At 71.7% G+C, this 922746-nt stretch carries 826 protein-coding genes, 2 tRNA genes, 17 pseudogenes and 2 riboswitches (2 of these 847 cut by a window edge); of the genes and pseudogenes, 475 read left to right on the top strand and 370 right to left on the bottom strand.

All coding sequences use genetic code 11. The features are described 5' to 3' along the window. Positions 1–160, top strand: the 3' portion of a protein-coding gene (locus tag O7603_RS09165) for a non-ribosomal peptide synthetase/MFS transporter (RefSeq protein WP_281575263.1). 5441 nt of this gene lie to the left of the window's left edge; only the last 160 of its 5601 coding nucleotides appear in the window; the start codon falls outside the window, past its left edge; it ends in the stop codon at positions 158–160. Positions 161–199: 39 nt separating this feature from the next. On the opposite strand, the gene O7603_RS09160 is transcribed toward O7603_RS09165, so the two are convergent. From O7603_RS09160 to O7603_RS09150, 3 genes are all read right to left on the bottom strand, one after another. Continuing rightward, positions 200–1447, bottom strand: a complete 1248-nt coding sequence (locus O7603_RS09160; protein WP_281576647.1) for a hypothetical protein — start codon at positions 1445–1447, stop codon at positions 200–202. A 156-nt stretch (positions 1448–1603) separates the two neighbouring features. Continuing rightward, entirely contained in the window at positions 1604–2128 is a 525-nt protein-coding gene (locus O7603_RS09155) for an NUDIX domain-containing protein (protein ID WP_281575262.1), read from the bottom strand. A gap of 78 nt (positions 2129–2206) precedes the next feature. After that, positions 2207–2644 (bottom strand): OsmC family protein, encoded by a 438-nt coding sequence (locus O7603_RS09150; protein WP_281575261.1) that lies wholly within the window; start codon positions 2642–2644, stop codon positions 2207–2209. Between the two features lie 133 nt (positions 2645–2777). Here O7603_RS09150 and O7603_RS09145 point away from each other — a divergent pair, with 133 nt between their 5' ends. Beyond that, positions 2778–3269: a type II toxin-antitoxin system PemK/MazF family toxin gene (locus O7603_RS09145; RefSeq protein ID WP_281575260.1), complete on the top strand. Its 492-nt coding sequence runs from the start codon at positions 2778–2780 to the stop codon at positions 3267–3269. A gap of 7 nt (positions 3270–3276) precedes the next feature. On the opposite strand, the gene O7603_RS09140 is transcribed toward O7603_RS09145, so the two are convergent. Further along, positions 3277–3927: an NAD(P)H-dependent oxidoreductase gene (locus O7603_RS09140; protein WP_281575259.1), complete on the bottom strand. Its 651-nt coding sequence runs from the start codon at positions 3925–3927 to the stop codon at positions 3277–3279. Between the two features lie 190 nt (positions 3928–4117). Between O7603_RS09140 and O7603_RS09135 the strand changes: the two genes are divergently transcribed. After that, a complete protein-coding gene (locus O7603_RS09135; protein ID WP_281575258.1) occupies positions 4118–4462 on the top strand; it encodes a metalloregulator ArsR/SmtB family transcription factor in 345 nt (114 codons plus the stop codon). Continuing rightward, complete coding sequence (locus O7603_RS09130; protein WP_281575257.1) at positions 4446–4919, top strand: SRPBCC family protein; 474 nt, start codon at positions 4446–4448, stop codon at positions 4917–4919. Before O7603_RS09135 ends, O7603_RS09130 begins: the two co-directional genes overlap by 17 nt. Before the next feature lie 1145 nt (positions 4920–6064). Here the strand turns inward: O7603_RS09130 and O7603_RS09125 are convergent. Continuing rightward, a complete protein-coding gene (locus O7603_RS09125) occupies positions 6065–6712 on the bottom strand; it encodes a GGDEF domain-containing protein (RefSeq protein WP_281575256.1) in 648 nt (215 codons plus the stop codon). Positions 6713–6972: 260 nt separating this feature from the next. Between O7603_RS09125 and O7603_RS09120 the strand changes: the two genes are divergently transcribed. The 11 genes from O7603_RS09120 to O7603_RS09070 all read left to right on the top strand — a co-directional run bounded on the left by O7603_RS09120 (position 6973) and on the right by O7603_RS09070 (position 16984). Further along, entirely contained in the window at positions 6973–7212 is a 240-nt protein-coding gene (locus O7603_RS09120) for a DUF397 domain-containing protein (RefSeq protein WP_281575255.1), read from the top strand. A 128-nt stretch (positions 7213–7340) separates the two neighbouring features. After that, on the top strand, positions 7341–8228 hold the full coding sequence (locus tag O7603_RS09115) for a helix-turn-helix transcriptional regulator (protein ID WP_281575254.1): 888 nt from the start codon (positions 7341–7343) through the stop codon (positions 8226–8228). 118 nt (positions 8229–8346) lie between these two features. Further along, positions 8347–9411 carry a LacI family DNA-binding transcriptional regulator gene (locus O7603_RS09110; protein ID WP_281575253.1) on the top strand — a complete coding sequence of 355 codons (1065 nt, stop codon included), beginning with the start codon at positions 8347–8349 and terminating at the stop codon, positions 9409–9411. 2 nt (positions 9412–9413) lie between these two features. After that, entirely contained in the window at positions 9414–9617 is a 204-nt protein-coding gene (locus O7603_RS09105) for a hypothetical protein (protein WP_281575252.1), read from the top strand. Between the two features lie 169 nt (positions 9618–9786). Beyond that, positions 9787–11262 carry a protein kinase gene (locus tag O7603_RS09100; protein ID WP_281575251.1) on the top strand — a complete coding sequence of 492 codons (1476 nt, stop codon included), beginning with the start codon at positions 9787–9789 and terminating at the stop codon, positions 11260–11262. A gap of 354 nt (positions 11263–11616) precedes the next feature. After that, the gene (locus O7603_RS09095) at positions 11617–12423 is read left to right on the top strand and encodes a DedA family protein (RefSeq protein ID WP_281575250.1); all 807 of its coding nucleotides are present in this window, start codon (positions 11617–11619) and stop codon (positions 12421–12423) included. Between the two features lie 32 nt (positions 12424–12455). After that, positions 12456–13595 carry a histidine kinase gene (locus tag O7603_RS09090; protein ID WP_281575249.1) on the top strand — a complete coding sequence of 380 codons (1140 nt, stop codon included), beginning with the start codon at positions 12456–12458 and terminating at the stop codon, positions 13593–13595. Then, entirely contained in the window at positions 13586–14230 is a 645-nt protein-coding gene (locus O7603_RS09085) for a response regulator transcription factor (protein ID WP_281575248.1), read from the top strand. Before O7603_RS09090 ends, O7603_RS09085 begins: the two co-directional genes overlap by 10 nt. An 898-nt stretch (positions 14231–15128) precedes the next feature. Next, the gene (locus O7603_RS09080; protein ID WP_281575247.1) at positions 15129–15713 is read left to right on the top strand and encodes a hypothetical protein; all 585 of its coding nucleotides are present in this window, start codon (positions 15129–15131) and stop codon (positions 15711–15713) included. Positions 15714–16198: 485 nt separating this feature from the next. Further along, on the top strand, positions 16199–16618 hold the full coding sequence (locus O7603_RS09075; RefSeq protein ID WP_281575246.1) for a protein-tyrosine phosphatase family protein: 420 nt from the start codon (positions 16199–16201) through the stop codon (positions 16616–16618). A 150-nt stretch (positions 16619–16768) separates the two neighbouring features. After that, positions 16769–16984 carry a hypothetical protein gene (locus O7603_RS09070; RefSeq protein ID WP_281575245.1) on the top strand — a complete coding sequence of 72 codons (216 nt, stop codon included), beginning with the start codon at positions 16769–16771 and terminating at the stop codon, positions 16982–16984. A 79-nt stretch (positions 16985–17063) separates the two neighbouring features. Here the strand turns inward: O7603_RS09070 and O7603_RS09065 are convergent, their stop codons facing one another. Then, positions 17064–19337 (bottom strand): excinuclease ABC subunit UvrA, encoded by a 2274-nt coding sequence (locus O7603_RS09065; RefSeq protein WP_281575244.1) that lies wholly within the window; start codon positions 19335–19337, stop codon positions 17064–17066. A gap of 177 nt (positions 19338–19514) precedes the next feature. Between O7603_RS09065 and O7603_RS09060 the strand changes: the two genes are divergently transcribed. After that, positions 19515–20243: a MerR family transcriptional regulator gene (locus O7603_RS09060; protein ID WP_281575243.1), complete on the top strand. Its 729-nt coding sequence runs from the start codon at positions 19515–19517 to the stop codon at positions 20241–20243. Positions 20244–20325: 82 nt separating this feature from the next. Here O7603_RS09060 and O7603_RS09055 read toward each other — a convergent pair whose 3' ends face one another. Then, complete coding sequence (locus O7603_RS09055; protein WP_281576646.1) at positions 20326–21054, bottom strand: methyltransferase domain-containing protein; 729 nt, start codon at positions 21052–21054, stop codon at positions 20326–20328. 192 nt (positions 21055–21246) lie between these two features. Here O7603_RS09055 and O7603_RS09050 point away from each other — a divergent pair, with 192 nt between their 5' ends. The 3 genes from O7603_RS09050 (at position 21247) to O7603_RS09040 (ending at position 24565) form a co-directional block, all read left to right on the top strand. Continuing rightward, positions 21247–22554 carry a serine hydrolase gene (locus O7603_RS09050; protein ID WP_281575242.1) on the top strand — a complete coding sequence of 436 codons (1308 nt, stop codon included), beginning with the start codon at positions 21247–21249 and terminating at the stop codon, positions 22552–22554. A 116-nt stretch (positions 22555–22670) separates the two neighbouring features. Further along, positions 22671–23495, top strand: a complete 825-nt coding sequence (locus O7603_RS09045) for a peptidylprolyl isomerase (RefSeq protein ID WP_281575241.1) — start codon at positions 22671–22673, stop codon at positions 23493–23495. A gap of 119 nt (positions 23496–23614) precedes the next feature. Then, positions 23615–24565, top strand: a complete 951-nt coding sequence (locus O7603_RS09040; RefSeq protein WP_281575240.1) for an alpha/beta hydrolase — start codon at positions 23615–23617, stop codon at positions 24563–24565. Here O7603_RS09040 and O7603_RS09035 read toward each other — a convergent pair. Next, the gene (locus tag O7603_RS09035) at positions 24505–25560 is read right to left on the bottom strand and encodes a LacI family DNA-binding transcriptional regulator (protein ID WP_281575239.1); all 1056 of its coding nucleotides are present in this window, start codon (positions 25558–25560) and stop codon (positions 24505–24507) included. The two genes, O7603_RS09040 and O7603_RS09035, sit on opposite strands and share 61 nt — an antisense overlap. A gap of 138 nt (positions 25561–25698) precedes the next feature. Here O7603_RS09035 and O7603_RS09030 point away from each other — a divergent pair, with 138 nt between their 5' ends. From O7603_RS09030 to O7603_RS09005, 6 genes are all read left to right on the top strand, one after another. Further along, a complete protein-coding gene (locus O7603_RS09030; RefSeq protein ID WP_281575238.1) occupies positions 25699–27006 on the top strand; it encodes an extracellular solute-binding protein in 1308 nt (435 codons plus the stop codon). Beyond that, complete coding sequence (locus O7603_RS09025) at positions 27003–28001, top strand: sugar ABC transporter permease (protein ID WP_281575237.1); 999 nt, start codon at positions 27003–27005, stop codon at positions 27999–28001. Before O7603_RS09030 ends, O7603_RS09025 begins: the two co-directional genes overlap by 4 nt. Further along, complete coding sequence (locus O7603_RS09020; protein ID WP_281576645.1) at positions 27998–28867, top strand: carbohydrate ABC transporter permease; 870 nt, start codon at positions 27998–28000, stop codon at positions 28865–28867. Before O7603_RS09025 ends, O7603_RS09020 begins: the two co-directional genes overlap by 4 nt. A gap of 97 nt (positions 28868–28964) precedes the next feature. Then, on the top strand, positions 28965–31343 hold the full coding sequence (locus O7603_RS09015) for a glycoside hydrolase family 3 N-terminal domain-containing protein (RefSeq protein WP_281575236.1): 2379 nt from the start codon (positions 28965–28967) through the stop codon (positions 31341–31343). Positions 31344–31445: 102 nt separating this feature from the next. Further along, positions 31446–32246 carry a M15 family metallopeptidase gene (locus O7603_RS09010; RefSeq protein WP_281576644.1) on the top strand — a complete coding sequence of 267 codons (801 nt, stop codon included), beginning with the start codon at positions 31446–31448 and terminating at the stop codon, positions 32244–32246. A gap of 97 nt (positions 32247–32343) precedes the next feature. Next, positions 32344–32850, top strand: coding sequence for a DinB family protein (locus tag O7603_RS09005; protein ID WP_281575235.1), 507 nt, complete (start codon positions 32344–32346; stop codon positions 32848–32850). A 6-nt stretch (positions 32851–32856) separates the two neighbouring features. Here O7603_RS09005 and O7603_RS09000 read toward each other — a convergent pair whose 3' ends face one another. Then, on the bottom strand, positions 32857–33849 hold the full coding sequence (locus O7603_RS09000; protein ID WP_281575234.1) for a YafY family protein: 993 nt from the start codon (positions 33847–33849) through the stop codon (positions 32857–32859). A gap of 92 nt (positions 33850–33941) precedes the next feature. Here O7603_RS09000 and O7603_RS08995 point away from each other — a divergent pair, with 92 nt between their 5' ends. Continuing rightward, entirely contained in the window at positions 33942–34364 is a 423-nt protein-coding gene (locus O7603_RS08995; protein ID WP_281575233.1) for a VOC family protein, read from the top strand. 48 nt (positions 34365–34412) lie between these two features. Here the strand turns inward: O7603_RS08995 and O7603_RS08990 are convergent, their stop codons facing one another. Then, entirely contained in the window at positions 34413–35006 is a 594-nt protein-coding gene (locus O7603_RS08990; RefSeq protein ID WP_281575232.1) for a DUF6058 family natural product biosynthesis protein, read from the bottom strand. A 393-nt stretch (positions 35007–35399) separates the two neighbouring features. Between O7603_RS08990 and O7603_RS08985 the strand changes: the two genes are divergently transcribed. The 3 genes from O7603_RS08985 to O7603_RS08975 all read left to right on the top strand — a co-directional run bounded on the left by O7603_RS08985 (position 35400) and on the right by O7603_RS08975 (position 36816). Next, positions 35400–35471, top strand: a tRNA-Glu gene (locus O7603_RS08985). A gap of 36 nt (positions 35472–35507) precedes the next feature. Next, a tRNA-Gly gene (locus tag O7603_RS08980) sits at positions 35508–35581 on the top strand. 35 nt (positions 35582–35616) lie between these two features. Then, entirely contained in the window at positions 35617–36816 is a 1200-nt protein-coding gene (locus O7603_RS08975) for an RtcB family protein (RefSeq protein WP_281575231.1), read from the top strand. A 63-nt stretch (positions 36817–36879) separates the two neighbouring features. Here O7603_RS08975 and O7603_RS08970 read toward each other — a convergent pair whose 3' ends face one another. The 7 genes from O7603_RS08970 to O7603_RS08940 form a co-directional block, all read right to left on the bottom strand. After that, entirely contained in the window at positions 36880–37392 is a 513-nt protein-coding gene (locus O7603_RS08970; protein WP_281575230.1) for a pyridoxamine 5'-phosphate oxidase family protein, read from the bottom strand. 240 nt (positions 37393–37632) lie between these two features. Continuing rightward, positions 37633–39132: an MFS transporter gene (locus O7603_RS08965; protein WP_281575229.1), complete on the bottom strand. Its 1500-nt coding sequence runs from the start codon at positions 39130–39132 to the stop codon at positions 37633–37635. A gap of 247 nt (positions 39133–39379) precedes the next feature. After that, a complete protein-coding gene (locus O7603_RS08960; RefSeq protein WP_281575228.1) occupies positions 39380–40285 on the bottom strand; it encodes a Gmad2 immunoglobulin-like domain-containing protein in 906 nt (301 codons plus the stop codon). Next, positions 40282–41808: a HAMP domain-containing sensor histidine kinase gene (locus tag O7603_RS08955; protein WP_281575227.1), complete on the bottom strand. Its 1527-nt coding sequence runs from the start codon at positions 41806–41808 to the stop codon at positions 40282–40284. Before O7603_RS08955 ends, O7603_RS08960 begins: the two co-directional genes overlap by 4 nt. A 10-nt stretch (positions 41809–41818) precedes the next feature. Further along, a complete protein-coding gene (locus O7603_RS08950) occupies positions 41819–42499 on the bottom strand; it encodes a response regulator transcription factor (RefSeq protein WP_281575226.1) in 681 nt (226 codons plus the stop codon). 98 nt (positions 42500–42597) lie between these two features. After that, complete coding sequence (locus O7603_RS08945) at positions 42598–43179, bottom strand: hypothetical protein (RefSeq protein ID WP_281575225.1); 582 nt, start codon at positions 43177–43179, stop codon at positions 42598–42600. A gap of 127 nt (positions 43180–43306) precedes the next feature. Beyond that, entirely contained in the window at positions 43307–44575 is a 1269-nt protein-coding gene (locus tag O7603_RS08940; RefSeq protein ID WP_281575224.1) for an MFS transporter, read from the bottom strand. A gap of 73 nt (positions 44576–44648) precedes the next feature. Between O7603_RS08940 and O7603_RS08935 the strand changes: the two genes are divergently transcribed. The 13 genes from O7603_RS08935 (at position 44649) to O7603_RS08875 (ending at position 59918) form a co-directional block, all read left to right on the top strand. Then, a complete protein-coding gene (locus O7603_RS08935) occupies positions 44649–45632 on the top strand; it encodes a DUF5937 family protein (RefSeq protein WP_281575223.1) in 984 nt (327 codons plus the stop codon). Positions 45633–45766: 134 nt separating this feature from the next. After that, positions 45767–46957: a snapalysin family zinc-dependent metalloprotease gene (locus tag O7603_RS08930; RefSeq protein WP_281575222.1), complete on the top strand. Its 1191-nt coding sequence runs from the start codon at positions 45767–45769 to the stop codon at positions 46955–46957. Between the two features lie 150 nt (positions 46958–47107). Further along, the gene (locus tag O7603_RS08925; protein ID WP_281575221.1) at positions 47108–47770 is read left to right on the top strand and encodes a hypothetical protein; all 663 of its coding nucleotides are present in this window, start codon (positions 47108–47110) and stop codon (positions 47768–47770) included. A 384-nt stretch (positions 47771–48154) separates the two neighbouring features. After that, positions 48155–49258, top strand: coding sequence for a LacI family DNA-binding transcriptional regulator (locus O7603_RS08920; protein WP_281575220.1), 1104 nt, complete (start codon positions 48155–48157; stop codon positions 49256–49258). Next, positions 49255–50190, top strand: a complete 936-nt coding sequence (locus tag O7603_RS08915) for a sugar ABC transporter permease (RefSeq protein WP_281575219.1) — start codon at positions 49255–49257, stop codon at positions 50188–50190. Before O7603_RS08920 ends, O7603_RS08915 begins: the two co-directional genes overlap by 4 nt. A gap of 55 nt (positions 50191–50245) precedes the next feature. Continuing rightward, positions 50246–51085 (top strand): carbohydrate ABC transporter permease, encoded by an 840-nt coding sequence (locus O7603_RS08910; protein ID WP_281575218.1) that lies wholly within the window; start codon positions 50246–50248, stop codon positions 51083–51085. A 35-nt stretch (positions 51086–51120) separates the two neighbouring features. After that, entirely contained in the window at positions 51121–52413 is a 1293-nt protein-coding gene (locus tag O7603_RS08905) for a sugar ABC transporter substrate-binding protein (protein ID WP_281575217.1), read from the top strand. Positions 52414–52417: 4 nt separating this feature from the next. Beyond that, entirely contained in the window at positions 52418–53620 is a 1203-nt protein-coding gene (locus tag O7603_RS08900) for an ADP-ribosylglycohydrolase family protein (RefSeq protein ID WP_281575216.1), read from the top strand. After that, positions 53617–54963, top strand: coding sequence for an ADP-ribosylglycohydrolase family protein (locus O7603_RS08895; protein ID WP_281575215.1), 1347 nt, complete (start codon positions 53617–53619; stop codon positions 54961–54963). Before O7603_RS08900 ends, O7603_RS08895 begins: the two co-directional genes overlap by 4 nt. Before the next feature lie 47 nt (positions 54964–55010). Beyond that, positions 55011–55949, top strand: coding sequence for a ribokinase (locus O7603_RS08890; protein WP_281575214.1), 939 nt, complete (start codon positions 55011–55013; stop codon positions 55947–55949). Further along, positions 55946–57913, top strand: coding sequence for an SUMF1/EgtB/PvdO family nonheme iron enzyme (locus O7603_RS08885; protein ID WP_281575213.1), 1968 nt, complete (start codon positions 55946–55948; stop codon positions 57911–57913). The genes O7603_RS08890 and O7603_RS08885 overlap by 4 nt, the downstream gene beginning before the upstream one ends. Beyond that, positions 57910–59097: a CoA transferase gene (locus tag O7603_RS08880; protein ID WP_281575212.1), complete on the top strand. Its 1188-nt coding sequence runs from the start codon at positions 57910–57912 to the stop codon at positions 59095–59097. Before O7603_RS08885 ends, O7603_RS08880 begins: the two co-directional genes overlap by 4 nt. Next, a complete protein-coding gene (locus tag O7603_RS08875) occupies positions 59097–59918 on the top strand; it encodes a CoA ester lyase (protein WP_281575211.1) in 822 nt (273 codons plus the stop codon). Before O7603_RS08880 ends, O7603_RS08875 begins: the two co-directional genes overlap by 1 nt. A gap of 80 nt (positions 59919–59998) precedes the next feature. Here O7603_RS08875 and O7603_RS08870 read toward each other — a convergent pair whose 3' ends face one another. The 3 genes from O7603_RS08870 to O7603_RS08860 all read right to left on the bottom strand — a co-directional run bounded on the left by O7603_RS08870 (position 59999) and on the right by O7603_RS08860 (position 62610). After that, positions 59999–60676, bottom strand: a complete 678-nt coding sequence (locus O7603_RS08870) for a DUF305 domain-containing protein (protein WP_281575210.1) — start codon at positions 60674–60676, stop codon at positions 59999–60001. 76 nt (positions 60677–60752) lie between these two features. Beyond that, complete coding sequence (locus tag O7603_RS08865) at positions 60753–61646, bottom strand: DUF1996 domain-containing protein (protein WP_281575209.1); 894 nt, start codon at positions 61644–61646, stop codon at positions 60753–60755. Positions 61647–61950: 304 nt separating this feature from the next. Then, positions 61951–62610, bottom strand: coding sequence for a C39 family peptidase (locus tag O7603_RS08860; protein ID WP_281575208.1), 660 nt, complete (start codon positions 62608–62610; stop codon positions 61951–61953). 1119 nt (positions 62611–63729) lie between these two features. Here O7603_RS08860 and O7603_RS08855 point away from each other — a divergent pair. Beyond that, positions 63730–65568, top strand: a complete 1839-nt coding sequence (locus O7603_RS08855) for a M28 family peptidase (protein WP_281575207.1) — start codon at positions 63730–63732, stop codon at positions 65566–65568. Positions 65569–65731: 163 nt separating this feature from the next. Further along, positions 65732–66235: a hypothetical protein gene (locus O7603_RS08850; RefSeq protein WP_281575206.1), complete on the top strand. Its 504-nt coding sequence runs from the start codon at positions 65732–65734 to the stop codon at positions 66233–66235. 106 nt (positions 66236–66341) lie between these two features. Here O7603_RS08850 and O7603_RS08845 read toward each other — a convergent pair whose 3' ends face one another. From O7603_RS08845 to O7603_RS08835, 3 genes are all read right to left on the bottom strand, one after another. Then, entirely contained in the window at positions 66342–67967 is a 1626-nt protein-coding gene (locus tag O7603_RS08845) for an alkaline phosphatase D family protein (protein WP_281575205.1), read from the bottom strand. A 158-nt stretch (positions 67968–68125) separates the two neighbouring features. Then, a complete protein-coding gene (locus O7603_RS08840) occupies positions 68126–68824 on the bottom strand; it encodes an SDR family oxidoreductase (RefSeq protein WP_281575204.1) in 699 nt (232 codons plus the stop codon). Between the two features lie 64 nt (positions 68825–68888). Then, complete coding sequence (locus tag O7603_RS08835; protein WP_281575203.1) at positions 68889–69374, bottom strand: helix-turn-helix domain-containing protein; 486 nt, start codon at positions 69372–69374, stop codon at positions 68889–68891. A gap of 162 nt (positions 69375–69536) precedes the next feature. On the opposite strand from O7603_RS08835, the gene htpG reads away from it, so the two are divergent. Next, on the top strand, positions 69537–71450 hold the full coding sequence (htpG, locus tag O7603_RS08830; protein WP_281576643.1) for a molecular chaperone HtpG: 1914 nt from the start codon (positions 69537–69539) through the stop codon (positions 71448–71450). A 43-nt stretch (positions 71451–71493) separates the two neighbouring features. Here htpG and O7603_RS08825 read toward each other — a convergent pair whose 3' ends face one another. After that, positions 71494–72348 (bottom strand): CPBP family intramembrane glutamic endopeptidase, encoded by an 855-nt coding sequence (locus O7603_RS08825; RefSeq protein ID WP_281575202.1) that lies wholly within the window; start codon positions 72346–72348, stop codon positions 71494–71496. Positions 72349–72475: 127 nt separating this feature from the next. On the opposite strand from O7603_RS08825, the gene O7603_RS08820 reads away from it, so the two are divergent. Next, positions 72476–73408, top strand: a complete 933-nt coding sequence (locus tag O7603_RS08820) for a diacylglycerol kinase family protein (protein WP_281575201.1) — start codon at positions 72476–72478, stop codon at positions 73406–73408. Between the two features lie 106 nt (positions 73409–73514). On the opposite strand, the gene O7603_RS08815 is transcribed toward O7603_RS08820, so the two are convergent. Further along, positions 73515–73949: a hypothetical protein gene (locus O7603_RS08815; RefSeq protein WP_281575200.1), complete on the bottom strand. Its 435-nt coding sequence runs from the start codon at positions 73947–73949 to the stop codon at positions 73515–73517. A 193-nt stretch (positions 73950–74142) separates the two neighbouring features. Between O7603_RS08815 and O7603_RS08810 the strand changes: the two genes are divergently transcribed. Continuing rightward, entirely contained in the window at positions 74143–74505 is a 363-nt protein-coding gene (locus O7603_RS08810) for a metalloregulator ArsR/SmtB family transcription factor (RefSeq protein WP_281575199.1), read from the top strand. Beyond that, positions 74502–74957 (top strand): SRPBCC family protein, encoded by a 456-nt coding sequence (locus tag O7603_RS08805; RefSeq protein WP_281575198.1) that lies wholly within the window; start codon positions 74502–74504, stop codon positions 74955–74957. Before O7603_RS08810 ends, O7603_RS08805 begins: the two co-directional genes overlap by 4 nt. A gap of 56 nt (positions 74958–75013) precedes the next feature. Here O7603_RS08805 and O7603_RS08800 read toward each other — a convergent pair whose 3' ends face one another. The 8 genes from O7603_RS08800 to O7603_RS08765 all read right to left on the bottom strand — a co-directional run bounded on the left by O7603_RS08800 (position 75014) and on the right by O7603_RS08765 (position 83497). Next, positions 75014–76000 carry a hypothetical protein gene (locus O7603_RS08800; protein WP_281575197.1) on the bottom strand — a complete coding sequence of 329 codons (987 nt, stop codon included), beginning with the start codon at positions 75998–76000 and terminating at the stop codon, positions 75014–75016. Positions 76001–76114: 114 nt separating this feature from the next. Next, the gene (locus O7603_RS08795; protein ID WP_281575196.1) at positions 76115–76822 is read right to left on the bottom strand and encodes a putative N-acetylmannosamine-6-phosphate 2-epimerase; all 708 of its coding nucleotides are present in this window, start codon (positions 76820–76822) and stop codon (positions 76115–76117) included. After that, positions 76819–77718 carry an ROK family protein gene (locus O7603_RS08790; protein WP_281575195.1) on the bottom strand — a complete coding sequence of 300 codons (900 nt, stop codon included), beginning with the start codon at positions 77716–77718 and terminating at the stop codon, positions 76819–76821. Before O7603_RS08790 ends, O7603_RS08795 begins: the two co-directional genes overlap by 4 nt. Next, positions 77715–78557, bottom strand: a complete 843-nt coding sequence (locus O7603_RS08785; protein ID WP_281575194.1) for a carbohydrate ABC transporter permease — start codon at positions 78555–78557, stop codon at positions 77715–77717. Before O7603_RS08785 ends, O7603_RS08790 begins: the two co-directional genes overlap by 4 nt. After that, the gene (locus O7603_RS08780) at positions 78547–79494 is read right to left on the bottom strand and encodes a sugar ABC transporter permease (protein ID WP_281575193.1); all 948 of its coding nucleotides are present in this window, start codon (positions 79492–79494) and stop codon (positions 78547–78549) included. The genes O7603_RS08785 and O7603_RS08780 overlap by 11 nt, the downstream gene beginning before the upstream one ends. A 12-nt stretch (positions 79495–79506) precedes the next feature. After that, positions 79507–80796, bottom strand: a complete 1290-nt coding sequence (locus tag O7603_RS08775; RefSeq protein WP_281575192.1) for an extracellular solute-binding protein — start codon at positions 80794–80796, stop codon at positions 79507–79509. Between the two features lie 19 nt (positions 80797–80815). Then, positions 80816–82411: an FAD-dependent oxidoreductase gene (locus tag O7603_RS08770; protein WP_281576642.1), complete on the bottom strand. Its 1596-nt coding sequence runs from the start codon at positions 82409–82411 to the stop codon at positions 80816–80818. A gap of 39 nt (positions 82412–82450) precedes the next feature. Then, positions 82451–83497, bottom strand: a complete 1047-nt coding sequence (locus O7603_RS08765) for a LacI family DNA-binding transcriptional regulator (protein WP_281575191.1) — start codon at positions 83495–83497, stop codon at positions 82451–82453. Positions 83498–83964: 467 nt separating this feature from the next. On the opposite strand from O7603_RS08765, the gene O7603_RS08760 reads away from it, so the two are divergent. The 3 genes from O7603_RS08760 to O7603_RS08750 all read left to right on the top strand — a co-directional run bounded on the left by O7603_RS08760 (position 83965) and on the right by O7603_RS08750 (position 89894). Further along, on the top strand, positions 83965–85320 hold the full coding sequence (locus tag O7603_RS08760) for a hypothetical protein (RefSeq protein WP_281575190.1): 1356 nt from the start codon (positions 83965–83967) through the stop codon (positions 85318–85320). Positions 85321–85579: 259 nt separating this feature from the next. Further along, positions 85580–87745 (top strand): RNA polymerase recycling motor ATPase HelR, encoded by a 2166-nt coding sequence (helR, locus tag O7603_RS08755; protein WP_281575189.1) that lies wholly within the window; start codon positions 85580–85582, stop codon positions 87743–87745. 145 nt (positions 87746–87890) lie between these two features. Further along, positions 87891–89894, top strand: a complete 2004-nt coding sequence (locus tag O7603_RS08750; RefSeq protein ID WP_281575188.1) for a TetM/TetW/TetO/TetS family tetracycline resistance ribosomal protection protein — start codon at positions 87891–87893, stop codon at positions 89892–89894. A gap of 166 nt (positions 89895–90060) precedes the next feature. Here the strand turns inward: O7603_RS08750 and O7603_RS08745 are convergent, their stop codons facing one another. From O7603_RS08745 to O7603_RS08705, 9 genes are all read right to left on the bottom strand, one after another. Then, positions 90061–92805, bottom strand: a complete 2745-nt coding sequence (locus O7603_RS08745; protein ID WP_281575187.1) for a glycoside hydrolase family 38 C-terminal domain-containing protein — start codon at positions 92803–92805, stop codon at positions 90061–90063. Then, entirely contained in the window at positions 92802–93950 is a 1149-nt protein-coding gene (locus O7603_RS08740; RefSeq protein WP_281575186.1) for a Gfo/Idh/MocA family oxidoreductase, read from the bottom strand. Before O7603_RS08740 ends, O7603_RS08745 begins: the two co-directional genes overlap by 4 nt. Next, the gene (locus O7603_RS08735) at positions 93947–94858 is read right to left on the bottom strand and encodes a sugar phosphate isomerase/epimerase (RefSeq protein WP_281575185.1); all 912 of its coding nucleotides are present in this window, start codon (positions 94856–94858) and stop codon (positions 93947–93949) included. Before O7603_RS08735 ends, O7603_RS08740 begins: the two co-directional genes overlap by 4 nt. Further along, the gene (locus O7603_RS08730) at positions 94849–96057 is read right to left on the bottom strand and encodes a CehA/McbA family metallohydrolase (RefSeq protein WP_281575184.1); all 1209 of its coding nucleotides are present in this window, start codon (positions 96055–96057) and stop codon (positions 94849–94851) included. Before O7603_RS08730 ends, O7603_RS08735 begins: the two co-directional genes overlap by 10 nt. Positions 96058–96059: 2 nt before the next feature. Beyond that, positions 96060–97238: an ABC transporter ATP-binding protein gene (locus O7603_RS08725; RefSeq protein ID WP_281575183.1), complete on the bottom strand. Its 1179-nt coding sequence runs from the start codon at positions 97236–97238 to the stop codon at positions 96060–96062. Beyond that, the gene (locus O7603_RS08720) at positions 97238–98119 is read right to left on the bottom strand and encodes a carbohydrate ABC transporter permease (protein WP_281575182.1); all 882 of its coding nucleotides are present in this window, start codon (positions 98117–98119) and stop codon (positions 97238–97240) included. The genes O7603_RS08725 and O7603_RS08720 overlap by 1 nt, the downstream gene beginning before the upstream one ends. After that, positions 98116–99033 (bottom strand): sugar ABC transporter permease, encoded by a 918-nt coding sequence (locus O7603_RS08715; RefSeq protein ID WP_281575181.1) that lies wholly within the window; start codon positions 99031–99033, stop codon positions 98116–98118. Before O7603_RS08715 ends, O7603_RS08720 begins: the two co-directional genes overlap by 4 nt. 4 nt (positions 99034–99037) lie before the next feature. Then, positions 99038–100435 carry an extracellular solute-binding protein gene (locus tag O7603_RS08710; RefSeq protein WP_281575180.1) on the bottom strand — a complete coding sequence of 466 codons (1398 nt, stop codon included), beginning with the start codon at positions 100433–100435 and terminating at the stop codon, positions 99038–99040. Between the two features lie 153 nt (positions 100436–100588). Next, positions 100589–101326, bottom strand: a complete 738-nt coding sequence (locus O7603_RS08705; RefSeq protein WP_281575179.1) for a GntR family transcriptional regulator — start codon at positions 101324–101326, stop codon at positions 100589–100591. Positions 101327–101513: 187 nt separating this feature from the next. On the opposite strand from O7603_RS08705, the gene iolC reads away from it, so the two are divergent. From iolC to iolD, 4 genes are read left to right on the top strand one after another with little or no spacing between them, the layout of a single operon-like run. After that, entirely contained in the window at positions 101514–102494 is a 981-nt protein-coding gene (gene iolC, locus O7603_RS08700) for a 5-dehydro-2-deoxygluconokinase (protein WP_281575178.1), read from the top strand. Beyond that, positions 102491–103378: an aldolase gene (locus tag O7603_RS08695; protein ID WP_281575177.1), complete on the top strand. Its 888-nt coding sequence runs from the start codon at positions 102491–102493 to the stop codon at positions 103376–103378. Before iolC ends, O7603_RS08695 begins: the two co-directional genes overlap by 4 nt. Beyond that, complete coding sequence (gene iolB / locus O7603_RS08690; RefSeq protein ID WP_281575176.1) at positions 103375–104277, top strand: 5-deoxy-glucuronate isomerase; 903 nt, start codon at positions 103375–103377, stop codon at positions 104275–104277. The genes O7603_RS08695 and iolB overlap by 4 nt, the downstream gene beginning before the upstream one ends. Beyond that, complete coding sequence (iolD, locus tag O7603_RS08685; protein WP_281575175.1) at positions 104277–106121, top strand: 3D-(3,5/4)-trihydroxycyclohexane-1,2-dione acylhydrolase (decyclizing); 1845 nt, start codon at positions 104277–104279, stop codon at positions 106119–106121. The genes iolB and iolD overlap by 1 nt, the downstream gene beginning before the upstream one ends. Before the next feature lie 87 nt (positions 106122–106208). Here iolD and O7603_RS08680 read toward each other — a convergent pair whose 3' ends face one another. Further along, positions 106209–107048 (bottom strand): alpha/beta hydrolase, encoded by an 840-nt coding sequence (locus O7603_RS08680; protein ID WP_281575174.1) that lies wholly within the window; start codon positions 107046–107048, stop codon positions 106209–106211. 240 nt (positions 107049–107288) lie between these two features. Here O7603_RS08680 and O7603_RS08675 point away from each other — a divergent pair, with 240 nt between their 5' ends. After that, positions 107289–109202, top strand: a complete 1914-nt coding sequence (locus O7603_RS08675) for a Xaa-Pro dipeptidyl-peptidase (protein WP_281575173.1) — start codon at positions 107289–107291, stop codon at positions 109200–109202. An 81-nt stretch (positions 109203–109283) separates the two neighbouring features. Here the strand turns inward: O7603_RS08675 and O7603_RS08670 are convergent, their stop codons facing one another. After that, positions 109284–110510 (bottom strand): helix-turn-helix domain-containing protein, encoded by a 1227-nt coding sequence (locus tag O7603_RS08670; RefSeq protein WP_281575172.1) that lies wholly within the window; start codon positions 110508–110510, stop codon positions 109284–109286. 305 nt (positions 110511–110815) lie between these two features. Between O7603_RS08670 and O7603_RS08665 the strand changes: the two genes are divergently transcribed. Continuing rightward, positions 110816–112156, top strand: coding sequence for a nicotinate phosphoribosyltransferase (locus tag O7603_RS08665; RefSeq protein WP_281575171.1), 1341 nt, complete (start codon positions 110816–110818; stop codon positions 112154–112156). Between the two features lie 213 nt (positions 112157–112369). Continuing rightward, positions 112370–115252, top strand: coding sequence for a hypothetical protein (locus tag O7603_RS08660; RefSeq protein ID WP_281575170.1), 2883 nt, complete (start codon positions 112370–112372; stop codon positions 115250–115252). A 109-nt stretch (positions 115253–115361) separates the two neighbouring features. Here O7603_RS08660 and O7603_RS08655 read toward each other — a convergent pair whose 3' ends face one another. After that, the gene (locus tag O7603_RS08655) at positions 115362–116357 is read right to left on the bottom strand and encodes a sugar kinase (protein ID WP_281575169.1); all 996 of its coding nucleotides are present in this window, start codon (positions 116355–116357) and stop codon (positions 115362–115364) included. An 85-nt stretch (positions 116358–116442) separates the two neighbouring features. On the opposite strand from O7603_RS08655, the gene O7603_RS08650 reads away from it, so the two are divergent. From O7603_RS08650 to O7603_RS08625, 6 genes are all read left to right on the top strand, one after another. Next, positions 116443–117264, top strand: a complete 822-nt coding sequence (locus tag O7603_RS08650) for an IclR family transcriptional regulator (RefSeq protein WP_281575168.1) — start codon at positions 116443–116445, stop codon at positions 117262–117264. Further along, positions 117261–117896: a bifunctional 4-hydroxy-2-oxoglutarate aldolase/2-dehydro-3-deoxy-phosphogluconate aldolase gene (locus O7603_RS08645; protein WP_281575167.1), complete on the top strand. Its 636-nt coding sequence runs from the start codon at positions 117261–117263 to the stop codon at positions 117894–117896. Before O7603_RS08650 ends, O7603_RS08645 begins: the two co-directional genes overlap by 4 nt. 283 nt (positions 117897–118179) lie before the next feature. Then, positions 118180–119817: a DUF4331 domain-containing protein gene (locus O7603_RS08640; RefSeq protein WP_281575166.1), complete on the top strand. Its 1638-nt coding sequence runs from the start codon at positions 118180–118182 to the stop codon at positions 119815–119817. Positions 119818–119881: 64 nt separating this feature from the next. Further along, the gene (locus tag O7603_RS08635) at positions 119882–120553 is read left to right on the top strand and encodes a sortase (RefSeq protein ID WP_281575165.1); all 672 of its coding nucleotides are present in this window, start codon (positions 119882–119884) and stop codon (positions 120551–120553) included. Positions 120554–120609: 56 nt separating this feature from the next. Continuing rightward, the gene (locus O7603_RS08630; protein ID WP_281575164.1) at positions 120610–121923 is read left to right on the top strand and encodes a tetratricopeptide repeat protein; all 1314 of its coding nucleotides are present in this window, start codon (positions 120610–120612) and stop codon (positions 121921–121923) included. Continuing rightward, positions 121920–123524, top strand: coding sequence for a sulfite exporter TauE/SafE family protein (locus O7603_RS08625; protein ID WP_281575163.1), 1605 nt, complete (start codon positions 121920–121922; stop codon positions 123522–123524). Before O7603_RS08630 ends, O7603_RS08625 begins: the two co-directional genes overlap by 4 nt. A gap of 41 nt (positions 123525–123565) precedes the next feature. Here O7603_RS08625 and O7603_RS08620 read toward each other — a convergent pair whose 3' ends face one another. Genes O7603_RS08620 through O7603_RS08610 form a run of 3 tightly spaced genes read right to left on the bottom strand, consistent with a single transcriptional unit; the run spans position 123566 to position 124130 of the window. Continuing rightward, positions 123566–123739 (bottom strand): hypothetical protein, encoded by a 174-nt coding sequence (locus O7603_RS08620; protein ID WP_281575162.1) that lies wholly within the window; start codon positions 123737–123739, stop codon positions 123566–123568. Continuing rightward, positions 123736–123954 (bottom strand): hypothetical protein, encoded by a 219-nt coding sequence (locus tag O7603_RS08615; RefSeq protein WP_281575161.1) that lies wholly within the window; start codon positions 123952–123954, stop codon positions 123736–123738. Before O7603_RS08615 ends, O7603_RS08620 begins: the two co-directional genes overlap by 4 nt. After that, positions 123951–124130: a hypothetical protein gene (locus O7603_RS08610; protein WP_281575160.1), complete on the bottom strand. Its 180-nt coding sequence runs from the start codon at positions 124128–124130 to the stop codon at positions 123951–123953. Before O7603_RS08610 ends, O7603_RS08615 begins: the two co-directional genes overlap by 4 nt. A gap of 351 nt (positions 124131–124481) precedes the next feature. Here O7603_RS08610 and O7603_RS08605 point away from each other — a divergent pair, with 351 nt between their 5' ends. From O7603_RS08605 to O7603_RS08595, 3 genes are all read left to right on the top strand, one after another. Continuing rightward, entirely contained in the window at positions 124482–124676 is a 195-nt protein-coding gene (locus O7603_RS08605; protein WP_281575159.1) for an AlpA family phage regulatory protein, read from the top strand. Positions 124677–124810: 134 nt separating this feature from the next. Next, positions 124811–125266, top strand: coding sequence for a hypothetical protein (locus O7603_RS08600; protein WP_281575158.1), 456 nt, complete (start codon positions 124811–124813; stop codon positions 125264–125266). Positions 125267–125440: 174 nt separating this feature from the next. Next, a complete protein-coding gene (locus O7603_RS08595) occupies positions 125441–126073 on the top strand; it encodes an MBL fold metallo-hydrolase (RefSeq protein WP_281575157.1) in 633 nt (210 codons plus the stop codon). Between the two features lie 305 nt (positions 126074–126378). Here O7603_RS08595 and O7603_RS08590 read toward each other — a convergent pair whose 3' ends face one another. The 6 genes from O7603_RS08590 to O7603_RS08565 all read right to left on the bottom strand — a co-directional run bounded on the left by O7603_RS08590 (position 126379) and on the right by O7603_RS08565 (position 132513). Continuing rightward, complete coding sequence (locus O7603_RS08590; protein ID WP_281575156.1) at positions 126379–127566, bottom strand: mandelate racemase/muconate lactonizing enzyme family protein; 1188 nt, start codon at positions 127564–127566, stop codon at positions 126379–126381. After that, a complete protein-coding gene (locus O7603_RS08585) occupies positions 127563–128528 on the bottom strand; it encodes a glycoside hydrolase family 88 protein (protein ID WP_281575155.1) in 966 nt (321 codons plus the stop codon). The genes O7603_RS08590 and O7603_RS08585 overlap by 4 nt, the downstream gene beginning before the upstream one ends. After that, entirely contained in the window at positions 128525–129808 is a 1284-nt protein-coding gene (locus tag O7603_RS08580) for an extracellular solute-binding protein (RefSeq protein WP_281575154.1), read from the bottom strand. Before O7603_RS08580 ends, O7603_RS08585 begins: the two co-directional genes overlap by 4 nt. A gap of 26 nt (positions 129809–129834) precedes the next feature. Then, positions 129835–130680, bottom strand: a complete 846-nt coding sequence (locus O7603_RS08575; RefSeq protein WP_281575153.1) for a carbohydrate ABC transporter permease — start codon at positions 130678–130680, stop codon at positions 129835–129837. After that, on the bottom strand, positions 130677–131624 hold the full coding sequence (locus O7603_RS08570; RefSeq protein ID WP_281575152.1) for a sugar ABC transporter permease: 948 nt from the start codon (positions 131622–131624) through the stop codon (positions 130677–130679). The genes O7603_RS08575 and O7603_RS08570 overlap by 4 nt, the downstream gene beginning before the upstream one ends. An 82-nt stretch (positions 131625–131706) precedes the next feature. Next, positions 131707–132513 (bottom strand): IclR family transcriptional regulator, encoded by an 807-nt coding sequence (locus O7603_RS08565; protein WP_281575151.1) that lies wholly within the window; start codon positions 132511–132513, stop codon positions 131707–131709. A 115-nt stretch (positions 132514–132628) separates the two neighbouring features. On the opposite strand from O7603_RS08565, the gene O7603_RS08560 reads away from it, so the two are divergent. From O7603_RS08560 to O7603_RS08540, 5 genes are read left to right on the top strand one after another with little or no spacing between them, the layout of a single operon-like run. Beyond that, complete coding sequence (locus tag O7603_RS08560; protein ID WP_281575150.1) at positions 132629–135883, top strand: hypothetical protein; 3255 nt, start codon at positions 132629–132631, stop codon at positions 135881–135883. Beyond that, positions 135883–137043: a mandelate racemase/muconate lactonizing enzyme family protein gene (locus O7603_RS08555; protein ID WP_281575149.1), complete on the top strand. Its 1161-nt coding sequence runs from the start codon at positions 135883–135885 to the stop codon at positions 137041–137043. The genes O7603_RS08560 and O7603_RS08555 overlap by 1 nt, the downstream gene beginning before the upstream one ends. After that, positions 137044–137940: a dihydrodipicolinate synthase family protein gene (locus O7603_RS08550; RefSeq protein WP_281575148.1), complete on the top strand. Its 897-nt coding sequence runs from the start codon at positions 137044–137046 to the stop codon at positions 137938–137940. Further along, a complete protein-coding gene (locus O7603_RS08545; protein ID WP_281575147.1) occupies positions 137937–138659 on the top strand; it encodes an SDR family oxidoreductase in 723 nt (240 codons plus the stop codon). Before O7603_RS08550 ends, O7603_RS08545 begins: the two co-directional genes overlap by 4 nt. After that, positions 138650–139531 (top strand): SMP-30/gluconolactonase/LRE family protein, encoded by an 882-nt coding sequence (locus O7603_RS08540; protein WP_281575146.1) that lies wholly within the window; start codon positions 138650–138652, stop codon positions 139529–139531. The genes O7603_RS08545 and O7603_RS08540 overlap by 10 nt, the downstream gene beginning before the upstream one ends. Before the next feature lie 100 nt (positions 139532–139631). Here the strand turns inward: O7603_RS08540 and O7603_RS08535 are convergent, their stop codons facing one another. Then, complete coding sequence (locus O7603_RS08535) at positions 139632–140585, bottom strand: NAD(P)-dependent alcohol dehydrogenase (protein WP_281575145.1); 954 nt, start codon at positions 140583–140585, stop codon at positions 139632–139634. Between the two features lie 97 nt (positions 140586–140682). Further along, entirely contained in the window at positions 140683–141450 is a 768-nt protein-coding gene (locus O7603_RS08530; RefSeq protein WP_281575144.1) for a class I SAM-dependent methyltransferase, read from the bottom strand. Positions 141451–141590: 140 nt separating this feature from the next. Here O7603_RS08530 and O7603_RS08525 point away from each other — a divergent pair, with 140 nt between their 5' ends. The 5 genes from O7603_RS08525 (at position 141591) to O7603_RS08505 (ending at position 146745) form a co-directional block, all read left to right on the top strand. Continuing rightward, a complete protein-coding gene (locus O7603_RS08525) occupies positions 141591–142295 on the top strand; it encodes a VOC family protein (protein WP_281575143.1) in 705 nt (234 codons plus the stop codon). Between the two features lie 109 nt (positions 142296–142404). Next, positions 142405–143961: a bifunctional 3-(3-hydroxy-phenyl)propionate/3-hydroxycinnamic acid hydroxylase gene (locus O7603_RS08520; RefSeq protein ID WP_281575142.1), complete on the top strand. Its 1557-nt coding sequence runs from the start codon at positions 142405–142407 to the stop codon at positions 143959–143961. Positions 143962–144027: 66 nt separating this feature from the next. Continuing rightward, positions 144028–144528, top strand: coding sequence for a hypothetical protein (locus tag O7603_RS08515; RefSeq protein WP_281575141.1), 501 nt, complete (start codon positions 144028–144030; stop codon positions 144526–144528). A gap of 120 nt (positions 144529–144648) precedes the next feature. After that, on the top strand, positions 144649–145839 hold the full coding sequence (locus O7603_RS08510; protein ID WP_281575140.1) for a low temperature requirement protein A: 1191 nt from the start codon (positions 144649–144651) through the stop codon (positions 145837–145839). Between the two features lie 147 nt (positions 145840–145986). After that, complete coding sequence (locus O7603_RS08505) at positions 145987–146745, top strand: SDR family oxidoreductase (RefSeq protein WP_281575139.1); 759 nt, start codon at positions 145987–145989, stop codon at positions 146743–146745. 69 nt (positions 146746–146814) lie between these two features. On the opposite strand, the gene O7603_RS08500 is transcribed toward O7603_RS08505, so the two are convergent. Together O7603_RS08500 and O7603_RS08495 are read right to left on the bottom strand one after the other, a co-directional pair. Continuing rightward, entirely contained in the window at positions 146815–147291 is a 477-nt protein-coding gene (locus O7603_RS08500; RefSeq protein WP_281575138.1) for an SRPBCC family protein, read from the bottom strand. Positions 147292–147399: 108 nt separating this feature from the next. After that, positions 147400–147655 (bottom strand): annotated as a pseudogene (locus O7603_RS08495) (hypothetical protein); the annotation flags it as partial. Between the two features lie 207 nt (positions 147656–147862). On the opposite strand from O7603_RS08495, the gene O7603_RS08490 reads away from it, so the two are divergent. The 4 genes from O7603_RS08490 to O7603_RS08475 all read left to right on the top strand — a co-directional run bounded on the left by O7603_RS08490 (position 147863) and on the right by O7603_RS08475 (position 153537). Beyond that, on the top strand, positions 147863–150976 hold the full coding sequence (locus O7603_RS08490; protein ID WP_281575137.1) for an amidohydrolase family protein: 3114 nt from the start codon (positions 147863–147865) through the stop codon (positions 150974–150976). 27 nt (positions 150977–151003) lie between these two features. Continuing rightward, positions 151004–151387, top strand: coding sequence for a VOC family protein (locus O7603_RS08485; RefSeq protein WP_281575136.1), 384 nt, complete (start codon positions 151004–151006; stop codon positions 151385–151387). Between the two features lie 215 nt (positions 151388–151602). Next, on the top strand, positions 151603–152799 hold the full coding sequence (locus O7603_RS08480) for a hypothetical protein (protein ID WP_281575135.1): 1197 nt from the start codon (positions 151603–151605) through the stop codon (positions 152797–152799). Positions 152800–152916: 117 nt separating this feature from the next. After that, entirely contained in the window at positions 152917–153537 is a 621-nt protein-coding gene (locus O7603_RS08475) for an L-threonylcarbamoyladenylate synthase (RefSeq protein ID WP_281575134.1), read from the top strand. Between the two features lie 9 nt (positions 153538–153546). On the opposite strand, the gene O7603_RS08470 is transcribed toward O7603_RS08475, so the two are convergent. From O7603_RS08470 to O7603_RS08455, 4 genes are all read right to left on the bottom strand, one after another. Further along, positions 153547–155721 (bottom strand): FUSC family protein, encoded by a 2175-nt coding sequence (locus O7603_RS08470; RefSeq protein WP_281575133.1) that lies wholly within the window; start codon positions 155719–155721, stop codon positions 153547–153549. A gap of 156 nt (positions 155722–155877) precedes the next feature. Next, positions 155878–156210, bottom strand: coding sequence for a putative quinol monooxygenase (locus O7603_RS08465; RefSeq protein ID WP_281575132.1), 333 nt, complete (start codon positions 156208–156210; stop codon positions 155878–155880). Between the two features lie 117 nt (positions 156211–156327). Continuing rightward, entirely contained in the window at positions 156328–157071 is a 744-nt protein-coding gene (locus tag O7603_RS08460) for an N-acetyltransferase (RefSeq protein ID WP_281575131.1), read from the bottom strand. Positions 157072–157130: 59 nt separating this feature from the next. Beyond that, a complete protein-coding gene (locus tag O7603_RS08455; protein WP_281575130.1) occupies positions 157131–157460 on the bottom strand; it encodes a hypothetical protein in 330 nt (109 codons plus the stop codon). A gap of 179 nt (positions 157461–157639) precedes the next feature. Here O7603_RS08455 and O7603_RS08450 point away from each other — a divergent pair, with 179 nt between their 5' ends. Further along, on the top strand, positions 157640–158308 hold the full coding sequence (locus O7603_RS08450; RefSeq protein WP_281575129.1) for a DUF998 domain-containing protein: 669 nt from the start codon (positions 157640–157642) through the stop codon (positions 158306–158308). A 200-nt stretch (positions 158309–158508) separates the two neighbouring features. After that, positions 158509–158692: riboswitch (cyclic di-AMP (ydaO/yuaA leader) on the top strand. A 2-nt stretch (positions 158693–158694) separates the two neighbouring features. Next, entirely contained in the window at positions 158695–159333 is a 639-nt protein-coding gene (locus O7603_RS08445; RefSeq protein ID WP_281575128.1) for a transglycosylase family protein, read from the top strand. 182 nt (positions 159334–159515) lie between these two features. On the opposite strand, the gene O7603_RS08440 is transcribed toward O7603_RS08445, so the two are convergent. From O7603_RS08440 to O7603_RS08420, 5 genes are all read right to left on the bottom strand, one after another. After that, a complete protein-coding gene (locus O7603_RS08440; protein ID WP_281575127.1) occupies positions 159516–160043 on the bottom strand; it encodes a DUF1062 domain-containing protein in 528 nt (175 codons plus the stop codon). 203 nt (positions 160044–160246) lie between these two features. Then, positions 160247–161662, bottom strand: a complete 1416-nt coding sequence (locus O7603_RS08435; protein ID WP_281575126.1) for a carboxylesterase family protein — start codon at positions 161660–161662, stop codon at positions 160247–160249. Between the two features lie 156 nt (positions 161663–161818). After that, positions 161819–162646 (bottom strand): DUF72 domain-containing protein, encoded by an 828-nt coding sequence (locus O7603_RS08430; RefSeq protein WP_281576641.1) that lies wholly within the window; start codon positions 162644–162646, stop codon positions 161819–161821. Between the two features lie 119 nt (positions 162647–162765). Then, entirely contained in the window at positions 162766–163614 is an 849-nt protein-coding gene (gene nadE, locus O7603_RS08425) for an ammonia-dependent NAD(+) synthetase (protein WP_281575125.1), read from the bottom strand. Beyond that, positions 163611–164543, bottom strand: a complete 933-nt coding sequence (locus O7603_RS08420) for an SMP-30/gluconolactonase/LRE family protein (RefSeq protein ID WP_281575124.1) — start codon at positions 164541–164543, stop codon at positions 163611–163613. Before O7603_RS08420 ends, nadE begins: the two co-directional genes overlap by 4 nt. 110 nt (positions 164544–164653) lie before the next feature. Here O7603_RS08420 and O7603_RS08415 point away from each other — a divergent pair, with 110 nt between their 5' ends. The 4 genes from O7603_RS08415 to O7603_RS08400 all read left to right on the top strand — a co-directional run bounded on the left by O7603_RS08415 (position 164654) and on the right by O7603_RS08400 (position 171291). Beyond that, complete coding sequence (locus O7603_RS08415; protein WP_281575123.1) at positions 164654–165115, top strand: Lrp/AsnC family transcriptional regulator; 462 nt, start codon at positions 164654–164656, stop codon at positions 165113–165115. A gap of 335 nt (positions 165116–165450) precedes the next feature. Then, the gene (locus O7603_RS08410) at positions 165451–166641 is read left to right on the top strand and encodes a ThiF family adenylyltransferase (protein ID WP_281575122.1); all 1191 of its coding nucleotides are present in this window, start codon (positions 165451–165453) and stop codon (positions 166639–166641) included. Positions 166642–166653: 12 nt separating this feature from the next. Next, positions 166654–167955: a hypothetical protein gene (locus O7603_RS08405; protein WP_281575121.1), complete on the top strand. Its 1302-nt coding sequence runs from the start codon at positions 166654–166656 to the stop codon at positions 167953–167955. Between the two features lie 132 nt (positions 167956–168087). Beyond that, entirely contained in the window at positions 168088–171291 is a 3204-nt protein-coding gene (locus O7603_RS08400; RefSeq protein WP_281575120.1) for a BTAD domain-containing putative transcriptional regulator, read from the top strand. Positions 171292–171318: 27 nt separating this feature from the next. Here O7603_RS08400 and O7603_RS08395 read toward each other — a convergent pair whose 3' ends face one another. The 3 genes from O7603_RS08395 to O7603_RS08385 all read right to left on the bottom strand — a co-directional run bounded on the left by O7603_RS08395 (position 171319) and on the right by O7603_RS08385 (position 174237). After that, a complete protein-coding gene (locus tag O7603_RS08395) occupies positions 171319–172368 on the bottom strand; it encodes an SEC-C domain-containing protein (RefSeq protein WP_281575119.1) in 1050 nt (349 codons plus the stop codon). 119 nt (positions 172369–172487) lie between these two features. Then, positions 172488–173891, bottom strand: a complete 1404-nt coding sequence (gene sthA / locus O7603_RS08390) for a Si-specific NAD(P)(+) transhydrogenase (protein ID WP_281575118.1) — start codon at positions 173889–173891, stop codon at positions 172488–172490. Between the two features lie 88 nt (positions 173892–173979). Further along, positions 173980–174237 carry a transcriptional regulator gene (locus O7603_RS08385; RefSeq protein WP_281575117.1) on the bottom strand — a complete coding sequence of 86 codons (258 nt, stop codon included), beginning with the start codon at positions 174235–174237 and terminating at the stop codon, positions 173980–173982. Between the two features lie 66 nt (positions 174238–174303). On the opposite strand from O7603_RS08385, the gene O7603_RS08380 reads away from it, so the two are divergent. Beyond that, positions 174304–174936, top strand: coding sequence for a hypothetical protein (locus O7603_RS08380; RefSeq protein WP_281575116.1), 633 nt, complete (start codon positions 174304–174306; stop codon positions 174934–174936). 16 nt (positions 174937–174952) lie between these two features. Here the strand turns inward: O7603_RS08380 and O7603_RS08375 are convergent, their stop codons facing one another. The 4 genes from O7603_RS08375 to O7603_RS08360 form a co-directional block, all read right to left on the bottom strand. Next, on the bottom strand, positions 174953–175702 hold the full coding sequence (locus O7603_RS08375) for a hypothetical protein (RefSeq protein ID WP_281575115.1): 750 nt from the start codon (positions 175700–175702) through the stop codon (positions 174953–174955). A gap of 17 nt (positions 175703–175719) precedes the next feature. Continuing rightward, positions 175720–176037, bottom strand: a complete 318-nt coding sequence (locus O7603_RS08370; protein WP_281575114.1) for a hypothetical protein — start codon at positions 176035–176037, stop codon at positions 175720–175722. Further along, positions 176034–176696 (bottom strand): hypothetical protein, encoded by a 663-nt coding sequence (locus O7603_RS08365; RefSeq protein WP_281575113.1) that lies wholly within the window; start codon positions 176694–176696, stop codon positions 176034–176036. Before O7603_RS08365 ends, O7603_RS08370 begins: the two co-directional genes overlap by 4 nt. Before the next feature lie 184 nt (positions 176697–176880). Then, a complete protein-coding gene (locus tag O7603_RS08360) occupies positions 176881–177591 on the bottom strand; it encodes a TetR/AcrR family transcriptional regulator (protein WP_281575112.1) in 711 nt (236 codons plus the stop codon). A gap of 171 nt (positions 177592–177762) precedes the next feature. Here O7603_RS08360 and O7603_RS08355 point away from each other — a divergent pair, with 171 nt between their 5' ends. The 3 genes from O7603_RS08355 to O7603_RS08345 all read left to right on the top strand — a co-directional run bounded on the left by O7603_RS08355 (position 177763) and on the right by O7603_RS08345 (position 180763). Then, a complete protein-coding gene (locus O7603_RS08355; protein WP_281575111.1) occupies positions 177763–178110 on the top strand; it encodes a DoxX family protein in 348 nt (115 codons plus the stop codon). A gap of 101 nt (positions 178111–178211) precedes the next feature. Beyond that, positions 178212–179024: an alpha/beta hydrolase gene (locus O7603_RS08350; RefSeq protein WP_281575110.1), complete on the top strand. Its 813-nt coding sequence runs from the start codon at positions 178212–178214 to the stop codon at positions 179022–179024. A gap of 95 nt (positions 179025–179119) precedes the next feature. Then, entirely contained in the window at positions 179120–180763 is a 1644-nt protein-coding gene (locus tag O7603_RS08345) for an FAD-binding oxidoreductase (RefSeq protein WP_281575109.1), read from the top strand. 49 nt (positions 180764–180812) lie between these two features. Here the strand turns inward: O7603_RS08345 and O7603_RS08340 are convergent, their stop codons facing one another. The 4 genes from O7603_RS08340 to O7603_RS08325 all read right to left on the bottom strand — a co-directional run bounded on the left by O7603_RS08340 (position 180813) and on the right by O7603_RS08325 (position 184764). Beyond that, positions 180813–181094, bottom strand: coding sequence for a hypothetical protein (locus O7603_RS08340; RefSeq protein WP_281575108.1), 282 nt, complete (start codon positions 181092–181094; stop codon positions 180813–180815). A 140-nt stretch (positions 181095–181234) separates the two neighbouring features. Beyond that, positions 181235–182032, bottom strand: a complete 798-nt coding sequence (locus O7603_RS08335; RefSeq protein WP_281575107.1) for an SAM-dependent methyltransferase — start codon at positions 182030–182032, stop codon at positions 181235–181237. A gap of 129 nt (positions 182033–182161) precedes the next feature. Continuing rightward, complete coding sequence (locus O7603_RS08330) at positions 182162–184051, bottom strand: sigma-70 family RNA polymerase sigma factor (RefSeq protein WP_281575106.1); 1890 nt, start codon at positions 184049–184051, stop codon at positions 182162–182164. Between the two features lie 320 nt (positions 184052–184371). Continuing rightward, positions 184372–184764: a hypothetical protein gene (locus O7603_RS08325; RefSeq protein ID WP_281575105.1), complete on the bottom strand. Its 393-nt coding sequence runs from the start codon at positions 184762–184764 to the stop codon at positions 184372–184374. A gap of 839 nt (positions 184765–185603) precedes the next feature. On the opposite strand from O7603_RS08325, the gene O7603_RS08320 reads away from it, so the two are divergent. Next, positions 185604–185759, top strand: coding sequence for a hypothetical protein (locus O7603_RS08320; protein ID WP_281575104.1), 156 nt, complete (start codon positions 185604–185606; stop codon positions 185757–185759). Between the two features lie 415 nt (positions 185760–186174). On the opposite strand, the gene O7603_RS08315 is transcribed toward O7603_RS08320, so the two are convergent. Further along, positions 186175–186657 carry a peroxiredoxin family protein gene (locus O7603_RS08315; protein ID WP_281575103.1) on the bottom strand — a complete coding sequence of 161 codons (483 nt, stop codon included), beginning with the start codon at positions 186655–186657 and terminating at the stop codon, positions 186175–186177. 591 nt (positions 186658–187248) lie between these two features. Here O7603_RS08315 and O7603_RS08310 point away from each other — a divergent pair. Both O7603_RS08310 and O7603_RS08305 read left to right on the top strand, forming a co-directional pair. Continuing rightward, positions 187249–187917 carry a sigma-70 family RNA polymerase sigma factor gene (locus O7603_RS08310; RefSeq protein ID WP_281575102.1) on the top strand — a complete coding sequence of 223 codons (669 nt, stop codon included), beginning with the start codon at positions 187249–187251 and terminating at the stop codon, positions 187915–187917. Beyond that, a complete protein-coding gene (locus tag O7603_RS08305) occupies positions 187917–188141 on the top strand; it encodes a hypothetical protein (protein WP_281575101.1) in 225 nt (74 codons plus the stop codon). Before O7603_RS08310 ends, O7603_RS08305 begins: the two co-directional genes overlap by 1 nt. A gap of 444 nt (positions 188142–188585) precedes the next feature. Here O7603_RS08305 and O7603_RS08300 read toward each other — a convergent pair whose 3' ends face one another. Further along, complete coding sequence (locus O7603_RS08300) at positions 188586–189767, bottom strand: beta-propeller fold lactonase family protein (RefSeq protein WP_281575100.1); 1182 nt, start codon at positions 189765–189767, stop codon at positions 188586–188588. Between the two features lie 401 nt (positions 189768–190168). Then, positions 190169–190492 carry a hypothetical protein gene (locus O7603_RS08295; RefSeq protein WP_281575099.1) on the bottom strand — a complete coding sequence of 108 codons (324 nt, stop codon included), beginning with the start codon at positions 190490–190492 and terminating at the stop codon, positions 190169–190171. 162 nt (positions 190493–190654) lie between these two features. Here O7603_RS08295 and O7603_RS08290 point away from each other — a divergent pair, with 162 nt between their 5' ends. Further along, positions 190655–190912, top strand: a complete 258-nt coding sequence (locus O7603_RS08290) for a hypothetical protein (protein WP_281575098.1) — start codon at positions 190655–190657, stop codon at positions 190910–190912. Positions 190913–191026: 114 nt separating this feature from the next. Here O7603_RS08290 and O7603_RS08285 read toward each other — a convergent pair whose 3' ends face one another. After that, positions 191027–191878 (bottom strand): alpha/beta hydrolase, encoded by an 852-nt coding sequence (locus O7603_RS08285; RefSeq protein ID WP_281575097.1) that lies wholly within the window; start codon positions 191876–191878, stop codon positions 191027–191029. A 1089-nt stretch (positions 191879–192967) separates the two neighbouring features. Here O7603_RS08285 and O7603_RS08280 point away from each other — a divergent pair. Beyond that, a complete protein-coding gene (locus O7603_RS08280; protein ID WP_281575096.1) occupies positions 192968–193171 on the top strand; it encodes a hypothetical protein in 204 nt (67 codons plus the stop codon). A gap of 311 nt (positions 193172–193482) precedes the next feature. Here O7603_RS08280 and O7603_RS08275 read toward each other — a convergent pair whose 3' ends face one another. The 6 genes and pseudogenes from O7603_RS08275 to O7603_RS08250 form a co-directional block, all read right to left on the bottom strand. Further along, a complete protein-coding gene (locus O7603_RS08275; protein WP_281575095.1) occupies positions 193483–193902 on the bottom strand; it encodes a VOC family protein in 420 nt (139 codons plus the stop codon). 114 nt (positions 193903–194016) lie between these two features. Next, positions 194017–194763: an alpha/beta hydrolase gene (locus tag O7603_RS08270; protein ID WP_281575094.1), complete on the bottom strand. Its 747-nt coding sequence runs from the start codon at positions 194761–194763 to the stop codon at positions 194017–194019. A gap of 322 nt (positions 194764–195085) precedes the next feature. Then, positions 195086–195412, bottom strand: coding sequence for an IS3 family transposase (locus O7603_RS08265; protein ID WP_281575093.1), 327 nt, complete (start codon positions 195410–195412; stop codon positions 195086–195088). Positions 195413–195429: 17 nt separating this feature from the next. Beyond that, positions 195430–195720: pseudogene (locus tag O7603_RS08260) on the bottom strand (transposase); the annotation flags it as partial. 186 nt (positions 195721–195906) lie between these two features. Next, positions 195907–196929, bottom strand: coding sequence for a S66 peptidase family protein (locus O7603_RS08255; protein ID WP_281575092.1), 1023 nt, complete (start codon positions 196927–196929; stop codon positions 195907–195909). A gap of 109 nt (positions 196930–197038) precedes the next feature. Beyond that, positions 197039–197167, bottom strand: a pseudogene (locus O7603_RS08250) (IS630 family transposase); the annotation flags it as partial. 263 nt (positions 197168–197430) lie between these two features. Here O7603_RS08250 and O7603_RS08245 point away from each other — a divergent pair. Together O7603_RS08245 and O7603_RS08240 are read left to right on the top strand one after the other, a co-directional pair. After that, a complete protein-coding gene (locus O7603_RS08245) occupies positions 197431–198012 on the top strand; it encodes an RNA polymerase sigma factor (RefSeq protein WP_281575091.1) in 582 nt (193 codons plus the stop codon). Further along, positions 198009–198812: a hypothetical protein gene (locus tag O7603_RS08240; protein ID WP_281575090.1), complete on the top strand. Its 804-nt coding sequence runs from the start codon at positions 198009–198011 to the stop codon at positions 198810–198812. Before O7603_RS08245 ends, O7603_RS08240 begins: the two co-directional genes overlap by 4 nt. Positions 198813–199149: 337 nt before the next feature. On the opposite strand, the pseudogene O7603_RS08235 reads toward O7603_RS08240, so the two are convergent. The 4 genes and pseudogenes from O7603_RS08235 to O7603_RS33025 form a co-directional block, all read right to left on the bottom strand. Beyond that, positions 199150–199586: pseudogene (locus O7603_RS08235) on the bottom strand (tyrosine-type recombinase/integrase). A gap of 3 nt (positions 199587–199589) precedes the next feature. Next, complete coding sequence (locus O7603_RS33035; RefSeq protein WP_348651072.1) at positions 199590–199808, bottom strand: excisionase family DNA-binding protein; 219 nt, start codon at positions 199806–199808, stop codon at positions 199590–199592. Between the two features lie 111 nt (positions 199809–199919). Then, positions 199920–200300, bottom strand: a pseudogene (locus tag O7603_RS33030) (replication initiator); the annotation flags it as partial. After that, positions 200300–200464, bottom strand: a pseudogene (locus O7603_RS33025) (replication initiator); the annotation flags it as partial. The pseudogenes O7603_RS33025 and O7603_RS33030, both read right to left, overlap by 1 nt. A 68-nt stretch (positions 200465–200532) precedes the next feature. Between O7603_RS33025 and O7603_RS08220 the strand changes: the two are divergent. Beyond that, positions 200533–200679, top strand: a complete 147-nt coding sequence (locus O7603_RS08220) for a hypothetical protein (RefSeq protein WP_281575088.1) — start codon at positions 200533–200535, stop codon at positions 200677–200679. 658 nt (positions 200680–201337) lie between these two features. Here O7603_RS08220 and O7603_RS08215 read toward each other — a convergent pair. Beyond that, positions 201338–202249 carry an MBL fold metallo-hydrolase gene (locus tag O7603_RS08215; protein WP_281575087.1) on the bottom strand — a complete coding sequence of 304 codons (912 nt, stop codon included), beginning with the start codon at positions 202247–202249 and terminating at the stop codon, positions 201338–201340. Positions 202250–202343: 94 nt separating this feature from the next. Here O7603_RS08215 and O7603_RS08210 point away from each other — a divergent pair, with 94 nt between their 5' ends. Further along, positions 202344–202940 carry a TetR/AcrR family transcriptional regulator gene (locus tag O7603_RS08210; RefSeq protein WP_281575086.1) on the top strand — a complete coding sequence of 199 codons (597 nt, stop codon included), beginning with the start codon at positions 202344–202346 and terminating at the stop codon, positions 202938–202940. 411 nt (positions 202941–203351) lie between these two features. Here O7603_RS08210 and O7603_RS08205 read toward each other — a convergent pair whose 3' ends face one another. Beyond that, positions 203352–204053 (bottom strand): TMEM175 family protein, encoded by a 702-nt coding sequence (locus tag O7603_RS08205; protein ID WP_281575085.1) that lies wholly within the window; start codon positions 204051–204053, stop codon positions 203352–203354. A gap of 27 nt (positions 204054–204080) precedes the next feature. Further along, the gene (locus O7603_RS08200; RefSeq protein ID WP_281575084.1) at positions 204081–204956 is read right to left on the bottom strand and encodes an alpha/beta hydrolase; all 876 of its coding nucleotides are present in this window, start codon (positions 204954–204956) and stop codon (positions 204081–204083) included. Between the two features lie 296 nt (positions 204957–205252). On the opposite strand from O7603_RS08200, the gene O7603_RS08195 reads away from it, so the two are divergent. Both O7603_RS08195 and O7603_RS08190 read left to right on the top strand, forming a co-directional pair. After that, positions 205253–207622, top strand: coding sequence for an ATP-binding protein (locus O7603_RS08195; protein ID WP_281575083.1), 2370 nt, complete (start codon positions 205253–205255; stop codon positions 207620–207622). 70 nt (positions 207623–207692) lie between these two features. Then, positions 207693–208502: an alpha/beta hydrolase gene (locus tag O7603_RS08190; RefSeq protein WP_281575082.1), complete on the top strand. Its 810-nt coding sequence runs from the start codon at positions 207693–207695 to the stop codon at positions 208500–208502. Positions 208503–208580: 78 nt separating this feature from the next. Here O7603_RS08190 and O7603_RS08185 read toward each other — a convergent pair whose 3' ends face one another. Then, positions 208581–209417: an aldo/keto reductase gene (locus tag O7603_RS08185; RefSeq protein ID WP_281575081.1), complete on the bottom strand. Its 837-nt coding sequence runs from the start codon at positions 209415–209417 to the stop codon at positions 208581–208583. Between the two features lie 182 nt (positions 209418–209599). Then, the gene (locus tag O7603_RS08180; RefSeq protein ID WP_281575080.1) at positions 209600–210190 is read right to left on the bottom strand and encodes a dienelactone hydrolase family protein; all 591 of its coding nucleotides are present in this window, start codon (positions 210188–210190) and stop codon (positions 209600–209602) included. A gap of 64 nt (positions 210191–210254) precedes the next feature. Between O7603_RS08180 and O7603_RS08175 the strand changes: the two genes are divergently transcribed. Then, on the top strand, positions 210255–210842 hold the full coding sequence (locus O7603_RS08175; protein ID WP_281575079.1) for a helix-turn-helix domain-containing protein: 588 nt from the start codon (positions 210255–210257) through the stop codon (positions 210840–210842). A 150-nt stretch (positions 210843–210992) separates the two neighbouring features. Then, entirely contained in the window at positions 210993–211793 is an 801-nt protein-coding gene (locus O7603_RS08170) for a maleylpyruvate isomerase N-terminal domain-containing protein (protein ID WP_281575078.1), read from the top strand. Positions 211794–211804: 11 nt separating this feature from the next. Here the strand turns inward: O7603_RS08170 and O7603_RS08165 are convergent. Next, positions 211805–211988, bottom strand: a pseudogene (locus O7603_RS08165) (IS5/IS1182 family transposase); the annotation flags it as partial. 68 nt (positions 211989–212056) lie between these two features. Between O7603_RS08165 and O7603_RS08160 the strand changes: the two are divergent. Next, positions 212057–212941, top strand: coding sequence for an aminoglycoside phosphotransferase family protein (locus O7603_RS08160; protein WP_281575077.1), 885 nt, complete (start codon positions 212057–212059; stop codon positions 212939–212941). 143 nt (positions 212942–213084) lie between these two features. On the opposite strand, the gene O7603_RS08155 is transcribed toward O7603_RS08160, so the two are convergent. Next, positions 213085–213654 carry a DUF488 domain-containing protein gene (locus tag O7603_RS08155; RefSeq protein ID WP_281575076.1) on the bottom strand — a complete coding sequence of 190 codons (570 nt, stop codon included), beginning with the start codon at positions 213652–213654 and terminating at the stop codon, positions 213085–213087. Between the two features lie 374 nt (positions 213655–214028). Between O7603_RS08155 and O7603_RS08150 the strand changes: the two genes are divergently transcribed. Next, positions 214029–216335 carry a penicillin acylase family protein gene (locus O7603_RS08150; protein WP_281575075.1) on the top strand — a complete coding sequence of 769 codons (2307 nt, stop codon included), beginning with the start codon at positions 214029–214031 and terminating at the stop codon, positions 216333–216335. Between the two features lie 197 nt (positions 216336–216532). Here O7603_RS08150 and O7603_RS08145 read toward each other — a convergent pair whose 3' ends face one another. Next, positions 216533–217135, bottom strand: coding sequence for a TetR/AcrR family transcriptional regulator (locus tag O7603_RS08145; protein WP_281575074.1), 603 nt, complete (start codon positions 217133–217135; stop codon positions 216533–216535). 68 nt (positions 217136–217203) lie between these two features. Between O7603_RS08145 and O7603_RS08140 the strand changes: the two genes are divergently transcribed. Beyond that, a complete protein-coding gene (locus tag O7603_RS08140; protein ID WP_281575073.1) occupies positions 217204–217713 on the top strand; it encodes a GNAT family N-acetyltransferase in 510 nt (169 codons plus the stop codon). A 906-nt stretch (positions 217714–218619) separates the two neighbouring features. Further along, entirely contained in the window at positions 218620–219417 is a 798-nt protein-coding gene (locus O7603_RS08135) for a DeoR family transcriptional regulator (protein WP_281575072.1), read from the top strand. A 48-nt stretch (positions 219418–219465) separates the two neighbouring features. Here O7603_RS08135 and O7603_RS08130 read toward each other — a convergent pair whose 3' ends face one another. The 3 genes from O7603_RS08130 to O7603_RS08120 form a co-directional block, all read right to left on the bottom strand. Then, complete coding sequence (locus O7603_RS08130) at positions 219466–219735, bottom strand: hypothetical protein (RefSeq protein WP_281575071.1); 270 nt, start codon at positions 219733–219735, stop codon at positions 219466–219468. A gap of 103 nt (positions 219736–219838) precedes the next feature. Beyond that, positions 219839–220549 carry a 5-formyltetrahydrofolate cyclo-ligase gene (locus tag O7603_RS08125; RefSeq protein WP_281575070.1) on the bottom strand — a complete coding sequence of 237 codons (711 nt, stop codon included), beginning with the start codon at positions 220547–220549 and terminating at the stop codon, positions 219839–219841. Between the two features lie 10 nt (positions 220550–220559). Continuing rightward, the gene (locus O7603_RS08120) at positions 220560–221768 is read right to left on the bottom strand and encodes a helix-turn-helix transcriptional regulator (protein ID WP_281575069.1); all 1209 of its coding nucleotides are present in this window, start codon (positions 221766–221768) and stop codon (positions 220560–220562) included. Positions 221769–222228: 460 nt separating this feature from the next. On the opposite strand from O7603_RS08120, the gene amcA reads away from it, so the two are divergent. The 5 genes from amcA (at position 222229) to O7603_RS08095 (ending at position 224192) form a co-directional block, all read left to right on the top strand. After that, positions 222229–222393 (top strand): multiple cyclophane-containing RiPP AmcA, encoded by a 165-nt coding sequence (gene amcA / locus O7603_RS08115; RefSeq protein ID WP_281575068.1) that lies wholly within the window; start codon positions 222229–222231, stop codon positions 222391–222393. Continuing rightward, positions 222393–222743, top strand: a complete 351-nt coding sequence (locus tag O7603_RS08110) for a hypothetical protein (protein WP_281575067.1) — start codon at positions 222393–222395, stop codon at positions 222741–222743. The genes amcA and O7603_RS08110 overlap by 1 nt, the downstream gene beginning before the upstream one ends. Then, positions 222740–222874, top strand: a complete 135-nt coding sequence (locus tag O7603_RS08105) for a hypothetical protein (protein ID WP_281575066.1) — start codon at positions 222740–222742, stop codon at positions 222872–222874. The genes O7603_RS08110 and O7603_RS08105 overlap by 4 nt, the downstream gene beginning before the upstream one ends. A 70-nt stretch (positions 222875–222944) precedes the next feature. Next, entirely contained in the window at positions 222945–223607 is a 663-nt protein-coding gene (locus O7603_RS08100; protein WP_281575065.1) for a pentapeptide repeat-containing protein, read from the top strand. A 15-nt stretch (positions 223608–223622) separates the two neighbouring features. Further along, the gene (locus O7603_RS08095; protein WP_281575064.1) at positions 223623–224192 is read left to right on the top strand and encodes a kinase; all 570 of its coding nucleotides are present in this window, start codon (positions 223623–223625) and stop codon (positions 224190–224192) included. A 96-nt stretch (positions 224193–224288) separates the two neighbouring features. Here the strand turns inward: O7603_RS08095 and O7603_RS08090 are convergent, their stop codons facing one another. After that, a complete protein-coding gene (locus O7603_RS08090; RefSeq protein ID WP_281575063.1) occupies positions 224289–224798 on the bottom strand; it encodes an HAD domain-containing protein in 510 nt (169 codons plus the stop codon). A gap of 499 nt (positions 224799–225297) precedes the next feature. Between O7603_RS08090 and O7603_RS08085 the strand changes: the two genes are divergently transcribed. The 8 genes from O7603_RS08085 (at position 225298) to O7603_RS08050 (ending at position 235873) form a co-directional block, all read left to right on the top strand. After that, positions 225298–226173: a replication-relaxation family protein gene (locus O7603_RS08085; RefSeq protein WP_281575062.1), complete on the top strand. Its 876-nt coding sequence runs from the start codon at positions 225298–225300 to the stop codon at positions 226171–226173. 371 nt (positions 226174–226544) lie between these two features. Further along, positions 226545–227312, top strand: coding sequence for a DUF2637 domain-containing protein (locus tag O7603_RS08080; protein WP_281575061.1), 768 nt, complete (start codon positions 226545–226547; stop codon positions 227310–227312). A gap of 136 nt (positions 227313–227448) precedes the next feature. Beyond that, entirely contained in the window at positions 227449–227856 is a 408-nt protein-coding gene (locus O7603_RS08075; protein WP_281575060.1) for a hypothetical protein, read from the top strand. Then, positions 227853–229325: a tyrosine-type recombinase/integrase gene (locus O7603_RS08070; protein ID WP_281575059.1), complete on the top strand. Its 1473-nt coding sequence runs from the start codon at positions 227853–227855 to the stop codon at positions 229323–229325. The genes O7603_RS08075 and O7603_RS08070 overlap by 4 nt, the downstream gene beginning before the upstream one ends. A 444-nt stretch (positions 229326–229769) precedes the next feature. Beyond that, positions 229770–231380, top strand: coding sequence for a type I restriction-modification system subunit M (locus tag O7603_RS08065; RefSeq protein WP_281575058.1), 1611 nt, complete (start codon positions 229770–229772; stop codon positions 231378–231380). After that, a complete protein-coding gene (locus tag O7603_RS08060; protein WP_281575057.1) occupies positions 231367–232176 on the top strand; it encodes a hypothetical protein in 810 nt (269 codons plus the stop codon). Before O7603_RS08065 ends, O7603_RS08060 begins: the two co-directional genes overlap by 14 nt. Then, positions 232173–232817 carry a restriction endonuclease subunit S gene (locus O7603_RS08055; RefSeq protein WP_281575056.1) on the top strand — a complete coding sequence of 215 codons (645 nt, stop codon included), beginning with the start codon at positions 232173–232175 and terminating at the stop codon, positions 232815–232817. Before O7603_RS08060 ends, O7603_RS08055 begins: the two co-directional genes overlap by 4 nt. Continuing rightward, positions 232814–235873 (top strand): type I restriction endonuclease subunit R, encoded by a 3060-nt coding sequence (locus tag O7603_RS08050; protein WP_281575055.1) that lies wholly within the window; start codon positions 232814–232816, stop codon positions 235871–235873. The genes O7603_RS08055 and O7603_RS08050 overlap by 4 nt, the downstream gene beginning before the upstream one ends. 10 nt (positions 235874–235883) lie before the next feature. Here O7603_RS08050 and O7603_RS08045 read toward each other — a convergent pair whose 3' ends face one another. The 7 genes from O7603_RS08045 to O7603_RS08015 form a co-directional block, all read right to left on the bottom strand. Further along, a complete protein-coding gene (locus tag O7603_RS08045; RefSeq protein WP_281575054.1) occupies positions 235884–236384 on the bottom strand; it encodes a hypothetical protein in 501 nt (166 codons plus the stop codon). A 173-nt stretch (positions 236385–236557) separates the two neighbouring features. Beyond that, positions 236558–236809, bottom strand: coding sequence for a hypothetical protein (locus O7603_RS08040; protein ID WP_281575053.1), 252 nt, complete (start codon positions 236807–236809; stop codon positions 236558–236560). Between the two features lie 176 nt (positions 236810–236985). Beyond that, a complete protein-coding gene (locus tag O7603_RS08035) occupies positions 236986–238008 on the bottom strand; it encodes a hypothetical protein (RefSeq protein WP_281575052.1) in 1023 nt (340 codons plus the stop codon). Positions 238009–238151: 143 nt separating this feature from the next. Continuing rightward, positions 238152–239144, bottom strand: a complete 993-nt coding sequence (locus O7603_RS08030; protein ID WP_281575051.1) for an ImmA/IrrE family metallo-endopeptidase — start codon at positions 239142–239144, stop codon at positions 238152–238154. 37 nt (positions 239145–239181) lie between these two features. After that, the gene (locus O7603_RS08025) at positions 239182–240144 is read right to left on the bottom strand and encodes a hypothetical protein (RefSeq protein WP_281575050.1); all 963 of its coding nucleotides are present in this window, start codon (positions 240142–240144) and stop codon (positions 239182–239184) included. Positions 240145–240253: 109 nt separating this feature from the next. Beyond that, the gene (locus O7603_RS08020) at positions 240254–241132 is read right to left on the bottom strand and encodes a hypothetical protein (protein WP_281575049.1); all 879 of its coding nucleotides are present in this window, start codon (positions 241130–241132) and stop codon (positions 240254–240256) included. Between the two features lie 277 nt (positions 241133–241409). After that, a complete protein-coding gene (locus O7603_RS08015; protein WP_281575048.1) occupies positions 241410–242018 on the bottom strand; it encodes a hypothetical protein in 609 nt (202 codons plus the stop codon). Positions 242019–242152: 134 nt separating this feature from the next. On the opposite strand from O7603_RS08015, the gene O7603_RS08010 reads away from it, so the two are divergent. Next, entirely contained in the window at positions 242153–243070 is a 918-nt protein-coding gene (locus tag O7603_RS08010; protein WP_281575047.1) for a PIN domain-containing protein, read from the top strand. 658 nt (positions 243071–243728) lie between these two features. On the opposite strand, the gene O7603_RS08005 is transcribed toward O7603_RS08010, so the two are convergent. Beyond that, positions 243729–248063: an NB-ARC domain-containing protein gene (locus tag O7603_RS08005; RefSeq protein ID WP_281575046.1), complete on the bottom strand. Its 4335-nt coding sequence runs from the start codon at positions 248061–248063 to the stop codon at positions 243729–243731. 654 nt (positions 248064–248717) lie between these two features. After that, positions 248718–250256, bottom strand: coding sequence for a DHA2 family efflux MFS transporter permease subunit (locus O7603_RS08000; protein WP_281575045.1), 1539 nt, complete (start codon positions 250254–250256; stop codon positions 248718–248720). Between the two features lie 80 nt (positions 250257–250336). Here O7603_RS08000 and O7603_RS07995 point away from each other — a divergent pair, with 80 nt between their 5' ends. Then, complete coding sequence (locus O7603_RS07995) at positions 250337–251623, top strand: macrolide family glycosyltransferase (protein ID WP_281575044.1); 1287 nt, start codon at positions 250337–250339, stop codon at positions 251621–251623. Between the two features lie 65 nt (positions 251624–251688). Here O7603_RS07995 and O7603_RS07990 read toward each other — a convergent pair whose 3' ends face one another. From O7603_RS07990 to O7603_RS07975, 4 genes are read right to left on the bottom strand one after another with little or no spacing between them, the layout of a single operon-like run. Then, on the bottom strand, positions 251689–252378 hold the full coding sequence (locus tag O7603_RS07990) for a DUF6875 domain-containing protein (protein WP_281575043.1): 690 nt from the start codon (positions 252376–252378) through the stop codon (positions 251689–251691). A gap of 2 nt (positions 252379–252380) precedes the next feature. Beyond that, complete coding sequence (locus tag O7603_RS07985; protein WP_281575042.1) at positions 252381–253409, bottom strand: methyltransferase; 1029 nt, start codon at positions 253407–253409, stop codon at positions 252381–252383. Between the two features lie 6 nt (positions 253410–253415). After that, positions 253416–254639, bottom strand: a complete 1224-nt coding sequence (locus tag O7603_RS07980) for a cytochrome P450 (RefSeq protein WP_281575041.1) — start codon at positions 254637–254639, stop codon at positions 253416–253418. A gap of 7 nt (positions 254640–254646) precedes the next feature. Continuing rightward, positions 254647–255903, bottom strand: coding sequence for a cytochrome P450 (locus O7603_RS07975; protein ID WP_281575040.1), 1257 nt, complete (start codon positions 255901–255903; stop codon positions 254647–254649). 309 nt (positions 255904–256212) lie between these two features. Here O7603_RS07975 and O7603_RS07970 point away from each other — a divergent pair, with 309 nt between their 5' ends. The 6 genes from O7603_RS07970 to O7603_RS07945 are packed head-to-tail and all read left to right on the top strand — an operon-like array spanning position 256213 to position 278875. Next, positions 256213–257448: a lysine 2,3-aminomutase gene (locus O7603_RS07970; protein WP_281575039.1), complete on the top strand. Its 1236-nt coding sequence runs from the start codon at positions 256213–256215 to the stop codon at positions 257446–257448. Then, a complete protein-coding gene (locus O7603_RS07965; protein WP_281575038.1) occupies positions 257445–258701 on the top strand; it encodes a pyridoxal phosphate-dependent aminotransferase in 1257 nt (418 codons plus the stop codon). Before O7603_RS07970 ends, O7603_RS07965 begins: the two co-directional genes overlap by 4 nt. A 20-nt stretch (positions 258702–258721) precedes the next feature. Continuing rightward, the gene (locus O7603_RS07960) at positions 258722–273547 is read left to right on the top strand and encodes a non-ribosomal peptide synthetase (RefSeq protein ID WP_281575037.1); all 14826 of its coding nucleotides are present in this window, start codon (positions 258722–258724) and stop codon (positions 273545–273547) included. Continuing rightward, positions 273529–277383 carry an amino acid adenylation domain-containing protein gene (locus O7603_RS07955; protein WP_281575036.1) on the top strand — a complete coding sequence of 1285 codons (3855 nt, stop codon included), beginning with the start codon at positions 273529–273531 and terminating at the stop codon, positions 277381–277383. Before O7603_RS07960 ends, O7603_RS07955 begins: the two co-directional genes overlap by 19 nt. Positions 277384–277403: 20 nt before the next feature. After that, positions 277404–277625, top strand: coding sequence for an MbtH family protein (locus tag O7603_RS07950; protein ID WP_281575035.1), 222 nt, complete (start codon positions 277404–277406; stop codon positions 277623–277625). Continuing rightward, positions 277622–278875, top strand: coding sequence for a cytochrome P450 (locus O7603_RS07945; RefSeq protein ID WP_281575034.1), 1254 nt, complete (start codon positions 277622–277624; stop codon positions 278873–278875). The genes O7603_RS07950 and O7603_RS07945 overlap by 4 nt, the downstream gene beginning before the upstream one ends. On the opposite strand, the gene O7603_RS07940 is transcribed toward O7603_RS07945, so the two are convergent. Next, positions 278841–279602, bottom strand: coding sequence for a helix-turn-helix domain-containing protein (locus O7603_RS07940; RefSeq protein ID WP_281575033.1), 762 nt, complete (start codon positions 279600–279602; stop codon positions 278841–278843). The genes O7603_RS07945 and O7603_RS07940 overlap by 35 nt on opposite strands. Positions 279603–279858: 256 nt before the next feature. Here O7603_RS07940 and O7603_RS07935 point away from each other — a divergent pair, with 256 nt between their 5' ends. Both O7603_RS07935 and O7603_RS07930 read left to right on the top strand, forming a co-directional pair. Further along, positions 279859–280413, top strand: coding sequence for a hypothetical protein (locus O7603_RS07935; protein WP_281575032.1), 555 nt, complete (start codon positions 279859–279861; stop codon positions 280411–280413). A 10-nt stretch (positions 280414–280423) separates the two neighbouring features. Next, positions 280424–281533 (top strand): pyridoxal-phosphate dependent enzyme, encoded by a 1110-nt coding sequence (locus O7603_RS07930; protein WP_281575031.1) that lies wholly within the window; start codon positions 280424–280426, stop codon positions 281531–281533. A 310-nt stretch (positions 281534–281843) separates the two neighbouring features. Here the strand turns inward: O7603_RS07930 and O7603_RS07925 are convergent, their stop codons facing one another. From O7603_RS07925 to O7603_RS07890, 8 genes are all read right to left on the bottom strand, one after another. Next, entirely contained in the window at positions 281844–282827 is a 984-nt protein-coding gene (locus O7603_RS07925; protein WP_281575030.1) for a glycine betaine ABC transporter substrate-binding protein, read from the bottom strand. Positions 282828–282893: 66 nt separating this feature from the next. Next, a complete protein-coding gene (locus O7603_RS07920; protein ID WP_281575029.1) occupies positions 282894–283676 on the bottom strand; it encodes an ABC transporter permease in 783 nt (260 codons plus the stop codon). Further along, complete coding sequence (locus O7603_RS07915; RefSeq protein ID WP_348651059.1) at positions 283673–284914, bottom strand: betaine/proline/choline family ABC transporter ATP-binding protein; 1242 nt, start codon at positions 284912–284914, stop codon at positions 283673–283675. Before O7603_RS07915 ends, O7603_RS07920 begins: the two co-directional genes overlap by 4 nt. Continuing rightward, positions 284911–285672, bottom strand: a complete 762-nt coding sequence (locus O7603_RS07910) for an ABC transporter permease (RefSeq protein WP_348651058.1) — start codon at positions 285670–285672, stop codon at positions 284911–284913. Before O7603_RS07910 ends, O7603_RS07915 begins: the two co-directional genes overlap by 4 nt. Before the next feature lie 531 nt (positions 285673–286203). Then, entirely contained in the window at positions 286204–286659 is a 456-nt protein-coding gene (locus O7603_RS07905; RefSeq protein ID WP_281575028.1) for an AAA family ATPase, read from the bottom strand. Between the two features lie 49 nt (positions 286660–286708). After that, positions 286709–287581, bottom strand: coding sequence for a class I SAM-dependent methyltransferase (locus O7603_RS07900; protein ID WP_281575027.1), 873 nt, complete (start codon positions 287579–287581; stop codon positions 286709–286711). Positions 287582–287772: 191 nt separating this feature from the next. Then, positions 287773–288510 carry a D-Ala-D-Ala carboxypeptidase family metallohydrolase gene (locus O7603_RS07895; protein WP_281575026.1) on the bottom strand — a complete coding sequence of 246 codons (738 nt, stop codon included), beginning with the start codon at positions 288508–288510 and terminating at the stop codon, positions 287773–287775. Between the two features lie 346 nt (positions 288511–288856). Continuing rightward, positions 288857–290422, bottom strand: a complete 1566-nt coding sequence (locus tag O7603_RS07890; protein WP_281575025.1) for a hypothetical protein — start codon at positions 290420–290422, stop codon at positions 288857–288859. A gap of 300 nt (positions 290423–290722) precedes the next feature. Between O7603_RS07890 and O7603_RS07885 the strand changes: the two genes are divergently transcribed. Continuing rightward, positions 290723–292789, top strand: a complete 2067-nt coding sequence (locus tag O7603_RS07885; protein ID WP_281575024.1) for a hypothetical protein — start codon at positions 290723–290725, stop codon at positions 292787–292789. Beyond that, positions 292782–294437, top strand: a complete 1656-nt coding sequence (locus O7603_RS07880; protein ID WP_281575023.1) for a hypothetical protein — start codon at positions 292782–292784, stop codon at positions 294435–294437. The genes O7603_RS07885 and O7603_RS07880 overlap by 8 nt, the downstream gene beginning before the upstream one ends. 2 nt (positions 294438–294439) lie before the next feature. Here the strand turns inward: O7603_RS07880 and O7603_RS07875 are convergent, their stop codons facing one another. Further along, complete coding sequence (locus tag O7603_RS07875) at positions 294440–294898, bottom strand: hypothetical protein (protein WP_281575022.1); 459 nt, start codon at positions 294896–294898, stop codon at positions 294440–294442. A gap of 59 nt (positions 294899–294957) precedes the next feature. Between O7603_RS07875 and O7603_RS07870 the strand changes: the two genes are divergently transcribed. Then, a complete protein-coding gene (locus O7603_RS07870; protein ID WP_281575021.1) occupies positions 294958–295530 on the top strand; it encodes a hypothetical protein in 573 nt (190 codons plus the stop codon). Between the two features lie 32 nt (positions 295531–295562). Here O7603_RS07870 and O7603_RS07865 read toward each other — a convergent pair whose 3' ends face one another. From O7603_RS07865 to O7603_RS07855, 3 genes are all read right to left on the bottom strand, one after another. Continuing rightward, positions 295563–295865: a DUF4190 domain-containing protein gene (locus tag O7603_RS07865; RefSeq protein WP_281575020.1), complete on the bottom strand. Its 303-nt coding sequence runs from the start codon at positions 295863–295865 to the stop codon at positions 295563–295565. A gap of 126 nt (positions 295866–295991) precedes the next feature. After that, a complete protein-coding gene (locus tag O7603_RS07860; RefSeq protein WP_281575019.1) occupies positions 295992–296405 on the bottom strand; it encodes a hypothetical protein in 414 nt (137 codons plus the stop codon). Next, a complete protein-coding gene (locus O7603_RS07855) occupies positions 296402–297184 on the bottom strand; it encodes a hypothetical protein (RefSeq protein WP_281575018.1) in 783 nt (260 codons plus the stop codon). The genes O7603_RS07860 and O7603_RS07855 overlap by 4 nt, the downstream gene beginning before the upstream one ends. Positions 297185–297387: 203 nt before the next feature. Here O7603_RS07855 and O7603_RS07850 point away from each other — a divergent pair, with 203 nt between their 5' ends. Then, positions 297388–298614 (top strand): ScyD/ScyE family protein, encoded by a 1227-nt coding sequence (locus O7603_RS07850; RefSeq protein ID WP_281575017.1) that lies wholly within the window; start codon positions 297388–297390, stop codon positions 298612–298614. An 89-nt stretch (positions 298615–298703) separates the two neighbouring features. Here the strand turns inward: O7603_RS07850 and O7603_RS07845 are convergent, their stop codons facing one another. Next, a complete protein-coding gene (locus O7603_RS07845) occupies positions 298704–299519 on the bottom strand; it encodes a phytanoyl-CoA dioxygenase family protein (RefSeq protein ID WP_281575016.1) in 816 nt (271 codons plus the stop codon). 140 nt (positions 299520–299659) lie between these two features. Between O7603_RS07845 and O7603_RS07840 the strand changes: the two genes are divergently transcribed. Continuing rightward, complete coding sequence (locus tag O7603_RS07840; protein WP_281575015.1) at positions 299660–300520, top strand: AraC family transcriptional regulator; 861 nt, start codon at positions 299660–299662, stop codon at positions 300518–300520. A 167-nt stretch (positions 300521–300687) separates the two neighbouring features. On the opposite strand, the gene O7603_RS07835 is transcribed toward O7603_RS07840, so the two are convergent. The 7 genes from O7603_RS07835 to O7603_RS07805 all read right to left on the bottom strand — a co-directional run bounded on the left by O7603_RS07835 (position 300688) and on the right by O7603_RS07805 (position 310109). Further along, positions 300688–301314, bottom strand: a complete 627-nt coding sequence (locus O7603_RS07835) for a response regulator transcription factor (RefSeq protein ID WP_281575014.1) — start codon at positions 301312–301314, stop codon at positions 300688–300690. Then, positions 301311–302582 carry a histidine kinase gene (locus O7603_RS07830; RefSeq protein ID WP_281575013.1) on the bottom strand — a complete coding sequence of 424 codons (1272 nt, stop codon included), beginning with the start codon at positions 302580–302582 and terminating at the stop codon, positions 301311–301313. The genes O7603_RS07835 and O7603_RS07830 overlap by 4 nt, the downstream gene beginning before the upstream one ends. A gap of 4 nt (positions 302583–302586) precedes the next feature. Beyond that, a complete protein-coding gene (locus O7603_RS07825; RefSeq protein ID WP_281575012.1) occupies positions 302587–303042 on the bottom strand; it encodes an ABA4-like family protein in 456 nt (151 codons plus the stop codon). Further along, entirely contained in the window at positions 303039–303968 is a 930-nt protein-coding gene (locus O7603_RS07820) for a hypothetical protein (protein ID WP_281575011.1), read from the bottom strand. The genes O7603_RS07825 and O7603_RS07820 overlap by 4 nt, the downstream gene beginning before the upstream one ends. Positions 303969–304377: 409 nt before the next feature. Next, a complete protein-coding gene (locus tag O7603_RS07815) occupies positions 304378–306312 on the bottom strand; it encodes a hypothetical protein (protein WP_281575010.1) in 1935 nt (644 codons plus the stop codon). Positions 306313–306350: 38 nt separating this feature from the next. Continuing rightward, the gene (locus O7603_RS07810) at positions 306351–308282 is read right to left on the bottom strand and encodes a hypothetical protein (protein ID WP_281575009.1); all 1932 of its coding nucleotides are present in this window, start codon (positions 308280–308282) and stop codon (positions 306351–306353) included. 558 nt (positions 308283–308840) lie between these two features. Next, positions 308841–310109 (bottom strand): Gfo/Idh/MocA family oxidoreductase, encoded by a 1269-nt coding sequence (locus O7603_RS07805; protein WP_281575008.1) that lies wholly within the window; start codon positions 310107–310109, stop codon positions 308841–308843. 149 nt (positions 310110–310258) lie between these two features. Between O7603_RS07805 and O7603_RS07800 the strand changes: the two genes are divergently transcribed. From O7603_RS07800 to O7603_RS07770, 7 genes are all read left to right on the top strand, one after another. After that, a complete protein-coding gene (locus O7603_RS07800; RefSeq protein WP_281575007.1) occupies positions 310259–311500 on the top strand; it encodes a sugar ABC transporter substrate-binding protein in 1242 nt (413 codons plus the stop codon). Positions 311501–311562: 62 nt separating this feature from the next. Beyond that, positions 311563–312492: a sugar ABC transporter permease gene (locus O7603_RS07795; RefSeq protein WP_281575006.1), complete on the top strand. Its 930-nt coding sequence runs from the start codon at positions 311563–311565 to the stop codon at positions 312490–312492. Continuing rightward, the gene (locus O7603_RS07790; RefSeq protein ID WP_281575005.1) at positions 312489–313388 is read left to right on the top strand and encodes a carbohydrate ABC transporter permease; all 900 of its coding nucleotides are present in this window, start codon (positions 312489–312491) and stop codon (positions 313386–313388) included. Before O7603_RS07795 ends, O7603_RS07790 begins: the two co-directional genes overlap by 4 nt. Further along, a complete protein-coding gene (locus tag O7603_RS07785; protein ID WP_281575004.1) occupies positions 313385–314389 on the top strand; it encodes a hydroxyacid dehydrogenase in 1005 nt (334 codons plus the stop codon). The genes O7603_RS07790 and O7603_RS07785 overlap by 4 nt, the downstream gene beginning before the upstream one ends. A gap of 55 nt (positions 314390–314444) precedes the next feature. Continuing rightward, entirely contained in the window at positions 314445–315326 is an 882-nt protein-coding gene (locus O7603_RS07780; RefSeq protein WP_281575003.1) for a Gfo/Idh/MocA family oxidoreductase, read from the top strand. A 228-nt stretch (positions 315327–315554) separates the two neighbouring features. Then, positions 315555–316571, top strand: a complete 1017-nt coding sequence (locus O7603_RS07775) for an NAD-dependent epimerase/dehydratase family protein (RefSeq protein ID WP_281575002.1) — start codon at positions 315555–315557, stop codon at positions 316569–316571. Positions 316572–316579: 8 nt separating this feature from the next. Next, positions 316580–317635 (top strand): dihydrodipicolinate synthase family protein, encoded by a 1056-nt coding sequence (locus tag O7603_RS07770; RefSeq protein WP_281575001.1) that lies wholly within the window; start codon positions 316580–316582, stop codon positions 317633–317635. A 66-nt stretch (positions 317636–317701) separates the two neighbouring features. Here O7603_RS07770 and O7603_RS07765 read toward each other — a convergent pair whose 3' ends face one another. Beyond that, complete coding sequence (locus O7603_RS07765) at positions 317702–318922, bottom strand: hypothetical protein (protein WP_281575000.1); 1221 nt, start codon at positions 318920–318922, stop codon at positions 317702–317704. Between the two features lie 81 nt (positions 318923–319003). Here O7603_RS07765 and O7603_RS07760 point away from each other — a divergent pair, with 81 nt between their 5' ends. From O7603_RS07760 to O7603_RS07745, 4 genes are read left to right on the top strand one after another with little or no spacing between them, the layout of a single operon-like run. Next, the gene (locus O7603_RS07760) at positions 319004–320179 is read left to right on the top strand and encodes a DegT/DnrJ/EryC1/StrS family aminotransferase (protein ID WP_281574999.1); all 1176 of its coding nucleotides are present in this window, start codon (positions 319004–319006) and stop codon (positions 320177–320179) included. Further along, entirely contained in the window at positions 320176–321072 is an 897-nt protein-coding gene (locus O7603_RS07755; protein WP_281574998.1) for a dihydrodipicolinate synthase family protein, read from the top strand. The genes O7603_RS07760 and O7603_RS07755 overlap by 4 nt, the downstream gene beginning before the upstream one ends. Continuing rightward, positions 321069–321809, top strand: coding sequence for an amidohydrolase family protein (locus tag O7603_RS07750; protein ID WP_281574997.1), 741 nt, complete (start codon positions 321069–321071; stop codon positions 321807–321809). The genes O7603_RS07755 and O7603_RS07750 overlap by 4 nt, the downstream gene beginning before the upstream one ends. After that, positions 321806–322549 (top strand): amidohydrolase family protein, encoded by a 744-nt coding sequence (locus O7603_RS07745; RefSeq protein ID WP_281574996.1) that lies wholly within the window; start codon positions 321806–321808, stop codon positions 322547–322549. Before O7603_RS07750 ends, O7603_RS07745 begins: the two co-directional genes overlap by 4 nt. A gap of 91 nt (positions 322550–322640) precedes the next feature. Here O7603_RS07745 and O7603_RS07740 read toward each other — a convergent pair whose 3' ends face one another. Continuing rightward, entirely contained in the window at positions 322641–323777 is a 1137-nt protein-coding gene (locus O7603_RS07740) for a citrate synthase (RefSeq protein WP_281574995.1), read from the bottom strand. A 68-nt stretch (positions 323778–323845) separates the two neighbouring features. Here O7603_RS07740 and O7603_RS07735 point away from each other — a divergent pair, with 68 nt between their 5' ends. Then, on the top strand, positions 323846–325045 hold the full coding sequence (locus O7603_RS07735; protein ID WP_281574994.1) for a citrate synthase: 1200 nt from the start codon (positions 323846–323848) through the stop codon (positions 325043–325045). Between the two features lie 9 nt (positions 325046–325054). On the opposite strand, the gene O7603_RS07730 is transcribed toward O7603_RS07735, so the two are convergent. Then, positions 325055–326953 carry a hypothetical protein gene (locus O7603_RS07730; RefSeq protein ID WP_281574993.1) on the bottom strand — a complete coding sequence of 633 codons (1899 nt, stop codon included), beginning with the start codon at positions 326951–326953 and terminating at the stop codon, positions 325055–325057. Between the two features lie 457 nt (positions 326954–327410). Between O7603_RS07730 and O7603_RS07725 the strand changes: the two genes are divergently transcribed. The 17 genes from O7603_RS07725 to O7603_RS07645 all read left to right on the top strand — a co-directional run bounded on the left by O7603_RS07725 (position 327411) and on the right by O7603_RS07645 (position 350110). Beyond that, positions 327411–328343: a 1-phosphofructokinase family hexose kinase gene (locus O7603_RS07725; protein ID WP_281574992.1), complete on the top strand. Its 933-nt coding sequence runs from the start codon at positions 327411–327413 to the stop codon at positions 328341–328343. Positions 328344–328359: 16 nt separating this feature from the next. Next, positions 328360–329220, top strand: coding sequence for a class II fructose-bisphosphate aldolase (locus O7603_RS07720; protein ID WP_281574991.1), 861 nt, complete (start codon positions 328360–328362; stop codon positions 329218–329220). A 438-nt stretch (positions 329221–329658) separates the two neighbouring features. Beyond that, positions 329659–330105: a hypothetical protein gene (locus O7603_RS07715; protein WP_281574990.1), complete on the top strand. Its 447-nt coding sequence runs from the start codon at positions 329659–329661 to the stop codon at positions 330103–330105. A gap of 4 nt (positions 330106–330109) precedes the next feature. Continuing rightward, a complete protein-coding gene (locus O7603_RS07710) occupies positions 330110–330952 on the top strand; it encodes an alpha/beta hydrolase (RefSeq protein ID WP_281574989.1) in 843 nt (280 codons plus the stop codon). A 343-nt stretch (positions 330953–331295) separates the two neighbouring features. Further along, complete coding sequence (locus O7603_RS07705) at positions 331296–331565, top strand: aldehyde dehydrogenase family protein (protein WP_348651057.1); 270 nt, start codon at positions 331296–331298, stop codon at positions 331563–331565. Positions 331566–331883: 318 nt separating this feature from the next. After that, the gene (locus O7603_RS07700; protein ID WP_281574987.1) at positions 331884–333698 is read left to right on the top strand and encodes an MBL fold metallo-hydrolase; all 1815 of its coding nucleotides are present in this window, start codon (positions 331884–331886) and stop codon (positions 333696–333698) included. Next, a complete protein-coding gene (locus O7603_RS07695; RefSeq protein WP_281574986.1) occupies positions 333695–335515 on the top strand; it encodes a hypothetical protein in 1821 nt (606 codons plus the stop codon). Before O7603_RS07700 ends, O7603_RS07695 begins: the two co-directional genes overlap by 4 nt. Beyond that, positions 335499–336632, top strand: coding sequence for a LacI family DNA-binding transcriptional regulator (locus O7603_RS07690; protein ID WP_281574985.1), 1134 nt, complete (start codon positions 335499–335501; stop codon positions 336630–336632). The genes O7603_RS07695 and O7603_RS07690 overlap by 17 nt, the downstream gene beginning before the upstream one ends. Positions 336633–336840: 208 nt before the next feature. After that, entirely contained in the window at positions 336841–338196 is a 1356-nt protein-coding gene (locus O7603_RS07685; RefSeq protein ID WP_281574984.1) for a sugar ABC transporter substrate-binding protein, read from the top strand. Positions 338197–338201: 5 nt separating this feature from the next. Beyond that, entirely contained in the window at positions 338202–339155 is a 954-nt protein-coding gene (locus O7603_RS07680) for a sugar ABC transporter permease (RefSeq protein ID WP_281574983.1), read from the top strand. Position 339156: 1 nt separating this feature from the next. Next, on the top strand, positions 339157–340083 hold the full coding sequence (locus tag O7603_RS07675; RefSeq protein WP_281574982.1) for a carbohydrate ABC transporter permease: 927 nt from the start codon (positions 339157–339159) through the stop codon (positions 340081–340083). Between the two features lie 7 nt (positions 340084–340090). Continuing rightward, a complete protein-coding gene (locus O7603_RS07670; protein ID WP_281574981.1) occupies positions 340091–341062 on the top strand; it encodes an ROK family protein in 972 nt (323 codons plus the stop codon). Continuing rightward, positions 341059–341652: an SIS domain-containing protein gene (locus O7603_RS07665; protein ID WP_281574980.1), complete on the top strand. Its 594-nt coding sequence runs from the start codon at positions 341059–341061 to the stop codon at positions 341650–341652. Before O7603_RS07670 ends, O7603_RS07665 begins: the two co-directional genes overlap by 4 nt. 40 nt (positions 341653–341692) lie before the next feature. After that, entirely contained in the window at positions 341693–344296 is a 2604-nt protein-coding gene (locus O7603_RS07660; RefSeq protein WP_281574979.1) for an alpha-mannosidase, read from the top strand. Beyond that, positions 344293–346830, top strand: coding sequence for a glycoside hydrolase family 2 TIM barrel-domain containing protein (locus O7603_RS07655; protein WP_281574978.1), 2538 nt, complete (start codon positions 344293–344295; stop codon positions 346828–346830). Before O7603_RS07660 ends, O7603_RS07655 begins: the two co-directional genes overlap by 4 nt. Then, a complete protein-coding gene (locus O7603_RS07650) occupies positions 346830–348707 on the top strand; it encodes a hypothetical protein (protein ID WP_281574977.1) in 1878 nt (625 codons plus the stop codon). The genes O7603_RS07655 and O7603_RS07650 overlap by 1 nt, the downstream gene beginning before the upstream one ends. After that, positions 348704–350110, top strand: coding sequence for a GH1 family beta-glucosidase (locus tag O7603_RS07645; RefSeq protein ID WP_281574976.1), 1407 nt, complete (start codon positions 348704–348706; stop codon positions 350108–350110). The genes O7603_RS07650 and O7603_RS07645 overlap by 4 nt, the downstream gene beginning before the upstream one ends. Positions 350111–350164: 54 nt before the next feature. Here the strand turns inward: O7603_RS07645 and O7603_RS07640 are convergent, their stop codons facing one another. From O7603_RS07640 to O7603_RS07620, 5 genes are read right to left on the bottom strand one after another with little or no spacing between them, the layout of a single operon-like run. Then, entirely contained in the window at positions 350165–350821 is a 657-nt protein-coding gene (locus O7603_RS07640; RefSeq protein WP_281574975.1) for an aspartate/glutamate racemase family protein, read from the bottom strand. Next, the gene (locus O7603_RS07635) at positions 350818–351621 is read right to left on the bottom strand and encodes a TIM barrel protein (RefSeq protein WP_281574974.1); all 804 of its coding nucleotides are present in this window, start codon (positions 351619–351621) and stop codon (positions 350818–350820) included. The genes O7603_RS07640 and O7603_RS07635 overlap by 4 nt, the downstream gene beginning before the upstream one ends. After that, positions 351621–352511: a hypothetical protein gene (locus O7603_RS07630; RefSeq protein ID WP_281574973.1), complete on the bottom strand. Its 891-nt coding sequence runs from the start codon at positions 352509–352511 to the stop codon at positions 351621–351623. The genes O7603_RS07635 and O7603_RS07630 overlap by 1 nt, the downstream gene beginning before the upstream one ends. Next, positions 352508–353974: an FGGY family carbohydrate kinase gene (locus O7603_RS07625; protein ID WP_281574972.1), complete on the bottom strand. Its 1467-nt coding sequence runs from the start codon at positions 353972–353974 to the stop codon at positions 352508–352510. Before O7603_RS07625 ends, O7603_RS07630 begins: the two co-directional genes overlap by 4 nt. Beyond that, the gene (locus O7603_RS07620) at positions 353971–355293 is read right to left on the bottom strand and encodes a four-carbon acid sugar kinase family protein (RefSeq protein ID WP_281574971.1); all 1323 of its coding nucleotides are present in this window, start codon (positions 355291–355293) and stop codon (positions 353971–353973) included. The genes O7603_RS07625 and O7603_RS07620 overlap by 4 nt, the downstream gene beginning before the upstream one ends. Before the next feature lie 141 nt (positions 355294–355434). On the opposite strand from O7603_RS07620, the gene O7603_RS07615 reads away from it, so the two are divergent. After that, entirely contained in the window at positions 355435–356238 is an 804-nt protein-coding gene (locus O7603_RS07615; RefSeq protein ID WP_281574970.1) for a DeoR/GlpR family DNA-binding transcription regulator, read from the top strand. Between the two features lie 409 nt (positions 356239–356647). Here O7603_RS07615 and O7603_RS07610 read toward each other — a convergent pair whose 3' ends face one another. From O7603_RS07610 to O7603_RS07600, 3 genes are all read right to left on the bottom strand, one after another. Next, complete coding sequence (locus O7603_RS07610; protein ID WP_281574969.1) at positions 356648–357922, bottom strand: hypothetical protein; 1275 nt, start codon at positions 357920–357922, stop codon at positions 356648–356650. A gap of 74 nt (positions 357923–357996) precedes the next feature. Then, a complete protein-coding gene (locus O7603_RS07605; RefSeq protein WP_281574968.1) occupies positions 357997–358158 on the bottom strand; it encodes a hypothetical protein in 162 nt (53 codons plus the stop codon). A gap of 908 nt (positions 358159–359066) precedes the next feature. Then, entirely contained in the window at positions 359067–361232 is a 2166-nt protein-coding gene (locus tag O7603_RS07600; protein ID WP_281574967.1) for an Hsp70 family protein, read from the bottom strand. Positions 361233–361328: 96 nt separating this feature from the next. On the opposite strand from O7603_RS07600, the gene O7603_RS07595 reads away from it, so the two are divergent. Both O7603_RS07595 and O7603_RS07590 read left to right on the top strand, forming a co-directional pair. Beyond that, positions 361329–363926: a transcriptional regulator gene (locus tag O7603_RS07595; RefSeq protein ID WP_281574966.1), complete on the top strand. Its 2598-nt coding sequence runs from the start codon at positions 361329–361331 to the stop codon at positions 363924–363926. A 1857-nt stretch (positions 363927–365783) separates the two neighbouring features. Then, positions 365784–367082, top strand: coding sequence for an MFS transporter (locus tag O7603_RS07590; protein WP_281574965.1), 1299 nt, complete (start codon positions 365784–365786; stop codon positions 367080–367082). A gap of 1348 nt (positions 367083–368430) precedes the next feature. Here the strand turns inward: O7603_RS07590 and O7603_RS07585 are convergent. Then, positions 368431–369054, bottom strand: coding sequence for an alpha/beta hydrolase (locus O7603_RS07585; RefSeq protein WP_281574964.1), 624 nt, complete (start codon positions 369052–369054; stop codon positions 368431–368433). A gap of 275 nt (positions 369055–369329) precedes the next feature. Between O7603_RS07585 and O7603_RS07580 the strand changes: the two genes are divergently transcribed. From O7603_RS07580 to O7603_RS07565, 4 genes are all read left to right on the top strand, one after another. Beyond that, positions 369330–369680, top strand: coding sequence for a helix-turn-helix transcriptional regulator (locus tag O7603_RS07580; RefSeq protein ID WP_281574963.1), 351 nt, complete (start codon positions 369330–369332; stop codon positions 369678–369680). A 56-nt stretch (positions 369681–369736) separates the two neighbouring features. After that, a complete protein-coding gene (locus tag O7603_RS07575) occupies positions 369737–370774 on the top strand; it encodes a hypothetical protein (protein WP_281574962.1) in 1038 nt (345 codons plus the stop codon). A gap of 195 nt (positions 370775–370969) precedes the next feature. Further along, positions 370970–371422 (top strand): hypothetical protein, encoded by a 453-nt coding sequence (locus O7603_RS07570; protein ID WP_281574961.1) that lies wholly within the window; start codon positions 370970–370972, stop codon positions 371420–371422. Between the two features lie 131 nt (positions 371423–371553). Beyond that, positions 371554–372126: a histidine phosphatase family protein gene (locus O7603_RS07565; protein ID WP_281574960.1), complete on the top strand. Its 573-nt coding sequence runs from the start codon at positions 371554–371556 to the stop codon at positions 372124–372126. 413 nt (positions 372127–372539) lie between these two features. Here the strand turns inward: O7603_RS07565 and O7603_RS07560 are convergent, their stop codons facing one another. Continuing rightward, entirely contained in the window at positions 372540–373130 is a 591-nt protein-coding gene (locus tag O7603_RS07560) for a TetR family transcriptional regulator (RefSeq protein ID WP_281574959.1), read from the bottom strand. A 118-nt stretch (positions 373131–373248) separates the two neighbouring features. On the opposite strand from O7603_RS07560, the gene O7603_RS07555 reads away from it, so the two are divergent. The 3 genes from O7603_RS07555 to O7603_RS07545 all read left to right on the top strand — a co-directional run bounded on the left by O7603_RS07555 (position 373249) and on the right by O7603_RS07545 (position 376642). After that, positions 373249–374157, top strand: coding sequence for an SDR family oxidoreductase (locus O7603_RS07555; protein ID WP_281574958.1), 909 nt, complete (start codon positions 373249–373251; stop codon positions 374155–374157). Between the two features lie 365 nt (positions 374158–374522). After that, the gene (locus tag O7603_RS07550; protein ID WP_281574957.1) at positions 374523–375632 is read left to right on the top strand and encodes an amidase; all 1110 of its coding nucleotides are present in this window, start codon (positions 374523–374525) and stop codon (positions 375630–375632) included. Positions 375633–376066: 434 nt separating this feature from the next. After that, positions 376067–376642 carry a hypothetical protein gene (locus O7603_RS07545; protein ID WP_281574956.1) on the top strand — a complete coding sequence of 192 codons (576 nt, stop codon included), beginning with the start codon at positions 376067–376069 and terminating at the stop codon, positions 376640–376642. Between the two features lie 341 nt (positions 376643–376983). Here O7603_RS07545 and O7603_RS07540 read toward each other — a convergent pair whose 3' ends face one another. The 7 genes from O7603_RS07540 to O7603_RS07510 all read right to left on the bottom strand — a co-directional run bounded on the left by O7603_RS07540 (position 376984) and on the right by O7603_RS07510 (position 386128). Continuing rightward, positions 376984–378003: a C40 family peptidase gene (locus tag O7603_RS07540; RefSeq protein ID WP_281574955.1), complete on the bottom strand. Its 1020-nt coding sequence runs from the start codon at positions 378001–378003 to the stop codon at positions 376984–376986. A gap of 191 nt (positions 378004–378194) precedes the next feature. Continuing rightward, positions 378195–379184 carry a DUF932 domain-containing protein gene (locus O7603_RS07535; RefSeq protein WP_281574954.1) on the bottom strand — a complete coding sequence of 330 codons (990 nt, stop codon included), beginning with the start codon at positions 379182–379184 and terminating at the stop codon, positions 378195–378197. 76 nt (positions 379185–379260) lie between these two features. Beyond that, the gene (locus O7603_RS07530) at positions 379261–380484 is read right to left on the bottom strand and encodes a MarR family winged helix-turn-helix transcriptional regulator (protein WP_281574953.1); all 1224 of its coding nucleotides are present in this window, start codon (positions 380482–380484) and stop codon (positions 379261–379263) included. Positions 380485–380799: 315 nt separating this feature from the next. Next, entirely contained in the window at positions 380800–381534 is a 735-nt protein-coding gene (locus O7603_RS07525) for a hypothetical protein (RefSeq protein ID WP_281574952.1), read from the bottom strand. 86 nt (positions 381535–381620) lie between these two features. Continuing rightward, positions 381621–382310, bottom strand: coding sequence for a hypothetical protein (locus O7603_RS07520; protein WP_281574951.1), 690 nt, complete (start codon positions 382308–382310; stop codon positions 381621–381623). A 299-nt stretch (positions 382311–382609) separates the two neighbouring features. Beyond that, positions 382610–383458, bottom strand: a complete 849-nt coding sequence (locus O7603_RS07515) for a replication-relaxation family protein (protein WP_281574950.1) — start codon at positions 383456–383458, stop codon at positions 382610–382612. A 207-nt stretch (positions 383459–383665) separates the two neighbouring features. Next, complete coding sequence (locus O7603_RS07510; RefSeq protein ID WP_281574949.1) at positions 383666–386128, bottom strand: DUF87 domain-containing protein; 2463 nt, start codon at positions 386126–386128, stop codon at positions 383666–383668. A 405-nt stretch (positions 386129–386533) separates the two neighbouring features. On the opposite strand from O7603_RS07510, the gene O7603_RS07505 reads away from it, so the two are divergent. The 4 genes from O7603_RS07505 (at position 386534) to O7603_RS07490 (ending at position 390159) form a co-directional block, all read left to right on the top strand. After that, on the top strand, positions 386534–387037 hold the full coding sequence (locus O7603_RS07505; protein ID WP_281574948.1) for a VOC family protein: 504 nt from the start codon (positions 386534–386536) through the stop codon (positions 387035–387037). Beyond that, positions 387034–387375: a YciI family protein gene (locus O7603_RS07500; RefSeq protein ID WP_281574947.1), complete on the top strand. Its 342-nt coding sequence runs from the start codon at positions 387034–387036 to the stop codon at positions 387373–387375. Before O7603_RS07505 ends, O7603_RS07500 begins: the two co-directional genes overlap by 4 nt. Then, the gene (locus tag O7603_RS07495; RefSeq protein ID WP_281574946.1) at positions 387372–388568 is read left to right on the top strand and encodes a sigma-70 family RNA polymerase sigma factor; all 1197 of its coding nucleotides are present in this window, start codon (positions 387372–387374) and stop codon (positions 388566–388568) included. The genes O7603_RS07500 and O7603_RS07495 overlap by 4 nt, the downstream gene beginning before the upstream one ends. 271 nt (positions 388569–388839) lie before the next feature. After that, on the top strand, positions 388840–390159 hold the full coding sequence (locus O7603_RS07490; protein ID WP_281574945.1) for a hypothetical protein: 1320 nt from the start codon (positions 388840–388842) through the stop codon (positions 390157–390159). 381 nt (positions 390160–390540) lie between these two features. On the opposite strand, the gene O7603_RS07485 is transcribed toward O7603_RS07490, so the two are convergent. From O7603_RS07485 to O7603_RS07475, 3 genes are all read right to left on the bottom strand, one after another. Next, positions 390541–390816 (bottom strand): MMPL family transporter, encoded by a 276-nt coding sequence (locus tag O7603_RS07485; RefSeq protein ID WP_281576639.1) that lies wholly within the window; start codon positions 390814–390816, stop codon positions 390541–390543. Next, on the bottom strand, positions 390723–391067 hold the full coding sequence (locus tag O7603_RS07480; RefSeq protein ID WP_281576925.1) for a hypothetical protein: 345 nt from the start codon (positions 391065–391067) through the stop codon (positions 390723–390725). Before O7603_RS07480 ends, O7603_RS07485 begins: the two co-directional genes overlap by 94 nt. Before the next feature lie 272 nt (positions 391068–391339). Continuing rightward, positions 391340–391816 (bottom strand): DUF6326 family protein, encoded by a 477-nt coding sequence (locus O7603_RS07475; RefSeq protein WP_281574944.1) that lies wholly within the window; start codon positions 391814–391816, stop codon positions 391340–391342. A gap of 186 nt (positions 391817–392002) precedes the next feature. Here O7603_RS07475 and O7603_RS07470 point away from each other — a divergent pair, with 186 nt between their 5' ends. The 3 genes from O7603_RS07470 (at position 392003) to O7603_RS07460 (ending at position 395087) form a co-directional block, all read left to right on the top strand. Then, the gene (locus tag O7603_RS07470) at positions 392003–393136 is read left to right on the top strand and encodes a sensor histidine kinase (RefSeq protein ID WP_281574943.1); all 1134 of its coding nucleotides are present in this window, start codon (positions 392003–392005) and stop codon (positions 393134–393136) included. Beyond that, complete coding sequence (locus O7603_RS07465) at positions 393133–393789, top strand: response regulator transcription factor (protein WP_189050226.1); 657 nt, start codon at positions 393133–393135, stop codon at positions 393787–393789. The genes O7603_RS07470 and O7603_RS07465 overlap by 4 nt, the downstream gene beginning before the upstream one ends. A gap of 461 nt (positions 393790–394250) precedes the next feature. Then, on the top strand, positions 394251–395087 hold the full coding sequence (locus O7603_RS07460; RefSeq protein ID WP_281574942.1) for a MerR family transcriptional regulator: 837 nt from the start codon (positions 394251–394253) through the stop codon (positions 395085–395087). A 190-nt stretch (positions 395088–395277) separates the two neighbouring features. Here O7603_RS07460 and O7603_RS07455 read toward each other — a convergent pair whose 3' ends face one another. Both O7603_RS07455 and O7603_RS07450 read right to left on the bottom strand, forming a co-directional pair. Continuing rightward, positions 395278–397041, bottom strand: coding sequence for a DUF87 domain-containing protein (locus O7603_RS07455; RefSeq protein ID WP_281574941.1), 1764 nt, complete (start codon positions 397039–397041; stop codon positions 395278–395280). Next, a complete protein-coding gene (locus O7603_RS07450; protein ID WP_281574940.1) occupies positions 397038–397940 on the bottom strand; it encodes a PrgI family protein in 903 nt (300 codons plus the stop codon). The genes O7603_RS07455 and O7603_RS07450 overlap by 4 nt, the downstream gene beginning before the upstream one ends. Before the next feature lie 45 nt (positions 397941–397985). Here O7603_RS07450 and O7603_RS07445 point away from each other — a divergent pair, with 45 nt between their 5' ends. The 4 genes from O7603_RS07445 (at position 397986) to O7603_RS07430 (ending at position 402662) form a co-directional block, all read left to right on the top strand. Then, positions 397986–398648 carry a hypothetical protein gene (locus O7603_RS07445; RefSeq protein ID WP_281574939.1) on the top strand — a complete coding sequence of 221 codons (663 nt, stop codon included), beginning with the start codon at positions 397986–397988 and terminating at the stop codon, positions 398646–398648. Between the two features lie 90 nt (positions 398649–398738). Continuing rightward, entirely contained in the window at positions 398739–401006 is a 2268-nt protein-coding gene (locus O7603_RS07440; RefSeq protein ID WP_281574938.1) for an XRE family transcriptional regulator, read from the top strand. Between the two features lie 66 nt (positions 401007–401072). Then, a complete protein-coding gene (locus O7603_RS07435) occupies positions 401073–401807 on the top strand; it encodes an alpha/beta hydrolase (RefSeq protein WP_281574937.1) in 735 nt (244 codons plus the stop codon). A 9-nt stretch (positions 401808–401816) separates the two neighbouring features. Continuing rightward, positions 401817–402662 (top strand): alpha/beta hydrolase, encoded by an 846-nt coding sequence (locus O7603_RS07430; protein ID WP_281574936.1) that lies wholly within the window; start codon positions 401817–401819, stop codon positions 402660–402662. Between the two features lie 435 nt (positions 402663–403097). Here O7603_RS07430 and O7603_RS07425 read toward each other — a convergent pair whose 3' ends face one another. Then, positions 403098–403994, bottom strand: coding sequence for a hypothetical protein (locus O7603_RS07425; protein ID WP_281574935.1), 897 nt, complete (start codon positions 403992–403994; stop codon positions 403098–403100). An 18-nt stretch (positions 403995–404012) separates the two neighbouring features. Next, complete coding sequence (locus O7603_RS07420; RefSeq protein ID WP_281574934.1) at positions 404013–404309, bottom strand: pilin; 297 nt, start codon at positions 404307–404309, stop codon at positions 404013–404015. A gap of 485 nt (positions 404310–404794) precedes the next feature. Here O7603_RS07420 and O7603_RS07415 point away from each other — a divergent pair, with 485 nt between their 5' ends. From O7603_RS07415 to O7603_RS07395, 5 genes are all read left to right on the top strand, one after another. Beyond that, positions 404795–405586, top strand: a complete 792-nt coding sequence (locus O7603_RS07415; RefSeq protein WP_281574933.1) for a carboxymuconolactone decarboxylase family protein — start codon at positions 404795–404797, stop codon at positions 405584–405586. Further along, positions 405583–405753 carry a hypothetical protein gene (locus tag O7603_RS07410; RefSeq protein WP_281574932.1) on the top strand — a complete coding sequence of 57 codons (171 nt, stop codon included), beginning with the start codon at positions 405583–405585 and terminating at the stop codon, positions 405751–405753. Before O7603_RS07415 ends, O7603_RS07410 begins: the two co-directional genes overlap by 4 nt. Next, entirely contained in the window at positions 405750–405875 is a 126-nt protein-coding gene (locus O7603_RS07405; protein WP_281574931.1) for a hypothetical protein, read from the top strand. Before O7603_RS07410 ends, O7603_RS07405 begins: the two co-directional genes overlap by 4 nt. Positions 405876–406150: 275 nt before the next feature. Further along, complete coding sequence (locus O7603_RS07400) at positions 406151–406648, top strand: SigE family RNA polymerase sigma factor (RefSeq protein ID WP_281574930.1); 498 nt, start codon at positions 406151–406153, stop codon at positions 406646–406648. Further along, a complete protein-coding gene (locus O7603_RS07395; protein ID WP_281574929.1) occupies positions 406645–407511 on the top strand; it encodes a hypothetical protein in 867 nt (288 codons plus the stop codon). The genes O7603_RS07400 and O7603_RS07395 overlap by 4 nt, the downstream gene beginning before the upstream one ends. A gap of 296 nt (positions 407512–407807) precedes the next feature. Here O7603_RS07395 and O7603_RS07390 read toward each other — a convergent pair whose 3' ends face one another. After that, entirely contained in the window at positions 407808–408458 is a 651-nt protein-coding gene (locus O7603_RS07390; RefSeq protein ID WP_281574928.1) for an HAD family hydrolase, read from the bottom strand. 274 nt (positions 408459–408732) lie between these two features. Next, entirely contained in the window at positions 408733–409104 is a 372-nt protein-coding gene (locus tag O7603_RS07385; RefSeq protein WP_281574927.1) for a helix-turn-helix domain-containing protein, read from the bottom strand. Between the two features lie 176 nt (positions 409105–409280). On the opposite strand from O7603_RS07385, the gene O7603_RS07380 reads away from it, so the two are divergent. Further along, a complete protein-coding gene (locus O7603_RS07380) occupies positions 409281–410117 on the top strand; it encodes an NAD(P)H-binding protein (protein ID WP_281574926.1) in 837 nt (278 codons plus the stop codon). 355 nt (positions 410118–410472) lie between these two features. Then, complete coding sequence (locus tag O7603_RS07375; protein ID WP_281574925.1) at positions 410473–410721, top strand: hypothetical protein; 249 nt, start codon at positions 410473–410475, stop codon at positions 410719–410721. A 355-nt stretch (positions 410722–411076) separates the two neighbouring features. Here O7603_RS07375 and O7603_RS07370 read toward each other — a convergent pair whose 3' ends face one another. Beyond that, positions 411077–412225: a hypothetical protein gene (locus O7603_RS07370; RefSeq protein ID WP_281574924.1), complete on the bottom strand. Its 1149-nt coding sequence runs from the start codon at positions 412223–412225 to the stop codon at positions 411077–411079. A gap of 284 nt (positions 412226–412509) precedes the next feature. Further along, a complete protein-coding gene (locus tag O7603_RS07365; protein WP_281574923.1) occupies positions 412510–413337 on the bottom strand; it encodes a hypothetical protein in 828 nt (275 codons plus the stop codon). Between the two features lie 265 nt (positions 413338–413602). Here O7603_RS07365 and O7603_RS07360 point away from each other — a divergent pair, with 265 nt between their 5' ends. Together O7603_RS07360 and O7603_RS07355 are read left to right on the top strand one after the other, a co-directional pair. Next, positions 413603–414091: a hypothetical protein gene (locus O7603_RS07360; RefSeq protein WP_281574922.1), complete on the top strand. Its 489-nt coding sequence runs from the start codon at positions 413603–413605 to the stop codon at positions 414089–414091. Positions 414092–414107: 16 nt separating this feature from the next. Next, the gene (locus O7603_RS07355; RefSeq protein ID WP_281574921.1) at positions 414108–414518 is read left to right on the top strand and encodes a hypothetical protein; all 411 of its coding nucleotides are present in this window, start codon (positions 414108–414110) and stop codon (positions 414516–414518) included. Positions 414519–414553: 35 nt separating this feature from the next. On the opposite strand, the pseudogene O7603_RS07350 reads toward O7603_RS07355, so the two are convergent. Further along, a pseudogene (locus O7603_RS07350) lies at positions 414554–414923 on the bottom strand (transposase family protein); the annotation flags it as partial. A 530-nt stretch (positions 414924–415453) separates the two neighbouring features. On the opposite strand from O7603_RS07350, the gene O7603_RS07345 reads away from it, so the two are divergent. The 5 genes from O7603_RS07345 (at position 415454) to O7603_RS07325 (ending at position 418388) form a co-directional block, all read left to right on the top strand. After that, positions 415454–415939: a DUF417 family protein gene (locus O7603_RS07345; protein WP_281574920.1), complete on the top strand. Its 486-nt coding sequence runs from the start codon at positions 415454–415456 to the stop codon at positions 415937–415939. Between the two features lie 310 nt (positions 415940–416249). Beyond that, on the top strand, positions 416250–416954 hold the full coding sequence (locus tag O7603_RS07340) for a DUF4396 domain-containing protein (protein WP_281574919.1): 705 nt from the start codon (positions 416250–416252) through the stop codon (positions 416952–416954). A gap of 188 nt (positions 416955–417142) precedes the next feature. After that, positions 417143–417445, top strand: coding sequence for a VOC family protein (locus O7603_RS07335; protein ID WP_281574918.1), 303 nt, complete (start codon positions 417143–417145; stop codon positions 417443–417445). Positions 417446–417672: 227 nt separating this feature from the next. Further along, positions 417673–418197, top strand: coding sequence for a GntR family transcriptional regulator (locus tag O7603_RS07330; protein ID WP_281574917.1), 525 nt, complete (start codon positions 417673–417675; stop codon positions 418195–418197). Positions 418198–418214: 17 nt separating this feature from the next. Then, entirely contained in the window at positions 418215–418388 is a 174-nt protein-coding gene (locus O7603_RS07325; RefSeq protein ID WP_281574916.1) for a hypothetical protein, read from the top strand. 339 nt (positions 418389–418727) lie between these two features. Here the strand turns inward: O7603_RS07325 and O7603_RS07320 are convergent, their stop codons facing one another. Both O7603_RS07320 and O7603_RS07315 read right to left on the bottom strand, forming a co-directional pair. Then, the gene (locus O7603_RS07320; protein ID WP_281574915.1) at positions 418728–419501 is read right to left on the bottom strand and encodes a C39 family peptidase; all 774 of its coding nucleotides are present in this window, start codon (positions 419499–419501) and stop codon (positions 418728–418730) included. 136 nt (positions 419502–419637) lie between these two features. Beyond that, a riboswitch (cyclic di-AMP (ydaO/yuaA leader) is annotated at positions 419638–419784 on the bottom strand. Between the two features lie 763 nt (positions 419785–420547). Next, a complete protein-coding gene (locus O7603_RS07315) occupies positions 420548–421480 on the bottom strand; it encodes a LysR family transcriptional regulator (RefSeq protein ID WP_281574914.1) in 933 nt (310 codons plus the stop codon). Between the two features lie 1088 nt (positions 421481–422568). Between O7603_RS07315 and O7603_RS07310 the strand changes: the two genes are divergently transcribed. Next, positions 422569–423645, top strand: coding sequence for a DUF4394 domain-containing protein (locus tag O7603_RS07310; RefSeq protein WP_281574913.1), 1077 nt, complete (start codon positions 422569–422571; stop codon positions 423643–423645). A 372-nt stretch (positions 423646–424017) separates the two neighbouring features. On the opposite strand, the gene O7603_RS07305 is transcribed toward O7603_RS07310, so the two are convergent. Then, positions 424018–424899, bottom strand: a complete 882-nt coding sequence (locus O7603_RS07305; protein WP_281574912.1) for a LysR family transcriptional regulator — start codon at positions 424897–424899, stop codon at positions 424018–424020. A gap of 73 nt (positions 424900–424972) precedes the next feature. Between O7603_RS07305 and O7603_RS07300 the strand changes: the two genes are divergently transcribed. The 4 genes from O7603_RS07300 to O7603_RS07285 all read left to right on the top strand — a co-directional run bounded on the left by O7603_RS07300 (position 424973) and on the right by O7603_RS07285 (position 428423). Further along, positions 424973–426487 (top strand): MFS transporter, encoded by a 1515-nt coding sequence (locus O7603_RS07300; RefSeq protein ID WP_281574911.1) that lies wholly within the window; start codon positions 424973–424975, stop codon positions 426485–426487. Next, the gene (locus tag O7603_RS07295) at positions 426421–426828 is read left to right on the top strand and encodes a hypothetical protein (RefSeq protein WP_281574910.1); all 408 of its coding nucleotides are present in this window, start codon (positions 426421–426423) and stop codon (positions 426826–426828) included. Before O7603_RS07300 ends, O7603_RS07295 begins: the two co-directional genes overlap by 67 nt. A gap of 250 nt (positions 426829–427078) precedes the next feature. Continuing rightward, positions 427079–427753 (top strand): cytidylate kinase family protein, encoded by a 675-nt coding sequence (locus O7603_RS07290; protein WP_281576638.1) that lies wholly within the window; start codon positions 427079–427081, stop codon positions 427751–427753. Between the two features lie 79 nt (positions 427754–427832). Further along, positions 427833–428423 (top strand): isopentenyl transferase family protein, encoded by a 591-nt coding sequence (locus O7603_RS07285; RefSeq protein ID WP_281574909.1) that lies wholly within the window; start codon positions 427833–427835, stop codon positions 428421–428423. A gap of 216 nt (positions 428424–428639) precedes the next feature. Here the strand turns inward: O7603_RS07285 and O7603_RS07280 are convergent, their stop codons facing one another. The 4 genes from O7603_RS07280 to O7603_RS07265 all read right to left on the bottom strand — a co-directional run bounded on the left by O7603_RS07280 (position 428640) and on the right by O7603_RS07265 (position 430930). Next, the gene (locus O7603_RS07280) at positions 428640–429110 is read right to left on the bottom strand and encodes a UPF0158 family protein (protein ID WP_281574908.1); all 471 of its coding nucleotides are present in this window, start codon (positions 429108–429110) and stop codon (positions 428640–428642) included. 184 nt (positions 429111–429294) lie between these two features. Continuing rightward, complete coding sequence (locus O7603_RS07275; RefSeq protein ID WP_281574907.1) at positions 429295–429657, bottom strand: hypothetical protein; 363 nt, start codon at positions 429655–429657, stop codon at positions 429295–429297. Between the two features lie 83 nt (positions 429658–429740). Beyond that, on the bottom strand, positions 429741–430250 hold the full coding sequence (locus O7603_RS07270) for a hypothetical protein (RefSeq protein WP_281574906.1): 510 nt from the start codon (positions 430248–430250) through the stop codon (positions 429741–429743). Positions 430251–430372: 122 nt separating this feature from the next. Further along, positions 430373–430930 (bottom strand): GNAT family N-acetyltransferase, encoded by a 558-nt coding sequence (locus O7603_RS07265; RefSeq protein ID WP_281574905.1) that lies wholly within the window; start codon positions 430928–430930, stop codon positions 430373–430375. 190 nt (positions 430931–431120) lie between these two features. On the opposite strand from O7603_RS07265, the gene O7603_RS07260 reads away from it, so the two are divergent. After that, entirely contained in the window at positions 431121–431495 is a 375-nt protein-coding gene (locus tag O7603_RS07260) for an Imm7 family immunity protein (protein ID WP_281574904.1), read from the top strand. Here the strand turns inward: O7603_RS07260 and O7603_RS07255 are convergent. Then, positions 431464–431709 carry a hypothetical protein gene (locus tag O7603_RS07255; RefSeq protein WP_281574903.1) on the bottom strand — a complete coding sequence of 82 codons (246 nt, stop codon included), beginning with the start codon at positions 431707–431709 and terminating at the stop codon, positions 431464–431466. The genes O7603_RS07260 and O7603_RS07255 overlap by 32 nt on opposite strands. 125 nt (positions 431710–431834) lie before the next feature. Here O7603_RS07255 and O7603_RS07250 point away from each other — a divergent pair, with 125 nt between their 5' ends. After that, positions 431835–432461: a DNA-binding response regulator gene (locus O7603_RS07250; protein WP_281574902.1), complete on the top strand. Its 627-nt coding sequence runs from the start codon at positions 431835–431837 to the stop codon at positions 432459–432461. A gap of 29 nt (positions 432462–432490) precedes the next feature. On the opposite strand, the gene O7603_RS07245 is transcribed toward O7603_RS07250, so the two are convergent. After that, complete coding sequence (locus tag O7603_RS07245) at positions 432491–435127, bottom strand: tetratricopeptide repeat protein (RefSeq protein WP_281574901.1); 2637 nt, start codon at positions 435125–435127, stop codon at positions 432491–432493. 355 nt (positions 435128–435482) lie between these two features. On the opposite strand from O7603_RS07245, the gene O7603_RS07240 reads away from it, so the two are divergent. The 4 genes from O7603_RS07240 to O7603_RS07225 all read left to right on the top strand — a co-directional run bounded on the left by O7603_RS07240 (position 435483) and on the right by O7603_RS07225 (position 437758). Then, the gene (locus tag O7603_RS07240) at positions 435483–436064 is read left to right on the top strand and encodes a hypothetical protein (protein ID WP_281574900.1); all 582 of its coding nucleotides are present in this window, start codon (positions 435483–435485) and stop codon (positions 436062–436064) included. A gap of 219 nt (positions 436065–436283) precedes the next feature. Further along, positions 436284–436703, top strand: coding sequence for a hypothetical protein (locus tag O7603_RS07235; protein WP_281574899.1), 420 nt, complete (start codon positions 436284–436286; stop codon positions 436701–436703). 2 nt (positions 436704–436705) lie between these two features. After that, positions 436706–436930, top strand: a complete 225-nt coding sequence (locus O7603_RS07230; protein WP_281574898.1) for a helix-turn-helix transcriptional regulator — start codon at positions 436706–436708, stop codon at positions 436928–436930. 120 nt (positions 436931–437050) lie between these two features. Continuing rightward, a complete protein-coding gene (locus O7603_RS07225) occupies positions 437051–437758 on the top strand; it encodes a DUF4386 domain-containing protein (protein WP_281574897.1) in 708 nt (235 codons plus the stop codon). Here the strand turns inward: O7603_RS07225 and O7603_RS07220 are convergent. Then, positions 437731–437925 (bottom strand): hypothetical protein, encoded by a 195-nt coding sequence (locus tag O7603_RS07220; protein ID WP_281574896.1) that lies wholly within the window; start codon positions 437923–437925, stop codon positions 437731–437733. The genes O7603_RS07225 and O7603_RS07220 overlap by 28 nt on opposite strands. A gap of 327 nt (positions 437926–438252) precedes the next feature. Then, on the bottom strand, positions 438253–439197 hold the full coding sequence (locus tag O7603_RS07215; RefSeq protein WP_281574895.1) for an acyltransferase domain-containing protein: 945 nt from the start codon (positions 439195–439197) through the stop codon (positions 438253–438255). Between the two features lie 249 nt (positions 439198–439446). Here O7603_RS07215 and O7603_RS07210 point away from each other — a divergent pair, with 249 nt between their 5' ends. Then, positions 439447–439779, top strand: a complete 333-nt coding sequence (locus O7603_RS07210) for a TfoX/Sxy family protein (RefSeq protein WP_281574894.1) — start codon at positions 439447–439449, stop codon at positions 439777–439779. 286 nt (positions 439780–440065) lie between these two features. Here O7603_RS07210 and O7603_RS07205 read toward each other — a convergent pair whose 3' ends face one another. After that, positions 440066–440842, bottom strand: a complete 777-nt coding sequence (locus O7603_RS07205; protein ID WP_281574893.1) for a hypothetical protein — start codon at positions 440840–440842, stop codon at positions 440066–440068. A 265-nt stretch (positions 440843–441107) separates the two neighbouring features. Between O7603_RS07205 and O7603_RS07200 the strand changes: the two genes are divergently transcribed. Then, on the top strand, positions 441108–441752 hold the full coding sequence (locus tag O7603_RS07200) for a hypothetical protein (RefSeq protein ID WP_281574892.1): 645 nt from the start codon (positions 441108–441110) through the stop codon (positions 441750–441752). On the opposite strand, the gene O7603_RS07195 is transcribed toward O7603_RS07200, so the two are convergent. Beyond that, positions 441725–442615, bottom strand: coding sequence for an alpha/beta hydrolase (locus O7603_RS07195; RefSeq protein WP_281574891.1), 891 nt, complete (start codon positions 442613–442615; stop codon positions 441725–441727). The two genes, O7603_RS07200 and O7603_RS07195, sit on opposite strands and share 28 nt — an antisense overlap. A 214-nt stretch (positions 442616–442829) precedes the next feature. Here O7603_RS07195 and O7603_RS07190 point away from each other — a divergent pair, with 214 nt between their 5' ends. Beyond that, complete coding sequence (locus tag O7603_RS07190) at positions 442830–443681, top strand: DNA methyltransferase (RefSeq protein ID WP_281574890.1); 852 nt, start codon at positions 442830–442832, stop codon at positions 443679–443681. Between the two features lie 303 nt (positions 443682–443984). Here the strand turns inward: O7603_RS07190 and O7603_RS07185 are convergent, their stop codons facing one another. Continuing rightward, positions 443985–444518 carry a TetR/AcrR family transcriptional regulator gene (locus tag O7603_RS07185; RefSeq protein ID WP_281574889.1) on the bottom strand — a complete coding sequence of 178 codons (534 nt, stop codon included), beginning with the start codon at positions 444516–444518 and terminating at the stop codon, positions 443985–443987. A 95-nt stretch (positions 444519–444613) separates the two neighbouring features. Here O7603_RS07185 and O7603_RS07180 point away from each other — a divergent pair, with 95 nt between their 5' ends. Further along, positions 444614–445000, top strand: coding sequence for a nuclear transport factor 2 family protein (locus O7603_RS07180; protein WP_281574888.1), 387 nt, complete (start codon positions 444614–444616; stop codon positions 444998–445000). 412 nt (positions 445001–445412) lie between these two features. On the opposite strand, the gene O7603_RS07175 is transcribed toward O7603_RS07180, so the two are convergent. From O7603_RS07175 to O7603_RS07165, 3 genes are read right to left on the bottom strand one after another with little or no spacing between them, the layout of a single operon-like run. Continuing rightward, positions 445413–446009, bottom strand: a complete 597-nt coding sequence (locus O7603_RS07175) for a maleylpyruvate isomerase family mycothiol-dependent enzyme (RefSeq protein ID WP_281574887.1) — start codon at positions 446007–446009, stop codon at positions 445413–445415. Continuing rightward, on the bottom strand, positions 446006–446446 hold the full coding sequence (locus O7603_RS07170) for an SRPBCC domain-containing protein (protein ID WP_281574886.1): 441 nt from the start codon (positions 446444–446446) through the stop codon (positions 446006–446008). The genes O7603_RS07175 and O7603_RS07170 overlap by 4 nt, the downstream gene beginning before the upstream one ends. Beyond that, on the bottom strand, positions 446443–446790 hold the full coding sequence (locus O7603_RS07165; RefSeq protein ID WP_281574885.1) for a metalloregulator ArsR/SmtB family transcription factor: 348 nt from the start codon (positions 446788–446790) through the stop codon (positions 446443–446445). Before O7603_RS07165 ends, O7603_RS07170 begins: the two co-directional genes overlap by 4 nt. Before the next feature lie 655 nt (positions 446791–447445). Between O7603_RS07165 and O7603_RS07160 the strand changes: the two genes are divergently transcribed. From O7603_RS07160 to O7603_RS07140, 5 genes are all read left to right on the top strand, one after another. After that, entirely contained in the window at positions 447446–448447 is a 1002-nt protein-coding gene (locus tag O7603_RS07160) for a DUF4192 domain-containing protein (RefSeq protein ID WP_281574884.1), read from the top strand. A 21-nt stretch (positions 448448–448468) separates the two neighbouring features. Next, the gene (locus tag O7603_RS07155; RefSeq protein WP_281574883.1) at positions 448469–448921 is read left to right on the top strand and encodes a hypothetical protein; all 453 of its coding nucleotides are present in this window, start codon (positions 448469–448471) and stop codon (positions 448919–448921) included. A gap of 111 nt (positions 448922–449032) precedes the next feature. Further along, positions 449033–449350, top strand: coding sequence for a hypothetical protein (locus O7603_RS07150; protein WP_281574882.1), 318 nt, complete (start codon positions 449033–449035; stop codon positions 449348–449350). Positions 449351–449497: 147 nt separating this feature from the next. After that, positions 449498–450190 carry a GGDEF domain-containing protein gene (locus O7603_RS07145; RefSeq protein WP_281574881.1) on the top strand — a complete coding sequence of 231 codons (693 nt, stop codon included), beginning with the start codon at positions 449498–449500 and terminating at the stop codon, positions 450188–450190. Continuing rightward, entirely contained in the window at positions 450187–451482 is a 1296-nt protein-coding gene (locus O7603_RS07140; RefSeq protein WP_281574880.1) for a hypothetical protein, read from the top strand. The genes O7603_RS07145 and O7603_RS07140 overlap by 4 nt, the downstream gene beginning before the upstream one ends. Positions 451483–451612: 130 nt before the next feature. On the opposite strand, the gene O7603_RS07135 is transcribed toward O7603_RS07140, so the two are convergent. From O7603_RS07135 to O7603_RS07115, 5 genes and pseudogenes are all read right to left on the bottom strand, one after another. Then, complete coding sequence (locus O7603_RS07135; RefSeq protein ID WP_281574879.1) at positions 451613–452110, bottom strand: hypothetical protein; 498 nt, start codon at positions 452108–452110, stop codon at positions 451613–451615. A gap of 16 nt (positions 452111–452126) precedes the next feature. After that, complete coding sequence (locus O7603_RS07130; protein WP_281576637.1) at positions 452127–452396, bottom strand: hypothetical protein; 270 nt, start codon at positions 452394–452396, stop codon at positions 452127–452129. A 115-nt stretch (positions 452397–452511) separates the two neighbouring features. Further along, positions 452512–452805: pseudogene (locus O7603_RS07125) on the bottom strand (hypothetical protein); the annotation flags it as partial. 1471 nt (positions 452806–454276) lie between these two features. Beyond that, positions 454277–454705 carry a hypothetical protein gene (locus O7603_RS07120; protein WP_281574878.1) on the bottom strand — a complete coding sequence of 143 codons (429 nt, stop codon included), beginning with the start codon at positions 454703–454705 and terminating at the stop codon, positions 454277–454279. Positions 454706–454881: 176 nt separating this feature from the next. Continuing rightward, the gene (locus tag O7603_RS07115) at positions 454882–457320 is read right to left on the bottom strand and encodes a low temperature requirement protein A (RefSeq protein ID WP_281574877.1); all 2439 of its coding nucleotides are present in this window, start codon (positions 457318–457320) and stop codon (positions 454882–454884) included. A gap of 367 nt (positions 457321–457687) precedes the next feature. Here O7603_RS07115 and O7603_RS07110 point away from each other — a divergent pair, with 367 nt between their 5' ends. After that, positions 457688–457810, top strand: a complete 123-nt coding sequence (locus tag O7603_RS07110; RefSeq protein WP_281574876.1) for a hypothetical protein — start codon at positions 457688–457690, stop codon at positions 457808–457810. A gap of 106 nt (positions 457811–457916) precedes the next feature. Here O7603_RS07110 and O7603_RS07105 read toward each other — a convergent pair whose 3' ends face one another. Beyond that, positions 457917–458780 (bottom strand): AraC family transcriptional regulator, encoded by an 864-nt coding sequence (locus tag O7603_RS07105; RefSeq protein WP_281574875.1) that lies wholly within the window; start codon positions 458778–458780, stop codon positions 457917–457919. A 683-nt stretch (positions 458781–459463) separates the two neighbouring features. Here O7603_RS07105 and O7603_RS07100 point away from each other — a divergent pair. Genes O7603_RS07100 through O7603_RS07085 form a run of 4 tightly spaced genes read left to right on the top strand, consistent with a single transcriptional unit; the run spans position 459464 to position 465026 of the window. Further along, positions 459464–461953: a glycoside hydrolase family 97 catalytic domain-containing protein gene (locus tag O7603_RS07100; RefSeq protein WP_281574874.1), complete on the top strand. Its 2490-nt coding sequence runs from the start codon at positions 459464–459466 to the stop codon at positions 461951–461953. A gap of 28 nt (positions 461954–461981) precedes the next feature. Next, positions 461982–463229 carry a sugar ABC transporter substrate-binding protein gene (locus O7603_RS07095; RefSeq protein ID WP_281574873.1) on the top strand — a complete coding sequence of 416 codons (1248 nt, stop codon included), beginning with the start codon at positions 461982–461984 and terminating at the stop codon, positions 463227–463229. Continuing rightward, a complete protein-coding gene (locus tag O7603_RS07090) occupies positions 463226–464158 on the top strand; it encodes a sugar ABC transporter permease (protein WP_281574872.1) in 933 nt (310 codons plus the stop codon). Before O7603_RS07095 ends, O7603_RS07090 begins: the two co-directional genes overlap by 4 nt. A gap of 22 nt (positions 464159–464180) precedes the next feature. Next, a complete protein-coding gene (locus tag O7603_RS07085; RefSeq protein WP_281574871.1) occupies positions 464181–465026 on the top strand; it encodes a carbohydrate ABC transporter permease in 846 nt (281 codons plus the stop codon). A gap of 164 nt (positions 465027–465190) precedes the next feature. On the opposite strand, the gene O7603_RS07080 is transcribed toward O7603_RS07085, so the two are convergent. Continuing rightward, complete coding sequence (locus O7603_RS07080) at positions 465191–465928, bottom strand: methyltransferase domain-containing protein (protein ID WP_281574870.1); 738 nt, start codon at positions 465926–465928, stop codon at positions 465191–465193. A gap of 47 nt (positions 465929–465975) precedes the next feature. Between O7603_RS07080 and O7603_RS07075 the strand changes: the two genes are divergently transcribed. Continuing rightward, the gene (locus tag O7603_RS07075; protein WP_281574869.1) at positions 465976–466392 is read left to right on the top strand and encodes a GNAT family acetyltransferase; all 417 of its coding nucleotides are present in this window, start codon (positions 465976–465978) and stop codon (positions 466390–466392) included. Positions 466393–466810: 418 nt separating this feature from the next. Here O7603_RS07075 and O7603_RS07070 read toward each other — a convergent pair whose 3' ends face one another. The 4 genes from O7603_RS07070 to O7603_RS07055 form a co-directional block, all read right to left on the bottom strand. Next, complete coding sequence (locus O7603_RS07070) at positions 466811–467731, bottom strand: transposase (protein ID WP_281576636.1); 921 nt, start codon at positions 467729–467731, stop codon at positions 466811–466813. Between the two features lie 415 nt (positions 467732–468146). After that, positions 468147–468647 (bottom strand): hypothetical protein, encoded by a 501-nt coding sequence (locus O7603_RS07065; RefSeq protein WP_281574868.1) that lies wholly within the window; start codon positions 468645–468647, stop codon positions 468147–468149. Next, positions 468634–473886 (bottom strand): trypsin-like peptidase domain-containing protein, encoded by a 5253-nt coding sequence (locus tag O7603_RS07060; RefSeq protein ID WP_281574867.1) that lies wholly within the window; start codon positions 473884–473886, stop codon positions 468634–468636. The genes O7603_RS07065 and O7603_RS07060 overlap by 14 nt, the downstream gene beginning before the upstream one ends. Before the next feature lie 345 nt (positions 473887–474231). Continuing rightward, entirely contained in the window at positions 474232–474429 is a 198-nt protein-coding gene (locus tag O7603_RS07055) for a hypothetical protein (protein WP_281574866.1), read from the bottom strand. A 100-nt stretch (positions 474430–474529) separates the two neighbouring features. Here O7603_RS07055 and O7603_RS07050 point away from each other — a divergent pair, with 100 nt between their 5' ends. After that, a complete protein-coding gene (locus tag O7603_RS07050; protein ID WP_281574865.1) occupies positions 474530–474670 on the top strand; it encodes a hypothetical protein in 141 nt (46 codons plus the stop codon). Between the two features lie 388 nt (positions 474671–475058). After that, the gene (locus tag O7603_RS07045) at positions 475059–476009 is read left to right on the top strand and encodes a Tn3 family transposase (RefSeq protein ID WP_281574864.1); all 951 of its coding nucleotides are present in this window, start codon (positions 475059–475061) and stop codon (positions 476007–476009) included. An 83-nt stretch (positions 476010–476092) separates the two neighbouring features. Here O7603_RS07045 and O7603_RS07040 read toward each other — a convergent pair whose 3' ends face one another. Beyond that, on the bottom strand, positions 476093–476806 hold the full coding sequence (locus tag O7603_RS07040; RefSeq protein WP_281574863.1) for a VOC family protein: 714 nt from the start codon (positions 476804–476806) through the stop codon (positions 476093–476095). A 417-nt stretch (positions 476807–477223) separates the two neighbouring features. On the opposite strand from O7603_RS07040, the gene O7603_RS07035 reads away from it, so the two are divergent. After that, complete coding sequence (locus O7603_RS07035; RefSeq protein WP_281574862.1) at positions 477224–477598, top strand: carboxymuconolactone decarboxylase family protein; 375 nt, start codon at positions 477224–477226, stop codon at positions 477596–477598. A gap of 264 nt (positions 477599–477862) precedes the next feature. On the opposite strand, the gene O7603_RS07030 is transcribed toward O7603_RS07035, so the two are convergent. After that, a complete protein-coding gene (locus O7603_RS07030) occupies positions 477863–478231 on the bottom strand; it encodes a GNAT family N-acetyltransferase (protein ID WP_281574861.1) in 369 nt (122 codons plus the stop codon). A gap of 89 nt (positions 478232–478320) precedes the next feature. Further along, positions 478321–478701, bottom strand: coding sequence for a nuclear transport factor 2 family protein (locus O7603_RS07025; protein ID WP_281574860.1), 381 nt, complete (start codon positions 478699–478701; stop codon positions 478321–478323). Between the two features lie 598 nt (positions 478702–479299). Here O7603_RS07025 and O7603_RS07020 point away from each other — a divergent pair. Then, on the top strand, positions 479300–479470 hold the full coding sequence (locus O7603_RS07020; RefSeq protein ID WP_281574859.1) for a hypothetical protein: 171 nt from the start codon (positions 479300–479302) through the stop codon (positions 479468–479470). Positions 479471–479632: 162 nt separating this feature from the next. After that, entirely contained in the window at positions 479633–480358 is a 726-nt protein-coding gene (locus O7603_RS07015) for a hypothetical protein (protein ID WP_281574858.1), read from the top strand. A gap of 115 nt (positions 480359–480473) precedes the next feature. Here O7603_RS07015 and O7603_RS07010 read toward each other — a convergent pair whose 3' ends face one another. Next, the gene (locus O7603_RS07010) at positions 480474–480608 is read right to left on the bottom strand and encodes a hypothetical protein (protein WP_281574857.1); all 135 of its coding nucleotides are present in this window, start codon (positions 480606–480608) and stop codon (positions 480474–480476) included. A 217-nt stretch (positions 480609–480825) separates the two neighbouring features. Here O7603_RS07010 and O7603_RS07005 point away from each other — a divergent pair, with 217 nt between their 5' ends. Further along, complete coding sequence (locus O7603_RS07005; protein WP_281574856.1) at positions 480826–481659, top strand: SAM-dependent methyltransferase; 834 nt, start codon at positions 480826–480828, stop codon at positions 481657–481659. A gap of 144 nt (positions 481660–481803) precedes the next feature. Here O7603_RS07005 and O7603_RS07000 read toward each other — a convergent pair whose 3' ends face one another. Further along, entirely contained in the window at positions 481804–482145 is a 342-nt protein-coding gene (locus tag O7603_RS07000) for a hypothetical protein (protein WP_281574855.1), read from the bottom strand. A gap of 50 nt (positions 482146–482195) precedes the next feature. Between O7603_RS07000 and O7603_RS06995 the strand changes: the two are divergent. The 4 genes and pseudogenes from O7603_RS06995 to O7603_RS06980 form a co-directional block, all read left to right on the top strand. Beyond that, positions 482196–482512: pseudogene (locus tag O7603_RS06995) on the top strand (transposase); the annotation flags it as partial. Positions 482513–484029: 1517 nt separating this feature from the next. Beyond that, positions 484030–484422: a hypothetical protein gene (locus O7603_RS06990; RefSeq protein WP_281574854.1), complete on the top strand. Its 393-nt coding sequence runs from the start codon at positions 484030–484032 to the stop codon at positions 484420–484422. 190 nt (positions 484423–484612) lie between these two features. Further along, positions 484613–485011, top strand: coding sequence for a hypothetical protein (locus tag O7603_RS06985; protein ID WP_281574853.1), 399 nt, complete (start codon positions 484613–484615; stop codon positions 485009–485011). 210 nt (positions 485012–485221) lie between these two features. Continuing rightward, on the top strand, positions 485222–485422 hold the full coding sequence (locus tag O7603_RS06980) for a hypothetical protein (protein ID WP_281574852.1): 201 nt from the start codon (positions 485222–485224) through the stop codon (positions 485420–485422). Positions 485423–485643: 221 nt separating this feature from the next. Here O7603_RS06980 and O7603_RS06975 read toward each other — a convergent pair whose 3' ends face one another. Beyond that, positions 485644–486123 (bottom strand): hypothetical protein, encoded by a 480-nt coding sequence (locus O7603_RS06975; RefSeq protein WP_281574851.1) that lies wholly within the window; start codon positions 486121–486123, stop codon positions 485644–485646. A gap of 86 nt (positions 486124–486209) precedes the next feature. Here O7603_RS06975 and O7603_RS06970 point away from each other — a divergent pair, with 86 nt between their 5' ends. Both O7603_RS06970 and O7603_RS06965 read left to right on the top strand, forming a co-directional pair. Next, entirely contained in the window at positions 486210–487310 is a 1101-nt protein-coding gene (locus O7603_RS06970) for a CapA family protein (protein WP_281574850.1), read from the top strand. Positions 487311–487545: 235 nt separating this feature from the next. Further along, positions 487546–487839, top strand: a pseudogene (locus O7603_RS06965) (integrase core domain-containing protein); the annotation flags it as partial. Here the strand turns inward: O7603_RS06965 and O7603_RS06960 are convergent. Further along, positions 487826–488176: a transposase gene (locus O7603_RS06960; RefSeq protein ID WP_281574849.1), complete on the bottom strand. Its 351-nt coding sequence runs from the start codon at positions 488174–488176 to the stop codon at positions 487826–487828. The pseudogene O7603_RS06965 and the gene O7603_RS06960 sit on opposite strands and share 14 nt — an antisense overlap. Before the next feature lie 340 nt (positions 488177–488516). Between O7603_RS06960 and O7603_RS06955 the strand changes: the two genes are divergently transcribed. After that, on the top strand, positions 488517–492512 hold the full coding sequence (locus tag O7603_RS06955) for an N-acetylmuramoyl-L-alanine amidase (RefSeq protein ID WP_281574848.1): 3996 nt from the start codon (positions 488517–488519) through the stop codon (positions 492510–492512). Between the two features lie 212 nt (positions 492513–492724). Here the strand turns inward: O7603_RS06955 and O7603_RS06950 are convergent, their stop codons facing one another. After that, positions 492725–493651, bottom strand: coding sequence for an IS3 family transposase (locus O7603_RS06950; RefSeq protein WP_281574847.1), 927 nt, complete (start codon positions 493649–493651; stop codon positions 492725–492727). Next, on the bottom strand, positions 493648–493959 hold the full coding sequence (locus O7603_RS06945; protein ID WP_157746519.1) for a transposase: 312 nt from the start codon (positions 493957–493959) through the stop codon (positions 493648–493650). The genes O7603_RS06950 and O7603_RS06945 overlap by 4 nt, the downstream gene beginning before the upstream one ends. 2125 nt (positions 493960–496084) lie before the next feature. Here O7603_RS06945 and O7603_RS06940 point away from each other — a divergent pair. From O7603_RS06940 to O7603_RS06930, 3 genes and pseudogenes are all read left to right on the top strand, one after another. Then, a complete protein-coding gene (locus tag O7603_RS06940; RefSeq protein ID WP_281574846.1) occupies positions 496085–496441 on the top strand; it encodes a hypothetical protein in 357 nt (118 codons plus the stop codon). Positions 496442–496698: 257 nt separating this feature from the next. Beyond that, positions 496699–501495, top strand: a complete 4797-nt coding sequence (locus O7603_RS06935) for a hypothetical protein (protein ID WP_281574845.1) — start codon at positions 496699–496701, stop codon at positions 501493–501495. An 896-nt stretch (positions 501496–502391) separates the two neighbouring features. Continuing rightward, positions 502392–502615: pseudogene (locus tag O7603_RS06930) on the top strand (transposase family protein); the annotation flags it as partial. A gap of 335 nt (positions 502616–502950) precedes the next feature. Here O7603_RS06930 and O7603_RS06925 read toward each other — a convergent pair. Then, positions 502951–503382 (bottom strand): MarR family transcriptional regulator, encoded by a 432-nt coding sequence (locus O7603_RS06925; RefSeq protein WP_281574844.1) that lies wholly within the window; start codon positions 503380–503382, stop codon positions 502951–502953. 49 nt (positions 503383–503431) lie between these two features. Between O7603_RS06925 and O7603_RS06920 the strand changes: the two genes are divergently transcribed. After that, the gene (locus tag O7603_RS06920; protein WP_281574843.1) at positions 503432–503965 is read left to right on the top strand and encodes a hypothetical protein; all 534 of its coding nucleotides are present in this window, start codon (positions 503432–503434) and stop codon (positions 503963–503965) included. Positions 503966–504067: 102 nt separating this feature from the next. Here O7603_RS06920 and O7603_RS06915 read toward each other — a convergent pair whose 3' ends face one another. The 3 genes from O7603_RS06915 to O7603_RS06905 form a co-directional block, all read right to left on the bottom strand. Then, positions 504068–504292 carry a hypothetical protein gene (locus O7603_RS06915; protein ID WP_281574842.1) on the bottom strand — a complete coding sequence of 75 codons (225 nt, stop codon included), beginning with the start codon at positions 504290–504292 and terminating at the stop codon, positions 504068–504070. Then, positions 504289–504879, bottom strand: coding sequence for a GNAT family N-acetyltransferase (locus tag O7603_RS06910; protein WP_281574841.1), 591 nt, complete (start codon positions 504877–504879; stop codon positions 504289–504291). The genes O7603_RS06915 and O7603_RS06910 overlap by 4 nt, the downstream gene beginning before the upstream one ends. Before the next feature lie 73 nt (positions 504880–504952). Next, entirely contained in the window at positions 504953–505099 is a 147-nt protein-coding gene (locus O7603_RS06905) for a hypothetical protein (RefSeq protein ID WP_281574840.1), read from the bottom strand. 1296 nt (positions 505100–506395) lie between these two features. Between O7603_RS06905 and O7603_RS06900 the strand changes: the two genes are divergently transcribed. After that, on the top strand, positions 506396–506812 hold the full coding sequence (locus tag O7603_RS06900; protein WP_281574839.1) for a hypothetical protein: 417 nt from the start codon (positions 506396–506398) through the stop codon (positions 506810–506812). Here O7603_RS06900 and O7603_RS06895 read toward each other — a convergent pair. Next, a complete protein-coding gene (locus tag O7603_RS06895) occupies positions 506778–507134 on the bottom strand; it encodes a DNA polymerase ligase N-terminal domain-containing protein (protein ID WP_281574838.1) in 357 nt (118 codons plus the stop codon). The two genes, O7603_RS06900 and O7603_RS06895, sit on opposite strands and share 35 nt — an antisense overlap. Positions 507135–508018: 884 nt before the next feature. On the opposite strand from O7603_RS06895, the gene O7603_RS06890 reads away from it, so the two are divergent. The 3 genes from O7603_RS06890 (at position 508019) to O7603_RS06880 (ending at position 510750) form a co-directional block, all read left to right on the top strand. After that, positions 508019–508387, top strand: coding sequence for a DoxX family protein (locus tag O7603_RS06890; RefSeq protein WP_281574837.1), 369 nt, complete (start codon positions 508019–508021; stop codon positions 508385–508387). A 184-nt stretch (positions 508388–508571) separates the two neighbouring features. Next, positions 508572–508916, top strand: a complete 345-nt coding sequence (locus O7603_RS06885) for a VOC family protein (protein ID WP_281574836.1) — start codon at positions 508572–508574, stop codon at positions 508914–508916. Between the two features lie 1003 nt (positions 508917–509919). Next, a complete protein-coding gene (locus tag O7603_RS06880; RefSeq protein ID WP_281574835.1) occupies positions 509920–510750 on the top strand; it encodes a tautomerase family protein in 831 nt (276 codons plus the stop codon). 537 nt (positions 510751–511287) lie between these two features. On the opposite strand, the gene O7603_RS06875 is transcribed toward O7603_RS06880, so the two are convergent. Together O7603_RS06875 and O7603_RS06870 are read right to left on the bottom strand one after the other, a co-directional pair. Then, complete coding sequence (locus O7603_RS06875; RefSeq protein ID WP_281574834.1) at positions 511288–511794, bottom strand: hypothetical protein; 507 nt, start codon at positions 511792–511794, stop codon at positions 511288–511290. A gap of 139 nt (positions 511795–511933) precedes the next feature. Continuing rightward, the gene (locus O7603_RS06870) at positions 511934–512581 is read right to left on the bottom strand and encodes an NAD(P)-binding oxidoreductase (RefSeq protein ID WP_281574833.1); all 648 of its coding nucleotides are present in this window, start codon (positions 512579–512581) and stop codon (positions 511934–511936) included. 292 nt (positions 512582–512873) lie between these two features. Here O7603_RS06870 and O7603_RS06865 point away from each other — a divergent pair, with 292 nt between their 5' ends. Next, the gene (locus O7603_RS06865; protein ID WP_281574832.1) at positions 512874–513509 is read left to right on the top strand and encodes a TetR family transcriptional regulator; all 636 of its coding nucleotides are present in this window, start codon (positions 512874–512876) and stop codon (positions 513507–513509) included. A gap of 121 nt (positions 513510–513630) precedes the next feature. Here O7603_RS06865 and O7603_RS06860 read toward each other — a convergent pair whose 3' ends face one another. Beyond that, positions 513631–514596: a patatin-like phospholipase family protein gene (locus tag O7603_RS06860; RefSeq protein ID WP_281574831.1), complete on the bottom strand. Its 966-nt coding sequence runs from the start codon at positions 514594–514596 to the stop codon at positions 513631–513633. Between the two features lie 208 nt (positions 514597–514804). Between O7603_RS06860 and O7603_RS06855 the strand changes: the two genes are divergently transcribed. Beyond that, complete coding sequence (locus O7603_RS06855) at positions 514805–515437, top strand: TetR family transcriptional regulator (protein ID WP_281574830.1); 633 nt, start codon at positions 514805–514807, stop codon at positions 515435–515437. 17 nt (positions 515438–515454) lie between these two features. On the opposite strand, the gene O7603_RS06850 is transcribed toward O7603_RS06855, so the two are convergent. Both O7603_RS06850 and O7603_RS06845 read right to left on the bottom strand, forming a co-directional pair. Then, complete coding sequence (locus O7603_RS06850; protein ID WP_281574829.1) at positions 515455–516021, bottom strand: TetR family transcriptional regulator; 567 nt, start codon at positions 516019–516021, stop codon at positions 515455–515457. 29 nt (positions 516022–516050) lie between these two features. Further along, entirely contained in the window at positions 516051–516929 is an 879-nt protein-coding gene (locus tag O7603_RS06845) for an alpha/beta hydrolase fold domain-containing protein (RefSeq protein ID WP_281574828.1), read from the bottom strand. A gap of 204 nt (positions 516930–517133) precedes the next feature. On the opposite strand from O7603_RS06845, the gene O7603_RS06840 reads away from it, so the two are divergent. After that, positions 517134–517607, top strand: a complete 474-nt coding sequence (locus O7603_RS06840; RefSeq protein ID WP_281574827.1) for a nuclear transport factor 2 family protein — start codon at positions 517134–517136, stop codon at positions 517605–517607. A 528-nt stretch (positions 517608–518135) separates the two neighbouring features. Here the strand turns inward: O7603_RS06840 and O7603_RS06835 are convergent. The 6 genes from O7603_RS06835 to O7603_RS06810 form a co-directional block, all read right to left on the bottom strand. Further along, the gene (locus tag O7603_RS06835; RefSeq protein WP_281574826.1) at positions 518136–518903 is read right to left on the bottom strand and encodes an alpha/beta hydrolase; all 768 of its coding nucleotides are present in this window, start codon (positions 518901–518903) and stop codon (positions 518136–518138) included. A gap of 66 nt (positions 518904–518969) precedes the next feature. After that, positions 518970–520373, bottom strand: coding sequence for an SDR family NAD(P)-dependent oxidoreductase (locus O7603_RS06830; protein WP_281574825.1), 1404 nt, complete (start codon positions 520371–520373; stop codon positions 518970–518972). After that, positions 520346–521887, bottom strand: a complete 1542-nt coding sequence (locus O7603_RS06825) for an MDR family MFS transporter (RefSeq protein WP_281574824.1) — start codon at positions 521885–521887, stop codon at positions 520346–520348. The genes O7603_RS06830 and O7603_RS06825 overlap by 28 nt, the downstream gene beginning before the upstream one ends. A gap of 98 nt (positions 521888–521985) precedes the next feature. After that, on the bottom strand, positions 521986–522954 hold the full coding sequence (locus O7603_RS06820) for an alpha/beta hydrolase (protein WP_281574823.1): 969 nt from the start codon (positions 522952–522954) through the stop codon (positions 521986–521988). A 32-nt stretch (positions 522955–522986) separates the two neighbouring features. Then, positions 522987–523742, bottom strand: a complete 756-nt coding sequence (locus O7603_RS06815) for an SDR family NAD(P)-dependent oxidoreductase (RefSeq protein ID WP_281574822.1) — start codon at positions 523740–523742, stop codon at positions 522987–522989. Positions 523743–523796: 54 nt separating this feature from the next. Continuing rightward, positions 523797–524732: an oxidoreductase gene (locus O7603_RS06810; protein WP_281574821.1), complete on the bottom strand. Its 936-nt coding sequence runs from the start codon at positions 524730–524732 to the stop codon at positions 523797–523799. Positions 524733–526154: 1422 nt separating this feature from the next. Between O7603_RS06810 and O7603_RS06805 the strand changes: the two genes are divergently transcribed. The 9 genes from O7603_RS06805 (at position 526155) to O7603_RS06765 (ending at position 535753) form a co-directional block, all read left to right on the top strand. Further along, complete coding sequence (locus tag O7603_RS06805) at positions 526155–526778, top strand: hypothetical protein (RefSeq protein ID WP_281574820.1); 624 nt, start codon at positions 526155–526157, stop codon at positions 526776–526778. A gap of 25 nt (positions 526779–526803) precedes the next feature. Beyond that, positions 526804–527394, top strand: a complete 591-nt coding sequence (locus O7603_RS06800) for a carboxymuconolactone decarboxylase family protein (protein WP_281574819.1) — start codon at positions 526804–526806, stop codon at positions 527392–527394. After that, the gene (locus O7603_RS06795) at positions 527391–528269 is read left to right on the top strand and encodes an RNA polymerase sigma-70 factor (protein WP_281574818.1); all 879 of its coding nucleotides are present in this window, start codon (positions 527391–527393) and stop codon (positions 528267–528269) included. Before O7603_RS06800 ends, O7603_RS06795 begins: the two co-directional genes overlap by 4 nt. 364 nt (positions 528270–528633) lie before the next feature. Beyond that, a complete protein-coding gene (locus O7603_RS06790) occupies positions 528634–529059 on the top strand; it encodes a hypothetical protein (RefSeq protein WP_281574817.1) in 426 nt (141 codons plus the stop codon). A 433-nt stretch (positions 529060–529492) separates the two neighbouring features. After that, on the top strand, positions 529493–529963 hold the full coding sequence (locus O7603_RS06785) for a MarR family winged helix-turn-helix transcriptional regulator (protein ID WP_281574816.1): 471 nt from the start codon (positions 529493–529495) through the stop codon (positions 529961–529963). Positions 529964–530285: 322 nt separating this feature from the next. Beyond that, positions 530286–530909, top strand: a complete 624-nt coding sequence (wrbA, locus tag O7603_RS06780; RefSeq protein ID WP_281574815.1) for an NAD(P)H:quinone oxidoreductase — start codon at positions 530286–530288, stop codon at positions 530907–530909. A 75-nt stretch (positions 530910–530984) separates the two neighbouring features. After that, positions 530985–531707, top strand: a complete 723-nt coding sequence (locus tag O7603_RS06775; RefSeq protein ID WP_281574814.1) for an SDR family oxidoreductase — start codon at positions 530985–530987, stop codon at positions 531705–531707. Positions 531708–531985: 278 nt separating this feature from the next. Then, entirely contained in the window at positions 531986–534286 is a 2301-nt protein-coding gene (locus tag O7603_RS06770; RefSeq protein ID WP_281574813.1) for a hypothetical protein, read from the top strand. A 288-nt stretch (positions 534287–534574) separates the two neighbouring features. Further along, complete coding sequence (locus O7603_RS06765; protein WP_281574812.1) at positions 534575–535753, top strand: low temperature requirement protein A; 1179 nt, start codon at positions 534575–534577, stop codon at positions 535751–535753. 996 nt (positions 535754–536749) lie between these two features. On the opposite strand, the gene O7603_RS06760 is transcribed toward O7603_RS06765, so the two are convergent. Beyond that, entirely contained in the window at positions 536750–537178 is a 429-nt protein-coding gene (locus O7603_RS06760) for a hypothetical protein (RefSeq protein ID WP_281574811.1), read from the bottom strand. Positions 537179–537320: 142 nt separating this feature from the next. Between O7603_RS06760 and O7603_RS06755 the strand changes: the two genes are divergently transcribed. Genes O7603_RS06755 through O7603_RS06745 form a run of 3 tightly spaced genes read left to right on the top strand, consistent with a single transcriptional unit; the run spans position 537321 to position 538229 of the window. Further along, the gene (locus tag O7603_RS06755; protein ID WP_281574810.1) at positions 537321–537755 is read left to right on the top strand and encodes a MerR family transcriptional regulator; all 435 of its coding nucleotides are present in this window, start codon (positions 537321–537323) and stop codon (positions 537753–537755) included. Then, positions 537752–538048 carry a hypothetical protein gene (locus O7603_RS06750; RefSeq protein WP_281574809.1) on the top strand — a complete coding sequence of 99 codons (297 nt, stop codon included), beginning with the start codon at positions 537752–537754 and terminating at the stop codon, positions 538046–538048. The genes O7603_RS06755 and O7603_RS06750 overlap by 4 nt, the downstream gene beginning before the upstream one ends. Positions 538049–538064: 16 nt before the next feature. Next, positions 538065–538229, top strand: coding sequence for a TOBE domain-containing protein (locus O7603_RS06745; RefSeq protein ID WP_348651071.1), 165 nt, complete (start codon positions 538065–538067; stop codon positions 538227–538229). On the opposite strand, the gene O7603_RS06740 is transcribed toward O7603_RS06745, so the two are convergent. Further along, on the bottom strand, positions 538218–538886 hold the full coding sequence (locus O7603_RS06740) for a TetR/AcrR family transcriptional regulator (protein WP_281574808.1): 669 nt from the start codon (positions 538884–538886) through the stop codon (positions 538218–538220). The two genes, O7603_RS06745 and O7603_RS06740, sit on opposite strands and share 12 nt — an antisense overlap. 113 nt (positions 538887–538999) lie before the next feature. Between O7603_RS06740 and O7603_RS06735 the strand changes: the two genes are divergently transcribed. Then, positions 539000–540460, top strand: a complete 1461-nt coding sequence (locus O7603_RS06735; protein ID WP_281574807.1) for a GMC family oxidoreductase N-terminal domain-containing protein — start codon at positions 539000–539002, stop codon at positions 540458–540460. Positions 540461–540529: 69 nt separating this feature from the next. On the opposite strand, the pseudogene O7603_RS06730 reads toward O7603_RS06735, so the two are convergent. Both O7603_RS06730 and O7603_RS06725 read right to left on the bottom strand, forming a co-directional pair. Next, a pseudogene (locus O7603_RS06730) lies at positions 540530–540631 on the bottom strand (IS982 family transposase); the annotation flags it as partial. Between the two features lie 86 nt (positions 540632–540717). Next, positions 540718–542643 (bottom strand): S9 family peptidase, encoded by a 1926-nt coding sequence (locus O7603_RS06725; RefSeq protein ID WP_281574806.1) that lies wholly within the window; start codon positions 542641–542643, stop codon positions 540718–540720. A gap of 139 nt (positions 542644–542782) precedes the next feature. Here O7603_RS06725 and O7603_RS06720 point away from each other — a divergent pair, with 139 nt between their 5' ends. Together O7603_RS06720 and O7603_RS06715 are read left to right on the top strand one after the other, a co-directional pair. Continuing rightward, complete coding sequence (locus O7603_RS06720) at positions 542783–543634, top strand: Imm1 family immunity protein (protein ID WP_281574805.1); 852 nt, start codon at positions 542783–542785, stop codon at positions 543632–543634. Positions 543635–543989: 355 nt separating this feature from the next. Beyond that, positions 543990–544400 carry a hypothetical protein gene (locus O7603_RS06715; RefSeq protein ID WP_281574804.1) on the top strand — a complete coding sequence of 137 codons (411 nt, stop codon included), beginning with the start codon at positions 543990–543992 and terminating at the stop codon, positions 544398–544400. A gap of 273 nt (positions 544401–544673) precedes the next feature. Here the strand turns inward: O7603_RS06715 and O7603_RS06710 are convergent, their stop codons facing one another. Further along, positions 544674–545642, bottom strand: coding sequence for a DUF5937 family protein (locus tag O7603_RS06710; RefSeq protein ID WP_281574803.1), 969 nt, complete (start codon positions 545640–545642; stop codon positions 544674–544676). 110 nt (positions 545643–545752) lie between these two features. Here O7603_RS06710 and O7603_RS06705 point away from each other — a divergent pair, with 110 nt between their 5' ends. Continuing rightward, complete coding sequence (locus tag O7603_RS06705; RefSeq protein WP_281574802.1) at positions 545753–546271, top strand: tetratricopeptide repeat protein; 519 nt, start codon at positions 545753–545755, stop codon at positions 546269–546271. 1400 nt (positions 546272–547671) lie between these two features. Here O7603_RS06705 and argS read toward each other — a convergent pair. The 4 genes from argS to O7603_RS06685 all read right to left on the bottom strand — a co-directional run bounded on the left by argS (position 547672) and on the right by O7603_RS06685 (position 551874). Beyond that, complete coding sequence (gene argS, locus O7603_RS06700; protein ID WP_281576634.1) at positions 547672–549390, bottom strand: arginine--tRNA ligase; 1719 nt, start codon at positions 549388–549390, stop codon at positions 547672–547674. 272 nt (positions 549391–549662) lie between these two features. After that, positions 549663–550406, bottom strand: a complete 744-nt coding sequence (locus O7603_RS06695; protein ID WP_281574801.1) for a serine/threonine protein kinase — start codon at positions 550404–550406, stop codon at positions 549663–549665. A gap of 218 nt (positions 550407–550624) precedes the next feature. After that, positions 550625–550912, bottom strand: coding sequence for a hypothetical protein (locus O7603_RS06690; RefSeq protein WP_281574800.1), 288 nt, complete (start codon positions 550910–550912; stop codon positions 550625–550627). A gap of 227 nt (positions 550913–551139) precedes the next feature. Beyond that, entirely contained in the window at positions 551140–551874 is a 735-nt protein-coding gene (locus O7603_RS06685) for a hypothetical protein (protein WP_281574799.1), read from the bottom strand. A gap of 464 nt (positions 551875–552338) precedes the next feature. Here O7603_RS06685 and O7603_RS06680 point away from each other — a divergent pair, with 464 nt between their 5' ends. Continuing rightward, positions 552339–552833: a GNAT family N-acetyltransferase gene (locus tag O7603_RS06680; RefSeq protein WP_281574798.1), complete on the top strand. Its 495-nt coding sequence runs from the start codon at positions 552339–552341 to the stop codon at positions 552831–552833. Between the two features lie 174 nt (positions 552834–553007). Here the strand turns inward: O7603_RS06680 and O7603_RS06675 are convergent, their stop codons facing one another. Both O7603_RS06675 and O7603_RS06670 read right to left on the bottom strand, forming a co-directional pair. Beyond that, positions 553008–553544: an HAD domain-containing protein gene (locus O7603_RS06675; protein ID WP_348651070.1), complete on the bottom strand. Its 537-nt coding sequence runs from the start codon at positions 553542–553544 to the stop codon at positions 553008–553010. Positions 553545–554244: 700 nt separating this feature from the next. Then, a complete protein-coding gene (locus O7603_RS06670) occupies positions 554245–555579 on the bottom strand; it encodes an MFS transporter (protein ID WP_281574796.1) in 1335 nt (444 codons plus the stop codon). A 117-nt stretch (positions 555580–555696) separates the two neighbouring features. Between O7603_RS06670 and O7603_RS06665 the strand changes: the two genes are divergently transcribed. Next, the gene (locus O7603_RS06665; protein ID WP_281574795.1) at positions 555697–556788 is read left to right on the top strand and encodes a DUF5937 family protein; all 1092 of its coding nucleotides are present in this window, start codon (positions 555697–555699) and stop codon (positions 556786–556788) included. A gap of 283 nt (positions 556789–557071) precedes the next feature. Here the strand turns inward: O7603_RS06665 and O7603_RS06660 are convergent, their stop codons facing one another. The 3 genes from O7603_RS06660 to O7603_RS06650 all read right to left on the bottom strand — a co-directional run bounded on the left by O7603_RS06660 (position 557072) and on the right by O7603_RS06650 (position 559294). Further along, positions 557072–557572 (bottom strand): hemerythrin domain-containing protein, encoded by a 501-nt coding sequence (locus O7603_RS06660; protein WP_281574794.1) that lies wholly within the window; start codon positions 557570–557572, stop codon positions 557072–557074. 137 nt (positions 557573–557709) lie between these two features. Further along, positions 557710–558579, bottom strand: coding sequence for an NAD(P)H-hydrate dehydratase (locus tag O7603_RS06655; protein ID WP_281574793.1), 870 nt, complete (start codon positions 558577–558579; stop codon positions 557710–557712). Continuing rightward, on the bottom strand, positions 558563–559294 hold the full coding sequence (locus O7603_RS06650; protein ID WP_281574792.1) for a histidine phosphatase family protein: 732 nt from the start codon (positions 559292–559294) through the stop codon (positions 558563–558565). Before O7603_RS06650 ends, O7603_RS06655 begins: the two co-directional genes overlap by 17 nt. A 174-nt stretch (positions 559295–559468) precedes the next feature. On the opposite strand from O7603_RS06650, the gene O7603_RS06645 reads away from it, so the two are divergent. Beyond that, a complete protein-coding gene (locus O7603_RS06645) occupies positions 559469–559705 on the top strand; it encodes a hypothetical protein (RefSeq protein ID WP_281574791.1) in 237 nt (78 codons plus the stop codon). A 63-nt stretch (positions 559706–559768) separates the two neighbouring features. Here the strand turns inward: O7603_RS06645 and O7603_RS06640 are convergent, their stop codons facing one another. Next, positions 559769–561334: a glycosyltransferase family 39 protein gene (locus tag O7603_RS06640; RefSeq protein ID WP_281574790.1), complete on the bottom strand. Its 1566-nt coding sequence runs from the start codon at positions 561332–561334 to the stop codon at positions 559769–559771. Positions 561335–561527: 193 nt separating this feature from the next. Between O7603_RS06640 and O7603_RS06635 the strand changes: the two genes are divergently transcribed. Genes O7603_RS06635 through O7603_RS06620 form a run of 4 tightly spaced genes read left to right on the top strand, consistent with a single transcriptional unit; the run spans position 561528 to position 565768 of the window. Continuing rightward, positions 561528–562427 carry a glycosyltransferase gene (locus O7603_RS06635; RefSeq protein ID WP_281574789.1) on the top strand — a complete coding sequence of 300 codons (900 nt, stop codon included), beginning with the start codon at positions 561528–561530 and terminating at the stop codon, positions 562425–562427. Beyond that, on the top strand, positions 562424–563419 hold the full coding sequence (locus O7603_RS06630; RefSeq protein WP_281574788.1) for an NAD(P)-dependent oxidoreductase: 996 nt from the start codon (positions 562424–562426) through the stop codon (positions 563417–563419). Before O7603_RS06635 ends, O7603_RS06630 begins: the two co-directional genes overlap by 4 nt. A 23-nt stretch (positions 563420–563442) precedes the next feature. Further along, the gene (locus O7603_RS06625) at positions 563443–564759 is read left to right on the top strand and encodes an acyltransferase (RefSeq protein WP_281574787.1); all 1317 of its coding nucleotides are present in this window, start codon (positions 563443–563445) and stop codon (positions 564757–564759) included. Between the two features lie 37 nt (positions 564760–564796). Continuing rightward, entirely contained in the window at positions 564797–565768 is a 972-nt protein-coding gene (locus O7603_RS06620; protein ID WP_281574786.1) for a DNA primase small subunit domain-containing protein, read from the top strand. Positions 565769–565773: 5 nt separating this feature from the next. On the opposite strand, the gene O7603_RS06615 is transcribed toward O7603_RS06620, so the two are convergent. Continuing rightward, positions 565774–566253 (bottom strand): Lrp/AsnC family transcriptional regulator, encoded by a 480-nt coding sequence (locus tag O7603_RS06615; RefSeq protein WP_281576633.1) that lies wholly within the window; start codon positions 566251–566253, stop codon positions 565774–565776. Positions 566254–566353: 100 nt separating this feature from the next. On the opposite strand from O7603_RS06615, the gene pdhA reads away from it, so the two are divergent. From pdhA to O7603_RS06600, 3 genes are read left to right on the top strand one after another with little or no spacing between them, the layout of a single operon-like run. Next, positions 566354–567550 (top strand): pyruvate dehydrogenase (acetyl-transferring) E1 component subunit alpha, encoded by a 1197-nt coding sequence (gene pdhA / locus O7603_RS06610; RefSeq protein WP_281576632.1) that lies wholly within the window; start codon positions 566354–566356, stop codon positions 567548–567550. Continuing rightward, positions 567547–568569 (top strand): alpha-ketoacid dehydrogenase subunit beta, encoded by a 1023-nt coding sequence (locus O7603_RS06605; RefSeq protein WP_281576631.1) that lies wholly within the window; start codon positions 567547–567549, stop codon positions 568567–568569. The genes pdhA and O7603_RS06605 overlap by 4 nt, the downstream gene beginning before the upstream one ends. Continuing rightward, positions 568566–569921, top strand: coding sequence for a dihydrolipoamide acetyltransferase family protein (locus O7603_RS06600; RefSeq protein WP_281574785.1), 1356 nt, complete (start codon positions 568566–568568; stop codon positions 569919–569921). Before O7603_RS06605 ends, O7603_RS06600 begins: the two co-directional genes overlap by 4 nt. A 172-nt stretch (positions 569922–570093) precedes the next feature. Here the strand turns inward: O7603_RS06600 and O7603_RS06595 are convergent, their stop codons facing one another. Next, complete coding sequence (locus tag O7603_RS06595; RefSeq protein WP_281574784.1) at positions 570094–572199, bottom strand: PQQ-dependent sugar dehydrogenase; 2106 nt, start codon at positions 572197–572199, stop codon at positions 570094–570096. Positions 572200–572222: 23 nt separating this feature from the next. Beyond that, positions 572223–573176, bottom strand: a complete 954-nt coding sequence (locus O7603_RS06590) for a sugar phosphate isomerase/epimerase (protein WP_281574783.1) — start codon at positions 573174–573176, stop codon at positions 572223–572225. 626 nt (positions 573177–573802) lie between these two features. Between O7603_RS06590 and O7603_RS06585 the strand changes: the two genes are divergently transcribed. Continuing rightward, positions 573803–575062 carry an Ig-like domain-containing protein gene (locus tag O7603_RS06585; protein ID WP_281576630.1) on the top strand — a complete coding sequence of 420 codons (1260 nt, stop codon included), beginning with the start codon at positions 573803–573805 and terminating at the stop codon, positions 575060–575062. Positions 575063–575220: 158 nt separating this feature from the next. Here O7603_RS06585 and O7603_RS06580 read toward each other — a convergent pair whose 3' ends face one another. After that, positions 575221–576237: an SMP-30/gluconolactonase/LRE family protein gene (locus tag O7603_RS06580; RefSeq protein WP_281574782.1), complete on the bottom strand. Its 1017-nt coding sequence runs from the start codon at positions 576235–576237 to the stop codon at positions 575221–575223. A 305-nt stretch (positions 576238–576542) separates the two neighbouring features. Between O7603_RS06580 and O7603_RS06575 the strand changes: the two genes are divergently transcribed. Beyond that, on the top strand, positions 576543–576908 hold the full coding sequence (locus O7603_RS06575) for an STAS domain-containing protein (protein WP_281574781.1): 366 nt from the start codon (positions 576543–576545) through the stop codon (positions 576906–576908). Between the two features lie 66 nt (positions 576909–576974). On the opposite strand, the gene O7603_RS06570 is transcribed toward O7603_RS06575, so the two are convergent. Together O7603_RS06570 and O7603_RS06565 are read right to left on the bottom strand one after the other, a co-directional pair. Further along, positions 576975–577367: an FKBP-type peptidyl-prolyl cis-trans isomerase gene (locus O7603_RS06570; RefSeq protein WP_281574780.1), complete on the bottom strand. Its 393-nt coding sequence runs from the start codon at positions 577365–577367 to the stop codon at positions 576975–576977. A gap of 187 nt (positions 577368–577554) precedes the next feature. Continuing rightward, positions 577555–578103: a DoxX family membrane protein gene (locus O7603_RS06565; protein WP_281574779.1), complete on the bottom strand. Its 549-nt coding sequence runs from the start codon at positions 578101–578103 to the stop codon at positions 577555–577557. Positions 578104–578332: 229 nt separating this feature from the next. Between O7603_RS06565 and O7603_RS06560 the strand changes: the two genes are divergently transcribed. Together O7603_RS06560 and O7603_RS06555 are read left to right on the top strand one after the other, a co-directional pair. Next, positions 578333–579025, top strand: a complete 693-nt coding sequence (locus tag O7603_RS06560) for a CBS domain-containing protein (RefSeq protein WP_281574778.1) — start codon at positions 578333–578335, stop codon at positions 579023–579025. 187 nt (positions 579026–579212) lie between these two features. After that, positions 579213–580178, top strand: coding sequence for a TerC family protein (locus tag O7603_RS06555; protein WP_281576629.1), 966 nt, complete (start codon positions 579213–579215; stop codon positions 580176–580178). Between the two features lie 82 nt (positions 580179–580260). On the opposite strand, the gene O7603_RS06550 is transcribed toward O7603_RS06555, so the two are convergent. The 5 genes from O7603_RS06550 to O7603_RS06530 all read right to left on the bottom strand — a co-directional run bounded on the left by O7603_RS06550 (position 580261) and on the right by O7603_RS06530 (position 582696). After that, complete coding sequence (locus O7603_RS06550) at positions 580261–580995, bottom strand: helical backbone metal receptor (RefSeq protein ID WP_281574777.1); 735 nt, start codon at positions 580993–580995, stop codon at positions 580261–580263. A gap of 65 nt (positions 580996–581060) precedes the next feature. Further along, positions 581061–581621: a hypothetical protein gene (locus O7603_RS06545; protein ID WP_281574776.1), complete on the bottom strand. Its 561-nt coding sequence runs from the start codon at positions 581619–581621 to the stop codon at positions 581061–581063. Continuing rightward, on the bottom strand, positions 581618–582136 hold the full coding sequence (locus O7603_RS06540; protein WP_281574775.1) for a DUF6286 domain-containing protein: 519 nt from the start codon (positions 582134–582136) through the stop codon (positions 581618–581620). Before O7603_RS06540 ends, O7603_RS06545 begins: the two co-directional genes overlap by 4 nt. A 15-nt stretch (positions 582137–582151) precedes the next feature. After that, positions 582152–582487, bottom strand: coding sequence for an Asp23/Gls24 family envelope stress response protein (locus O7603_RS06535; RefSeq protein WP_281574774.1), 336 nt, complete (start codon positions 582485–582487; stop codon positions 582152–582154). Positions 582488–582507: 20 nt separating this feature from the next. Beyond that, on the bottom strand, positions 582508–582696 hold the full coding sequence (locus O7603_RS06530) for a hypothetical protein (RefSeq protein WP_281574773.1): 189 nt from the start codon (positions 582694–582696) through the stop codon (positions 582508–582510). Between the two features lie 203 nt (positions 582697–582899). Here O7603_RS06530 and O7603_RS06525 point away from each other — a divergent pair, with 203 nt between their 5' ends. After that, positions 582900–583790 (top strand): DUF2726 domain-containing protein, encoded by an 891-nt coding sequence (locus O7603_RS06525; RefSeq protein WP_281574772.1) that lies wholly within the window; start codon positions 582900–582902, stop codon positions 583788–583790. Between the two features lie 280 nt (positions 583791–584070). Further along, positions 584071–585333 (top strand): hypothetical protein, encoded by a 1263-nt coding sequence (locus O7603_RS06520; protein WP_281574771.1) that lies wholly within the window; start codon positions 584071–584073, stop codon positions 585331–585333. Between the two features lie 206 nt (positions 585334–585539). Here the strand turns inward: O7603_RS06520 and O7603_RS06515 are convergent, their stop codons facing one another. After that, entirely contained in the window at positions 585540–585887 is a 348-nt protein-coding gene (locus O7603_RS06515) for an Lsr2 family protein (RefSeq protein ID WP_281574770.1), read from the bottom strand. Positions 585888–586395: 508 nt separating this feature from the next. Between O7603_RS06515 and lon the strand changes: the two genes are divergently transcribed. Then, positions 586396–588732: an endopeptidase La gene (gene lon / locus O7603_RS06510; RefSeq protein WP_281574769.1), complete on the top strand. Its 2337-nt coding sequence runs from the start codon at positions 586396–586398 to the stop codon at positions 588730–588732. Between the two features lie 179 nt (positions 588733–588911). Here lon and O7603_RS06505 read toward each other — a convergent pair. Beyond that, positions 588912–590624: pseudogene (locus tag O7603_RS06505) on the bottom strand (DEAD/DEAH box helicase); the annotation flags it as partial. Positions 590625–590760: 136 nt separating this feature from the next. Beyond that, complete coding sequence (locus O7603_RS06500) at positions 590761–591621, bottom strand: hypothetical protein (protein ID WP_281574768.1); 861 nt, start codon at positions 591619–591621, stop codon at positions 590761–590763. A gap of 132 nt (positions 591622–591753) precedes the next feature. Here O7603_RS06500 and O7603_RS06495 point away from each other — a divergent pair, with 132 nt between their 5' ends. Genes O7603_RS06495 through O7603_RS06485 form a run of 3 tightly spaced genes read left to right on the top strand, consistent with a single transcriptional unit; the run spans position 591754 to position 594073 of the window. Next, positions 591754–592908 carry a histidine kinase gene (locus O7603_RS06495; protein WP_281574767.1) on the top strand — a complete coding sequence of 385 codons (1155 nt, stop codon included), beginning with the start codon at positions 591754–591756 and terminating at the stop codon, positions 592906–592908. After that, complete coding sequence (locus O7603_RS06490; protein WP_281574766.1) at positions 592905–593510, top strand: response regulator transcription factor; 606 nt, start codon at positions 592905–592907, stop codon at positions 593508–593510. Before O7603_RS06495 ends, O7603_RS06490 begins: the two co-directional genes overlap by 4 nt. 41 nt (positions 593511–593551) lie before the next feature. Next, on the top strand, positions 593552–594073 hold the full coding sequence (locus tag O7603_RS06485) for a 2'-5' RNA ligase family protein (protein WP_281574765.1): 522 nt from the start codon (positions 593552–593554) through the stop codon (positions 594071–594073). A gap of 51 nt (positions 594074–594124) precedes the next feature. On the opposite strand, the gene O7603_RS06480 is transcribed toward O7603_RS06485, so the two are convergent. After that, a complete protein-coding gene (locus O7603_RS06480) occupies positions 594125–596347 on the bottom strand; it encodes a family 43 glycosylhydrolase (RefSeq protein ID WP_281574764.1) in 2223 nt (740 codons plus the stop codon). A 160-nt stretch (positions 596348–596507) separates the two neighbouring features. On the opposite strand from O7603_RS06480, the gene O7603_RS06475 reads away from it, so the two are divergent. The 8 genes from O7603_RS06475 (at position 596508) to O7603_RS06440 (ending at position 604739) form a co-directional block, all read left to right on the top strand. After that, complete coding sequence (locus O7603_RS06475; RefSeq protein WP_281574763.1) at positions 596508–597254, top strand: helix-turn-helix domain-containing protein; 747 nt, start codon at positions 596508–596510, stop codon at positions 597252–597254. Between the two features lie 144 nt (positions 597255–597398). Next, complete coding sequence (locus tag O7603_RS06470) at positions 597399–598577, top strand: cytochrome P450 (protein WP_281574762.1); 1179 nt, start codon at positions 597399–597401, stop codon at positions 598575–598577. After that, the gene (locus O7603_RS06465; protein WP_281574761.1) at positions 598574–599407 is read left to right on the top strand and encodes an isocitrate lyase/phosphoenolpyruvate mutase family protein; all 834 of its coding nucleotides are present in this window, start codon (positions 598574–598576) and stop codon (positions 599405–599407) included. Before O7603_RS06470 ends, O7603_RS06465 begins: the two co-directional genes overlap by 4 nt. A gap of 155 nt (positions 599408–599562) precedes the next feature. Beyond that, positions 599563–600528 carry a DUF5715 family protein gene (locus tag O7603_RS06460; protein ID WP_281574760.1) on the top strand — a complete coding sequence of 322 codons (966 nt, stop codon included), beginning with the start codon at positions 599563–599565 and terminating at the stop codon, positions 600526–600528. A gap of 3 nt (positions 600529–600531) precedes the next feature. Continuing rightward, positions 600532–602142, top strand: a complete 1611-nt coding sequence (locus O7603_RS06455) for an asparagine synthase-related protein (RefSeq protein ID WP_281574759.1) — start codon at positions 600532–600534, stop codon at positions 602140–602142. Between the two features lie 229 nt (positions 602143–602371). Next, positions 602372–602803 carry a YciI family protein gene (locus tag O7603_RS06450; RefSeq protein ID WP_281576628.1) on the top strand — a complete coding sequence of 144 codons (432 nt, stop codon included), beginning with the start codon at positions 602372–602374 and terminating at the stop codon, positions 602801–602803. A 27-nt stretch (positions 602804–602830) separates the two neighbouring features. Then, positions 602831–604075 (top strand): RNA polymerase sigma factor, encoded by a 1245-nt coding sequence (locus tag O7603_RS06445; protein WP_281574758.1) that lies wholly within the window; start codon positions 602831–602833, stop codon positions 604073–604075. Positions 604076–604262: 187 nt separating this feature from the next. Next, a complete protein-coding gene (locus O7603_RS06440) occupies positions 604263–604739 on the top strand; it encodes a DUF1203 domain-containing protein (protein ID WP_281574757.1) in 477 nt (158 codons plus the stop codon). An 11-nt stretch (positions 604740–604750) separates the two neighbouring features. Here O7603_RS06440 and O7603_RS06435 read toward each other — a convergent pair whose 3' ends face one another. Next, positions 604751–605980, bottom strand: coding sequence for an SLC13 family permease (locus O7603_RS06435; RefSeq protein ID WP_281574756.1), 1230 nt, complete (start codon positions 605978–605980; stop codon positions 604751–604753). A gap of 149 nt (positions 605981–606129) precedes the next feature. Between O7603_RS06435 and O7603_RS06430 the strand changes: the two genes are divergently transcribed. Then, on the top strand, positions 606130–607131 hold the full coding sequence (locus tag O7603_RS06430) for a linear amide C-N hydrolase (protein WP_281574755.1): 1002 nt from the start codon (positions 606130–606132) through the stop codon (positions 607129–607131). Between the two features lie 66 nt (positions 607132–607197). Here the strand turns inward: O7603_RS06430 and O7603_RS06425 are convergent, their stop codons facing one another. Next, positions 607198–608649 (bottom strand): hypothetical protein, encoded by a 1452-nt coding sequence (locus tag O7603_RS06425; RefSeq protein WP_281574754.1) that lies wholly within the window; start codon positions 608647–608649, stop codon positions 607198–607200. 138 nt (positions 608650–608787) lie between these two features. Here O7603_RS06425 and O7603_RS06420 point away from each other — a divergent pair, with 138 nt between their 5' ends. The 5 genes from O7603_RS06420 (at position 608788) to O7603_RS06400 (ending at position 614897) form a co-directional block, all read left to right on the top strand. Next, positions 608788–609480: a DUF305 domain-containing protein gene (locus O7603_RS06420; RefSeq protein WP_281574753.1), complete on the top strand. Its 693-nt coding sequence runs from the start codon at positions 608788–608790 to the stop codon at positions 609478–609480. A gap of 73 nt (positions 609481–609553) precedes the next feature. Next, positions 609554–610795, top strand: coding sequence for a histidine kinase (locus O7603_RS06415; protein WP_281574752.1), 1242 nt, complete (start codon positions 609554–609556; stop codon positions 610793–610795). After that, positions 610792–611457, top strand: a complete 666-nt coding sequence (locus O7603_RS06410; protein WP_281574751.1) for a response regulator transcription factor — start codon at positions 610792–610794, stop codon at positions 611455–611457. Before O7603_RS06415 ends, O7603_RS06410 begins: the two co-directional genes overlap by 4 nt. Positions 611458–611604: 147 nt before the next feature. Further along, positions 611605–612411: an ABC transporter ATP-binding protein gene (locus tag O7603_RS06405; RefSeq protein ID WP_281574750.1), complete on the top strand. Its 807-nt coding sequence runs from the start codon at positions 611605–611607 to the stop codon at positions 612409–612411. Positions 612412–612416: 5 nt separating this feature from the next. Continuing rightward, positions 612417–614897, top strand: coding sequence for an ABC transporter permease (locus tag O7603_RS06400; RefSeq protein ID WP_281576627.1), 2481 nt, complete (start codon positions 612417–612419; stop codon positions 614895–614897). A gap of 60 nt (positions 614898–614957) precedes the next feature. Here the strand turns inward: O7603_RS06400 and O7603_RS06395 are convergent, their stop codons facing one another. Both O7603_RS06395 and O7603_RS06390 read right to left on the bottom strand, forming a co-directional pair. Next, positions 614958–616220: a nucleotide sugar dehydrogenase gene (locus O7603_RS06395; RefSeq protein WP_281574749.1), complete on the bottom strand. Its 1263-nt coding sequence runs from the start codon at positions 616218–616220 to the stop codon at positions 614958–614960. A 214-nt stretch (positions 616221–616434) separates the two neighbouring features. Then, complete coding sequence (locus tag O7603_RS06390) at positions 616435–617793, bottom strand: serine/threonine-protein kinase (RefSeq protein WP_281574748.1); 1359 nt, start codon at positions 617791–617793, stop codon at positions 616435–616437. 532 nt (positions 617794–618325) lie between these two features. Here O7603_RS06390 and O7603_RS06385 point away from each other — a divergent pair. The 10 genes from O7603_RS06385 to O7603_RS06340 all read left to right on the top strand — a co-directional run bounded on the left by O7603_RS06385 (position 618326) and on the right by O7603_RS06340 (position 626919). After that, positions 618326–618958 carry an RNA polymerase sigma factor gene (locus O7603_RS06385; RefSeq protein ID WP_281574747.1) on the top strand — a complete coding sequence of 211 codons (633 nt, stop codon included), beginning with the start codon at positions 618326–618328 and terminating at the stop codon, positions 618956–618958. A gap of 16 nt (positions 618959–618974) precedes the next feature. Beyond that, positions 618975–619883 carry a hypothetical protein gene (locus O7603_RS06380; protein ID WP_281574746.1) on the top strand — a complete coding sequence of 303 codons (909 nt, stop codon included), beginning with the start codon at positions 618975–618977 and terminating at the stop codon, positions 619881–619883. A gap of 860 nt (positions 619884–620743) precedes the next feature. Beyond that, positions 620744–621979 (top strand): ergothioneine biosynthesis glutamate--cysteine ligase EgtA, encoded by a 1236-nt coding sequence (gene egtA, locus O7603_RS06375; protein WP_281574745.1) that lies wholly within the window; start codon positions 620744–620746, stop codon positions 621977–621979. Then, positions 621976–623310: an ergothioneine biosynthesis protein EgtB gene (gene egtB / locus O7603_RS06370; protein ID WP_281574744.1), complete on the top strand. Its 1335-nt coding sequence runs from the start codon at positions 621976–621978 to the stop codon at positions 623308–623310. Before egtA ends, egtB begins: the two co-directional genes overlap by 4 nt. Positions 623311–623356: 46 nt before the next feature. Next, positions 623357–624103: an ergothioneine biosynthesis protein EgtC gene (egtC, locus tag O7603_RS06365; protein WP_281574743.1), complete on the top strand. Its 747-nt coding sequence runs from the start codon at positions 623357–623359 to the stop codon at positions 624101–624103. A 53-nt stretch (positions 624104–624156) separates the two neighbouring features. Beyond that, positions 624157–625128 carry an L-histidine N(alpha)-methyltransferase gene (egtD, locus tag O7603_RS06360; RefSeq protein WP_281574742.1) on the top strand — a complete coding sequence of 324 codons (972 nt, stop codon included), beginning with the start codon at positions 624157–624159 and terminating at the stop codon, positions 625126–625128. A 284-nt stretch (positions 625129–625412) separates the two neighbouring features. Beyond that, positions 625413–626000: a TMEM165/GDT1 family protein gene (locus O7603_RS06355; protein WP_281574741.1), complete on the top strand. Its 588-nt coding sequence runs from the start codon at positions 625413–625415 to the stop codon at positions 625998–626000. A 39-nt stretch (positions 626001–626039) separates the two neighbouring features. Next, on the top strand, positions 626040–626402 hold the full coding sequence (locus O7603_RS06350; RefSeq protein WP_281574740.1) for a DUF1622 domain-containing protein: 363 nt from the start codon (positions 626040–626042) through the stop codon (positions 626400–626402). Beyond that, entirely contained in the window at positions 626399–626725 is a 327-nt protein-coding gene (locus O7603_RS06345; protein WP_281574739.1) for a hypothetical protein, read from the top strand. The genes O7603_RS06350 and O7603_RS06345 overlap by 4 nt, the downstream gene beginning before the upstream one ends. After that, positions 626722–626919: a hypothetical protein gene (locus O7603_RS06340; RefSeq protein ID WP_281574738.1), complete on the top strand. Its 198-nt coding sequence runs from the start codon at positions 626722–626724 to the stop codon at positions 626917–626919. The genes O7603_RS06345 and O7603_RS06340 overlap by 4 nt, the downstream gene beginning before the upstream one ends. A gap of 237 nt (positions 626920–627156) precedes the next feature. Here O7603_RS06340 and O7603_RS06335 read toward each other — a convergent pair. Continuing rightward, positions 627157–627465 (bottom strand): annotated as a pseudogene (locus O7603_RS06335) (Na+/H+ antiporter NhaA); the annotation flags it as partial. Positions 627466–627728: 263 nt separating this feature from the next. Between O7603_RS06335 and O7603_RS06330 the strand changes: the two are divergent. Beyond that, a complete protein-coding gene (locus tag O7603_RS06330) occupies positions 627729–629189 on the top strand; it encodes a polysaccharide biosynthesis tyrosine autokinase (protein ID WP_281574737.1) in 1461 nt (486 codons plus the stop codon). Here the strand turns inward: O7603_RS06330 and O7603_RS06325 are convergent. Then, on the bottom strand, positions 629170–629886 hold the full coding sequence (locus O7603_RS06325) for a low molecular weight phosphatase family protein (protein ID WP_281574736.1): 717 nt from the start codon (positions 629884–629886) through the stop codon (positions 629170–629172). The genes O7603_RS06330 and O7603_RS06325 overlap by 20 nt on opposite strands. A gap of 3 nt (positions 629887–629889) precedes the next feature. On the opposite strand from O7603_RS06325, the gene O7603_RS06320 reads away from it, so the two are divergent. The 4 genes from O7603_RS06320 (at position 629890) to O7603_RS06305 (ending at position 635836) form a co-directional block, all read left to right on the top strand. After that, on the top strand, positions 629890–631107 hold the full coding sequence (locus O7603_RS06320; protein ID WP_281574735.1) for a glycosyltransferase family 4 protein: 1218 nt from the start codon (positions 629890–629892) through the stop codon (positions 631105–631107). Positions 631108–631333: 226 nt separating this feature from the next. Beyond that, complete coding sequence (locus O7603_RS06315) at positions 631334–633121, top strand: DUF4012 domain-containing protein (RefSeq protein ID WP_281574734.1); 1788 nt, start codon at positions 631334–631336, stop codon at positions 633119–633121. A gap of 13 nt (positions 633122–633134) precedes the next feature. After that, entirely contained in the window at positions 633135–633764 is a 630-nt protein-coding gene (locus O7603_RS06310; RefSeq protein ID WP_281574733.1) for a hypothetical protein, read from the top strand. A gap of 1478 nt (positions 633765–635242) precedes the next feature. Next, on the top strand, positions 635243–635836 hold the full coding sequence (locus O7603_RS06305; protein ID WP_281574728.1) for a hypothetical protein: 594 nt from the start codon (positions 635243–635245) through the stop codon (positions 635834–635836). A 91-nt stretch (positions 635837–635927) separates the two neighbouring features. On the opposite strand, the gene O7603_RS06300 is transcribed toward O7603_RS06305, so the two are convergent. The 3 genes from O7603_RS06300 to gdhA all read right to left on the bottom strand — a co-directional run bounded on the left by O7603_RS06300 (position 635928) and on the right by gdhA (position 640492). Further along, entirely contained in the window at positions 635928–637556 is a 1629-nt protein-coding gene (locus tag O7603_RS06300) for an alkaline phosphatase D family protein (RefSeq protein ID WP_281574732.1), read from the bottom strand. A gap of 87 nt (positions 637557–637643) precedes the next feature. After that, positions 637644–639008, bottom strand: a complete 1365-nt coding sequence (locus O7603_RS06295) for a hypothetical protein (RefSeq protein ID WP_281574731.1) — start codon at positions 639006–639008, stop codon at positions 637644–637646. A gap of 146 nt (positions 639009–639154) precedes the next feature. After that, positions 639155–640492 (bottom strand): NADP-specific glutamate dehydrogenase, encoded by a 1338-nt coding sequence (gene gdhA, locus O7603_RS06290; RefSeq protein WP_281574730.1) that lies wholly within the window; start codon positions 640490–640492, stop codon positions 639155–639157. A gap of 97 nt (positions 640493–640589) precedes the next feature. On the opposite strand from gdhA, the gene O7603_RS06285 reads away from it, so the two are divergent. The 4 genes from O7603_RS06285 (at position 640590) to O7603_RS06270 (ending at position 644422) form a co-directional block, all read left to right on the top strand. Continuing rightward, positions 640590–641021 carry a MazG-like family protein gene (locus O7603_RS06285; protein ID WP_281574729.1) on the top strand — a complete coding sequence of 144 codons (432 nt, stop codon included), beginning with the start codon at positions 640590–640592 and terminating at the stop codon, positions 641019–641021. Positions 641022–641977: 956 nt separating this feature from the next. Continuing rightward, entirely contained in the window at positions 641978–642571 is a 594-nt protein-coding gene (locus O7603_RS06280; RefSeq protein WP_281574728.1) for a hypothetical protein, read from the top strand. Between the two features lie 173 nt (positions 642572–642744). Then, entirely contained in the window at positions 642745–643716 is a 972-nt protein-coding gene (locus tag O7603_RS06275) for a pirin family protein (protein WP_281574727.1), read from the top strand. 40 nt (positions 643717–643756) lie between these two features. Continuing rightward, the gene (locus O7603_RS06270; protein ID WP_281574726.1) at positions 643757–644422 is read left to right on the top strand and encodes a hypothetical protein; all 666 of its coding nucleotides are present in this window, start codon (positions 643757–643759) and stop codon (positions 644420–644422) included. A gap of 255 nt (positions 644423–644677) precedes the next feature. On the opposite strand, the gene O7603_RS06265 is transcribed toward O7603_RS06270, so the two are convergent. Further along, the gene (locus O7603_RS06265; protein ID WP_281574725.1) at positions 644678–645418 is read right to left on the bottom strand and encodes a DUF1345 domain-containing protein; all 741 of its coding nucleotides are present in this window, start codon (positions 645416–645418) and stop codon (positions 644678–644680) included. A gap of 7 nt (positions 645419–645425) precedes the next feature. After that, complete coding sequence (locus O7603_RS06260) at positions 645426–645695, bottom strand: DUF2795 domain-containing protein (RefSeq protein ID WP_281574724.1); 270 nt, start codon at positions 645693–645695, stop codon at positions 645426–645428. A gap of 175 nt (positions 645696–645870) precedes the next feature. On the opposite strand from O7603_RS06260, the gene O7603_RS06255 reads away from it, so the two are divergent. The 7 genes from O7603_RS06255 to O7603_RS06225 all read left to right on the top strand — a co-directional run bounded on the left by O7603_RS06255 (position 645871) and on the right by O7603_RS06225 (position 650379). After that, positions 645871–646281 carry a DUF2267 domain-containing protein gene (locus O7603_RS06255; RefSeq protein ID WP_281574723.1) on the top strand — a complete coding sequence of 137 codons (411 nt, stop codon included), beginning with the start codon at positions 645871–645873 and terminating at the stop codon, positions 646279–646281. A 206-nt stretch (positions 646282–646487) separates the two neighbouring features. Continuing rightward, positions 646488–647507: a TerC family protein gene (locus tag O7603_RS06250; protein WP_281574722.1), complete on the top strand. Its 1020-nt coding sequence runs from the start codon at positions 646488–646490 to the stop codon at positions 647505–647507. Positions 647508–647674: 167 nt separating this feature from the next. Beyond that, entirely contained in the window at positions 647675–648265 is a 591-nt protein-coding gene (locus tag O7603_RS06245; RefSeq protein ID WP_281574721.1) for a sulfite oxidase-like oxidoreductase, read from the top strand. Next, positions 648258–649034, top strand: a complete 777-nt coding sequence (locus O7603_RS06240) for a ferredoxin reductase (RefSeq protein WP_281574720.1) — start codon at positions 648258–648260, stop codon at positions 649032–649034. Before O7603_RS06245 ends, O7603_RS06240 begins: the two co-directional genes overlap by 8 nt. Positions 649035–649050: 16 nt before the next feature. After that, the gene (locus O7603_RS06235; protein WP_281574719.1) at positions 649051–649344 is read left to right on the top strand and encodes a DUF6510 family protein; all 294 of its coding nucleotides are present in this window, start codon (positions 649051–649053) and stop codon (positions 649342–649344) included. A gap of 103 nt (positions 649345–649447) precedes the next feature. After that, positions 649448–649795 carry a PRC-barrel domain-containing protein gene (locus tag O7603_RS06230; protein WP_281574718.1) on the top strand — a complete coding sequence of 116 codons (348 nt, stop codon included), beginning with the start codon at positions 649448–649450 and terminating at the stop codon, positions 649793–649795. Positions 649796–649857: 62 nt separating this feature from the next. After that, complete coding sequence (locus tag O7603_RS06225) at positions 649858–650379, top strand: GNAT family protein (RefSeq protein ID WP_281574717.1); 522 nt, start codon at positions 649858–649860, stop codon at positions 650377–650379. Positions 650380–650435: 56 nt separating this feature from the next. On the opposite strand, the gene O7603_RS06220 is transcribed toward O7603_RS06225, so the two are convergent. Next, positions 650436–651881 carry a M20/M25/M40 family metallo-hydrolase gene (locus O7603_RS06220; RefSeq protein ID WP_281574716.1) on the bottom strand — a complete coding sequence of 482 codons (1446 nt, stop codon included), beginning with the start codon at positions 651879–651881 and terminating at the stop codon, positions 650436–650438. 51 nt (positions 651882–651932) lie between these two features. Here O7603_RS06220 and O7603_RS06215 point away from each other — a divergent pair. From O7603_RS06215 to O7603_RS06205, 3 genes and pseudogenes are all read left to right on the top strand, one after another. Continuing rightward, a pseudogene (locus tag O7603_RS06215) lies at positions 651933–652604 on the top strand (glycogen debranching N-terminal domain-containing protein); the annotation flags it as partial. Between the two features lie 277 nt (positions 652605–652881). Further along, positions 652882–654150 carry a hypothetical protein gene (locus O7603_RS06210; RefSeq protein ID WP_281576924.1) on the top strand — a complete coding sequence of 423 codons (1269 nt, stop codon included), beginning with the start codon at positions 652882–652884 and terminating at the stop codon, positions 654148–654150. Positions 654151–654191: 41 nt separating this feature from the next. Beyond that, positions 654192–655493, top strand: coding sequence for an NAD(P)/FAD-dependent oxidoreductase (locus tag O7603_RS06205; protein ID WP_281574715.1), 1302 nt, complete (start codon positions 654192–654194; stop codon positions 655491–655493). Positions 655494–655606: 113 nt separating this feature from the next. Here the strand turns inward: O7603_RS06205 and O7603_RS06200 are convergent, their stop codons facing one another. The 3 genes from O7603_RS06200 to O7603_RS06190 form a co-directional block, all read right to left on the bottom strand. Beyond that, positions 655607–656695, bottom strand: coding sequence for an AI-2E family transporter (locus tag O7603_RS06200; RefSeq protein ID WP_281574714.1), 1089 nt, complete (start codon positions 656693–656695; stop codon positions 655607–655609). Positions 656696–656761: 66 nt separating this feature from the next. Continuing rightward, positions 656762–657556 (bottom strand): fused MFS/spermidine synthase, encoded by a 795-nt coding sequence (locus O7603_RS06195; protein WP_281574713.1) that lies wholly within the window; start codon positions 657554–657556, stop codon positions 656762–656764. 82 nt (positions 657557–657638) lie between these two features. Then, positions 657639–658619 carry a DUF2267 domain-containing protein gene (locus tag O7603_RS06190; RefSeq protein WP_281574712.1) on the bottom strand — a complete coding sequence of 327 codons (981 nt, stop codon included), beginning with the start codon at positions 658617–658619 and terminating at the stop codon, positions 657639–657641. Between the two features lie 202 nt (positions 658620–658821). Between O7603_RS06190 and O7603_RS06185 the strand changes: the two genes are divergently transcribed. After that, on the top strand, positions 658822–659139 hold the full coding sequence (locus O7603_RS06185) for a hypothetical protein (RefSeq protein ID WP_281576626.1): 318 nt from the start codon (positions 658822–658824) through the stop codon (positions 659137–659139). Positions 659140–659371: 232 nt separating this feature from the next. On the opposite strand, the gene O7603_RS06180 is transcribed toward O7603_RS06185, so the two are convergent. Both O7603_RS06180 and O7603_RS06175 read right to left on the bottom strand, forming a co-directional pair. After that, positions 659372–659716 (bottom strand): STAS domain-containing protein, encoded by a 345-nt coding sequence (locus O7603_RS06180; RefSeq protein ID WP_281574711.1) that lies wholly within the window; start codon positions 659714–659716, stop codon positions 659372–659374. A 61-nt stretch (positions 659717–659777) separates the two neighbouring features. After that, positions 659778–660170 carry an STAS domain-containing protein gene (locus O7603_RS06175; RefSeq protein ID WP_281574710.1) on the bottom strand — a complete coding sequence of 131 codons (393 nt, stop codon included), beginning with the start codon at positions 660168–660170 and terminating at the stop codon, positions 659778–659780. Between the two features lie 195 nt (positions 660171–660365). Here O7603_RS06175 and O7603_RS06170 point away from each other — a divergent pair, with 195 nt between their 5' ends. The 5 genes from O7603_RS06170 to O7603_RS06150 all read left to right on the top strand — a co-directional run bounded on the left by O7603_RS06170 (position 660366) and on the right by O7603_RS06150 (position 664818). Further along, on the top strand, positions 660366–662132 hold the full coding sequence (locus O7603_RS06170) for a PP2C family protein-serine/threonine phosphatase (RefSeq protein WP_281574709.1): 1767 nt from the start codon (positions 660366–660368) through the stop codon (positions 662130–662132). Further along, complete coding sequence (locus O7603_RS06165) at positions 662129–663178, top strand: cobalamin-dependent protein (RefSeq protein ID WP_281574708.1); 1050 nt, start codon at positions 662129–662131, stop codon at positions 663176–663178. The genes O7603_RS06170 and O7603_RS06165 overlap by 4 nt, the downstream gene beginning before the upstream one ends. 85 nt (positions 663179–663263) lie before the next feature. Next, entirely contained in the window at positions 663264–663611 is a 348-nt protein-coding gene (locus O7603_RS06160; RefSeq protein WP_281574707.1) for an STAS domain-containing protein, read from the top strand. Positions 663612–663679: 68 nt separating this feature from the next. Next, complete coding sequence (locus O7603_RS06155; RefSeq protein WP_281574706.1) at positions 663680–664126, top strand: response regulator; 447 nt, start codon at positions 663680–663682, stop codon at positions 664124–664126. A gap of 155 nt (positions 664127–664281) precedes the next feature. Next, positions 664282–664818 (top strand): ATPase, encoded by a 537-nt coding sequence (locus O7603_RS06150; protein WP_281574705.1) that lies wholly within the window; start codon positions 664282–664284, stop codon positions 664816–664818. 19 nt (positions 664819–664837) lie between these two features. Here the strand turns inward: O7603_RS06150 and O7603_RS06145 are convergent, their stop codons facing one another. Next, positions 664838–665686: a hypothetical protein gene (locus tag O7603_RS06145; RefSeq protein WP_281574704.1), complete on the bottom strand. Its 849-nt coding sequence runs from the start codon at positions 665684–665686 to the stop codon at positions 664838–664840. Positions 665687–665998: 312 nt separating this feature from the next. On the opposite strand from O7603_RS06145, the gene O7603_RS06140 reads away from it, so the two are divergent. Then, positions 665999–666859 (top strand): endonuclease/exonuclease/phosphatase family protein, encoded by an 861-nt coding sequence (locus tag O7603_RS06140; RefSeq protein WP_281574703.1) that lies wholly within the window; start codon positions 665999–666001, stop codon positions 666857–666859. 9 nt (positions 666860–666868) lie between these two features. Here the strand turns inward: O7603_RS06140 and O7603_RS06135 are convergent, their stop codons facing one another. Together O7603_RS06135 and O7603_RS06130 are read right to left on the bottom strand one after the other, a co-directional pair. Next, positions 666869–667294 carry an OsmC family protein gene (locus tag O7603_RS06135; protein ID WP_281574702.1) on the bottom strand — a complete coding sequence of 142 codons (426 nt, stop codon included), beginning with the start codon at positions 667292–667294 and terminating at the stop codon, positions 666869–666871. Positions 667295–667383: 89 nt separating this feature from the next. Beyond that, positions 667384–668421: a serine/threonine-protein kinase gene (locus tag O7603_RS06130; RefSeq protein WP_281574701.1), complete on the bottom strand. Its 1038-nt coding sequence runs from the start codon at positions 668419–668421 to the stop codon at positions 667384–667386. Positions 668422–668635: 214 nt separating this feature from the next. Here O7603_RS06130 and O7603_RS06125 point away from each other — a divergent pair, with 214 nt between their 5' ends. The 5 genes from O7603_RS06125 to O7603_RS06105 all read left to right on the top strand — a co-directional run bounded on the left by O7603_RS06125 (position 668636) and on the right by O7603_RS06105 (position 674763). Next, positions 668636–668866, top strand: a complete 231-nt coding sequence (locus O7603_RS06125; protein ID WP_281574700.1) for a hypothetical protein — start codon at positions 668636–668638, stop codon at positions 668864–668866. 74 nt (positions 668867–668940) lie between these two features. Next, the gene (locus O7603_RS06120) at positions 668941–669681 is read left to right on the top strand and encodes a response regulator transcription factor (RefSeq protein ID WP_281576625.1); all 741 of its coding nucleotides are present in this window, start codon (positions 668941–668943) and stop codon (positions 669679–669681) included. A gap of 43 nt (positions 669682–669724) precedes the next feature. After that, positions 669725–671143: a HAMP domain-containing sensor histidine kinase gene (locus O7603_RS06115; RefSeq protein WP_281576624.1), complete on the top strand. Its 1419-nt coding sequence runs from the start codon at positions 669725–669727 to the stop codon at positions 671141–671143. Positions 671144–671188: 45 nt separating this feature from the next. Further along, on the top strand, positions 671189–673501 hold the full coding sequence (locus O7603_RS06110) for a glycosyltransferase family 39 protein (RefSeq protein WP_281574699.1): 2313 nt from the start codon (positions 671189–671191) through the stop codon (positions 673499–673501). A 2-nt stretch (positions 673502–673503) separates the two neighbouring features. Beyond that, positions 673504–674763: a glycosyltransferase gene (locus O7603_RS06105; protein ID WP_281574698.1), complete on the top strand. Its 1260-nt coding sequence runs from the start codon at positions 673504–673506 to the stop codon at positions 674761–674763. A gap of 28 nt (positions 674764–674791) precedes the next feature. On the opposite strand, the gene O7603_RS06100 is transcribed toward O7603_RS06105, so the two are convergent. Next, entirely contained in the window at positions 674792–675646 is an 855-nt protein-coding gene (locus tag O7603_RS06100) for an arginase family protein (protein ID WP_281574697.1), read from the bottom strand. 109 nt (positions 675647–675755) lie between these two features. Here O7603_RS06100 and O7603_RS06095 point away from each other — a divergent pair, with 109 nt between their 5' ends. Continuing rightward, positions 675756–676442, top strand: coding sequence for a helix-turn-helix domain-containing protein (locus O7603_RS06095; protein WP_281574696.1), 687 nt, complete (start codon positions 675756–675758; stop codon positions 676440–676442). Between the two features lie 33 nt (positions 676443–676475). Here O7603_RS06095 and O7603_RS06090 read toward each other — a convergent pair whose 3' ends face one another. Continuing rightward, complete coding sequence (locus O7603_RS06090; RefSeq protein ID WP_281574695.1) at positions 676476–676874, bottom strand: VOC family protein; 399 nt, start codon at positions 676872–676874, stop codon at positions 676476–676478. Between the two features lie 190 nt (positions 676875–677064). On the opposite strand from O7603_RS06090, the gene O7603_RS06085 reads away from it, so the two are divergent. The 4 genes from O7603_RS06085 (at position 677065) to O7603_RS06070 (ending at position 682169) form a co-directional block, all read left to right on the top strand. Next, positions 677065–677214: a hypothetical protein gene (locus O7603_RS06085; protein WP_281574694.1), complete on the top strand. Its 150-nt coding sequence runs from the start codon at positions 677065–677067 to the stop codon at positions 677212–677214. 11 nt (positions 677215–677225) lie between these two features. Beyond that, on the top strand, positions 677226–678650 hold the full coding sequence (locus O7603_RS06080; RefSeq protein WP_281574693.1) for a class I SAM-dependent methyltransferase: 1425 nt from the start codon (positions 677226–677228) through the stop codon (positions 678648–678650). Positions 678651–678744: 94 nt separating this feature from the next. Continuing rightward, positions 678745–680727, top strand: coding sequence for a sulfatase-like hydrolase/transferase (locus tag O7603_RS06075; RefSeq protein WP_281576623.1), 1983 nt, complete (start codon positions 678745–678747; stop codon positions 680725–680727). A gap of 158 nt (positions 680728–680885) precedes the next feature. Then, positions 680886–682169, top strand: a complete 1284-nt coding sequence (locus O7603_RS06070) for a citrate synthase (protein WP_281574692.1) — start codon at positions 680886–680888, stop codon at positions 682167–682169. Positions 682170–682506: 337 nt separating this feature from the next. On the opposite strand, the gene O7603_RS06065 is transcribed toward O7603_RS06070, so the two are convergent. Then, positions 682507–683907, bottom strand: a complete 1401-nt coding sequence (locus O7603_RS06065; protein WP_281574691.1) for a glycosyltransferase family 4 protein — start codon at positions 683905–683907, stop codon at positions 682507–682509. A 334-nt stretch (positions 683908–684241) separates the two neighbouring features. Here O7603_RS06065 and glgX point away from each other — a divergent pair, with 334 nt between their 5' ends. The 5 genes from glgX to O7603_RS06040 are packed head-to-tail and all read left to right on the top strand — an operon-like array spanning position 684242 to position 692478. Next, a complete protein-coding gene (glgX, locus tag O7603_RS06060; protein ID WP_281574690.1) occupies positions 684242–686359 on the top strand; it encodes a glycogen debranching protein GlgX in 2118 nt (705 codons plus the stop codon). A gap of 1 nt (position 686360) precedes the next feature. Continuing rightward, a complete protein-coding gene (gene treY, locus O7603_RS06055) occupies positions 686361–688697 on the top strand; it encodes a malto-oligosyltrehalose synthase (RefSeq protein ID WP_281574689.1) in 2337 nt (778 codons plus the stop codon). Beyond that, on the top strand, positions 688694–690427 hold the full coding sequence (treZ, locus tag O7603_RS06050; RefSeq protein ID WP_281574688.1) for a malto-oligosyltrehalose trehalohydrolase: 1734 nt from the start codon (positions 688694–688696) through the stop codon (positions 690425–690427). The genes treY and treZ overlap by 4 nt, the downstream gene beginning before the upstream one ends. A 26-nt stretch (positions 690428–690453) precedes the next feature. Continuing rightward, positions 690454–691113 (top strand): GyrI-like domain-containing protein, encoded by a 660-nt coding sequence (locus O7603_RS06045; protein WP_281574687.1) that lies wholly within the window; start codon positions 690454–690456, stop codon positions 691111–691113. A 54-nt stretch (positions 691114–691167) separates the two neighbouring features. Beyond that, positions 691168–692478 carry an alpha/beta fold hydrolase gene (locus O7603_RS06040; RefSeq protein ID WP_281574686.1) on the top strand — a complete coding sequence of 437 codons (1311 nt, stop codon included), beginning with the start codon at positions 691168–691170 and terminating at the stop codon, positions 692476–692478. A 15-nt stretch (positions 692479–692493) separates the two neighbouring features. Here O7603_RS06040 and O7603_RS06035 read toward each other — a convergent pair whose 3' ends face one another. Further along, positions 692494–693216, bottom strand: a complete 723-nt coding sequence (locus O7603_RS06035; protein ID WP_281574685.1) for a hypothetical protein — start codon at positions 693214–693216, stop codon at positions 692494–692496. 285 nt (positions 693217–693501) lie between these two features. Here O7603_RS06035 and O7603_RS06030 point away from each other — a divergent pair, with 285 nt between their 5' ends. From O7603_RS06030 to O7603_RS06015, 4 genes are all read left to right on the top strand, one after another. Continuing rightward, positions 693502–694458, top strand: coding sequence for an SRPBCC family protein (locus O7603_RS06030; RefSeq protein ID WP_281574684.1), 957 nt, complete (start codon positions 693502–693504; stop codon positions 694456–694458). A 25-nt stretch (positions 694459–694483) separates the two neighbouring features. Beyond that, complete coding sequence (locus tag O7603_RS06025; protein ID WP_281574683.1) at positions 694484–695656, top strand: zinc-dependent alcohol dehydrogenase; 1173 nt, start codon at positions 694484–694486, stop codon at positions 695654–695656. Between the two features lie 112 nt (positions 695657–695768). Then, positions 695769–696716: an ion transporter gene (locus O7603_RS06020; RefSeq protein WP_281574682.1), complete on the top strand. Its 948-nt coding sequence runs from the start codon at positions 695769–695771 to the stop codon at positions 696714–696716. A gap of 10 nt (positions 696717–696726) precedes the next feature. Further along, positions 696727–697317, top strand: coding sequence for a GNAT family protein (locus tag O7603_RS06015; protein WP_281574681.1), 591 nt, complete (start codon positions 696727–696729; stop codon positions 697315–697317). Between the two features lie 9 nt (positions 697318–697326). Here the strand turns inward: O7603_RS06015 and O7603_RS06010 are convergent, their stop codons facing one another. Beyond that, entirely contained in the window at positions 697327–698805 is a 1479-nt protein-coding gene (locus O7603_RS06010; protein WP_281574680.1) for a glutamate--cysteine ligase, read from the bottom strand. Between the two features lie 184 nt (positions 698806–698989). On the opposite strand from O7603_RS06010, the gene O7603_RS06005 reads away from it, so the two are divergent. Continuing rightward, positions 698990–699331 (top strand): DUF3817 domain-containing protein, encoded by a 342-nt coding sequence (locus O7603_RS06005; RefSeq protein ID WP_281576622.1) that lies wholly within the window; start codon positions 698990–698992, stop codon positions 699329–699331. Positions 699332–699410: 79 nt separating this feature from the next. Here O7603_RS06005 and O7603_RS06000 read toward each other — a convergent pair whose 3' ends face one another. Both O7603_RS06000 and O7603_RS05995 read right to left on the bottom strand, forming a co-directional pair. Next, on the bottom strand, positions 699411–700271 hold the full coding sequence (locus tag O7603_RS06000) for an alpha/beta hydrolase (RefSeq protein ID WP_281574679.1): 861 nt from the start codon (positions 700269–700271) through the stop codon (positions 699411–699413). Positions 700272–700325: 54 nt separating this feature from the next. Beyond that, positions 700326–700874, bottom strand: coding sequence for a hypothetical protein (locus O7603_RS05995; RefSeq protein WP_281576621.1), 549 nt, complete (start codon positions 700872–700874; stop codon positions 700326–700328). Between the two features lie 143 nt (positions 700875–701017). Here O7603_RS05995 and O7603_RS05990 point away from each other — a divergent pair, with 143 nt between their 5' ends. From O7603_RS05990 to O7603_RS05975, 4 genes are all read left to right on the top strand, one after another. Beyond that, the gene (locus O7603_RS05990; protein ID WP_281574678.1) at positions 701018–702142 is read left to right on the top strand and encodes a Vms1/Ankzf1 family peptidyl-tRNA hydrolase; all 1125 of its coding nucleotides are present in this window, start codon (positions 701018–701020) and stop codon (positions 702140–702142) included. Then, positions 702135–703895, top strand: coding sequence for a thiamine pyrophosphate-binding protein (locus O7603_RS05985; RefSeq protein WP_281574677.1), 1761 nt, complete (start codon positions 702135–702137; stop codon positions 703893–703895). The genes O7603_RS05990 and O7603_RS05985 overlap by 8 nt, the downstream gene beginning before the upstream one ends. A gap of 443 nt (positions 703896–704338) precedes the next feature. Next, a complete protein-coding gene (locus O7603_RS05980) occupies positions 704339–705742 on the top strand; it encodes a hypothetical protein (RefSeq protein ID WP_281576620.1) in 1404 nt (467 codons plus the stop codon). A 223-nt stretch (positions 705743–705965) separates the two neighbouring features. Beyond that, entirely contained in the window at positions 705966–707102 is a 1137-nt protein-coding gene (locus O7603_RS05975) for a SigB/SigF/SigG family RNA polymerase sigma factor (RefSeq protein ID WP_281574676.1), read from the top strand. A 139-nt stretch (positions 707103–707241) separates the two neighbouring features. Here O7603_RS05975 and ctaD read toward each other — a convergent pair whose 3' ends face one another. From ctaD to O7603_RS05950, 5 genes are all read right to left on the bottom strand, one after another. Then, positions 707242–709239 carry a cytochrome c oxidase subunit I gene (gene ctaD / locus O7603_RS05970; RefSeq protein WP_281574675.1) on the bottom strand — a complete coding sequence of 666 codons (1998 nt, stop codon included), beginning with the start codon at positions 709237–709239 and terminating at the stop codon, positions 707242–707244. Between the two features lie 106 nt (positions 709240–709345). After that, positions 709346–710074 (bottom strand): ATP-binding protein, encoded by a 729-nt coding sequence (locus O7603_RS05965; protein WP_281574674.1) that lies wholly within the window; start codon positions 710072–710074, stop codon positions 709346–709348. An 89-nt stretch (positions 710075–710163) separates the two neighbouring features. Further along, a complete protein-coding gene (locus O7603_RS05960) occupies positions 710164–710610 on the bottom strand; it encodes a DUF4383 domain-containing protein (RefSeq protein WP_281576619.1) in 447 nt (148 codons plus the stop codon). Positions 710611–710735: 125 nt separating this feature from the next. Continuing rightward, a complete protein-coding gene (locus tag O7603_RS05955) occupies positions 710736–711893 on the bottom strand; it encodes a glycosyltransferase (protein ID WP_281574673.1) in 1158 nt (385 codons plus the stop codon). Between the two features lie 58 nt (positions 711894–711951). Then, complete coding sequence (locus O7603_RS05950; protein ID WP_281576618.1) at positions 711952–712935, bottom strand: glucosyl-3-phosphoglycerate synthase; 984 nt, start codon at positions 712933–712935, stop codon at positions 711952–711954. A gap of 229 nt (positions 712936–713164) precedes the next feature. Between O7603_RS05950 and O7603_RS05945 the strand changes: the two genes are divergently transcribed. The 6 genes from O7603_RS05945 (at position 713165) to O7603_RS05920 (ending at position 719983) form a co-directional block, all read left to right on the top strand. Beyond that, the gene (locus tag O7603_RS05945) at positions 713165–714175 is read left to right on the top strand and encodes a Gfo/Idh/MocA family oxidoreductase (protein WP_281574672.1); all 1011 of its coding nucleotides are present in this window, start codon (positions 713165–713167) and stop codon (positions 714173–714175) included. Beyond that, complete coding sequence (locus tag O7603_RS05940) at positions 714168–715256, top strand: zinc-binding alcohol dehydrogenase (protein ID WP_281574671.1); 1089 nt, start codon at positions 714168–714170, stop codon at positions 715254–715256. The genes O7603_RS05945 and O7603_RS05940 overlap by 8 nt, the downstream gene beginning before the upstream one ends. 90 nt (positions 715257–715346) lie before the next feature. Continuing rightward, on the top strand, positions 715347–717638 hold the full coding sequence (gene secA2 / locus O7603_RS05935) for an accessory Sec system translocase SecA2 (protein WP_281574670.1): 2292 nt from the start codon (positions 715347–715349) through the stop codon (positions 717636–717638). A gap of 181 nt (positions 717639–717819) precedes the next feature. Next, entirely contained in the window at positions 717820–718560 is a 741-nt protein-coding gene (locus tag O7603_RS05930; protein ID WP_281574669.1) for a GAF and ANTAR domain-containing protein, read from the top strand. Between the two features lie 99 nt (positions 718561–718659). Further along, positions 718660–719160 (top strand): DUF2231 domain-containing protein, encoded by a 501-nt coding sequence (locus tag O7603_RS05925; protein ID WP_281574668.1) that lies wholly within the window; start codon positions 718660–718662, stop codon positions 719158–719160. 55 nt (positions 719161–719215) lie between these two features. After that, positions 719216–719983: a methyltransferase domain-containing protein gene (locus O7603_RS05920; RefSeq protein ID WP_281574667.1), complete on the top strand. Its 768-nt coding sequence runs from the start codon at positions 719216–719218 to the stop codon at positions 719981–719983. 134 nt (positions 719984–720117) lie between these two features. Here the strand turns inward: O7603_RS05920 and O7603_RS05915 are convergent, their stop codons facing one another. Then, positions 720118–721077 (bottom strand): DUF3500 domain-containing protein, encoded by a 960-nt coding sequence (locus O7603_RS05915; RefSeq protein WP_281574666.1) that lies wholly within the window; start codon positions 721075–721077, stop codon positions 720118–720120. 39 nt (positions 721078–721116) lie between these two features. Then, positions 721117–721509, bottom strand: a complete 393-nt coding sequence (locus tag O7603_RS05910) for an ankyrin repeat domain-containing protein (RefSeq protein WP_281574665.1) — start codon at positions 721507–721509, stop codon at positions 721117–721119. 52 nt (positions 721510–721561) lie between these two features. Between O7603_RS05910 and O7603_RS05905 the strand changes: the two genes are divergently transcribed. From O7603_RS05905 to O7603_RS05870, 8 genes are all read left to right on the top strand, one after another. Beyond that, positions 721562–721939, top strand: a complete 378-nt coding sequence (locus O7603_RS05905; RefSeq protein ID WP_281574664.1) for a signal peptidase I — start codon at positions 721562–721564, stop codon at positions 721937–721939. Between the two features lie 108 nt (positions 721940–722047). Continuing rightward, positions 722048–722506, top strand: a complete 459-nt coding sequence (locus tag O7603_RS05900) for a cysteine dioxygenase family protein (RefSeq protein WP_281574663.1) — start codon at positions 722048–722050, stop codon at positions 722504–722506. A gap of 81 nt (positions 722507–722587) precedes the next feature. Further along, entirely contained in the window at positions 722588–723076 is a 489-nt protein-coding gene (locus O7603_RS05895) for a rhodanese-like domain-containing protein (protein WP_281574662.1), read from the top strand. A gap of 580 nt (positions 723077–723656) precedes the next feature. After that, entirely contained in the window at positions 723657–724262 is a 606-nt protein-coding gene (locus tag O7603_RS05890) for a winged helix-turn-helix domain-containing protein (protein WP_281574661.1), read from the top strand. Between the two features lie 79 nt (positions 724263–724341). Beyond that, positions 724342–724998 carry a uridine kinase gene (locus O7603_RS05885; RefSeq protein ID WP_281574660.1) on the top strand — a complete coding sequence of 219 codons (657 nt, stop codon included), beginning with the start codon at positions 724342–724344 and terminating at the stop codon, positions 724996–724998. 154 nt (positions 724999–725152) lie between these two features. After that, on the top strand, positions 725153–725551 hold the full coding sequence (locus O7603_RS05880; RefSeq protein ID WP_281574659.1) for a TraR/DksA C4-type zinc finger protein: 399 nt from the start codon (positions 725153–725155) through the stop codon (positions 725549–725551). Positions 725552–725599: 48 nt separating this feature from the next. Then, positions 725600–726472 carry a DUF72 domain-containing protein gene (locus O7603_RS05875; RefSeq protein WP_281574658.1) on the top strand — a complete coding sequence of 291 codons (873 nt, stop codon included), beginning with the start codon at positions 725600–725602 and terminating at the stop codon, positions 726470–726472. Between the two features lie 300 nt (positions 726473–726772). Next, entirely contained in the window at positions 726773–727201 is a 429-nt protein-coding gene (locus O7603_RS05870) for a DUF2267 domain-containing protein (RefSeq protein WP_281574657.1), read from the top strand. Between the two features lie 37 nt (positions 727202–727238). Here the strand turns inward: O7603_RS05870 and O7603_RS05865 are convergent, their stop codons facing one another. After that, positions 727239–728000, bottom strand: coding sequence for a DUF72 domain-containing protein (locus tag O7603_RS05865; RefSeq protein ID WP_281574656.1), 762 nt, complete (start codon positions 727998–728000; stop codon positions 727239–727241). Between the two features lie 197 nt (positions 728001–728197). On the opposite strand from O7603_RS05865, the gene O7603_RS05860 reads away from it, so the two are divergent. Then, positions 728198–728488: a hypothetical protein gene (locus tag O7603_RS05860; RefSeq protein ID WP_281574655.1), complete on the top strand. Its 291-nt coding sequence runs from the start codon at positions 728198–728200 to the stop codon at positions 728486–728488. Between the two features lie 9 nt (positions 728489–728497). Continuing rightward, positions 728498–729772 (top strand): cupin domain-containing protein, encoded by a 1275-nt coding sequence (locus O7603_RS05855; protein ID WP_281574654.1) that lies wholly within the window; start codon positions 728498–728500, stop codon positions 729770–729772. Between the two features lie 254 nt (positions 729773–730026). On the opposite strand, the gene O7603_RS05850 is transcribed toward O7603_RS05855, so the two are convergent. The 5 genes from O7603_RS05850 to O7603_RS05830 form a co-directional block, all read right to left on the bottom strand. Next, on the bottom strand, positions 730027–730692 hold the full coding sequence (locus O7603_RS05850; protein ID WP_281574653.1) for a hypothetical protein: 666 nt from the start codon (positions 730690–730692) through the stop codon (positions 730027–730029). Next, positions 730689–733358, bottom strand: coding sequence for an FtsK/SpoIIIE domain-containing protein (locus O7603_RS05845; RefSeq protein WP_281574652.1), 2670 nt, complete (start codon positions 733356–733358; stop codon positions 730689–730691). The genes O7603_RS05850 and O7603_RS05845 overlap by 4 nt, the downstream gene beginning before the upstream one ends. Further along, entirely contained in the window at positions 733351–734529 is a 1179-nt protein-coding gene (locus O7603_RS05840) for a hypothetical protein (protein WP_281574651.1), read from the bottom strand. The genes O7603_RS05845 and O7603_RS05840 overlap by 8 nt, the downstream gene beginning before the upstream one ends. An 8-nt stretch (positions 734530–734537) precedes the next feature. After that, positions 734538–734798, bottom strand: coding sequence for a hypothetical protein (locus O7603_RS05835; RefSeq protein ID WP_091589290.1), 261 nt, complete (start codon positions 734796–734798; stop codon positions 734538–734540). Between the two features lie 151 nt (positions 734799–734949). Further along, positions 734950–735357, bottom strand: a complete 408-nt coding sequence (locus O7603_RS05830) for a hypothetical protein (protein ID WP_281574650.1) — start codon at positions 735355–735357, stop codon at positions 734950–734952. Between the two features lie 176 nt (positions 735358–735533). Here O7603_RS05830 and O7603_RS05825 point away from each other — a divergent pair, with 176 nt between their 5' ends. The 3 genes from O7603_RS05825 to O7603_RS05815 are packed head-to-tail and all read left to right on the top strand — an operon-like array spanning position 735534 to position 738633. After that, entirely contained in the window at positions 735534–738089 is a 2556-nt protein-coding gene (locus O7603_RS05825; protein ID WP_281574649.1) for an ATP-dependent Clp protease ATP-binding subunit, read from the top strand. Beyond that, positions 738086–738283 (top strand): hypothetical protein, encoded by a 198-nt coding sequence (locus O7603_RS05820; protein WP_281574648.1) that lies wholly within the window; start codon positions 738086–738088, stop codon positions 738281–738283. Before O7603_RS05825 ends, O7603_RS05820 begins: the two co-directional genes overlap by 4 nt. Next, complete coding sequence (locus tag O7603_RS05815) at positions 738283–738633, top strand: DUF3140 domain-containing protein (RefSeq protein ID WP_281574647.1); 351 nt, start codon at positions 738283–738285, stop codon at positions 738631–738633. The genes O7603_RS05820 and O7603_RS05815 overlap by 1 nt, the downstream gene beginning before the upstream one ends. A 112-nt stretch (positions 738634–738745) precedes the next feature. Here the strand turns inward: O7603_RS05815 and O7603_RS05810 are convergent, their stop codons facing one another. From O7603_RS05810 to O7603_RS05800, 3 genes are all read right to left on the bottom strand, one after another. Continuing rightward, on the bottom strand, positions 738746–738991 hold the full coding sequence (locus O7603_RS05810; protein ID WP_281574646.1) for a hypothetical protein: 246 nt from the start codon (positions 738989–738991) through the stop codon (positions 738746–738748). Between the two features lie 19 nt (positions 738992–739010). Continuing rightward, on the bottom strand, positions 739011–740018 hold the full coding sequence (locus O7603_RS05805) for a LysR family transcriptional regulator (protein ID WP_281574645.1): 1008 nt from the start codon (positions 740016–740018) through the stop codon (positions 739011–739013). 110 nt (positions 740019–740128) lie between these two features. Further along, positions 740129–740728, bottom strand: a complete 600-nt coding sequence (locus tag O7603_RS05800; protein ID WP_281574644.1) for a hemerythrin domain-containing protein — start codon at positions 740726–740728, stop codon at positions 740129–740131. 134 nt (positions 740729–740862) lie between these two features. On the opposite strand from O7603_RS05800, the gene O7603_RS05795 reads away from it, so the two are divergent. Together O7603_RS05795 and O7603_RS05790 are read left to right on the top strand one after the other, a co-directional pair. Continuing rightward, entirely contained in the window at positions 740863–742191 is a 1329-nt protein-coding gene (locus tag O7603_RS05795) for a M20/M25/M40 family metallo-hydrolase (protein WP_281574643.1), read from the top strand. A gap of 32 nt (positions 742192–742223) precedes the next feature. Then, positions 742224–742877, top strand: coding sequence for a hypothetical protein (locus O7603_RS05790; protein ID WP_281574642.1), 654 nt, complete (start codon positions 742224–742226; stop codon positions 742875–742877). Positions 742878–742957: 80 nt separating this feature from the next. Here the strand turns inward: O7603_RS05790 and O7603_RS05785 are convergent, their stop codons facing one another. From O7603_RS05785 to O7603_RS05775, 3 genes are all read right to left on the bottom strand, one after another. Next, on the bottom strand, positions 742958–743149 hold the full coding sequence (locus tag O7603_RS05785; protein ID WP_039906151.1) for a DUF5703 family protein: 192 nt from the start codon (positions 743147–743149) through the stop codon (positions 742958–742960). Positions 743150–743419: 270 nt separating this feature from the next. Continuing rightward, a complete protein-coding gene (locus O7603_RS05780) occupies positions 743420–744163 on the bottom strand; it encodes an SseB family protein (RefSeq protein WP_281574641.1) in 744 nt (247 codons plus the stop codon). Continuing rightward, positions 744160–744579 (bottom strand): YbaB/EbfC family nucleoid-associated protein, encoded by a 420-nt coding sequence (locus O7603_RS05775; protein ID WP_281574640.1) that lies wholly within the window; start codon positions 744577–744579, stop codon positions 744160–744162. Before O7603_RS05775 ends, O7603_RS05780 begins: the two co-directional genes overlap by 4 nt. 94 nt (positions 744580–744673) lie before the next feature. Here O7603_RS05775 and O7603_RS05770 point away from each other — a divergent pair, with 94 nt between their 5' ends. The 3 genes from O7603_RS05770 to O7603_RS05760 are packed head-to-tail and all read left to right on the top strand — an operon-like array spanning position 744674 to position 746993. Then, on the top strand, positions 744674–745006 hold the full coding sequence (locus tag O7603_RS05770; RefSeq protein ID WP_281574639.1) for a hypothetical protein: 333 nt from the start codon (positions 744674–744676) through the stop codon (positions 745004–745006). Beyond that, the gene (locus O7603_RS05765; RefSeq protein WP_281574638.1) at positions 745003–746064 is read left to right on the top strand and encodes a WXG100 family type VII secretion target; all 1062 of its coding nucleotides are present in this window, start codon (positions 745003–745005) and stop codon (positions 746062–746064) included. Before O7603_RS05770 ends, O7603_RS05765 begins: the two co-directional genes overlap by 4 nt. A gap of 20 nt (positions 746065–746084) precedes the next feature. Then, on the top strand, positions 746085–746993 hold the full coding sequence (locus tag O7603_RS05760) for a hypothetical protein (protein ID WP_281574637.1): 909 nt from the start codon (positions 746085–746087) through the stop codon (positions 746991–746993). Between the two features lie 74 nt (positions 746994–747067). Here the strand turns inward: O7603_RS05760 and O7603_RS05755 are convergent, their stop codons facing one another. Then, positions 747068–748039: an aldo/keto reductase gene (locus O7603_RS05755; protein WP_281574636.1), complete on the bottom strand. Its 972-nt coding sequence runs from the start codon at positions 748037–748039 to the stop codon at positions 747068–747070. 190 nt (positions 748040–748229) lie between these two features. Here O7603_RS05755 and O7603_RS05750 point away from each other — a divergent pair, with 190 nt between their 5' ends. Further along, positions 748230–749282 (top strand): LLM class F420-dependent oxidoreductase, encoded by a 1053-nt coding sequence (locus tag O7603_RS05750; protein ID WP_281574635.1) that lies wholly within the window; start codon positions 748230–748232, stop codon positions 749280–749282. After that, positions 749279–750115: an undecaprenyl-diphosphate phosphatase gene (locus O7603_RS05745; RefSeq protein WP_281574634.1), complete on the top strand. Its 837-nt coding sequence runs from the start codon at positions 749279–749281 to the stop codon at positions 750113–750115. Before O7603_RS05750 ends, O7603_RS05745 begins: the two co-directional genes overlap by 4 nt. Positions 750116–750193: 78 nt before the next feature. Here O7603_RS05745 and O7603_RS05740 read toward each other — a convergent pair whose 3' ends face one another. Next, the gene (locus O7603_RS05740) at positions 750194–750787 is read right to left on the bottom strand and encodes a hypothetical protein (protein WP_281574633.1); all 594 of its coding nucleotides are present in this window, start codon (positions 750785–750787) and stop codon (positions 750194–750196) included. A gap of 1165 nt (positions 750788–751952) precedes the next feature. Between O7603_RS05740 and O7603_RS05735 the strand changes: the two genes are divergently transcribed. From O7603_RS05735 to mshC, 4 genes are all read left to right on the top strand, one after another. Then, positions 751953–752666: an MSMEG_4193 family putative phosphomutase gene (locus O7603_RS05735; RefSeq protein ID WP_281574632.1), complete on the top strand. Its 714-nt coding sequence runs from the start codon at positions 751953–751955 to the stop codon at positions 752664–752666. Positions 752667–752785: 119 nt separating this feature from the next. Beyond that, complete coding sequence (locus O7603_RS05730; RefSeq protein WP_281574631.1) at positions 752786–753361, top strand: DUF3090 domain-containing protein; 576 nt, start codon at positions 752786–752788, stop codon at positions 753359–753361. Continuing rightward, positions 753358–754176: an SCO1664 family protein gene (locus tag O7603_RS05725; RefSeq protein WP_281574630.1), complete on the top strand. Its 819-nt coding sequence runs from the start codon at positions 753358–753360 to the stop codon at positions 754174–754176. Before O7603_RS05730 ends, O7603_RS05725 begins: the two co-directional genes overlap by 4 nt. A gap of 84 nt (positions 754177–754260) precedes the next feature. Continuing rightward, positions 754261–755499, top strand: a complete 1239-nt coding sequence (mshC, locus tag O7603_RS05720; protein ID WP_281574629.1) for a cysteine--1-D-myo-inosityl 2-amino-2-deoxy-alpha-D-glucopyranoside ligase — start codon at positions 754261–754263, stop codon at positions 755497–755499. Positions 755500–755635: 136 nt separating this feature from the next. Here mshC and O7603_RS05715 read toward each other — a convergent pair whose 3' ends face one another. Continuing rightward, positions 755636–756541 (bottom strand): AraC family transcriptional regulator, encoded by a 906-nt coding sequence (locus tag O7603_RS05715; protein WP_281574628.1) that lies wholly within the window; start codon positions 756539–756541, stop codon positions 755636–755638. Positions 756542–756698: 157 nt separating this feature from the next. On the opposite strand from O7603_RS05715, the gene O7603_RS05710 reads away from it, so the two are divergent. Together O7603_RS05710 and O7603_RS05705 are read left to right on the top strand one after the other, a co-directional pair. Further along, complete coding sequence (locus O7603_RS05710; protein ID WP_281574627.1) at positions 756699–757004, top strand: antibiotic biosynthesis monooxygenase; 306 nt, start codon at positions 756699–756701, stop codon at positions 757002–757004. 41 nt (positions 757005–757045) lie between these two features. After that, positions 757046–758032, top strand: a complete 987-nt coding sequence (locus O7603_RS05705; protein WP_281574626.1) for an alpha/beta hydrolase — start codon at positions 757046–757048, stop codon at positions 758030–758032. A gap of 79 nt (positions 758033–758111) precedes the next feature. Here O7603_RS05705 and O7603_RS05700 read toward each other — a convergent pair whose 3' ends face one another. Together O7603_RS05700 and O7603_RS05695 are read right to left on the bottom strand one after the other, a co-directional pair. Beyond that, positions 758112–758903, bottom strand: coding sequence for a GntR family transcriptional regulator (locus O7603_RS05700; protein WP_281574625.1), 792 nt, complete (start codon positions 758901–758903; stop codon positions 758112–758114). 137 nt (positions 758904–759040) lie between these two features. Next, on the bottom strand, positions 759041–759910 hold the full coding sequence (locus O7603_RS05695) for a PAC2 family protein (protein WP_281574624.1): 870 nt from the start codon (positions 759908–759910) through the stop codon (positions 759041–759043). Positions 759911–760171: 261 nt separating this feature from the next. On the opposite strand from O7603_RS05695, the gene metH reads away from it, so the two are divergent. Continuing rightward, positions 760172–763687, top strand: coding sequence for a methionine synthase (gene metH / locus O7603_RS05690; protein ID WP_281574623.1), 3516 nt, complete (start codon positions 760172–760174; stop codon positions 763685–763687). 57 nt (positions 763688–763744) lie between these two features. On the opposite strand, the gene O7603_RS05685 is transcribed toward metH, so the two are convergent. Continuing rightward, positions 763745–764473, bottom strand: coding sequence for a site-specific integrase (locus tag O7603_RS05685; RefSeq protein WP_281574622.1), 729 nt, complete (start codon positions 764471–764473; stop codon positions 763745–763747). Between the two features lie 179 nt (positions 764474–764652). Here O7603_RS05685 and O7603_RS05680 point away from each other — a divergent pair, with 179 nt between their 5' ends. Further along, positions 764653–766116 (top strand): NF041680 family putative transposase, encoded by a 1464-nt coding sequence (locus O7603_RS05680; protein ID WP_281574621.1) that lies wholly within the window; start codon positions 764653–764655, stop codon positions 766114–766116. Positions 766117–766286: 170 nt separating this feature from the next. Next, entirely contained in the window at positions 766287–766508 is a 222-nt protein-coding gene (locus tag O7603_RS05675; protein ID WP_281574620.1) for a hypothetical protein, read from the top strand. Between the two features lie 20 nt (positions 766509–766528). Here O7603_RS05675 and O7603_RS05670 read toward each other — a convergent pair whose 3' ends face one another. Continuing rightward, a complete protein-coding gene (locus O7603_RS05670; RefSeq protein WP_281576617.1) occupies positions 766529–768310 on the bottom strand; it encodes an IS481 family transposase in 1782 nt (593 codons plus the stop codon). 1029 nt (positions 768311–769339) lie between these two features. Here O7603_RS05670 and O7603_RS05665 point away from each other — a divergent pair. Then, positions 769340–770671 carry an MFS transporter gene (locus O7603_RS05665; RefSeq protein ID WP_348651056.1) on the top strand — a complete coding sequence of 444 codons (1332 nt, stop codon included), beginning with the start codon at positions 769340–769342 and terminating at the stop codon, positions 770669–770671. Between the two features lie 308 nt (positions 770672–770979). Here the strand turns inward: O7603_RS05665 and O7603_RS05660 are convergent, their stop codons facing one another. From O7603_RS05660 to O7603_RS05640, 5 genes are all read right to left on the bottom strand, one after another. Further along, a complete protein-coding gene (locus tag O7603_RS05660) occupies positions 770980–771735 on the bottom strand; it encodes a DinB family protein (RefSeq protein WP_281574619.1) in 756 nt (251 codons plus the stop codon). Positions 771736–771906: 171 nt separating this feature from the next. Then, positions 771907–772899, bottom strand: a complete 993-nt coding sequence (locus O7603_RS05655; RefSeq protein WP_281574618.1) for a DUF1152 domain-containing protein — start codon at positions 772897–772899, stop codon at positions 771907–771909. A 28-nt stretch (positions 772900–772927) separates the two neighbouring features. Then, positions 772928–773368, bottom strand: coding sequence for a VOC family protein (locus O7603_RS05650; RefSeq protein WP_281574617.1), 441 nt, complete (start codon positions 773366–773368; stop codon positions 772928–772930). A 78-nt stretch (positions 773369–773446) separates the two neighbouring features. Then, positions 773447–774466, bottom strand: a complete 1020-nt coding sequence (locus O7603_RS05645) for a hypothetical protein (protein ID WP_281574616.1) — start codon at positions 774464–774466, stop codon at positions 773447–773449. Positions 774467–774658: 192 nt separating this feature from the next. Further along, a complete protein-coding gene (locus O7603_RS05640) occupies positions 774659–776581 on the bottom strand; it encodes a sialidase family protein (protein WP_281574615.1) in 1923 nt (640 codons plus the stop codon). 470 nt (positions 776582–777051) lie between these two features. Between O7603_RS05640 and O7603_RS05635 the strand changes: the two genes are divergently transcribed. The 3 genes from O7603_RS05635 to O7603_RS05625 all read left to right on the top strand — a co-directional run bounded on the left by O7603_RS05635 (position 777052) and on the right by O7603_RS05625 (position 781786). Further along, positions 777052–779436, top strand: a complete 2385-nt coding sequence (locus tag O7603_RS05635) for an SGNH/GDSL hydrolase family protein (protein ID WP_281574614.1) — start codon at positions 777052–777054, stop codon at positions 779434–779436. A 260-nt stretch (positions 779437–779696) separates the two neighbouring features. Then, a complete protein-coding gene (locus O7603_RS05630; protein WP_281574613.1) occupies positions 779697–780989 on the top strand; it encodes an MFS transporter in 1293 nt (430 codons plus the stop codon). 272 nt (positions 780990–781261) lie between these two features. After that, complete coding sequence (locus O7603_RS05625) at positions 781262–781786, top strand: GNAT family N-acetyltransferase (RefSeq protein WP_281576615.1); 525 nt, start codon at positions 781262–781264, stop codon at positions 781784–781786. Between the two features lie 153 nt (positions 781787–781939). On the opposite strand, the gene O7603_RS05620 is transcribed toward O7603_RS05625, so the two are convergent. From O7603_RS05620 to O7603_RS05605, 4 genes and pseudogenes are all read right to left on the bottom strand, one after another. Next, positions 781940–782707, bottom strand: a complete 768-nt coding sequence (locus O7603_RS05620) for a VOC family protein (RefSeq protein WP_281574612.1) — start codon at positions 782705–782707, stop codon at positions 781940–781942. A gap of 77 nt (positions 782708–782784) precedes the next feature. After that, positions 782785–782945, bottom strand: a pseudogene (locus O7603_RS05615) (VOC family protein); the annotation flags it as partial. A 205-nt stretch (positions 782946–783150) separates the two neighbouring features. Next, positions 783151–783465, bottom strand: coding sequence for a hypothetical protein (locus O7603_RS05610; protein WP_281574611.1), 315 nt, complete (start codon positions 783463–783465; stop codon positions 783151–783153). Between the two features lie 11 nt (positions 783466–783476). Further along, positions 783477–784130 (bottom strand): DJ-1/PfpI family protein, encoded by a 654-nt coding sequence (locus O7603_RS05605; protein ID WP_281574610.1) that lies wholly within the window; start codon positions 784128–784130, stop codon positions 783477–783479. 98 nt (positions 784131–784228) lie between these two features. On the opposite strand from O7603_RS05605, the gene O7603_RS05600 reads away from it, so the two are divergent. Next, entirely contained in the window at positions 784229–785167 is a 939-nt protein-coding gene (locus O7603_RS05600) for a helix-turn-helix domain-containing protein (RefSeq protein WP_281574609.1), read from the top strand. Between the two features lie 188 nt (positions 785168–785355). Here O7603_RS05600 and O7603_RS05595 read toward each other — a convergent pair whose 3' ends face one another. Then, on the bottom strand, positions 785356–785946 hold the full coding sequence (locus tag O7603_RS05595; RefSeq protein ID WP_281574608.1) for a DinB family protein: 591 nt from the start codon (positions 785944–785946) through the stop codon (positions 785356–785358). A gap of 1544 nt (positions 785947–787490) precedes the next feature. On the opposite strand from O7603_RS05595, the gene O7603_RS05590 reads away from it, so the two are divergent. The 6 genes from O7603_RS05590 to eccCb all read left to right on the top strand — a co-directional run bounded on the left by O7603_RS05590 (position 787491) and on the right by eccCb (position 795163). Continuing rightward, a complete protein-coding gene (locus O7603_RS05590) occupies positions 787491–788072 on the top strand; it encodes a hypothetical protein (RefSeq protein ID WP_281574607.1) in 582 nt (193 codons plus the stop codon). A 69-nt stretch (positions 788073–788141) separates the two neighbouring features. After that, on the top strand, positions 788142–788603 hold the full coding sequence (locus O7603_RS05585) for a tetratricopeptide repeat protein (protein ID WP_281574606.1): 462 nt from the start codon (positions 788142–788144) through the stop codon (positions 788601–788603). Between the two features lie 395 nt (positions 788604–788998). Further along, positions 788999–789301 (top strand): hypothetical protein, encoded by a 303-nt coding sequence (locus O7603_RS05580; RefSeq protein WP_281574605.1) that lies wholly within the window; start codon positions 788999–789001, stop codon positions 789299–789301. Next, positions 789258–790214 (top strand): DUF1062 domain-containing protein, encoded by a 957-nt coding sequence (locus tag O7603_RS05575; RefSeq protein WP_348651069.1) that lies wholly within the window; start codon positions 789258–789260, stop codon positions 790212–790214. Before O7603_RS05580 ends, O7603_RS05575 begins: the two co-directional genes overlap by 44 nt. Continuing rightward, positions 790211–790807: a hypothetical protein gene (locus O7603_RS05570; RefSeq protein ID WP_281574603.1), complete on the top strand. Its 597-nt coding sequence runs from the start codon at positions 790211–790213 to the stop codon at positions 790805–790807. The genes O7603_RS05575 and O7603_RS05570 overlap by 4 nt, the downstream gene beginning before the upstream one ends. Positions 790808–790810: 3 nt before the next feature. Then, complete coding sequence (gene eccCb, locus O7603_RS05565; protein WP_281574602.1) at positions 790811–795163, top strand: type VII secretion protein EccCb; 4353 nt, start codon at positions 790811–790813, stop codon at positions 795161–795163. Between the two features lie 16 nt (positions 795164–795179). Here the strand turns inward: eccCb and O7603_RS05560 are convergent, their stop codons facing one another. Beyond that, complete coding sequence (locus O7603_RS05560; RefSeq protein ID WP_281574601.1) at positions 795180–795692, bottom strand: hypothetical protein; 513 nt, start codon at positions 795690–795692, stop codon at positions 795180–795182. Next, on the bottom strand, positions 795689–795943 hold the full coding sequence (locus tag O7603_RS05555; protein WP_281574600.1) for a hypothetical protein: 255 nt from the start codon (positions 795941–795943) through the stop codon (positions 795689–795691). Before O7603_RS05555 ends, O7603_RS05560 begins: the two co-directional genes overlap by 4 nt. A gap of 347 nt (positions 795944–796290) precedes the next feature. Between O7603_RS05555 and O7603_RS05550 the strand changes: the two genes are divergently transcribed. Beyond that, positions 796291–796995, top strand: a complete 705-nt coding sequence (locus tag O7603_RS05550; protein WP_281574599.1) for an HAD-IA family hydrolase — start codon at positions 796291–796293, stop codon at positions 796993–796995. A gap of 63 nt (positions 796996–797058) precedes the next feature. On the opposite strand, the gene O7603_RS05545 is transcribed toward O7603_RS05550, so the two are convergent. Genes O7603_RS05545 through O7603_RS05535 form a run of 3 tightly spaced genes read right to left on the bottom strand, consistent with a single transcriptional unit; the run spans position 797059 to position 798665 of the window. Continuing rightward, the gene (locus tag O7603_RS05545; protein WP_281574598.1) at positions 797059–797646 is read right to left on the bottom strand and encodes a hypothetical protein; all 588 of its coding nucleotides are present in this window, start codon (positions 797644–797646) and stop codon (positions 797059–797061) included. Positions 797647–797691: 45 nt separating this feature from the next. Further along, positions 797692–798114 (bottom strand): hypothetical protein, encoded by a 423-nt coding sequence (locus O7603_RS05540; protein WP_281574597.1) that lies wholly within the window; start codon positions 798112–798114, stop codon positions 797692–797694. Between the two features lie 11 nt (positions 798115–798125). Beyond that, positions 798126–798665, bottom strand: a complete 540-nt coding sequence (locus tag O7603_RS05535; protein WP_281574596.1) for a hypothetical protein — start codon at positions 798663–798665, stop codon at positions 798126–798128. Positions 798666–798858: 193 nt separating this feature from the next. Here O7603_RS05535 and O7603_RS05530 point away from each other — a divergent pair, with 193 nt between their 5' ends. Beyond that, positions 798859–799959: an ionic transporter y4hA gene (locus O7603_RS05530; protein WP_281574595.1), complete on the top strand. Its 1101-nt coding sequence runs from the start codon at positions 798859–798861 to the stop codon at positions 799957–799959. Between the two features lie 114 nt (positions 799960–800073). On the opposite strand, the gene O7603_RS05525 is transcribed toward O7603_RS05530, so the two are convergent. Together O7603_RS05525 and O7603_RS05520 are read right to left on the bottom strand one after the other, a co-directional pair. Next, positions 800074–801318, bottom strand: a complete 1245-nt coding sequence (locus O7603_RS05525) for a sigma-70 family RNA polymerase sigma factor (protein ID WP_281574594.1) — start codon at positions 801316–801318, stop codon at positions 800074–800076. Positions 801319–801321: 3 nt separating this feature from the next. Further along, a complete protein-coding gene (locus O7603_RS05520) occupies positions 801322–801714 on the bottom strand; it encodes a YciI family protein (protein WP_281576614.1) in 393 nt (130 codons plus the stop codon). 185 nt (positions 801715–801899) lie between these two features. Here O7603_RS05520 and O7603_RS05515 point away from each other — a divergent pair, with 185 nt between their 5' ends. From O7603_RS05515 to O7603_RS05505, 3 genes are all read left to right on the top strand, one after another. After that, positions 801900–802607: a DUF4760 domain-containing protein gene (locus O7603_RS05515; RefSeq protein ID WP_281574593.1), complete on the top strand. Its 708-nt coding sequence runs from the start codon at positions 801900–801902 to the stop codon at positions 802605–802607. Continuing rightward, the gene (locus tag O7603_RS05510; RefSeq protein WP_348651055.1) at positions 802604–803470 is read left to right on the top strand and encodes a neutral zinc metallopeptidase; all 867 of its coding nucleotides are present in this window, start codon (positions 802604–802606) and stop codon (positions 803468–803470) included. Before O7603_RS05515 ends, O7603_RS05510 begins: the two co-directional genes overlap by 4 nt. Positions 803471–803591: 121 nt before the next feature. Then, positions 803592–804239: an HAD family phosphatase gene (locus tag O7603_RS05505; RefSeq protein ID WP_281576613.1), complete on the top strand. Its 648-nt coding sequence runs from the start codon at positions 803592–803594 to the stop codon at positions 804237–804239. Between the two features lie 54 nt (positions 804240–804293). Here O7603_RS05505 and O7603_RS05500 read toward each other — a convergent pair whose 3' ends face one another. The 5 genes from O7603_RS05500 to O7603_RS05480 form a co-directional block, all read right to left on the bottom strand. Then, positions 804294–806843 (bottom strand): FtsX-like permease family protein, encoded by a 2550-nt coding sequence (locus O7603_RS05500; protein WP_281574591.1) that lies wholly within the window; start codon positions 806841–806843, stop codon positions 804294–804296. Beyond that, positions 806843–807610 (bottom strand): ABC transporter ATP-binding protein, encoded by a 768-nt coding sequence (locus tag O7603_RS05495; RefSeq protein WP_281574590.1) that lies wholly within the window; start codon positions 807608–807610, stop codon positions 806843–806845. Before O7603_RS05495 ends, O7603_RS05500 begins: the two co-directional genes overlap by 1 nt. Positions 807611–807965: 355 nt before the next feature. Next, a complete protein-coding gene (locus O7603_RS05490; RefSeq protein WP_281574589.1) occupies positions 807966–808646 on the bottom strand; it encodes a response regulator transcription factor in 681 nt (226 codons plus the stop codon). A gap of 18 nt (positions 808647–808664) precedes the next feature. Further along, entirely contained in the window at positions 808665–809858 is a 1194-nt protein-coding gene (locus O7603_RS05485) for a sensor histidine kinase (protein WP_281574588.1), read from the bottom strand. 139 nt (positions 809859–809997) lie between these two features. After that, a complete protein-coding gene (locus O7603_RS05480) occupies positions 809998–810912 on the bottom strand; it encodes a PD-(D/E)XK nuclease family protein (RefSeq protein ID WP_281574587.1) in 915 nt (304 codons plus the stop codon). 182 nt (positions 810913–811094) lie between these two features. Here O7603_RS05480 and O7603_RS05475 point away from each other — a divergent pair, with 182 nt between their 5' ends. From O7603_RS05475 to O7603_RS05465, 3 genes are all read left to right on the top strand, one after another. Then, on the top strand, positions 811095–812153 hold the full coding sequence (locus O7603_RS05475) for a site-2 protease family protein (protein ID WP_281576612.1): 1059 nt from the start codon (positions 811095–811097) through the stop codon (positions 812151–812153). After that, positions 812150–813163 carry a tRNA (adenine-N1)-methyltransferase gene (locus tag O7603_RS05470; protein ID WP_281574586.1) on the top strand — a complete coding sequence of 338 codons (1014 nt, stop codon included), beginning with the start codon at positions 812150–812152 and terminating at the stop codon, positions 813161–813163. Before O7603_RS05475 ends, O7603_RS05470 begins: the two co-directional genes overlap by 4 nt. Before the next feature lie 84 nt (positions 813164–813247). Then, positions 813248–813820, top strand: coding sequence for a hypothetical protein (locus O7603_RS05465; RefSeq protein ID WP_281574585.1), 573 nt, complete (start codon positions 813248–813250; stop codon positions 813818–813820). Positions 813821–813853: 33 nt separating this feature from the next. Here O7603_RS05465 and O7603_RS05460 read toward each other — a convergent pair whose 3' ends face one another. Continuing rightward, positions 813854–814150 (bottom strand): ferredoxin, encoded by a 297-nt coding sequence (locus O7603_RS05460; protein WP_281576611.1) that lies wholly within the window; start codon positions 814148–814150, stop codon positions 813854–813856. A 179-nt stretch (positions 814151–814329) separates the two neighbouring features. Between O7603_RS05460 and arc the strand changes: the two genes are divergently transcribed. The 7 genes from arc (at position 814330) to prcA (ending at position 822410) form a co-directional block, all read left to right on the top strand. Continuing rightward, the gene (gene arc / locus O7603_RS05455; RefSeq protein WP_281574584.1) at positions 814330–816111 is read left to right on the top strand and encodes a proteasome ATPase; all 1782 of its coding nucleotides are present in this window, start codon (positions 814330–814332) and stop codon (positions 816109–816111) included. A gap of 131 nt (positions 816112–816242) precedes the next feature. Beyond that, the gene (locus O7603_RS05450; protein ID WP_281574583.1) at positions 816243–818204 is read left to right on the top strand and encodes a hypothetical protein; all 1962 of its coding nucleotides are present in this window, start codon (positions 816243–816245) and stop codon (positions 818202–818204) included. A gap of 135 nt (positions 818205–818339) precedes the next feature. After that, positions 818340–819857, top strand: a complete 1518-nt coding sequence (dop, locus tag O7603_RS05445) for a depupylase/deamidase Dop (RefSeq protein ID WP_348651054.1) — start codon at positions 818340–818342, stop codon at positions 819855–819857. Between the two features lie 105 nt (positions 819858–819962). Then, entirely contained in the window at positions 819963–820178 is a 216-nt protein-coding gene (locus O7603_RS05440; RefSeq protein ID WP_067366797.1) for a ubiquitin-like protein Pup, read from the top strand. Positions 820179–820240: 62 nt separating this feature from the next. Further along, positions 820241–820759, top strand: a complete 519-nt coding sequence (locus O7603_RS33020) for an endonuclease VII domain-containing protein (RefSeq protein ID WP_348651053.1) — start codon at positions 820241–820243, stop codon at positions 820757–820759. Then, positions 820678–821517, top strand: a complete 840-nt coding sequence (prcB, locus tag O7603_RS05430) for a proteasome subunit beta (RefSeq protein WP_281574582.1) — start codon at positions 820678–820680, stop codon at positions 821515–821517. The genes O7603_RS33020 and prcB overlap by 82 nt, the downstream gene beginning before the upstream one ends. Positions 821518–821576: 59 nt before the next feature. Beyond that, complete coding sequence (prcA, locus tag O7603_RS05425; RefSeq protein WP_281574581.1) at positions 821577–822410, top strand: proteasome subunit alpha; 834 nt, start codon at positions 821577–821579, stop codon at positions 822408–822410. A gap of 199 nt (positions 822411–822609) precedes the next feature. Here prcA and O7603_RS05420 read toward each other — a convergent pair whose 3' ends face one another. Genes O7603_RS05420 through rfbB form a run of 6 tightly spaced genes read right to left on the bottom strand, consistent with a single transcriptional unit; the run spans position 822610 to position 827883 of the window. Beyond that, positions 822610–823638, bottom strand: coding sequence for a glycosyltransferase family 2 protein (locus O7603_RS05420; RefSeq protein WP_281574580.1), 1029 nt, complete (start codon positions 823636–823638; stop codon positions 822610–822612). Further along, positions 823638–824945: a polysaccharide biosynthesis protein gene (locus O7603_RS05415; RefSeq protein ID WP_281574579.1), complete on the bottom strand. Its 1308-nt coding sequence runs from the start codon at positions 824943–824945 to the stop codon at positions 823638–823640. The genes O7603_RS05420 and O7603_RS05415 overlap by 1 nt, the downstream gene beginning before the upstream one ends. Further along, positions 824942–825643 (bottom strand): glycosyltransferase family 2 protein, encoded by a 702-nt coding sequence (locus O7603_RS05410; protein WP_281574578.1) that lies wholly within the window; start codon positions 825641–825643, stop codon positions 824942–824944. Before O7603_RS05410 ends, O7603_RS05415 begins: the two co-directional genes overlap by 4 nt. Then, positions 825636–826007 (bottom strand): DUF2304 domain-containing protein, encoded by a 372-nt coding sequence (locus tag O7603_RS05405; RefSeq protein WP_281574577.1) that lies wholly within the window; start codon positions 826005–826007, stop codon positions 825636–825638. Before O7603_RS05405 ends, O7603_RS05410 begins: the two co-directional genes overlap by 8 nt. Further along, positions 826004–826885 (bottom strand): dTDP-4-dehydrorhamnose reductase, encoded by an 882-nt coding sequence (gene rfbD, locus O7603_RS05400; protein ID WP_281574576.1) that lies wholly within the window; start codon positions 826883–826885, stop codon positions 826004–826006. Before rfbD ends, O7603_RS05405 begins: the two co-directional genes overlap by 4 nt. Further along, the gene (gene rfbB, locus O7603_RS05395; protein ID WP_281574575.1) at positions 826882–827883 is read right to left on the bottom strand and encodes a dTDP-glucose 4,6-dehydratase; all 1002 of its coding nucleotides are present in this window, start codon (positions 827881–827883) and stop codon (positions 826882–826884) included. The genes rfbD and rfbB overlap by 4 nt, the downstream gene beginning before the upstream one ends. An 88-nt stretch (positions 827884–827971) precedes the next feature. Here rfbB and rfbA point away from each other — a divergent pair, with 88 nt between their 5' ends. The 4 genes from rfbA to O7603_RS05375 all read left to right on the top strand — a co-directional run bounded on the left by rfbA (position 827972) and on the right by O7603_RS05375 (position 831243). After that, on the top strand, positions 827972–828862 hold the full coding sequence (gene rfbA, locus O7603_RS05390) for a glucose-1-phosphate thymidylyltransferase RfbA (RefSeq protein ID WP_281574574.1): 891 nt from the start codon (positions 827972–827974) through the stop codon (positions 828860–828862). Between the two features lie 55 nt (positions 828863–828917). After that, complete coding sequence (gene rfbC / locus O7603_RS05385) at positions 828918–829529, top strand: dTDP-4-dehydrorhamnose 3,5-epimerase (RefSeq protein ID WP_281574573.1); 612 nt, start codon at positions 828918–828920, stop codon at positions 829527–829529. 80 nt (positions 829530–829609) lie between these two features. Beyond that, entirely contained in the window at positions 829610–830968 is a 1359-nt protein-coding gene (pafA, locus tag O7603_RS05380; protein WP_281574572.1) for a Pup--protein ligase, read from the top strand. Positions 830969–831036: 68 nt separating this feature from the next. Further along, on the top strand, positions 831037–831243 hold the full coding sequence (locus O7603_RS05375; protein WP_281574571.1) for a hypothetical protein: 207 nt from the start codon (positions 831037–831039) through the stop codon (positions 831241–831243). 47 nt (positions 831244–831290) lie between these two features. Here the strand turns inward: O7603_RS05375 and O7603_RS05370 are convergent, their stop codons facing one another. Then, the gene (locus O7603_RS05370; RefSeq protein ID WP_281574570.1) at positions 831291–832376 is read right to left on the bottom strand and encodes a DUF3866 family protein; all 1086 of its coding nucleotides are present in this window, start codon (positions 832374–832376) and stop codon (positions 831291–831293) included. A gap of 76 nt (positions 832377–832452) precedes the next feature. Beyond that, complete coding sequence (locus O7603_RS05365; RefSeq protein WP_281574569.1) at positions 832453–833454, bottom strand: cation diffusion facilitator family transporter; 1002 nt, start codon at positions 833452–833454, stop codon at positions 832453–832455. 139 nt (positions 833455–833593) lie between these two features. On the opposite strand from O7603_RS05365, the gene O7603_RS05360 reads away from it, so the two are divergent. The 6 genes from O7603_RS05360 to O7603_RS05335 all read left to right on the top strand — a co-directional run bounded on the left by O7603_RS05360 (position 833594) and on the right by O7603_RS05335 (position 838502). After that, entirely contained in the window at positions 833594–834592 is a 999-nt protein-coding gene (locus tag O7603_RS05360) for a WYL domain-containing protein (protein ID WP_281574568.1), read from the top strand. Continuing rightward, positions 834589–835653 (top strand): YafY family protein, encoded by a 1065-nt coding sequence (locus tag O7603_RS05355; RefSeq protein WP_281574567.1) that lies wholly within the window; start codon positions 834589–834591, stop codon positions 835651–835653. Before O7603_RS05360 ends, O7603_RS05355 begins: the two co-directional genes overlap by 4 nt. 10 nt (positions 835654–835663) lie before the next feature. Further along, positions 835664–835912 carry a hypothetical protein gene (locus O7603_RS05350; RefSeq protein WP_281574566.1) on the top strand — a complete coding sequence of 83 codons (249 nt, stop codon included), beginning with the start codon at positions 835664–835666 and terminating at the stop codon, positions 835910–835912. Positions 835913–836186: 274 nt separating this feature from the next. Beyond that, positions 836187–836498, top strand: a complete 312-nt coding sequence (gene tatA / locus O7603_RS05345; RefSeq protein ID WP_091589220.1) for a Sec-independent protein translocase subunit TatA — start codon at positions 836187–836189, stop codon at positions 836496–836498. Positions 836499–836516: 18 nt separating this feature from the next. Then, positions 836517–837470, top strand: coding sequence for a twin-arginine translocase subunit TatC (gene tatC, locus O7603_RS05340; protein WP_281574565.1), 954 nt, complete (start codon positions 836517–836519; stop codon positions 837468–837470). A 105-nt stretch (positions 837471–837575) separates the two neighbouring features. After that, entirely contained in the window at positions 837576–838502 is a 927-nt protein-coding gene (locus O7603_RS05335) for a diacylglycerol kinase family protein (protein ID WP_281574564.1), read from the top strand. On the opposite strand, the gene O7603_RS05330 is transcribed toward O7603_RS05335, so the two are convergent. Beyond that, positions 838465–839298 (bottom strand): EamA family transporter, encoded by an 834-nt coding sequence (locus tag O7603_RS05330; protein ID WP_281576608.1) that lies wholly within the window; start codon positions 839296–839298, stop codon positions 838465–838467. The two genes, O7603_RS05335 and O7603_RS05330, sit on opposite strands and share 38 nt — an antisense overlap. Positions 839299–839445: 147 nt before the next feature. On the opposite strand from O7603_RS05330, the gene O7603_RS05325 reads away from it, so the two are divergent. Beyond that, on the top strand, positions 839446–840300 hold the full coding sequence (locus O7603_RS05325; protein WP_281574563.1) for a LysR family transcriptional regulator: 855 nt from the start codon (positions 839446–839448) through the stop codon (positions 840298–840300). Positions 840301–840306: 6 nt separating this feature from the next. Here the strand turns inward: O7603_RS05325 and O7603_RS05320 are convergent, their stop codons facing one another. Continuing rightward, positions 840307–841077, bottom strand: a complete 771-nt coding sequence (locus tag O7603_RS05320; RefSeq protein ID WP_281574562.1) for an HAD-IA family hydrolase — start codon at positions 841075–841077, stop codon at positions 840307–840309. 86 nt (positions 841078–841163) lie between these two features. Between O7603_RS05320 and O7603_RS05315 the strand changes: the two genes are divergently transcribed. Then, a complete protein-coding gene (locus O7603_RS05315; RefSeq protein ID WP_281574561.1) occupies positions 841164–843959 on the top strand; it encodes a DEAD/DEAH box helicase in 2796 nt (931 codons plus the stop codon). 179 nt (positions 843960–844138) lie between these two features. On the opposite strand, the gene O7603_RS05310 is transcribed toward O7603_RS05315, so the two are convergent. Both O7603_RS05310 and O7603_RS05305 read right to left on the bottom strand, forming a co-directional pair. After that, positions 844139–845059, bottom strand: coding sequence for a 5'-3' exonuclease (locus tag O7603_RS05310; RefSeq protein ID WP_281574560.1), 921 nt, complete (start codon positions 845057–845059; stop codon positions 844139–844141). 68 nt (positions 845060–845127) lie between these two features. Next, entirely contained in the window at positions 845128–845355 is a 228-nt protein-coding gene (locus tag O7603_RS05305) for a hypothetical protein (protein ID WP_281574559.1), read from the bottom strand. A gap of 118 nt (positions 845356–845473) precedes the next feature. Between O7603_RS05305 and O7603_RS05300 the strand changes: the two genes are divergently transcribed. After that, positions 845474–846565 carry a DUF4037 domain-containing protein gene (locus tag O7603_RS05300; protein ID WP_281574558.1) on the top strand — a complete coding sequence of 364 codons (1092 nt, stop codon included), beginning with the start codon at positions 845474–845476 and terminating at the stop codon, positions 846563–846565. Between the two features lie 15 nt (positions 846566–846580). Here O7603_RS05300 and O7603_RS05295 read toward each other — a convergent pair whose 3' ends face one another. Beyond that, positions 846581–847837, bottom strand: a complete 1257-nt coding sequence (locus O7603_RS05295; RefSeq protein ID WP_281574557.1) for an MFS transporter — start codon at positions 847835–847837, stop codon at positions 846581–846583. Between the two features lie 86 nt (positions 847838–847923). Here O7603_RS05295 and O7603_RS05290 point away from each other — a divergent pair, with 86 nt between their 5' ends. After that, entirely contained in the window at positions 847924–848805 is an 882-nt protein-coding gene (locus O7603_RS05290) for a winged helix-turn-helix transcriptional regulator (protein ID WP_281574556.1), read from the top strand. Between the two features lie 162 nt (positions 848806–848967). Here the strand turns inward: O7603_RS05290 and O7603_RS05285 are convergent, their stop codons facing one another. Further along, complete coding sequence (locus O7603_RS05285; RefSeq protein WP_281574555.1) at positions 848968–850344, bottom strand: glycosyl hydrolase family 18 protein; 1377 nt, start codon at positions 850342–850344, stop codon at positions 848968–848970. 225 nt (positions 850345–850569) lie between these two features. Between O7603_RS05285 and O7603_RS05280 the strand changes: the two genes are divergently transcribed. From O7603_RS05280 to O7603_RS05270, 3 genes are all read left to right on the top strand, one after another. Further along, on the top strand, positions 850570–851685 hold the full coding sequence (locus O7603_RS05280) for a Xaa-Pro peptidase family protein (protein WP_281574554.1): 1116 nt from the start codon (positions 850570–850572) through the stop codon (positions 851683–851685). Then, positions 851682–852824 carry an acyl-CoA dehydrogenase family protein gene (locus tag O7603_RS05275; RefSeq protein WP_281574553.1) on the top strand — a complete coding sequence of 381 codons (1143 nt, stop codon included), beginning with the start codon at positions 851682–851684 and terminating at the stop codon, positions 852822–852824. The genes O7603_RS05280 and O7603_RS05275 overlap by 4 nt, the downstream gene beginning before the upstream one ends. A gap of 118 nt (positions 852825–852942) precedes the next feature. Continuing rightward, positions 852943–853449, top strand: a complete 507-nt coding sequence (locus O7603_RS05270) for an Lrp/AsnC family transcriptional regulator (protein WP_281574552.1) — start codon at positions 852943–852945, stop codon at positions 853447–853449. Here O7603_RS05270 and O7603_RS05265 read toward each other — a convergent pair. Beyond that, positions 853379–853990: a histidine phosphatase family protein gene (locus tag O7603_RS05265; protein WP_281574551.1), complete on the bottom strand. Its 612-nt coding sequence runs from the start codon at positions 853988–853990 to the stop codon at positions 853379–853381. The two genes, O7603_RS05270 and O7603_RS05265, sit on opposite strands and share 71 nt — an antisense overlap. Before the next feature lie 171 nt (positions 853991–854161). Between O7603_RS05265 and O7603_RS05260 the strand changes: the two genes are divergently transcribed. Together O7603_RS05260 and O7603_RS05255 are read left to right on the top strand one after the other, a co-directional pair. Continuing rightward, positions 854162–854356 (top strand): CsbD family protein, encoded by a 195-nt coding sequence (locus tag O7603_RS05260; protein ID WP_281574550.1) that lies wholly within the window; start codon positions 854162–854164, stop codon positions 854354–854356. An 81-nt stretch (positions 854357–854437) separates the two neighbouring features. Further along, complete coding sequence (locus O7603_RS05255) at positions 854438–854767, top strand: YnfA family protein (protein ID WP_281574549.1); 330 nt, start codon at positions 854438–854440, stop codon at positions 854765–854767. Here the strand turns inward: O7603_RS05255 and O7603_RS05250 are convergent. Then, complete coding sequence (locus O7603_RS05250) at positions 854748–855902, bottom strand: low temperature requirement protein A (RefSeq protein WP_281574548.1); 1155 nt, start codon at positions 855900–855902, stop codon at positions 854748–854750. The genes O7603_RS05255 and O7603_RS05250 overlap by 20 nt on opposite strands. Before the next feature lie 95 nt (positions 855903–855997). Beyond that, positions 855998–857404: a lysine 2,3-aminomutase gene (locus O7603_RS05245; protein ID WP_281574547.1), complete on the bottom strand. Its 1407-nt coding sequence runs from the start codon at positions 857402–857404 to the stop codon at positions 855998–856000. Positions 857405–857549: 145 nt separating this feature from the next. Here O7603_RS05245 and O7603_RS05240 point away from each other — a divergent pair, with 145 nt between their 5' ends. The 6 genes from O7603_RS05240 (at position 857550) to O7603_RS05215 (ending at position 864333) form a co-directional block, all read left to right on the top strand. Then, entirely contained in the window at positions 857550–858599 is a 1050-nt protein-coding gene (locus O7603_RS05240; RefSeq protein WP_281576607.1) for a zinc-binding alcohol dehydrogenase, read from the top strand. A 4-nt stretch (positions 858600–858603) separates the two neighbouring features. Next, positions 858604–860169, top strand: coding sequence for an amidohydrolase family protein (locus O7603_RS05235; protein ID WP_281574546.1), 1566 nt, complete (start codon positions 858604–858606; stop codon positions 860167–860169). A 66-nt stretch (positions 860170–860235) separates the two neighbouring features. Then, positions 860236–861855, top strand: coding sequence for a lysine 5,6-aminomutase subunit alpha (locus tag O7603_RS05230; protein ID WP_281574545.1), 1620 nt, complete (start codon positions 860236–860238; stop codon positions 861853–861855). Beyond that, positions 861852–862613, top strand: coding sequence for an OAM dimerization domain-containing protein (locus O7603_RS05225; protein ID WP_281574544.1), 762 nt, complete (start codon positions 861852–861854; stop codon positions 862611–862613). Before O7603_RS05230 ends, O7603_RS05225 begins: the two co-directional genes overlap by 4 nt. Then, a complete protein-coding gene (locus O7603_RS05220) occupies positions 862610–863002 on the top strand; it encodes a hotdog domain-containing protein (RefSeq protein WP_281574543.1) in 393 nt (130 codons plus the stop codon). Before O7603_RS05225 ends, O7603_RS05220 begins: the two co-directional genes overlap by 4 nt. Beyond that, positions 862999–864333, top strand: a complete 1335-nt coding sequence (locus O7603_RS05215; RefSeq protein ID WP_281574542.1) for a glutamate mutase L — start codon at positions 862999–863001, stop codon at positions 864331–864333. Before O7603_RS05220 ends, O7603_RS05215 begins: the two co-directional genes overlap by 4 nt. A gap of 620 nt (positions 864334–864953) precedes the next feature. Here the strand turns inward: O7603_RS05215 and O7603_RS05210 are convergent. Next, a complete protein-coding gene (locus O7603_RS05210; RefSeq protein ID WP_281574541.1) occupies positions 864954–865538 on the bottom strand; it encodes an XRE family transcriptional regulator in 585 nt (194 codons plus the stop codon). A gap of 76 nt (positions 865539–865614) precedes the next feature. Between O7603_RS05210 and O7603_RS05205 the strand changes: the two genes are divergently transcribed. The 4 genes from O7603_RS05205 to O7603_RS05190 all read left to right on the top strand — a co-directional run bounded on the left by O7603_RS05205 (position 865615) and on the right by O7603_RS05190 (position 870343). Beyond that, complete coding sequence (locus O7603_RS05205; protein ID WP_281574540.1) at positions 865615–867201, top strand: bifunctional NAD(P)/FAD-dependent oxidoreductase/class I SAM-dependent methyltransferase; 1587 nt, start codon at positions 865615–865617, stop codon at positions 867199–867201. Between the two features lie 132 nt (positions 867202–867333). After that, positions 867334–868929, top strand: a complete 1596-nt coding sequence (lnt, locus tag O7603_RS05200) for an apolipoprotein N-acyltransferase (RefSeq protein ID WP_281576606.1) — start codon at positions 867334–867336, stop codon at positions 868927–868929. A 34-nt stretch (positions 868930–868963) separates the two neighbouring features. Then, positions 868964–869773 (top strand): polyprenol monophosphomannose synthase, encoded by an 810-nt coding sequence (locus O7603_RS05195; protein ID WP_281574539.1) that lies wholly within the window; start codon positions 868964–868966, stop codon positions 869771–869773. 51 nt (positions 869774–869824) lie between these two features. After that, entirely contained in the window at positions 869825–870343 is a 519-nt protein-coding gene (locus O7603_RS05190; RefSeq protein WP_281574538.1) for an FxsA family protein, read from the top strand. Between the two features lie 72 nt (positions 870344–870415). Here the strand turns inward: O7603_RS05190 and O7603_RS05185 are convergent, their stop codons facing one another. After that, the gene (locus O7603_RS05185; protein WP_007460094.1) at positions 870416–870757 is read right to left on the bottom strand and encodes an RNA polymerase-binding protein RbpA; all 342 of its coding nucleotides are present in this window, start codon (positions 870755–870757) and stop codon (positions 870416–870418) included. 220 nt (positions 870758–870977) lie between these two features. Between O7603_RS05185 and O7603_RS05180 the strand changes: the two genes are divergently transcribed. After that, a complete protein-coding gene (locus tag O7603_RS05180; protein ID WP_281574537.1) occupies positions 870978–872453 on the top strand; it encodes a peptide MFS transporter in 1476 nt (491 codons plus the stop codon). Between the two features lie 22 nt (positions 872454–872475). Here O7603_RS05180 and O7603_RS05175 read toward each other — a convergent pair whose 3' ends face one another. The 3 genes from O7603_RS05175 to O7603_RS05165 all read right to left on the bottom strand — a co-directional run bounded on the left by O7603_RS05175 (position 872476) and on the right by O7603_RS05165 (position 875773). After that, positions 872476–873066: a pyridoxamine 5'-phosphate oxidase family protein gene (locus O7603_RS05175; protein WP_281574536.1), complete on the bottom strand. Its 591-nt coding sequence runs from the start codon at positions 873064–873066 to the stop codon at positions 872476–872478. A gap of 163 nt (positions 873067–873229) precedes the next feature. Continuing rightward, positions 873230–874402 carry a hypothetical protein gene (locus tag O7603_RS05170; protein ID WP_281574535.1) on the bottom strand — a complete coding sequence of 391 codons (1173 nt, stop codon included), beginning with the start codon at positions 874400–874402 and terminating at the stop codon, positions 873230–873232. A gap of 21 nt (positions 874403–874423) precedes the next feature. Beyond that, positions 874424–875773 (bottom strand): MFS transporter, encoded by a 1350-nt coding sequence (locus O7603_RS05165; RefSeq protein WP_281574534.1) that lies wholly within the window; start codon positions 875771–875773, stop codon positions 874424–874426. Between the two features lie 71 nt (positions 875774–875844). Here O7603_RS05165 and O7603_RS05160 point away from each other — a divergent pair, with 71 nt between their 5' ends. From O7603_RS05160 to O7603_RS05150, 3 genes are read left to right on the top strand one after another with little or no spacing between them, the layout of a single operon-like run. Then, on the top strand, positions 875845–876495 hold the full coding sequence (locus O7603_RS05160) for a TetR/AcrR family transcriptional regulator (RefSeq protein ID WP_281574533.1): 651 nt from the start codon (positions 875845–875847) through the stop codon (positions 876493–876495). 57 nt (positions 876496–876552) lie between these two features. Next, positions 876553–877875 (top strand): NAD(P)-binding domain-containing protein, encoded by a 1323-nt coding sequence (locus tag O7603_RS05155; RefSeq protein ID WP_281574532.1) that lies wholly within the window; start codon positions 876553–876555, stop codon positions 877873–877875. Beyond that, on the top strand, positions 877872–878696 hold the full coding sequence (locus O7603_RS05150) for an SDR family NAD(P)-dependent oxidoreductase (protein ID WP_281574531.1): 825 nt from the start codon (positions 877872–877874) through the stop codon (positions 878694–878696). The genes O7603_RS05155 and O7603_RS05150 overlap by 4 nt, the downstream gene beginning before the upstream one ends. 112 nt (positions 878697–878808) lie before the next feature. Here the strand turns inward: O7603_RS05150 and O7603_RS05145 are convergent, their stop codons facing one another. After that, entirely contained in the window at positions 878809–879459 is a 651-nt protein-coding gene (locus O7603_RS05145) for a LysE family translocator (protein ID WP_281574530.1), read from the bottom strand. A 286-nt stretch (positions 879460–879745) separates the two neighbouring features. On the opposite strand from O7603_RS05145, the gene O7603_RS05140 reads away from it, so the two are divergent. The 3 genes from O7603_RS05140 to abc-f all read left to right on the top strand — a co-directional run bounded on the left by O7603_RS05140 (position 879746) and on the right by abc-f (position 882830). Then, positions 879746–880213, top strand: coding sequence for a DUF1992 domain-containing protein (locus tag O7603_RS05140; RefSeq protein ID WP_281576605.1), 468 nt, complete (start codon positions 879746–879748; stop codon positions 880211–880213). Positions 880214–880327: 114 nt separating this feature from the next. Continuing rightward, positions 880328–880918, top strand: coding sequence for a GNAT family N-acetyltransferase (locus tag O7603_RS05135; RefSeq protein WP_281574529.1), 591 nt, complete (start codon positions 880328–880330; stop codon positions 880916–880918). A 277-nt stretch (positions 880919–881195) separates the two neighbouring features. Next, positions 881196–882830 (top strand): ribosomal protection-like ABC-F family protein, encoded by a 1635-nt coding sequence (abc-f, locus tag O7603_RS05130; RefSeq protein ID WP_281574528.1) that lies wholly within the window; start codon positions 881196–881198, stop codon positions 882828–882830. A gap of 127 nt (positions 882831–882957) precedes the next feature. On the opposite strand, the gene O7603_RS05125 is transcribed toward abc-f, so the two are convergent. Beyond that, positions 882958–883665, bottom strand: a complete 708-nt coding sequence (locus O7603_RS05125; protein WP_281574527.1) for an SDR family NAD(P)-dependent oxidoreductase — start codon at positions 883663–883665, stop codon at positions 882958–882960. A 104-nt stretch (positions 883666–883769) separates the two neighbouring features. On the opposite strand from O7603_RS05125, the gene O7603_RS05120 reads away from it, so the two are divergent. Then, positions 883770–884609, top strand: a complete 840-nt coding sequence (locus O7603_RS05120; protein ID WP_281574526.1) for a helix-turn-helix transcriptional regulator — start codon at positions 883770–883772, stop codon at positions 884607–884609. An 8-nt stretch (positions 884610–884617) separates the two neighbouring features. On the opposite strand, the gene O7603_RS05115 is transcribed toward O7603_RS05120, so the two are convergent. Continuing rightward, the gene (locus O7603_RS05115; RefSeq protein ID WP_281576604.1) at positions 884618–885184 is read right to left on the bottom strand and encodes a maleylpyruvate isomerase N-terminal domain-containing protein; all 567 of its coding nucleotides are present in this window, start codon (positions 885182–885184) and stop codon (positions 884618–884620) included. A gap of 368 nt (positions 885185–885552) precedes the next feature. Here O7603_RS05115 and O7603_RS05110 point away from each other — a divergent pair, with 368 nt between their 5' ends. Next, positions 885553–886386, top strand: coding sequence for a nitroreductase/quinone reductase family protein (locus O7603_RS05110; RefSeq protein ID WP_281574525.1), 834 nt, complete (start codon positions 885553–885555; stop codon positions 886384–886386). Between the two features lie 144 nt (positions 886387–886530). Here O7603_RS05110 and rox read toward each other — a convergent pair whose 3' ends face one another. The 3 genes from rox to O7603_RS05095 all read right to left on the bottom strand — a co-directional run bounded on the left by rox (position 886531) and on the right by O7603_RS05095 (position 891226). Beyond that, positions 886531–887952: a rifampin monooxygenase gene (gene rox / locus O7603_RS05105; RefSeq protein ID WP_281576603.1), complete on the bottom strand. Its 1422-nt coding sequence runs from the start codon at positions 887950–887952 to the stop codon at positions 886531–886533. 493 nt (positions 887953–888445) lie between these two features. Further along, positions 888446–889120, bottom strand: coding sequence for a DUF1963 domain-containing protein (locus O7603_RS05100; protein WP_281574524.1), 675 nt, complete (start codon positions 889118–889120; stop codon positions 888446–888448). Positions 889121–889378: 258 nt separating this feature from the next. Beyond that, a complete protein-coding gene (locus O7603_RS05095; RefSeq protein ID WP_281574523.1) occupies positions 889379–891226 on the bottom strand; it encodes a glycoside hydrolase family 15 protein in 1848 nt (615 codons plus the stop codon). Positions 891227–891850: 624 nt separating this feature from the next. Between O7603_RS05095 and O7603_RS05090 the strand changes: the two genes are divergently transcribed. From O7603_RS05090 to O7603_RS05080, 3 genes are all read left to right on the top strand, one after another. Then, positions 891851–892291, top strand: coding sequence for an OsmC family protein (locus O7603_RS05090; protein ID WP_281574522.1), 441 nt, complete (start codon positions 891851–891853; stop codon positions 892289–892291). Between the two features lie 85 nt (positions 892292–892376). After that, a complete protein-coding gene (locus O7603_RS05085; RefSeq protein ID WP_281574521.1) occupies positions 892377–893033 on the top strand; it encodes an ATP-binding cassette domain-containing protein in 657 nt (218 codons plus the stop codon). A 66-nt stretch (positions 893034–893099) separates the two neighbouring features. After that, positions 893100–896126, top strand: coding sequence for an FtsX-like permease family protein (locus tag O7603_RS05080; RefSeq protein ID WP_281574520.1), 3027 nt, complete (start codon positions 893100–893102; stop codon positions 896124–896126). Positions 896127–896193: 67 nt separating this feature from the next. Here the strand turns inward: O7603_RS05080 and O7603_RS05075 are convergent, their stop codons facing one another. Next, complete coding sequence (locus O7603_RS05075; protein WP_281574519.1) at positions 896194–897660, bottom strand: hypothetical protein; 1467 nt, start codon at positions 897658–897660, stop codon at positions 896194–896196. A 291-nt stretch (positions 897661–897951) separates the two neighbouring features. Here O7603_RS05075 and O7603_RS05070 point away from each other — a divergent pair, with 291 nt between their 5' ends. From O7603_RS05070 to O7603_RS05060, 3 genes are all read left to right on the top strand, one after another. Next, positions 897952–899421: a von Willebrand factor type A domain-containing protein gene (locus tag O7603_RS05070; RefSeq protein WP_281574518.1), complete on the top strand. Its 1470-nt coding sequence runs from the start codon at positions 897952–897954 to the stop codon at positions 899419–899421. A 69-nt stretch (positions 899422–899490) separates the two neighbouring features. After that, a complete protein-coding gene (locus O7603_RS05065) occupies positions 899491–900519 on the top strand; it encodes an aldo/keto reductase (protein WP_281574517.1) in 1029 nt (342 codons plus the stop codon). A 131-nt stretch (positions 900520–900650) separates the two neighbouring features. Next, the gene (locus O7603_RS05060) at positions 900651–901160 is read left to right on the top strand and encodes a DUF664 domain-containing protein (protein ID WP_281574516.1); all 510 of its coding nucleotides are present in this window, start codon (positions 900651–900653) and stop codon (positions 901158–901160) included. Positions 901161–901190: 30 nt separating this feature from the next. On the opposite strand, the gene O7603_RS05055 is transcribed toward O7603_RS05060, so the two are convergent. Beyond that, complete coding sequence (locus O7603_RS05055) at positions 901191–902375, bottom strand: low temperature requirement protein A (protein WP_281574515.1); 1185 nt, start codon at positions 902373–902375, stop codon at positions 901191–901193. Positions 902376–902657: 282 nt separating this feature from the next. Here O7603_RS05055 and O7603_RS05050 point away from each other — a divergent pair, with 282 nt between their 5' ends. After that, entirely contained in the window at positions 902658–903035 is a 378-nt protein-coding gene (locus O7603_RS05050; protein WP_281574514.1) for a nuclear transport factor 2 family protein, read from the top strand. Positions 903036–903053: 18 nt separating this feature from the next. On the opposite strand, the gene O7603_RS05045 is transcribed toward O7603_RS05050, so the two are convergent. Then, positions 903054–904610, bottom strand: coding sequence for a glycosyltransferase family 39 protein (locus O7603_RS05045; RefSeq protein WP_281574513.1), 1557 nt, complete (start codon positions 904608–904610; stop codon positions 903054–903056). Between the two features lie 75 nt (positions 904611–904685). Beyond that, on the bottom strand, positions 904686–905924 hold the full coding sequence (locus tag O7603_RS05040; protein WP_281574512.1) for an MFS transporter: 1239 nt from the start codon (positions 905922–905924) through the stop codon (positions 904686–904688). A 68-nt stretch (positions 905925–905992) separates the two neighbouring features. Here O7603_RS05040 and O7603_RS05035 point away from each other — a divergent pair, with 68 nt between their 5' ends. The 4 genes from O7603_RS05035 (at position 905993) to O7603_RS05020 (ending at position 908366) form a co-directional block, all read left to right on the top strand. Next, on the top strand, positions 905993–906490 hold the full coding sequence (locus tag O7603_RS05035) for a MarR family transcriptional regulator (RefSeq protein WP_281574511.1): 498 nt from the start codon (positions 905993–905995) through the stop codon (positions 906488–906490). Between the two features lie 188 nt (positions 906491–906678). Next, positions 906679–907194, top strand: a complete 516-nt coding sequence (locus O7603_RS05030) for a DUF2087 domain-containing protein (RefSeq protein WP_281574510.1) — start codon at positions 906679–906681, stop codon at positions 907192–907194. Positions 907195–907342: 148 nt separating this feature from the next. Next, positions 907343–907837, top strand: coding sequence for a GNAT family N-acetyltransferase (locus tag O7603_RS05025; protein WP_281574509.1), 495 nt, complete (start codon positions 907343–907345; stop codon positions 907835–907837). A 103-nt stretch (positions 907838–907940) separates the two neighbouring features. Then, entirely contained in the window at positions 907941–908366 is a 426-nt protein-coding gene (locus O7603_RS05020) for an Hsp20/alpha crystallin family protein (protein ID WP_281574508.1), read from the top strand. A 205-nt stretch (positions 908367–908571) separates the two neighbouring features. Here the strand turns inward: O7603_RS05020 and O7603_RS05015 are convergent, their stop codons facing one another. Beyond that, a complete protein-coding gene (locus tag O7603_RS05015) occupies positions 908572–909510 on the bottom strand; it encodes a LysR family transcriptional regulator (RefSeq protein ID WP_281574507.1) in 939 nt (312 codons plus the stop codon). 70 nt (positions 909511–909580) lie between these two features. On the opposite strand from O7603_RS05015, the gene O7603_RS05010 reads away from it, so the two are divergent. Next, entirely contained in the window at positions 909581–910471 is an 891-nt protein-coding gene (locus tag O7603_RS05010) for a dihydrodipicolinate synthase family protein (protein WP_281574506.1), read from the top strand. A 5-nt stretch (positions 910472–910476) separates the two neighbouring features. Here the strand turns inward: O7603_RS05010 and O7603_RS05005 are convergent, their stop codons facing one another. Continuing rightward, positions 910477–911571: a YafY family protein gene (locus tag O7603_RS05005; RefSeq protein WP_281574505.1), complete on the bottom strand. Its 1095-nt coding sequence runs from the start codon at positions 911569–911571 to the stop codon at positions 910477–910479. Between the two features lie 87 nt (positions 911572–911658). On the opposite strand from O7603_RS05005, the gene O7603_RS05000 reads away from it, so the two are divergent. Beyond that, positions 911659–912657, top strand: a complete 999-nt coding sequence (locus tag O7603_RS05000) for a tyrosine-type recombinase/integrase (protein ID WP_281574504.1) — start codon at positions 911659–911661, stop codon at positions 912655–912657. Positions 912658–912690: 33 nt separating this feature from the next. Continuing rightward, on the top strand, positions 912691–913536 hold the full coding sequence (locus tag O7603_RS04995; RefSeq protein ID WP_281574503.1) for an LLM class flavin-dependent oxidoreductase: 846 nt from the start codon (positions 912691–912693) through the stop codon (positions 913534–913536). A 7-nt stretch (positions 913537–913543) separates the two neighbouring features. Here O7603_RS04995 and O7603_RS04990 read toward each other — a convergent pair whose 3' ends face one another. From O7603_RS04990 to O7603_RS04980, 3 genes are read right to left on the bottom strand one after another with little or no spacing between them, the layout of a single operon-like run. Continuing rightward, positions 913544–913915, bottom strand: a complete 372-nt coding sequence (locus O7603_RS04990; RefSeq protein WP_281574502.1) for a VOC family protein — start codon at positions 913913–913915, stop codon at positions 913544–913546. Positions 913916–913950: 35 nt separating this feature from the next. Continuing rightward, positions 913951–915123 carry a PQQ-binding-like beta-propeller repeat protein gene (locus O7603_RS04985; protein ID WP_281574501.1) on the bottom strand — a complete coding sequence of 391 codons (1173 nt, stop codon included), beginning with the start codon at positions 915121–915123 and terminating at the stop codon, positions 913951–913953. A gap of 49 nt (positions 915124–915172) precedes the next feature. Then, positions 915173–916876 carry an acyl-CoA dehydrogenase family protein gene (locus O7603_RS04980; protein ID WP_281574500.1) on the bottom strand — a complete coding sequence of 568 codons (1704 nt, stop codon included), beginning with the start codon at positions 916874–916876 and terminating at the stop codon, positions 915173–915175. Positions 916877–917041: 165 nt separating this feature from the next. Here O7603_RS04980 and O7603_RS04975 point away from each other — a divergent pair, with 165 nt between their 5' ends. Beyond that, the gene (locus tag O7603_RS04975) at positions 917042–917452 is read left to right on the top strand and encodes a hypothetical protein (RefSeq protein WP_281576602.1); all 411 of its coding nucleotides are present in this window, start codon (positions 917042–917044) and stop codon (positions 917450–917452) included. A gap of 136 nt (positions 917453–917588) precedes the next feature. Here the strand turns inward: O7603_RS04975 and O7603_RS04970 are convergent, their stop codons facing one another. The 4 genes from O7603_RS04970 to O7603_RS04955 form a co-directional block, all read right to left on the bottom strand. Next, positions 917589–918212, bottom strand: coding sequence for a thymidine kinase (locus O7603_RS04970; RefSeq protein WP_281576601.1), 624 nt, complete (start codon positions 918210–918212; stop codon positions 917589–917591). Positions 918213–918378: 166 nt separating this feature from the next. Then, positions 918379–919773 carry an MFS transporter gene (locus O7603_RS04965; protein WP_281574499.1) on the bottom strand — a complete coding sequence of 465 codons (1395 nt, stop codon included), beginning with the start codon at positions 919771–919773 and terminating at the stop codon, positions 918379–918381. A gap of 19 nt (positions 919774–919792) precedes the next feature. After that, positions 919793–920560 (bottom strand): glycerophosphodiester phosphodiesterase, encoded by a 768-nt coding sequence (locus O7603_RS04960; RefSeq protein ID WP_281574498.1) that lies wholly within the window; start codon positions 920558–920560, stop codon positions 919793–919795. 148 nt (positions 920561–920708) lie between these two features. Further along, positions 920709–921482: a lysophospholipid acyltransferase family protein gene (locus O7603_RS04955; RefSeq protein WP_281574497.1), complete on the bottom strand. Its 774-nt coding sequence runs from the start codon at positions 921480–921482 to the stop codon at positions 920709–920711. A gap of 223 nt (positions 921483–921705) precedes the next feature. On the opposite strand from O7603_RS04955, the gene O7603_RS04950 reads away from it, so the two are divergent. Beyond that, positions 921706–922746, top strand: the 5' portion of a protein-coding gene (locus tag O7603_RS04950; protein ID WP_281574496.1) for a cytochrome ubiquinol oxidase subunit I. Its footprint extends 375 nt past the window's final position; 1041 of the gene's 1416 nt are visible here — the first part of the coding sequence; its start codon is at positions 921706–921708; the stop codon falls past the right edge of the window.

Below are 922746 nucleotides of genomic sequence, written 5' to 3'. Positions count from 1 at the left end.
GATCACCCTCGGCGGCTTCGCGATCCGGCTGCTGCGCCGCTTCGACATCGAGGTCGAGGACTCGCTGCCGGACGACCTGATCGGCGCGCAGGAGCGGGAACGGCGGCTCGCCGCCCGCGCCGCCGAGCGGGAGGCGGAGAAGGTCCCCGTCGCCGCGTGACAACGGGGGGCCTCCGGTAACGCCGGGGGCCCCCAACCGTCAGAACGTGCGCGGCGGATCGGCGAGGTCCGCCTCCGGCAACTCCGCCGGGTCCGCCACCCACGCCGAGTAGACCGGCAGGCCGTGCCACGGCCCGTCCGGCAACCCGTCGCGGGTGTCGGTGGCCACCGCGACGACCGCGTACGGGTGCCCGTAGCGCAGCTCGGCGACGCGGGCCACGTTCTCCGGCGGCAGCCCGGTGACCATGCCGAACGCGCTCACCGCGGCGGCCTCGAAGCCGTACCGGCCGTAGCGGGCCGTGGCGGCCTGCGCCGCCTCGTACGGCAGCCGCGGGACGCCCACCAGCTCGCCGAGCGCTCGTGCGGCGGCGCCGAAGCCGAACCCGGCGGCCGTCAGGTCGTGCTGGCTCTCCGCCGACCAGCAGGGCAGCACGGCGGTGAGCCGTTCCTCCCGGGCGCCGTACCCCCGGGTCGTCTCCTCCCGCAGGCTCCACAGTGGGGTTTCACCGAGCGGCAGGTCGTAGAGGGAGCGTCGCGCGACGCCCTCACCGCGAGGGACGGTGGCCGCGTCGACCGCCACCTCGTGCGCGGCGGCGAGCACGTCCGCCGCGGGCACGTCCGGCGCGGCGGCGACGGAGACGACCAGCAGGCCGGCCTCCCGACCACCGGTGGCTTCGGGCCGGGCGGCGGCCGCGTGCACAGCCACGTCGCCGGCCCGCGCGGTGCCGGCGATCCAGCAGTCGTGCCCGTGCCACGGGGTACGCAGCACCCGGCGCAGCCGGCTCGCCCAGGCGCTGTCCGGGCCGAGCGCGTCACCGCTCTCGACCTCGAACGGTGTCTCCCACGAGACGCGGGTGGCCAGCGCGGTGGCCAGGATCAGGATCGTGTCCGGCGCGACGGTGAGCGGGAACCGGTCGACCAGGCCGAAGGTGCGCTCCCGCGCCCACGCGTCCAGGGTCGCCTGGTCGGGCAGCGGCCCGGTCTCGGTGTTCCGCGGCAGCGTGGCCCGCCATCCGGCGAGGTCGGCGGTGGCCGCCCGCTCCCACAGGGCACTGGCCGAGGCCACGAGGGGATGCGGCGCCGTGAGCAGCGCCTCGGCGGTCGCCGCGGCGGTGCGGACGTCGGTCCCGAGCGCCTCCTCCAGGTCCGCGCGGGCGGCGCCGGTGGCGGCGGGCGCCACGAGGGCGAGGAGCAGCCAGGCGCCGAGTGGGGAAGCGATGTGGTGCCCGTCGCCGACGAAGCCGTGCATCCGTTCCGCGTATCGGGCCACCGGCCCGGTGAGATCCATCACCGCTCCACTGTGCCCGCTCCCTCGGCCCCCGTCAGCCCCGCCCCGCCCGCGGTCCCGGCCCAGGTTCCGGCCGATCATGCAGTTGTGGTGCCCGGTGCCTGACGGTGTGCACCTTTCGTTCACCACGACAAGTGCATGATCGACGGATCGGGGTTACGACCAGAGTTCGAACGGTTCGTCGATCGGCTCGCCGGCGAGGAAACCGGTCAGCAGCGTTGGCAGCCGTCCCGGGTAGAACCGGGCCGTGCTGGCCACCACCTCGGCCACCGGCCACCACCGGAAGCCGAAGTAGTCCTCGCGCTCGTAGTCGAGCCGGTGCGCCTCGTCCACTGCCGGCCCGGACCCGGGCAGCCGCAGCGGCACGATCACCTCCTCCTGGACGTGCCGCAACTGCCGGTGGATGAAGCTGGCCCGGCGCCGCCAGGAGGGCGGGCCGACCTCGGCCGGTGCGGCCACGATGCCGGTCTCCTCGCGCAGCTCCCGCACCGCCGCGTCGAGGTACGTCTCGCCCGGGTCGATCCCGCCGCCGGGCAGCTCCCACCAGACACCGAGGCGCGGGTGGTCCGGGTCGCGGGTGTGGAACAGCAGCACCCGCTCGTCGGCGTCGAGCACCACCAGCCGCACCGCGCTGCGCTCGATGACCGGCAGATCTCCCGGCAGGTCGGGCGGGATCACCATTCGTCCACCTCCAGAAGGCCGTCACCGGGGTGTCGGCCGCATCCGCCGGTCCACGGGTCCGCGCCGTCGTGCGGCGTCTCAGAGGCCGGGACCCGCCCGGTCGATGCCGGACACCTCGGCCCGCCGCAGCCGGACCGCCGTGCCGCCGCGCAGCGAGTTGGGGATCTCGGCGATGGCGTCGACCCGGTCGACCAGTTCGCGCAGCTCGTCCGTCGGCGCGTCGCCCTCGACGCGCACGTCGTAGGTGACCTCTGTGGACACCGCCGGATCGCCGGTGAAGTCGCCGCGCACGGTCACCTCGACGCGTTGCAGGTCGATGCCGAGCGCGGCGGCCTCCCGGAACAGGTCGTTGGAGACGCAGCCGGCGACCGCCAGGTAGAGCAGCTGGCCGCCGTTGAAGCCGAGCCCGTCGCCGCCGGCGTCCGCCGGACGGTCGACCACGAGCGTGTACGGTCCGGCCGAACCGATCGCCGCGGGCTGCCCGGGCAGGCTCCGGGTGCGTACCTCGATGGTCATCCGTGATCACCTTCCGGTGGTGCCGGCGCCGACGGCGTCCAGTCAAGCACGCCCGGGCGGGTTCCGGAGTCACCGTTGGTCGACACCCCGGGCCGCGCGGCGCACTCCGGCGGGGACGGATAGGCTGCCCGCCGTGGCAGGTCTGCTGAGGAACGTCGCGGCGCGCATCGGCCGGGTCGGCGCCATCGTCCCGTCTCCCCGCCGGTCCGGGCCCGCCCCGGCCCAGGTCGCCCGTCGGCGCCAGGTCAGCGCGCTGCAGCGCCGGGAGTTGACGTACGCCCCGGAGCTGGACGGGCAGGCCGATCCGGGCGAGGTCGTGTGGACCTGGGTCCCGTACGAGGACGATCCCCGGCAGGGCAAGGACCGCCCGGTGCTGGTGGTCGGCCGGCACAGCCGCACCCTGTTCGGTCTGATGCTCTCCAGCCAGAGCGAGCGGGACGGCCAGCGGCACTGGCTGGCGCTCGGGCCGGGCGCCTGGGACCGGGACAACCGGCCTAGCTGGATCCGGCTGGACCGAGTGCTCACGATGCGCGAGGACAGCATCCGCCGCGAGGGTGCGGTGCTGGACCGCGCCCGCTTCGATCGGATCGGTCGGGCGCTGCGCGCCGGCTACGGCTGGCGCTGACGGCCGGTCATGCCGATTCCCGGCTGGGCCCGACCGCGGCCGACCGCGCGTCCGGCGGCGGGTACGGCTGCTCGGCCAGCAGCCGGGCCAGGTGCGCCGAGTTGAGCGCCAGCGCCTTGGTGGTCCGCCCGGTGGTGTCGGGCTTCGGCCGCACGTCGATGTAGTCGACCGTGTGCAGCGCCTCGCCGACCCAGTACGTGGCCCCGGCGGCGGCGCAGGTGAAGCCGACCTCGTTGAGCGCCTGCTGGACCTGCCCGATGGTGTGGTGGGCGCCGTCCTCGTTGCCGACCACCGCGACCCCGGCCACCTTCCCGTAGGTGAGCAGGCGCCCCTCGGCGTCGGTCTCGGAGAGTTCAGCGTCGAGGCGCTCCAGCACCATCTTGCAGACCGCCGACGGCTGGCCGAGCCAGATCGGTGTGGCGATGATGAGGATCTGCGCGGCCAGCAGCTTGGCCCGGATCGCCGGCCACCCGTCGCCGTCGCCCTCGTCGGTGGAGACGCCGAACCGCACGTCGTGGTCGACGATCCGGATCAGCTCGGCGTCGACCCCCTGCTCGGCCAGGGCGTCGCGCACCTCGCCGCCGAGCACCTCGGAACTGGACGGCGCCGGTGAGCGCTTGAGGGTGCAGTTCAGGATCAACGCCCGGATGCTCGCCACGTTCGATTCCTCTCGGCCGGTGGTGGTGCCCTGCGGGCTCGGCCCGCACCCTGCCGGCGCGGTTACCCGTGCTGTTACCCCACCCCGCAGCGGGAGACACCTCACGAACATCGCCGAACCGGTTGACAGGACGCCTGTGACGGGTAGATTCAACTTATCGGTTTATAAACCAGATGGTTGAGAGCGAGTGATGACAGCAGATCCGGTCAGCGCCGTGTTCGCCGCCCTCGCGGATCCGACCCGCCGGGCGATCCTGGCCCGGCTGGCCGCCGGCGAGGCGACGGTCAACGAGTTGGCGGCGCCGTTCCCGGTGAGCGTCCAGGCCATCTCCAAGCACCTCAACGTGCTGGAGCGGGCGGGGCTGATCGTGCGCACCCGGGAGGCGCAGTGGCGGCGGTGCCGGCTGGAGCCGGCCCCGCTGCGCGGCCTCGCCGAGTGGGTCGACCAGTACCGCCGGCTCTGGGACGACCGTTACGACACGTTGGACGACTATCTGCGCGACCTGAGAGGAGACAGCGATGAGTCAGATCGGTGACATGGTGGTGGACCTGCCGTCCGACCACGAGATCACCCTCACCCGCACCTTCGACGCCCCGCGCGACCTGGTCTTCGCCGCGCACACGCAGGCCGAGCACCTCAAGCGGTGGTGGGGGCGGGGCAACCCGCTCGACGTCGAGATCGACTTCCGGGAGGGCGGCCACTACCGGTTCGTGGAGCATGCCCAGGACGGCGAGGCCTACGCCTTCCGCGGCGAGTTTCGGGAGGTCGTGGTGCCGGAGCGCATCGTGCAGACCTTCGAGTTCGAGGGCATGCCCGGCCACGTGGCGGTGGAGACGCTGGTCTTCACCGAGGAGGACGGCCGGACCACGGTCTCCGGCACCACCCGCTTCGACACCCGACAGGAGCGCGACGGCATGCTCGACTCTGGCATGACCCAGGGCGCCGCCGAGTCGTACGACGCTCTCCAACGACACCTCGCGACGCTGGTCTGAGCGCCCGGCGGGGCGTGCGGCACGGCGACGCACCGCTGCCGTACGCCTCGCCGATCGTTGTCTTCGGCGGGTGATGTAACACCTGGGACGTCACGGGCGCTTCAGGCAATGCCACTGGGGAGTAGCACCGGTTTCCGTCCGCAGACGGGCGGCGGCGTCGACGTCGTCGCCCTGGAACCGGGAAGGAATGCGCGATGCTCGGTGGCGTGCCACGGGACCCGAACGGGCCCGATGACCATCTCCCGTCGACCCCGGGCTGGGACTGTGCCACCTGTGGTGTGGAGTGGCCCTGCCCTACCAAGCGCGGCCGGCTGCTCGAGGAGTACCGCGGCAAGCCGGCCTCCCTCTGTGTCTACCTGGCTTCCTGCCTCGCCGCCGCGTCTCAGGAGTTGCGGGGCACGCCGGTGCGGACGCTGCAGCACCGGTTCACGGGGTGGTTGCCCCGGCAGCCGCGACGATTCTGACGGTGGGACGGGCTGCACCGACCGAACGAAGCCCGTCCCACCTACGGCACCCTCCTTTCTCACAGGCTGTCTGGTCAGGTCCGGGCTCTCACCCGGACCCCGGGCGGTGGCCGGGGAGGCGGGCGGCCGCCCGGTGCGGCTCGCCGTCGCGCGGGTTCGGGCCGGCGACGGCACCGGTCGAGGCTTTCGCCGTGCGCTGACGTCCTCCACCCAACCGACGGCCGGCGCCGTCGGTCCGACCAGGAGGGTGACCGCGGCGAGCGGGACGTGCGCGAGGGCGCCGGTCGTCGCGAGTACGCCGCACCGGCGTACCGGGCGATGACGTCGCCCGGTACGCGTCGACGAAGGCGGGGGCGGGCACGGCGGAGGCGGTGGTAGGGGACTCGTGAGGAGCGGCGGGCGAACCGCGACCATGAATGCGAGCGACCACCCGGACGACGCTAGGAGGGTCATGAGACCCTTATGTCCACTTCCTCCACGCCGGATGAGCCAGGATTTCGTCATCCGTACAACCGGATGAACGACGGATCCGAGCCGGAACAGGGACGGACGACGCGTTGGGGTCGAGTCAGGCCGTAGCCGGCACGGTCCTCCTCGACCTCGTCCTCTTCGCCGCGCGCCCGGGCGTCGGGCGACGGAGAAGATTCGTGTTCTGGGCTGGCGGTCGTCGGTGGCGATGAGTCATTCGGCCGGGTGGGCGGTGTCGACGAGTTGGCGGGCGGGCCGGCTGGCGCTCAGACTCTTCGCCCGGTACATGGCGGCGTCCGCGTGGCGCAGCGCCTCGGTGAGCTGGGTCGGGCCGGTGACCGGCGCGAGCCCGACCGAGGCCGTCACCCGTACGCTGAGCCCGCCCAGCGGGATCGGCGCGGCGAGCATCTCGCAGAGTCGCCCGCTCGCGTGCTCGATCCACCGGCGGTCGACGGTCGGGGTGGTGAGCAGGCCGGCGAACTCGTCGCCGCCTAGCCGGGCTACCAGGTTGTCGCCGGCGAAGGCGGCGAGGCGCTCGGCCACGCTGATCAGCACCTGGTCGCCCGCGGCGTGCCCGTACCTGTCGTTGACCTGCTTGAAGTCGTCCAGGTCGAGCACCACGGCGATCAGTGGTCGCCCGGCCGCGTCGGTGAGCAGTGTCGCCGCGAGCCGGTAGAAGGCGCGTCGGTTGGGCAGCCCGGTCAGCGGATCGTGGCTGGCGGCGTGCCGTTCGGCGGTGAGCTCGGCCTGCAGGTGGTCGATCTCCGCCTCGGCCCGCAGCGCGCGTCGGCGCAGGTGCCAGGTGGAGAGCAGGGCTCCGGCGGCGCAGATGCCGGACGCGATACTCACCGGATCCGGCACGAGCCCTCCCATCGCGCGTCCCGCCCGCGGCCCGCCGCTGCCGGCGTGCCGGGCGGGCCCTCGTTCTCCCTGGTGAAGGCCCAGGTCAGGTAACTCTCCGTGAACGGTTCGGCACCGTACACGTGCGTTATCATGCTCGCCGTCCGATGCATATGCAATAGCAGATGCACGTGCACTACCGTCCGATGTCGACACTCCCTCCGCGCCGCCACCGCTCCTCCCACGGCATCGGCCGGCTCCTGAACAGAAGGACGCTCCGCATGCAGCAGCCGTCGAACGGTGTTCCCGCCGCCCAGTTACCCCCGCTGAACTGGCAGAAGAGCCATCGGAGCAACCCGAGTGGCAACTGTGTCGAACTGGCCGAGCTGCCCGGCGGGGCCGGCATCGCGCTGCGTAACTCCCGGCACCCCGACGGGCCGGCGCTGATCTACACGGTCGACGAGATCGCCGCCTTCGTGCTCGGCGCCCGGGACGGCGACTTCGACCATCTGATCGCCTGAGTGGTCACCGCGCGGCCCGGCGGCGAACCGCCGGTCCGGAGGAGTTCGCCTCACTGTCGGTCCATGGCATGCTTACACGTCGGCCGGGCCGGGGCGCCCGACCGCACGCGGTACGCGGAGGTCGGCACGTGACGATGGTTCCCGCCGAGGGCGGCCCGGCGACCGGGCCGACCGTGCTGCGCATGCTGCTCGGTGCCCAGCTCCGCCGGCTGCGCGAGTCCAGCGGGGTGACCCGGGAGGGCGCCGGCTGGGAGATCCGGTCCTCCGAGTCGAAGATCAGTCGGATGGAGCTGGGCCGGGTCGGGTTCAAGGAACGCGACGTCGCCGACCTGCTCACCCTCTACGGTGTGGCCGACGCCGACGAGCGGGAGGTGCTGCTCAAGCTCGCCCGGGACGCGAACAGCCCCGGCTGGTGGCACCGGTACGGCGACGTGCTGCCCAGCTGGTTCCAGTCCTACCTGGGGCTGGAGGCCGCGGCCGCGCTGATCCGCACCTACGAGGTGCAGTTCGTTCCCGGGCTGCTGCAGACCCCCGAGTACGCCCGGGCGGTGGTCCTGCTCGGCCACGGCCACGCCAGTCCCGCCGAGATCTCCCGGCGCGTCGACCTGCGGATGCGCCGCCAGGAACTGCTGCGGCGGGCGGATCCACCGCAGCTGTGGGCCGTGGTGGACGAGGCGGCGCTGCGCCGTCCGATCGGCGGTGTGGAGGTGATGCGGGGGCAGCTCACCGCCCTGATCGACGCGACCCGGTCGCCGAACATCCGGCTCCAGATCATCCCGTTCGCGGCCGGCGGGCACGCCGCCGCCGGCGGCGCCTTCACCATCCTCCGCTTCGGTGACCAGGACCTGCCCGACATCGTCTACATCGAACAGTTGACCAGCGCGCTCTACCTCGACAAGCGGGACGACCTGGACTTCTACGCGCTGGCCATGGAGCGGCTCTGCGTCGAGGCCGAGCCGCCGGAGCGAACCCGGGAGCTTCTCGAGCGCCTGCGGGACGAGCTCAAGCCCGCCTGACGCGTCCCGGGCGAGACGTCGTTCGGGCGGCTCGCCGCCTTCGGTGTTGACCGACATCGACATGTTCGGCTAACCTCTGGATCGATACAGATTCTGAATCGATCCAGAGGGGGAACGGGTGAAGCCAACCCTCCAGGCCGTGGCCGACGCGGTCGGCGTGTCCCGCAGCACGGTGTCGAACGCCTACGCCCGCCCCGACCAGCTCTCGGCGGCGCTGCGGCAGCGGATCCTGGACACCGCGAAGGCGATCGGCTACCCCGGTCCCAACCCGACCGCCCGGTCTCTGCGCCGCGGCTTCGTCGGCTCGATCGGGGTGCTGTTCACCTCGCAGCTGTCGTACGCCTTCACCGACCCCTTCGCGGTCCGCTTCCTCGCCGGTGTCAGCGCGGCGGCCGAGCGGCACGGCACGAGCCTGCTGCTCGTACCGCTGCCGCAGGCTCCCGGGGACGCCCGGCGCGCGGTCGAGAACGCCGCCGTGGACGGCTTCTGCGTCTACTGCGTCGGCGACGAGACCTGGGCCCTGGACGCCATCCGCGACCGAGGGCTGCCTTACGTCACCACCGCGCACCGGCCCGACGCCGAACCCACCCACCGCTACGTCGGCATCGACGAGCGGGACGCCGCCCGGGGCATCGCCGCGCACGTGGCGAGCCTCGGTCACCGGCGGGTCGCCCTGCTCGGCGACACCGTGCTGCCCGACGTGCCCTCCGGCCCGCTGCGCCTGTCCAAGGTGGGCGACGTGCCCCACCCCACCACCCACGGCCGGCTCGCCGGGTTCGCCGACGCGTTCGCCGAGGTGGGCGTGTCCTGGTCCGACCTCACCGTCCTCACCGCCGCCGGCAACGACCGGGGGGCGGCCGCCGCGGCGGTCGCCGGCCTGCTCGACCGGCCCGACCCGCCGACCGCCGTGCTGGCGTGCTCCGACGTCCTCGCACTCGGCGTCCTCGACACCCTCGCCGCGCGGGGCCCCGGCGCCGGGCCGCCGGTCTCGGTGACCGGTTTCGACGACATCGCCGAGGCCGCCGCCGTCGGACTCACGACCGTGCGCCAGCCGGCCGAGGAGAAGGGCCGGCTCGCCGCCGAACTGCTGCTCGACCCGCCCGCGGACCCCGCGGCCGGTCACGTGCTCCTGCCCACCGAACTCGTCGTCCGGACCTCCACCGGACCCGCACCGAGGAGTTGACCATGGAACACTCCACAGGCTTCGTCTCCGCCATCGACGCGGTGAACCGACACGTCAACTCGGCCCGGCCGGACGCGCCGGTCCGGGTCGACCGTCCCCGTCCGGCCCGGCTCGCGCCCACCCGGCTGGCTACCGCCGGCGCCCTGCGCCGCCTCGCCGACCGGATCCAGCCCCGGCCGCTGCCCGCCACGACCCGCTGCTCCTGACCGCGCCACCCGGTGCGCGGCGCGCGCACCGGGCGGCCGCCCGGCCGGTCGCCCCGGTGGCCCGACCCACGTCCGAAACCGACCATCCAGCCCCAGAGCGCACCAGGCGGTGGGCAATCCGGCACGCCGGGTGGTGGCCCACGCCGCCGGCCAGGCACACTGGACGCCCATGTCGCCGTTCACACCCACCCTCCGCCTGCACGACCGGTACGTCCTGCGCGAGCGCATCGGCCGCGGCGGGATGTCCGAGGTGTGGCGTGCCGACGACGAGGTGCTCGGCCGACCCGTCGCCGTGAAGGCCCTGGCGGGGGAGTTCGCCCTCGACCCGCAGCTGCGAGCCACCATCCAGCGCGAGGCCCGCGCCGCCGCCCGGCTCACCCACCCGCACGTCACCCAGGTGTACGACTACGGCGAGGCGACCCTGCCCGGCGGTGACGTCGTGCCCTACCTGGTGATGGAACTCGTCGACGGGCACACCCTCGCCGACCGGCTCACCGGCGGGCCGCTCGCCTGGCCCGAGGCCATGCGGATGGCCGGTCAGGTCGCCGCGGCGCTCGCCGCCGCCCACCGGATCGGCGTGGTGCACCGGGACATCAAGCCGGGCAACGTCATGCTCACCGAGACCGGCGCGAAGGTCCTCGACTTCGGCATCGCCGCGCTCGCCGGCCCGCACCACCAGCTCACCGGGCAGACCAGCGAACTACTGATGGGCACCCCGGCCTACTTCGCCCCGGAACGGCTCACCGCCGGCCCGCCCAACCCGGCCAGCGACGTCTACGCCCTCGGTGCGCTGCTCTACCGCACGCTCACCGGGCGGGCGCCGCTGCCCGTCCAGACCTGGGAGGACGCGCTCGAGGTGCACGAGCGGCACACCGCGGTGCCGCCGTTGCGGATCCCCGGCCTGCCCGCCCACCTCGCCGAGCTGACCCTCGCCAGCCTCGCCGGCGATCCAGCCCGCCGACCCACCGCCGCCCAGCTCGCCACCCGGTTCGGGGCCGGCCAGCCGGCCGACCCGCCCACCGCGATCCTGCCCACCCTGCCGTCCGGACGCGCCGCCGTCGCCCCCGCCCATCCGCCCACCCTCATCGACCGCGCCGCGGCCCTGCCACGCCCGGCCGGTGTCACGCCGGAGCGACCGTCCCGGCAGCCGGGCCGGTCCCGCGGCCCGATCGCCGTGCTCGTCGCGGCCGGGCTCGCGCTCCTGGTCGCCCTGGGGGCGGTGCTCCTGATCGGCGACGGCGAGAACCCGGGCCGGGCGCCGGTGGCCGGCCCGAGCCAGACGACGGAGGCGCCGACGACCTCCGACGCCCCGGAACCCGCGCCGCCCACGAGCACGGCGCCCACGCCGAGCACCTTCCCACCGGCGCCGGTCAGCCTCCGCCAGCTGGCCGTCGAGTTCGCGGCGATCCTCACCCAGGCGCAGCTGCGGGATGAGATCGACCGCAGGACCGCCGAGGAGCTGCGCGACGACCTCGCCGACCTCGCCCGGGACAAGCCGAGGGACCGGGCCCGACGCATCGAGGACCTGCGCGACCGGATCGCCGAGTCGGTCGAGCGGCAACGCCTCTCGTCCCGCACGGCAGACCAGCTCACCACCCTGCTCGACCACTACGACATACCCACCGACAACAGCGACGACGACTGAGCCGCGCCCCGCACACATCCCCGGGCCGATCATGCAGTTGTGGCGCCGCGCAAAGGGCGTGAAACGCGCGGGAACCGGCACCACACCTGCATGATCGACGGGTGAGGCGCGGCGCGGGCCGGTGGAATGGCGGGCGGGTCGGCGTCGTTGGACATGGTCGACGCCCGCGGCACCAATCCCCCCGGATGCCGCGGGCGTTCTTTCGTCCGGATCCGCGCGGCCGCCTGAGCGGTGGATCGCCGCGTGGCGTCAACGGGGTGCGGTTTTCCGCACCTGTCCGGGTGCGGTCCCGCGGTCCGGCCGGAGGGTGTACCTCATGGCCGGCTCCCAGGATCGGTTCGTAGCGTGGGGGGCATGATGGGAACCTCGCTCGTCCTGCTCGCCACCGGAAACCTCGCAGCGGACGCTGAACCACCCCAGGACGGGATCGTCGGCTACGTGACCGGCCTGGTCGAGCGGCTGGGTGGGCCGGGCGCGGGCCTGGCGGTGGCGCTGGAGAATCTCTTCCCGCCGATCCCGAGCGAGGTGATCCTGCCGCTCGCCGGCTTCGTGGCCGGGCAGGGCCGGATGAGCGTGGTCGGGGCGATCTTCTGGACCACCCTCGGTTCGCTGCTCGGCGCCCTCGCCCTCTACTGGATCGGCGCCGCGCTCGGCCGGGACCGGATCCGGGCGGTCGCGGCGCGGCTGCCGCTGGTGAAGCTCAGCGACGTGGACCGGACCGAGGCGTGGTTCCTGAAGCACGGCGTCAAGGCGGTCTTCTTCGGGCGGATGATCCCGATCTTCCGGAGCCTCATCTCCATCCCGGCCGGCGTCGAACGGATGCCGATCGCCACGTTCGCGCTCTACACGACGCTGGGCAGCCTGATCTGGAACACCACCTTCGTGCTCGCCGGCTACCTGTTGGGCGACAACTGGCACATGGTCGAGGGGTACGTCGGCGCGCTGCAGAACGTCGTCATCGTGGCCTGCGTCGCGGCCGTCGGCTGGTTCGTGGTCTCCCGGGTGCGGCGCGCCCGGCGTGCCGCCCGGGACCCGGAGGAACCGGCCCTGTCGGCCGCGACGAGTCCGGCGCAGGGCGTTCCCGATCCGAGCGGTCGCGGCACCATCTACCGCAGCGGCACGTGGACGGACGACGAGCGGCCCCGCGGCGGGGCGCGTTGACGCACACCCCCGCGCTGCCCGGCGGACGCGTGATGTCCCTCCTGCCGGGCGGGCGGGTGACCGTCGGCGTCGCGGTCGGCGTCCTGACCGCCGCCGTCGAACTGGTCCTCCTGCTCGTCGCCGCCGTCGCCGTCGCCGGGTCCGCGCTGGCGCCGCCGGCCCGCCGCCGGATCGGCCCGCTGATCACGCGGTACCTCGCCGCGCTGGTGCGGTGGGAGCGCCGTCGGCTTGCCGCGCTGCTGGGCGCGGCCGACCCGTTGCCGCCCGTGCGCACCGCCGGGTGGCGGGAGGTCGGCTACCTCGCGGCCCGGTCGCTGCCCGGCGTGCTGGGCGCGCTCGCGATCGCGCTGCTCGCGATCGGGCTCGTACTCGCCTGGATCCTGCTGCGCGCCGCGGTGCGCGGCGACCTGACCGTGGCCGGGTTCCTGCTGCAGGTCGTCATCGGCGCGGTGCTGCTGCTGGTGAACCTCCAGGCCATCGCGAGCGTCGGCGCGCTGGACGTCTGGCTGGCCCGACGGCTGCTCGACTCCGGCTCCCGGGCCGCGCTGGAGGAGCGGGTCCGCGAGTTGGCCGCCACCCGTGCCGGTGTGATCACGGCCGTGGACGCCGAGCGCCAGCGGATCGAACGGGATCTGCACGACGGCTTGCAGCAGCGGCTCGTCGCGCTCGGCATGCTGCTCGGGCGGGCCCGGCGCAGCCGGGACACCGAGCGGACGTACGCGCTGATCACGCAGGCGCACGAGGACGTCCAGCGCGCGGTCCAGGAGCTGCGGGAGGTCGCCTGGCGGGTCTATCCCTCGGCGCTCGACGACAGCGACCTGGGGGAGGTGCTCGGCATGGTGGCCCAGCGCTCCGCCGTGCCGGTGCGGATCCGCTGCGACCTCCCGGTACGCCCCGCCCGGTCCATCGAGACCGTGCTCTACTTCGTGGCCTGCGAGGCGCTCACCAACGCCGCGAAACACGCCGCCGCTACCCTAGTCACGATCGAGATCGGCGTACGGGAGGGGCAGGTCCGGATGCGCGTGCGCGACGACGGCACGGGCGGGGCCGACCCCTCCGGGCGGGGCCTGTCCGGCCTGGCCCGCCGGGTCGCCGCTCTGGACGGGCGGCTGCGGGTGGACAGCCCCGCCGGCGGGCCGACCACCGTCCTGGCGGAGCTGCCGTGCGGATAACGCTCGCCGAGGACTCCACGCTGCTGCGCGAGGGACTGGTGCGGCTGCTCGCCGAGGAGGGCCACCAGGTCGTCGCGGCGGTCGGTACCGCCGACGACCTGGTCGCGGCCGTGGACCGGGAGCCACCCGAGGTGGTCGTCACCGACGTACGGATGCCGCCCACCCACACCGACGACGGCCTGCGTGCCGCGCTGGAGATCCGCCGTCGCTGGCCCGGCACCGCGGTCCTCGTGCTGTCCCAGTACGTCGAGAAGCGGTACGCCAGCCGGCTGCTCGCCGACCGTCCGGAGGGGGTCGGGTACCTGCTCAAGGACCGCGTGGCCCAGGTCGACGACTTCCTCGACGCGCTGGACCGGGTCGCCGCCGGCGCGACCGCCCTCGACCCCGAGGTGGTCCGCCAGGTGGTGGCCGGCTCGGACCGCGCCGACCCGCTCACCCGCCTCACCCCGCGTGAACGCGACGTCCTGCACCACATGGCCCAGGGCCACACCAACGCGGCGATCGCCGAACGGCTGCACGTGTCGCTGAGCGCCGTGGAGAAGCACGTCAACGCCATCTTCGACAAGCTCGACCTGTCCGACGCGGTCGGCTACAGCCGGCGGGTGCTGGCGATCCTCCGCTACCTCGGTACCTGAGCACGGCCCATCCTGGCGGGGAGGCGGTCCTGGTCGACCTCCCGGCGGGGGCGGGCGGTGCCGGGTGATCCGCTCCGTTGGGCCGATGTGGCGGTGTACCGGTCTGTCGGTTGCCGCCATTCGGGCGGTCTGGTGTTGATCGGGTGACTTGCCGCGGGGGAGGCGATCCTGGTCGTCCTCCCGGCTGGGGCGGGCCGTGCCGGGTGATCCACTCCGTTGGGCCGATGGGGCGGTGACCTGGTCTGTCGGTCACCGCCATATGGGCGATCCGGTGTTGATCAGGCGGTTGATCGGCTCGGGTTCCGGGATGTCGGGGTGTCGGGTGCGGTGACAGCGCGACGTCATGGAACCCGAGCCGATCACGTGGGCGGTCCGGGTGTGGCGGGGTCGGCGGCTGAGTGATCTGGGGTTGATGTCCGGTTCGTGCGACTGGGGTTTCCGCCGAGCCGGGGTGTCTGGGTGGTTTGGGGTGTGACCGGGGGCATCCTCGGGCCGGAATGGTGGGCGGCCGGGGGTCGTTGAACATGGGCGACGGCCGGGGTACCAGCCCCGCAGCCGGTTGATCCGGCCGGGCCGCGCGGATCGGTGAGAGCCCCGGAATGATGGTGGGCCGCCGGTCGTTGTGCATGGACCCGGCGCGGTGGCCGGCCCCGGAATGATGGCGGGCCGCCGGTCGTTGGATATGGACCCGGCGCGGTACGGCACCCCCGCCGAACCGAGCGCCGACCCCCTGGTCGCGGTGAGCGTGCTGCTCCCGGCCGACCCCCGAGGTGCGGACCCACCCCCGAGTTCGTGACCCCGGGACACAGACTTTCCTCCCTTTGTGCGGACGCCCGTTGGTGTTCCGCGTGCCGCGCCGGCCCCCATCGGCGTGACTCACCCCCGAAGGAGCTTCGTCATGAACACGATCATGCGGAAGAGCGTGCTGGGTATTGCTGGTCTGGCCTTCGCCGGTGGTGTCATCGGTGGTCCGATCGCGGCGCACAACGCGCAGTCGGTGGATGTGTCGCCGGTTGCCGCGGTGCAGTCGGACAAGGTGGACGCCGGCAAGCTGATCCCGCACGGTGTGCAGGGCGCGCAGTCGCGCATCGACCTGAACGACGAGCAGACCGCCAACGTCAAGGCGATCATCGCCGCGACGAAGAAGTCCGGTATGGACGAGCGGGCCGCGGTGATCTCGATCGCCACCAGCCTGCAGGAGTCGAAGCTGGAGAACCTGGGCCACCTCGGCGACCGCAACGACCATGACTCGCTGGGCCTGTTCCAGCAGCGCCCGAGCTCGGGTTGGGGTAGCCCGGAGCAGATCACCGACCCGATCTACTCCACCCAGGCGTTCCTCAAGGGCCTCAAGCAGGTCGACGGGTGGCAGGACATGCCGCTGACCGACGCCGCCCAGACCGTGCAGGTGTCGGCCTACCCGGATGCGTACGCGCAGTGGGAGCAGCAGGCCGCCGACCTCGTCGCCCAGCACTGGAACAGCTGACCCCAGCGAACAAGAGCAACAACCGAACACGAACAACACCACTGGCCGGCACCCCCAACCAAGGGGGTGCCGGCCAGCGGCAGCTCGGGCTCCAGGGCATGCCGGATCGGTGCGGCTTGGCAGGTGGGAACAAGCGGGGGCGCGGGTAGGTTGTGTGGAGTGTCGGTGTGCCCAGTGTCCCCGGGCCTCACCTAATAAATGCCGTCGCGGACTACCGTTCGGCTGGAGCCGCGTTCGTGCCACTCGCCGCGAGGCGACCTGCACACCGACACCTCAGCGCCGCCCCCGGCCACCCAGCCGGGGGCGGCGCTGTCTACCTGCGCCTGCCCGCGCATCCGCACCGCCCGAGGCCGGGCCGCCCGCCCGTCCGTCCGAGCCGTCCGGGGCCGCCCATGCGCGCCGCCCGCCCGTCCGTCCGAGCCGTCCGGGGCCGCCCATGCGCGCCGCCCGCCCCGGTAACCGGGCCGGACGGGGAGAATGCCGGCATGAGTGTGGAGGCTTTTTGGGCGGAGCAGCCCGGTGTGGTCGTACTGCCGAGCGGGGCCGCGGTGCGCGGGCGTCGGATCGCCGATCCAGCCTCGCCGGCCGACTTCGCCCTGTTGCTGGCGCCCGGTCCGGTGCCGACCTGGCCGCATCGGCGGATCCGGTGGCCGGATTTCTGGGTACCGCTGGACCGCCGGGATGCGCTCGACGCCCTGCGGGAGGCGCTGCGCCGGGCGCGGACCGGCGAGCGGGTGGAGGTCGCCTGTCGGGGCGGCCAGGGGCGCACCGGGACCGCGCTGGCCGCGCTCGCCGTGCTGGACGGGTTGCCGCCCGAGCGGGCCGTGGACTGGGTACGGTCGACCTACCGGCCCCGGGCGGTGGAGACGCCCTGGCAACGGCGGTGGGTGCGTCGACTCACGTGACCGGCCGTCGTACGACGGTGCGATTCGCCACGGCAGGGTTCGCCCTGGCGGACACGGGTAAGAGTGCGGCTTCGTCCGAGATCCTAGGCAGGTACCACCATGGCTTCACCTCCTTCCCGCCACCTGCGAACACCCGGGTACCTCCGGCCGGTGCCGCACCTGGCACTGCTGGTCGTGTCGCTGGCCGTCCTCGTCGTGCTGGCCACCCTGTTCCTGCACACGATGTTGATCCTCCTCGGGCTGCTGACCTCGATCACGGTGACGGTGCGACCCCTTCGTGACTGGCTGCGCCGGATGGTCGACCCCACGCCTGCGGACGGCTCGACGCCGGTCGCCGTGCCGGCGACGGAACGCTGGGCGGCCTGAGGCCGGCCCGGCAGAGGCCGGCCGACACCAGGCCCGTGGTGCCGGCCGGCCGTGCCGACGGCGCGAGGAGCTGAGAGAGTCAGGCGGCGACGTACTCCCGGAGGTGCCGGGCGGTCAGGGTGTCGCCGTGCGCGACCAGGTCGGCCGGCGTGCCGGTGAAGACGATCCGGCCGCCGTCGTGACCGGCGCCCGGGCCGAGGTCGATCAACCAGTCCGCGTGCGCCATCACCGCCTGGTGGTGCTCAATGACGATCACCGTGTTGCCGGCGTCGACGAGCCGGTCGAGCAGCGCGAGCAGTTGGTCGACGTCGGCCAGGTGCAGGCCGGTGGTGGGCTCGTCCAGGACGTACGTGCTGGTCTTCTCGGCCATGTGGATGGCCAGCTTGAGCCGCTGCCGCTCCCCGCCGGAGAGGGTGGTGAGCGGCTGGCCCAGGCTGAGGTAGCCGAGCCCGACGTCCGCCAGCCGACCGAGGACGACGTGGGCCGGCCCGCTGGGGAAGAAGTCGTACGCCTCGGTGACCGACATGCCCAGGACCTCGCTGATGTTCTTCCCGCGCAGCGTGTAGGTGAGCACCTCGGGGGTGAATCGCCGGCCCTCGCACCGCTCGCAGACGGTGGCCACGCCGGCCATCATCGCCAGGTCGGTGTAGATCAGACCGATTCCCTTGCAGGCCGGGCAGGCGCCCGCGGAGTTCGCGCTGAACAGGGCGGCCTTGACCCCGTTCGCCTTGGCGAACGCGGCCCGTACCGGGTCGAGCAGGCCGCTGTAGGTGGCCGGGTTGCTGCGCCGGGAGCCGCGGATGGCGGACTGGTCCACGACGACCACGCCGTCGCGCCGTCGCAGGGAGCCGTGGATCAGTGAGCTCTTGCCCGAGCCGGCGACCCCGGTGACCACGGTCAGCACCCCGAGCGGGACGTCGACGCTGACGTCGCGCAGGTTGTGCAGGTCGGCGTTGCGGATCGGCAAGTGCCCGGTGGGCTGGCGCACCGCGGCCCGGAGGCCCACCCGGTGGTCGAGGTGGCGGCCGGTCAGCGTGCCCGAGGCCCGCAGGCCGGCGAGGTCGCCCGTGTAGCAGACCTGGCCACCGGCGGCGCCCGCGCCGGGCCCGAGGTCGACCACGTGGTCGGCGATCGCGATGGTCTCCGGCTTGTGCTCGACCACCAGGACGGTGTTGCCCTTGTCGCGTAGGCGCAGCAGCAGGTCGTTCATCCGGGCGATGTCGTGCGGGTGCAGGCCGACGGTGGGCTCGTCGAAGACGTACGTGACGTCGGACAGGCTCGAGCCGAGGTGCCGGACCATCTTCACCCGCTGCGCCTCGCCGCCGGAGAGGGTGGCCGACTCGCGGTCCAGGCTGAGGTAGCCGAGACCGATCTCGACCAGCGAGTCCAGCACGTCGCGCAGGGTGCCGGTCAGCGGCGCCACCGCCGGGTCGTCGATGCCGCGGACGAACTCGGCGAGGTCGCTGATCTGCATGGCCGAGCACTCGGCGATGTTGCGGCCGGCGATCCGGGAGGAGAGCGCCGCCTCGTTGAGCCGGGTGCCGGCACAGGCGGCGCAGGTCGTGAACGTGACCGCGCGGTCGACGAACGTCCGGATGTGGGGTTGCATCGACTCCCGGTCCTTGGCCAGGAGGAGCCGACGGACCTTCGTGACCAGGCCCTCGTACGTCCAGTTGTTGCTGCCCATCTTGATCTTCGTGGCCGGTTTGTGCAGGAAGTCCTCCCACTGCTCGGGGGTGTAGTCCTGCAGTTTCTGATCGGGGTCGAACAGGCCGGAGCCGACGATGGTCTGCCAGTACCAGGAGTCGACGGCGAAGTTCGGCACCTTGATGGCGCCGTCGTTGAGTGAACGCTCGACGTCCACGAGCTCGTGGATGTCGAGGTCGGAGACGCGGCCGAGCCCCTCACAGGTCGGGCACATGCCCTCGGCGAGGTTGAAGCTGAACGCGCCGGCCCCGCCCACCTGAGGGGTGCCGAGCCGGCTGAACACGATCCGGAGCATCGCGTACGCGTCGGTGGCGGTGCCCACGGTCGAGCGGGAGTTGACGCCCATCCGTTCCTGATCGACGACGATGGCGGCGCTCAGGTTGCGCAACGAGTCGACGTCGGGCCGGCTCTGGCTGGGCATGAAGGACTGGAGGAAGGCGCTGTAGGTCTCGTTGATCATGCGCTGCGACTCGGCGGCGATGGTGCCGAAGACGAGTGACGACTTTCCCGACCCGGAGACACCGGTGAAGACGGTGAGCCGGCGCTTGGGGATGTCGACCGAGACGGCGGCGAGGTTGTTCTCCCGCGCTCCGCGTACCTCGATCATGTCGTGGCTGTCGGCGGCGGACCGTGCTGGCTGCGGCATGCGAACCCTTCGAGAGATCTCGGGCGCGGGCGGACGCCCACTCCCTGGCTTCGGGGTCTGATGGATTCAATTCTCTCATTGACCTACGTGTGGAGGGTTTCGCGAACGTGCGGGCACGCGTGCTCCCGAGATAGGCGGGAAAGTCTCAAACGACGTGTCAACCGGTACGGTGACCGCGTGAGCATCGGTGAGCGGCTGCGGGCGGTGGACCTGGCGGCGACCGCCGGGATCTCGGTGCAGCAGGTCCGCAACTACGTGGACCAGGGCGTGCTCCCTCCGGTGCGGCGCACCGGGAGCGGCTACCGCATCTTCACCGGCGAGCACGCGCACGCGCTCACGGTGGCGCGGCGGATGGCGGAGGGGCACGGCTGGTCGCGTACCCGGGAGGTCATGGCGGCGGTGCACCGGGGCGACCTGCCGGCGGCGCTGGCGGCGCTCGACGGCGGCCACGCGGAACTGGACCGCGAGCGGGCCGAGATCCGGCGGGTGCTGGGCGCGTTCGAGACCGTCGTGGCCGGCGCGACGGCGCCGCCGCCGGCGCCGCGGCGTCCGGCCCGCATCGGCGAGGTCGCCGCGCTGGTCGGCGCCCGCACGGCCCAGCTACGGCTCTGGGAGGGGCGCGGCCTGCTGCGCCCGGCGCGCGTCCCGGGCACCGGCTACCGGGTGTACGACGAGACCGAGCAGCGTGCGGCCCAGGTGGTCGCGCTGCTGCGCCGGGGCGCCTATCCGTTCGACATCATCACGGCGGTGCTGGCGGAGATGCGCACGACCGGCAGTCCGCAGAAGGTCCGCGCCGAGCTGGCCCGCCGGGAACAGGAGCTGTATCGGCGCAGCCTGCGCCGGCTGCTGGCCTCCGCGGCGCTGCACGACTACCTGCGCCAGCGTGCGGCACGCGAGCGGACCTGACCGAGCCGCGCGGGCGAGCGCCGCTCGGTCTCCACCGTGCTCGCGGCCCGCGCCGACCCGCTGGCGCGCGCCGTGGATCCGCTCAGCGCAGCACGAGCAGGTCGAGATGGTCGACGACCGGGCCGGAGTCGTCGCGCGCGGCCGCCCGCAGCCGAGCGATGCCCGCCGCGTACTCCGCATCGGTGATCAGCTGAAGCGGCGTGTGCGCCCGCCGGTCGAGGCGTTCGGCGTACTCGGCCAGCGACCGGGCGGTGGTCTGGGCGACCGGCTCGATCGTGCTGACGGTGAACCCGGCGGCGGCGAACGCCGAGCGTACCCGGGCCACGTCGGGGTAGCGCTCCAGCACCCGCACCGCCTCGGGGAACCAGTGGAACAGGGCGATCCGCCGGTGCCGGCCGGGGAACGGCGAGCGGACCAGCACCGGCGCTCCGGGCCGGAGCACCCGGCGCAGCTCGCGGGCCGCTGCGTCCAGGTCGGGAATGTGATGGATCATCGTCGAGAGCCAGGCGGCATCCATCGTGGACTGCCGGAGCGGGAGCGCGGCGGCGTCCCCGGCGAGCAGCGGGCGGTGGGCGGCACGCGCGCGCATCGCCTCGGCCGGCTCGATCCCCACCACCCGGACGCCGTACCAGTCGGTGAACGCGGCCGCCCACGCCCCCGTGCCGGCTCCGAGGTCGAGGACGGCCGTCCCGGCCCGCGGGCGTAGGTGCTGCTGCACGGCGTGCCGCCACCGGTGCAGGCCGCTGTGCGGCAGCTCCCGGGTGGCGGCGAACGCCGCCGCGTCGGTGTCGTCGAAGGAGATCAGGGCCACGGTCATCACCTCGCCACCGTCGCCGGGACGCCCGGGCGATCGTGCTCTGGTTCTAGTCGCACAGTGACGCGCCGGGCAACAGGTTGTGACCTATCGATCTCGGGTTGGTAGCTGGTCGACCCCGGGACCATGAACGTTGTCCGCCCCGTGGTCCCGCCCCGGCCAACCCAGGCCGCGGATTAGGGTGCTGGCATGAGAGTCCGGCTGCTGGCGACCGTGGCGACCGCCGTCCTTCTCTCCGCCGGCCCGGTCCCACCGGCCTCGGCCGCGCCGGCGCCCACCCCCGCGAGCGCGGCGACACCCGCCGCCGGCACGGCACCCGCCGGCACCGCACCGGCCGGCGCTGCTCCGGAGGCTTCCCCGGCGCCCGTGCCCTGCCCGCGGGTGCCGGCGCCGAAGGTCTCCCGGCCGCCGCGCCCCACCCCGCCGCCCGCGGTGCCCGAGGACCGGGTCGTCGGCGGGCCCGCGCTCGCCACCGCCGGGCTCGTGGTGCCCACCGGCGTGCTCGCCCCGCCGGCGATCACCGCCACGTCCTGGGTCGTCGCAGACCTCGACACGGGTCAGGTGCTCGGCGGCTGCGGCCCGCACGAGTACGGCACCCCGGCCAGCGTGCAGAAGCTGCTGCTGGCCGCCACCATGCAGCCTCGGCTGGACCCGAAGCAGGTCGTCACGGTCACCGCCGCGGACATGGACATCGAGCCGGGGTCCTCGGCGGTCGGCCTGGTCGAGGGCGGCCGGTACACCGTGGAGACCGCCTGGCTGGGCCTCCTGCTCAACTCCGGCAACGAGGCCGCCAACCTGCTCGCCCGCCTCGGCGGGGGCGTCGACGGCGCCGCCGGTGGCGTCCGCGCGATGAACGAGAACGCGCACCGGCTCGGCGCGCGCCAGACGCACGCGGTCACCCCCTCGGGCCTCGACGGGCACGGGCAGTTCACCAGCGCGTACGACCTGGCGCTCATCGCCCGGGTCTGCTTCGCCGACCCCACGTTCCGCCGGTACGCGCTGACCGAGCGGGCCCAGATCCCGGCCCAACCGGCGAAGCGGACCAAGGGCTTCCAGATCCAGAACGAGAACCAGCTCATCTACCGCTACCCGGGGGCGTTGGGCGGCAAGACCGGCTTCACCGACCTGGCCCGGCACACGTACGTCGGCGCGGCCGAGCGCGGCGGCCGGCGCCTGGTCGTCACGCTGCTGGGCGCCGAACCGCAGCCGAAACGCGGGTGGGAGCAGGGCGCGGCGCTGCTCGACTGGGGCTTCGCGCTGCCGGCGTCGGCCCAGGTCGGCCGGCTGGTGGAGCCGGGGGAGACGCTGGCGACGCCGGCGGTCGAGCCGTCCGCGTCCGCCACCACCGCCGCACCTCGGCCGGCCGCCGCGACCCGGTCGGGCGGCGGCGGGATCGCCGGGTACTGGTGGATCGGGCCGGTCGCCGGGGCCGCGATCGTGCTGCTGTTGGCCGGGCTGCTCTGGCGCCGGCGGGCCGCCCGCCGTGGCTCCCGCTGACGCGTCCCGGCGCTGTCCCCGACCGGTTCCGACACGCCGTGGACCCCGCGTACGGATCGACAACGGCCGACGGTATCCATAGACTCCGGTCGCTCCGGTACCACGAGTCCAGGAGGATGCCCGTGTCGCGTGAACCACGACCGCAGCCCGTGTCCGCACCGCGTCGCCCGACCCGTACGCGCACCCGCCTCGCGGCGGTGGCACTGATCGCCGGGACGCTGGTCACCGCCGGCGGTACCGCCGCCGTGGCGGCCCCCGTCGCCGCGTCCGGCACCGCACTGGCGGCCGCCGGAACGGACGCGCCCCGCACGACCCATGGCCCGTGCGGCTACACGGCGACACCCGAGGAGCCGGCGGCCCGGCCGGTCCCGCTGCCGCCCGACCCCCGCCGTACGCCGGATCGGGGCACCGTGCGGGTGACGCTGTGGACCAACCACGGCCCGATCGGGCTGACCCTGGACCGGGCGGCCGCGCCGTGCACCGTGCAGAGCTTCCTGCACCTGACCCGGCACCGCTTCTACGACCGGACCTCCTGCCACCGCCTCACCGCGTACCCCACGCTCAGCGTGTTGCAGTGCGGTGACCCGTCCGGCACCGGCTCCGGCGGGCCCGGCTACCGCTACCGGGACGAGTTGCCGACCGACCTGCCCCCGGCGCCGACCGACCCGACGGGCGTCCGCCGGCTCTACGCCCGGGGCACCCTCGCGATGGCCAACGCCGGCCCGGACACCAACGGCAGCCAGTTCTTCCTCGTCTACGCCGACTCGGCGCTGCGGCCGAACTACACGGTCTTCGGCTCGGTGGACCGGGCCGGGCTGACCACGCTCGACCGGATCGCCGCCGGGGGAGTGGCCCCGACCGAGGAGGACCCGGCCCCGGTCGACGGCGCGCCCGCGCTGCCGGTCGACATCCGCAAGGCCTTCCGGCACTACCACCACTGACCACGCGTCCGTCGCCGCGCCGGACCGGGTCCGGCGCGGCCGGGCGGGCGGTCCGGCCGGCCGGGTCCGGCATAGCCGTGGCCAGAGTGGGCATCACGACGGCCAGGGCGAGGAGAGGGGTGGCCGTGGTCGGGGCGGCACCGGTGCGACACCAGCGGGTGGAGGTCGACGGTGTCGACGTCTTCTACCGCGAGGCCGGGCCGGCGGAGGCGCCGGTCGTGCTGCTGCCGCACGGCTATCCCTGCTCGTCTTTCCAGTACCGCAACCTGATGGCCGCGCTGGGAGACCGGTGGCGGCTGGTCGCGCCGGATCTGCCCGGCTTCGGCTACAGCGCCACCCCCGACCCGGCCGGCTTCGACTACACGTTCGCCGGCTACGGCCGTTTCCTCCGGCGGTTCGTGGACACCCTCGGCCTCGTCCGCTACGCGATCTACCTGCACGACTACGGCTCACAGCACGGCTTCCGGCTGGCCATGTCGGCACCCGACCGGGTCGCCGCCCTGATCGTGCAGAACGGCGACATCTACCGCGACGAGTTCGGCCCGAAGTACGCCCCGCTGCTGCGGTACTGGGAGCGGCCCACGCCGCAGGGGCGGGCGGAGTTGGCCGGCAACGTGACCGAGGCGGGGTTCCGCGACGAGTTCCTCGGTGAGCTGCCCGCCCGGCTGGCCGGCCGGGTCAGCCCGGACCTGTGGACGCTCGCCTGGGCGCAACTGCGGACGCCGCCGCGGCCGGAGATCCTCGTCGGGATCTTCGGTGACCAGGCGAACACCCTGGCCGACTTTGCCGGAATGCAGGCTTACCTGCGGGAGTTCCGGCCGCCGACCCTGATCGTGTGGGGGCCGCACGACGGCTACATGCCCGCCGGGGCGGCCCGGGCATACCTGCGTGATCTGCCCGACGCCGAGCTTCATCTGCTCGACGGCGGGCACTGGGCGTTGGAGACCAATCTCGACGAGATCGCCGCGCTGTCGCGCGACTTCCTCGACAGGGTCCACCCGCCAGCAACTCAGCCGTTCCGTTCGGCAGGGGCAGACGAGGGGCGACCGGATCCGGGCGGCGGGGGGTAGGGCGCGCAGGAGGCGCGGACGACCAGCTCGGTGGGCAGCCGGACGTGCGTGTCGCGTTCGACGCCGGCGATCAGGTCGATGAGCAGGCGCAACGCCTCGGCGCCCATGCGCTGCAGCGGTTGGGCGATCGTGGTGAGCGGCGGGGTGACCAGCGCCGACTCGGGAACGTTGTCGAAGCCGATCACGGACAGGTCGTCGGGCACCGTGAGACCCATGGTCCGGGCGACGTCCATGGTCGAGATCGCGGAGAGGTCGTTTCCCGCGAAGACGGCGGTCGGCCGGTCGGGCAGCGCGAGCAGCTCCTCGGCCGTGGCGGCGGCGCTCTCGATCCGGAACCCGCCGACGCGCACGAGCCGTTCGTCCACCGCCACGCCGGCGTCGGCCATGGCCTGCCGGAAGCCCGCCTCGCGCAGGCGTGCCGACTCGAGGTCGGGGCGTCCGCTGATGTGCCCGATGCGGCGGTGACCGAGCGACAGCAGGTAGTTGGTCGCGAGCACGGCGCCGGCGAAGTTGTCGGAGTCGACGGTGGGCAGGCCCGACGGGCCGGTGTGGGGGTCGACGGCCACGACGTGGAAACCCTGCTTGGTCTCGACCACGGTCGGCGTGACGATCACGGCCCCGTCGATGAGCGTTCCGGACAGGCGTGCCAGTGAGCGCCGCTCCCAGCCGACGGCCGTGCCGTCGCCGTCGCCGCCGGAGTAGGCCAGCAGCTGGTAGCCGGTGCCGGCGACCTCCTTCGACGCCCCCTTGAGCAGCTCGGTCGAGAACGGCTCGAACTCGGCGACCAGGATGCCCAGGACGTTGGTGCGGTGACTGCGCAGGCTCTGCGCCCCCAGGCTGGCCTCGTACCCGAGCTGGTGGATGACCTGCCGTACGCGCTCCACGGTCGCCTGGGCCACGCCGTACCGACCGTTGACGACCTTCGACACGGTGGCCACCGAGACGCCGGCCGTACGGGCCACGTCCGACATCTTGACACGCTCCGGGAAGGTCACGCCGACGATGATAAAGGGCTGCCAGGAGGCCGTCGCAGGGGAGTCGAAAACGTTATCGACAACGGTTGACACCCCGTTACACGGCTGTAAAACTCGCCGCACCTGAGTACCGCCACTGCTAGTCGAGGAGACGTGTCGATGGCGATGAAGCACCGCGCGGGCGCCGTTCTGGCGCTGTTCGTGACCACCGCACTGCTCGTCGCCGGGTGTAACGGCGGCGACGGCGAGGCGCCCGCCGAGAACGAGCTCTACAAGAACCCGGTGACCCTGACCTGGTGGCACAACGCCTCCCAGGACGGGCCTGGCAAGACGTACTGGGAGAAGGTCGCCAAGGACTTCTCCGCGCTCCACCCGACCGTCACGATCCAGATCGAGGCGATCGAGACCAACCAGCTCCAGCGCACCCGGCTCCCCGCCGCGCTCCTGACCAGCGACCCGCCGGACATCTTCGCGGCGTGGGGCGGCGGCGAGATGCGCGAGCAGGTGGGGGCCGACTACCTCAAGGACATCACCGAGCAGGCCAAGGCCGAGGTCGCCAACATCGGCAGCGCGGCCGAGATCTGGCAGGTGGACGGCAAGCAGTACGGCCTGCCGTTCCGGATGGGCATCGAGGGCGTCTGGTACAACAAGGACATGTTCGCGCGAGCGGGCATCACCGCTCCGCCGACCACGTTCGAGGAGCTCAACCAGGCGGTCACGAAGCTCAAGGCCATCAACGTCGTCCCGATCGCCCTGGGGGCCGGTGACAAGTGGCCCGCCGCGCACTGGTGGTACAACTTCGCGCTGCGCGCCTGCTCGGTCGACACGCTCAAGAAGGCGTCCGTCGACCTCGTCTTCGACGACCCGTGCTTCGTGAAGGCCGGCCAGGACCTGAAGACCTTCATCGCCACCAACCCGTTCCAGCCCAACTTCATCGCCACGCCCGGCCAGAACGACCCGACCAGCGCCAACGGCCTGCTCGCCAACGGCAAGGCCGCGATGGAGCTCATGGGCGACTGGAACCGAGGCACCCTGCAGACCGCCGCCGAGGACCCCGAGGCGCTCGCGAAGTTCCTCGGCTGGTTCCCCGTGCCGGCGATCGCCGGCTCCGCCGGTGACCCGAAGGCGGCCCTCGGCGGCGGCGACGGGTTCGCCTGTGCCAAGAACGCCCCGGCCGAGTGCGTCGAGTTCCTCAAGTACATCGTGAGCCCCGAGGTGCAGAAGGGCTACGCCGAGACCGGCACCGGCCTCCCCGTCGCCAAGGGCGCGGAGGGCGGCATCACCGACCCCGCTCTGAAGTCCATCCTGGAGGCCACGTCCGGCGCGACCTACGTGCAGCTCTGGCTGGACACGGCCTTCGGCAGCACCGTCGGCAACGCGATGAACGACGCGGTCGTCGCCATCTTCGCCGGTAACGGCACGCCCGAGCAGGTCGTCTCGGCGATGAAGGCGGCCGCGAAGAAGTGACCTCCACCGACCAGACCGTGAACCCCGTCGGCGGCGCGGACGCGCCGCCGGCGGGCCCCCCGGCCGGACGGCGCTCGTCCGCCCGCGCGGCCGAGACCCGACGCAAGTGGTACGAGATCATCGGGCTCACCACGCCGGCGGTCGTCGTCTACGTGATGTTCGTGCTGGTGCCGATGGGCTTCGCGGTCTACTACAGCCTCTTCCGGTGGCGCGGGGTCGGGCCGCCCACCGACTACGTCGGATTCGACAACTACATCCTCGCCTTCGAGGATCCGATCTTCCTGGACGCGCTGCGCAACAACGGCATCATCGTGGTCGGGTCACTGCTCGTCCAGGGCCCCATCGCCCTGGGCGTGGCCCTGCTGCTCAACCGTCGTTTCCGCGGGCGCACCGCGTTCCGCCTGCTGGTGTTCGTGCCCTACGTCCTCGCCGAGGTCACCGTCGGCATCATGTGGAAGCTGCTCCTGACCGACGGCGGCACCGTCGACGCCCTGCTGCGGCAGCTCGGCCTGGGCGGCCTGGTGCAGGCGTGGCTCGCCGACCTCGACATCGTGATCTGGACGATGCTGTTCGTCCTCACCTGGAAGTACGTCGGCTTCGCCATCATCCTCCTGCTCGCCGGCCTGTCGAACGTGCCGCCCGAGCTGACCGAGGCCGCCGCGATCGACGGCGCGAGCTGGTGGCAGACCCAGCGCCATGTCACGCTCCCGCTGCTGGGCCCGACGATCCGGATCTGGATGTTCCTGTCGATGATCGGATCGTTCCAGGCCTTCGAGGTGATCTGGGTGACCTCGGTGCCCGCGGTCCGGTCACTCGGCGCCTCGGCCACCATGGCCACCTACATGGTGGACAACGGCTTCTTCGCCCGCCTCTGGGGCTACGGCAACGCGGTCGCCGTGATCCTGTTCGTCATCTCGTTCATCGCGGCGCTGCTGTTCCAGCGCTTCCTCCTCCGTCGCGACATCGAGGGCGCCGTCACCGGAAGGAGGAACTGATCGTGGCCGGGAACGCCGTGCTGTCCCCCTCGGCACCGCAACGCCGTCCGTTCTCGTGGGGCAGTCCACTCACCTACGGGCTGGCGCTCGCGGTCGCCGCCGTGTCCATCGCCCCGGTGGTCTACGTGATCGTCGGCGGCTTCCGCACCACCCCGCAGATCATCGCGGACCCGGCCGGGCTGCCCGACCCGTGGGTCTGGGACAACTACGCCCGGGTGCTGACGCAGAGCGACTTCTGGCAGCAGGCGTTCAACAGCGCGGTGATCGCCCTGGGCACGACGGTCGGCGTCGTGCTGCTCGGCGTCTGCGCGGCGTTCGTGCTCGCCCGGTACACGTTCCGCGGGCGCGAAGCCCTCTACACCTTCTTCACGCTCGGCCTGCTCTTCCCCTCCGGGGCGGCGATCCTGCCGCTCTACCTCATGCTGCGCGACCTGGATCTGATCAACTCCTACTACGCGGTGATCCTCCCGCAGATCGCCTTCTCGTTGCCGCTCACGATCGTGATCCTGCGTCCCTTCCTGGCTGCCGTCCCCCGCGAGTTGGAGGACGCCGCCGCGATCGACGGGGCGGGCCGGCTCGGCTTCCTCTGGCGCATCATGCTGCCGCTGTCCCGGCCCGCGCTCGTCACCGTCGGGGTCCTCGCGTTCGTGGCGAGCTGGAACGCGTTCCTCCTGCCGCTGCTCGTCCTCGGCGACGTCGACCTGCACACCCTGCCGCTGGGCGTGCAGAGCTTCTCGAGCCAGTACACCTCCGACACGGCGGGGATCCTCGCGTTCACCTCGCTGGCGATGTTGCCGGCACTCCTCTTCTTCACGTTCGCCGAGAAGCAGATCGTCGGTGGCCTGCAGGGTGCGGTGAAGGGCTGAGCAGCAGCGGTACGCGCAGAGAGGCGAAACACCGTATGACCGTCAATGTGATCGCCCGCCGGGCCCCGCTGCGGGGGCTGACGGGCGTCGGAGGAAAGTGACCGACAACGTGACCCTGGACATCGAACGAGGCGCCGCGACCTGGAACGACCCGTCGTACGACCTCACCACGCGGGTCGACGCCCTGGTCGCCGCGATGACCCTGGCGGAGAAGGTGGCCCAGCTCTACGGCGTGTGGGTCGGCGCGTCCGCCGACGGGAGCGAGGTCGCGCCGCACCAGCACGAGATGGCGGAGCCGGTCGACCTGGAGGCCCTGCTGGACAACGGGCTCGGCCAGCTCACCCGGCCGTTCGGCACCGCGCCGGTCGACCCGGCGCTCGGCGCGCTCTCGCTGCTGCGGACCCAGCAGCGCATCACCGCCGGGAACCGGTTCGGCATCCCCGCCCTGGCCCACGAGGAGTGCCTGGCGGGCTTCGCGACCTGGGGTGCCACCGCGTACCCGGTGCCGCTGTCCTGGGGTGCCACCTTCGACCCCGCGCTGGTCCGGCGGATGGCCGACGCGATCGGCGCCGACCTGCGCCGCCTCGGTGTGCACCAGGGACTCGCGCCGGTGCTCGACGTCGTCCGCGACGCGCGGTGGGGGCGGGTCGAGGAGACCATCGGCGAGGACCCCTACCTGGTCGGCACGGTCGCCACCGCGTACATCCAGGGGCTGGAGTCCGCGGGTGTGGTGGCCACCCTCAAGCACTTCGCCGGCTACTCCGCCTCGCGGGCCGGCCGCAACCTCGCGCCGGTCTCGATGGGGCCGCGCGAGCGGGCCGACGTGATCCTGCCGCCGTTCGAGATGGCGGTCCGGGAGAGCGGCGCCCGGTCGGTGATGCACGCCTACACCGACACCGACGGGATGCCGTCGGCGGCCGACGAGCAGCTGCTCACCGGCCTGCTCCGGGACACCTGGGGGTTCACCGGCACGGTGGTCGCCGACTACTTCGGCATCGCGTTCCTGCACACCCTGCACGGCGTGGCGGGCGACTGGAGCGAGGCGGCCGGCGCCGCGCTGGCCGCCGGCGTGGACGTCGAGCTGCCCACGGTGAAGACCTTCGGCGCGCCGCTGCACGCGGCGCTCGCCGCCGGGCAGGTGTCCGAGGCGCTGGTGGACCGCGCGGTGCGTCGGGTGCTGCTCCAGAAGGCGCAGCTCGGGCTCCTCGACGCGGACTGGAATCCGGTGCCGCCGGCCCTCGCCGGCGCCGACCTCACCGACCCGGACGCGCTGCGCGGCACGGTCGACCTGGACTCGCCGGCCAACCGGGCGCTCGCCCGGGAGGTGGCCGAACAGGCCGTGGTCCTGCTGCGTAACGACGGCGTGCTGCCGCTGGCCGGGCCGGCGCGGATCGCGGTGGTCGGACCGCAGGCCGAGAACCCGACCGCACCGCTGGGCTGCTACTCGTTCCCGCTGCACGTCGGGCCCCGCCACCCCGAGGTGCCGCTCGGGATCGACCTGCCCACCCTGGCGCAGGCGCTACGCGCCGAGCTCCCCAGCAGCGAGGTGGTCGTCGAGGCCGGCGTCACCGTCGACGGCCCGGACCCGAGCGGGATCGCGGCCGCCGTCGAGGCGGCGCGGGGCGCGGACGTGGTGATCGCCGCGCTGGGTGACCGGGCCGGGCTGTTCGGCCGGGGCACCAGCGGTGAGGGCTGCGACGCGGAGTCGCTGGCGCTGCCCGGCGTCCAGCAGCAGCTGCTCGACGCGCTGCTCGACGCCGGCACGCCGGTGGTCGTGACGCTGATCGCCGGCCGACCGTACGCGCTGGGCCGGGCCGTCGGCGAGGCGGCCGCCATCGTCGCGTCCTTCTTCCCCGGGGAGGAGGGGGCGCCGGCGATCGCCGGAGTGCTCAGCGGGCGGGTGGAGCCGCAGGGGCGGCTGCCGGTGAGCGTGCCGCGCGGCCCCGGCGGCCAGCCGACCACCTACCTCGCCGCGCGGCTCGGCCAGGCCAGCGACGTCTCCAACCTCGACCCCACACCGGCGTACGGGTTCGGGCACGGGCTCAGCTACACCCGGTTCGACTGGTCCGACCTGGCGGTCGAGCAGGCGGTGGCGGACACCGACGGCGAGCTGCGGCTGGCGTTCACGCTGCGCAACGCGGGCGACCGCTGGGGCAGCGAGGTGGTGCAGCTCTACGCGCACGACCCGGTGGCCTCGGTGGTGCAGCCGGTGCAGCGGCTGGTCGGCTACCTGCGGGTGCCGCTGGACGCGGGCGCGGCCTGCCGGATCGAGGTGACCGTGCCGGCCGACCTGTTCTCGTTCACCGGGCGGGACGGGCGGCGGCTGGTCGAGCCGGGCGAGCTGGAGCTGCGGCTGGCCGCGTCCAGCGCCGACCCCCGGCTGGTCGCGGGGGTCGCGCTGCGCGGCCCGGTCCGCCCGGTCGACCACACCCGGCGGATGCATCCGCGATTCAGCGTCACACCGAGCGCCGGCTGATAGACAGGAGGGGTGCGCAGGTCAGGTGCCTCGGTCGGCCGACGGCGGCCCGGCGCGGCACTGCGCCGCCGGCGGCCGTCGCCGCGCCGGGCCGCCGTCGCGCTGTTCGCGCTCGTCGCGGCGCTCGCGGGCTGCTCGCGGCCGGAACCCCGGCCGGCCCCCACACCGGCCAGCCCCAGCCCGTCGGCGTCGGCCACCGGCCGGCCGGCGCTGCCCGGCTTCGTGGTGCTCGGCGACGTGGATCCGCGCATCCGCACCGACATCCGCTACGCCACCCCGCACAACTTCGTCGGCCGGCCGATCGCCGGCTACCCGGAGCCGCTCTGCCTGCTCACCCGGCCGGCCGCCGAGGCGCTGCGCCGGGTCCAGGACGCCGCGCTGGCCGGCGGGCACAGCCTGAAGGTGTACGACTGCTACCGCCCGCAGCCCGCCGTCGACGACTTCGTCGCGTGGGCCAGGCACCCCGGGGAGCAGCAGATGAAGGCCGAGTTCTACCCCAGGGTGGCCAAGTCCCGGCTCTTCGACGACGGGTACATTGGCGCGCCCACCGCACACAGCCGGGGCAGTACGCTGGACCTGACGCTGGTCGACGTGCCCACCGCCACCCAGCCGCCCTACGTGCCCGGTCAGCCGCTCGTCTCCTGCACCGCCCCACGCGCCCAGCGGTTGCCGGACAACAGCGTCGACATGGGCACCGGCTTCGACTGCTTCGACACCCGGGCGCACACCGCCGACCCGGCCGTCACCGGCGTCGCCCGGGCCAACCGGATGCTGCTCAAGCGCCTCATGACCGACGGCGGGTTCGTCAACTACGACCGGGAGTGGTGGCACTACCGGTTCCGGGACGAGCCGTACCCGGACCGCTACTTCGGCGCCCCGGTGGCCCGTTCGTCGGTGGGCTGAACCGCGCTCCCGGTTCGCGTCCGGCATGATCATCTGTGCCGTCGAGAGCGGCACCGATGACGCGGGAGTGGACGGCCCGCGCAGAAGGGAGACGGCAGTGACGACGGAGCGCATCAGCCCACCGGTGACCGGCGGGGAGCGGGAGATGCTGCGGGCCTTCCTCGACTACCACCGGGCGACACTCGCCCTGAAGTGCGACGGGCTCTCCGACGAGGAGCTGCGCCGCCAGTCGTCGCCCCCGTCGACGCTTTCCCTGCTCGGCCTGGTCCGGCACATGGCCGAGGTGGAGCGGGCCTGGTTCCGCCGCACCATCAACGGCGAGGACGTCCCGCTGGTGTGGTCGTCCCGCGGCGACTACCAGGAGGCGTACGACGCCCGCTCGTCGACCCGCACGGAGGCGTTCGCGGCCTGGCGTCGGGAGGTGGAGCACTCCCGGCGCATCGAACGGGAGGCGGAGTCGCTGGACGTGACCGGCCACCAGGCCCGGTGGGGTGAGGACGTGTCGCTGCGGCTGGTGATGCTGCACCTGATCCACGAGTACGCGCGCCACAACGGGCACGCCGACTTCCTCCGGGAGGCGATCGACGGCGCCGTCGGCGCCTGACGCCGGTCACTTCGCGGCGCCGCTCTCCGCGCTGACCACCGGGTCGGCGGCGGCCGCGGCGGCGTACCGGTCGGCCAGCCGGCGCAGCAGGTCGCGCAGCTCCGGCGGGTCGAGCACCTCAAACGGCACGTCGAGGGTGCCCAGGAACGCGGCGAGGTTGGTCAGCGACTCGCCGCCGGTGTGCAGCAGGCAGCGGTGCTCGTCGACCGCTTCCAGCAGCCCGGCCGTGGCCGGCAGCCGCTCCGCCATCGCGGCGGCGGAGGCGTGCAGGCGTACGCGTGCGGGGTGCGGCCACGCCGACGAGCCGACGCCGCGCAGCACGTGCGCGACGGCGTCGCCGCCGGGCGGCTCCCGGGGCGGGAAACGCGGCCCGGTCGGCACCCGGGGCCGGATCCGGTCGGCCCGGAAGGTCCGCCAGTCGGCCCGCTCGGTGTCCCAGCCGAGCAGGTACCACCGCCGTCCGGTGTAGACCAGCCGATGCGGCTCCACGCTGCGGACGCTGTCCGCGCCGTCGTGCCCGACGTAGTCGAAGCGCAGCCGCTCGCGGCGGTGGATGGCGGACGCGACGGCGGTCAGCGTGGCCGCGTCCACGGTCGGCCCACCGGCCGCGGCGGACACGGTGGCCGCCCGCAGCGCGTCCACCCGGTGCCGCAGCCGCGACGGCAGCGACCGTTCCAGCTTGGCCAGCGCCCGCAGCGACGTCTCCTCGATGCCGGCGACCGTGCCGGCCGCCGCGGCGCGCAGGCCGACCGCGACGGCGACCGCCTCGTCGTCGTCGAGCAGCAGCGGCGGCAGTTCCGAGCCGGCCCCGAGCCGGTAGCCGCCGCCGGCGCCCGGCCGGGAGTCGACGTGGTAGCCCAGCACGCGCAGCCGTTCCACGTCGTTGCGGACGGTCCGGGTGGTCACCCCGAGCCGGGCGGCGAGGTCCGCCCCGGACCGGTCCCGCCCGTCCTGCAGCAGGGCGAGCAGCCGCAGCAGCCGGGCCGAGGTCTCCAACATGTCGGCAAGTCTGCCAGCCATTGCGGAATCTACCGTTCCGCAATGGCTCGTAACGTCGACATCAGCGTTACCGACCGACGAGAGGAAGCACCATGCAGCTGCGAGGACTGGCCACCGTGAGCTTCTGGGCCGCCGACCTGACCGCCGCGAAGACCTGGTACGCGGACCTGCTCGGCGTCGAGCCCTACTACGAGGTGCGCGACGCCGAGGGCCGGCCGGCGTACTACGAGTTCCGGCTCGGCGACCACCAGCACGAACTGGGCCTGATCGACAGCCGCTACGCCCCACCGGGGACGCCGGCCGCGCCGGGCGGGGCGGTCGTCTACTGGCACGTCGACGACCTCGACGCGACCGTGGCGGCCCTGCTCGCGGCCGGTGCCCGGGAGCACCAGCCGCCCACCCCGCGCGGTGACGGCGACTTCGTCACCGCCTCGGTGGTGGACCCGTTCGGCAACATCCTCGGCGTCATGCGCAACCCGCACTACCTGCAGATGCTCGACGCGGTACGGGCCTGAACGGCGTCGGGGCCGGCGGGGAACTCGCCGGTCCCGACGCCGCCGCGGTCACCGTGGGTACCGGGCCCGGACCGCGTCGATGCAGGTGTCGCGGGAGGTCGGGCCATCGAACCGGAGCCGGTCGTACGCCGTGAACGCCGGTTCGAGCGCGTCCAGCTCGTCGACCAGTCCGTGCAGCCGGGCCCGGCGGCCGGAGTCCACCGGGCCGGCGTCCAATTCGTCGACCGCGGCGCGGATGGCGGCCACCAGCTCGCCCTTGCGCCTGATCGTCTCCGGGGTGACCGAGCGCAGGCAGACGTACTGGCCGCTCAGGTAGGCGTCCCACTCCGCGGCGCCCTCCGCGCGGTCGGCCCAGTGCGCGACGAACCAGTCCGCCAACCGCTCCGTGCCGCCGGACCGCTCGGCGAGGTCGAACAGGTCGGCGGGCACCATCTGCGCGCCGTCGGAGCGCAGGTACGACGGCAGCGGCAGCCGCCGGTCCAGCATCAACCGGCGTACCGCGTCGGGATCCCGTCCCCGCGCCGCGCAGAGCCTCTCCAGCACCACGAACTCCCGACTGACGTACGCGTCGTCCGCCAGCGTCATCGGATGGTCTCCGTTGACCTCCCGGAACCGCTCGGCCACCTGCCGTTCAAGATCCACGTGTCCTCCCTCGGTGCGTCTCAGGCCGGCACGCTAGCCGCGCGACGGTGCGGCGCCGGCCGAAACGTGGCCGCGCTGAATATCCATTGCGGGCGTCGAGCGGTGCGCCTACCGTCATCCGCGCAAGGTCAACAGACCGAACCCAGGGAGTACGCCGTGTCGCAGTGCACCAATACCCGGACCACGCGGTTCACGCCGCGTGGGGGTGCCCTGTTGTGCACCGGTGAACCAGCCCTGGGTGAGCGTCGGTCCATGTGGGACCGGCGCCGGGGGAGGCGGCGCGACTGACGCGCCCGCGCACACGCGCAGCCGCCCACCCCCGCCGGGGTCCGGGCGGCTTCTTCGTCCGTGGCCCCGGCACCGGGCGGGGCGGGGGGTCCCCCGCCCGGGCACGGGCCGTTGGAGCAGCGGAAGCTCACCCGGTTCTCACCCGGGAGGTCACGGGTTCGAATCCCGTACGGCCTACGTGACGACGCCGCCGGGCGTCGTCCGGAAAATCTCGCGGTTGTAGCGCAGCCCGGCAGCGCGTCACCTCGCCATGGTGAAGGTCGCCGGTTCGAATCCGGCCAGCCGCTCCGAGACAGCTCAGGCACGACACGAGGAGACGACGATGGGTTACACCACGCTGGCCGGTACCCGGGCGCCGGTCCGGGTCTGGACCGATCCGTACGCCATCGAGGAGCAGGCGGCCCGGCAGCTGCGCAACATCGGCACGCTGCCCTGGGTGGAGGGCGTCGCGGTGATGCCGGACGTGCACTTCGGCAAGGGCGCGACCGTCGGGTCGGTCATCGCGATGCGGCAGGCGGTGTCGCCGGCGGCGGTCGGGGTCGACATCGGCTGCGGCATGTCGGCGGTGCGGACCTCGCTCACCGCCGCCGACCTGCCCGACGACCTCGCCGGGCTGCGTTCCGCGATCGAGGCGGCGATCCCGGTCGGGTTCGCGCAGCGCGAGCGGGCCGTCGACCCGCGCCGGGTGCGTGGCCTGGAGCAGCGCGGCTGGGACGACTTCTGGCGCCGGTTCGCCGACCTCGACCGCAAGGTGGCGCAGCTGGAGGTCCGGGCGCAGCGGCAGCTGGGCACGCTCGGCGGCGGCAACCACTTCATCGAGGTCTGCCTGGAGCAGGGCGGCGCCGACGCGGGCCGGGTCTGGCTGATGCTGCACTCGGGGTCGCGGAACATCGGCAAGGAACTGGCCGAACGGCACATGGCGGTGGCCCGCCGGCTGCCGCACAACGCCGACCTGCCCGACCGGGACCTGGCGGTGTTCCTCGCCGGCACGCCGGAGATGGACGCGTACCGCCGGGACCTGTGGTGGGCGCAGGAGTACGCGCGGCGCAACAGGGCGGTCATGCTCGCCGTGCTGTGCGGCGTGGTCCGCGAGCGGTTCCCGCAGGTGAGCTACGACGAGCCGATCTCGTGCCACCACAACTACGTGGCGGAGGAGAACTACGGCGGCGTGGACGTGCTCGTGACCCGCAAGGGCGCGATCCGGGCCGGCCGGGGAGACCTGGGCATCATCCCGGGCTCGATGGGCACCGGGTCGTACATCGTGCGCGGCAAGGGCAACGCGGACGCGTACTGCTCGGCCTCGCACGGGGCGGGGCGGCGGATGTCGCGGGCGCAGGCGAAGCGGACCTACAGCACCGAGGACCTGGCGGCGCAGACGGCGGGGGTGGAGTGCCGCAAGGACGCCGGGGTGGTCGACGAGATCCCCGGCGCGTACAAGGACATCACCGAGGTGATGGCGCAGCAGGAGGACCTGGTCGAGGTGGTCGCACACCTCAAGCAGGTGATCTGCGTGAAGGGCTGAGCACGGACCGGCGCCCGGGGGGTGGGCGCCGGTCCGCCACCCGTGTCCGGCCGGGCCGCCTGATCAACCACGATGCCAAGACTGGCGGGGCGCGTAGCCCTCACGCCGCAACCAGTGCTCCGTGTAGACGATGCGGTCCGCCTCGACCACCACCAGCGGGTCGGCTGGTGGCTCGTCGAGCGAGCGGGACCGCTCCACGTGGTCGGACTGCCAGCGGACGGCGGGCCAGTAGTGGTCGCGTCCAGGATCGCCGGGCAGCAGCACCCGGGCGCGGCCGAAGACCTGCGCCCCGCGGCTGCTGGCCTGGCCGACCAGCGGGGCGAAGACGCCGAGCGAGACGCGCGGGTCGGCGGCGATGTTCCGCATCTTCGGCGACGTCGCCGCCGCGGTGAACATCAGCGCGAAGTCCAGATGGAAATAGCGCACCGGCGTGGCCAGCGGGCCGTCCGGCCCCGCCGTGGCCAGGACGCACATGTTCTGCGACGACAGCAGGTTGAGGATGCGCTCGTCCAGACGCTGCCGATCGAGTCGTTTCGTAGGCGTCGGACCGGCAAGCCACGGGTTGGTCACAGGCATGATCGATCTTCTCACCCGCCGGCTCCCGCGCGCGGCCGGCAATGCCTGTCGGTGGCGCCCGGCGAGTGGTGCCCTCGATCGGGGTTATGACTGAGAGGCATAACTATGCCTCTCAGTCATAACGCTCGTCGTGGTATCTGTCGTCCGCCGGTCGCGAGCCGTCCGTCGTCCGAGCGTCGCACCCGCACGCGATGCTTCCGAGCCACGGCGGTCCGGGCGGGTGGTCGCGCGGGGTCGTGCTCAGCCCAGGTGCGCCGCGCCGCCGGCGGGGACGTCCTCCCGACGCACCCGGATCAGCACGAGGGTCGCGAGGCCGGCGAGCAGGATCAGGCCAGCGGCCCAGACGAAGGCCATCGAGTAGCCGTGGATCAGCGCCTTGACCTGGGTGGCCGGGGACGGCGCCCGGGACGCCAGGTACGTGGTCACCGCGCTCGTGTAGATCGTGTTCAGCAGCGCGGTGCCGAGCGAGCCGCCGACCTGCTGGGTGGCGTTGAGCGTGGCGCTGGCCGCGCCCGCGTCGTGTTCGGGCACCCCGTACAGGGCGAGGCTGGACAGCGGCACGAAGGTGAAGCCGAGCCCCAGGCCGAGGACGACCTGGGCGGGCAGCAGATGGGTGACGAACGACGTGTCCACGTCGATCTGGGTGAGCACCGCCATGCCCACCACGGCGAGGATCGCACCGGCCAGCATCAGCGGCTTCGCCCCGACCCGGGGCAGCAGTTGGCTGGCACTGCCCGCGGCGATCAGCACGCCGGCGGTCACCGGCAGCGAGGCGAGCCCGGCCTCCAGCGGCGTGTAGCGCAGCACCACCTGGAAGTAGATGGTCAGGAAGAGGAACGCCCCGAAGAGCCCGGCGCCGATCAGCGTGGACGTGAGGTACGCGCCGCCGCGGTTGCGGTCCAGCAGGATCCGCATCGGCAGCAGGGGGTGGCTGGAGCGGTGTTCGATCACCACGAACGCGACGAGCAGCGCCACCCCGACCGCGATGAACGTGAGCGTCGCGGTGGCTCCCCAGCCGTCCTCGGCGGCGCGCGTGAAGCCGTACACGAGGGAGACCAGGCCGGCGGTGACGACCACCGCGCCGGGCACGTCGTAGCGGGTGTCGCCGTGGGCCCGGCTCTCCGGCACCAGCGGGAGCGCGGCGGCCAGCGCCACCGCGGCGATCGGGATGTTCACCAGCAGGCACCAGCGCCAGTCGGCGTACTCGGTGAGGACGCCCCCGAGCAGCAGGCCGACGGCCGAGCCGCCACCGGCGATCGCGCCGTACACGCCGAACGCCTTGGCTCGTTCCCGGGTGTCGGTGAAGAGCACGGTGAGCAGCGCCAGCGAGGCCGGGGCGAGCAGCGCGCCGAACGCCCCCTGCAACGCGCGGGCGGCGAAGAGCATCTCGCCGTTGTTGGCGAGACCGCCGACGGCGGAGGCGAGGGCGAACCCGACCATGCCGACCAGGAAGGCCCGCTTGCGCCCCCAGTAGTCGGCGATCCGCCCGCCGAGCAGCAGCAGGCCGCCGAAGGTGAGCGTGTACGCGGTGACCACCCACTGCCGGTTGGCGTCGCTGATGCCCAGGTCGGCCTGGGCGTGCGGCAGGGCGATGTTCACGATGGTGGCGTCCAGCACGACCATCAGTTGGGCGATCGCGATGACCGCGAGGGCGGCCCAGCGCCGCGGATGTGCCGCGGCCACCGCCTCGCCGCCGGGGGCGCCGGACGCGCCGGGGCTGGTCGAGGTTGTTCCGGGCATGGCGCGGCCTCCGTGAGGACTCGTTGCCGGCGGCGTACGTCGGGACGGTCAGGCGGGGCGGGAACGGGCGGCCCGGGCCGGCAGGGAGTCGTCGGCGGGCGGAAGCGCGGCGGAAGGCAGACGGCGACCCGGGACATGACCGGCGTGAAACCATGTCACGTCCGACGCTAGTGGGGCAGGTTCCGTCGGCGCAGCGGCTTCGGGTTTCCTCCCGCGACCGGGGTCGGAACGGCCCCGGATGGGTGGCTCACCGGGCGGGCACGAGGGTGACCGGCACGGTGACGACGTTGATCCGGGAGCCGTTGCGCGCGGACACCTCGTACACCTCGAGGCGGCCGCGCTGCTCGCCGGCGACGCGCCAGGTCAGCGGGGTCCGGTAGTCGCCGCGGCAGCCGCTCCCGCAGCTCGCGGTGGTGAAGGTGGTGGCGATCTCCCGGCCGCCGGCGTCGAGGAGCCGGATACTCACCGTGGCCTCGAACACGTCGGCGGTGCCGGTCACGGTCAGCGGGCTGCTGATCCGCTGCCCGATGGCCGGGCTGGTCACGACGATCGGCGGTAGCAGATCGGCGTAGTCGGCGCGGCCGACCGGGCCGTCGGCGCCCTCGGCCGGCGGGTCGAACCGCACCCGCCGCACGGTGGGGAACTGGGTGAGCGTCCACACCACCTGGGCCTGGCGCAGCCGCCGCGCCGCCGGGTCGCCGGCCACCGTGGCGAGCCGGACGGTGACGACGCCGTCGGCCACGCCGACCGGCTCGGCGCCCGTCGGGACCAGGGTGGTCAGCCCGGCGGCGGCCTCGGCGCGGGTCGGCCCGGCGATCAGCTCGGTGAGCGCCAGCCGGGAGGTGGCAACGGTGCTCGGTCGGGTGCGCCGGGTCGGCGTCAGCCGACCGTCGCGGACGAACCAGAGTTCGAGGTTGATCGTCCCGACCGTCGCCGAGGAGGTGGTCGGCGGCGGTGTGTCCGCCGGGGTGGGGCGCGGTCCCGACGGGGTCGGCGTGATGCCTGCGCTGCCGGTGGGGGAGGGCGACGGGGCGGGGGAGGCCGGCGGCGGCGCGGCGGTGGGGGCAGGGCCGAGCGACCCGGAACGGGGGTGGGCGCAGCCGGCCGGCAGCAGCGCGGCGGCCAGCAGGATGCCGGCCAGCAGTCGTCTCATCGTGCCTCCTCGCGGGCCGTCGTACTCGCGGGCCGGTCTGCCACGGCCGGGTGGCCGTCGTCGCGCGGCGGCCCGGCGGCGGCCTCATCCGGCGGCCCGTCGTCGTCGCCGGGCGGCCGGGCGGCCGGTTCGTCGAAGCCCGGCGGCCCGGCGGCGGGCAGGGCGAGCCGGAAACGGGTGCCGAGGCCGGGTTCGCTGCGGACGCTCAGCCGCCCGCCGAGCAGCCGGGCGTTCTCGTGGGCGATGGCGAGGCCGAGCCCGCTGCCGCGGCCGGAGCGGGCCGGGTCGACCTTGTAGAAGCGGTCGAAGAGTCGGGGCAGGTGGGTGGCGGGGATGCCGGGCCCGTGGTCGGTGACGTCGAAGAGCACGTCCGGCCCGTCCGTGTCGACGGTGGCCCGGATCTCGCCGCCGCCGTGCTGGACCGCGTTGCCGACCAGGTTCGCCAGCACCCGCTCCAGCCGCCGAGGGTCGGTGCGCAGCGGGGTCGGATCGCCCGCGACGGCCACCCGGTCGCGCCAGCCGCGCGCCGCCACCAGGGCGTGCAGCAGGGCGAGCGGGTCGACCGGCCGCACCTGCAGGGGTTCCTGCCCGGCGTCCAGGCGGGAGATCTCCATCAGGTCCTCGACCAGGCGGCGCAGCCGGACCACGTCGGCGACCAGCAGCTCGGCCGCCCGGCGGGCGTCGCCGGGAAGCTGGTCGGTGTGGTCGCGCAGCAGCGAGGCCGCCGCCACCAGGGCGGTCACCGGCGTACGCAGCTCGTGGGCGACGTCGGCGGTGAACCGCCGCTCCCGGGCCTGGGCTCGGGACAGCGCCTCGATCTTCGCCTCCAGCGCCTCGGCCATCTCGTTGAACGAGGCGGCCCAGGCGCTGAACTCGTCGCGTCCCCGCACCGGCAGGCGGGTGGCGAGCAGCCCCTCGGCGACGGCCCGGGCGGCCCGGCTCGCCCGGCCGACCGGTTCGAGGGTGCGCCGGGCCAGGGTGTGCCCCACCCCGGCGGCGGTGAGCACCACGAGCGCCCAGCCGCCGAGCAGCGCGGTGCGGAGCTGGTCGAGGTCGGCGAGCAGCTCCTCCTCGACGGTGACCGCGTACAGCTCGCTGTCCGACCCGGGTATCCGGCCGCCGACCACGAGCAGCCGCGGCCGGGCAGACGGCGCGGAGCGTTCGTAACCCAGCTCGCCGGCGGCGACGGTGGTCCGCAGCTCCGGGCCGAGCGGCGGCGCGAAGGCGGGGTTGGAGGACCGCACGTCGTCCCGGTCGACCAGCAGGACGTGCCGGCCGCTCGCCTCGAAGCTGCGCAGCAGTTCGGCACGGCGCTGGTCGGTCAGCGGCCGGAACTGCCCGGCCAGCACGAGCTGGTAGCGGGCGTCGGCGGCGGCCTGCTGCACCGAGGCGTCCAGCCGGGCCTGACGCAGCAGCAGGTACGACCCGCCGGCGAGCACCCCGGCGGAGACCCCGGCGACGAGCACGAACGCGATGGTCAGCCGGCGTCGGAGCCGACCCGGGGGGACGCGGTCCGCGGCCATCGCGTCACGCTCACCCGGTCGACAGCTTGTAGCCCGCCCCACGGACGGTGCGGACCAGCCGCGGGTGGGCCGGGTCGTCCTCGATCTTCGCCCGCAGCCGCTGCACGGCCACGTCGACCAGGCGGGAGTCGCCGAGGTAGCTGTGGCTCCACACCCGGTCGAGCAGGAGTTCGCGGGTGAAGACCTGGCCGGGCCGGCGGGCCAGCTCGAGCAGCAGGCGGAACTCGGTGGCGGTCAGCGGCAGCTCCCGGCCGGCCCGGCGGGCCACGAAGCTGCCCGGGTCGATCTCCAGGTCGCCGACGCTGAGGACGGTCCGCTCGGCCGGCGCGGTGGCCCGCCGCAGCACCGCCCGGACGCGGGCCACCAGCTCGGGCAGGTCGAACGGCTTGCGCAGGTAGTCGTCGGCGCCGCACTCCAGACCGACGACCACGTCGATGGTGTCGGTGCGGGCGGTGAGCATGAGGATCGGCACCTGGCTGCTGCGGCGCACCTCCCGGCAGACCTCGAGACCGTCCAGCCCGGGCAGCATGACGTCCAGCACGATGAGGTCCACCGGCTGGGCCCGCCAGACCGTGAGCGCCTCCCGGCCGTCGACGGCGGTGCTGACCCGGAACCCGGCCCGGCGCAGTCCGAGGGCGGTGACCTCCCTGATGGAGGCATCGTCCTCGACCACCAGCACGCGGCCGTCCATGACGCCATCAGCGTAGCCCCGGGCGACGCCGGGCAGTCCTGGCGCAACGGACGGTGACGAGGACCCGGCCGGTGCCGGGCCCTCGTCCGCGCGGAGGTTCACTGCTGCCACTGGTGCGCCACGTCCAGCACGATCCGGCTGTGCGTGCCGGGGCCGGCGAGGACGAACACCCGGAACGGCAGCCGCGCCCGCACCCCGACGGCGAAGGTGCTGTAGCCCTCGAAGCTGCCGCCGAACACCACGTCCCGCAGGGTCTGGTAGCGCAGCACGGTGGCCGCGTGCTCGCCGACCCGCCACGGCACGGTGGCCGCGTGCGCCGCGTCGTACGCCGGGGCCTGCAGGGAGACCCGCAGCAGCGCGCCTCCCGCGGTGTACGGCGACAGCGCCAGCCCCTCACCCTCGGTCCACGTCTCGCCGTAGGCGACCGTGTAGCCGCTCACCGGCCCGGCGAACTCGAACACCACCCGGTCGTAGCACTCGTGCCGGCCGGTGCGTACCTCGGTCAGCGGGTGACTGCTCAGCGTGCCGGCCGCCTTCTCCCCGCTGCCCCAGGTGATCCCGCAGTACGACGCCCCGGTGGCCGCCGCCCGGCTGGTGGTGGCCGCCGTGCCGGTGCCCGTGCCGGCCACCAGACCGGCGAGCAGGACGGCCAGCACCGTCAGCGTGCTCCTGATCCTCATCGTCGTCTCCCCTGCATCCGTTTCCGCTGTGGCCCGGCCTCCTTGCCGGTGACGTCGGCTCCACGGTGGAGACTCCGCACGGCAGCGGCTTCGCCGTGCCGTAACGCCCGCGTAACAGCGCGCGCGGTCAGGTAGCGTCAGCCGTCGGCGGTCGGTGTAGGGCCCGCAGCGGCGAACAGAGGACCGGCAGCCAGGTCAGTCCGTTGGCGACCGCGCCGACCAGCAGCGAGGTGCGCACGTCGACGTACTGCGCCAGCAGCCCGGCGATCGCGGCGCCCACGGTGAGCGCCCCGGTGAGCAGGAAGCGGAAGGTCGCGTTCATCCGCCCGAGCAGCGCGTCGGGGGTGACGCTCTGCCGCAGGCTCACCCCGATGACGTTGCCGATGCCGGTCCGCCAGGCCAGCGCGAGCCATCCGACGCCGGCCAACCACACCATCGGGCCGGTCCCGATGAGTGCGACGAGCAGGCCGAGCGGTGCGACGAGCAGACCGGGCAGCCAGAGCGCGCGGCCGTGGCCGATCCGCCGCGCGATCGGCCGGGCGGTCACCGCTCCGAGCAGCGCGCCGATCCCGCCGACGGCGAGGAACAGCCCGAGGACGGCCGGGCCGAGGCCCAGCTCACGCAGGAAGACGACGGGCAGCATCGTGGTGGTCAGCTGCATGGTCAGGTTGATGCTCGCGGTCGAAACGGCGAGCGGACGCAGCAGCGGGTTGCCGAGCACGTGCCGCACGCCGGCGCCGAGCTGCCGCCCGAACCCGCCGTGCCGCCGCGTCGCCACCGTTCGGGGCGGCGCGGGGATCCGGCGGAGGACGGCCGCGGCGACCGCGAAGCCGACCGCGTCCACCACGACCGCAACCGGCGCGGTGAGCGCCTGCACCGCCAGACCGCCGAGCCCGCGCCCGGCGATCTGCAGCGTTCCGCTCGTGGTCATCAGCAGCGAGTTCGCCGCCACCAGCCGGTCCCGGCCGACCAGCTCCGGCAGGACGCTCTGCGCCGCCACGTCGGCGAAGACGGTGCCGACACCGGTCAGCAGCACCACGACGTAGAGCTGGTGGATGGTCAGCCAGCCCGCCCACCAGGCCACCGGCACCGAGGCGACCAGCGCCGCGCGCAGCAGGTCCGCAGTGACCAGCACGGCGCGGCGGGGCCAGCGGTCGACCCACACCCCGGCCGGCAGGCCGATCACCAGGAACGCGGCGGTGCTCAGCGCGCCGAGCAGCCCGACCTGACCGGGGCTGGCGGAGAGCAGGGACACGGCGAGCACCGGCACGGCCAGGTGGCTGACGTGGAAGCCGACGTCGTGGACGACCGTCGCGGTGTAGAGCAGCCGGAAGGGACGCGGCCAGCGGCCGACCGGACGGCGGCCGACGGCCGCCGTCGTGAAAGCGGTGGTCATGCGGCCCACCGTGCTGCCACCGTGGGCCGGCGGGCGATAGATTTGGCACTCGTCAAATCCAACGGAGGCGCCGATGATGCTGGTCGGGCTGGACGCGCGGGACCTGGCGACCACGCGATTTGCGGTGTCGCCGCTGTGGGAGGCGGTCGGCAGCGCTCGGATCCTGACGCGGCCCCAGTGGTTCCCGGAGCACCTGCCCTGGGTCGAGCGGGCCCGGCCGCGCCTGGCGACGGTCGACTGGCGACTCCTGGTCGACCTGGTGTCGACGTCCACCGGCGTCATCCCGGGCTTCGTGTGCCCGCCACCGTCCACCTCGCAGCCGACGCTCGACGTCGAGCTGGCCACCCTCGCCGCCACGCCGGCCGAGGCCGTCCGGGCCGAGCTGGACGGCGTGCCCGGGCCGCGGCCGCCCCGGCTGGCCGAGCTGTACGCCGACCCGACGGCCGGCCTGCGGCGACTGGCGGACGTCGTCCGGGCGTACGCCGACGCCGCCATCGGGCCGTACTGGCCGAGGATGCGCACCCTGCTGGAGCGGGAGGTGCTGCTCGGGGCACGGCGGATGGCCTCCGACGGGGTGGACGGCCTGCTCAACCACCTCGACCCGTACGTCCGGCTCGACGGCGACACCCTGCACGTGGAGCACCTGGTGTGCTCCGGCGCGGTCCGGCTGGACGGACGAGGGCTGCTGCTCGTCCCGTCGGTCTTCTGCGGCCCGCGCGTCTGGTCGAACTTCGGCTCGCCGGGCCAGCCGGTGCTGCGCTACCCGGCCCGCGCGGTGGCCACGCTCTGGGAGCGGGACCCGTCGCCGCCGGGCCGTGGGCTGGCCCGGGTCTTGGGGCGGACCCGGGCGGCGCTGCTGCACGAGCTGGCCGTGCCCACCTCGACCACGGAGCTGGCCGAGCGCTGCCGGCTGACCGCGGGGACGGTGTCCGCGCATCTCGGGGCGCTGCGGGACGCCGGTCTGGTCGGCACCCACCGGACCGGTCGCTTCGTGCTCTACGCCCGGACGACGGCGGCGGAGGCGTTGCTCGCCGCGACCGGCGCCGGCGCCCGCTGACGACACGGCGCTGACGCCTACTGACGACACACGATATGACGTATCCGCTATGTCGCATATCGACGGACGACGATTAACATTCACGCATGTCAATGGGTGGCGGCACGGCCGCCCGGGAACCAGAGGAGTGCGTGATGTTCCGACGACACCTACTGCGTACGGCGCTGGCCGTGCTGGTGGCGATCCTGGCCGCGGCCGGGACGCAGGTCGCCACCGGCACGGCCGCCTCCGCGGTCCGGACCCTCTACTACGACGCGAGCCGGACCGGTGAGTTCCGCACCAACTTCGACCAGGCCGCGCAGATCTGGAACAGCCGGGTCAGCACCGTCCGGCTCCTGCCGGGCACCCCGGCCAGCGTCACCATCTACGTCGACGACGGCTGGCCGCGGGCGCAGCCGACCGGGCTCGGCTCCGGCCGGATCTGGATGGGGCGCACCGCCGTCAACCAGGGGTATCACCGGACGCGGATCGCCGCCCACGAGTTCGGCCACATCCTGGGCCTGCCGGACCGCCGCACCGGGCTCTGCTCGGACCTCATGTCCGGCAGCAGCGCCCCGGTGTCCTGCACCAACGCGTACCCCAGCTCGGCCGAGGCGACCCGAGTGAACTCCCTGTTCGCCGGTACCCTGGCCGCGCCCGCCGCCGGGCGGACGTACACGTGGACCGGCGCCGACGCCGACGACGTGACGCCGCTGGTGGTCGGCGGCCGCCCGGCCACCGAGAACTACCCGTTCCTGGTCTACCTCTCCGGCTGCACCGGATCGCTGATCAAGGCCAACTGGGCGGTCACCGCGCGGCACTGCCCGACCCCCTCGTCGGTGCGGGTGGGCAGCATCTACCGCAACAGCGGCGGCACGGTGGTCGGGGTGGTCCGCGGGGTCAACCACCCGAGCACCGACGTGAAGCTGCTGCAACTGTCGAGCTCGGTGAGCCAGGCGCCAGCGCCGATCCCGAGCACCTCCGGGGCGGTGGGCACGGCGACCCGGATCATCGGCTGGGGCCAGACCTGCGCTCCCCGGGGCTGCGGGCCCGCCCCGACCGTCGCCTACGAACTGGACACCTCGATCGTGTCGGACAGCCGCTGCGCGGGCATCAACGGGCCGTACGAGATCTGCACCAACAACACGAACGGCAACTCCGGCGCCTGCTACGGCGACTCCGGCGGCCCGCAGGTGCGGCGGGTCAACGGGGTGTGGAACCTCATCGGCGCGACCAGTCGGGCCGGCAACAACAACCCGACCTGCGCCACCGCGCCGTCCATCTACGGCGACCTGCCGTCGATCCGGTCGTGGATCAACAGCCAGGTCGGCGGCCTGCCGTCCTGATCGGACGAACGGGCCGGCGCCGGAGCGGGAGATGCGCCGGCATCCCGCTCCGGCGTCGGCCGGTGTCGTGTCTCCTCGCGGGGGGTCATCCGCAGGACACCGTCGGTACGGTACGGTGCCTCACATATCGACCCCTGCAGAGGTGACCCCATGCCTGCCGTGGCCGCGCTCGCCCTGACCCTCGCGTTGGCTCCCGCGCCGTCGCCGTCCACCGCGCCGTCGCCGTCCCAGGGCGTCGTCGGCGGGCTGCTCGGCGGCGTCGGTGACCTGGTCGACGGCCTGCTCGGCGGTGGGGGTGACGGTACGCCGAGCGCCACCCCGAGCGCGTCACCGACGCAGTCCGGCGGGCCGACGGGCGCGCCGGCGCCCGCCCCGGTCCCCGGCAAGCCGTCCGTCGCGCCGTCGAGCGCCGCGCCGCCCCGCTCGCCGGCCCGGCTCGGCTCCGGCGGCGGCGCCGACGACCCGGTGGTGGGGGTGCCCCTGGCGCCGCAGCCGGCCGACCGGAACGACGCTCCGGTCGCTCCGGAGGGGATGGCCGCGCCGGTGCCCGACGACGATGACGAGCTGTTCCGCTGGGCCGTCCTGTTGCTCGCCGTCGGCGTCCTGGCCGTCCCGCTGGTGCTGCTCGTTCGTCAGCGCCGGGAGCCCCGCCCCGCGGCGCCCGTGGCGTCGTCCGCGGGCGGCCCGCTGCCGCCGACGGGGCTAGACGTGACCGGCGACAACGTGACCCGGCTGCCCACCAACCTCAACGCGATCTACGAGCTGGGCCGCCTGGACGAGCGGCTCGCCCAGGAGCGCGAGCGCCACTCCTGAGGCCGAGGTCGCGCACGGGCTCGATCTCGCACGGGCTCGATCTCGCACGGCCGCCGACCTGGGCGAGCCGCCGTCCAGCCCGCGTATGGATGCGCCTCCGGTCGCCTGGCCGCCCGCCGCGTGGCGAGCGCGGCGCCGCCCACCACTCACGGTGACGGCGCCGACGGTTCAGCCCGTGGAGAGCGATATGACGCAGAGGCATATTTATGCCTCAGAGTCATAACGCTCATCCGGTAGTCGCCTCTCCGGCGTGCGGCAGCACCGTCGCAGCCCGGCCCGGCGCGCCGGCGTTGGAAACGTTTTCGTAACGAGCCCTTGACCTCTCCGTCGATCGCGGCGCAGACTCCCGGAAACGTTTACAACGATCGGGTGGAGGTGCCGGGCGTGGGCCGTAAACGTTTACAGGAGTCAGCCGACGGGCGACCGACGGTGCACACCGTCGCCGCGCGCGCCGGCGTCTCCATCGCGTCCGCCTCGCGGGTGCTCAACGGCGTCGGCGGCAGCCCGGAGACCATCCGCAAGGTGCGCGCCGCGGCGGCCGAGGTGGGCTACGTGCCGAACGCGATCGCCCGATCCCTCCAGTCGCAGCGCACCGGCCTGGTCGCGCTCGCCGTGGAGGACATCGGCAACCCGGTCTACGTGCAGATGATGCGGGCCATCGAGGCGGTGGTGGCGTCCTCCGGGCGGCAGCTGCTGGTGCACGCCACCGGCGGGCGGATCGACAACGAGACGGCCCTGCTGCGCCGGCTCGCCAACCGGTACGTGGACGGGATGATCGTCTCGCCGATCCGGGTCACCGGCGACCACCTGGCCGCGCTGGTGGACAGCCCGGTGCCGGTGGTGGTGGTCGGCCAGCTCGGCGCGGACGCCCCGGTGGACAACGTCCGGACCGACTCCCGGCACGGCGTCTCGCTGGCCGTCGACCACCTGGTGGCCGCCGGCCGCCGCCGGATCGGCTTCGTCAACGGCCCGCTCGACACCGTCCCGGGCGCCGCCCGTGACGCCGGGTTCCGGGCCGCCGTCGCCGGCCACGGCATCGACCTCGACGAGAACCTGGTCGAGGTCGGCGACTTCCAGTACGCGGCCGGCCGGGCCGCCACCGAGCGGCTGCTCGCCCGCACCGACCCGGACGCCCTGGTCTGCGCCAACGACCTGATCGCGGTCGGCGCGCTGCACGCCCTGCTGGCCGCCGGGCGTCGGGTGCCCGAGGACGTCGCCCTGGTCGGCATGGACGACACCGACCTCGCCCGGATGATGTTCCCCCAGCTCTCCAGTGTCTCGCTCGGCTCGGCCGAACGCGGTCGCCGGGCCGCCGAACTGCTCCTGCAGCGCATCGCCGACCCGAGCCTGCCGCCGCGCCGCGAGCAGGTAGCACCGCACCTCGTCGTCCGCGCCTCCAGCGGAGCGACAGTGCCGGCCCCCCGGCCGGCCACCGACCCGGGTGCCCAGGCGCCCTCCCACCCGTCCAGCGAAGGGGCGACGCCATGACCACGCTGGCCGAGCGGCCGGACGTCGAGCGGGCCGGGAAGTCCCGCCGGCCGACCCGGTTCCGGTCCGACCGGACCACCATCTACCTGCTGCTGCTGCCCTCGCTGCTGCCGATCCTCGTGCTGTCGGTCTTTCCGCTGCTGCGCGGCATCTACCTCGGTTTCACCGACGCCCGCGCCGGTCGTAACGTCGAGATCAGCTTCACCGGCCTGCAGAACTACAAGGAACTCCTCGGCGACGAGCTGTTCTGGAACTCGTTCAAGATCGGTCTGGTCTGGGCGCTCGGGGTGACCGTGCTCCAGTTCGTGCTCGCCCTGGGGCTGGCCCTGCTGCTCAACCAGCAGCTGCGGTTCCGGGGCGTCGCCCGGGTGCTGGCCGTCGTGCCGTGGGCGATGCCGCCGGTCGTGGTCGGCATCCTGTGGAAGCTCGTCTACCACCCGGACGCCGGCCTGCTCAACGAGTTCTTCCACCGGATCGGCGCCGACGGGCTGCGTACGAACTGGCTGGGCGACTTCAGCACCGCGCTGCCCGCCGTGATCATCGTCGGCGTCTGGGCCGGCATGCCCCAGACCACGGTGGTGCTGCTGGCCGGCCTGCAGGGCGTGGCCCGGGAACTGCACGAGGCGGCGGCGGTGGACGGAGCCAGCACCTGGCACCGGTTCCGGCACGTCACGCTGCCGGCGCTGGCCCCGGTGATCGTGGCCATCACGTCGCTCGACTTCATCTGGAACTTCAACTCGTTCGGACTGGTCTACGTGCTGACCGCCGGCGGACCGGGCGGCAAGACCATGCTGCCGATGCTCTTCGCGTACGAGGAGGCGTTCCGCTACGGCAACTACGGCTACGCCGCCGCGCTCGGCAACGTGATGGTCGTGATCATCGTCGCGCTGCTCGCCGTCTATCTCCGCCGTCGGCTGAGGGAGGCCAACTGATGTTCGGTGCGAGGACTGAGCTTGCGAGCCCCGCAGTCCGGAACGGAGGGCAGTGATGTTCGGAAAGCCGAGCCGCGCGGGCCGGACGCTGCAGTACGTCGCCCTCGCCGGCTACCTGATCTTCCTCGGGTTCCCGCTGGTCTGGCTGGTCTCGACGGCGTTCAAGCCGCCCCGCGAGCTGGTCCAGCTGCACCCGACGCTGATTCCCAGCAACCCGACCGTGCAGAACTTCGTGCAGGCGTTCACCGAGCAGGAGCTGGGCCGGGCCGCGTGGAACAGCCTCCAGGTCTCGCTCGCCTCGGCGGTGCTGACCGTCCTGGTGGCGATGCCCGCGTCGTACGCGCTGGCCCGGTTCCGCTCGAAGCTCGGCACCGCGGCGCTGGGTTGGGTGCTGCTCTCCCAACTCTTCCCGTTCGTGCTGCTGATCATCCCGATCTTCCTGGTGCTGCGGCAGGTCGGCCTGGCCAACACCCACGCCGGACTGGTGCTGATCTACGTGGTCTGGGCGCTGCCGTTCGCGCTCTGGATGCTCCAGGGCTTCGTCCGCAACATCCCGCGGGAGTTGGAGGAGGCCGCCTCGGTGGACGGCGCGACCCGGGTGCAGATCCTGCGCCGGGTGGTCTTCCCGCTGCTCGCCCCCGGCCTGGTGGCGACCGCGCTGTTCTCGTTCATCTCGGCCTGGAACGAGTTCTTCTTCGCCCTGGTGCTGATCAAGACGCCCGAGCTGGCGACCCTCCCGGTCGCGCTGGCCCGGTTCGTCGGCATCGAGGGCACCGCCCGCCTGGGCCCGCTCGCGGCCGGCTCGCTGCTGGCCACGCTGCCCAGCCTGATCTTCTTCGCGTTCATGCAACGCCGGCTCTCGTCCGGGTCGCTCGCCGGCGCGGTCAAGGGCTGAACCGTCCCCCCACCACCACCAAGGAGGAATCCCCCATGCTCCGTACCCGATTCCGTCGACTCGCCGCGGCCGCCGCGGTAGCGGTCGTCGGCCTCGGCGCGCTCGCCGCCTGCGGTGACGGCGGCGGCGACGAGGCCACGTCCGGCCCGGTCAAGCTGCGCTTCCTCAGCCTCGCCTGGCAGAAGGAGTCGCTGCAGGCCAACAAGGACCTGGTCGCCAAATGGAACGCCGAGCACCCGGACATCCAGGTCGAGTACGTCCAGGGTGACTGGAACTCGGTGCACGACCAGCTGCTGACCTCGTTCGAGGGCGGCGACGCGCCGGACATCGTGCACTACGAGGCCTCGGCCATCGGCGAGTTCAGCAAGCAGGGCTACCTGGCCGACCTCTCCGGGCTGATCTCCGGCGACCTGAAGGGCCAGATCGACCAGGGCGTCTGGGACACCGCCACGTACGACGGCAAGGTCACCGGCGTGCCGTTCCTGCTGGAGTCGCAGGTCGTCATCGCCAACAAGAAGCTGCTCGACGCCGCCGGCGTCGCGGTGCCGCCGGCCGACGGCGGCTGGACCTGGGACGAGTTCCAGGCCAACGCGCAGAAGCTCACCAAGCCGGGCCAGTACGGCGTGGCCTGGGCGCTGAAGTCCCCGACCAACCGGGTGCTGAACCTGGCGCTCAACTACGACGGCAAGTTCTTCTACACCGACGGCGGCCGCACCGAGGTCAAGGTCGGTGACGCGGAGAAGGAGATCCCGAAGCGGATCCACGACATGATCTACACGTCGAAGTCCGCCACCCCGGAGGCGCTCGGCATGAGCGGCGCGGACACCCTGCCCGGCTTCTTCGGCGGCAAGTACGCGATGCTGCCCGGCTCGGTGTCGCTGCGTCAGCAGATGGTCGAGCAGGCGCCGGCCGGCTTCGAGTGGGTCACCCTGCCGCCGGTCAAGGGTCTCTCCGCCAAGCAGGCGGCGAACCCGCAGACGCTGTCCATCTCCGAGGAGTCCAAGCACAAGAAGCAGGCCGCGCAGTTCCTCGAGTACTTCCTCAACCCCACGAACATGGCCGCGCTGGCCAAGGGTGACTGGCTCGTGCCGACCGGCAAGCAGGCCAACGAGGAGCTGGTCAAGCTCACCGGCGGCAAGCAGGGCTGGGACGTCGCCGCGGACAGCGCCGCCGACCTGACCGTCGCCCCGTTCCAGATGGCCGACGGCTACCCGGAGTGGAAGACCAAGTACGCCACCCCGGCCCTCCAGCAGTACTTCGCCAACAAGATCACCCTGGACCAGCTCGGCACGCAGCTGGTCGACGGTGGCAAGCAGGTTCTGAGGTAGAACAATGTCACTCTTGCTCGACACTTCGGTCGGCTGCCTGGTCGGCGCCGCGGTGGGGGACGCCCTCGGGGGCGCCACCGAGACGGCGCTGCCGGAGCAGATCCGCGCCCGGTTCGGCGGCTGGGTCGAGGGCATCGTGCCCCCGTACCACGCCGACTGGGCCACCGCTCGGCCACTCGCGCCGTACCACAAGGGCGACGGGCACATCACCGACGACACGCTGATGACCCACGCCCTGGTCCGCGCCTACGCGGCCAAGCGGGACCACCTCGACGCGTACGACGTGGTGGAGCTGCTGGTCCCCGATCTGATCGAGCGGGTGGTCTACATCCCCGACCTGGAGCGGGAGGGGGTGACCTTCCACCGGCTCGCGGCCGCCGAGCGGTGGCTGGTCACCCGCCTGCACCACGCCCACGCGGACCCGCGTGAGGCCGGGGTGGGCAACATCGTCAATTGTGGTGCGGCCATGTACATGGCCCCGGTCGGCATCGTCAACGCGGGCGACCCGGCCGGGGCGTACGCCGAGGCGGTGGAGATCGCCGGGGCGCACCAGCACAGCTACGGGCGCGAGGCCGCGGCGGTGTTCGCCGCCGCGGTCGCCGCGGCCGCCACCCCCGGGGCGGGCGTCGAGGACGTCGTCACCGCGGCCCTGGACCTGGCCCGCGACGGCACCCGGGCGGCCATCGACGCGGTCGTCAAGGAGGCCCGGGGGCACCACGACTGGAAGGCCGCGATCCCCGCGCTGCGGGCCGCGGTCGCCCCCTACGACACGGTGGGGGAGGAGTACCGCAGCCCCGGCCTCGGCGCCCGACGGCCGAGCCGGCTGCACGCCATCGAGGAGCTGCCGGTGGCGATCGGCATGCTCGTGGTCGCCGGCGGCGAGTTCCGCCCGGCGGTGCTCGGCTCGGTGAACTACGGCCGGGACGCCGACTCCACCGCCACCATGGCCGGCGCGATCGCCGGAGCGCTCGGCGGCGCCGCGGCGGTGCCGGCCGAGTGGTCCGACGTGGTCGCGTCCGCGTCCCGCACCGACCTGGTGGAGCCCGCCCGTGTCCTCGCGACGGTGGCCACCGAGGTCTTCGAGCGGGACCGGGCCCGGTTCACCCGACGCTCGGAGCGCTTCGCCGGTCTGGCCGACGGCCCGGTGCCCGACCCGCGCCGACCCGCCACGGACGGCGCGGCGCGGGACGAGGAGCCGACCCGGTGAGGATCACCTGGGTCCAGCCGGAGGACCTGCTGCCGCACGAACTGGCGGCGAGCCGGGACGAGGGCCGCGACGTGGCCGCACTCGCGCAGCGGTGGACGGCGGCTGGCGGGGACCTCACCCCGCCGGTCAGCGGGGCGTCGCCGACTCCGGCGGCGCCGGAGCTGCGGGCGCTCGCCGCCGAGCTGCTCGACGCGGCGGACGCCCTGCCCGCCGTGCGGGCCGACGACGAGCCGGACGACCTGGCCGCGCTGCGGGCCACCTGGCCGGCGGCCTGGTCGCTGCCGACCGAGGTGTCGTACGACCGGCTGCACGGCGCGTGGCTCGGCCGGGCGGCCGGCTGCCTGCTCGGCAAGCCGGTGGAGAAGATCCCCCGGGAGGGGATCCGCGAGATCCTCGACGCGACCGGCCGCTGGCCGCTGCGCGACTGGTTCACCGCCAAGGGGCTGCCGGCCGAGGTCGCCGCCCGCTGGCCGTGGAACCGGCGCAGCGCGCCGACCAGCCTCGCCGAGAACATCGACGGCATGCCCGAGGACGACGACCTGAACTACGCGCTGCTCGCGCTGCGCGTCCTCGAGACGCGCGGGCGGGACTTCACCAGCGCCGACGTCGCGCAGGCCTGGCTGGACTGGCTGCCCGGCGGACGCGTCTTCACCGCGGAGCGGGTGGCGTACCGGAACCTGCTGCTCGGGCTCGCGCCGCCGGAGAGCGCCCGGCGGCACAACCCGTTCCGCGAGTGGATCGGCGCGCAGATCCGCACCGACGTGTACGGCTGGGTCAACCCCGGCCGGCCGGACCGGGCCGCCGAGCTGGCCTGGCGGGACGCCACGGTCAGCCACGTCCGGGGCGGGGTGCACGGTGCGCTCTGGGCCGCCGCCCTCGCCGCCGCCGCGCCGGTCGCCGGCGACGTGGACGAGGTGCTGGACGCGGCCGAGGCGGTGCTGCCGCCGCGCAGCCGGTTCGAGGCGACGGTCCGCGAGGCCCGTGCCCTCGGCGCCGGCGCCGACGACTGGGAGCGGGTGGTCGACGAGCTGTACGCCCGGCACGGGCACCTGCACTGGGTGCACGTCCGCAACAACGCCGCGCTGGTGGCCGCCGCGCTGGCGTACGGGCGGGGCGACCTGGAGCGGTCCATCACCGCGGTCGTCAGCGGGGGATGGGACACCGACTCGACCGGGGCCACCGTGGGCGCGGTCGCCGGCGCGCTCGCCGGCGCGGAGGCGCTGCCCGCCCGCTGGGTCGCCCCGCTACGCAACCGGCTGGCCAGCAGCATCGCCGGCTTCGACGGGATCGGCTTCGACGAGCTGGCCGAGCGCACCCGGGTGTTGGCCGGAGCCGCGTCGTGAGCGGGATGTCGGTCGACGCGTTGGCGCGGCTCGGAAGGGGATACGGCTTGAGCGCACACGTGGTGGTGGTGGGCAGCACCAACCTGGACCTGGTGGTCACGGCCCCGCAGCTGCCCCGCCCCGGCGAGACGGTGCTCGGCGAGAACTTCCGCACCGTGCCCGGCGGCAAGGGCGCCAACCAGGCGGTCGCCGCCGCGCGGGCCGGCGCGGCCTGCGACTTCGTGGGCGCGGTCGGCGACGACGAGTTCGGCGCCCAGCTGCGGACGAGCCTGGTGGCGGCCGGGGTGGACGTCCGGGGACTGCGTACCGTCGCGGGCCCGTCCGGCGTCGCGCTGATCGCGGTCGACCGGGCCGCGGAGAACTTCATCGTGGTCGCGCCCGGCGCCAACGGGGAACTCACCGACCTCGACGCCGACGACCGCGCGACGATCGCCGGGGCCGACGTGCTGCTGCTCCAGCTCGAGGTGCCGCTGCCGACCGTGCTCCGGGCGGCCGACTGGGCCCGGGCCGCGGGCACCACCGTGGTGCTCAACGCGGCGCCCGCCGCGCCGCTGCCGGCGGAGCTGCTCGACCTGGTCGACGTGCTGGTGGTCAACGAACACGAGGCGGCGATCGTCGCCGGTGTCTTCTCCGACGAGCCGCCCGTGCTGCTCGACGCCCTGCTGGAGCTGGTGCCCCGGGTGGTGCTGACCCTGGGCGCCCGCGGCGCCGCGTACGCCGACCGCCGGGGCCTGCGGCTGGAGATCCCGGCCCCGCGCATCGACGCGGTGGACACCACCGCGGCGGGCGACGCGTTCACCGGCGCGTTCGCCGTCTCCTGGGCCGAGCGGGGCGGCGCCGTCAGCGAGGACAGTGTCGCGGCGAGCCTGCGCTGGGCCTGCGCCGCCGGCGCCGCCTGCGCCCTGCGCCCCGGCGCGTCCACCGCCCTGCCCGAGCGGGCCGCCATCGACGCCCTGCACGACGCGACCTACCGAGGTACCCCGTGAGCTTCAACCCGTACGTCCCCCGACCGATCGACCGGCCCACCGAGGTGCCGCTGGGCGGGCACGCCGACCTGTCCACGCTGGACGAGGCGAAGATCTTCGCCGCGCCGGCCGACCCCGCCGACTGGCCCGCCTGGCGGGAGCAGCTCACCCGCTGGCGCGCCGACGCACGGACCCGGATCGGCTACACCGGCCGGCACTACGACGAGATCACCGGCGACTGCTTCACCGTCTGCCTGGCCTGGCTGTGGGACGAGGCGCTCTACGACCACGAGCGCGGCGTGTTCACCGTCGACGAGTTCCTCGACGCCGCCGGGCGGGACTTCGGCGGCTTCGACGGGGTCGTGCTCTGGCACGCGTACCCGGTGATCGGGCTGGACGACCGCAACCAGTTCGACTGGTACCGGGACGTGCCCGAGCTGCCCGAGGTGGTGCGGGCGTTCCAGGAGCGCGGTGTGCGGGTGTTCGTCGACTACAACCCGTGGGACACCGGCACCCGGCGCGAGCCGGGCAGCGACGCCGAGGAGGTCGCCGCGCTGGCCGGCAAACTCGGCGTCGACGGGGTCTTCCTGGACACCCTCAAGGAGGGCGCCGGCGAGCTGCGGGCCGCGCTGGACGCCGTCCGGCCCGGGATGGTCCTCGAGGGCGAGAGCCGGGTGCCGCTGGCCCGGATCGCCGACCACGCGATGTCCTGGGCGCAGTGGTTCGCCGACTCCGAGGTGCCCGGCGTGCTGCGGGCCAAGTGGTTCGAGCGCCGGCACGTGCTGCACCACACCCGCCGCTGGCACCGCGACCACCTCGACGAGCTGCACTCCGCCTGGCTCAACGGCGTCGGCGTGCTGGTCTGGGAGAGCGTCTTCGGCGTCTGGGTCGGCTGGAACGAGCGGGACCGCGCGGTGCTGCGGGCGATGCGCCGGGTGCAGACCAGCCACGCCGCGTGGTTGCGCGCCGAGGACTGGGTCCCGCTCGCCGACCACCCCGGCGAGGGCCAGGTGTACGCGTCCCGCTGGACGCACGACGGCGAGCCGCTGTGGACGGTGGTGAACCGGGGCGACGACCACGACGGGGCCTGGCTGGTCACCGACGCGCGGGACGGCCGACGCTTCGTCGACCTGGTCACCGGCGCCGAGCTGACCGTCACCGACGCCGGCGACGGTCGGGTGACGGTGGGCGGGCCGCTGCCGGCCGGCGCCATCGCCGCCGTCGTCGTCACCGACACCGCGGTCGACCGGCACGAGCCGCCGACCGGCGACCCGTCGTTCCCGGCCCGCGCCGCGGCCCGCGTCCGCACCCCGTGGGCGCCCCGCACGGAGCTGCCCGCGGGCCTGGTGGCCGTCGACGCCGGCCGGCGCGACCTCGTCGTCCGGCACCGGGTGCGGGAGACCGGGCTGTACGGCGAGACGCCGTACGTCGACGAGTGGAAGCCGTTGCCGCCGCGGCTGCACCACACCGCCACGCTGCGGCGCAGCGTCCGGCTCGGCCGGTTCGCCATCGCCACCCACGAGGTCACCCACGGCGAGTACGCCGAGTTCCTGCGCGCCACCGGCTACCGTCCGGTGCGCCCCGAGCGGTTCACCGCCGGGCAGGGGCCCGCCGACGCCCCGGTCACCGGCGTGGAGCTGGCCGACGCGCGGGCGTACGCCGCGTGGGCCGGGCTGCGGCTGCCCACCGAGGACGAGTGGCAGGTGGCCGCCGAGGCGGGGCTGCTCGCCCGGCGGGAACCGCTGGTGTGGAACCTGACCGAGAGCGAGCACTCCGACGGGCGTACCCGCTTCGCCATCCTCAAGGGCGGCGCCGCGTACCGGGCCGAGGGCTCCGACTGGTACCTCGACGGCGGCCCCCAGCCGGCGGACGTGTCGGTGAAGCTGCTGCTGACCGGCGCCGGTCTCACCCGCTCCGACCAGGTCGGCTTCCGCTGTGCCGCCGATCTGCTGCCGGCGGCCGACCCGGCGGAGGGGCTCCGATGACCGCGCCCCTGGCCGGCGTCAAGGTGGTCGACCTGGCCACCCTCTTCGCCGGACCGCTCGCGGCGGCGTTCCTCGGGGACTTCGGCGCCGATGTGATCAAGGTGGAGCACCCGGTGAAGCCCGACCCGTCCCGCGGGCACGGTCCGGCGAAGGACGGGGTCGGGCTCTGGTGGAAGGTGCTCGGCCGCAACAAGCGGACCGTCACGCTGAACCTCTCCGACCCGGACGGCGCGGCGCTGCTGCGCCGGCTGCTCGCCGACGCCGACGTGCTGGTGGAGAACTTCCGCCCGGGCACGCTGGAGCGGTGGGGGCTCGGCCCGGCCGAGCTGCACGAGGTCAACCCGCGGCTGGTGATCGCCCGGATCAGCGGCTTCGGGCAGGTCGGCCCGTACGCCCGCCGGCCCGGCTTCGGCACGCTCGCCGAGGCCATGAGCGGCTTCGCCGCGGCGACCGGCGAACCGGACGGCCCGCCGACCCTGCCGCCGTTCGGGCTGGCCGACTCGGTCACCGCCCTCGCCGCCGCGTACGCGGTGATGCTGGCCCTGCGATCCCGCGACGCCACCGGCACGGGGCAGGTGGTCGACCTCGCCATCATCGAGCCGATCATGGCGATGCTCGGCCCGCAGATCACCTGGTACGACCAGCTCGGCTACATCCAGCCGCGGCTGGGCAACCGGTCCAACAACAACGCCCCGCGCAACACCTACCGGTGCGCTGACGGGCGCTGGGTGGCGGTGTCCACCAGCGCCCAGAGCATCGCCGAGCGGGTGCTGCGGCTGGTCGGCCGTCCGGAGCTCATCGAGGAGCCGTGGTTCGCCACCGGCAGCGGCCGGGCCGCGCACGCGGACGAGCTGGACGCGGCGGTGAGCGCCTGGGTGGCGCAGCGGGACCGGGACGAGGTGGTGGCCGCGTTCGAGGAGGCGCAGGCCGCCGTCGCACCGGTCTACGACGTGCGGGACATCCTCGCCGACCCGCAGTACGCGGCGCTCGGCACCGTACGCACCGTGCCCGACGAGGACCTGGGCGAGGTACGGATGCAGAACGTGCCGTTCCGGCTCTCCGGCACGCCCGGGGAGATCCGGCACGCCGGGCGGGGGCACGGCCAGGACACCGACGCCGTGTTCGGGGCGCTGGGGCTGACCGCCGAGGAGCTGACCACGCTGCGCGAGCGGGGCCTGGTCTGATGCTGCTCACCTGGCTCTACGTGCCCGGGGACCGGCCGGACCGGTTCGCCAAGGCGGTCGCGTCCGGCGCCGACGCGGTCATCCTCGACCTGGAGGACGCGGTGGTCGCGGGGCGCAAGGCGTACGCCCGCGAGGCGGTGGCCGAGTTCCTCGGCGAGGCGCACCCGGTGCCGGTGCAGGTGCGGGTCAACGAGCTGACCGGGCCGGACGTCGAGGCGGACCAGACCGCCGTGGCCGGTCGGCCCGGGCTGGCCGGGCTGCGGCTGCCGAAGGTGGAGTCGGCCGCGACGGTGGCCGCGCTCGCCGCCCGGGTCGACACGCCACTGCACCCGCTGGTCGAGTCGGCGCTCGGGCTGGAGTCCGCGTACGCCATCGCGTCCGCCCACCCGTCAGTGGCCTCGATCGGGCTCGGTGAGGCCGACCTCCGCTCGGATCTCGGCGTGAGCGACGACGACGGTCTGCTCTGGGCGCGCGGGCGCGTGGTGGTCGCGGCCCGCGCGGCGGGCCTCGCCCCGCCGGCGATGTCGGTGTACGCCGACGTCGCCGACGCCGACGGTCTGGCCGCCTCCTGCGCCGTGGGCCGGCGGCTCGGTTTCCTCGGCCGGACGGCGATCCACCCGCGTCAACTGCCGGTGATCGTCGAGGCCTTCCGCCCGGCCGCGCGCGAGGTGGATCGGGCCGCGGAGCTGCTGGCCGCGGTCGCCGAGGCGGAGCGGCGGGACTCGGGGACGGTGGTCCTGCCGGACGGGCGCTTCGCCGACCGGGCGATGGTCGCCGCTGCCCGGCGCGTCGTCGACCTGGCCGCCCGCTACGGCGCCTGACGAGCGCCGCGATGCTGCTCGCCTGCCCGGGGCGGACGATCCGGCGCCGCTCGGTGCTGGTCGCCGCGGTGCCGGCCGTGCTACCGCGCCGAGGTGGTGCCCGGTGGCCGGTCGAGCTGGTCCAGGCGAGCGAGTTCGGCGGTGCCGTCGCGGACCACGGTGGCGGCGAGCGCCTTGGTCGCCGGATTGGCGCCGGCCTGCTGCTCGGCGCGGGCGATGCGGACGGCCTGGGTCAGGTGCGCGCGCAGGTGCGCCGCGACCAGCCGGTGGAACCGCGGGCCGGTCGTGTCCCGCAGCGTGGTCAACTCCTCGGCGGTGACCATGCCCGGCATGTCGTGGCCCTCGTGCGGGTTGGTCTCCGGCGCGCCGGACTCGGCCAGCAGCCGGCGGGAACGGACCAGGTCCGCGCCGCAGGCGTCATCGACGCGAGCGGCCAGCCGTCGCCAGGCCGGGTCGGTCGTCCGGTCCGGCACCAGGTCCAGCACCGGCTGAAGCCGCTCGCTCATCGCCACGGTCAGCTGGAGCCAGGCGACGTCGGTGGCGCTGAACGTTCCGCCGGTCGTACCGCCGTCGGGTGCGCCGGCCGGCGCGGCGCTGGTGCCCGCGGACGCGCTGGGGCCCGTGGCGCCGGGGTTCGCCGCGCTGCTGGGGCTCGCCGCGCTGCTGGCGGTGGAGGTCGGCCCCGCGTCGGCCGCGCAGCCCGCGACGAGCAGCGTCGCGGCGAGCACGATCGACGGTACGACGATCACGGCACGCACCCTGGCCTCCTCTCCGCCCCGGAGGGAGCGGGCCCCGTGCCATCGGGCCCGCTCCCCGGGGGACGGGACGGTCGGATCAGATCGGTCGGCCGTCGTGTCCGCACTTGATGACCGGGCGGATGCAGTCGTTGACCCGGCGGGCCATCTCCGCCGTCGGCCACGCGTTGAAGAAGTCGCCGTGCATCGTGTAGCCCGGGCCGGAGGCCAGCCGGAACTGTGCCGGGTTGCCGCTGACCGGGTAGCGCAGCACCTGGCGCAGCTTCGGCACGTGCACCGGGTGGGTCGACGGGCAGGCCTGGTTCACCGGGTACGCCATGTGGCTCTTGTGATCCGGCGAGTCCAGGTCGCGGCCGTTCCAGCACTGCGGGAAGTCCAGGTACGACTCCAGCATCGTGCCGGCGGGGCAGTTGACGAAGTCCTTCGACGGCGGCACGTGCCCGGCGTGCAGGCAAGACCAGCGGGCGATGCTGTCGTTCGGCCCTGTTGCCCGGGCGTTGCCGGCGACGATCCGTAGGCCCTGCGGGATCGGTTGGGTGTTCGCGACGACGTCGGCGCGTACGCCCTCGCCCAGGTAGTAGAACGTGGCGATCGCCGGCTCCACCGGCACGTTGTTGTTGTAGAGCGTCGGCACCCAGTACGACGAGACGTCCACCCGCGGGTTGCAGGTGGTCGGCGAGCGCACCAGGTCGGGGAGGGTGGTGTGGGCGTTCGTGACCGTGGCCCCGAAGAAGCTGTGCATGTGCGAGGCGCCGGGCAGGCCGGGGTAGATGATCGGGTCGTCCGGCAGGCGGTGGCTGTACGTGCAGTCCGCGGGGAACTCGGCGACCCGGATGACGTTGACGCTCAGGTCGGCCTCGGCGCGCGCCGTGGTGGACACGAGGTAGGTGCCGAGGAGCGCCAGCATGGCGCCGATCGCCGTGGCGAGGCGGAACCGGTGGCGGATGCCGGATAGGGGTGCGGCCCTGTCCATCTCATGACTCCTGTCGAGGGTGGGTCAGGGACGGTCCGGCGCCGCCGCCGAAGGCATCGGAGTTCCCTGGCCAGTCCGGTGTGGTGGTGGTGTGCTGTGCCGGGGTGTGCGAGAGAGCGCTCTCACGTCCAGCCTCAGCCTGACGTCGACGATTGTCAATACGTGTCCGGTTGGTGAAATTCTCGCTGAGCGAAAGGCCAAGGGCCGGCCCTGGGTGGGGTCGGCCCTTGGGTGGTGTGTGGATGGACGCTGAAGGGCCGGCCCCTTGTGGGGGCCGGCCCTTCGGTCCGTGTGGCTGCTCCGGTCAGTTGGTGGAGTAGCCGCGGGTGGCGATCCAGTCGGCGAGGTGGTCGACGCTGATGCGGTAGGAGGCCATGTTCGGGTCGGCGCTGTCGGCGATGGTGACGGTGTTGCCGCCGTCGCGGTAGCCGATGACGCTGATGTAGTGGCCGCCCTCGAAGGAGTGGGTGTTGCCGTCGGTGTCGGTGGTGGTGCCGGCGATGTTGGCGACCACGGCGCGGCCGTCGTCGACGGTGCGGACGATGTCGTCGCGCAGCTTGTCGGTCTGCTTGTCGTCGGCCTTGGTGCTGCTGATCTCGACGCTGTGGTAGGCGTTGTTACCGGTTTCCTTGTTCAGGACCGGGGTGATGTCGTTGATGCTGTTGGTGCCGGCTTCGGTGGTGCCCATTTCCTTGGCCATGGCGTCGACGTCGATGTTCTTGCCCTGGACGGACAGGGCGTTGCGGGTGGCGGCGGGGCCGCAGTAGTAGAAGTTCGGCTGGGCCTCGTAGCGGACGTTGAGTTCACGCTCGCCGTTGTGGTTCTTGCGGTCGGTCTGGACCTGGGCCGCGGCGGGCTTGGCGTCGGCGGCGTGGGCGGCGATGGCGGGGCCGGCGATGCCGCCGGTGGCGGCGGCGAACCCGACGGCGGTCAGGGCGGTCTTGCGGATCAGATCGGTACGCATGATGTGTGCCTCTCTGTTCGGGGGTGCCCGGCACATACCGCCGGGGGGCGGGTGTGTGCCGAAGATTGGGGGGTGGAGGTGCGCCTGGCGGCGGGGCCTGCTCGGGCGTCTCCGGGGGATGTCAACGACCCGGGGCGGCCGATCATTCCGGCCGGGGTGCTTCTCCCGGGGGCCGGCGGCCGGGGGGCCGCGCGGCATGTCATGTTCAACGTCCCGGGCCCGGGCATGATTCCGCCACCGGGGTGGCCCCGGCCACGCCACACCCGACCCCAAACCCGGACACCGCACCCACCCGGCCACCCCGAGAACCGGACAGCCCGCCCATCCGCGCCCACCCGCCCCGGCCGGTGATCAAGAGCTTTGCGTCGCCCGAGCCGGGCTTGCTGACGCGAACCTCTTGATCAACAGACCAGCCAACCCCCGCCCCGCGTGGCTGCGACACCGCAGTGCTCGCTGGGTGCCGGGTGTCCTGCGTGCGTCCGGTGCCCGTGCCCGCGGGGAGGAGCCTGGGTCCTTTAGAGCTGCGTCGTTTACGACATCGGGGCCTGATCCTCCACGGCCTGAGTCGTTTACGACATCAGCTCTAAAGGCTCGGGAGCACGACGGTCCTGCCCTGCGCACGACCCGGAACCGGCCCACCGCCCTGGCGGTCTCGTTCCGGATGGATGGCTGCGACAGCCGTGGTTGTCGCGGCACGACTGAGTCATTCTCGACATCAGCTCCAAAGCGTGGCGGCACCGCACTCCCGCTGGACCCGGCCCCGGCGACCGCCGGTCCCGGGCTGCGCGCGAGCCCCTTGCGAGGTATGGGCGACGTCCTCGTGCATCACCGCCGCCCCCAAACCCCGCTGGCGCTCGGCCCCGCTCGCCTACCCTTCGCCCGGTCCGGTCGACCAGCCCGCCGGCCCCAGCCCGCCGGCCCCAGCCCGCCGGCCCCAGCCCGCCGGCCCCGCCCCGCCGTTGGCTCCTGATCTGCCTGGGCGCGCCCGGTTGGCGCACCAGGCACATTCGGCGTCACCGGTCGTCGGCGCCGAACCGGCGGCGGTTCCGGACGAACGGCCGCTGTCGCATGGCATCGACATGTGTCATTGTCTAGCTCCCTCCGACCCGAGGAGTCTCCATGAGACGCGGAACGTTGCGCGTGCGGATCGCGCTCGTCGTGTCCACCGGGCTGGCGGTGACGCTGGCCGCCCACCCGGCAACGGCGTCCCTGTCCGCGGGCCCCGCCGGTGGGCGGCCGATCGCCGCCGCCCCGGCCCAGCCGCTCGCCCCGGCCCAACCGCTCGCCGCGGCGGGACAGGCCCCGGCGGCACTGCTCGCCCCGGCCGGGCCGGTCGTGGCACTGGCGGCGCCGGACATCGCTGTGGCCAACGTGCAGGCGCACCTGACCCAGTTCGGCAGCATCGCGAGCAGCAACGGCGGCCATCGCCGGGCGGGCTCCGCCGGCTACACCGCCTCGGTGAACTACGTGAAGACTCGGCTGCAGGCCGCCGGCTACACCGTCTCCGAGCAGTACTGTTCGTCGTGTACGTACCCGTCGAACAACCTGATCGCCGAGTGGCCGGGCGGCCCGGCCGACCAGGTGGTCATGTTCGGGGCGCACCTGGACGGCGTCTCGGCCGGCCCGGGCATCAACGACAACGCCACCGGCTCGGCCACGCTGCTGGAGAACGCGCTGGTGCTCGCCCAGCAGAACCCGACGATGACCAAGCGGGTCCGGTTCGCCTGGTGGACGGACGAGGAGCAGGGTCTCAACGGTTCGAGGTTCTACGTCAACTCGCTGAGCGCCACGCAGCGGGGCTACATCAAGGGCTACTACAACTTCGACATGGTCGGGTCGACCAACGGCGGCTACTTCATCAACCGGATCACGTCGACCACGGCTGGGCCGCTGAAGGCGTACTGGGACTCGCTGGGCCTTCAGCCGGAGGAGAACGTCGAGGGGCAGGGTCGCTCCGACGACTACTCGTTCCAGCAGGCCGGCATTCCCACGTCCGGGTACGCCGCCGGCGCCGGCGCCCGCAAGACGAGCGCCCAGGCGGCCAAGTGGGGCGGCACCGCCAACTCGGCCTACGACCCGTGCTACCACCGCTCCTGCGACACCACCGGCAACGTCAGCGCGACCGTGCTGAACCGGGCCGCGGACGGCGTCGCGTACGCCATCTGGCAGCTCGCGGTCAGCACCGGCGTTCCGGGCGACGACTTCTCCGTCGCGGTGAGCCCCACGTCGGGCAGTGTCGCGCGGGGCGCCTCCCGTACGGCGACCGTCAGCACCGCCACCACCGCGGGGTCGGCGCAGACGGTGCTGTTGTCCGCGTCGGGGATGCCCAGCGGGGTGACCGTCGCGTTCAGCCCGTCGTCGGTGACGTCGGGCGGGTCGGCGACGATGACCGTGACGGCGTCGGCGACGGCCGCGACCGGGACGTTCACCATCACGGTGACCGGCACCGGCTCGGTGACCCGGGCCGCCACCTACACGCTCACCGTGACCGGCGCCGGGAGCTGCGCCGGTGGCCAACTGATCGGCAACGGCGGCTTCGAGAACGGCGCCAGCCCGTGGACCGCCACCTCCGGCGTGATCACCAACTCGGCCAGCCAGCCGGCCCGGACCGGCTCGTACAAGGCCTGGCTGGACGGGTACGGGCGCTCCCGTACCGACACCCTGAGCCAGTCGGTGACGCTGCCGGCGGGCTGCACCGCCTCGACGCTGTCGTTCTGGCTGCACATCGACACCGCCGAGACCACCACGTCGACCGCGTACGACCGGCTGACCGTGCGGCTCGGCACCGCCACGCTGGCGACCTGGTCCAACCTGAACGCCGCCGCCGGCTACGTCCAACGGACGCTGAACGTCGGGGCGTACGCGGGCCAGACGTTGACTCTGACGTTCACCGGCACTGAGGACGCGTCACTCCAGACCAGCTTCGTGGTCGACGACGTGACGCTCCAGGCGAGCTGACCGGGTGGCGGCCGGCCCGGGTCGGAGTGGGGGAGTCAGACACTCCCGCACGGCGAACCGTGGCCGGCCGCCATCTAGTCACATGCATCTATCTCTGGTAGAAATCCTGCAAGGCCGGCCCCCTCTTTCGCAAAATTCCGACCCCTGAGCGAACGGGAGAGCCATGTCGTCCACCCGAACCACCCTGCGCCGCCGCGTGCTCACGCTGGTGGTGGCCACGCTCGCCGCGCTCGGCGCGGCGCTGGGGCTCGCCAGCCCGGCCTTCGCCATCACCCACTCCAGCGCCACCTCGCAACTGCGCGCGGCCAACATCTCATGGACATCGAGCGGCAACTGCAGCGACCGGAACAACCCGACCTGCACGTCGTTCGCCGGCATCCGGCAGGCGACCATCGACGGCATCATCACGTTCAAGCGGGCCAGCGGCTGTGCCGTCACCATCACCGCGGGCACCGAGACCGGCCACGCCGGCGGCACCTACAGCCACTGGAACGGCTACAAGGTCGACATCGCCCTGAGCACGTGCATCCAGAACTACATCTCGTCGCACTACACCTACCTGGGCTACATCTCCGGCTGGGGCTACCAGTACCGGGCGGCCTCCGGAAACCTCTACACCAAGGAGGGCAGCCACTGGGACATCCTCTACTACACCTGCGGCTGCTGATGCCGGTCGCGAGCGCCCGCGGGAGCTGACCGGGTGACGCGAAGGGCCGCCGCCGGACGTCTCCGGCGGCGGCCCTGCCCGGTCCCGTACCCGTTCGCGTTCGGTCTCAGGCGACGTGGACGCGGGAGGAGCCGTCCTCCACCACGAATCGCCGTAGTGAGTAGACCGGGTCGTCCGGCCGGCTGACCCGATCCACCGCCCGGTAGTCCAGCAGCAGCCGCTGCGAGGTCAGCTCCGCGGTGACGTAGCCGCAGTGGAGGTCGGCCCACTTCATCTGGGGGTTGACGGCCGTCCGGATCTGTCGGGCCTCGTTCGCCTGGGGGTTGAAGTCCTGGGCGCTGGTGATGGAGAGACTGGTGAACTCGGTCCCCAACGGCTCCGAGGTGGGATCGTCGAGGTTGGAGGGCAACTCCGACACGTAGCCGCAGTGCACATCCCCGGTGAGCACCACGAAATTCCGGAGCGCCCCGGACCGCCGGGCCCCGGCCACGGCGTCGAACACCCGCTTCTGTGACGCCTGGTAGCCGTCCCAGTTGCCTGCTGAATAGGTGGCCGGCCGCGGCTCCGTCGTGTTGACGGTGTTGACCAGGGCCATCAGCACGCCCTGCGGAACCAGGTTCCAGCGTGCACGGGAGGTCGCCAGGCCGCGCGCGAACCACCGCTCCTGCTCCCCGCCGAGCATGCTGCGCGCCGGATCCCGTCGGGCGGGAGAGTCGGGAATCGTGGCGGGCGTCAGTTCCGGCGACCGGTACTGCCGTGCGTCCAGCATGTCGAATTGGGCGAGGCCGCCGTACCCCAGACGCCGGTAGAGCCGCGCCTCGGGGCCCCGCGGCAGCTGCGGCCGGCGCAGCGGCATGTGTTCCCAGTACGCGCGGTAGGCCGCCGCTTGCCGCAGGAGTTGCTCCTCGGTGGTCGCCTCGTAGTCGTTGTAGACCTCGTGGTCATCCCACATCGCTGCCCACGGCGCGACCTGATGCGCCTGGATCAGCTCGGGCTGGCTCTTGTAGAGCGCGTACCGCAACCGGTACTGCTCCAGCGTCGTGGTCTCCGGAACAACCTCACCGGGCAGGTCTGTGGGCAGCTGCCTGCCCTGGGCGAGCTGGAGCACGGGGTACTCGTAGATGTAGTCGCCGAGGAAGAAGACGACGTCGAGGTCCTGGGCGGCCATGTCGGTCATGGTCTGGAAGTAGCCCGCCCGGTAGTTCATGCAGGACGCGAAGGCGAACCGCAGCGGCGTCATCGCACCCGGAGCCGGGGCCGTTCTGGTCCGGGCCGGCTCGCTGACGTGCCCTCCACAGGAGAAGCGGTACCAGTAGTCGGTGCCGGCGCGCAGGCCACGGACGTCGACGTGCACGGAAAAGGCGTACTCCGGCGTGGCCTGCGCGACGCCGGAGCGCACCACCCGGGAGAACCTCTGGTCCGTGGCCACCTGCCACGCCACCGGGACCGGACGGAGTGCGGTCATACCGCCTGCGGGCGCGAGCGGCTGCGGTGCCAACCGGGTCCAGAGGACGACCGAGTCCGGCAACGGGTCTCCGGACGCCACCCCGAGGGTGAACGGGTAGTCCAGCTTCTTCGGGCCGGGGGACGGCGGGCCGGCGTGGGCCGGTTGCTGCACGGCGAATGCCACCGCCGCGGCTCCGCCTCCGACCGCCAGCAGGAAGCGCCGACGGTCGAATGGGTCCAGTCGGCTCAGGGAGGGTACGTCCTTCGATCCGGTTCTGTTGACCATCCGGTCACGATAGGGGCGGTGGCACGGGTGCGCCGCGACAGCCATCGGAACGGATCATGAAAGTTGCCGGTCGTCCTGACCTACGAAACAGACTGCTCGCAAGTCAGGACGACCGGGTCGCGTCACCCGCCGGAGTGATCGATTCGCGATGCCGTCGGTCAGGGCAGGTTCGGGTAGAGGGCAGCCACCCCGCCGGCGAGCCCGGCCTGGACCTTCCGGCTGAGGTCGTCGGCGAGGATCTCGTACGCGTCGGCCTCGATGCCGTCGATCGCGATCCGGGCGATGTCGGCCGGGTCGGACTTCGGCGCGGTGAACTGCGCGGCCAGGTCGGTGTCCATGAACCCGACGTGCAGGCCCGCCAGGCGGATGTTCCGCTCGGCGAGCGGGCCGCGCAGCGCGTTGGTCAGGCCCCACTGCGCCGACTTCGCGGCGCTGTACCCGCCGAGCTGCGGCAGGGTCACCCAGGACACCACGGAGAGGACGTTGAGGATTGAGCCGCCGCCGTTTCCGGCGATGACCGGCGCGAACGCCCGGACCATCGACAGGGTGCCGAAGTAGTGGCTCTCGATGTCCTGCCGGACCTCGTCGAGATCGCCGTCGAGCAGGTCGGCGCCGCCGGCGGAGCCGGCGTTGTTGACCAGGATGGTGACGTCGCCGGCCAGTTCGGCGGCCGCGGCGATCGAGGCGGGGTCGGTGATGTCCAGCCGGACCGGCCGCACGCCGGGCAGGTCGACGGTGTCCGGGTTACGGGCGGCGGCGTAGACGGTGGCGCCACGGGTGGCCAGTTCGGCGGCGAGACGCCGGCCGAAGCCGCGGTTGGCTCCGGTGACGAGGGCGGTGCGTCCGGCGATCTTCATCGGTGTGCTCCTGGTGCTCGAAGGGTGAAAGGTGGCGAAAGGGTCAGACGGAGGGGTGGGACGTTCAGTCGCGGTCCCGGCGGAGCGCGCCGGGTCCCGGGTGTATGTCGGTGTCGCCGGGTTCGACGTCGTGCCCGGCGGCGCAGCGCAGCACGGCGTGCACCTCCGCGCCGCAGTCGTGGTGCTCGACCCGCACGGACGGGCCGGCGGCGTCGGCCGCCCAGGCGTCGCCCCACTGCCGCAGCGCGGTCAGTACGGGCATCAGCTGGGCGCCCTTGTCGGTCAGCACGTACTCGTCCCGGGTGCGCTGGCCGGGCGCCCGGTAGGGCCGCCGCTCCAGCAGCCCGTCGGCGACGAGCTGCTTGAGTCGGGCCGCGGCGACCGGCTCGCTGATGCCCACCCGGGCGGCGAAGTCGTCGAACCGCCGGGTGCCCATCGACGCCTCGCGCAGCAGCAGGAGCGTCGAGCGGTTGCCGACCACGTCGATTGCCCGGGCGATCGAGCAGTTGGTCGTCAGCCAGGCGTCTCGCTCGGCGAGGAAGTCCGTCATGGTTACGACGCTACCCAGCTGGCTTAGGGAAAGCAAAGTCAGCTAGGTCACGGACCCGGCCACCGCCAGCGGGAATATCCGAGCCGGACGCCGCCACCGGCCGCCGGAGTGACGACTCGTATCCTGTGCGCGAACCCCCACGTGACGGAGAAGGGAGACGGTGTGGGCAACCGGGTCGAGACGTTGGAGTTCCAGGCCGAGGCGCGTCAGCTGCTCCAGCTGATGGTCCACTCGATCTACTCGAACAAGGACGTCTTCCTCCGCGAGCTGATCTCGAACGCGTCGGACGCGCTGGACAAGCTGCGGCTGGCGTCCCTGGTCGACAAGGACCTCGACGTCGACGCGTCCGACCTGCACATCGAGATCGAGGTGGATCGGGACGCGCGCACCCTGACCGTTCGCGACAACGGCATCGGGATGACCCGCGACGAGGTGGTCTCGGTCATCGGCACCATCGCCAAGTCGGGGACGGCCGAGCTGCTGCGGACACTGCGCGAGTCCTCCGACGCCGCCGCGTCGCAGGAGCTGATCGGACAGTTCGGCGTCGGCTTCTACGCGGCGTTCATGGTCGCCGACCGGGTGGAGCTGCTGACCCGCAAGGCGGGCGAGGAGGACGGCACCCGCTGGGCCTCCACCGGCGAGGGCACCTACTCGGTCGAGACGGTCGAGGACGCCCCCCAGGGCACCGCGGTCACCCTGCACCTCAAGCCGGCCGACGCCGAGGACAACCTGCACGACTACACCGCCGAATGGACGATCCGGGAGATCGTCAAGCGCTACTCCGACTTCATCGCCTGGCCGATCCGGATGACCGTCGAGCGCACCGGCGAGGACGGCGCCACCACCCGCGAGGCACAGACGCTCAACTCGATGAAGGCGCTCTGGGCGCGTTCGCGCGACGAGGTCGACGAGGCCGAGTACCACGAGTTCTACAAGCACGTCAGCCACGACTGGGCCGATCCGCTGGAGATCGTGCACATGCGGGGCGAGGGCACCTTCGAGTACGAGGCGCTGCTCTTCATCCCGTCGCACGCGCCGTTGGACCTCTTCGCGCCGCAGGGCCGCCGCGGCGTCCAGCTGTACGTCAAGCGGGTGTTCATCATGGACGACTGCGAGGCGTTGATGCCCGGCTACCTGCGCTTCGTCAAGGGCGTGGTGGACGCGCACGACCTGTCGCTGAACATCTCCCGGGAGATCCTCCAGCAGGACCGGCAGATCCAGGTCGTCCGGCGGCGCCTGGTGAAGAAGATCCTCGCCACCGTCAAGGACCTGAAGGCCAACCACGCCGAGCGGTACCGGACCTTCTGGACCGAGTTCGGCGCGGTGGTCAAGGAGGGCCTGATCGACGACACCGAGAACCGGGACACCCTCCTGGAGCTGGTGAGCGTCGCCTCCACGCACGACCCGGCCGAGCAGACCGACCTGCGCGGCTACGTCGAGCGGATGAAGGACGGCCAGAGCGACATCTGGTACGTCACCGGCGAGTCCCGGGCCATGCTGGAGAACTCGCCGCACATGGAGGCGTTCCGCGCCAAGGGCCACGAGGTGCTGCTGCTCACCGACCCGGTCGACGAGGTATGGGTCGAGCGGGTCGGCGAGTACGACGGCAAGCCGCTGCGCTCGATCGCCAAGGGCCAGGTCGACCTGGACACCGACGACGAGCGCAAGGAGGCCGAGGCCGAGCGTGAGCAGCAACGCCAGGACTTCGCCGAGCTGCTGACGTGGATGGGCGGCGCGCTGACCGACAGCGTGAAGGAGGTCCGGCTGTCGTCGCGGCTGACCACGTCTCCGGCCTGCGTCGTCGGTGACGCCCACGACCTCACCCCGACGCTGGAGAAGATGTACCGAGCGATGGGGCACGAGGTGCCCTCGGTGAAGCGGATCCTGGAGCTGAACCCCGGCCACCCGCTGGTGGCCGGGCTGCGCAAGGCGCACGAGCAGGGCGGCGACCAGGCCGAGCTGCGGGACACCGCCGAGCTGCTGTACGGGATGGCGTTGCTCGCCGAGGGCGGCGAGCTGGCCGACCCGTCCCGGTTCACCCGCATCCTGGCCGACCGGCTCGCCCGAAGCCTGTAAGGAACGACCGGTGGGGGACGCGCCGCGCCGCGTCCCCCACCGCTCACGGTGACGGCACCGCTCCGGACGTGGGCAGCCACGCCGGCCGGCTGCGCAGCAGGCGTGCCACGAGCGGTAGGCCGAGGCCGAACGGCACGAGACCGTACGCGACGACCTCGAGTACGCCGAGCCCGGTCACCGAGAAGGCCGGCACCTGCGTGCCACCGAGAAGCTGTGCCACGGTCTGGAAGGCCACGTGCAGGCCCACCCCGGCCCAGATGGTGCCGGTGAGCAACCGCAGGTATCCGAGGCCGATCCCGAAGCCGAGGAAGATGAGCAGCCGCGTCGGGTCCTGGACCGCCCCGATCAGCACCCCGCAGGTGGCGAACAGTGCGGCCTGCGTCAGGACGGTCGCCCACGGCCCCAGCCGCTCGGAGAGGTTGGCGAACAGGTAGCCGCGGAAGGCGAACTCCTCTGGTAGCGCCTCGAGCAGGAGCACGAGGAGCGCCTGCGTGGCCACCAGCGGCAGGAGTTCGGCAGGGGAGAAGACCAGATCGACCCGTACCCAGCCGATCGCGACGCAGCCGGCGATCGCCAGCACCGCCGGCAGCAACCACGCGGCGGCCCCGACGACCGCCATACGCCCCGCCCCCCGTCCGGTGACCCCCCGCGCCGCGAGCGGGCGGCGGTCCAGCCACCGGCAGGCCAGCACGACGATGGCGCCGACCACGAGGGTGGTCAGCAGGGCCTGGACCGCGTGCGCCCCGCGGTGGTACTCGTCCGGCGCGACTCCGAAGGGGGAGCGGGCCAACGATGGGATGGCGATCAGCGCGGCGGTGACGGCCACGAACACCAGACCGGCGCGCCACGGCATGGCGACACGGGGCGGACGGCGCCGGGCCGGTGCGGGCAGCGTCATGGTGATCTCCGTTTCCGGGCGGCAGCCCTCCTGGCGGCGTGGAAGCGGTCTCCCTCAGTGTGGGAGGCGCTGTCACCCGCCGCCGCGCCGCGCTTGGCGGCGACGTGGACTGGGTAACGCCGTGGCCATGACCACGAGCAACGCTTGGCCCGTCACGTCCCCGACCGCCGTCGGGCTCGGCACGGTCGCGGTTGTCGCGCACCGCCGCAAGAGCCTCGGCGGTGGCCTCGACGAGCTGCGGACCACCCTCGCCGCCGCCGGCGTCGACGACCCGCTCTGGTACGAGGTGCCGAAGAGCCGCAAGGCGCCGAAGAAGGTCCGCGCGGCGCTGAAGAAGGGCGCGGAGCTGGTCTTCGTCTGGGGCGGGGACGGCATGGTGCAGCGCTGCGCCGACACGCTCGCCGGGTCGGGGACGCCCATGGCGATCCTGCCGGCCGGCACCGCGAACCTCTTCGCCGCCAACCTCGACATTCCGGAGGACCTGGCGGAGGCGGTGCGGATCGGCCTGCACGGCCGGCGACGGCGGCTCGACCTGGGCCGGATCAACGGCGAGCACTTCGCGGTGATGGCCGGCGCCGGGTTCGACGGCGACCTGATCCGCGAGGCGGACCGGGATCTCAAGGGGCGGCTCGGCCGGCTGGCGTACGTCTGGACCGGGCTGCGGCACGTCCGTGGCGAGCTGGTGCACACGCGGATCCGGGTGGACGGGACGACCTGGTTCGACGGCGACGCGAGCTGCGTGCTGTTCGGCAACGTCGGCACGATCACCGGCGGCATCCCCGCGTTCGACGACGCACGTCCGGACGACGGCTGCCTGGAGGTGGGGGTGTCGACCGCGAGCGGGGCGATCGACTGGGCCCGCACGCTGGGCCGGATGGCTGCCGGGCGGTCCGAGGACTCGCCGTTCGTCCAGATCGTCCGGGCCCGCAGGGTGAAGGTCCGCTTCGCCGCCCCGCGGACGTACGAACTGGACGGTGGCGCGCGCGGCGCGATCCGCAAGCTCAAGGTCCGCTCGGTGCCGGGGGCGCTCACGGTGTGCTGCCCCGAGCCGCGCGCCTGACGTCGTCGATCCTCGCCGTCGCGCACACCGTCCGTACCCGGCACCGCCGGTCCGCGCGCGTTACCCGCGGCGAACCTGCCCCGGTCTGGGCGAGGTGTGCGGTCCGTCAGGCCTTGCGGGGCGTACGTCGGTTGCCGAACGACTCCATGGTGGTGGCCTTCTTCGCCGGCGCCCGGGTGGCGGACGTGGTGCGGGCCCGGGTGGGCGCGGCCTTCTTGGCGGCCGCCTTCTTCGTCGCGGCCCTCGTCGCTGTGGCCTTCTTCGGCGGGGCGTTCTTCGCCGTGGCCGCCTTCGCCGTCGGCTTGCGGGTGGGCGTGGCGGTGGTCGCGGCGGTGTCCTTCTTCCGGGCGACGCGGGCCGTGGTCGCCGTGGGTTTCCCGCCGGGGGTCTTGGCCGCGCTCGCGCCGGTGGCCCGCTTGGTGGCCGCGGCGACCTTCTTCGCGGCGGCCTTCCGGCTCATCGGGGCCTTCTTGGCCCCGGTGGCCTTCCGGGCCCCGGTCGGTCGGCTGCCCGCCGGTACGGAACTCCTGCCTGCGGTCATCCTGGCTCCTCCTCGGGTCTGCCTCGGCATCGCCGGTGCTGCCGGACGCCGGGCGCGGCGGGTCCCGTCGGTGCGGCCGGCCCGGTCGGCCGGGTCTTCCCCCGCCTCGCGCCGGCAAACGCGGCGGACAATCCTCCCCCGAATGGTTAAGCAAACACTTGACTATTGTCGCCGACGGGGGAAAGCTAAGCATGTGCCTAACCATCAGGGGTCGCTGGACCGGGTGTTCCACGCGCTCGCCGACCCGTCCCGGCGGGGAATCGTCGAGCGGCTGGTGCGCGGGCCGGCCTCGGTCAGCGAGCTGGCCCGCCCGCTGGAGATGTCGCTGCCCGCGGTGCTCCAGCACCTCCAAGTGCTCGAGAGCAGCGGTCTCGTCGTCTCGGAGAAGGCCGGGCGGGTCCGCACCTGCCGGGTGGAGCCGGCCGTGCTCCGCGCGGCCGAGGCCTGGCTCGCCGCCCAACGCACCACGTGGGAGCGGCGCCTGGACCGTCTCGACGACGTGCTGACCGGGCGCGGGCCCGCAGACCCCGCAGCGGAAGGAGAGGACCGATCATGACCGACGCACCGATCAACCACTCGACGTTCACGCTCGAACGCCACTACCCCGTCCCGCCCGCCACCGTGTTCTCCGCCTGGGCGGATCCGGGCGTCAAGGCCCGGTGGTTCGCGGGGCAGGGCGCCGAGCACGAGCTCGACTTCCGGCTCGGCGGCCGGGAGCGGGTGACCGGCCGACACGACGGCAAGCTGCTCACCTTCGAGGCCCACTACCAGGACATCCGACCCGGCGAGCGGATCGTGTGCAGCGCCACCCTGTCGGCCGACGACACGCTGGCGACCGTCTCGATCACCAGCGTGGAGTTCGTGCCCGACGGTGCCGGCACCCGCCTGGTGCTGACCGAGCAGGGCACCTACCTGGACGGCCACGAGCAGCCGGCCTGGCGCCAGCAGGGCATCACGTCCCAGCTCGACGCCCTGGCCGTCGAGCTGAGCGACGGCGCGGCCGTCTGACGCGGGCGCCGGGGGCCGCGGCGGTTACCAGCGCGGGCGGCGCCGGGCCGCGGCGGTCACCGGCGCGGGCGGTGCCCGGCCGCGGCCTCGGCGAGCCGGAGAAGCAGGTCGCCGGTGAGCGGAATCCCGGACACGGCGGTCAGCCCGCCGGCCCAGCCGGCGACGAAGTAGTCCCAGCCGTCCACGGCGTGCGCCCCCGCGTCGGTGGCCTGCCGCAGGAAGGTGAGGTCGCCACGGTAGTTGAGGTCCCAGGCCACCATGTCCGGGGTCAGTGGGGCCTTGTCGCTGAGCGGGCTGCCCGGCGCGTCCTTGCCGAGCCCGGTGGCGTTGACCACCAGCGCCGGGGTCGGCAGGTCCGCGAGCAGGGCGTCGTTGTCCCCCGGGTCGAGGACCGGCACGTACGAGAGCCGGGTGCCGTCGATGCCCGCGCGGTCGGCGACGCGCCGCAGGTCGTCGAGCGCCTCGGGGCGGGTGTCGGTGAACGTGACGCGTGCCGGCGGGTCGACGGGGCCCAGGGCGCCGGCGGTGGCGTCGATGTCGAGGTGCAGGGTGAGCAGCAGCGCGGTGGCGGCGCCGCCGGCACCGAGGCAGAGCACGTTCAGGTCGGTGCGATCGTGCGCGGAGCTGTGCCGGAGCAGGGTCGGCAGGACGTGGGCCAGGGACACGGCGTCCCGGGCGTACGCGGTGACGGTGCCGTCGGCGGTCGCCAGACTGTTGACCTCGTGGGTGAGGCCGACGAGCCGGTCGCTGCGGGTCAGGTCGGCGGCGCAGGCGCGGTACAGGCGGAGCTTGTGCGCGGTGACGACCGCGCCGTGCACCGCCGGGTTGTCCCGCATCGCCCCGACGAGCCGGCGGTAGGTCGCGGCCGACGTGTCCGAAGGCAGGTCGACGCCGCGCAGGGTCCACGGCTGCCCCAACACCGCAGCCCACCGGTCGAACACCCGGTGGACGAGGGAGCCGCCGGTGTCGATCCCGACGAAGAGGATCAGCGGCGGCCCCGACCAGGCGGCCACCTCGTCGAGCGCCAGTACGCGCCGGTCCACGAGCACCTCCAGCAGTGATGAAGCTCCGCCGTCCACCTTAGGTGGGCCGGTTTCCGGCACTCCCGAGCCCCGTTTCCCGGCCGGCCGGCGAAGGGACCACCACCCGCAGGGCGGTCACCCGGCGGGCCGGATGGCCGCCACCAGCCGGCGGGTGATCCACAGCGGCGAGGTGACGGCGTTGCCCATCACCACGGCGTGGGCGCCCGCCGCGAAGGCCCGGCCGGCCTGTTCCGCGTCCCGGTACCGGCCCTCGGCGATCACCGGCACCGGCACCGCGGCGGCGAGCCGGGCGACCAGGGCCAGGTCCGGCCCATCGGTGTGCGGGCTCGCCGCCGTGTACCCGGAGAGGGTGGTGGCCAGCGCGTCCGCGCCGGCCTCGACGGCGGCCACGCCCTCCGCGAGGGTGGAGACGTCGGCGAGGACCAGGGCGCTGGTCCGGTCGCGGAGCGCACGGACGGTGTCGGCGAAGGTCCGCCGGTCGGGGCGGGGCCGGTCGGTGGCGTCCACCGCGACGAGGTGGGCCCCGGCCAGCGCCACCTCGACCGCGTGCCCTGCGGTCGGGGTGATGAAGACGTCGGCGGTGCCGTGCTTGTACAGGCCGATGACCGGCACGTCGACCGTGGCGCGGATTGCCCGGACGTCGGCCGGCCCGTTGGCGCGGACCGCCACCGCGCCGCCCCGGACCACGGCGGCGGCCACCCGCGCCTGGACGTAGGGGTCGCGCATCGGGTCGTCGGGGTCGTCGGGCAGTGGTTGGCAGGACACGATCAGCCCGCCGGCCAGGTCGTCGAGCACGCTCACCGGTGTGGTTCCCTCCGTCACGGTCGTCCGTCCATCGCCAACCGAGCGGCCCCCACGGCGACCGCGTGGGGGCCGAGCGCGGCGGGTCGCAGGGGCACGTGGGCCCAGGCGGGCGGCAGGTCCGCCGCGTAGGCGGCTGCCGCGGCGGGCAGCAGGGTCTCGGCCGCCCCGCCGGCCAGCAGGACCGCGCCGGGGTCGAGCAGCGCCACCAGCCCGGCGAGGGCCCGGCCGAGCGCGGCGCCGGCCCGGTCGACCACCTGCCGTGCCGTCGGGTCGCCGGCCGCCGCGCGGTCGGCGACCGCCCGCCCGCTGACCCGTTCGCCGGTCTCCTCGGCGTACGCGGCGGCGAGCCCGGTGCCGGACGCGATGGCCTCCAGGTGTCCGTAGCGGCCGCAGCCGCAGCGCAGCCGTTCGGCGCCCGGCGTCGGCAGGTGACCCACCCCACCGGAGGCGCTTCGGGCGCCCGTCTCGACGTGACCGTCGCGGACCAGGGCCCCGCCCAGCCCGGTGCCCACCGCGACCAGCAGCAGGTGCCGGCTGTCCCGGCCGGCGCCGACCCAGCATTCGGCGAGCGCGGCGGCGTGCACGTCGTTCGCGACCCGGACCGGGCGGCCGAGGCGGGCGGCCAGCGCCTCGGCGACCGGTGTGCCGGTCCAGCCCGGCAGGCTGCCGGTCGCGTACCGGATGGTGCCGGTCGCCGGGTCGACGGTGCCCGCGGTGCCCACCCCGAGCGGTCCGCTGCCGGCGGCCGGGAGCAGGTCCGCCGCGAGCCGCGCGGCGGTGTCGAGCACGGCGGCCGGCCCGGACCGGGCGGGAGTGGGCGCGTGACGCTGGTCGCGCGGCTTTCCGTCCGGGCCGACCAGCGCGGCCAGCGTCTTCGTGCCGCCGATGTCCAGGCCGACGACCGGGTGACTCATCCCTTCAGGCCGGTGTGCGCCAGGCCCTCGACGAACTGCTTCTGGGCGAGGACGAACACCACCAGGACCGGCAGCGCGGTCATCGACGCCGCGGCCAGCTGGACGTTCCACATCGGTCCGCCGTACGCGTCGACGAACTGGGTGAGCGCCTGGGGCAGGGTGAACTTCTCCGGCGAGGAGAGGAACACGATCGGCTCCAGGTAGAGGTTCCAGCTGTGCAGGAAGGTGAAGATGGCGACCGCGCCCAGGGCGGGCCGGGACAGCGGCAGGGCGATCTTCCAGAAGGTGGCGAAGCGGCCCAGCCCGTCCACGCGGGCGGCCTCCTCCAACTCGCCGGGGAGGCTGATGAAGAACTGCCGCATGATGAACGTCGCCAGCACGCTCGGAGCGCCGAGGATCGGCACCAGGATGAGCGGCCAGTGGGTGTCGATCAGGCCGAGCTTGAAGAACATCTGGAACAGCGGCACGATCGTCACCTCGCTCGGGATGAGCAGGCCGGCGAGGACCACCAGGAACAACACGTTCTGGCCGCGGAACCGGATCCGGGCGAAGGCGTACCCGGACAGCGCCGACACGGCGAGCGTGCCGACGGTGACGACCAGCGCGATGTAGAGGCTGTTCACATACTGCCGGCCGAACGGCTGCAACTCGAACACCCGCTGGTACGCGTCCAGCCGCGGGTGCACCGGCAGCAGCTGCGGTGGGAACGCGAAGATGTCCGACACCGGCTTCAGCGACGAGGTGACCATCCACCAGGTCGGGAAGACGAACGGGATCGCCAGCACCAGCAGCACTCCGTAGAGCACCAGCTTGGTCCGGGGCGACAGGTCACGACTCATGGAAGACCCATCTCTTGCGCATCTGCCACTGCAGCACGGTCAGCGCGAGGACGATGCCGAAGAGCACGATCGACAGGGTCGCGCCGTAGCCGAAGTGATGGAACTGGAACGCCTGCTGGTACAGGTAGTAGACGAGCACCGTGGTGGAGGTGCCCGGCCCGCCCTGGGTGAGCACCGCGATCTGCGCGAACACCTGCAGCGACCCGACCACGGTGATGATCGAGGTGAGCAGGATGGTCGGGCTGATCAGCGGCACGGTGATCCGCCAGAACTGGCGCATCCGGCTCGCCCCGTCGACCTCGGCGGCCTCGTACAGCTCGGCCGGCACGCCCTGCAGGGCGGCCAGGAACAGCACCATGTTCAGGCCGACGTTCTTGAAGACCTGCACCACGATCACCGAGAGCATGGCGGTGCCCTCGCCGCGCAGCCAGTTCGGCCCGTCCACGCCGATCGTGTCGAGCAGGCCGTTGATGCCGCCGTTGTCCTGCAACAGGAAGCCCCACACGATCGTCCACGCCACCAGGGAGACGACGACGGGCGAGAAGAACAGGGTGCGGAAGACGATGGTGCCGCGCAGCCGCTGGTTGAGCAGCACGGCGAGCAGCAGCGCCAGGCCGAGGTTGAACACCACGAGGCCCACCGAGAAGAGCCCGGTGGCCCGCAGCACCGACCCGAGGTTGGAATCGTCGGCGAGGGCGCTGTAGTTGTCGGCGCCCACGAAGTCGAACGTGCCGGCGAGCACGTTCCACTCGTGCAGGCTGTACCAGACGACCAGCACCAGCGGCAGGATCACGAAGACCAGGCTGCCGAGCAGTTGTGGGGCGATGAACAGGTAACCGGCGAGGTGGTCGCGGCGGCGGCTGGTCCAGTAGGGCCGGGAGCGGCCCAGGGCGGGCGGGGCCTGCGCCTCGCCCACCCTGGTGTCCGTCTGGGACATGATCCGGCTGCCCTACTTCGCCAGCATCGGCTGGATCTTGGCGCAGACGCCGTCGAGGACGGCCTTCACGTCCGCGTCGGGCTTCCACAGCGGGTCGAGGCCCGCGCGGACCTGCTGGCTCAGCTCGGCCTGCCCGGCGTGGCTGGGCTTCACCACGCCGCTGGTGATGCCGTCGATGACCACCTTCTGCAACTGCTCGGGCTTGAGCTTCGGGTTGGTCTTGGCGAGGGTCTCCGCGGTCAGCTGGGACTGCCGCGGCGGCGGGAAGAACTGGGCGAGCTTCGCCGAGTTGGTGGGGTTGGTGAGGAAGGCGAGGAAGTCCGCCGCCGCGTCCGCGTGCTTGCTCTTCTTGAACACCCCGACGCCGGCCTGGCCGACCACCGCGTAGTTGCCCTTCGGCCCGGCGGGCAGCGGGACGAGGTCCCAGGCGAAGCCGTCGTCCTTGAGCAGCGAGGCGCGGGAGATCTGGGTGACCGTCATGGCCGCGTCCCCGGCGAAGAAGTCCGCCGTGGTGCCCGGGCCGGGCAGGGCCTTGTCCGTGAAGATCGCCTTGTGCAGGGTGGTCATGGCGTCGACCATCTCCGGGGCGGCGAAGCCGCAGGACTTCCCGTCCTGACTCCACGCCTGGGCGCCCCAGCCGGTCCAGAAGGTGGACAGGTTGTCCCAGCCCTTGTAGTCGAAGTCCCGGATCACCATGCCGGCCTTGCCGCTCGCCTTGGCGGCGGCCGCGGCCGTGGCGAGCGCGGTGTCCCAGGTCCACTGGCCGGCGGCGATCAGCTCGGCCGGGGTCTTCTGCCCGGCCTTCTTGAGCAGGTCGGTGTTGACGAAGACGCCGAACGGCGAGGTGGAGAAGGGGTACGCGTAGAGCTTGCCGCCGTCCTGCCAGAGCTTGAGGGTGGCGGGGGAGAGGTCGTCGTACTGGTAGCCCTCGGCCTTCTTGAGCGTGTCGTCGAGCGGCAGCAGCGCGCCGGAGGCGACGAAGTCGGGGGCCGAGTTCTCGAACACCCACGCCAGGTCGGGGGCGTTGCCGCCGGCGATCTGGGTGGTCAGGGTGGTGGTGTAGTTCTCGAACGGCAGCGGGTCGAAGGTGATGGCGCTGACGTCCGGGTGGCTCTTGCGATACTCGTCGGCGATCTCGTTGAACAGCTTCAGGTGCGCCTCGTTGGCGGACCAGACCGTCATCCGCAGACTGGCCGGGCCGTCCGACGCCCCGTCGTCGCCACCGCCACAGGCGGACAGCGCGAGGACACCGGCCAGCGCCGCGGCGGCGACCCGAAAACCCTTTCCTGTCTTCACAATCATCTCCTCACCGGGGGTTGTCTCAGTAGCCCGCGATCGTCGGCCAGCGCAGCTCCACGCCGGCCGACGAGATACGGTCCTGGAACTCGGTCAGCAGGCTGGGGGTGCCGCGGACCGCGCGCGGGGACTCGCCCCGCGCCAGACAGAAGTCGGCGAGTAGGCCGGCGACCTCGCCGACGTTCCACTCGACCGGGTGCAGCCGGTAGCTGCCGTTGGTGACGTGCGTGGTGCCGATGTTCTTGCCGGCGGGCAGCAGGTTCTCCACCCGCTGCGGGATCAGCGCGCCGAGCGGGATCTCGAACGGGCAGGAGCCGACGTCGATGTAGTTGTCGCCGCCGGTGGAGGGGTGCAGGTCGATCCGGTACATCCCCACCCCGACGGAGTCCGGGTACCGCACCGCGCCGTGCGCGCCGCGCACGGCCAGCGACAGGTCCTGCTCCACCACGGTGTACTCGGCGCGGATGCGGCGCGACTCCCGGATGTACGGCGCCTGGGCCAGCCCGTCCCGGCTGCCGGTCACGTCGCCGCGCAGCCGCAGCCCGGGGAACCCGGTGCCACCGTCCGGCCGGGGCGCCTCGGTCTGCAGCCAGTACAGGACGGAGTAGGACAGCTCGCGCGCCTTGGTCAGGTGCCACGACGCGTTCGGCACGTCGATGACCGGGCCCTCGAAGTAGTCGATCATCGGCCAGTTGACCAGGGTGATGTCGCTGCCGTACGCGCCGTCGGTGAAGTTGCGCCGGGCGGCGATGCGCCGGAACGTCCACAGGTTGCCGTCGCCGGGGTTGAGCCGCTGGTCGGCGTTGACCGTGAGCGGGTCGTCGTCCGGGTTGGGGGTGAAGCTGCGCTCGACGATCTCCAGGGTGCGCGGGTGCGGGGACCGCCAGGAGAGCAGCCGGTCGCCCCAGAAGTCCGGCTTGTAGTCGCGCCAGAAGTCGTACCCGGCCGGCCGGTCGATGGTGTGGTCGCCGTCGACGTGGTCGATGGCGAAGCAGACCGAGACGGCCTGCATGTTCATCGGCTGCGCCTCGGCGGGCGCGCTGGGCTCACCGGTCTGGGCCTGCGACTCGAACCCGGTGACGTACTCGGTGCCGGACAGCGGCAGCAGGTCGCCGGCCTCGGTCGCGTCCAGCACGTACGGGGCGGTGAGGTCGATCCGCTCGTCCCGGTCGCGGTGCGCCACGATCACCCCGACCACCCGGTCCCCGTCCATGTCCACGGCCACCGGCCGGTACGGCTGGAGCACGGTGAGCCGGCCGGAGCCCCGGTACGGCGCGAGCAGGCCCTCGAGGACGGCGACGGCGACCCGCGGCTCGTGGCAGAGTCGGCTGACCCAGCCGGCGCCGGGGTTGAGGTCGCTCCAGGCGCGGGACCGTTCGGTGAGCGGGTAGTTCCGGCGGTAGTAGTCGCGGATCCCGTCGCGCAGCTCCCGGTAGCTCGCGGTGGCCCCGAACTGCTCGATCCAGGAGTGCTCGTCCGGCGGGACCGCCTGGCTGGTGAGCTGCCCGCCGAGCCAGTCGAACTCCTCGGTCAGGATGACGGACCGGCCGGCGCGGGCGGCGGCGAGGGCCGCCGCGACGCCGCCCAGCCCGCCACCCACGACGAGGACGTCCGCACGCATCTGTGCCACTTGCTTCCTTCCGTGTTGCGCGGTCGCCGCTCAGCGGCGGCCGACCGCCGGTTCGGGGGCGCCGAGGGTGTCGCCCTCGACGAGTTCGCAGGGCAGCAACCGCTGCTGGACGCCGCTGGCGCTGCCGTCGATGACGTGGGTGAGCACCTCGACCGCCTGCCGGCCCATCTCCTCGCGGGGGATGTGGAAGCCGGTGAAGGCGAGGTCGGTCGGGACGGGGACCGTCGGGTCGCCCAGGGTCAGCAGCGACAGGTCGCCGGGCACGGTCAGTCCCCGCCGGCGGGCGGCCCGCTCCACCGCTACCGCCGTGGCGAAGTCCTCCACGAAGGCGACGGTGCTGCGGTCGGCCAGCAGGTCGTCGAGGACCGCGTCGGCGTCGTCGGCGGCGGCCGGTCGGTGGCGGGCGCTCTCCGCGGTGGTCGCGGCCGCGACGTATCCGCGCCGCCGGTCCTCCGAGGACTCCGCGGTGGTGCCCATGCTCAGGTACGTCAGCCGGCGGTGGCCGTGGGCGAGCGCCCGCTCGACGAGCTGGCCCACCGCGGTGGCGTAGTCGGCCCCGACGTACGGCACCGGCCCGCCGGCGTCGTCCCGCCGGCCCACCGCGACGTACGGGTAGCCGTCGCGGTTGAGCCGGTGCAGCTCCGCGCCGTCGATCTCCCGTCCGAGCAGGAGGCAGCCGTCGGCCAGGCGCAGCCGGTTGTCCTGGTGGAAGATCCGGCGCCGGCCGTCGACGACCGGCGCGCTGGTGAACAGCAACAGGTCGCAGCCGACCCGCTCGGCGTACTCCTCGATGCCGAGCAGGAAGGGGTGGAAGAAGTCCCGACTGCCGCTGGGAAAGGCGGGCTCGTAGGTGAAGACGCCGATGATCCGGTTGAAGCGGGCGGCGAGCCGGCGGGCGACGGGGTCGGCGGCGTAGCCGGTCTCGGCGATCACCCGCAGCACCCGGTCCCGGGTCTCCGGCGCGATCCGCACGTCGGCGTCGGCCCGGTTGTTGAGCACCAGGGACACGGTCGCCTGGCTCACGCCGGCCAGCCGGGCGATGTCACGCTGAGTGACACGTCGGGGGATTGCGGTCACGGGGGGTCCTTCCGGCGGCGCTAATACGCATTAGCGCTCGGTGTAGGGAGGAGCCTGGCCGCCCGACCCGGTCGGTGTCAAGGGGGTGAACACAGATTTCCTGGCGATGAACTCGCTGGAGTAATGCGTATTAGCCGGAAGGGCTACCGCTGTGCGGCCGCTCAGCGCCTGCATCGCCATCGGATTCGGCCGGAGCTCTTGACAGGCGTGCCCGGCAGCGAGCAGCATTCGAGAAAGATGGATGGTAATACGTATTAGCAGCGCCGGTGCGGCCACGCTCCGGCCCGCCGCCGTCGTACCCACCTCACCGAGCGTCACCGCCGCCTGCCCCGGGTTCGTGACCGGGTCCGCCCGGACCGTCCACTGTCGCCGGTCCGGCCCGCGTCCACGATCCACGCCGGCGCGTGCCCGGCCGGCCGTACCGCACCGCCCGGGCGTCCGATCCCGTCCCGAGAACAGGAAGACGCATGACGAGAGCACGTGTGTCACCGCCGCGCCGCGCCGCCGCCGCGGTCGGAGTCGGTCTGCTGGTCACCGCCGCCGCCGGCGCCCCCGCGGCCGCCGACGACCCGGGGACCGGCTTCCCCCGGTTCAGCTACGTGGGCACCGCGTTCGACAAGGCCGACCTCGACTACAACCCGACCAACGAGTTCATCTTCCCGAGCGTCATCCGGGCCGCCGACTACTTCCCGAACCCGCTCGGCGCCTACTACCTGTACTACGCGCCGCACGAGCGGCCCGGCGGGATCGCCCTGGCGTACGCCGACTCGATCGACGGCCCGTGGACCGAGTACGCGGCCAACCCGCTGATCAGCAACACCTGGCTGCCGCACTACTCGACGGTCAGCCACGTCTCCTCGCCGCACGCGGTCTGGATCGAGGGCGAGCGCAAGCTCTTCCTCTACTTCCACGGCGAGAACTCGATCACCCGGTACGCCACCTCCGAGGACGGCATCCACTTCGACTACGGCGGCACGGCGGTGAGCCGGGACGCCAGCACCGGCGGGGAGACCTCGTACGCCCGGGTCTTCGAGCAGGCGGTGCCCCGGCTGGGCAGCCGCTACCTCATGGTGTTCATGGACAATCCGACGGCGGCGCCGCCCGGGCCGACCGGGCCGGTGTCGCGGCGGATCCGCTGGGCGGTCTCCCCGGACGCACGGACCTGGACCATCCAGCCGCAGCCGCTGGTCACCCCGCAGGGCAGCGAGGCCCCGAACGCCTCCGGCCCGTTCTTCCTGCGCTGGCAGGAGCGCAACCTGGTGATCTTCCACGCCGCCGACGGCAACATGCACGCGGTGGACGTCGGCGAGAACTTCGACCAGGAGATCCACCTCGGCGTCGTCCACGACTCGATGGACGTCGCACCGGACCTCGGCCGCTCGGCAGCGCCGACGTTCTACTTCGACGGCCGCACCGCGCACATGTACTACGAGGCCGGCGGCCGGCTCACCGCGACGATCGGGCACGCGGTGGCCACGCTGCCCGAGCCGGTGCCGACCCGCCAGCTGGACTGCACGGTGGACCGGCCGGTGCTGTGGCCGCCGAACCACAAGATGGTCGACGTCACCGTGACGGCCGACCTGCCCGACGGGGTGCTCGGCCCCCACGCGTTCGCCCTGACCGGGGTGACCGGCGGCGACGCCGCGGACGTCTCCGGCTTCACCACCGGCACGCCGGACACCACCGGGCGACTGCGGGCGGAGCGAGCCGGCAACGGCGGCGACCGGGTCTACACGCTGACGTACGCCGGGCACGACGAGATCGGCCGGCCGGTCGGCTGCACGGTGACCGTGACCGTGCCGCACGACCGGGGCGGCCGCTGACCGTCCGACGGCGGCCGGCCCGGGGTGCCCATCGGACCGCGGGCCGGCCAGAGCGGCGTGCCGCCAGCTTCGCGAGGAGGTTGTCCGTCGAGCGGACGATCAAGGGGAGGGGGAGAATCCGCTCCCTCCATTTTCAAGCTATACCGCACTGGGGGGCTTGCCGCAAGACCCGGGTCGTGCCGCAGAATCGCTGACCGAGGTCAGGAACCTGTGGAATCGGGGGAATTGCGAAGTGCGTGTGGGCTTGACGATGAATGGGTTGGGCGGAGATGCCGAACCGACCGCCGACGTGTTCGACCTTCCCGAACACCTCTCTGCCAAGGCCGACCCGGCGCTGATCGCCGGCGACCAGCGGCACTTCGCGGCCATGGCGGCGAGTCTCGACCAGGCGTCCGCCGACCTGTCCGCCCGCCTCGACGCCGAGCGCAGGGCGCCCGGCGGCGCCGGCCGCCGGGCGGTGGACCGGGACCAGGAGGTCCGCCGGCTCACCGCTCGCCTGCGCCTCCTGGGTCGTTTCGGGTTGGACCTGTGCCTCGGGCACATGGTCAGCGCGGACAACCCCGAGCCCGTGTACATCGGTCGACGTGGCCTCACCGACAGCGCGGGTCGTCGGCTGCTGCTCGACTGGCGCTCTCCCGCGGCCGAGCCGTTCTTCGGCGCGACCCACGCCAACCCGATGGGTCTGGCGAGCCGCCGCAGGTATCGCTGGACCCAGGGCCGGATCACCGACTACTGGGACGAGGTGTTCACCCCCGACGGGTTCGAGGGGCACGCCGCAGCGCTCGACGACCAGTCCGCCTTCATCGCCAGTCTGGGCGGCAGCCGGTCGAACCGGATGCGGGACGTGCTCGGCACGATCCAGGCCGACCAGGACGCGATCATCCGTGCCGGATCGAGCGGCGCGCTCGTCGTCGACGGCGGTCCGGGCACGGGGAAGACCGTCGTCGCCCTGCACCGCACCGCCTACCTCCTCTACGCCGACCCTCGCCTCGGTCACCGCAGGGGCGGCGTGCTGTTCGTCGGTCCGCACCAGCCCTACCTGGCGTACGTCGCCGACGTCCTCCCCAGCCTCGGCGAGGAGGACGTGCAGACCTGCACCCTGCGGGATCTCGTCCCCGAGGGAGCGGCGGCGACCGTGGAGACCGACCCGGAGGTGGCCCGCCTGAAGTCGTCCGCGGACCTGGTCAAGGCCATCGAGGCGGCCGTCCGGTTCTATGAGGAGCCGCCGGCCAAGGGGATGACGGTCACCACCGACGACTCCGACCTCTGGCTGAGCGCCGACGACTGGGCCGAGGCATTCGAGGCGCCGGGCCCCGGCACCCCGCACAACGAGGCGCGCGACGAGGTCTGGGAGGAGTTGCTCACGATCCTGGTGGACAAGTACGACGGCGACGAGCCGGAGGACCTGGTCCGCGGTTCGCTGCAGCGGAACCGGGAGCTGCGCGCGACCCTCCACCGTGCCTGGCCGATGCTCGACGCGGCCGACCTCGTCGGAGACCTGTGGTCGGTACCCGCCTACCTGCGGAAGTGCGCCCCCTGGCTCAGCACGGACGAGGTCCGGAAGCTGCAGCGCGGCGACGCCCGGGCCTGGACGGTGTCCGATCTGCCGCTCCTGGACGCGGCACGGCAGCGACTCGGCGACGCGGAGGCGTCCGAGCGGAAGCGTCGGCACGAGGCCACGCTCGCCGCCGAACGCGCGCGCAGGGCCACGGTCGTCGACGAACTGATCGAGGCCCACACCTATGACGACGGCGAAGGTGTGCTGTCGAGCCTGCGCCAACTGGATCTTCAGGATGCCCTGGTCGACGAGTCGGCGCTGCCCCTCGCCGACCCGGACCTGCTCGCCGGCCCGTTCGCGCACATCGTCGTGGACGAGGCCCAGGAGCTGACCGACGCGGAGTGGCAGATGCTGTTGCTCCGCTGCCCGTCCCGGAGCTTCACCATCGTCGGAGACCGCGCCCAGGCCAGGCACGGGTTCACCGAGTCGTGGCAGGCTCGGCTCGAGCGGATCGGGCTCGACCGGATCAGCCTGGCCGCCCTGAGCATCAACTACCGGACGCCGGAAGAGGTCATGGCGGAGGCCGAGCCGGTGATCCGGGCCGCGCTCCCGGACGCCAACGTGCCGACCTCCATCCGCAGCGGCGGCGTCCCCGTCGCCCACGGAGCCGCGTCCGAGCTGGGTGCGATCCTCGACGCCTGGCTCGCCGCGCACGCCGAGGGGACCGCCTGCGTCATCGGCGACCCCACCTTCGAGGAGCGGCCCCGCGTCCGGTCGCTGACCCCGGAGCTGGCGAAGGGGCTCGAGTTCGACCTGGTCGTCCTCGTCGACCCGGAGGCGTTCGGCAGCGGCATCGAAGGTGCGGTCGACCGCTACGTCGCGATGACCCGCGCGACCCGGCAACTGGTCATCCTCACGACCGCCTGAGGGCTGTTAATCGGTTGCCCACATCAGGACGCGCTGGTCGACTGGGTGGGACACCGCACTCCCGAACAGAGAGGAACCGAGATGCGCGCTGCGTTCATGTCCAACCACCTGGGAACGCTCATCGACCCGAAGGACATGACGCTTCGTGACAACTCTCAACGTCGGGATCCTGGCGCATGTTGACGCCGGCAAGACCAGCCTGACCGAACGCCTGCTGCACACCGTCGGCGTGACCGACGAGGTCGGCAGCGTGGACGACGGGACGACCCGCACCGACACGCTGGCCCTGGAGCGGCAGCGCGGGATCACCATCCGCTCCGCCGTCGTGTCCTTCGTCGTCGACGGCGTCACGGTCAACCTCATCGACACACCCGGCCACCCGGACTTCATCGCCGAGGTGGAACGGGTCCTCGACCTGCTCGACGGCGTGGTGCTCGTGGTCTCCGCCGTCGAGGGCGTGCAGGCGCAGACCCGGGTGCTGATGCGGACGCTCCAGCGCCTGCGCCTGCCGACCCTGATCTTCATCAACAAGATCGACCGGGCCGGCGCGGACCCGGAGCGGGTGCTGCGCGACATCGCCGACCGGCTCGCCCCGTCGGTGGTGGCGACCGGTGCCGTGCGCGCCGCCGGCACCGCCGACGCGTGCTTCGTCCCGCACGCCGACGGCGACCCGGGGTTCACCCGGCAGTTGCTCGACCGGCTCACCGCGGGCGACGACCGGCTGCTGGCGGAGTACGTCGCGGACGAGCGGCGGCTGACCGGCCGTCGGCTGCGCGCCGCGCTTGCGGCGCAGAGCCGGCGGGCGCTGGTGCACCCGGTCTACGCCGGCTCGGCCATCACCGGCGCCGGGGTGGCGGCGCTCGTCGATGGCCTCACCACGCTGCTGCCGACGGGTGGGTCGGGCGCGGACGGCCCGGCCTCCGGCACCGTGTTCAAGGTCGAGCGCGGCCCGTCCGGCGAGAAGCTCGCGTACGTCCGGATGTTCGGCGGCACGGTGCGGCTGCGGGACCGGCTCGCCGTCGGTGGGCGGGTCACCACGGTGACCGGGATCGAGGTGTTCGACCTCGGATCGAGGGTGCGCGCCGACGCCGTCGCCGCCGGCCGGATCGCGCTGCTGCGCGGTCTCGGCGACGTCCGGATCGGTGATCCGGTCGGGGCGGTGCGGCACGGGACGGCCGGGAACCGGCACTTCGCGTCGCCCAGCCTGGAGACCGTCGTCGTCCCGGAGCGGCGGACCGATCAGGGGGCCCTCTACACCGCGCTCAGCGAGCTGGCCGAGCAGGACCCGTTGATCAACGTGCGGCGGGACGCGGTCCGGGGCGACATCAGCGTCTCCCTGTACGGGGAGGTGCAGAAGGAGGTCATCCAGGCGACGCTCGCCGAGGAGTACGGACTGGCTGTCGGCTTCCGCGAGACGACGGCCGTCTACGTCGAGCGGCTGGTCGGCGCCGGCGCGGCGGTCGAGCTGATCGGCGTCGCGCCCAACCCGTTCCTGGCCACCGTCGGGTTGCGGGTGGCGCCCGGCGAACCCGGCGGCGGGATCACGTTTCGGCTGGGTGTCGAGCTCGGCTCGATGCCGCCGGCCTTCTTCACGGCGGTGGAGGAGACCGTACGGTCGACGCTGCGCCAGGGGCTGCACGGCTGGCAGGTGCTCGACTGCGCGGTCACGATGACCCACTCCGGGTACTGGGCGAGGCAGAGCCACTCACACGGCACGTTCGACAAGAGCATGTCCAGCACCGCCGGGGACTTCCGCAACCTCACGCCTCTGGTGCTGATCGACGCCCTGACGCACGCCGGAACGCGGGTGGAGGAGCCGGTGCACCGGTTCCGGCTGGAGGTGCCGACCGACGTCCTGGCCGCGGTACTGCCGGTGCTGGCCGGGCTGGAGGCGGTGCCCCACTCGACCCTGGCCGTGGGGCGGTCGTCGGTGGTGGAGGGGGTGGTCCCGGCACGGCGGGTGCACGCGGTGGAGCGCCGGCTGCCCGCGCTGACCCGCGGTGAGGCGATCTTCGAGGCCACCTTCGACCACCACCGGCCGGTCCGGGGCGAGCCGCCGTCGCGGCCCCGGTGGGACCACAACCCGACCGACCGCAAGGAGTACCTGCTGGCGGTCAACCGCCGGGTGGCGCGCCGCGGCGAACGGTGACGCCGCTGCCAATGGCCGGTGGCCGGTGGCCGATGGCCGGTGGACCCGACCAGTCGGGCAGCGGGGCGGGCCGGACCGCCTGGCCGGCCACGGCCGGCCGGCTTCGTGCACGCGCGCGCCCGTACGCCCGCGCCGGTGCGCTCGGCACCGGCGCGGGCATTCCGGCTCAGGCCAGGTCGAGCTGCACCGTGGCGATCTCCCAGGAGCGCAGCGGCAGCCGGAGCAGCCCGTCGGCGTCGACGTCCAGCCGCTCGCCCGGCCGGCCCAGCAGGTCCGCCCGGCGCGCCCCGCGTACCGGCCGGCCCGCCCCGAGCACGGCGGTGGTGGTGTCCGGCGTCTCGGCCACCATCCGCACCTCCGTGCGGCCGTCCCGGTCCCGGACGCTGGTCAGCGCCACCCCCGACCCGGCCACCGTCAGCCCGGTGACCGGCGCCGGCAGGGCGACCGACGGGTCCGCCGTGCCGGGGAACGCCAGCAGCTCGTGCCGGTAGCTCTCGGCAGCCTCGGCCACACCCCCGGCGTGCCACTCGCCACGGAACGGCAGCACCGCCAGCTCGACGCTGCGCTCACCGCGGCACTGCGCCAACGGGGTGGGCAGCTGCGGGCCGGCGGGTTCGTCGCGCAGCGCGTGCCGGTTGCGCGACAGCATGCCGATCGACCGCAGCACGGTGACGGCCAGCTCCCGCCCGCCGTCGGTCAGCTCGTACTCGGTGGGCTGGGTGAGCAGCACCGCGAGCGAGCCCGCCGCCGCGCCGGCGGCGACGAACCCGGACGCCGGGAACGTGGGCAGCGGCACCTCGCCGCCCCCGCCCTCGGCGGTCAACCCGCGCTCCACGACCGCGAACTGGCCCTCGGCGTACGACGCGGAGGCCGGCGCGGGCAGCGGCAGATGCAGCCGCACCCGGTGGTCGTCGCAGCGGTTGTCGAACTCCACCCGCAGCCGGACGAACCGCTCGCCGGCGCGCAGCTCGACCCGCGTCGTCACCACGATCGCCTCCCGGTCCACCGCCCGGGATCCCGCGTCGACGTCGGCCGCCACCGGCCAGCGGTACTCGCGGACCACGTCGACCACGGCGACCAGCGGGCCGCGGTGGCGCGGCACGACGCGGACCGCCCGCGGCTTGTCGACCAGCTCGTCCGCGGCCGGCGGGGCGTAGTTGTAGCTGTCGCCCACGTCGCCGCCGTCGACGATCCGCCCGACGCCGTCCACGGCGATCCCGTCCGGGGTGGACAGCCGCAGCGTGCCGTCCTCGGCCACGTCGACCCGGAGCAGGCCGTTGTCCAGGCTCCGGTCGTCCACCACCGCGGCCGCCCCGGTGGGCTGCCCGGCGGTGGCGGACGACGGACGCACCGCGGCGTGGCCGAGCGCGGGGACGTCGACCAACGCGGCGACGGTGGCGCGGGGCGCGGCCAGGATGCGGACCCGCCAGCGGTCCGGCTGGGCGGCGTCGGCGAGCGCCAGGCGGACGTCCTCCACGTCGAAGGCGGGGTCGCCGTGCCGGGCCACCTCGAAGGTGAGGGTGGCGTCGGCCGGCGACACCGACCAGCGGGTGACCTCCTGGCCGTAGAGTTCCCGGCCGTGCACGCGGGTGAGCACCGCCGGCAGGTCGGCGGCCGGCACCACCTCGTCGGCGAGCAGCGTCCGGGCGCGGTCGAGAACCTGCGCCGGCAGGGGCTGGCCGTCCGCCCCGGCCAGCGCCACCGTGTCGCCGGGCGCCGCCACGTCGAGGCGGACCAGGGCGGTGCGGGGGACCGGGCTGGGGTTGAACAGCAGATAGCCGTCGCGGGGCACGGCGGCGGACAGCCGGGCGCCGACCAGGTCGCAGACCGCCCGGCCGAGCTGGTCGGCCTCGGCGAGGCGGGCGGCCACCTGCTCGGCGGTCTCGTCGCAGCCGCAGCCGGTCACAGAGTCGTGGCAGCTGGCGTCGATCAGCCGGGTCCACGCCATGTCCAGGAAACGCTGCACGGACGGGTCGTGGAAGAGCGCGGCGAGCGGCTCGGCGTACCGTTCGACCCGCCGTTCCGCCAGGCCCATCGCCTGCTTGAGGTGGGCGCGGACGGAGATGACGCCGGGCAGGATGTTGGCCCGCACGTGCGAGCGCAGCTCGCCGGCGACGGTGGGCAGCCCGTCGACCGTGGTCGGCTGGGTGGCGAAGTACTCGGCGAGGGTGCCGAGGCGCAGCCGTACGCCGTCGACGTCCGCCGCGGCGAGCAGGTCGGGGGCGTTCGGCGCCGGCGCGGCGTGGTCGGTGCCGTACATGGCGAGGATCGGGGACGTGCTGTCCTCGGGGCGCCACGCGGTGAGCCGGTCGGCGAGGTCGGCGGCGCGGCGGGTGACCAGCGCGGCGTCGTCCATCAGACCGGCCGCGTTGCCGTACCCGCCGGGCAGGTACTCGGTGCGGACGGTGGTGCCGTCGGGGGCCTGCCAGGCGAACGCGTGCGTGCGGACCCGGTCCGGGACGCCGCGGAACACGCAGGCGTGCGCCAGCCCGGCCCCGGTGAGGATCTGCGGCATCTGTGCGATGTGACCGAACATGTCGGGGAGGTAGCCGACCGGCATGGGGCCGCCCAGGTCGGCGCTGCGGGTGAGGCCGCGTTCCAGGTTGCGGACGATGTTCTCGCCCGAGCAGAGGAACTCGTCGAGCAGGATCTGCCACGGGCCGACGGCGAGCCGCCCGGCTCGGACCAGGGCGATCACCTGTTCCCGCCGTTCGGGGCGGACCTCCAGGTAGTCGTCGACCGCGGCGAGCTGCCCGTCCAGGGTGAACCGCTGCCGCTCGTCGCGTGCCATCCGCTCGAACACGTCGTCGAGCAGGGCCACCAGCCGCAACCGGAACCGCTGGAACGGCTCGTACCACTCGCGGTCCCAGTGGGTGTGTGGCACCACGATGATCTCGGTCGGTCGTGTCATCGGCCCGCCGCCTCTCCGCCGATCGCCGCGCCGGTCAGTTCGCCGTGGCGGCGTACCACCTGTTGACTGGTCCGAATGTCGGCCGCGCCCTCGGCGATCCCGGTCAACGGCGCCGTCCCGGCGGTGACCATCGCGTGGAAGGCGACCAGTTCCTGCTCGAACGCCTCGGTGACCGACCGGAACACGGCCCGCCGCTCGCCGCCGCCGTGCGTGTCCACCACGGTCAGGGTGGTGGGCGCGTTGAGCAGGTACGGCGACGGGAAGACCAGGTCCAGCGAGCCGCGGGCGTGGTGCAGGGTCACCGTCTCCCGGTAGGCCGGGTAGTCGGGCAGGTTGAGCCAGCGGATGCCGTACCGGGCGCCGCCCGGCAGCCGGCCGCTGACCTCCACCGACGGCTCGGCCGGCAGCTCCGGTGCCACCGGCCAGGTCGCCACGTGGTCCACGGTCGACGGCGCGCCGGTGAACAGTCGCAGCAGGCTCAGGTCGTGGCAGACGCTGTTGATCAGGATCTGGTAGAGCGTGCGGGCGCCCGGGTCGCCACCCACCGCCGCGTCCAGCAGCGCGTTGTCGGCGGCGCGCAGCCGGGCCGCCTCGGCGGACGGCACGTCGCCGGGGGCCGGCGGCAGGTTGGCGAACGCCAGTTGCCGGTCGCCGCCGGCGTGCAGCACGGTCACCTCCACCGCGTGCACCCGTTCCGGGCCGCCGAGTTCGTCGAGCAGCCGGGCGGCCTCGGCGACCGCCGGGTCGTACTGCTTCATGTAGCCGACCATCAGCGCCGGGCTTCCGCCGGCGAGGTCGGTGAGCCGGTCCGTCTCGGCGAGGGTGTAGGCGAGTGGCTTCTCGGAGAGCACCGGCACGCCGGCGCGCAGGGCCTGCGCGGCGAGGTCGCCGTGGGAGCCGGAGGTGGCGAGCAGGACGGCGTCGTACCCGCCGTCGGCCACCATGGCGGCGGCGTCGGTGTACCGGCGGCCCGGTTCGACGCCGTACCGGCGGCCGAGGTCGGCGACCCGGGTGGGGGAGAGGTCGCCGAGGGCGACGACGTCGAACAGGTCGCCGCGGCGTTGCAGCAGCGGCAGGTGCACCGTACGGGCGATGATGCCGAGCCCGGCCACCGCGATGCGGATCCGCTTGCCCGGCTCGGTCATCGCAGCGCCTCCTGGAGCCAGCGCCGGTTGGCGGTCTGGTCGGCGCGGGTGCGGTCGAGATCCCGCCCCCGCGCCGGCGCGTCCTGTTCGATGATCAGCCAGCCGGTGTAGCCGATCGCGTCGAGGCCGGCGAACACCCCGGCGAAGTCGACGTCGCCGGTGCCGAGCGGGCAGAACCCGCCGGCGGCCACGACTTCGGTGAGGCCGCCGCCGGCCGCCCGGACCCGTTCGTGGACGGCCAGGTCGGCGTCCTTGAGGTGCACCTGGCCGATCCGGCCGGCCCACCGGCGTACCGCCGCGACCGGGTCGCCGCCGGCGAGCAGCAGGTGCCCGGTGTCCAGGCAGACCGCGATGTCGGTGAGTTCCAGCAGCCGGTCGGCCTCGGCCTCGGTCTCCACGTCGGTGCCGAGGTGGTAGTGGAACACCGGCTCCAGGCCGCGGTCCCGGCAGCGGTCGGCGGCCTGCTGCACGCGGGCGGCGAAGTCGGGCCAGTCGGCGGCCGGCAGCGCCGCGCCGAGGTCGGTGGGGATGCCGGGCCGGTCCATCCGGGCCGGGTTCCCGGGGCAGGCGAGGGTGGGGCGGGGCGCGAAGCGCGGGTCGTCCGCCGGGAGGGCGGTGAAGACGTCGAGCGCCGCGTCGAGTTGGGCGAGGTCCGCGGCGAAGCCGTCCGGATCGCCGTAGCGCAGGTCGACCCAGCCGCCGGCGAGACCGATGCCGGCGCCGGTCAGCCGGTGGACCAGGGTGTCTCCGGTGCCGAGGTAGCCGATCGGCCCGGAGTCGATCCCGTCGTAGCCGTCCCGGGCCAGGGCCGTGAGCAGGTCGTCGGGGCCCAGTTCGGTGTCGTCCGGCTGGTAGATGCCGTGGTTCACGGGCGCGCCGGCCACCCGGGTTCGTCCAGTCAGCTGCACAGTGCGATCACCTCCATGCGGTGGGACTCCAGGACGTGCAGGCCGTCGCCGGCGGGGAGCCGGCACCGGTCGCCGTGGACGACGCGGTGGCGGCCGTCGGGGTAGCCCAGCAGCGCGCCGTCCGCGTCGAGCGCCAGCAGTTCGTCGCCGAGGCGGAGCAGCAGCGGCCCGTCGGGGTCGGCCGAGATGGCGGTACGGCCGGCGCGCAGCGCGTCGAGCACCGCGGTCTGCGCCGGCCGGTCGTCGTCGACCAGCAGCCAGGTGGTGGGGGAGCCGGGCAGGGCGTCGGCGCCGGGGCGGTGGTAGTCGCTGCCCCCGACCGGTACGACGTCCGGCCGCCACGCCTGCGCCCAGGCGAGGGGGGCGCCCCAGGTGCGGTCCCACCAGCCGGAGTGCCAGACCTCGGCGAGCCGGGTGCGGGTGGTGAGCGGCTGCCGCCAGGCGCAGTCGCCGCCGAGCGGGTGGTTGACCGACATCAGCCCCCCGTCGCGCTCGGCGGCGGCGAGCCACTCGTCCGGCGGCCGGCGGAAGTCGACCCAGCCGACCGGGCCGAACACGTTGGCGTGGCCCCGGTCGGTGGTCACCTCCTGCCCGGGGATCAGCGTGATGCCGTACCGGGTCGAGGCGGCGGGCAGCCAGGGGTGGTGGCTGACCGTGTTGTGGTCGGTGACGGCGAGGAAGTCCAGGCCGCGACCGGCGGCGAGGGCGGCCAGCTCGTCGATGGTGCCGCTGCCGTCGCTGTGCACCGTGTGCGCGTGCAGGTCACCGGCGATCCAGCGGCGGCCGTCCACCTCGGGCAGTGCCCGGCGGGGCGGACGGTCGGGGCGGGGCGGGGCCGCCGGTTCGGCCGGTGCCGGCGGGACGGTGGTGGCGGTGGTGGCGGTGACCTCGTAGTCGAGCCCGTCGGGTGGGATGCGGTGCAGCCGGAGCAGCACCTGCCACTCGCCGGGTTCCAGCTCGCCGGGCAGGTAGCCGGGGGTGGCCCAGTCGGCGGAGACGGTGTACTCGTCGCGGGCGCCGCCGGACCAGCCGCGGAAGCCGTCCGGCCCGACGCAGCCGAGGTCGAGCACCCCGGCCGTCCGGGGGTACGCCAGCCGTACGGTGAGGGCGGCGGTGCCGGGCGGCACGGTGACCGGCAGGGCGCGCAGGACGCTGTCGGCGCGGTCGGGGAGGGTCCATCGGCCCCGGTGCACCGCCATGGTCAGCGCTCCGCGCCGGTCCGGGCGGCGGGGACGACCGGCGCCGGCGCGGTGGCGAGCAGCTCCCCGTCCCGGTAGAGCAGTGACCGGCCCGGCCGGGGCACCACCCAGCCGGTGTCACCCGGCTCCGGTTCTCGGCCCTCGGGCACGACGACCTGGACGCTGGCGCCGGAGGCGCGGGTGTCGACATGTGGGTCGTCGGCTGATCCGCCCGGCGCGCCGTCGGTCGGCCCGCCGGTGGTCAGGTCGAGCGAGACCAGCGAGAAGCTGCCCAGGTTCTCCACCACGACGACCTGCCCGTGCAGGGCGCCCGGGACCGGTTCGGCCGAGTAGTCGAGGTACTCGGGGCGTACTCCGTAGACCAGCTTCTCGCCGTCGGTGAGCGGGACGCCCTCCGGCGCCGGCAGCCGGGCGCCGGCGACGGCCAGCTCGCCGTCGCGGGCCTCGGCGTCGATGAGGTTCATCGGGGTGGAGCCGATGAACCCGGCGACGAACGTGTTCGCCGGGCGGCGGAACACCTCGGTGGGCGTGCCGACCTGGCGGATCCGGCCGCCCTCCATGACGGCGATCCGGTCGGCCAGGGCGAGGGCCTCGGCCTGGTCGTGGGTGACGAAGACGGTGGTCACGCCGAGTTCGCGCTGCAGCCGCTTGAGGAACGTCCGGGCCTCCAGCCGGAGCCGGGCGTCCAGGTTGGACAGCGGCTCGTCGAGGAGGAAGACCTGCGGGTGACAGGCCATCGCGCGGGCGAGCGCGACGCGCTGCTGCTGGCCGCCGGAGAGCTGGCCGGGGCGGCGGTCCAGCAGCGCGGACAGGCCCAGCTCGTCGGCGGTCTCGGCGGCCTTCTCGCCGCGGCTGCGCCGGTCCACCTTCTTGATCCGCAACGGGTAGGCGATGTTGTCCCGCACGGTCATGTGCGGGTAGAGGGCGTAGTCCTGGAAGACCATCGCCACGTCCCGTTTTCCGGGCGGCAGGTTGGTGACCTCGCGGTCACCGATGTGCACGCTGCCGCCGGAGGCGAGTTCCAGCCCGGCGATGGTGCGCAGCAGGGTGGTCTTGCCGCAGCCGGACGGGCCGAGCAGGGCGAAGAACTCGCCGTCGGCGATCTCCAGGTCGAGGGCGTCCAGGGCGCGTACCCCGTTGGGGTAGACCTTGGTCAGCGCGCGCATGGCGATGGCGGACATCAGCGCTTGATCCCTCCGTGGAAGCGGAATCCGTACCGGCTGCTGACGAAGACGAACATGAGCGCCACCGGCAGCGAGTAGAGCAGTGAGAACGTGGAGAGCAGCCGCAGGTCGGCCTGGCCGCCCTCGGTGTAGAGGGTGTACATGATCACCGCGGCGGGGGCCTTGTCCGGCCCGCGCAGCAGCAGGTACGGCACCAGGAAGTTGCCCCAGACGTTGGCCACCGCCCACACCCCGACGGTCGCCAGCCCGGGACGCACCAGCGGCACCACGATGTGCCGCATGATCTGCAGCGGGCTGGCGCCGAAGACCCGGGCGGACTCCTCGTAGGACGTCGGGGTGGCGTCCATGAAGTCCTTCAGGATGAAGATCGCCGCGGGCAGCAGGCCGCCGCTGAGGATCAGGATGACGCCGAGCCGGGAGTCGATCAGGTGCAGCCGGTCGGCCAGCTCGAACAGCGGCACCATGGTGGCGGTGCCGGTGACGATCGAGGAGAGCAGCAGCAGCCCGTAGAGCAGCGCGTCGCGGCCCGGCACCCGGACCCGGCTGAGCGCGTACGCGGCCAGCGCCGCGAACGTCACCACCAGCGCGGCGGTGCCGACGGCCAGGTAGACCGAGTTGAGCAGTGAGCTGAGCGCGTACGGGTTGTCGAGCAGGGCCCGGAAGTTGTCCAGGGTGAACTGCGGCAGCGACGCGGTGATCGTCGGGGTGTCGTCGAACGGGGCGGTGGCCAGCCAGAGCAGCGGCAGGGCGAAGAACCCGAGGACGGCGCAGAGGAAGACGTACCGCGCGATCCCGGCGAGCACGTGCCGGACCGCGATGCGCGGACCGTCGGCCGCCGGCTCGGTCCGGGCCGGCGGTGCGGTGGCGGTCGCCGTCATGCCGTCTCCTTCCGCCGGCCCAGCATCCGCAGGTAGACCAGGGCGATGACCAGGTTGATCAGCAGCATGACGAACGAGATGGCCGCGCCGAAGCCGAGTTCGCCGCCGGAGAGCGCGACCTTGTAGACGTAGACCGGCAGGATCTCCGAGCGCTGCTCGGGACCGCCCGCGGTGATGAGGAACGGCGCGAAGTCGTTGAACGTCCAGAGGCTGATCAGCAGCAGGTTGGTGAGCACGTGCCCACGGATGCGGGGGAAGACCACGTCGCGGAGCTGCTGCCAGGTGGACGCGCCGGCGAGCCGGGCGGTCTCCAGGTGCGAGCGGGGCACGTTCTCCAGGGCGGCGGCGTAGAGCATCATCGAGAACGCGGTGCCGCGCCAGGTGTTGAAGATGATGATCGACAGCATCGGGTGGTCGAGCAGCCAGGCGGTGCCGGGGATGCCGAGCAGCGTGTTGAGCGTGCCGCCGTCCCGGTCGAGCAGGGCGATCCAGAGGAACGCCACCACCGAGCTGGGCAGGATCCAGGAGAGCAGGACCAGCCCCTCGACCAGCCGGCGCAGCGGACCCCGGCGGTCGCGTAGCGCGTACGCGATGGCGAAGCCCAGCCCGGCCTGGCCGATGACCGCCGAGCCGAGCACGAACTGGAGGGTCAGCAGCAGGGAGTTGCGGAACCGCTCGTCGCCCAGCGCCTGGGTGTAGTTGTCCAGCCCGACGATTTCCGGGTTGGCGGCGGCCAGGCCGGTCAGCCGGTAGTTGGTGACGCCGAGGTAGATCGTCCAGACGGCCGGGACCACGAGGAAGAGCAGGATCAGCACCATGCCGGGCACGACGAACCCGGTGGCCCGGGCCCGGCCGAGCCCGGCGGCGTCGGGGGCGGGGGAGGCGCCCGTCGCCGGGCGCGCTCCCTTCACCACCTGGTCAGGAGGTGACGTTGCCTGCGCCACCGACGATCCCTTCGACCTTCTTCTGGTACGCGCTGGCCGCCTCGTCGACGCTCTTTCCGCCGGCCGCGTCCGCGGTGGCCTCCTGGAGCGCGACGGACACCTGCGGGTAGACCGCGAGCGGCGGCCGGTACGCGGTGACCGGCAGCACCTTCTCGGTGATGAAGCTCAGCATCGGGTCGCCCGCGAGGACCTCCTTGTTGACGTCCGTCCGCGCGGTGATCCGCTTCTCACCGGCGAGTTCGGCCTTGACCGCCTCGGCGGAGTGCATGAACGACAGCAGTTCCCACGCCTGGGCGGGGAACTTGGAGTTGGGGTTGAGCACCCGTACGCCGCCGCCGGACATGCTCACGAAGTCCTGCCCGCGGATGCCGGCGCCCGGCTGCTTGGCGGGGATCATGGCGTAGCCGACGGTGGTGTCCCGGTCGGCCATCTTGGCGATGCCGCTGCCGGGGTTGACGACGCTGCGCCAGAAGTAGTCGCCCTCGCCGAGAATGCCGATCTTGCCGGCGGCGAACTCGGCGAACGACTTGTCCCGGCCCTTCGCCTCCTGCTGGAGCTTCGGGTCGCCCAGGCCGCCGCCGTAGATCTTCGTGTAGAAGTCGAGCACGTCCTTGACCGGCTGGCTGGCCCCGGCCCACTTGCCGTCCTTGTAGATCTCGCCGCCGGCGCCGACCAGCAGCGGCAACGCGCCCTGCATCGAGGTGGCCTCGCCCATCGCCGTGCCGGCGTTGATCTGGATCGGGGTCACCCCGGGCAGCGCCTTGAGCTTGGCGCCGGCGTCGAGGATCTCCTGCCAGCTCTTCGGCTGCCAGTCGGCGGGCAGGCCGGCCTGGGCGAACAGCTTCTTGTTGTAGTAGAGGACCCGGCCGTCGGTGCCGAGCGGGATGCCGTACCGCTTGTTCTCGAACGAGCCGAGGCCCTGCACGGTCTCCGGGATCTGCGACCAGCCCTCCCAGGAGTCCACCTCGGAGCCGGCCACGTCGGACAGCGGCTTGAGGTAGCCGGCCTGGACGAACTCGCCGACCCAGATGCCGTCCAGCGCGATGACGTCGGCGCCGCTCTTGGACCGCAGGTCGAGGGCCTGCTTGGTCTTGTACTGCTCGTCGTCGACGCCGCTGGGCACGAACGTCACCTTGGCGGTGACACCCTTGGCCTTCTGGGCCTCGACGAACCGGGGGATGACCCACTTTTCGATCCACTCCGCGCCGGCGGAGCTCTTGCCGCCGACGATCGAGTTGGCGGCGATGGTGAGGGTGATGTTCTTGGCGTCCTTGCCGGCGGGCTCGGACGAGTCACCGCACGCCGTGGCGGCGAGGGCGACGGCGGTGAACGCGGCGAGCACGCCCGCTGCGTGTCTCGGCTTGGCTGACATGGGCTGTTTCCCTTCGCAAGGAGAGACTTCGAAGAGACTCGCGGGTCGCCCGCCGGCCGCAGGTCACTCGCCCGGCGGTGCTAGCGGCCACAATGTCATGACAGCCTGACGACGTAAATACCTGTCACTGAAATGAGCGCGAAACATCCACCGTCACCGCTCCGCGACCGTGACCTCCAGCGAGTAGCGGCTGCCCCGGTAGATGTGCGCGCCGTGCTCGACGTAGCGCCCCCGGTCGTCGTACGCGGTGCGGGTCAGGGTGAGCAGCGGCGCGCCTCGCCGCTCGCCGAGCATCTGGGCCTCCACCGTGCTCGCGGCCCGCGCCCCGATCCGCTGGTGCGCGCCGCGGATCCGCATGCCGCTGGCGCGCAGGATCGCGTACAGGCCGTTCGCCTGCAGGGCGTCGAGGCTGAGCCGGACCAGGTCGGCCGGGAGCCAGTTCTCCATCACCGCGAGCGGGTCGCCGTCGGAGAAGCGCAACCGGCGCAGGTGCCAGACCTCGCTGCCCACGGGCACGCCGAGCGCGTCGGCGACGCCGGCCGGGCAGGGTGCGGTGGCCAGTTCCAGCACCGAGGTGGACGGTCGCTGGCCGGCGCGCAGCAGGTCGTCGTGGAGGCTGGTCAGCTCCACCGACCGGCGGACCTCGCCGCGCACCACCTGGGTGCCCACCCCGCGGCGGCGGATGATCAACCCCTTGTCGACCAGGTGTTGGATGGCCTGCCGGACGGTCGGGCGGGACAGCCCGAGCCGGTCGGCGAGCTGCAACTCGCTGTCCAGCCGGTCACCCGGCGCCAGCTCGCCGCGCTGGATCGCCGCCGCGAACTGCTCGGCGACCTGGAAGTAGAGCGGGACCGGGCTGCTCCGGTCGACCGCGATCTCGGGGCCGGGCACGGCACCTCCTCGGGGGGACGCGCGGAGTCGCAGGGCGCGCGACGATGGGCGCCACTGTACCGAAGTGGTCACCCAGCGCAGAGGGCAGATGTCATGACAACACATTGACACAACTCACGCGGCACTGTTACCAATCAGGGACAGCGCTGGCAGGTACGTCCACGCCGGCCGGGACGAAGGACGTCGCATGCTGGATGTGCTCACCATCGGCCGGGTCGGGGTGGACATCTATCCGTTGCAGGTCGGCACCGCGCTGGCCGACGTCGAGACGTTCGGCCGCTTCCTCGGCGGGAGCCCGACCAATGTGGCCGTCGCGGCCAGCCGGCAGGGACTGCGTTCCGGCGTGATCACCCGCACCGGGGCCGATGCGTTCGCCGCGTACGTGCACCGGGCGCTGCGCGAGTTCGGCGTCGACGACAGCCAGGTCCGCCCGGTCGAGGGGCTGCCCACCCCGATCACCTTCTGCGAGATCTTCCCGCCGGACCACTTCCCGCTCTGGTTCTACCGCACCCCGACCGCCCCGGACCTGCAGATCCGGCCCGAGGAACTGGACGGCGACGCGATCGCGGCCGCCCGGATCTTCTGGCTCACCGGCACCGGGCTGTGCCAGCAGCCGAGCCGGAACGCGCACACCGCCGCGCTTGAGGTCCGCGCCGGGCGGCCGCACACCGTGCTGGACCTGGACTACCGGCCGATGTTCTGGCCCGACGCGGCCGAGGCGACGGCGGCGATCGCCGAGGTGCTGCCGCAGGTCACCGTGACCGTCGGCAACCTCGACGAGGTGGAGGTCGCCGTCGGCACCCGCGATCCCGAGCGGGCCGCCGGGCTGCTGCTCGACCGTGGGCCCCGGCTGGCGGTGGTGAAGCTCGGGCCGGACGGGGTGCTCGCCCGCACCGCCACCGAGACCGTCCGGGTGCCGCCGGTGCCGGTCGACGTGGTCAACGGGCTCGGCGCCGGCGACGCGTTCGGCGGCGCGCTCTGCCTGGGGCTGCTGCGCGACTGGCCGCTGGAGCGCACGCTGCGCTTCGCCAACGCCGCCGGCGCGATCGTCGCCTCCCGCCTGGCCTGCTCGGCCGCCATGCCGGACCACGCCGAGACCCTGGCGCTGCTCCGCGCCGTCCAACCGGAACCACCGTCGACCGCTGCCGCGGGAGGAGAAAACCGGTGAGCACCGAGTACGACGCGCTGACCCTCACCCGCGCGCACCGGCCACAGGCGATCGCGGAGGCGGCCGCCGGCCGCACCCGCCGGCCCTGGCCGGACCACGGGCGACCCCTGTTCATCATCGCCGCCGACCATCCGGCCCGCGGCGCCCTCGGCGTCCGGGACCGGCCGATGGCCATGGCCGGGCGCGCCGACCTGCTCGACCGGCTGCGCCTGGCGCTGTCCCGGCCCGGCGTCGACGGGGTGCTCGGCACCCCCGACGTCCTGGAGGACCTGCTGCTGCTCGGCGCGCTGGAGGACCGGCTGGCGATCGGGTCGATGAACCGGGGTGGGCTGTCCGGGGCGACCTTCGAACTCGACGACCGGTTCACCGCGTACGACGCCGACAGCATCGCCGCCATGCGCTACGACGGCGGCAAGATGCTCTGCCGCATCGACCCGGACGACCCGGGCACCGCCCCGACGCTGCAGGCCTGCGCCCGGGCGGTCACCTCCCTCGCCGCGCACCGCACGGTCGCCCTGGTGGAGCCGCTGTGGGTGGCGCGCACCGACGGCCGGGTGCACGCCGACCTGCGTCCCGAGGCCGTCATCAAGGGCGTCAGCGTCGGCCAGGCGCTCGGCGCGACCTCCGCGTACACCTGGTTGAAGCTGCCGGCCATCGACGAGATGGAGCGGGTGATGGCGGCCACCACCCTGCCGGTCCTGCTGCTCGGCGGTGACCCGGTCGAGGCCCCCGACGTGGTGTACGCCCGCTGGCAGCGGGCGCTGCGGCTGCCCGGCGTACGCGGACTGGTGGTCGGCCGGGCGCTGCTCTACCCGCCGGACGACGACGTGGCCGCCGCCGTCGACGTGGCCGGCTCGCTGCTCCCCACCGGGCAGGACGCGTGAGGACGCCGGACGCCCACCTGGCGTGGGGCAGCACCGCCCGGGCGCCCTGGGCGTTGGAGGTCACTCCGGAGCGGGCCGGCTGGACGTACGCGGGCCTGCGGGTGCTCACCCTGCCGCCGGGCGGCACCGTCACCGTCCACACCGCAGCGGAGGAGATGCTGGTCCTGCCGCTGGCCGGCGCCGCGACCGTGCACTGCGACGGGTTGTCGCTCGCGTTGACCGGACGGGCGTCGGTGTTCGCCGCGGTCACCGACTTCGCCTACCTGCCCCGCGACGCCACCGCCACGATCGAGGGGGAGGGACGGTTCGCCCTGCCCTCGGCCCGGGCGACCCGCCGACTCTCGCCCCGCTACGGCGCCGCCCGGGACGTGCCGGTCGAGCTGCGCGGCGCCGGACCGGCCAGCCGCCAGGTCAACAACTTCTGCGCCCCGGACGCCTTCGACTGTGACCGCCTCGTCGCCGTCGAGGTGCTGACCCCCGGCGGCAACTGGTCGTCGTACCCGCCGCACAAGCACGAGGAGGACCGGGTCCACGACGACGGGCGGGTCGAGGCGGAGCTGGAGGAGATCTACTACTTCGAGGTGGCCGGCGGCGCGCCCGGCGACGAGACCGGCCCGGTCGGCTACCAGCGGGTCTACGGCATCGACCGGCGGCCCATCGACGTGCTCGCCGAGGTGCGCGGCGGGGACGTGGTGCTGGTCCCGCACGGCTACCACGGGCCGTCGATGGCCGCGCCCGGCTACCACCTCTACTACCTCAACGTGCTGGCCGGGCCCGGGCGGAACCGCACCATGGCCTGTGTGGACGATCCGCGGCACGGCTGGATCCGGGCGAGCTGGGTCGACCAGGTCGTCGACCCGCGGCTGCCCTTGACCGGCCCGACGACCCGGGAGGCGTGATGCCGCGGCTGACGGTGGCGCAGGCGCTGGTGACGTTCCTGGCCCGGCAGTGGTCCGAGCGCGACGGGGTGCGCCACCGGCTGATCCCCGCCTGCTTCGGCATCTTCGGCCACGGCAACGTCGCCGGGATCGGCGAGGCCCTGGCCAGTGCCGAGGTCGACCTGCCGTACCACCTGTGCCGCACCGAGCAGGGCATGGTGCACACCGCCGCCGCGTACGCCCGGATGACCGACCGGATGAGCACGCTGGCCTGCACCACCTCGATCGGCCCCGGCGCGACGAACCTGGTCACCGGCGCGGCCGGGGCGACCATCAACCGGCTGCCGGTGCTGCTGCTGCCCGGTGACATCTTCGCCACCCGGGTGGCCAACCCGGTGCTCCAGGAGCTGGAGGACCCGCGCTCGTACGACGTGAGCGTCACCGACGCGCTCCGGCCGGTGTCCCGGTACTGGGACCGGATCAACCGGCCGGAGCAACTGCCGGCGGCGCTGCTGGCCGCCATGCGGGTCCTGACCGACCCGGTCGAGACCGGCGCGGTCACCCTCGCCCTTCCGCAGGACGTGCAGGCCGAGGCGTACGACTGGCCGGCGGAGCTGTTCGCCGACCGGGTCTGGCACGTGCCGCGCCCGCGTCCGGACTCGGCGGCCGTGGACCGGGCCGCCCGGGTGGTCACCGCGGCGCGGCGGCCGCTGCTGGTCGCCGGGGGCGGGGTGATCTACAGCGGCGCGGGCGACGCGCTGCGCCGGTTCGCCGAGACGCACGGGGTGCCGGTGGCGCAGACCCAGGCCGGCACCGGCGCGCTGCCGCACGACCACCCGCTGGCGCTCGGCGCGGTCGGGGTTACCGGCACGAGCGCGGCGAACGAGGTCGCGGCCGGCGCGGACGTGGTGATCGGGGTGGGCACCCGCTACAGCGACTTCACCACGGCGTCCGGCACCCTCTTCCGAGAGGGTGCCCGCTTCGTCAACCTCACCATCAGCGGCTTCGACGGGGCGAAGCTGTCCGGGACGCCGCTCGTCGCGGACGCGCGGGAAGGCCTCGCCGCGCTCGACGCCGCGTGTGCCGGCTGGTCGACCGTGCCGGCGTACCGTGCGGAGGTTTCCGACCTGATCGGACGCTGGGCGGTGGTGGCCGAGCGGGCCCGGCACGCGGCGCCGGACGCGCGGCCCACCCAGACCGCGGTGATCGGCGCGGTCAACGACGCCGCCGGCCCGCGCGACGTGGTGGTCTGCGCGGCCGGGTCGATGCCCGGTGACCTGCACCGGCTGTGGCGCAGCGCCGACCCGAAGAGCTACCACGTCGAGTACGGCTACTCGTGCATGGGCTACGAGATCCCCGGCGGCCTCGGGGTGAAGCTGGCCGCGCCGGACCGCGAGGTGTTCGTGCTGGTCGGTGACGGGTCGTACCTGATGCTGCCGAGCGAGCTCGCCACCGCGGTGGCCGACGGGGTGAAGCTGGTCGTCGTGCTGGTCGACAACGACGGGTTCGCCTCGATCGGCCGGCTGTCGGAGAGCGTCGGCGCGCAGCGGCTCGGCACCGCGTACGAGGACCGCGCCGGGGCACCGCTGCCGGTCGACCTGGGGGCCAACGCGGCGAGCCTCGGCGCGGACCTGATCCGGGTGTCGACGACGGCGGAGCTGCGCGCGGCGCTGGAGACGGCGAGGGCGGCGTCGCGGACCACCGTTGTGCACGTGCGGACCGACCGGTTCGAGGCCGGCCCCGACGGCGGCGCCTGGTGGGACGTGCCGGTCGCCGAGGTCTCCACGACCGCGGCGGCGCGGGCGGCCCGGGCCGGTTATGAGGAGGGGCGCAAAGCCCGGCACACCCGTCTTCGCCCGGCCTGACTCCCGGCCCGCCGGTGCGGGTGCGGAAACGGCCCGGATCACGGGCGGGCCGAGGTCGGTAACCAGGTGACGGCGTGCCCGGACGGATCAGCGCAGGAACCCGGCCATCGTCGCCACGAACGACTCCGGATCGTCGAGCCAGGGGAAGTGCCCGGCGCCCGGCTGCACGGCCAGTTCGGCGCGGGGGAACAGGCCGGCGTACTCGGCGGCGCGCTTCGGAGGAAGCCCGACGTCTAGCCCGCCGGCGAGGAGCAGGACCGGTGCCGGAAGGTGGGCCACGGCGGACCGGACCGCGTCCGGCTCGAACGCGCCGGGGGAGTAGTAGACCCGTGCCGCGTCCCCGTTCCGATCGCTCGCCATCCGGGCGCAGTACGCCTGGCGGGCCGCGTCCCACCGGCCGTGGCTGAACGGTTCGATCGCGTCCCAGTCGGCCTCCGTCGCGTCGCCGGACCAGATCCGCTCGAACGCCGCGGAGGCGTCCGGGAACCAGGGCTCGTCCCGGCGCAGTTCGGCGAGTTCCCGACGATCCAGGTCGGAGATCTCCAGGCCGACCGGCCGTGGGCTGGGAGTGACCAGGGCGAGCCGACCGACGCGGTCGGGGTGCCGGGCGGCGTACAGGAGGGCGAGCGACGCGCCGGCCGAGTGCGCGACCAGGTCGAGGTGGGTGAGCCCGAGGTGCACGCGCAGGGCTTCGACGTCGGAGACCTGCCGGTCGCACCGGTAGCTCGCCGGGTCCGCCGGGACCGCCGACGCTCCGGCCCCGCGCGGGTCCAGCAGCACCAACGACCGGTGCGCCGACAGCCCTCCCAGGTCGCCGAGGTAGTCCGAGGCGAGCATCGGCCCGCCGGGCAGGCAGACCAGCGGTGCGCCCTCACCGGTCCGGTGATAGCCGAGCCGCGTGCCGTCGTCACTCGTGAAGATCCCCATCCCGAGATCGTATTCGCGAGGACGGACACCCGACCGTCCGCGAGACGGCGGATGCCGTCCGGCGGGACACCCTCGGCCACATGCGACATACGTAGGAGTCGATCGCGATCACCTCCCGCAACTGTCCGATGACCGGCCGCGCACCGGTTCCTAGGGTGCGAGGCAACCGCCGCACCGGCGGCCCGCCGTCCCTGTCGGGACGCGCGACCGCGTCCGGTGCCGGACAAGGGGAGGAGCACGATGCGAACCACGAGGAGCTGGTGGCGAGCGTCGGTGGTGGTCGTGGTGGCCGCCGCCGTCGGCCTGCCGGCGGCGACCGCGACGGCGCAGCCGGTCGCGGAGCGTCTCCGGCCGGTCATCCAGAACGGTGTGACCCAACCGGTGTTCGGATATGCCGACGCGATCCGCGAGCGGGTGTTCGTCACCTCCGACGTCGACACGGACGCCGACGGCGGGCGCGACGTCGTGGCCATGGACATCATCCGGCCCAAGGCCAGCGACCGGGGCCTCCGCGTGCCGGTGATCATGGACGCCAGCCCGTACTACTCGACGGTCTGCCGCGGCAACGAGGGCGAGTGCAAGGGCGACCTCGACGGCGACGGCCTGAACGACCAGTGGCCGCTGTTCTACGACAACTACTTCGTCCCGCGCGGCTACGCGGTGGTCCTGCTGGACATGATCGGCACCAACAACTCGACCGGCTGCCCGGTCACCGGTGGCCGCGCCGACAACATCAGCGCGCCGACCGCCATCGACTGGCTCAACGGCCGCCGGGCCGGCACCAACGCCGCCGGGCAGCGGGTCGTCGCCACCTGGCACAACGGCAAGACCGGCATGATCGGCAAGTCGTACGACGGCACCCTCGCCAACGCGGCCGCCGCGACCGGCGTGAAGGGCCTCAGCACGATCGTGCCGATCTCGGCGATCTCCAGCTGGTACGACTACTCGCGCAGCAACGGTCTGGTCACCCGGGCGAACAACTACTCCGGCAGCCTCTCCAACACCGTCACCAACCCGGAGCGGCGAGAGCACTGCGCGCCGGTGCGCGCGCAGTTGGGGGTGGACGGCGACGACGTCACCGGCGACTACAACGACTTCTGGGCCGAACGGGACTACGTCCCGGACGCGAAGCGGGTGCGGGCCAGCGTCTTCGTGGTCCACGGCATCAACGACAACAACGTCCGGCCGGACCACTTCAGCAAGTGGTGGGACGCGCTCGCGAAGCACCACGTGCCCCGCAAGCTCTGGATGACCGGCACCGGCCACGTCGACCCGTTCGACTTCCGTCGGGGCGAGTGGGTGGACACCCTGCACCGCTGGTTCGACTACTGGCTGCAGGGTGTGAAGAACGGCATCATGGCCGAGCCGATGGCGGACATCGAGCGGGCGCCGGACGTCTGGGAGACCCAGCGCAGCTGGCCGGTTCCGGGCACCCGGACGACCGACGTGTGGCTGCGGCCCGGCGCCGAGGGCGCGGCCGGCGCGCTGTCGGTTCGCCCGAGCCCCGGCAAGGAGTCCCGGACGTTCCAGGACACCCCGACGATGAGCCAGACCACCGCGATCCGGCACCCGTCGGACCCGCAGGCGAACACCGCGAACCGCCTCGTGTTCCTGTCCGAGCCGCTGAAGGCGCCGCTGCACATCTCGGGCACCCCGATCGTGCGGATCAAGGCCTCGGTCAACGGCGAGGACACCAGCTTCGCCGGTCTGCTGGTGGACTACGGCACCCGGCCCCGGTTCAGCACCGCCGGTGACGGCATCCGGACGCTCACCGAGGAGGACTGCTGGGGCGAGCAGGCCACCTGGGGTGGCTTCGCCGAGAACGCCTGTTACCGGCAGACCGAGAAGACCGTGGCCAGCGACCCGCAGGAGCTGGTGACCAAGGGCATCCTCGACGGCCAGAACCTGAAGTCGCTGTCCGTGACGACGCCGCTGGTCCCCGGCAAGAAGAATTCGGTCGAGGTGCCGCTGCTCCCCGAGGACTACGTCTTCGCGGCCGGCAACCAGGTCGGTGTGGTCCTGCTCGGCTCGTACTCGGGCTACAGCAGCCGGGCCAAGCAGAACCAGGCCGAGATCACCGTCCACTTCGACAGCAGCCGCATCGAGCTGCCGATCGTCGGCGGCCGTTCGGCGGCCGTGCGAGCCGGTCTGTGACGGCGGGCGGGCGGGGCGCTTCCGGGCGTCCCGCCCGCCATGGGCACCCGTCCGCCGACCTCGCCAGCGGTGCGGCTCGCGTCACTCCTCCGGCCGGTACGCGCCGGTCAGCCGGCCCAGCTTCAACGCCAGGTGCAGGCAGAGCCGCTCGTTGCCGTCCTTGAGATCTGTCTCGGCCAGCTCTTCGACGCGCTGCAACCGGTAGTAGAGGGTCGTGCGGTGCAGCCGAAGCTGCTCGGCGGTCGCGTGAGCGTTGCCGGCCAGATCCAGGTAACGCTCCAGCGTCTGCAACAGCACCGGATTCGGCTGCTCCCGCAGCAGCCGCTCCAAGCCGGGATGCACGTCGGCCATGTCCAGGTGCCGACCCTCCAACCGCGACAGCACTCGGTAGATGCCCAGCCCCGGCCACGACACGACGGGGCCGAGCGCCGGCAGCCGGACGCCGACCCGGGCGGACTGCACCGCCTCCCCGTACGACCCGAACGCCTCGGCGAGCCCCGGCCGGGTCTGCCCGATCCCGACCACCGTGCGCTCGACCGCGCCGAGCCCGCGCGTCGCCTGCCGCAGGTTGTCGTCGAGGAGCTTCGCGGCGACCTCGGGCGACGGACGCCCGCCGCCCCGCCCGCAGAGCAGCAGGACCCCGTGGTCGTCGCGGACCAGGTGCAACGCCTCCCGCGTGCCGATCCACCGCCGAGTGGTGACCAGCGCCTGTTCGAGTGCGAGGCGCGCGACCTCGTCGGGCGGGTCGCCACCCGAGGTCACGAGGTGCGCGACGAGAGCGGTGGCCGGGCCGTCACCGGCGATCATGCCGGCCTCGCGCAGCGTCCGCATCGACTGCGCACGGGTGGTCTCGTCGGCGGAGAGCAGCGTCCGGGCCGCCTCGGTCTCCCGGTTCCAGGCCAGCTCGCCGAGGAGATTCTCCCGGTAGAGCGCCAGCGACAGCTCGCTCATCAGGCCGGTCGCGGCGATGTCCGCGTCCGCCATGGTGCCGTCCGGGTCGATGAACCAGACGAACCCCAGCAGCAGATCCTGGTGCCGGATCGGCACGCAGACCCGCGGCAACAGATCCAGCTCCTCCGACGCGGGTGTCCGCACCGGCGCGCGAGCCTCCGTGATTCCCGTCTTGCGGAACCACGCGATCACCTCCGGGGTGGTCTGCCGCCGCAGGATCGACGCCCTGCGCACGTCGTCCATCAACCCGGTGTGCTCGCTGTAGACCACCACCCGCTGGCGTCGGTCCTCGATCAGCGCGGGCCGGCCCGCGTAGGCGGCGAGAGCGTCCACAAGGCGTTGCAACTCACCCTGCATGCGAATCTCCCGTCGGCTCCTCGTCGGACCGTCACCCCGTCAGGTACCCCGCTGCGGTCCTCTCACGTGTTCGCCGCTGGCGACGGTGCGGGCCGCAACCCGGGTACCCGGGACACCACGGCACAGAACGATCATGCTGCTAGACGTTGACCGGGACAACCGTCTACCCGGGCGTAGCCACGGCGGTCGCCCGGCGGTCCGTCGCCTCGCGGGCGTGTGCGGCGCGACGGCCGCCCGGGATCTCCCGTTTCCCGCACATTCCCGCGCGGCATCCACCACAGTGGTGCCGTGGCCGAGGAGGTGAGATGACCGGACTGCGGACCGACCTGTACGAGCTGCGGATGGCGGCCAGCTACCTGCGCCGCGGGATGACGGGGCGGGCGACGTTCAGCCTGTTCGCCCGCCGGCTGCCACCGCGGCGCGGCTTCCTGGTCGCCGCCGGGCTGGACGAGGCCCTGACGTTCCTGGAGGACTTCGCGTTCGACCCGGCCGACCTCGCCTACCTGCGCGACGCCGTCGGCTTCGACCAGCCGACCCTGACCGCGCTGGCCACGCTCCGGTTCACCGGCGACGTCTGGGCCGTCCCGGAGGGCCGGGTGGTCTTCGCCGACGAACCGCTGCTGGAGATCACCGCGCCGATCGCCGAGGCGCAGCTGGTGGAGACCGGGGTGCTCAACCTGATCACCTTCCACACCACGGTGGCCACCAAGGCCGCCCGCTGCCGGCTCGCCGCCGGGGACGCGCAGCTGATCGACTTCGCGTTCCGCCGTACGCACGGCATCGAGGCCGGTGCCGGCGTGGCCCGGGCCTCGGCCATCGCCGGCTTCCTGGCGACCAGCGACGTCGAGGCCGCCCGGCGCTACGGCCTGCAGCCCTCCGGCACGATGGCCCACTCGTACGTCGAGGCGTTCCCCGACGAGCGTGCCGCGTTCCGGGCGTTCGCCGCCGACTTCCCGACGAACCCGATCTTCCTCGTGGACACCTACGACACCCCGGCCGGCGTACGGGCCGCCGTCGACGTGATCACCGAGCTGGGCCTGACCGGGCCGCTCGGCGTCCGGCTCGACTCCGGCGACCTCGCCGCCCTGGCCCGCGAGACCCGGGCGATCCTGGACGACGCCGGCCTCACCCAGGCGCAGATCGTGGCGAGCGGCAGCCTGGACGAGGACGTCATCGCCGGCCTCGTCGCGGCGGGCGCGCCGATCGACGGGTACGGGGTGGGCACCAAGATGGGCGTCTCCTACGACGCGCCGTCGCTGGACAGCGCGTACAAGCTGGTGGCCGTCGGCGACCGCCCGGTGCTCAAGCTCTCCCCGGGCAAGGCCACCCTCCCCGGACCCAAACAGGTCTTCCGCGACCCGGACGGAGCGAGCGGCGACGTGGTCGGCCTCCGCGACGAGCCCCCGCCGGACGGCCGCCGGCCGCTGCTCGTACCGGTGATGCGCGACGGTCGCCGCCTGGAACCGGCCGACCCGGCCGAGGCCGTACGCGCCGCGCGCCGCCGGTTCGACGGCGAGCTCGGCTGGCTGCCGGAGGCGGCGCGCCGGCTGATCGATCCGGAACCGCTCGCCACCACCGTCAGCCCGGCGCTCACCGCGCTGCACGACCGGGTCGCGGCCCAGGTGGCCCCCGGCGGCACGTACTGACCAGTCGACCGTCCACGGTGGGCAGCACCGCGTGACGCAACGATTGACTACGTGCAACACGAGCATTACCGTCGCACATGCCGCAAGCAGATCTCCAAGATGGACCAGCTTGCTCGGTGACTCTGCAGCAGCACACCCGCGCACTGGTTCACCCGGCGCATGCCCGACCCTCCAGCGGAGCCGTCGGCGCAGGAGCTGACAAGGAGGTTCGTGGTGACCCCACCTCTCGGCCGCTGGGCCGTCCTGGCCCTGGCGACGGTCCTGACCGCGACCACGGCGTTGTCCCTGACCCCGCCCGCCGCCTCCGCCGCAGCGGACCCGCACCTGTTCGCCGACGACTTCGCCACCGGGCTGAGCCGGTGGCGGGCGCTCACCGGGTCGCTCACCGAGTGGACCGCGAGCAATGCCGAGTTCCCCGCCGTCTCGATCGACACCCGCACCCAGTCCGCCGGCCGCTACATCACCCCGGTGACCCCCGTCGGGCTGCCCGCCGCGTACGAGCTGCGTACCCGGGTCCGGGTCGACGCGACCAGCGACTCGCCGGCCGTGTCGGTGCTGACCGACTTCCGCGAGCCGTACGCCGTCACCCAGAACAACCTGGCCGCGCAGCTCGCCGGCTGGTCGGCGGTGCAGGTCGCCCGCCCGCTCACGAAGAACGTGTGCCGCGGCGCGGCCCCGCTGCGTCAGGCCGAGTGGCACGACCTCGTTATCCGCCGGGCGAACGACATCACCGTGGTGGAGATCGACGCGCAACCGGTGGCCGTCGTCGACGCGCCCCCGGCCGGCGGCACCATCGCGCTCGGCGTCTACCACGCCCAGGCGTCCTTCGCCGCCGTCGCGGTCACCGCGCTCGCCTCGGTCCCCGCCGACCATCCCACCACCGCCACCGGCTGCTCCTGGACCGGGCCGGGCGAGCCCGACGACGACCAGCCGGTCCTGGTGAACCAGAGCGGCTACAACGTCGGTCAGGCCAAGCGGTTCACCGCGCCCCGGGCCGAGGACGGCGACCGGTTCCAGGTGCTCGACGCGGGCGGCGTCGTCCGCCACGAGGGCACCGTCGGTGGCCAGGTCGGCGACTTCACCGGGTTCGACCCGGCGGAGCCGGGACCGTACACCGTGGAGGTGCGGGGGGCGGCCGGGACCGGCCGGTCGGTGCCGTTCGGCCTCGGCGCGGACTGGATCGAGCGCGTCTCGTACCGCAGGGCGGTGCAGTTCATGACCGACGTCCGCTGCTACTACGGCGACTTCAGCCGGATGACCTACGGCGGCACCGACACGCAGAACTGTTACCTCGGCGTGGGCTGGCGCGACTCGCACCAGATGTCCTTCGAACTGCCCTCGCTGATCGACCTGTACCTGGCCAACCCGTCGGCGTTCGACCAGATCACCGACCCCGACGCCCGGTACGTCGGGCTGCCCGTTCAACTGGCGCCGGACACCCCGGAGATCGTCCGGCTGATCCACTGGGCCGTCGAGGTCTACCTGGGCGGGAGGGTCAACCACACGCTGCTCAAGGAACAACTCGCGGCGTTCCTCTACGCCTACCCCTACCTCGCCGACCACATCCCCCGCAGCGTCTACGAGCGGGCCCGCGACTACCTCTTCCCGATCTGGGACGACCCGGCCAAGGACCGCTTCGCCTGGTACGACACCACCCCGCACACCGCCGACCTGCTGCAGGTCTACACCCAGGTCGGCAGCGCCAAGGGCGAACTGCCGCCCGGGCACTCGGTCTGGCCGAACGTGATGATGTACGAGGTCGCCCAGCGGGAGGGCCGCGCCGACGCCGACCGGTACCTGGCCGCCGCGCACGCCCAGGCCGCCTGGCTGGTCGACCACCTCGACGTCGCCGACCCCACCGTCACCAAGGGGCAGCGGCAGGGCGAGTACCACCTGATCACCGGCCTCGCCCGGCTGCTGCGGCAGCACCCCGACCAGGCGCCGCCCGGCACCCGGGACTTCATCCGCGACTGGGCCGAGGTGGTCACCCAGCGCTCCGACAACCTGTGGGACTTCCGCCGCTACTCCGCCGACCGGTGGACCATCCCGCCCTTCACCGGCGGCGGCTCGGCCAGCGACCCGAACGAGACCGGAAACGTCGCCGGCTTCGCCGCCCCGGCCCTCGCCGCGGCCGAGGCGCTCGGCGCCGACCCCCTCGCCGCGCGGCTGCGGCAGATCGCGGTCGCGCACGTCGACAACATCTTCGGCCGCAACCCCACCGGCCGGCACGCGTCCTACCGGGGCCCGACACCGCAGTGGGGCTTCGAGGGCGTGGAACGCGGCTGGTTCTCCGAGTTCCAGGGCGGCGCCGGCCGCCTCCAGGGCAGCCGCGGGGTGCTCGACGGCAGCCCCAAGAACGCCCACTACCCGTTCAACCCGACCGTCGGCAACGTCGGCCACTCGGAGGGGTGGGTCACGTTCAACACCGCCTGGAACGAGGCGCTGGCCTGGCGCGCCGTCGACGCCACCACGGTGCGGGTGGTCGACGCCGCCGGCGCGGCGGTGCAGCGGGTACCCGAGGCCGGCCGGGCCACGATCCGGCTGACCGCGCCACTGAACCTCGACCCGACGGCGCTGGACCGGGCCGACCTCCAGGTCCGCGTCGGCGAGGACGCGCCGCGGCGGCTGGTCGCGGTGCAGGACGGGCCGAACGCCACCACGTACACCGCCGAGCTGGACCTGGCCGCGCTCGGCGCCGCGCTCGGCGACACCGTCACCGTCTCCTACGGCCTGGGCTACTTCGCCCACGAGGCCACCGTGACCGTGACCGCGCCGCTCTGCGCCGGCCGGGCGCCGACGATCGTCGGCACCGACGGGCCGGACCGGCTGGTCGGCACGGCCGGGGCCGACGTCATCGTCGGCCGGGGCGGCCCGGACGTCCTCGTCGGCCTCGGCGGCGACGACGTGATCTGCGGCGGCGCGGGGGACGACCGGCTGGTCGGCGGCCCCGGCAAGGGCACCCTGCTCGGCGGCCCGGGCCGGGACGTCGTGGTCGGCGGGCCGGGCGACGACCGGCTCCACGGCGGCGCCGACCAGGACGTTCTCGCTGGCGGTGGCGGAGTCGACCTGGTCGACCAGGCCGGCCCGGACGCCTGAACCGGGCGCGGTGCCGGGCGGTCACGCCGTCCGGCACCGCCTCGCCGCTGGTAGTGACCCGGACCCGGGCGACGGGCGGGCCCGGGTCGCGCCAGCTTTCCGGTGCGCGTCAGCCGGCCGCACGCCGGCCATCCAGGGCCCGCCCCAGCAGGCTGGCGGCGGTGGCGCTGTCGGGCAGACCGGTGGTGTCGCCGGGCGCGGCGACCACCCCGGCGGCGAGGGCGCTGCCGAGGCCGGCCGCGGCCGCCGCGGGGGCGCCGCGCAGCCGGCCGGCCAGGTAGCCGCCGGCGAAGGCGTCCCCGGCACCGACCGGGTCCACCACCGTGGTCGCCGCGCTCGGCAGGTGCACCGCCGCGCCGTCGGGGCCGGCGTGGTAGCAGCCGTGCGCGCCGGCCTTCAGCACCGTCTCGGCCACTCCGGCGGCGGACGCGGCGGCGAACACCTCGGCCGCGTCGTCCGGGTCGCGCACACCGAGCACCGGCCCGGCCTCGTCGGTGCCGAGCAGCAGCACGTCCACATACGGCAGCAGGGCCCGCACGTCGGCGGCCTGCCGGTCGACGTCGCCGAGGGCGGGCCGCAGGTTGGGATCCAGGGCCACGGTGACACCGGCGGGACGCGCGGCCTTCAGCACCGCCTCCACCGCTGCCCGGGGGCCGGGGCCCAGCGCGAGGGTGATGCCGGAGACGGCGACCAGCCGGGGGCGTGCGGCGAGCAGCCGGGCCGCGTCGGAGGGGTCGAGGTGCGCGGCGGCCGAGCCGGCCCGGTAGTAGTGCACCCGTCGTTGCCCGTCGGGCCGGACGTCCTTGAGGTAGAGGCCGGTCGGGTGGGCGGGGTCGACGGTCACCAGTGAGGTGTCCACACCTGCCGACCGCGCCGCGGCGAGCACTCGGGTGCCGAGTGGGTCCGCGCCGACGCGGCTGCAGAAGCCGGCGCGGACGCCGAGCCGGGCGACCGCCGTGCACAGGTTCAACTCGGCGCCGGCGACGTGTACCTCCACGGTGGCCGTGTCGGCGAGCAGGTGCCCGGGTGGTGGCTGGAACAGCGCCATCGCCTCGCCCAGCCCGACGACGTCCAGCCCCGGCGTGCCGTGCCCGTCCCGCGTCATCCGTCCCACCCCATACCATGGTCAACGTCGTGCATAGTGCAGAATAAGTTGCCACATCCCGCAAGCGTGTTCCAGAGAGGTCGGCATGGCGGCGGAGCCGGGCAGTAACCAGAGCGTGGAGCGGGCGCTGACCGTGTTGCGGGCGCTCGCCGCAGGGCGCACCGAGCTGCGCGTCTCCGACGTGGCCAAGGCCACCGGCCTGGGTCTCTCCACCTCGTCCCGGTTGCTGGCCACCCTCGAAGGCATGGGCTTCGTCGACCGCGACCCGGTCAGCGGCCTCTACCGGCTCGGGCTCGACATGGTCTCGCTCGGCGGTGCCGTGCTCAACAGCCACCCCGTGCACCGCGAGGCCCGGCAGACCGCCCAGGACCTCGCCGCCGAGCTGGGCCTCGGCGTCAACGTGGCGGTACGCCGCGGCGACCGGCTCTTCTACCTGCTCAACTTCGAGGGCCGGCAGGCGCCCCGACCGTTCGTCCTGGCCGGACAGTACAACCCGCTGCACGCCACCGGGCTCGGCAAGGCCCTCCTGACCGGGCTGACCGGCGAGGAACGGCGCGCGCTGCTGCCGGCGGCCGCGCTGCACGCGTACACCCATCGCACCGTCACGACGCACGACCAGCTCGACGACGAGATCACCCGCGCCGCCGGCCGGGGCTACGCCACCGAGGTCGAGGAGCTGGCGCTCGGGCGGGCCTGCGTGGCCGCCCCGATCCGGGACGGCTCGGGCACGGTGGTGGCCGCCCTGTCGGTGTCCGGCCCGCTCTCCGCGATCGACCTGCCCAACCGTGAGGCCGGGCTGGTCCGGGTGGTGATCGAGGCGGCCGACTCGGTCAGCATCAACCTCGGCTACGTCGGGCCGGCCCACGTCGTGCCGCACCAGGCCGGCGCACCGGAGGTGGTGTCGTGACCAGCCCACACCTCGGCCGGGTGGTGGCGATTGTCCGTCTGCCCAGCCCGGACGCCGTGGTCCGCGCCGGCCACGAGCTGGCCGAGGCCGGCCTGGACAGCATCGAGGTCACCCTCACCACACCCGGGGCGCTCGACGCCGTCGCCACGCTGCGCGCCGATCTCGCCGGCACGTGCGCGGTCGGCGCCGGCAGCGTACGCACCCCCGCCGACGTCACCGCCGCCCGGGACGCCGGAGCGCAGTTCCTCGTCACGCCCACCACCCGCGTCGAGGTGCTCGCCGAGGCGGCGGCCGCCGACCTGCCCGTGGTGTGCGGCGCGTACACCCCCACCGAGATCGACGTGGCGTGGTCCGGCGGGGCCACGATGGTCAAGCTCTTCCCGGCCAGCCTTGCCGGGCCCGCGTACCTCCGGGAACTGCTCGCTCCGCTGCCGGACGTGCCGGTGGTCCCGACGGGTGGGGTGAGCCCCGAGTCGGTGGCGCAGTGGGCGGCGGCCGGGGCCGTCGCGGTCGGCGCCGGCAGCGCGCTGGTCAACGCGGCCGAGGTCGCCGCCGGGGACTGGCCGGCGCTGCGCCGCCGCGCCCGAACCTTCCTGGACGCGGCCGCCGCGGCGGCATGGCCGGCCGGGTGACGCCGGCGGGTTGATCGCGGCGAGCGGTCAGCGCGACCGCCTCCCGGCCGCCCGTGTGAGCGGTTACGGGCGGCAGCGGACCGCCGACGTGCCGCCCGACACGCATCTCTCGCCGGCCGCCATCGGGACAAACGATCGTTGGCCAGGCCAAACTCGATGCTAGCTCCCCCTGATCCTTGAATCAGGTTTATCGGACTTTTCCTCAGGTTTCCCTCAGGTTGCCGGTTCAATCGGGAACGGGCACGGGCGCACCGTAGGGCGCTCGCACGGGGAAGGTGGGGCAGTGGACACGAGCAGGTTACTTCGATCACCGGGGCCGGGCGCGCTGGCGAGTTACGCCGGCGCTGCCGTCCTGGCCCTGGTGGCCACGACGGGTGGGGCGGGCCTGGCAACGGAGGTCGCCGACGCGTCGAGTCACCGCGAGGCGCCGTTGATCTCCGGGGATCCGAAGGTCGACAACACCGACGTGTACGCGTTCGTCAGTCCGGACAAACAGGACACCGTGACGCTGGTCGCGAACTGGTTGCCGTTCCAGGAACCCAACGGTGGTCCGAACTTCTACTTCTTCGAGACGAACGCCAACCACGACATCAACATCGACAACGACGGGGACGCCGTCGCGGACGTCACCTACCGATGGGTGTTCGAAACGATCGACAACCGTGACGGCACGACGTTCCTCTACAACAACGGCGTGGTGAACAACCTCGACGATCCCACGCTGCTGTTCCGGCAGACCTACACCCTGACGGAGATCAGGGGCACGGACTCCCGGGTCCTGGTGGAGGACGCACCGGTCGCCCCGTCGAACGTCGGACCGGCGTCGATGCCCAACTACGCGCGCCTGCGTGATCAGGCCGTGGTCCCGGTCCGGGGTGGCGGGCAGTCCTACGCGGGTCAGGCCGAGGACCCGTTCTTCCTGGACCTGCGGGTCTTCGACCTGATCTACGGGGCGAACCTCTCCGAGCGTGGGCAGGACACCCTGGCCGGGTACAACGTGCAGACCGTGGCGCTGCAGGTGCCGAAATCTGACCTCGCGCTCAACGGCGACGACGAGCGCAATCCGGTGGTCGGGATCTGGAGTGCGACGTCCAAGCAGGGCATGCAGATGACCGCGCCCAAGGGCAACGACCGTCAGGCGCAGGTGTCCCGCCTCGGCAACCCGCTGGTGAACGAACTCGTGCCGGCGGCGAACCAGAAGGACGGGTTCAACGCCAGCACTCCGGCAGACGACGCCAAGAACCAGGCGCTGGTGGACCGGATCCTCAAGCCGGAACTGCCGCAGGTGATCCAGCAGATCTACAACATCCCGGCCCCGGCCACCCCGCGCAACGATCTCGTGGAGGTGTTCCTGACCGGGATCGCGAAGAACGCGCCGACGCTGGACGGTTCGACCCCGCCGATCCAGGCCGACCTCAACTCGCAGATCCTCAACGCCGACGTCGACCCGAGGGAGTTCGTCCCGGCCGAGGAGCTGCGGCTGAACATGAGCGTGCCGGTGACGGCGAACCCGAACCGACTCGGCGTCCTCGCCGGCGACCTGCAGGGCTTCCCGAACGGACGGCGGCTCGCCGACGACGTGCTGGACATCGAACTGCAGGTGTTCGAGGGTGCGGCGCAGACCGGCCAACTGGTACCGGCGCTCGCAGCCGGCGACAAGGTCAACACCAACAACGTGCCGTTCGGCCGCACGTTCCCGTACGTCGCACTGCCGAGCAACGTGGCGGTGAACCAGATCGACGTCGACGGAATGCCGTCCGGCGGAGTTCCCGGGGGCGCGGGTGGGACCGCACCCCGACCCGTCGGCTGGATCCGGCTCGCCGGCGGGCTCGGCGCTGCCCTGTTCCTCGGCGCGGGCATCTTCCTGACCCGCCGCCGCTACCGGGCCGACCCGCCCGGTCCGTCCGCCTCGACGAACTGACAGCAGGTGGTGCGGCGCGGCCGGACGGTCGCGCCGCACCACCGTGGACGGGAGGCCGACTTCGATGGTCAAGGCATCAGGATCACCCAGGCGGCTGGTGGTGCGCGCCCTGGCCCGCCCGCAGGCGATGCTGTTCGCACTGGCCGGCGCGCTGCTCGTACTCACCGTCGCCGGGCTACCCGGCTGGCGCACCCGGACAGCGGCCGACGCGCCGCCGGCAGGATCGGCGCGCATGCCGCAGATTCCGGCCGGCCCGCCGCGCGCCCCGACCGGGTCGCACGCGCCACCGGCCGAACTGACCATCGCCTCGATCGGCGTGCGGACGCCGTTGGTCGACCTGAGTCGCCAGCCGGACGGCGCCCTGACGGTCCCGACCGACTACCAGGTGGCGGGCTGGTACGCCAACGGTCCCATGCCCGGTGAGGCCGGCGGACCGCCCGCCGTGATCGCCGGACACGTCGATTCCGACTCCGGCCCCGGGATCTTCTACCGGCTGCCGGAACTGGCGGTCGGGGACGTCATCCAGACCCGGGACATCGACAGTACGGTCCGGCGGTTCACCGTCTACCGGCTCGCCGAGTATCCCAAGTCGCAATTCCCCGCCGACGAGGTCTACGCGTCGAGCAGCCGCGCGGAACTGCGGCTGATCACCTGCACCGGGACGTTCGACCAGCGCGAGGCCAGTTACCGCGACAACCTGGTCGCGTTCGCCGTCCTCGCCGGCGGCCCGTCATGATCCGCTTCGCGGCCCGATCGCTGCGCCCGCCCATGCGCCCACGAGTCGCCAGGCGGATGGCCACGGTCCTGCTGCTGACCGGCGTCGTCCTGCTGGTCGGCACCGCGGTGGTGACCACGCGGGCCCCCGATGCTCCGCCCACCCGACCGGCGGTGTCGGGCAACGGCGCGCCCGTCGAGCCCCAGGTCAGCGGCGCCGCGTTGGACAAGGTGATCGAGACGGCTCAGCAGCGCCTGCGGCAGCTGCCCACCGACTGGTCGACCTGGGCCCGGCTCGGCTCCGCGTACGTCCAGCAGGGGCGGGGCACCGCGGACCCCTCCTACTATCCCAAGGCCGAGGGCGCGCTGAGGCGTTCGCTCGAGCTGGAGGACGGCACCAACTGGCAGGCGATGGCCGGGATGGGTGCGCTGGCGAACGCCCGGCACGACTTCCATGCCGCCCTGGACTGGGGCCGCCGAGCCGAGAAGGCCAATCCGCACGCGGGCGCCGTGCACGGGGTGCTGGTCGACGCGCTCACGCAGCTCGGCGACTACGACGGCGCCCGCACCGCGCTGCAGCGGATGCTCGACGTCGAGCCCGGGCTGTCCGCCTTCACCCGCGCCTCGTACGACTTCGAACAGCGCGGCGAGGTGACCGCGGCGCGCGACGCCCTGGACCGCGCGATGGCGGGTGCGGTCACCCCGGCGGACCTCGTCTTCTGCCGCTACTACCTGGGTGAGTTGGCCTTCAACACCGGCGACCCGGTCGAGGCGCTCCGCCAGTACGACGCGGGGCTCAAGGCCGACCCCGACTACCGACTCCTGTACGCGGGTCGGGCCAAGGCGAAGGCCGCGATGGGGCAGACCTCCGACGCACTCACCGACTACGACCGCGTGGTCCAGGCCCTGCCGCTGCCGGAACTGCTGGCCGAGTACGGCGACGCGCTGACCGCCGCCGGCCGGCCGGACCAGGCCCGAGAGCAGTACCACCTGGTCGATACGGCACGCCAGTTGCAGGGGCAGAACGGCGTCGCCGACCACCTCGGAGCGGCGATCTACCTCGCCGATCACGGCGAGCCGGCCGCGGCGCTCGCCGAGGCGGAGACGGAATGGAAGGCTCGACGCAGCGTGCTCGCCGCCGACGCCCTCGCCTGGGCGCTGCACCGCAACGGCCGCGACTCAGAGGCACTGGACTTCGCCATCGAGGCCACCCGGCTCGGTTGGCGCAACGCGACCTTCTACTACCACCGGGGAGTGATCCGCCACGCCCTCGGCGACCGCGATCGGGCACGGCAGGACCTCCGCACCGCCCTGGAGATCAACCCGCATTTCGACGTCGTGCAGGCGCCGCTGGCCACGCAGCTCCTGGACTCCCTCGGAGCTGGCCGATGACACGTCGCCGGGCCGTCGCGATCCTCAGCGCGGTCGCCGGTGCGCTCGCCGTCGTCGCGGTGCCCACGCCGGCCCACGCGCACCCGCTGGGCAACTTCACCGTCAACCACTACCACGGCCTGCACCTCTACCCAGACCGGTTGGACGACCTGGCGGTGGTGGACGAGGCGGAGATCCCCACCCTGCAACAACGGACCGCCATCGACGGCAACCGTGACGGCACGGTGTCCGACGACGAGCGGGCCGCCCACGCCACCGCCACCTGTCGCCAGTTGGCGGACGCGCTGCACGTCGACGTCGACGGCCGCACCATGGCCTGGCGCGTCGTCGCCAGCACGTTCACCTACCAACCCGGGGTGGCCCGCCTGCAGACCGCCCGCACCGAGTGCCGCCTCACCACGCCAGTGAATCTCCGGCGACCCGGCTCCCTCCGCCTCGTCGACGACTTCCGCACCGACCGGATCGGCTGGCACGAGATCACCGCCACCGGTCACGACGTGGGCATCGCGCAGTCGCCGGTGCCGACGGTGTCCATCAGCGACGAACTCCGGAGCTACCCCAACGACCTGCTCGCCTCACCAGTCAATCAACGACAGGTCAGCCTGCGGGTCGTCAGGCCCGGCGAAGCCGGCGCAGCCGGCGCCGGCATCGACGTCCCGATCGCCGGACCCGTGACCCGCGCCCTGGGCGCGTTCGGCGACCGATTCACGGAACTGGCCGGCGCCGATCGGCTCACCCCGCTGGTGGGACTGCTCGGCATCCTCCTCGCCCTCGTGCTGGGGGCGGCGCACGCCGCGCTGCCCGGGCACGGCAAGACCGTGATGGCCGCCTACATCGCCGGCCGTCGGGGCACCTACCGCGACGCAGTCGTCGTCGGCGCCACCGTCACCGCCACCCACACCGCCGGCGTCCTGGTCGTGGGGCTTCTGCTCACCGCTGTCGCCGGCCTCGCCGGTGAGACGCTGCTCGGCTGGCTCGGCGTGGTCAGTGGCACCGTCGTCGCCGCCATCGGCGTCTGCCTGCTCACGTCCGCCTGGGCGGCACGCCGGACTCGGCCGCAGCCCGCGCCGCACAGCACCCCGCATCAGGTCGTCCCAGCCGGTGCGGTGGCGCGCCACACGCCAGCCGCGCCCGCCCCCGACTCGACCGAGCCACACGAGGCCTCGCACAGCCACAGCCACAGCCACAGCCACAGCCACAGCCACAGCCACGATCATCCGCACCACGACAGCCACCACCACGGCCACGGATCCGGGCCCATCCGGCGGCGGGGACTCGTCGGCATGGGCATCGCCGGTGGACTGGTACCGAGCCCGTCCGCGCTCGTCGTGCTCCTCGGCGCGATCGCCCTGGGCCGGACCTGGTTCGGCGTGTTGCTGGTCATCGCCTACGGAATCGGCATGGCCGCCACCCTGACCGCCGCCGGGCTGCTCGTCGTCCACCTACACCGGCGCCTCGGCGCCGCGCTGGCCCGCCGATCCGGCATCTGGTCCGACCGACTGGCCCGGATCACGCCGATCCTGACCGCCTCGCTGGTGCTCATAGTCGGCGTGGCACTCACAGTGCGGGCACTGGGCCCGATAGTCGACCCCGCGCTCTGAACCTCGGCAGTGCCCCGGAACGACCTCCTGTAATGCTGGCGTCATGCGAGGCGCTGGATGCGGACCTTAGGGCGCTCGTTCCTGAGGTGGGCTTGCTTGTGCTGCCGGACCTGTTCGTCCCAGACCTCCTGGTCGTAGTCCGGGTCCGGCGGAATCCACCGGTGAGAGCCGTCGCGGTAGTGGAACTTCTCGTCGCCGGGCCGCAGGATGCTCACCGCAGCCAGCCGAGGAAGCGTCGATGTAGCACCCCCGCCGGGACCCAGGTCAGGTCTTCGGAGGCGCGCACCAACTGGGCACCCAGGTAGAGAGCCAGGGATATCGGAGCGTTGTCGAACTCCGCGCGCAGCTCACGCTGACGAGTGCGACAGGGCCAGGGGGCGTCGCAGCCGCCGCAGCTCCAGATCGGCAGCACCGGACCGTGCGTGGTCATGCGCGGCCTCCGAGCAATGCCGCCGTCAGGGCCCGCGCCTGCCGGCTGGTCGCCCAGTCCACCTGCCAGCACGGGTACGGCGTCAGCCGCGCCCACCACGCCCGACGACCGTTACCGAGGCCGTCCGTCCCTGGCAGATGTACGACCAGGATCCGCTGCTCCGCCTCGCTGGTCACTGCTCCTCCCTGGCGGGCCAATGCCCCCGGTTGATCGGGATGCGGTGTCGGTTGCGACAGGGCAGGTCCGTTCCACAGCGACAGACCCACGCCCACTTCCGCCATGACCATGCCGGGCGGTGTCGCCGTGCCAGGGTCATCGCGACGGCGATGAGGTACTGGTCGTAGGACACTCGTCGCCACGGCGGCGTCCTGTCCCGCATCACTGCCTCCCTCGGCCTGGCAGCGTTCCGGGGCGTCGGAGCCTCGCAGGACTAGTCATGCGCTAAGGGTATACGACTAGCGCGATGGATAACTAGGCGTCCATCAACTTGATACATGCCTAGTCTACGTGTGCCTAGCGTCGGCGTCATGGGCAAGAAGCTGCGGTTGGTAGGTTCGGGCGAGATCCGGACCATGCTCGGCGGCGTCTCCCGACAGCGCGTCTACCAGATCACCAACCGTCGTGATTTCCCCGAGCCTGTGGCCACGCTCCAGATGGGCAACGTCTGGCTTGCCGAGGACGTTGAGGCGTGGATCGCCGCCAGGCGCGGCGACCTGGACTAATTCTTAGCCGGCGCTCGGCTGCGGCTCGCGGTGTGCGCCCAACTCCGCAATGAGGCAACGAGAAACGCCGCGGTGGGGATCTCCCCGAGTGCTCGTGCGCGGTGGTTGCGTCGACCCGCCTTAGCATCAGCACGGTGAACGAGATCCCGCCGATCCGCTGCTGGCTGGACTGGTGGGCAAACTCTTCCACCCTGTTCGGGAGCGTCGAGGTGGCCATCATGATTACCGCCGGCGATGCCGGCTGGGATGCCCTCGGCAACCTGGTCAGCGACAGGGATGAGGACCGCGACGGGTTTGCATTCCTGTGCGACCTCGTTCCGTGTTCACGCTGCGATTCGAAGACGGAAGCGCTGTCGCCGTCACCGTGCATCCCACCGATGGACATGCCCGTTTCAGCCTCCTTGAGCACATCGGCCCGCTTGGTCCGCTCTATAGGCAGCAAGAAGGCCAGCCCCGATGAATGGGAATGGACTTCCACGTGTGTGGGCGATATTGGGACCCGACCAGCGGCCTCTTCGGCGTGGGCGGGCGCTGCTGCCAGTGAGCTAGTACTCCAGCCGGGAATCCTGATCATGGCTCGCTGGGGTTGACCGGCGTGGTGGCTGGGTCATCGCTCGGGGTTGATGACGGTGGCGGCGGAAGAACCGGAGCAGTGGGCCCGTACGGCGGCGGATGGGTTCGACGATCTGGATGCCACGCCGCGTCGAACCGTGTGGCGGGAGCGCCGGGCTTGGCCGCGTTCCGATGAGCCGTAGGGTAAGGATGTGCGACTGGTCAAGTTCACCCATGCCTGTGTCCGCCTTGAGGACGCCGAGCGGCGACTGCTCATCGATCCTGGCGTCTGGACCGAGCCGGAGGCTTTTGACGGGGTCACCGACATCCTGGTGACTCACGAGCACGACGACCATTTCGACCTTAAGCGGATCGTGGAGGTGTCGGGCTCTCGTCCCGTGCGACTCTTCGCGCCGGAGCCGGTTCGGAAACTGGCTGAAGAGGGCGGATTGGCGGAGACGGTCATTGTGGTCGCGGCGGGTGGCGAGTTTAATGCCGGCGGCTTCCGCGTGGCGGCGGTCGGCGGCGAGCACGCGGAGGTCTACGACGGACTGCCGGGCTGCGTGAATCTCGGCTATGTGATCGAGGGTGTCTACCACCCCGGCGACTCATATTTCGTACCTCACCAGCGGGTGACGACCCTCCTCGTACCGGCCGCAGGGCCCTGGGGCAGGCACCGTGAGGCCATCGACATGACCCGGGCGATCGCCCCGGAGCGGGCGTTCCCCATCCATGACCGGGCACTGTCGGCGGACGTCGGCTACGAGAACTTCGACGGCTGGATGGAGTACAAGGGCGCAACGGAATACAGGCGAATCCTCGTCGGCGATAGCGCCACCCTTTGATACTCCGGCGCGGATGTTGACCTTGGCTGAGTTGCGGTTCGATGTGTTGTGCGTACGAGGGCAGCGACCGTCGATCATGGATGGTTGTGGACTGACCCTGATGCAGCGGTGGCTGCCGGGTCGCGCCACCTCGCGAGCTGGAGGCTGCCGACGAGGGCGGGCGTGATGGCCAGGCACCCTCCACCGCGCAGCGAGACCCGCTGCTGCGGTTCGTGGTTCGGGTGGCGCATCATGTCCGGCTCCCTCTTGATTCGCTGCGAAAGACGTTAGGTGTGCGGTGATCGTGCCGGCAACGCGTTTTCTCGTCAGTCGCCCGTGAGCGCCCGTACGGTGTCCTCGTCGATGGTGATGCCGAGTCCGGTGCCGCGCGGCACCTCGCAGCGTCCGCGGACCGGTGCGACCGCGTCCCGGGCGACCGCGGTCAGCGGGTTGGTGCCGATCCAGTGTTCGAGCACGGCGAAGTTCGGCATCGCCGCGGCGCACTGGACGCTGGCGTACCAGTGGATGGCGGAGCCGATGCTGACGTGCGGGGTGGCTTGCGCGCCGAACGCGTCGGCGAGCGCGGCGATGCGCATGGTCTCGGTGATGCCGCCGGCCCGGCAGACATCGGGTTGCAGCACGCGGAGGGCGCCGGCGCGGAGGAACTCCAACGCCCGGTGCCGGGTGGCCAGGGAGTCCAGGGCGAGGGGGATGTCAAGGCGCGCGGCGAGGGTGGCGTACCCGTCGAGGTCCTCCGGCGGCAGCGGCATCTCGAAGAACCCGACGCCGGCCTCCTGGAGGGCGCGGCCGACCCGCAGGGCCTGCGGCACCTCGTACTGGCCGGCGGCGTCGGCGTAGACGGCGGCCTGGTCGCCGAAGACCTCGCGGACGCTCTGCACGGAGGCGATGTCGTCCTCGGGCCGGGCGCCGATGGCCACCTTGACCGCGTCGTAGCCGAGGTCGCGCAGCCGTTGCGCCTCCTGGCGTACGGCGGCTTGGCCGGCGGCCCCGGAGCCGGCGGGCGCGGCGGGCACCCCGGAGGCGTAGAGCCGCAGGGTGTCTCGGTAGCGGCCGCCGAGCAGGGCGTGCAGTGGCTGGTCGAGGGTGCGGGCGAAGGCGTCCCAGAGGGCGATGTCGAGGCCGGCGAGGGCTTCCAGCCAGAAGCCGCTGTCGTGGCCGCGGACCCGCATGCCGGTGTAGACGCGGTCCCAGGTGCGGCCGATCTCGTCCAGGCGAGAGCCGACCGCGATCGGCGCGATCAGGTCGTCGATGATCGCGGCGGTGGCCCGGGCGCCGACCGGGGCCTTCGCCTCGCCCCAGCCGATCACGCCGTCGGCCGTCTCGACCCGGACCAGCACCGCGTCGATGGTGTCGCTGTAGACGTAGCGGCGGCGCTCCATCGGCGGGTAGTCCACCAGCGCGCTGCCGTGGTCGGCGCTCCACGCCCGGGCGCCCCAGTAGGTCTCCGCCGGCTTGGCGCGCACCGCGTAGGTGCGGACGTCGACGACCTTCATCGGATCTCCTCGCTGGTGCGGTCCAGGACGGCGTGCAGCACCGGGGCCTGGCCCCAGGGGAAGACGCCGAGGGCACGGTGGTGGTAGTCGTTTGCGGCGCCGACCGGGGTCGCCTCGGACACGGTGAGCGCCGCAGCGTCGAGCCGGCGGAGGGTGGCGTGCCAGGCGCGGTCGGCCATCGCCCGGTGGGCGGGGTCGACCAGCCCGGCGTCGATCGCGTGCGGCACCACCCACGCGAGGTACGCGGACGTGCTCGCCTCGACCGGTGCGTCCGGGTCGTCGACCACCGTCGACCATTCGCCGTCACGTTCGTGTGCGGCGAGCGCGTCGACCAGCCGGGTGAGCCGGCGGGCGAGGCCGTCGTCGGGGGCGTGGACCAGCGTCTCGGTGAGGCCGATCAGCGCCCAGGCCTGCCCGCGGCCCCAGGCGACGCCGTTGCCGCGTTCCGCCTCGGCGTCGTAGCCGTGCTGGAAAAGGCCGCTGGGCAGTTGCAACGCGGCGGCGTACTCGGTGGCGTAGGCGACGGCCTCGTCGGGGTGGCCCAGCGCGGCGAGCCCGGGCCCGTCGGTGTGCATGCAGTCGACCCAGACCGTTGACGACCAGGGCGGCAGGTCGGGGCGGTGCAGGCGGGGGCCGCCCGGGTGGGCCGGCCGGGCGTGCCGGACGGCGGCCAGCCACCGCCGGCAGGCGTCGGTGACGTCGAGGTCGGGTCGCCGGGCGGCGAGGGGGAGCAGCGCCTCCACCGCGATGAGGTGGTCGGTGGGGTCCGGGGGTGCGGTCAGCGAGGGCGCGACGAGGTCGATCACCCGCTGGGTGAGGTCGGGGCGGTGCAGCGCGTCGCCGGCCCGGAGCAGGGCGGTGAGCGTGCCGCCGACGCCGAAGCCCCAGATCCGCGGCGCGGTGGCGGCGGTCGCGTCGGCGACCGCCGCCACCAGCCGGGTGTCGTACGCGGTGTCGGTCACTTGATGAGGGCCTGCACCGCCTGGCCCGCCTCGCGCATCGCGTCCGCGGGCTTGCTCTTGCCGACCAGGACGGCCTGGACCTGCTCGGAGATGGCCGTCTCCATCTGGGCGTACTGGGGGTACTTCCAGAAGGGGTTGGGCGTGGCGGTGGCGGTGATCCGCTCGCTGAACTGCGAGGTGAACGCGTCGGTCTTCACCTGCTCCGAGCCGAGCGCCTTCGTGGTGGTGGGCGGCAGGGAGAGGTCCTTGAAGTAGCCGAGGACGGTCTGCTCGTCGGAGGTCAGCCACTTCGCGAAGTCGGTGGCCGTGTTGGCGCCCTCGCCCTCGACCACGACGACCGCGTGGCCCCACTGCACGGCCCGGGGCTTGTCGCCGGCGGTCTTCACCGGCCGGGCGAGCGGGTCGAGCTTGTCGGCGAGGGACTTGTCGGGGGAGCCCTTGACGACGAAGTCGCGGCCGACGATGGCGTCGTCGTAGATGGCGGTCTTGCCCTGGGCGAAGAGGGTGCGGGCGTCGACCCGCTCGACGTCCGGGGCGATGAGCTTCTCGTCGTAGAGCTTCTTGTACCAGGTGACCGCCTCGATGCTGGCGTCGTCGCCGACGGTGACCTTGTCGCCGTCGAGCAGCGGGCTGCCGAACGTTTGCATCCAGATGAGGATGTCCTTGAGCTGGGCGACCTTGGTGGACGCGGCGTACGGAATCACGCCGGTGCCCTTGAGGGCTCGCAGCGCGGCCTCGAAGTCGGCGATCGTGGCGGGCGCCGCGGTGACGCCGGCCTTCTGCATCAGCTCGCGGTTGGCGATGAGGCCGATGGCGGCGGTGGTCCAGGGCAGGCCGACCTGCTTGCCGTCGACCTGCCCGGAGGTGAGGGCGGCCTCGGTGTAGCCGGCGTCCTTGGCCACGTCGCCGAGGTCGCGGAGTTTGCCGAGCGCGGCGAGGCCGGCGAGCCAGGCGATGTCCATCTGGGCGGCGCCGGTGAACTGCCCGCCGCGCACCTGGAGGGTGAGCTGGTTGAGGTAGGTGTTGTACGCCAGCGGCACACCGTTGACGCTGATGCCCGCCTTGCCGCCGTACCCGGTCATCAGCTGCTCGATCTTGGCCTTGGAGGCGTTGTCGGCCAGGCTCCAGGACGCGAAGGAGAAGTTGGTGGCGGACTTGGCGGTGTCCTCCTCGGGACCGCTCGCGCTCGGCGCGCAGGCGGCGACGCCGCCCAGGCCGAGGGCGCCGGCGCCGAGTCCGACGAGGCGGAGCATGTCCCTGCGGGAAAGGTTGCTGTTCATTGCTGGACCTCCGGGACGGGTGGTGGTTATCCCTTGATGGCGCCGGCGGTGATGCCGCCGACCAGGAACCGTTGCAGCGCGATGAACGCGACCACGACGGGCAGGGACGCGAGCAGCGACGCGGCCATGAGTTCGGCCCACTGCGCGGTCGCCTCGCCGAGGAAGGCGTTGACCAGGCCGGGCGGCAGTGTCGTCTTCTCGCGCCCGGCCAGGGTGAGGGCGAAGATGAAGTCGTTCCAGCCGCGGACGAAGGCGAACAACCCGGCGGCGACGAGGCCGGGCGCCGACAGCGGCAGGATGACCGAGTGGATGGTGCGCAGCCGGGACGCGCCGTCGACCCGGGCCGCCTCGACGAGGGTGTCGGGGATGGTGTCGAAGAAGCCCTTGAGCATCCAGACGCACAGCGGCAGCGTGAACGTGGTGAACGACAGCACCAGCGCGGTGTAGGTGTCGAGCAGGTGGTAGGCGCTGAACAGGGCGTAGAGGGTGACCAGCAGCAGCGCCTGGGGGAACATCTGCGAAGACAGCACGAAGTACATGAGGCTGCGCCGGCCGCGGAAGCGGAACTTGGAGAAGGCGTAGCCCATGTAGGCGGACACGACGACGCTGAGGACCGCGGTGACGACGGAGACGATCAGGCTGTTGACCAGGTAGCGGAGCAGGTCGGGTTCGTCGGCGAGCCGGGCGAAGTTGTCCAGGGTGAGCTGGGTCGGGAAGAACGACGGCGGGTAGCGGAAGGTCTGTTGGGCCGGGGTGAACGCGGTGGCGAGCATCCAGTAGACCGGCAGCAGACCGAACCCGCCGAGGATGACGACGGCGGTCCACGCGGCGGCGCGGGAGCCGCGGGTGTCTCGTGCGGAGCGTCTGCTCACAGCTGTCCCTCCCGCTCGGACCGGCGGACGTAGATCGCGACCATGGCGAGCAGCAGCACCATCCAGAGCAGGCCCAGCGCGCCGGCGCGGCCGAGGTCGAAGCCCTGGAAAGCGGTCTCGTAGACGGCGGTGGCGAACGTTTCGGTGGCGCCGGCGGGGCCGCCGCCGGTCATGACGTAAATCAGGTCGAAGTGCTGGAAGTTCCAGATCAGTTCCAGCAGCAGGACGATGCCGATGATGCCGCGCAGGTGGGGCAGGGTGACGGCGAAGAACCGCTGCACGGCGCCGGCGCCGTCGGTCTCGGCGGCCTCGTGCAGTTCGACGGGTACGGTCTGCAGGCCGGCAAGCAGCATCACCATGATCCACGGGAAGCTGGCCCAGGTCTTGGCGACGATGACGGCGGTCATCGCGGTGCCCGGCCCGGCGAGCCACGCCTGTGGGGAGTCGATCAGGCCGAGCGCCTCCAGCGCGCCGTTGGCCAGGCCGTAGTTGGCGTTGAAGATCCACATCCAGAGGAACGACACCACGACGCTGGGCACCAGCCAGGGGATGAGCAGCAGGCCGCGTAGGGTGGCTCGGCCGCGGATCCGGGTGTTCAGGGCCAGGGCGAGGGCCAGCCCGACGAGGAACGGGGCGATGGTGGCGCCGACGGTGAAGACCAGGGTCTGCCGCAGCAACCGCCAGAAGTCACCGCCGAGCAGGTCGGTGATGTTCTGCAGGCCGACGAAGGTGCGGCCGGGTTCGACGAGGCTCTGTTCGAAGAACGCGGTGACCAGGGACGCGACCAGCGGGTAGACGACGATCGCGGCGAGCATCGCCAGCGCGGGCAGCATGAGCAGGACGGCGAAGGCGCCGTCGCCGAGGGTGCGGGGTGGGCGGGCGCCGGGCGGCGGGGATTCGGGGGTGCGGCCGGTGGTGTCCGGGCGGGCGGTGTCGGTGCTCATGCCGGTGCTCCGCTCCGCTCACTGAGCCCGCTCATCGGACGGCGCTCGCTGGGCACGCTCGGGCGGCGCTCGCTGCGGCCGCTCATCGGACGGCCTGCATGCGGGCGGGGACGCGGTCGGCGGGGCCGAGGTAGCCCAGGCCGGTGCTGATCGCGTCGGCGACTTCGATGACCATGCGGGACAGCTCAGCCTCCCGGGTGTCCAGGGCGATCGCGGAGAGTGGTCCGGAGACCGACAGGGCCGCGCAGACGGTGCCGGTGTGGTCGAGGATCGGGGAGGCGACGCAGGCCCGGCCGCGCGCCAGCTCCTCGACCTCGGTGGCGTAGCGGCGCTGGGTGGCCCGCTCGACGGCCGCGTCGAGTGCGGCGTGGTCGGTGATGGTGGACGGGGTGTAGGCGGGCAGGTCGGGCAGGAGGGCCCGGCGCTGCTCGGGGTCGGTGCCGATGAGCAGGCACTTGCCGAGCCCGGTCGCGTGCAGCGGGTTGTGCTGGCCGATGAGGACGAAGGACCGGGGGGCCAGGGTCCCCTCGAAGTTGCACAGGTAGAACAGCGTGGCGCCGCTGCGGATGGCGACGTTGGCGCCGAGGCCGAGCTCGGCGGCGAGGGTCTGCGCGCGTTGGCGGGCCTCGCGGTGCACGGGGTGGTTGTTGAGGGCGACGCCGGCCATCGTGATCAGCGCCGGGCCGAGCTGGTAGAGGCCGCTGACCTGGTCGCGTTGCACGAGGTCGCAGGTTTCCAGCGTGGCCAGCAGGCGGGACGCGGTGGACTGGCCGAGGCCGGCGTGGCGGGCGACGTCGGAGACCCGTAGCGCGGGCTGGCCGGTGAGGAAGGCGTTCAGCACGGCGGCCGCCTTCTCGACGCTCTGGTTGGTGCCCTGATCACTCGCCACCCGGCATCTCCTTCTGGACGTGCCATCCATTGCTGTGTCAGAGTGGCGCTCATGTTGCATCGTGTCAACCGCCGATTGCATACGAGTTGCAGAAACGTCTCTGGTGGATGCCGCAATGACATCTGAGCGTGCACACGAGCGGGCCGGCCAGCCCTTCGACCGCACCGTCGAACTCGACGGTCGTGGTCACCCCGGCGGACGGCACCTGCTGGGCACACCGCTGGCCGCGATGACCGGCAACTACGCGGTCCGCGCCGCGCTCCGGCTGCCGGAGCCACGGCACGGCGCCGACGTCAGCGCCGCCGAGCTACGCCTCAACGCCGACCCCGACCGGTGGTACGCGATCCGGCTGCGGGTGCGCACCGGCGTGCGGTACCTGTCGGTGCTGCGGCACGCCGACGGGCACGACGAACTGCTCGCCGACGACATCTGCGCCTTCGACTTCGACCGGTGGCTACCCGTCGAGGTCACCGTCGCCGACGGCCGGATCACCGTCGCGGTCGACGGGCGCGTCGCGACGACCGTCACCGACCCCGATCCGCTCGACGGCGGCGGCGTCGGCGTCACGGCGGTGGCGACAGCCGCCGGGTTCGCCCCGGTCGAGGTGGTCGACCTCGGCCCCCGCGCCGTCCCCGCCGTCGGCCGCCCCTCCGCCGCCCCCGACCCGGCCGCCGCGCTGGTGCAGCCGTTCACCGCGGTCGAGGGCGCCGCGTACCGTCTGGAGGTCACGGCCGTCCGGGGCGACGACCGGTCCGGGTACGCCACGCACCTGCTGATCCGGGACGGACACGGCTGGGAACGCGTCGGCGAACCGCTCGGCGAACGGTGGGTGGTGCTGCACGGCGAGAACGGCAGCCGCCGCGACCCGCAGCGGACCCTCGACGCGCACCCCGTCTGGTTCGACGCCGTCGAGCCGCTCGGCCCGGACGCGGTGCGGCTGCACGGCGACGGCGAGCTGTTCTCCCTCACGGTCACCTGGCGGCTGGCCGGCCGGCACCCGAGCGCGACGATCGAGCTGGTCCCGCGCGTCGACGGCCGGTTCGTGGTCGCCTACCGGGCGTTCGCCGCCGCGCCGGACGACGAGGTCGACGAGGTGCTGTGCGGGCCGCTGCGGCACGCCCGGATGGTCGGGGGGCCGGCGTCCGTCGGCCGCGACGAGCTGTTCGCGCCGATGTGCCTGGTGCAGCGCGGACCGGTCACCACCGGCCTGTTCGCCCCCGCGTCCGAGCTGCCGTTCGAGTACGAGTCGGCCCGCGGCGACGACGACCAGCCGTTCGGGATGAGCCTGCGCACCCCCGACGGCGCCGTGCAGCCCACCCTCTACGCCCCGCAGTACGGCCGGCGGGCCGACCGGCGCGCCGGCGAGCCGTACCGGTTCACCGTCGGGGTGTACGCCGCCCACGCCGACCTGTACGACGCCTACCGCGACCTGCTGCGCGGCGAGTACGGCTACACGGCGTACCGGCGCAACGTCCACGCCTCGCTCACCGACACCGTGCACCACCTCATCGACCTGATGAAGGCCGGCCCGACCGCCGACGACCGGGTCGACTACCAGGGCTCACCGAGCGGCTGGTGGAGTCGGGCCAAGGGCTTCATCGACATCGAGAACGACCAGGCGGTCCGGGCCACCACCACCTCGGTGCTGCTCGGCGCGTACCTGCTGACCGGCGACGACGAGCTGTACGAGCGCCGCGCGCTGCCCACGGTCGAGTTCCACCTGTCCCGCAACGGCTACGGCTGGACGCCGCGCCAGGACGCCACCGTCTACGGCGACCCGACGAGGAACGCGCTGTGCGGCACGCCGTTCGGCGCGCCCGCCCTCGCCCCGCTGCACACACTGTCCCGGGGCGCGCTCACCGCCGCGCGGGACCTGGCGCTGTCCGCCTTGGACACGCAGGACTACTGGCTCAAGCGCACCCCGATCAGCGCGCCGCTGGCCGCGTACCGGATGACCGGGGACGCGAAGCTGCGGCAACAGGCCGAGGAGGCCGCCGACCGGTACGTCGCCGAGGAACTCGACCAGCCGTACGGCGGCGAGGCCGACCCGCACGACTTCGCCGTCTACTACTGCCGCGCCTGGGTCGAACTGCTGGAGATGTACGAGGAGACCGGCCGGCGCCGCTACCTGGACGCCGCGTACCGGGAGGCGAAACGGTTCGTCACCATGGTGTTCGCCCGACCGGTGCCCGACGGCACGGTGACCGTGCCGCAGCGGCCGCTGTTCGTCGACCGGCAGATCGAACTCACCGGTTGGTGGGACCCCGCCGCCCTGTACCAATACCCCGCCGACGACGTGCCGGACGAGCAGGTGCCCGCCTGGCAGGTGTCACCGACCGGGTTGGGCATCGAGGCGGTCAACACGTACCGGTTCAACGGCTTCACCCTCAACCCGGCCTGGGCGCCGTTCCTGCTCCGGCTCGCCGCGCACAGCGGCGACGACCTGCTGCGCGACGTCGCGCACAACGCGCTGGTCGGCCGGTTCACCAACTACCCCGGCTACTACTACCGGCAGTTCACCGTGCACCACCTCCGCCCCGACTTCCCGTACACCGGGCCGTTCGGGAACACCACGATCTACTACCACCACGCCCCCGCCCAGCTCGGCATGACCGTCGACTACCTGGTCGCCGAGCACGAGACCCGCTCCGGCGGCGCCATCTCCTTCCCCGGCGTGTTCGAGCAGACCTACGTCTGGTTCGCCTACCGCGTCCACGGCCACGCGCCCGGCCGGTTCCACGGCGAGGACGGGGTCTGGCTGTGGCTGCCGAAGGGCCTGGTGCGGCTGGACACCGAGCAGGTCAACTGGATCGCCGCCGACGGCGGGGACCGGCTGTGCCTGAGCCTCACCAACGCCGCGGCCACCCCGACCACCGTGACCGTCACCCTCGACCCGGCCCGCGTGCCCATGGCCCCCGGCCAGCCGTACCGGGCCGCGGTGATCCACGACCGTGGCGCGCCGCAGGAGACCGTGGTGGTCGACCACCGGCTCACCGTCGACGTGTCCGGGCACGGCATCACCGCGGTCATCGTGTACGGCCTCGCACTCGACGTGCCACTGCACCGCGCCGCCGCGCCGGTCGGCGCCCACCAATTCGGCGACGGGCCGGACGGCGCGGTCCGCGGCATCCTCATCCCCAAGCCGGACGGCAGCCGCTACCACGCCCACGTGCAGGCGGCCACCCGGGAACCGGCCACCCTGCACTGGTCGCTCGACGACGGCGCCACCTGGCGGCACCTCGACCGCGACGTGCTGCCCACCGAGTGGACCGTGCCGGTGGACGACGTGTCCGCCGCGTTCACCTACGTCGTGCAGGTCGGCGACCGGCGGTCCCGGCCGGTGCGGCTGGCCTGCGGGACGGAGGCGTGATGCGGGTCCGCGAGGTGCGCACCCACGTGTTGAAGGTCCAGGCCGACGAGGCGTACCTGGGGCCGAAGCGGGACGGCGGCGTCATCGGCGGCGGCTACGAGGTCCGCGAGCCGTGGCGCAGCCTCTACTCCGCCCGGTACGAGACGATGCTGGTCGAGGTGGTCGCCGAGGACGGCACCACCGGGTGGGGGGAGGCGCTGGCCCCGGTGGCGCCCGAGGTGCCGGCCGCCATCGTCGACCTGCTCCTCGCGCCGGTGCTGGTCGGCATGGACGCCACCGCGCCGCGCCCGGCCTGGCACCGGCTACGTGACCTGATGCGTGAACGCGGGCACCTCGTCGGCCACCAGGCCGACGCGCTCGCCGCCGTCGACATCGCGCTGTGGGACCTCGCCGGCCGGCTGAGCGGCCTCGGCGTCGCCCAGTTGCTCGGCGGCGCGTTCCGCACCCGGCTGCCCACGTACGTCTCCGGGCTGCCCCGCCCCACCGACCCGGAACGGGCGGCGCTGGCCCGCGACTGGGCCGACCGCGGCGCCGCGGCCGTCAAGCTGCACCTCGGCAACGGCGTCGCCGCCGACCTCGCCACCGTCGACGCGGTCCGCGACGCCGCGCCCGACCTGCGGATCGCCGTCGACGCGCACTGGGCGTACGCGGTGGACGAGGCGGTGGCCCTGGCCCGCGGCCTCGCCGACCGGGGCGCCTGGTTCCTGGAGGCGCCGCTCGCCCCGGAGGACGTCGCCGGCCACGCCGAACTCGCCGCCCGCGCCACCGTGCCGATCGCGGTGGGGGAGACCCTGCGCAACCGGTACGAGTTCGCGCAGTGGCTCGACGCGCGGGCGCTGCGGATCGCCCAGCCGGACGTGGCCCGTACCGGCATCACCGAGGCGATGGCGATCGCCGAGCTGTGCGCCGCCCGGCACCTGCCCGTCGCACCCCACCACTCCGTCGGCCTGGGCGTCTCCCTCGCCGCCGGCCTGCACGTCGCCGCGGCGGTCGCCGACCTCGCCGCGTTCGAGTACCAGCCGACCTCCACCGAGGTCGGGTCGCGCATCCTCACCGGGCCGGTGCCCCTGCACCCGGCCGCGTTCGACCTGCCCGCGGGACCCGGACTCGGCGTCGACGTCGACGCCGAGACGGTCCACGCCCTGGCCAAGGAGTCCTGAGTGCCCCACACCGTGCACGGCCTCGTGCCGATCCTCGCCACCCCGTTCGGGCCCGACGGCGCCCTCGACCTGTCCAGCCTGCGCCGGCTCACCGAGTTCCAACTCGCCAGCGGTGTCACCGGCGTCGCGGTCTTCGGCATGGCCAGCGAGGGTTTCGCGCTCACCACCGACGAGCGGACGCGGATCCTCGCCACGGTGACCGAGGTGGTCGCCGGCGCCGTCCCGGTGGTGGCCGGTGTCAACGGCACGTCCACCGTCACCGCGATCGAACAGGCCGACGCCGCGGTGGCCGGCGGCGCCACCGCGCTCATGGTGCTGCCCCCGTTCATGGTCAAACCGACCCCCGACCAGCTGCTCACCTTCTACGGCGACGTGGCCTCGGCCGCCGGCGTCGAGGTCATGGTCCAGGACGCGCCCGGCGCCACCGGCGTCACCATGGCGCCCGCGCTCATCGCCGAGCTCGGCAAGCTCGACGGCGTCACCTCCGTGAAGGTTGAGTCCCCGCCGACCGCGCCGAAGGTCGCCGCCGTGGTCGCCGCCCGCGCCGACGACAGCTTCGCCGTCCTCGGTGGGCAGAACGCCCAGTTCAGCCTCGAGGAGTACGCCCGCGGCGCGGTCGGCACCATGCCCGCCTGCGAATTCCCCGACCTGCTGGCACCCGTCCTCGCCGACTGGACCGCCGGCCGGCACGCCGACGCCCGCGCCGCGTTCCGCCGCCTGCTGCCGCTGATCCTCTTCGGCCTGCAACCGGGCATCGCCTGGGCCGTGCACAAGGAGGTCCTCGTACGCCGCGGCCTGATCGCCGACGCCACCGTCCGCTCACCGGCCCGCCCGCTCGACGCCGCCGGCCACGACTCGCTCACCGCCATCCTCGCCGACCTCGGGCTGGGCGGATGAGCGGCCGGGGCGTGCTCGTCGTCGGCGCGTCCTCACCGATCGGCACCGCGATCGGGCGCGCGTTCACCGACGCCGGTGACCGGGTCGTCGGCGTCTCCCTCGACCCGCACTCCGATCCCGCGTTCACCGCCGAACTGGTCGCCGACTGCGCCGACCCGGACGCGGCCACCGCCACCGTCGCCGAGGCGCACCGCATCCTCGGCCGGCTCGACGTCGTGGTGCCCGCCGCCGCGGTCATGCCGGTCGCTCCCGCCACCCGCACCACCGACGCCCAGTGGCGCATCGCCCTCGACGCCACCCTCTCCTCCATGTTCTACGTGCTGCGGGCGGCGCTGCCGCTGCTGCCGCGCGGCGCGGCCGTCGTCGCGGTCAGCTCGGTCAACGCGACCCTCGCCGCGCCCGGCCTGCCCGGCTACGCCGCCGCGAAGGCCGGCGTCGAAGGGCTGGTCCGCCAACTCGCCCTCGAGTACGGGCCGGCCGGCGTCCGGGTCAACGCGGTCGCGCCCGGCATGATCGGCCACGCCGACCTGCCCGGCGTGACCGAGGGCTACCCGCTGCGCCGCGTCGGCCGGCCCGAGGACGTCGCCGCCGCGGTGGCGTTCCTCGCCTCCCCGGCCGCCGACTTCGTCACCGGCGCCGTGCTCCCGGTGGACGGCGGCCTGTCCATCGCGTCCCCCGCCGCGTGGCTGCGCCCCGACCTGCGGGCCCGATGGCTGTGACGACCCCCGACGACGTCGAGTGGGCGGTGCTCGGCGACGTGCGCTGCACGCTCGGTGAGAGCCCCGTCTGGGACGACACGACCGGGCGGCTGCACCTCGTCGACGTTCCCGGCCGCACCTTCTGGACCGTCGACCCGGCCGGCGCCGCCGCCCACGGCACCCGCTGCGACCGGCCGATCAGCGCTGTCGTGCCACGCGCCGACGGCGGCTGGCTCGGCATCTCCGGCCGCGACCTCGGCGACCTCGACCCCGGCGACGGCGCGTTCCGCCCGCTGCTCACCCTGCCCGGCCCCGCCGACCTGGCGCTCAACGACGCGGTCTGCGGGCGCGACGGCCGCCTGTACGTCGGGCCGATCGACCGCACCCGCGCCCACCGCGGCGTCCTCCACTCGGTCGGGCCGGACCTGCGCCACCACGTGGTCGCCGCCGGCATCGGCGCGTCGAACGGCGTCGACACCAGCCCCGACGGGAGCATCCTCTACCACGCCGACACGTTCGCCGGCACGGTCACCGCGTACGCACACGGCCGCCCGGTCGCGTCGGTGCGGGTCGACCACCCCGACGGGCTCACCGTGGACGCGGCCGGCGGGGTGTGGGTGGCGCTCTGGGGATCCGGACTGCTGGTGCGGCACACCGCCGACCTCGCGCCGGACCGGGCGCTGCGACTGCCGGTCCCGCTGGTCAGCAATCTGGCGTTCGGTGGCCCGGGGTTGCGGCGGATGTTCGTGACCACCGCCCGGTCGGACGGCGCAGACCTGTCGGGAGCGGTGTTCACGGCCGACGTCGGGGTGTCCGGCCTGCCGCCGGCCCGGTTCGCCGCCGTCGCGCCGGCGGACACCGGACCGCCACCGGGCGCCGGCGCCCGCCGCTGAGCTGAGAGGGCTTGCTCGCCGGCAGGGCGCAGTGGCCGGGTGGCCGCGACCGCGACCGCGACCGCGTCGGCGTCCATCCGGGCATTGAAACGAAGCGGGGTCAGCTCACGGTCACGACGACCTTGCCGAGGGCGCGTCCCTCGCCGACGTGCGCCAATGCCTCGGGCACCTCGTCGAGGGTGAAGGTGCGGTCGATGTGGATGCCGAGGTCACCCGCCACGCAGAGATCGGCCACCGGCGCGAAGTGCGCCGGCCCCTCCCTGACGGCGAGCACGCCCAGCCGGCGGCGCGTGAGCCGACCGGCGACGAAGCCGACTGTCAGTACGCGCAGCAGCGCCGGAACCGACCCGCCCACGCACCGGTAGCGGCCACCGGTGGCCAGGGCCCGGCGGTAGGCGAACACCGACCGGTGCGCGACCAGATCGAGGATGAGTTCGTACGGGCCGCCGCGGGTGAAGTCCTGGCTGCGGTAGTCGATCACCTCGTCCGCGCCGACCGACCGCATGAAGTCGAGCTTGCCCGCGTTGTCGACGCCGGTCACCCGGGCACCGAGTCGCTTGGCGAGCTGGATCGCGAACGAACCGGAGCCGCCGCCGGCCCCGTTGATCAGGACCCGTTGCCCGGGTCGGGCGCCCTCGGTCCCCTGCCACGCGATCACGCCCGCCTGCGGAATCGTCGACGCCTCGGCGAAGGTCAGCGCCGCGGGCTTGCGGGCCAGCACCGACTCAGGGGCGATCGCGTACTCGGCGAAGCCGCCCTTGAGCATGAGGTTGTCGCCGTACACCTCGTCACCGGGATGGAACCGGGTGACGGCCGGGCCGACCGCCTCGACCCATCCGGCGATGTCCGAGCCGAGGATCCGGCGAGCTGGGGAGCGCAGCCCACCGATGCGCGAGTACAGCGGCGAGCCGCGCAGGGTCTCCCAGTCGCTCAGATTGATCGAGGTCGCCGCGACCTTGACGAGCACCTGCCCGGCGGCGGGGGACGGCGTGGGCACATTGTCGATCCGCAACACGTCCGGAGGCCCGTAACGGTCGTACACGACCGCTCTCATCCGCATACCCCCAGCCCTTCGGTGGAAGGAGGCCAGTCTCGCACCCGGCGCGTCCGGAGCCAACGGCTCGCTGTCTGCCGTAGCCCGCATGGGGGCGCTATGGCTCGCGGGTCCGACGCGCGAGGTGGGCGGTGATGTCGGCGGCGACCTCGACGGTCTCCGGCAGGACCCGCAGGATCCGGCCGTACACCCGCTCCTGCGCGGCGGCCGGCAGTTCGAGGTAGGCCGAGACGGTCGACAGAAGGCCGACGTAGTCGCGGGCGCTCATCGTCAGACGCCGCTCGATCACCGACTGCTGGACGTCGGCGAACCACTCGGACCGTTGAAGCTCCGAGCCCGGCCATTGCATGTCATGCTCCGGCGGCGTCCCATCCGGAGACGGAACGTCGTCGCTGTCCAGGAACGGTGCCCGGGCCGCGCGCACCGCTTCCTCGACAGCCGGGTCGGCCAGCTGCAGTGGTCCGCCGAACGAGGCGAACATCCCACCCGGCTCCAGGAGCGCGGCCATGCGCGACCACCGCCCCTGCGGGTTCGTCCAGTGCAGCGCCGCCGCCGCATAGACCAGCCGGTAGCTCGATACTGGTCGCAGGTCCTCGTACGCGGCCTGGACAAGGTCGACGTTCGCGGGCACGTGCTTACGCAGCTCGGCGAGCATGGCTCCGTCCGGCTCGGTCGCGGTGACCGTGATCCCGCGCCCGGCGAACAGTCGGGTCGCCTTGCCGGTCCCGGCGCCAATTTCGAGGGCAGATCGAACGGGTTGGCCGGCGTACGTCATCACCAGGTCGAAAAGCTCCTCGGGATATCCCGGCCGGAACCGTTCGTAGGCTTCCGCCACCAGTCCGAAGCTCAGCGCGCGAGCAGACATGCCGAGCATCCTGGCACGATGCGCCCCGTCGACGCCCGGTCTTTCGCCTGAGCCGGCCGCCCGCCCCGCGCCACCCGCCGTATCTTCGGCCCGCTCGAAAACGCCTTGTTGTCGTGCTGACCCGTGTCTATCGTGCGGTGATGCTCTCGCCTCTGCTGACGGTGACCTTCGATGCGCACGACCCGGCTCGTCTGGCGCAGTTCTGGGCCGGCCTGCTCGGCCGGGAGATCGTCGAGGACGCCGGTGGGCCGCTCCTGCCGGGCGGGGACACCCAGCCCGGCCTCCGGTTCGTTCCGAACCCCGGGGAGAAGGTGGGGCCGAACCGCTTGCACCTTCACCTGACCAGCACCGCCCCCGACGACCAGGAGAAGACGGTGGCGACGGCGCTGAAGCTCGGCGCCGGCCACCTGGACGTCGGGCAGCTCCCCGAGGAGGAGCACATCGTCCTGGCCGACCCCGAGGGCAACGAGTTCTGCGTGATCGAGGCGGGCAACAATTTCCTCGCCGGCTGCGGTCCTCTCGGGGAACTCGCCTGCGACGGCACCCGGGCGGTCGGCCTCTTCTGGAGCGAGGCGCTGGGCTGGCCGCTGGTGTGGGACCAGGATGAGGAGACCGCGATCCAGTCACCGCGCGGCGGCACGAAGGTCGCGTGGGGAGGCCCGCCCGTAGCCCCGAAGAAGGGGCGGAACCGGCAGCGCTTCGAGCTCGCCCCGGCCGCCGGCGACCAGCAGGCGGAGGTCGACCGGCTGATCTCCCTCGGCGCCACCTCGGTCGAGGTCGGCGCGGACGGCGCCGTCATGCTGGCCGACCCCGACGGCAACGAGTTCAGCGTGCGGGGCGACTGACCGCGCCCACGCCACCGGGCGGCGATCATGCTGGAGCAGTAACCCCGGCGCCGGCAGGTTGGTGAGAGTCGACGCGTCGGGACGGCCGAGCGGATCGGGGGAGCGGGCGATGAACGACGACGGCGACACCGTCGACGTGCTCGTCGTCGGATGCGGACCCGTCGGCGGGGTGCTGGCCGCGCTCCTCGGGCGGCACGGCGCCCGTGTCGTGGTGGTCGAGCGGTACGAGGAGCCGTATCCCCGCCCCCGCGCCGCCACCCTGGACGCCGAGGTCACCCGGATCCTGCGCCAGGTGCCGGGCCTCGCCGACACCGACGGCTGGGCGGTCGGCGTACGCCGCTCCCAGGTGCTCGCGCCCGACCACCGGCCACTCTTCACGGTCGACGTCCCCGATGCCGGCCCCGGCTCGCCGCAGCCCGCCCTGATCGACCAGCCGGGACTGGAGGCGGCGCTGCGGGCGGGGCTGTCCGCGCTGCCGGGTGTGGAGCTGCGTCCCGGTCGGTCCGTGGTGGCGATCGCGCAGGGCGACGGCCACGTCGAGGTCACCTTCGACGACGGCACCCGGATCAGCGCCGGGTGGGTCGTCGGGTGCGACGGGGCGTCGAGCACCGTCCGTCGGCTGCTCGACGTGCCGTACGAGGGGGTGAGCTTCCCCCAGCCCTGGCTCGTCGTCGACGCCACGACCGGTGGGGACGCCGGCGCGCCGCCCACGATGTCGTTCGTGCTGGACCCGCGTCGGCCCCTGGTGACGATGTCGCGGCCGGGAGCCCGACGCTGGGAGTGGATGCTGCTGCCGGGGGAGGACCCGGAGCGGATGGCCGACGAGGCGACCGTCCGGGAGCTGATCGCGGCGTGGCTGGACCCCGACCGCGTCCAGGTCCGCCGCGCCGCCGTGTTCACGTATCACGCCCGGGAGGCCGCGCGGTGGCGCCGGGGCCGGGTGCTGCTGGCCGGGGACGCCGCGCACTCCATGCCGCCGTTCGTCGGGCAGGGCCTCGGCAGCGGCATCCGCGACGCGGCGAGCCTCGCCTGGCGGCTCGCGCAGGTCGCGCAGGGACTCGACGACGAGTCGTTGCTCGACGGGTACGAGCGGGAGCGGCGCCCCGACGTGCGCGCCACCACCCTGATGGCGCTGCGGGCCGGCCGGGTCGTGCAGACCCGCAGCCGCGTCGCGTCGGGGGTGCTGCGCGCGGTGCTGCGTACCGTCGGCGCGGTGCCCGGCGTGGAGGCGTTCGTCAGTCGCCGCGCCGAGCGCGCCCAGCCCGCGCGGCGCCTTCCACGGGGGGCTGCCGGTCGCCATCCCGGGGCCGGCCGGCTGCTGCCCGACGCCCGCGTCCGTACGCCGGACGGCGAGGTCCGCCTCGACGACCTCCTCGGCAACCGCTGGGCGGTCATCGGACACGGCGGCGACCCGCGCCACCACTTGGACGCGGACGCCCGCGCGTGGATCGCGGACCGGCGGGCAGTCGTCCTGGCGGTCGCGGTGCCGGCCGGGGAGACGCCCGTCGGAGCCGGCTGCACGGTCATCGAGGATCCCGACGGCACGCTGCCCGCGCCGCGACGGCCCGCCGTCACGGTGGTGCGGCCGGACCGGTTCCTGCTCGGCGCTCTCCCCGCACCGGTGACCGGCGCCCAGCTGACGGACGCCAGCCGCGGCGGCCGGTGAGGCACGGCCTCGCGCGCCCGCTGGTCGTCGCCGCCGGCCACCCAGTGTGAGTCGTACAGTCGAGGTATGGCGATCCGACGGAGCGTCATGGCGGTCGTCGCGGCCGGCCTGCTGCTGGCGGCGGGGTGTGACGCGCCCGCGGACAACGGCCCGCGCCCGACCGGCACACCGGGCGCCAGGACGCCGGCGACCATCCCGGGCGGCAGCACGCCGGCCCGCGTCGCGGGCGGCGACCCGCCGGCGACCGTGCCGGCCGGCCGAAGCCTCCTACGCATCATCACCCAACTCGGCGAGCAGTGCCCGCCGGCCCCCGTCAGCCCGAACCCGCGGTGCGACCCGAAGCCCCGGCCCGGCACCGGGTTCGAAATCCGCGCCACCGGCAGGGATTTCGTGGCCCGGGGTAGCTCAGGTCCGGACGGCCGGCTGACGGTCCCGGTGGACCCGGGGACGTACCTGGTGCGGGGCGAGCCGGTGCCCGGCTACCGGTTCACGCCCGAGCGGCAGGTGACGGTCGACCGGAACGCCGCCGCCGACGTGCCCCTGACGTACACGAACGGCATCCACTAGGCACGGACGTCGCCAACCTCCCGGGCCGTGACCGGCCAGTGACTCGTTCACCCCTGTGGGATCACCGGGGCGAAGGAGGCGTGTGGCGGTGCGAGGTCCGACCGCGGACGAGGCCGACCGATGACCGAGGTCCAGGCCCTGCGCAGGGCCGCCAACCCGGAACGGCCGACGTTCCTCGAGCTGCTCGTCGATCTCGTGTACGTGTTCGCGCTGACCCGGATCTCCCAACGCCTGATCGACGACATCACCGCAGAGGAGCACCTGCCCTTCACGGACGTCGGCGTGACGGTGCTGATCCTTCTCGCGCTCTGGCACATGTGGTCGACCACGGTCTGGTCGACCAGCCGGATGGACCCGGAGCTGCCGGTCATTCGGGTGGTGCTGCTGATCACGATGGTCAGCAGCATGGTGATGGCCGTCGCCGTGCCGCAGGGTTTCACCGACCGGGCGCTCGTGTTCACCACGGCGTACGTGGGCGGACAGGTCGCTCGGGTGCTGTACTACGGGCTCGCGACCCGCGGGCCACAGGGCCGGTCAGCGGCACGAGCCCTGGTCTGGTCTCTCCTCTCCGGACCACTGTGGATCGTGGGCGCGCTGGCGCCGGACGTGTCACTGCGCGCGGTGCTCTGGGTCTGTGCCGTGTTGCTGGACTACCTCGGTGCCACGTGGGGCTTCCCGCTTCCGCGGTTGGGCCGCGACCGGATCACCTCCCAGCCGGTCGTGGCCGGCCACCTGGCCGAGCGGTACCAGCAGTTCCTGCTGATCGCGCTCGGGGAGATGATCTTCACGATCGGCGTGGCGTTCAGTGGCGGCTCCTTCCTCCTGCCGGAAACGGCCGGTTTCGCGTTGGGGCTCGCCGGAACCGTGCTGTTCTGGCAGGTCTATTTCCAGCGGGCCGGACGGTTGCTGACCGACGCCATCGGTGGCGCGGCGAATCCGTCCTGGCTCGGCTTCGCCGTCGCGTTCAGCCACCTGGCGATGATCATCGGCATCGTCGTGTCCGGAGTGGGCTACGAGTTGAGCGTCTCCGAGCCCCTCGCCGCACCCGAGCCGATGTGGCTGCTCGCCATCCTCGGCGGCCCCGCGCTGTTCCTGGCGGGGCGGGCCGCCCTCGAGTTCCAGGTGTTCAGCCGCGTCTCCCGCTCCCGGGTCGCCGGCTTCGTGGCGCTCGGGGTGCTCGCCCCGGCACTGTGGCACGTGCCGCCGTTGGCCACCGCCGGCGCCGCGACCGCGGTGCTGCTCGGGGTGGCCGTCGCGGACCTGCGCCGCGCGCGCGGTCGCGAGCCGGAACCGGCCACCCCGTCGAGGTGAGGGACGGCGGCTCGCGGCCGGGAGAGGATCAGGCAAGAGGCCAGGAGCATCGTTCTACCGATCCTCCTGCTCACGGTGGTCCCATGGAATGGTCCACATCCCAGGGGAGCGCGGGAAGCTCCACGAACGAACAGGTAGGCGGACCACATGCGGATCGCAGTCGTCACCGGCGGAAGCTCCGGTATCGGGCAGAGCGCGGCCACCCAGATCGCCGACCGTGGCGCAGGAGTCATCCTGACCTACAGCAGCAACGAGTCCGGAGCGCTGGACACCGTGGCGCGCATCGAGAAGGACGGCGGGACGGCCGTCGCGCTGCCGCTGGAGCTGGGCCGGTCCGACACCTTCGCGGCCTTCCGGGAGTCCGTCGTCGCGGCGCTGCGCGACACGTGGCAGCGGGACACGTTCGACGCGCTGGTCAACAACGCCGGGTTCGCACAGATGTCGATGTTCGAGGACACCTCCGAGGATTTGTTTGACAGGTTCGTGCGGGTCCTGCTCAAGGGGCCGTACTTCCTGACCCAGACCCTGCTGCCGCTGATGGTCGACGGTGGGGCCATCGTCAACGTCACCAGCAACTCGGCGCTGCTCTCCGGCCTGGAGCCGGGCTACTCCGCGTACGCGACGATGAAGGGCGGCCTCACGACGCTGACCCGCTCGATGGCGAAGGAGTTCAGCACGCGTGGCATTCGGGTCAACTCCGTCGCGCCCGGTTCCACCCGTACGCGCCTCGCGGACAACGCCTTCGCGCGCTTCCCCGAGGTCATCCCGGCTCTCGCGGCGAAGACGGCCCTGGGCCGGGTGGGCGAACCCGACGACATCGGCCTGCTGATCGCGGCGCTGGTCGGCGACGAGGGGCGCTGGATCACCGCGCAGAACATCGAGGTCTCCGGCGGCTACAACCTCTGACCTGTCGCAGAGGCGGCGCGCCGACCATGCGGAGTGGCACGCCACCCAGAAGGCGACGACCGCCGCCGGTCAGTTTGCCGAGGGCGGCGACAACGCCATCTTCTGCCAGTTGCGGAACACGAAGCGGTGCACCGACTTCAACCCGACGAACAACGCCGGATAGAGCGCGGCGCGACCGAACCCGCGAACCGTCACCGTCGTCGTCCGGGTCACCACCGTGCCGCCACCCGACGGGGTCAGGTCGAACACGTCCCCGAGATGGTCCACGAACCGGTGGAAACCCAGGTCGGTCGACTCCATGTGGAACGCCAGCCGCGCCGGCGGCTCCCACTGGGTGATCCGCTGCCGCACCACACCCTGCTCCGAGACGCACTGCCGGTCCGCGCCCACCGCACCGGGCCCGTCCGGCAGGCGGCACTCGGTGGGTCGGGGCGTGCCCAGGTAGAACGCCGGGCACCGGGGCTGCAGCTCGATGCGGGAATCGCACAGCGCCGGCCACAGCACGTCCGGCGGGTGCGGCATGGTCCAGCGGGTACGCACGATCATCCGGCAAGCGTAGGCGCTGGCGGCGACGGTCGATGGCCCGTCGGCGAGGTGTGCGCGGCGGCGGGCGGCCTCACGACCGGCCGGCGGGATCGGTCCCTGGCTGGCTGGTCAGGCCGTCGAGCATGACCTCGATGGCCTTCGCGCGGGCCTCGTCCCGGTACGCGGTGAGGGGCATGCGGACGAACGCGGCGATGTCCTCGGCGGTGATGTCGGCGCGGAGGCCGCCGGCCTCCCGTAGCCGGTCGGTGGCGGGGCCGACGACGGCGGTGATGAGGCGTTGGGCGTGTTCGTCGGCGCGATCGCCGGCGCCGTGACGAGGTCGTCGAGGACGGCCTCGATCAGGTCTTCCTTCGTGGGGAAGTGCCGGTAGAGCGTGGTGGGGCCGACGCCGGCCCGGGGCGGCCCGGTGGCCGGTGAAGGAAAACTTCATCGACCGCTTTCCGTACGCAACCGGCCGGTCGCCGCTGCCGCACGGCCGCTGACCGCTCGCCGCCGACCAGGAGCTGCGCCGGACCGACCCCACTGACGAGTATCAATGCTGTTCGATCAGTGGCTTCGACGGGGAGGCATCATGACGGGCGTCCGGAGACGGGATCTGCTGGCGGGAGCGGCCGGCGCGGCGGCACTGGCGGGGAGCGGGATCGCGGCGGCGGACCCGGCCCGGGCGTCGGGCGACGACCGCCGACCCGACGAGCGGCGGGTCCCGCTGCGGCAGGGCACCGACGTCGCCGCCCAGCTCTCCCCGGACGGCCGGATGATCGCGATGGACCTGGTCAGCGTGCTGTGGGTGCTGCCGGCCTCCGGCGGCCCGGCCCGCCGGCTCACCAGCGACCTGTACGACATCGCCCAGCCGGAGTGGGCGCCGGACAACTCGACGATCACCTTCCAGTCCTACCGCGACGGTGCCTTCAACCTGTGGCTGATCCGCCCCGACGGGTCCGGGCTGCGGCAACTCACCCGCGGCCCGTACGACCACCGGGAGCCGCGCTTCTCGCCGGACGGGCGGCGCCTCGCCTTCTCGTCGGACCGGACCGGCAGCTACGGCATCCACCTGCTCGACCTGGCCAGCGGCGAGATCACCGCGGTGGCGGACACCGCCGTCGAGGAGTACGAGCCGGCCTGGTCGCCGGACGGCACCCGGATCGCGTTCGTCGTCGCCAACACCCGCATCGACGTGGTCGACCTGGCCAGCGGCGCCCGGACCACCGCGGTGACCGCCCCGGCCGGCGCCGTCCTGCACAGCCCCGCGTGGACGCCCGACGGCGGCGACCTGGTCTACCACCGGCTGCTGGACGGCCGCAGCGAGCTGTGGCGCTCCGACGCGGCCCTGGTCACCGGCGAGGACGCGTACCCGTTCCGGGTCTCCTGGCGCTCCGACCGCGAGTTCGTCTACACCGCGGACGGCCGGATCCGCCGTCGCCGGCTCGACGCCGACCGCCGCCACGACATCGGCTTCGTCGCCCCGGTCACCGTGGCCACCCCCCGCTACCGCAAGCGCCGGCGGGACTTCGACTCGACCGCCCGCCGGCCGGTGGTCGGCATCGGCAGCCCGGTGCTGTCCCCGGACGGCCGGCAGGTGGCGTTCCGGGCGCTCAACGACATCCAGCTCATGACGATCGGGCAGCCGCCCCGCCCGCTCACCCGCGACCAGTGGTGGACGTGCGACCCGGCCTGGTCCCCCGACGGCCGGTACCTGTCTTACTCCACCGACCGGGGCGGCAAGCTGGACATCTGGGTGCGCGACCTGCGGACCGGCGCGGAGCGGCAACTCACCAACCTGCCGGACGCCGCGGCCGTCTCCGGGACCTGGTCGCCCGACGGCGGGCACCTCGCGTTCCTCGACCAGAACGGCGCGCTCTACACCGTCGAGGTCGGGTCGGGCACCGTGCAGCCGGTCTTCGCCGCGACCTTCGAGCCCGGCCGCCCCACCTGGTCGGCCGACGGGAGGTTCATCGCCCTCGCCGCCGTGGTGCCCTACTCCGCGCGCTACCGCGAAGGGCTGAGCAAGATCCTGGTGGTCGAGCGGGCCACCGGCGCCGCCCGCTACCTCGACCCGATGCCGCACCGGTCGATCCAGACCCGGGGCGACGACGGGCCGGTCTGGTCGCCCGACGGCCAGCGGATGGCGTTCGTGGTGGCCAGTGTGCTCTGGGTGGTCGACGTCCACCCCGACGGCACGTTCGCCGGCCCACCCCGCCAGGTGACCCACGAGGTCACCGACGCACCGACCTGGAGCGGCGACTCCACCCGGCTGCTCTACCTCAACAACGGCCGGCTGCGGCTCGTGTCCGCCGACGGCGGAACGCCGCGTACCGTCCCGGTGGGTCTGACCTGGACCAACAGCCGGCCCCGCGGGCGTACGGTGATCCGCGCCGGCCGGCTCTGGGACGGCGCCGGCCCGCGGCTGCGCGCCGACGTCGACGTGGTGGTCGAGGGGCACCGCATCGTCGCGGTGGAACCGACCCGGCCCGGCCGCGACGGCCGCATCGTCGACGCCCGCGACGGCGTGGTCATCCCCGGCCTGATCGACATGCACCACCACCGGGAGATGCAGGGCTACGCCTACGGCGCGCGGCAGAACCGGCTGTGGCTCTCCCTCGGCGTGACCACCACCCGCTCGCCGGGCAGCCCCGCGTACCACATGGTGGAGGAGCGGGAGTCGGTCCAGTCCGGAGCCCGGATCGGGCCCCGGTACTTCGCGACCGGCGAGGCCGTCGACGGGCCCCGGATCTTCTACAACTTCATGCGCCCGACCTTCGACGAGCGGCAGCTGGCGCTGGAGCTGGAGCGGGCCGGTGCGCTGGACTACGACCTCATGAAGGCGTACGTGCGGCTGCCGGTGGGGTGGCAGCGCGCGGTGGTCGAGTGGTCGCACCGGCACGGGATCCACGCCACCTCGCACTACCACTACCCGGCGTTCGCCTTCGGCAGCGACGGCATGGAGCACACCGGCGCCACGAACCGGTTCGGGTACTCCCGCACCGTCACCGCGATCGGCGCCGGCTACCAGGACGTCATCGACATCTTCAACGCCTCCCGGGCCGCCCGAACGCCGACCCTGTTCGGAGCCAACACGCTGCTGCGCGAGGACACCTCGCTGGTCACCGACCGGCGGGTGCGCACCCTCTACCCGTCCTGGCAGTACGCGGCGCTGCAGGCCGCGGTCACCACGGCGCAGACCACCGACCAGACGGCCAACCGGGAGAACCTGGCCCGGCAGGTCGCCCAGGCTGCGGCGATGATCCGCGGCGGCGGGCGGGTGCTGACCGGCACCGACTCGCCGATCGCGTTCAACGCGGTCAGCCTGCACCTCAACCTACGGGCGATGGTCGCGTACGGACTGACCCCGTACGAGGCGCTGACGACCGCCACCCGGGCGCCAGGCGAGTTCCTCGAGGAGCCGATCGGGCAGATCGCTCCCGGCAGGTACGCCGACCTGGTCGTGCTCGGCGGGGACCCGCTCGCCGACATCGACCAGGCCGCCAACGTCCGCCACACGATGGCCAACGGCGTGCTGCACAGCGTCGACGACCTGCTCGCCCCGTTCGCGGCCGCACGGATCATGGCCGCCCCGACCACCGCCGTGCTGCCGCCGCTGCCCGCGCACCCGGACAACGCCGGCTACTGGTGGCACGACCCGCACTACGTCGAGGAGAGCCGGCACGCGTGCTGCGCCGAGGCGTGACATCGTCCCGTGCGGCAGGATGCGAGCATGCGATCTCGAACGGCCGGCATGTGGTGGGGCGCCGCGGTCGAGGCGCCCGACCCCGGCGCCCTGGCGCGGTTCTACTCGGACCTGCTCGGCTGGCCCATCGGCCACGAGGAGCCCGGCACCGCGATCGTCGCCCCTGCCCAGGGCGGCGTCTACCTCGTGTTCCAACAGGCCACCGACTACCAGGCCCCGGTCTGGCCGCCCGTCGACGGCCGGCAGCGCCCGATGATGCATCTTGACTTCCAGGTCGGCGACCTCGACGCCGCGGTCGCCGACGCAGTCGCCCTGGGCGCGTCGCTCGCCGCTGACCAGCCGCAGGAGAACGTCCGGGTACTCCTCGACCCGGCCGGGCACCCCTTCTGCCTCTGCTTCGACGAGGACTAGAAGGTCTGTTCCACGGCCGCCGCCGTGGGGCAAGCCACAGTCCTCGCCGGTTCCGGCGAACGGGTACGCCGGCTCGGCCTAGCATGGTGCGTGATCAAGTTTCGGACGCCGCGGAACCGGGTGACAGGCCCGGTCGTCCTCACCCAGTCCATGATCGTCGCGCCGGTGCTTCCGCGCACGCTCGTCCCGGGCGGCCCGATCTGCGGGGTCCAGGGATGACGGCCGGTTCATCCCGACAGCTGGTCGAGGATCTGCTCAACGACGGCGGCGGAGTGTTCCGCCTCGCGCCGGCGTTCGTCGCGCGGGACCTGGTGCCGCCCGGCCGGCGGTTCGGCCTGCCCGAGGACGCGTACGACGTGGGCGAGCGGGGCTACATCTGCGAGCGGTGGCTGGGCTCGACCACCAAGGCGGACAACCGGGTCGGCCCGCCGGACGAGGGGCTCAGTCACATCGTCGACACCGGCGGGCGGCCCCGGATGACGCTGCGGGACGCGGTCTCCACCGATCCGGCGGCGATCATGGGTGCGGCGTACGCGTCGACCCACCCGCAGGGGCTCGGGCGGTTGGCGAAGCTGCTCGACTACGGCGCGCGCATCCCGTTCCACATCCACCCGCCGCAGCGCTTCGCGGAGCTGGTCGGCCGCCGCTCGAAGGACGAGGCGTACTACTTCCCGGCCGGGGTCGACATGGGCCCGCACCCGGAGACGTTCTTCGGCGTGCATCCGTGGATCGTGCGCGAGGGCGCGTACGACGTGCTGCTGCCGTACCTCGTCGACTGGAACAACGACCTGATCCTGCGCCATTCGCGGGCCGAGTTGCAGGTGCCGGACGAGGGCTTCCAGGTGCCGTCGGGGGTGCTGCACGGGCCGGGCACGGCGCTGACCGTGGAGCTCCAGGAGGACTCGGACGTCTTCGCCATGTTCCAGGCCCTCAACGCCGGCCGGATCATCGACAAGGAGCTGCTCTTCCACGACGTACGCGCCGAGGACCGGCACGCGCACGGCGAGCGTTTCCCGCTCAACTTCGTGGAGTGGGAGCTGAACGGCGACCCGTTCTTCTACGAGAACAACCACCTCGCCCCGCGGCCGGTCGACGGGTCGGACGGCCGCGAGTCGTGGATCTTCTACAACACGCCGAAGTACAGCGGGAAGAAGCTCGTCGTCCCGCCGGGCGCCACGCACACCGTGACCGAGAACGGCGTCTACTCGATCCTGGTGTGGTCGGGCAGCGGGCGGTACTGCGGCCACGACGTGCGTGGCGGCGACGCCGACCGGGACGAGCTGCTCGTGAGCCACGACGTGGCGACCGCGCCGCACACCGTGGAGAACACCGGCGACACCGACCTCGTCGTGTTCAGCTTCTTCGGCCCGGACATCAACGACGCCCCGACCCTCCAGCGGTACCCCGCCTGACCTCGCCGCCGCCGTGCCGGCCCGCCTCCCGGGCCGGCACGCGGCCGGGGTGGCGGCCCGCCCGGCTGATACGCCGATCAGCCGGGCGGGTCTTCCGGGCGGCACTAGTCTCGGTGCATGGCGAGGTACTACGACGTGCACCCGGACAACCCGCAGCCGCGAGCCGTCGGGCAGGTCGTCGACCTGATCCGCGGCGGTGGCCTGATCGCCTACCCCACCGACTCGTGCTACGCGCTCGGCTGCCAGTTGGGCAACCAGGCGGGCCTGGACCGGATCCGGGAGATCCGACGCTTGGACGAGCGGCACCACTTCACGCTGGTGTGCCGGGACTTCGCCCAGCTCGGCCAGTTCGTCAAGGTCAGCAACTCGGTGTTCCGCCTGGTGAAGGCGTCCACGCCGGGCAGCTACACCTTCATCCTCCCGGCCACCCGGGAGGTGCCGCGCCGGATGCTGCATCCCCGCAAGCGCACGGTCGGGGTGCGCGTACCGGACCACGCGGTCGCCCAGGCACTGCTGGCCGAGCTGGGGGAGCCGTTGGTGTCGAGCACCCTGATCCTGCCCGGCGAGGACGAGCCGATGACCCAGGGGTGGGAGATCAAGGAGCGGCTGGACCACCTCGTCGACGCGGTGATCGATGCCGGCGACTGCGGCAAGGAGCCGACCACGGTGATCGACCTGTCGCAGGACGAGCCGGAGGTCCTGCGTCGCGGGGCCGGCGACCCGTCCCGCTTCGAGTAGGCCGCCGGCTCACCCGTTCGCGCCTGCCGGCGGCTGGAGCCGGGCGAGTCTGTCGGCCAGACCATCGAGCCACAGGTCGACCTCCACGAGGTGCCGGACCCGCCGCCCGTCGCCCGGTTCGTCCACCAGCGGCCGGGTCCGGCCGAGCTCGTCCACGCCGCGCTTCCGGGGCAGGTTCGGGTGCGGGGTGCCGCCGCGCGTCACCCGCTCCGCCGCGTCGTCGTACGCCGACCGGACCCGCCCGGCGGAATCCCGCAGCAGCGCACCCGCGTCGGGCCACGTGGCCAGCGCGCCGGGCGGGTTGCGGGCCAGCAGCGCCTCCGCGCCGTACACCGCTTGGTGGCCGGCGGCCAGGGCCGCCTCCCAGTCCACGTGGCGGGCCCACGGGTCGTGCCGCTCCGAGTGGTACTGGTTGTAGGAGGCGTCGGCCAGGCCCATCGCCCGACGTGCGCGGGCCAGGGCCCGGCCGGGCCGGTCGCCACCGAGAACCGCCTCGACCGTCTCGATCACCGCGTCGCCGCTGGCGGCGAGGTAGCTGGCCGTGTTCCGGCTCAGGTCGCGGGTCGCGCCGCGCGGCCACATGACCACCCCGGCGAGGACGCCGATCGCGGCGCCGAGCAGGACGTTCTCCAGGCGGGCCTCGGCCAGTCGCCAACTGGGCGGCGCGAGCTGGGCGAAGACGAACGTGAGCAGCAGGGTGAACATGGCCTGGGCCCAGGCCGCGCCCCACAGGCGTCCGATCGTGAAGGCCAGCACCATGGTGACCGGCAGGGCGACCGCGTAGATGATCGGCGGGTTGGCCACGAGCATCAGCAGGCCGCTGACGACGGCGCCCGCGGTGGTGCCGAGCACCGCCGGTCGCAGGGCCGTGCGGGTGTCCACGGCCGAGGTCCGCAGGATGGTGAGGGTCGCGAGCAGGACCCAGAAGCCGTGCATGAGGTCCAGGCTCCCGGCGACCACCCGCGCGGCGGCCAGCGCCACCGCCAGCCGCAGCGCCGACTGCGCCGGCGCCGACCAGGGCGACAGGTGTGACCGGAACTGCCGCCAGTAGAGCACCCACGGCGGTCGGCGCGCGTCGTCGAACACTTCCCGGTACGCCCCCAGCTCCACCTCGCCGTGCACCGGCGTGCCGCCGGCCAGTCGGGCGCCGACGGCGAAGATGCGGACCTGGTCGGCGACGGCCAGCGCGGTCGCGTCCCGGCGCAACCGCTCCACGTCCAGGCCGGCGCCGGGGCCCGTCGCTGTGTTGGGGTACGCCGCCTCGGCTCGCCGGATGGACGCGTCCAGGGCGGCGACGTCGGCGGGCGGCGCGCCGGGAAGCAGGCCGGCGCCCGCGGCGCGGGTCGTGTCGGCGCAGCACCCCAGCACCGCGACCGTCCTCCCGTCCGGGAGCGGCTGCCGTGTCGTCTCCGCCGCCAGCCGGTCGGCCTCCGCGAGCACCTCGGTCAGGGCGGCACCGCAGACCCGTAGCGTGCGGTCGCGGGCGCCCGCTCCCGTCGGTCTCTGGACCGGGGGTAGCTGGGCGAGCCGCAGTCGGTCCACCGCCTCCGCGGCCCGGCCGCGCATTACGTCGCGGTCCCGGCGGTCACCCGTCGGATCGGTCAACGCCGCCGCGGTCGCCTCCAGGTACGCCGAGAGCCGACCGGCCGCGTCGGCCAGGCGTTGCTGGTAGCTGACCGGCGCCGGGTCGGGCCAGAGCAGCATCTCCGCGGCGGCGATCAGGCCGATGCCGAGCGACACGCCGCCGAGCCGCTCGGGCAGGGTGCTCGGCTGGGACGGAGGGAACGACGCCAGGATGTAGAAGAGCTGCAGCGCGCTGACGAGCCCGACCAGGCGGGGACCACCGACACCGGCGAACGCCACGGCGAACCCGATGACCAGCATCCCGCCGGCCGCGGCCCAGGTGTTCGCGGCGAGCACGGTGCCGGCGGCGACCAGGGCCCAGGCCACCGGCAGCGCGGCGAGCAGCGTCCGGGCCCGTTCCCGCGCTGAGCCCGGCAACTGGGCGAACGCCCCGGCGGCGACCGTGCCGAACAGCCCGTAGGTGGCCAGGTTGACGCTGCCGAGGGCGTACCGGCAGGTGTAGAAGACGGTGGACGCGACGATGGTCAGGCGGGCGGCGCGCCGCAGCGCGACGTACCCCGGGTCGCGGCGGCGTAGCCAAGCCAGGCTGGTTCCGAGCACGCCTGGATCCCCCGCGTTCTCGCGCGCACCTCATCCCCGACCCCCCATTGTTCCCCGGAAGACGCGGTCACGGGCGGGCTTCGGTGGCAATCCGGGGCGGCTCCCGGCGCGGCCCGGACCCCCTGGCCGAGGGACGCGTGCCGACGCCCAGGACGCTCAACCGCGGTCGGGGACGGCCATCTCGCCGAGTTCGGACCAGTCGTCCTGCGGGATCGTCATGTTGACGATCCGGGGAGTCTCGGCGAGGTGCGGCGGCAGGGTCCGCTGGGCGGTCCGGAAATGCTCGGACTGCACGTGCGCCGCGCCGGCGTCCCCGTCCCGGAATGCCTCGACCAACACGTACTCGGTCGGGTCGTCGACGCTGCGGGACCAGTCGAACCACAGGCAGCCCGACTCGGCGCGGGTGGCCCGGGTGAAGTCGCCGGCGATCTCGGGCCAGCGGTCGGCGTAGTCGGGCAGCACCCGGAACTTGGCGGTAATGAAGATCATCTGGCGCCTCCCGATGACTGGCCGCCGATCGGCGTCCCTGCCGTCACAGCGGTCGGACCGTGACGGCTGTCGGACCGTGAGGAACAACGTACCGAACCCGGTGGCGATCGGGCGCGGTCAGAGTCGGTGCCGCACCCAGACGTTCGGCTCGACGTAGACGGCATAGTCGTGCGCCACGTCGCACTGTACCGGCACCAAGGCGCCCGGCACGCGCACCGGCCCGCTGGTGTCGAACGGCAGGCCCGTCCAGCGGCGCCAGTCGGCGAGCGTTCCGGTGATCGTCATTGAGCGGGGAGCGACGCGTTCGATGGTGCCGCCGGCGCGGACGTGGACCCGCAACCACGGGTCGACCGGCAGGCCGTCGGGGCGGAGCTGGGCGGCGTACTCGGTCATCGGCAGGTCCGGTCGGGTGTGCTTGCCGCTCGGACGGACCGGTGCGACCAGCGTGTCGTAGCCGCGCTTCGCCACGCCCTGGCGCATCGCGTCGAGCATCAGCGCGGACAGCCCGCCGCCGCGCCGGTCGGGGCGGATGCAGATCTCCAGCGCCGACACGATGTTGGTGTCGGCGCCGCTGAGCCGGTTGATGGCGGCCCGCTGGATCACCCGGTCCCAGCCGCCGTCGGGCAGTTCGTCCTCCGTCCAGCGGAACGGCACGGCGTACGCCCGCGCCACGGCGCGGCCCGGCTCGTCGGTGTCGATGGCGGCGAACACGAACTCCGGGTACAGGTCGTGGGCCACGGTGTAGTACACGGCGCCCATCGGATCCCAGAGCATGAACGGCGGCCACGCGCCCTCGAAGTCCTCGTCGAGCAGCGGGGCGACGTCCGGGCGGTCCGCCAGGCACACGATGTCGAGGGTCACGGCCGGAACCGTAGAGGGTCGACCCCCGGTGTGCACGGCATATTCGTGGCCGCAGCGCGTCAGGCGGCCGAGGCGGTCGCCTCCGACGCACGCGCCGCCGCGCCCGCTCGACGGGCCGCCGGCCGCACCGGAACGCCCGACCAGCCGGGGTAAGCCACCGTCTCGCCGGTCGCCTCCGCCGACTCCTCGGCCTGCGCGATCTGCAGCGCCCGCTGGGCGTTGTTCCACGGCGTGCACGGCCACGCCTCGCCGTCGCAGAGCAGGTTGCGACAGCCGCCCTCGCCGTCGGGCTCGTGCGCGTCGGCCACCCCGAGGGCGAGCCGCCACAGCAGTGGGTCGGTCACCCCGTCGGGACGGTCGGCGCTGTCGTTGTGGCTTGTCTCGGACATGGCGGTCCCCCTCAGATATCTGTGCCGCCCTACCTTCACCGCTGACTCCCCCCGGCAAACCTGGACAGCGCGGCGGCCTGACCTGCCCGGTTCCCGTCCACGAAATTCTCTCCGACGCTGTCGATCCGCCCGCACTCCGTTCGTCGGCATGTCACAGCCGTCACGAAAGGACGCCGCCCATGAGATCAACCGTCGCCATCCGTCATGGAAACACCCCGGTCCGTCACCGCCGAACCCGGCTCCTGCTGACCTGCGGCACCCTCGCCGGTCTGGTCTTCCCCGTCCTGTCGTTCGCGCAGGCCCTCACCCGGCCCGGCTTCGACCTCCGTCGGCACGCGATCAGCGCCCTCACCCTGGGTGACCTCGGCTGGCTGCAGACAGGGGCCTTCGTCGTCACCGGTCTGCTTTCCGGCGCGTTCGCGGTGGGTCTGTGGCAGGCGCTGCGGCCCGGCCGGGCGGGCACGGCCGGGCCGGTGCTGGTCGCGGTGTACGCCGTGGCGATGGTCGGCGGTGGCATCTTCCGACCCGACCCCGCGTTCGGTTGGCCGCCCGGCGCCCCCGACGGGCTGCCCGACCAGATCAGCACGGGCAGCGTCCTGCACACGGTCTGCGGCGCCGCCGCGTTCCTCTCGCTGATCGCGGCCGGCCTGCTGTTCGCCCGCCGTTTCGTCGGCCAGCAAAGACCTGGGTGGGCGGCCTACAGCGCCGCCAGCGGCGTCGCCGCGTTCGTGCTCACCGTCCCGCCGTGGGGCGAGCAGAGCGCGAGCCTCCGTTTCGCCGCCGGAGCGGTGATCATCTCCGGCTGGCTCGTCGTCCTCGCGCAGCTGGTCCGTGCGGAGGACGAGTGACACCGGCCAAGGTCGCCGGATCCGACGGCGCCATGGCCGCGCGCCGCCATGGCACCACCGGCGGGTCACTTGCACGGCCGGGCGGGGTTCGCAACCCGAGGCGGCACCGTCCCGCGTGGACCGGTAAAGAGATTCACACGAAGTGGGCGATCGCCGCCAACGGTGCCTAACGACGGTCGAGTTCGCGAACGCGGACACCGAGACCGGTAACGCCTAATCCTGCCGCCGGTCGTCGGCACTCGTCACCCGGGCAGGAGCGGGGGACCCAGGTTCCTCGGTGCCCAGCGGACCGCTCGCGGCACCTCGGGGTGAAGCCGCCCACCGGCGGCCGGGCTCCTCGGCCCGAACCCGACAGCTCACCTCGTCGGCGTGGAGGACACATCACCATGTCAGCTACGTACAACGCCCGCCACCGGGCCGTGAACACCCGCCGCGTCGTCGTCGGCACCCTCGCGGCCGGGGCCGTCACCGGCGCCGTCGTTCTCTTCGGTACGGCGGCACCCGCCCAGGCCGCGGTCAACTGGGACGCCATCGCCCAGTGCGAGTCCGGCGGCAACTGGCACATCAACACCGGCAACGGCTACTACGGCGGCCTCCAGTTCTCGCAGAGCACCTGGAAGGGCTACGGCGGCACCAGGTACGCCGCCCGCGCCGACCTCGCCAGCCGCGGCGAGCAGATCGCCGTCGCCGAGAAGGTGCTCGACGGTCAGGGCATCGGTGCCTGGCCGACCTGCGGGAAGAAGGGCGGCTCGACGTCGAAGTCCACCGGCAAGTCCACCACGACGTCGGAGCGGTCGTCCGGCGGCGCGAAGTCGGGCGGGGAGAATTCCGGCACCCGCGGCGACCGGCGCAGCGCGCCGACGACCAGCGGTGACGCGTACGTCGTGCGGCCCGGCGACACGCTGTCGCAGATCGCGGACGCCCACGACGTGTCCGGTGGCTGGGAGTCGCTCTACCAGCGCAACAAGCAGGTCGTCGGGGACGACCCCGGCCTGATCTTGCCGGGCCAGCGGCTCAGCCTCTGACAACCTCGCGCGACGCAGGCTCCGGTCCGCGGGCTCGTCATCCTGGTTCGGGATCCGGGTTCGCGGACCGGTGACGGTGGCTCTGGCCCGGTGGATCCGTCCACCGGGCCAGAGCCTTGTCCGGGCGTCCGGGGCCGGTCCGGCGGATCGTGCCGGACCGGCCCCTGGTCCCGAGAAGGGACTCAGCGCTTGAGCGTGAAGGTGAAGTCGCCGGAGAGCTTGCCGCTCAGCCGGACAGCCGAAACGACCTTCCCCTCCGTGACCAGTCGCTCGACCTCGGCCCGGGAAAGACCGCAACCTTCAGCGATCAGTCGCAGCGGCCGGACCGGGATCCGCGCCGCGAAGCGGACCGAGACGTCGACCACCTCGCGGTCCAGGTGATCCGATCCGCCGGTGTCGAGGCGCCAGGCGTTGTCCCAGTCCAGGGCGATGCGATTACGACGCCGCACGACCGGATCCTGGAGCAGCTCAGCTGTCAGGCCAGGGTCGTTGTCATGCAGCCGGTCCAGCAGCTCAGGTCGTACGGAGCGCACAGTCATCCGCTCCAGGACCGTGAGCTTCGCCGTTTCCCCGCAACCGGTACAGAGCACGAGGAGCCAGGCGTCGATCAGCTTGTGGTTAGCGTTGACGCGAAATTTGCCGCTTGCCTGGAAGCGCCCGGACGCGCACGTGTGGCAACGGCGGAGAACGAGCGGCAGGCAGGTGGGCACGACAACCCAGTTATTGAGCACAGAAGTACACCGGTTCCAGTGAGAAGTCCGCAGCAAAAAGGAGCGCGGCGCAGATGCGCGACGCGCGACAGATCAGCGCTCGGGAGGTCTCACAGGGTGTACAACGGCACGTCCTTGCCTAGACGACCTGGTTCGGCAGCACGGTAATGGCGCACAGCGGCGCTGTTCCACCGGTTTTTGGACTAGGCGAAGTGGTGGATGTGGCCGCCCCGGCCCGCGTACGCCGGCCAGCCGTGTTCGGCCAACGCGTCCGCGCCGCGGGCCACGAACGACAGCCACGCCGCGCGCAGCGGGGCGCTCCGGTCGGTCACCTCGGCCCAGCTCTGACCGGCGAGCATCGGCGCCTGCCCCCACGCGGCCTCGTCGCCGAACAGCAGCGGCAGGTCGCTGCAGTGGCACGCCCGGTACGGCGACGTCGAGCCCGCGCCGTCGATGCGGTACGCGAAGACCCGCGCGCCGGCCGCCGCCAGCTGACGTGCGAACCGCATCGTGGGCCGGGCGAAGACGCGTCGGGTCGCCAACCCGATCAGCCCGTCCTCGGCGGCACGTCCGACCAGCGGCACGCGCCGGGACAGCGGACCGCCGGCGAGGAAGTACGCGATCTCCCGGTGCGTGGTGCCCAGCACCACCTCGAGGTTCTCCGCGCCGGCCCGGCACGCCTCCCGCCAACCCCGGACGTCGGGCAGCGGATCGGTGCCCGCCACCGGCCCGTACGCCGGGGCGAGCCCGAACCTGAGCCGCGCGGCCAGGTCCTTCTCGGCCAACCGTTGCGCGGTCACCACTTCGGCAAGCGAGGCGTCGTGCGGGTCCCGCCCCAGCCGCGCGAGGAAACGTTCGGCGACCCGCCCGGCGGTGGCGGCGCCGCCCAGGCCCAGGCCCAGCGGCGGGCTCTGCAACACGGCCCGGCGGAACAGCGGCCGCGCCTGCGCCACGCCGAGCAGGCAGGCGACCGAGTGCGCACCCGACGACTGGCCGATCACCGTCACGTTCTCCGGGTCGCCGCCCAGGTGCGCGGCGTTGTCGCGGACCCAGCGCAGGGCCTCGATCTGGTCGAGCAGGCCCAGGTTGCCGGGGGAGAGCCCGGGCGCCCGCAGGTAGCCGAGGGCCCCGAGCCGGTAGGTCACGCTGACGACGACCACGTCGCCCTCGCGGGCGAGCCGATCGGTCCGGTAGCGGTCCCAGGAACCGGCCCCGGAACGGTACGAGCCGCCGTGCAGCCAGACGACCACCGGCCGGCGTGCCCCGTCGGCGGCCGGAGTCACGACGGTCAGGTTCAGGCAGTCCTCGGACTGCACGCCCACCTCGGACCAGCCGCCGGTCGCCACGGACCGCGTCGGCGGCTGCGGGCTGACGCCGCCGTGCTCCCGCGCCTCCCGTACGTCGGACCAGGATCGCTCGGGCACCGGTGGAGCGAACCGCTCGGCGGTCGCGTACCGGACGCCGCGCAGGATCGTCAGGCCGTCCGCGCGCTGGCCGCGCAGCGTTCCCCCGCGCGCGGTGACCAGCACGTCCCCGGCGGCCGCGTCGACATCGCCGGAAAAGACGGTGCCGCGCCGGGCGACGATGGGCCCGTCGTCGGTCAGCGGCTCGGACGTCACTGGTGACCCTGCCTTCCGTCGGCCCGCGGTCACCGGCTCCGGCGGTGACCGCCCGCCGCAGAGGCGGCGGCGCCACCGTAGCCCCGGCCGAGGACGCCCGACGGGCGGCGTCGTGCCGATGAGACGTACGCCATCGGCGTGGGCCGGGAGATCCGGTCAGAAGAGGGTCAAGGGTTCGACGGGTATCGGCTCGGGCAGTGCCGCGAGCTCGGGCACCCGCGCCCGTACGTCGTCGTGGAAGCGGCGCGCGAGCACCGGCGCGTCGGCGTTGTCGGGGGTGTGGATGAACACGGTCGGCGAGCGGCCCTCGCGTAGCCATTCGGCCGTGACGTCCACCCAGTGCTGCCAGCCCTCGACGGTCGGCGCGGTGGCGTCGCGGCCGAGGTAGCGGACGATCGGCCGGTCGGTCAGGGCGCGCGACCGCAGTGGCATCCGCGGCTTCTTGGCCCAGGCGTCCCGTTCGGCGTCGCTGGTCGGCGGGCTTCGGAAGAAGGCGGTGGTGTCGAACGGGATCCATTCGGCGGTCGCGGCGGTGAGTGCGCCTTCGAGGAGTCGCGTCGCGCGGGGGTCGTCGAAGAACGCGGGGTGGCGGACCTCCACGGCGTACCGGTGGGACGTGGGGAGCCGGCGCAGGAAGCCGGCGAGCACCGGGACGTCGGTCGGGGCGAAGGATCCCGGCAGCTGGATCCAGAGCGCGTGGGCGCGCGGTCCCAGCGGCGCGATCGCGTCGAGGAACGCGTGGAGCGGCTGGTCGACGTCGGCGAGCCGGCGTTCGTGGGTGATCACCTTGGGTAACTTGATCACGAAGCGGAAGGCCGGATCGGTCTGCTGCGCCCACGACGCCACGGTCTCTCGCGCCGGGGTCGCGTAGAAGGTGGTGTTTCCCTCGACGGCGTTGCACCAGCCGGCGTAGTGCCGCAGGCGCTCGTGTGCCGACAGCGGATGTGCGAGCAGGCGCCCCTGCCACGCCTTGTGGGTCCACATCGCGCATCCGACGTGCAGACGCATGACCCGGGCCCTCCCACCGACGAACGCTGCCTGGCCGGCCCGACCCCCGCGTCACCCTCCGGGACGTCGACCCGCACCGACACGGTAGCCGTCGGTCAGGTCGAACCGTTGCCGGGTGGTAGCGGCAGGTGCCGCTTGTGAACGGTCGCCCGGTAGCGGTCGAGGATCGCCCGCGAGACGACCTCGTCGACGGCTCCGCCTTCGAGAAAGTCGTCGATGTCGTCGTAGGTGAAGCCGAACACCTGCTCGTCGGGTTTGCCGGGGCGGAGGGACTCGAGGTCGGCGGTGGGCGTCTTGCGGACCAACGCGTCCGGTGCGCCGAGCGCGCGGGCGATCGCGCGTACGCGCCGCTTGGTCAGGCCCGCGAGCGGTACGACGTCGGCGGCGCCGTCGCCGTGTTTGGTGAAGAATCCGGTGACCGCCTCGGCGGCGTGGTCGGTGCCGACGACCAGCCCGCCGAGCGCGCCGGCGACGGCGTACTGGGCGATCATCCGCTGCCGGGCTTTGATGTTGCCGAGGACGAAGTCCCGCTGGTGGACGTCGGGCACGGCCAGGCCGCCGGCCAGCAGCGTACGCAGACTCGCGTCGCTGGCCGGCGCGATGTCGACGGTCAGGGTCCGGTCGGGGCGGATGAACGCCAGCGCGGTCTGGGCGTCGTGCTCGTCGTGCTGGACGCCGTAGGGCAGCCGCATGGCGACGAAGACGGCTTCGCGTCCGGTGTCCCGCGCTCTCTGGACCGCGAGGTGGCACAGCCTGCCGGCGGTGGTCGAGTCGACCCCGCCGCTGATGGCCAGCACCAGCGCGGTGGTCCCGGTGCCGGCCAGCGTGTCGGCGAGGAATCCGACCCGCCGCTCGATCTCCCGAGCGGCGTCGAAGGCGGTGTCGACCCCCAGGTCGCGGGCGATGTGCCGGCGGGTTCGCCCGGCGGTCGCGGCGTCGGTCACGGCCGGTCGACTCCACTGCCCTCGGGATAGCGGGCGCCGTTGACGGTGACCCGCAGCGTGTACACGCTGGTCCCCGCGGTGACGAAGAGGTGGTTGCGCTGGGGCCCGCCGAAGGTGAGGTTGGCGACGGACTCGGGCAGCAGGAGCTTGCCGATCAGGGTGCCGTCGGGGTCGAAGCAGTGCACGCCGTCCCAGGCGGCGGCCCAGACCCGCCCGGCGTCGTCCAACCGGAGGCCGTCGAAGCGTCCGTTGTCGCATTCGGCGAAGATCTTCCCACCGGCCAGGTCGCCGTCGGCGGTGACGTCGAAGACGCGGATGTGGCTGGGTTCCTGCCGGGTGTCCGCGATGAAGAGTCGCTGCTCGTCGGGGGAGAAGGCCAGGCCGTTGGGCCGGCAGAAGTCCTCGGCGACCACCCGCAGCTCACCGGTGGCCGGGTCGAGGCGGAACACGTAGCAGGCGCCGTCGAACTCGCTGTCGCCCTTGTTTCCCTCGTAGTCGCTGAAGATGCCGTAGATCGGGTCGGTGAACCAGATCGTGCCGTCCGCCCGCACGACCACGTCGTTGGGGCTGTTGAGCCGCTTGCCCTGGTAGCGGTCGGCCAGCACGGTGACCGTGCCGTCGTGCTCGGTGCGGGTGACCCGTCGGTTGCCCTGCTCGCAGGTGATCAGCCGGCCCTGCCGATCGACGGTGTTGCCGTTGGCGTAGCCGGAGTGGTGCCGGAAGACACCGACGGCGCCGGTGGTCTCGTCCCAGCGCAGCAGCCGGTCGTTGGGAATGTCGCTCCACACCAGGTAGCGCCCGGCCGGGAAGTACGCCGGGCCCTCGGACTTGCGTGCGCCGGTGTGTAGGCGTTCGAGGACGAAGTCGCCGTTGACGTACCGGAAGCGTTCGTCGAGCACCTGGAACTGGGCGGGGACGGTCGCCGTCACCACGGGCCTCCTCAGCATGAGCTGACGTGCATTCGGCAGAACGCTAACACCACCGAACCTGGTATGGTCAACACGTAAGTCAGCTGATTCACATCTAAGGATTGAGCGCTGTGGACGATGTAGACCGGGCGCTGCTGGCGGAGTTGCAGGCCGACGCCACGCAGCCGTACGCGGCCCTCGGCAAGGCGGTGGGGCTGTCGGCGGGGTCAGCCCACGAGCGGGTACGCAAGCTGCGCGAACGCGGGGTCATCCGACGTACGACCATCGACGTGGAACCAACCGCGGTCGGGCGCGGCGTGCTCTCGTTCGTCATGCTGCAGTCCAACGCCTGGATGGGCGACCCACCGACGCGGGACGCGCTCGCAGCCATCCCCGAGATCCAGGAGGCCCACATCATCGCCGGGTCCGCGTCGCTGCTCGTGAAGATCCGCACCTCGACCCCGGAACAGCTGCAGGCCGTGCTGCGCCGCGTGTTCGACGTCAACGGTGTTACCGGCACACAGACCATCGTCGTCCTCGAGACGTTCTTCGAAAGACCACTGAACGTCACCGATGCGGGACCGACCCGGTAGCCATCCAGGGACCGCTCATCCCGAGCAGCCGCTCCAGCGACCGTCCCAGGCCGAGATTGATGATCGATCTGTGATCGGGTGGTGACGGCGCTCGACAGGGTGAGATCACGTTCCGGGTGACGGAAACCATGCGGCTCGAGGAGGAAGAGTGGAGAAGGCCAAGGTCGAGCAGGCCCCGACGAAGAAGCTCGTGCTCAAGGTGCGCAAGCTGGAGCGGCTGGAGACGACGGTCATCCGCGAGGGCAACGGCGCCTGACCACGCCCCGGCACTCCGGTCGCCGGCACCTCAGCGGGGGTGGCGACCGGAGTGCCTTCCCGTCTCCGCGTTCACCGGCATGCCGGTCATCCTGGGCGCCCGCCGCTGCTCCGGCTGCGGCCCCACCCGATCCAGCGAGCATTGTGAGGTCGCGCGGATGCGCATGCTCCGACCACGCGTCAAGCTTGTCCACGAGCCGTACACCTTGCCCGGAAATCGACTGACGATCGGCCTGATGCAGTACGGCGTCGCCGCCGAGATCCAGGACGACGAGGACGGCACCGTAGCCCGGCTCCTGACGTTGCTGGACGGCACCCGGGACCTGGCGGAGGTGTCCAGGGACCTCGCCGTCACCCACCCGGGTCTGTCCGAGGAGAGCGTCCGTGCGGCGGTGGAGCAGCTGATCGGACAGGGGTTCATCGAGGACGCCGCCGCGCCGTTACCGTCCGGCTTCAGTCCCGAGGCCGCCGAACGATACGACCGGGCGCGTCACTTCTTCTCCTGGATCGACACCACCCCGCGTGCGTCGCCGTATGCCGCCCAGGCCCGGATAGGGCAGGCCCGGGTGGGCCTGCTCGGCCTCGGCGGTACGGGTACGGCGGTCGCCGCCGGCCTCGTCGCCAGTGGCGTCGGAGGTCTGCACTGCGTCGACTTCGACGTGGTGGACCAGCCGAACCTGACCCGCCAACTGCTCTACACCGAGAGCGACGTCGGCCAGCCGAAGGTGAATGTCGCGGTCGAGCGGCTACGGGCGATGAACTCACAGGTCGCCGTCACCGGAGAGGAGCGCGAGGTGCGCTCCGCCGCCGACGTCGCCGCGCTGATGGACGGCTGCGACGCCTTCGTACTCTGCGCCGACAAGCCCGTGCAGCTCATCCAGAGCTGGACCAACGAGGCCGCGCTGCGCACCCGGGTTCCGTGGTTCATGGCTCTCTACACCGGTCCGATGACCGTCGTCGGCTCGTTCCTGCCGTACCGGACCGGCTGCTACACCTGCCTGAGCCGCCGACCGGGCAAGCACGAGTTCCACACCGACGGTAGGCCGCTGATCGGCGTGCCGAGACCGAATGCGGTCATCGCGGCGAGCGCCAACATCACCGGCCACCTGTGCGCGCTGGAGGTGCTCTACCACCTTGCCGGGCTACCTCAGCAGGTCGCCGGGCGGGTCTACCACCAGAGCGTGGCACGCTGGGACCACCAGTACTTCGTGGACGTTCCGCACGACTCCGACTGCCCCTCCTGCGGGTCGCGATCCGAGAGCCGGACCTGAGGCGAGGTGGCCGTGACGGAGACAGCGGCGGCGCCGGAAATTCCCGTGGCGGTCGACAGCCTGGTCCGGTTCCACCCGCTGCGGGTCCGATCGTCCGACGACGATCCCGACACGGTCGTCATGGGACGACCGGAGGCTGGGGAGTTCGTGGAGCTGCCGGCGATCGGCGCCGTGGCCATCGCGTTGCTCGACTCGGGGGTGCCGATCGGCGTGGCCGAGCGCCGGCTCGCCGACGAGCACGACGTCGACGTCGACCTCCTCGACCTGGTGGTGGCCCTCCGTGAGGCGGGCCTGGTCGCAGCCGTCGACGGTCGGCCGATCGTCGACCCCTACCGTCAGCTCCGCCCGCACCTGCCTCGTCTGCGGGCCCCGCACGTGAGCTGGCTCTACGGGCGCACGGCGAAGCTGGGCTATCTGATGCTGGTCGCGGCGACCCTGATCACCGTGGTGCGCCGTCCCGAGCTGCTGCCCACGTACCGGGACTTCTTCTGGACCGACTACGTCGGGCTCGCCGTCCTCGTCAACACCGTGCTCTTCTCGGTGGCGGCGACGTTCCACGAGCTGAGCCATTTGGTGGCGGCCCGGTCGCTGGGCGCGCCGGCCCGGATCCGCTTCGCCACCCGGCTGCACCACCTGGTGCTGGAGACGGACGTGACCGCGATCTGGTCCACGCCGCGTCGGTACCGGTACCGGGTCTACCTCAGCGGCCTGCTCTGGGACCTCGCCGTCGTCTGCGCCGCGCTGCTGCTGATCGCGTATGCCGGATCGCCGCCGGTGGTCCACGGCCTACTGGCCGCCCTGGTGGTCGTGATCGTCATGTCGATGGCGCTGCAACTGCACGTCTACATGCGCACCGACCTCTACTTCGTCCTGCTCGACCTGCTGCGGTGCCGCAACCTGTTCCACGACGGCCTCGCTTACGCCCGGTACGTGGTGCGCCGGTCCGCCCGCGCGGTGCTGCCCGGCCGAACCGTGGCGGTCCTGACCGACCCGAGCGCGCAGCTGCTCCCGCAGGAGCGCCGGGCGGTACGGATCTACTCCGTGGCGGTTGTGCTCGGCAGCACGATCGCGCTCGCGAGCTTTGTGGGATTCGGGATTCCGATCCTGCTGCACGTGCTGGTCCAGGCCGGCTCCGTGGTGGCCGCCGGGCTGACCGGTGGCAGCGCGCTGGCCGCCGTGGACGGCGTACTCGTTCTGGCCGTCGAAGGCACGTTGCAGGTGATCTTCCTGGTGACCTTCTGCCGCCGCCATCTTCGGCGGCGGGCGAACGCATCCCCGGATGCCATGGCAGCCTCTTCCACACCCGTGGGCTGAAGTCTCCGGTCTCCCCCTCCCGGACCGACCTTTGGGACGGTTGTCGAATCGACGACCTGGACTACTGTCGGTCCCAATGTGGCGGCCGCAGATCCCAGATCGCGGTCGCCCTGATCGGCGCCCGGGGGACACGTGCCAGAGGTGATGTTCCGGCTGCTCGGTCCGGTGGAGGTTCGGGTGGCCGACCGGGCCGTGCGCGTCGGCGGACCGCGCAGCCAGGCCATGCTGGCCCTGCTGCTGCTGGAGGCCAACCGGCTGGTGCCGGTCTCCCGGCTCGTGGACGCCGCCTGGGGCGACGACCCGCCGTCCAGTGCCGACGTACAGGTGCGCAACCGGGTCGCCGCCGTGCGGCGGGCGATGCGCCAGGCCGGGCTGCCGGACGAGGTGATCGACACCCGGGGCTCCGGGTACCTGCTGAGGGTCGCCGACGGCCAGCTCGATCTGGATGTCTTCGAGGCGTGGGTGCGGCAGGCCGGCGGGCACGTGGACAGCGGGACGACACAGGCGGCGGTGACCATGCTGAGGAAGGCACTGGCACTCTGGCGAGGTCCGGCACTGGACGGCCTGCGTACCCCGGCGTTGGCGGCCGCTGCCCAGCGCCTCGACGAGCGACGGATGGCCGTGATCGAGCGGTGCCTCGACCTCGAACTGAGCCTCGGCCGGTACGACCAGGTGATCGGCGGCCTGCTCGAACTCGTCGAGGCGTACCCGTGGCGTGAGCCGTTGGTCGGTCGGCTCATGCGTGCCCTCTACCTGGCGGACCGGCAGCGCGAGGCCCTGGACCGTTTCGATCAGCTCCGCCGCCAACTGGCGGAGGAGCTCGGGGTCGACCCCACCCCGGAGCTCGTCCGACTTCGCGACCTGATCCTCCGCAACGATCCGAGCCTGCGTGCCGGCCCGGCTGCCCGCGACGGCGTCGGACCGGCGATCGACGCCGGGCCCGGGCCGGCGGACCGGCCGCCTACGCCGAAGGCGGGGCCGCCCCTCCCGAACGGGACGGCGGACGGCGACCCCGTCCCGAGTGTTGCCGCCGGGACGCCCGCACCTCCGCCGCCCGCGGACGAAGCTCGGCGCTCCCCGCCCCAGATGCTGCCGGCCCAGCTCGCCGACTTCGTCGGCCGGCAGTCGGAGGTGGCGGCCGTTCTCCGGTGGTTGCCGGAACGGCCGAAGGTCGCCGTGGTGGCGATCAGCGGCCTGCCCGGAGTGGGGAAGACCTCGCTGGCCATCCGGATCGCGCACCAACTCGGCGGGCAGTACCCGGGCGCTCAGCTCTACGTCGACCTGAGTGGACACGAGCGGCCGCTCGCGCCCGTCGAGGTGCTCGGACGTCTGCTGCGGTCCCTCGGAGTGCCGGGCGTGGAGACACCGACAGACCTGGCGGAACGGGCCGCGCTGTTTCGGGCGACGGTGGCCGACCGGCCCTGCCTGTTGCTGCTGGACGACGCGGCGACCGCGGCTCAGGTGCGTCCCCTGCTGCCCGGGATCGACGCACTCGTCCTCGTCACGAGCCGACGCGCCCTCGTCGACCTCGACGGCGCCCTCCAACTGCGGCTGCGCCCCCTGCCGGAACCCGAAGCGCTGCGGCTGCTCGCCCGCATGATCGGCACCGAGCGGCTGGCCGCCGAAGCGGACTCGGCGTCGGCCATCGTCAACCACTGCGGACTGCTGCCACTGGCCGTGCGGATAGTCGGGGCGCGGCTCGCCGTACCGGACCTGCTGAGCCTGCGACAGATGGCGAACCAGCTCGGCGAGCTGTCGCACCGCCTCGACCATCTCACCCGCGCGGACCGCAGCGTCCGGGCCGCGTTCCATTCCGCGTACGTCGCACTCGACGAACCGGCCCGTCGGGTGTTACGCCGGCTCGCGGCGCTGGACCTCGCCGACGCGCCGCCGTGGCTGGTCAGCGTACTGATCGAGGACGACAGGGCCGCCGACGCCGGTCTGGCCGGCCTGGTCGAGGCCAACCTCGTCGAGGTGACGGGTCCCGACGAGGCCGGCCAACCGCGGTACCGGATCCACGATCTGGTACGGGTCTTCGCCCGAGAGCGGGCGACAGCGGAGGAGCCGGCGGACGAACGTGTACGGCTGCTGCGTCGGGTCTTCGCGGCCTGGCTGACTCTGACCGAGCAGGCCCGGGTGGCGTTCAGCCAGGAGGAGCAGGCCCGGATCGTCGCCGACCTACCCCGGTGGCCGGTCGTCACCGAGGTGCACCGTCGGGATCCCCAGGCCTGGTTCGGCGCCGAGCGACTCTCGCTGTCCGCCCTCGTCGACCAGGCTGCCGAGACGGCCGGGCTGGAGGATTACGCCTGGGCCCTGGCCTGGCACTGCGACTACTACCTCCACGTCGACGGGCACCTGGACGAGCTGACCCGGGTGACCGAGGTGGGACTCGCGGCGGCGGAGCGCCGCGGGCATCGCGAGGGTATCGCCAGGATGCGGACGTGTGTGGCGTTCGCCTACCTGGTCCGCAACGACCTGCACGGCGCGCTTCGGCAGATCACGTCGGCCGGCGAGACCGGTGCGAGCCTGAGGCAGCCCTGGCTCTGCGCGGAGATCGCCGGGGTGGAGCACCAGGTGCACGAGGCGCTGGGGAACAGGGCGGAAGCACGCGCCGCCCTCGTCAGGTCGATAGACCTCTACCTGGAGGCCGGGGACGACGCGTCGACCGGGGCCAAACTGACGCGACTCGGCATGCTCCAGATGCAGGAGGGAGACCCGGCCGCCGGCCCGACGCTGGCGCGCAGCGTCGCACTGCTCCGCACCGCCGCCGAGACCCGGCCACTCGCGTTCGGCCTACGAGGGTTGGCCAGATGGCACGACCAACGCGGCGAGGTGGACGAGGCCTGGGCGGCGTACCTGGAGGGGCTGCGACTGGTCCGCCAGCACCGCGACCGGCTGGGGGAGGTGGTTCTGCTGAGCGAACTGGCCGCGACGCTCGCGGGAGCGGCGCGGCTCGCCGAGGCCACCGCCTACGTCCGCGTCGCGCTGGAGCGGGCGCAAGAGACGAACATTCCGCTCTATCTGGCTTACGCCCGCTGCGCACAGGGCCGGCTGAGCCTCATGGCCGGCGACCCGGAACGTGCGCGAACGGAGATCGCGCAGGTGGTGGATGACCTGGCGGGCAATCCGACGGCGCACGTCGCCGCTCTGATGGACCTGGCACGGGCGGGCGAGCAGGTCGCCGACGTCGAGGCTGCTCGGGTCGCCTGGCAGCGCGCCCTCGAGATCGCCGCCCGGGCCGGAGCGGCCGTCATGGTGCGTGAGATCAACGACCGGCTCGCCGGGCTGGAATCCGATCGGCCGGCCCAGCGCCCCACCTCGGCTACCTGGTCATGACCTCCGGGCCGGGCCGGGCCGGGTCGGTCAGCTGCGGGAGCGCGGCAGGCAGCACTTCTTGTACTTGAGGCCCGAGCCGCACCAGCAGGCGTCGTTGCGCTCCGGCGGCCAGGAGATCTTCGCGCCGGGCCGGGCGGAGAGTTCGCCCGCGTAGCCGGCGCGGGTCTGCGGGTCCGTCGGGTCGCCGTTGCGCCGGCCGGCGTAGCCGGTCAGCCCGTCCACCGATCCGGAGAGCACGCTCAGCCCGGTCCGGCCGGCGTTGGCGAGCTGCACCAGCTGCTTCTCGAGCCGGGCCCGGTGTGCGTCCCAGTCCGGTCCGTACGTGTCGGTCAGCGCGGCCTGCTCGGACAGCAGTCGATCGAACTCGGCCCGGGGCCAGAAGAGCAGGTCGGGCTCGCCGCCCTGCCGCTGCTCGGCCCGGCGGACGAGCTGCGCCTCCAGCCGGTCCGCCAGGTCGTCCTGCCGGTCGTGCGGCAGGTTCAGGTTCCGACGTACCCGGTGCCGCTGCTGGAGCAGGAAGAAGAGAACACCCGGCGCCTCCGGCGGGCCGACCTCCACCGTCGGCTCGGCGGCGGGCACGGTCTGCTCCGGCGTGGCCGCCGAGGTGGCGCGCTGACCGAGCAGGGTGTCGACCGCCTCGGAGAGCCACTCGTCGGCCAGCGCCGAGAGGCCGCCGGCGTCCAGCGCCGCGCTGACGTACGCGGGAGCCTCGGGCTGCTCGGTCAGCAGCGGACGCAGCGCGGTGAGCTCGGCCGTCGCCTCGTCCTCCCGGCCGCCGACGCGGAACATGATCCGGGCCCGCAGCGCCCGGGCGAAGCCGGCGCGGGCGTCGTCGCTGGTGGGGTACGCCGCGACGGCCCGGTCGGCGTAGCGGAGCGCGGCGTCCAGCCTCGCGCGGACCTCGGCGATCTCGGCGGCGAGGGCGAGCGCGTCGCCGGCGTCGTCCGGGTCCGCCAGGCGGCCCTGCTCCACCGCGTCGGCCAGGTCGGCGGCGACGCCGAGGGGGTTGGCCGTCCCGAGCGCCGTGCGGCGGAGTTCGGCGAGGTCTGCGCTGGTGATCACGTCTTTCGTCGGCACGGTCTCACGGTACGTCGGGGTCGGGCCGGTGCACCGGCTGATCACCTGTTACGCCCATCTCACGCGTCCCGAGTGATGGAGCGCCGGATCGCCCAGCCGGCGGCGACGCCGGCCGCTGCTCAGCCGTCGATGCGGGTGATGTTGCGGATCTTGTTGGACGCATCGAGGGCAGCCACCTTGTACGCCTCCGCCAGCGTCGGATAGTTGAACACCGCGTCGACGAGGTAGTCGACGGTGCCGCCGCAGCCCATGACCGCCTGCCCGATGTGAACGATCTCGGTGGCGCCGGTGCCGAAGACGTGCACGCCGAGCAGCCGGCCGTCGTCCGGTGAGACGAGCAGCTTCAGCATCCCGTACGAGTCACCGACGATCTGGCCGCGGGCCAGCTCGCGGTAGCGGGCGATGCCGACCTCGAACGGTGTCGCGCTGTCGGTCAGCTCCTCCTCGGTCTTCCCGACGAAGCTGATCTCCGGGATCGTGTAGATGCCGATCGGCTGCAACCCGTGCATCGCGCGGACCGGCTCGCCGCAGGCGTGCTGCGCGGCCAGCCGGCCCTGCTCCATCGAGGTGGACGCCAACGCCGGGAAGCCGATCACGTCGCCGACCGCGTAGATGTTGTCCACCGCGGTGCGGTAGTTCGCGTCGACCGCGATCCGACCCCGCCGGTCGGCCTCCAGCCCGGCCGCCTCCAGCACCAGGTCGTCGGTCTGGCCCTGACGGCCGGCGGAGTACATGACCGTGTCGGCCACGATCTTCTTGCCACTCTTGAGGACGCACAGCGCCGCGGTCTGGTGCTTCTCCACCGCGGCGACCTCCTCGCCGAAGCGGAACGTCACCGACAGGTCGCGCAGGTGGTACTTGAGCGACTCGACGACCTCCTCGTCGCAGAAGTCGAGCATCCGTTCGCGGCGCTCCACCACGGTCACCTTGGTGCCGAGGGCGGCGAACATCGAGGCGTACTCCATGCCGATCACGCCGGCGCCGACGACGACCATGCTGCGGGGCACCGCCTGGAGGTTGATGACGCCGTCGGAGTCCACGATGGTCCGGTCGTCGAAGTCGACGCTGTTCGGGCGGGCCGGACGGGTGCCCGCGGCGATGATGATCTTGTCGAAGGTGACCTTGGACTCCCGGCCGGAGCCGCCGTCGACCCAGACCGAGTGGGCGTCGGCGAACCGCCCGGTGCCGGTGATCATCGCGACCCGGTTGCGGGCCAGCTGGTTACGGATGACGTCCGTCTGGCGGCTGATGACGTGCTGGGTCCGGGCGGCCAGGTCGCTGACCGTGATCTCCTCCTTGACCCGGTAGCTGCTGCCGTAGAGGTCCCGCTGGGTCAGGCCGGTCAGGTAGAGCACGGCCTCGCGAAGGGTCTTGGAGGGAACGGTGCCGGTGTTGATGCACACCCCACCGATCATGTCGCGTCGGTCCACGATGCCGACCCGCCGGCCGAGCTTCGCGGCGGCGATGGCGGCCTTCTGACCGCTGGGTCCGGAGCCCAGCACCAACAGGTCGTAGTCATACACGACCGTTAGCGTCCCAAGATGTCGCCGCCCGCGCCAGTGCGGCGATCGCCGCCCCCGTCGTCGGGCCCGGCGCCCGGAGTCCGGTCGGTCAGCGGCGTCTCAGGATGGCGTAGACCATCCGGCTGCTGGCGAACTCGGAGACGGTCACCAGCTCCCATCCGTAGGCCTCGAGCACCTCCGCCGCCGCCACCGCCGTGGTGACCTGGTCACCACCCATCCCGCGCTGCGACACGACGGACAACAGCCGGTACGGGTAGCCGCGCAGGTCGGCGCGGTTGCCGAGGACGGCCTCGGCGCTGACCGTGCGGGTGCGGGCGATCTGCTCCGGCGTCTCTGCGGCGGCCATACCCGGAACCCTAGTCGTCGCCCGCACGGACAGTCCGGGCCGGTGACAGCGGGTATGTTCGTGGTCGTGGCTGTGTCGTTCCGTGCTGCCGGTCTCGGTGCCGCGCTCCTGGTCGTCCTCGCGGTGGGTGGCTGCGACAGCGGCGGCGGCGATCCCGTTGTCGCGCCCACCGGTGCGGTGGAGACCTCGGCGGGTGTCCCGGCGACGACCGCACCGGCCGCCGGTCCCGCCTACACCGCTGCCGGTCTCGACCTGTGCGCGCGCACCGACCTGAAGCCCATAGTGGAGCTGGCGCCGACGGTGACCCGCACCGACCCGAAGCCGCCGCCCGGGCGGCCCGGGGCGGCGTGCCTGTTCGAGCTGCGCACCCCGTCGGGCCACCCGGCGAACCTGCGGGTGGAGGTGTCGACGCCCGCGACCGCCGACGAGGCGCGCCTGCTCTACCGGGGGACGCAGCAGGCGACGGGCATGACACCGGCCGGAGCGGTGACCGGCGTGGGGGAGGAGGCGGAGGCGTTCACCAAGCGGTCCGACCCCGGCTACAAGTACGCGGAGTACATGGTGCACTCCCGCGCCGGGAACCTGGTCGTCAAGGTGTGGCTGGCGGTCGGTGGCGACACCTACGCGCCGACGTCGACGCTGGCCGAGGAGTCGCTGGCGATCCTCAAGGCGACCCGGGCGGCCGTGCCGACGGCCTGATCGGGTTCGGTCGGGTTCAGCCGCGCACGGCCTCCGGCCACCGGCCCTCCGGCAGCTTGGAGTAGTCCCCGACCTGGGTGGCGAGATCCCGGACGTTGCCCAGCGCGTCGACGAACCGCTGGCCGATGGTGAGCAGCAGGTTGAGCCCGGCGGTGACGAGGTCGCCGACCGACTTGGCCAGGGTGGAGATGGCCCAGGGCAGGTCGATCACGGTGGTCGCCTCGGTCGCCGCCTGCACCAGCTTGCCGGTCAGGCCGGTGACGATCTTGGCGAGCTCGACGGCGTAGTCGACGTTCGCCTTGGCGATCTTGAAAAGCCACTGGCTGATGAACTCCGCCCGCAGGACGGTCTCGTCGACGGCCGCCTTCTGCTTGACGGCCTTGGCGTTGTAGGAACTCGCCGCGTCGCCGGTCCACTTGGCGAGGTTCTCGTTGACCGGCTCGGTGGTGACGAACGACAGGTCGGAGACCGGGGTCTTCACGTCGTTGACCCACTGGAAGCTGATATTGATCAGCGACAGGACCGGCAGCTGGTGCTCCAGGGCGTAGTCGACCCGGTCGAGAACGGAGTTCAGCCCGTCGCGGACGTCGTCGAGGTTGTTCTTGATCCACCACAGGGCCACCGGCCCGAGGAGCCACTTCCAGTCGTTGACCCGGTCCACGATCTCGTTGAACGCGGCGACGCCCTGGTCGATGCCGGACCGGATCTGGTCGAACGCCTTGTTGAACGGCTCGCCGTACTCGAGGTGGGTGGGTTCCGGCTGCACTGCGATGGCCTCCGTCGTCAGGCGGTGTAGATCTTGTTGAGGTCGAGGGCGATCACCTCGTCGGCGCGGTCGTACGCGTCCGCGATCCGCTTCAACGCCCCACCGACCTGCTCGAACTCCGTCACCGCGCCGCCGAGGAGGTTGACCACGAAGGCGTGGAAGTCCCGGTACGCGACCGAGTGGATGGCCACGTTCGCGTCACCGATGAAGAACGCCGACGGGTCGAGGTGCAGCTGCTCGGCCTGTGTCTTGATCGTCGCGACCCGGTCGGACAGCTTGAGCCACTTGCCGCCCTCGTCGCGGACGGCGTCCGTGATGACCTCGACATCCTTCACGCGGGCTCCTCGGGATCGGTGCCGCGGCGGGCCAGAGCGTAGGAGCGGAAGAGGGAGAGGGCCTCGGACTCCAGCTGACCGGCGTCCAGCCGGGCGATGCGGTCGGTGTCGCCGGTGATCGCGGTGATGCTGTCGCCCCGCAGGCGGAGCGTCAGAAAGCCGTGCGGGCCGGCGATCGCGTGCTCGGCCCGGTCGTCCCGGGCGTGAGCCAACCGGTCGAGATCCGCGTCGATGTCGTGCAGGGTGCGCCAGGTCCGACGGAGCCAGACGTGGTCGTCGAGCTCGTCCTCGACGGCCGCCCTCGGCTCCGGTGTGGACGGAGCGGCGACCTCCTGGTCCCGCGCGACCTCCCGGAGCGCCGTGGCCTCGACGGCGGCCCGCAGCGCCCCGGCGTACGCCTCGAAGATCGCGCCGGCCACCCCGTCGACGTCGACGCGCCGGCGCCAGTCGCGCTCGACGGCCACGTCCTCGACGTCACTGGTGGCGTCGACGCGCACGGCGACGGCCCCGGTCCGGTCCAGGCCGGTGTAAACGGTGGGCGTGGGCCGGGATTCCGCGGCGCGGGCGGCCTGCTCGGCCTGCGCCCGCAGGGCCGCGTCGGAGCCGAGGACGTCGAGGTCTGCCAGGGACAGGCGTAGGTGGCGTCTGTCTTCCTGCATGCGTCCCCCGGCAACCAGATCAGCCAACGCGTACCGTGATCCGCCTGTCACGACGGTCAGGAACACCGTACGGGAAGAACGTGGAGTTGTGGGGCCCCGCAGCTCGCCGCCGACCCGCCGGAGATCGGCCGCGACCCGTGGTGCCGGCCACGCTTCCGCCGTGGCCGAGGGGGTGGTGTGCGGACTACCCGCTCGCGTCCCTGGCAGCCGCGCTCGACCGGGACCGGCCGAGCGCGGGTCGCATCATGCTGCTCGCGACCTGGCTCGGCTTGAGGGGCGGTTGGGTCAACGGATGCGCGCGCTCCGGCCGGATGCTGTCCAGGAACAGCTCCGCGTTGCGCCGCCACGCGCCCGGCGCGACGGTGCGGGTGACCTCGGCCACGCGGCTGTTCGACAGGGTGATGAAGATCAGGTCCTCGACGGTGAAGTCCGGGCGGACGGCGCCCTCCTCGCGAGCCCGGTCGAACAGCTCCTCGATGCGTCGCTGGATCTGCCCGCGAAGCGTCACCAGCCGCGGCGCCCCGTCGAAGCGCGTGGTCATCAGGTTGAGGTAGCCGCCGCGCTCCGCCTCCAGCGCGCAGGTCTCCATGATGAACTCGGTGACCCCCGCCCACCGGTCGGGGTTGGCCACCGCCCGGTCGACCAGCTCCAGCTGCGCGCGTAGGGGCGGTTCGAGCACCGCCTCCCAGAGCTGGAGCCGGGAGGGGAAGTGCCGGTAGAGGGTGCCGGGAGCGACTCCGGCCGTCGTGGCGATCTTGTCCATCGGGGCGTCCAGCCCTTCGCTGGTGAACAGCGCCCGCGCCGTGTCGATGATCCGCTCGCGGTTGCGAATGCTGTCGCGACGCTCCGCGCGCGGCGGCCGCGCCGCACCACGCGCGCTGGTCCCCTTTTCCATGCCGTGATGGTACGGGAATACCGGAGACCTGTCTCCGTTATACCGTGTACCGGAGACTGGTCTCGACTATGGCGCGGCCGGCGACCGGACAGACCATCACAAACCGCGATCCGGACGAATGGCGCAGGCCGCCATCACCCGTCCGCACCGCACCTCTCGGTAGGAGTCACCGTGTTCATCGCCACCCTCGTGGTCAGCGTCGCCTTCGCCGCCCTCCTCGTGGTGTCCGCCATCGGAAAACTGCACCGTTCACCGGCCCAGGTCGCCACGCTGGACCGGGTCGGAGCACTGAAGATCGCCCCGGTCCTCGCGGCCCTCGAACTGGCCGGCGCCCTGGGACTTCTCGCGGGTCTGCTGTGGTGGCCCCTCGGAGTCGCCGCCGGGACCGGCCTCGTCCTCTACTTCCTCGGCGCGATCGGCGCGCACCTTCGCGTACGCGACCGCATGATCCTCCCGCCCACCGTGCTCCTGATCGTCTCGCTCGCCGCCGTCGCCCTGCGCCTGGCCTCCGCCGCATGAACCCCAGCCGCACGGGTAGGCGCCGCCTACCCGTGCGGCCGGTGTGACCCGGCAACGACTCCCGTCCGACGCACGCCACACGAGCACCGAAGGAACCCTTGATGTCCCGTCACGCCGACAGGTCCGCCTCCACCCTGCTGCGACAGATCAACGTCACCGAGCGCCCGTTCGAGGGGTGGCCTGTCTACGAGGTGACACCCCGCACGGAGGACGTCACCGGGCACGTCCTCTACGTGCACGGCGGCGGCTACGTCAGCCGCCTGCAACCCACGCACCAGGACCTCATCGCCCGCCTGGCCGCGCTCACCGGCCGGGCGTTCACCGTGCCCGACTTCCCGGTCGCCCCCGGACACACCCACCGCGACGTGTTCCCGACCCTCCGGCGGCTCTACGACCACGTCGCCGGGCGCAGCGGCACGAAGCGGTTCGCCATGATGGGCGACTCCGCGGGCGGAACCATGGCGATGGCGCTCGTCCAGTCGCTGCCGGAGGGCCACCCACGGCCCGCGGACCTGATCCTGATGTCGCCCTGGCTCGACGCCACGATGACCAACCCCGACATCCCCGCCCTCGAGCCGTACGACCCGATGTCGTCGACCGAGGACCTGACGAGGTTGGCGCGGATGTGGGCCGGCGGCGACGAGCTGTCCGCGCCGTGGCTGAGCCCGGTCAACGGGCCGTTGGCGAACCTCGGCCGCGTGACGGTCTTCGCCGGAGCCAACGACATCCTCACCCCGGACGCCCGGCGGCTCACCCGCCTCGCCGACGGCGCGGCGGGCACCCGGGTCACGCTGCACGAGTACCCGGGCATGACGCACGCCTTCATGCTGCTGAGGCCGAGTGCCGAGACCGACGCGGTGCTCGCGGAGATCGTGAAACAGCTCGGCGACGGCAACGCCGCTGCCGGTCACTGAGTCCATGACGGGTTGAGCGTCCCCGCCGACCGGGTCGGGCTGTGCCAACATGACCGGCAGGTAACTTACCCGCCGTTCAGATGGGTGGTGCGGCCGTGCCGGGCAGGACGCGTTCGTGGTGGGGCTGGGGAACCGTCGAGGACGCGGTGGCCGGCCCGGAGGGTGCGGAACTCAGCCGGCGCGCCGCGGCGATGCTCCCGGGCGTGGACCTGACCATGCACGACGCGCCGCCGATCGAGTCGTTCGGGGTGGGCGCCAGCCGGGTCCGGGCGCCGCAGGCGCTGGCGCCAATCGCCTCGCACGACGTCCGCGACCGGTTGGCGCACAGCCACGGTCAGGCGTTCCGCGACGTGGTGCGGGCGCTGCTGGGGAAGCTGTCCGACGTTCCCGACCTCGTCGTGCGCCCGACCTCGGAGGCCGACGTCGTCCGCGTGCTGGACTGGTGCACCGACGCGAACATCGCGGTCGTCCCCTTCGGGGGCGGCACGTCGGTGGTGGGCGGGGTCGAGCCCCGGGTGGGCGGCGCGTACTCCGCAGTGGTCAGCCTGGACCTCACCTCCATGAACCGGGTCCTCGAGGTCGACGCCACCAGCCGGGCCGCGCTCGTCCAGGCCGGGGTTCTCGGCCCGCATCTGGAGGAGCAGCTCAGGCCGCACGGGTACACCCTGCGGTTCTTCCCCCAGTCCTTCGAGTTCTCCAGCCTCGGCGGCTGGCTGGCCACCCGGGCCGGCGGCCACTTCGCGACGCAGCTAACCCACATCGACGACCTCACCGAGTCGCTGCGGGTGATCACCCCCGCCGGCGTCGTCGAGACCCGCCGGCTTCCGGGCTCGGGCGCCGGCCCCTCTCCCGACCGGCTGTTCCTCGGCTCCGAGGGGTCGCTCGGCGTCATCACCCAGGCCTGGGTCCGGCTCCAGGCCCGGCCCCGCTGGCGCGCCGGCGCCTCGGTGGCCTTCGCGGACTACGACGCCGGCGTACGGGCGGTGCGGGCGCTGTCGCAGTCCGGGCTGCACCCGGCCAACTGCCGCCTCCTGGACCCGATGGAGGCACTGATCAACGCGGGCTCCTCCACCGCCGTCCTGGTGCTCGGCTTCGAATCCGCCGATCACCCCGTCACCGCCTGGATGGAACGGGCGCTGGAGCTGTGCCGCGACCACGGCGGAGACCTGCCCGAGCCGCCGCGCTACACCGACACCGCCGACGAGGCCGCCCGCAGCGGAGCCGCCGACACCTGGCGCTCCTCGTTCCTGCGGATGCCGTACCAGCGGGACGCGCTCGCGGCGCGGGGCATGATCGTGGAGACCGTCGAGACGGCCTGCACATGGGACCGGTTCGACGCGCTGCGCGCGGCCGTCAACGCCGCCGCCGCGGACGCGATGCACCAGGTCGGCGCCGTAGGGGTCGTGACCTGCCGCTTCACCCACGTCTACCCCGACGGCCCCGCGCCGTACTTCGGGATCTACGCCGCCGGCGCGTGGGGCAGGACGGTGGAACAGTGGGACGAGATCAAGACAGCGGTCTCCGAGGCGTTGATCGCCGCCGGAGGCACCATCACCCACCACCACGCGGTGGGCCGCGATCACCGGCCGTGGTACGACCAGCAGAGACCCGACCTGTTCGCCTCCGCGCTCCAGGCCGGCAAGGCGGCACTCGACCCGGCGGGGATCCTCAACCCCGGCGTCGTGATCGATCCGTTGCGCCACGGCCGTCCGGTCGCAAGGTCCGGGACGGCGCGGTAGAAGACGGGAAAGTCGTGCGCGATCGAGCGCCGGCGCTCCGGCGCAGCCGTCACTCCGCCAGGTACCCGGTGGCGGGATCGATCTCGGCGAGGAAGCCGCGGATGGCCTCCTCCATCTCGGACCGGCTCAGCTCGTAGCCGCCGGATCGGGAGAGGGCGAAGCCGTACTCGTGCGGCCCGGTGAGCCAGTCGAAGTCGTACGTGCCGGGCGACTCGGCGCGCACACCCACCCGGAACTCCTCCCCGTCCACCGTCATCCGGATCGGGTCACCTCGGTAGGCGGTGGTCCGCAGATGCTCGGGCACAAGGCCCGGCTCCGGCTCACTCGACATCCCACTCCACCCCCTTGCCCGCCGGCGGATACGCCGTCATCCGCTCCCGCCCCCAGCGGCTCGCCTCGTCACCGAGCATTGTCCCGACATCCGCGCCGCCTGTCCGTCGATTCCCTCAGCCGCCGGGACCGGCGAACCGGTCAGGGCTTGCGGGCCACACCGCCGTACGCGTCGACCGTCTCGGTGTCGCCGTCGTCCGGACGCCACGACGTGATCGGCACCAGACCGGGCTCGACCATCGTCAGCCCGTCGAAGCAACCGGCGAGCTGCGCGGGGCTGCGCAGGATGTACGGCACGCCGCCGCTCTCCACCAGCCGCTTCGCGCCGGAGACCACCGCCGGGCTGGTGTTCGTGCCGTCCCAGAACACCAGGTGGCTACCGGACGCGGTGGCGGCCATCGTCCGCCGCACGATGGAGCGCACCACGTCCAGATCCGGTTCGTAGCCCATCACACCCATGAACATCACCGCGACGGGCTTCGCGAAGTCCAGCGTCTCCGCCGCCTCAACCAGGATTCCCTCCGGGTCGTGGTAGTCGGCGGGCACGTACGTGGTCGCGCCCTCGGACGTCGCGCCGGACAGCAGGGCACGGGCGTGCACGAGCACCATCGGGTCGTTGTCGACGTAGACGATCCGCGACTCGGGCGCGACGCGCTGGGCGACCTCGTGGGTGTTCTGCATCGTGGGCAGGCCCGTCCCGATGTCCAGGAACTGCCGGACGCCCGCCTCGGCGGCGAGGAACCGCACGGCCCGGACGAGGAACCGACGGGACTGCCGCGCCATCACGGCGATCTCCGGGTAGACCTCGACGACGGCGTCACCGGCCATCCGGTCGGACGGGAAGTTGTCGCTGCCGCCCATCCAGTAGTTCCAGATCCGCGCCGCGTGCGGCACCTCGGGCTGAAGCTGCGCGGCGAGTTCAGAATCCGGGCCGGCCATGCCAAGCTCCCATCGGCTCGGTCGGGCGAGGGCACTGCTTCGTGCGACCGGCACAGCGTACCCGCACACGGTCCATTCTCGACAGAGTCACGGGTCGGGGCCGTCGACGCCGCGCCCCCGGCCGTCTGCTCAGCGGGCGACCTGGAACGCGCGGCCGATCGCAGTCGTCTCGGTGCCGTCGCGGAACAGCCCGGAGCGGTCCTTGTCGGTGGCGGGCAGGCCGAACCAGGCGTAGCGGTGCACGTACGGCAGTTCGCCGAGCATGGTCGTCGCCGCGGTGAGGAACGCGGCCTGCTGCTCCTGGCTGGGGAACTGCTGACCCCCGCCGTCGAAGCGCATCAGCGCGAACTCGGTCAGCCAGATCGGTTTCCGGTACCGCTGGTACACCGCCTGCAGATACCGCTTGAGCTGGTCCACCGCCTGCGGGGTGGCGAACTCGGCGCCGAACCAGTGCAGGGTGATGAAGTCGACCCGGTGGCCGCGGGCGGCGGCGCCGGACATGAAACGGTCCAGCCAACCGCCGGAGTCCGCGCCGCCCCACGCGACCGCCGGGCTGCCCAGCGTGCTCCCGGTCGCCATCAGCTTCGGCCACAGGTCCAACGCCTGCTCGACGGTCACGTTCGCCTGCTCGCGGATGTCCGGCTCGTTGAACGTGAGCAGGTACGGCCCGGCCGCCTTCGCCCTGGCCAACTCGGTGACGGTGACGTTGTCCGCGCTGCGGATCATCGGCACGAACGCCGCCCCGCGGGGGGTGGTGATCCCCGGGTGCTGCGTGCCCCAGGTGTAGTACCAGCCGGCCTTCGAGTTCGCCAACGCCTGGCTGGCCCCGGCGAAGTTCCACACCCCGACGCCCTTCCTCGGCGAACTGACCGCCGGCGCGGCCGGCGCCTTGGCCGACGAACGCGGGCTCGGCGGGAGACTCGGCGACGGCGATCCGCTGGGGAAGGCGACGACGGCGGGCGGCGGGGCGGCCACCGACGGCGCCGGCGGCTCGTCCGGCCGGGTCACCACGACCACGGTCACCGCCAGGACGACGGCGGCGACGCCGGCGCCGAGGAAGGCGAGCGGGCCGCGGAGCCCGTGCCCCACCGCGCCGACGAGGCCATGCCCGTCGTCGGGGCTGGTGGGCACACCGCCGCGTGAAGTCGTCCCGGCGGTGTGCCCGGCCGCCGGAACCGGGGGGTCGTACCCGACGGCGTGCGAGGCGGCCGACGGCACGGCCGCGCTCGGAAACTGGCCGCCGACGCTGGCCGGGAGCCGCAGCAGCGGCAGGCCGGCGAGCAGCCGGTCGATGGGCAGCAGGGTGTCACCCAGACGCCCGCAGGTGGCACAGTCCCGGACGTGCCGGGCCAGCCGCTTGCGCCAGAGCGGACTCGGGACGCCGTCCCAGCCGGCGACCGCGGCGCGCAGGTCGGGGCAGCCGGGTTCCCGCAGCGCGCGGACGATCGCCCGGGTGCCCTGGATCTGTTCCTTCATCCGGTGCACCCGCACCGCGACGTGCCCGGGGGAGAGGCCGAGGGCGTCGGCGATCTCGTTCCGTGCCAGGTCGCCGGTCTCCTCCAGCCACCACAACGACAGCAGTTCCTGATCGCCCGGGTCCAGCCAGCGGGTCGCCTCGGCGACCTCGCGTCGCTGGTCGGTGAGACCGAGCCGGAGGATCGTCACCCCCGCGAAGTCGGCGCTCGGGTCGGGCACGTTGTGGATCGCCTCGAGCCCGGCGTCGCGGTGCAGGGCGATGCGCCGGCATTGCTCCCAGTCCCGGACCTGGCGGATCGTGATCGCCACCAGCCAGGACCGGAACGCCCCCGGGTCGTTGAGGGCGGGCAGATGCCGGATCACCCGTACCAGCGTCTCCTGGACCACGTCGTCGACGTCCGCGTGGCCGCGCAGCGCCCGCCCGACGATGTTGTAGACCAGCGGGAGGGACGCGGCGACGACATCGTCGAGCGCGTGCCGGTCGCCTTGCCGGGCCGCGTCGACCAGCCCGGTGTCGGCCAGGCCCCGACCGGTTGACGACATGGCCTCACTCCTCCTGTGCCGGGCCGCTCGGCCCCCGAGCCGGGTGCGCCCGGCCGCCACATGTTCGGAGACCCGCGGCGACAAGCCGGATTACGGAATTCTCGGACTCGCCCGCAACTGGGATGCCCCCCGGGGCCGGTGAATGGGCTCTGCGCAGGATCCAGCCGGGCGTGACCGGTCTGCGTGCCGCGCCGACCGGACTTGGCGCTCACCTGCCTGCCTCGGCGATACCGCACGGTGGGGCGGCGGACAGCACGAGGGCCACGCGGGAGCGGATCGAGGGCAACGCTTGATGTCAATCAAGCATCCAGCGAATGACGTCACCGCTGATCGGATTGGCATACATCGTCAATGGCAGTAGTAATTGCCACCGTAATGATCAGAAGGCGACGCCGGGCGGTAGGTGAAACGTGGTCTCGGCCCCGCACGAGCACCACTACCGAAAACGGCACCATGAGAAGCGCGAGAGCGGGCGCCCAGAAGAACCCCAGAAAAATCGTTCCCCATAGCCAGACGGAGGATTCCAGAATGCCGATTCTCGGATCGTAGGCGCCGCTGCTGAGTGTGGCAGCATCGACGCCTTCGACTGACATCCGAACGAAGAACATCAGCGTTACGGCCAACGGGACGGCCGCGAGCGAGGGAAGAGCACCGGCAAGAAGGCGTGCGCTGCAACGCCAAGCCGCTGGCGGAACCTGGGATAGAACCGTCATGTCCGCTGATCTTACGGCTCGTACGAACCTCTGGACAGATTGCTCACGCACGCGACGCGCCATCGGTGGCCCGCCGAGAGCCGGACACAGTCGAGGGAGAGCCGGGGGACGCCGACGCGTGAACGACACGACCAGTGAGACGCAGCGGCCCCAGGGTGCTCTCGTGCTGCCTTTCGAGACCACTTCGTTCACACTGAAGAGGTCACTGGTTCGATCCCAGTATCGCCCACCATCTGTATCCGCAGGTCAGAAGCTCGTTGCCGGAGTATCCGGTAACGAGCTTTTTTGCTTATGCCCCTTCCTTTGGGAGCGGTTTGGGAGCAGCGGACGGTTATTGACCTACCGGGCTCCGGTGGGCCTTGTGTCGCTCGTCTGGGCGGGCGCCGCCGTAACGGCCCGCATTTGGATCGCTGGCGCCGCTGGCTCATGCGGCATCAATTCCCCACCCGGCCGGGCTGGCGCTGAGGGCAGGGCGTACTCGTGCGGCGACCACTTTGGACTGCGGCGCTATGGCGGTTCGGGGTCGGGGCGCCGGTCGTGCTCAAGACCCGAGTGGCGTTGCATCGCCCCGCTGGTAGTGCGCCCGCCCCGCCGCGCCGCTGATGTTGGTGGCTTTGTCGACGCCGGGATCCGAACACCGTCCTGTCGAACGTATGTACTATGCCGTGGTGGTGGATGTGAGGGGGCGGCGCTGGTGGAACGGGGTGTGGGGGCGACTGGCGCGGCGGGATGTGTGGCTGACCCGGGAGACGCGTTGGCGGGTCGTCGCGCGGGCCGGTGACTCGGAGACGGGTCGTATCCGGCGTTGGGAGTTCGACACTGAGGCGCAGGCTCGGGCGATGGTGGCACGGCTGCTCAAAGGCGGGGGCGGTCAGTGGCGCGAGCAGACCGTGGATACCGCGACCGCGCCTCCGCCGGCAGCGCAGGCTGCCGGGCGGGGTTCCGAGCTCATGAGCAACCGCCAGGCGATCAACGAGGGCGAAGGCAACCCCTGAGCACCCGGACTGCCGGGATTGGACCGTGACCGGCGCCACTGACTGGATGCACCGCCGCCCGGGTGACCGACGAGAGCTCCACTGAGCCAAGGGCGGCGCCGTCATATGACGTGACCGGGCGAGCGGGCTGTGCTCGTGGGAGGCGCGGCTGCCTGGGGCCCCTGGGCAATACAGCTAGTGCGGTGTCCACTAACGTTCACCGGGTTTCCGGTGGGTGTTGTGGATCCTCGCCGTTGTGGGCGAGCGACTCCTCACCGGGTGGTGGGGCGGGCCTCGGCGGGCCAACTGATCCTCGCGCCGCCCGGGGTGGGCGGCGGGGCACTGTCACGTCGGGACTGGCCGGCACCGGGGAGGTGCCGGTGAAGGGCGGGCAGGGTGCTGGTCATCGCCTGGGTCACTTCCTCTGTGGTCGACGCTACGCGGCCTGGTGCTCGCGCAGGTAGCGGACCAGGCCGGCGACGTCCTCGGGGACGAGGCGTCCGATCGCCCCGCTGGAGTAGACGCTGACCACGACCTTGCCCTCCGGGTCGAGCACGAAGCCGGTCGACTGGAGGTACCTCGGATCGTCGTTGACGAAAGCGCCGGTCGCCTGGGCGAAGGCGGCAGGGTCCGCGCTGTGGCCCACCGGGAACTCCAGACCGTGCTCCGCGATCGTCTGCTTCGTGGTGGCCTCGTCGTCGACCGAGACCGCGACCACCTTGACGCCAAGTTCGGCGAGCTTCCCCAGTGACCGCTGGAAGGCCCGCAGCTGGGCCTTGCAGTATGGGCACCACGAGCCGCGGTAGAAGAGTACGACGCCGAAGCCACCGGCGAGGGTCTCGGGCACTCGCAGGTTCTCTCCGTCGGGCAGGTGCAGCGTGAGCGCGGGAAACTGCTCACCGGGCTGTAGCAGGCTCATTTCTGAATCTCCTTGTTTCGGTTTGCAAGTTGTTTCTGGGTTCGATCGGCAAGTTGGTCGGCCCGGATGGGGACCGCCCCGCGGGGGCCACCGTCTCGCCGGATCGGCGGGCCGGTCCCGGCGGCCGGTGGGGGCGCCGTGCGGTGGGGAGCCGGGCGCCCGCCGGCCGGATCAGGGGATCAGGCGGGATCGAAGACGTCCCACACCTGTGCGGTGCGGTTGTCGGCGCTCAGGCGGGCGAGCAGCGCCGAGGTCCGCCGGTACGACGAGCGCCCGGGAACCCGACTCCTGGACGAGAGCCGGCAGTCTCGGTGAGTTCGTGCTCGCAACGTGCTTGGAGAGCGACGGTCGCGCCGGCCCGGCCGAGTCCGACGGCGGGTCGCCCGGCCGATGCCCCGCCCGGCGCCGGTCACCAACGCGGTCCTGGCCGCGAACGAATCTGTCATGCATCTTTGGCGACATGTCCGAGCGAGTTCTTACCGCCGTGAGACCGCCGTCACAGCGTGGGCCGCGGAACGGTCTCCCGGCCCTGCACACCTCCCAGGTTCCGCCGGATGTCTTCGGGCGGCCGTGGCTAGAGTTCGGCATGTGATGCCCACAGACCCGACGACGCTGGACGGCTGCCCGGACACCTCGAGCCGACTCGACCCGGAGTCGGCCGAGTGGGTGCGCACGATCGGCGGCAGCGGTGCGGAGCGGGCGGCGGCGCTCGCGCGGCTGCACGCGCTCCTGCTGCGGGTCGCGCGCGGCGAGGTGCGGCGCCGGAGCGGGCTGCTGCGCATCGACGGCCCGGAGCTCGACGACCTGGCGTACCAGGCGGCGGCCGACGCGCTGCTGGCGATCACCAGCAAGATCGGGCAGTTCCGGGGGGAGAGCCGCTTCAGTACCTGGGCGTACAAGTTCGTGATCTTCGAGGTGTCGAGCAAGGTCGGCCGCCACTTCTGGCGCGGGCCGCAGGTGCCGCTCGAGGCCGAGGAGTGGGAGCGGTTGCCGGACCGGTTCGGCCTCGAACCGGCCCGGGAGTTCGAGTGGCGCGAGCTGGTCACGGCGCTGCGCCGGGCGGTGGAGACGGAGCTGACCGAGCGTCAGCGCCAAGTCTTCGTCGAGATCGTGCTGAACGGCGTACCGTTGGACGCCCTGGTCGCGCGGCTCGGGTCGAGCCGGAATGCGATCTACAAGATCATGTTCGACGCCCGGCGTAAGCTGCGGACCGCTCTCGCCGCTCATGGGTATCCGCATGACAACACCTCGGAGCAGTGATGAACAACTTGTCCGCACTCGATCGTTTCCTGCAGACGGATCCCGAAGACGTGGGCTGCGGCCAGGCGATGGAGATGCTGCACGTGTACGCCGAACTGGCTGCCACGAACGCCGAGGCGGCGGCCGAGCGCTACCGCGGACTCGCCGCCCACCTGCGCGCCTGCGGCCCGTGCAGGGAGGACCTCGAAGGTCTGCTGGCCGCGATAACCGATCCGAGGCTGTGACCCGAGGGCATCTCGTATGGGCCAGTTCTTACGACGCCGTTAACCGCCGCCCCCGCTGGTAAACCCGCCCACGGCTTGCAGCCAACCGGTAGTCAAACGAGCCGCTCCATCGAGGAGAATCACCAACCCCGGCACCGTCGACGCTGCAGTCTCCCCCGACGGACACTTCCTCTACGTCCAGACCGGCGTCAACGGCACTGTCGACGCATTCCAGGTCAACCCAACGGCTCGCTGACCGCCACCGGCTCGATCACCGTCCCTAACGCGGCCGGCGAAGGCATAGTCGTCTCCTAGCCGAACCTGCGCACTCAGCCTGGCCGGACCTCTCGACCAGGCCCGGTGCCTGTTATCGACCGCCCCGGCGGGCCACCGCGGGTCAGCAGGTTGGAGCACAAGCGCTGGTCCCGGTCGCGTCAGCGACCGGGACCAGCGGTTGACGTGAGGTCAGGAGGCGGCGATGCCTTCCATCCCGATGCCATTCTCGAACCTCGGAAGCCCCTTCACCTCGGTGACCAGCTCGAGGGAGCCGTCCTTGCCGACCTCGTAGCCCTGCACGTTGCCAGCGGCGGCGTTTTGGACGTACAGGAACCCGTCGCTGGTGGTCATGTCGATTGAGCCGCCGCCGGTGTCGGCCGCGACGGCCTCGACGAGGACGAGTTTGCCGTCCTCGTCGACCTTGTACGAGCTGATGGTGGAGCTTCCGGCGTTGGCGACGAAGAAGTAGTCACCCACGCGTTGGATCCAGCACGGCGCCTGCTGGCCGTTGGGCACCGACGGCCCGATCTGGTCGAGTTCGCCATCTTTCTCCAGTTCGAAACGGCTGACCTCGTTGCTGCCGGACTCGGTGACCAGCAGCGTGTCCTCGGTGTCGAAGGTGAACCCGAACGGGGTGTTGCCCGCGTCGCTGATCACCGGATGCCGGGACAGTTGGCCGTCGCGGCCGATCTCGTAGCTGAACATCACGTTGGCGGCCTTGGTGCTCACCAGCACGAATTCGCCTTCGGGGTCGATCTCGACCTGGGCGGGGGCGGTCATGAAGTTGGGCGGGTTGCCGTTGTGCAGCCCGAGCGAACGGTTGGCGTCCTTGATCGGCGACAACTGTCCCTTGTGCAGTTCGAAGCCCTGTACGGAGCCCTCACCGCCGGCGTTGAGCACGTAGACGAGGTCGTCGCGTACGTCGACGCTGACCGGCAAGAGGCCCCCGGACCAAACCACCTGCAACCGGTGGAGTTTGGTGCCGTCGACCCGGAACACGGTCACGGTGTTGCTGCCCGCGTTTAGGGCGAACAGCAGCCCGTCGTGGAAGGTCAGCGATCCCTGCGACGCCAACGCGTCGACCGGCGCGCCGATGGTGAACCCGCCCAGGCCGCCCGTCTCATACTCGCCGGCCGGGGCGAGGCGGCCATCCTCGTCCCGGTCGTAGACCTTGATTGTGTTGCCCTCCGCCTTGTTGGTCTGCACGAAGAGCGCATCGTCATCCCCGTCCTCCTGGTGCTTTCCGTGGCTCCCACGGTCGTCGTGCCGGTGCCCCGGGTCCCCGCCGTCCGCGAGGGCGAACGCCGGGATGGACCCGGCACCAGTCAGGCCGGCGAGGATCGCGGCCGTGGCGAACACTCTGCGCCTCATGATCTACCTTTCGGTCGCCGTAAAGATGAATGAGAGAATTCCTCCGTCTTTGAGGCTATGGGACGCTTGTCCAGTAACGAGGCTTTTTATCCGAAAGAGTAGAGATACGACGGCCTCATCCTGGCCCTGCCAACGGGGTGCAGCTCGGGCCATGCGCCCCTTCCGTGGATGTCTGGGTTGTTTACGCCGTTTGTGTGTCGCGTACATGTATGCCTCGCTGGATCCCCCAAACAGTCGGTTGCCGGCGGAGGCCGCCGGCGGGGGCGGCGCGGTCCCCCGCCTGTAACCGCGGGCCCACGATGGTGGGGTGCGGCGGGATGACCTCGCTCTCCGGACCGGTCAGCGGACCGACCAGCTCAAGACGGCCGGCGATCGGAAGGGGATCTCGTCCCTGCCCGCGGTCAGGTGTTGTTGCGTATACGCAGCCGCTGGCCAATCCGCTTCTGCCGTCGTTCAAGACTCGTGGTCACACCGCGCATAGCTTCGGACTCGTGCCTGCCCTTGCAATGGACGTCGGCACCGGTGCCCGCCCACGACACGTATACGCAGCGCTGCATGCCCGCAGCTCGACGCTGCCCGCCAGGTGCGGTCTCACCGTCGGCATCGCCGGCCCCACCCTTGGCGGCGGGATCGACCTGCTCGGTCGCAAGCACGGCCTGACCTGCGATCGCCTCGTCGGCGCACAGGTCGTACTCGCTGACGGAACCGTCGTGGACTTCCACCACGACTGGCAACCGGACTTGTTTAGGCCCTGCGCGGCGCGGGCGGCGGCCAGTTCGGTCTGGTCACGTCACTGGGGTTCGACACGGTCCCGGCGTCGCTGGCCAACCGCATCGAGGCGCGCTGGTCGGGCGTCGCGCTCAAGGACTTGTCGCCGCCTGGCAGGCTTGGGCGCTGGACGCCCCGACGAACTCACCGTCAACCGCACCCTCGAGTCCGAGCCCGGCGCACCGGCATGGACCACCCTGTTCGGCGCCTCCACTCTGAGGGAAGGACGGACCCGGGAACTGCTGCGGGAGTTCACCGATCGGGCGTTCGAGCTGTGTGCCAGCCTGCCCTACCACCGCCTGAAGCAGGCCTTCGCCACCTCGATCCAGGGTGACCGGCGTTTCGCATCAAGGGCCCGCTGGGGCCGGTCGGTGTAGTGCAGCAGGTAGGCACGCACCGCAGCCTGCGCTTCGGCCAGGCTGCTGAACGCCTGGCGGTGTCCGGGAAGTCCCGTGACGAATTCCCAGCTGTTGGCGGGCGAGTGGGTGAGATCAGGCGAAGGCCTTGCGCATTGCCGTACTGGTGCAGGCGGCGATTTGATCGGCCTCCTCCTCGATCGCGTAGTGGCCGGTGTCGAGCAAGATCACCTCGGCGGACGGCACGTCGGTCTGGTATGCCTTGGCGCCTGCGGGGATGAAGAATGGGTCGTTCTTGCCCCAGACGGCCAGCAGTTCGGGCTGGCGTGCGCGCAGCCATGCTTGCCAGTCAGGGTAGTGGGGTGGGTTGTTTTGGTAGTCCCACAGGAGGGCTTGCATGTAGTCGGCGCGGCCGGGCAGGTCGAGCACCATTTGGTCGGCCAAGGCGTGATCGGGGTCGACCTGCTCCGGGTCGCGGGCGCCGGCTTGCCATTGCATCTGGGTGCCCGCCAGGCTGACGAACTGGTCGATCTTCGCTTGGCCGGCCTTTTTGTCGGCCCACCACTGGCTCAGCGGCTTGACCCCGGGGCCGAGGCCGTCGGTGTAGGCGTTGCCGTTCTGGGTGATGACCGCCTTGACCCGCTGGTCGTGCCTCAGCGCGATGCGGAACCCGACCGGAGCGCCGAAGTCAAACATGTAAACGGCGTAGTCGCCGATGCCGAGGGCATCAATGGTCTTGCCGGTCAGTTCGGCCAGCTTGTCAAAGGTTGGGGAGCCCGGCAGCGGGTCGGAGCGGCCGAAGCCGGGGTAGTCGACGGCCACGGCGTGCCAGTCGTTGGCGAGCCGGTCGATCAGCCGGACGTAGGCCCGTGTGCTGGATGGGTAGCCGGGTAGCAGCACGATCGTGGGCTTGCCCGGATCGCCGGCCTCGCGGACGAAAACGTTGAGCCCTTCGACCTCGATCGTGCGGTGGCGGATGGCGGGCACGCGACTCTCCTTCGTCGTGCACTGACCGTGCGATGCCGTTCAGGCGGGCCGAGCGGGCGATGCTGCAAGATTCGCTCGCTAACGTCTCGCCGGCGTCATGCCTCTTCGCCGCAGCCTGCGTGCCACGCTGGCGAAGGAAGCAGACCGGGCTGATGTTGCCGTTGCGGTATCCAAATGAGGAAACACCTGATTACCCTGCTAACGTACACAAGACGCACCCCTGTGCCCTCCTTTTCGGAAACGCCGCCGCTGACTGGCCGCTCGGTCTCCGGACAGGGTCGCCAGGTCGTCGAGCCGCCGGCCGTCCGCCGTCCAGGCCAGCGGCATGCTGGCAGTGCCGGGTCCGGACATGAGTTGCCCCCTACGACCCCGCACGAATGTTCACCGCAAGCGACCAGCGCGGCAGGAGTGCCCGCAGGCGCGTCAGCCCCTTGCAGCGCGACTCCCGAAGCTCGTAAGCGGCCACGCAGCATGTCCGACCTGCGCCCGTGCGGGCAGCGGTGGGCGAACCGCCCGGTCCGCCCCGCTCCGTGTTGATACGGTCGAGTCACGAGGGTGGGAGGCAAAGTTCTCCCGCGGCGACTGGAGCGTATCCGGCTGTTCGACTCTGTGTGCCGTCTCGGGTCGCTGCCAGGAGAATCCGTTGCGGTTGTTGCCTTCCCGGTCGCCATGTGAGACGAGACGGTTCTGAAGCCTCAAAAGGAGTTGCTCGTGTTCGACGGATTCGAGGAATTCGATATTCCAACGTCGGGTGCGACGATACACGGACGTCGCGGGGGGAGCGGACCGCCCTTGCTCCTGCTGCACGGCATCCGGAAACGCACATCATGTGGCACCGGGTGGCACCTCACCTCGCCGAGCAGTACACCGTGATCGCGACTGACCTGCGTGGCTGGGGCGACAGCGGTAAGCGGCCGAGTAGTGCCGACCATGAGCCATATAGCATGTGGGCGATCGCGAGGGATCAGCTGGAGCTGATGCGGAGCCTGGGGTTCGACCGGTTCGGGGCCGTCGGGTCATGACCGCGGGGCGCGTTGTGCCTACCGGCTCGCGCTTGATGGGCCTGACGCTGTCGTCCGGTTGGCCGTCATGGACGTCATTCCCATTGGTGATGCATGGAGCCGCGCTGAGAGGAAGTTCAGCCTCGCTTACTGGGTCTGGTCTTTCCTGGCTTCGCCCCACCCGCTACCGGAGCAGTTCATCGGCGCGGCTCCGGCCGTGCTCGTCAATTTCATGCTCGATACGTGGCCGAAAGTGAAGGACGCGTTTCCGGCCGAGGTTCGCGAGAGGTAGATCGCGCAGTTCAGCAACCCGGATACCGCCCATGCGATCTGTGAAGAGTTCCGGGCAGCCGCGACAGTGGACTACCAGCACGACGAGGCGGATCGCGGGAGCAATAAAAAATCGCCTGCCCAACGCTTTTCCTGTGGAGCCGGGAAGGTTCGGTCGCGCAACTCTACAGTGATCCACTCGCGATATGGCGTGAATGGTGCGACGACGTTCGCGGTGCCCCGGTACCGGTCGGGCATTTCATTCCCGAGGAAGCTCCCGAGGAAACCGCGCGGCAATTGCTGGACTTCCTACGGTGGTTCCTCAGCCGATGGTCAAAGACCTTGTCCAACTTCGATCAGATAGCCGTCGGGGTCGCGCACGTAACAGCGGATCTCCGTTCCGTGGTCCTTCGGCTCGGTCAGGAATTCTGCACCGCGGGCCTTCCACTCCGAGTAGAGCTTCCGTATGTCCCTGACCCGAACATTCATCGCACAGCTCAGGGTATTGGAGTCGGCCGGTGCCTTGGCCTGCACGGTTGGCTTGTCGTCCGTCGGCCCGCCCTCGACGTTGATGATGATGTAGCTGTTGAAGAACTTCATGAGCAACGGGTTGCTCTCGTGGACGCAGGTCGCCCCGAACACCCGCTCGTAGTACTCCCGCGACCGCGCCGTGCCACGGACGATAAGCAACGTTGCGAGGAACATGCCGTCCTCGGGCTTAAAATAGTCAGGTGCCGGGTTGGCCAAGGCCATAACTACCCTCCCGTCATGAAGCTGTTGGGATCGGACGGCGACGGCATCCCCTGCGAAGGTTGTTCGAAACCCGAAAGGCCGTCCAGCGGGCTCCTGCCATGCGGGCGGGAACGATCATCCGGTTGCTTTGCCCGCAGGCATTGCCGTTCTGGTTTCGGCTGCCGTCTGGATGAGTTGTGCCACCTCGTCGGGGTGGGAGAGGATCGCGACGTGGCTCGCGGGAACTTCAGTAGTGGTCGCGCCCATGCGGCCGGCGAACGTGCGCTGCGCGTCCGGCGGGAGCGCCTCATCCCGGGTGGCGATCAGGTACCAGGACGGTAGCGATCTCCAGGCAGGGACGCCCATCGGTTCCGCGAGGGCCGCGCCGGCAATCGGCTGTTGCGCGGCGTACATGCTCTTGGCTCGGACCGAATCGATGGCGGCGGCGAAGTGGTGGACGTAATCGTCCTGTGACTGCCAGACGAAGCCCTGCTCGTCGGTGTATAGGTGCGCCAGCGCCGGCGGTGGCGGTTCCTGCGAGAGCAGGGCGTCGAGTGATTCTCCTTGGTCCAGTGCATGGGCCGCGACGTATACCAGGCCGATCACGTTGGGGGCGTCGTTGCCGAGGGCGCTCATGATGTGTCCGCCGTAGGAGTGTCCGGCCACGATCGTCGGGCCGTCCTGCATGTTCAGCACCTGGCGTAGCCGGGCGACGTTATCGGCCGTCGAGGTCAGGGGAAACTGCGGGGCCGTGACGTGGTAGCCGTCGGCCTGTAGGCGCTCGACAACATCGCGCCAGGAGGAGCCGTCGGCCCACGCGCCGTGGACGAGAACAACGTTCGGTCGGCCATTCATGGCGGTTCCCTTCCCAATGAACTGCATGTGTGCGTTTTCGTCGAGCCGGTGGCGGGCGACGACGGCCGATATCCGAACGCTCGAACGGCCCGCCCTCAGACCAGGTGCAGCACCTGTCGAGTACCAGCTCCGTTCAGGCGTAAACGTGCCCGGTCCGGCCAGTCGGGAACCGGCAAGTAGGGCAGGGAGGGGCGAGGACAACGCCCGTGCGGCAGGGAGTTCGAGATACCCGTCGACGCCATGGGATCGCTAGAGAAGGGAAGCAACCCTGGCACCAGGAACGCCTCGACCGGCCCGAGCCAGCCGTCTGACCTCCAACGCGGCCGAACCGGGCCTCACTGCCGCCAGTTCACACCGAAACGGTCGCCGTGACCTGCCATCGGCGTGGGCTCTTGCCGCGGATCCCGGCGGCCCGCATCCGGCGGGCGATGCGTTTATGGCCATGTCGCAGGCCTGCGTCGACAAGCTCAGCGTGGATCCGCGGTGCTCCATAGGTGCCGTTCGACGCCGCGTGCACTTCGCGGATCTTGACGGTGAGCTGCTCGTCGACCAACTCGCGGGTGCTGCGCTCATTGCGGGCGTAGTAGGCGGACCGGGATACCTTCAACAGCTCACACGCACGTTTGACGCTGCGCCTGCCGGCCTGCTCCGCCTCGATGAACGGATACACGTTCACCGGGTCTCCCTCGCGAAGAAAGCCGTCGCCCGCTTCAGGATGTCGACGTCCTGCTGAAGCCGGCGGTTCTCCTGCCGCAACCGGGCAAGCTCCGCCCGCTCATCCGAGGTCAGCCCGTCATCACGGGTGCCGGCATCCAACTCGGCCTGCTTGACCCATTGCCGAACCGCAGTCTCGGTCAAGTCGAAATCCCTGGCCACCTGCCCGACGGTGCGGTCATCACGTTGACACAACTCGACGATCTCGGCCTTGAACTCCGGCGTGAACGCCCGCCGAGGCCTCGATCGCTTCTTCCCCACGCTCTCCATGATGCTGGACATCCTCCCGGAGCCCACGGGTTCCTGATCTCGGATGTCCGTCAAAGCGGGTCAGGCCCAAGTGCACCTGGCGATGGCTGTGTGCACGCGAGTCCATGCTCGGCTGCGGCGATGTCACCAAAGCCTGAGTCGGCCCCCGGGTGCTGCCGATACCGTGAGCCCACTGATCCGCGTTGCTCAGCCGACCGGTCCTGTTGTCGCGTGAGGCCGTACCGTCGGTTCGAGCAGCGACAACGTCCGTTGCTGCGCATCGAGGTCGACGCGGATGCCGACCGGCATCGGCAGGTTCGGACCGGCGTGTCCGAACTCGACGTTGCCCAGGACCGGGATGTCACGATCGCCGAGGACGTCGAGGACTATCTCGCGCAGGGTCGGGGACGCGTCGGGCGCTTCGAGCCCTTCGATCTCGTATGGGACGCCCACAACCATGCCGGAGATCCGATCGAGGATGCCGCAGTGCCGCAGCACCTGCAGATAGCTCCACACGTACGACGCTTGGCCGCCCATCTCCTCCCAGAACAGCACCGCACCGTCGAACCACTCGAGCGGCAGCGCGTAAGGCGTCGCCTGCGCCAGAACAATGCGATTGATCACTCCGCCGATCAGCCGGCCTTCGGCGCGACCGGCGCGCCAGCACTCCCACGACGGGGTGGCAGGCAGCGCACCGATCGCCTCCGTACCGGTCAGCAACGTCGAGTAGAGCTTTTCAAGTTCCGCTCGGCGCGCTGCGGGCGCAACCTGCCATGCCCCGCCGAGTCCAGGCGTGGCCAAGTCGGCATGGAACCCGACGAGACCCGTCCGTGCATAGATCACCAGATGCAGCAGCGAGATGTCGCTGTAGCCGAGGATCGGCTTGGGGTCGGCAGCGATCGCCTCAACGTCGATCAGGTCGAGGTAGCCGAGCGCCGTCTGGCCGCCGTCATGCGCGATGATGGCGCGCACCTCAGGATCACGCAGAAGAGCATTGAAATCCCGGGCGATCTCCGCCGGCGTAGCCGCGCTCCACCAATGATGGCGCCCTGCTTCGAGTAGCGGTGCCCGACGCACGCGAAATCCCATCCGCTCGAGCACGACTACCGCCTGCTCGAGGTCGGGCTCGTAAGCGGCATGGAGCGGCCCGGACAGCGATGCGACAACGACGAGATCTCCGGGCCTCAGGGCACGAGGCCGAAGCAGTTGAGGCAGTGCAGAACCGGTCACCGGCGCAGTGTCCCAACACGCGCAGCGACACGCTACACAGGGCCCAAGCGACCCAGACCTCGCCCGCGCAGCGCCGACGACGGCTGATGGCGCTGACGATGTGCCTGGTGAGGATCTGATCCGCGGTCTTGGTCCAGGTGAAGGGCTGGCAGCGCTGGTTGTAGGCGTCGATGAAGGTGCGGAAGGCACCAATGAGGCCGGGAACGCTGGTGAAGGTGTCGCGGCGGATGGCCTGGCGGACGTATCGCTGCGATGACTCGTGGTGGGTTGCGGCGGCCAATAGTTCACTTGGGCTCGGACGGTGCGGGGGCCGTCGTCGTAGGCGATGACGAGGGCGGTGTCGGTGACGTCGATAGTGACGGTCTTTTGCCGGTATGGCCGCAGCCGAGGGCGACTTTCTGCCCGACCACCACGACGACGATCGCGTCTGACGTCGTAGCCGCCTCCCCCGGTGATCGAAGGCATCTGCAACATGTTCGCTCCCGCCGGCGATAGTGGGGTGTGACGACAGAGATACAGCCGTCTGACCAAGATCTGTGCTCGGCTGTCGCGGCCGGTGACGAGATCGCCTTCGGCCGGCTCTTCGACCGGTACCACCGGGCGGTGTACAACCACGCGTTCCGGCTCACCGGCTCGTGGGCCGTGGCGGAAGACGTTATGCAATCGACCTTCCTGGTCGCGTGGCGTAGGCGCGGACAGGCGCGCCTGGTTGACAGATCGGCGTTGCCTTGGCTGCTGGTGGTCGCCACCAACGCGGCTCGTACTGAGTGGCGTTCGGCCCGGCGGTGGTTGGCAGCCCTGCGGAGGTTGCCGCCGCAGCGGGAGGCAGACGAAGACCCGGCCGGCGACGTGGCCGCGCGGCTCGATGACGAGCGGCAGGTGACCAAGATCCTTGCGGTGGTCCGTCGACTACCTCGGGCAGAGCGCGAAGCGGTTGCTCTGTGCCTGTGGTCCGGTGTGCCGTACGGCGAGGCGGCGACAGTCCTCGGAATCAGCGAAGGCGCCGTCCGTTCCCGCGTGAGTCGCGCGAGAGCCCGGCTGGCTCGGATGGTCACTGACCACAACAAGGAGGAAGTGCGATGAAAAACGTTCTCGACCCGCCTGTCGAGCGGGATCTGCCGCCTGGCAAGGCGGCGCGCATGCGGGCGGATCTGATGACGTCGATCCACCGGCCGCGACCCCGAACGGCCGTCCGACTCGGGATTGCCACCCTGGCGGCGGCCGCAGCGGTGGTGGCCGGCGTGGCGGTGGCACCGAACGGCGACGATGTGCAACACCTGGCGATGGGTCCGGGCGAGTTGTCGCCGACGCTTCGCCAGGCGATGGAGCAGTGCCTGTCGTGGAACGCACAAACTGACCGGCTTCCGGTGTCGTTGGACCAGCTCGCCGTGGCCGCCGAACAGCACCACCGTGCCGTGGCGCTGTTCATGACGGACACGGGTTACCTCACCTGCGATGTCTCCATGTCGCCGGGTGAGGAGATCAGTGGGAGTGTCAGTGGGGAGCGCGACTGGCCACAACGGGACTGGTTGCCCGGCCCGGTCCAGCGACTCCTCCTGACGTCGACCGAAATCGACGGCGGTGACGTCGCCGTGACCGGCCGGGTCAGCGCTCGGGTGCACCGGCTGCTGCTCGAACACGGCGACGGGCAGACGACTGCGGCGCGGGTGAAAGATGGCGTGTTCGGCCTGCTCACCGGCGGCGCCAGCGTCAACGAGGACGCTGAGCTGGTCAGCTATGACGCCACCGGCACTGAGATCGACCGCCGCCTGCTGTTTCGTCCGTCCGACGAATTCGACACCTGCTACGCCGACTCATCCGGCACCCCCGTCTACGGCAAGAGAGGCACGGACTGCCTACCCGCCGAGCGCTGGAGTCCATAGGCACGCGGTCCGCAATTGCAGGCTGGCGCTCGGGCCGCCGGCCTGCCGGCAACCTCAGCAGCCCGCCGCCAGTTCCGGATCGGGGGAGCAGATTGGGAGCAGCAGCGTGCGCTGAACGGCTCCGAACGGCACCCAACCGCACCGGACGGAACTTAACTGCACCCACCCTGAGCTGCGGCTGCTTCTTTTCGCAGGTCAGAGTCGGTGCAGCGTCCTGTTTTACACCGAAGAGGTCACTGGTTCGATCTCAGTATCGCCCACGCAGGTCAAAGGCCACTTTCCGGGTTCGGGAGGTGGCTTTCTGCTGTCGTTCAGCAATCTAGTACAGCAGCGGTGCTCAATGGCCGAGGGAATCGCCGAGTCGTTTGAGGGCTTCCCGCGTCGCCTTGGATGAGACCTGCGTGTAGATCTCCATCGTTACCGAGAACCTTGCGTGCCGGAGCACCTGCATGGCGACTCTCGGGTGGACGTCCAGGGCGGCAAGCAGCGTGGCGCAGGTACGTCGGGCGTCGTGGACGGTGATCGGCGTGACCTCCGTCTTTTCGCAGCTGGTTGCCAGGAGCGCTGGAAGTTGCGCGGCTCGATGGTCGCCACCGGCCCTTGCTTGGCCTGCTGGTGCAGTTTGATCCACTTGTCGTGGACGGCCTCGCGGGTCTTGCCGTAGACGTACTTCCGGGTGCGCCGCCCGTCGGGCTTGGTGACCCAGACGTAGGCCGCGAAGCCGTTGCGGTAGGGAAAGATGGAGCCTTCGCCGTTGGCACGTAGTGCGTCCAGGCATCAGGCGGCCTCATGGCGTTGGACCTGGTCGCGGACGTAGTCGTCGATCCATTCGGGGCGGATGCGGCGGTACTTGCCGTCCTTGATGGAGCGCAGCTCGCCGGTGGCGATCTTCATCTTGACCTTGGAGATGCCGAAGCCGAGCAGGGCGGCGACCTCGGCGGGGGAGTACCAGCGGGGGCGGGGGTCGTGGGTCGTGCGGCGGCCCCGACGAGCCAAGCTTCGTGGGCGTTCTTCCCGGCCGATGCGTCTGCTCTCGCATCGCTGCCGAGCGGCGGTGTTGGCGAGCAAAGCATCACCTTCGGTGAGCCAGCCGGACCCGATATAGGTGAGGGTGCCGACGGTGATCGTGTCTGTCGGTTCGTCGTCCTCTTCGCGGCGGTAGATGGCGTGGGTGTCGTGGAGCAGGCCGAAGGTGACGGAGTAGCGGCAGGCCTTGGTGAGGAAGTGGCCGCCGAAGCCGAGCATGTGCGCCCACCGGCGCAGTCCAGCGTAGGCGTCGGATGTCGCGTCGAGGCTGTCTTGACGGTCGTCGGGGGTTGTGGCGCCACTGCTGGTGGCGGTGGGGTGGGTCGGCCACGTCGCCAGCAGGCGTCGATGAGGCGGGCGAGGTGGTCGCCTTCGGGGTCGGCGTAGTCGTCGATGGTGGCGGCGGTGAGTCGAGTGGAGCAGTGCCGGTGGCTTCGGTGGCCTTGGTGGCGTACTTGGCAAGGTAGGGCCGCGACCTTGCCGTCGGTCAGCTCACCGCCAGCGGTGTTGATCCGTCGGACGTCGACCTGCTCGCCCCAGGCGACCAGCCAACCTTGCGGTCGGTCGGGATGCGCGGGTGTGGTGACGGTGATCTGCCGAGCGGCGGCGTGAACCGCTTCCTCCAGGTCGTCGACGGTGATCCCGGCGGGCTGCGATCGAGGCCGCTCACGGCATCCCGCACAGCGCCGGCTGGTTGACCTCTACCCGCGCTCGCATCGGCGAACGACGCGGACGCAACATCGCCACCGTCGCGGTGGCCCGCAAGCTGCTCACCCTCGTCTACTACGGCCTGCGCGACGGGCACATCCGTGCACTCGCACCGGCCCGGGCGGCGGCGTGAACAGGTTCGGACGCGTGGTCGTGCCACGTCTGGCCCCCGTCGGCCGACGGCGAGGCCGCCCGCTTGATTGACCCCGTCCGGTCACGGTCGCACATCACCATGCCCCCACCCGCGGGGCGAATGGATGACCGGCAGCCGAACCCGGCCTGCCCCCTCCGACATCTGGTTGGAACCTGGTGACGCGACCACACCACGACGCCGCATTCCGGCATCACGAGCATGGCGCGCACGGCGCCGGCGTCAAGGCCACGCCCCCGCGGGGTGGGCCTACGGCCCAGCCGTTGACCCCGGCACCGCACACACGCCTGCCCGAAACCCATGCCGGAATGACAGGCAAATCAACGTCAGCAGGTTAAAACCCCAGCCTTGACCGGCTCCGCTCCTTCATGGATGACGTGGCGGGCCGGGCGGCGGCCCGCTCCCCAGGAGGGCGGGGCGACAGCATACGGGATGGCGCGGTATCGGTGGCCGGATGGCGTGAGTCAATATCCTCTAGCTGATACAACGGCGCGGGGTTGCCGTGTCATGGTCGATCAGTCTTAGAGGCCAGGGTCGTGGACGTTGGAGCGACGCCGGACGGGCACGACTCACACCACCGGCTCTCCGTTGTCGACAAGCAGAAATCAACCCGGGGTTGGTGCTGTGGTTGATAGGGCGCTCACGGCTGGTAGACCGACACCCAGCCTTCGAGCATGTGTCGGCGGGCGTCTTCGGGGTGTTTGCGGGAGTTGTAGAGCGCTTGGGAGCTGGACCACAGGGTGAGGGCTCCCAGATGGCGGTTCGGGAAGCGTTCGAGCATCGCGTTGAAGAAGCTGAGAGCGGTGTCGTGCTTCTGCAGGAGTTCGTCGGCGGCGTCGAGGTATTCGCGGGTCTCGGTGAGGAGGCGGGCGGCGTCGTCGTCGAGGGTCTTGTCCTTGTGTCCCGTGACGATCCAGCGCGGGTTCAGGGCCTTGACGGTCTCGATGGCCTGGCGCCAGGCGTCGCGGCCGCCGCCCATCGATTGGCCGAGGTACTGGTGGACGCCGTTGTAGATGACGTCACCGGCCACTACCAGGTCGAGGTCGGGCACGTGCAGGACGGTGGTGTCGTCGCCGTCGCTGTGGCCGACCTCGACGATGACGAGGTCGCGCCCCTCGAGGGTGAACCTATTACCGGGCACGGTGACCGCCGTGACCGGGGACGGCGGGATCTGCCCGGGCCAGGCCTTGTCCCACACTGCCCCGCGGCCGGCCGCACTGCCGTGCATCTGAGTGATCGTGTCGGCGGAGGCCACGACCTGGGCGCCGAACCGCTTGGCCAGGAGGTCGGCGGTGAACCAGTGATCGCCGTGGCCGTGGGTGATGAAGATGTGGGTGAGTCGCTTGCCGTGAGCCTCGACCCAGTCGCCGACCGCCTTCGCCTGGTCGGTGAGCAGCGGCGGGTCGACGAGCACGGCGTCGTCGCGGCCGTGGATCAGCGTGGTGGACAGCGGCGCAAACAGGCGCGGCTCGCCGTTGGGTAGCAGCCCGGGGATGGTCTGCGGGAACGGGTCGGACACGAAGACGTCGTACCCGAGGGTGCCGTCGGACATGGGTTTCTCCTGGTAGGTCTTGGTAGAGCGATCGCTGTACTTTGACGCTAGCAACCATCGCCCGGTATGTAAAACGATCGCTATACTTTGAGCTGTGGACGCACAGACAACGTCACGCGGGGGCCGCGGGGCGCGCGAGCGGATCATGCAGGCGGCCGGTCGGCTGTTCTACCGTCAGGGCATTCACGCGACCGGAATCGCGGCGCTCACCGACGCCGCTCACGTCTCGACCCGCACGTTCTACCAGCACTTCCCGACCAAGGACGCCCTCGTCGAGGCCTACCTGGGCCGCTACCAGGACACGCCGATCCCGTCCGAGCGGCAGCTTGACCGCGACGACTTGCCGCCCGTTAGCCGGCTCCTCGCCATCTTCGACCCGCTGGAAACGGACCCGTCTGCTGTCCAGCGCGGTTGCCCGTTCCACAACGCGGTCGTCGAGGCCGCGGGCGAACTCCCCGACGTCGCCCGGCTGGTCGAGCGGCACAAGCGTGCCTTCCGGGATCGCCTTGCCGTCATCGCCGCCGAAGCCGGCGCCGCCGATCCGGACGGTCTGGCCCGGCAGCTCGCCGTGATCTTCGAGGGTGCGGCGGCGTATGCCGCGTCCTGCAACGACCCCCAGGTCGCCGCCGACGCGCGCGCCGCGGCCGCCACGGTCATCCAGGCGGCTCTGCGGCTGTCGACTCCGAACTAGGTTCCGGGGCGGGGAAGGGCTCGGTCATCTGGTCCGCAGTCCGGTCCCTCGCTGCTGGGGTTTTGCCTCCGGCCTATGTAGATCTGGGGTCTGGACCCGAAGGGCGGCAGGGAACTCGGGATGGGCGCCCCGATGTTCACCCGCTTCGCGTGCAACGGACTACGACCAAGAGGCCTGGGACGAGCAGGTCTGCCAGCACAAGCAGGGCCACCTGCGCAAACGACCCCCCGAAGGTCCGCCTCAAGCGGCTGGTCTAATGCCAGCAGTACGCAGCGAAGTACAGCAACCGTGCCTGCCGAACCCAGCCCAGAGGCGCCTCAACAGGCCGTCTGACCTCGCATCGAGCCCGACGCAACCTGCTCGCCGAGAGTTAGGTGTTCTATGCCCATGAAGCGGCTGTGTAGCCGGGGGTCATCGTGACGGTGCGCCATCGTTCCGATCGGATCGGGTGATCTCACCCCGGACCGGCAGCCAGTAGAACGGGATGAACGCCGCGATCACGGCCACCCCCGCGACCGGCGCGACCGCGCCGATGCCGGCTCCGGCGCCGATCCAGAGCAACGCCAGCCGGAAGCGGTGACCGACCGATCGCGCGCCGGCGTCGTCGATGGTGTCGCCGAGCAGGTGCCGCCCTCGGCGGACGTGGTGCCAGATGAGGTTGAACAGCAGGGCGGCCAGCTCCAGGGTCAGGCCGTAGAACACGACCGCGGTGCGTTGTCCGGCCCCGGCGTGGAAGGCGTCGGACAGCACCGACGCGGCGAACGGCAGGAACGCGATGTCCATCAGCAGCAGCGTGTTGAGGAACAGCACCATCCGGTCGGCGACCCGGATGTGGTCGAACATCACGTGGTGGTTGACCCAGACCTGGCCGATCAGCAGGAAGGTGATGACGTACGCGAGGTAGGACGGCCAGAGCGCCCCCAGGGAGCGAAGGAGGGCGTGGAAATCGTCCGGGGGATGGATCTCCAGGACGAGCAGGGTGACCGCGATGGCGAAGACCGCGTCGCTGAACGTGACAAGGCGCGACGGGTCGCGCGAGGTGCCGAACCCGGCGCCGGCCTGGCCGGCGGTGTGCGTGCCGAAGGGCCGGCTCGGACGCCACCATCCGCCCATCACGCGTCCGCCGTCCCGGTCCGGCTGCTACCGCAGGAAGTCCAGTAACTGGCGTGTGGTCTCTTCCGGCGCCTCCTCGGGGATGAAGTGTCCGACCGGCACCGGGCCGCCGCGGACGTCGTCGGCCCATTCCCGCCAGATCGCCAGCGGGTCGTCGTAGAGCTTCGCGACCGAGCCGCGTTGGCTCCACAGGAAGAGCAGGGGACATGCGATCTTCCTCCGGCCGCGGTCTGCCTCGTCGTGTTCGACGTCCACGGTCGCGGCCGCGCGGAACTCCTCGCAGATCGCGTGGGCGGTGGCCGGGTCGCGGAACTTCTCGACGTACTCGGCGCGTACCTCGGCGGGGAACGCGTCCTTCACCTCCGGCCACTGGTCGAGCATGAAGTCGACCAGCACCTCCGGGGCGGCGCGGATGAACTGTTCCGGCACGGGTTCCGGGGCGGCCAGGAACGACCAGACCCAGTAGGCGAGGCTGAACCTGCGGTCGGCGCGGCCCCACGCGTCGGCGACGGGGATGACGTCCATGACGGCGAGCCGGGCAACGGCGTCCGGTTCGTCGAGGGTGAGCCGGTAGGCGCAGCGCGCGCCGCGGTCGTGGCCGACGACGCGGAACCGGTCGTGGCCGAGACTGCGCATCACCTCGAACTGGTCGCGCGCGGTCGCTCGCATGCTGTACGGCTCGTGGCTGGCGTCGCTCGGCGGCTTGCCGCTGTCCCCGTAACCGCGTAGGTCGGTGGCGATCACGGTGTAGCGCTCGGCGAGCTGGGGTGCCACCCGATGCCACATGAGGTGCGTTTCCGGGATGCCGTGCAGGAGGAGCACCGGGGGTCCACTGCCGCCGCGGCGTCCGTGGATCGTCGCACCGGAGGCCGCGATGTCGAACTCCTCGAATCCCTCGAACATCCGCCGGGCCCCCCTTCGAGACTGCCGTCATGAGACGACGACGGCGGGACGAAATCGTGTCGCGGCACGCCGGCTGACTGTCGGCCGGGCTGGTCAGCGGCGGCCGGGGCTGGCCGCGCACACCACAGCCACGGTCTTTCTGCTGGTCGAAATTATCACCGTGAAGCGAAGAAAATCCGTGTTCGACCATTTTCACCGTAGCGCCGGTGGCTGCGGGCGCGGGGTTTGCGGAGCGCCGGACCGGACGGCCCGCCGCGGTCACGGACAGTGACCACCGGCCTGGGTACGCTGAGCCCGTGGCCCTGATCGGACGCCACCGTGAGCTTGCCACGGTGCGGCAGCTGCTCGACCGGGTGGAGGCCGGGACCGGGGGACACCTGCTCGTCACCGGACCGCGGGGAGCCGGCAAGACCGCGCTGGTCGACGCCGCCGCACGGCTGGCCGCCGACCGGGGGATACCGGTGCTCCGGGCGGCCGGCACCGGCCGGGAATCCGGCCTGTCGATCTGGCGCCAACTGCTGCGCGACCTCGACGCCGGCGACCTGCCGCCCGACGCCGGACCCCGGGACCTCGACGGCGCCGCCCGGACGATCGCGCAGGGCGGGCCACGCCTGCTGCTGGTCGACGACCTGGACCGCGCCGGCCCGCCGGCCGTGGCGTTCCTGGGCCTGCTCGCGTCCCGCCTCGGTGCCGGCGCCACCGCTCTTCTCACCACCGTCGCCGAGCCCCTGGGCGCGCCCGCCGACCTGCGGCTGCGCGGGCTGACCGAACCGGACCTCGCGCGGCTGACACCTGACCTGCCCGCCGAGGCGGTGCACGCGGTGTGGCTGGCCTCGGGCGGCCTGCCCGGCGTCGCCCTCGACCTGGCGGCCGGCCTCACCCACGAGGACCAGGGGTTCGCTGTCGACGCCGTCGTCCACCTGGCGCTGACCACACCGTCCGGGGCCGAATTCCTCGACCTCGACGTGGGTCTGATCCGCCTGCTGGAGGACGCCGCCGGCCGCCCGCTGGCACCTGCCATACGGGCCCGGGTGCTGGGCCGGCTCGGCCGCGAACTGCTCGGCGATCCGTCCGCCGCAAGGCGCCGGCGGGAACTGGTCGACGAGGCGGTCCGGCTCGCCCGGGAATCCGGCGACCCCGGCGCCCTCGCCGAGGTGCTCGACTCCCGGTTGCACGCGCTGTGGGATCCCGCCGCGGCCGAGGAACGGCTCAGCACCGCCGCCCAGATCGTGGCGCAGGCTCGCCGCGCCGGTGACACCGCGACCGAGCTGCGCGGACTGTTCTGGACCTTCGTCGCCCAGGCGGAACTCGGCGACCTCTCCCGCGCCGAGGCCGCCCTCACCGCGTACGCCCGTGCCGCCGAGTTTGCCGGAGACGCCGAGGCGGCCGTGGTGGTGCCGGCCCGGCAGGCGATGCTGGCGACCATCCGGGGGCGGTTCGACGAGGCCGAGGCGCTCACGGCCGAGGTGGCCGTACGCGGCCAGCGGGTCGGGCTGCCCGACACGGACCGGCTGGTCGCCTCCCTGCACGGCCGGCTCGCGATGATGCGCGGTGAACTCGGGCCGCAGGTGGACACGCTGCGGGGCCTGGCCCGGCGGTTGCCCGGCCACTTCTTCGAGGCCACCGCCGCCCGGACCATGGTCGAGTCCGGCCGCGAGGTCGAGGCGACACTCGAACTGGACCGCCTGCTGCCGGCCGTGCTCAGTGGATCGGGGCCGCGCTGGGTGGGCGCGTTGGCCGACCTGGCAGTCGTGGCGTCCCGCACCGGGACACCGGCCGTCGCGCAGGCGCTGTACGACGTGCTGCTGCCGTACCGGGGGCGGCTGGTGGTCTGGGGCGGCGCCAACACGATCACCGGCCCGGTCGACGACTACCTGGGCCGACTCGCGGTCCGGCTGGACCGGGGCGAGCAGGCGGTGTCGCACCTGGACGACGCGGTCCGGCTGGAGGAGCGGGCCGGGACGTTGCCGTGGCTGGCGTACACCCTCGCGGCTCGGGCCGACGCCCTGACCGCCCGTGACCACCCGGGCGACCGCGAGCGGGCTCGGGACGACCTCGCACGGGCCCGGGGCGTGGCGGGGCAGCTCGGTCTGCGTCACCTGCTCGGCGTCCTCGCCCCACCGGCCGACGAGTGGCGGCTGAGCCGGGACGGTGACGGTTGGCGGCTGGACGCCGGCTCCGAGACGGCCCGATTACGCGACGCGCGAGGGCTGCGGTACCTGCGTGCCCTGCTGGCCGCGCCCGGGCAGGAGATTCCGGCGGTGGACCTGGTCGCGGGCGGCGCCGGGCTGCGCGTGCCGGACGGCGACCCGGTCCTGGACGCCACCGCCCGCGCCGCGTACCGCAGCCGGTTGGTGGTGCTGGACGAGCAGCTGGACGCGGCCGACCGGGCCGGCGACGTCGACCGGGCGGCCGCCGCGCAGGCGGAACGGACCGCCCTGCTGGCCGAGCTGCGGCGGGCGACGGGGCTGGGTGGGCGGCCGCGTACGCAGGCCGGTGAGGCCGAGCGGGCCCGGGTCAACGCGACCCGGGCGTTGTGGGCCGTGGTCGAGCGGGTGGAGGTGGCCGCGCCGCTGGCCGGCGCCCACCTGCGGGCGTCGCTGCACACCGGCCGGTTGTTCCGCTATCAGCCGGCGGCGGGCGGCCCGGCCCGGTGGCGGGTGTGAGCCACGCCATGTACGGATCGTACGTATCCGAGTTACGCCTACCGGTCGACACCTTGCTGAGGAGACGGACATGAACGACGGGTGCGACACGCCGCAGCAGCATCTCGGCGGGCTGGCCGCCGACAGCTACGGCCGGGACGACGACCGGGCGCCGCTGGTCCTGCTGCACGGGCTCACGTACGACCGGCGGCAGTGGGACCCGGTCCTGCGTGAGCTGGCGGTGCTCGACCCGGACCGGCGGGTGCTCCGGCTGGACCTGCCCGGGCACGGCGGCTCGCCGGGACGCGACTCCTACGACACGGGAGACGTCGCCGACGTGATCCACGAGGCGGTGACCGCCGCCGGCCTCGACGCGCCGGTGGTGGTCGGGCATTCCCTGGGTGGCGTCCTCGCCACCATCTACGCCGCCCGGTATCCGGCCCGCGCGGTGGTCAACGTGGACCAGCCGCTGCTGGTCGGCGCCTTCGGGGACGTGCTGCGCCGCGCCGAGCCGGTGCTGCGCGGCGCCGACTGGCGGCAGGTGTGGGACGGGCAGACCGCCCGGATGGGCATCGACCAGCTGCCGCCGGCCGCGCAGGACATGGTCCGGACCCAGACCACGCCCCGGCAGGACTTGCTCCTCGGCTACTGGAACGAGGTCCTGGAGATTCCGGCTGACGACCTGCGCGAGCACCGGACGCGCGACCTCACGGCCATCCGCGATCGTGGCATCGGATACGACTACGTCACCGGGTCGGAGCCGAATCCGGCGTACCGGCGCTGGCTGGAGTCGGTGCTGCCGGACGTGCGGATCAGCGTGCTGCCCGGCAGCGGGCACTTTCCGCACCTGGCCCGTCCCGCCGACGTCGCCCGCATCCTGGCCGACAGCGGACGAGGCTGACGGACTCTGTGCTGTCCCGACCCCGCGGCGGCGTGCCGGTGGGGTGACGGCGTGGACGCCGCCGCGGGGTCGGGTCGCTCAGAACTCCTCGTACACCGCCGGGTCCTGGTCGGCGAGGCGCCCGTCGGGGCGACCCAGCGCGGTGATGGCCTCGACCTCCCCGTCGGTGAGCGTGATGCCGAAGACGTCGAGGTTCTCCTGTTGCCGCTGCGGTGACGCGGCCTTGGGCAGGGGGATCACCTGGCGGGCCACGTGCCAGGCGAGGAGGGCCTGCGCCGGGGTGACCGCGTGGGCGGTCGCGATCTCCACGACCGTGGGGTGCTGCTGCAGGTCGTTGCCCCGGCCCAGCGGGCTCCACGCCTGCACGAGGATTCCGTGCTCGCGGTGGTAGTCGACGGCCTCCTGCTGCGGGAAGTACGGGTGGATCTCGATCTGGTTGACGGCCGGGGCGACCCCGGTCTCGGCCACCAGCCGGTCGATGTGCTCGGGCAGGAAGTTGGACAGGCCGATGTGCCTGACCAGGCCGCGCTCGCGGGCCTCGATCAGCGCCCGCCACGCCTCCACGTACAGGTCGACCTTGGGGTTGGGCCAGTGGATCAGGTACAGGTCGACCTGGTCGAGACCGGTGCGGAAGACGCTCTCCTCGATCGTGGTCAGCGCCTCGTCGTAGCGGTGGTGCCGCCCCGGCAGCTTCGAGGTGACGACCAGCTCGTCCCGTACGTCCCCGGCGGCGCGGGCGGCCCGGCCCACCGCGCCCTCGTTCTCGTAGTTCACCGCTGAGTCGATCAACCGGTAGCCCGCCCGGATCGCCGCCCCGATCGCCTCGACGCCGGCCGAGCCGGTCAGCCGGTACGTGCCGAGCCCGATCGCCGGCAACGTCGTGCCGTCGGCCGCCGTCAGGTGGGGAATCGCCATCGTCTGGATCTGCCTTTCCGTCGCCCGCGGTCGGCCGGCCCGGCTGACCTCGGGGCCAGCCGAGCCCCGTCTGTGCCCTGCGGCTCGCTGCCTGAGAGATGCCACCTGGACCCTACTCGCACGAGGTGCGCGCCGGGCCGGGCCACACGATGACGGACGACGAGGGCGGGCGGGGCGGGCGCTCAGCCCACCCGGTCGAGGAAGACCCGCGAGCGCCGCACGACCAGCGCGGCCGCGTGCGCGTCGTACGACGGCAGCGCGCTGTCGGTGAACAGGTGCTGGTCGCCCGGGTAGACGAACAGCTCGGCCCGGTCGGACCCGACGATGTCGACCAGCTCGCGGGCGGCCTCAAGGTCTCCCTCCAACGCGAAGAACGGGTCCTTGTCCATGCCGTGGATCTGCACCGGCACCCCGGCGGGCCACGGCCCGACGGCCCACTCGCCGGTGACGGGCAGGCAGGCCTCGTAGAGCAGCGCGCCGCGCGCGTCGGGTCGGGTCTGGGCGAGCCGTTGCGCCGTGCCGACGCCGTAGGAGAAGCCGGCGTACACCAGGGCCTTGGGCAGGTCGGCCAGGGCGCGGTCGGCGCGGTCGTCGAGCACCGCGCCGCCGAGGCGCCGGGTCAGCGCGAGGCCCTCTTCGAGGGTCGCGGGCCGCTCGCCGTCGAAGAGGTCCGGTGTGTGCACGGTGTGCCCACCGGCGCGTAACTGATCGGCGAAGGCACGCACCCCGTCGGTGAGCCCCAGCAGGTGGTGGAAGAGGACGACGTCGGCCATCTCATACACTCCGTTGATCGGACGGCAATGATCGAATGATCCATGATTCTAGAACGGTCGAGAAATGTCGGTCAATCAGCAGCAGATCCCGGACTACGACCTCGACGAGATGCTCGTGGTCACCGCACCCGAGCAGTTGCGCGCCCTCGCGGACCCGCTGCGCGACACCCTCCTCGAACTGCTCCTCGAACGCGCCGCCACCGTCACCGAGCTGGCCCGGGCGGTCGACCGGCCCAAGAGCAGCGTCGCCTACCACGTGAAGCTTCTCGTCGACGCCGGCCTGCTCAAGGTCGTGCGCACCCGGCGCGTGCGGGCGATCGAGGAGCGGTACTACGGCCGCGTCGCCCGCACCTACTACGTCGGCGCGCTCCACCGCCCCGAGGACAAGCAGGTCGTCGCCGCCATCAACGGCCTCGCGCAGGCGGCCGCCGAGTCCGCCGCGGCCCACGCGGCCGACGACCTGCGGTGCACCCTCGTGCACGCCCGCATCCCGAGGGAAGAGGTACGCAACTTCTGGGCCGAGGTCCAGGCCCTCGCCCGCACGTTCGCCCAGATCCCGCGCGCCGGCGACCAGGTGTACGGCTTCGTCGCCGGCCTCTACCCGACCGACGCCCCCACCCTCCCCGACGCCGAGCACACCCCGGGCGACTGACGAGGGGCATTCCAGAAAAGACTGAGCCCCTTTCCGTCGTGACGGTGCAGGTCACGGCAGGTGGAACCCTCGCACGCCGGCGCCGCGGCCCGCCGCGTCGGCGGCGAAAATCGCTGTCCGGATGTCGGAGCACAGTGATAGGAACCCGGGGTGCACAAGATTCTCACGTTCTCTGACCATCTGCGGCTGATCGACGAACGGTCGACCGCCTTCCACGCCGCGGTCGCCGCGGCGCCCAGCCTCGACGTGCCGGTGCCGAGCTGTCCGGGGTGGACGCTGTTCGATCTCGTACAGCACCTGGGCATGGGCCGCCGCAAGTCGGCCGCCATCGTCGCCGCAGGGCCGGCCGACGCTCCCCCGGAGAAGTCCGCTTGGGAGGACGGCACGGGTGCGCCTCGGGAACGCGAGGCTCTCCTGGCCTGGTGGACCGAGTCCGTCGAGCGACTGACGAGCGCGCTGCGCGAGGCCGGCCCGGACCGCGGTTGTTGGACGTGGTGGGGTGACTCGCAGTCACCGGAAACCTCCGGTGCATGGGCTCGGCGCCAGGTTCCCGAGATCGCGGTGCACACCTACGATGTCCAGCTCACCGTGGGGGACCCGGAGCCGCTGCCGGACGAGGTCGCCCTCGACGGTTTCGACGACTGCCAGTTCACCCTCTGCTCGACGGATGTCGCCTGGCCGCACGAACCCGCCGTCGTCGATTACCACGCCACTGAGGGCCGCTCTTGGCGCCTTCGGCTGTCCCGCGACGGCGCATGGGCCGCCCGCCTCGGCGCGCCGGCTGCCAGCGAGGACCCGGACCCGGACACGGCCGACGTCTCCGCCCGGGGCACGGCCAGTGACCTGGTCCTGTTCTTTTACGGCCGCATCCCGCCGGATTCTCAGAAGCTGGAGATGGACGGCGACCGCCGCATCTTCGACCAGCTCATCGCCTGGGACCCGTCCGCGTAACAACGATCCCCTTATCCTGCATAGGCCGAGTTCTCGACGTGGCGCAGAACCAGGATCGCCTGCAGGACCGCGGTGGCGCGGTGTGGGCAACAGCGCAGGTTTCGTCAGAACTGTCCAGGTCTTGACGGCGGCGTTGGCGCGTTCACCGATGGCCCAGATCCGGGCGTGAGCGCGGTCAACCTGCTCCTGCCAGCGCGGCGCGCGGTTCGGCGTGCACCGAACTCGATTGACATCATGATCCAGCCGGTTCTACGGTCGCGCCGATGCGCCCCGGAGAGATCGTCGTCGCTGTCGAGCAGGTACGCGCCCTGATCGACGAGCAGTTCCCCGAATGGTCGGACCTGCCGATCGTCCCGCAGCCGTTGAACGGCACCGACAACGCGCTGTTCCGGTTGGGTGATTCCCTGACAGCACGGCTGCCGCGGGCGCAGTGGGCGGTCGACCAGGTGGCGACCGACGCGACCTGGCTGCCGCGGCTGGCGCCGCATCTTCCGGTGCGGGTGCCGGTGCCGGTCGCGGTCGGCCGGCCGGGCGGGGACTATCCGTGGCCGTGGACGGTCGTCCCCTGGCTGGACGGGCGCAATCCGCAAGCCGGGCAGGACCTCGTCGACCTCGCCGTCGACCTCGCCGGCTTCGTGCGTGCGATGACCGCGATCGACCCGATGGGCGGACCTGTCAAGCAGGGGGTTCAGCGCGGTGTACCTCTGGTGCAGCGGGATGAGCTGACCCGCCGGTCGATTGCGGCGCTGGGCGACCGGATCGACGGGCGGGCGGTGAGCGCGGCGTGGGACGAGGCGATGGCGGCGGACGAGTGGTCCGGACCGCCGGTGTGGCTGCACGGTGATCTCCTGGAAGGCAACCTGCTGGTCGACCGGGGCAGGCTCACCGGGGTGATCGACTTCGGCGGTCTCGGCCGTGGCGATCCGGCGGTCGAGGTGCGGCCGGGCTGGAGCCTGTTCGATGCCCGCGCGCGGGCTGCCTACCGGGAGGCGCTCGGGTTCGACGAGGCGACCTGGGTGCGCGGGTGGGCCTGGATGCTGTCGGGCTCGCTCTACTGGTTGGCGGACCTGTGGGACTCGATCAGCGAGGATGACCGCGAGGACACGCTTCGCTACATCGACTACCTCGTGCGTCACCGCCACGACTGACCTGCGGTGCCCGCCTGTCACCGTCGGGTGACGCCCCGGCCGGCAGCGTCGAGGGCCCGACCGTGAAGCTGGGCCAGTTGACGTTGTCGACGTGCGACTCTGACCGACCGTCCACGGTCTTCGGTGGCGGTTCCGGAAGCGCTTCAGTCGTGATTCCGTGGCCGCGCGGGATGCTGTGGTTCCTCTCGTTCCCGGTCGTAGACGAGCGTCCCTTCGGCGGTCGGCCGGGCTCCGGCGGCGACCGTGTGCGGGGTGAGTTGGCCGCGATGGTCGAGATGGTGCACCTGCGCGCCGCGGGCGCCGACGAGGAAGTCGGCAATCAGCCGCCGGTGGCATCGCCACCACAGGCTCTCGCTGCACATGATCACGAGATGCGACTTCCGGGTCTCGAGGACCAGCTCGTCGACAGCCGCGACGAACTCCGGAGTGCGCATGTGGGCGGCGTAGCCGCGGAACGCCTCGACCTGCCACCACCGGTCGGGTGAATCGGCCGGTACGCGCCGACGTCCGCCGAGCCGCTCCTCCCACCGGTAGTCCACGCCGACCGCCGGCAGCCACCGGGCCAGAGCATCGCGGCCGACGTGCGGATGGGCCCGGCTGCCGGGATAGCGACGGACGTCGACCAGCCGGGTCACCCCCGCGTCGCGCAGCAGGTTGGTGAGCTCCGCCTGGCTCGCGGTGCCATGGCCGACCGTGAGCAGCGCCTCTGCCATGAGGCAAGACAACCGCACCGGGCCACGGGATGCACCCGTTTCACCGACCCGGGTCCGGCGTGGCTAGCCGGGGTCGTCGGCTTCGTGGGACAGCCGCGCGCCACGTCACGGCGAGGTCGTCTGCGCGACGCACCCGCGCCGCCGTCACGTCCATCACGGTGGCGAGACGAACCCGCGCCGCACGACAGGATCGTGTCAGCGGTGGCCCGCTGGAGCAACCGTTGCGGGCACCGTCGACATCGGATGCCCGCAGCCCGAGCAGCGAGGTGACCCGGTCAAGGCATCGACGCAGGTCTTGCGGCAGTCGTCGTATACAACATACGCTCGCCGAATCGCCCATCACCCCTTGACCCCCGAGGAAGGTGGACCACCCCATGGACCACGTGCACGTTGACGGGCTGAGCCGGCGCCGCGTCCTCGGCGGAGCCGCCGGACTGGCCGCCGGAGCCGCGGCCGTCGCGGCGGGACTGCCCACCGCCGCGTCCGCCGCTCCCGCGAAACACTCCCACGATCTCGCCCGCTGGCGCAGGCAAGCCGCGCAGGTGACGATCACCCGGGACGACTGGGGAATCCCGCACGTGGTGGGCAAGACCGACGCCGACGCGGTGTTCGGGATGATGTACGCCCAGGCCGAGGACGACTTCAACCGGATCGAACGCAACTACCTGGTGAGCCTCGGCCGCCTCGCCGAAGCCGAGGGCGAGAGCGCGATCTGGCAGGACCTGCGCCAGCGCCTCTACATCGATCCCGAGGAGCTGAAGCGGGACTACGCGAAGTGCCCCTCCTGGCTACGCAAGCTGATGCAGGCCTGGGCCGACGGGCTCAACTACTTCCTCGCGACCCACCCCGACGTACGGCCACGCGTGATCACCCGGTTCGAGCCGTGGATGCCGCTGAGCTTCTCCGAGGGCAGCATCGGCGGCGATATCGAGCGGGTGCCGCTCACCCAACTCGAAGCCTTCTACGCCAACCGCACGGTGCCGATGACCGACGAGGAGCGCGGGCTGCTGTTCCGCGAGCCCAAGGGCTCGAACGGCATGGCGATCGCGCCGAGCCACACCCGCGACGGGCACGCGCTGCTGCTGATCAACCCGCACACCAGCTTCTTCTTCCGCTCCGAGCAGCACGTGACCAGCCGCGACGGGCTCAACGCCTACGGCGCGGCGACCTGGGGGCAGTTCTTCATCTACCAGGGCTTCAACGCGAACACCGGCTGGATGCACACCTCCAGCGGGGTCGACAACGTCGACGAGTTCGCCGAGACGATCGTGACCCGGTCGGACGGCCGCCACTACTACCGCTACGGCAACGCCCTGCGGCCGGTGACGAAGAAGACGATCACGTTGTCCTACCGCACGGCGGACGGCGGCCAGGCGCGGCGCAGCTTCACGACCTTCGCCACGCACCACGGCCCGATCGTGCGCGAGGCGGACGGCAAGTGGATCGCGTTCGCGCTGATGAACAAGCCCGTCGAGGCGCTGCAGCAGAGCTTCCTGCGCACCAAGACGCGGGACTACGCGGACTTCCTGCAGGTGGCGGGCTTCAAGGCCAACAGCTCCAACAACACGCTCTTCGCGGACTCGAAGGGGGAGATCGCCTTCCTGGTGCCGCAGTTCATGCCGGTGCGGAACGATCGCTTCGACTACCGCAAGCCGGTCGACGGCAGCGACCCGGCGACCGACTGGCGCGGGCTGCACAGCCTCCGGAGCCTGCCGCAGGCGGTGAATCCGCGGAACGGCTGGGCGTTCAACACCAACAACTGGCCCTGGACGGCCGCCGGCGCTGACAGCCCGAAGGCGTCCGACTATCCGCGCTACTTCGACCAGGCCGGTGAGAACCCGCGCGGTCCGCAGGCGATCCGGGTGCTGACCGCGCAGCCCCGCTTCACCCCCCAGACGCTGATCGCCGCCGCCTTCGACACGTACCTCACCGCCTTCGCCCGGCTCGTGCCCGGGCTGGTCGCGGCCTGGGACAAGCTGCCCGATGGCGACCCGCAGAAGGCAGCGCTGGCCGACCCGATCGGCCTGCTGCGCGACTGGAACTACCGCTGGGCCGCGGACTCGACCGCGACGTCGCTGGCCGTGTTCTGGGGCGAGGCGCTCTGGGCGCCCCTGGCCCAGGCGGCGAGGGACGCGGGCATGTCGATGTGGGACTACCTGGCCGAGCGCGCTACCGACGCGCAGCGGCTCACCGCACTCGCGGCGGCCGCCGACCGGCTGACGCAGGACTTCGGCAGCTGGCAGGTGCCCTGGGGCGAGATCAACCGTTTCCAGCGCAACGACGGCGCGATCGTCCAGACGTTCGACGACACCAAGCCGAGCCTCCCGGTGCCGTTCACCTCGGCGCAGTGGGGCTCGCTGGCCTCGTTCGGGGCCCGACGCTACCCGGGAACGAAGCGCTACTACGGCACCAGCGGCAACAGCTTCGTGGCGGTCGTGGAGTTCGGACCGCGGCTGCGCGCCTGGGCGGTGACGGCCGGCGGCGCGAGCGGGCATCCCGACTCGCCGCACTTCAACGACCAGGCGGAGCGCTACGCGAGTGGCGATCTGCGGCCCGTCTACTTCTATCCCGAGGACCTCAAGGGCCACATCGAGCGGAGCTACCGGCCGGGCGCTGGCATTCCGCACCAGGCGTCGCTGGCGAGCATGTCGGACGGCACCGACTCGCCAGCGGAAAGCTGACCGCCCTCGGCGTCGGTGACCTGACACCGACCTGTGGTGTGTAGGACGGTTTCGTCGACGCCGAGGCATGTCAGGCCGGCCAACCGGTCGGTCCGTCTCGGCGTCGGCGCAGACCCTGGCCACGGTCGCCGGGTAGCAGCTGGTTACCGAATGGCGCGCCGGCTGTCACCCTCTCTGCCTTACGTCGATCGCCGCGGTCAGGTTCCTAGTCTCGCTGTGCCTGCCAACAGGGCGAGCTGATGTCGGACGGCGGCGGTGACGCGGGCCTGGTCACCGGTGGCGAGGAGGTCGAGCAGGCCGCCTCGGAGTACCGCCAGTGCCAGGGTGCGGCGGATGGCACCCTGCTCGCTGTCTTTTTCGGCCGGTGGTTGACAGGAGGCGAGGACGGCGAGCCAGTCGTGCACGGTCGCGCGGGCGAACCCGGCCCACGCGCCGTCGGGTTCGACGAGGGAGCGGGCGTACGCCTCGACCCACAGCCGCAGCAGTGGCCGATGCTCGTCGGCGGCGAGCCACGCCCACACCTGCTCGGTCGCCGGGAGTAGGCCCATGGGCGCCTTGTCGCCGGTCTGTGCGAGGCGGCCCAGGATCGCCAGTTCGTCGGTGCGGGCCCGAGCCAACAGGGCCCGCACCAGGCCGTCCTTGTTGTCGAAGAGGAACATAAGCACGCGGGGGCTGGAACCGATCGCCGTAGCCAGCGGACGCAGTGACAGGTCGGCCAGGCCGTGTTCGAGCACGTACTGGTAGGCGGCCTCCAGCAGTTCGATCTGCCGCGCGGACGGCGCTGTCGTCTCCTCGGCCATGGCGGTAGCCTACTCAACACTGAAACAGTTGTGTCAGTAGCGGCGGGCGGGTATCCGGGAGGGCAACCATGGTGCAGCAAAACCATGAACGGCGAGTCTTGGTGCGCGGCGCCGACCGTCCCGGCGACCTGGGTTGGGTGGTGATGGCCCACGGTGAGGTCTACGCCCATCAGTTCGGCTGGGACACCAGCTTTGAGGGGCTGGTGGCTCGGATCGTTGCCGACTACGCCTCTGATCATGACCCGACTCGGGAAGCAGCCTGGATCGCCGAGGTCGACCGTGAACGCGTGGGATGCATCTTCTGCGTGGCCGGTGACGAACCCGGAGTCGCCAAGCTGCGTATTCTGCTGGTCACCCCGGCCGCCCGAGGTCTCGGCGTCGGCACCCGCCTGGTCGAGGAATGCCTCGCCTTCGCGCGCGACACCGGCTACCGGCAGGTCACCTTGTGGACCAACGACGTGCTGGTGTCTGCGCGCAGAATCTACGAGGCGTTCGGGTTCGCCCTCTCCGACGAGAAGCCGCACCGCAGCTTCGGCCACGATCTCGTTGGCCAGAACTGGATCCTCGACCTGCAGTAGAGCCCCGCGGCGACGCCGTGATCGAAGCCGGCGACGCGTTCGCCGCCCAGTACCGGCATACCTTGCCTACTCGTACCTCGCGAGGGAGAAGGGCGATCCCGCCACCGCCGCGGCCTTCGAGCAGAAGGCCGCGGAGCCGAAGCAGTACGTCGAGGACGAATGGGGCGTCACCCGTGACGACTGGGAGTACGCGTGCGGCCCCGCGGCGCGGCGGACGATTCGTACGCCGGCTCCAGACGGAGAACTCTTAATCCGCGGGTTCGGGGTTCGAGTCCCTGGCGGCGCACCAGCAATTAAGGCTCTGGCCTGGTGGTTCTTCACCTGGCCAGAGCCTTTTTCGTGTCCATGGCGACGGCGGGGTGCTCGGTGGGTGCTCGGGAGCAGTGGGACCCTTCCGGCTGTCGGTGGACTTGGTGCCGTGACCATGGACCCGCGCTCGGGTCGGATGGTCGCCGGTGAGGGATCCTCGCCCGGCTCGGTGCTCCGGCCTGTCGACGTTTGGGGGCCGGCGGTGTTGCTGTCAGTGACGGTCGCTCCGACGGGGCGGTGCGTCCTCGCCGAGCCGGCGCTGGACGTCCCAGGTCTGTTGGCGATCGGTACCGCAGTGCCAGTCTGCTGTTGAAGATCAACTGGCGGTCGTCGGGTTTGTGTGGATCGCAACTTCTGTCCTCAGCTCATTGGCTAATTCTCTGAACAGTGATCTTCATAATCGGCCCCGGAACCCCGATTTGAGTACGGGGGTACTCGCACGGTCCGCCGGCGCTTCGCCTAGGAGCCGCCGAGAGCACCGTCTCCGGGCGCGGTAGTCCTGGCATCGCGGCGTTCAGGTCGGTCCACTGGCTACCCTCCGTTACAGCGTCCGGAAACCGGGTGTCGACTTCCGGTGTCCCGAGGGACCATCGGGAGATGGGTGACCCTGTGGCCGTGCGGCGGTTGTCGCCGCGGCGGTGGCGGGTCCTGTCGTTCCTGGCGCAGCACGGTTCGGCGTCGACGCTGGACGTGGCCCTGGTTTGTGCCGTGTCGCGGCTGACGGCTCACCGGGATTTGGTCTGGCTTCACGAGGCGGGGCTGGTGCGCCGCGAGCGCTTTGAGGAGGACCGTACCCATACCTGGTGGTACGAGGTCACGGCCGAAGGGACCGAGGCGCTTCGCCGCGACCTGACGGCGTCGGGGCGGCCGGTTCCGTTGCAGCTGGGACAGCGGCCTCCGGGCGCGGCGGACGCTCTGCTGTTCCTGCCGTTGGTCGAGGTGTCGCGGCGGAACCCGGGGCGGTGCGAGCTGTTCCAGTGGCTGGCGACTATGGAGACCTCGGCGTGGTTGCGCCAGCACGACCTGGCGCAGCTGCGGGCCGACGGCTACGGCGTCTGGCTGGAGGACGGGCGGCGCCTGCGGTTCCTGGTGCATGTCGACCGTGGCGCGGCCGGTGACGCTATCGCTGACCATGAGCGGCGGCCGTCAGGGCTGGGTGGACTGCTGACCGGCTACTGGCGCACCGACCGAGTGGCGCCGGTCGGGGCGGTGCTTGTCGTCGCGCAGGACGGCGAGCGGGAAGATCAGCTGTCGGTCGACCTGGTCCGCAGGCCTCTGCGGGCACCTACCGCCACGACAACGATGAACCTGTTGTACCGCCACTGGCCGAACGAGCAGGTGTGGCGGATACCGGGCGAGGAGGACCGGAGCCGACTGATCGAGATTGGCACCTGACTTGGCGGGGCACTGCGAGGCGACCGGGATGATCCGTCAGAAACCCTTCTAACGAAGTGGATCCCGGGCGAGCATGAGGGAGGCAGACTCGAGGTCCAGGGGCTTGATGCTGGCGTCCAGATGGATGTGGGCCCCCGACGGCACCCGCGCGTCGGACAACGCCAGGCACATGCGAGCAAGATCTCGGAGGCCGGCGGGGTCGCCGAAGATCTCTACCGTGCCATCGACGATGTTGACAGTGATCGTGCCGCCCTCGGCGGGGGCTACAACCCCGATGGCCGGGTCGTACGCCGGCACAGAAAGCGAGGTCTCGGTCATCGCACGAGTGTGCCGCACCGACGGCCGTTCTCAATTTCATGGCACCGACATTGGTGCCCTGGCCGAGGGGCCCTGAGCTACACGAGCCAGGTGTCCTGCCGCCTTAGGCGCGCAGTATGGGAATACTGTCGAGCTGATCTTGACGAAGGTTTGATCCGATGATGCCGGACGGCCGTCCCCGGTCGGGTCTGCAAGCCACTACCTCGTTCGGCGTGATCGCGAAGTCGACGCTGAAGTCATGGTCCGCGTTGGGCAGCTCATCCTCGAGTAGCTGGGTCTGGTGGATCGTGGTGGCGATGGTGGTCTCGGTGGTAACGAGTGCGGCCTCGGTGAGGAGGGCGATCTCCAGGTCGGAGTAGCCGGCACCCTTGCCGACCCGCACGCCGCTTTGGCGGCTGACAGCGACGCTGCCGCAGACGATGAGGTCCACCGGACGCATTTCGGCTGGTCCCACGGTGGGAGCGACCTGTGGCGCACCAGTACTCGTAACTGCAGTCTCGATCGGTGTGGTGAGGCTGGCGGGGTCGAGCAGATAGAAGGGCTTGGGAGTAGCGAGTCTCGGGACTGCCATGTAGAGCAGTTTGCCTTCCTGCAGGGCTCGTACCCGGACGGGAAGTTGGGCCCGGTCCGGGTTGCACTTGATCACTCGGGCCTTCCTCCATACGTCCAGTTTCGCGAGGCGGGCTGCGGCCTCTTCCTTGCCGACGAAGTCGGGGATGTGACCGTGCACGCCGGGTGGGGCGGCGCCGTCACGTTCAAGGAGGTCCCAGACGTGTTGCCGGACAGCTTGCTTGGCGCGGTCGATGTCGGTCACGTTGGTGCTCCTATGGGCTCATGAGAGTGAGGAGTCGGTCGTTCACGTCCTGGACTGAGGGCTCGTTGCGCCAGGGGCGTAGCTGTCGGGCGGCGGCGAAGGCGAGGTTGAGTCCGCCGCCCGCGCGGGTCCGCTCGATGACGTCGATGGCCTGATGCAGGTAGGACGTTGCGGCGTCGACGTCGCGTCGGAGGATGCTGGCGAGGGCGAGGTTGCCGAGGATGACGGCGGTGGATTTGCGGCGGGCGGCGATCAGTTGTCGGGCCTTCTCGAGCGCTGGCACCGCTTCGTTTGGTTTGTTGAGGGAGAGCCAGCAGGAGCCTGCAAGCCTCGTGTAGTGGCTGGGGCAGAAGATGTCGGTGGCTGGATCTCGGGCGTCGAGAGCGGCGAAGTGAGCTTCAGCGGTACCGAGAGCGTCGGAGCAGTCCCGGGCCTGACCCAGCATCGCGTGTGCCTCAGCCCGGTGCAGTTGGGCGAGGCCGGCGATGACGTGACTGTCGCCGTGGCTGACGGCGGCGGCGCGGGTCGTCAGGACAAGGCCGGCGTTGGGTTGCTTGGTGCCGTAGAGGGCGAGGTAGCTCTTGCGGAGCAACGCATTGGCCTCGGTGACCGCGTCTCGCGTTTCCTGGGCCGCGCTGATCGCCTGGTCGAAGTAGGCGGCGCTGGCGACATGGTCGCGCCGCTGCGAGGCGTCCCAGACGAGTTGACCCATCAGCGTCGCGGACTCGGCGACTGCTGCCGCCAGTTCGCGCTGAACCGGCCCGTTGCTGGCGTGCTGGCGAAGGAAGATTGCCTGACCGTGTAGTTGCCCGGCCTCGGCGAGCAGGAGCGTCGAGGGCGTTTGGTCGTAGCGCTCGTCGAGGCGCTGCACGGTCTCCCTCAGGTACGCCACAGCGATCAGGTCGACGCGGCCGGGGTTGCGCAGAACGTAGCCGAGACGCTCGTCGGGCGGTGACGGTGCCTGGCCGACGTCGGCCAGGAGGTCGGCCAGTTCCTCGATCGACAGCTTGAGGGCCGCGGCTAGGCGCGGCCGGTGCCAGGGCTGCGGGTCGGTCTCCGCCCGTTCCCACCGCACGATGGTGGAGCGGTCGACGCCGAGGGCTTCGGCGAGGCGTTCCTGGCTAAGCCCGATCGCCTTGCGCCGCTGAGCCAGCCGGTGCCGACGCCTATCCGCCACGTACCGCCTCCCTTCGCCGCCATCCGTCACGGTTTCATTCATCCAGCTCACACCCTGTGACGCAATGGGGATGCGTCAGTTCTGCGCCCTTGCCGCGCTGGGAGCCAGCGACCGCCGGGGCTTGTGTAGACGCATGGCCGGAACGGGTGAGAACACAAGCCGGTGTGCAAGGCGTGGCGACTACGTGAGCTCCCGCCCGTTCCGTTGCCACTCCAAGCCGACCTACTGAGTGGGGGAAAGAAGTGAGCGCCCAGGAGCGAGACCGGCTCGATTCCACCGGAGCGTTTTCTGCCGCCCGGACCCTGACCCGTCTGAGCCGGCTGGTATCGCCGCAGACCACTCCCTCGAGCGTGTTGATGTCCCCCCGCATGCGTACTGCTACGAGGGCTGCGCGGGCGGGCGTCCGGCGGCTTGCTTCCGCGCGCCGTCGAACGGTGGTGGGCTCGTCGTCCTGCCGACGAGCCCACCACCAGCGGGTCCCAGCTCGGGCAGAGGAACGGGCGTGACCATCTACGTCTCGCGCAACGCCACGACCGGGCAGCCATGGCGGCCCGGCACCTCCTCAGGCGCACAAGAAGCGGCACAGGTGAGGGCGGCGAATCCACCACTGTTCAACCACGTATGGCGCCAGATGTTCGAGCGGCAGGCCCGAGAGAGCAGGCCCTGATGAACGAAGAGTCCGCGCGCCCCGCACAGGCTCAACGCCTCGACTCCGGGCCCAGAGAGCACACCCCGCTGCGTCCGATCTGGCTCTGCCGTGCCTGCGGCCAACCCTGGCCGTGTGGCCGGGCGAAGCTCGCTCTCGTCGCCGAGTACGACGGCAACCCGGTCAGCCTGTTCCTATACCTGGCCAGTCTGCTCCATGACGCCATCGGCGACCTGCACAAGCTCAACCCCACGACCACTGGGTGCGCCAGCGACATGTTCGATCGGTTCCTTGGCTGGCCCGCCCGACACACCGGCCTCTACCGGATGACCGAGATCAACTCGCCGCGGCCCGAGGAGACAGAAGCGTGAAAGACGCCCGTGTCGTCGCCTCGCTCGACATTGCCGGCGAGAGCCGGGACGTTCCACCCCTGGTGCTGCGGCCCACAAACCAGAAACGGAAGTTCGACAGCCCGCCCGGCCGGGGCAACTGGAAGAATTGACCGACCGACCGGGGGCACATCCGACGCGCGAGGTGGCGAGCCCTTTCCTTCGGCAACAGGTTGAGGACACGTGCGCACCACGACAGTCGGCGACATCAAGGTCCTGCTACCGGACCTCGATCCGGAGGACCTCGACCGCGTAACCGACCTGGCCGATGGCCTCACGGAGGCTCTCGTCGAGGGCGCGTCGTGGCGCGGTGTGCAGCTGGAGGATCACCGCATCCGCAGCAGCCGGATCACCGGTGGCGACCTCAGCGAGAGCACCTGGGAAGCCTGCAGCCTCTACGGCTGCGAGATCAGTCGCACCGACTTCTCCGGCACGGCCCTGACCGGCGTCACCATCGAACGGTGCGCCATCACTGGCTCACGGTTCACCGGCACCAGACTCACCGACGTACGCCTCAAGGACGTCCTGTTCGACGGCTGCCGCTTCGACTACGCCACCCTCCAGCGCGTTACCGCCGTCGGCTCGGTCGCCTTCACCGACTGCACCTTCACCCACGGCACCTGGTCCACCTGCCGCCTGCCAGGAATCGCGCTGCGGTCCTGCGACCTCGCCGGTCTGGAGTTGGACTCCTGCCACCTCGACGGCGTCGACCTGCGAGGCAGCCCGCTCCGCGGGCTCAAGACGCCACTCGACAACCTGTCCGGCGTCACCTTCGCGGAGAACCAACTGCCCGACCTCACCCAGCTGGCTGTCGACGCCCTCAAACTGACTGTGCGCAACGACTGACTGCGAGGGAGCACCGTGGTTGTTGACTCGGTCCCGACCGGCAGCGCGGACACAATCCTCGTCTGCGTTCGAGGTAACTCCGGCTCGGGTAAGAGCAGCATCGCCCGGGAGCTGCGGCGTCGGCACGGCCGGGGTTGCGCGCTGGTCGAGCAGGATTACCTGCGCCGCATCGTGTTGCGTGAGCGGGATCAGCCCGGCGGCGCGGCACCGGCGTTGATCGGACAGACCGTCCGGTTCTCGCTCGATCACGGCTACCACGTGGTGTTGGAGGGCATCCTGCACACCGGCCGCAACCGGAGCATGTTGACGGGCCTGCGGGATGGTCATCGGGGGCGATCGCTGTTCTGCTACCTCGACGTGTCCCTGCCCGAGACACTGCGCCGGCACCTCACGCGTCCGCAGGTCAGCGAGTTCAGCGCTGAGCAGATGAGTGGCTGGTACGCCGCGCACGACGTTCTGGGCTGGTCCGACGAGCTGATCCTGCCGGAGAGCACCGGGCTGGAGGAGGCCGTTCAGGCCATCGCCGCAGTCGCCGGACTGCCACAGGCCGGGCGTGACGACGATGTTCTCCCGATCGTCCCGTAGGACCCGCGAGGAGTCCTCCTGCCGTGCGAGCGGGGATTCCGGCACGATCTCCGCTGGGCTCGTGACGAGTAAGGCGTCTCACGGTCCCGATGCTCATCAAGGCAGCGGCGGCGGGTGAGGCGCGTGTGCGTGCCCCAGCCAGTTGCTGATGACGGTGAAGTCGCGTTTGGTCAGTCCGTGACAGGGGTCGACCCGATACAGCAGGGCTGGGCCGTGGTGATGGGCGGACACCCAGACGCGATCGGCTGGGCGTATCTCGTCGTCGACCCATACGAAGGGGCGGCCCTGGGCCCACTCGACCAGGCCGCGGGTCTTCCAGTGCAGGGCGTCGTCCTCGTCTGAGTCGGGCCAGTCCACCACCGGCAGGGCCGGCAGCCCGAGCAGCGGAGCCAGTACGTCGTTCGCGTCGCTCATCCACGTGGTCGCCCACACGAGATCACACGGCAGGGCGGACAGCAGGCGCCCGTGCTCCGGCTCGACCCTGTGCAGCAACGGATGGGCGTCGTCCGGTCGAACCTGTACACGGGTCTGCTGCTCCGCCGGTGGCGTTCCGAACGGGATGAGGGTGCCGTCCACGTCAAGGAACAGCTGCACCGGGGCGGACATGCCCAGAGATTAGCCCTCAACCCGTGACCGAGAACGTCCGCGCACCTCCACGAAGCCAATCGGTAAGCCTGCGTTCGGTGCCGCCCGCCATCCGGACTTAGCTGACAGCAGGGGATCGGGACAAAGCCCCTTCTGCCGCCGGGAGGCACGTCCGCCGGAGCCATCCGTTCCGGCAGCCGCCCGTGTTCCGGCCCACGCCATCACCACCGCAGTCCAATTCTTGAACCAGAGGAGTTCCCCTTGCCTTCGCCGACACCTCCGGCTGCCGCCGTAGCCAACGGCAGTGACCACCTCCGGCTTGACCCTCGCTCGGGGGTCAGAGTTGACGTCCCCGTTGGGGTCAGTCTTCATCCGGGCCCCCGAACCGACCCCCACGCCCCACTCACACCGCAGCTCAGCGGGCCTGTCAGCGGCGGCTGGCCGTGCTGGGACAGACCCTCCCTGTCTCGAGTCTCTCCCCCTGGGCAGCGGCTCGCGCATCGAAGGGAGGTAGTGGCTGGTGGATGATCCGGTTCTGCGGGTTCAGTCGCAGCTGACCGATCGCGACCGGGTGCTGCTGGGCTGGCTCTACGACCACGGGGTGCTGACCTCGTTCCAGATCGCCCGCGCCCTGTTCTCGTCGTTGGACTTTTGCCAGCGCCGGCTTCGCACGCTGTACCGACTGCGGCTGGTGGCCCGGTTCCGGCCGCAGCGCGCCGACGGTGGCTCATATCCGTATCACTACGTCATCGATCAGCTCGGCGCCGAGGTCGTCGCCGCCGGCCGCGACGAGCGACCGCCTCGGCGTGACCACGCCCGCGTGGAGCGGCGACGCTGGACGTCCAGCCGGAGCCTGGCTCACCGCCTCGGGGTGAACGGCTTCTTCACCGACCTGGCCGGCCACGCCCGCACCCACCCGAACGCCGAGTTGGTCGATTGGCTGTCGGAGGCGGAGTGTCAGCGCTCGGCAACGTTCACCCGCCCCGGGGATCCGGGTCTGGTGCGCGCGTACCAGCCGCGGGTCCGCCCGGACGGCTACGGCCTGTGGGCGGAGGGCGGCGTGATGGTGCCGTTCTTCGTCGAGTACGACACCGGCGGCGAGCAGTTGTCGGTCCTGGTCGGCAAGCTCGACGGTTACCGGGAGCTGTTCGCCACGATCGGCCGGGTGTGGCCGGTGCTGTTCTGGCTGCACTCCGCCGCCCGGGAGGCCAACCTGCGCCGCCTGTTCGCCGATACGGCGCCACAGGTGCCCTTAGCTACCGGGGCTCGCGACCGCGCCGCTACGGCGGGGCTGTGTCCCGCTGAGGCGGTCTGGGCCGTACGGGCCGGCGGAGGCCGCCGGTATCGCTTGGTCGACCTGTCCCACTACGTCGCCGACAACCGGGAGGCGGCATGATCGGCGGCCGGCGCGCGGGCGTGAAAGGTAGCTCGACCGCGCGCCTGACAGCAATGCGCGTGGCCTCTCCCCGGTCTGTCACCGGCGAGCCCGCCGTGACTGACAGACCGGTGACAGCAGGGAATCGTTCCGTCGACAGGCTGATGGAAGTACCGTCCCGCGCCCGGTCCACCGGAGGACGGTCCGTCCCCGCTGCGGTCCGCGGCACCGGCTCACGGACCGTCCGCGCCCCTGCCGATCCCACTGCGCAGGCGAGCACTTCTGCGCCCTGCTTTGGTCTGGGGAGGTGATCCGCCACGACCCCAACACAATCTGATGCGGACCGTGGTCCGCGCGGCAGTCGCGCTGAGGGTGCGGTCCAGATCGTCATCATGCTCGCCATCGGCGGAGCCGCTGGAGCGGCCAGCTTCACCCACGTCCACAACGTCGCCGCCGCCCACGGCCAACCCGGATGGCTGGCCTGGGCCGACGCGATCGTCCTCGAACTGATGTCTATCGCCTCTGGCCTGGAGTTACGCCGCCGCAAACGCGCCCACACCTCGACGGTCTTCCCCGCGAGTGTGCTGGCCTGCGCGGTCACGCTGTCTCTCGCCGCGCAGGTTGTCGAGGCCGAACCATCACCTATCGGCTGGATCGCAGCAGCCGTGCCTGCGCTCGGCTTCCTCGTCATGGCCAAGATCGCCCTCGGCTACGCCAACACCCCGACCGCAACCACCACACCCCCGCCGACAGACCAGGACCCGGAACAGACCGCGCAGACAGCACCATTCACCGAGCACGTCAATCGGGACCGGTCCGCCGCAACGGCGGGGGAGCGATCCACGTCCTGGACCGTCCGCCCGCCAGACGCCGCCTCGCGCCCCCGCGGACCGGACCGCCGTCACGGCAGACAGAGCCGCGGACGGTCCGCGCCGCCCTTCCGAGACACGGGCCAGCTACTACCGGCGGCGCGACAGGTCCGGGACCAACTCGCCGCCGACGGACGTCCCCTCACCCGGGCAGCGCTCGCCGACGCCCTCCGACAGGCGGGCCACACCGTGTCCAACACCCGGCTCTCCGAACTCCTCCAGATCCTCCGAGCTGAGACGTCCTCGACTCCCAGAGCGCATCACGATCCGCCTCCTGCCCCGAGCCCGTGACGGCCACGCGCTGCGACGTCGACAGCGAAGGGGAACTGCCTGCCCGCCGGACGACCGTAGCCCGCCTTACCCGGCCGTCACGCGCTCCCGCCCCCAAGAACCCTCAGTTATCAGAGAAGTCAGGAGAACACCGCTGATGAGTACCCACCTGAACCCCACCGAGAAGACCTCCGACGCCGCGATCGAAAGAGCGGCCAGCACCCTTCCCGGCGAGGTGTGGACCGTTGATCGTGTTCGCGCCCTCGGCGTGACGACCACCCTCGCCACCGCCGCATCCGTCCTCGGGGTCAGCCGATCCCAGGCCTACCGGCTCGCCGCCACCGACGCCTTCCCGGCGCCACTGATCCGCGCCGGCAACCGCATCATCGTCCCGGTCGCCGGCCTCCTGCAGCTCCTCCTACTCGACAACCCGGCCCCGACTAATGGTGGTCGGCGACTTGATCCGGATGTGAAGGTGAGCGTGGATGCGACGACCCCGCCACCAGCGGATTCCACCCGACATCGCTGGCGGCACCAAACGAAGCATCCAGGAGACGATGAGTGAAGGGATCCACCTTCAAGCGCTGCGGCTGCCGCGACAGCGTCACGGGCCGGCGACTGGGACGATCCTGTCCCCAGCTTCGCCGGCCCGGCGGCGGCTGGTCCCGCACCCACGGCCACTGGCACTGGCAGATCGAAATCCCCGCCCGCGCCGACGGCAACCGCCGCCCACTCCGCCACGGCCCCTACACCACCCAAGCCGACGCCGACGCCGTACTCGACCGCATCCGGGCCGCGCTCGCCGTCCCCGACCCCACCGACCCGCACACCACCGTCCAAACCGGCGACCTCATCGAAACCGCCGTCAAGACCAGCGCACCCATCCCCACCCCGGACCAGATCCGGCGGGCGCTGCACCTGGACATCACCCCCACCGAACTCCCGACGATGCAGGCGTACCTGACGGACTGGCTCGCCGGACGTAAGAACATCAAAGCAGGCACCCTGCGGTCCTACGAAGGGCACATCCGGCTGTACCTCATCCCGCACCTCGGCCACCTGCGCATCGACCGACTCCGCCCCGGCCACATCGACGCCATGTACGACACCATCGCCGAACGCAACACCACCATCGCCACCCTGCGCGCCAGCCGCGACTCCGCCAAACGCGACCAGGTCAAAAACCAGCGGATCGTCGGCCCCAGAACCCTGCACGTCATCCACGCCACCCTGCGCAAAGCCCTCAACGACGCGATACGCCGCCACCGCTACATCGACACCAACCCCGCCCTCATGGTCGAACTACCCGCAGCCCGACCACCCAAGCCCACCATCTGGACCGACCAACGTGTCCGCACCTGGCGCGACACCGGCAAGATCTCCAGCCCCGTCATGATCTGGACCCCCGAACACACCGGCAGATTCCTCGACCACACCCACGACGCGAACGACCGGCTCTACGCCCTCTACCACCTCATCACCTTCACCGGCCTACGCCGAGGAGAAGCCTGCGGCCTGCACTGGGACGACCTCGACCTCGACGCCGCCACCCTCACCGTCCGCTGGCAACTCGTCCAACACGGCTGGACCACCGCCATCGACACCCCCAAAACCACCGACAGCGAAGCCGCTGTCGCCCTCGACACCGAAACCGTCGCGGTGCTGCGCGCCCACCGCACCCGACAACACCGCGAACGCCTCGCCGCCGGTGCTGCCTGGACCACCACCGGACTCGTGTTCACCACGCCCACTGGCAGGCGGCTACACCCCGCCGACGTCACCGACCACTTCCACCACCTCGCCACCCAAGCCGGGCTACCACCCATCCGGCTCCACGACCTCCGCCACGGCGCCGCCACCATGGGCCTCGCCGCCGGCGTCCAGATGAAGGTCATCTCCAACCGGCTCCGTCACTCCAGCCCACACTTCACCGCCAAGTTCTACGGCGACGTACTCCCCGAGCTGTCCCACGCCGCCGCCGAAGCAACCGCGTTGATCGTCCCGCGCCAGCGCGCCACCAAAAGGTCGGCGTAGCCCGGAGGCCGCCACCCGTCTTCGCGGCTGATCTGTTGTTGGGGGTCAGTGGTCGACAGGGCGAGCGGGCCTCGAAGGCGATCTGGAAGGCGTTCAGCGGTGCCTCGCCGCCGCTGCCGATGCGCACAAACGATCAAGGCCCTGGCTGGTAGATCTCCGCCAGGTCAGGGCCTTTTTCGCGTACGCCGGTGGTGGGTGGTGGCTTGATGGGTGCTCGGGAGCCGTTGGACCGGATCGGCGCGTGGTTTTGCCGTCGAACTGAGTCAGCCAGCTGAAAGCTGGTCCTGATCTACTGGTCTGTCCGCTGGCATCGCATCGCGTCCCACCGACGCTCGCCAAAGGTGACAGATAAGTTACCGTGGGTTGCATCGCAGGCGGCATACTGAATGTTTCGGCGAGGCCACTCCCTTGTCGCGCCGGCGAGCTCTGGTAAGACTTCACCCTGTGACGACAGAGCCGGCCTGGACCACCGCTGCTGAGGACCGCAAGAAGGAGCGGGAGCGAGCTGAACTTCACCGGGTGATCTGGAAGATCGCCAACGACCTGCGTGGAAGCGTGGATGGCTGGGACTTCAAGGCATATGTGCTAGGCATCCTGTTCTACCGATTCATCTCGGAGAACCTGACGGCCTACCTCAACGAGGCCGAGCGCAGTGCAGGCGAAGAGGACTTCGACTACCGCTACCTGTCCAACGCCGATGCCGAGGGCGGGCGCGAGGAGACGGTCAAGGAGAAGGGCTTCTTCATCCTGCCCCGAGACCTCTTCGCGAACGTGCGTGAGCGGGCCAGCACGGACGAGAACCTCAACGAGACTTTGACGCGGGTGTTCACCAACATCGAAGCCAGCTCGGTCGGCACCGCTTCCGAGGACGACATCAAGGGCCTCTTCGCCGACCTCGACGTCAACAGCGGCAAGCTCGGTCCCACCGTCGCGAAGCGTAACGAGAAGCTGGTCAAGCTTCTCGACGCGATCGGGTCGTTGAACTTCGGTAACGACGAGTTCAACGAGAACACCATCGACCTGTTCGGTGACGCGTATGAGTACCTGATGCAGATGTATGCGTCCTCGGCCGGGAAGTCTGGCGGGGAGTACTACACACCGCAGGAGGTTTCCGAGCTGCTCGCTAGGATTACCGTGGTCGGCAAGACCGAGGTGAACAAGGTCTACGACCCCGCCTGCGGCTCGGGTTCGCTGCTGCTGAAGTTTAAGAAGGTGCTGCCCAATGGGGTCCGGCAGGGCTACTTCGGTCAGGAGATCAACCTGACCACGTACAACCTGTGCCGGATCAATATGTTCCTGCACGACATCCCGTACGAGAAGTTCGACATCGCTCACGGCGATACTCTGACCGACCCGTACCACTGGGACGACGAGCCGTTCGAGGCGATCGTCTCCAACCCGCCCTACTCCACGCGCTGGGAAGGTGACTCGAACCCGCTGCTGATCAACGACGAGCGGTACGCCCCCGCGGGTGTGCTGGCGCCGAAATCGAAAGCTGACTTGGCGTTCACGATGCACATGCTGTCGTGGTTGGCGGTCAACGGCACGGCCGCGATCGTCGAGTTTCCCGGTGTGCTCTACCGCGGCGGTGCGGAGCAGAAGATCCGCAAGTACCTCATCGACAACAACTACGTCGACACCGTCATCCAGCTCCCACCGGACCTCTTCTTCGGGGTGGCGATCGCGACCTGCATCATCGTGCTGAAGAAGTCGAAGATCGACAACCGGGTGCTCTTCATCGATGCCTCGGCCGAGTTCACGCGCCAGGGCAATAAGAACAAACTCGGCGCCGGCCATCAAGCCAAGATTCTGGAGGCGTTCACCCGTCGGGCGGCCGTCGACCACTTCGCGGCCCTAGTCGACTACGAGACCATCCGCGAAAACAACTACAACATCGCGGTCAGCTCTTACGTCGCGGCGGAGGACGTCCGCGAAGCGGTCGATATCAAGGCATTGAACGCCGAAATTTCCCGGATAGTCGCCCGCCAAGCTGAGCTGCGTACCCAAATCGACGCCATTGTCGGCGACCTGGAATCCGACGATGCGACTGTCTGAACTGTTGTCCAAAGCCCCTGCCAGCGAGGAGGCGCAGGTCGAGCGCTTCCTCAATGCCCGCCTGGCCTGGGGCAGGCATAAGACGATCGAGGTCGGCAAGGTCGCTATCAACTTCAAGTGCAAGACCTGCGACGACGTTCGGACGTTCATGTCGGGCGACAAGCTGTCCTGCCTCGGCGTTGGTGATCGTGTGGTGAGCATCGACGCTTGCCTCAAATGCCCAGTCTGCGAAGCGGCCATAGAAGCCTGGTTCCTCGTAGTGTCCAGGGATGAACTGGACGGACCGGCACCGACCGTGCGGTTGGAGCGCTATGTAGACAACCGGCGCGGTATGGCGAGTCGGGTCGGAGTCGGCGCCGGTGATTTCGATGATCTGCTGGAGCGTGCGCAGCTTGCCTATGAGGTACAGCTCGGTGCGGGATCCATGGTCTACCTCCGGAAGATTTTCGAAGCGATCACCAAGCAGGTCGCCGATATCGCAGGCATACCCACCATCGGTAACAACGGCGGTCGCAAGCCGTTCCGCAGCCTCCTGCAAGAGGTCGATGAGCAGCACCACATCATTCCGTCGGCATTCTCCAGCGACGGATACAAGTTGTTCAGCGAGCTGAGTGAAATCGTCCACGGAGATTCGAGCGACGAAGTGGCCCTGCAGAAGTACCACCCGTGCCGAAGATTGGTCATCGGAATCATCCACAATGTCGCCAGCGATCAGGAGATGAAGCGAGCGATCGATGCACTCGGATGGAGAATTGACAGGGTGAACGTGCCTTCGAGTGGGGTGATGGCGCGATGAGCGAGATCGGTAGGCTGCTCGCCGAGCACTGCCCGGACGGTGTTGAGATTATGATGCTCGGCGAGATCGGCACCTTTGTCCGCGGACGTCGCTTCACCAAAGCTGACATGGTCGAAGAAGGAATCCCCTGTATCCATTACGGGGAGATCTACACAGAATATGGCGTGTCCGCGCGCACCACCGTCTCGTATGTGAGGGAGGATCTGCGCAATCAGCTGCGCTACGCCCAGCCGGGGGACGTGATCGTCGCTGGCGTTGGGGAGACGGTTGAGGATGTGGGCAAGGCCGTGGCTTGGCTCGGCGAAGGAGAGGTCGCGATCCACGATGACTCGTTTCTGTACCGGAGCGAACTCAATCCGACCTACGTCTCCTACTACTTCCAGACCAGCGCCTTCCACGCCGAGAAGGAGCAGCATGTCGCCCGCGCCAAGGTGAAGAGGCTCTCCAGTAGCGGTCTGAGCAGGGTCACCATTCCGGTTCCTCCACCCGAGGTTCAGGGCGAAATCGTACGGATCCTCGATACGATGACTGATCTGCAAGCTGATCTGCAAGCTGAGCTGCAAGCTGAGCTGAAAGCCCGCACGCGCCAGTACGAGCACTACCGGGACAAGTTGCTGAAGTTCAAGGAGCGGGTGGCGTGAGTCCGGGCAGCGGTGTGGAGGCACCGGACTCGGCGCTGCGGTACGAGCCCATCGCGATGAGCGACGAATCCACCGTCGTTGCGGCGTACGAGCCGGATGATGGTGTCGATCAGGGCTACCAGTCCGAGGCTCAGCTTGAGGCTGAGTTTATTGAGCTGCTCGAACAGCAGGCGTACGAGCGACTTCACATCGCGTCGTCGGCTGACCTGGAGGTAAACCTCCGTCGTCAGCTGGAGCTGTTGAACAATGTGGTGTTCAGTGACGACGAGTGGAAATGGTTTTTCGCCAAGAAGATTGCCTCGAAGAATGAGGGAATCGTCGAGAAGACGGCGCGTATCCAGGAGGACCCGATCCAGGTCCTGTCTCGTGACGACGGTACGAGCAAGAACATCAAACTGATCGACAAGTCGAACATCCATGCCAACCGACTCCAGGTGATCAACCAGTACGAGACGGTTGGTGAGAGTGCCGGGACTATTCGTACGCACCGGTACGACGTGACGATCCTGGTCAACGGACTGCCGCTGGTGCATGTTGAGCTGAAGCGGCGCGGGATGCCCTTGAAGGAGGCGTTCAATCAGATCAACCGCTACCAGCGGGAGTCGTTCTGGGCCGATGCCGGATTGTTCGAGTACATCCAGCTCTTCGTGATCTCCAACGGCACGCACACCAAGTACTACGCGAACACGACTCGTGCCCGGAAGGTGGCTGAGTCCGAGGGCGGCAAGCGCAGGCGGAAGCAGGCATCGAACTCGTTCGAGTTCACCTCGTGGTGGACCGACGCGGAAAACCGGCGCATAGGCGACCTCACCGCGTTCACGCGGACATTCTTCTCCAAGCACACGCTGCTGAATGTGTTGACGAAGTACTGTGTCTTCGACGTCTCTCGTACCCTGCTGGTGATGCGGCCTTACCAGATCGCGGCGGCTGAGCGGATCCTACGGCGAGTGGTGTCCTCGGCGAAGGCGACCGGGCCGAAGGCCGGCGGCTACATCTGGCATACCACCGGGTCGGGAAAGACGCTGACATCGTTCAAGACCGCGCAGCTCGCGTCGAAGATGGAGGGTATCGACAAGGTTCTCTTCGTGGTGGACCGCAAGGACCTCGATTACCAGACGATGCTGGAATACAACCGCTTCGAGAAGGACTCGGTCAACGGATCACGCTCAACCGCCGAGCTCAAGCGGCAACTCCAAGACCAGAACGCCTCGATCATCGTCACTACGATTCAGAAGCTGTCGCGGTTCATCGAGCAGAACAAAGGCCACGAGATCACCAAGGGTCACGTGGTGTTGATCTTCGATGAGTGCCACCGGAGCCAGTTCGGGGACATGGGGGCCGCGGTGCGCAAGGCGTTCCGCCGCTCCCACCTCTTCGGGTTCACCGGCACCCCAATCTTCCCGCAGAACGCCGGCGGGGCGACAAAGGACACTACCGAGAAGATCTTCGGCGACCGACTACACAGCTACACAATCCTGGACGCGATCAACGACGGAAACGTGCTGCCCTTCCGCGTCTCCTACCAAAACACCGTGCGGGCAGTGGACGACGTCGAAGACAAGCAGGTCGCCGGGATCGATACCGAAGAAGTGCTGCGCCATCCCGAGCGAATTCGGAAGATCGTGGGGTATGTCCTCGACCACTTCGATACCAAGACCATGCGCACCCAAGGGTACAGCCTGGATGAGAAGCGGGTACGTGGCTTTAACTCAATGCTGGCGACCGCGTCAATCCCCGCATTGAAGATCTATTATTACGAGTTCGCCCGGCAGCAGACCGAGCGTGCGGCCGCGGACCCGTCCTACCAGCCGCTGAATATCGCCACGATCTTCAGCTACGCGGTCAACGAGGACGAGGAGATCGGCGGCATCCTCGATGACGAGGCGATGGACGCGGACAAGCTCGACGCCTCCTCCCGCGACTTCCTCGAACGCGCGATCAGCGACTACAACGACGCCTTCGGCACGACGTACGACACCTCGGCGGCGAAGTTCGAGAACTACTACAAGGACCTCGCGCGTCGAGTGAAGGATCGCGAGGTCGACCTGGTCATCGTGGTCAATATGTTCCTGACCGGGTTCGACGCAACCACACTGAACACGCTGTGGGTGGACAAGAACCTCAAGTCCCACGGGCTGATCCAAGCGTGCTCTCGCACCAACCGGATCCTCAACTCGGTCAAGGCCTACGGCAACATCGTCTGCTTCCGCAATCTGGAGAAGGCCGTCGACGATGCCCTGGTGCTCTTCGGCAACTCCGAGGCCAACGGAGTGGTGCTGCTCAAGCCGTACACCTACTACCACACCGCGTACGTCAGCTTGGTTGAGCAACTCCTGGAGCAGTGCCCACCCGGAACCGAGCCATTCGGGGAGGCTCAGGAGAAGGCGTTCGTCGTGCTCTTCGGCCGGATCCTCAGACTGCGCAACATCCTGACCTCCTTCGACGAGTTTGCTCACGACGAGTCGCTGCCACCGAGGCAACTGCAGAACTACACGAGCGTCTACAACGCACTCTGGGAGAGGCACCGCAAGCGGGACACCGGCGAGAAGGAGTCAATCCTCGACGATGTCGTCTTCGAGATCGAGCTCATCAAGCAGGTTGAGGTCAACTTCGACTACATCCTGATGCTGGTACAGAGGTGGCGTGACGAGGGCCAGGCCAATATGGGCGACGAAGGCAGGATGCCGCTGCGTGCCATCGAGGATGCCATCGATGCCAGCCCGTCGCTGCGAAACAAGAAGGACCTGATCATGGAATTTGTCGACTCCATGTCGGTCACCGGCGAGGTCAACGACGACTGGCGCGTCTTCGTCACTCGACGACGAGAAGCCGAACTCGCCGAGATCATCGACGCCGAGCGCCTTCGGCCCGAGCAGACGAATTCGTTTATTGAAGCGGCCTTCCGCGACGGCGCGATCGCAACCAACGGAACGGCGATCACCCAGGTCCTGCCGCCGGTCTCGCGCTTCGCGAAGGACAACAACCTCGGCGCCAAGAAGGAGCGCGTCATCGCGAAGCTGACCGAATACTTCGAGCGCTTCTCCAAGCTGGCTTGAAAGGCACCGCCTATCTGGCCCACCAGGGAGCAAGCGCGGCGAGGTGGGCGCGTACGGCACCGGTGAAGGCGCTCTCCAGCGGGAGCAGCGACGATAGGTCGATGACTGTCGGCGGGATGTTCATCGCGAGGTCCTCGGTGATTGGCGTGGCTTGCCATGCCTCGCGCATCGCACCCCCGGCGACCTTGCGCAGTTCGCGCACGAGAGCGGTGTACGCCTCGCCCACGGTGCTGGACTCGGCGGCGGTCCAGGCGGTGAAGTAGCTCAGTTTGCTTTGGATCTCCCGCGTTGCTTCGGACAATCGGATACGTTCGGCGGCACCGTCGTCGTGGCGGCGCCGACGGATCGCGTACGGCATCTCCTTGTATGCCGCGTACGCCTGAAAGGCGCTGGCGAACAGGTCACGTTGCCGGGCGCGTTCCTCCTCACGGCTCTTGCGCCGCGAGGTCCACACCGTGATACAGGCGGTCAGGACGGCAGCGAACACCGCCCCGGACAGTACGCCGGCCACGGCCAAGGTTGAGGCCGCTTGCGGCTGCGGGGCCTGGGGCGGCGGCCCGGTCCCGACCGTCGCCACGACGATCGCGCTACTGCTCGACAGCGGTACCGGGGGAGCGGCGCTGGAGAGGGCCGGCACGAGGCCGGCCGGTGCCGTCGGCGGTGGGGTAGGGGGCACACGTTCTCCTAACGGTCGTGGGGTGCCTCGTCGCCAACCCACTCGCCGGTCCTTCGCCACCATTCTTCCCGAACCAGATGCGCGACGACATGCCCGAGCAGCGCCGCCGCGCCATCGCGACGCAGCCACCGCTGCTCCGCGCCGTCGAACGGCCACCACATGCACAGCTCCCCACCGTCGTAGCGGTGCGGGGACTCAGTGGGTCCGTCTACGAACACCCGTGGCACCTCCGGCGAGCCGGTGGAGAACACGATGGTCACCTGCCTCGGTTCGATACCCGGCGGGAACACGGTGCACCGCACCGCGTACCCGCCCCGGAACCGCCGAGGTTGGCGAACTACCCCGACTGGCACGCCGGTGGCGGCGAGCTGAGCAGCGAACCGTAGCCGTGGAGCCGGCCTGGCGAACCAGGCCGGCTCCCGCCAGGGCGTCCGGATCACTGCGGCGACCGACCGCCGTAGGCGCGGGTCGGGACCACCAGCGCCGCCGGCCCGGCGAGCCCCAGCGCGGTGGTGGGCACCGGCTGGCGCCGACGCAGCAGGTCGGCTGCGGTGGCCAGCCCGGTGTCGTTCGGGTCGTCGATGTACTTCCAGAACACCTTGTGCAGCGCCGCCTGCACCGCCATCTCGTCGGTGTCGCTCGCGAGGGCCTCGGCGCTCCCGTCGGCGGCCCTGCGCAGCCGGGTCGCCACGACCGTGCGGTCGAGCAGCAGTTTCAACGGTGCGGACACCCCGGCGGGGTCGGGCGTGGCGTACCCGTGGCTGATCCGGGTGGCCGCGCGGTCGAGCACCGTGTGCAGGGCGGTCGGTACGCCCATGCCGGTGTCGACGAACTCCCACGCGAGGGTGGACAGGTGGAACGACGACATGCCCGGGGTCGTGTACTGCTTGTTCCAGGCCTTGAGGAGCCGGATCGCGATCCGGCGGGTCTTGCGCAGCGAGGCCGGGCCGGCGTTGAACAGCTGGACATGGCCCTCGGGGTGCGAGGCCTCCCAGCGGTCCTTCTCCAGGTTCGGGATCCACAGGCCGTCGCCGTCGCGGCGGGTCAGTGCCACGACCAGGTCGACCGTCGGGTCCTGGCCATCGACCGGGGCGCTGAACGACAACTTCGGCCCACGCTTCGAGGTGCCGCAGCGTGCCTTCGGGTACGTCTTGCGGACTCCCGGACCGAGTAGCGCACACAGCTGCTCAGCCACCCTGGTCGGCGTCTCGCCCCCGCCCTCCGGGCCGAGGTTGGGGTAACAGCGACGGTCGAGCACGAGCCCGCCGTCGCCGTCGGTCACCGGGTGGTTCATGGTGTGGTGCGCCAGAGAACCGCTGGCGTAGGTCCGGAGCGAGCCGGGCAACCCCGTCGCGAGGTCGCGCACCAGCTGCAGCCGGACGCGAGCCTCCTTCAGCGGGACGTCGCTGGCGTCGATCTGGCGACGGACGGTGGACAGGAGTTCGGCGGTGTGACCCATATGGTGGCCCCCAATCCGCGCTGCATCGCGGCGCAGCGCTTCGTCGGCAGCGCCCTGGTCGGGGTGCTGAAGGGCCGTCGGTGGCCCTCATCCACCTCTGACGACGCATCTCGGGATCCGTCCAACCTGCGATGAGGCGCAGGTCAGAGGCAGTCCCGGCAAACCGTTCCGCCGGCCGGGAACATGGCCAGCCCGTACGTCAACCTGCAATGCTCGCAGCGGCGCTCGCGTTTCAGCGTGCATGTGCAGTGTCCGGAGGGACAGCGGGGCTCGTTGCAGGTGGCGCAAAGGCCGGTCACCTCGAAGAGGTTGCCGCACACCTCGCACTCGGCCTCGGTTGGCTGCCGCTGGGCCGGCACGCCGGGCCGGGGTGGGGAGAACGTCTGCCACGGGGCGTGGTCCGTCACCAGGACGGCGATCAGGTAGCCGTCGCACCACGCGGCCTGCCCGTAGAGCGGGTCGCTGCTGTGTCCGGAGCGGTAGCGGATCGTGGTGCTGTCGGCGGTGAACGCCGCGCCGTCGGCACGCCACGGGTCGCGCAATGCGGCGGCGACCAGCGCTGTCTGGGACTGGTCGCTGCCGCGAGCCGGCGGGTAGATGCCCTTGGCCGTGGCGAACGACACGGCGCCGTCTGCGTCGTAGAGCACGACCGCGCCGAAGCTGGCGAGGTGTTCGGCCGCACGGACGACGCAAGCGGCGCGCGACGCGCTGGACTTGCGGTAGAGCGCGACGATGTCGCCGGCCGTGGGCGTCTGGTCGCCGAAGCAGCCGGACACCACCGCGTCGGGCAGTAGCACTCGGGCAGCAAACAGGTCGCAGGCGTCGTCCTCGAAACGGTCGTCGGCGGCCATTAGGATCCTGGTGCCGAGATCTGTGTCGGTGTTCTGAAGATGGTGGCCGAGCTCGTGCAGCGCGGTGAACTGACGACGACCTGGTGAGGCCGACACGGCCACGCAGAGCGTTGGCGGCTGAGTTTCGTCGTTGTAGCTTCCCGCCACCGAGCACCCCCCGGCGGTCGACGGGGCCTCATCGACCAGCCGCACCTGCACGTCCGGCCAGGTCTGCACCTCGGCGAGCGCATCGACGCGCAGCCGGTCAAGTACGCCGGGCTGGCGCTGTTCCACCCGGTCCAGCATGGCCATAGCCTGCGTCTTTACGGCGGCCGATGTTGCCCTACTCGCCATGCTCGGCTCCGCTTGTCGCGGTTTCGGAGGCTGCGAGCCATTGGCCGATCCGCCTGCGCCAGTCCGGTGCGGTGCCGCCAGTCTGACGAAACGCCATCGCGAACGTTCCAGTCCCGGCTCGAAGCCGTGCGACGTCTTCTGAAACGTCCAAACGGCGGGCGATCGATCGCCATGCTGTCCGCCATCGCGGCTGCTCCAATTCCATCGCAAGGTTCGCAGGCAGCCCGCCCGTCGTCGCCATGATTTCCTCGGCGGCGTAGCCAAGCAGTTGAGCCAGGACCTCGGCCTGCTGCAGGGTCACCGGCTGCTTTCCCTGCAAAATCTTCATCACGGTGGGCTGTGGGAGCCCGAGAGCGGTGATCACGGCAGGTAGTCCCACACGGGCGGCGGCCGACTTGAGGTTCACGGCCTGCGCTGCTTGTACCGGGACCAGCGGCGCGGCTCCCAGGACGTCAAGATCGTCCGACAGGCTGGCGCGGACCGCGATACTGCTATCGAAAGGATTGACAGCCGGCCGTCCTCGACGGGTACCTGGAGGGGGTGTGCGGATGGTGCCGGCTGAGGTGTCGGCGCACCAGGCGGTGATACTGGCGGACCAGTTGTCGATAGCGCGGCTAAGCGTCCCGGTCGGAATCGAGGTGGCCAGCCCTGCCCATGCTGTGACCTCAACTGGAAGCGTTGTGCAGTCCGGGCTAACGAGGAGACTTTGCTCGTCTTCCCCGGTCGGCTCGACCGACACCGGCACGACGTGCCAGTGCCGCCCCTCCGTAGAGAGGAGCAGTACCAGCTGCGAGACGTTGTCCCATTCGGCCTGCCACACCTGTCCGGTTGCTGGTTCGACCTGGCAGGGATCGCCGAGCCGGTCACACAGAGCCGCAGTGGTCAGTGTGCGGGGGACCTGTAGCGACTCCGCGAGGCGGCGCAGACGGTCAGGTAGCTCGGCCATCACCATGAACCTCCTCTGGCACTGCGGCACGCTCTACCAGGAACTGACGGCACACCAGCCAGATTGTCCAATCCCAGCAAGCGGGCGGCGCTGGCGTGCCCCTCTAGGGCACCTATTAGCCGGTACACAGCACCAGTACCTCTCGCCCAACCTGTTCGGGGTCGTCACAGGCGCCGGTAAGCTCCTGAATCAGGACCTTCAACTTCTTGATCTTGGTGTAGGCGGTGCTGCGTCCACAGCCCAGATGCGCCTGAACGGCCGAAACGTCGACAAGCAGGGGGAGTAGCTGCCGCTCCTGGGACGTGAGCTGGGCGAAGATGCTGGCTGCGAGGTCGATCTGCTCGGACGCCTCCAGCTGAACCTCCCATGCAAGGTCCGGAGGCAGCTCGGTGGCCTGGACCGGGTGGCGCTCCTCGTCGATCGCACGGGACTCCGGGTCGAGCGTCGCAGGGAAGCGCTGCACGATCACCACTACGAGCTGATGCAGCTCGACACTCTTACCACCGGCGGCTTCAAGCACCTCCCGCAATACGGCTGTCAAATCAGCAGCGTTGGCGATCGGAGGTCGCCGAGTCGGATCACTCCAGCGAACCGCTCGGGCAGGCACCCGATAGGCAGCGGCAACTAGGTCCTCGATGTGCCCACCCCAGGGCGGCCCGTCGGTGTCTGACAAGCGCCACCGCCCCGCGCCCGGCTCGCCTTCGGCAACCATCTCGAACGTCGAGTCCTCGGCCAAGTGCTCTCGGAGTCGGCGCAGCACCGATCCGACGTCGGTCTTGCGGACCTGGTCAACTAGCCAGTTATATACGATCTTGGACAGCAGCGGCTGCATGGACTCGTCGTCGCTTGCCCCTGTAAGGATCGCCGTGACCGTACGTTCCCAGCGTTGCTCGGCAAAGTCCTGCACAAAGTCAACCACAAGATCATCATCCATGTGTCGACCATTGTGCAGGATCGGAAGACGTTTCAACTGCGTCCGCATGACCTTGGTCAACAGTGCGAGGAAGTCGCTGCCGACCTGGCCTTCTCGCAGGCTCGCCAGGATGGAAACCCCGATCTCCCCTCATCGCTAGCCTTTGCTGACTCGACGTTCTATAGCTCAGGCCGTGCGGTGACCACCATTACCGCATCAGCTGGTATCCAGTTGGGCTCCCGCACCAGACCGGCCGCAACGTAGAGACAAGGTCTTGGCACCACATCCGGCCGAGGTAGGGGCAGCAGAACCATTCCGTGCTGCCTGCTGCCCCTACCTTCCGCGCGAGTCGGAGCCTCTACCTCTTCGCCAGTTCGCGGATCTTCTCCTGCCCCCGCACGGAGACGTTCAGCGCGGCGAGCGCGCTTACGATGACATCGACGTTGAGCAGGCCATCGGTTCTGAGGTCGTCCAACACATTGCGGGCGCGATCCTGATCGAACTTCGGGCCGTAGCCGTTGTTGCCGTAGAACTTCAAGCGGTCTAGGTGCTGGCGCAGCCGTTCGTCGAGTATCTCCGTCTCCCCGGTGATCAAGTTGACGGCACCGGTGACCATCGCCCAGCCGCGCATAGGATTGGAGACGCTCTCCACCACACACAGCGCCGACCCCTGCGCCCTGGCGATCGCCAGGGCGAGCACCTCACTAGTGGGAACGTACGCCAGGACCGGGCCGCGGAGGCCGGGCAACGAGCTGGACCGCGTGGTCAGGTGGTTGCGGCCGCGGGTGAACCGGCTGAGCACCTGGCTGCCCGCACCGTTGTCGAACGAGTGGGTCACCAGAACGACAGTGCCGCCCGAGTGGGATACTTCCGCATCCAGCCACCGCAGGGCCAACGCTGAGGCTGTGTCCCAATCTCGTTCCGGATCGTCGTCCGGCACCCATGCAGCGCGGTAGGGGATCGACACTCCGGGTTCTGTAACCATCTGACCATTGTGCTCGCTCCGGCCCGTGAGGGCTGGCTTCGCCACGTGCGCTGTCCGGATGTTGAATGCTGTCCGAAAGTCAGTTGCGATTGCCGCCGATCGTCACTGCTGCTTGGGTGGACAGCGCTGGCAAGATCGTCGTCATGCTCGTCACCCTGTCGCCCGGCGCCCAGACATCCCACGTGCTCGACCTGCTGTTCCGGGCCAAGGCAACGATCGGGAATAACCACGGTGACCTGACCAAGTACCTGGACTGGGCGAACGAGAACGCCCGGGTCCTGCGCAACCAGATCCGGCCCACCGACATCGACCGGCTCATCTTCACGCCACGGTTCTGGCACCTGGCCGAGTTCGGCGACCGCCGTGACCGGTTCACCCAGGACCTGCTCAGCGCCGAGCTCACCGAGCGGGCCGACGTGTGGGAACAGGCATGGTCAGCGCTCAAGGCCGAGATCGACAGGTGGAGCTCCGACGCCTACGTGATAGTGGTGGACACCAGCGTCTTCATCCACCACCCAGACAAGATCCGCGACATCGCGTACGCGGATCTGCTCAACATCGGGTACGAAGAGGTACGCCTCGTGGTGCCCCGGGTGGTGATCGACGAGTTGGACCGGCTCAAGGAGTCGGGCAACCAGCAGAGCCGATGGCGTGCCGCGCACACCCTAGGCGTTCTGGACGAGCTGCTGGAGCACCCGCGATCACGCGTGACGATCCGCGAGGCCGATAACCACAAAGAGGTCATCGAGACCGGCGGTGTCCCCCACGACAAGGTCACCATCGAGGTGCTGTTCGACGATGCGTACCACGTTCGGCTGACCGACAGCGACGACGAGATCATCGACAGGACACTCGCGCTGCAGCCCTACACCCGAACGCTCCCCGTCCGGCTGCTGACCATGGACACGAGCATGGCCCTGCGCGCCCGGATGCTCGACGTACGAGTCCTCAAGCCAACCAAGGACATCGGCGACGAGCCGGCCAAGCCGGGGCCCAAGCCGACGGTCAAGACCAAAGCCGCGCCAGTCCGGTAGGCGTCGCACGGTGTGGCGATAATTCCCAGCCGGACCGCCCTGATGCGGGAGCGCGGCTGCCGATCCGGCCGGGGCGCTGCAGCACCAGCCGCACCGTTCCTTGGCGCATGACCACCATCAAGACGCTCCATGCGGCAACGCAGGAGAGTTCAGGTCCGGTGATCCTGGCTTGTTATCAGGTTGGGCCTCGTCCCGCTGCATGTGCAATGTCCGCTGGTCGACGAAGCAGGCTGGTTGGCCCGTTACTGACGCCTTGCTTCAGGGGTCGGTCGTAGGACCAGGATTTCGGGCACCTCGACCGCGTCGATGGTATGGCGCCGGAGTCGGTTGAGTAGGTCTTCATGCCATGGTTGGCCGGACGCGATCCGGTCCGTCTGGAGCCGGTCGAGTTTGCCTGGTCGCGGCTGAGTAGGTACGGCAGGACGTGTCCTTCGATCTTCGCCGGTCCTGGGGACACTCCGTACGGGGCGAAGTCGCCCAGCTCTCCGGAGGACCGCTCGTGCGGCGTCCTACAGGGCTTTCCACACATCGGGTTCGGGGAGCTTAGTGCGTCGGCGCGGTGTGCGGTGGCGATGTTGCGGCGACGTACGGCGTGTCCGCCGAAGCATGCCATGCCTGGTGAACCGGCCAGGCTGGGTTTGGGTACCGTTGCATAGATTTACGGTCGCCAATCAAACACATAGAACCCACGGCTGCCGCTGAGACAAAGCCCCGAACGGTCGGGAATCCACCGGCAGTTGGTCAGCGGCCCGTCTACCCGCATCGCCGCCAGTGGCTCGCCGATGCGGCTCCAGATCCGTACGGTGCCCATTCCGCCTGCGCCGTCGGCCACGGCGATCCAGTCGTTGCCGGGTGAGATAGCTATGGCCGTGACCGGAGCGGTGCCGCTGAACTTGCGCAGTAGGACGCCGGTGTCGGGGTCCCAGATCCGCACTGCTCCGGCCTCGTCGCCGGTGACGATCCAGGTGCCGTCATTGGCGATCGCGATGTCGGATACCGCGCCACGATGATTCGGAAGTATCAGGCGGAGTACACCGGTCCGCGCGTCCCAGACCCGTGCGGCACAGCTTTCGTGTTCGTTCATCAGCGCCTCGCCGGTCACCAGCCAGGCGCTGTCGGGGGCGATAGTGATCGCCTCGACCCCCTCGCGGTGTCCGGGAAGCACGTGCCGTACCACCCCGTCGCGCACATCCCAGAGGGTGACCGGAAACTCCTTGTCGCGCGAGCGGCCCGATCTCGTGACGGCGAGGAAAGTGCCGTCCGGAGCTACTGCGGTCGCCCCGGCACCGAAGGGGTAGTCGTCCAGTCGCAGCACTTGCCGCGCTACACCGGTCGCGGCGTCACGGATGAACGCCGCGTACAAATGGGGCAACGACGTGACATGGGCGGCCGACTCCCTGGTCAGGAGCCACGCGCCGTCCGGGCTGACGGCGGCCACCGATTCGAGGACGCCGTCGCACCTGCGCGTCGTCCAGCGGCGGTTCCCGTCCGGGAGAGTCACGGCCTCGATGCGCTGCCCGTCGGAGACGGCGAGCCAGCTTGGACCTGCGACCAGGGTCGTGGCCTTGGCCGGTCCGATGACCGGGCGTGACACGCCGGTATCGAGGCTGGCGAGCCGGGGCCCTTCGGCGGCGACGAAGGCCACCTCAGTGCCGTCGGGTAACAGGTCGAAGGCGGGGTACACCATCGCCGGCACGGTGTGGTCGCGCCATTCGGTGGCCCAGATCCGCACTGTCATGTCGCTGTCCTGGCGTACGTCGCTAGCGCGGTCTCCGGTCACGAGCCAGGTGCCGTCGGGTGCGACCGTCAGGGCTCCGACACTGCTGCTGTGCCCCTGGAGTTGGTCACGGAGCCGGCCGTCGCGTGTGTCATGGATGCGGACCATAGATCCGTCGGGTCCGTCGGCGGTGATCGCGAGCCAGGAACCGTTCGGGGCGACTGCCAGCTGGGCCAGATCGGCCTGACCTGCCAGCTGGAAGCGTTCCGTACCACTGACCACATCCCAAACGAGTACCGAGCCCGTGTAGTCGTGACAGGTGAGCCATGTCCCGTCGGCCGCGACCGTGATGGTCGGCCATATCATGGATGTCGGGAAGGTATGGCGGAGCGTGCCGTCCGTATTCCATAGCCAGACCGTGCGAGCGCGGTCGACAGCGCCGAACCAGCTCCCGTCCGGCGCGACCGTCACCTGGTCTACGCCGCCGATCGGACCAGCGACCCGCCGGATGCAGCGGCCGTCCGCCGTGTTCCAGATCTGGACTTCACAGGGCTCGTCATCCGCCGAGGCGTCGTCGCCGGCGACCAGCCAACCACCGTCCGGTGAGAACGCCACCGTCTGCGGCCAGGCGTCCGCGTCCGCCAAGGTCCGGAGTAGCTCGCCGGTGGCGAGGCACCAGATCCTGACCACGGTGCGTTCCTGGTCCGGGTCGTAGTCGACGAGGGCCAACCAGCGATCATCCAGGCTGACCGCCCCCTGCACCCTCTCGGAGTGGTACAGGACGAATGCCGTGTCGAAGGTGTACTGCAACGTGCCGGTGTGCGCCTCCCAGATTCGGACGCGGCCCCGGTCGGCTCCTGCGGTTTCCGTCGTGATGAGCCGGGCGCCGTCGTGACAGGGCAACACCTCGTCGATCATGCAAAAAGCCTCGTTGTGGAAGGTCGCGACCGTCGCAGTCGTGACGGCGTCCCGAACCGTCACCGTGTCGTAGCCCGCGAGCGAGGCGAACCACTTGCCGTCGGGCGAGATCGCGAGGCGGCGGATGCCGTCCACGTAGCCGCCGATCACCCGTCGCGCCGCAGGGTGCGGTGGGTCGGGTAAGGGCCAGCGGTTCGTCAGCTGCGGGCCCGTCAGGTGCGGCCGAAACTCATCAACTGTTTTGTCCAAACCGGGGGTGCCCGCCAGCCGGGTGACGAGCACGGCGCCGAGGGACGCAGCCGGTTCCACCCGCTCGAACAGGTGGGCGTGCTGCCGGATCGCGGCGGCCAGCCGGGCGGCGACTGGCGAATTGACCCGGGTCAGGTCGGCCTCGATGGCGGCGGTCCCACGGGTCGCGATCTGCGCCCGGGTCCACCGGAGGTCCTCGACAAGGCGGGCGGCGTCGTCGGCGGGCAGATGCTCGATCAGGTGCTCGGACAGGTAGCGGTGCTTTTCCGCCATCTCCCACCAGGGTCCGTCGCGGCCGACGCCGGCGAGGAAGTGCGCATTTGACGTGCGTATGCCTTCGGTGCCGACACGCTGTCGGAGGTAGGCGCGGAGCACATCGTGGAGCCGCAGGGTGCGCTGGTCAAAGCGAAGATCGGTCACCAATGACAGGTCGGCCATGGCGATGCATGCCTGTTCGACGGCCGCCCGGTCGAGGCCGCTGGTCTCTCGCCAGTAGTGCTCGAGTAGGTCCAACGGGATCTCGCTGTCTTCGGCAAATACGGCCAGCTCCAAATAGCGGGCGCGGGTGCCGGGCGGCACTTGATCGAGGCCGACCTCGACGGTTACGGCGACCGCCTCGGCCCGCGACCCGGAGCTGGCGATGTCGAGCGCGGCTGGTCCGTCTCGCCGCAACCGGTCGGTCAGCAGAGCGATGGCGGAGGCCGAGTTCATGCCGGAGCGGATCATCCGGCGCAGGATCCGGTTGGCGATGCTGAGCAGAACCGGCCAGTGGCCGGTCACCGTGCAGAGCGCGTCGACCGCGGCGGTGGGGGCGTCGGTAATCCCGTGGGTCAGCACGTCAGCGGCTTCGGCATCGCTCATCCGATCGACCAGAACAACCGATGACGCGTCGGCGAGCAGCGCGGCGTTACGGGTGGTGACGATCGTGGTGCAGTTCGCGGGGCCGGTTAGGAACGGTGCGAGCTGGGTGGACTGCCACACATCATCGACGACCAGCAGGATCTTGCCGGGGGAGTCCTCGATGGCTCGGCCGAGCAGGAAACCGGCCTGCTGGGGGTCGCTCAGGCCGGGTCGCGTACCGGTGAGCCGTTCGGTCAAGTCATTCAGCTGTGAAGCGAGCGCCGGACCGTGCACGTCCGCGCCCACCGTGGTCCAGAGGTGGCCGCCGTACCGCGCCCTGATCTCCGGCATCCGGCAGACCTGGGCGACCAGCGTGCTCTTGCCGAAACCACCTGCGCCGTGCACGCCGGTCACCATCGTGATGCCGAACGGCTCGGTAGATAGGAGCGCGTCTCTTAACTCCGCCGCCAGACCGTCGCGAGCCACCAGCGCGCCCAGATGAGGGGTGTCCCACGGCAGCGGCTGGCCCCGGGCTGAAGGCTTGATGACGGCCCGCCGCCGGATGGTTGCCCGGTCAATCGACAGGCGCTCCGTGGCCAATTCCAGCCCAAGCGCCACCAGTGTGCTCCAAGCATGACGCCCACCTGGCCCGAGCGCGGCGATCGCGGCAGCCTCCGAGACGCCACCGGCGGTCACGTCCAGCACCGTCACATCCATGAGTCGCCAGAACCGCACGCGTTCGTCGTTCGTCAGCGGGCGTCCGGTCTGCGCCTGGCAGTGACGGTTGAGGAGCATCTCGGTGGTCCGCTGGACCTCGGTCTCGACCTTGGTCAGTGGGTTGGCGGCATACCCGTCGGCGTTCGAGCGTGCCGCCTTGACGAGCTTGCGAAGCGTAGTGCGGATCTTGCTTGACGCATCGTGCGTGGTGGCAATGACGTATCGCTCCCCATCTGAGTTGGCGGAAGCGAGGAACTGGCCGACGAATTGCGCTAACACCGACGAGTAGTCCGATGCCGGGGCATCGGACAGGCTCAACGTTCGCTTCGCCTGAATGTAGGCTGTTGGCCCATCGGTGACGACGACCAAGTCGTCGATCAGGTCGCCGGTCTCGAACCGGAGCGACGTCACCGAACAGCCGTGCCACATCTCGCCGAGCATCGTGAGATCCGGCTGATCAGACACCATGAAGGCCATGATCGACGCAGCGACACGCTGTTGGAAATCGATGCCGGCGTTGGTCGCCGCTCCGCCACTGCCTCCCCGCCGCATCTGCTTAAGGTAGCGGCCAAGGCACCGCCTCCCTCACCTCGTCGGGGCGCCCCATAGATCGGCCAGTTCGAGGCCGCTGTCTACCGAGCCCCGGATCAACAGATCAGGTTGCGGGCACATTGGTGCTCAACGGGTGCTCGGGCGCCGTGGAAGGGTCCGTGGTCGGGTGGACTGACTGGGACGCTGACTCGACCGAATCGGGCCATGACCGCGAGCAGATGGATTCACGCGACCCGGTTGGACCGGTTGACTCGACCAAGGTCAAGCTCTTAATCCGCGGGTTCGGGGTTCGAGTCCCTGGCGGCGCACCAACAAACAAGGCCTGACCTGGTGGTTCACACCGAGTCGGGGCCTCGTTCGCGTACGGCAGCGGTGGACGGTCGCTCGGTGGGGGGTGCTCGGGAGCCGGTGGACCGGGGTGGCGTTGGTGGGACACGGCGCGGTGCTCCGGGACGCCGGTCGGTGGCTGACGGCGCGGGATGGTCGGGCGGCCGGGGGTTGCGGCTGTCGGTGGTTCCAACTGGACGCTGACGTACCTTTGCGATCGCGACCGCGATAGATGGCCAGTGATTCACTACCATCGGCGAGACGGAACAGCGCGAATCTGTTGCGCATAGGGGGAGCGGGACTACATATCTTCCGATAACGCCGGGATCAGTGCTTCGCGGCCGGCGTGCTCAGCTGGTCGGCGGGCGGCATCTGGGGGGTGGCCGCGGAACGGGTCATCCAGAGCAGGGCGGAGGCGGCCAAGCCACCGCCGAGCACGGTCAGTGCGCCGATGATCTGGCTGAACGAGAGCCCGGTCGCGAACGCGTCCCGGACCTGGTCCGCCGCCACGCCGGCCGCCCGGCCGATCGCCTCCGTGAACGAGGACTCGCCCTCGGCGCGTAGTGACCCGGGCAGGCGGGTGACGAAGAAGGCGGTGAGTACGGTGCCCAGGACGGCGACGCCGAGCCCGTTACCCAGCTCCTGGATAGTGCTGCTGACGCCGGAGCCAGCGCCCGCCTTCTCCAGGGGGATGGAGCTCATCAGGACCGTGCCCGCTACCGGACCGGCGGACCCCGTGCCCAGGCCCACCAGGATCAGCCCGGCGAGGCTGCTCAGATAGTTCTCCGCAGGCAGCAGGCCGATGAGCAGCAGGCCGATCGCGGCCACCGACATGCTGGACAGCAGCGCCAGCGGCGCGCCCAGGCGCTTCAGGACGATCACGCTGATCACGGTGCTGCCGATCAGTGTGCAGATCGCGAGCGGCAGCAGCCGGACGCTCGCCTCGATCGGTGTGTAACCGTTCAGCAGCTGGAAGTGCAGCGTGAGCAGGAACAGCGAACCAGCCATGCCGAAGCTGGCGAGTAGCCCGCCCAGCACCGCTGCGCTGAACCGCAGGTTGCGAAAGAGCCCGAGGTCGAGCATGGGCGAATCGATCCGCAGCTCGTACGCGATGAAGGCGGCGAGCGCGAGCACGCCGATCACGGCCGGCAGCTGCACGTCGGCCGAGCCCCAGCCCTGCTCCGGCACGGAGGTGATGGCCCAGACGAGGGAGACGGTGGCGATCACGGACAGCACCGCGCCGATCCAGTCGATGCGGTCTTTGCGGGTGGCGGGCGCGTCCGGCACGAGAATCACCAGCGCGACCAGGCAGAGAATGCTGATCGGGACGTTAATGAGGAAGACCGCGCCCCACCAGAAGTGCGAAATCAGGAAGCCGCCGAGGATTGGCCCGCCCGAGCTGCCGACCGCCGCGACCGCCATCCAGGCGCCGATCGCCTTCGGCCGCTCCGCGTCGGAGAATGTGTGCATCAGGATCGCGAGCGTGCCAGGCATGAGTAGCGCGGCACCGAAGCCCATGACCGCGCGGGCGGCGATGAGTTGCCACGGCTCCGCGGCGAACGCGGCGGCCAGCGAGGCGGTGCCGAACAGCGCGATGCCGACCAGGACGATCCGCCTTGGGCCGTAGCGGTCCGAGGCGACGCCGCCGACCAGCACGAAGCCCGAGAGCACCAGCAGGTATGAGGTGAAGGCCCACTGCGCCTCGGCGGCGGTGGTCGACAGCTCGGTCATGAGCGTCGGGATGGCGATGTTCAGGACCGTGTTGTCGATGACCACCATGACCAATGCGAAGCAGATCGCGGCCAGAATCGACCATCGTTTGCGGTCGATCGGCGCAGCAAGCTGGGGCACGGCGGGCTGGCTCACGATGCACTCCTCCAGATTGGCTGGTCCCGTTCCGGCGCCGATTCTCACACTGCTTGACAACGGCTGTCAAGGAGGGTTGGATGCTTGGTAGGCGATCGACGTCGTGCGGCTGTGAGCTGGGCATCCGCTCTTATTTCCGGTGCGTCGCGCCGAATCCGTCGAAGATCTCCATGGGGGTCACTGTCGTGCCGAGTCATTTCCTATTCATCAGCATTCCCGACCCCGGTCGCCTCTTTCCGCATCTCGCGGTCGGAAAAGAGCTGGTGCGGCGTGGGCATTGCTTGAAATTCGTGACCGTCGAACCGATGGCCGGACTCGTCGGGTCGTACGGTGCCGAGCCACTGGTCTACCGGTCGGCGTACGAGTCGATCCCCGTCCACGAGGAGAAGGAGATGAGCGCGGAGGCCGCGATGCTCGCGCTCAGCGTCGACGACTCCGCCGCCATGATCGACGCGGTGGAGGCGGCCTACGGCGACGAGCGGCCCGACCTGATCGCGTACGACGTGGCCAGCGGCACGGCCGGCCGGGTGCTGGCGCGCAAATGGGGATGCCCAGCCGCCCAGTTGTACGCGGACTTCGCGCAGAACCAGGAGTTCGCGTACACGCAGGCCTTCGACGACGACGGCGTCGCGCTCGGCAAGCCGCTTAGCCCGGCCGAGTGGGCAACCCGCCCGGAGCTGAAGCCCTGGGTGGACCGTACAGAGCGGCTGCTCACCGCGCACGGGCTGACGGATGTCACCTTCGTCGAACTGCTCGAGGTCGTGCAGGACTTCAACCTGGTGTACGTGCCGAAGGCGTTGCAGCCCGTGGCCGACAGTTTCGACGACCGCTTCCGGTTCGTGGGACCGTGCGTGGACGAGCAGGCAGCGCTAGACGATTGGCAGCCGCCCGCCGACGGCCTTCCGGTCGTGCTCCTATCGTCCGCGCCGCAGAGCGCCAACCTGGCACGGGCCTTCGCCGGAGCGCCGGTACACGTCCTCCTGACGGCGGCACCCGGCGCCGATCCTGCGTCCCTGAGCGAGCTGCCGCCAAATGTCGAGGTGCACGCGTCGCTCCCGCAGGGCGTGCTGCGGCACGCGGCCGTCGTGGTGAGCCAGGGTGACGTGGGCAACGTGACCAAGGCGCTCGCCGCGGGCCGCCCGGTGGTGGTCGTTCCGCCCGCTCCACCCGCACGGATCACCGGCTTCCAGCTGGCGAGGCTGGGGCTCGGGCGCCTGGCCGCGCCGGACGAGCTTCGCGACGCCGTGTTCGGTCTGATCGGCGACCCAACCCTCGCGGAGCGGCTGGCCTGGATGCGTGGCGAGATCGAGGCGGCCGGCGGCGTGGCGCGTGCTGCGGACGAGCTGGAGGCGCACACCGCGCGCTGACCGGGCGGACGGGACGTCGCGGGCGGCCGGTGGGCCGCCCGCGACGACGCGTATGGGCAGTGCCGTCAGGCGGCGGCCTGCCCGGTGCTGCCCGTCGGCGGTGCGGGGGTCTCCCTGGTAGCGAGCTCCGCCAGCCGGGATCGGACGGCGGTCGGGATGGCCGGTGCGAAGGCGGCCAGGTAGGACTCGAGGTGCCGCTGCGAGGTCTGCAGGAACGGCAGGTCGAACGCGACCATGTGCCGGATGGCCAGCAGCGGGACCGGCGAGCGGAGCGGGCGGAAGTCGCGGTTCCACAGGCCCGGCTCCGCACACTCTGGGTGGAACTGTCCGATCATCAGTCGGTTCTGCACGAAGTCGGTCTTCAGACGGGCCTGCAGCCGGTTGAGCGGCTCGGGGTCCGACCGGTCGACGCGCGGCAGGACGATCAGGATGGTGAGGAACTGCCGGTCCTCCTCCCGCAGCTCGGCGGCGAGCTCCCGGTGCAGGTCGCGGTAGCCGAGCAGCGTCTCGGGCACGCCCTCGTCGTCGAGGTCGCGGTCCAGGCAGGCCAGGTGGAACAGCCGTCGGTTGAGGGAGGGCCGCGTGTACGGGCAGACCGGCCCCTGCCGGCCCAGGTCCGCGTGTCCATACGTGAGGAACCGTTCCGCCCACGTGGCGGTCTCGCGCAGCGCGGGTAGCTGCTCCGGGCGGATAAGGTTTCCATCGGCGACCTCGGCCGGCGACCACAGCGCCAGGCCGCTGGGCCCTAGCAACATGTCTACTCCTCGTGCACCGATCGGGCGGCGACCGCCTCGATAGCGGCGGTGCGGCCCGCGAGGGGGGTCACGCGTCGGATCGTGAGGCCGGCGCGGGCGAACAAATCATCGAACTGTGCGATCGTGCGTTCCCGGCCGCCGACGACGGTCAGCATGTACAGGTCCATCAGGGCCGCCGACTCGTCCGGTACGGCGGATGGACCGGTGTCCAGCACGAGGTCGGACACGACGATTCGGGCGCCGGGCGGCATTGCCCTGCGGCAGCTGCGCAGCAGCGTCACGCATCGCGCGTCGTCCCAGTCGTGCAGGATCTGACGCAGCAGGTATAGGTCGCCGCCGGCCGGGACCGAGGCGAAAAAGTCACCGGTCACCACGGTGCACCGGCCGTCCAGGCCGGCCGCGCGCATCTGCTCCCGGGCCCGGCGGGCTGGCGCCGCCAGGTCGAGGAGCGTGCCGTGCAGGTGCGGATGGCCGGTCAGCAGCGCGGCAAGCAGCGCGCCGTCGCCGCCGCCGACGTCGACGATCCGCCGGACGCCGGTGAGGTTGACCGCGTCGGCGAGGCCGTCCAGCGCCAGGCCGTCCGCCTGCGAACGGTCGAAGATCTCCCGGAATGCTGGGTTCCGGTCGACGTAGCTGAAGAAGTCCGTGCCGTACAGGTCAGGGAAGGAAGGGGTGCCGGTGCGAACGGCGTTGCCGAGGTGCTGCCACGCCTCCCCGATCTGGCCGTGTGCCAGCAGCGCCGACGGCAGCGCGGACGCGGGAGCGTCCGTGCGTAGGCCGGCACCGAGCGGGGTCAGCCGGAACCCGTCGTCCCGCTCGTCGAGCACCTCGAACGTGACGAGGGCGCGCAGCAGCCGGATCAGCGCGTCCGGATCGGTCCCGGTGAGCCGGGCCAACTCGGGGCCGTCGCGCGCCCCCTCGCCGATCAGGTCCGGTACGCGCAGGTCAGCGAGGACGCAGACGGCCCGGGAGAGCAGGTGTCCCTGGATCATCCGGCGCAGTCGCTGACCGTGCGCGGTCGTCGTCTCCACCGTTCGTCAGGCCGCGTGGAGGGTGACGGGCAGCCGGGTGACGCCGAAGATGTCCGGCCGCTGGTGGAACTCGGGCGCACCGCACTCCAACGCGCGATAGCGGTCCAAGATCGCACCGAACACCACGGAGAACTCCAAGCGCGCCAGCGGTACGCCGAGGCAGTAGTGGATCCCGTGGGAGAACGTCAGATGCGGGTTCGGCGAGCGGCCCGGGTCGAACCGATCCGGTTCGACAAACTTCCGCGGATCGCGGTTGACCGAGTGGATCCAATTGACGATGATCTTGCCTGGCGGCACCGGTGTGCCGGCGATCACGGCCTCCTGCGTGGTGAAGCGGTAGAGGAAAGAGACCGGCGGACGGAAGCGCAGCACCTCCTCGAGCGCGCCGGGCACCAGCGACCGGTCCGCGCGCACCCGCTCCAGCGTGCCAGGGCTGTCATTGAAGGCGAGCACCGCGTTGGTGAGCGTCAGCGTGGTGGTGAGATGCCCGGCCAGCAGCAGGAAGACCGAGAAGTTGACCACCTGCTTGTCGGTGAGGCGCTCGCCGTCCGCGGTGGCCGCGACCAGCCGGGTGAACAGGTCGTCCTTTGGGCTCTTACGCCGGTCGTGCACGTGCGCCAACAGGTAGTCGGCCATCTCGTTCAGCTCGACCGCCCGTGTCTTGGCGTATCCACCCTCCTCGAACTGCCCGGCCGTGACGTCCGCGGCGTCCGGAAGCAGATACTCCGCCCAGCGACGGAACGTGGCCCAGTCGTCGCTGGGGATGCCGAGCATCTCCGCGATGACCACGACGGGCAGCGGCGCGGCTACGTCCTGGACCATCTCTATGGTGTCGCGGCCCTCGACCGCGTCGAGCAGGTCGGTTGCGAGCGCGGTGATCCGCGGCTCCAGCCCGGCGATCATGCGCGGCGTGAAAGCCTGACTGATGATCTTCCGGAGCTGGGTGTGCATAGGCGGATCGGTGACGCTGAGCGATGCCTCGGTGAAGTTCGGCATGCCCGGCTCCGGCGGCGGCGCGAGGGAGCTGAAGTCGGACGAGAACGTCAGGGGCTCGGAGAGCACGCCGACCACCTCGTCATGCCGCAGCACGTGGTACGCGTCGTTGGCGGTGTCGTGCCAGACCGGGCCGGCGTCACGCGCGCGGCGCAGCCAGTCATAGAGCGCGCGGCCGTCGCCGACCACGGGTGGCGGACCGGCCTGGAGTGCCTCGTCGTGCGATGTGGAAGTCATGTCGTCCTCAGGAGCGCTTGACGGTGACGGGAAGGGCCTTGACGCCGAATACGTCCGGGCTGCGGTCGTAGTAGCGGGGCTCGCCGATCTCGATCGACCGGTAGCGGTCGAACAGTTCGTTGAGGACGCTGCGCGCCTCCATCCGGCCCAGCGGCGCGCCGATGCAGAAGTGGATGCCGTGCCCGAACGTCAGGTGCGGGTTCGGGTTGCGCGTGATGTCGAACGCGGACGGCGACGTGTACTGCCGCTCGTCCCGGTTGCCGGACATCGGCCAGCCCATCACCGGCGTACGGGCGGGCAGTTCGACGCCGGCCAGCACGGTGTCCATGGTGGTGAGTCGCGCCTGCATCACCACCGGCGGCTTGAACCGCAGCACCTCCTCGATCGCGCCGGGGATCAGGGTGCGGTTCGCCCGGGCGGCCAACTCGGCCTCGGGCGCCTCGGCGAAGCACAGCAGCGAGTTGCCCATCAGCAGTGAGGTGGTCAAGTGGCCGGCCAGCAGCAGGAAGTTGAGGAAACTGACGATCTCCTGGTCGGTGAGCCGGTCGCCGTCCACCTCGGCGAAGGCCAGCCGGCTGGTGAGGTTGTCCCGCGGATTGCGGCGGTGCTGGTCGACGTGCCGGAGCAGGTAGTCCCGCATCTCGGTGAGCTGCGCGACCACGTCCGGTGGCAGCGCGGAGTTGTCCGGCACCTCCCCGGTCTCCAACTCGTAGTTGGTGGAGAGCAGCGCCTCGCCCCAGGCCCGGAACAGCTCCCGGTCCTCAGCCGGGATGCCCAGCATCTCCGCGATCACGATGACTGGCAGCGGGTGCGCCATGACCGCGACTAGGTCGAACTCGTCCAGGTCGGCCACCGTGTCCAGCAGCTCCTTGGTCAGCTGGATGATGCGCGGCTCCAGTGCGGTGATCACCCGTGGCGTGAACGCCTGCGACACCAGGCGCCGGAGCTTGCCGTGCCGCGGCGGGTCGATCATGGTCAGTACGCCCTCGGCGAAGTTGGGCGCGCTGGGGTCGGACGGCGGCATCACGCCGGTGAAGTCCGAGCCGTAGACCTCCGGGGCGGACAGCACGTGCAGCAGGTCGTGGTACCGGAACACGTGGGCGGAGCCGGTCAACGGATCACGCCACACCGGGTGGGAGGCGCGCATGATGTCGAGCCAGGCCCCCAACGCGCGGCCGTCGCCGACCCCGGTCGGGGGACGGGGTGGATCGTCGGAGTCGATGGGGAGGTCGGGTCCCGCATCAGGTCCCACGGATTGGGTCATCGCAGCGCAGCTCCTCACGGAAGAGGGACGGAGATGACCGGCGGTGCTCCCGGCCGGTGATCTCGAGGCTAGCGGCGCGAAGCGGCGCGACAGCGCGCTGAGCGACGGAGTGACCACAACCTGCCACGTCGACGTCCGTTAATTGCCAAACCGGGCAGGTGCGCTTCCGGCCTCCGTACGATCGGAACCGCTGCATCGGCAGTCGAGTTCTTACGGGGGACGCCACACGTGCACCGGACAATCGAAAGCGGGTCCCGTTTCCGTGCATTCGGGCCACGTCAACTGGACGAAATAGTGCGTCGCTATCCGATGGCGGCCGAGGTGCGCGACACCGTGCGAATATTCTCCCGGGTGCTGCCTTTCCGGATCAACGAGTACGTGCTCGATGAACTCATCGACTGGTCCCGGATCCCGGAGGATCCGATATTCCAGCTCGTCTTTCCGCAGCCAGGAATGCTGAGCGGCGAGCACGCCGCCGCGCTGCGCGCGCTGGACGGCCGCGCCGACGCGGACCCCGGCGTGGCGGCCGTGGTGCGCCGCATCCGTGCGGAGCTGAACCCGCACCCGGGCGGGCAGCTTGACCTGAACGTTCCCCGCCGCGACGGCGCCGCGATCCCCGGCCTCCAGCACAAGTACCGGGAGACCGTGCTCTACTTCCCCAGCCAGGGGCAGACGTGCCACGCGTACTGCACCTACTGCTTCCGGTGGGCGCAGTTCGTGGGCGACGCCGACCTGCGGTTCGCCGCGCCTGGCCCGGACGCTCTAGTGCGATATCTGCGGGAGCACCCCGAGGTCAACGACGTCCTGGTGACCGGCGGCGACCCAGCCGTGATGTCCGCGGACCGTCTGCGTGGTCACCTGCAGCCGCTGCTGGCGGTGCCAACGCTGCGGGTAATCAGAATCGGGACGAAGTCGCCGGCGTACTGGCCGCAGCGCTTCGTCACGGACCCGGACGCGGACGACCTGTTGCGGCTCTTCTCCGAGGTCGTGGGATCGGGCCGGACGTTGGCGGTCATGGCGCATTTCAGCCATGACCACGAACTCGCGTCACCGATGGCAAAAAAGGCGATCTCCCGCATTCGGTCGACCGGCGCCGTCATCTATTGCCAGGCGCCGTTGATCGCCCACGTTAATGACGATCCGGACGTGTGGTCGTCGTTGTGGCGGGCTGAGATAGCCGCGGGCTGCGTCCCCTATTACCTTTTCGTCGCGCGGGACACTGGTCCGCACGACTATTTCCGGGTGCCGCTGGAGCGGGCCTCCGCGATCTTCGCCGAAGCGTACCGCCGGCTGCCGGGCCTGGCCCGCACGGTCCGCGGTCCGGTGATGTCAGCCGAGGCGGGAAAGGTCGTGGTCGACAGCGCCAGCGGAGGGTCCTTTCATCTGAGGTTTCTGCAGGCGCGCGACCCGGACCTGGTTGGCCGCCCGTTCCGCGCCCACGGGTCGGCGGACGCGGCCTGGATCACGGAGCTGACCCCGCACCCGGACAACCCGGCGGACCTGAGGCGCGCGCTGGCGAACACGGAGGCGGAGGCGACCGCATGATCACGCAGGGCATATCGGCCAACCTCGCGCTCGACCAGGAGATCAACCGGCGACGTGCCCGTGGGGAGCGGCTATTGCACCTGGGCTTCGGCGAGACGCGGCTGCCCGTCCACTCCGGCCTGGTCGAAGCACTGCTGGCCGGCGCGCACCGGCGCGCCTACGGGCCGGTCGCCGGCGACGAGGCCGCGCGGGCCGCGGTCGCCGGCTACTTCGGACGGCGTCGGCTGCCCACCGAGGCCGACCAGGTCGTCCTCGCCCCGGGGAGCAAGCCGCTGCTGTTCGCGCTGATCGCTGCTGTCGACGGCGACGTGTTGTTGCCGCGGCCGTGCTGGCTGACGTACGCGCCGCAGGCCCGCCTGCTCGGCCGGCGGGTCTTCTGGGTCGACGTCCCCGCCGAGTGCGGCGGCGTCCCGGACCCGGACCTGCTGGCGAGCGCCGTGCACCGGGCGCGCGCCGAGGGCGGCCACCCGCGGCTGCTGATCATGGCGTTGCCGGACAACCCGACCGGGACCACCGCGCCGCCCGACGTGGTGCGACGGATCTGCGATGTAGCCGGCGCGTACGACCTGGTGATGGTGGCGGACGAGATCTACCGGGACCTGGCACACGACCCGGACCGCGACTACGTGAGTCCGGCTGAGGTGGCCGGTGACCGTACCGTGATCACGACCGGGCTGAGCAAGACGCACGCGCTCGGTGGCTGGCGGGCCGGCGCGGCCCGGTTCCCGGCCGGTGCGCGGGGAGAACTGTTGCGCTCGCGCGTGCTGGCGACCGCGAGCGAGGTGTGGTCGTCGCTGGCCGGGCCGGTGCAGTCGGTGGTCGAGTACGCGTTCGGCGAGCCGCCCGACCTGGCCGACTACGTCCGGGCCGGCGCGCGGATGCACGCGGCCGCCACCCGGGCCGTGCATCAGGTGCTGGTGGTTGCCGGTGCCAACTGCCGGGCGCCGTCCGGGGGCTTCTACCTCTACCCCGACTTCCGTCAGCTCGCCGGCGACCTAGCCCGGCAGGGCGTGCACGACTCCGCCTCGCTGGAGCGGGAGCTGCTGCACAGCTGCGGGATCGCAGTCCTCGGCGGTCACCATTTCGGCGACGACCCGGCCGCGCTGCGCTTCCGTGCGGCCACGAGCCTGCTCTTCGGCGACGAACCGGAGGCGTACCGGGAAGCGATGGAGGCGGACGACCCGATGGGCCTGCCCGCCGCCAAGGACGCCCTGCGACAGCTGGCCGACGGGCTGGCTCGGCTGACGGACTGACCCGAGCGAAGGTGAGATCGATGTTCGACACGGGGCAGCGGTGGCCGTTGACGGCCGCGCAGCTGGGTTCCTACTACGGCCATGAGCTCGATCCGACCGGCTGGGGGTACAACCAGGCCTCGTACCTGGAGATCGACGGGCCGATCCGGGTCACCGAGTTCATCGCGGCGGTGCGCACGGCGGTGCGCGAGACCGAGGCGCTGCACACCCGCTTCCGCGCCGACTCGGACGGGCCCGCGCAATACCTCACGGCGTCGGCCGAGCCACCGGTGCCGGTCGTCGACCTGCGGTCCGCGGCCACGCCGATCGCGGACGCGGAGGCGTGGATGCAGGCCGAGCTGTCCCGGCCGGTCGATCTCGCGACCGGGCCGACACACGCCCAGGCGCTGCTGCGGGTCGGCGACGAGCGGTACCTCTGGTACCAGCGCTACCACCACGTCGTCATGGACGGGTACGGCGTGTGGCTGCTGACCCGGCGCGTGGCGGAGGTCTACGATGCGCTACTGGCAGGCCGCGACGTCGGCGCGCCGCTCGGCTCGCTGCGTGACCTGCTGGCCGAGGACGCGTCCTACCTGAACTCTGCGGCGCCGCAGGACGATCGGGAGCACTGGACCGGGCTGCTCCGGCCGGCGCCCGCGCCGATCCTGCTCGGCGGCCAGTCCGCCCCGGCGCAGCCGGAGTTCGTGCTGCACCGGACGGATCTCGGTGTGCCGGTGCTGGACGGCCTCCGGGCGCGGGCCGACCGGCTGTCGATCCGCTGGTCACGGCTGGCCGTGGCCACGGTCGCCGGCTGGGTCGGGGCGCTGACTGGCCGGACCGACCTGGTGTTGACGCTGCCGGTGACCGGCCGGACCACGCCGGTGGCGCGCGCAGTGCCGGGCATGCTTGCGAACATGCAGCCGATGCGGCTGCGGATCGCGCCGGGGACCGGGTTGGACGAACTCGCCGGGCAGGTCGACCGGTGGATCCGCGGCGCGTCGGCCCATCAGCGCTACCCATACGAGCGGTTGAGCCGTGAGCTGCGCGGCGGTGCCGACCGGCCGAAGCTGTTCGGGCCGATCGTGAACGTTCTCTCCTTCGCAGACGAGCCGGCGTTCGGCGGCCGGGCCGCGGTCCGGCACTGGATCGCCATCGGCCCGGTCGACGACCTCGAGGTGATGCTGCAGGAGTCCGCGACCGGCGGGTTGCAGCTCAACCTGTGGGCGAACGGCGGCGTGTACGACGAGGCGAGCGTGGCCCGGTACGCGGCGGACGTCGCGGAACGGCTGGCCGGCGCGGCGGCGGGCGCGCGGCTGCCAGGCGGCCCGGGCCTGGAGCCGGCGGGCACGACGAGGACCACGTGGGCGCACTTCGTCGCGGCGGCGGACGCCCGGCCGGACGGGCCTGCGCTCGTCGACGACACCGCTGGCGGCGGCGTGGTCACCTACCGGGACCTGCGCGCGGACGCCGAGCGGCTGGGCGCGGTGCTCGCCCGCCGGGGTGCCGGCGCCGAGACGGTGATCGCGCTGATGCTGCCGCGCGGGCGGGCGTTGGTGACGGCGATGCTCGCGACGTGGCACGCGGGGGCGGCCTTCCTGCCGGTGGATCCGTCCTACCCGGCCGACCGGATCGAGTTTATGCTCGCCGATGCACAGCCGCTGCTGATGCTGACCGACCAGCCATACGAGCCGGCCGACCCGCCGGTCATCCGGCTCGACAAGCTGGACACCGGAGCCGAAGCCGTGACGGCGGCCAGGACCTGTGCGCCCGGCAACCCTGCCTACGTCATCTACACCTCCGGCTCGACCGGCCGGCCGAAGGGGGTGGTGGTCACGCACGCCGGCGTCGGCGACCTGGTCGCCACGCAGCGGGACCGGCTCGGCGCCGGCCCCGGCGCCCGGGTGCTGCAGTTCGCCTCGCCCAGCTTCGACGCCTCCTTCTGGGAGACCGCGATGGGGCTACTCTCCGGCGCGACCCTGGTGGTGGCCGCGCAGGACCGGCTGCGCCCCGGCGACGACCTGGCCGCCCTGGTTCGAGCGCACGGCGTGACGCACCTGACGGTGCCGCCCTCCGCGCTGTCCGCGATGGGCGAAGCCACGCTGCCGGGCGTCAGCACGCTCGTGGTCGCCGGCGAGGCGATCGGCGAGGCGATCGCCGGCCGGTGGGCGCCGGGACGCCGGATGGTGAACGCTTACGGCCCGACCGAGACCACGGTGTGCGCCACCATGAGCACGCCGCTGGCCGGCGACAGGCCGCCGCCGCTCGGCACCGCCGTGCGCGGCACGGCTGTGCACGTGCTCGACGACGCGCTACGGCCGGTCCGGCCCGGTGCCGTCGGCGAACTCTATGTCTCCGGCAACAGCCTCGCCCGCGGGTACGCCGGTCGGCCGGGCCTGACCGCATCGCGGTTCGTGGCGTGCCCGTTCGGCGCGCCGGGCGGGCGGATGTACCGCACGGGGGATCTGGTGCGGCTGCGGGCCGGCGGTGAGCTGGAGTTCGTCGGCCGGAACGACGACCAGGTCAAGATCCGCGGCCACCGGGTCGAGCCCGGCGAGGTGCAGGCCGTGCTCGGTCGCCATCCGGACGTGGCGCAGATCGTGGCCGTGGCCCGGGACGACGCGCTGGTCGCCTACGTGGTGCCGGCCTCGGCGGCGGGGCGGGACACCACCAGTCTCACCGCGTTCGCGGCGGCCCGGCTGCCCGGATACCTGGTACCGGACGCGTTCGTGGTGCTCGGCGAGCTACCGCTGCTGCCGAACGGCAAGGTCGACCGGGCCGCGCTGCCCGCCCCGGGAACGGACCGGGTAGAACGATCAGCACCGGAAGATCGGCACCAGACCGAGCTCGAGCGGAACCTCTGCCAGGTCTTCGCTGAGGTCTTGCGGGTCCCGCGGGTCGGGCCGGACGACAGCTTCTTCGACCTCGGCGGCCACTCGCTGCTCGCCACCCGCCTGATCATCCGCCTGCGCGCGGAACTCGGCGTCGAGGTGTCCATCCAGGATCTCTTCGACCTGCAGACGCCGGCTGGGCTGGCCGAGCGGCTGGACACCGCGGACCGGGGCGGCCTGCGGCGGCGCGACCGGAACGGCGCCGTGCCGCTCTCCTTCGCGCAGCGGCGGCTGTGGTTCGTCGACCGGCTGGCCGGGGCGGGGGCCACCTACAACGTCCCATTGGCGCTGCGTTTCTCCGGTGACGTCGACGCCGGGGCGCTGAGCCTGGCGGTCAACGACGTGGTGTGCCGGCACGAGCCGCTGCGCTCGACCGTGGCGGAGCGGGACGGCGAGCCGTACCTGGTGGTGACCCCGCCCCGGCCGGGCCTGGTCGAGATCGTCGCCGGCGAGGGCGCGCCGGAGGACGCGGTCGGGTACGCCTTCGACCTGGCCTCGGAGCTGCCGATCCGGGCGCTGCTCTTCGACGGGCGCTTGCTTCTGCTGTTGATGCATCACATCGCGACGGACGGCTGGTCGGTGGGGCCGCTGATGCGCGACCTGGCGATCGCCTATGAGGCGCGCCGGGCGGGCCGGGCCCCGGTGTGGCAGCCGCTGCCGGTCGAGTACGGAGACTACGCGCTCTGGCAACGGGACCTGGCCGGCGAGAGGGACGGTTCGTGGGCTGCGGACCTGGACTACTGGCGTGCCGCGCTGGACGCTCTGCCGCCCGCGATCGCGCTGCCGGCCGACCGGTCGCGCCCGGCCGTGCGCGACCAGGCCGGCGGCAACCACGGGTTCGTCATCGGAGCTGACCTGCACGCGCGGCTGGTGGAGCTGGCGCGGGAGACCAGGTCGACGCCGTTCATGGTGGTGCAGGCGGCGCTGGCGGTGCTGCTCTGGCGGTCGGGCGCGGGCACGGACGTGCCGATCGGCACCGCGGTGGCAGGCCGGACCGACGGCAAGCTGGACGACCTGGTCGGATTCTTCGTCAACACCGTGGTGCTGCGGACAGACCTGAGCGGCGACCCGACGTTCCGGGAGCTGATCGGCCGGGTGCGCGCGGCGGACCTGGAGGCGTTCGCGCACCAGGACCTGCCGTTCGAGCGCCTGGTGGAGGGCCTCAACCCGGAGCGGTCGCTGTCCCACCAGCCGCTGTTCCAGGTGATGCTGGTGCTGAACAACACGCCCGCCCCGACCGCGCCGGCCGGCCTCGGCGCGCACGCCCAGGTGATCCGCACCGGTACCTCCCGCTTCGACCTCACGGTGAGCCTCGACGAGGAGCGGGACGCTGGGCTCTGCGGCGTCATCGAGTACGCCGCCGACCTGTTCGACCCGGCCTCGGTGGCGCTGCTCGGCGAGCGGCTAGTGCGCGTGCTGGACACGGCCGTGCGCGACCCCGAGGTCCGGGTCGGCGACATCGCGCTGCTCTCCCCGGCGGAACGGGCCCGGATTCTCCACGAGTGGAACGGCGGCCCGCTCAACGCGGCACCCGGCACCACCGTGCAGGAACGGTTCGCGGAGACGGCCGCGCGGACGCCGGACGCGATCGCGATCCGGGCCGCGGACGCCGACACCTGGACGTACCGACGGCTGGACGAGGCCGCGGCCGTGCTCGCTGTGCGACTGCGCGGCGCCGGGGTCGGTCACGGCGACCGGGTCGCGGTGCTGGTCGAGCGCTCGCCGGAGCTGATCGCGGCCACCCTCGCGGTGCTGCGGCTAGGCGCCGCCTACGTGCCGTTAAACCCGGGCGACCCGCCGCGGCGCCGCGAGTTCGTCCTCGACAGGGCCGGCGTGACCGCGCTTCTGGTGGACACCGCGCACCAGGAGGTGGGCGGCATACCCGTGGTCAGGATCGGCGACCCGGCGGCGTCGTCGATACCGCGGCCGGCCGGGCCGCACACCGGCCACCCGGACGATCTGGCGTACGTGATGTTCACGTCCGGCAGCACCGGCGAGCCGAAGGGCATCGGGGTCACCCACGCGAACGTGCTGAGCCTGGCCGGTGACCGGCACTGGGACGACGGCCACGAGCGGGTCCTGGTCCACTCGCCGTACGCGTTCGACGCCTCGACCTACGAGATGTGGGTGCCACTGCTGCGCGGCGGGCAGTGCGTGCTCGCACCGTCCGGCACGGCCGATTCGTCCCGCCTCGCCGACCTGCTCGAGTCTCGGGCGGTGACGGCGGTCTTCCTCACCACCGCGCTCTTCAACCACCTGATCGAGGAGCGGCCCGGCGCGCTGGCCGGCGTGCGCCAGATCTGGTTCGGCGGAGAGCTGGTGTCGCCGAGCGCGGTCCGGCGTGCGGTGCGGAGCTGCCCGCAGACGCGGGTCGTGCACGTCTACGGCCCGACCGAGACGACCACCTTCGCGTACGCCGGTGCCGTGACCGACGTCGCGGACGACGCCGAGACCGTGCCGATCGGGCGGACCCTCGACGGCGACCGCGGCTACGTACTGGACGCACGGCTGCGTCCGGTGCCGCCGAACGTGGCCGGCGAGCTGTACCTCGCGGGTCACGGCGTGGCGCGCGGATACATCGGACGGCCCGGACTGACCGCGTCACGGTTCGTGGCGTGCCCGTTCGGTGCGCCGGGCGGGCGGATGTACCGCACGGGGGATCTCGTGCGGTTGCGGGCGGACGGTGAGCTGGAGTTCGTCGGCCGGGACGACGACCAGGTCAAGATCCGTGGCCATCGGATCGAGCTCGGCGAGATCCAGTCGGTGCTCAGCGAGGACCCCGCGGTCGCGGAGGCGTTCGTGACCGTGGTGCGGGACCCGGCCGTCGGCCGCCGGCTCGTGGCCTATCTCGTGCCCGCGGCCGGCACGCCGATCGACACCGAGCGGGTACGGGCAGGGGCGCGCGCCCGGCTGCCGGAGTTCATGGTCCCTGGGCTGTGGGCGGTGCTGCCCGAGCTGCCGCTGTCGGTGAACGGGAAGGTGGACCGTTCCCGGCTACCCGAGGTGACGGGCGAGGCATCGGTGGGAGGCCGCGGCCCGCGGTCGGTGCGCGAGGAGCTGATCTGCGGCGTCTTCGCGGACGTGCTGGGCGTGCCGCGCGTCGGCATGGACGACGACTTCTTCGAGCTGGGCGGTCACTCGCTGCTGGCGACTCAGGTGGTCAGCCGGATCCGAAGCCTGCTCGGGCTGGAGTTGCGGATCCAGGACCTGTTCGCGGTACGGACGCCCGCCGGCCTGGTGGGCCGGCTGAACACCGCGGATCGTCCGGTGCTTGGACAGCATGCCCGGGAGGGGTCGGTGCCGTTGTCCTTCGCGCAGCGCCGGCTCTGGTTCGTGCACCGGCTGGAGGGCGAGGGCGCGACCTACAACGTGCCACTGGCGCTGCGCCTGTCGGGTGCGGTCGACGTGCCGGCGCTGAGCGCGGCCGTCAACGACCTGGTGTGCCGGCACGAGCCGCTGCGGTCCACCGTGGAAGGTGATGATGCCGGGCCGGTCATGGTGGTGTCCCCGCCCGCCGCCGGCCTGGTGCGCCTGGACGTCCGCCCGGTCGGCGAGGACAACCTGCCCGGCGTGCTGCACGAGGCGGTGCGCTACCCGTTCGACCTGAGCGCGACGTTCCCGGTCCGGGCGTCGCTGTTCTCTGTCTCGGCGACCGAGCACGTGTTCCTGCTGCTGGTGCACCACATCGCGGCGGACGGCTGGTCATTGCGCCCGCTGCTGACCGACCTGGCGACGGCCTACGAGGCTCGCCGCGCGGGCCGGGCACCGGCGTGGGCGCCGCTGCCAGTGGAGTACGCCGACTACACGTCCTGGCAGCGGGACCTGCTCGGCGACCCGGACGACCCGGCGAGCGTGGCCGGTGCGCAGCTGGCCTACTGGCGGGACACGCTGGCCGGCATGCCCGAACAGCTCACGCTGCCCGCCGACCGGCCGCGCCCGGCGATCAACACATTCGTCGGCGACGTGCTCCCCGTGCACCTCGATGCCGGGCTGCACGCGCAGCTACTGGACCTGGCCCGGCGTACGCACACCACGCTGTTCATGGTCGTGCAGGCGGCGTTCGCGGTGCTGCTCACCCACTCAGGCGCGGGCACCGACCTGCCGATAGGGGCGCCGATCGCCGGTCGTACCGACGAGAAGCTGGAGGACCTAGTCGGGTTCTTCGTCAACACGCTGGTGCTACGCACGGACACGAGCGGCGACCCGACCTTCCGCGAGCTGCTGCACCGGGTCCGGGCTACCGCACTCGACGCGTACGCGCACCAGGATCTGCCCTTCGACCTCCTGGTCGAGCACCTCAACCCGGAGCGGTCGCTGTCCCACCAGGCGCTCTTCCAGGTGCTGGTGGTGCTGCAGAACGCTCCGGCCGCGAACTACACGCTGCCCGGCCTGCGGGTCGAGCCGGTCGACACCACGCCCGGCGTCGCCAAGTTCGACCTGTCGCTTAGCCTGAACGAGGCGTACGCCCCGGACGGTCGGCCGCGCGGTCTCGACGGATACCTGGAGTACTCGACCGCGATGTTCGACGCGGACACGGTCGACCGCCTCGCCACCCGGCTCGACCGGCTGCTCCGCGGGTTCGCCGCCGACCCCGACCAACGCATCGACGCGCTCGTCCTGATCGACGGCGCCGAACGCCAGCTTATGCTGGAGACCTGGAACGTCACCGGACGCGCGGTGCCCGAGGCGGCGTCCGTGCCGGAGCTCTTCACCCGGCAGGCCCGGCTCCGGCCGGATGCGCTGGCGATCCTGTCCCATGCCGGCCGGCTCACCTATCGCGAGTTGGACGAGCGATCCGACCGCCTGGCGTACCTGCTGCGTGGCCGGGGCGCCGGGCCGGGGCGAATCGTCGCGCTCGCGCTGCACCGTGGGCCGGAACTGGTGACCGCGATGCTGGCAGCGGGTAAGACCGGCGCCGCGTACCTGCCGGTCGACCCGGCGTACCCGGAGGCCCGGATCGCTTACCTGCTGGACGACGCCCGGCCCGCGCTGCTGGTGACCACCCGCGCCTCGGACCTCGGGCGTCCGGCCGACCTGTTCCTGGACGATCCGGAGACCGTGGCGGACCTGGCCGCCGCGCCCGCCGGGCCGGTCGGCGTCGCGGTTCCCCCGGACGCGCCCGCCTACGTGCTCTACACCTCGGGCTCCACCGGACGGCCGAAGGGCGTGGTGGTCAGCCACCGTGGGGCGGCTCCGCTCGCCGAGGCACAGCGCGCGTGGTTCGGCGCCGGACCGGGCAGCCGTGTCCTGCAGTTCGCGTCGCCGAGCTTCGACGCGGCGTTCTGGGAGCTGGTGATGGCGCTGCTGACGGGCGCGACGCTGGTCACCGCGCCGGCCACCCGGCTGCTGCCCGGCGACCCGCTGTCCGCGACGGCCGCCGAATTCGGCGTCACTCATCTGACGCTGCCGCCATCCGCGCTGGTCGCGCTCGGCGACCGCGACCTGCCCTCGGTGACCACGCTGGTGGTGGCCGGGGAGGCCTGCCCGCCGGACCTGGTACGCCGCTGGTCCCTGGGCCGGACGATGTTCAACGCGTACGGCCCGACGGAGACCACGGTGTGTGCCACGATCAGCTCGCCGCTGACCGGGGACGGCGTGCCGCCGATCGGCCGGCCGGTGCACGGCATGCGGGTGTATGTGCTGGACGCGCGGCTGCGGCCGGTGCCGCCCGGCGTCACCGGGGAGCTGTACGTCGCCGGTCCCGGCCTCGCCGACGCGTACCTGCACCGTCCCGGCCTCACCGCCGAGCGCTTCGTCGCCTGCCCCTTCGGCGCGCCCGGCGACCGGATGTACCGCACCGGCGACCTGGCCCGCTGGTCGGCGGACGGCACGCTGGGCTTCGCCGGGCGGGCGGACGACCAGGTCAAGGTGCGCGGCTACCGGATCGAGCCCGGCGAGGTGGAGGCGATACTGTCCGCGCACCCGCGGGTGCGGGCCGCAGCCGTCACCGTGCGCGATCAGGGCTTGATCGGTTACCTGGTGCCCGCCCCGGACACGCCGTCCGGCGGTGAGGCGGCCCAGGTCGACGCGTGGCGGGACGTGTTCCGCAGCCAGTATGAGGAGGCCGGTGCCGACGCCGGCTTCGGCGAGGACTTCTCCGGCTGGCAGAGCGCGCTGGACGGCGCGCCGATCCCGCTTCCCGACATGGAGGAGTGGCGCGCCGAGACGGTGGCCGCGATCCGGCTGCTGCGCCCGCGGCGTGTGCTGGAGATCGGCGTCGGCAGCGGCCTGCTGCTCGCACCGCTCGCGCCGGACTGCGAGACGTACTGGGGAACGGACCTCTCCTGCGAGGCGATCGAGGGACTGCGCAGGCACGTGGTGGCGCGGCCCGGCCTCCGAGACCGGGTGCGGCTGCACGCGGTCTCGGCGGACGCGATCGACACGCTGCCCGGCGACGGCTTCGACACGATCATCCTGAACTCGGTGGTGCAGTACTTCCCGAGCGCCGAGTACCTCACCGACGTGCTGGAAAAGGCGATCCGACTGCTCGCCCCGGGCGGCGCGATCTACCTGGGCGACCTCCGGGACCCGCGCGCGGCCCGTGCGCTCTACGCGGAGGTCGCGGCCGTCCGGCTCGGCCCGGACGCGGGTCCCGGGGAGGCTGCGGTGCTGGCCGAACGGCTCGCCGCGGAGGAGCGGGAGCTGCTGGTGGCGCCGGAGTTCCTGATCGGGCTCACCGGGACGTCCGGCGTGGACATTCGCATCAAGCGGGCACGGCGGGACAACGAGCTGACCCGCTACCGGTACGAGGCGGTGCTGTACACCGCGCCGACCGTGCCGATCGACCTCGGGGACGTACCGGCGCTGGCCTGGAACCGTGACATGGTGTTCGACGGCCTGGCCGACGCGCCGGACCGCCTCAGAATCACCGGGCTGCCAGGCGACCGGCGCGAGGACGTGGTCGCGGCCGGCCGCCGGCACGGGTACCTGACCGTCGTCACCTGGGCGGAGGACCGGGACGCCTGCGAGGCGGTCCTGGTCGCCGGCGCCGCGGACGGCACGCCGGTGACCGGCGCCTACCGGCCGGGCGACGGCGACGGGCCGTGGACCAACGTGCCGGCGCGCGCGTCCCGGCACGCCACACTTCAGGCGGAGGTACGGGAGTACCTGCGCGCCCGGCTGCCGGAGTTCATGGTGCCGGGCCTGCTCATGGTGCTCGACGAGCTGCCGCTGTCCGTGAATGGGAAGGTGGACCGGTCCCGGCTGCCGGCCGTGCGCGGCGCGGTGCCGGCCGGGAACCGCGGTCCGCGGTCGGTGCGCGAGGAACTGGTCTGCGGCGTCTTCGCGGACGTGCTGGGCGTGCCGCGGGTCGGCATCGACGACGACTTCTTCGAGCTGGGCGGCCACTCGCTGCTGGCGACCCAGGTGGTCAGCCGGATCCGGGGGCTGCTGGGCCTGGAGGTGTCCCTTCAGGACCTGTTCGATGCGCGGACGCCCGCGGGACTGACGGGCCGGCTGGGCACGGCCGACCGGGTGGCGCTGGGACGGCGTACCCGCGACGGGGTGGTGCCGTTGTCCTTCGCGCAGCGGCGGCTGTGGTTCGTGCATCGGCTGGAGGGCGCGAGCGCGACCTACAACGTGCCGCTGGCGCTGCGCTTGTCGGGCGAGGTCAACGCGGAGGCACTGAGCTTGGCGGTCAACGACGTGGTGTGCCGGCACGAGCCGCTGCGATCCACGGTGGTCGAACGGGACGGCGAGCCGTTTATGGTGGTGACGCCGCCGGGTCTCGGCCTGGTTGGGCTGGCCGTCGGCGAGGGGGATCCCGGTCACGCGTTCGACCTGGCCGCGGAGTTCCCGATCCGGGCCTGGCTGTCGCGGCGGTCGGCGACCGAGCACGTGCTCCTACTGCTGATCCACCACATCGCGGCGGACGGCTGGTCGTTGCGCCCGCTGCTGGCCGACCTGGCGCTGGCCTATGAGGCGCGTCGGGCCGGCCGGGCGCCGGCGCAGGAGCCGCTACCGGTCGAGTACACGGACTACGCGGCGTGGCAGCGGGACCTACTCGGCGACGCGGGAGATCCGGACAGTACGGCCGGCGCGCAGCTGTCGTACTGGCGGAAGGCGCTGGCCGGCATGCCGGAGCGGCTCACGCTGCCCACCGACTACCCACGGCCGCTGGAACTCGGCTACGCGGGCGGCACCCACCGGTTCGTCATCGGCCCCGACCTGCACGCGCGCCTGGTGGAGCTGGCCCGGGAGACCCGGTCGACGTTGTTCATGGTGGTGCAGACCGCGTTCGCGGTGCTGCTCTCGCGGCTCGGCGCGGGCACGGACATCCCGATCGGCACGGCGGTCGCGGGGCGGTCCGACGAAAAGCTGGACGATCTGGTCGGTTTCTTCGTGAACACGCTGGTGCTGCGGACGGACGTGAGTGGCGATCCGAGCTTCCGGGAGCTGATCGGCCGGGTGCGCGCGACGGACCTGGCGGCGTTCGCACACCAGGACCTGCCGTTCGAGCGCTTGGTCGACGCGGTCTCCGCCGACCGGGCCGCCGGGAACAATCCGCTGTTCAACGTGATGCTCGCGCTGGACAACAACGCGGGCCTCGACCTGCGACTGCCCGGTCTACAGACCAGTCCGGAGCCGCTGCCGAGCGGCATCGCCCGCTTCGACCTCACGCTCGGCCTGAGCGAGCGGGTGCTCGGCGACTTCGGCACGGACGGCGTCGAGTGCAGCCTCGAGTACCGCACCGAGCTGTTCCGTCCGGCGACCGTGGACGCGCTGGCGGTCCGGCTCCTGATGATTCTGCGCCAGGTCGTCGTGAAGCCCGACCTTGCCGTGAGCGCGCTGGAGATCCTCACGCCGACCGAGCAGGTCTGGACGGCCACCGGCGGGGGTGCCGCGCCGGATCCGGGCTCGTCGCACACGGTCGCGTCGCTGTTCGAGGCGCGGGTGGCGGCCGATCCGGACGCGATCGTGGCCGTGGCCGGGCCGGTCACCCGCACCGCCGCCGAGCTGAACGCGGCCGCGAACCGGCTCGCGCGGCTGCTGGTGGCGCGCGGTGCCGGACCGGAGACCGTGGTGGCCGTGCGGCTGCCGCGCGGGATCGCGCTGGTCGAGGCGCTGCTCGCGATCGCGAAGGCGGGCGCCGCGTATCTGCCGATCGACCCCGGCTACCCGGCCGCGCGGATCGCCTACATGCTCGACGACGCCGCGCCGGTGCTGGTGCTGACGCGCGCGGAGGCGGAGACGCATCCGGTGCTGGACCTGGACGACCCCGGGGTACGCGCCGAACTGCTGACCGCAGACGACACTAACCCGCGCGTCCCCTCGCATCCGGACCACCCCGCCTACGTCATTTACACCTCCGGCTCGACCGGTCGGCCGAAGGGCGTGGAGGTGCCGCACCGAGGCGTCGTAAACCTGGTAGCCGGCTCCCGGGAACGGCTCGGCCGGCTGGGCGAGGACACCCGCATGCTGCAGTCGGCCTCGCCCAGCTTCGACACCGCGTACTGGGAGATGTGCGTGACGCTGCTGGCGGGCGGCCAGGTCGTGCTGCCCCGAACTGACGCCTGGAACGTCGCGGAGGACCTCGCGCCGCTGGTCGCCGCGCACGCGGTCACCCACCTGGCGGTGCCGCCGTCGGTGCTGGCCGCTTTCCCCGACGACGCGCTGCCGGAGGGCACCACGATCGTCATCGGCGGCGAGCCGTGCCCGCCGTACCTGCTGCACCGGTGGGCGGGGCGGTGCCGGGTGCTGAACGCGTACGGGCCGACCGAGGCCACGATCGCGGCCACCGTCGGTGGTCCGCTAACCCCCGACGGTGGCGCACCGATCGGCACGCCGCTGCGCGGGGTCCGGCTGCGGCTGCTCGACGAGCGGCTGTGTCCGGTGCCGGTCGGCGTGACGGCCGAGCTGTACCTGGCCGGGCCCGGCGTGGCGCGCGGGTACCGCCACCAGCCGCGCGCCACCGCGGAGCGCTTCGTCGCCGACCCGTCCGGCCCACCCGGCTCCCGGATGTACCGGACCGGGGACCTGGTCCGGCTGCGGGCCGACGGGCAGCTCGAGTTCGTCGGACGGGCCGACGAGCAGGTCAAGGTGCGCGGTTACCGCATCGAGCCGGCTGAGATCGAGGGCGTACTGCAGGAGCATCCCGGGGTCGGACAGGCCGCCGTGACTGTCCACCGCGGCACCGCCCAGCACATCGTGGGGTACGTCGTGCCCGTGGACGGCCGTCCGGACCCGGCGGAGCTGCGCGCGTTCGCCGCGCGGTCGCTGCCCGGCCACATGGTCCCGGACCTGATCATGTTCCTCGACGAGTTGCCCTCATCTCCGAACGGCAAGCTCGACCGGTCCGCGCTGCCGTCGCCGGAGTTCGCTCCGGCCGGTCCCGGGCGGGCGCCGCGCACGCCCGCCGAGACCGCGCTGCACGAGGCGTTCGCCGAGCTGCTCGGCGTGCCGAGGCTCGGCATCGACGACGACTTCTTCGCGCTCGGCGGCGACAGCGTCGGCGCGATCCGGCTCAGCGGCCGTGCCCGCCGGGCCGGGCTCGTGCTCGCGCCCGGCGACGTGTTCCGGCACCGCACCGTGGCTGGGCTCGCGGCCGTCGCCGCGCCCGCGCCCGCACTCGCGTCCGTGGCCCCGGACGACGGCACTGGGCCGATGCCGCTCACCCCGGTCATGCACTGGCTGCGCGAGCTGGGCGGCCCGACTACGCGCTTCCACCAGTCCGCGCTGATCAGGGTGCCGGCCGGCACCGGGCAGGAACGTCTCGACCGGATGCTGCGCGCTCTCACCGACCGGCACGACGTGCTGCGTCTCCGCCGCCAGGACTGGACGCTGGAGGCACGGCCGGTCGGCGCGGCGCCGATCGCGGTGGAGCGGGTCGACGTGCACGGGCTGCCGGACGCGCGGCGGGCCGAGGTGATCGCCGAGGAGACCGACCGTGTCGTCAGCGGGATGGATCCGGACGAGGGCCGGACCACGGTTGCGGTCTGGTTCGACGCGGGCCCGGACGAGCCCGGCCGGCTCTTCCTGGCCGTCCACCACCTCGCGATTGACGGCGTCTCCTGGCGGATCCTCCTGGAGGATCTCGCCGGTTCCGCGGACGCTGTGCCTCCGGTGGCCACGTCGTTCCGCCGGTGGGCTCACGTGCTGTCCGAGGAGGCACAGCGCCCGGAGCGGGTGGCCGAGCTGCCGTACTGGGCAGGCGTGCTCGGCGGGGCGGCGCTGCCACCGGAGTTGACGCCGGTGCCGGACCGGGACACGACCGGCACGCTGCGGCACCTTACCGTCGAGCTGGGCCCGGACGTCGCAGAACCGCTGCTCGGCGCGGTTCCCGACGCCTTCCGCTGCGGTACGGAGGACCTGGTGCTGACCGCGCTGGCGCTGGCCGTCCGGAGCCGCGGGACGTTCGGCGCCGCGGCGGACGCGGGCCTGGTCGTGGAGCTGGAGAACCACGGGCGCGGCACGATCGCTGGCACCGACGTCAGCCGGACCGTGGGCTGGTTCACCATCACGTACCCGGTGCGGCTGGACGCCGGGGCCGGGCGGGACCCCGCCGACGCTGTCAAGCGGATCAAGGAGCAGGTGCGGGCCACGCCCGGCGATGGTCTCGGCTTCGGGCTGCTCCGCTACCTCAACGCCGGCACGTCCGCCCGGCTCGCCGCGCTGCCCGCACCCCTGATCGCGGTCAACTACCTGGGGGTCTTCCGGATCGGTGAGCCCGTGGACTGGGCGCTCGACGCGCTCGGCGGCGCGGCCGACCCGGAGTTGCCGGTCGTGCACACGCTCGCGCTGAACGTGGTGGCCGAGGACCGGCCGGGCGGCCGAGTCCTGCGGGCGACCTGGACGTGGCCGGCCGCGCTGCTGACCGAGGACGCGGTCCGGTCGTTGGCCGGCGCGTGGCAGGACCGGGTCCGGAGCCTGGCGGAGCTGGGCGCGGACGACGGCGGGTTCACGCCGTCCGATCTGCACCTCGCCGGGCTCGACCAGGCGCAGATCGATCACCTTGAGTCGATATGGAGGTCGCCGCGGTGAGCACGTCCGGGATAATCGACGTCCTTCCGCTCTCTCCGTTGCAGGAGGGACTCTTCTTCCACCACCTCCATCACCGGGACGGCCCGGACGTCTACGTCACGCAGCTCGTCCTCGACCTATCCGGCGACCTGGACCGCGCGGTGCTGCGCCGCGCCTGGGACGCGGTGCTGACCCGGCACCCGCATCTCGGCGCGGCGTTCGTCCACGAGGGACTCGACCGTCCGGTGCAGATCCTTTCGCGCGGCGTGGTCACGCCGTGGCGGGAGACGGACCTGACCGGCACCAGCGAGGACCCGGACGCGGCCATGACACGGGAGCTGGACGCGGACCGGACCCGGCGGTTCGCCCCGGCGGAGCCGCCGCTGATCCGCCTGCTGCTGGCCCGCACCGGCCCTGCCCGGCACCGGTTGGCGATCACCAGTCACCACATCCTGATGGACGGCTGGTCGGTGCCGATTCTGGTACGCGAGTTGCTGACGCTCTACGCCGCGGGCGGTGACCCGGCGGGGCTCCCGCCGCCGGTGCCGTACCGGGCCTACCTCGCCTGGCTCGCCGGCCGGGACACCGAGGCCGCGGCTAAGGCCTGGCGCGCGGCGCTTTCCGGCGTCGACGAGCCGACGCTGGTGGCCCCCGGGGGCACGCCACCGGCGACTCCCCGGCAGACCGGCACGCTGCTCGGCGCGGAACACACGGACGCGCTGGTACGGCTGGCTCGATTGCTCGGCGTAACGCTCAGCGACGTGGTGCAGAGCGCCTGGGCGGTCGTACTCGGCGCGCTCACCGGCCGGGACGACGTGGTCTTCGGCGTGGTCACCGCGGGACGCCCGGCCGAGATCGCCGGCATCGACGAGCTGCCAGGGCTGCTCATCAACACGGTGCCGGTCCGGGTTCGCCTGTCTCCGCGGACCGCGCTGAACGAGGTGCCGGCGCGGCTGCGCGGCCAGCGCCTCGACCTGGAGCCGCACGAGTTCCTGTCGCTGGCCGAGATCCAGGCCGCGGCCAGCGTCGGCGAGCTTTTCGACACGGTCGTCGTCTTCGAGAACTACCCGTCCGGCGACCTCGGCGCCGAGGCGGGCGGCCTGCGGCTGACCGGCGTGCACGGCACGGACGCGACGCACTATCCGCTGATGCTCGCGGTCGTGCCCGGCGACCGGCTGCGGCTGCGGCTCGACCACGCGCCGGGACAGCCCGTCGGGGACGTGCTCGCCGCGGTGGTCTCCGTGCTCACCACGATGACAGTGGAGCCGGACCGGCGCCTGGGCAACGTCGACCCGTTCGGCGGGCAGGGCCGCCGGCTGCTGGAGGAGCGCAACGACACCGCGCACCCGGTGCCGCAGACCAGTCTGGCCGGCTATCTGGAGCAGGCCCTCCGCCGCTTCGGCACGGACGTGGCCGTGATCGACGGCGACCAGCGGCTCACCTACGACGAGCTGGACCGGCGGTCGGCGGCGCTGGCGGCCGAGCTGGCGCGGCGCGGTGCCGGACCGGAGCGTGCGGTCGGCCTGCACGTGTCGCGGTCGGCGGCCCTGGTGGTGGCGCTGCTCGCGATCGTCCGGTCCGGTGCGGCGTACCTGCCGCTGGACCCGCAGTATCCGGCCGAACGGCTCCGCTACATGATCGACGAGGCCCGTCCGGCCCTGGTGCTGACCGACGGCGAGCCGCCCGATGGCACGCCGGCACTGCACCTCGCGGACGTTCCGGTCGCCGGCCGGGCACCCGCGCCCGCCGACAATCCGGCCTCCATCGCGTCGATCATCTTCACCTCCGGGTCGACCGGCGCGCCGAAGGGCGTGGGCGGCACGCGGGCCGGGCTGCTCAACCGGCTCGCCTGGTTCGCCGAGCTGCAGCCGTTCACCGGCAACGAGGCGCTCCTCGCCAAGAGCTCGATCAGCTTCATCGACGGTACGGTCGAAATCCTTCAGACCCTGGTGCACGGCGGCCGGGTGGTGATGGCCGACGCCGCCACCGCCGTCGACATGACCGCGCTGGCCGATCTCGTCGCCCGGCACGAGGTCCGGGTACTCACCGCCGTACCCAGCCTGCTGCTGGCCCTGCTCGACGAAGCATCCGCCGGCCCGCCCGGCCGGCTGTCGTCGCTGCGCCTGGTGCTCAGCAGCGGCGAGCCGATGCCGGCCGAGCTGCCCGCCCGGCTGGCGGTGGAGAGCCCGGACGCCCGCCTGGTCAACTTCTGCGGGTGCACGGAGGTGAGCAGCGAGAGCCTGTTCGCATTCTGCGACGCGCACGACCGATCCATCGGTACGCCGCTGTGGAACAACCGCGCGTACGTGCTGGATGGCGCGCTGCGCCCGGTCCGCGCCGGGGTGACCGGGGACCTCTACTACGGCGGTGCGGGGGTCGGGCGCGGCTACGTGCGGCGGCCGGGCGCGACCGCGGAACGGTTCGTCGCGGACCCGTTCGGCCCGCCGGGAGCCCGGATGTTCAGGACCGGCGACCGGGTCGCCTATCAGCACGACGGGAAGCTCGTCCACCTCGGACGGTCGGACGGCCAGCTCAAAGTACGGGGCGTGCGCATCGAACCGTCCGAGGTCGAGGCCGCGCTGACCCGCCATCCGGCGGTCGCGGCCGCCGCCGTCGCGGTCCGGCGGCCGCCCGGCGGTGATCCGTTGCTGGTCGGCTACGTGACGCCGGCCACCGGCGCGGTGCCGGACCCGACCGATCTTCGCCGGTACGTCGCCACGCTGTTGCCGCCCGCGCTGGTGCCGAGCGTGCTGGCCGTGCTCGACCGGCTGCCCCGCATGCCGAACGGCAAGGTCGACCGTCGCGGGCTGCCGGACCCGGGCCCGGGGACGACCGCGGTGTCCGCGCCGGCCGGACCGCGCGAGCAGGTCCTCTGCGAGCTGTTCGCGGAGGTGCTGGGCCTGCCGGCGGTGGGACCGGCCGACGACTTCTTCGGCCTGGGCGGCCACTCGCTCCTGGCCACCAGACTAATCGCGCGGATCCGGTCTGCGCTGGGCACCGAGCTGACGCTGCGCAGCCTGTTCGAGGCGCCGACCCCGGCCGGGCTCGCCGCCCGCCTGGGCGACGCCGGCCGCGACCCGCTCGACGTGCTCCTGCCGCTGCGGGACGTTTCCGGCCGTCCGCCGTTGTTCTGCTTCCACCCGGCCGGCGGGTTCAGCTGGTGCTACACCGGCCTGCTGCGACAGCTGCCAGCGGACCAGCCGGTCTTCGGGCTGCAGGCGCGCGGGCTGACCGATCCGGCGCGGGTCGCGGACAGCGCCGACGAAATGGTCGCCGAGTACGCCCGCCGAATCCGGGCAATGGGCACGCCGGGACCGTACTCGCTACTCGGATGGTCGCTCGGCGGCCAGCTGGCACACGCGGCCGCGGCCCGCCTCCAGGCCGAGGGCGAGAAACCCGGCCTGCTCGTCATGCTCGACTCCTACCCACCGGAGACGCTGCCGGAAACCCCGCCGCTGGACCGGCCCGAGATCCTGCGCCTGGTGCTACGCGAGTACTTCGGCGTAGAACCGCCGGCGGGCGCACCGCTCGACACTGCGGCAGCCACGGCGCTGCTGCGTGCCGCCGGCGTCGCGGACCTCAGCGAGGCGCACGTCGAAGCGGTCGCCCGCATCCTGCCGGCCGCGTCGGCGGCGGCCCGCGCGTACTGTCCGCCGGTCTTCGACGGGGATCTGCTGTTCTTCCGCGCGACTCAGGGGTGGTCCGGTCCGCCGCCGGATCCGCGCGTCTGGCAGCCGTACGTGAGCGGTGGGATCGAGATCCACGAGGTGGACACGACACACGGGCGGATGACCCGCCCGGCCGAGCTGGCGCGGATCAGCGCCGTGCTGCGGCCCCGCCTACCCGGGACCGCGTGACCGTTATGAGAGGGGCACCGATGACCAATCCATTCGAGGACCCGGACGGCGAGTACCTCGTGCTGGTCAACGAGGAGAACCAGCACTCCCTGTGGCCGTCGTTCGCGGCAGTGCCCGCGGGCTGGACGGTGGCCAGGGCGGTCGGAACCCGCCAGGAGTGCCTGGACTTCGTCGAGGAGTCCTGGACCGACATGCGGCCCCGGAGCCTGGCCGAGTCCATGCAGAGCCCGGAGCTGCGGTGACGTACGGGCCGCGGGACCTGGCCGATCCGAGGCTCTACCGCGACGGCGAGCCCGAGCGCCTCTGGGCCAGGATGCGGGCAGCCGGGCCGGTGCAGTGGATCGACCGGCGGGACCGGGAGCCGTTCTGGGCGGTCCTCGGCCATGCCGCCGCCGTGGCCGTGCTCCGCGATCCCGCCCGGTTCTCCTCCGCCGGTGGCATGCGGCTGGACGACAACCCGGCCGCGGTCCGGTCCTCGGCGAACCGCATGCTGATCGTCACGGACCCGCCGCGGCACGCCCAACTGCGGCGCGTGATGAACGCCGCGTTCACGCCCCGCATGGTCGCCCGGCTGCGCGACACGATGCGCGCGACCGTGCGATTCGTGCTCGACGAGGCGCTGGAGCGGGAGACCTGCGACCTCGTCCGGGTGGCGGCCCGGCTCCCGGTGTCGGTGATCTGCGACCTGCTGGGCGTGCCGCCGAAGGACTGGGACTTCATGCTGGACCGCACCATGACCGCGTTCGGACATGGCAACCGGGGCGCGGACCCGGCTGCGATGGCACAGGCCCACACGGACATCCTGTTCTACTACGCCGAGCTGGTCGAGCGGCGGCGCCGGGAACCGGGCGAGGACGTGGTCACCGCGCTGGTCAACGGCCGCGTCGACGGCGAGCCGCTCACCGACGAGGAGATTTACCTCAACTGCGACGGCCTTGTATCCGGCGGCAACGAGACCAGCCGGCACGCGACGGTCGGCGGCGTCCGGGCACTAATGGCCCACCCGGACGAGTGGGCCCGGATGGCTGGCGGGGCAGTGCCGATGGACACGGCGGTGCCGGAGATCCTGCGCTTCACCAGCCCGGCCATGCACGTCGCCCGGGTCGCCACCACAGACCTGGAGATCGAGGGGATACGGATCCGGGCCGGCCAACGCGTCGCGGTGTGGCTGGCCGCGGCGAACCGGGACCCGCGGACCTTCGACCGGCCGGACGTGCTCGACGCCGGCCGGTCACCGAACCGGCACCTGGCGCTGGCACCCGGCGAGCACTATTGCCTCGGCGCCGCGCTGGCCGAGATGGAGCTGACCGTGATGTTCGAGGAGCTCTGCGACCGAGTGCGCCTGCCGGAGCCGGCCGGCCCGGCCGTGCGGCTGCACTCGAACCTGATCTGGGGCTACGAGTCGATGCCGGTGCGGCTGCGGGCACGCCGTGCCCGGGTGGCCGCACCGGCACCGCTCAGTGGCCCCGCGCGGGCCGGGGAGCCGGGATGAGGTTGAGCGTCGCGGCACGAACGCCTGCCTGGAAGCGGGACGAAACGTCGAGCTGGGCCATGGTCTCCGCGACGTACCGCCGGTAGGTGCGGACGGAGACGCCGAGCTTGCGGGCGGCGGTCTCGTCCGTGTATCCGGCGTCGAGCATGGTCAGCACGCGGACGAACCGATTTTCGGTGTCGCTCGCTTCACCGGACTGGCCGGCGAAGCGAGCGGCGACGGACAGGTCGACCGCGCGCTCGAACATCGCGTCGAAGAGCGTCGCCATGGAGCGCACCACGTGCGACTCGCGGACGATCAGGAAACGAGGCACGCTGGCGTGGTCGGTGCGGAGGAGCAGCATCGCGCCGTCCAGCACCGCGAATCGGGGCAGTCGCCGATCCACTGTGCGGGCCCGCACGTGCTGTCCCAGCATCTGCTCGAGATACTCGTCCGCGCCGGACAGCCGGGCGGTCATGTCGGCGTCGATCAGCGCGTGGATGGACGCGGACTCCTGCAGCAGCGACTGCTCCAGCGGGCCGGCCGACACCTCGTGCCCGGCAGCCGCGAACCCGGCGATGTAGTGGATGTGGGGCGACCGGCCGGCCTGCCGCGCCAGGTAGTGGTGCATGATTGCCGTGGTTTCGGACTCGGAATACAGCGCATCTGCTGTCGATGAGTAAGGCCGGCGTGTTTCTTCGTGAACGGTAAGCGCTTTTTGGATGAGAAGCGTCGCATCGACGAGCATTGTTTCAACGCTGCTTGAGCTGTACGGATTGGCCGCCAAATCTTGGCGAACGCCAACGCCAACACCCATTGCGCTACCCCCGTAGCAAATCGAGACCAATGGATATGGTTGCGTGCTTAACGACGTCTGTCAAGCCCTTGGCGGGACGGGGGCAAAGTAATTCAGTTTTTGACAATCAGCGGCTGAGACTCCCTAACGACTTTACCGCTGGTGTCAAGTGCCTGCTAGACTGGGGCGCGAGGGCGGAGGTGCACTGATGAACGGCGAACCGGCAGGGAACAACGGTCTCGTGGACGGCAGGCCCACGTGGGGCGAGGTGTCGACCGCAGTTCACGTGGCCATCGTCCGGCAGCTCGTGTGCGACGTCGGGGCGCGCCTGCTCGATCCGCTGGACCGGCTGCTGGGGACGGACGGTGACGACCCGCCCGTGTCCGAGGTGCTCCGCAGCCATCTGGAGATCGCCGCCGAGGTGTGGGCGGCGCAGGTGCTCAGCCCGGACGAACGGCTCGCCGCCGAGACCGCCCGGCGCCTGGTCGCCGAGATCTATCAGTCCGGCGACGTCTTCGCGCCGCCGTTCGAGTGGTGGCGCACGCCGTTCGGGGCGCTCGTGGCGCGCCGGTTCGGCCATCCGGCCGCCGAGGCGGTCTCGCTGGCGGTGGCGAGCGCGATGCTCGGCATCACCCGGCAGGGCGTCCATGATCTTGTCAAGCGCGGCAAGCTGCGGCGGGACGAGGCGGGCGGCGGCGTATTGGTGAGTTCGGTCCGGGATCGCCTCACGCAATTGTCGGAAGTCGTATCCTGCGAGCGCTGATGGGATTCGGATGGCATTGACGGGACTTCGTCCGGAGTTCTCGGAAGACGATTGGGGCCGCCAAGCTACGGCTGTTCTTGAAGCCGACCGGATCGCCGAGAAGGCGACGCCCCTGATTCGATTCTCCTTTCCCGGTGAATCGTCTGCGGCGATGTTCGTGAAAGACGAGTCGGTGCGCCCCACGGGCAGTGTCAAATACCGCTTCGCGCGCAGCCTCTTCCTGCACGCCCTCTCCCGCGGCGTCATCCGGCGGGGGACGCGGCTGGTGGAGGCGACCAGCGGGAACATGGCGGTCGCGGAGGCGCACTTCGCCCGGGTGTTGGGGCTGCCGTTCACCGCGGTCGTGCCCGGCAAGTCGTCGCCAGACCGCATCGCCCGGATCGTCGCGCAGGGCGGGGCCGCCTACCGGGTCGATCCGCCGCTGGCCGTGTACGAGAACGCCGAGCGGCTAGCCGGCCAGTCGAACGGGTACTACCTGGACTGCCTGTCCACGCTCGGGCCGGCCATCGACGCGGACCTCGACGATGGCGTGCCCGGCCTGCCCGACGAGATCCTGCGTGACTTCGCGGCCCAGGGCCGGCGGGAGCCCGCGTGGATCGTGACCGGCGCCGGCACCGGGGCCACCTCCCGGGCGGTCGGCCGCCACCTGCGGCGGCACGGGTACGCCACCCGGCTGGCGGTCGTCGACTCAGAGAATTCGGCGTATTTCCCCGGCTGGGCCACCGAGTGCCGGGACTACGCGACCGGAATGCCGTCGCGTATCGAGGGCATCGGGCGTCCGCGGATGGAGCCGGCCTTCGATCCCGACGTCGTCGACCTGGTCATCCCGGTGCCGGACGTGTCGAGCGTGGCCGCCATGCGATTTCTCGCCACGGCAAGCGGCGTGGCGGCCGGACCGTCCACCGGCGCCTGTCTGTGGGGCGCATGTCACCTGGCGAACCGTATGAGTCAGGCGGGCGAGTCTGGTGCGGTGGTCATCGTGGCGGCCGATGGTGCCGAGCCGTACCGTCGCTCCTACTACGACGACGAGTGGGTCGCCGGAAAGCGCTGGGACCTCACCGAGCCCACGCTGCGCTTGGAGCGTTTCATGCGGACCGGCGACTGGGACGATTCCCGATGAGACCGGCGCCCGCGCCAGTCCGCTGAACGTTCGCTGGAAGAGGCTTCCGCACGGGAACCCCTGCGAAGGAGACCTGGCGAGGCGTTGAGGGGGACGGGACGAGCACGCCGACGCCAAGATGATCCGTCTTCCCGGGAGTCGACGAGCGCCGCGGGCGGGGAGCCCACCTCGGTCCTACCCGCCCGCGGCACGGCCGCCGGTCCAGTGGCCTCGCCAGCAGACGCGGGAGATCGCCGAACTCATGCAGCGGCCAGACGACCGCGGTAGGTTCCCCGCGAGCGCGGGGAACCTACCGCGGTCGCGCGGGACGTCAGGCGATGAAGCCCTCTTGCTTCAACCAGTCCGCGGCGACCTGCGCCACCGGCTCGCCCTTGACATCGACGCGCTCGTTGAGCTTGCGGATGGTCTCGTCGTCGAGCTTGGCGGTGATCGGGTCGAGGATGCTGGTCAGGCTCGGGTACTTGGCGGCGGTCGCGCCGTTGACCGTCAGCGCCGGGTTGTAGATGGGGAAGAACTTCTTGTCGTCCTCCAGCACCACCAGGTCGAGGTTGCTGATCCGGCCGTCGGTGGTGAACACCTCACCGAAGTTGCACGACTCGCCCTTCTTCGTCTCGGTGTAGACGACTCCCGTGTCGACGGTCCTGATGTTGGACTTCGGCACGTCCATGGCGTACGTCTTGGTCATGCCGGGCCACCCGTCGTTCCGCCCGGCGAACTCGCTCTCCAGGCAGAAAGTCGCGTCGGCCGGCTTGCTCTTGGCGAACGCCGCGAGGTCGGAGAGCGTACGAAGGTTCCACTCTTTGGCCTTCTCCGCACGCACCGCCATCGCGTAGGTGTTGTTGGCCGGGGCGATGGCACCCCAGACGACCTGGTTCTTCTCCTTGTCCTCCTTGACCACCGCGTCGTACTGCTGCCGCGAGTCGGGGACCGGGTCGGTGTGGTTCAGGTAGGTGATCCAGGCGGTTCCGGTGTACTCCCAGTACACGTCGACCTCTCCGGCGAGCAGACCCTTGCGGACGTTGACCGATCCCTTGATGTTGGTCTTGTCGGTCACGTTCGCGCCGGCCGCCTTCAGCGCCAGCATGGTGATGTGGCCGAAGACGATGTTCTCGGTGAAGTCCTTGGAGCCGACAACGACCGTCTGGCCGACGAGGGCGTCGTCCTTCTTGATCGACCCCGCTCCGACCTCCACCTCGGCACCCGAGTCCTCGGTGGTGACCGAGCAGCCGGTCAGTGCCAGGGCGAGGAGCGCGGTACCGGCGGCCAGCCGGGAAAGGGGTGTGCGAGTACGCATTGATGACCTCCACGACGCACGGGCGTCGGTCGGGGACGGGGACGAGGGATGTAAATGATCTGTGGATCAGTCGAGACCGGGCGGCCGGAGCAGGTCGGCGATCACACCGCCGAGCCAGTCCAGCGTCAGGGCGAGGGCGGCGGTGAGCACCGCACCGGTGACCAGGACGGAATCACGTTGAAGCTTGATCCCGGTCACGATCAGACCGCCGAGACCGCCCGCGTCGATGAAGGTGGCGAGCGTGGCGACACCGACCGCGAGCACCAGCGCGGTGCGCACGCCGGCGAGAATCACCGGTACCGCGAGCGGCAGCTCGACGCGGAGCAGGACCGCGAACGGAGACATCCCGATGCCCCGACCCGCCTCGATCAGATGCCGGTCGACCTGGTTGATCCCGGCGATCGTGTTGCGCAGCACGGGCAACACCGCATAGGCCACCAGCCCGATGAGGGCGGTGCCGGCGCCGATGCCCAACCAGATGCTGAGCAGCACCAGCACCCCGATGGCCGGCATCGCCTGACCGACGTTGGCCAGCGCCGTGACGAGCGGCGCCAGCCAGCGCAGCGCCGGGCGGGTGAGCAGGACGCCGGCGCTGACCGCGATCGTCACCACCAGCAGCGTGGTCATCGCGGAGATCGCGATGTGCTGGCTGGTCACCTGGAACAGGTACCCGGCGTTGAGCGAGCGCCGCTCGATGTCGTCCAGGGCGAGCGAGCGCACCCAGAGGTACGTGGCGAGCAGCGCCGCCGCGAGCACCAGCGGCATGGTCGCGTGCCGGCGCAGCAGGCCCCGCCACCGCGAGGGAGGGGCGTCCGCGACCTGACCGGAGGCGACGGTGCCGACGCTCATGACGTCTCCCGATCCGCCGCCGACCGCGCGCCACGGCGCTGCGCGGGCATCGCGTCGGCTCTCGGCCCGTCCGCCTGCTCCGGCGCCTCCGCCACCGGCCGGTCGCGCAGCCGCTCGCTCTCGCGCATCTCACCGATCGCCCGCATGAGCCGGTCGATGGACAGGGTGCCGCGGTACCGGCCCGCGTCGTCGACCACCACCGCGGCGCCACTGCTGCTGCTCAGCATCGCGTCGAGCGCGTCGTGCAGCGTGGCACGCGGCTCCACCACGGTCGCGCGTCCGCCGACCCCGTGCAGGTTGTCCTGATGGGCATCGAGGTCCCGCGCGGTGATCCAGCGCAGCGGACGCCGCTCGCCGTCGACGCTCAGTACGGCCCACTCGCCGGTCTCGTCCAACCGGCGCAGCGCCGACGTCGGCGAGTCGTCCAACTGGACCAGCTCGGCGTCGTCCCATTCGACCGCGTCGACCCGGCGCAGGTTGAGCTGTTTGAGTGAGGCGCCGGCACCGATGAACTGGGCCACCGACTTGTCCGCGGGACTGCTCAGCAGTCGCTCCGGGGTGTCGAACTGCCGGATGCGCGATCGATCCCCGAGCACCGCGATGCGGCTGCCCATCTTGATCGCCTCGTCGAAGTCGTGAGTGACGAAGACGATGGTCTTCTGCAGCTTCTCCTGCAGCCGGAGGAACTCGTTCTGCAGCCGGTCCCGGGTCAACGGGTCCGTGGCGCCGAACGGCTCGTCCATCAGCATCACCGGCGGATCGGCGGCGAGCGCGCGGGCGACCCCGACGCGCTGTTGCTGGCCGCCGGAGAGCTGCCGCGGCAGGCGGTGCCGGTACTGGCCGGGCTCCAACCCGACCAGGTGCAGCAGTTCGTCGACGCGGGCGTCGATCCGCTTGCGGTCCCAGCCGAGCATCTTCGGCACCAACCCGACGTTGGTCGCCACGCTCATGTGCGGGAAGAGTCCCACCTGCTGGATGACATAGCCGATGCGCCGGCGCAGCTCGGTCGGGTTGAGCGAGGTGACGTCCGACCCGTCCACCATGATCCGCCCCGAGCTGGGCTCGATCAACCGATTGATCATTTTCATGGTGGTGGTCTTGCCGCAGCCGGACGGGCCGACCAGCACGACGATCTCGCCCCGCCGGATGGTCATCGACACGTCCTCGACCGCCGGGGTCTTCTGCCCCCGATAGAGCTTGCTGACCTGTTGCAGGTCGATCATCACGTCAGCGGTCATCGTTGACCTCCCTGGATGGTGGACGGAGCCGCGAGGGGCGGTGCGCCGGCCAGCGCCGCACCGGAGTCCGGCTGCTCGGCGGGGGACGGCGCGGTTGACCGGGAGAAGGCGGACCGGCGGCTCCGGCCGCCCCGGGTCAGCACACCGAGCAGGCCCAGACAGAGGTCCACCACGAGAGCGAGGACGACCACTCCGAGGGTGCCGACCAGGGCCTGGTTCAGCGAGTTGACGCCGCCGAGGTTGGCCAGGCCAGAGAAGATCTGGTTACCCAGGCCCGGCCCGCCGACGTACGCGGCGATCGCCGCGATGCCCATCGTCATCTGGGTGGAGACGCGGATACCCGCCAGGATGACCGGCCAGGCCAGCGGTATCTCGACCGTGCACAGCATCCGCACCCAGTTCATCCCGATGCCGCGAGCCGCCTCGGTGAGCGCCGGGTCGATTTCGGTCAGTCCCACCACCGTGTTACGGATGATCGGTAACAGGGCATACAGGGTCAGGGCGACCAGCGCGGGGAGGTACCCCAGGCCCAGCGGAGTGATCAACAGGCCGAGCAGCGCGAACGACGGAATGGTCAGCACGGCCGCGGCGACCGCGACGGCGATTCCCCGGGCGCGACGGTGGCGGTAGGTGAGAACGGCGACGGACATTCCGATGAGCGTTGCCAGCGCCACCGCCATCAGCACGATCGTCGCGTGCTCGAGGGTCTGGGCGACCAGCAGGTCGCGGCGGCTCTCCAGATATTCGAAGAAGGTCATCTGACACGTCCTCTCGGCGGCTGGCAGGCCGCGGGCCAGCGGTGGCCGCGGCGGTGCGGAACCTGCCATGGCCGGTTGGCCATCACATTTCGGGCGTTGGCATTCGGCAATGGCCCTCCGTGTGCGACGTGGAGTGGTGGGAGAAAGAGGTAGAAGTTCAGACGGGAGCGCCGAGCGACACGGGGTCGGGGCCCACCGCTTCGTCCATCTCCTCCTTCCGGACAGAAACGTCTGCCCAGGTGATCATTGTGGGGTGCCACAGTACGTCATGTGGGCCTCGGCGGTTCGGCCGGCCCAGGACCCGAGCCCGAAATGTCCTCCGCTGCGCCGCGCGGAACCGCCGGTCAGCGTTGCCCGCCGCGCTCTGTAGCGCGGCCCGGGCCGGCCCGGGCCGCTGGCGTCAAACAGGGCCAGCGCGACGCCGGAGGAGCGCTCGGCGACGTACGAGACGAGGGCCGGGTCGTCGGGATGTGGCATCGGACGACGCTGTCACGGGAAGCTCGGCAGCGATGACCGCATTGACCGCCGGTGTCACCGTTCCTGAGCCATCGGCTCGACGTGGAACCCGCCTCTGCCGTCGAACCGGACTTCGTACAGTCGGTCGAAGCCATCGGCCTGCCGGGGGCGTCGCAGCCGCCTGAGCGTGTCGTACAGCCCGACGTCCGGCACCCGATCTCCATCTTCACGCGCGGCGTTGCGGGCGAGCGCCGCGGGCAGATCCGGCGGGAACCAGTACCCGACCGCCGACGCGCCGTGAGCGCGGGCGGCCCCGATCAGCGGTTGCCACTCCTGCGGGGAGGGATTGGTGTTGTCCACCACGACGCACCGCCCCGCCGCCAACGCCTCGGTGACGAGACGCATCTGACGGCGCTGACGGTTACGCGCGTTGCGGAACGCGTCCTTGCTGACCACCACGTGAGTCTCGGCCAACACCCGGCGGCGGAACCTCGTCTTGCCCGACGCCTGCAGACCGATCAGGATCGCCACTTCCAACCCGTCACCCACAGACCGCCTCCCCGCTGCGACGACGTACCCGTCAGACCCGATCGGCGACCATCACCCGGCTGTGGCCGAGCGACCTGGGGTGGCGCATCGGTGTGGCCAGAGCCCGCGCCGTGTCGAACAGGTTCTCGTCCCTGGTGACGGCGTAGCCGTGCTGGTGGAGCAGGGCGGCCATGGCGGTGGGCGTCCAGGTCGAGCGCCACGGCTCCTTCGCCCAGACGCTCGACCGGCCGGTGGAGGCCATCAGCAGCCGGGCCAGAACGCGGCCCAGCGTCGTGGACGTTCCGGGCGCCTGGAAGTTGACGATGAGCCGGCTGTCGGGCGCCGAGCAGGCGGCGAGCGCGGTGGCCGTGGCGGCCACCTCCGCCGTGGTCAGGTACGGCACGACGCCTTCCCAGACCCAGGTCGTGGCACGGTCGGCGCGGTGCCCGGAGGCCGCCAACGCCTCGGCCAGGCGGTCGCGGCCGAAGTCCACCGGCACGAACGTCGGCGGGGTGCCGGGCAGGCCTTCGGCGCGGTCGCGCTTGTCCTGCTGGGTGGCCGGCTGGTCGACCTCGAAGACCGTTACACCGGCGAGTTCCGGCATCCGCCAGGCGCGGCCGTCCAGCCCGGCACCGAGAATCACCAGCTGAGGGCTGGGGTGAGCGCGTATCGCGTCGTCGATGGCGACGGTACGGGGCACGATCAGCTCGGCGTTGGCCCGCACCGTCTCGTAGTCGACCCTCTGCTGCCACTGCCGGGGCACGGCACCGTCGCGGACCCACTGGACGGCCGCACGCTCGGTGGGACGCAGCAGGGGCATGGCTGTCGGATCCGCGAAGCGGCCGGGAGCGATCAGCCCGTCGGCGGCCGCGCGCCCCTGGCAGACCAGTACGGCCGTGCGGCTCGCCCGCAGAGTGTGCGACATCGCGTTCTGCCCTCCGCTGAGACGTCGGCTCTGCGGTTGACGTTAGCGGCGGGCGCGGCTGGGCACGCTGACATTTGTCATGGCTGAGCGGCGCCTGCCGACGTGCCAGATGGATCGCACACTCGCGGGACACCGGGCAGCGCCGCGGGCGGGGAGGCCGCTTCGGTCCTTCCCGCCCGCGGCACGTCCGGTCAGATGCCGCAGTTGGGGGCGGACCAGGTCTGCGAGGACTTGTGGGCGACGTGGGTGTGGTCGTTGTGGCCGGGGTAGCCGGGGCCGAGGATCTCGCGCCAGCCGTGGTAGCGGGCGCGCTGGGCGAGGGTGCACAGTGAGTGGGGCCCGGCGGCGAGGTCGACCGCGTCGCCGTAGAGGTGCCGGCTCGTCGATGAGCCGCCGACCGCGTTGTTGCACGCGTGGCTGCGGAAGGCGCTGGTGACGATGACCTGCCGGTCACCGAGGGCGTGTCGCATGGCCTGCAGCTTCCACATGTTCACCAGCGCGTTGAACTTGGCGGTCGAGGCCGAGACCGCGCCGCCGGACCAGTCGGAGTTGCAGTCGTTCAGTTCGGCGTAGCTGAAGTTGACCGGGGTGCAGTCGTTGTCCTGCAACTGGTAGATCTTGTTGAACACGGCCGGGCCGGCGGTGCCGTTGTTGTCGAGGCCGTAGGCGTTTTTGAACCGGTTGACGGCGGCCTTCGTCGCCGGACCGAAGATCCCGTCGATGCCGAGGACCGCGCCGTAGCCGGGGTAGCCGGCGACGCGGATCTGTAGCTGGCGGACATCCTCACCGGACATCCCTTCGGTCAGTGTCCGTCCCCACGTGTAGCAGCCGTCGGCCTGGGCGGGTGCGGCGGTGGTTACCACGCCGAGGAGACTCGCCATGGCGGCGAGGCTCAGCGCGGCGACAAGGCTGGCGGTACGTCTGAACATCCTGGCCTCCAAGCCAAAGAGCCACATATTGACGGATGTGACTGAGTATCGCCTCGCCGTCAATATCTGTCCATGGCCTGGCCCAACGCGGCAGATTCTTTCGCCGCGAGATCACCCCCACGCCGGGTTGCGGTAGGTCATCGTTCGGGTTCCGTTCTTCCGTCGAGGCGCGAGCAGGGTGCTCACCTCGGTGTACAGGCGGCGCCGCACCGCGGCCGTCGCATCTCGGCCCGGCTCATCACCCCCCCGAGCACGGTGCCGTTGTCGGCGCCGCTAACGGTCGCCGGAATGGAAACCCACCGCTGGCGTCAGGTCGATCAGCCGCGATTGGGGTGAGGCCCGGACTTCACCAGAGGGCGCTGTCGAGGATGCGCCGGGGCAGGTTCAGCCACCATGACGCCGCAGCGCGGGGTTCTGCGGGAACGGTGGCGTCGCCCCGGACGAGCTGGAGCATCCGTTCGTTGCGGGCGATGCCAAGCGCGTAGACCAGTCCGACCAAGGCAGTTGCGTGCGTGGTGGTTCGGCTCTGCCGCCATCGGCGAGCGTGGTGCGCTATCGCCTGTCTCCAGTAGTGGTCGCTGCTGCGGCCGCCGATGTGTCCGATCGCCTGAGTGGCGGCCAGGGCGATGGTCGAGGGTAGCCCGGTTGCCGTGGTCAGCCGCTCGATCATGGGGCGCTGCTCCGACGTGCCGATGATCCGGAGCGCCTCAATGATGGTCAGCGCCTCCTCGACGGGACCGCTGGCGGCGCTGACGGCCAGTTCGGAGGCGAGCGTCGTGGCGAGAGGTTGACGGTAGGGCGTGCCGGAGAGCAGCATCGCGGCGTATAGCCGGACGTCGAAGACCGGGCTGAACAGCATCTCCTCCAGCAATGCCGGGAGCAGTTGGTCGTGGAAGTGGGGCGCCTCGACCGATGTCTGGGCCAACGCGGCGCCGGTGATGCGCGCGACCCGCACCGCCGCTGCCTCTTCTCGCACTGGATGCCTGGCGTCCAGCGCCTGTTGCATGGCCGGATCGGACGTTATCGCCCGGCTGAGCTGCGCCTTGGCGCTCGCGGAGACGTCTGCCGGAAGCCGTCGTAGCAGTTCGGCGGCGAGCGGCTGTGCCCGGGCGTACGTGGCAGGGTCGAGAACCATGTCGTGGACGATCGGTAAGAGCCGCTGCAGCTGCCCTCTGGTGAAGTGTCCGTACCGTAGCTTGCGGATGCAGCCGAGCAGGGCTCCGTACTGAGCCCGGTCGTTCGTGGGGCTGATGAGCTGTGCGAGTAGGTGTCGGCTTGCGTCCGGGTGGGGACTGCCGTCGAGGATGCTGACGGTCTCGACGAAGACCTGACCGGTCCGGTCGGCGGCGAGATCGGCGCAGGTGGCGATGGCGGCCTGTTGGCCGACGGGGTGGGCGAGGAGTCGGTTGAAGGCTTCGTGACGCTGCATCCACGCCACACCGTCGGCGATGATCATTTCTGAGAGCAGTCGCTGGGCCATCTTGTCCCACGCGGAGCGCGGTGTGATGATCTGGCGCGGGGTGGCGGCGAGATGAGCGGTCAGCTCATCCCATTCCGATCCGGTCACGATGCCGTCGGAGAGTACGAGTTCCAGTAGTTGGTCAATTTGTGCGGGCTTTTCGGTACTTCGCGCATCTGCGCCTCTGGCTAGCAGGGGAGAAGCGCTGACATCCGGTGCGAAGTATCGGTAAATGGTGTCAAGAAGCGCAACGAGACTGCCGCCGGGAAGGTCGAGCAACTGCTCGTAGCGTCGCACGGCCAGGTACGGCACTCGGACCGCCGCCGTTTCCCAGCGGGAGATGCGGTAGACACTGGTGCGTTCCCGCCAGCAGCCGCCCTGGAACGCGTCTGCGAACGCGGTCGCTGCCGTCCACTCGCCCTGCTGTCCGTGCAGCCGGTTAACGCGGAGCAACCAGGCGGCCCTGTCCTGATGCGGTGGCCAGCCCGGTCGAGCGGCTGTCTGGCGTGGCGAGCGAGGCGGCCGGCCCCGACGCCCCGTAAGTCCACTCCCGCTCCCCACAGCGCATTTATTGCACGCCGATAAGCGGAGTGCAACAGTGCGGCTACGACCTGACACTGAACGTACCTTTGACTGACCGCCCAACCAGTACGGCCAATATCCGAGTCGCCACTCGAAGATCGAATCGCAGTTTTCGGGGCGGATTCGGTGTGGGTTGGCAAGCGGTGGCCCGGACGTCAGCAGGGAGGACGGATGGACATCATTCGCACCAAGAGGGCAGCCGAAACGATCGCACCGGCTGGGTCGCTCTCTCGTATCCCGCAGCCGCGTGGCGTCGTCACCGGGGCGGCGAGTCCGCAGCCGGTGCAGTCGCCGCGGATGCCGTCGCTGGAGCGGGCGATCCGAACGGTGCCGGTGCCGGGGGCGCCGCCCCCGTTGTCCCGCGAGGGGGCCGCGGTTGGTCTGGCCTTCCTCGACATGGCGTTGCGGCAGAACCACATTCGCCGGCTCACCGAACGGCTGTCCTTCGTCGAGCACGGCGTCGCGAGCCGAACGACCGAAGTCGACGTCCGGTTGAGCCTGCTGGACCCGAGCCAGCGCGAGGCCAGTCACCTGTTCCAGCGCCTCAGCAGCCGCAGCGCCCGGGACCCGGAACAGGAGCAGCCCTCCACACCCACCATCTGGGTGCCGGTGACCCGCATCTCGAGACTGAGTGTCTCGCCAATCGATGTCGTGGACGCCGCCGGGAACAAGCTTCCACGGCTGACCCAGTACGAGACGTCCCGGCTTCTCGCCTCGGGTCTGTACCGCCTGTTGAAGGGCATCCTGTCCAGCCGGCCGGAGTCGCGACAATCGTCCAACGTGAGTCGGCTGCTGCGTGAGGAGCAGGCCCGATGGCTCATCCAGGCTGCTCTGCTCGCGCTCCTGACCGAACGCACCAGACCGTTGGGTGACGTCGAGCAACACGAGTACGGAAACCTGCAGACTTCGGCAGTCGGTGCCCCAGGAGCCGATGACTGCCGGGATCTCGTTCTGTCCGTGCTGCGCCAGTACGCGCCGCAGCTGGATTCCTACGCAAACCTGCTCGACGTGGCACTCAACGACTACCTCCTGGTCACCGCCCTCGACCTGACCAAGGACGACCACCTGCTGAGCTACGACGCGCCGGTGCATCTGCGCGAGCAGGGCCGGGCGGCCGGCCCCGCCCGAGTCTGGTCCCGCTCGACCTCGGCCCGTTACCGCATCCAGTACCTGGCGCGGATACCCGCGAGCCTGCGTTCCTACCACGTGGTCGCCGAGACCGAACCGGGCGTCCACATCGAGGCGATGTCCCTGGTGACCGACGTGGACGAAGCGACGGCGAAGGAGCTGGCCACGGATCTGCGAGCTCTCGCCGACCGGCTACGCAGGCACAAGTCCGCGCGGCAGACCGAGACGCGCCTGCTGGAACTCGAACTGCAGTCAGCGCTCGGTCGCCTCTCCGAACTTCTCCGATCCCGGCAGTGGGACGCCAGCCAGGCCGGGCTGGAGATGTCCGACGACGCCCTTCAGCACAGCAGGTGGCTGGCGAACCTGTATTTGTCCGCTGAGCCGCTGGTCAACGAACCGGACAGGATGGAGGCGCCCCTACTGACGAACCTGACCGCCGACCGTCTCGAACACGCCGCCGACGAGGTCGATAGGCAGCAGCTCGGCTCCGACTTCTCCGTGGAGAACGACCCGGCGAGCAGTCGAGCACACGCCTACTGGAGGCGCACCTCACCCCGATCGTCCGACGGCGAACACACCTCCGTGACATGCACACTGACCCTGCGCGATGCGACCGGGGTGCGCCCGGGCAGCGTCATCGCCTTCGCGGTCGCCGTGGCCACCACGATCTACCTGGTCGGCGCTCTGCTCGCGGGAAGTCCGTGGCCTTACGGTCGTTCCGCGAACGGGTCGTCGAACGCGGACGCCGTGGTCGCGGTGCTGCTGCTGGTGCCCGGATTCCTCTACACGAGGCTCGACCTGCCGATGCGACACACGATCCTCGGGCACCTCCGACGACAGTCCAGGCACCTGGCCCACTTGTCCATCGCGTCAGCCGTGGGCGCCTCCGCCGTCATCGCCACCGACGTCCACGGCCCCGCCCTCGGCGGGATGCTCGGCCTGACGACGGCACTTCCGCTGCTCGCGGCGGCACTGGTACACCGGCGCCTCGCCAAGCACCGCGACCTCGCACCCGCCCGACTGTCCGCTCCGAGATGGCTTCTCCCGCCAGCGGCCACGCCGGTACCGACGGACGCCGTCTTCCAATCGACTGGATGGCATCATGAGTGACGACGAAGAGAACTCCCCTGCCGCGCTAGCCGACCTCGCCCGAGCCGGATTTCTGATGGCGAGGCAGTCTCTGATGCAGGTGAACTTCGAGGTACACCACGTCCTGGACCGCGGCGGCTACCTTCGTGACCTGTTCGGCGACCGGGCCTATGCCGGACGGTTTGCGCCGCCGCAGCCTGACCATCGCGGCGCGAACGGCAGCCATGAAGCACGGCCGGCGCGCCAGACCCCGCGCGAGACCCTTTCCTCCGCCGCGCACGGGGTCGGGCTGGTCATCGGGACATACGTCGGCGCGCTCCCGCAAGGCATGCAGCGCCGGCGTCGGGGCAGTGACCTTCCAGTGGCACTCAGAGTCGATGATCGATCCCCCGACGAGTGGGTCTTCCAGGGCACGGCGTGGCCCAACCCGACCTTCATCTACGAGTCGGGGCAGAGGTTCGAGGGCCTGATCCTGATACAGGAGAACACCACCCGGTGGTCGAGCTTCCACAGCCGAGCGATCGCCGAGTTGATTGCGGAGATTGCGAGAGTCGCCGCTGAGCACAAGGCACCGTTGCTGTCCGTGCAAGGCCCGGTTCAGCTGCCCGCCCGGCCCGACGACGGGCAGTGGCCCGTGCCGTCCGCCGTCGCGGTGCGATTCGCTATGGCGCTGCGACGCGCCGGCGCTGAACGGCGCCTCAAGCTCTCCGAGGCGTTCGCGCACTTCGCCGGCAAACGCGGCTACGGGTTCTGGCGGGCCGACATCCGGCCGGGCCACCGGCAAGGCAACTGGTATCTGGTCCGCCCGTACGACCAGTCGAAAGCCGAGCAGGGCGCGGCCCGGACGCGGTGGGACGGCGCGGAGGCGCGGTGCTGCCTGCCCCTCACCTTCGTCGGCCCCGCCCGCGTCGGATCGACCAGTGCGATCATGTCCTACCTTCGGGAGTTCCCCGAACTGGGCGTGCTGGCCTGCTCGATCATTTCGCTGGACGATCTTGCCTTCATCCACCTGCAACTCGCCGTCAACCGGCTCCCACCCGGAGGAACCGACGAGTTCGAGAAGGACCTGCGCGGGCGCATCCGATCGGCACGCGGGGACGACAGGGAGGGTCGGACGAGTGCTCCGCAGGAGCTGCTCCCCGAGATCCTGCCGCTGGTGACAGGGAACGACAACGGCAAGCCCGACCGAGACAAGCTCACCGGCCTGACCGACCGCGCGGGTGACTACCAAGTCCTCACCGGGCCGACCATGCTCGTTCGACCCGGCGAGGGCAGTGACCGCATCCCGCTCTGGTTCTCCTGGCGGGCGGCCGGCACGGACGACGGTCTCGCCGCACCCCTGATCGCCTTCATGGACGCACTCAAGGTGACGGGTCTCACTCCCGCCGTCGGCGAGATGGAGGAGGTCGGAGCCCTGCCGAATCTCGACTACCTGGTCTGTCGGGATGTCGGCGAGTCGACGCTGCGGGGGAGAGGGAAGATCACGCTCTCCCGCCGCATGCTTCGTCAGTTCGCGGACACCAGACCCGACGTCATCGGCCCCCGGATATCCACCAACCTGGAGGACGCCTGGCGGGTCGAATTGGCTCGACACGCGCTACCCGGCGGCGTGGAAGTCTCGGTGGCGTGGATGGAGTACCGCCTCAACAACTCGACGACCTTGATGTGATTTCAGCCGTTGCGTGGCCGCTGCCGGCTGGCCTCGACGGCGGTGGCGGCCTTCTCGCCGCCGAACAGCGCCTGGACCGCCGCCAGAACCTCCTGCGAATCGTTGGCCATGGCCCTATGCGCCTGGGCGAGTAGCGTGTCCTTGTCGGCCTGCCGCTGCCGGTCGAGGTCGGCCAGCAACTGGTCGAACTGCGGCACCGACGGCTCGCCCATGAGTGCGCGGGCCGGCGGCTGGAGGCTCATGAGGTGGCAGAGCAGCCGCAACGGCCGGTGACCGTACACCCGGGTCCCGCCGGGCAGGGTGGGCAGGCCGTAGGTGCGCAGCGTCGTCACGGCGCCGTCGAGCAGCGGCGTGGCCCAGTGGGCATTGTCGAACAGTCCGGTCGAGGACGCCTCCGGCAGGCCGAGCCCGGCGACGAGCTTCTCGACCTCCTTCTGCGCATCTGCCGCGACGACGAACACCTGTGGCGAGATGCGGCTCCGGTGGAAGACCTCCGACCAGGCGCGGCGGTGCTTCGACGATGTCCCCCGGGCAGTATCCGCACCGGGAGACACGGCGTTCCCGCGCGGTGCCCATCGCGGGCGTGCCGCTGGCCGGCCACGTCCAGCAGGTGCTCGAGGGCCTCCCGCGACCGGCCGGTGGCCGTGGCGAGCGCCCCGAGCGGATCGTTGTGCCCGCGACCGGTCAGGTCCTCGAAGAGGGCGAGCAAAGCCGAGTCGAAGCCGTCGTCGGCCGCACCCCGAGCGCGGGCCAGGTCGGCGAGGCGGCGTTCGATGTACCGCCGCCCCATCACCTGGTAGGCGCCGACACTCGGCAGCTCGTGGTACTCGGCCACCATGTCGTCGACCTGCCGTCCGAGCCGGTGCAGGGTCGCCGAGGTGAGGCCGTGTTCCCGGACGTTGGGCGGAGCGTCGTCGGCGATGCGGACGACGACCTCGTCGGGTCCAGGGGTGCCAGTCGGTGCCGCGTCGGCGCGCCAGCGCACCGCGATGACGCAGCCCGCGTCCGTGCGGGACAGCTCACTGGACGGGCCGGATGCTGCGGGATCGTGATTCGTTCGGGACATGACACCTGTCTCTCCGGCGCCTCGTGAGCATCTCGTTGTCCGGCCCACGCTTCTGGCAGTCAGGGCGTGGGCGTCGAAGTCGGGGTGGCTGCGCCGATCACGCCGCCGAAGAACACCATGATCGTGAAGGCGATCATCGGTCCGACGAAGACGTAGCCGAGGACCAGTCCGGCGACCGCCATGCCGCGGCCGGACTTCGTGCCGTGGCGCGTTTCGTGCAGGCCGACGTGGCCGAGAATGACGGCGAGGATGCAGGGCAGCCCGAACAGGCACCACCCGCCGAGCACGCCGAGGATGCCGAGCACCATCGACGCGGTGGCGGTGCCGGAGGCGGGCGGGGCCTGCACCACCACCTGCGGCACGGGCGGGTGATAGCCGTACGGCGGGTAGGGGCTGGCAGGGACGGCCGAGATCGGCGGCTGCGGACGGGTCGGGTCGTATCCGGGCTGGTAGGACAAGGTGGCATCCCTCAGGTCGATGGTGTCGGGTCAGTTCGGGTGGGGGCGGTCCTGACCGCCCGGCTGAAGCCGAGTGAGCAGGGCGCTCACCTCCGCGTGCAGGCGACGCAGCTCCGCCGCCGTGGGCGCCAGCTCGTAGCAGTGGTGATGGGCGGCGGCGGACAGCGTCGTCCAGGCGAACGCCACCCGGCGGGCGGTCTCCGCGCCCGGGCCGAGCCGGCCGCGCAGCATCAGCTGCTTCGCGCGGCCCTGCCGGCAGCCCGCCACCGTCGGCTTCACCCGCCGCCAGTAGGCGTCGATCCCGCCTTCGAGGGCGAGCCGGATCAGGCAGGCACAGGCCCGCGGCCACCACCCGGCGGTCACCGCCGCGGCGCCGAGGACACCGGACCCCCGCAGCAGCTGGTCGGCCGCCGCCAGGCAACGCTCGGGCGTCGGCGCGGTCACGACAGCGCCGCCGTGAGGAGGCGCGCGTCCGCGACCAGCCCGGGCAGGTCCGCCAGGTACGCGCCGTGCACGCCTTCCCGGCACGCCTGGTACGCGTTGACGGCCCGCGGTCCGTGCCGGCGGCCGAGCCAGCCGAGCACGTCGCCACCCCGGTCGGCGTCATCGAACGCCGCGAGGGCGACGGTAGTGGTCAGCCGGCGGGACGCATCCTCGATCGCCTTCTCGGTGTCCGCGTGCGGCACACCTCGCCCCACCCGGGTCCGCCAGATCACCCGATGGCAGGCCGCTTCGATCGCCGATCGGCACAACTCCGCGACCACCGGCCCGCGTGCCTCGGCGGCGATCTCGTCGTTGCGCGCCAGCGCGTACGCGTCGTCCAGGTGCCGGGACACCGGGTCGGATCCGGCCCGCAGCGTCACCACGGACCGCTCCGCCCGGGTCACCTCGATGATCCGGGCCTTGCCCAGGTCGAGCCGCCGGACCGCGTCCGGCAGCCGGGTGTCATGAGTGAACACCACCACCTGCCGCTGCTCGGCCAGCTCCGCGAGCATCCGGGCCAGTCCGTCCACCTTGGCCGGGTCCATGCTTTGCACCGGGTCGTTAACGACGATGAACCGGAACGGGCTCTCCGTCGCGCAGCCGCGCGGCAGGAACGTGGCCAGACCGAGGGCGTGCATCTCACCCTGGCTCATCACCCCGAGCGCGGTGCCGTTGTCGGCGCCGTCCACGCTGACCGGGAAGGCCACCCGGCGGCGCGTGTTGCTGCCCTTCAGGGTCATCGCGCCGCCCTGGCGATGCGGCGCCTTCTCCTTGCCCTGGTCATGCAGTGATGCCGACAGCGGGAGACAGTGCGGTCGCCGACGTGGGCTGGCTCCTGTCGTCTCAGGGACAGAACACTCTCCCGGTCTGCCTCGGCCGGCAGCATGAGCATCGGAAGTGGGCGGACGTGTCCCGCGTCTGTCCATCCGAGGGGGGAGATTTCATGATTCGATCAAGACAGGCCCGGTCGACGTTGGTAGGCCTGGCGGCGGGAGCGGTGGTCGTCGGTCTGCTGCCGGCGGCACCTGCGCTGGCACATTCCGACGCTCCGACAGTGCGGGTGATCGCGGACGGTCTGCTCAACCCGCGCGGCGTGACGATCGGTCGCGACGGCGCCGTTTACGTCGCCGAGGCCGGCGCCGGTGGACCCATGGCGGCGGAGGTGCCGGGCGGCGGGGGGCCGAGCGGCTCAACTCTGTGCTTCGGCGAGACCGGCGGGGTGACCAAGGTCCAGCACGGAAGCCAGCGTCGCATCGTCAATGGCCTTCCGTCCTACAGCGGCGCGGGCGAGAACGGCACCTGCGACCCCGCGGCGATCGGCTTCGCCGCCACCGGCCCGCATGACGTCGTGGCTGATCATCCGAACACGATGCTCATCGCCATGGGGCTGGGCGCGCCGCCGGAAGTCCGTGACACGATCGCGCAGGACATCTCGTTCGCCAGGGAGTTCGGCACGGTCAAGCGGGTCCGTGGGTACGGGGGCGAGCGGACGATCGCCGACCTTGCGGCGTACGAGGGCGCGAACGACCCGGACGGGGGCGGGCCGGACGCCAACCCGTACTCGGTTGCGGCGCTGCGCGGGGGTGCCACCCTGGCCGTCGACGCCGGAGCCAACGCCCTGCTCAGGGTCGGCGCCAATGGCCGAATCAGCACCGTGGCGACGTTCCCTGCCGCGGTGCGGCCGGTGCCCGCGCTGACCTGCCCGGCGCCGCCGGACTTCCCGCCGGCCGGCACCCCGATACCGTCTCAGGCCGTCCCGACGTCGGTGGTGGTGGGCCCGGACGGCGCCTACTACGTCGGTCAGCTCACCGGCTTCCCGTTCGCCCCGGGAGAGGCGCGCGTGTTCCGGGTGGACCCGCGCACCGGCCACGTCTCGACGTACGCCCGCGGGTTCAGCGCGATCGTGGACATCGCATTCGGGCCGGACCGTTCCCTGTATGTCCTCGAGATCGCGCGCGCCGGTCTGCTGGACGCCGAGGTCTGTGGCAACCTTCCCGGCCGGCTGGTGAAGGTCAGCCACGGGAAGAAGTCCGAGGTGCGGGTGCCGGGTCTCGAGGTCCCCGGCGGTCTGGCCGTGGCGAAGGACGGCACGATCTACGTCAGCAACCGCAGCATCCTCCCGGGCGGGGCGGGTCAGCTTCTCAAGGTCACACCCCGACGCGGTCACTGAGCGACGACGGCCGGCGGGGTCAACGAGGATCTCGCCGGCCGCCTCCGCCTGGCCAGTGCGGTGTCAGCATGCGGGCGATGCCCGGTCGGTCAGGCCGACCAGAGCACCGGGTTGAGGGGGCCGTCGGCGACGCTGCCGACCGGACGGCCACCGAGGAAGGCGGCGAGGTCCGCCTCCTGGTAGCGGTTGGTCGGCCGGGTCACTTCGATGGCGGCGTCCATGTAGATGACGGTCATCACCCGCCGGGGCGTGGCGCTCGTGTTCGGGGGCGCCCGGTGGATGGTCCAGCCGGAGTGGAAGCTGACGTCGCCGATCGCGTACGGCGAGTCGTCAACGCGGTAGCCGGACTCGGTCACAAACGCGTCGAGGCGCGCCTGCGACTCGTCGCCGATCGCGAGTTCGCGACCGTACTCGGAGCGGTGGCTGCCGGCCGCCAAGGTCAGCGGGCCGAGTTCTTGCGGGGTGTCCTGTAACGGGACCCAGACCGTGACGGTGCGGTCGCTTGACAGCGGCCAGTAGTGCTGGTCGACGTGCCACGGCGTGATGCCACCGCCGGCCTCCTTGTAGAGCGCCTGGTCGTGGTAGAGCCGCACCGCCGGCACCCCGAGCAGCTGGGCGGCGATCCCCGCCAACCGGCGGGAGAAGGCAAACTCGCGAACCCTGTCGCTGTGTCGCCACAGGTTGATGACCTGGAGGAACGCCCGGCTGTAGGTGTCCCGCTCGGACAGCGGCAGGTGCTGGGTGTTGAGCCGGATGACCTGCTCGGTGATCTCCGGCTCGTAGCGAGCGACGACGTCGGGGCTGAGCACGCCGCGCAGCTTCACGAAGCCGTCTTCGGCGTACCGCGCGACGTCCTGCGCGCTGACTGCATAGTGCTGGTCGAGTTCGGTGGCGGTGGTTGTCATCGAGCCTCCCTTGGGTCGCCACCTGAGTGTGTGGGGGAGCAGGGCTGGACCACCACGCCGTCGGCGGCCGAAACCGATACTCTGCCGACCGATTCGTCGCGGCCACCGTCCTTGTGCGGCCGGCAGGGTACCGTTCGGGCATGCGTCCGTCGTTGGAGCGCGTGCCGTCCTCGCCCTACCTCTCGTGGCACCACGGGGTGCGCGCCGAACCGCGGTTCGCGTTCGACTGGCACTACCACCCCGAATACGAGCTGACGCTCATCGTCGCCGGCTCGGGCCGGCGTTACGTGGGCGACCGGGTCGACGACTACGAACCCGGCGACCTCGTCCTGGTGGGCGCGCTGACGCCGCACACCTGGGAGTCGGGCCCGGCCGGCTGGCACGAGGCCGTCACGTTGCAGTTCCAGCACGACGCGTTCGGCACCGGTTTCTTCGCCCGGCCCGAGTTCCAGGGCGTCGAACGGCTGCTCGAACGCTCCGCGCACGGGCTGCGCTTCACCGGCGGGGGCGCCGAGGAGGCAGCGGCCGGGATCCTCGGGATCGGCGGCCTCGACCCCGCCCGGCGGTCGATCCGGCTGCTCGACATCCTGGTGTCGCTCGCCGAGCTTCCCACCGAGACGCTCGCCACGCGCTCGCTGGTGACCGACGTCGACGCCTCCTCCCGGCGCCGGGTCGACCTCGTGATCGGGCTGGTCCGCCGCGACTACGCCGAGGAGATAACGGTGGCGCGGGCGGCCGCGCTGGTGGCCATGACCCCTGACGCGTTCGGCCGCTTTTTCCGGCGCCACACCGGGCGCACCTTCACCGACTACGTCAACGACGTGCGGCTGGCCGAGGCGTGCCGGCGGATTGTCGAGGCCGACGCGGCGATCAGCGAGATCGCAGCAGCATGCGGCTATCAGAACCTGTCGCACTTCAACCGCCGGTTCCGGGCGCAGACGGGGATGAGTCCGCGCGAGTTCCGCCGCCACTTCCGGGCGGTGGGCCGGGCGGCGCGTTGACCGCTCCATCCTCGGGTGACATTCGTGCACCGACCACGGTGACGCCCGCAGCGAGTACGTCAGCGTCCGTCGGGATACCGGCCGCTGCCCGACCAGACGGTGGATTGTTCCGGCCGAGGGCAGATTTCCGCCGCACCTGCCCCGATGACCTGCTGCCCGGGCGGCCTTCAGGCGTCGTGGGCGAACAGGGCCAGGCGTACTCGGTTGGGGCTGCCGGTCTTGGTCATCAGGCTGGTGATATGGGTCTTGACCGTGGTGACGCCGATGTGAAGTCGCTCGGCGATCTCCGTGTTGGACAGACCCTCGGCGACCAGGTTCAGCACATCCTGCTCGCGGGCGGTCAGTCCCTCGACCGGCCGGGGTGTCTCGGTGCGGGCGTGCACCGCGCGCTGGACCAGGCGCCGTAGCACCTCCTGGCTGAACGGGCTGTCGCCGGCGGCGGCCCGGCGGACGCCGTCCACCAGGTCGCCGGGGGGTGCGTCCTTGAGCAGGAATCCGCAGGCGCCGGCGGTCAGGGCCGGATACAGATGGTCGTCATCGCCGAACGTGGTCAGCACCAGGACGCGGACGACTGGTCGGTCGGCGAGGATGCGACTGGTCGCGGTGATCCCGTCGACGCCCGGCATGCGTAGGTCCATCACGACGACGTCGGGATGGAGCCGCGCGGCGAGGGATACGGCATCGCGGCCGTTGTCGGCCTCGCCGACGACTTCGATGTCGGGCTGGGCGTCGCACAGCATGCGCAGGCCTGCGCGGATGAGGTGCTGGTCGTCGACCAGCAGGACGCGGATCATGCCGGCTCCGCCGTGCGCGGCCCCACCGGGGTCTCGCGCTCCTGCCGCACGGATGGGGCCGGTGTGACGGCGGGGGAGGGGGGAGACGGCGCCGGCGCGGTGGCCGTGGCGGGAAGAACGGTCCGCACCCGCCAACCGGTGCCTGTCGGACCGGCCTCCAGCTCGCCGCCGAGGACCTCGACGCGCTCGCGCATACCGGTGATGCCGTGGCCGCCGCCGGGCGGCATCGCCGCCGACACCCACCCGCGCCCGTTGTCCGACACCGTCCAATGGACAGCCCCGTCGACCATTGTGACCGACAAGCGGGCCAGCGCGGACGTGCCGGCGTGCTTGGCCACGTTGGTCAATGCCTCCTGGGTGAGACGCAATACCGCCATTCCTCGTACCGCGTCGAGCGAGCCGATCGCCGAGTCGATGTCGGCCTCCACCGTGACACCGGCCTGGCGGGCCCGGTCGATCGCCGCGCCGAGGGCCGCCGGAAGCGCCGACGGCTCGATCGCGGTCAGCGCGGCGTCGCCGCGCACACCGTCGGGGTCGCGCAGGACCGCGACCAGCCGGCGCAGGTCGGCTAGTGCTGCGGTGCCCGTGGTGTGCACGTCGTCGAACACCTCACCCACTCGTGGGTCCAGATCTGTCAGTACGTGCCGGGCCACGCCGACCCGCAGCACCATCGAGGCCACGTGGTGCGCGACCACGTCGTGCAGCTCCCGTGCGATGGCGCTGCGTTCGTCGGCGCGCGCGGCGCGGTTCTCCGACTCGCGCCGGCGCTGCTCCTCCGCTGCCCGATCCTGCGCCTGTCGGGCCAGCTCCCGGGTGGTCCGGAGAACCAGGCCGAGGAGCAGCGGGATGCCGACCTCTACCAGCAGCCCGAAGACGCCGGAGAGGAGCCGTCGGAACGGGTCGCCGATCGAATCGGTCAGTTCGACCATGGTCAGCAGCCCGGCGGCCAGCCAGATCGTCCGCGGTCGCCGCGCCCGCATGGTCAGCTCGAGCAACGCCCAGCTGGCGCCCACCTGGTTGATCGTGATGTCGTCGATCAGCCAGATCGCGATCGCCAGTAGTGCGGCCTGCGCCAGCAGGTTGACCAGTGGCCGAGCGTGGAACAGCAGCGCGAGGCCGAACGCGATCACCGCGAGGATCCACTGTGCGGCGGTGGGCCCGCCGCCCATCGGGGCGCCGAGGACCAGATAGCAGATGCCGCTGAGGTCTAGCAGGATCATCCGTACGAGGGTGTCGCGCACGTCGAACAGTCGTCCCAACCAGCCCACGGGGTCAGCCTAGGTGCTGCGGTTCGGCGCTACGAGCGTCCGCCGGCCGCGCCCACCTGGTCCTGACGGCGAGGTAGGCGGCCAGGCCGAGCGGCCCGAGCAGGATCGTCAGCACCAGCACCGCAGCCATGACCAGCGCCGGCACGCCCCGTTCTCGGCTGTCGAGCCACGCCCACCGGCCGACGAACAGGTCGAACGCGATCATGTGCGCCCAGGCCGCTGCCGCACCGTCGTCGGTGCCCAGCAGGTTGCGTACGCCGTCCAAGGTCGGGGACGTCACGGCCGGCAGCACCTCCCCGATCGCCGGGAGCACCAGGATCGCGTAGATCACCAGGACCGGTGCCACGATCAGCGGCGACCTGATGATCCGGGCGGTCAGGGACCAGTGCGGCAGCAGGATCATCAGCGCCCAGAAGGGCGCGGCCACCGCGAACGTCAGCGTGAACAGAGTCGCGGTCATGCGGCCAGTGCCATCTTCAGGCGGCGCCGACGGGCCACGACCGCGCCGGCGGCGGCTGCGGTCGAGACCACCAGGGCCGTCACGGCGGCCAGGGTGAGCGCGTCCGGTCGCAGCAGCGGCTGCCCCCGCAGAGCCTGCCAGGTGAGCAGCATTGTGAGAGCACCGTATGCGCCGCCCGCCACGATCACCAGTCGCGCCTGAGTACGCTCGTCCAGTCGCCTCCCGAGGAACTGGCCCAGCAGGATCGCCAGGATCGGCAGCGCCTGCAACGCGTGCATCCCCACGAAGTGGCCGATCCGCAGATCTCCGCCGGTGGTGCTCCACCCGACCAGCGGCAGTCCAGGTCCGCCGTCGGCTACGCCAACGCTGTGCGCCCCGGAGATCCCCTCGATGCCCGGCTCCTGGCTGGGCAGCACCATCGGTATCGCCACCAACATGCCGAGCAACGTCAGGCCGAGCCCCAGCCCGACCGCGTACTTGGCGACCCGGTCCGCGAGCGGCTGACGCAGCACCACGATCCCGATGACGAGGTGCGCGGCGAACAGCACCATGATCGCTGCACCCATCAGCTCGAACAGGGCGGCGTTCAGCGAGGTGGTCCCGTTGAAGTGGCTGGTCGTGCCGCGCAGCACCTGCCCGACGATCACCGCCATCTCCACCACCCCCATCGCGACGATGACGGTGCCCGCCCACTCCGCGATCCGGCTTCGTCTCGGCAACAGGGAGAGCATCCAGGCCAGGGTGGTGCCGTACAACACGAACGACACGGAGAACTTGAACGGCTTGAGCCAGATCGGCACGCCGGTGAGAACGCGCGAGTCGGCGATGATGCCGACCGCGGAGACGAGGGCGAGCACCGCCATCGCCGAGACGAAGAGCATCAGTGGGCGGTGCCAGTGTGCTACCCGGTGCATCGTGGTTGTCATACCTGCAGATGCTGCTTCGCCGGCCTTCGGACTTCGCCCGACCTGAGGCCCCGGTTGCGGCCGGCGGTCGGAGTTCATGTCTCCTCCCTTGGGAGGAGACGGGGGCCTGAGCCCCAGTCCGTGCCGTGCCCGTCCTTCGACGTCGGGATCGTCCGACCACTACATGAGGTTTGCTGACGACGGTGCAGCCGCTGACGTGGCCTGCCCACGGTCGCGCCGGCAGGTTCGTGTCGGCGCGACCTGCATTCGGGCGGGTGACCACGGCTTGGGTGACGTGCCCACCCCGCGTGCCGGCCGAACCCGACCAGGGCGGCTTGAAGAACCGGCCGCGTCCACCGTTGCGGGGCCCCACGTGCCGCGGCGGTGGCTGGGTACCTGGACCAGCCCGAGGCCGCCGCGGTACGACCCGTCAGGCGGGTAGTTCGATCAGAGCCAGGTTGCGGTCCACCGCCGTCCACGCCTTCCGGGCTCCCGGGACCGGCTCGATTCGAGGAACGGTGTACCAGTTGGTGCCGATGCCGGTGTGCAGCGGCACCGCCGACTCCAGCCCGGGGCCCAGCTCGTAGATGTTGTCGCCGAAGTTCGCCCCGGCGTAGACGTGGCCGCGGTGGGCGACAACCTCCCCGTAGCCGCTGAGCTTGCCGGACCGCAGGACCGTGCGGGTGGTGAGGTCGTACGCGAGCCATGTGCCGCTCGCCCGCTTGTACAGCGCGTAGAGCACCCCGTTGAGCACCTCGACGTGCTGCATGCTGGGCTGGTTCGGCAGCGGTGCGAACCGGTCGATCACCTCGCGCCGGTTGATGTCGAACACCGCCACCTGGGAGGTGGGCTCGGTGGGCGGGATGCCGTTGCCGCCCCAGGTGTCCCCGGCGATGTAGGCCAGATCCCCGTCCAGCGCGATGGCGTTCAGCGCCTGGTTCGGCAGGATGTCGAGGCGTACCTCCATGGTCCCGGTCGCCGGGTCCAGGAGTGTGAGGGCGCCCTGCAGGCTGCCGTACCGCGGGGCCGACGCGATCAGGACAAGGCCAGACGGCTTGTGGTGCACCACGTCCCAGGGCCGCTGCTGGTTGTTGCCGATCCTGCCGAAGCTGCGCACCCGACCAGTCCGCGGGTCCAGGTCGACGACCTCGCCGCTCGGGTACAGGGCACTGATCATCCGGTTGCGCCACGCGACGATGTCCTTCGCCTCGCCGGCGACGGGGTAGCGGCGGCGGATGCCGCAGGCGGGTTCGTGCACGGTGATCGCGAAGTGCCCGCCGACGTAGACCGAGCCGTTCGGCGCGGCGCACATCGACTGGAGGAGTTCGGGTCCGGCGGCCCGGGCGTCGTCGGTCAGGTCGTCCTGCTCCACCGTGTCCTGGCCGGGCGCGAGGATGGACACCCGGCCGCTGCCGTTGGCGGCGAAGACGGTGCCGTCGGGCAGCAGCGCCACGCCGCGTCCCTCGTCGCCCTCGGGGCCCTGGGCGATCTTGACCAACCGGTCGCCCTCGCGGCGGAGGATCGATCCGGTCAGTCGGCCCAGGGCGAGCAGACCGCCGTCGCCGGTGACGGTCAGCGAGTCGACCAGGTACTCCTCGTCGGCGGGCACCTCGACGTGGCCGGAGCCGTCGCGGGCGATGTCGTGGACCCCGAAGGCGGACGCGGCGTAGACCCGGCCGCCGCCCGTGGCCAGTGCGCCGAGACCCGCGTCGAGTGGGGTGCCGGCGGGCATGATGTCGACCTTCTCCCCGGTGCTGCGGTCGATCCGGACGATGTGGGAGGGGATCGTGCCCGCGTACACGTAGCTCTCGTCCGCGGCGAGCAGCCGGGCGTACTGGGATCCGGGGAAGGCGCGCCCGAGGTTGGTCAGCGCCCCGGTCGCCGGTTGCAGGGACCAGACCTCGCCGCGGGGGTAGGTGCCGAAGTAGACGACACCGTCGGGTGCGGTGGTGGCGGCGAAGACGATCGTGCCGGACGGGCCGATGGTGCCGAGCCGCCGGGCGGTCCGGGGCGCCGGGTCGTACTCGACAATGTCTCCGAACGAGTATGTGCCGATGTAGACCTTGCCGCCGGAGACGGTGCAGGCCCACGCGCCGTCGCCCCGCTCCAGCGACACCACGTCGGTCACGGTGCGGGAGACGATGTCGTAGGTGACGACCTTCGGCGGTGTCTGCCCCCGGGGGACGAAGTACCCGGTGGTGCCGTCCACGGCCATGCCGACGATGGCCGCGCTCAGCGACGCCGGGCCGAACTGCCCCGGCTCGCGCGGGCTGTCGGCCGCGGCGGGCAGTTCGCCGAGTACGTTGCCGCCCAGCGTCGACAGCGCCGCGAGTTGGATCACGTTACGTCGGTTGAGACGCGTCATGGGCATGCTCCTCTTCCTTGAGGGACGTGTCGAAGCGGTCAGCGGCCGGCGATCGCGATGCGGACCAGGTTTCGGTCCTTGAGGCCGAATAGCGCGCGCCGCGACGGGTCCAGGGCGAGCTTGGGTTCGCCGCCGAACCACTGGCCGGCCAGCCCGTCGACGATGGTGCTGACCGCGAACGTCACCAGATCGACCTTGTAGACCGCGTTGCCGTCGGTGGTGTACGCGAGCCTGCGCACGATGTGCAGGTCCGAACCCCGCGCGCCGACCTTCGTGGTCCGGGTGACCTGGCGCCGGAGCAGGTCGTACTCGAAGAGCACCCCGCCGTCGGTGATGCCATAGACGGCGAGAGCGGTGTGCGCGAGGCCCGGGATGACCTTCGCCCCGGGCACCGGTTCCACCTGCCAACGCAACCGGCGGGTGCGCAGGTCGAAGGCGGCGAGCCGGGCGGTGGCGGTGACCGGCGGCAGACCGAGGCCTTCCTGGATGTTCGTGCCGAGGTAGGCGACGCCGGCGCGGCAGGTCACGGCGTAGAGGCTCTGCCGCTCGACGACGGGCCGGTAGGTGTCGAACCGCCCGGAATGCGGCGCGTAGAGAGCCAGCGTCCCGTTGAGGTGACCCGGCTCCGGCTGCGTGGTCATGGCGATCAGCCCGGTGGCGTCGTCGTACGCCAGGTCGCGGGGGCGGTCCTGCTGGTTGCCGGTCCTGGCCAGCAGGGTGGCCTCGGGTTCGCCGGCGCGGTGGCGGTAGAGCAGGGCCTGGGTGTAGACGCCGAGGTACGTGGCGTCGCGGACCGTCAGCGCCGTCTTCGGCTCGCCGGGTATGCCCAGGCGGCTCCGTGTGCCGGTGGTGAGGTCGTGGATGTCCGCGCCGCCCTTGCCGCCGACGTAGACGCGCCTCCCGTCGCTGTGCACTGACATCGGCTCCTCGGGCGCGGCTCGAAAGCCGCGCTGCACGAGGTTGACGTAGCGCAGCGAACGGTCGGCGGGGTCGAAGACGAAGATCGCGCCGTCCTGCACGCCGTAGACGAGGCCGTCGCGGACGAGGAGCCGGTGGGTGGCCGCCTCGGGCTGGGCCACGCCCAGGGTCTCGACGGCTCCGCCGTCGATCGCGCAGCGGTAGAGCGTGCCCGACGGCCGTCCGGCGAAGTAGACGTAGCCGTCGTGGATGAGCACCGAGGTGACGTACTTCTCGCCCGTGGCCAGCACCCGGTAGTCAGCCGGGTCAGCCTTGTTCAGCACGAGCACCTCGCCGTTGGAGGAGATGCCGCCGGCCAGGTGGGTGTCGGACAGCGTCATGCTTGCCACGAAGTCCCGGCCCGCGAGCTCGGCGGGGAGGATGTCGCGCTTGGCGCCGGTCGCCCGGTCGATCGCGATGAGGTGGGCGTGCGCGCCGATGCCGGCGTAGATGGTGGTCTCGTCCGCGGCGATGCTGCGCACGTACGCCTCACCCTCGACGGTCACGCCCAGGTCGCGGCTTTCTCCCGTCGCCGGGTCGTACTCGACGACCCGACCTGGCTCGGAGATCGCGAGGTAGACCTTGCCGTCCGGCGAGGAGGCGAGGTTCCAGATGAAGTGGTACGGGTAGGCGCCCACCCGGTCGAGCGCACCCGTGACGGTGTCGAGCCGGTAGAGGTCGGAGCGGCTGTGGGTGCCGATGTAGACGTCGGTGCCCACACGGCACATCGCCCACACGCCGATGCCGGAGGGGACGTCGGTGTGGGAGGTGACGGCGTCGGCGGCGAGGTCGTACCCGCCCACGAGGTTGGGGGAGAGCCCGCGGGTGCCGGCGTAGAGCACCGAGCCGACGAACTCCCCGTTGCCCAGCGGCGTGGTGACGCTGGCCGGGCCGAGATCGGTGAGGGTGCCCTCGGGTTCGGCCGCGGCATCGGCGCGTGCGGGGGACGAGGGGAGGAGCGCTGCTCCGCCGGTGAGCGCGGCGGCCTGCAGAAGGGAACGACGGGCGACCATGGGCACCGCCTTTCGGCCGGGACCGGAATTGCGCAGAGTCTAGTACGGCAGTCAGCCGTCAGGACATGGCCGAAGGGGAATTTGTTGATGAGTTCGAGGCGGATCCTGACGCGACTGCAGCTGTGAGTGGGTGACGCGGGGCGTTGACGTCGATGGAGAGGCGAGCCTAGGGTCATTGCGGCCCTGCCCGATATGTTCGCGAAGGGTCACACCGGCAACAGCTCACCGACGCCCCGGAGGGGATCGTCCCCCGGGCCTCATCCAGATTCCGGTACTGACCGTCACGGCTCGGCCGCCGGCTCCCCGGCGGTCGCTGGAAGAGAAGCAGGCGCCCCATGACGAACCGCCGCACGTTGCTCCGTTCCGCCGTCGCCCTCACCGCCGCGCCGGCCCTGCCCCTCACCTGGACCGCGAACCCCGCGGCGGCAGACGTCGCCACCGCCGACTCCGCAGCAGGACGCGATCGTGGCGGCGGCCGCACACTCCGGCATCGGCCGGTAGCCGGCGGCCCCGCTCCTCCACGTGACGGGGGAGGAGCGGGGCCGGCCCGGCCCGGGCTCAGCCCACCGCGGCAGGCGTGGTGAGGACGACGGGAGCGCCGCCCGCGAGCCGGCTGCGCTCCGCCGCGAACGCCATCCGGTGACTGTCCAGGGACTCCCGCAGTCCCGACCGCACCGCGGACCGGTCACCGGTCGCCACCGCGTCGACGAAGGCCGCCATCAACCGCATGTCCCCACCGCCGCGGCCGGTGCCGGCGTCCGCCCCGCCGCCCCGCGTGTCCGTGGTGACGGTGGCGCCGGTGACGAAGTCGGTGACGGCGACCTGCTCGCCATCGCCCTCCAGGTAGCCGTGCGTGCCCATGATGCGGGTGCGCCGGTGGCCGCCGGGGGTGAAGGCGCTCATGGTCAGGGTGGCGGTCGCCCCGCCCGCGAAGGAGATGGTCGCGCTCTGGTGGTCGGCGACGTCGTTGCCGCCGGTGAAGACACACCGCCCGTACGGGCCGTCGCGCAGCGCCTCGGTCACCCCGGCAGGGGTCAGGTCACGGGTCACCACCGACAGGGGCCACACCCGACGGCCGGGGTCGGCGAGGCAGCCGCGGTAGAAGCGGGCGGCCGAGTACGGGCAGCGCGACTCGACGGGGCAGTCGAGGCAGCGCTCAGCGGCGCCCGCCGGCCGGTTGCCGGGGTGGAAGTGGTGCAGTCCGCCGACGCTTCTAACCCGCACCGGGGCGTCGTCCACGATGTAGCGAAGCCAGTCGAGATCGTGGCAGCACTTGGCGAGCAGGCTGCTGGACGAGGTGTCGGCGCGGCGCCAGTTGCCGCGCACGTAGGAGTGGGCGAAGTGCCACCAGCCGACCGGCTCCAGATGTTCCACGCCGACGACGCGGCCCAGTGCGCCCGCCTCGACGTACCGCTTCACCGTCTCCGTGTAGCGGGTGCAGCGCAGCACGTGGCAGACGGCGAGCAGCACGCCCGCGCGTTCCGTCGCCGCGGTGACCGCCTCGCACTCGGCCTCGGTCGGCGCGATGGGCTTCTCCAGCAGGACGTGGTAGCCGAGTGCGGCGAAGCGCGCGGCCGGTTCGGCGTGCTCGCGATCGGGGGTGGCCAGCACGACCGCGTCGGCCAGCTTGGGCCGGGCGGCCAGGGCCTGCCACGAGTCGAACCGGGCGGACGGCGGCACCCGGTGTGCGTCGGCGAGCGCGGTGCGGTGCGCGTCCCGGGGTTCCCCGACGGCGACGACCCGCGCCTTGTCGGGGGATCTCAGCGGGTAGCCGGCGTAGGTGGTGCCGCGGTCGCCCGCGCCGACGATGGCCACGGAGACAGTCATCGGGTTCCTCCGCTATTACGGGACTGGATCGATCTGGCGCGATGCTCGTACGAACAGTAACGGTGTGACCTCGATACTCTTCGGCTCTAGTATCGGCCCGGACCGTAAGTTAATGTACGGCGAACCTGACTCCCCCGGAAGGATGCGAGATGCGTGTTCGCAAGAGGCTGTCGGCCGTCGCGGTGGCGCTCGTCGCCGCACTCGCGGCCGCGGGTTGTGGCGGTTCCGGCTCCGGTGGCTCCGGCAAGACCACCGTGACGATGTGGATATATCCGGTGATCGTCGACGAGGCGAAGCACCGCGCGCACTGGGACGAGACCGTCAAGGCGTTCCAGTCCGCCAACCCGAACATCGAGGTCAAGACCGAGATTTTCCCCTGGGCCAACCGGGACCAGGCGCTGGCGACCGCCATCGCCGGCAACAAGGGGCCCGACGTCGTCTACCTGATCCCCGACCAGCTGCCCAAGTACGCCCGCAACATCGAGCCGGTCGACAAGTACCTCGACGACGCGGCGAAGAGCGACTACCACGAGAACGTGACGAAGTCGGTGAGCATCGACGGCAAGATGATGGGCGCGCCGATCCTCACCAGCGCCGCCACCCCGATCTGCAACAAGAAGGTCTTCGCCGCCGTCGGCGAGACGACCTACCCCACCAACTGGAACGACCTGCTCACCCTGGCCCCGAAGTTCAAGGCCAAGGGCTACGACATCGCCGCGTACCCCGGTGACTCCAAGCAAACCCTGAACCAGACCTTCTACCCGCTGCTGTGGTCGGCCGGCGGCGACGTGTTCAGCCCCGACGGCAAGTCGGTCGCCTTCAACAGCGACGCCGGCAAGAAGGCGCTGACCTTCGTGAAGCAGCTCGTCGACGGCGGCTACGTCGACAAGAGCCTCATCACCAACGTCCCGTCGATCGAGCAGACCCGCATCGGCCAGAACAAGGTCGGCTGCGTCTGGCACGTGCCGGTCGCGGAGGTCGAGAAGCTGTGGGGCAAGGAGAACATCCAGGCCGTCCCGCACTTCAGCGATGTCAAGCAGATCGGCTACGGCACAGTCGGCTCGCTGTCGATGCTGAAGGGCGCCAAGGACAAGGAGGCGGCCGGCAAGTGGATCGCCTTCGCGACCAACGCCGATAACTCCAAGAAGTACGACACGTCCTCCAACTTCTTCTCCCCGCGGAAATCCACCGGCACCCTCTACGCCGGTGACCCGGTCCTCAGCGCGCAGGAGCAGCAGGTGGCCACCAGCACCGTCGGCCCGCTGCACGAGAAGGCCCGGGACGTGCAGGGCGTGCTCTTCCCGGAGATCCAGGCCGCGCTGCTCGGAAAGAAGTCGGTGGAGCAGGCGCTCGACGACGCGGCGAAGGCCGCCGCTCCGCTGCTCGGCTGATCCTGGCGCGGCTCGCGGTGGGCGTACCCTGCCCACCGCGAGCCGCCGAGAAAGGTTGTCCGATGGTTGCACTACCGGGAAGCCAGCTCCGGCGGCCACGCCGGCCGGCGGGCGAGGTCCGGCGTCCACGCCGGCCGTCCGCCCGCGAGGCCGGCACGGCCCTGCTGTTCGTCCTGCCGTTCCTGCTGCTCTTCGCCATCTTCCGGTTCGGGCCGGCGATCGCCGGGGTGATCCTCGGATTCACCGACTACACCATCGGCGGTGACACCAGCTGGACCGGCCTGGAGAACTTCCGCCGGCTCGTCGACGACCCGACCTTCTGGTCGGCGCTGCGCGTGACGGTCATCTTCACCGCGCTGTCCGTACCCCTGTCGATGCTGGCCTCCCTCGGCATGGCGCTGCTGACCCGCCGCGCCTTCCGCGGCGCGAAGCTCTTCCGGTCCGTCTTCTTCCTGCCCGTGGTGACCAGCCTGGTCCTCGCCGGGGTGGTTTTCACCTGGGTCTTCGCCGACGGCGGGCCGTGGTCGCGGGCGATGGGGGCGCTGGGACTGCCGGCCGGTTCCTGGCTCGCCGACAGCGCGCTGGTGGTACCGGCCCTGGTCCTGGTGTCGGTCTGGTCCCGCTTCGGCTACGGCATGCTCATCCTGCTCGCCCGGCTGCAGGACATCCCCGCGGAACTCGAGGAGGCGGCCCTGACCGACGGCGCCTCGGCCTGGCAGCGCTTCCGGTACGTCACGCTGCCACAGCTGCGGCCCGCGCTGTTCTTCGTCGCCATCATCGAGACCACCGTGTCGTTCCAGGTCTTCGACATGATCTACGTGATGACCGGTGGCGGCCCGGTACGCGCCAGCTACAGCCTCGTCTACCTGCTCTACGACCAGGGGTTCAAGTACTTCGACCTGGGCTACGCCAGCGCGGTCGGGGTCGCCCTGTTCGTGATGACGATCGTCGTGGCGCTGATCCAGCGGCTGACCCTGGGGAGGGAGAAATGACCGACACCGTCGCGCCCCCGGCCACCACCGCGCCGGCCACCGAAACGCCCCGACGCGACCGGCGCCCCTACCGCGCCGGCCGGGCCGGCCGGGGCTGGGTGATCGGGCGCACCGCGCTGCTGCTGGCCGGTGCCCTGCTCACCCTCTTCCCCTTCTACGCGATGGTCGTGCTATCGCTCAAGCCGACCGGCCCGGTCACCTTCCCGGACAGCCTGCTGCCCTGGCCGTTCTCCACCGAGGCGTACGACCAGGTGATCGGCGCCAAGAGCGTGCTGCGCTGGATGGTGAACACGCTCGTCTACTCGGTGGTATCGGTCGTCGGCGTACTGCTGTTCGCGTCGATGGCCGGCTACGCCTTCGCCAAGAAGCGGTTCCCCGGCAAGGAGACGATGTTCTGGTCGTTCCTGGCGATGCTGATGGTGCCCTACCACGTCACGATGATCCCGACGTTCATCATCATCTCCGAGCTCAACGGCGTGGACACCTACTGGGGCATGATCGTGCCGACCCTGGCCAACGCCCAGGCGGTCTTCCTCATGCGACAGTTCATCGCCTCGCTGCCCGACTCGCTGTTCGAGGCCGCCCGCCTGGACGGCTGCTCCGAGTGGCGGGTCTACGTGAAGATCGTGCTGCCGCTGATCAAACCGATCCTGGCCACACTGGGCGTCTTCGTCTTCCTCTGGCACTGGAACGACTTCCTGTGGCCGCTCATCGTCGGACAGAGCCTCGACATGCGGACCCTCACCACCGGCATCGCCTCGCTGCAACAGGAGAACGTGCCGTTGAACATGCTGCTCGCCGGGTCGGTGGTGGCGTTCGTGCCCATCTTCATGGCCTACCTCATCGGGCAGCGCTACTTCCAGGAGGGCGTCTCCAGCACGGGCATCAAGGGATGAGCGTCATCGCGGTGGCTGCCACGCCGCACGTCCGCGAGCTGTTCCTCGATTCCGACGCCTGGGCCGAGCTGCGGCGCCTCGGCGAGGTGCGGCTGCCCGCCGACGGCGCCGACGTGGGCGACGGGGCCGTGCTCGCGCGACTGCTCGCCGACGCCGACATCGTCGTCACCGGCTGGGGCACCGCACCGCTGACCACCACGGTGCTCGCCGCCGCGCCCCGGCTGCGGCTGCTCGCGCACACCGGGGCCAGCGTGAAACCGTTCGTCACCCCGCAGAGCTTTGCCCGCGGGGTACGCGTCACCCAGGCCGGGGACGCGATGGCGTACGCGGTGGGGGAGCAGGCGCTCGCGCAGACCCTCGCGCTGTTGCACCGGCTGCACCGGTTCGACCATGCGCTACGCACCGGGGCCGACTGGGCGAGCGCGAAGGACGCCCCGCCCCGCCGGGAACTGCGCGGGGCGACGGTCGGGGTGGTGGGCGCGTCCCGGACCGGCCGGGCGTACGTCGGCCTGGTGCGGGCGCTCGGGGCGCGGGTGCTCGTGGCCGACCCCTACCTGTCCGACGCGGAGGCCGTGACACTCGGCGTCGAGCGGGTCGGCCTCGACGAGCTGCTCGCCCGCAGCCCGGTGGTCTCCCTGCACGCTCCGGTGCTACCGGAGACCGTCGGGATGATCGGGGCACGCGAACTCGCCCTGCTGCCGGACGGCGCGCTGCTGGTCAACACCGCCCGCTCGGCGTTGGTGGACGAGGCTGCGCTGCTGGCCGCGCTGCGCACCGGCCGGATCGACGCCGCGCTGGACGTCTTCGACGCCGAGCCGCTGCCGCGCGACCACCCGCTCCGCCGGCTGCCGAACGTGCTGCTGACGCCGCACGAGGCGGCCGGGACGGTGGAGTCGCGTCGGCGGGCCGGCGCGATCGTGGTGGCCGAGATCGACCGGTTCCTACGCGGGCGACCGCTGGCTCACGAGGTGCGGCCGGAGCAGCTCGACCGGACGGGCTGACGTGGGCTGACCTGCGCTGGCGCGGCCGGAGCCCGGAGAAGTAGCCTCTGCGCTCATGCGCATCGCTCTGGCCGGACTCGCCACCAGTCACCCCTACACCGATGCCCGCGCCCTGCGCGACCACGCGGAGCTGGTGGTGTGGGAGCCCGATCCGCAGCGGCTGGCACGGTTTCGGGCCGAGCAGCCGGACGTCGCCGTGTCGCCGGACCTGGCCGCGTTGCTGGCGACCCGCCCGGACGGCGTGGTCCTCACCGTCCCCACCCCGGACGTGCCGGACGCGCTGGCCCAGGTGCTGGCCAGTGAACTGCCCTGTTTCGTGAACAAGCCGGCTGCGGCGACCCTCGGGCAGCTCGACAGGTTGGAACGCGTCGTGCAGCGGGCGCCGGAGCTGGTGCTCACCTCCTCGGTGCTGCGCTTCGCGCCGGACTTCGTGGCGTTCGACGTGCCGCGCGAGGAGGTGCTGTCGGTCCGGGTCACCGTGCGGCACGACGTCGGCCTCTGGGCCACCGGCTACAACCCGTGGCAGGACGACCCGGCGGTCGGCGGCGGCACGCTGGTGATGATGGGGCTGCACGGCGTGGAGCTGCTGGTTGCGCTGCTCGGCCCGGCGGTGCGGTTGGTCGGGGCCGCCGGCACCGTGCGCCGCCACCGGGGACTGCGCTCCGAGGACACCGGGCTGCTGGCGCTGCAGTGGGACGACGGGGTGCCCGGCGCGGTCGAGGTCCTCGGGGTCAGCCAGGGCGAGGCGTACGAAGTGACCGTCCACACCGGCGGCGGAGAGCAGCGGGTGATGCTGCGCGGCGGCGCCGACCAACTCGGCTACCGGGCCACTATCGACGCGTTCCTGGGCATGGTCCGGGGCGGGCCGAGCCCGGTGCCGTGGGCGCAGACCCGGGCCGTGCTCGGCCTTCTCGCCGCGGCGCGCGCCGCCGCCTGAGCCACTGCCGCCTGCCCGCCCCGGGCTGAACAGCGCAGCCGGCTGCCCGCCCGACCTGAACCGCGCGGCCGGCCGCTTTTCCCGGCCTGACCGGCGAACCGGACGGGCGGTCCGCCGTGCCCGTCGGGCCGCGCCGGCCGACCCACCGCACCGACACCTTCGACACCTTGACGCTCCCGTGGACGGAAGTTACGGTCATGACCGTTACTTCGGAAGGGGTGTGGTGGCATGCGGACGGTGGCGGACCTGGAGGAGCGGCTCTCCCGCCCGCGGGACGTCTTGGTGGACGACCTGCGCAAGCTCGACGGCGACATCCTGATCCTCGGCGCGGGCGGCAAGCTGGGACCCAGCCTGGTCCGGCTGGCGCTGCGCGGGGTCGCGGCGGCCGGCACCAGCGCCCGGGTCGTCGCCGTGTCGCGCTTCTCCGAGGCCGGGCTCGCCGACGCGCTGCGCGACGAGGGCGCCGAGGTGATCGAGGCGGACGTCGCCGACGACGCCGCGCTGGCCGCGCTGCCCGACGCGGCGAACGTCATCTTCCTGGTCGGCGCCAAGTTCGGCACCTCCGGTCGCGAGCACGCCACCTGGGCCACCAACGCCTACCTGCCGGGCCGGGCCGCGCAGCGCTTCGCCGGGTCCCGCCTGGTGGCGCTGAGCACCGGCAACGTCTACCCGCTCGTGCCGGTGACCGCCGGCGGCTGCGTCGAGCAGACCCCGGTCCAGCCGGTCGGCGAGTACGCGATGTCCTGCCTGGGCCGCGAACGCATCCTCACCCACTTCGCGCTGCGCGACGACACCCCGCTGGCCCTGATCCGGCTCAACTACGCCGTCGAGATGCGCTACGGCGTGCTCGTGGACATCGCCCGCGCGGTGCACGCCGGCCAGGCGGTGGACCTCGCCATGGGGCACGCCAACGTCGTCTGGCAGGGCTATGCCAACGAGGTCATCCTGCGCGCCCTGCACCACACCGCCACCCCGCCGTTCGTGTTGAACCTGACCGGGCCGGAGCTGATGTCGGTGCGCCAGGTCGCCGGCGCAGTCGCCGCGCGGCTGGGCCGCGAGCCGATCCTCACCGGCACTGAGGCGCCGACCGCGCTGCTGTCCAACGCCCAGCTCTGCCACCGCCTGTTCGGCTACCCCGACGTGTCGGTCGCCGAGCTGATCGAGCTGACGGCGGACTGGGTCGCCGACGGCCAGCCCCTGCTCGACAAGCCGACCGGCTTCCAGCGCCGCGACGGCAAGTTCTAGGAGAGAGCGTGTTGACCGCATCGAGCACCCGACAGGCCGCGGCCCTGACCCGGTTCCGGCGCGGGTGCGTCATCCCCGCCCACCCGCTCGCCCTGGACGCCGACCGCAGGCTCGACGAGCGTCGGCAGCGGGCGTTGACCCGCTACTACCTTGCCTCGGGCGCGGGCGGTATCGCCGTCGGCGTGCACACCACCCAGTTCGCCATCCACGACCCGAAGGTGGGCCTGCTCGCCCCGGTGCTGGAACTGGCCGCCGAGACCGCGGCCGGCTCGGACGCGATCCTGGTCGCCGGCGCCTGCGGAGACACCGCGCAGGCGGTCGCCGAGGCGGAAATCGCGGCCTCGCTCGGCTACCACATGGTGCTGCTGTCGCCGTACGGGCCGCTGGATGAGGACGCGCTCGTCGAGCGGGCCCGGGCGGTCGGGGAGGTGCTGCCGGTGATCGGTTTCTACCTGCAGCCGGCCGTCGGCGGCCGGGACCTGTCGCGGCACTTCTGGACCCGGCTGGCCGCCGTCGAAACGGTGGTCGGGATCAAGGTGGCGCCGTTCGACCGCTACCGCACGCTCGACGTGCTGCACGGCGTCTGCGCGGCCGGTCGCAACGGCGACCTCGCCCTCTACACCGGCAACGACGACCACATCCTGGCCGACCTGGTGGCGCCGCACCGGGTCATCCACGACGGGCGGGCGGTGGAAGTCGAGTTCGTCGGCGGTCTGCTCGGCCAGTGGGCGGTCTGGGCGGGCACCGCGGTGACGCTGCTCGGCGAGGCCCGCCGGGCCCGGGCCGGTGACGACGCCGCGTTGCGCCGGCTGCTCACCCTGGACGGCCACCTGACAGACGCCAACGCGGCCATCTTCGACGCCGCCAACGGCTACCACGGCTGCATCCCCGGTATCCACGAGGTGCTGCGCCGGCAGGGCCTGCTGGCCGGCCGGTGGTGCCTGGACCCGGACGAGGAACTCTCGCCGGGGCAGCTGGCTGAACTCGACCGGGTGCACCGGGCCTACCCGCACCTGCGCGACGACGACTTCGTCGCCGAGCACCTGGACGAGTGGCTGGCGTGACCCGGCCCCGCCGCTGCTGCTGACACCGGTCCGGTTCGCGTCCTCCCGGCGCGGACCGGACCGGCGTCAGAGAGTCAGACGGTAGAGGGTCAGGGGGCGGCCGCTGGTGCCGGAGGCGAGGTTGCCGGTCCGTTCGGCCAGACCGGCCAGTTCCAGGCGGTGCAGCAGGCGCCGGGCGGTGCGTTGCTGCACCCGGAGCTGGTCGGCCACCTCCCGGGTGGTCAACGGCTCGTCCCCGACCGCCGTGCGCACCTCCCGCAGCCGCAGCAGAGTGGGCACCGACAGGCCGACCCGCTGGGCGATGACCGCCAGATTCACCTCCGACGGCACCAGGGCCGGCGTGGTCGACTCGAGCACGATGTCGGTCTCGCCGCGCAGCGACAGCACCGCCGTGGTCGGGCCGACCCGGCGCGCCCGGCTCAGCGCGCGGCGGGCCAGGTTCTCCGCCTCCGCGGCGCTGCGTCCCAGTCCGAAGCCGATCTGCACGGTCTCGTGCCGGTCGGCGAGGCGACGCAGCATCGGCAGCGCGGTGAACCCGCCGGTCGCGTCGTGCAGCGGGCCGCGGGTGGTGACGATCAGGTACGTGTGCGGGGCGAACCGCGCGAGCGTCCCACCGAGCCCGGCCACCTCCTTGAGCAGCCCCTCGTCACCGTCGGAGAGGTTGGCCAGCCCGAGCGCGATCTGGGCGTCCTCCTGCGCCTGGCTGCCGACCTGGAGCAGGAGCTGGCGCAGCGCGGTACGCACCGAGTGGTTCGACGGGGCGAGGCGCAGCGCCGGCATCTCGTGGCGCAGCACCTCGAACACCGAGCTGATGCAGGTGACCGCGACGTCCGCGCCGGCCTTGCGCTGCCGGCGGTGGAACGCGATCACGTCCTCGGAGCTGAGGCCGCTGCGGTACGGCAGCGAGCGGACCCGGTCCACCGGCAGGCCGGCCTCGCCGAAGGTGGTGGCGACGTCGGCGCCCGTGACGGTGTCGATCGACATCCGGGTGACGTCGTGCCCGGCGCGCAGCAGCCGAACGGCGGCCTGGAGCAGGGTCGCCCCGGTGTAGTCGACGAAGACCGCCGGCCGGTTGAGGGAGTTGGCCTCCCGGGCGAGGGTGTAGGGCACCACGCCGGTGAACAGCCATGCGTCCACCTGCCCGGCGTGCGCCTCCACGATCGCCGGAGCCTGCGACTCGTGGTCGTAGTGCAGCCGACGAGCGGTGACACCGGGCTGCTCCTCACAGGTCGCGGCCACGTCGTCGACGAGGTCGTGCGGACCGACGACCCCGATCTCGATGGTCACCGCTGCCTCCTGTCGGGGGTTGCATTGATCGCAGCACAAGATTACGGTCAGGCCCGGTATTACTGTAGCCCGGGAGGGTACGTGTCCTCGTTTCCCAGCATGGCCGACGCCAGCGGCCGGACGATCGGCGCGGAGGAGCTGGCCGCGGTCAGCCGGGTGCTCCAGTCGGGCATGCTCAGCTCGGTCTGGGGCACGGAGGTCCGCGCCCTGGAACGCGAGATGGCCGACCGCCATGGAGTGTCGCACGCGGTGGCCGCCAGTTCGGGAACGGCGGCCCTGCACCTGGCCGTCGCCGCCGTCGCACCGGATCCGGGCGACGAGATCATCACCTCTCCGATCAGCGACTTCGGCACCGTCGCGCCCATTCTCGCGCAGAACGCGGTACCGGTGTTCGCCGACGTCGATCCGTACACCGGCAACCTGGATCCGGCGGCGGTCGCCGCCGCGATCGGTCCGCGCACCCGCGCGATCCTCGCGGTGCACCTGTTCGGCGCCGCTGCCGACCTGCGCGCGGTCGCCGACGCCGCCGGCGTGCCGCTGATCGAGGACTGCGCCCAGGCCTGGCTCACCCGCTACCCCGATGGCACCCTCGCCGGCACGGCCGGTGCGATCGGTTGCTTCAGCCTCCAGCAGTGGAAGCACATCACCTGCGGCGACGGCGGCCTGGCCGTCACCGACGACGCGGTGCTGGCCCGCCGGATGCGACTCTTCGCCGACAAGGGCTGGCCGCGCGACGAGGCCCGCCGGCACGTCGGCCTCGGCCTGAACTACCGGATGACCGAACTGGCCGGCGCCGTCGCCCGGGCCCAGCTGGCGAAGCTGCCCGGGGTGCTCGCCGACCGGCGGCGCACCGCCCGGCGCCTGGTCGACGCGCTGGCCGACCTGCCCGGCGTGCACCTGCCAGCGGACGTGGACGCGCACGCCTGGTGGCTGTTCCCGATCGTGCTGGACCCGCCATTGACCAACCACGAGGTGGCCGGGAAGCTCCACGCCGCCGGCATACCCGCCCGCGCCGGCTACCTGGAACAGCCGCTGCACTACGCCCCGGCGCTGACCGAGGCCCCTGTCTACGGCGCTTCCCGCTTCCCGCTCACCGTGCCACCGGCGGACCGGCTGCCGGCCTACGGACCCGGGGCATTCCCGGTCGCCGAGCGGATGATCGAGCGGACGCTGCTGGTGGTCGACTGGAACGAGCGGTACACCGACGCGCACGTCGACGAAATCGCCCAGGCCGTCCGCGCCGCGGTGACCTCATGATCGCGCCGATCGCCGCCGCACTGCGCGACCGGCTGCGCTGGCGGCTGATCGCCGCCACCGCCACCCCGGTGGACGCGACCGGCGCCGCCGACCCCGACGTACTCGACCGCTATCTGCGAGGGCTGGTCACCGACGGTGCGGACGCCCTGGCGGTGCTCGCGCACACCGGGCGCGGCCCGTACCACGACGAGCCCACCCGCGACCTGGTCATCGGCCGCGCCGTCGACACCGGGGCGCCGGTGATCGTCGGCGTCGGCGGCCGGCCGGGGGAACGGACCGACGAGGTGGCCGCGCAGGCGGTCCGGGCGGCAACCCTCGGCGCGGCCGGCCTGCTGGTCTTCCCGGTGGACGACGACCCGGTCGCCCACCACGACGCGCTCTGGCACGCCGCCGGCCTGCCGATGTTCGCCTTCGACCTCTACCTGCGACCGTACGCCGAGCCCACGCTGGCCGAGTTGCTGCGGCACCCCGGCATCGCCGGGGTGAAGGTGGCCCGGCTGCACGACGCCCTCGCCTGCCAGACGGCCCTGGCCGCCGCGCACCACGCCGACCGGCTGGCGGTCACCGGCGAGGACCGGATGTTCGGACCGTCGCTGATGTGGGGCGCCGAGGCGGCCCTCGTCGGACTGGCCGCCGCCGCGGTCCCGGTCACCGCCCGGGTGCTGCGGGCCTACGCCGACAAGCGCTACGACGAGTTCCTCACCGCCTCCGCCGACCTCGACCGGCTGGCCCAGGTCACCTTCACCGAACCGATGGAAGGGTACGTGCAGCGCATGCTCTGGATCGCCGCCGAGGAAGCGCGGATCCCGGCGAGCCACGCGGACGACCCGCACGCACCGCCGCTGCCCGACGGCGACCGGGACCGGGTGCTGCGGGTGGCGGGCCGCGGGTGAACGACAACCCGTTCGTGGCCGGCGACCTGCCGCCGGTCACCCTCGACATCGACGTGCTCGTCGGCCGGTACGCCGACCGGCCCGGGCCCACCGGCGAGCCGGCGGCGGTCGCCGAGAGGCTGGCCGCCAACGGCGTCGAGCGGGCAGCCGTGGCGAGCCTGCGCGCCGCCCTGTTCGACGTGCGCAGCGGCAACGACGAGGTGGCCGCCCTCGCCGGCCCCGGCGTGCTGCCGGTCGGCGGGCTGGACCTGCGCGACCCGCTCGGCGCCGAGCGGGAGGTCGTCCGGCTCGCCGAGCACGGCTTCCGGGCCGTGCGGCTGTTCCCCGACGAGCAGCGCGTCGAGGCGGACTTCCCGTCCGTACGGCACGTCGCCCGCCGGGCCGCCGAGGCCGGCCTGGTCGTCCTCACCGGCGGGGACGTCCGCCGGTTCTGGCGGCCGCTGCGCGGCGCGACCGTGGTCTTCCTCGACACGCACTTCTATCACCTGGGCGACTTCGTGGTGGTGGCCCGCGACGAGCCGGGCTTCCACACCTCCACCCGGCTGCTCAACTCCCCGGACGCGCTGGAGACCGTCGCCGCGCACGTCGGCGTCGAGCGCCTGCTCTACGGCTCCCGTACCCCGTACTACGAGCCCGTCGTGCCGCGGCTGCGGCTGGCCCGGGCCGGGATCAGCCCGTCCGCGGTCGCGGCGGTGACGGGTGGGAACGCCCGCCGGATCCTGGGACTGGCCCGATGATCATCGACGTCCACGCCCACTGGGGACCGTGGTTCTTCAGCATGGAGGTCGGCGCGGTCGCGACCAACCTCGCGGTGATGGACCGCTACGGCATCGACCTGGCCGTGGTCTCCGCCACCGAAGCGGTGATCTACGACGTCGCCGGCGGCAACCGGGCGATGGCCCGGGTGCTGGAGAGCAGCGACCGGCTGCTCGGCTACCTGACGATCAACCCGCGCCGGCTGGACGACGCCGAACGGGACCTGCGCGACCTGCTGCCCACCGGCCGGTTCGTCGGCGTGAAGATCCACACCGACTACACCGGGTCGCCGGCGAACTCCGTGCAGACCCGGGCGGCCCTGGAACTGGCCGCGGCGCACGACCTGCCCGCCCTCGTGCACACCTGGGACGCGACGCCGCTCGACCTGGCCCAGGCGGTCGCGGACATCCCCGGAGTGCGCGCCATCGCCGGGCACATGGGCGCGAATGGCTGGCGGCACGCCATCGAGGCGGCCAACGGGGTGGACCGGCTCTGGCTGGAGCCGTGCTTCTCGCACACGGAGGCGGGTCGCTTCGCCGCGGTGGCGGCGGCGGTGAACCCGCGCCGGTTGCTCTTCGGCACCGACGCCACCCTGATCGACCCGGCCGCCGCATACGGGGCGGTGCTCGCCGCCGATCTGTCGCCCGAGCTGGCCGAGCGGGTCGCCTGGCGCAACGCCGCCGAACTGTTCCGGCTTGATCTGTCCTTCGACACGGTCTGACGAGCCGGCGGTTGAGGCGGCGGACCGCCGTCCGGCAGCGCCCGCGAGGCGTTGCCGGACGGCCCCGCAACGCCTCGCGGCCGCCGGGGAATCACGGCAGCGGTTGGGGCGGGCGTGGGCCCACGTACCGCGAGTCCGGCCGGATGATCTTCGAGTCCTCGGCCTGTTCCAGCACGTTCGCGCACCATCCGATGACCCGGCTGGTGGCGAAGGTCGGCGTGAACATCTCCCGGGGCAGCCCGCACAGGTGCATGACGACGCCCGCGTAGTACTCCACGTTGGTGTGCAGCTCCCGGCCGGGCTTCAACTCCGCCAGCAACGACAGGACCCGCTCCTCGACGGCCACGGCGAGGTCCACGAGCTGCCCGCCGAGGGATTGGGCGATCCCCTTGAGCATGCGTGAGCGCGGGTCTTCCGTCCGGTAGATCGGGTGCCCGAACCCCATGATCCGCTCCCCGTTCAGGATGCGCGAACGCAACCACGAGTCGGCCCGCTCGATGGAGCCGATGGCGTCGAGGGTGTCGAGGGCCCGGCTGGGAGCTCCGCCGTGCAGGGGGCCGGACAGCGCGCCGAGGGCGCCGCCGACGCAGGCGTGGATGTCGGCGCCGGTGGAGGCGATGACACGGGCCGTGAATGTCGACGCATTGAAACCGTGATCAACGGTCGCGATCAGGTAGCGCTCGACCGCCCGGGCGTGATGCTCGGACGGCACCTCACCGCTGATCATGTACAGGTAGTTCGCCGCGTGGGACAGGTCGTCGCGCGGCGCGATCGGCTCCAACCCTGCCCGCAGGCGGTACAACGCGGCCAGCAGGCTGGGCGTGAGCGCGCAGAGCGACATGGCCTGCGCCCGCCGCTCGGCCGGCGACGTGTCGTACAGCGGGCGGGCGCCGGCGGCGAGGCCGGCGACGGCCAGCGCGGCGCGCAGCCCGCCCATCGGGTCCTGCGCCGTCGAGGCCGCGGCGATGCCGGGCAGCGCGGCGGCGACCGAGGGCGGGACGTGGCGCAGGGGTGCGATCTCCTCGTGCAGCGCCTTGGGCTCGGTGGGGAGGGAACCGTCGATGAGGAGCGCCCAGACGTCCTCCAGTGTCCGGCGCTCCGCCAGGTCGATGGCGGAGTACTGCCGGTAGTGGTAGAAGCCCTCGTCGCCGCGGACGTGGCCGATCGTGGTGTCGGTGACCACGACGCCGGCGAGCCCGCGCGGAACGGTGATGGTGGTGTCAGCCATGCGGGCAGCGTCGCGCCGGCGGACAGCGCCAGTCAACATTGATTCAATCAACGTGAGAGCATGGCCACATGTCCGGGGATCAACTGCTGACAACCGCCGAGGTCGCGCACCGCCTGCGCATCAAGCCGGAGACCATCTACGCGTACGTCAGTCGAGGGTTGCTCAACAGGGTCAAGGTTCCCGGCGAGCGGATCAGCCGCTTCCGGCTGGCCGACGTGGAGCGGCTGGCCGCCCGTACGCAGGCGACCCGGCCGGAACGCGATGTCGCCCCGGCAATGCGCACCGCCACCACCTTGATCGCATACGGGCGGTTGCACTACCGGGGGCTGGACGCCGCGAAGCTCGCACCGGTGACCCCGTTCGAGGAGGTCGCGCACTGGCTCTGGACGGGCGAGCGGCACCGCGACGCCTTCGTGGCGTCCGCGGAAACCCTCGATCGGGCCCGGCGGGCCGGCGACCACCTGCCCGCCCGGGCCCGGCCCTTCGACCGGCTGCCGGTGATCGTGGCCGTCGCGGCCGCGACGGACCCGCTGCGCTTCGACCTGGCGCCGCCCACCGTCACGGCCCTCGCGCCCGCGCTGCTGTCCACCATGGTCGACGCCCTGCCCCTCATGGGCGGCACACCACCGGACGACCTCCTGGCAACCCGCCTGTGGTCCCGGTTGACCGGCACGCCGGCGTCCGCGGACGGTGTCCGAGCGCTCAACGCCGCACTCGTCCTGCTCGCCGACCATGACCTGGCCGCGTCGACCATCGCGGTACGCGTCGCGGCGTCGACCCGGGCGAACCCCTACGCGGCGGTGCTCGCGGGTCTCGGTGCGCTGGACGGGCCGATGCACGGAGCAGTCGGCAGCAGCGTCTACCGGTTCATCGAGGCCGCGCTGCAGGACGGGGCGTCCGCCGCGATCGCCGAGTGGCTGCGGACCGGCGAGCTGCCCGGCTTCGGGCACCCGCTGTATCCGGAGGGCGACCCGCGCGGGGCAGCCCTGCTCGATCTCATCACGCAGATGCCGGTCGACGGCGACCTGCGGCGGACCGTCGACGACCTGGTCACCACGGCGGCCCGGCGGGACGCCCTGCCCAACGTCGACTTCGCCCTCGCCGTGCTGGCGCATGCGACCGGCATGGGGCTGGGCGCCGCGGAGGTGATCTTCGCAGTCGCCCGGACGGCGGGTTGGATCGCGCACGTCATCGAGGAGTACGCCCAGCCGAACAACCGGTTCCGGTGGAGCAGCGGCTACACCGGGCCGACCCCCGCGGTGGCGTGAACGACGACGTCACGGCACGGGGGCCGACCGGCCCTCGTCGTCCGCGTGCCCGCCGGACGACGAGGCCGGAACGCCGTCCCGCTGCCGACTACCGCGAGGCAACGGGAAGCGGGCGAGGTCCATACCGAGCATCCCCCAGGTCGACCTGCCGTCCGGGGTGAAGGTGAAGGCAGGGTTGTTGTACCAGCCGCGCGGCACGTTGTCGTACAGCGTGGTCACCTCGCCGCCCGGGACGGTCGGCAGCTCGCAGATGTCGTTGGTCCAGTGCACCCAGGAGAACACCCGGCCGTCGACCCCGTTGAACTGTCCGTACCCGCCGAGGTCACCCTCCATCACGATCGTGCGGATGGTCAGGTCGTAGGCGAACCAGGCCCCGCGCGGGCGCCGGCCCATGGCGTAGAGCAGGTTCCCGATGACGTACAGGCTCTCGTACGACTGCCAGTCCGGCTTGATCTCCTCGCGCCACAGCAGCGTGCGGGTGACGATGTCGACGGCGGCCACCTGCGCGGTCCTGCGGATCGGGCCGGTGGTGCCCTCGCCGTAGGTGTCGCCGGCGATGTACGCCGTGGTGCCCTGCACCACCACGTCCATCACACTCTGCTCGGGCAGGAACTCCCGGTGCGCCTCGAACGTGTTGTCGGACAGGTCGACGAAGGTCAGCGCGCCCGTGTGCTTGGTGGTCTGCGGGCTGGACGCCACGATCAGCTGGTTGCGGGGCCGGTCGACGTGGATCCTCTTGGTGCGTAGCTGCTCGTTGCCGAGCGGCCCCAGCACGCTGACGGCGAAGCTGGCCGGGTCGATCGCCACGATCTGGGTGCTCGGGTAGAGGCCGGCATAAACCGTGCCGGCCTTCCCCTCGGCCATCGCCTTGACCTCGCCGTTGACGTCGAACCGGCGGCTGGTGCCAGCCTCCGGGCGGTGCACCGTCATCGCGTAGTGGCCGCCCACCCAGATCGTGTTGCGGGTGTGCCGCATCATCGACTGGATCGTCTCCGGGTAGCCGAAGCCCCGAGTGGCGGTCTGCCACACGCTGGCCGTGCCGTTCGGCGTCGCTCGCCACACGTGCCCGAGGCCGCTCACGCCGAGCAGGGCGCCGCCGGGCAGCGGCGTGAGGAGCTGGTTCTCCACGTCGGCGAGCGGCTGGCCGACCTTGACCAGGCCGTCCGCGGTCACCTCGTACAGGTTGGTGGTGAGCCGGGTCAACGCGTACACCGTGCCGTCGCTGCCGACGGTCACCTGGTCGATGTAGCGGTCCTCGGCGGGGATGTCCCGGGAGACCCGGTCGGAGCCGTCGCGGCGGAAGGAGATGAGCTGCCGGCCGCTGGCGACGTAGATGACGCCGTCGGAGACCGTTATGTCGAGGATGCCGACGGGGGAGGCGCTGAGGTGCGCGGTCAGGTCGATCGGGGTGCCGCCGGCCTTCGGCCACATCAGCAGGGTGCCGGGCGCGGCTGAACCGCCGTAGACGTACTCGTCGTCGACCGCGACGGCCGCCGCGTACTGGGAGGTCGAGATGCGACCGTACGTCTCGATCGTGGCGTCGGCCAGCCGGACCCGCTTGACCGTGCAGTCGGGGTACGTGCCGAGGTAGAGGTGCTCGCCGTGCACGACCATGTCGTAGTACCAGGTGGTGCTGCCGCCGGCCCGCGCCCAGGCCACCAGCTCCCTGCTCTGCGGGTCGAACCGGTAGACGTACGCGCTGCCGGCCGGGCCGATGTAGAGGTACCGGCCGTCGGCGGCGAGCTTCTGCCCACCGTTGCTCGGGATGTCGAGGTCGTCGATCCTGCGCATCTCGCCGGTGGCGACACCGTACTCACCCAGCCGCATCTTCGCCTCGGGCGTGTTGAACCGGGAGGTGATGAAGACGCTGTCGCCGATGACCGCGGCGCCGCGGACGGCGGCGGTCAAGGACGCCGGACCGAAACTGGTCGGGGTGAGCTCCTGGTCGTCCTGCGCGAACGCTGGCGCCGCCAGCGATCCGTGGCCTACTGCCAGGGCTGCACCGGTGAGGCAGCTTCCGGCGAGGAGCGATCGACGGCTGAGCGGCATCGTTGTCTCCGTTCGTCCACGTCATTACGGTCTGGACCTTAATGATGGTCGAAGTGGACCGTCAAGGGTCGGTCACGGCTGCTCCCGCGCCCGCTGCGGGCCCGCGGCGGCCCGCCCGACCGGTCACCGCGGGGCTCTGCACGAGCACCGTGTTCCCGATCGGCCGGACGGCCGTCGCACGTCGGCGTCCCGCCAAGATGGGCGGGAACCGTGGGCGGTTGCGGGAACCCACGCTGCCGTATTACGGTCCAGCCCCAATACGAAAGCGGTGGGGAGGGCTCATGCGACACACCGAATCGGCGGACCCGGGCACGACATGATCGTCACGGTCACGCTGAATCCCGCCCTCGACATCACGCACACCGTCTCGTCGTTGGTGCCGCACAGCAGTCACCGGGTCACCGACGTCGGCGCTCAGGCCGGCGGCAAGGGGATCAACGTCGCCCGCGTCCTGCACACGCTGGGCCTGCCCACCGTCGCCGTGGCGTTCCGCGGCGGCCTCCCCGGCGCCGCGATCGCCGCCGATCTCGACAGCCACGGCATCGCCAACCGGTTGGTCGGCATCGCGGGGGAGAACCGGCGGACGTTCACCGTCGTCGACGTCGGCAGCGGCGACGCCACCGTCTTCAACGAGGCCGGTCCGGCCGTGTCCGGCGACGAGTGGCATGCGCTCCGCGAGCAGGTGCACCGGCTGCTCCCCGACACGTCGGTGCTCGTCCTCTCCGGAAGCCTGCCGCCGGGGCTGCCCGACACGGCGTACGCCGAACTGGCCGCCGCAGCGACCCGGGCCAGGGTGCCGGTGATCCTGGACGCGGCCGGACCACCGCTGCGCGCCGGGGTCGCGGCCGGCCCGGACGTGGTCAAGCCGAACGCCACCGAACTCGTCGAGGCCACCGGCCTGCCTGACCCGCTCGCCGCTGCCGGAGCGCTCCGTGCGGCGGGGGCACGGGCGGTGGTGGCGTCCTTGGGGTCGGAGGGTCTGCTCGCGGTCACCCCCGACGGCACCTTCCGTGCCGGACCTCCGGAACCGCTCGCCGGCAACCCGACCGGAGCCGGCGACTCGGTCGTCGCCGCGATCGCGGCCGGCATCCACTCCGCCACTCCGTGGCCGCACCGGCTGGCGGAGGCCGTGGCGCTGTCCGCCGCCACGGTGCGGGCACCACGCGCGGGCCAGTTCGACGCCGACACCTACCACCGGCTCGCCCCCCGACCGGTCGAGTCCCGCACGCCGAGACCGCGCACCACCTGACGACCGGAGTCTCCCGATGCCCCTGACATCCACCGCCGACCTCGTCGGGCGGGCCGCGGGCAGCGGCCACGCGGCCGCCGCCTTCAACGTCATCACCCTCGAACACGCCGAGGCCATCGTGGACGCCGCGGAGCGGGTCGGCGCCCCGGCCATCCTCCAGATCAGCGAGAACGCGGTGCGATACCACGGCGGACGCGTCCTGCCGATCACCCGGGCGGCCGCGGAGGTGGCCCGGGCCGCCGCCGTTGACGTCTCGCTGCACCTCGACCACGTACGGGACGAGGACCTGCTGCGCCAGGTCGCGGACGCCGGGGTGAGTTCCGTGATGTACGACGCGGCCGGGCTGCCCTACGCGGCCAACGTCGAGGCGACCCGGCGGGCCGCTGACTGGGCCCATGAGCGGGGACTCTGGCTCGAGGCGGAGCTGGGCCGGATCGGCGGAAAGGACGGCGAGGCGCCGCTGGACGCCCACGCGCCGGGCGCCCGCACGGACCCCGACCAGGCGGCGGGGTACGTGGCGGCGACGCGGGTGGACGCGCTCGCCGTGGCGGTCGGCAGCAGCCACGCCATGACCACCCGGACGGCGAGCCTCGACCACGCGCTGATCGGCAAGCTGCGGGACGCCGTCGGCGTGCCGTTGGTCCTGCACGGCTCGTCGGGCGTGCCGGACGAAGAACTCGTGCGAGCGGTGGGAGCGGGAATCGTCAAAATCAACATCGGCACGGCGCTGAACGTCGCGTTCACCGCCGCGACCCGGGCCCACCTCGCCGGCGACCCCGCCGTCACCGACCCCCGCGCGTACCTGTCCCGCGGCAGAGCCGCGATGACGGAGACCGTCGCGCACTTCCTCCGGCTTCTCGGCTCGTCGGCCGGCTGAGCTACGACATCCGGTCGTCCGTCCGGCGCCGTCCGGTCGGCTGAGCGCCTGTAACTGCCCGCCTGGACCGGCCGGCCAGCTGCAGCCGGGGCTCCAGGATCACCTCGAAGAGTTGGTCCCACGGCAGGTCGACCCGGCCGACTGGAAGGGCGCCAGGGTCGCGGTGAACGTCTTCCTGCCTCTCCGGCCAAGCACGCTGCCGGCCGGCGGCGCCCGGCTGAGCGTGAGCCCGAGGCTCTGGGCGCCGGACTCTGGACCCCCTGACGAGACGGTTCTGCCAACAAGGCAGCCGCACCGAACGATGCCCGGTAGGGCAGTGCGTTTCTAAGAGGCAGTCTCGTCGCCGGCCCCGGCATCTCAGCCCTGAACCGGCGGCCATCCGCCGTACGCTTCAGGCGTCAGCGATGAGTTTCGCCGGCGGACCGAGTCTGCCCTGGCATGACTCGAATCATCGCTGACATCGCGGTCTCTCTCGACGGCTTCGTCACCGGGCCCGACCCCAGCCCGGACAACAGTCTGGGAACCGGCGGCGAGGCCCTGCACACGTGGGCGTTTTCCGACGACCCCGACGACCGCCGGGTCCTGCGCGAGGGGACCGCCCGCTCGGGCGCCGTCGTCCTCGACCGCCACCTCTTCGACGTGGTCGACGGGCCGAAAGGCTGGGACGACACCCCCGGCTACGGCGCCGGCGAGGTCGGCAAGCCCGCGTTCGTCGTCGTGACGAACTCGCCGGCAGAGTCGGTGCGAACAACTAACCTCGACTGGACGTTCGTCACCACCGGTCTGCCCGACGCCGTCACCGCCGCGCGTGAGCGAGCCGAGGCGGCGTCGTCGGACAGCGGCAAGGACCCCGCGACGCACCTGACCTACGACGTCTCCCGGTGATCCGATGACCACCGTCAACGTTAACGAGATCGCCTTGGGCATTGAGTCGTTCGGTGACGACGACGCGCCACTCGTCCTGCTCGCGGGCGGGACGACGATGCTCTCCTGGCCCGACGCGCTGTGCGAGCGCCTCGCCGCGGGCGGCCGCCGTGTGGTGCGCTACGACCTGCGCGACAGCGGGGAGTCGACAACGACGGATCCGGAGGCGCCGGCGTACACCCTGCGCGGCCTCGCCGCCGACGCGGCGGCTCTTGCCGACGCGCTCGGCGGGGGGCCCGCGCACCTCGCGGGGATCGGCGTCGGCGGGATGGTCGCCCAGGTGGCCCTGCTCGACCATCCGGGCGCGTTCTCGGCGCTCACCCTGGTCGGCACCCGCGCGGTTGCCCCTGGCCCGCCCGACGATGACCTCCCCGACCATGACCAGGCGACGATGAGTCGGCTGTTCGCGCGTCCGATGCCCGATTGGACCGACCGCGAGGCGGTTGCCGAGTTCGCCGCCGCCGGCGCGGAGATCCTCGGCGACGACCCCGTCGCCGCACGCGCAATCGCTGCGCGCATCTGGGACCGCACTCCCGGCACCGCACCACCGGTCCAGATGGCCAACCAGATGGGCATGGTGTTCTCCAGGCTCGACTGCACACCACGCTGGCGTGAGCGTCTGCCCGAGATCGAGGTCCCCACACTCGTCGTCCACGGCCGCCGCGACCGGTTCTTCCCCGTCGGCAACGGCGAGGCGATCGCGCGCGAGATCCCCGGGGCACGGCTGCTCGTCGTCGACGAGGCTGCCACTGCGATCCCCGATGCGGCGGTCGGCGAGGTCACCGAGGCGATGCTCACGCTGGGATAGCGGACGGCGGGCCGGTGGCCGCGCGGTCTGGCCTCCACCCAGCAGTGACGTCGGAGGCCCGATCCGACGGTGCGCCCACAATCGTCACGATTCCCACCCGAGGTTGTCCAGGCCGCTTCCCTCGAACCATGCCCCGTAAACCCGCGGCTGCCGCCACCTGTCGATCGTGCGGGCTCGTTGCCCACGCCGGTCACCAAGCGGCTTCAACATCGACGAGCACGATGCCGAGAGCTGGCGCGCGCAGTCACCCGCCCGCACGTGGCATCACCTCGCAGCCAGCGAGGGGCTTGAACCCGCCCGTTCATGGGCGGCTAGTTAACCCGTTGGAGCGATCGACGAGGCGGTGCAGCGCTGTCCCGACGGCGGGGAAGGCGAGTCGCAGGGTGTGGGCGGTGAGTCGGGTGCCCCACCAGGAGAGGGCGATGAGGTAGCCGACGATGATGACTCTGGAACACGCCGCATCGCGTCCCGCCTGGAGACGGGCCGGGTGTCAGTCAACGGCGGTTACGAACCACTGTCCCCGTTCGGAGGGTTCAAGCAGTCGGGCCTCGGCCGCGAATACGGCAGCTTCGGCCTTGAGGGCTTCCTGGAGCCCCGGTCCGTAATGCTGTGACGGGCACGGCCGGACCCATAGCTGGTATGCGTACGAGTACATCCGCAACTCGTGGCGCATCGAGCACGGGGTCCGGTCGACCTGCGCAGAGCCTCAGATCAACGCGCTGAGCACTGACGACTCTGTCGCGAATCTAGATCGAGCGCAAGGGGCCGCGTGCTCGTCGCATCGTCGTCGCGGTGGGCGTGCACCGCCATCAAGGTCAGAGATCGCGCAGCCATGCCATCACCCGACGAGGGTCGTCTCAGGGTGTCGGGTGGCTGGTCGAACGAAGCGGGCGCACTTCCCCAGATGCCTAGTTTGTGAAATCGTTGCCACATGCGCCTGACGGACCACGTATGTGTGCACTACGACACCTGCAATGTCTACCTGATCATCAGCGGATCGGACGCCGTCGCCATCGACTTCGGCTCGGGCGCCATCCTTGATCATCTCGCCGATTATGGTGTCGAGCGGATCACCGACGTACTCATGACGCACCACCACCGGGACCAGGGCCAGGGCCTGGCTCGCGCGGTGGGTGCCGGGGCGCGCATCTGGGTGCCGTCGTCGGAGCGTGACCTGTTCGCCGAGGTCGGCACGCACTGGCAGACGCGGACCATCGACAACTACTACGACCTGCGTCAGGACCGGTTCTCGCTGCTGAACGACGTGCCGGTGCACGGCGTGGTGCCGGAGTACCGACCCGTCCAGTTCGGCGACGTCACCCTCGTGGCCCTGCCCACGCCCGGGCACACATTGGGCTCGCTCAGCTACCTGGCGGAGCTGGACGGCCGGCGGATCGCGTTCACCGGCGACCTGCTGCACGGTCCCGGCACAGTCTGGTCGGTCTCGGCGCTGCAGTGGAGCTACAGCGGGCTGGAAGGCGCCGCCGCCTCGGTGCTGTCGCTGGACCTGCTCGCCGACCGCGATCCCGAGCTGATCCTGCCCTCGCACGGCCGTCCGATCACCGATCCGCAGCCCGCGCTCGCGGAGACCCGACGCAACCTGCAGGCGCTGGTCGACTTCCGGCGTGACGAGCCCTGGGACCTGACCGCCCGGCTGCGGCAGCCGTACGAGGAGATCTCCCCGCACCTGCTGCGCAACCGCACGTCCTTCGCGACGAGCTACGCGCTGCTGTCCGACTCGGGCGCGGCGCTGCTGATCGACTACGGCTTCGACATGATCGCCGGCCTGCCCACCGGCACCGACCGATCGTCACGCCGGCCCTGGCTCGCGTCGCTCGACGCGCTGAAGCGCTCGTACGGCATCGACCGAGTCGAGGTGGCCGTCCCCACCCACTACCACGACGACCACGTGGCCGGATTCAACCTGTTGCACGAGGTGGAGGGCACCCACATCTGGGCGGCGGACTCGATCGCGCCGATCCTGCGCGACCCGCTCCGCTACGACCTGCCCTGCCTCTGGTACGACCCGCTGCCGGTCGACCGGGTGGTGCCCACCGGGGTACCGGTGCGATGGCACGAGTACGAGCTCACCATGTGGCCACTGCCCGGTCACACCCTGTACGCCGTGGCGATCGCGTTCCAGGCAGACGGCAACACCGTCGTGGCCACCGGCGACCAGCAGGACGGCGGCTGGGTGAACGGGCAGCGCACCGAGGTGCTCAATTTCCAGTACCGCAACCGCTTCCGTATCGACGACTTCGTCGACTCGGCGCTGCTGTACCGCCGGCTGGCGCCAGATCTCATGATCAGCGGACACTGGGCGCCCCGTCGGGTGGACGACGCCTACCTGGACATGCTGCTCACCAAGGGCGAGGAGCTCGCCCGGCTGCACCGGACGCTGCTGCCGCTCGACGACGTCGACTTCGGCGCGGAGGGCTTCGGTGCCCGGATCCTGCCGTACCGCTCGACGGTGACCGGCGGCGAGCCGCTGCGGCTGGAGGTGGAGGTCCGCAACCCGTTCCGGCGCCGCTGCGGGTTGCGCGTCGACATGGTCGTGCCGCCCGGCTGGCAGTCGTCGCCCGGGCAGCGCGCGGTCGAGGTCGACGCGCTGGGCGAGGCCTGCGTGCGGTTCGACGTCCTGCCGCCCCCCGGCACAGCGCAGCGCAGGGCCCGGGTGGCGGCGAACCTGACCGCCGGCGACCGGAACTTCGGTCAGCAGGCCGAGGCGCTGGTGGACGTGCGATGAGCGCCGGAGTCGCCGTGCTGGACACGGCCGGACAACTGGAGATCCGTACCCCGCACTACACCGCCCGGATCGACCGTCGGCGGCTGCTGGCCGACGTCACCGCGGCCGACGGCGGGTCCTGGGGGCGGCTGCGCCTGCTCGCCTCGGTGCACGCCCTCGACGGGCCGGACGAGACCGTCCGGGTCGAGGCCATCGCGCACGAGCGTCACCACGACCTGGTGCGACTGACCATCACCTGCACCAGCACCCGATGGTCGGGGCGCACCCAGATCGTGGAGTTCCACCCACGTCAGATCACCTTCGCCGCGACGGTGCACGGCCACGGTCGGATCACCACCGTGCAGCTGCTCGGTGGAGCGCGCCTGCCCCAGGGCATGCTGCCCAGCGGCGCCGCCCACCGCACCGTCTTCTCGCCCAACCCCGACCACCCGTGGCGCATCGCCCGACCGGCGGCCGAGCCGGCGGTGATCAGCGCCAACGGGGAGGGCGGAGAACCCGGCGTGGGCCGTTGGCTGTTCACGCCGGCGCCGACCTGCTTCGGCCTGTCCCGGCAGCCGGCCGACGACGACCGGCAGCTGCCAAGGGGGGCCTGGCTGATGCTCGGGCTGGCGGCACGGCGGCGCACGTTCCTGGAGTTCGGCTACGACCCGACCCCGGGCGGGTTCAGCCTGCGCTGTGAGTACCAGGGGCACACCACGGTGGACGGGACGTTCACCACGCCGACGGTGCTGCTGCTCTTCGGCGCCGAGGATCCGTACGAGGGGCTACGCCAGTACCGGGCGGAGCTCGACGCGCGTGGCCTCACGGCGCCAGCGACGCCACGGCCGCTGGCCGAGCACTGGCGCCAGCCGATCTTCTGCGGTTGGGGCGCGCAGTGCGCCCTGGCCAGCGAGGGCGACTCGTCGGCGCCCGACCTGTCCCGACAGGCGCTGTACGACGACCTGCTCGACACGCTGGCCCGCAATGGGGTCGTACCGGGCACGATCGTGGTGGACGACAAGTGGCAAGAGCAGTACGCGACCTGCCGGTCCGACCCGCGGAAGTGGCCTGACCTGGCCGGCTTCATCGCGGCCCGGCACGCCGAGGGGCAGCGGGTGCTGCTCTGGTGGAAGGCGTGGGATCCGGAGGGCGCTCCCGACGACGCGTGCGTGCGGGATCCCGACGGTGTCCCGGTGGCACTCGACCCGGAGAGCCCGCTTGGCCGATCGGTCATCCAGGACGCCGTCCGGCACATGCTCCACCCGGACGGCCTCAACGCGGACGGGCTCAAGATTGACTTCACCGGGCGCACCCCGTCGGGTACGGCCCTGCGCCATGCCGGCCCGTCGTGGGGCTTCGATCTGTTGCACGAACTCCTCGGGGTCGCCTACCGGACCGCCAAACAGATCAAGCCGGACTCGCTGATCGTCACGCACGCGCCAGATCCCGGCTTCCTCGACGTGACCGACATGATCCGGCTCAACGACGTGCTGCATCTCGACCACCCGGCGGGGCGGACACCGCCGCCCGGCGTCCCCGGGTCCGCCGTCGTGGCGCAGATGACCTACCGGGCCCGGGTGGTGCAGGCCGCCTGCCCGGAGCTGCCGATCGACACCGACGGCTGGTGCCTGCCCGGCCAGGCCGATCTCGTGGCGTACGCCGCCGCCGCGCCGACGTTGGGGGTGCCGGCGCTGTACTACGCGGATCGGATGGATCTGGACCCTGACCTGCTCACCCCGCCGACGTGGGCGGCGATCGCGAGGGCCTGGGCGGCCTATCGCGAGACGCATGGCCTGATCCCGCCGCATAGAATCACGTCTCATGGCGCGCAAACCTGAGGATGGTGGCGGCGGATCTCCGCAGGAGGCCGCTCCCCGTCGACGCCAGCGCCAGCGCCCGACCATCCAGGATCTGGCTCGGGCCGCGGGCACCTCGCCGTCCACCGCCTCGCGGGCCCTGAGCGGCAACGGCTACGTCGCCGCCGAGGTGTCCGCTCGGGTGCTCGCGGCCGCCGAACAGATCGGTTACGTTCCCGACGGCAACGCCCGAGCCCTGCGCAACCGCACCAGTCGGGCCGTCGGGGTGCTGATCTCCGACATCCGTAACCCGTTCTACGCCAACCTCGCCGCCGGCATCGAGGAGCAACTTCGCGCGGCCGGCTATCACGTGATCGTGGTCAACAACGACGGCCAGGCGGAGGCCGAGGTGGAGGGCGCCCGGACCTTCCTGGCGGTACGGGTGTCGGCGGCGATCGTCACACCGGTCTCCGGGCGGGCGGTGCGGATGTTGATGGACGACGGTGTCACGGTCGTGCAGGCAGACCGGATGGTGGACGGGCTCACCTCCGACGGTGTCCTGGTCGACAACGTCCAGGGAGCGCAGGAGATCACCAGCCACCTGGTCGATCTCGGGCACACCAACATCGCGCTGCTCATCGACGAGACCGACTGGACCACCGGCGCAGGCCGGCTGGCCGGCTTCCGCGCCGCGCTTCGCGCCGCCCGGCTGCCGATGGATCCCACCCTGGTGGTGCCGACGAGGTTCCAGCCCGATGCGGCCCGGGACGCCGTGAACGCTCTGCTCGACCGGCGTCCCGACGTCACTGCCCTCTTCGCCGCGAACAACATGCTCGCCGAGGGTGCGTTCCAGGCGCTGCAGGGCCGCGGCCTGCGGGTGCCCGACGACCTGTCGCTGGTCGCCTTCGACGACGTGCCGTGGATGTCCATGGTTTCGCCCGGGATCACCACTGTGGACCAGCACACCGACGACCTCGGCCGCACCTGCGCCCAATTGGTCATCGACCGCCTCGGTGGATCCGCGCCCAACCTGGCGACGGTGCAGTACATCGAGCCGTCGGTTGTCATCCGCGGTTCGACCGCGGCCCCACGCAGTGTTCGCATCCACCCGGCGGGCAGCGGATCCCGTTCGGTGACCACCGCACCATCGCCGCGCTGACCCGCGCACGTAACACTGCCGCAACCAACCCTTGACACTCCCCACGAGACCGCCATATGTTGCAGATCACTGTGGTAACGATGCCACATCCGATGTCCCGGACCCGGCCGCCGGGTGACCACGGCTCGGCCGCCACGGCTGAAGCCCAGGTCACGACGGGGTTCCCGCGTGCCTGTCCCGGACATCCGCCGTCTTTGAGGAGTGACGCATGACGATCACCCGGCGGGGCCTTCTGGCCGGCTCGGTAGGGGCTTTCGCGCTCGGCGCGACGAGCGCCTGCGGCGGTGTCAGCGGGAGTGGAAACGACACCGGCAAGGGCGACAAGGGCGACACCGGCTCGTTGTCGACCCAGGGCTTCGGCAAGCCAGACGATGTGGGGCAGGCGCGCATCGACGCGTTCAAGAGCGCGTACCCGAACGTGCAGCTCGCCATCAACGAGGGCGACTTCGACCCGCAGCAGTTCCTGTCCGCGGTCGCCAGCGGCAACGCCCCGTCGCTGGTGTACCTCAACCGCGACCTGGTCGGCAGCTACGCGGCGCAGGGCGCCATCCAACCGCTGGACGACCATCTCGCCACAGCCGGGATCAAGACCGGCGACTACCGCGAGGCCGCGATCAAGGAAGTGACGATCGACGGCAAGATCTACGGCGTCCCTGAGTTCTACAACACCCGCAACATCCTGGTGAACGGCAAGGCGCTGCAGGAGGTCGGGCTCACCCTGGCCGACGTGAGCACCACCGACTGGAACAAGCTGCACACCGTCGCCACCAAGCTGTACAAGGCCAGCGGCGGCGGGATCGCCCGGATCGGGTTCGACCCCAAGCTCCCCGAGTTCCTGCCGCTATGGGCGAAGGCCAACGGCGCTGACCTGGTGAACCCCGACGGTTCGCCGAACCTCGACGACCCAAAGATCATCGAGGCCCTGACGTACGCGCTGAGCCTGATCAATGAGCAGGGTGGTTGGTCGAAGTTCAAGGCGTTCCGCGACACCTGGGACCTGTTCGGCGCCGGCAACCAGTTCGTGAAGAACCAGGCGGGCGCGTTCCCCTGGGAGGGGTGGTACGTCAACGTCCTGGTCCAGTCCTCGCCGAAGGTCGACCTGCAGTCGGTCCCGTTCACCGACAAGCAGGGCACGCCGATCAGCTTCGAAAACGGCAGCGCGTGGTGCCTGCCGAAGGGCGCCAAGAATCAGGCTGCGGCCATCAACTGGATGAAGGTCATGACCAGCACCGAGACCTGGCTGAAGGCCGGCGCCGCCCGGCAGGCCACGGTAGAGAAGAACAACTCCCTCTTCACCGGACTTTTCACGGCCAAGCCCGCAGCGGACGAACAGATCAAGGCCAAGTACGTCAAGGCCGGCCAGACCGGATTCCACAAGGCCGTCGAGAACTACTACGCGTCTACCGGCTATGCCTTCGCCATCCCCGGCTCTAAGGCCGGCAGCGAGATCAAGGCGGCCTGGCAGGACGCGGTGAATCGGGCGCTCTCCGGCCAGCAGAAGCCCGACGCGGCGATGAAGCAGGCGCAGGCGGACGCGAGCAAGGCATTCAGCGCGGCGAAGTGATGGCTGTGACAACCGCGAACGTGGCCACCCGGAAGCTGCTTCCGGGTGGCGCACGACGAACCAGGAACTGGCGGGAGATCCGCGCCGCCTACGGCTTCATCTCGCTGTGGATCGTCGGGTTCCTGGTTTTCACCCTCGGCCCGATGATCGCCAGCCTTGTGCTGTCCTTCACCGACTACAACGCGATCGACTCGCCCGAGGGCGTGGGGTTGGCGAACTACCGAGAACTCGTGGCGGACCCCAAGGTCGCCAAGGCCCTCGGCAACACGCTCATCTACTCGGTCATGTATGTGCCGGCCTCGATGGTGGTGGCGCTGATCCTCGCCATGGTGCTCAACCGGGTCGGGCGGGCGTCGGGCTTCTTCCGGACGGTCTTCTACCTACCCGTCATGACACCGACCGTCGCCGTGGGCGCGCTGTTCCTGCTGCTGCTCAACGGTCAGGAGGGGCTGCTCAACCGCACCCTGCGCCTGATGGGGATCACCGGACCCAATTGGACGACCGACACCAACTGGGTGAAGCCCGGGCTGGTCATCACCATGCTGTGGAGCCTCGGCGGGACCGTGGTCATCTACCTCGCGGCGCTGCGCCAGGTGCCGAAGGATCTCTACGAGGCCGCCGAGATGGACGGTGCGAACGCGTGGACGAAGTTCCGCAAGGTGACGGTGCCGATGATCAGCGGTGCACTCTTCTTCACCCTGATCGTGCAGACGATCTCGGCACTGCAGATGTTCGACCAGGCGTACACCATGTTCTTCGGCGCCCAGCAGAACAGCACCTACTCCAACGAGTCCGCGCTGTTCTACGTGATCTACCTGTTCCAGCAGGCATTCCGATTCCTGCACATGGGATACGCGTCGGCGCTGGCCTGGCTGCTGTTCCTGATCATCATGATCATCACCGCCGTGCAGGTACGGGTCTCGCGCCGGTTCGTCTACTACGAAGGCGAGAAGGACTGAGATGAGTACATCGCCTCCGGGCCTGGCGGCCCTCCCCACCACGCCCGGCCCGGGTCACGAACCGACCGAAGGCAGCCAGCCGGATTCCGGCGGGCGGGGCCAGCGCTGGTGGAAACGTGCCCCCTATCTGATCGTGCTCGCCCTCGCCAGTGTGGTGTTCACCTACCCCTTCGTCTGGTTGATCAGCGCCTCGCTCAAACCGCGTACCGAGGTGTTCGACAACGCCCTGATCCCACACACGCTGCGCCTGGAGAACTTCGCTGACGTCTGGGACTACGCGCCCGTGCTCACCTGGGTCGGCAACAGCGCGGTGGTGGGGATCGCCGCGGCCACCACCGTCACCATCAGCAGCGCACTGGTGGCGTTCGGCTTCGCGTACTTCCGATTCCCGGGGCGCAACGTGCTGTTCGGGCTGGTGCTCGCGACGATGATGCTGCCGCAGGCGGTCACGATGATCCCGGTCTACCTGATCTGGAACAAGCTCGGCCTGACCGGAACCCAGGTGCCGCTGTGGGCGCAGAACATCTTCGGCTCGGCGTTCTACATCTTCCTGCTGCGACAGTTCTTCCTCGGCCTTCCCCGTGAACTGTTCGAGGCGGCTCGGGTCGACGGATCCAGCTTCTTCGGGCTGTTCTGGCGCATCGCCCTGCCGCTCGCCCGGCCGGCGCTGGCGATCGTCTTCGTGTTCGAGATTCAGGCGAGCTGGAACGACCTGATCCGGCCACTGATCTATCTGCAGGAGACCTCGCTGTTCACCGTGCCCCGCGGCCTCAAGGCCGTCATCGACACCTTCGGCAACGGCGGCGAACAACACTGGGAGATCGTCATGGCGGCGAGCCTGATCGCCACCCTGCCCATGATCATTATCTTCGCCGTCGCCCAAAAACACATCATCGAGGGCATCGCCACCCAGGGCCGGAAGGGCTGAGGTCAGCGTGCCCTTCCGCGAACACGTCCTCGCCCTCGACATCGGTGGCACCAAGCTCGCCGCCGGGGTCGTGAGCCACACCGGCGAGGTCCGCTCATTCGTCCGCACACCCACGAGAGTCGAGGAGGGGCCGGACAAAGTCATCAAGCGACTGCTGGACCTCGGGCACGATGCGCTGGCCGCCGCCGGGCACGATCAGGCCGACATGGCCGCGATCGGTATCGGCTGCGGCGGCCCGCTCGATCCGGTGACCGGGCGAGTGCAGGGCCCGCCCGGGCTGCCCTACTGGGACGACGTACCCATCGTCGACCTGGTCTCCGCCGCGTACGCCCGTCCCGCGTTCCTGGAGAACGACGGCACGGCCGCCGTGCTGGGGGAGTACCGCTTCGGGCCCTGGCGCGACGTGGCCCACATGCTCTACCTGACGGTGTCCACCGGCGTGGGCGGCGGCCTGATCCTCGACGGGCAGGTCTACCGCGGTGCGGCCGGCAACGGCGGCGAGTTCGGCCACGTGATCATCGACTGGAACGGCCGCGTCTGCGGCTGCGGGCAGCGAGGCTGCATCGAGGCGTACGCCTCGGGCAGTTCGATCGCGCGCCGGGCGAGCGAGGCGTTGAGCACCGATGCCGCGTCGTCCATGCGGGGCCTCGACGTGGTGACCGCCGAAACCGTGTCGTCGCACGCCCGGCGGGGCGACCCGCTGGCCCGCCGGATCTGGGACGAGACCACCGCCGCGCTGGGCCGCGCGATCGCGGTCATGATCAATGTGGTGGAACCGCAACTCGTCGTCCTCGGCGGCGGAGTCACCCGCGCCGGCGACGCCCTCCTGCTACCGGTACGCCGCGCCGCGCTCACCCAGGCCATGCGACCAGCCGGGGCGGCGGCCCGGGTGGAGCTGTCGTCGCACGGCGACACCGTCGGCGTCGTCGGCGCGGCGGCATCGGCCCTTCTCTACCTCGACCACGGAGCAGCCGCATGATCCCCGATGACCACGCCCCGCTCGTCCAGCTCCTGGACGAACACCTGACCGTGATCGAGTCGGTCCGCAAGCTCGTCCCCGACGTCGAATCCCTCGGAGAGGAGGTCAATGGCCGCCTGGACCGCGGGGGCACCCTCTACGCCTTCGGCAACGGCGGCTCGGCCGCCGACGCCCAACATCTGGTCGGCGAACTCATCGGCCGGTACTGCCGCGAGCGGCGGCCGCTGCCGGCGGTCGCGGTGTCCACCGACCCGACGGTCACCACCTGCATCGGCAACGACTACTCCTTCGACGACGTATTCGCCCGGCAGGTCAGCGCACTGGCCCGCCCCGGCGACGTGGTGGTGGCCTTCACCAGCAGCGGCCGGTCGCCAAACGTCGTCGCCGGACTGCGCGCCGGCCAGAACGCCGGGGCATTGACCGTCCTGTTCACCGGCGCGCCCGACACGGGCGGTGGACCGGCGGCCCGCTACGCCGATCGTGTGCTCGCGGTGGCCTCGGACCGCACCGCCCGGGTGCAGGAGGCGCACGTCCTGCTCCTGCACCTGCTCAGCGAGCACATCGACCGCTGGGCCGCCGCGACCGACTGACCAGACCGGCGCCGCACACCGAAAGGCATCAACCTCTCCCATGCACAGCGCGAACCCGCAGCACGACACCCACCGGCCGATGATCCCCCGGCAACCGGCACCACCCGCCGGTCGCGCCACCCGCGGTGCCCTGCACATGATCGGCAACGCCCACATCGACGCGGTGTGGCTGTGGCCGTGGCAGGAGGGCTACCAGGAGGCAAGGGCCACCTTCCGCGCCGCACTGCAACGCATCGACGAGTACCCGGACTTCGTCTTCACCTGCGACTCCGTCGGCTATCTCGCCTGGATCGAGGAGCACGATCCCGAGCTGTTCGCGGCGCTGCGGGAGCAGGTACGCGCCGGCCGGTTCGAGATCGTCGGCGGCTGGTGGGTCGAGCCGGACTGCAACATTCCCGGGGGAGAGGGCTTCGTCCGGCACGCGCTCTACTCACAACGCTTCCTCGCCGACCGGTTCGGCGTGATGGCCTCGGTCGGCTGCAACGTCGACCCCTTCGGGCAGAATGCCACCATCCCGCAGCTGCTGGCGAAGTCCGGCATGGACAGCTACGTCTTCATGCGTCCGCAGCCGCACGAGGCGCAGCTGCCCGGACCGACGTTCTGGTGGCAGGCGGCCGACGGCTCCCGGGTGCTGGCCTACCGGATCCCGCACGAATACTGCAGCCCGGCAGGTCACCTCGGCGTGCACGTCGGCAAGGCGCTGGCCCAGCTGCCGCACACCACCGAGCCGCTGATGTGCTTCTACGGGGTCGGCAACCACGGCGGCGGACCGACGCGGGCGAACATCGACAGCATCCTGGAGCTGGAGCGCAGCGACCAGTACCCGCGGATGCTCTTCTCCACGGTGCGGGCGTTCTTCGACGCGGCGGCCGCCAGCGGGGACCTGCCCGAGTACGCCGGGGAGATCCAGCCGCACGGGGTGGGCTGCTACTCGGCGCACTCCGCCATCAAGAAGTTGATTCGGCACACCGAGCACGCGCTGCAGGCCGCCGAGAAGTGGACGGCGGTCGCGGGGGGAGTGGCCGATATGCCCCGGGTGACCGACCAGCTGGAGCACGCTTGGCGGCAGGTGCTGCTCAACCACTTCCACGACACCGCGGCCGGCACCGCGCTGCCCAGCGCGTACGACGACGCGCGCGACCAGCTCGGCGAGGCCCGCTCGATCGCGGCCCGCCTGCAGAACCAGGCGATCCAGCGGATCAGCCGGCAGATCGACATCCCCGACGAAGAACGGATGGCCCCGCTGGCGGTGTTCAATCCGCACCCGTGGCCGGTGCGGGACACCGTCGAGGTCGAGTTCGGCAGCGTGCTCGGCAACGGTGCGATCGTGGCCGTCGACGACGCGCAGACGCGCACCGCCGTGCAGGTCGCCCCGTCGGTGACGCTGACCGGCGGGCGGCGGCGCCTGGTCGTACCGGTGGATCTGCCTCCGCTCGGCTACCGCCTCTACCGGTTGTACCCCGACCACGGCATGCCCGCCGACGCGCCGATCGACGCCGAGCCGCTGCTGGAGAACGAGCACCTGCGCGTCACGGTCGACCCGGAGACCGGCTGGCTGTCCAGCCTGGTGTGCAAGGCCACCGGCGCGGAGCTGATCAACGACGACGCGGCACGCTCCGGACATGCGGTCGTGCTGGACGACCAGACCGACACCTGGGGGCACGGCGTGGTCTCCTATCGCGATGTGATCGGCGCCTTCACGCCGGTATCGGTACGGTGGGTCGAGTCCGGCCCGGTCCGACAGGTGCTGCGGGTGCACAGCGAGTACGGCGCGTCGACCCTGACGGAAGAGTTCGTGCTGGCCGCCGGGGCGCGGCACATCGAGGTCCGGGTGACGATCGACTGGCACGAGCGGCTCCGGATGCTCAAGCTGCGCTTCCCGACCGCCCTGACCGGTGTCACCGCGACGCACGCGATCCCGTACGGCCACCTGGAGCGCACCGCCGACGGGCACGAGACGGTCAGCCACTCGTGGGTGGACGTGTCAGGCGAGCTGTCCGGCCGCCCGGCCGGCCTGTCGGTTCTCAACGACGCCAAGTACGGCGTCGACGTGAACGGCGGCGAGATCGGGCTTACCGCGCTGCGTAGTCCCGCGTACGCCTGGCACACCCCGAAGCCGCTGCCCGCGGACGGCGACTACGAGGTCATGGACCAGGGCGTGCAGCGGTTCACCTACCGGCTGCTGCCGCACGCCGGCGACTGGCGGGCCGCCGGCACGGTCCGCGCCGCGGCCGAGCTCGACCAGCGACCGCTCGCGCTGCTGGAGTCGTACCACGCCGGGCCGCTGCCGCAGCAGCACTCCTTCGCCGCCGTCTCCGACGCCGACAACGTCGTGATCACGGTGGTCAAACGGGCCGAGGACGGCGCGGACGACTATGTCGTACGGGGCTACGAGACGGCCGGCGCGGCGGCCAACGCCACCATCGACCTGGCGTTCCTCGGCCGTACCGTCACCACCGCATTCGGCCCCCACGAGATCAAGACCATCCTGGTTCCGGGTGACCCCAGCCGGGCGGTCGTCGAGGCCGACCTGCTGGAGCGCCCCGTGTCGACGAGCGCAGCGACCGGGCGCGCCGACGCGCCGGCGCAAACCGACGAGCGTACGGGCACCGACGAGCCGGCGCGAGCGGACGAGCCGGCATGATCCGGGTGTCCAGCCTCGATGCGGGCTGGCAGCTGCGGGGATTCCTCGGCGACGACTGGCAGCTGCACCGGGCCCAACTGCACGCCCGCGACAGCCGCGACGACGCGCAACGATGGGTGCCCGCCCGGGTGCCCGGCAGCGTGCTGGCGGACCTGCTGGCCGCTGGCCTGGTACCCGACCCGTACGTCGGCACGCAGAGCCTGCTGTCGGAATGGGTGCCGCAGCGGACCTGGGTGTACCGCACCAGGCTGAACATGCCCGGGCTCGCCGGCGGCGAGCGCGTCTTCCTGGAGTTCGACGGCATCGACTACGCGGGATCCGTTTACCTGGACGGCGAACGGATCGCGACGCACGAGGGCACCTTCGTCCCGCTGGTGGTCGAGGTGACCGGGCGACTCGGGCCGGGCGAGCACAGCCTGGCCGTGGTCATCGACCCCGCCCCCGACAGCGAACCGCAGGTCGGCTACACGGCCGCGGTCCGCGTCCACAAGGGTCGGATGGGATACGGCTGGGACTTCTGCCCCCGGCTGGTACACCAGGGCCTCTGGGCGCCGGCCCGGTTGCGGACCACCGGGCCGATGCGGCTGGCCGACGTGTGGGCGCGAACCACCGTGACGGACACGGTCGGGCGGGTGACGATCACGCTGCAGGTCGACGGCGACGTCACCGCAGCGACCGCGGAGTGCACGCTGAGCGACCCGGACGGCGTCCCCGTCGCCGCGGCGACCGTACCGATGGAACGGGCGACCACCGAGCTCACCCTCGACGTCGAGTCGCCTCGGCGGTGGGAGGTCAACGGGTGGGGCGAGCCGCACCGGTACACGCTGCACACCGTGCTGCACGACCGCGACGCGCGGCGCAGCGACGCGCACGAAACCCGGGTGGGCTTCCGGGACGTCCACTTGCGCCGCGACGCCGACGCCCCGCCGACCTCGCTGCCCTACCGGCTCGTGGTGAACGACCACCCGACCGACATCAAGGGCTGGAACTGGGTACCGGTCGACGCCCTCTACGGCGCGGTCGACGAAGCCCGGCTGCGCCACCTGCTCGGGCTGGCCCGGGACGCCGGGGTGACGATGCTGCGGGTGTGGGGCGGCGGCCTCATCGAGAGCGAGACCTTCTACGACCTGTGCGACGCCTACGGCATCCTGGTCTGGCAGGAGTTCGCCCAGTCCAGCTCCGGGATGCAAAGCGTGCCCAGCGACGACAAGGCATTCGTCGCCCGGATGGTCGCCGAGGCTGAGCGGATCGTGCCCGCCCGGCGCAACCATCCCAGCCTGGCCATCTGGTGCGGCGGGAACGAGTTGCAGCGGGCCGACGGCGTACCGCTGACCGACGAGAATTCCCCCGTGCTGGCGGCCTTGCACGACGTGGTGGCGCGGCTCGACCCGGATCGGCAGTGGCTGCCGACCTCTCCGTCCGGTCCGGTGTTCGGCAACACGCTGGACAGCGTGCGGAGCGGCCCGGACCACCACGACGTGCACGGACCGTGGGAGCACCAGGGCCTGTCCGACCACTACCGGCTCTACGACGAGGGTCGCGGCCTGCTGCTCAGCGAGTTCGGTGTCGAGGGCATGAGCAACGTCCGCGCGATCGAGTCGGTAGTGCCCGAGCCGGACCGGAAGCTACCGACGGCCGGCAACCCGACCTGGGACCACCTCGGCCGGTGGTGGAACAACGAACCGCTGGTGCAGCAGGCGTTCGGCGGGGGACTCGGCGACCTCGCGGCGCTCTCCCGGGCCAGCCAGTTCCTGCAGGCGGACGGGCTGCGGTACGCGGTCGAGGCCAACCGGCGGCGGCCGGCGAGCTGTGGGGTACTGCCCTGGCAGCTCAACGAGTCCTTCCCGAACGGGTGGTGCACCGCCGCCGTCGACTACTTCGGCGAGCCGAAGGCCGCCTACCATTACGTACGGCGCGCGTACCGGCCGCTGCACGTCTGCGCGGCCCTGCCCGCGCCCCGGGTCAGCGGCGACCAGTTCACCGCCACGGTGTGGGCATGGTGGGACACCGCGTCCGGCCCGGTGACCGTCACCGCCCGGGTGTTGTGCCTCGACGGCCGCGAGATCGCGGTGGCGCGCTGGTCGGCTCCGCTCGCCCAGGGGCGACCGCACCGGTTCGGTGAGATCCGGTGCGCGGTCACCGAGCTGGGTGGGGGACCCTTCCTCCTGGATCTGTCGGTGCACGCCGACGCCGCGGCGCAGACCAACCGCTACCTGCTCACCGCCGGTGCCGACTTCGACGAACTGGTGACCCTGCCACCGGCCCGCATCACCACCCGGCTGCACACCGCCGGCCCGACCTGGACGCTGCGCCTGCGCCACGAGGCGGGGCCGGCCGTCCCGTTCCTGCGGCTGCTCGACGCCCGCCCGGCCGGCGACCCGGGCTGGCTGCGCTGGGACGACAACGCCATCGACCTGCTGCCCGGCGAGGATCGTGTGCTGCACGGCCGATGGGACGGTGTGCCGCCCGAGCGCCGGCGGGTCCACGTCGACGGCTGGAACCTGCCCGCCCAGATGCTGACGGAGGTCCACTGATGGTGACGAGCTGGGTGGACGAGGCACGACTGACAGTCAGCGGCCTGGACCCGGAGCTGTTCGAGGTGGAGACGCACCAGGCAGCCTCCGCCGCCAGCGGCGTCACCGTGACGATCACCGCCACCTATCGGGGCGCTGTACCGGCCGAGGCGCGGCTGCGGGTGTCGGCCACTCTGGCCGACGCCGACGATCCGTACTGGCTCATTCCCGGGTTGTTCTACGGTGAGAACCGCCCCGCGGACAACGGGCGACTCTTCCCGCGCTTCGCGCGAACCGCGGACGAGCCGGGGGACCCGCAGCGGTTCGTGTCCCCCGCGTGGAGCTTCCGGGCCGACCGAGCGGCCACCCCTGCGGTGTTCGCCTGGGGAGCGGCCGGAGGCCTGGCCCTGGCGGTCGACGAACACAGTCCGCTCGGTCTGACCGGGATCGGCTTCGCGCACGACGCCGGCACCGCGCTGGTGCATGCCGACTTCCCGTACGTCGAGGCGCCGGTCAGCTACGTCGGCAGCCAGCAACCCGCGACACCGCTGGCGCAGACCCACCTCTGGCAGCCGGGCGAGCGGCACACGGTCGAGGTGTGCCTCTACCGGCTGCCGACCGATCGGCACGCGTACGCGCCGGTGCTGCGTGAGCGGCACGCCCGGTCCGCCGTGACCCCGCTGAAGCCCTGGGTCGGGGTGGCGGAGGCGGCCGAGTTGGCCGCGTACGGGCTGCACCGGTGGCACTTCCGCCCGGATCCGGCCGTGCTGCTGGAGACGGCGGCGTTCGACCGCGAGTTCAACGACAACGTCAAGGGCCTGGGTGACCGGGGCGCGATGCACGTCGCCTGGGTCAGCGGCATCCCGTACGCGCACGCGCTGCTGGCGCACGGCCGCCGCCGCGGCAACGCCGACCACGTGGCGGCGGGCGCGGCGGTCATCGACCACATCTGCGCCAACCTCGCGCCGGCGGGGACGTTCTGGGGGCAGTGGACAGCCGACCGTGGCTGGGGTCAGAGCTGGACGCCGGTCCGCGGCGGCCTGCACGCCCGTACCCTGGCCGAGGCGACCCTGTTTCTGCACCGCGCGGTCCGCGCCGAACGGGCGGCCGGCACGCCACGTCCCGGTTGGCTGGACGCGGTGCGGAGCAACCTCGATGTCGCGGTACGCAATCAGCGTGCCGACGGCAATCTCGGCAGCCTGCTGCACGCCGCCGACGGGGACGTGTTGTCCTGGGCCGGCGCGGCAGGGCTGACCTGGGTCGCCGCGCTCGCCGAGGCGGGCGACCTCGACCCGGCCTACCTGGCCGCCGCCCGGCGTGGTGGCGATTACTACGGCCGGTTCGTGCACGAGGAGTTCCTGCACGGCGCGCCCGAGGATGTCGACCTGGCGCCGACCTCGGAGGACGGCTACGCCGCGATCCTGGCGTACGTCGCGCTGTGGCGGGCCACCGGCGAACACCGCTGGTTGGACATGGCCCGCCGGGCCGCGGACTGGATGCTGACCTTCCGCTACAGCTACGACGTGACCTTCGACGAGCACACCCTGCTCGGCCATTACGGCTTCCGCAGCCGCGGCGCCGACCAGGCCTCGCCGAGCAACCAGCACCTGCACTCGTACGGCTTGATCTGCCTGCCGGAAATGGTCGAGTTGGCCGCCGCCACCGGCGATCCGCACTACCTGGAGCGGACCCGGGAGAACCTGGCCTGTTTCCGGCAGTTCATCGCCCGCGCCGATGGCGACTTCAACGCCTACCGGGGCATGGCCAGTGAACGCTACTACCAGACGGCCTGCTTCCAGGCGAAGGGCATGTTGCTGACGCTGTCACACGCGTGGAGCGTCGGCGTGCTGCTGCTCGGCTGCGAGGCGGCCCTCAACCTTCCGGAGATCGACTGGTGAGCCCGCACCCGCACAGCGAGCGACCGACGAACGTCTTCCCGCCCGGCTTCCTGTGGGGCGCCGCGACCTCCTCGTACCAGGTCGAGGGTGCCGCCCGCGAGGACGGCCGCGCCCTCTCCATCTGGGACACCTTCACGGCGGAGCGCGGGATGGACTCCGGCGAGGTCGCCTGCGACCACTACCACCGCTGGCCCACCGACGCCGACCTGATGGCCCATCTCGGCATGAACGCCTACCGGTTCTCGCTGGCCTGGCCGCGCATCGTCCCCAACGGGACCGGAGCGGTGAACCCGGCGGGCCTGGCGCACTACGACCGAATGGTCGACGGCCTGCTGGAGCGAGGCATCACGCCGGTGCCGACGCTGTACCACTGGGACCTGCCGCAGGCGCTGCAGGAGCGCGGTGGGTGGACCAGCCGGGCGACCAGCGACGCTTTCGCGGCGTACACCGAGATTTGCCTCGATGCGCTCGGCGACCGGGTCGACACGTGGCTGACGGTCAACGAGCCGTGGGTGGCGTCCGTGCTGGGATACCGGCTCGGGCTGCACGCGCCGGGGGAGGAGGACCTGCGCACCTCGTTGCTCGTCGCGCACCACCTCTTGCTGGCACACGGCGCGGCGACCCAGCGCATCCGCGAGCGCCGCCCCTTTGCCCGGGTCGGCATCCCACTGAGTCTCTTCCCCAACTATCCGGTCACCGACGACCCGGCCGACACCGCCGCGGCGTGGGGGTCCGACGGCTACACCAACCGCTGGTTCCTCGATCCGGTGTTGCGCGGCCGGTACCCGGCGGACACCGCCGAGTTGTTCGAGCGACTGGTCGGTCCATTGGACTGGGTGCGGCCCGGCGACCTCGATCTGATCGGCGCCCGCCCGGACCTCATCGGCGTGAACTACTACACCCGCCGGCGGATCAGCGCCGCCGCAGCGGAGCCCCTGCCCTGGCGGGTGCTGCCGGCGCAGCCGGGCGTCCCGGTCACCGACAGCGGCTGGGAGGACGTTCCCGAGGTCTTCTACGACCTGCTGGTACGCCTGCACCGCGACTACGACATCCCGCTGCTGATCACCGAGAACGGCGGCGTCTGGAACGCCGAACCCGGCCCCGACGGGCGGGTCCGCGACACCGGGCGGGTACGCGCGCTGCGCGCCCACCTGCTGGCCATGTCCCGAGCGATCGAGGCCGGCGTGCAGGTGCTGGGGTACCTGCACTGGTCGCTGCTGGACAACCTGGAATGGGCCGAGGGGTACGGCCAGCGCTTCGGCCTGGTCCACGTCGACCGGGAGACCCAGCGGCGCACCGTCAAGGACAGTGCCCGTTACTACGCGGCCGTGATCGCCGCGAACCGGGTCGTCGACGCCACCGACGGCCTCGCCGGGAAACGTGAGGACCCTGGTTGGGGGTGAGGAGCCGGCCGCCCGGTGCCGGGCGACCGGCGCGGGTGCCCGCCTCGATGGCGGTCAACGGGTGGCGAACGGGTGCAGCTGCCGTACACCGGACCGGGGAGAGCTGAGCACCGGCACCGGCACCTGATCGGCGGGCAGCGCGTCGACCACCCGCGCCATGCTGGCCTGCGCCAGCACCAGCACGTCGACCTCGCCGGCCAGGCGGCGTACCTCGGCGGCGACGAGCTGGTCGTGTCGGCCGGGATCGCCGCCCCGCAGTGCCTCGAACGCGCCGGGACAGACCGACTCGCGGATCTCGGCCGGCTCGCCGCGCTCGCCGGCCTTGCGACGCAGCAGGTCTCGGGTGGGTTGCAGGGTGGCGGCGAGGGTCGCCAGTACGCCGATGCGCGGGCCGAGCGTGACGGCCTGCTCGGCCATCGGTTCGTCGACTCGGTAGATCGGGATGCCGACCTCGGCGCGCGCCTGCTCGGCCGCCTCACCAATCGACGAGCAGGTGACCAGTACGGCGGCAGCGCCGGACTCGGCCGCGAACCCCGCATAGCTGGCCACCCGGCGACGGGTACGCGGCAGCATGCCGTGTTCGACGGTGTCGCGGAGCAGCGTCTCGTCGACGATGTTGACGGCGTCAACCGGGCCCACCTCGGTACCGAGCAGGTCGGCGAAGACGGCGGGCAGGCCGGTGACCGTGTGCAGCAGGCAGATCCGGTTCATGCGGCTCGCTCCTTGGCTGGTCTCAGTCGCGGGTACCGTGCGGCGACGGCGCGTAGGCTCGCGGCCGAGGGCAGGGTGGGTTCGTACTCCAGACCGAGCCCGCCCTGGTAGCCGGTCGCGGTCAGCGCCGAGAGCAGCGCGTCGACATCCAGGTCGGCGGTGCCCGGCTCGTGGCGGCCCGGGTGATCGGCGAGCTGTACGTGGCCGAGCCTGCTGCCGGCCGTCGCCACCGCAGCGGTGACGTCGTCGCCCATCGCCGCGACGTGGTAGACGTCCAGCTGGAGCTTGACCGCCTCGTGATCGATGGGTTCCAGGACGGCGAGTACGTCGACGACGCGGGGCAGCAGGTAACCGGGTATGTCGTGGTCGTTGATCGGCTCGATGACGAGGGTCCGGCCGCACCGCCGGGCGAGGTCGGCGGCCCAGCGCAGGTTGCCGGTGAGGCACCGCAGCTGGTCCGACTCGTCGAGTCCGGGCAGCCGGCGTCCGGCGAGGACGTTCACCAGCGGGCAGTCGAGGTCGCGGGCCAGGTCCAGCGCCTGCCGCAGCTGGTCGCGCCAGCGTATGACGAGTCGTGGATCGTTGCCGTAACCGCGCTCACCGGCGGCGAGATCACCGGCGTCCATGTTCAGCAGCCCGACCTGTACCCCCGCCGCGCGCGCCAACCGCGACACCTCGTCGGGTGGCAGCGGGGGCCAGGGGAACTCCACCCGGTGGAAGCCCGCCTCGGCCGCGGCGGCGAACCGTTGCTGCCACGGCAGCTCCGTGAAGAGCAGGCCCAGGTTGACGACGGGGTCCATCAGCCGGCCTCGGTCCACCGTCGGCCGTGCCGGTCGACGGTCTCGACCAGCCGCCGGAGCCGGTCGACGGACTCCCCGAGCAGCGCCGCCGTCGGATCGGCCGTGGCGAGGGCGTCGCGCCACAGCGCCCGGCCGGCCAGCATCCCGGACGCCCCGGCCCGGCAGGCGGCCTCGACGGCGTTCGGGAAGTCCGCCGTCTCCACGCCGTTGGAGAGCACCACCCAGGGCCGGGCGAGTTGCCGGTCCAGTTTCTCGCAGGCGCCAACGAGTTGCCCGAAGTCCCCGCGGCCCCGCCGGGGCACCTGTGCCTTGTAGAGACTCGGGTCGAGCGGGCCGAGGGCGGCGGCGGCGTCGAGGATGGCCGCGTCGAGGTCGAAGTCCCGCTGTCCCGGCGCGGGGACGGCGACCGGTTCGAGTACGGAGAGCAGCCCCGCCCGCCTGCAAAGCTCGACGAAGCGGGCGGCCATCGCCACCCGGCGCTCCTCGCCGCCGTCCCGCTTCCACATCACCAACAGCTTCAACGCCACCACGCCGTCCCGCCGCGCCTGGTCGAGGTCGACGTCCCCGTCGATGGCGGTGTCGTCCACCGGCTCGCCGGGCGGCTGGGACAGCGCGTCGACGGCGAGGATCAGCCCGCAGCCGGTCGGCAGCAGCCGTTCCCGGACGATGTCGGCGTACGCGTAGTGCCGGTCGATCAGGAACGCCGAGGCGTGTGGCGCCAGCGCGGCGGCGACCTCGAGCTTGAACGAGGTGAGCGCCGCGTCGTCGGCGGGGTGGCCCTGCTCGCTGAGCATGGTGCGCAGGCTCTCCCGCTGGTCCATGGCGACCATGGCGAACGTGCCGGTGGCGCGGGCGAGCCGGTCCAGGGTCGGCGCTGGTGGGACGGTCACGGTGCTTCCTCACTGTTGGCGGACGGGGTGGCGGCGGTCGTGGCCGACGGCAGGAAATGCGAGCGGTACGCCGCTTCCCACTCGGGCCCGGCCCCCGGTACCTGTCGTGGTGGTGGTCCCGGCGGGGGCGTCTGCGGGATGCCGATCGCCCGTCCGGCGAGTTGGGCCGCGCCGAGCGCAGCGCCGCAATGCCCGGGCAGCACGACGACGGGGGCCGGGGTCACCTGTGCCTTGATCCACATCCAGGTGGGGTTGGCGGTGGGCCCGCCGAAGACCCGCACCGAGTCGGGTTGGTGCCCGCTGATGCTCGACTGGGTCTCGACCATCCAGCGCACCTGCATGCAGAGCCCTTCCAGGACGGCACGGCCGATGTCGGCGAGAGTGTGCTGTGGGCGGATGCCGTGGAAGGCGAGCGTCCGGTGCGGATCGGGCTCGGGGCTGGCCCGCCCGTGCAGGTACGGCTGCACGGTGATGCCGGTCGGCGGGCCGGCCGGCGGGCCGACGAGGTCGGTGAACCACGCGTGCCGGTTCGGCTGCCCGGCCGGCGTGATCGCGTCGAGGAGCCATTCGACCAGGCCGCCGCTGCTGGACAGGCCGCTGATCAGGCAGAACGACCGACCGTCGACGAACGGGCCGACGGAGTTCCCGGTGGCCCGCACGGTTGGGGGCGGCAGCGCGACGACGGGGGTGACGATCGCCTCCGCCGTACCCATGGAGTCGGCGACCTGGCCGGGGGACCGGACCCCGGCGGCCCAGGCGGCGACCAGATGATCGTGCCCGGCGACGACGACGGGGGTGCCGGCGGGCAGCCCGGTGCGCCGTGCGGCGGTGGCGGTGACCCGCCCTGCGACCTGGTCGGCGGCGAGCACCGGCGGCAGCTGCTCGGGTCGGAGTCCGGCCAGGTCGAGTAGTTCGGGCCGGTACTCCCCGGCGGCGATGTCGAACCCGCCGGAACGGGCGGCCAACGTCGGGCTGGTGGCGACGGTGCCGGTGAGGGCGCCCACGACGAGGTCGGCGGTGTTCGCCCAGCAGGCCATCCGCCGCAGGACGTCCGGGTCGTGCTGGCGCAGCCAGATCCAGCGGGCCAGTGGCAGCTTCGCGCTCGGGTGCAGTCCGGTGGTGGCGAAGAAGGCCGCCCGGCCGACCGCCGCGGCCAGCTGCTCGGCCTGCCGGCCGGCGCGGCGGTCCCGCCAGTGCAGCAGCTCTCCGACGGGGGCGCCGCCGGCGTCCAGCGGTACGCCCGTCTCCGCCATGCTGGCGACCCCGATGGCGACCGGCGGGACATCGGTGGCCGACACGCACTCCGCGAGCAGTCGCAGCGCGGTGTCCCGCAGCGCCTCGGTGTCGGGCGGGGTGGGGGCCTGGCGTTGGGCCACCGGGCTGCCGTCGGTGCGGTAGACGCCGGCCTTGGTGTGCGTGGTGCCCACGTCCAGGCCGGCGAGCAACGGCTCGGCCTCGTTCACAGCTCGCCCTGCTCGACGTGCGGAGACCGCCCGGCGGGCGCCGTGGCGATCCGATCGAGGATGTCCCGCAGGGTGCTGTCGGCGCCGACGTTGCCGGGCACGATCACGTAGGACGGGTTCTTTCCGGATGCGTGCAGATCCCAGACCGGTACGCCGGGCAGGATCTGTCCGCGTACCCGGGCGCTGGTCGCGCCCAGCGCCTCGGTGGCGAGCCGGGCCGAGGTGATGCCGCCCTTGGCGACGACCAGGTCCACGTCGGCGGCGAGCTGCCGCACGGTCCGGACGAGGGTGTCCATGAGCAGCTCGGGCGCGGCGGGGACGGTACCGTGCCGGGGCGTCCGGTCGGTGGCCACCACCGCCCGGCCGTCCCGGTCGAGACGCTCGCGCAGCGCTTTGGCCAGCAGTCGATCCTCGCCGTGTGGCGCGCCGAGCGGGATGTCCACGCGTCGATGCCACAGCCCGCCCAACGCCCGCAGCTGCCGGGTGCTGGCGTTGGTGAACGAGCCGCAGGCGATCAGGACCCGGCCGGGGGTTGGCAGTTCGAGACGTGCCAGCGGCCGCGTGGACAGGCCAGCCAGGGCGGCGGCGAGCGAGGCGGCGCAGCGGACCACCACCCGGGCACCCCGGGTCTGCGCCCTGATCAGGCCGGCCGCGATGGCCAGGACATCGGCGTCGCTGACACAGTCGGGGATGACCACCGCGTCGGGCGCCGCGCCCAGCAGAGCCTCGGCGACCGCGTCTGGTCCGCGCTCAGCCAGCCGGGCGAGCGGCACGATCACCGCATGTCGGCGGCCGCCGCTGACCTCGCTCACCCAGTCGCTGAGGTGCCGGCTGCGGTAACCGAAGTCCGGGTCCCGGGCGAACTCGGTGTCGGCCACCGGGACTGCCCCGGACTCGGTCCACAGATAGTGGACGCCGTCGCGCGTGAAGCGGCCGCCGTCGAGGAACGCGGGCACGAACAGCATCGGCGTGTGCGGTGCCACGGCTTCGGCCTCGGCGATCACATGACCGCGTAGCGTCGAATCTCCGCGCAGGATCAGGGTCGGTGGCCGCCCGGCCGCTCGGCTGGCCGCCGTCACCGTGCGGGCGATGTCGCCGACCAGCGCGGTCGCGGCGCGTTCGGGAAGTGCCCGGCTGTTGGACAGTACGAAGGTTGCGCGCTGCGTCGAGGCGAAGAAGTGGTCGAACGCGGCCCGGTCCGGTCGCAGGATCACCTCGACGTCGCTGACGGACTGGGTCCCGGTGGGGTCGTCGTCGACGATCACCTTCGGTCGCCGATCGGCCGCGATCTCCGCCCGCCATCCGGCGGATTCCTTCACGCCACGCCCCCCCGGGTTCCGTCGCCGGCTGCCGATCTCACTCTCCGACCGACGACCAAGGATGTCAAGAGTCGGACAACTTTCGTCTGACGGTGGTCACCGGGAGAGCGAGATGCAGCCCGCCCCCGGTACGGTCTAGCCGTGACAGGTCCACAGCTCGCGGGCGAGGAGCAGTTGCGCTACACCTCCGCGCCGCAGCGCCGGGAGGAGATCCTGCGCCGGATGCGCCGCACCGGCTACGTGTCGGCGCCCGAACTCAGCGCCAAGTTGTCGGTGTCCGACCGCACTGTGCGGCGCGACCTGCAGCGACTCGCCGACCTCGGCCTGGCCGAACTCGTGTACGGCGGTGCCGTCCCGCCGGGCGGCGTGCAGCCCGGCTCCCCGTTCGGCGCCCGTTCCCAGGTGCAGTCGCGCCAGAAGCGGGCCATCGCCCACCAGGCGTTGCAGTTCGTCGAGCCCGGCGCCACCATCGGCATCGACGCGGGCACCACCACGCTCGAACTAGCTCGACTGCTGCCGCCCGACGGCGACATCACGGTGGTGACCCACTCCCTGCCCGCCATGGCGGCGCTCGGCGAACGCTCCGACGTGGCCCTCATCGGTCTCGGCGGCCTCCTGCACCCAGCCACCCAGGCGTTCACCGGACCGGACACCGTGACCGCGGTCAGCCGACTCCGGGTGCACACCTTCTTCTTGGCGGCCAGCGGTCTGACCGGCGGCGGCGCATACTGCAGCACCCCCCTGGACGCCGAGGCGAAGCGGGCCTTCATCGCCGCCGCCGACCGGGTCGTGCTGCTGGCGGACTCGTCCAAGCTGCGCCAGACCGCGCCGGTGCCGATCTGCGACTACGTCCAGCTCGACGCCGTCATCACCGACGCCGGGGCGACCGACGCCGACCGTGCCCAGCTAGCCTCGGTCACCAGCCTGCTGATCGCCGTCGGCTAGGGCCTGTGTGTCGAAGTCGGTGCCATGGCCCGAGCTGGCTTGAGGATCTTCGCGTGTCGGAGATGTGGGATCGAGCACGGGCTGGCGTAGTGGAACTGATGAGCCCTGGTCGTCGCAGCCGACAACCCCTCCTGCACGGCCACAGATTCCGCGTCCGCTATGGCGGGTGGCCCCGTGCAGTGGTCGCAGCGGCCGAACTTTGCCAACCTGGGCGCGGTCGAGGCCGCCATGAAAGCCCGGAGCTCGAGCACCTGCAGAGCCAGCTGACGGCCGGCGTCCGCCTGTTCGTGCCGCCGCCGACCTCAACGCGGGTGCGATAATCAACGCCGACCTGGTGATGGCGGGCGCCCAGGTCGCCGCAGGCTGAGCGGCATCGGCCGCGGCACCTCCGGGGTCAAGCCCGGACAGGTCACGAGGCGCGTGCCCGCAGGTACTCGACGAATGCCTGGTGGCTGCCCAGCGCGAGCTGGATCGCATTGCGGTACGCCACCGATCCCCACAGGTGCACCTCCCGCTCGTCGGCCCCATCAAACACCCGCCCCAGCGCAGCCCGTTGGCGGCGGTCGAGCACGTTCTGCGGCCGCTCCAGCAGGGAGCCCTCCGCGACCAACGCGTCCAGAAATGAACGCACCGCCGCCTGGTAGGCGTCCCCCGCCACGGCCCGCAGCAGCCCGAACTCGAAGATGTGGAGTGCTGCCTCGTGCTCCCAGTAGTTCAGCGGCTTCGCCGGCCCAGGCACGTACCGCAGGCCCATCGCGTACCGCGCCTGGTACAGCAGCAAAACACCCCGCCCCGGCCGGCTCAGTGCCGGTTCGCCGACGGGTAGACGGATAGTCCGCACCGGCTGTCCGGTGAGCACGTCGACGGCATCGAAGTAGACCGGCATCCGGCCGTCCAGGTCCGGGTCGGGCACCAGGAACAGCCCGCCCTGAAATTCCTGCCCGCCGCGAAGCCGCGCCTCGCCGACGAGATCGGCGATCGGCCGGTCGACGGCCGGCGCACCTGGCCGCAGCGCGACGACGGCGGCCGGCACACCCCCGATCGGAACGCCCAGCATGCTTCCGGTGCGCAGGAACGTCCACGTCGGCTGCGTTTCGGTGCGGTCACCGGCGACCTCGCGCGCGGCGTCCCGCCAGTTCCGGATGATGTCCAGGCGGTCACGCACGTCGGCGGCGGCCGCCTCCGCATCGCCGCCGAGAAGCGCCAGCAGCGCGGCCGGCAACGCCGGCGACTCCGCGAGCGGGTCGGCGGCCGGAGCGACCGCCCGGTGAGCCACACAGTCGGCGTCGGTGTGCGGGTTCGCGGGTGTGCCGTGACAGTCGCTGAGCCAAGTCAGCCGCCGGTCGGCGGATTGCCGGGCGAACGCCGCCGTCGGCCGCAGCCCCGCGCGCAACGCCGTCAGGTACTGCCGTTGGGCCCGGTCCATCCGCACCAGATCGAGCGGCAGCAGCGGCACCAGCTTGGCGATCGCCTCGATGATCGCGCAGTGCGGGCAGCCGGGACCGTCCGCCTCAACGATCCGGTACTCCCGCAGGTGGTCGACGCCGGGTTGCTCCCACTGCACCCCGATGCGTCCGTGCTCCTCGAGCATCAGATAGAGAAACTCCGACGCCGTGCGCTCGTTGGTGACGGCGACCAGTTCGTCGAGAAATTCCCGCCTGGTCCGTTCCCGAACACCGGTCATTCCGACCTCCCCGTAGCTCCGATCATCGACTTGTTTCTACTCGCTTGGCGCGACTTTCTCGAACGTGTTGGTCCTCAAGCGCCGAGCGCCGTTTTCTCCGGCAGGTAGATGACGGGCAGGTCGCCGTAGCGGTCTTCGCGGCTGAGGATCGGTGCCCGATGGTCGAGGCAGGTCATGACCGTGGTGGCGAAGTCGACCCGCCGGTCATCCCACGCCAGTACGACATCTCGTGCCACGACTCGCCGGGGGTGTTCAGTACGACTACGGCGTCGAGATTCAGGAGTCGGTGCGGCAACTGGCGGTCCTTGGCGTCGGTGACCGCCGCGAGGGTCTCGACGGCGGGATGGCGGTGAGGGCGGCCAGCACACGGTCTTGACCTCGTGGATCGGCTCGGCGACCTGCGCCGGACGCGCCAGGTGGGCGAGCAGCGCTTCGGTCCAGCGCCAACCGGACCGGTCGCTCGTCGTCGGTCACGCGGCCGGGGCCTGCCGGCCGGCGGGCTCCTCATCGCGCAGGTGCTGGCGTACCCGCTCGCGCACCGCTTCGTACCGGGCGGCGGCCACTCGGCTTGCACCGCGGCACGGCGTGCCCGCGCGGCGGCCAGGCCCTGCTCGGCGACCTCGATGCCGGCGTGCCCCAGCTCGGTGCGCACCGCGTCCAGGCGTATCCGATCCCGCACCGCCTCGGTGGCGTACGCGGACACGTTGGCCTGCTCTGCCAGGGTGTCGGCCACGCCCGCCGGGACAAAGATCGGTAATCTTCTTCCCGCCGGTCGTGCCAGGGGGCTACCTGGTATGACGAAAGCAGCGGTCAGATCGGCCGCGCTATCGCTCTGCGGCCTTCACGCCTGATGTCCGGCGGCTGGCGCGGAGACCGGAAGCCGGCCGCGTTGACGAGCTGACGGCGGTGAAACACCAGCATGATCGGGCTGTCTGGCTTGCCAGAGAGCTGATCGCGCCCGGCATCGTGAGCTCCAGGATTACGCGCAGCTGGTTTACGACTCTAATCCTGGTGGACCGTTGTTCTACCTGGAGCCTCGTCCTCACCGATATCGGGCCGCCTGCTCCGCCGTGACCAGCGGAGTCACGATGAGAGAACTCGTTGATCGAATGGGGCTCCGGTTTCGTCTGCTTCCTTCGGTTCTTCAGCCGTTGGAGCGGTCGACGAGGCGGTGCAGCGCTGTCCCTACGGTGGGGAAGGCGAGTCGCAGGGTGTGGGCGGTGAGTCGGATGCCCCACCAGGAGAGTGCGACGAGGTAGCCGACGATCAGGGCGCTGCTGGTGTCGTAGCTGAAGACGAGGGCGTAGCCGATGGCCAGACCTGGCGCGGTGATGGTGCGGATGGCGCGGCTGCGGCTGGCGGTCAAGGCCGTGGCCGCGCCGAGGAGGGCGGCTCCGAGGCTGCCGGCGATGCCGGCGGTGTTGTTCGTGTGGATGGGGGTGGTGAGGGTGAGTGCGGCGCGCATGAGGAAGATGCCGGCGGCGGCGATGAGCGTGTAGGTGATGGCGGGGCGGGTCCGGGCGAGCCAGCTAGGCAGCGCGTCGGCGGGGATCCGGGGTGCGGTGGCGGCGATGAGGGCGGCGCAGGTGGCGAGGGGTAGGGCGGCGCCGAGGGTCCATTTCAGGTAGGGGGTGTAGTCGAACTCGACGGCGGTGCCGGTCGCGAGTCCGTAGAGGGTGGCGGTGACCGCGCCGCCGACGGCCGCGGCGAGGTATCCCCGTCGGATGAGGTTGCCGGTCGTGGGTTCGGGCGTTGACGCGGTGGGCGCTCCGGCGAGCCAGGTGGTGGGTGCCAGGTGCGCGACGGCAAAGGCGGTGAGCATGGCGAGTGCGCCGGCGGTGCCGAGTTGCGGGAGTGAGGTGCGGGCGCCGACGACCCAGGTGTTGACGGTGGTGATGTCGGCGGTGAGGACGGCTTGCAGGAGCAGCGTCAGCGAGGATGCGCCGATGAGGAGGGCGCCGGTGAGGTCGCTGATCCGGAGCCGGATGCGGGGTAGCCGTGTGGCGGCGGCACGCGGTCGGGGTTGGTGGGCGGCGGTGAGCGCCAACGCTCCGTCGGCGAGGGCATGGGGCTGGTCGATGAGAGCGGGCGCAGCGCCGGTGGCCTGGGCGAGCTGGTCCGTGAGGGCGGGCAGGGCATGGGCTGGCCGCAGGACGACCGCAGCGAGGTGCGCCTTGTCGACGTCAGCCGCGTCGAGCAGTTCGGTGACTGCGCGGGGTATCTGATCGAGGAGAGGCTGCGCGGCGTTCGTGATGTCGTCGCGAGTGATGACTGTCGGCTGTCGGGGTGCGGGCAGCAGGATCGGCGCCCGATCCTGGTCGACGAGCAGATGACGGGCGGCGCGCACGGATTCCAGAAGGGCGATGTGCCCCTCTGCGTTGTCGTTCGCCGGTTGGCGGATTGCCGTTCGGAGAGCGTCGTTGTCGGCAGTTGCCGCGTGCACAACGCGTTGGGTGATGAGGTGGTCGAGGTCGGGGATGTCGTCGAGTTGGTGGGTTGCCAGTTCGCGGTAGCCGTCGCCGACCGCTTGCAGCACGGTGAGGGTCGCCGGGTGGCGGTCCGCCTGACAGACGAGCACGCAGGAGCCTTCGGGCATGGTGACGCCGAGGCTCGCGGCGTAAGCGGCGAGGGCGGCGGGCGCGGTGACCAGGGCAGGAGAAGGTAGTCCCGCTCGGGTTGCCGCCTCGCTGACCTGTCCGCGGCGGCGTGGTCCCCAACTGGGTGGAACGGTCACGGTGAGCTCGGTGGCCGGCTGGCCGACCTGGTTAGCGGCATGGTAGCCGACATGCCGCAGTACGGCGGCGAGCAGGTCCACGGGGTCGGGGTGTCCCGGGCCGGAGGGATGGGCGGGTTTGCCGAGCAGGTCGGTCGGATCGTCGATGAATCGGTGGTCCGCGGGGAGGGATCTCGCCGCGGTGCTGTCGAGGCCGGCGTAGAGCTGGCCCGCGGGGCTGATGGCGACGCCCGGTGGCATGACGAGGCGACCGTCGATGAGGATCGGGACGCGAGCGCCTTCCCGGCTGACAGTGACGGCGATGGCCGTGGAACTGAGATCGATCGACGCCGTGACGCCCCCGTTTGGCATGAGGGGCAGTCTCGCCGGTGAGGGCGAGGCGACGTCAACCGTGATCCTCTCCCCGTGATCCTTTGTGCACGGATGGTGAGAATCCTTCTCGGTGGGCTGGCCTGGCGCACTCATCCTCGTGTATGCGAAGAGATTGACGATCAATCGGCGGGGGAGAGACAGGTGCAGATGTCCCCGGACAACGGCGACAGGCTCACGGAGTACGGTGCACGGCCCACGGTCCACCCTCCCCGCGCATCACCGCCGCACCGTCGTGCGCCCCTGTCCCGGTCCCTGGCCACGGCTGGTCGCGCTGTCACAGGAGCCGGCACCTTCCTGATCGTGGTGCCGACGGTGCTGTGGCTCGCTGGCGGCAATCCCGTTCGACGCCTGCCAGCCTGGTCGCAGATCCCCGAATGGTTCGAACGCTCCAGCGGACGATTCACCCCGGACGTCCTCATCGGCGCGGGCCTGTGGGCGATGTGGCTGCTGTGGGGCGTCCTCGCGCTGCTGTTGCTCGCCGAGATCCTCACGGCGCTGACCCGGTGGCGCGTTCCCATCCTCAAGCTGCCGGCCCCGCTGCACCGGCTCGTGTTCGGCCTGGCGGGCACCGCCGCGCTGGCCGTCACGCCCGCCGGCACGCTCGACCGCACGGCAAACCCGGACCAACCCGCTACGTCGGTCGCCGCGACGCAGCGTGTCGACATTCCCCGGCAGGCCGCCGCCCGCGGGCCCGCCATCATCCGCGTCGCCGACCAGCGTTTCCTCTACACCGTCGAACGCCACGACACCCTGTCCAAGGTCGCCAAACAATGGCTCGGCGACGCGGACCGGTGGCCGGAGATCTGCCACCTGAACAAGCACCGCCACTTCCCGGGCGTCGGCGGCATCCTGCGCGACTGCGACCTGATCTACCCCGGCTGGGAACTCCGACTGCCCGCCGACGCCCGCCCGCCCCAGGCCGCCACACCCGCAACGCCCCCCAAGCCACCGTCGACGACCACACCCCGACCTGCCACCCCGCCCGCACCGGCGAGCACGGATCCGAAGCCACCGGCACCGACCGTGCAGCCACCCGCGACGGCCCAGAATCCGGCCACCACCCCCACCACACCGCCATCGGCAGCCGCGAGCACACCGGAACCCCCGCTGGCTCCCTCGTCCGCGGCTTCCGGGCCGCCGGTCTCGCCTGCCGTCACCGACACGCGCGATCCCGCCATCGCAGCCGACGAAGACGGTGTGCAGCTGTCGGCGTCCAACTGGCTGCCCTGGTCGCTCGCCGCCGCGATCAGCGCCGCCGCCGCCCTGGTGTGGCTGCAACGCCGGCGCCGTTACACCGGCGAACCCGACGCCGATCCACCCGTCGCGCTGCCACCGCCGGTCGCCCATGTCCGCCGTGCCGTGGCTGCCCGCAACTCCAACCCACCGCCCTCGGACAACGACGACAGGCAGCCGCCGGCCCCCGTACCGGAACTCGCGTCGCTGCCGACCGGTGGAATCGGTGTCGTCGGCGTCGGCGCGCACGCCGCAGCCCGCGCCGCTCTCGTCGCGGTCCTGGCCTCCGGCGACCCGCACCACCCCCACGCACGCGGCGAAGTCATCATCGACACCTCCACCTTGGTCACGCTCCTCGGCGCCAACGCGACAGCCCTCGCACCATGGCCACGGCTGCACATCGTCGACAGCACCGATGACGCGCTCACCGCGATCGAAGCCCGGCTCCTGCACCGCAGCCGCATCCTCGACGAACACGCGCTGACCGACCTCGACACCCTGCGCCAGCAGGCCCCCGACGAGGAAGCATTACCACCGGTCGTGCTCATCACTGCCGCCCCACCCGCCAACACCTCCATGCGGGCCAAGACCGCGCTCACGCTCGCCGGCGACCTGAACGTGTCCGCCGTGCTGCTCGCCGAGTGGACGCACGGCGCGACCATCAACGTCTCGTTGGACGGCCACACCACACTCGCACCCGGGCCGGACACGGAGCCAATCCCACCGCGCCTGCCCGTACTCGAGGCCGACACCGCCATGCAGATCCTCACGACCCTCCGAGAAGCGCAGACCGGGAAGCCCGCCGCGCTCCCATCAGCCGGCGCACCAGGCCCGACCGTCCCACTCCATGCGAACCGAACCGACACCACTGCCGCCGACCAACCCACACCGGTCACCGGACCTTTCGAGGCCAACCCCACCGGGAAGGCGGCACTGCGGGTGCTCGGGCCGCCCCGCATCGACAACATCAGCCACCCCGGCCGACCGCTACGCGCCAAAGCCCTCGAACTCGCCGTGTTCCTGGCCTGCCACCCCGACGGCGTCACCACCCGCGAGATCGGCGAATACCTCGAACCCGACGCCCGCATCAGCCAATCCGACCAGCGAGTCCACACCAACGCCAGCAACCTCCGACACGTCCTCGGCCGAGCCGCCACCCCCGACGCGAAAAACGCCTACCTCGTCAAGAACGCCGGACGCTACCGGCTCGACCCCACCACCGTCGACGTCGACGTCTGGACGCTGCGCGACCTGCTACGCGCGGCCGCCATCGCCACCGGCGCCCACCGCCGCGAACTGCTCACCGCCGCCTGCGACCTCTACACCGCGCCGCTGGCGGACGGCCAGGACTACGAATGGCTGCAGCCACATCGGGAGACCGTGCGCCGCTGGGGCACCGAAGCGCACCTCCTGCTGGCAGACGACCTCATCGACACCGACCCGCAGGGCGCATCCGACCTGCTCGACAAGGCCATCGCACTGGACCGCTACAACGAGGCCCTCTACACCCGCGCCATGCACGCCCGCCACGCTCTCGGCGACGCCGACGGCATCCGAAGCCTCCTACGCGCCCTGACCAAAACCCTGGCCGACCTTGACGCCGAACCCCAGGACGCGACCATCACGCTCGCCAACCAGCTGCGGAGCAGCCTCGCCGGCAAGTGACCACCGCTGGCCCGGCAGACCCGGGTCGCCTGATAGGGCCGGTGCGCCCATGTGTCGTCGTCGGTTATGAAGCGCTTCGTGCGTGGGCGCTGCAGGTGTCGCCGTTGACCGGGTCCGCGGCCAGGACGCCCTGCTGGCCGGCGGCGTGGCAGTGCACGCAGAAGCCGTAACCGCCCGATGGTGCGAGCCGCGGTTCGGCCGGTGCGAGGGGCGTGGCGGGGCGCTTGGCGTAGCGGGACAGGGGTGCGCGGCGGTGACCGCTCAGGGTGGCTCGGATGTGGGCCTTGGCTTGATCAGCGTTCACCGTGGTGTCCTCTCCGAGAGGGGTGGGCCACGGCGACGGCTGGACGACGGCGGCCGGCGACGCGCGGCTACCGGGGGTAACATGCCGCGGCAGAGCGTCAGGCGGGGCGGGTTCGCCTGTGGTGCGCGCCCTCGCGCGCGACACGTCGAGGTCGCTACGGAGATCAGCCTCGGTGTGAGAGGTCGTAGTGGTGTCCACGTCCGTGGGAGGTAGGGGGCCGGCTGAGTGAGCCTTGTTCGAGTCCGACGTGAGCCCTGTTGGGGATGTGAGGGCTCGACTGGGTGAGCTGGGTTTGATCGGGGATGTCGGCCGGGGGCGGGTCGGTGAAGGCTCATGTGAGCGAGCCCCCTCTGCCAGAGTGGAGGGCTCATCTGAGTGAGCCCCACAACGATGCCGGTCATCGACGGCCCTGACCGTCGCGCGATGCTGCGAGGGCGAGGGCACCGCCATGTGGTCCAACAGGTGGGGGCTCAGAATCAGCCGGTACTCGGCTGGCCGGCGCCGGGAGCCGCGCCGCACGCAGTCGACCAGCCCGGCGTTGCGCAGCGTGGCCAACACTCGCTTAATCGTGGAGTAGCCCTTGCCCGACTCCACGGCCAGTCGCGCGACGCCCGGGAAGATGCGGGTGCCGTCGGCGTCAGCGTATGAGGCGAGCAGCAGGGCGACCAGTTTCACGGTCGAGTCCAACTGTGCCCGGCGCACGACATCGAGCCACGCCCTCACCGTGGCCCCGTCGTTCGCAGCAGCGCTCATGTGCGGTCTGTCCTGTCCGTCTGGCGGGACGATCGGGGGCCCGGCCGGTGGTCGGTCAGGTCGTCGGCGAGCGTTCGCGGCCCGTTGTTGGGCCGTTTGTCCCGGCAGGCCGTGCCGGTGGCGGTCGGAGCGGTCATGGCTTCTGCCTTCCGGATTGGGTGGGTAGGGCGGGCGTCGAGGCCCCGATCGGCGTTCTGCTCGGTCGGTGTTGCCTGCGGGGAGACGTCGGCGCGGCCGGGTGATGGAAGTGCTTCGCGTCGATGGGCTTCGGGGGAACCGTCCTGCGTCACCCGGCGCGGTCGGGCCACGGACAGCCCACCCCAGCGCGGGGCCTAGTGCGTCGCCCTGGTCGTGTTCCTGCGGACAATCGATTTGTCGGTAGCTGCCGGCGTCGCGCTTCTCCTGAGCTGCTGACGGATGCACCGGGTCGCACCACTCGTCGGTCTGCCGCAGAGCACCACCGCACACCTTGGCACCACCAGGTCGAGGCTCGACGGGGGCCAGGACGACCGGGGTGTAGGACCTCGCGCGTCATGTTGCCGTTGAAGCGTCCTGGGCAGGGCGACGAAGTCGGCTTCTCCGGTTGCTGTCGCGGCCCTGCTCGCCAGGTCGTGTCGCTTTCTTGAAGCGCGTTTCGGCGTACGACACCACCGGTGGGGGCTGTCGTTGCCCGCCGTGTCGACCTGTCCGGCACGCCTGAAGGGTGCCGGCAGAGATGGGGACATCTGGGGATGCAGCCCTGCCACGCTCAGGCCCTCGCTGGGCCATAAGCTTTGGTTCCGCGCCTTAGCGTGGCACGGGTGGCAGCACCCCGCATAGAACCGTCGGAGGCGATGAGCTGCCGACTGACGTTGCTGTTCGCGTTGGCGGCGGGAGCGGCCATCGGCAACCTGTACTGGGCGCAGCCGCTGCTCGGCTTCATTGCAGGCGATCTGCGCGCCGCGACCGCGACGGCCGGCTGGCTCGTCACCGCGACCCAGGTCGGGTACGCCGTCGGCGTGCTGCTGCTCGTGCCGCTCGGCGACGTCCTGGACCGCCGCCGGTTCGTCCCGGTGATGCTGCTGGCCTCGGCCGCCGCGCTGCTGCTGTGCGCGCTGGCGCCGTCGATCGGCGTACTCCTGCTCGCACTGGGCGTGCTCGGCGTGACGACGATTTCCGGTCAGCTCCTCACTCCGCTCGCCGGGGATCTTGCCGGCGACACCCACCGCGGTCGAGTCGTCGGCGTTGTCGGGTCGGGGACCCTCACCGGTATCTTGGCTTCCCGCACGATCAGCGGGTTCGTCGCCAGCGCCGCCGGGTGGCGTGGGATTTTCGCTCTCGCCGCGGTCGTCGCCGTTCTGCTCGCGGTTCTGCTCTATCGCGCGATTCCACCGCTGGCACCGCGGACACGTATGCCGTACCCGCAGGTCATCGCCTCGGTCGGCGCGGTGGTCATGCGCGAGCGGGCGGCCCGATGGACGCTGGTACTGGGCGCCACAGGGTTCGCCGTGTTCTCGCTGTTCTGGACGGCGCTGACGTTCCTGCTCAGCTGCCCACCGTTCCGGTACCCGGTAGCGGTGATTGGGGTGTTCGGGCTGGCTGGCCTCGCTGGTGTCCTTTCCGGCCTGCACGGCGGTCGTCTGCACGACCGCGGTTGGTCGCTTCCGGCCACAGGCGCGGCCTGGGTCGTGGCCCTCGGCGCTTTCGTCGTCGCGGCGTTCGCCGGCCGGTCCGTCGCACTTATCATCATCGCGATCATCATGATCGATGTTGCTCTCCAGACGCAGGCTCTCCTCAACCGGGCGCGACTGTTCGCCCTCTCCCACGAGGCCCGCAGCCGGCTCAACACCGCGCTAGCCACCGGCAACTTCATCGGCGCTGCTATCGGCTCCGCCGCCGCGACCACGCTCTGGTCCGCGGGCGGCTGGACAGCGGTCACGATCACGGGAACGGCGCTCTGCTGTTTCGCGCTCGCCGTGTGGGCGCTGGGACGTCGCGGTCCACTCGTGATCTGCCTCGGCGTGACGGACGGCGCTGTCACGGACCGCGGTGAAACCTTCCTCAACCGCGCGACATCCGCACGTAGTGCTCGTAGTGCTCCGAAGTCGAACCGGCCATGACGCCCTCGTGCGCAGTCCACGCGTCCGCCTTTCGGCACCGTCCGGACACCGGTCCGCGGCGCCGACGTCACTTCAGCGACGAGCGCTTCGCGCCATGAGCGGTCACGCTGTGCCGTATCTGCAGGCGAGAAGCGAACATCCGCGACACCCAGACCGCGATGCGGCAGGATCGACCGCGCACGCCCCGCAGCATGTTGTGCGTCCGCCTGTGGACGAGTTACTGCCTTGGCAGTTGCAGCGACTTCGGGCAGCGAGGTGGTACTCGAGACGGGTCGCCTGCTGCTCAGACCTTGGCGGGTAGGCGAGGCTGCCGTCCAGCGGGAGCTGTGGACCGAACGTGATCTACGCGTGCCGCCGCACCGCCGAATCGACGCGGACGGACGACCCACGGTCGCGGAGCTCGAGGACTGGATCCGCACCAACTAGCCATCGTCGGTCGGGTTGCTGGCGGTCGAGCGGAAGGCCGCTCGTGACGTCATCGGCTACTGCGGGCTGATCGACGGCGGACGAGGATCGGAAGGGAACCGGAACTGGCGTTCGAGTTGCTACGCCGAGTCTGGGGTCAGGGATACGCGACCGAGGCCTCGTTGGCGGTTCTGGACTGGGCGAAATCATCCGGCTACGAACGTCTGCGGGCCACCGGTTTGGGACTGGAACACCGCTTCTCGCCGTGTGCTGGCCAAGGTCGGGTTCACCGAGACCGAGCGGAAGGAAGTCGACCCGGTCTACGGGACGACCCTGTTCGGCACGAGACGGCTTTGACACACCGGATGTTTGGCCTTGAGGACACTCCGAGCAGCGACGGGAGGCGTCAGCTGTCGCATTCCGAGTTCGTGCTGCGCTGTGCCACAGGCGGATCGATCACCAGACATGGTTGCGCCTGCCGTCGTGCCGGGTGATCACACGAAGTTGAGGTGAGAGACATCCGCTAATCAGCACGAGCGGGCGGTGAGCGCCGCCGACCCCATTACTCAACGTGACGCAACATCGGCGGCAGATCCGCGCATGAGCGGATCTACGTATACGGCTATGGGCCGCTTCTATCATCGTCGCTGGGACGAATCGCGCGGTGACGAGTTCGACGCTTGGGGGCACTCGGTCTGGTACTTCGAAGTGGATGACGACGGTTGGCCGGTTCGGCATATCGAGGTGTATGACCGCGGCCCGGTTCTCCGGTCCGGGCCCGGGCAGGAGGCAGACCAGTGCGGCGGCCTCGTGCAGGCGAGCCTAGATGATCTTGACGGAGATTGGAGCCCGTTCCTCATCACGCGAGGCGCGTTCGGGCGTGCTTGGGACTCCGCTGGCGGGCCTCATGCCGCGGGGTCTCGCGGCATGGGCGCCCGTCGGCTCAGTTGGCTGAGGAGCCCCATCTTTCGGTCATGGCGACGATGCGAGTGGTCACTGCGTCTGGATCGATGAGTTGGTGCAGATGCCCGCCGGGGACCCGGTCGACGTCCCAGCCACGTTCACGCGCCTCCTGCGCCATGCGGTCATACGGCGGCCCGAACAGCAAATAGCCGCACGACCGGTTGTCCCAACCAGCAGGCACAGGAATCTTCTGCTCGTAGTAGCTCAACGGAAGACGGGGCTGCTCAGCCGAGATCGCCGATCTGGTCTGCGGATCAGGAAACAGCAGTGCGACATCGTCCTCGTTCCACCACGTTGTCCACTGCGGCAGTCGGTCCTCAGTCACCTTGGTGCGCAGGTAGTTCAACCGCTCGGGCGACGCGGCAGGCGTCGGCCCGGTACGGAAGGGCAGTCTCGCATCGACGAACAGGCACCCGGCGACCGGACGGCAAGCCGCTTGTACGACAACAGGAACGAACAAGCCGGCGTTGCTGTGTGCTACCAGCACAATCGGCTGGCCCTGCGGTAGATGGGAGACAGCGTCGTTGACCTTGGCTGCGACGCGCGGCCAGAACGGCGGGTCGTCCGCGTTGGCCACGTCGACCAACGAGGGCACCACGGTCACTGCACCCAAGGCTGCCAGCCGCGCCGCTACAGGAGCCCACGTCAGAGGACCCAACAACAGGCTATGCACAAGGACGAACGTGGGATCCACCCACCCACCATCCAGGACGCGGACTGCCGGCGACCACCCAAGCGAGCATCCGCTCATCGGCCACGTCCGGGAGGGCACCCGGACCGACGGGACGCTGCGTAGCGCGTCTCGCGGCAGGAGCGGTCACGCGGTGCCGTGTCAGGGCGCTCGTTCACTATGCCTTCGCAGCCGATATATTGTCGTGTGTGGAGACCCCGTTGCGCGAACCCACGTTCCTGATCCTCACCGCCCTGGCCGGCGAGCCGATGCATGGGTACGGCTTGATCGCTGAGGTGGCCAGGCTCTCCGCCGGCCGCATCTCGCTGCGGCCGGGCACGCTGTACGGTGCGCTCGACCGGCTGGTCGACGCGGGCTTGGTGGCCGTCGACCGGGAGCAAATCGTCGACGGCCGGTTGCGCCGCTACTACCGGCTCGCCGAGGCAGGCAGTGGGGTGCTGACCGCCGAGACCGAACGTATGCGTCGCAACGTCGAGGCGGCGACCGCCCGGCTGCGCGCTGCCAAGACCCCGCCCCGCCTCAGTGGAGGACTCGCATGAGCCCGTGGGAAAGCCGCCATGACCGTCCAGGAGGGGATGACGACGGAGGCTCTGCCGTGACCGACCTCGAACGCCGCTACGCGCGCTGGACGGCGCTGTTCTATCCGGCCAACTATCGGCGGGGGCGCGGTTCAGAACTAGTGGACACCTACCTGTCTCTGGCGGCGCCCGGCCGGAGGAGACCCTCCGTCGGCGACGTCGCGGACCTCGCGGCCGGTGGGCTGCGGCAGCATGTGCGGATGGCTGAGGGTCTAGGTCCCGCCTTCCGGCTCGCCGGCCTGCTCGCGCTGATGACGGCGACCGCGTTCGCGACCGGGTGGGCGATCTTTGAGGTGCTCGCCCCCACGCCGCCCTGGTCTTCGCAGGTCGGGCCGTTTCTGTCGCTCGCCGTCGCGGCGTGGGCGGCCTGGTTGCTCGCCGCCGTGGTGCACATCGCGGCGAGCGGCCGGTGGTTGCGCTGGGCGGTCGGCCTGGCCGTCCTGGTGACTGCCGGTGTCGTGCCGGCCGCGGCGCTGACCGGATTACCCCGCCCGCCAGCGTCGGTGCTGCTGCCCCAGATTGTGCTCGGTGTCGTCGCGCTCGGCGCGGCCGGCCGGCACCCCTGGTGGGTTCGTCTGATGCCGATCTGCGTTGCGGCGGCGATCCTGCCGGTCGCCATCGGCACCGCGCCCAGCCTGAACTTCTTCAGCGGCTACTACCATCTCGCCGCAACGGCCTTGCCCGCCGCCGCGGTGACGCTGCTGATCGGCGCGCTGCTGCTTGCGCTCGGCCTAGCCGCCCGGCGCGACTACCGCGGGGCCTGGGCGATGCTGATCCTGCTCACGCCGATCGGGATGCTCGCGGTGAATCCGCTCGGCGCGGTGCTCGACGACTCCGGCCCCGGTCGGCCCGTGATTCCAGCGTGGTCACCCATGGTCGTCGCGTCGGTGCTGGTGGCGATGATAGGACCGATGTTGGTGCCGCTTGCCCTCGCGGCACGGGCGTGGCTGTCGCGCGGCCGACATTCGCCCGGCACAGACCTGGGTCGTTGCCGACCTGCGGCGCACCCTCGACATCCGCGTAGTACACAGCACGACAGAGGCTCGGCCCGCTGACACGGCCGGGCAAGGTGCAGGCGAAGAGGTGCAGCCGCAGCGCCTCGCTCATCGCAATGATCGAGTGCACTGCAGTTCAGGATGCTGCCGGTACCAGGGGGCCAGTCACCGAGTGTGACCGTCCGGTCGTGCGGCCGGCGCGGACAGCGGCATGTGCGGATGTTGGCTTGGCGTCAGCTGGTGAAAGATATGGGCGTGAGCGAGAGTCTCCTTCGTGTCGTGCCGACGGTGCCGGACTGGGTGCCGGCGCAGAATGCCGCGCATGCTGCGGTCGAAGTCGTCTCGGCGATGTGTCCGGGCGCGGGAGAGCTTGTCGCCTGCCGGTACACCGAAGTTACGTTCATCGACCAGGGCGCCAACTTCGAGGTAGTCGGCTGCCCGGTCTGCAAGGCTCTGCTGGATGCCGACTGGTGGCAGGAGAGCATGGACGATACCTATGCCACTCGCTTCGCAACATTGGACATGGTGACACCATGCTGCAGCGCCACCGTCTCGCTCAACGACCTGGAGTACCACTGGCCGGCCGCCTTTGCGCGATTCGAACTTCAGGTTCGCGATCCAGGCCGCGGCCGGTTGACGCCCGATGAGGCAGCGCAGGTGTCGACCGTGCTCGGCATCACGGTTCGCCAGGTCTTCAGTCACTACTGACGGGGCACCGCAGGCAACGCCGCCCGCTCGGCGGCTAGAAGAGTGCCCCTGACCTCGGTGCGCCCGGAGTCGTCCATACTTCCGTGATCTATCGTGCTCATCGCCGAACAGAGACCCGGAGGGGCGCGTCAATGGCTCGTACACAGCTGTACCTCATCCGCCATGGCGAACAGGATCGGGCCTCCGATCACGCCCCCGACGGAGGTCTCTCGCAGCTCGGTCTCGAGCAGGCGGACCGGCTGGGCCGACGGCTGCGTAGGGTGCCTTTTGCGGCCATCCACCACAGCCCTCTGGCCCGGGCGGCCCAGACCGCCGACGTCGTCGTCGCCCACCTCCCGCAGGTGCCGAGACATGACTGCGACTTCGTGGCCGACCGAACGCCGGTGCCCTCCGCCGGACAACGTGCCCGGTACCCGGACCGGTGGCATGCCTGGCTTGACGGCGTGCCCGACGACGAGCGCGACGAGGACGCCGTGGCCCTGCAGGCCGCTGTCGAACACTTCGGTGTTACCGGCGAGGAGGACCGGTACGAACTGCTGATCACACACAACTTCGTGATCGGCTGGTTCGTTCGCCACATGCTTGATGGCCCGGCGTGGCGTTGGATCGGCCTCAACCAGGCCAACTGCGCAATCACCATCGTGCAGTGGGAACCCGATCGACCCCCGACCTTGGTCAGCTTCAACGACACTGGGCACCTGTAGCTGTACGGCATCCGCTCTTCGGCAGTTCAGGATGCCGGGCACCACGGGACGCCGAACACCGAGCGTGACGGCTCGTCGCCTACCTGCGCGCACGGACGGCGGCGAATCAGGATGCGCGGGTCCGGGCGCTGGTCTCCGTCAAGGGCGGGCAGCAAGTCTCTTCGAGGGACGAAGCGTCCTCCTCCGGCGCGCCGCGCCAGTCCGGATATTCGCTATCGCGGCATCGTGTCCCACTCGGTGATGGCGTGACACGGCCGGCGTGGTCGGGGCCAGTGCGGAGGTGACGGTGACAGACGGCGCACCGCCCGCTGCCTGGCCAGAAGCTCGCCGGATGGGACGCCTGCCGACTTCACGGTCTGCCCGTCGGGGATGAGCTTCTACGGCCCACCAGCGGCCCACCGGTACTGCACCGTTCAGTACTGACAGCGATCCGGGTGTAGTTCTGGGGCCGACGTGACCGCGCGCAGCTCGGCGGCCGTTTCGGCGATCAGGTCGGTAAGGGAGGCGCCGCTGCCGGGCGCGACCCAGCGGGCGAACGCCACCCGGAAGACCGTGACGCCCGACTCGGTGGCCAGGGTGGCCGTGGTCTCGCCGACGCCCTTGGCAATCAGGGCGGCGGCGACCGCCGCCGCCAGCGAGCCCGTCTTGCGCAGCTCGCGCTCCTGTAGCTCGGGGCTGCCCTCGATGATGGACTGGCGCACCCGAACCAGGTCGAGGCGGTCGGCGAAGATCTCGTCCGCCACCCGGTGGAAGGCGGCGATAACGGTCTCGAAAGGGGCGGCGTCCGTCTCGGCGACCGTCTTGACCAGGACCTCCTCCAGCAGCTTGCCGCCGCTGAAGAGCGCCTCGCGCTTGTCGCCAAAGAGCCGGTAGAACGTGCGTTTGTCGAGGCCGGCGCGGGCCGCAATGTCGGTGACGGTGGTCTGCTCGAAGCCGCGCTCGCGGAACAGCTCCAAGGCGGCCGCCTCCAAGCGGCCGCGCGCGTCCGGTTGCCAACGGGCCATGCCGGCGATGATATCCGATGTCACACGGCGACATCTTCCTCGGGGAGGCATGTCGCGTGGTGACATCAGGGTGTACGGTGATGACACAAGATGACATCGGTCCTTGGAAGGAACCACGATGCGCGTATTCGTCACCGGCGCCTCCGGCCACCTCGGCTCCGCGGTCCTGCCGGAACTGCTCTCCGCCGGGCACCAGGTCGTCGGCCTGGCCCGCTCCGACGCGTCGGCCGCCGCGATCGAGAAGCTCGGCGCCCAGGTGCGCCGCGGCGACTTGTCCGACCTCGACGTGCTGCGCGAGGAGGCGGCCGCCTCCGACGGCGTGATCCACCTCGCGTTCCGCCACGACCTCATGCTGACCGGCGACATGGCCGGCGCTGCTGAGGCCGACCTAGTGGCCCTCAAGGCACTGGCCGACGGCCTGGACGGCTCCGGCAAGCCATTGGTCGGCACGAGCGGGACGGCCATGCTCGCGATGGGCGGCGTCGTCGGCCGCCCTGGCACCGAACGGGACGTGTTCCCGGCCGGCTACCGGATCGACGCGGAAAACTTCGTGGCCGACCTCGCCTCGCGCGGCGTGCGCTCCTCGATCGTCCGGCTCACGCCCACGGTGCACAGCTCGCTCGACCACTACGGCTTCATCACAGCCATCATCGCCACCGCCCGACAGAACGGGTACGCCGCATACGTCGGCGAGGGCACCAACCGGTGGCCGGCCGTGCACACGCTCGACGCGGCCGACCTCTACCGGCTCGCCCTCGAGAAGGCGCCGGCCGGCTCGCGCCTGCACGCAGTCGCCGACGAGGGCGTCCCGTTCGCCGAGATCGCCGCCGCCGTCGGCCGCAACCTGGGCATCCCGGTCCGGAGCATCAGCCCCGAGGAGGCGGGCGACTACTTCGGCTTCCTCGGGTCGTTCGCGCAGATGGACAACCCGGCGTCGGCCGCGATCACCCGCGAACTGCTCGGCTGGACCCCGGCCCACCCCGGCCTGATCGCCGACCTGGACGAGGGGCACTACTTCCAGGCATGAACCACAAGCGGCGGCCCGGGACTTGTTCCCGGCCGCCGTTTCGGTTGATCGGGTACTCGGGACGAGCCCACCTGCTCGGCTTCACCGAGTACGTCACCATATTCACGACCCCCTAGCAAGCGGCCCGGCTGGTGTCGCCCAGCGGGCTGACGTAGGTGCCGACCGGCGAGGCGGGCGTGTCGTGAGGCGGGCTGTTGCGTGCACTCAATTCGGCAGTTCCGGTCGGCGAGCGGCAGGCGCCACCGTTATGCTACGTGACGCGCGGATTGCGGCAGAAGCGGACGCTTTCGCCCGAAGGGCGTTCGTAGATTTTCGGTCCGCTAAATGCTTGGTGGCCGATCGTTGGTGCGCCGTATGTTCGCCGGATGTCGATCTGGATAACCCGCTTTGATCCGCCCGCCGCCAGACCCGACGGGCTCATCCGCGTCGCAGTCAAGGACGCCATCGACATGGTCGGGGTGATCACGACTGCCGGGTGCGTGGCGGTACGTGATCGGGCGGTCCCCGCCACGTCCGATGCGCGGTGCCTCGCCGGTGTGCGCTCGGCTGGCGCTTACATCGTCGGTAAAACGACACTGACCGAGCTGTGCGTCAGCCCGGTGGGCGACAACACGACATTCGGCACCCCGGTCAACCCCGTGGCGCCCGATCGCATCCCGGGTGGTTCATCCAGCGGCAGCGCGGTGGCGGTCGCCAACGGTGAAGCGGACATCGGGTTGGGCTCCGACACCGGCGGCTCGGTCCGCATCCCCGCCGCGTGTTGCGCGATCGTGGGATTGAAGACGACCTGGGGACGAGTGCCGACCGGGGGTGTTTGGCCGTTGGCGCCCAGTCTGGACACTATCGGCCCACTTGCCCGCGACGTGGCGGGCGTCGTCACCGGGATGCGTTTGCTCGAGCCGGACTGGACGGTCGCGTCGCGTCCCGCTCGTCTGGTCGGTCGGCTGCGGATAGACGGCGTCGATGCTGCGGTCGAAGAGGTAATCGACGCCGCACTACACGCAGCTGGACTCACCGTCCGCGAGGTGCGGCTGCGCGGGTGGGACCAGACCTACGACACCCTCGACACAATCATCCTCGGCGAGCTGTGGAGGGCGCACCATGCGCTGCTTGACGCCGACGGAGTTGGCGCGTTCGTCAACGGCGGCCTGCACGCCGGCCGCGCCGTCACCGCGCAACGGTTGGCCGAGGCCATGTCCGCCCGCGCGGCGTGGCAGGCAGAGGTGGCCGCGGCACTTGGCGAGGTCGACGTTCTGGCGCTACCGACGCTGGTCGCGACCCCACCGCTGTTGACGGATTTCGCGGGCTTCCCACTCACCCAGCTGACCGCGCCGTTCAATCTCGCGGGCGTCCCTGCCATCTCCATGCCGATACCGTCACCTGGTTTAGCCGTGCCCGCTAGCCTGCAACTTGTCGGCCCAATGCGCGGCGAAGACCTGCTCTGCGCAACCGGGCTCGCGATCGAGAGGCTCTGAATCGTCCGTCCCTGCCAGGCTGGGAACAACAGAACCGCTGAAGAGCAGAGAAATCCGCTTCAGCGACGCACTCAACTCGGCAGTTCCGGTCGGCGAGCGGCAGGCGCCACCGTTATGCTACGTGACGCGCGGATTGCGGCAGATGTGCTCACCCGATCAAGCCGTGCATGTGACCGTGGCGGTAGACCGGCTTGTGGACTGCCGGCGATCCTCTTTCGGATGCCCGTTATTGCGGTGCCGTCTGCGGTGGCCGTCACTGCTGGAACAGGCGCTCGTGGTGATATGTGAGCACGGCGGAGCGTAAGGTGCTCGTCTCGTTTCGGCCGTCAACCTCGGGCCAGTCAGTCATGAGCGAGCCCGGCACAATGATTGCCATGATGCGGGGGCGTGATGGCGTGGGGTGGGTTGCGGCTGGACCGGTCGTAGGGATGGCGTTGGGTGCCGTCGACTCGGTCGTGAACCATGTGCCGGTCTGGCTTGGCGAAGTCGGCACTGCGCGCGCTGAACGTGGTGGCTGGTCGCAGGTCGCAGAGTTCGCCAGCCTGGTTCTCGACGCCGGATGGGCGTGGGCCGCGACGGCTGTGCTGGTGGGCTGGCTGGTGAGCCGGCACGCACGACCTGCTGCGGGGTTGCTGCGCGGCGCGGCAGCCGGGGGCCTCGCGTTGGTGTTCGCCACCACCGCCTACTACGGCATGGACGTGCTCTTCGACGGCGGCGCATGGTGGGGCATGGCGACCCGGTACTGGCTGATCGGCAGCGTGGTGCTCGGCCCTGCGCTCGGGGTTGCCGGCGCGTTGATCCGGCGACCCGGTTTGGCCGGGACACTCGCGGCCCTACTGGTGCCTGCCGGCGCCGCACTGCAGATGGTGGTACTGCCTCCGCCGCCGGAAAGCCTGATGGCTCAGCCGGTGCGGCTGACCGTGTGGGTATCGGCGGCAGCTGCCACCGTATTGATCAACCGTGCGAGGGGTCGTCGGGGGATTCTGGCGCCGTCAGTCAGGCCGAGCTGAGGCGCGATTGGCCGGTTCGCTGGGGCTTGCGCGATGAAGCGGATGAGGCTGTCGATGCTTCCAGAGATTGGCCATTTGGCACCCTCTCTTCGGCTACTCCGGACGCACTCGGGTCACGCACCATTACGGAGCGTAGTCGACGGGACGTTGGCGACTCCCTCGTTCGTTGGCCAGCCGCTCATTGTGGTCGGTTGTAGGCGTGGTTCGGTGTGGCTCGTCGGGGCGCCAGCCGGGCAGCGGACACCCAGAAGGCGATCACGGCCTCACAAAGGTCCGGACAGGCCCTCGACGGCGACACGATCTGGAGAAGGCGTCATCGAGGTTGAGAACCTGCATGGGGCTCACGGATCCGCGATGCGGCGAATCGTTGCGATCTGGTGGAGCCAGCTGCTCAGTTGGGTGATCTTGACAACGTCGCCGGTCTGTGGGGCGTGGATGATGAGTCCTTCGCCGAGGTACATGCCGACGTGCCGTGGGTGGGCCATGGTGCCTTTGCTGCCGGGAATGAGGATGAGGTCGCCGGGCAGCAGGCGCGCTGGCCCGGCCACGGGTTTGCCGGCGTTGACCTGTTCGGTGGTGGTGCGCGGGATGGAGATGCCGGCTGTCCGGTAGGCCGACTGCATTAGCGATGAGCAGTCGCATTGCGTGTCGGGGTTGCCGGCGTGCGGGTCGGTGCATGATCCGCCGAAGTGGTAGGGCGTGCCGAGCTGGTTCAGGGCCCAGAAGACGGCGGTCGCCGCGGCGGGTGGGGTGTTGGCGGGTAGCGCGAACCCGGCCGGCAGGGCGGCGAGTGCGTCGGTGGTGCAGTCCGTGAGGGTGTTGGTGAGATGCTCCACCAGGTGCAGTGCGTCGTCGGTCCACGTGGCGTAGGCGTGGGGGAAGGCCGAGACCTGGACCGTTTGGGCGGCCTGAGTGAGCGGCATCGTCTGCCAGCCGGGGACGGTTAGGAGTTTGTCGAAGAACCTGCCTGCCTGGTAGGCGGGCTTGGACAGCTGGGCGACGGTGCCCCAGCCCTGGCTCGGGCGCTGCTGGAACACCCCGATCGAGTCGTGGTCGTTGCGGCTGCCGAGGAATGGCAGGTTGCGCAGGCCGGACTCCTGCATGGCGGTGGCGACGCCGATGACCCAGCCCCACCGGGGAACGCTTTTCGAGACGCCGACGTCGATGATGGTTGCGGCGATTTCGAGCTGACCGCGGTCCCAGGTGCCGCCGTCGGGCGGCTGGTCGGAGGGGCGCACGCCGGGCGCGGCGACGATGCCGCACGCATCGGAGCCGCCGATGACCGACGACAGCAGCAGCATGGGCAGGCCGAAGCAGAAGACGATGACGACGGTGATGACGCCGACGATGAACTTGGTCATGTGGTTGCCTTCCGGAGAAAACACGAAAGGGTCGGTGTTCGCGCGGACGCGCGGCCGACCGGGAGCGGGCGGCGGGTGCGATAGGGGTGCAGGCCGGTGCGGGGGTGTCGAACGAGACCGGCGATCGGGTCGCCAGGTCCGGGGCGGGGCAGCGGATCGGTGACCGCTGCCCCGCGACATTGGGTGTGCGGTCAGACCTTCAGCAGGTCGAACGCGGCTACCTTGAGTTCGCCGACGTTGCCGGTGAGCACCCGGTTGGCGCGGACGATGTCGTTCTTGGCGGGCTGGTAGTGGTCGAGGTACTCGGTGATGGCCTGGTATCCGGCCCACCGGCTGCCGGCGATGGCCTTCTGGGTGTCGGCCTCGCGGATCAGGTACTTGAGGGTGCCGAGGCGTTGCTTGGCGTTGTTGATGGTCTGCGCGGACGCGTTGTCCTTGACCGGCCACACCTGCGCGACGACGTTTTCGAACTCGCGCATGGTCAGCGCCGTCTGGAGCATCCGTTCGGCGGCATCTTCGAAGGTCTGCAGGTACTTCCACATCAGGCCCAGCGCCTCGCGGGCCTGGCTGATCTGGGAGTTGACGTGGGAGGTGTGCCGGAACGTGTAGTGCCCGACAGCGTGGTGGAAGGCGGCGCGCTGCGTGTTCGCGCACACGATCCGGACAGGGCTGGCGTCCACCCGCAGTGCGGCGGTGCCGTCGTGGGAGGTCGTGCCGATCAGGTACAGATCCAGCCGGTCCACCCCGGCGATCTCCATCGCGTCGGGCAGCTTCATCGTCACGAACACGCTCTTACCGCGACGTAGACTGCCGGCGGTCTCGAAGTGGGCGCCGCCGACCTGGTCCACGAGGCGGTCCAGCATCTCGGCGCACTGCTCGTTCTGCACCACCGTGTAGTCGGTGCCGACGATCCCTAGATACTCGGTGCTCCCGGTGACGGGGTTTCGGCGCACGGTCATCCGCTTGTCGTCGGCGGGGATCTGCACCTCGACGCCGTCGACGACGTCGATACCAACCGTGCGGACGGTGCGCACACCCCAGCCGCCGAGCCGGGCGGCGGCCATGATGTCTTCGGCTTTCATCGTGTCCTGGGTGACGGTGCCGAGCTGGTGCCAGGCCGACAGGCGGGCGCTGGCGAAGGCGGTTGTTCCGTCGGAGAAGTTCTCAAGTTCGTGCGGCACGTGTATGTCCTTTCCTACGTGCCGCGGGGGCAGAGCTCTGGCTCGGCCCCCGCGGATGCGATGGGGTTGGCGGGGATCAGGGCTGGCCGGTGGTGCTGCCCGTCGCGGCTTCGGCGGCGGTGCCGTTGTCGGGCTGCGCAGGGCTGGTGAAGGTCAGCGGCGCGTCGGAGACCAGGCGGATGCGGCCGGCGGCGGCGGCCTTGGTGCAGTTGTTGCGCACCGCGCCGGAGCTGACCGAGCGGCCGAGTCGCCCGCCGATGTCGGTGGCGATGTCCTGCGGGGTCATCGCCCGGCCCGGGTCGGTGGCCAGGACCTCGAGGGTGAGCCGCTCCAGCTCGCCCCGGGCGAATGGCTGACTCCCGTCGCCGTTGACGGTCCCGTCGCTGCGGCCTGCGCGTCCGGTGATGCCTGGCGCAGGTGGGGGAGTGCGCGTGGGCAGGGTGACGGCGTGCGTCGCGCCGTCCGGGCCGAGGATGTGTAGCGTGCCGTCCGGCTGGATGAGGGGCCGCACGGCCGCCGCGGCGCTCGGCGCGCTCGTCGAACCGCGGATGGCCTGGTAGCACAGGGGGCAGCGGGGCGGGCGCGGGTTCGGGTCGACGTCGCTGGCCTTGGTGGGGCCGGCGATCCACCGTTGGCCGGGTTGGCGGCGGGCGGCGTCGGCCTGCTCCATGGCGGTGAGCAGTCGGGTGGCGGTGGGGTGTGCGATGCCGCTCTCGGCGACGATCGTGTCGAGGGTGGCGCCGTCGTCGCCGTGGTCGGCCAGGACGCCTTTGATGGCCATGACCTTGCGGTCTCCGGGGCGCGCTGACTGCACGGCGGCGACGGTGCGTGCGTCGTTGCTGCTGTCCACATCGTCGACGTCCGAGTCGTGTTCCGCGTCGTCGGTGTCGTCGTCGTGGTCTGTCGCGTTCACGGCGGTGGCGTGGCTGCCGGCGTCGACCGCCTGGCCGGGCTGCTCGTCGGTTGCGGTGTCGCCGGCGTCCGGCTCGTCGGCCGCGCTGCCGGGGCCCGGGGCAGCGACCTGCGCGGTCTTCGCCACACCGGCGCTGTCGGCCGGCAGCGTGTTGGTGGGCTCCGCCGGAGTTGCCAGGGCCCATCGGCTGGGCGTGTCTTCGGCCGCGTCGCGGTCGCGCTCGGTCGGGGCGATCAGACCGGCGTCGGCCAGGGTCCTGATCGCCTTGTCGGTGGTCGACCGTGCCTTGCCGGACTTGTCGGCCAGCTCGTGGACGGTGCCGTGACCGAGTTCGGTCAGGGCGTCGAGGACGGCCTGCGTGGCCGGCGTCAGGGACAGGTTTTCCATGTGCGATTTCCTCCTGAGGAATTGGGTGGGAAAGTCCGGTGTCGCGCCGGGGCCGGGGAGTGCCGAGTCGCGGGCAACGGTCAGCGCGGCAGCCGGTGCGCTGCCGTGTCGCTCCGTAGGCGATTGCGGTTCGGGGTCCGTTCGTGGTGTGCCGCGCCGGTGAGTCAGCAGCCCGAGTCGCTGGACTTTGTCTGCCGCGGTTTTCGGGGTGCTGGGCGCGTGGGCAGGTGTCCGCTGCCGGGCACGGTGCTGCCGGTGTTTCGAGCTGTGACCTGGGGCGGCCGGGGGCGTCGAGGTGCCGTAGGAGGCGCGGCCCTAGGTGGTGAGGTGGGCGACTTCGGCCGGGGTGAGTTGGTTCGGGGTGCGGCTGCGCCAGGCGTCGGAGTGGCGCAGGTGCCACCAGTGCAGCAGCGATCGGCAGGCTGAGGCGAGGTCGTCACACGTGGGCAGCGGGTACACGGTTGCGGGTGGGGTCCGGTGGTGCTGCGCGGCGGTGTACGCGGTCGGCGTCCACCCGTGCTCGGTCTCGGTGACGTCGCCGACGACCCGGTCGGGATAGGGGATGTCGAAGGCGGCGGCGGCCTCGGTGTCGGGCACCACCACCCAGGTTCGTTCGTCGGTGGGCCGGAGGGTGGCCACGCCGCGTGCCGGGTCGCCGGGGTGCAGGAGCAGGTGGCGTTCGTCGTTGCGGCCGAGTGTCGACCGGTGGTTGCGCCAGGCGCGGTAGGCGGTGATGAGCAGTGCGCCGAGGACGATGTGCCGTTCGCGGGCGGTGAGGGCGTCGGTGAGGGCCTGCTGGTAGCCGGCGATGTACAGGTCGGCGCGGGCGGCCAATCCGTGTCGGGCCCGGTCGGCGAGCTCATCCACCCGGGCGAGGGCGTGGTCGAGGGTGGTGGTGCTGTCGGTGAAGTCGCGGGCGGTCGTGTGCAGGACGCGGGCGAGGTCGCCGATCGGGTCGAGGGTGGCGGTGTCGTGGCGCCACAGGTGGTCGGGCAGGACGTCGTTGGTGTCGGCGGCGATGCGCCGCAGCGCGGGGTCGGTCAGGAACACGGTGTGTCTCCTGTCGTGGGTGCGGGGTTGTGGGCATGCCGAAGGCCGGTCGCAGCGGACTGCGACCGGTCCTGTCTTCGATTGGGTCAGGCGATGGCGATGGCGATGGCGCAGAGTCGGGTGTTGGAGCGCAGGCTGCGCAGGTAGCCGCAGGCCTCGTTGAGGAAGCGGAACCGGTCGGCGACGGAGTCGCTGGCGGGCAGGAGCAGGCGGCCGTCGGTGGTGATCAGGGCGTCGCCGATCAGCGCGATGCGCCAGTAGAGCCCGCTGTAGGTGGCCTCGCCGGCCTGGTAGATGGACAGCTCGTAGGGGTTGAGGGAGTGGGCGAGCATCGCCAGGACGTGGGGTTGCTGCTCGAAGCGGCGGCGGGCTTCGGCCAGGCTGACCTTCTTCGGGTCGGCGTGGTGTTGGGCGAGGTAGGCCTCCCACGCGCGGGCGGGTTTGGTGGTGGCGTTGATGTGGGTGTTCCAGACGCGCCAGCGGTGGGCGGCGTCGTGGGCGGCGGTGGCGGCGGTGCGGGTCAGGTCGAGGCGTCCTTTGCGGCCTCCGGCGGCGGTGGTGATCGCGCCGAAGCGGCGGGTGGTGTCGAGGAGGTGGTAGCTGAGGAACCGGGTGAGCCAGCCGATGAGGTGGCGGTGGCGGACCCGGTAGCGGCAGGCCGGGGTGCCGTTGGCGTGCAGCACGTCGTAGACCTTTTCGGAGGCGGCGAACCAGTCCGCGTCGTCGCCGGGGGCGAAGCAGACGGTGACCACCGTCAGCGGCGTGGACGGGGGCATGACAGGGTGCTCCCTTCGCGACAGGGGTGGGCGTGGGGCGGTGGTGTCGGATACCGGTGCCTGCGCCGGGAGGCTGCCGTGCAGGGGCGGGGGCGTGGATCACGAGCCGACCGCAACGGTGGGCTGTGGGTGATCCCGCTGGCGCGGGCAGGCTCGGGAGGGCGAGACGGGCGTTGGTGCGAGGGAAGAGATGAAGCTGCACCGTAGCGTCGTGACCTGACAGCATCAGCCCTGTCAGGAATCCCGGTCAGGGCGGTGACCTGCGCTGACAGGACCGTGCGGAGGGCTGTCAGGGTCTGTCAGAGGATGAGGATGCCCTCGTCGTAGTTCGGGTTGTCCGCGACGGGCTGGCCGTGGTCGCTGGGCAGTGCGGCGAGCCGGACCCGGCCGGTGACGCCGGTGGGGAGCCAGACGGCGTCGGCGGGGTCGCTGGTGTGGGTGGCGGTCGCGACCGGGACGTCGGGGCGGGCGACCAGTTGCCGGTGCAGGTGGTCTTCTCGTTGCCCGCTGCCGAGCCAGAACAGCACCGGGTAGCGGGGGCCGCCGCGGCGGACCAGGTCCGCGTATCGGTCGAGTTTGGCGACCACCCGGCTCAGGGGTTCGCTGCCGGTGTCGGCTTCCAGGAAGAACCCCACCGTGGTGTCGCCGACGGTCCATACGCCGTGTCCGTCGGCGGTGATGGTGCGGAACTGCTTGGTGGTCATCGACTCGGACCACCACCGCTCCAACCGCGCCCCAGTGTGGTGGCGGGCGTGTGCGCTGAGCCTGACGAAGAACTCGTTGACGGTGAGCAGGTGCCTCAGACGCGGGTTGGCCGACAGTCGGTGCACGGTTTGCCGGCTGGTCCAGGCGGTGGGCTCCGGCCGCTGGTGGGCGGCGGCCTGGAACCGGCGTCCGTGGTGGCCGAGGGTCCAGTGCCAGGGCTGGCTGCCGCCTCCGGCGCGGGCGAACCGGAACCGGTCCAGCAGGCCCAGCGCGGCGAGTTCGCCCAGCCGGATCTGGCAGGTGCGGCGGGCGTGGAACAGCATGCGGTGGATCTGGTCGGTGGTGAGGACCTGATGGTCGTCGAGCAGTTGGAGCAGCAGACGGTCGCGGGTGGTGATGTGGGGATAGATGGCCAGCAGGCTGGCAGAAGGCTGTGTCGGCACAGTTCGGTCACCCCATGGAGAGGAAACCCCGAAGGGAGTCTGGATACGTCGATCTTGTTTCTGGTCGTGTCCTCGATCGGGCTCGGGCAGGTCAGGCACCTGACAGGACGGGCGTGAGGGCCTCGTGCGGGGGCTCGTCTCGCAGACACCCCCAAACGAGCCCCCGATGCCGCAGCCAGCCGAGCCCCCACCGGCACGACCGGGGGATCAGCGTTCAGTCATGCGCCGCTTCATCGCGGTACGAGCGAGCCGCTGCATCGGCGGCTCCCCGCCGCTGTGGCTGCCGGCGGCGGCGCAGGCCTGCCGGATCGCGGTCGCCTCGCCCCGCACCGGCGCCGGCGGGTGCGTGACGAACGTGAACGCGGGCAGCTCCCGGTTGCCGACCAGCAGCCGGGCGGCGGCGGTGTAGACGTCGAGGTGAGCCAGGTCGTGCTCGTCCAGCTCGGGTTTCGTGTGCCGGGACAGCTCCCGCGCGTCGGCGGGGTCGACGGTGAAGAACAGCTTCGACCGTGCGTTGGCCGACACCGCCGCGGCGACGTCGGTGGGCAGCTGGGCGAGGTCCTGATGTGCCAACACCAGCCCGAGCCGGAACCCGCGTGCTTCGGCGAGCATGTCGCCGATGCTGCCGGGCAGGGTCAGGAAGTTCTGGCACTCGTCGATGTACAGGCAGGCGTCTCTGCGCTGCTGTTCGCCGGTGGTGGCGCGGGCGATGGCGGCCTGCCACACCCGGGCGACGATCAGCGACCCGAGGATGCGGCTGGTCTCCTCCCCGAGGATGCCCTTGGGCAGCCGGCACAACAGCACCCCGCCGTCGAGGACCGCGCCCATGTCGAACGACGAGTGAGCGTTGCCGATCACGCTCTTGACGAAGTCGCGCAGCAGGAACGCCCGCAGCCGGGCGAGGACGGGGGCGATGACCTGGCCCCGGAACTGCTCGTTGATGCCGTCGTACCAGAGCCAGAACCCGCCGAGGCCGTCCGGGTCGTCCAGGCCGTGGGTGAACCTGGCCCGGAACTCCCGGTCCTGCAACAGCGACGGCACCAGACTCAGCGTCGGTTTCGCGTGCCGCATCAGCGTCAGGCAGGCCACCCGCATGGTGTCGTCCATGCGCGGTCCCCACTGACCGTGGAAGATCTTCGCGAAGATCCCCACCAGGTTGTCCACCGCCAGGTGCGGGTCACCCTGGTCGTCGAGGGGGTTGAAGCAGCCCGGGTTCTCCTGGTCCGGGTCAATGATCACGATCTTGTTCGCGGACGAGGCGGGAAGCCGGTCGAGGACGTCGGTGATCAGGTCCCCACGCGGGTCGATGACCACCGTCCCGCGGCCGGCTGTGATGTCGCCGACGATCATGTTCAGCAGCAGCGTGCTCTTCCCGACGCCGGTCTTACCGACCACGTGCACGTGCTGGCGGGCGTCGGCCATTCGCAGGCCGACACTGTGGCCGCCGATCTGCGAGCGGCCCAGCACCTTCACCCCTCGGCCGCCGGCCGGTACCTGCACCGGCGCCGGCGCGGCCTTGGCCCGCGCCCGGTCCAGGCCCGGCACCGCGAGGTCGCGCGGCAGCGCGGCGAGGGCCGCGAGTTCCGGCACGGTGGCCAGGAACCCGCGCCGCAGCCTGCGCCCCGCGAGGGCGGCGACCGGCCGGCGCATCCGCATGCGGCGCAGCCGGTTCGGGCCGGTGTAAGTCGCGGCGGCCGCGGCGATGCTGTGCCTCAGCCCGACCAGGCGGGCGCGGACCTGCTTGACCCGTGCCGTGTCCGGTGGCGTCCGGTCCGCGTCGGCTGCCACGGCGAACCGCACCGCGATCTCGTAATGCGGCACCCGCACGGCCTTGTCGACGATGCTGCGGGCGTCGGCGGCGGCCACGGGGTCCCGCTCGGCCGGCCGCGCCGCGGCGTGCGACGGGGTGTGTGGCCGGGACGCGCCGGGCGTGAATGCGTCCACAAGCCACAGCAGGGGCTCGATGGCCAGCCGCGCCGCGCCCGACACCGCACGGGCTGCCACGTCCGGCCGCCCGTGAGGGTGGGTACTCGTGGCCGCCGCCCGGCGGGCCGCGCGGACGCGGCGCGCGGGTGCGGGGCGGGCGAGGATCTGCACGCACACGTGTTCGCGGTGCCGGACCTCCGCGCCGGCGGCGAGCAGCGCCCGCAGCGGGTCGGCGTCGTGGTCGCTGCGCAGCGGCAGCCCGTCCGACCGGTGCGGCCAGTACGCCCCACCCACCTGCTCGCCCACCTCGGCCGGGATCGGCGCGGCGGCGTCGGCGACGGTCAGGGTGGCGGCCGGCCAGGCCGCGCGGACGGCGGCCTCGACCGCGCCCGCCGGCACCGCGCCAGGCACCCACACCCTGATCGTCAGGGCCCGGCCGGTCCAGGTGTACTCCCAGCCGACGTGCGGGACGCCGAACACGCGCCCCCGCCAGGCCGCCGGCGTCAGCACACCGGTGAGGGTGGTCCAGAACGCGGCGGCGGCTTCCTCGGTGACCTCAGGTGGTGCGGCGATGGTCACCCACCGCGCGCCGGTCGCGAACCGCCGGTGCCGCCAGGCGAGCATCTGATCCCGGGCGAACACCGTGCCGACGATGACGGCGGCGGCGAGCAAGCCCAGCCACGGCCGGGCGATGACCCACTGCCACATCTCGGTGGGCCATGGCGCGCTGGTCGTCGTGCTCATTCGTCCTCCCGATCCGGGTTGTCGGAACTACCAAGAGTTGATCAATGCCGATGGTGTGGTGGGGTGTACGCGGTGGCCAGTCCGCGGGTGTCGCCGTGACCCGAGCGCTGAACCTGGGGGACTGGCGCCACGACCTTGGCGAGTGCGGCCGTCTGCACGTGCGGTTCGGCAAGGGCAGCCGCGGTCGTGGCGCGATGCTCGCCACGGCCGCTCGCGGACACACGGCACAACGGTCAGGCACTGACACCGCCGGGCATCGCGTTCCCGGGCCGCGCGCTGGCAGCCGTGTACGGAACCCGTCGACCTGTGTCGGGCGGATTATTTCCCCGGCCGGATGTCGGATCGGGCGGCCCGCCGGTCGTCTACTCAATAGAAAGAGTTGACGCGACAAAGGAGGCAGCTCAGATGACAGCGGCAGCTATGCCCAACCCGATCCCGGACACCTACCGCCGGGTAACGCCCTGCCTGGTCGTCCAGGGTGCCGCGAAGGCCTTGGACTTCTACGCCGACGTGTTCGGCGCCACCGAGCGGATGCGCTTCCCCGGCCCGGGCGGCAGCGTTGCCCACGCCGAGATCCAGATCGGTGACGCGGTAGTTATCGTCGAGGACGAGGACCCGCAGCGCGGCACCACCGCCCCACCCGTCGGTGGCCTGCCCGGCACGCCAGTGTTCCAGTTCATCTACGTCGAGGACGTGGACACCACCGTGGCGCGGGCCGTCGAGTACGGCGCGGTCTTGCAGCGTGCGCCGGAGAACCAGTTCTACGGTGACCGGGACGGGTTCATCATCGACCCGTTCGGGCACGGCTGGGTGGTCGCCTCCCACCTGGAGGACGTCGGCCCAGACGAGATGAGTCGCCGGCTGGCCGCCATGTTCGGGCAGGCCGACGCCACGAAGGAGCCACGATGAAATACGTGCTGATGTTCGCCGACACCGAACAGTTCGCCGCGGACCTGGCCGCCATGGACGAGCCCGAACGCGAACACGCCTACGCCCGCGTCCACCAATGGTTCGCCGAACACCACGACAAGATCATCCACCACACCCACTTGATGCCGCCGGACAGCGCGACCACCGTGCGCCTCGACCAAGGCGAACCCTTGATCACCGACGGGCCGTTCGTTGAAGGCAAGGAAGTCGTCAGCGGCTTCGCCGAAATCGACGTCGCCGACCTCGACGAAGCACTACGGCTGGCCCGGTCCTGGCCCGCCTGCCCGATCGTGGAGATTCGACCCATCGCGGCATGACCCCACCCAGCCACGCCGAGCTGGCCCGCGCAGTCCGTGAACACGCGGGCCGGCTCGCCGCCGCCCTCATGCCCCTGGTCGGCGACTTCTCCACAGCCGAGGACCTCGTCGCCGACGCCATCGAGGCCGCCCTCACCCACTGGCCAGACGAAGGCATCCCCGACCGGCCCGACGCCTGGCTCTACACCGTCGCCCGCCGCCGCGGCCTCGATTTCCTCCGCCGGGAAAGCCGCTACCGGGAGAAACTCGCCCTCGTACCGTGGCCGGCCGAGCCCGAACCCGACGACCGACTCCGGCTCATCTTCACCTGCTGCCACCCTGCCTTGTCCCGCGCCGCCCAAGTCGCGCTAACCCTGCGCGTGGTCTGCGGACTAACGACCGCGCAGATCGCCCACGCCTTCCTCATCCCGGAGGCCACCGTCGGGCAACGCATCACCCGCGCCAAACGCAAAGTCAGCCAGGCCGGCATCCCGTACCGGATCCCCGACCCCGACGACCTCGGCGCCCGCCTCACCGAGGCCCTCGCCGTCATCTACCTGCTCGGCAATGAGGGCTACCTGTCCAGGGGTAGCGAACACACCCATTCGCGGGATCTTCTCGACGACGCCGAGTTCCTCGCCAGCCTGCTGCACCACCTCATGCCCACCGAACCCGAAGCCACCGGACTACTCGCACTCATCCGGCTGCACCGCGCCCGGACAGCCGCCCGTTTCACCGTCGATGGCCAGATCGTTCCGCTCAAAGACCAGGACCGGTCGCGGTGGGACCACGACGCCATCGCCGACGCCGGCCGGGTGATCGCCCGCGCCGCCGCCCTCAAACGACCCGGCCCCTACCAGCTCCAAGCCGCCATCGTCGCCTGCCACAGCGAAGCAAAACAGTGGGACGACACCGACTGGACACAGATCCTCGTCCTCTACGACATGCTCCTGTACCTGGCCCCATCACCGGTGATCAGGCTGCACCGCGCCATCGCCCTACGCTATGTCACCGGACCGGCCGCAGCACTCTCCGAGGTGGACGCCCTCGGCCGCCACCTGGACAACTATTACCTGCTCCACGCCACCCGCGCCGAAATTCTCCGCGACCTGGGTCGCACCTGCGAAGCCCGCGACGCCGACCAACGCGCCCTGAAATTGACCGCCAACCCGGCCGAAAACCTAGTTCTGCGTCAACGCCTCTCCTGGATGTGACAGCGGCCACCGATACTTCGCCCGACAGGGCGGCGTCTGAGCTCGACCTTCCCCGCGCAAGGCCGGCCCCATCGGTGCCGGCTGACCAATTGCACTCCGCACCGACGAAGGCCCGACCAACAACGTGGTGCCGATTCCCGCGTGACAGAGCGCCTGGCTCCGATCTCGCGAGTGTGGTCATGGGGCCCTTCGTACGGAGCTGTGCTGCGTACCCTGCCCGTCGCAACAAATTCGGTGGAGCGGGGCAGCCCGCCGTTTCATTCTGTTCGTGATGGGCTGTGAGGACGACGACTGCGCGCACGAGTGGCACTACGCGCCGTACCGCACCGGCCTGGGCGCGCTGCAGCGCGGCCAGGGTGCCGCGGCGGCCTGGCTGCAGGATCAGCCGGATCACGGACACCTGGTCTACACCTGCACCGGTCGCGACACCCGGTGGGACTGGCAGGTCGACGATCGCTACACATACCTGGCCCGGCTGCTGCACGACCTGCGCCTGGACGCGACCCCACTGGTCACGCAGCTTCGCGCCTGCGGCCCGTACCGTCCCTGGCCTCAAGCGGACCCGACCGATGATGACAACCAGTTCAACCTTGCCGTCGGCATCTTGGAGGCGCTCGCCCGCAAAGGGAACACGCAGGCAACCGACACGCTGCGCGGATATGTCCGCGACGGCATCCGCTGGATCGATGCCCTGACCACGCTGGCCCATAGCTGGCCGGCGCAGTGGTGGGACGACCTGTGGGAGACCGCGGCCAGGCGTATCAGGTCCGAAGATGCGGCCGAGGTACTACCAGCCTCTGAGCCATGGCCGCGCTGGCGGGGTCGGGATCCGAGGATCGACACCGTCCTGAACACCGCGCAGCGCAGCCGACAGGATGCGCGAGATCGCCGGGTCGATCTATCGACCACCAGTGACACCGAATTGGTTGCGCTCCTGCAGGCGCCGGACACCGGCCGTGCCGTGAAGGTATCCGCACTGCACCAGATCCGCCGCAATGCACGGCCCGTACCGGAATTGCTCGACGCGGTCGAGCAGTTGGCGGCCGAACGGCAAGCCGGACTGTTCGGTGCGCTCAGGATCCTCGGCCCGCAGGTCCTCCCAGCCGCACGAGGCTGGGCTGTCGACACCGAACACCCGCTGTTTGACGCCGCCGCGCATCTTCTCGCCGAGCACGGCGAGGAGCAGGACATCCTGGCGATCCTCGCCGCACTCGACCGGCTCACCGACGAGTGGTGCGGCCACGACCGGCTCACCGAGGGCCTGGCCAGGATCCTCGCCAGCTCCCCATCAGCCTCCCATGCCGACGTGCGAGCAACCCTGATCCGCCGGTTACGCTGGTGGACCCATGCATCGCCACACAGTTACGAGCGAAGCAGCTACCTGCGCAGCCTGTTGCTGCTCGATCCCGACAAGACGACAGGCGCACTGCCGTCCTACCTCCTCGACTGTGAGCCGGGCGTTCGGCTGCTGGCCGCTCAACACGCCCCGCTCACCGACCAGACGCGGCGCTGGCTGCTCACGCTACGCGACGACCCTATTGAAGAGGCATCCGTGCGTCAGGCCGCATGCACACGCCTCAACTCGAGCTGAAACCGCACACATATCCACTGAATTCGCTCCACGACCCGGCGGCCCCTACGGTGAGTGTCGCAGCGAACATCCGCACACCGGCAGGAGCGGACACCACCGCCCTGGACGTTGCATCGCCCGGATCGCGGCTATGAGCGGATGTTCAGAGGACCAGAAGCGACGGCCGATGTAATTGAACCCTGGCGGGTGCAATCACCTCGGCTCGGGCGAGCGCGCCGTTTTGATCCCGTCTTCTCGTCGTGTGCACTGCGGCCACTGGCGACCGCGCAGGCAAGGCGTACCGCCGGCTCATCCGACGGGCGATCCCACCGGCACCGGCACCGGTTCTGGCGCCAGCGCGGGGGCCGTTGCCTCCTGCCCCTCCACACGCAGCTGCGGGAGCTAGCGGTCGAGCCACCCCGGCAGCCACCAGTTCGCACGGCCGAGCAGCGCCATCGTCGCCGGGACGAGGATCATCCGCACCACGGTTGCGTCGAGCGCGATCGCGACCGCCAGCCCGAGCCCGATCATCTTGACGAACGGGTTCGGGTTGACCACGAAGGACAGGAAGACGGCCATCATGATCAGCGCGCCGCAGGTGATGACGGGTCCCGAGGCAGCCAGCCCGCGGGCGACGGACTCGACGTAGTCGCCGGTAGCCGCATACGCCTCTCGGATGCGTGACAGGAGGAAACCTCGTAGTCCATCGACAGTCCGAACAGCACGGCGAAGAAGATGGCCGGCAGCGGCGAGGCGATGAGGTAAGTGTCCTGCAGGCCGATCAGCCCGCCGAGCCAACCCCACTGGAACACCGCGACGACGACGCCGTAGGCCGCGCCGATGGACAGCAGGTTCATGACCGTCGACTTGAGCGCCACAGTGACCGAATGAAACACAACCATCAGCAGCAGGAACGAGGCCGCCAACACCGCGCTGAGCAGCGGCGGCAGCGTGTCGGCTAGCTGCGGCAGCCCCGGACGCGCCTACGTTGATCCAGTGCACCGAGGCCCGTTCACGCGCTGGCCGACGCCGTCCTCGCCGCCGTGCTGTTCGTGCTCACGCTGCTGCTCACCGACGGGGCGGGCGACTCCGTGGTGCTGCGCGACGTCGGCGCCGTCCCGCCCTGGATCGTGCTGCTGCTCGCGGTCGCTGTTGCCGGAGCCGCTGTCAGCGACCCCGCACACCAGGTCTGCCTTGAGCGTCACACCCGGGCCTGGGCGGGGTCGCGGCCGGCGGTGGCTCGAATGGTCCGGGGCCAGGTCCATGCGGCGCGCAGGATGAAGGCCAGGAGCAGCAGCTCGAGTCCGATGGAGAGGCCGTAGAAGTAAAAGTAGGTCCAGGACTCGCCCTCCGCGTTGTACACCGAGACGGGGATGTAGAGCGTTGCCACGACGAGGTTGGTGGCGCGGTTGACACGGGCGGGGAGTGTCGTGGAGAGCAGGATCATGAGGATCGGGATGGCCATGAGCGTGAGCGCAAGGGCGACAAAGGTTGGGCCGGTGTCGAACTCATGAACGACGCCGACCAGGATGTCGTCGATGAAGCCGGGCTTGTACAGGGCGAGGTAGTCGACGTAGATGTAGAGGAACATGAAGCTGGCCCAGGCCGCGGCGAGCTTCGCCTGGACCGGGATGTGCGCTTCCTGGAGCGCACCGGCTGGCCTGTCGGTTCTGGTCATCACGTCTCCTGTGTGCTGGCGTCAGCCGGGTCGGCTCACTCGATGTCTTAACCATGACCAGCGTTGACGGGCGCCACATCCGCTTGCGGGCTCGAGCTGTCCTGGCCGCAGGCGCGGGACAGCCGCAGTACTTTCGGCTGATACGCCCGAGCGGCGGCCCCCCTACGTTGTCCGGGAGGGGGAAGCATGCTTGCTGGGATCTGGGCTGAGCCTCGCCCCGCGCGCCCGCCGGTGCGGGTCTGGCGGGACTGGGCGCTGTCCTCGGCTCTTGTCGCGATCTCGCTCGTCGAGGTACTGCTGCGCGACGACAGGGCGTGGGCGCCGCTGCTGGTCGGTGTCAGCGTCGTGGTCGCGGCGTGCCTGCTGTGGCGACGCACGCGGCCGCTGGCCGCAGTCACCGTTGCCTTCGGAGCCGTTCTCGCGTTCGACATCGCGAGGATCGCGGTCATTGATGCCACCGGTCTGCTGGGCATCGCAGGGCTGCTTGTGTTGCCCTACGCCCTGCTGCGCTGGGGAGCAGGTCGCGAGGCTGCCCTCGGACTCGGCATCATCCTCATCTGGCTACCCGTCACCCTCATCGCGGACCCGACCTCACCCGCGGAGAAGGTCGCCGGCTACGGCTTCTTCCTGTTCTCGGCCGCGCTCGGCGCGGCAGTGCGCTACCGCACCAGAAGCCACGACCGCGACATCGAGCAGGTGCGGCTTCACCAGCGCAACGAACTCGCCCGCGAGCTGCACGACACGGTCGGCCACCGCGTCTTGGCCATCGCCGTCCAGGCACAGGCAGGTCGCGCGCTGTCCGCCGCAGATCCGAAGCGCGCGCTGGCCACCCTGGTCACCATTGAGGAAGAGGCGTCCCGGACGCTCAAGGAGATGCGAGCCCTCGTAGGCGTGCTGCGCGACGGAACGGACGCCGATCTCGCCCCCCGGCGAGGGGTGGTGGACGTCGAACGACTCGCTCGTCCCGGCGGCGAGGTGCTGGGCGTCCGCGTGCAGGTCTCCGGTGACGTCGAGGCCGTTGAGCCAGCAGTCAGCACCGCCCTCTACCTGATCGCCGCCGAGGCGGTCACCAACGCGACCCGCCACGCCTCCGGCGCCACCCACGTCACCGTCGACGTCACCGCATCCCGCAGCCAGGTGCACCTGCGAGTGCGCGATGACGGCGAGGCGAGTACGACCAGCTCCCCGCACGCCGGCTACGGGCTGCGCGGCATGGCCGAGCGGGTGAGCCTGCTCGGCGGCACCCTCCGGGCGGGACCTGACCCGGACGGCGGCTGGAGCGTCGTCGCCTCGCTGCCTCGGACAGCGCGCGCGTCATGACCATCCGCGTGCTGGTCGCTGACGACCAGGACATCGTCAGGGCAGGGCTCTGCATGATCTTGGACGCCCAACCGGGCATCGCCGTCGTCGGCGAGGCCGCTGACGGCCGCCGGGCGATCGCCATGGCCCGTTCGCTGCGTCCCGATGTGTGCCTGCTGGACATCCGCATGCCCGAGGTCGACGGGATCGAAGCCACCCGCCAGCTCGCCGGGGCCGACGTCGCCGATCCTCTGGCCGTCGTCGTCATCACCACTTTCGACCTCGACGAGTACGTCTACGGCGCGCTGAAGGCAGGCGCCCGAGGCTTCCTCCTCAAGGACGCCGGCGCCGAGATGCTCACCCAGGCCATCCATGCCGCCGCCCGCGGCGACGCCCTGATCGCACCGAACATCACCGCGAGGCTCCTGTCCTCCTTTGCGAACAGCCGCTCGCGCTCGGTGCCAGCTGAGCCTGTCGAGCCGCTGACCGCTCGCGAGGAACAGGTCCTGCTGGCTGCCGCTCGCGGGCGGACCAACAGCGAGATCGGCGATGAGCTGTCCATCAGCCTCAGCACCGTCAAGACCCACATCGCCGCCCTGATGCGCAAGCTCAACGCCCGCAACCGCGTCGAGATCGTCATGTGGGCCTACGAGACACGCCGCGTCGGCACCTGATCGGCGCCCGCATACTCGAATCGCGGAAGCAGGAGCGCCGGGGGGCCGGATAAGGCGAGGAACTCACCTCGGGCGGGTTGAGTGGGCATGCCGCTGGCTTCGGGCGCACCGTCGGACGTCCGGCGGCTGTCCCTTCCTACACAGGTTGCGCCCTGCGGTGTCCCGGTCGTGTGTCACGGTGCTCGGTGCCCCGAAGGATCGACCGCCGTGTCGGCGGCGGCCGACCCGTTACGGCTCCGACATCCCGCAGGCGCGCTAGTCGTACCGATCGCCGTCGTGCACGACGACGGCAGGGCACGCGGGCCCGGCGAGCCGACGGCATCGAGCGCGACGTCCGCTTCTCGGCACTTCCGGACACTCCACCGCGTGGCAGTCGGTCACGCTCCGTGACACGCTGTCCGCGGATGTGCGGACGCCTCGGCTGTTGACTCTCACATCGTGTCAGGGGCCAGGATGGAGTCGTGTTCAGCATCGGAGACTTCGCCGCGCTTGGTCGCGTATCGGTGCGCATGCTGCGTCACTACGACGCGATCGGGCTGCTGACGCCAGCCAAGACTGACCCGGCCACCGGGTACCGCTATTACCAGGCCGACCAGCTGCGCCGGCTCAACCGGATCATCGCCTTGAAGGATCTCGGCCTGACCCTTGAGAAGGTCGCTGCCATTCTCGACGACAAGGTCGGCGTCGAGCAGCTGCACGGCATGCTGCGGCTTCGTCGAGCGCAGCTAGAGGTGCAGTTGAGCGCCGACACCGCCCGGGTGATCAGCATCGAGGCGCGACTGCGCATGATCGAGGAGGAGGGATACATGAGCACCGAGGACGTGGTACTCAAGCAGATCGCGCCCGCCCGTGTGGCCGAACTGTCCGCGCTGGCTGCCAGCTACGACGCTGAGGACATCGGCCCGGTGATCGGACCGTTGTACAACGAGATGTGGCGCCGCCTGGGCGTTACTGGAGTTCGCCCGAGCGGGGCACCGATCGCGTACTACGAGCCGGACCCCGGCGCAGGCGGCGACGGGCAGGCCGTGCGCGTGCACGCGGCCGTCGAGGTGGCATCCGACACGAGCGCCGCTCATGGCCTCGACCTGCTCGACCTGCCGCGTATCGAGTCAGCAGCGACGATCGTGCACCGTGGTCCGATGGACGAGGCATTCCGCAGCATGCAGATCCTGGCCCGTTGGATCGACGACAACGGGTACAAGCCGGCGGGTTATGCCCGGGAAGTCTGCCTCCAGTTCGATCCACAGAACCCGGCCAACTGGGTACACGAATTCCAGCTCGAAGTGACTCGGGCATAGGGCACAAGGCGCAGGCTCGCAGCGGTCGGCAGCAAGCTGACCGCCCTGACATCGGCACGACCGAGCGCAGGACTCGCTCACTGGCGGTGACAGACGGTAGTGCGCGGTCGGCGGCAGAAGCAGATGCCGGCATGACCCAGTCTCACGGCTGTGTCATGCGTCCCGACCGAGTGGTCGAAGTGATGGACGGTTACGGGGCTGGGTGAGATTCCTCGATCTCGAAGCCAGTCACGGCGATCTTGTGCTCAGCGGCCGACCCGACGCTGCGGAACGGAATCCGGGCGCGGTCGGCGACGAGCAGACCCTCGCCTCTGGGTGCCGACAGGAGCAGCCGTGACTCCCCGGCGGTCAGGTTGAACGCCTCGGACACCGCGTCGATCGACTGGGTGCTTTGCCGCATCAGGACCTGGGTCGCGGCGTTGGACACCACGGCGAGGCCGAGGTCGGTCGACAGCACATCGGCGGCGTCCTGGGTGATGATGCACAGCCCCGCGGACCGCTTGCGGGCGGCCTTCGCCATCCGGAACAGGAACCGTGCGCCTTCGCCGTCGCGCATCAGCAGCCACGCTTCGTCCACCACCACCAGCTGCCGGCGCCGGCGGGCGGTTGCGGTGGGTGTGTCGATGGCGGACCAGATGGAGTCGAGGGCCAGCAGGGTGCCGACGGTGCGTAGCTCGTCGGGCAGGTGCCGCAGCGACCACACCACCAGGTGCCCGCGCGGGATGGTGGTGGTCGGCCCGTCGAACAGGCCGGCGAAGTTTCCCACGGTCCAGGGGGCGAGCCGCGCGGCGAGTTGCCCGGCGGCGTGATCGTCGTCGTCGGCGAGCACCGCGGCCAGGTCCCGCAGCAGCGGCGCAGGTCGGGTCCAGGTCGCCGGGTTGCTGTTGATCCCGGCCCGGTGGTAGGTGGTGGTGATGGCCCGGTCGAGGGCGGCGCGTTCGGCTGGCGGCGGGGTGGCGCCGAGCATGACCGAGATCAGCGTGTGCAGGTACAGACCCCGCCGGGTCAGCGTGTCCGGGCGCTGGTCGGTGGGCAGGTCGAGGGGGTTGATGCGCACGTCCGGTTGGCCGAGCTGCACCACGGTGCCGCCGACGTGCGCGGCGAGGGGCGTGTACTCGTCCTCGGGGTCGATGACCGACACCGCTGTGCCCTGGTACAGGTTGCGCAGCACTTCGAGCTTGACGAAGTAGCTTTTGCCCGCGCCGGAGCGGGCGAGGACGACGCTGTTGTGGTTGTCCTGCGCCCACCGGTTCCACAGCAGCACCCCGTTGCTGGTGGTGTTGACCCCGTACAGCACGCCCTCGGGTGGGGCGACGACGCCGGGGGCGGGTGCGGCGAGGTCCGCCGAGGCGAGGGGGAACGCCGCCGCGAGGGCGGTGGTGTCGAGGATGCGGCGCATCCGCAGCGGGTCTACGCCGATGGGCAGGGTGGAGATCCAGCCCTGCTGGTGGCGGAACGTCGCCGGCTGGAGATCCAGCAGCACGCTGGCGGCGGCGGATTTCACCCCCGCGGTGACCGTACGCAGCTCGTCGAGGGTGCGGGCGTGGATGGTGATGTAGATGCCGACCTCGAACAGCTTCGCTGCCCCCCGGGCGACGCGTTCGGCGAGGTCGGCGGCGTCGGCCGCTGCCGCCTCGACCATCGGGTCGCCCAGCCTCCCGGAGTCGGCGTCCAGCCGGCGCGACGATTCGAGGCGGGCGCGCTGGCGCTTGAGCATCGGCGCGGCCAGCGGTGCCAGCACCGGGTCCAGGTGCACCGCGACGTCGACTCGGGCGGGGTAGGACAGCAGCGGGTCGAGCCAGGCCGGGCCGACCTCGGCCGGATAGCCGCAGACCGCGTAGGTGGCGGCGTACCCGTCGCCGACCTGCACGTGCGACGGCGTGACCGACAGCGCGGCTGGGGACGGCACGGCCTCCCCGACCGCGACGCTCTTCTTGGGCTTCCACAGGTTCACGATGTGCTCCGGAAGGTGATCGGGGTGCCCGGCACCGCTCGCGGGTCAGGCGGCGGGGCGGAGAACGGATCGACTGCGGCTGTCAGGGCGGCGGTGACGGCCGGCCCGTCCAGCGCGGCGGCTTCGACGCCGAGCCCGGACAGGGCGCGTACGGCGCTCTCGGTGGCGTGCTCGCCGGTGACGACGGCGAGGACCTGGCGGCGTAACGGATCGCGCTGGGCGTCGAGGTCGAGGAGGAACTCGGCGTAGTCGCCGGCGGCGGTCTGCAAGGCCGAATGCGATAGGCGCGGCGCATAGTCGACGGTCGCCTGCGCGTACCCGGTCAGGTCGTGCCGCTGCGCGGCCACCACGATCTGCGCCGGACCGGTCAGCGAGTTGAGGAACCGGCCGAACCCCTCTAGCAGCGCGCCCTGCTCGCCGCCGGTGCGCAGGTGAATGTTCGTGGTGCCGCAGGCAATCAGGACCTTGTCGCCGTCCTCGCTGGTGAGCACACCGGATGGGCTGACCGCCGTGACCGGAGAGCGCAGCGGCGCCGGCACTTTCGGCTTGCCGGCGATGGCCGCGACGGCGCTGGGCCGAGCCGTACCTGGTGCGAGCGTGCGCGGGCCGCGGCTGAGCGCGATCGCGTGCCGTAGCCACATGTCCAGCGGCAGGCCGTCGCGGCGGCCGAGCGCCAGCACGATCGCGAAGGCGAACCCGACGATCCCGGCGATGATCCAGGCCACCGCAGGAAGCAGATGCCCGAACACGCGGTAGAGGCCGACGCCGGCCAGGCCGGTACCGCCGACAATGGCCAGCTGCCGGAACGTCAGCCCGAAGGCGATGCGGTCGGGCTCGTTGACGTTGGCCGGAATCCGTGCCCGATAAGGCCCGTCAGTTGCGTCTGGTTTTGGGGTCATTTGTGATCATCCATCCTTTCCACTGGTTGGAGGGGCTGCGCTGTCGTGCTGTTCACGCAGCGCAAACGGCATGGTCTGTTGTTGTGTGCGGTCGAGGGAGGAGGCGCATCAGGGTGGCTCATGACTGGACCGACCGTGGAGTTGCTGGGTCATCGGATCGGCCAAGGTTTGTCGCCGGCGCGTGCGTTGATCGACAAGATTGATCCGGCGTGGGGAATGGCGGATTCCCGTGGACAGGCTCCCGACAGCGAGGCCAGCGATGACGGCCCTGTCGGACCGGAACGCGGACTGCTGAGCGGGCGGGACGTTCGCCAGGCCGTGATGGCGGTGGGGAACATGGTCGAGCCGATCTGGCCGCGGGCGGGCGCGATGATCCCGACGGCGAAGATCACCGCGATTCATCTGTCGCGGCTGGCGCTCGTCTCTGTGCGGCAGTCGATCTCGGCGCAGGTGCGCCAGAACACCGAATCGACGCAGCGCCAGTACCCCGCCGGCGCTATCTACAACTGGCTTCGCCACGGCCAAGTCCCCGCCCTCGTGCGGGGCCGGGCGCTGGCGCATCCCGGCGATCCCGAGAACCAGGAGCTCCTCCGGCAGCACTCGTTTCGGCTCACGCCGAAGCCTCCCGCGGCGGGTGTCCGTCTAGGGGAACGGCTACCGGAGGGATACATCTGCGGCGCGGCCCGACCTTCCTCCACTCCTCGCTAGTTGGCGCGGCGGTTCAGGCAGGCTCCGTGCCCGGTCCGGGCCGGTGACCTGGTGGTGAGAGCAGGTGCCTGCGAGGTCCATGATTGTGGGATGGGTGGCAGGGCATCGTTCGGAACGGCGCTGCGACAGGCGCGGCATGCCGCTGGTTTGACGTTGGAGGAGCTGGCCGAGGCCTCGGGGGTGAGTGTTCGGGCGCTCAGTGACATGGAACGCGGGCGGGCGCTCGGGCCTCAACGGCGGACGGTGGCGTTGATCGCCGACGCGCTCCAACTCGAAGGTGCCCAACGGGAGGAACTGGTCGCGCTGGCCAAGGCCGGTCGGACGAGGCCGGCGTACCTGGCGGCCGCAGCGGGCCTGTGCGAGCTACCGGGGTCCATCGCCGATTTCACCGGCCGGACGGCCGAGCAGGCGTGGATCTTCCGCCAGGTGGACGCGCTTACCGGCTCGGCCGACCGGTCGGGCGCGGCCGTGATCACCGGCGGCGCCGGGATGGGCAAGACAACGCTGGTGGTACGAGCCGCCCACCATGTGCGTGACCGGTTCCCCGGCGGGGTGTGCTTCGTCGATGCGTTGGGGATGAGCAAGCGGCCGCTCGCCGAGGACGAAATTCTCGCGCGGGTCCTGCGGGCGCTGGGCGTGCGGGAGCAGCAGATTCCCGACGACACGGCCGAGCGTGCTGGGCGCTACCGGCAGGTGCTGCGCGACAAGCGGGTGCTCGTGGTCGTGGATGACGCCGCATCAGAGGCGCAGGTACGCCCCTTGCTTCCCGGCAGCGGGAGCAGCCAGCTCCTGGTCACCAGCCGACGATTGCTAGCCGGACTCGAAGGCGTGCAACGGCTTCACCTGGACCCGATGCCGCCGGGCGACTCCACCGACCTGCTGCGGCGGATCCTCGCCGAGCGGGTGGACCTGTCGCACGACAACGACCTGCATGGCTTGGTGGATCTGCTGGGTGGTTTGCCGCTGGCGGTGCGCATCGTGGGAAACCGGCTCGTCTCACGACCGATCTGGAGCGTCGCCGACCTGACCACACGGTTGTCGGTCGCCGAGCGGCGGCTCGACCAGCTCAGCGCTGGCGATCTGAAGGTCGCCGCGGCCTTCGGGATGTCCTATGAGCAGCTGCCCAGGATCACCCGGCAGGTGTTCCGCCGCACGGCACTGTCGCTGGGGCCGGACTTCAGCGCCGCATTGGCCGCGGCGACCGGTGAGGTGACGGTCCCGGAGGCCGAGGACCACCTCGACGATCTGGTGGATCTTGGGCTGGTGGAGGCGGCGCAGGCAGGCCGGTACCGGTTGCATGACCTGGTGCGGCTGTACGCGCAGCAACGCCTTGAACAGGACGACGATGCCGTCGCCGTAGCGGCCAGCCACCGCCGGATGGTCTCCTGGCTCCTGTCGACGCTCGCCGCGGCGGGACAGTGGTTCGCGCCGGACCCAGCTGACGCGGCTGGCTCCGATTTCCGCTCCCGTGAGGAAGCCGTGGCTTGGATCCGGGCCGAGGCCGGACATTGGTTCCCGGCGCTCGCCGATGCCGCAGCGGCCGGCGATCATCGCCTGGTCGTCCAGGCCGTTGCCGCCACGCGGCGGCTCGTCGGCCGCCTGCGCTACTGGCCTCACTGGGCCGAGGTGTACCTGCTTGGGCACGACTCGGCCGCCGCGATCGGCGACACCGCCCGGCAGGCGGCGTTTCTCAACGCGCTTTCGCGCACCCACACGGTGCTCGAGCAGGATGGTCAGCCGGCGCTGGCCTATGCCGAACAGGCGCTGGCCCTGGCACGCCAAGGCGGAGACGTTCAGGAGGAGGCGTGGGCGTGGCAGAACATTGGCCGCGCCCGGATGAGAATGGGCCAGCTGCGCCTGGCCATGGACGCGGTGCGCGCCGCAGCCGAGCTGTTCGAACAGCTCGCCGACGCCGACGCCATCTGCCAGACCCTGATCGGGCGCGGCGACATCGGGATGCGGCTCGGGGAGGTCGGCGAAGCGCTGGCCTGCTTCCAGCGCGCGCTCGAGATGACCGAGGATCCCGCCTCGGGCATGGCACCTTCGACCGTGGAGATGACCCAGCCCTACGTGCTGGGCATGACGGCGCGGGCGCTGGGACAGCTCGGCCGCGGCAGCGACGGTGTCCCCCTGGCGCGGCGCGCCGCGGCCCTGTTTGAACGCATACAGATGCTTGATGCCCAGGCGACGGTGCTGCGCATACTCGGCGACGATCTGTATGGGAACGACAACGCCGCCGAGGCGCAGGAGGCACTGCGGCGGGCCGCCGCGATCTACGAGTCGATCGGACGGCACGACGACGCGGCCGGCTGCCGGGACAAGGCCGCCGCGAGAGGCGCCAGCGCCGTCAGTTCCTAGTTCTGCATCCTGTTCTGCCTGTGCCAGCGCTGCCGCGGCGATTTGCATGGGAGGCGAAAGCGGCGGGTGATCGGCCCGCTGCCCTGGACTCAGGAGCGTTCCATGAGCACAGCAACTGTCCGCAACGTCGTGCTGGTGCACGGCGGTTTCGTTGACGGGTCCGGCTGGCAGACGGTACACCGGCTGCTGACCCGCGACGGGTTCACCGTCAAGGTCGTGCAGAACCCGACCCTGTCCCTGGAAGGCGACGCCGCCGCGACCCGCTTCATCCTCGACGGCCTCGACGGCCCGGCCATCCTGGTGGGACACTCCTACGGCGGCGCGGTCATCAGCGAAGCCGGCACCCACGACGCCGTGGCCGCGCTGGTCTACGTCGCCGCCTTCGCCCCGGACAAGGGCGAGTCGGTCAACACCCTGATCGCCGATCCGCCCCCCGGCGCGCCGGTGCCGCCGATCCTGCCGTCGCGTGACGGGTTCCTGTTCCTGGATCGGGACAAGTTTCACGACTCGTTCGCCGCCGACCTGCCGGCCGAGGAGGCCGCCTTCCTGGCCGACTCGCAGGTGCCGTGGGGCGTCGGAGCCTTGGCCGGTGCGGTTAGCGAACCCGCGTGGCGGCGCAAGCCCAGCTGGTACCTGGTCGCCACCGAAGACCGCATGATCCCGCCCCCGGCGCAGCGCTCGATGGCCCAGCGCGCCGGAGCCACCGTCGTGGAAGCCATCGGCAGCCATGCCGTCTACGCCTCTCAGCCCGGCGCCGTCGTCGACCTCATCCGCCAAGCCGCCACCGCGGTCACGCTGTAGGAGTTCTTCTTGTCTGCCAACATGTCCCGTCGCACCTTCGTCGGCGCCGCCGGCGTCGCGTTAGCCGCCACCGCCACCGGTATCGCGGCCAGCCCTGCCACGGCCGGCAACACCAGCTCGACCAGACCCAGCGGCTCGGCCAAGCCGACCGTCGTGCTCGTGCATGGTGGCTTCGCCGACGCCAGCGCCAGCTGGAACGGCGTCGTCGCGCAGCTGCAACGGCGCGACTACACCGTCATCGCCCCGGCCAACCCGCTGCGCAGCCTACCGACCGATGCCGCCTATCTCGCCAGCGTCCTGGCCGGCATCAACGGCCCGGTCATCCTCGCCGGACACTCCTACGGCGGCGCCGTCATCACCAACGCCGCGGCCGCCGCACCCAACGTCAAAGCCCTCGTGTACGTCGCCGCGTTCGTCCCAGACACCGGCGAGTCACTCGGCGAGCTCATCTCCACGTACCCGGGCAGCGAGATCCAGGCCGCCCTCAACCCGGTCCCGTACCCGAACCCCGACGGCACCACCGGCACCGACCTGTACCTCCGGGCCGACAAGCTGCGGCACGTGTTCGCCGCTGACCTGCCCGCCTCCACCACCAAAATCATGGCGGCGACGCAGCGGCCCTTCAGCGCGCAGTGCTTCGCCGACCTGACCCAGGCCGCCGCTTGGCACACCATCCCCTCGTGGGGGCTGATCGCCACCGAGGACAAGGCCATCCCGCCCGCGTTGCAGCGCTTCGAATACCAGCGGACCAACGCGCGCAAGACGGTGTCGGTCGCGGCGTCGCACTGCGCGATGGTCAGCCACCCCGATCTGGTCACCCAGCTCATCATCGACGCCGACCGACGTACCGGATGATGATCTGCGACCCGGCCTCACCCGTCTGAGCAAGCAGACCGCCTGCGCCGCCCACAGGATCACGCTAACCACGGCCTCGGGTCGCGACACGACACCGAATGGCTTCCGGGATCTCACGAATTCGCCGACGCTCAGGACCTACGCATTCTCATCTACCTGTACTCGGACTTTCTCCGTAACCCGGGCTATCCGTACACGCTGCCGCTCCGACCGCCAGGCTTGGTGGTCGGAGCGGGCGGCTTCCGTGATTCGATCGTGGAAAGACACGGGTCAGCTTCGCGGCTCGAATTGACCCTTCAGCACTACCCGTCCAACGTCGCCAGACGCGAGGTGCAGCAGGTGGCTCGTGCTCCTCAACCCAACAGCGATCCTCGGAAAGAGGCCGGATGGAGTGCCCGTCGAGACGACAGCGCGCGGGGAGGTGTCCTCGCGGGGTCACCGCCCACCCCGCACAGCAGCGAGCCGGCCGAGCGGCAGGTGACGGGTGACGCCTTGAATGAGCACCGCGCGCAGCAGAACCCCACCGGTGTTCGATGACCCGGCGCGGGTCACGTACCGGCGCATCATCCCGGGAACCTTGAGGGTGACCCAGAGCACGACGATGACCAGCATCAGGTTCACCGTGTCCGAACCGGGCAGACCGAGCAGGATCGGCAGGTTCGACTCCGGGTCGACCAGCAGGTTGATGCCCGCCGAGAACGCGACCGCCTGCAGCGTGGGCGTGGCCAGGCAACCCAAAAGGGTACGCCACCACAACTGCGCAGCGCCCTGCGTCCACGGCGTGGCGTAGCAGGCCAACGCCACCGGAGCGACCCCCGCCAGGACGATCAGCACCCCGACCCGCACGAGCCAGCTGCCGCCGAGCAGGAACATCAGCACGACGATGAGCAGCCCGATGACGGCGATCAGCAGCGCGGAACTTTCGTCGGTCATCGCCGAGGCGATGCGCCCCCGCACGAAGGTGATCATCTCGGTGGTGGGCGCGGACACGCCGGTCATCGACACCGTCAGGGCGTTGGCGACGTCGATGAGCACCCCGGTCAACGGGACCGCGAACGCGGACAGCACGAACCCGACAACGAGCCGGGGGATCAGCTCCTTGATGCCGTAGCGCATCTCCACCGAGTCGCCGACCATCACCGCGACGCCGACGGCGACGATCGCGAGGAGGAAGCAGGCGGTGACGACCAGCGCGCTCGTGCCGGCGATCGCCGTCACCTGCGGCAGGACGGTGACGTCCGGCGACAGGAAGATCGACGATGTCAGGATGGCCAGCAGACCGCCGAGAAGCTCGTTGACCTTCTCGGCGAGCCAGCTGATCAGGTCATTCATCAGCCAGTCGACCATGCCTCAGCCGCCGATGATGCCCTGCAGCACCTGCAGGATGACCGGGGACAGCACGGCGAGGGCGTAGCCGACCAACGCGGACTTGACGTTGCCCTTCGCCTGCTCGACCTGGGCCGGGTCGCCGCCGGCGGCCATGTACCGCAGGCCACCGATCACCAGGAACATTGTCGCGACCAACGCGAGCAGGCCCATGATCCAACCGGTGATACTCGAGATGACCTCGCTGATGCTCTTCGGGGCCGCCACCGGCGACGGCGCGGCGGCGGTGAGGTCGGACAGAACCGAGAGAGTCGTGTGCATGACGGCGCTCCACCCAAGATCTGCGGGCCGCCGCGGCGGGGACCAAGGCCAAAGGGACCGGGTGTGGTCCGGTGGGGGCGCTCCTCCCTTACCAGTGGTGAAGGGTTCGCGGTGTCAGTACGCCGCGCCGACCATGCCGGACCGCCGGCCCCGCCGGAATGACGGTCCCCGCCGGGCGGGCATGCCGTGGATGACATGCACCGCCCAGAACTCTGCTGTCAGGCCGATCGAACTCGCCACCCACCTGTCACGGCCTGACACGTCCGGTCAGCGGCTGACGTCGCCGCGTCAGGCCGGCGCTAGAAGCGCTTCGCGCCTCCCGCCAGCTCAAGATCGAACCGCGCCCGCTCCTCGACGCAAGGCACGCGTCTACCCCAGCTGGTCGCGGCGGCGCGCCGCGTTCCGCTCGCCCGCACGGATGGTCGTTCCGCTGCGCCCCGGCCGCGGCACTCTAGTTGGGCGGGGGCGCCTCGGTCACCGTGCGCGTGGACGCCAAGGTCAAGACCGCGATCTCGTCGATTCCGGTGGACGCCTGGACCATGTTCGAGTACGACGCCGACGACGACGCCGACGACGAACAGATCAGTCTCTTCTCCCGCTCGATGTCACACCCGCGGCCCGGCCGGTGTCTCCATGGCATGACGACCTACCAACCCGTCGGCACAGCCATCGACCGAGGAGCCGACATGGCGCACACGACCCGCATCCCGCCCGCCGAGATCACCGGCGTCAAGGGAGCACTGATCAGGCGGATGATCGAGAAGAAGCTGGGCAAGGTGCCGACGGCGGTGGGCGTCTACTGGCACAACCCGAAGGTGCTGTTCGCCAGCTTCGGCCTCGGCGGCAAGCTGCAGAAGTGGGACGCCTGCGACGAGGGCCTGAAGTCGTTCGCCCACATGGCGGTCGCGTCGCTGGTCGGCTGCACGTGGTGCCTGGACTTCAACTACTTCGAGACTCGCAACAAGGGGCTCGACGTGGAGAAGGCGCGCGAGATCCCGCGGTGGCGGGAGGCGGACGTCTTCACTCCGCTGGAGCGGGACGTCCTGGAGTATGCCGAGGCGATGAGTCAGACACCGCCGACCGTGACCGACGAGCTGGTGGACCGGCTGCACGCGAAGCTGGGACCTGCCGCCGTGGTCGAGCTCACCTCGGTGATCGCATTCGCGAACATGAGCACGCGTGGCAACGTGGCGCTGGGCATCGAGTCCGACGGCTTCGCCTCCGCGTGCGGCTTGAAGCCGCTGGCCGAGCGACCGGGAGTAGCGTCCGCGTCATGACCGAGGACCCCTACGTCGCCCACCGCACCAGCGGGCCGATCCTGCGCAACACCCTCGGCGTGCGGATGGACCGGCACGCCGCCACCCACCGGCTCAAGCACCTGGCCCAGGCCGCAGGGATCCACATGCCGAGGATGCATCCCCCCTGCTTCGCCACACGTTCGTGACGACCCTGCTCGACACCGGCGTCAGCCTGCGCGACGTGCAAATCGCCGCCAGCCGCACCGACCCGCGAACCACCATGCGCTACGACCCGGCCCGCAAGAACCTCGACCGGCACCCCCACTAATACCTGGCCTCGCACATGGCCTGCGGAACATAGCCACCGCTCGCAGCCGATGATGAGCGCGCTTATTCAGCGCTCATCATCGGTCCGTCGGAGATGAGCCCGGTCGCTCACGCCATCCCCGCCCGACGTGTCCTTGCGATCATCACTGTCGGCATTCGTGTGCACCGCGTTCGTGATCCACGAGAGATGCCTGAACTTCTTCAAAGCTCGGCTGCGATGCAACCCCGCCGGGAGTGCGCTCCGTCGTGCGAGTGGAAGCGATGGGAAGGAGCAGCGTGAGACAGTCCGAAGAGGACGAATTCCGGGCCTTCGTCGGTGCTCGCATGGACCGCTGGCGGCGTGCGGCGTACCTGCTGTGTCATGACTGGCACGCCGCGGACGACCTGGCATCGATTGTCGTGCGCAAGCTCTACCGGCACTGGCGCAAGGTGGCCGCGGCCGACAACCCGGACGCGTACGCCCAGCGGGTGTTGACGAGGTCCTGGCTCGACGAGCGCCGCCGGCCCTGGCGGCGGGAGCAGCCGGTGGAGGACCTACCGGAGAACGGCTGGACGCACCCGGACCGGGTCGACGATCGGGATCAGCTGACGGGGTTGCTGGCGCAACTGGCGCCACGGCAGCGCGCAGTCGTCGTGCTGCGCTTCTACTTCGACCACTCGGTCGAAGAGACCGCGGAACTGCTGGGAATCTCCGCGGGAACAGTCAAGAGCCAGTCGGCGCGGGGGCTCGAGACGCTGCGCACCCTGGCGTACTCACCTGGGAGCATTTCATGAATCAGCAGATCTTCGACGAGCACATCGGCACCGCACCGCCGTCGACGGTCGACGTCGACCGGATCATTCAACGCCAGCGACGCAGAAGCCTGGTGCGTCGCATGGCGGGAGGCGGCTCCGCCTTTGCGGCGACCGGCCTCGCGATCGCGGTCGGCATCGCCCTGAGCGGTGGCGCCCAGCCTGAGCCTGGGCCGCCGGTGACGGCTCCCGCCGTATCGGCATCCGCCGGTGCGTCGGCGTCCCCCTCCGCGCCGACCTCGGGGCTACGGCTCGACACCAGCGATCCGAAGGCGATCCAGCAGACCCTCGACCAACTGCGGGTGGCGCTCGAGACGGCAGTCGCCGGGGCAGCGCCCGACGTCCGATGGATCTACATGCCCGACGTCCCAGGTGAAAAGCGCCTCCCGGACGGCCACCCGGCGATGTACGCCGAGCGGGATCCGGTCGGGTTGGCCGCCCGCTCTGGTGTGGCCCGCCAGGGTAAGAAAGCCGGCTTGTACATGTGGGTCAGGCCGGACACCTGCAGCTCGCCGGGCAGCGCCGGCCCTGATTCGGACTCCGGCCCGCGCGTCTGCTCGCTCGTGTTTGGGTGCGATCCCATGAAACCCAGTACATGCCAGGCATCGACGACGCCCGAGGGCCTCGAGGTGGTGGAGACGACCGAGACCAGCCCGGCGAAGAACGGCAAGCAGTACCGCTTCTACCAGGTGCAGGTCAAGCTTCCGCAGGGTTACTACCTGCGCTTGTTGGCGGTGAACTACTTCGGGGGCGACGGCAGCGGAGTCACCAGCGACACGCCGCTGCTGACCAAGGCCGAACTGCGGACGGCGGCGACGGCCATCGCCGCCCAAGTCGTCAGCTGACACCCACACGCGATCCCGGATGCTGTTCTTTCCTCCTAGGCGTGAGGACACCATCCGGGATCGCCCCATGCGGCCAGCCATTGTGGCGGCGCATCGTCTCGAGTCAGGTCGGTCCTGGCGGGTTGACGCGAAACTGTGGCGGCAGGGCGTGACGCGGGCGCCTACGGGACCGCACTGTCAACGACGCCGGTCGGAACCGACTGGCAGACACCCGGATCTGCCGACGAGCGGTCGTTCGACAGCGGCAAGGGCTTCTCCGTGCGTGCTGCAGTTGATGTTGTGGTCGTCGCCGGTGGTCAGGCTGCGTCCAGCAGAGCCGGGAGTTTGCGCATGTCGTCGAAGACCACCGTGTCCGGGCCATCCAGCCGGTGCGCGGGGGTCAACCCGCCTGCATAGCCGAAGCAGCGCATCCCGGCGGCGCGGGCCGCTTGCACGCCGTATCGGCTGTCCTCGACCACGACACACGCCGCGGGCGGGACACCCATCGCCGCCGCCGCGTGCAGGAACAGGTCGGGGGCGGGCTTGCCGTGGGCGACCTCGGTCGCGCTGAAGACGCGGCCCTCAAAGCGGCGATACAGGCCGGTGCGGCCCAGGGTGTGGCGCATCTTCTCGTGGGTACCGCTGGAGGCCACGCACGTCGGCTGGGTGATCTCGTCGAGCGCGTCGCTGATCCCCTCGACGGCGGTCAGTCCGGCGTCCACCGCTTGGCGGTGTGCCAGGTCGAACCGGTCCGCCCAGGTGGCAGCCACGCCCTGCCCGAGGCGGGCCGCGATCTGTTCGCCGATGGACGTGCTGGACCGGCCGATGAAGCGCTCGATGACCTCTGCCTCGGTCAGGGGCCAGCCCAGCTCCGCACCCAGGGCGACGTTGACGCGGACCGCGATGCGCTCGCTGTCGACCAGCACCCCGTCGCAGTCGAAGATGACAAGCCCGATCGGATTGATCATCCGGACAGGCTAGTCGAGTGGGTGAGGCAACCCGGCGGACCCACCTGTCCACCGAAGGCGCTGGAACGCCCTCACCGCCGAGGTAACGGCCAACTCGGACAGGTCGACCACCTTGCGAGACAGCACCAGCGGCCGGTGCACGACCGAACCGAGAAGGACGCACACTTCTGCCGCTGATCGCGCGGTCATGCCGACGGTTGCAGCTCACCGCTTCGGGATTCGCCCATGCGCCAACCGTCTCACGTGAGCCCGCCGGCGTCCGGTCGTGCCGATGTCAGCGCGTCCGGTTTGCCTGGTGGGCGTCGTAAGTGCGCCGCGACTGCTCGACCTCGTCGAGGTGGGTGTTAGCCCAATCCGCGAGGTGGGCGAAGAGGGGGCCGAGGCTGGACCCGAGTTCGGTGATCTCGTACTCGACCCGCGGTGGAACCTCGGGATGGTACGTACGCGAAACGAGACCGTCGCGTTCGAGCTGCCGCAGCCGCTGGGTGAGAACCTTCGGGGTGATCGTGGTCAGGCGGCGTTCAAGCTCGACGAACCGTTGCCGGCCGTACTCGTGCAGCGCCCACAGGATCGGGGTCGTCCAGCGGCTGAACACGATGTCCACGACGGGGGCGATCGGGCAGGCCAGTTCCGGATCGGCGGACATCGGAGGCTGCCACGTCGCCTGACTCTGCGCCATTGTTGCTCCGCTCAGGTAGCCACTTTCCTCTAGGTACCTACTATACCGACGTTGTTACGGTTCGCCGCACCGCAGCTGCGCAGGCACGACGCCGAGGTCGCACCCGGGCGGAGGCGACCCATGCACAACGAAGGGAACTGATCATGATCGTCGTAACAGGTGCCACGGGCAACGTCGGTCGTTCGCTGCTGAAGACACTCGCTCGTACCAGCGCAGTGACCGCGGTGTCGCGCGGACAACTGCCCCTCGACCTACCCGAGGGCGTGCGATACCAGCAGGCCGACCTTGCCCAGCCGGAAACCCTCCGGCCCGCGGTGGCCGGCGCTCACACGCTGTTCCTCCTGGTCGCCGGTGCCGGTGCCGACCTGGACGTGAACCAGATCCTCAAGGTGAGTCAAGCCGGCGGGATCGAACGGGTGGTGCTGCTGTCGTCCCAGGCAGCCGGAACACGCCCGCAGTCGGTGTCGCACGCACCGCTGCGCGGCATCGAGCGGGTAGCCGAGACCTCCGGCCTGGCCTGGACGATCCTGCGGCCGGGAGGATTCGCCTCCAACACCTACGCCTGGGCCGAGTCGGTTCGTGCCCGCAGGACCGTCGCCGCACCGTTCGGCGACGTCGGCCTGCCGATCATCGACCCGGACGACATCGCCGACGTGGCCGCCACAGTTCTGCAAGATGACGCACACGTCGGCTACATCTATGAACTGACCGGGCCCGCCCTCAGCACACCCCGGCAACGCACCGCCGACCTCGCCGACGCGATCGGCGAACCGATTCACTTCATCGAACAATCACACGACGAGGCACGCACACAGATGCTGCAGTTCATGCCCGAGCCCGTCGTCGACGGCACACTGTCCATCCTCGGCGAACCAACGCCAGCCGAGCAGCGCCTCACGCCGCACGTCCAGCTGCTGCTCGGCCGGCCCCCGCGCACCTTCGCGCACTGGGCCGAACGCCACGTCAACGCATTCCGTTGACAACCCGGCAACGAAATGAGTCACCAGTCGGCGGCGATCCGAGGGGATGACCCGCAGACCGCCGCCGCGTTTGCGGGCCCCCGTATCGCACCTCAGCGCTGGGCGAGCGCCTGCACACTCAGACCGAACATCAAGACAGCCAGGGGGAGGCCGACCGACGGGACATGCGCGATGCCGAGCAGCGAATGCTGTGGAAGCTGACCCCTCTCCTCGAACGTGAGCTCGTAGAACCGTTCTCGTCGCCGTACCGGGCGCCGGTCGACCAAGCACGGAGCTGGAGGCCGGCGGGGATCTGCGCGGTTGCTGCCGGCCTGCCGTCAGCCGTCGTCGGGAGTCGCCACTTACTGGTCCCAGGATGGGTTACGAGATCGGCTTCCTCGTGTCAGGTCGTGACGATGACGGCCTGGTCGACGAGCTGCCCTCACTTCAACTCACGGACAAGCAGGAAGCTGCCTGGCGGCGGATCGTCTCGCGGACTCGGCAGGAAATCGGCGCTGCTGAGGTAGATCGGTACCGGACGCACCTTGAGCTGTGGCTGAGAGAACCGGCGATGCAACTGTGGTACGAGGGCGATTCCGCGTCGATCGAAGTCCCCTACTGGTAGACAGCGACGGCAGCCAGCGCGCATGGCGCCATCGCGACGGCGTACGCCCTTGCCCGCATTGTGGAGGCCGAGACCGGGATGCCGGGCGTGGATCACGAGGTGGACCAAGGAGTGCAGAACGACGGTCTGCCGCGGGCGGTGGCCCGGTACCGAGGCATTGGACAACACGTTCGTGCTGTGGTCGAGGGGGGAGCTCCGCAAGCAGGGCGTGTTTCAGACACCAACGTCGGCGAGTCCTGACCCACAGTCAGGTCGCGAGCCGGACGCGTACGGCTTTCGCGTACGCGGTGCCGCACTCCGAGGTCCAGCCATCCGTGATGACGGCGACGTCGCAGGCCACCGCCACGGATGCCGGCTATGGCGAGATCCGCACCTCCACCGAGCTGATGAACCACCGGAAGTCAGACCTGCTGTGGATGGAGACGTCGTTGGTGCCGCTCAAGTCGAACGACCGCGTCCCCGCGCACACGATCACGGGCTGATTTGCGGGCACCGGTCCGGCGCTGAACAGGTGCGCGAAGAAGTGGGCGCCGCGGCTGAGGTTCTCGCGGACATGGCTGGAATCGTCGTCGGTCTGCAGGTGGAAGGCTGACATCTGGGCGTACGAGGGCTCGGCAACGTTGGGGTGCAGGACGTCGAGCATCAGGAAGTTGCTCTGTCCGGTGGTCGAGTTCGACCATCCCCACTCGTTCTCCGTCCTCAACCGGTGCGTCGCCTCAACGCACTGGGCGTCGATGAGCACCTCGATCAGACCTGCCGTCGCCGGCGTGAAGGAGAAGGCTACAGCGCTGAAGCCGTCGGCCGAGGCGTAGTCGAAGTCGCCGGCGTCGCTGTTGTCCATCGTGACGGTGATGCCGACATCTCCGAGCGACGGATTCAATGTGTGCACCCGATCGACGATGAAGTTGTCATTGCGTACTGGGACGAAGCCGAAGTTGAACCCGAAGAACGGCGGACGGTGGACCTCCCACCGGTGCGGGCCCGGGTCGCCGTCCGGGACGATGACCCCCCACGGAAGCGCATGCGCGTGGAACGGGGACAGCCTCAGCCACCTGTCGAGGTGGCTGGACAGGTGGAAGCCCGGGGTGACGTGCTCATCCACCGGGGCGAGGACGTCGGTCATCGCCTCGTGGTAGTCCTCCCTGATCTCGGCAAGCTCGTCACGCCGGATCTTCCGGGTGCGCAGAAGCGCGTCGGCCTTGTGTTTTCGGGCCTCGTTCAGGTCTGCGAAGGTCGACTCCAAGCCGTGTGGCGGCTGGAGCAGGTCACGAAGCGCCAGCCGCTCCTGGCGCATCAGCGTCGTCAGGTCCTTCCAGTTGTCGTCCCCCAGCAGGCGACGCAGCCGGTCACTGGCGCCGGCCGCCACCTCCGCGGCCTTGCGGTTGCGCTCCGTACTGATCGTTCGGAGGCGCTCCTCGCGGTCCTGAATCGCCGCGTCGGCTATCCGCTGGGCTTCGGCGGGAAAGTGACGAAGATTTTGGCTCGTGGTGTAGGTCTTGAGCATGGTGTGCCCCCTGAAGGTGGGCGAGGATTGCCCGGAGAATATGCACGTCCCGCGCTTGTGGAGCAGTCGATGTCCACGATGTGCTGAAACGGGCCGCGCCGGGACGTGACCTGGACGTTCGAAGATCGCCAGGAAGCGGGGATCGAGCCGATGACCGTCGAGGCGTTGGGCGTGAGGAGCCCGTTGTAGGAGACGTCCCGGGCGGTCACCGCGCCCCGCGACGGGATTTGCGTTTTTGCGGCGCGTGCCGCGCACGAATCGACGGCTTGCATCGACGGGAGCGCCTACGCCACCGTCCGGTCGCGCCAGCCGTTCGCCTCGTCACCGCTGGCCATCGGCGTTTCGCGCCGCCAGGGCATCCCGACTGGCGGGCGGATCGGGCCGGAGAGGTCGCCTCGAATGACGGCGGCGCCCACAACGCGTTCGGTGCGGCGCCGACGCATGCGCAGGGCCGACGCGGTCACGCCCATCTCGGCGGCCAGGTGCTCGATCAGCGCGTCGCCGAAGCGGGTAGCGCTGATCAGCTCGGCGGCTTCAGGGGTGATCATGCCGGCGGCGGCTGCGCGGCCGAGCAGCAGGTCCGGGTGCCCGTACGGCATCCTCGGCGACCGTGAGCCGCCGGCCAGGTCCAGCGGAAGCTCCTCGCCTTCGTCGGCTTTGACCACTGCGGCGCCTGCGCGCCATGCGGCCCAGCACAGCCGCAGCCACAGCCGGGGCGGGGCGAGGTCCGCCGTGCGCAGTGCCTGCAGGAACCCGGCCAGGACTTCGGAGTCGACGTCGTCGGCGTGCCGGGTGTGTCCGCGGCTGATCCTCGCCGCGAGGTGCGTCAGCGCGGGCAGCGCCACGCCGATCGCGCCCACGACCCAAGCGGGTCCCGATTCGCGGGCGTGTTGGGCCAACTGCCGCCACAGCTCGTCGGTGGTGGTGCTGTCGTAACGTTCGTACACCAGCAGCTTGCGCAGCTCGTCCAGCGGCATTGTCGTATCCGGCAGACCCGGTATCGGCCGGGCGTCGAACGTCAGCGGCGCGGGTTCGCAGGTCAGGAGCGCGGATGCCTTCTCGGCGGTGGTCAGCGCCGTGTCGGCAGTCCTCGTACGGATGGTCGCTGCCATGGGCTCGTCCCCTCTCGATGGGAGCTTCGCCACTGCGAGGGCTCCGCGACCTCGATTGGGACAGTCCGACCTGACAGCACGAGCGTTTGTCAGACCGGGACAGGTCGCGTCAGGTTCGCTGCGGTGAGGATCCCGCCCGCCTGCTGACGGGGCTGTCCGACGGCCGGCGTGACAGGTTCTGTCGGGTTGGAAGAGGGTTCGACTGACCTGTCGGCGGCGCACTGGGAAACGTCAGTACGCCCGCCGGCCGGGGGCCACCATGCCCATGACCGACAGCAACCATGACGGCGCGCCGGTTCCCGTGGGGGACGTGGTGCCCGGCGACCCGCCCGTGCCGATCACCGTCTGGCCGGTGCCCGCCCCGCAGCGGGACGAGACCCTGTCCGACGCGATGGGTGTGCGGCTGGTTCACAACCTCACCCACCGGTCTGACCTGATCATCGACCTGACCCAGGGGCCGCAGCTGGCCCACGCCATCACGGCCGCCCGCCGCCGCCGTCACCTGCTGGGGGCGCGCTTGATGGGGTGGGGGAGCGGGGTGGCGATGCTGATCGTCACCGGTTGGCCACTCACCCGCGGTGCCGGCGCCGGGACACGGGTCGAGTTCTTCGCCCGGTGCCGGGCGAAGCTCCTGCCCGGCGGGTGCCTGGCGGTGCTGCTGGGGCACGACGATCCGGCCTTTCCAACGTGGTCTCGGTGGGAGTGCCCGGCGGCGGTCAATGGTCCGGAAGGGTCTGGCCCCACAGCATGGTGAAAGCAATCATGTCAGCGTGAAGCAGTATCGGAACGTCGGCGACCCGCTCGACGGCGCCGACGTCGTGCTCATCGGGCTGTTCTCGGCCAAGGAGAAGCAGTACGAGGTCCGGCTCGACGAGCTTGCCGCCTTGGCCGAGGGCCGCGGTAGCCGGGTGGTGGGCCGGTACGTTCAGCGTCGGGGCGCCTCCGACCGGTGGAACGAGCGTCCCGGCGGGGCTGTCCGGATGTCCCGGCCGTTCTCCCGACGGACGTTGCTGACGCACGGGAAGCTTCGCGAGATCGCCGCGGCGTGCCGAAAGGCGGACGTCGACGCTGCGGTCTTCGTGAACACCCTGACACACGTCCAGCGGACCGTATTGGCCGACATCCTGGGCTGCCTCGTATTCAGCGGCGACGACCTCGCCGCCCCTGGCGGGACCGGGTAGCGGGCGGGCCGCCAAAGGCAGTACAGGGAGCCATGTCATTCCGCGAAGCGGTCGGCCTCGACGTGGTGCAGGTCCAGGATGGCTTGCACGATGGGGGTGGCCGAGGTGGGCAGCAGCGCAGCTTGGCGAGGATTTTCCAGGTCTTGAGCGTGGCAACGGCCCGTTCGCCGCGGGCGCGGATCTTCGTGTGTGCCCGGTTGACCGCCTTTTTTGCCGGCGCGACAGTTTCGGCCGGCAGCGGCGCCGCTTGAACGGGGTGCGCGCGCTGCCACGGGCGCCCTGGTATCCCTTGTCGGCGAAGGTCATTACGTTAGCGCTGGTCCGGGCATCGATCACGCCGTGGGTGCGGGCAGTGGTCAGATCGTGCGCCGAGCCCGGCAGCGCCGGTGACGCCCACATGCGTCGCGCGGTACGCGGCGGATTGCCGCACGGCCACGTGTCTGCTGAACGTCCATGGATCCGGCTTGTGGGCGGTGGCTACCGCCAGGCCCGCCTGGACGGTGGCGTAGGAGAGGTTGATCGGCCGCCGCGACGCCGGTCCAACGGCCGCCGAGGCGGTCATCAGTTCCTCAAACTGCGGCATGGCGGCGGGGAACGCGCCTCGACGGGACGACGAGGCAGGTGTTCGCCTTGAGGCTCCTCCTTCGTTTCAGGAGCGCATGACGGAGCAGTATCCGGGCAACGGGCATGTCGCGCGTCCCTGACTGGCCGGAAGGGCTGAACGCCGACAGAGTCGGCGACGCTTCGTCGCCGAGATGGCAGACGGGCGCGGACCGGCAGGGACGAAGCGCCCAGAACTTGTAAACGAGAAGTCGCCAACGGCGATCCACGTCGACCACAACCGCCCTTCGTCGCGCCCTCGGTGCGTGTGGTTGGTCCTAGCGGGTAATGGTCCACAGCGCGCCGACCGTCGACACAGCGATTAGGAGCGAGCGATGGGCACACGACACGCCGCCGCCGATGACCTCGCCTCCGTAGGCTTCTCGGTCCTGCGCGGCGCGCTGGCGACGAACATCTTGTGGATCGGTGCGCTCAAGTTCAAGCAGTACGAGGTCGAGAACGACGAGCCCCTGGTCACCTCGAGTCCGCTGTTCTCGCGGCTCCGCGCGAAGCTGGGCGCACAAAAGCTCAACCGACTCATCGGGGTCACGGAGATCACCCTGGGCTCTCTGATTGCCGCGAAGCCGCTTGCGCCCAGAGCGTCGGCGATCGGTAGCTTCGGGGCGATCGGGATGTTCCTCACCACGCTCAGCTTCCTGACCACGACGCCCGAGGCTCGGCAGGAAGGGCAGGGGTTATTGAGCCTTTCTCAGCTGGGGCAATTCCTGTTGAAAGACACAGTGCTTCTCGGTGCCGCTCTCCTGACAGCTGTCGAGTCGCTGCGCGCGGCCTGCGCTGCTGACCGCCCCCGGACGTTGTGACTCAGGAGGCCTGGCCCTGTTCGACTGGGCTTCGCGCTCCCTCCTGACGCGACGCTAAGCCGCTCGGGCACACCCGAAGAGAGGAAATACGTCATTCTCACTGCTGGCTGGGCTTGGCGTGGGCGCCGCGCTCGCACTCGTGGTCATGATCGTCGCAGGTTTCTGGTGGCGTACGGGCCGCGACCTGGAGCCGCCGCACGGTACGGGACGCCTCGTAACCCGGTCAGGCGCTGGCGTTCCGCACGTGATGGTGGAGCCTGTCATATCCCCCTCACCGGCATTGCATTGAGTTTCCTGGGGTGAAAAGGAGATGGTTCTGCAACCAACATGGCTCGTGGTGCTCTCGTGGGCTGTGCTCATTGTGGGCTTTGCCAGCACCGTCGTCATCGTTGCTGATCACCTTGTTTTTCGATATCGTCAGCCGGTCAAGGTCATGGAGATTGTCTGGCCAGCAACCGCCCTCTACTTCGGCCCAGCAGCCGTCCTGGCCTACCGACAGTGGGGTAGACCCCAGTCTCCCCGCTGGCTGAAGCGGCACCGCACCCCGCCCAGAAGGCCGCGACATGCTGCCGGGATAATCGAAACCTTACATTGTGCGACGCATTGCGTTCTGGGTGCCATCATTGCTACCGTCTTCGTCTTCGGCTTGAGCTTCGAAATATTTGACAAAAGATTGTGGCCAGAATTCATCGGCGACTACGTAGCTGCAGTGGTGGTAGGCGTTGCATTCCGCTACTCCACTGAGGCTGACACGGGTGGTCGAAGAGCGTGGGCCGCAACGCGAAGATTTCTGAGGGGAGACCTGTTGAGCGTGTCCGTCTTCGAGTTCGCCCTGTTAGGTTGGCTGGCGCTGATGGAGTTTATGGTTTTCCACGAGACCCTGCAGCCTAGTAGTCCGGTGTTCTGGCTCATTGTCCAGATCGGGTTGATCATCGGCTTCTTTGCCGCTTGGCCGCCAACCCTGTGGCTGATCCGCCGCGGCGCCAAAGCGGAACTGCTGGGCACGCCGCAGTAGGTGGTGCTGCGCCGGCGCCGTGGCGAAATGCTCGGTTCCTGTTCCGCCGGTCACGGTCGAACCGTTGACCACGCTCACCGTCGCCGAACGCCGGGATCTCGACGACCAGGTAGACCGTATCGGGGAGATCCTGGAGGGCAGACCGCAGCTGGCCATCGGTACGGTGGCCGTGCGTATGTGACGGCGCCGTGCCTGACCTTGGCTTTACGCTCAACACCAGCGCCGGCCCCGCCTTCGCCGACGTGGTCCGTGGACCGCTGCGGCTGCTGCTGTCCGGACCCGCCAGTTCCGGTGCCCGCGCCACCCCCGCCGACGCGACCACACCGGGTCGCAACCGCATCCACCTGATCGTGGAGAGTCTGGACGCCGAGATCGATCGGCTCCGTGGCGCCGGGGTGTCGGTCCGCGGAGATGCGATCTCCGGCCCCGGCGGGCGACAGGTCCTGCTCGCCGACCCCGCCGGCAACCTGATCGCGATGCGTCACAGATGAAGTCGGGTCGCGCGGGGTATCCAGGTAGGCGCGCACCTCGACGGAGAGCGACCCAGTTCCAGTGGCAACCGTCGGCGGCCCGCGATCAACCGAGCGGGTCCCGCCGCTTGACGCGTACCCCAGGTAGCCGTCCTTCCGTCACGGTGCCTGCGCGTTCCGCCGGCACCGAACTGCCCGTGTCGTTGCCGAACACGCCGCCGCTGCCTCAGGAATGAGATCGTTGGCGGGTGGCGGAGTCACTTGACCTGCACCTGGAGTTCGATCGGGGAGCGGGCTTCCCGAGTCGTTCGCTGGAGAACGCGTTACGGGACAGCATCCGGACCGGCCGGTTGCGGGCCGGCTCACGTCTGCCGGGGAGCCGGAGCCTCGCCACCGACCTGGGCCTGGCCCGCGGCACGGTGGTGCAGGCGTACGCGCAACTGGTGGCGGAAGGGTGGCTGGTGTCGGCGCCCGGCTCGGGCACCCAGGTCGCGGACGTACGCCACGATCTGCCCGACTCGCGGCGGCAACCGCGGCCGTCGACGGCGTCCGAGCCGGTCATCGAGTTGCGGCCGGGGATTCCTGATCTCGGTTCGTTCCCGCGAACGGCCTGGGCGACCAGTGTCCGCCGCGCCATGGCGACGGCGTCGCGCGGCACGCTGGACTACCCCGAGCCGACGGGCCTGCCCGTACTGCGAGCGGAGTTGGCCAGCTATCTCGCGCGTACCCGGGGGGTGCGCTGCGACCCGGACGCCGTGGCGATCGCCAGCTGAACTATGCCCTGCACGTCATGGCAATCACCCAAACCCAGCGGCCGAGCCCGGGCAGGGACTACTACCAGCGCAAACGCGCGGCCGGGAAGACCCACAAAGAAGCCATGCGCTGCCTCAAACGACGCCTCGCCGACGTCGTCTATCGCACCATGATCACGGACACGGAGACCTCTCTGTTGCCGACGGGTTGACACAGAGAGGTGCCGTTCGTTTGACACCCCCCTGAGGGAGCAGCCTCGCCGGCAAGTGATCGTCACCAGCCTGAAGATCACGATTGCGCTGCGAATCCAGAAGGGCATCCGCACGTAACGCCCCCACGCCAGCACTGAGCAGGTCGCCGCCATCGTCGCCCGCGGGTGATGATCCTCACCGCCGCCTACACCGGCATGCGCTGGGGCGAACTCGTCGGCCTCGCCCGCGACCTCGACCTCACCGCAGGCACCATCTGCGTCCACCCGGACGTCGGAGCCCTCCAGACGGAGCGGGCACGCCCCGCGAGCGGCACTCTCGGCCGCGCGCGGGGCGTGCGGTCAGGCGGAGTAGCCGCGGGTGGCGATCCAGTTGGCCATGTCGATCGTGCTCATCCAGTAGGTGTTGGAGCCATACATGCCGGAGGCGTCGGCGACCTTCACGGCGCGCCCATCGTCGCTGTAGCCGATGAGGGTGACGTAGTGGCCGCCCGCGAAGTCGTGCCAGACCCCGCTGGCGTCGGTCGCGCCGCCGATGACGTTGGCCACCACGGCATGGCCGCTGCTGGTCGCGTGTACGACCTCAGCCTGCAGTTGGTCCATCTGAGCGGGCGTGGCTTCCTGACCCGTGATCTCCTTCGTCTGGTACATCTCGGCACCGATCGCGTCATTGAGCATGCGGGTCGTGTCGAAGGCGGAATCGGTGCCGTGGACCGTGGTGCCCAGCCCGGCGGCGAGTTTCTCCTGGCTGACGTCGATGCTGAGGGCAGTCAGTGCGTTGTGCACCGCGGCTGGTCCGCAATAGTAGAAGTTGATCTGATACTCGAACGAGGTGTCCAGGATCTTCTCGGACGGGACCGTCGGAGCCGCGGGTTGAGCGGTGGCCGTGGCCGGATCGGACCCGGCCGTGGCCGTGGCCTTGGCGGGCGCGACATCGGCCATGACCAGCGAACCCGAGGCGGCGGCTGCCGCGCCGGGAGCGGTGGGCTCATGCCCAGGAGCGCTGGCCACCGCGGCCGTGGCGGCGGTTACCAGCACGGCCAACAGCGGCGCCACTCTATGACTGCGGTGCAACATGGCGCGTCGAAACAAATTGCGAGAACGTTCCTCAGTCACGATGATCCCTCGAATAGCCTCAATTATCGGACGTAATGGGCCAGAACAGTTGACGAAACGGCCTTACGCCACCCCGGATGGCACGGCGGGGTGGGAGATTTATGCGTCGACCAGCCGGAGAGCAGAACAAATGCGTTTCTCCTTCCGATGTCGCCCTACCGGACTAGCTGACGGGTTCGGGCGGGAGGATGCGGCCGACCATGACCGTCGGGCCCGCGGGTGCACCCCCGATGTTCGGTTGATTTTCCCGGCTCGCATGATCGCGATTGGGCGATCCGGCCCGAGCGTCATCGCGTAGATGACTCGACGACCCGGTCGGACGTACGACGCTACAAACTTGACTTCTCGCCTGCAAGCTCCATCGTTATGGCAGCTATAACTCGCTCGAATCGCGCGACAGAGCGTCTTCAGCTAGTATGGTCCGGCGCGATTTGGCCGGGCCGTTTATCGGCGCACCGTCCTACGGCCGCGGTTGCCGCAGCGATCGAAATTTCATGGGCGTAAATGGGGCTTGGCAGAAACCGACCGTCAGTGGCGTCGATCACCGCGCGGAAGATTTGCTCGACCACGCGCGCCGTTGGGTCGCCCGTAGTGGGCACACCTTTCGTCGGGTGCGGTGAGGTCGACGGCAGAGATCTCGTCCATCGGCCCGCAGGCATACTCTCGTCGATGTACTGACGGCTCTGATCCGACATTTCAACCTGCGGTAGGGCCGGACCGTTCGGTTTGATCCGTTGTGATTCGCGGCCCGTGGCCATGAGGATGTCGGCAACGGCCTTACGAGTCCGGTGGAACCGCAGACGAAACGCCCCGGGTGCAGTTCAGGTTGCCAACCGTGGCTGCTAGCTCTGGTCAGTGGCGGTTGCCGCGCTGGCCGGCCACGCCTCCAGCAGCGAGTCCAGCATCGGATGCAGCCTCTCCGCCGGCGGGTGCCATGGCTTGAACAGATAACGGTCAAGATCAACCGCGTCGATCGTCGCGTCAGTCTCGGCCTACACCGTCACCAGCACGTGCCGAGCGGCGGGAAACAAGTCCGTGGCGGGCCGTCATAATGGGCGGGCCTCGGCCGCCGCCGGGAGATGGTCCGTCCCCTGCGCCCCGAGGGCGGCGACCAGCCGGCCGAGGTCGCGCCGACGGGAACTGGCCGGCCACACCGCCCACGTGCGGCGGATCAGGGGGTGCCCGACCAGTGCCGACCAGGTGATCGTGCCGGGCAGTGGCGGCGACCATCCGGGCGGCGCCAGCGCGAACGCTCCGCCGGCGGTCACCGCCGCCAGCTTCACCTCGGGAATCAGCGCCTGCCCTTCGGGTGCGGGGGGTCCGAGATCCAGCCCGTGGCTGCGCAGGATCGCGGTCAGCTCGTCGTACCAGGCGGGGCTGCCCGACCGGGGGAATCCGACCCAGTTCAGCCCGGCGAGGTCGTCCAGCCGGATTCCGTCCGGCCCGGCGAGCGCTGCGGCCCGTTCCGTTGCCAGCAGCACGCCCAGCCGTTCCTCCACCACCAGGAAGGCGTCCAGGTCCGTGCCGATCGGGTGTTCCCGAACCAGCCCGACGTCGAGATCTCCGGCGTGCAGCGCCTCGAACTGCGCCGCAGTGGGCATGTGCCGGACCTGCACCCGGGTCTCTGGATGGGCCTCGGCGAGGTCGGCGAGCGGCCGGGTCAGCAGGTCGGCCGGGAGCTCCAGCGGGATCCCGAGCCGCAGCATACCGCCGCCCGTCGAGGCATGCCGGTTGACGACGGCCACTGCTTGGTCGTACCGCGCGAGAACCGCCCGCGCCTCGGCCAGGAGGGTCATGCCCGCCTCGGTGGCCCGCACGCCGGTGCTGCTGCGGACCAGGAGCCGCAAACCGAGCTGCCGTTCGAGGGCGTTGATCGTCTGGGACAGCGCGGGCTGCGTCACGTGCAGCCGACGGGCAGCGGCGGAGAGACTCCCTTCCTCGACGACCACGACGAACGCCCGCATCTCCCGTAGTTCCACCGCCCTATCAGACCACGCAAACCGCACTATTCCTCGCCACCCGTAGCAAGCCGCCACCGCAAGTCTGCGCCTGCACGTTTGTTCAGGACTCGTCGTCACACTGCGCATAGCTTCCGACTCGCGCCTGCCCTTGCGATGGACGTCGGCACCGGTGCCCGCCCGCGACACGTATTCGCAGCGCTGCATGCCCGCGGCGCGACCCTGCCCGCCGGGTGCGGTCCCACCGTCGGCATCGCCGGCCCCCCTTGGCGGCGGGACCGACCTGCTCGGTCGCAAGCACGGCCTGACCTGCGATCACCTCGTCGGCGCACAGGTCGTACTCCCTGACGGAACCGTCGTGGACTGCCACCACGACCGGCAACCGGACTTGTTTTGGGCCCTGCGCGGCGCGGGCGGCGGTCGCGGTGAACTCCTCTTTCGCGATAAGGCCACCCTGCGCTTGCCGAGTGAATCGGGCATCGATCCAGCCGAGAACGCGGCTTTCACTTCCTCGCCGGGGAGCACCTCGGAGTCAAGGACCTCGTCCCCCCGGCGCTCGACTCCGTCCCGAAGGCAGTTGACCCCGGCTGCGCCTAGCTGCCCGCGATGGAACGCCGGCACTCCTTCCACCTCCGAGCTGGGGTGCTGCTCCGGTCCCGTTGATCAAGGCTTGGCTTCAGAGGCATTGAGGATCTTCGCGACAATCCCGCCGCCGCCCGTTCAGGAACGTGTCGAGCGCGCAATGGAGCCGTGGTAGACGAAGTCCCGCCCGTGCTCCCAGCGATCCTTGACCGTAGTCCCCGCACTCGTCGTCGGAACCGTACTCGGCCGGTCTGTCTCGTCGTGGCCCTCCGGCCTCGTCGTCGCGTACCTGCCCTGGCTCTTGTGCGCCGGCTTGAGCGTGACCTTGCCAGTGGCCTTTAGCCACACGTATGCGAACTCTGCACATCGCTGCCACGAGTCGAGGCGGATTTCCGCCGTTCGGCGCAATCCCACCCGGTTGGGGGCAACAGCGCCGCTGCCACCTTCTCGACGGATGCGAGTTGTTTTCATGTCCCCATGCCCGTCAAGTGGGCTACCGGTTGATCCGTGACAGGAAGGTGCGCCAAATGAAGTATCCGCTCCACAGGGGGCTACTGCTGGCTGGTCTGTCCGTCGCTCTTAGCGCCGGCATGTCCGGCTCGCTCGTCTCGACCGCGGCGGCCGATGGGTCGCGGGACGACTCGCACCGCGAGTCATCCCGGGACGACTCGCACCACGACTGGCACTGGGAGAAGTCGTGCGACCGTTCCTCCCGCGACTGGGATGGGGGGCGAGACGGGCTCAAGGCCGTCGGGCTGACCGACGACCAGAAGCTGATCAAGTTCGACGTCGACAACCCCCGCGACGCCTGCAAGATCGGCAAGGTGCGGCTCGACGACGACCGGGAGGACGACCCGAAGGACCACGGGAAGGACGACCGGGACGATTCCAAGGACGACAAGAAGGACGGCGGGAAGGGCGGCGGGGACGGCAAGCGGGCCGACGACAAGAAGCTCGTCGGTATCGACTTCCGGGTGCAGAACGACAAGCTGTACGGCGTCGGCGACCAGGGCGGCATCTACATCCTGTCCACCCGTGACGCCTCCGCGAAGAAGGTCAGCCAACTCACCGTCGACCTCGACGGGAAATTCTTCGGCGTCGACTTCAACCCCGCAGCGAACCGGCTGCGCGTCATCAGCGACACCGGCCAGAACCTGCGCCACAACATCGACGATCCGGCCGGCGCACCTGCGGCGGGCATGACGGCGACGGACACCATGCTGACCACGCCGCCGGCGACGACCGCGACCACCGGGGTCACCGCGGCCGCCTACACCAACAACGACCTCGACCCGGCCACCGCCACCACCCTGTTCGACATCAACACCAACCTCGACCAGGTCGTGGTGCAGTCCCCTGCCAACGCCGGGCTGTTGGCGGCCGTCGGCGCGCTGGGCGTCGACGCCGGTATCCAGGCCGGCTTCGACATCTACAGCAAGATCCGCGACGACCGGACCGTGGACAACAAGGGTTTCGCCGTCCTGCAGGTCGGCTCCCGCAGCAACGTGTACAAGATTGACCTTCTGACCGGCGAGGCCGACAAGCAGGGCTCTTTCCGGGACTTCAAGGTCGTCGACCTCGCGCTGCCCCTCGACCAGCACTGACCAACGAGGCCGCGCAGACAGCGGGTCGGGGAAGGTCGGCATACAGCCGGCCTTCCCCCTCTCCGTCACGACGGTGCGGCGAGTCGCCGGCGACGCCTTGCGGCGTGTGCTGCCGGGGCTGCCGGTGTCGAGTGGGTCTGGCTGGGATCGGGGTAGCGAGAAACAGCAGACGTGTCGATCGACCGATGCAGAAGGCCGACGGACGCATAGTGGCGCTTGCGCACCGCCACTGGAGCTGCGGAGGCTGCGACCTGCCCTGGCCCTGCCCGACCCGGAAGCAGGAGGTGCGCCGCCGCTGAAATGAGCCACGAGGCGACGAATTCGACGCTTGGGGAGGCCCCGGCTGGTACTTCGATGTCTATGCCGGTCGGATCAATCGGGTCGTGTCACTGGCGCGGGCTGCAGTCCGAGGCGACGGGGGAGCGGGCTCAGTACTGCCGCGAACTCGTGCGGGGCAGGGCGGCGAGTGACCATGAAGAGCGTGAGGCGGCCGGACAACGGGGCGGCAGACATGAGGTCTCCTTCCTGGGCGTACGTGAGCCCGAGCCCGCGGGGCAGGACGGCCGGGCATCCCAGTAGTCGTGCCAGTCGTATGGCCGTCTCCGCGGTGGCCGCTGTGCGGGGCCTGGCGCCGAGGCTGGAGAGTCGTTGGTGCAGCGTATCCGCGGACATGTCGTAGGTGTAGGCGACAACATCGAGGTCGGCGAATGGTCGCCGGCCAGGGTTCAACGACGTGGCCGGGGGCGTGAGGACCGCCAGTTGATCGGTCGCCACGGGTGCGGCGCTCACGGTGGCGGGCAGACGCATCTGGTTGGCGACGGCGACGAACGCGGCGTCCAGCGATCCTTCGCCTACCCACTCCACGAGTCGGTCGCCATGGTCTGTCACCTGGTTGACGATCGAGTCGCCCATCAGCTCTTCGAGCGCGGGAAAGAGTAGCGGTGCGAGGCTGCTGAAGGTGCCGACGTTGAAGGTTCGTGCCCGCGCCGCGGATCGCGTCCGGTCGAAGATCTGTGCCAGGTGATCGAGCACATGGGCTGCCTCAGCGCCTAGCGCACGGCCGGCCGGCGTCGGCCGCGCTCCCGTCGTGTCGCGGTCGAAGAGCCGCTCCCCGACCCGCCATTCGAGTGCCGCAAGGCGGTTGCTCGCGGCCGGCTGGCTGATCAGAAGTTCCCGTCCGGCGGCCCCGACTGATCCGTGGCGCGCGATGGCCTCGACCAGCCGGAGATCTTCGACGGAAGGGAATGAGCTCATATGGCCATGTTATGAGCTCGACTGCCTATCCGCCATCTACCAGCGCGTCCCGTGCACTCAGAGGATGGGTTGCGTGAATTCCAGACGCGACATCGCCGCCATGCTGACAACCACGTTCGTGACCTGGATGGGTCAACGCACCGCGGCTGTCGCGCTTCCGCTCGTCGCGCTCGCCGAGACCGGGTCCGCCTGGTCGACCGGGCTGGTCGGTGGAGCGGTCGGCCTGCCCCTGCTCGCGTCGCCCTGGTGGGCGAAAGGCCTGCGTCAGCGACTGACTACCGGCAGGGCTCTCGCCTGCGTGCTTGCAGTCCAGGTGGTTGGCTTGCTCGTCGTCCCGATCGGCGCGGCCGTCGCAACGGTCACCGTGGTCCACCTCGCCGCCGCCGGGCTCATCACCGGATGTGGGACCGCGCTCAGCGGCCCTGGGCAACGAGCCCTGCTCTCGGACATCTGCGACAACCTTGGTTCCACTCTCGCGACGAAGATGCTGGCCTGGCAGGATTTCCTGCACCGCATCACGATGATCCTTGCGCCACCGGTGGCAGGGGCGGCGGTCGCGACCGGCGGACCGTTGCCTTTGCTGTGGGCCGAGGCCGCCGGTGTCAGCGTGGGCGCAGCTCTCCTGCTCACCGTGCGCGGCACTGCGACGGCTGCTTCGCCCGACCGACCGGACAACACTCCGGCCCTGCGTCAAGTGCTGGCGCAGCACGGGGACATCCGCTGTGCGGTGACGATGTCCGGAGTCGGCGGACTCGTGTGGTTCGCCTTCACTCTCGGCCTCGCGATCCTCGGCGCCGAGACTGGACGGCCCGGATTGCTTATTTCAGCTGGCATGACCGGGTACGGCATAGGTTCGCTCGCCGGTGCGCTGCTCGCGCCGATGCTCGTCCCGCGATTGCCGGCGCTTGCGACGATGGCGACCGGGTGGATCGTCCTCGGCGTAGCGTTCATGGCGCTGCCCGCCGTGACGTCGTCTCTCGTGCTCCTGGGATGCGTGGCTGCGGTTGGTGGCTTCTCCATGCCGCTGGGCATCGGCGCGCTCAACCGGCTCATCAGCACGCGCACCGCTGGTGCGCAGCGGCGAGCCGCCTTCGCCGCGGAGAGCCTTGTGCACGACGGGGCGGTCTCAATCGGCCTGCTCGCCGGGGGCGCGGTCATCGGCGTCGTCGGCGCGGGCCCGACCCTCGTCACCGCCGGAGCCGCCCAGATTATCGCCGCACTCCTCGCCGGCCCATGGCTGAGAACGCGACGCCGGCCCCGCGACCTCCGCCGATCTCCGGCAGAGATCACCGCGGCGTCGGCGGGGTTGGCGGAGTCGGCCACGGACAGGGGGGTGGCCTGGTTCCAGACGGTCTCGAAGATCGCGATCAACGCGTCGAGCAGGCCACACGGGTGCACCAGCAGCGCCGCGTTGTGCGCCGACTGCGCCCACGCCAGCGGCAGCAGGGCCAGTTCCCGATCGGCGACGGCGAGCTTGGTCGGTAGGCCGTGCGCTAGTCGAGCGTGCTCGCCCTCCTGGACATGGACGACGACGCTCTCCAGGAAGCCGGGGTCGGCCAGGGCGTCGACGTCGTACACCGCCCGATAGGTGACTCCGGCAGCCTGCCGTTCGAGCTGCTGGCGGTTGACGTGCTTCGGCACCGCGTACGGCGGCGCAACCAGCACCCGGATCTGCTGACGGGCGACACGTTGCACCCGGTCGAAGGCCTGCGCGACCGCCGCCCGGCAGGACACGATCTCAATCAGCTCTTCGGTACGCCGATTGCTGGCCCGGTTGCGTGCGACCGTGTGGAAACCGCTCAGCCGCGAAAGCCGACGATCTTGCTGCTCAGCGCGCCAACCGTGCAACTACGGTCGGTTTGCAAGCGGGCCGTGCACCTCGTGCGGCTGGGCCTCCGCCGACGCCGCGATCAGGTCCAGTCGCCGTAGGCTGCCAGGAAACACAGGCCGTTGACGATCAACGCGTATGGCCCCCAGAAGTACCGCTCCCAGGCGTTTGAGGAAGCGACATTCAACAGCGCGCGAAGGAGCGAAAGTCCAAAAGGACCCACAATGTTCGGTCATGGCTGAAGATCAACTGGGCGTGGTTCGGCGCAGACTTCCAGAAGGAACGCGGGTCCAGGAAACGGTCATCGGGTTTCCCGCGGGTGTCGGCCGAGCGGGTAGGACGGGGCAGGACATGGACCAAGGCACTCGCGACGAGATGCTCGGCCGCCTGGCTGAGGCAGTCGGGTCTGTCACAGTCACACACCCGACGCGGGTTGCCATCGACGGACCGCCCGCCGCAGGCAAAACCACGCTCGCCGACGAACTGGCCGTCGTCTTGCGCACACAGGGCCGCGACGTCATCCGCGCGACAATCGACGATTTCCTCTTCCCCCGGGCACAGCGCTACCCGCGCGGCGAGTACTCGGCCGAAGGCTGCTACTTCGACACCCACGACTACCACGCGCTGAACCGAGTTCTGCTCGATCCGCTCGGCCCGGGCGGAGATCGACGCTTCCAACACGCGGTCTACGACCGCACGGCGGATACCGCGCTGTCCCCGCCGGTCACGACTGCCCCCGCCGACGCCGTGCTGGTCTTCGACGGCGTCTTCCTCATGCGCCCGGAACTGATTGATCAGTGGGACCTGCGCATCTTCGTATCGACCGCGCTCGAGAAGACCGTGGATCGTGCCGTGATCCGAGAGCGCCGGGTGTCATCTCGGGCCGAAGTCGAACGGCGCTGGCGCGAGCGTTACATCCCCTCCCAACAGTTCTACTTCGCTACGGTCCGCCCGACCGATCACGTCGACATCATCGTGCACAACGACGAGCCCCAGCAGCCGGTCTGGGCGACCCAAACACACTGACCGCACTCAATTCGGCCAGAAGAGGCTGGATGGCCGGGTCGCCCGGGTCGGCTTGCGGTGATCGGCAAAGATCGTTCGCATGGGTTATCCTGTCCCGGCTCCATCCTGGACTGTCGCGCTCATCTGTGGCGCGTCTGGCATCGGTAAGTCGCACATCGCGACCGCGTTGGCCCGCCGGTACGGCGTGCCGCTCGCCGAGGTCGACGACATGGTGACCGTAGTCAAAGCGCTGACCACACCCGAGCAGTCGCCGATGCTGCACTTGTGGGACACAAACGGCGCGGCGCGGCAGTGGACGCCGGCGCGGATCGTCGAGCACACGATTGCCGTTGCCGAGACGATGCGGCCTGGGATCGAAGCCGTCATCACCGATCACATCGAGTCCGCGGCGCCGGTTGTCATGGAGGGCGACTACCTGCTGCCAGACGTCGCGGCCGGCTTCGGTGACGGGGTCAGGACGGTGGTGATCTCCGAGCCGAACGAGGATCAGATCCTCGCGAACTACCTGTCCCGCGAGTCCGCTGCAGCAGAGCAACGGTTCCGCGCCATCGTGAGTGCGCGTTTCGATGCTGAACTGTCAATCCGCGCCGCGCGGATCGGTGTCCCGGTCGTTCCCGCGCGGCCCTGGTCGGACAACGTCGACCGAGTTGATGCGGCCCTGCGACGCTGACCAGCCGGCGGTGCAGACAATACGCCCGAATCCACAACCCGCCTGGCCAATCGCTGCAACATCCAAGCCATCACATCCGCAATTCGGCAGTTCAGGATGCCGGACACCACGGGACGCCGAACACCGAGCGTGACGGCTCGTCGAGTACCTGCGCGCACGGACGGCGGCAGATGCGTGCGTTCGTCGTACATGAAGTCGCGCGGCGCGGACGCCAGTTCAGGGGAGGTCGGGATCTGGGTGCTCGGCCATAAAACGCTCGCCCGTTTCGTCGTCGACCAAGGAGTTGTCGACCAGCCATTCGACAGCCCGCCGCATTGCGCGCACGTCGCGGAAGGCGTTCCATGCCGCCAGCAGGTGCGGATACTCGTCGTGCAACTCGTTCTTGAACCGGCGGAAGGCCCCCTTCCCCTGGATCGCTCGCGCGAGTCTGCGGCCGGCCGCCGCGTCACTGATCCTCTCGGCGAAGTCGGCCATGTCCTGGTACCAGACGTAGGACGGCAGCGGGCCGATGCCCACCAGGTCGAGGTCGTCAAGGTCGACGGGCATGTGTCCGTCGATGCCGCCGTCTGTCGTCCAGAGCACGACCTCGCCGGTCTGCGGGTGGATCAGCCATCGGTGCTCGTAGTCGGTCTGGTCTTCGAGCGCGGTAGCGATCCCCTCCAGGTCCAGCCTGCTTAGTTCAAGCATCCGGCCACCATAAACCCGCTCCTCTGCGCTTCGACCGCGACCAGGCCGGGTAGCGACGGGGCATTGCTGCGCCGCCGCCCTCTCAGAACCGGACGTGCACGATTTCTATGCATCCGGCTCAAGCAAGCCCTACGGGTTACTGGCGTGTATGGCGGCGGTCGCGGCTGTCGTCGTCCGCGTGGGCTTACAGGATGTACAGGAGATTGTGGGTCGCGGCGACGTGGTCGTCGTCGCGTGGTGGTGTTCGCCCGAGCAGGTGTTCGGCCGCTCGGTTGCGGCGTTCGCTTCGGAGGCCGACGCCAACATGGGTCAGGGTGGGATGGTTGGTAAATGGGATGAACGCCTCGACCGGTAGCGACGACTGGGTGACCCAGAGGTCCTGGAGTCGGGGTGCGGCGGCGAGCCCGTGAAGGGCGTTGGGCTGGCGTAGGCGCCGCATGCCGTCGAGGTCGACGCGGAGCAGCGCGGTGCTGGGACTGAAGTCGGGAAGCTGGTCGATGGTCAGGGCGTTCAGGATCAGCCATTGCAGCGCGGGTAGGCGCGTCACCGGTTCGAGGTTGGTGAGTCGGCGGACGTTGCGGATCGCGAGGTAGTTCAGGGTCGGGATCTGGGTGAGCCACTCGGCGTCGGTCAGGGAGCCGAGGGTGAGTGACAGCGACTGCAGGTGCGGCAGTGTGACGATCGGGAGGATCCGGTCGACCGGGATTCTCCAAAGGGCGAGGCCCTGCAGGTTGGGGTTGGTGTGGAGTAGGTCCGCGAGGCCACGGTGATGTGTTGCGATCCTGAGTTCCCGCAGGTTCCGGAACGCGGTGGCCGGGTGAGGTCGAGGGGCTTGCGGGTCTCGCCGAGGTCGAGGAACTCGACGTCGGCGCCCAGCTGGCGCAGTGGGGTCAGGTCGGTCAGGTGGAACAGGTCGGCCACGCTGAGGCGGCGAAGATGCGGGAACCAGCGCAGGAACCGTAGCGTGGACAACTCGGTATCAAAGCCATACACGCGCAGGGTGACGGACGGATGCTCCGCCAGGATCGCGGCGAGCGTACGGTAGTCCGCATCGGAGAGCGGCGCCTGGAACTGACCTTTCGTAGCCGTGTCGACCTCGGCCCGGAGCCGCGGACCGTCAATCGGACTCGACACCTCCATCACACCACCCAGAGCCACTGATCTTCGCGCCTGCGGTCGCCGCCCTCCAACTCGAAGCGGCGGCGATCTTCTACCCGATCGCCCGGCCAGCGCTAAGCGGCATGTGCGGACGTCTCGTTCGCCTACCGGCGATGGGCATCTACCTCGTAGATGATCTCTAGCCCGTCCTCGTCGTCCCACTGCTCACCGACCTCGATGAAGCCGTACTGCGATGCCAACTGGTAAGAAGCGACGTTGTCCGGGCTGATGGTCACCCGCACCGTGCGCACCTGCGGTTCGCGAGCAGCGCGCTGGAGCAGGGCCTCCAGTGCGGCCCGGGCGTAGCCGCGTCGTCGGTATGCTGGGTCGACCGCATAGCCGATCTCGACCATTCCGGACGGATCGGGGGGCCCGTGGTAGCCAGCTCGGCCGACGGCCACCTGCTGCCGTTCATCCCAGATGACGCCAGTGACCCATGCCGCGCTGGCTGGGTCCTCCTCGACCTGCTTGCTGCGCATCTGCCACACCCCTCGCCACTCAGGGCCGGCGAAGTAGGCCGAGAGGGGCACGGGACTCACCGCGTTTGCCGCCGCCAGGTCACCGTTGGCCAGGGCGCGGAACACCGGCGCCGTCAACTGCACGATGCGCACGTCTGCGGGGGTCCGCCGGCCGGCCGGGTCTACCTGCTCCTCTGGCTTCACCGGGCAAGCATGCCAGGCTGACCCGCCGGAGCGGCGCAGGGCCGATCATCGCTGAGACATCGGACGGAGCGGCCCTTGCAGACCCGATCATCGGCTCATCGTCTGCGACCGCGCGGTTCGCGGCATGAGCGAACACTGCCTGGGCGATCACCTGGCCGACGCGCCATATCCTGGCCTCTATGCTCCTGCCATGTTCGAGTACCACGGGTGGATAACGCTTCGCTCAGCTGCTGAAGCGGTTGACGACGAACCACCCCTTCGCCTCACTGAGATCCAGGCCCTGGCGGACGAGCTCGCCGGCTACGCATTGGTGGACCTTCGGCAGATGAACGGCTGGTATTACATCCACCTTGGCGGATGTCCGAATCATCGTGGCGCGCATGGTCCAGCCTTGATCGACTTGTTCGCCAAGGTCGGGCGTGACGAACCGTCGCTCGCCATGTCAGTGAGCCACGGCGCCCGAACGGGTCAGGCGTTGCCGGGGCTGGAGCTACCTGTTCGGCGGACCGGCCCCAGCCGCCATGTCCGCCGGGTCATCGCAGCGGATTCGGCAGATCGAATTTGATGATCACCCAGTTCACTTCGCGTTGCCTGAGGTCGGGTATCTTCCGACGCACTTCCGCGAAGATGGCGGTTCGGCCGAGGTTCGGATAGGTGACCGCGACTGCTCGGATGGCCTGCTTCGTCTTCTCGTCGCGAGGCTCCTCCGTGGGCAGCCTATGATCGTCGGTGTCGATGACCGATGGCGGCGTGTGACGTTCGTCTTCGTCTTGGACCACGTGCGGCTCCTCGATGAGAATTGCCTGCTTCGACCGTAGGAAAACCACACGCGGCGGGTCCACGACATGTTCGTTGGCAGGTGACCCGCGCGCTTGGCAGGAACCTGACATGATGCTTGGCCGGGATGACGAAGGGACACACCCGCGTGGGCGTCCGCGTCGCGATCGTGGACCCGCTCCCGGTCTTCCAGCACGGCGCCGCGGCAGCGCTGACCGCGGCCGGCCACATGGTCCAGACACCCGCGGATGTGGTCAGCTGGGCGGCCACATCTTCCGGCGGCATAGTCGTGCTGACCGTGCTGACGGAGCCTGACTGGAGCAGGCTGAAAACTTTGCGGACAGCTCAGCCGCAGGTCAAGGTGCTGGTTCTCCTGGAGGACACCGCCACCGCCCCCGGTGTGCGGGCCGTCACGTCGGGCGCGGTCTCCGTCCTCCCACGTCAGGTGACCCCAGAGGCTCTCTGCCGCTGCGTTGATGCGGCCATCGACGGGACCGCCACGCTACCCACCGATGTGGTGACCACCCTGGCGGCGGAGGCCAGCGGACACGACACCGTACTGCCGGTCCCGCCGGCGAAGGTCGGATGGCTGCGTGCCTTAGCGTCCGGAACAACCGTCTCCCAGCTCGCGGCGGAGGCGGGATATTCGGAACGAGCGATGTACCGGCTGTTGCGAGCCCTGTACCAGGATCTCGGGGTGAGCAACCGGGTCGAGGCGTTGATCTTGGCGCACGGCAGAGGCTGGCTTCGCTGACGATCTTCCGGGCGCCCGCATCGCGGCGGTCACGGGGTGAAGCCTCGTACCGCATCCCCGGTGGCGGCCGCAACGAGCTCTCGGTGCACGGTTGAGGAGGCGGCCACGATGCCGAGCATGAATTGCAGGCGCTCCTTGACGACCGGGAAATCGGGCGCGATCGTGCGGGCTTTCCCGAAAGCCGTCTTCGCCGCGGCAGCCCGGCCAGGGCGATCCACGCCCAGGCCACAGATCGCGATTGCTTCCAGCTCCCAGGCCGCGAAGTCGTCCGGGTCGTCGTTCCGGCGTTGGGCGGCCTCCCTCTCCAGCGTCTCGAACAAGGTGCGTGCCTCGCCGTCCGGATCCTCGCGGAAGGCGATCAGCGCTTGCAGCGCGAGTACGATCAGCGACCTCTTCTCCCGCCGATACCAGCCAGCGCGATCGATCTCCGTCCGGGCCGCTTCGAGGTCGCCTAGTCGCAGTGCGGCCATGGCCAGGGTCGTCCGCGCCTGGAGAACCGTGACGGGATCGTGGATGTCCAGCGCGTGGCGCAGCGCCTCCGCCGCGCTAGTGCGAGCAGCGACCCAGTCACCGTCGTCAAGGTGCAGGTCCGCCTGACCGTCCAGACAGCGAGCCCGATAAGCGGGATTGGGGCGCTCACCGGCGACCACTGCGGCTTCCGTCATCAACTCCCACGCCGGAGCTGACTCCTCCTGCTCGGACAGCCACCGTGCCACCTTAACGCTGATGTCGATCTCCCAGCCGTACGCGTTCTGCTCCCGGGCCAGGGAGAGAGCCTCCCGGCCCAGGGTGACGGCCTGCCGGTGATCGCCATGACGTCGGCGGCAGTCGGCGATCCCGGAGAGTGCGACCATTCGACCTTCGTCGTCTCCGTCGCGCACGGCCAGTTTCAGGACCTTTCGGTACCGGCGTTCCGCTTCCTGGATCTTGCCGTGCTGCCACTCGAGATCCGCGATGTTGGCAAGTATCTTCCGGCGGAGCTCGTCCGGACGGTCCTGCGTCCCGGCCAGAGCGAGCGCCCTCTCGTACGCGTCCACCGCCGGGCCCATCAGCCCTCGGGAGGCGCGGGCGTACCCCAGCGCGTTGAAGTTGCGCAACTCGTCGAAGGCGTCTTCCAGTCTGCCGATCACCTGGGTGCGGGCGTCCATGATCAGCCCTGACGCGTTCCATTTGACGAGATGCTGGTCGAGCGCCTGAATCCGGTCGAAGGCGGCCAGCCAGTCCCGGTTCCGCAGGGTGATGCGGAGCTCGGTGAACTCGACGGTGAGGTCGCCGGGACCGCGGACATGAACCTTCGGCTTGCGCCGGTTCGACAGCAGGTTCGCGGCTTTGCGACGTAGAGCCTCCATGTTTTGACCGTCGCGTTGCAGCGCGCCGAGGATCTCCGGGTCGGTCAGGCAGTATCGCGGCGGCGCCGCCAGACGAACGATCACATGATGCTCCGCCAGCTCGTCGAGCAGTTCCTCGACTCGCACCGGGGATATCCCGTCGCCGACCAATCGGACCACGTCCTCGGACAGCACCGGCATGTCGTAGGCCGCGACGGCGGCGACAAGATTGTGCTGCTCGGGTGTGAGTGAGTCGACGACCATCCGGGCGAGGGTGCTCGGCCGGTCCTTGCGTCGTGGCCGTTCCAGCCTGCGGGTCAGCTCACGCACCGACGGCCGGTCCACGGGCAGGGTTAGCGCGGCCCAAAAGAGGTTGGCGTTGCGCGGCATGCCCTGCAGAAGATCGCACAGGTCATCGGAACCCGCCTGCATCCCCTCGGCATCCCCGGGATCCAGGATGGCGAGATACTGCTTGAAATCTTCCGGCGCGAGCCGGTTCACCGGGATGTGGACCGCATCATCCGTGGTCCACCTGCTGCTCGCTGCCGCGATCGGCTGCTCACGCGTGATTAGGATGACCTTGACGCGCCGATCCCGGCGCGCCGCGATGACGGCCAGCGCCTCGTTGAGATCGAAATCGGAAATCTTGTTGGTTGTCGGCTCGAGAATCCGCTGGGCCCCGTCGATCACCACGGCGACACCGGGATCCGTCCGCGACTCCAGCGCCAGGTGCAGTGACTGCAGCGGGTCGTCGCGAAGCTCTTGCGGGGGTCGCGCGGTGTTCTTGCCCAGAATCCGCACCAGCTCGGCCGCACCGAAGCTTTCGTCCGCGACGAGATCGAATCTTTCCCGGGTGGCACCGAGATCGGTAGCACGGAGCACGCTCTCGACGAGGGTCGTCTTGCCCGCGCCGGCCGGACCGTAGACCAGCACGACCGCCGAGCGGGGCCCGGCCAGTTCCGCTTCGAGAGTGGCACGTTCCGGAAGATGGTTCACCGGCCTATCAGGTTCCGCCGGGCGGGCGGGAATGACCGGCTCGGGCTTTACCGGCCGGTCGCCTGGCACCTCAATCCGATTCCACAGCCCGATCGCGAAGATGCGGCGGTCCTCCCCGCCGGGTCCGCCGCCCTGACGGGCTCGCCGTTCGTAGACAATCGTCAAGATGAGCGATGCGACAGCACTGAACCAACTAGACCGCTCGACCCAGTCCCAGGCGGCCGCAGAGTTCCCGGTAATCTTCTGCCACAGGCCGAAGTGGCTGGCGACCGCGACCAGGGCAGCGAGCAGGGCCACGGCGATGAACAGGCGACCCGCTCGGGAGACCAGTCGTCGACTCACCCACTCATCATGACGCCAGCCGGTAAAGAAGCGGAACCGAGCAATCGCCTAATTGAGCATGGCGAAGCCGACGGTGTCGCACCACGAACCGACGCACCGGCGCCGAGCCGCTTGGTGACGGTTGCGAGCGTGTTGCCGGCCTCGACTTCGGATGGTGCCGCGCTCCGGGGGACTCCGGGTGTTCCCACGTACGCCCGCGCTGCGGCGAGGGTGCCAAGGGCCTGGTCATCAGCTCACCGCCCAAGCCGAATAGCAGTATTGCCAGGACGCACTCTTCTCGGCAAATCCGGATGCACTCCGGTCACGCACCATTACGGAGCGCAGTGGACGGGACGCCGGCGACTCCCTCGGTTCGTTGGCCAGCCGCTCATTTGTGGTTGGCCGTAGGCGTGATTCGGCGTGGGTCATCGCCGAGATCCTTGACATCACCGAGTCCGCAAGCCAGCAGCACCTGCACCGGGCCCGGCACCGCATCACCGCCGCACGCCGCGGCGGCGGCGGCGAAGTCTACCCCGCATCCGCCCGCAGGATCGTCGAGGAACTCCTCGCCGCTGCCTCCTCGGGCCGCACCGAGCGGCTGGTGGCGCTGCTCACCGACGACGCGACCGCGATCACCGACGGCGCCGGCCTGACCGAGACGCTGCTGCAGTACGACACCGCGCAGCGCGTCGCCGCCGTCGTACGGGCCGGCTTCAAACCCACACCCGCGAAACGGCGACTTGCCGGCGGCACGCCCGCCATTTACTACGCGCTCGTCAACGGCGCCGCCGCCATCCTCTTCGTGCTCGGCGACCAGGTCATCGGTGCCGTGACGTTCGACATCACCAACGGCAAGATCGCAACCGGGCGCGGCGTCGCCGCCCCCATCCGCCTCGCCCGCCTCACCGAAGCCTGGCGGCAGCACGAACCGGACACGCCGCTCATCAGCCAGTGGTGACCCGACGCCGACCGCGGCCAGGCGCCACAATCGCGTGGCCCTCGACGACGGCAGTCGTCACCGTTTTCGCCGTTCGGGCAATGGCTTGGCGAACAGGCTGGCCGGCTGCCCTCGATCGCCGGTGCGCGAGCCAGCCCCAGGCCGAGTTAAAGATTCTTGACATCATGTCGGGTCTGTTTTACCTTCGGCATGTCAAGTTTTTCTTACATCGGAGCGGACATGTCCTCAGAGGAGAAGCGCACCTGGATCTACGCCCTGGTCGGCGTCGTCGTCCCGGTCGCCTACCTGGCGACCGTGCTGTCCAAGGTGCCGGGCACGGACGTGGCGAGGATCGCCTACGTGGGGCCGATGCTCACCTCGATCGGCGTCGGGATCGGCGCGGGCATCGTCCTGGCCATCGTGGCCGCCATGGCCTCGCCCAAGGATGCGGACAGGACCGACGAGCGCGATCGGGAGATCAACCGGCGGGGTGAGTACGTCGGGTTCTACGTCATGAGTATCGCCGCGATTGTGCCGCTGGTCCTGGCGATGGCGAAGGTCGAGCAGTTCTGGATCGCTCATGCGCTCTACCTGGCGTTCGTCCTGGCCGCGCTGGCCTCGTCGATGGTGAAGATCGTCGCGTACCGGCGGGGCTGGTAGCCATGGGCAAGCCGACCAGGGTCACCAACTCGATCCGGGCGCTGCGCTTCGCCCACGGGGGGATGACCCAGGCGGAGCTGGCCGACCACATCGGGGTGACCCGCCAAACCATCATCGCGATCGAACAGGGCCGCTACTCGCCGTCATTGGAGATGGCCTTCCAGATCGCGCGGGTATTCCGGGTGCCACTCGACGACGTCTTCGGATACCCCGACACTCACGAGTAGACCCCACAACGTGACACGGCGCACGAGGCAATCGCCTCGCGGCCCGGTTCCACGCACCCGAAATCACGGAGAGATCGTCCAAACCCCTCAACGCCCTGCCCGGATCGAGAAGGAGCCACGATGCACGCGTTGACACGTACCGCCCGCATGACCGGGCTGTTCTACCTCGGCAATGCCATCACCGGCGTACTCGGGTTCCTTATTGTCCGCCCGCAGCTCTTCGCAGCCGACGACGCCAATGCGACGCTGGCCAACCTGGTTACGCACGAGTCGCTTTCCCGCGCTGGGGTTGCCTTGGAGCTGGGCATGGTAGTCACCCAAACCCTCGCCGCCGTCTGGTTCTATCGCCTGTTCCGCACCGTAGACTCCATTGCCGCGAGCGGGATCGCCGCCTTCGGCCTGGTCAACGCGATCGTGGGCCTCGTGAGCGCGGCACTGTTGGCCACGGCGGTCGAGGTATCGGTCGACCCGGTCGGCGACGCGGCGGCCAACGTCCAGGTTCTGTACCTGGTCAGCGACAACCTGTGGGGCGTGGGACCACTGTTCTTCGGCCTGTGGCTTATCCCCATGGGCTGGTGCGTGCTGCGATCGGGCTGGATGCCCCGCGCCCTGGGCTGGATCCTCGTCGGCGGCGGTGTCGGGTACGTGCTCAGCGCGTTCATCAGGTACATCGCCCCTGACGCACAAGTCGTCGCCGAGGCACTTGCGTATCCCGCGTCCGTAGGCGAGTTCTGGATGGTCGGCTACCTTCTCGTCCGAGGCGTGCGCCGGCAGGCACTGGACGAAGCGCCGCCACCCGTTCACACGCCGACGCCGGCGGCGAGCTGAAGCGTTGCTGCGATCGCGACCGTGGTGTCGTCGGTGACGACCTGCCGCAGACCTTTGGTGCGCAGGGCGACCACGGCGACGCTGCGGGCATTGACCGGGTCGGTCTTGCGGCCCTGGCCGGTGGCGAACACAGGGGCCCGGGCAGACAGCGTCGCGGGAACGTCCACGACGGTCTCGCCGTCGGCGACCAGGCGTTGAGCGACGTGCCGGCCGATGCCGTTGCAGCCCTCGACCGCCCAAAGGCGCTCTTGTGCTTGCGGCCGGCGGCGAGCATGGCCTTGTAGCCGTCGCGGTCTGTGCCGAACCGGCCCTGCCCGAGCGCATTCTCCTGCGAATTGATGATCTCGATGGTGGCGGAACGCTTGTGCGCGACAAGCGCGTCGCGACGTGCGGCAACGAGCTGCCCCGGCTCGGTAATGCAGCGCCCGGCCGGCACCCGCCGCGATGTTCGGCGGTCATCCGTACGACGTGTTCTCTGATTCGACCCGGTGGACCTAGATCGGGAAGTGGCCGCGGCGGATGCGCCAGTGGCGGCCGGCCTTCAGGTGGTCGACGATCGCGCGCTGGAGCACGGTGCGGCGCGGCAGCTGGTCGAGCGGCGTGCTCAGGGTGCGGAACACGAACCGCAGCACCTCGACGTCGGCGTCCAGTCCTTCCGGCTCCTCGTAGGGCTCCAGCTCGAACCTCCGCTGGAACCGGACGATGTTGGAGTCCTCGGGCAGGTACTCCAGCAGCTGCGGGTCGAGCAGCCACGAGCCGCAAGAGAATGCCGTGTAGCGCTCGTCGGGAAAGTGGCGCGGGAAGAACGCGCGGGCCCTGTCGAGCGACGCCGCGACCGCCTCCGGGGTCATCGGCCCCGACTCGGGGATGTGCAGGTCGATGGCGGTGCCGCCGCGCTGGTGCTGCAGGCGGCCCAGCTCGTAGATGCCGCCGCGGGCGTGCAGCGTCAGCCAGCTCTGCATGACCGGCCAACCCTCGCGGTGCATCCGCCGGTCGATCGCGAGGTTGCGGCCCAGGTCCGCGAGGGTCACCCACGACACGGCATCGGCGATGCCGTGGTCGCGGTGATACCCCCTGACGACGTCGACCAGGGCCAGGTACGCGTACACGTAGAGATGCCGCCAGGCGGGGCCCCGTTCGCGCGGCAGCGCCGGACCGGGCGACAGCCAGCCGTGACCGCCGAGATCGACGCGGACCAGGGCGATCGAGCGGTCGAGCAGCCAGCGCAGCTCCGAAGTCCACAGGGCAGAGTCCGGGTCGGGCCAGCCCGCCATGATCTCAGCGGCGTCGTCCGGCCGCACCGCGAGCCGGTCGAGGATCGCGGGCGCGTCGGCCTTGGCGGGCAGCGGAGCCGACGGCCGGTCGCCGGCGAGCCGGTGCACGCGGTCGACGTCCTCGACGGGTACCCCGAGCCGGGCGGCGATGTCGTCCAGATCCACGCGCAGACCCTAACCACCGCTGGGTCGCCCCAATAGCCCCGGGCAGCCAGGCCAACAACGCCAGCCCCGTGGCCGGCCGCGGCCATCGCCGTCGACCTACCCGGCCTGCGGCGGGCACCAGGCACCAGCCAACCCGGCGCTCCGCCGCATCGAACGGGCCATCTGCTGAAGCGCGTCGTCATCCGGACCCCCGCCGTCGACCCCTGCTCTGCCAGAGGATCCGTCACAGCCCGGTGCCAGGATGTGGATATGGCATATGACGAGGATCTCGCCAACCGCGTGCGGGAGCTGATCGGGCGTGAGCCCGGGATCGACGAGAGGCGGATGTTCGGCGGCCTGGCGCTGATGCTCAACGGCAACATGGCGGTGGTAATCCGCGGCGCAGGTGGCCTGATGGTCCGCGTCGACCCCGCGCAGTCTGCGCAACTGCTGGTCGAAGACGGCGCGGAACAGACGCAGATGCGCGGTCGGCCCATGCGCGGCTGGATCACAGTCGGGCCCTCGGCGTGCGCCAGGGATGCCGACCTTCAGCGCTGGGTCAACCGGGGCGTCACCTACACGCGGGCCCTGCCCGCTAAGTGACCGCCGGCCGGAGTAGCCGATTGATGCAGCCGCCCCGAGCATCTGATCCCGCCATGACAACGGGCCGACCCGGGAGCTTCCCCACGGTGCCGCTGACTGCCGCTGACGTGCATGTTTGTTGCCGCGATCCGCGTGGCTTCCCTCGGCGGCGCACGGCCCCGAGCGTAGCTGGATGATCTGGTCGACTGGGTTATGAGCAGCCCGGGCGACGGCATCAGTCGCGTGCAGAACTGGATTTGGTCCTCAACGGTGGTGCTCCGGCCCGTGTACTGACCTGGCGGCGTTGTCAGGCCGCGACCGCGCCCTCACGGTGGGCGCAGGGGCGGACCGGGTCGGACAGGTCGCCTCGCGTCACAGCAGCGGCCACGACGCGCTCGGCGCGGCGCCGACGCATGCGCAGGGCCGACGCGGCCACGCCCATCTCGGCGGCCAGGTGCTCGATCAGCGCGTCACCGAAGCGGGTAGCGCTGATCAGCTCGGCGGCCTCGGTGGTAATCAGGCCGGCGGCGGCTGCGCGGCCGAGCAGCAGGTCCGGGTGCCCGTAGGGCATTCTCGGCGAGCGCGAGCCGCTGGACAGGTCCAGCGGGAGCTCCTGGCCGTCGTCGCTGTTGGCGACCGCGGCGCCTGCGCGCCATGCCGCCCAGCACAGCCGCAGCCACAGCCGGGGCGGGGCGAGGTCCGCCGTGCGCAGCGCCTGCAGGAACCCGGCCAACACTTCGGAGTCGACATCGTCGGCGTGCCTGGTGTGTCCGCGGCTGATCCTCGCCGCGAGGTGCGTCAGCGCGGGCACCGCCACGCCGATCGCACCCACGACCCACGCCGGTCCGCACTCACGCGCATGGTGGGCCAGTTGCCGCCACAGCTCGTCGGTCGTGCTGCTGTCGTAGCGCTCGCACAGCAGCAGCTTGCGCAGCTCGTCCAGCGGCATCGTCGTATCCGGCAGACCCGGCACCGCCCGGGCGTCGAACGTCAGCGGAGCGGGTTCGCACGTCAGAAGCGCGAATGCCTTCTCGGCGGTGGTCAGCGCCGTGTCGGCCGTCCTCATACGGATGGTTATTGCCATGGGCTCGTCCCCTTCGACGGGAGCTTCGCCGTCTGCGAGGGCTCCGAGATCTCGATTGGGACAGCCCGACCCGACAGCACGAGCGTTTGTCAGACCAGGACCGGTCGCGTCAGGTTCGCCGCGGTGAGGGTCCCGCGCGCCCGCTGACGGGGCTGTCAGGCGACCGGCGTGACAGGTTCTGTCAGGTCCCAGGAGGGTTCGACCGACCTGTCGGCGGCGCACTGGGAAACGTCAGTACGCCCGCCGGCCGGGGGCCACCAGCCCCATGACCGACAGAAACCACGACGGCGCACCGGTCCCCGTGGGGGACGTGGTGCCCGGCGACCCGCCCGTCCCGATCACCGTCTGGCCGGTACCCGCCCCACAGCGCGGCGAGACCATGTCCCACGCGATGGCTAGCCGGCTGGTCCACAACCTCACCCACCCGTCCGACCTGATCATCGACCTGACCCAGGGGCCGCAGCTGGCCCACGCCATCACCGCCGCCCGCCGCCGCCGTCACCTGCTGGGGGCGCGCTTGATGGGGTGGGGGAGCGGGGTGGCGATGCTGATCGTCACCGGTTGGCCACTCACCCGCGGTGCCGGCGCGGTGGAGTTCTTCGTCCGGTGCCGGGCGAAGCTCCTGCCCGGCGGATGCCTGGCCGTGCTGCTGGGGCACGGTGACCCGATCCTGCCGGTCGACGTCGTCATCGCGGCCAAGCAGGCATGCCTGTCCTACCTGCAGCACATCGTGGCCGCTGACCAGCCACCCACGCGCGGGCACCGGACTCAGATGGACATCCACACCGACGTGCTGGTCTTCACCCGAGCCGAGATTCCCGAGAGTTCAGGGAAATCGACCGGTTCTCGATACGAACCCGAGGGTTCGTCTGCGCAGTCACGCTATCGCCGATCCGGGAGTCCGCGGTGAACCTGGCCGAGGGTCTGACGGCTGTGATGCGTCAGGAAGGCGGTCACCGCTTCACGGAAACCGTCAGGGTTCTCGACCCACGGCAAGTGACCAGATCCCGCGAGGCTCACCCGTTGGCTGTTGGTCAACGCTTGGTGCAGCGAGTCGACGGCCCAGCGTGGGCGGATGTCCTCGGTGCCGTCGATGATCAGCACGGGCAGCTCGAGCGCTCGGCACCGCATGGCCATCTCGGAGTTGCTGAGCTCTTGCTTGACCTCGGCGTTGATGGCCTGGTTGCAGTCGTAGTTGATGCCCAGCCATGGGGTGGCCATGCGTTCGGCGTGGCGCAGCGCGGTGCCGTGGTCGGCGAAGTCGGCCGACCATTGCAGTACCGCCTGTTCGCGGTCCTCATCGGGCGTGCGGGCGCGGGCGCTGAGGGCCTCCCACCGGTCCAGATGATGTCCGAGCCGCAGCCTCATATTCCGCTTGTAGTGCGGGTGCCAGCCACGGTCGGGGTCGATGCCGGTCCCGGACACGTAGATCAGATGACTGACCCGTTCGGGGTGTTCGATCGCGTACCGCAACGCCAGGTGCGCACCCCACGAGTGGCCCAACAGGGCCATTCGTGGTCCGGCCAGTTGGTCGCGTACCGCGTCGAGGTCGGCGACGAAGCGGGCGACGCTGTATGGTCCGCGCCGCTGCGAGCGTCCACAGCCGCGCTGGTCCCATCGGATGGTGCGGGCACGACCTTCGAGCAGGCGGGCGACTGGGTCGAGGTAGTCCCACATGCCCGGACCGCCGTGACAGAGCACCAGCGGCGGCCCTGTGCCGGCCTGTTCGACCCACAGGCGGCAGTTGTCGTCGCTGCGCACGTCCCGGTTCATGGGCGACAGTATGGCGGCTGGCGCGGGACCGCTCTTCTGAGTGAAACGGCCAGGCCGGTTGGCGGTTGGCCGCGCGTGCCGGCCGGCGCGTGCCGTCGGACCGTGGTTCTACTCCGTTGGCGTGCTCAGCGAGGCGATCTGCCCAGCCAGGAGCACTTCCGCCCGTTCGTCACTCCAACGAACTCGCGGGATGCCGCACCGGGAGGCGACGATGATGTCTGAGCCGATGCCGGTCACGTCGCTGTGGTTGACCTGCCAGCAGCCGTCCCGTGACCAGCGACGCGGCCGGTACGTGCCGCAGTCGTCCACGCACCCAGGCAAGATGCTGCCCCACCTCGCCGCGCACGCCATCGCCTCCTACACCGCGCCAGGAGATCTGGTGCTCGACCCGATGTGCGGATCAGGCACCACCCTCGTCGAGGCCATGCATCTCGGCCGTGACGCGCTCGGCGTTGACATCGAACCACGGTTCACCGCCCTGGCAGCGGCCAACGTCGCCCTCGCCGCATCCCAGGGCGCCACCGGCGCCGCAAGGGTCATCACCGGCGACGCGACCCGTCTGCTGGATCTCGCCCCCGCGTCCGCGGTCGGCGAGGTTGGGCTCCTGCTCACCTCACCGCCGTACGGGCGGTTCACCCACGGACTGGTCCGGACGACCGGAGCCGGGGTCAGGAAGCGGGCCCATCGCTATGGCGACGGTGAGCGCGGCAACCTCGCCTACGCCGGCTGGTCAGGTCTCCTCGGCGGGTTCGCCGCGATCCTGTCCGCCAGCTACCAGCTGCTGCGCCCCGGCGGCACAGTCGTCCTCACCTGCCGGCCGGTGCGCCGTCTCCCCGACGACTTCATCGACCTACCCGGTGAGCTCCTGACGGTCGCGCAGTCGGTCGGGCTGACACCGGTGCAGCGATGCGCGGCGCTGCTCGCCGCCGTCCGCGACGGCCAGATCGTGCACCGCGCCTCGATGTTCGGGCTCATGGCGGTGCGGAAATCGCGGGCTCAGGGACTGCCCGTGCACCTCGTCGCACATGAGGATGTGTTGGTCCTGAGGCGAGGCCAGAAGTCGTGAAGTTCAGGCGAACCCAAGGGCTCACACAGCGAATGCGGTCGGCGGCGGTCGACCGGCGGGCGACGACGCATATGTCGTCGCCCCATGGTCAATCAACCACGGGGTGAAGCTTGGCCGGTGCCATGCCGATGCGCGGAGAGCACGGATTGCCGCATGATGGCTCGCGACCTTTCGCGAGGGCCAATCTCGCACGACCGACGCTCGGATCTGCCGATGTGCGGATGATTGATCAAGCAGTGGCAGCTGCGTCGGACAGCCCCTTAGCTGCGGTCAGGCATGGTCTGCCTCGGCGACGGGTGGCGGTCAGTTGCGTTTCAGGCCGGCGAAGATGACCGCGAGCGTACGGGTCTGCAGCTGCTCGTCCCACCCACCGTGCAGGGCTCCTTGGCACACGCTGGCAAGGAGTGCCATCACCTCGGGTAGTCGAACCGTGGCCGCGACGCCTCCGGCGGCTCGGGCTTGTTGCAGCAACCTGTCGACCGCGTCCTCCAAGTGGCTGACCGCGTCGGGCAGCCGGATGTCCACCCCGGAGCCGGCGAGCAGGTCGACGACGGTCTTCTTCGCTGCGGCCTGCGCGACCATGTGGGTCAAAAAATCGAACAGGTCCCGCTGTTCGGCGTCCTCGACAAGCTGCGCCAGCAACCGCTTCATGATCGCGGCGAGCAGGTCGTCCTTCGTGGGGAAGTGGCGGAAGACCGTGCCGATGGCGACACCGGCTCGTCGGGCCACCTCCTCGGTGGAGCCGCGGGGACCGAACTCGGCGAAGACCGCCTCGGCGGCGTCCAGGATGCGTGCGCGGTTGCGCTGCGCGTCGGCGCGCAGTGGCGTGCCCTCCATCAAAATGAGCCTCCACTCACTATCCTCGACGCAAGTCGAGTGTTGACTCATTATCCGGGAGGACCATCGTGACCCCAAGAACAATCTTCGACAGCATGCGCGCCCACTGGCTCGCGAACCAGCCCACCTACGAGGCTGAGATGCTCGCCGACGATGTCGTGATCGAGACGCCGTTCGCCGCACCCGGCCGCCCGACGCGCACCGTGGGCAAGCAGCGGGTCCTCGAGTACACACGAGCCAGCCAGGCGGCGTTCCCCGTCCGCTTCGACGACTGCCGCAACGTGGTCGTGCACGAGACCGCTGACCCCGAGACGATCGTGATCGAGTACGAACTGGTCGGCACGCACACCGCGACCGGGGTAACCGCCTCGGCGCCCTTCATCGCGGTGATGCGGACTCGAGACGGCAAAGTGGCCCACTGGCGCGAGTACCAGCACACCCTCGCCATCGCTCAGGCCGTCGGTCACACACAGGGCTCATGAGGGGCCAGACCGCCGATGGTGATGGCAACGAGGAACCAGCCGGCAGCCCCAGCACTGCAAACAATGCACCCGGCTTCGAAGATGGAGGTGACCGGCGATCCGCCCGTGTGCGGGAGTCGGCGCTCAAGCGCTGCCCCGCTTCGCGGTCGGCCTTGATCGAGTGCACGCTTCTGCCGCCGTCCGTGCGCGCCGGTACTCGACGAGCCGTCACGCTCGGTGTTCGGCGTCCCGTGGTGCCCGGCATCCTGAACTGCCGATGTGCGGACGTCAGACCGGGCCAACAGCGCAGGCCGAAGCTATCCGTATCTCTTGCCCTGCGGTAGCCGATACGGCAACACGTGGGGGTCGTGTTGGACATCCGCGCAGGTGCTGTTCCGGGGTTTTCATCTGAAGGCGCGTCGGCCTCGGTGTATCAGCCGCGGGGCAGTGTCCGGCCGTCGGGCAGCGCGCGGCCGCTCAGGAGTGCCACGAGCGAGCCGCTGTCGGCGCGAACGAGCTGGCCGTTTCCCCAGTTCCAGTCGGTGTCGGCGGCCTCGAGCCGGACATTGGTCAGGTCGACGCCGAACCAGGTGCCGTTGACGGCGGTGAGCTGGTCGAGGATGGCGGTCACCGCTTCTCCCGGTGCGACCGCGGGATGGCCGAGCGTGATCGTCACGTCCAGCGAGTGGATGACGGCATGGCTCAGTGCACCGACGGCACCGCCGCCCGGTGGCTGCCACGCGTGTAGTTCCGGCGATCGGAGTTGGTCGAGGAGGTCGGCGACCGGCAGCGAGGCGTCCCGCGCGGCCACGGTGTCGGAGAGCGTGGTGAAGTCGCCGCCGGCCGCCGCCATCTCGGCCCCGAACTGCTCGGGTGTCAGCCGCACCGGCATCGTCACGTGCGCGATCACGTGGCGGACGAGCCACTTCTCGCACAGCGACGGGGCATCCCACGTCTCGACGGGTGCGGCGGCGAGGAGATCGGCGAGCCGGTGGTAGGTCGGCGTCACCCAGGACTGCAGGTCGGTCACGATCGGTCTCCTTGCATGAGGTGGGTGAGGTGCTCCTCGAGCTTGTCGAGGGAGGTGAGAAAGCCGGCGCGGGCCTCGGGCGTGCGCATCGCCTCGGGCACGTGCCGCTGATGGATGACGACCGCGGTGCTGCCGTCACCGAGGTCGTTGAGCGTGCTGGTGGTGTGCATCCCGCTCGCCGGCTCGACCCAGGCGAGCCGCTCGGGCGGGACGACCTCGGTGAAGGTGGCGACCATCCGGTGGCTGCCGTGCTCGCCGAGCATCAGGGTCTCGAAGCGGCCGCCGGGGTGGAGTTCGACGATAATGCCGTCGATCGGGGCGGCCATGCCGCGCGGGCCCCAGAAGTGCGCGAGCTCAGCGGGCTCGGTGAGGCACCGCCACACCAACTCGCGCGGCGCGTGGAAGACCCGGCGGTAGACGAATTCGTCGTCGTTCACTGGTTCTCACGCTTCTGCAAGCGGGCGAGGTGTGTCTCCAGCCGGTCCATTCGCTCTGACCACGTGCGCCGGCTCTCCTCGATCCACGACACCGCAGCCTCGAGCGCCGCCGGTTCGAACCGGCACGGCCGTGTCTGCCGGTGCCGCCCCCGGCTGATCAGGCCGGACCGCTCGAGCACCCCGAGGTGCTGCGACACGGCCTGCATGCTCATGGCATACGGCTCCGCCAACTCCTTGACCGTCGCCTCACCCACGCTCAGCCGGGCCACGATGTCGCGCCTGGTGCGGTCGGCGAGCGCCGTGAACAGGGCATCGAGCCGCTCATCCTCGACAGTGGATTCCATGCGCAGTACTCAAGCAGCTGCTTTATCAAGTGTCAACTGGAGAGTGTTGCTCCAGCCAACGCCCGGCTGGGGCTGCGGCACCCTGCAGATCGGCTTTCCGCGTGTCGTACCCGGAGCAGGACAACGCCCGAGATGTCCAACAGTCCCCCAACGTGTGGCCGCACTGGCGCAGTTCGCCGCTCGGCGCAAAGCGGCAACGCCCGCTCATGCCGCTGACAGAGCGCGCTGTCGGCGCCCAGGCCATCGATCGAGTGGGCGCTCATGCTGCGCATTGAGTGTGTCGGCCGATCCGGTCAAAGGTGGGCTGTCAGGTTCTGCCAGACCGCTGGGTCTGACAGCCCCGCTCCCGCCGCACAAGACGTGGCTAGCCTGAAGGCTCATTTTCTTTAGTTCCTCTTGTGCTGGTCTGACGCGTCCGCGACGGCATCGCGCCCACCTTCCGGTCGGCCGCCGCCGGCGACCCGCAGACCTTCCGCACCCGCACCCCGGTACTCGCCGCACCGGTGACCGGGGCAGAGCACCCCCAACCCTTCAGGCGCATGGTCCCCGCGTCTGCTTCCGCGCAGACGTGCGCCAGCCGACGCCGGCAGACGCGCTCGTGCCCCCGCGCCGACATCCGCGGGCTCGACCCCGCCGTCCGTACACGGAGATCATCATGTCTTTCCCCGACAGCAAGCTGATCGTGCGTTCCGCCGCCGACCTGGTGGCCGCGGTGCCGTACCTGCTCGGCTTCCGACCCGGCGACGGCAGCATCGTTGTCATCGCCAGCCGCGACCGGCGGATTGTCTTCGCCGCCCGCACCGACCTACCCGCCCCCGGTACGCCCGCAGGTCACCTCATCGACCTCGCCGCCCACCTGGTGTCGGTCGTGCGGCGCCAGCGGCCGATCACCGACCTCATGATCATCGGCTACGGGACCGCCGACCACGTCAATCCCGCACTGCGTGCCGCCGGCGAGGCGTTCACCGCCGGCGGGATGACCGTCCGCGAGGTGTTGCGGGTCACCGGCACCCGAGTTGTCGACCTCACCTGCCACAACCCCGCCTGCTGCCCACCCCAGGGAATCCCGTGCGACCCCACCAGCTCACTGGTCGCCGTACAGGCCACCGCCGCCGGGCTCGTCGCCCTACCGGACCGGGCAGCCGTGGCCGCCCGATTCGCACCCGTTACCGGTGCCGCCCGCGACGGCATGCGCCACGCCACCACAAGGGCGGCCACCCGCCTCGAGGCCGCGAATACCGACGGCACCGACCTGGACGAGGCCGGTGCGCAAGCGGTCCGCGGTGTGCTGCGACAGCCCGACAGGCGGCTCACCGACGACGAGATCGCCTGGCTCACCCTGCTCCTGACCCGCACGCCGGTGCGGGACCTGGCCGTCGACCTCACCCCGCCACACGACCGGCACGTCACGCTCTGGACCGACGTCACCCGCCGCGCCGACGAACCGCTCGTGCCGGCACCGGCCACCCTGCTCGCCGTCACCGCGTGGCGCTGCGGCGACGGCGTCCTAGCGGCCATGGCCGCGGAGCGCGCCCTGCAGGTCGATCCCGCCTACCGGCTCGCCGACCTGCTGCTGCAGGCACTGCATGCCGGACTCCCGCCATCGGCGTTCGCGCACGCCACTGCCGGCGCTCGGACCAAGCCCGCAACCCAGTAGCCCAAACCCAGGAGGAACCCCGTGGATCCCACCCGCAGCATGCTGCTCGCCCTCGCCCGGCACGCCGAAGAAGCCCGGCTGCGCTGGCACGCCGAACGCGCGGCCGTCCGCGCCCGCGGTGAAACGCCGGCCCGGACCGAGGCGTACGCCTACCACGTCCAGGCCAACCTGAGCCTGATCACCGCGATCCGCGCTGCGGACCTGCCGGCCAGCTTCCGCCTCTACGACACCACCCTGTCCCGAGACCCGCTCACCGCCGCCGAACAACTCCGCCAGGTCGCCTCCGCCTACGACCACAGCGGCCCCATCGAAGCCGCGCACGAGGCAGCGCGCCTGGTGTACAAGGCGGCATTCGCCGAACCGATCAGCGCCCAGGAGCAGCAGTACGTCGACCTGCTCGCCGGTCTGCCCGTCGCGCGACGCGACAAGGTCGTCGAACTGGCCGAGGAACGCGCCCGCCACGCCGAGGCCTGAGAACGGTCTGCGATCCCACCGAGCTCGCCTGGCGCCACCCGCTGCGTCGCAACCCGTCGCACGACGACTCCTACCGGACGGACTCCGACCGCACCTGCGCGAAGGGAACAGATGAGCCTCTACACCCTTACACCCAAACCCGGCTTCGAGCGATACACCATCCAGGTCGGCTGGAACCCGCACCGCACCTACTTCGCCACTGTCGTCGACTTCGCCTGGGACCCGGTCACCGACCCGGACAACCAACCTGACACGGTCCGGCTCGGCCTGCACGCGGCGATCCTCGATCCGATCGAGGTGCTCTTGGCCGTCGAACCCTATGCCGAGATTTCCACCGCCCTGGCCGCTCAGCTCCGCGCCGCCCAGGCCGCCCACCCGCCACCGCCGCAAGCCACAGCGACAGCGGACGACCGGCCGGCATGGCCGTGACCACCTGACCGCACCACCCGCCGCCATCCCGGCGGCACGTCCCACGACAAACGGCCCGCCATCGGCGGGCCGTCGTCACATTCAGGACCCGGGACGCCCGCCTAGGAAACGTCGCGTCCCGGGTTCTCCAACACCTGGAGGACACCAGTGTTCACCACACTCACCCTGATTGCCAGCACCGCCGCGGCGCTCGTCCTCGCCGGATGGGGCTGCTACCTGGCCGCGGTGCTGCGACGCGTCCGCGCCGCCCTCGCCGACGCCCTCCGCTGCCTCGCCCGCGACCCGCTCACCGGGCTGCTCAACCGGGCCGGCCTGCGCGCCGCCCACACCGCCATCGCCGCCCCACAGCCGATCCTCGTCGCGCTGATCGACCTCGACGAGTTCAAGACCGTCAACGACACCCACGGCCACGACATCGGCGACGCCCTCCTCATCGAGATCGCCGACCGCATCGACGAAGCAGCTGCACTGCACGGCGGCGTCGCCGCGCGGCTCGCCGGCGACGAGTACGCCGCCCTGCTCCCTGTCCGCGGCAGCGATCTCGCCCGCATCGCCGAGACGTTCGTCGTCGTCATCGCCGAACCCCTCCAACTGACCGTGGGCGGCGACGTCGTCAAGGTCGACGCCACCGCCAGCGTCGGCATTGCCGTTGTCGACAGCAGCGACGGGCTCGAAGACGTCGCCCTGCACCGGGCCGACATCGCCATGTACCACGCCAAGCGCAGGGGCGGAAACCGGCACGCCATCTACGAGCCGGGGATGGCCATGCCCCCCACCCGGCTACGCCAAGGACCTCGGGTCCGCGACCGGCGCCAGCTCAACGACGAGGCGACGGCATGAAGGCCCCGCGCGGGGAGATGGCCTGCCAGATCTGCCTCGCCCCGCTGAACACCCTCGGCGTGCCGCCCACCTACGTGCACCCCATCCAACTCACCACCGACGGACACGAACCGGTGCCCGTCCCCGTCAGCCAACTCGACACCGTGCACCGCACCTGCGACTTCTGCGGAGACCCATACCCGACCTGGACCCTCGTCGGCGGCGACGTCTCCGCCGTCGCCATCGGTTCGCGTGCAGGCCTTGTGCAAAACTTCGGCCGCGCCTGGGCGGCCTGCGTGACCTGCCAAACCCACATCGACGACGGCAGGACCGACAACGTCATCGACCGAGCCGTACGCACGCTCGGCTTCGGCAACCACCCGCAGGCGCGAGAACGCGTCGCCCACCTGCACCGGGCGTTCCTCCACGCCCGGCTGCCCGGGCGAACACTCATCACGACGACCGCCTGGCCGCCCACCACCATCAGCGCCCGCGAACTCCCGAAGGTCCGTGACCGGCTCACCCGCTTCTACCGAGGCGCCGACGACCTCCCCACCACGCTCCGCATCAACGAGGCACGCCCACAGATCGCCGACGGCCTGGACCGATCACCCCTGTTCTGGATCGACAGCAACTTCACCGACCTGGCCGAACACGCCGTAGCGCATCTGCCCGACGTCACCATCAGCCGCGACCTCATGCCCTCCACCGACGGGCTGCTCACCTGGTCGCGGCCGGTCACACCCCGGCGGATCACCGCCGTCTCTTGGACAAGCGACGAGGACCGCTGGCACCTGATCACCTACCGGACCGCCGGCGCGGGCCTCGACGGCAAACCACTGCAGCGGCTACGCGAACAGGTCGGCTGGCTCACCCCGATCAGAGCCGCCCACGTTCGCGAACACGACCTGCTGCCCGGCGACCACCCGGCGGCGGCGCTGGTCGCGACATGGTTGCTCATCGCCCAGCAGGCCGCGGACATCAGGCCAGCGGACATCGCCAAAGCCGTTCGGAAGGCATACGCCCGCGCCGACCGCCCTGCACCCCAGGTGCGGATCGTGGGCATCCGCGGCAGCCGCACCACCACACCGTCCGGCACGCGCCCGGCCCCGGGTGACTCGGCGCCGGTGCGGACGACCCGATTCTGGGTCTCTGGCCACTGGCGCAACCAGCCCTACGGACCCGGCAGATCGCTACGACGCCCCGTCTACATCAACCCGTTCCTTAGAGGACCGGACGATGCACCGATCAAGCTCCACACCACAGTGCGCATACTCCGTAGCCCCAAACGACAGCCAGAAGATCAGCAGTAGATGACGATGATTGGGTGGTGGCAGGCCGACCTACCTGCCACCACCCGACTCGAACGGGCGGATCCCGAACGAGTAGGAGGCGGTCGACGGTCTACTCGCCCTGTTACAGGCCGTCGACCCTCTTCCGTGATCAAGCAGCGGTGGAGCGTATCAATGCCGCCAGTTCACGGTCCGGGCTCACGTTCTTGCCGTACAGGGGGCTGCAGGGCGTCCGGGCCAGCCGCAGTGACAGCGCGACGAGGTTGGTGCGGGCCGAACCGTTGGCGTAGATCTCGGCCAGCTTGCTGAATTCGTTCATGATCCCGACGACGCTGCGGCTGGCCGTCGGGGCGAACCGGCAATCCTGCATGTTCCGTAGCTCGTCGACGGTGATGGCCCTGGGCACCCGGTGGGCGTCGAGTACCGTCGCGATCTCATCGGGGATGCGGTCGGGAATGCTGCGCACCGGCGCCAGCGGCAGCAAGGCCGGCAGCAGAGTCCGCTCGTTCACCAGCAGCGCCAGCCGGGGACGCCAGAACAGCGCGGTGGCGTACCACGGGCCCAGCAGAGTCGTGTCGCGATCTCCTTCGACAGTTCGGGGCGGGTTGGCGTGATCGAGGAGTTTCCTGGTCGCCCGCACGATCAACATCTTGCACTCCAACCCGTCAGGCCCGGTGGCGGCGGACTTTCTCGATGACATCGCGGCCGTCGGCGTTCTGCTGGCGGGGCGCGTAGCCGGCCTTGCGGAGGGCGGCCATCGTGTCAGCTGTGGTGGCTTGGCTGGCCAGTACGGTCGGCGCGAGTAGACGCAGGTTGAGCTTGGCCAGCCGCTTGTCCGCGCAGATCTGCGCCAGCAGCGCGGTGTCGTCGCTGACCAGGGTGCTGGCCGCGGGCGCGACCTGCACCGATCCGTGCTGGCGGGCGACGTCGGCCAGCAGGAAGGCCAGCGGTTGCGGCAGTCCGTCTTCGGTGATCTTCGTCAGGGCTTTTTGCCAGACGTTGCTCGGTCCACCCTGCGTCGTACGCGTTGCGTACTGTTGTTGGGGTGAAGCGCCAGGTCGTGGCCGTTCCGCGGGACTCCACGACGGCGACGGCGTCGAGCAGTTCCGCCAGTTGCGGAGCTGGTGTTCCGACCACGACCGCGGTCAGGTCGGCCTGCAGCCGCGCGGTACGGGCAACCTCACCCAGGTCACCAACGGCCTCGGCGATGTCCTCACCGGCCAGCAGCGCCTGCCCGGCGGGGCTGATCGCGCCCGCGCCGAGAACCCCCAACGTCGTGGCCTCCTCCAGCAGGCCGCGCACCGTCGTGGCGCCACCGAAGGCCAGGGGCTGCCGCCACCACATCCACTGCGCCGCCTGCTCGAGATCGGTCGTCGCCCGGTCACCCAACGACCGCAGCGCGGTCATCCGGGCTCGCGCAGACCAGCTTTGGCCGTGCTCCGGAACCCACGGCCCGGTCTGCGACGACGGCAGATAGTCCAGCTCGACCCACGCCTTGAGCATCACCGACAGCCGCCGGTCCAGACTGAGCGTGAGCCAGCGATCGTACGCGGCCGTCGGCATCACGCGGTCGTCGAGTTCGGCCAGCCCGGCCTCCTCGGCGACCGCCAGGATCAGCCGCACGGTCGACACCGTCACGCCGAGCGTCCTGGCTGTCCGCGTCATCTCGCGCACACCCACGCCGCCGGCCTTGACCGTAGCCAACGGGTCACGTCCCGCCCCGTCCAGCAGCGCCGACATCAGCCCGACCACGGCGATGCCCTGCGCCTGGGCGTCGCGGCGTACTGTCGCAGGGTCCGGCGCGTGCCAGGCAACCGCCGGTTCCTGCGGCTGAAACGGAGCGCGGTAGTCCACTCCTCGCAAAGCGAGCGCGACCTGGCCCGCCAGCTGATATTCCTCCCAGGTCACGCGGTAGACCAGCCCGTGCTCCTCGGCCCAGTCCAGCGGATGCACCTGCCGGTAAGAATTCGGGTACCGGCTACGGTGTGCGATGCCGCTGCTACCGTAGTGACGGACCCGTCCACCGTCCCGGTCAGCCTTCTCCAACACCGTCCGCGTCGCTTTCGGCATCCGTTTGACGAGACCGTGAAGGTTCTCCGCATCGACGAAGAACTCCGCCACGGCCTCCAGCAGGTCCGCCTTGCGGCCCTTCGTAGGCAGCCCCAGCGTGCTCGCGACGACCTTCAGATCGTCGGCGCTCAACAGCGAGGCGAGTTGCCCAGCCGACGGACCGACACCCAGCGGACGGGCGAAGACCTCGCCCATTATGCCGTTTACCGCGAAGCGGCCGCGTAGCCGCGCGACCAGCCCCGCATCAGCAGCACGCTGCAGGTACGGCATCGCGTCGGCGCCGACCAACGCCGACACCTCCGCCTCGGTGACCAGGCCACCCAACGCCAGAGCCGCCTCCAACGCCTGAAGGGTCGGCAGGTCAACACCGGCAAGCTGATCATACAAATTCACGGGGCGCTCCCAGGACACACGGCGACAGTTTGCATCCAATCGCACGAACCGTATCCGCGCGTCGTGACCCCGCCAGCCGCCACACTTTGCGTTCAGCATCTGACCGGCCGCGGGTGTGGCGCCTGCCCTGGTACCACGGGCAAGGGCGCGTCTCTACCAACCAGCCAAGCCGGACACGCGATGACTCTGCTGGCGCCCTGCCCTTGGGGCGCACAAGGTGACGCGTCGTCACGTCCTCACCGACGTGAGGGCGCAGCTGGGGGAAACCGTCCTCCTGGGCCTGACGATCATGGCCTCGCATCAGCCGCATCCCGCGCCGGAACCGGGCATCCACGCCGGCGAGGCTACTCGTTTACAGGCCAGCGGCCACCGAGCTCGCCGTGATTTGGTGATGGGTCTTGGTGCGGTTCGCGTCGGTGGCGCTGCGCCGGGGAACGGCTGTGATCGGGGCGTCTCTGAAGGCGGCGACCCTGTCGGCGTCGCTGCTCTGCGCCCAGATCGGCGCGCGCACCGCGGCGAGGCAGCGGTTGAGGTTGCCGCCCCGGACTGACCCGACCAGCGACGTGCGCCCGTCATCGAGGAGGCGCCGCAATTGGCCACCGGCGGCCGACGGTGATGGGCACCAGACGAAGCGAGAGGGTTCGGGATGCCCGGCGGCCCGGTAGGCCGCGCGAGCGGCGGCTTCGGTGCGGTCCGCGGGTCCGGTGGCCAGCGCTGCCTGGGCCCACCTCGCGGCGATGTCTCGTGTTTCTGCGGACATCGGGGTAGTCGGGTTGGTCATGTGATCCTCCGGGGGTGCACGGGGATGTGGGGCGAGCGTGGCCGCCGACCGGCGAGGACGCACTGCCGTGCTCTCTGTGGGTGATCGGTTAGGTGACGTCAGGGTGACCAGTCCGGCCGCAGCCGCGTTACCGGTAGGTGGCGGACTGACGACGCGTGTTCAGGCACGCATCCCCGTTAGCGAGCTGGTCGGGCAATCGTGCCTCGGCGTTTTACTTCGATCGTGAGGAACCCGAGGCAGACTGCGGTGAGTGCGGCGAGCGCGGCCAGGGCCGGTAGTTGGGCGGTGGCGGGTGCCAGTGCTGTGATCACGAGGGTCTGGGCGATCCGGTGTGGGTGGGATCGGCGGGTTAGCCGCCAGCGGAACGCGTGGTCGGCGAGCAGGTAGATGATCACGCCACCGAATAGAGCGAGGTGCGGCAGCGGGTAGAGCGGGGCGCCGAGTTCGAATAGGCCTCGGCTGCCCAGCACGGACATCGTTTTGCCGAGCCCGAGTGAGACGAACACGATGCCGGCGATCATCGGCAGGTGCAGTAGCGCGTAGGCGTCCTGAGCGAGCACTGCACGCTGCTCTTGCTGGCTTGCGGAGAGCATCCGCTTGCCGTGTATGGCGGTGGTGCTGAAGTAGATCCACCAGAGTGCGGTGAGCAGGGCGGTGCCAAGTACGGTGGCGACGATGATCCGCGCGGAGATGGGCGTGTAGACCACGGCGGTGCCCATGGAGATTACGGCTTGGCCGAGCGCGATGATGATGATGAGGCTGTACCGGTCGGCCCAGTGCTCCGCGGACCATGTCCACGGGTGGCGGCGTGCGGCGAGCCGGTTGCCGACTAGGTCCACGGCGATGGCGGCGATCCAGAGCCCGGCGCGCGCGGGGGTCAGCAGCCGAGTATCCCCGGCCGGCTCTGGGATCAACGCGGCGGCAGACAGGATGGCGAGCGCCAGCAGGGTCGGTACCGCGTTGCGCCCCACGGCGGCGCGCTGCGTCGGGTTGTGCCGGACGTTGAGCCAGAACGCGCCGAGGAACAACAGCCGGATCAGCGCGTAGCAGGCCACGAAGACCAGCGGTCCTGGCAGGCCGCTACCGTCGGCGTTGAACGCTTCTGGGCTGGCCAGGGTGATCAGCGCGGTGAGCGCGACGACCAGCACCATCAACAGCAGCACCACCGGGCGCTCCGAGCGGACTGCGATGCCCAGCCAGGTGTAGGCGCACCAGGCAGACCAGAGAACGATGAGCACCAGCAGTCCGCGTACCACTCCACGCCAGGTCGGGTCCTCGGCCATCAGCGCGGCGACCTGCAGGAACGCGTATACGTAGACCAGGTCGAAGAAGAGTTCCTTCGGCGTCACCCCGGTCTGCTTGAGGAGAACGGGTTGTATTTCCGCGTGCAGCCGGCGGTGGCGGCGCCGGAAGACAGTGGCGTCGGCCAGGGCCATGGCACCCACCGCGGCCGTCAACAGCGCCAGTTGGGCCAGCACCGGCACACGAGGAGCGATCACTGCCAGGGATCCGACTAGCAGGATTCCGAGGATGGGTGACCGGCCGAGCAGGCGCAGCGTGCGCACCTCGAACAGGATCAGGCCGACGAGATAGAGGATCACCCCGCCGTAGAGCACGAGCAGCCGCATCTCGGCCGACGTTTCCGACGGCACACGCATCTCGGACAGCATGTGGTGGATGCCGAGAGCGACCAGGATGAGCCCGGCCATCATCGGCAGGTGCAGGAAGCTGTACGCGTCGCGCCCGAGGAGCGCTCGTCGGGCCTCCGATGCCCGTTCCAGCGCCTGCTCCGCGGCGAACCGAGCCACGTCGAAGTAGGTCCACCACAGGAACCCGGCAAGCGCGACACCGAGCAGCGCGCCAGCCAGCAGCTGCAGGGTGAGCGGATGCGCCACGGCCACACCCTGGCCCAGCCCGACCGAGATGATGGCCTCGCCGACACCGATCAGGATGATCAAGCTGTGCCGTTCCACCCAGTAGCGGATAGATCTTATCTGCCAGGTGCCCGAACCCAGCAGGAGAGCGCCGGCATACGCGGCAACGATCGCCACCGCGACCAGGGTGAACCGGATCCATTCGCGGGTCGCCCCGTCCGCGCCGAACCCCTGCTCGCTGTGCTCATACGACGTCACGAGGGCAGCAGCCAACAGCGCCAGCCCACCGGACGCGAGCGCCGGCCCGGCTTTCCGCAGCCGGCGGCGGGTGCCTGGTTCCGCCACACCGGCGGCGGTGGCGAACGTGAGGGCGCTACCGCGAGCGAGTATGTAGCAGACCGCGAACACGATCGGTCCTGAAAGCCCGCCGGGGCGATCGACGAATGCCTCCCTGGCCGTCAGGCCCAACACGAAGAGCAGCGCGCTCAGTCCGAACACGAACACCGGCATGATGCCCCGGTCCAGCCGGACGATGTTGCCCAGCCACGCGTACGGCGCCCAGCAACCCCACAACAGCACAAGCAGCAGCAAACCTCGGGCAAGGCCGGCCGGATTGAGGTGTTCGGCGGTCACACCCGTCACGTTCAAAAACGCGAACACGAAGATCAGGTCCAGGAACAGCTCCAGCCGAGTAACCCTGCCCTCGCCGTGGGCCAGATGGAGCCGACCGAATCCCCGCACAGACCTGACTCTGCCAATCAGCCGACCCCGTGGCTGATGATCGCCTCAACTAAGGGGAGGTCGGGACGGTGGCAATACACCCGCCTGCAGTAACTACCCAGGTCGGGCAATGCGCTCTGCGGGGGTTAGCTGAGGGCCCAGACCGTTGCCGGATCGCGACGCGCCCACCGTCGTATCCCCAACAGGGGAGGGGCGGCCCGAGTCATGGGGCCGCCCGGCCGCGATCGCTTCTTGGCGCCCCAGGTTTGGCCTCGGACCGGTGAACGACGGCGATGGCGGGCGACCTCGGTGCTCATCGGCGGCACCGTTGCCGGCATCTGGGACCTCCCGCTGCTGCGGACACAGGCTGAATGTCACGGTCGAACCGTTGACCACGCTCACCGTCGCCGAACGCCGGGATCTCGACGACCAGGTAACCCGTATCGGGAAGATCGTGCAGGGCAGACCGCAACTGACCACCGGCACGGTGACCGGAGGCGGCCATGCATAATCACGCCACCGTCAGCCGATCGGCGGGCACGTTCGTTCAATGCGCCCAGCGTGAGCGGGGCCGCGGCGGGCGAGGTGAGCGACCTGAGCCGCGCGAGGTTTACGCGCTAGCCGTCATGGCGGTTGCGGAAACTGCTCGGGCTCATCCCGTGGTGCCTCCGGAAGACTCGGGAGAAGTAGAAGGCGTCGTCGAAGCCGATCTCGGAAGCGATCTTGGCGACCGTCACACCTGTCGTGTCGAGTAGCTGCCGCGCCTTCGCCATCCGCAACGCGGTGTGGTGAGCCAACACCCCGCCTCCGGTCGCTCTGCGAAACAGGGTGCTCAGGTGCGACGGCGACACCCCCACCAGCTGCGCCAGCTCGGGCACGCTCACCTTCCCGTCGAGCCGCTCGGCCAGGTAGCTCATGGCGCGTTGCAGCGGGTCGCCCGGTTCGGGAAGTAGCCGGTCGACGCTGATCTGCGTCAACAGCTTCCAGGCGGCTCCCGCCGCGCCCAGTAGGCGGATGGGTGACTGGTCGCGTTCGAGGGAGGTGACGATCTCGTCCAGCAGCGCCACCGCGCGATCGATGGCCCGCACCGGCACCACGGGCCGCTCGGCCGTGGCCGCCATGCAGTCCATCAGCTTTGACACGTCCGAGCCCATCAGATGCGCCCACCAGATCGTCCAGGGCTCGCGCTCGGCGGCACCGTACTCGTGTGCGACGCCGTCGGGGATGACCAGCGCCTGCCACGCTCCGATCCGATGCATGCCCGAGCCGACGCGCGCCCAGCCCATGCCGGAGGCACATACGATCAGGACCACCTCGGGGGTGCCTCGAGGGCGGTGCATCCGGTGGTCGGCGGCATTGGGGTAGTACCCGGCGTCGGTGACGAGGAGCCGCCCGGTGATCGGACGCCGCAGGGCCTCGGCGACGAGCGGACGGGGCACCGAGGCCAATCGCTGCCCCCGAAATCCCTCCTGGAGCGGCACGGCTCTATCGTGCGCGGTTACCAGCGGATTGTCCAGGTGAACCGGCATTCGGCTTGCGCCTGCCGAAACGCGCCAGCCCTGGTCAGTGCCGTAGTCGCACCATGGCAGAAAGTCGTGCAATCCCCTGCCTGCGGTCTGCGTCATCGTCGTGACGGGCATACCTCGGTATCGCCACGACGTTCGCGCTGCTGCGCCTGCTGCCGCGCAGCGATCAGGGGTGATGGTGGTGCTCGCAGCGCGGGCTGCCGACTCTGCGGCCCGAGCCGGCGTGGCGGCCACGGTGAGTAGCACGCTGGCGAGCCATCGGTGGGTCGCGATCCGGCTCACGTGCGGGAAGATCCTCCGCGACTACCGCCGTGGCGCCCGCACCATAGCCGACACCGCTTTCCCGCATCGCCCATCTGCACGACATCGCCCGCGGGCTGTCGGGAGGACCACGGACACGCTGACGGAAATCTCGTCGGACGGCATGCGCGTCAACCGGATCACCATCGTGCGCTGATCGTCCCTGTGGAGGGGACGGTTCCCGACGTCTCGCCGCCACACGACCCCTTCAGACAGAAGCGGATCGTCCAGGCTCTGAGTTCGAATGAACATTCCCGGCGGGCTGCCGCGAACCTAGCGTCGGAGCCCTGCCGTGCAGGGGATTCGCCCGCTCGGCCCCCGTACGGCACGGAGACGATGTGGTCAACGAGATCGGCCCGACGGCGCTGTGTGAGCGCGTCGAGCCCGAGGTAGAGGTGCGAGCGGACGGTGTCGTCCTGCGTGTGCGCCGCGAGGGACGAACCGTCCTCGACAAGGTGCTGCTGGGCATCCGCGTCGGCGGTCTCGACCTGGACGTCGGTTCTGTCCTCCTGCGTTCCCGCGAGAGCGAGATCATCGACGAGTGGACCGCCCGTTCGGGTAAGGCGACGGGGACCCACCGGTACGCGCATCTCGAGACGGTCTACGAGCTGCGCCACGAGAGCGGTTTCGAGTGGCAGATTCACGTGAGAGCCAGCGCGGACGGGGTGGCGGTCCGCTACGTGCTTGCCCGGCTGGAGGGCCACGGACGGCTCGACGCCGACCGCACCCGGCTCACGGTCGCACCCGACGCCCGTGTGTGGGCGCTTGAGTACCAGACCTGGTACGAGACGCCGCGCTTCGGCGCCGACGTCGTCGAGCTGCCCCCCGGCGCGTACGGCTTCCCGCTGCTCGTCCGCCTGCCCCGTCCGCGACCGTATGTCCTGCTCACCGAGGCAGCGATCGACGGCCGCTTCAGCGGCGCCCACGCCGAGATCGACGACGAGGGCGGGACGCGGTTCGCGCTGGCCGACGAGTCCGTGGAGATCACCCGCGGTCCCGTGACCCCCTGGCGGGTGTTCCTGATCGGCGACCTCGCCGCGATCGTCGAAAGCCGCTTCGTCGATGAGTTGGCGCCCGCTCACGACCCGTCGACCGACGCGCGGTGGGTGCGTCCGGGCCGTGCCGCCTGGTCATGGTGGTCGGACTTCCACTCCGGGGCGCAGCTGCACCGGCAGCGGCACTTCGTCGACGTCGCCGCCCGCCTCGGCTGGGAGCATCTGCTCATCGACTGCGGCTGGGACGAGACCTGGGTACCCGAGATCGTCGCCTACGCGAGCCGCCGCGGCATCCAGGTGCACCTGTGGGCTGTCTGGCACGACCTCGACGGGCCGCAGAACCTGGCGAAGCTCGCGCTGTGGCGGTCCTGGGGCGTCGCCGGCATCAAGGTCGACTTCATGGAGTCGGAGTCGAAGGACCGCTACCGCTGGTACGACAGGATCCTCGCCGAGACCGCCCGCCTCGGCCTGCACGTCAACTTCCACGGCTCGGTCATCCCGCGGGGCTGGGCGCGTACCTGGCCGCAGGTCATCGGCTACGAAGCCGTTCGAGGCAGCGAGTACTACGTCTTCTACCAGGACACGCCGCTGACCGCCGCGCACAACGTGATCCAGCCGTTCACCCGCAACGTCGTCGGGGCGATGGACCACACGCCGGTCGCGTTCGGCGCGCCGGGGCGGACAACCAGTGACGGCCACGAACTCGCGCTCAGCGTCGCGTTCGAATGCGGCATCACCCACTTCGCCGACGACGTCGACGCCTACCTCGCCCGGCCGCAGGCCGCACGGTTCCTCGCCGAACTCGCACCCTCGTGGGATGAGACGGTGCTGCTCGCCGGCGACCCCGACCACGAAGCCGTCCTCGCCCGCCGCCACGGCGACCGCTGGTTCATCGGCGGCATCGCCACCGGGCCGGGGCGCCGGCTCACCGTCCCGCTCGACCGGCTAGCACTTGGGCCGGCCGACGCCTGGATCGTCGGCGACGGCGCTGAGGGCGGCCTGGCCTCCCACCGGCGGTCCGTCGACGGCGAACTGATCGTCGAGGTGGCGGACAACGGCGGCTTCGCCGCCATCGTCGCCGCCCGCGGCACCCAGCTGCACCGAGCCGTCGCGCGGCCCGAGCAGGCCGCCCCGCGGGTGGAGCCACCGGTCCAACTGCTCGGTCCCGACGGCACGGCCGTCCTGCGGACCGACGGACGCCTGCGGCTACCGCCCGGCTGGTCAGCGGAACACCTCGGCGGTGACCGCTGGACGGTCAGCGCACCCGCCGCCCTGGCACCAGGCCGGGCCGGCGTGGTCACGGTCGAGACGCCGGGCGAGGACGACATCCCGATCGTGGCGCACGCCCGACTGTTCCGACCCTTGACACCCGGATCCCACCGCCTGTCGACGCTGACCATGGTCGCGTTCGACAACGAAAGCGGCCCGATCGAACGCGACCAGAGCAACGGTGGCGGCAACCCGGCCGACGGTCGCCGCATGAGCATCGCCGGGACGGAGTTCGACGACGGGCTCGGCGCGTCAACGCCGTCCCGGATCGATTTCTACCTGGGCGGCTCGGCCGACCGCTTCACCGCCCGCATCGGGATCGACGACGAGACCCCCGGCACCGCCGCCCGGATGAGCGTGCACGCCGACGGGATGCAGCTGTTCAGCGCCGACGTGCGCGCAGGCGAACCTCCGCTCGACATCGACCTCGACATCCGTGGCGCCGACACGCTGTGCCTGCACGCGGACACCCTGCCCATCCGGTCGGAGCCGGCCCACGTCGACTGGGCGTCGGGCCGCCTCCACCTCCACCACACCACCGCCACCACCAAGGCCGAGCACTGAAAGCTCGGCCACCCACCAAGGAGAAACCATGCGACACGGCAAGAGATGGATCGCCGCCGCGGCCGTGCTGGCCACCCTCGCCGCCACTGGATGCAGCGGCAGCGGCGGGGGAGACGGCACGGTGACCTTGACCTACGCGACCTGGAGCGACGACCAGAAGCCGGCGATGGAGGCGATCGCCGAGGCGTTCGAGGACACGCACCCCAACGTCGATGTCCAGGTGCAGGTCCTGCCGTGGCCCGAGTACTGGTCGACCCTGCAGGTTGGCGCGGCCGGCCGGACCGCACCCGACGCGTTCTGGATGCTCGCCGACCAGTTTCCCGCCTATGCCAAGGGCAAGCAGCTGCTGGACATCACCGACGCGGTCAAGGCGGCGGGCGTGGACCTGGCCGCCTACCCCAAGGCCGTCCTCGACCTGTATGACGTCGACGGCAAGCTGTACGGCCTGCCGAAGGACTTCGACACGAACGGGATCTGGTTCAACAAGGCCCTCTTCGACAAGGCCGGCGTGGCCTACCCGGACGACAGCTGGACCTGGGACGACGCGCGTGAGGCCGCCCGTAAACTCACGAACCCCGCAGCCGGTGTGTGGGGCATCGCCGCCCCGATCGACCGCCAGGGCGGTTACTACAACAGTATCTACCAGGCCGGCGGCAAGGTGATCGGCGATGACGGCAAGGCCGCCATCGACAGCCCGGAAGCCGTCTCCGGTCTGCAGTTCTGGACCCAGATGCACGCCGACAAACTCTCCCCGACGCTCAAGCAGCTCTCGGACACCGAAGCGGTGCAGATGTTCATGGACCAGAAGGTCGCCATGTACTTCTCCGGCTCCTTCTGGGCCCAGCGTCTCTACGGCGACCAGGCACTGCGCCCCCACGTCGGCGTCGCACCGCTGCCGAAGGCGAAGCAGCGGGCCACGATGATCAGCGGCATCCTCAACGCCGGATACGCCGGCACCAAGCACCCCAAGGAACTCGCCGAATTCCTCATCTTCGCCAGCGGTAAAGACGCGGCCGTCATCCAGGCCAAGAGCGGCGCCGTGCTGCCCGCCTACCAGAACACCCAGCAGGGCTGGCTCGACGCGATGCCCGAATTCAACCTCAAGGTCTTCGTCGACGCCGTCGACTACTCGGTGCCGCTGCCGATCGCCGGTGACGCCGCCAAGTGGACCGGGCTCGAAACCCAGTACCTCGCTCCGGCATGGGACGGCAAGCAGACCCCCGCCGACGCGGCCCGGGCCTACAACACGGCGATCAACGAGGTCCTCGCGCAGTGACCACCGACGTCGCCAGCCCTCCCGCGCGGCAGCGCACACGCCGCCGCGCGGGAGGCCTCCTGCCCTCGCCGGGATGGGGCTACCTGATGATCGCCCCGGCGTTCGTCGGCCTCGTCGCGTTCTACGTCTGGCCGTTCCTCACCACCTTCGGCAAGAGCTTCATGGACGTGCCGGCCTTCGGGCCCGGCACGTTCACCGGACTCGACAACTACACCGAACTGCTCAGCGACGCGCGCTTCTGGCAGGCCCTGCGCAACTCCGCGCTCTACACCGCGCTCCTGCTGCTCGGCGTCCCCGTCGCGATCGTCCTCGCCGCGCTCATCGAACAGGTCAGCCGTGGCCGCGCCTTCTACCGGGTGCTGTTCTTTCTGCCCGTCGTGACGCTACCGGTCGCGGTCAGCATGGTCTGGCGGTTCATCTACAACGGCGACTTCGGTCTGCTGAACTACGTCCTCTCCCTGGTCGGCGTCCCCGGGCAGTACTGGGTCGCCGATGCGACCTTTACGATCTACGCGGTCGGTGTCGTCGGCATCTGGATGAGCCTCGGCATCAACCTCATCATCCTCGGCGCCGGACTTCAGTCGATCCCGCAGGACCTCTACGAGGCGTCCTCGCTCGACGGGGCGGGACGGGTCCGCCAGTTCTTCCGGATCACCCTGCCGCTGCTGTCGCCCAGCGTGTTCCTCGTGACCGTGCTGACCGTGATCTCCGCGCTGCAGATGTTCGACCTGATCTTCGTCATGCTCCGCAGCGTCAACAACACCGCTCTCGCAGACTCGAAGACCATCGTCTACCTCTTCTACGAGAAGGCCTTCGTCGAGTTCGACCAGGGCTACGGGGCCGCGATCGCGATCGTGCTGCTCATGGTGATCATGGTTGCCACCATCGTCCAGTTCCGCCTACAACGTCGGTGGGTGTTCTATGACTGATCAGATCCTGCGAAGCAGGCGCATGGAGCACGCGGCAGGCGGATCGAAGGCCTCCCGCCACGGCGAGGGGGCTATCCACCTCGTCCTCGCCGTCGCGGCAGTCGTCATGGTCGCGCCGTTCGTCTGGCAGCTGCTCACCATCTTCAAGTCCAACCGCGAAGCCTCCCAAGTGCCGCCGACGTTCCTGCCCGAGGGCCCGACGACCGGCGCCTTCGCCACGTTCTTCGGCTCAGTGCCGTTCTGGGCGCAGCTCACCGTCTCGGTGTCCGCGCTCGTGCTGCGCGTGATCGGGCAGCTCGCCGTCTCGGCGCTCGCAGGTTACGCGTTCGCCCGGCTCCGGTTCCCCGGACGCAGGCTCCTGTTCGGGCTGTTCATCGCCATGCTCATGGTGCCGAGCCAGCTGTTCCTCATCGGGCAGTTCGAAATCATCAGGGACTTCGGGATGCTCGACACTATTCCCGCCCTGGCGATCCCGGGCATGTTCTCGGCGTTCGGGATCTTCCTGATGCGGCAGGCGTTCCTGTCGATCCCCGCCGGGTTCGAAGAGGCCGCCCGGCTCGACGGGGCCGGACCCCTGCGGACGTTCTGGTACATCATGCTTCCGATGGCCCGCCCGACCATGGCGGCGCTGGCCGTCCTCACCTCGCTCTACTCCTGGAACGACCTGCTCTGGCCGCTCATCGTGACCCCGCGGGGCGACAAACGCCCGCTCACCGTTGGCCTGGCCGGCCTGCAGGGGCAGTTCGGGACCGACTACCCGACCCTCATGGCCGGCGCCCTCGTCGCGTCGCTGCCACTAATCCTGATCTTCCTGGTGCTCCAGCGGCAGTTCTTCTCCGGCATCGCCAGCAGCGGCCTGAAAGGCTGAACCATTGTCGGACTGCGCCGGACCCAGGCAACGAAGGGCGTTACTGGTTCGTCCGGATGCCACGCCAGTATCCGGACGAATCTCCCGGCCCCACCGGACCGCCCGCCCGGGCCTCGGCTCGCTCGGGCGAACCGTTCGAACCAGGCCTGCTCGCCGGCCGATGATCAACCTCTGCGTAGTACGAGCAGGTCCAGGGCGTCGATCACCGGTCCGGTTTCGGTGAGCGCTGCTTGGTGCAGGCGACGTACGCCTGCGTCGTATTCCTCGTCGGTGATCAGTTGCAGCGGGCTGTGTGCCTCTCGGCGCAGGGTGGTCGCCGCGTCGTGTAACGATGCGGCGGTGATTTGTGGGACCTGCTCCAGGCTGACGGTGGAGAATCCTTCGCCGGCGAAGGCTGCTTCGACCTGGGCGACGCTGGGGTAAGTGTCCAGTACCCGGATCGCCTCGGGGAAGTAACGGAACAGGGTGATCGCCTTGTGCCGGCCGGCGAACGCGGACCGGATCAGGACGAGCGAGCCGAAGCGCAGGACGCGGCGTAGTTCGCGTGCCGCGGCGGTCAGGTCGGGCACATGGTGGATGACGGTGGAGATCCAGGCGGCGTCGACGCTTGCGTCGGGGAGCGGGATGTCGGCGGCGTCGCCAGCGACGATGGGTTGGTATACCGACCGTTGGCGCATCGCCGTTGACGGCTCGACTGCGGTCACTTCGACACCGGGGAACCAGGATGAGAACGCCTTGGCCCAGCTACCCGTGCCGGCCCCCAGATCCAGCAGCCGCATGCCCGGCTGCGGGCCGATGTGCCTGATGACAGCGGCCCGCCACTCGCCGGCTTCCTCATCCCCCAGGTGTCGGGACGATGCGAACGCGCTCGCGTCCGTGTGGTCGTATGCGATGCGAGCCATGTCGATGAGCAAACCGCGTCAGCAGGGCGCGGGCAAGGAGACAGGTTGTGATTCACATCCGCCAGTTCCAGTGGAGCGACTACGACGCTGTCGTCGCGGTGTGGATAGCCGCTGGTCGCGATGGCCTTCCCCGCGCTGAGCTGGAAGCCAAGCTCACCCGCGACCCTGAGCTGTTCCTGGTTGCCGAGTTGGGCGGCGAGGTGGTGGCCGTGATCATGGGGACCTATGACGGGCGGCGGGGCTGGATCCTGCGACTCGCTGTGCACCCTGCCCACCACCGGAGGGGCATAGCCACCCGGCTGGTGAATGAACTCGAGAGCCGCTTTCGGCAGTTGGACTGCCCGAGGGTGAACCTGCTCGTCATGCCGGACAACGCCGCCGCGTTGCAGTTTTGGCAGGCACTTGGCTACTTGCCACTGCCGGACGTGCTGTGCTCCAAGCCCATGCAGGTCGGCAGGAGGTGACCTTCGGCCGAAGGCTGACCGTCTTGTGATCAACAGCGCATTCGAGGCGGACGCGGCGGCCGATGTGTCGGCGGGAGACGGCGCGGGGGCCCGACCAGGGCCCGAGGCCACGACGCACAGGTTGAAGATCAAGCTAGTGCCTCGTCTTTGAACGTTGATCGTGTAATCCGTCAGTTCTGAGGACGTGCCGGGCAGACTGTCTCCCATCGGTTTGCTGTGGGAGGTGGCGGCTGGTGGCAGACGCCCTGAGGTGTTCGTCCGGCAGGTATCGATGGCCGAGGGTCAGGGGTTGCAGCGGATTACCCGGACGGCTGTCGTCTCCGCCTGATTCTCAATGCCGTTTGTCAAGTGGCGAGGGCGGTCAGGGATTGTCCTTCTTCGTAGGGTCGGTTGTCGCGCAGCATTGCCCAGAGGACGTTCACGCGGCGCCGGGCGAGGGCAAGGACGGCTTGACCGTGGCGTTTGCCCTTAGTTCGTTTGCGCTCGTAGAAGGATTTTGAAGCAGGGGCTGCGCTGGATGCTGATCAGGGCTGATGCGTAGAAGACGCGTTGGAGTTGGCGGTTGTAGCGCTTCGGGCGGTGCAGGTTTGCCGACGCGCCGACCGGAGTCGCGTGGCGTAGGTGCCAGTCCGGCGTAGCCGGCGAGGTGGTCAGCGGACGCGAACCCGTCAAGGTTGCCACCGGTGGCGGCGAGGAACTCCGCGCCGAGGAGGTCACCGATACCGACCATGCTAGTGATCACCTTGACATGGTGGTGGCGGTGGAATCGGTCAGCGATGAGCTTGTCCAGCTCGGCGAGTTGCTGGTCGAGGTCGATGACGTTGGCTGTAAGCCGGCCGACGAGCTCCCCGGCCATTGCCTCACCGGGAACACGGACGTGCTGAGCTTCGGCAGCCTGGATCGCCGCGGTGGCGAGCTTGTTCGCGTGGCGGACTTTGCGCTCGCGGAGCCAGAGCTCCAGTTTCTCTCGCCCGATCGCGGTCAGAGCGGCGGGTGTCTGGAACTGGCTGATGAGCACGAGCGGTCCGCGGTTGGTGAAGTCGAATGCCCGCTCCAGGGCGGGGAAGATGCCGAGCAGCCGTACTCGAAGCCGGTTGATGGTGCGGGTGCGATCGGCCGCGAGGTCGGCGCGGTGGGCGGTGAGCATGCGAAGTTCAGCGAGCAGGGTGTCGTCAAGGTGTAGCTCACGCAAGTCACGCCGCATTCGGGCCTGGTCAGCGATAACGGCGGCGTTCTTGGCGTCGGTCTTGCCCTCGCCGCGGTATGCACCGGCGATACGGTTGACCGCCACACCTGGCAGGTAGAGGACCCGCTGGCCGCGCTCGAGCAGGAGCGTGATGGCGAGAGCGGAATGCGCTCGACGCTACGGCCCCACCCGTTCGGGAGGGCATCAACTATCAGCAAGCCGCCAATCCCGGATTGGGCCTGTCCCGATCCGGTGAGCTCTTCGGCGACAGGGATGTGCTTGTCGTATGGACCAGATCTGTCAAGTCGGCGTCGTCGGGCGGCGGCTGCTCCGTGCACCGCGAGCAGCGCCGCGTCGGCATACCCTTACCGTCCGAGCCGAGGCTGGGCGTTCGCGGCGGGTGCGTGGGTTCGGGCAGGTTACGGTGGTGATCCTGTTGGTTCCGGCGAACCCTCTCCGTCCGCGTCAACCGATGAGCACTTCGCGGTCGAGGCAGATGCGGCCGGTGTTGCGGGGTTCGATCGGTCTTCTGCTTGAGGCGTTGGTGCGTTCCACGCCTGAGTTTCCTCTAATCAGGACGATCGGATGGCGGGTCCAAGAGTTCCTGTAGGAAAGTGCGCAGATCCACGACGGATCCGCCAGACCGGCCGGCTCCGGCACCGCGGTCGCTGATCCCGTGCTGCTCTGTAGCCGTCGCGGCGCGAGTCGCCGCTCGGACGGCCTCGAGCGTGCTGTCCACGCGACTCGCCCGAGCCTTCTCGTCGCCGGCCTCCGCTCGGGCGTCGGAGGCCTCCTGCCGAGCCGCCTCCGCGTCGGCGCGCGCCGTGGTCACCGCCGAGCGGTTGACCTCGCGGCCGAAAAGCCAACCGACCGCGGTGAAGACTATCGCCTCGACAGCACCGAAGATGTACACCCGCCGCTGCCAGACGGCGTCGTCACTGCGGGCAAGCCAAATCATCGCCGCTACGAGGGCTGCGAACGCTACGAGCATGGCCAGGGTGACACCGAATTGACGGCGCCAGCGGGCGGCTTCGTCAACGGCGGCAGCGGTGAGCTCAGCTTCGGTCACGGTTGTCCTCTCCTGGTATGGCATCCAGCAGCATGTTCATCACCGCTCGGTGCGTGTCATCCGGTGTCTCGGCGAGCCGGCGGTCCCGGCTCCCGCCGAGCAGAGCGCGGAGTCGGGCAACCAGATCGGACCAGGGCTCGGACCCGTCCAACTGGGTCAGTAGCGCCTCGACCTCGTCGGCCGGGCCGCCCTGCGACGCCACGAAGACGTGGCGGAAGAGCAGGGCGACCGGCATCGCGAAGGCCAGGTCGGCATCGATCCGTACCCTGCCCCGCACCGCGTTCCGGCAGCGGGCGATGAGCACCTGGTCCGTCCCGTCGACAGCGACGTCCAGGGCGGCCTCGTCGTGTCCCTCCGCAAGGAGCGTGTACGCGTGTGCAACCGCCTCCCAGTCGGTGCCTATGTAGTCGGGCAGCAGTCGGTGAAGCCCTCGCAACCAACCCGCGACGCCTCGCCGCGCCTGTACGACCGCAGCGATGTACGGATCCCACTGCATCCGGACCGCGGTGAGCTCGACGAGGCCCGGACCGCATTGGGTCACCACCGCGTCGAGCACGCGGTCGAGCATGCGCTGAGCGTTCTCGCTGAGGGCGGGGACAATCGCCTCGCCGAAACGCACCCCGTCGATGATGTCGACGCGGCGTGCCAGACCGGCGACCGTTCCGACGTCGTGCCAGCACAGTTGCAGGTTCAGCGAGTTGGCGGCCAACCCTACGTCGAAGGGAGCACCAAGGCCGACGCCGACGACGCCGGACGCGATCAGGTGGGCGAAAGCGTCGGGGTCGAAGGTGTCGCGCAGCCCCACGGCCCGGGCGTGGTCGCGGTGCGCACGATGGATCACAGTCATCTCGCCCGAGTCGTACGCCGCGGCGAGTGCTGCTGCCGTCAGGCGCGCCCGCTCGTCGTAGCCGAGCCGGCCGGCCGTCTCTGCCTGCCAGCCGAGCACCTCTGCCCGAGCTGTGGCGCTTGCCATCAGCATCGCCAGCGACTCAGCGGACAGGGCGCCGATCGTGTCCACCGCGTCCTGCGGCCGGCCGGCATCGCGGCAGGCGCGCAGGTAGCCGCGGACCACGACCCGGAACATGTCGGCATCTTGCTCACAGTGCGCGTCTACCCACGGGACGGCCTCGATCAGTGCGGATGCCGCCTCGTCGTGGCGTCCCGCCGCACTGAGCGCCTGACTGCGCAGCCAGGGAATCATCGCGACGACCGTCCAGCGTTCCTCGCGCACCGCGTCGCTCCAAGTGCGGATGACCGCGTCCAGCTCCGTGTAGACGGCGTGGCGAGCATCGAGGGGCACCTTGACCGCCACCGTGGACACCAAGTGCGCGAGAACCGGGTCATCGTGCCGCCGGACCACCGCGCACAAGGCCGGACCGGCATCGCTGGGCAGATCGTCCTCGGTGACGCGCTCCACCACACCTAGCAATGCCCGAATAGCCGCCTTGGCATCGACCGGAAGCGGCAACACCCCCAGGAGCAGCCCGACGATCGCGTCCTGGTGCTCCGCGGCCTCTGGGCGGTGCGCCAGATACTGAACCCACTGCACAGCCTCGTCGATGAGACGGCGCTCGCCGGTCTCGCCAGCCTCCCGGCATGCTCGCAACAGCCCATCGACCGCCTCGACGACATCCGGAAACGCCGCATGACCCCGCCGGATGTGGACGCGGGCGGAATGCGCCAGGAGGCTCGGTTCCGACCGGATGATGTCGTCGACAGCGCGATCCGCCTCCTCGTTGTCGCCTGCTCTGAGCAGACCAAGGGCAATGGCGAGCAGCCGGGCCGCCCACGCCTTCCTGTTCTGTGCGGACATCCGCCAGCCGAGCATGTCGCGGCCGATTACGGATGCCTGACGCAGCAGCTCCGCGGCGCGCTCCGCCATGCCCGCCTCAGTGGCCTCCTGCGCTGCGGCACGTAGTTTCTCGAGTTCCTGGAACCGGAGCATCTGCACCGCCACCAGGTTCTGCAGTCGGGGATCACCCTCGTGCTGCCGCACGAGCTCGTCGGCGCGCCGGGCCGCCTCGGCCGCCAGATCCGGTCGGCCTGCACGAGGGGCGGTCTGAGCCACAATGTGCAGAGCGGTGATTAGCCGGGAAGCGGTCTTTCCGGGCGCATGCTCGGCGTACCGGTCGAAGTACCGCACGGCCTCGGTCGCGGCGGCCATCGCCTCCTCGGGACGATCGAGATCGATGAGGCAGTCGGCGAGATTCAGATGGACCAGGCCGAGCATGTGCAAATCCGGTGGCGTAGCCCGAGCCTTCATGCGAAGCACCCGGATCGCTTCACCGTAGAGATCAAGCTTGTCCCGCGGCAGCTCCAACTCGGCCGCCTGGCAGAGAAAGAGCGGCAGGTGTTCGGTGTACGTCTGCGGGTCCTCGTCAGCCAAGTCCCGCAGGGCATTGAGGTACACCTGGGCCGCAGACCGCGCCTCCGCCAGGAGACCGCGTCCGGCCAGCTCGACCGAGCGCCTCCAACCAGCCGTGACCTCTTCGAAGACGGCCGCCTCCGGATCCGGCTCGATGCCATCGGCCTCGCCACCCAACTGACGCTGTAACACGGCCGCCTCGTCATGCCGCCCCTGACGGTCGAACAGGCGGGCGAGCAGCACGAGCGGGGTCTTCGGGGTGTCCTCCAGCTGGGCGCGGGCGCGTTCGGCCGCCTCGACCAGCAGCGACTCGGCCGCGGAGGCATCACCCCGGTTGCTGTGTTTCTCGGCCAGCTCGCACAAGTAATAAATCAGGCGCCGCGCGAGATCCCGATTCCAGATCGAGCCTCGGCGGGCGACCTCGCAAGCCTCGGCGCGCAACGTCAGCGCGGCGCCGTCCTGCTCGTCACCCTCCAACGCCGCGGCATGCACCTGTAACGCCATCGCCAAGATCTCGCTGCCATCGCCTTCCGAGGCCAGCAGATGCAACCGGTCGCCGCGCATCCCGATGCGGAAGAGAGGTTGCTCGGGCGGCACGTTTTCGGCTGCGCGAGCGGCCACGTCGGCCCGCAGGTCGGGAATCAGGCCGCCGGCTAGGCTAATCGCCTCAGCATAGCGTTCCAGTTGCACGAGGATCATGGCGCGCAGAATGACGAGCATCGGCGGGAGCGCCGGTCGTTCCCCGCCGACGATTCGAGTCACCAGACTGTCCCGCCGTGGCGCCTGCCGGGCCGCCTCCTCCGCGCGGTCGAGCAGAACCAACGCGAACTCCTGCAGGCTGCGCCGACCGCTGCGGCGCAGATCCTCGACCCGCCCGAGGGCGTCCGCTGCAGAGAGCCCGGCGACATAGCGGCTGGTGCGAGGTGCCTCGCCATGAACCCGGGTTTCGGCGACCCACAGCGCCGCCAGCAGAAGGAACCCCCGGGCCCGTACGACGGTGTCGAGGCCCGCGTCGACCTGGCGCCGAATCGCCTCAGGCACACTGTCGTCAGTGGCAACCCGCAGGAGCAGGACCAGCCCATCGACAGCCTGCCACACCGCGCTAGAGGCGAACACCGCCCCCAGGTAGGCCGGCCCGTCCAACGCGTCCTCGACCACCTGGGCGAGCAGGGTCTCGGCGAGCCGGTCCAGGGGCAACGGCGCCCACCATCGCAGGGCGGTCGAGTTTGGGTAGAGCTCGTGCAGCAGGCCGGCGAGCGGCCTGACCTGAGGGCCCGCGATCGCGGACAGGCGGCCGACCACCTCACCGGCCTGAGCCGCGTTTCGGGCGGCGAACAGGCTCGGCAGCAGCAACGCCTCGCCGGTCAGATCGGGGTCACAATCCAGCCGTAGCCGGCGGCCAGCGCGTTCTAGGTGCCGCTGCTCGTGCCGCACCAGCTCATCCAGCGAGTCCGCCCATGAGGCCGACGCTACTGGCAGGCTTCCGTGATCACGCTCGTGAATGGCGCTGACGAGCGCGGCGGCGTGCAGGGTGAGCATGTCGCGGCAGCCGGCGGCGCGCCGGACGAGCTCGGATCCCGCCTCGCCGTCCGGTCTCGCGCTGCCCATGTGCTCCCGGAACGTCCGCAGCGCAACGGTGAACGCGGCCTTCGTGCCATCCGGCCCGTCTCCTGGCAGCCCGAGGACGATCGGCTCACGGTTGATCCGATACCGCGCCTCGCCTCCCGGGGAGAACCGCGTCCACCAAGTCCCGGCCGAGCGGGCCAGCAGCAGGAAGCGCACCGCGTCCGGCGCAACCGCCTCCGCCAGCCTCTCGAGCTCGGTGCGGTAGCCCTCGACGTAGTCGAACGCCACCAGCACCCGGTGCCCCAGGTCGGTGGCCTCCTGGATCATGTCGGCGAGCCGGCGCACGTCCTCGGCCTCCGGTGGCTGCCGCACGCCGGCGACCCAACCCTGCCCGAACAGGCGGTCGGCCAGCTCCAGAGCGAGGCGGGTCTTGCCGGAGCCACCTGGGCCGCGCAGCAGCCTGATCATCGGTGCGCTCGCCGCCTCGTCGGCCGCAAAGGCGGTCAGCACGTCGAGTTCGGGACGGGGAAGAAAGCTCACGACCCGGTGCCGCGGATCCAGCCACCACGAGGGCGGCGGATCGCTCGGCGGTTCGGGAGTCCGGGCCGGGTAGGCGATGCCGAACAGCCGCCGGGCCAATGCCGCCCGGTGCGTGGCCAGTTTCCACCAGGCTGAGCCGCGCGGATGCCGTTGTGCATTGGCCTCCGCCAGGCCGTCGAAGGCCGCACAGGCGTGCTGGCTCGGGAGGATCCATCCTTCCGGACTCCCCGGATCGTCGGTGGCGGCCTTCACCACCCCGCACACGGACCCGGCGTTCATGTCGAGGACGAGGCTGCCGCTCATGCCGGCCGGTATCCGCCCGTCGCGCACCTTGAGTAGGGGTGGGGCGGAGGAACCGACGACCTGAAACGTCGCGGTGTCCGCGGCCGGGTGGGTCGCGGGTGTTTGACGGCTGAACCCGATCGCCATCGCCTGGGTCCAGGCCGACGGGGCCGAGCGCGACAACCAGACGATGGGATGACCCGGTGGTGCGTCCACCTTGAGCAGGGCCAGATCCGGCACCTCGTACGTTCGCCCCGCCCCGGCATGCTCGGGAACGCATACCGCCTCCGACACCTGCAACCGGGCGTTGGACCACCCCACCCGCAACCGACCGGCCGTCATGCCCTCGACGACATGCGCACAGGTCATGACATGACCCGAGGCCACAAAGAACCCGGAGCCGAGAAACCCGCCGGCATCATCCTCGATCCGGACGGCGCATTCACGGGCGAGGTCAACGAGATGATCCCTAGGCGAGTGCGGCATGGAGACCTCCCAGCCGCGACACTCCCACACCGAGCACCCGTTCGGGAACAGTGGGTTATCCGAGGCGACAAGAGATTCCTGTCTGCAGGCCGATGTCGGGGCAGGCGCGGCCATGGCACTCGGCCGGGCCGCTCTTGATCCTTCAGGCCAGATGTGGGGAACCCTTGAGTGCCGTCCCGAACCGCGGCGAGATGATCGCTGGCCACGATGAGGCGTACCCCCATGCCACCAATCGGGCGTCACGGTACGCAGTGGCGGGGGCGGCGGCGCCCCGGCGAGGAGTCGTGCCGATCTGGCCGCATCGGTCGCGCCTACATGGCGATACTGCGTGCACTGCCTTGAAGATCAGTGGCCGGTGCCCTGGAGGCGTGTGCCTCGGGCGCGGACGGCAGCCTCCAACCGCAGGCCAGTACCGACGAGGACGAGCAGCCCAGCCAGGATGAATGGACGGTCGGTGGCGGTGCCGAGGGTAAGGACCGCGACGAGTAGTCCAACCACGATGGCGGCGGTGCCGACGTTTCGCAGGGTGAGGGTGGTCAACACGCCGCTGAGTGTGCCAGAGCACATGTTTGTTCGTCGTCCGGCGGCATCCGGATCTGCCGCTGAGGAAGCACGACTCCTCATCCTCACCGCCATCTGGCACATGATCAGCAACGATGCCGACTACCACGACCTCGGTGCGGCCTACTTCCTGACCCGCACCGACCCCGCTCGACAGGCCCGCCACCTCATCGGCCAACTCCACCAACTCAGCTACCAGGCGACCGTCGCCCCGGTCCACTGAGGTTCATTTTCGACTCAGACCCTCATGTCGCACATCAGGGGGACGCTAGTGGTCTAGCATCTCCCGCGCCAGGACACACCTTCTGTCAGAAGATCAGGAGTAGGCAGCACAGGCAGGGTCGTGGCAGGGCGAGGCAACGGTCGGCGGTGACCCAACCCAGGTACCGTAGCCCGGTGACGGCCAGCGGCCCGCGAACTGCTGCAGCACACCATCGTCGAGCAGGCCCGTCATTGTCAGAGGAAAACAGGCGGCTGACCCTGCTGCGGCGCGCCGAGGCAGGGGCGCAAGCCATGAGCGCAATTCTCCGGGCACCGCGACCTCGTCGTGGCGACCACCAACGCCACCGCGATCCGGGCGGCGGACCCACCATCCCCACCACAGCCAGAGTGTGCTGCCAGGGGTAGTCACGCACCGTCAAGCCCCGGTCAAGGGCAAGAGCATCACCGCCCGGCACCTGTCGCGGTACTTCGCCCGCGCGCAGGGCGTCTCCACCTACACCCACGTCTCCGACCAGCACCCGACGTTCGACACGAAGGTCATCATGGCGACCGGCCGGAGCCGCACTACGTGCTCGACGGGCTGGGGCAACGAAACCGATCTGCCGGTGTTCGAGCACACCACCAACACCCACGGCGCAACTCTGGCCACCTTTGCCCTGTTCGACCTGGTCGGCAAGCAACTCTCACCGCGGATCCGCGACCTCGGGAAGATCACCCTGTACCGGGCCGGCCCCCGCGCCGACTTCCTGGACCGGTACCCGCGCGCCGAGATGCTGCTGACCCGCCGATTGAACCTGGACCTGATCACGAACACGTGGGACGACCTGCTGCGGGTCGCCGCGTCCGTGCAGGGCGGGCACGCCACCACGGCGCCCGTGGTCTGCAAACTGTGCTCCTCGAAACGGCAGCAGAACGCGCTGACCAGCGCGATCAAGGAGTACGGGGCGCTGTGCCGCACCGTCTACGCCACCCGGTACCTGGCCGACGAGACCTACCGGCGGCGCATCGCCCGGCAGCTGAACAAAGGCGAGAACCTGCACGCGCTGCGCCGCTCGCTCGCGTACGCGGGCGAGGGAGCGCTGCAGCGTCGGCATCACGAGAAGCAGACTGAGCAGATGTGGTGCCTGACCCTGGCCACCAACACGATCGTCTGCTGGCCAACGGAGTACCACGGCCTCGGCGTGGCCGCCCCGCGCCGGACCGCGACGTCGACGACGAGGTCCTGGCGCACATCTGGCGCACCCACCACGAGAACGTGCACTTCTACGGCACCCACTCCGTCGACATCGACGGCGAACTCGCCCAACTCGACACCGACGGCTACCGGCCGCTACGGCTGACCGAGACCGCTCCCGGCAAATAGCCGACACCGTGCCCTGGCTCAAGGTCTCAGCCAGGGCACGGTGTCGGCTGAATGCGGCACCTAGGACAGCGCCGCCGCAAGGTCGGTAGCGGCCTCATACGCAGCAGCAGCCCGCGTGGCTTCGTCCGCACTCAACGCGACGCGGTCAACACGGGCCAGCATCTCGACCGCCGTGGCCGGATCGTTCAGGACCATCGCAACCTCAGCGCGGTAGACGAGCACCTCCACCAACGCGACTGGGTCGTCATCTGCCTCGGGATGGGCCAACGCACTGTCAAGAATCCGAGCCGCCTGCCGGGCGTCCCCTCTGGAGTCGGACTGCACGACGGCGTTCGCCATCGCCTTGCCCAGCCGCCCAGTCGACGCCGGCGCGGGGGAGGCCGGGGCGTTTTGGAAGACGCGGATCCAGTTGCCGCCTGGATCGATGACGCTGAAGCCGCTCAGCCCGTCGGCGTTCTTCCGCGCCCGGGGCCGGGTCATCCGCGGCGTCCCGGAGACCAATACCTTGCCGTACGCGGCGCGCATTCCCGCCGCGAAAGCCCGGTACAGCTGCCCCGTGTCCGGGGTCAGCACGATACACGAACCGTAGGACTGCGCCGGATCGAACCCCGCCATCTCGAAGAACTGCAGATGTAGATCTTCACGTTGTAACCCCACGGCCGGGTTGGGCTTGCGCTGCTTGTAGGTGGTGTGAAACCCGAGCACCTCGTAAAAGGCGACGATGTCGTCGATAGAGGCGCAGGGCAGCAGGGGAACGGTTACCTCGTTGGTCACCCGTACTTCGTAGCCGTCGTGAATGGGCACATGCACATGGAAATGGCCGATCGTCCGCCACAGACGACTGAACGGCCGATACAGCGCATGCTGCGCTGGTGCGCCAGCGACCTCTACCGGTACTCACCTCCGAAGGATGCCTACCTACTGGAGCCGGACGACTAGCCTCAATCCGGGTCCCCGCAAAAGCGGTTCGATCGCAGCTCAGGCCACCGCGGGTGCCGCTTTCGGCCGGACAGGGCGCGGCCGTACGGACGTGGACGTGCCCACCCCGCGGTGCTGTCGTTGTGACCTACAGGAGGTCATCCCTTGGATACCAGGATCCAGAACGTCCGACTGAACGCCGCGTCGAACGAGCAACTCATGGCTCTGGCAAACGCTGGGGCCGCAGCTTTCGGCCATACCGCCACGCTCCGGGTGGAACGGACCCTGGCCCAGCCTCTGCGTTTACGCGTCGCACAAATCAACAACTGCAGCTACTGCCTTCTGGTGCACCACGCCGCTGCGCGCACCGCCGACATCCCGCAGTCCAAGGTCGAGACGCTCACCGCGTGGTGGGAGACACACCTGTTCACCGAGGCGGAGCGAGCCGCGCTGGCCTACACCGAGGCGTTGACCCGAGCCGCCGACGCCACCGTCGACCAGCGGATCCAGGAGGCACACGACCGGCTGGCCACGCACTTCACGGAGGACGAGATCCTGGAGATCGTAGCCGTTGTGATCAACATGAACATCTGGACGCGACTCAAGATCGCCGAGGGTGCCATGCCCACGGCGGCGCCCCTCGGGTGATTCGATACCCAGCCCTGTCATCGAAGCAGGCTCGCAGCAGTCCGGTCTTCCTGCTGGCGACCTCCGAACTCGTCGTTCAGGCGCTCAGAGCACGTTGAGATGGGGTCGATCAGGTCCAGGTGACGGCGCGGCGGGCTTGACCGCGTGGCGGTTTGCCGCGCGTGACACGGCGGGTGCTGCGAAGAAATCAGGCCACCGCGCGATCACGTCGTGAGGCCGTGACAGGGCTCGTCCGAGGGGTCTCCAGCGCGCGGCCCGGTCGTTTCAGCCACCGGCCTTCGCCCGCGCCGACTCGGCAGCAGCACGATCGGAGTAGCCCGGGTGTCGGGCGTCGATCAGATCGGCATAGGTGGTCGTTTGCGAGAGGTAGTCGACCACAAAGGGGCAGATTGCGGTGATCGTGCCTTCGCGGGCGCGGATCTCGTCGAGTACTCGCCGCACCATCGCGCCCGCCACGCCTTGATGTTGATGACTCGACTCGACTTCGGTGTGCCGGAGGGCGTACCGGTTGGGCTTCAGGTGGGTGTAGTAGAGCCAGCCGACTAGCTCGCCGTCGCGGTAGAGCTCAAAGCGGCCCCGATCGAGGCTGTCGATCAACTCCTCGCCTACCAGTGCCTGCCCCTCGCTGCTCATCGGTCACCCTTCAACGTATCGGGGCCACGATGGAGTTCGAAGAACTGTTCGTAGCGTGCCTGGGCCGGAATATCAGACATGCTGGCGGGTCAGGCGCCCGGGGCGATCGCGCAGGCGGAGACGCAGACCCAGGTGCCCTCGCGCTTCTGGTACACGTCCGTGTACAGCGCTTCTTGCACCACTCCATCGGCGATCATGGTGTAGGTGACGCGGCCGTGGATCAGCGCAACGTCGCCGAGGATGCGGATCTTGAAGTCGTGCAAAGTGATGTCTTTGATGGGTCGGGGCTTGGCGATGTATTCGAGGTACTCCTCTCGGTTGCGGGTGACACCCGGTGTCTGCGCGATGAAATCTTCGGCGAGGAATTCACTGAAGCGCTTGGCATCGCTGGCCTCGTCCGAGTGGATGTAGTCGAGGTTGAGCTGTTCGAGGATTGCCAGATCTTCGGCGGACTGCTTGGTTTCGTTCATTTCTTGCTCCTTGTCGTGGAGTTCGGCTTTCGCCGAGCTGGGTTGTGTTCCGTGCCGCAGATGCGGTGCTGGCGTGAGCGGTCGTGCCGTCTAGTTGGTGTCAGATTCGTCGCGCCGTTTCGGCGACTACGTCGCAATCTCGGTCGGGCCTCGGCGCGCGCCCGCCGCAGTCGGTTCCGCGGCTGGCGGCTCCTGCATGCACCGTCCTCGAGTAGCGGCAGGTCGTTGGCCCGATGAGTTCGGTCGCTCCGTCGACCATGAAATGACAGGACGGTTTGGTCCATCCTAAGACGTCGCGGCGCCGCTCGCAAACGTGCACGCCTGACCGCCCTGACCATGCCGGGCTTGTGGCCTGCATCGGTTATGAGCAGGCCGGGGGGGATGTTAGATGGCCCGCCTTGCTGGGTGCGACACGATCATCCGGCAACCTCCCAGCAGCGCTTCCGGGAACCCAGATCTGGACCCTAGCGTCCAAGCATGTGTGCCGGTTCCACGCGGAGGTGGCGAGCGCCACACCTGGTCGACGTTCTCTCTCACCGTCTCAATGACGCGGGCGTATTGGGCGCCGTGGTCGAGCTGGGCGGTGACCATCAGGGGTTTGGGGGAGCAGACCGGGAGCCGTTCGGCGTCGCTGTTCTGGGTCGGCGCTGGCACGAACCGCGCGACACTCACCCGCGACACCTACCAGAGCGTCGTCAAGCGGCTGCACCGTGAGGCCGCAACCGCCGTCGCCGGCAGGATCAAGAACACGCGGCGTCGTACCGCTTGAGCCACCGACCTGGATGATCGGTGATGGGTGAAATATCAGCTCAGGGGGATCTGCGGTACTTTCGTCACCAACACCGACCTGCGAACAGGTGGAGCTCCTGTCGCATTGCCGGACGTCTTACATGAGGCAACTATCGGTGTCCACATTGGAGGCCACGATTCGATGAGTTCCTACACCATCACCATCGCCGCAGACGATCCCAGTCACGCGACCACAACCCTGAAGGTCGAGGTGAATGACACCACGCCACGCATCACCGAACTGGTGGTACGGGCCGGGCAGGGCGACGGGCTGACCGTGGGCCAGATCCCCGCGGTCGACCTGGACCTGCTCTTGAGGGCGATCGCGCCCGCCGCCAGCGGCCAGCAGGCGATAGCTACGCCGCCCATTGCCGTATCCGACGAGGTGCCCGCAGCCGGCGGTGTGTCCGTTGAGAACGGTGAGCCCGCCGCCGGGCCGGCGGCGGTCCAGGCCACCGCCCCTACGGCGGCCGCTGATGAGCCGGCTACGAGTAGCCCTGAGGGCGCTGGTGCGGTTGACGTCGTGGTGCCCAAGCAGGCGTCACCGGCGACCAAGGCAAGCGAGGCGAAGAAGGCCAGCCGGGTGCCGGGCGCTGGCGTGACCCGCAGCCGAGCGGGCAAGCAGAAGACCGCAGCGGGTGCCAAGGCCACGAATACGGCGGGCAAGGCCACGAAGCGGACCGCGAAAGCCACATCCTCTGCAGGCAAGGGGCGGGTGTACCGGCGCTCGCCGGCCGATCTCGAAGCGGTCTACCAGCAAGCCGGGAGTGTGGCTGCCGTCGCCGACCACTACGACGTGCCCCGGCATACCGCCCAGGGGTGGATCCGCACGATGCGCCGTCGACAGGCCGGGCCAGGTTCCGAGTAAGGAGTGGCTTCAGGTCAGCTCCGGCAGGAATCCCGTGGGCCGCTGCGGCGGGTTGTCCGGGTCGCAGCGAGCGTTACGGCGAGCGTTGCCCACCAGGCATCACCGGCGGTAGCTGTCAGTCTGTCGTCGCCGGCGTGGGCGGCCGGTCCTGGTAGACCTCGGTGTCATCAAGCTTGTCGGCGAGGAAGTAGACGCCAACAGGTTTCTCTATGTCGGGAATCCTATCGATGGTGAGCGGCATGGTGATCATGAGTGGGGTCCTCCGGTGAGCTCGATCGATGCGGCGAGGTCCCGCGCGGCGACCGCGGGGTCGTGTAGACGAGCCGACGATCGGGCGAAGAACCATCCGGCAGTGGCGTTCATCCCTGTCCTTCTATACCGTGACACGGTTGCGGATCGTGACTTCCCCGAATGGACCGGTCCGCGACCTCAATCCCGCGAACGCAGTCGAAACGAAGGTGTTCATCGTGACCGTGGACTCGCCGGCAAGCGGCCGACCTGAGCCGGGCAAGCTCGACGCGCAGCAGAAGATCGACACGTCGATACCGCATTCGGCGCGGATCTGGAACTACTGGCTCGGCGGCAAGGACAACTTCGCGGTCGACCGTGAAGCGGGCGACCAGTACCGCCAGGTCTACCCCGGGGTCGTCGACGTCGCCCGCGCCTCCCGGCAGTTCCTCGTCCGCACGATCAAGTTCCTCGCCGTCGAGTCGGGCGTCCGCCAGTTCCTCGACGTCGGCACCGGGCTGCCGACGGCCAACAACACCCACGAGGTGGCGCAGCGGATTCTGCCGGACGCCCGGATCGTCTACGTCGACAACGACCCGCTAGTGCTGGTGCACGCCCGTGCGCTGCTGGTCGGCACGCCCGAGGGCAAGACCGCCTACCTCGACGCGGACCTCCACGATCCCGCCGCGGTCATCGCCGAGGCCGGCAAGACGCTCGATTTCCAGCAGCCGATCGGGCTGATCCTCAGCGGCGTCATGGGCCACGTACCCGACTACGAAATGGCCCGGTCAGTCACGCGCGAACTGCTGTCGCCGCTGCCATCCGGCAGCTACCTCTCGCTCAACGACGGCACCAGCCTGATCAGCTCGGAGATGCAGCAGGCGCAGGACGACTACAACGACACCGGGGCGATGCCGTACACGCTGCGCTCGCCCGACCAGATCGCCGGGTTCTTCGAGGGCCTGGAACTGGTGGAGCCGGGCATCGTACCGTGCCCGCAGTGGCGGCCCGACGACGACGTCGACACGCCGGCCGACATCGACGCCGTCGGCGGCGTGGGCCGCAAGCGCTAAGCCGCGCGTCCTGACGCCCCATGCCCCGGCCCGGCACACAGGGTGTGCCGGGCCGCCGACAACGCCTCAGCCCCGTGTGGTCGTCACGCTTGCGGTCGACTCGGATGGTCGCGGCCCACGGGTGTCGCGCGTCGCGAATGCCGATTACGGTGCCTGCGTGCTGCCGGCCGGGTTGGACGCGGGGATGCGAAGCCTTTCCAGCGCTTGGTGCGCGAGTTCCCCGACAGCGGGAAGACGCGATGTGCAGGACCGGAGGGTGCGCGGGATCTGGTGAGGTAGGCGGTGCTCCTCGGCGATGGTGATGGCCGATTGGAACGCCGCTTCGGCTTGGGACGTGTCGGCGCAGGCCAAGAGCACTTCGCCGGTGGTGACGTGGAAATCGCCTGCCATTGCGGTGGTATCGCAGTCGCGGACATATGGTCGCGAACCGAGCAGGTCGGTGGCCAGGTCGGGTCGGCGTGTGTGGACCAGCCCGCGCAGGTGCACGTCATGGAGGGCATGAAGGCTGGTGAGTCCTGTGCCGGGTTTGGCGTCGGGTTCCCCGGATCAAGGGCATCCGCGGCAGGCCCCGACAGCGACCCGAGCGGATCTACGCCGACCGGGGTTACGACTATGACATCTACCGCCGCCAGCTCCGCGACAGTGGCAACACCCCGGTCATCGCCCGACGCGGCGTCGCCCACGGCTCCGGCCTCGGCACCCGACGATGGGTAGTCGAGCAGACCATCGCCCTGCTGCACTGCTTCCGCCGGCTACGTATCGCTGGGAGGTCCGCGACGACATCCGCGAAGCCTTCCTCATCCTCGCCTGCGCCATCATCTGCTGGCGCCGACTCCAACGCTCAAAGAGTTAGAAGTTCTTAAAGACGGGCGCTCGGAGCACACCAGCCCGACAGCCGATCCATCAAGTCCAGGATGTGCTCCTCGGCAGTCTCGTCCTCGCACCTGTGGCGAGCTACCTCGCAGACCCCGAGCAGGGCTTCCCGGGAAGCCCCGGCTCGCAGGTGCTCTGTGGCTATCGCCTCGAGGACGCGCGGAGGATCCTCGCTCGACGCAGTCTGCGCGAGCTGTCGCGCCAGCTGCTCTGGCAGCACAGCCTCCGACACCTGCCCAGCATATGAAGCAGCTCGCGAGACTGTCTTGGGAATTGTCGATGTCCGGCTGTCTACTGGGTTAGCGCCCTGGCCGCAGCGTTCTCGCCTGGCCTCGGCTGGCCCCTGTTGCCTCACCGAATGGCACGCTACCGGCACAGCCCACAAGCGGAGGGGACGACGCAGTTTGACCGAGCGGTCGCGGCGCAAGCCGCTCACTCAGGCGAAGTAGAGAACGTCAGCAATCTCCTGACCGTCTGGATCATCGGAGAGTAAGGGACTGGACGCTCCGGGTGGGACGGTTACCGCGGCCCAGTACACCCGGCCAGCGACCACATAGTCGGTGTCTCGCGTTCGATCCACGAGGTACATCGTCGCGCTTGGCCACCGCACACCCAAGCGCTCCGCCTCGGCAGCCCGCCGAGCCTCCGGGGCCGCCCGAAGATACAGTTCTGAGTAGGCGTCGGCCAAGCAAATGCGCGAGACATCCTGGAAGAGGAGATCGAAGACCCGCAACGGTTCGTCGCCCTCCGGATCTCCGATTACCCCTCGCAGAAGCAACTTGCTGTGTCCCACCGAAATCGCCCACGGCTTAAACCGGCCGGCAACCGACAGGGGCAAATTTCCAGCGATAACCTTCCAGCGAACCACTCGTTCCTCGCTCTTCCTGCTTAGCCGCCCGCACGAGGACCATACGTGTCGGGCTGGGCTGAGTTCCAGCAGCTACTGGCCGCTAAGTAGGCAGATCTCCTCGTCGGGCAGTCGGCAGACCGTCCAGCCTCCTCGGGCGGGGACAAGGTGGAGCGCCTTACCGCCGAGTCTCAATGGCGGTTGTCAAGCGACGGCGCGGGGACCCGGAGCGGCCTGGGGTTTAGAAGAAGATCGGGGACGGCTGGTCAGGTGATGGCGCTGCTGGTCAGCCCGTCCGTCGTTGTCGGGCAGCGTCGGCGTCAGCGGGCGGGCCTGGCTGTACGGATGGATGGCTGTACGGCTGGCCCCAGCGGCCTGGCTTGACCTGCCGATCCACCCCTACGGGGGCGTGCTGCTTCTGGATCCCCTTTAGCCGCACCTGGCCTGTTGAACCTCCGGTCTTGCTGCGAGCCGCGGGCTCAACATGACGCGGGACGATCATGTCGAGCATCAACCCAGGCCGCCGTGTCAACCATCTGTGAGGCGCGGGACAGTCGCGCGGCGTCAATAGCAGCTTGACGACGCTGAGGACTCTGGGTTATCCGAGAGTGGCCGAGGCTGGATCTGTCGCGACGGAAGAGGAGTAGGCGATGAAGGACGAGGTGGTGGTACGCAGATCTCGGATCCTCGGCCTGTTCGCCGAGATTATCCACGGTCCGGTGGGCACCCTACGGGCCGTGGAGATCGCCGGGCGTGGCGTCGTCGCCGAGGTGCGCTGCACGCTCGCCGTACTCGCGGACAAGGTGACCATCAGCTCCGAGAATGCGGACGAGGCAATTGGCGCGGCTCTTGCATCCGCCGATCGGCTCATGGACTTGGGTGCGATCGAAGATGATCTTAATGAGTTGTGGTGCTGTCGCCGCGAACGAGACCTCGACGATGCTGCATTCGAGGTAAGCCTTGAGCAAGTCGTTGCGCGCCTCGAAGCGTGGCACCAATCATGGACACGCGAGTCCGCCGAGGTGCGGGCGGTGGGTGAGTGACGAGCTGAGTGACGACGAGCGCGAACAACGCTGGACGCTGACGAATGTTGCGCACGGTTTGCGCTGCTCAGCTTCTTCATCATGGCTAGTCGCGCGGCCGTGATCGTTCCTTCACACCGACTTGAGGTTACCTGTCCTGTACCTCTGTGGCCGATCGACGGATCGCCAGCCGCGGGGTCACACTTGGGGCGTGCGGAGGTCCCTGGATGACGGTTGGTCGATCGAACTTTCCGGTGCTTGGACTCCGGAGCGCGCTGAAGACGGTGTCACAACGTGGCGCGCGCCCGGCCGCACGATGCGGGTCTCGACAGGAAATCCATGGCGGTGCGCCGATGGGGCCGACATCATCGCCTCACTCGATGCCGAACTGCCACCGGACCCGGTAGGCAAGGTGGGTGAGGGCGGCCGAGACGGGGTCGGCCATCGTGCCGCCTGGCTCTACCGCCAAGACGGCAATATCAAGTTCACGCTCTACGGCTATAACTTCATCAACGCAACGTACTTGGAAACGGTCTTTAGCAGCGCGGACACGACCGACAACAGTTGGGCCTTCGATGCTTGGCGTTCGGTGACTCGATCCGTCGGTTAGCGACCGCCGGGGTTGGGGCTCACGTCAGCCCTTGTGGATGCGCTGCCGTGGCCGACTCGTGCCCGATGGAGTGGTCAGCAAGGGGTCAACAGCGGTCCCTCGCACGACATCGACCGGGTGCCGTCCCCGGTCGATGTTTAGGCGACGTGACTACTCACCGGCTTTATCAATCCGACTCCTAAGCTGACGGTCGCCCGGCAGGATGACCGCGTGGACGCTTGGCAGACGATCGATGACCTCATCGTGCAACGGCGGATCATCGTGGCGATGCAGGCCATCCGTGAGGCCGAGGGGTGCGGCCTCCAACGAGCGATTGACCTCTTCGCGGAGCGGTTGGAGTTCCTGAAGCGGACCAGGCCCAGTGACTTCACGGTCAGTCCAGAGGAGTACGGACGCGGCTTCTACACCTGAGATCCGGGCTGCGTTGGGCGACGAACTGGGTGACGACAGCCGCGAGCACGACGGACGTCTGTGGATGTCAGTGAATCGTTTGGTCAGCTCGGAAGAGCTACTCGCGCAGCTCGGCCCGTCGGCGGTCATTCCTTCGGGACGGAGCAGTCAGTGCGCCCACGCCCGCCGGCCTGCTGGCGACCTTCGGCCGGCATCGGCCGGCTTGGCACGTGGTAACGACATCAGAAGCTGCCCAGCAAGTTCAGGCGTAACGCGTGCAGTGCCACCTCCTCGAACGGCTGGTCGAACAGCTCAACTGTCACATCATCGGCGAGGACCTCCACAAGATCCTCATGGCACACCAGGAGGAAGTGCCGCTGCCGCCAGGAGGATGTCCGGTCGGGAAAGTTCACACGGTTCTGTGCCTCCAATCGGCGGGGCCACGGCGATCCTTGCACCTCATAGAACCCGTAGTCCCAGGTATCCGTTGGACCCTGGAGAGGATGACCGGACAGCGCCTCATCATTCGGGTAGCCAAAAATCACCTGCGAAAAGCCGGCGAAGGTCGCCATTGCCACTCGTGGTGCCCCTGCTTCCACCGTGGGTACAAAGACGAGGCGACAACTACGATCGTCCGCGAGCAGCAGTTCACCCGACCCAGACGGCGACGGAATCACTCCAAGGTCCAGCATGACCACCTGGGGCTTCACCAGCAGGATCATATTCGCGATCTCAGCAACGGACGCACAGCAGGCAGCGGTAGTTGACGGCCGCGCACGACCCGGCGCCCACCCGTACCCTGTGCGGGGTGAGCAGCACCACGATGCGTGCGAGACGCGCGACGCTGGCGGCCATCACGGTCGGCGCCGCGCTAGCCGGCTGTACCGCCGAACCGTCGAACCGCGCGACCGGTCGGGAGTCCGCGGCCTCGGCGACGCCGAGCGCCACGGCATCGCCGAGCCCTGCCGCTCCGAGCGTGGCCGCGCCGGTCGAGCTGCGCCTGGCCTTCGCGGGCGACGTCCACTTCACCGGCCGCACGCTGCGCCTGCTGGACGACCCGGAGACGGCGTTCGGTCGCATCGCCCTGGTGCTACGCGACGCCGATCTCACGCTGCTGAACCTCGAGACGGCGGTGACCGACCGCGGTACGCCGCAGCCCAAACGCTTCCACTTCCGATCGCCGAAGACCGCATACGCGGCGCTGCGCGCGGCGGGGATCGACGCGGCGTCGATCGCCAACAACCACACCCTCGACTACGGCCAGGTGGGGCTGCTTGACACCCTCGACGCGGCAGCGGATGCGGACTTCCCAGTGTTCGGCGCGGGACGCGACGCCGACGCGGCGTACGCGCCGTGGCTGACCACCGTGAAGGGTGTGCGGATCGCGGTACTCGGCATGTCGCAGGTGCACGAGCTGGCCGCGCAGTGGAAGCCGACGGACAGCCGGCCGGGGGTCGCGATGGCGTTCGACGGGGCCCGGGCCACCGCTGCCGTGCGGGCCGCCCGCAACCAGGCCGACCTGGTGATCGTCTTCATGCACTGGGGGGCCGAGGGCAGCTCCTGTCCAAACGGGGAGATGAAGACGTTCGCCAGCCGGATGGCCCGCGCCGGCGCCGACATCGTGCTCGGCACGCACGCGCACACGCTGCTCGCCGACGGCTGGCTGGGTGAGACCTACGTGCACTACGGGCTGGGTAACTTCCTCTGGTACGGCAACTCGCACAGCACCGACTCCGGCATACTGCGGCTGACTGTGCGCGGGCGGACGGTGATGCGCAACGAGTTCCTGCCGGCCACGGTTTCTGGCACCGGGCGGCCCGTGCTCGTGTCGGGTGCGGCCAAGGAGCGGATCGAAGACAAGCTCGCCACGGCGAAGCGCTGCACCGGCCTGACGATGAGACGGCCCTGACGCCAGCTGTCACTGAACCCGAACCCCGAAGCCGAGCAGCGGAGCCTGAAACCAGTGGTCGGCCCGGTCCCGGTCCCGTGACGGCCGGAGCGCGACGGCGATGCGCCCGGATGAGTCCCCCCGGGTGGGCTCGATCCCCAGGCGGCCCGCGAGATGTCGGCTCCGGCTGGCGCTCGCCTGCCGCGAACGCGAGCCCCGACGTGACCATCTCGCCGTCCCGCTCGTCACTCCGATCGCCCAGTTCCGGTCCCGTAAGTACGTCAAGGCGTTGCACCGCAACGGATTGGTCGCTTCGATGGGCCGAGTCGGCGCCTGCGGCGACAACGCCGCGATGGAATCGTTCTTCGCCCTGCTGCAACGCAACGTCCTCGACCGGCAACGCTGGCACACGCGCTGCGAGCTACGCCTGGCCATCGTGACCTGGATCGAACGCACCTACCACTGCCGCCGACAGCAACGACGCCTCGGCCGACTCACACCCATCGAGTTTGAGAGCGTGTTTGAGAGGGTGTTGATCAGGTCCAGGTGAAGGTGCCGCGGGCTTGGCGGCGGGCGGGGTGGCCGCGGGTGATCCGACGGGTCATGCCGGCGATGGCGGCCCAGCGGATGAGGGCTTCGGAGACCTCGGGGTGGCGTTCGTAGTCGCGGGCCAGTCGGCGGCAGGCGGTGAGCCAGGCCAGAGTTCGTTCCACGACCCAGCGGCGGGAGATCACGCTGAACCCGTGCTGATCGGCTTGGGCGCCGCCGTTGGCCAAGCGGCTTCCCTGGCCGGGCGACGATGTGGTCGCACCAGCCGGACCAGCCTGCGGATCTGAGTGGGCTGCATCCCTCGTGGACGGGTTGAGGCGATCGCTGCACCCAACCATCCGACACGATGGTCCCCAAGGGACGTCTCGCGGCGCCGCGAGACGTCCCCTTAGCTGGGTTTTGCCATGTTGATCGGGTGCAGTTCGACGGTGCCGGCAGTCGCCCTGCGGGCCGTACGGGCGAGTGCACGAGGGCAATCTCGCTGTAAGGAATGCGATTCTACTGAGGCTCGCCGGGCTGCTCGTCGTCGCTTACGGTGAGGATGCGGACTGCGCTGCCCCACGGATTTGGAGGCTACCTGTGCTACTCAGCCAACTCACGCAGGAGCGCCTGGCACTCATTCTCTGCGACGACAGGTCGGGACGTCCGCAGCGCAAGGTCCCGGTATACGCGGAGGTCGTGCTGCGCGAGTTCGCAGGCAAGCCTGAGGCCCTGAATTGCGCGCCGCTTGGCCGCCTGCGGGAGCAGTCTCACGACCTCGCCGCCGTCGTCGAAGCCGAGATCAGGGCGAGGGTGGACCTGAGTTGGTTCGTCGGCCGCTGTGAGAAATTCGTCCTACGAGTCATCGAGGACCTACTCCAATCTGTCGAGGTTGGAGCACCGGTTACCGACAACACCCGCGCAGAGGTCCGTGACGCGGTCGAGCGCGCTGCCGGCGCGATGGAGGCACCGGCGCCACCGCCTGCCTCGCACTTCGATGGTCAACGCATTCCGCTGGGTGTCCTCGCGTCCGATCATGCAGGTTTCGTGTCATTCGACCTGACACGGATCCATTGGGCGGGGCTGGTGGCGGACCGCATGCGCAGCCGGTGTGCCGTCGAGGTCGAGGTCTTCCCGCTGCTGCTGGAGGCGATGCGGTTCCGGGTCCTCGACCAGCACCGGATAGCGCCCGACGCGATCGTGGCCAAACTCGAACTGCCTATGCGCGACGAGGATCTGATTCCCGCGTTCGCGTTGAACCTGCCGGCGATGCAGAACCCCGGTATCATCGATTGGCGCCTTTCACCTGGGTCGTTCGCCGCAGTCCCTCAGTCGCTCGTCGGCGCGGACGGCTGCGAGACGTTCACCCCGGCGAACTTCGCCGTCAGCGAGTTCCACGTCCGCCAGGTGATCCGGCTGTCAGACGGGTTCACGGGTGTGCCGGAGCCGTCGGCTTACGTGAACGAGTACGTCGTGTCGATCGTGCCGATCGGACATTCGCTCGGCCAGGTGCTCTACACCCTGCCGCTGGCGCCCGGGGAGAGCGTTCGCCTGGCCGTGATCGACTGGCGGCGAACAGACGTCGGCACGCGTGACGAGAAGACGGTAGTCACAGAGAGTCTCATCCATGACCAGGCACGGGACCGCACCATCACCGAGACGGTGACGGCCGCACTGGAGGAGTGGCAGCGCGGCGGTTCCGTCATGGGCGGGCTTGCGGGAGGAGCGGGCGCCTCAGGCCAGTCGGGGTCTACGTCAGTGGCCGGCGGGGGGATGCTCTCGGTCGGCGGCGCCTACGCGACCTCCAGTGGCAGCAAGGACGTCACCGCGGCAAGCGTTCAGAAGATTACCGACGCCATCCACCAGTCGAGCCTGGCCCAGCGCGAGCTGACCAGCTCGGTCGTGGTGCAGATGGATCAGGCCGAGCGACAGGCCATCGAGACAAGAAGCTTCGCCAACCACAATCGCGGACACACCCTCACCGTCATCTACTACGAGGTGCTGCGGCATTTCCGCGTGGTCACCGAGTTCACCAGGCGCTACCGGGCAGCTCTGCTTCCCCGCAGGGAACGCAACTTCGACGACGAGAACCTCATCCTGAACAAGCGCTTCCTCTTGGAGCCGGCACTGCTCGACAAGAGCCTCGCCGGCGGCTTCGAGGCGCTGAAGCGCCTCGACATGCGCCGTAAGGAGTACATGCGGAATCCGGTATCCGTCGCCGTGCCGGTCAACGAGGCGGACCTGGTTATCAAGCAGGTCGAGATGCGCTTCAGGGTCGGCGGCGAGGAGAGCACGAATGCGGTCGTCATGCGGATCCACTTCACCAATGGCAACAGCACCACGCTGAGAGTCGGTGGGAAAGACAACCTCAACAGCACCGAGCTGTTCGACGACGCGAATGCCCCCTTCCAGCTGCTCAGCGATGTCATCAGCGTCTACGTCACCTGGGGCACGGTATCCCACATGGAGATAGAGAAGACGTCGGGAACGACTATCCTGCACCTCAATTTAATCGAGGTCTACGCGCTCGGCGACTTCGGAAGCCGGCAGCTTGTCAAACACACGCCAGGCAAGCATTACGAGTTCGAGGCGGCACACGACAAGCACACGTTGTTCACCGAGAAACCACCACCAGCGCCTCCCCCCGTGGCCATCAAGACGCCGGAACAGGAAGTGTCGATCGAGGACTACCACGGCTTCATCAGGTTGCGAGAGCATCTGAAGTCGGAGAAGACGTACTACAGCCGCATCCTCGACCTCGGGACCCATCCGGACGAGTACGCGACCGAGTTCGAGACCCGTCAGTGGGGTCCGACGGGCAAGACCATCGACGCAGTCGCGCCGGCACCGCTCGAGATCATGGGCTCGAAGATTGCGTTCCCGCTCACCCCACAGGAAGAGGACGAGGACGAACCCATCACAGTACCCAGGGTCGAGCGCCTGATGTCGCTACCCACCAGAGGCGTATTCGCGGAGGCGAAGCTCGGCCACTGCAACGTGGCCGAAGAGATCGACGAAACGCGGTTCTGGCGCTGGGGCGAGCACGCCCTGCCTTTCACGGCCCCAGAGATCGCCGCCATCCAGGCCGCTCAGCCCCAGCGCGCCGACCTTGACCTGAAGGGCACGCCCCTGCCCACACCGGTGGTAAACATCCAGAACGCGCCCGCGCTGCCCGATCCGACGGGGCTCGCTGCTGCGCTCAAGGTGCTCTCCACCCCCGAGATCTTCCGGGACATGTCGGCGAGGGAGGAGGTCGGGGCGCTGCTCGAGGATCTGGTCAACGGCTCGGTCAGCATGGCGCAGGCGGCGAATCGGGCGCGGGAGATCCAGGCCAATAGCCGGGCTCAGGGTTCAGGCGGCGGCCCAGCAGCCGGTTCAGTGCCCAGCGGGCAGCGCGGCAGCGGAACGACCGCTGGGGGTGGGAGTTGGAGCCCACAAGCCCCGAGCGACCTTCATCAGTTTGGAAATGTGCTCAAGCAGGGCGTCAACTCAGGCTTCATCGACAACGAGAGGGCCTCGCAGATTTATCGCAAGAGCGCCGACGATATGTCCGGCGCGAGCCTTCAGAATACCGCTTTCGGTGCGGGTTCCGGTGCGCTGGGACAGCAACTGCAGCAGGCCGAACTCGAACGCCGTGCGACGCTCAAGCCCACCGACATCGCGGTGTTCACGCCGGCGTCCGAGCACACCCTGGTCTCATACGCAAGGGAATGGACGCCGCCCGCCGGACTAAATGTTGTCAATTGGCGTACCCCGACATTGGATCACTACGGCTCCGTATATAAGGGCCGTCGAATCGGCGGACGCCTGGATGGCGGCACCACGCCTCATCCCTATCCGACCCGGCGGCTGCCGAGTGCCATCGTCCTGCATGAGACCGTCGGCTGGGCGGCCGTGGGTGCCGGCGTCCAAGAGGCAAAGCCCCCCACGGTTCCATTCGATTTCGGACTCAGTGTGCACTTCTCGGTGGGGCCAGACGGGACGGTCTACCAGCATAACGACATCGCCCAGATCTTGGATCATGCTACCAAGGCCAACGTGCAGTCGGTCGGGATTGAGGTGACGAACGCGAGCGTAGTGGACAAGGCCAGACCTGATCCGATCTCCCTGACGCCATCGCTCGCTTCGGCCGCCCTCCATAGCCTCCAGACTGGCGAGGTCGTGGGTGGTCTTATAACCGATGACCGGGAGCGGCTAGCAGTCAGTTGGGTGGACGGTTCAAGCGACAATTTTCTCTACGTCTTGCCCGCCCAGGCTCAGCTTGAGGGGGTAACTCAGCTCGTGGCCTGGCTAGCTTCCGGTACGGACGGAGGCGCTGTTGCCACCTTCCTGAACGCCAAGGAACAGAGTCACTGGCGTCAACACCTGGTGCGCACCGCAGGCACCGGGGCTTCGGCGACAGTGACCCATTCGTTCCTACTGCATGGCCACCCTGGTTGGAGGGATGCCGGGTTCGGCGACTTCGATGGGATTTTCGCGCACACCAACTTCGACGCCAACAAGCACGACGGCGGGCCGATCGGGCTTTACGCCTGGCTCCGGCTCTTCTGCGGCAAGACGCCGGCCGATGCCTACACAGCGCTCCGCGCCATACTCACTGACAAGACGTTGGTGCACGAGGTCGAAGTCGGCCTCGGAAGGAGAGCCAGGGCAGTCAATGTCAGCTCGATGATCCCAGCCACCGTGGAGATCTGACTCACGGCCCTGCTTCCTCAGCGCAAGGTCGTCCAAACACCGGAGCATCTGCACCGCGACCAAGGGCACCAGTTGGCGAGGCTCACCAAATCCTACTGGCAACATCACAGCCAGACCCCGAACGCGCCTCCGCACTCGGCCTGCCGTACCTGGACACCGCACGATCGACCGGCTCGGCGAGTTGAGTTCCCCCCGCTTTGATGGAGCGGTGGTTACCTGCTGCCGGCTGGCGCAGGGGTGGCGATAGTTGGCTCGGCTGGTTGCGTCTGGCGGGTGTGCCAGGCGGTCTCGTACTCGTTCGGGCTGAGGTAGCCCAGTTCCTTCTGGATGCGGCGGGTGTTGTACCAGCCGTCGATGTAGGCGAAGATCGCGTTCTCGGCCTCGTCGCGGGTCCGCCAGCTCGTGCGGTAGACGAGTTCGATCTTCAGCGTGGACCAGAAGTTCTCCATCAGGGCGTTGTCGTAGGAGTCTCCGACGGAGCCCATTGAGGGCAGGATCCCGTTGTCCTGTAAGCGTTCCGCGAAGCGAAACGACGTGTAGTTCGATCCCCTGTCCGAGTGGTGGATCAGTTGACCGTCGCGGACGTCGCGGGACCAGATGCCGTATTCGAGGGCGGCGAGGATCAGGTCGGTGTCGCAGCGATCGGAGGTCTTCCACCCGACGATCCGTCTTGAGAAGGCGTCCCGGACCGCGGCGAGCCAGAACACGCCCTCGCCGCACGGAATGCGGATGGCGTCGGCGACCCAGAGTCGGTTCGGCCCGTCGGCGGTGAACTGCCGGTTGACCAGATCCGGCGCCGGCGTGTGCCGGGGATCCTGCTTCGTGGAGCCGCCGCGCCAGCCTCGACGCAGGAACGCACCCTGCCAGCCCTGCTCGGCCATCAGCCGTTCCACCCGCTTACGGCCCACGCGGATACCGTCGCGGCGCAGCTGCCGGTGGACCCGGTCCGCGCCGTAGGTGCGCCCCGATGTCTCCCAGATCTCGTGGATGTTGGTGATCAGCCCCAGGTCGACCACGTCCTGGTCGCAGGGCTGCTCGGCCTGCTTGACCCACGCGTAGTAGGTCGAAGCGCCGATGTTGAGGACCCGTAGCAGGAGCGCGACCGCGAACTGGTCACAGTGTTCGTGGATGAACCTCATGACCGTCGCCGGGTCGGGTCGAGCTCCGCCGCGAAATACGCACTCGCGGCCTTCAAGATCTCGTTCGCCCGCCGCAGCTCAGCGACTTCCTTGCGCAGCCGGCGATTCTCCTCGGCCATCTCGCTGGTGGGCCGGTCGGTGCGCTCACCAGCGTCGGCCTCGGCTTGGCGGATCCAGTTCCGCAACGCCTCGTGATGCACACCGAGTTGCTCGGCCAGGCGCCGGATCACCGGCTTCGGGTCCGACTCGCGGTACAAACGCACAGCGCGCTGACGTAGCTCGTCGGGGTACTTCTTCGGTGCTGCCACGGACGACTTCCTCCCCACGGCCATCAGACCATGATCAAGAAGCTCCATCAAAGCGGGGGGAACTCATGAGGGCCAGGCCGTGGACCAGCGCTCGGGGACTGACTTGTAATGCGGAGGTCGTCCCTAAGACGCTGCCTGTATGACCGCCGCAATCACGCTGGCAACCGCTGCGACGCCGACACCTGCCAGCACCCATACCTGGGACAAGCGCTGATAGCGCATGTCTCGCTCTGCCCGCGCCTCTTGCGTTACGAAGTCCAGCAGCGCGCGAAGGGTGTCCGCGTCTAGTTCTTCGCCCCTGCCGTCCTGGGTCGGTGCGGGGTCGCTCAGCGAGCGTCGTCGATCGTCCAGACGATTAGGATCTGAGTCCGCAGTATTGCGAGGGCGCGGCCGGCGTAGCGCGTACCTCGCATGCAAGGTGTACGAGTGCTGCCGCCCGGCAGCCGTCTCCACCAGAGACCCCCTTCGAAAGAGGCCGGGGAACTGGTTGAGGGCCGTCGTTACCTTCGCCTCGTTAAGGCCGAGGTCCCTGGACAAACCATGTGGCGCTCGACTGCGCCAACCGGTCAGCCCGAGGTAGGTAATCAGCGCAAGTAGTACCTCAAGGTGAACGCTGTACTGCTCGGATCGCCTCACCGTCCCACCTTGCCGACCGTGCAGCGAGACTTCAACCAGCCAACGCGTCGAGCCCTGGCGTGCCTGGGGGCGGAGACGGCCGCCGTCAGATAGCGAGGCAGCAAGAAGGCAGCCGGGGCCTCGATGCAGGTCGGCCCCGGATGTCAACCGACGAGGCCGGGCACCTGCCTGTCCGCACGGTCGTCTCCAGTTGACAACCGTCGACAGCTTGAGGCCGCTTCCCCCGACGGGGGTCGGAGCTCTTGGAGGCACCAAGATCAGGCCGTCTCCAGGCCGTCTGAGGTGAACCAGCGGCGACCACTCATGACCGTCGATGAACTGTCCAAGCCCCAGGCCACAGGCCGTCTCGTCCAGTTTGATCGGCTACAGACCCGTGCTAGATCAATACCGCTGGAAGTAGGTGCCCGGCTTCCCAGCCTTGGCGCCGGTGGAACTAAAAGACCGCGCATGACGCCGCGGTGCCCGCGGCGCGACACCCTCCGTATTGAGCATGCGCTCGGATCACAACGCCTGTGCGGGACCAAGGGAAGCCCATGTACTCACCGGACCCATTGTTCGACAACTCGTCATACACTCGTCGCTACGAAATTCTGTTCGAGCGTTTCGTTCGTGAACGACTCTACGACGCTGCGTGCCTCATCAGTTCTGCCAGGGGCGAAGGCATCCACGACGAGCCGCTGCCCGAGGTGTCCACCGCAACCTCACAGCTGCAATCGCGGGCCGAATCTCTTAGATCCAGGGACTCGCGTGATCTCCGGGCCCGCCACGATGTGCCGGGCAGCGGGTCGGGAAGGGTTAGCCGCCATCGCTTCGGCCAGGGTCTTTACGTCGGCATCGGCGGCATCGAGCACTGCGTCGATCCCATCGGTTCAGCCGGTGGTGGAGGCGTCCCGGCCGACCCGGGATCGCCGGACACCGGCCATGGGGTTGGTTCGGCCGTCGGTGTCGGCCAGGAGGTAGCGCAGCGGAGCCTTGCTGGCCGACTCACCAGCTGCAACGGTCGGACAGGAGCGCACGACCACCCTTCGGCAGTCGTGGCTAGGCAAGTCAGCTCGTTCTCGACCGCGATCAAGTCGCGGCCGCGAGCGCCCCGCCGTCGCAGTTCGGCGGCAAGCTCGAGGTGTGGGCAGGGGCCGCGCCGGTGGTAGCCGCCGGGCACCCCAGCGCCCACTGTGGTCTGAAATTGTTGTGAGCTGCGGACGGGGCCGCCGAGGGTGTGCCAGGACAGCTCCGGTGATTGCTGTCCCCGCAAAGGGTCGATGGCTTGACCGCCGTTGGCCGAGTGAAATTTGGGGGCATTATGCCCTGGTGGTGTTGCGTCATTGCCCCGTCAGGAGTGCGAGCAGTAAGCCTGCATCCATTCGCCCGGACGGTCCGGGACTGTCCGAAATTCGGATAGTCCCACCGTCTACTCTGGGCTGTATGTACGCCCTAAAGTAGAGCCTCTGGATTCCTGATGTTCATCAGGCAGCAGCAAAAGGGGGGGCGCATGGAGGTCGTAGTAAAGATCGAGGGAGGCCGGGCGGACGAACTCGGGAGCCTTGAAAGGGCCGTGAAGACCGACCTGAGGGCGCAGGGTGTCCGAACGGTCCGGACGGTTGGACAGGTGGAGCAGGGAGCGCTTGGGGCTCGTGAGGTACTTCAGTTCGTGGGGGAGAGTGTGATGCTTCCCGTCCTCCTTCAGTCGCTCTACGACTATGTGACGCAGCGGCTGCGGGAGCCACGGCGCGCCAACCTCAAGTTCCACGCTGTTCGAGCCGATCTCCCTGATGGGACGCGTCGCACGGAGCTCACGCTGGAAGGGGAGGCGAAGGACGTAGCTACGGCTCTGAAGGAATTGCAGTGAACCCGGACGAGGAGAAGATCGACCCATCCCGCTCCAGCGTCCTACTGCTCGGCGGCATCAACTACCCAGGATCTCAACTAGCCCCTGTTCCGGCCGCTGAGACCAACCTCGAGAGGCTCCGGCAGGCCTTCGCGAGCCCTGAGTTGTGGGGGGTGCCCCGGGGTCCTCGCTTGCAGGTCTATTCGGACATGACGCGCGCCGGAGTATTGGATGCTATTGGCACGGTATACAGAGCCGCAGACCCAGGCGGACTCTTCGTGCTCTACTTCGTGGGGCATGCTCAGCGCGACCGCAACGGCATGCTGTACCTGGCGCCGCACGACGCCGGAAACCCGCTGGCTCCAGCGAACTCCATGGTGTCGATCGGCGATGTGTACGAGAAGGTGGCTGAACAGGATTCGGGTGCGGAGCGAAAGCTGCTCATCCTCGACTGCTGTTTCTCCGGCAGTGCCATCCCGGCGATGCCTGGGGAGGCATCGACGGCCGGCAGCGAGCGCGGATGGTACGTCATGGCTGCTTGCTCGGACGACAAGATCGCGCGCGCTGACTCCCTTCGCGAGACGACCTTCTTCACAGGGGCACTGCTTGAGGCATTCAAGGGCGTGAAGGAGACGCGGCCAAGCCTCTCCGCGCAGTGGATTTTCGAGACGGTGACCGAACTCGTGTCCGGCTCGCCCGACGTAGACGGCACACACCTCGTGCCACAGCACGCACCCGCAACTTGGGCCGATAGGCCGTGGCTGCGCAACCGTCTCCACGTCAACGCTCCCCGCATCCCGTACACCTATCCATCGCTCACCGCCGCGACCGCGAGGCCTCAGCAACCTCTGCCTCACGGCTTTCGAGCTTGGCCTTCTCGCGAGTCCCTTTTCATCGGGCGCACCGAGGAACTAGAAGCTGCCCTGGGCCGTTTCGGGCAGCGCACCGTGCTTCCGGTGTACGGACCTCGCTACGCCGGCAAGTCGGCGTTCGTCCGCCAGCTACTAGCCACCCCGGGCGTGAAGGAGTCCGCGCCGGCGGAACAGCCTTGGCTACTGCTGGAGATCGCTATCATGAATGCCAGCGCCGAGCTCCCCGTTCTGGAGGCCCTCGCTTCCGCGTTGGAGGTCCGCCTTCAGGACGCGGGCGAGCAAGCCGGCGCAGCCGATGGCGACCCCCGCCGCGAACTGGTCATCGACCGGCTCCGGGAGTACGCGCGTGGGCGCACCCTGCTCCTCGTCATCGACTGCGGGCGCCTGGGATACGACTCGCACCAAGTCAGCGGCGAGCTCGACCATCTGCTCGCGCACCCGTACTTCCGTGACACGGCTAACATCATCATCTCGCGCATCCGCCTCGCCGCTCACGGAGACGACCAACTCGACCTCCAAATTCCTGTCCGCCTAGGAGAACTTCAACCAACGGGAGCCGCCGAGCTGCTCACCGCCCTCATGGCCCACGAACGCGTGACGGTCGACGGCGACGACGTCCTGAGCCGCATCCAGGACCACCGACTGCGGCTCCCAGGGGTACTGAACCTCAGCACGAAGGGCTATCTCGGCAGCGTCGACCGTGACACGACCAGTCCCGACCCGGCGATCCTGGCCACCGCTCTGCTAGAGGGAACCACCCCCAGCATGGCCAAGACCCTGCAGGAACTCGACTGCCGCCTCAACGTCAGGCCCAATGCACCGCATCTCCCCGAACCGCTCGCGATCCTCGTCGTCTGGGCGCTATCCGACCAGATGTCCCTGCCCCGGCACCTTCTGGAAGAGCCCTCCGTTGCCTTCCCGCGCCGCACGCTGGCACTGCTCGAGGATGCACGGGTCCTCTCTTCTTCTGGCTCCGGACACTACAGATTGGGCCAGGCCAGTGAACAGGCGTTGCGTTCTCTGGTCATTGCGGCACTGACTCGTGAAGATGTAGTCGAAGATCCTCTCGCGCCGCCGGTCCTTGCCCCCGCGCTTCTTGACGATCTTTTTCCGTCCGAGCTAGACGCATTGGAGCTGGACTGTCGCTTCGCTGCGGCTGCGCAGGTGCTTCTGGTGGCTGCCGCCGGGGCGCTGGGCGCCGACGACGATAAGGCCGACGCCGCCTTCCAGCTGACGCTCCGCTCGGCTATCGGGTGGATCGAGGACGACGGCGGCAATCGGCTCCCGAGGTTGCACCACGTCATCTGCTCCCTCGTCGTGGCGCCCGCCGGTGACGCCCCCTACTTGCCGGCGGCTGCATACAGCTTGGGAAGGCCAGCCGTCGTAAACGAACAGGCTGCCACTCATGGTCCCGCTGCATCCCCCGAAGGCCCGGCCGATATTCCAATCGACGGGGAGGGCATCACCCCACTCACCGCGCACTACCGCCTTTACCACGCAGTGGCGTCTCTGACCTTTGCTGCCCGAGCCCAGGGCACGGCTGCGGAGACCGGTGCGCGGTTTGTCGCTGTGGCCGAGGAGTTTTCCGCGGCGCTTGCCGTCTGCGAGCCCGAACAGGTCTCCCATACCCTGTTGCGCTCCGCAGACGCCTCATTGACCTTCGCTGGCAATCGGCTTGGGCTCAGGGTACGTCTTCTCGATACTCGGTTAGCTGCCGTCGGTGTGTTGCTCCTTGGAGCCCGCCAGGGTGGCAGCGGACAAACCAGCCGCATCACCCTCACGCAATCCTGGCTACTCAACACAGCCGACGCACTGATCGACGGGGACCGGCTTGAACAAGCCCAGGAGCTCGTCGGCGTGGTCGACGAGCTCCTGGGCGAGGAGCTGCCGCATGACGGCACCTCACGCAGCGTCCACTCGCGGCTCCAGCTGAACAGCCGCATAGCCCGTGTGCGTAGCCGTTTGCTGACGGACCGTCTGGAGAGCCGTCGGGAACTGCTCAATATGATGCGGAGCATCGTCGCTGGATTGGAATTGGCGCATAAGCACGGGGAATCACTATCCCTCTGGTCCACGCGTCTGTTCGAGTCCGCCGTTCCGCTTCTTCAGCAGAGCGCCACCGACGAAGAGTTGATCGAGACCCGGTCCCTCGTCCTGGACGCGCTGAGGCGCTGCTGGGGTGAGAGTCGGGTATGGCCGTCGAGTATCTGCATTTCCACGGCGCGTCTTCTACGGAAGGTGCACGTACGGTGCAGCGATCCCGTGCTGAAGCAGAACGGAGCGCAGGAGGCCGTAGAACTGCTGGCGCAACTTCCCATCGCAACTCATCGCGAATCCGTGAACCCGGTCGGAGGGATTCTCCAGCCACCTTCCCAGGCTGGAGGCGGCGCCCCCTGGTTAAACGATCGGGACGCTGCGCAGGTCCTAAGCTCCCTAGCGCAGGCGTACGGGTTCCTCGCCCGCACCCTGCAGGAGAACGAACGCTTTGGTGCGGCGGGCGCCCGGCGGGTAAAGGCCGAGGAATTCGCCCGTGCCGCAGTGGCGCTCGCCCCGAACGCCTTCTCATACTCGGTCTGGCTTAGGCAGGTTGTCGACATCCGGCGGAATTCTCCGCGCATCGGAGCGGATGGAGAGAAGGCTGAGAGGCGCCGTCGGGATTGCGTCAGGGAGATCCGCAGTTGGCTGGCGCGGAAGGGCGTCCGCTCGCACACCGAGGCATTGCTTGACCTTGCATGTCTCGACTCCGAATGGTTCGAGGAAGGGAGCTTGCGCAGTGCCGCCCAGAGAACCGGGGAGGAATTCTTGCTGCTACACCCGGCCGTGCAGCGGAGCCGTATCGAGGCAATCTATCGCGAACGCCAGCAGAAGCTGAAGGCCCACCGTTTCCGCTACGGCCCCTCAATCGAACTCTGCGCCTTGGAGACGCGGTTGGAACGTGAGTACCGTCGTTGGTCGGGCGTCCTCGACTTCAAGGTGGCCATGGCCGACAAGAAGAAGGGCGTAGGTCCAGGTCCCGCCAGCAAGGCGCCTCAAGTCGACAACGCTCCGCTATTCGCAATCTTTCATGAAGCTGCAGCCCTCTGGCCGGGCAACGCTCGACTAATCGCCGCCGAGGCCGCCTTTCACCGCTATATCTGGAACTATGGCCAGGCAATCGCCATGTATGAGCAGCTCGCTCGCACTGCACCCAATGGCGAGATCCGCCACCTCGCCCGGTTATCTGCGGCGGAAGCGATGCTCGCCGAGCTGGAATACACGTCACCCGAGCACCGGAGTAGCTGGCAGGGTCGACTGATCAACGCACGGGACCACCTCAACGGCGTCCTCAGCCGTAGCAGCCGCGTCGGGTTGGCCGCAGTTCTGCGCGAGCGGGTCGCCATTCGACTAGGTGAGCCCGTGAATTGGGAACCTATCGACGCCGCCTTCGAAGCCATCGTCGGCGGTGACTACGCAGGCACGGTGGGGCGCTTCCTGGATAGCCGCCATTACGGGCAGGATCAAGGCTCTGACAGTGTCCGCGACAGGGTGCGCATTACCACCAGGCGTGATGCTGAGCCACTCGAACAGAATCGGCTCCGCGAGTTGCTCGACGGTTTTGTTGACAGCCGCGCCACCCTGAAGGGCACCCCGGTGGCCACCGAGGGCGGCGCGCGCGACGCGCGTCCGCAACCCAACGATGCTGGTGCCTTCGTAAGCAATGGGGACGCGGAGCAATTCTCTTCGGACCTTCTCGGCGAATTGCTGCTCACAGATTTCACCAGCGTGCAACTGCTGACGGGCCTCGGAAAGCTCTATCTCGACCGCGCCGCAGACCTGATCGCCCGCCATCAAACGCTTCAAGGGTCCGAGCCCGCACCTGACTCCAGCGTCGCGGTGAGCGCCGCAGAGCATGCGCGCCGTGCCTACGACTGCTTCGACGCCTGCCGCGTCCTGCAAGAGGCGCACGGCAATGAGTCCATCGTGACCAAGTTCGAGCGTGGACGGGCCATCACGCTAGCCGCTAAGTACCGCCACAGCGCCGATCCCTTTCCACGGTCATTGCTTCACCGGCGGCATACACAGATTCAACAGGCCGTTGACCTCCTGCTGTTAGCTCGGGGACACAGTGTCAGCGGCTTCAACTTGGTGTGCTCCCGGGCCGTGGCGGAGAACAATGCGGTTCAGGCGAGCCTTGGCATAAGGAGGCCTTCGGGCGGTTCGTAGTCCAGCCGCACTTGACTGAGTCGGGGTCTTCCATGTTTGTGGCCATCTGCGCGTGATGTTGGCATCGGCAGCCATCGCAATGCTAATCGATTGATATAGGCGATGGTTGCGGCTCTTGTAATCAGCATCGCCAGCCAGCGTCTCCTGGCTTCCATCAAGGGCGTTTTCCTTAACCCCGAACGCTCGTTTCGGCTGGACATTCTGCGCTGGACGGAGAGCGGGTAGCCTGATAGGCTCGCGGGCCGAATCCGTCGGGTGGAAGCCGCGGTGGCCGGCCTGGCCTTCCTGCGCGGGCTGCCGGTCGCGGGCGGGACGGCGGAACTCGCGCATGGCAGCAGTTGGACGGATCTCCGGGCTACAGCAGCGGCCGCTCGCGCCACCAGCATTGGGGTGGAAGCGTTGCAGCTACGGCTCTAAGGGACGAAATTCTACGACTGGGCGTCACTGGCAGGCGCCGGCAACACCCAGTTAGGCTCCGCCTGTCGTCTGCGATCCGCGGTTTGACCATCAACCCCGGCGGGCTGGCCTACCAAATGGCCTTGTGCTCGTCAATGAACCTCACGAGCGTGTGCTGTTGGTCGAGGTCAGAGGCAAAGACAGAGACGCGGCTTTCATGATCTCGTTATCAGGTTTTGTCGCCGTATTTCGCTGTAGCAATGGCACCGACTTGATTTCACACTGCCTTCAGTTCATGAACAGAGCCGACACATACTGCCCGGCCGACGGAAGGAGCGGCGTGGGCGACTCCTGACGGAACCCCGAGCGGTCCCTATGGTGCAGGCTGGCACCATAATGACCCTTATGTATCGAGGCGGCCCGCCAGAGCGGTCCGCAGGCCCCGCCTGCTGGTGACCTCCGGCCGGCACCGGCCGGGCCGACCGGCCCTAACGGGCGACATGACCTCGAAGACGTCGGGACTCCGCCCCAGACCCCCGGCCCTGCTAAGGGGCGTCTCGTATCTCGGTGAAGTCGTTGCTCGTCAGCGGGTTGGTGCTCACCAGGCGAGGATCTCGCCGACCGGGTGCTGCTGGTGGCCACGTGCTGGCGCACGAACCTGACGATGCGGCAGATCGGTCTGCTGTTTGGCGTGTCGCGCTCTGCCGCGCACCGGGTCACCGACACCGGTTCGAGCGAATCGACGAGCTCGAAGTCAGCGACCCCCAAGTCACCACCGACGTCGGCCGTCCGGTATCTGCCGAGCCGTAGCAGAGGAGATGTGTCGCCACGCGTCGTGGCCCGCCTGCCTCGAGTAGCGGAGAGTTGGCGGTTCACCCCTGGCCTGCGTTGGCGCAATGCTCGTCGGTCACCCGATGACGGCCGGTTTCAGCAACCCGCCTGCGGAGAACCAGCTCACCGCGAGGGGTGACTGCGCTCGACCACGGTAACCGCTTCGCCCGCCGGGCCAACCTACGTCGCGGAGATCGTCCGGCCCACTGCTTCCGTGGCGGGGACGCCTCAGGACTGCTCGGTGAGCCTGGTGGTCTGCGCCTTCAGGACCCGGATCGTGTTTTCTATGTAGTCGACGATCGCGGCCATCTCGCGCTCGTCGTACCTGGACATGAAGGCGTACATCTCCCGGCCGAGGTCCGCGAAGATCCCGCCCAGGTCGGGCACCGCCGCCTGGTTCGCGACAAGGAGCACACGGCGGCGATCGGTGGGGTCCGGCTCCCGGCGCACGTACCCGGCGCGTTCGAGTCGGTCGACGATGCCGGTGACGGCCGTGATGCCCACGCCGAGTTCGGGCGCGAGGGCGCCGGTGGGGATCGGACCGGACCGCGCGATGAGGCCGAGGGCCTTGTGTTCGGCGGCGTTTAGGCCGAGGCGTCGGGCGATCGCCTCGTGGAACAGCACCACCGCCGTGCTGAGTTCCCAGCCGTAGTCACGCATAAGACTCACCCATTGCTTCAGCTATGTGGATACTCCATCATTATGAAGTATGAGACAGGCACTCACAGTGAGCATGGCCGCCCTCCGCTGGGCGGCGCGCACCTACGCCCATCACCCCCTGTCGATCCTCGGGTTATCGCTCGTGCCGACCGTCCAGCGGTTCCTCGTCGTGCGGCAAGACCTGCCGACCCCGGTGGCCGTCACGACCGAGGTGCTGGTGACACTCGTCCGCCTGCTCCTGCTCGTCCTGATCGTCCGGATCATGATGCGGGAGTTGGCCGCGGCCGGGATCGACCGCCACGCGGCCTGGTCGCGGCTCACCGCCGGCATCGACGCGCGGCGCGCCGCGTTCTGGCTCCAGTGGGTCGTGTTGGCGGTCGCGTTCGTCATCTTCGACGTCATCCCCAACACGGTCATCGCGCTCGCCGTGCCCGAGGCGGATCGGGCGATGGTGGAGGCGGTCGTCGTGGCCGTCAAGAATCCCACCGTCATCGCCTTCACTTTCCTCTGGATGGCCGGCGTCGCCCGCACCCTAATCGTCCAGTCCGCCGACGCCCGGGCGGTCCCGGCCCCGGCGGCGTGAGAGGCGGGCCGGCAGCCCGCGCGCGAGAAGGAGCCGATGATGATCAGACGATGGTCGGGCACCGGGCCTGCGCTTTCACCGCGCCGGCCGGAACGCCCGTCGCTATGCGCCTGTCCAAGTCGCGGGCGGGGAGCCCTGTTCGAGGGGTGCGGCGAAGAAGCGCAGTTCGTGGCGGGCTGAGGTCACGAACGCGGCTCTCATCCTGGCGCGGACGTCGTCGGTGGCTGCTGCGGCGTGGGTGGTGACGATCTGGATCGCCTGCTGGTTGAGGGCGTCGAAGGCGGCGTCGCCGTAGGTTTGCAGCCAGGTGGTGGTGACTGGCCTCATGCAGGATCGACCGTCTTCACCATGACGCAGTTCTTCAGCCCTTTGGGCCGGTCGTAGGTGAAGCCGAGCCGCTCGTAGAGTCGACGGGTGCCGTTGTAGAGGAACGACGACGACATCTTCTTGGCCTGGTTGGTCAGGTCGTGGGGATAGCTCTCGACCCGCCCTCCGCCGGCCTGCGCGATCAGGTCGAGCGCACCGGTGATCGCCAGCTCCGTCACGCCCCGTCGTCGGTGGCGCTTGTCGACGAAGACGCAGGTGATCCGGTAATCGGGGTCCGCGGTCTTGGTGGCGTCGTACTCCTTGCGGTGGTGGAGGGTGGGCAACTCGACCGGGGTGCCATATTCAGCCCACGCGATGGCCTCGTCGCCGTCCATCACCAGTGCGGCGTGCGCCTTGCCCTGCTCGACGTAGGCCTTATTCAGCGCCCGGTTGGCCTCCGCGCCCTGGCCGCGCTCGGGCCCGTCAGGGTGGAACCAGATGCACCAACAGCCCCCGAAGATGCCGTTGTGCCGCTGCACCAGCGCATCGAAGGCGTACCAGGTCTCGGGGCTGAGAGGCGCGATCGTGTACGACGACTCGGTAGCCATGCCGTTCACGGTATTCGATCCTTCGGGCCGAAGTGACCTGCGGCGAGGCCACGGGTCACCCCGAGCTGCCGGTTCAATCCTTCCTCGCAGCAGACGCGTCGACGCAGATGATTCCCTTGTTGCCGTCCTGGTCGGCGATCACGGTGAGCGAGGGCGCGTTGCTGTCATCGACGACGGTCCCACCCGCGGCGACGGCAGCGGCGATCCGTTGCTCGGCCACCTCCGGGCGCCACATAGACCTCGATGTGAAACCGCTGACCCGGGGCCTCGTGCTCGTCGGCGTCCCCGAACCAGAGGTTCGGCACCCGTCCCGTGGCCTCCCGGATTTCGTCGCTGGGGTCCCGCGGCCCTGGGCCTCGGGGCTCCCCGTCAGTAGGGCGGCCCACACCGGGCGAGCAGGGCGACACCGAGGATGACGGCGAGGAAGATTGCCGCGACCGCAAGTACTCCCAGCAGGAGATGTACCAGGATGCTGACCATCGACACGGTCCTTTCGGCGTGATACCGCACGGCATCGCAACCCACTCACACGACCCTCGCGCACGCGATCGCCTGCCGGGACACCACGTGGGGTGGCCACTAGCAACGGCAGGCTGCCGTCGGCAGCGACGGTGACAGCGACAAGGCTCCCGGAGCGGAACGGAGGCACCGAGCGACGTTTAGATGTCACGACGTCGGAGACGTGCGCGGACCGGGCCCGTCGGCGCGCGCATGCCTCGCAGCGGATCGAGTGCCCATGGCCGAAGCGGTTCCCGATGTCGAACTGAAGTGGCTCAGACGGGGACTTCGGCGCTGAGGACGATGGTGTCCTCCTCGGGCAGGTTAAGGAATTCGGCATGGCTGGCGGCGTTGTGGGCGAGGGCGATGAAGAGGCGCTTACGCCAGATGGCCATGCCGGGCTGGCGAGTGCAACGCAGTGTGATCCGCGAGACGAAGTAGGAGACCTGGTCGAGGTCGATCCCCTTGCTGAGGGGGTGGGAGGTAAGGAGAGCACCGGGCTTGCATCCCGGAGGGCGCGGGGGCGGGGCCCGCCACGCTGGCGTGAGCGACAACGACATCCGCGTCGGCGTGGGCTTCCCCCTGGGCCAGCTGGCGTGTGCCCTGACGACCGCCGGGACGCATGAGGACGCGGCCACCCGCCAGCGGGCGGAGCTGCGGGTACGCCGCTGGCAGCAGGTCGTGGACGGGATGGCCGGGGGAGGGCTGGACATCGGTTCGCGTACCCCGGTGAGAGGTCTGCCGGCGCGGGTGACGCCGGAGGTGGTTCACGGCGGGTTCGCGACCGGGGCGTCGGCGGCGGGCGGTCCGCTGCGCCCCGACGAGATCGACCGGGCGCAGCGGCTGGGCCTGCCCGCGGACCGCCGGGCGTTGTGGCGTGGCTGCTGCGAGCTGGCGAGCGCGACGCCGCCTTGGGTGTTCTGGAGGAGATCGCGCCGTTCGCCGAACGGCTGCGGTGCACCCCGGCTCCGAGCGATCAGCGCGCCGGCGACCCGGACGTCGTGTATCGGCGGGCGATGTGCGCCGAATCCTGGAGCAGCGGCAGCCGAATACTCAGATCGAGACGATGCGTGAGGCGCTGACGGTGTGGAATCCGTTCGCCGACGAGTTGCTGACGCTGTGGTGCGAGACCACTGACGGCGGCCGGATCGGCGCGGTGACACCGGACGACTGGCTGCCGCGAGCCGTAAAGCTGCTGGTCCGCTACCAGCACCTCGCCGCCGAGCACACCCTCTGCAGCAAGCCTTCCGCGCCGCGGTCGCTGCGGCGCCCAGCCTCGACGTGCCGGTGCCGAGCTGTCCGGGGTGGACGCTGTTCGATCTCTCAGGGCTACCTGGCCCAATCGTCGGTGTCGGCAGCGCGGTTTCCAGACCGATCCTCCGCGGCACCCTCGGCAACGTTCATCCATGCTCGTTCGAAGGCTGCTCTTTCGTGAAGTGGAGGAGCCACCCCTCGCCGGTACGGATGAGCGCGTACCGCCGAGGGCCGGCGCGGCCGTGCAACGTGAACACCATGCGGCGTTCGGTGCGGTCGTGCTCCTCCCACGTGCCGATGTCGGCGATCGACTTGTCAGCGTCCTCGTAGGTGAGGTGATCGAGGTGGTGGTCGGGTACGGCGATCGCGAGCCGGTTGTTGCTGGGATTGTCCGGCAGGCCACGGGGGACCGCCCAGGAGCGCAGCACACCGTTCTCCTCGAGCCGTAGGTCGAAGTGCGGTCGTGGTTTGCGGTGGTGGTGCAGGACGAAGGCGAGTGGCACTCTTACGATTGTCGACGCCCGCCCACCCTGCCGCCCGCCAATCGGCAGCTGGTGCCACGCGACGATCGACGGGTCCTGTTCGCCCCCCGAGGCGACCCTGGTGCCGGCGCACGTGCGTCTCACTCAACCTGAACGTTCACCGGCTGTGGCGCCCCATGCCGGATTGGAGTGCACAAAGCTCGGCATCCTGGCACTCACGCCTCGATCATGACGAACCACACGCCCGCATGAGCCTACTTCCGGTCATCCCGCCCGACCGGCTAGTGCTGATGCCGGTGCCAGTCCAGCCCCGCTGCTGCCTGCAACGCCAGGGCCACCGCCTCACCGCACCGTACTGCCGAGTGATCGTCGACGCCGAGCTTGTCGCTCGCGGCAACATCGCCGGCGAATTCGCTCAGGCACGGGTGGGGAGCTAACTGACCGCTGGCGGTCACTCTGCGTCGCCATGCACAGAAGTGGTCCGACACCAGTATGAGCGGGCCACGATGACCAGTGCCATCCCGTATGCGGCAAACGCGGCCAAGCCGATCCAGCCGACCAGCAGTGCGTCGCCTGAGGAGTGAAAGTCTCCGCGTCGTATCGGCGTGGGTCGGTGTGCCCGCCGGGGGGCCATGCCGTCCCGGTACCAGCTGAGACAAGGCAACCTTGCGGCGTGTGACGGCTGGTGAGCGAAATTTCTGGAGCCTGGATGTTGACTGCTCCCTGCTGGCCCCGGTCATGGCGCCAGCGCGGTGAGCCAGACAAGGCCCTTGTGCCGTCGCGTCACAAATCCAAGAGCTGCGCTGTCTTGCCATATGACCCGACGGTGCGGCGTAGCCGGAGCTCCGGGTGGGTTCCTGGCAGCGCCGGGGATCTCACCTGCCAGCCGAATTGGGAGGAAGCCAATGGCTGTTCTCATTCTTTGCGAGGTCGTCACGGTTGGCGCGGTCGTGGCTAACATGTACGCCGCCACGGCCGACTTCACCCGGGCTAACTTCGTCCTGGCCAACTCGACCAAAGTCGGTGTCCCCACCTCCTGGCTGCCGCTGCTCGGCACGCTCAAGGCCGCTGGCGCCGTGGGCCTGCTCCTCGGGGTTCTTGGTGTCCGGTACATCGGCGTTGCGGCCGCGGTCGGGCTAGTTCTGTTCTTTCTGGGAGCGATCGGGTTCCACGTGCGTGCTCACGAGCACCATTTCGTCAACACGACGGTCGGCTATTTCCTGCTCGCGGTCGCGGCGTTGGTGGCTTCCATCGCTCAGGAGGTGGCCCGCTGAGTACCAGCCGACTGGCGGCGGCCAGCGATGTGGTTCTTGCCATCATCATCACGATCATGGTGCTGGAGTTGGAGTGCCGGAGGCCGTCGCGCCGCAGGTTGTCACACATCGGTTCTCTGTCTTGTCCAAGATTTTCTGACGAGAGTGGCGTTGCCACGTCGGACCTCAGCGTTATGGTCGGTGAATGATCAATGGTGCTCATGTGATCATCTACAGCCGCGACCCAGAGGCGGACCGCACCTTCTTCCGGGACACGCTCGGCTACCACCACGTCGACGCCGGCCATGGCTGGCTCATCTTCAAGCTCCCGCCGGCCGAGCTCGCCATGCACCCGACCGAGGGCGAGCCGGCCCACGAGCTCTTCCTCATGTGTGACGACGTCGCGGCGACCATGGCCGACCTGGCCGCGAAGGGCGTCGAGTTCACGATCCCGGTCACCGAGGAACGGTGGGGGCTGCGCACCGCACTGCGGCTGCCCGGTGGCGGTGAACTCGGTCTCTACGAACCGCGCCACCCGGTCGCAATCTGACGCGCCGGCTCGGCGGCTGGTCGAGGCCGACGGAAGGGCAGCCCAGGCAGCAAGAAGGCGGCGCAACCCATAGCAACAACCGTGGGCCAGGTATCACCAGACGGCCGCAACCCTGCGGGTGTAGACAGCCCTGCCACCCAGCCGGAGCCGTTGGTGCGACCTACTCGGCCCCCGTCGGGGGTCGTCCCCATGTCAGCTCATCCTTGACCGCGACGAGATGGGCGCCGTGACCACCTCTTGGGCTTCTGCTCGACGCTGATTGTTGGACAACTCAGGTGGTTCGGGCGGAGTTGCGGGCGGGATCTGAGGATCATCGTGAGCTGGCCCTCGCATGCGAGGCGGACTGGCTGGCCACTGCCCAACTAGACACGCTCGATGAGGTGCGGTGCTTTACCAAATGGGCAGCACGGCTTGGCTCGGGCGAGCGCGACCTCGGGGAAGCATCCGTTGTCGCGGCCGCTGAACTACGGCGAGGCGTGGCCATCACGGACGACAGGAACGCGACGCAGGTCGCCCGCGCCCACGGCGCCCGCGTCCACGGCACCATCTGGCTTCTCGCCGGCGCCTGCCGGGACGGCAAGCAAACCTTGACGGCTGCGGGGAACCTCATTGAGGCACTGAGAGCAACTGGTGCTCGTCTGCCCTGCGCCGGAGCGGAGTTCCCGGACTTCGCCCGTAAGCACAATCTCCTGTAGTCGCTACCGGCTGGCGTTGAGTGCTGAGGTTAGTCGGCCCTCAGCCGGGCGAGTGCCAGACGTCCACGGCATCGAGGTACACGATGCAAACTCCAAGAGCCTGGGCAGCGTCTTGACCCTGTCTTGTCGATCGCCCCCGGCCCTGCGTCGTGCAGGGACGACGACCCGGCTTCGTGGCCGATCTGTCCGGGTGCCACACCAGCACCCGGCGGAAACTTTCACTTTCTCGGACCGCTGCCTGGAACGCCTTCGGCTCGACATGATTGACAGGACGCCGCCCAGGCCACCGGTCTCCGAGAGGAGCGCACATGCCCTTTGTCAACATCTCGCTGGCCCGCGGTAAGTCGGACCAGTATCTCGCCGCCGTCTCGCGGTCGGTGCACGATGCGCTGGTCGCCGAGCTGGACATGAAACCCGATGACAACTTCCAGCTCATCCACCAGTACGACCCGGGCGAGATGATCTTCAATCGTGGCTTCCGCGGTGGCCCACGCTCCGATGACTGGATCGTGTTCATGATCACCGACGGTCTGGATCGTGGTGAGCGGGCCAAGCGGAGGTTCTACCGGACGCTGGCCCGCCTGCTCGAAGAGCGTCCGGGTGTCCGTCCCGCCGACGTGTTCGTCATCATGACCGTGATCCCGCCGGGCAACTTCTCCTTCGCAGGCGGAGTGATCGGCACCGACGTCGGGGCCGCCGAGTCGCTCGAAGCGGCGGCGAAGGCGCCGGGCACTCGCGAAACGTACAGCAGGGCCGAAATGACGTACGCCGTCACCCAACTGTTCCAGAACCGCGACCGGAGCCGCATCCTGCCGATACTGCGCGACGACGTCGTCCTCACCCTGCCCAGGACGCTGCCCTACGGCGGCGAGTTCACCGGCCCTGCGGCCTTCGACGACTTCTTCGCGAAGATCGCGGGCGGCGGCGGCGTCTGGAAGTCGTTCGACACCGTCGTCGATGACGTCCTCGCCGCTGACGACCACGTCATCGCCCGACTCACCAACACGGCGGTACTCCAGGCGACCGGCAAGACGGTCGTCTTTCAGAACCTCTGGCTCTTCGGAGTCGCGGCCGGCCGCATCACCAGCGCCCAGCTCTACGCCGACACCGCCGCCACGACCAGCGGCGCACGCGGTTGATCGAAGCTCCGCCGGACAGGACGCCACGTCATGGTACGACCCGCGCCGCGGTCGTCCGCGGCATCGGAACTCCCCATTCCGTCGAGACGATCACGTTGGACGCGCCGGGACCGACCGACGGCAGGAGCGGGGCGCTGTCAAGGTGGGGCTGTCGACGCCTGTAAGCATTCCGCCGTACACGTCTGCCGCGCGGCGTCGCGAACGGCCTCGGCGGCCGCGATCGTGGCCCGGGCGCTGTCCAGCGTGGCGCGTCCGGTCTTGGTCAACTCCACATGGTGCTTGCTGCGATCGAAGAAAGGACGACCCAGCTCGCGTTCGAGCGCCTGAACCGTGCGGCAGACGAGTAGGTCGCCGGGACACTTCGTGCGAGGTGCCAACTTCACGTGAGATGCGCGCCTTGTCTAGTCCCACCACATACCTGGCGAATCCGTCTCCGGACCTGGGTCTCGTTTCACCGAGGTTTCGACCCCGAATCTCGACCGGCGGGTTCCGTAGTGATGCCGGCTGCAACCGGTGGGTCGGTCGCCGAGGACCGCGTCAGGAGGGTGAGGCCGGAGCCGACGTCGGATCGTAGTCGGCGTCGGATCGGAAGTAGACGACGCCGCTCGCCGAGTCCAGCAAGTATGAGACTGACACGAACGAGCCTTCCTCGCCGTCGCTCCAATCGAGCCCGGTCCCGCCGCGCCACTCTGGTGCGGCCGGAAGCCAGGACGACAGCCGCGGGTGCGGAGCGGCATCGTCGGGGACATCCCCAGTCAAGACTGTCGTCAACTCGGTGAGTCTGGCAACGTCGGCCGGCGCAACCCGGGCCGCGCCCTCCCGTAACAGGAAGAGGTCGCCAACGTTGAAGTCGCAGCGGCCGCTTTCTGTCCACTCCCACCAGTGAACCTCCAGGACCCGGCCCAGCGGCTGCAGCTCCGGCTCGATCGGCGCGGTCTCGGTGTGTACGGACGCGTCGACCGTCACCTCCGGCTCCGGACAGTCGAACGGCCAGGAACACCCGCCCTGGGACGTCGACAGTGCGACAAGGGCAATGATGCCCACCACACGACGCCTCACGTCACTACCCAGACGAGCAGTGCGGGTAGCCAGGAGTCGATCACCCGACCCATGGTACGGACGTCACCGGTTCCCCTGCTCCGTCGGCGGTGGCTACCCGACGACCGGTGCCGACCTCAGCTGGTCAGGGGTAGAGGTTGTGGTGATGGGTGGCGGGGTCTGGTAGGACGCTGAGGATCAACGTGGCCAGGTCGGCGTACGTCGTGGGGAGCAGGGAGGTCGCTGGTGTGCTGAGGTGGGTGCGGAGGCCCCGCGCGGCTCGATCGACGACCCGGACGGGGCGCACGATGGTCCACTGCAGTCCACTCGCGTACAGGAGGGTGTCCTGCTCGCGTCGTTGTCGGATGGCCGTGGCGGCAGCGGCGCGGTAGGCGGCGGCCGCGATTCGCGGCACGAGACCTGCGGTGTGCGGGGAGTAAGCGGCCTCGGAGAGCACTATCAGCCGGCGTACCCGCTGCATGTGCATGGCCTCGATGATCGTGGCCGTGCCGGCGGTGAACAGCGGGGCTTGCTGGTTGCGGCCCAGGCCGACGGCGATGACCGCGGCCCCGGCGCCGGAGAGCGCGTCGTGCACGCTGACGCGGTCGAGAACGGAACCGGCGACGATCCGGTCGGTGGGTGCGCCGCCGAGTCGGCCCGGGTCACGCAGGTGGGCGGTCGTGCGAACGCCGGACTGCCGGGCGGCGTGCAGCAACGCGCGCCCGGTTCGCCCGGTGGCGCCGAAGATCGTGATGTGCGACGGCATCGCCGTCGGTGTGCGGGCGTCGCTCATTTCGGAAACCCCCAGGATGAGTTGCTCAGTTGTGTCAGCGGTGAGGAACATTGCGCGGAGCCGCACGGCGCGACTGGATGCCCGCACAAGAAGTGCGGGCCGGTATACGACTGACCGGTTGGGTGGTTGAGTAAGTGCGGCGGATTGGCCTTGAACCAACTACTCGGTTAGCAGCTCGAAGCCGCTTCGTGTTCGAGCCCCGTCGGGGACAGGGCGGGAGCGCGGACGGCGGCGGGCTTCGTCCCCAGGTCACCGACTTTTATCTATCCGGTTAGTCGGTTATGCTGGATTCATGGTGCGAGATGCAGAGGCGACCCGGCGGCGCCTGCTCGATGCGGCCGCCGATGAGTTTTCGGAGTTCGGAATCGCGGGTGCCCGCGTTGACCGCATCGCGACTGCGTCCAAGAGCAACAAGGCGCAGATCTACCACTATTTCGGTAGCAAGGAGCGCCTGTTCGACGCGGTGATGAACGACATCGTCGGCCGCACCGCCGGAAGTGTTCCGATCACCGTCGACGACCTGCCGGGGTATGCCGGCCGCTTGTTCGACGCGTACGAGGACGATCCGCGGATTGCCCGGCTGGCAACCTGGTACCGGCTCGAGCGTCCCAGTGACCCGACCCAGCTCGAGGTGCTCTCGGAGACCATCAAGGACGAGCTCCGGCAGATTCGCGCTGCCCAGAAGGCCGGCGTTCTGCCGTCGCGGTACCGTCCGGCTGACCTGCTGAACCTCGTTCTGCACATGACTTTCCTCTGGGCCTTCGTCTTCCCGGAGCTGCAGGGGCAGTTTTCCAAGACGGCGCGTAGCCACCGTCGGCGAGTCCTCGTCGATGCGGTGAAGGCGCTACTGCGGCCGGAACCGGAGAGTGCGGGTCGGCCGACCCCGCTCGCCGATGACCACCAGGACGACGCGCCTTCCCCCCGGTGAGGCTCGGAGTCATCCGGCGGGGAGGCGGGTCAGGCCCGAGCGGGTTCTACGGCTGCGTGCGGGCGACCAGCGTGCCTGGGTGGCGGGGGCGCCGCGGCTGCGGCACCCCCGCCACCATCGGTCAGGGGTGCAGGAGCGCTTCGACCGCCGCGGTGGCGGCGGCCCCGTCGCGGAGGCCGAGCTCAGCGGCGCGCGGCCGCACCTTGGGGTCGAGGGCGTTGCGGATGATCTCCTCGGACCCCTCGCCGCCCGTGATCCGGACGACGCGCAGGCCGCCGGCCTCGAGCTTGCTCAGCGCCTCCTCCTCCACAGTGTTGGACAGGTTTGGCGTCGGCATGCCGATGTAGATGATTGCGGCGAGGTTCTTCTCCTTGACCAGGTCGGCGGAGAACGAGGTACGTGGGGCGTCGGTGTAGTGCTGGCCGTTGATCTCGACGGTGGGCAGGAAGCCCGGTACCGCCGCGGAAGAGGCAACGGCCGCCGCCAGCGGCACGCCGTCGGCCTTCTTCCAGAGCACCGTCTGGCCGGTCTCGGCGTTCACGGACGTGGGGCGGAAGTCCAGCGCCGGCCAGTCGGCGCCGGGCAGCATGCTCGACACATAGGTGACGAAGTCGGCGCTGGAGATCGGGGTCGGCGCCTTCATCGCCAGCGCCCCCACCTTGCGGCCGCGTTCCTCGATCGTGCCCTCGGTGGAGCCCAGCGCCGCGATGATCTCCGTCGGGATCGCGGTCATGCCCTTACCCGCGGGCAGCGGTGCGGTGGCGACGTCACCGCTTCGCTCCTTCTCGACGAGCTGTTCGAGGTCGAGCCCGGCACTGAAGTAGCTTCCGGCCAACGCGCCGGCGGAGGTGCCGACGACGACGTCCACGGTCGCCGGGGTCAAGCCGGCCTTGCCGAGCGCCGCGAGGACTGCGGTCTGCCAGGCGATGCCGGTCTCCCCGCCGCCGCCGAGCACGATGCCCACCCGCGGGCGCTCGGCGACCGGCGCGGCCGCCTGGTCCGACGCCGCCGACGAGCACCCCGCGGCCAGTGCCGCCGTCGCGCCCAGCGCCGCCGTCGCCCGCCACAACCGCCTGTTCCCGTTCATCACTGACTCTCTTTCCATCAAGGGGGTGAGGACCGGTCGTATCTCCCGACCGGTTAGTTAGAAGCTAAGCATGGTGGGCGGCGAGCCGTCAACTACTCGGTTAGTTGAAACGCTGAACGCGCCGGTAGGGGACGAGGGGATCAGCGCCTTGAGCTGCGCTTGTCGGCCTGACATTTCATCTATCCGGTTAGTCGACTAGACTTCAGGCATGACCAGGGATGCGCAGGCCACCCGACAGAGGCTGCTCTCAGCGGCGGCAGACGAGTTCGCCGCGCACGGGATCGCCGGCGCTCGCGTCGATCGAATCGCGGCCGCAGCGGGCAGTAACAAGGCGCAGATCTACCACTACTTCGGCAGCAAGGAGCGGCTGTTCGACGCCGTCCTGGACAGCATCGTCCGCCGGGCCGCAGCCGAGGTGCCGATCGATGTCGGCGACCTGCCCGCCTACGCGGGCAGGCTGTTCGACCGCTACGAGGATGACCCGCGGGTGGCCCGACTGGCGATCTGGTACCGCCTGGAACGGGCGGACCCGCCGAAGCGGATCGACGCGCTGTCCAGCGCCATCGAGGATGAGTTGACCCAGATCCGGCGGGCCCAGGCCGCGGGACTGTTGCCGTCCGTGCGGCAGCCGGTCGACCTGCTGAACCTGGTGCTGCACATGTCGTTCCTCTGGGCGTTCGTGTTCCCGGAGCTCGAGAGCCAGGTCGCGAAGACCTCGCGGTCTCATCGCCGCCGGGTCGTCACCGACGCGGTCCGGATGATGCTGGGCCCATCAGTCGCACCCGGCGGCGGTCTTGCACTGCCCGTGTCCGGAGGCGAAACGCCGGCCTCCCAGGCCTGAACAGGAGCCGCGCGGACCTAGTACGTCAAAACGCGGCGGACGGCGTCGACGAGGGCGGCGCGACGCTGAGCTTTGGACAGCCGCGGGATGAACACGGCGAACTCGGGCGACGCCGAGGACCACACCTGGGCCAGGTGCAGCACCAGACCCAGGATGGTGACGGGGTCGTCGTTGCCCGGCAGGTCGCCGCGCCCCTGGGCGGCGGCGATGGCGTCAAGCTTGTCGCGGATGTTGTCGACGACCGGCTCCAGAGGTGCGGTGGTGCCGCCGCGCTCGAGCCGGTACCAGGTTGCCATCCGCAGCAGCTCGGGACGCTTCTCGTACCCGTCGAAGAGACGGCCGGCGTACTCGGGGAGGTCCAGCGGGTCGATCGGGGCCTCTTGGATGGACGTCACGACCAGTGCGTTGAAGGCTGCGTCGAACAGAGCGTCCTTGTTGCCGAAGTACTGGTAGATCTGGGCCTTGTTCGACTTGGCCGCCGCGGCGATGCGGTCGACGCGGGCGCCCGCGATACCGAGTGCCGCGAACTCGGCGATCGCCGCCTCGATCAGACGCCGTTGCGTTGCTGCGGAATCACCTGGCATGCGTCGCTCTCCTAGCCTCACCAACGACCCTACGCTGGCGTCACGATCCGGGCGTGGGCGGCGCGCAGGTGATCGCCGATCATAAAGACCGCCTCGCGGGCTATCTCAATCGGCTTGTTGTGAGTGAAGCCATGATCGACGCCCGGGAACTGGCGGTGGGTGACGGCGACCCCACGACGCGCCATCTCGACGGCGAGGTCGTTCATCTCGTGACGTAGCGTATCGTGCTCGCCCGTCATGATCAGCGTCGGCGGGAACTCCCCGAGACGCGGGTGCAGCGCAACGGAGACACCGGGGTCCAGCGGGTCGGCGCCGAGGAAGTAGGTGCGGCGGGCCAGTCCGAGCATCCGCGTCGACACAATCGGGTCCTTGATCGTGGTGGTCCGGGTCTCGTCGGGGCGCGACAGATCAGCACAGCCGAACTCGGAGGTCAGCGCGGCGGGAACGGGGACGCCGTCGGTGATGGCCTGAGCGATGACACTCATCGCGAACTTGCTGCCGGCGCTCGCCCCGCCGATCGTGAGACGAGACACATCCCAGCCATATGCGACGCCGTTGTCGAGGATCCACCGGTAGACGTCGTAGTTCTGCTCCTCGGACACCGGCCAGCGCACGTCCGGCGCGGTGTCGTAGTCCGGCACGACCACGGCCGTGTTCAGTTCGGAGGCCAGGTACCGCGCGATGCTGCCTTCCTGCCACGGCGACCGGATGATGAACGCTCCGCCGTGGATCAGAAGGTGCACCGGCGGGCGGTGGCCCGCACGAGCCAACGCCGCACGATCGGTGTTCGTCGGGCTGTAGACCAGCGCACCGATCGTGCCGTGCCGGGTCGGGATGTTCAGCCGCTCTGGTCGCCTGATCCGTTTGGTCGCGAACTCCAGGTCACGGCCGGACCACAGCACCTTCATCAGGACCGGGAAGACGCGTTGGAACCTACGTGCCCGCCGCATATCCGACCCAGTGATTGCCTGAACTGCCATGGCTACCGTCCGACTGACTAGTTGGTACGCTGCCGTCCAGCTGTGAGTATGGCACAAACTCAGGTGTGCACACGCCGACTGAACTCAAGCACCGGAATCTAACCAACCGGTTGAACCGACACGGAGGCGAGCATGGACGACCTCGGAGCCCAGCCGGCGGCGAGCACCAACGCCGCCGTCGTCACCCGATTCATCGACGAGGTGATCAACGGCGGCAACCTCGACCTGATCGACGCGCTATGGCACGAAGACCTCGTCTGGGAAGGCGGCAGCCTCGGCGAACGACACGGCATCGAGGCGTACAAGAAGATGATGGGCGCCACCGGCGGTGGCAGCCGGTGGGCCAACCTGCACCTGACCGTGCACAACATCTTCGCCCAGGACGACACCGTCGTCGTCCAGTTCACCAACAGCGGCTACCGAACCGGACGCCTCCTCGGCGTCGTGCCATTCCGCAGCAAACGCGGCTCCTGGAACGGCGTCGGCATCTACACCCTCCGCGGCGGCAAGATCGTCCATGCCTGGTTCGTGGAAGACGTCGTCGCCATGCTCCGCAGCCTCGGCGGCCCCGGCGCACTCGACCTGATCACCTCAAGCGGCAAATGACGAAGGGGCAGGCGATCGAGGCGATGGAACACCGTTCCGGCTGACCTCAGCGAACAGCTGCCGGAGCCGCACCTGTTCCGCGGACGCCTCCAGCGGAGGCTCCTGCGGGAGTCGTGGCCCGACCCTGCGGCCGGTGGTGGGGCTAGCGCGCCGGTGCGGAGGTACGACGCTCGTCAGGCGGACCGGATGGGCGTTACGGCGGTCGCGGCCCCCGGCTCAAGGCCTACCTCTCCTCCCGGGAACACCTCGCCGGCGATGGCTTCTGACCCTGGCCGCCGGGCCTGGCCGCGCCGGCGGGGGTTGCCGTCGGCGCGGCCGGCTCGGGGGCTGGTGGTGTAGCCGCCGTCACGGAGGAGCCGCACTTCTGCGGCAGACCTTTGCGCTGCCCTCGCCCGCCACGCAGGTGACCGTCCTGAGGCCATTCAGGATCAGCTCGGTCATGCCGACGTCCGCACCGACGGCCGGCAGGTGCGTTGTCCGGCAGGGGTCGGCCGTGCCTGAATTCGTGGCAGCAGCGAACTGTGGTGGTCAGCTCAGGGTGCTGGTCAGTTCGGTGATGGCTCGAACGACCTGCTCCGTCTGCTCCATGACCACGCCGTGGCCACCGTCGAGCAGCAGGATGTCGGCACCGGGAATGCGCTCTGCCAGGTGTGCCGAGTGGATGGGGTCGACGAAGTTGTCCTGGGTGCCGACCACCAGGAGGGTCGGGGCGGTGATGGACGCCAGGTCGGCGTCGACGTCGATGGCGCAGGTGAGTGCGATCTGTTCCTTCGTTCCGGGTGCCAGCGAGGAGCCGATATGCCGGGCCATATCGTTAAGGGTCTGCTCCGGCAGGCTTTCGGCGGCCTGATCGGTCAGACCGAAGAGGAGCAGCGCTTTGCCGGTGACGTCGGGGCCCAGCGGCAGAACCGCATCGAAGATCTGCTGTCGAAGCCGTAGGCACGCGCGTGGGCGGGAGAAGCCGTTCACCGACGCGAGGTGGGTCACCCGTTCGCGATACCGGGCGGCGACCTTGATCGCGAGCGGCCCACCGAGCGACGCGCCGGCGATCGCGAATCGGTCGTGACCGGCCCGCGTTGCGACGTCGACGATCTGGCTGGCGATCACTTCAGCGTTGAGCGGTGCGCCCGGAAGAGGGCTGTCGCCCGATCCCGGCAGGTAGGGAAGTAGCAGCGTGTAGGACTTGGCCAGCTCTTGCACGGCTGGGCCCCAGGTCCCGATCGGTGTACTGCTGGTTCCGTGCACCAGGATCAGTGCAGGGCCTGTGCCACACGTCTCAAAGGCGAGTTCTTGCATGTCCATTCCTTCCGGTGTGTCGAGGCTGCGGCCAGTAGGGGCCGGCCGGCGAGCGTTGGGGGATTCTCAGACCGGCAGGCTGATCACTCCGAGTTGGAGGAGCATGCCGAGGACGTCCTCGCCGAACCAGGCCTCGGCGATCTTGCCGTCGCGGACCCGGTAGATGCCTATGCCGAGCCATTCGGCGTGCCGGCCGGTGGCGGGGACGCCCATGAAGGAGCCGGCGTGAATGCCGCTGTTGGTGAAGCGGATCACGACGGTGTCGTCTTGGACGATCGTGTCGTGGATGGTGAGACGCATGCCGGTGAAGGAACCGTCGCGGGCGTCGGCGAGCTGTTTGGTGTAAGCGGCCAGTCCGTGGGTCTCGCCGAGGCTGCCGCCGTGCCAGCGGAGGTTGTCGGCCCAGAGGTCGGGCAGCACGTCGAGATTGCCCCCGTTGACGACCTCGTCGACGAAGCGGTGCACGATGGCGGCCGGGTCGGCGGTGAGCACGCCGAGTGGGTCGAGTTCCTGTGGCGTGGCGTCGGGTCGGTCGGTCGAGCGGGAGAACTCGGCCCAGCGTATGTCGTTTTCCTTCAGCGCTTTTGCGGCTTGGTGTGCTCCGATCATGGCGTCGGTGCCCAGGAGGAGCCGTACCGGGGGTTCGTCGAGGCGGCTGAGGCGCAGGATGGCGTCGGCGACGAGGGCGGGGTCGCCACCGACGGTTCCGCGGACCTGCGCGAGCAGGTCGGCGAACGCGCCGACGGTGGGCTGGTAGGTGGCGCTGATCGGCCCGATGGTCATGGACGCGCCGGCCCATTCGGTCTGGATGCCTCCGGGCTCGATCGAGGTGACCTTGATGCCGAGCGGCCGGACTTCTTGGGCGAGGACTTGGGTGAAGCCGTTCACCGCCCATTTGGCGGCCTGGTAGGCCCCCAGGCCGACGGTGCCGACCCTGCCACCGACGGAGGAGACGTTGATGATCCGTCCGGCGCCTTGGGCGCGGAGGGTGGGGAGGACGGCCTGCGTGACGTTGACGACGCCGAAGAGGTTGGTGTCGACCTGTGCGCGAAAGTCGGCGGGGTCGGTGTCCTCGATCGCGCAGAGGTTGGCGTAGCCGGCATTGTTGACGACGACGTCGATCCGGCCGAACGCATTGTGGGCTGCGGCGATCGACGCGTTGACGGCGGACAGGTCGGTGACGTCGACCGCCGCGGTGCGCAGCGTGTCGGGGTAGCGCGCCACCAACTCGCCAAGAGCCTCGGGCTTGCGGGCGGTGGCGAAAACGCGCTCGCCCGAGCGGAGGGCGGCCTCGACGACCGCGCGACCGAGCCCGCGGCTCGCTCCGGTGACGTACCAGATTTTCGGTTCCATGCTCGTTCCCGTTCGTTGAGTAGTCACTGCGTGAATGTTCGGACAGCGGTGGCAGTGCGGCTGACCGAGGTCGGTCCGGGTCGGGTGGTCTAGAGGTGACGGGGCGCTGTGGGGCATCGCTGACCACGCCACGCGCCTCGGCGCCCGTCGTATGTGGTCCGAGTTGGCTTCTCCGCGCGGGGTCGTCGTGACCGTGCGATGCCGACCGCCAGGCCGATGCCGGCGAGGGAGATACTCGCGGCGGTGAGGAAGCCGCCGTGGATACCGGCGGCGGCGGCGATCTGCTCGTTCGTGCCGTGGGAGGTGCGGCTGCGGGTAATTGCCGAGGTGAGGGCGATGAGCAGGGCGCCCCCGGCTGCGCCGGCGACCTGTTGAACGGTGTTGAGGATCGCGCTGGCGTGCGAGGAGAGCGGGCCGGCGGTCGCGTTCAGGCCGACGGTGAACAGTGGGGTCATGAGCAAGGCGACGCCGACGTTGAGCAGGACGTGGGCGGCGACCACCCAGCCGTAGTCGGTGTGCTCGCCGGTGAAGGCGAGCGTCCACAACGCGGACGACAGCACGATCGCGCCCGGTGTCAGCACGGCGCCTGGGCCGTGCCGGTCGGAGATGCGGCCGACGAGCGGGGCGAGTATGCCCGCGGTGATGCCGCCGGGCAGCAGGGCCAGTCCGGTCTGCGCGGTGGTGAGGCCGCGCACGTCCTGCAGGTACAGCGGGAGCAGCAGCAGGGCGCCGAACAGGCCGATCATGGTGAGGGCGAGCAGTGCCACCCCGGTCGCGAAGGCCGGCGCCCGGAAGGTGCGCAGGTCAACGAGCGCGCGGTCGCCGAGCCGCAGTTGCCGCCGAGTGAACAGGGCGAGCGCGGCTGCGCCGAGGGTGAGCGAAGCCCAGGCGGGCAGACCGCTGCTGGAGCCAGCTTTCCCGGCGAGGCCGGTGAGACCGATGATGACGCCGCCGAACCCGATCGCGGAGAGTAGGGCGGAGAGCAATTCGAAGCGCGCCGGCGCGGGCTCGCTGACGTCGCGGACGACGAGGAGTCCGAAGACGAAGGCGGCCGCCGCGATCGGGAGAGTGAGCCAGAACAGTGCCCGCCAGCCAAGGGCGTCAACGATCAGGCCGGAGGCGGTCGGGCCAAGGGCCGGGGCGACCGCCATCACCAGGGTGATCACGCCCATCGTGCGGCCACGAACGGCGGTCGGAACGAGCGTGGCGACCGTGGTGAGCATGAGGGGGGTGATGATGGCGCCGCCGGTCGCCTGGACCACGCGGCCGATCAGGAGCGTCTGGAAGCCCGGAGCGGTCGCGCTCAGCAGGGTCCCGGCCAGGAACAAGCTCATGGCGGTGATGTAGAGCGGGCGTAGCCGGAAACGGTGGGCCAGGAAGGCCGTGATCGGGATGACGATCGCCATGGTGAGCATGTAGCCGGTGGTGAGCCATTGCGCCGAGGTTGCCGGTACGGCCAGGTCGTGGATGAGCGGCGGGATCGCCACGGTCATGACTGTCGCGCTGAGGACGACGACGAACGTGGCGGCGAGCAGCGCGCCGATCACCGTGACGTCCGGCCGCGCGAGCCGAACCGGCGGCGTGGAGGTGGCGGCCGGACGTGCCCGGAAAGTGGAAGCGGTGAGGGTCATGGAGCGTCTTTCTGCCGTGGGCGGTGTTTGGCGGCGCCTGGCTCGCGGCGGGCGTCCGTCGTGTCCGGCGGCAGGGTCGCCGCCGGACACGACGGGTCTCAGCCGGCTCGGTCGAGGAGCGTGTTGATCCACTCGGCCGTGCGCTGGAGGGCGAGCTCGCCGAGCGGGGTGGCCATGTTGGTGAAGGCGTGCGCACCCTCCGGCCATACGTCGAGGTGGACGTCGCGTCCGGCGAGGCGCAGCCGGGCGGCGAGAATGATCGAGTCGTCGCGCAGCGGGTCAAGGTCGCCGACCGTGAACAGCGTCGGCGGGAAGTCGGTCAGGTCCGCGAGGGCAGGTGACAACTGCGGGACACGACGCTGCTCGACGGTGTAACGGGGCAGGCCCAGGTCGAGCAGGTCGTCGAGCCATGCACGGGTCAGGATCAGGGTGCGCTCGGTGGCGCCGGCAGCGCTTGGGGTCATGCCGAGGTCGTAGGCGCCGCAGTCGAGATGGGCGCCGACGAACTTGCCGAAGGCGGGATCACCGGCGTCGCGCAGGGCGAGCAGGGTCGCCGCGGCGAGGTGCCCGCCGGCGGAGATCCCGCCGACCAGCAGCGTGTCGGTGCCGAACTCGGTCTGCGTGTTGCGTCCGAGCCATGAGGCCACGGCGATGGTGTCGGTGATCTGCTCGGGCACGGTGACGTCGGGGGTGAGGCGGTAGTCGGGGCTGACGATGACGGCTCCGGTGGCCCGGGCGATGCGGTCGTTGAGGACGTCATCGTCTTCGGGAGCACCGGCAGCCCATCCGCCGCCATGGATGCGGTACAGCACAGCACGTGGCGTCTCGGGCGTGAAGATGCGCAGCCGGATCGGACCACCAGGGCCCTCGACGTGCCGCTCGGTGGGGGTGAGCTGCGTGCCGCCGGGGTTGTTGGCGGTGCCTGCCCGCAGGGTCGCCAGGCCCTCGGGGGTGTGCAGGTCGGGGTGCGGCATCCGGGCGAGCATGGCGTTGACCTGCCGCTGCGCCTCGAGAATGGCCGGGTCGATGCCCTCGACGAGCAGACCGAAGGTGGGATAAGTGATCATGGTGAGTGTCTTTCGGTGAGATGAGCGCCTGATCAGGCGAGGAAGCCGCCGTCGACGGAGAAGTGGGTTCCGGTGATGTAGGAAGCGCGCTCCGACAGCAGGAAGCAGATGGCCTCGGCGGTCTCGGCGGGGCGGCCGGAGCGGCGCATCGGCACCTTGGCCTCCGCCCGCGCGGTGGCCTCGGGGTCGGTCTGCGACAGGGGAGTGGCGATGACGCCCGGTTGAAGCTCGTTGATGCGTACGCCGGTGGTCGCGTTCTCCAGGGCAGCGGCGCGGGTCACACCCCGCACGGCGTGCTTGGTGGCGGTGTAGGCGGCGTAGTCGACGTGGCCGCGGTCGGCGTCGACGCTGGACACGTTCACGATCGCGCCGCCGCCAGCGGCGATGATCGCCGGGATCTGGTACTTCATGCCGAAGAACACCGCGTCGAGGTTCACGCCCATGACCTGCCGGTAGTCGTCGACGCTCAGGTCGACCAGCCGGGCGTGGCCGCCAGAGACGCCCGCGTTGTTGACGGCGAGGTGCAGGGCGCCGCACCGCTCGACGGCGAAGGTGACGGCGTTCGCCACCTGCGCGGGGTCGCTCACGTCGGCCGGGAACGCGTGCGCGGTGCCGCCGGTGGCCGTGATCCCGGCGGCGACCTCCTCGAGCGGGGCCGAACGCCGACCGACGAGGATCACGGTCCCGCCCTCACGAGCGAGTTGCTCGGCGGTGGCGCGGCCGATGCCGGTGCCGGCGCCGGTCACCAGCGCGACCTTCCCGGCGAAGGGGTGGAGGGGGTCGATCATCGGGTGCTCCTGATTCAGCTGGGGTTGTGCGAGGTCGACAAAGTGAGGGAGGGGTCAGGCGGCGAGGCTGAGGCCGGTGAGGCGCTCGCTCTCGGTCCACAGCCGGGTGCCTTCGGCCGGGTCGACGGCGCGGTCGGGGAGCGTCACCTGCTTCGGGGTGCCCGAGGTCTGGTCGCGGCCGGCTGGGCCGTAGAAGCCGCCGTTGACCACGTCGGGACTGGTGGCGGCGTACAGCGACGGCCAAGCCGCGCCCTCGGGTGAACCCATCGCCACGTTGCGCGTCAGCGCGATCACGGCCCGGGAGAACAGGCCCTGACTGTGGCGCTGGAGGTTGGTCATCGCCGACCCGGGATGCACCACAACCGCTTCGATGTTCGTACGGGCGAGCCGGCGGGCGAGTTCCTGGGTGAAGACCACGTTCGCGCGCTTGGACTTCGCGTAAGCCCGCATCGCGCCGTAGCGCTGCTCGCTCATCAGGTCGTCGAGCCGTCCGATTCGCCAGGTCGCCGCGATGGCGCTGACCGTGACGATCCGCGCCGCCGACGAGCGACGCAGGGCCGGGAGGAGACCGGCGGTGAGCGCGAAATGGCCCAGGTGGTTGGTGCCGAAGGTCAACTCAAACCCGTCGGCGGTCGTCCGCCGCTCGGGCACGTTCATCACACCGGCGTTGTTGAACAGCAGGTCGATCCGCTCCGACTCGGCCAGCCGCCGGGTCGCCGCCGCGATCGATGCCAGCGAGCCGAGATCGACCACGGCGGTGTCGAGCAGCCCGTCCGGCTGCTCGCCGCGCAGCTCGGCGACAGCCAGGTCGAGCTTGCCCTGATCACGGCCCGCCAGGATGACCCGCGCCCCGTGGCGGCTCAATACCCGGGCGGTTTCCAGTCCGATGCCACTGTTCCCGCCCGTGATGAACGCGGTACGACCGGTCAGGTCACCGATGTCCTCCGGTGTCCAGTGTCCAGCCGCACCCTTGGGGATACGTGCGCTCATGGCGAACTCCAATCAAGTAAACGGATAGTTGAGGATTTTCGGCACCGGTACCGACCGGTGCGACCGATGCCGGCCGCCCTTCGAGGCGGAGGCTCTTCCGACTGACCGGTTAGATAGCACCGTAGTCGCGGGCGAGGGTGGCCGTCAACTACTCGGTTAGTTGAAAGCGTGGGCGGCGGCTCACCGCGCTCCCACGGCCGGGCCGATCGGTGACCGAAGTCTCCCGGCTTGCGGAGCCTGACCTCGGGAAAACCGAATCTTCCGGCTCGCGCCGGCACCGCAGCCGGCAGGTATCGTCTGCGAGGTTCGCTTGATCGCCTCGGTGTCAACCTGGCGGCTGCCATCCGGCTGGATCCTTGGTGTGCCATACGGCGTGCGCCTGGGCCGCCTCTCTGGCGTTCCCCTCCGATGGCCGGCTGAGTGGGTAGGTCGGCGGGCACAGCTGCCTGGGGGGCGCGCAATCAGCTGAAGTCCAGACTCGGGCGCTAGGAGTTTCGACGGCGCGGATGCAGGGATGACCGCCCAGGATCACGAGCAACCGCTGACCGAGGTGCGGTTGGCGCGCCTACGGCCAGGTGAACCGACAGGGGGTGACAATCCTCGTCGCCGGGGGGGCGTTGGAAGCGAGGTCGTGTCGGTCCGAAATGACGGAATCTCCTCATGCGTAGACAACTGAGCAGCAAGACGCGATCGCTTAGTGTTCGGTAGTCGGTACCGGTGCCGGGTTCGATCGGGTACTGGTCAGTAGTGGGGGACATTTCTGACGTGTGACCGTCGGGGTGGAAATCGCGTTCCGGCTGGTCGAGGCCCTGGACGTGTCGGATGATGGCCTGGTCCAACCCTCTTGCCCACGCAAGCGCGTCCTGCCTGTGCTGGCGGCCTGTGGAGAGGTGTCGAGGATGTCGACGGTGTGTAGGGCGAGGCGCGGCGTCTGACGGTCGCCGACCAGCAGCTCGCTACCAGCGCCGCCAGCGCCTCCGTCCCCGTCCGGATCGGGTTCTCTCTGTGCATCACGGATCTCTTCTCATCCAAGGAGGGCCTATACTTCCTGACCGGATAGTTAGAACCCAACCACCTAGATCCAAACATCTGTCAACTGATCGGTTAGTTGTTTGCCGCTACTCGCACACATCGTGAGAGTTACGCCGCCCGAAGCTGCCGAAGTTGCTCACTCCAGCTATCCCGTACAGACCGCATCGGCGACGTGGTTGCGTCGTGTCGTCCGACTCCCAGCCGCCTTGCCTCAGGGCGCCGAGCGGGACGTCAGCTGGCGCGGGAGGGCCAGCGTCCGGCGATCAGGCCGAAGCGCTCGGATGGTCAGCTGAACCGGACGCACGCTCGCGGCGTCGGCGCGGACCGGAGGAATAGACACCTGTGGTGCCAGGCTCCCGATAAAAGCCAATCTCTTATAGGTGCGAGGCGTTGCTGCCCAAGATCGGATGGCGCAACGATGAGGAAGTTGTTGAAGCCGCCGTTGTGTCGGCGGGCCAGGTCGACGTACCCGGCGGGCAACGTGTGCCCAAGCTGCGCCTCCGCGCACGCGTGTCGGCGGTCGCCCAAGCCTGCAGGCAGCGCAGCGTCAAGCCGGATCTTGGCTACCTGACGGTGCAGGATGGTCCTGGCCAGCGCGTCGAGCCGGGTTCGCAGGTCGTCGTCGGCCCGCCCACCGAGGTCGCCCTCGAGACGCTCGGCCAGGGCGGCGACCTCCGGGAGCGGGTCGTCCAGCCGGCTGCCCTCGTGTCCCACCACGGAGAGACCGTGTTGTACACGCAGCTGGTCGCGGCGGCCCCACCGTCGCGCACCCAGGTGGCGATCCGGCCGGCGAGGTCGCGCCGGAACCAGGCGACCGACTGCCGGGAGACATGGCGGTGCGCTCGCCAGGTGGTCAGCGTCAGCGCGTCCGGTTTCAAGCCAACGTCGTCGAGCGCCTCCCGGATCAGGACGCTGACTACGACGAAGAGACCAGCCCCGCTCGATGTCACACCCGCGGCCCGGCCGGTGTCTCCATGGCATCACGACCTACCAAACCGGCGGCACAGCCACTGATACAGCCATCGACCGAGGAGCCGACATGGCGCACACGACCCGCATCCCGCCCGCCGAGATCACCGGCGTCAAGGGAGCACTGATCAAGCGGATGATCGAGAAGAAGCTGGGCAAGGTGCCGACGGCGGTGGGCGTCTACTGGCACAACCCGAAGGTGCTGTTCGCCAGCTTCGGCCTCGGCGGCAAGCTGCAGAAGTGGGACGCCTGCGACGAGGGCCTGAAGTCGTTCGCCCACATGGCGGTCGCGTCGCTGGTCGGCTGCACGTGGTGCCTGGACTTCAACTACTTCGAGACCCGCAACAAGGGGCTCGACGTGGAGAAGGCGCGCGAGATCCCGCGGTGGCGGGAGGCGGACGTCTTCACTCCGCTGGAACGGGACGTCCTGGAGTACGCCGAGGCGATGAGCCAGACACCGCCGACCGTGACCGACGAGCTGGTGGACCGGCTGCACGCGAAGCTGGGACCTGCCGCCGTGGTCGAGCTCACCTCGGTGATCGCATTCGCGAACATGAGCACGCGTGGCAACGTGGCGCTGGGCATCGAGTCCGACGGCTTCGCCTCCGCGTGCGGCTTGAAGCCGCTGGCCGAGCGACCGGGAGTAGCGTCCGCGTCATGAGCGAGGACCCCTACGTCGCCCACCGCAACCTGCTGTTCACCGTCGCCTACGAGATGCTCGGCTCGGTCGCCGACGCCGAGGACGTGGTGCAGGAGACCTGGCTGCGGTGGGCAGCCTTGGTTGATGCCGAGCGGCGCGAGGTCCGGAACCCTCGGGCGTACCTCGTGCGTATCGTGACTCGGCTCTGCCTCAACCGCCTGCGCACGCTCGCGCGGCAGCGCGAGGAGTACGTGGGCGAGTGGCTGCCCGAGCCCGTGGTGACCAGCCCGGACGTCGCCGAGGACGTCGAGCTTGCGGAGAGCGTGTCGATCGCCATGCTGGCGGTACTCGAGACGCTGCTACCGGCGGAGCGCGCGGTCTTCGTGCTCCGCGAGGTCTTCGACGTGCCGTACGACGAGATTGCCGAGGCACTGGACAAGTCACCGGCGGCGGTGCGCCAGATCGCGACGCGGGCCCGCAAGCACGTGGCGGCGCGCCGGCCGCGGATGTCGGTGAGCCGCACCGAGCAGGAGCAGGTGGTCGAGCGGTTCCTCGCCGCCCTGACTACCGGCGACGTGCCCGGACTGCTCAAGGTGCTGGCTCCCGACGTGCTCGTCGTGGGCGACGGCGGCGGCCTGGCCCCGACAATCCCGAAGCCAGTCCGCGGGGCCACGAAGCTCGCCCCCGTGATGGCCCGCTTCGCCGAGGTCGCGCCCGGCACCAGGGCTTTCATCGTCGACCTCAACGGCGGCATCGCGGCACGCATCGACCCCGGCGGCGAGAACGACACGGCCGTGTCGTTCGTCATCGAGGACGGCCGGATCACCCAGATCTACGCGATCCGCAACCCGCACAAGCTCGAGCGGCTGGGCGAGGTGGCCGAGCTTCGACGGTGAGTCCGCGCTTACGCATGCTCGCATCTGCTGCGAAGCGCTCGTCACGCAAGGTAAGCAGCTCATGGCGTCCGAAGTGGTCACCTTCGCTGCTCCCAACACGGCTAGCGCGGCCCGGCATCTCGGGCCGACGGGCCTCGCCGCGGCACCTCGGACAGGGATAGACGGACGCCGCTCCAAAGGCCTTCATGGAGCGCGCTGCCGTACCGCTGCCTGGGACGTCGATCCCACGGGCAACGCCCTGACCAGGCGCACCTGGCTGGAGACCTCTTCGGCGAGCCCGAAGATGTCTGCTCGTCGGGCGGTGCTTTCGTATAGCCGATGAGCGGATGCTGGCCGACGGTGGCGATGATCAAAGGTGTGGGGCATGGGCCACGAGCACCACATCTTTCACAACCCTCCGCCGGCAACGCCAGCCGGTGTGCGGGCGGCGCTCGATCGCGATGACATCGTCGGCGCTCTGGATGCGATGGTGGGATGCGCGCTCTACGGCGATCGCGACTGGAGAGAAGCGCAGGAGCTCTACCTGGGTCTGCTCGATCACGATGACCAGCAGGTGCAGGCGCTCGCCGCCACGTGCCTCGGGCATCTGGCAAGGGTCTACGGTCGGCTCGACGAAGATCGTGTAGTCGCCGCGCTCCGTCAGGCGCGCGTCATGCCTCACGTCAAGGGGACTGCCACCAACGCGTTGGAGGACATCGAGCTCTTCCTACGTGCTCGGCGTGCTCTCTCGGCGACGAACACCGCCGCCAGGACCGGTCCGACACCGGGGATGGCCTTGATCGCCGTATGACCGCGTTGCCCGGTGAGTCTGGCCCGGATCGGTCCGCCGACCTGTCGATCTCGAAGTCGACCGCGTCGATCAGCCGGCATAGCGAGGACACCCGACCCTGACACGTCCCATCCAAGGGCGCCTGGGCAAGCAGTTCCCGCTCACCGACGCCGACAGGTCGGACACCGCGATGTGCACGCCCTGCTTGGCCAACACCGCGTGCACCGACGCCTTCAACCCGCTACGCCACGCGACCAGCTTGCCCGGTACCGCACCGCCCCGCCAACTCGCGCACCGCCGGCGGCGCCGCAGACGCCTCCGGCAGCCTGCCCATCCGCAGCAGATCCGTGCCCAGCGTGATGCTGTAGCGAAGGATCCCCCGCACCGTTGTCGACCTCGGATCTAGGAGTGAACCGCGATCGGTGACGCGTTACTCTGCCGGTAGCGTTGAAGGGTGCCTGAGCCCGAGGGATTGAACGAGCGTGAGCGGCGTGCCTGGTACGGCTTCCTCACGATGCAGGAGGACGTTCGTCGTCACATGAACCGTCAACTGGTTCGCGAGGCTGGCCTGTCCTTGGCGGATTACGCCGTTCTGAGTACTTTGTTCCACTTCTCGGATGGTTCACTGCGAGTCTTCGAGCTGAGGGAACGCCTCAGATGGGAGAAGACCCGTCTCACCCATCAGATCTCGCGGATGATCGCTCGTGGGTTGGTCGAGCGGCGCAGTTGTGCCGAGGATAGTCGAGGCACTCACGTCGCGATCACTGAGGAGGGGCGCTCAATGATCGAGAAGGCCACCCCACTGCACGTGCGGTACGTGCACGAGCTCTTCCTCGATGTTCTCAGCCCGCGCCAGCTCGACACGTTGGCGGCTGTCTCGCAGACCGTGCTGGAGAACTTGAGGGACGATCCCTTCGACGATTGACGGGCAGTAGTTCTCACCGTATGGGTGACCTATCAACCCTGTTGCGACTCAGCTGGACAACTCTCGCGGGTTGTCTGCCAGTCGCCTTTGGGTGACGCTAGATGCCTGAAGCCGGCCTGATGGCCCGCAAGCAGCAACTCAAGCCGTAGCAAGACGCGAATCCGAGCCTCTCGGGCAAGGGTGATGTGTCACCCCTCACGTAAGGGTGACGCGTCTCCCTCCACGTGCCTAGTCTTGCGGCCGGCACGCCGAGGTTCGAACCGATAACGGACTCTCGAGCGCCGGCCGAATTCTGATCCGCACAGATGGAAGGGGCCCAAAGATGTCAAACCCGGTCAAGCTCGCCGTCATCTACTACTCCTCGACAGGCACCGGCACGGCGATCGCCAGCGAAATCGCTCGCTCGGCGGAAGCTGCCGGCGCGGAAGTTCGGGTTCGCAAGGCCGCCGAGTTGGCGCCGCAGGCCGCCGTCGACGCGAACCCGACCTGGGCCGCCCACCACGCCGCCACCGCCGACGTACCCGCTCCGAGCCCGGACGACCTCGTCTGGGCGGACGCGGTCATCTTCGGCTCACCGACCCGGTTCGGCAACATCGCCGCCCAGCTCAAGCAGTTCTTCGACACCCTGTCGCCGCTGTGGCAACAGGGCGCCCTGGCCGACAAGGTCTACAGCGGCTTCACCTCGACCGGGACCCGGCACGGTGGGCACGAGTCGACCCTGCTCGCCATGTACAACAGCATCCACCACTTCGGCGGGATCATCGTGCCGCCCGGCTACACGGACCCGGTCAAGTTCGTCGACGGCAACCCGTACGGCACCTCGCACCACGCCGTGTTCGGCCCTGACCTCGGTTCGATCGACAACGACACCCGCAACGCAGCCCGTCACCAGGCCGAACGGGTCGTGCGGATCTCCCGGGCGATCAAGCAGGGAAGCGCCGCCTGACGCGGCGGGCCCTACCGATTCTCACCGCAACCATGGGAAGGATCTCGTGATGGAGCGAGTAGCAGGAAAACCGCGGTGGTCACCGGCGGCGCGATGGGAATGGGCGCCGCCACCGTCCGCCGGCTCGTCGCCGAGGGCGCGAACGTGGTCATCGCCGACGTGAACGTCACCGCAGCCCAGGCACTCGCCGCCGAACTCGGACCGACAACCGCCGTCGAGCAACTCGACGTGCGGTCACCCGAGCAGTGGGCGGCCCTCGTCCAGCGTGCGGAGGAGCGCTTCGGCTCCGTCGACATCCTGGTCAACAACGCGGGCATCGCCGATCCGGCTCCGCTGGAAGAGTGGGACGTGGCACGACTGCAGCGCACGCTCGACATCAACCTCATCGGTGTCTTCAACGGCATCCAGGCCGTGGTCCCAGCGATGAAGCGGGCCGGCGGCGGGTCGATTGTCAACATCGGCTCCGTCGGCGCTCTGCAGGGCGTCCCGAGAATGTCCGGCTACGTCGTGTCCAAGTGGGGGGTCCGCGGACTGACCAAGACCGCCGCGCTCGAATTGGGCGCACACGGGATTCGGGTCAACGCCGTCCACCCTGGTCAAATCAACACCCCAATGACCAGCGGCGTCACCTTCGACACCAGCAATGTCGCGCTCGGCCGGGTCGGGGAGCCGGACGACATCGCCAAGATCGTGCTCTTCTTCGCGAGCGACGACGCCCAGTTCGTCACCGGCAGCGAGGTGGCTGGCGACGGCGGTCAGATCGCCGGTCCGGCCGACTACCAGGGTCTGCCCCAATAGAGCCGGCAAGGCGAGTTCGGCCGGGCGGTGCTCCAGCCTGAACCGAGGAAAGGACCCGCCCCGCGGAGAACCGCTGTGCCGGAGCAGCTGGCTCGCCGGGACGACGACGGGCACCGCGCGACGAACGCGTGGTGCCCGCCGGCTGTCGGCCGACTACCCACGTGCGGTCGGCCGACAGCCGGCGCTCCACCGGGTACACGTCCAAGGCGCGGACGAGGGGACGCTCGTGCCGGTGTCGGTTGGACGACGAGCGACCGCTGCGTGTCCGGGTATGGGCGGTGGAGGAACGGGTATCCGCCGCCACCGCCGTCGCGCGAGCGACCGCCCGCGCCCGGCACGTCGACGGGGGGGCGATGACAGAGGCGGCAGCAGCGGCAGGCGGACTGCCGGACGAGGTGGTGGAGCTGCGGGTGCACGGCGTTTCGGGCGCCAGCACCGAGCAGGTGCTAGACCGTCCAAACGTCCGGCAGGTCGCCGGGGATTCCAAGGGCGGCTTCTACCGGCCCCGCTCCGGCTATCCGGATACCAGGGGCCCGGGCGGGGTCTTGCTGGAGGCCTACCGCTGGAGCGATCTGCCCTCGAGTACTGCGGTCCGCACGATTTCGCTGCTATTCCTGCTGCCATTCATGTTGTGCAACGTGGCCATCTGGATGCACCCGGCGGGCTGGAGTGCCCGCACCACCGTCGTCAAGAGCCTGTGCCGGGTGCTCGCGCTGACGCTGACCGCCCTGTACGTAATCGCGGTAGCCGGGGTGGTGCTGGATCTAATTGCTTGGCAGTGCATGGCATCACCGCGATGCCTCGCGGGACGGAGCTGGCTGTCCTGGCTCGCTGGGCAGCCGATCGGCCTGCGGCTGGCGGTATTGGCGCTCATCCCGGTCGCCGCGATCGGCCTGGTCTGGCGGCTCGGTGCCCGTCCGGCGCAGACCGTCCAGCCGTCACGCGCGCCCCGGACGGTCGCCAGCGCGCACGAGCTCACCGCCGTCGACCAGTGGACCTCCAACCCCCGGGTACAGCGGTTACGGGCAATCCATGTCGCCGCCGCGTTCGCCACGCTGGACGCTGTCCTACTCACGGCACGCGCCGGCGGTCGGGCCGTCGCCGTGACCGTCACCCTGGGCATCCTGACCGGTGGCATCCTGGCCGCCTGCCTCGTGCTTGCCGTCACACCGTCCGTGATCGACAGGGCCGCGGCCGGCTGGAACGACAGCATCACACGCGTGCTGCGGACGCTCGCGTACGTGGTGACGGCGATGGTCGTCGTCGCGGTCGCCACCGACCGTACGCCCTGGCCAGCGGAGAGCACTCTGCCCGGATACGGCGTAACCGTGGCCTTCCTCTTCGCCGCGCAGACCCTCCTGCTGCTCCTGCTTTGGGCTGCGGTGCTGTGGACGCGAAGCGGAGCGCGGGCTGGGCCGTCACCGCGGGCCCCCGGAGCGCCGGTGGTCGCTTCGGTGGGTACCGGTGTGGCGGTAGTCTTCTCCTCCGAGCTGGTCTACCGCACGGCCGACCTGCTCAATCGCGACGCCCCGGCCGCCGACCGGATGGTCATCAATCCGCCGCTGCCGTTCCGGTGGGCGATCTTCGGGCTGTTCGTGGCGGTGGTGACTGCGGCAACACTCGCCGCCGTGGTGACGCTCGTGTCCCTGCCGGCCCGGCGCCGGGCCGCCTGCGTGGCCCTGGCGCAAGATTTCCCCCACGCTCCGTCAGAAGCAGCACCGCGATTGCGCCAGGTCGAGAAGTCCATCGCACGCGCCCGCTTCACCGAGCGGCTTGGCCCGCTCGCCGTTGCGTACGCCTTGCTCGCCGGCTTCACCATGGCAACCAGCACGCTGGGTTTGCTTCAGCTCGACCCGGGGCAGGCGATCGAGACGTGGACCAGGGTCCCAGCCGGCCTGGTGGACTTCGGCATTGGCATCGGCAGCTACGTGATCGCCGCGCTCGTCGTCGGTCTGGTCGTCGGAGGCATCTTTGCGTACCGGACGCCCGAGTTTCGTCGCTACGTGGGCGTGTGGTGGGATCTGGGCACGTTCTGGCCAAGGACGGCGCACCCGTTCGCGCCGCCCTGCTATGCGGAGCGAGCAGTGCCGGAGCTGAGCCGCCGGATCACGTACCTGACCGGTGAAGGGCATACGGTGCTGCTCACCGGACACAGCCACGGCTCGGTGCTGCTCGCTGCGACCGTGCTCCAGCTCCCGCCCGGTGTCGGCGAACGGGTGGCACTGTTGACGTACGGGTCGCCCCTGCACCGCCTGTACGCACGCTGGTGCCCCGCGTATTTCGGCGACGATGTGCTGCACGAGGTGGGCGAACGGGTCGGCTGGCGTTGGATCAACCTGTGGCGGGACACCGATCCGATCGGCGGCTGGGTCTTCTCCCCGCACCGCCCCGGCGAGCCGCCCACTGTCTACGGCTCCGGGGCAACGGTTGACCGCCGGATACCCGACCCCTCAACTGTGGTCATCCCGATCAGCGACAGCGTCGCTCCGCCGATCGTCGGGCACCGGCCGGCGGAGAGCGATGTCTGTTTCGTCGACGCCGTCGCCGAGCTGGCCGATCGGCTGCGCGGAACCCATTGACGGCATGACGGCACCTCCTTCTCCGCAGCGATAACACCGCCCGGAGCGGATGTACCCAGACCGCGTCCGCCAAATTCAACGACGAGTTGGGATGGCCTCCAACAGCTCGTGGTAGCGGAGCGGCCCGCCGCGCGCCGAGGTGGGTCAACGTGGCGAACTCGTCGACCACCAGTGCGCGCCGTGTACGCCCGGCCGGCAACGCTGGGCCTTCCATCGCGAATATGTCAGAGCACTGCTGTGGTACAAACACCCATAAGATGGACAACACGAGTGATTCGGGCTAATCGAATGAGAAGTGGGGCAGCTGAACTGCTGCGACGACCCGAGGAACCACGCGCGACGTTCCTGGAACTGTTCTTCGATCTGGTCTTCGTCCTCGCGCTCGCACTGCTCTCGCTGGGGCTGTTGAGGGATCTGGTCTGGGGCGGGGCCCTTCAGACGCTGGTGTTGCTGCTCGCCCTCTGGTTGGTGTGGGTCCATACCTCGGGATTCACGGACAGGTTGGACTCGCAGCAACCGCGGATACAGCTGCTGGTTCTCGCGACCATGTTGGGCACCCTGCTGATGGCCGCTGCGGTGCCCGAGGCGTTCGGCGAGCAGGGAATGCTCTTCGCAGTCGCATACGTCGCCACCCAGGTCGGTCGGCATGCCGCCGCCGTGCTCCTGCTGCGGGGCCACGAGGCGGCGACGGCTTTCGCGCGATCACTCTTCTGGGCCGTCGTGTCCGCGGTGCCGTGGATCGCGGGTGCCCTCGTGCACGACACGGCCCGCGAAGTGCTGTGGGCGCTGGCGGTGGCCGTGGAGTACGTTGCCCTCGCGCTGGGCCTCCCCACGCCGCGGCTAGGGCGCGCGTACATGCGGATGGCCGAGTACGCGATCTCCAGTGAGCACCACGCCGAACGCAATCGGCAGCTTTTCATCATCGCGCTCGGCGAGCCCATCCTGGTCACTGGACTGACCCTGAGTCGCAGCATCGAGCCCGACCGGATTGCCGCGGCAGTGGTCGCGTTCGTCACCACAGGGCTGCTCTGGCGGATCTACATTCACCGGGCCGGGAGCCTGCTGGCGGATACGATCGCTGCCGCTTCCGACTCGTTCCGTGCCCTCATCTGGTCGCTGTACGCCCACCTGGTCATGGTCGCCGGCATCGTTGCTGTCGCCGTCGGCGCCGAACTCGTCGTCGAGCACCCGCTCGGACACACACAACCGGCTTGGATCATCGTCATACTCGGCGGTCCCGCGCTGTTCCTCGCCGGGCGGGCCATGTTCGAGTACGCGGTGTTCGCCCGGGTGTCCCTATTTCGCGTGATCGGAGTGCTCCTGCTCGCCGCAATCTCACCAGCGGCGATCCTCCTGCCACCGCTAGTCGTCGCCATCGTGCCTGTGGTTGTCTTAGCCGGGGTTACCGTCAATGACGCGAACCGCGTCCGCAAGTACCCATCCGTGGTGCCGTCGCCACCTTACTGATTAGGTGGGCGCGTCACTCAGTCCGAAACGATCGTTTCGCACCTCGTGAGCGGGCCATGGGGCCGAGCTGAACCGCAACCGGTGATGCTCTAGCTGGCAGCGGTGTCGATGAGGTCCGCGACGAGGCCGGGCTGGGACACGGCCACGGCGTGCGACGCGTCGACTTCGACGATTTTGGACCGGGCCCTATCGGGCCATCAAGCGCATTGAATCGGGCGGGATGGTCCGGTCCTGGGTGGTGACCATAGTTCATGACGGGGTGCGCTTCGAGGCCGCCTTGGTCGCGGCATCCCCCCAGGGCGGACGCCGCGATACGCCGCTGTGTGGCTGCCAGAAGGTCGGCTACGTCCGGGGTGACATCGGCCGCGGACACTTCCCGGAACTTGTCCTGTTGGATGTACAGGTCCATGCCCGTGCCACCGTCCGAGAGAGCTCGGCACGGAAGCCCTCCATGGCGCTGGCCACAGCCGCCGCACACGAACCCTTGATCGATCGCGGGGGTCTGGGATACGCATGACCACCATTGTCTGGCCCGGTCGCAGGGCCGACGTCATCGCCGCCCTGGCGGTTCTCGCGACGCTCCGTCCGCCTGCCCCGACGGCGTGGCCGGGTCTGACCGAAGCCGTGCACTGGCTTGTCGACGACACGTTCTGGGACGAGCGCTCACCGCGCAGCGACGTCGGCACCATCCTCGGCAGCGCCAACGAGGCCGACGCGATCACCGCAACACTCGAGCCGTTGTCAGCCATCCTCGACGAACTCGGGCCCGCCGCAGCCGACGACGACTACCTCACCTATCCCCGATGGCAGAGGTCACTCACGCCGCAACCGAGGCCTACCGACTCCTGGCTGGCCAAGCGCCAGCCCGACCCGAACGTTGAACAACGGGCAAGGCCACGCCCTACACCACGCCGTGGGAGGTGCCGCCTCACTCACAGTCTGCGGCGAACTCGGGCGCAACGAGTGCGCTCACCGACGCGGATCGATGGTAATGACTTAGGCATCCAGCAATTCGGCTGCTTGCTCGACGGTGGCCGCGAACTCGTCGGGCGGGATCCTGGCGACGAAGACCTTGCCCAGATCCTCGGGGAAGGGGTGGCTTGCCCGCCAGAACGCGAAGACGATCACCAGGTCGTCGTCGAGGTAGGCGTACTTGGACACGTTGTCGACGGTCTCGCCCCACTGCATGAACCAGAACTGCTCCCGGAACTCCGTGTCATTCGCGTGAAGTAGCCGGAAGGCATCTTCCGGGGCGCGGCCGGGGAACGGACAGGGCTTGACGTCACGTCGACGCACCTGCGCCGCGGTCGAGCGTATGGCGGGAGAGAAGAACGGGACAAAGGCCGAGTTGTCATCGGTGGTCATTCGTCTGCCGGCCATCCACAGGTCGACGACGCGGAGGGAGGGCGACTGGATCTCGCCCACCTCCACAGCGAAGGTGGCCCGGTCACCGAAACGACGTGTCATCAGTCCGCGAGATTAGCAGCGCGGGCCTTCAGCTCCGCGACGTCCTCGACGGTTTGGCGGGGTTGGCGGAGTCCGCGGGGGCTGGCCGGACCGACGCCTGATGGCCGACCGGGGCGGTCTGCGGACCGGCGAGGTCGCCGAGCGTGCGGGCGTCAACGTCGAGACGCTGCGGTACTACGAGCGACGCGGGCTACTCGCGCAACCGGCGCGCAGCATCGGCGGCCACCGGACCTACCCGCCGGAGCCCATCACTTTGCTGGCGATCATCAAGGCCGCGCAGCGGCTCGGGTTCACGCTCGGCGAGGTCGCCGAGCTCATGGACACCGGCCGCCGGCGACATCCCACGCCCGACCTTCAGGCGCGAGCCCGCTCGAAGCCGGTCGAGATCGAGCGGAAGGTCAGCGACCTGCGGGCGATCCACGGGCGGCTCGAGGAGATCGTCGCCGCGCGGTGCGACAGCCTGACCAACTGCACGTGCCCGGCCTGCCCGATGCCTTTCGCCGATCTCGCCGACCCGGACGGAGCCGCCCGATGACCGCACCCACCCGGCGCCACGTCCACCCGCCGGCCACCGCCGACAACGGCCCACCGACCCACAGCAAGGTCACCGGTGGGCTGGCCGCGCTCGCCTGCGTCGCCTGCTGCGCCATTCCCTTGCTCATCGTCGCCGGCCTGGTAACCGGCGCCGGCGCCGCACTGCTGGAGAAGACTGTCCTCGCCCTCGCGGCCGTCCTCGCCGCTGCCGCGCTCGGCATGTGGTGGTTCCGCCGAAGCCGCGCCCAGCCGACGGCCGGCGCGGGCTGCGGGCCGGCAGGCTGCGACTGCTGACCTTGGCTGAGACCGCCTGTGCTTCGGCTTCCTGGGCGCGACGGCCCGGGTGACGGTCGCGTTGCCCGACGACGTGCTCGTCGTCGCCCAGACGGCCAGCGCCCGGCTCTCCGAACTGCCGACGGGCACGGCGGTCCAGGTCGGCCTGCGCCCCGTGCCGGTCGTCGTGTCAGCCGGCTGAGCTGAGGTCGCGCATCGCCTGCCGAAGCTGCGGCTCGGTGAGGGCCGGTGCGGGCAGCGGATGGGCGGCCTCGGCGCGGAAGGCGTCGAGCAGCAGGGCGAGGCTCCGGCGCCAGGTGTCCGGAGCCACGCCCTGCGTCGCCGCCGCCACCCGGCTGTGTGACCAGAAGACGAACGCGTAGTCCTGCGGGCGCAGGTCGGCGCGCACGGTTCCCTGTTCCTGCGCCCGCTCCATGATCGTTTTCCCGAGCTCGTAGATCTGAGCGAGCTGGCTCTCGACGTCGTCGGAGAGCGGCAGGCGCATCGAGGCGAGGTCGCTCAGGCCGCGGTCGTCGGCTTGCAACTCGCACATCGCCTCCAGGTATTCGCGGAAGCCCGCCCAAGGGTCCGGCGCACCCGCGGCCCGCTCGCCGGCGGCGATCCACGCCCGCAGCTTTGCCGTGAACGCGGCCTCGATCAGGTCGAGGCGCGTCGGGAAGTGGCGGTAGAGCGTGCCGATCGCCACTCCCGCGTTCCTGGCCACCTGTTCCAGCGGCACGTCCAACCCGTGTCGGGCGAACGCGTCCGACGCGGCGGCGAGCACCGCGTCCCGGTTGCGCTGGGCATCGCGACGTAAGGACTTCGGTGGGTCTCCGCCCGGCGTCCGTGTCGATCCCATGTGACGAGCGTAGCAAGAAGTCGAGGGTTCCCTCAGGTTAGTCTGGCCGCAGAACCTGAGGGTGCCCTCGACTTATGGGCACGGGAATCGGACAGAACGTCAGGAGCAGCATCATGAGGTCACACGACACGACAGATTTCGTGGTCATCGGCGCCGGAACCGCCGGATCGGTCGTCGCGCGGCGGCTCGTCGACGCCGGGTACCGGGTCGTCGTCATCGAAGCCGGCCCGAGCGACACGCGGGAGGAGATCGGCGATCCGCTGCGCGGCGCGGCCCTGTTCGGTGGCGAGGTCGACTGGGGGTTCGGCACCGAACCGCAGCCGCACGCCGGCGGCCGGGTCCTCTACCAGCCGCGCGGGAAGACGCTCGGCGGCAGTTCGGTCCTCAACGGGATGCTCTACGTCCGCGGCTCGCGCGCCGATTACGACGCCTGGGGCGACGGCTGGGCGTGGTCCGACGTCGAGCCTCGGTTCCGCCGGCTGGAGGCGCACCACGGCGGGCCCGTGCACATCCAGCGCAACACCGATCCGGATCCGCTGGTACGCGCGTTCGTCGACGCGGCCGTGGGGGCCGGGCACCCCTTCAACCACGACTACAACGCGGGCGACAGCCGGGGTGCCAGCTTCACCCAGCACACGATCAAGGACGGTCGGCGGGTGACGGCCTGGCGCGCGTACGTCGGTCCGGTGCGGGAGTCGCCGCTGCTGCGGGTCGTGACCGACGCGCTGGTCAGCCGGATCCTGATCGAGGGGAACCGGGCCGTCGGTGTGGAGTACCTCGCCGGCGGCGAGCGGCACGTCATCCGGGTCGAGCGGGAGGTCGTGCTCTCGGCCGGCACCTTCGGCACCCCGCAGATCCTGCTGCTCTCCGGCCTCGGGCCGGCCGACCATCTGCGTGGCCACGGCATCCCGGTCGTCGCCGACCTGCCCGGCGTCGGCCAGAACCTGCGGGACCACGTCGGCAGCCCCGTCGTCTGGGAGAGCAACCGCGCCGTGCCGATGCCGCACGTGAACGGGATCGAGGCGCAGATCATCGCCGATGGCGGTGTCGGCGCCGCGGGCAACCCCGACCGGCAGGCAGTCTTCATCTCGGCCGTCTACTCGACCATCCAGGAGAACCTGCCGGAGCAGGGCTTCACGGCGCTCGCGTTGCTGCTGCACCCGCACAGCCGCGGCCGGGTCGGCCTGCGCTCCGCGAATCCCGCGGACGCGCCGGTCATCGACCTGGGCCTGCTCTCCGATCCGCGCGACCTGGAGGCGCTCGTGGAGCACATCGAGTCGCTGCGCGCCGTCGCCGAGCAGCCGGCGCTACACGACTGGATCAAGGCGGAGGTGTACCCGGGCACCTCCGCACTGCGCGACTACGTCCGCCGCGCGGTCGACAGTGGACACCACCAAGTCGGCACCGCGCGGATCGGAACCGATCAGATGGCCGTCGTGGACCCGGCGCTGCGCGTACACGGCATCGCCGGCCTGCGGGTCGCCGACGCGTCCGTCATGCCGACGTTGCCGGCGGGCAACACCGCGGGGCCGACCCTGATGATCGGCGAGCGGGCGGCGGACCTCATCGGCTGAACCCGGAGCCCCGGGGGCAAGTTCGCCCCCGGGGGCACGGGTTCCTAGACGAGTAAGTCCGAAGTCTGGTTAGTGGTCGTAGGCGATCAGGGATCTGGTCATGGGTTGTCCGGTGGCGCGGTTGTGCCAGATCGCGGCTGTCATCGCGAATAGCCGTTGCGCGACTCGGGCGCTTGACAGAGGAGCAATTCACAGTCCCAATAGGTGCCCTAGCTGCCGCGGTTAGCCGCATCGGTCGTGGCGGTCGGACGTCGAGGTCATCCGAGCCACCGGTCGAACCAGGCGCGGGTGCGACGGAGAACGTCGAGTTGGTGGTTGCGTTCGCGGATCGAGTGGTTCTCTCGGGGATATACGACGTACTCGTGCTCGACTCCGAACCTGCGTAGCGCGCGGTGGAAGGCCTCCGCCTGTGATACCGGAACGTTTGTGTCGTTCTCGCCGTGCGGGATCAGCACCGGCGTGCGGACCTTGGAGGCGTACGAGATCGGGCTGAGCCGGTCGTGGCGGTGTGGGCCTGTTCCTTCCCAGCCGCTGCTGCCGCCGAGGGCGGACTCGAACGGTCCCTGCTCGCCGGTTGCGGCGAGCATTCCCCAGTCGCTGATTCCGGCACCCATCACGGCGGCCTTGAACCGGTCGGTCTGCCCAACTGCCCAGGCGGCCAGGAACCCGCCGTGGCTCCAGCCGCCGATGCCCAGCCGCTCGGGGTCGGCGACGCCGTCGGCGATGAGCAGGTCGATGCCGGCGCAGATATCGGTCCACTCATCGAGGCCGACCGCACCGGCGACGCCCACCGCGAAGTCGTGGCCGTGCCCCTGGCCGCCGCGCGGGTTCGGCAGAAACACGGCGTAGCCCACGGTCGCCAACCACTGGCCGGACGGGTGCCAGCCGAGCATGAGCCGGTCGGCGTGCCGGTCGTACGGGCCGCCGTGAACCAGCGTCACCAGCGGAAACGGCCCGTCCTTGTGCGACCGGCCGGCGGGCAGGATCAGCAGGCCGTCCAGCGTCAGCCCATCAGATGCCTCGTACGACAGGCGTTCCTGGACACCCCACCGGATGTCGCGGAGTTCGGGCCTGAGGTCGGTCAGCCTCGTCAACGGCCCGCTCGTCGGGCCGGCGTGGACGTTGCCGGGTTCGTAGGACGTGCTCACCACCGCCGCGACGCCGTCACCGAGCCGGCTCGTGGTCAACGACGTCGCGAGGCCCCCGACCCGGGACACCTCGACGAGGGCGGGCCCGGCCGGATCGAGCCGGTGGATCGCGGTATCGAGCCCGTCGGCGACCAGCACCAGCGGCAGACCGGTGTCGACCTGGACCAGGTTGCTCGCGCAGACGGTCGTGCCGGCGGTCAGGTTAAGGTGCTCGCCCACCGGCCCGCTCACCGGCACGGCGATATCGAAAACCGCGTGTCCGCCCACCAGAGTGGGCGGGGTCTTCGCGACATATGCCAGGTGCCAGCCGTCGACGGCGGGCCACCAGACGAGCGACGACGCGTCCGCCGCGGCCGGACCGAGGTCCCGCGTCACGCCACTGTACGGATCGAGGAGGTGGAGGCCGGGCTCCAGCAGGCCCGGGTCCACGTCGGGGCTCGACCAGGTCAGTGCCGCCAGAATTCCATCGTCGGGCCGCTGGACCACTTCGACGACATGACGATCGCCGAACGCATCCGGTGTCCGGACCTCCAGACTCCGTACGTCGAGCAGCCGCAGCCGGTCCGGGCGTACGCGTTCGCCCCACACCCGAGCGTCGTCGCGCTCCCTGTCTCGACGTTCGTCCTCAGCGGACGGCTCATCGGCTGCGATCACGACGACCAGGTTGGGATCGGCCAGTGGGAGGTGCCGGGACGCCCCAGCGGCCCAGGACGTGACCGCCTGCACAACACCGTCGACCAGCCCCACCCGGTGCAGTTGCGCCGTGCCACGCTCGGCGCGGTCGGAAAGAAAGTAGACCAACAGCGAATCCCCGGCCCACCGCGGCGCCGAATCGTACGCCTCACCCGAAGTCAATCGTCGCGGCGACCCGGTCCCGTCGACGGCGGCGACCCAGATTTCGCTGACCGGGTGAACACCAGCCCGCCCGACCGGGGCGACCACGTAGGCGACCCACTTGCCGTCCGGCGACAGCGCCAATCCCTGCGGAACATGACCGTCAACCACCAACTCGGCGGTGAGCTGTGAACGGGCCACCGAGGCACAGTAGCGATCAACTACTACGGAGGCCAACCGCTGCCGCAAGCACGCCGCAGCATGGCTGCGGCGTCCTCGCAGGGGCTGTCCCGACCTCGACCAACAACGCCAGCAGGAAACGATCTCGCTGCTTGATCGGATGCACACATCTGGCCGCCGTCCGTGCGCGCAGGTACTCGACGAGCCGTCACTGCCGGAGTCGCTGGGCGAGCTGACCGGCCTGACCTGGCTGGGCCTGTCCAATAATCAGCTCACCGTACTGCCGGACTCGCTGGGTAACCTGACCTCGCTCACCTGGCTGGACCTGGCCCACAACCATCTGTCGACGCTGCCGGAATGGCTGAGTAACCTGACCGCCCTCACTCGGCTGGACTTGACCGGCAACCGGCTCACCGCGCTGCCGGATTCGCTGGGTAACCTGACCGCCCTCACCCACCTGTACCTGACGGAAAACCACCTCACCGTGCTGCCCGATTCGCTGGGTAACCTGACCGCCCTGACCCGGCTAGATCTGGCCGGTAACCTACTCACCGTGCTGCCGCAGTCGCTGGCTCACCTCACCGCCGGAGAGCATCCGGTGAACGCACCGCTGCAAGCCTGGACCGAGGACATCGGCACCACCACCGTGGCCGACCCCGCCGACCTCGACGCCCTCTTCGACCGCATACCGCGGGATCATCGCAGCGGCATCGAGCTGGCCAGCGAAGACGGCAAGCGTCGCCTGCACATCACCCTTGATGGGGCCCGATCCGGCCTGTTTTGGGAAGGCGAGGCCGACGTCATGGTCAGCTGGGGACCGGTACCGCCTGGCGCCCCACCCGGCCAGACAGCCGGCGACGCCGACTACGCGATCAACGACCCGTGGTTCACCCCCGCAGGCGCCGACCCCTTCGACATCGAAATCACTGAAGAACAGGCCCGACAGGCCGGCCACGAATTCCTGCGCACCGGCCGCCGTCCCACCAACATCCAATGGGTCGACAAGCCGTAACGGCTACCCTTCGGGCCGTCGACCGGTGCACCCCGAAGCTGGCGGCCACCTCCATGACATCTGACCCGGCCAGCACCGCACGAACCGCATCCAGGCGTTGCTCGACAACCGACAAGACAACCAGTGCCAATCCCGGCCTCCCCGAGTCCCGACGCCCCGCGGAGACGTCGGACCCAGAGTGCCGAAACCGACCACTGTCGCAGATCACCTGGCGGACGCGTGTCGCACATAAGCCGACGGAGGACAGGCCGGCCGCCGGCCGGTCGCCGGCACCCCGGAGCCGGCCGAACCCTTCGCCGTACTCATCCGATGAGCGGGTGTTGGCCGACGGTGGCGATGATCAAAGGTGTGGGGCATGGGCCACGAGCACCACATCTTTCACAACCCTCCGCCGGCAACGCCAGCCGGTGTGCGGGCGGCGCTCGATCGCGATGACATCGTCGGCGCCCTGGATGCGATGGTGGGATGCGCGCTCTACGGCGATGGCGACTGGAAGGAAGCGCAGGAGCTCTACCTGGGTCTGCTCGATCACGATGACCAGCAGGTGCAGGCGCTCGCCGCCACGTGCCTCGGGCATCTGGCAAGGGTCTACGGTCGGCTCGACGAAGATCGTGTAGTCGCCGCGCTCCGTCAGGCGCGCGTCATGCCTCACGTCAAGGGGACTGCCACCAACGCGTTGGAGGACATCGAGCTCTTCCTGCATCCTCGGCGTGCTCGCTGGCGAGGGCGCCTGTGGCGACTTGTCCGCCCGTGGACTTGGTTCTAACGCAGGTGCGCAGAGCCTTCAGCATGCCGTTGTGCCGCTCGGCGAGCGTCACGACATCTGACGGGAGAACAAGAGTTTCAGCGCACCCTCTTGCCGGTGGTCAGCTCTTGACGTCACGGTCCAGTAGTCAACCTCGAATTTGGCTCCGTCTGCGCTGGGGACGACTCGCGCCGGCCGAAGCCATACGACCACTGGATAGCGAGCATGCCTGCGCCCCTCAGCAGCCCGACGTCCGCTACGAAGTAGAGCGCCCAACCGGCGAGAGCCGACAACCTAGCAGAGGGCGGCTTCGCCGAGGGAGGTGCGCCGGTAGCGGATCTCGTGCCGGTGTCGTTCTCCGACCACGAACCCGGCGTCACGCAGCACCACCAGATGCTCCGAGACCGTGCCGTTGGCCAGCGCGTGACTGTGGGCCAGCGAGGTCGTGCTGGCCGGCTCGTCGAGGCTGAGCAGCAGCGCCGCCCGGGTCCTCCCGATCAGCCGTCCCAGCGCCGCATGCCGATCGGTGGACGGGGGCTGCCAGAGGGTGCCAAGCCCGCGCGCCGGATAGATCACGGTGGGTTGCCACGGCGGGTCCACGATGACGACGACCTGATCCCACTTGAAGGCGCTGGGCACCAGGACGAGCCCTTCGCCGCGCAGGTCGCGATGCTCGTCGTCGCCGTACTCGCGGGTCAGCGTGCCGTTGTTCCAGCGCAGTCGGGGATGCAGCTCAGCGAACAGCCGGTCCAGGCCACCTTCGGCGAGACGTCGGGTCTGAAAGCTCACATCGGTGTGGAGCAGCCCGCGCACCTGCTGCCAGACCGGTTCGAGCAGGACCTCCCACGCCTGCTTCACGAGTGAGACCAGCGTCCGCAGCACTGCGGCCGGATCGCCCAGCAGGAGCCGTCCGGTCGCCGACGCGGCCGCCCCCGGGGTGTCCGCCAGTGACCGTCGCACCTCTGCGTGTACCCGGTCATGGTCGCTGGCCGCGACCGCGGCGAGTTCGTCCTCGAAGCGGGCGTGCGGACCGACCGGAGGTGGTGACAGGAAGTCGGGGGTGTAGCCGCGACGGGGCTGAAGCAGTGCGATCGGTCGCAGGTCGAGTTCCCGCAGGTCGAGGGTGTCGAGCCAGCGGCGGTGAGGGCCGACGCCTTCCCGCGGGGACAGCAGGCGCACCGCGGACAGCGTCTCGAGCATGGGCGAGATGGCGAAACGGCAGCGCAGCAGGTCGGCGGCGCCGAACTGTAGCGTGACCGCCATTCGTCTCTCCCTGGAGCTGAGATTCGGCATGCACCGAATCACTCGCGTAGACGTTACCAGCGCTCGCAGAGTGTCTCTCGTCCGAGCCGACGATCAGGAGGAGAACGAGGATGAACCCGAGCGCCGACTGGGAGCAGCGCAGTGCGGATCTGTGGGCGGCCTTCAACGCGGGGCCGGAGGAGTGGGACGAGGAGGAGTTCCGCCGACGTGTCGGCGCTCTCGCTGACGAGTTGGAGCCGAATCATCCGGTGGCGGCGTTCGAGCGGGCCTGCGCCTGGGACTCGACCGGCCACTCGGACCGTGCGGTACCGCTCTACCGCAGGGCGCTGGAACTGGGCATCGACGGTATCCGCCGCCGACGCTCGTTGATCCAGATGTCCAGTTCACTGCGGAACATCGGGCAGGCCGAGGAGTGCGTCCGACTGCTGACCGAGGAGCGCGGGCGCGGGTCCGACGAACTCGACGACGCGGTCAGCGCGACGCTCGCCCTGGCGCTGACCAGCGTAGGCCGGGAACGTGAGGCGGTGTCGATCGCCGTCGGGGCGCTCGCCAAGCACCTGCCGCGCTACCAGCGCTCGATGGCCAACTACGCCCGGCTCCTGGTCGAGCCCGGACGATCTGCCGATTAGGGCCCGAGTGACAGTCGTCTGATCCGGCGGTGCAGGCTCACCGCCGGATCAGGTCGGCGGCGGGACGTACCGGGCCTGGAGCTGGCCAAAGCCATCGTCGAGTGCCGTGCAGTCCACGGCGTCACCCGGCGGCAGGAATCGTTGGCGGAACCGACGGGGCGCAGGGTCGGGCGCCGGCGGGCCGGGCGGCGTCCAGCAGGGCAAGGGCGGCCTGCTTGGCGTGCGTGCCGGCGCTGGTTCGGTCGTGGTGCGCGGCGACCAGGGTCGCCCCCTCGACCAGGAGAAGTAACTGGCGCCCCAGGGTCTCCGGGTCGGCTGCGCCGGCGCGCCGGGAGAGTTTGCTCGCACCGGTGATCCTGCTCGCGTGGGACAGTGGCGCGAGTTGTAACGAGACGCCTTGCGGATCCGCGCTGTCCGTCGGGCGGATCTGCCTCTCGAGAGGGCTCGGCGGTTCGCGGCTGGCTTCGGCCGGCTGGACGGTCTACGACTGCCCGACCGGAGATCCGCTATGACCTTCTCCCCGAGCCCAGCACCCGCCAGTCAGGGCTTCACGTAATGCTGACGGGGGAACAAGCGCGCGAGGCGCGGCAGGCGTTGCTCAATCTCGGCGACACTGTCGCTGTCCCAGGGTTGATCGATTGGTTCCGGGGTTCCCGCCGTGCCGGACGAACCGAATCCCACGCACGTTCGCTGGGCGATCCTGGGCCCGCCCCTCGCGACGGCCTTCATGCTTGGGCTCCTCGCCGTGATTAGCGCGGTGACGGGCAGCGACCCAGACCTGTGGGTGCGTCCGGCAGTGCTGGTTCCGGGCGGACCGTTGGTCCTGTTCTGGTGGCAGGTGGTGGTCCGTCCGCGGCATCGCTGGTGGGCGCTTGGGACCGCCCTCGCGGTGACCGTCGTTGCCTACCTGGTGCTTTACCAGCTGGTCCTGGTCGGGCTGCCGTTCCCGTGGGACGGCGTGGTCAGCGTCGCCGTCGCCGTCGCCGTCGCCGGCTGGCTGGGCGCCTTCGCCTACGTCGCCGTCTCTCAGCGACTCGCGGCGCCGTTGCCTCGCGGCAAGGCCACCGAGGGCAGCACCGTCGCGCCGCGTGAGGTGTACGAGGCGCGGTTCGGCTTTTACCCGCCGCGACCTGCTGCTGCCCACCGGCGCCGTCTTTCCCACCGTCGGCGTCCTGTTGCTCCGCGACGAACCTCTCCCCGCGTCGGGCGCCATCGTGATCGGCGGTGCGTTGCTGCTGCTACGGCTCGTCAGTGTGCTGGGCCGTGGGGGTGCCGGCCGACATCCTGGCGGACGTGCGGACCGTCCTCGTGCGCCGTGTTGGTGAACGCTTCGACGCGGTCGAATAGTCGGTAGTGGGGCGTGCTCGTGCCGCGAGCCGAACCTGTGATCACGTTCCTGATCACATTCGTTCTGGGGTCCGAATGCCGAGTACGTAGAGGCCTTGCCGGAGCATCCGGGCGGTGAGGTCGCAGAGCACCAGCCGGCTTTCCCGGAGTGGTCCGTCGGCCCGCAGCACGGGGCACCGCTCGTAGAACGTGCTGAACGTGGCGGCCAGCCGGTACAGGTACCCGGCGAGGTGGTGGAATTCCAGGTTCACCGTCACCTCGTCGACCACCCTGCCGAAGCCGATCAGCTCCAAGGCGAGTGCCCGCTCGGCCGGCTCGGCTAGCGAGATCCCCGCTTCCGGCTGGGCCGTCACGCCGGCTCGCCGGAAGATCGACCGGATCCGTGAGTACGCGTACTGAAGATAGGGCGCAGTGTTGCCGTCCAGCGAGAGCATCTGCTCCCAGTCGAGCACGTAGTCCCGGTGCCGGTCACTGGACAGGTCCGCGTACTTGACCGCGCCGATGCCCACCGCCCGGCCCACCTCGGCCGCCTCAGCCTCGCCCAACTCCGGGTTCCGCTCCCTGGCCAATGCGGTGGCCCGGGCGATCGCCTCCTCCAGTAGCCCGACCAACTTCACCGACCCGCCGGCTCGGCTGCGCAGCATCCGCCCGTCCGACCCAAGGATCGAGCCGAACCCGATGTGCTCGGCCCGCGCCGGCGGGGCCAGCCATCCGGCTTGCGCGGCGGCGGCGTAGACCATCTCGAAGTGCCGCCGCTGCGGTAGCCCGACCACGTAGAGCAGCCGGGTCGCGCCCAGCGTGGCAGTCCGGTGTCGAATCGCCGCCAGGTCGGTCGCGGGGTAGCCGTATCCGCCGTCGGACTTACGGACGATCAACGGCAGCGGCGCGCCGTCGCGCCCGGCGGAGCCGGGCGGGAACACGCAGGCCGCCCCCTCGCTCTCCCGCAGCAGCCCGAGTTGGTCCAAGTCCTCGACCACCGGGCCGAGCAGGTCGTTGTAGCTGCTCTCACCGTGGAAATCCCGCTCGGTGAGGGTCACGTCGAGCAGGTCGTACACGGTCAGGAAGTACCGCTCGGACTGCGCCACCAGCAACTCCCACAGCCGCAGCGTTGCCTCGTCGCCGCCTTGCAACGCCACCACCCGCCGCCGGGACCGTTCCCGGAACGCCTCGTCGGCGTCGAATTTGGCCCGAGCCGCCTTGTAGAACGAGTCCAGATCGCCCATCGACAGATCCTGCGCCGCCTCGGCCTCGCCCGGGTCGACCAGGTGCTCGATCAGCATGCCGAAGGGCGTGCCCCAGTCGCCCAGGTGGTTGGCCCGCAGCACCCGGTGCCCCAGCCACTCCAGCAGCCGGGCCGCCGCGTCGCCGATCACCGTCGATCGCAGGTGCCCGACGTGCATCTCCTTCGCCACGTTCGGCGCTGAGTAGTCAACCACTACAGTCTCCGGCGCGGCGGCCACCGGCACTCCCAGCCGTGGGCTGGTGGCCAGCGCGGAGACCAGCCCGGCCAAGGCGTCGTCGGCGACGGTCAGGTTGAGGAAGCCCGGGCCGGAGAGCTCCGCCACACTGCACAGGTCGGCCAGCTCGGCGTGCTGCAGCACCTCGGTGGCGATGGCGCGCGGCGGCCGGCCGAGCCGCCGGGCCAGTGCCAGCGCCGCGTCGGACTGGAAATCAGCCCTCTGGGAGCGCCGCACAACCGGGTCCACCGGCTCGCCCGCCACCGTCGCGAACGCCGGCGCCAGCCGGTCGGCCAGAAGTTTCTCCAGATCCATGGGTACGCCGATCTCGCTCGGATCCGCGGCGCGGATCACCGGATGAGGATGCGGGCGGACCGAGGACGATCGACGATGACCGGCGGCTCGATCCGCCGGTCGCAGAGAAGATTGCTCAGCGCAGGCGGTCGTTGGACCACCGGCGTCGCAGCGCGCCGAACGGGACGTCGGGGGACGCCGCCGGGAACGCATGCGAGCTGGTCATGCCATCAGCTTAACCGGGCGGGCCGGCTGCTGCGCAACGCCATTCCCCAGGCCGGCCAATGCCCGGCTCAGGCCGTGCACGTGGATCGCCACTCGGCGACCAGCTTCACCACGTCGGGGTGTCGATCTTCCGGCGCCGGCCGGGTGGCGTGGTGCGCGAGCTGGCTTTGGGCCGGGGAGCCTCGCCAGCCGTGTGGGGAGTCGAGCAGGTGCTGGATGGTGCGGCCGAGGGTGTACACCGTGGTCCGCTGGTCGATGACCGCACCACGGACGAACTCTTCCGGGGCCATGTAGCGGCGGGATCCGGGCAGGTGGTCGGCGTCGAGGGTGAAGGGGCCGGGCCGGTACTCGTCCAGGTCGATCAGCCACATCTGTCTGCTGCCGAAGTTGTAGAGGAAGCAGCCGTGATACAGGTCGACCGCGACGTGGCCGGCCGCCGTGATGGCCACGTGCGCGTCGAGGATCGTGGTGACAGCTGCCTCGACGTCGGGGAGAGGCATCTGCTGGAAACGGGCAAGTGCCGCCCGGTCCGAGCCGTGCGTGGTGGCGTGGTTGAGAACTGTGCCGTCGTACCAGGGGTAAACCAGCAGGGGTCCGTCGGGGCCGTCGAGGACCTGCGCGGGGCGGATGATCGCTGGGTGCTGAACTGCGGAGTGAAACTGCGCGGCCCGGAAAAGAGAGAGTCGGGCCCGCACGGTGATGGCCTTCTTGACGAACCAGCGGCGCCCGGCCTCCTCGACGCCGTAGGACAGGCATCCCGAGTCTTGATCGCTGAAGACCGTGAACGCGGACGCGAGCGGCAGGTCGGACATGCTGGCGAACCTACGCCCTCACGGGGCCGCCGTGGCGTCGACTATCACGAACCGCGGCGGCGGCAGGTGATTCCTGGGCAGGTTCTACCGATGGGGATGGTAGGCGATAGCTCAGCGGTCGGCGGTGGGCAAACAGAGCGGCTGGCGGGTCGTGGTGGGACGCCGGGACGCTGGTTGGACCCACTGAATCCGAACTGCTCGGATCGGACCGCACGTCGCTACTTACTCTTCGCGCGTTTCGTGTTGGCGGCTATCCGGACATCGCGGAAGTCGATAACCGCCTCACGAGCCACCCCGATCAGGACGGCGAGGTCACCGTCTGCCAGCAGCAGGACGTCGTCAAGCACGGCCGGCGGCACCTCCAGTTCCCGCGGCCCGTAGCAGTCGTGCCACGCCATATCCATCAGGTGTAGTAGGTCGAGCGCGGCTTCGACCTGCTGGCCAGCGAACAGCCCTTCGATGCGCGGCTTGCGTTCTCGTCGGCGTTGCTCGCTGCCAATTGCCACGGATAGCCCTTCGGGCGGCGTCCGCTGCCTGATCTAGGTGATCGGCTCGTCGTCTTCTACGCACTGCGGTCGATCTTATCCGGCACCCTGCAGCGCCCGCTCATGCCGCCGTCCGTGCGCGCAGGTAAGCGAAGAGCCGTCACGCTCGGTGTTCGGCGTCCCGTGGTGCCCGGCATCCTGAACTGCCGTTGGTTAGTGCGCGGTCGTGCAGCAGGGGCTGACGATGTTCAGGTATCGCACCACACTGGCATGAGCCCACCCTCCGCGCGGTAGAAGAGATACGGCCTTAGGTCGGGTGAAATGGTCAGTGTGCGATACAGCATGGACGGGTTGCCGACGGCGGCGAGGATTGGTTGGGAGGCGAGCAGGTCGCGAAGGCCGGAAAACGGCCATGAGGTACCGAGCAGTCGTCGGAGCCGAACCAGAATCGTCACAGCTTCCGGCGGCACCCGATCGACATAGATATCGGCGCTGGTAGGCAGGTCCCAACTCGCCGTCGACTCGCTCCGTCGACAGCCAGGCAGATGCTCGATAGCAGGGGCAGTAGAGCTCACCCCGGCCAGGCCGCACCACCAGTCCACATCAATTCTCACCTCGCCGGTCTCCAGCAACGCGTGCTCGAACCACTCGGGGTCGACCGTTGACGCCACGCCGCGGACGGCGACAGCCGCGACCTCATCGGGCAAACGGACATCGTGCTCTTCGACGTAGTGAGCCAGGCCTTCAGGCCACACGAAATACTCTCCATCGGTCTGCTCGGTGCTGCCGTTCGCGGCACCACACAGCCGGCAGACGGATACGCCGGCCGCAGCGACGAAGTCCGTGCCGGATCGGAGGTACGCCGCAACAGCCCGCTGCAGTGTGGCGTCGGCGTCGGCGACCACAAAGCCGCAGACATCGGGCAATCCTTCCGACACCGCCGGACCGTCCCAGTATCCGATCAGCCTGAGAATCTTGGTCATCGTCAAGCACACCCCACGACCGAATCAAGGACGCTCACGGTAGCAAGTGGAGTTGACGGAGGCAGAGGGCATGCGGGCGAGCACACCGATGATCGACTGAACTGGGACGGAGCCGACGTTAGTAAACCGCCGCGCACACAGACATCCGCACATGCCGCTGACCGCGCGGTCTTGACCGGCATCGAGGATCGCATGCCCCAGCGAAGGCGGCACGCCGGTTACGCACCACTGTGACAGCCGAGCCCGGAGAGTCGACCAACTGTCACCTTCAAGTGAAGCCGATGTGTAACGGATCAAGTGGAGACCGACATCCGGCTGCCGGCCGTGTCGGTCTCCAGTTGATGCGTTACACATCTGTTCCAGTTGATAGGTGACAGTTTCGCCGGCCGATAGGGCCTTGTCGCCACACCGCGTCACCGGATACCGCCTTGCGTGCTTCCCGCACCTGGGGCACCCTTCCCCGCATGATCGAGACGCGTGTGCTCACTGAAGGCGACTGGAAGATGTGGCGAGAACTGCGGCTCGCTGCGCTGGCGGAGGCGGCGTACGCGTTCGGTTCCCAACTGGCGGACTGGCAGGGCGACGGTGACCGTGAGGAACGCTGGCGCGGTCGGTTGGCCATCTCCGGTTCGTACAACATAGTGGCGATGCTCGACGGGCAGCCCGTCGGAATGGCCAGCGGGGTGCCGACCGATCAGGACGGCGTCCTCGAGCTGATTTCCATGTACGTGGCGCCGGTCGGACGTGGCCGGAGTGTGGGCGATCACCTCGTGAGGGCGGTCGAGCAGTGGTCTCGGCAGGTCGGCGCGGAGACGCTTCGCCTGGCCGTGGTGGAGGGCAACAAGAACGCCTGGGCGCTCTACCAGCGGAACGGCTTCCGGGACACGGGTGAGCTAGGCGACCTCATGCCCGACGGCGTGCGTCGGGAGCACATCATGACCAAGAGTCTCGTGGCTTAGCGGTCGGCCGTCGATCGAGGGCGTTCGACCAGGGCTGCACAGTCGCTAGCCAGTGGGTCGGGGATAACCCATCGAGCGGGGTCAACCTGTAGCGCGTCAACCGGAGTCGGACACCGGCTCGCGACCGTGGCTGCCGGCGGGGTCGGGCTCCAGTTGATGCGTGACGGATCGATGTCAGATGTTGGGTGACACCTCCGGCTGGACGATCTCTTGGCGGCGTGCGGCAAGCCATCGCTCGATGGCGGCAAAGTCGGGACCGGAAAGCCCAACCCGTGGGTCAACACGGTGGAGAAGTGCGGGTCCGGGATGGTTGGCGGCGACCCAGGCTCGGTCAACTTCGCTGATCTCGTCGTCGACCCAAACAAAGGGACGTCCGGCCGCCCAAGCGACCAGGGCCTTGGTCTTCCAGTGCAGCCGCCGAATCGGGCGCTCCTCGTCACCCTCCAGCCAGTCGACGACAGGCAGTGCTGGTAAGCCGATCCGCGGTGCCACTTCCTCGTTCGCATCGGCCATCCACGTGGTAGCCCAGACCAGCTCGCACCCGAGCGTGCTGAGCCGCTTTCCGTGCATCGGATTGAGCCTCGACAGGAGTGGGTTGGACATCTCGTCCCATTGGCCGCTGGCTTCGGCCCTGGCTGCACGCGCTTCAGAGTTCTGCGGCGGCCCCCCACCGATCGGGATGAGCGGTCCATCCACGTCGAGGAAGAGCAAGGGACGCTCGGCACCAGCGGTCACCGTCGCACGATAACGACCCCGTCCCGCGGAGCGACACACACCAAGTGAAGCCAGCCCGTCGCGCATCAAGTGGAGTACGACAGATGGCGGGCTCCACGTGATGCGTTACGGATCGCTGTCACTTGATCCGTGACACGTCCGGCTAGGGCCTGTCCTGTCGATCATGGAACGGTGCGGCAGGGCGTATTGGCTAGAATCGTGCCGTGGCTGTGGCCAACATGGTTGAGAAGTTCGGCGCGGAGGACCTCCTCGAACGCTGATGGGATCTGCCGCCAGAGATCATCGAGGCGCTGCGCGCGCATGTCGAAGTGACGCCAGACGGGTGGGTCGTGGACGTGTGGCCGATGACGATGCAGCTCGCCGCCATCGTGCAGTCTTGGGTTGACGAGCCTATCGATGTCGAGTCGGGTTCCTGGTTCGTCAACTCTGCGCAGGTCGCTGCTTGAGGCGAGTCATCGAGGTCTTCGGAGCCAGATGATGGCGGCGATCAGGATCATGCTGGATGGGTAGAGGGATGCGCGTTAAGCGTAGCTGCGGCCTGTCCTTCAGCTTCCGTCTGGCGTCTCCGGCGTCATGCCGAGCAGACGGTGGCCTCCGCACGGTGGTGGAGGACTTCACGATCACGGTGGGCCGGTACCAGGCGTTGGTGCTCTCGGGTCGAGTAGCCGGGAGGGATCTAACCTCCGGCTTTCACAGATCTGGATGTACCAGGCTCACCGTGAACGCGCTTGGTCAGGGGACTATCGATGGCCGGGCTCCCGCCGTCTGGCACGGCATGACTGATGGATTGCCCATGCGAACGGTGCAGACGATGCCGTCGAGTGCCCAGCCGCACCGTCGCTGCGCCCAACAGGGTCGCGGCGGCCAGCGGCAGCCACAGCGCCGCCGCGCCCAGGCTGAGCAGACCGGTGATGATGATGGGGTCGACGGCCCGGGCCAGGCCGTAGCTGAGCTGCCAGCGGGCGAGCGCGCGCCCCATCAGGTGTGGCGGTGCTGACTCGATCACCAGCGGCACGCTGCTGCCGGTGTAGAGAATTTCACCCAGCGTGTAAGGCACGATGACCAGCGCGACGAGCACCGTACCGTCGCCGCCGCCGGTCGCCCCGCCGAGCCAGAAGCCGAGGTAGGAGGCGGCGAGCAACAGGCCGGACCAGAAGAGCACGGTGCGGTGCGGCCACTTCGCGAGGCGCACGACCACGACCAGCTGCAGCGCAATCACCATGACGGTGTTGGCGACGAAGATGCCCGAGGGCCACGCCAACGACGCGTGCAGGCCCTGCACCAGCAGCAGCGGCAGGGCGATCTCGAGGATGTCGGCGTAAAACGCGTACGGAATGCCGGCCAGAGCCAGGACGGTAACGGGGCGTAGGCCGGCACCGCGCGCTTCCTCCGTTGCCGCAGCCGGAGCGGGGGCCGGAACATCTTGATGGGGCAGCGGCACCCGGGCGATCACCGCCGCACCGAACGCGCACCCGAGCGCCGTCGCCAGCGCGAGCCAGCGGAGCGCCTCCGGCCCGCTCGCGACCAGAACCGTGCCGAGCAGGGCGCCGGCGCCCAGGCCGGCGTTGCGCAGCGAGCGGCCCGCGGCCAGCGCCGCCGCACGCTGGGCCGGGCCGGCCAGCGCGGCGACCAGCGCGGAATTGGTGGGTGGAGCGATCTGCGTGCCAACGCCGATGAGCACGACACCGATCGCGAATCCGGCGATGCCGGGCACCAGGGCAAGCAGCAGCGACCCCACCGCTCGCACCAGTAGCGCGGCGACGGCGGGCGCCCGCCGCGCTCCGCGGTCGATCCACCATCCGGCGAGCGGGACGGCGCCGAGGCCGGCCAGCATGCCGACGGTCAGCGTCGTACCGGCCTGCGGCGCGCTGAGCCCGATCAGCACGGCGTAGATCACGATGAACGGGCGCAGCATCCCGGAGGTCGCTGCCTCGACTGTGGCGCTGAGCGCGTAGCGGCCGCCGCCCGGGATGCGGGCCAGCTCACGAAGCGTCGTACGGGTGGTCGTCACGGCCCGATCGTCCGGACGTACGGCTGCGAAGGGACCCAGGTTGGCCAGCGTCGTCAATCCATGCCTCGTCGATTGACGAACGACGTCAATCGGTCTGCCCGGGCGCGGACCCCTGTCATGATCGGTACCGTGGTTACCTCGGTCGACATCGCCGGCGTACCAGCCGATCGGATCCGGATAACGCCGTCGCCGCTCGCGGAACTCGGCGCGGTGCTGCACGTGCTCGCGGAGCCGCAGCATCATGCGGACACCGCCGCGGTGGTTGCGAGAATGGCGGCCGCCCTTCCCGCAGAGCTGGCTCCGGACCTCGAGGAATTCGGTCTGCTCTGGCACTCCGGCCGGGCCGACTTCCTGTTCCCACCCGAACCGCGGCCGAGCCTGCGCGAGGAACTCGACGACGTCGACCGCCTGGACGACGAGCGCTGGGTCGCTGCGGCGCTCGCCGCCCATCGGGCCGTCTCACCGGCGCCGCGAGTGTGGTCGCCGCTGCGTGACCCGATCGTGCGGCAGCGGGCGCTGGCCGCCGCCCGCGCCCGAGGGCCGCGGCAGGCTGCGTGGGCCGAGCGGGTGCTCGACGATCCGGCCGCCGAACGCGAGCGGGTACGACGCTTCCTGCTCGCCTGCGAGTCCGCCTTCTTCGGCACGGTCTGGAAACGCGTCCGCCCGGCGCTCGCCGAGGAAGCCGACCGTCGACGCTTCGACCTGGCTCGCGAGGGTATCGGCGCCCTCCGCCGGATCTCGCACGCGATCGGGGTCGACACCGAGCGCGGCATTCTGACGATCGACAAGCTGCAGGACCAGACCGCAGACGGTCGCGGCGGCGGGATGACGCTCATCCCGAGCGCGTACGGCGCACCGCATATGACCGTCGTGTATGCGCCCGGTTGGCTGCCCGTGCTGCAGTACCCGGCACCGGGCTGGGACCCGCGTCCGGTGTTGCGGGTGGACGAGCTGGATGCTCGGCTGACCGCGCTTGCGCATCCGCTGCGGCTACGCTTCTGCCGCACGCTCGCCCGAGGACCGCACACGACCGGCGAGCTGGCCGACTTTTGGCAGGTGACGGCGCCGGAGGTGTCCAGGCACCTCGCGGTGCTGAAGGCGGCCGGGCTGCTGATCTCGGCGCGCCGCGGCCGCTACGTGACGTACCGCCTGGACATGGAGGCCTGCACCGGCCTGGGACAGCAACTGGTGGACGTCCTCGGGCGCTGAACAGCCAGGACGCGGATGTAGGCAGGAAGACGAGGTCGACGTTGTTCATCGCATCCGCCTGAGAGGTCCGGGGCACAAGCCGACCCCGACCTGCTGGCGGCCTCCGGCCAGCACTGGCCGGCCGGCCACGCACAACGACCGCGCAGCGCCCGACAGAGCAGCCTCTTGATCGACTCCGGGCGGGGAAAGGGCCGGGCGCGGCGGGCCGGTCGTTTCCATGCATCACTTGACGCGGCGACAGGCCCGGCATTCCGCCGGGCCCGTCGCCGTCGTCCACCGCCGGTCAGGCGGTTACCGCGTCCAGGGACTTCTTGATCGCCTTCGCGTCGGTCGGCTTGCGGGGCGCGTCCGCGCGGAGCGCGATCATCCGCTCGCCGATCTCCTGGAGCTGCTTGCGGCCGAGCGCCTCACGCACCTTGGGGAACCACTCCTGCTCCTCCTCCTCGACGTGGTGCAGCACATTCTCGATCAGCACCGTCGTCTTGGCGTTGAAGTGGTCGTCCTCGGCGTCCATCGTGAACAGCTCGGCGCAGAGCAGGTCGGCGACGTGGTGCTCCTCGTACGACTCGAGGATGTCGTCCTCGAGGTCGGGCAGGAGCTTGCGGACCTCGGGGTACATCACCTCGTTCTCCAGGTAGGTGTGCACCGTGAGGGCCTCCAGGATCTGCCCCACCAGCTTCTGCCGCTGGCTCGCCGGTCCCTCCTCGGCGTCCTGGAAGGCCTTGAACAGACGGCGCATCTCCTTGTGGTCCTCTTTCAGCAGGACGATGGCATCGGTGGACACCGGCTGACCTCCTCGATCCGTGGGGTGGTGATCGTCCGGTACCCGGGAGGTGAGCTGCGGAAACAGCTGTCCCTCAATAGCGTTGGGGTCGGCGTCGGTGCGCCGAGCCCCACAACCGGACCCGAGTGCGGCAGGCGTCACACCGTGGCGATGGTGTGCGGGATCTCGTCGAGCAGCTCGCGGGCCAGGAAACCGATCCGGCCGTACTGCGGAACCAGGCGTTGACCGCTCACCGCATGGGCGTACGCCGCCCAGCAGGCCGCCTGCGCGGGCTCCGCGCCGCGCGAGAGCAGACCGGCGAGCAGCCCGGCCCGCACGTCCCCGCTGCCCGAGGTGCCCAGGCCGGCGTCTCCGCTCTCCTCCCGCCAGCTCCGGCCGTCCGGGCTGGCGACGTGCCCGTAGAGGGAGACCACCGCGGCGTACCGGTCGGCCAGTTCGGCCGCCTCGGCGTCCAGGTCCTCGCCCGGCTCCCGGCCGAGCAGGTGCCGCGCCTCGGTGAGGTTCGGGGTCAGCACCACGGGCCGACCCGAGCCGACCAGCAGGTCCGGTTCGTGGCTGAGCGCCCCCAGGGCGTACGCGTCGAGCACCACCGGGGTCTGCGGGCCGGCCGCGTCGAGCACCAGGTGCAGCAGCCGCCGTGTCTCCTCGATCTCGCTGAGCCCGGGGCCGACGGTCACCACGTCCGCCTCGGCCACCAGGTCGGCGAGCCGGTCGCCCGGCTGTCCCGAGACCGCCCCGTCGCTGGTCTCCGGCAGGCCCACCACGAGCGCCTCGGGCACCTGGATGCTGAGGGCGGCCGCGGTGGACTCGGCCGCGGCCAGTTGCAGGACGCCGGCGCCGGCGCGCAGCGCGGCGACGCCGGCCAGCAGCACGGCGCCGGGGGTGAACCGGGAACCGCCGACCACGAGCACGGTGCCGCGGCTCTCCTTGCCGCCGGACGGTACGGGCAGCGCCCAGTCGCGCAGCAGCGCCGGGGTGATCACCTCCGTGTCAGACCGGTTCGGCACGGACCTCGTCCTCCCATGTCGGCCGGGCGCCCTGCCGGTGCAGGTGGCCGACGTCGTTGAAGGTGTCCAACGTCAACCGCCCCGAGCCGTCCGCCGACCAGCCGGTGACCGAGCAGTTCATGACCACCTGCTCGCGGGTCAGCGCCATCAGTTCGGTCTCGGTCAACCCCTCGACCAGGTAGCGGAGCACGAAGACCAGCGCGTCGTGGCCGAACAGCAGCACCCGCTGATCCTCGTGGTCGCGGCGCAGGTCGCCGAGGAGCGTACGCAGCCGCAGCGCCACGTCGGCCCACGACTCCCCGCCCGGCGGCCGGTAGTAGAACTTGCCCAACCGGGTCCGGCGCCGCGCCTCGTCCGGAAACCGGGCGCGTACCCCGTGCGCGGTCAGCCCGTCCAGGATGCCCAGCTCCCGGTCGCGCAGCCGTTCGTCCCGGCTGACCGGCACGCCGGTGCCGGCCAGCGCCAACTCGGCGGTGCGCACCGCCCGCAGGTACGGCGAGACGACGGCCACGTCCGGGCGGCGCTCCGGCGGCAGACCGGCGAGCCAGCGCCCGGTCGCCCGGGCCTGCTCCTCGCCGGTGGGGGAGAGCGGCACGTCCGGATCCCGGTGGGTCAACCCGATCAGCTCGGCGCCGGCGGACTCGGCCTGGGTCGCGGCGACGTTTCCCGTGCTCTCCCCGTGCCGGACGATCCAGAGCGTCGCCAGTTCCGCCATGCCGAGACCCCTACCCGAGGGCCGCCCGGGATAACCGTGGCTGGTGCGCCCCCGGGCAACGCGGTCTCCGGAACGGCGCCTCCCACGAGTCCGGGCACGGGCGCCGGCCGGCGCGTGAACGCGCCGTGGTCGGGTAAGCGCCGGGTCCACGAGAGCCGACAGGGGAGGTACGCCGTGGCCACGACGATGGAGCGGATGAGTCCGGTCAAGGACAAGAACTATGACCTGATCAGCACGCTGCAGCATTCGTTGAAGAACGTCTACCGGATGCAGACGTACATCGACGACGCCGAGCAGCGCGGCGACAGCGAGCTGGCCAACTGGTTCCGGGCCATCCAGGAGAACAGCCGCAAGGCGGGTGAGCAGGGCAAGCAGATGCTCATGGCCCGCATGCAGCAGGAGAAGCGCTGACCGGGGGCGGTCGCCGGCCGGGCGTACGGAACGACCGTGCCCGGCCGTCGGCCGCGCCCGGCCTCAGCCCTTTCGCTGGAGCAGGGCCACCGTCAGGCCGCGCGGGTGCTCGACCCGGACCACGTCGTACCGCTCGGCCAGCGCGGCCGACTGCTTGCGCGGAAGGCCGGTGAGCGGCTCGTCGGTGACCTTGGGCAGGACGACCCAGATCCGCGGCTCGTCGCGCAGGCAGCGCGCCGGCTCCGGGCAGTCCGCGCCGAACAGCTCCGCCCGGTCCGCCGCCGACCTGGCCTGGAACACGTTGCGCGGCGTGATGTCCTTCGGCAGGTAGTAGCGCACGCCCGGGTCGTGCATCCACCACCAGGGGCCGCCGGCGGCCATCCCATCGCCGGGCTGGTATTCGGCCGCGATCAGCCGGGCCGCCTCCGAGTAGGAGAGCGGCTGGAACGCCCGTGCCTGCGGGTAGGTGTACCAGCCGTGCGAGAACTCCGCGCGCAGCGCCTGCTGGCCGGGGACCGCCAGCGCCGCGACCACCACCAGCGCCGCCGCCACCAGCGGGACACGGCGGAGCGCGGCGACGCCGGCGCCGGCGAGCACCGCCCACGCCGGCAGGACGAACAGCAGGTACTTGGAGAAGAAGTAGTTGATCTCGCCGGTGGAGGCCACGAGGATCACCGGCAGCGGCAGCACCGCGATCAGCGCGGCGGTGGCGGGCCGCGACGTCGTGCCCGGCCGGCGGCGGAGGTGCGCCAGCAGGCCGAGCGCGGCGAGCGCGGTCAGCGCGGCGGCGAGCAGCGTCGACCCGACGGTCTGCTCCCAGACGGTCCACGGCTGGCTGTCCGGGATCCAGCTGATCTGCCGCCCGGCCTGCCGCATCCCGCGCATGATCACCGGCAGGGCCAGCCCCAGCCCGGCCCCGACGCTCAGCGCGAACTGCACCAGCAGCCACAGGCGCCGCTGCCGCCACCAGTGCACCAGGACGGCCACCCCGTGCCCGAGCAGCAGGGTGAGCGAGACCACGTTGAGCACCCCGAGGGCCGCGACCGTCAGGGTGTAGGCGGCCCAGCGCCACAGGCCGGGCCGCTCCAGGGCCCGCAGCAGGAACAGGGTGGCCAGCGCCGCGCCGAGCACGACCAGCGCGTACGAGCGGGTCTCCTGACCGAACCGGGTGACGGTGGGAACCAGGGCGAAGACGAAGCCGGCGGCGACGCCGGTGGTGCGGTCGAACAGGCGCTGGCCGGCCAGGGCGACGCACGCGGTGGCTACGGTCATGGCCAGCGCCGAGGGCAGCCGTACGGCGGTGGGCCCGGCGCCGACGAGCGTCGTCCAGGCGTGCATGAACAGGTAGTACGCCCCGTGCACGGCGTCGACGTTCTCGAGCAGGCGCAGGATCTGGCGGGTCGACCGGGTGGCCACGTCAACGGTCACCAGCTCGTCGTGCCACATCTCGGGCTTGCCGATGTGCCAGGTGACGACGAGCGCGGCGAAGGCCGTGGGGGCGAACCAGGCGCTGAGCGCCACCCGGCGTACCAGCTCACCGAACCCGTCGCGGCCCGCGCGGGCGGGCTCCGGTTGCTCAGCGCCGGTGCTGGGGCGGTGGGTGTCCGTGGCGACGGCGCTGTCTGACATCGGCGTCCGATCGAGGCGTGTGGTTTCGGCGCCGACGATGATAGCCCTCGCCGTGTCCGGCCGCGCCCCGGCGGAACCCGTCGGCGACGCCGGAACCGGCAGTCATGATCGCCGGTACCCGACGCGCGGCGCGGCCTGATAATGTGGCCGCGCCTTCGGCTTACCGACACGCACAGTTAGGTTCGCGTTACCCATGACCTTCGACATCATGCTGCCTTACTACGGGAGCGTCGCTCTCATGCAGGCGGCCGTACGCAGCGTGATGGCCCAGACCGATCCGGACTGGCGGCTCACGGTCGTCGACGACGGCACGGAGCCGGGGGTGCCGGAGTGGTTCGCCGGCATCACCGACGAGCGGGTGCGCTACCAGCGCAACGAGCGCAACCTCGGGGTCACCGGCAACTACCGCAAGTGTGTCGGCCTGGCCGAGCACGAGTACCTGGTCATGATGGGCACCGACGACATCATGCACCCGAACTACCTGGCCACCGTCCGGTCGGTGATCGACGAGTACCCCGGCGTCTGCATGATCCAGCCCGGCGTCGAGGTCATCGACGCCGACGGCGTCGTGGTCAACACCATGGTCGACGAGGCCAAGCGCAGGCTGTACGCGCCCAAGGTCGACGGTCGCCGGCTGATGGGCGGCGAGGAGCTGGCGGCGAGCCTGCTGCGCGGCTGCTGGTTCTACTTCCCGTCGATCTGCTGGCGTACGGACGCGCTCAAGGCGGTCGACTTCCGCGACGAGTACCAGGTCATCCAGGATCTCGCCCTGGTCATCGACCTGATCCGGCGGGGCGAGCAGATGGCGGTCGACACGACGGTCTGCTTCCAGTACCGCCGGCACGCGGTCAGCAAGTCCGCCGCGGACGCGGTCAACGGCTCGCGGTTCACCGAGGCCCGGGCCTACTTCCTGGAGGCGGCCGAGCTGATGGAGGCGCAGGAGTGGCCGCGGGCCGCCCGCGCCGCCCGCCGGTACACCTCGTCCCGGTTGCACGCCATCACGCTCCTGCCGACGGCGCTCCGCTCGGGGCGGATGGCCGGTGTGGCGAGCCTTTCCCGGCACGCGTTCGGCCCGGCCAGCGACAGCCGATGATCAAGCAGGGGGATGACATGGTCATCAAGCAGCGGAGCCACGGCGAGGGCGCCGACGGCCGGTTGCGGGTGGTGGTGCTCGGCGGCACCGGCTTCCTCGGCCAGCCGATCTGCCGCCGACTGGCCGACCACGGCCACCAGGTGGTCGCCGTCGCGCGGAACCCCCGCGACCTGGGCGGCGACGTCGCGGTCCGGGCGCTGGACCTCGCCGACGCCCGCGTCGAGGACATCGCCGCGCTGCTGCGCGACGTCGACGCGGACGTGGTGGTGAACGCCGCCGGCGGCATGTGGGGGCTCACCGACGAGCAGATGGTCGCGGTCAACGTCACCCTGGTCGAGCACCTGGTGGCGGCCGCCGCCCTGCTCCCGCGCCCGGTCCGGCTGGTGCAGCTCGGCAGCGTGCACGAGTACGGGCTGGTGCCGGTCGGCGCCTCGATGCCGGAGACCATGCCGCCCGCGCCGGTCATGCCGTACGGCGAGTTCAAGGTGCGCTGCACCGAGGTCGTCGCCGAGGCCCACCGGCAGGGGGCCGTCGAGGGCGTCACGCTGCGGATCGGCAACGTGATCGGCGCCGGCCAGCCCGGCCACAGCCTGCTCGGCGTGGTGGCGGGGAAGCTCCGCGCGGCCCAGCTGGCCGGAGGGCGGGCCCGCCTCGAACTCGCCCCCCTCGGCTCCCAGCGGGACTTCGTCGGCCTCGACGAGGTGGTGGCGGCGGTCGTGCTCGCCGCGACCCGGCCCGGCATCGGCGGGCACGTGATCAACATCGGTCGCGGGGTGGCCGCGAGCGCCCGTGATATGGTGCACCTTCTCATCGACGCGAGTGAGGTCCCGACGGACCTGGTCGAGGCGGAACGGACCGGTCCGGCCGAGACGACCTGGCAGCGGCTGGACATCGCACTCGCCGCCGAGCTTCTCGGCTGGGCGCCGAGCGACGATCTGCACACCGAGATGAAGCAGTTGTGGGAGCACTCCGTCGCGCGGGTGCCCGCCTGATGGTCGAGAGGGTATCTGGCCGCATGACGACTACCGCAGCCTTCGTCCGGTCGCGCGGCACGCTGGCCGACCTGCTCTCCGGGCGCAGCAACGGCATCGGCCTGATCCGGCTCTGCCTCGCCCTCGGCGTGGTGATGTCGCACTCCAAGCCGCTCGGTTTCGGCGCGCACGACCTCGGCTACTACCTCTTCGACCGGCAGACCAACGTCGGCACCATGGCCGTCTACGGCTTCTTCGTGCTCTCCGGTCTGCTGATCACCCGCAGCGCCCGGCGGACCGGGCTGATCCGCTACGCCTGGCACCGCGCCCTGCGCATCTTCCCCGGCCTGTGGGTCTGCCTGCTGATCACCGCGCTGGTCGTCGCGCCGCTGGTGGCGCTGCGCGAGCGCGGCACCATCGACGGCTTCTTCGCCGACCCGTGGGCGCGCGGCGGCCCCCTGGCCTACCTGCAGGCGAACTGGTGGACGGGAGTACGGCAGTACGGCATCGACGGCCTGCTCGCCAAGACCACGCCGTGGGGACAGGAGACCAACAGCAGCGTCTTCAACGGCGCGCTCTGGTCGCTGAAGTACGAGATGTTCTGCTACGTGGTGGTCGGCGTGCTCGCGGTCACCGCGGTGCTCCGCCAGGCCCGGCGGTTCGTGCTGTTCCTGACGATCGCCCTCTACCTGAGCATCTTCCACGACTGGTGGAGCTCCGGGCAGTTCAGCGGCCCGATGTCGCAGGCGGCCTGGACCTTCAACTCGCCGCTGGTCGGCGGGATGAGCATGTTCTGGATCGTCTACCTCGGCTTCCTCTTCGCCTTCGGCGCCACCCTCGACCTCTACCGGGAGCGGGTGCCGATCAACGACGCGCTGGGCGTCGGCTCGGCCGTGGCGCTCGGGCTGTCGCTGCTCTTCGGCGGCTTCTTCGTGATCGGCCTGCCCGCCTTCGCGTACCTGCTGATCTGGCTGTCGGTGCGGATGCCGCGCCGGCTGCACTGGGTGGGCCGCAAGAACGACTACTCGTACGGCATCTACATCTACGGCTTCGTGTTCCAGCAGGTGATGGCGAGCCTGGGCTGGAGCCGGTGGGGCTACGTGCCGTTCGTCGCGATGTCGATCGCGGCCGCCTGGGCCGCCGCGTTCGTGTCCTGGAAGCTGGTCGAACGGCCGGCGCTGCGGCTCAAGGACTGGACGCCCGGCTTCTTCGCCCGCCGGTCCCGGCCGGGGCTGCCCGTCGAGCGGCAGAGCGCGGCGGCCGAGGAACCGGCAACCGCGCCCGGCGCGCCGGCGCCTCGCGTCGACGCGCCGACCCAGGAGATCCCGCAGCAGCCCGCCACCCTGGTCCCCGGGCGGTAGCCCCACCGGCCCGCCGGGACGTCGTACCCTCGTGGGCGTGGCGGGCGCAGCCGAGGAGATCCAGGTCGGGGAGCGGGTCGTCCGTGTCTCCAGCCCGGACAAGCCCTACTTCCCGCAGCGGGGGCTGACCAAGCTCGACGTGGTCCGCTACTTCCTGGCCGTCGGCGACGGTGTGCTGCGGGCGCTGCGGGACCGGCCGACCATGCTCGAACGCTGGCCGCGGGGCGTGTTCGAGGGGGCCAAGATCGGCACCCGGCAGGACAACCGCGGTGACGCGTTCTACCAGAAGCGACTGCCGGCCGGCGCGCCCGAGTGGGTGCGCACCGCGCACATCACCTTCCCGAGCGGACGCACCGCCGACGAGGTGGCGCCCAGCGAGCTGGCGGTGGTGATCTGGGCGGCGAACCTCGGCACCCTGCGCTTCCACCCCTGGCCGGTCTCCGCCGCCGACGTGGAACGGCCCGACCAGCTGCGGATCGACCTCGACCCGATGCCCGGCGTGGACTTCGCCCAGGTGGTGCCGGTGGCCCAGGAGGTGCGCGCCTTCCTCGACGAGCTGGGCCTGACCGGCTACCCGAAGACCACCGGCGGGCGGGGGCTGCACATCTACCTGTCCATCGAGCCGCGGTGGAGCTTCGGCGACTGCCGGCGGGCGGTGCTGGCGCTGGGCCGCCAGATGCAGAAGCGGCTGCCGGACCTGGTCACCACCACCTGGTGGCGGGAGCAGCGGGACCGGCCGGTGTTCGTGGACTACAACCAGATGTCCCGCGACCACACCATGGCCTCCGCCTACTCGATCCGGCCGACCCCCCGCGCGCTGGTCTCCGCGCCGCTGGACTGGGCCGAGCTGGACGACGCCCGCCCCGAGGACTTCGACGTGGTCTCCATGCCCGCCCGGTTCGCCGAGCGCGGCGACCCGCACGCCGGCCTGGACACGCGGCGCTTCTCGCTGGAGCCGCTGCTGGAGTTGGCCGACCGGGAAGGGCTGGAGGCCCCACCGGAGCGGTGACTTCCTCACGCCCAGGGGCTGCTCGCCCCGTCGAACTCCTCGAAGACCAGCCAGGTGCGGGTGGAGAGCACACCCGGGATGCTCTGGATCCGGCCCAGCACCACGTCCCGCAGCGCCGCGTTGTCCGGCGCGCGGACCAGCGCCAGCACGTCGTGGTCGCCGCCGAGTAACGCGGCGTGCTCGATGTAGCGCACCTGGGCCAGCTCCGCGGAGACCTCCCGCCACGTGTTCTGCTCGATCGTCAACGCGATGTACGCCGACGTGCCCAACCCGGCCGCCTCCGGCGCCACCTGGGCCCGGAAGCCGGTGATCACGCCGTCGCGCAGCAGCCGCTCCACCCGCGCGTACGCGTTCGTGCGGGAGATGTGGATCCGTTCGGCGAGGGTGCGCACCGAGGTGCGTCCGTCCCGGACCAGCTCATCCAGGATCCGACGGTCCACCTCGTCCAGCGGGCGGGCCGATCGTCCCGCCGCCGCGGCCGGCACCGCTTCCGACCCGGTCTCCTGACTCACCGACGCCCCTTCCGCGTGCCATCCGTCCCACGTTTGCTGTGGATCTTGAGCAAAACATCCGACAGGCAGGAGCATAGGGCCACCACACGTCCAGGAGGTCCCCGCCGTGACGACCACACCCCAGGCGGTCCGCAGGGCATCCCCGCGCACCCGCCGGCCGGCCACCCCGCCCGACCCGGCGCGTCCGCTGCTGCCGGACGCCGAGCCGGTGCGTCTGCTCGACCCCGCCGGCACGCCGCTGCCCGCGCGCGCCGACTATCCGGAGCCCCCCGCCGACGCCCTGCGCGAGATGTACCGCCGGATGGTCGTCGGCCGCCGGTTCGACGCCCAGGCCACCGCCCTGACCAAGCAGGGCCGGCTGGCGGTCTACCCGTCCTCCCGCGGCCAGGAGGCCTGCCAGGTCGGCGCCATGCTGGCCGTGCGGGACACCGACTGGGTCTTCCCGACCTACCGCGAGTCGATGGCGCTGGTGTCCCGGGGCATCGACCCGGTCGAGGTGCTGACCCTGCTGCGCGGCGACTGGCACTGCGGGTACGACCCCGCCGCGCGGCACACCGCGCCGCAGTGCACCCCCCTCGCCACCCAGTGCGTGCACGCCGCCGGCCTGGCCTACGGCGAGGCGTACCAGGGGCGGGACACCGTGGCGCTGGCCTTCATCGGCGACGGCGCGACCAGCGAGGGCGACTTCCACGAGGGGATCAACTTCGCCGCGGTGTTCAAGGCCCCGGTCGTGTACTTCGTGCAGAACAACCGGTACGCCATCAGCGTCCCGCTGTCCCGGCAGACCGCCGCGCCGTCGCTGGCGTACAAGGGCGTCGGCTACGGCGTGCCCAGCGAGCAGGTCGACGGCAACGACCCGGTCGCCGTGCTCGCCGTGCTCACCCGCGCGGTGGAGCACGCCCGGGCCGGCAACGGGCCGTTCCTGGTCGAGGCGCACACCTACCGGATGGAGCCGCACACCAACGCCGACGACCAGACCCGCTACCGCGACGGCGCCGAGGTCGACTCCTGGCGGGACCGCGACCCGGTCAGCCGGCTGGAGACGTACCTGCGCGACCGCGGCGAGCTGGACGACGACGCGGTCGCCGCTATCGCCGCGGAGGCCGAGGCGTACGCCGCCGCGTTGCGCGAGCGGATGAACGCCCAGCCCACCGTCGACCCGCTGAGCCTCTTCGACCACGTCTACGCCGAGCCGACGCCGCAGCTGATCGAGCAGCGGGAGCAGGTCCGCGCCGAGCTGGCCGCGACCGAGCAGGAGGGGGACGCCTGATGGCCACCACCATGGCGAAGGCGCTCAACGCAGCGCTCGCCGACGCGATGACCGACGACGAGCGGGTGGTCGTCTTCGGCGAGGACGTCGGCGCGCTCGGCGGCGTCTTCCGCATCACCGACGGCCTCCAGGCCCGCTTCGGCGACAAGCGCTGCTTCGACACCCCCCTCGCCGAGGCCGGCATCGTCGGCTTCGCGGTCGGCCTGGCCATGTCCGGGCTGCGGCCGGTGGTCGAGATGCAGTTCGACGCGTTCGCGTACCCGGCGTTCGAGCAGATCGCCTCGCACGTGGCGAAGCTGCGCAACCGCACCCGCGGCGCGCTCAGCGTGCCGATCGTGATCCGGGTGCCGTACGCCGGCGGGATCGGCGGCGTCGAGCACCACTGCGACTCCAGCGAGGCGTACTACGCGCACACCCCGGGCCTCAAGGTGGTCACCCCGGCCACCGTCGACGACGCGTACTCGCTGCTGCGCGAGGCGATCGCCGACCCGGACCCGGTGGTCTTCATGGAGCCGAAGAAGCTCTACTTCTCCAGCGCCGACGCCGCGCTGCCGGCGCGCACCGAGCCGTTCGGCCGGGCCGTCGTCCGCCGGCCGGGCCGGGACGCCACCCTGGTCGCGTACGGGCCCGCGGTGCCGGTGGCGCTGGAGGCCGCCGAGGCCGCCCGCGACGAGGGCTGGGACCTCGAGGTGGTGGACGTCCGCACCATCGTGCCGTTCGACGACGCGACGATCACCGCCTCGGTACGCCGCACCGGCCGGTGCGTGGTGATCCAGGAAGCCCAGGGCTTCGCCGGGGTCGGCGCCGAGATCGCCGCCCGGGTGCAGGAGCGCTGCTTCCACGCCCTGCACGCCCCGGTGCTGCGCGTCGCCGGGCTGGACATCCCGTACCCGGCGCCGATGCTGGAGCACACCCACCTGCCCGGGGTGGACCGGGTGCTCGACGCGGTCGCCCGGCTCCAGTGGGACGACCGGCCCGACCCCCGCTGGCTCCCCACGACCCAGGGCAGCGCGGCATGACCGAGCGCGTCTTCCTCCTGCCCGACCTCGGCGAAGGGCTGACCGAGGCGGAGATCGTCGAGTGGCGGGTCGCCGTCGGCGACACGGTGACCGTGGACCAGAGCGTGGTCGAGGTGGAGACCGCCAAGGCCGTCGTGGACGTGCCCTGCCCGTACGCCGGCCGGGTCGTGGCGCTGCACGGCGCGGCCGGCGAGGTTCGCCCCGTCGGCCAGCCGCTGATCACCATCGCCGCGCTGGACGGCGCGGAGCCGGCCGGCGGTGGCGCCCCGGAGCCCACCGGGCACGCCACCTACCGTGAGGAGGAGCGGGCCGGCTCCGGCAACGTCCTGATCGGCTACGGCACCGGGCACGGCGCGGGACGGCGCCGCCGCCGCTCCCGCCTCGCGGTCGCCCCCGAGCCGGCCGCGGGCGGGCACCGGCCGGCCACCGCCACCGCGTCGACCGCCGCCCCGGCGGACCGCAACGGCACGGCCCCGCTGGTCATCTCGCCGATCGTCCGCCGGCTGGCCCGGGAGCACGGGCTCGACCTGGGCAGCGTCGCCGGCAGCGGTCCCGGCGGCGTGGTCCGCCGCGCGGACGTGGAGGCGGCCGTCGCCGGCGCCACCCCGGGCCGCTTGAGCGCGGTGCCGGACCGGCCGGCGCCCGCCCCGACCGCCGACGACGACCTGGTCATCCCGCTGACCGGCATCCGCAAGGCGATCGCCGACAAGCTCTCCCGCAGCCGAAGGGAGATCCCCGAGGTCACCATCTGGGTCGACGTGGACGCCACCGGCCTGCTGGAGACCCGTGCCGCGATCAACGCCGCCCGCCCGGAACAGCCGGTCAGCATCCTGGCCCTGCTCGCCCGGATCTGCCTGTCCGCGCTGCGCCGCTATCCCCAGCTCAACGCGCGGGTGGACACCGAGGGACAGCGGATCATCCAGTCCGCCGGTGTGCACCTGGGCATCGCCGCCCAGACCGACCGGGGCCTGGTCGTCCCGGTGGTCCGCGACGCGCAGCGGCTCACCACCACGGAGCTCGCCGCCGAACTGGGCGAGACGACTGCGGCGGCGCGGGCCGGCACGCTCGCACCGGCCCGGCTCACCGGAGGCACCTTCACCCTGAACAACTACGGGGTGTTCGGCGTCGACGGGTCCACGCCGATCATCAACCACCCGGAGGCGGCGCTGCTCGGGGTCGGCCGGATCGTGGACAAGCCGTGGGTGGTCGACGGGCAGCTCGCGGTGCGTAAGGTCACCCAGCTCAGCCTCACCTTCGACCACCGGGTCTGCGACGGCGGGGTGGCCGGCGGCTTCCTGCGGCACGTCGCCGACTGCGTGGAGCAGCCCGCGCTGCTGATCGCCGCCGTCTGACCGCGCCGCACACCAGGCGCGCCGGGTCCGGCACCGCACGTGCCGTCGGGCCCGGCACCGCAACCACGGTGAGAAGGAATGGCACTGACGGCAGCGACGTCGGCGGACGCCCCGCCGGGGGCCGGACGCGGACCGGCGGCGGCCCGGAACACCGGGCCGCCGCCGGAGGCGATCAGCGGGCCGTCGTGCCGCCCGGCTCCAGCACCACCGTGGCCGTGGCCGTCTGCGGCGGGACGCCCGGCTCGGTCGGCGCGTCGGTGTACTCCGCGACGAAGACACCGGTCAGGTTGTCGGCGCCGCCGTGGCCGCCGTCCACGAACGTGGCGATGCTGCCGCTGCACCCGGAGGCCGTCGACAGCGGGTGCCCGTGGTCGTCGTGGCCGAGGATGTACGTCACCGTGACCCGCGAGCAGTCCACCGGCAGGTCGTCGACGACGCGTACCTCGAACGGCACGGTCTGGCCGAACTCGAACGGCTGCCCGGCCACCGGGGTGACGAACTCGATGGTCGGGGCCCGCGGCCCGACCAGCAGCGGCAGGGTGGCCGAGGCCGACCGGCCGGTGCTGTCGGTGACCCTCACCGTCGGGTTGTACGAGCCGTTCGCCTGGTACGTCCACGTCGGGTTCGCCGCCGTCGAGTCGACCGAGCCGTCGGCGTTGAAGTCCCAGGCGTAGCGCAACCGGTCACCGTCCGGGTCGACCGTTCCCGCGCTGGAGAAGCGGACGGTCAGCGGCGCCTGCCCGGCGGTCGGGTCGGCGCTGATCGCCGGGATCGGCGTCCGGTTGCCCCGGACGAAGTCGATCCGAGACAGCTGCGCGTCCGGGTTCTCGGCGAAGTACCCGTCGCCGTACTCCAGCACGTAGAGCGCGCCGTCCGGGCCGAACTCCAGGTCCATCGGGTTGTCCACCACCAGCGACGGCACCACCGGCCGGATGTCGCGCACCTCGCCGCGGTCGTCCAGGCGGAACTCCTTGATGTAGTCCCGGGTCCACTCGTAGAACAGCGGCACACCGTCGTAGTAGGCGGGCCACCTGGTCCGGGACGTGCTGCGGCCGTCGTAGTCGTACGCCGGACCACCCATCGGGCCGATGCCGCCGGTGCCGAGCTGGGGGAACTCGCCGGACGCGGCGGACGGGTACCACACCTGCGGCGCCTCGACCGGCGGCAGCCGGCGCTGGCCGGTGTTGTGCGGCGAGTCGTTCACCGGCCGCTGGCAGTTGAAGTACGCGCCCGCCGTCCCGGTGGCGAAGTCGTAGTCGCGGTACGGCAGGCTCGGCGTGGCGCAGTACGGCCAGCCGTAGTTGGCCGGCTTGTCGATGAGCATCCAGCGACCGTGCCCGGCCGGCCCGCGGCTCGGGTTCGCCGACCCGGCGTCGGGGGAGTAGTCGGCCAGGTAGACGTCGTCGGTGCGGCGGTCGACGGCGAACCGGAACGGGTTGCGCAGGCCCATCGCGTAGATCTCGGGACGGGTCTTCGCCGTGCCCGGCTTGAACAGGTTGCCCGCCGGCACCGTGTAGCCACCACCGGGCTTCACCTTGATCCGCAGCAGCTTGCCGCGGAGGTCGTTGGTGTTGCCCGAGGTGCGCTGGGCGTCGAACGCCGGGTTGCGGTCGGCCCGCTCGTCGATCGGGGTGTAGCCGTCGGAGAAGAACGGGTTGGTGTCGTCACCGGTCGACAGGTAGAGGTTGCCCTTGCTGTCGAACTCGATCTGCCCACCCACGTGGCAGCAGATGCCCCGGTCGACGGGGACGTCGATGATGTGCTGCTCGGTGGTGAGGTCGAGCCTCATCCCGTCCAGCTTGAACCGGGACAGCCGCAGCGCGCCACGGAACCGTTCCCAGTCCGCGGCGGTGCCGACCAGCGGCGCGTCGCCCTCGTTGACGTCCGGCGTGGCCGGGTCGTCGACCGGCGTGTCCATCGGCGGTGAGTAGTAGAGGTAGACCCACTTGTTGCGGGAGAAGTCGGGGTCGATCGCGATTCCCTGCAGGCCCTCCTCGTCGTGTTGGTAGACGGGCACGTCCGCGGCGAGCGTGTTGAGGCCGGTCCGCGGGTCGTGGATGCGTACCTCGCCGGTGCGCGAGGTGTGGAGCACCCGCAGGTCGGGCAGGACGGCGAGGCTCATCGGCTCGCCCGGATAGTCGTTGAGCGTCACCTTCTGGAAGCTGGAGTCCGGCGGCGCGGCCGTCGGCGCGGGTGCCGCCGCGACCGACGTGGTCGGTGCGGCGAGCCCGGCGGCGACCAGCGCCAGGGCGGACAGGAGTGCGGTCCTCTTCTTCAAGGCGGTCCCCCGGGGTGTTCGGGTCAGTAACGGATGGACGCGAGATAGTCGAAGCCGACGCGGGCGGTGTCCAGCGCGTCGGCGGGCGAGCGCGGCGGAGTGCCGGCGTCGTCGCGCTCCACGATGTACTCCTCGATGCCGGCCTCGCGCTCGTGGGCGAAGATGCGGCCGAAGTCGATGAGGCCGTCGCCGAGGTCGGCGAAGCTGGCGTTGGTGTCCATGTCCTTGACGTGCACCTGGCGGATCCGGCCCCGGTGCGCCCGGATGACGTCCACCGGGTCCTGTGCACCGCGCCACGCCCAGAACAGGTCGAGTTCGAAGTGGACCAGCCGGGGGTCGGTCTCGCCGGTGAGGACGTCGAACCCGGTGCTGCCGTCGCTGAGCGGCACGAACTCGAGCTGGTGGTTGTGGTAGCCGAACTCGAGCCCGGCGCGCTCGGCCAGCCGCCCGGCCCGGTTGAGATCGCGGGCGAGCGCCCGGTAGACCTGCGGGTCGCGGATCGGCTGCCCCGTGGAGTCGAGACCGAACCACGGGTGCACGATCTTGCGGCAACCCACCGTGTTGGCGTCGGCGAGGGCGCGCTCCCAGGTGTCGGCGTCGAAGGGCTGCGGGATCCCGGTGTGGCCCGAGGTGGCCCGCAGGCCGGCCGCGTCCAGGGCGGCCCGGAACTGGGCCGCCGTCCGGCCGACGAAGCCGGCGTGCTCGACCCGCCGGTATCCGAACCGCCGGAGCGCGGCAAGGGTGCCGGGCAGGTCGGCGGCGAGCTGGTCGCGCAGGGTGTAGAGCTGGATGCTGATCCGGTCCAGCGGCACCCGCCGCCGTCCGGTGCCGTGGCTCGTGCCGCCCGAGGCCGACGCGGACGTCTCGCCCAGCAGCCCGACAGTGCCGACGGCCGCGGCCGAGACGGTCGCGGCGCGGAGCAGACCGCGGCGGCTGAGCGCCTCCGGCGCCTCCGGCCGTCCTGTGCTCTCGTCCATGGTGGTGTTCCCTCCCTGCCGGATGGTGCCGGTCCGGCGGTTCCGGGTCGACCCGGCCGCCGTACCCGGGCACGCCGGACCGGCCGGAGGCGGGGCCTTCGGCGGGACGGTCATGGTCGGCGTACGGCTGCGGCACGGGCCCAGGGCGGGGCGCACCACTGGCGAGGGGTCGGGCAGCGGATCGACCGATGGGCAACTTTCTATCTGGCTCGTCAACTTACCCTTGGCGCCGGTCGAAGGCAAAGGTTCGGCGTGAAACGCAGAACTTTCGCTGGCTCCGACAAAAGTCGGGCCCGACGTTCCGCGGTGCGGCGGCCGTGGTGATCGCGACGGCCCGCGGCGGGCGACGCGCGCGGGCCAGGCCCCGTCCGTGACGAGGCGGCCGAAAAGGCACCGAGCCGTCCGAGATCGGTGCGGACCGGACGACGGCATCGTGCCGGGTCGCCGGCCGGCGCTACCGGTCGGCCCGCCCGATGCCGTCCGGCTCGCTCATTGCCCACTATTCGGCGCAGCTCGGCAAAATGCGCCCGTTAATTGCTGCGGGCTTTATTTGCGAATTGCGTGGGGAGACGTATCGGGCTGGAGAGAATGTGGCGGAGGGGAAGCGGAAAACGGGGGGACGCATCATGAAGTTGGGACGGCGTCTGACGCTGTTGGGGGTGACCGTCGCAGCCGCTCCACTGGTCCTGGTCGGCTGTACCGACGACCGCGATCACGAGGGACGGCACGGGAAGGCCGCACCACCCGAACTCACCGTGACACCCGGTGACCAGGCCCGGGACGTGCCGATCAGCGCCGAGGTCGGCACCCGGGTGGCCGGCGGTCGGATCACCGGGGTGCGGATCACGGACGACAAGGGCAAGGAGGTCAAGGCGGAGCCGCGCGAGGACGGGTCGTCCTGGGTGCCGAGCGCCCCGTTGCAGCCGAAGCGGACCTACACCGCCGAGGTGACCGCGACCGGCGACTCGGGCAAGACCACCACCCGCAAGACGACCTTCACCACCATGCCGAAATCCACCAAACCGGCAGTCACCAGCACACTCTATTTCGCCGGCAATCGGACGTACGGCACTGCCATGCCAGTAACCGTCGCCTTCGACCCGCCCATTCCGAAAGAGGCCAGGGCGGATGTGCAGCGCCGGTTGTTCGTGAAAACGAATCCGCCGCAGCCGGGGGCCTGGTCGTGGGTGGGCGACGGCAGTCAGGTCTATTACCGGGCGCCCGACTTCTGGAAACCGGGGACCTCGATCAGCGTCCGGGCCGGACTGGCCGGGCTGCCGATCGGCAAGGACCTCGTCGGCGACGACGAGCGGACCGCCACCTCGAAGATCGGCAAGCAGGTCTCCCTGGAGATCGACAACGCCACCAAGCAGATGTCGGTGCTGCGCGACGGCAAGCTGCTCCGCAAGATCCCGGTCAGCATGGGCAAGCCGAGCACCCCGACGTCCAGCGGCAAGATGGTGATCATGGAGAAGCATCAGTTCACGACGTTCGACACCCGGGGATCTGCCGACCCCTACGTGGTCGACGTCGAGGACGCGCAGCGGCTGACCTGGGGCGGTGAGTTCATCCACGCCGCGCCGTGGTCGGAGGGGGACCAGGGCAGCACCAACGTGTCACACGGCTGCACCAACGTCTCCAACGAGGCCGCGGACTGGCTGATGAACACCACCCAGGTCGGGGACCTGGTGACCATCAAGGGCACCGAGGTGCCGCTGACCGAGGGCAACGGCTGGACGGCCTGGAACGTCAGCTGGGACGAGTACGTGAAGGGCAGCGCCCTGCCGGTGCCGGCCGGGCTCGGCCCGGCGCCGACCAACCCGGCGCACCCGGGCGCGGTCGCCGGCGGCTCGCCGGCCCCGCACCCCTCGGTCACCGGCGGCTGACCACCGCACCGCACACCGGGCCGGCCCGCACCCGCGGGCCGGCCCGGGTGCGTCACCGCCCCCGGCGCCGTGGCCGTGCGCACTCCGCCTGCGAACAAAAACGGTCCAGGGCGAACCGGGCCCCAACCGCACCACCGGCAGCCCGGGAGCGGCAGGGCTCACGTCAGCGGCACCCGGGCCACTCCCGGACCCAGGAGGCTGCCAAGCCAGAGCTGGTCGCCGTGCTGGCGTACGCCGGTGATCATCCAATAGTCGCCCTGCGGGCCGTGCAGCGTCCGGCGGACCGCGCCGACCCCGTCGACCAGCGCGACCAGCCCGTACCGGCGTGGCTGCGGCTGCATCGCGTCGGGCAGCAGCGCGGCGAGCTGCCGCAACCGCGGGTGCGGCAGCAGCCGTTCGGCGACCGGCACCCGGGGGCTGGGCAGCGCGATCCAGTACGTGCCGTCGCCGACCGCCGAGAGGTTGTCCGGGTACGCGGGCAGGTCGGCCAGGACGCGCACCGTGCCGCCGGGCAGCTCGACCCGCAACAGCCGGTGCGTGGTCGTCTCCACCAGCATCAGCGCGGACTCGTCCGGAGTCAGCGCGACCCCGTTGGGAAAGTAGAGGCCCTCCGCGACCACCTCGGCGCCGCCAGCGCCCGGCCGGTACGCGAGCACCCGCCCGTTCGGGCGGTGCTCGAGCAGGTCGCGCTTCCAGTGCGACACCGGGAACCGGTCGGAGGAGTCGGTGAAGTAGATGGTGCCGTCCCGGGCCACCGCCGCATTGTTGGCCAGGTGCACCGGCGGCGCGGTGCCGGTCAGCTCGTGGACCGCACCGTCCGGGGTGACCCGCAGCAGCCCGCGGTACGCGTCGCACACCACCAGACCGCCGGCCGGGTCGAGTTCGATGCCGAGCGGCCGGCCGCCGGTCTCGGCCAGCAGTCGGGGTCGGGTGCCCGCCGGAGCATCGGTCGGCCACCACCAGAGCCGCCCGTCCTCGTCGCCGCTCACCACCCGCCCGGACGGGTCGACGACCACGTCCTCGGGACCGACCGCGCCGTCCGGCAGCGGGAGCAGGTCGACCCGGTCGAGCCGCCGGTCGTCGGGGGCCCACGGGCCGGTCAACGGGGGTGGCACGGTGGCCGCCTCGCGCACCGGCCGGATCAGCCGGGGCGGGCGGGGGCGGGGGACGACCATTCCCGCATTCTCACCCGCCGATGCCCAACGCGTGGGCCCGTGGGCCGCGCCGGCCGCCGTGTCGTCGACCGGACCGGGCCGGCGCCGGGCGCCCTGTCGTCGCCCCGACCCAGGCCGGGCCCGTCGTGCCGCCGCGCGACCCGGGCCGCGGCGGGCGGTCCGGTCGCCGCGCGACCCGTCCCCACCCGTCCCCCGACCTGCGTCCCGGGGCGGACTCGGGGTCTCTCGGGGTCCGACCCTGGACGTACCCGGAATCACTCTCCGGAGGGGCGGAAATGTCGGTGGTCACGGCTAAATTCATGGGCATGGGAGAAGGCAGCGACCGGTTCCACGTGCAGGTCAGCGTGGATGACCACGGCGTGGACGTGCGAGCCGTCGGCGAGATCGACATCGCCTCGGTCGGTGCGCTCCGCTCGGCGCTCTGGGCCGCGCCCGCCCGACCGGTGCTGCGGCTCGACCTCTCCGGCGTCCGGTTGCTCTCCGCCGCCGGGGTGCGCGCGATCGTCGCCGCGCACCTGCGGGTCCGGGCCTGCGGCGGGCAGCTGGTCGTGGTCGACCCGAATCCGGTGACGACGCGGGTGCTGCGGGTCTCCGGCCTGCACCGGGTCATCCCGATCGTCGAGTCGGCCGCTCTGCCACAGCCCGCGCAACCGCTGGTGCTCGCCGCCTGATCACCGCTTCGGTCCCGCGGCCCGCGCGGCGGGGCCGCCGACGCGGTCGACGGCCCCGCGCCCTGCTCAGCGCACCGCGAGCAGGTCCACCACGAAGACGAGAGTCTCGCCCGGCCGGATGACGCCGCCGGCACCCCGGTCGCCGTAGCCCAGGTGCGGCGGAATGACCAGCCGACGCCGTCCGCCGGCCCGCATCCCGACGACGCCCCGGTCCCAGCCGGCGATGACCTGACCGCCGCCGAGCGGGAACTCGAACGGCTCGCCACGGTCCCAGGACGAGTCGAACTCGCGCCCGGTGGAGTGCGAGACGCCCACGTAGTGCACCGTGGCCAGCTGCCCGGGCTGCGCCTCCGGGCCCTCGCCGACGGTGAGGTCCTCGATCACGAGGTCGGCGGGCGGCGCGCCCTCGATGGCGCCGACGTCGGGCTTGCCCGAGCGGGCACCTGCTGCCTGGTTCATCCGGGTATCTCCTGCCGTACTGGGTGATGTGTCCGGTCAGGGATGATCCTGCCGGATCGTGCCCCACCGATGTGCGGCAGCCCGGGAGCCGGGCCCGTACCGGTGCCGTCGGCGCCATCTCCCGGACACGTCGAGCCGGCGGGCGCCACCGGTGGTGGCGCCCGCCGTCGGGTGGTGGATCGATCGGTCAGCGCAGCCAGGGCAGCCGCCGCACCAGCGGCAGCCTCGCCCACGCCCGGCCGAGGCCCAGCGTGTCGCCGGCGTCGACCAGCGCCAGCACGGCCAACACGCCGGCGTAGATCAGGTGGTCGTCCATGAAGGGGTTGTTCTCCGGGGGCAGCACGGCGGTCCACATCATCACCAGGAGCAGCCCACCGGCCACCGCGGCGACCCGCACGCCCATGCCGAGCAGCAGGGCGGCCCCGATCGCGGCCAGCCCGATCATGAACAACCAGTCGGCCCAGGCCGCGCCGGCGATGCCGTGGTAGAAGCCCTCGAAGGGGCCGGCCGTCCCGAAGGCGAGAAAGCCCTTGGTGGGGCTGCCGCCGTTGACCCAGGCGTTCTTCTCCTCGGTGGCCAGGCCCCACCCGAACAACTTGTCCAGGAAGGCCCAGAGGAACACCCAGCCCAACGCGAGGCGCAGGCCGCCGAACAGGTACCGGGTCGCCCGCTCCCGGGGCGCGCCGCCCGCCGGAGCGGTGATCCTGCCGGTGGTCCGCTCAGTCGTCGCGGTCATGGTCTCCACGTCCCTTCTCGTCCCTCGCACCGCGCTTCCCGGTGGCATCTCCAGTGGACGCTCCGCAGCGGGTACGCCGGCAGGGCCGACCGGGCCCCACCGGACCGGGACCTTCGCCCCCTGTCCACCCGGGTCCAGCGGACCGGACGGACCCGGCCACGCGACCCTGCCCGACGGCCCGCCCCGTCCGTAACGTCGCAGGTGGACAGACAGCGGAGAGGAGGCGGCGATGAGGACCTGGCAGGTGGGCGACGTGATGACGCGGGACGTCGCGACGGTGCAGGAGGCGACGCCGTACCGGGAGATCGTCGACGTGCTGGTTCGGCGCGGCGTCAGCGGGGCGCCGGTGATCGACGGGTTCCGGCGGGTGCTCGGCGTGGTGTCCGAGGCGGATCTGCTGCACAAGATCGAGCACAGCGGTGAGCCGGAGCAGCGGCGGATCTTCGAGAGCCGGCGCCGGCGCGGCGCCCGCGGGAAGGCCGACGCGCTCCTCGCCCGGGACCTGATGACCGCGCCGGCGATCACCACGTACGCCGAGGCGTCGCTGCCGGAGGTGGCTCGGCAGCTGGACCGGGAGCGGGTGAAGCGGCTTCCGGTGCTCGACGACCTCGGCCGGCTCGTCGGCATCGTGACCCGCGGCGACCTGCTCCGGGTGCACCTGCGCACCGACGCCGAGATCCGCGAGGACGTGGTGCAGGAGGTGCTGCACCGGATCCTCGCCGTCCGGGACGGCCTGGTCACCGTGCAGGTCCGCGCCGGCGAGGTCACCCTGGCCGGGCGGGTGGACCGTCGATCCGCCGCGGATCTCGCGGGCCGGCTCGCCGCCCGGGTCAGCGGCGTGGTCCGGGTGTCGAACACGATCACGTTCGACGTGGACGACACCGCCCTGGTCGAGGCGGGCCGGGTCACCCCGCTGGCCTGAGCCCGCCCGGGGCCGGCGCGTCCCGCCGTGGTGCCGACTTCGCCGGAGCGGGCTCGCCGGCCCCGCGGCTCGCCTAGGCTCGGAAGTGACAGTGCCTCGGAGCCGTCGTCCCAGGACGACCGGCGGAAGCAGAGCCCGGTGGAGCGGTCGATGCGGAGGGCGCCGGGTGGGCGACACGACATTTCCGGTGCCGCTCTGGGCCTGGGCTGCGGTGGCCGCAGTCATCGCCGTGATGCTCGCGGTGGACGTGCTCTCCCACCGGGACAACCACGTCATCGAGCTGCGCGAGGCGCTGGTCTGGAGCGGGGTCTGGATCGGCGCCGGCGTTCTCTTCGGCGTGCTCATCTGGGTGTGGGGCGGCGGTGACCCCGCGGTCGCGTACTTCTCCGGCTACCTGTTGGAGAAGGCGTTGTCGGTGGACAACGTCTTCGTCTTCGCCCTGCTCTTCGGCTACTTCCGGGTGCCCGCCGGCTACCAGCACAAGGTGCTGTTCTGGGGTGTGGTCGGTGCGCTGGCGTTCCGGTTGGTCTTCATCTTCGTCGGCGCCGAGCTGCTGGAGCGACTGGCCTGGGCCGGCCTGGTGCTCGGCGGCTTCCTGATCTGGACCGGGTGGCGGCTGGCCGTACGCGGCGAACCGGACGTGGACCCGGAGCGCAACGTGGTGGTCCGGCTGTTCCGGCGGCTGGTGCCGACCGACCCGCGGTACCACGGCGACCGGTTCACCGTGCGATCGGCCGGGCGTCGGCGGGCCACCCTGCTGCTGGTCGCGCTGGTCGCGATCGAGGCCACCGACGTGGTCTTCGCGATCGACTCGGTGGCCGCGATCCTCGCCATCACCACCCACACCTTCCTGGTCTGGACCGCCAACGCCTTCGCCGTTCTGGGGCTGCGCAGCCTCTACTTCTGTCTGGCCGGGCTGCTGCGCCACTTCGGATACCTGCGGTACGGGCTGGCTCTCCTGCTGGCCTTCGCCGGGGTGAAGTTGATCCTGGCCGAGACGCCGGTGGGAAAGCTGCCGCTCTGGCTCACCCTGGCGGTGGTGGTGCTGACCCTGGCGGTGTCGATCGGCTGGAGCGTCCTGGCCCCCCGGCGGGAACGCGCCCGGGCCAGCGGCGGGCCGCCGCCCCGCCGGCCGGACGACGGTCGCGCCTGAGCCGGTCGGTCGCGGCGCGAGGCGTACGTGGCGCGGCCCGCCGGCCGTGGCCCGTGCCGACCGCGCGGTACGGCCGGGCGGCTCACTCGGGGCTGGGCGCCGTCACCGGCCGGGCCAGCTGCGCCGCCAGCACGGCCGGCGCCTCCGCGAGGGAGGGGCCGTACCAGGTCAGGTGTCGCCCGGAGAGCAGGGCGCACGGCGTGTGGGGGAACGCCTCCGGCCCGTCGCCGGCGGTGAAGCGGTACGGCTCGTCCGGGAGCACGACCAGGTCCGGCTGCTTCCCGCGCAGCTCGGCCAGGTCCGGCCGGGGGTAGCGCTCGGGGTGGCCGGCGTACCGGTTCTCCACCCCGAGCCGGCGCAGCACGTCACCGGCGAAGGTGTCCGAACCGAGCACCACCCAGGGCCGGCGCCAGACCGGCACCACGGCCCGGCGTATCGGGTCGCATCGCGGCGGGTCGGCCCACGCCCGGCGGGCGGCGTTCAGCCAGGCCGGTTCCTCGGTCGCGCCGAGCGCGGCGAGCAGCTCGGCCAGCTCGGTCAGCGCCTCGGTGACGGTGCGGGGGTAGGTCACCCGGACGGGCACCCCGGCCGCCACCAGCGCGTCGGCGTCCGCGCGGCGGTTCTCCTCGACGTTGAGCAGCACGAGGTCGGGCCGGAGCGCGAGCACCCGGTCGAGGTCCGGGTACTTGCTGCCGCCGACCCGCGGGACGTCCAGCCCGGCGGGGTGGGTGCACCAGTCGGTGGCCCCCACCAGCACGCCGGGCAGCGTCGCCGCGACCGCCTCGGTCAGCGACGGCACCAGCGACACCACCCGCACGTCCCACCTCGCAGTTCCCGCGATCGCGCCAGCGGCCGGCGTCCGTACGCCGCCGCTGCCGTCGATCATGCCTGGCCGGGATCGATCCGTGCGGTCACGTCGAGGTGCGCGGGGCGCTCGCCGGCGGTCTCGACGTACCGGCCGACCGCGGTGGCCACGTGGTCGCGCAGGCCGGAGGTCCGCGCGCCGGCCGCGATGTCGACCCGGATCCACAGGTCGGGCCGGGGCGGGTCGCCGCTCAGCACCACCCGCGCCCGCCGGATGCGCGGATCCCCGGTCAGGTCCCGCTCCAGCGCCCGGGCCAGCGCCGGCGCGGGCACCCTGGTCCGCCCGCGCCGACGCCCCGAATGGGCCAGCATGCGGCGCAGCGGGCCACGGGCGGCGCGGAGTTCTCGCCCGAGCAGCCACTGCCCGGCCAGGGCGGCCAGCACGCCGGCGACCACCGCGGCGAGGGCGCCCCAGGGCGCGCTGATCCGCCAGGCGCGGCGCATCCCGGGGCTGAGCAGGACCCCACCGGGGTCGCCGCCGGGAAGCCGGCCGAGGTTCAGCGCCAGCGTGACCCCGCCGACCGCGACCAGCAGCAGAGCCACAACGGTCCACAGCACGCGGTGCGCGGCGTTGGTCACGCCGCCCCCCGGCGGGGAAGCAGCCGTACGTCGATCCGGCCGGGGCGGGGCGCGGCCAGCCGATGCAGCTCCTGGTGCACGGCGAACTCGACCTCGGGGCGCGCCGCCGGGTCCCCGGTGGCCACCACCCGCGGCCGCCACTCGGCGCCCCGCCGCCGGATCCGCACCCGTGCCCGCCGTACGCCGGGAACCGACCGCACGGCGACGGCCAGCCGGCGCTCGACCGATCTCCGGTGCAGGTGCCACCCCTCGCCGGCGTCCAGCCGGCGGGGCGACCACCGGCGCAGTTCGGCGGCGAGGACGGCCAGACCGACGAGGATGAGCGCCACCGCACTGGCCCGCACCGCCGGGTCGTCCCATCGGGTGGCGCCGAGCGCCCTGGCCCAGCGGGCGCGGTCGACGAGCAGCGGGGCGCGCCCCGCCACGGCCAGCAGCCCCTCCACCACCACCAGCGCGCCGGCGCCGAGCAGGGCGGTTGCCAGCAGCAGCGTGGCCAGCCGGTTGGCGGTACGCACCTCAGGCCCGGCCCGTCATCGCGGCACCGGTACGTCCGGGCCGGGCACGACCAGGTCGTCCACCGTGACGGTCACCTCCCGCACGGCCAGGCCAGTCGACGCCCGCACCCGGTCGATCACCGCGTCGCGGACCGCGTCGGCGACCGCCAGCACACTCCGGCCGTACCAGGCGACCAGGTCGACGTCGACGCTCGCTACGTGGTCATCGAGGCGGACCGCCACCCCGTGCGGCCGGGCGGGTACGGGCACCAGCGCGTACACGCCGGGCACCTGCCGGGCGGCGTGTGCGGCGACCCGGGCGACCGCCTCCGGGTTGATCCGGGTGTGGCCGCGGTCGGTCCGATCGGTCATCGGGCGCTCCCGTCCCGGCGCTACCGGCGTCGGGCCGGGCGGACCCGGTCGCCGAGCCCGGTCACCGCGAGGTCCCCGTCCAGGACCCGGACGACGAGCCAGCCGAACAGGCCGGCCAGCACGGCGAGGGCGGCAACCCCGATACCGGCCGCCGCCCAGACCGCCACGACCAGGAAGCCGGCGAGGAAGCCGAACTGCTGTCGCGACATGACACCTCCCGGCGCCGATCCGCTACCGGCGCGTCGGTCTGGATACACCGCGCGGAGGACCTGGAACGTCCGAGCGGCTGTGATCCACGTCACAGCTCGACCCCGGGTTCCTCCTCGGCGTGGCGAGCGCCCGGCGCGGTGGCCACCATGATCCACCGCCTACACTCGGGCCCGTTCGACCGACCGGCGGATGGATCAGGCAGATGACGAGCACCAGTGACGACGGCGCCTGGCTGCGGGCGCTGCCCCCGGCGGGCGGGCGGACCGCCGTGCTCACCCGCGCCGGGCACCGGGTGCACGCCGGGCACCGCCTCGGCGAGCTGGTGCAGGGTCGTCCGCCGGGCATCACCGGCCACCAGTGGAGCACGGCCAGCCGGGAGGGATTCGACCTCGTGGTCTGCTCCGCCGACACCGGCCGTCCCCTCGTCGCGGTGGAGATCGGTCCGGCCGCGCCGGCCGGCTCGGCCGCGCAGCGCGCCGAACGGATGAAGAGCGCGGTGAGCGCGGCGGTCGGACTGCCGGTCCTGCGGGTCGAGTCGCCGACGCTGCGGGCCGCCGACCACGGTCGCCGGATCGTGGAGTACGTGCTCGACGCACGCGGGTACGCCGCGGCGGCCGGGGAGGCGTCCGAGCCCGGCGACCCGGAGGAGCCCGGGCCGGTCGCGTTCCGCGAGATCCTCGGCCGGCTTCCGGACGGTCGGACCGGGCACGTCAACGACCTGGGGGCGCTCGCCCGGGCCGCGGCGGTGGAGGCGTACGTCTCCCGGCGGCTCGTCGACCCGATCGTGCGCGGCCTGCACGTGCGCTGGGCCGGCGGGCCGGCGGAGGGTTGGAGCTGGGTGGAGGTCCGTCCCGGGCGCTGCCTGGTCGAGCGGGTGTCGGTGTGGGAGCACCGGTTCTCCTGCGGGATCGACCCGGCGCGGCTGGCCGAGGACCTGGCCGCCGTGGCGGTGGGTGAGCGGCTGCGCGATCCGGAGGCCGTCGAGCCGGAGCTGGTGCCCCGGGACGCGCTGCGCGCCGAGATCGTGGAGCTGAGCGCGCGCCGCGACGACCTGGTCGGCGGGTTCGCGTTCGACCACCTCTGCGCCGACTGACCTTCCGATCCGACCCGGCCCGCCCCGTCCGCCGCGTACCGTTCAGCTTTTTTCGCGACGGGGTTGAACCCTCGGCGAAGCCGTTCCGTACTCCAGCGGGAATGGACAGGATCTTCCCGTCCGGGGCACCGGACGCGGGAGGCGGTGCGGAAAAGGGCATCGTCGGTCATCGACATGCCACGGTGCGTCACGGCGGCCGCGGCAGTGGGCCGCCGATGCAATTTCCGACGGTCCGCCGAGGTCACGGATCCACGACCGGATCGCGAAGGAGAACAATTCGATGCGCAGGTCCACACGGGCGCGCCGGTCATCCGGTAACGCGCGGAGCAAGCGTCTGCTGGCCGTGGTCGGCACGCTCGTGGTCTTCGGCGGGATCGTCGCCGTGACCCAGATCTCGTCGGCGGAGGACCGGCGGTCCGGCAAGCCTCGACCGGCCGCGGGAGCCTGCGTGCAGCCCAGCCCCGGTGCGACCGCGCCGGGCGGGAGCGGCTCCACCACCCGCACCTGGCAGGACGGTCGGTGGGTCCGCAACCACTGGGGCGACGGGCAGCAGTCGGTCGCCGAGTGCGAGCAGGGCACCGGCGGCGGCAGCGGGTCCGGCGGCTCGGCGATCGCCTGCCCGGACGTGGCCGGCCAACTGCCGGACGTGCCGGGCCGCGCCCGGGCCGAGGTCGACCGCAACCTGAGCCAGCTGCAGACGCAGATCGCCGAGGCCGACCGCAGGCTCGCGGCCGAGGGCAGCCGGGGTGAGGCGTTCGTCCGGAGCGCGATCCTGCAGCCGCTGGCCAGCAAGCGGCAGGCCACCCTGGCTCGGATCACGACCGCGATCGACCGTTTCGGTCCGCGCCCGCAGAACCTGTCGCGGCTCGCCGAGTGCCAGGTCCAGCCGGTCGGCAACGGTGGAAACAACGGCGGCAACAACGGTGGCGGTAACAACGGCGGCGGCAACAACGGCGGCGGTAACAACGGCGGCGGTAACAACGGCGGACCGGGCGCCGGCCTGGGTGTGCTGGCGAACAACTGCGACAACAGCCAGCTGCAGCCGCACGACGGTTTCCAGAACGGCAACCGCTGCGTCAGCACCGAATTCGGCGAGGTGGGCGCCGCGGCGAACAACCCGTCGCTGCTGATCACCGACTTCCCGAACGAGGTCGGTCGCAGCCAGCCCTTCACGCTCCGGGTGAGCACCCGGAACCTCGTCCGGGACCGCTTCCTCGCCGCCGGCCAGGGCGGCTACTACGTGGAGAGCTCGCTGCTCAACGAGCAGGGGCTGGTGCGCGGCCACTTCCACACCGCCTGCCGGATGCTCGGCAGCCTGGACGCCCCGCCGGCGCCGCAGGAGGTGCCCGCCTTCTTCGTGGCCACCGAGGACGGCGGGGGCGGCGCGGAGCCGGACGAGGTGACCATCCAGGTCCCCGGCCTGCCGCAGTCCGGCACCGCGCAGTGCGCGGTGTGGGCCGGTGACGGGTCGCACCGGTTGCCGATGATGGAGCGGGCCAACCAGACGCCGGCCTTCGACGCGGTGCGCATCCAGGTCAACTGAGTGACGCCGGCGCGGCCGGGCCACCCGGGGCAGGAACCCCGGGTGGCCCGGCCGTCGTCGTGCCTGGCTGTCGTGCTGCGCGACCATCCGTTACCGGGGATTGCCGCGGAACGGGCGCGGCCGGCCCCGGAGGGCCGGCCGAATGGTGCCGGTGGCGCAATGCCGGGCCACGCCGATTCGACGGCGGGACGACCGACGCGTCGCGGTCAGCGGTTCTTGTAGGCCTCGACGACCTCGACCGGGATCCGACCCCGCTCGGAAATCTTGTAGCCGTTCTTGACGGCCCATTCCCGGATCGCGCGGTTCTGTTCCCGGTCCATTCCCGCCCCGCCGGCCCGGGCCGGCCGTCGCACACCGCGGGCACTCTCCACGGGACCGCGCCCGATCCGCCGCCCGGCGCTGATGTACGGGTCGAGCGCCTTGCGCAGCACGCCGGCGTTCTCGTCGGAGACGTCAATGGTGTAGGCGACGCCGTCGAGGCTGAACTCGACCGTCCGGTCGGCCTTTCCGCCATCGAGGTCGTCGGTCAGCACCGTGATTACTTTTCTGGCCATCGCCGATTACTCCCTGTCTACGGCGGGGTGTGGTCAAAGTTTGACCCACGATCGCGGTAAACCGCAAGAATATGGCGCTTTCCATTTCAGCGAGTCGCGTTATGCCGGTCCGCCAATAGCGGCCTGACCGCGGAATCGGCGGCGGGACGGCGGCCGCAATCGCCGAGGCGCCCGGCGTGTCCGGCGAAGCCGCCGCCTCCGCCGCGGTGGAGGCCCGCGGTTTCCGCGGCGGCGCGACAGCCATCCCGTTTCACCGTGCGCTCGGCGACTGCCTGCGATCTCGACGGTGTCCCGCGCTGCGCGGCCGCGCAGCGAAAACAGTGTTCCGGCCGCCCGCGGTCGCGCGGAGAAACCGGCGGTCCTCACGTCGAGGTCGCCCGGGCCCGCCGGGTGCCGCTGCCGGCCGTCGGGCCGCGCGGATCAGTGGTCTGGGTCACACCCAGGAAGAAAGGGAACGCTTTGTTACTTGAGCCTGACACGCTCAACTCAACGCGATAGCAGGTGTTCGATGGCAACTCTTCCGGTACTTCCCCTGACGGACGCCGTGCTGCTGCCCGGCATGGTGATCCCGGTGACCCTCGACCCGACCACCCAGGCCGCGGTCGACGCGGCCCGCGCGACCGGCGACCGACAGCTGCTGGCCGTGCCCCGCATCGACGGCGAGTACGGCCCGGTCGGCGCGATCGCCACCATCGAGAAGGTCGGCCGGCTGCCCAGTGGGGAGCCCGCCGCCGTGATCCGGGGCCTCGCCCGCGCCCGCATCGGCTCCGGCGTCCCTGGTCCGGGCGCCGCGCTCTGGGTCGAGGCGACCGAACTACGTGAACCCGCCCCGGCCGGCAAGGCCCGGGAACTCGCCCGCGAGTACCGCGCGCTGGTGACCTCGGTGCTTCAGCAGCGCGGCGCCTGGCAGGTCATCGACGCGATGGAGCGGATGACCGACCTCTCCGAGCTGGCCGACTCGGCCGGCTACGCGCCCTGGCTGACCCTGGAGCAGAAGACCGAGCTGCTCGCCGCGCCGGACGTCACCGCCCGGCTGGAGCTGCTGGTCGGCTGGGTGAAGGATCACCTGGCCGAGCAGGAGGTCACCGAGCAGATCAACACCGAGGTGCGGGAGGGGCTGGAGAAGTCGCAGCGGGAGTTCCTGCTGCGCCAGCAGCTCGCCGCGATCCGCAAGGAGCTCGGTGAGGACGAGCCCGACGGCTCGGCCGACTACCGGGCCCGGGTCGAGACCGCGGACCTTCCGGAGAAGGTCCGCGAGGCGGCGCTGCGCGAGGTCGGCAAACTCGAGCGGGCCAGTGACGCCTCCCCGGAGGCGGGCTGGATCCGGACCTGGCTGGACACGGTGCTGGAGATGCCGTGGAGCACGCGTACCCAGGACAACACCGACCTGGCCGCGGCCCGCGAGGTGCTCGACGCCGACCACGCCGGCCTGGCCGACGTGAAGGACCGCATCCTGGAGTACCTCGCGGTGCGCAACCGCCGCGCCGAGCGCAACCTCGGCGTCGTCGGCGGGCGTGGCTCCGGCGCGGTGCTCGCCCTCGCCGGCCCGCCCGGGGTCGGCAAGACCAGCCTCGGCGAGTCGGTCGCCCGGGCGCTCGGCCGCAACTTCGTCCGGGTCTCCCTGGGCGGCGTGCGGGACGAGGCGGAGATCCGCGGTCACCGGCGCACCTACGTCGGGGCGCTGCCCGGCCGGATCGTCCGCGCGCTGCGGGAGGCCGGCTCGATGAACCCGGTCGTGCTCCTCGACGAGGTGGACAAGCTGGCCGCCGGCTACGCCGGCGATCCGGCCGCCGCCCTGCTGGAGGTGCTCGACCCGGCGCAGAACCACACCTTCCGGGACCACTACCTGGAGGTCGACCTCGACCTGTCCGACGTGCTCTTCCTGGCCACCGCGAACGTGGTGGAGGCCATCCCCGGCCCGCTGCTGGACCGGATGGAGCTGGTCACCCTGGACGGCTACACCGAGGACGAGAAGGTGGCCATCGCGCGGGACCACCTGCTGCCCCGGCAGCGGGAGCGGGCCGGGCTGACCGCCGACGAGGTGACCGTGGCCGACGAGGCCCTCGCCCAGATCGCGGGGGAGTACACCCGGGAGGCCGGCGTCCGGCAGCTCGAGCGGGCCCTCGCCAAGATCCTGCGGAAGGTGACGGTCACCCTGGCCGACGACCCGACCCCGGTCCAGGTCGACACCGGGAACCTGGCCCGCTACCTGGGTCGGCCGAAGTTCACGCCGGAGTCGGCGGAGCGGACGGCCGTGCCCGGCGTGGCGACCGGCCTGGCGGTCACCGGGGCCGGCGGGGACGTGCTCTTCATCGAGGCGACCAGCATGGAGGGCGAGCCGGGGCTGACCCTGACCGGCCAGCTCGGCGACGTGATGAAGGAGTCCGCACACATCGCGCTGTCGTACCTGCGGTCGAACGGGCGACGCTTCGGCATCGACCCGAACGCCCTGGCCGGGCGGCGGATCCACGTGCACTTCCCGGCGGGCGCGGTGCCCAAGGACGGTCCGAGCGCCGGCATCACCATGGTGACCGCGCTGGCCTCCCTGGTGACCGGCCGGCCCGTCCGGCCCGAGTTCGGCATGACCGGTGAGGTGACCCTCTCCGGGCGGGTGCTGCCCATCGGCGGGGTGAAGCAGAAGCTGCTCGCCGCGCACCGGGCCGGCCTGACCGAGGTGATCATCCCGGCCCGCAACGAGCCGGACCTGGACGACCTGCCCACCGAGGTCCGCGAGGCGCTGACCATCCACACCCTCGCCGACGTGGCCGACGTGCTCGCCCTGGCGCTGCGCCCGGCCGAGCTCGACGCGGAGTCGCTGGACGGCTCGGCGCTCGCCGCCGCCTGACGGCTGCCCGACCGGGAGCCCCCTGCCACCGCCCCGAGCGGCGGCAGGGGGCTCCCGCCGTCTCAGCGCTCGCGCCGGTCCCGCCGGTCGCCGTCGTAGCGCCGGTCACCGCCCTCGCGCCGCCGGTCACCGCCGTCAGGGCGCCGGCCGCCGCCGTACGGGCGGTCGGTGGCCCGGGCCCGCCGGTCCCCGTCGTCGCCGTCGCGGTCCCGGCGTACGGTCGCCTTGCGACCCTTGATCGTGCTGCCCCGCAGCCCCGCGATCACCTCGTCGGCCACCGCGTACGGCACCTCGATCAGCGAGAACCGGTCGGCGATCTCGATCGAGCCGATGTCCCGGCCGCTGACCCTGGTCTCCCCGGTGATCGCCCCGACCAGGTCCTGCGGGCGCACCCCGGCCCGCCGGCCGAGCCCGACGAAGACCTGCGTGGTGCCGCCGGCGCGGGGCCGGGCGCCGCCGCGCCGTTCGCCGCGGACCTCCGGCCGTCCCTCCCGCGGGCCGCGCACCGGGATCTGCGGGATCTCCTCCTCGTCGTCCGCGCCCGGCGAGGTCGTCTCGTGCGCCAGCTTCACCGCGGCGAGGGCGACCTCCATCAGGTCGAACTCGTCGGTCAGCGACTCCACGATCACCCGGAACGACTCCAGGTCGTCCTCGAGCAGGCTCTCCCGCAGCGCCGCCTGGGTCAGCTCCAGCCGCCGGGTCCGCAGGTCCGCCACGGTGGGGATCTTGTCGATCGCGATCCGCTGCCCGGTCACCCGCTCGATGGTCTTGAGCATCCGGTGCTCGCGCGGCTCGGCGAGGGTGATCGCCACCCCCTCGCGCCCGGCCCGACCCACCCGGCCGATCCGGTGCACGTACGACTCCGGCGCCGAGGGCACGTCGTAGTTCACCACGTGGCTGAGCTGCTCGACATCGAGGCCGCGGGCGGCCACGTCGGTGGCGACCAGCAGGTCGGCGGTGCCGGCGCGCAACCGCCCCATCACCCGGTCGCGCTGCTCCTGGCTCATCCCGCCGTGCAGCGCCTCGGCCCGGTAGCCCCGGCCGTTCATCGTCTCGGTGAGCCGGTCCACCTCCTCCCGGCTGCGGCAGAACACGATCGCCGCGGTGGGCGACTCGACGTCCAGCACCCGGCCCAGCGCGGCCGGCTTGTGCGACCGGTTGACGATGTACGCGCTCTGCCGCACGCGGGGCGCCTCACCGGCGACCGGCTGCTCCCGCTCGATCTGGATCCGGACCGGGTCGCTGAGATGCTGCCGGGCCATCCCGTCGATCCGGGACGGCATGGTGGCCGAGAAGAGGACCGTCTGCCGCTGCTCGGGCGCGTGCTCCAGGATCGCCTCGATGTCCTCGGCGAAGCCCATGTCCAGCATCTCGTCGGCCTCGTCCAGCACCACCGTGGCCAGGCCACCCAGCCGCAGCGTGCCCCGCGCGATGTGGTCCAGCGCCCGGCCGGGCGTGGCGACCACCACGTCCACCCCGGCGTCGAGGGCGCGCAGCTGCCGGCCGATCGGCTGCCCGCCGTAGATCGGCAGCACCCGGGCGCCGAGCTCCCGGCCGTAGCGGTGGAACGCCTCCGAGACCTGCACCGCCAGCTCCCGGGTCGGCACCAGCACCAACGCCACCGGATCGGCCGCGTCGCCGTGCGCCGGCATCCGCTGCAGCAGCGGCAGCGCGAAGGCGGCGGTCTTGCCGGTGCCGGTGGCCGCCTGCCCGAGCAGGTCCTGCCCGGCCAACAGCGGAGGGATCGCCTCCCGCTGGATCGGAGTGGGCTCCTCGTAGCCGAGGGCGGACAGCGCGCCGAGCAGCTCCTCGCGGAGCCCGAGGTCCGCGAAGCCGGTCGCCTCGTCAGTGCCGGAATCGGTGGGGTGGGTCTCTTCAGGTGCCGAACTCATGTGACAAGCCTTTCATCACCGCTGTCGGCCCGCCGCGCCGACCGGCAACCCGACGGTCACCGGCCGCCCCGGGCGCCCGGCTCCGCGCCGGTCGGTCGCCCGCCACCCCGTGCCGGCGGGCGGTCCCGCCGGCCCGTCAGGCGGCCAAAATGGCCAGGACGATCGTGATGCCGAGAACCGCATCGAGCACCGCGCACCACTCGGCGTACCCGCGCGGCACCACCTCGCCGCGGCGGTGGTGCACCACGTCCCAGACCGCGTGGGCGAGCCACCCGGCCGCGACCAGCCAGGCGGCGGCCCGGCCGCCGACCACGACCGCGACCAGCACCAGACCCGACCAGGCGGCCAGACCGGCGAGCTGCCGGGCCAGCATGCCCGGTCCGTTCAGCTGACCCCGGTACGCGCCGATGACCAGGTAGCCGGCGGGCAGCACCAGCATGGTCCACGGGCTGAGCACAGACGGGGACACCCAGTGGTCGACGGTCATCAGCAGGGCCAGCCCGGCCGGCCAGCGGCGCAGCGCAGCCTCGACCATCGGGTGCCGCCGGCGCGCCGGCGCGGCGGCGTCGTGCCGGTGCCGCAGCGCCACGAGCAGCATCGCCGGCAGCATGAGCAGGTGCCCGCCGAGCATCAGCGCGTCGCCGGCGAGCCGTCCCGCCCAGTACGGCACGAGCAGCACCAGGAACGGGACGTACATGGCGGCGGCCATCTCCGCGCACGCCCCCCAGGAGTGGCGGCGGTGCCGCATCCACACGATCATGCCGACGGTCATGTCGGTCGCCATCACGAACGCGGCCACGTCCGGCCGGACGAGGACGGCGGTGAGTCCGAGCGGGGCGCCGGCGACCCGCCACAGCGGAGCGAGCAGCAGCATCCCGGCCACCATCGCGAGCGCCATCTCGCCGAGGTGCCGCAGCAGGTGACGGACGCCGCCGGCCGCGTGCGGAGCCGACGAGGGAGCGGGAGAAGCCGGGTGGTGCGTCAGCGTGTCTGTCATGCCCTCGACCCTGCCGGCGCCCGGCGTCGCGGAACAGCCGCGCCTGTCACCGGTTCTCGGTGCGGATCGCACGGTCCACCCGTGACATTCGGCAGGGGCGGACCGTGCGCCGCCGGCCCTAAGATCGGGTCCGTGACGCAGGAGGCCGCAGGGACCTGGGCTGATCGGCGGTTGCGCCGCGCCCGCGCGGCCACCCTGTTCTCCCTCGCCACCGGGATCTGGGCCAGCCTGCTCCTGCCGCTGGTCGGTATCGCCCGGGAACCGGATCCGGCGCGTGCCGCGCTCGGCGCCGTGGGCGTCGTCGCCTTCACCGCCAGCCAGGCCGCCGTGCTTTACGCGGCGGTGACGCCCTGGCTGGCGCAGCGGTGGCGCCGTCGCGCCCAGTGGTGCCTCGGCGTGGTCGCGCTGCTGACCGTCCCGCTGGTCGGCCCGGTCGCCGCAGGTGCGTGGCCCACCTGGGCGTGGCTCGGCGCCTCCCTGATCGGCATGGCACCGTTGCTGCTCCGGCTCCCGGCAGCGCTGGTGATCTCCGTGGTGACCCTCGTCGCCACGGTCGGCGTGGCCCTCTGGACCGGCGGCCAGGTCTGGCGCTTCCTCGCGGTGACCGGCGGTGTCGGCGCGGGCGTCGCCCTGGTCAACGGGTTGCAGGTGTGGTTCTGGGACCTGCTCGTCGAGGCGCGCGCCGGCCAGGCGGCGCAGGCCCGGCTGGCCACCGCGGAGGAGCGGCTGCGCTTCGCCCGCGACGTGCACGACGTGCTGGGGCACAGCCTCACCGTCATCGCGTTGAAGTCCGAACTCGCCGCCCGCCTCGTGGAAGTGGACGCCGAGCGGGCCGGCCGAGAGGCCACCGAGGTGCAGGGGTTGGCGATCTCGGCGCTGGCCGAGGTGCGGGAGGCCGTCCACGGCTACCGGGCCGTCGACCTGGGCGACCAGCTCGCCGCCGTCGCCGGGGTGCTGCGCTCGTGCGGCGTACGGTGCACCCTGGTGCCCCCGCCGGCGGACCTGCCGCCGACGGCCGCGAGCGACCTGGCCGCGGTGCTGCGGGAGGCCGGCACGAACGTGCTGCGGCACAGCCGAGCCGGCTGGTGCCGGATCGAGATCGTCCGGGAGGGCGACCTGGCCCGGATGACCGTGACCAACGACGGCGCCGAGGAGCGCGTCCCGGACGCGCGCAGCAGCGGCCTGCGCGGCCTCGCCGACCGGCTCGGCGCGGCCGGTGGCCGGCTGCACGTCCGGCGCGACGAGGACGTGTTCACCCTCGAAGCCACCGTGCCGGTCCCGGCATGATCCGCGTCCTGCTCGCCGACGACGAGGACCTGGTCCGGATGGCGGTGGGCGCCCTGCTCGGGCTCGAACCCGACCTGGATGTGGTGGCCCAGGCGGCCGACGGGCCGGCGGCGGTCACCGCGGCGTTGGCCCACCGACCGGACGTGGCCGTGGTGGACCTGGAGATGCCGGGCCGGACCGGCATCCAGGTCGCCGGCGAGCTGGCGCGCGCCCTGCCCGAATGCGCGGTGGTGCTGCTCACCGGGCACGGCCGCCCGGCCCACCTGCGGCAGGCGCTGACCGCCGGGGCCCGAGGGTTCCTGCCCAAGGGCGCGCCCGGCGGCGCGCTCGCCGACGTGATCCGCCGGGTGCACGCGGGCGGCCGGTACGTGGACCCGGCCCTGGCCGCCGACGCGCTCACCCTCCCGGCCTGCCCGCTGACGCCCCGGGAGCTGGAGACGCTGCGGCTGGCCGAACTCGGCGCCCCGGTCGCCGTGATCGCCCGCCGGGCGCACCTGTCCGCGGGCACGGTGCGCAACTACCTCGCCGCGGCGGTGCAGAAGCTCGGCGCGGCCAACCGGGCAGAGGCGATCCGCACCGCCCGCGAGAACGGCTGGCTCTGACCGTCCATGGCCCCGCCGGTCCGGGAAGCTAACGTGAGCGGGTGCGTACGGTCGAACTGCTCTGTTCGGCGGAGCTGGACGCGGCGGTCCGGACGGCCTGGGAGCGGCTGGCCGCGACCGGCCTGCCGAGCCTGGCCCGCAACACCCATCCCACCAACCGGCCGCACCTGACCCTCGCCGCGGTGGACGAGTTTCCGCCCGGCGCCGAGGATCGACTCGCCGCCCTCTTCGACTCGGCGCTGCCCCTGCCCGCCCGCGTCGACCGGGTGGCGGTGCTCGACGGCAGCGCTCCGCTGGTCTGGCTGGTGCGGCCCACCCCCGGGTTGCTCGCCCTGCACGGCGCGGTCTGGGACGTGCTCGCCGACGCGCCCGGGCCGCGCCCGTGGCACCTGCCGGGGCGCTGGGTCCCGCATCTGAGCCTGGCGCTGCGGTTTCGGGACGCCGATCGTCGCCGGGCCCGGGCGGTGGTCGGTGGCGAGCGCCCGTCCGGCGACTTCGTCGCGGCGCGCAGCTACGACGGCGACACCCGCAGCGTCGGGCCGTTCACACCCGCCGCGCGTTGACCGGGGTCCCTCCACTGTCGAGTCCGGCAGGGAGGGACCCCGGCTGTCCGGTCAGCGGTAGAAGCGCAGGTAGTCGAACTCGGCGGTGACCGCCGGCTGAGCGCCGCCGTGGGCGATCAGGCCGATCCGGGGTGTGGTGTCCGCCGGGAGGGTCCACACCGCACCCCACGTCCAGGTACGCCCGTCCCGGCTCGACCCGGCCCGGAACTCGTGCTCGCCGCTGACCGGGTCGACGTGGTGCGCCAACCGCAGCCAGGTGGTGGTGGCGGGCGTGCCGACGATGCTGCCGCCGTACACCGGCTGGCCGGCGAACGGCAGCTCGTAGCCGTACTCGACCTGCCGGGTGTTCCAGATCGCCACCTGGGCCAGCCGCGCGAAGCGGTCGTCGTCGACGTACGCGACCAGGCCGGCCTGCTGGTAGTTGCGGACCGAGTCCTCGCCCAGGTCGAGGGTCACCTTCGTCTCGACGACGTAGTCACCGGCCGGCGCGTCGCGCAGCAGCACGCCGGCGGTGTTGCCGGTGCCGGCCAGGTCGCCGCCCTGCACCGGCCAGCGCAGCGCGCCGCCGGCCACCGCCGCCGCCGGGTCCGGGCGGACCCAGCTCCAGGCCGGCCCGAGGCCGTCGCGGAACTCGTCGGACCACGCCGGCAGCGGCGCGCCGACCCGCGGCCCGGGGGAGGCGGCCCGCGCCGGTCGGTACAGCCGGGCCGCGCTGACGTTGTCGAACTCGGCGGCTCCGCCCGTCGCGCGCAGGCTCACCCGACCCGCGACCGGGCGGTCCAGTCGCAGCGTCACCACGGCGAGCTGGTCGCCGAGCCGGGCCGGGCTCAGTTCGGCGACGAGTTGGCGGCCACGTACCTCGACGGCCAGGTTGTGCCGGTCGGCGGCGGCGAATCCGGCGGGCAGCGGGGCGGTGGCCGTCCGGCCCCCGTCGCGGGCAACGAGCCGGCCGCCCGCCGCGTCGACGCGGACCTCGACCCGGTTGGCCAGGGCGATGCCGGCGGCGTCCGCGCCGGTCAGCCGCAGGTCGGCCTCCGCCCGCACGTCGCCGCCGACGGTCGTACGGCTGGTCAGCTCGCCGCGTCCGGTGAGCCGGCCGTCGGCCACCCGCCAGTCGCCGGTGCCCCGCCGCCACCCGGCCAGGCCGCCGTCGAAACGCTCGTCCAGCGTGCCGGTGGCGACCGGCGCCGGCCGGTTCCCCTCCGACGGGCCGGTCCCGGCGTTCACCGTCGGCCAACCGTCGATCCAGTCCAGCCGGTCCAGCAGCATCGGCCGCTCGTTGATGCCGAACGGCTCGTCCAGGTACGGGTCCGCCCGGTCGATGGCGTGGTACACGATCCAGTCCTGTCCGGACAGATCGGTCAGGAAGCCGTTGTGCCCGGTGCCGATCCACCGGTTGCCATTCTGGGTGAGCACCGGCGTGCCGCCGGCGCGGGACGCGACCAGCGGGGTCCCGTCGCGGTCCAGGAACGGCCCGCGTGGGCCGGTCGCCCGCCCGACCTGGACGGAGTAGCCGGTGGCCGGGCCGGCGCAGCAGTTCGCCGTGGACGCGAAGAGGTAGTAGAAGCCGTCGTGGCGCAGCACGTAGGCGCCCTCGAACTTGTTGTCGATCGCGACCAGCGTCGGGGCGCCCACCGTGCGCAGCCCGTCGGGGGAGAGTTCGGTGACCGAGATGCCGCCGTAGTAGCTGCCGTAGTAGAGGTAGCTGGTCCCGTCGACGTCGGTGAACTGGCTCGGGTCGATGGTGGTGAGGAAACCGCCGCCCCCGCCGGCGCGTGGGGCGACGACCGGCTGGTCGGCGAAGGTCCACGGGCCGGTCGGGGTGGGCGCGGTGGCCGCGCCGATGGCGTAGTCACTGCCGTCGGTCGAGACGGTGGTGTCGGTGACGGTCACGTACATGACGTACCGGTCGCCGATCCGGCGGACGTCCGGGGCCCAGAAGGCCGCGCCGGGCGCGGCGTAGGGCGGGCGCTGGTCGGGCCCGAAGGCGTCGCCGACGTACGTCCAGTCGACCAGGTCGGCGGAGCGCGCGGTGGGCACCCGGTGGAACTGTCGCTCGCCCTCGCGCAGCGGGTCGGTGGTGCCGTAGGCGTACCAGTAGCCGTCGTCGCCCCGGACGATCACCGGGTCGGCGAAGGTGTCGCCGACGCCCGCGGAGATCGGGTTGTGGTACCGGGCGGCGGACGGTCGATCGGCGGCGGCCGGCGCCGGGGCGGCGGCCAGCAGCAGACCGAGTACGGCGGCGAGCGCGCCGCCGCGGCGGAGGTGTCCCATCAGTCCTGCCTCGGGTCGGGTGGATGGTGGTGGGGTGGTACGGCGTGCGTGTCCGTTCCTACAACGATGGATACAACGTTGTAAAGAGCCGGCTGAGGTCGTCGACGTGTCCCGTGCCGCGTCGGCGGGGACCGAACCGTCGCCGTGCCAGCATGGGCGGATGCACCCCACGACCACCGACGCGCCGGCCCTGGCCCAGCTCGCCGCCCTGCTGGCCGACACCACCCGGGCCCGGTTCTGCCTGGCCCTGCTCGACGGGCGGGCCTGGACGGCAGGGGAGCTGGCCCGGGCCGCCGGCGTCGCGGCGTCCACCGCGAGCGACCACCTCAGCCAGCTGGTCCGGGGCGGGCTGCTGGTGCAGGAACGGCAGGGGCGGCACCGTTACGTGCGGCTGGCCGACCCGTCCGTGGCCCAGCTCATCGAAGACCTGGCCGGGCGGGTGGGAGCCGCGCCGCCGCCGGCCCGCTCGTTGCGCGCCGCCCGCGCCACCGCCGCCCAGGCGTACGCCCGGACCTGCTACGACCACCTCGCCGGCCGGCTCGGCGTGCTGGTGCACGACGCGCTGCTCGACCGGGGCCTGCTGGACCGGGCCGGCGGGCTCACCCTCACGCCGGCCGGGCTGGACTGGTGCGCCGACCTCGGGCTGACGGTGGCGCCGCTGCGCGCCACCCGCCGGCCGCTGCTGCGCGACTGTCTCGACTGGACAGAACGCCGCCCGCACCTCTCCGGCGCGCTCGCCGCGGCCCTCTGCGCGCGCCTGCTCGACCTGGGCTGGCTGGCCCGGGGCGACGGCCGCGCCGTCCGGCTCACCCCCGACGGCGCCCCGGCGCTGGCCGCCGCCCTCGGCGTGCCCGCGGCCACCCTGGCGCCGCCCGCGACCACCGACACCGGCGGCGGGCGCGCCTGACGCCGATGACCGACACCGTCTCCCCGACGTGCCGATGTCCCGGTCCACGGGACACCGCCAGTGGGCGACACGGAGTCGATCAAGGCGTCGGGGCGGGGTGACACTTCGGCGGGGGCCGTAGGGTCGCGCGCCTAGCGTCGACGCGTGACCGCGACCTGGCCCGTCCTCGCCCCTGCCTCCGACACCCCGCCGTGCGGCCCGCCCCGCCCGCACCCGGACACCGGCTGGACGCTCACCCGGTACGCCGACGTGCGCGCCGCCCTCGTCGAACCCTCCTGCCGGGTGCCGGTCGCCGAGCCCGGCCCGCCGGGCACGCTGGCCGGGTTGCGCGGCGCGGTGAGCCGGTTCAGTGCCCCGGCGGAGCACCCGAGAAGGCGGGACGTAGGCGTCGCGGCGCTGGCGACGCTCGACCCGGACGCGCTGCGCGAGCACGCGAGCCGGCTGTCCGGCGCGGCGCTGGATTCGGCCGGCGGCCGCCTGGACGTGGCGGGCGCGCTCGCCCGGTGCGTACCGGTGCGGGTGCTGGCCGCGCGACTCGGCTTCGCCGACCCGGACGCGGCCGTGCCGGCGGTGGCCGCCGTCGCCGCCGCGTACCACCCCGGGGCCGAACCGGCGGTGGTGCGGCGGGCGGACCGGGCGGTGGCCGCCCTGGTGGCGCTGGCCCCGCCGGACCCGTTCGAGGCGCTGGCCAACCGGATCGGGCTGCTGGTCCAGGCGTGCGACGCGACGGCCGGGCTGATCTGCGCCGGCGCCCGCCACCTGCTGCCTCCGGCCGAGGCTCCCGCCACCCCGCGCGCCCACCCCGCCCTCGGTCGCCACCTGCTGCCTCCGCCCGGGGCGCCGGCCACGCCGCGCGCCCACCCCGGGGGCGACGCGGCGCGAGCGGGCGGCGGCACCGCGCCGACCGGGCCCGACGCCGACGCCGTACCGGCCGCCTCCGGCGGGGACCTGGTGGACCTGCTCGCCGAGGTGCTGCGGCTGGATCCGCCGGTCCGGGGCAGCCGGCGGATCACCGCCGGCGACGTGCGGATCGGCGGCGTCGAGCTGCCGGCCGGCACGCCGCTGGTGCTGCGCTTCGACGCGGCCAACCGGGATCCGGCGGTCTTCGCCGAGCCGGACGTGTTCCGGCCCGGCCGGGCCGCGGCGGCGCTGACCTTCGGCGTCGGACCCCGCGGCTGCCCCGGCAGCGGGCACGCCCTGGCGCTGGCCGCCGGGGTGCTGGACGTGCTGCGCGAGCGGTGCCGTCGCGTCCCGGGGCCGGTGCGGTACGAACCGCACCCGCTGCTGCGGGTGCCGACCCGGCTCGAGGTGGTAGCGCGATGAGCGACCGGCACGCCGCGTTCCACGCCCTGCACCACGCCGGCACGCCGCTGCTGCTGCCCAACGCCTGGGACCACGCCTCGGCCGCCGCGCTCGCCACCCGCGGATATCCGGCGGTCGGCACCACGAGCCTCGGCGTCGCCGCCGCGGCCGGCCTGCCCGACGGTGCCGCGGCCACCCGGGCGGAGACCCTGCGGCTGGCCCGACTGCTGCGCGGGGTGTCCACGCTCCTCACCGTCGACCTGGAGGCGGGATTCAGCGACGACCCGGCCGAGGTCGCGGCGCTCGCCGTCGAACTGGCCGGGCTCGGCGTGGTCGGGATCAACCTGGAGGACGGCCGGTCGGACGGGACACTCGACCCGCCTGCGCTGACCGCGGACAAGGTGGCGGCGGTCAAGGTCGCGGCCCCGGACCTCTTCGTCAACGCCCGCACCGACGCCTGGTGGCTCGGTGTCCCCGACCCGTTGCCGCAGGCGCTGGAGCGGGCCGGGGCGTACCGGGCGGCCGGGGCGGACGGCATCTTCACGCCCGGCGTGCCGGACGCCGCCACGGTCGGCGTCCTGGTCGCGGAACTCGACGCCCCGCTGAACGTGCTGTACCGGCCGGGCGGTCCGACCGTCGCCGAGCTGGGCCGGCTCGGGGTGGCTCGGATCAGCACCGGTTCGCTGCTGTTCCGCGCGGCGCTCGGGGCCGCGTTGGCGACCGTGGACGCCCTGCGGTCCGCGGATCCGGGCCCGGCCGCGGGTCCGGATCCTCGCGTGGGGCCGGCCGTCCCGCCGGAGCCACCGTCGTACGCCGAGGTCCAGCGGCTGAGCGGAGCCGTCGAGGAGTGACCGGTTCGTCCCCGTCCCGACCCCGGCTCGCCGGGCCCTCCCACAACGTCGTCAATCGGGGTGCTTAGCAGGGATTATTCGGGCTCCTCCCGATCCGGCCGATTACGGTGTGTGCAGGGCCAGCAACCCCGCGTCGTGACCGGAGAGGACCGATCATGCGAGTGCCCAGCCGACGCCCCGGACCGCAGTCCGGCCCGCCCGTCACCTCGACCGCCGCGCCTCGCCGCCTCCCCACCGCCTCGCCCGGCCGGCCGGCGGCCGCCGGGGCCGACCTCGCCGCGTACCGGGCAGCCGTCGCCGATCTGCTGGTCGAGGTCGGCGCCCTCGCCGACGCGCCCAGCACCGCCGCCCGGCAGGTGCTGATCGACGACCGGTTACGCGAGCCCGCCCTCGCCGCGGTGCTCGACGCCACCCCGCAGGGCTTCCTCGGCGCGCGCGAGACGCTGCTGCTGGAGATGGCCCGTTACCAGCCGAACGAGCGCAGTGCGGCCCGGGACCTCACCGCCCTGGTCCGGATCTACCTGCTCTCCCGCATCGACGTGATGTGGTGGCGGGACGCCCACGCCTTCCTCACCGACGCCCAGGTCGAGGGGAGCGCCGAGCTGGTCGACCTGGAGTGGCTGCGCCGCCGTGATCTGCTGCGCTTCCGCTACCGCGAACAGCCGGCGACCCTGCTCGGCCGGGGGTTCCAGGCGGCCCGGCGACGGCTGCGGCCCGACGCCAGCCCGCGTACCGCCGGACTGCTGGCCCGGCGCGCCCGCCGGGAGGTGGTGGCGCTGCTCAACGACCTCGGCCGGGAGTTCGCCCGGGCCACCCCGGCGGGCACCCCGCCACTGTGGGTCACCAGCCTGACCCGCAGCGCCGAGCACCAGTACCGGCTGCGCCGCCTCGGCTACTCGGCCATGCTGCCCAGCGGGCACTGCCTCGGGTACGCGGCGGACATCGAGATGGACTGGTTCGACCGCTTCGGCGCACGGGGCGCCCTGGCCGAGGTGCTCCTCGCCCGGCAGGAGGCCGGCGAGATCAACGTGATCGACGAGGGCCAGGCCTGGCATATCTGTCTCGCCCCGGGCGCCCGTCGGCGGCTGCGGCGGGCGTACGAGGCCGAGATGGGAGTGTGAGCGATGGGCGGCGTGGCGCTGAGCATCGGCCCCGAGGCCGACCCGACGATCTTCCGCCGGATGCTCGCCATCCTCGCCCCACGCGGCGAGGTCACCGAGACCCGGTACGAGACCGGGCTGCTCGCCGGCGCCCGCCGTCTGCGCGTGGTGGACCGCGACCGGGCGGTGCAACCGTGGGTTTCCGCCGACGAGCGGTGGCTGCTCTGCTTCAACGGCGAGGTCTTCAACCACCGAGAACTGCGCGCCGAGCTGACCTGGCTCGGCCACGCCTTCCGCAGCGACGGCGACACCGAGGTGGTGCTCGCCGCGTTCGAACGCTGGGGCGAGGACGCGGTCACCCGGCTGCGTGGCGAGTACGCGTTCGTGGTGGTCGAGCGGGCCACCGGCCGCGCCTACCTGGCCCGTGACCCGCTCGGCGTGAAGCCGCTGTACTGGACCCGCAAGCCGGGCTGCCTGCATCTCGCCTCGGAGGTCAAGGCGCTGGTCGGGCATGGCGCGCCGATCGGAGAAGTGCCGCCCGGGCACCACGGCTGGGCGGACGAGGGCGGTCACCTCCGGCTGCGCCCGCACGTCGACCTGCTCACCCTCGGCGACGGGCTGCCCGTGATCGACGACCTGGACGAGGCCGCCCTGCTCGTCCGCGCCGCGCTGAAGGAGAGCATCCGGTTGCGGGTGGACACCGACCTCACCGTCGGCGTGATGCTCTCCGGCGGCCTGGACAGCTCGCTGACCCTGCTGCACGTACGGGAGATGCACCCGGACTGCGTCGCGGTGACGGTCGGTGTGCCGGACAGTCCCGACGTGGCCTACGCCCGTCGTCTCGCCGCCGACCTCGGCGTGCCGCACGAGGTGGTGGAGCTGCGCCCGCGCGACATCCGCCTGGCCGACATCCGGGAGGCGATCCGGATGTCGGAGCTCACCGAGTACGGCGACATCATCAACGCGGTCGTCTCCGTGCCGCTGTTCCGGCGGCTGCGGCAGCTGGGTGTGAAGGTCGCGCTCACCGGCGACGGATCGGACGAGCTGTTCGGCGGCTACCCGATGTACCACGAGGTCGGGCCGGCCGCGTCCCGCCGGCTCCTGCTGCACAAGATCAGCAACCTGGGTCGGACCGAGCTGCAGCGGGTGGACCGGACCAGCATGGACCACGGGGTGGAGGCGCGGGTGCCGTTCCTCGACCTCAGCGTCGTCGAGTTGGCCATGCGGCTGCCGCTGGAGCTGAAGATGCGCGACGGCCAGGAGAAGTGGATCGTCCGGCGGGCGTTCGCCGACGTCCTCCCCGGCTACGTCCGCCGGCGGCCGAAGCACCCGATGTCGTACTCCTCGGGGCTGCACGAACGGGCGCGGCTCTACAAGCCGTTCTTCGCCCGGCTGCACCGCTCGTTCCGGTACGACCTGCTGGAGCCGGTCCGGCGCGACTTCGACAGCGTGCTCACCCGGTGCGGGAACGACCTGGACCGGGCCCTCGCGCACGGCCTGGCCCGGCCGGACTACACCGTCCTCGAACACGCCCGGGATCTGGTGGGCGCCGCGAAGTGGAACGCCGCGCCGATGGTCCGCCGGTTGGTCGGCCCGCGCCGTAGCCGTGGTGACGAGGCCCCGCTGCCCGGCTGAGCCGGGTCCGCCCCGCCGGCTTCGCCCGCGAGGCCTACCTCGACTACTGTCCGAATGAGCCGGAGAAGGGCGTCACCGAGCTCCGACTCGTCGTGCATCGGGACTGACCCGTCGCCCTTCGCGAAATTCTCCGGCCGTCATGTCGAAACCGGCCGGCGCCCGTTCGACCTCCTGGTGACGGCGCCGGCCGGACGGCCGGCACACGAGTGAGGAGGACATCGTGAAGGTGATGGTGCTGGTGAAGGCCGCCGCGGCGGACGAGGACCGGCTCGCCCCGAGCCAGGAGCTGATCGAGGCGATGGGCGAGTACAACGAGCGGCTGGTCAAGGCCGGGATCATGCTGGACGGCGGCGGTCTGCGGCCCACCAGCGAGGCCGTCGAGGTGGTGTTCGAGGGCGGCACCACCTCGGTGGTGGACGGGCCGTTCACCGAGGCCAAGGAGATCATCGCCGGGTACTGGATCTGGCAGGTCGGCTCGGTCGAGGAGGCCGTGGAGTGGGCCCGGCAGTGCCCCGACGACCCGAACAGCGGGATCCGGTCGAGTCTGGAGATCCGCCCGTTCTTCGAGGCGGAGGACTTCGGCGAGGAGTACACCCCGGAGCGACGCGAGCGGGACGCGCGACTCGCCGCCGAGGTCACGGCACAGCACGGGCAGGGCTGACGCCGGGCGACGGGTGGGGAGGCCACGATGGACGCGCGACGGACGGTCGAGGCGGTCTGGCGGATGCACTCCGCGCGTCTGGTCGCCTCCCTCACCCGGCTCGTGCACGACGTCGGGCTCGCCGAGGACGTCGCCCAGGAGGCGTTCCTGTCCGCGCTGGCGCAGTGGCCGCGCGACGGCGTGCCGGACGAGCCGGCCGCGTGGTTGGCGACCGTCGCCCGGCGCCGGGCGATCGACCTGATCCGGCGGGAACGGCTGCGCGACGACCGGTACGCGCTGCTCGCCGCGGCTCCGCGCGACGAGCCGCACGACGCGGGCCTGGGCACGGCCACCGACGAGGACCTGCTGGCCCTGGTCTTCGTCGCCTGCCACCCCGTGCTGTCCCAGCAGGCGCGGGCCGCGCTCACCCTGCGCATGGTCGGCGGGCTCACCACCGAGGAGATCGCCCGGGCGTTCCTGGTGCCGAGCGCCACCATCGGGCAGCGCATCTCCCGGGCCAAGCGGACCCTCGCCGAGGCCGAGGTGCCGTTCGCGTTGCCCGACGCCGACGCCCTGCCGGCCCGGCTCTCCGCCGTCCTGGAGGTGGTCTACCTGATCTTCAACGAGGGTTACGCGGCGACCTCCGGCGACCGGTGGATGCGCCGGGACCTCGCCGAGCAGGCCGTCCGGCTGGGCCGGATCCTCGCCGGGCTGATGCCCGGCGAACCCGAGGTGCACGGCCTGGTGGCCCTCATGGAACTCCAGGCGTCCCGGTTCGCCGCCCGCACCGGGCCGGACGGCCAGCCGGTGCTGCTGCCGGACCAGGACCGGACGCGCTGGGACCGCACCCTCATCACGCACGGCCTGGCCGCGCTGGGCCGGGCCCGGACGCTGCGTAAGCCCCTGGGCCCGTACACCGTGCAGGCCGCCATCGCCGCCTGCCACGCCCGCGCCCGCCGGTTCGAGGACACCGACTGGGACGGCGTCCTCGCGCTCTACGACGCGCTCACCCAGCTCGCCCCGTCACCGGTGACCCACCTCAACCGCGCGGTCGCGGTGCTCCACGTCGACGGGCCGGGGGCGGCCCTCGACGCGGTCGACGTCCTGCGCGGCGATCCCCGGATGGCCCGCTACCACCTGCTCGGCGCGGTGCGTGGCGACCTTCTGCTACGCCTCGGCCGGCACGCCGAGGCGGCCGAGGAGCTGGAGCGGGCCGCCGGCCTGGCGCCGACCCGGCACGAGCGGATGCTGCTGATGACCCGCGCCGCCGCCGCGACCGTCCCGCCCACCTGACCTCGCGGCCCGGATCGCCCGGTCCGCGTGGCGTCGCGGCCCGCTGCGCCGGCCCGCCCGACCGCGCGGCCCGCCCGACCGCGCGGCCCGCCCGACCGCGCGGCCCGCCCGACCGCGCGGCGGGCGGCGGTAGCGCCAGGTCCGATCGCCGCCAGCGTTCCCGGACGGGCCGGACCAGGCTGGACCCATGAGAACAGCCACCTCCTTCCTCGTCCGCCCGCTGCCACCGGCGGCGCTCGACGCCGTCCGCCGTACCGGTCGGGACGCCGCCGGCCGGCCCGCCGAAGCGCTCCGAGCCGGCGGCGGGGAGCCGCTGCGGTGCTGCCTGCGCGACGCCGGCGCGGGCGAGGACCTGCTGCTCTTCGGATACGCGCCGCCGGTCGCCGCCGGCCCGTACCGGGAGATCGGCCCGGTCTTCGCGCACGCCGGGTCCTGCCCCGGGCCGGACCAGACCGGCGGCTATCCGGCGGCCTGGCGGGACCGGCCGCAGGTGCTGCGGGCGTACGACCGGCGCGGCCGGATCCACGGCGGCCGGCGCCACGACGGCACCGACCCGGAAGGGGTGATCGCCGAGCTGTTCGCCGACCCGGAGGTCCACCAACTGCACAGCCGCAACGTGGTGTACGGCTGCTTCATGTTCACCGTCGACCGGCCGGGGGAGTGACGTCGGGCGGCTCAGCCGGTGAGCAGCAGCGCGCCGACGGCGGCGGCGGTGCCGGCCACCGCGAGCAGGGCGCCGGTCAGCAGGAACCGGCGCAACGGCACGCTCACCCCGGCACTGCGGCACCGCTCGAACCACAGCAGGGTGGCCAGCGACGCCCACGGCACGGCGAGCGGACCGGCGTTCGTGCCGATGAGCAGGGCCAGCAGTCGCGGCGCGTCCCCGGTCGGCAGCACCGACTCGCCCGCCAGGTACGCCGGCAGGTTGTTCACCGCGTTGGCCAGCAGGACGCCCGTGCCCCCCGCCCGCAGCAGCCCGGCCGCGCCGTCGCCGTCGCCGAGCAGGCCGGCCACCAGATCGTCCAGCCCGAGCCGGCCGAGGGTCTGCACCACCAGGAAGAGCCCGATGACGAACACCAGCAGCCGCCACGGCAGCAGCCGGAGACGCAGCATGCGGGGCGCGCGGACGGCGAAGCCGACCAGCACCAGCGCGGCGGACACGCTCGACACGATCCCGATCTCCACCTCCGCCAGCACGCCGACGACGAAGATCAGGCAGCCGGCGAGCGCGGTCCGGTACAGCACCGAGTCGGCCGGTGGTCGCGTGGACGGCGGTCGGAATCGCCCGTCCGGCGGCCGGTGCCGGCGCCACCAACTGAACCAGAGCACCAACCCCGTCACCACGAGAGCGGCCAGCTGCGGCAGCCACATCCGCGCGGCGAAGCCGACCGGATCCAGACCGATCCGATCGGCGGCCAGAAGGTTCGTCAGGTTGGACACGGGCAGCAGGAGGCTCGCCGTGTTGGCCAGCCAGACGGTGGTCACGGCCAGCGGGGCCGCCGCGACCCGCAGGTTTCCGGCCAGGGCCAGCATCACCGGCGTGAGCAGCACCGCCGTCGTGTCCAGGTTGAGGGTGACGGTGGTCAGCGCCGCGAATCCCACGCAGAGCAGGAACAGGGCCGCCCAACTGCCCCGGGCCGCGATGGCCAGCCGGGTGCCGAGCACGTCGAACACCCCGGCGACCGCCGTCAGCTCGGCCAGCACCACCACCGTGCCCAGGAAGACCAGCAGTGGCAGGATCCGGTGCATCGTCGCGCCGGCCTCGGCGCGGGGGAGCAGCCCACCCAGCACGCAGCCGACCCCGGTCAGGGCGAGGACGACCGCCACCACGTCCAGCGGGTGCGGACGCCGCCGCCGACCGGCCGGGCCGGACGGGACAGGCGGTGCGCTGGCAGCGAGGGTCACGGCGCAGGATCCTCGCACGGCGGCCCGGCGCGCCAGCCGCGACTCCGGCAGCTGTGACCCGGCCGACCGGGCGAATCCGGTCGCCGGACGGAGTCGCCCGGTCGCTGCGGGTGGACAACCGGACGGGCCCCGCATAGCGTCCCATGGATATGCGTAGGACTCTGCCGGCCGCCACCGTGGCCCTGCTGCTCGCCCTCACCGCCTGCTCCGCGTCCCGGTCGACCGCGCCCGAGCCGGTGGGAACCCCGGCCGGCACCCCCACCGCCTCCCGGCAGGACGCGGCCCAGGTCGACCAGACCCTGGGCAGCCTGCGTCGGGTCGACGACCTTCCGCTGTACGAGATGACCTACGTGGGGCGCTACGACCCGACGACCGGAACGGACGCCAGCCCGGCCACGCCGTTCGGCTGCTCGCTCTTCGTCGCGGCCGGGGACCGGAGCCGGCCGCTGTTCGCCCGCAACTTCGACTGGGACGCCAACCCGGCGATGGTGCTGCGCACCGACCCGCCGGACGGATACGCGTCGATCTCGCTGGTGGACATGTCGTACCTCGGGGTCGGCGCCGACCCGGCCGGCGACCGCCGGCTGCTCAACGCGCCGCTGCTGCCCTTCGACGGGATGAACGAGCGCGGCCTCGCGGTGGGTCTGGCCGCCGACGACGGCGCGCGCGCCGAGCGGGACCCCGGCAAGCCCACCGTCGGCTCGGTGCGGATCCTGCGCCTGGTGCTCGACCGGGCGGCGACCGTGGACCAGGCGGTGGCCGTCTTCAGCGCGCACAACCTGGACTTCGACGGCGGGCCGCCACTGCACTACCTGCTGGCCGACGCCACCGGCGCGTCCGCGGTGGTCGAGTTCGTCGACGGGAAGATGCGCGTCGAGCGGGGCCAGGGCACCTGGCAGGCGCTGACGAACGTGCCGGTCGCCGGGGTTCCGGAGCTGCAGCGCCGCGAGGACCGCCGGTACGGACAGATCGCAAGCGCAATGACCGATTCCGGCGGGGTGGCGGACGCGGCGGCGGCGCACCGGGTCCTCACCACCGTCCGCCAGGCGCACACCCGCTGGTCCGTCACCTACGGCCTGCGCAGCGGCGAGGTGACGCTGGTGACCGCGACCGGCGGGGGCGAGCGGCGCTACCGGCTGCCGATGAGCTGATCCACCCGCGGACACGAGCGGGCCCGGCCCCCACAGGGAGCCGGGCCCGTGTCGCGCGCGAAGTGCCTACCAGCCCGGGTAGTGGCCCTGGGTCTGCACGTTCAGGTCCTTGAACCGGACCAGCTCCGCCGTCCAGGTCCGCCAGTCCGTCAGCTTCAGGACGTCCAGGCCCTTGACCATGTCGTTGGAGTAGATGTGGCCGTTGTAGTAGTACGCGGACCACGTGCCACCGCCGACGAACCGGTCGATCGCGAGCGGGCCGCGCTCCCAGAAGGCGATCTCCTTCGGGTTGGCCGAGTCGGTGAAGTCCCAGACCGAGATGCCGCCCTGGTACCACGCCTGGACCATGATGTCGCGCCCGAACACCGGGATCAGCGAGCCGTTGTGCGCCACGCAGTTCTCGGTGTCCGCGTTGGCCCGCGGGATCTTGTAGTAGCTCTTGAAGACCATCTTCCGGTGGTCGCCGCGGCCGGTGATGTCGTAGATGGCGTCCGCGCCCCGGTTCGGCCCGATCGCCTCGTTGCAGGTGGCCGCGCCGCCGCCGCCCAGCTCGTCGGTGAAGATCACCTTGGTGCCGGCGTTGTTGAACGTGGCCGAGTGCCAGAAGGCGAAGTTCACCGTGTCCCGGACCCGGTTGATCACCCGCGGCGCCTCACGGTTGCGGATGTCCAGCAGGATGCCGTCGCCCATGCAGGCGCCGGCGGCCAGGTCCTTGCTCGGGTAGACGGTGATGTCGTGGCAGCCGGTGGTCGCCGAGCCGGTGTCGCTGCCCGGGAAGCCGCCGTCCGGGAAGAGGTTCGGCGTGGCGATGACAGCCGCGTCGGTCGGCTTCTTCAGCGGGACCTTGACGATGGAGATGGAGTCGTGCGGCGGCTGGCAGTCCGGGAACTCGGCCCGCGGGCTGTACGACGAGATGTACAGGTAGACGTTCCTGCGGTCCTTGCCCGGCACCAGCGTGTGGGTGTGCGAGCCGCAGGCGGTCTCCACCGACTTGATGTAGCGCGGGTTGGCCTTGTTCGAGATGTCGAAGATCTTCATGCCCTCCCACGACCCCTTGACGTCCGCCCCCTGCGCGGTGCTGTTGCAGGAGTCGTCGCTGCGGGACGAGTCGGTGGAGAGGAAGAGCAGGTCGCCCTCGACGGAGATGTCGTTCTGCGACCCCGGGCAGAGCACCCGGGACACGACCTGGGGAGCGCTGGGCCGCGAGATGTCGTAGATGACGAAGCCGTTGTAGTTGCCGGCGAACGCGTACTTGCCCTGGAAGGCGATGTCGCTGTTCGTCGCGTCCAGCGGCGCCACCTTCGGCACGTTGGCGATCTGGCGCAGGTTGGGGCTGCTGACGATCTCGTCAACGCCCGGGATGGTGTTGGTGGTGTCCACAGTGGTCGACGGCGCCGCCTGCGGTGCGGTCTGTGCGCTGCTCGGCGGCGCGACCATGACGCTGGCGACGAGGAGGCCGGCCGCGACGAGGCTCACGACGCGGAGCTGTCGTAACCGTGGCATGGAGGGTCGGATCATCGGCGAGGCCCTTCGCAAGGGGTTGACGATTGTCGACACCTTACCGTTCGATGCAGGTGATTGTCGTGACCCAGGTCACATCGACGAATGTTCCTGAGTCGATAGCATCGCGGTGACCTCGACCTCAGGGAGTGGCCCATGACCAGCCGGCGCGCCCGCACCCTGGCGATCGTCACACTGGCGATCGTCCTTCCACTGGGGATCGTGGCCCTGGTCCGAGCCGGCGGCGACGACGGGGGCGACCGCGCCCGTCCGGTCGCCGCGCCCACCGCCACCGCGAGCCCCGCGCCGACCGACCTGACCGTCATCGTGCCCGGCCGACCCGGCGAGTCGGCGACCACCCGCGCCGCCGCGGAGATCCGCGACACCGGATCGAGCCCGCACAACTCCATGGACGTCTGGTTCGTGCGGATGATGATCCCGCACCACGCGCAGGCCCTGACGATGGCCGAGCTCGCCCCCGAGCGCGCGGCCGACCCGGACGTCCGCGCCATCGCCGACCGGATCCGGGCCAGCCAGGGCCCGGAGATGGGCTTCATGCGCGGGTGGCTGCAGAACCGCGACCTGCCGGTCGAGGTCGAGGGACACGACCACGGCACCATGCGGGGCATGCAGTCGCCGGAGGCGATGAACCAGCTCGCGGCGGCCCGCGGCGCGGACTTCGACCGGCTCTTCGTACGGATGATGACCGCACACCATGAGGGGGCCATCGAGTTGGCCACCAACCTGCTCACGGTCGGCGCCGACCAGACGCTCAACGAGTTCGCCAATTCGGTCGCGACCGAGCAGACCGTGGAGATCGGCCGGATGCACGAACTCCTCGCCCGCTGACCGGTCGCGGCGGCCGGTCGCCCGGCCTGCCACGAGCGCGGCCGCCGATTGCGCAGCCCGCCACGTACGCTGGGTGACCGTGAACCGCACCCTCTTCGGCCGCCCGCTGCGCAGCGTCGCGTTCGACGCCGTCGTCTCCGGCATGGTGGTGTTCTTCGGCCTCGTCGGCGTGGTGGCCCAGCCGGGGGGCTGGCTGGCGACCCTGGTCGGGGTGGGGATGGCGGTGGCGCTGCTGTTCCGCCGGTCCCACCCCGCGGCCGTCGCCGCCGTCGTCGGGGCGCTCGCCCTGGTCCAGGTGATCGCCGGCTGGGGGCCGCTCGCCTTCGACGTCGGCGTCCTCGTCGCGATCTACAGCGTGGTCAAGTACGCCGACCGGCTCCGCGACGGGGTGCTCGCCGGGATCGCCGCCGCGGTCGGGGTGGTGCTCGCCTCGCTCCAGGTCCCGGGTCCCGGCCCGTGGTGGGGCAGCGCCATCTACTTCGGGCTGGTCACCGGGGCCGTCTGGCTGGTCGGGCTGAACGTGCGCACCCGGCGGCTCTACGTGCTCAGCCTCGAGGAGCGGGCCGCCACGCTGGAGCGGGAACGGGAGGCCGAGGCGCGGGCCGCCGTCGCGAGCGAGCGCACCCGGATCGCCCGGGAGCTGCACGACGTAGTGGCCCACAGCATGGCCGTCATGATCGTTCAGGCCGACGGCGCCCGGTTCACGCTGGACCGGGACCCGGAGACCGCCCGAGCGGCGGTGAAGGTGGTCGCCGACACCGGACGGCAGGCACTGGAGGAGATGCGCCGGCTGGTCGGCGTCCTACGGGAGACGAGCCAACCCGAGCCGGCCGCGCCGGCCGAGGCGGGTGGGACCGACGGTGCCGGGGTGAGCGCCGACCCGGAGCATCGCCGGCTGGCGCTCGCCGAGCTGCCGACCCTGCTCGACCGGTTCCGCGCCGCCGGCCTGCGGGTCCGGCACACGGTCACCGGCGAACCGCCGGCGCTGCCCCCGGGCCTGGAGCTGACCGTCTACCGGGTGGCGCAGGAGGCGCTGACCAACGCGCTCAAGCACGGCGGCGTCGGCGCCGGCGTCGAGCTGACCCTGGAGCACACCGCCGACGCCGTGGTGGTCCGGGTGGTCGACGACGGGCGCGGCCGGCCCGTGGTCAGCCCCGCGCCGTCCGGCGGGCACGGCCTGGTCGGCATGCGCGAGCGGGTCGGGGTGTACGACGGCACGCTCACCGCCGGCGCCCGGCTCGCCGGGGGCTGGCAGGTCGAGGCGCGCCTGCCGCTACCGTCGACCGCCGGGACGACGGAGGTGATCGCGGCATGACGGTCCGGGTGGTGATCGTCGACGACCAGGCGCTGGTGCGCGCCGGGTTCCGGATGGTGCTGGACTCCCAGCCCGACCTCGAGGTGGTCGGCGAGGCGATCGACGGCGCGGACGCGCTGCGGGTGCTCGCCCGGGTCGAGGCCGACGTGGTGGTGATGGACATCCGGATGCCGACCATGGACGGGGTGGAGGCGACCCGCCGGCTCTGCGCCGACCGGCCCGCCGGGCCACCCCGGGTCCTGGTGCTCACGACCTTCGACACCGAGGCGGACGCCTTCGCCGCGCTCCAGGCCGGTGCGAGCGGCTTCCTGCTCAAGAACGTGCCCCCGGAGGAGCTGCTCGCGGCGATCCGGGTGGTCGCCGAGGGCGACTCGGTGGTGGCCCCGTCGATCACCCGGCGGCTGCTCGACCGGTTCGCCGGCCAGCTCGGTCCCGGCCCGGCCGAGGACCCGCGGCTCGGCCAGCTCACCGAGCGGGAGCGGGAGATCCTGCTGCTGGTGGCGCAGGGCCTCTCCAACGCCGAGATCGCCGCACGGGTGCACGTCGCGGAGGCGACGGTGAAGACGCACGTCGGCCGGATCCTGGCCAAGCTGCGGCTCCGGGACCGGGTGCAGGCGGTGGTCCTGGCGTACGAGAGCGGGCTGGTCGTCCCCGGCGGCTGACCCCGGGTACGACCTGGGTCGTACGGGTCGACCCGCTCGGGACGACCCGGGGCGTACGCAGGTCGAGCGCACAGGTGGAGATCAACAACCCGCTCCCGCGCATAGCGTCGGAGAGGTCGGATCGTCCATCTCCACGGGGAGCAGCACGTGCGCGTTCCACCCTCCGTCACCACCACCGACGGCGCCGGCGTCGCGGTCGCCGCCCGCGGCCTGACCAAGCGCTACGGCGACGGCCCGGCCGCGGTCGTCGCCCTCGACGGTGTCGACCTCGACTTCGCCGCCGCCCGGTTCACCGCGATCATGGGACCGTCCGGCTCGGGCAAGTCCACGCTGCTGCACTGCCTGGCCGGCCTGGACCGGCCGAGTGTCGGCACGGTCCGGATCGGTGCCGCCGACATCGGCCGGCTCGACGATCGGCGGCTCACCCTGCTGCGCCGCGACCGCGTCGGGTTCGTCTTCCAGAAGTTCAACCTGCTGCCCGCGCTGACCGCGGAGGAGAACATCGTGCTGCCGCTGGCCATCGCCGGCCGGCGGCCCGACCCGGCCTGGCTGCGCCAGGTCGTGGCCGCGGTGGGACTCGCCGACCGGCTGCGCCACCGGCCCGCCGAACTCTCCGGCGGCCAGCAGCAGCGGGTCGCCGTGGCGCGCGCCCTGATCACCCGACCCTGGGTGATCTTCGCCGACGAGCCGACCGGCAACCTCGACTCCCGCTCCGGCGCCGAGGTGCTGCGCCTGCTCCGGGAGGCCGTGGACACCCTCGACCAGACCGTGGTCATGGTGACCCACGACCCGGTGGCCGCCGGACACGCCGACCGGGTCGTCATGCTCGCCGACGGCCGGCTGGTCCACGACCTCACCGCGCCCACCGCCGAGCGGGTGCTCGACGCGCTCGCCGGCCTCGATCCGGCGACCGCCGACGGCCGCCCCCGGGCCGGCGCGGCGGCGGGGCGGTGAGCGGGATGCTGCGGCTCACCCTGCGCTCGCTGCGCGCCGAGGCGACGCGGATGCTGCTCTCGTCGCTCGCGATCGTGCTCGGCGTCGCGTTCGTCGCCGGCACGCTGATCTTCGTCGACGGCATGCGCGCCGGCGCCTACGAACGGGCCGGCACCTTCGACCGGCACACCGACCTCGGCGTCTACGCCGAGAAGGAGCCGCTGCCGGCGGCGCTGGTCGACCGGGTGCGCGCGGTCGACGGTGTGGCCGCCGCGGCCGGGGAGCTGACCGGCACCGGCGGGGTGGTCGGCGCCGACGGCCGCCCGGTGCTGGGCTTCGTCGTCGTCGCCGCGATCCCCACCGACCCGGCCCTACGCTCGTACGACGTGGTCGCCGGCCGGTTGCCGGACCGACCCGGCGAGGTGGTCCTCGACGCGCCGACCGCGGCCGAGGAGGGCTTCACCCTCGGCGCGCCGGTGCGCGTCGGCGGCGCCGACGGGCCCGCGCGGCCGTACACCCTGGTCGGCACGGTCGACGTGGCCGGCAGCCCGCGGGACGTGGGCGGTCCGTTCGTCGGCCTGGTCGGCCCGGACGCGCTCGCGGTCAGCGGGATGACCGGGTACGGCCGGATCATGGTGGCCGCCCGGCCCGGCGTCGACGAGCGGGCGCTGGCGGACCGGGTCGCCGCGGCGGTCGGCGCCGGGCCGACCGTGAAGAGCCGCCAGCAGATCCTCGACGACGCGGTCGAGGACGCGGTACGGGATCTGCGGCAGTTCACCATGGTGCTGCTCACCTTCGCCGCGGTGGCCGTGGTGGTGGCCGGGTTCGTCATCGCCAACACCTTCGCGATCGTGCTGGCGCAGCGCACCCGCCGGACCGCGCTGCTGCGGCTGGTCGGCGCCACCCGGGGGCAGGTCTTCCGGGCCGCGCTGCTGGAGTCGGCGCTGGTCGGCCTGGCGGCCTCCGCGGTCGGGGTGCTGCTCGGCGCCGCCCTGGCCGGCGGGATGGGTGCGCTGATGTCCCGGCTGGACGCGCCGGTCCACGGCGGGCTCACCGTCACCGCGCGGACCGTGCTGGCCGGCCTGGTACTGGGCACGGTGCTCACCGTGGGCTCGGCGCTGCTGCCGGCGTGGCGGGGCACCCGGGTCGCCCCGGTCGCCGCGCTGACCGACGCCGCCGTGCAGCCGGCGCGGCGCGCCGGTCGGCTGCGGCTGGTCGCCGGTGCGCTGGTCCTGGCCGCCGGGATCGCCGCGCTGGTCGGCGCGGTCGCGGCGGTGCAGTTCGTCCTGGTCGCCGCGGGCGGGGTGCTCATCTTCTTCGGCATCGTGCTGTTCGGGCCGGTGCTCGTCCCCGCGCTGGTCCGGGTCCTCGGCTGGCCGATCCGGCAGGTGGCCGGGATGACCGCCGGGCTCGCCGTGGCGAACGCGGTGCGCAACCCGCGCCGGGTGGCCGCCACTACCACCGCGCTGGTGATCGGTATCGGTCTGGTGTCGGCGTTCGTGGTCGGCGCGCGGAGCACCAAGGACGGCATCGAACGCAGCGTGGACGCCGAGGTCGGGGTCGACTTCGTGGTCACCGGCATCGGCGGTGACCTGCCCGCGCCGCTCGCCGCCGAGCTGCGCGCCCGTCCGGAGCTCGGTGTCGTGCACGAGCAGCGCGCCGCGGTCACCGGCGGCGTCGAGGTACGCGCCGCCCACCCGGCGCTCGTCGGCCGGACCCTCACCGGCGTGGCCGCCGGCGACCTGCATCGGTTCGGGCCGGGCACGGCGCTGGTGCACCGGGAGTTGGCCACCGCGCGCGGGTGGACCGTCGGCGACCCGGTCACCGTCAGGGGCCGACCGTTCCGGATCGCCGCCGTCGTCGAGGACGACGCCCCGGTGGCGGCGGGCAGCGGGGTCCCGACGGGGCACGTGGTCGACGTGGTGGACGACGACTTCACCGCGCTCTTTCCCGACGAGCGGGGCTACCTGGCCGAGATCGAGCCGGCCGAGGGCGTCGACGACGGCACGGCCCGCGCCGCCATCGAGTCGGTGGTCGGCCGGTACCCGACGGTGAACCTGATGGATCAGGGCGCGTACAAGAAGATGCTCACCGGCACGGTGGACATGCTGCTCGCGTTCGTCACCGCCCTGCTCGGCCTGGCGGTGGTGATCGCGTTGGTCGGGGTGGCGAACACGCTGAGCCTGTCGGTGGTGGAGCGCACCCGGGAGAACGCCGTGTTGCGGGCCGTCGGGCTGACCCGGGGCCGGCTGCGGGCGATGCTCGCCGTCGAGGCGGTGCTGATGGCACTGGTCGGCGCGGTCCTCGGGGTGGGCCTCGGCACCGGGGTCAGCGCGGCCGCGATGGCCCTGCTGGCCCGCATCGGCGGGGACTTCCACGTGGTGCTGCCGGTCGGTCAGCTCGGCCTGATCATCGGGGTCGCGGCGCTGGCCGCGCTGCTCGCCTCGGTCCTGCCGGCCCGGCGGGCGCTGGCCCGACCGGTGGTGGAGGCACTGGCCGACCAGTGAGCGGGTCGCCGGCCGGTCCCTCGTCCGCTCTCGGGCGGGGACCGGCCGGCGGCGCCGGGTCTAGAGCCGCTCCACCACCGGGCCGGCGCAGCGGTTGCGGGCGTCGAAGACGTAGCGGGCGTGCCGCGTGACGAGGTCGTAGTCGAAGACGTCGTGGTCGGTCACCACGACGACCCCGTCCGCCGCCCGGATTTCCCGTTCGGTCAGGTCCACCACGGTCACGCCGGCGGGAACGTGATGCGGTTCGGCGTGCGGCTCCACCGCGCGCACGTCCGCGCCGAGCCGCTGCAGCCGCTGCGCCACGTCGACGGCGGGGGAGTCGCGCATGTCGCCGGTGTTCTTCTTGTACGCGAGCCCGAGCAGCAGCAGCCGGGCCCCGGTGACCGCCCGGCCGGTCCGGTTCAGCCCGGCCATCACCCGCTGCGTCACGTGCTCGGGCATCTCGTGGTTGACGTCGTTGGCCAGTTCGATGAACCGGAACTGCCGGCCCAACCGCCGCTTGACCTGCCAGGACAGGTAGCACGGGTCGATCGGGAGGCAGTGCCCCCCGACGCCGGGGCCGGGCCGGAACGGCAGGAAACCGAACGGCTTGCTCTCCGCCGCGTCGATCGCCTGCCAGACGTCGATGTCCAGGTGGTGGGAGAGCATGGTCAGCTCGTTGATCAGCGCGATGTTGACCTGGCGGAAGGTGTTCTCGATGAGCTTGGTCAGCTCGGCCACCCGGGTCGAGTCCACCGGCACCGTGCGCTCCACGAGGCGCCGGTAGAACGCGTCGACCCGGGCCAGCGACGCGGCGTCCACACCGGAGACCACCTTCGGGGTGTTCTCCAGCCGCCAGGTCGGGTTGCCCGGGTCGATCCGTTCCGGGCTGTAGCCCAGGTGGAAGTCGCCCGGGCTGCTCAGCCCGCTCGCCGCCTCCAGCAGCGGCCGCAGCAGCTCCTCGGTCGTCCCCGGATAGGTGGTGGACTCGAGGATGACCGCGCAGCCCGGCCGCACGTACGGGCCGATGGCGTGGCCGGCCTGCTCCACGAAGCTCAGATCGGGTGTGCCGTCGCGCAGTGGCGTGGGCACGGTGATCACGCAGATGTCGAAGCCCGCGGCGTCGGTGTACTCCGTGGTGGGCAGGTACCGCCCGCTGCCCAACGCCCGGCCCAGCCGGTCGGCGGGGATGTCCTCCACGAAGGACTCGCCCGAGGCGAGCCGCTTCACCCGGTCGGCGTCGACGTCCAGGCCCACCACGTCGAGCCCGGCCTCCACGGCGCGCATGGCCAGTGGCAGTCCGACGTATCCCTGGCCGATCACGACCAACTTCTCAGCGCTCACCCGGGCTCCCGCGACAGACGGTGGAATCGACCTGGTTGGAGCCTAGAGCGCCGTCTGGGGCCGTACGTCCGTTTTGGGGATATCGGGGCTGGTGAGGTCTGTCGGCGATCCGGCAGGCCGCCAGCCGTCACCTTTCCGGGGTTGGAACGTCACCCGCCGGTGGCCGGTGGCCGGTGGCCGGTGGCCGGTGGCCGGTGGCCGGTGGCCCCGGGGATCAGTTGGCCGTCGTGCCGCCGCCCTGGCTCTCCGTGGGAGTCGGCGGCGCCGGCGGATCGGTGGTCGGGGTCGCCGAGGTCGGGGCGGGGTCGGTCGGCGACGGCTCGGTGGTCGTCGGGGCCGGCGACTCCGGGCTCGCCGAGTCGCTCGGCTGGGCGCTCGGGGTGACGCTGGCCGAGGTCGACGCGCTCGGTCGCGACGAGGTCGGCCGGTTCGGCCGCCCCGGGTCGGTGGTGATCTCCTCGTTGGCGGCCGGCAGGTCCACGTCGGCGGTCGGGGTCGCGGCCGGGGGAGTGGTGTTGAGGTTCACCGCCGGCGCGTCCGCGTTCTTGGCCGCGCCGAGCGCGGCCACCAGCCCGGTCAGCGCCACCAGCACGGCCGCGCCAGCACCCAGCAGGGCACGCCGACCGCGCCGCCGGCCCGACTGCTGACTGGCGGCGAGCACGGCGTCGGGCCGGAGGTCGGTCTGGGTGTCCGGACCGGCGCCGCGCAGCGGGGTCGCCGGGACCATCGCTGTCGGCGGGGCGCCGCCGGTCACCGCGGTACGGGCCGCCTCGGCCATGGCGGCGCCGCTGCTGAACCGCTCGGCCGGGTCCTTGGCCAGGGCGCGCGACACCAGGGCGCGGACCGCCTCGGGAATGTCGTGCGGCAGCTCCGGCGGCTCGTCGTCGAGGTGGCGGACGGCGACCTGGAGCGGATTGTCCCCGGTGAACGGGGGCCCGCCAGTCAGGCAGCAGTACGCGACCGCACCGAGGGCGTAGATGTCGGTGGCCCCGCTGACGGGACGCCCGGCCGCCTGCTCGGGAGCCATGTAGAGCGCGGTTCCGGGCACCGCGTTGGTGCTGGTGATGCTGGTCACGTTGGTCGACCGGGCCACCCCGAAGTCGACCAGGACGACGGAGCCGTCCTCCTGGACCAGCAGGTTGCTCGGCTTGACGTCGCGGTGCACGATGCCGCCGCGGTGCGCGGCGTGCAGCGCCTGCGCGGCCTGCGCGACGATCGACATCGTCTCGGCGACCTCGAGCCGTCCGGCGGCTTCGATCCGCTTCGACAGCGGCTCGCCGTCGACGAACTCCATGACCAGGTAGTCGGCCCGGTCGCCGTCGGGAAGGTCGTCCTCGCCGCAGTCGAAGACCTGCACGATGCCCGGGTGCCGCAGGGCGGCCATGATCCGAGCCTCGGCCCGGAATCGGGCGATGAAGTCGGGGTCGGAGACCAGCGCGGGCAGCAGGACCTTGACCGCGACCTGCCGGCCGAGGACCAGGTCGGTGCCCCGCCAGACGTCTCCCATGCCGCCGGTGGCGACACGGTCGTCCAGGCGGTAGCGCCCGCTGAGTACGACCTCCGATGACAACACGGGATTACCGTACCCAGAGCGGTGGCGGAGCACGCGTCGCGCTACGCCGGACCCGTGTCGCCGCCCCCGCCGTCCGTAGCCGGGCGCCGCGCCGTGCCCGCCGCCGTCGATGACGGAGTGGCAGCACGAGATGACGCATCGTGACGGCCGCTCTCGTAGGCTGGCCCGGTCGTCGCTCGTCACGTCGCCCGTGGTCACCCAGCGTCCGCGGGCCCGTTCGCGTTACAGCGACGCGCCGAAGATCCGGCTTGGTAATTGTCACTCTTTCGCGATGCGCCGCCGACTTGTCGGTGCCGGGGTCCGCCCCTAGCGTTAGCCCGACTCGGGCCCGCTCCACGGCGCCGGCACGGCGTCCCCGCCGCACGTCGTGGCGAGTGTCCAGTGCCGCCCGGGCCACCGCGGCCGCGGGCGCGACCAGGTCAGCGGGGGGCTGAGGGAGTGCGGAAACAGGTCCGGCCGACGGACCGGACTTGCATCGCGCGCGCCGCCGACGGCGTGCGCTGCCCCAGTCTGACCGGGAAACGGGAACGGCATGGCCGCTGAGCTGGGCGAGGCGGTCGACGCGGCCCGGGCCGGTGACGAGGACGCGTTCCGCCTCCTCTACCGGACTTTCCACCCGGGCCTGCTGCGATACCTGACCGCACTGGTCGGCGCCGACGCCGAGGACGTGGCCTCGGAGACCTGGCTCCAGATCTCGCGGGACCTGCCCCGCTTCACCGGCGGCGAGTTCCGCGCCTGGACGGTCACCATCGCCCGCAACCGGGCCATGGACCACCTGCGGCGGCAACGGCGCCGCCCGTCGCTGCCGGTGCCGGTGCAGGCGCTCAGCGAACTGGCCGGCGACGCCGACACCGCCGAGCGGGCCGGGGAGACGATCGGCACCGAGGCGGCGCTCGCGCTGATCGCCACGCTGCCGCCCCGGGAGGCGGAGGCGGTGCTGCTCCGGGCGGTCGTCGGCCTCGACGCGGAAACCGCGGGACGGGTGCTGGGCCGTCGGGCGGGCGCGGTGCGTACCGCCGCCCACCGAGGGCTGCGGCGGCTCGCCGCGCTGATGGAGCGATCCGAGCCGGGGCAATCGCCGGCCGTGCCCGAGAGCACCGTGGCGCCGCATCCCCGTGGTGGGGAACGCCGGCAGTCGCCGCGTGCGGAACCGGCAGATGGTTGACGTGAGGGGATTCAGGATGAGTGCCGGTCGCCCCGAGCGGCCCGTGGACCGCGCGGAGTCGGATCGACTCCTCGACGCGGCACGCGGGGCCGCGCCCGCGGACCCCGCGCCGACCAACCCGCTCGCGGCCCAGGACACCCCGCCGGCCGACCCACCCGCCGACCCGGACCCCGCGCCGACCAGCCCAGCCGCGGCCCGGGACACCCGGTCGGTCGACCCGCTCGCGAGACTGCTCGCCGCCGCGGCCGCGCCGGCGCGCCCTCACGAACTCGCCGGGGAGGACGCCGCGGTGGCGGCCTTCCGGGCGGCCCGCGCCGCCCCGGCCCTGGCCCCGGCCCGCGCCCCACGCCGCCGCCGCGTCACCGTCGGTGTGCTCGCCTGGGTGGCCGGCGTCGCGGCCACCGCGACCGCCGGCGTCGCGTTCGCCGCGGTCACCCTCGACGTCCCGTGGGACCCGACCCCGCCGCACGGCCCGCCGACGTCCGCTCCGGCCACCGGGGTTCCGGACGGCTCCTCAACGGGCACCGGCCCGCGCACGGATGGACCGGGCGGATCGCCGACGGCGCCCGGCCCGGGCAGCGCCAGCCCCAGCAGGACCCTGGAGCAGAACGGTCCGCTGACCGGGCACTGCCGGGCGTACCTGGCCAAGAAGCCGGCGCAACGGGCGAAGGCGTTGGAGACGTCCGGGTTCCAACCGCTGGTCGTCGCGGCGGGCGGCGCCGGGCAGGTCGAGGCGTACTGCCGGCAGTTGCTCCCCGACGACCCGTCCGGCGATGAGGACGACACCGACAGCGGTAAGGACAAGGACGAGGACAAGGACAAGGCCGACAAGGAGAACGACAAGGCCGACAAGGAGAAGGACAAAGACAAGGACAAGGACGAGGCGAACGGGGCCGACGGCGGGAACGTCGCAGGTAACAGGTAACCGGACGGCCGCCCGGCGCGAATCCCCGCCGGCGGTAAGACCGTCGCGGGAGCCGCGACAGACACCCTGGCCAGGTTCGGCGCGGAGAGGGCGCCAGCGACCGGACGGCCGGAAACCCGAGCCGAACTCGTCGGTGAAGTCCAGGTCCGGCCCGGCCGCTGCCAGCCGGTCCACCCCATCCAACGGCTGACCGCCACCCGCGCCGATCCTCTGCGCCGACGAGTCTGCGCCGACGAGGCCCTGCCGACGAGCCCGCGCCGACGAGGCCGTGCCGACGAGCCCCGCGCCGTCGAGCCCCGCGCCGTCGAGCCCCGCGCCGTCGAGCCCCGTGCCGACGAGCCCGTGCCGGCGGTCCGCGCCCGCGGGTCCGCGCCGAGCAGCCCACGCCGACGGCAGGCGGCGCCCGTCCGCGTTGCCCGGTCGCGGCGCCTTGATCCACTCCGTGTCGCCGATCTGGCGGTGTCCCGGCCTGGCGGATACCGCCAGATCGGCGACACGGTGTCGATCGTGACGGGAACCTCGAGTTGATCACCCTGCGCGGGCTGCCGCTCATGGTCGCGAAGGCTCGACCGCCGGGCGCCGTGGCGCAGGACTGGCCGCGACCACCGGCGACCTGCGTGCCGACCGGCCGCCGCGGATCCGTGGCCGCGTAAGTGGTCGCCGAGCCCGGCCCGGGTGCGGGTCGGAAGAGCCGCGGCCGGGTGGAGGCGTCGGATCGGGCGCGGCCGTTCCGCCCGGGCGCGCGAAATTCGTCTGCTAGACAGAGGATGGAGGGGCCCCGGACGCCGGCCGGGACTGTCGGTGGGCGGCGTTACGGTGGCACAGTGTCCGGAAACCGGGCACGGGGAGGGGGCCATCCGGTGGTGACGTCACCCGAGCTGGAGCACGGCGCGATCCTGCGCGAGTCCGCGACCGCGGCCGGCCACCTCGCCCGGATCTGCTTCAAGACCGGCCCTCCGACATACACCGGCGTCGAACTGGAATGGACCGTGCACGACGCCGCCGATCCCGCCCGACCGGTCGATCCCGGGCGGCTCCGGGCGGCGCTGGGGCGGCACAGCCCCGCCACCCTGACCGACACGAGCCCCGCCGATCCACTGCGGCACGGCGGCGCGGTGACCCTCGAACCGGGCGGTCAGGTCGAGATCTCCACCCCGCCACGGCCCTCGGTCGCCGCGCTCATCCGCGCCACCGAGGCCGACATCGCCGAGCTCACCGGCCTGCTGCGCGCCGCCGGGCTGACGCTCGGCGGCACCGGCATCGATCCCCACCGCGAGCCGCGGCCGATACTGCAGACGCCGCGCTACCGCGCCATGCGCCGGGTCTTCGACCGGCGCAACCCCGCCGGGCGGACAATGATGTACTCCACCGCCGGGTTGCAGGTCTGCCTCGACGCGGGCGAGCCGTCGCAGCTTCCGCTGCGCTGGGCGGTCGCGCACACCGTCGGGCCCCCGCTGCTCGCCGCGTTCGCCACCGCGGACCGGCACGCCGGGCGGGCCACCGGCTGGGCGTCCGCGCGGATGGCGGCCTGGTTGGCCATTGACCCGGCCCGGACCGGCCCGGTCTGGTCGCCGCAGCGGCCCGACGACGACCCGGCCGCCTCCTGGATCCGGTACGTGCTCGCCGCGCCGCTGCTCTGCCTGCGCGGCCAGGGGCCGGACTGGACGCCCCCGACCGGGGTCACCTTCGCCGACTGGCTGGCGGGGGCGCTGCCCCGACCCCCGACCACCGAGGACCTCGACTACCACGTCAGCACCCTCTTTCCGCCGGTGCGGCCGCGTGGCTACCTGGAGCTGCGCTACCTGGACGCGCAGCCCGGCCGAGGTTGGCTCATCCCGCTGGCGGTGCTCGCCGCCCTGTTCGCCGAGCCGGCGACCCTGCACGCCGCGTACGTCGTCAGCGCACCGGTGGCGCACCGCTGGCACGCCGCGGCCCGGCGGGGGCTCGCCGACCCGACGCTCGCCGCCGCCGCGGCGCAGCTGTTCGACCTGGCGCTCGCGGCCCTGCCGCGGCTCGACCTGCCACCCGACCTGTACGAAGAGATTCACCGAGGCGTACGGCGGCGACGCACCGCCGCGGAGAGGGGAGACCGGTGACCGACACGACCGAGGGGCTCGGCGCGGAGCGGCTGCGCGACCGGATCGCCGCCGAGCTGGACCGGACCCGGGCCCGCACCGCCCTGCTGACCGACGTGGTCGACGAGGCCGAACTGGTGCGGCAGCACTCGCCGCTGATGTCGCCGCTGGTCTGGGATCTGGCCCATGTCGGCAACCAGGAGGAGCTCTGGCTGGTGCGGGACGTGGGCGGCCGGGACCCGGTCCGGCGGGACATCGACGACCTGTACGACGCCTTCAAGCAACCGCGCAAGGATCGCCCGGCCCTTCCGCTGCTGCCGCCCGGCGAGGCCCGCGCCTACGTGAGCACCGTCCGCGCCAAGGTGTACGACCTGCTGGACGTCATCCGGTTCACCGACCGGCCGCTGGTCACCGACGGGTTCGCCTTCGGGATGGTCGTGCAGCACGAGCAGCAGCACGACGAGACGATGCTGGCCACCCACCAACTGCGCTCCGGGCCGGCCGTGCTGCACGCCCCGCCGCCACCCGAGCCGCGGGCCACGGTCGGCGGGGAGGTGCTGGTCCCGGCCGGCCCGTTCACCATGGGCACCGACACCGACCCGTGGGCGCTGGACAACGAGCGGCCGGCGCACCGCGTCGACCTGCCCGCGTACGTCATCGACGCGGCGCCGGTGACCAACGGGCAGTTCCGGCGGTTCATCGCGGACGGCGGCTACGACGATCCGCGCTGGTGGAGCACGGCCGGCTGGGCCCACCGGATCGAGGCGGACCTGACCGCGCCGATGCACTGGCGGCGCGACGGCGACGGCTGGGCCTACCGGCGGTTCGGCCGGTGGTCCGCGGTCCGCGACGACGAGCCGGTGGTGCACGTCGGCTGGTACGAGGCGCAGGCGTACGCGACCTGGGCCGGCAAGCGGCTGCCGACCGAGGCGGAGTGGGAGAAGGCCGCCCGGTGGGACCCGGCGACCGGGCGGTCCCGCCGCTACCCGTGGGGCGACGACGACCCGACCGCCGCGCACGCCAACCTCGACCAGCGCCACCTGTGGCCCGCGCCGGTCGGCGCGTACCCGGACGGGGCGTCCCCGCTCGGGGTGCACCAGCTGATGGGTGACGTCTGGGAGTGGACGTCCACCGCTTTCCGCGGCCATCCGGGCTTCACCGCGTTCCCCTACCGGGAGTACTCCGAGGTGTTCTTCGGCGACGACTACCGGGTGCTGCGCGGCGGGTCGTTCGGCACCGACCGGGCCGCCTGCCGGGGCACGTTCCGCAACTGGGACTATCCGATCCGCCGGCAGATCTTCAGCGGCTTCCGCTGCGCCCGCGACGCCCGGCCCGAGGAGTCCCAGCCGTGACGGTGGTCCGCCGCGGCCGGTCGGCGGCCCGCGGCGGTGCCGGCTGATGTGCCGCCACCTGGCCTACCTGGGGCCTCCGGTCACCCTGTCGGAGCTGCTTTTCGATCCGCCCTACTCGCTGGTCCGGCAGTCCTGGGCGCCGCGCGACATGCGCGGCGGCGGCACCATCAACGCCGACGGCTTCGGGATCGGCTGGTATCCCGGCGACGGGGAACCGGTGCGCTACCGGCGGGCCCAGCCGATCTGGAGCGATCCGACCATCGCCCAGCTGGCCGCCGTCACGTCGGCGGGTGCGGTGCTCGCCGCCGTCCGCTCCGCCACGGTCGGCATGTCGGTGCTCGACAACGCCGCGGCGCCGTTCGCGGAGGGGCGTTGGCTGTTCAGCCACAACGGCGTGATCCGTGGCTGGCCGGACGCGGTGGTGCCGCTCGCCGCCGAGCTGCCGGTGCGTGACCTGCTGACGCTCGACGCGGCCACCGATTCGGCGCTGCTCTGGGCGCTGGTCCGGCACCGGCTGCGGGCCGGCGCCGGACCCGTCGAGGCGGTGGCCGCGACGGTGGCCGCGGTGGCCGCGGCTGCGCCCGGATCTCGGCTCAACGTGCTGCTCACCGACGGCCGCACCGCGGTCGCGAGCGTGCTCGGGCACGCGTTGTCGGTCCGGGAGACCCCCGGCGCGGTGCTGCTCGCCTCCGAGCCGCACGACGACGACCCCGGCTGGCAGGCGGTGCCGGACGGGCAGCTGGTGACCGCCACGGCCGGCCAGGTGCGGCTGCGCCCGCTCGGGCGGGAGTGAGCACCGCGCCGCGGTGCCGAGCACGGTCCATCCGACGAGAAGGGAAGTACCTGATGAGCGCCGAGCCACTGGAGATCCACCTCGAGGAGCAGGACCTGGCCCGCGGGTTGCGCGACGACGTCCGGGCCGGGCTGACGGCCGAGCCGAAGTGGTTGCCTCCCAAGTGGTTCTACGACGCCCGCGGCAGCGAGCTGTTCGAGGAGATCACCCGGCTGCCCGAGTACTACCCGACCCGGGCCGAGCGCGCCGTGCTGGCCGAGCGGGCGCCGGCCGTCGCCGAGCTGACCCGTGCCAAGACCCTCATCGAGCTGGGCTCGGGCTCCTCGGAGAAGACCCGGCTGCTGCTGGACGCGTTCACCCGCCGCGGCGGGCTCGGCACCTTCGTCCCGCTCGACGTGTCGGCCAGTGCGCTGCGCGCGTCCACCGCGGAGATCGCCGCCGACTATCCCGGGCTGCGGGTCCGAGGGATCGTCGGCGACTTCACCCGGCACCTCGACCGGCTGCCCACCGGCGGGCGGCGACTGGTGCTGTTCCTCGGCGGCACCATCGGCAACCTGCTGCCCGGCGAGCGGGCGGAGTTCCTGGCCGGGATGCGGGCCGCGCTGGAGTCCGGCGACTGGCTGTTGATCGGCACCGACCTCGTCAAGGATCCGTCGGTGATCGTGCCCGCGTACGACGACGCGGCCGGCGTGACCGCCGAGTTCAACCGCAACATGCTCCGGGTGGTCAACCGGGAGCTCGGGGCGGACTTCGACCCGGCGGGGTTCACGCACGTGGCGTGGTGGGACGCGGAGCGCGAGTGGATCGAGATGCGGCTGCGGGCCGATCGGCCGATGCCGGTGCGGGTGCCCGACATCGAACTCGACGTGTTCTTCGCGGAGGGAGAGGAGCTACGCACCGAGGTGTCGGCCAAGTTCCGCCCGGAGGGCATCGCCGCCGAGCTGGCGGCCGCCGGCTTCACCGTGTCGGACTTCTGGACCGATCCCGACGGGCTGTTCGGCGTCACACTGGCCCGCGCCGCCTGACGCCCGCCGGGCCGGCGCGGCCGCGTCCGCCGCGCCGTCCCGGCGGACGCGCGGCCGCCTGCGGGTGAACCTCTTCACCCGCGCGGACCCGAGCCCGCGATGATCGGATAGGCTCTCCCACGCGAAGGGGAGTAGCCCCCAATGTCGTGGTCGACACACTGGCGCGTCAAGCGCCCGGCCACGCGGCCCCGGTCACCGGGGCGGGCGAGACCTTCGACTCAGGCTGTCACAGCCGGGTCGAGGGCGCCCCTGTACCTCCTCCCGGCATGATCGGGAAGGGTGTCATGGAGGGATTTCTCGTCGCGCTGGTGATCAGCTTCGGCGTCATCTTCGTCGCCGAGCTGGGTGACAAGAGCCAGCTGATGGCGCTGGCCTTCGCCACGCGATACAGACCGGTGCCGGTCCTGATCGGCATCACCGTCGCCACCGCCGTGGTGCACCTCGCGTCGGTGGCCATCGGTGCCGGTCTGGGCGCGGTGCTGCCGACCGAGTGGATCTCGCTGGCCGCCGGGCTCGCGTTCCTCGGCTTCGCCGCCTGGACCCTGCGCGGCGACACCCTCACCGAGGAGGAGCGGCGCAAGGCCGAGAAGGCCAGCAAGTCGGCGATCTTCACCGTCGGCATCGCGTTCTTCCTCGCCGAGCTGGGCGACAAGACGATGCTCGCCACCATCACCCTGGCCACCCAGTACGGCTGGTTCGGCACCTGGCTCGGTTCGACCGTTGGCATGGTCGCCGCCGACGCGCTCGCCATCCTGGTCGGCCGGCTGCTCGGTCGCCGGCTGCCGGAGAAGTTCATCAAGTACGGTGCCGCGGTCCTCTTCGCGATCTCCGGCCTCTGGCTGATCCTCGAGGCTGTCGTCGAGCTGACCTGAGCGTCGACTACCGCACCCAGGGCCGGGTAACGGCCCTGGGTGGACGTCGACGAGGTCCTGCGCCAGGGCGACCAGGTGCTGGTCGCCGTGGTCGAGGTGGCCGGCGCGCTGATCATCTTCGCCGGCGCGGTCTGGGCGGCGGTGCGGTTCCTGGTCGAGGGGCTGCGACACCGCACCGCCGCCGTCTTCACGCCGATCCGGCTCAGCCTGGGCCGGTTCCTCACCCTCGGCCTGGAGTTCCAGCTCGCGGCGGACATCCTGCGTACCGCGGTGTCCCCGACGTTCGACCAGATCGGGCAGCTGGCCGCGATCGCCACCATCCGGACGGCGCTGAACTACTTCCTCGGTCGCGAGATCGGACAGGAGCAGCGGCAGGTCGGCGAGGAGGCGCGCCGGTCATGATCGGTGCTCTGGTCTCCACGGTTACCGCGCTGGCCCTGCTCGTCGGCGTGGCGGTGCTCGTCACCACCGGCCGCGGGCGGCTCGCCGTCCGGGTGCTGCTCGACCTGCTGATCGCCGCCGGCCTGCTCCGGCTGGCCGCCCACCGGGGCTGGACGGACCTGCTGGGCGCCGGCGCGATCGTCGCCCTGCGCCAGCTGATCTGGGCCTCCCTGGCCCGGCGTCCCGGTTCGCCGCGACAATCCGCGCGACGCTGCGGAGAAGAGGATCACCACCTACCGTTGGCGGTAGGCGAAGCGGGAGAAAACGGGAGGATGTCCACATGAGCAAGCACGACGAGCCCAACGAGTACGGCTTCGCCGGTGACCCGACCGCGCCCGAGCCGCCGCCGAAGGGGCAGGTCGACGAGCAGGACCGGGTCGAGGAGGTCGCGGTGCCGGGCGACGACATCACCGAGTCGGTCAGCGAGGCGCTCTACGAGGAGACCGACGACGAGCACGCGGCGGACCGCCGCCACTGACCGTGCCGGCGACGCGGCGCGCGGCGTCTCCCGGGAGCGTGCGGCGGCGCGGTGGGCGTTTCTCGGGAGCGTGCCGGCGGCGCGGTGGGCGTCTCTCGGGAGCGTGTGCCGGCGACGCGGTGCGCGGAGTCTCGCGTGTGCGGGCCGGCGCGTGCGGGTGTTCCGCAAGCGTCCCGGCGACCGGCGACCGGCGTGTGGCGTCTCCGGCCTCGGCCGGCCGCTGGTAGATGTCCGGGACGCCGCCGCGATCGGATCGCGCAGATCCCCGGCGAGGAACCCACGCTTGAGCTCCAGCCCCACCACGAAGAAGGGGACGGCCGGCAACCCGTCGGCGGCCCGGGCGGCGCGGTCGACGTCGCGGTGCCACCGCGCGCCGCCGGGCTACGGCACCCACCCGCTCAGCCGCACGTAGGACTCCGTCCACGGCGAGTTCGCGTGGGCCAGCGCGACCACGGCGCCGACCAGGAGCAGCGCGCCTCCGACGGCCTCGGTGCGGAGGACATTGGCCCGGAACCGGGCCTCGGGCCAGGACGTACGCGCGAAGATCCCGGGCGAACCGGCCTGGCGACCCCGGCGGTCGGCGCGGTCCCACAGGCCGACCGGAACGTCGCAGTTTTCCCGCCGGTACGCCCGATGCCGAATGGCTCTTTGCCGGGTTGGTAATTCGAGCGCATCGTTCACCGTCGAAAACGCATAACTCCGGACATAAGTCCTATGAACCGCTTTAATGGTTTCACGAGTTAAAGACGACCTTGGGGGTTTTTCGTGAAGTTCTTTGGGGTTTCCGGCCTGGCACGGAGGCGCGGCTGATGGACCTGCTCCGCCAACTCCGCCACGTGCGCCGGCACTGGTGGGTCGTGCTGGTCACCGTCATGGTGGCCCTCGGTGTCAGCGCGCTCCTCACCGTCCGGGCCCAACCCCGGTACGTCGCCTCGGTCACCTTCTTCGTCACCACACCGAACCAGGGCGTCAGCGACGCGTACCAGGGCGGCCTCTTCCTCCAGCAGCGCGTGAAGTCGTACGCCGACCTGCTGACCAGCGACCGCCTCGCGCAGAGCGTGGTCGCCGAGAACCCGGTCGGACTGACCGCCGACGAGGTGCAGCGCCGGGTCAGCACGTCCACCGAGGCGGGCACCGTCCTGCTGCGCGCGTCGGTGACGGACACGGACCAGAACCGGGCGCTGAAGGTGACCGAGACGCTGTCCGCGAAGTTCGTCGAACTCGTGCAGAAGATCGAGACGCCGCCGGAGGGGAAGGCGCCGCTCAAGATCGAGGTGGTGAGCGGGCCACGGGTCAGCTCCCAGCCGGTGTCACCCCAGCCGGTGCGCAACCTCGCGCTCGGCGGGCTGCTCGGCCTCGTGATCGGCGCCGGGCTGGCCATCCTGCGTGGTGTGGCCGATGTGCGGCTGCGTGACGCGGCCGGCCTCCAACGCGCCACCGGGAGCCCACTGCTCGGCGAGATCCCGTTCGAGGGCAGCGCGAAGTCCGCGCCGCTGATCGTCGGTGACGCGGCAACCTCGTCCCGCGCGGAGGCGGTTCGAAAGCTGCGTACCAACCTGCGCTTCGTCGACGTGCACGAACCCGCCCGGGTCATCGCGGTGACGAGCGCGCTGCAGGGGGAGGGCAAGACCACGCTCTCCTGCAACCTCGCCATCGCACTGGCGGAGGCGGGCTGGCGGGTTCTGCTGGTCGACGCCGACCTGCGCCGGCCCAAGGTCGACGACTACCTGGGCATCGACGCCGGTGTCGGCCTGACCGACGTGCTGGTCGGCGACGTGCAGGTCGGCGACGTGGTGCAGCGCTGGGGCGACAAGTCGCTGCTGGTGCTGCCCAGCGGTTCGGCCCCGCCCAATCCGAGCGAGTTGCTGGGCTCGAAGGCGATGGCGGATCTGCTGCTGGCCCTGCGGGAGTCCGCGGACATCGTGATCATCGACACCGCGCCGCTGCTCGCGGTGACCGACGGTGTCGTGGTGGCGGTCCAGGCGGACGGCGCGCTGCTCGTCAGCCAGCAGGGCCGCACCTCGCGGACCCAGGTCGCCGCGGCCGCCCGCTCGCTGCACGCGGTGTCGGTGCGCCTGCTCGGCTGTGTGCTGAACATGGCCAAGATGCCCAAGGCCGAGGCCTACCAGTACGAGGCCTACCGGGTGGTCGCTCCGGTGGAGAGCCCCGCCGCGCAGACCGAGCGGGAGCCCACCGCCCGGCACGCCGAGGGCACCGGGGTGAACGGCGTCAGCGACCGTACGCAGGAACTCACCCGGCTGCCCCGATGAGCGCCGCGAGGGGTCGTATGGACCGTTCGATCTCCTCGGCGCAGCGTCGGAAGTCGGCGGTCGTGCCGCCGATCGGGTCCCGCAGGTCGTCCGCGCCGGGGGTGGCGGGTTGCAGCCGCCCCCGGGCGCGGGCGGCGGCCTCGACCGCGGCGCGCAGCGGATCGCCGGCCAGGTCCTCCGGCGGCTCCGCCGCGGCGGCCAGCCGGCCGAACTGGCGCAGGGTGAACGTCCGGTGCAGCACGGCCGGCGCCAGCGCGGTGCACACCGACCGCTGGCGTCGGGTCGCGGTCAGCACCAGCGTGGCCCCGGCCAGATGCTCCGGTCGCAGCCGACGGCTGCGGAAGTCGGTCGGGTCGTCGCCGGCCTCCGCCGCGAGGTCCGCCGCATACGGATGCATCGGCAGCCCTTCGACCGCGTCGGTCCCCACGCTCGCCACGGCCACCGTTCCTCCGGCCAGCAGCCGGCGGGCCAGGTACTCGGCCATCGGTGACCGGCACAGGTTGGCGTGGCAGACGAACAGCACCCGGTCGGCCATCTGGATCCCTCTCGTCGGTGCGGTCGCGGGCAGGCTCGCCGCGACGGCGGGGCGCCGGCGGTCGCGGCCGGACGCGGAGGGGTTGTCCGCATCGTACGCGGGCCCGCCGTCCGCGGGTCCTCCTGCCGCGCCGGTGCCGGCGATCCGGACGGTGGTGAGCACCGGATGAAGATCGGCATTCTGTCGTACCACTTCCCGCCGGAGCCGGCGTTCATCCCCGGCAGCCTGGCCGAGGAACTGGCGGCCCGGGGACACGAGGTCCGGGTGCTCACCGGCTTCCCGGACTATCCGGGCGGGCAGGTCTACCCGGGCTGGCGGCAGCGCTGGCGCTACGAGACGCGCAGCGAGCGGCTGACCGTCCGACGGGTGCCCCGGTACTCCGGTGGCGACGGCTCCACCGGCGCGCGGATGGCCAGTTACCTGTCGTTCGCCGGAAGCGCGGCGGTGGTCGCCCGGCGGTTCCTCGCGGGCGTCGACGCGCTCTACGTCTTCCAGTTGCCGGCGACCACCTTCGCCGCCGCCGCCGTGTTGCGGCTGCTCGGCCGGGTGCCCACCGTCCTGCACGTGCAGGACGTCTGGCCGGAGGACGCGACCGGCGGAGACGGGCGCTGGACCGCCCGCATCACCGCCGCGACGACCCGCACCTACCGGGCCGCCGAGCGGATCGCCGTCGTCGCGCCGTCGATGCGGGACCTGGTGGTGGCCGCGGGTGCGGATCCGGCTCGCGTGTCGGTCGTTCTGAACTGGACCGACGAGCGGATCTTCCACCCGGCGCAGCCGAGCCCGGCCGCGCGTCAACTGGTCCGCCGGGACGGCCGCTGCGTGGTGATGCACGCCGGGACCATGGGGGCCCGGAACGGCCTGGAGACCGCGGTACGCGCGGCGGCAGCGCTCGACCGCACCATGGACCTGGTCCTGGTGGGATCGGGCGCGGACGAGCGGCGGGTGCGGGGGCTCGCCGCCGAGCTGCGGGCCGACAACGTCCGGTTCATCGAGCGGCGCTCGCCGGTGGACATGCCGGACCTCTACGCCGCCGCCGACTACCAGTTGGTGATGCTGCGGGACCTGCCCGAACTGCGCGGGACCGTGCCGGGCAAGCTCCAGGCGGCGCTCTCCTGCGCGGCGCCGGTCGTCGCCTCGGCCGGTGGCGACACCGCCGAGCTGGTGGAGCGTGCGCGGGCCGGGCTCTCCTGCCCGCCCGAGGACTGGGCCAGCCTCGCCGACCGCTTCTGGCTGGCCGCCACCATCCCGCCTCCCGCCCGCACCGACATGGGACGGCGGGGGCGGGAGGCGTACCTGCGCGAGATGTCGCTGCCGGCCGGTGTGGACCGCATCGAGCGGATGCTCTACGACGCCGCGGAGAGCGTCCGGGTCACCCGCTGACCGACCAGCTCCGCCGCTGCCGCCCCGGTGCGGTGGCCGAACGAGCGTGCCCAACCGTGTGAGCGGCCGGGGCAGCTGCCCAGCAGCTGCGCCGGCCGCTCAGTCGTGCGAGAAAAACTCCCGTAACTGCCCAGATCCGCCGTAACGTCACGCTTTTCGGTTTTGGGTGTTAGGAACTAGCGAAGGTATGTGTCCTTCTGTCCGGTTCCACGAACGGGAGTGTGGTGTGACGGAGAGCGTACGACCGGGTCGGCGACGGAGCCGGTCCCGCCGGCGGAGGCGGGCCCGCCTGCGGCGCGCGCTGCTCGCCAGCCTCGTGGTCGGCTCGCTGCTGCTGCTCACCGGCGGCTGGGTCGGATTCCGCGGCTGGCAGGCGCGCGCCCATCTGCTCAACGCCGCCGGCCTGGCCCGGGAGCTCAGCGCTCAGGTGGTCGGTGGCGACACCGATCGGGCCCAGCGCACCCTCGCCGCACTCCAGGAGCAGTCCGGGGCCGCCCGGGCCGCGACGGCCGACCCGGGCTGGTGGGTCGGACGCCGTACCCCCTTCGCCGGCGACAACCTCGGCGCGGTGCGGCAGATCGCGGTGGCCGTCGACGACCTGGCCCGCCGGGCCTTTCCGATCCTGCTCCGCGCCGACCTGGCCAGCCTGGTGCCGACCGGGGGTCAGCTGGACGTGGGCCGGCTCCGCACCGTCTCCGCCGACTTGTCCGCCGTGGACGACGCGGTCCAGCAGACCCGCCGCGACCTCGCCACGGTGTCCGGCGACGGCCTGGTCGGCCAGGTCCGGCAGGCGCTGTCCGACCTGCGCGGCGAGATCGACCGGCTGTCCGCCCTGACCGCGGCGGCCGACCAGGGCGCCCGGCTGCTGCCGCCGCTGCTCGGGGCCGACGGCAAGCGTCGCTATCTGCTGGTCTCGCAGAACCCCGCGGAACTGCGGGCGACCGGCGGCATGTTCGGCGCGTACGCGCTGATCGAGGCCGAGAACGGCCGCGTGCGGATGGGACGGCAGGGGAGCAGCGCCTCGCTCGGCCAGTTCAACCCGCCGTTGCCGTTGACGAAGGAGGTCCGGGCGCTCTGGACCGACCTGCCCGGGATCTACCCGGCCGACGTGAACCTGACCCCGCACTTCCCGACCGCCGCGGCGCTGTACCGAGAGATGTTCCGCCGCAAGACCGGCACGAAGGTCGACGGGGTGCTGGCCGTCGACCCGGTGGTGCTGTCGTACCTGCTCAAGGCCACCGGCCCGGTGCTGGTGCCGGGCGGCGTGCCGCTCGCCAGTGACACGGCGGTGCGGACCCTGCTCAACGAGACCTACCAGCGCCTGGACAACCGGGAGCAGGACACCTTCTTCGCGGCGTCGGCTGCCGCGGTCTTCAACACCCTGTTTACGAAGAATGTGGACTCGAAGGTGTTGTTGTCCGTATTCGACCGTGCTGTCACCGAACGCCGGATATTGTTCTGGAGTGCCCGACCGGAGGAACAACGGATGCTCGGCGACAGCCGGATGTCCGGTGCCCTTCCGGAACAGGACACCGTGCCGACAGTCGGCGTGTTCCTCAACGACGGCAGCGGCGCGAAGCTCGGTTACTACCTGCGGCCGGCGGCGACGCTGACGGTCGGCGAGTGCCGGCCGGACGGCCGCCGCGAGCTCCGGCTGCAGGTGACCCTGCGTTCGACGGCGCCGAAGTCCGGGCTCAGTCAGTCGATCCTCGGCCTCGCCAGGGCGGGCGACCCGTACACCATCCGCACGTTGGTGTCGGTCTTCAGCCCGGCCGGCGGAGCGGTGGTCGACGCCCGGATCGACGGCACCGAGACGGCACTGGGCAGCGGCACCGAACGCCGCCGCCAGGTCGCCACGGCGAACGTCGAGGTCGGCCCCGGCGCCAGCCGGACGTTGGAGATCACCGTCCTGACCGGAAAGAAGACCGGCACAGGACAGGCCGAGCTGTGGCTCACCCCCACGGCCACGCCATGGACCACCCAAGTTGATACCGCACCAAGCTGTGACCAGTAGGAGGGAACCAATCATGCGGCTATCCCGCATCATCATGGCGCTCACGGTCGGCCTGGCCGTGGTGGCCGTGCCGACGGCAGCGGGGGCGGCACAGCCGCAGCCGGCGCCAACCGTCACGGACACGCCACAGCCACCGCCGTACACGCCCGTACTTCCGGTGCTGACCGTCAACCGGCCGACCATCAACCTCGGCGAGACGGTGATTCTCCGTGGCCGGGGCTTCGGGCCCAACGAGACGGTCGACATCGTCGTCTCGGTGGGACCGCTGGCCGCCCCGGCGGCCGGCACCGCCCGCCGCAGCGACGGCAGCACCGTCGCGATGGCGCCGGTGGCCTTCCAGGCAGCCGCGCCGCTGCGCTTCACGGCGCGCACCAACGGCGCCGGCGAGTTCAGCCGCAGCTACAAGCCGTCCGTCACCGGTCTGCTGACCTTCACCGCCACCGGCCGTGAGTCCGGCCGGAGCGCGGAGACCGAACTGCGGGTGCTCGACCGGGCCCAGCCCCCGCCGCTGCCCGTCACGGGTGACAGCCTGGGCACGCCGATGAAGCTCGGTGGCGGCCTGGTCGGTGCGGGCGCGGTGCTGCTGCTCCTGACCCTGGCCTGGCGTCGCCGTCAGCGCCTCGGGATGGGATCCGCGCACTGACGCGGTACCGCTCCGGGCAGTGCCCGGAAGTCCACGGACGGCGCCCGTCGGAGTCACCTCCGACGGGCGCCGTCCTGCGTGTGCGATGGGCGTTTTGGCGGGTGTTCCGGTCCGCTGCCCTGCGCGCTCGATCCCTGCGCTCGGTCCCTGCGCGCTTGGTCCGTGCGCGCTCGGTCCGTGCGCGCTTGGTCCCTGCGCTTGGTCCGTGCGCGCTCGGTCGCTGCGCGCTTGGTCCCTGGGCGCTTGGTCCCTGGGCGCTTGGTCCCTGCACCCTCCGTCCGCCGTCTCACGGACCCGAGGATTGCCGGCGCCCTGACCGTCGGGCTGCCCGCCGCGGCAGCCCCGCGGTTGAGCCACTCCCTCCGATCGTTGATCGACACCATTCAGCCGATATGGCGGTATCCGACTGAGTCGGATACCGCCATATCGGCGAACCTGTGTTGATCACGGCCGGTTCAGAGGTTGATCGACTCGGGTTCCTGATATCGGGCTGTCCCAGCCAAATGGACACCCGATTTCACGGAGCTCGAGTCGATCTGTCCGCATCCGAGAACAGGAGCCGGCCAAGTCGGCGGCGACTGTGGTGGCGCGACGACCTGACGGCGGCGTCCCGGCGCCCTGTCGGGCCGGCGGGGTGATGGGGTTGGTGGGCCGGGTGGCTGGCGGGCGGGCGGGCGAGTCGTTTGTGCTGTCAGCTCTAAAGGACGCGGTCTGGTCTGCCCCGCGTCGGGCCTGCGGCCTCGCGGTTGCCCGTTGAGGTTCGCGGTCTTCTGACGGTGCGGGGGATGAGCGGGGGGTCTGGTGGGCGGATGAGCGGGTGGGGTGCCCGGAGCCGGGTTTGTGCCGTGCCGGGTGGCCCGGCTGTCGGACGCCCAGGCGGGGTGGGTGGGGCGTGCGGTTCGGGCCGGGGCCGTGTGGGGTTGGTGTCCGGTTCCGGCGAGACACGGGGCGGTGGTTTCCGGCCGGCTGGGCCGGTGTGGGTGCTTTGGCGTGTGACCGGGGGCATCCCCGGGCCGGAATCGTGGGCGGCGCCGGGTCGTTGAACATGGGCGACGGCCGAGGTAGCGCGCCGGTCGCCGGCTGACCTGGCCGGGTGACGCGGATGGCCTGGCCCCCGGAATGACGGCGGGCGGCCGGTCGTTGCACAACGGACCCGGCGCGATGGCCGGCCCCGGAATGATGGCGGGTCGCCGGTCGTTGCACACGGACCCGGCGATCGGCCGGCCCCGGAATGATGGTGGGCTGTCGGTCGTTGGATATGGACCCGGCGCGGTGCGGCACCCCCGCCCACCACCCGCCGGCCCCCGGTCACGGTGAGCATCGCTCCCGACCGGAACCCCCGGGCCGCGGACCGTCCCCCGCGTTCGTCGATCCCGGTTTACAGACTTCCCCCTTGCGGACGCCGTGGGCGTGCCGCGTCCCGCATCACCGTCCCCCGTCTGGTGTGCGGGTGTCTCACCCCCGAAGGAGCCTTTGTGATGAACACGATCATGCGCAAGAGTGTTCTGGGTATCGCTGGTGTGGCTTTCGCTGGTGGGATCTTCGCCGGTCCGGTGGCCGCGCACGCCGCCACCCCCACCGTCGATGCCAAGCCCGTCGCGGTCGTGCACGTGGACAAGCCGGGTGTGGACGCGGGCAAGCTGATCCCGCACGGTGTGCAGGGCGCGCAGTCGCGCATCGACCTGAACGACGAGCAGACCGCCAACGTCAAGGCGATCATCGCCGCGACGAAGAAGTCCGGTCTGGACGAGCGGGCCGCGGTGATCTCGATCGCTACCAGCCTGCAGGAGTCGAAGCTGGAGAACCTGGGCCACCTCGGCGACAAGAATGATCATGACTCGCTGGGCCTGTTCCAGCAGCGCCCGAGCTCGGGTTGGGGTAGCCCGGAGCAGATCACCGACCCGATCTACTCCACCCAGGCGTTCCTCAAGGGCCTCAAGCAGGTCGACGGGTGGCACGACATGCCGCTGACCGACGCCGCCCAGACCGTGCAGGTCTCGGCCTACCCCGACGCGTACGCGCAGTGGGAGCAGCAGGCCGCCGACCTCGTCGCCCAGCACTGGAACAGCTGACCCCAGCAGAACAGCAACTACGCCGCTGGCCGGCACCCCTCACCGAGGGGTGCCGGCCAGCAGCATGTCCGGTGACTGCCCGGATCGGGCGTCACACCAGGGGCGTGGTCTCCCGGCGGAGCTTCGCCGACCCGGTGCCGACGGACCAGCCGGCCACCCAGCGGCTGCTGGTCGTGGCCCGGGTGCGGTCGGCCAGGTGGTACCAGTCCATCCGGCAGCGGTCCCGGGTCACCTCGAGGACGCCGTACCCGTGTCCGTCCAACTCGGTCCAGCGAACGTGCGGGTTGGTCGAGCGGACGAGCCCGGCACCCAGCGCGCTGAGCGGGTTGCCGGCGGGCAGGCCGAGGAAGTCGTTCACGTTGTCACTGGTCACCGACGGCACCACGAACTCGGCGGCGGCCGGGTTGTTCTGCCCCGTCGCGCGGGTGGTCACCTCGTTCGCCCAAGACGTGTGGATGTCCCCGGTCAGGAAGACCACGTCCCGCGTGCCGGTCGCCCGGAGGTGGTCGACCAGCTCGTTGCGGTCGGCGTTGTAACCGTCCCACTGGTCGCCGTTGAGCACCACGCCGTTCTGCGGGACGCCGAGCAGCGTGCCGAGCGGGCCGAGCAGCCAGGCCGGCAGCGCCCCGACGTCGATCCGGGCGATCATGACCGGGTTGCCCACCAGCTTCCACTTGGCGGTGGACGCGGCCAGGCCGGCCTTGAGCCAGCCCATCTGCCCGTCACCGGTGATCGTCCGCCCCGGGTCGTCGACGGCGTTGCCGGAGGCCTGCTGCGAGCGGTACGTGCGCAGGTCCAGCATGGACAGCTCGGCGAGCCGGCCGAAGCGCAGCCGCCGGTAGATCGCCCCGTCCTCGCCGGTGCGCACCGGCATCCACTCGAAGTACGCCTGCCGCGCCGCCGCGAGCCGGTCCGCGAAGGGGCCCTCGGTGCCCGGCGTGTGGTTCTCCGCCCCGCCGGACCACTGGTCGTTGGCCACCTCGTGGTCGTCCCAGGTGATCACCCACGGCAGCGCGGCGTGCAGCGCCTGCAGATCGGGATCGGTCTTGTAGAGCGCGTGCCGAATCCGGTAGTCGGCGAGGCTCAGCACCTCGTGCCCGGGCTGCACCGCGCGGACCACCGTGCCGCCGGCGTCGAACTCGCCGCTGCCGTACTCGTAGAGGTAGTCGCCGAGGTGCACCACCAGGTTGAGGTCGCCGCGCTCGGCCAGGTGCCGGTACGCCGCGAAGTATCCCGCCTCCCAGTTGGAGCAGGAGACGACGCCGAGCCGCAGCCGGTCGATGTCGGCCTCCGCCGGGGGAGCGGTCATCGTCCGGCCGGTCGGCGACCAGACGCCCGCGTAGCCGAAGCGGTACCAGTAGGTGGTGGCGCCGGTCAGGCCGGTCGCCGCGACCTTCACGGTGTGGTCCCGGGCCGGACCGGTGCGCAGCGACCCGGACGCCACGACGGCGGCGAAGTCCGGGTCCGTGGACACCTGCCAGGTCACATCCACGTCGGGGCCGGCTCCCGAGCCGGGCTGCGCCTCCTCGGTCGGGGTGAGTCGGGTCCAGAGCAGGATGCCGTCGGGCAGCGGGTCACCGGAGGCGACGCCGTGCCGGAACGCGCCGTCGGCCGCGTGGGCCGGGCCGGCCGCCGCGAGGGTGGCGCCGGCGAGCACCGCGGTGCCGGCGGACGCGCCGGCCACGCGCAGGAGGGTACGACGGTCGAGGGTGTTCGTCATGGCTTCTGTGTCTACCGTCATCGATGCCTCGTGCGCTGCCCCGCACGGCGAGTGTTCGCCGACGCTTCCGCCGCGGTTTCCGGACCGTCAGCAAGAGGGGTAGAGGCGCCGGGTGCCGGCACCGGCGGCGTACGCGGCGCGGTCGCTGAACCGGCAGCCGTAGTCGGGACGGGCGACGGTCGCCCGGTCGGTCACGGTGTCGCCGGCCGGCCGCTTCCCGGTGCGTACCCAGGAGACCAGGTCGTCCCAGGCGGCGCCGGCCTCGGCCGCCGTGAACTCGCAGTGGTCCGCGGCCCGGATCGCCCGCTGTACCAGCAGCCGGTTCCGGCCGTGCCGCGCCACGTCGTCGGCGTACGCCTGCTCCATCGAGAACGGTACGAAGAGGTCGCCGAGGCCGTGCAGGCTGAGCACCGGGGCGGTGGGCCGCCCGGCGACCCGGGGCACTTCGGTCAGCGTCGGGAGCAGCCGTTGCCGCAGGTTCTCCGGCGCGACCCGCGGCACGGTGGCGTTCACGTTGACCGGGCTGTTCGGCGTGTACCGGGTGAACAGGTTGGTGGCGAGCTGGCCCGGCCGCTCGGCGGGGGAGACGCCGCCGGTGCTGGCGCTGATCGCGAAGAGGAAGTCCTTCCAGACCGCGAACGCCGCCGTCGCGCCGGGACGCGGCCCGCCCGAGCGGTTGACGGTGATGTCCCGCAGCTGCTTCCCGCGCTCGTTGGTGGTGTCCGGTCCGGTCGGGGTGAGGCCGGCCAGGCCTAGCGCCACCTGGATCCGCGGGACCGCGTTGGTCAGGTAGTCCGGCGGCGTCGGGTACGCGGGCACCCCGGCGAGCGTCTGGGCGACCAGGTTGTAGTCGAGGAAGAAGTCCAGCAGCGTCTGGTCGCCGAGGACCCCGCACATCGGGAGCGCGCCGTCGTAGTAGCCCGGGTACTGCTCGAGCGAGCGGGCGATGATGTACCCGCCCATCGACACTCCGGTCAGGTACGTCCGGTGGGGACGCTTGACGGTCCGCGCGAAGTGGTCGGCCAGGTCCTTCGTGCCCAGCACACCGGACCGGATGTCGAACCCGTTGCGGTCGTACGACGAGGCGGCCCAGGCGTACCCCTGCTCCAGCAGGCGCTGCCGCAGGCCGTAACCGGGTGTCTCGGTGCGGAGCACCTTCTCCTGACCCCGGTAGCCGTGCGCCCACATCACCAGGTCGCCGTTCCACCGCGCGGGCACCTCGATGAGGTAGCCGGCGTGGCGGTGCACGCCCTGGCGTACCGTCGTGGGCTTACCGCCGATCACGAGCGGGGCCAGCGGCGGGTTCTCGATCGTGTAGCCGGGCAGTGGCCGCGTACCGTCGTGGTCGCGGCCGGCGGTGGCTGGCGCGGAGCCGGCAAGCCCGACCGCGACGGTCAGGGTCGTGGCGACGGCGAGCAGGCGGCGGAGGCTGCGGGCGGACGAGGACAGCATCGTTCTCCCCCTCGGACGGTGTCGCCCACCAGGCGACCAGGCGGGACGGATGCCTACCGGCCGGTAGCGCCCTGAACCTAGGACCGACGTCGAGCGCTGTCAATGGCCTGCTGACCAGCCGACCAGCCATCCGGCCGACCGACCACTCAGACCAACCCGTGCGCCAGCATCGCCTCGGCCACCCGGCGGAACCCGTTGATGTTGGCCCCGGCCACGTAGTCGCCCGGCAGGCCGTACTCCTCGGCGGTGGCCCAGCAGCGACCGTGGATGTCGCGCATGGTCTCCCGCAGCCGCTGCTCCGACTCGGCGAACGACCACGAGTCCCGGCTGGCGTTCTGCTGCATCTCCAGGGCGCTCACCGCCACCCCGCCCGCGTTGGCCGCCTTGCCCGGCGCGAACCGCACCCCGGCCCGCCCGAGGATGCGCACCGCCTCCGGCGTGGTCGGCATGTTCGCCCCCTCCACCACCGCGCCGCAGCCGCCGGCGACCAGCGCCGCGGCCTCCGCGCCGCCGATCTCGTTCTGCGTCGCGCACGGCAGGGCCAGGTCGCAGGGCACCTCCCAGACGGTACGACCGGAGACCGCGACCGCGTGCGGCACGTGCCGCGCGTAGTCGTCGAGCCGGGCCCGCCGCTCCTCCTTCAGCTCGCGCAGCAGCGCGAGGTCGACGCCCTTCTCGTCCAGCACGTAGCCGGACGAGTCCGAGCACGCCACCACCGTGCCCCCGAGCTGGTGCACCTTCTCGATCGCGTAGATCGCCACGTTGCCCGATCCCGACACCACCACCCGCTTGCCGTCCAGGCTGTCGCCGGTCTGCCGGAGCATCTCCTCGGCGAAGAAGACCGCCCCGTATCCGGTCGCCTCCCGCCGCACCTGCGCACCCCCGTACGCCAGCCCCTTGCCGGTCAGCACACCCGCCTCGTACCGGTTGGTGATCCGCTTGTATTGGCCGAACAGGTAGCCGATCTCCCGCCCACCGACGCCGATGTCACCCGCCGGCACGTCGGTCTGCGCGCCGATGTGCCGGTGCAGCTCGGTCATGAAGCTCTGGCAGAAGCGCATGACCTCCCGGTCCGAGCGACCCTTCGGGTCGAAGTCGGCACCGCCCTTGCCCGCTCCGATGGGCAGGCCGGTCAGCGCGTTCTTGAAGATTTGCTCGAAGCCGAGGAACTTCACGATGCCCAGGTAGACCGAGGGGTGGAAACGCAACCCGCCCTTGAACGGACCCAGGGCGCTGTTGAACTCCACCCGGAATCCCCGGTTCACCCGCACCTGCCCGCGGTCGTCCTCCCAGGGCACCCGGAAGATGACCTGCCGCTCCGGCTCGCAGATCCGCTCGATGATCCGCGCGTGCGCGTACTCCGGGTGCCGGGCCAGCGCCGGGCCGATACTCTCCAGCACCTCCCGCACCGCCTGGTGGAACTCGGGCTCACCCGGGTTCCGGGCGACCACGCTCGTGAACACCGACTCCACGGTTTCCGGCACCACCGCCACGTCCCTTCGCCGTACGGGCGGCCTCGTCGCCGCTCACGCCAACCGTCCCCGAGTACGGACCGTCGGGACCGTCCGGTTCACTGGGCCCGTGGACGACAACTCAACTCGGGTGAGCGACGACCCGGTCCGCACGGGCGACGACGGGGTCCGGACCTGCGACGATCCGGTCCGGAGGGGCGACGCCGGGGTGTGGGCCGCGGCACGCGCCTCCCGCGCCTGGCTGGACGCCGCCAACGGCAGCGGGCAGCAGGAGCTGACCTGCCGGATCCTCAAGCTCACCGAGGAGGCGGGGGAGGCGGCGGGCGCCTGGATCGGCCTGCTCGGGCAGAACCCGCGCAAGGGCGTCACCCACACGCGAGAGGACGTGGCCGCGGAGCTGGCCGACGTCGCCTTCACCGCGCTGGTCGCCGTCGAGAGCCTCGGGCTCGACGCGCGCACGGTGCTCGACCGGTGCGCCGCCAAGGTCACCAACCGGATCAGCGCCGCCCCCGAGCCGACCGAGCGCGCCCGTCCGTCATGATCCACTCCGTGTCGCCCGGATGGCGGTATCCCTGGCTGTCGGACACCGCCATGTGGGCGAACTGGTGATGATCAGGCCAGTCATGGCCGCCCACCCACGCCCGCCGGTTGCCGGGCACCCTGCAGCCGAGCCGCTCCTCCGACTGTTGGTCGACTCCGGTTGGCCGATATGGCGGTAGCCGAGGCTGCCGGATACCGCCTTATCAGCGACCTGGTGTTGATCGAGGTGGACTAGGAGGTTGATCCCTCACGAGCCGGCGTGCCAGCGGACCGGCCGGCCGGCGGGCGGCTGGGCTGGCCGGTGAGTCGTTTGTGCTGTCAGCTCTAAAGGAGGCGGATCTGGGTCTACCCGTCGGCATCGAAGGGCGCCCGCTGAGGTCCGGTCTCGTGCCGGTGCGGCGGATGACCGGGTGGGGTGCCGGGGGGCGAATTCATGAGGTTCCGGGTTGACCGGCTGTCGGACGCCCAGGTCGGTTGGCTGGGGCCTGCGGTTCGGGCCGGGGCCGTCTGGGGTTGGTGTCCGGTTCCGGCGAGACGCGGGGCGGTGGTTTCGGGCCGGCTGGGCCGGTGTGGGTGGTTTGGCGTGTGACCGGGGGCATCCCCGGGCTGGAATCGTGGGCGGCCCGGGGTCGTTGAACATGGGCGACGGCCGAGGTAGCGCGCCGCTCGGCGGCTGACCTGGCCGGGTGACGCGGATGGCCTGGCCCCCGGAATGATGGTGGGCTGTCGGTCGTTGGATATGGACCCGGCGCGGTGCGGCACCCCCGCCCACCACCCGCCGGCCCTCCGGTCACGGTGAGCATCGCTCCCGACCGGAACCCCCGGGTCGCGGACCGTCCCCCGAGTTCGTCGATCCCGGTTTACAGACTTTCCCCTTGCGGACGCCGTGGGCGTGCCGCGTCCCGCATCACCGTCCCCCGTCTGGTGTGCGGGTGCACCCCCGAAGGAGCCTTTGTGATGAACACGATCATGCGCAAGAGTGTTCTGGGTATCGCTGGTGTGGCTTTCGCTGGTGGGATCTTCGCCGGTCCGGTGGCCGCGCACGCCGCCACCCCCACCGTCGATGCCAAGCCCGTCGCGGTTGTGCACGTGGACAAGCCGGGTGTGGACGCGGGCAAGCTGATCCCGCACGGTGTGCAGGGCGCGCAGTCGCGCATCGACCTGAACGACGAGCAGACCGCTAACGTCAAGGCGATCATCGCCGCGACGAAGAAGTCCGGTCTGGACGAGCGGGCCGCGGTGATCTCGATCGCTACCAGCCTGCAGGAGTCGAAGCTGGAGAACCTGGGCCACCTCGGCGACAAGAATGATCATGACTCGCTGGGCCTGTTCCAGCAGCGCCCGAGCTCGGGTTGGGGTAGCCCGGAGCAGATCACCGACCCGATCTACTCCACCCAGGCGTTCCTCAAGGGCCTCAAGCAGGTCGACGGGTGGCACGACATGCCGCTGACCGACGCCGCCCAGACCGTGCAGGTCTCGGCCTACCCCGACGCGTACGCGCAGTGGGAGCAGCAGGCCGCCGACCTCGTCGCCCAGCACTGGAACAGCTGACCCCAGCGAACACGAGCAACAACCGAACACGAACAACAACGCCGCTGGCCGGCACCCCCAATCGAAGGGGTGCCGGCCAGCGGCGTATCCGCTGGTCCGCCCTGGCCGAGCGCGGGAGAGGGCGGGCAGGGGAACGCCGTCGGGGCGGGCGGGGCGGAGCGTACAGTCGGGCGGTGGAGCGTACCGAATCAATGCCGGCGCAGACCCGACCACCTGGCGTGGCCGCCGTCGATCCCGGCAGCGTGTTGCTGCTCGGCCACGACGTGCCGCTCGGGCGGTACACGACGGTGCGGCGGCTGCTGCCGCAGCGCGAGCGCCGAATGGTGGGCGCCTGGTGCTTCGTCGACCACTTCGGGCCGGACGACGTGGCCGAGCGCCCCGGCATGGAGGTGCCGCCGCATCCGCACACGGGTCTGCAGACGGTGACCTGGCTGCTGGAGGGGGAGATCCTCCACCGGGACAGCCTCGGCAACGTCCAGCCGATCCGCCCCGGCCAGCTCAACGTCATGACGTCGGGGCACGGCATCGCGCACTCCGAGCGGTCGCCCGACGCGCACCCGCCGGTGATGCACGGCGTGCAGCTCTGGGTGGCGCTGCCGGACCCGGCGCGGGCCGGCGCCGCCGACTTCGCCCACCACGCCAAGCTACCCCGGTGGCGGGACGGCGACGTGGAGGTCACGCTGCTGGTCGGCGACCTCGGCGGAGAGCGGTCGCCGGCGGTGGTGCACACCCCGCTGGTCGGCGCGCAGCTCGAGCTGGCAGGACCGGCGCCGGTCGACCTGCCGTTGCGTCCCGACTTCGAGTACGCGCTGCTGGCCATGTCCGGCGAGGCCGAGGTCGACGGTGTGTCCTTCGCGCCGGGCGCGCTGCTGTACCTCGGCTCCGGACGCGACCGGCTCACCCTGCGCGGCGTGCCGGGCAGTCAACTGCTGCTGCTCGGTGGCACGCCCTTCGAGGAGCCGCTGGTCATGTGGTGGAACTTCGTGGGCCGGTCGCACGAGGAGGTCGCGGCCGCGCGGGAGGAGTGGATGGCCGGGCGACGGTTCGGCGTCGTCGCCGACGACCCCGCGCCGCCACTGCCCGCCCCGGCGCTGCCCACCACCCGGTTGAAGGCCCGTGACCGCAGCGGTGGCCTGCACGGCTGAGCGGGGAGTGTGACCGGCGGCGGCGCGGGTAGTCGCCGGCATGCCGAGCACTGCGATCTCCAGCATCGAGGACAAGAAGCGCCTGGTACGCCGGCTCGCGGACAGTGGGCGCGGCTTCGCCGAACAGTACGGCTTCCAGGTCACCAACAATCCGTCCAGCCTCTTCCAGCTGCTCTACCTGTCGGTCCTGCTCTCCCGACGGGGCGACTTCCGGCGCGCGGTGGAGAGCGCGCAGGCGCTGCGCGAGCGGGGCTGGGACAGTGCGGCCCGGCTGGCCCGCTCGCTGCACGAGTCGCGGGTGCAGGTGCTGCGCGACGCCGGCCAACGCGGCGACGTCGACGCGCTCGCCAACACGCTGGGCGACCTCGCCCAGACCGTGGTCGACCGGTACCGGGGTGATCTGCGGCGGCTGCGGGTGAAGGCGCGCTACGACCCGCGTCTGGAACGGGAGTTGCTCGCCGCGCTGCCCGGGGTGGACGGTCAGGTGGTCGAGTTGTTCCTCCGTGAGGCGCAGGCGCTCTGGCGTGAGGTGGCGCCCGTGGCGGACCGACGGGCACTCGTGGCGGCCCGTCGGCTCGGGCTCGGCCGATCCGCCGGTGACCTGGCCGGACTGGCCGGCAGCGGCGAGTCGGAGCGGCTCGCCTGGCTGGTGGGCGCGCTCGCGCGGGTGGACCTGGAGCAGCGGTACGCCGAGGTGATGAGGTGACCACGCCCAGGTGAAGAGCTGATCGGTGGGAGTGCCTTGGCCCACAGTCCGGCTTTTAATGACCGTTCGGACGATGCCGGCATGTATGCTGATCGCGGCAGTCAAGCCCGCCCGGTTCGGGCGTACAACCGCCTGGTGGTCGCGGCCCGGTTCGGGCCGCGACCGACCACCAGGGACAGGTGTCGGTGCGGCGCCCCGGTCGCGGTTCGCGAGCCGGGGCGCCCGCCCGTTTCCGGGCCGTGGTGCCGCCCGCCGTCAGGTCAGGCCGGCCACCAGGTTCACCGTGGCCGCGATGACGAACGCTCCGAACAGGTACGACACCATCGAGTGGGTCAGGACCGTCCGGCGCATCTCCATGCTGGTCAGATCGGTGTCGGAGACCTGGAAGGTGGCCCCGACGGTGAACGCCAGGTAGGCGAAGTCCACGTAGCACGGCGGGTCCGGCTGGTGGAAGTCCACGCCGCCGTCGGGCCCCGTGTAGTAGACCCGGGCGTACCGGGCGGCGAACACGGTGTGCACCACGGTCCAGGCGAGCAGCACGCTCAGCACGCCCCACCCGCCGAACAGGTCGCGGAGGAGGCCGGGCCGCACGGTGTCGGCGGTGCCGATCACCAGGAGGACCGCGACCAGGCTGGTCAGGCACGCGCCGAGTAGCACGGCGTCGCGGATCGCCCGGTTCGGGTCCTCGTGGGCGGCCAGCCGGGCGGTCTGGATCGGGTCCAGCGGCCAGATCTTGCGCCACACGATGACCAACCAGGTCGCGGCGGCCACGTCCCACCCCACCAGCGGGGCGTGCATGGGCGACACCAGGAGCCCGAAGGCGGTCCCGACGACGACGCCCACCACCGCCACGATCGCGATCTGGACCGCGGCCGGTGTGTGCCCGTCCGGTGGTCGGCTCGCGGCCTCCCGGGCCGCCGCCCGCCGCTGCTGGTGCTCGTCGGGCGGCCCCCGGTCCGCTTGCCGCGGCTCGTGCTCGTCGGCGGGTCCGGGCACCGCCGGATCAGATGCCGCGCAGGTGCTGGGACACCCGGGGTCGCCGGTCGCGGGCCTGCGCCGCGCGCTGCGACGGGCTCAGCTCGGGCGCGGCCTCGATGCCGGCGGAACGGGCCACCTCGTTGCCGTTGGCGTAGTCCACCGGTGGCAGCGCACGCAATGCGCGCAGCACGTCCGGCGGAGCGCCTTCCCGTTCGGCCTCGCGGATCACGTCGTCCTTGCCGGCCGGGTAGTCCAGGCTCGACAGGTACTGCAGGACGTCGGCGTAGCTCGCCATGGCGTCGGCTCCTCGCGGCATCGAATCCGGTCACGACCGGCGGCGGTTACCCGACTCCCGGCCGGTCACGCCCCGCCGGCCGGGGGAAATCCGGCGCCGGCCCGGAGATCCCGCGCCGTTTCCGCCGGTACGCCACGGGTACCCGCAGGGCTCGACGCAGCCCGAGGAGAACGTGATGAACTACGACACCTTCATCGACCAGGTGGCCCAGCGGACGAAGATGCCCTCGGAGCGCGCGGTCACCATGACCCGGGCGACCCTCGAGACCCTCGCCGAGCGGCTGACCGGCGGGGAGGTGCTGGACCTGGCCGCGCAGCTGCCGAAGCCGCTGCAGGTCGTGGTGAAGCCGAGCCCGAGTTCCGAGTCGGCGGACCGGTTCGGCGCCGCCGAGTTCGTGGCCCGGGTGAGCCAACGCGCCGGAGTCGACGAACCGGTCGCGCGGGACGCCGTCCGCGCGGTCTTCACCACGCTGCGCGAGGCCATCACCGGCGGCGAGTTCGACGACGTGGTGACCCAGCTGCCGCGCGACTACCGGGAGATGGTCGAGCCGGCGATGGCCCCCGGGGCCACGCTGCGCCGCAGCTGACCACGTTGACCTGGGCAACCATCGCCGCGCCGCCGGGGTGCCCCACTTGGCGCACCGATTGAGCCTGACCTAACCTTGTCGCTGCGAGGGGAGTACTTCCCACGAACCATTCCGGTCAGTACGGCGTGCCCGGCACGCCTCGGGTGGTTGCCCACGAAAGTGGGTGAAGGAGACCTCGAACATGACACGGTGTTCGAGGAGGCTCCATGACCGAGTTGTCGTACCTGTCCGCCGCCGAGCTGACGACGGTCGGCACCCCCACTCTGTGGGTGGTGACCATCGCCGGCGTGATCGCGCTGCTGGTGCTCGACTTCCTCGTCACCCGCCGCCCGCACGAGGTCTCGCTCCGCGAGGCGATCGGCTGGTCCGCGTTCTACATAGCCCTTCCGCTGGCCTTCGGCGCCTGGGTCTGGAACCGCTACGGATCCGAGCTGGGCGTGCAGTACCTCACCGGCTACCTGGTGGAGAAGTCCCTCTCCGTCGACAACCTCTTCGTCTTCATGCTGCTGCTGGCCGCGTTCGCGGTGCCGGCGGTGCTCGCCCAGCGGGTGCTGCTCTACGGCATCGCCGGCGCGCTCGTGCTGCGCGCCGTGTTCATCGCCCTCGGCGCCGCCGCCCTGGAGACCCTGGACTTCGCGTTCCTGCTCTTCGCGGTCATCCTCATCGCCACCGCGGTGAAGCTGCTGCGTGACGCCCTCTCGGGTCACCAGCAGGAGGTGGACATCAACAACATGCGCTCGGTCCGCCTGCTGCGCCGGTTCATGCCCGTCACCGACGACTACCACGGCACCCGGATGACCATCCGGGAGGCCGGGCGGCGCACGCTCACCCCGTTCGCCCTCGTGGTGGTCGCCGTGCTCGCCACCGACGTGGTCTTCGCGGTCGACTCGGTGCCGGCCGTCTACGGCATCACCGAGGACCCGTACCTGGTCTTCGCCACGAACGCCTTCGCCCTGCTCGGCCTGCGCGCGCTCTACTTCGTCCTGCACGCCGCGCTCAGCCGCCTGGTCCACCTCAGCTACGGCCTGGCGATCATCCTGGCCTTCATCGGCGTGAAGCTCGGCCTGCACTGGGCGCACGGCATCTGGAAGGGCGTGCCGGAGATCCCGACCCTGGCCTCGCTGGCCGTCATCATCGGCATCCTCGTGGTCGTCACCCTGACCAGCCTGCGGGCCACCCGCGACGGGACGCCGAGCGAGCGCGAGGTGGTCGCCGAACGGCGGTGACGGCGCCGCGCGATCGATGCCGCGCGGCGTCCGCGCCGCGCGGCGTCGGTCTGCCCGCCGCCGCCCGCACCGCGGGCGATCTCCGTACGCCACGCCGACACACCAGGCGGTACGGCGGAACCGTCCCGCCCGTGCCGGCCGGGTGGTACGACTGACGGGTGGGAATCGTGTCACCAGGCTTCCAGGGCCGCCCCCGCTCGTCGGAGCCGGCGCTGCCGCCGGGGCAGTACCTGACCCAGGACTTCCCGGTGCTCTCCGCCGGCCCGACGCCCAAGGTGCCGCTGGACACCTGGGAGTTCGTGATCACCACGGAGACCGGCGCCGAGTACCGGTGGTCCTGGTCGGAGCTGATGTCGCTGCCCCAGGAGACGCCGCACGTCGACATCCACTGCGTCACCCGCTGGTCCAAGCTGGGCACCAACTGGCAGGGCGTCTCGCTGGACACGCTGCTCGACGGCATCGAGACCGATGCGCACTACGCGCTCGCCCACTCGTACGGCGGCTACACCACGAACCTTCCCCTGGACGACCTACGCGGCGGGCGGGCCTGGGTGGCGCACACCTTCGACGGTGGCGACCTGCCGGCCGAACACGGCGGCCCGGCCCGGCTGCTGGTGCCCCACCTCTACTTCTGGAAATCGGCGAAGTGGGTGCGCGGCATCCGGCTGATGACCTCGGACCGGCAGGGCTTCTGGGAGACCGCGGGTTACCACGACTACGGCGACCCGTGGCGCGAGCAGCGGTACCAGGGTGACTGAGCGCGTCGCGGTCGGTGCCCCGGGCCGGGCCCCGCTGAGCTGGCGGGTGGCCCGGCTGGTCGAACGCCGGGTCGAGACCCCCACCGCGCACACACTGGTGCTGGAGGTGCCCGGCTGGCCCGGGCACCTGCCCGGGCAGCATCTCGACGTCCGGCTCACCGCCCCCGACGGCTACCAGGCCGCCCGGTCGTACTCGCTGGCCGGGCCGGTCGTCGACGGCCCGGGCGGGCCACGGATCGAGCTGACCGTGCAACGGGTGCCCGACGGCGAGGTGTCGCCGTACCTGATCGACACCTACGCCGAGGGCGACCCGGTGGAGGTACGCGGCCCGGTCGGCGGCTGGTTCGTCTGGCGCGCCGAGGAGACCGCACCGGTCCTGCTGGTCGGCGGCGGCTCGGGCATCGTGCCGCTGATGGCGATCCTGCGGGCCCGCCGGGAGGCCGGCAGCCGCGCCCCGTTCCGGCTGCTCTACTCGGTACGCACCCCCGACGACGTGTTCTACGCCGACGAACTGCTCCGGCGCGGCCGCGACGACCTCGGGCTGGACGTGGCGTACCTCTACACCCGCCAGGCACCGGAGGGCTGGCGGGGGGAGCCGCACCGGATCGGGCTGGCCGACGTCAACAACCACGGCTGGCCGTCCGACCTGGAACCGCTCAACTACGTCTGTGGCCCCACCGGCTTCGTGGAGGCCGTGGCCGACCTGCTCGTCGGGCTGGGCCACCAGCCCCGGCGGGTGAAGACCGAACGGTTCGGCCCGACCGGCTGACCGCCGAGGAGACACCATGACTGACATGTCCTACCTGGACGGCAACATGCTCGACGGCCCGCTGCGGGAGTTGTTCGCCGTCGACCTCAGCGGGGCCACCGGTCGATGCGAGCACTGCGGGGCGACCGGCCCGATGGCGGCCCTGCACGTCTACTCGCACGCGCCGGGTCTCATCGGGCGCTGCCCCAACTGCGAACAGGTCATGCTGCGGCTGGTCCGCTCGCCCAGCTGGGCCCGGCTCGACCTGCGTGGCACCACCTACCTGCAGGTGCCCATGCCGCTCGACCAGCCACATCCCGGCCCGCTGTGACCGTGCCCGGAACCGCTCCGGGCGCCGCCCGCGGGTCCACGGCGTCCCGCCGAATCGCTGGTTACGGCCTGGCGGCGGCGGATTCCTGACTAGCGTTGACGCCGTGGACGGACTCGGCGCGAAGATCTCGTACCTGGCCCTGGCCGACCGGATGCCGGTCTACCACGACGACGGCACGCAGGTCGGCGCGGTCGAGCGGGTGGTCGCCGACGAGGGGCAGGACATCTTCCACGGCGTCGTCGTGCGTACGCCGCCGCCGGACCGCCGTGAGCTGTTCGCCAGCCGCGACGACATCCGGGAACTCCGCGAGCGGGGGGTGGTGCTCGCGGTGCCCAGCGCCGACCTGCCCGACGCGGCCGCGGACGCGCCGGCCCGCACCACGGCCGCCGAGGAGGGCACCGGTCCCGGCGGGAGCCTTCGCCGTGTCGGACGGTGGCTGGGCCGAGGGTGACGGCCGGCACGCTGCGGCAATCGGCTGGACAACGGCCGAACCGGCGGTGAGAGTTGTCCGCCGTGAGATACCTGCGCAGCGGCGGACCGGCCGCCATCCGCCGACCCCGGGCGACCGACGAGAAGGAGTTCCTCGCCGCCGTCGAACGCAGCCGGGACCTGCACCACCCGTGGCTGGCCGCCCCGGACACCCCGGATCAGTTCGCCGCGTACCTGAGCAAGATCCGCCGCCGGGACCACTCCGGCTACCTGATCTGCGACCGGGCCACCGGCGCGATCGCCGGCTACGCGACCATCAGCGGCATCGTGCTGGGCGCGCTGCGCGGCGGCTACCTCGGTTACGCCGCGTTCCTGCCGTACGCCGGGACCGGGCACGCGTCCGACGGGATCCGGCTCGCGATCGAGCACGCCTTCACCGCGCTCGGCCTGCACCGGCTGGAGGCGAACATCCAGCCCGGCAACGAGCCGTCCAAGCGGGTGGCCCGCAAGCTCGGCTTCCGGCTGGAAGGATTCTCGCCGGACTACCTGTTCATCAACGGCGCCTGGCGCGACCACGAACGCTGGGCGATCACCGCCACAACCTGACCCCCCGGCCGCCCCGCCCACCCGGGGCGGGGCGCCGGGGAGGGCGGGGCAGGGGGTTAGCTGCCGGGGCGGGGGAAGGCCACGGGGCTGCGGAGGTTGTCGCGGTTCACCGCGCGGACGCCGAAGAAGACGTTGTCCTTGGACAGGTCGATGGTCACCTGGGTGACGTCGCCGACGGGGATCACCTTCTGCCACTCCGCCGCGGTGGTCTCCCGCCACACCACCTCGTAACCGGCCAGGTCCGGCTCGGCGCCGCGCTGCCAGCGCAGGGTCGTGTTGTTGGTCAGGTCGGTGGTGACGATGATCGCGCCCTTCGGCGTGCCGGGCGCCTGGGCCAGCGACCAGAGCGCCGCGCCGTTCACCCGGGCCACCCGGGTGATGTACCCGAAGTCGCAGAACTCGGGCAGGTCGCCGAACTGCTGCCCGTCGACGACCCGCACGTCCTGGTGCTGGTGCGCGAAGTCCTCGTTCGGCTCGGTGAACCGCCCCGCCGGCCAGCCCTCGCGCAGGAACGAGATGTGGTCGCTGCCGCGCAGGTACCGGTCCCGGCGGTAGATCACCCGCACCCGCATGTCGGTCGCCCCGTTCTCGGCCACGTCCTTGACGAACCGGGCGAGCTGCCGCGACGGCGAGTCGTTCTCGCCGCCGACGGACTGCCGGGTGCTCGCCTCGGCCGGGGTCTCCGCGGTCGGCACACCCTCGGCGAAGAGCCGGACGGCGTGCGGGTCGCGAGTGCCGTCGTCGGCGGTGCTACTCCCGATGATGTCGTCGCTGAACATCCCCTGGACGTCCGTGCCGGCCGCCTTGAGCTGCTGGGCCAGGTACGCGGAGCCGTAGAGCCCCTGCTCCTCGCCAGCCACGGCAGCGAAGACGATGGTCGCCCCGGTGGGCCGGGTGGTCATCAACCGGGCCAGCTCCATCACCACGGCCACGCCGGACGCGTCGTCGTCCGCGCCCGGCGCGTCGCTGACCGCGTCCATCACGTCGGTGCACCGGGAGTCGTAGTGGCCGGTCACCACGTACGTCCGGTTCGGCGACGTCTCCCCGCGCAGGGTCGCCACCACGTTGGTGATCCGGGTCGGCACCGGGATCCGGGACGCCGGCTGCTGGATGTACGACTGCAGCTCGACGGTCATCCGCCCGCCGGAGGCTGCGGCGTACTCGCGCATACGGTCGTAGATCCAGTCCCGGGCGGCGCCGATGCCCCGCGCGGGGTCGTCCTGGGTCGAGAGGGTGTGCCGGGTGCCGAACTCGGCCAGCCGGCGCACGATCGCCTCGATGCGGCGCTGGTCGACCGCGCGGAGCAGGTCGCGCAGCTCGCGGCCCGGCGGCTGGGGGCGGACCGGGTGGCCGGGGCCGGACGGGCCGCCGCCGGAGGCCGCGGCGGCGGGGTCGGCGAGCACGGGTACGGCCACCGTCGCGGCGGTGGCGGCAGTGGCGGCGGACAGGAAGGTGCGGCGGGTGGACCTCGTGGGCCGGGCGCCGCTGTCGTCAGTTCCCATGACCGCATCCTCGCCATCGACGGTGGTGTCTGTCCATATCGGCGGGCGTGGATGGCGTGGTTCTTTCACCCGGTGTGGGTGATGACGAGCGAGGGGGACGGTTCCTACGGTGGGGGCATGGCTGTCGCGCGTCCGACGCCCGCGAATCCCATGCCCGGGCAGGTCGCTACGGCCGGCGAGGGCGACCAGCGGGCGATGCCGCTCGAACTGGGACCGAACGCGATGGCCGTGCTCAGCGGCCCGACCTTCATGTACTCCGACCCGTGCGGCGACGTGCCCCCGGGCAGCATCGGCGGGCTGGTGCACCTCGACACCCGGCTGCTCAGCACGTGGGTGCTGTCGGTCAACGGCGGCCGGCTGCTCGACCTGCGCTCCGACCTGATCGACCACTACACGGCCCAGTACATGCTGACCAACCCCGGCGTGCCCGGTCTGCCCCCCAACAGTCTCGGCATCCGACGGCTGCGCTACGTCGGCGACGGCTTCCACGAGCGGTGCACGGTCGTGTCGTTCCGGCCGGACCCGGTCCGGGTCGAGCTGCGCCTCTCCGTCGGCGCCGACTTCGCCGACCTGTTCGAGGTCAAGTCGGGGGTGCGCGACCGGTCCGCGCACATCACCCGCGGCCACGCCGCCGACGGGTCCGAGCTCTGCTTCTCCTACGAGCGCGACGGGTTCGCCGCGCAGACCCGGGTGTGCTGTTCCGCGCCGGCGAACCAGGTCGAGGGCGACGAGCTGGTCTGGGTCTTCACCCTGCAACCGCAGCAGGAGTGGGAGCTGGACCTGCACGTGCCGTTGCCACCGGGCATGGGGGTGGTGGAGCCGGTGCGGGGCGACATCGCCGACGCGGTCCATCGGCGTGCGGACCACCCGTTGCGGCGCTGGGTCGAGGACCGGGCGATGCTGCGCAGCGACCACGACGCACTCGAGCGGACGGTACGGAGGGTCGCGGAACGACCTGGCGGCGCTCCGGCTCGACCTGGAGGTCAAGGGACAGCGGATCATGCTTCCCGGCGCCGGGCTGCCGTGGTTCCTCACCGTGTTCGGCCGGGACACCCTGATCACCGCGTACCAGACGCTGGTCGCCGGCCCCATGCTGGCCAAGGGCGCGCTGCTCGCGCTGGCCCGTCTGCAGGGCGAGCGCTGCGACGACTTCACCGACGAGGAGCCGGGCAAGATCCTGCACGAGGTGCGCAGCGGCGAGCTGACCCGGACCGGGCAGAAGCCGTACGGCCCGTACTACGGCACGGCGGACGCTACCCAGCTCTGGCTGATCCTGTTGTCGGAGTACTGGCGGTGGACCCGCGACGACGACACCGTACGGCTGCTCCGGGACAACGCGCTCGCGGCGCTGCGCTGGATCGACGAGTACGGCGATCGGGACGGCGACGGCTATGTCGAGTACGCCACCCGGTCCCCGGAGGGGCTGGGCAACCAGTGTTGGCGGGACTCCCCGGACGGGGTCTGCTTCGCCGGTGGCACGATCCCCGAGCTGCCGGTCGCCACTAGCGACCTGCAGGGCTACGTCTACGACGCGAAGCTGCGGCTGGCCGAGCTGTGCGACGGGCCGCTGGGGGATCCGGCCCTCGCCGAGCGGCTCCGCGCCGACGCCGCCGGGCTGTACGAGCGGTTCAACCGGGACTTCTGGCTCGACGAGCGGGGCGGCTTCTACGCCGTCGGGCTGGACGGGAACAAGAATCCGATCGACTCGAAGACCTCGAACATGGGGCACCTGCTGTGGAGCGGCATCGTGCCGCGCGAGCGGGCCGACGCGGTGGTGCGGCAGCTGATGTCGGAGGACATGTTCTCCGGCTGGGGGATCCGCACCCTGTCCCGGGAGGACCGGCTCTACAACGCCCTCGGTTACCACCTGGGCACGGTCTGGCCGCACGACAACTCGCTCGCGGTGCTCGGTCTGGCCCGTTACGGCTACCGGGAGGAGGCGAACCGGATCTGTCTGGCCCTGCTGGAGGCGGCCGAACATTTCGACTACCGGCTGCCCGAGGCGATGAGCGGGTTCGCCCGCAATCGGGTCCTGTTCCCGGTGCCGTACCCGACGGCGTGCAGTCCGCAGGCGTGGGCCAGCGGCACCCCGCTGGCCCTGTTACGGGCGATGCTGGGCATGGAGCCGGTCGACGGGAAGCTCGTCCTCGACCCGGACATCCCGCCCGAGCTGGGCCGGATCACGGCGGATCGGGTCCGCGCCTTCGGGCGCCTGTGGGAGGTGGAGGCGGTGGCCACCACCGGGTACGTGCGGCTCTCTCCCGGCTGAGGCGCACGTTTGTCCCGCGTATGGACGGGAACGGGTCCGCAATGACGAAACCTCGTGTGGTGATCGTGGGGGCCGGGTTCGCCGGTTACCACGCGGCGAAGACGTTGAGCCGGCTGGCCGGCAACCGCGCCGAGATCGTGGTGCTGAACTCGACCGACTACTTCCTCTACCTGCCCCTGCTGCCCGAGGTGGCGGCGGGGGTGGTGGAGCCGAAGCGCCTCGCCGTGCCGCTCACCGGCACCCTGCGCGGCGTCCGGGTGGTGATCGGCGAGGCCGACGAGGTGGATCTGCAGAACCGGTGGGTGGGCTTCACCCAGCAGGAGGGGGACCGCAACCGCATCGCGTACGACCGGCTGATCCTGGCCGTCGGCAGTGTCAACAAGCTGCTGCCGATCCCGGGCGTGACCGAGTACGCGCACGGCTTCCGCGGCCTGCCCGAGGCGCTCTACCTGCACGACCACATCGTGCGGCAGGTCGAGCTGGCCGAGCAGGCCGAGGACCCGGCCGAGCAGCAGGCCCGCGCCACGTTCGTGGTGGTCGGGGCCGGCTACACCGGGACCGAGGTGGCGGCGCACGGCCAGCTCTTCACCGACGCGCTGCACGCTCAGCGGCCCCGGCTCACGGTGCGCCCCCGGTGGATGCTGCTCGACGTGGCGCCCCGCGTCCTGCCCGAGCTGGACAAGCGGATGTCGGACACCGCCCATCGGGTCCTCGAGCGGCGTGGCGTGGACGTCCGGATGGGGACCTCGGTGGCCGAGGCGACCGCGGACGGGGTGAAGCTCACCGACGGCGAGTACGTGCCGACCTGCTCGCTGGTCTGGTGCGTCGGGGTGCGCCCCGACCCGTTCGTGGCCGAGCTGGGCCTGCGCACCGAGCGGGGCCGGCTGGTGGTCGACGAGTACCTGAACGTTCCCGGGTTCCCCGAGGTGTACGCCTGCGGTGACGCGGCGGCGGTGCCCGACGTGGCCCACCCGGGGAAGGTCTGCGCGATGACCGCCCAGCACGCGCAGCGTCAGGGCAAGCTCGCGGCGCACAACATCGCCGCCTCGTACGGGAAGGGTCGCCGCCGGCCGTACAAGCACCACGACCTGGGTTGGGTCGTCGACCTCGGCGGCAAGGACGCGGCGGCGAACCCGTTGCAGGTGAACCTGTCCGGCCTGCCGGCCAAGGCGGTCACCCGCGGCTACCACCTGCTCGCCATGCCCGGCAACCGGTCCCGGGTGGGCGCGGACTGGGTGCTCGACGCGACCCTGCCCCGCCCCGCGGTCCAGCTGGGGCTGGTGCCCGCGAACGCGGTGCCGCTGGAGAGCACCACGCCGGAGATGCCGGTCCGCACGCGCTGACGCCACGCCGGGATGATCCGCCCGCTCTCGCCCTGAACGGGAGGGCGGGCCGCCTTTGGCGGCTGCCGGGCGGGCCGCCTTTGGAAGCTGCAGGGTGGGCCGCCCACCTCTGCTCAGGCGGCCCGCCCACCGCCCCCGGCCGCCTCGGTTCCGGCGGCGGGGGGTGGCGGACGACGGAAGGGCGCGTACTCGCGCAGCAGGATCTGCACGATGCCCGCGGCGGGGATGGCGAGCAGGGCCCCGACCAGACCGGCCAGATTCGCGGCCAGCAGCACGCTGACCAGCACGGTCAGCGGGTTCAGCCGGACCGCCCAGGCCAGGATGATCGGTTGCAGCACGTGGTTCTCGAACTGTTGGTAGACCACGAAGAACACCAGCACCACGATGCCGGCGGTGGGGGAGTGCAGGAACCCGGCGCCGGCCGCGATGACCGCGCCCAGGGTCGCGCCCACCAGCGGGATCAGGTCGGCGATCGCCACCAGCAGGGCGATCACCGCCGCGAACGGCACGCCGGTGAGCAGCAGCACCACGAACGTCAGCAGCCCGCAGATCAGGCTGATGAGCAGGTTGCCGGTGAGGTAGCCGGTGATGGTGCGGGAGATCTCGTGGCCGATCCGCCGCCACCGTTCCCCCCGCTGCTCGCCGACGGCGGCGAGCGCGGGTCGGGTGATCCGCGGGGCCTCCAGCACCATGAGGTACGCCAGCACGATCACCGTGACCAGCCCGGCGACCGTCTCCGCCACGCTGCGCAGCACCCCGAACGCCGGCTGGCGCAGCCGCTCGCCGTACTGGCGGACCTGGTCGGAGTGGTTGGCCAGGTACTCCCGCAGCCCGACCTTCTCCATGAGCCGGCCGATCGGCCCGCGCCCGGCCCGGGTCTCGCGTAACAGCTCCGGCGCGCGATCGGCGAACCGGGCCAGCTCGTCCACCAGCGGCACGATGATCACCGCGGCCAGCGCGGTGAGCACCACGAAGGTGGCCGCGAAGACCAGCAGGGTGGCCAGCGCGCGCCGGTGGACCCACCGCCGTTGCAGCCAGTCGACCAGGGGCTTGAGGGCGACGGCGAAGAACGCCGCGATCAGGATCCAGACCAGGACGCGGCGGGTGGCGTACACCAGCGCCAGGCCGAGCAGGGTGGCCAGCAACAGCCCGATGACGATCAACGCCCGGCGGGCGGTCCTCCGGTCGTCGGGGTCGCTCACCTGCGGCGGCTACCCCCGCCTGAGCGGCGGAAACCCGCCGCCCCGTCGGCGGGCGCGGGCCCCACCTCAGCCGGCGTTGTGGGCGTCGGCGTCGGTCGCGGGCAGGGCGCCGGCCACGAAGGTCTCCAGCGCCGGCCCGTGCAGCACGATGCCGGGGATCGGGTCCCGGAGGGCCGCGGTGGTCAGCCGGGCCACCGGCAGCCGGCCGGGGCGGAGCCCGGCGGCGAGCACCAGGTTGCCGTACCGCCGGCTCCGCAGCATCCGCCGGTCGGCGATCAGGCAGACGTCCGGGAAGACGGCGCACAGCGTGGCGACCTGCACCCGGGTGGCCACCAGCGGTGGCAGGTCGGTGAGGTTGACCAGGTAGATGCCCTCCGGCCGCAGCGTGCGGGCCGCCTCGGCCACGAACTCCATCGTCCGGACGTGCCGGGGCATCCGGGCCGCCCGGTAGATGTCGGCGAACACCAGGTCGTAGCGGCCGGGCGGGGACGAGGCGACCGCGGCGCGCGCGTCGGCGATCTCGACGCGTACGTCGGGTGGGAGCGGTGGCAGCTTCCTGGTGACCAGCGAGACCACGGCCTCGTCCCGCTCGACGACCAGCTGCGCCGAGCCGGGCCGGGTGGCGGCCAGATAGCGGGGCAGGGTCAGCGCCCCGCCGCCGAGGTGCAGCACGGACAGCGCGACGCGTTTCGCCGCCGCCGTGTCGGCCACGGAGGCCATCCGGCGTACGTAGTCGAAGTGCAGGTGGCGTGGATCGGCGACGTCGACGTAGGACTGCTCGACGCCGTCGGCGAGCAGCAGGCGTCCGGTCCGCCGCACCGGGTCGGCGACCAGCTCCAGCCGGTCGGCGGCGCGGTCCATGCGCCGCAGGCTAGTCGATCGTGTGCCGGGAGCCGGCGGTGGGACCGGCGGGCCAGGGTGGTGGCCCGCCGGTCCGCGCCCGTCAACCGGTGGCCATGCCGGCGCCCGCCTCGTCGATCGCGTCGTCGATGCTGCGGGCGAGATCCAGGTCGAGGGCGGTCACCGCACCGGCCTGCCGGGAGCGGACGGTGAGCACGGCTGCGGTCGGGCCGGGGCGGCCGATCGTCGGCGCCCGTCCCGTCTCCTGCCGCAGTTGCTCGATCCGGTCCAGCACCCGGTCCAGGTTGTCCGGGGGCAGCGCGATCACCCGGTACAGCCCGGTGCCGTCGCCGGACCAGTACGGCATGTCCGCCAGCGCCGCCGAGAGTTCCGCGTCGCTCAGCGGAGGCGTCGCGCTGGCCGCGCCGACCACGCCGCCGCCGACCGCCGGCGGTGCCAGCAACTCCCGCAGGCTCTCCGGGACGTGCAGCGACTCGACCAGGTCACCGTCGGCGTCGGCGAGCGCGGCGAGCGTGGCCTCGGCCTGGTACCGGGCCTCCTCCGGCGTGTTGCCGCTGATCCGGCCCACCTCGGCGAGGAAACCGGGCAGGTCCCGGCGCTGCTCGATGCCGTCGACCGGCACCACGTCGTGCAGGGACGACGGCACCGCCGAGAGCAGCCGTTGGCGTTCCGCCTGGCCCAGCGCGAAGGCCAGGACCAGCACGGTCGCCTCGGCGCCCACCTTGGCCGTACGGAAGTCGACGCCGGCCCGGCGGCGGACGTTCTCGACCAGGTCGTGGTAACCCATCGTGGCCGTGCCTCCCGCGTTCACCCCCGGCGCGAGCTGCGGCCGGGGATTCGACGGGGTGCCGGCCGGCGGCGGGGACGGCCCGCCGCGCGCGGTGTCCGGCTTGTGTCGGCTGCCGGCCGGCGGCGGCCCCGCGCGCTTGCCCCGGTCGAGGTGGGTCAGCTGCTTGGAGGCGCTCAGGCTGGCACCCGTCTCGCTCGGCTGCCGGCCCTGCTCGCGGGCCTGCCGGGCGAGCGTCCGGCGGCGTTGGTTGTCGCCTTCCATCTGCTTGCGCATGGTGACACCCTTCCGCTGGGGATCCGTGGTTCCGCCGGTCGCCTTCCCGGCGTCGGCGGGACCGAAACGGACGCGGTCCGCCGGGCCGGGACGCGGTGCGGACGGCTTCATCCGGCGGGGGTGAGGGGCGATCACCCGCCCGGCCCGCACGATCGGGCCAGTGACCGGAGTTCTTCCGAGGTACGCGGAAGGGAAGGTCGTCATGAAGCGGATCGTCGAGATCGTCCCCGCCCGGCCGGGTTGGTACGCCCGCTGGCGTCTCTCGCCCGAAGCCACCCGCTGCTACCCGGTGAGCCTGTGGGCGCTGCTCGAGGAGGCCGACGGCACCGGCCGGGAGGTGATCGGCGTCGACTGCATCGGCCAGTGGCCCGGAGCGGACGACAACGAGGCCGGTGGGGAGTTCGTCCGGTACCTGTTCCAGACGCCGGATTCCGGCCCGCCGGAGGACGCCGAGCCGCCGCCGTCGGCCGTCGACCGACGCGCGGACGGGCCGCGGCTGCAGCCGGTCACCGCCCAGTAGGCCCTACTCCGGCCCCCGACCCCTGGTCCCAGGGTCGGGGGCCACCCCGTTTCTCGGCGCGGCTCGGTCGAACCTGTGCCGAGCAAGGTCGGTAGCCGCCGGGATCGACCACCACGTCACCGCTCTGGCCGGATCCGGGGCCGACGGACACTGCCTGTCGCGACGTGGAGCGGATCAGGGGCAGGTCGACACGGCCCGCGTCGAATGGGACGCGAGGCGTGGTCGGGGCGGATCACCCGATGGCGCGCAGGTCGTCGTCGGACGACCGGGCCACGGTCAGCAGCTCCGCCAGGCCGGTGCGGTCCAGCAGTTGCTGGAGCAGCGGGCTGACGCCGATCAGCCGGATCGGCCCGGCGCCGGCACGGTGCGCCACGACGAACGCGCTGAGCCCGGAGGAGTCGCAGAGGCCGACCCCGGTCAGGTCGATCTCCAGCTCCCGGTAGCCCTCCCGCCGCAGTTCGGCGGCGGCGGCGGCGAACTCCGGCGCGGTGTCGAAATCGAGGTCGCCGATCAGTCGTAGCCGGGCGCGACCGGCGTCGAGCCGGCTCACCTCGATGGTCAACAGCTGCGCGGGCATGCCGCCCTGCTCCCTGCCGCACGCCCCGCACAGCCCTGGGCGGGACCGATCCGTCCGGTGGTCACACGCTGGCCGTCGGTCGGTCCATCCGCGGGCGGGCCGGCGGACCCGACCGGGCGAGCAGGCCCGTGACTCCGGTGAGGTCGAGGATCGTCCCCAGGAAGCGGGGGACGGCCCGCAGTTCGATCGCGGTGCCACGGTGCTGACCCTCGCGCCATGCGTGCACGATCACCGCGAGGCCGGTGCTGTCGATGAAGAGCAGGCCGGCGAAGTCCAGGACGATGACCGGCGGCGGCTCGGCGAGCACGCGGTCGATCTCCTCCCGCAGCGGCGCCGCCGTGGTGTACGCCAGGTCGCCGCCCACCTGGATCAGCGGGGCACCCGGATCCGACCGGTCGACGGCCAGACTCAGCGGTGTCGTCTCGGGTTTCCGCCCGTGGGGTACCACGATCACGCCTTTCCGCAGAATGCCGGCCGGCCGGGGTCCGGGGGATCGTAACAATCCACAGGCCCCGCCGCCCGGTGCCGGCGGGCCGCACCTGAGCGTGGGGTGGCGGTTCGGGCGAGGCCGCGTAGGGTGGTCGGAGGGATTTGACCATAGACGCCGGTTCCGGCGCGTCGCGCGACGATGAGGAGTGGGGCTCAGCTGGTGACTGCCGCCGACGTCAGGGACTGGGACCCGGGCGACGGACGGGTCTCCACGCCGAGTGCCGACCGGGCTCCGGCGTGGTCCCCGGCCCCGCCGGCCCGCCCGGCGCCCGCCCCGCCAGCGCTCACCCCCGCCCGGCCGCCGGCCACCCCGGACTGGTCCGAGGTCGTCGAGCACTTCCGGGAGGGCCTGGTCGTCTGCGACGCGGACGGGGTGGTACGCCATGTCAGCCCGGTCGCCGAACGCCTCCTGCCCGAGGTGACCGTCGGGGAGGTGTTGGCCGCGGCCGGCGTCGCCGGCCTGTCGGGCGAACCGGCCACGGGTGCGTTCGACCATCGCTCCCGCCGGTTGACCGCGCGGCGGGTGCCCCTCTCCGGCGGCCGCTGCTGCTGGTACGTGGAGGACGTCACCGAGAGCGTGAGCCGCGCCGACGCCCTGCTCGCCGAGCGTGCCCGCTCCGCGTTCCTGGCGGTGGTCGGGGAGAAGCTCGGCAACCCGTTGCACCCGACCCGGGCCGCCGCGGCGGTGGTCCGGTTGGCCGTGCCCACGCTGGCCGAGGTGGCCGTGCTGGTGCTCGCTCCCCGTTCGGGACGGGCTCACTGGTGGCGGGCGTCCCGGGTGGACGACGAGGGCCCGGCCGTGGACAGCGGCGTGCTGGCCGCCGCCGAGCTGCCCGTGGCCATCGCCGACGGCCTGGCCGGCGTTGCGCCGCACGCCGTCGACTGGCTGGTCGAACAGGCGGCCGAGGCCGGGTGGCTGCCGGGCCTCGCGACGGGGGACACCGACGTCCGGGCGGTGCCCCTGCCCGGGTCGGACGCCCCGGCCGGGGTGCTTCTGGTCGCGCGGCGCGGCACCGGCTGGTACGACGAGAGCGACGTCGATCTGCTGCACGCGTTCGCGGCCCGGGCCGGCGCCGCGATGACCACCGCGATGCTCTACCGGGACCAGGCCGAGGTCGCCGACACCCTGCAGGCCAGCCTGCTGCCGGTGGAGCCGGCCGAAGCCGTCGGCGTCCAGTGGGGCACGGCGTACCGGTCGGCCCAGGCGGGTCTGCGGATCGGCGGCGACTTCTACGGCTCGCACCGCCTTCCCGACGGCGGCTCGGTCTTCTTCCTCGGCGACGTCTCCGGCAAGGGAGTGGAGGCGGCCGTCTTCACCGGCCAGCTACGCCAGTGCCTGCAGGCGCTGCACCGGGTCGAGTCGCAGCCGGCCCGGCTGCTCGGGCTGCTCAACGACGCGTTGCTGGAAACCACCCAGGCGCACGGCCAGGGTCGGTTCGCCACCCTGGTGCTCGGCGTCGTGCGCCCGCACCGCGACGGCGGGTTGACCCTCACCATGGCCGGCGGCGGTCACCTGCCGCCGCTGGTGCTGCGGGCCACCGGCGAGGTGGAGACGGTGCCGCTGCGCGGGATGCTGATCGGTGTGGTCCCGGATCCGCGGGTCGGCGAGGTCACCGTCCGGCTGGAGCCCGGCGAGACCTGCGTGCTCTACAGCGACGGGGTGACGGAGGCGCGCGGGGGCCGGTGGGGCGACGAGCAGTTCGGCCCGGAGCGGCTGGTCGACGTGCTGACCGGCTGCCACCGGATGCCGGCGCCGGCGCTCGCCGAGCGGATCGAGCAGGTCACCTGCGACTGGCTGGGGCACGGCGACCACGACGACATCGCGGTCCTGGCGTTGCGGGCGTCGGGGCCGACCGGGCGGGCGTCCCGGCACCTGCACGCGGTGCCCGCGGGCGGGCCTGACGGGGCGAGGGAGGACCGCGGTTGACCACGGCGATCAGGCAGGCCAGCCCCGGGGGCGCCTACGCGGACTACCTGGACTGCCTCACCGAAGCCGACGAGTACGCGGCCATCGAGGTCGCCCTCGGCCTGCTGTCCCGGGGGGTGCCGGCCGAACGGGTGCTGCTGGACCTGGTGGCGCCCGCGCAGGCCGAGGTGGGGGAGCGCTGGGCGCGCAACGAGTGGAGCGTCGCCCAGGAGCACGCCGCCACGCACATCAGCGAGCGCGTGGTGGCCGCGATCGCCGGTCAGGCCGGCCCGCGGCCGACCCGGGGCCGGATCGTGGTGGCCTGCATGGACGGGGAGTGGCACGCGCTTCCGCCGCGGTTGGTCGCCGAGGTGCTGCGGCTGCGCGGCTGGCAGGTCACGTTCCTCGGGGCCAGCGTCCCGGCCGCGCACCTGGTGTCGTACCTGCACCGGCACGACGCGCACGCGGTCGCGCTGGCCTGCGCGCTGCCGATGCGGCTGCCGCACGCGCACCGCATGATCGAGGCGTGCCGCCGGTCCGACGTCCCCGTCGTGGTGGGCGGGCGTGGCTTCGGAGTCGACGGCCGCTGGGCCCGCCGCCTCGGTGTGGCGTGGTCGCCGGACGCACCCGGCGCCGCCGACCTGGTCGCCGACGAGCGGGCGCTGCGCCGCGTCCCGCCGGCCGAGCTGTCCCACCTGGCCGACGACGAGTACGCCGGCCTGGTCCGGCGGCGGGCCGAGCTGATCGACGGCGCGCTGGCCGACCTCCGGGAGCGGGCGCCGGCGACCCAGTCGTACACCCCGGCGCAGGTCGACTCGACGGTGAGCGACCTGGGCTACGTCGTGGACTTCCTGGCGGCCGCGCTCTACGTGGACGACGGTTCGCTCTTCACCGAGTTCGTCGAGTGGCTGGCGGCCATTCTGACCAGCCGTGGCGTGCCGGCCGCGGCGCTCGGGCTGACGCTGGAGCACTTCGGTCGGGTGCTGCGTGACTTCCCGCGCGCGGTCGGCTACCTGGACCGGAGCCGGCTGCTCGTCACCCCGGCGGGCGCCCCGTCGAACGGCTGAGCCGGCGGGTGGGCCGGTGGCCCGCCCCTGCTTATACTTGCCCCACTGCAAACGTCCCACCTGCGTGGGAGCGAGGGGGAGCACGGTGCCGTTCACCGTCACGTACGCCGACCGCGACGGCGGTGGCACGTGTCTGCGCCTCGTCGGTGAGCTGGACATGAGCACCGCGCCGGAGCTGAACGCCGTGATCGACCGGCTGACCGAGGCGGGCGAGCGGCGCCTGCTCGTGGATCTCACCGAGCTGACGTTCTGCGACTCCACCGGCATCGCGGCCTTCGTCCGGGGCGACAACCACGCGGCGGCGGACGGCGGTTGGCTGCGGGTCACCGGGGCCAGCGGTCGGGTGGAGCGGGTGCTGCGCCTCACCGGCCTCGCCGAGGTGCTCCGGTACGAACCGGACACCGCCGACCCGGCCTCGCAGATCCTCCCGTGATGGACTAGATTTCCCCGCCAGCACGTGACCGCGAGGTCCCGTTCCCGCCGACCCGAGGCAGGTAGATCATGGGCGCAGACAGCCCGAACCCGGTGCGCATCCTTGTGGTGGACGACGACCCGGGCGACGTGCTCATGATCGAGGAGGCGCTCGGCGACTCGGACGTCGACAAGGTCATCGACGTGGTCGGCGACGGGCAGGAGGCGATGGAGTTCCTCCGCCGCGAGGGCCGGCACACGGAGGCCGTACGGCCGGACGTCATCCTGCTCGACCTGAACATGCCCCGGATGGATGGGCGGCAGGTGCTCGGCGAGGTCAAGCAGGACGAGGACCTGCGCACCATCCCGATCGTCGTGCTGACCACCTCGAACGCGGACACCGACATCGTCGGCAGCTACACCCTCCAGGCCAACGCGTACGTCACCAAGCCGATCGATTTGGACGACTTCAACGACGTGGTGCACCGGATCGACGAGTTCTTCGGCCGGGTGGTCGTGCTGCCCAAGCGCCCCTGACCGTCCCCGACCACCCCGGACGTCCCGCTCCGCGCGCCGCGCGGACCCGCCGGCCGCCCGGATGCTGAACAATTCGGCCGAACCGCCTCGCGAGTGTGCGGCACGGTCGAGGATCCAGGTGGGGACATGTTTCCGGCTGCCTGGGGGGCGACAGCATGAGGTTCTCCGTCGTGGAGATCGGTTACGACCAGCGGCAGGTGGACTCCTGCCTGGATGAGCTGGGTTTCCGGTTGACCCGGCTCGCGGCATGGGCGGAGAGCGCCGCGGGGCCCGGTCGGGAGGGCGACCGGATCCGGCAGGAGGCGAGCGGGCTCTGCGGCCTGCTGCGCCGGCTCGACCTGGACGATGCGGCGGTGGTGGGGCGCAGTGCCGGCGAGGTCGACCGGGAGGCGGGCGCGATCCTGGCCCTGGCGCGCGTCGAGCTGGACGCGGCCCGTGAGGAGGCCCGCCAGTTGCGCGAGCGGGCGTACGCCGAGGCCGTGCAGGCGCGCCGTGACTTCGAGGCGGCGCTGGAGGCCCGTCGGCGGCGGGAGGCCCGGGTGGACGAGATCCTCAGCGAGGTGACCGTCGAGCCGGTACCGGTCGACACGCCGACCGCGGCGGCCGGGGTGCCCGCGACCCGGGTGGCCGCCGGTGGCGTCGAGGGGCCGGCGGAACCACCGACCGGCCGGGACGGCGCGCCCGTGCGGTGAGGCGGCTGCCCGCGCCGGCTCAGGTGAGCGCGTCAACGACGGTGGTCGCCCGCTCCTCGTGCTGGGCGTACGCGTCGGGGAACGCGGAGACCTGAACGGTCTGGGCGGCCAGGGTCAGGCTCATGTCCTGCCAGCCCGGAACCTTGAGCAGGGCGAGGTAGAAGGCGCGCGCCGCGAACGCGGGACGCATCAGCTCCTCGACGGTGCCCCAGCCGCTGCTGGGCCGCTGCTGGAACAGCCCGACCGAGTCGTGGTCCCAGCCGATGGCCTGGTGCGGGTAGTTCTGCGACTCGGGCAGCACGCCGCTGGCGTAGTTGAGCAGGGTGCTCTCCTGCATGGCGGTCGCGACCGCGATGATCATGCCGCGCTTGGGGAGGTCGAGGTCGCGGCCGACGTCGACGATCACCTTCGCGTTGTCCATCTGCGCCTGGGTGAGTCCGGCGACCGGCTTGGGTCGGCGCGGCTTCGCCGGCTTCTTCGGCGCCGGCTTCTTCTTGGTCGCCGTGGGGCTGGGTGACGCCGTGGGGCTCGGGCTGACCGGGGTGGGGGAGGCGGTGCGCTCCAGCGACCGGGAGGCGCGCTCGTTGGCCAGTGCCGCCCGGTCGGCCACGGCCTGGGTCAGCGGTTCGTCCCGCTGGACGGTGTCGTCCCGCACGCCGGCGTACGCGGCGACGCCGAGGCAGCAGGTGACGCCGGTGGCGAGGGCGACTCGCAGCGGGGTCGACGTCAGCAGCGCCCGGGCGCCGCGCCGGGGCGGCTCGGGGGCGCGGTGCCGGCCGATCGTCCGTTCGGTGGATGCCCGGTTGGCCGGAGGGGTTGCGGCGCGAGCAGTGGTCAGCTTCTGGTCGGAGGGGTCGTCGGGATGCACCCGCCGAGGCTAGAAAGTCGAGCGGGCCTTGCCATCCGCCTGGTTGGTGGCATGCGTCACAATTTGCAACCTTCGGTGGGGTGATTGCTCTCGATAGGCCGCGAAGGTGATTAAGCGCCTAACACGGGTATTACCGTAATGACCGTAACGTCGGCATGAGCAGGACAGATGGGTGATCTTGGGCGAGCGGCGCGGCGGCCCGCCGCACCTCCACCGAACAGCGGATTAGCCGCTCGGCCGGACGGCCGAGCGGCTGATGAGTCGGACGGGCCGCGTCGCAATCGGCGAGGCTGGCTCCTCGCCGCGGCGGCCGTGCTGCTCGCCGCCGTGCTCGCCGGACACCGCGCCGTGCCCAACGTCCGTGGCCTGGGCAGCCTCCTGGACAGCGTCACCCCGCTGCTCGGCGCCGGCGTGCCGCTGCTGGCGCTGGGCGCGCTGCTGCGCCGCTCGCGCCTCGCGCTGATCGCCGTGCTGCTGCCCGCCGTCGTCTGGGCTGCCCTGTACGCCGGAGCCTGGCTGCGGCCCGGCGCCGCGGCGGGTGCGGGCGGCCTGCGGGTGGCGAGCCAGAACCTGCGCGCCGCCAACCCGGATCCGGCGGCCACCGCGCGGGCCCTCGCCACGGCCGGCGCCGACCTGATAGCCCTCCAGGAGGTCGCCGACGACCGGGTGGCCGACGTCCTCCGCCCGGATCATCCCCACCGGGCGTCCGTCTCCACGGTCGCGCTCTACAGCCGCTACCCGATCCGGGACCGGGCCGGGGTGGACACCGGCCTCGGCTGGACCCGGGCGCTCCGCGCGGTGGTGGAGACCCCGAGCGGTGACCTGGCCGTGTACGTGGTCCATCTCGGTTCGGCGCGGGCGGGGGACACCGCCACCCGGGATCAGACCGTCGCCGCCCTGGCCGCCCAGGTGCGCGCGGACCCCGCGCCGCGCCTGGTCGTGCTCGGTGACCTCAACACGGCCAGCACCGACCGGGTCTTCGCCCCGCTGAACCGGCTGCTCGGGGACGCGCAGGCCGACGCCGGCCGCGGCTTCGGATTCACGTGGCCCGCCGCGGTCCCGGTGACCCGCCCGGACCACGTCCTCTACCGGGGAGTGACGGCCATCTCGGCCGGGGTGCTGCGTACCCCGGCCAGCGATCACCGTGCGGTGACCGCGAGCTTCCGCTGGTAGCGGCGGAGCTCAGTGCCGGCCGTTCTCGGCCGGGGTGACGGTGAGCCGGTGCCGGCTGTTGTCACCGCTGGAGAACGGCCACAGCCGGTCGGCGTACTCGACCAGCTGGGCGAGCTGCTGACGGGTCAGCCCGGCCGAGGCGATCGACGCGTGCACGTCCGCCCGGTACCGGCCGTCGCCGTCGCGGCCCAGCTTCGCCTCGGCGCGCACCTGCACGGTGTGTGACTCGTCGGTGATCTCACCGGCCGCCTCCACCGCGGCGTGGTGCAGGCAGGACGCGAACGCCGCGGCCAGCAGCTGTTCGGGTCGCAGCCCGGTGCAGTGCGCCGCGAGCGGGGACGCCAGCGCGGTGGAGAGCCCCCCGTCGTCGGTGCGTACGTGCCCGCCCTCGGCGGTCGCGGCGGCCTCATGCAGCCAGGAACTCGGATCCGGCATCGCGTTCCTCCCGTCACTCACCGGCCCGGCTACCCGACCCCCGACCGGTGAAACCGGGCCGGGGTCACCGTCGGCCCAGCTCAGGGAGGTCAGGCGTCGCCGGCCGAGCCACGCCGGTCGCCCACCGGCGCGTTCGGCTCGAGCGCCGGCACGGGCGGTTCGAGCGCCGGCTCGGGGAGGTCGAGCGCCGCTGCGGGCCGGTCGAGCGCCGGCGCGGCCTCGGTGACCTCGGTCGCGGCGCGCTCGGTCCACGGGCGCACCCTCGCGCGCCGCGGTCGGGGCGCCGTCGGCAGGTGCATCGGCACGTACACCCGGGCGTCCACCGCCTCGGCCAGCAATAGCGCGGCGACCAGGCTGGACGGCCGGTCGGCCGGCTCGTCGGCCAGGCAGCGGCGGCACAGCTCGACCACCTCGGGCGGCAACCCGTCGATCCCGGGCAGCGGCTCTGGCCGTTGGCGCCGGCGCGCGCCGAACAGCTGGGTGGCGGTCTCCGCCGGGTACGGCAGCCGCCCGGTCAGGCAGTAGTACAGCAGCACGCCGAGGGCGTACATGTCGGCGGCCGGGGTCGCGGGCGCCCGATCCAGCTGCTCCGGGGCGAGGTACGCCGGAGTGCCCACCACCATCCCGTCCGGCGCCGGGTCCGGTGCGCCGGCCCGAAGGGCGATCCCGAAGTCGAGCACCTTCACCCCGGCCGGGGTGAGGATGACGTTCGCCGGCTTCACGTCCCGGTGGACGATGCCGTGCGCGTGCGCCGCGGCCAGCGCGGCGGACACCTCCGCGCACACCCGCACCGCGATCCGCCAGTCCAGCGGCCCGGCCCGCAGGTGCGCGGCGAGCGTCTCGCCCTCCGCCAGCTCCATGACGATGTACGGCATCCGGCGGTCGGGCAGCGTCGCGCAGGTGCCGAAGTCGTGCACGCTGGCCACGTTCGGGTGCACCAGCCGCGCCGCCGCGCGGGCCTCGGTCCGGATCCGCTCGACCGAGCTGTCCAGCCCGTCCTGACCGGCGGAGATCAGCTTCACCGCGACCGGCCGGTCGAGCACCACGTCGTGGGCGCGCCACACCTCGGACATCCCCCCGATGCCGATGCGCTGTTCGAGCCGGTACCGCCCGTCCAGCGTCCGCATCGGTCGACTCCTCGCTCCTCGGGCACCGTTCGGTGGGCGCCTCTGATCGCGGTACCCGGGCTCCCATCAGGGCAAACCGCGGTGATCAGGAGGCGGCCCGGTGCCCGCGGTGGGCGTCGCCGACCGCGCTGCGGGCGGTCCGGCGGGTGCGGTAGCTTGCGAGCCGGGGCCGGTATCACCCGGAGTGTCGGCCCGGACACCGAGGGGAACGGCGATGAGCGAGGTGACCGTGCGGTTCGTCGGCGGGCCGGCGCACGACCTGGTCCGGGAGCTGCCCGCCGGTCCGGACGGCGCTCCGCCACCGCGGTGGGTCATGCGACACCCGCAGGGCACCGGACCGGTCGGCGGCGGCCCGGACCACCTCTACGAGCGCGAGCGACCCGACGGCACGGGCACCTGGACGATGCGCTTCGTCCGCACCGACCCGCTCGGCGTCACCGAGTAGGGCCCGCGCACAGCCGGCACACAGGTTACGCAGGGGCGCGGCACAGGGAACACGCCCACGATGGAGGCATGGTCATGGACGGGCAGGCCGCGCAGGGCCGCATCGAGCTGCGCCGCCCGGACGGCGAGCCGGTCCGGGTGCTGGTGGTCGACGACGAACCGACGCTGACCGACCTGCTGTCGATGGCGCTGCGCTACGAGGGCTGGCACGTCCGCAGCGCCGGCAACGGCATGGCGGCGCTCACCGCGGCCCGGCAGTTCCAGCCGGACGCGGTGGTGCTCGACGTGATGCTGCCCGATCTGGACGGCTTCCAGGTCCTGCGCCGGCTGCGCGAGCAGGCGCCCACCGTTCCGGTGCTCTTCCTGACCGCCCGCGACGCGGTCGAGGAGCGCATCGCGGGGCTGACCGTCGGCGGGGACGACTACGTCACCAAGCCGTTCAGCCTGGAGGAGGTGATCGCCCGGCTGCGCGCGCTGCTGCGCCGCTCCGGTTTCGCGATCGCCGCCCGGGAGGAGGCGGTGCTCACCGTCGGCGACCTCACCCTCGACGAGGACAGCCACGAGGTGCGCCGCGGCGGCCAGCTGATCACGCTGACCGCCACCGAGTTCGAGCTGCTGCGCTACCTGATGCGCAACCCGCGCCGCGTGCTGAGCAAGGCGCAGATCCTCGACCGGGTCTGGAACTACGACTTCGGCGGTCAGGCCAACGTGGTCGAGCTCTACATCTCGTACCTGCGTAAGAAGATCGACGCGGGCCGGGAGCCGATGATCCACACGCTGCGCGGCGCGGGGTATGTCCTCAAGCCGGCGGAGTGACACCGGCGAAGGGACCCGCCGGCCGGGCGCCCTGCGCCGCCGCCTGGCCGGCTGGTCGCTGCGTACCCGACTGGTGGTCACCCTGGTCGCCCTGCTGGCCCTGGTCAGCGTCGCCGTCGGCGGCCTCACCACGGTGGCGCTGCGGCACTTCCTGATCGAGCGGGTCGACACCCAGCTGGTCGCCGGCCCCATGGGCCGCGGCGACCGGCCGTGGCGGCCCCAGCCGGAGATCCCACCCGGCCTGCCCCCGGGCTCGGTGGTCGCCACGGTCGCCGACGGCCGGGTGACCGCCGCGCGGAGCCAGACCGGAAACCAGCCCGGCGGCGAGCCGCTCGCGGCCGACGAGGTGGCGGCGCTGGCCGGGCTGCCCGTCGACGCCGTACCCCGCACGGTGGACCTCGGCGCGCGGGGCGACTACCGCGCCGTGGCCCGGCAGTCGCCCAGCGGGCGGGTCCAGGCCCTCGCGCTACCGCTGGCCGACGTGCAGGAGACGGTCCAGCGGATGATCGCCGCGCAGGCCGCCGTCGCCGCCGCCGGGCTGCTGGTCGCCGGCAGCCTGGGCGCGTTGATCGTACGAGCCACGCTGCGCCCGCTGCGCCGGGTCGCCGCCACCGCCGGTCGGGTCAGCGAACTCACCCTGGACCGGGGCGAGGTGGCGCTCTCCGAGCGCGTCCCGGCGCCCGACACCGACCCGCGTACGGAGGTGGGGCAGGTCGGCGCCGCGCTCAACCGGATGCTTGGGCACGTCGCCGCCGCCCTCGCCGCCCGGCAGGCCAGCGAGACCCGGGTCCGCCAGTTCGTCGCCGACGCGAGCCACGAGCTGCGCACCCCCCTCGCGGCGATCCGCGGGTACGCCGAGGTCGCCCGCCGCGGCCGGGACCGGGTGCCGCCCGATGTCGCACACGCCCTGCGCCGGGTGGAGTCGGAGAGCACCCGGATGACCAGCCTCGTCGACGACCTGCTGCTGCTGGCGCGGCTCGACTCCGGTCGGCCGCTCGCGGCCGAACCGGTAGACCTTTCCGCGCTGGTCGTGGACGCGGTCAGCGACGCGCACGTGGCCGGCCCCGAGCACCGCTGGCAGCTCGACCTGCCGGACGTGGTGATCCGGGTGCCCGGCGACGCCGCCCGGCTGCACCAGGTGGTGGCGAACCTGCTGGCCAACGCGCGGGTGCACACCGCACCCGGCAGCACGGTCACCACCACCCTGCGCGCCGAGCCGGACGCCGCCGTGCTCAGCGTCGCCGACGACGGCCCCGGCGTACCGCCGGAGCTGCAACCGGAGGTCTTCGAGCGGTTCGCCCGCGGCGACAGCTCCCGGTCGCGGGCGCACGGCAGCACCGGCCTGGGCCTGGCCATCGTGGCGGCGGTGGTGGAGGCGCACAACGGCTCCGTCGCCGTGGCGAGCCGCCCCGGCCGGACCGTGTTCACCGTCCGGCTGCCGAATCCCACAGCGGACGCATAGCCGGCGCACGGTGCCCGGCCAGGCCGGCCGCCGAGGCTTGCCGGCATGGACAGAACCGAGACCATGCTGACCGTGCCCGCCGGGCCAACCGAGTCCGGCCCGGCACCGCGGACCACACACCTCGACGGCGACCCGCCGCGACGGCCGGCCCGGACGTGGACCCGACCCGCCCTGGCGGTGCTGCTGCTCGCCACCGGCGTGCTCTACCTCTGGGGCCTGGGCGCCTCCGGCTGGGCGAACTCCTTCTACGCCGCGGCGGCGCAGGCCGGATCGGTCAGCTGGAAGGCCCTCTTCTACGGCTCCTCGGACGCGGCCAACTCGATCACCGTCGACAAGACCCCCGCCTCGCTCTGGCTGATGGCCCTCTCGGTACGCGTCTTCGGCCTGAACAGCTGGGCGATGCTCGTCCCGCAGGCGCTCTGCGGGGTCGCCTCGGTCGGCGTGCTGTACGCCGCCGTGCGACGCTGGTACGGCCCGGTCGCCGGCCTGCTCGCCGGTGCGGTGCTCGCGGTCACCCCGGTGGCGACGCTGATGTTCCGCTTCAACAACCCGGACGCGCTGCTGGTGCTGCTGCTGGTCGCCGGCGCCTACGCCACCGTCCGAGCGGTGGAGGCGGCCGGCACCCGGTGGATCGTGCTCGCCGGCGCCCTGGTCGGCCTCGGCTTCCTCACCAAGATGCTGCAGGCCTTCCTGGTGGTGCCGGTCTTCGCCGGCGTCTACCTGCTCGCCGCGCCGACCGGCCTGTGGCGGCGGATCCGGGACCTGCTGCTGGCCGGGCTCGCCCTCGTGGTGGCCGCCGGCTGGTGGGTGGCGATCGTCGAGCTGGCACCGGCCGACGCCCGGCCCTACATCGGTGGCTCGCAGACCAACTCCATCCTGGAGCTGACCCTCGGCTACAACGGCCTCGGCCGGATCACCGGCGACGAGGTCGGCAGCGTCGGCGGGGGTGGCGGCCCGATGGGCGGCGGTGGCCCGTTCTCCGGGCAGACCGGTTGGCTGCGGATGTTCGGCGGCGAGGTCGGCGGTCAGATCTCCTGGCTGCTGCCGGCCGCACTGATCCTGCTGGTCGCCGGTCTGGTGCTGGCCGGCCGCGCGGCCCGGACCGACCGGACCCGGGCGGGGCTGGTGCTCTGGGGCGGCTGGCTGCTGGTCACCGGCCTGATCTTCAGCTTCATGTCCGGCATCTTCCACGCCTACTACACGGTGGCGCTGGCCCCGGCGGTCGGTGCCCTGGTCGGCATCGGCGCCACCCTGCTGTGGCGGCAGCGTACGACGGCCACCGGGCCCACGCCGGACGGCGGTCTCCACAGGGACCCCGCCGCGACCGTCGACCCCGGCCCGACCGCCGCGATCAGCGCGGACCCGGTCGGCGCCCGGCGGCCGGCGTGGCGGTCGCTGGCCGCCACCGCGACGCTGGCGGCCACCCTGGCGGTCACCGCCTGGTGGTCCTGGGTGCTGCTGGGTCGCAGCGCCGACTGGCACCCGTGGTTGCGGACCGCCGTGCTCGTGGGCGGGCTGGCCGCCGCGGCGCTGATCGTCCTGATCGACGTGCTGCCGCGCCGGGCGGCGCCGGTGATGCTCGCCCTGGGCGCTGCGGCGGCGCTCGCCGGACCGGTGGCGTACTCGGTGCAGACCGCGGCCACGCCGCACACCGGATCCATCCCGAGCGCCGGGCCGTTCGTGGCCGGTGACTTCGGCCGCGGCGGTGGCGGCTTCCCCGGTGGCCGGACCCCCGCCGGCGCGGAGCTTCCCGGCAGCCGGACGTTCCCCGGCGGCCAGAACGGGGCGTTCCCCGGCGGGCCGGGCCAGCCTCCGGGCCTCCCCGGTGGGACCGACGGCAACGCGGCACCCGGCTTCCCCGGCGGCCAGAACGGGCAGGCGCCGGGCGGGGGCACGACCACCGGCCAGGCCCCGGGCGCCGGCACGACCACCGGTCAGGCCGGTCAGCGTCCCGGCAGTGCCGGACGGTCGAACCGGGCCGGCGGCATGGGCGGGCTGCTGGACTCCCGCGAGCCCAGCGCCGCGCTGCGCGCGCTGCTGGAGCGGGACGCCGACCGGTACACCTGGGTCGCCGCCGCGGTCGGGTCGAACAACGCCTCCGGCTACCAGCTCGCCACCGGCGATCCGGTGCTGCCGATCGGCGGCTTCAACGGCAGCGACCCGTCGCCGACGCTGGCCCAGTTCCAGCGGTACGTGGCCGAGGGCCGGATCCACTACTTCATCGGCGGCGGCGGCTTCCGGGCCAACGGCGGCAGCTCCGCCTCCGGGGAGATCGCCTCCTGGGTGGCCTCGACCTTCTCGGCGCAGACGGTCGACGGGGTCACGGTCTACGACCTGAGCAGCGGACGGGAGGGGTGACCATGACCGGCTCCTACGAGGCGGGCGCTGCCCTGCGGGTCGCGCCGACCGCCCGGGCCACTCTGCGGGCCGCGCCGGCCGCCCCGGCGGCGGTGCTGGATGTCGTCGTCCCCGTCTACAACGAGGAGACCGACCTCGGCCCGTGCGTACGGCGGCTGCACGCCCACCTGAGCGCGCACTTCCCGTACCCGTTCCAGATCACCATTGCCGACAACGCCAGCACCGACACCACGCTGGCGGTGGCGGAGGCGCTCGCCGCCGAGCTGCCCGCGGTCGGCGTGCTGCACCTCGACGCCAAGGGGCGCGGCCGGGCGCTGCGGGCCGCCTGGTCGGCGTCGTCCGCGCCGGTGCTCGCGTACATGGACGTGGACCTCTCCACCGACCTGGCCGCGCTGCTGCCGCTGGTCGCGCCCCTCATCTCCGGCCACTCCGACGTGGCGATCGGCACCCGGCTGGCCCGGACCTCCCGGGTCGTCCGCGGCGCCAAGCGGGAGGTGATCTCCCGGGCCTACAACCTGCTGCTGCGCGGCACGCTGGCGGCCCGGTTCTCCGACGCGCAGTGCGGGTTCAAGGCGATCCGCGCCGACGTGGCGGCGGGCCTGCTGCCGCTGGTCCAGGACACCGGCTGGTTCTTCGACACCGAGCTGCTGGTGCTCGCCCAGCGGGCCGGCCTGCGGATCCACGAGGTGCCGGTGGACTGGGTGGACGACCCGGACAGCCGGGTCGACATCGTCGCCACCGCGTACGCCGACCTGCGGGGCATCGGGCGGTTGAGCCGGGGCCTGCTGACCGGCGCGCTGCCACTGGCCGAGCTACGCGAACAGCTGGGCCGGGCGCCGCTGGCGGCCCCGCCGGGTCGGCTGCCGGCCGGGCTGCCCCGGCAGCTCGCCCGGTTCGCCGCCGTCGGGGTGGCCAGCACGCTGGCGTACCTGCTGCTCTTCGTGGCCACCCGGGGCGTCCTCGGGGCGCAACCGGCGAATCTGCTGGCGCTGCTGGTCACCGCGGTGGCGAACACCGCCGCCAACCGGCGGCTGACCTTCGGCATCACCGGGCGCCGGCACGCCGGGCGGCACCACCTCCAGGGGCTGCTCGCGTTCGCGCTCGGCCTCGCCCTGACCAGCGGCTCGCTCGCGGTGCTGCACGCGGTCGCCACCGTGCCGGGTCGCCCGGTGGAACTGGCGGTCCTGGTCGCGGCGAATCTGGCCGCCACCGTGCTGCGGTTCGTCCTGCTCCGGTTCGGCATGCACCACCGCCGGACCTGACCGGGCGGCCGGAAGCCGTGCGGGCGGCTCAGGGAGCCAGCACCTCGGCGAGGACCTCGACGACGCGCCGCGCGTGGCGCCCGTCGGGGTCCTCGTCGCTGTTCAGGTCCGTCACGCTCATGCCGAGCAGCCGGCCGGCGCGGGCCAGCGGCGTGACCAGGTCGACCAGGTCGGGCCAGCGCAGGCCGTCCGGCTCCGGATAGGTGACCGCCGGCAGGTCGCGGGGATCGACCGCGTCCAGGTCGAGATGCAGCCAGGCGGGGCCGTCGCCGCCGCCGGCCAGGGCCGCGCCGGTCGCGCCCGGCCCGCGCCGGCGCAGCTCGGCGGCGGGCAACTGATGGATCCGCGGGTCGATGCGCGCGGCCTCTCGCCGGCTGCTCTCCTCGGTGGCCGGGCGGTGGCCGAGCAGGTGGACCCGGGCGGGGTCGAGCAGCGGGCCGTCGACACCCACGGCGGCGGCCGGGCCGTGCCCGGTGACCACGCTGAGGTCCATGTCGGCGCCCTCGCCGGTCTCCGAGGTCACCCCGTCGTAGAAGTCCGGGTGGCCGTCGACGAACCACAGCTCGGTCGCAGGCGGCAGGGCGCCGCAGATCCCGGGCAGGATGGCGCAGTCGCCGCCCAGCACCAGCGGCCGCCGACCGGCGGCGAGCAGCTCGCCGACGCGCGCGGCGATGGCCGCGCCGGCTCGGCGTACCGCCGCAGCGCCGATCAGACCGCTCTCCGGGTCGCGGGTCGGGTCACGCATCCACGCGTCGATCTCGCCGCCGTCGTCGGCCCCCGTCGCGGCGAGCAGGCCGGCGTCACGCAGCGCCGCCGGCGCGCGCTGCTCGCCCCGGCCCCGGCCGGAGGAGTCCAGCGGCGCGTCCACCACCACCCACCGCACACCGGCAGGCTATCCGCACCGGCAGCGGTCGCGCCCGCTGTTCGGCCGGCACCGCGCCGGCCCGCGCGCCTGGAGACCGAGTGTCGTACCGGCGTGGCAGGGTGAGCGCATGTACCGGGAGCGTCCCGCCGGCGTGGCCGGCGCCGTGCTCTGGACCAGCACCGCTCCGGCCGGTGGCCGGACGACCCGGGTGCTCCCCGACGGCTGCGTCGACCTGCTCTGGTCGAGTGCGGCCGGGCTGCTGGTCGCTGGCCCCGACCGGACGGCGTTCCTGAGCGTCGGCGTGGCGGGCGAGCGGTGGGTGGGGCTGCGGATGCCCCCCGGCGTCGGCCCCGCGGTGCTCGGCGTGCCCGCCGACGAGCTGCGGGACAGCCGGGTGCCGCTGGCCGCGCTCTGGGGCGACCGGGCGGTGGCCGGGCTCGGCGAGCGCGTCGCGGCCGACCCGGCGGCGGCGCTGCCGGCGCTCGCCGCGCGGCGACTGGGCGCGGCCGGCGGGCCGGACCGGCTCGGCGCCCGGGTCGCCGCCGCGGCGGCCGCCGGTGTTCCGGTGGCCGCCATCGCCGCCGAGGTCGACCTGGACCCGCGCGCCCTGCACCGGCACAGCCGGCGCCTGTTCGGCTACGGCCCGAAGACGCTCGCCCGGATCCTGCGGATGCGCCGGGCGCTGGCTCTGGCCCGGGCCGGCACGCCGCTCGCCGAGGTCGCCGCCGTGTGCGGCTACGCCGACCAGGCGCACCTCACCCGCGACGTGCGGGACTTCGCCGGGGTGCCGCCGACCGCCCTGCTGGCGGCCTGACCCGCCCCGGCCGCCGGCACCGCCCGGCCCGCCTCACGCCTGCGTCAGCGGCGCGTACAGGTCCACGCCGTTGCCCTCGGGGTCCAGCAGCGACGCGTACCGCTGACCCCAGAAGGCGTCCCAGGGCTTGAGCTCGCCATGGAAACCGGCCTCGGTCAGTTCGGCGTACCGGCGGTCGACCTCGGCCGGCTCGGCGCAGCGGAAGGCGAGGCTCATCCGGGGGCTGCCGGTGGGCGGCGTCCACTCCGGGCTGAACGAGCGGACCATCTCCACGGTGTCCCAGGCGATCCGGACGCCGTCGGTCAGGGTCGCCTCGACGTGCTGTTCCGACTCGGCGCCGGGCGGGATCTCCAACCCGAGCCGGCGGTAGAAGTCCAGGGTGCGGGCCATGTCGGTGACGAGCAGGCTGATGAAGTCGAATCGGAGGGTCATGCCGTCCACGGTAGGGACCGCGCCCGGTGGCCGTCTTGAACGAAACGGACGGGGGTCAGTGGTCCGTGTGCCCTTCACGGCATCGGTGTTCGGCGTACGGTGGCAGACAAGTCCGGCTTTACGGGTCAAAAGCCTCAGCGCTGTACCGCTCGGGACGCCGGTGTCGTGACGGCGAAGGAAGGAGCGGTCGGTGATCCATCTGGCCTACCTGGACGCGGGATCCGGCAGCCTCATCGTGCAGGCGGTGGTCGGCGGCGTGGCCGGCGCCGCGGTGGCCGCCAAGCTCTACTGGCGGCGGCTGGTCGACCGGTTCCGCCGGCAGCCCACCGACCACCACTGACCCGGCCGGCGATGGCGATCTCCCCCACGGGCGTCCGGCCCGAACCTGGCTCCTTCCGCGACCCGGCCAACCGGGTCTTCCACCTCGGCGACGACGTGCTGCGCGGGCTCGACGCGCAGGCGGCCGAGCAGTGGCGGGCGCTGGCCGGCACGGACTTCTTTCCCGCCCTGCTCGCCGAGGGCAAGGTCTGCGGCACCGAAGCCCTCGACCCGGCACGGGTGCCCGACGGCCTGCCCTGGGCCGCCGTGCTGCGGCACGAGCGCATCCCGTTCGTCTCCCACCCGTACGAGTGGTCCTTCGGCATGCTGCGCGACGCGGCGCTGCTGCACCTGGAGATCCTCCGGGCGGCGCTGCCCGCCGGGTTCACCACCAAGGACGGGTCGGCGTACAACCTCCAGTGGCGGGGCAGCGAACCGGTCTTCATCGACGTCGGCTCCTTCGAGCCGGTGCGCGACGGCGAACCCTGGGCCGGGTACCGCCAGTTCTGTCAGACGCTGCTCTACCCGCTGCTCCTCACCGCGCACCTCGGCGTGGACTTCCAACCGTGGCTGCGGGCCCGGGTGGACGGGATCGAGGCCGACCAGCTCCGGCCGCTCTTCCGCGGCGTCCGGCGGCTGCTGCCCGGCGTACCGACCCACGTGCACCTGCACGGGGCGATGCAGAGCCGGCACGCCGCCGCCACCACGACCGACGTCCGCGCCCAACTGCGGGCCGCCGGCTACTCCCGCGAGCTGGCGCTGGCCACCGTACGGGGCATCGAGAAGCTGGTCCGCCGGCTCGACCGGGCCCCCGCGGCCAGCCACTGGGCCGACTACCAGCGCACCTGCGGCTACTCCGCGCAGGACCGGGCCGGCAAGGAACGGTTCGTCACCGCCGCGCTGACCGCCGGCACCCGGCCCCGCCTGGTGCTGGACCTGGGAGCCAACGACGGCCGGTACGCCCGCCTCGCCGCCCGGCACGCCGACCACGTGGTCGCCGTCGAGCAGGACCCGGCCGTGGTCGACACGCTCTATCGGGCGCTGCGCGCCGAGGGGGAGCGCCGCGTCCTGCCGCTCGTGATGGATCTCGCCGACCCGTCGCCCGGCGGCGGCTGGCGGGGCGTCGAGCGGGCCTCCTTCGCCGACCGGGCCGCCGCCGACGTGGTGCTCGCCCTCGCCGTCGTGCACCACCTGGCGATCGGCCGCAACGTGCCGCTGCCCGAGGTGGTGGCCTGGCTCGCCGGCCTCGGCGCACCCGGCGCGCGGGTCGTGGTGGAGTTCGTCCACCCGGATGACCCGATGGCCCGGCGGCTGCTGGCCAACAAGCCCGACGGGCTCTTCCCCGACTACCGGCGGGAGGAGTTCGAGCGGCTGCTGGCGGCGCGCTGCCGGATCGCGCGGCGCGAGGAGCTGCCGTCGGGGACCCGGACGCTCTACACGGCGGTCGTGGGTGGCTGAGCCGGCGCCCGCGGGCGCCCCGCCGCCGGACCCGGCCGACGGTGACGCCCCGCCGAGCCGCGCCACATCGGCGGGGAAGCGACGCCGGCGCTGGCTGGCCGGCGCACGGGCCGAACTCGGCCGGCTGCTGGAGATCGTGGCGTTGGTCGGGCTGGTCGTCACCCAGCCGGTGCTGGACGTCCTCGGCCGCAGCCCCGACTTCTTCCTGTTCCACCGCGCCGGACGGGAGGACATCCTGATCCTGGTGGCCCTGGTCGCGGTGGTCCCCACCGTGCCGCCGGCGCTGCTCGGCGCGCTCAGCCGGCTGGCCGGCCGGGCCGCCCGGTCGGTCACGCACACGCTGCTGGTCGCGCTGCTGGTCGCCGCGCTGGCCGTCCAGGTCGGGCGGCACGGTACGCCGCTGCGGGGCGTACCGCTGCTGGTGGTCGCGGCGCTGGTCGGCGCGGCCGGCGCGGCCGCCCACCGCAGGTGGCGGGCGCCCCGGCGGGTGCTGCGGGTGGCCGCCGTGGGTCCGCTGGTGTTCGTCGGGCTGTTCCTGGTCGTCTCACCCACCTCGGTGCTGGTGCTGCCGCGCGCGGCCGACGGCGCGACCGGCACCGCGGCGACCGCGGTCCACCCGCCGGTGGTGATGCTGATCCTCGACGAGTTGCCGCTGGTCTCGCTGCTCGGCCCGGACGGCCGGATCGACGCCGCCCGGTTCCCGCACTTCGCCGAGCTGGCCGCCGGATCGACCTGGTACCGCAACGCGACCGGGGTCAGCGGCTGGACCCCGTACGCGCTGCCGGCCATGCTCACCGGCCGGTACCCGGCGCGCGGCGTCGCGCCGCACTACTCCCAGTACCCGGACAACCTCTTCACCGCCTTCGGCGGCCTGTACGACATCCGCGCCGAGGAGAGCATCACCCGGCTCTGCCCGCCCAGCCGCTGCGAGCAGCCGGTCACCCCCGAGCAGGGGCTCGGCGTGCTGGTCCGGGAGACCAGGAAGTTGCTGGGCCAGGTCACCGCACCGCGGGACAGTCAGATCGACCCGGAGGACTCCTACCGGGAGCAGACCCGGGCGGAGGCCGGTCTGGACGCCGCCGAGCCGGTGCCGGACGACCCGAAGTTCCGCTGGGACAGCCTGGACGACAACCAGCCTGTCCGGTTCACCAGCTTCCTGGCCGGGCTGAAGCCCGAACCCCGTCCCACGCTGCACTTCCTGCACCTGCTGATGCCGCACTCCCCGTGGGCGTTCCTGCCCTCCGGAGCGCGCTACGACGCCCCGGACGACCTGCCGAACGACGGCAGCGGCTGGGTGGAGCTGGCCCGGCAGCGGCACCTGGCCCAGCTCGGCTACACCGACCGGCTGATCGGCGAGACGCTGCGCACCCTGCGCGCCACGGGCCTCTACGACCAGGCGACGGTGGTGGTGACCGCCGACCACGGGGTCAGCTTCAAGCCGGGCTTCCAGGGGCGCGGCCTGGACGCCATCAACGCGGCTCCGGGCGAGGTGGCCTGGGTGCCGATGTTCGTCAAGGAGCCCGGCCAGCGGGCCGGTCGGGTCGACGACCGGAACTGGGAGCACGTGGACCTGCTACCGACCGTGGCCGACGAGGCCGGCATCCGGCTGCCGTGGCGGGTGGACGGCCGGTCCGCGCGGTCGGCCCCCCGCCCGGCGGGGCAGAAGCACTTCTACGACCGGCCGGCGGAGCCGATCACCATTCCGGACGGGGTGCCGGCGCCACCACCGCTGCCGGCCCCGCACCCGCTGGTCGGCACCGTGGTGGGGCAGCGCCCGGGCGGCGGGTCGGCCCGGGTCGCCGACCTGGCCGCGTTCCACGCCACCGACCCCGACACCGGCACGCTGCCGGCACTGGTCTGGGGTACCGTCCCGGACCAGGTGCCCGACGGGACGCTGCTGGCGGTAGCCGTGAACGGCCGGGTCGGAGCGGTGGTGCCGGTGGTGCCGCCGGACGCGGGGGGTCGCCGGTTCGCCGCGCTGCTCGCCGACGACCGGCTCTTCCATGCCGGCCAGAACCAGCTCGACGTCTACGAGATCGCAGGTGACGGCGGGCTGCGCCACCTCGCGCTCTCCTGAGCCGGCGATGCCGTTCGCCGGGTTTCCGATCCCGCCGGTCGGGAATCGGGTGACGCAGACCTCACCGCCGAACCACGCCGGGCGGTGTCCCCGGAACCGCAATTACGGTAGAAGCGAAGGCAATTCAACGTAGATCTGCCGGCGAAGCGAGGAACCACATGACGGAAGTCAAGCTCGATCACCCCGGTGGGCAGCTGTCGATGCCGGTGCATCCCGCAGTCGAAGGCCCCGCCGGCATCGGGGTGAGCAAGCTGCTGAAGGAAACCGGGATGACGACGTACGACCCCGGTTTCGTCAACACCGCGGCGGCGTCGTCCGCGATCACCTACATCGACGGCGACGCGGGGATCCTGCGTTACCGCGGGTACCCGATCGAGCAGCTGGCCGAGAAGTCCTCCTTCCTGGAGGTCTCCTACCTGCTCATCTACGGCGAGCTCCCCAGCGAGCAGCAGCTCACCGAGTTCACCGAGTGGATCCGCCGGCACTCGCTGCTGCACGAGGAGATGCGCCGGTTCTTCGACGGCTTCCCCCGCGACGCCCACCCGATGGCGGTGCTCTCCTCCGCCGTCAGCGCCATCTCGACCTTCTACCAGGACAGCCTGGACCCGTTCGACTCCGAGCACGTGGAGATCTCGACGGTCCGGCTGATGGCGAAGGTCCCGACCATCGCCTCCTACGCCTACAAGAAGTCGATCGGGCAGCCGCTGCTGTACCCGGACAACTCGCTGGGCTACGTGGAGAACTTCCTCCGGATGACCTTCGGCGTGCCGGCCGAGCCGTACGAGGTCGACCCGGTGGTCGCCAAGGTGCTGGACATGCTCTTCGTCCTGCACGCCGACCACGAGCAGAACTGCTCCACCTCGACCGTCCGCCTGGTCGGTTCCAGCAACGCCAACCTGTTCGCCTCGGTCTCGGCCGGCGTGAACGCGCTCTTCGGCCCGCTGCACGGCGGCGCCAACCAGGCCGTGCTGGAGATGCTGCAGCGGATCCAGGCCGACGGCGGCGACGTCCGCACCTTCGTGCAGAAGGTCAAGGACAAGCAGGACGGCGTGAAGCTGATGGGCTTCGGCCACCGGGTCTACAAGAACTACGACCCGCGCGCCGCCATCGTGAAGAAGGCCGCCCAGGACGTGCTCGTCCGGATGGCCAAGCCGGACCCGCTGCTGGACATCGCGATGGAGCTGGAGGAGATCGCGCTCGCCGACGACTTCTTCGTCTCCCGCCGGCTCTACCCGAACGTGGACTTCTACACCGGCCTCATCTACAAGGCCATGGGCTTCCCGACCAAGATGTTCACCGTTCTCTTCGCCCTGGGCCGGCTCCCCGGCTGGATCGCCCAGTGGCGCGAGATGATCAACGACCCGGAGACCAAGATCGGCCGTCCGCGGCAGGTCTACACCGGCGCCCCCGAGCGGGACTACGTCCCCTTCGCGGAGCGCTGACCCGCCTTCCGGCCCCACCGACAGGCCGCCGACCCCGCGAGGGTCGGCGGCCTGTCGCGTGTCGTACCAGGTCCAGCCGCCGCTCGGGCCATCCGGGGCGCCTGGTTGCGGTCGGGCACTTCGCGGGGCCGGCGGGGATCCGTCGTGTTCGGGGTTCGGGTTCGGCCGCCATTGGAGCTGATGTCGTGAGCGACTCAGCTCCAAAGGCGCCACGCAGCGGTATCGAGGCCCCGGAGCCACGCCGCACGCCGTCCGGAACCGGGGCCGCGACCCGTCGCGGCCCCGGTGCCGGGGCCGCGAAGGTCGCGGCGATCAGCATGGGCGGGTCGGGCGGGTCTCAGCGCAGGCCCGCGGCGGCGAGCAGGTTGCCGGCGGCGACCGGCGGCAGCGCCCGGCCCGCCGCCATGCGCTGCTCGGCCCGCTCGGTGTGGAACGCGGGGTTCTGCGCGATGGCCGTGGCGTAGCTGGCCGCGGTGCGCTGGGCGATCGCCGACCAGCCGTACTGCTCGTGCACCATCGTCCGGGCGCGGCGGGCCAGCGTCCGGGCCCGCTCCCGGTCCGACAGCAGCGCGTGCACCGCCTCGGTCAGCCCGTCCGGATCCTGCGGCCGGAACGTCATCCCGGTCACCCCCGGCTCGACGATCTCGGCGAGTCCGCCGGTCGCCGCGACCGCGAGCGGCGCGCCCGCCGCAGCGCCCTCGAGGGCCACCATGCCGAACGGCTCGTAGATGCTCGGCACCGCGAAGCAGTCCGACGCGGCCATCACCGCGGGCAGTTCGGCCCCGCCGAGGAAGCCCGGCATGCTGACCGCGCCGTCCAGGCCGAGGCGGCGCACGTCGGCCTCCAGTTCGCCCCGGTAGGGGCCGTCGCCGGCGATCACCACGCGCAGGCCCGGGTGCCGGTCCCGCAGCCGGGGCAGGCCGGCGAGGAGGTGCTGCACGCCCTTCTCGTAGACCAGCCGGCCGGCGAAGGTGACCAGCGGCCCGTCCGCGGCGAACCGGGCCCGGGCGGCCGCCACCGCGCCGTGCGACGCCTGCCAGCGGTGCGGCTCGACCCCGTTGGGCACGACGTCGACCCGCCCGGCCGGGACCCCGAACAGCCCGGTCACCTCGTCGCGCATGTACCCGGAGCAGACGATCACCCGGCCCGACTCGCTGCTGAGCCAGTGTTCGACGCCGTGGATGGTGCGGTTCATCTCCTCGGGCAGCCAGCCCTGGTGTCGGCCGGCTTCGGTGGCGTGGATGGTGGTGACCAGGGGCAGGTCGAGGTGCTCGCGCAGGGTCATCGCGGTGTGGGCGACGAGCCAGTCGTGGGCGTGGATGACGTCGTAGTCGGCGGTTTCGGTGGCGCGGAGGGCGGCGCGGGTGAGGGTGTGGTTGAAGGCCATGGTCCAGGCCAGGAGGCTGTTGGTGGCCAGGGGGAAGGTGACGGGGTCTTCGGCGGCGCGGATGATGCGGACGCCGTCGGCGTACTCCTCGAGGGGTGCGCCGTCGGCGTGGCGGGTGACCACGGTGACCTCGTGGCCGGCGGTTGCCAGGGCGACCGACAGGGCGTGGACGTGGCGCCCGAGGCCGCCGACGAGCACCGGCGGGTACTCCCACGAGAGCATCAGGATCCGCCGCTTCGGCGGGGGAGCGGCGGCGCCGGCGGGCTGGGCGATGAGTGTGCGGGTGAGGGTGGGGCGGCAGGTGCGGTCCGGGGCGGTGGCGAGCTGCTCGCCGACCCGCAGGGTGGTCACATCGATCTCCGTCCAGGCAGGAGCTACCGCCGACGCCGGTGGCGGCAGAACAGCGGTGGGTGGGGTAGGCCGAAGGCTGGGTCGCGACGCACGCGGGCGCGTCCCTGAACCAGGAAAGGGCATCGAGCCGGATCTTGCACCTCGAAAAGCGCCCAAGGTGATGGAAGACACCTGACCGGTCGGAGGGCGCACGAGTCGGGTCGATACCCGTCATCGGCTGGGAGGATGGATTGGCCGAACCGGGTGCGGGGCATTACCGCCGTGTGCGCTGCCCGGCCCGCCGTGCGGTGCGCTCATGAGGCGGTGCGCTCATGATCAGAACCGAAGGAGCGACATGCAGGTCTGGCCGGGCGAGCGCTACCCCCTCGGCGCCACGTACGACGGGATGGGCACCAACTTCGCGATCTTCTCGGAGGTGGCCGAGAAGATCGAACTCTGCCTCTTCGACGAGTGGGACACCGGGATCGAGCGCCGCGTCGAGCTGCGCGAGGTGGACGCCTACGTGTGGCACGCGTACCTCCCGGGGGTCGAGCCGGGCCAGCGCTACGGCTACCGGGTGCACGGCCCGTACGACCCGGCGAACGGGCTGCGGTGCAACCCGCACAAGCTGCTGCTCGACCCGTACGCCAAGGCGGTCGACGGCGATGTGACCTGGGACCCGGCGGTCTACGACTACGACCTCGGCGACCCGGAGCGCATGTCGGAGGCCGACTCGGCCCCGTTCATGCCGAAGTCCGTGGTGGTCAACCCGTACTTCGACTGGGGCAACGACAAGCCGCCCCGCACCCCCTACCACCACTCGGTGATCTACGAGGCGCACGTGCGTGGCCTGACCATGCGCCACCCGGGCATCCCCGAGGAGCTGCGCGGCACGTACGCGGGTATCGCCGCGCCACCGATGATCGAGCACCTGACGCGGCTCGGGGTGACCGCCATCGAACTGATGCCGGTGCACCAGTTCGTGCACGACCACCGGCTCGCCGACCTGGGTCTACGCAACTACTGGGGCTACAACACCATCGGCTTCTTCGCCCCGCACCACGGCTACTCCGCGCTGGGGCGGCTCGGCCAGCAGGTGCAGGAGTTCCGGGGCATGGTCAAGGCGCTGCACGCCGCCGGCATCGAGGTCATCCTCGACGTGGTCTACAACCACACCGCCGAGGGCAACCACCTCGGGCCGACGCTGAGCTTCAAGGGCGTGGACGCTCCCAGCTACTACCGGCTCAGCGAGGAGGACCGCCGCTACTTCGTCGACTACACCGGCACCGGCAACAGCCTCAACGTCCGCAGCCCGCACTCACTTCAGCTGATCATGGATTCGCTGCGCTACTGGGTGCAGGAGATGCACGTCGACGGCTTCCGCTTCGACCTGGCCGCCACCCTGGCCCGGGAGTTCTACGAGGTCGACCGGCTCTCCACGTTCTTCGAGGTGGTGCAGCAGGACCCGGTGGTCAGCCAGGTCAAACTGATCGCCGAGCCGTGGGACGTCGGCCCGGGTGGCTACCAGGTGGGCAACTTCCCGCCGGTGTGGACGGAGTGGAACGGCAAGTACCGGGACACCGTCCGGGACTTCTGGCGCGGCGAGCCGGCCACCCTCGCCGAGTTCGCGTCTCGGATCTCCGGCTCCGCCGACCTCTACCAGGACGACGGACGCCGTCCGTTCCACAGCATCAACTTCGTCACCTGCCACGACGGGTTCACGCTCAACGACCTGGTGTCCTACAACGACAAGCACAACGAGGCCAACGGCGAGGAGAACCGCGACGGCGAGAGCCACAACCGGTCCTGGAACTGCGGCGTCGAGGGCGAGACCGACGACGAGGCGGTGCTCGCGCTGCGCGCCCGGCAGCGGCGCAACTTCCTGGCCACACTGGTGCTCTCCCAGGGCGTGCCGATGATCGGCCACGGCGACGAGCTGGGCCGCACCCAGCATGGCAACAACAACGCGTACTGCCAGGACAGCGAGCTGTCCTGGGTCGACTGGGAGAACGCCGACGAGCAGCTGCTGGAGTTCGTCCGCTCGCTGGTGGCGTTCCGCCGCCGGCACCAGGTGTTCCGCCGCCGCCGGTTCTTCACCGGCCTGCCGGTCGGCGGGCGGGAGGTCGACGCCCCGCTGCCCGACCTCGCCTGGTACACGCCGGACGGCCGGGAGATGACCGGCGAGGACTGGGGCAACGACTTCGGCCGCTCGGTGGCGCTCTTCGTCAACGGCGAGGGCATCCGCGAGCGCGGCCAGTACGGCCAGCGCCACCACGACAGCTCGTTCCTGCTCTTCTTCAACGCGCACGACGCGCCGCTGGACTTCACCCTGCCCGGCGGCGAGTTCGGCCAGAAGTGGGAACGGGTGATCAGCACCGCCGAGCCCGGGCCCGACGAGGTCACGGCGATCAGCGCGGGCGGCACCGTCCGGGTGCCGGACCGCTCCCTGGTGGTCCTGGAGAGGACGGTCTGACATGCCGGCGACCCCTCACGCCGACGAGACGACGCCCACGGCCCGGGTCGGCGCGACCTACCGGGTCCAGATCCGCCCGGGCTTCGACCTGGACGCCACCGCCGGGCTCGCCGGCTACCTCGCCGACCTGGGCGTGACCCACCTCTACAGCGCGCCGCTGCTCACCGCCGCCCCCGGCTCGGCGCACGGCTACGACGTCGTCGACCACCGGGCGGTCAACCCGGAGCTCGGCGGCGAGGCGGGCCGGCAGCGGCTGCTGCGGGCGCTGCGCGCCGCCGGGCTCGGCCTGGTCGTCGACATCGTGCCCAACCACGCCGGGGTCGCCGTGCCCGCCGCGAACCCGGCCTGGTGGGACGTGCTGCGCCGGGGGCGGTCCTCGGCGTACGCGCGCTGGTTCGACATCGACTGGGACCGAGGCCGCCTGCTGCTGCCGGTGCTGGCCGACTCGCCCGACGCCCTCGACGACCTGAAGATCGTCGACGGGGAGCTGCGCTACCACGAGCACCGCTTCCCGATCGCCGACGGCACCGACGGCGGGACGGCCCGCGCGGTGCACGACCGGCAGCACTACGAGCTGGTCTCCTGGCGGCGCGGCGACGCCGAGCTGACGTACCGCCGGTTCTTCGCGGTCTCCGATCTCGCCGGCCTGCGCGTGGAGGACCCGGAGGTCTTCGCCGCCACCCACGCGGAGATCCTGCGCTGGGCGGCGGCCGGCGAGGTCGACGGCATCCGCGTCGACCACCCGGACGGCCTCCGCGACCCCGGCGGCTACCTGGCCCGGCTGCGGGCCGCCGCGCCCGCCGTCTGGCTGGTGGTGGAGAAGATCCTCGAGTACGGCGAGGAGCTGCCGGACTGGCCGGTGCACGGCACCACCGGCTACGAGGCCCTGGCCGCGGTCTCCGGGCTCTTCGTCGACCCGGCCGCCGAGGGCGACTTCACCGCGCTGGACACCCGGCTGGTCGGACGGCACACCTCGTGGGAGGACCTCACCCACGCCACCAAGCTGGCCGCGGCCACCCGCCTGCTCGCCGCCGAACTGACCCGGCTGGCCGCGCTCGTCCCCGAGGTGCCGCCGCCGGCCGCCCGGGCCGCGCTCGCCGAGCTGGCGGCCGCCTTCCCCGTCTACCGGGGCTACCCCCCGCACGGTGCCCGGCACCTGGCCGCCGCCCGCTCCGAGGCCGGCCGGCGCCGACCCGACCTGGCCGGCGCGCTGGACGCGGTCACCCGCCGGCTGCGCGACCCGGGCGACGAGCTGGCCCAGCGGTTCCCCCAGCTCACCGGCGCGGTGATGGCCAAGGGGGTGGAGGACACCGCCTTCTACCGGTGGAGCCGGTTCGTCGCGCTGAACGAGGTCGGCGGCACCCCGGCGCACTTCGGCGTGCCGCCGGCGGAGTTCCACCGCTTCGTCGCCGCCCGGGGGGTGCGCTGGCCGGCCGCCATGACCGCGCTGTCCACCCACGACACGAAGCGCAGCGAGGACGTGCGGGCCCGGCTGGCGGTCCTCAGCGAGCTGCCGCACCGCTGGGCGGAGCGGGTGTCCCGCTGGATGGCGGTGGCGGAGCTGCCCGACCCGGCCTTCGCGCACCTGCTCTGGCAGACGGCCGTCGGCGCGTGGCCGATCCCCCGCGAGCGGCTGCACGCGTACGGGGAGAAGGCCGCGCGGGAGGCGTCGGTGTCGACCAGCTGGGCCGACCCCGACCCGGCCTTCGAGCAGGCGATGCACGCGGTGGTCGACCGGATGTACGACGACCCGGAGCTGCACGCAGAGCTGACCGCGTTCGCCGACGAGATCACCCCGGCCGGCTGGTCCAACGCGCTCGGGCAGAAGCTGGTGCAGCTGGCCATGCCGGGGGTGCCCGACCTCTACCAGGGCACCGAGCTGTGGGACAACTCGCTGGTCGACCCGGACAACCGCCGACCGGTCGACTTCGCCGTACGCCGGGACCTTCTGGCCCGGCTAGACGCGGGCTGGCGGCCGCCGGTCGACGCCGGCGGGGCGGCGAAGCTGCTCGTGGTCTCCCGCACGCTACGGCTGCGCCGCAGCCGGCCCGACCTGTTCACCGGCTACCGGCCGGTGCCGGCGCGCGGACCGGCCGGGCCGCACACGGTGGCCTTCGACCGCGGCGGCGCGGTGGCGGTCGCCACCCGGCTGCCGCTGCGGCTGGCGCGTGCCGGTGGGTGGCGCGACACGATCCTGTCGCTCCCCGTTCACAACCTGACCGACCTGTTCACCGGGCGGGTCTACAGTGGCGGGGAGACCCGTCTGGCCGACCTCCTGGCCACCTATCCCGTCGCGCTGCTGGCTCCCACCATCGAGTCCGTGGAGGCTGCGTCATGACCGAGTTCACGGTGTGGGCGCCCGACGCCGCCCGGGTCCGGCTCCGGCTCACCGGCGCCGCCGACCACGAGATGACCGCCGGCCCGAACGGGTGGTGGCGGGCCGACGTGCCCGGCGCAGGCCCCGGCACCGACTACGCCTTCCTGCTCGACGACGACGACCGCCCGCTGCCCGATCCCCGGTCCGCGTGGCAGCCCGAGGGGGTGCACGGGCCGAGCAGGCTCTACGACCACGCGGCGTTCGGATGGACCGACGGCGGGTGGACCGGGCGGCAACTGCCCGGCAGCGTCCTCTACGAGCTGCACATCGGCACCTTCACGCCCGAGGGCACCTTCGACGCCGCCATCGAACGCCTCGACCACCTGGTCTCGCTCGGCGTCGACCTCATCGAGCTGCTGCCGGTCAACGCCTTCAACGGCGAGCACAACTGGGGCTACGACGGCGTGTGCTGGTATGCGCCGCACCAGCCCTACGGCGGCCCCGACGGGCTGAAACGGCTGGTCGACGCGGCGCACGGCAAGGGGCTGGGGGTGATCCTCGACGTCGTCTACAACCATTTCGGGCCCTCCGGGGCCTACGCGCCGCGGTTCGGCCCCTACCTGGCCGAGCAGAGCAACACCTGGGGCCGCTCGGTCAACCTCGACGGCCCGCACTCCGACGAGGTGCGCCGCTACATCGTCGACAGCGTCTTGATGTGGCTGCGTGACTACCACGTCGACGGCCTGCGGCTGGACGCGGTGCACGCGCTGCCGGACACCCGGGCCGTGCCGTTGCTGGAGGAGCTGGCCATCGAGGTGGAGGCGCTCTCCACCCACCTCGCGTTGCCGCTGTCGCTGATCGCCGAGTCCGACCTCAACGACCCCCGCCTGATCACCCCGCGCGAGGCGGGCGGCTACGGCCTGCACGCCCAGTGGAACGACGACGCCCACCACGCGCTGCACACCCTGCTCACCGGCGAACGGCAGGGCTACTACAGCGACTTCGGCTCCCTGGAAACCCTCGCCGACGTGCTCACCGGCGCCTTCTTCCACGCCGGCACCTGGTCCAGCTTCCGCAAGCGCCAGCACGGCCGGCCGGTGGACCGGCAGCGCACCCCCGGCCACCGGTTCGTGGCGTACCTGCAGAATCACGACCAGATCGGCAACCGGGCCACCGGCGACCGCATCTCCGCCACCCTCTCGCCCGCGTTGCTGCGCGTCGGGGCGACATTGCTGATGACGGCCCCGTTCACGCCGATGCTGTTCATGGGGGAGGAGTGGGCGGCCAGCACCCCGTGGCAGTTCTTCACCAGCCACCCCGAGCCCGAGCTGGCGACCGCCGTGGCGACCGGCCGGCGGCGGGAGTTCGCCGCACACGGCTGGCCGGAGGGCGACGTTCCCGACCCGCAGGACCCGCAGACGTACCTGCGGTCGCGGCTGGACTGGGCCGAGCTGGAGAAGCCGGAGCATCGGGAGATGCTGGACTTCTACCGGCGACTCATCGCGCTGCGCAAGAGCCGGCGCGACCTGTCCGATCCTCGACTGCACGCGGTGCGCGTGCAGCACGGGGACCAGTTCCTGGTGATGCGCCGGGGGGACACGCTCGTGGTGGCGAACCTGGCCGGTCGGGCGCAGGGGATTTCGCTGCCGGGGGTGGCGCGGCGGGTGCTGCTGGCCACGGGGGAGGGCGTCACGGTGATGCGCGACCGGATCCAGCTACCGGCGGAGACGGCCGCGATCGTCGCCCTGTGAGGTTGACGTCGACAGTCCAGGTGCCGATGACGAACAAGACCGACTTCAGGAAGACCCTCGACGCCTACCGGGCACAACAGGGCCGGTTCCGGGTGGTGGACGTGCCCGACATGCGATATCTCATGATCGACGGCCACGGCGACCCCAACACCTCGCCCGCCTTCACCGAGGCGGTCGAAGCGCTCTATCCGGTGGCGTACAAGCTGAAGTTCGCCAGCAAGCGAGACCTCGGGCGCGACTATGTCGTCCCGCCGCTGGAAGGTCTGTGGTGGGCCGAGGACATGGCCTCCTTCACGGTGGCGCGGGACAAGTCGCGGTGGCACTGGACGCTGATGCTCATGGTCCCGGACTGGATCGACCAGACCATGTTCAGCACCGTTGTCGAGCAAGTTCGGGCGAAGAACCAGCCGGCGCGCCTGGATGATGTTCATCTGGAGACGCTGTCCGAGGGGCGATGCGTGCAGACGCTGCACATCGGTTCCTTCGACGACGAGGCGGACGTGCTCGCGCAACTGCATCACGAGGTCATCCCCAACCAGGGGTTTCGCCTGGTCGGCACGCACCACGAGATCTATCTCAGCGACTTCCGCAGGGTCGCACCGGAGAAGCGTCGGACCATCCTCCGGCAGCCGGTCACCACCGAGGCCGCACCCGGCGCGGCGACGCCGGCCCAGCCGGGGAGCTGACCACGAGTGAACGCACCCGCGCACACCTCATCGCATCTTCCCGGAAGGCGACCCGTGCCGACCTACCGCCAGCCAGGCACCGTCATCACCGACCACCGCTTCCACGTGCCGCTCGACCACGCGGACCCGGCCGGCGAGCGGATCGAGGTGTACGCCCGCGAGGTCGTGGCCGCCGGCCGGGAGCGCGACCCGCTGCCCTGGCTGCTCTTCCTGCAGGGTGGGCCCGGGGGTCGCTCGCCGCGGCCGGTAGGCCGGGACAGCTGGCTGGACCGGGCGCTGAACGACTACCGGGTGCTGTTGCTGGACCAGCGGGGCACCGGCCGCTCCACCCCCGCCGGCCGGCAGACGCTGCCAGGACGGGGCGACGCCGCCGCGCAGGCCGAGTACCTGGCGCACTTCCGAGCCGACTCGATCGTCCGGGACTGCGAGCTGATCCGCCGGGAACTGCTCGGCGAGGACGGCCGGTGGAGCCTGCTCGGTCAGAGCTACGGCGGCTTCTGCACCCTCACCTACCTGTCGTACGCGCCCGGCGGCGTCCGTGAGGCCTTCGTGACCGGCGGCCTCCCCGGCCTGCGCAGCACGGCGCAGGACGTCTACCGGGCCGCCTACCCGCGCGTGCGGCGGAAGGTCGAGGCGCACTACGCGCGCTACCCGGAGGACGTCGAGACCGTCCGCGCGATCGTGCGGCACCTGCGGGAGCGGGAGGTGCGGCTGCCCGGCGGCGGGCTGCTGAGCGCCGAGGCGTTCCAGGCGCTCGGCATCACGCTGGGCACCGGCAACGGTTCGCACACGCTGCACTACCTGCTCGAAGACGCCTTCGTGGCCGGCGTGTCCGAGCGTCAGCTCTCCGATCCGTTCCTCGCCGAGGTGCAGAGCCACCTCTCGTACGCGGGCCGCCCGCTCTACGCGCTGCTGCACGAGTCGATCTACGGGCAGCGGTCGGTGACCCCGCAGGCCACCGGATGGGCGGCCGAGGCGGTACGCGCCGAGTTCCCGCAGTTCGACGTCGACGGGGCGCTGGCGGAGGACCGGCCGGTGCTGCTGACCGGTGAGATGATCTACCCCTGGATGTTCGCCACCGACCCGGCGCTGGCCCCGCTGCGTGAGGTGGCCGACCTGCTGGCGCGCCGTGAGGAGTGGCCGGACCTGTACGACCCGCGGCAGTTGGCGCGCAACGAGGTGCCGGTGGCCGCCGCCGTCTACCACGACGACATGTACGTCGACACCGAGGACTCGTTGGCCACCGCGCGATCGGTGCGCGGTCTGCGCCCCTGGATCACCAACGAGTACGAGCACGACGGCCTGCGGGTGAGCGACGGGCGCGTCCTCGACCGGCTGATCCGGATGGTCCGCGACGAGGCGTGAGGACGGCGCGACCAGCTACAAGGGTGGCGGGCACCGGTCGGGGAGCGTGACCTGCCCCGGCTGGTGGGTGAACGTCGACATCGTGAACCACTCGTCCAGCGCGGGGTCGAAGAGGTTCTGGAAGCCGAACTGCAACCCCTGCCACCACCGGCTCGGATCCTTCTGGTCGACGTAGACGTCGCCCAGCGCGATCGGGAACCGGATGGCCTCGCCCGGCTGGGTGGAGCCGCCGACGACACCGACCCGCCAGTGGTCGACGTGCCGGTCCCTGTTCCCCTGCAGGATCTCCGGTCCGACGTAGCGCGAGGTCTTCAGCAGGTCGTTCAACATCTGGCGGTTGAAGAACCCCACCCGGTCGCAGGGGCGTGGCGGTTCCAGCGGGATGTTCGGCCACTTGTAGGTGAGCGTGTAGAGCGTGTTCTTGTAGATCAGGTTCGTGAACCAGATCGGGTGGTTCGGGCCCCCGGCGATCATCTGGCTGTCCCCGCCCCGGCCCTGCCAGCTGAACGGGACGTCGATCCCGAGATCGCGGACGATGTAGCGGCCCGTGCCGCGGAAGTCCGCTGGGAGCAGAGGCGGCCGGGGCTCCTCCGGCCCGGGCCGCCCGGCGGGCGTGGCGCCACCGGTCGGGGTTGGCGGAGGCGGAGGGGCGCCGGCCGAGCCCGGTGTCATCACGCCGATGGCGATCACGCCGGTGGCGAGCGCCGAGACCAGCGTCCGAAGCGTACGGCGTGCCATCTGCCCCTCCATGGTCGAAAGTGGCCGACGCCCGGACAATTCGGACGTCTGCCGCGAATGCTAGGCCAGGCGAATGTGAGCAACGACCGAATCGCCCTCATCTCCGCTGCCGTCACCCGCAAGCGCGTCCCCGGCGCGTCTCCCGCACGAGCCCGTCACCGGCGTACCGGATGTTCTCTCCCGAACCGGGCACACCGAGCCGCCGTACCGCATAGCGTCACGGTGGCGGCGTCACCGCCACGCCGCCGGACCGTCGGCGGCCCCGCGCCGAGCGGAGGGACCGAGGTGAAGCGCATCGACGGAGTGCTCCTGCCCGAGCTGGACGACCCGGGCGGCGAGCCCCGGCTGGCCCGCGCGCTCGGCTGGCTGAGCCTCGCCCTCGGAGCCGGCACGATCGCGGCCGCCGGCCGACTCGCCCGACTGACCGGTGTGGACGACTCGCCCGCCGCCCGCGTCGTCATCCCGGCCCTCGGCGCCCGCGAGCTGGGGCACGCCAGCGGGCTCATCGCGGGCCGTCGGGCGGCCGGCTGGGCGTGGAGCCGGGTGGCCGGCGACGTCCTGGACCTGACCCTGCTCGCCCGGGCCCTGGCCGACCGGGAGGGCGAACGGCGCCGCCGGGTGGCCCTCACGACGGCGGTGATCGCCGGGATCACCGCCGTCGACGTGCTCGCCGCGGTCGGTGCCGTCCGCGCCCAACGAGCCCGCGCCCGGATGATCCGGATCGACATCGGGGTGACGGTGAACCGCTCGCCGGCCGAGGCGTACCGCTACTGGCGCGACGTGGAGAACCTGCCCCGGTTCATGTCGCACCTCGAGTCGGTCCGCGCCGAGGACCTGCGGCGGTCGCACTGGACCGCCCACGGCCCGGCCGGTCGCCGCATCGAGTGGGACGCGGAGATCCTCGACGACCAGCCGAACCGGTCGATCGCGTGGCGGTCGCTGCCCGGCGCCCAGGTGCCGAACGCCGGCCGGGTCCGGTTCGTGCCCGCCCCGGGCGACCGGGGCACCGAGGTACGGGTGCAACTCGGCTACGCGCCTCCGGCCGGAGCGCTCGGCCGCGCCGTGGCCAAGCTCTTCGGCGAGGCCCCCGAGCAGCAGGTCCGCGACGACCTGCGCCGGTTCAAGCAGGTGCTGGAGACCGGCGAGGTGGTCCGCTCCGAGGGCAGCCCGGACGGGATCTCCGTGCGGCAGCAGGTCATGCAGCGCCCCGCCCAGCCCCTGCCGAACGGCCACCGGCGCTGACCGTGCGACGCGAGGAGGGACGACGATGAAGGCCGTCGCCTGGATGGGCAAGGACACCGTCAAGGTCGTCGACGTGCCCGACCCGACGATCATGAACGCCCGGGACGCCATCGTGCGGGTCACCACGACCGCCATCTGCGGCTCGGACCTGCACCTCTACCACGGCTACATCCCCGCCATGCGCAAGGGCGACATCCTCGGCCACGAGTTCATGGGCGAGGTGGTCGAGGTCGGCCCGCAGGTCCGCAACCTGCGCCCGGGCGACCGGGTGGTGGTCCCCTTCCCGATTGCCTGCGGGCACTGCACCTCCTGCCAGCGCGGCTTCTACTCGGTCTGCGAGAACTCCAACCCGAACGCCGGCATCGCCGAGAAGCTCCTCGGGCACTCACCGGGCGGCCTCTTCGGCTACAGCCACCTGCTCGGCGGGTACGCCGGCGGCCAGGCCGAGTACGTCCGGGTGCCGTTCGCCGACGTCGGGCCGTTGAAGGTGCCCGACGAGGTGCCCGACGAGCAGGCGGTGCTGCTCGCCGACGTGTTCCCCACCGGCTACATGGGCGCCGAGATGTGCGACATCAATCCCGGCGACGTGGTCGCGGTCTGGGGCGCCGGCCCGGTCGGGCTGTTCGCCGCTGCCAGCGCGCGGATGCTCGGCGCGGAACGGGTGATCGTCATCGACCGGTATCCGTACCGGCTGGGGCTGGCGCGGGAACACGTCGGCGCGGAGACCGTCAACTACGAGGAGACCGACGTGCAGGACGCGCTCAACGCGCTGACCGCCGGCCGCGGCCCGGACGCCTGCATCGACGCCGTCGGTCTGGAGGGGCACCACGGCAACGCCGCCATCCAGGCGTACGACCGGACGAAGCAGTCGGTCCGTCTGGAGACCGAGCGTCCGTCCGCGTTGCGCCAGGCGATCCTGGCCTGCCGCAGCGGTGGCGTGGTCTCGGTGGTGGGTGCGTACGGCGGCGTGGTCGACAAGTTCCCGATGGGGGCGTTCATGAACCGGTCGCTGACCATGCGGACCGGACAGTGCCACGTGCAGCGCTACACCCGCCCGCTGCTGGACCGGATCCGGCGGGGGGACATCGACCCGAGCTTCGTCGTCAGCCACCGGATGTCGCTCGACGACGCGCCGAAGGGCTACCGGATCTTCCAGAAGAAGCAGGACGAGTGCTCGAAGGTGGTGCTCACCGTCTGACCCGGCGACCTCGCCGGGCTCCCGTGCCTCCAGGCGGCCGATAGGCTGGCGCCATGCGCGTCGCGACACAGGATCCGGGTGACGAGGTGCCGGCGGCGAAGCTCACGAGACGGTGAGTCGCACGCGCACGCCCCGCCAGCGCCGGCCCACGGCCGCGCCGGCGACCGGCTTCTCGCAGCTGGCCGACTGGTGCGCCCGCGCGGTCCGGTCACGACCGTTCGAGATCGCGATCGTCGTCCTCATCATGGCCAACGGCGTCGTGCTCGGGCTGGAGACGTACCGGCACCTGGGCGAGGCCGGCCCCGCCCTGCACTGGCTGGAGCTGTCGTTCCGCGCCGCGTTCGTCGCCGAGATAGCCGTCCGGGTGCTGGCCCACGGGCGCCGTCCACTGGACTTCTTCCGGCACGGCTGGAACATCTTCGACTTCCTCGTCACCCTGGCGATCTTCATCCCCGGCCTGCATGGTGACTCGGCGCTGCTGCGCGTGGTGCGGGTGGCCCGGGTCCTGCGGCTGGTGCGGTTCTCCCCGGGTCTGCGCACGATCGTGGCGGCGTTGTGGCGGAGCCTCCCGGGCGTCGCCGGGTTCCTCGCGCTGGCCGTGGTGACCCTGTACGTCTACGGCATGGCCGGCTGGCTGATCTTCAAGGACACCTACCCGGAGCAGTACGGCGACATCGGCCGGTCCCTCCTGACGCTGTTCGTGCTGCTCTCCCTGGAGACGCTCCCGGACCTCATCGTGCAGGGCATGGCGGTGTCCCCGTGGACCCTGCTCTACTACGTCAGCTACGTGATCATCACGGTGAACCTGCTGCTCAACATCCTGATCGCGGTCATCGTCAACTCGATGGAGGAGGCGCGCCGGCTGGAGATGACCGAGCGCCTGGCGCCCGGGTACGACGAGGACGGCGACGGCGTGCCCGACGAGGTCGACCGGATCGCGCTCACGCAGCGGCTGGACGACCTGCGCGCCGTCATCGCCGAACTGGAGCGGGAACTGCGCATCGACCGCGAGGACGGGCCGGCCCGGCACGGGACGGCGGGCCGGTCCGTGGGCGGATAGCGTGTCCAGCGTGGAGAGCGGCTACCCGCCGGTGTCCGTGGCCGGCACCGCGCACGAGGGGGGCGGGACGAGCGTCCGCCTGCGTCCGGTGACCGAGCCCGACCTGGCGATGTTCCGGCGGTTCCTCACCGAGCCGGGCCTGATCGGCCTGGACTGGGGCGGCTTCCGCGACGCCGGGGCGCCGGCACGGCGCTTCGCCGCCGACGGCTGGCTCGGCGAGGAGGACGGCCGGCTCATCGTCGAGGTCGGCCCGGAAGCGGCCGTCACCGGATTCGTCAGCTACCGCTCGGGGCTCTACGGCGGGACGGCCCGGCACTGGGAGATCGGCATCGCGCTGCTGCCGGAGTGGCGCGGTCGGGGGATCGGCTGGCGGGCCCAGGCGCTCATCTGCGACTACCTCTTCGCCCACAGCCCGGCCCAGCGCATCCAGGCCGGCACCCACCCGGAGAACATCCCCGAGCAGCGGTCGCTGGAGAAGGCCGGGTTCCGGCTGGAGGGCGTGGTCCGGGCCTGCGAGTTCCGTGCCGGGCGGTGGCGTGACGGCTACCTCTACAGCCGGCTGCGCGACGACCCGTCGCCGTGGGACGGGCCCGGGGCCTGACCTGCCCGGTCAGGGCAGCGGCCACTCGTGCACCGGCCGGTTGCTGTGCATGAGGGTCACGTAGTGCCGGACGATCTCGCGCAGCGCGGCCGGTCGGTCGAGGTGGTCGGCGGACTCCAGCCGGTGCAGCGTCTCCACCTGCCAGGTCGCCCCGTTGCGCCCGGTCAGGCAGCGCTGCTCGATGACGCCGAGCAGCCGGTCCCGCTCGGCCGGGTCGAGCCCCCACCGGTCCAGCCCGTGGTGGGCCATCGGCAGCAGCCGGCGCAGCACCAGCTCGGTGACCGGCAGGTAGCCCAGGCTCGGCCAGTACACCTGCGCGTCGATGCCGTACCGGGCGCAGCTGGTGAAGTTCTCCTCCGCGGCGCTGAACGACATCTGCGACCACAGTGGCCGATCGGACTCGGCCAGCGCCCGGACCAACCCGAAGTAGAAGGCGCCGTTGGCGATGGTGTCCAGGACGGTCGGACCGGCCGGCAGCACCCGGTTCTCCACCCGCAGGTGCGGCCGGCCGCGCAGCACGTCGTAGACCGGGCGGTTCCACCGGTAGACGGTGCCGTTGTGCAGCCGCAGCTCGGACAGCCTCGGCACCCCGCCGCCCGCGAGCGCCTCGGCCGGGTCCTCCGCGTCGCACACCGGCAGCAACGCCGGGAAGTAGCGCACGTTCTCCTCGAACAGGTCGAAGACGTTCGTGATCCAGCGTTCGCCGAACCACACCCGCGGCCGTACGCCCTGCGCCTTGATCTCCTCCGACCGGGTGTCGGTGGCCTGCTGGAACAGCGGGATCCGGGTCTCGCGCCACAGCTCCCGGCCGAAGAACAGCGGCGAGTTGGCGCCCAGGGCGACTTGGACGCCGGCGACGGCCTGCGCGGCGTTCCAGTAGTCGGCGAACTGCGCCGGACTCACCTGGAGGTGGAACTGGGTGCTCGTGCAGGCCGCCTCCGGGGTGATCGTGTCGGCGGTGACCGCCAGCCGCTCCACCCCGTTGATGGAGATCCGCAGGTCCTCGCCCCGGGCGGCGAAGATCTGCTCGTTGAGCAGCTCGTAGCGCGGGTTGGCCGAGAGCGTCCGGGCGGTGAGGTGCTCCGGCCGCAGGGTCGGCAGGATGCCGATCATCACCATGTGCGCGCCGATCGTGCGGGCCTTCTGCTCGGCGGCGTTCAGGCTGGCCCGGACATGCTCCTCGAACTCTGCCGTGCCGGTGCCGGTCAGCCGACGCGGCGCCACGTTGATCTCGACGTTGAACTGGCCCAGCTCGGTCTGGAAGCTCGGGTCGGCGACGGCGGCCAGCACGTCGGCGTTGCGCATGGTCGGCTGCGACTCGTCGTCGACCAGGTTGAGCTCGATCTCCAGCCCGGACATCGGGCGGTCCACGTCGAAGCGGGACTCGCGCAGCATCTCGGCGAAGACGTCCAGGCACCGGCGGACCTTGTCCCGGTAGCGGGCCCGATCCTCACGGCTGAAGGTCCGCACACCGACTTCCTCGCCCATGGTCACCACCCTGTCACCGCTGGTCCTCCTAACCTCGCACGCGAGTGCAAGTGGGGGAAGGCCCGTTGACCCCTTTCTCTACCCAGCCTGTCGCGGGGTGATCCCCGTCGCGTCCGGGCAGTTCCTGCCGGCGGGCCGGCGCGTCGCCGCTAACATGGCGCCCCGAGAGGTGGTGGCGGTGTCGATGCGCGACAAGGTGACGAAACTGTTCGTCGGGGCGGCGATCGCCGAGGCCTGCTCCTGGCTCGGCCTGCTGGTCGGCATGGCCGTCAAGTACGGCCCGCCCGGCAACGAGGTCGGCGTGAAGATCTTCGGGCCGATCCACGGCGGTCTCTTCGTCGCGTACCTGGTGCTGGTCCTCGCCGTAGCCCGGCGGCACCGGTGGAGCCTGCTCGCGACCGCCGTGGCCCTGGTCTGCGCGGTGCCCCCGTTCGCCACCGTGGTGTTCGAGCGGTGGGCCAGCCGCCGGGGCATGCTCGGCGCGACGGCCGCCCCGGCGCACCGCGAACCGACACCGGTGGCCTGAACCCCGGACCCGACCGGGCCCGCGAGGGCTCGCGGCGGTCGGGCCGGACACCGTTGCCGGGCTCCACGGTCCGCCCGGCTCACTCCGTGAGGAAGTCGCCGAGCAGCGCGGCGAGCTGCTCCGGCGCCTCCTCGGCCATGTGGTGCCCGGAGTTCACCGATGCGGCCCGGACGTCGTCGGCCCAGCCCCGCCAGATCGCCGCCGGGTCGCCGTAGAGCTCGACCATGTCGTCCCGCTCCGACCAGACGAAGAGCACCGGGCAGCGGATCCGTCGACCGGCGGCCCGGTCGGCGTCGTCGGCGGCCCGGTCCGGGCCCAGCCCGGCCCGGTAGTCCTCGCACATCGCGTGCACCGTCGCCGGGTCGTGGATCGCCCGCCGGTAGTCGGCGTACGCCTCCTCGCCCATCTGCGCCGGGGAGCCTCCGTACCACGCGTCGGGGTCCGCGTTGATCACCCGCTCGGCCGGCTTGTCCCGCTGGCCGAGGAAGAACCAGTGCCACCACCGCGCGGCGAACCGCGCGTCGGCGCGGGCGAGGGCCTCGCCGATCGGCACCCCGTCGAGCACCCCGAGCCGGGTGACCCGGTCGGGGTGGTCCAGCGCGGCGCGCATCGCCACGTAGCAGCCCCGGTCGTGCCCGACCACCGCGGCGCGCCGGTGACCGAGGACGTCGAGCAGTGCCACCACGTCGGCGGCCATCGCCCGTTTCGCGTACGAGGAGTGGTCGGCCGTGTCCGACGGCGCCGACGATCCGCCGTACCCACGCAGGTCCGGGCAGATCACCGTGAACCGGTCGGCGAGCAGCGGCGCGACCCGGTGCCAGGTGGCGTGGGTACGCGGATGGCCGTGCAGCAGCACGACCGGCGGACCAGAACCGCCGTGGCGGACCCGCAGCCGCACCGGGCCGACGTCGATCTCGTCCAGGGCGAATCCGGCGAACATGGCGTCCCCGGTGCCCCACCCACCGCTCGCCGAAACGTCGGCCGGCGGCGCGCCTCAGCGCAGCGCGGACCAGACGGCGACGCCGAGCAGCAGCACCGCGCCGAGCATCGCCTGGAGCAGCAGCGGCGGGCCGAGGTGCGTCCAGAGCGTCGCCGTCCGTGGCGTGAGCAGCTGCCCGGTCGTGAGGTTGACGATCCGCTCGATCCGGGGTGGCAGGTCCGGGTCCCGCTGGGGCCGCAGGGTGAGCTGCACGTGGTCGGCCGGGTGCAGCGCGCTCTGCGGCAGGTGGCCGTGCAGCTCGACCTCGCAGAGCCGGCCGGTGGTGTCGCGCAGTCGGAGCGGCGTCACCAGGTACTCCGGGCCCTTCTTCAGGTCCTTCCAGCGCCGCCGGCCGCCGCCGGCCGCGCCGGGCAGCACCGAGCGCACCAGCAGCATCAGCAACCCCGCCACGCCCGCGGTCGCCAGCACGGCGACCAGCACCGGTTGGCCGATCGCCACCTCGCGGGAGTAGCCGTCGAGCAGCCGGACGACCCGGCCGGTGACGATCCGTTCCGTGGGATGGGCGATCCGCCTCGTATCGAGCCCGCTGTCCATGGTCACCACCGAGAGTCCTGATCCGTTCACTGATGGTATCCGCGCTCCGGGTTGAACGGCGTGAATGAAACCTGGTCACGCGCTCATGACCGCCGAGGTGACATCCGGGACGGCACGGGTAAGCGGGGGGCCGAGCTGGAAAGGGGTCGAGCATGCAGCTGTCCTTCCTGCGCCCGCTCTACGGCCGCCCCGGGCCGTGGTGCTCGGTGTACATGGACGCGTCCGCCGACACACACGACGCCCACCCGGCGCTCGACCTGCGCTGGCGGGCGCTGCAGGGCCAACTGGTCGACCAGGGCGCGGACGAGCCGACGGTCGCCGCGCTGGACCGCGTGGTCCGCGGCCACGACCCGATCGCGGGGGACTACGGGATCGCCGCCTTCGCCACCCGCGGGCGGGTGGTCCTCACCGAGTACCTCTCCGCCCCGCCGCTGCGCGACCTCGCCGCGTACGCGCCGCTGCCGCACGTGATGCCGCTGCTCGCGCAGCGCGGCGAGCAGGTGGCCTGGGTGCGGGTGCTGGCCGACCGCACCGGCGCCGACGCGATGGCGGTCAGCGCCGGCGGGGTGCCGCGCCGGGCGCACGTCGTCGGGCGGGAGGAGTACCAGTTGCGCCGGGTGAAGCCGGGCGGCTGGTCGCAGTCGCGCTACCAGCGCGCGGCCATGGAGGCGTGGCACCACAACGCCGGGGACGTCACCGCGGCGACCGTGGAGCTGGCCGAGAGGGTCGGCGCCGAGGTGGTGGTGGTGGCCGGCGACGTACGGGCCACCGGCGTGATCGCCGCGCAGATGCCGGAGCGCTGGCAGGACATGGTGGTGCGCACCGACGCGGGGTCCCGGGCCGGCGGCGCCGACCAGGCCCTGCTGGACGACCTGACCGTGCAGACCATCGCCGAGGTGGCCGACCAGCGGATCACCGCGGCGCTGGACAAGTTCGGCATGCAGGAGGACGTCGGCGCCGGCCTAGACGCCGTGGTCGCCGCGCTCCAACGCAACCAGGTCGACACGATGCTGATCGTGGACGACCCGTCCGCCAACGGCGAGCTGTGGATCGGCCCGGAGGCCACCGAGATCGCCGTCGACCCGGGGCAGCTGGCCGCGATGTCGGTCGCCGACCCGCAGCGGGTACGCGCCGACGCCGCGCTGGTGCGCGCGCTGGTCGGCACCAACGCCGAACTGGCCGTCCTCGGGCCGGACGAGGCGCCCGACCTGACTGACGGCGTCGGCGCGGTGCTGCGGTACGCAGACGCGAGCACCCCCGGACGCGGCAATGGCTGACCGTATCGTCGCCGACCTGGTGGTCGACCGGCTGCGCGCCTGGCGAGTGCCCCGCGCGTTCGGCTACCCCGGCGAGGCGATCGCCCCGATCGTCGCGGCGCTGGACCGCGCCGGCGGCGACCCGGCGTTCATCCCGGCGCGGCACGAGGAGACCGCCTCCTTCATGGCCACCGGGCACGCCAAGTTCACCGGCGGCATCGGGGTCTGCCTGGCCACCCAGGGGCCGAGCGCCGTGCAGCTGCTCAACGGGCTCTACGACGCCAAGCTGGACAGCAAGCCGGTCGTGGCGATCGTCGGTGAGGACGTCTCCGGCCCGCTCGGCGGCGCGCACCAGGAGATCGGGCTGAGCCGGCTCTTCGCCGACGTCTGCAACCAGTTCGTCCGGTACGCGCGCGGCCCCGGGCAGGTGCCGACCCTGCTCGACCAGGCGTTCCGCACCGCCGCGGCCACCCGCAGCCCGGTCTGCGTGGTGCTGCCCCGGGAGGTGCAGGAGGCCGCCGTGCCCGACCTGCAGGTGCACGCCGCCGGGGTCATCAGCGCGACGCCCGGCGAGCCGCTGGCGCGGGTGCTGCCGCACGAGGTCGACCTGGCCGCCGCCGCGCAACTGCTCGGCAGCGGCCAGCGCACCGCGATCCTGGTCGGCCAGGGCGGCCGGGGCGCCGAGGACGAGATCGTCGCGCTGGCCGACCGGCTCGGCGCCGGGATCGCCACCTCGCTGCTCGGCAAGCCGGTGCTCGACGAGCGGCTGCCGTTCCACGCCGGCGTGCTCGGCGAGGTGGGCACTCGTGCCGCCGCCGAGCTGATGGGCGGCTGCGACACGCTCCTGCTGGTCGGCACCAACGACCCGTGGACCGACTACTTCCCCATGCCGGGGCAGGTCCGGACCGTGCAGATCGACATCGACGGCCGGCGGATCGGCACCCGCTACCCGGTTGACGTCGCGCTGGTCGGCGACGCCGCCGAGACGCTGCGCGCGCTGCTGGACCGGGTGCCGGACCGGCCCAACCCGCAGTGGCGGGCCACCGTGGAGAACTCGGTGGACCGCTGGCGGTCGGAGGTTACCGAGCGGGCCGCCGCGCCCGCCGAGCCGGTGAACCCGCAACTGGTGCTCCAGGAGCTCTCCAGCCGGGTGCCGCGCACCGGCGCGGTCGCGGTCGACATCGGGTCGGTCATCTACTGGTACGCCCGCCACCTGGAGCTGCCGCCCGGGGTGAACGCGCAGCTCTGCGGCACGCTCGGGTCGATGGGGTGCGCCCTGCCGTACGCGATCGCCGCCAAGCTCGCCGCGCCGGACCAGCCGGTCATCGCGCTGGTGGGCGACGGAGCGATGCAGCTCAACGGCCTCGCCGAACTAATCACCGTGTCGCACCACTGGTCCGAGTGGCGTGATCCGCGGCTGGTGGTGCTGGTGCTCAACAACCGGGACCAGTCCGGCATGGGCGGCGGACGGCCGCCGAGCACCGATCCGGCCCGGCGCCGCCCCGACGTTCCGTACGCCGGCTGGGCCCGGCTGCTCGGCCTCCACGGCGTACGGGTCGACCGGCCCGAACTGGTCGGCGCCGCCTGGGACGAGGCCTTGGCCGCGGACCGGCCCTCGGTGTTGGAGGCGGTGGTCGATCCCGCGGTGCCGCTGTCGCCACCGGAGCCGGCCTTCGCGGACCTGCGGGGCGTCTTCGCCGAGGGAGAGGCGGCCCGGCGGGTCCGCGACCAGCTGGACCGGCGGCTGTCCCTGGCCGCGGAGGAGCTGATCTAGACCGTCGGCCGGGGCGCGCCCGGCCCCAGCTGCTGGCCGAGACCGTGGTCGTGGCCCCGGCGACGGCGGGGCGTGCCTGACGACTGATCCACTTGGTGTCGCCGACCTGGCGGTGTCGCCGTGTCTCGGGACACCGCCAGGTCGGGGGTCTGTCGTGCTCTCTATTTGATGATCGCGGTCTCCGGGTTCCCGGGCGCCCGGGGGCGGAGCGGGCGCGGCGGCGGGGCGGCGAATCGGGCGTGGGCGCACGTGGGGCGGATCCGGCCCGGGCGGGACGGCCGGCCCGAGGCGGGCCGGACGCCGTTAACCGCCCGCGACCGGCGAAGGGCCGCCGACCTGCGGATTGGTCCCGCCTGGTGGGGGACGGGCCGTTTGAACCGCATCGGGACGGGAAGCCGGGCCGCGTGGTGAGCGAACGAGGCAAGGTGGGGCCGGTGCACAAGGTGCGCGAGGGGCTCACGGCCAACGGTGCCGGTCTGGCCGGCGACCGGGTCGTGTCGGCCGGTAGCACGGCACGGGTCCTGGTCGCCGCCACGGCGCGCGCGCTGCGCGGCGCCGACTGCGCCGATCTCGGACACATGGGCCCGGTCTCCCGGTTCCCGGGGGCACCGGAGCCGGTCCGCCGGGCCGCGGTCACCCGCGCCGCCGGCCGGGTGGCGCTGACGCCGGGGCAGACCGCGGAGGTCGACGCCGGTCGGGTGGCCGCGTGGTTCGTCGACCAGTACCCGCGGGGCAGCTATCCGGGGGCCGTGCTCGGGTCACCGCACGGTGCCGCCGTGCACCTGGCGGTCGCCCTCGGGATGCCGTGGCTGCCGGCGAGCTTCGAGATGACCGTGCACTGGGCCCAGGGCGGCGTGGACCTGCCGGGGGCCGCGCTGGACCACGGCTCGGCTCTCGCCGCCCGGCTGCTCGCCGGCAACGACGACCTGCACGTCCGCCAGGTGCACTGTCCGGCCAGCCGGGGCGCGCTGGCCGGCGCGACGGTCTCGCTCGCCGCCCGCTGGCGGACCCTGCCGGCGGCGTACCGGCGGTTCCTGGCCGACCGGTTGGCGCCGGGGGCGCCGGTGCTGCTGCTGCGTGACGCGCGGACCTGGCCGGTGCTCGACCCGGGGCAGGGGCACAGCTTCCAGGTCGGCTGCCCGAGCAGCGGGCTGGACCCGGTGGACTTCCACCCGGACAGCCACGCCCTGCGCCAGGTGCTCCGGTCGGCGGGTGGCGACGCCGCCCGGTGGGAGCCGCCGCAGGTCTCCTCGCCCTCCGGCTACGCGGAGCACGGCGTGGAGTCCGGTTTCGAACTCAGCGCCCGGGACTGGGCCGGTCGCGCAGGTCGCCGGCTGCACCGGGTGCTCTTTCCCCGGCCGGAGGCGTTGAGCGCGGCGACCGCCGACCTGTACCGGCGCTGGCTGCGCGCCGCCGGCAAGACCGGCGACCGGCTCGTGGTGGAGTGCGGACGCCTGCTCGACCCGTGGCAGGTGGTGCGGGCGGGGATGGTGCCGTACTGGTGCGAGAACGCGACCCGGCGCAGCGTCGAGGGGGCCGAGTGGTGGCTCGCCGGGAGCGAGCCGTTCAGCTCGGTGGACGTGCTGCCCGAGCCGCCCGGGGTCCGGTCGCCGGCGCTCGCCGGGCTGCCGCAGTGGCTGGCGGTGGCCGGGTTCGGCCGTCGGCGTCGCGCGCTGGACCGCACGTCGGCGCGGGGCTATCCGGTCACCTCGGTACCCACGCGGAGGGCCACGGAGGTCCTGCGGGCCCAGCCGTACGACCTGCCCGTGCCGCCTCCGATGGCCGCCGCCGAGGCCCTCGCCGTGCTCCGCGACAGCGGCACCCACCAGGGGTTGCTCGTCTCTTGAGGGGAGCACACCGAAACATCCTCGCGAACCGGGGATCCCGTGATTGAGTACCTACGGAGCGGGAACATCGCTGGCTGCGACGGCCTGAACACGCTGCGCAGCACGGTGTCGTCGCCCGCTGGCGTCCCAGTCACGTAACCCACTTCCGGCCCGGTGCGTGGCCCGACCACGCGCACGACCGGTTTCCCAATCCGGGCGGGGGACCTTCCTGAGGGAGGCGCGGATGTTCGGACAGACCACCACAAGCACACCACCACCCACCGAACGGGGGCTGGAGGACCTCGACGCGGCCGCACTGGCGTACGCGGCACGGATCGCCGGCCTGCCCCCCGAGCGGCGGCAGGAGGCCCGCGACGACCTGGTCCGGTTCGCGCTCCCGTTCGCCGGCCGGCTCGCCCGCCGGTACCGGGGACGGGGGGAGCCGCTGGAGGATCTGGAGCAGGTGGCCCGGCTGGGGCTGGTGAACGCCGTCGACCGGTACGACCCGGAACGGGGCTCCTTCACCGCGTACGCGGCGATCACCATCGTGGGCGAGATCAAACGCCACTTCCGCGACCGGACGTGGGGTGTGCACGTGCCCCGCCGGCTGCGCGACCTGATCCTCGAGGTGGGGCAGGCGACCGCGGCGCTGACCAGCGAGCTGTCCCGGGCGCCCTCGGTGGCCGAGCTGGCCGAACGGCTGGAGACGCCGGAGGAGGAGATCCTCGCCGCGCTGGAGTCGGCCGCCGGCTACAGTCCGGCCTCCCTGAACGCGCCGGTGGGCGGTGAGAGCTCCGCCGAGTTCGGCGACCTGGTCGGCGAGTCGGACAACGCCCTGGAGTCGGTCGACGACCGCGTCACGGTCAGCGGGCTGCTGCACCGGCTGCCCTGGCGGGAGCGACGCATCCTGGCCATGCGCTTCTACGGCAACCAGACCCAGGCGGAGATCGCGGCCCGGTTCGGCATCTCCCAGATGCACGTCTCCCGCCTGCTGTCGCGCGCGCTGACCTGGCTGCGCCAGGCGATGCTCGCCGACGCGCCGCCGCCCTGGCAGAACGGTGCGGCCGAGTCGGAGCCGGCGAAGGCCCGGATCTCCGTCCGGCAGACCGGTGACCGGGTGGTGGTCGAGGTCGGCGGGGAGGTCGACCGGGACGGCGCCGACCAACTGCGCCGGGCGATGATCGAGGCGGTCACCGGCCAGCCGAGCGAGGTGGTGGTCGACCTGGTCGGCGCGGGCGGTTTCGACGCCGGCGGGATCGCCGCCCTGATGGCCGGCCGGGACGCCGCGGCCCGCACCGGAGTGCCGCTGCGGCTGACCCGGGTGCAGCCGGCGGTACGCCGCTCACTCACCGCCGCCGGTCTCGCACCCGCACACGACTGAGGCGCGCTCGCACCCGCACACGACTGAGGCGCACCCGCACCCGACTGGGGCACGCTCGCACCCGCACACGACTGAGGCACGCCTCCGCCACGGGCGCCCGGGGCCGGCACGATTCCGTGCCGGCCCCGACCGTGTCCGCTCACTCCGGCGGGTCGCCGTGGCGGGGATGGCGCCACTTCTCGGTCCGCCGCGGCCTCTGCCGCGGGTCCGGCGGTTCGTCCTCCGGCGCGTCCGTCTCGTCGAAGCTGGCCCGGCGGATGTCGGTCGGGTGCGGCACGTCCACCGGGCGGGCGCCCGACTGCGGCGGCGGCTCGTACTCGGCGATCTCGCGTGGACCGTGCGCCCCCTCGGCGGCGGGCGACTCGGGCGCCTGCGTGATGTGCCGCAGCTCCTCGTGGAACTCCTGCGGCGGCTTCGTGGTGCGCTGCGGCAGGTCCCGGCCGAGGTCGGCGACGAGTTCGCCGTACTTGGCGTCGAAGGCGGGCCGCTCGGAGCGGATCCGGGGCATGTGGTCGAAGTTGCGCAGCGGAGGCGGGCAGGTCGTCGCCCACTCCAGCGAGTTGCCGAACCCCCAGGGGTCGTCCACCGCCACCATCGCCCCGTACCGCCAGGACTTCCACGCGTTGTACATGAAGAACAGCGTGGAGATGCCGAGCACGAAGGCGGAGATGGTGGAGATGGTGTTCAACACGGTGAACCCGTCGGTGGGCAGATAGTCGGCGTAGCGGCGCGGCATCCCCTCGTTGCCCAGCCAGTGGTGCACCAGGAAGGTGCCGTGGAAGCCGAGGAACATCGTCCAGAAGTGCGCCTTGCCGAGCCGGTCGTCGAGCATCCGCCCGGTCATCTTGGGCCACCAGAAGTAGTAGCCACCGAAGAGCGCGAACACCACGGTGCCGAACACGACGTAGTGGAAGTGCGCGACCACGAAGTACGAGTCGTGGGTGTGGAAGTCGGCCGGCGGGCTCGCGAGCAGCACGCCGGTGAGCCCGCCGAGCAGGAAGGTCACCAGGAAGCCGATCGCGAACAGCATCGGCGTCTCGAAGGTGAGCTGCCCCTTCCACATGGTGCCGATCCAGTTGAAGAACTTCACCCCCGTCGGCACCGCGATGAGGTAGCTCAGGATGCTGAAGAACGGCAGCAGCACCTGCCCGGTGGCGAACATGTGGTGCGCCCAGACGGTCATCGACAACACCGTGATCGCGATGGTGGCGAACACCAGACCCGTGTAGCCGAAGATCGGCTTGCGCGCGAACACCGGGATGATCTCGGTGATGATGCCGAAGAACGGCAGCGCGATGATGTACACCTCGGGATGGCCGAAGAACCAAAACAGGTGCTGCCACAGCATCGGGCCGCCGGTGGCCGCGTCGTACACGTGGGCGTTGAGCAGCCGGTCGGCCGACAACGCCAGCAGCGCCGCGGCGAGCAGCGGGAAGACCAGGATCACCAGCACGCTGGTGAAGAGCATGTTCCAGGTGAAGATCGGCATCCGGAACATGGTCATGCCGGGTGCGCGCAGGGTCAGGATCGTGGTGATCAGGTTGACCGCGCCGAGGATGGTGCCCAGTCCGGAGATGACCAGCCCGATCACCCACAGGTTGGCGCCGACGCCGGGGGAGTGGTCCGCGTCGTTCAGCGGCGCGTACGCGGTCCAGCCGAAGTCCGCCGAGCCGCCCGGCGCGGCGAACCCGCCGATCACCATGAGCCCGCCGAACAGGTAGAGCCAGTAGGCCAGCGCGTTGAGTCGGGGGAACGAGACGTCCGGCGCGCCGATCTGGATCGGCACGATGAAGTTCGCGAAGCCGAACGCGGCCGGTGTGGCGAAGAGCAGCAGCATCACCGCGCCGTGCGAGGTGAAGAGCTGGTTGTACTGCTCCGACGAGAGGAACTGCAGCCCGGGTCGGGCCAGTTCGGCGCGCATCAGCATCGCCTCGATGCCCGCGGCCAGGAAGAAGCCGAACGACGTGAGCAGGTAGAGGATGCCGATCTGCTTGTGGTCCGTGGTCGCCAGGAACCGGATCAGGTACCCGCCCCGGGTCGGCACGCGCAGGGGGCCGGGGAACCCGCCGAACCGGGCCGGCGCCAGGATCGCCGGTCCTCGGTCGCGGCCGGGCTCCGTGGTGACCCGCTTGGGCATCGCTGCTTCACCCCGCCAGGACGACAAAAGGACGGGCGTGCGTACCCGACCCGGTGCCCATGTAACCAGGCCGAAGGGGTTAATCCGGGCACTTTGCCGGTGCCGATCAGTTCGCGGGCAGCAGCGCCCAGACCGCCTTGCCCTCACCGGCCGGGACGGTGCCCCAGCGCTGGGCGAGCTCGCGCACCAGGAGCAGCCCCCGGCCGCCCTCGTCGCGCAGGTCGGGGCTGCCCGGCCGGGCAGCCGCCCGGCTGCCGTCCACCACCGCCACGTGCAGGTACGGGCGGCGCAGGGTCAGCGTGACCTGCATCGGTGTGCCCGCGTGCCGGACCACGTTGCCGACCAGTTCGGTGAGCACCACCGACGCGGGGCCGAGCGCCTCCGGCAGGTTCCACCGGGCGCACGCGTCGGCGACCAGGTCGCGGGCTCGCCGGCACGCCTCGGCCACCGGCTCGAGCCGGGTCCACAGCCGGGGCGCCGCGGCGGCACCGGCCACCCGGGTCGCCTCGGCGCAGTTTCGGCCGACCGGCACCCTGCGGCACGCGGTGGATTCGGCCAGCCAGCGCGCCGCGACCGGCGGCGGGTCGCTGAGCACGACCGGCACCGCCGGCCACTCCTCCGCGCGCCGGGCCGCGGCGGCGAAGACGGACAGCGCCAGCCGGTCGCGGACGATCACGTCGCCGAGGTCGACCACCAGCGCGTGCGGCTGGGCGGCCAGGCAGCCGGCGAGCGCCTCGTGGACCGATCGCATGGTCTCCAGGTCGAGCGGCCCGGCGAGCCGGACGACGGTGACCGGAGGCCGCTCGCACACCTGATAGGTGATTCCGCTCGCCATCAGTTTCTCTCCGCGTCTCGTCCGTGGGACTCGGAAAATACCCGTGGCCTCGCCCGACGAAACCGGACTGGCGGGCCCTGGGACCGCCGTCACCGGCCGGCCCGCGTGGTGACCAGCCCCAGGCCGATCATGCCGATCCCGAGGCCGAGGTGGAGCCAGTTGTCGGCGCCGTTGAGCGGGACGAAGTTCGCCCCGCTGTCCCGGTCCACGACCAGTCCGTACAGCCAGAGGACCAGGGAGATCGCGCCCCCGCCGACCAGGTAGGCCCGGGCGTGGGTGACGGTCCGGGACAGCACCAGCCCGGCCACCCCGAACAGCAGGCGGATCAGATTGTGCAGGATCGAGACCTGGAACGCCCCGAACAGCGTCGCGCCGGAGTGGTGGCCGGCGAAGCGCAGGTCGCCGAAGTCGCTGGTCACCCCGGGGACGAAGCCGAGCAGGCCGATGAGCAGGAAGAGCACCGCCACCACGCCGGCGGCCCGCCGGACCGGTGCCTTGCCGTCGGCCGGGTTGGGACGGGCGCGGGCGTGTGCCATCGGTCCGGCCACCACCGTCACCTCCCTGAGCGGGCCGCTCGGTGGTGCGCGGCTACCCGCCACGCGCCCCGGCAAACCGACGGCGGACCGGCCCACCGCGGGTGGACCGGCCCGCCACCAGGGCGTCAGGCCGGTTGCAGGCGCGGGGTGGCGGCCACCTGCCGGACCCGCTCGTACAGGCCGAGGTACCGCTCGGCCATCGCGGCCGGGGTGAACCGGGCGGCGGCCTCCCGGCGGCATTCGTCCGGGTCGAGCACGCTCGCCGCCAGCACCAGGTCGCCCAGCTCGTCCTCGTCGGCGGTGAGCAGCCCGGTGCGGCCGTGCTCGATCAGCTCGGGCAGGCAGCCGCGGGACATCGCCACGACCGGCGTGCCCAGGGCCAGCGACTCGACCACCGCCGTGCCACCGGGCTCCTCCCAGCGCAGCGGGAACAGCGACGCGCGGGCGCCGGCGAGCAGGTCGTCGCGCTCCTGACCGGCGACGGTGCCGACCCAGCGGACCAGGTCTCCGTCCACGTACGGCGCCACCTCGTCGTAGAAGAAGCGGACATCCGGGTTCTGCCGCGCCTCGTCGTCGGCGGCCGCGAGGTCCTCGGGCCGGTGGTACGGGCCGACCGGCCCGGCGAGCACCAGCGGGAACCCGACCCGCCGGGCCAGCCGGGCGCCGAGATCCTGCCCCTTGCCGGGGTTGATCCGGCCGAGCACCACGACGTAGTCGCCCTTCTCGGTCGCCGGCCGGGTGTCGGCGCCGACGGCGAGGGGGGTGGACAGGTGCACGTGCCCGACCGAGTGGTCCCGCAGCGCCTGGGGCGCGCGCGCCAGCTGGGAGGCGGAGACGCCGTTGACCCGGACCCGGTCGCCGCCGTCGAGGTTGCCGTAGAGCGCGGGATGCTTGGCCAGGTCCCAGTGCAGGGTGTGCAGCACCGGCGGGGCGTCCGGTCCCATCGCGGCCAGCGTGGCGAGTCCGACCGCCTCGACGTGGTCGTGCACCAGGTCGATGTCGTCGCGGCTGTGCAGCTGCCGGACCACCCCGTTCAAATGCGCCTGGGAGATGCCGCAGACCTGGTTGTACGGCCGCTGCAGCGCGGCGAACTGGCCGTCGGGGAAGACCGACACCAACTCGTCGACGGCCAGGGTGCTGCTGTCCACCGAGGCCAGCACCACCCGGACGCCGAGGCGCCGCAGCTCCGGCACGAGCGTCGCGATCACGTTCTCGATGCCGCCGTAGCCGGGCGGCGGCACCGACAGCCACGGACCGGCGTTCATCAGGACGGTGAGGCTCATCGGTCCCGGCTCCTCTCCCCGCCCGCCCTCCAGGGCCGGTGACCGTGCGCCCGGCCGGTCACGCCGCGGCCATCCGCCGTCGCGGCACCCGGTGCCGCAGCTCGGCCAGGGGCGGACGCTCCTCGATGGACACGTCGCTCACCACGATCTCCCGCTCCAGGTTGGGCAGGGCCTCCGAACCACCGCGCCGGAACTGCGTCAGCAGCGCGGTCGGCGCCGTGCCCGGGGCGGCCCAGCCGCGCCGCTGCAACCGCGACCACGCGGTGAGCATGATCTGCGCCGACATCCGGCCGAGCGCCGCGGTGTCCTGGTGCCGGTGCTTGCGCTCGCCGAGGTCCACCTGCGCCAGCGCGTCGAGCCCGACCAACTCCAGCAGGTCGATGAGCATCGCCGTCTCCACCCCGTACCCGGAGACGAACGGCACCTGGGCCAGCACGTCGCGTCGGCCGGCGTACTCGCCGGCGAGGGGCTGCACGAAGCCGGCCAACTCCGGCCAGAACAGGTTGAGCAGCGGGCGCGCCATCAGCTCGGTGACCCGACCGCCGCCGTCCTGCTCCACGCCGGCCGTGCCGATCAGGGGCCGGTGGTAGAAGCCCTTGACGAACTCGACCGACGGGTCGGTCAGCAGCGGACCGATGAGGCCGGTCACGAAGTGCGGGCGGAACTCGCGCAGGTCCGCGTCGACGAACGCCACCACATCCCCCTCGGCGGCGGCCAACCCGGCCCAGAGTGCGTCCCCCTTGCCGGTCAACCGCGGCAGCCCGCGGGTCATCGCATCCTGGCTGACCACCTCGGCACCGGCGGCCCGGGCGACCTGGGCGGTGCGGTCGGTGGACCGCGAGTCCACCACGATCAGCTCGTCGACCAGGGCGACCCGGTCCATCAGGTGTTCCCGGATCGTCGACACGATCGCGCCGACGGTGGCCTCTTCGTTGCGCGCCGGCAGCACCACGCTGACCCGGCTCTCCCCCTTGGCCCGGACCAGTCGCCGGGGCGTCCACTCGGCGGCGGAGGTGGTCCGGTATGTCGCCCAGGCCTCCACTACCGGTGAGACAGTCGATTCTGTATCCCGCACGGGCACACCCCCAGATCGTGGCGGAAAACGCGACGTCGGATTTCCCACTGCCGACCTCGTGCTAACCGGATCATGCCTAACGGCTCGATCACGACGTTCCCACCGCCGCGTTCCCGCCGGGTGAACGTTTGATTGCGCCGGTGTGGGGGGAGTGCTTGCGGAGAAATGTGAGCCGAGGGCGGAAAGGGCTGGTCGGATGCGCACGTGCCGGGTGGGACTGGTAGGGGCCGGTGGGGTGGCGCAACGTCACGCCCGCGTGCTGGCCGGATTCGACGACACCGAGCTGGTCGGGGTGACCGACGTGCTGCCCGACGCGGCGGCCGCGCTCGCCGACGCGCACGGCGCCCGGACGTACACCGACATCCACGAGCTGCTCGCGGCCGGTCCGGACGCGGTGTACGTCTGCGTGCCGCCGTTCGCGCACGGCCCGGTGGAGGAGGCCGTCGTCGCCGCCGGGGTGCCGATGTTCGTGGAGAAGCCGGTCGCGGTCGACCTGGTCACCGCCGAACGGGTCGCCGACCTGGTCGCCCGGCGTGGCCTGCTCACCGCCGTCGGGCACCACTGGCGCTACCTGTCGGTGGTGGAGCAGGCTCGGCAGCTGCTGGCCGGACGTCCGATCCGGATGGTCAGCGGCACCTGGTGGGACAAGGTGCCGCCGGTGGCCTGGTGGTCGCGGCGGGACCGCTCCGGCGGCCCGGTGGTGGAGCAGGCGGCGCACGTGCTGGACCTGGTGCGGGTGCTGGTCGGCGAGGCGACCGAGGTGACCGCGTACGGGGACGGCAGCCCACCACCGGTCGACGGGGCGGACATCGACTCGGTCACCACCGCCGCCCTGCGCTTCGCCGGCGGCGCGGTCGGCACGCTGAGCGCGGCGTGCGTGCTGGGCTGGAAGCACCGGGCCGGGCTGGAGATCCTGGCCGACGGGATGGCCTTGACGCTGACCGAGGAGGGCCTGCTGGTCTGCGACGCCGACGGGGAGCGCCGGCTGCCCGCCGACCCGGAGGGCGCCCGGGTGGCGGTCGACCGGGCGTTCGTGGACGCGGTCCGCGGCGTCGGCGACGACGTGCGCGTCCCGTACGCCGAGGCGCTGGCCACCCACCGGCTCGCCCTGGCCGTGGCCGACTCGGCCCGCACCGGCCGGGCCGTACGCCTGGACGCGCCGTCCACCGCGACGCTGGACACCACCGGGGTGACCGTCGATGCGTGACCGGGTGGTGGTGGTCCAGGCCCCGGGCCGGGTGGAGCTGGTCGAGCAGGACGCCGCGCCGGTGCGCCCGGGCACGTTCCGGGTGGAGACGCTGTACAGCGGCGTCTCCGCCGGCACCGAGCTGAGCTACGTCAAGGGGACCAACCCCTACCTCAACGGCACCTGGGACGCCGACCTCGGTCTGTTCCGTCCCGGCGACGCCAGCACCCCGTACCCGGTGACCCGGCTGGGCTACATGCAGGTGGGGCGGGTGGTGGAGAGCGCCACCCCGGCGGTCCCGGTGGGCACGGTCGGCGCGATGACGTACGGGCACCGCACCGGCTGGGTCGCCGACCCGGTCGCCGAGCGGTTCGTCCCGCTCCCGGACGACGTGGACCCGCTGCTCGGTGTCTACGTCGCCCACATGGGGCCGATCTGCGCGAACGGGCTGTTGCACGCCGCCGCCGACCTGCACGGCACCGATGTCCGGTCGCTGGGCGACGGGGTGCGCGGGCGGCGGGTCGCGGTGGTCGGCAGCGGGGTCGTGGCGTTGCTCACCGCCCTCTTCGCCCGGCGGCACGGCGCGGCCTCCGTGGTGGTGCTCGACCCGACGGCGGAGCGCCGCCTGGTCGCCGAGGCGTTGGGCCTGGAGACCCTCGACCCGGGCGCGGACGACCCGGCGGTGGTCCTCAAGACCCGCTGGGCGCACCTGGCCGGCGACCGGGGCGCGGACGTGGTGTTCCAGTGCCGCGGGCAGGACTGGGCGCTCCAGCTGGCGCTGCGTCTGCTCCGGCCGCAGGGCACGGTGATCGACCTCGCCTTCTACCAGTCCGGCGCGGACGCCGTCCGGCTCGGCGAGGAGTTCCACCACAACGGGCTGTCCCTGCGCTGCGCCCAGATCGGCCGGGTACCCCGTGGGCTCGCTCCCACGTGGGACCGGGAGCGGCTGTCGGCCGAGACGGTCGACCTGCTGCGCGCGTACGGGGACGTGATCCGCAAGCACCTCGTCTCGGCGGTGGTCCCGTTCGACGAGGCGCCCGCCCTGCTCACCGATCTCGCCGAGCGGCGCCGGCAGGAACTGCAGGTCGTGCTCACGTTCTGAGCGGTCGATCATGTGCCGCGTACCGCCCGGGCCGACATGCGGCCCGAGCGGTACGCGGAAGGCGCCCCGGATCGCGTACCGTTGCCGCTCATGGGTGTGTCGCAACGGTTCAAGAGCAGGTTCCGGCGGTTCCTCCAGCGCCCGGGGACGACGGTCGACCTCGCCCCGCTGGAGAAGCTGCTGCCGGCGATCGAGGCGCGCGAGGAGGAGCTCGCCGCGCTCGACGACGCCGAGCTCACCGAGGCCGCCGGGACGGCCGCGGGCTACGAGGAGATCTGCGCCATCGGGCGGGAGGCCGCCCGGCGCGGGCTCGACCAGCGCCCGTACGACGTCCAGCTGCTCGGCGCGATGGCCCTGCTCTCCGGCAAGGTCGCCGAGATGGCCACCGGTGAGGGCAAGACCCTGACCGCGACCGTCGCCGCGTACGGGCATGTCCGGATGGGCAACGGCCCGGTGCACGTCCTCACCGTCAACGACTACCTGGCCCGCCGCGACGCCCAGTGGATGGAGCCGGTCTACACCCTGCTCGGCCTCACCGTGGGCTGGGTCAACGAGGCGTCCACCCCCCAGGAGCGGCGCGAGGCCTACGCCTGTGACGTCACCTACGTCTCGGTCAGCGAGGCCGGCTTCGACTTCCTCCGCGACCAGCTGGTCACCGACGTCGACGACCGGGTGCAGCCGCCGCTGCGCACCGCGATCGTCGACGAGGCCGACTCGATCCTCATCGACGAGGCCCGGGTGCCGATGGTCCTGGCCGGGGCGGTGCCCGGCGAGCAGGACCCGGTGCACGCCGCCGCCGCGCTGGTCCGCGGGCTGCGCCGGGGCAAGCACTACACGGTCGCCGAGGACGGCCGCAGCGTGGCCTTCACGTCCGCCGGCCTGGCCGCCGTCGAGGCCAAGCTCGGCATCGACCTCTATGACGAGGAGCACGTCGAGCAGCTCTCCGCGGTCAACGTGGCGCTGCACGCGCACGCGCTGCTCAACCGTGACGTGGACTACATCGTCCGGGAGGGCTCGGTCGAGCTGATCGACGAGATGCGCGGCCGGGTCGCCCAGCGCCGCCGCTGGCCGGACGGGCTGCAGGCCGCGGTCGAGGCCAAGGAGGGGCTGGACGCCACAGCCGAAGGCGAGGTGCTGGGCACCATCGCCGTCCAGGCGTACATCGGGCTCTACCCGAAGATCTGCGGGATGACCGCGACCGCGGTGCTGGTCGGCGACCAGCTGCGCGAGTTCTTCGACCTCGAGGTGGCGGTGATCCCGCCGAACACCCCGTGCGTCCGGGAGGACGAGCCGGACCGGATCTACGCCACCCGGGCCGAGAAGGAGGACGCGCTGATCGACGAGATCACGCGCTGCCACGAGGCCGGGCGGCCGGTGCTGGTCGGCACCCTGGACGTCAAGGAGTCCGAGGGGCTCGCCGCGGGCCTGCACGCGGCCGGCGTGCCCTGCGTGGTGCTCAACGCCAAGAACGACGACGAGGAGGCGGCGATCATCGCCGAGGCCGGCGCGTACGGCGCGGTGACCGTCTCCACCCAGATGGCCGGCCGCGGTGTGGACATCCGGCTCGGCGGTAGCGACCAGGCCGACCGGGACCGGGTGGCGGACCTCGGCGGCCTCTACGTGATCGGCAGCGGCCGGCACGACAGCCGCCGGGTCGACGACCAGCTGCGCGGCCGGGCCGGCCGGCAGGGCGACCCGGGTGGCTCGGCCTTCTTCGTCAGCCTGGAGGACGACCTGGTCGTCCGGCACGCGTCCGACGCGGTGCCGGCGTCGCCCCGGATGAACGCCGACGGCCTGGTCACCGACGAGCAGGTCGACTACGCCGTCGAGCACGCCCAGCGGGTGGCGGAGGGCGTCAACCACGAGATCCACCGCAACACCTGGCGCTACAGCGTGGTCATCGAGCAGCAGCGCAAGGCGCTCGCCGAGCGGCGGGAACGGCTGCTCACCAGCGACGTGGCCGCGCTGATGCTGCTGGACAAGGTGCCGGACAAGGCCGGCGAGATGGACGAGGACCTGCTCGCCCGGGTCGCCCGGTCGATCGCGCTCTATCACCTCGACCGGCTCTGGGCCGAGCACCTGGCCGAGCTGTCCGAGGTCCGCGAGGGCGTGCATCTGCGCGCGCTGGGCCGGCTGGACCCGCTCGACGAGTTCCACCGGGCCGCCGTGCCGGCGTTCAACGCGCTCGTTCCGGAGATCGAGGCGCGCACCATCGCCACGTTCACGGAGACCGAATTCGACGAGGACTGGGAGCCGGCCGAGGCCACGCTGGTCCGCCCCAGCGCCACCTGGACCTACCTGGTGCACGACAACCCGTTCGGCTCGGAGCTGGACCGCCTGATCGCCTCGGTCGGGCGACGGCTCACCGGCGCCTCCCGCTGATCTCCACGGGGTTCCGGCCGGCGCTACCCCGCCGGCCGGACCTCCGTTTGCGCCCGTTTCGACCCGTGTTCGCTCGGGTAGTAGGCCGGGTCCGAAGACTCGGGAGAGAGCAGACGATGACACAGGTGACGGCATCGGCCGGGCGTGCCGAGGCACGCGTGAAGGCGGAGGCGCTCCGCCGGTGAACCTGGAGACACCCCAACCGGTGGTGGCTACCGTCGGGGCGCTGGAGACCGCCGCGCTGCTGCGCGAACTGACCGCCGGCCTGATCGCCGTGACCGATTTCGATGAGGCGCTGACCGCGCTGGTCCGGATCAGCCGGGACGCCGTGGCCGGCGTGAGCTGGTGCGGCTTCACCGTGCTGCGCGCCGGTCAGCCGGCCGGCGGCGCGGCCTCCGACCCGCGGCTGGCCGGCCTGGACGATCCCCGGCACGACCCCGACTCGCCGGGCATGGACGCCATCCGGCGCCGGGAGATGGTGCTGTCGGAGAACCTGGGCCGGGAGCGGCGCTGGCCGGACTGGACGCCCCGCGCCGTCGACCTCGGCGTCGGCGGCGTGATCTCCGCCCCGCTCGACGTCGACGACCACGTGATCGGCGCGATCAACCTGTACGCGGGCACCTCCGACGTGCTCACCACCCAGCACCAGCTGACCGCCATGCTGCTCGCCGAGCACGCCGGCCTGCTGCTGGCCGCCGTCCGGGACCGGGCCCGCCAGCTCAAGCTGGCCGGTGAGTGGGACGCCGCGCTGCTGCACGACGGCGTGGTCGCACAGGCCATCGGGGTGATCATGACGCAGCGTGGCTGCCTCGCCGAGGAGGCGCTCGACGTGCTGCGCAGCGCCGCGTCCTCGCTCGACATCCCGCTGCGCGAGGTGGCCGAGCGGCTGGTCCGCACGGTCTCCCGCCCCCGGGAGAGCTGACTCGCGCGGGTGGGTGCGTCCGGTCCCGTGCCGTTTCGCCCCGGGTGCGCCCGGGTAGCACCCTGAGCTCAGGAGCTGAGCCGACCAGGGGAGGGCACGATGGAGAGCCGGCTGCGGGTCGAGGGGCACCCGATCCAACCGATGCTGGTGACGTTCCCGTACGGGCTCTTCGTCAGCGCTCTCGTCTTCGACCTGACCGACGTGCTGGGCGGGCCCGCCTTCCTCGGCGAGGTCGGCTACTGGACGGCGGTGGCCGCCCTGGTCGCCGCCGCGCTGGCCGCGGTGGCTGGCATGGTCGACCTGTGGGACGTGCCCGGCGGCCGCACCCGCCGTACCGCGGTCACGTTCAACCTGGTGAACGTGGCGATGGCCGGGCTGTTCCTGGTGTCCTGCCTGATCCGGGCCGACTCACCGCAGCGCGGCGCGTCGGTCGTGCTGCTGGTGACCGAGGTGATCGCCCTCGCCGTCGGCGGGGTAGGTGTACGGCTCGGCGCGCGACTGGTGCGCCAGTTCGACGAGGGCCGCGCCGAGGCGACGACCTTCGACGCCCTGCCCGGCGTCGCCGGCTCGACCGCCGAGATCATCCCGCCCCGACCCTGACGCGGCGTTCCGAAATCCGTTGCCCGCGCGGACCCGGGCGGGCAGGCTCGCCCGGGTGGAGACAGTGACCACCGACCCGGACTTCGCGCGGCTGATCGCCGAGGGCGCGGCCGCGCCGGTCGAGGGCTGGGCCTTCGACTGGCTGGCCGGCCGGGCCACCGAGGAACGCCCGCCCTGGGGGTACGCCCGGTTGGTGGCCGCCCGGATGGCGGACGCCGACGCGGCGCTGGACGTGGACACCGGCGGCGGCGAGGTGCTCGCCGAGATGCCCCGGCCGCCCCGGCTGCTGGTGGCCACCGAGGGCTGGCCGCCGAACGTCGCCGTCGCCCGGCGGACGCTCGGCCCCCTCGGCGCCACCGTCGTGGCGGTCACCCCGGACGCCCCGCTGCCCTTCCGGAACGCCTCGTTCGACCTCGTGGTCAGCCGGCACCCGGTGCGCACCGACTGGGCGGAGACCGCCCGGGTGCTCCGGCCCGGGGGCACCTTCCTGTCCCAGCAGATCGGGGCGGGCACCGTGCGGGAACTCAGCGAGGCGATCCTCGGCCCGCTGCCGCCGCCCGCCCAGCGGCACCCGGACCAGGCGGTGGCCACCGCCCGGGCCGCCGGCCTGACCGTGGTCGACCTGCGGGAGGCCACCCTGCGTACGGTCTTCCACGACATCGCCGCGGTGGTCTGGTTCCTGCGCAAGGTCGTCTGGACGGTCCCCGGCTTCACCGTCGACCGGTACCGCCCCGAACTGCTCGCGTTGCACCGGCGGATCCGGGCCGAGGGCCCCTTCGTCGCCCACGCCCGCCGCTTCCTGATCGAAGCCCACCGCCCCTGACGGATCCCCCTCCCGCCCCCGCCGGATCGGCGTTGATCATGAGGTCTGCGGCGAGAATCGCCTGGTTTCCTGCCGTCAACCTCATGATCGACGCCCTGAGGCCGGGGGTGGGGGTGGGGTGGGTCAGGGGCGTGTCAGGGGTGGGGGTGGGGGTGGGTTTGGTGGTGGGCGGCCAGGACGTCCTCGCCGAAGTCGCTCGTCGGGCGGCGCAGCACGGTGTGCGCGTGGTTGCCGTCGTCGGAGGTGTTGTCGTACTCGATCAGCAGGTCGTCGCCCTGGACGCGGTAGTAGTGACGCTGCCCGGGGCACGTCGGGCCGGCCCAGGCGAAGTGCAGCGCGCGACCGTCGAGCCGACCCGCCTCCCGGATCGCCAGTTCCGGCGGCAGCCGGTCGAGGTAGACCGCGACCAGCTGGTCGAGCAGCGCCCGGCCGGTCGGGCCGAGCCGGTCCGCCGGCACGCCGAGCGGCTCCAGGGGCCCGTCGACCCGGGGCCGGGTGGCGCTGATGATGTCCCCGGGCGCCTCGTCGGCGACGATCGCGGCGGCGCGGCCGGCCGGACCCATCGCGTCCAGCAGGGCGCGGCCGAGGTCCTCCTCGGCGCCGAGCGGGCGGGAGACCGGGTAGCCGGCGTGCCGGACCACCGCCGGGTTGGCGCCGAGGAAGAGGGGCGCGGGGGAGACCTGGTCGTCCACCACCGTCATGCTCACCGACAGGTGGTGTCCCTCCAGCCGCCAGGCCCAGCGGTCGTCCCGCTCCGGGTCGCCGAAGACCGCCACCCAGTAGTCGCCGCTGTGCCGGCCCCGGCGCCAACCCTCGGCCCGGTCCAGCACCTCCTCCAGCGCGACGATCGCCATCGCCTGGGCGTACGCCGCCGGGCTCAGCGCCGTCGCGAGCAGCCGGTGTGCGGCCTTGCGGCCGGCGACGTCCAGGTCGGCGAGGCAGACGCCGGGTCTCGGCCGGGGCCGGTACTCCAGCCAGCGCCGCGCCGCGTCGTCGTCGAAGCGGTACGCGGCACGGGCGCGCGCCTCTTCGTCGAGCGAGGCCAGCAGCACGGTGCCGGCCGCGCGCATCTGCTCGGGCAGCGGATCCTCCACCGCCCCTGTATACCGGGCGCGGCGTCGCGCCGCCGGGTGTCAGCCGGTCCGCAGCAGGGCGAGCATCTCCGGCAGGTCGAAGAAGCGGGCGGTGTCCACGGCCGACGGGTTGCCGTGCTCCGGGTCGGCGCCGGCGTCGAGCAGGGCCCGTACGCCGTCGGCGCTGCTGCGGAAGACCGCCGCGGCCAGTGCGGTCTGCCCGCGGTCGTTGGCGCGGGTGTGGTCGGCGCCCCGCGCGAGCAACGCGGCCACGGTATCCGGACGCGCGTGGTAGGCAGCCAGGATCAGCAGCGTGTCGCCCTTGTCGTTGGTCAGGTTGACCGGCAGCCCAGCGTCCACGTAGCCGGCCAGGTCGTCGGTCGCGCCGGCCCGCGCCAGGTCGAACATCCGGTGCGCGAACGCCAGCGTCTCGGCGTCGAGTTCCTCGCTCACCGGTCCAGGTTAGGCGGATCCGCGGCTGGTACGGTCCTCGGCCGGGAGGATCATGGACGAGCGGGTGTACGTGGGCAACGCGGGCGCCGACGGCGCGCGCAACGCGGGCTGGCTGCTGGGGCACTTCATGCCGCCGGGCGACCCGCGGCACAGCACCGACGTCGAGGTGAAGTGGGGCGTGCATCCGGTTGGGGAGGCGCGTGCCCGCTGGGCGACCGGCGAGCGGCGCACCGCCCTGCTGGTGCTGGTCAGCGGCCGGTTCCGGGTCGAGTTGCCGGACCGCACGGTCGTGCTCGGCGCTCCCGGTGACTACGTGGTGTGGGGGCGGGGCGTCGACCACAGCTGGTACGCGGAACAGGAGTCGGTGGTGCTCACGGTCCGCTGGCCGTCGGTGCCGGGCTACCGCGTGGAGCCGCCGACGCGCCGCTGACCAGGGCGAGCGGCCCGGCGCGTCCCAGCATGCGGATTACCTACTAAACCGATAGGGTTTACCGTCTAGGGTGAGGTGACCGTACCGCACGACCCGCGAGGAAGCCCGATGAAGCGCGACCGCCCGGAGCCCGACCTGCTCGCCGTCGCCGCCCGGTGGGCGGCCGATCCGGCCGGCTGGCCGGTGCCGCTGCGCTTCGACCCCGCCGAACGCTGGTACGCCCGGCTCGCCGTCGCCGCAGACCACGAGGTGTGGGCGCTGAGCTGGCTGCCCGGCCAGGGCACCGACCTGCACGACCACGGCGGCTCGGCGGGTGCCTTCGTGGTCCTCGCCGGGGCCCTCAACGAGGAGACGGTCGGCGGCGGTCGGCTGCGCGCGCACCGGCTCGCCGCCGGCAGTGGTCGGCGCTTCGGCGTCCGGCACGTGCACCAGGTCACCAACCGCGGCGACGTGCCGGCGGTCAGCGTCCACGTCTACCGCCCGGCCCTGCGGCGGATGACCCGCTACGCGCTCGCCGACGGCCGGCTCCGGGTCGCCGAGGTGGCCGAGGCCGGCATCGCCTGGTGACCACGGCCGACCGGGGCGCGCCACGTCCGCGCCCGGGCCCGCCGCCCCTCCACCCGCCCGCTTGATCGGAAGGAACCGACCATGCACCAGTCCAGCGCCACCCGCTGTCCGGCCCCGGCGCCGCCGCCGGGCTCGCGTGGCATCGAGGAGATCCTGGCCGACGCCCGGGCCCGGCTCGACCGGCTCGACCCGGAGCGGGCGCACCTGGCGTACCGGTCGGGGGCGCTGCTCGTCGACATCCGCCCGGCCGCCCAGCGGGCCGCGCACGGCGCCGTGCCGGGCTCGCTCGCGGTGGAGCGCAACGTCCTCGAGTGGCGGTTCGACCCGCGCTGCCCGGCCCGGCTGCCCCAGGCGGTCGGCTACGACCTGCCCGTAGTGATCATCTGCCAGGAGGGCTACACCTCGTCGCTCGCCGCCGCGGCCCTCCAGGACCTCGGGCTGCGCCGGGCCACCGACGTCGTCGGCGGGTTCGCCGCCTGGCGGATCGCCGGCCTGCCCGCCCTCGGCCCGACCGCCCTGCCCCCGTCCCCTCTCGCGTCCCCGGTGACCGCCGGCCGGGCGCTCCGCTGAACCGCCACGCTCCACCGGGCGTGGCGGGCGTACCGCCGTCACAGGAGGCACCATGTCCGTCGTCGCCAGCTCCCCGCGGCCCCACCCGCCGGTCCGCGCCGACCGGACCGGACCGGCCCGCTCCAGAACTGCGGCGTCGGCTACCGGCTCGCCGACGACGCCCGGATCGACGTGGACCGCAGCCGCTGAGCGCCGACCCGCACGACCACGCCGACGCGGCACGCCCGGTCCGCGGGGCGCGCCGCGTCGGCGTGCCGCCGCGCGACGTGTCCCGCCCCCGTGACGCCCCGCTCCACATGGGAGCGCGCCCGACCCAGGTCGGCCACGCCTCGCCGGTGCGGTGCGTGGCCCCGGACGCGGAACGTGAACCGGGCGGGCACCCCCCGTATCGGGTCATCTCGACGGCTCTGCTGTAATCATCAGGCCTCGTACGCAGAGCGAGCATCCGGCTCCGATGTGTTCGTCAATTGTCACATTCATGCAACGCAGCCGCCCCTTGACCCTCGCACGGGCGCCGGGAAGCATCGATGAAGCGGCGTCCCGGGCCGTGGGGAGATACCCGGACCAGCCAAGGAGGACCATGTCGGTCAGCCCCGCCTCGTCGCGCGCCGGATGGCATACGTCCCAACCCGCGGTCCCCGGTCGTCCCCCGGGCGGCCAGCGCCGGCCGGCGAACACGGCCGCGCCCGTGCTCACCGTGACGCTCTCCATCCCGCTCGCCGCCGAGGAGTCGCTGACCCCGCCGGCCCGCCGGTTGCTCGAGGCCGCCCGGGAGATGCTCGAGCGCGGCGAGTGCGTGATCTCCAGCAACGTCCCCCTGGAGCGGCGGCCGGAGCCGCTGCCGGCCAACCGGGTGCCGCCCCGGCCGCTCGCCCCGACGATGCCGGCCCTGCACATCCTCGCCTCGTCCCGCTCCGTGCTGCGCGACGGCGAGCCGCTGCCGCTGACCCGGCTCGAGTTCGACCTGCTGCTGCACCTGGTCGCGCATCCCCGGCGGGTGTTCACCCGTCTCCAACTGCTCAACGCGGTCTGGGGCTACGAGCACGCCGGCGTACGCACCGTCGACGTGCACGTGCGTCGGCTGCGCGGCAAGGTCGGCGTCGACGTCCCCCTTGTCACCACGGTCTACGGCGTCGGCTACCGGCTCGCCGACGACGCCCGGGTCACCGTCGAACGCAACGGCTGACCGCTCCGCCCACCCGGCTCGCACCGCCCACCCGCGCCCCGTCGACCACGGCCTTCCACCCGGACGGCAGGATGGTCGGGTGCGCGTCCGTCCCATCTCGCCCGAGCTGCTCGTCACCGAGCTGACCGACCGGCTGGCCGAGCAGGCCGACCGGGTCGCGACGGCCGACGCGGGCCGGCTGCGGGTCGGCGTGGACGGTCCCGCCGCCGCCCGTCCCGAGGACCTGGCGGCCGCGCTGGTCGACCCGCTGCGCGCCCGTGGGCATCCGGTGCTGCACGTGCTCGCCGCGGACTTCCTGCGCCCCGCGTCGCTCCGGCTGGAGCACGGCCGCACCAACCCGGACGCGTACTACGAGGGGTGGATGGACGAGGCCGGGCTTCGCCGCGAAGTCCTCGACCCGGCCGGCCCGGGCGGCTCCGGGGAGCTGCTGCCCTCGCTCTGGGATGCCGCGGCGGACCGGGCCAGCCGGGCCGGGTACGTCCCGCTGCCGCCCGGCGGGGTGGTGCTGGTCAGCGGGTCGCTGCTGCTCGGCGGCGGGCTGCCCTTCGACGTGACCGTCCACCTGGCGCTCTCGCCGGCCGCGCTGCGCCGCCGCACCGACCCCGAACAGCGCTGGACGCTGCCAGCGTTCGACCGGTACGCCGAGGAGGTCGTGCCGGCCTCCTTCGCCGACGTCGTGGTCCGGGTCGACGACCCCCGCCACCCCGCAATCGTGGAGTCGTGGGAGGCCGGCTGAGACCGGCGAAATCGGCGGTTTGGTCGACTCCCACCGCGGGTAATCGCCCGGCTCACAGAGCACGGGTGACCGCCCGTGCACCGGACGCGACCGTGACCGGGGCCAGGTGCACCGGGCTCCCCGGTTGACCAGACGCCAGGAAAGGCAGGCAGCGATGCTCGTCCACGACACGGTCGGAACGGCCCGTTCCCAGGCGGAGATCGACCAGATCCGGCAGTCCCTCCAGGCGCGCTACGACGAGCTGTCCGCGGAGTACGAGCAGGCGGTGCTGCAGAGCCAGGTGTTGCGGCTGGTGGAGGTGGGCGACACCGCCGGCGACGACCAGGCCGACAGCGGCACGAAGACCGCGGAGCGGGACACCGCGCAGTCCCTCCTGCGCACCATCCTCGACCGTCGCGCCCAGTACGAGCACGCGCTGGGCCGGCTGGAGGAGGGCACGTACGGCTTCTGCGAGGGCTGCTCGGCGCCGATCCCGGTGGAACGGCTGGAAATCTTCCCCTCCGCCACGACCTGCGTGTCGTGCAAGCAGACCCGGGAGCGTCGGGCGGCCTGACCAACGCCAGCGGTTGCCGGTCGGCCCGGAGCGCGGTGGACTCCACCCATGGGTGACATCAAGGTGGGCACCGCCTCCTGGACCGACCGGACCCTGTTGGACTCCGGCTGGTACCCGCAGACGGCCGACACGCCGGAGAAGCGGCTCGCGTACTACGCCCGCCAGTTCCCACTGGTCGAGGTGGACGCCACCTACTACTCGCCACCGGCCGAGCGGACCGCGAAGCTGTGGGCCGAGCGCACGCCCGCCGGCTTCACCTTCAACATCAAGGCGTTCAGCCTGCTGACCGGTCACCCGACCAAGGTCAGCGCCCTCTACAAGGACCTGCGCCCGGAGACGGACAAGCGCAACATCTACCCGGACGCCCTGCCCGCCCAGGCATACGAGGAGGTGTGGACGCGCTTCCTCTCCGCCCTAGACCCGCTGGTCGAGGCGGGCAAGCTCGGCGCCCTGCTGTTCCAGTTCCCGCCCTGGTTCACCATCAAGCGGGAGAACAAGCAGTACCTGCTCGAGGTGGCGAAGCGCTGCGACCCGCTGCGCCCGGTCTACGAGTTCCGGCACGCCTCCTGGTTCGACGGGGCCAACCGCGACGAGACGCTGGCGTTCCTGCGCAAGCACCGGCTGCCGTACGTCTGCGTGGACATGCCGCAGGGGCACCGCTCGTCGGTGCCGCCGGTGCTGGCCGCCACCGCGGACCTCGCGGTGGTGCGTTTCCACGGGCACAGCGACAAGTGGACCAGCACCGACATCCACGAGAAGTTCGGCTACCGCTACGCCGACCGTGAGCTGCGGGACTGGGCGCCCCGACTGCGCGAGCTGGCCGACTCCACCGAGCGGACACACGTGCTCATGAACAACTGCTACCGCGACTACGCACAGACCAACGCCGCCACCCTCGCCGGGCTGCTCGGCACCGACTGAGCCAGCTCATCCTGCCGGGGTGAGGCCGGGTCACCCGCCGCGGCGGCAGCGTGGAAGGTGCGTGCGGTCGGCGTCGCGGACCCGACCGGCGCACCACGAGGAGGTGACCGGGAATGACGGCTCGGGTGGTGGCGGATCCCCGGCGGGGTGCCGTCCTGCACGTGGTCGGCGCGTCCGGCGACCCCCGGCAGGGCCTGCGGGCCGGCCGGCGGAGTCCGGTGCGGGCGCGGCCCGGCCCGGCGGGGCCGCCGCGACGCAACGACGACCGACGCTGGGAAACCGAGGAACGGGGGTGGGAAGATGGCTGAGCAGTTGATATCGGCGTTCGAGTCCTCGCTGGACAAGACGAACCTGATCCTGAAGGACATCGAGAACGCCTACGGCTGGCCGAAGGAGCAGCGCAACCAGTCCTACGCCGCGTTGCGGACCGTGCTGCACCTGCTGCGGGACCGGATGCCGGTGCAGGAGAGCGTCGAGTTCGCCCAGCAACTGCCGATCCTGGTGCGCGGCATCTACTTCGACGGGTGGAAGCCGTCGGACGTGCCGGTCAAGCTGAACCGTGACGACTTCCTCTACGAGGTCCGGCAGGGCTTCCCGTACGACGTGGAGGGCGGCACCGAGCGGGTGGTGCAGGTGGTGCTGGACACCCTGCGCCAGCACGTCACCCAGGGCGAGTGGCAGGAGGTCAAGGACACCATGCCGCGGAGCCTGGCCAAGATGATGCCGTGACGCCCCGGCCCGCCCCGGACCCGGGGCGGGCCGAGGATCACGCCACGGGCACCCGGCCCACCGGGTGCCCGACGTGGCGGGCCAGGTCGGCGAAGACGGTCGCGTCCACGACGGCCGCGCCGCCCGGGTCGTTGTTGAAGTAGACGTACGCCGGCACGTCGCCGAACGTGTCGGCGACGCGGCGCACCCAGGAGGCGAGCGCCGCCCGCCCGTAGCGCGGGTGCGGTCGGGCCCGCCCCTCGTGCAGCCGCAGGTAACCGAAGTCGGTGGTCCGCCACAGCGGGGCGACCGGCCGGCCACGCCGGTCCGCCCAGACCAGCGCCGCCCGCCGCCGCTCCAGCGCCGTCCGGGTGGCCGCGGTCCACCAGGACGGGTGGCGCGGCTCCACCGCCACCCGGACGTCGGCGGGGAACAGGCGCAGCGTGGCGTCCAGCGCCGGTACGTCGGCGGGCAGGTTAGGCGGCAGCTGCAGCAGCACCGGGCCGAGCCGGTCGCCGAGCGCGGTGGCCCGGTCGAGGAACCGGGCCACGGGTTCGGCCGGCTCCCGCAGCCGCTTGACGTGGGTCAGATAGCGGCTCATCTTCACCGCCACACAGAAGTCGTCCGGGGTCCGCGCCCGCCAGGCGGCGAAGGTGTCCCGCTCCGGCAGCCGGTAGAACGCGTTGTTGACCTCCACCGTGGCGAACCGCTCGGCGAAGTGCTCCAGCCAGAGCCGCTGCGGCAGCCCCGCCGGATAGAACCGCTCCCGCCAGTCGCGGTACTGCCAGCCGGAGGTGCCCACCAGGATCATCCGCTTCATCGTGGCACCGCGCGACCCCCGCCGCATCCCGTGCCGGACGCCGCGGCGCCGGGGCCGAGCCGGTCCGGAGGCGGTCCGGCGAAGCGCCCGTGTCGACCGTTCCGGCCGTCTACGGTGGGTTAGAGAAGATCGCGTGGGGTACCAACCGCTGGACGACGGACCCCGGCGTACGGCGGGGGCGGCACTAGGGAGCACCGATGGCACTCAACGACGACGACATGACCACCAGCGGCGCCGCCGGCGCCGAAGGTCCGGCCGACGGCGGCGCGACCCCCGGCCAGCGCGACGGTGGCGCGGACGGTGGCGCCGACCAGGGCGCCGAGCGCGGCTTCGATCGCGGCGCCGACCAGGGCGCGGAGGGCCCGGCCGACGGCGGCGCGACCCCGGGTAAGCAGGACGGCGGCGCCGACGGTGGCGCCGAGGGCCCGGCCGACGGCGGCGCGACCCCGGGCAAGCAGGACGGCGGCGCCGACGGCAGCGCCCGGTAACGGCCCGTCGTGACGCACATCGACCCGCCGGGCGGCCACGGCCGCCCGGCGGTCTCGTCCGTCAGCGCGGCCGAGGCGCTGGCCCGCTGCGTGTCCGTCGAGCCGGCGAAGTTCGCGGCCGCGCACTGGGGCCAGACACCGCTGCTGTCCCGCGCCGACGAGCTGCCCAACGCGGCCGGCTTCACCGACCTGTTCAGCCCGGCGGACGCCGACGAGCTGCTCAGCCGGCGCGGCCTGCGCACCCCGTTCCTGCGGATCGCCAAGGACGGCGACCTGGTCCCGTCCGCACGCTGGACCGGCGGCGGCGGGGCCGGTGCGGAGATCGGCGACCAGGTGCTCGACGAGCGGGTGCTGGAGCAGTACGCCGGTGGCGCGACGCTGGTGCTCCAGGGCCTGCACCGCACCTGGCCGGCGCTGATCGACTTCGCCCGCGACCTCGGTCTCGCGCTTGGCCAGCCGCTGCAGGTCAACGCCTACCTGACCCCGCCGGGAAACCAGGGCTTCGCCACCCACTACGACACCCACGACGTCTTCGTGCTCCAGGTGGACGGCCGCAAGCACTGGCGCATCCACCCGCCGGTGCTGCCCGACCCCCTGGAGCGGCAGCCGTGGGGCGGCCGGGCCGACGAGGTCGGCGCCACCGCACAGGGACCGGCCGCGCTGGACGTGGTCCTCGCCCCGGGCGACGCCCTCTACCTGCCCCGCGGATGGCTGCACAGCGCGCAGGCGCAGGAGACCAGCTCGCTGCATCTGACGGTGGGCATCCGCGCGCTGACCCGCTACGCGCTCGTCGAGGAGCTGCTGGCGCTCGCGGCGGAGGACCGCCGGCTGCGGGCGAGCCTGCCGTTCGGCATCGACGTGGCCGACCCCGACGCCGTCGAACCGGAGCTCACCGAGACCGTCGAGGCGCTGCGGGACTGGCTGCTGCGGGCCGACCCGGTCGCGGTGGCGGGCCGGTTGCGGCAGCGCGCGTGGCCGGCGGCTCGGCCGGCACCGATCCGGCCGCTCGCCCAGGCCGCCGCGCTCGCCGCCCTCGACGCCGACGCCCGGCTCAGCCCGCGCGCCGGATTGCGCTGGCAGCTCGTCGCGCAGGACGCCGACCGGGTCGGCCTGCGCCTGTTCGATCGTACGATCGCGCTGCCCGCGCAGTGCGGGCCCGCGGTGGACGCGCTGCTCACCGGGCCGGTCACCCGGGTCGGCGACCTGCCCGGCCTGCCCGACGACGCCGACCGGCTCGTCCTGGCCCGCCGCCTGCTCCGCGAGGCGGTGGTGGTTCCGGCCTGAGCGCCGTGCTCGGGCGCTGGCCGTGCGGGGCGCGGCGATCGCTCGCCGGGTGCCACGCGAACGCCGGGCGGCCGTCGCCCGCCGCGCTTCACGCGGACGACGGTCTTGCCGGGCCCGCCGGATACGTCAACGCGCGTTATGACTGAGCGTCATATTTATGACGCTCAGTCATAACGCGCGAGAGCATGGGCCGCCGCGGCGGCCCGGCGTGCCAAGACCCGGCGCGCCAAGCCCAGCCCGTCGCCGCCGCCGGCTCAGCGGCCGAGCACCAGGAGCAACGCCGTGGTGAGCACTCCGGCGACCAGCACCACGGTGATCGGGCGCGGGCCGAGCACGGCGTGCCGCCGGTCGGCCAGCACCTTCGCCGGCACCAGGCCGACCAGCGGGCCGAGCAGCGTCACCACCAGCGCCAGCACCGGCATCCCGACCGCCAGGTCGCCGCCGTACCCGACCCCGGCCGCCCGGGCGCCCATCCCCAGGCCGTACGCCAGCACGGCGCCGGCCGCCCCGCAGAGCACGAGCATCGGGTTGACCGACCCGGGCAGCTCACCCGGCTGCCGGGTCCGGTCCAGCAGCTCCCGCACCCGGTGCAGCAGCAGCACCGGATCGCCTTCGGCGCCCGCCGCCGGCGCGGGCGGGCCGGTCAGCCGTCGTCCGCCGACGCCGAGCCGCCCGCGCAACTGCTGCCACAGGTGGGCCGCCTCCGCGTCCACCCGCTCCTGCAGCTCACGGGCATCGGCCAGCTCCTGCTCGGCGTGCCGGACCTGCTCGTCGGCCTCGGCCACCGCCCGGTCCGCCGCGGCGCACTGCCGCTCGTACCAGGTGCGTGCCTCCTCGCGCTGGGCGTGTACCCGGGCGGTCAGGTCGGCCAGCCGGCGCACCTGGGCCGCGTACGTCTCACTGGTCACCGGTTCGTTCATCGGGACGGTCCATAGGGGATGATCACCTGTCCGGTGCGGTGCACCGCCCGGTCGAAGAAGAGCCCCCGCCACGGCCTCGGGTACCAGTCCGGGCCGCCGGTGCCGGGGTAGAGCGAGGAACCCAGCTCGCCGCCGTGTGTGTCCAGCGCCACCCACGCGCCGATCTGGTCGGTGCGCGCGGCCGGCCCGCCCAGGTCGGCGCGCATCCGGGCCACGCCCCGCCACCAGGCCAGCACGTGCGTACGCCGCTCCGGCCCGTCGTGCAGGATCCGCCGCAACTGCTCCAGCCCGGTACGCCGCCCGGCCGGGGCGGCCAGCGATCCGGCCGCCGCGTCCACCGCGAACAGCAGCAGGTAGTGCGGATCGCTCCCGGCCGCGAGACCTTCCGCGGTCTCCGCCATCAGCTCCGGCACGGTCTCCTCGTCGTACCAGGCCGCGTTGTCGGCGAGGTCCTCGTAGAGGGAGCGGGCGACCGGATCGGCGTCCGGGTCGAGGCAGGCGATGGAGAACCGTGCGCTTCCCGGGCGGTGCTGGCGGGCCAACGAGCGGGCCGCGGCGTCCAGCACCGCGCACGCCTCGTCGACCCGGGTGCCGAGGACCGCCAGGTTCCGCCCCGGAGCCCGGGGCAGGCGCAGGACGGCCGAGCGCGCCTGCACGTCGATGATCTCGCCGAGCAGCGCGACCGGCCCGCGTGGCGTCGCGGCGTCGGCGACGAGCGCACGGAAGTCCGGGGCATCGGCCAGCCGCGGGATGGCGTCGCCGTCGAAGAGCCGGGCGGGTGCGGCGTCCTGCGGGCGCATCCGCCACAGCCGGTGCTGCAGGCCGCTCCACGTCTCCCAGTCGCTGGCCGACGGGATCCGCGCGACCTCGTTGCCCTCCGGCAGCCCCGATTCGGCGTTGATCACGGCGTGCCAGCGGGGCAGCGACTGGGCCGCGTCGTTGCGCTCGGCCAGGATGCGCAGCGCCTTGGGCAGCGCGATGCGGAGCGTGAACTGGGCGACCAGGGCCGGGCGCCCCCACAACGCCTCGATGCCGCGGACGTCCTGCGAGGCGAGCACCAGGTGGATGCCCTGCGAACGCCCCCGGCGGGCCAGGTCCTCCAACAGATCGGCCGCCTCCCGGGCGACCACGTCCCGGCCGGCGAGCAGCATCTGGAACTCGTCGACCACCGCGACGATCCGCGGCCACCGCCCGGTCGGGTCCACCGCCCGCAGCTCGGCGAGCTTGGTGACCTCGTGCTTCTTGGCCGCGTCGGCGCGCCGGCGCAGCTCCTCGGCGAGGAACCGCAGCAGCGCCAGGCCGAACTCCCGATCGGTGTTGACGTTGATGCCCACCAGCCGCATGTGCGGCAGCCAGCTCGGGTCGCGCCGGCCCTGCGCGAACCGGGCGAACGACACCCCCTCCTTGAAGTCCAGCAGGTAGAACTCCAGTTCGGCGGGGGAGTACCGGGCGGCCAGCGCGCCGATCCACGCGAAGATCAGGTTGGTCTTGCCGGTGCCGGACGGTCCGCCGATCAGCGCGTGCGGCGGGTAGTCGCCCAGCGTCAGCCGCACCGGCCGGCCGTGCGGTCCCTCGCCGATCGGCGCGGTGAGCCCGATGGCGGAGTCCTCCTGCCACATCTGCTCGGGCGGCGGCAGCAGGTCGGTGAACGGGGTGGGTGGTGGGCCGGCGTTGACCCGGGCGGCCACGTCCCGGCAGGTCTCGGTGACCAGCGTCGCGGGCGGCGGCGGGTCGAGGCGTACCGGCAGGCCGGGCGGTCCGCCGACGCGGGCGCCGTCCGGCTCGGCGACCACCCGGGTGACCGTGGGGTCGTCGGGCAGCGGCACACCGCGGACCACCAGGTGCACCCCGCAGGCCGCGCCGGTGCGCACCACCCGGTCGAGTTGGCCGCGCTCGTGCCGCGACAGCTCGTCACCGCCGAGCAGCACCGCCACCCGCCACGGTTCCGGGCGTCGGCCGGTCGCCGCGGCCAGCTCGCGCAGCGAGCCGTGCTCGCCGGCGAGCACGGTCTCGTTGATCCGGCGGATCTGCTCCACCAGGTCGTCGAGGAGCCGGCCCAGCCCGCCCGGGCCGACGAACGTCAGCAGCCCGGCCGTGCCGAGCGGCGCGAAGCCGGCCAGGCCGCTGCCGAGGTGCTCCGGGTCGTACCCGACCAACCGCACGGCGCCGGGGCCGGCCCGGCCGACCGCCCGCAGCAGCAGCGCGGACACCACCGCGTCGCAGCCCTCCCGGTCGTCTCCGGCGAGGTGGACGTGCCCGGCGTCGAGCAGTGGCACCAGCGCCGGCACCGGCTCGGCGCCCGGGATGCGGACGGTGCCGATCCGCAGCGCGCCCGCCGGTTCGCCCCGGTCGGCGGGGGTGGGCCGCCACCCCGGCCACTCGTCGGCGGCGGCGCCGGGCGCCTCCCGGCGGGCGGCGTCGGTGGCCCGGCGAGCCAGCTCGGCGATCCGGGCGGCGTGCCGCGCGTCGATCTCGGCCAGCCGGCGGTCCCGCTCCGCGCCGACCCGATCCGGCACGGCCGCCGCGGCGCGGCGTACCCGGGCGAGCCGCTCCCGTCCGGCGGTCAGGTCGGCCTGGGCGGCCGAGGACCGCGTCCGGGCGGCGCCGAGCGCCTCGGCGAGCGTGTCCCGGACCCGGGTGACCAGCTGGGTGCGCCGGTCAGCCATGGGAGTCCCGGCGCCGCGGGGCGTCGTGCCACGGGCCCGGCCGTGGCGGCACCCGACCGGCGACCGGGCTGCCCGACAGCGTTCGGACGTCCGTCCCGACGGCGGCCGCGGCCTGCCGGGCGGAGGCGAGGCCCGACCACCGCGGCGGTGTCCGGCCCGTCCCGGAGCCCGTCGGGCCGGTCGCCGGGGGCTGCTCGCCGCCGCCCGTCCGGTCCGGCCCGGACGCCCGCGCCCGGTCGGCATCGCGGCCCGCCCGGCCGGCGTCTCCGGTGGCTGCCCGTCCGCCGTAGCCCGTGGCCGTCCCCGCGCCGCCGCCGGAGGCCGCCCGGCCGGCGTCGGCGGGCAGGTCCCGGCCGAGGCGGGCCAGCAGCACCCCGGTGAGGACACCGGCGGTCACCGCGGCATCCGCGGCGTGCGGCGGCTCCCCGGAGCGCCGCGGTGGGGGCATCCGGCACACCCGGGTCAGCAGCGTCTCCAGCACCGGCGCCGGCAGCCCCGGGAGCAGGGCCCGCACCCGGCCGTCCAGCTCGCCGCGCAGCCGGCCCAGGTCCTCGGCCCGGGGCGGGTGCCCGAGCAGCTCCCCGGCCAGGCCGCGCAGCAACGGTGGGGCGATCGCGGCCAGCCCCAGCCCGACATCGGCGTGCGCCCGGCGCAGCTCGGTGCGGAGTCGGTCCCGGTCTCCGGCACCTACCCCGCGCACCACCCGGCGCAGCAGCTCCGCGGAGTCGCCGATCCGTTCGTCCGGCTCGTCGGCGCCCTCGGGCCCGGCGGTCAGCTCGGCCACGCGCACCGACCACCACCGGCGCAGCCGGACCTGCTCGGCCGGTTCGGCGGGCACGGCGACCGGGGCCGCCGCCCGGGGCGCGTCATGGCCGGGCTCGCGCGACTCCGGCCGCGCCGGCGGCGGCCCGTCCCCACCGCCCAGCCCGATCGTGGCCAGGTACGCCGAGAGCTGCTCCTGGGCCAGGCGCAGCGCGTACCCGGCGGTCTCGGCGTGCTCGGTGGCGGCGGAGAGCTCCGGCACCCCCATCGGGTTAGCCGACTCCTGCCGCACCCACCGCAGCCGCTCACTGGCCAGCCCGAACTTCTCCAGCGCCTGCCCGAGCAGGCCGAGCGGCAGCTCCTCGGCGGCGGCGCGGACCTGCGCGCCGACATCCTCGACGATCGACACGGCGAGCCTCAGAGGGCCGAGACGTAGAGCTGCGCCTGCTCGACCGCGACGAGGGTCGCGGCGAGGCACTCCTCCAGCTCCTGGCTGGCCTGGGTCAGCGACGCCTGAGCCGCCTCGACCGTCTCGTGCCCGCTGCCCTCCAGCGCGCCGGCGAGGGTCTGCTGCGCCTCGGCCAACTTCTCACCGGCGGCCTGGACGGCGCTCTGGCCGTCGCCGATCTGTTGCAGTGCAACGTCGATGGCTGCCTTGAGCTCGGCGACGCTCGCCACGGGGGATACCTCCTGGGGGCGGGGAGGCCTTCATTAGAGCCTATTCGGACGGCGGGGGAACATCCGCCCTGTCAGTGTTCCTGCCCCGCTGACCGCTTGTCACCACGAAGCGCCGGGAGTCCGATTGCCGGGACCGCCGGCGGGACCTGCGTCAACCCCGGCCGGCCCGGTCCGGGCCCGGCACGCCCTCGCGCAGCCAGCGCGGCCCGTACACCTCCGCGCCCCGCTCGGTGACGCGTTCCCGCAGCTCACGATCGGCGGTCACGACCACCCGGCGGCGCTGCGGGGTGGCCTCGACGAGGTCGACGATGGCGTCGTCGCCCGAGCCGCGGGCGGCGATCACCCCGACGCCCGGCACCGCCGGCACGTCCCGCGCGGCGCCCTCCACCACCAGCACCACCTCGACCGGCGGCGGCAGCTGCGGCAGCCCGACGGGCGCCACCCGGGTCAGCGAGTCGCGCAGCCGGGCGGTGGCGCCGGCCCGGTCCCGCCACCACCCGTCCGGACGGGACCCGACCACGTTGGCGGCGTCCACGATCAGCAGCGGGGCTTCGTCCATGGCCTCAGCCTGCCACCGCCGCCGTCGGACCGCCGGGTGGCGCGCGGTCCCGGCGGGTCGGCCCGAACGCCCGGGGTGCCGGATCCGCACCGGTGCCGTGCCGCCCGTGGCGTTTGTCGCGCCGACCGCCGGGTAGCCCCTGCCGACCGTGCCGCGCGCGACTGCGGAGGACAGACATGATGGGACCCGGCGACTTCGGCACCGACCCCTGGGACGAGTTCCTGGCCCGGTACTTCGGCCGGGGTGAGGGTGGGCGCCGGCCGGCGCACCGGGTCGACATCACGCGGCTGATGACCGCCGACGCGCGGGAGATGCTCGCCGACGCGGCCCGGCGCGCGGCGCAGAAGCGCAGCAACGACCTGGACACCGACCACCTGCTCTGGGCGGCGCTGCAACGCGAGCCGCTGCGCGACCTGGTGCGCCGCGCCGGCGCCGACCCGGACACCCTGCTCAACGCGCTGGGCGGACGCGGGGACGGCGCGCCGGGCGGCGAGGTGCCACCGAACCTGTCGCTCACGCCGGCGGCGAAGCGCGCCCTGCTCGACGCCCACCAGCTCTCCCGGGCGATGGGCGCGAACTACATCGGCCCGGAGCACATCCTGATGGCGCTGCCGCTGAACCCGGAGTCGCCGGCCGGCCGGATGCTCGCCGCGGGGCGGATTCAGCCGGAGTCGTTGCAGGCGGCCAACGCCGAGCGCGGGCCGATGGCCGGCCCCCGGCCCGACCGCGGCACCCCCACCCTCGACCAGTACGGCCAGGACCTGACCGACCTGGCCCGCAACGACCAGATCGACCCGGTGATCGGTCGGGCCGACGAGATCGAGCAGGCGGTCGAGATCCTCTCCCGCCGGACCAAGAACAACCCGGTGCTGATCGGCGAGGCCGGCGTCGGTAAGACCGCCATCGTCGAGGGACTGGCCGAGCGGATCTGCGACGGCGACGTGCCGCAGACCCTGCTCGGCAAGCGGGTCGTCCAGCTTGACCTGGCCGGCCTGGTGGCCGGCACCCGCTACCGCGGCGACTTCGAGGAACGGCTGAAGAAGGTGATCGACGAGATCCGGGCGCACCGGGACGAGCTGATCATCTTCCTGGACGAGATCCACACCCTGGTGGGCGCGGGCGGCGCCGGCAGCGAGGGCGGCATGGACGCCAGCAACATGCTCAAGCCGGCCTTGGCCCGGGGTGAGCTGCGGGTGATCGGCGCGACCACGTTGGACGAGTACCGCAAGAGCATCGAGAAGGACGCCGCGCTGGCCCGCCGGTTCCAGCCGGTGCTGGTGCCCGAGCCCACGGTCGACGACACCGTGGCCATCCTGCGCGGCCTGCGCGACCGGTACGAGGCGCACCACCAGGTGCGGTTCACCGACGAGGCGCTGGTCGCCGCGGCCGAGTTGTCCGACCGGTACGTCACCGACCGGTTCCTGCCGGACAAGGCGATCGACCTGATCGACCAGGCCGGCGCCCGGGTCCGGCTGCGTACCCGGACCCCGGCCGCCGACGTGCGCGACCTGGAACGCCAGCTCGACGAGGTACGCCGGGACAAGGAACAGGCGGTCGCCGACGAGAAGTACGAGCGCGCCTCCTCCCTCCGCGACCGGATCGCGGAGCTGGAGGAGCAGATCCGCCGGGCGCACGGCGAGGACGGCAACGGCTCGCAGGTGCCCGAGGTTGGGCCGGAGGAGATCGCGGAGGTGGTCTCGCGGGCCACCGGCATCCCGATCTCCCAGCTCACCGAGGAGGAACGCGACCGGCTGCTGCGGCTGGAGGGGTACCTGCACGAGCGGGTGGTCGGGCAGGACGACGCCGTCTCCGCCGTCGCCGAGGCGGTCCGGCGCTCCCGGACCGGCCTGGCCGACCCGGACCGGCCGATGGGCAGTTTCCTCTTCCTGGGCCCCACCGGTGTCGGCAAGACCGAGCTGGCGCGGGCCCTCGCCGAGGCACTTTTCGGCGAGGCGGACCGGATGGTCCGGGTGGACATGAGCGAGTTCCAGGAGCGGCACACCGTCAGCCGGCTGGTCGGGGCCCCTCCGGGGTACGTCGGCTACGAGGAGGCCGGGCAGCTCACCGAGGCGGTGCGCCGCCGCCCGTACGCGGTGGTGCTGCTGGACGAGATCGAGAAGGCCCACCCGGACGTGTTCAACGTCCTGCTCCAGGTGCTCGACGACGGGCGGCTCACGGACAGTCAGGGCCGGACGGTGAATTTCAAAAACACCGTCCTGATCATGACGAGCAACCTCGGCTCGGAGCTGATCACCGGGGCCCAGCGCGCGGTCGGCTTCGGCGCGGGCGAGCCGGGCAGCGTCCAGGAGAGCGACGAGCTGCGGGAGCGGCTGATGCGCCGGCTCCAGGAGAACTTCCGCCCGGAGTTCCTCAACCGCATCGACGAGGTGATCATCTTCCGCCGGCTGGAGGCCGAGCAGCTGCGGCAGATCACCGAGCTGCTGCTGGAGGAGACCCGGCGGCGGCTGCACGCGCAGGACATCGAGGTGGAGTTCACCACCGCGGGCATCGACTGGCTGGCCGAGCACGGCTACCAGCCGGAGTTCGGCGCCCGTCCGCTGCGCCGGGTGATCCAGCGTGAGGTGGACAACCGGTTGTCCCGGATGCTGCTGGAGTCGCAGATCTCGCCCGGGCAGCGGGTGACGGTCGACGCGCGCGACGGCGAGCTCACCGTCGACGTGGGCGCGGGCGAGCGCGGCTACACCGCCGCCGCGACCTCGCATCCGCGATGAGCCGGCCCGAGACGCCCGAGCCGGAGGAGTCCCACGAGCCGGCGGAGTCGGAGGACAGCGAGCGCGCCGAACCTATCCAGGCCCGCCCGACGGCGAACCCGGCGCGGGTGCGGATGCCGGCGGAGGGCCGAGGCCGGAAGAAGGACGAGGGGGACCCGGAGGCGTCCGGGCCGCCACCCGCAGAGGAGGGCTGATGGTACGAGAGCAGCGGCTCGAACCCGAGGTGGAGGTGCTCTGGGATGACTTCCACGCCCAGGTCAACGTCCCGTCCGAACAGCTGCGCCGGTGGCTGCTGACGCGGGGCTCCGGCGAGGAGGCGTTCGGTCCGGACCCGGACCTGGGCCTGCCCGAGCCGGGCCGGCAGATCCTCCAGGTGCTGACGAAGCGGAAGGTCGACCTCACCCCGGAGGACATCGAGGTGATGCGGGACGCGATCGACCGGATCCAGTCCCTGGTGGACGCCCGGCCGCCGCGCGGCAACGCCGACGACGAGTGGCGGCACTCCCTGCTCGACCTCGGTCACGACATCCTCATCGAACGCTGACCACCCCAGCCCGGCCCGGGGTGGCCCGGGCCGGCCCGCGGTGATCATGAAGTTGTTGTCACCCGCCTCGGCGTGTCGTGACAACAACTTCATGATCAACAGTTGGTGGGTGTCACTGGCCCTGGTCGGACTCCAGGCTGCCGATGGTCAGGCCGGCGGCGTCCGCGGCCGCCGCCCGGTCGGCGCGCATCTGCTGCTCCCGGGTCATGAGGCTGGCGTACTCGGTGATCTCCGCCGCGCCGGGGACCTCGGGCAGCCGGCGGAGGAAGGCCTCCACGTCCTGGGTGGCGGCGGTGTGTGCCGCGGCCGCCCGGCGCAGCAGTTCGCGGTCGTCGGCGGCGGGATTCAGGTCGGTCATGGGCCCGTGATACCCGGCGCTACGCGGTTCGCACCCCGCCGGCCCCGGCGACCGGGCCGGCCTCCGTAGAGCGTCGGACGCCGAAGGCCGGGTTGCGGGTCAGCCAGGCCAGGTAGCTGGGGTGCGGGGCCAGCGAGTCGGTGTACGCCGCCTTCGCCGTCTCCAGCACCAGCTCGGCCACCCGGGCGGCGGGGGAGTCGGGGTGCCAGCCGAACATCAACCGCCAGCGCAGCGGCACGCCGGCCAGCCGGCGGGTGACCAGCCCCGCCACCGGACGGAAGGTGGCCTGGCACAGGGCGACCGCCTCGCCGGCGTCCACCAGGTCCATGCAGCCGCGCACGTCGGTCTCGTACAGCTTTCGAGGGGTGAAGCCGGCGCGGGCGCAGGCGGCGGCGAAACAGTCGCCGAAGCAGCCGTCGCCGGGCGCCGCCACCCACTGCTCGTGGCGCAGGTCGACCAGGCGGACCTCCTCGCGGCCGGCCAACGGGTGGGTCTCCGGCAGCAGCACCAGAACCGGGTCGACCGCCACCTCCCGCCAGCTGAGCCCGAACTCGGCCGACGGGCTCGAGTCGCCGCAGACACCCGTCACCACGAAGTCCAGCCGGCCGCCGACGACCAGCTGCGCCAGCTCGTCCACTGACCAGGAGGCGTACGTGGTGATCTGCGCCTGCGGCTGCTCGGCGGCGAGCCGGTGCACCAGCCGGCCGAGGATGGGACTGTTCACGCCGCCGAACCGGAACCTCCGGGGCGCGTCGCCGGCACCGGCCAGCCGGGCGGCCTCGTCCTGCAGGCCCTTCATCGCCGGCAGCAGCACCCGCGCCCGGGCGAGCACCAGCTCACCGAGCGCGGTCGGCCGGGCGCCCCGGCGGTCCCGCTCGAACAGCGGGCCGCCGAGCGTCCGCTCGATGCGCTGGAGCTGGGCGGTGAGGGCCGGCTGGGCCAGGCCGAGAGTCGAGGCCGCCTTGGTGACGCTCCCCGTCTCGGCGATCGCGCACACCACCCGCAGGTGTCGCAGCTCCAGATTCATAGGGTGACGGTAGGACCACACCCCGGGCTGCGGAAGGGCCCGGACGGATCGGTGATGATGGATGACCGTCGCCGTGGACCAGCCGACACCCGGCGGGCTCCGCGTCGACCTCAGCCGCGTGGCGGCTCCGGCAGGTCCGCCAGGTAGGTGGGCCGACCGGTCACCACGTCGCGCACCTTGTCCACCACGCCCACCGCCGGCTCGACGATCCGGTTCCAGGGCGGGGTGGCCGGGGTGGCCGGGTGCGGCCGGGTCGGCGCAGCTTCCTCAGCGATCTCCAGCCGGTTGCCGAGCCGGATCAGCTCCTCCTCCGTGGCCACCCCCCGCAGCGCCGCGACCAGCGTGTCCACCCCCTCGACGTGCCGGCGCACCCGCTCGGCGACCTCGCCCAGTCCGTCCTCGGCGAGCGCCCGCAACGCGGTCAGCAGACCGGCGTCCGCGTCGATCTCGTGGTCGACCCGCTCGGCCGTCTCGGGCAGCGCCGCCCGAACGGCCGGCAGCAGGTACTGCTCCTCGGCGGAGAGGTGCCGGGACAGCGCGGCGGTCAGCACCGGCAACCCCTGCTCCGGGATCGCCTCCGGGCCGGTGAGCTGCCCGACCAGCTCCAGCAGTTGGCGGTGCTCCTGCTCGACGATGTCGGCGATGCTGCGCCCGCCGGGCCGGTAGCCCTCGTCTGGCGCGGGCGGCAACGGCGGCAGGGGGACGGTCATGGTGCCCTCCTCGGTCGGCGGGGGTGCGGCACGGGACGTGCGGTCGCGGGCGGCGGTACCCCCGGCGGCGCCCCCCGAAACCGCGACCCGCCCGGGGTGACGTCGCCGGGCTGCGCGACTGGTATGAAGAAGCGATGACGAGCGACGCCACCTCCGCCCGACCCGACCCCACCGACGAGGTCGTCGACCTGTGCCGTGACCTGCTGCGGATCGACACCACCAACACCGGCGACAACGACACCAGCGCCGGGGAGCGCCGCGCGGCCGAGTACGTGGCGGAGAAGCTCGCCGAGGTGGGCGTCACCGCGGAGATCCACGAGTCCGCGCCGGGCCGGGCCAACGTGGTCGCCCGGATCCCCGGCACCGATCCCGGCCGGGGCGCGCTGCTGGTGCACGGGCACCTCGACGTGGTGCCGGCCGACGCCGACGAGTGGTCGGTGCACCCGTTCTCCGGCGAGCTGCGCGACGGCTACCTCTGGGGCCGGGGCGCGATCGACATGAAGGACTTCGACGCCATGGTGCTCGCCGTGGTGCGGCACTGGCAGCGCACCGGGGTGCGCCCGACCCGCGACATCGTCCTCGCCTACACCGCCGACGAGGAGGCGGGCAGCGACTACGGCGCGCACTTCCTGGTGCAGCGGCACCGCGACCTCCTCGACGGCTGCACCGAGGCGATCGGGGAGGTGGGTGGCTTCTCCTACTCGGTCAACGACTCCCAGCGCCTCTACCTGATCGAGACCGCCGAGAAGGGGCTGGACTGGCTGCGCCTGCACGCCAAGGGGCGTCCGGGGCACGGCTCGATGGTGCACGACGACAACGCGGTCACCGCGCTGGCCGAGGCGGTGGCCCGGGTCGGCCGGCACCGTTTCCCGGTGGTGGTCACCCCGACCGTGCGGGCCTTCCTGCAGGAGGTCTCCGACCTGCTCGGCGTGGAACTCGACCCGGAGGACCCGGAGACCGCGATCGCCAAGCTGGGGCCCATCGCGAACCTCATCGGCGCGACCGTCCGCAACACCGCCAACCCGACCCGGCTGGCCGCCGGCTACAAGGACAACGTCATCCCCGGCCGGGCCACCGCCACCATCGACTGCCGGAGCCTGCCCGGGCAGTCCGAGCTGCTGGAGCAGCAGCTGCGCGAACTGGTCGGCCCGGACATCGCGATTGAGTACATCCAGCGGCAGCCGGCGCTGGAGACGACCTTCGACGGTGACCTGGTCGAGGCGATGTCCGCCGCGCTGCGCGCGGAGGACCCGGGCGCCCGCCCGGTGCCGTACATGCTCTCCGGGGGCACCGACGCGAAGGCCTTCTCGCAGCTCGGCATCCGCTGCTTCGGTTTCGCGCCGCTGCGGCTGCCCGCCGACCTGAACTTCTCCGCGTTGTTCCACGGCATCGACGAGCGGGTTCCGGTCGACGGACTACAGTTCGGCGTGCGGGTTCTCGACCGGTTCCTCCGCGCCTGCTAGAAGACCTCCCCATCGTGAAGGGACAACCTCCCATGACCGACCAGCACGGTGAGCTGGACGCCGCCCTCGAGCGGGTGATCGACGCGGCTCGCCGCCACCTGGCCGCCGTACGAGCCGCGCAGGGCCGGATCGACGACGACGACGTCTGGCAGGCGTACGTCGCGTTGAACAACGAGTCCTACGCCTACGACGAGCAACTCCTGGACGCCTTCGGCGAGGTCACCCCGTGGGACGTGGACTCGATCGACCCGGACGAGGCCGACGAGCGCTTCGGCGGGCCGGAGGGCGTCGAGGCCAGCGACCCGCACCCGCGGGTCATCTCGGTCCGCCAGCGGCGCGACTACCGCGTGCCGAGCGTCTCCGCGCTGATCCGGGTCGCCGAGATCGCCCGGCGCGAGGGCAGCCCGGAGGACGACGAGCCGGCACCGGTGGAGGGTGTCGGCGAGGCGGTGCTCGAGCTGCTGCAGAACGGAGACGGCTCACTCGGTGCGCTGGACGTCCCCGAGCTGGAGCCGCTCGACGGGGTGGTCATGGTCAGCGAGGTCGGCACCCCGGTCGACCTGGAGTCGTTCGACGACGACGACCCGGTCGGGCCGTTCCAGCCGGCCGTGGACGACCGGCTGATCGGCCGGCTCGACGAGCACCCGTTCCTCGACCTCGACGAGGAACACGACCACGCCCACTAGTCGGCGCCGCCCCGGGGCCGGCCGGCACGGCACGGCCTCGGGGCGCGGGCGCGGCGCCCGGCGTACGCCGGGCGGGCCGCTCAGTACGACAGGCCCGGCTGCGGCTGGTTGACCCGCCGACGGCGCAGCATCACCTGCCGCGTGCCGTCCCGAAACAGCCGCACCCGGGCCAACTCCCATCCGGAGAACTCCGCCTGGATCGCCAGCTGCGCCGCGGCGGTCAACCGGTCGACATTCGGCGGCAACCGCAGCGGCGCGTATTCGTAGTCCATGGGCCCTATGCTGCCCAGCTCGGCGGCTGTCCGCCACCCCCTGCGGCGTGATCGACGCCGCTGCCGCGGGTGGTTCGTGCCGCCCTGAGCGCCACGGCGGATTCGCCACCCGCGCCCCGCGCAGCCGGCCGGTAGACGCGGCGGACCGCCGCGCCTTGCAGTACGGCGGCCAGCGAGAAGGCTGAGCCGTCGCGCCCCGCGCAGCCGGCCGGCCGAGGCGGCGGAACCGCCGCGTGTCGCCCGCGGACCGGCCCGCCCACCGGCCCGGCGTTACCCGGCTGGCACGTTGGTCGCGATCAGCGCGGCCAGGGCCGGCGCCGACAGGGCGACCGCCCGGGCGCTGCCTGGGTCCACCGCCAGCCCCCAGGACGCGTCCGGCCAGTCCTCGAACAGCTCGGCGCAGGGCAGCGCGACGAACGGCACGCCCTCCCCGGCGAACGCGGCGAGGACCCCGGGGGAGGTGAAGACCGGCAGCAGCGGCGCGCCGGCCGCGTCGCCGACCACCGTCCACGGGAAGTCGCCGTCCTCCGCCGGCTCACCCGCCAGGGGGACGCAGACCGTCGCGCCGGCCAGCACCCCGAGGTAGCCGGGGAGGTCCCGCCGGTCGGCGGCCGCGGCGAGCAGCTCCACCACCGGCGGCTCCACCACCGGCGGCTCCGGCACCGGTCCGCCGGGCTCCGCGGCCGGTGGCACCGGCCGGCAGGAGAGCGCGCCGGGGTCACCGGTCAGCACCTCGGCCGCGGTGCGGGCGACGAACATGCTGAGCCAGTCCAGCCGCTCCGGGGTGCGCGGCGTCTCGTACCACCAGCCGGCCTCGCCGGTCGGACGCTGCCAGCCGAGCGCGGTCAGGCGCGCCTCGTCGTAGCCCGGGCAGACCACCCGCACCACCTCGCGACGGACCAGGAGCCGCATCGCGCGCGGCCCGGCGGCCAGCTCCAGGTCGGTGTCGCGGTCGCAGGCCGTGAGGGTGTCCCGTAGCCGCGTGACGATCTGCGGCCACGTCGGCGAGGTCATGCGGGCGAGCCGGGCAGGCGGCCGTCCAGCCGCCCGAGCCGGCTGATGGTCTCCTCGAGGCGGCCCATCGCCGAGAAGTCGCCCGGAGTGCCGAACAGGTCGCTCAGCCCGGCGCCGAGCTTGGCGTCCAGCCCCTCGGTGTGCTCCTCGACCTGTTCGGTGGCGGCCGTGCGGGCGCGCCGGTACGCCTCGAGCACCAGCTCGGCCAGCCCTTCGGTGCCGGCACGCAGCGCGGTCGGCGCGAAGGTGAGGCCGGTGAGCCCACCGGTGGCGTCGACGGTCACCGACACGAGCCCGTTCTCGTCGGTCCCGGTGGCGGACAGTTCGGCCAGGTCGTCGCGCAGGCCGGCGAACCGGCGCTCGATGTCGGCGATCCGTCCGGCGAGCGCGTCGAACGCGGACATCGGGTCAGTCATGAGATTCCTCCCCCGTGGACGGTGGTACCGGGGTGGTGCCCGGTGGCCGGGGAATCGTATCGTCGGTGCGCCGGACACACGGGGGAGGAACGGCATGCCACCGGATATCGACGTCGACGTGCAGGCGGTCCGTCGACTGGAGACCGCCGCGAAGCAGGTCGGCAGCTCGCTCGCCGCGCTGGAGGGTCAGCTCGCCTCGGCCGGCGACGTGCCGTCGGACGCCTTCGGCCACCTGCCGTTCGCCAGCGACATGCTGCGTGACAAGTACGCGGAGCAGGTCACCGGCGGCCAGGAGCTGTTCCGCGCCGCGCAGGCCGCGTTCGGCCGGGTCGCCGCGGCGCTCTCCGACACGGTCGACGCGTACGAGCGCAACGAGCAGGACATCGACTCCGGGTTCAAGGCGATCCAGTCCGGGATGGCCCGATGAGCGGGCCGGCCGGCAGCGCCGTGCAACTGTGGAACGGCCTCGACAACGCGCTCTCCGGTGTGCAGGACGCGGTCGACAGCGTCTGCCGCACCCTGGCCTGGCCACTCATCCAGCTGGTCGACATGGTCGACGGCGAGCCCGCCGCCCTGCGCGCCAAGGCCGCCGAGTGGGACGCGCTCGCCGGCCAGATCCGTGACCTGGCACAGGGCCATCGTGGCACCCGGGAGGCGGCGCAGGTCGGGTGGCGCTCGCCCGCCGGTGAGGCGTACGGCCGGCGCATGGCCGAGGTGGAGCAGCAGCTCCTCGATCTCGCCGAGCAGTTCGCCGCGACCGCGGAGTACCTGCGGGGCGTCGCCGACGGCCTGCAGACCGTGCACGACGTGCTGGTCGACCTCTGCGTCGAGTTCGTGAACTTCCTGCTGGTCACGCTGGTGACCGCGTTGCTCATGGCGCCGTTCACCGCCGGGGCCTCCTGGGCGGCCGGCGTGGGGCTGGCGGTGACCCGGGGCATGATCGCGGTGACCCGTGCGCTGAAGGTCATCCGACCGCTCGCCACCCACCTGCAGAAGGTGATCAGGCTGCTCCAGCGGGTGCTGCTCTACCTGCGTAAGCTGCGCAGCCACCTCGACAAGCTGGTCGACAAGCAGAAGGCGCTGCGCGCCGGCGCGAAGTACGCCGACAAGCGGCGCGCGGCCGGCAAGGCCGACAAGTGGTACCACAAGGTCACCGACCCGACGAAGGGCACCTACAAGCTGGGCAAGTCGGGTTCGCCGTTCGACATGAGCACCCTCGACCGGGCCGCCGCGCTGCGGGCGCACGGCGTCACCGACGGCGCTCGGGTGATCGCCCGCGACTGGGCCACCAACCTGCCCTGGAACGTGCCGAACTCGGTCGTCCACGGCGTGACCTGGGGGACGCTCGCGCTCACCTCCGGCCTCTCGGTGCCCGGCGCGGACCTGGTCAGCGACCAGGTCGGCCAGGCGGTGCAGGACGGCGCCGACTGGATCGACCAGAATGTCTTCGGGCAGCCGCCTGCCGACCAGCCGGCGGGTCGTTAGGCCCGTCGAGGAGGTACGGCGTGACGTCAGGGGAGCGGGGTCGGCTCGGTCGGTTCACCGACGCGATGCTCGGCGGCGCGCGGGCCGCCCGAGACAAGGCCCGCGAGCTGCGCGAGGAGTTCCGCGGCAGCGACGAGCCCGAACGGGCCCTGGTCGCGCCGCTGGTTCCCGAGCAGGAGCTGCGCTACGTCGGGCTCGCCCCGGTCCGGGCGCCCGAGACGCACCGCGCCGGCAGCCAGCTCGCCGACCGGATGTCCAGCGAGATGGCCGAGGCGCTCGACCCCCGGGCGCTGTTCGGTCTGCTCAACATCGTCAACCCGCTGGTCTGGGTCGACGCGGTCATGACACCGGTGCGGCTGGCCGCCGGCGTCCTGCTGCTGCCGGGCAAGGCCGCCGCCGTCGCCGCCGGCCTGCCCGAGGAGGCGACGCCGGAGCCGGGGCCGCCGCACCAGCCGGCGCAGCGGGAACCGGTCCCCCTGACCGAGGAGCAGGAGGCGTTCCGGGCACTGTTCCGGCTCAGCCGGTACCGCCCGCTGGCCGACCAGCTCGCCGAGATCGCCTACCGGCGCCGGTACGTCTTCAGCGGCGACCTCGCCACCCTCGCGGGCAGCCTGCTGCTCTTCCTCGAGCGGTACACCGGCACCCCGCTCGCGGTGACCGACACCCACCTGCACCTGTTGCGGATGGGCCCCCGCCCCGACCCGGACCGCCCCGACCGGCGCCAGCCGCGGGTGCTGTGGAGCGTGCCGCGCAGCCGGGTGGCTCGCGTCGACTCGGAGCGGGGCGTGGCCGGGCTGGTGCAGTTCCCGTCCACCATCTTCTTCGACGACGGGTCGTGGATCCGGATCGTCAACCCCGCGCCCCGCGACGACCAGTCCCGGTTCCTGACCGCGATCCTCGAGATCCCCGGCCAGCGGCCGACCCCCTGACACACGCCGCCGGTCCGTCCGGCGCCGGTCCCCGCTCTGCGGCGCCGGCAGCGCGGGCCGACGGCCGCGGCCAGTCAGCTGTCGCGCTCGGGATAGCCGACCGGCAACGACGAGACGTCGTCCAGCGCGGTGGTGATCTCCTCCGGCAGGGTCATCCGCTCCACCTGGAGCGCGCCGAGCAACTGCCCGACCGTGCGGGCGCCCAGGATCGGGGCGGTCACCCCGGGCCGGTCCCGGATCCAGGCCAGCGCCACCTCCAGCGGCGAGACCCCGAGCCCACCGGCGGCGGTCACCACCGCCTCCACGATGCTGGAGCAGCGCGGGTCGAGGTAGGTGGCCACGAACCGCTCGAAGTGCGGCGACGCGGCCCGGGAGTCCGCCGGACGGCCGTGCCGGTACTTGCCGGTCAGCACCCCACGCCCGAGCGGCGACCAGGGCAGCACACCCAGGCCGAGCGCGTCGCAGGCGGGCAGCACCTCCCGCTCCACCCCCCGTTCCAGCAGCGAGTACTCCACCTGGGCGGCCACCACGGGCGCCCGGCCGGGCCACGCGGTCTGCCAGGTGGCCGCGCGGGCGGTCTGCCAGCCGGAGAAGTTGGACACGCCGACGTACCGGACCCGGCCGCTGGCCACCGCGTGGTCGAGGGCCGCGAGGGTCTCCTCCAGCGGGGTGGCCGGATCGTACCCGTGCACCTGGAACAGGTCGACGTGGTCGGTGCCGAGCCGGCGCAGCGAGGCATCCAACGTACGCAGCAGGTGGCCCCGGGAGTTGTCGCGGCGCCGGCCGTTGCCCGGCCGCAACCCCGCCTTGGTAGCGATCAGCAGGTCGTCGCGGGGGACCAGGGTGCCGAGCAGCGACCCGATCACCGACTCGGCGTCACCGTCGCCGTAGACGTCGGCCGTGTCGATCAGGTTGCCGCCCGCGTCGAGGTAACTCTTCAGCTGGGCGGCAGCATCGTCGGCGTCGGTGTCCCGTCCCCAGGTCATGGTGCCGAGCGCGAGCCGCGAAACCGCCAGCCCGCTTCGGCCGAGCGGTCGCTGTTGCATGGGTGAACCTTATTTCGAACCTGCCGCAACCGATATCCTCGCTCCCGTCATGTCTGGCGACTTCTGCCGGTGTTCCTGCCGGCGGGCCGCCCGGATCCTGCTCCGCCCGCTTGTCGGTGAGCCGGTGATCGAGTCGACAGCCGGCATTGCGTAACCTGGTGCGACCTGTGGTGCGGATGGGGGAGGACCAGTGCGACTCGGGCTCAGCCTCGGATACCAGACGGCGTGGAGTACACCCGCCGACCATCTGGCCTTGGCTCAGGAGGCGGATCGGCTCGGCTACTCGGTGGTGTGGGCGGCGGAGGCCTACGGCTCCGACTCGCCGAGCATGCTCGCCTGGATGGCCGGTCAGACCGAGCGGATCGACGTGGGCAGCGCGGTGATGCAGATCCCCGGCCGCACCCCGGCGATGACCGCGATGACCGCGGCGACCATCGACGCGCTCTCCGGCGGCCGGTTCCGGCTCGGCCTCGGCGTGTCCGGTCCGCAGGTCTCCGAGGGCTGGCACGGGGTGCGCTTCGGCAAGCCGCTCGCGCGGACCCGGGAGTTCGTGGACATCGTGAAGCTGGCGATCGCCCGCAAGGAGGTCGCGTACGACGGGGAGTTCTACACGCTGCCGCTGCCCGAGGGCCCGGGCAAGGCGCTGCGGCTGGGCTTCCACCCGCCGCGCGAGCACATCCCGATCTACCTGGCCGCGGTCGGCCCGAAGAACCTGGAGCTGGCCGGCGAGATCGCCGACGGCTGGCTGGCCGTCTTCTACGCCCCCGAGTTCGCCCAGGAGCAGCTGGACTCGGTGCGGGCCGGCCGCGCCAAGGCGGGCAAGGAGCTGGCCGGTTTCGACGTCGTGCCGTCGGTGCCGGTGGTGGTCGGCGACGACGTGCACGCCTGCGCCGAGCTGGTCCGCTGGTACGCCGCGCTCTACGTCGGCGGGATGGGCAGCCGGCAGCAGAACTTCTACAACCAGCTGGCCACCCGGATGGGCTACGGCGACGCCGCCCGGGAGGTGCAGGACCTCTACCTCGCCAAGCGGCAGCGCGACGCGGCCGCCGCGGTGCCCCTGGAGTTCATCGACCGCACCTCGCTGCTCGGCCCGAAGGAGCGCATCGCCGAGCGGATGCGGGAGTACGCCGAGGCCGGCGTCACGACGCTGTCGGTGACCCTCTTCGTGGCGGACCGGGAGAGCGGCGTGCAGACCCTGCGTACCGTGGCCGAGGCCCTGGAGCTGTCCGGAGTCGGCGAGTGACCTGGGTCGAGGCCATCGTCCTGGGCATCGTCCAGGGGCTCACGGAATTCCTGCCGATCAGTTCGTCGGGCCACCTGCGGATCACCTCGGCGATCTTCTTCGGGCGCGACGCCGGCGCGTCGTTCACCGCGGTGACCCAGCTGGGCACCGAGGCGGCGGTGCTCATCTACTTCGCCAAGGACATCTGGCGGATCACCCGCACCTGGGTCCTGGGACTGTGGGACCGGTCGGTGCGCACCAGCCTGGACTACCGGATGGGCTGGTACGTCATCGTCGGCACCATCCCGATCGGGATCTTCGGCTATCTGTTCAAGGACCAGATCCGCACCGCCGGCCGCAACCTCTGGCTGGTGGCCACCACGCTGATCGTCTTCGCCTTCGTGCTCGCGTTCGCCGAGTACTGGGGACGGCAGACCCGCACGCTGGAGAACTTCCGGATGCGCGACGGCGTGGTGATGGGCTTCGCCCAGGCGATGGCGCTGATCCCGGGAGTGTCCCGCTCCGGCGGCACGCTCACCGCCGGCCTGCTGCTGAACCTCACCCGGGAGACGGCGGCCCGGTACTCGTTCCTGCTCGCCATCCCGGCGGTGGTGCTCTCCGGGATCTTCAGTCTCGGCGACGTCTTCGAACCGTCCGCGCCGGGCACGGCGGCACCGACGGTCGCCATGCTGATCGTGGCCACGATCATCGCCTTCGGCGTCGGGTACGCGGCCATCGCCTGGCTGCTGCGCTACGTCGCCCACCACACCCTGTACGTCTTCGTGCTCTACCGGGTCGCGCTGGGCACGCTGGTCCTCGCCCTACTGATGACGGGCACCATCACCGCCACCTGATCCGCCGTGGACACGCCGCTGGCCGGCACCCCTCGGTGAGGGGTGCCGGCCAGCGGCGTAGTTGCTGTTCTGCTGGGGTCAGCTGTTCCAGTGCTGGGTGACGAGGTCGGCGGCCTGCCGCTCCCACTGCGCGTACGCGTCGGGGTAGGCCGACACCTGCACGGTCTGGGCGGCGTCGGTCAGCGGCATGTCGTGCCACCCGTCGACCTGCTTGAGGCCCTTGAGGAACGCCTGGGTGGAGTAGATCGGGTCGGTGATCTGCTCCGGGCTACCCCAACCCGAGCTCGGGCGCTGCTGGAACAGGCCCAGCGAGTCATGATCATTCTTGTCGCCGAGGTGGCCCAGGTTCTCCAGCTTCGACTCCTGCAGGCTGGTAGCGATCGAGATCACCGCGGCCCGCTCGTCCAGACCGGACTTCTTCGTCGCGGCGATGATCGCCTTGACGTTAGCGGTCTGCTCGTCGTTCAGGTCGATGCGCGACTGCGCGCCCTGCACACCGTGCGGGATCAGCTTGCCCGCGTCCACACCCGGCTTGTCCACGTGCACAACCGCGACGGGCTTGGCATCGACGGTGGGGGTGGCGGCGTGCGCGGCCACCGGACCGGCGAAGATCCCACCAGCGAAAGCCACACCAGCGATACCCAGAACACTCTTGCGCATGATCGTGTTCATCACAAAGGCTCCTTCGGGGGTGCACCCGCACACCAGACGGGGGACGGTGATGCGGGACGCGGCACGCCCACGGCGTCCGCAAGGGGAAAGTCTGTAAACCGGGATCGACGAACTCGGGGGACGGTCCGCGACCCGGGGGTTCCGGTCGGGAGCGATGCTCACCGTGACCGGAGGGCCGGCGGGTGGTGGGCGGGGGTGCCGCACCGCGCCGGGTCCATATCCAACGACCGACAGCCCACCATCATTCCGGGGGCCAGGCCATCCGCGTCACCCGGCCAGGTCAGCCGGAGACCGGCGCGCTACCTCGGCCGTCGCCCATGTTCAACGACCCCGGGCCGCCCACGATTCCAGCCCGGGGATGCCCCCGGTCACACGCCAAAGCACCCACACCGGCCCAGCCGGCCGGAAACCACCGCCCCGCGCCGAGCCCGAACCGGACATCAGGCACCACACCGGCTCACCCGATCCCACACCGCCGCCGGCCCGCTTCCCTTCTCGCCGCACCCACCCGCCCGCCCAAACCGGACACCGAGGACGCCGTCGTTCGGGCCCATGGCGTCGATCAGCCGGCAGCTCTGGTGATCAAGAGGTCTGCGTCAGCGAACCGGACGCAGGTGACGCAACCTCTTGATCAAACCGTGTCCCGGCCAGCGGCCCGCGACGCTCGCCTGGATCTTGGTACGAAATGGCCCCTGGAGGGGCCTCGTCGTACCAAGATCTGCCGGGTGCCGGGTGCCGGGTGCCGGGTGCCGGGTGCCGGGTGCCGGGTGCCGGGATTGCGGGCTGGCGGGGGTTGGCGGGACTGCCGGGCTGACGGATTTGCCGGGCTAGCGAGGGTCGGCGGCGGTGGCCGGGCTGGCGGGGATTGCGCGTCGGGGAGCTGCGGCGACTGGTTGCCGCGGAGGCGCCCTTCCTTGACTCGTTTGCGCCGTCAGCTCCAAAGGGCGCAGCCGGCACCCAGGACGCCGACCGCAGCCGCCGGCCACTACTGGTAGCCGAGGGCGACCGCCTGCGACCGCACACCGCGGACAGCTCCCCGGAAGCCGCGGCGGACGGCCGGCATAGGGCCGTCCATCTGACTCGGACCTCACCGGTCCCGGGCCGGGTCGCGGGTCGGGCCGGTGCGGTGAGCGTGGCCGGCCGCGCCGGTCGGGCAGGCCCTAGGGTGGTGACCGTGGCGACCCTTCTGCTTCTGCGACACGGCCGGACGACCGCGAACGCCGACGGTGGCCTGGCCGGCCGGCAACCGGTCGAGCTGGACGAGACCGGCCGGGCGCAGGCCGCCGCGGTGGGAGAGCGGCTGCGTGCGGTGCCCCTGGCCGCGGTGGTCACCAGCCCGCTGATTCGGTGCCGGCAGACCCTGGAGCTGGCGCTGCCCGACGCGACCCCACAGGTCGAGGACGGGCTGATCGAGTGCGGCTACGGCAGTTGGGAGGGGCAGCCGCTGAAGAAGCTCGCCAAGGAGCCGCTCTGGCCGGTGGTCCAACAGCATCCCAGCGCGGCCGTCTTCCCGGACGGCGAGGCGATGGCCGCGATGGCCGCGCGCGCGGTGGCGGCGGTGCGGTCGTGGGACGCCCGGGTGACCGCCGAGCACGGGCCGGAGGCGGTCTGGCTGGCGTGCAGCCACGGCGACGTGATCAAGGCCATCGTGGCGGACGCGCTCGGCGTACATCTGGATCTGTTTCAGCGGATCGTCGCGGACCCGGCGTCGGTGACCGCGATCCGCTACACCCCGCTGCGGCCGTTCCTGGTCCGGCTCAACGACACCGGTGGCGACCTCGCCGGGCTGGTCCCGCCGGCGCCCAAGCGACGCCGCCGGGCGGCCCGGCGGGCCGACTCGGACGCCGCGGTGGGCGGCGGCGCCGGCACCGCCGGCTGAACCCCGGCGGCGGGTCGCCACGCCGGTGACCTGCCGCGGTACGACGGGCGCGGCGCCGGGGCGGCGATTCGGGTCGGTGGGGTGCGCAGTGCCGTTGCGGGCCGGATAGGGTCGTGGGTATGACCCACCAGGTGCACGCCTTCGAGCCGCCGGAGCGGTTCGTCGCCGGGACCGTCGGGCCGCCCGGGGAGCGCACGTTCTTCCTCCAGGCCCGCGGCGGAGGCCGGCTGGTCAGCGTCGCGCTGGAAAAGGTCCAGGTGTCCCTGCTCGCCGAGAAGCTCGAGGAGTTGCTCACCGAGGCTCAGCGCCGGTTCGGGGTGGACCTGCCCGAGGCGCCGGCCGCGCTCGGCGACAACGACCCGCTGGACACGCCGGTCGACGAGGAGTTTCGGGTCGGCACCCTCGGGCTGGCCTTCGACGTCGACAGCGCGACGGTGGTGATCGAGGCGATCGCCGCCGGCGAGGTGGAGGCCGAGGTCGAGCTGGGCGAGTCCGAGGACGAGGACGAGGACGACGAGGAGCCGGACGAGGACCTCGACCGGCTGCGGGTCCGGCTGACCCCGCAGGCGACCCGCGAGTTCATCGAGCGGGCCCGGCGGGTGGTCAACGCCGGCCGTCCGCCCTGCCCGCTCTGTGGCCAACCGCTGGATCCCGCCGGGCACCTGTGCCCGCGGCACAACGGTTACCACCGGTGACCTCTTCCGGCACCCAGCCCCGCCAGGACGGCGCCGCCGCGCTCCGGTTGCTGCGCGACGGTGAGTTCGAGCTGGAGGGGCGGCTGGTCGACGCGTCGAACACCACGCTGCGCGGGGTGCTGACCCTGGACGGGGTGGCCGCGCGCTGCGTGTACAAGCCGGTGCGTGGCGAGCGCCCGCTCTGGGACTTCCCGGACGGCACCCTGGCCGGCCGCGAGGTGTCGGCCTACCTGGTCTCCGCGGCCACCGGCTGGGACCTGGTGCCGCCGACCGTGCTCCGGGACGGCCCGTTCGGGCCGGGCTCCTGCCAGCTCTGGATCGACGAGCCGGAGGACGGTGAGCCGCTGGTCGGGTTCGTGCCCGCGGACGCGCTGCCGCCCCGCTGGTTCCCGATCGCGGCCGCCCGCGACGACGACGGCACCCCGTACGCCCTGGCGCACGCCGACGACCCCCGGCTGGCCCGACTCGCGGTGCTCGACGCGGTGATCAACAACGCCGACCGGAAGGGCGGGCACGTGCTCGTCGGCCCGGACGACCGGATCTACGGCGTGGACCACGGGGTGAGCTTCCACGTCGAGGAGAAGCTCCGGACGGTGCTCTGGGGCTGGGCCGGGCGGCAGCTGCCGCCGGACGCGGTGGAGATGCTTGACGCGCTCGCCGGCCAGGTCGCCGGCCCGCTCGGCGCCGAACTCGCCGACCACCTGACGATCAGTGAGATCGCCGAGGTGGCCGCCCGGATCGACCGGCTGCGCGACACCGGCCGGTTTCCGCTGCCGCCGGAGGAGTGGCCGGCGGTGCCCTGGCCGCCGATGTGAGCCCCGCGGCCCACGTCGCTCGTGTCATGTTGATCACCTGCGGGGCGCACTCCCGCCGTCGTACGGCTCGTTAGGCTGGCGGTCATGGAAGCGTGGACGGGACACGAGGTGCCGCGACTGCCCGGCAAGGGCGTGCCGCTGGCGTTGTACGACTCGGCGCGGCAGGGCGTCCACCCGAGCGACCCCGCGGACGCGGCGCGGATGTACGTCTGCGGCATCACCCCGTACGACGCCACCCACCTCGGCCACGCCGCCACCATGATCACCTTTGATCTGGTGCAGCGGATGTGGCGGGACGCCGGGCGGTCCGTCCGCTACGTGCAGAACGTCACCGACATCGACGACCCCCTGCTGGAGCGGGCGGCCCGCGACGGCGAGGACTGGGTGGTCCTCGCCATGCGCGAGACGGCGCTGTTCCGGGAGGACATGGAGGCGCTGCGGATCATCCCGCCGGAGCACTACGTGGGCGCGGTCGAGTCGATCCCGGACATCGCCGACAAGGTGCAGCTCCTGCTCAAGGACGGGTCGGCGTACCGCCTGGACGACGGCACCGGCGACGTCTACTTCGACGTCTCCGCCTCGCCGCGGTTCGGCTACGAGTCCAACCTGAGCCGCGAGGAGATGCTGAAGATCTTCCCCGAGCGCGGCGGCGACCCGGACCGGCCCGGCAAGCGTGACGCGCTCGACCCGCTGCTCTGGCGCGGTGCCCGGGACGGTGAGCCCTCCTGGCCGGGCGGCGACCTGGGGTCGGGCCGTCCCGGCTGGCACATCGAGTGCGCGGTCATCGCCTTGAACCTGCTCGGCGACACGATCGATGTGCAGGGCGGCGGCAACGACCTGATCTTCCCGCACCACGAGGATTCCGCGGCGCACGCCGAGCGGCTGACCGGTGAGGCGCCGTTCGCCCAGCACTACGTGCACGCCGGCATGATCGGCCTGGACGGCGAGAAGATGTCCAAGTCCCGGGGCAACCTGGTCTTCGTGTCCCGGCTGCGCGCCGACAAGGTCGACCCGATGGCGATCCGGCTGGCGCTGCTGGCCGGGCACTACCGCAGCGACCGCGCCTGGACCGACGAGCTGCTGGCCGCCGCCCAGGAGCGGCTGGCCCGGTGGCGGCAGGCCGCGGCCGCGCCGTCCGGGCCGTCCGGGCCCGAGCTGCTGGCCGGCGTACGCGCGCGCCTCGCCGACGACCTGGACAGCCCCGGCGCCCTGGCCCTCGCCGACGCCTGGGCGGAGCGGGCCCTCGCGGGCGTCGGCGACGACCCGGCCGCCCCGGCCCTCTTCGCCGACACCGTCGACGCCCTCCTCGGCGTCCGCCTCTGACGGTGCGTGCCGCAGCCGCGCCGCGGATCCCGCGCGGGCTCCAAGGCGGCGACGCGCGGCTTCCGCGCGGGCTCGCGGCCTCCGGCCGGGCCCGCGGCTCGCGCGCGCGGTGCTCGCGGCTTCCGGGGGACGGTTGTCACACCAGGCTCGGTGCGGTGTCGGGCGTCGCGCCGCGCAGCCGGGCGGCGTCCTGGCTGGGCGGCGCCCCGAACTGGCGGCGGTACTCGCGGCTGAACTGTGACGCGCTGTCGTAGCCGACGCGGTGGCCCACGCCGGTGACGTCGTTGGGGTGGGTGGCGAGCAGCAGGCGGGCTTGCTGGAGCCGGATCTGTTTCTGGAACTGGATCGGGCTCATCGCGGTGACCGCCTGGAAGTTGCGGTAGAACGCGGACACGCTCATGCCGGACAGCTGTGCCACGTCTTCGACCCGGAACGACTGCGTGTAGTGGTCGCGGATCCACTGGACGGCTCGGGCGATGTGGGTGAGGCTGCTGTCGGCGAGGCCGAGTTGGCGGACGACGGCGCCCTGCTCGCCGGTGATGACCCGCCAGAGGATCTCCCGTTTGATCAGCGGGGCGAGCACCGAGATGTCGCGCGGCCGGTCGAGCAGGCGCAGCAGCCGGACCACCGCGTCGACCAGTTCGTCGGGCGCGTCGCTGACGGCCATGCCGGACGGCGCGCCGCCGGCGGCGGGCGGGAGGTCGCCGGGGCCGGCCTGCAGCAGCAGTTCGGCGACGCTGGCCGGGTGCAGGGTCAGGCCGAAGCCGAGTGCGGGCCGCTCGGGACTGGCCTCGGTGAAGTGGCCGGTGATCGGCAGGTCGACCGAGGCGATGAGGTACTGCCCGGCGCGGTACTCGTACACGCGGTCGCCCAGGGCGATCCGTTTCGCGCCCTGGACGATGAGGGCCAGCACCGTGCCCGACGTCGACGGGGACGGCGGGTAGGCCTGCTCGACCTTCGACACCAGGACGCCGTCGATGGCGGTCCGCTGATCGGGTCGCGCGTGACGGGAGAGCAGCGCGTGGAGCTCGTCAAGGGCCATGAGCCGATTGAAGCACCATACCGATAGCCGCTGCAACGAGAGAATCGTGTAAGAGTCCAGCGGGATCGTTCTAACGTTTCTACTGATCGCGGTGTTTCGATGGGGTGGTCGATTTCCCCGGAGCGCACGCTCCGCCGTCGAGGAGGTACCGCAGCCCATGCCCGTCACCCACGGATTCCACGCCACCATGACCGCGCGACCCGGAAAGGGCGACGAGGTGGTCGCGCTCCTGCTGGACGCGCCGTCCCTGTCGCACGAGGACTGCGTCGTCTTCCTGGTCGGCCGCTCGGCGAGCGACCGCGACGTCCTCCACGTCACCGAGGGCTGGACCAGCGAGGAGGCCCACCGCCGCTTCTTCGCCGGCGAGGAGGCGCAGGCGCTCGTCGCGAAGCTCCAGCCGCTGCTCAGCGGCGACTCCCGGTACGCCGACGAGCTGCCCGTCGGCGGCAAGGCCACCTTCTGAGACCGCCGCTCCCTCGCCCACCCCACCGGAAGGAACCCGCCATGACCCGGCCCGACATCGATCCCGAGCTGCGCGCCCTGCTCGCCGACCTGCCCCTCATGTCCCAGCTCGACCCCGAGGTCCTCGCGCACCTGCGCCAACTCCCGCCGACACCGGTCGACACCCTCCTCGAGGGTCGCGCGGTCGACCGACGCGAGGTCACCGTCGCCGGCCCGGACGGCGTACCGATCCCGCTGTCGATCTTCAGTCCGGCCGGGACCGATCGGGGCACGGCTGCCCCGTGCGTCTACTGGATCCACGGCGGCGGCATGGTGATGGGCGACCGCCTCTCGAACATCGACATACCGCTGGAGTGGCTCGACCTGTTCCAGGCCGTCGTGGTGACCGTCGACTACCGGCTCGCGCCGGAGGCCACCGGCACGACCCTGGTCGAGGACTGCTACCAGGGCCTGCTCTGGGTCGCCGCGCACGCGGACGAGCTGGGCGTCGACCCCACCCGCATCGTCGTTGCCGGCGCGAGCGCCGGCGGTGGGCTCGCCGCCGGGCTCACCCTGCTGGCCCGCGACCGGGGCGGTCCCGCGATCGCCGCCCAGGTGCTGATCTGCCCGATGCTGGACCACCGCTACCGCACCACCTCCAGCCGGCAGTACGCGACCGGACCCGGTGTCTGGACCGGGGAGATGAACCAGTTCGGGTGGCGGGCGGTTCTCGGTGACCTCGCCGACGCGGACGTTCCCGGCTACGTCTCACCGGCGGTCGCCGACGACCTCTCCGGCCTGCCGACCACCTACATCGACGCCGGCACGGCCGAGGTCTTCCGCGACGAGGACGTCGAGTACGCCAGCCGGATCTGGGCCGCCGGCGGCCAGGCGGAACTGCACGTCTGGGCGGGCGGCTTCCACGGCTTCGACGCGCTCTACCCGGCGGCGCGGGTCTCGGCCGCCGCGCGTCGGACCCGCACCGACTGGCTGGGCCGGATCCTCAGCCCGGCCCCCGACACCGCCGTGTCGGCCCTCTCCTCGGTCTGAGCCGACCGGCGCGGCTGACACACGGGAGCGCGGGTCCACCGGAGACCCCCGGTGGACCCGCCGCGACCGGCCGACCCGCTCAGCCCAGGACGAGACCGGGGTCGGGGTCCGGGTCGGCGGCCGGGGCGGGGACCTGGTACTCCTCGGTGAGGGTGGTCATCGGGCCGGGCCAGGTCGCCTGGGCGACCTCGATCGGCTTGTGCGCGCCGTCGTAGGCGACGTGCAGCAGGTGCAGCACCGGCGTGTCCGGGCGGATCTGCAGCGTCTCCGCCTCCTCCCGGCTGGGCTGCCGGGCGCTGATCGTGTCGGTGGCCGAGACGTACCGGCGGCCGGTCGCCTCCTCGGCCTCCTGGTAGAGCGGCCGCCCGAACGCCTCGGCCCGTTCGAGGGACGTGCCGGCGGTGTCCGCGGGCAGGAACCAGGAGGCACCCACCTCGACGGGGGAGTCGTCGGTGCGTACCAGGTGGCGGCGGCAGAGCAGGTCGGTGCCGTCGGGCACGCCGAACGCGTCGGCCACCTCGGGGGGCGCGGGCGCCCGGCCGACGGAGACGAGCTGCTGCCGGTACCGGGCGGCGAGGTCGGTGTGGTAGCCGCGGAAGCCCCCGTACCGCCCGCGGGAGAGGCGGTTGAGCCGGCGCCGGGTGCCCCGCACGTACGTACCGGAGCCGGGCTTGGTGATCAGGATGCCCTCGACCCGCAGCTGGTCGACGGCGCGCTGCACGGTCTGCTTCGCGACGCCGAACATCTCGGCGATGGCCGGGATGGACGGCAGCCGCTCGCCCGGCCCCCAGTCGCCACGGCGCACCTGGGCCTTGAGCTGCGCGGCGATCTGCCGGTGCGGGAACTCGGCGGCACCCGGATTGATCTGCACGCCCGCCTCCTTGATCACATCTAGGTTCCTAGGATGCCCTAGGCGGGGTGCCCGGCACCACCCCGACACGCGGACGACAGAAAGCGGGCCCCGGACGAGATTTCCGTCCGGGGCCCGCGCTGCGACAGGGGGAGTGGCTACCAGGAGCCGGCGGTGGGGCCGGCCGACCCGCCCCGGCGGCGCAGGTACTTCTCGAACTCCTGGGCGATCTCGTCACCGGTCAGCGGGGTGATGCCGGCGTCGCCGACCCGCTCCTCCAACTCGCGGACGTACTCGCCGAGCTCCGCGTCCTGCTCGGCGGCGTTGCGCACCCGCTGCTCCCACTCGGCGGCCTCCTCGGCCAGGTCGGCCATCGGCACCGGCAGGTCGAGCACGTCCTCGACCCGGTGCAGCAGGGCCAGGGTGGCCTTGGGGCAGGGCGGGTTGTTCGCGTAGTGCGGCACGTGCACCCAGAACGACACCGCGTCCACCTCCGCGCGGGCGCACGCGTCGTGCAGCACCCCCACGATGCCGGTCGGGCCGTCGTAGCGGGTGGGCGTGAGCTGGTAGCGCTCGGCGGCCTTGGCGTCGGACGCGCTGCCGCTGATCGGCAGCGGCCGGGTGTACGGCACGTCGGCCAGCAGCGCGCCCAGCAGCACCACCCGTTCGACCTCCAGGCTGTGGCAGATCTCCAGAACCTGCTCGCAGAAGGTGCGCCAGCGCATGCTCGGCTCGATGCCCCGGATCAGCACCACGTCCCGGTCGGTGCCCTCCGGGCTGGCGACCATGAACCGGGTGGTCGGCCACTCGACCCGGCGGGTCTCGCCCTCGGCCATCGTGATGGTCGGCCGGCTGACCTGGAAGTCGTAGAAGTCCTCCGGGTCCAGCTCGGCGACCTGCCGGGCCTGCCAGACCTGCTCCAGATGCTCGACGGCCGCGGTGGACGCGTCCGCGGCGTCGTTCCAGCCCTCGAACGCGGCGATCGCCACCGGGGACCGCAGCACCGGCAGCCCGTCGAACTCGGTCACGCCGTCACCTCACCCTGCTCGTGACGGGCGGAGACGGGGCCGGCCCCGGTCGTCCGTCCCTGGTGCGCGGTGGCGTCCCTGTAGTCCTTCACGTCCGTCAGCCTACGTCCCGGCCCGGGATGCGGCCCGTCGGCCGCGCCGGTCGGCCCCCGGGACAACCCGGCAGAGGGGGTCGAACCGGACATGGTGATCCCGCTGACACAATGTGGGAAGCCGCGCCGGGCGCGAACCGTACGGCGGACGCCGCACTAACCTGAACCCGTGCGGACTTCGTTGCTCGACGTGCTGGCCGATCGGATCCTCATCGCCGACGGGGCGATGGGCACGATGTTGCAGGCCGCCGACCTCACCCTGGACGACTTCGAGGGCCTCGAGGGCTGCAACGAGATCCTCAACGTGACCCGGCCGGACGTGGTGCGGGGCGTGCACGAGGCGTACCTGGCCGCCGGCGCGGACCTGGTCGAGACCAACACGTTCGGCGCCAACCTGCCGAACCTCGGCGAGTACGACATCCCGCACCGGATCCGCGAGCTGTCCGAGGCCGGCGCGCGGATCGCCCGGGAGGCCGCCGACGCGCACAGCACGCCCGAGCGCCCCCGGTTCGTGCTCGGATCGATCGGCCCCGGCACCAAGCTGCCCACCCTCGGCCACGCCGGCTACGCGGACCTGCGGGACGCGTACCAGGAGAACGCGGCCGGCCTGATCGAGGGCGGCGCGGACGCGCTGATCGTGGAGACCTGCCAGGACCTGCTCCAGGTGAAGGCGGCCATCGTCGGGTCGCAGCGGGCGATGGCCGAGCTCGACCGGGTGGTGCCGATCATCTGCCACGTCGCCGTGGAGACCACCGGCACGATGCTGGTGGGCAGCGAGATCGGGGCGGCCCTCGCCGCGATCGAGCCGCTGGGCGTGGATCTGATCGGGCTGAACTGCTCGACCGGCCCCGCCGAGATGGGCGAGCACCTGCGCTACCTGTCCCAGCACTCGCGGACCCCGCTGTCGGTGATGCCGAACGCCGGCCTGCCCGTGCTCACGGCCGACGGGGCGTACTTCCCGCTCACCCCGGTGGAGTTGGCCGACGCGTTGGAGCGCTTCGTCACCGAGTACGGCGTCTCGCTGGTCGGCGGTTGCTGCGGCACGACCCCGGAGCACATCCGGGTGCTGGCTGAGCGGCTGCACGGCACCACCGCCGCGCCGCGTACGCCGCAGCACGAGCCCGGCGTCTCCTCGGTCTACCACCCGGTGCCGTTCGCCCAGGACGCCTCGGTGCTGATGGTGGGGGAGCGGACGAACGCCAACGGCTCGAAGGCGTTCCGCGAGGCGATGCTGGCCGAGGACTGGCGGGCCTGCGTGGAGATCGCCCGCAGCCAGGCCCGGGACGGCTCGCACCTGCTGGACCTCTGCGTGGACTACGTCGGCCGCGACGGCACCCGGGACATGCGCGAGCTGGCCGGCCGGTTCGCGACCGCGTCCACCCTGCCGATCATGCTCGACTCGACCGAACCGGGAGTCATCGAGGCCGGGTTGGAGATGCTCGGCGGCCGCTGCGTGGTCAACTCGGTGAACTTCGAGGACGGCGACGGCCCGGACTCCCGGTACGCCCGGGTGATGCCGGTGGTCAAGGAGCACGGCGCGGCCGTGGTGGCGCTGCTCATCGACGAGGAGGGGCAGGCCCGCACCCGGGACTGGAAGGTCCGCGTCGCGGTGCGCCTGATCGAGGACCTCACCGGGCGCTGGGGGCTGGACCGTTCGGACATCCTGATCGACGCGCTGACCTTCCCGATCGCCACCGGCCAGGAGGAGACCCGCCGCGACGGCATCGAGACCATCGAGGCGATCCGGGAGATCGCTCGGCGCTACCCGGGGGTCAACTTCACCCTCGGCATCTCGAACATCTCCTTCGGCCTCAACCCCGCCGCCCGGCAGGTGCTCAACTCGGTCTTCCTGCACGAGTGCGTGCAGGCCGGGCTGACCTCGGCGATCGTGCACGCCAGCAAGATCCTGCCGATGTCGAAGATCCCCGAGGAGCAGCGCGAGGCGGCTCTGGACCTGGTCTACGACCGGCGCCGCGAGGGGTACGACCCGGTGCAGCGCTTCATCGAGCTGTTCGAGGGGGTCGACGCCGCCTCGGCGCGGGCCGGGCGGGCCGAGGAGCTGGCCGCGCTGCCGCTGGACGAGCGGCTCAAGCGGCGGATCATCGACGGTGAGCGCAACGGCCTGGAGGCCGACCTGGACACGGCGATGGCGGACGGGCGCTCGCCGCTGTCCATCATCAACGACATCCTGCTCGACGGGATGAAGGTCGTCGGCGAGCTGTTCGGCTCCGGCCAGATGCAGCTGCCGTTCGTGCTCCAGTCCGCCGAGGTCATGAAGACCGCCGTGGCGTACCTGGAACCGCACATGGAGACCGTCGAGGACGGCGGCAAGGGACGCATCGTGCTGGCCACCGTGCGCGGCGACGTGCACGACATCGGCAAGAACCTGGTGGACATCATCCTGTCCAACAACGGCTACGAGGTGGTGAACATCGGCATCAAGCAGCCGATCAACGCCATCCTCGACGCCGCCGAGGAGCACCGCGCCGACGCGATCGGCATGTCCGGGCTGCTGGTCAAGAGCACGGTCATCATGAAGGAGAACCTGGCCGAGATGGCCAGTCGCGGGGTCGCGGACCGGTGGCCGGTCCTGCTCGGCGGTGCGGCGCTGACCCGCGCGTACGTCGAGGACGACCTGCGGTCGATGTTCCCCGGGCAGGTGCACTACGCGCGGGACGCGTTCGAGGGGCTGTCCCTGATGGACCGGGTGATGACCGCCAAGCGCGGCGGCGCGCCGGTGGTCGACCCGGAGCGGGAGGCGGCCCTGGCGGCGCGGCGGGCCCGCCGGGAACGGCAGCGGGCAATGGTCACCGAGTCGCTGCCCGAACTGGACGACGCCTCGGTCCGCTCAGACGTGGCCCGGGACGTGGAGGTCCCCGCCCCGCCGTTCTTCGGCACCCGGGTGGTCAAGGGCGTGCCCCTCGCGGACTACGCGTCGCTGCTCGACGAGCGGGCCACCTTCCTCGGGCAGTGGGGGCTGCGCGGCTCCCGCGGCGGACAGGGGCCGTCGTACGAGGAGCTGGTGGAGACCGAGGGGCGGCCGCGGCTGCGGTACTGGCTGGACCGCCTGATCTCCGACCAGATCCTCGAGGCGGCCGTGGTGTACGGGTACTTCCCCGCGTACAGCGAGGGCAACGACCTGGTGGTGCTGGACGAGAACGGGCAGAGCGAACGGGCCCGGTTCTCCTTCCCGCGGCAGCGGCAGGAGCGGCGGCTGTGCCTGGCCGACTTCTTCCGCCCGCGCGGCGACGAGCTGGACGTGGTGGCGTTGCAGCTGGTCACCGTGGGCCAGCCGATCAGCGAGTACACCGCGAAGCTGTTCGCCCGCAACGAGTACCGCGACTACCTGGAGGTGCACGGGCTCTCCGTGCAGCTCACCGAGGCCCTCGCGGAGTACTGGCACCGGCGGGTCCGCGGCGAGCTGACCCTGCCCGGCGGCCGTACCGTGGCCGACGACGACCCGGCGGACCTGGCCGGCCTGCTGCGCACCGACTACCGCGGCTGCCGGTACGCGTTCGGCTATCCGGCCTGCCCCGACCTGGAGGACCGGGCCAAGATCGTGGACCTGCTCGGCGCCGAGCGGATCGGCGTGCAGCTGTCGGAGGAGTTCCAGCTGATGCCGGAGCAGGCCACCGACGCGATCGTGGTGCACCACCCCGAGGCGAGCTACTTCAACGCCAAGTGATCGCCGCAGGTGCTCTGACCTGCGGCGGAGCGCCCGGAATGGCCGTGATTTGCATGATCATGCCGTCTCCAGGCCGTCCGGCGTCTGCGGATCGTCGGCGAAGGCGTGGTCGATCGCGCGGCGGGTGCGGTCCTCGCTGGTCGGCAGCAGGTGCGTGTAGATCCGGAGGGTGAAGCCGGGGTCGGAGTGCCCGAGGTACGCCGAAAGGGCTTTGACGCTTTCGCCGGCGTCCAGCAGGACCGAGGCGTAGGTGTGCCGGAGCACATGCATGCCGTTGTGCCGGTTGTCGGGGACGCCGGTCGCCCGGATGGCGCGCTTCCAGACGCCCGAGTTGAAGGCCGTCCGGCTCAGCGCCGTTCCGGCCGGGGTTGTGAGGTAGAGCGGCACGGTCCGCGGTTCGCCGGTCGAGGTGCCCCACGGAAGGGTGATGTCGACCGGCGGGTACCGCTTGGCGTGCTCGGCGAGCCGGCGCGCCACTGAGTCAGGCAGCGGAACATCCCGGACCTTGCCGCCCTTGGGCGGCGCGAAGATCAGGCGTCCCCGGACGAGCTTGACCTGACGGGTGACGTGCAGGACGGGCCGGGCGTGGTCGACGTCGTCCGGGCTGACGCCAAAGATTTCACCCTGTCGGAGGCCGCAGCCGGCGCCCAGGTCGACGGTGACCCGGTATCGGTCGGCGACGGCGGCGCGGAAGCGGGCGCGTAAGTCGTTCGGCCATGGGACCACCTTCGGCGCTTGGTACTTCGGTGGCCGGATCGTCTTGACCGCGAACGGATTGCTGACCACCTTCCCCCCACCAGAAGATCATCGACGCAGCCGAACTCGTCGATCAACTTCTGAAACAGGCCCTAGCTTGATCTTTAACCTCCGAGGGTCCTGTAGGGACCCTGACCGATCACGGAAACAGCCCTTGGTCGATGATCTTCTTGTCTAGGGAAGAACATCTATGACCAAGGGCTGTTCTGGTGATCAGTGTGCATGACCGTGGTCCGGCTGATGCTGTCGGGGAGTTGGCGGGGTTCCGGCGAGAGTTCTACGACTGCTTGACTGCTCGGGCTGACGCGTTGTTCGACCTGACGGACGCGGTGTTGTGCGCCGACGGGCCGGTCCGGTCGTTGGTGGAGTTGTCGCTGGTGGGTGAGCACCGTCGGGGCCACGGGGCGTTGTATGACGCCCTCGCCTGCGGCCGGCTGGATATCGATCGGTTGCGGACGTCCCTCGCGGCGGTGCCGTTGCCGCGGGCGGCTGATGGGCGTCTGGTCCTGGCGGTCGACATCACCTGTTGGTTGCGGCCGGACGCGCATACCTCACCGCAGCGGATCCTGTGTCACACCTACGGTCGTGGCAAGGATCAGACCATCATGATCCCGGGCTGGCCGTATTCGATGGTCGTGGCTCTGGAATCGGGCCGAAGCTCGTGGACCGCGCCGTTGGACGCGGTGCGGCTGGCGCCTGGTGATGACGCGGCCACGGTCACCGCTGGGCAGCTGCGGGACATCGTGGGGCGTCTGATCGCGGCCGGGCAGTGGCAGGCCGGTGACCTGGAGATCCTGGTCGTGGCCGACGCCGGCTACGACGCGCCCCGACTTGCGTTCCTCCTTCGTGACCTGCCCGTGCAGATCCTCGCTCGGATGCGTTCAGACCGGGTACTACGCCGGGCGGTGCCGCCTCGGCAGGCCGGGACGATCGGCCGACCGCGCAGGCACGGCGGCGAGTTCGTCTTCGGTGATCCCGTCACGTGGGATGAACCGGACGCAGCCACCGTTGCCGATACCCGTCTCTACGGCACGGCGCGGGCCCGAGCCTGGGACCGGTTGCACCCACGGTTGACCCACCGATCCGCCTGGATCGACTCGGCGAAGGTGCTGCCGGTCATCGAGGGAACCGTCATCCGTTTGGAGGTCGATCACCTGCCCAGCGGCGCGACCCCGAAGCCGGTGTGGCTGTGGTGGTCCGGCGTCGACGCCACCCCGGGCGACGTCGACCGGCTCTGGCAGACGTTCCTGCGCCGCTTCGACATCGAACACACGTTCCGCCTGTTCAAACAGACCCTCGGCTGGACCTGCCCGAAGATCCGCACGCCACAGGCCGCCGACCGATGGACCTGGATGATCCTCGCCGCCTACACCCAACTCCGCCTGGCCCGCGCCCTCGCCACCGACCTGCGCCGCCCCTGGGAGAAACCAGCACCACCGCAGCGTCTGTCGCCCGCCCGCGTCCGGCGAGGGTTTCGGCACCTGCGCGCGAAGGCCGCCTGCCCGGCCGGTGCACCCAAACCCTCCCGGCCAGGACCAGGGCGGCCACCCGGCCGCCGCAACAACCACCCCACCCCGCGTCACGACGTCCACACCGCGACCACCACGAACGCCAAGACACCGGCTGCGAAGAAGACGAAGTCCGTCAATCCCCGTCCACGCCGCACAGGTTAAAGATCAAGCTAGTGGTCTCCCTAGTGGTCTCGTTGTCTAGTCCCACCACATGCTTGACGGATGCGTCCCAGGACATGCTTGACGGTTGACCTAGGTTCTAGGGTTTGCCGGGCTCGGCTCTGGGCCTCGTATCGAGCCCAACGTGGCATGGTTACCGTATGATCCGTCTCGTGGCCGAGGATCCGGCCGTAAGCCTGGACGAGGGACAGGCCAGGCGAATCCAGTTCTGGTTGCTGGAGATGGTGCCCGCCCGCGGTTGCGATGTCCGACGTGCACCGACCGTCGAGATCACCATCACCGGGCCCTACGCGGATGAGCTGCATCCGCCGCTGTTGGCACGGGTGGAAGCCATTGCCGGGTGCCGCTTCGGAGTGGTTACTACCGGCGGCTGACCTCGTCGAGGCGCAATGCGTCATTGGTCGTGCTCCGCAGGACGTCTCGGTCGAGGTGGCACGGCGGTTAGCTGGGCGACCTTGCGCGGCCGGCTGGCTTTCAGATTCCGCACGGGTTGGTCGGTGGTGCGTCGCACGGTGCGCATGCCGTCGTCGCAGGCGATGGCCAGTTCGGTCTCGGTGACATTGATGGTGACGGTTTTGCCAGCATGCACGCGGCCGAGGGCGACTTTCTGCCCGACCACCATCACGACGCCGCTGTTGGAGGCGCGGCGCTGCACCTGCACCGGTCCGGTCGACGGTTGTGGGGGCGGTCCGGCGGGCCGGGCGCCCCGCCGCCGTGCCACCTCGGCAGCGGTGAGGGGGTTGGGTCTGGTGCGCAGCAGCTGCCGGGTGTCGAGGTCGAAGAAGCTCAAGGTCTTGTCCTCGATGCGGATGCCGACGCGTTGCCCGCCGAGGATCTCGGCGGCCAGGACGATGTGCTGACCCAGAGATACATGGCCGCCGCGGTTGATGGTCCGGTCGACCTCGACCGCGTCACCGGGTGGTGCCTGGGGCAGAGGCGGTTCACCAGCTGGTCGCCCGCCCTGCCGGAGCAGGCCGGCGAGGTCGGCTGCGGACAGGTGTGAACGCACAGACTTGATCCGGGTGCCGCCGGTGAGGAGGTGGATGACGTCGGTGTCCGCCCAGAACGTCACCGTCACGCCAGAGCGGGCAGGGCCAGGCCAGAACTGCTTTCCCGCCACCTGCAGGTTCCCTGACGGTGGCACTACCCGGTCGAACTCCACCGCCCCCGGCAGCACCGGCATCGGCGCCGGGACCGGTGGTGAGACCAGAGCCTGGTCGACGGGCTGATTGAGCCTGGCAGGCAGCTTCACTGGCACCACCTGCTCCGGGACGGGGGTGAACCGGTCGGCGGGGAAGTCCATGTCCAGGGATTGGTGCGGCCGGTCGGTGTTGTATTCGTGCCGGAAGGCGTCCACGGCGGCCTGGACGGTGTCCAGGTCGGGCCAGACCGGCACCTCGTCGAGGAGTTCCCGGCGCAGGGTCTGGTGGAACCGTTCCACCTTCCCGGTCGTGGTCGGCGACGCCGGTTGGGTGAGCCGGTGAATGATGCCGTTCTCCCGGCAGATCCGGTCGAACATGACCTCCCCGCCCTTGCCGAACCGGTCGGTGAACTGCTTCCCGTTGTCAGTCCGCACCTCTTCTGGCACCCCGAACCGCTGCAGCGCATCGGCGAAGGCCAAGCAGACGGCCCGGCCGGTGGCCCGCCTGACGACCTGGGCGATGACGCAGAACCGGGAGTGGTCGTCCACGCCCGTGACGACCTTGGCCTCGGTGCCGTCGGCGAGCATGATCCCGCCGACGATGTCAATCTGCCATAACTCCATTGGCCGAGCCCGCTGCCAGCGCACATAGTCCTTCCGACCCCGACGACGCTTGGCCGGGTCGATCAAGCCGTGGCGGACCAGGATCCGATACACCGTCATCCGCGACGGCACCGGATCCGGACAGCCACGCCTGCCCAACTCGAACGCGATCCGCCGAGAGCCCCACCGCGGATGATGCCGACGCAGCTCACACACCAACGCCTCCACCTCCGCCGACGCCTGATGAGCACACCCCTGCGGCCGGCGGGACCGGTCTTCCAACCCGGCCAGCCCCACCTCGGCATAACGGGCGAGCCAGGAATGGATCGTCTGTCTCGACACCCCGGTCCGGGCTGCCACTTCCACCACGGGTTCTCCGGCCTGCACCGCGAGGACCGCCCGATACCGCTGCTCCACGATCGACAACTCCACCAGCGCCAATCCCGGCCTCCCCAGCTCGCGATGCCCGCAACCATCACGCGATGAGGAAGCCGAATATCGATCATGTCAAGCATCTGGTGGGACGCTGGTGTCAAGCATGTCCCGTGACGGGACACCCTAGTGGTCTCGTCTCCTGTGAGGAATTTCTGTACGGGATCAAGGCGGCCCGCGTCGCGGGCCCCTCGCGCCGCCGAACCTGGACCGGGCCGATGGCCCGCCGCCGCGCCTCTGGCCTTCGGCCGCCAGCGCGCCGGTGTTAGCCCGCCGGCGGCGCGACATACGACGAAGCCTCGGGCCGCCATGGTCGATGGCAGATCCGGGGCTTCAGTACGTCGAGACACGGGCAGTGCCTCCGGCGGGGCGCTCAGGCGCTCTGGGATGGTGGCGCCATCCCGTCAACCGTCGTCCGGGCAGAGCCGAGCAGGTGGGGGCTGCCCGGTCAAGGTCGTTCAGACGGTGGTGTGCTCCACCTTGACCGGGCAGCCCCCACCTGCTCCACAAGGTGCGGACGAAGGCCGAGGGGATGGCTCCAGGGCGAGCACGATCGGCGCGATCCGGGCGCCGGTCCGTTGGCTCCATTGCTGGCCTGACCAGGCGCGATCAGCGTGGGCGCGATCGCGGCGACCGCCGTCACTACGGCGGCGCCGAGCGCCGAGTCGGCGACGTGGAACTGGTCCTCCATGCGACCGGATAGCCGTGAGCCGTGAGCCGTGGCCGGTGGGTGAGGACGTTCGTCCAGGCGGAGCCAGCAGATGCAGGTCAATAAATCGACGGACACGTAGAACTTGAGTCGCTAGGGTTGGAGCTGTTGCGGAACCGTCCGCCTGGGAATTGAGGAGCACTGATGTCTAAGTCATCGGTTGGAGCTTCCATTCGCCCCTTGGTGACCGCAGTCGCAGGCTTGTAACGCCGCGCGTGTAGCGAACTCAGCCCACATCCCGGTCGCCGGGGCGAGGTGACACGTGTCACCGGCCCTTGGCGCTTTTCGGCGTCTCCGTTCGCCTTTCCGGGAGCTCTGCTGTGTCCGCTCATCGTTCCTCGATTCACCGTGTCCTTGTCTTTCTCCAACGCCTGATCACTTCCCCGTTCGGGAGGAGAACTCGACGGCTCAGGTCAGCTCCGGCTGCTCCACACCATGCTGATGAGACCGTCAGCCGCAACGTTCGCCTGCTGGGCTGGTTCAACTTCCTCGGCGACTTCCGCATGTACGGGCCAATCATGGTCATCTACTTCGCGCAGGTCACCGGCTCGTACACAGCCGCCGCAAGCCTGCTGGCGCTGAAAATGCTGTCCTCCGCGGCGTTCGAAGTCCCCACCGGCGTGCTCGCCGACCGGCTCGGGCGTCGCGGCACGATGATCGCCGGTGCCGTCGTCATGGTGGCCGCCCACCTCGGGTACGCCGGCGCTTCCGGCTACGGCCTCCTCCTGGCAGCTGTTGTGCTGGAGGGATTGGCGACCTCACTGTGGAGCGGCAACAACGACGCGCTTCTGTACGACACTCTGCTCGGAGCCGACCGGGAGGAGGAGTTCCCCCGGCACTCGGGCCGTGTGAACTCGATGTTCCAGCTCGCGCTCGCGCTGGCGGCAGCCATAGGTGGCGTGGTCGCCGGCGCGTGGTCGCTGCGTGCGGTGGTCGTGCTGTCGGTCGTGCCGCAGGTGCTGTGCGTGCTCGTCGCCTTGCGGGTCCGGGAACCGCGGGTGCACGGCCCGCTGGAATCGAACGTGCTGGTGCATCTCGGATCGGCCCTGCGCGGCCTCCGCCGTAATCCGGTGCTCCGCCGGATGACTCTGGTGTCGGCGCTTCGTTACAGCAGCGAAAGCGCGGCTCAGTTGTCGCCTGTTTTCGTGGCAGGGCTGTGGCCGCTCTGGGCGCTGGGCCTGTGGCGCACCTTCGGCCATGGCGTGGCCTTCGTCGGTTTCCGCGTCAGTGGTTGGGTGATCGGCCGGGTGGGCGCGGCCCGCACTTTGCTGTTCGGTGAGCTGTTCGACAACGTGGCGAACTTCGTGGCGCTGGTCAAGCCGACGGTATTTTCGCCCGTGCTGCTTGGGTCACCGGCCTACGGCATGTCGACGATCGCCCAGCAGACGTTGCTGCAGCGCGAGTTCACCGATCGGGAACGCGCGACGATGGGTTCGCTCGGGTCGCTGCTCGGCAGCGTGCTGTACGCGCTCGTCGCCGTGGGGGTCGGCCTGGTGGCAGACCGTTGGGGCATCGTCGCGGCGTTGCTCGCGATCCAGGCAGTGGTCCTGGTCGCACTTCCGCTCGCCTGGTCGGTGCACGCACACGCTCTCCGACCGCCCACTTACCCCGACGCCCCTTTGGCCGGAACGACAGCAGGAGAGACGGCATGAGAGCCTTCTCAGCCCCGGCGAGGCCTGCGGTAGACGTCAGAGCGGTACCGGACCACCGATCAGCGGTGCGCGCCGAACGGAACCCGGCTGCCAATCTCTGGGGGATAAGCGGCCATCCCGGCAACGCCGAGGGAATTTCAAGATCATGCCGTCTACAGGCCGTCTGAGGTGAACCAACGGCGACCAACGATGACGATCGACGGCAAAGCCCAGCGCAGGTCAGGGGCCGTTCGGTCCGGTTGACGTTAGTATGCCGAGGGCCTTCCACATTGCAACGCCAAGTAGTCGGGGCAAACGCTCTGACCTGTTCAGGCACCGGCCTCAAGCACGGCGAGGTCGCGTACCGCGTAACGGTGATGCTCGGCCTCTTCCTTGAGCACCACCGTGAGGCAGCGGCGCACGACGTACTCCTGGTCTGGATATGGGTCCGCCGGCTTGCGACCACACACCCGATCGAGCTCGGTCTCGGTCAGCCCGTCGACGACACGCCGCATCGTGGCCATGCGGGCGAGCCGCGGCGCGAGTACCTCGTCGAGCGTCGGGGTGGCGTCGAGGGTGAGGCCGAGCTTCGCCGCTGTGTCGGGCGGCATCCCGCCGTGCGGAAGGCCCAACCGGTGATACGGCGCATCCTCCTCGAGCACGGCGTTACCAAGCCAGGCATCGCCGGCCATCAGCAGGTGCCGTTGGGTCTCGACGAACGACCACTCGCCGTTGACCTGCTCGTGCAGCTTGGCCTCGGGCAGCAGTCTGGCGCGGTCGAGCGTCGCCTCCCACTGCGTCTCGATGGCATCCCAAGCAGTCCGGTAGTCGACGGGGGACGCGGCGTCACGCGCCAGCACCCGCGTGGGATGCTGCCGGTCGAGCTCGGCCTCGACGTAGGCAGTCACGTCGACGTCGTTAACAACGAGACGCTCGAAGGCGCCACCGAGGTAGACGTCGCCCCCGTAGCAGTCCACGATCTTCAGGCCGCTGACCTCGCAATCGCGAATCTCAAGGCCGGCAAGATCGCAGAGGTGGATGTGGGCACCACGGAACTGGTCACTGTGGGCGTACGCGGCAGGCATCGAGACAGCCTCCCGAATCCGTCCCGACTGCGTCAATGGGTAGCACAGCCGTGAGGGACGGTTTTGAGTCGGACGCCGTCGATGAGCAGGTGGACGACGGTGGTGTCGGCCCGGAGGGCATTGGGGGCAGCCGCGGTGGGAGGTGCGCGTCGGCGGGCTGGCCGCGGGCGTTCAGTGGGGGAACGCGCGGGGGACGCGTGCGTTGAGGAGTTCGTCGCGGAACGCGTGGATGCGCGTGATGACCTGTCGCCTGCCGACCGTGTTCTCGATGCGGTCAAGGTACAGGCATCGGGCGGCGAGTTTGTCGAGGTCGACGGTGAAGTAGATCGCCATCAGCGGGTTGACGAACAGGTCCCCGTCTCCGGTGCGCCGGCTGAACCGGACGTCTCCGAACGCGCCGCTGGTGGCGGCGGCGATCTGTCCCTGGACGATGCTCGGCCGGTTCGGGGTGGCGGCCAGGGCGTCGGCGACAGCATCGCGGTACAGCGCCGCCTCCCGGCTGGAACCGGGGATGGACAGGGCGCCGAGGTAGCCGCCGTCGCGGTCGAGGGCGGCGAGGTTCTCCAGCACCTGGACGTGGTTGACGCCGTCGTACGCGTCGATGCCGAAGCCGAGACTGGTCACCAGCTTGACCGGCACGTCCAGCCCGCGCACGGCGGCCAGGCTGGTGATGTCCTCCACCGGGGTGCCGAGATCGCTTTCGTCGCCGCGCAGCAGGACGTCGGTGCCGCCGTCGACCAGCACGACCGCATCGATGTTGAGTTGTTCGACCAGGTGCCGGTACGCCGCCCGAAGCGGTTGGACACCGAGCGGCGGAAAGGCGTACACGGTCGACGGCAGCTCCTGAGCCGCCAGCCACCGGGCGAGCGTCCGTTCGGGGAAGTACCAGTCCGGGCTGGTGGTGCCGGGCCGCACCGCCGCGACGTGCTCCGCTACCCACGCCTCCTGGTCGATCAACTCGAGCTCGGAGAAGGACAGGCTGGCCAGATGCACCTGGGCGCCGCCGCGCCACAGGGTGAACGCCAACGGCAGCCCGGCGTACACGTCGAAGCCCCCGCCCGCTCCGGCGATGAGGATGTTCCGCGCCGGAGCCAGCGCGGCAAACAGCGGCGGAACGGCCAACGAGAACGCACCGAGGTCGGCAGTCAGAGCAGCAGGGTTCATCACCGCTCAATGATCAACCAAGCCGACCTCAGCTGAGCTGTTCGGCCAGCCCGACGACGATGCCCTCCGGGCCACGGACGTAGCAGAGCCGGTAGCTGTCCTCGTACTGCGCCAGCTCGCCGACGAGTTCGGCGCCGTGGGTACGCAGGCGGGCAACGACGTCCTCGATGTCGTCGACGGCGAACATGATGCGACGGATGCCCAGCGTGTTCGCCGGCGCATCCTTCGGCTCGGCGCTGATCGCCTTCGGCGTGTGGAACATCGCCAGCTCGATCCGGCCGTGGCCGTCCGGGGTCCGCAGCATCGCGACATCCTGTCGGACGTCATCGATCCCGATGACACGCTCGACCCAACGTCCCTCGACTGGCGCCCTGCCCTCCAACTCCATGCCAAGTTCGACGAAGAACGCCACAACAGCGTCAAGGTCGTCGACAACGATCAGGACGTTGTCCATCCGCTGGATCGTCATGCCGGGTCTCCTTAGCCTCGTGCACCTACCGACTATCACTCTCGGTCGCGGTGACCCGGCTTGTCGTGCGAACGGCCGTTACCGGGGAGGCCGCGCCCGCCGCCACAGTTCCGCGCGGATGGCTGGCCACCGCTGCTGAAACGCCTGCTGGGCAAACCACAGGGTGTCCGGTGGGTCCGACCGGCCACGGGAACGGGCTACCGTCGCCGCGAACGCTTCGCCCGCGCGCATGCGGTAATACCGTCGCCAGCGCTCCGGCGACCCTCCGGGGCTGGCGTTGACCTCCTGCGTCAGCCGGACCTGCAGCCCGTGCAGCTGGTGTGACAGGTCGTCGCCGGCGGGCCAGCCTTGCGGCAACGCGTCGAGGACCGCGCCGACCGCAGGCTCGCCACGCAGGTCCTGCTCATCCGCGAGCATGTCGAGCACCCAGCGCAGCGCGGCGCGCTGCGTCGACTCGCCGGCCAGCAGCAGCATGGCCGCCAGGTCCGGATCCGCCGCGCCGAACATGCCCGGTGGGCGTGGGTCGTCCGGGATCGGTGTGCGCAGCACCACCGTCGGGTGTGGCTGGTCCAACCAGGAGGGGTCCAGCCGGATGCCGGTGCGCCGCTCGACGAACGCCAGCTGGGCGGGATAGTCCAGGTCGTCGCGCAGCGGGTCGCGATCCTCGTCGAGGGCCGTGGGTTGCTCGCCGGTGGGCTGGTCGTCGTCGAGGCTTTCCAGCCGGGTGAGCACCCGGCCGAAGGCGGCGTAGCAGAGGAAACTGCGCCCGTTGGCGGCGCCCCACCACGAGCTGTGCACCGCGGCACCGTCGGACAACCATCGCAGAGCCTCGTCGCGCACGCCCTCGCAACCCGCGGTCTGGACCATGACCACGGCGGGCCCCACCTGGTGCAGGTGCGCCGTCCCGTCGGGTTCCTCGAAGTCCCACCCGGCTCGTTCCTCGATGTCGGCCGGGTTCCCGCCGAGCCGGCGGGCCGCCTCGGGCACGGTGACCGGCTTGGTCAACGGCTGGACGACCGTCCAGCAAGTTGCGAAGTCGACCAGATCCGGCTTCGTTTCGAGCAGCCGCTCGTACCACGCCACGTCCTCGTCAGTCATCGGCACCATCCTCCCTCCCGGACCGACCGGCGTGAAACCGAGTTCCTCGGGTAGCGCAGAATGCCGCCCATCACCGCGACTACACGGTGCCGAGTCGGGGTCGCGTGCTGACCGAGGCGCTGGGCCGAGCGGGGCTGGGATGACGGCCGACGGCCGTCATCCCAGCCCCTCCAGCACCGTGCCGGTCGAGCCTCAGTCGACCGGGGCCGGGGCCCCGACGCCGCGGCCACCGCAGTGGTTGATGGTCGTGAAGGGGAGGCGGAGCCGGAGCTGGCCGGCGATCGGGACGTTGCGTTCCCGGACAACCCGCAACTCCTCGTCGGTGAGGGCGCGGCCGTAGATGCGGAACTCGTCGAGGGTGCCGCGGAACGGGTTGTTCAGGCCGTCGACCCGTCGGCCGAGGAAGATGCTGTGGATGCCGAACTCCTTGCCCGTGGTCACCGAACCGCGGGGGGCGGCCAGGTCGGCCACGGTGGCACCGTCGATGAGGACCCTGACCCGGGTGGCCGTGCGTTGCATGGCGACGTGGTGCCAGAGCCCGTCGTTGTACGCGCCCGCGATGGTGATGTTCGCGTCGCCCTGGCCGGTGCCGACGACACCCCGGATGCGGTTGCTCGCGGGTTCCGCCCGCAGCCAGATCTGCGCCGCTCCCGTGCCCACCTGGTGGAACCACCAGATCACGATGTTGCCGGTCGTCTCGCTGTATCGGAACCAGGTCATGATCGTGAACTGGCTGTCCTCGAGGTCGACGTCCGGGTTGTACGGCACCTCCACGTGGTCGTCGACGCCGTCGAGCGCGAGCCCGGTGCCGTACCGCCCCGCGGTCAACGTCGCGTTGCCGCGCACGTAGGCGGTGTTGTCGTACCGCGGTGCCGCGTCCGGGGTCGTCGGTCCCGGCTGCGGTGGCGGCGGTAGGTCCGGCGGCGAGCCGTTCGGAGTGTCGAGGTACGCCTCGTTGAACCTGACGAACTGGATCACCTCGTACAGGGCGGCCTCGCCACCCTCGTACAGCACCCCGGCCACGGGGCCCGCGACCGGATCGGTCTCGATCTTGACCAGGTCGGAGTACCCGCCCGGGCCCCAGCTGATGACCTTGCCTTCCTGCCAGGGCTCCCAGGTCCGGGCCTCGTCGTACGAGGACCGGATCGTCAGGGCCTCGCGCTTGCCGGGATTGGCCGGTCCGGAGAACAGGATGCGGTTCCGGTCGTCACCCTCGTCGGTGGCGGTGAGCCGCAGCAACGCGCCCTGCACGACCGGCATCGTCAGCTCGGGCGCCATCTGGAACGGCGCGTCGTAGTTTTCGCCGCCGTCGCTGGAGATCGCGTACGCCCGGGTGCCCTCGGCCGTGCCGGCTTCCCGCACGTTGACGTAGATCCGTCCGTCGGTCAGCTCCACCAGCGTCGACTCGTTGACGAAGATGTCGTCGGCGGCGCCACCGGCGCTGGCGCCGAGCTGCCAGGTCTCGCCTCCGTCGTCGCTGTACCCGAGGTGGACGCCGGCGACGCGCCGCCCGTCCGGTGCGAACGACTCGTGGTTGGCGCTCATCACCAGCCGCCCGGTGTGCGGGCCGCGTTTGAGTTGGATGGCGTGCACCGGACCGGTGGCGTACCACGCGGTCCACTCTGGCCGCATCAGCTCGGTCATCTTCCGCGGCGCGCTCCAGGTCGCTCCGTAGTCATCGCTGATCTGCAGGTACGGATCGCGGCCACCGCTTCCGGTGCCCGGGTTGTGGGTCGTGAAGAGTACGACGCGGCCGGTCCGTTCGTCCACGATCGGCATCGGGTTGCCGTGCGTGTCTCCGCTGCCGCGCGAGACGACCTGCAGCGGCCCCCAGGTGCGACCGCCGTCGTGGGACCGCTTCAGCACCAGATCGATGTTGCCCCGGTCGTCGCAGTTGGTGACCCGGCCCTCGGCGAACGCCAGCAGGTCCCCGTTGGTGGCCTTCACGATCGCCGGGATCCGGAAGCAGAAATACCCGTCCGTGTTCGCGGTGTAGACCGCCCGTTCCTCGTGGTGCGGCTCGGCGGCGTGCGCGGTGCCGCTGGTGAGCAAGGCGGCAGCCATCGCCGCGATCGCCACGGTGGACCACAGCCGACGGTGTCTTGGTCTCGTCATGTTCCCTACCTCCACTGGTCACCGCTGGGGCGGCTCGTGTCGACCGGCAGGTGGAGCCGAGCTGCCGGTTGTCGTACGTGTGGCGCTCGCGGATCGTCCGCGGCTTCGCCCGCACCGCCCAACTCTCGTCACGCGAAGATGTCGGACATCCTACGTCCGACGTCGAGAGTCGCAAGCCCCTCGCGCGTCGTGCCGACCAGGGTGGTCCCGCCCGAGGCTGGTCAACCGCCACGACCTGAGCGGTTCGACATCCCTGGCATGGCGGCGAAGAGGGGGCGCAACGCCTCAAATTCCAGCGTGAGTCCGCAGAAGCAGCTACTGGCATGGATTTCTGCCCGCGCTCGTGATCCACGTGGCGAACGGGGCTGGGTCGCAATCGGACGGCGAAGCTGACACCTGTTGACCGCAACCGGCCTGGGGAGCAAACTCGTTGACGACCGCGAGGAGGTCCCATGTCCTACCACCGGAGAATGACGCAGACAGCCGGTGCCGTGCTCGCGCTGGTGCTCGGCCTGGCGAGCCCGGCCCCCGCCGCCGGCCAGGACGCCCCCTCGACGGCGCCACGCCAGGACGCCCCGTCGACGGCGCCACCGGGCGACTGGGTCGGCACCTGGTCGGCCTCGGCCTCCGGCACCGTGCCCAACCTCCCCACCGGATACGCGGACCGGACCATCCGCAACGTCGTGCACACCAGCGTCGGTGGCTCGGGTGTGCGGGTCGCGCTGACCAACGTGCTCGGCACGGCGGCGGTGCGGATGGACGCGGTGACGGTCGCGGTCGCCGATGCGCCCGACGCGCCGGACGCGATCGCGGGCACGATGCGCGCGCTCACCTTCGGCGGCACACCATCGGTGACCATCCCGGCCGGCGGCGAGGTGCTGAGCGACCCGATCTCCCTCGCCGTTCCGGAGGACGGCGACCTCCTGGTCAGCGTGTACACCCCGGTGGCGTCCGGGCCGGTGACCTATCACCAGGTGGCCAACCAGACCTCGTACCTGTCGCAGAACGGTGATCACGCGGCCGAGGAGTCCGGCGCGGCGTTCACCGAGACGATCACCTTCTGGCCGTACGTGAGCGGCGTGGACGTCCTGGGACGCGCCGAGGGCGCGGTGGTCACGCTCGGCGACTCGATCACCGACGGGAACAACTCGACACGGAACGCGAACCACCGCTGGCCGGACTACCTGGCCGACCGGCTGATCGCCGAGCCCGGGAAGACGCGGCTCGGCGTGCTCAACGCCGGCATCAGCTCGAACCGGTTGCTCAACAGCACCTGGAACCCCAACGCGCTGTCCCGGTTGGACCGCGATGTCCTGACCGCGACCGGCGTACGTTCCGTGATCGTCATGTTGGGAATCAACGACATCGGCGGCCAGCCGCAGCACCACGAGCCGTCGCAAATCATCGCGGCGCTGGGCCAGCTAGCGGCTCAGGCCAAGGCGAAGGGGCTGCGGGTCACCGGTGGCACGCTCACGCCGTTCGGCGGGTCGAGCAACTACACCGAGGAGCTGGAAGGCGTACGGCAGGCGGTCAACGACTTCATCCGCGACGGCGGCGCGTTCGACGCGGTGGCCGACTTCGACGTCGCGCTGCGGGACCCCGCGCTGCCGAACCGGTTGCGGGCGGAGTACGACTCCGGCGACCACCTGCACCCGAAGGACGCCGGTTACCAGGCGATGGCGGCGGTCGTCGACCTGGACAAGCTCGACGCCGGCCGGCCCGGCCGCTGGGTCGGCACCTGGCAGACGGCCATGGCGCGGACGACGCCCGGTGCCGACCAGGGCCTGCCGAACCACTCGATCCGCAACCTGGTGCACACCAGCGTGGGTGGTGACACGGCTCGCGTGCGCCTGTCCAACGCGCTCGGGACGGCACCGGTCCTGATGGGACGAACGACCCTGGCGGTCGCGAGCCGACCCGACGCGCCGGACGCGGTCACCGGCACCATGCGTGAGCTGACCTTCGGCGGTGCGCCATCGGTGACCATCCCGGCCGGCGGTGAGGTGCTCAGCGACCCGGTCTCCCTCGCCGTGCCCGCGGACGGGGACCTGCTGGTGACCGTCTACACCCCGGAGCCGTCCGGCCCGGTGACGGAACATCCGCGCTCGTACCAGACGTCGTTCATCTCCTCGGACGGCGACCACGCGGCGGACGAGCATGGCACCGCGTTCACCCAGCCGACGACGGCCTGGTACTACGTGACAGCCGTGGACGTCCGGTCCTCCACCGCGCGCGGCACGGTGGTGACCTTCGGCGACTCGATCACCGATGGGGACAAGTCGACCGTCAATGCCAACCTGCGGTGGCCCGACGCCCTCGCCGACCGGCTCGCCGCCGAGCCGGGACCGACCAAGCTCGGCGTGGTCAACAGCGGCATCAGCGGCAACCGGATCCTGGACAGCAGCACGGGAACCGGGATCGGGGGCCCGAACGCCTTCGCACGCCTGCCCCGGGACATGCTGACCACGTCCGGAGCGCGCACGGTCATCATGCTCGAGGGCGTCAACGACATCCTCAACCTCGAACGCCCCGACCCGGACATCCTGAAACTCGCCCTGCGGCAGATCGCCGCCCAGGCGCACGCACAGGGCCTGCGGATCGTCGTCGGAACCATCACGCCGATGAAGGGATGGCGCTCCTACACCGAGGAACGCGACACGGTGCGGCAGGCCGTGAACGAGTTCATCCGCACGAGCGACGACTTCGACGCCGTCGTCGACTTCGACGCGGTGGTGCGTGACCCGGCCGACCCGCAGAGGATCCTCCCGGCGTACGACTCGGGCGACCATCTGCACCCGTCGGACGCGGGCTACCGCGCGATGGCCGAGGCCATCGACCTCGGCACACTCCGCTGAGCGCTGGCTGTGCGGCCGGGGCTCCTAATCGCCTTTCCTGCTGAACCGCCGGCGGCTACTGTGGCGCGGCGAGTGACCCACGAGGAGCTGAGACATGCCCGGTCGTCCGAGCGCGCGTTGACGTCCTAGGCCGAGATCGGCCTGTCATCGCGTGCTGCCCCTGAATCGCGCGGCACGGCGAGCCTTTCCCACCTGCACCGCCAGCAGATTGGCCGTACGGCGGTCGGTGCGCCTTGCCCGCAGCAACCCAAGGGGTCCCTGTGCCGTCCCGTTACTCCGCCGTCTCCGATTCCGCCCGATCCGTTACGCAGAACCTGTGGCGCAACTCCGACTTCCGCAGCCTTTGGGCCGGCCAGACGGCCTCACAGGTGGGCGAGCATTCGAGCCTGGTGATCCTGCCGCTGATCGCCGTCCTGACACTCGACGTCGGCGCGGATCAACTGGGCGTCCTGCGCGCGGTGGGGCAGGCACCGCAGTTGCTGCTCGCGCTGTTCGTGGGCGTGTGGGTGGACAAGTGGCGGACCCGCACGGTCATGGTCGTGGCGGACCTCGGCCGGGCCCTGGCGCTGGGCGGAGCCGCCGTGGCGGCCCTTGTGGGCGGCCTCGACATGCCGGTACTGCTGGCCGTCGCCTTCGCCGTCGGGGCCCTGTCGGTGTTCTTCGACGTCGCCTACCAAGCCTCCCTCGTACGCCTGGTGAAACGCGATCAGCTGCTGCAGGGCAACAGCGCGATCGAGGCAAGCCGGTCCGCGGCCCAGATCGGCGGTCCCGCCCTCGGCGGGACGATGACGTCCCTGCTGTCGGCGCCGATCGCCGCCGCAGCCAGCGCCCTGTTCTTCGTGGTGTCGTTCCTGGGCATCTCCCGTGTCCGTCACCGCGAGTCGATCCCCGCGCAACCGGGCGGGCCCCAACGGGTCTGGCTTCGGATCCACGAGGGCCTCCGCTTCGTGGCCGGCGATGCCTTGCTCCGTACCGTGTGCCTCGCCTCGGCCGCATTCCAGTTGTCCTTCGCGGCCATGATGACCACCTACCTGCTCTTCTTGCCCCGGGAACTGCACCTGTCCGGTACCGCCATCGGACTGGCGCTCGCCGCGACGGGACCGGGGGCGCTCGTGGGCTCCCTGCTCGCCGCCCGGCTCCCGCGCCGCCTCGGTTACGGCGCGACACTCGTCGGAGCGGCGGTCATCGGTGACGGCGTGATGCTGTGTGTGCCCGCGCTGCACGGCGCCTCCGTGGCCACCATTCCGGCGCTGATCGCGATCAACCTCGTGTTCGGGGCCTTCGGCCAACTGGTCAACGTCGCCATCATGGCCGTCCGGCAGGCCGTCACCCCGGACGCGATGCAGGGCCGCGTCGCCGCGACGATCACCTTCGCCGGCATGGGTCTGACGCCAGTCGGCTCGCTGCTCGGCGGCCTTCTCGCCGAACACTGGGGAATGCGGGCGGCGCTCCTGGTCACGGCCGCCGGCATGATGCTGTCACCCGTGCTGATGGTTCTGTCTCCACTCGCCCGCCTGGGACCGCTCCTTCCGTCACCAGACAAGCCGCAGTAGTCGTCGCCGGCCGACAGCAGTCCGGCGAATCGAGCTCGCAGAGGGCACCACGGCCTCCCGTGTACGCCTCGGGTGCTGGCCGTCGCGCCGACCTTGCCGCAGCGGTCGCGGCATATCCCGCTGAACCCCATCGTGCTGAACCGTCCTGGAGCCGCCGACAGGGACCCGAAGGCGTCGCTGAGCTCGTCACCGTCGGTGACCAGCTTCATCCGGGTCCGAGCGTCCGGAAATCCCGGTTGCAGGACCTCTTCGCGCTGATGGAGGGTGAGGCTGTGGCTTCCCCGCTGATCCGTTCGGCAAGACAGTCGGAGCTCGACGACGTGGCTCTGCTCGAGGTCCAGGCCGGCGAGCTCTTCCACTCGGTTGGCATGTCCGAGGTGGCCGACCATGTTCCCGATCAGCAGGCCCTGGGTCGAAGTCAGCGGCAAGGGCTGGTCTGGGTTGCCGAGGAAGACGGGAAGATTGCCGGCTACATCGTGGCAAGGGTGCTGGACGGTAATGCCCACGTAGAGCAGGTATCGGTAGCTCCCACTCACGCACGGCGGGGCATCGGCCGCCGGCTTATATCGCACCTCGAACTTTGGGGCAGGCGCAACGATCGGCCGGCGACGACCCTGACGACGTTCCGCGATGTGCCCTGGAACGGTCCCTACTACCGGAAACTTGGGTACCGAGAGCTACCCGGCGCGGAGATCGGACGCGAGCTGGCAGCCGCGATGCAACACGAAGCGGCGCTGCCCGGAATCGATGCTTTTCGGCGCTGCGCGATGATCAAGTACAACGGCGACGTTTCTTGACATGCCTTGGCGATGGCTTGCCCGGGGGATGGTGGAGGCGCCGGCGCTGGTGTCGGCGGCGGCCGGCGCTGCGCTGCGAGGTGATCCGGAGATTGTCGTCGACGGCGAGCACCGGCCGCTGGTGGTGCCGGTACGGCCTTGATCCCCGTACGGTCAGGGTGGTGTGGTCCCGAGGACCGAGAAGAACGCTCCCTGCGGGTCGGTGAGCACGGCGAACCGGCCCCGCGTCAGGTCTGTCGGCTGGACGGCGAGGGTCGCGCCCATCCGGAGCGCCTCGGCGACGACCCGGTCGGTGTCGGTGACCGCGAAGTAGACCATCCAGTGGGACGGGAGGTCACCCCAGTCTTCGCCGATCATGGGCATCATCCCGGCGACGGGACGACCGTCCAGCTGCCAGGTGGTGTAGGTGATCGGGCCCATCGGTTGGTCGTCCGCCGTCCAGCCGAACACCGACCCGTAGAACTCCTTGGCCCGGTCCGACTCCCGCGTGGTCAGCTCGGGCCAGGTCAGCGAGCCGGGTACGTCGAACACCTCGGCCCCCGGCATGCCGAGCGACTGCCAGACCCCGAACGACGCCCCGGCCGGGTCGGCGACCAGCGCCGTCCGCCGGGAGCCGGGGATGTCGAAGGGCTCGGTCAGGATCCGGCCGCCGGCGGCGGTCACCCGCTGGCAGGCCCCCTCGGCGTCGTCGGTCGACAGGTAGGGCAGCCAGGCGGGCGGCCGTTGCGGGCCGGCGCCCAGCCCGGCGCCGGCCACGGGTTTGCCCTGCTGATGGAAGACGAGGTGCCCGTCAGCCGCGGGTTGCCGGTCCGCTTCGGCGACGGCCCAGCCGAACAAGGGCGCGTAGAAGCGCGCCGCGCCGGCGAGGTCGGTGGTGATCAGGTCGACCCAGGCGGGTGCCCCCGGTGGGATGTCTGTCATGGCTTCCGCTTCGCTTCCTCTGCTCGGGCAACTGTCGGCGGGATGACGGCATCAACCCGCCACGATCCGCGTGCCGAGCCGCCCGCCTCGGCTGCCGGCGTGATCCGCCCGGTCCAGCCGAACAGCTCCGGGTAGGAGCGCCGCGCGTCGGCGAGATCCGGGCGATGGCCAGGTCGGCCCAGCGGGCGTGCCCGGCGGGACGGTGCTCACGTGGACCCCTCTCGGCTGGGGCGACCACCGCCGGCACGCCCTGCCGGCATCGTGGCACCGTTCGTGCGTCGTACGGGGCGGATCGGGCGAATCGTCAGCGGAGCCGTCGTCCGGATCTGCCGCCAACCGGGTGTCACCGCGCGTCACGACGGGCGGGGCAGCGGTGCCCGATCGTAGCGATGCCCGGAGGCCGCGGTGGTGATGTCCCGTGCGTCTTGTGCCCGGTAGGAAGCTCAGCCTTCCGGATTTTCGCGGCGGGTGCCGGTGACCGTGGTGCGGGGCAGCCGCCCGGCGCGGGAGTGGCCGGTCAGGGTTCCCCCGTGCACGAGCACGTCGAAGTCGAGGTGGAGCCGCATCGGTCGGGTCACGGACTGTCGCCAGGTCACTCGGGGGCCGTCGCAGGCGAGCGCGGCCAACGGTACGGTCTCCGACGTCGTCGACGCGGTGCCGGCGAGCCCGCCGGCAACGTCGCTGAAGACGTAGACGGCGCTCAGCGTGCCGATCGGGGTCTTCAGGCTCACGTCCCAGGTGCCGAGGATGGGGTGCATGACAGCTTCCTTCAGATCGTGACGGGCACGCGGCCGGCGTTGCGCCAGACGATGCCGCGCCGCTCGTACTCGAACAGGGTTTCGACGGCGTGCGCGACTCGCGGACCGAACTCGCGTTCCAGGATGTGCAGCCCGAGGTCCAGGCCGGACGTGACACCACCCGCGCTGATCAGGTCGCCGTCGTCGACGACCCGGGCCGGCACCGCGTGCACGCCCGTCGCGTCGAGCACGTCCATGCCGAGCCGGTGGGTCACCGCGTGGCGGCCCTCTATCAGGCCCGCCATCGCCAGGGTGAGCGCCCCGCCGCAGACGGTGGCGACCGTCAAGTCGGGGTTGCGCAGGGCGGCGAGCAGCAGCGGCGCCGCCGACTCGGCGAACCGGGCCAGCAGCACGGGGATCGTCACCGCGCCCTGGTCGGGGTCCCCGGTCGTGGGCCCGCTCGCACCGGGTACGACGACGTAGCCCGGCCGGTTCGGGTCCAGCCGCGCGGTCGCCCGCAGTGTCAGGCCGCGGGTGCCGCCGACCACCTCCCGAGGGCCGTCAGCGGCGACGAGCTCCACCGCCAGGGCGCCGCCGGTCGCGTCGCCGCCGGCCGCGAGGACCTCGAAGGGCGCGATGACATCGAGCGGGTCGAACCCGTCGAACAACACGATCTGCACCAACATGCCACCGATCCTCGGCTTCGCCGGTCGACCCGACCAGTGGCAGGATTGTCATCGTCCAACTGCTTCTTGCCACCTCCCTCGATCCGAGGACCGTCGCGATGCATACCGTGTTCGTCCTGGCGCTTCCGGGCACGATCGCGTTCGATCTGGCCACGCCGATCGACGTGCTCGGCCGGGTGCGGCTGCCGGGCGGCCAGGCCGGCTACCGGACACTGGTCTGCGGCAGCGAGCCGGTGGTCGACGCCGGCCCGCTGCGTCTGGCCGTCGACCACAGCCTCGACGCGCTCGCGGACGCCGACACCGTGATCGTGCCCGGGCGGTACGACCCGGCCGCGTCGGTGCCGACCGCGGCACTGGACGCGCTACGGGCCGCCGCGGCCGCCGGTACCCGCATCGCCTCGATCTGCGTGGGCGCCTTCACCCTCGCCGCCGCCGGGCTGCTTGACCACCGGCGGGCCACCACCCACTGGGCTGCCGCCGAGCAGTTGCAGGCGGCCTTCCCGGCCGTGCAGGTGGACCCCGAGGTGCTGTACGTCGACGCCGGTCAGTTCATCACCTCGGCCGGGGCGACCGCCGGGGTGGACATGTGCCTACACCTCGTCCGCCGCGACTACGGCGCCGCAGTCGCCGCCGACGCGTCACGGCAGGCTGTGGCACCACTGCACCGCGACGGCGGGCAGGCACAGTTCATCGTGCGCCCCGGCGCGGGCGCCGGCGAGATCGGCCTCGGCGCGGTCCTCGAGTGGCTGGAGTCCCATGCCTTCGAGAAACTGACTCTGGCCGACGTGGCCACCCGGGCCGGGCTCAGCGTGCGCACGCTCAACCGCCGCTTCCACGAGGAGACCGGCCGCACCCCGATGCAGTGGGTCACCGCCGTGCGCATTCGCCGGGCACAGGAACTCCTGGAGAGCACCGAGCACGGCGTCGACCGGATCGCCCACCTGGTCGGCTTCATGTCGCCGGCGCACTTCCGCGCCCAGTTCAAGCGACTCAGCGGGGTGACGCCACAGGCGTACCGCACCACCTTCCGTAGCTGACGGCATCCCGCGGTTGGCTGCCTGGTTGTCCAGGCGAGAGGTGCGCGAGGTCGAGGCATGGCCGGGCAACCCACACGGATCTGCCGCCGACGTGGCGTCGCAGGATGTGACCAAGGGCGGCAGAGCCCAGCTCGCGATCGCACCGAACAGATGCTCACCTCACCGACTGTGTCGACGGACCGAGCCGGCTATCCGAATCGGTCAGCGATCTTCGTCAGCTTGGTGACGTACGCCGGCCAGTCGATGTCGTTGGGGATGTTGGTGTTCTTCCGCTGCCAGCCGACCGCTCCGTCGTGTTGCTCGCGCATGATGTCGGCGTGACCGGCGTGGCGGGCGAGGTCGCAGGTCACGTGGATGATGATCCTGTGCAGCGTCACGTCCTGCCCGCCTGGCCGCCACCACGGCACCTGCCCGGGCGCGTCGAGGGGTAGCTGCGCGATCGTCTCGTCCGCGAACATCCCCACACGGCGATACAGGTCGATCAGCCCATCCTTGGTCTCGTCCTCCCGCGCGTACCAGTCTGCCTGCGGGTCCTCCTCGTACGCCTGCATGGGGACCAGGTCCTCAGGTGTCGGGAACTCGCGCCCGAACGTGGGCCCGAAGTAGCCGGCTTCGACGTTGAGGCAGTGCTTGAGGACACCCAGCAGGTTGTTGCCGGTCGCGGTGCGGGGCAGTCTGGCCTCGCGTTCGCTCAGCCCGTCGAGCTTCCAGATCAGGTCATCGCGAGTCGCCTGGAGGTAGTGGTGCAGCGCAGCCTTCGGGTCGCCCAGATCAGCCATGCCGGTCAGTCTTCCAGAGCCGGGTTCACTTCCCTCGGCGCTCGGCTCCGGACGATATTGGGTGGTCCGGCTGCCCGTCCCGCCCTACCTTGTAGCTGGATCTACTTCCTTGCAACGCACGAGAGGACCTCACCCCGCGTGACGCCGCCTGCTCTTTAGACCTGACACCTTCCCCGTGCATCGGTCGCCGACGTCGCCGTCGGCTCCTTTCCCGTGCCTTCCGTCAGGTCTTAGAGAGATCATGTCTACGCGTCCTCACATCGTGCTGTCCTGGACTGCTCGGCGCTCGCGCCTTCCCCTGCTCGCGTTCCGCAGCGTCCACTGCCAAGCCGACCTCGCCAGCACCGGCGAAGTCACCGCCCACGATCACGTCCCGGTCCGGTACCTGGATCTGATCCTTCTCGACCCGCTGATCGCCCGGCGCAACCGGTTCGCCCTGGAGTGGGACACCGGCTCGGAACTGCTCGCCTCGCGCCCTTCCGACAGTCCCTGGCCCGTCCCGGGCTCGGTCATCGTCGACGACCCCGCGCCCCTTCGCCCCGAACGGCTCGTCGCTCAGGGGGCTGGACATCAGCCGTGGGTGAATCGCTTGCCGCATCAAGATCAGCGTTCCGCTGAACCGCGGAACTCCCAGGGACTTCTCGTTCGTCCTGCGGTGAGCCGCCGCTGTGGGCCGGAGCCGGAGCGAGCGGCGAGGTGGCCTTGTCCCGGACTGCAGCACGCGGCGGTCCGCGCGCGGTCGCTCATGACCGGGCGCGAACGAACGTCAGGGCCGGCCCGATACCGGCGACGAAGGTGAACGCCCCGGCGCAGCGGTCACCTGCGCCGGGCCCTCCACGTCGATGCCGTCACAGCGGTTGGGGGGCAACGCGGGTGGACGTGGGAAGGTGCGGCAACACAGACTGAGCCGTGGCCTCCTTCCGGGACATCCCGCTGCCGCTGGGCGAGGTCGGTTGGCTGTTCCCCACCCCGGCAGATCGGACGGAACACGACTTCGTTCGTCAGGTACTGCAGGCCGCCGACGAGGCCCTCTTCCGGTTGGGGCAGAGGCTGGGTGCACGACCCGACGCTCAGCTCTGGGGGGTTCCGCTGAACCGCTTCCGCTACCAGCGGCTCGGGCCCGAACCGGAGTTCCCGGTCACGGTACTGGCGGGCGAGGGTGGATCAGATCGGATCTGGGTGGACGTTCTGTGCGCCCCGGCAGGGAGCATGCCGTACCACCGCCCTGGACCGCCATGGCAGGTGCACACCACGATCTCCCTCAGGTGTGACTCCGACTCCACCGGCTGTGGCGGCCACCAGGTCGACGCCCAGACCGGTCCGCCGGTCGAGACTCCGCTCGGAGCCGCCAGCGAGGTGCGGGCCGCAACCGCCTGGCTGCTACAACGACTCGCCGCCGAAACCGAGGACTCCCTCCGAAGGCACGACCCGAACCGGGGGCACCGGCCGGCACCTCGACGCCGCGACTGACATGGACCGCGCGTCACCCGCCGGGCCTGTCGGACGCGGCCGCCGCTCGCCTCGACCCACTAACCTCAGGCCTTGTGATATCCGACCTGGCAAATGTCGTGGCGGCGTGCGGCTCTGCGATTGCGGTTGTCGTGACGGTCGTATTCGCGTTACGCCAACTGCGCTCGGCGCAGACCGCCAACCAGACCCTCGTCGCGATCGAGCTGCTGACCCGAGACCGATCCAGCGATGAGTTCCTCCGCGCCGAGGACTTCGTCCTCAACGAGCTGACCGCCCGATACCCACCACCGGATGTCAGCGTCAGCGCGCTGCCGGCCGAGGCCCGCCACCAGGTGGTCCGGCTGTCGCTGTACTACAACGGTCTGGGCCAGATGCTGGCTTTCGTGGCGGTCGATCCGCGGCTCCTGATGGGTACGGTCAGCTACCGCTCCCGGCAGGCCTGGCGTGTCCTGGAGCCCTACATCCTCGCCGAGCGCGCCCGGCGCGGCGAGACGTACCTGTCCCACTTCGAGCACCTCGTCCACATGGCCACCCACAACCCGTGGGCCACGGCGGTACGCAAGTTCGACCTGAAGCGCTTCGACAGCTATCCCGCCGAGCTCGGCATGAACGACGGTTCGACGAAAGCGTTGTCGCGCCAGCGCGAAACCGCATAGCCCGGGTGAGACGTGCGGAGAAGGACGATCCATGCCGTCGTCGCGACACGAGCCGCGCAGGAGCAGCCGATGATCACCGACGTGACGCTGGCCCGCATCAACCACGGGGTGCAGTTGCATCATCATCAAGGCCAGCGTGAGGCTGCGCGCGACTTGTTTGCACAGATCTGGGACGAGATCGGCGGGGAGCGAGGCGATCCTTTGCACGTTTGCGTCCTCGCGCATTCGATGGCCGACGTGCAGGACGACGTCCACCAGGAGTTGCTCTGGGATCAGCGAGCGCTGGCGGCGGCCGACGTGCTCACCGACGCCCGGGTTGCACAGGCGGGGGTGCCGATGTCGGTGGCCGGTTTGTATCCGTCGTTGCACCTCAACCTGGCTGAGTGCTACCGCAAGCTCGGCGATCTCGACCGTGCCCGCGAGCACCTCCGGCGTGCGCAGGCGGGGATCGGCGCGCTGGGCGACGACGAGTACGGCCAGCTGATCAAGGGGGGCCTGGACCGGCTGGCGCAACAGCTGACCTCTGGGTAGACGCGCGCTCGATCGGGCCTTGCGTATGGTCATCGCGTGGCCGAGCTGTGGGATGCCTCTACGCTGCGCGCGGTTCGTGCCATCTTGGCTGCAAGGGCGGGCTGACCTGGGTACCGATATCGCTGGTGGGGTGGAGATCCGGCCGGACGGTCCGGGTTCATCCTGGAGGCTGGCCGATGTCAGTCTGGATGCGCTACCTCGCCACTACGACGCCTTCGGGCTGCTGTTCGGCGTCCGCAACTACGCCGGGTTCGAGCCTGTCGGGCCCGGCCGTGGCTTGCCGGAGGACGCCAGCGCGGAACTGCTCGGTCTCCAGCCTGCCGACAGCGAACGGTCACACCTGGGTGGCATGGACGCAGCTGGCGCGCATCGATTGGAGCGCGCGAGCCCCTCGTGTGGACGATCGGATCCATGAGTACGAGCTGACGAGCCAAGGGCCGCGGTTCATGGGTAAGGCCGGCCACCAGGGTCGAGTCTGGCGCGCGGTGGCCGGTGAGCAGGCTGATCCGCGGGGCAGCAGCTACCCGGAGGGCACTGAATGGCGTGCCATTGACCGAATGTGGCGGGTGAAGCGCCTTTCTCCCGGCGACATGCTGCGTGCCGACCCGCAGCTGCGTGCGTTGCTGGACACCATACGCGATCTTGCCGAGCGGCATGGCGACGACAACGTACGGCTTGTTGTCTGGTTCGACAGCTAGGCAGCATCTTCATCTAGCCGCGATGCGAGCGCCGGCGTGGCGAGGACGGGTCCCTGGCGCGAACCCGCCCCTTGCTGCTCGGCACCTGGACGTAAATGGGTGGTTCCGCGAGCCCGTCCCGCTCCACCTTGTCAATGGATCTTCTTCGCCGGTCCAGGCAGGAGAGGACTTCACCCCGCGTGACCCCGCCTGCTCGGTAGACCTGACACCTTCCCCGTGCATCGGTCGCCGACGTCACCGTCGGCTCTTCTCCCATGCCTTCCGTCAGGTCTTCAGAGAGATCATGTCTACGCGTCCTCATATCGTGTCCTGGGCCGTTCGGCGCACGCGCCTACCGCTGCTCGCGTTCCGCTGCGTCCACTGCCATCCCGGCCTCGCCGACGAGACGTTCCGCGTCAAGGCCAACCGCCATCTACTCGACCTCTGGCTTCTGGTCGCCTGCGTTCGCCGCGACCGGACCGGCAAGGTCACCGCCTACGATCGCGTCCCGGTCCGGTCCCCGGATCCGATCCTTCTCGACCCGCTGGTCGCCCGGCGCAACCGGTTCGCCCTGGGGTGGGACTCCTGCTGGGAACCGCTCGCCCCGTCCCCTCCCGAATGCCCCTGGCCCGTCCAGGGCTCGGCCATCATCGACGACCCCGTGCCCCTTCGCCCCGAACGGCTCATCGCCCAGGGAACTGGGCATCAGCCGCGGGGAAACCGCTCGCCGCATCAGGATCGGCATTCCGCTGAACCGCGGCACAGACAGGCAGTTCTCGTTCGTCCCGCGGTGAGCCGCCGCCGTGGGCCCGAGCCGGGACGAGAGGCACGGTGGCCTTGCCCCGGACCGCATCACGCGGCGATCCGCGCGCGGTCGCTCATGACCGGGCGCGAACGAGGGCCAGGACCAGCCCGATACCGGCGACGGCGGTGAACCCCCTGCTGCATACATCCGGCGCGCCGAATTTGCGGTTGCGGAGCGGCGTATGGGTCGCTGGGTCACGCCGCACCCGCGACCAGGTGGTGTTGAATGTGGACACTGAACGTGAAGGGATGACGATGCCGGAACTGGTGTTGGTGGTCGAACCGGAGCAACCGATCGGCGGCGAGCGACTCGACGCCCTCACGCAGGGGCTCGGTGACGACCTCCGGGTAGTGACCCGGCTACAGGTCACGCCCGTCGCCGCGGCGGACCCGGGGCACGGAACCAAATCTCCGCAGGCATGGGAGCTCGGCATGCTGGCGGTGGGTGGCCTCTTCTCGGCCACCACCATGCGGGCCATCGCCCAGATCGCCATCGCCTACGCCGAGCGCACCAGGGCGCGGTCCATTCGCATCCGTCGCGGCGACACCGAGCTGGTCATCACCGGGAGCACGCGGATCGACGATCCCGCGCTCGTCACCGGGTTGGCGCGGCTGATCGAGGCGTCCAGCCCGTCCGGGCCGGCCCTCCCGCCGTCCACCAGGGAGTCGGTGGCTACCCCGCCTCCGGCTCCTCGGCCACGCTCGGGCGGCGCGGGAGCGTGAGCCGTGGGACAGCGACTGGCACTGCTCATCGCCAACGACCGCTACATCGACGAGTCGCTGGCTGACCTCTACGCCCCACGCGAGGAGGCCCGCGACCTGCAGAGCCTGCTCGCAGACGCGGACATAGGGGCGTTCGACCGGACAGTTCTGCTGGAGAACGAGTCGAAGAGTTCGGTCGAGCGCTCCATGGAGATGATGCTGCGCGGCGCCGGCCCGGAAGACCTGATCCTGCTCTACTTCTCCGGCCACGGGATTCGTCGGGGTCCCAAGGGCCGGTTCTACCTCGCGGTCGCCAACACCGAGGCGAAGCACCTGTCGTCGACGGCCATCTCGGCGTCGTTCGTCCACGAGCTGCTCGACGAGTCACCGGCGGCCAGCTCGATCATCCTGCTGGACTGCTGCTACAGCGGCGCGTTCGAGCGGTCCAAGTCGCCGGCGGAGCTCAACCTGGACGGGGAGCTGAAGGCCGGCGACGGCCGGTACGTCATCACCGCCACCAACTCGGTGGAGCGGGCCGGCGACGGTCAGCCGGCGACCGCGGCCACGCTGCGGCAACGGTCCGCGTTCACCGACACGATCATCCAGGGCCTGAGCACCGGGGCGGCCGACCTGACCGGACGGGGCCGGATCACTCCGGAGGACCTGTGGCGGTACGTGCAGCTCGAGCTACCGAAGCGTACGACCGAGCAGTCGCCGTGTCAGTTCGGTCGGGCGAGCAGTGAGGTGCACATCGCGCTGTCCCGGGACGGGCACCACCGGCCGCGTGGGCAGCGGGACCAGCGGGACCCCCGGCTGGGGGACCTGCTCGGCCCACTGAAGGCCGTGGACGACGTGAAGCTGTGCGCGGTCGAATGGCGGCAGCGGGGACTGCTCAAGGTGCCAGTCGGCCGCAGTGAGCGCATCGATCAGCCCTCCGGCGAACCGGTATCGCTGGACCTGGCGTCCTCGGAGGGGCACCTGCTCATCGTGGGACGGGCCGGGATGGGCAAGACGACCCTGATGCGCACGATCATCGGTGGTCTCGCGCTCACCCACTCCGCCAACGAAGTGGTGTTCCACTGCCTGGAATCGGGTGGGAACTGGTTGGGACCGATGCGGCGTCTGCCGCACGTGCAGACGGTGCTGGGTGACGACGAGGTCGAAGAGCTGGGCAAGCTGCTGACCCAGATCGAGGACGAGGTGCTGCGGCGCAAGCGGCTGTTCCGTGACCACGAGCTGGAGTCACCGGCGAGTTTGCGTGCGCGGCGGCACCAGCTGCCGGGCGGGCCGTACCCGGACGTGTTCCTGGTGGTGGACCGCTGGCAGGACTTCGCGATGCTGCTGGACGGCTTCACCAGCCGGGTCGTCGAGCTGGCGAACCGGGGCCTGGGCTACGGCTTCCACCTCGCGGTGCTTGACCGGAGCTGGCGGTCGATCCCCGAGGAGCTGACCGAGCTACCGCAGCTGCGGATAGAGACCCGGCTGTCGCGGCCCGCGGACTCGATGGTCGATCCGGACCACGCGGCTCGGCTGCCGCTGTCCATGCCGGGCTGGGCGATCCACGGTCGGCGGATGTTCCGGATCGCGCTGCCGGAGTTGACGGTGACCGACGTCGACCCGGATCTGGAGTCGGAGTTCGACGAGGTGGTGCCCGACGGAGCGACCACGATGATCTCGATGATCGCGGAAGCGTGGGGCCTGCCGGCGCCGCACCCGAGGGCCGGCGCGGCGCACCTGGCCGGCGCGACCAGGGATGAGGCGTTGGAGGTGCTCGGCTTCGCCGACTACCACGCGCTGATGACCTTCGCCGGGACCACGACGCCGCTGGGCGCCGAGCACCTGCGAGTGCCCATCGGGTTCGAGTTGGGCGGTCAGCCCGTCCTGCTTGATCTGAAGGAGGCGGCCCAGGGTGGCGTAGGCCCGCACGGTCTGGTCATCGGTGCCACCGGTTCAGGCAAGAGCGAGCTGCTGCGAACGGTGGTCGCCGCGCTGGCGGCGCGGCACTCGTCGGAGGAGTTGAACTTCGTCCTGGTGGACTTCAAGGGCGGGGCGACGTTCGCGTCGTTGGACGCGTTGCCGCACACCAGTGCGGTGATCACGAACCTGTCGGACGAGTTGCCGCTGGTGGACCGGATGCGTGATGCGCTGGCCGGTGAGGTGAACCGGCGGCAGGAGGTGCTCCGGGCGGCGGGGAACTACGTGTCGCGGCACGACTACGAGCAGGCGCGGGCGGCGGGTAAGGCCTTGGAACCGATGCCGAGCCTGTTGATCATCTGTGACGAGTTCTCGGAGTTGTTGGCGGCGAAGCCGGACTTCATCGACCTGTTCGTGATGATCGGTCGGTTGGGCCGGTCGCTGGGGATCCACCTGTTGCTGGCCTCGCAGCGACTGGAGGAGGGCAAGCTGCGCGGGCTCGACACGCACCTGTCGTACCGGATCGGTCTGCGGACCTTCTCACCGGTGGAGAGCCGGATCGTGCTCGGCGTTCCGTATGCGTACGAGTTGCCCAACGCGCCGGGACACGGCTACCTGAAGGTCGGCAACTCGGCAATGACCCGATTCCGGGCCTCGCACGTGTCCCGACCGCCCGTCCAGGACGGCGCTGCGCCCGACACCACCCCGGGGGACGGGTGGGCCGCCGGTACGGTCCTGGACGTCCTGGTGGACCGGCTTCGTGGCCGCGGCAGGCCGGCGCACCAGGTGTGGCTGCCGCCGCTGGTCGAGCCGCCGTCCCTGGATGACCTGCTCGGGCCCCTGGCGGTGCACCCGCGGCTCGGACTGTGCCCCGCGAGCTGGCCGGGGCGGGGCGGATTGTCCGTCCCGGTGGGTGTGGTCGACCGCCCGTACGAGCAACGTCGTGACCCGATGATGGTCGAGCTGGCCGGTGCCGGCGGCAACGTGGTGATCGTCGGTACGGCGTTGAGCGGCAAGAGCACCATGCTGCGGTCGTTGATGGCGTCGTTGGCCTTGACCCACACCCCGCGGGAGGTGCAGTTCTTCTGCCTGGACTTCGGCGGTGGCGCGCTGCGCAGTCTAGAGCGGTTGCCGCACATGGCCGGGGTGGCCGGCCGGCGGGACGTCGAGGCGGTGCGTCGCACGGTGGCCGAGGTGGTGGCCGTCCTGGACGACCGGGAAGCGCGTTTCGCCGAACACGGCATCGACTCGGTGGCGAGCTACCGTCGGCGGCGGGCCGCCGGGGAGTTCGCCGATGACCCGTTCGGCGACGTCATTCTGGTGGTGGACGGCTGGAACACGCTCCGCCAGGAGTACGAGGAACTCGAACAGACCATCACCAACCTGGCCAGCCGGGGGCTCGGCTTCGGTGTGCACGTGGTGCTGACCGCGGTGCGCTGGGCGGAGATCCGGATCAACATGCGGGACCTGCTCGGCACCAAACTCGAGCTACGGCTGGGCGACCCGGCGGAGTCAGAGATCGACCGCCGCTCGGCGGTGAACGTGCCGGAGAAATCCCCGGGTCGCGGCCTGACCCGGGACAGGTTGCACTTCCTGACCGCCATCTCGCGGATTGACGGCCGCCGGGACATCGAGGGCCTGAGCGAGGCGTCGATCGCCCTGGCCGAGCACGTCGCGGCTGACTGGCCGGGCCGGCCGGCGCCGAAGGTGCGGCTGCTGCCACGCAAACTGCCGCTCGCCGAGCTCGCCCGGAGCATCGACCGGCCGGCGCCCGGCCTGCCGATCGCGGTCAACGAGTCGGCGCTGGCGCCGGTCTACCTCGATTTCGCCAACGAGCCGCACCTGACGGTCTTCGGCGACGCCGAGTGCGGCAAGACCAACCTACTTCGGGTGATCGCCCGCCAGATCGTGGACAAGTACACCCCGACGCAGGCTCGGCTCGTCATCGCGGACTACCGGCGGGGCCTGCTGGGCGCGGTGGAGGGCGACCACCTGCTCGACTACGCCCCGTCGAGCCAGGTGTTCAGCCAGGGGTTGAGCTCGATCCGAGCCGCGTTGCAGAACCGGCTGCCGGGGCCCGACGTCACCACCGCCCAATTGCGGGATCGCAGCTGGTGGAAGGGCCCGGAGCTCTACATCCTGGTCGACGACTACGACCTGGTCGCCTCCGGCGTCAGCAACCCGCTCAGCGCCCTGCACGAATTGCTGCCGCAGGCCCGCGACATCGGGCTGCACCTGATCATCACCCGGCGGGTGGGCGGCGTGGCCCGGGCACTGTACGAGCCGGTCCTGCAACGCCTGCGCGAGCTGGATTCTCCGGGCCTGCTGATGTCTGGCAACCGGGAGGAGGGCGCGGTCTTCGGCAACCTGCGGCCGAGCCCGCAGCCGCCCGGCCGCGGCACGCTCGTGCGCCGCCGCGACGGTCAGCAACTGATCCAGACCGCCTGGTCCGACCCCAACTGATTCGCCCCTGTCGACCTCACCACGGGCTCGGCGGCGACAGGGCAGCCACCTCCTCGGCCGCTCTCCGCTGCGCCGCCGCCGCGTGCGCCAACGCCCCGGCGATGCGGTCCGTCAGCCGATGCGCGACGGCGCGCACCGCCAACGGCGTAGGGCCGGAGCCGGACCGCGGCATGACGTCGCCCTCCGGCGTGACCACGAGCCGCACGAGGCGCGCCTCGTCGGCCACCTGCAGTACCAGCTCACGTGCCTCGGACAGCTCGTGAGTGCGATTGGCCAGTATTGCGGCGATAGCCGCGTAGGCTTGCTGCGTTTCGTCGAGCCGACGGGTCAAGCGGCGCAGCAGCTCGTCGACCTCATTCCGGTTACGTCCGGCGCGCCAGTGCCCGTCGAGAAGCCGGTGCAGCCGGCCCAGCTCGGCGGCGCTTTCCCGCGCCGTGCGGGCTGCCTGCGCCCATCGCTCGCCGTCGTCCGAACGGGACCCGGCCGGCTCGGCGACCAGCCGCGGGTACGAGACCGGTCCGTCCGTCATGCGTCACCGTGCCGGGCGAGCCGCGCCGCCAGTTCGTCGTCGGTCGCCGTGACCGAGCGGGCGACTTCCCGGAGGAGTTCCTCGACCTGATGAAGCTCCGTGCCGATGCGAGGCAACTCGTCGGCCCAGGACAGCAGGGCCTCCTCGTCGGTGGGGACGCCGACCGAAAGCAGCCGGTGCGCCAAGTCACCGACGCCGCGCGCGACTTGGAGGAGACCGTCCGGGTCCAGGTCCAGCGAGCTGTCGTCCACGGACTGATCCACCTCCCGGCAACGCCGGCCGTGCTACTCGGCCGTCTAAGCGGATTCTCGCAGCCATAGACCGACGCCAGCTACCCACCCGTCCTGACCGCAACCCAAGAGTCGCGATGCCGGTCCGACGCGTCCGACGCTTTGTCCCGGCCCGTACCTGTCACGACCGACGCCGGCGACGCCAGTGTGCTGGGCGCTTGAGCTTGCGCCCGGTCTGCGGACGCGCCCGGGCCGCGCACTCGGCGTCGGCTGGTGCCGGTCCTGCCGATGGGGCGGGCCGGGGCCTGGCCGGCCCGCCTAGTCCGACGAGCGGACCGCTGCGCCGGCGTTCTCAGTAGGATGCGCGCATGGCCCGGCCGGTGATGTTCGACCTCTTCCACACCCTGGTGCACGGTGCGGACGACGAGCGGGACCGGGTGATCGGCGAGATGGCGCTCATCGTGGGGGTGCCGCCGGCGGACCTGGTCGCGGCCTACCACGCCACGTGGCGTGACCGGCTGGTCCGGTGGGACGTGGCGGAGACCGTTCGCATCCTCGCCGGTCGCCTCGGCGCCACGCCCACCGAGGAGCAGGTGACCCGGGCCGGTGAACACCGGCGAGCGCTGGCGCGCCGGGTGCTGGGCGGCGTCTCGGCCGCCACCCTTGACGTGCTCGACGCGCTGCGCACGGACGGGCACCCGCTGGCGCTGGTCAGCAACGCCACCTCGGAGACCGCGGAGGCGTGGCCGCGGAGCCCGCTCGCCCGCCGGTTCGACGTGGCGGTCTTCTCCTGCGAGGTGGGGCTGGCCAAGCCGGACCCGGCGATCTACCGGACGACCGCCGAGCGGCTGGGCGTCGCCCCGGCGGATTGCGTCTTCGTGGGCGACGGCGCGGACGGTGAGCTGGCCGGCGCGGCGGCGTTCGGCATGACCGTGTTCCGGACCACGGAGCACAGGGACACCGACCCGAGCTGGGACGGAACCGTGTTGCCGGCCCTCGGCGACCTGCCCGCGCTGCTACGTCCGCCGTCGCGGGCGTCCGGGAGTCCGAACCCGATCCCGCGACGCGCCTGACGGCCCAGGGGCGTCGTCGTCGTTCCGGCTCGCGCCCGGCCCCGGCCGGGGATGCTGGCCGGTTCAGGACGGGAGCGGGAGATCGACTCGTACGGACGGACCCGTTGGCGAGGAGAAATCGAGCGTCAGGCGACGGGCCGTCACCGGCGGCGTGGGTCGGAACGACCGGCGCACCGTCCATTCCGTACCCGGGCCACCGTCCTGCCCTGAGGCGACGCGGTAGCGCGTGCCGACGTCGTCGGAGAGTGTGATGGTGATCCGCCCGAACTGCTCCGCCGGCCACGGTGGGGGAGCGGTCCCGGGTGCGGCCTCCGCCTCCCACCGCGCGTGCCGGGCCGTGAAGTCGCTCGTCGCCGCCGCTCGGGCCGCGCCCGGTTCGGCGTCGAGGGTCACCTCGACGTGGTTGGCCACGGCCACCCGGACGAGCTGCGCGCCGACCCCGGCGACCTCGCCGACGGGCAGGGGCCGCTCGACGGGCAACTGGAGCCGCGGGACCTGGCGCACGGTGACGAGGTAGACGTGGTCGGCGTCGTCGTAGTCGACGTGGAAGGTCCCGTCGTCGAGGCGCTCGACGGACCGGGCGACAGACAGGGGCTCCGGCCGGCCGGGCCGGAACAGCAGCGACTCGATCACGTCCTCGAGGTCCGTCATGCGCGACACCCTAACCACCGCCCCGCGGCCGGCGCGCCGACCCGCTCAGGGCAACGGTGGGCACCAGGCCGCGTGGCCCAGCCGCACCGCTGTCAGGGAGGCGACGAGCAGGAGCGCCACCGCGGAGAGCAGCCAGAGCCACCACCGTCGGCTCCGGTGCAGCCGCGCCGCGCCCAAGCCGAGGCAGAGTGTGCCGGCGACGCCGGCCACGCCGGCGGCGAGCCAGAAGAACGCGCCGTCATGACGTTGCCACCAGCTCCACGGCTGGTCGCAGCCGGGACTGGTGATCGCGGGGCGGTACCAGGCGAGCAACCATGCGGTCACGACCATCGCCGGGCCGAGCAGTGCCGCGGTCAGGGCGGTCACCACGAGGCGCAGGCCGGTCCCGGGTACGGCCGTCGTGGTTTCGGCCTCCAGGTCGATCACCTCGACGGCGTCGCCTTCGCCCGCCCCGCCGTGAGGGCTCACGCTCGCGTGCATCAGCCGCAGGTCTTCCGGGACGCCCGGACGAACGCGTCGCGCGAGACGACCGTCGTCTTCTCGTGATTGACCGGCGCCAGCACCTGGTCGGTGCCGATGCGGGTGAAGTCGGCGATGGTGAAACGGACGGGTATGGCGTCGCGGCGGCTCGACCCGGTGAGGCTGTACGTGACCCCCGCCGTCAGGTCGGTGAGCGCTTCCGTCCTGATCGGGACCTCGGACTCGGAGGCGGGGATGTCACGGGAGGTTTCGTCGATCGTCCAACCCTGCGGCGGCTGACCGAGGAGGGGGACCTCCACGATCTCACTGGTCGGCGTGCCGTTGACCCCCCACCGGATCAGCGGCCGGCCCGTCGGGTCGCCTTCGGCGGCGTTCTCGTACACGCTGAGCTGGGAGAAGGCGCCGTCGCACGTGACGAGGACACCGACCGGCTCGCCGTCCTGGACGGCCAGGGCCACCACCGGCTCGTCGGCCGGGGTGCAGGCGGCCAGGAGGCTGAGCAGCGGGACCAGAAGCGCGGGAGCCATCCATCGACGCATGATCACATCGTTGCGGCCCGATATCACGCACCGGTCCCGCCACGGTCACGAACGACCTACCGATGGTGAGCGGTGGCGGCGGTGAGCCGCCGGGTCGACGGCGGCGCTTGGCCGGGCGTCCCGTCACGATCGGTATGGAATCAACTCCGGCCGGCACTGGTCACATGATCGAATTTCCTGGCAGGGTTGCTGGATGGCCCTGCTACTCCGCTCCCGACTGACCGACTGGACCGTCTCCGTACCGCTGCTGGCCGTCCTGATGCTGGCCTTCACGTGGGGCCGCGAACTGCCGGCCGGCGTCACCTTCCTGGTGGCCGCGTTCCTGGCCGGGGCGGTGCTGGCGGCCGTGCACCACGCCGAGGTGGTGGCCCACCGGGTGGGAGAGCCGTTCGGCTCCCTGGTGCTGGCGGTGGCGGTCACGGTGATCGAGGTGGCGCTGATCGTCACCCTGATGATCAGCGGCGGCGACAAGACCCAGGCGCTGGCGCGGGACACCGTCTTCGCCGCGGTGATGATCACCTGCAACGGCATCCTCGGCCTGTCCCTGCTCATCGGCACGCTGCGCCGGCAGGTGGCGGTGTTCAACCCGGAGGGCACCGGCGGGGCACTGGCCACCGTGATCACCCTCGCCGCGCTGAGCCTGGTCCTGCCGACCTTCACCACCAGCCGGCCGGGGCCCGAGTTCAGCCCCGCCCAGTTGACCTTCGCGGCGGTGGCGTCGCTGGCGCTCTACGGGCTGTTCGTGATGGTGCAGACCGGTCGGCACCGCGACTACTTCCTGCCGGTGACCAGCGAGGGACGGGTGATCAGCAACGAGGAGCACGCGGTCCCGCCGAGCGGCCGGGCCGCCCTGGTCAGTCTCGGCCTGCTGTTGGTCGCGCTGGTCGCCGTGGTCGGGGACGCCAAGACCGTCTCCCCGGCGATCGAGGCGGGCGTCGCGGCGGCGAACCTGCCGCAGTCCTTCGTCGGTGTGATCATCGCGCTGCTGGTGCTGCTGCCCGAGACGCTCGCCGCGGGTCGCGCGGCCCGCCGCGACCGGGTGCAGATCAGCCTGAACCTGGCCCTCGGCTCGGCGATGGCCAGCATCGGGCTGACCATTCCCGCGATCGCGCTCGCCTCGATCTGGCTGGACGGGCCGCTGCTGCTCGGCCTCGGCGGCACCCAGCTCGTGCTGCTCTCGCTCACCGCGATCACCGGCGTGCTCACCGTGGTGCCCGGCCGGGCCACCCTGCTGCAGGCCGGCGGACACCTGGTGCTGCTCGCCGCCTTCATCTTCCTCGCCGCCAGCCCCTGACGCGCCCGCGCCCGTGCCGGGGCCGCACCCGCGCCGTGGCCGTGCCGTGGCCGTGGCCGTGCCGCGACCGGCGGCGGGACGACCGAGGGTGCCGGCCGCACCTGGGCCCGCGGGTCAGTCGCCGCCACTCAGCCGGTCCGCGCGGGCATGCAGGTAGCGCTGCTGCGCGAGGTTCGTCGACCGGTCGGCCGCCGCCCGGTAGGCGTCCCGGGCGGCGGTACGGTCACCGACCAGCTCCAGCAGGTGCGCGCGGGCGGCCGGCAGCCGGGGGTCGTCGGCGAGCCGACCACCGACGGCCAGCCGGTCGAGCAGGTCCAGCCCGGCGGGCGCGCCCCGGCTCATGGCCACGGCGACGGCGTGGTTCAACGCCACCACCGGGTTGTCGGCCATGCCCAGCAGCACCTCGTAGAGCGCGGTGATCTGCGCCCAGTCGGTCTCGGCGGCGCTCGGCGCCTCGTCGTGCACGGCGGCGATGGCCGCCTGCACCTGGTACGGCCCGACCGGCCCGTGGGGGAGCGCGGCGGTGACCAGCGCGACGCCCTCGGCGATCTGGTCGACCTTCCACCGGCCGCGGTCCTGCTCGGCCATCGGCACGAGCTCGCCCTGCGCGCCGGTCCGGGCGGGCGCCCGGGCGTCGGTGAGCAGCATGAGCGCCAGCAGTCCGGCGACCTCCGGATCGTCGGGCAGCAGCCGGCGCACCAGCCGGGCCAGCCGGATCGCCTTGGCGGCCAGGTCGGCGCGAAGCAGACCCGGGCCAGACGTCCGGGCGTACCCCTCGTTGAAGATCAGGTAGAGGACGTGCAGCACGGCGGCCAGGCGGTCGGGCCGGTCCGGGCCGGCGGGCATCCGGAACGGCAGCCCGCTGTCCCGGATCCGCTGCTTGCCCCGGGTGATCCGTCGGGTCATCGTCGCCTCCGGCACCAGGAACGCCCGGGCCACCTCGGCGGTGCTGAGCCCGCCCACCGCGCGCAGGGTGAGTGCGATCTGCGACGCGGGGGAGAGCGCCGGATGACAGCAGAGGAACAACAGGATCAGGCTGTCGTCCCCGTCGCTCGGCGGCTCGTCGGCCGCCGGCGCCGCCCGGTCGGTGGACAGCACCCACCGGGCGACCGCGTCCTCCCGTCGGGTCCGCGCCTGTTCGCGGCGGAGCAGGTCGGTGAGCCGGCGCGCGGCGACCGCGATCAACCAGCCGCGCGGACTGTCGGGTACGCCGTCACGCGGCCAGGCCGTGGCGGCCGCGATCAGTGCCTCCTGGGTGGCGTCCTCGGCGGTGTCGAAGTGCCCGTAGCGGCGGACGAGGGCGCCGAGGACCTGCGGCGCGAGCCGGCGCAGCAGTTCCTCGACGTTGTCCGCGGTCACCGCTCAGCCGGCCAGATCCTCGAGGCCGTCGACCACCGGCCGCACGTCGACGTACTCGCCGGACGCGTCCGGGTTCACGAACCCGGCGGCGATCTCCGTGGCTCGGTCGAAGCTGGCGCACTCCACGATCGTGTAGCCGGCGAGCACCTCCTGCGTCTCCGGGTACGGCCCGTCCGTCACCACCGGCAGGCCGCCCTTGAGCTGCACCCGCCGGGCGTGGACCGGCGCGGTCAGCCCGCGCGCGTCGACCAGCTCGCCGGACTCCACCAGCGCCTGGTGGACCTTCTCCATGTGCGCGTGCATCGCCGCGACCTGCTCGGCCGTCATGGCCGGCCGGTCGCTGGGCCGCCCGGACAGCACGTCGTAGTCCTGTTGCGAGCCGTACAGCAGGATCATGTACTTCACGGTCTTCTCCCTCCGTCGGCGCCGTCGCGGCGCCGCTCACCGGAGACGTCGAGGCCGCCCGACGGTTCCGGACATCGGCCCGGCCACCCGTTCACGAGGATCCTCGCGCCCGGCCACGTTGCGTGTCACCTCTAACATCGATCCGGATCTTCGACGATCGGACGGGGGCGGGTCGCGTGGACGACGTTCAGCTCATCAATGTGCTGACGCTGGCCTTCTCCCTGGTGGCGGTGATCGTGTCGACCATTCTGGCGCTGCGGCAGGCACGCCTCATGCGGCACAACAACCTCCTGCCGGTGATCGTCGACATCTTCACGGAGTTCCGGGACCCCGCGTTCAAGGAACACCTGCACTACCTCCAGCACCGCCTCTGGGAGGAGTATCCGCCGGCGGCCAGCGGCACGTCCGACCTGGTCGGCGAGGCGCGGCAGCACGTGGTCGCCGTCGGCGGCTTCTTCAACTCGGTCGGCCTTCTCGTCGCCAACAACGTCATCGACGAGGTGGTGCCCACCAGCGCGATGGGTGGCTCGATCCTGCGGTCCTGGGCGAGGTTGTCGCCGTACATCGCGAACGAGCGACAGCGGCGCAACGATCCGAACTACGAGATGTACTTCGAGGACCTGGCACGTCGTGCCCTCGACCTGCCGCCCTCGAAGCTGCGTAGCCGGCTGGCACTGCGCAGCATGCCCCAGCGGTGGTTCTTCGAGGGCTGGGAAGGCCGGCAGCCGGAAGAGGTGGCCGCCCTGTTCACCTCCTTTCCGACTCCGCCCGAGCGGGCCCCGTCAACGGGCGGGCGGTCATCGGCGGAGCGCACACCGGCTCCCCGTGGTGACACGGTCCGGCCGACGACGCCCTCCGGCGAGACGGGGGCACCGGCGGAATGACCGACGAGCGTGTACGTCCCTTGCTGAACCCCCACGGCCGTCCGGCCGTAGGGATGGTCGCATGGCGTACGCGCCGACGGGGTACTGCGTGCGGCAGCATGAAGGCCGGGGAGGGCACTGTGGGGACACGCTCGGTACGTCATTCTCGGGCTTCGCTGGCCGGCCTGCTGGTGGCGGTGGTCGTCTCGGCCGGCTGCTTCGTCGGCGGGGCGCCCGACCCCCAGGCCCCCCGGCCGGGGGCGGAACGGACGGCGGCGTCGGCGGACCCGTCGGCCACCCGGGCCGACGGCACCACCAGCGTCGAGGAGTTCGCCCAGGACGTCACAGACGCGCAGGCGGTGGCCGAGCGCTACTGGGCGGCCCAGTTCCGCGAGTCGGGGCAGCAGTTCCGCCCGATCCGGCGGATCACCCCCTACCAGCGGGAGGGGCAGGTCTCCTGCGGCGGGCAGCCGCTGCCGCGCAACAACGCGGTCTACTGCTCGCAGGGCGACTTCATCGCGTACGACGTCAACTGGTCGGTGGCCGCGTTCCGGCGGGTGGGCGACGCGTTCGTGTTCTACCTGCTCGGCCACGAGTACGCCCACGGCATCCAGGTGCGGCTCGGCATCCGCTACGACTTCACCATCCAGCAGGAGCTGCAGGCCGACTGCATGGCCGGCGCGTACCTCGGCGACTCGGTGCGCTCCGGCGACCTGACCCTCGAAGCGGGCGACCTGGAGGAGTTCCGGGAGGGGCTGGCCGCGGTCGGCGACGACCCCGACCAGCCGTGGTTCGCGGAGGGCTCGCACGGCACGGCCGAGCAGCGAAGCGAGTCCTTCTTCCGGGGCTACGAGCGCTCGCTGGCGGCCTGCGACCTGGGCTGAGCGGATTGGCTGCGTCACCTCCGGCGGCACCCCGGCGACCGTCCCTCGACGGCCCTGAGAGGATCCCGGCATGTCGGTCACCACGCTGGAGAATCCGCTGAGCAGCCACCACCCCGCCGCCGTGCTCTTCGACATGGACGGCACCCTGATCGACAGCGAGAAGCTGTGGGACGTCGCACTGCAGGAGCTCGCCCAGACGTACGGGGGCACACTCTCCGACGCGGCCCGCAGGGCGATCATCGGCACCAGCATGGACGCGTCGATGCGCATCCTCCACGACGACCTCGGCCAACCGGAGCGTGACCCGGAGGCGAGCGCCGCCTGGATCAACGCTCGGATCCTCGAGCTGTTCCGCACCGGGCTGCGGTGGCGCCCGGGCGCGCTGGCGCTGCTGAAGGCGGTCCGCGCGGCCGGCATCCCGACCGCCCTGGTCACGTCCAGCGGCCGGCCGCTGGTGGACATCGCCCTGGACACCCTCGGCCGGGACAGCTTCGACGCGGTGGTCTGCGGCGACGAGGTGGACGCGGCCAAGCCGCACCCGGAGCCGTACCTGACCGCTGCCCGGCTGCTGAACGTGCCGATCGAGCGGTGCGTGGCGATCGAGGACTCGGCGACCGGGGTGGCCAGTGCCCTTGCCGCCGGCGCCGCCGTGCTGGCCGTACCCGCCGAGGTGCCGCTGCCGGCGACGGAGGGCGTACACCAGGTGGAGAGCCTGACCGCGGCGGACCTGGAGCTGCTCGCCGCGTTGCTCGGTCAGCGGCCGGCCTGACGGGGACGTGACGAGGGGCCCCGCCGACCGGCGGGGCCCCTCGTCGTGGGCGGGTCAGTCGTGGGCGATGGCGCCCAGGACGTTGATCCGGGCGGCCCGGATCGCGGGCAGCACCGCCGCGACCACGCCGACGAACGCGGCGAGGCCGAGGAAGACCCCCATCTGCGACCAGGGCAGGACCAGGTCGGTGATCCCCTCGTCCTTGAGCGCCTCGACCACCGCGGCGCCGAGGCCGGTGCCGACGGCGACGCCGAGCAGCGCGCCGAACACCGAGATCACCACCGCCTCCACGGTGATCATGCGCATGGTCTGCGCCCGACGCAGGCCGATCGCCCGCAGCAGGCCCAACTCCCGGGTGCGTTCTAGCACCGACAGCGCCAGGGTGTTGATGATGCCGAGCACCGCGATCACGATCGCCAGCGCCAGCAGGATCTGGATCATGGTGAGCAGCCCGTCGAGCTGACTGGCCTGCTGCTCGATGAACGCGTCCCGGTCGGCCACCGACACTTCGGGCGAGTCGGCGAGCAGCGCCTCCACCTGCGGCTGCACGTCGGCGACCCGGGCGCCCGGGGCCAGCTGGATGAAGCCCTGGATCGGCAGCGGGATGGCGAAGTCGCGGACCGCCTCCGCCGGCAGCACCACCCCGCCGGTGAGCTGCGTGCTCTCGTAGATGCCGGTGACCGTGTAGGTGCGGGCCTCGCCCCGGGAGAGCTGCACCGGCACGGTCGAACCGACCGACAGCCCGCGCGCCTTCGCCGTGTCCGTGCTGATCGCCATCTGGCCCGGCTCGAGCCGGTCGAGGTTGCCGGAGGTGGGCTGCATGCCGAAGATCTGCCGCAGCGCGGCGGCGTCGCTGCTCGCCCCCACCCAGGTGCGTTCCCCACCGACCACGGCCATGTCGCCGTACTCGCCGTCGACCAGCTGGACGCCGGGGATCGCGGCGGCCTTCTCGAGCACCGCCGGGTCGAACGTCGGCGGACGCGGACCGCTCTGCACGCCCGCGATCACCAGCTCGGCCTTGATCGAGTCCTGGGCGAGGCCGCTGATGCTGCTCTTCGCCGAGTCCAGGATCACCGTCACGCCGGTGACCAGGGCGATGCCGACCATCAGCGCGGCGGCGGTGATCGCCGTGCGGCGCGGGTTGCGGCCCGAGTTGAGCCGGCCCAGCTTGCCCGGCACCGACCAGGCGAAGATCGCGCCGAGCAGGCTCACCACCGGCTTGCTGATCAGCGGGGTCAGCAGGGCCACCCCGATGAAGGCGAACAGCACCCCGGCCAGGATCGTCACGAGGGTGTTGTCGCCCGCGTTGCCGCCCAGCCCGAGGACGAGCAGCACGGCCCCGACCGCGGTGACCAGCCCACCGGTAACCGTGATCTTGGTGAGTGGTCGGTCCGGGGTGGCCACGTCCTGCATCGCCGCGATCGGCGGGATCCGGGACGCCCGCAGCGCCGGCAGCAGCGCCGCCACCACGGTGATCACCAGGCCGACCGCGAACGAGCCGATCACCGCGGCCGCCGGCACGCCCAGCCCGGCCAGGGTGAGGCCGCCGGCGAACTGGCCGAACAGCCAGGCCAGCAGCGCACCGATGCCGATGCCGGCGGCCAGGCCGAGCACCGAGGCGATCAGGCCGACGGCGATCGCCTCCAGCACCACCGAGCCGATGATCTGCCGCCGGCTGGCGCCGATCGAGCGCATCAGCGCCAGCTCGCGGGTCCGCTGCGCCACCACGATCGAGAAGGTGTTGAGGATCAGGAACGTGCCGACCAGCAGCGCCACCGCGGCGAAGCCGAGCAGGATCCGGTTGAAGAAGGACAGCGCCTCCCGGAAGCCCGCCGCCGCGTCGGCGGAGAGTTGCTCGCCCGTCTTCACCACGTACCCGTCGCCCAGCGTCGCCGCCACCGAGTCACGCAGCGACTCGTCGGAGACGCCGCCGGCGGCCTTCACGGTCACGCTGTTGAACGTGTCCGGCTCGCCGAGCATCAGCCGCTGCGCCACCGGGGTGGTGAACATGATCTCGTTGCTGCCGCCGATCGAGTCGCGCCCGCCGCTGTAGCCGAAAACGCCCACGATGGTGAAGTCGCGCTTCGGCTGCAGGGTCAGCACACCGACCCGGTCACCGACCTTCACCTTGCCGGCGGCGGCCAGCCCCGCGTTGATGACGATCTCGTCGTCGGCGCGCGGCTCGCGCCCCTCGCGCAGCCGCACCAGGTCGGTCTCGCCGGTCCAGTTCTCGCCCAGCTGCGGCGGCCCGAACGAGGCCACCACCTTGCCGTTGCTGCCGATCAGCCGCGCGCCGTCGGCGGCGATGACGCCGGTGGCCTCGGCCACCCCCGGCACCGCCCGGACCCTCTCCACCGTCGACGCCGGCAGTGGCGGAGCCGCCTGCTCGCCCTCGAACTCCGACATCTCGATCTTCGGCTTGGCGGCCACGTTGACGTCCACGCCCTCGTACGCGTCGGCGAAGATCGCGTCGAACGAGCGGCCCAGCGTGTCGGTGAGCACGAACGCGCCGGAGACGAACATCACCCCCAGCACGACCGCCAGCCCGGAGAGGATGAGCCGCAGCTTGCGGGCCAGCAGGCTCTTCAGGGTCGCCCGGAACATCAGCCGTTCACCTCGGCGGGGGCGTCCAGCTTCTTCATGGTGTCCAGCACCGTGTCGGCGGTCGGCTCGATCAGCTCCGAGACGATCTGCCCGTCGGCGAGGAAGACCACCCGGTCGGCGTACGCGGCGGCGGTCGGGTCGTGGGTGACCATGACGATCGTCTGGCCGTGTTCGCGGACCGAGTTGCGCAGGAAGTTCAGCACCTCGGCGCCGGAGCGGGAGTCCAGGTTGCCGGTCGGCTCGTCGGCGAAGATCACCTCGGGCCGGGACACCAGTGCCCGGGCGCACGCGACCCGCTGCTGCTGCCCGCCGGAGAGCTGCGCCGGCCGGTGGTCCAGCCGGTCGCGCAGGCCGACCGTGTCGATCACGGTGTCGTACCAGGCCGGGTCGGGCTTGCGACCGGCGATCGACATCGGCAGGAGGATGTTCTCCTTCGCCGTGAGCGTGGGCAGCAGGTTGAACTGCTGGAAGATGAAGCCCACCTTGTCCCGCCGCAGCTTGGTCAGCCCGGCGTCGCCGAGGCCGGTGACCGTGGTGTCGCCGATCGACACCGCCCCCCGAGTCACCGTGTCCAGGCCCGCCAGGCAGTGCATCAGCGTCGACTTGCCGGAACCCGACGGGCCCATGATCGCCGTGAACCGTCCGCGCTCGAACTCCGCGGTCACCCCCCGCAGCGCGATGACCTGCGCCTCGCCGCTGCCAAACACCTTCCACACGTCGTTCGCCCGGGCCGCGGCCTGCGCCTGCCGGCCTACCGTCGCGGTCACGTCATCTACCTCTTCCGTCTGTCCCGATTCCGCGCCGCCCCCGCTGGTCCGGCGCGGCCACTCCCATCGTCGGTGCTTCCCGACCCGGTTCCGTCCGACTTCGGGCGGAGCCGGCGCGGATTTCCGCGCTGCGGGTGCCCCCCATCCCGGCTCAGGGTTGACCCTGATCGGCACCCCGTCGACCGCGTTTCCGGTCGGCGGGAACGACACCCCGGCCCGACGCTAGGAGCTGACGCCACGTGAGGGTCAACCGCGCCGGACCGTCTCCGGTCACGGTAGGTGACGACGGCAACCGGGCCGTCAGGCCGGGGAGGGATCTTCGAGTACGACCGGGGAGGTAGCCGGGCGGCGCTTCCTACGCCCCGGGACGGACCAGCCCCGTCTCGTACGCGAGGACCACCGCCTGCACCCGGTCGCGGAGCCCGAGCTTGGTGAGCACGTGCCCGACGTGCGTCTTGATCGTGGTCTCGCTGACCGACAGCGCCGCGGCGATCTCGGCGTTGGACAGGCCGCGCGCCACCTGCACCAGCACCTCCCGCTCCCGGTCGGTGAGCGCGCCCAGCGACCGCGGCGGCGCCGCCGACGGGTCCGGCAGCATGTCGGCGAAGCGGTCCAGCAGCCGTTTGAGGATCCGCGGCGCCACCACCGCCTCCCCGGCGGCCACCGTGCGGATGGCGGTGACCAGGTCCTCGGCCGGCACGTCCTTGGCCAGGAAGCCACTCGCCCCGGCGCGCAGCGCCCCCACCACGTACTCGTCGAGGTCGAAGGTGGTGAGGATCAGCACCCGCACCGGCAGCCGGGCGTCGACGATGGCCCGGGTCGCGGCGACCCCGTCCATCCGGGGCATCCGGATGTCCATCAGCACCACGTCCGGCAGCAACCGGCGGGACAGGTCCACCGCCTCCACACCGTCACCGGCCTCGGCGACGATGTCCAGGTCGTCCTCCGCGCCCAGCACCATCCGGAACCCGGTGCGCAGCAGCGGCTGGTCGTCGGCGAGCAGGATCCGCACCGGCCGTGCCGCCTGATCGGTCATCTCGTCTCCCGCCACCCCTCACGCCGCCACCGGCCCCGGCTGCTCCACCGGAATCCTCGCGTACACCCGGAAGCCGCCGCCGGCGCGCGCGCCGGTCCGCAGGACACCACCGTAGAGGCCGACCCGCTCCCGCATGCCCACCAGGCCGTGTCCGATCCGGTCGACACCGGGCCCCGGCCCCCGCCCGGTGTCGGTCACCTCCACCTCCAACGCGTCCGCGCCGTAGCCGAGACGCACGTCGGCGGTCGCCGCTCCGGCGTGCTTGAGCGCGTTGGTGAGCGCCTCCTGCACGATCCGGTAGACCGCCAGCGCCACCCCCTCGTCCAGCGGGACCGGGGTGCCCTCGACACGCAGCGTCACCGGCAGGCCGGCGTCGCGCACCTGCTCGGCGAGGGCGTCGATGCCGGCCAGCCCCGGCTGCGGGGCCAGGTCGGCGGCCGGCTCGGCGTCGGTGCGCAGCACGTCCAGCAGGCGGCGCAGCTCGCGCAGCGTGGCCCGGCCGGTCTCCTCGATGGTGCCGATCACCTCGTCCGCCGCGTCCGGGTCACGGCGCAGCACCCGGCGGGCACCGGTGGCCAGCACCCCCATCACGCTCACGTGGTGCGCCACCACGTCGTGCAGTTCGCGGGCGATCCGGCGGCGCTCGTCGGCGACCGCCTGCTCGGCGAGGGCACGCTGCCGCTCCTCGGCCACCCGGGCCCGCTCCCGCAGGGCACGGGTCGTCGCCCGGCGGGCGTGCACCACCCGGCCCATCGCGTAGGACAGCAACCCCACCAGCAGGTTGTTCAGCACCACCAGGGTCGGGCCGACGGCCAGCGGCGTGGTCGGTGGGGCGACCGCGGTCGCCACCGCCACCGGCACCCACAGCAGCAGCGCGGCCAGCGCCGCCGTCCGGGCCGGCCGCCGCGCGGCGACGGTGTACGTCAGCACGGCGAACGCCAGCCCCTGCACGGCCGGACCCGTCCCGGTCAGCGCCGGCAGGGGCAGGGTGGCCACCGCCGCCGCGACCGCCGGCCACGGCGCCACCCGGCGCACCGCCACCGGTGCCGCGCACAGCACACTCCAGCCCAGCGCCGCCGGCAGCCGCCAGGGCCAGAACTCCCGCGGGGTGAGCAGGGTGAACAGCAGGTCCAGCGCCACCAGGCCGGCGGCGAACAGCGCGTCGGCGGCAAGGGGGTGCCGGCGCAGCACGGCCGTGGGGCCTTCGGTCATACCGCGACGCTAGCGGCCGTCCGGCGGCGCTGATCGTCGCCGATGGTGAGCCGCGCCTCCTCCCCGAGGAGGAGGCGCACCCGCCCGGTTCAGGGCAGCGGCGCCCGGAACAGCAGGCCGTGCCGCAGCGCGGTGGGGTCTACTCGTCGGCGCCGGGCGGCGCCGGGCGGGACCGGGCGTCGCGCATCGGGTCGGCGCCGGCGACCGCCGTCGGGAACGGCGGCGGCGTGCCGCCGAAGCTCGGGCAGAGCGCCTGGTGGCTGCACCAGTCGCAGAGCCGGCTCGGCCGGGGCCGGAAGTCCTGCCGCTCGGTGGCCTGCTCGATCGCCCGCCACAACGCCACCACCGTCCGCTCGAACCGCAGCAGCTCGTCGGCGTCCGGCGCGTAGTCGCAGACCTCGGCGTCGCGCAGGTAGAGCAGGCGCAGCACCCGCGGCACCACACCCCGGGTGCGCCACAGCACCAGCGCGTAGAACTTCAGCTGGAACAGCGCCCGCGCCTCGAACGCCTCGCGCGGCGCGCCGCCGGTCTTGTAGTCGACCACCCGCAGGGCACCGTCGGGGGCGACGTCGAGCCGGTCGAGATAGCCCCGGATGAGCAGCTCGTCGTCGACGACGGCGGAGATCAGGCTCTCCCGCTCGGCCGGCTCCAGCCGGCGCGGATCCTCCACCGCGAAGTAGCCCTCGAGCAGCGCCGCGGCGGAGCGGAGGAACTCGCCGGCGGCGGCCGGGTCGCCGTCGGGGAAGAGCGCGGCCAGCTCCGGCTGCTCGGTGACCAGCCGGTCCCACTGGGGGGCGACCAGGTCGCCGGCGGCGCTCGGGGTGCGCCCGTCGGCCGGCAGGTCGAACAGCCGCTCCAGCACGGCGTGCACCAGTGTGCCCCGGACCTGCTCGACGGTGGGCCGCTCGGGCAGCCGGTCGATGCTGCGGAACCGGTAGAGCAGCGGGCAGGTCTTGAAATCCGCCGCCCGCGAGGGCGACAGCGACGCGCGCACCGTCGCCGGCACCTCCGCCGGGGCCGCGGGCTGCTGACTCGTCACCGGTTCCGCCGTCATGTCCGGAAGGTTAGGGCACCGGTGTGACAGCGCCCGCGCCCCGCCGCCCGCGCGCCGTTGGATGGACAGTCCGTAGCATCGACCCGATGGAGCAGACCTCCCGGCCGCGGCGCCGGCCCGGCCGCGGCCTCGGTGTGACCGTCGGGCGGGTGTTCGGAGTGCCGCTGCACCTCAACGGCTCGATGCTCCTGCTGGCCCTGCTGGTGACCGTGCTGTACGCCGAGTTCGCCCGCCACCAGCTCGCCCTGTCCCAGCTGAGCGGCTACGTGATCGGTGTCGGCTTCGTGGTGTCGCTGCTCGGCTCAGTGCTGCTGCACGAGCTGGGCCACGCGCTCACCGCCCGGCGGTTCGGCATCGGCGTACGCGGGATCACCCTCGAACTGCTCGGCGGCTACACGGAGATGGACCGGGACGCCCCGTCGCCCCGGATCGACCTGCTGGTGTCGCTGGCCGGGCCGGCGGTCTCGGCGGTGCTCGGCGCGGTCGCCGTCGGCGCCACCCTCGCCCTGCCCGACGGGACGATCGCCAACCAGCTCGCCTTCCAACTCGCGGTGAGCAACGTCATCGTCGCGATCTTCAACATCCTGCCCGGGCTGCCGCTGGACGGCGGCCGGGCGCTCCGCGCCGCGGTCTGGGCGCTGACCCGGGACCGGCACCGGGGTACCGAGGTGGCCGGCTGGGTCGGCCGGGCCGTCGCGGCGGGCACCGCGCTGCTGGTCGCCGCGCTCACCCTCACCCGCCAGCTGGCCCTGCCGGCGCTGCCCCTGATGCTGCTGGTCGCGTTCACCCTGTGGCGGGGCGCCGGCCAGTCGATCCGGTACGCCCGGGTCAGCCGGCGGTTCCCGCTGATCGACCTGTCCCGGTTGGCCCGGCCGGTCTGGTCGGTGCCGACCGGCACCCCCCTCGCGGAGGCGCAGCGCCGCCACGCCGAGGACGGCCCGCCGGGCGCCGCGCTGCTGGTCACCGACGGCGCCGGCCGGCCGGTCGCGCTGGTCGACCCGGCCGCCGCCGCCGCGGTCGCCGCCGAGCGCCGACCCTGGCTGGCGGTGGACGCGGTGTCCCGGCCGCTGACCGCCCTGCCGACCCTTCCGGTGGGGCTGGACGGGGAACGGGTGATGGACAGCGTGCAGACCCACCCGGGCGCGCAGTACGTGGTGACCGCAGGCGAAGATGTCGTCGGCGTTCTGCACATCGCGGATCTCGCCCAGCTCCTCGAACCCGACCGGAAGATGAACACGTGACCGCAACTCCCTCCGCCGTCCCGGCCGACTCGGGCACACCCGCCCCCGCCGACCGCCCCGGGTCGACCCCGGTGCGCCGGGGCCCGTTCCAGGTCGGCGACCGGGTGCAGTTGACCGACCCCAAGGGGCGCATGCACACGGTCACCCTGGAGCCCGGGAAGGCGTTCCACACCCACCGCGGCATCCTCGAGCACGACGCGCTGATCGGCCTGCCCGACGGCAGCGTCGTCACCACCACCGGCGGCGGGACCGCGTTCCTCGCGTTGCGCCCGCTGCTGTCGGACTACGTGCTCTCGATGCCGCGCGGCGCGCAGGTGATCTACCCGAAGGACTCCGCCCAGATCGTCGCCATGGGCGACATCTTTCCCGGCGCGAAGGTCCTCGAGGCCGGCGCCGGCTCCGGCGCGCTCAGCTGCTCCCTGCTGCGGGCCGTCGGCACCGAGGGGGAGCTGCACTCGTACGAGCTGCGCGAGGACTTCGCCCAGATCGCCCGGCGCAACGTCGACTCCTTCTTCAACGGGCCGCACCCGGCCTGGCACCTGCACGTCGGCGACGTCGCCCAGTGCCCGGAGACCGGTTTCGACCGGATCATCCTCGACATGCTCACCCCCTGGGAGAACCTCGACATGGTCGAGCGAGCCCTGCTGCCCGGCGGGGTGTTCATCGGCTACGTCGCCACCACCCCCCAGCTCTCCGAGCTGGTGGAGGCGCTGCGCGAGCGGGGTGGCTGGACCGAGCCGCGGGCCTGGGAGTCGCTGGTGCGCGACTGGCACGCGGAGGGCCTCGCCGTCCGCCCGGACCACCGGATGATCGCGCACACCGCGTTCCTGGTGTCCGCCCGCAAGCTCGCCCCGGGGGTCACCGCGCCGCCGCGGCGGCGCAAGCCCAGCAAGGGCGCCGAGGCGTACGTCCAACGACGCCAGGTGCTCCGCGAGGCGGAGGCGCGCCAGGCGGCGGCCGCGCAGGCGGCCGGGGCGCCCGCCGAGCCGACGGAGCTGGAGACGCCGTGACGGTCACGGGCGGCCCGGCATGAGCGGACGGCGCAGCCGCACCGAGCGGACCCCGAACGACGTCGACCGGGGGGAGACGACGGCATGAGCAGCCCGGGCTACGGCGGTGGCGACCTGCCCGCGGTCTTCCCGGACTGGTCGCCCTACCAGGACCTCGAATCGGCTGCCCGGGCCTACCTGCGGGACCCGGACATCGCCCTGGAGGCGCTCGGCGGGGTGCTGCGCGGCGCCTCGGTGCTCGGCTTCACCCTGGAACGCTTCGTCAACGAGGTCAACGGGGTGTGGCAGGAGGTCGTGGTCTGCGACGGCAGCCGGCTGGTCCTCTGGCACGGCGAGGACGTGCCGCCGGGGGAGGGGCCGCCCGGGGCGATGACCTCGTCGTTGCGGGTGGTGCCGGTCTCCTCGGTCACCGAGGTCGGCTGCCGACGCCGGCTCAACCGGGCCGACAACGGCGAGATCCGGGTCGACAGCATCGACGTCTACCTGCTGCTCACGTCGCTGGACGAGGCACCCCCACCGGAGGAGATGGCCGGCGCGCCCCGGCACGACGCGCTGCGTTTCGGCAAGACCCTGGACGACGGCGGCGCCGGGCAGATCGCGCGGCTGGAGGAGTTCGCCCGGCTGGTCGCCTCGGTCGTCGGCCGCCCGATGCTCTGAGCGGTCGGTCGGCCCGGCGCGGGCCGACCGGCCTCAGCCCTCCTCGGCCTCCGGCCCGGCCACCTCGACGCCGTCGCCACCGCGCACGACGTGGATGCACTCGCCCGGGCACTCCCGGGCCGAGTCGATCACCTCGAGTCGCAGGTGCCCGGGCACCTCGACCCGGCTGCCGGGACTCAGTCGCAGCTCGCCGTCGGGGCCCTTGACGTAGGCCAGGCCGTCGACGTCGAACTCGAAGACCTCGGGGGCGTACTGCACGCAGAGCCCGTCACCGGTGCAGAGATCCTGGTCCACCCAGACCTGGAGCTGATCCGTCGCGACCTCCGCCACCAGTGCACCCCCCATGTTCTCCCGTCCCACGCCCCGACGGTACCCGAACGCCCGGACCGGCCCGTTCGACCCACCCTTGGCGATCAAGGTTCGGTGACGAGGGCGTTGCGCGGGACCGAATCGCGCTCATAGCGGCTAGTGTTAGGGCAGAACGTTCAAGCCCCCCGGGGAGGTGGGACGTGGCACGCAGCGACGACGCGGACTCGCGCGCCGCACGGTGGGAGAAGGAGGCCCACGATCTCTCCACGCAGGTCGCGTTCCTGCAAGAGGAACTCGCTCTGGTGCGGCGCAAGTTGACCGAAAGCCCCCGACACGTCCGGCAGCTCGAAGAGCGGCTGGCGGCCACCCAGGCACAGTTGGCGCGGCTGACCGAGAACAACGACCGGCTCGTGAGCACTCTCAAGGAGGCTCGCGCGCAGATCGTGACGCTCAAGGAGGAGATCGACCGCCTCGCCCAACCGCCGAGTGGCTACGGCGTCTTCCTCGCCCGGCACGACGACGGCACGGTCGACGTCTTCACCGGCGGCCGCAAGTTGCGGGTCGCGGTGTCGCCGTCGCTGGAGGTCGGCGAGCTGCGGCGCGGGCAGGAGGTCCTGCTCAACGACGCGCTCAACATCGTCGACGCGTTCGGCTACGAGCGGGTCGGCGAGGTGGTGATGCTCAAGGAGGTGCTCGCCGGGCCCGGCGGCGCCCAGGGCGACCGGGCGCTGGTGGTCTCGCACTCCGACGAGGAGCGGATCGTGCACCTCGCCGAGACCCTGATCGGTTCCCCGATAAGGGCCGGCGACTCGCTCATGATCGAGCCCCGCTCGGCCTACGCGTACGAGCGGATCCCGAAGAGCGAGGTCGAGGAGCTGGTCCTGGAGGAGGTGCCGGACGTCGACTACACCGACATCGGCGGCCTCCACGCGCAGATCGAGCAGATCCGCGACGCGGTGGAGCTGCCGTTCCTGCACGCCGACCTGTTCCGTGAGCACCAGCTCCGGCCGCCGAAGGGCATCCTGCTCTACGGCCCGCCCGGCTGCGGCAAGACGCTGATCGCCAAGGCGGTCGCCAACTCGCTGGCCAAGAAGATCGCCGAACGGCGGGGCGAGGAGAAGCACACCAGCTTCTTCCTCAACATCAAGGGCCCCGAGCTGCTCAACAAGTACGTCGGCGAGACCGAGCGGCACATCCGGCTCATCTTCCAGCGCGCCCGGGAGAAGGCGGGCGAGGGCACCCCGGTCATCGTGTTCTTCGACGAGATGGACTCGGTGTTCCGCACCCGCGGCTCCGGCGTCTCCTCCGACGTGGAGAACACCATCGTCCCGCAGCTGCTCAGCGAGATCGACGGTGTCGAGGGGCTGGAGAACGTCATCGTCATCGGCGCCTCCAACCGGGAGGACATGATCGACCCGGCCATCCTGCGGCCCGGCCGGCTCGACGTGAAGATCAAGATCGAGCGGCCCGACGCCGAGGCGGCCAAGGACATCTTCTCCAAGTACATCCTGTCCGGCCTGCCGCTGCACCCCGACGACCTGACCGAGCACGGCGGCGACCCGCAGGCCACCGTCGCGGCCATGATCGACGCGGTGGTGCTGCGGATGTACTCGGAGACCGAGGAGAACCGCTTCCTCGAGGTCACCTACGCCAACGGCGACAAGGAAGTCCTCTACTTCAAGGACTTCAACTCCGGCGCGATGATCCAGAACATCGTCGACCGGGGCAAGAAGATGGCCATCAAGGAGTTCCTCACGTCCGGGCGCAAGGGGCTGCGCCTGCAGCACCTGCTCGACGCCTGCGTCGACGAATTCCGCGAGAACGAGGACCTGCCCAACACCACCAACCCCGACGACTGGGCCCGGATCTCCGGCAAGAAGGGCGAGCGGATCGTCTACATCCGCACGCTCGTCTCCGGCGGCAAGGGCGCCGAGGCCGGCCGGTCCATCGAGACCGCCAGCAACACCGGCCAGTACCTCTGACGGACGAGCACCCGGCGCGGCCCGTGACGCGATGCGTCACGGGCCGCGCCGCGTCGTGCCCACACCGGCCCCGGCGTGCCCGCTAGACTGCCGCCGACCGACGTCCGACCTCTCAGCCGTCAAGGACCCGCGTGCCGTCCGAGCTCACCGTCGCCGATCCGCGGGACACCCCGGCAGTCGACCCACACCGCCCACCGGCCGCCGGCCGCAGACCCGGCCGCCTGGCGATCGCGCTCGTGGCGGCCTGGCTCGTGCCGCTCGGTGCGTACGCCCTGCACCAGCCCTGGCTGCTGCCACCGCTGGTCCTGCTGGCCACCGCGAGCCTGCTCCGTGGCGGACGCACCCTGCTCGACCGGCTGCTGCTCGCGCTCCTACTGCTCGTCGGCACGACCACCGTCGCCGGTCTGCTCTTCTCGGTCTGGCCCTGGGGCCTGCATCCCGTACCGGTGAACGGCACCGCGTTCACCGTGCTCACCGTCACGGCCGCCGCCACCGGCCGGCGTCCCGTCCTGCCCCGCCCCGGCTGGCTCGACCTGTTCCCCCTCGCCGGCACCACCGCGCTGCTCGGCTACCTCGCGATGCCGGTGCTGCGCGCCCGTGACCTGACCGACCGACTCACCATCCTCGGCGCGGGCGAGGACCACTTCCGCCACCTCCCACTCGTCGACGTCATCGGCCGGCTCGGCGGCTACACCTTCCTCGACCGCGGCGCCGCCCACGAGCAGATCGTCTCGGTCCTCCTCTACTACCCGCAGGGATGGCACCTCACCACCGCCCTGCTGGACCGCCACCTCGGCGCGGCCGCCGGCGCCGACGCCGTCGGCCGCTATCTCGGGTGGAGCCTCGCCGGCTTCGGGCTGCTCGTGCTCACCGTGCTCTGGGCGGCGCAGCGCCTGCCCGGCCCGCTGCACCCGCTGCACCGTGGCGTGCTGACCGTGGTCGTCGGCGCCCTGATCCTCGGCAGCCAACTGCCCCGCCTGCTCATCTCCGGCTACCCGACCGAGGCGCTGGGCCTGACCCTCACCGTCGCGGTGGCCACTCTCGTCGTCCGCCCGCTGCCCGGCGTACGCGAACAGCTGGTGCTGCTCGGCGCCCTGCTGGTCGGCATCGGCTTCACCTACTACTTCTTCCTCCCCCCGGCCGGCCTGCTCGTGCTCGGCTGGCTCGCCGGGCACCGCCGGGAACTCGCCCGGGTCCGCCGTACGCTGCTCGCCGTGGCCCTGGCCACCGCCGCGCTCGCGCCCCTGCCGCTGCTCGTCGGCGTGCTCCACGACAACCAGGCCAGCGCCCTGTCCGCCCCCGGCGGCCCGAAGGTCGCCGAGTCCTGGCGGGCGCTGCTCGGCCTCGGCCTGCTCGTCGTGGCCGTTCTCGCGGTGCGGATCCGCCATAGTGACCCGGCCTGGCGGCGGCACCTCGCCGTGGTCCTGGTGGGTGTCGGATACGCCCTCGCGATCGCGCTGACCACCGTCGTCCTCGGCGGCGAGCCGGCCTACTACTTCATGAAGGCCGCGCACCTGGCCACCGTGTTCCTGCTCGTCGGCGTGGCCGGGGCGATCCGGCTGCTGCCCGTCCCGCGGGCCGACGGACCAGATCGGGCGGTTCGCGTCCGTTCGGTGGTGACCGTGGCGCTCGCCGCCTCCCTGGCCATGGCGACCGTCCTGGTGCTCGCCGGGGTCGTCGGCCGGCCGCGCAGCCTGTTGACCTCTGGCGAGGCGAACTGGGCCCGGGTGTGGACGACCCGGCACGAGGGGCAACCACGGCGGGTCGGCGAGGTCTGCGCCCGGGCCTACCAGCGTTATCCTGCCGTGCCCGGCACGGTCACCCTGATCCTCGACCGTGGCCCGTACCGCGGCTACGTCGAGTCGCTCTGCCTGTCCGCCCTGCAGGGCACCACCGCCCAGACCGAACGCGGCATCTACCTCCCCGTGTTCGCCGAACCCGAGCGCATCCAGAAGACGGTGCGCCGGGTGCCGGGGCCGGTGCGTTTCGTGGTGACCGACCCGGTGGCCCAGCAACGTGTGGAGACCCTGTTGCGGAAGAAGCCGGAGCTGCGGGACCGGGTCAGCACCGTCTCGATGCTCGTTCCGCAGTGACGGCGGTGCCGCGACCGGCGGTCGCGGCACCCGCGACGCGGACGGGATCAGCTGCACCGCCACGCCCCCGTCCGCGGTGACGCCGACTACGCTCGACGTGACGAGCGGGTCGGGCGACGTGAAGCGGGTAGGTCGATGAGCGTAAGACGGATCATGGGCACCGAGGTCGAGTACGGCATCTCCGTGCCCGGCCAGGCCGGGGCCAACCCGATGGTCACCTCGTCGCAGGTGGTCAACGCCTACGGGGCGCGCCCGGAACTCAACCGGGGCGGCCGGGCCCGCTGGGACTACGAGGAGGAGTCGCCGCTGCGCGACGCGCGCGGTTTCACCTACTCCGGCGCCGCCTACGACCCGGCCGAGGCGCTCGCCGACGAGGACCTCGGGCTCGCCAACGTGATACTCACCAACGGCGCCCGGCTCTACGTCGACCACGCCCACCCGGAGTACTCGACGCCCGAGGTGACCAACCCGCTGGACGTCGTGCGCTGGGACAAGGCGGGCGAGCGGGTGATGGCCGAGGCGTCCCGGCGGGCCGCCACCATCCCCGGCACCCAGCCGATCCACCTGTACAAGAACAACACCGACAACAAGGGCGCCAGCTACGGCGCCCACGAGAACTACCTGATGCGGCGGCAGACCCCGTTCGCCGACATCGTGGCGTACCTGACCCCGTTCTTCGTCACCCGGCAGATCGTCTGCGGCGCCGGCCGGGTCGGTATCGGCCAGGACGGCGGCCAGAACGGCTTCCAGATCTCCCAGCGCGCCGACTTCTTCGAGGTCGAGGTGGGCCTCGAGACGACCCTCAAGCGACCGATCATCAACACCCGCGACGAGCCGCACGCCGATGCGGACAAGTACCGCCGGCTGCACGTCATCATCGGCGACGCCAACCTCTCCGAGATCTCCACCTACCTCAAGGTCGGCACGACCGCGCTGATCCTCGGCATGATCGAGGAGAAGGCGCTCGGCCCCGATCTCGGGATCGCCGACCCGGTCAGCGAGCTGCGCGCGGTCAGCCACGACCCGTCCCTGACCCACCTCATGCGGCTGCGCGACGGCCGCCGGCTGACCGCTCTGGACGTGCAGTGGGCGTACCTCGAACGGGTGCGGTCCTTTGTCGACGACCGTTACGGCACCGACCTGGACGACCAGACCGCGGACGTGCTGGCCCGCTGGGAGAGCGTGCTGGACCGGCTCGGCCGCGACGCCTTCCTCTGCGCCGACGAGCTGGACTGGGTGGCCAAGCTGCGGCTGCTGGAGGGTTACCGGGAGCGGGAGAAGCTCGGCTGGGGCTCCCACAAGCTCCAGCTGGTCGATCTGCAGTACTCCGACGTCCGTCCGGAGAAGGGCCTCTACCACCGGCTCGTTTCCCGCGGGGCGATGAAGACGCTGCTGAGCGACGAGGCGACCCGGACGGCGATGACCGAGCCGCCGGAGGACACCCGGGCGTACTTCCGCGGCCGCTGCCTGGCCCAGTACGCGTCCGAGGTCGTCGCCGCGAGCTGGGACTCGGTCATCTTCGACGTGGGCCGCGAGTCGCTGGTCCGGGTGCCGATGATGGAGCCGGAACGGGGCACCCGCAAGCACGTCGGCGAACTCTTCGACCGGTGCCCGAGCGCCAAGGACCTGCTCGAGACGCTCACCGGGGGCTGACTCCCGATCGTGGTGGCCCGTCGTGCGCCGACAACGGCGCGCGGCGGGCCTTTCGTCACTCCCGCGAGGTAAGTTTCTCGCAGGAGATCGTGGAGGAGGCACCAGATGGCCACTCGTGACAGCGGCGGTCAGTCGCAGTCGGGCAAGTCCCGTCAGGGCGAGGAGATCGAGGACGTCACCACCGAGGCGAACCCGGAGGTCGCCGAGCGGCACGCCGAGATCACCGAGGACGTCGACGACCTGCTCGACGAGATCGACTCCGTCCTCGAAGAGAACGCCGAGGAGTTTGTGCGGGGTTACGTGCAAAAGGGAGGGCAGTGATCATACCAGAGGATAACGGGCATGCCGTTTCCCTTGGATGATCAGGACGGCGCGGCGTTGCCGTGACGGCGGGGGGTGGAAGGCGTTTGCGGAGTTCTGCGCGAGCAGCGAGCGCCCCAGCGGTCGCGGCAGCTACTGCGAACCCTGCTGCAACCGGCGGCCCCTCGCCAGGTACGCCAAGCGGGCCTGGGAGACGCGCGGCCTCGCGCGTCACCACCGCAGGACCAGAGACACCAAGCAGCGGCTCTACGGCGGCAACCGCGAGCATCACCCGCGGCGGCGGTACGGCATTCGGCAGACGGAGTTCGACGCGCTGTTGGCCGAGCCGGATCGGGGTCCGCGCCGTCCGCGGTGTCCCCGATCCGGAACATGTGGACCACGATCATCGCACCGGATGGGTGCGCGGGATAATCTGCTTCAACTGCAACGGTGGTCTTGGCCAGTTCCGTGACAGTCCCTCGAGGCTGGCCAGGGCGATCACGTACCTGAGAGGAACCACGTGGCAGCGGGTTTTGATCCATCCGGGCGTCTACCAGATGTGTTCACCAACGCGGGGACGTCCTCCTTCACCTCGTTCCTGAGCAAGGTGGCTCCCGAGATGCTGCCCGGCCGACGGCCGCTGCCCCCGGGCATGGCGGCCGACATGGCTCCGCACGCGACCACCATCGTGGCCATCGCCGCCGCGGGCGGTGTGGTGATGGCGGGCGACCGGCGGGCCACCATGGGCAACCTGATCGCCCAGCGGGACATCGAGAAGGTGCACCCCGCCGACGCGTACTCGCTGGTCGGAATCGCCGGCACCGCCGGCATCGGCATCGAGCTGATGCGACTGTTCCAGGTGGAGCTGGAGCACTACGAGAAGATCGAGGGCGCCATGCTCTCGCTCGACGGCAAGGCCAACCGGCTCGCCTCGATGATCCGCGGCAACCTTGGCGCCGCCATGCAGGGGCTGGCGGTGATCCCGCTCTTCGCTGGCTTCGACCTGGCCGCGGCCGACCCGGCGCGGGCCGGCCGGATCTTCAGCTTCGACGTGACCGGCGGCCCCTACGAGGAGACCGGCTACGACGCGATCGGCTCGGGCTCGCTCTTCGCGAAGTCGGCGCTCAAGAAGCGGTTCCGGACCGGCCTGTCGATCGACGACGCGGTCCGGCTGGCGGTCGAGGCGCTCTACGACGCCGCCGACGACGACACCGCCACCGGCGGCCCCGACCTGACTCGCCGCATCTACCCGGTGGTGATGACCGCGACCGCCGAGGGCACCCACCGCCTCACCGACCCCGAGACGGCGGCGATCGCGGAGAGCGTGGTCTCCGGCCGGATGGAGAACCCGGGCGGCTGAGCCGCCCCCGCCCGCACCGCAAGCAGTCGTCCGCACAGCGCTAAGGAGAACCAGCCGCCGTGGCCATGCAGTTCTACGCCTCGCCCGAGCAGATCATGCGCGACCGCTCCGAGCTGGCCCGCAAGGGCATCGCCCGGGGGCGCAGCGCGGTGGTCCTGAGCTACTCCGGTGGAGTGCTCTTCGTCGCCGAGAACCTCTCCAGCGCCCTGCACAAGGTCAGCGAGATCTACGACCGGATCGGGTTCGCCGCCGTCGGTCGCTACAACGAGTTCGAGAACCTGCGCCGCGCCGGCGTCCGGATGGCCGACCTGAACGGGCTGAGCTACGACCGGCGGGACGTGACCGGTCGGGCCCTGGCCAACGCGTTCGCGCAGACCCTGGGCGCCATCTTCACCGAGCAGTCGAAGCCGTTCGAGGTGGAGATCTGCGTGGCCGAGGTCGGCGCGACGGCCGAGGCCGACGAGCTCTACCGGCTGACGTACGACGGCTCCGTCAACGACGAGCCGGGCCGGATGGCGATGGGTGGGCAGGCCGAGGCGATCACCGGGGTGCTCAAGTCGGAACACCGGGCCGACATGTCGCTCGGCGAGGCGGTCAAGGTGGCCGTCCGGGCACTCGGCAGCGTCGGCGGCGAGGGCGGCGCGGCCCGGACGATCGCGGCCAACCAGCTGGAGGTGGCGGTCCTCGACCGCGCTCGGGTCGGCCGGACGTTCCGCCGGATCACGGGAGCCGCGCTGACCGCGCTGCTCGACGGGGACGCCGCGAAGGCGGAGCAGCCGGCCGCCGGCGGCCCGCAGACGCCGTCCGTGCCGACCGAGGAGGCGCGGAAGCCGACCACGTCGGCGGCGTCGGCCGACCTGGAGGACAAGCCCGGCAACCAGGCCGAGCAGTAGTCGTTCCCGTCGTGCCGGGGCCGGTCACCGGCCCCGGCACGACGGCGCGGTGAAACACGATCTCGTCACCACGACGGAAACGTATCTGCGCGGGCCCGTTCGGCTGGGCGGCGCTGCCCGGCCCGCCGCCTCAGCGCCCCGCGTCCGGGCCGGGCCGGCACGACCCGAACCCGTCGCGGAGCGGACCGCCTGGGCGGGCTCAGCGGCGGCGCAGCAGGGGCTTGGCCAGAGCCCAGTAGGCCGCGGTGAACGCGTTGAAGGCGCCCATCCCGGGTGGCGCGTTGACGATCGAGGGCGCGACCCGGGCGGTCATCAGCTCGGCGATGACGCCGTCCGGGACGGTGCGCTCGGCCTGGAGCCGCCGTCGGCGGGCCCGGAGCCAGCCGCGGTTGCGCCAGAGCCAACCCCATCCGCGGAACTTCTGCCTCGTCCAGCCGCCGGCGAGGGCGGCGGCGAGCATGGCCGCCTCGGTCAGCAGCAGCACCGGGGCGAGCACCACGAGGGTCCGGGCCTCGTACGCGGTGAGCAGGGTGACCAGGCGGTTCCGTTCGACCAGGTAGAGCTTCAGCTCGTTGCGGGAGAACTCGTAGTGGTGCCGGACGACGGCGTCGGGCACGTACTCCAGGCGTAGCCCGCGCTGCCACAGCCGGAGGCTGAGTTCGGTGTCCTCGTGGTAGGCGAAGTACTCGGCGGCGAAGCCGTCGAGCTCCTGCCAGTGCCGGCGGCTGATCACGAAGCAGCAGCCGCTGAGCGACGGCACCGTGGTGCGCCGGGCGTGGGCGGTGGCCGGCTCGCCGTTGCCGCCGGCCCAGGACAGCCCGCTGAAGTGCAGCGGGTTGCCGGCGGTGTTGATCAGCTCGGGTGTGTCGGCGAGCCGGATGGAGGCCATGGCGGCGCCGACGCCCGGCTCCGCGGCGACCGCGAGGGTCTTGGCCAGGGCGTCCGGCGCGACGATCGCGTCGGAGTTGACGAAGGCCAGCCAGTCGCCGCCGACCTCGGCGGCGCCGAGCCGGCAGCCGCCGGAGTAGCCGGTGTTCTCCTCGGGGCGCACGACGCGTACGCCCGGGAGGCCCTTGACGTCGTCGATGCTCCGACCGGTGCAGCCGTTGTCCACGACCACCAGCTCGACCTCGACGTCGGTGCTGGCGAGCACCGCGCGTGCGGCATCGACCAGCCACGGCTCGGGACCGTAGGCGAGCATCACCGCGCCGACCTGGGGTCGGGTCATCACATTCCTCCGGGCACTCCGGTTGTCACGGCCTCCGGCGAGGGGGTGGGAGTGGAGGAGGGGATGCGTCTGGCGCCGAACAGCAGCCACGCCATGGCGGCGGCCACCACGACGGACCCGACGGTGTAGCCGAGCTCGACGCGCGTCGCGACCGGCAGCGGGGCGAGCGTCGCGACGACCAGGGCCGCGACGCCGACGGCCCAGGCGACGGCCTGCGCGCGGTGCCGGTCGAGCGCCAGCAGGCCCTGGCCGAGCACCATGGCCCAGAGGTAGGCCAGGGTGGCCACGGCCAGCCAGGCGAAGTCGCCGTGGCCGAGGACGTCGGGCGCGTCGAACAGGGCGCGGACCAGCCAGGGGCCGAGCAGCACGGCGCCGATCGCGCCGGTCACCCCCAGCGCGGTGACGATGCCCAGCGCGCGGCGCAGCAGGCTGTGGAAGGCGGCGTGGTCGCCGGTGGCGGCCGAGGTGGCCAGCCCGGGCAGCAGCGACGCCTGGAGCGAGGCGAAGACGAAGAGCGGGATGCGCACCAGCACGAGCGCGGAGAGCAGCGCGCCGGCGGTTTCGACGTCGGAGGGGGCGAGCACCCGGACGTTGATCACGCCGACGTTGACGACGACCTGGGAGAGCAGGCTGGACACGGTGAGCAGGCCCAGGCCGCGCAGCAGGGCGGGCCAGGCGACCGGCAGGCCGCCGCCGAGGGCGCGCAGCACCGGCGGCAGGGTGGCCACGACACTGATCAGGGGTGCGGCGACCAGGACGGCCCCGTACCAGACCGGATCGGTGACGCCCGCCAGCCCGAGCAGGGCGACCAGCCCGATCCGCAGCCCGCCGTCGATGCCCAGCTGGGTGCCGTACCAGGGGAACAGCTGGAGGCCGGAGAGGAGACCCCGGGTGGTGTGTGCGACGGCGAGCGCGGCGAGCGAGCCGATGAGCACGGGCACCATCCCGCCGTCGCCGGCGAAGAGCCGGTCGGTCAGCACCCCGCCCGCCGCGATGATCAGGAGCACCATCGCGGCGAGCACGGCGCCGGCGAGGGCGGCGCCCCGGGCCAGCACCGGGCCGGGTGGCAGGCCCTGGCTGCGCCGGGCGGCGACGATCCGGGCCACTTCCTGCTCGACCGGCAGGAAGACGCCGATGCCGAGGGTGAACACAATCGACCAGAGCACCGAGAGGGACGAGTAGTCCGCCTCGGTGAGGCTGTGCCCGGCGACCGCCAGGTGGACGTACGAGGCGAGCCCCAGGAGGCCCAGCCCGGCACCGACGGCGATGGTACCGGGCGGGATGAGGTTCAGCAGGCGGCGGATCACCGGCGGATGAGCGCCAGTGTGAGGACGGCGAAGGCCCGGCCCAGGTAGATCATCGCCTTGGCGGGGGAGTGGCTGGGTGTGCCGGCCATCCGCTTGCGCATGGCCACCGGGACCTGACGGATCTTGTACCCGCGGCGGGCCGTGTGCACCAGCGTCTCCACGGTGTCGCCGAGGTACTCGACCGGGTACCAGCGGGCGAACATCTCGATGACCCGGCGGTTGGCGGCGCGGAACCCGGAGGTGGTGTCGGTGAGCTTGGTGCGGGCGACCCGGGAGAGCACCGCGGAGAGCATCACCATCGCCCAGCGGCGGGGGCCGCGGACGTTGTAGTCGCCCTCACCGGCGAACCGGGCGCCGATCACGAGGTCGTTGTCGTCCAGCAGGTCGACGAGCTTGGGCACGTAGCGGGGGTCGTGCTGGCCGTCGGCGTCGACCTGGATCGCGACGTCGAAGTCGTGCTCGAAGGCGTACCGGTAGCCGAGCCGCATGGCCCCGCCGACGCCGAGGTTGTACGGCAGCTTCGCGACCCGGGCGCCGGCGGCGGCCGCCACGGCGGCGGTGCGGTCGGTGGAGCCGTCGTCGACCACGAGCACCTCGACGCCGGGCAGTTCGCCGCGGACCTCGCGGACCACGTCGCCGATGGATCCGGACTCGTTGAGGGCCGGAATGATGATCAGGACGCGCTTGCCGTTAACCATCGTGGGACACCAGTTCGTTCCGGGCGGCCCGCTCGGCGTCGATCTCGGCGCGGAGCAGGGCGAAGTCTTCGGCCAGGGTGCGGGTCTCCTCCTCCAGGGCGCTGACCTCCCAGCTCAGGTGCACGCACACCAGGAGCAGGAAGACGATGCCGAGGAAGAGGACGAGGCTGACGCCGGAGGCGACGCCGAGCAGTTCGGCGACGTTGTCGAGCAGCCGGGGGAAGAGCGACAGCGGGATGACGATCAGCAGGACGCCGAACCAGAGCATGCCGTACTTCTCGCGCAGCTGGCGGCGGCGCAGGAGCTCGACGATGGTGGCCAGCAGTATCAGGCCGGTCAGGCCGGTGACGAGGGTGAGCTTCATGAGACCTTCCACGGGGGAGCGGAGGAGGCAAAGGCTGCTGCCAGCGTGGCGTGCCAGTCCGGCATCGCTGGCAGGCCCGCGGCGGTCCAGCGGCTGTGCCCCAGCACACTGTACGCCGGTCGGGTGGCGGGACGTCGAAGCCGGTCGCTGCCGATGGGGCGGATCCGGTCCGGGTCGAGCCCGTGCAGGGTGAACACGGCCCGGGCCAGGTGGTACCAGGTGGTGCGGCCGGTGCAGGTGAGGTGGTAGGTGCGCGGTGCGGCCCGGCCGGTGAGCGCCGCCTCGGCGAGCGCGACCAGCCGGGTGGCCAGGGTGTGTGACCAGGTGGGCTGGCCGTGCTGGTCGTCGACGACGTCGAGGTGCTCGCGCTGCTGGGCAAGGCGGAGCATGGTGGCCACGAAGTTCGGCCCGTTCGCGCCGTACAGCCAGGCGGTGCGGACGATGTAGCCGGCGTCGGGGAGCAGCCGGGTGACGCTCTGTTCCCCGACCAGCTTGCCGCGGCCGTACGCGTTGACCGGCGCGGTGGGCGCGTCCTCGTCGTACGGCTGGTCGGCCTCGCCGTCGAAGACGTAGTCGGTGGAGACCTGGATCAGGCGGGCGCCGCTGTCGGCGCAGGCCCGGGCGATGTGGGCCACACCGTGGCCGTTGACCGCGGTGGCGGCCTCCTCGTGCTCCTCGGCGCCGTCGACGTTGGTCCACGCCGCGCAGTTGATCACCAGGTCGTGCTCGGCGACGGCGGCGCGGACCGCCCCGGGGTCGGTGATGTCGAGCTCGGCCCGGGTGGCGGCGGTCACCTTCAGCTCGGCCTGGGCGGCGAGCACGTCGCGCAGGTCACGGCCGAGCATGCCGCCGGCGCCGGTGACGAGCACCCGGGTCATGCGGCCGGGGACGACTTGAGCGGCTCCCACCAGGCCCGGTTCTCCCGGTACCAACGCACGGTCTCGGCGAGCCCGCGGTCCAGGTCGATGCTCGGGGCGTACCCCAGCTCCTCGCTGATCTTGGTGATGTCCAGCGAGTAGCGGCGGTCGTGGCCCTTGCGGTCGGCGACCGGGACGACCCGGTCCCAACCGGCGCCGCAGGCCTCCAGGAGCCGCCCGGTGAGCTCCTTGTTGGTCAGCTCGGTGCCGCCGCCGATGTTGTAGACCTCACCGGCGCGGCCCTTCTGCTGCACCAGCGCGATGCCCCGGCAGTGGTCGTGCACGTGCAGCCAGTCCCGCACGTTGCCGCCGTCGCCGTAGAGCGGGACGGTGCCGCCGTCGAGCAGGTTGCTGACGAACAGCGGGATGACCTTCTCGGGGAACTGGTACGGCCCGTAGTTGTTGGAGCAGCGGGTGACCACCACGTCCATGCCGTGCGTGCGGTGGTAGGCCAGCGCGAGCAGGTCCGAGCCCGCCTTGGACGCCGAGTAGGGCGAGTTCGGCGCCAGCGGCCAGGTCTCGGTCCAGGAACCGGAGTCGATCGAGCCGTAGACCTCGTCGGTGGAGACGTGCACGAACCGGCCGGTGCCGTGGCGCAACGCGGCGTCGAGCAGCGTCTGGGTGCCCAGCACGTTGGTGGTGACGAACGGCGCGGCGCCGGCGATCGACCGGTCGACGTGCGATTCGGCGGCGAAGTGCACGATCACGTCGTGTCCGGCGACCACCTCGTCGACCAGGCCCGGGTCGCAGATGTCGCCCTGCACGAACCGGTACCGCGGATCGTCGCGGACCGGGGCGAGGTTCGCCAGGTTGCCCGAGTAGGTGAGCTTGTCGAGCACGGTAACGGCCACCGGCTCGATCGGTGGCACGCCGGCGGCGCTGCCCAGGGGCTTGCCCAGGAGCAGGCGCACGTACTCCGACCCGATGAATCCGGCTCCGCCGGTGACGAGGATCCTCACGGGTCCGGAAGTGTACGCGAATCGGAGCGGAACCCCGAGGACCGTCACCCCGGTGTCCGGTTCCCGACGCGGCCGGTAGGCTCCCCGGGTGCGCGGAATCCTACTCGCCGGTGGCACCGGGTCTCGGCTCTGGCCGATCACCCGGGCGGTCTCCAAGCAGCTGATGCCGGTCTTCGACAAGCCGATGATCTACTACCCGCTCTCCACCCTGGTGATGTCCGGGGTGCGGGAGATCCTGGTGATCACGACGCCGGACGACCAGGACCAGTTCCGTCGGCTGCTCGGTGACGGCAGCCAGTGGGGGCTGCGGCTGGAGTACGTCACCCAGGCCCGCCCAGAGGGCATCGCGCAGGCGTTCGTGCTCGGCGCGGACTTCATCGGCGGCGACTCGGTGGCGCTGATCCTGGGTGACAACATCTTCCACGGCGTCGGCCTCGGCCGGCAGCTCACCGCCCACGGCAACCAGGTCGGCGGCCGGGTCTTCGCGTACCCGGTGGCCAACCCCGAGGCGTACGGCGTGGTCGACTTCGACGCCGACGGCAAGGTGCTCTCGATCGAGGAGAAGCCGACCCGGCCGAGGTCCCGGTACGCGGTGCCCGGGTTGTACTTCTACGACAACCGGGTGGTCGACATCGCCAGCAAGCTGACCCCGAGCGCCCGGGGCGAGCTGGAGATCACCGCGGTCAACGAGGCGTACCGGGAGATGGGTGAGCTGTCGGTCACCGTGCTGGACCGGGGCACCGCCTGGCTGGACACCGGCACCTTCACCTCGCTCATGCAGGCCGCCGAGTTCGTCCGCGTGATCGAGGAGCGGCAGGGCCTCAAGATCGGCTGCGTCGAGGAGGTGGCCTGGCGGGCCGGCCTGCTCGACGACGAGCGCCTGCGGGCGCTGGCCGAGCCGCTGACCAAGAGCGGCTACGGGGACTACCTGCTCGGCCTGCTCGCCGAGAAGCAGGGCCGGGGGACGGTGGCCCGGTGAGCGTGAGGAGTGAGCCGGGTTTGCGAGCCCCGCAGTCGCGAACGGAGATGGCACCGTGAAGATCCGGCCGCTGAGCATCGACGGCGCCTGGGAGATCACCCCGCAGCAGCACGGCGACCCGCGCGGGTTGTTCATGGAGTGGTACCGCTTCGACCGCCTCGCCGAGGCGGTCGGCCACCCGCTGCGGCTGGCGCAGGGCAACCTCTCCGTCTCGGGCCGCGGGGTGGTGCGCGGCATCCACTTCGCGGACGTCCCACCCGGCCAGGCCAAGTACGTCACCTGCGTACGGGGCGCGGTGCTCGACGTGGTGGTCGACCTGCGGGTCGGCTCGCCCACGTTCGGCCGCTGGGAGGGCGTCCGGCTCGACGACGTGGACCGCCGCGCGGTCTACCTCGCCGAGGGTCTCGGGCACGGCTTCTGCGCGCTGACCGACGACGCCACCCTGAGCTACCTCTGCTCGGCCACCTACAACCCGACGGGGGAGCACTCGGTGCACCCGCTGGACGAGGAGCTGGGCATCGAGTGGCCGGCCGACGTGCCGCAGCTGTCGGCCCGGGACGCCGCGGCGCCGACGCTGGCCGAGGCGCGCGAGACCGGCCTGCTGCCGGACTACCAGGCCTGCCGGGCGTACGTGGCGACGCTGGGCCCGGACGGAATGTCGCACTAGACCGGGATTTCCCGGCACCGCCGGCACGACCTGTGGTGTGACAGTGACGAACGGGCGCTCCGGGCGGCTAATGTCACACCATGGAGCGGCGAATCTTCGGCCTCGAGACCGAGTACGGCGTCACCTGTACCTACCGCGGGCAGCGGCGGCTGTCCCCTGACGAGGTCGCCCGGTACCTCTTCCGCCGAGTGGTGTCCTGGGGCCGGTCCAGCAACGTGTTCCTGCGCAACGGGGCCCGGCTCTACCTGGACGTCGGCTCCCACCCCGAATACGCCACGCCCGAATGCGACTCGGTGGTCGACCTGGTCGCCCACGACCGCGCCGGTGAGCGGATCCTGGAGGGGCTGCTCGTCGACGCCGAGAAGCGGCTGCACGACGAGGGCATCGCGGGCGAGATCTACCTGTTCAAGAACAACACCGACTCGGCCGGCAACTCGTACGGCTGCCACGAGAACTACCTGGTCTCCCGGCACGGCGAGTTCGGTCGGCTGGCCGACGTGCTGATCCCGTTCCTGGTCACCCGGCAACTGATCTGCGGTGCCGGCAAGGTGCTCCAGACCCCGCGCGGCGCGGTCTACTGCCTGTCGCAGCGGGCCGAGCACATCTGGGAGGGCGTCTCCTCGGCGACCACCCGCAGCCGGCCGATCATCAACACCCGGGACGAGCCGCACGCCGACGCCGAGCGCTACCGGCGCCTGCACGTGATCGTCGGCGACTCCAACATGAACGAGGTCACCACCCTGCTCAAGGTCGGCACGGCCGACATCGTGCTGCGCATGATCGAGGCGGGCGTGGTGATGCGCGACCTGTCGCTGGAGAACCCGATCCGGGCGATCCGCGAGGTGTCGCACGACATCACCGGCCGGCGCAAGGTGCGGCTCGCCTCCGGCAAGGAGGTCAGCGCGCTGGAGATCCAGCAGGAATACCTGGCGAAGGCGACCGAGTTCGTCGAGCGTCGCGGCGGCGACCAGACCGCCAAGCGGGTGGTGGAGCTGTGGGGTCGGGTGCTGCGCGCGGTGGAGACCGGTGACCTGGAGCCGGTGGCCCGGGAAATCGACTGGGTGACGAAGCTGCGCCTGATCGAGCGCTACCAGCGCAAACACGACCTGCCGCTGTCGCACCCGCGGGTCGCCCAGATGGACCTGGCCTACCACGACCTGCGGCGCGGCCGGGGCCTGTACGGGCTGCTGGAGCGCCGCGGCGAGGTGGACCGGGTGGCCACCGACCCGGAGATCTTCGAGGCGAAGGAGACTCCGCCGCAGACGACCCGGGCCCGGCTGCGCGGCGAGTTCATCCGGCACGCCCAGGAGAAGCGCCGGGACTTCACCGTCGACTGGGTGCACCTGAAGCTCAACGACCAGGCGCAGCGCACCGTGCTCTGCAAGGACCCGTTCCGGGCGTACGACGAGCGGGTCGAGCGGCTGATCGCCAGCATGTGACCGGGTTCGGGCCGGTCCGGTGGTGGCGCCCGTCGCCGGGCCGGCCGGCCCGGTAGGCTGACCGGGCCATGACGACGTCCCCGAGCCCGCAGCCGAGCCAGGAGCCGCACGACAGCGGCCACCAGCGTCAGAACTGGGTCGAGCGCCGGCGGGAGAAGATCCGCAACGAGATCGAGCGCAACCGGCGCGGCGAGTACACCGTGCCCACCTGGGTGCTGGCGCTCGCGCTGGTGCTGATCGTGGGCGGCTGGCTCGCCCTGATCTTCCTCGCCTGAGCCCAGGCAGCCCGTCCTCGGGCGGGCCGCCGCCGGTGGGCGGGCGGTCAGCCGAGCAGGGCGGCGGCGTGCCGGCCGGCGGCCGCGGCGGCGAGGAAGTAGGCGTGGTCGGCGTCCAGCTTGCGCCCCATCGTGGACAGCGGCACCGGGCTCGCCCGCAGCGCGCCGTCCAGCCCCGCCGTGCCGACCCGCACGATGCGGTGTCGCGCGGCGAGAGGGGCGAGCGCCGCGTCGACCTCGGCCGAGAGGTCCGTGTCCAGGCCGTCCGGCACCACCAGCTCGGCGGCGGCGAGGGCCACCCGGCCGTACGCGGTGAGGCTGTGGTGCGACACACCCCGGTGGCGCGGGCGGGGGTCGGCGGCGGAGATGCGCAGCGAGCCGACCGGGCGCCCGCCCAACGCGGCGACCGCGTTGACCGCCTCGCCGACCGCCACACCCGAGAAGCCCCAGCGGGTGCCGGTGCCGAGGTTGCCCGGCCCCTGCGCGACGATCGCGACGTCGGCGTGGAGCACGTGCCGGGCGGCGAGCAGCCCGGTGTGCACCGTGCTCGCCTCCAGGTCGCCGCCGAACGCCTGCCCGACGCTGATCGTCCCGGCCAGGTGCTCGCGCAGCCCGGCGAGGGTGCGGGAGAACCAGGCGGGCAGCGCGCCGCCGTCGGTCAGCAGGTACGCCACCCGCGCCTGCGGCGTGTCGGCGTGGATGCCGGCCAGGATCGCAGGCAGGGCCGAGTGCAGGTCGGCGGTGACCACCGGCAGGCCGGACAGGTCGTCCGCGGCCTCCAGCACGGCGCGGTGCGGCGAGGCTTCCTCGTCCACGCCGAGCAGGATCGGCTGCAGCGGCGTGTAGCGGGCCTTCACCAGGTGCCCGGCGTCCCGGGTGTCGCCCACCTCGGGCGGGTCCGGCGGCAGACGGTCGGGCAGCGCCACCACGAGCGCGTACCCGCCGGTGCCGAGCCCCATCAACAGCGCGCCGGCGTTGAGCAGCACCCGGTCGCCGGGTTCCGGCCAGCCCACCAGGTGGGGGTAGGCCAGCGCCCGCATGGTCGAGCCGTCGGGCAGGTCCACGTCCAGCTCCACCGCCCCGGCCCACTCCCGCCGCAGCGCCGCCACCGTCCCGGACCGCCATCGCACCATGACCGGCACGCTAGCCGCGCGCCCGCGCGTCGCCGCGCCCGGGGCGGCGCGAGGGGTTCCGCCCCGGCTCGGGGCGTCAGCGCGGACCGGGGTCCACGGGACCGTCCTCGGGGGGCGTCTCCTGGGTGGACCGGGCCTGCTGGACGGCGCCCGGCAGCGAGCTCGTCGGGTCGAGGAAGAGGTAGCGGATCTCGGGGTAGCGCTCCCGGAGCCGCCGCTCGGCCTCGTCGGCGGTGGCCTCGATGGCCGCTCCGGTCGCGTCGTCGTTGAAGTCGACCTTGGCGGCGACCAGGATGTCCACCGGGCCGAGCTGCATGGTGAGCAGCGTGTCGATCCGGCGCACCTCGGGCAGCCCTTCCAGGGACCGCTCGATCTCCTGCCGCAGCCGGTCGGGCACGCCGCGACCGACCAGCAGCGACAGGTTGGTGTACGCCAGGGTCGCGGCGACCACCAGGAGCAGCAACCCGATGAGGATCGAGGCGATCCCGTCCCACAGCTCGTCGCCGGTCAGCTCGGACAGCCCGACGCCCAACCCGGCCAGCAGCAGCCCAACCAGCGCCGCGCTGTCCTCCAGGAACACCGCCTTGACGGTGGTGTCGCCGGTCAACCGCAGGAACCGCCGCGGGGTGGTCCGCCAGCGCCGGGACTCGCGGCGCACCTGGCGCACCGCCCGGGTCAGCGAGACCGACTCGATGACGAAGGAGACCGCCAGCACCACGTACGAGACGAGATAGTCCCCGCTGTGCTCGTGCACCAGGATGGTGGTCACACCGTGGGTGATCGCGAAGCCGGCGCCGCCGACGAAGGTGAACAGGGCCGCGAAGAACGCCCAGACGTAGCTCTCCTTGCCGTAGCCGAAGGGGTGCCGGGCGTCCGCCGGCCGGGCGCCGCGCCGCAGCGCCATGAACAGCAGCACCTCGGTGGTGGTGTCGGCGACCGAGTGCGCGGCCTCGGAGAGCATCGACGCCGACCCGGAGATCAGGCCGGCGACCAGCTTCGCCGCCGCGATGGCGAGGTTCGCCGCGCCGGCGACGACCACGGTGCCGACGCTCTCGCTCTTGACCCCCGGTTCGGACATGGGGCCACCCTATGGCCGGGGATGGTGCCCTGCCCGGCGAGCGGGAAGGTGACGCCGGGTCGATTTCCGCCCTACGCCGGGCGCGCGGCGCGCCCGCGCGGGTGCACGCCCGCGGCGCGCCGGCTGCTAGCGTCTACCCGTGTCCCGGACCCGTACCGAACGCCTGGTCAACCTGGTGATCTGTCTGCTGTCCACGCGACGGTTCCTGACCGCCGCGCAGATCGCCGCGACCGTGCCCGGCTACGAGCACGACCCGAACGACGCACGCGACCACGAGGCGTTCCAGCGCAAGTTCGAGCGGGACAAGGCCGAGCTGCGTGAGCTCGGCGTCCCGCTGGAGACCGGCACCGCGAGCGTGTTCGACGCCGAGCCCGGTTACCGCATCGCCCACCGCGAGTACGCCCTCCCGGACATCCCCCTGGAACCGGACGAGGCGGCCGCGGTGGGCATCGCCGCCCGGCTCTGGCAGCACGCCGGGCTGGCCGCCGCCGCCTCCTCCGGGCTGGCCAAGCTGCGCGCCGCCGGGGTCGACGTCGACCCGCAGGCCACGCTGGGCCTGGAGCCGATGGTCACCGTCGACCCGGCCTTCGCGCCGTTGACCGCCGCCGCCCGGGACCGCCGGGAGGTCGGCTTCGACTACCGGGTGCCCGACCGGGACGCGCCGAGCCGCCGCCGGCTCCAGCCGTGGGGCGTGGTCTGCTGGCGCGGCCGCTGGTACGTGGTGGGCCACGACCTGGACCGGGAGGCCACCCGCTGCTTCCGGCTGTCCCGGGTGGTGGGCCAGGTGCGGGTCACCGGCGCCCCCGGTGGCTACCAGCCGCCCGCCGGCGTCGACCTGATCAGCCACGTCGCCCGCTGGTCCGGGCCGGTGGAGCGGACGGGGCGGGCCACCGTGCTGGCCGCCCCGGGCCGGGCCGCCGGGCTGCGCCGCTGGGCCGTGGAGAGCGCCACCGGGCCGGACGGCGACCGCCTGGTCCTGCCGTACGCCGACGCCGACTTCCTCGCCGGCCAGCTCGTCGGCTACGGCCCGGACGTGCGGGTGCTCGACCCGCCCGAGGTCCGTGACGCGGTCATCCAGCGGCTCAAGGAGATCGCCGCCCGGCACGACGACCTGGCCGTCGCCGGAGGCCCCCGGTGACCCGGCCCGCCGCCCGCAGCGGCTCCCGCACCTCGGCCGACCGGCTGGCCCGACTGCTCAACCTGGTGCCCTACCTGCTGGCCCGCCCCGGCATCGAGATCGCCGAGGCGGCCGGCGACCTGGGCGTCACCGAGCGGCAGCTGCGCGAGGACCTGGAGCTGCTCTGGGTCTGCGGGCTGCCCGGCTACGGGCCCGGCGACCTGATCGACATGGCGTTCGACGGCGACCGGGTGACCATCACCTACGACGCCGGCATCGACCGGCCGCTGCGGCTCACGCCGGACGAGGCGCTCGCCCTGGTGGTGGCGCTGCGGATGCTCGCCGAGACGCCGGGGGTGAGCAACCGGGAGGCCGTCGAGCGGGCCCTCGCGAAGATCGAGAGTGCGGCGGGTGACCTGGTCGGCGCGCCGGTCGAGGTGCGGCTGCCGGCGGACACCCGTCGGGTCGAGGCGCTGCGCGCCGCCGTGGCGGGGGGCCGGGCCCTGCGGATCACCTACTACACGGCGGCCCGTGACGAGACCACCGACCGCACCATCGACCCGCTGCGGATGCTCATGGTCGGCGGCCGGGCGTACGTGGAGGCGTGGTGCCGCCGCGCCGAGGCGGTCCGGCTGTTCCGGGCCGACCGGATCGACGCGGTCACCGAGCTGGACGAGCCGGCCGCCGTGCCGCCGCAGGCCCGCCCGCAGGATCTCAGCGACGGCGTGTTCCGTCCCTCGCCCGACCTGCCGCTGATCACGCTGCGGGTGGGCCGGGGCGAGCGGTGGATCACCGAGTACTACCCCTGCGAGCGGGTCGAGCCCGGTGACGGCGACCAGTGGCTGGTCTCGCTGCGGGTGACCGACCTGAACTGGGCGCGGCGGTTCGTGCTCGGGCTCGGCCCGGACGTCACCGTGGTCGCCCCGGTGGAGCTGGCCGAGCAGGTCCGGGCGACCGCGACGGCCGCGCTGGACGCGTACGCCCGCCCCGCGCCGGCCGCCCGGCGGAACCCGGAAGGTGACGCGGAGCCCGGCGCGCCGACGCCGGGCGGCGACCCGGCGGTGACCGCCGGCCCCCGGTAGGCTGACCGCCGTGTTGACCTGGATCCTGCTCGCGGTGGTGCTGTTCGCCCTCCTGGTGCTCGCGCTGGCCGTCCGGGCGGTGCTGGCCCGGCTGCCCGGTCTGCGCCGGGCCGCGGTGGCGTTGCAGCGCCGGCAGGCCGACGCCGAGGCGCTCGCCGGGTCCGCCCAGGCGTTGCAGGCGCGGGCCGAGGTCCTCCAAGAGCAGCTCGCCACGGCGCAGCGCCGGGTGGCGTTGATCAAGGCCAAGCGCGGCGACTGATCGACGGGGTTCGCGTCGTCATGCGATCGGACGATCGACGGGTTGACGTCGCCGCGTGGCCGGATGATCGACCGGCGTCGCATCGCTGCGCGATCGGGTCCGCAAGCCCGCCCGACCGAACCGGAAAGGGCGGTTGACGGGACATCCCGGGTTGGTCAAGACTTCACCGGCCGGGATGATCCACCACTACCCGGCGGGTGGCAACGGGCCGATACGCACGTACGATGGGCTCCGACACCACCCCTAGCTGTCTCACAAGCGACTGGAGCTTCCCATGGGTGCCCTCAAGCCGTGGCACATCGCCGTTCTCGTGGTTGTGCTCATCCTGCTCTTCGGCGCGAAGCGGCTCCCCGACGCGGCCCGCTCGCTGGGCCGCTCGCTGCGGATCATCAAGGCCGAGACCAAGAGCCTGCAGGACGACGACCGCGACCTGGCGGAGAAGGCCGACGCTCAGGCCGGCTACCAGCCGCTGCCGCCGCACGCCGGGCAGCAGGCCCCCTACACCGGGCAGCCGCAGCAGGCGCCGTACCAGGCCGCGCCGCAGCAGCCGGTCGTCGACCCGGTGCAGCGCGTCCGCGACAACTGACCGACGGGGCCGACCACCGTGGCCTTCGCACTGCGTAAGCGCGGCCCGAGCAACTTCGAGCGGGCCTCCGACGGCTCGATGACGCTCATCGAGCACATCCGCGAGCTGCGCAACCGCCTGTTCCGCGCCTCGCTGGCGATCCTGATCGGCTTCGGTGTCGGCATCTGGCTGGCTCAGCCGGTCCGCCGGCTGCTGTCCGAGCCCTACTGCAGCCTGCCGGCGTCGATCGATCCGCTCACTGGCAAGTGCAAGTTCGTCCAGCTCGGGGTGGCGGACGTCTTCCTGCTCAACCTGAAGATCGGTTTGTGGGTCGGTCTGATCATCGCGGCACCGATCTGGCTCTACCAGCTCTGGGCGTTCATCGCGCCGGGCCTGCACCGTCACGAGCGGCGCTACGCGTACTTCTTCACCGCGCTGGCGGCGCCGCTGTTCGCCGCCGGCGCGGTGCTGGCGTTCTTCGTGACGACCAAGGGTCTCGAGTTCCTGCTGAACGTGTCGGGCGACGACATCGCGACCAACCTCGAGGTGACGAGATACATCTCCTTCGTCACCAACCTGATTTTGCTGTTCGGGGTGGCGTTCGAGTTCCCGCTGATCGTGCTGATGCTCAACTTCGTCGGCCTGGCCAGCGCCAAGCGGCTGCTCAGCTGGTGGCGGGTGGCGGTGTTCGTGTTCTTCGCCTTCTCTGCGGTGGTGACGCCGACGCCGGACCCGTTCGGCATGACCGCGCTGGCGGTCTGCCTCTGCGCGCTGTACTTCGCCGCGGTCGGGGTCGCGTTCATCAACGACAAGCGCCGTGGGCGGGGCAAGGAGATGTACGCCGGGGTCGCCGACGACGAGGTGTCGCCGCTGGAGTTCGACCCGGAGCCGGTGGAAGCCGGGCAGCGGGTCGACGCGACGTCCCCGGTCGCCGCACCGGAACCGATCGCCGCGCCGGCGCCGATCGAGCGCCGCTACGACGACATGACCTGACATACCGTCACCCCGCCGGCACGGCACGAAGTGTCGGCGCGACACGCTGACGCGCGAAGGCCGCCCGCATCGGGCGGCCTTCGTCGTAACGGTAGGTTCCACGCCGTGACCGCAGAAGATCACCCCTCCGTCACCTCCGGCGGCCCCGTCGCGGTGTTGGCCAACCCCACCGCCGGACGGGGCCGGCACCGAGGTCTACTGACGCCGCTGCTGTCCCGGCTCGCCACCGGCGGCCGGCCGGTCCGGCTCCTGGAGGCGCACACCGCCGACGAGGCCGAGGCGGCCTGTCATGCCGCCGTCGCCGAGGGGGCGACGGCCCTGGTCGCGATCGGCGGCGACGGCACCGTGCACCGGGCGTTGCAGGCGGTCGCCGGCACCTCGGTCCCGTTCGGGCCGGTGCCGGCCGGCACCGGCAACGACTTCGCCGTCGACACCGGCTACCCACCCGACCCGCTCGCCGCCGCCGAGGTGATCGCCGCCGCGCTGCGCGCCGACCGCAGCAGCCCGCTCGACCTCGCCCGGTTGACCAGCCCGACCGGCCCACCCCGCTGGTACGGGGCGGTGCTCGCCGCCGGCTTCGACGCGATCGTGAACGAGCGGGCCAACCGGATGCGCTGGCCACGTGGCCCGCGCCGGTACGACCTGGCGATCCTGGTCGAGTTGGCCCGGCTGCGGCCGCGCCGGTACAAGCTGCGTCTCGACGGGGAGCCGCACGAGGTGGACGCGGTGCTGGTCGCGGTCGGCAACTGTCCCACCTACGGCGGGGGCATGCGGATCTGCCCGGACGCGGACCCGAGCGACGGCCTGCTCGACGTGGTGGTCGGCGGCCGGCTCGACCGGCGCACGCTGATCCGGGTGAAGCCGAGCATCTACCAGGGCACGCACGTGCGCCACCCGCTGGTGAGCAGCTACCGCGTCCGCAGCGTGGAGCTGGCCGCCGAGGGCATCACCACGTACGCCGACGGGGAGCGGTTGCTGGACCTGCCGGTGACGGTCACCGCCGTGCCGGGCGCGCTGCGGCTGCTGCGTTGACCCGGACGGCCCCGATGCTGGCCGCGATCACCAGGGCGATGGCCAGTAGCTCCACGGTGTGCAGCTCCTGCCCGAGCACCAGGTAGCCGGCGAGGGCGGCGACCGCCGGGCCGAGGCTCATCAGCACCGCGAAGGTGGCGGTGGGCAGCCGGCGCAGGGCGAGCAGTTCGAGGGTGTAGGGGAGCCCGGAGGCGAGCACGGCGAGGGCGGCTCCCATCGCCAGCACCGGCGGCTCCAGCAGGATCGTCCCGGCCGTCGCCAGCCCCGGCGGCAGGGTCACCACGGCGGCGACGGCGAGCGCCACGGCCAGCCCGTCCGCGCCGCGGAAGCGGGCGCCCACCCGGGCGCTGAGCACGATGTACGCGGCCCACATCGCCCCGGCGGCCAGCGCGAGGCCGGCGCCGACCGGGTCCAGGCGGTCGAAGCCCCCCTGCCCCAGCAGGGCCACCCCGGCCAGCGCCACCCCCGCGCACGCCCAGCTCGCCGCCCGACGCCCGGCGAACACCGACAGCGCCAGCGGACCGAGCACCTCCAGCGTCACCGCCGGGCCGAGCGGGATCCGGTCGATGGCCTGGTAGAAGATCGAGTTCATGCCCGCGAGGGCCAGCCCGAACGCGCCCGCCGCCACCCAGTCGGCCCGGTCGTGCCCGCGCAGTCGCGGCCGGCAGACGATCAGCAGCAGCACCGCGGAGATGGCCAGTCGCAGGGTGACCGCGCCGAACACCCCGGTGCGGGGGAAGAGCAGCGCCGCCACGGCGGACCCGAACTGCACCGACAGCGCCCCGCCGAGCACCAGCCAGACCGCGCCGGCGCTGCTTCGGCGCGCCGCCGGGACATCGGTCGGGGCCTGGACGGGGAGCAGGGTGTCGGTCACGTCTCCGACGGTAGGAGCGGGCCCGGTGGCCGGGAAATGCCGGTTCCGCTGTGCTTATGCTTCCCGGTTATGACCGTCGAGCTGCGCCATCTGCGCGCGTTCCTCGCCATCGCGGAGGAGGGCGCCATCACCCGCGCCGCGATCCGGCTGCGGGTGACCCAGCCCGCGCTGTCGCGGACGCTGCGCCAGCTCGAGGACCATCTGGGCGTCCGGCTGGTCGACCGGTCGACCCACCACCTGGAACTCACCGCGGCGGGCCGGTCGTTCCGGGACCGCGCCGCCGCCGCGGTGGCCGCCGTCGACGACGTGCTGACGCCCGGGCAGGGCGCGGGCTGGCCGCTGCGACTCGGCCACGCCTGGTCGGCGCTCGGCGGGCACACCGTCACGCTGCTGCGCCGCTGGCGGCAGGCGTACCCGCAGACGCCGCTGGAACTGCTGCGGATCGACGACCGGACCGCCGGGCTGGCCCGGGGCGTGGTCGACGTCGCCGTGCTGCGCCAGCCGGTCGACCTGCCGGACGTGCGGTCGACGCGGCTGCTCGCCGAGCCCCGGCTGGCCACCGTGCCGGCGGACAGCCCGCTCGCCGGCCGGGCGGTGCTCACCCTGGCCGACCTGGTCGACCAGCCGATCGCGGTGAACGCCGAGACCGGCACCACGACGCTCGGGCTCTGGCCGGCCCACGCCGCCCCCGCGACGGTGGTGCCGGTGGCCAACACCGACGACTGGCTCGCGGCGATCAGCGCCGGCCGCGCCGTCGGGGTGACCACCACGGCGACGGCCGCCATGTACCCGAACACGGCCGTGGCGTACCTTCCGCTCGTCGACGCGCCCGAGGTCACCGTGCTGCTGGCCTGGCGGCAGCCGCCCAGCCACCCGGCGGTGCCGGACCTGGTCGCGCTCGCGCGGGAGGTCGTGCGCGGCTGACGGCGGTCAGGCGGGCAGGGCCAGGTCGAGGACCGCGCCGAGGCCGTTCTCCCGGCCCGGGTCGGCGGCCGGCAGCACCAGCACGGCGCAACCGGCCGCGGCGGCGCCGGCGTCGGCGGGCGTGTCGCCCACCATCAGCGTCTGTTCCGGGTCGACGCCGAGCATCCCGCAGGCGCGCAGGAAGATGCCCGGGTCGGGCTTGCAGCGGCCCACCTCGTACGAGAGCGTGAACGCGTCGACCAGGTCGCTGAGCTGCCACGTGTCGAACATCGGCCGCAGGTCGAAGCCGATGTTGCTCACCACGGCGACCCGGACCCCCGCCTCGCGCAGCGCGGTGAGCGTCGGCGCGGTGTCCGGGTACGGGACCCAGCCCTCGGGCACCAGCACCCGCTCGTAGAGCGCGTCGGCGAACCCGTCGATGCCGGCGGCGACCGTCTCGGCCAGCCCCGTGTACGCCCCCCGGTGCGCATGCGGATAGAGATCCCTGGCCGACCAGAGCTCGGCCAGCCGGGCCGGCACCCGGGCGGGCAGCGGCCCGCCGGCCCGCCCGGCGGTGAGCAGCCGGTCGGCCAGCGAGGTCGCCCGGATGGGGTCCAGGGTCACCCCGCAGGCCGCGGCGGCCTTCAGCACCCACTCGCGGGGCTCCTCCACCTGGGCGAGGGTGCCGTGGAAGTCGAAGAGCACCGCCTTGACCGGCCGGCGGGACGGCCGCGACCGGGTGTCGGCGTCGGCGCTGCCCGGGTCTGGCGTCTGGGACGGTTCGGGTTGGTCCGGCACGTCGTGCACCCTACCGACCGCCCCGGACGGCCGTACGGGTCGGCCTTGTCCGGTGCCGTGCCACGGCACGCATTAATCTTGGTGCCATGTCGAGCCCCGCCGAGCGGTACGCCGCGGCGCGCCGCCGGGCCGCGCAGGCCTCCATGTTCCCGGCGCTGGACGAGTTCGCCCTTGACCTCGGGTTCGATCTCGACGACTTCCAGCGGGAGGCGTGTCAGTCCCTGGAGCGCGGCAGCGGCGTGCTGGTCTGCGCCCCCACCGGCGCCGGCAAGACGGTGGTCGGCGAGTTCGCCGTGCACCTGGCGCTCCGTGGCGGGGCGGCGGCCCCGGAAGCCGGTGTGACGGGCGCGCCCGCCCGGCGCAAGTGCTTCTACACCACGCCGATCAAGGCGCTGTCCAACCAGAAGTACCACGACCTGGTGGACCGCTACGGCGCCGAGCAGGTCGGGCTGCTCACCGGCGACAACGCGATCAACGGCGACGCGCCCGTGGTGGTCATGACCACCGAGGTGCTGCGCAACATGCTCTACGCCGGTTCCAGCACCCTGGAGGGGCTGGCGTACGTGGTGATGGACGAGGTGCACTACCTCGCCGACCGGTTCCGCGGCGGCGTGTGGGAAGAGGTGATCATTCACCTGCCGGCCTCGGTAACCCTGGTCTCCCTGTCGGCCACCGTCTCCAACGCCGAGGAGTTCGCCGACTGGCTGGTCACCGTGCGCGGCGAGACCGCGGTGGTGGTCAGCGAGCACCGCCCGGTGCCGCTGTGGCAGCACATGCTGGTCGGCAAGCGGATGTTCGACCTGTTCCACGACGCCGACGCGGCCCGCAAGCACGACGTGCACCCGGAGCTGCTGCGCTACCACCGGGACACGATGCGCCGGCTGGAACTGGGCGAGGGGCGCAGCGCCGGCCCGGGTGCCGGGCGGCGCGGTCCGCGCTGGCGCGGCCCGCTGCGCCCGGACATCGTCGACCGGCTGGACCGGGAGGGGCTGCTGCCGGCCATCCTGTTCATCTTCAGCCGCGCCGGCTGCGACGCGGCGGTGCAGCAGTGCCTCGCTGCCGGGCTGCGGCTCACCTCGCCCGAGGAGCGCGCGGAGATCCGCCGGGTGGTCGAGTCACGGGTGACCGCCATCCCCGGTGAGGACCTGTCGGTGCTCGGCTACTGGGAGTGGCTCGACGGGCTGGAGCGCGGCCTCGCCGCCCACCACGCGGGCATGCTGCCGGCGTTCAAGGAGGTCGTGGAGGAGCTGTTCGTCCGGGGCCTGGTGAAGGCGGTCTTCGCCACCGAGACCCTGGCGCTGGGGATCAACATGCCGGCCCGGTGCGTCGTGCTCGAGCGGTTGGTCAAGTACAACGGTGAGGCGCACGTCGACCTCACGCCGGGCGAGTACACCCAGCTCACCGGGCGGGCCGGCCGCCGGGGCATCGACGTCGAGGGGCACGCCGTGGTGGTGTGGTCCCCGGAGACGGACCCGCGGCACGTGGCCGGTCTGGCCTCCACCCGCACCTACCCGCTGCGGTCCAGCTTCCGGCCGTCGTACAACATGGCGGTCAACCTGGTCGGCACGGTCGGCGCGGAACCGGCCCGGGCGCTGCTGGAGTCCTCGTTCGCCCAGTTCCAGGCGGACCGGTCGGTGGTCGGCCTGGCCCGGCAGGTGCAGCGCAACACCGAGACCATCGAGGCGTACGGCACCGAGTCGGCCTGCCACCACGGCGACTTCGACGAGTACTTCGCGCTGCGGGTGGCGATCGCCGACCGGGAACGGGCGCTCGCCCGGCAGGGACAGAGCCAGCGGAAGGCCGCCGCGGTCGCGTCGCTGGAGCGGCTGCGGATCGGCGACGTGATCCGGGTGCCGTCGGGCAAGCGGGCCGGTCTCGCGGTGGTGCTGGACCCGGCCACCGGCGGGTTCGGCGAGCCGCGGCCGCTGGTGCTCACCCAGGACCGGTGGGCCGGCCGGGTCACACCCGGCGACTTCACCAGCCCGGCGGAGGTGCTCGCCCGGATCCGGGTGCCGAAGCACTTCAACCACCGCTCGGCGGCGGCACGGCGGGACCTGGCCGCCGCGGTGAGCGGCACCGGGCTGGACCGGCACGGCGGCCGCCGGGGCGGCCGGTCGCGGGAGCCCGTGGGCGAGGACCACCGACTGACCCAGCTCCGCGTGGAACTGCGTCGGCATCCCTGCCACGCGTGCCCGGACCGCGAGGAACACGCGCGCTGGGCCGAGCGGCGGCGCCGGCTGGAGCGCGACACCGAGGAGCTTCGGCAGCGGGTGGCCGGCCGGACCGGCTCGCTGGCCCGTACCTTCGACCGGATCGTCGCGCTGCTCACCGCCCGCGGCTACCTGACCGAGGACGGCGCGGTCACCGACGCCGGGCGGATGCTCGGCCGGATCTGGACGGAGGCGGACCTGCTCGTCGCCGAGTGCCTGCGGCGGGGCGTGTGGGACGGCCTCTCCCCGGCGGAGCTGGCCGCCGCCGTGTCCGTCGTGGTCTTCGAGGCCCGCCGCGACGTCGACGAGCGGGCGTCGCTGCCGCGCGGCGCGGTCTCCGACGCGGTGGACGAGACGCTGAAGCTGTGGAGCGACATCGAGGCGGACGAGGCCGCCCGGGGCCTCGCGGTGACCCGGGAACCGGATCTCGGCTTCGCCTGGCCGGTCTACCGGTGGGCCCGGGGCGAGGCCCTCGCCAAGGTGCTCGCCAGTGGCCACGAGATCGACGGCGAGATGCCGGCCGGTGACTTCGTCCGCTGGGCGCGGCAGGTGGTCGACCTGCTCGGCCAGCTCGCCGACTCCGGCGGGGCATCGGCCGAACTGCGCTCGACCGCCCGGCAGGCGATCGCCGCGGTGAACCGGGGCGTGCTGGCCTACCACGGCCCCGCCTGAGCCACGCCCCGCGGGCTCCTGGTCTCGGCCAGCGGTGCTGGTGCTGGGCATCGGCGGATCGAAGGTTCCGCCGAGCCGACAGGCCGACCCGGCAGGTAGTCGGCTGAGCGTTATGACTGTGAGGCATATTTATGCCTCACCGTCATACGGCTCTTCGCCATACCTGTCCTCGGGAGGCGTCAGGGAAGGTCGGCGAGCGCGTCGACCAGGCGCCGGGTGGAGCCGGCCAGGTTCCACCGGCGGGCCAGCTCCAGCAGGGCGTCCGGGTCGACCGGTGCGCTCGGCAGCGCCGTCGGCAGGTCCGCCAGCGGCACGTCGAGGGCGACCCGGACCACCTTCGGGGCCACGGCCAGATAATCCTGCGCGGCGGCGAGCTTGGCGCGCAGCCCCGGCGCGAAGCCGGAGCGCGGGTCGTCGAGCGCGGCGAGGATGCCGGCCAGGTCGCCGTAGCGTGTGATCAGGCGCGCCGCGGTCTTCTCGCCGACGCCGGGAACGCCGGGCAGCCCGTCGCTGGGGTCGCCGCGTAGCGCGGCGAAGTCGGCGTAACCCGCGGCCGGCACCCCGTAGCGGGCCTGGACCGCCGCGTCGTCGCAGTCTTCCAGCTTGGCCACCCCGCGCCCGACGTAGAGCAGCCGCACCGGCCGGGCGTCGTCGACGAGCTGGAACAGGTCCCGGTCGCCGGAGACCACCTCGACCGGGGCGGGCTGGGTGACGGAGAGGGTGCCGAGCACGTCGTCGGCCTCGTAACCGGCGGCCCCGACGGTGGTGATGCCGATCGCGGCGAGCACGTCGAGGATCACCGGCACCTGTGGAGTGAGCGTGTCCGGTACGACCTCACCGCCCTCCGGCGCCAGCCGGTGCGCCTTGTACGACGGCAGCAGCGCCACCCGCCAGTCGGGCCGCCAGTCGTGGTCCATCGCGCAGACCATCCGGTCGGGCCGGCGGGTGCGGATCAGGGTCGCGAGCATGTCGAGGAAGCCGCGCACCGCGTTGACCGGGGTGCCGTCCTCGGCTCGGGCGGCGGACTCGGGGATGCCGAAGTAGGCCCGGAAGTAGAGGCTCGGCGCGTCGATCAGCAGGATCGGAGGTCGGTGTGCCACGCCGGACAGCCTGGCACAGCCCACCGACGAACGACAGCGCGGCGCGGCGGCGACCGGTGGGGCCGCTCTCAGCGCCGGTCGTCGCGGCGGTAGACGCTCTCCCGTCGGGCGAGGGTCTGCACCACATAGCTGGCGAGCAGCAGCACGCCGGCGGCCACCACCTCGACCCAGGCCGCCACGCCGTCCGCCACGGTCAAGCCGATCACCAGCAGGACCAGGCCGGCGAGGGCGAGGACACCGGCCCACAGCTGCCGTCGACGGCGCGTCGCGGCGCGTTGTGGATCGTCACCTGCCACCTGGCCCTCCGCTCCCGGCACCCAGACGGGTGTCCCGTCCCAGGCTATCGGCGCCGAGCGGGACGGGACGCCGGAAACCGGCATGCATGCGGCGCCGGCCGGGCGCAGACTGCCTGACGTGGCGTTTGTCCCCGGTCTGACCCTGGCCCGCCGGTACCACGACGAGGTACTCGCGCCGATCCTGCGTCGACGGTGCCCCGACCTGCGGTACGCGGCCGGCCGGCTCGACGCGGGCTCGGAACTGCTGGGGCTGGACACCGTGCGCTCCACCGACCACGACTGGGGGCCGCGGGCACAGGTCTTCGTGGGGGCGGCCGACGCCGGCCGGATACCGCACGTGCACGCCGCGCTGGACACCGACCTGCCGGCCGAGTTCCTCGGCTGGCCGACGCGGTTCGCCGGCGACGACGCGCGGTTGGGCGTCGCCGACCCGGCGGGGGCGCGGCACGGCGTGAGTGTGGCGGAGCTGGGCGGCTGGTGGCGCGAGCGGCTCGGGTTCGACCCGGCGGCCGGGGTCGACGTCGAGGACTGGCTGGCGACGCCGACCCAACGGCTGGCGGAGGTCACCAGCGGCGCGGTCTTCCACGACGGTCTCGACGGGGCGCTCGCCGCGCGCCGCGCCGCGCTCGCCTGGTATCCGGACGACGTGTGGCGGCACGTGCTCGCCGCTGGCTGGACCCGGGTCGCCCAGTCGGAGCACCTGCCCGGGCGCTGCGCGGAGGTCGGCGACGACGTGGGCAGCCGGGTGGTCACCGCCGGGCTGGCCCGGGACCTGATGCGACTCGGCCTGCTGCTGCGCCGCCGCTGGCCGCCGTACGACAAGTGGCTCGGCACCGTCTTCGCCCGGCTGCCCGGGGCGGCGCCGGTGGTCGACGCGCTGGTCGACGCGCTGGGCCCGGGGGACTGGACCGGTCGTCAGCGGGGGCTGGTCCGCGCCCTGGAGGCGCTGGCCGGCTGGACCGACGAGACCGGGCTGGCCGCACCGGTGCGCGCCCGGGCCCGGCGGTTCCACCGGCGGCCGTTCCTCGTGCTGGACGCGGGACGGGTGGCCGCGGCGCTGCGCGCCGCCATCACCGACCCGGCGCTGCGCGGGCGTCCACTGCTCGGCGCGGTGGACCAGTACCTGCACAACGTCGACGTCCTGACCGACGCCCGTCAGGTCCGTCGCCTCGCCGGGGCCCTGCGTCCGGACGCCCCGGGCGCGCGGTGACCGGCGCCCGACGGGTCACACGCCGGCGGGCACCCGGTCGTCGTGGTCGGCGTCGTGGTCGGTGAGGTCGCGCAGTCGCCGTACGGGGGAGAGCAGCAGCGCCAGCGGCGCGCAGACCACCGCGGCGGCGAAGACCAGCAGCGTGGCCCGGGCACCGAGCGCGCCGGCCAGCGCGCCGGCGACCAGGCCGCCGACCGGGATGGCGCCCCAGGAGACGAACCGGACGGTGGCCATCACCCGGGAGAGCAGCTCGGGCGGGCTGGCGATCTGCCGGTAGGTCCGGGTGGTCACGCTGAGCACCACCACCCCGCCGGCGAAGACGACGTTGCCGATCGCGAAGGCCGCGTACGCCGGCCAGCCGGTGCCCCAGGGGATGATGAATGCCCCGGCCACGGAGACCACCCCGGCGACGATCAGGGCGCGGGCGGTGCCGATCCAGGCGGTGAACCGGGGAGTGAGCGCAGCGCCGACCAGCGAGCCGACGCCCTCGACGGCGAGCAGCACGCCGACCAGGCCGGCCGGCGCGTGCAGCTCCCGGACGAGGTAGAGGGGGTAGAGAGCGAGCTGGGCGCCGCAGACGAAGTTCACCGCGGTGGCGGCCCACATGCCCGGGCCCATCACCGGGTGGAACGCCACGAAGCGCCAGCCCTCGCGGATCAACTCGCCCATCGGGGGCCAGCGGTCCGGCGTGTCGGCCCGGCGGGCCGGCAGGGTGCGCAGCAGGACGGCCGAGACCAGGTAGCTGGCCGCGTCCACCAGCAGGGTCGGCACCGCGCCCAGCACCTGCACGGCGATGCCGCCGAGCGACGGCCCGCTGAGTTGGGTGGCCGCGTGGGTGGCGGAGGTGAGGCTGTTGCGCGACTGGAGTTGGTCCCGGTCGACGATGCTCGGCAGGAAGGTCGAGTTGGCCACGTCGAAGAGCACGTTGGCGAAGCTGACCACGAGCGCGGTGACGACCAGGTGGGCGACGGTGAGCTGCCCCCACCACCAGGCGAGCGGGATCGACGCGACGGCGACGGCGCGGGCCAGGTCGGCGGCGACCTGCGCGCCGCGCAGCGGCAGCCGCTGCACGATCACGCCGGCGGGCAGCCCGATCACGATCCACGCGACGTAGCTGGCCGCGGCGATCAGACCCATCTCGAACGCGGTCGCGTCGAGCACGGTCAGTGCGGTCAGCGGCAGCGCCACGGCGCCGACCGCCGACCCGACCAGGCTGGTCGTGCCGGCGGTCCACCAGCGCCAGAACACCCCGGCCCGCTCTCCGACGCCCATGCCGTCCGCCCCCGTTCGCCCGAGCCGGTCAGTTCCATTCCGGAACGGACTATAGTCGAGCGGGACCGGACCGGTGGGGGTGGGATGTGCGGCGGGACGAACTCGCCGACGCGGACTGCGGCATCGCGCAGGCGCTCGGCGTGCTGGGCGACTGGTGGACGTTCCTGATCGTGCGGGACGTCGCCGGTGGTACGACCCGGTTCGACGCGCTCCAGCGGGAGCTGGGTGTCAGCCGGCGCGCGCTCACCGAGCGGCTCGCCGCGCTGGTCGGGCACGGCGTGCTGGAACGTCGGCCGTACTCGCAGCACCCGCCTCGCTACGACTACGTGCTCACCCGCAAGGGCGAGGGGCTGCTGCCGGTGCTCATCGCGCTGCAGGACTGGGGCACCCGGCACCTGACGGGCGACGGGGAACTCACCGCGACCGCGACCCCGGCCTCCGCGGAGGCGCGGCGGGCGCACGACCTGGTGGGTCGGCGGCTGCCGGACGTCGCGCTGCCCGGGACCGACGGGCGGCCCGTCGCGCCGGTCGGTCCGGACGCCTGGAGTGTCCTCTACTTCTTCCCCGGCGCGTACGCTCCCGGCGCCGGTGGGTACCCGCCGGGCTGGGAGGACATCCCGGGCGCTCGGGGCTGCACCCTGGAGTCGACCACGTACGCCGGCCGGTACGCGGACTTCCGGGCCGCCGGCGTGGAGGTCCGCGGCGTGAGCACGCAGCGGCCGGACCAGCTCGCCGACTTCGTGGCGTACGCCCGGCTGCCGTTCCCGCTGCTGTCCGACCAGGACGGCCGCCTCGGCGCGGGGTTGCTGCTGCCCACCTTCCGGGCGGGCGGGGTGGCGCGGTTCAAGCGGTTGACCCTGCTGGTCGACCCGGGCGCGGTGGTCCGGGCGGTCCAGTTTCCGGTGACCGACCCGGCCGGGTCGGTGGACGAGATGCTCGACCTGGTCCGTCGTCGCGTACCGGCCTGACCGGAAGCGGCGCACGGCGCAGAAGGGGCGCCCCACGGCCGGTCCGGCGGGGTCGGGACGTCGCGGGTCAGGGCGGCGCGGGGCCAGGGCGTTGCGGGGGCCTGGCGGCAGGCCGACCCCCGCCGGGCCTCGGGGCGCCGACGGGGGCCGGTGGCGTGGGGGTCAGGCGGGCAGCGTCCAGCGCTGGTTGGCGCCGGCGAAGCAGTCCCAGATCTGCAGTCGGGTGCCGTCGGCGGAGCTGTTGCCGGTGGCGTCCAGGCACTTGTTGGACGCGGGGTTGCGCAGCGTGCCGTTGGACTGGGCCTGCCAGACCTGAGCGCCGCTGCCGTTGCAGTCCCACAGCTGGATCTTGGTGCCGTTGGCGGTGCCGGCGCTGGTCACGTCCATGCACTTGCCGAGCGCACGCAGGGTGCTGTCACTGGACACCGTCCAGCGCTGCGCGTTGGTGCCGTTGCAGGTGTAGAGCTGGATGGCCGTGCCGTTGGCGGAGCTGGCCGCGGCGACGTCGATGCACTTCCCGCCGATGCCGGTGATCGGGCCGGTCCGGCCGGTCGGCGGCGGGGTGCCGCCCATGACGGTGTCGTAGATCGCGCTGACCAGCGAGGTCGAGCCGGTGGTGTCCTGGGTGAGCTCCCAGTTCATCATGCCGCCGGCGTTGGCCAGCGCCCACTGGGTCTTGCGCTTGACGGTCGGGACGCCGTTGTAGCACTGCTGGGCGCCGCCGACGGTGTAGCAGTCCCGGTTGGCGTTGGCCGGGTCCATGCCGACCAGTTGGGAGTACGTGTAGTAGCCGGGCCGGCTGTAGAACGGCACGCCGAGCACCGCCTTCGCGGCGGGCAGGCCGCGCGCCTTCCACCCGTTCACGCTGTTGATCGACCAGTCGTAGTTGGCGTGCGGGGTGCCCCCGTCGTACGCCATGATGTTGAGCCAGTCGACGTAGCCGAAGACGGCGGGCGGGACGCCCTGCACGTAGTAGCCCTCGGAGACGACGGCGGCGGTGAGCAGCTTGCCCTGGGGGCGCAGCGCGTTGCTGAGTTGCTGCATCAGCAGGCTGTAGTTGTTGGCCGAGGCGCCCGGGTCCGGGTACTCCCAGTCCATGTCGACGCCGTCGAGGCCGTACTGGTTGACGAAGCCGACCACGCTGTTGACGAACGTGGTGCGGCTGCCGGCGTTGGCGGCGAGCGCCTCGAACGCGGAGTCGTCGCCGTCGTTCCACCCGCCGATCGCGATCGACACCTTGACGTTGTTGGCGTGCCCGAGCGACACCAGCGAGGAGAGCTTGCCGGGGTTCTCCACGGCGCGCAGGGTGCCGTTGCTGTTGGGCAGCACGAACGCGTAGTTGATGTGGGTCAGCTTGCCGTACTGGACGGTGTTGACGTTGCCGGTCCAGGACGGCATGTAGCCGACGCTCTTGAAGTTGTTCGGCAGCACGACGGCCTCGGCGGCGGTCGGGGTCAGGGCGAGGGTCGCGGTGGCGGTGGCCAGCGCGAGCAGGCCGGCGGCCAGGGCCGACCGACGGCGGGGGCGTGGTGAGGACATCGAGGGCCTTCCCGTGGTTGCGGCGCCGTGCCACGCGGCCGGCGGCTGGGTCGGCCAGCCGCCGGGCCGGGGGTACGGATGGGGACAGGACGGTCTTCCTCGAGGTGGCCAAATCTTAAAGAGTGTTAACTGTCGGCGTCAATGACGAGGTTCGATGAATGGGAGAGCGCTTCCCGGTCGGCCCGGCGCCTAGGTCGGTGCCCAAACGACCGTTAAGCTGACGGCGTGGGAACCGACGAGCTCTACCCGCCGGACCGGCTGGAAGCCGCCCGCCGCGCCACCGCCGCGGCCGGGCTGGACGCGCTGCTGCTGACGCCCGGCTCCGACCTGCGCTACCTGACCGGCTACGACGCGCGCGCCGGCGAGCGGCTGACCTGCCTGGTGCTGCCCGCCGAGGGCGAGCCGACCCTGATCGTGCCCACCCTGGAACGGCCCGCCGCGGAGGCGTCCCCGGCCCCGGCCACCGGGGTCCGCCTCGTCGACCACGCCGACGGCACCGACCCGTACCCGCTGGTGGCCAGGGCCCTCGGCGGTCCGGTGGCGGCGGTCGGCCTGGCCGACCGGATGTGGGCCGAGCAGGTCCTCGCGCTGCGCGCCGCGCTGCCCGGCGCCGCCCAGCGACTGGCCGGCGAGGTGCTGCGCGAGTTGCGGATCCGCAAGTCCCCGGCCGAGGTCGCGGCGCTCGCCGAGGCCGGCGCGGCGATCGACGCCGTGCACGCCCGGATGGGGGAGTGGCTGCGCCCGGGACGCACGGAGGCGGAGGTGGCGGCCGACATCGCCGGGGCGATCCGGTCGGCCGGGCACGTGACCGTCGACTTCGTCATCGTCGCCGCCGGGCCGAACGGCGCCAGCCCGCACCACGACACCGCCGACCGGCCGATCGGGGCCGGCGAGCCGGTGGTGGTCGACATCGGCGGCACGATGCCGTCGGGCTACCGCTCGGACTGCACCCGGACGTACGTCGCGGGCGGTCCGGCGCCCGCCGATTTCGTCGACTACTACGCCGTGCTGCGCGACGCCCAGGCGGCCGCCGTGGCCGCGGTGCGCCCGGGGGTGAGCGCCGAGGCGGTCGACGCGGCGGCGCGTATGCCCATCGCCGACGCCGGCTTCGGTGCCGCCTTCCTGCACCGCACCGGGCACGGGATCGGTCTGGACGGCCACGAGGAGCCGTACGTGGTGGCGGGGAACGGCCGCGCGCTGGAGCCGGGGATGGCGTTCTCCGTCGAACCGGGCATCTACCTGGCGGGCCGGCACGGGGCCCGCATCGAGGACATCGTCGTCTGCACGACGGACGGCGTGCAACGGCTCAACATCACCCCCACGGAGCTCATCGCACTATGACTGTCGACCGGATCCTCCCCACCGACGAGGCCCACGACCTGCTGGGCCTCGCCACCGAACTCGCCGACCGGGAGCTGGCGCCGAAGGCCGCCGAGTTCGAGGAGCGGGCCGAGTTCCCCCGTGAGGTGCTGCGCACCCTGGGCCGGGCCGGGCTGCTCGGCCTGCCGTACCCCGAGGAGTACGGCGGCGCGGCCCAGCCGTACGAGGTCTACGTGCAGGTGCTGGAGATCCTCGCCAGCCGCTGGCTCGCGGTCGCCGAGGCGGTCAGCGTCCACACCCTCTCCTGCTACCCGGTGGCCGCGTTCGGCTCCGACGAGCAGCGCAAGCTGCTGCCCGAGATGATCGGCGGGGAGCTGCTGGGCGCGTACTGCCTCTCCGAGCCGCAGGGCGGGTCGGACGCGGCGGCGCTGACCACGAGGGCGGTGCGCGACGGCGACGCCTACGTCGTCTCCGGTACGAAGGCGTGGATCACCCACGCCCGGGTGGCGGACTTCTACAACGTCTTCTGCCGCACCGGCGAGCCCGGCCCGAAGGGCATCTCCTGCCTGCTCGCCGACCGGGGCACGCCGGGCATGATCCCGCAGGCCGTCGAGCGGACGATGGGCCTGCACGCCTCCCCGGTGGCGCAGCTCGCCTTCGACGAGGCGCGGGTGCCGGCCGAGCGGCTGATCGGCGGCGAGGGGATGGGTTTCACCATCGCCATGTCCGGGCTCGACTCGGGGCGGCTGGGCATCGCCGCCTGTGCCGTCGGGCTGGCGCAGGCGGCGCTGGACTACGCGGTCGGCTACGCGAAGGAGCGCCAGCAGTTCGGCCGGGCCATCATCGACTTCCAGGGGCTGGGCTTCCTCCTCGCCGACGCCGCCACGCAGATCTCGGCGGCGCGGGCGCTGACCCTGGCGGCGGCCCGGCTGCGCGACGCCGGCCGGTCGTACTCGGTCGAGGCGGCCAAGGCGAAGCTGTTCGCCACCGATGTGGCGATGCGGGTGACCACCGACGCCGTGCAGGTGCTCGGCGGTGCGGGCTACGTGGCCGACCACCCGGTGGAGCGGTACATGCGGGAGGCGAAGGTGCTCCAGATCGTCGAGGGCACCAACCAGATCCAGCGCATGGTCATCTCTCGCGCGCTGGCGAAGGGCTGACCTGCGGATCGACCGAGCGTCGCCGGGCCGGTGCGGTGGGTCGAGCGCGCCGTGCCGTCCCGGCGGCCGGGGCGGCGCGTCGTCGCCGTCCCGCGTTTTTCCCGGTAGGTTGCACGCCGTGGAGGAGACCGACCGCGCCATCGTCGCCGCGCTGACCGCTGACGGCCGGCTGTCGTACACCGACCTGGCCGAGAAGGTGGGGCTGTCGGTGTCCGCGGTGCACCAGCGGGTGCGCCGGCTGGAGCAGCGGGGCGTGATCAAGGGGTACGCCGCCCGGGTCTCGTTCGAGGCGCTGGACCTGCCGCTGACCGCGTTCGTGGCGATCCGGCCGTTCGACCCGTCGCAGCCGGACGACGCGCCCGAGCGGCTGGCCCACCTGCCGGAGATCGACTCCTGCTACTCCGTGGCGGGGGAGGACTTCTACCTGCTGCTGGTGCGGGTGGCCGGGCCGGCCGACCTGGAGCGGGTGCTCCAGGAGATCCGTACCGCGGCGAACGTGACGACCCGGACCACGGTGGTGCTCTCGACCCCGTACGAGAGCCGGCCGCCGAAGATCAGTGGCGAGCCGTCGCATCGGGGGCGGTCCCGGGTGCCGGAGGAGCGGGCTGGTTCCAGCGCAGGATGACCTGCCGTCCGTGCTCGTGACCGAGCACGCTGACGGTGGCGGTGTCCAGCCGCAGCCGGCCGCCAGCCGAGGGTGGCAGGCCGATCCACCGGGCGCCGAGCACGCGCAGGCTGTGCGCGTGGCCGACGAGGCCGACGGTGCCCCGGTCGAGCAGTGGAGCGACCCGATCGAGGACCCGGTCCATCCGCTCGCCGACCTGCCCGGGTGACTCTCCGCCGGGGCATCCGTCGGTCCAGATGTTCCAGTGCGGGTCGTCGTCGTGGATGTCCACGGTGGTGCGCCCCTCGTAGTCGCCGTAGTTCCACTCGGCGAGGTTCTCGTCGACCGCGTCGACGGTGAGGCCGGCGAGTTGGGCGGTGCGCAGTGCCCTGGCGCGGGGGCTGGCCAGCACGGAGACGAACCGGCGGCCGGCCAGGAACGCCGCGAGCGTGCGGGCCTGCCGCTCGCCGTCGGGGGTCAGCTCCAGGTCAGTGTACGAGGTGTGCCGGTGGCTGGCGCTCCAGGTGGTCTCGCCGTGCCGGATCAGCAGGAGCTCTCCCATGGGCCCAGTTAACCATCGGTGCCGGGCCTCGGACGGCCGCCGCGGGCCGCCCCCCAGATCCTATCTTCCTAGGATGCCTTAGCGGCAGTGCGGGCCGGCACACGGCGACAGTTTAGCGTCGGGCGGACCGGGCAAGCGACCTGGACACTCGCCAACGACGGAGGAGGCGGCATGAGCTTCGCCGACAAGACGAGAAACAAGATGGAGCAGATGACCGGTGCCGCGAAGGAGCGGATCGGTGACATGACGGACAACGAGCGCATGCGCGCCGAGGGCGCCACGCAGCAGAGCGAGGCGCGGGCCAAGCAGGCTGGTGAGAGCGCCAAGGACGTCGGCCGGAACGCGCGCGACGCCTTCCGCGGCTGACCGGTTGAGACGTTGGGCGGCGGCCCGGGGTTATTGCCCCGGGCCGCCGCCGCGTGCGCGCGCCCGATCTACCCTCGCGGGGTGACCGTCGCGCGCTCGTTGTTCCTCTTCGTCCTGGCCGCGCTCGCCGAGATCGGCGGCGCGTGGCTGGTCTGGCAGGGCTGGCGGGAGGATCGCGGCCTGTGGTGGATCGCCGCCGGGGTGATCGCGCTGGGCCTCTACGGCTTCGTGGCGACGCTCCAGCCGGACGCCCACTTCGGCCGGATCCTCGCCGCGTACGGCGGGGTGTTCGTCGCCGGATCGCTCGGCTGGGCGGTGCTCGTGGACGGCTTCCGGCCGGATCGGTGGGACCTCACCGGCGCCGGCATCTGCCTGGTCGGCGTTGCCGTGATCATGTACGCGCCGCGCTGACGAGACGGCCCCGGCCGGTGCGGCGGGCGCCGTCGCGGAGCAGCATCACCGTCAGGAGGGCGATCACGACGGCCAGATGCAGCGTGGCATAGAGGTTCGCGCCGATCGGGCTGCTGGCCAGCACCAGGGCGGCCGTGATCAGTCGAGTGGTGCGCCGGCCGGTGCCGAGGACCCGTCGGGTGTCGGCGACGGCGAGCAGGAAGAGGGCCACGCCGCCGGAGAGGGCGAGCGCTGCGGCCCAGCCGGTGGACTGGGTGGGATGGCTGACGACGGCGTGCAGGCCGGCGGCGGTGAGGATGACGCCGAGCAGCAGCAGGAAGTGCGCGATGACGTAGACGCGGGCGGCGTACCGGCTACGGGTGGCGTCGTCGGCGTGCTCCAGCGCGGCCTCGGCCGGCCCGGTGTCGCTGAAGTAGGTCCACCACAGGGCGGCGGGCAGCGCGAGGGCGAGCACGACGGCGAAGGCGATGCCGGAGCCGAGGTGGGCGTGGGGCGCGCCCATGCCGATGACGACCACGGTTTCGCCGAACGTGATGATGACGAGCAGGCCGTGCCGTTCGACGAAGTGGGCGGCGCTGAGGTGGAAGCTGGCCGCGGCCCCCAGCCAGGAGTGGCCGGGGAGCAGGTACGGCAGCACGGTCTGGGTGAACACGGCGGCGAGCCACAGCGCGGGCACGGCGGGCCCGGTGAACAGGCCGGCGGCGATGACGAGGAGTGCCGCGCCGAGGTTGTACGGAGCCAGGCGGCGGACGCCGGCGCGGGCGGTGCTGTGGCTGAACAGGCCGAGGTGGACGGTGACCACGATCAGGTAGCCGATGCCGAACAGCAGGCCGCTGCCGGTGAAGGCGTCGGGGATGGCGACGGCGGTGAGCAGGAACCCGGCCATGCCGGCGAAGAGCAGGAGTTTCCGGGTGGCCGTGCGGGGTGGCACGTGGTTGGTGAGCCAGGCGTAGCCGGTGTAGAGGTACCAGAGCAGCCCGAGGATGAGGACGACGCGGCCGAGGCCGATCCAGTCGAGGTGTTCGTCGAGCAGGGCGACCAGCTGGGTGATGGTGAGGACGAAGACCAGGTCGAAGAAGATCTCGACGGGGTTGACGCGGTCGGCGATGTCGGGGTCGCGCGGCCCGGGTTCCATGTCGATGCAGGGTAGTGGCGTCGGGTGGGGGCCGGAGCGTCCCGGTCACGCCTCACCCCCGGGGGGTGGCTCCCGGGGGTGAGGGTGCGGTGCGGTCAGTCGTCGCGGTGGTCGGACCACCAGCGCTGCCCGGCCTCGGGCAGGGTGTCGATCGGGTCGTAGTAGGCGTAGCGCTTGTTGAGCGCCTCCAGGTCGGCGGACTCGATGGAGGTGCGGTAGTTCTTGGTCCAGTAGGAGATGCCGCGGTCACGGTCGTACTCGGTGAGCATGTGCACCCAGCGTTTGCCGACGAAGGGGACGTCGCAGACGATCCGAGGGGTGGCGTAGCCGGGGAGGTAGCCCATGATGTCGTGCTGGAGCTGCTGGGCGTGCCAGACCGGGACCCGCCAGTGTTCGGCGTTGGGGATCATGTCGCACATGTAGAAGTAGTAGGGCAGGATGCCCGCCTCGCCCTGCAGGGCGAAGCAGAGGTCGAGCAGGTCGCGGCTGGTGGCGTTGACGCCGCGCATGAGGACGCCCTGGTTGCGGACGTCGCGGACGCCGACGTCGAGGGCGGTCTGGGCGGCCTTGGCGACCAGCGGGGTGAGCGACTGGGCGTGGTTGACGTGGGTGTGGATGGCCAGGTTGACCCCGCGGCGGGCGGCGGTGCGGGCGACCCGTTCGAGGCCTTCGACGACGTCGGGCTGGAGCCAGTGCTGGGGCAGGCCCATGAGGGCCTTGGTGGCGAGCCGGATGTCGCGGATGGTTTCGATCTCGAGCAGCCGCATCAGGTAGGACTCGAGGTTGCGCCAGGGGACGTTGGCCACGTCGCCGCCGGAGACGACGACGTCGCGGACGCCGGGGTGGGCCTTGAGGTAGGCGATGTGGGCGTCGTAGCGGTCGACGGGCTTGAGGGTGAGCTTGAGCTTGTCGACGGCGGGGGTGGAGTTGCCGACGAGGTCCATGCGGGTGCAGTGGCCGCAGTACTGCGGGCAGGTGGAGAGCAGTTCGGCGAGGACTTTGGTGGGGTAGCGGTGGGTGAGGCCCTCGGCGACCCACATGTCGTGTTCGTGCAGGGAGTCGCGGCTGGCGTACGGGTGCGAGGGCCAGTCGACGCGTCGGTCGGAGGCGACGGGGATCATGTAGCGCCGGATCGGGTCGGCGAGGAACGCCTCGGTGGTCATCGGGGCGAACGGCACCATGGTGTTGAGCATCTGGGGCGGCACCAGCATCGACATGGTGGCGAGGGCCTTCTGGTCGGCCTCGAGGTCGGCGTAGAAGGCTTCGTCGACTTCGTCGCCGAGGACGTTGCGTAGCTGCTTGATGTTCTTGACGCAGTTGACGCGTTGCCACTGGGCGGATTCCCACTGGTCGCGGGTGACGTGGCGCCAGCCGGGGAAGCGGGTCCAGTCGGGCTCGACCAGCGGGGCGCGGCGGTATTCGTAGGGCTGGCCGGCGGTGGGGACGGCGACCGGCGCGGTGCGCTCCTTGGGGATGGTCTCCACCGGGTGGGTCTGGGTCACGGCCCCTCCTCGTTGCTGATCAGCGTCCCGGAAGGCTACTGGAAAATATCCGGTGAAGAAATTAGTCTGCCGGAAGTTTTCCCGTGATGCGAGCCCTGGTCGAGGGTTCGGGCGGTGGACAGGGGAGGTCGGCGTGACGTCACCGGTGGGACTGCACCGTGTTCTGGAACCGGCGGGGGTGCTGCCGCAGGGGGCGTGGCGGCTCGACGCGAGTCCGGAGATCGCGGCGAACGAGGTGCGCATCCGGGTGGAGCGACTGAACCTGGACGCGGCGAGCTTCCGCCAGTTGTGGGAGAAGCACGCCGGTGACGGCGACGCGGTGCGCGCCGAGGTGCTGGAGATCGTGTCGACCCGGGGCAAGATGCAGAACCCGGTGACCGGGTCGGGCGGGATGCTGATCGGCACGGTGGAGGAGGTCGGCCGCCGCTCGCCGCTGGGGTTGAAGGCGGGGGAGCGGGTGGCGACCCTGGTGTCGTTGACGCTGACCCCGTTGGTGATCACCGACGGGTTGGCCCGGTGGGACGGGCGCAGCGAGCAGGTGCCGTGCGACGGGCACGCGATCCTGTTCGCCCGGTCGATCGCCGCGGTGCTGCCGGCGGAGGAGGACCCGCAGCTGTCCCTGGCGGTGCTGGACGTGTGTGGGGCGCCGGCGCTGACGGGGCGGGTGGTGTCGCGGTACGTGGCCGACCGGGCGCGCGAGGGGGATGCCCGGCCGGTGACGGTGGCGGTGATCGGCGGCGCGGGCAAGAGCGGGTCGCTGTCGCTGGCCGCGGCGCGGCGGGCGGGTGCCGGCCGTACGGTCGGGGTGGTGCCGGTGGCCGCGGAGCAGGACGCGCTGACGGCGGCTGGGGTGGCCGACGTGGTGGCGTTGGCCGACGCCCGGGATCCGGTGGCGCTGTCCACGGCGGTGACGACGGCGCTGGGGGTGCCGGCGGACGTGACGGTGGTGTGCGTGGACGTGCCGGGCTGCGAGCACGGCGCGGTCCTGGCCACCGCGGACGGCGGCACGGTGATCTTCTTCTCGATGGCGACGAGCTTCGCGGCGGCGGCGTTGGGCGCGGAGGGTCTGGCGGCGGATGTGACGATGCTGGTGGGCAACGGGTACGTGCCGGGTCACGCGGAGCTGGCGTTGGCGCTGCTGCGCGCCGAGCCGGGGGTGCGTCGGCTCTTCGAGTCCCGGTTGGCGGCAGACTGAGGTCATGACGAACCCCTCGACGTTGTACCGCGGCGGAGTGCTGCACTGCCCCGCCGATCCGAGCGCGACCGCGTTGCTGGTGTCCGACGGGCGGATCTCCTGGTTGGGGGCGGACGGGGACGCCCCGGCCGCCGACCGGGTGGTGGACCTGGCCGGGGCGCTGGTGACGCCGGCGTTCGTGGACGCGCACGTGCACGCGACGGACACCGGGTTGGCGTTGTCCGGGCTCGATCTGTCCGGGGTGCGGTCGGCGGGGGAGTTGCTGGAGGCGGTGGCCGGGTTCGCGGCGGGTCTGCCGGCGGACGCGGTGGTGCTGGGGCACGGGTGGGACGAGTCGTCCTGGCCGGCGCCGGAGCTGCCGGACGCGGCGGCGGTGGACCGGGCGGCGGGCGGCCGGCGGGTGTATCTGTCGCAGGCGTCGATCCACTCGGCGTTGGTGTCGTCGGCGTTGCTGGCGGCGGTGCCGGAGGTGGCGGCCGCGGCGGGTTACGACGCGTCCGGTTGGTTGCGCCGGGACGCGCACCACGTGGTGCGGGCGGCGGCGTTCGCGTCGGTGACGCGGCCGCAGCGGGTGGCCGCGCAGCGGGCGGCGTTGGCGCACGCGGCGTCGCTGGGCATCGCGGCGGTGCACGAGTGCGGCGGGCCGGAGATCTCCGACGAGCAGGACTTCACCGGGCTGTTGGGCATCTCCGGCGCGGGGTTGCCCGAGGTGTACGGGTACTGGGGTGAGCTGGGCGGTGCGGCCCGGGCGCGGGAGTTGGGCGCGGTGGGCGCGGGTGGTGACCTGTTCGCCGACGGCGCGTTGGGGTCGCGGACGGCGCACGTGTCGGAGCCGTACCGGGACGGGGACTCGTGCGGGCACGGGTACGTCTCCGCCGAGCAGGTGCGTGAGCATCTGGTGGACTGCGCGGCGCACGGGTTGCAGGGCGGGTTCCACGCGATCGGTGACGCGGCGATCGGCACGGTGCTGGAGGGGTTCGCGGCGGCGGCGGAGACGCTGGGTGTGGAGCGGCTGCGGGCGGCCCGGCACCGGGTGGAGCACGCGGAGATCATGAGCAAGCGGTTGATCGCCGGGTTCGTGGAGTACGGGATCGTGGCGAGCATGCAGCCGGCGTTCGACCGGTTGTGGGGTGGCGCGGGCCGGATGTACGAGTCGCGGTTGGGGTTGGACCGGTCGTTGGCGTCGAACCCGATGGGGGCGATGCACTCGGTCGGTGTGGCGTTGGCGTTCGGGTCGGATTCGCCGGTGACGCCGCTGGACCCGTGGGGGTCGGTGCGGGCGGCGGCGGCGCACCACAATCCGTCGCAGCGGATGAGTGTGCGGGCGGCGTTCGCGGCGCACACCCGGGGCGGGTGGCGGGCGGTGCACCTGGACAACGAGGGTGTGTTGGCGCTGGGCGCGCCGGCGACGTTCGCGGTCTGGTCGACGCCGGCGGGCGTGGAGCGGGGTCTGCCGGTGCTGCTGGCCGAGGACCCGGAGGCGCGGGGGCCGGCGGATCCGACGCCGCTGCCGGTGTGCCGGCGCACGGTGCTGCGCGGGGACGTGATCTATGAGGAAGGGTCTTCGTGACCGAGCGAACCATCAGCACGGCATCGGGGCGCGTCGCGCCGTCGCCGGGCGGAGCGGGGTGACGGCGTGACGAGCAAGCTTGACTTGGATCCGGCGCTGGTGGCGCGGGCGCGGGAGTTGGCGCGCCGCGCCGGGCAGCCGGTGGTGGATCTGGCGCGCAGCCACACGACGGTGTCGGTGGAGCGGGCGGTGCTGCGGCTGGCCGGGGTGGTCGGCGCGGACCCGGACGGCATTCCGTGGGTGAACCGCCTCGTCGACGCGGTGGTCGCGGACGTCGGGCTGGGGCACGGGGTGGCGGCGCCGGTGTTCGACGCCCTGGCTCGGGAGGACATCACCGATGTGACGCTGCTGGCGCAGAAGGCCGCGGCGGGGTCGGTGCGGTTCCAGGTGCCGTCCGGCAAGGCGGCCACGGTGGCGCGGAAGGCGGCCCGTCGGGCGGTGGGCGCGGGCGTCCGGTCGATCGACCGGCGGCGGGCGGAGCGGGACCGGCTGGTGCAGCGGTACGGGGACCCGCGGCAGCGGCCGTGGATCTACCTGATCGTGGCGACCGGGGACATCTACGAGGACATCCCGCAGGCGCAGGCGGCGGCGCGGGCCGGCGCGGACGTGATCGCGGTGATCCGTTCGACGGGGCAGTCGTTGCTGGACTACGTGCCGGAGGGGGCGACCCGGGAGGGTTTCGCCGGCACGTACGCCACGCAGGAGAACTTCCGGTTGATGCGGGCGGCGTTGGACGTGTCGTCGAAGGAGCTGGGCCGGTACGTGCGGCTGACGAACTACGCGTCGGGGCTGTGCATGCCGGAGATGGCGACGCTGGCCGGCCTGGAGCGGCTGGACATGATGCTCAACGACTCGATGTACGGGATCCTGTTCCGCGACATCAACCCGGTGCGGACGTTCGTCGACCAGCGGTTCTCCCGGCAGGTGCACGCCCGGGCGGGCATCATCATCAACACCGGGGAGGACAACTACCTCACCACCGCCGACGCGGTGGAGGAGGCGCACACGGTGACCGTGTCGCAGCTGCTCAACGAGTTTTTCGCGCACGAGGCGGGGTTGGCGGACTGGCAGTTGGGGCTGGGGCACGCGTTCGAGATCAATCCGGAGCTGCCGGAGTCGTTCCGGCTGGAGTTGGCGCACGCGTTGCTGGCGCGGGAGCTGTTCCCGGACGCGCCGTTGAAGTGGATGCCGCCGACGAAGCACATGACCGGGGACGTGTTCCGCGGCAACCTGCTCGACGGGTTCTTCAACCTGGCGGGCACCATGACGGGGCAGGGCATCCTGCTGGTGGGGATGATGACCGAGGCGGTGGTGACGCCGTGGCTGTCGGACCGGGACATCGCGCTGCAGAACGTCCGGTACGTGCTGGGCGCGGCCGGTGGGCTGCGCGAGGACTTCGTGCCGGCGCCCGGCGGGTTCATCCAGCAGCGGGCCAACCGGGTGCTGGGTGAGGCGGTGGAGCTGCTGGAGCGCATCGGCGGGCAGTCGCTGCTCACCGCGATCGCGGAGGGCACGTTCGGGATCATGAAGCGGCCCGCGGACCGGGGCAAGGGCCTGGCCGGGGTGGCGAAGCACGAGGCCGGCTACTTCAACCCGGCCACGGAGATCCTCGAGGGGGACCGGGCGGGCGCGAGCAACGAGTTGACGAGTCCGACGGTCGCGAGTGGAGAGGCGGCGCGGTCGTGACGGCGGCGGCGGAGAAGAAGATCGTCCGGCCGTACGGGGACACCACCGGCGACGGGATGGTGCAGGTGTCGTTCACGCTGCCGGTGCCGCACGACAAGCGGGCCGAGGGCGCGGCGATCCAGTTGGCCGGGAAGATGGGCATCGACCCGGCGATGCTGGTGCACGCGAAGCAGATGGGCGACGGGTACACGTTCTTCGTCGTGTACGGGCGGGCGAACCACCTGGTGGACCTGTCCGCGGTGCAGGTGGTGGAGCGGGACTTCCCGCTGCTGTCGGCCAAGGAGGTCAACTCCCTGGTGAAGCAGCGGTTGCGGCGCAAGCTGTCGGTGGTGGGGGCGTGCATCGGCACCGACGCGCACACCGTGGGTATCGACGCGATCCTGAACGTCAAGGGCATCGCCGGGGAGAAGGGCCTGGAGTACTACCGGGAGTTGAAGGTCACCAACCTGGGCGCGCAGGTCAGCGTGCCGGAGCTGGTGGAGGCGGCCCGGGTGGAGAAGGCCGACGCGGTGCTGGTGTCGCAGGTGGTGACGCAACGCGACGCGCACCTGCACAACACGCGGGAGATGTCCGCGGCGTTCCGGGAGGCGATGCCGGCCGGGCGGCGGCCGCTGCTGATCGTCGGGGGGCCGCGGTTCGACGAGACGATGGCCGAGGAGTTGGGCGTGGACCGGATCTTCGGTCGCGGCACCACCCCGGGTGAGGTGGCCAGTTTCCTGGTGCACGCGCTGGTCACGGAGAAGAAGGCGAGAGTATGACCGACACGAGGCTCGGGTTGACGGTGACGCACCGCCGGTATGTGCCGTACGCGCACGCGCACTACGCGGGCAATCTGGTCGACGGGGCGTACGCGCTCGGGTTGTTCGGTGACGTGGCCACCGAGGTGTGCATCCGCGCCGACGGCGACGAGGGGCTGTTCGCGTCCTATTCGGACGTGCAGTTCCGGGCGCCGATGCGGGCTGGGGACGTGCTGGAGGTGTCGGCGACGGTGACCCGGGTGGGCAGCCGCAGCCGCACCATCGACTTCGAGGCGCGGGTGGTGTGCCGGGGCCGGCCGGACCGGTCGGAGTCGGCCGCGGAGGTCCTCGACCCGCCGATCGTGGCGGTGACCGCGACCGGCACGGTGGTCGTACCGCCGCCGGCGTGAACGTCGCGGTCTGCGCCGACGTCGGGTCGACGTACACGAAGGTGGCGGTGGTCGACCTGACCGACGGTGCGCTGGTCGCGGCGGCGTCGTCGCCGACCACCGTCGGCACGGACGTGCTGCACGGCCTAGACGCGGCGGTCGCGGCGGCCACCGCCGGGCTGCCGGCCCGCGAGGTGCCGTGGTACGTGTGCTCGTCGGCGGGCGGCGGGTTGCGGCTGGCGGTGATCGGCTACGAGCAGTTGGTCACCGCGCAGGCGGGGCGGCGGGTGGGCCTGTCGGCCGGCGCGAACGTGGTGCACGTGGCGGCCGGCCGGTTGGGCGCGGTGGAGCTGTCCGCGCTGCGGGCGGCCCGCCCGGACGTGGTGCTGCTGGTCGGCGGCACCGACGGTGGGGACGCCGACACGTTGACGCACAACGCGACCCGGCTGGCCCGGGCCCGCTGGCGGGTGCCGGTGGTGCTCGCCGGCAACGTCGACGTGCGCGACGACCTGGCCGGGGTGCTGGCGGCGGCCGGGGTGCCGGTGACGGTGGCCGACAACGTGCTGCCCCGCATCGGGGTGCTCGCGCCCGCGTCGGCGCGGGCGGCGATCCGGGAGGTGTTCCTGCGGCACGTCATCGGCGGCAAGCGGCTGTCGCGGGGTGGCCGGTTCGCGCGGCTGGTGCGGGCGGCCACCCCCGACGCGGTGCTGACCGGAGTGGAGGTGCTCGCCGACCGGATCGGCGGGGACCTGGCGGTGGTGGACGTGGGTGGGGCGACCACCGACGTGTACTCGGTGCTCACCCCGGACGAGCGGGACAGCGGCCCGGGTCGGGAGGTGGCCGGCACGCTGTGGCGGGCGCGGACCGTCGAGGGGGACCTGGGCATGCGGTGGAGCGCGCCGGGCGTGGTGCGGGCCGCCGCGGAGGAGCGGCTGCTCGCGCCGGGTGAGCAGGAGGATCTGGCGCAGGCGGCGGCGGTGCGGGCGGCCGAGCCGGGGTTCCTGCCCGCCGGGGACGCGGAGCGGGCGGTGGACCGGCGGATCGCCGCGCTCGCGGCGACGGTGGCGGTGCGCCGGCACGCCCGCGGCGGCGCCACCGGCGAGCGGGAGGGGCGGGACCTGCGGGACGTGCGGTTGGTGGTGGGTTCCGGCGGGGTGCTGCGGCACGCGCCGTCCGGGCAGGCGGCGCAGGTGCTCACCGCCGTGCTGTCCGACTACGCCGGCGGGTGGCCGCTGCCGCGGGCCGCGCGCACCGTTGTGGACGTCGAGTACGTGCTGGCCGCCGGTGGGTTGCTCGCGGCGGAGCATCCGGGGGCGGCGGCCGACGTGCTGGCGCGCCACCTGGGGGGCTGACCGGGCGGCGACCGTGGCCGCGCCACGGTGTGGACACTGTGGACGGTTGATCGTCGGGGCGCGGCGTCGGGCCGGACGCGGGCGCGGGTCGGCGCCGGCCGTGACGCGGGTGTCGGCGCGCCCGCGTGCGTCGTTCGGGGGCCGTCGGGGCGGGTGAACAGCGGCTGAATGGCCGGCGACGCGGAGCGGGTGGGACTCGCCGACGCGACACGCCGATGTGGCGCAGACGACTCGTCGCGGGTGGGTTGACAGCGCCCGGGGGGCAGCACGTACCGTCTTTGAGTCCTACTACGGGAAGCGGCTGTTGTTCGCTTCGTCCCTTCGTCCGCTGGCCGAGCGACACGGTGCACTTCGTCGCGGCGGCCAGGTCCAGCGGGCGGGGGTCGGCGGGGCGGCGCGAACCGGCCGCGGTTACCGGTGTACGGGCAGGGTGGGGTGCACGGCCAGTAGACAACGGCCCGGCGGGGGCAGCCAGTCCGCGTCCGGTCGGTCCGAAGGTCGGCGTACCGCATCCTCGCCCCACCGGCCGGGGAGGGCCTGGGAGCATCGGGGCGCGGCGCGAGCCGCGCCCCGATTTTCGTACCCCGGGCGGGTTCCGTGCGAGCCGCGAACGGGGGCCGTCAGCCGGCGCGGGGGCGGGCCCGCACGTGCAGGCGTTCCCCCTGCGGCCCGAACAGGCTGAGCAGCTCGGCGGTGTCCGGGCCCGGGTTGTGGATCCGGTGCGGCACCCGGGTGTCGAACTCGGCGACCTCGCCCGGGGTCAGGATCAGGTCGTGCTCGCCGAGCAGCAGCCGCACCCGGCCCGACAGCACGTACAGCCACTCGTAGCCCTCGTGGGTCTGCTGGTCCAGGTCACCGGTGGGGGTGCCCGGTGGGAGGATCTGCTTGAACGCCTGCAGACCGCCCGGGCGGCGCGTCAACGGCAGGAACGTGACGCCGTGGTGGACGATCGGGCGGGACCGCACCCGCGGGTCACCGGCGGCGGGCGCGCCGACGAGCTCGTCGAGGGGCACCTGGTGGGCGCGGGCCAGCGGCAGCAGCAGCTCCAGGGTGGGGCGGCGCCCGCCGGACTCCAGCCGCGACAGGGTGCTGACCGAGATGCCGGTGGCGTCGGCGAGCTGGCTCAGGGTGGTGCCGCGCTGCTTGCGCAGGGCCCGCAGCCGGGGGCCGACCGCCGCGAGCACCGCCGCCTCATCGTTTGCCATAGCGGCAACAATACTTGTCGGCGGGCGGGTGTCGGGTGCAGCGTGGTCGGCGACGGACCGACGAGGGGGAGACGCAGTGGAGCAGAGATACGACGTGGTGGTGGTCGGGGGCGGCGCGGCCGGGCTCGCCGGGGCGCTGGCCCTGTCCCGGGCGCGGCGGTCGGTGCTGGTGGTCGACGCCGGCGAACCGCGCAACGCCCCGGCCGGGCACGTGCACAACTACCTGGGCCGGGAGGGCACGCCGCCCGGTGAGCTGCTGGCCGCCGGGCGCGCCGAGGTGGCCGGCTACGGCGGGGAGGTCCGGCCCGGCCGGGTCACCGACGCCGTCCGCGACGGCGCGGACTTCGTCCTCACCCTCGACGGCGGTCGCACGGTGCGGGCGCGGCGGCTGCTGGTGACCACCGGGCTGGTCGACGAGCTGCCCGACGTCCCGGGCCTGGCCCAGCGGTGGGGCCGCGACGTGCTGCACTGCCCGTACTGCCACGGGTGGGAGGTGCGCGACCGCCGGGTCGGGGTGCTGGCCACCAGCGGGCTCGGGGTGCACCAGGCGCAGCTGTGGCGGCAGTGGAGCCCGCACGTGGTGCTGCTGCGCCACGACGCGCCGGAGCCGACCGCGGAGGAGGCCGAGCAGCTCGCCGCCCGGGAGATCCCCGTGGTGGACGGCCCGGTCGCCGAGCTCCTGGTGTCCGGGGACGCGCTCACCGGCGTCCGGCTGGCCTCCGGCGAGGTGGTCGAGCTCGACGCGGTCGTGGTGGCGACCCGGACCACCGCCCGCCCGGACGTCCTGGCCCCGCTCGGCCTCACACCGGTCCAGGTGGAGATGGGTGGGCACGTCTTCGGCAGCCAGTACCCCGCCGCCGCCGACGGCGCCACCGCCGTGCCGGGCGTGTGGGTGGCCGGCAACGTGGCCGACGTCCGCGCCCAGGTGCTCAGCTCCGCAGCCGCGGGGCTGGCCGCCGGTGCGTCGATCAACGCCGACCTGGTGGCGGAGGACACCCGCGAGGCCGTCCACGACTACCGGCACCGGCGCGCCACCCTGTTCACCGAGGCCGCCTGGGAGGAGCGCTACCAGTCCCGTCCGGCGGTGTGGAGCGGACGGCCCAACGCGCAGCTGGTCACCGAGGCCGCCGGGCTGGCCCCCGGCCGGGCCCTGGACGTGGGCAGCGGCGAGGGCGCCGACGCGGTGTGGCTCGCCGAGAGGGGCTGGCGGGTCACCGCCGTGGACATCTCCACCACCGCGCTGGAGCGCGCCGCCGCCCACGCCGACGCGGCCGGCGCGCAGGTCGCCGAACGGATCGAGTGGACGCACGCCGACCTGCGGGAGAAGCCGCCCACCGAGGGCGGCTACGACCTGGTGAGCGCCCACTTCATGCAGCTGCCCGGCGACGAGCGGCGGGCCCTGTTCGCCCGGCTCGCCGACGCGGTGGCCCCCGGCGGCACCCTGCTGATCGTCGGGCACCACCCGCGGGACCTGCGCAGCAGCGCCCACCGGATGCACTTCCCGGAGATGATGTACACCGCCGAGGAGATCGCCGCGGAGCTGGACCCGGCCGGCTGGGAGGTGCGGGCCGCCGAGGCACGCCCGCGTACCGCGGTGAATCCGGACGGACAGGAGCACAGGGTCCACGACGCCGTGCTGGTCGCCCACCGCCGCCCGGCCTGACGGAACTGCCGGCCGCCCGCCCGGCCCGCCCGTGTCCGCCGGGTGGGCGCGGGCGGCCGGGGCCGCCGGCCGGGTAGCCTTCACCCCCGTGATCGTGGTGAACCGCCCGTGACGGCCGTCGACCGGGACGAGATGCGCGCCGAGCCGGCGCCGGAGCGCGACGCGGCCGCGCCCCGCCCGCTGCCCCTGACGGTGGCGGCGCCGGCGGCGGTGGTGGCCGGGTTGGCGCTGCTGCTGGCGTTCCCCCCGTACGGGGTGTGGCCGCTGGCGCCCGTCGGCGTGGCGTTGCTCGCCGCGGCGGCGCACCGGCGGCGGCTGCGGGCCGGCGCCGGCCTGGGCTTCCTGGCCGGGGTGGCGTTCTTCGCCCCGCTGCTGGCCTGGACGAACCTGCACACCGGCTACCTGCCGTGGGTGCTGTTGTCGCTGCTGCAGGCCGGCTACCTGGCGCTGCTGGGCGCCGCCACCGCCTGGGTGTCGCCGCTGGCCGACCGGGCCCGGTGGAGCTGGCCGGTGCTCACCGCGGTGCTGTGGGTAGGGCAGGAGGCGCTGCGCGACCGTACGCCGTTCGGCGGGTTCCCGTGGGGGCGGCTGGCGTTCAGCCAGGGCGACGCGCCCCTGCTGCGGCTGGCCGCAGTCGGCGGGGCGCCGCTGGTGACCTTCGCGGTCGCGCTCGCCGGCGGTCTCCTGGTGGCCGCCGGATGGCGGCGGTGGAACGCCGGTGCGTGGCGGACGCCGCGGTGGTGGCGGCCGGTGGCCGGGCTGACCGCCGGCGCGGTGCTGGTGTGCGTGGTGGGGCTGCTGGTGCCCGCCGGCCCCGCGGGCGGCGGGTCGACGGTGACCGTCGCGATCGTGCAGGGCAACGTCCCGCGCCTCGGCCTGGACTTCAACGCCCAGCGGCAGGCCGTGCTCAACAACCACGTGGACGCCACCATCGAACTGGCCGCCCGGGTCAGCGCCGGCGCGCAGGCCCGACCCGACCTGGTGGTGTGGCCGGAGAACTCCAGCGACATCGACCCGCTGCGCAACCCGACCGCCGGCGCGCGGATCTCCCAGGCCGCCGACGCGATCGGCGCGCCGATCCTGGTCGGTGCGGTGCTGCTCGGGCCCGGCGCCGGTCAGGTCCGCAACGCCGGCATCCTGTGGCGCCCGCAGACCGGCCCCGACCTGGACCAGCTGTACACCAAGCGGCACCCCGTCCCGTTCGCCGAGTACGTGCCGCTGCGCGACGTCGCCCGGATGGTCAGCAAGCAGGTCGACCGGATCCGGGCGGACTTCGTGCCCGGCAGCGCCCCCGGCGTGGTGCGCACCGGCCCGGCGGTGCTGGGCGACGTGATCTGCTTCGAGGTGGCGTACGACGAGGTGGTGCGCGACACCGTCACCGGGGGCGCGCAGCTGCTCGTCGTGCAGACCAACAACGCGACCTTCGACGTGGCCGAGGCCCGCCAGCAGCTGGCCATGGTGCGGCTGCGGGCCGTCGAGCACGGCCGGCCGGCGTTGATGGCCTCCACGGTCGGTGTGTCCGGGTTCGTTGCCCCGGACGGGCGGGTAAGCGACGCCACCGGGTTCAACACGCGTGAGGTCGTGGTCCGGCAGCTGCGCCTGGCCGACGGGCGCACCCTGGCCACCCGGCTCGGGTACTGGCCCGAGGTGGCGCTGGCGGCCCTGGCCGTGGCCGCCCTGGTCGGCGCGGCGGCCCTGCGCCGCCGGGAGCGCCCCGGACCCGGATAGACCAGCCGGTACGCCGGCGGGAGCGGAGGGGACCGTGATCGAGGCGACCGAGACGAGACGGCGTACCGGCGGGGTCGCGGGCGTCGGCCGGGTGCTGGTGGTGATCCCCACCTACAACGAGGCGGACAACGTCAGCGACATCGTGGCGCGCGTCCGGCGGGCCGCCCCGGCGGTGGAGATCCTCGTCGCCGACGACAACAGCCCCGACGGCACCGGCGCGATCGCCGACACGCTGGCCGCCACCGACCCGCGGGTGCACGTGCTGCACCGGGAGGGCAAGCAGGGCCTGGGCGCGGCGTACCTGGCCGGGTTCGGGTGGGCGCGGGAACGCGGCTTCGACGCGGTGGTGGAGATGGACGCCGACGGGTCGCACGCCCCGGAGGACCTGCCCGCCCTGTTGGACGCCGCCCGGCACGCCGACGTGGTGATCGGCTCCCGGTGGACCAGCGGCGCGCGGGTGGTCAACTGGCCGCTGCACCGGCTGGCGCTGTCGCGCGGCGGCAACCTGTACGCCCGGCTGGCCCTGGGCATGCCCGTCACCGACGCCACCGGCGGCTACCGGGTCTACCGGCGCGCCGCGTTGGACGCGATCGACCTGGCGTCGGTCTGCTCGCAGGGCTACTCGTTCCAGGTGGAGCTGTCCCGGCTGGCGCACCGGGCGGGGATGCGGATCGTGGAGGTGCCGATCACCTTCGCCGAGCGGGAGCACGGCGACAGCAAGATGAGCCCGCGCATCGTCGCCGAGGCGCTGTGGCGGATCACCACCTGGGCGGTGCAGGACCGGCGGCAGGCCGTCCGCCGCGCCCTGCACGGCACCCCCACCGGTCAGGTCCGGTGGCCGTGAGCCCGGCCGTGTCATGCTGGACGGGGCGACAGGGATTACCGGTGAGGTGAGATGCGCCGAGGACTGAGGTTCGTGCCACTGGCGATGCTGGTGGCGGTGGTGCTGGAGTTGGCGGTGTTCGTCCTGGTCGGGCGGGCCGTCGGGTTCGGCGCGGCGGTGCTGCTGGTGTTCGCGGCGTCGCTGCTGGGGCTGGCGCTGCTGCGCCGCGAGGGAATGCGCGCCTGGCGCGGCTTCCGGGCCGCCGCCGAGTCCGGTCAGCCGCCGGGGCGGCAGGTGACCGACGGTCTCGTGGGGCTGCTGGGCGCCCTGCTGCTCGCCGTGCCGGGGCTGGTCAGCGGGCTGGTCGGCCTGCTGCTGCTGGTGCCGCCGGTGCGCCGGCTGGCCCGCGGCGGCGTGCAACGGACCGCGGAGCGGCGGGTGTCGTCGATGGTCGCCGGTGACCTGTTCGGGCCGCGCCGGGTCCGGGTGCGGCGCGGTGCGCCGCAACCGACGCCTCGTCCGGATACGGAGCAGCCGCCGGTGGTGGTCGACGGCGGCCGGGCGATCGAGGGCGAGATCGTCGAACGCTGAGACAGGCAGAAGACGCGACGGCGCCCCCGGGACGTTTCCCGGGGGCGCCGTGTCGTCGGTGCGGTGTGCGGCTCAGGCCCGGCCGCGGCGGGTGCGGACCTCCTGGAGCCGCTCGGCGAGGATGTCCTCCAGCTCGGCGATCGAGCGCCGCTCGAGCAGCATGTCCCAGTGGGTGCGCGGCGGCTTGGCCTTCTTCTGCTCCGGCTCGTTGCCGTCGACCAGCCGGGCGACGCTGCCGTCAAACTTGCATTCCCAGGTCGTCGGGACCTCGGCGTCGACGGCGAACGGCACCTCGAACTGGTGGCCCTTGGCGCACAGGTACTCGCGGGTCTGGCGTGGCGCGAGCTCCGTGTTGCGGTCGGATTCGTAGCTGACCGCGCCCAGGCGGCTTCCGCGCAGCATACGCTCGCCCATGATCGACTTCCCCTCGTTCGTGGTGCTGGTCTTCTGGTGTAACGGTCCGTCCCCGCCGGGCCATTCCCGCCCGAGGGCGCGTGGCGCCCACGGCCGAGCCTGAACAAGGGTAGCCGGCCATCACGGTAACCCGGCGGGGTCGCCCCCGGCCGGGTCGGATCGGTGGAGTGATTCGGTTGTCACCGGGGATGTTAACCGCCCCGACGAAGCGGAGGTTGCGATGGCCGGTGACGTCCGGAGCCGACCGGCGGGTCGGACGACCTTCTTCGGGCATCCGCGGGCCCTCGCCACCCTCTTCCTCACCGAGATGTGGGAGCGGTTCAGCTTCTACGGGATGCGGGCGATCCTGGTGCTCTACCTCACCGCATCGGTGGCCGACGACGGTCAGGGCATGGACGAGTCCACCGCCAACGCGGTCTACGGGACGTACAACGCGATGGTCTACCTGATGGCGCTGCCGGGCGGCTGGGTGGCCGACCGGCTGATCGGCGCCCGGCGCAGCGTGCTGTGGGGCGGCGTCGTCATCGCGGCCGGGCACTACGTGATGGCCGTGCCGGTCGGGTGGAGCGTCTTCGCGGGGATGGCGCTGATCGTGCTCGGCACGGGCCTGCTCAAGCCGAACATCTCCACCATGGTCGGTGGCCTGTACGACCGGGACTCCCCGCGCCGCGACGCCGGGTTCTCCATCTTCTACATGGGCATCAACCTGGGGGCGTTCATCGCCCCGCTGGTCACCGGCTTCCTCGGCGAGAAGATCAACTGGCATCTGGGCTTCGGCGCGGCGGCGGTCGGCATGACCCTCGGCGTGATCCAGTACGTGCTGGGCCGCCGGGGCCTCGGCGAGGCCGGTGCCCGCCCGGCCGACCCGCTGCTCGGCGCGGACCGCCGCCGCGCGCTCACCCGGGCCGGCGTGGCGACGATCGTGCTGCTGCTCCTGATCGCCGCCCTCGCCGTGGCCGGGCTGTTCACCGTGAACACCGTGGTGAACCTCCTCACGGCGGTCACCGTGCTGGTCGCCGTCGGCTACTTCGCGCGGATCATGACCGACCGGGAGTTGAGCGGCACCGAACGCAGCCGCATGAAGGCGTACCTGTGGCTGTTCGTGTTCGCCGCCGCGTTCTGGCTGATCTACGACCAGGCCGGGTCGGTGCTGAACATCTTCGCCGCCGAGAACACCGACCGGGATGTCGCCGGGTTCACGTTCCCGGCGTCGTGGCTCCAGTCGGTCAACCCGATCCTGATCATCGTCGGGGCGCCCCTGTTCGCGCTGCTCTGGCTGCGCCTGGGCCACCGCGTGTCCACCCCGGCCAAGTTCGCCGTCGGGCTGGTGCTCAACGGCCTGTCGTTCGTGCTGATGGCCGCCGCCGCGCGGGCCGCCGTCGGCGGCGACCTGGTGTCCCCGTGGTGGTTGGTGGCGGTCTTCGCCATCCAGGTCGCCGGTGAGCTGTCGCTCAGCCCGGTCGGCCTGTCGGCCACCACCAGGCTGGCGCCGGTGAAGTACGCCAGCCAGATGATGGGGCTGTGGTTCCTCGCCGCCGCGGTCGGCGACGCGATCGGCGGCCAGGTCGCCCGGCTCGCCGACACCTGGCCGGAGCCGACGTACTTCCTCACCTTCGGGCTGGCGTCGGTGGCGTTCGGCCTCGGCGCGGTGTTCTTCACCCGGCACATCCGGACGCTGATGTCCGGTATCCACTGACCGCCCGGCCCGCCGGGGTGGGTCAGGCCGGCGGGGTCGGCGGCAGCGGCAACGGCAGGCCGGGCAGGCCGTCGATGCTCTGCGCGACGTGCTCCTTCTTGGCGAAGTAGGCGCTCAGCGACTCGTCGTCCTCGCGGGTGAAGCGCTTGGCGTGCAGGTCCCGGTCGGCGTCGTAGCTCATGAACGGCACCGCGTAGCCGCAGGTGTCGCGGATCAGCTCGGCGCGCACCACGATGATCGCCCGCAGCCCGTGCTGGCCGGTGTCGATGTCCGGGAAGTGGCGCAGCAGGTCCGGCCAGCGCGGGTCGTCGCGGAAGACCGGCTCGCCGCGGCCGTGCACCCGCACGATGTTCGGCGGACCCTGGAACGCGCACCACATCAGCGTGATCCGGCCGTTCTCCCGCAGGTGGGCGACCGTCTCGGCGTTGCTGCCGGCGAAGTCGAGGTAGGCCACCGTCTGGTCGTCGAGGACGGCCCACGACCCGCGCAGCCCCTTCGGCGAGAGGTTGATGGTGCCGTCACCGGCCAGCGGCGCGGTGGCGGTGAAGAACATGGGCTGGTCGTCGATGAAGGTCCGGAGGCGGCCGTCGATGCGGTCGTACGTCTTTCCCACCTGGCCATTCTCGCCCGGCCGGAGTCTCCGCCGGTACCCCGAGGGCCGGCGGTCCCGGCTGGCGGAACCCCGCGGCCCGGTCAGCCCGTCCGCGGGTCGGCGCGGCGCTGCCAGCACACCGGTCAGGGGCGCCGAAGCCGCCGTAGCAGGCGGGTCAGCGCGCTCAGGTCACCGGCACGTCGACGCCGGGGCTGGGCGCGGTGCCCGTCCCCAGCCGGGCCAGGGCGGCGGCCAGGTCGCTGACCTGGCCGGCGAGCTGGGCGACCCGCTGCTGGGCCAGGTCGCGGTCGGCCTCGGCCGCGCGCAGCCGGGCGGTCAGCTCGGTGAGCCGGTCCTCGGCGGCGGCGGTGGCCTGGCGGGCGCCGGCCAGCTCGCCGGTGAGCGCGTCGCGCTGCGCGGCGGCGGTGGCCAGGTCGGCCCGCAGCTGTCCGGCCGCCACCAGCGCCTCCTGGCGCGCGGCGTCCGCCTGGCGGGCCTCGGCCTCGGCCCGGTCGCGTGCCCGGTCGGCCAGCTCCTGCGCGCGGACGGCGTCGGCGGCGCCGGCGCGGGCCCGGACGGTGTCGGTGCGGGCCTGCTCGATCTGCCGCCGCACGTCCTCCACCTCGGCCCGCCACCGCTCGGCCCGATCGGCGGCCTCGGTGGCCGCGCGGGTGGTCCGGTCCGCGTCGGCGCGGGCGGTGTCCCGCTCGGCGGCGAGGTCGGCCACCCGGCGCCGCTCGGCGTCCCGCTCGTCCCGTACGGTCCGCAGCTCCTGCCGCGCGGTGTCCCGGTCCCGCTCGGCCTGCACCCGCAGCGCCTCGGCGGCGCTGGCCGCCCGGTGCGCCTCGTCCCTGGCCGCCTCGGCCTGCCGCGCGCGGTCGGCGGCGGCCCCGGCCCGCTCCGCCGCCTGGTCGGCCGCCAGGCGGGCCGCGTCCCGGTCGGTGCGGGCGGCCCGGGCCTCCTCCCGCGCCTGGGCGGCGGCCGCGGTGGCGTCCTCGGCGTCGTGGCGTGCCTCGTCGCGTTCGGTCTGCGCCGCGGCCACGGCGGTGGCGGCCTCGGCTCGGGCCTCGGCGAGCTGCCGCTCCACCCCGACCGGGGACAGCTCGGCGTGCAACGCCTCGGTCAGGGTCTCCACGATCTGGTCGAGCCGGTCCACCGCCTCCCAGGTGCGGGCCACCTGTCCGGGCAGTCCGGGGGCGTTGCGGTGCCGCATCCGGCTGTTGCGGGACGCCCGCTGGCAGGCGCCGTCGTTGTCCCGGCAGTACCGGAACGGCCGGCCCGCGCCGACGCGTTGCGGCACCGGCCGTCCACAGTGGGCGCAGGGTCGGGTGTCGGCGGGGGTGGGCTGGGCGTCCATCGAGGCCGAAGTCTAGTGACGTCAGGTCCCGGCCCGGGCCGCCCGGTCCAGCGTGTAGCGGCGTTGCAGCAGCAGCGCGGCGAGCATCAGCACGGCCGGCAGCAGGCCGAAGCCGTAGCGGACGGCGGCCAGCGCCGAGTCCGGCTGGACGACCGTCTCACCGGCCGCCGAGGCGACGAACCCGCCGCCGGCCAGGCACACCGCGTACAGGTAGGGGCCGAGCGCCGCGCCGGTCGCCTCGGTCGCCGTCCAGACGCCGGTGTAGGTGCCCGCGCCGACGGCGCCGGCGGCGCGGATCACGTCCGGCACCATCGAGAAGGGCAGCAGCTGCATGCCGGCGAACGCGACGCCGAGCACCGCCACCGCGGCGACCAGCAGCGGCAGACCGGCCGGTCGGCCCAGCGCGAGCACGAGCGAGCCGAGCGCGAACGCGCCCTGGGCGATCAGCAGCGCCCGCTGCTTGCCGATCCGCCCGGCCACCACCAGCCATCCCGGGGTGACCAGCAGCGCCGGTGCGACGAACGCGCCGACCAGCACCGTGGTCAGCCCGGCGCGGCCCAGCTCGTACTCGGCGTAGTAGGGCACCGCGGCGAGGACCAGGTGGGTGGTGGTCGACATGGCCAGGTACGCGGCGACCAGCCAGCGGAACTGCCGGTCGCGCAGCGCCGCGCCGAGCGCCCGCCAGCCGGCGCCGTGCGTCGGCGCCGGCGCGGCGGCGACCCGGCGCAGCCGGGCGATCCCGACGACGCCGACCAGCATGGCGACCAGCATCCCGGCCGCGAGCAGGAGACCCATCCGCTGGTAGCCGCCGCGGGTCGCCGCGTCCCCGCCGGCGATCAGGGGCGCGAGCAGCCCGGACAGGAGGATGCCCAGGGTGAGCACGACCATCCGGAACGCCATCAGCCGGGTGCGTTCGTGATAGCCGATCCGCAGGTCGGCGGGGGTGGCCAGGTAGGGGACCTGGTAGGCGGCGAACAGCAGGTTGCCGGCGACGAAGACGACCGCCACCCAGGCGGCGGCGGGCGCGCCGGTCAGCCCGCCGGGCACCGCGAAGAGCGTGGCGAAGGCGATCGGCAGGGCGCAGCCGAGCAGCAGCAACCGTTGCCGGTTGCCGCGGCGGGCCTGCTCGACGTCGCAGCGGTGCCCGATCCAGGGGTGCAGCAGCACGTCGGCGATCTTCGGCGCCAGCAGGGCCAGACCGGCCAGCCACGGCGCCACGGCCAGCATGTCGGTGAGGAAGTAGAGCAGCAGCAGGCCGGGCACGGTCACCCAGACGCCCATGCCGAGCGAGCCGGCGGCGAAACCGACCAGGGGTCGGCGGGGCAGCGTGGTCGCGTCCATCGTGGTCGGCTGGTGGTCGAGCCCGGTCATCGCCGTCTCCTGTCCGGGCGCGCCGCCCACCAATCCAACGGTTGCTGGATTCTAGGAGCAGAATGGCGGCCATGACCATCCCCCGACGTCGGCCCGGCCGACCCCGGCGCGACGAGAAGCGGCCGACCCGCGAGGTGGTGCTCACGGTGGCCACGGCGCTCTTCGCCCAGCGGGGCTTCGACGCCGTCGGGCTGCGGGACGTCGCCGCGGCCGCCGGCGTCGACGTGGCCACGGTCTCGCACCACATGGGTACGAAGGCGCAGCTCTACGACGCCTGCTTCGCCTGGGTCTTCGCCGCCGAGCGGGAGGTGCTCGAAGCCGCGGCCGGGCGGGCCCGGTCCGCCCTCGCCGGCGGGCCGGAGGCGGCGCGGCGCGCACTGCACGACCTGGTCGACGTCTTCGTCGACTTCCTGGAGGACCGCCCGGAGACCACGGCGCTGTGGCTGCGCCGCTGGTTGGAGCCGCACCGGCACGCCGACCTCGACGAGCGGTACGCGACGCCGCTGTACCACCTGGTGGCGGAACTGCTCACCGCCGCCGCGTCGGCGGGCGCGCTGGTCGAGCCGACCCCGCACATCACCGCCCGCAGTCTGGTCTGGGCGGTACACGGGCACGTGGTGGCCAGCCAGGCGGCGGGCGCGGCGGCGGCGCGGGAACAGCGGGAGTTCCGCAGCTTCGTCCACCACTTCCTGGACCGGATGTACGGACCCGCCGGCCCTTGACGGGGGCCACCCGTCCCGGCGATTATCCATCAGTCGTTGGATTACGTGGGAGGGCGGATGGGGACGCAGCCGACGGTGGCGGTGGTCGGCGCCGGAGCGGCCGGACTGGCCACCCTCAAGGCGCTCGCCGACGCCGGCGTGCCCGCGATCTGCTTCGAGGCCACCGACCAGATCGGCGGCCTCTGGGTGTACGGCTCGCCCGGCTCGCCCGCGTACCGGACCCTGCACCTGAACACCAGCCGGGGGCGTACCCAGTTCGCCGACCACCCGATGCCCGACGACTGGCCGGACTACCCCGACCACACCCGGATCGCCGGTTACCTCTCGGCGTACGCGGACCGGTTCGGGCTGCGCGGCGCCGTCCGGCTGCGGCACACCGTCGAGCGGGTCACGCGCCGGGCCGACGGCACCTGGACGGTGCAGGCCAGCGGTCCGGACGGGACGGTCGGTGTCACCGTCGACGCGGTGGTGGTCGCCAACGGTCACAACCGCGTGCCGAAGCCGCCGAGCCCCGCCTACCCCGGCACCTGCACCGCCGACCAGCTGCACAGCCACGACTACCGGCGCCCGGAGCAGCTCGCCGGCCGGCGGGTCCTCGTCGTCGGCGGCGGGAACTCGGCGATGGACATCGCCGTCGACGCCTCGTACGCCGCCGACCGGACCCTGCTCTCGCTGCGCCGGGGCGTCTGGGTCGTGCCGAAGTACCTGCTCGGCCGCCCGTCGGACACCCTCAACGGGGCGCTGGCCCGGCGGCTGCCGTGGCGGCTGCGGCAACGCATCAGCGAGGCGATGCTCGCCACCACCCTCGGCGCCCCCACCCGGTACGGCCTGCCCGCGCCGGCCCACGGGTTCCTCCAGGACCATCCGACGCTCTCCGACGGCCTGCTGTCCCGGCTGACCCACGGCGACATCGAGGCCCGCCCCGGCATCGCCGGCTTCGACGGCCGGTGGGTGGAGTTCACCGACGGTCGCCGCGACGAGGTCGACCTGGTCGTCTGGTGCACCGGCTACCGGGTGGAGATCCCGTTCCTCGACCCGGAGCTGCTCGGCGACGGCGCGGAGGCCCTGCCGCTGTACCGGCACGTGTTCCACACCGACGCCCCGGGCCTGATGTTCGTCGGCCTGATGCAGTCCACCGGCGCGGCGTTCCCCCTGGTCGAGGCGCAGGCCCGGCTCGTCGCCGCGCACCTCGCCGGCCGGTACGCCCTGCCCGACCCGGCCGCCCAGCGGGCTGCCTGCCGGGCCGAGTTGCGGGCCGCGACCACCCGCTGGGGGCAGCGCCGGCCGGCGATGCGGGTCGACTTCGACGCGTACCTCGCGCAGCTGGGCCGGGAGTTGACCGCCGGCGCCCGCCGAGCCCGCGCCGGGGCCCGGTCGTGACCGGGCTCGCCGGCCGGCGGGTCCTGGTCACCGGTGCGGGCGGGACCTTCGGTCGGCACCTGGGCGCCGCGCTGACCGCCGCGGGAGCCCGGGTCGTCGGGCTCGACCTGCACTCCGCGCCGGACGGTGACGTTCCGGTGCTCCGCTGCGACCTGACCGACCCGGGGGCCGTGCCACCGGTGGTCCGGGACGCCGTCGACCGGCTCGGCGGGCTGGACCTGCTGGTCAACAACGCCGGCGTCGGCGGGCCGGCCCCGGCCGAGCTGCCGCCCGACGAGGTGGTGCGCCGGCAGCTCGAGGTGAACCTGCTCGCGGCCTGGCGGACCACCGCCGCGGCGCTGCCCGACCTGATCGCCGCGCGCGGCCGGGTGATCTTCGTGGCCAGCCGGATGGCGGTGCTGCCGCTGCCGCTCGCCGCCGCGTACGGGGTCAGCAAGCGCGCCCTGGTCGCCTACGCCGACGCGCTACGCCACGAGGTCGACACGCACGTCGGGGTAAGCGTGGTCTACCCGAGCATGGTGTCGTCACCGATCCACGACAGCACCATCGCGGCCGGCCTGTCGCTGGAGGGGGTGTCCCGGCCGGAGCCGGTGCAGGGGGTGGTGCGGGCCATCCAACGCGCGGCCACCGCCCGCCGGGCGCCCCGGGACGTGCCCACCACCGCCCGGGGACGACTGGAGCTGGCGCTCGCCCGGCACGCCCCCGGGCTGGCCGACCGGCTGGTACGCCGGACCGTGGCCGCGCGCATCGCGGCCGGCGACCTGGACGCCGCGCCCCTGGCCGCCGGGATGATCCGCCGCCACCACGACACCGCGCGCTGACCGCGGCGCGGCAGCCCGTCGATCACGCGGGCCGGCACGCGTCTCTCGTTCCCCGCGTGCACGGCGGCCGCGCCGTGGTGCCGGCGTCAGGCGATGGTCGGCCCCAGGCCGCTCAGGGCGTGGCGACGGCGGCGCGGGAGCGGTCGGCGGCGATGCGCACCGCCAGCGCGCCCAGCACGGTACCCATCACCCAGCGCTGTACCCGCAGCCAGAGCGGCCGGCGGGCGAAGAAGCCGGCGAGGGTGCCGGCGCTGAGCACGATCAGGCCGTTGACCGTCAGCGCCACGGCGATCTGCGTCAGGCCGAGCAGCAGGCTCTGCGTGGCGACGTGGCCGCGCTGCGGGTCGACGAACTGCGGCAGCAGCGACACGTAGAGGATCGCGATCTTCGGGTTGAGCAGGTTGGTGACCAGCCCCATCGTGAACAGCCGCCGCGGCGGGTCGGGCGGCAGCGGCGTGGGCGTGAACGGCGACTGCCCGCCCGGGCGCAGCGCCCGCCAGGCCAGCCACAGCAGGTACGCCGCGCCGGCGAGCTTCACCACCGCGTACAGCGCCGGCACCAGGACGAACACGGTGGCCAGCCCGGCCACCGCGGCCGCGAGGTAGACGCCGAAACCGGCGGCCACCCCGAGCAGCGAGATCAGCCCGGCCCGCCGGCCCTGCGTCACCGACCGCGACACCAGGTAGACCATGTTCGGGCCGGGCGTGAGCACCAGCCCCAGCGCCACCAGCACGATGCCCACCAGCGCACCCGTTCCCACCATCACCGCACCCCCATGTTGATCACCGATCGTGACGCTACGCGCCGGGGGACCGCCGGCCGAGGGCCACCGCGTGATCCGTGGCCTGCCCCGGGGAGCCGCCCTCCCCGTCGACACCTCCCGAGGTGGGGTGTGGCGGCGGTCACCTTGCGGCGCGGTTTCCGCGCCCGTGGCCCGCAGCCCGTCCGGTCGGGGGAATGCCGCACGGGCGTTCGGGCGCTGTGCGTACCGGCCGAGGTGCCGGCGGCGGACTCGGTACCGTGACCAGGGGAGGTGTCGAGTGAACAGCATGTGGGAAGCGAGCGTGGAGGCGCAGATCCGCTCGGCCCAGGAACGTGGCGAGTTCGACAACCTGCCGGGTGCGGGCAAGCCGATCCCGGGCCGGAACGCGCCCTACGACGAGGCGTGGTGGCTCAAGAGCTTCATGGAGCGCGAGAAGCTCCCGAGCCATCTGCTGCTCCCCACGCCGCTGCAGCTGCGCCGCCGGATCGAACAGCTACCGGCCGAGGTGCGTGACCTGCGTACCGAACAGGCCGTACGCGACTTCTGCGGCACCCTGAACGCGGAGATCATGGCGTGGCTGCGCACGCCGACCGGCCCTCGCGTGGTCGTGCGGCCGGTCGACGTCGACGAGGTGGTCCGCCGCTGGCGGGAGGAGCGGCGCGCGTCCGCCGCCCCGAGCACGCCGGCGCGCTCCGCCGAGCCGAGCCGTACGCCCCGGCGCTCCTGGCCGTGGCGCCGCCGCCCGGCGGCCTGACCGGCTCCGGCCGGGGTCGCGGCGGCTGATCCAGACGTCGCCCGACCGTCCAGCCGGATGGGAGAGCCCGACGCGGGGCACCGGGTCGGCGCGCCGCCCGGCAGACTGGGGCGCATGTCGATCATCCTGCGCGCACCGGCGACCGCGGCCGCACCGGAGCTGATCCTGCGGCCGTGGCGCGACGACGACCGGGACGTGCTGCTGGCGGCGTACCGGGACCCGGTGCTGCGGCGGTGGAGCCGGTCGCCGGTGACCACCGTGGCCGAGGCCGGCCGGTGGCTGGCCCGGGTCCGGCAGGGCTGGGCGGACGACACCCGGTTCAGCTTCGCGGTGCTCGAACCGGACGCGGAGGTCGGCGACCGCCTGGTGGCGAACGTCGTGCTCAAGGAGGTCACGCCGGGACGGCCGGACGCCGAGGTCGGCTACTGGACGGCCGCGCCGGCGCGCGGACGGGGCGTCGCCGGCCGGGCGCTGGACGCGGTGAGCCGCTGGGCCTTCCGCCGTTTCGCCGACACCGGCCTGACCCGGCTGGAACTGCTGCACCAGGTGGACAATCCCGCCTCCTGCCGGGTCGCCGAGAAGACCGGCTTCCGGTTCCAGGAGGTGCTGCCCGCCCGGCCGCCGTTCCCGCGCGACGGGCACCGCCACGTACGATCCGCCCGCGTCGATCATGCAGTTGTGGTGCCTGACGAACGGCGCGAATGATCGCGAAACCGGCACGACAACTCCTTGATCGCGGAGTAGCCGGGGTTCGCCGCGGGGTCGCGCATCCGGCGCGGCCGGCTGTTATCGTTGATCGGTCGAAAGATCGGGACCAGGGAGACCAGACATGGTGGGTGACGACGACATCTCCGGGTGATACCGGACATGTTCGGCTGCCGGCCGGCGCGCGTCAGCGCAAGCCGCCGGGGCCACCTCGTCGTCCCGTCCGTCCCGCTGGGCGGCCCGTTGGCACGCCCACCGTTCTCCCGAGGTCTGTCGCATGTCCGATGCGTCCATCGTCTGTTCGAACCTCTCCTTCTCCTGGCCGGATGACACCCCGGTCTTCCAGGAGCTCTCCTTCACCGTCGGCGAGGGCCGCACCGGTCTCGTCGCGCCCAACGGCGCCGGCAAGAGCACGCTGCTCAAGCTGATCGCCGGCGAATACCAGCCGACCGGCGGCAGCGTGTCCGTCCAGGGTGTGCTCGGCTACCTGCCGCAGACGCTGCCGCTCGCGGGTGGCCTCACCGTGGCCGAGGTCCTGGGCGTCGCCCCGCAGCTCAAGGCGCTGCACGCCATCGAGGCCGGCGACGCCAGCGAGGAGCACTTCACCACGATCGGCAACGACTGGGACATCGAGGAACGCACCCGCGCCGAACTGGACCGGCTCGGCCTGGGCGACGTCTCCCTGACCCGGCGCCTGCACACCCTCAGCGGCGGGCAGGTGATCTCCCTCGGCCTGGCCGCCCAGCTGCTGAAACGGCCCGACGTGCTGCTGCTCGACGAGCCGACCAACAACCTCGACGCCGACGCCCGGCGCCGCCTCTACGCGGTGCTCGACGACTGGCACGGGTGCCTGCTGCTGGTCAGCCACGACCGTGCGCTGCTGGACCGGATGGACCGCATCGCCGAACTGGACCGCGGCGAGGTGCAGGTGTACGGCGGGAACTTCACCGCGTACTCCGAGGCGGCGCGCGCGGCCCAGGAGGTCGCCGAGAAGAACGTGCGCAACGCCGAACAGGAGGTCAAGCGGGAGAAGCGGGAGATGCAGCAGGCCCGCGAGCGGGCCGAGCGCCGGGCCAGCAACGCCTCCCGCAACCTGAAGAACGCGGGCCTGCCGAAGATCTTCGCGGGGACCATGAAGCGCGGCGCGCAGGAGGCGGCGGGCAAGGCGCGCGAGACGCACGCGGCGCGGGTCAGCGACGCCCGGGCCCGCCTCGACGAGGCGAGCCGCGCCCTACGCGAGGAACAGCGGATCGTCGTCGAGCTTCCCGAGACGACCGTCCCGGCCGGCCGTACGGTCTTCGTCGGCGAGGGCCTGCGGGTCCGTCACGGTGACCGCGACATCCTCGGCGACGGCGTCGACCTGACGATCCGCGGGCCGGAGCGGATCGCCCTGTCCGGCCGCAACGGCGTCGGCAAATCCACCCTGTTGCGGCTCATGAACGGCGACCTGGAGCCGCAGGGCGGGGAGATCAGGCGGGCCGACGGTCGGGTGGCGTACCTGTCGCAGCGGTTGGACCTGCTGGACCTCGACCGCACCGTGGCGGAGAACCTCGCCGCGTTCGCCCCCGCCCTGCCCGACGCGGAGCGGATGAACCTGCTCGCCCGGTTCCTGTTCCGCGGCTCCCGCGCCCATCTGCCGGTCGGGGTGCTCTCCGGCGGTGAGCGCCTGCGCGCCACCCTGGCGTGCGTGCTGTTCGCCTCGCCGGCGCCGCAGTTGCTGCTGCTCGACGAGCCGACCAACAACCTGGACCTGGTCAGCGTCGCCCAGTTGGAGAGCGCGCTCGGGGCGTACCGGGGCGCGTTCGTGGTGGTCAGCCACGACGAACGGTTCCTGCACGAGATCGGGGTGGACCGGTGGCTGCGGCTCGACGACGGTCGGCTGCGGGAGACCGGACCGCCGGCCGTCGACTGACCGGACCGGGGCCCGCCGGCCCCGCCGCGCACCGGTCGCGGGGGCCGGCGGGCCTTCGCTCGGTGGCGGCAGGGTCGGGCGGGCGTCCGCTCGGTGCCGGCCTCCTTGGCGGCGGGCCGGCGGCACCTCACCAGGGAAGGTGGCCGTTGACGTCGACGAAGCCGCCCGTCGGTCCGTCGGGGCCGATCTGGGCCATCCGGACGATGATCTCCGCGCCCTGCTCGACGGTCTGGGTGCCCGTGTTCATGTTCAGGTCCGTGGCCGTGTAGCCGGGCTCGACCGCGTTGATCCGGATGCCGGGGAACGCCTTCGCGTACTGGATGGTGATCATGTTGAGCGCCGCCTTCGACGCCGGGTACGCGACCCCGGGGTAGGCGTACGCCGGGGTGCCCTCGGCGGCGACCCGGGCCATCGAGGCCAGGCCGCTGCTCACGTTGACCACGACCGGGGCGGCGGACCGCTGCAGCAGGGGCAGGAACGCGTGGGTGACCCGCACCACCCCGAGGACGTTCGTCTCGAACAGCGGCCGCATCGTCTCGGCGGTCACCTCCGCGGCGCCGACCACGGCCCCGTCCGGCGTCCGTCCCTCGATCCCGGCGTTGTTGATCAGCACGTCCAGCCCGCCGTCGGCTTCGACGGCCTTCGCGGCCGCCGAGACGGACGCGTCGTCGGTGACGTCGATGAGGACCGGCCGCGCGCCCAGTCGCTCGGCGGCCCGGCGCCCGCGCTCGGCGTCCCGGCTGCCCAGGTAGACGGTGTGGCCGGCGGCGACGAGCCGCCGGGCGGTCTCGAAGCCGAGGCCCTTGTTCGCTCCGGTGATGAGTGTTGTCGTCATGCGTCCAACCGTCCGCGGCGGCGGTGGGGTCAGCCAGGCGTCCGGTTTTCCTGGGACTGCCGGTACCAGGCAGAATCCGCGGTCGCCGGCGCACACTGGTGCTCATGGCGACGGCGGAGTTCGGGCGGGCGGTGCGTCGCTGGCGTGACCGGGTCCCACCCGAGGCCGCCGGGCTGCCGGCCGGCGGGCACCGGCGCGCGACCGGACTGCGCCGCGAGGAGCTCGCCCTGCTGGCCGGGATCTCCGTCGACTACATCACCCGGCTCGAACAGGGCCGCGCGTCCCACCCGTCGGCGCAGGTCGTCGAGGCGCTGGCCCGGGCCCTGCGGCTGTCCGGAACCGAGCGCGCGCACCTGTTCCGACTGGCCGGGCTGGCGCCGCCGGGCCCGGACACGGTCCCGGCGTACCTCACCCCGAGCGTCCAGCGGCTGCTGGACCGGCTGACCGGAACACCCGTCGCCGTGTACGACGCCTCGTGGACGCTGCTGCTGGCCAACCCGCCGTACGCGGCGCTGATGGGCGACCCGTCCGGCTGGCGCGGCAACCAGCGCAACGGGGCGTGGCGGCAGTTCCTCGGCCCGGCGGGCCGGGTCCGGTACACGCCGGAGGCCCGGCGCGGGCTCGAGGCAGCGCTGGTGGCCGACCTGCGCGCGGCCGCCGTTCGCTACCCGGCCGACCCGGCGCTGCGGCGGCTGCTGGCCGATCTGCGGGCGAACAGCGCCCGGTTCGCCGAGCTGTGGGACGCCGGCGCCGTCGGCCACCACGAGAGCGCGCGAAAGACCGTCGACCATCCGCGCGCCGGCGCGGTGACGCTGGACTGCGACGTGCTGACGGTGGCCGGCAGCGACCTGCGGATCATGGTCTACACGGCGGAGCCCGGCAGCGTCGACGCGGAACGCCTGGCGCTGCTCACCGTGCTCGGCACGCAGGAACTCGTCGGCTGAGGCGCCCGTCAGTCGACGGCTGCCCGCCAGCTCCACGAGGTGCGCCGCGCCAAGCCGGGCAGCTCGCCGCGGCCGGTCAGCCAGCGCAGCACCGCCGGTGGCGGGCCGTCCGGCGCGTCCGGGAACAGCCGGCGCACCACGGCGGCGCTCAACTCCGACGGCGGCTCCCACCGCACGCCGAGCCCGCTGGTGACGTCCCAGGTGTGCAGCAGCGTCTCGGCCACCCCCATGGCGGCGAAACCGCCGGGGTCGCACGGCCCGTAGTGCCAGGCGCGGACGGCCGGGTCGGCGGCGTCGACCGCGGTGGCGAGCAGCCCGCCGCAGGCGGTGACCACGGCCAGCACCTCGCGGGGACCGGCGGCGGGGGAGACCCGCAGGTCGAACGGCAGGTACCCGTCGTCCGGCCGCCCGGTCACCTGCCCGGCGTACGCGAGCAGGTCGTGAGCGACGTGCGCGGCCGTCGCCCAGCAACTCCACTCCAGGGTGCCGGCCGGCACGGTCCAGCCCCGCCCGTCGTACGGGCCGAGCACCCGGACCATCTCCTCGACCGCCGCGCGGACGTCACTCCCGCTCATCCCCGTCATGCCTCGATCCTCATCGGCCGGGCCGGCGGGCCACAACTGGACGGTTCCCGCCGGACCCCTCCGACGTGAGCGCCGGGCGGATGCCGGATCGGCGTTGCCCGCAGCCGGTGCGGGAACTAGGGTCGTCGACGTGACTGCCGGGTCGGCCTTGGGCCACGACCGAGTGGGGCACCCGGCCGCCGGGTGACCGCGCGGCGGGCCCGTGCCCCGCCACCCCTTCTTCGCGCCGTCCCGACCGGGCTCCCGCCGTATCCGCGTGCGTCGCTACCGGCCACGCCCTTCTCCACATCCCGCCCGCGTACGCGCTCGACCGCGTGCGCGGCGTTCCCGCGTACCGCCGAAACGAAGAAATGCGGAGCATGCCGAACGAGTTCAACCAACAGATCATCGACGAGTTTCGCGCCACCGGGGGTCGGGTCACCGGCCCCTTCGAGGGCGCCCGACTGATCCTGCTCACCACGACCGGGGCGCGGTCCGGCGCGCCGCACACCACCCCGGTGGCCTACCTGCCCGACGCCGGCGGTCGGATCCTGATCATCGCCTCGGCCGGCGGAGCCGCGCGGCACCCGGACTGGTTCCACAACATCCTGGCCGACCCGCAGGTCACCGTCGAGGACGGCATCTTCACCTACCCGGCCCGCGCGGTGGTGCTCACCGGCACGGAGCGCGACGAACTGTTCGCGCGGGCGGTCGAGGCCGACCCCGGGTGGGCCGCGTACCAGTCGAAGACCACCAGGGTCATCCCGGTGGTCGCGCTCGAGCAGGCCGGCGGCGGCCCGCCGGAGGCGTCGTCCTGGGGCGAGGCGCTCCGGCGGATCCACGACGCGTTCCGCCGCGAGTTGGCGCTGATCCGCCGGGAGGTGGGGGAGTCCGGCGCCCGGATCGGCGCCCAGCTGCGGGTGAACTGCCTGGCCGTCTGTCAGGGGCTGCACTACCACCACGGCCATGAGGACGCCGGGCTGTTCGTCGGGCTGGCCGCGCAGCATCCCGAGTTGGGGCCGACGCTCGACCGGCTGCGAGCGGAACACGGCCGGGTCGCGGCGCTCATCGACCGGCTCCAGGCGGCGGTCGGCGACGCCACCGCCGATCCGACCGACGTGCGCCGGCAGGTCGAGCAGCTGACCGACGAACTCGAACGCCACCTGGCGTACGAGGAGGAGCAGCTCGTGCCGATCCTCGACCGAATGGGCTGACCGCCCCGGAGCGGGGCCGCCGGTGTCCACCGACCACCGGCGGCCCCGCCGAGGATTCCCGGTAGCGGCCCGTCGAGCTGCGCCGGACCGCGCGGCGGGCCGCCTCGGCCAGGGCGAGCGCCACTGCCGGCCCACGATGCCGAACTAGTGGGGCTTGCCGAACCAGCGGGCGAGGTGGTGGTCCAGGTCCTGCTGATCGTCGCCGATCCAGGCGACGTGGCCGTCGGGGCGTAGCAGGACGCACGGAACATCCAGTACCGCGGTGGGATCTCCGAGGTGATCGACCCGGTCCGACCAGCCGCCGACGGTCAGGCGTTCGGTGCGGTCCAGCAGCAGCCCGCGGCCGCGATGCAGCAGACCGTAGAGGTGGCCCTGTTTCACGTCGATGTCGGGTAGGCGACGACCGAGCAGGTCGGGGCCTGCGCCGAAGTCGTAGCGGATGCCGATCCCGGTGATCTTCTCGATCAGATGGCGGTTCACGTCGTTGAAGTCCATCAGTTCGGTGAGCAGCCTGCGCACGGCCTGCGGGCCCGGTTCGGTGGACGACAGTTCCATCTGGGCGCGGGTGTTGTCCAGCACGTCCGCGGCGACCGGATGACGTTCGGCCTGGTAGGTGTCCAGCAGGGTGTCCGGGGCCCAACCGCGGATCTGTGCGGCCAGTTTCCAGCCGAGGTTGAAGGCGTCCTGAACGCCCAGGTTGAGGCCCTGTCCGCCGATGGGTGGGTGGATGTGTGCCGCGTCGCCGGCCAGCAGCACCCGGCCGACCCGATACCGTTCGGCCAGCCGTGTGGCATCCCCGAAGCGGGACAACCAGCGCGGGGAGTGCACGCCGAAATCGGTTCCGGCGACGGCGCGCAACTGTTGTTTGAAATCCTCGAGGGTGGGCGGTTCGGCGCGACCGCTGACTCCCGCGCCGGGGACCACGACGCGATAGAGCCCAGCGCCTGCGGGCCCGAGGCTGAAGCGCTTGTCGGTCTCGCGGATTTCGGTCACCTTGGCGGCGATCTCCTCCTGCGGCACACCCATTTCCATCTCGCCCATCAGCGTCTCGGTCCGCGAGGGCTCGCCGGGGAAGCCGACGCCGAGCAGTTTGCGCACCGTACTGCGCGCGCCGTCACAGCCGACGAGATAGCGCGAACGCAGCCGTTGTCCGTCGGCCAGCCGTACGGTCACACCGTCGTCGTCCTGCTCGAGATCGGCCACCGCGCAACCGTGCCGGACCTGCGCACCCAGTTCGATCGCGTGTTCTTCGAGGAGGTGGACGATGACCGGCTGCGGGATGCCCAGCAAATAGGCGTACGCGGAATCCAGGCCCTCGGGTGCGGGTTTGTCGATGGCGGCGTAGAAGCCGCCGGCCGGACGCTGTCTTCCGCGTTCGAGAATGCGCTCCAGCAGCCCGCGCATCGCCATCAGCTCGATACTGCGGATATGCAGAGCGACTATGCGGACGAACGACGCGGGCTCGGTCTCCTTCTCCAGGACGAGTACCCGCACGTCGTGCAGCCGCAGTTCGGCGGCCAGCATCGCACCGGTCGGCCCGCACCCGGCAATGATCACGTCGAACATGAGGGGCGCACGATCGGCGCCGGAAGCCGGCGACGGGAGCCCGGGGACGTCGCCCGCGGTGAGGTCTCGCCCGACCGTGTCGTTCGACGACGGCTCGGCGGTGAACTGCAGAGAGTGCATCGGTGTTGCCTTTCGGGAGGGCCTTGTCGGCGAGGCGCTCCCGGCGACACCTACGTCAATCGCCCGACCGTGACGGGAACGGGGAGCACCCACATCGATACAGCGTTCATGGGTCTCACCTCCTCGGGCGGTGTCACGGGCAACCGCAAGTTACAAGCCTGAGCGCCATCCCGTCCACTCCATTCCCCGCCGCCGAGGAGGTGCGCGGGACGGTCGCCGCCGCCGTCGGCGACGGCAGCTGAGCAACAAGGTCGTGAGCCGATGCCGACCGCCCTCCCGCAAGACGATCGAGGGTGCCGTCCGGTGACCCGGACGGCACCCTCTGCTCCGGCGAGTGGCTTCCCGTGACGGGGCGCGGGGCGGTGGGTCGCGGTCAGCCGTTGAAGTCGGACACCGTCCTGGCCCGGTCGAACCGGCGCTGCGCCAGATCCTCGTTCGCCAGCACCCAGCCCACCATCGTGCCGTCGCGTCCGAAGCCCTCGCCCCCGAGGTCCGCGTCCACGTACAGGTAGCCCAGGAGGGTCTCCGTCTCGGGCGACTCCAGGCCGTGTTCGCCACCGCCGGTGGCGCGATCGGTGTAGCCGCCGATGGTGCCCACGCAGTCGTTGTCAGCCGTCAGATGCCACTTGATGCTGCTGAAGACCTTCTCGTCGTAGCGGCTCTCGCCGATGTCGATCACGCTGTCCTCACGGTTGAACGGGAAGTCCCATCCGCGCACGCCGTACAGCGGGAACCTCTCGCACTCCTGGTGGTACGCGTCTTCCTCCAATTCGCGTTCGGTGACCGGTGTGCCCGCCGGCACGTAGACGACTTCCGCTTCGGGCGCGATGTCCGGCTCGGAGAAGAACAGCAGGTGCCCGTCGGACGGCAGGTCGATGTCGTGCGATCCGGCCGGGATCGCGGAGAGGTCCAGCGATACGAGGTACGTCATGCCGTCCGGCCATTCCACCCCCTCGGGCAGGGCCGGCTTACCGCCGAAGTAACCGACCACCGGGCCCTCGCGAACGGTGTGCAACTCGAGTACGGGGCGGGCGAGCTGCAGCCACACGTAGGTACGACACGTGCCGGCGGTCGTCGACCTGACCTCCGCGCTCCCATTATCGGATTGCCATTACCGGTAATCCGATAATACGAGCGGATAATACGGACATAACGTCACCACACCATAATGACAGTTATGGTGTCAGTCGGAGCCTGACCGGCGCGGGAATTGGCGAAGGCGGCAGAGCGCCGCCACCAGCAGGGCTGCGGCTCGCCCGCGACAGAAAGGTGGTAAGGACAGCGACGGCTCGGACTGGAGACCGCACTACCGGCGGCGCCGGGCGTCGGCATCGGCGTCGAGCAGGTCGTTCAGCGTCAGCGCCGAGTTGATCAGGGAGAGGTGGCTGAACGCCTGCGGGTAGTTGCCGATCTGCTCGCCGGTCGCGGCGATTTCCTCGGCGTAGAGCCCGAGGTGGTTGCTGAAGGTGAACATCTTCTCGAGGGTGAGCCGGGCGTCATCCAGGCGACCGGCGCGGGCCAGCGCCTCGACGTACCAGAATGTGCACATGTTGAAGGTGCCTTCGTGCCCGGGAAGGCCGTCGGGGGAGTGGATCGGGTCGTACCGGTGGACCAGGCTGTCGGAGACCAGCTCGCGTTCGATCGATGCCAGGGTGGACTGCCAGAGAGGGTCGCTGGGGGTCACGAAGCCGACCGCCGGCATGGCGAGCAGCGCCGCGTCCAGCACATTCTCGTCGTACGCCTGCACAAAGCTGCCGCGTTCCCGGTGGTATCCGCGGGCCATGACCTGCTTGTAGATCCGGTTGCGCTGCTCTGCCCACGCGGTGATGTCGCCGGGGCGGGCGGTGCGGGTGGCGAGGCGGATGGCCCGGTCCAGCGCGACCCAGGACATCACCCTGCCGAAGGTGTAGTTGCGGGGATGGTGGCGGCTCTCCCAGATACCGGCGTCGGCCCGGTCCCAGTGCTGGCAGAGCCAGTCGACCAGCCGGACGGTGCTCTCCCACACCTGGTGCGACACGCGGATGCCCTGCTCGTCGGCGAGATGCATGGCGTAGAGGGCTTCGCCGTGGATGTCGAGTTGGAGCTGGTCGGCGGCGCCGTTGCCGATCCGCACCGGTCGGGAGCCGCGGTAGCCCTCCAGGTGATCGAGAACTTCCTCGTGCAGGTCGGAGGAGCCGTCCACCCGATACATGATCTTCAGCGGGTCCTGCTGGTCACCGGCCTCGCGGATCCGCTCGTCCAGCCAGTTCATGTATCGGCTGACCTCCTCGGTGAAGCCGAGGCCGAGCAGCGCGTGCACCGAGAACGACGTGTCGCGTACCCAGGTGTAGCGGTAGTCCCAGTTGCGGGTGCCGCCGATCAGCTCGGGCAGCGCGGCGGTGGGGGCGGCGATCATCGCGCCGCTCGGCGCGTACGTCATGAGCTTCAGCGTGATGGCCGAGCGCTCGACCATCTCCCGCCACCGCCCGGTGTAGCGGGAGCGCTCCACCCAGCGCCGCCAGTAGTCCCGAGTCCACTCGAACATCCCCTGGACCTCTTCCGGCGGGACGATCCGTGGCTCCGTGCCGGCCGTCTCCAGGACCACGCCGCCGGTGTCGCCCTCGTTCAGGGTGCCGTACGCGACCAGGTCGCCGTCCTCCAGGCGGATGTCGCCGCCCCGCGAGATCAACTGCCGAACCGGATCCACCGGGTTGAAGGTGACCATCGCCGACCGGCTGCGGAAGACATACCCGTTGCGGTGGCGCTCCAGCCGGTGCTCCTCCCGGGCGTAGTCGAACCGGGGCCGGCACTCCACCCGGAACCGCATGCTGCCCCGGACCATGTTGACCATGCGGACCAGGCGGTGCACGTCAGTGGCCAGATCGCCGGTGACCGGCATGAAGTCCATCACCTCGGCCACGCCGTCCGCGCTGATGAACCGAGTGATCAAGATCGGAGTGCCAGGTAGGTAGAGCTGCTTGGTGACATATCGGACGCCGTGCGGGGCGATGCGGAAGTAGCCACCCCGCTCGCGGTCCAACAGCGCAGCGAAAATGCTCGGCGAGTCGAAGCGCGGCGCGCAGAACCAGTCGATCGTTCCGTCGCACGTCACCAGCGCGGCGGTCTGCAGGTCACCGATGAGCCCGTGATCCTCGATCGCCGGATACTTCTCCACGTCGTCTCCCGGTCTCGACAGTCTCCTGCCTAGCAACCTAAGGGACGAATTTTCCTGCTTCGGCCGATTCGTGGTCGGCCACCCTCTCGCACGCCCCGGGCGTGTCCAGCCACGACCAGGCGAGTCGCAGCGGCAGGCGTCCGTAGCCCGCACCGCACTCTGTTGAACGTTGACCCGACTGAGCAGCGCTCCAGCATTGACATCCCACGTCTTGACATGGCCGCCCACGCTTTCTCCCCCAGGAGCCGACGTGCGTCAGGGGTGAGGATGCCCGGTCGTGCGGGTGCACAGGCTCGCGGAGCGTGCCGACGCACCTGTGGTGTGGTGCCGAGGTGGAGCACCGCGGGATCGACTCCGCCGGAGTAGCCGACTGAGCCCAGCCAGTTGGCCAGGCGTCGGGGCGACAGCCACGCGACCTTGTCCGCGGTGGGAAGTCGGCGCAGAAACGCCACCGTGATCACGTTCAATCGCGACGTCGACCACGCCGGCACCAGGCAGACGATGCGTGCCTGCCAGGTCTCTTGGGGCACCGCAGGTCCCGGACAGGTTAGTTCCTCAACTCAACTGGCAGACGACACCTGGGCCGGTGGCGCGGTGGCCGGACGGCCTGGGTAGCTTCCTGCCATGAGTGACGACACCTTCCGCTCGGTGGAGATCGAGCGCACCAGCGTCGGGCAGTACGTCGTGCGGAACGCCCGGGGAGGATCACTGTCGATGGGCGCGGGCGAGAACACCAGCTTCACGCCGGTGGAGCTGCTGCTGGCGGCCATCGGCGGCTGCACCGCGATCGACGTCGACCACTTCACCAGCCGCCGCGCCGAGCCGACGCAGTTCTCCGTCACCGTCACCGGCGACAAGATCCGCGACGAGGCCGGCGGCAACCGGATGCAGAACCTCACGGCCACGTTCACCGTGACGTTCCCCGACGGCGCGGACGGCGACAAGGCGCGCGAGGCGCTGCCCCGGTCGCTGCGGCAGTCGCACGACCGGCTCTGCACCGTCTCCCGCACCGTCGAACTCGGCACGCCCGTCACGATCGTCGAGGCCGGTTCCACCGCAGACTGAGGCGGCAGCCGACGGTGCGGGCGTTGTGCGGCAGCCGTCCGGCGTGGCAGTCTGCGGGCGCCGATGCCGGAGGAAGCGGTTGCAGATGCTGACCATCGAGGACATGACCGTCGGGTACGGCGACGGCCCGGCTGTGCTCAGCGACGTCTCGGTGACCGTCCGCCCGGGGCAGGTGCTGGCGGTGACCGGCCTGTCCGGCGCGGGCAAGACGACCCTGCTGGGTGTGATGGGCGGCTTGTTGCCGCCGCGCGCCGGCACCGTGACCGTCGACGGGCAGCCGCTGCGCGACCGCGACCACGCGGTGGACCGCAGGGTCGTCGTCATCCCGCAGGACAACGGCCTGGCGCCGATCCTGACCGCGGCGGAGAACGTGCAGGTGGCCCTGATCGCCTCCGGCGTGACGCCCCCGGAGGCGCGCCGACTCACCGCGGCCACCCTGGACCGGTTGGGTCTCGCCGGCCAGGCCGACCAACTCGTCGAGGAGTTGTCCGGCGGCCAGCAGCAGCGTACGGCGGTCGCCCGGGGCCTGGCCCTGGGCGGCGCGGTGCTGCTTGCCGACGAGGTGACCAGCGAACTCGACGCCGGCAACCGGCAGCGGGTGCTGGATCTGCTGCACGAGGAGGCCGGGCGGGGCGCAGCCGTCGTGTTCGCCACCCACGATCCGGAGGTCGCGGCCGCGTGCGCGGCGGAACTGCACCTGGTCGACGGGAACGCGGTGCTACGGCGAGGCGGAGACCGGTAACCGGGAGGTCTCGATTCCCGGGTAGGGGACGGTGGGTGTCGCCGCCGCTATCTAACATCAACCTCCATGCTGGCCGTCATCGCGGGAGCACTCGTCGCTCGCCGGGCGCAGGCGCTCGCGGTGCTCCTGCTGGCCGTGCTCGCCAGCGCCGCGGCCGCGGCCGCGCCGATGTACGTGAGCGCCGCCGGTCAGGCCCTCGCGAGCGAGGAACTCGCCGCCGCCCCGCCCGACGAACGCCGGCTGCGACTCAGCTCGATCGCCGAACACCCGGGGATGCCCGCCGATCCCGGCGTCGCGGCGTTCCGTGGTCACCTCGCGCCGTTCACCGCAGCCGGCTTCGAGGTGGTTCTCGGCGCGCAGGCGGGCGGCGTCACCGCCGGCCCGGCCGGGACCGTGACCTCCAACCTCGTGTTCCGGCAGGGGATCTGCGAGCGCGTCGCCGTGACGGGCAGCTGCCCGGCCCCCACCGCCGATGGTCAGCGACCCGAGGTGATGGTCAGTACGAGCACCGCGGCGCGTCTCGGCGCATCCGCCGGCAGCGAGGTGACCTTCGCCGGTGTGCCGCTGCGGGTCACCGGTGTCTACCGCCCGCTCGACCCGGCCGACCCGTTCTGGCTCGGCGACGAGTACCTGCGGCCGCCCGCGCCGGGCGCGGCGCCCCTGTCGGCCGTGGGCAGCGCAGAGGACGCCATCTTCACCGCCGCGTCCTCGCGCCTGGGCGAGAACGACGCCATCCTGCAACGACCGACGGCCGACCTGTTCATCACCGAGGAGATGGTGCGCACCGGGTCGGCCGACGAACTCAAGGCCACCGTCGCGGTGGCGACACGCGATGCCCCCCGCGGAAGTCTCGGCGTCGGCAGCGGCCTGCCGCAACTGCTCGACCGCATCACGCTGCAGCGCGGCCAGCTGGCGGTCGGCGTGACCCTGGGTGCCGGGCTGCTCGTCCTGCTCTGCTGGCTGGTGCTCTTCGTGGCGGTCAGTTCGGCGGCCGCCGAGCGCCGTCCGGAGCAGGGTCTGCTGCTGCTGCGCGGAGTGCAACGCCGCCGCCTGTGGACGCTGGCGATCGGCGAGCACGCGGTGCCCGCGGTGGCCGCGATCCCCCTGGGCTGCCTGGCCGGCCTGGCCGCCGCCAAGCTGTTGACCGCGCACACGTTGACTGGCGACGCCGGGTTGACGCTGAACGCCGCCGCGCTCGGCTACGCCACGCTCGCCGCCGGCGGCGCCCTCGCCGCGGTGCTGCTCGCCCAGGCCCGTACCCTGTCCGCGCCGGTCGTCGACCTGCTGCGCCACGTGCCGGCGCGCTCGCGCGGCTGGCGGACGAGCATCGGCGACGCCGTCGCGGTGTCCGCCGCCGTGGCGGCGCTCGTGCAGTTGCGCGCCGGTGGGTCACCCAGCGGTCTCGCGTTGCTGGCGCCGGTTGTCGCGGCGCTCGCCGTGGGCGTCCTGCTGGCGCGGGTCGCCTTGTTGTCCGGGGCGGCGGTGGGTGCGGCGCTGCTGGCGCGAGGACGGACCCGGGTCGGTCTGGCCCTGCTGCAGGTGGGCCGGCAACCCCGGTTCCGGCCCCTGATCGCGCTGCTCACCGTGGTGGTCGCGATGCTCGCCTTCACCGTCGCCACCCGGGAGCTGGCGACGGCGGCCTACGCGGACCGCGCCACCGTCGACGTCGGCGCCCCACGGGTCGTCGGTGTCGACGCGCTGTCCCGCAGCCATCTGGTGGAGGCCGTCCGGGCCGCCGATCCCGAGGGCCGGTTCGCGATGGCGGCGGTGACGACGAACGGAACGAGCAGGTCGAACACGGCGGTGCTCGCGGTGGACTCCGACCGGCTGGCGACGGTGGCCGCGCCGCACCCGTCGTACGGGGTGTCGTTGGCCGACATCGCCCGCCCGCTGCGCCCGGCTCCGCCGGCGGAGCCGGTGCTGCTGCGGGGCCGCACGCTCGTCGTGACCGTGACCGCCAGCTACGACGAGAACGCCTTCGCCGGCTTCCTACCCCGCCTCTATCTCCTGATCGCCGGCCGGTCCGGCACCCGTCAGGTCGGCGCCGACCGCCCGCTCACGTCCGGCCGGGGGGAGTATCGCGTGCCGGTGCCCGAATGCGAACCGCAGTGCCGGTTGGCCAGGTTCGAGGTCAACGCCCAGGTCACACCCGGGCAGTTGCAGGTCCGGATCGAGGAGTTGCGCTCCGAGGATGACGGCACGGTCCAGCTGAGCGGCGCGGAGCTGGCCCGAACAGAACGGTGGCGGCCACCCGGCAACATGGCCGACTACTCGGTCTACGGCACGGGCGGCAGTGACCCGGCGCTGGTCGTGGACGTTCCGGACGGCCGCCGGTTGGCGCCGATCCCCATCGCCGTGGCCGACACGCCCGACCCGCTGCCCGCCTGGTTGACCCGGTCGATGGGCACGCACCTCGGCTCGATCCGGTACGACGGCATCGACTCGATGCCGACCAATGCGCTGGTCGCCGGCTTCGCGGACCGGCTGCCACGGCTCGGGGAGTCGGGCCTGCTGGTCGACCTGGAGTACGCCGACCGGCTCGCCGTCGAAGGTCAGACCGGGAGCAAGGAGGTGTGGCTGGGCCCGGCGGCGCCCGCCGACGCGCTCGACCGGCTGCGCGCGCAGGGTCTGGTCGTCCGCTACGACCGGGCGATCACCGCCGAGCGCGAGGACCTCCATCGCCAGGGCCCGGCGTTGGCGCTGGGCTTCAACCTCTTCGCCGCGCTGGCCGGAGTCCTGATCGGGGCGGCCGGCCTCGTCGCGACCGCCGCGGCCGACCAGCGTAACCGGGTCGCCATGCTGGTCGCCCTCCGGCGGCAGGGGCTGCCGCAGCGCGACGTCCGCGGCGGGTACGGGTGGCCGGTCGCGGTCGCCACGGCGGCGGGCGCGCTCGCCACCGTGGCGATCTGGGTTCTGGCGCGGGACGGCCAGCGACTGTTCAGCGACGGCCGGTCGCCCGTGCCGGTGCCCGCCTGGCCGGACGTCGGTCCTCTGCTGACGGTCACCGTGCCCGCGGTGGCGGTCTTCGCCGTGACCGCGGTGGTCCTCGGCCGGGTCCTCGCCGCCGCGGTCCGCCGCCGAACCGGCCGCTGACCGCGACGGGCGTCCTCCACGCCGGCCCGGGCCGCGACGGCGTCCGCCGTGCCGGTCTCGGCCGGGCTCAGGCGCGGGCGCCGCCGAGGCCGAGCAGGACGGCGAGCCCGAGCGCGCTGCGCGGGGCGTAGGGCACCCGCCACAGACCACCGTGCGCCGCGGCGTACGCCTCGTCCTGCCACGGCTGGGCGGACGCCGGGCCGCCCGCGCGCAGGTGGTGCACGAGCAGCGCGGCCATCAGGGTGTTGCTGGTGGCGGGGTCGAACACCTCGATGCCGAACCGGTGCGCCCCCGCGTACGCGGCCGCCAGCGCCCGGTTACGCAGCACGGAGCGGGTGCGGGTGGGCGGCGCGACGGTGAACGACACCCTCGCGCCCGCCTCCCGGGCCACCGTGGCCCGCCAGCGCTGCAGCCGCTTGGCGAGCGCGTAGTTCGGGCCCTGCTGCGGCACCAGGCTGTCGTTGATGCCCGGGTCGGCGCCCGGCGGATAGTTCCGGTGCAGGAGCCGGCCCGCGGAGAGCACCCGCAGCGCGCGGCGGGCGGCGCCGCGGTGCGCGTACCCCTGCTCGGCGTGGCGCACCGCCTCGGCCGGGACCGCGAAGACGTCGGTGGGGGTGGCGAGGAACGCGAGCGCGACATCGTCGCGGCGCTCCTGGAGGTGCCGGGTGAGCGCGTCGACGGCGACCGCGACGCGCACGTTGGTGGCCCCGTCGGCGTACACGTAGTTTCCCAGCACGAGCCGCCCGTCGATGCCGCGCAGCCACTCGGCCACCTGGGGCAGGCGGTGCAGCAGGTCGGCCCCCGCGTGCCGGGCCAGCGCCTGGTCGTCGTCGTCCGCGCCGGTGTCCGGCGGCAGCGGCAGGTGCAGCCGCCCGCCGTAGCGGCGGGTGGTCTGCAGCAGGCGTCGCCAGATGTCCGGGCGGGGCAGGTCGACGGCGACCACCTCGCCGCCCCACCGCAACACCGACGTCAGTGGCCCCATCTCCGCGCCCGCGCCGAGCACGACGATCCGCTGGTCGCGGAGATCCAGCCAGTCGGGATTCGCGACCACCGTGCCCACCGCCTCGGCGCAGGACGGCTCGATGACACCGGCGGTGACCCAGGCGTCGAGCCGGCGGCGCAGGTCGTCGCCGCGCAGTCGTTGTCCGCGGTACGGCAGCGAGAGCTCCCGCTCGACCGGGCCGTCGCCGGTGACGGTGGCGGTGCCCAGTGGCGGCTGGGCGTCGGGCGTCGAGAAGACCTCGTCGAGCGCGGCCTCGCGGCCGTCGTCGCCGACCACCCGCATCCGGGAGTGCAGGGAGGCGAGCCCGTCGCGGGCGATGGTGACCGCGGCGTCGTGGGAGAGCAATCCCGCCTCGACGAGTCGGCGGAAGTGGCCGAGGTACCCGTGCCGCCAGTTCGTCTCGTGCTCCGCCGAGCGGGCACCGACCGGGTCGACGGCGCGTAGCGCGTCAACGACGACCGCCCGGCCGAGCGCGGTCGTGCTGCGCGTGCCCTCGACAGCGGGGAACACCACCCCGGTCGGACCCTCCACGGTCACTCCTCCCCATGCCGGCCGGTCCCGGCTTCGCGCGCCACTCTGCCCCATCTCGCGCCGGACCGCAGGACCGGCCTCCCGGCACCCGGCAGCGGCTCCAGCGCCCGGCCCCGGTCCGCGGTCGACGATTCAGGTCACGTCTTGTGCACGGAGCGGTCACGACGCTCACGCTTGCGCATCGGCTCGGTCACGAAGGGCTCGACCCCGCTGGTGGTCCGCGTCCAATGGCCGTTACCGATCCGGCGTCTGGCGGCCGGATGCGTCCCCGGTCCCGGCTTGGAGGATTCGATGGCCCACAAGCGACGGTCGCCGCTCCTGCTGGCGGTGCTGGCGATCACGATGACGATCACCGCCTGCACTGCCGGAAGCTCGCAGCGGAGCGACCCGGGACCGGCCCCGGTCCGCGACCACGACGGCGCGCCCAACCGGGGTGGCGAGGAGACGGCATCGGAGGACGATTCCCGCTCCACCTTCGGCATCGACATCGACACCGCCTCGTACGGCTACGCCCGGCGGCTCATCGCCGAGGGGCGGTTGCCCGAGCGGACCGGGGTGCGGCCCGAGGAGTTCGTGAACTCCTTTCGGCAGGACTACGCCGAGCCCGGCGGCGACGGTTTCGCCGTCCACGCCGACGGCGCCCGCCTCCCGGAGACACACGACGCCACGGCGGACACCCGGTTGATGCGGGTCGGCCTGCAGACCCGTTCGGAGGACGAGCGGAGCCGCCCGGACGCCGCGCTCACCTTCGTCGTCGACGTATCCGGGTCGATGGCGGAGCCCGGCCGGCTCGACCTCGTACAGGACGCGCTGCACACCCTGGTGGACCAGCTTCGGCCCACCGACTCGATCGCCGTCGTCGAGTTCAGTTTCAAGGCCCGGATCGCCCGGGAGATGACCCCCGTCTCCGACGGCGAGAAGCTGCACGACGCCATCGACTCGCTCCGGACGCAGAGCAGCACCAACCTCGAGGCCGGCCTGGTGCTGGGCTACCAGGTGGCACGCGAGGGGTTCCGGCCCGGCCGGACGAACCGGGTGGTCGTGCTCTCCGACGGACTCGCGAACGTGGGAGCCACCGACGCGGAGCCGATCCTGCGCCGGGTGCGTGACGAGGCGGAGAAGGAGATCGCGCTGCTCGGCGTGGGCGTCGGCAGCGAGTACGGCGACGAGCTGATGGAGCGGTTGGCCGACCGCGGCGACGGCTTCGTGGTGTACGTCAGCGAGCCCGCCCAGGCCCGCAAGGTGTTCGTACGACAGCTGCCGGCGACGTTGAGCGTTCGCGCGCTCGATGCCAAGGTGCAGGTGACCTTCGAGCCGGGCTCGGTGCGGTCGTACCGCCTGATCGGATACGACAACCGGGCGATCGTCGACGAGGACTTCCGTGACGACCGGGTGGATGGCGGCGAGGTCGGGCCGGGGCACAGCGTCACCGCGCTCTACGAGGTCCGGCTCGCCGACGGCGTCCGCCCGTCGGCCCGGATCGCCCGGGTGCAGGTGCGCTGGACCGATCCCGTGGAACGCGAGCCCATCGAGGCGTCCGAATCGGTGACCGTCGCCGACGTGGACGGGGACTTCGCGTCGGCGTCCCCGCGGCTGCGGACCTGTTACGCGGCCGCCTACTTCGCCGTGGCCCTGCAGGGCGGCGATCAGGTGCGCCTGACCCACCTCGCGACGATCGCGGGGCAGGCGGCCGCCGCCACCGACGACCGGGAGGTGCAGGACCTCGCGCGCGTCATCCACCAGGCCGACGAGTTGCGCTGACGCCCCGGAGCGCGGTCGCGCGGCGGCCGGTGCGAGGATCGGGGCCGACCCCTCGACCGGAAGGAAGCCATGCGCTACCGGACCCTGGGCGCCACCGGCACGGTGGTGTCGACCCTCTGCCTGGGCACCATGACCTTCGGCGCGGAGACCGACGAGGCGGGCAGCTTCGCCCAGCTGGACCGGTTCGTCGAGGCCGGCGGCACGTTCGTCGACACGGCCGACGTCTACTCCGCGGGCGTGTCGGAGGAGATCGTCGGCCGGTGGCTGCGGTCGCGCCCGGGCGTACGCGACCGGCTGGTGATCGCCACCAAGGGCCGCTTCCCGATGGGGTCGGGGGCGAACGACGCCGGGCTGTCCCGGGTGCACCTGACCCGTGCGCTGGACGCGAGCCTGCGGCGGCTCGGCGTCGAGGCGGTCGACCTCTACCAGGCGCACGCGTGGGACCCGCTGACCCCGCTGCCGGAGACACTGCGGTTCTTCGACGACGCGGTCCGGGCGGGCAAGATCCGCTACGCGGGGGTCAGCAACTTCACCGGTTGGCAGTTGCAGAAGGCCGCGCTGCTGACCCAGCACCTCGGTCTCACCCCGGTGGTGACCCTGCAGCCGCAGTACAACCTGCTGGCCCGGGAGGTCGAGTTCGAGCTGGTGCCGGTGTGTGAGAACGAGGGCATCGGCATCCTGCCGTGGTCCCCGCTGGGTGGCGGATGGCTGACCGGCAAGTACCGGCGGGACACCCCGCCGACGGGCGCCACCCGGCTCGGCGAGAACCCGGAGCGCGGCGTCGAGGCGTACGCGGGACGCAACGCCCAGGAACGCACCTGGCGGGTGGTCGACGCGGTGCGCCAGGTCGCCACGCAGCGGGGCGCCTCCATGTCGGCCGTGGCGCTCGCCTGGCTGGCGGCCCGCCCGGCGGTCACCTCGGTGATCCTCGGGGCACGGACGACGGAGCAGTTGGACGACAACCTGACCGCCGCGGACCTGACCCTCGACGCGGAGCAGACCCGGCTGCTGGACGAGGCGAGCGCCCCGCCCGTGGGCGACTACCCGTACGGCCGGGCGGGCGTGGCGCAGCGGGGCCGGACCCTGCCGACCGGCTGAGCCACCCGCGGCGCGCCCGGACCGACCGGCTGAGCCATCCGCCGCGCGCCGGGACCGACCGGCGCGCGGCCGGGAGTGGTGAGCTGGTGGGCGACGCGACACGGCGCGCCGCCGGCCCGCACAATGGCGCGATGACGATGCCGTTCCCCTCGCCCACCGTCCCGGCCGCCGGGCGGACCGAGGTCTTCCTCCGCTACCTGGACTACTTCCGGGAGACCACGCTGGCCAAGGTCTCGGCGCTGCCCGAGCCGGAGCTGCGCCACAGCCGCCTACCGTCGGGGTGGACCCCGTTGGAGCTGCTCAAGCACCTGCGCCACGTCGAGCTGCGCTGGATCGAGTGGGGCTTCCAGGGGCGCGACGTCGCCGAGCCGTGGGGCGACCGCCGCGGGGAGCGCTGGCACGTCGCGCCCGAGGAGACCCGGGACGACCTGGTGGCGGCGCTGCGGGCGCAGGGCGCGCACACCACGGCCGTCGTGTCGGCGCACGACCTCGCGGAGATCGGCGCGCCGGGCCCGCGGTGGGACGGCGCCGACCCCGCGTCGCTGGAGCGGGTGCTGTTCCACCTCCTCCAGGAGTACGCCCGCCACCTCGGCCACCTGGACGTCGTGGCCGAACTCGCCGGCGGCCCGACCGGGGAGTGACCCCGCGGGCGGCCGGGCCGACGCGGCGAGTCACCCCGGCCGCCCGCGCAGGAACGGCGGGCGTTTCTGGTGTCGACCCAGCATGTCGCCGAACACCAACCCGGCCAGCACCGCGAGCGTCAGCAGGGTGACCACGACCGGCGCCCAGCCCCGCGCGAAGGGCACCGCCACCGCGAGCGGCACCAGCCAGAGCGCCCGGTGCCACGGCAGCGAGCCGGTGACCAGGTACGCGAACAGGGTGCGCCCGAGCAGGAAGACGACCGGGCCGCCGACGATCAGGACGATCCACCGGACGGGCGTCTGCCCGGTCGGCCGGCTGACGACGAGGTCGTAGCCGGCGGCGGTGCAGACGACGCCGATCAGCATCACCAGGTGGGTGTACGGCCCGAGCCGGGCCGCCCGGCCGAGGATCTTCGTGGACGACGTCTGCAGGATGGCGCCGGCCCGGTACACGTAGACCTGCCAGAGCAGCAGCATGGTGAGGAAGGCGGCGAGAAAGGCTCCCAGGCGGGCGCTGCTGAAATCCGCGGTGCTGATCTCCAGGGTGGGCACCAGGATGATGTCGCCGAGCGCGAGGATCATGAACTGCTGGTACCGCTCGCCCAGGTGCTCGGTCGTCTTCTCGTACTGCCCGACCGGCACCCGGCCGAGCCAGGGGGTGGGGTAGCGGGCCGCCCCCGACACGTAGTCGATGACCACGGCGGCGACCCAGAGCGGCCAGTGCGGTTGGCCGGGCGGCAGCGCCCCGACGATCCAGAAGATCGCCGACACCAGGAACCAGAAGAAGAACCGCGTGGCCCGCTCCTGCGCCCGGTGCCGTTGCCGGCGGAGCACGCCGACCAGCACCACACCCCGAAACAGGTGCGGCACCACGTACGCGACGGCGAAGATCAGCGCGTGTCCGTCGGAGGCCAGCGGCAGCGCGGCCGCCGTCGCCACGGCACCGAGCATGGTCACCATGAGGATGGTCTGGATCGGACGCTGCTCGGGGTCGTAGAAGTCGGTGGTCGTCGAGGTGATCGCCCACGTCCACCAGATCGCCATCAGCAGGAGCAGGATCTGCCCGATGCCGGCCCAGGACTGCCGGTCGGCGATCAGCATCGAGACCAGCGCGAGCGCGGCCACGAAGATCACGTCGAAGAGCAGTTCCAGCAGCGTGGCGCGGGTCGACCCCTCCGGCCGGCGCACCAGCTCGGCGCTGCCTCCGGTCGTCATGCCCGGCCTCCCGCCGCCCGATCGCGCCCGGGCCCACAGGGGCGCCGCGTCGTCGCCGGGCGCACGGCTGCCCGCGGCCGGAACGCCGCGTACCCCAAGGATTATCGGGGTGGCTGCACCGGTATGTCCGACCTTCGGGCATTCCGGCGGATCGTGCAGGACGGCGCGCGTCCGAGGCCCCGACCCGGCCCACGAGACCGGCGCGCCTTGCCACAATGCGGGTGGCGGCACGGTCGGTCGTCGGTGAGGGCGTCGGTCGACGATGATCAGGAGGACGGCATCATGCCGGACAGCGAACGTGAGGCGGAGTTGCTGGATGCGGAGCGCCGTCTGCAGGCCGCGCAACGGGCCGGTGACGTGCCCGCGCTCGACGACCTGCTCGACGACCACCTGATCGCCGTCGGGCCGGACGGCGGCCGGTACACCAAGGAGGCCGACCTGGCCGCCCATCGCAGCGGGGCGTCGGTGATCGACGATCTCGTGGAGGAGGGGCTGGAACTGATCGTCGAGGGGACGACCGGGGTGACGTTCTTCATGGGACGGGTGAGCGGCCGGTTCGACGGCGAGCCCTTCGCGGCGCGACTGCGATACACCCGGACCTGGGTCCACGACGACGACCGCGGCTGGCGGATCCTCGCGGCGCACATCAGCCCGGCCTGAACGGCGACCCGGCCGGCGTCAGCCGGTGTGGCGTACCTCCGTCCGCCAGATCTCGGCCCACGGCCGGCGCAGCCCGGTGCAGAGCCAGATCGGGCCGCCGTTCTCCTCGTTGTCGACGTCGACCCGTTGGTCGACGCGCCCGGCGAGGGTGACGTCGGTGAACCAGTCGCGCAGGTGGTCGGGGCGGTCCCAGCCGACGGCGATCACCACGTCGGCGTCGGCCGGCGGGCGGCCGAGGTCGACCATGCTGTTGTGCCCGGAGTACGCGGGCGGCAGGCCGCGGGCCGGACCGTAGCGGACGACCGCGCCGGCCTCGCCGTAGTTGGCGGTGAGGATGACGGCCCGCTGCCGCTGGTCGGCGGGGAGCGCGCGGTGCACGGCGGCCAGGGAGTCGGCGAACGCCGGCCAGCCGATTGTCTCGCCGGCGTCGTAGTTGACCTCGACCACGAAGCCGGGTAGCTGGTCGGCGGGCAGGGTGGGCAGGAGCAGCACCGCGTTCGGGGCGACGAACGGCAGGGTGGCGAGAGCCAGCAGGGCCCGGCGTGGTGCGGTGGCGCCGCGGCTCGCCCAGGCGACGGTGACCACGGCGCCGGCGGCGGCGAGCACCAGCAGCAGCGGGGCGTCGTAGTAGCCCTTGCCGCCGGCGACCAGCACGACGCCGACGACCACCAGCCAGGCCCAGGCCAGCGCCCGGTACGCCCGCCACGCGGGCCGGCGCAGCAGGGCGACCAGGCCGGCGATCCAGATCGGCACGGCGTACGGGCTGACGATGACGAACTGGAGGGTGAGCGCGTCGACCCGGCCGCTGTAGGAGCTGTCGCCGTCGGAGATGGACGCGGCGACGGACAGCTGCGGGAACCCGTGCGCCGCCTGCCAGATCAGGTTCGGCGCGGCCAGCAGCAGGGCGATGCCGGCGCCGGCGAGCACCCACCGGTCGCGCAGGAGCCGGCGCGGCCCGGCGATCGCGACCCCGGCGAGCAGGCCGACGGCGAGCAGCGCGGGCAGCAGCTTGTTGAGCATGCCGACGCCGAGCACCAGCCCGAGGGCCAGCGCCCAGCGGGTGTCGCCGGTGCGCAGCATCCGCACCGCGCACAGCGCCGCGGCCAGCCAGACGAGCACGTCGACGGTGGTGGTGCTGAGCAGGTGCCCGCTGGCCAGCACCAGGCCGGAGGAGCCGGCGAGGAACGCCGCGAAGGTCTGCGCGCCGCGCCCGGCCCCGAACTCCCGGGCGATCGCGGCGACGAGCAGGACGCACCCGCCGGCGATCACCGCGGACGGCGTGCGCAGCACCAGCAGGTTGCCCGGTGCGATCGTGTCGGCCAGTCGGGCCAACGCGGGGACGAGCGGGCCCTGGTCGACGTAGCCCCAGTCGAGGTGCCGACCGCAGAGCAGGAAGTACAGCTCGTCGCGGTGGTAGCCGTAGCGGGTCGAGAGGGCCAGCAGCACCGCGGTCACCGCGGCGGCGACCAGCCAGGGCCCGCGCGTGCGGGGACCCGGGTCGGGCGGCGCGCCGGTCGCGGCGGGCTCGTTCCGGTGCGGGCGGTCCAGGTCGGCGACGGATTCGGCCACGTCCATATCATGGCCGGCCGGGGCCGGGGAGTGGTGCCCCGACAGCCGGCGGCCGGGTCACAGGTCGGCCACGGGGCGCCGTCACCGCGCGGCGAGTGGTTCGCGGGTCGGTTCCGGCGTCGCGGGGGCCGGCCAGGCCAGCCGGCGTACGCCGGGAACCAGCGCGGTGCCGGCGCAGGCCACCAGGACCAGCGCGCCGGCGGCGGCCAGGGGTGCCGGCTCGCCCCAGACCCGGGCGGCGAGCGGTGCGAGGGCGTAGCCGACGGGCATCGCGCCCAGCGACACCAGCCAGTCGTACGAGGTGACCCGGGCCAGCACGTGCGGCGGGAACTGGCCCTGCACCACGGTCTCCCAGACCGGGTTGAGGTAGCCCAGGGCGGCCAGCGCGATCCCGTACGCGGCGACGACGGCCGGGGCGGGTGCGGCGACGGCGAGCAGGATCAGTGGCGCGGCGTAGCTGGCGAGCCCGAGGTTGGCCAGCAGCACCGGGCGGCGGGGCCGGAACCGGCCGGCGAGCAGCGATCCGGCGAGCATGCCGACCGCCCCGGCCTGGAGCATCAGCAGCCAGACCCCTTCGCCACCGAGGCGGTTGACGGCGACGGCCGGGCCGAGGGTGGTGAGCACCGCGGCGGCGCCGTTCCACACGCCGTGGCCGAGCAGGCTGCTCCAGAACCAGGTCCGGGCGCGGACCTCACGCCAGCCGTGCAGCAGGTCCGCGGCGAGCGAACGGCGCTCGGTCCGGGGCACGGGCCGTACCCGGATGACCGCGAGCAGGGCGGCGCTGATCGCGAACGAGCCGGCGTCGAGGACGAACGCCCAGCCGGGGCCGGCGGCCCAGATGAGGGCACCGGCCAGGGCGGGACCGGCGAGCCGGCTGGCGTTGGCGGTGGTCCCGAGCAGCGCGTTGGCCCGCTGCCGGCCCGCGGGTTCCACGGTGCCGGCGACCAGGGGGGACCCGGTGGGCAGGGCGAACGCCGCGGCGACGCCGCCGACCGCCGAGACCACGGTGATCGAGGTCAGCGACGGGTCGCCGCCGAGCAGCTCGAGGCCGACCACGAGTTGGGTGACGACGCGGGTCAGGTCGGCCAGGATCGCGACCCGGCGGGCGTCGAACCGGTCGGCCGCCACGCCGCCGAGCGGGAGCAGGAGCAGCCGGGGCACCATCGCCGCGCCGAGGACCAGGGCGAGAGCGGAGGTGGAGCCGGTGGCGCGCAGCACGGCGAGGGCGAGCGCGGCGGGGACGACCGCGTCGCCGACCGCGGAGACGGTGCGGCCGAGGAAGAGCAGCCGGAAGGCGGGCTGGCGCAGGGGTTGAGTCACGTCCGCAACATACTTCGACGTCGAACCTTTCGGCAATGAATATTTCGGTGTTGCAGTATCATGACGTGGTGACCCCCCGCGACCGCATCGACCGGCACGTCGAACGCTGGCTGCCCGTCCTGCCGGACCTCGACCCCGACGTGGAGGGCGCGGTGACCCGGATGGGCGCGCTGAGCCGCCACCTGCGCGCCGTCAAGGAACGCGCACTGGCGGACGTCGACCTGCCGGCGCATGAGTACGACACCCTGCACGCCCTGGCCGGCCGGCAGGGTCGGGCCGCGCCCTCGGAGATCGCCGCCGACCTCGGCATGGCCCCGGCCTCGGTCACCGCCCGGGTCGACACGCTGGTCCGGCGGGGCTTCGTCGAGCGGATCCCGTCCACCGTCGACCGCCGGCGGGTCGACGTCGCGCTCACCGACGCGGGCCGGGAGGCCTGGCAGGGAGCGCTCGACGTCCTCGGGGCCGAGGAGCACCGGCTGCTCGGGGCGCTCGACCCGGACGAGCGGCGCCTCCTGTCCGACCTGCTGCGCCGCGTCATGCTCGCCGCCGAGCGGCCGGCCGACTGACGGCCACCCCGCCGGTGGCGCTTTGTCGGCCGGGCCCGCGCCGGGTGGCGGTGCGGGCCGGCGCGCCCGGAGCCGGCCGCGGGTACCGCCGCCGGCCGCGCCGGCGCGGATCCGTCCGCGTCTCGCGCCGCCAGGCCGGGCGGAAATCGCCTGGCGGGCCCCGGGCCGCCACTGGCAGGGTGGCCGGCATGACCGCACATGCTCTGGCCGGGTCGCTGGCCGACGACGGACGTAGGCGGGTCTTCGCGGCGATCGTGTTGGGCGCCGCCGACGTGGCGCAGGTGGCCGAGCGGGCCGGGGTCCCGACGCGCGACGTGGTGACCGCCCTGCGCCGGCTCACCGACGTCGGGCTGGTCACCGACGCCGGCGGCGCGCTGTCGGTGGACGCCGCCCGACTCCGCGAACTGGCCCGGGTGCCCCGGCCGGTGCGGCCGGCCGAAGCGCCCGAGGAGACCGTGCTACGGACCTTCGTCCGCGACGGAGTGCTGATCGGCCTGCCCGCGCAGCGGGGGCGACGGCGGATCGTGCTGGAGCACATCGCCCGGCGGTCCTTCGTGCCGGACACGGCCTACCCGGAGCGGGCGGTGAACGAGGCGTTGCGCCCCTGGTGCGACGGCGGCGGCTCGGACCACGTCACGCTGCGCCGGTACCTGGTGGACGAGTTGCTGCTCACCCGGGAGCAGGGCGTCTACCGGCGACCGTGACCCGCCGGAACGCACGGCGCCGGGTGGCGGCACGGGCGGGGATCACCGGCCGCTGCCACGGGCCGCGATCGCTGCCACGGGCCGCTGCCGCTGCCACGGGCCGCGGTCGCTGCCGAAAACGCGTTGACCGGGCGGCGACGATCGGCAGGTGAGAAGTGACCTCCGATCCGCCTGGGCGGTCGCGCCGGCCCGGCCCGACCAGTCCGACGCGGCGGGCCTACTGCGCGAGTACTTCGAGGAGATCGTGGTCCGCTACCACCACCGGCCGGCCCGGTCGGGCGAGGTGGCGGCCGCGATGGCCGACTCACCCAGCGACGACCTGGTGACCCCGACCGGGATCCTGCTGCTCGCGACGCACGACGGAGCGCCGGCCGGCTGCGCCGGGTTGCGCTTCCGGCCGGCCTGGGCCGAGTTGACCCGGGTCTACGTCCGGCCGGCGTTGCGCGGACGCGGCGGCGGCGCCGTCCTGCTCGCCGCCGCCGAGGAGCAGGCCCGAATGGCCGGCGCCGACCGGGTCCGCCTCGACACCCGCAGCGACCTGGTCGAGGCCCGCGCGCTCTACGCCCGACACGGGTATGTGGAGATCCCGGCGTACTCGCGGGACGCGTACGCCGAGCACTGGTTCGAGAAACTGCTCGGCTGAGCGGTTGACGGCGGCGCGCCGAGGCGGTAAATACTGAAGAGGAAGTTGAGTCCACCTGACTCAACCCAACACCTTCGGCCAGGAGAACCGAGGAGGCACGACAATGCTGATGCGCACCGACCCGTTCCGTGAGATCGACCGGATCGCCGAGCAGTTCTTCGGCACGGCCGCCCGTCCGGCGGTCATGCACCTGGATGCCTACCGCGACGGCGACTACTTCTACGCCGCGTTCGACCTGCCCGGCGTCGACCCCGAGAGCATCGACTGCACCGTCGAGCGCAACGTGTTGACCGTCCGCGCCGAGCGGCGCCGGCCCGCCGGCGACACGGTCGAACTCGTCGCCGCGGAGCGTCCGATGGGGACCTTCACCCGGCAGCTCTTCCTCGGCGACACCCTCGACACCGACAACCTCGAGGCCGGCTACGAGAACGGGGTGCTCACGCTGCGGATCCCGGTGGCGGAGCGGGCGAAGCCGCGGCGGGTGGCCGTCGCCACCACCGGCAACGGCCGCAAGCAGATCAACGCCTGACGGCCGCGAGGGGCGGGGCGGCCGGTGCGGCCGTCCCGCCCCTCGCCGTGTCGACGCCGTCCCGCCTCGTGCCGCCGTCCCGCCTCGTGCCGGGTCGAACGCCGCCCACCCCAGCAGTGTCGAACGCCGCCCGCCCCTTGCCGGCGACGCTGTCCCGGTCCCGCCGCGGCCGGTCCGCCGCGGGTGATCGCGGGCGGGGAACGGGTCAGCGGGCCAGCGCCTCGTCGGTGGCGGCGCGGATCGCGGCGACGAACGCGGCCACGGCCGGGTGGGACGCCGCGCCCCTCCGGTACGCGATGCGGGTGCGCCGGCGGCTGTCCAGCGCGACGAGCCGGACCCCGTCCGGCGGGTCCGCGGCGGCGAGCTGCGGCACCAGGGAGACGCCCTGGTCCGCCGCGACCAGGGCGAGCACCGTCGCGAAGTCGTCGGCCTGGTGCCGGACCCGGGGCGTGAAGCCGGCGGCGCGGCAGACGTGCAGCGTGACGGTGTGGCAGAGGGTCCCGGGACTGGCCATGATCCAGGCGGCGTCCCGCACCGCCCGCAACGGGTCGGCGCCGATCGACATGCCGGGGTCCGCGCCCGACGGGGAGGCGGCCCCGCCGAGCGGCGAGCCGGCGGGGACGGCGAGGTACACCGTCTCGTCCAGCAGCGGCACGGCGTCCAGCACCGGGTCCGGCTCGGCCGGCACCACGTCGTAGTCGTGCAGCAGCCCGACGTCGAGCCGCCGCTCCCGCAGCGCGGCGGGAACCTCGACCGGATCAAGCTCGGTGACGGTCAGGTCCAGCCCCGGGTGCTGGCGACCCAGCGCGACCAGGGTGGCCGGCAGCAGCGTACGGACGGCGGTCGGGAAGGCGCCGATGCGCAGCGGGCCGGTCAGCCCGGTCGCGACGGCGGCGAGGGCGGCGGACGTCTGCTCCAGCGCGGCGAGGACCGTCTCGGCGTTCGCGACCAGCACCCGGCCCGCGGCGGTCAAGGTCACCCGCCGCCCGGCGCGTTCGAGCAGCGGCACGCCGGCCTCCCGCTCCAGCGCGGACAGCTGCTGGGACACCGCCGACGGGGTGTAGGAGTGCGCCTGCGCGACGGCGGCGATGGTGCCGAGGCGGGACAGGTCGCAGAGCAGGCGCAGCCGGCGTACGTCGAGCATCAGCCCAGCTTACGGTTTGCGGTAGGAACGTGAACTAGACCTTCACGGTTCGGTGGCGGACGCTGAAGCCATGACGCTCTCCGGTGTGTACGTACCGATGATCACCCCATTCGACGCCACCGGCGCGGTGGCGCACGCCGCGCTGCGGACCCTGGCGCACGAGGTGCTGGACGGCGGCGCGGCGGGCCTGGTCGCGCTGGGCACGACCGGCGAACCGACCTCACTCGACCCGGCCGAGCAGCGGGACGTCGTCGACATCCTCGCCGGCGTCTGCCGCGAGCGCCGCGCCCCGCTGCTGGTCGGCGCGAGCAGCGTGGCGGCGGTGACCGCCCTGCGCGACCAACCCGCGGTGGCCGCCGCGCTCAGCCTGGTGCCGCCGTTCGTCCGCCCCGGCGAGACGGGGGTGGTGGCACACTTCGCGGCGCTCGCCGCGGCCAGCCCGGTGCCGCTGGTCGTCTACCACGTGCCGTACCGCACCGGGCAGCGGCTGTCCGTCGACACGCTGCGACGCCTCGCCGCGCTGCCCGGCGTCGTCGGCGTCAAGCTCGCCGTGGGCGCCGTCGACGCCGACAGCGTCGAGTTGCTGGCCGACCCGCCGGCCGGCTTCGCGGTGCTCGGCGGGGACGACGCGGTGATCTCGCCGCTGCTGGCGCTCGGCGCGCACGGCGGGATCCTCGCCTCCGCGCACCTCGCGACCGCCGGCTTCGTCGAACTCGCCGACGCCTGGCGGGCGGGCGACGTCGGGCGGGCCCGGGCCCTGGGCCACCGGCTCGCCGGGTTGTCGACCGCGCTGTTCGCCGCGCCCAACCCCACCGTGGTCAAGGCCGTCCTGCACGCCGAGGGCCGGATCCCGACCGACGCCGTACGGCTGCCCCTGCTGCCCCCCGACGACGAGGCGCTCCGCGTGGCGCTGCGGCGGCTCGCCACCGCGCCCGGCACACCGGTCGGTGCGCGACGCTGACCCCGTCACCGGGGCAGCGGACCGCCATCGGGGCTGACCGACGCCGTGTCGCCGACGTGCCGCTGCCCCGCCGCGCCGGACCCCGCCGGCTCGCCGGCGTCAGGTGCCCCGGCGAGCCCCGCCGCGCCCGCGGGGTACAGCGCGGCGAGGCGGTGGGCGGTGGCGGTGAACCGTTCGCGCAGCTCGGCGGGGGCGAGCACCTCCACCTCGGCGCCGAGCTTGAGCAACTCGATGTGACCGTGCTTGACCGACTCGATGGGCACGGTGGTGAACAGCCAGCCGTCCGGACCCGGCTCGCCCGCCGCGGCCCGGGCGGCCCGGCTCATCGCCGGCGGGAAGACGTACGGCATCAGCTCCAGCGCCGCCACGGTCATCCGCACCCGCGCCTCGGCCCGGTAGACGCCCTGCTCGTAGCGGTCGGCGTGCTCCTGCCAGCAGCGGGCCAGGTCGAACCCGTCCGGCCGGTGGACGGGCTCGTCCAGGGCGGTCAGGGCCAGGATCGCGCCGACCCGGTAGGTGCGGACCTGCTCGCCGACCGCGGCCACCAGATACCAGCGGCCGGCCTTGAGCACCAAACCCAGCGGACCGAGGACGCGCTCCACCTCGCGGGGCGCCCGCCACCGCCGGTAGCGCACCCGCACCTGGCGGTCCGCCCAGACCGCGTCGGCGAGGGCGGCCAGGTGCGGCGTGGGCTCCGGCTCGCGGAACCAGGTCGGCGCGTCCAGGTGGAAACGCTGCCGGAGCCGCCCGCCCCGGTCGGCCAGCTCGGCGGGCAGCGCGGCGCGCAGCTTCAGCTCCGCGGTGGCCAGCACCGAGCCGAGCCCCAGCTCGCCGGCCGGACCGGGGACCCCGGCCAGGAACAGCGCCTCGGCCTCCTCGGGGGTCAGCCCGGTCAGCCGGGTGCGGTAGCCGGCCAGCAGCCGGTAGCCGCCGGCCGGCCCGCGGTCGGCGTAGACCGGCACGCCGGACGCGCCCAGCGCCTCGACGTCCCGGTAGACCGTCCGGACCGACACCTCCAGCGCCGCGGCGAGCTCCTGCGCGGTCATCCGGCCCCGGGTCTGCAGGAGCAGCAGCAGGGAGACCAGCCGACTCGCGCGCACGCCCCGACGCTATCCGGCCGGTCCGACGTGACCGGTGCCGGGCGCGCCTCACGGCATTGCCCACCCGGAGCTGAGAACCTTTTTCACATGGTCTCTTCGGACGCCCCGGCGCTGGCGCGCCCGTCGCCCCACCCCGCCCTGCCCGCCGGCCCGACCGACGTCACCGAGGCGTGGCTACGCAACCGGCGGCTGTCGGCGCATACCCGGGACGCGTACCGGCGGGACATCGGGGCGTGGCTCACCTGGTGCGCCGCCCGCGACCTGGACCCGCTCGGGGCGACGTTCCTGCACGTCAACGAGTACGCCCGGGGGCTCGAGTCGACCGTCGGCCCGCGCACCGGCCGTCCACTGACCCCGGCCACGGTTGCCCGCCGGCTCTCCGCGCTGTCCAGCTGGTACGACTTCCTGCTCAAGCTGCGGGCGGTCGAGGCCAACCCGGTCGCCGGCGCCGACCGGCCCCGCGTCGACCGGGACCACTCGGCCACCGTCGGGCTCACCCCCGATGAGGTGGACGCGCTGCTGGCCGCCGCGGAGACGGAGAGCGGCCCCACGGCGGCCCGCAACCGCGCCGCCATCGCCCTGCTGGCCGATCTCGGGCTGCGGGTGGGGGAACTCGTCTCGCTCGACGTGGCCGACCTCGGCGCGGAGCGGGGACACCGCAGCGTGCGCTTCGTCGGCAAGGGCGGCAAGCCCCGACGTCGCGCGCTCACCCCCGGCACCGCGTACGCGGTCGACGCCTACCTGTCCCAGCGTGCCGCCGGCGCGGGCCTGCCGGTGGTCGACCTGGCCGGGCCGCTGCTGGCCACCGCGAGCGGCGCGCGACTGGACCGGCACTCGGTGTTCCGCCTGGTCCGCCGGCTGGCCCGAGCGGCGGGAATCCCGGCGTGGGAGAAGCTGTCACCGCACTCGCTGCGGCACGCGTTCGCCACCACCGCCCGCGCCGAGGGGGTGCCGCTGGAGGACGTGCAGGACGCCATGGGGCACGCCGATCCGCGGACCACCCGCCGCTACGACCGCGACCGGCACAACCTCGACCGGGACCCGGCGTACGCCATCTGGGCGGCCCGGGCGCGCCGGCGCGGCTGAGCGGACGTCACAGCCCGGTCGTACCGTGCGGGCATGAGACACGGACTGGAGATCTGCTGCGGCGGCGCGTCGGTCGCGGTGTCCACCCTGGTCGAGTTGGGCGAGCTGGCCGAACGCGCCGGCTGGGACGGGGTGTTCTTCGAGGACTACCTCGTCCACTACGCCGGGGACGACCCCCCCACCTACGACCCGTGGCTGGTGCTCGCCGCGGTGGCGGGGCGGACGGGCCGGGTCCGGCTCGGCACCACGGTCACACCGCTGCCGCGGCGGCGCCCGGCGAAGCTCGCCCGGGAGGTGCTCACCCTCGACCACCTCTCCGGCGGCCGGGCCACCGTCGCCGTCGGAGTGGGTGACCCGGGCGACCGCGGGCTCGCGGCGTTCGGCGAGCCGACCGACCTTCCGACCCGGGCGGCCCGCCTCGACGAGGGGCTCGACCTGCTGACCGGCCTGCTCGGCGGCGGGCCGGTGCGGCACCACGGGGCGCACTACCGGGCCGACGGGGTGGCGTTGCGGCCACCGCCGGTGCAGCGGCCCCGGGTGCCGGTCTGGGTGGGTGGCAGCGCGCAGGCCGGGGCGGTGCTGCGCCGGGCGGCCCGCGGCGACGGCATCGTGCCCTACAAGCTGACCGACACCGACGACTGGGCCGACTTCACGCCGGACGAGGTGGCGGCGCTGGTGCGCGCGCTGCCGGCGACCCGCGCCGACGGGGAGCCGTTCGACGTGGCGATCGGCGGCCGGCGACGCCGCCCCGACACGCGCGCGGAGCGCGCGTACGTCGCCGAGGTGGCCGACGCCGGCGCGACCTGGTGGCTGGAGTTCGTCCCGGCCGGCGAGCCGGCGGCGATGCGGGCCGCGGTCGACCGCGGCCCGCTGCGCTGACCCGGGCTCAGCCCTGCGCCCGGGGGCAGATGCAGAACGGCTGGCCGATCGGGTCGATGAGCACCACCCACCGCTCGGCGCCGGGCTGGAACTGCGGCCTCGTGGCGCCGGCCGCGACGAACTCCTTCTCCGCCTGCGCGAGGTCGTCCACGTACAGGTCGAGGTGGTAGCGCTTCCCGGCGGCCGGGTCGGGCCAGGACGGCGGCCGGTAGCCGTCGACCAGGCCGAAGCCGAGGGAGACCCCACCGCCGCTGAGCATCGCGTACTCGGGCTGGCTGTGGGTGATCTCCCAACCCAGGACGCGCTGGTAGAAGGCCGCGTGCGCGGCGGGGTCGGAACTGTCCAGGTTGACCATGGCGAGGTCGGCGTTGACTGTCATGCCGGCAGTCTCCCGCCGGTACCTGCCATCTCCTGTCAGGTACCCGCGGCCGGTCGGCCGGGCCACACGGTGAGCCGACCGGCGCTGTCCCGGCAGGCCAGCGCGCCGGACACCGCGCGGCAGTCCCGGGTGCCCGTCGGCAGCACTCCGGCCACCCGGGGCCCGTCCCGGCCGACGGTGGCGACCAGGTTGCGCCGGCCGTCCTGCGCCGCGCGCAGCAGCACCTGCGGGCCGCCGCGCCCGCCCGGGACGGCGCGCCACTGTGCCCCGCCCGACCAGGTCCACGCCCGGTCGCCCGTGGCGGGGGTCAACGCCCACCGGTCCCGCGCGTCCTGGCCGCAGAGCAGGCCCGCGCAGCCCCGGATCGTCACGTCGCCGTCGGCGAGCGGCACCCGCCAGCGCACGGTCAACGCCGGCAGGTCGTATCCGATGAGCTCGGCGCCCCGGGCCGTGGGGTGGCGCAGCACCAGGCGGTCACCGACCACCTGCGGGTTGTCCGGGGCGTAGTCCGCCGGCGGCAGCCGCCCCTCGCCGCGTACCGTGCCGTCGCCGACGTCGTACACCCGGGCGACGCCGTCGTCGCGCAGCACGAGCACCCGGGCCGGCGCGCCGGGCAGCACCGTCAGCACGGCGGTGGACGGCAGCGCCACCGTCCAGCGCGTCGCCCCGGTGGCCGGATCCACGCCGTGCACCGCGCCCTCGATGCGCCGGCCCGGGTCGGCCACGCTGCGGACCTCGGTCACCGCGACGGCGCCGTCCCCGGCCGCGTACACCCGGTCGGGTCGCCGCCAGCGCCGCTCGCCGGTGCGGGCGGTGCGGGCCGTGGTGGCCACCACCCGGCGCACCGGGTCCCGCTCGGTGACCAGCACCAGGTCGCCGGCCGGCTCGGCGGACCAGCCGGCGGCCGGCGGCAGGTCCACCCGCCAGCGTGCCCGTTCCGGGGCCGCCGGGTCGTACGCGGACAGCGTCGGCGGGGCCGCGCCGGGATCGGCGACCAGCAGCAGCGGGCCCGCGCCCAGCAGCACCGCCCGCTCCGGCAGCACCGGCCCGGACAGCGTCGCCAACCGGGCCGGCGGGGCGGCCCCGGCCAGCAGCGCGCACACCAGCAGCAGCGCCGCGACCCGCCACCCGCGACCGGCCACCGGCGGCGCCGGCCGGTCCGGCTCGGGTGCGCCCCGCTCGGCGCCCAACTCGATCAGCGTCTCCACCGGCTCCGCCCGCCTCGGCTCGTTCCGCGCCGACCTGCCCGCTCCAGGGTCAGCAGAGCAGGTCCAGGTGATGGTGGGCGTCCTCGGCGATCTCCTCGCGGCGCAGCCATCGCCGGGCCCACAGCCGGGCGGCCAGTTCGGCCTGCTCGTCGCCCCACGACGCGTGCTCCACCAGCAGGGCGGCGGTCAGCGCGTGCGCCAGGCGCAGGGCCAGCCCGCGCGCCCCGGCGACGACCCGGACGGACTGCGGGTCGACGGCGACCTCGGCGAGGGTGTCGCGCAGCTCGCCGGTGACGGCGGCCAGCGTGTCGGCGAGCGCAGGGGAGAGCGGCCGGGCCAGGTCGACGGCGCCGGCCAGCCGGCGCAGCAGCGGCGGGCCCGCGTCCTCGCGGGTGACCGCCCGCAGCACGTCCATTGCGAGCACGTTGGTGGTGCCCTCCCAGATGGGCAGCACCTGGGCGTCGCGCAGCAGCCGGGGCACGCCGGTGTCCTCCACGTAGCCGGCGCCGCCGAAGCTCTCCACGTACTCGCTGGCGGAGCTGACCGCGAGCCGGCCGGTGGCCAGCTTCGCCAGCGGCGCCACGATGCGCAGCTCGGCGGCGGCGAACGGGTCGGCGCCCACCTCGACCCGGCCGAGCAGCGCGAACGCGTGCCCGGCGAGCACGAACGCGCCGGCCGCGTCGACGGCGAGCGTGCCGAGGGTGGCCCGGTGCAGCGGGGACGTGGCCAGCGCCCCGCCGGCGACGTGGCGCGCGGTGGCGTACGCCCGGGCGTAGGCCAGCCCACGGCGCATCCCGCCGGCGGCCGCAGCGGCGTTGTGCACGCGGGTCACCACCACCAGGGTCATCGCCCGCACCAGGCCGGGGTCGGCCGGGTCGCCCAGCGGCAGCGCGTACGCGTCGCGCAGCCCGATCTCGGCGGTGGGCAGCGCCCGGGTGCCGAGCTTGTCCTTGAGCCGGTGCACGGTGACGCCCGGCGCGGGCGCGTCCGGCGCGGCGCCGCCGGCGAGGGGCGAGTCGGCGGCGTAGCGGGGCACCAGGAACGGGGCGAGCACCCGGCTGCCCCGCCCGGCGCCCTCGGGCCGGGCCAGCGCGACCGCCATCGCCGCGTCCGCGGCCGAACAGAACCACTTCTCGCCGGTGAGCCGCCAGGAGCCGTCGGCGGCGGGGCGGCCGATGGTGGTGGACCGGGCCAGGTCGGAGCCGCCCTGCGACTCGGTCATCCACTGACCGCTGGTGATCGCGGTGTCCGGGTCGGTGGAGATCAGCCGCGGCAGCCAGGCGTCGCGCACGGCCGGGTCGACCTCGGGCAGGTTGAGCAGCGCCGCCGCCCCGTCGGCCATCGCCACCGGGCAGGAGAAGGTCGCCGACTCCGGCCCGTACAGGTGCAGCAGGGCGTGCTGGACGACCCGGGCGGCGGCGCCCCACGTGCCGCGCGCCGACTCCAGGTAGGGCAGGGCGACCACGGCATGCCGCGCGGCGGCGGCGCGTTGGGCCTGCCAACCGGCGGAGGTGTCGACCCGGTCGACACGGGCTCCCCACGGGTCGTACCGGACCAGGGTGGGCGGGTGCGCCTCGGCGTCGGCGTGCGCGGCGCGCAGCGGCCCGACCACGTCGGCGGCGAGGTCGGCCAGCCGGTCCTTCGCGGCGGCGTGCCCGGCGGCGCCGAGCTGCCGCTCCAGCCAGGAGCGCAGCAGCGCGTCACCGGCGTACGGGTCGTCGGGGGCGGGTACGGGCTGCACGTAGCGGGTCATCGGTCAGCTCCTGGGCACGTGCTCGGGGGTGGTGCGCCCGACGGTAGACGATCCGACGGCACCGGCGACAGAGCCGTTTGCCGCCCGCGGACCGGCCCGTTTGCCTACCGTCGGATCGTGAGGGCTGGGCAGTCGTGGAGCGGGCCGGTGCGGCCCCGCCGCCCGATGCGGACCGGGCTGGTGTTCGCCGGGGTCGGGGTGGCGCTGTGCTGCGTCGGCGTGGCCGGGCTGGGCGTGTGGAACCTCCAGGTGGTCACCCAGGCCGCCGGCCCGGTGCGGGAGACCAGCGACGAGTTCCTGCGCTCGGTGACGGTCGGGGACACCGACGGCGCGTACGAACGGCTCTGCGAGGAGGCCCGCGGCAAGTGGAGCGAGGTGGGGTTCACCAGCTGGGTGCGGACCCCGCCGATGGTCCGCGACTACGAGATCGTGGACGTGTCGGTGACGACCCGCGGCGGACGTCCGCACGGCACGGTGACCGTCAAGCTGACCCGCGACAGCGGCACCACGGAGGAACGCAAGCTGCCGGTGGTACGGGAGGGTGGCCACTGGCGGGTCTGCGGTGATCCGTTTTGAGCCTGGCCGGCCGGCTCACCCGGAGCTGCTGCGCCAGCACCGGGGCGTGGAGCGGACCGTACGCCGGCAACGGCCTGCTCTTCGCCGCGGCGTACGTCGGCGTGATCGTGGCGGAGCGGACGGCGCGGTGGTCGGCTCAGGAGCGCGGGCCGAGGTCGCCGCTGCGGTAGTGCCGCCGGCACAGCACCTGGTAGCGCACTTCGGCGGAGTCCATCGTGTCGCCGATGACGACCTGTGCGCCCTCGCGGGCCACCCGGCCGTCGACCACGCGGGCGTTGAGCAGCCCTTCCCGGCCGCACCAGCAGAGCACCTCGACCTGGATGCGGGCCACCTCGTCGGCCAGCTCGAACAGCCGCTGGGCCGCGGGGAACAGGCAGGACCGGAAGTCGGTGGCCAGCCCGAACGCGTACACGTCCACGTCGTAGCTGTCGACCAGCTCGGCCATCTGCTCGACGTGTTCCACGCTGTAGAAGCTGGCCTCGTCGCAGATCAGGTAGTCGACGCGTTCGCCCTCGGCCCACCGGCCGCGCACCAGCGCCCGCAGGTCGAGGTCGTCGGTGACCTCGACCGCGGTGTGTGCCAGGCCGATGCGGGTGGTGACCTGCGGGCCGAGGGACCGGTCGATGCGCGTGGTGACCAGCCCGCGGCGCCCCTGCCGGGCGTGGTTGTAGTTCATCTGCAGGGCCATCGTGGACTTCCCGCAGTCCATGGGCCCCCAGAAGAACTTCAGCGCGGCGGCGTGCAGCGGCCGCCCGTGCAGCCCGCGCGCGGCGGCGCACCCGTCCGGGGAGTCGTCCGGTCCCCCGAAGGGGCGGGCCAGGCAGGTGGGAGCGGCAGCGGCGTCGTCGGTCACGGTCGGGCAGCCTAGCCCATCGACCGGCCCGGATCCGGTCGGCGGATCCCGGCCGGTCGGCGGCGGCAGCGGGTCAGAGCACCCGCGGTGGCGTGTTTCCGGCCGCGACGATGGCCCGGCGGATCGGGACGGCCAGCAGCAGCAGGAACCCGACCACGAAGAAGATCAGCAGCGAGACCAGGCCCACCCGGTACGACGAGGTGAGCTGGAAGACCAGGCCGAACGCGAGCGGGCCGAGCCAGCTGGTGCCCTTGTCGCTGATCTCGTAGAAGCCGTAGTACTCGCCCTCCTTGCCGGCGGGGATCAGCTGGCTGAACAGCGACCGGCTCAGCGCCTGGCTGCCGCCGAGGACCAGCCCGATCGCGGCGCCCAGCACCATGAACGGCAGCGGCGCCTCGGCGGGCAGCCGGAACGCAGCGATGATCACACCGGTCCAGAGCACCAGGCTGAGCAGCACCGTCTTCCACGCGCCGATGCGCCGGGCGAGCGCGCCGAGCGACAGCGCGCCACCGAAGGCGAGGAACTGCACCAGCAGGATGGTGACGATCAGGGTGCTCTGCTCCAGCCGCAGCTCCTCCGTGCCGTACTGGCTGGCCAGAGTGATGACGGTCTGGATGCCGTCGTTGTAGACCAGGAAGGCGAGCAGGAAGAACAACGTCAGCGGGTACGCCTTGATCTCGCGCAGCGTACGGCCGAGTTGCTTGAACCCGTCGGTGAGCACGTTGCCGCCGCCGGCCAGGGCCGCGGCGGTGGGGTGTTCGCGCAGCCAGCGCAGCGGCACCAGGGTGAACACCGCCCACCAGACACCGGCGGAGACGATCGACCAGCGGGCCAGGTCCAGGGTGCGCTGCGGGTTGCCCTCCTCGCTGAACATGGTGACCGCGACGAGGTTGAGCGCCAGCAGCAGGCCGCCGCCGAGGTAGCCCAGCGCCCAGCCGCGGCTGGAGATGCCGTCGCGTTCGTCGGGGCCGCCGAGCTGCGGCAGGAACGAGTTGTAGACGACGATCGCGGCGCCGAAGCTGATGTTGGCGACCAGGAAGAGCGCGCCGCCGAGCAGGTAGCGGTCGCCGGTGACGAACGCCATCGCGATGGTCGCGCCGGCGCCGGTGAACGCCGCGCCGGCGAGCAGCCGCTTCTTGTGCGCCGTCCGGTCGGCGATGGCGCCGACGACCGGCAGCACGAACACGGTGAGGAACACCGACAGCGAGATGAGGTACGGGTAGTAGGACCCGGCGGCGACCCGGATGCCGAGCGGGTGCACGTAGCCGTCGCAGGAGTCCGCGCCGAGCTCGCAGCCGGCGGCGAGCTCGGTGACCGTGGTGAGGAACGGCCCGAGGAACACGGTGATCACCGTGGTCTGGAAGGCCGAGTTGGCCCAGTCGTAGACGTACCAGCCGGTGCGTTCCCGGCGGGTGCTCGCCGGGGGTGGGGGGTTGTCCTGCACCGCGGGGGTCACGGTCTCGGCCATCGGGGTCCTCTTGGCGGGCTCAGGCGGCCCAGTGGCCGCGGCTGCGGTAGACGTCGCGCAGCACGCCGACGTGATCGGTCATGATGCCATCCACGCCAAGATCAAGTAAGTCGTGCATTTCGGTGGGTTCGTCGATCGTCCAGACGTGCACCTGGAGGCCGAGCGCGTGCGCGTAGGACAGGAGCCGGCGGTCGACCACCGGTACCCGCCCGTAGCGGACCGGCACCTGGGCGGCCACCACGGACGGCGGAAGCCGCAACGCGCGCCCGGTCAGGGAGGCCATCCGCAGCCGGGCCACCCCGCGCATGCCCAGCGAGGTGGCCACCCGGCCCTCGGTGAGCGCCCGCAGCCGGACCAGCCGGGCGTCGCTGAACGAGGCGAGCAGCACCCGGTCGTTCGCGCCGGCCCGGGCGACGGTGGCCACGGCCGGTTCGACGCCCCGGTCGGACTTCACGTCGATGTTGAACCGCACCTCCGGCCAGGCGGTCAGCACCTCGTCGAGGCGGGGCACCACGGCGGCGCCGCCGACGCGCACCGACGCGAGGTCGGCCCAGCGCAGGTCGGCGATGCGGCCCGGCTCGCCGGTGACCCGGCGCAGCGTGGCGTCGTGGAAGACGACGCTCACCCCGTCGGCGGTGGCGTGCACGTCGGTCTCGACGTACCGGTAGCCGAGCGCGACCGCGCGGGCGAACGCCTCAGCGGTGTTCTCGTCACCGTCGGCGGCGCCGCCCCGGTGGGCGAAGGCCAGCGGGGCGGGCGCGTCGAGGTACGGGTGGGCGGTCAGCACGCAGCGCAGTATGCATGCCGCCGGTGTCCGCCGGGTGACCGGCCGACCGCCGTTCGGGGACGTTCCGACGTGTGCTGTCCGCCCGGTGCGCTGACTGGGACGATCAGGCCGGCGCGTGCTGTCCGCCCGGCGCGGCCGGGAGGGTGGATCAGGCCGGGCGGCGGCGGTGCGAGCGGCTGGTGTCCGCGGGCCGGCCCGGGTCGACGTGCCGGGGTCGGTCGGGCTCGTCGGGGCGCAGGGGGACCAGTGTCGCGGTGATCGCGTCGGTGATCCGGTCGGTGGCCCGGCGGGCGGCGCCGGGCGTGTCGGGGCTCACCCCGCCGAGGTCGACGGGGTCGCCGAAGTGCACCCGGATCACCGGGCGGCGCACCAGCGAGCGGGCGAGCCCCCGCAGCAACCCCTTCGGCGCCCGGTACGGCACGACCTCGTGCGAGCCCCACTGCGCCACCGGGATCAGCGGGGCGCCGCAGGCGAACGCGATCCGGGCCGCGCCGGTCTTGCCCCGCTCGGGCCACATGCCCGGGTCCAGGCCGATGCGGCCCTCGGGGTAGACCAGGATCACCGCGCCGGCCGCGACGGCCGCGGCGGCGTCGTCGAGGGCCCGGCCGACCGCGGCGGTGCCCCGCTCGACGCGGATGTGTCCGGCGTGGCGCATCGCGGCCCCGATCACCGGAGCGCGGAACAGCCCGCCGGTGGCCATGATCCGGGGGGCGACACCGCGCGTCCGGCAGGCGGCGGTGAGCACCACCGGGTCGAACGGGCTGATGTGGTTGGCGGCGAGGATCAGCGGCCCGCGGCGCAGCGCCTCGGGCACGTCCCCGCTGACCTCGAGCCGGGCCACGGCGCCGACGACGGCGCGGGCGAGCAGTTGGGCGCCGCGCCAGATCGCGGGCGGCTGCCAGGTGGGGTGGGCGGTGTCCATCAGCGGTGAATGGTCGCACGGGGCGGGGTGACGGCGGCGCCGAGGTCCGATCTTCCCCCGGCCGGGAGGCGTCCGCAGGCCCTGATCGTGGGGCGGGTCGAGTGGCCCGGGTGATCAGGGTCATTGGCCCCGGAGCGGATCAGGCCCCCCGCCCCTGCCGAATCTTCTACGACGGGCGGTAGTATTTACTACGTCCCGTAGTACGATCAGCTGGGGGTTCCAGGTGGACGCGTTGGACGTCGCCCGCTGGCAGTTCGGTGTCACCACCGTCTACCACTTCCTCTTCGTCCCGTTGACGATCGGCCTGTCGGTGCTGGTGGCCATCCTCCAGACCCTCTGGCACCGCACCGGCAACGAGCGCTACCTGAAGCTCACGAAGTTCTACGGCAAGCTCTTCCTGATCAACTTCGCGATGGGCGTGGTCACCGGCATCGTGCAGGAGTTCCAGTTCGGCATGAACTGGAGCGACTACTCCCGCTTCGTCGGCGACATCTTCGGCGCCCCCCTCGCGATCGAGGCGCTGGTCGCGTTCTTCCTGGAATCCACCTTCATCGGGCTGTGGATCTTCGGCTGGGACCGGCTGCCCAAGCGGCTGCACCTGGCCGCCATCTGGGCCGCCGCGATCGGCACCAACCTGAGCGCGTACTTCATCCTCGCCGCGAACTCGTTCATGCAGAACCCGGTCGGCTACCGCGTCAACCCCGAGACCGGCCGGGCCGAGCTGACCGACTTCGTCGCGGTGCTCACCAACAAGGTCGCCCTGGTCACCTTCCCGCACACCATCGCGGGCGCGTTCCTGGTGGCCGGGTCGCTGCTGGTCGCCGTCGCCCTGTGGCACCTGATCCGCAACCGCGACTCCGACGAGACCCCCACCTACCGGTTCGCCGCGAAGTTCGGCTCCTGGGTCACCCTCATCGCCGCCGCCGGCGTCCTGTTCACCGGCGACATCCAGGGCAAGATCATGACGCAGGTGCAGCCGATGAAGATGGCCGCCGCCGAGGGCCTCTACAGCACCGAGAGCCCCGCCTCGTTCTCCGTACTCACCGTCGGCAGCCTCGACGGCAGCCGGGAACTGTTCGCCATCAAGATCCCGTACCTGCTGTCGTACCTCGGCACCGGCGACCCCAACGGCACCGTGCACGGCATCAACGACCTGCAGGCCCAGTACGCCAGCCAGTACGGCCCCGGCAACTACGCCCCGATCATCCCGGTCACCTACTGGAGCTTCCGCTTCATGATCGCGTTCGGGATGACCGCCGCGGCT

This window comes from Micromonospora sp. WMMD812 (assembly GCF_027497215.1).
In the GTDB taxonomy this organism is placed as follows: Bacteria; Actinomycetota; Actinomycetes; order Mycobacteriales; family Micromonosporaceae; genus Micromonospora.
This window is presented reverse-complemented; position numbering and strand designations above follow the sequence as displayed.

Excerpts from the sequence above, each read along its gene's own strand:
- O7603_RS09160 (WP_281576647.1), bottom strand. The coding sequence starts at position 1,447 with ATGGATCTCACCGGGCCGGTGGCCCGATACGCGGAACGGATGCACGGC.
- O7603_RS09155 (WP_281575262.1), bottom strand. The coding sequence starts at position 2,128 with ATGGTGATCCCGCCCGACCTGCCGGGAGATCTGCCGGTCATCGAGCGC.
- O7603_RS09150 (WP_281575261.1), bottom strand. The coding sequence starts at position 2,644 with ATGACCATCGAGGTACGCACCCGGAGCCTGCCCGGGCAGCCCGCGGCG.
- O7603_RS09135 (WP_281575258.1), top strand. The coding sequence starts at position 4,118 with ATGACAGCAGATCCGGTCAGCGCCGTGTTCGCCGCCCTCGCGGATCCG.
- O7603_RS09130 (WP_281575257.1), top strand. The coding sequence starts at position 4,446 with ATGAGTCAGATCGGTGACATGGTGGTGGACCTGCCGTCCGACCACGAG.
- O7603_RS09120 (WP_281575255.1), top strand. The coding sequence starts at position 6,973 with ATGCAGCAGCCGTCGAACGGTGTTCCCGCCGCCCAGTTACCCCCGCTG.
- O7603_RS09105 (WP_281575252.1), top strand. The coding sequence starts at position 9,414 with ATGGAACACTCCACAGGCTTCGTCTCCGCCATCGACGCGGTGAACCGA.
- O7603_RS09100 (WP_281575251.1), top strand. The coding sequence starts at position 9,787 with ATGTCGCCGTTCACACCCACCCTCCGCCTGCACGACCGGTACGTCCTG.
- O7603_RS09095 (WP_281575250.1), top strand. The coding sequence starts at position 11,617 with ATGATGGGAACCTCGCTCGTCCTGCTCGCCACCGGAAACCTCGCAGCG.
- O7603_RS09090 (WP_281575249.1), top strand. The coding sequence starts at position 12,456 with ATGTCCCTCCTGCCGGGCGGGCGGGTGACCGTCGGCGTCGCGGTCGGC.
- O7603_RS09080 (WP_281575247.1), top strand. The coding sequence starts at position 15,129 with ATGAACACGATCATGCGGAAGAGCGTGCTGGGTATTGCTGGTCTGGCC.
- O7603_RS09075 (WP_281575246.1), top strand. The coding sequence starts at position 16,199 with ATGAGTGTGGAGGCTTTTTGGGCGGAGCAGCCCGGTGTGGTCGTACTG.
- O7603_RS09065 (WP_281575244.1), bottom strand. The coding sequence starts at position 19,337 with ATGCCGCAGCCAGCACGGTCCGCCGCCGACAGCCACGACATGATCGAG.
- O7603_RS09050 (WP_281575242.1), top strand. The coding sequence starts at position 21,247 with ATGAGAGTCCGGCTGCTGGCGACCGTGGCGACCGCCGTCCTTCTCTCC.
- O7603_RS09045 (WP_281575241.1), top strand. The coding sequence starts at position 22,671 with ATGCCCGTGTCGCGTGAACCACGACCGCAGCCCGTGTCCGCACCGCGT.
- O7603_RS09030 (WP_281575238.1), top strand. The coding sequence starts at position 25,699 with ATGGCGATGAAGCACCGCGCGGGCGCCGTTCTGGCGCTGTTCGTGACC.
- O7603_RS09000 (WP_281575234.1), bottom strand. The coding sequence starts at position 33,849 with ATGTTGGAGACCTCGGCCCGGCTGCTGCGGCTGCTCGCCCTGCTGCAG.
- O7603_RS08995 (WP_281575233.1), top strand. The coding sequence starts at position 33,942 with ATGCAGCTGCGAGGACTGGCCACCGTGAGCTTCTGGGCCGCCGACCTG.
- O7603_RS08975 (WP_281575231.1), top strand. The coding sequence starts at position 35,617 with ATGGGTTACACCACGCTGGCCGGTACCCGGGCGCCGGTCCGGGTCTGG.
- O7603_RS08970 (WP_281575230.1), bottom strand. The coding sequence starts at position 37,392 with ATGCCTGTGACCAACCCGTGGCTTGCCGGTCCGACGCCTACGAAACGA.
- O7603_RS08965 (WP_281575229.1), bottom strand. The coding sequence starts at position 39,132 with ATGCCCGGAACAACCTCGACCAGCCCCGGCGCGTCCGGCGCCCCCGGC.
- O7603_RS08960 (WP_281575228.1), bottom strand. The coding sequence starts at position 40,285 with ATGAGACGACTGCTGGCCGGCATCCTGCTGGCCGCCGCGCTGCTGCCG.
- O7603_RS08955 (WP_281575227.1), bottom strand. The coding sequence starts at position 41,808 with ATGGCCGCGGACCGCGTCCCCCCGGGTCGGCTCCGACGCCGGCTGACC.
- O7603_RS08950 (WP_281575226.1), bottom strand. The coding sequence starts at position 42,499 with ATGGACGGCCGCGTGCTGGTGGTCGAGGACGATGCCTCCATCAGGGAG.
- O7603_RS08945 (WP_281575225.1), bottom strand. The coding sequence starts at position 43,179 with ATGAGGATCAGGAGCACGCTGACGGTGCTGGCCGTCCTGCTCGCCGGT.
- O7603_RS08940 (WP_281575224.1), bottom strand. The coding sequence starts at position 44,575 with ATGACCACCGCTTTCACGACGGCGGCCGTCGGCCGCCGTCCGGTCGGC.
- O7603_RS08935 (WP_281575223.1), top strand. The coding sequence starts at position 44,649 with ATGATGCTGGTCGGGCTGGACGCGCGGGACCTGGCGACCACGCGATTT.
- O7603_RS08930 (WP_281575222.1), top strand. The coding sequence starts at position 45,767 with ATGTTCCGACGACACCTACTGCGTACGGCGCTGGCCGTGCTGGTGGCG.
- O7603_RS08925 (WP_281575221.1), top strand. The coding sequence starts at position 47,108 with ATGCCTGCCGTGGCCGCGCTCGCCCTGACCCTCGCGTTGGCTCCCGCG.
- O7603_RS08915 (WP_281575219.1), top strand. The coding sequence starts at position 49,255 with ATGACCACGCTGGCCGAGCGGCCGGACGTCGAGCGGGCCGGGAAGTCC.
- O7603_RS08910 (WP_281575218.1), top strand. The coding sequence starts at position 50,246 with ATGTTCGGAAAGCCGAGCCGCGCGGGCCGGACGCTGCAGTACGTCGCC.
- O7603_RS08905 (WP_281575217.1), top strand. The coding sequence starts at position 51,121 with ATGCTCCGTACCCGATTCCGTCGACTCGCCGCGGCCGCCGCGGTAGCG.
- O7603_RS08900 (WP_281575216.1), top strand. The coding sequence starts at position 52,418 with ATGTCACTCTTGCTCGACACTTCGGTCGGCTGCCTGGTCGGCGCCGCG.
- O7603_RS08880 (WP_281575212.1), top strand. The coding sequence starts at position 57,910 with ATGACCGCGCCCCTGGCCGGCGTCAAGGTGGTCGACCTGGCCACCCTC.
- O7603_RS08875 (WP_281575211.1), top strand. The coding sequence starts at position 59,097 with ATGCTGCTCACCTGGCTCTACGTGCCCGGGGACCGGCCGGACCGGTTC.
- O7603_RS08865 (WP_281575209.1), bottom strand. The coding sequence starts at position 61,646 with ATGGACAGGGCCGCACCCCTATCCGGCATCCGCCACCGGTTCCGCCTC.
- O7603_RS08860 (WP_281575208.1), bottom strand. The coding sequence starts at position 62,610 with ATGCGTACCGATCTGATCCGCAAGACCGCCCTGACCGCCGTCGGGTTC.
- O7603_RS08855 (WP_281575207.1), top strand. The coding sequence starts at position 63,730 with ATGAGACGCGGAACGTTGCGCGTGCGGATCGCGCTCGTCGTGTCCACC.
- O7603_RS08850 (WP_281575206.1), top strand. The coding sequence starts at position 65,732 with ATGTCGTCCACCCGAACCACCCTGCGCCGCCGCGTGCTCACGCTGGTG.
- O7603_RS08845 (WP_281575205.1), bottom strand. The coding sequence starts at position 67,967 with ATGGTCAACAGAACCGGATCGAAGGACGTACCCTCCCTGAGCCGACTG.
- O7603_RS08840 (WP_281575204.1), bottom strand. The coding sequence starts at position 68,824 with ATGAAGATCGCCGGACGCACCGCCCTCGTCACCGGAGCCAACCGCGGC.
- O7603_RS08835 (WP_281575203.1), bottom strand. The coding sequence starts at position 69,374 with ATGACGGACTTCCTCGCCGAGCGAGACGCCTGGCTGACGACCAACTGC.
- O7603_RS08825 (WP_281575202.1), bottom strand. The coding sequence starts at position 72,348 with ATGACGCTGCCCGCACCGGCCCGGCGCCGTCCGCCCCGTGTCGCCATG.
- O7603_RS08820 (WP_281575201.1), top strand. The coding sequence starts at position 72,476 with ATGACCACGAGCAACGCTTGGCCCGTCACGTCCCCGACCGCCGTCGGG.
- O7603_RS08815 (WP_281575200.1), bottom strand. The coding sequence starts at position 73,949 with ATGACCGCAGGCAGGAGTTCCGTACCGGCGGGCAGCCGACCGACCGGG.
- O7603_RS08805 (WP_281575198.1), top strand. The coding sequence starts at position 74,502 with ATGACCGACGCACCGATCAACCACTCGACGTTCACGCTCGAACGCCAC.
- O7603_RS08790 (WP_281575195.1), bottom strand. The coding sequence starts at position 77,718 with ATGAGTCACCCGGTCGTCGGCCTGGACATCGGCGGCACGAAGACGCTG.
- O7603_RS08785 (WP_281575194.1), bottom strand. The coding sequence starts at position 78,557 with ATGAGTCGTGACCTGTCGCCCCGGACCAAGCTGGTGCTCTACGGAGTG.
- O7603_RS08780 (WP_281575193.1), bottom strand. The coding sequence starts at position 79,494 with ATGTCCCAGACGGACACCAGGGTGGGCGAGGCGCAGGCCCCGCCCGCC.
- O7603_RS08775 (WP_281575192.1), bottom strand. The coding sequence starts at position 80,796 with ATGATTGTGAAGACAGGAAAGGGTTTTCGGGTCGCCGCCGCGGCGCTG.
- O7603_RS08770 (WP_281576642.1), bottom strand. The coding sequence starts at position 82,411 with ATGCGTGCGGACGTCCTCGTCGTGGGTGGCGGGCTGGGCGGCGTCGCG.
- O7603_RS08760 (WP_281575190.1), top strand. The coding sequence starts at position 83,965 with ATGACGAGAGCACGTGTGTCACCGCCGCGCCGCGCCGCCGCCGCGGTC.
- O7603_RS08745 (WP_281575187.1), bottom strand. The coding sequence starts at position 92,805 with ATGACACGACCGACCGAGATCATCGTGGTGCCACACACCCACTGGGAC.
- O7603_RS08740 (WP_281575186.1), bottom strand. The coding sequence starts at position 93,950 with ATGACCGAGCCGGGCAAGCGGATCCGCATCGCGGTGGCCGGGCTCGGC.
- O7603_RS08730 (WP_281575184.1), bottom strand. The coding sequence starts at position 96,057 with ATGGCGGTGCACCGGGGCCGATGGACCCTCCCCGACCGCGCCGACAGC.
- O7603_RS08725 (WP_281575183.1), bottom strand. The coding sequence starts at position 97,238 with ATGTCCGCCATCGCCATGCGCGCGCTGACCAAGGTCTACCCCAACGGG.
- O7603_RS08720 (WP_281575182.1), bottom strand. The coding sequence starts at position 98,119 with ATGACGGCGACCGCCACCGCACCGCCGGCCCGGACCGAGCCGGCGGCC.
- O7603_RS08710 (WP_281575180.1), bottom strand. The coding sequence starts at position 100,435 with ATGTCAGCCAAGCCGAGACACGCAGCGGGCGTGCTCGCCGCGTTCACC.
- iolC (WP_281575178.1), top strand. The coding sequence starts at position 101,514 with ATGCTGGATGTGCTCACCATCGGCCGGGTCGGGGTGGACATCTATCCG.
- iolD (WP_281575175.1), top strand. The coding sequence starts at position 104,277 with ATGCCGCGGCTGACGGTGGCGCAGGCGCTGGTGACGTTCCTGGCCCGG.
- O7603_RS08680 (WP_281575174.1), bottom strand. The coding sequence starts at position 107,048 with ATGGGGATCTTCACGAGTGACGACGGCACGCGGCTCGGCTATCACCGG.
- O7603_RS08675 (WP_281575173.1), top strand. The coding sequence starts at position 107,289 with ATGCGAACCACGAGGAGCTGGTGGCGAGCGTCGGTGGTGGTCGTGGTG.
- O7603_RS08670 (WP_281575172.1), bottom strand. The coding sequence starts at position 110,510 with ATGCAGGGTGAGTTGCAACGCCTTGTGGACGCTCTCGCCGCCTACGCG.
- O7603_RS08665 (WP_281575171.1), top strand. The coding sequence starts at position 110,816 with ATGACCGGACTGCGGACCGACCTGTACGAGCTGCGGATGGCGGCCAGC.
- O7603_RS08655 (WP_281575169.1), bottom strand. The coding sequence starts at position 116,357 with ATGACGCGGGACGGGCACGGCACGCCGGGGCTGGACGTCGTCGGGCTG.
- O7603_RS08650 (WP_281575168.1), top strand. The coding sequence starts at position 116,443 with ATGGCGGCGGAGCCGGGCAGTAACCAGAGCGTGGAGCGGGCGCTGACC.
- O7603_RS08635 (WP_281575165.1), top strand. The coding sequence starts at position 119,882 with ATGGTCAAGGCATCAGGATCACCCAGGCGGCTGGTGGTGCGCGCCCTG.
- O7603_RS08630 (WP_281575164.1), top strand. The coding sequence starts at position 120,610 with ATGGCCACGGTCCTGCTGCTGACCGGCGTCGTCCTGCTGGTCGGCACC.
- O7603_RS08625 (WP_281575163.1), top strand. The coding sequence starts at position 121,920 with ATGACACGTCGCCGGGCCGTCGCGATCCTCAGCGCGGTCGCCGGTGCG.
- O7603_RS08615 (WP_281575161.1), bottom strand. The coding sequence starts at position 123,954 with ATGACCACGCACGGTCCGGTGCTGCCGATCTGGAGCTGCGGCGGCTGC.
- O7603_RS08605 (WP_281575159.1), top strand. The coding sequence starts at position 124,482 with ATGGGCAAGAAGCTGCGGTTGGTAGGTTCGGGCGAGATCCGGACCATG.
- O7603_RS08590 (WP_281575156.1), bottom strand. The coding sequence starts at position 127,566 with ATGAAGGTCGTCGACGTCCGCACCTACGCGGTGCGCGCCAAGCCGGCG.
- O7603_RS08580 (WP_281575154.1), bottom strand. The coding sequence starts at position 129,808 with ATGAACAGCAACCTTTCCCGCAGGGACATGCTCCGCCTCGTCGGACTC.
- O7603_RS08570 (WP_281575152.1), bottom strand. The coding sequence starts at position 131,624 with ATGAGCACCGACACCGCCCGCCCGGACACCACCGGCCGCACCCCCGAA.
- O7603_RS08560 (WP_281575150.1), top strand. The coding sequence starts at position 132,629 with ATGACATCTGAGCGTGCACACGAGCGGGCCGGCCAGCCCTTCGACCGC.
- O7603_RS08555 (WP_281575149.1), top strand. The coding sequence starts at position 135,883 with ATGCGGGTCCGCGAGGTGCGCACCCACGTGTTGAAGGTCCAGGCCGAC.
- O7603_RS08545 (WP_281575147.1), top strand. The coding sequence starts at position 137,937 with ATGAGCGGCCGGGGCGTGCTCGTCGTCGGCGCGTCCTCACCGATCGGC.
- O7603_RS08540 (WP_281575146.1), top strand. The coding sequence starts at position 138,650 with ATGGCTGTGACGACCCCCGACGACGTCGAGTGGGCGGTGCTCGGCGAC.
- O7603_RS08535 (WP_281575145.1), bottom strand. The coding sequence starts at position 140,585 with ATGAGAGCGGTCGTGTACGACCGTTACGGGCCTCCGGACGTGTTGCGG.
- O7603_RS08530 (WP_281575144.1), bottom strand. The coding sequence starts at position 141,450 with ATGTCTGCTCGCGCGCTGAGCTTCGGACTGGTGGCGGAAGCCTACGAA.
- O7603_RS08525 (WP_281575143.1), top strand. The coding sequence starts at position 141,591 with ATGCTCTCGCCTCTGCTGACGGTGACCTTCGATGCGCACGACCCGGCT.
- O7603_RS08520 (WP_281575142.1), top strand. The coding sequence starts at position 142,405 with ATGAACGACGACGGCGACACCGTCGACGTGCTCGTCGTCGGATGCGGA.
- O7603_RS08515 (WP_281575141.1), top strand. The coding sequence starts at position 144,028 with ATGGCGATCCGACGGAGCGTCATGGCGGTCGTCGCGGCCGGCCTGCTG.
- O7603_RS08510 (WP_281575140.1), top strand. The coding sequence starts at position 144,649 with ATGACCGAGGTCCAGGCCCTGCGCAGGGCCGCCAACCCGGAACGGCCG.
- O7603_RS08505 (WP_281575139.1), top strand. The coding sequence starts at position 145,987 with ATGCGGATCGCAGTCGTCACCGGCGGAAGCTCCGGTATCGGGCAGAGC.
- O7603_RS08500 (WP_281575138.1), bottom strand. The coding sequence starts at position 147,291 with ATGATCGTGCGTACCCGCTGGACCATGCCGCACCCGCCGGACGTGCTG.
- O7603_RS08490 (WP_281575137.1), top strand. The coding sequence starts at position 147,863 with ATGACGGGCGTCCGGAGACGGGATCTGCTGGCGGGAGCGGCCGGCGCG.
- O7603_RS08485 (WP_281575136.1), top strand. The coding sequence starts at position 151,004 with ATGCGATCTCGAACGGCCGGCATGTGGTGGGGCGCCGCGGTCGAGGCG.
- O7603_RS08480 (WP_281575135.1), top strand. The coding sequence starts at position 151,603 with ATGACGGCCGGTTCATCCCGACAGCTGGTCGAGGATCTGCTCAACGAC.
- O7603_RS08475 (WP_281575134.1), top strand. The coding sequence starts at position 152,917 with ATGGCGAGGTACTACGACGTGCACCCGGACAACCCGCAGCCGCGAGCC.
- O7603_RS08465 (WP_281575132.1), bottom strand. The coding sequence starts at position 156,210 with ATGATCTTCATTACCGCCAAGTTCCGGGTGCTGCCCGACTACGCCGAC.
- O7603_RS08455 (WP_281575130.1), bottom strand. The coding sequence starts at position 157,460 with ATGTCCGAGACAAGCCACAACGACAGCGCCGACCGTCCCGACGGGGTG.
- O7603_RS08450 (WP_281575129.1), top strand. The coding sequence starts at position 157,640 with ATGAGATCAACCGTCGCCATCCGTCATGGAAACACCCCGGTCCGTCAC.
- O7603_RS08445 (WP_281575128.1), top strand. The coding sequence starts at position 158,695 with ATGTCAGCTACGTACAACGCCCGCCACCGGGCCGTGAACACCCGCCGC.
- O7603_RS08430 (WP_281576641.1), bottom strand. The coding sequence starts at position 162,646 with ATGTGGACCCACAAGGCGTGGCAGGGGCGCCTGCTCGCACATCCGCTG.
- O7603_RS08410 (WP_281575122.1), top strand. The coding sequence starts at position 165,451 with ATGCCGGTCATCCTGGGCGCCCGCCGCTGCTCCGGCTGCGGCCCCACC.
- O7603_RS08385 (WP_281575117.1), bottom strand. The coding sequence starts at position 174,237 with ATGGCCGCCGCAGAGACGCCGGAGCAGATCGCCCGCACCCGCACGGTC.
- O7603_RS08365 (WP_281575113.1), bottom strand. The coding sequence starts at position 176,696 with ATGCAGGAAGACAGACGCCACCTACGCCTGTCCCTGGCAGACCTCGAC.
- O7603_RS08360 (WP_281575112.1), bottom strand. The coding sequence starts at position 177,591 with ATGGAAAAGGGGACCAGCGCGCGTGGTGCGGCGCGGCCGCCGCGCGCG.
- O7603_RS08350 (WP_281575110.1), top strand. The coding sequence starts at position 178,212 with ATGTCCCGTCACGCCGACAGGTCCGCCTCCACCCTGCTGCGACAGATC.
- O7603_RS08340 (WP_281575108.1), bottom strand. The coding sequence starts at position 181,094 with ATGTCGAGTGAGCCGGAGCCGGGCCTTGTGCCCGAGCATCTGCGGACC.
- O7603_RS08335 (WP_281575107.1), bottom strand. The coding sequence starts at position 182,032 with ATGGCCGGCCCGGATTCTGAACTCGCCGCGCAGCTTCAGCCCGAGGTG.
- O7603_RS08330 (WP_281575106.1), bottom strand. The coding sequence starts at position 184,051 with ATGTCGTCAACCGGTCGGGGCCTGGCCGACACCGGGCTGGTCGACGCG.
- O7603_RS08325 (WP_281575105.1), bottom strand. The coding sequence starts at position 184,764 with ATGACGGTTCTATCCCAGGTTCCGCCAGCGGCTTGGCGTTGCAGCGCA.
- O7603_RS08320 (WP_281575104.1), top strand. The coding sequence starts at position 185,604 with ATGGTGGCACGGCTGCTCAAAGGCGGGGGCGGTCAGTGGCGCGAGCAG.
- O7603_RS08315 (WP_281575103.1), bottom strand. The coding sequence starts at position 186,657 with ATGAGCCTGCTACAGCCCGGTGAGCAGTTTCCCGCGCTCACGCTGCAC.
- O7603_RS08310 (WP_281575102.1), top strand. The coding sequence starts at position 187,249 with ATGCCCACAGACCCGACGACGCTGGACGGCTGCCCGGACACCTCGAGC.
- O7603_RS08305 (WP_281575101.1), top strand. The coding sequence starts at position 187,917 with ATGAACAACTTGTCCGCACTCGATCGTTTCCTGCAGACGGATCCCGAA.
- O7603_RS08300 (WP_281575100.1), bottom strand. The coding sequence starts at position 189,767 with ATGAGGCGCAGAGTGTTCGCCACGGCCGCGATCCTCGCCGGCCTGACT.
- O7603_RS08280 (WP_281575096.1), top strand. The coding sequence starts at position 192,968 with ATGGACGTCATTCCCATTGGTGATGCATGGAGCCGCGCTGAGAGGAAG.
- O7603_RS08275 (WP_281575095.1), bottom strand. The coding sequence starts at position 193,902 with ATGGCCTTGGCCAACCCGGCACCTGACTATTTTAAGCCCGAGGACGGC.
- O7603_RS08270 (WP_281575094.1), bottom strand. The coding sequence starts at position 194,763 with ATGCAGTTCATTGGGAAGGGAACCGCCATGAATGGCCGACCGAACGTT.
- O7603_RS08240 (WP_281575090.1), top strand. The coding sequence starts at position 198,009 with ATGAAAAACGTTCTCGACCCGCCTGTCGAGCGGGATCTGCCGCCTGGC.
- O7603_RS08215 (WP_281575087.1), bottom strand. The coding sequence starts at position 202,249 with ATGTCCGACGGCACCCTCGGGTACGACGTCTTCGTGTCCGACCCGTTC.
- O7603_RS08205 (WP_281575085.1), bottom strand. The coding sequence starts at position 204,053 with ATGGGCGGATGGTGGCGTCCGAGCCGGCCCTTCGGCACGCACACCGCC.
- O7603_RS08200 (WP_281575084.1), bottom strand. The coding sequence starts at position 204,956 with ATGTTCGAGGGATTCGAGGAGTTCGACATCGCGGCCTCCGGTGCGACG.
- O7603_RS08190 (WP_281575082.1), top strand. The coding sequence starts at position 207,693 with ATGAACGACGGGTGCGACACGCCGCAGCAGCATCTCGGCGGGCTGGCC.
- O7603_RS08185 (WP_281575081.1), bottom strand. The coding sequence starts at position 209,417 with ATGGCGATTCCCCACCTGACGGCGGCCGACGGCACGACGTTGCCGGCG.
- O7603_RS08180 (WP_281575080.1), bottom strand. The coding sequence starts at position 210,190 with ATGGCCGACGTCGTCCTCTTCCACCACCTGCTGGGGCTCACCGACGGG.
- O7603_RS08175 (WP_281575079.1), top strand. The coding sequence starts at position 210,255 with ATGTCGGTCAATCAGCAGCAGATCCCGGACTACGACCTCGACGAGATG.
- O7603_RS08160 (WP_281575077.1), top strand. The coding sequence starts at position 212,057 with ATGCGCCCCGGAGAGATCGTCGTCGCTGTCGAGCAGGTACGCGCCCTG.
- O7603_RS08155 (WP_281575076.1), bottom strand. The coding sequence starts at position 213,654 with ATGGCAGAGGCGCTGCTCACGGTCGGCCATGGCACCGCGAGCCAGGCG.
- O7603_RS08150 (WP_281575075.1), top strand. The coding sequence starts at position 214,029 with ATGGACCACGTGCACGTTGACGGGCTGAGCCGGCGCCGCGTCCTCGGC.
- O7603_RS08145 (WP_281575074.1), bottom strand. The coding sequence starts at position 217,135 with ATGGCCGAGGAGACGACAGCGCCGTCCGCGCGGCAGATCGAACTGCTG.
- O7603_RS08140 (WP_281575073.1), top strand. The coding sequence starts at position 217,204 with ATGGTGCAGCAAAACCATGAACGGCGAGTCTTGGTGCGCGGCGCCGAC.
- O7603_RS08135 (WP_281575072.1), top strand. The coding sequence starts at position 218,620 with ATGGGTGACCCTGTGGCCGTGCGGCGGTTGTCGCCGCGGCGGTGGCGG.
- O7603_RS08130 (WP_281575071.1), bottom strand. The coding sequence starts at position 219,735 with ATGACCGAGACCTCGCTTTCTGTGCCGGCGTACGACCCGGCCATCGGG.
- O7603_RS08120 (WP_281575069.1), bottom strand. The coding sequence starts at position 221,768 with ATGAATGAAACCGTGACGGATGGCGGCGAAGGGAGGCGGTACGTGGCG.
- O7603_RS08110 (WP_281575067.1), top strand. The coding sequence starts at position 222,393 with ATGAACGAAGAGTCCGCGCGCCCCGCACAGGCTCAACGCCTCGACTCC.
- O7603_RS08090 (WP_281575063.1), bottom strand. The coding sequence starts at position 224,798 with ATGTCCGCCCCGGTGCAGCTGTTCCTTGACGTGGACGGCACCCTCATC.
- O7603_RS08080 (WP_281575061.1), top strand. The coding sequence starts at position 226,545 with ATGCTCGCCATCGGCGGAGCCGCTGGAGCGGCCAGCTTCACCCACGTC.
- O7603_RS08075 (WP_281575060.1), top strand. The coding sequence starts at position 227,449 with ATGAGTACCCACCTGAACCCCACCGAGAAGACCTCCGACGCCGCGATC.
- O7603_RS08060 (WP_281575057.1), top strand. The coding sequence starts at position 231,367 with ATGCGACTGTCTGAACTGTTGTCCAAAGCCCCTGCCAGCGAGGAGGCG.
- O7603_RS08055 (WP_281575056.1), top strand. The coding sequence starts at position 232,173 with ATGAGCGAGATCGGTAGGCTGCTCGCCGAGCACTGCCCGGACGGTGTT.
- O7603_RS08035 (WP_281575052.1), bottom strand. The coding sequence starts at position 238,008 with ATGGGTCACACCGCCGAACTCCTGTCCACCGTCCGTCGCCAGATCGAC.
- O7603_RS08030 (WP_281575051.1), bottom strand. The coding sequence starts at position 239,144 with ATGCTGGACCGGGTGGAACAGCGCCAGCCCGGCGTACTTGACCGGCTG.
- O7603_RS08025 (WP_281575050.1), bottom strand. The coding sequence starts at position 240,144 with ATGGTGATGGCCGAGCTACCTGACCGTCTGCGCCGCCTCGCGGAGTCG.
- O7603_RS08005 (WP_281575046.1), bottom strand. The coding sequence starts at position 248,063 with ATGCGGCGGGGAGGCAGTGGCGGAGCGGCGACCAACGCCGGCATCGAT.
- O7603_RS07995 (WP_281575044.1), top strand. The coding sequence starts at position 250,337 with ATGCTTGGTAGGCGATCGACGTCGTGCGGCTGTGAGCTGGGCATCCGC.
- O7603_RS07990 (WP_281575043.1), bottom strand. The coding sequence starts at position 252,378 with ATGTTGCTAGGGCCCAGCGGCCTGGCGCTGTGGTCGCCGGCCGAGGTC.
- O7603_RS07980 (WP_281575041.1), bottom strand. The coding sequence starts at position 254,639 with ATGACTTCCACATCGCACGACGAGGCACTCCAGGCCGGTCCGCCACCC.
- O7603_RS07975 (WP_281575040.1), bottom strand. The coding sequence starts at position 255,903 with ATGACCCAATCCGTGGGACCTGATGCGGGACCCGACCTCCCCATCGAC.
- O7603_RS07970 (WP_281575039.1), top strand. The coding sequence starts at position 256,213 with ATGGCGGCCGAGGTGCGCGACACCGTGCGAATATTCTCCCGGGTGCTG.
- O7603_RS07965 (WP_281575038.1), top strand. The coding sequence starts at position 257,445 with ATGATCACGCAGGGCATATCGGCCAACCTCGCGCTCGACCAGGAGATC.
- O7603_RS07960 (WP_281575037.1), top strand. The coding sequence starts at position 258,722 with ATGTTCGACACGGGGCAGCGGTGGCCGTTGACGGCCGCGCAGCTGGGT.
- O7603_RS07955 (WP_281575036.1), top strand. The coding sequence starts at position 273,529 with ATGGAGGTCGCCGCGGTGAGCACGTCCGGGATAATCGACGTCCTTCCG.
- O7603_RS07950 (WP_281575035.1), top strand. The coding sequence starts at position 277,404 with ATGACCAATCCATTCGAGGACCCGGACGGCGAGTACCTCGTGCTGGTC.
- O7603_RS07940 (WP_281575033.1), bottom strand. The coding sequence starts at position 279,602 with ATGCTCGTCGATGCGACGCTTCTCATCCAAAAAGCGCTTACCGTTCAC.
- O7603_RS07935 (WP_281575032.1), top strand. The coding sequence starts at position 279,859 with ATGAACGGCGAACCGGCAGGGAACAACGGTCTCGTGGACGGCAGGCCC.
- O7603_RS07930 (WP_281575031.1), top strand. The coding sequence starts at position 280,424 with ATGGCATTGACGGGACTTCGTCCGGAGTTCTCGGAAGACGATTGGGGC.
- O7603_RS07925 (WP_281575030.1), bottom strand. The coding sequence starts at position 282,827 with ATGCGTACTCGCACACCCCTTTCCCGGCTGGCCGCCGGTACCGCGCTC.
- O7603_RS07920 (WP_281575029.1), bottom strand. The coding sequence starts at position 283,676 with ATGAGCGTCGGCACCGTCGCCTCCGGTCAGGTCGCGGACGCCCCTCCC.
- O7603_RS07915 (WP_348651059.1), bottom strand. The coding sequence starts at position 284,914 with ATGACCGCTGACGTGATGATCGACCTGCAACAGGTCAGCAAGCTCTAT.
- O7603_RS07910 (WP_348651058.1), bottom strand. The coding sequence starts at position 285,672 with ATGACCTTCTTCGAATATCTGGAGAGCCGCCGCGACCTGCTGGTCGCC.
- O7603_RS07900 (WP_281575027.1), bottom strand. The coding sequence starts at position 287,581 with ATGTCGCACACTCTGCGGGCGAGCCGCACGGCCGTACTGGTCTGCCAG.
- O7603_RS07895 (WP_281575026.1), bottom strand. The coding sequence starts at position 288,510 with ATGTTCAGACGTACCGCCAGCCTTGTCGCCGCGCTGAGCCTCGCCGCC.
- O7603_RS07885 (WP_281575024.1), top strand. The coding sequence starts at position 290,723 with ATGGACATCATTCGCACCAAGAGGGCAGCCGAAACGATCGCACCGGCT.
- O7603_RS07880 (WP_281575023.1), top strand. The coding sequence starts at position 292,782 with ATGAGTGACGACGAAGAGAACTCCCCTGCCGCGCTAGCCGACCTCGCC.
- O7603_RS07870 (WP_281575021.1), top strand. The coding sequence starts at position 294,958 with ATGTCCCCCGGGCAGTATCCGCACCGGGAGACACGGCGTTCCCGCGCG.
- O7603_RS07855 (WP_281575018.1), bottom strand. The coding sequence starts at position 297,184 with ATGACCCTGAAGGGCAGCAACACGCGCCGCCGGGTGGCCTTCCCGGTC.
- O7603_RS07850 (WP_281575017.1), top strand. The coding sequence starts at position 297,388 with ATGATTCGATCAAGACAGGCCCGGTCGACGTTGGTAGGCCTGGCGGCG.
- O7603_RS07845 (WP_281575016.1), bottom strand. The coding sequence starts at position 299,519 with ATGACAACCACCGCCACCGAACTCGACCAGCACTATGCAGTCAGCGCG.
- O7603_RS07840 (WP_281575015.1), top strand. The coding sequence starts at position 299,660 with ATGCGTCCGTCGTTGGAGCGCGTGCCGTCCTCGCCCTACCTCTCGTGG.
- O7603_RS07835 (WP_281575014.1), bottom strand. The coding sequence starts at position 301,314 with ATGATCCGCGTCCTGCTGGTCGACGACCAGCACCTCATCCGCGCAGGC.
- O7603_RS07825 (WP_281575012.1), bottom strand. The coding sequence starts at position 303,042 with ATGACCGCGACTCTGTTCACGCTGACGTTCGCGGTGGCCGCGCCCTTC.
- O7603_RS07820 (WP_281575011.1), bottom strand. The coding sequence starts at position 303,968 with ATGACAACCACGATGCACCGGGTAGCACACTGGCACCGCCCACTGATG.
- O7603_RS07815 (WP_281575010.1), bottom strand. The coding sequence starts at position 306,312 with ATGACGCGTCTCAACCGACGTAACGTGATCCAACTCGCGGCGCTGTCG.
- O7603_RS07810 (WP_281575009.1), bottom strand. The coding sequence starts at position 308,282 with ATGGTCGCCCGTCGTTCCCTTCTGCAGGCCGCCGCGCTCACCGGCGGA.
- O7603_RS07805 (WP_281575008.1), bottom strand. The coding sequence starts at position 310,109 with ATGACTGTCTCCGTGGCCATCGTCGGCGCGGGCGACCGCGGCACCACC.
- O7603_RS07800 (WP_281575007.1), top strand. The coding sequence starts at position 310,259 with ATGCGTGTTCGCAAGAGGCTGTCGGCCGTCGCGGTGGCGCTCGTCGCC.
- O7603_RS07795 (WP_281575006.1), top strand. The coding sequence starts at position 311,563 with ATGGTTGCACTACCGGGAAGCCAGCTCCGGCGGCCACGCCGGCCGGCG.
- O7603_RS07790 (WP_281575005.1), top strand. The coding sequence starts at position 312,489 with ATGACCGACACCGTCGCGCCCCCGGCCACCACCGCGCCGGCCACCGAA.
- O7603_RS07785 (WP_281575004.1), top strand. The coding sequence starts at position 313,385 with ATGAGCGTCATCGCGGTGGCTGCCACGCCGCACGTCCGCGAGCTGTTC.
- O7603_RS07780 (WP_281575003.1), top strand. The coding sequence starts at position 314,445 with ATGCGCATCGCTCTGGCCGGACTCGCCACCAGTCACCCCTACACCGAT.
- O7603_RS07775 (WP_281575002.1), top strand. The coding sequence starts at position 315,555 with ATGCGGACGGTGGCGGACCTGGAGGAGCGGCTCTCCCGCCCGCGGGAC.
- O7603_RS07755 (WP_281574998.1), top strand. The coding sequence starts at position 320,176 with ATGATCGCGCCGATCGCCGCCGCACTGCGCGACCGGCTGCGCTGGCGG.
- O7603_RS07745 (WP_281574996.1), top strand. The coding sequence starts at position 321,806 with ATGATCATCGACGTCCACGCCCACTGGGGACCGTGGTTCTTCAGCATG.
- O7603_RS07740 (WP_281574995.1), bottom strand. The coding sequence starts at position 323,777 with ATGGCTGACACCACCATCACCGTTCCGCGCGGGCTCGCCGGCGTCGTG.
- O7603_RS07735 (WP_281574994.1), top strand. The coding sequence starts at position 323,846 with ATGTCCGGGGATCAACTGCTGACAACCGCCGAGGTCGCGCACCGCCTG.
- O7603_RS07725 (WP_281574992.1), top strand. The coding sequence starts at position 327,411 with ATGATCGTCACGGTCACGCTGAATCCCGCCCTCGACATCACGCACACC.
- O7603_RS07720 (WP_281574991.1), top strand. The coding sequence starts at position 328,360 with ATGCCCCTGACATCCACCGCCGACCTCGTCGGGCGGGCCGCGGGCAGC.
- O7603_RS07715 (WP_281574990.1), top strand. The coding sequence starts at position 329,659 with ATGACTCGAATCATCGCTGACATCGCGGTCTCTCTCGACGGCTTCGTC.
- O7603_RS07710 (WP_281574989.1), top strand. The coding sequence starts at position 330,110 with ATGACCACCGTCAACGTTAACGAGATCGCCTTGGGCATTGAGTCGTTC.
- O7603_RS07700 (WP_281574987.1), top strand. The coding sequence starts at position 331,884 with ATGCGCCTGACGGACCACGTATGTGTGCACTACGACACCTGCAATGTC.
- O7603_RS07695 (WP_281574986.1), top strand. The coding sequence starts at position 333,695 with ATGAGCGCCGGAGTCGCCGTGCTGGACACGGCCGGACAACTGGAGATC.
- O7603_RS07690 (WP_281574985.1), top strand. The coding sequence starts at position 335,499 with ATGGCGCGCAAACCTGAGGATGGTGGCGGCGGATCTCCGCAGGAGGCC.
- O7603_RS07685 (WP_281574984.1), top strand. The coding sequence starts at position 336,841 with ATGACGATCACCCGGCGGGGCCTTCTGGCCGGCTCGGTAGGGGCTTTC.
- O7603_RS07675 (WP_281574982.1), top strand. The coding sequence starts at position 339,157 with ATGAGTACATCGCCTCCGGGCCTGGCGGCCCTCCCCACCACGCCCGGC.
- O7603_RS07665 (WP_281574980.1), top strand. The coding sequence starts at position 341,059 with ATGATCCCCGATGACCACGCCCCGCTCGTCCAGCTCCTGGACGAACAC.
- O7603_RS07660 (WP_281574979.1), top strand. The coding sequence starts at position 341,693 with ATGCACAGCGCGAACCCGCAGCACGACACCCACCGGCCGATGATCCCC.
- O7603_RS07655 (WP_281574978.1), top strand. The coding sequence starts at position 344,293 with ATGATCCGGGTGTCCAGCCTCGATGCGGGCTGGCAGCTGCGGGGATTC.
- O7603_RS07650 (WP_281574977.1), top strand. The coding sequence starts at position 346,830 with ATGGTGACGAGCTGGGTGGACGAGGCACGACTGACAGTCAGCGGCCTG.
- O7603_RS07640 (WP_281574975.1), bottom strand. The coding sequence starts at position 350,821 with ATGAACCGGATCTGCCTGCTGCACACGGTCACCGGCCTGCCCGCCGTC.
- O7603_RS07635 (WP_281574974.1), bottom strand. The coding sequence starts at position 351,621 with ATGGACCCCGTCGTCAACCTGGGCCTGCTCTTCACGGAGCTGCCGTGG.
- O7603_RS07610 (WP_281574969.1), bottom strand. The coding sequence starts at position 357,922 with ATGACCGGTGTTCGGGAACGGACCAGGCGGGAATTTCTCGACGAACTG.
- O7603_RS07565 (WP_281574960.1), top strand. The coding sequence starts at position 371,554 with ATGGCTCGTACACAGCTGTACCTCATCCGCCATGGCGAACAGGATCGG.
- O7603_RS07560 (WP_281574959.1), bottom strand. The coding sequence starts at position 373,130 with ATGGCCCGTTGGCAACCGGACGCGCGCGGCCGCTTGGAGGCGGCCGCC.
- O7603_RS07555 (WP_281574958.1), top strand. The coding sequence starts at position 373,249 with ATGCGCGTATTCGTCACCGGCGCCTCCGGCCACCTCGGCTCCGCGGTC.
- O7603_RS07550 (WP_281574957.1), top strand. The coding sequence starts at position 374,523 with ATGTCGATCTGGATAACCCGCTTTGATCCGCCCGCCGCCAGACCCGAC.
- O7603_RS07540 (WP_281574955.1), bottom strand. The coding sequence starts at position 378,003 with ATGACCAAGTTCATCGTCGGCGTCATCACCGTCGTCATCGTCTTCTGC.
- O7603_RS07530 (WP_281574953.1), bottom strand. The coding sequence starts at position 380,484 with ATGGAAAACCTGTCCCTGACGCCGGCCACGCAGGCCGTCCTCGACGCC.
- O7603_RS07520 (WP_281574951.1), bottom strand. The coding sequence starts at position 382,310 with ATGCCCCCGTCCACGCCGCTGACGGTGGTCACCGTCTGCTTCGCCCCC.
- O7603_RS07510 (WP_281574949.1), bottom strand. The coding sequence starts at position 386,128 with ATGAGCACGACGACCAGCGCGCCATGGCCCACCGAGATGTGGCAGTGG.
- O7603_RS07505 (WP_281574948.1), top strand. The coding sequence starts at position 386,534 with ATGACAGCGGCAGCTATGCCCAACCCGATCCCGGACACCTACCGCCGG.
- O7603_RS07500 (WP_281574947.1), top strand. The coding sequence starts at position 387,034 with ATGAAATACGTGCTGATGTTCGCCGACACCGAACAGTTCGCCGCGGAC.
- O7603_RS07495 (WP_281574946.1), top strand. The coding sequence starts at position 387,372 with ATGACCCCACCCAGCCACGCCGAGCTGGCCCGCGCAGTCCGTGAACAC.
- O7603_RS07490 (WP_281574945.1), top strand. The coding sequence starts at position 388,840 with ATGGGCTGTGAGGACGACGACTGCGCGCACGAGTGGCACTACGCGCCG.
- O7603_RS07475 (WP_281574944.1), bottom strand. The coding sequence starts at position 391,816 with ATGACCAGAACCGACAGGCCAGCCGGTGCGCTCCAGGAAGCGCACATC.
- O7603_RS07470 (WP_281574943.1), top strand. The coding sequence starts at position 392,003 with ATGCTTGCTGGGATCTGGGCTGAGCCTCGCCCCGCGCGCCCGCCGGTG.
- O7603_RS07465 (WP_189050226.1), top strand. The coding sequence starts at position 393,133 with ATGACCATCCGCGTGCTGGTCGCTGACGACCAGGACATCGTCAGGGCA.
- O7603_RS07450 (WP_281574940.1), bottom strand. The coding sequence starts at position 397,940 with ATGACCCCAAAACCAGACGCAACTGACGGGCCTTATCGGGCACGGATT.
- O7603_RS07440 (WP_281574938.1), top strand. The coding sequence starts at position 398,739 with ATGGGTGGCAGGGCATCGTTCGGAACGGCGCTGCGACAGGCGCGGCAT.
- O7603_RS07425 (WP_281574935.1), bottom strand. The coding sequence starts at position 403,994 with ATGAATGACCTGATCAGCTGGCTCGCCGAGAAGGTCAACGAGCTTCTC.
- O7603_RS07420 (WP_281574934.1), bottom strand. The coding sequence starts at position 404,309 with ATGCACACGACTCTCTCGGTTCTGTCCGACCTCACCGCCGCCGCGCCG.
- O7603_RS07410 (WP_281574932.1), top strand. The coding sequence starts at position 405,583 with ATGACCGAGGACCCCTACGTCGCCCACCGCACCAGCGGGCCGATCCTG.
- O7603_RS07395 (WP_281574929.1), top strand. The coding sequence starts at position 406,645 with ATGAATCAGCAGATCTTCGACGAGCACATCGGCACCGCACCGCCGTCG.
- O7603_RS07390 (WP_281574928.1), bottom strand. The coding sequence starts at position 408,458 with ATGATCAATCCGATCGGGCTTGTCATCTTCGACTGCGACGGGGTGCTG.
- O7603_RS07385 (WP_281574927.1), bottom strand. The coding sequence starts at position 409,104 with ATGTCCGCCGATCCGGAACTGGCCTGCCCGATCGCCCCCGTCGTGGAC.
- O7603_RS07380 (WP_281574926.1), top strand. The coding sequence starts at position 409,281 with ATGATCGTCGTAACAGGTGCCACGGGCAACGTCGGTCGTTCGCTGCTG.
- O7603_RS07375 (WP_281574925.1), top strand. The coding sequence starts at position 410,473 with ATGGGTTACGAGATCGGCTTCCTCGTGTCAGGTCGTGACGATGACGGC.
- O7603_RS07370 (WP_281574924.1), bottom strand. The coding sequence starts at position 412,225 with ATGCTCAAGACCTACACCACGAGCCAAAATCTTCGTCACTTTCCCGCC.
- O7603_RS07365 (WP_281574923.1), bottom strand. The coding sequence starts at position 413,337 with ATGGCAGCGACCATCCGTACGAGGACTGCCGACACGGCGCTGACCACC.
- O7603_RS07360 (WP_281574922.1), top strand. The coding sequence starts at position 413,603 with ATGACCGACAGCAACCATGACGGCGCGCCGGTTCCCGTGGGGGACGTG.
- O7603_RS07345 (WP_281574920.1), top strand. The coding sequence starts at position 415,454 with ATGGGCACACGACACGCCGCCGCCGATGACCTCGCCTCCGTAGGCTTC.
- O7603_RS07340 (WP_281574919.1), top strand. The coding sequence starts at position 416,250 with ATGGTTCTGCAACCAACATGGCTCGTGGTGCTCTCGTGGGCTGTGCTC.
- O7603_RS07325 (WP_281574916.1), top strand. The coding sequence starts at position 418,215 with ATGGCAATCACCCAAACCCAGCGGCCGAGCCCGGGCAGGGACTACTAC.
- O7603_RS07310 (WP_281574913.1), top strand. The coding sequence starts at position 422,569 with ATGAAGTATCCGCTCCACAGGGGGCTACTGCTGGCTGGTCTGTCCGTC.
- O7603_RS07305 (WP_281574912.1), bottom strand. The coding sequence starts at position 424,899 with ATGAGCTCATTCCCTTCCGTCGAAGATCTCCGGCTGGTCGAGGCCATC.
- O7603_RS07295 (WP_281574910.1), top strand. The coding sequence starts at position 426,421 with ATGGACGACGACGCTCTCCAGGAAGCCGGGGTCGGCCAGGGCGTCGAC.
- O7603_RS07290 (WP_281576638.1), top strand. The coding sequence starts at position 427,079 with ATGGACCAAGGCACTCGCGACGAGATGCTCGGCCGCCTGGCTGAGGCA.
- O7603_RS07285 (WP_281574909.1), top strand. The coding sequence starts at position 427,833 with ATGGGTTATCCTGTCCCGGCTCCATCCTGGACTGTCGCGCTCATCTGT.
- O7603_RS07280 (WP_281574908.1), bottom strand. The coding sequence starts at position 429,110 with ATGCTTGAACTAAGCAGGCTGGACCTGGAGGGGATCGCTACCGCGCTC.
- O7603_RS07270 (WP_281574906.1), bottom strand. The coding sequence starts at position 430,250 with ATGGAGGTGTCGAGTCCGATTGACGGTCCGCGGCTCCGGGCCGAGGTC.
- O7603_RS07260 (WP_281574904.1), top strand. The coding sequence starts at position 431,121 with ATGTTCGAGTACCACGGGTGGATAACGCTTCGCTCAGCTGCTGAAGCG.
- O7603_RS07250 (WP_281574902.1), top strand. The coding sequence starts at position 431,835 with ATGACGAAGGGACACACCCGCGTGGGCGTCCGCGTCGCGATCGTGGAC.
- O7603_RS07235 (WP_281574899.1), top strand. The coding sequence starts at position 436,284 with ATGTCCTCAGAGGAGAAGCGCACCTGGATCTACGCCCTGGTCGGCGTC.
- O7603_RS07230 (WP_281574898.1), top strand. The coding sequence starts at position 436,706 with ATGGGCAAGCCGACCAGGGTCACCAACTCGATCCGGGCGCTGCGCTTC.
- O7603_RS07225 (WP_281574897.1), top strand. The coding sequence starts at position 437,051 with ATGCACGCGTTGACACGTACCGCCCGCATGACCGGGCTGTTCTACCTC.
- O7603_RS07210 (WP_281574894.1), top strand. The coding sequence starts at position 439,447 with ATGGCATATGACGAGGATCTCGCCAACCGCGTGCGGGAGCTGATCGGG.
- O7603_RS07205 (WP_281574893.1), bottom strand. The coding sequence starts at position 440,842 with ATGGCAATAACCATCCGTATGAGGACGGCCGACACGGCGCTGACCACC.
- O7603_RS07200 (WP_281574892.1), top strand. The coding sequence starts at position 441,108 with ATGACCGACAGAAACCACGACGGCGCACCGGTCCCCGTGGGGGACGTG.
- O7603_RS07195 (WP_281574891.1), bottom strand. The coding sequence starts at position 442,615 with ATGAACCGGGACGTGCGCAGCGACGACAACTGCCGCCTGTGGGTCGAA.
- O7603_RS07190 (WP_281574890.1), top strand. The coding sequence starts at position 442,830 with ATGTCTGAGCCGATGCCGGTCACGTCGCTGTGGTTGACCTGCCAGCAG.
- O7603_RS07185 (WP_281574889.1), bottom strand. The coding sequence starts at position 444,518 with ATGGAGGGCACGCCACTGCGCGCCGACGCGCAGCGCAACCGCGCACGC.
- O7603_RS07180 (WP_281574888.1), top strand. The coding sequence starts at position 444,614 with ATGCGCGCCCACTGGCTCGCGAACCAGCCCACCTACGAGGCTGAGATG.
- O7603_RS07165 (WP_281574885.1), bottom strand. The coding sequence starts at position 446,790 with ATGGAATCCACTGTCGAGGATGAGCGGCTCGATGCCCTGTTCACGGCG.
- O7603_RS07160 (WP_281574884.1), top strand. The coding sequence starts at position 447,446 with ATGTCTTTCCCCGACAGCAAGCTGATCGTGCGTTCCGCCGCCGACCTG.
- O7603_RS07150 (WP_281574882.1), top strand. The coding sequence starts at position 449,033 with ATGAGCCTCTACACCCTTACACCCAAACCCGGCTTCGAGCGATACACC.
- O7603_RS07140 (WP_281574880.1), top strand. The coding sequence starts at position 450,187 with ATGAAGGCCCCGCGCGGGGAGATGGCCTGCCAGATCTGCCTCGCCCCG.
- O7603_RS07135 (WP_281574879.1), bottom strand. The coding sequence starts at position 452,110 with ATGTTGATCGTGCGGGCGACCAGGAAACTCCTCGATCACGCCAACCCG.
- O7603_RS07120 (WP_281574878.1), bottom strand. The coding sequence starts at position 454,705 with ATGACCAACCCGACTACCCCGATGTCCGCAGAAACACGAGACATCGCC.
- O7603_RS07095 (WP_281574873.1), top strand. The coding sequence starts at position 461,982 with ATGCGACACGGCAAGAGATGGATCGCCGCCGCGGCCGTGCTGGCCACC.
- O7603_RS07085 (WP_281574871.1), top strand. The coding sequence starts at position 464,181 with ATGGAGCACGCGGCAGGCGGATCGAAGGCCTCCCGCCACGGCGAGGGG.
- O7603_RS07080 (WP_281574870.1), bottom strand. The coding sequence starts at position 465,928 with ATGGCTCGCATCGCATACGACCACACGGACGCGAGCGCGTTCGCATCG.
- O7603_RS07060 (WP_281574867.1), bottom strand. The coding sequence starts at position 473,886 with ATGCCGCACTCGCCTAGGGATCATCTCGTTGACCTCGCCCGTGAATGC.
- O7603_RS07050 (WP_281574865.1), top strand. The coding sequence starts at position 474,530 with ATGATCAGCAACGATGCCGACTACCACGACCTCGGTGCGGCCTACTTC.
- O7603_RS07030 (WP_281574861.1), bottom strand. The coding sequence starts at position 478,231 with ATGAGCAGCGAGGGGCAGGCACTGGTAGGCGAGGAGTTGATCGACAGC.
- O7603_RS07025 (WP_281574860.1), bottom strand. The coding sequence starts at position 478,701 with ATGAACGAAACCAAGCAGTCCGCCGAAGATCTGGCAATCCTCGAACAG.
- O7603_RS07015 (WP_281574858.1), top strand. The coding sequence starts at position 479,633 with ATGAGTTCCTACACCATCACCATCGCCGCAGACGATCCCAGTCACGCG.
- O7603_RS07010 (WP_281574857.1), bottom strand. The coding sequence starts at position 480,608 with ATGATCACCATGCCGCTCACCATCGATAGGATTCCCGACATAGAGAAA.
- O7603_RS06990 (WP_281574854.1), top strand. The coding sequence starts at position 484,030 with ATGAAGGACGAGGTGGTGGTACGCAGATCTCGGATCCTCGGCCTGTTC.
- O7603_RS06975 (WP_281574851.1), bottom strand. The coding sequence starts at position 486,123 with ATGATCCTGCTGGTGAAGCCCCAGGTGGTCATGCTGGACCTTGGAGTG.
- O7603_RS06960 (WP_281574849.1), bottom strand. The coding sequence starts at position 488,176 with ATGGTTGGGTGCAGCGATCGCCTCAACCCGTCCACGAGGGATGCAGCC.
- O7603_RS06950 (WP_281574847.1), bottom strand. The coding sequence starts at position 493,651 with ATGAGGTTCATCCACGAACACTGTGACCAGTTCGCGGTCGCGCTCCTG.
- O7603_RS06940 (WP_281574846.1), top strand. The coding sequence starts at position 496,085 with ATGGAGGTCGTAGTAAAGATCGAGGGAGGCCGGGCGGACGAACTCGGG.
- O7603_RS06925 (WP_281574844.1), bottom strand. The coding sequence starts at position 503,382 with ATGCGTGACTACGGCTGGGAACTCAGCACGGCGGTGGTGCTGTTCCAC.
- O7603_RS06920 (WP_281574843.1), top strand. The coding sequence starts at position 503,432 with ATGAGACAGGCACTCACAGTGAGCATGGCCGCCCTCCGCTGGGCGGCG.
- O7603_RS06915 (WP_281574842.1), bottom strand. The coding sequence starts at position 504,292 with ATGAGGCCAGTCACCACCACCTGGCTGCAAACCTACGGCGACGCCGCC.
- O7603_RS06910 (WP_281574841.1), bottom strand. The coding sequence starts at position 504,879 with ATGGCTACCGAGTCGTCGTACACGATCGCGCCTCTCAGCCCCGAGACC.
- O7603_RS06890 (WP_281574837.1), top strand. The coding sequence starts at position 508,019 with ATGGCTGTTCTCATTCTTTGCGAGGTCGTCACGGTTGGCGCGGTCGTG.
- O7603_RS06885 (WP_281574836.1), top strand. The coding sequence starts at position 508,572 with ATGATCAATGGTGCTCATGTGATCATCTACAGCCGCGACCCAGAGGCG.
- O7603_RS06880 (WP_281574835.1), top strand. The coding sequence starts at position 509,920 with ATGCCCTTTGTCAACATCTCGCTGGCCCGCGGTAAGTCGGACCAGTAT.
- O7603_RS06870 (WP_281574833.1), bottom strand. The coding sequence starts at position 512,581 with ATGAGCGACGCCCGCACACCGACGGCGATGCCGTCGCACATCACGATC.
- O7603_RS06865 (WP_281574832.1), top strand. The coding sequence starts at position 512,874 with ATGGTGCGAGATGCAGAGGCGACCCGGCGGCGCCTGCTCGATGCGGCC.
- O7603_RS06860 (WP_281574831.1), bottom strand. The coding sequence starts at position 514,596 with ATGAACGGGAACAGGCGGTTGTGGCGGGCGACGGCGGCGCTGGGCGCG.
- O7603_RS06855 (WP_281574830.1), top strand. The coding sequence starts at position 514,805 with ATGACCAGGGATGCGCAGGCCACCCGACAGAGGCTGCTCTCAGCGGCG.
- O7603_RS06850 (WP_281574829.1), bottom strand. The coding sequence starts at position 516,021 with ATGCCAGGTGATTCCGCAGCAACGCAACGGCGTCTGATCGAGGCGGCG.
- O7603_RS06845 (WP_281574828.1), bottom strand. The coding sequence starts at position 516,929 with ATGAAGGTGCTGTGGTCCGGCCGTGACCTGGAGTTCGCGACCAAACGG.
- O7603_RS06840 (WP_281574827.1), top strand. The coding sequence starts at position 517,134 with ATGGACGACCTCGGAGCCCAGCCGGCGGCGAGCACCAACGCCGCCGTC.
- O7603_RS06835 (WP_281574826.1), bottom strand. The coding sequence starts at position 518,903 with ATGCAAGAACTCGCCTTTGAGACGTGTGGCACAGGCCCTGCACTGATC.
- O7603_RS06830 (WP_281574825.1), bottom strand. The coding sequence starts at position 520,373 with ATGCCCCACAGCGCCCCGTCACCTCTAGACCACCCGACCCGGACCGAC.
- O7603_RS06825 (WP_281574824.1), bottom strand. The coding sequence starts at position 521,887 with ATGACCCTCACCGCTTCCACTTTCCGGGCACGTCCGGCCGCCACCTCC.
- O7603_RS06820 (WP_281574823.1), bottom strand. The coding sequence starts at position 522,954 with ATGATCACTTATCCCACCTTCGGTCTGCTCGTCGAGGGCATCGACCCG.
- O7603_RS06815 (WP_281574822.1), bottom strand. The coding sequence starts at position 523,742 with ATGATCGACCCCCTCCACCCCTTCGCCGGGAAGGTCGCGCTGGTGACC.
- O7603_RS06810 (WP_281574821.1), bottom strand. The coding sequence starts at position 524,732 with ATGAGCGCACGTATCCCCAAGGGTGCGGCTGGACACTGGACACCGGAG.
- O7603_RS06800 (WP_281574819.1), top strand. The coding sequence starts at position 526,804 with ATGGCGCACACGACCCGCATCCCGCCCGCCGAGATCACCGGCGTCAAG.
- O7603_RS06795 (WP_281574818.1), top strand. The coding sequence starts at position 527,391 with ATGAGCGAGGACCCCTACGTCGCCCACCGCAACCTGCTGTTCACCGTC.
- O7603_RS06790 (WP_281574817.1), top strand. The coding sequence starts at position 528,634 with ATGGGCCACGAGCACCACATCTTTCACAACCCTCCGCCGGCAACGCCA.
- wrbA (WP_281574815.1), top strand. The coding sequence starts at position 530,286 with ATGTCAAACCCGGTCAAGCTCGCCGTCATCTACTACTCCTCGACAGGC.
- O7603_RS06765 (WP_281574812.1), top strand. The coding sequence starts at position 534,575 with ATGAGAAGTGGGGCAGCTGAACTGCTGCGACGACCCGAGGAACCACGC.
- O7603_RS06755 (WP_281574810.1), top strand. The coding sequence starts at position 537,321 with ATGGCCGACCGGGGCGGTCTGCGGACCGGCGAGGTCGCCGAGCGTGCG.
- O7603_RS06750 (WP_281574809.1), top strand. The coding sequence starts at position 537,752 with ATGACCGCACCCACCCGGCGCCACGTCCACCCGCCGGCCACCGCCGAC.
- O7603_RS06740 (WP_281574808.1), bottom strand. The coding sequence starts at position 538,886 with ATGGGATCGACACGGACGCCGGGCGGAGACCCACCGAAGTCCTTACGT.
- O7603_RS06735 (WP_281574807.1), top strand. The coding sequence starts at position 539,000 with ATGAGGTCACACGACACGACAGATTTCGTGGTCATCGGCGCCGGAACC.
- O7603_RS06720 (WP_281574805.1), top strand. The coding sequence starts at position 542,783 with ATGCACACATCTGGCCGCCGTCCGTGCGCGCAGGTACTCGACGAGCCG.
- O7603_RS06715 (WP_281574804.1), top strand. The coding sequence starts at position 543,990 with ATGGGCCACGAGCACCACATCTTTCACAACCCTCCGCCGGCAACGCCA.
- O7603_RS06710 (WP_281574803.1), bottom strand. The coding sequence starts at position 545,642 with ATGGCGGTCACGCTACAGTTCGGCGCCGCCGACCTGCTGCGCTGCCGT.
- O7603_RS06705 (WP_281574802.1), top strand. The coding sequence starts at position 545,753 with ATGAACCCGAGCGCCGACTGGGAGCAGCGCAGTGCGGATCTGTGGGCG.
- argS (WP_281576634.1), bottom strand. The coding sequence starts at position 549,390 with ATGGATCTGGAGAAACTTCTGGCCGACCGGCTGGCGCCGGCGTTCGCG.
- O7603_RS06695 (WP_281574801.1), bottom strand. The coding sequence starts at position 550,406 with ATGTCCGACCTGCCGCTCGCGTCCGCGTTCACGGTCTTCAGCGATCAA.
- O7603_RS06685 (WP_281574799.1), bottom strand. The coding sequence starts at position 551,874 with ATGACCAAGATTCTCAGGCTGATCGGATACTGGGACGGTCCGGCGGTG.
- O7603_RS06680 (WP_281574798.1), top strand. The coding sequence starts at position 552,339 with ATGATCGAGACGCGTGTGCTCACTGAAGGCGACTGGAAGATGTGGCGA.
- O7603_RS06665 (WP_281574795.1), top strand. The coding sequence starts at position 555,697 with ATGATCGGTACCGTGGTTACCTCGGTCGACATCGCCGGCGTACCAGCC.
- O7603_RS06650 (WP_281574792.1), bottom strand. The coding sequence starts at position 559,294 with ATGGCGGAACTGGCGACGCTCTGGATCGTCCGGCACGGGGAGAGCACG.
- O7603_RS06640 (WP_281574790.1), bottom strand. The coding sequence starts at position 561,334 with ATGTCAGACAGCGCCGTCGCCACGGACACCCACCGCCCCAGCACCGGC.
- O7603_RS06635 (WP_281574789.1), top strand. The coding sequence starts at position 561,528 with ATGACCTTCGACATCATGCTGCCTTACTACGGGAGCGTCGCTCTCATG.
- O7603_RS06630 (WP_281574788.1), top strand. The coding sequence starts at position 562,424 with ATGATCAAGCAGGGGGATGACATGGTCATCAAGCAGCGGAGCCACGGC.
- O7603_RS06625 (WP_281574787.1), top strand. The coding sequence starts at position 563,443 with ATGACGACTACCGCAGCCTTCGTCCGGTCGCGCGGCACGCTGGCCGAC.
- O7603_RS06600 (WP_281574785.1), top strand. The coding sequence starts at position 568,566 with ATGACCGAGCGCGTCTTCCTCCTGCCCGACCTCGGCGAAGGGCTGACC.
- O7603_RS06590 (WP_281574783.1), bottom strand. The coding sequence starts at position 573,176 with ATGGACGAGAGCACAGGACGGCCGGAGGCGCCGGAGGCGCTCAGCCGC.
- O7603_RS06585 (WP_281576630.1), top strand. The coding sequence starts at position 573,803 with ATGAAGTTGGGACGGCGTCTGACGCTGTTGGGGGTGACCGTCGCAGCC.
- O7603_RS06580 (WP_281574782.1), bottom strand. The coding sequence starts at position 576,237 with ATGGTCGTCCCCCGCCCCCGCCCGCCCCGGCTGATCCGGCCGGTGCGC.
- O7603_RS06575 (WP_281574781.1), top strand. The coding sequence starts at position 576,543 with ATGGGAGAAGGCAGCGACCGGTTCCACGTGCAGGTCAGCGTGGATGAC.
- O7603_RS06570 (WP_281574780.1), bottom strand. The coding sequence starts at position 577,367 with ATGAACCAGGCAGCAGGTGCCCGCTCGGGCAAGCCCGACGTCGGCGCC.
- O7603_RS06565 (WP_281574779.1), bottom strand. The coding sequence starts at position 578,103 with ATGACCGCGACGACTGAGCGGACCACCGGCAGGATCACCGCTCCGGCG.
- O7603_RS06560 (WP_281574778.1), top strand. The coding sequence starts at position 578,333 with ATGAGGACCTGGCAGGTGGGCGACGTGATGACGCGGGACGTCGCGACG.
- O7603_RS06535 (WP_281574774.1), bottom strand. The coding sequence starts at position 582,487 with ATGACCGATCGGACCGACCGCGGCCACACCCGGATCAACCCGGAGGCG.
- O7603_RS06530 (WP_281574773.1), bottom strand. The coding sequence starts at position 582,696 with ATGTCGCGACAGCAGTTCGGCTTCCTCGCCGGCTTCCTGGTCGTGGCG.
- O7603_RS06525 (WP_281574772.1), top strand. The coding sequence starts at position 582,900 with ATGACGAGCACCAGTGACGACGGCGCCTGGCTGCGGGCGCTGCCCCCG.
- O7603_RS06520 (WP_281574771.1), top strand. The coding sequence starts at position 584,071 with ATGCGCAGGTCCACACGGGCGCGCCGGTCATCCGGTAACGCGCGGAGC.
- O7603_RS06515 (WP_281574770.1), bottom strand. The coding sequence starts at position 585,887 with ATGGCCAGAAAAGTAATCACGGTGCTGACCGACGACCTCGATGGCGGA.
- lon (WP_281574769.1), top strand. The coding sequence starts at position 586,396 with ATGGCAACTCTTCCGGTACTTCCCCTGACGGACGCCGTGCTGCTGCCC.
- O7603_RS06500 (WP_281574768.1), bottom strand. The coding sequence starts at position 591,621 with ATGACAGACACGCTGACGCACCACCCGGCTTCTCCCGCTCCCTCGTCG.
- O7603_RS06490 (WP_281574766.1), top strand. The coding sequence starts at position 592,905 with ATGATCCGCGTCCTGCTCGCCGACGACGAGGACCTGGTCCGGATGGCG.
- O7603_RS06480 (WP_281574764.1), bottom strand. The coding sequence starts at position 596,347 with ATGGGACACCTCCGCCGCGGCGGCGCGCTCGCCGCCGTACTCGGTCTG.
- O7603_RS06475 (WP_281574763.1), top strand. The coding sequence starts at position 596,508 with ATGCACCCCACGACCACCGACGCGCCGGCCCTGGCCCAGCTCGCCGCC.
- O7603_RS06465 (WP_281574761.1), top strand. The coding sequence starts at position 598,574 with ATGAGCGACCGGCACGCCGCGTTCCACGCCCTGCACCACGCCGGCACG.
- O7603_RS06460 (WP_281574760.1), top strand. The coding sequence starts at position 599,563 with ATGCGAGTGCCCAGCCGACGCCCCGGACCGCAGTCCGGCCCGCCCGTC.
- O7603_RS06455 (WP_281574759.1), top strand. The coding sequence starts at position 600,532 with ATGGGCGGCGTGGCGCTGAGCATCGGCCCCGAGGCCGACCCGACGATC.
- O7603_RS06450 (WP_281576628.1), top strand. The coding sequence starts at position 602,372 with ATGGTGCTGGTGAAGGCCGCCGCGGCGGACGAGGACCGGCTCGCCCCG.
- O7603_RS06445 (WP_281574758.1), top strand. The coding sequence starts at position 602,831 with ATGGACGCGCGACGGACGGTCGAGGCGGTCTGGCGGATGCACTCCGCG.
- O7603_RS06440 (WP_281574757.1), top strand. The coding sequence starts at position 604,263 with ATGAGAACAGCCACCTCCTTCCTCGTCCGCCCGCTGCCACCGGCGGCG.
- O7603_RS06430 (WP_281574755.1), top strand. The coding sequence starts at position 606,130 with ATGCGTAGGACTCTGCCGGCCGCCACCGTGGCCCTGCTGCTCGCCCTC.
- O7603_RS06425 (WP_281574754.1), bottom strand. The coding sequence starts at position 608,649 with ATGATCCGACCCTCCATGCCACGGTTACGACAGCTCCGCGTCGTGAGC.
- O7603_RS06420 (WP_281574753.1), top strand. The coding sequence starts at position 608,788 with ATGACCAGCCGGCGCGCCCGCACCCTGGCGATCGTCACACTGGCGATC.
- O7603_RS06410 (WP_281574751.1), top strand. The coding sequence starts at position 610,792 with ATGACGGTCCGGGTGGTGATCGTCGACGACCAGGCGCTGGTGCGCGCC.
- O7603_RS06400 (WP_281576627.1), top strand. The coding sequence starts at position 612,417 with ATGCTGCGGCTCACCCTGCGCTCGCTGCGCGCCGAGGCGACGCGGATG.
- O7603_RS06385 (WP_281574747.1), top strand. The coding sequence starts at position 618,326 with ATGGCCGCTGAGCTGGGCGAGGCGGTCGACGCGGCCCGGGCCGGTGAC.
- O7603_RS06380 (WP_281574746.1), top strand. The coding sequence starts at position 618,975 with ATGAGTGCCGGTCGCCCCGAGCGGCCCGTGGACCGCGCGGAGTCGGAT.
- egtC (WP_281574743.1), top strand. The coding sequence starts at position 623,357 with ATGTGCCGCCACCTGGCCTACCTGGGGCCTCCGGTCACCCTGTCGGAG.
- egtD (WP_281574742.1), top strand. The coding sequence starts at position 624,157 with ATGAGCGCCGAGCCACTGGAGATCCACCTCGAGGAGCAGGACCTGGCC.
- O7603_RS06355 (WP_281574741.1), top strand. The coding sequence starts at position 625,413 with ATGGAGGGATTTCTCGTCGCGCTGGTGATCAGCTTCGGCGTCATCTTC.
- O7603_RS06345 (WP_281574739.1), top strand. The coding sequence starts at position 626,399 with ATGATCGGTGCTCTGGTCTCCACGGTTACCGCGCTGGCCCTGCTCGTC.
- O7603_RS06340 (WP_281574738.1), top strand. The coding sequence starts at position 626,722 with ATGAGCAAGCACGACGAGCCCAACGAGTACGGCTTCGCCGGTGACCCG.
- O7603_RS06330 (WP_281574737.1), top strand. The coding sequence starts at position 627,729 with ATGGACCTGCTCCGCCAACTCCGCCACGTGCGCCGGCACTGGTGGGTC.
- O7603_RS06320 (WP_281574735.1), top strand. The coding sequence starts at position 629,890 with ATGAAGATCGGCATTCTGTCGTACCACTTCCCGCCGGAGCCGGCGTTC.
- O7603_RS06310 (WP_281574733.1), top strand. The coding sequence starts at position 633,135 with ATGCGGCTATCCCGCATCATCATGGCGCTCACGGTCGGCCTGGCCGTG.
- O7603_RS06305 (WP_281574728.1), top strand. The coding sequence starts at position 635,243 with ATGAACACGATCATGCGCAAGAGTGTTCTGGGTATCGCTGGTGTGGCT.
- O7603_RS06300 (WP_281574732.1), bottom strand. The coding sequence starts at position 637,556 with ATGACGAACACCCTCGACCGTCGTACCCTCCTGCGCGTGGCCGGCGCG.
- O7603_RS06295 (WP_281574731.1), bottom strand. The coding sequence starts at position 639,008 with ATGCTGTCCTCGTCCGCCCGCAGCCTCCGCCGCCTGCTCGCCGTCGCC.
- O7603_RS06280 (WP_281574728.1), top strand. The coding sequence starts at position 641,978 with ATGAACACGATCATGCGCAAGAGTGTTCTGGGTATCGCTGGTGTGGCT.
- O7603_RS06270 (WP_281574726.1), top strand. The coding sequence starts at position 643,757 with ATGCCGAGCACTGCGATCTCCAGCATCGAGGACAAGAAGCGCCTGGTA.
- O7603_RS06260 (WP_281574724.1), bottom strand. The coding sequence starts at position 645,695 with ATGGCGAGCTACGCCGACGTCCTGCAGTACCTGTCGAGCCTGGACTAC.
- O7603_RS06255 (WP_281574723.1), top strand. The coding sequence starts at position 645,871 with ATGAACTACGACACCTTCATCGACCAGGTGGCCCAGCGGACGAAGATG.
- O7603_RS06250 (WP_281574722.1), top strand. The coding sequence starts at position 646,488 with ATGACCGAGTTGTCGTACCTGTCCGCCGCCGAGCTGACGACGGTCGGC.
- O7603_RS06235 (WP_281574719.1), top strand. The coding sequence starts at position 649,051 with ATGACTGACATGTCCTACCTGGACGGCAACATGCTCGACGGCCCGCTG.
- O7603_RS06220 (WP_281574716.1), bottom strand. The coding sequence starts at position 651,881 with ATGGGAACTGACGACAGCGGCGCCCGGCCCACGAGGTCCACCCGCCGC.
- O7603_RS06210 (WP_281576924.1), top strand. The coding sequence starts at position 652,882 with ATGCTTCCCGGCGCCGGGCTGCCGTGGTTCCTCACCGTGTTCGGCCGG.
- O7603_RS06205 (WP_281574715.1), top strand. The coding sequence starts at position 654,192 with ATGACGAAACCTCGTGTGGTGATCGTGGGGGCCGGGTTCGCCGGTTAC.
- O7603_RS06195 (WP_281574713.1), bottom strand. The coding sequence starts at position 657,556 with ATGGACCGCGCCGCCGACCGGCTGGAGCTGGTCGCCGACCCGGTGCGG.
- O7603_RS06190 (WP_281574712.1), bottom strand. The coding sequence starts at position 658,619 with ATGCGCAAGCAGATGGAAGGCGACAACCAACGCCGCCGGACGCTCGCC.
- O7603_RS06185 (WP_281576626.1), top strand. The coding sequence starts at position 658,822 with ATGAAGCGGATCGTCGAGATCGTCCCCGCCCGGCCGGGTTGGTACGCC.
- O7603_RS06180 (WP_281574711.1), bottom strand. The coding sequence starts at position 659,716 with ATGCCCGCGCAGCTGTTGACCATCGAGGTGAGCCGGCTCGACGCCGGT.
- O7603_RS06155 (WP_281574706.1), top strand. The coding sequence starts at position 663,680 with ATGGGCGCAGACAGCCCGAACCCGGTGCGCATCCTTGTGGTGGACGAC.
- O7603_RS06150 (WP_281574705.1), top strand. The coding sequence starts at position 664,282 with ATGAGGTTCTCCGTCGTGGAGATCGGTTACGACCAGCGGCAGGTGGAC.
- O7603_RS06135 (WP_281574702.1), bottom strand. The coding sequence starts at position 667,294 with ATGCCGGATCCGAGTTCCTGGCTGCATGAGGCCGCCGCGACCGCCGAG.
- O7603_RS06130 (WP_281574701.1), bottom strand. The coding sequence starts at position 668,421 with ATGCGGACGCTGGACGGGCGGTACCGGCTCGAACAGCGCATCGGCATC.
- O7603_RS06125 (WP_281574700.1), top strand. The coding sequence starts at position 668,636 with ATGAGCGAGGTGACCGTGCGGTTCGTCGGCGGGCCGGCGCACGACCTG.
- O7603_RS06120 (WP_281576625.1), top strand. The coding sequence starts at position 668,941 with ATGGACGGGCAGGCCGCGCAGGGCCGCATCGAGCTGCGCCGCCCGGAC.
- O7603_RS06110 (WP_281574699.1), top strand. The coding sequence starts at position 671,189 with ATGGACAGAACCGAGACCATGCTGACCGTGCCCGCCGGGCCAACCGAG.
- O7603_RS06105 (WP_281574698.1), top strand. The coding sequence starts at position 673,504 with ATGACCGGCTCCTACGAGGCGGGCGCTGCCCTGCGGGTCGCGCCGACC.
- O7603_RS06095 (WP_281574696.1), top strand. The coding sequence starts at position 675,756 with ATGTACCGGGAGCGTCCCGCCGGCGTGGCCGGCGCCGTGCTCTGGACC.
- O7603_RS06090 (WP_281574695.1), bottom strand. The coding sequence starts at position 676,874 with ATGACCCTCCGATTCGACTTCATCAGCCTGCTCGTCACCGACATGGCC.
- O7603_RS06080 (WP_281574693.1), top strand. The coding sequence starts at position 677,226 with ATGGCGATCTCCCCCACGGGCGTCCGGCCCGAACCTGGCTCCTTCCGC.
- O7603_RS06070 (WP_281574692.1), top strand. The coding sequence starts at position 680,886 with ATGACGGAAGTCAAGCTCGATCACCCCGGTGGGCAGCTGTCGATGCCG.
- glgX (WP_281574690.1), top strand. The coding sequence starts at position 684,242 with ATGCAGGTCTGGCCGGGCGAGCGCTACCCCCTCGGCGCCACGTACGAC.
- treY (WP_281574689.1), top strand. The coding sequence starts at position 686,361 with ATGCCGGCGACCCCTCACGCCGACGAGACGACGCCCACGGCCCGGGTC.
- treZ (WP_281574688.1), top strand. The coding sequence starts at position 688,694 with ATGACCGAGTTCACGGTGTGGGCGCCCGACGCCGCCCGGGTCCGGCTC.
- O7603_RS06045 (WP_281574687.1), top strand. The coding sequence starts at position 690,454 with ATGACGAACAAGACCGACTTCAGGAAGACCCTCGACGCCTACCGGGCA.
- O7603_RS06035 (WP_281574685.1), bottom strand. The coding sequence starts at position 693,216 with ATGGCACGCCGTACGCTTCGGACGCTGGTCTCGGCGCTCGCCACCGGC.
- O7603_RS06025 (WP_281574683.1), top strand. The coding sequence starts at position 694,484 with ATGAAGGCCGTCGCCTGGATGGGCAAGGACACCGTCAAGGTCGTCGAC.
- O7603_RS06010 (WP_281574680.1), bottom strand. The coding sequence starts at position 698,805 with ATGGGCGAGGAAGTCGGTGTGCGGACCTTCAGCCGTGAGGATCGGGCC.
- O7603_RS06005 (WP_281576622.1), top strand. The coding sequence starts at position 698,990 with ATGCGCGACAAGGTGACGAAACTGTTCGTCGGGGCGGCGATCGCCGAG.
- O7603_RS06000 (WP_281574679.1), bottom strand. The coding sequence starts at position 700,271 with ATGTTCGCCGGATTCGCCCTGGACGAGATCGACGTCGGCCCGGTGCGG.
- O7603_RS05990 (WP_281574678.1), top strand. The coding sequence starts at position 701,018 with ATGCAGCTGTCCTTCCTGCGCCCGCTCTACGGCCGCCCCGGGCCGTGG.
- O7603_RS05985 (WP_281574677.1), top strand. The coding sequence starts at position 702,135 with ATGGCTGACCGTATCGTCGCCGACCTGGTGGTCGACCGGCTGCGCGCC.
- O7603_RS05975 (WP_281574676.1), top strand. The coding sequence starts at position 705,966 with ATGTTCGGACAGACCACCACAAGCACACCACCACCCACCGAACGGGGG.
- ctaD (WP_281574675.1), bottom strand. The coding sequence starts at position 709,239 with ATGCCCAAGCGGGTCACCACGGAGCCCGGCCGCGACCGAGGACCGGCG.
- O7603_RS05965 (WP_281574674.1), bottom strand. The coding sequence starts at position 710,074 with ATGGCGAGCGGAATCACCTATCAGGTGTGCGAGCGGCCTCCGGTCACC.
- O7603_RS05960 (WP_281576619.1), bottom strand. The coding sequence starts at position 710,610 with ATGGCACACGCCCGCGCCCGTCCCAACCCGGCCGACGGCAAGGCACCG.
- O7603_RS05955 (WP_281574673.1), bottom strand. The coding sequence starts at position 711,893 with ATGAGCCTCACCGTCCTGATGAACGCCGGTCCGTGGCTGTCGGTGCCG.
- O7603_RS05945 (WP_281574672.1), top strand. The coding sequence starts at position 713,165 with ATGCGCACGTGCCGGGTGGGACTGGTAGGGGCCGGTGGGGTGGCGCAA.
- O7603_RS05940 (WP_281574671.1), top strand. The coding sequence starts at position 714,168 with ATGCGTGACCGGGTGGTGGTGGTCCAGGCCCCGGGCCGGGTGGAGCTG.
- secA2 (WP_281574670.1), top strand. The coding sequence starts at position 715,347 with ATGGGTGTGTCGCAACGGTTCAAGAGCAGGTTCCGGCGGTTCCTCCAG.
- O7603_RS05925 (WP_281574668.1), top strand. The coding sequence starts at position 718,660 with ATGGAGAGCCGGCTGCGGGTCGAGGGGCACCCGATCCAACCGATGCTG.
- O7603_RS05905 (WP_281574664.1), top strand. The coding sequence starts at position 721,562 with ATGGACGAGCGGGTGTACGTGGGCAACGCGGGCGCCGACGGCGCGCGC.
- O7603_RS05900 (WP_281574663.1), top strand. The coding sequence starts at position 722,048 with ATGAAGCGCGACCGCCCGGAGCCCGACCTGCTCGCCGTCGCCGCCCGG.
- O7603_RS05895 (WP_281574662.1), top strand. The coding sequence starts at position 722,588 with ATGCACCAGTCCAGCGCCACCCGCTGTCCGGCCCCGGCGCCGCCGCCG.
- O7603_RS05890 (WP_281574661.1), top strand. The coding sequence starts at position 723,657 with ATGTCGGTCAGCCCCGCCTCGTCGCGCGCCGGATGGCATACGTCCCAA.
- O7603_RS05880 (WP_281574659.1), top strand. The coding sequence starts at position 725,153 with ATGCTCGTCCACGACACGGTCGGAACGGCCCGTTCCCAGGCGGAGATC.
- O7603_RS05875 (WP_281574658.1), top strand. The coding sequence starts at position 725,600 with ATGGGTGACATCAAGGTGGGCACCGCCTCCTGGACCGACCGGACCCTG.
- O7603_RS05870 (WP_281574657.1), top strand. The coding sequence starts at position 726,773 with ATGGCTGAGCAGTTGATATCGGCGTTCGAGTCCTCGCTGGACAAGACG.
- O7603_RS05865 (WP_281574656.1), bottom strand. The coding sequence starts at position 728,000 with ATGAAGCGGATGATCCTGGTGGGCACCTCCGGCTGGCAGTACCGCGAC.
- O7603_RS05860 (WP_281574655.1), top strand. The coding sequence starts at position 728,198 with ATGGCACTCAACGACGACGACATGACCACCAGCGGCGCCGCCGGCGCC.
- O7603_RS05850 (WP_281574653.1), bottom strand. The coding sequence starts at position 730,692 with ATGAACGAACCGGTGACCAGTGAGACGTACGCGGCCCAGGTGCGCCGG.
- O7603_RS05845 (WP_281574652.1), bottom strand. The coding sequence starts at position 733,358 with ATGGCTGACCGGCGCACCCAGCTGGTCACCCGGGTCCGGGACACGCTC.
- O7603_RS05830 (WP_281574650.1), bottom strand. The coding sequence starts at position 735,357 with ATGGACGAAGCCCCGCTGCTGATCGTGGACGCCGCCAACGTGGTCGGG.
- O7603_RS05825 (WP_281574649.1), top strand. The coding sequence starts at position 735,534 with ATGATGGGACCCGGCGACTTCGGCACCGACCCCTGGGACGAGTTCCTG.
- O7603_RS05820 (WP_281574648.1), top strand. The coding sequence starts at position 738,086 with ATGAGCCGGCCCGAGACGCCCGAGCCGGAGGAGTCCCACGAGCCGGCG.
- O7603_RS05815 (WP_281574647.1), top strand. The coding sequence starts at position 738,283 with ATGGTACGAGAGCAGCGGCTCGAACCCGAGGTGGAGGTGCTCTGGGAT.
- O7603_RS05810 (WP_281574646.1), bottom strand. The coding sequence starts at position 738,991 with ATGACCGACCTGAATCCCGCCGCCGACGACCGCGAACTGCTGCGCCGG.
- O7603_RS05805 (WP_281574645.1), bottom strand. The coding sequence starts at position 740,018 with ATGAATCTGGAGCTGCGACACCTGCGGGTGGTGTGCGCGATCGCCGAG.
- O7603_RS05800 (WP_281574644.1), bottom strand. The coding sequence starts at position 740,728 with ATGACCGTCCCCCTGCCGCCGTTGCCGCCCGCGCCAGACGAGGGCTAC.
- O7603_RS05795 (WP_281574643.1), top strand. The coding sequence starts at position 740,863 with ATGACGAGCGACGCCACCTCCGCCCGACCCGACCCCACCGACGAGGTC.
- O7603_RS05790 (WP_281574642.1), top strand. The coding sequence starts at position 742,224 with ATGACCGACCAGCACGGTGAGCTGGACGCCGCCCTCGAGCGGGTGATC.
- O7603_RS05785 (WP_039906151.1), bottom strand. The coding sequence starts at position 743,149 with ATGGACTACGAATACGCGCCGCTGCGGTTGCCGCCGAATGTCGACCGG.
- O7603_RS05780 (WP_281574641.1), bottom strand. The coding sequence starts at position 744,163 with ATGACCTCGCCGACGTGGCCGCAGATCGTCACGCGGCTACGGGACACC.
- O7603_RS05775 (WP_281574640.1), bottom strand. The coding sequence starts at position 744,579 with ATGACTGACCCGATGTCCGCGTTCGACGCGCTCGCCGGACGGATCGCC.
- O7603_RS05770 (WP_281574639.1), top strand. The coding sequence starts at position 744,674 with ATGCCACCGGATATCGACGTCGACGTGCAGGCGGTCCGTCGACTGGAG.
- O7603_RS05765 (WP_281574638.1), top strand. The coding sequence starts at position 745,003 with ATGAGCGGGCCGGCCGGCAGCGCCGTGCAACTGTGGAACGGCCTCGAC.
- O7603_RS05755 (WP_281574636.1), bottom strand. The coding sequence starts at position 748,039 with ATGCAACAGCGACCGCTCGGCCGAAGCGGGCTGGCGGTTTCGCGGCTC.
- O7603_RS05740 (WP_281574633.1), bottom strand. The coding sequence starts at position 750,787 with ATGAACACGATCATGCGCAAGAGTGTTCTGGGTATCGCTGGTGTGGCT.
- O7603_RS05730 (WP_281574631.1), top strand. The coding sequence starts at position 752,786 with ATGACCCACCAGGTGCACGCCTTCGAGCCGCCGGAGCGGTTCGTCGCC.
- mshC (WP_281574629.1), top strand. The coding sequence starts at position 754,261 with ATGGAAGCGTGGACGGGACACGAGGTGCCGCGACTGCCCGGCAAGGGC.
- O7603_RS05715 (WP_281574628.1), bottom strand. The coding sequence starts at position 756,541 with ATGGCCCTTGACGAGCTCCACGCGCTGCTCTCCCGTCACGCGCGACCC.
- O7603_RS05710 (WP_281574627.1), top strand. The coding sequence starts at position 756,699 with ATGCCCGTCACCCACGGATTCCACGCCACCATGACCGCGCGACCCGGA.
- O7603_RS05705 (WP_281574626.1), top strand. The coding sequence starts at position 757,046 with ATGACCCGGCCCGACATCGATCCCGAGCTGCGCGCCCTGCTCGCCGAC.
- O7603_RS05660 (WP_281574619.1), bottom strand. The coding sequence starts at position 771,735 with ATGCCTGCCGCGTACGCCCACAGTGACCAGTTCCGTGGTGCCCACATC.
- O7603_RS05655 (WP_281574618.1), bottom strand. The coding sequence starts at position 772,899 with ATGAACCCTGCTGCTCTGACTGCCGACCTCGGTGCGTTCTCGTTGGCC.
- O7603_RS05650 (WP_281574617.1), bottom strand. The coding sequence starts at position 773,368 with ATGACGATCCAGCGGATGGACAACGTCCTGATCGTTGTCGACGACCTT.
- O7603_RS05645 (WP_281574616.1), bottom strand. The coding sequence starts at position 774,466 with ATGACTGACGAGGACGTGGCGTGGTACGAGCGGCTGCTCGAAACGAAG.
- O7603_RS05640 (WP_281574615.1), bottom strand. The coding sequence starts at position 776,581 with ATGACGAGACCAAGACACCGTCGGCTGTGGTCCACCGTGGCGATCGCG.
- O7603_RS05635 (WP_281574614.1), top strand. The coding sequence starts at position 777,052 with ATGACGCAGACAGCCGGTGCCGTGCTCGCGCTGGTGCTCGGCCTGGCG.
- O7603_RS05620 (WP_281574612.1), bottom strand. The coding sequence starts at position 782,707 with ATGACAGACATCCCACCGGGGGCACCCGCCTGGGTCGACCTGATCACC.
- O7603_RS05610 (WP_281574611.1), bottom strand. The coding sequence starts at position 783,465 with ATGCACCCCATCCTCGGCACCTGGGACGTGAGCCTGAAGACCCCGATC.
- O7603_RS05605 (WP_281574610.1), bottom strand. The coding sequence starts at position 784,130 with ATGTTGGTGCAGATCGTGTTGTTCGACGGGTTCGACCCGCTCGATGTC.
- O7603_RS05600 (WP_281574609.1), top strand. The coding sequence starts at position 784,229 with ATGCATACCGTGTTCGTCCTGGCGCTTCCGGGCACGATCGCGTTCGAT.
- O7603_RS05595 (WP_281574608.1), bottom strand. The coding sequence starts at position 785,946 with ATGGCTGATCTGGGCGACCCGAAGGCTGCGCTGCACCACTACCTCCAG.
- O7603_RS05585 (WP_281574606.1), top strand. The coding sequence starts at position 788,142 with ATGATCACCGACGTGACGCTGGCCCGCATCAACCACGGGGTGCAGTTG.
- O7603_RS05575 (WP_348651069.1), top strand. The coding sequence starts at position 789,258 with ATGGCGACGACAACGTACGGCTTGTTGTCTGGTTCGACAGCTAGGCAG.
- O7603_RS05560 (WP_281574601.1), bottom strand. The coding sequence starts at position 795,692 with ATGACGGACGGACCGGTCTCGTACCCGCGGCTGGTCGCCGAGCCGGCC.
- O7603_RS05550 (WP_281574599.1), top strand. The coding sequence starts at position 796,291 with ATGGCCCGGCCGGTGATGTTCGACCTCTTCCACACCCTGGTGCACGGT.
- O7603_RS05545 (WP_281574598.1), bottom strand. The coding sequence starts at position 797,646 with ATGACGGACCTCGAGGACGTGATCGAGTCGCTGCTGTTCCGGCCCGGC.
- O7603_RS05535 (WP_281574596.1), bottom strand. The coding sequence starts at position 798,665 with ATGCGTCGATGGATGGCTCCCGCGCTTCTGGTCCCGCTGCTCAGCCTC.
- O7603_RS05530 (WP_281574595.1), top strand. The coding sequence starts at position 798,859 with ATGGCCCTGCTACTCCGCTCCCGACTGACCGACTGGACCGTCTCCGTA.
- O7603_RS05520 (WP_281576614.1), bottom strand. The coding sequence starts at position 801,714 with ATGATCCTGCTGTACGGCTCGCAACAGGACTACGACGTGCTGTCCGGG.
- O7603_RS05510 (WP_348651055.1), top strand. The coding sequence starts at position 802,604 with ATGACCGACGAGCGTGTACGTCCCTTGCTGAACCCCCACGGCCGTCCG.
- O7603_RS05500 (WP_281574591.1), bottom strand. The coding sequence starts at position 806,843 with ATGTTCCGGGCGACCCTGAAGAGCCTGCTGGCCCGCAAGCTGCGGCTC.
- O7603_RS05490 (WP_281574589.1), bottom strand. The coding sequence starts at position 808,646 with ATGACCGATCAGGCGGCACGGCCGGTGCGGATCCTGCTCGCCGACGAC.
- O7603_RS05485 (WP_281574588.1), bottom strand. The coding sequence starts at position 809,858 with ATGACCGAAGGCCCCACGGCCGTGCTGCGCCGGCACCCCCTTGCCGCC.
- O7603_RS05480 (WP_281574587.1), bottom strand. The coding sequence starts at position 810,912 with ATGACGGCGGAACCGGTGACGAGTCAGCAGCCCGCGGCCCCGGCGGAG.
- O7603_RS05475 (WP_281576612.1), top strand. The coding sequence starts at position 811,095 with ATGCTCCTGCTGGCCCTGCTGGTGACCGTGCTGTACGCCGAGTTCGCC.
- O7603_RS05465 (WP_281574585.1), top strand. The coding sequence starts at position 813,248 with ATGAGCAGCCCGGGCTACGGCGGTGGCGACCTGCCCGCGGTCTTCCCG.
- dop (WP_348651054.1), top strand. The coding sequence starts at position 818,340 with ATGAGCGTAAGACGGATCATGGGCACCGAGGTCGAGTACGGCATCTCC.
- O7603_RS05440 (WP_067366797.1), top strand. The coding sequence starts at position 819,963 with ATGGCCACTCGTGACAGCGGCGGTCAGTCGCAGTCGGGCAAGTCCCGT.
- O7603_RS05420 (WP_281574580.1), bottom strand. The coding sequence starts at position 823,638 with ATGACCCGACCCCAGGTCGGCGCGGTGATGCTCGCCTACGGTCCCGAG.
- O7603_RS05410 (WP_281574578.1), bottom strand. The coding sequence starts at position 825,643 with ATGGTTAACGGCAAGCGCGTCCTGATCATCATTCCGGCCCTCAACGAG.
- O7603_RS05405 (WP_281574577.1), bottom strand. The coding sequence starts at position 826,007 with ATGAAGCTCACCCTCGTCACCGGCCTGACCGGCCTGATACTGCTGGCC.
- rfbD (WP_281574576.1), bottom strand. The coding sequence starts at position 826,885 with ATGACCCGGGTGCTCGTCACCGGCGCCGGCGGCATGCTCGGCCGTGAC.
- pafA (WP_281574572.1), top strand. The coding sequence starts at position 829,610 with ATGGAGCGGCGAATCTTCGGCCTCGAGACCGAGTACGGCGTCACCTGT.
- O7603_RS05375 (WP_281574571.1), top strand. The coding sequence starts at position 831,037 with ATGACGACGTCCCCGAGCCCGCAGCCGAGCCAGGAGCCGCACGACAGC.
- O7603_RS05370 (WP_281574570.1), bottom strand. The coding sequence starts at position 832,376 with ATGGTGCGATGGCGGTCCGGGACGGTGGCGGCGCTGCGGCGGGAGTGG.
- O7603_RS05365 (WP_281574569.1), bottom strand. The coding sequence starts at position 833,454 with ATGTCCGAACCGGGGGTCAAGAGCGAGAGCGTCGGCACCGTGGTCGTC.
- tatA (WP_091589220.1), top strand. The coding sequence starts at position 836,187 with ATGGGTGCCCTCAAGCCGTGGCACATCGCCGTTCTCGTGGTTGTGCTC.
- O7603_RS05325 (WP_281574563.1), top strand. The coding sequence starts at position 839,446 with ATGACCGTCGAGCTGCGCCATCTGCGCGCGTTCCTCGCCATCGCGGAG.
- O7603_RS05315 (WP_281574561.1), top strand. The coding sequence starts at position 841,164 with ATGTCGAGCCCCGCCGAGCGGTACGCCGCGGCGCGCCGCCGGGCCGCG.
- O7603_RS05295 (WP_281574557.1), bottom strand. The coding sequence starts at position 847,837 with ATGGGCGTCGGAGAGCGGGCCGGGGTGTTCTGGCGCTGGTGGACCGCC.
- O7603_RS05285 (WP_281574555.1), bottom strand. The coding sequence starts at position 850,344 with ATGTCCTCACCACGCCCCCGCCGTCGGTCGGCCCTGGCCGCCGGCCTG.
- O7603_RS05275 (WP_281574553.1), top strand. The coding sequence starts at position 851,682 with ATGACTGTCGACCGGATCCTCCCCACCGACGAGGCCCACGACCTGCTG.
- O7603_RS05265 (WP_281574551.1), bottom strand. The coding sequence starts at position 853,990 with ATGGGAGAGCTCCTGCTGATCCGGCACGGCGAGACCACCTGGAGCGCC.
- O7603_RS05260 (WP_281574550.1), top strand. The coding sequence starts at position 854,162 with ATGAGCTTCGCCGACAAGACGAGAAACAAGATGGAGCAGATGACCGGT.
- O7603_RS05250 (WP_281574548.1), bottom strand. The coding sequence starts at position 855,902 with ATGGAACCCGGGCCGCGCGACCCCGACATCGCCGACCGCGTCAACCCC.
- O7603_RS05235 (WP_281574546.1), top strand. The coding sequence starts at position 858,604 with ATGACGAACCCCTCGACGTTGTACCGCGGCGGAGTGCTGCACTGCCCC.
- O7603_RS05220 (WP_281574543.1), top strand. The coding sequence starts at position 862,610 with ATGACCGACACGAGGCTCGGGTTGACGGTGACGCACCGCCGGTATGTG.
- O7603_RS05210 (WP_281574541.1), bottom strand. The coding sequence starts at position 865,538 with ATGGCAAACGATGAGGCGGCGGTGCTCGCGGCGGTCGGCCCCCGGCTG.
- lnt (WP_281576606.1), top strand. The coding sequence starts at position 867,334 with ATGCGCGCCGAGCCGGCGCCGGAGCGCGACGCGGCCGCGCCCCGCCCG.
- O7603_RS05190 (WP_281574538.1), top strand. The coding sequence starts at position 869,825 with ATGCGCCGAGGACTGAGGTTCGTGCCACTGGCGATGCTGGTGGCGGTG.
- O7603_RS05185 (WP_007460094.1), bottom strand. The coding sequence starts at position 870,757 with ATGGGCGAGCGTATGCTGCGCGGAAGCCGCCTGGGCGCGGTCAGCTAC.
- O7603_RS05180 (WP_281574537.1), top strand. The coding sequence starts at position 870,978 with ATGGCCGGTGACGTCCGGAGCCGACCGGCGGGTCGGACGACCTTCTTC.
- O7603_RS05170 (WP_281574535.1), bottom strand. The coding sequence starts at position 874,402 with ATGGACGCCCAGCCCACCCCCGCCGACACCCGACCCTGCGCCCACTGT.
- O7603_RS05165 (WP_281574534.1), bottom strand. The coding sequence starts at position 875,773 with ATGACCGGGCTCGACCACCAGCCGACCACGATGGACGCGACCACGCTG.
- O7603_RS05160 (WP_281574533.1), top strand. The coding sequence starts at position 875,845 with ATGACCATCCCCCGACGTCGGCCCGGCCGACCCCGGCGCGACGAGAAG.
- O7603_RS05155 (WP_281574532.1), top strand. The coding sequence starts at position 876,553 with ATGGGGACGCAGCCGACGGTGGCGGTGGTCGGCGCCGGAGCGGCCGGA.
- O7603_RS05145 (WP_281574530.1), bottom strand. The coding sequence starts at position 879,459 with ATGGTGGGAACGGGTGCGCTGGTGGGCATCGTGCTGGTGGCGCTGGGG.
- O7603_RS05140 (WP_281576605.1), top strand. The coding sequence starts at position 879,746 with ATGTGGGAAGCGAGCGTGGAGGCGCAGATCCGCTCGGCCCAGGAACGT.
- O7603_RS05135 (WP_281574529.1), top strand. The coding sequence starts at position 880,328 with ATGTCGATCATCCTGCGCGCACCGGCGACCGCGGCCGCACCGGAGCTG.
- abc-f (WP_281574528.1), top strand. The coding sequence starts at position 881,196 with ATGTCCGATGCGTCCATCGTCTGTTCGAACCTCTCCTTCTCCTGGCCG.
- O7603_RS05125 (WP_281574527.1), bottom strand. The coding sequence starts at position 883,665 with ATGACGACAACACTCATCACCGGAGCGAACAAGGGCCTCGGCTTCGAG.
- O7603_RS05120 (WP_281574526.1), top strand. The coding sequence starts at position 883,770 with ATGGCGACGGCGGAGTTCGGGCGGGCGGTGCGTCGCTGGCGTGACCGG.
- O7603_RS05115 (WP_281576604.1), bottom strand. The coding sequence starts at position 885,184 with ATGAGCGGGAGTGACGTCCGCGCGGCGGTCGAGGAGATGGTCCGGGTG.
- O7603_RS05110 (WP_281574525.1), top strand. The coding sequence starts at position 885,553 with ATGCCGAACGAGTTCAACCAACAGATCATCGACGAGTTTCGCGCCACC.
- rox (WP_281576603.1), bottom strand. The coding sequence starts at position 887,952 with ATGTTCGACGTGATCATTGCCGGGTGCGGGCCGACCGGTGCGATGCTG.
- O7603_RS05090 (WP_281574522.1), top strand. The coding sequence starts at position 891,851 with ATGAGTGACGACACCTTCCGCTCGGTGGAGATCGAGCGCACCAGCGTC.
- O7603_RS05085 (WP_281574521.1), top strand. The coding sequence starts at position 892,377 with ATGCTGACCATCGAGGACATGACCGTCGGGTACGGCGACGGCCCGGCT.
- O7603_RS05080 (WP_281574520.1), top strand. The coding sequence starts at position 893,100 with ATGCTGGCCGTCATCGCGGGAGCACTCGTCGCTCGCCGGGCGCAGGCG.
- O7603_RS05070 (WP_281574518.1), top strand. The coding sequence starts at position 897,952 with ATGGCCCACAAGCGACGGTCGCCGCTCCTGCTGGCGGTGCTGGCGATC.
- O7603_RS05065 (WP_281574517.1), top strand. The coding sequence starts at position 899,491 with ATGCGCTACCGGACCCTGGGCGCCACCGGCACGGTGGTGTCGACCCTC.
- O7603_RS05060 (WP_281574516.1), top strand. The coding sequence starts at position 900,651 with ATGACGATGCCGTTCCCCTCGCCCACCGTCCCGGCCGCCGGGCGGACC.
- O7603_RS05055 (WP_281574515.1), bottom strand. The coding sequence starts at position 902,375 with ATGACGACCGGAGGCAGCGCCGAGCTGGTGCGCCGGCCGGAGGGGTCG.
- O7603_RS05050 (WP_281574514.1), top strand. The coding sequence starts at position 902,658 with ATGCCGGACAGCGAACGTGAGGCGGAGTTGCTGGATGCGGAGCGCCGT.
- O7603_RS05045 (WP_281574513.1), bottom strand. The coding sequence starts at position 904,610 with ATGGACGTGGCCGAATCCGTCGCCGACCTGGACCGCCCGCACCGGAAC.
- O7603_RS05030 (WP_281574510.1), top strand. The coding sequence starts at position 906,679 with ATGACCGCACATGCTCTGGCCGGGTCGCTGGCCGACGACGGACGTAGG.
- O7603_RS05020 (WP_281574508.1), top strand. The coding sequence starts at position 907,941 with ATGCTGATGCGCACCGACCCGTTCCGTGAGATCGACCGGATCGCCGAG.
- O7603_RS05015 (WP_281574507.1), bottom strand. The coding sequence starts at position 909,510 with ATGCTCGACGTACGCCGGCTGCGCCTGCTCTGCGACCTGTCCCGCCTC.
- O7603_RS05010 (WP_281574506.1), top strand. The coding sequence starts at position 909,581 with ATGACGCTCTCCGGTGTGTACGTACCGATGATCACCCCATTCGACGCC.
- O7603_RS05000 (WP_281574504.1), top strand. The coding sequence starts at position 911,659 with ATGGTCTCTTCGGACGCCCCGGCGCTGGCGCGCCCGTCGCCCCACCCC.
- O7603_RS04995 (WP_281574503.1), top strand. The coding sequence starts at position 912,691 with ATGAGACACGGACTGGAGATCTGCTGCGGCGGCGCGTCGGTCGCGGTG.
- O7603_RS04990 (WP_281574502.1), bottom strand. The coding sequence starts at position 913,915 with ATGACAGTCAACGCCGACCTCGCCATGGTCAACCTGGACAGTTCCGAC.
- O7603_RS04980 (WP_281574500.1), bottom strand. The coding sequence starts at position 916,876 with ATGACCCGCTACGTGCAGCCCGTACCCGCCCCCGACGACCCGTACGCC.
- O7603_RS04975 (WP_281576602.1), top strand. The coding sequence starts at position 917,042 with ATGCGGACCGGGCTGGTGTTCGCCGGGGTCGGGGTGGCGCTGTGCTGC.
- O7603_RS04965 (WP_281574499.1), bottom strand. The coding sequence starts at position 919,773 with ATGGCCGAGACCGTGACCCCCGCGGTGCAGGACAACCCCCCACCCCCG.
- O7603_RS04955 (WP_281574497.1), bottom strand. The coding sequence starts at position 921,482 with ATGGACACCGCCCACCCCACCTGGCAGCCGCCCGCGATCTGGCGCGGC.